The organism is Pseudomonas putida S13.1.2 (genome assembly GCF_000498395.2).
In the GTDB taxonomy this organism is placed as follows: domain Bacteria; phylum Pseudomonadota; class Gammaproteobacteria; order Pseudomonadales; family Pseudomonadaceae; genus Aquipseudomonas; species Aquipseudomonas putida_Q.
Genome location: NZ_CP010979.1, coordinates 2,734,881 through 3,657,626 on the forward strand (window position 1 = coordinate 2,734,881; position 922,746 = coordinate 3,657,626).

General features: G+C 62.7%; 755 protein-coding genes, 23 tRNA genes, 3 rRNA genes, 17 pseudogenes and 2 riboswitches (2 of these 800 running past the window's edge). Of the genes and pseudogenes, 343 read left to right on the plus strand and 455 right to left on the minus strand.

Annotated features, from left to right (window positions below; translation table 11 throughout):
• From N805_RS12200 to N805_RS12240, 9 genes are all read left to right on the plus strand, one after another.
• Window positions 1-167 carry the end of a gp16 family protein gene (locus tag N805_RS12200; protein ID WP_019470939.1) on the plus strand. Its footprint begins 235 nt before the window's first position, so only the last 167 of its 402 coding nucleotides appear in the window; its start codon lies off the left edge, out of view; it ends in the stop codon at window positions 165-167.
• Window positions 164-616 carry a Mor transcription activator family protein gene (locus tag N805_RS12205; RefSeq protein ID WP_019470938.1) on the plus strand — a complete coding sequence of 151 codons (453 nt, stop codon included), beginning with the start codon at window positions 164-166 and terminating at the stop codon, window positions 614-616. The genes N805_RS12200 and N805_RS12205 overlap by 4 nt, the downstream gene beginning before the upstream one ends.
• A gap of 432 nt (window positions 617-1,048) precedes the next feature.
• Window positions 1,049-1,354: a putative holin gene (locus N805_RS12210; RefSeq protein ID WP_019470937.1), complete on the plus strand. Its 306-nt coding sequence runs from the start codon at window positions 1,049-1,051 to the stop codon at window positions 1,352-1,354.
• A gap of 14 nt (window positions 1,355-1,368) precedes the next feature.
• Window positions 1,369-1,980, plus strand: coding sequence for a transglycosylase SLT domain-containing protein (locus tag N805_RS12215; RefSeq protein ID WP_019470936.1), 612 nt, complete (start codon window positions 1,369-1,371; stop codon window positions 1,978-1,980).
• Window positions 1,977-2,615 (plus strand): hypothetical protein, encoded by a 639-nt coding sequence (locus tag N805_RS12220; protein WP_020628564.1) that lies wholly within the window; start codon window positions 1,977-1,979, stop codon window positions 2,613-2,615. Before N805_RS12215 ends, N805_RS12220 begins: the two co-directional genes overlap by 4 nt.
• Window positions 2,602-2,817, plus strand: a complete 216-nt coding sequence (locus tag N805_RS31265) for a TraR/DksA C4-type zinc finger protein (protein ID WP_019470934.1) — start codon at window positions 2,602-2,604, stop codon at window positions 2,815-2,817. Before N805_RS12220 ends, N805_RS31265 begins: the two co-directional genes overlap by 14 nt.
• The gene (locus N805_RS12230; protein ID WP_019470933.1) at window positions 2,814-3,146 is read left to right on the plus strand and encodes a hypothetical protein; all 333 of its coding nucleotides are present in this window, start codon (window positions 2,814-2,816) and stop codon (window positions 3,144-3,146) included. Before N805_RS31265 ends, N805_RS12230 begins: the two co-directional genes overlap by 4 nt.
• Window positions 3,143-3,451 (plus strand): hypothetical protein, encoded by a 309-nt coding sequence (locus N805_RS12235; RefSeq protein ID WP_019470932.1) that lies wholly within the window; start codon window positions 3,143-3,145, stop codon window positions 3,449-3,451. The genes N805_RS12230 and N805_RS12235 overlap by 4 nt, the downstream gene beginning before the upstream one ends.
• On the plus strand, window positions 3,451-3,969 hold the full coding sequence (locus tag N805_RS12240) for a DUF3486 family protein (protein WP_019470931.1): 519 nt from the start codon (window positions 3,451-3,453) through the stop codon (window positions 3,967-3,969). Before N805_RS12235 ends, N805_RS12240 begins: the two co-directional genes overlap by 1 nt.
• A gap of 2 nt (window positions 3,970-3,971) precedes the next feature.
• Here the strand turns inward: N805_RS12240 and N805_RS12245 are convergent, their stop codons facing one another.
• Window positions 3,972-4,427: a hypothetical protein gene (locus N805_RS12245; RefSeq protein ID WP_019470930.1), complete on the minus strand. Its 456-nt coding sequence runs from the start codon at window positions 4,425-4,427 to the stop codon at window positions 3,972-3,974.
• 56 nt (window positions 4,428-4,483) lie between these two features.
• Between N805_RS12245 and N805_RS12250 the strand changes: the two genes are divergently transcribed.
• The 27 genes from N805_RS12250 (at window position 4,484) to N805_RS12385 (ending at window position 31,278) form a co-directional block, all read left to right on the plus strand.
• Window positions 4,484-6,025: a hypothetical protein gene (locus tag N805_RS12250; RefSeq protein ID WP_026034404.1), complete on the plus strand. Its 1,542-nt coding sequence runs from the start codon at window positions 4,484-4,486 to the stop codon at window positions 6,023-6,025.
• Window positions 6,025-7,575 (plus strand): DUF935 domain-containing protein, encoded by a 1,551-nt coding sequence (locus tag N805_RS12255; protein ID WP_019470928.1) that lies wholly within the window; start codon window positions 6,025-6,027, stop codon window positions 7,573-7,575. Before N805_RS12250 ends, N805_RS12255 begins: the two co-directional genes overlap by 1 nt.
• Before the next feature lie 227 nt (window positions 7,576-7,802).
• Window positions 7,803-9,083: a PBECR2 nuclease fold domain-containing protein gene (locus N805_RS12265; RefSeq protein WP_019470926.1), complete on the plus strand. Its 1,281-nt coding sequence runs from the start codon at window positions 7,803-7,805 to the stop codon at window positions 9,081-9,083.
• Between the two features lie 30 nt (window positions 9,084-9,113).
• Complete coding sequence (locus N805_RS12270) at window positions 9,114-9,662, plus strand: phage virion morphogenesis protein (RefSeq protein ID WP_019470925.1); 549 nt, start codon at window positions 9,114-9,116, stop codon at window positions 9,660-9,662.
• Between the two features lie 294 nt (window positions 9,663-9,956).
• Complete coding sequence (locus N805_RS12275; RefSeq protein WP_019470924.1) at window positions 9,957-10,934, plus strand: phage protease; 978 nt, start codon at window positions 9,957-9,959, stop codon at window positions 10,932-10,934.
• Window positions 10,935-10,947: 13 nt separating this feature from the next.
• Window positions 10,948-11,841: a Mu-like prophage major head subunit gpT family protein gene (locus N805_RS12280; protein ID WP_019470923.1), complete on the plus strand. Its 894-nt coding sequence runs from the start codon at window positions 10,948-10,950 to the stop codon at window positions 11,839-11,841.
• A gap of 5 nt (window positions 11,842-11,846) precedes the next feature.
• Window positions 11,847-12,464 (plus strand): HI1506-related protein, encoded by a 618-nt coding sequence (locus tag N805_RS12285; RefSeq protein WP_019470922.1) that lies wholly within the window; start codon window positions 11,847-11,849, stop codon window positions 12,462-12,464.
• Window positions 12,464-12,955, plus strand: coding sequence for a phage protein Gp36 family protein (locus N805_RS12290; RefSeq protein WP_019470921.1), 492 nt, complete (start codon window positions 12,464-12,466; stop codon window positions 12,953-12,955). Before N805_RS12285 ends, N805_RS12290 begins: the two co-directional genes overlap by 1 nt.
• The gene (locus N805_RS12295) at window positions 12,955-13,536 is read left to right on the plus strand and encodes a phage protein Gp37 (protein ID WP_019470920.1); all 582 of its coding nucleotides are present in this window, start codon (window positions 12,955-12,957) and stop codon (window positions 13,534-13,536) included. Before N805_RS12290 ends, N805_RS12295 begins: the two co-directional genes overlap by 1 nt.
• Complete coding sequence (locus N805_RS12300; protein WP_019470919.1) at window positions 13,536-13,727, plus strand: DUF2635 domain-containing protein; 192 nt, start codon at window positions 13,536-13,538, stop codon at window positions 13,725-13,727. Before N805_RS12295 ends, N805_RS12300 begins: the two co-directional genes overlap by 1 nt.
• On the plus strand, window positions 13,724-14,821 hold the full coding sequence (locus N805_RS12305) for a phage tail sheath C-terminal domain-containing protein (RefSeq protein ID WP_019470918.1): 1,098 nt from the start codon (window positions 13,724-13,726) through the stop codon (window positions 14,819-14,821). The genes N805_RS12300 and N805_RS12305 overlap by 4 nt, the downstream gene beginning before the upstream one ends.
• An 11-nt stretch (window positions 14,822-14,832) precedes the next feature.
• The gene (locus N805_RS12310) at window positions 14,833-15,204 is read left to right on the plus strand and encodes a hypothetical protein (RefSeq protein WP_019470917.1); all 372 of its coding nucleotides are present in this window, start codon (window positions 14,833-14,835) and stop codon (window positions 15,202-15,204) included.
• A 5-nt stretch (window positions 15,205-15,209) separates the two neighbouring features.
• Entirely contained in the window at window positions 15,210-15,593 is a 384-nt protein-coding gene (locus tag N805_RS12315; RefSeq protein ID WP_019470916.1) for a hypothetical protein, read from the plus strand.
• A gap of 102 nt (window positions 15,594-15,695) precedes the next feature.
• Entirely contained in the window at window positions 15,696-15,962 is a 267-nt protein-coding gene (locus N805_RS12320; RefSeq protein ID WP_019470915.1) for a hypothetical protein, read from the plus strand.
• Between the two features lie 40 nt (window positions 15,963-16,002).
• Window positions 16,003-18,198, plus strand: coding sequence for a phage tail tape measure protein (locus tag N805_RS12325; RefSeq protein ID WP_019470914.1), 2,196 nt, complete (start codon window positions 16,003-16,005; stop codon window positions 18,196-18,198).
• On the plus strand, window positions 18,195-19,520 hold the full coding sequence (locus N805_RS12330) for a DNA circularization protein (protein ID WP_019470913.1): 1,326 nt from the start codon (window positions 18,195-18,197) through the stop codon (window positions 19,518-19,520). Before N805_RS12325 ends, N805_RS12330 begins: the two co-directional genes overlap by 4 nt.
• Window positions 19,510-20,634 carry a phage baseplate assembly protein gene (locus N805_RS12335; RefSeq protein WP_019470912.1) on the plus strand — a complete coding sequence of 375 codons (1,125 nt, stop codon included), beginning with the start codon at window positions 19,510-19,512 and terminating at the stop codon, window positions 20,632-20,634. Before N805_RS12330 ends, N805_RS12335 begins: the two co-directional genes overlap by 11 nt.
• 116 nt (window positions 20,635-20,750) lie before the next feature.
• A complete protein-coding gene (locus N805_RS12340; RefSeq protein WP_230685718.1) occupies window positions 20,751-21,194 on the plus strand; it encodes a phage baseplate assembly protein domain-containing protein in 444 nt (147 codons plus the stop codon).
• 61 nt (window positions 21,195-21,255) lie between these two features.
• Window positions 21,256-21,627, plus strand: a complete 372-nt coding sequence (locus N805_RS12345) for a phage GP46 family protein (protein WP_230685719.1) — start codon at window positions 21,256-21,258, stop codon at window positions 21,625-21,627.
• The gene (locus N805_RS12350; protein ID WP_026034402.1) at window positions 21,627-22,703 is read left to right on the plus strand and encodes a baseplate J/gp47 family protein; all 1,077 of its coding nucleotides are present in this window, start codon (window positions 21,627-21,629) and stop codon (window positions 22,701-22,703) included. Before N805_RS12345 ends, N805_RS12350 begins: the two co-directional genes overlap by 1 nt.
• Window positions 22,700-23,305: a putative phage tail protein gene (locus N805_RS12355; protein ID WP_019470908.1), complete on the plus strand. Its 606-nt coding sequence runs from the start codon at window positions 22,700-22,702 to the stop codon at window positions 23,303-23,305. The genes N805_RS12350 and N805_RS12355 overlap by 4 nt, the downstream gene beginning before the upstream one ends.
• Complete coding sequence (locus N805_RS12360) at window positions 23,298-25,322, plus strand: sialate O-acetylesterase (RefSeq protein ID WP_019470907.1); 2,025 nt, start codon at window positions 23,298-23,300, stop codon at window positions 25,320-25,322. The genes N805_RS12355 and N805_RS12360 overlap by 8 nt, the downstream gene beginning before the upstream one ends.
• 14 nt (window positions 25,323-25,336) lie before the next feature.
• Window positions 25,337-26,086 carry a hypothetical protein gene (locus N805_RS12365; RefSeq protein ID WP_019470906.1) on the plus strand — a complete coding sequence of 250 codons (750 nt, stop codon included), beginning with the start codon at window positions 25,337-25,339 and terminating at the stop codon, window positions 26,084-26,086.
• 74 nt (window positions 26,087-26,160) lie between these two features.
• A complete protein-coding gene (locus tag N805_RS12370) occupies window positions 26,161-27,102 on the plus strand; it encodes a phage baseplate protein (RefSeq protein ID WP_019470905.1) in 942 nt (313 codons plus the stop codon).
• Between the two features lie 172 nt (window positions 27,103-27,274).
• Window positions 27,275-27,781, plus strand: coding sequence for a sigma-70 family RNA polymerase sigma factor (locus N805_RS12375; RefSeq protein WP_019470904.1), 507 nt, complete (start codon window positions 27,275-27,277; stop codon window positions 27,779-27,781).
• Complete coding sequence (locus N805_RS12380; protein ID WP_019470903.1) at window positions 27,778-28,752, plus strand: FecR family protein; 975 nt, start codon at window positions 27,778-27,780, stop codon at window positions 28,750-28,752. Before N805_RS12375 ends, N805_RS12380 begins: the two co-directional genes overlap by 4 nt.
• A gap of 93 nt (window positions 28,753-28,845) precedes the next feature.
• Window positions 28,846-31,278 carry a TonB-dependent siderophore receptor gene (locus tag N805_RS12385; protein WP_019470902.1) on the plus strand — a complete coding sequence of 811 codons (2,433 nt, stop codon included), beginning with the start codon at window positions 28,846-28,848 and terminating at the stop codon, window positions 31,276-31,278.
• Between the two features lie 7 nt (window positions 31,279-31,285).
• Here the strand turns inward: N805_RS12385 and thpR are convergent, their stop codons facing one another.
• A complete protein-coding gene (gene thpR, locus N805_RS12390) occupies window positions 31,286-31,831 on the minus strand; it encodes an RNA 2',3'-cyclic phosphodiesterase (RefSeq protein ID WP_019470901.1) in 546 nt (181 codons plus the stop codon).
• Window positions 31,832-31,989: 158 nt separating this feature from the next.
• Here thpR and lpxO point away from each other — a divergent pair, with 158 nt between their 5' ends.
• The 3 genes from lpxO (at window position 31,990) to N805_RS12405 (ending at window position 34,128) form a co-directional block, all read left to right on the plus strand.
• Window positions 31,990-32,889 carry a lipid A hydroxylase LpxO gene (lpxO, locus tag N805_RS12395; protein ID WP_019470900.1) on the plus strand — a complete coding sequence of 300 codons (900 nt, stop codon included), beginning with the start codon at window positions 31,990-31,992 and terminating at the stop codon, window positions 32,887-32,889.
• A gap of 246 nt (window positions 32,890-33,135) precedes the next feature.
• Complete coding sequence (locus N805_RS12400) at window positions 33,136-33,480, plus strand: carboxymuconolactone decarboxylase family protein (RefSeq protein WP_019470899.1); 345 nt, start codon at window positions 33,136-33,138, stop codon at window positions 33,478-33,480.
• A 78-nt stretch (window positions 33,481-33,558) separates the two neighbouring features.
• Window positions 33,559-34,128, plus strand: coding sequence for a GNAT family N-acetyltransferase (locus N805_RS12405; RefSeq protein WP_019470898.1), 570 nt, complete (start codon window positions 33,559-33,561; stop codon window positions 34,126-34,128).
• Window positions 34,129-34,260: 132 nt separating this feature from the next.
• Here the strand turns inward: N805_RS12405 and N805_RS12410 are convergent, their stop codons facing one another.
• Complete coding sequence (locus N805_RS12410) at window positions 34,261-35,007, minus strand: outer membrane beta-barrel protein (RefSeq protein ID WP_019473754.1); 747 nt, start codon at window positions 35,005-35,007, stop codon at window positions 34,261-34,263.
• A gap of 160 nt (window positions 35,008-35,167) precedes the next feature.
• Window positions 35,168-35,376, plus strand: a riboswitch (cobalamin riboswitch).
• Between the two features lie 108 nt (window positions 35,377-35,484).
• On the opposite strand from N805_RS12410, the gene N805_RS12415 reads away from it, so the two are divergent.
• From N805_RS12415 to N805_RS12445, 7 genes are all read left to right on the plus strand, one after another.
• The gene (locus N805_RS12415; protein ID WP_028613493.1) at window positions 35,485-37,611 is read left to right on the plus strand and encodes a TonB-dependent receptor; all 2,127 of its coding nucleotides are present in this window, start codon (window positions 35,485-35,487) and stop codon (window positions 37,609-37,611) included.
• Window positions 37,612-37,815: 204 nt separating this feature from the next.
• Window positions 37,816-38,982, plus strand: a complete 1,167-nt coding sequence (locus tag N805_RS12420; protein ID WP_028613492.1) for a DUF1624 domain-containing protein — start codon at window positions 37,816-37,818, stop codon at window positions 38,980-38,982.
• A 28-nt stretch (window positions 38,983-39,010) separates the two neighbouring features.
• Window positions 39,011-39,209, plus strand: a riboswitch (cobalamin riboswitch).
• 109 nt (window positions 39,210-39,318) lie between these two features.
• Entirely contained in the window at window positions 39,319-40,329 is a 1,011-nt protein-coding gene (locus tag N805_RS12425; RefSeq protein WP_028613491.1) for an ABC transporter substrate-binding protein, read from the plus strand.
• Window positions 40,329-41,345, plus strand: a complete 1,017-nt coding sequence (locus N805_RS12430) for a FecCD family ABC transporter permease (RefSeq protein WP_028613490.1) — start codon at window positions 40,329-40,331, stop codon at window positions 41,343-41,345. The genes N805_RS12425 and N805_RS12430 overlap by 1 nt, the downstream gene beginning before the upstream one ends.
• Window positions 41,342-42,130, plus strand: a complete 789-nt coding sequence (locus tag N805_RS12435) for an ABC transporter ATP-binding protein (protein WP_028613489.1) — start codon at window positions 41,342-41,344, stop codon at window positions 42,128-42,130. The genes N805_RS12430 and N805_RS12435 overlap by 4 nt, the downstream gene beginning before the upstream one ends.
• A 17-nt stretch (window positions 42,131-42,147) precedes the next feature.
• Window positions 42,148-42,582 (plus strand): pseudoazurin, encoded by a 435-nt coding sequence (locus N805_RS12440; protein ID WP_028613488.1) that lies wholly within the window; start codon window positions 42,148-42,150, stop codon window positions 42,580-42,582.
• Window positions 42,579-43,916: an OprD family porin gene (locus N805_RS12445; protein WP_028613487.1), complete on the plus strand. Its 1,338-nt coding sequence runs from the start codon at window positions 42,579-42,581 to the stop codon at window positions 43,914-43,916. Before N805_RS12440 ends, N805_RS12445 begins: the two co-directional genes overlap by 4 nt.
• A 122-nt stretch (window positions 43,917-44,038) precedes the next feature.
• On the opposite strand, the gene N805_RS12450 is transcribed toward N805_RS12445, so the two are convergent.
• Window positions 44,039-44,362 carry a hypothetical protein gene (locus N805_RS12450; RefSeq protein WP_019474001.1) on the minus strand — a complete coding sequence of 108 codons (324 nt, stop codon included), beginning with the start codon at window positions 44,360-44,362 and terminating at the stop codon, window positions 44,039-44,041.
• A gap of 122 nt (window positions 44,363-44,484) precedes the next feature.
• Window positions 44,485-44,982 (minus strand): GNAT family N-acetyltransferase, encoded by a 498-nt coding sequence (locus tag N805_RS12455; protein ID WP_019474002.1) that lies wholly within the window; start codon window positions 44,980-44,982, stop codon window positions 44,485-44,487.
• A 130-nt stretch (window positions 44,983-45,112) separates the two neighbouring features.
• Here N805_RS12455 and N805_RS12460 point away from each other — a divergent pair, with 130 nt between their 5' ends.
• The 7 genes from N805_RS12460 (at window position 45,113) to N805_RS12490 (ending at window position 53,329) form a co-directional block, all read left to right on the plus strand.
• A complete protein-coding gene (locus tag N805_RS12460; protein WP_019474003.1) occupies window positions 45,113-45,592 on the plus strand; it encodes a hypothetical protein in 480 nt (159 codons plus the stop codon).
• 63 nt (window positions 45,593-45,655) lie between these two features.
• Complete coding sequence (locus N805_RS12465) at window positions 45,656-47,227, plus strand: sensor domain-containing diguanylate cyclase (protein ID WP_019474004.1); 1,572 nt, start codon at window positions 45,656-45,658, stop codon at window positions 47,225-47,227.
• Between the two features lie 107 nt (window positions 47,228-47,334).
• Entirely contained in the window at window positions 47,335-48,111 is a 777-nt protein-coding gene (locus N805_RS12470; RefSeq protein WP_028613486.1) for a ParA family protein, read from the plus strand.
• A gap of 187 nt (window positions 48,112-48,298) precedes the next feature.
• Window positions 48,299-48,709: a DUF2946 family protein gene (locus N805_RS12475; protein WP_028613485.1), complete on the plus strand. Its 411-nt coding sequence runs from the start codon at window positions 48,299-48,301 to the stop codon at window positions 48,707-48,709.
• Window positions 48,710-48,777: 68 nt separating this feature from the next.
• Window positions 48,778-50,928 carry a TonB-dependent receptor gene (locus N805_RS12480; protein WP_028613484.1) on the plus strand — a complete coding sequence of 717 codons (2,151 nt, stop codon included), beginning with the start codon at window positions 48,778-48,780 and terminating at the stop codon, window positions 50,926-50,928.
• Window positions 50,929-51,081: 153 nt separating this feature from the next.
• A complete protein-coding gene (locus N805_RS12485) occupies window positions 51,082-51,840 on the plus strand; it encodes a hypothetical protein (RefSeq protein WP_028613483.1) in 759 nt (252 codons plus the stop codon).
• A 151-nt stretch (window positions 51,841-51,991) separates the two neighbouring features.
• Window positions 51,992-53,329, plus strand: coding sequence for an MFS transporter (locus N805_RS12490; RefSeq protein WP_028613482.1), 1,338 nt, complete (start codon window positions 51,992-51,994; stop codon window positions 53,327-53,329).
• Window positions 53,330-53,461: 132 nt separating this feature from the next.
• Here the strand turns inward: N805_RS12490 and N805_RS12495 are convergent, their stop codons facing one another.
• Genes N805_RS12495 through N805_RS12505 form a run of 3 tightly spaced genes read right to left on the minus strand, consistent with a single transcriptional unit; the run spans window position 53,462 to window position 59,085 of the window.
• Window positions 53,462-56,608, minus strand: a complete 3,147-nt coding sequence (locus N805_RS12495) for an efflux RND transporter permease subunit (protein WP_028613481.1) — start codon at window positions 56,606-56,608, stop codon at window positions 53,462-53,464.
• Between the two features lie 16 nt (window positions 56,609-56,624).
• Entirely contained in the window at window positions 56,625-57,839 is a 1,215-nt protein-coding gene (locus tag N805_RS12500; protein WP_019471120.1) for an efflux RND transporter periplasmic adaptor subunit, read from the minus strand.
• Window positions 57,832-59,085, minus strand: a complete 1,254-nt coding sequence (locus N805_RS12505; protein WP_019471119.1) for a TolC family protein — start codon at window positions 59,083-59,085, stop codon at window positions 57,832-57,834. Before N805_RS12505 ends, N805_RS12500 begins: the two co-directional genes overlap by 8 nt.
• Window positions 59,086-59,442: 357 nt before the next feature.
• Here N805_RS12505 and aroQ point away from each other — a divergent pair, with 357 nt between their 5' ends.
• A complete protein-coding gene (aroQ, locus tag N805_RS12510; protein ID WP_019471118.1) occupies window positions 59,443-59,892 on the plus strand; it encodes a type II 3-dehydroquinate dehydratase in 450 nt (149 codons plus the stop codon).
• A complete protein-coding gene (locus N805_RS12515) occupies window positions 59,889-60,737 on the plus strand; it encodes a shikimate dehydrogenase (protein ID WP_019471117.1) in 849 nt (282 codons plus the stop codon). Before aroQ ends, N805_RS12515 begins: the two co-directional genes overlap by 4 nt.
• A 56-nt stretch (window positions 60,738-60,793) precedes the next feature.
• On the opposite strand, the gene N805_RS12520 is transcribed toward N805_RS12515, so the two are convergent.
• The 6 genes from N805_RS12520 to N805_RS31270 form a co-directional block, all read right to left on the minus strand.
• Window positions 60,794-61,312, minus strand: a complete 519-nt coding sequence (locus N805_RS12520) for a thioredoxin family protein (RefSeq protein ID WP_019471116.1) — start codon at window positions 61,310-61,312, stop codon at window positions 60,794-60,796.
• 10 nt (window positions 61,313-61,322) lie between these two features.
• Window positions 61,323-61,598, minus strand: a complete 276-nt coding sequence (locus tag N805_RS12525) for a DUF2790 domain-containing protein (RefSeq protein WP_019471115.1) — start codon at window positions 61,596-61,598, stop codon at window positions 61,323-61,325.
• A 252-nt stretch (window positions 61,599-61,850) separates the two neighbouring features.
• Window positions 61,851-62,102, minus strand: coding sequence for a hypothetical protein (locus tag N805_RS30510; RefSeq protein ID WP_155412689.1), 252 nt, complete (start codon window positions 62,100-62,102; stop codon window positions 61,851-61,853).
• A gap of 29 nt (window positions 62,103-62,131) precedes the next feature.
• Window positions 62,132-62,383 carry a hypothetical protein gene (locus N805_RS30515; RefSeq protein WP_155412690.1) on the minus strand — a complete coding sequence of 84 codons (252 nt, stop codon included), beginning with the start codon at window positions 62,381-62,383 and terminating at the stop codon, window positions 62,132-62,134.
• 165 nt (window positions 62,384-62,548) lie between these two features.
• The gene (locus tag N805_RS29845) at window positions 62,549-62,782 is read right to left on the minus strand and encodes a hypothetical protein (protein ID WP_080956801.1); all 234 of its coding nucleotides are present in this window, start codon (window positions 62,780-62,782) and stop codon (window positions 62,549-62,551) included.
• A gap of 70 nt (window positions 62,783-62,852) precedes the next feature.
• Window positions 62,853-63,026 (minus strand): hypothetical protein, encoded by a 174-nt coding sequence (locus N805_RS31270; RefSeq protein WP_165931594.1) that lies wholly within the window; start codon window positions 63,024-63,026, stop codon window positions 62,853-62,855.
• A gap of 273 nt (window positions 63,027-63,299) precedes the next feature.
• On the opposite strand from N805_RS31270, the gene N805_RS12535 reads away from it, so the two are divergent.
• From N805_RS12535 to N805_RS12545, 3 genes are all read left to right on the plus strand, one after another.
• Window positions 63,300-64,040 (plus strand): response regulator, encoded by a 741-nt coding sequence (locus tag N805_RS12535; protein ID WP_019471113.1) that lies wholly within the window; start codon window positions 63,300-63,302, stop codon window positions 64,038-64,040.
• Window positions 64,037-65,323 (plus strand): sensor histidine kinase, encoded by a 1,287-nt coding sequence (locus tag N805_RS12540; protein WP_019471112.1) that lies wholly within the window; start codon window positions 64,037-64,039, stop codon window positions 65,321-65,323. The genes N805_RS12535 and N805_RS12540 overlap by 4 nt, the downstream gene beginning before the upstream one ends.
• A 112-nt stretch (window positions 65,324-65,435) precedes the next feature.
• Window positions 65,436-65,918 carry a DoxX family protein gene (locus N805_RS12545; protein WP_019471111.1) on the plus strand — a complete coding sequence of 161 codons (483 nt, stop codon included), beginning with the start codon at window positions 65,436-65,438 and terminating at the stop codon, window positions 65,916-65,918.
• Window positions 65,919-65,951: 33 nt separating this feature from the next.
• On the opposite strand, the gene N805_RS12550 is transcribed toward N805_RS12545, so the two are convergent.
• The 7 genes from N805_RS12550 to N805_RS12580 form a co-directional block, all read right to left on the minus strand.
• The gene (locus N805_RS12550) at window positions 65,952-66,650 is read right to left on the minus strand and encodes a DNA-binding domain-containing protein (protein ID WP_019471110.1); all 699 of its coding nucleotides are present in this window, start codon (window positions 66,648-66,650) and stop codon (window positions 65,952-65,954) included.
• On the minus strand, window positions 66,643-67,476 hold the full coding sequence (locus N805_RS12555) for a DUF692 domain-containing protein (protein WP_019471109.1): 834 nt from the start codon (window positions 67,474-67,476) through the stop codon (window positions 66,643-66,645). Before N805_RS12555 ends, N805_RS12550 begins: the two co-directional genes overlap by 8 nt.
• A 74-nt stretch (window positions 67,477-67,550) precedes the next feature.
• Window positions 67,551-67,991: a hypothetical protein gene (locus tag N805_RS12560; protein ID WP_019471108.1), complete on the minus strand. Its 441-nt coding sequence runs from the start codon at window positions 67,989-67,991 to the stop codon at window positions 67,551-67,553.
• Window positions 67,992-68,161: 170 nt separating this feature from the next.
• On the minus strand, window positions 68,162-68,722 hold the full coding sequence (locus N805_RS12565) for a DUF4174 domain-containing protein (RefSeq protein ID WP_019471107.1): 561 nt from the start codon (window positions 68,720-68,722) through the stop codon (window positions 68,162-68,164).
• Between the two features lie 214 nt (window positions 68,723-68,936).
• Window positions 68,937-73,361: an NEL-type E3 ubiquitin ligase domain-containing protein gene (locus tag N805_RS12570; protein ID WP_019471106.1), complete on the minus strand. Its 4,425-nt coding sequence runs from the start codon at window positions 73,359-73,361 to the stop codon at window positions 68,937-68,939.
• Window positions 73,362-73,439: 78 nt separating this feature from the next.
• On the minus strand, window positions 73,440-75,800 hold the full coding sequence (locus N805_RS12575; RefSeq protein WP_019471105.1) for a DNA polymerase II: 2,361 nt from the start codon (window positions 75,798-75,800) through the stop codon (window positions 73,440-73,442).
• Between the two features lie 34 nt (window positions 75,801-75,834).
• A complete protein-coding gene (locus tag N805_RS12580; protein ID WP_019471104.1) occupies window positions 75,835-77,025 on the minus strand; it encodes an MFS transporter in 1,191 nt (396 codons plus the stop codon).
• A 117-nt stretch (window positions 77,026-77,142) separates the two neighbouring features.
• Here N805_RS12580 and N805_RS12585 point away from each other — a divergent pair, with 117 nt between their 5' ends.
• Window positions 77,143-78,039 (plus strand): LysR family transcriptional regulator, encoded by an 897-nt coding sequence (locus N805_RS12585; protein WP_019471103.1) that lies wholly within the window; start codon window positions 77,143-77,145, stop codon window positions 78,037-78,039.
• On the opposite strand, the gene N805_RS12590 is transcribed toward N805_RS12585, so the two are convergent.
• Window positions 78,020-78,940 (minus strand): LysR substrate-binding domain-containing protein, encoded by a 921-nt coding sequence (locus N805_RS12590; protein WP_019471102.1) that lies wholly within the window; start codon window positions 78,938-78,940, stop codon window positions 78,020-78,022. The genes N805_RS12585 and N805_RS12590 overlap by 20 nt on opposite strands.
• Before the next feature lie 159 nt (window positions 78,941-79,099).
• On the opposite strand from N805_RS12590, the gene N805_RS12595 reads away from it, so the two are divergent.
• From N805_RS12595 to N805_RS12625, 7 genes are all read left to right on the plus strand, one after another.
• Window positions 79,100-79,888 carry a YqcI/YcgG family protein gene (locus N805_RS12595; RefSeq protein ID WP_019471101.1) on the plus strand — a complete coding sequence of 263 codons (789 nt, stop codon included), beginning with the start codon at window positions 79,100-79,102 and terminating at the stop codon, window positions 79,886-79,888.
• Window positions 79,889-79,890: 2 nt separating this feature from the next.
• Complete coding sequence (locus tag N805_RS12600) at window positions 79,891-80,517, plus strand: LysE family translocator (RefSeq protein ID WP_019471100.1); 627 nt, start codon at window positions 79,891-79,893, stop codon at window positions 80,515-80,517.
• Window positions 80,518-80,556: 39 nt separating this feature from the next.
• Window positions 80,557-81,639: a hypothetical protein gene (locus tag N805_RS12605; protein ID WP_019471099.1), complete on the plus strand. Its 1,083-nt coding sequence runs from the start codon at window positions 80,557-80,559 to the stop codon at window positions 81,637-81,639.
• 147 nt (window positions 81,640-81,786) lie between these two features.
• Window positions 81,787-82,473, plus strand: a complete 687-nt coding sequence (locus tag N805_RS12610) for a hypothetical protein (protein ID WP_019471098.1) — start codon at window positions 81,787-81,789, stop codon at window positions 82,471-82,473.
• Between the two features lie 262 nt (window positions 82,474-82,735).
• A complete protein-coding gene (locus N805_RS12615; protein ID WP_019471097.1) occupies window positions 82,736-83,428 on the plus strand; it encodes an AzlC family ABC transporter permease in 693 nt (230 codons plus the stop codon).
• On the plus strand, window positions 83,425-83,739 hold the full coding sequence (locus tag N805_RS12620; RefSeq protein ID WP_019471096.1) for an AzlD domain-containing protein: 315 nt from the start codon (window positions 83,425-83,427) through the stop codon (window positions 83,737-83,739). The genes N805_RS12615 and N805_RS12620 overlap by 4 nt, the downstream gene beginning before the upstream one ends.
• On the plus strand, window positions 83,736-84,581 hold the full coding sequence (locus N805_RS12625) for an AraC family transcriptional regulator (protein WP_019471095.1): 846 nt from the start codon (window positions 83,736-83,738) through the stop codon (window positions 84,579-84,581). Before N805_RS12620 ends, N805_RS12625 begins: the two co-directional genes overlap by 4 nt.
• Before the next feature lie 45 nt (window positions 84,582-84,626).
• On the opposite strand, the gene N805_RS12630 is transcribed toward N805_RS12625, so the two are convergent.
• Complete coding sequence (locus tag N805_RS12630) at window positions 84,627-85,844, minus strand: MFS transporter (protein ID WP_026034422.1); 1,218 nt, start codon at window positions 85,842-85,844, stop codon at window positions 84,627-84,629.
• 402 nt (window positions 85,845-86,246) lie between these two features.
• Between N805_RS12630 and N805_RS12635 the strand changes: the two genes are divergently transcribed.
• Window positions 86,247-86,474 carry a hypothetical protein gene (locus N805_RS12635; RefSeq protein WP_016500485.1) on the plus strand — a complete coding sequence of 76 codons (228 nt, stop codon included), beginning with the start codon at window positions 86,247-86,249 and terminating at the stop codon, window positions 86,472-86,474.
• A gap of 50 nt (window positions 86,475-86,524) precedes the next feature.
• Here N805_RS12635 and N805_RS12640 read toward each other — a convergent pair whose 3' ends face one another.
• The 5 genes from N805_RS12640 to N805_RS12660 all read right to left on the minus strand — a co-directional run bounded on the left by N805_RS12640 (window position 86,525) and on the right by N805_RS12660 (window position 91,986).
• Entirely contained in the window at window positions 86,525-87,007 is a 483-nt protein-coding gene (locus N805_RS12640) for a copper chaperone PCu(A)C (RefSeq protein ID WP_019471092.1), read from the minus strand.
• Complete coding sequence (locus N805_RS12645; RefSeq protein ID WP_019471091.1) at window positions 87,008-87,616, minus strand: SCO family protein; 609 nt, start codon at window positions 87,614-87,616, stop codon at window positions 87,008-87,010.
• 219 nt (window positions 87,617-87,835) lie between these two features.
• Window positions 87,836-88,420 carry a Fe-S biogenesis protein NfuA gene (gene nfuA, locus N805_RS12650; RefSeq protein ID WP_012271640.1) on the minus strand — a complete coding sequence of 195 codons (585 nt, stop codon included), beginning with the start codon at window positions 88,418-88,420 and terminating at the stop codon, window positions 87,836-87,838.
• Between the two features lie 58 nt (window positions 88,421-88,478).
• Window positions 88,479-89,513, minus strand: coding sequence for an acyltransferase family protein (locus tag N805_RS12655; RefSeq protein WP_019471090.1), 1,035 nt, complete (start codon window positions 89,511-89,513; stop codon window positions 88,479-88,481).
• A gap of 172 nt (window positions 89,514-89,685) precedes the next feature.
• Entirely contained in the window at window positions 89,686-91,986 is a 2,301-nt protein-coding gene (locus N805_RS12660; protein WP_019471089.1) for a fatty acid cis/trans isomerase, read from the minus strand.
• Between the two features lie 175 nt (window positions 91,987-92,161).
• Here N805_RS12660 and metH point away from each other — a divergent pair, with 175 nt between their 5' ends.
• Window positions 92,162-95,869, plus strand: a complete 3,708-nt coding sequence (gene metH / locus N805_RS12665; RefSeq protein WP_019471088.1) for a methionine synthase — start codon at window positions 92,162-92,164, stop codon at window positions 95,867-95,869.
• A 159-nt stretch (window positions 95,870-96,028) separates the two neighbouring features.
• Complete coding sequence (locus tag N805_RS12670; RefSeq protein ID WP_016500492.1) at window positions 96,029-96,244, plus strand: DUF2970 domain-containing protein; 216 nt, start codon at window positions 96,029-96,031, stop codon at window positions 96,242-96,244.
• 377 nt (window positions 96,245-96,621) lie between these two features.
• Here N805_RS12670 and N805_RS12675 read toward each other — a convergent pair whose 3' ends face one another.
• Window positions 96,622-97,698, minus strand: a complete 1,077-nt coding sequence (locus N805_RS12675) for an ABC transporter substrate-binding protein (protein WP_019471087.1) — start codon at window positions 97,696-97,698, stop codon at window positions 96,622-96,624.
• A gap of 213 nt (window positions 97,699-97,911) precedes the next feature.
• Between N805_RS12675 and N805_RS12680 the strand changes: the two genes are divergently transcribed.
• Window positions 97,912-99,564 carry a nitrite/sulfite reductase gene (locus tag N805_RS12680; RefSeq protein WP_019471086.1) on the plus strand — a complete coding sequence of 551 codons (1,653 nt, stop codon included), beginning with the start codon at window positions 97,912-97,914 and terminating at the stop codon, window positions 99,562-99,564.
• The gene (locus N805_RS12685) at window positions 99,548-100,042 is read left to right on the plus strand and encodes a DUF934 domain-containing protein (protein ID WP_016485947.1); all 495 of its coding nucleotides are present in this window, start codon (window positions 99,548-99,550) and stop codon (window positions 100,040-100,042) included. Before N805_RS12680 ends, N805_RS12685 begins: the two co-directional genes overlap by 17 nt.
• A 46-nt stretch (window positions 100,043-100,088) precedes the next feature.
• Here the strand turns inward: N805_RS12685 and N805_RS12690 are convergent, their stop codons facing one another.
• Entirely contained in the window at window positions 100,089-104,276 is a 4,188-nt protein-coding gene (locus N805_RS12690; protein WP_026034421.1) for an NEL-type E3 ubiquitin ligase domain-containing protein, read from the minus strand.
• A 203-nt stretch (window positions 104,277-104,479) separates the two neighbouring features.
• On the opposite strand from N805_RS12690, the gene dkgB reads away from it, so the two are divergent.
• The 4 genes from dkgB to N805_RS12710 all read left to right on the plus strand — a co-directional run bounded on the left by dkgB (window position 104,480) and on the right by N805_RS12710 (window position 108,188).
• Window positions 104,480-105,283: a 2,5-didehydrogluconate reductase DkgB gene (dkgB, locus tag N805_RS12695; protein WP_019471083.1), complete on the plus strand. Its 804-nt coding sequence runs from the start codon at window positions 104,480-104,482 to the stop codon at window positions 105,281-105,283.
• A 213-nt stretch (window positions 105,284-105,496) separates the two neighbouring features.
• The gene (locus N805_RS12700; RefSeq protein ID WP_019471082.1) at window positions 105,497-105,961 is read left to right on the plus strand and encodes a DUF1348 family protein; all 465 of its coding nucleotides are present in this window, start codon (window positions 105,497-105,499) and stop codon (window positions 105,959-105,961) included.
• 184 nt (window positions 105,962-106,145) lie between these two features.
• Window positions 106,146-107,378 (plus strand): MFS transporter, encoded by a 1,233-nt coding sequence (locus N805_RS12705; RefSeq protein WP_019471081.1) that lies wholly within the window; start codon window positions 106,146-106,148, stop codon window positions 107,376-107,378.
• A gap of 36 nt (window positions 107,379-107,414) precedes the next feature.
• On the plus strand, window positions 107,415-108,188 hold the full coding sequence (locus tag N805_RS12710) for an AraC family transcriptional regulator (protein WP_019471080.1): 774 nt from the start codon (window positions 107,415-107,417) through the stop codon (window positions 108,186-108,188).
• Between the two features lie 132 nt (window positions 108,189-108,320).
• Here N805_RS12710 and N805_RS12715 read toward each other — a convergent pair whose 3' ends face one another.
• The 3 genes from N805_RS12715 to N805_RS12725 form a co-directional block, all read right to left on the minus strand.
• Window positions 108,321-109,283 (minus strand): aliphatic sulfonate ABC transporter substrate-binding protein, encoded by a 963-nt coding sequence (locus N805_RS12715; protein WP_019471079.1) that lies wholly within the window; start codon window positions 109,281-109,283, stop codon window positions 108,321-108,323.
• Window positions 109,284-109,297: 14 nt separating this feature from the next.
• The gene (locus N805_RS12720; protein WP_026034419.1) at window positions 109,298-110,254 is read right to left on the minus strand and encodes an ABC transporter substrate-binding protein; all 957 of its coding nucleotides are present in this window, start codon (window positions 110,252-110,254) and stop codon (window positions 109,298-109,300) included.
• A gap of 129 nt (window positions 110,255-110,383) precedes the next feature.
• Window positions 110,384-114,700, minus strand: coding sequence for an NEL-type E3 ubiquitin ligase domain-containing protein (locus N805_RS12725; RefSeq protein ID WP_019471077.1), 4,317 nt, complete (start codon window positions 114,698-114,700; stop codon window positions 110,384-110,386).
• 244 nt (window positions 114,701-114,944) lie between these two features.
• On the opposite strand from N805_RS12725, the gene N805_RS12730 reads away from it, so the two are divergent.
• Window positions 114,945-116,858 carry a tyrosine-protein phosphatase gene (locus N805_RS12730; RefSeq protein WP_019471076.1) on the plus strand — a complete coding sequence of 638 codons (1,914 nt, stop codon included), beginning with the start codon at window positions 114,945-114,947 and terminating at the stop codon, window positions 116,856-116,858.
• Between the two features lie 187 nt (window positions 116,859-117,045).
• Here the strand turns inward: N805_RS12730 and N805_RS12735 are convergent, their stop codons facing one another.
• The gene (locus tag N805_RS12735; RefSeq protein ID WP_230685721.1) at window positions 117,046-118,005 is read right to left on the minus strand and encodes an AraC family transcriptional regulator; all 960 of its coding nucleotides are present in this window, start codon (window positions 118,003-118,005) and stop codon (window positions 117,046-117,048) included.
• A gap of 142 nt (window positions 118,006-118,147) precedes the next feature.
• Here N805_RS12735 and N805_RS12740 point away from each other — a divergent pair, with 142 nt between their 5' ends.
• Window positions 118,148-119,296, plus strand: a complete 1,149-nt coding sequence (locus N805_RS12740; RefSeq protein ID WP_028613479.1) for a M14 family metallopeptidase — start codon at window positions 118,148-118,150, stop codon at window positions 119,294-119,296.
• Window positions 119,297-119,456: 160 nt separating this feature from the next.
• On the opposite strand, the gene N805_RS12745 is transcribed toward N805_RS12740, so the two are convergent.
• The 7 genes from N805_RS12745 to N805_RS12775 form a co-directional block, all read right to left on the minus strand.
• Window positions 119,457-120,425, minus strand: coding sequence for a spore coat U domain-containing protein (locus N805_RS12745; RefSeq protein WP_028613478.1), 969 nt, complete (start codon window positions 120,423-120,425; stop codon window positions 119,457-119,459).
• Window positions 120,422-122,719, minus strand: coding sequence for a fimbria/pilus outer membrane usher protein (locus tag N805_RS12750; protein ID WP_028613477.1), 2,298 nt, complete (start codon window positions 122,717-122,719; stop codon window positions 120,422-120,424). Before N805_RS12750 ends, N805_RS12745 begins: the two co-directional genes overlap by 4 nt.
• Before the next feature lie 108 nt (window positions 122,720-122,827).
• Window positions 122,828-123,604, minus strand: coding sequence for a molecular chaperone (locus tag N805_RS12755; RefSeq protein ID WP_028613476.1), 777 nt, complete (start codon window positions 123,602-123,604; stop codon window positions 122,828-122,830).
• 40 nt (window positions 123,605-123,644) lie between these two features.
• On the minus strand, window positions 123,645-124,148 hold the full coding sequence (locus N805_RS12760) for a spore coat U domain-containing protein (RefSeq protein ID WP_028613475.1): 504 nt from the start codon (window positions 124,146-124,148) through the stop codon (window positions 123,645-123,647).
• 3 nt (window positions 124,149-124,151) lie between these two features.
• The gene (locus N805_RS12765) at window positions 124,152-124,685 is read right to left on the minus strand and encodes a spore coat U domain-containing protein (RefSeq protein ID WP_028613474.1); all 534 of its coding nucleotides are present in this window, start codon (window positions 124,683-124,685) and stop codon (window positions 124,152-124,154) included.
• An 18-nt stretch (window positions 124,686-124,703) separates the two neighbouring features.
• Window positions 124,704-125,240, minus strand: a complete 537-nt coding sequence (locus N805_RS12770) for a spore coat U domain-containing protein (RefSeq protein ID WP_028613473.1) — start codon at window positions 125,238-125,240, stop codon at window positions 124,704-124,706.
• A gap of 30 nt (window positions 125,241-125,270) precedes the next feature.
• Window positions 125,271-125,798 carry a spore coat U domain-containing protein gene (locus N805_RS12775; protein WP_028613472.1) on the minus strand — a complete coding sequence of 176 codons (528 nt, stop codon included), beginning with the start codon at window positions 125,796-125,798 and terminating at the stop codon, window positions 125,271-125,273.
• Window positions 125,799-126,068: 270 nt separating this feature from the next.
• On the opposite strand from N805_RS12775, the gene N805_RS12780 reads away from it, so the two are divergent.
• The 3 genes from N805_RS12780 to N805_RS12790 are packed head-to-tail and all read left to right on the plus strand — an operon-like array spanning window position 126,069 to window position 131,193.
• Window positions 126,069-128,315: an ATP-binding protein gene (locus N805_RS12780; protein ID WP_028613471.1), complete on the plus strand. Its 2,247-nt coding sequence runs from the start codon at window positions 126,069-126,071 to the stop codon at window positions 128,313-128,315.
• Between the two features lie 15 nt (window positions 128,316-128,330).
• Window positions 128,331-128,792: a response regulator gene (locus N805_RS12785; protein ID WP_028613470.1), complete on the plus strand. Its 462-nt coding sequence runs from the start codon at window positions 128,331-128,333 to the stop codon at window positions 128,790-128,792.
• Window positions 128,793-128,805: 13 nt separating this feature from the next.
• Entirely contained in the window at window positions 128,806-131,193 is a 2,388-nt protein-coding gene (locus tag N805_RS12790) for a hybrid sensor histidine kinase/response regulator (protein ID WP_028613469.1), read from the plus strand.
• Between the two features lie 131 nt (window positions 131,194-131,324).
• Here the strand turns inward: N805_RS12790 and N805_RS12795 are convergent.
• Window positions 131,325-131,399: transfer RNA gene (locus tag N805_RS12795), tRNA-Gln, on the minus strand.
• A gap of 259 nt (window positions 131,400-131,658) precedes the next feature.
• Here N805_RS12795 and N805_RS12800 point away from each other — a divergent pair.
• Together N805_RS12800 and zapE (N805_RS12805) are read left to right on the plus strand one after the other, a co-directional pair.
• Window positions 131,659-131,901 carry a hypothetical protein gene (locus tag N805_RS12800; protein ID WP_012271609.1) on the plus strand — a complete coding sequence of 81 codons (243 nt, stop codon included), beginning with the start codon at window positions 131,659-131,661 and terminating at the stop codon, window positions 131,899-131,901.
• A gap of 128 nt (window positions 131,902-132,029) precedes the next feature.
• A complete protein-coding gene (gene zapE, locus N805_RS12805) occupies window positions 132,030-133,100 on the plus strand; it encodes a cell division protein ZapE (protein ID WP_028613468.1) in 1,071 nt (356 codons plus the stop codon).
• A 127-nt stretch (window positions 133,101-133,227) separates the two neighbouring features.
• Here the strand turns inward: zapE (N805_RS12805) and N805_RS12810 are convergent, their stop codons facing one another.
• Window positions 133,228-135,117, minus strand: coding sequence for a propionyl-CoA synthetase (locus tag N805_RS12810; protein WP_028613467.1), 1,890 nt, complete (start codon window positions 135,115-135,117; stop codon window positions 133,228-133,230).
• Between the two features lie 178 nt (window positions 135,118-135,295).
• Here N805_RS12810 and N805_RS12815 point away from each other — a divergent pair, with 178 nt between their 5' ends.
• Window positions 135,296-136,162, plus strand: coding sequence for a LysR family transcriptional regulator (locus N805_RS12815; protein WP_028613466.1), 867 nt, complete (start codon window positions 135,296-135,298; stop codon window positions 136,160-136,162).
• Here N805_RS12815 and N805_RS12820 read toward each other — a convergent pair.
• From N805_RS12820 to N805_RS12840, 5 genes are all read right to left on the minus strand, one after another.
• Window positions 136,136-137,290, minus strand: a complete 1,155-nt coding sequence (locus tag N805_RS12820) for an HPP family protein (RefSeq protein ID WP_028613465.1) — start codon at window positions 137,288-137,290, stop codon at window positions 136,136-136,138. The genes N805_RS12815 and N805_RS12820 overlap by 27 nt on opposite strands.
• 283 nt (window positions 137,291-137,573) lie before the next feature.
• The gene (locus N805_RS12825) at window positions 137,574-138,893 is read right to left on the minus strand and encodes a sensor histidine kinase (protein ID WP_028613464.1); all 1,320 of its coding nucleotides are present in this window, start codon (window positions 138,891-138,893) and stop codon (window positions 137,574-137,576) included.
• Window positions 138,890-139,558, minus strand: coding sequence for a response regulator transcription factor (locus N805_RS12830; RefSeq protein WP_028613463.1), 669 nt, complete (start codon window positions 139,556-139,558; stop codon window positions 138,890-138,892). Before N805_RS12830 ends, N805_RS12825 begins: the two co-directional genes overlap by 4 nt.
• Window positions 139,559-139,873: a PepSY domain-containing protein gene (locus N805_RS12835; RefSeq protein WP_028613462.1), complete on the minus strand. Its 315-nt coding sequence runs from the start codon at window positions 139,871-139,873 to the stop codon at window positions 139,559-139,561.
• Window positions 139,873-140,181 carry a PepSY domain-containing protein gene (locus tag N805_RS12840; RefSeq protein WP_028613461.1) on the minus strand — a complete coding sequence of 103 codons (309 nt, stop codon included), beginning with the start codon at window positions 140,179-140,181 and terminating at the stop codon, window positions 139,873-139,875. The genes N805_RS12835 and N805_RS12840 overlap by 1 nt, the downstream gene beginning before the upstream one ends.
• Before the next feature lie 238 nt (window positions 140,182-140,419).
• Here N805_RS12840 and N805_RS12845 point away from each other — a divergent pair, with 238 nt between their 5' ends.
• Window positions 140,420-141,499, plus strand: a complete 1,080-nt coding sequence (locus N805_RS12845; RefSeq protein ID WP_028613460.1) for a patatin-like phospholipase family protein — start codon at window positions 140,420-140,422, stop codon at window positions 141,497-141,499.
• Window positions 141,500-141,552: 53 nt separating this feature from the next.
• Window positions 141,553-141,909 carry a 6-carboxytetrahydropterin synthase QueD gene (queD, locus tag N805_RS12850; RefSeq protein WP_012271598.1) on the plus strand — a complete coding sequence of 119 codons (357 nt, stop codon included), beginning with the start codon at window positions 141,553-141,555 and terminating at the stop codon, window positions 141,907-141,909.
• 128 nt (window positions 141,910-142,037) lie between these two features.
• Here queD and N805_RS12855 read toward each other — a convergent pair whose 3' ends face one another.
• Entirely contained in the window at window positions 142,038-142,517 is a 480-nt protein-coding gene (locus tag N805_RS12855) for a DUF1289 domain-containing protein (RefSeq protein ID WP_165931650.1), read from the minus strand.
• Window positions 142,518-142,923: 406 nt separating this feature from the next.
• Between N805_RS12855 and acnB the strand changes: the two genes are divergently transcribed.
• Window positions 142,924-145,533, plus strand: a complete 2,610-nt coding sequence (gene acnB, locus N805_RS12860; RefSeq protein ID WP_028613458.1) for a bifunctional aconitate hydratase 2/2-methylisocitrate dehydratase — start codon at window positions 142,924-142,926, stop codon at window positions 145,531-145,533.
• A gap of 174 nt (window positions 145,534-145,707) precedes the next feature.
• On the opposite strand, the gene prpD is transcribed toward acnB, so the two are convergent.
• The 6 genes from prpD to N805_RS12890 all read right to left on the minus strand — a co-directional run bounded on the left by prpD (window position 145,708) and on the right by N805_RS12890 (window position 154,388).
• Window positions 145,708-147,192, minus strand: a complete 1,485-nt coding sequence (gene prpD / locus N805_RS12865) for a 2-methylcitrate dehydratase (RefSeq protein WP_028613457.1) — start codon at window positions 147,190-147,192, stop codon at window positions 145,708-145,710.
• A gap of 170 nt (window positions 147,193-147,362) precedes the next feature.
• The gene (prpF, locus tag N805_RS12870; RefSeq protein WP_028613456.1) at window positions 147,363-148,553 is read right to left on the minus strand and encodes a 2-methylaconitate cis-trans isomerase PrpF; all 1,191 of its coding nucleotides are present in this window, start codon (window positions 148,551-148,553) and stop codon (window positions 147,363-147,365) included.
• Window positions 148,554-148,700: 147 nt separating this feature from the next.
• Window positions 148,701-151,289 carry a Fe/S-dependent 2-methylisocitrate dehydratase AcnD gene (acnD, locus tag N805_RS12875; RefSeq protein ID WP_028613455.1) on the minus strand — a complete coding sequence of 863 codons (2,589 nt, stop codon included), beginning with the start codon at window positions 151,287-151,289 and terminating at the stop codon, window positions 148,701-148,703.
• Window positions 151,290-151,482: 193 nt separating this feature from the next.
• Entirely contained in the window at window positions 151,483-152,610 is a 1,128-nt protein-coding gene (prpC, locus tag N805_RS12880; protein ID WP_028613454.1) for a bifunctional 2-methylcitrate synthase/citrate synthase, read from the minus strand.
• Window positions 152,611-152,784: 174 nt separating this feature from the next.
• Window positions 152,785-153,675 carry a methylisocitrate lyase gene (gene prpB / locus N805_RS12885; protein WP_016485912.1) on the minus strand — a complete coding sequence of 297 codons (891 nt, stop codon included), beginning with the start codon at window positions 153,673-153,675 and terminating at the stop codon, window positions 152,785-152,787.
• Window positions 153,672-154,388, minus strand: a complete 717-nt coding sequence (locus N805_RS12890) for a GntR family transcriptional regulator (protein ID WP_019470702.1) — start codon at window positions 154,386-154,388, stop codon at window positions 153,672-153,674. The genes prpB and N805_RS12890 overlap by 4 nt, the downstream gene beginning before the upstream one ends.
• Before the next feature lie 305 nt (window positions 154,389-154,693).
• On the opposite strand from N805_RS12890, the gene N805_RS12895 reads away from it, so the two are divergent.
• The 5 genes from N805_RS12895 to N805_RS12915 all read left to right on the plus strand — a co-directional run bounded on the left by N805_RS12895 (window position 154,694) and on the right by N805_RS12915 (window position 160,117).
• The gene (locus tag N805_RS12895) at window positions 154,694-155,230 is read left to right on the plus strand and encodes an ATP-dependent zinc protease (RefSeq protein WP_019470703.1); all 537 of its coding nucleotides are present in this window, start codon (window positions 154,694-154,696) and stop codon (window positions 155,228-155,230) included.
• Window positions 155,231-155,235: 5 nt separating this feature from the next.
• Window positions 155,236-156,771, plus strand: a complete 1,536-nt coding sequence (locus N805_RS12900) for an inactive transglutaminase family protein (protein WP_019470704.1) — start codon at window positions 155,236-155,238, stop codon at window positions 156,769-156,771.
• Window positions 156,771-157,751, plus strand: a complete 981-nt coding sequence (locus tag N805_RS12905; protein ID WP_019470705.1) for an alpha-L-glutamate ligase-like protein — start codon at window positions 156,771-156,773, stop codon at window positions 157,749-157,751. Before N805_RS12900 ends, N805_RS12905 begins: the two co-directional genes overlap by 1 nt.
• Window positions 157,752-157,959: 208 nt before the next feature.
• Complete coding sequence (pabB, locus tag N805_RS12910) at window positions 157,960-159,303, plus strand: aminodeoxychorismate synthase component I (RefSeq protein WP_019470706.1); 1,344 nt, start codon at window positions 157,960-157,962, stop codon at window positions 159,301-159,303.
• A 79-nt stretch (window positions 159,304-159,382) separates the two neighbouring features.
• A complete protein-coding gene (locus N805_RS12915; RefSeq protein WP_016500538.1) occupies window positions 159,383-160,117 on the plus strand; it encodes a phosphoadenylyl-sulfate reductase in 735 nt (244 codons plus the stop codon).
• Between the two features lie 124 nt (window positions 160,118-160,241).
• Here the strand turns inward: N805_RS12915 and cysB are convergent, their stop codons facing one another.
• The 3 genes from cysB to N805_RS12930 form a co-directional block, all read right to left on the minus strand.
• Window positions 160,242-161,216 carry an HTH-type transcriptional regulator CysB gene (cysB, locus tag N805_RS12920; RefSeq protein WP_016485905.1) on the minus strand — a complete coding sequence of 325 codons (975 nt, stop codon included), beginning with the start codon at window positions 161,214-161,216 and terminating at the stop codon, window positions 160,242-160,244.
• 127 nt (window positions 161,217-161,343) lie between these two features.
• On the minus strand, window positions 161,344-161,841 hold the full coding sequence (locus N805_RS12925) for a universal stress protein (RefSeq protein WP_016485904.1): 498 nt from the start codon (window positions 161,839-161,841) through the stop codon (window positions 161,344-161,346).
• A gap of 138 nt (window positions 161,842-161,979) precedes the next feature.
• A complete protein-coding gene (locus N805_RS12930) occupies window positions 161,980-162,927 on the minus strand; it encodes a putative 2-dehydropantoate 2-reductase (RefSeq protein WP_026034377.1) in 948 nt (315 codons plus the stop codon).
• Window positions 162,928-163,160: 233 nt separating this feature from the next.
• Here N805_RS12930 and N805_RS12935 point away from each other — a divergent pair, with 233 nt between their 5' ends.
• The gene (locus tag N805_RS12935; RefSeq protein WP_019470708.1) at window positions 163,161-164,237 is read left to right on the plus strand and encodes a 3-deoxy-7-phosphoheptulonate synthase; all 1,077 of its coding nucleotides are present in this window, start codon (window positions 163,161-163,163) and stop codon (window positions 164,235-164,237) included.
• Between the two features lie 66 nt (window positions 164,238-164,303).
• On the opposite strand, the gene N805_RS12940 is transcribed toward N805_RS12935, so the two are convergent.
• The gene (locus tag N805_RS12940; RefSeq protein ID WP_003250290.1) at window positions 164,304-164,585 is read right to left on the minus strand and encodes a GNAT family N-acetyltransferase; all 282 of its coding nucleotides are present in this window, start codon (window positions 164,583-164,585) and stop codon (window positions 164,304-164,306) included.
• Between the two features lie 506 nt (window positions 164,586-165,091).
• Here N805_RS12940 and oprI point away from each other — a divergent pair.
• Entirely contained in the window at window positions 165,092-165,343 is a 252-nt protein-coding gene (oprI, locus tag N805_RS12945; RefSeq protein WP_003259780.1) for an outer membrane lipoprotei OprI, read from the plus strand.
• A gap of 132 nt (window positions 165,344-165,475) precedes the next feature.
• On the opposite strand, the gene N805_RS12950 is transcribed toward oprI, so the two are convergent.
• The 3 genes from N805_RS12950 to N805_RS12960 form a co-directional block, all read right to left on the minus strand.
• Window positions 165,476-166,453 carry a L,D-transpeptidase family protein gene (locus N805_RS12950; protein ID WP_019470709.1) on the minus strand — a complete coding sequence of 326 codons (978 nt, stop codon included), beginning with the start codon at window positions 166,451-166,453 and terminating at the stop codon, window positions 165,476-165,478.
• A gap of 113 nt (window positions 166,454-166,566) precedes the next feature.
• A complete protein-coding gene (locus N805_RS12955) occupies window positions 166,567-166,857 on the minus strand; it encodes a hypothetical protein (RefSeq protein WP_019470710.1) in 291 nt (96 codons plus the stop codon).
• Window positions 166,858-166,915: 58 nt separating this feature from the next.
• Window positions 166,916-167,521: an arylesterase gene (locus N805_RS12960; RefSeq protein ID WP_026034378.1), complete on the minus strand. Its 606-nt coding sequence runs from the start codon at window positions 167,519-167,521 to the stop codon at window positions 166,916-166,918.
• Window positions 167,522-167,531: 10 nt separating this feature from the next.
• Here N805_RS12960 and N805_RS12965 point away from each other — a divergent pair, with 10 nt between their 5' ends.
• Both N805_RS12965 and N805_RS12970 read left to right on the plus strand, forming a co-directional pair.
• On the plus strand, window positions 167,532-168,215 hold the full coding sequence (locus N805_RS12965) for an ABC transporter ATP-binding protein (protein ID WP_019470712.1): 684 nt from the start codon (window positions 167,532-167,534) through the stop codon (window positions 168,213-168,215).
• The gene (locus N805_RS12970) at window positions 168,215-170,722 is read left to right on the plus strand and encodes an ABC transporter permease (protein WP_019470713.1); all 2,508 of its coding nucleotides are present in this window, start codon (window positions 168,215-168,217) and stop codon (window positions 170,720-170,722) included. Before N805_RS12965 ends, N805_RS12970 begins: the two co-directional genes overlap by 1 nt.
• 126 nt (window positions 170,723-170,848) lie before the next feature.
• Here N805_RS12970 and greB read toward each other — a convergent pair whose 3' ends face one another.
• The 4 genes from greB to N805_RS12990 form a co-directional block, all read right to left on the minus strand.
• Window positions 170,849-171,322 carry a transcription elongation factor GreB gene (gene greB, locus N805_RS12975; protein ID WP_016485896.1) on the minus strand — a complete coding sequence of 158 codons (474 nt, stop codon included), beginning with the start codon at window positions 171,320-171,322 and terminating at the stop codon, window positions 170,849-170,851.
• A gap of 11 nt (window positions 171,323-171,333) precedes the next feature.
• On the minus strand, window positions 171,334-171,642 hold the full coding sequence (locus N805_RS12980) for a hypothetical protein (RefSeq protein WP_019470714.1): 309 nt from the start codon (window positions 171,640-171,642) through the stop codon (window positions 171,334-171,336).
• A gap of 248 nt (window positions 171,643-171,890) precedes the next feature.
• On the minus strand, window positions 171,891-172,328 hold the full coding sequence (locus N805_RS12985) for a DoxX family protein (RefSeq protein ID WP_019470715.1): 438 nt from the start codon (window positions 172,326-172,328) through the stop codon (window positions 171,891-171,893).
• Between the two features lie 113 nt (window positions 172,329-172,441).
• A complete protein-coding gene (locus N805_RS12990) occupies window positions 172,442-173,848 on the minus strand; it encodes a transglycosylase SLT domain-containing protein (protein ID WP_019470716.1) in 1,407 nt (468 codons plus the stop codon).
• Between the two features lie 157 nt (window positions 173,849-174,005).
• Between N805_RS12990 and N805_RS12995 the strand changes: the two genes are divergently transcribed.
• The 3 genes from N805_RS12995 to N805_RS13005 all read left to right on the plus strand — a co-directional run bounded on the left by N805_RS12995 (window position 174,006) and on the right by N805_RS13005 (window position 176,835).
• Complete coding sequence (locus N805_RS12995; RefSeq protein WP_026034379.1) at window positions 174,006-174,803, plus strand: TatD family hydrolase; 798 nt, start codon at window positions 174,006-174,008, stop codon at window positions 174,801-174,803.
• A gap of 109 nt (window positions 174,804-174,912) precedes the next feature.
• Complete coding sequence (locus N805_RS13000) at window positions 174,913-176,391, plus strand: methyl-accepting chemotaxis protein (RefSeq protein ID WP_019470718.1); 1,479 nt, start codon at window positions 174,913-174,915, stop codon at window positions 176,389-176,391.
• 75 nt (window positions 176,392-176,466) lie between these two features.
• Window positions 176,467-176,835, plus strand: coding sequence for an Mpo1-like protein (locus tag N805_RS13005; RefSeq protein WP_016500553.1), 369 nt, complete (start codon window positions 176,467-176,469; stop codon window positions 176,833-176,835).
• 161 nt (window positions 176,836-176,996) lie between these two features.
• On the opposite strand, the gene N805_RS13010 is transcribed toward N805_RS13005, so the two are convergent.
• From N805_RS13010 to N805_RS13020, 3 genes are all read right to left on the minus strand, one after another.
• Window positions 176,997-177,794, minus strand: coding sequence for an acyl-CoA thioesterase (locus N805_RS13010; protein ID WP_019470719.1), 798 nt, complete (start codon window positions 177,792-177,794; stop codon window positions 176,997-176,999).
• Window positions 177,795-177,882: 88 nt separating this feature from the next.
• A complete protein-coding gene (locus N805_RS13015) occupies window positions 177,883-178,650 on the minus strand; it encodes a CHAD domain-containing protein (RefSeq protein WP_026034380.1) in 768 nt (255 codons plus the stop codon).
• Window positions 178,651-178,664: 14 nt separating this feature from the next.
• Entirely contained in the window at window positions 178,665-178,943 is a 279-nt protein-coding gene (locus N805_RS13020) for a lipoprotein (RefSeq protein WP_003250254.1), read from the minus strand.
• 178 nt (window positions 178,944-179,121) lie between these two features.
• On the opposite strand from N805_RS13020, the gene N805_RS13025 reads away from it, so the two are divergent.
• Window positions 179,122-180,162, plus strand: coding sequence for a patatin-like phospholipase family protein (locus tag N805_RS13025; RefSeq protein ID WP_019470720.1), 1,041 nt, complete (start codon window positions 179,122-179,124; stop codon window positions 180,160-180,162).
• Between the two features lie 82 nt (window positions 180,163-180,244).
• Here the strand turns inward: N805_RS13025 and N805_RS13030 are convergent, their stop codons facing one another.
• The 7 genes from N805_RS13030 to N805_RS13060 form a co-directional block, all read right to left on the minus strand.
• Window positions 180,245-182,116, minus strand: coding sequence for a SurA N-terminal domain-containing protein (locus tag N805_RS13030; RefSeq protein ID WP_019470721.1), 1,872 nt, complete (start codon window positions 182,114-182,116; stop codon window positions 180,245-180,247).
• Window positions 182,117-182,297: 181 nt separating this feature from the next.
• Entirely contained in the window at window positions 182,298-182,570 is a 273-nt protein-coding gene (locus N805_RS13035; protein ID WP_019470722.1) for an HU family DNA-binding protein, read from the minus strand.
• A 152-nt stretch (window positions 182,571-182,722) separates the two neighbouring features.
• Window positions 182,723-185,119, minus strand: coding sequence for an endopeptidase La (lon, locus tag N805_RS13040; protein WP_019470723.1), 2,397 nt, complete (start codon window positions 185,117-185,119; stop codon window positions 182,723-182,725).
• 163 nt (window positions 185,120-185,282) lie between these two features.
• Window positions 185,283-186,566 (minus strand): ATP-dependent Clp protease ATP-binding subunit ClpX, encoded by a 1,284-nt coding sequence (gene clpX, locus N805_RS13045; protein ID WP_016485885.1) that lies wholly within the window; start codon window positions 186,564-186,566, stop codon window positions 185,283-185,285.
• A gap of 108 nt (window positions 186,567-186,674) precedes the next feature.
• On the minus strand, window positions 186,675-187,316 hold the full coding sequence (gene clpP / locus N805_RS13050) for an ATP-dependent Clp endopeptidase proteolytic subunit ClpP (protein WP_012271562.1): 642 nt from the start codon (window positions 187,314-187,316) through the stop codon (window positions 186,675-186,677).
• Between the two features lie 91 nt (window positions 187,317-187,407).
• On the minus strand, window positions 187,408-188,721 hold the full coding sequence (gene tig / locus N805_RS13055) for a trigger factor (protein WP_019470724.1): 1,314 nt from the start codon (window positions 188,719-188,721) through the stop codon (window positions 187,408-187,410).
• Between the two features lie 248 nt (window positions 188,722-188,969).
• Entirely contained in the window at window positions 188,970-189,269 is a 300-nt protein-coding gene (locus N805_RS13060; protein WP_019470725.1) for a DUF6388 family protein, read from the minus strand.
• A gap of 207 nt (window positions 189,270-189,476) precedes the next feature.
• Between N805_RS13060 and N805_RS13065 the strand changes: the two genes are divergently transcribed.
• Together N805_RS13065 and N805_RS13070 are read left to right on the plus strand one after the other, a co-directional pair.
• Window positions 189,477-189,833, plus strand: a complete 357-nt coding sequence (locus tag N805_RS13065; protein ID WP_019470726.1) for a type II toxin-antitoxin system RelE/ParE family toxin — start codon at window positions 189,477-189,479, stop codon at window positions 189,831-189,833.
• Window positions 189,830-190,126, plus strand: coding sequence for an XRE family transcriptional regulator (locus tag N805_RS13070; protein ID WP_019470727.1), 297 nt, complete (start codon window positions 189,830-189,832; stop codon window positions 190,124-190,126). Before N805_RS13065 ends, N805_RS13070 begins: the two co-directional genes overlap by 4 nt.
• A 73-nt stretch (window positions 190,127-190,199) precedes the next feature.
• On the opposite strand, the gene N805_RS13075 is transcribed toward N805_RS13070, so the two are convergent.
• The 4 genes from N805_RS13075 to N805_RS13090 form a co-directional block, all read right to left on the minus strand.
• Window positions 190,200-190,275 (minus strand) — tRNA-His (locus N805_RS13075).
• 44 nt (window positions 190,276-190,319) lie between these two features.
• Window positions 190,320-190,404 (minus strand) — tRNA-Leu (locus N805_RS13080).
• A gap of 52 nt (window positions 190,405-190,456) precedes the next feature.
• Window positions 190,457-190,532: transfer RNA gene (locus N805_RS13085), tRNA-His, on the minus strand.
• Window positions 190,533-190,574: 42 nt separating this feature from the next.
• Window positions 190,575-190,651: transfer RNA gene (locus N805_RS13090), tRNA-Arg, on the minus strand.
• 270 nt (window positions 190,652-190,921) lie between these two features.
• On the opposite strand from N805_RS13090, the gene folD reads away from it, so the two are divergent.
• Entirely contained in the window at window positions 190,922-191,776 is an 855-nt protein-coding gene (gene folD / locus N805_RS13095; protein WP_016500563.1) for a bifunctional methylenetetrahydrofolate dehydrogenase/methenyltetrahydrofolate cyclohydrolase FolD, read from the plus strand.
• Between the two features lie 187 nt (window positions 191,777-191,963).
• Here folD and N805_RS13100 read toward each other — a convergent pair whose 3' ends face one another.
• From N805_RS13100 to N805_RS13125, 6 genes are read right to left on the minus strand one after another with little or no spacing between them, the layout of a single operon-like run.
• Complete coding sequence (locus N805_RS13100) at window positions 191,964-193,703, minus strand: ABC transporter substrate-binding protein (RefSeq protein ID WP_019470728.1); 1,740 nt, start codon at window positions 193,701-193,703, stop codon at window positions 191,964-191,966.
• Window positions 193,704-193,742: 39 nt separating this feature from the next.
• Complete coding sequence (locus N805_RS13105) at window positions 193,743-194,015, minus strand: DUF2160 domain-containing protein (RefSeq protein WP_019470729.1); 273 nt, start codon at window positions 194,013-194,015, stop codon at window positions 193,743-193,745.
• Window positions 194,016-194,027: 12 nt separating this feature from the next.
• Window positions 194,028-194,828, minus strand: a complete 801-nt coding sequence (locus tag N805_RS13110) for a carbohydrate ABC transporter permease (RefSeq protein ID WP_019470730.1) — start codon at window positions 194,826-194,828, stop codon at window positions 194,028-194,030.
• Between the two features lie 3 nt (window positions 194,829-194,831).
• Window positions 194,832-195,695: a carbohydrate ABC transporter permease gene (locus N805_RS13115; protein ID WP_019470731.1), complete on the minus strand. Its 864-nt coding sequence runs from the start codon at window positions 195,693-195,695 to the stop codon at window positions 194,832-194,834.
• Complete coding sequence (locus N805_RS13120; RefSeq protein ID WP_019470732.1) at window positions 195,692-196,789, minus strand: ABC transporter ATP-binding protein; 1,098 nt, start codon at window positions 196,787-196,789, stop codon at window positions 195,692-195,694. Before N805_RS13120 ends, N805_RS13115 begins: the two co-directional genes overlap by 4 nt.
• A complete protein-coding gene (locus N805_RS13125) occupies window positions 196,789-197,883 on the minus strand; it encodes an ABC transporter ATP-binding protein (RefSeq protein WP_019470733.1) in 1,095 nt (364 codons plus the stop codon). The genes N805_RS13120 and N805_RS13125 overlap by 1 nt, the downstream gene beginning before the upstream one ends.
• A 224-nt stretch (window positions 197,884-198,107) precedes the next feature.
• On the opposite strand from N805_RS13125, the pseudogene N805_RS13130 reads away from it, so the two are divergent.
• A pseudogene (locus N805_RS13130) lies at window positions 198,108-199,855 on the plus strand (sigma-54-dependent Fis family transcriptional regulator).
• Window positions 199,856-199,995: 140 nt separating this feature from the next.
• Entirely contained in the window at window positions 199,996-204,786 is a 4,791-nt protein-coding gene (locus N805_RS13135; protein WP_230685722.1) for a dermonecrotic toxin domain-containing protein, read from the plus strand.
• A 34-nt stretch (window positions 204,787-204,820) separates the two neighbouring features.
• On the opposite strand, the gene N805_RS13140 is transcribed toward N805_RS13135, so the two are convergent.
• The 3 genes and pseudogenes from N805_RS13140 to N805_RS31280 all read right to left on the minus strand — a co-directional run.
• Complete coding sequence (locus tag N805_RS13140) at window positions 204,821-206,509, minus strand: putative bifunctional diguanylate cyclase/phosphodiesterase (RefSeq protein WP_019470736.1); 1,689 nt, start codon at window positions 206,507-206,509, stop codon at window positions 204,821-204,823.
• Between the two features lie 13 nt (window positions 206,510-206,522).
• Entirely contained in the window at window positions 206,523-207,398 is an 876-nt protein-coding gene (locus N805_RS31275) for a methyl-accepting chemotaxis protein (protein WP_371113213.1), read from the minus strand.
• Between the two features lie 408 nt (window positions 207,399-207,806).
• Window positions 207,807-208,088, minus strand: a pseudogene (locus N805_RS31280) (PAS domain-containing protein); the annotation flags it as partial.
• A gap of 267 nt (window positions 208,089-208,355) precedes the next feature.
• On the opposite strand from N805_RS31280, the gene N805_RS13150 reads away from it, so the two are divergent.
• The 5 genes and pseudogenes from N805_RS13150 (at window position 208,356) to N805_RS13170 (ending at window position 212,940) form a co-directional block, all read left to right on the plus strand.
• A complete protein-coding gene (locus N805_RS13150; RefSeq protein ID WP_026034381.1) occupies window positions 208,356-208,670 on the plus strand; it encodes a helix-turn-helix domain-containing protein in 315 nt (104 codons plus the stop codon).
• A gap of 227 nt (window positions 208,671-208,897) precedes the next feature.
• Window positions 208,898-210,211: a C4-dicarboxylate transporter DctA gene (locus tag N805_RS13155; RefSeq protein WP_016485879.1), complete on the plus strand. Its 1,314-nt coding sequence runs from the start codon at window positions 208,898-208,900 to the stop codon at window positions 210,209-210,211.
• Between the two features lie 44 nt (window positions 210,212-210,255).
• On the plus strand, window positions 210,256-210,960 hold the full coding sequence (locus N805_RS13160; protein WP_019470739.1) for a FadR/GntR family transcriptional regulator: 705 nt from the start codon (window positions 210,256-210,258) through the stop codon (window positions 210,958-210,960).
• Window positions 210,961-210,976: 16 nt separating this feature from the next.
• Window positions 210,977-211,645 carry a GntR family transcriptional regulator gene (locus N805_RS13165; protein ID WP_019470740.1) on the plus strand — a complete coding sequence of 223 codons (669 nt, stop codon included), beginning with the start codon at window positions 210,977-210,979 and terminating at the stop codon, window positions 211,643-211,645.
• Window positions 211,646-211,879: 234 nt separating this feature from the next.
• A pseudogene (locus tag N805_RS13170) lies at window positions 211,880-212,940 on the plus strand (hypothetical protein).
• A 12-nt stretch (window positions 212,941-212,952) separates the two neighbouring features.
• Here N805_RS13170 and N805_RS13175 read toward each other — a convergent pair.
• Window positions 212,953-213,381, minus strand: a complete 429-nt coding sequence (locus N805_RS13175; protein WP_019470742.1) for a PACE efflux transporter — start codon at window positions 213,379-213,381, stop codon at window positions 212,953-212,955.
• Window positions 213,382-213,483: 102 nt separating this feature from the next.
• Between N805_RS13175 and N805_RS13180 the strand changes: the two genes are divergently transcribed.
• The gene (locus N805_RS13180) at window positions 213,484-214,362 is read left to right on the plus strand and encodes a LysR family transcriptional regulator (RefSeq protein ID WP_019470743.1); all 879 of its coding nucleotides are present in this window, start codon (window positions 213,484-213,486) and stop codon (window positions 214,360-214,362) included.
• A gap of 142 nt (window positions 214,363-214,504) precedes the next feature.
• Complete coding sequence (mcpA, locus tag N805_RS13185; RefSeq protein WP_019470744.1) at window positions 214,505-216,391, plus strand: methyl-accepting chemotaxis protein McpA; 1,887 nt, start codon at window positions 214,505-214,507, stop codon at window positions 216,389-216,391.
• Window positions 216,392-216,543: 152 nt separating this feature from the next.
• On the opposite strand, the gene N805_RS13190 is transcribed toward mcpA, so the two are convergent.
• The 3 genes from N805_RS13190 to N805_RS13200 form a co-directional block, all read right to left on the minus strand.
• Entirely contained in the window at window positions 216,544-217,608 is a 1,065-nt protein-coding gene (locus tag N805_RS13190) for a membrane protein (protein ID WP_028613453.1), read from the minus strand.
• A gap of 159 nt (window positions 217,609-217,767) precedes the next feature.
• Window positions 217,768-218,145, minus strand: a complete 378-nt coding sequence (locus tag N805_RS13195) for a RidA family protein (RefSeq protein ID WP_028613452.1) — start codon at window positions 218,143-218,145, stop codon at window positions 217,768-217,770.
• 12 nt (window positions 218,146-218,157) lie between these two features.
• Window positions 218,158-219,294 carry an NAD(P)/FAD-dependent oxidoreductase gene (locus N805_RS13200; protein ID WP_028613451.1) on the minus strand — a complete coding sequence of 379 codons (1,137 nt, stop codon included), beginning with the start codon at window positions 219,292-219,294 and terminating at the stop codon, window positions 218,158-218,160.
• A 115-nt stretch (window positions 219,295-219,409) separates the two neighbouring features.
• Here N805_RS13200 and N805_RS13205 point away from each other — a divergent pair, with 115 nt between their 5' ends.
• Complete coding sequence (locus N805_RS13205) at window positions 219,410-220,003, plus strand: helix-turn-helix domain-containing protein (RefSeq protein ID WP_028613450.1); 594 nt, start codon at window positions 219,410-219,412, stop codon at window positions 220,001-220,003.
• A gap of 105 nt (window positions 220,004-220,108) precedes the next feature.
• Window positions 220,109-220,894: a sulfite exporter TauE/SafE family protein gene (locus N805_RS13210; RefSeq protein ID WP_028613449.1), complete on the plus strand. Its 786-nt coding sequence runs from the start codon at window positions 220,109-220,111 to the stop codon at window positions 220,892-220,894.
• Window positions 220,895-220,897: 3 nt separating this feature from the next.
• Here the strand turns inward: N805_RS13210 and N805_RS13215 are convergent, their stop codons facing one another.
• The 5 genes from N805_RS13215 to N805_RS13235 all read right to left on the minus strand — a co-directional run bounded on the left by N805_RS13215 (window position 220,898) and on the right by N805_RS13235 (window position 226,086).
• Complete coding sequence (locus N805_RS13215; protein WP_028613448.1) at window positions 220,898-221,437, minus strand: histidine phosphatase family protein; 540 nt, start codon at window positions 221,435-221,437, stop codon at window positions 220,898-220,900.
• A gap of 111 nt (window positions 221,438-221,548) precedes the next feature.
• Window positions 221,549-221,887 carry a DUF3325 domain-containing protein gene (locus N805_RS13220; RefSeq protein ID WP_046811326.1) on the minus strand — a complete coding sequence of 113 codons (339 nt, stop codon included), beginning with the start codon at window positions 221,885-221,887 and terminating at the stop codon, window positions 221,549-221,551.
• Window positions 221,884-223,404 (minus strand): PepSY-associated TM helix domain-containing protein, encoded by a 1,521-nt coding sequence (locus N805_RS13225; protein ID WP_028613447.1) that lies wholly within the window; start codon window positions 223,402-223,404, stop codon window positions 221,884-221,886. The genes N805_RS13220 and N805_RS13225 overlap by 4 nt, the downstream gene beginning before the upstream one ends.
• Window positions 223,401-223,688, minus strand: a complete 288-nt coding sequence (locus tag N805_RS13230; RefSeq protein WP_028613446.1) for a hypothetical protein — start codon at window positions 223,686-223,688, stop codon at window positions 223,401-223,403. The genes N805_RS13225 and N805_RS13230 overlap by 4 nt, the downstream gene beginning before the upstream one ends.
• A 157-nt stretch (window positions 223,689-223,845) precedes the next feature.
• Window positions 223,846-226,086: a TonB-dependent siderophore receptor gene (locus tag N805_RS13235; RefSeq protein ID WP_028613445.1), complete on the minus strand. Its 2,241-nt coding sequence runs from the start codon at window positions 226,084-226,086 to the stop codon at window positions 223,846-223,848.
• Between the two features lie 289 nt (window positions 226,087-226,375).
• On the opposite strand from N805_RS13235, the gene N805_RS13240 reads away from it, so the two are divergent.
• Window positions 226,376-227,659, plus strand: a complete 1,284-nt coding sequence (locus N805_RS13240) for an arsenic transporter (protein WP_028613444.1) — start codon at window positions 226,376-226,378, stop codon at window positions 227,657-227,659.
• A gap of 109 nt (window positions 227,660-227,768) precedes the next feature.
• Here the strand turns inward: N805_RS13240 and N805_RS13245 are convergent, their stop codons facing one another.
• From N805_RS13245 to N805_RS13275, 7 genes are all read right to left on the minus strand, one after another.
• Window positions 227,769-228,836 (minus strand): 3-keto-5-aminohexanoate cleavage protein, encoded by a 1,068-nt coding sequence (locus N805_RS13245; protein WP_028613443.1) that lies wholly within the window; start codon window positions 228,834-228,836, stop codon window positions 227,769-227,771.
• A 60-nt stretch (window positions 228,837-228,896) separates the two neighbouring features.
• Window positions 228,897-230,537: a fatty acid--CoA ligase gene (locus N805_RS13250; RefSeq protein ID WP_028613442.1), complete on the minus strand. Its 1,641-nt coding sequence runs from the start codon at window positions 230,535-230,537 to the stop codon at window positions 228,897-228,899.
• A gap of 45 nt (window positions 230,538-230,582) precedes the next feature.
• The gene (locus tag N805_RS13255) at window positions 230,583-233,108 is read right to left on the minus strand and encodes an efflux RND transporter permease subunit (RefSeq protein WP_028613441.1); all 2,526 of its coding nucleotides are present in this window, start codon (window positions 233,106-233,108) and stop codon (window positions 230,583-230,585) included.
• A 30-nt stretch (window positions 233,109-233,138) separates the two neighbouring features.
• Window positions 233,139-234,215: a WD40/YVTN/BNR-like repeat-containing protein gene (locus tag N805_RS13260; RefSeq protein WP_028613440.1), complete on the minus strand. Its 1,077-nt coding sequence runs from the start codon at window positions 234,213-234,215 to the stop codon at window positions 233,139-233,141.
• 64 nt (window positions 234,216-234,279) lie between these two features.
• Entirely contained in the window at window positions 234,280-235,638 is a 1,359-nt protein-coding gene (locus N805_RS13265) for a DUF1329 domain-containing protein (protein WP_028613439.1), read from the minus strand.
• 33 nt (window positions 235,639-235,671) lie between these two features.
• On the minus strand, window positions 235,672-237,537 hold the full coding sequence (locus N805_RS13270) for a DUF1302 domain-containing protein (RefSeq protein ID WP_028613438.1): 1,866 nt from the start codon (window positions 237,535-237,537) through the stop codon (window positions 235,672-235,674).
• 82 nt (window positions 237,538-237,619) lie between these two features.
• Window positions 237,620-238,186: an RBBP9/YdeN family alpha/beta hydrolase gene (locus N805_RS13275; RefSeq protein ID WP_028613437.1), complete on the minus strand. Its 567-nt coding sequence runs from the start codon at window positions 238,184-238,186 to the stop codon at window positions 237,620-237,622.
• Between the two features lie 244 nt (window positions 238,187-238,430).
• On the opposite strand from N805_RS13275, the gene N805_RS13280 reads away from it, so the two are divergent.
• Entirely contained in the window at window positions 238,431-239,486 is a 1,056-nt protein-coding gene (locus N805_RS13280) for an AraC family transcriptional regulator (protein WP_028613436.1), read from the plus strand.
• A 17-nt stretch (window positions 239,487-239,503) separates the two neighbouring features.
• On the opposite strand, the gene N805_RS13285 is transcribed toward N805_RS13280, so the two are convergent.
• The 10 genes from N805_RS13285 to N805_RS13330 form a co-directional block, all read right to left on the minus strand.
• On the minus strand, window positions 239,504-240,514 hold the full coding sequence (locus N805_RS13285) for a YeiH family protein (RefSeq protein ID WP_028613435.1): 1,011 nt from the start codon (window positions 240,512-240,514) through the stop codon (window positions 239,504-239,506).
• Window positions 240,511-241,173, minus strand: a complete 663-nt coding sequence (locus N805_RS13290) for a DsbA family oxidoreductase (protein WP_028613434.1) — start codon at window positions 241,171-241,173, stop codon at window positions 240,511-240,513. The genes N805_RS13285 and N805_RS13290 overlap by 4 nt, the downstream gene beginning before the upstream one ends.
• Window positions 241,170-242,504, minus strand: a complete 1,335-nt coding sequence (locus N805_RS13295; protein ID WP_028613433.1) for an MFS transporter — start codon at window positions 242,502-242,504, stop codon at window positions 241,170-241,172. Before N805_RS13295 ends, N805_RS13290 begins: the two co-directional genes overlap by 4 nt.
• Before the next feature lie 97 nt (window positions 242,505-242,601).
• Window positions 242,602-243,450 carry a TauD/TfdA dioxygenase family protein gene (locus N805_RS13300; protein ID WP_028613432.1) on the minus strand — a complete coding sequence of 283 codons (849 nt, stop codon included), beginning with the start codon at window positions 243,448-243,450 and terminating at the stop codon, window positions 242,602-242,604.
• A gap of 13 nt (window positions 243,451-243,463) precedes the next feature.
• Entirely contained in the window at window positions 243,464-244,444 is a 981-nt protein-coding gene (locus tag N805_RS13305) for a quinone oxidoreductase family protein (RefSeq protein ID WP_028613431.1), read from the minus strand.
• A gap of 159 nt (window positions 244,445-244,603) precedes the next feature.
• The gene (locus N805_RS13310) at window positions 244,604-245,362 is read right to left on the minus strand and encodes an SDR family NAD(P)-dependent oxidoreductase (RefSeq protein ID WP_028613430.1); all 759 of its coding nucleotides are present in this window, start codon (window positions 245,360-245,362) and stop codon (window positions 244,604-244,606) included.
• A complete protein-coding gene (locus N805_RS13315) occupies window positions 245,359-246,537 on the minus strand; it encodes an acyl-CoA dehydrogenase family protein (protein ID WP_028613429.1) in 1,179 nt (392 codons plus the stop codon). Before N805_RS13315 ends, N805_RS13310 begins: the two co-directional genes overlap by 4 nt.
• Window positions 246,538-246,566: 29 nt before the next feature.
• Window positions 246,567-247,286, minus strand: coding sequence for a histidine phosphatase family protein (locus tag N805_RS13320; RefSeq protein ID WP_028613428.1), 720 nt, complete (start codon window positions 247,284-247,286; stop codon window positions 246,567-246,569).
• Entirely contained in the window at window positions 247,279-247,641 is a 363-nt protein-coding gene (locus N805_RS13325) for a DUF6285 domain-containing protein (RefSeq protein ID WP_028613427.1), read from the minus strand. The genes N805_RS13320 and N805_RS13325 overlap by 8 nt, the downstream gene beginning before the upstream one ends.
• Window positions 247,638-248,687, minus strand: coding sequence for a phosphotransferase family protein (locus N805_RS13330; RefSeq protein WP_033742300.1), 1,050 nt, complete (start codon window positions 248,685-248,687; stop codon window positions 247,638-247,640). Before N805_RS13330 ends, N805_RS13325 begins: the two co-directional genes overlap by 4 nt.
• A 274-nt stretch (window positions 248,688-248,961) precedes the next feature.
• On the opposite strand from N805_RS13330, the gene N805_RS31165 reads away from it, so the two are divergent.
• From N805_RS31165 to N805_RS13365, 7 genes are all read left to right on the plus strand, one after another.
• Window positions 248,962-251,619 carry a LuxR C-terminal-related transcriptional regulator gene (locus N805_RS31165; RefSeq protein ID WP_028613425.1) on the plus strand — a complete coding sequence of 886 codons (2,658 nt, stop codon included), beginning with the start codon at window positions 248,962-248,964 and terminating at the stop codon, window positions 251,617-251,619.
• Window positions 251,620-251,730: 111 nt separating this feature from the next.
• The gene (locus N805_RS13340; RefSeq protein ID WP_028613424.1) at window positions 251,731-253,518 is read left to right on the plus strand and encodes an acyl-CoA dehydrogenase C-terminal domain-containing protein; all 1,788 of its coding nucleotides are present in this window, start codon (window positions 251,731-251,733) and stop codon (window positions 253,516-253,518) included.
• 172 nt (window positions 253,519-253,690) lie between these two features.
• Window positions 253,691-255,793 (plus strand): 3-hydroxyacyl-CoA dehydrogenase NAD-binding domain-containing protein, encoded by a 2,103-nt coding sequence (locus N805_RS13345; protein ID WP_028613423.1) that lies wholly within the window; start codon window positions 253,691-253,693, stop codon window positions 255,791-255,793.
• Window positions 255,794-255,827: 34 nt separating this feature from the next.
• Window positions 255,828-257,012 carry an acetyl-CoA C-acyltransferase gene (locus tag N805_RS13350; protein ID WP_028613422.1) on the plus strand — a complete coding sequence of 395 codons (1,185 nt, stop codon included), beginning with the start codon at window positions 255,828-255,830 and terminating at the stop codon, window positions 257,010-257,012.
• A gap of 15 nt (window positions 257,013-257,027) precedes the next feature.
• Window positions 257,028-257,801, plus strand: a complete 774-nt coding sequence (locus N805_RS13355) for an SDR family NAD(P)-dependent oxidoreductase (RefSeq protein WP_028613421.1) — start codon at window positions 257,028-257,030, stop codon at window positions 257,799-257,801.
• A gap of 30 nt (window positions 257,802-257,831) precedes the next feature.
• On the plus strand, window positions 257,832-259,472 hold the full coding sequence (gene prpR / locus N805_RS13360; protein WP_028613420.1) for a propionate catabolism operon regulatory protein PrpR: 1,641 nt from the start codon (window positions 257,832-257,834) through the stop codon (window positions 259,470-259,472).
• A gap of 75 nt (window positions 259,473-259,547) precedes the next feature.
• On the plus strand, window positions 259,548-260,744 hold the full coding sequence (locus tag N805_RS13365; protein WP_028613419.1) for an MFS transporter: 1,197 nt from the start codon (window positions 259,548-259,550) through the stop codon (window positions 260,742-260,744).
• 46 nt (window positions 260,745-260,790) lie between these two features.
• On the opposite strand, the gene N805_RS13370 is transcribed toward N805_RS13365, so the two are convergent.
• The 4 genes from N805_RS13370 to N805_RS13385 all read right to left on the minus strand — a co-directional run bounded on the left by N805_RS13370 (window position 260,791) and on the right by N805_RS13385 (window position 267,893).
• The gene (locus N805_RS13370; RefSeq protein ID WP_028613418.1) at window positions 260,791-262,599 is read right to left on the minus strand and encodes an ABC transporter ATP-binding protein/permease; all 1,809 of its coding nucleotides are present in this window, start codon (window positions 262,597-262,599) and stop codon (window positions 260,791-260,793) included.
• A gap of 298 nt (window positions 262,600-262,897) precedes the next feature.
• Window positions 262,898-263,013, minus strand: a 5S ribosomal RNA gene (gene rrf, locus N805_RS13375).
• Between the two features lie 134 nt (window positions 263,014-263,147).
• Window positions 263,148-266,039, minus strand: a 23S ribosomal RNA gene (locus N805_RS13380).
• 317 nt (window positions 266,040-266,356) lie between these two features.
• Window positions 266,357-267,893, minus strand: a 16S ribosomal RNA gene (locus N805_RS13385).
• The 16S, 23S and 5S rRNA genes sit together here, the layout of an rRNA operon.
• A gap of 471 nt (window positions 267,894-268,364) precedes the next feature.
• On the opposite strand from N805_RS13385, the gene rhtA reads away from it, so the two are divergent.
• Window positions 268,365-269,252 carry a threonine/homoserine exporter RhtA gene (rhtA, locus tag N805_RS13390; RefSeq protein WP_019472373.1) on the plus strand — a complete coding sequence of 296 codons (888 nt, stop codon included), beginning with the start codon at window positions 268,365-268,367 and terminating at the stop codon, window positions 269,250-269,252.
• A gap of 189 nt (window positions 269,253-269,441) precedes the next feature.
• Window positions 269,442-269,723 (plus strand): hypothetical protein, encoded by a 282-nt coding sequence (locus N805_RS13395; RefSeq protein WP_019472374.1) that lies wholly within the window; start codon window positions 269,442-269,444, stop codon window positions 269,721-269,723.
• Between the two features lie 38 nt (window positions 269,724-269,761).
• Here the strand turns inward: N805_RS13395 and N805_RS13400 are convergent, their stop codons facing one another.
• Complete coding sequence (locus N805_RS13400; RefSeq protein WP_019472375.1) at window positions 269,762-271,570, minus strand: aminopeptidase P family protein; 1,809 nt, start codon at window positions 271,568-271,570, stop codon at window positions 269,762-269,764.
• 220 nt (window positions 271,571-271,790) lie between these two features.
• Between N805_RS13400 and N805_RS13405 the strand changes: the two genes are divergently transcribed.
• Both N805_RS13405 and N805_RS13410 read left to right on the plus strand, forming a co-directional pair.
• A complete protein-coding gene (locus N805_RS13405) occupies window positions 271,791-272,909 on the plus strand; it encodes a DUF3182 family protein (protein WP_019472376.1) in 1,119 nt (372 codons plus the stop codon).
• A complete protein-coding gene (locus tag N805_RS13410; protein ID WP_019472377.1) occupies window positions 272,893-273,663 on the plus strand; it encodes an alpha/beta hydrolase family protein in 771 nt (256 codons plus the stop codon). The genes N805_RS13405 and N805_RS13410 overlap by 17 nt, the downstream gene beginning before the upstream one ends.
• Here the strand turns inward: N805_RS13410 and N805_RS13415 are convergent.
• Entirely contained in the window at window positions 273,642-274,022 is a 381-nt protein-coding gene (locus N805_RS13415; RefSeq protein ID WP_019472378.1) for an antibiotic biosynthesis monooxygenase, read from the minus strand. The genes N805_RS13410 and N805_RS13415 overlap by 22 nt on opposite strands.
• A gap of 172 nt (window positions 274,023-274,194) precedes the next feature.
• Between N805_RS13415 and N805_RS13420 the strand changes: the two genes are divergently transcribed.
• Complete coding sequence (locus tag N805_RS13420; RefSeq protein ID WP_019472379.1) at window positions 274,195-274,743, plus strand: cysteine hydrolase family protein; 549 nt, start codon at window positions 274,195-274,197, stop codon at window positions 274,741-274,743.
• Between the two features lie 163 nt (window positions 274,744-274,906).
• Here N805_RS13420 and N805_RS13425 read toward each other — a convergent pair whose 3' ends face one another.
• Window positions 274,907-275,470 (minus strand): helix-turn-helix domain-containing protein, encoded by a 564-nt coding sequence (locus N805_RS13425; RefSeq protein ID WP_026034572.1) that lies wholly within the window; start codon window positions 275,468-275,470, stop codon window positions 274,907-274,909.
• Between the two features lie 83 nt (window positions 275,471-275,553).
• Here N805_RS13425 and N805_RS13430 point away from each other — a divergent pair, with 83 nt between their 5' ends.
• From N805_RS13430 to N805_RS13460, 7 genes are all read left to right on the plus strand, one after another.
• Window positions 275,554-276,504 (plus strand): DMT family transporter, encoded by a 951-nt coding sequence (locus N805_RS13430; protein WP_019472381.1) that lies wholly within the window; start codon window positions 275,554-275,556, stop codon window positions 276,502-276,504.
• A gap of 149 nt (window positions 276,505-276,653) precedes the next feature.
• A complete protein-coding gene (locus tag N805_RS13435) occupies window positions 276,654-279,569 on the plus strand; it encodes a monovalent cation/H+ antiporter subunit A (protein ID WP_019472382.1) in 2,916 nt (971 codons plus the stop codon).
• Window positions 279,569-279,913, plus strand: a complete 345-nt coding sequence (locus N805_RS13440; protein ID WP_003250128.1) for a Na+/H+ antiporter subunit C — start codon at window positions 279,569-279,571, stop codon at window positions 279,911-279,913. The genes N805_RS13435 and N805_RS13440 overlap by 1 nt, the downstream gene beginning before the upstream one ends.
• A complete protein-coding gene (locus N805_RS13445; protein WP_019472383.1) occupies window positions 279,910-281,589 on the plus strand; it encodes a monovalent cation/H+ antiporter subunit D in 1,680 nt (559 codons plus the stop codon). The genes N805_RS13440 and N805_RS13445 overlap by 4 nt, the downstream gene beginning before the upstream one ends.
• Complete coding sequence (locus tag N805_RS13450) at window positions 281,586-282,074, plus strand: Na+/H+ antiporter subunit E (RefSeq protein WP_019472384.1); 489 nt, start codon at window positions 281,586-281,588, stop codon at window positions 282,072-282,074. Before N805_RS13445 ends, N805_RS13450 begins: the two co-directional genes overlap by 4 nt.
• Window positions 282,071-282,349, plus strand: coding sequence for a K+/H+ antiporter subunit F (locus N805_RS13455; RefSeq protein ID WP_019472385.1), 279 nt, complete (start codon window positions 282,071-282,073; stop codon window positions 282,347-282,349). The genes N805_RS13450 and N805_RS13455 overlap by 4 nt, the downstream gene beginning before the upstream one ends.
• Window positions 282,346-282,711 (plus strand): Na+/H+ antiporter subunit G, encoded by a 366-nt coding sequence (locus N805_RS13460; RefSeq protein WP_019472386.1) that lies wholly within the window; start codon window positions 282,346-282,348, stop codon window positions 282,709-282,711. Before N805_RS13455 ends, N805_RS13460 begins: the two co-directional genes overlap by 4 nt.
• A 12-nt stretch (window positions 282,712-282,723) precedes the next feature.
• Here N805_RS13460 and N805_RS13465 read toward each other — a convergent pair whose 3' ends face one another.
• From N805_RS13465 to N805_RS13530, 13 genes are all read right to left on the minus strand, one after another.
• The gene (locus N805_RS13465; protein WP_019472387.1) at window positions 282,724-282,936 is read right to left on the minus strand and encodes a hypothetical protein; all 213 of its coding nucleotides are present in this window, start codon (window positions 282,934-282,936) and stop codon (window positions 282,724-282,726) included.
• A complete protein-coding gene (locus N805_RS13470) occupies window positions 282,933-283,403 on the minus strand; it encodes a hypothetical protein (protein WP_033692529.1) in 471 nt (156 codons plus the stop codon). The genes N805_RS13465 and N805_RS13470 overlap by 4 nt, the downstream gene beginning before the upstream one ends.
• A 345-nt stretch (window positions 283,404-283,748) precedes the next feature.
• Window positions 283,749-283,943, minus strand: a complete 195-nt coding sequence (locus tag N805_RS13475; RefSeq protein ID WP_012271507.1) for a hypothetical protein — start codon at window positions 283,941-283,943, stop codon at window positions 283,749-283,751.
• A gap of 178 nt (window positions 283,944-284,121) precedes the next feature.
• Window positions 284,122-284,526 (minus strand): TraR/DksA family transcriptional regulator, encoded by a 405-nt coding sequence (locus N805_RS13480; protein ID WP_016485822.1) that lies wholly within the window; start codon window positions 284,524-284,526, stop codon window positions 284,122-284,124.
• Between the two features lie 986 nt (window positions 284,527-285,512).
• Window positions 285,513-286,286 carry an enoyl-CoA hydratase gene (locus N805_RS13490; RefSeq protein ID WP_028614046.1) on the minus strand — a complete coding sequence of 258 codons (774 nt, stop codon included), beginning with the start codon at window positions 286,284-286,286 and terminating at the stop codon, window positions 285,513-285,515.
• Window positions 286,287-286,299: 13 nt separating this feature from the next.
• Window positions 286,300-287,427 (minus strand): acyl-CoA dehydrogenase, encoded by a 1,128-nt coding sequence (locus tag N805_RS13495; RefSeq protein WP_028614047.1) that lies wholly within the window; start codon window positions 287,425-287,427, stop codon window positions 286,300-286,302.
• A gap of 8 nt (window positions 287,428-287,435) precedes the next feature.
• Entirely contained in the window at window positions 287,436-288,629 is a 1,194-nt protein-coding gene (locus N805_RS13500) for an acetyl-CoA C-acyltransferase (protein ID WP_028614048.1), read from the minus strand.
• Window positions 288,630-288,640: 11 nt separating this feature from the next.
• On the minus strand, window positions 288,641-289,408 hold the full coding sequence (locus N805_RS13505; RefSeq protein ID WP_028614049.1) for an SDR family NAD(P)-dependent oxidoreductase: 768 nt from the start codon (window positions 289,406-289,408) through the stop codon (window positions 288,641-288,643).
• 13 nt (window positions 289,409-289,421) lie between these two features.
• Window positions 289,422-291,068, minus strand: a complete 1,647-nt coding sequence (locus N805_RS13510) for an acyl-CoA synthetase (RefSeq protein WP_028614050.1) — start codon at window positions 291,066-291,068, stop codon at window positions 289,422-289,424.
• A gap of 123 nt (window positions 291,069-291,191) precedes the next feature.
• On the minus strand, window positions 291,192-295,685 hold the full coding sequence (locus N805_RS13515; RefSeq protein WP_046811327.1) for an NEL-type E3 ubiquitin ligase domain-containing protein: 4,494 nt from the start codon (window positions 295,683-295,685) through the stop codon (window positions 291,192-291,194).
• A gap of 102 nt (window positions 295,686-295,787) precedes the next feature.
• Window positions 295,788-300,272, minus strand: a complete 4,485-nt coding sequence (locus N805_RS13520) for an NEL-type E3 ubiquitin ligase domain-containing protein (RefSeq protein ID WP_028614052.1) — start codon at window positions 300,270-300,272, stop codon at window positions 295,788-295,790.
• Window positions 300,273-300,348: 76 nt separating this feature from the next.
• Window positions 300,349-301,371, minus strand: coding sequence for an AraC family transcriptional regulator (locus N805_RS13525; protein ID WP_028614053.1), 1,023 nt, complete (start codon window positions 301,369-301,371; stop codon window positions 300,349-300,351).
• Window positions 301,372-301,409: 38 nt separating this feature from the next.
• A complete protein-coding gene (locus N805_RS13530) occupies window positions 301,410-302,273 on the minus strand; it encodes a LysR substrate-binding domain-containing protein (RefSeq protein WP_028614054.1) in 864 nt (287 codons plus the stop codon).
• A 112-nt stretch (window positions 302,274-302,385) separates the two neighbouring features.
• Between N805_RS13530 and N805_RS13535 the strand changes: the two genes are divergently transcribed.
• From N805_RS13535 to panB, 3 genes are all read left to right on the plus strand, one after another.
• A complete protein-coding gene (locus N805_RS13535; RefSeq protein ID WP_028614055.1) occupies window positions 302,386-303,492 on the plus strand; it encodes a 2-aminoethylphosphonate--pyruvate transaminase in 1,107 nt (368 codons plus the stop codon).
• A gap of 34 nt (window positions 303,493-303,526) precedes the next feature.
• Window positions 303,527-304,354 (plus strand): phosphonoacetaldehyde hydrolase, encoded by an 828-nt coding sequence (gene phnX, locus N805_RS13540; RefSeq protein ID WP_028614056.1) that lies wholly within the window; start codon window positions 303,527-303,529, stop codon window positions 304,352-304,354.
• A 260-nt stretch (window positions 304,355-304,614) separates the two neighbouring features.
• Window positions 304,615-305,430 carry a 3-methyl-2-oxobutanoate hydroxymethyltransferase gene (panB, locus tag N805_RS13545; protein WP_028614057.1) on the plus strand — a complete coding sequence of 272 codons (816 nt, stop codon included), beginning with the start codon at window positions 304,615-304,617 and terminating at the stop codon, window positions 305,428-305,430.
• Here panB and N805_RS13550 read toward each other — a convergent pair.
• On the minus strand, window positions 305,418-306,827 hold the full coding sequence (locus tag N805_RS13550; protein ID WP_028614058.1) for a PLP-dependent aminotransferase family protein: 1,410 nt from the start codon (window positions 306,825-306,827) through the stop codon (window positions 305,418-305,420). The two genes, panB and N805_RS13550, sit on opposite strands and share 13 nt — an antisense overlap.
• A 50-nt stretch (window positions 306,828-306,877) precedes the next feature.
• Window positions 306,878-307,942 (minus strand): AI-2E family transporter, encoded by a 1,065-nt coding sequence (locus N805_RS13555; RefSeq protein WP_028614059.1) that lies wholly within the window; start codon window positions 307,940-307,942, stop codon window positions 306,878-306,880.
• A 133-nt stretch (window positions 307,943-308,075) separates the two neighbouring features.
• Between N805_RS13555 and yegQ the strand changes: the two genes are divergently transcribed.
• The 6 genes from yegQ (at window position 308,076) to N805_RS13585 (ending at window position 313,998) form a co-directional block, all read left to right on the plus strand.
• On the plus strand, window positions 308,076-309,410 hold the full coding sequence (yegQ, locus tag N805_RS13560; RefSeq protein WP_028614060.1) for a tRNA 5-hydroxyuridine modification protein YegQ: 1,335 nt from the start codon (window positions 308,076-308,078) through the stop codon (window positions 309,408-309,410).
• Window positions 309,411-309,490: 80 nt separating this feature from the next.
• The gene (locus N805_RS13565; protein WP_419198333.1) at window positions 309,491-311,188 is read left to right on the plus strand and encodes a copper resistance system multicopper oxidase; all 1,698 of its coding nucleotides are present in this window, start codon (window positions 309,491-309,493) and stop codon (window positions 311,186-311,188) included.
• Complete coding sequence (locus N805_RS13570; RefSeq protein ID WP_028614062.1) at window positions 311,181-312,044, plus strand: copper resistance protein B; 864 nt, start codon at window positions 311,181-311,183, stop codon at window positions 312,042-312,044. Before N805_RS13565 ends, N805_RS13570 begins: the two co-directional genes overlap by 8 nt.
• Before the next feature lie 14 nt (window positions 312,045-312,058).
• Window positions 312,059-312,487, plus strand: a complete 429-nt coding sequence (locus N805_RS13575) for a DUF411 domain-containing protein (RefSeq protein WP_028614063.1) — start codon at window positions 312,059-312,061, stop codon at window positions 312,485-312,487.
• Window positions 312,487-312,924, plus strand: coding sequence for a YqaA family protein (locus tag N805_RS13580; RefSeq protein ID WP_028614064.1), 438 nt, complete (start codon window positions 312,487-312,489; stop codon window positions 312,922-312,924). Before N805_RS13575 ends, N805_RS13580 begins: the two co-directional genes overlap by 1 nt.
• Before the next feature lie 75 nt (window positions 312,925-312,999).
• On the plus strand, window positions 313,000-313,998 hold the full coding sequence (locus N805_RS13585) for an alpha/beta fold hydrolase (protein ID WP_028614065.1): 999 nt from the start codon (window positions 313,000-313,002) through the stop codon (window positions 313,996-313,998).
• An 80-nt stretch (window positions 313,999-314,078) separates the two neighbouring features.
• Here N805_RS13585 and zapE (N805_RS13590) read toward each other — a convergent pair whose 3' ends face one another.
• From zapE (N805_RS13590) to N805_RS13610, 5 genes are all read right to left on the minus strand, one after another.
• Window positions 314,079-315,185, minus strand: a complete 1,107-nt coding sequence (zapE, locus tag N805_RS13590; protein WP_028614066.1) for a cell division protein ZapE — start codon at window positions 315,183-315,185, stop codon at window positions 314,079-314,081.
• A gap of 146 nt (window positions 315,186-315,331) precedes the next feature.
• Window positions 315,332-316,477, minus strand: a complete 1,146-nt coding sequence (locus tag N805_RS13595) for a PQQ-dependent sugar dehydrogenase (RefSeq protein ID WP_028614067.1) — start codon at window positions 316,475-316,477, stop codon at window positions 315,332-315,334.
• Window positions 316,478-316,499: 22 nt separating this feature from the next.
• Entirely contained in the window at window positions 316,500-316,817 is a 318-nt protein-coding gene (locus tag N805_RS13600; RefSeq protein WP_028614068.1) for a hypothetical protein, read from the minus strand.
• Between the two features lie 203 nt (window positions 316,818-317,020).
• Complete coding sequence (gene speB, locus N805_RS13605; protein WP_028614069.1) at window positions 317,021-317,986, minus strand: agmatinase; 966 nt, start codon at window positions 317,984-317,986, stop codon at window positions 317,021-317,023.
• 25 nt (window positions 317,987-318,011) lie between these two features.
• A complete protein-coding gene (locus tag N805_RS13610; protein WP_028614070.1) occupies window positions 318,012-319,091 on the minus strand; it encodes a polyamine ABC transporter substrate-binding protein in 1,080 nt (359 codons plus the stop codon).
• Between the two features lie 102 nt (window positions 319,092-319,193).
• Here N805_RS13610 and N805_RS13615 point away from each other — a divergent pair, with 102 nt between their 5' ends.
• On the plus strand, window positions 319,194-320,084 hold the full coding sequence (locus tag N805_RS13615) for a LysR family transcriptional regulator (protein ID WP_028614071.1): 891 nt from the start codon (window positions 319,194-319,196) through the stop codon (window positions 320,082-320,084).
• A 210-nt stretch (window positions 320,085-320,294) separates the two neighbouring features.
• Here the strand turns inward: N805_RS13615 and N805_RS13620 are convergent, their stop codons facing one another.
• Window positions 320,295-322,721 carry a TonB-dependent receptor gene (locus N805_RS13620; RefSeq protein WP_019473183.1) on the minus strand — a complete coding sequence of 809 codons (2,427 nt, stop codon included), beginning with the start codon at window positions 322,719-322,721 and terminating at the stop codon, window positions 320,295-320,297.
• Between the two features lie 130 nt (window positions 322,722-322,851).
• Complete coding sequence (locus tag N805_RS13625) at window positions 322,852-323,976, minus strand: sigma-70 family RNA polymerase sigma factor (protein WP_026034645.1); 1,125 nt, start codon at window positions 323,974-323,976, stop codon at window positions 322,852-322,854.
• A 135-nt stretch (window positions 323,977-324,111) separates the two neighbouring features.
• Here N805_RS13625 and N805_RS13630 point away from each other — a divergent pair, with 135 nt between their 5' ends.
• Window positions 324,112-324,594: an LEA type 2 family protein gene (locus N805_RS13630; protein WP_019473181.1), complete on the plus strand. Its 483-nt coding sequence runs from the start codon at window positions 324,112-324,114 to the stop codon at window positions 324,592-324,594.
• Between the two features lie 17 nt (window positions 324,595-324,611).
• On the opposite strand, the gene N805_RS13635 is transcribed toward N805_RS13630, so the two are convergent.
• A complete protein-coding gene (locus N805_RS13635; RefSeq protein ID WP_019473180.1) occupies window positions 324,612-324,875 on the minus strand; it encodes a hypothetical protein in 264 nt (87 codons plus the stop codon).
• Window positions 324,876-325,003: 128 nt separating this feature from the next.
• On the opposite strand from N805_RS13635, the gene N805_RS13640 reads away from it, so the two are divergent.
• Window positions 325,004-325,324: a DUF883 family protein gene (locus N805_RS13640; RefSeq protein ID WP_019473179.1), complete on the plus strand. Its 321-nt coding sequence runs from the start codon at window positions 325,004-325,006 to the stop codon at window positions 325,322-325,324.
• A gap of 21 nt (window positions 325,325-325,345) precedes the next feature.
• On the opposite strand, the gene N805_RS13645 is transcribed toward N805_RS13640, so the two are convergent.
• The gene (locus N805_RS13645) at window positions 325,346-325,963 is read right to left on the minus strand and encodes a tRNA-(ms[2]io[6]A)-hydroxylase (RefSeq protein WP_019473178.1); all 618 of its coding nucleotides are present in this window, start codon (window positions 325,961-325,963) and stop codon (window positions 325,346-325,348) included.
• Between the two features lie 157 nt (window positions 325,964-326,120).
• Between N805_RS13645 and N805_RS13650 the strand changes: the two genes are divergently transcribed.
• On the plus strand, window positions 326,121-326,984 hold the full coding sequence (locus tag N805_RS13650) for a universal stress protein (protein ID WP_019473177.1): 864 nt from the start codon (window positions 326,121-326,123) through the stop codon (window positions 326,982-326,984).
• Between the two features lie 56 nt (window positions 326,985-327,040).
• Here N805_RS13650 and N805_RS13655 read toward each other — a convergent pair whose 3' ends face one another.
• The 6 genes from N805_RS13655 to N805_RS29855 form a co-directional block, all read right to left on the minus strand.
• Window positions 327,041-327,244: a formate dehydrogenase subunit delta gene (locus N805_RS13655; RefSeq protein WP_019473176.1), complete on the minus strand. Its 204-nt coding sequence runs from the start codon at window positions 327,242-327,244 to the stop codon at window positions 327,041-327,043.
• On the minus strand, window positions 327,241-330,123 hold the full coding sequence (gene fdhF, locus N805_RS13660; protein ID WP_019473175.1) for a formate dehydrogenase subunit alpha: 2,883 nt from the start codon (window positions 330,121-330,123) through the stop codon (window positions 327,241-327,243). The genes N805_RS13655 and fdhF overlap by 4 nt, the downstream gene beginning before the upstream one ends.
• Window positions 330,120-331,679: a formate dehydrogenase beta subunit gene (locus tag N805_RS13665; protein ID WP_019473174.1), complete on the minus strand. Its 1,560-nt coding sequence runs from the start codon at window positions 331,677-331,679 to the stop codon at window positions 330,120-330,122. The genes fdhF and N805_RS13665 overlap by 4 nt, the downstream gene beginning before the upstream one ends.
• Window positions 331,673-332,155: a formate dehydrogenase subunit gamma gene (locus N805_RS13670; RefSeq protein WP_026034644.1), complete on the minus strand. Its 483-nt coding sequence runs from the start codon at window positions 332,153-332,155 to the stop codon at window positions 331,673-331,675. Before N805_RS13670 ends, N805_RS13665 begins: the two co-directional genes overlap by 7 nt.
• Before the next feature lie 378 nt (window positions 332,156-332,533).
• Entirely contained in the window at window positions 332,534-333,628 is a 1,095-nt protein-coding gene (gene sfnG, locus N805_RS13675; RefSeq protein WP_019473172.1) for a dimethylsulfone monooxygenase SfnG, read from the minus strand.
• 300 nt (window positions 333,629-333,928) lie between these two features.
• Window positions 333,929-334,642 (minus strand): RHS repeat-associated core domain-containing protein, encoded by a 714-nt coding sequence (locus tag N805_RS29855; protein ID WP_080956803.1) that lies wholly within the window; start codon window positions 334,640-334,642, stop codon window positions 333,929-333,931.
• A 534-nt stretch (window positions 334,643-335,176) separates the two neighbouring features.
• Here N805_RS29855 and N805_RS13685 point away from each other — a divergent pair.
• Window positions 335,177-337,237, plus strand: coding sequence for a TonB-dependent siderophore receptor (locus N805_RS13685; protein ID WP_230685733.1), 2,061 nt, complete (start codon window positions 335,177-335,179; stop codon window positions 337,235-337,237).
• Window positions 337,238-337,342: 105 nt separating this feature from the next.
• Window positions 337,343-337,903, plus strand: coding sequence for a nucleotidyltransferase family protein (locus N805_RS13690; protein WP_019473169.1), 561 nt, complete (start codon window positions 337,343-337,345; stop codon window positions 337,901-337,903).
• A gap of 14 nt (window positions 337,904-337,917) precedes the next feature.
• On the opposite strand, the gene N805_RS13695 is transcribed toward N805_RS13690, so the two are convergent.
• From N805_RS13695 to N805_RS13720, 6 genes are all read right to left on the minus strand, one after another.
• Window positions 337,918-338,475, minus strand: a complete 558-nt coding sequence (locus N805_RS13695) for a GNAT family N-acetyltransferase (RefSeq protein WP_019473168.1) — start codon at window positions 338,473-338,475, stop codon at window positions 337,918-337,920.
• A 108-nt stretch (window positions 338,476-338,583) separates the two neighbouring features.
• Window positions 338,584-339,138: a helix-turn-helix domain-containing protein gene (locus N805_RS13700; protein WP_016485777.1), complete on the minus strand. Its 555-nt coding sequence runs from the start codon at window positions 339,136-339,138 to the stop codon at window positions 338,584-338,586.
• Between the two features lie 367 nt (window positions 339,139-339,505).
• Window positions 339,506-340,864, minus strand: coding sequence for an aspartate aminotransferase family protein (locus tag N805_RS13705; protein ID WP_019473167.1), 1,359 nt, complete (start codon window positions 340,862-340,864; stop codon window positions 339,506-339,508).
• 70 nt (window positions 340,865-340,934) lie between these two features.
• On the minus strand, window positions 340,935-341,708 hold the full coding sequence (locus N805_RS13710; RefSeq protein ID WP_019473166.1) for a gamma-glutamyl-gamma-aminobutyrate hydrolase family protein: 774 nt from the start codon (window positions 341,706-341,708) through the stop codon (window positions 340,935-340,937).
• A 75-nt stretch (window positions 341,709-341,783) separates the two neighbouring features.
• Window positions 341,784-343,130, minus strand: a complete 1,347-nt coding sequence (locus N805_RS13715; protein ID WP_019473165.1) for a glutamine synthetase family protein — start codon at window positions 343,128-343,130, stop codon at window positions 341,784-341,786.
• A gap of 27 nt (window positions 343,131-343,157) precedes the next feature.
• Window positions 343,158-343,712, minus strand: coding sequence for a helix-turn-helix domain-containing protein (locus tag N805_RS13720; RefSeq protein ID WP_019473164.1), 555 nt, complete (start codon window positions 343,710-343,712; stop codon window positions 343,158-343,160).
• A gap of 213 nt (window positions 343,713-343,925) precedes the next feature.
• On the opposite strand from N805_RS13720, the gene gcvA reads away from it, so the two are divergent.
• Window positions 343,926-344,819: a transcriptional regulator GcvA gene (gene gcvA, locus N805_RS13725; RefSeq protein ID WP_033692689.1), complete on the plus strand. Its 894-nt coding sequence runs from the start codon at window positions 343,926-343,928 to the stop codon at window positions 344,817-344,819.
• Between the two features lie 97 nt (window positions 344,820-344,916).
• The gene (locus N805_RS13730) at window positions 344,917-345,621 is read left to right on the plus strand and encodes an SDR family oxidoreductase (RefSeq protein ID WP_019473162.1); all 705 of its coding nucleotides are present in this window, start codon (window positions 344,917-344,919) and stop codon (window positions 345,619-345,621) included.
• A gap of 69 nt (window positions 345,622-345,690) precedes the next feature.
• Here N805_RS13730 and N805_RS13735 read toward each other — a convergent pair whose 3' ends face one another.
• Complete coding sequence (locus N805_RS13735; protein WP_371113240.1) at window positions 345,691-346,401, minus strand: murein L,D-transpeptidase catalytic domain family protein; 711 nt, start codon at window positions 346,399-346,401, stop codon at window positions 345,691-345,693.
• Between the two features lie 91 nt (window positions 346,402-346,492).
• Window positions 346,493-347,527 carry a L,D-transpeptidase gene (locus N805_RS13740; RefSeq protein ID WP_019473160.1) on the minus strand — a complete coding sequence of 345 codons (1,035 nt, stop codon included), beginning with the start codon at window positions 347,525-347,527 and terminating at the stop codon, window positions 346,493-346,495.
• Between the two features lie 294 nt (window positions 347,528-347,821).
• Here N805_RS13740 and N805_RS13745 point away from each other — a divergent pair, with 294 nt between their 5' ends.
• Window positions 347,822-349,342: an NCS1 family nucleobase:cation symporter-1 gene (locus tag N805_RS13745; RefSeq protein ID WP_019473159.1), complete on the plus strand. Its 1,521-nt coding sequence runs from the start codon at window positions 347,822-347,824 to the stop codon at window positions 349,340-349,342.
• Window positions 349,343-349,406: 64 nt separating this feature from the next.
• Here N805_RS13745 and N805_RS13750 read toward each other — a convergent pair.
• A pseudogene (locus tag N805_RS13750) lies at window positions 349,407-349,727 on the minus strand (DUF1214 domain-containing protein); the annotation flags it as partial.
• Here N805_RS13750 and N805_RS13755 point away from each other — a divergent pair.
• A pseudogene (locus tag N805_RS13755) lies at window positions 349,725-350,411 on the plus strand (transporter); the annotation flags it as partial. The pseudogenes N805_RS13750 and N805_RS13755 overlap by 3 nt on opposite strands.
• A 192-nt stretch (window positions 350,412-350,603) precedes the next feature.
• On the opposite strand, the gene N805_RS13760 reads toward N805_RS13755, so the two are convergent.
• The 4 genes from N805_RS13760 to N805_RS13775 form a co-directional block, all read right to left on the minus strand.
• The gene (locus N805_RS13760; protein WP_019473156.1) at window positions 350,604-352,982 is read right to left on the minus strand and encodes a TonB-dependent siderophore receptor; all 2,379 of its coding nucleotides are present in this window, start codon (window positions 352,980-352,982) and stop codon (window positions 350,604-350,606) included.
• A 20-nt stretch (window positions 352,983-353,002) separates the two neighbouring features.
• A complete protein-coding gene (gene fhuF, locus N805_RS13765) occupies window positions 353,003-353,710 on the minus strand; it encodes a siderophore-iron reductase FhuF (protein WP_019473155.1) in 708 nt (235 codons plus the stop codon).
• Complete coding sequence (locus tag N805_RS13770; protein ID WP_019473154.1) at window positions 353,707-355,374, minus strand: cyclic peptide export ABC transporter; 1,668 nt, start codon at window positions 355,372-355,374, stop codon at window positions 353,707-353,709. The genes fhuF and N805_RS13770 overlap by 4 nt, the downstream gene beginning before the upstream one ends.
• A 201-nt stretch (window positions 355,375-355,575) precedes the next feature.
• Window positions 355,576-356,538: a FecR family protein gene (locus N805_RS13775; protein WP_050551690.1), complete on the minus strand. Its 963-nt coding sequence runs from the start codon at window positions 356,536-356,538 to the stop codon at window positions 355,576-355,578.
• A gap of 251 nt (window positions 356,539-356,789) precedes the next feature.
• On the opposite strand from N805_RS13775, the gene N805_RS13780 reads away from it, so the two are divergent.
• Window positions 356,790-358,118: a lysine N(6)-hydroxylase/L-ornithine N(5)-oxygenase family protein gene (locus tag N805_RS13780; RefSeq protein ID WP_019473152.1), complete on the plus strand. Its 1,329-nt coding sequence runs from the start codon at window positions 356,790-356,792 to the stop codon at window positions 358,116-358,118.
• 14 nt (window positions 358,119-358,132) lie between these two features.
• A pseudogene (locus N805_RS13785) lies at window positions 358,133-358,732 on the plus strand (GNAT family N-acetyltransferase); the annotation flags it as partial.
• Window positions 358,733-358,890: 158 nt separating this feature from the next.
• Here the strand turns inward: N805_RS13785 and N805_RS13790 are convergent.
• The 10 genes and pseudogenes from N805_RS13790 to N805_RS13825 all read right to left on the minus strand — a co-directional run bounded on the left by N805_RS13790 (window position 358,891) and on the right by N805_RS13825 (window position 393,285).
• Window positions 358,891-359,838 carry an alpha/beta hydrolase gene (locus N805_RS13790; protein ID WP_019473150.1) on the minus strand — a complete coding sequence of 316 codons (948 nt, stop codon included), beginning with the start codon at window positions 359,836-359,838 and terminating at the stop codon, window positions 358,891-358,893.
• Window positions 359,839-359,870: 32 nt separating this feature from the next.
• Entirely contained in the window at window positions 359,871-370,658 is a 10,788-nt protein-coding gene (locus tag N805_RS31015) for a non-ribosomal peptide synthetase (RefSeq protein ID WP_052751909.1), read from the minus strand.
• A gap of 125 nt (window positions 370,659-370,783) precedes the next feature.
• Window positions 370,784-373,975, minus strand: a pseudogene (locus N805_RS29865) (amino acid adenylation domain-containing protein); the annotation flags it as partial.
• Window positions 373,972-375,732, minus strand: coding sequence for an amino acid adenylation domain-containing protein (locus N805_RS31285; protein ID WP_419198334.1), 1,761 nt, complete (start codon window positions 375,730-375,732; stop codon window positions 373,972-373,974). The gene N805_RS31285 and the pseudogene N805_RS29865, both read right to left, overlap by 4 nt.
• A 138-nt stretch (window positions 375,733-375,870) precedes the next feature.
• Window positions 375,871-384,849: pseudogene (locus N805_RS13800) on the minus strand (amino acid adenylation domain-containing protein); the annotation flags it as partial.
• Entirely contained in the window at window positions 384,846-387,857 is a 3,012-nt protein-coding gene (locus tag N805_RS13805) for a non-ribosomal peptide synthetase (RefSeq protein WP_019472799.1), read from the minus strand. The pseudogene N805_RS13800 and the gene N805_RS13805, both read right to left, overlap by 4 nt.
• Before the next feature lie 11 nt (window positions 387,858-387,868).
• Window positions 387,869-388,924 carry a TauD/TfdA family dioxygenase gene (locus tag N805_RS13810; protein WP_019472800.1) on the minus strand — a complete coding sequence of 352 codons (1,056 nt, stop codon included), beginning with the start codon at window positions 388,922-388,924 and terminating at the stop codon, window positions 387,869-387,871.
• On the minus strand, window positions 388,924-392,328 hold the full coding sequence (locus tag N805_RS13815) for a condensation domain-containing protein (protein ID WP_019472801.1): 3,405 nt from the start codon (window positions 392,326-392,328) through the stop codon (window positions 388,924-388,926). Before N805_RS13815 ends, N805_RS13810 begins: the two co-directional genes overlap by 1 nt.
• A 1-nt stretch (window position 392,329) precedes the next feature.
• Window positions 392,330-393,064 carry a thioesterase II family protein gene (locus N805_RS13820; RefSeq protein WP_019472802.1) on the minus strand — a complete coding sequence of 245 codons (735 nt, stop codon included), beginning with the start codon at window positions 393,062-393,064 and terminating at the stop codon, window positions 392,330-392,332.
• A gap of 5 nt (window positions 393,065-393,069) precedes the next feature.
• Window positions 393,070-393,285, minus strand: coding sequence for an MbtH family protein (locus N805_RS13825; protein WP_019472803.1), 216 nt, complete (start codon window positions 393,283-393,285; stop codon window positions 393,070-393,072).
• A 220-nt stretch (window positions 393,286-393,505) separates the two neighbouring features.
• On the opposite strand from N805_RS13825, the gene N805_RS13830 reads away from it, so the two are divergent.
• The gene (locus N805_RS13830) at window positions 393,506-394,024 is read left to right on the plus strand and encodes an RNA polymerase factor sigma-70 (protein WP_019472804.1); all 519 of its coding nucleotides are present in this window, start codon (window positions 393,506-393,508) and stop codon (window positions 394,022-394,024) included.
• Window positions 394,025-394,096: 72 nt separating this feature from the next.
• On the opposite strand, the gene N805_RS13835 is transcribed toward N805_RS13830, so the two are convergent.
• From N805_RS13835 to N805_RS13855, 5 genes are all read right to left on the minus strand, one after another.
• Window positions 394,097-394,312 carry a hypothetical protein gene (locus N805_RS13835; protein WP_019472805.1) on the minus strand — a complete coding sequence of 72 codons (216 nt, stop codon included), beginning with the start codon at window positions 394,310-394,312 and terminating at the stop codon, window positions 394,097-394,099.
• The gene (locus tag N805_RS13840; protein ID WP_019472806.1) at window positions 394,309-395,442 is read right to left on the minus strand and encodes a PepSY-associated TM helix domain-containing protein; all 1,134 of its coding nucleotides are present in this window, start codon (window positions 395,440-395,442) and stop codon (window positions 394,309-394,311) included. The genes N805_RS13835 and N805_RS13840 overlap by 4 nt, the downstream gene beginning before the upstream one ends.
• 154 nt (window positions 395,443-395,596) lie before the next feature.
• The gene (locus N805_RS13845) at window positions 395,597-396,304 is read right to left on the minus strand and encodes an anti-sigma factor (RefSeq protein ID WP_019472807.1); all 708 of its coding nucleotides are present in this window, start codon (window positions 396,302-396,304) and stop codon (window positions 395,597-395,599) included.
• Complete coding sequence (locus N805_RS13850) at window positions 396,301-396,849, minus strand: sigma-70 family RNA polymerase sigma factor (RefSeq protein WP_026034612.1); 549 nt, start codon at window positions 396,847-396,849, stop codon at window positions 396,301-396,303. The genes N805_RS13845 and N805_RS13850 overlap by 4 nt, the downstream gene beginning before the upstream one ends.
• Before the next feature lie 108 nt (window positions 396,850-396,957).
• Window positions 396,958-397,485: a DUF3455 domain-containing protein gene (locus N805_RS13855; RefSeq protein WP_019472809.1), complete on the minus strand. Its 528-nt coding sequence runs from the start codon at window positions 397,483-397,485 to the stop codon at window positions 396,958-396,960.
• A 216-nt stretch (window positions 397,486-397,701) separates the two neighbouring features.
• Here N805_RS13855 and N805_RS29870 point away from each other — a divergent pair, with 216 nt between their 5' ends.
• From N805_RS29870 to N805_RS13870, 4 genes are all read left to right on the plus strand, one after another.
• Entirely contained in the window at window positions 397,702-398,103 is a 402-nt protein-coding gene (locus tag N805_RS29870) for a GFA family protein (protein WP_080956809.1), read from the plus strand.
• Between the two features lie 73 nt (window positions 398,104-398,176).
• Entirely contained in the window at window positions 398,177-398,704 is a 528-nt protein-coding gene (locus N805_RS13860) for a sigma-70 family RNA polymerase sigma factor (protein ID WP_019472810.1), read from the plus strand.
• Window positions 398,701-399,642, plus strand: coding sequence for a FecR domain-containing protein (locus N805_RS13865; protein WP_019472811.1), 942 nt, complete (start codon window positions 398,701-398,703; stop codon window positions 399,640-399,642). Before N805_RS13860 ends, N805_RS13865 begins: the two co-directional genes overlap by 4 nt.
• Window positions 399,643-399,742: 100 nt before the next feature.
• The gene (locus N805_RS13870; protein ID WP_019472812.1) at window positions 399,743-402,268 is read left to right on the plus strand and encodes a TonB-dependent siderophore receptor; all 2,526 of its coding nucleotides are present in this window, start codon (window positions 399,743-399,745) and stop codon (window positions 402,266-402,268) included.
• 153 nt (window positions 402,269-402,421) lie between these two features.
• On the opposite strand, the gene N805_RS13875 is transcribed toward N805_RS13870, so the two are convergent.
• Together N805_RS13875 and N805_RS13880 are read right to left on the minus strand one after the other, a co-directional pair.
• Window positions 402,422-402,943 carry a hypothetical protein gene (locus N805_RS13875; protein WP_230685723.1) on the minus strand — a complete coding sequence of 174 codons (522 nt, stop codon included), beginning with the start codon at window positions 402,941-402,943 and terminating at the stop codon, window positions 402,422-402,424.
• Entirely contained in the window at window positions 402,901-403,188 is a 288-nt protein-coding gene (locus N805_RS13880) for a DUF1778 domain-containing protein (protein ID WP_019472814.1), read from the minus strand. The genes N805_RS13875 and N805_RS13880 overlap by 43 nt, the downstream gene beginning before the upstream one ends.
• A gap of 614 nt (window positions 403,189-403,802) precedes the next feature.
• Here N805_RS13880 and N805_RS30520 point away from each other — a divergent pair.
• Window positions 403,803-405,233 carry a hypothetical protein gene (locus tag N805_RS30520; RefSeq protein ID WP_155412691.1) on the plus strand — a complete coding sequence of 477 codons (1,431 nt, stop codon included), beginning with the start codon at window positions 403,803-403,805 and terminating at the stop codon, window positions 405,231-405,233.
• 484 nt (window positions 405,234-405,717) lie between these two features.
• On the opposite strand, the gene N805_RS13890 is transcribed toward N805_RS30520, so the two are convergent.
• Window positions 405,718-406,707: a hypothetical protein gene (locus N805_RS13890; protein ID WP_019472816.1), complete on the minus strand. Its 990-nt coding sequence runs from the start codon at window positions 406,705-406,707 to the stop codon at window positions 405,718-405,720.
• A 61-nt stretch (window positions 406,708-406,768) separates the two neighbouring features.
• Window positions 406,769-407,128 (minus strand): hypothetical protein, encoded by a 360-nt coding sequence (locus N805_RS29875; protein WP_080956810.1) that lies wholly within the window; start codon window positions 407,126-407,128, stop codon window positions 406,769-406,771.
• Window positions 407,129-407,439: 311 nt separating this feature from the next.
• On the opposite strand from N805_RS29875, the gene N805_RS13895 reads away from it, so the two are divergent.
• The gene (locus N805_RS13895; protein ID WP_026034614.1) at window positions 407,440-407,646 is read left to right on the plus strand and encodes a hypothetical protein; all 207 of its coding nucleotides are present in this window, start codon (window positions 407,440-407,442) and stop codon (window positions 407,644-407,646) included.
• Window positions 407,647-407,897: 251 nt separating this feature from the next.
• Complete coding sequence (locus N805_RS13900; protein ID WP_019472818.1) at window positions 407,898-409,703, plus strand: AAA family ATPase; 1,806 nt, start codon at window positions 407,898-407,900, stop codon at window positions 409,701-409,703.
• A gap of 233 nt (window positions 409,704-409,936) precedes the next feature.
• On the opposite strand, the gene N805_RS13905 is transcribed toward N805_RS13900, so the two are convergent.
• Window positions 409,937-410,731 carry a DNA adenine methylase gene (locus tag N805_RS13905; protein ID WP_019472819.1) on the minus strand — a complete coding sequence of 265 codons (795 nt, stop codon included), beginning with the start codon at window positions 410,729-410,731 and terminating at the stop codon, window positions 409,937-409,939.
• A 182-nt stretch (window positions 410,732-410,913) separates the two neighbouring features.
• On the opposite strand from N805_RS13905, the gene N805_RS13910 reads away from it, so the two are divergent.
• On the plus strand, window positions 410,914-411,489 hold the full coding sequence (locus tag N805_RS13910) for a hypothetical protein (protein ID WP_019472820.1): 576 nt from the start codon (window positions 410,914-410,916) through the stop codon (window positions 411,487-411,489).
• On the opposite strand, the pseudogene N805_RS13915 reads toward N805_RS13910, so the two are convergent.
• Window positions 411,478-412,033 (minus strand): annotated as a pseudogene (locus N805_RS13915) (lysis protein). The gene N805_RS13910 and the pseudogene N805_RS13915 overlap by 12 nt on opposite strands.
• Window positions 412,033-412,475 (minus strand): annotated as a pseudogene (locus tag N805_RS13920) (glycoside hydrolase family 19 protein); the annotation flags it as partial. The pseudogenes N805_RS13915 and N805_RS13920, both read right to left, overlap by 1 nt.
• Here N805_RS13920 and N805_RS13925 point away from each other — a divergent pair.
• Window positions 412,471-412,689, plus strand: coding sequence for a pyocin activator PrtN family protein (locus tag N805_RS13925; protein ID WP_019472823.1), 219 nt, complete (start codon window positions 412,471-412,473; stop codon window positions 412,687-412,689). The pseudogene N805_RS13920 and the gene N805_RS13925 overlap by 5 nt on opposite strands.
• Before the next feature lie 338 nt (window positions 412,690-413,027).
• The gene (locus N805_RS30525; protein WP_155412692.1) at window positions 413,028-413,939 is read left to right on the plus strand and encodes a hypothetical protein; all 912 of its coding nucleotides are present in this window, start codon (window positions 413,028-413,030) and stop codon (window positions 413,937-413,939) included.
• A gap of 301 nt (window positions 413,940-414,240) precedes the next feature.
• Here N805_RS30525 and N805_RS13930 read toward each other — a convergent pair whose 3' ends face one another.
• On the minus strand, window positions 414,241-414,576 hold the full coding sequence (locus N805_RS13930) for a GrlR family regulatory protein (protein WP_019472825.1): 336 nt from the start codon (window positions 414,574-414,576) through the stop codon (window positions 414,241-414,243).
• Between the two features lie 309 nt (window positions 414,577-414,885).
• A pseudogene (locus N805_RS29880) lies at window positions 414,886-415,730 on the minus strand (hypothetical protein).
• Between the two features lie 104 nt (window positions 415,731-415,834).
• Here N805_RS29880 and dusA point away from each other — a divergent pair.
• Window positions 415,835-416,845, plus strand: coding sequence for a tRNA dihydrouridine(20/20a) synthase DusA (dusA, locus tag N805_RS13940; RefSeq protein WP_019472827.1), 1,011 nt, complete (start codon window positions 415,835-415,837; stop codon window positions 416,843-416,845).
• Between the two features lie 389 nt (window positions 416,846-417,234).
• Here the strand turns inward: dusA and N805_RS13945 are convergent, their stop codons facing one another.
• Window positions 417,235-418,293 carry an IS110 family transposase gene (locus N805_RS13945; RefSeq protein ID WP_080956862.1) on the minus strand — a complete coding sequence of 353 codons (1,059 nt, stop codon included), beginning with the start codon at window positions 418,291-418,293 and terminating at the stop codon, window positions 417,235-417,237.
• Window positions 418,294-418,590: 297 nt separating this feature from the next.
• Here N805_RS13945 and tal point away from each other — a divergent pair, with 297 nt between their 5' ends.
• Both tal and N805_RS13955 read left to right on the plus strand, forming a co-directional pair.
• Window positions 418,591-419,517, plus strand: coding sequence for a transaldolase (gene tal / locus N805_RS13950; protein ID WP_028614038.1), 927 nt, complete (start codon window positions 418,591-418,593; stop codon window positions 419,515-419,517).
• 206 nt (window positions 419,518-419,723) lie between these two features.
• Window positions 419,724-421,568: an alkaline phosphatase D family protein gene (locus tag N805_RS13955; RefSeq protein ID WP_028614037.1), complete on the plus strand. Its 1,845-nt coding sequence runs from the start codon at window positions 419,724-419,726 to the stop codon at window positions 421,566-421,568.
• 130 nt (window positions 421,569-421,698) lie between these two features.
• Here N805_RS13955 and rssC read toward each other — a convergent pair whose 3' ends face one another.
• Entirely contained in the window at window positions 421,699-422,181 is a 483-nt protein-coding gene (rssC, locus tag N805_RS13960) for an anti-sigma factor antagonist RssC (RefSeq protein WP_013971741.1), read from the minus strand.
• Window positions 422,178-423,359, minus strand: a complete 1,182-nt coding sequence (gene rssB, locus N805_RS13965; RefSeq protein WP_026034437.1) for a two-component system response regulator RssB — start codon at window positions 423,357-423,359, stop codon at window positions 422,178-422,180. Before rssB ends, rssC begins: the two co-directional genes overlap by 4 nt.
• Window positions 423,360-423,630: 271 nt before the next feature.
• On the opposite strand from rssB, the gene N805_RS13970 reads away from it, so the two are divergent.
• Window positions 423,631-423,930 carry a PilZ domain-containing protein gene (locus N805_RS13970; RefSeq protein WP_019471259.1) on the plus strand — a complete coding sequence of 100 codons (300 nt, stop codon included), beginning with the start codon at window positions 423,631-423,633 and terminating at the stop codon, window positions 423,928-423,930.
• Between the two features lie 31 nt (window positions 423,931-423,961).
• On the opposite strand, the gene N805_RS13975 is transcribed toward N805_RS13970, so the two are convergent.
• Entirely contained in the window at window positions 423,962-424,669 is a 708-nt protein-coding gene (locus tag N805_RS13975) for a VacJ family lipoprotein (RefSeq protein ID WP_019471258.1), read from the minus strand.
• A 201-nt stretch (window positions 424,670-424,870) separates the two neighbouring features.
• Here N805_RS13975 and N805_RS13980 point away from each other — a divergent pair, with 201 nt between their 5' ends.
• Together N805_RS13980 and N805_RS13985 are read left to right on the plus strand one after the other, a co-directional pair.
• Window positions 424,871-425,437, plus strand: a complete 567-nt coding sequence (locus N805_RS13980) for a hypothetical protein (protein WP_019471257.1) — start codon at window positions 424,871-424,873, stop codon at window positions 425,435-425,437.
• A 122-nt stretch (window positions 425,438-425,559) separates the two neighbouring features.
• The gene (locus N805_RS13985; protein WP_019471256.1) at window positions 425,560-425,823 is read left to right on the plus strand and encodes a DUF4404 family protein; all 264 of its coding nucleotides are present in this window, start codon (window positions 425,560-425,562) and stop codon (window positions 425,821-425,823) included.
• A gap of 141 nt (window positions 425,824-425,964) precedes the next feature.
• On the opposite strand, the gene queF is transcribed toward N805_RS13985, so the two are convergent.
• On the minus strand, window positions 425,965-426,795 hold the full coding sequence (gene queF / locus N805_RS13990; protein WP_019473899.1) for an NADPH-dependent 7-cyano-7-deazaguanine reductase QueF: 831 nt from the start codon (window positions 426,793-426,795) through the stop codon (window positions 425,965-425,967).
• Between the two features lie 68 nt (window positions 426,796-426,863).
• A complete protein-coding gene (locus N805_RS13995; protein ID WP_019473898.1) occupies window positions 426,864-427,376 on the minus strand; it encodes a cupredoxin domain-containing protein in 513 nt (170 codons plus the stop codon).
• Between the two features lie 182 nt (window positions 427,377-427,558).
• Between N805_RS13995 and cinR the strand changes: the two genes are divergently transcribed.
• Window positions 427,559-428,239 (plus strand): two-component system response regulator CinR, encoded by a 681-nt coding sequence (cinR, locus tag N805_RS14000; RefSeq protein WP_014753919.1) that lies wholly within the window; start codon window positions 427,559-427,561, stop codon window positions 428,237-428,239.
• A complete protein-coding gene (locus N805_RS14005) occupies window positions 428,236-429,588 on the plus strand; it encodes a heavy metal sensor histidine kinase (RefSeq protein ID WP_019474033.1) in 1,353 nt (450 codons plus the stop codon). Before cinR ends, N805_RS14005 begins: the two co-directional genes overlap by 4 nt.
• 376 nt (window positions 429,589-429,964) lie before the next feature.
• Here N805_RS14005 and N805_RS14010 read toward each other — a convergent pair whose 3' ends face one another.
• The 3 genes from N805_RS14010 to N805_RS14020 form a co-directional block, all read right to left on the minus strand.
• Complete coding sequence (locus N805_RS14010) at window positions 429,965-431,206, minus strand: lipoprotein-releasing ABC transporter permease subunit (protein WP_026034532.1); 1,242 nt, start codon at window positions 431,204-431,206, stop codon at window positions 429,965-429,967.
• 61 nt (window positions 431,207-431,267) lie between these two features.
• Window positions 431,268-431,951, minus strand: a complete 684-nt coding sequence (lolD, locus tag N805_RS14015; RefSeq protein WP_177313761.1) for a lipoprotein-releasing ABC transporter ATP-binding protein LolD — start codon at window positions 431,949-431,951, stop codon at window positions 431,268-431,270.
• A gap of 7 nt (window positions 431,952-431,958) precedes the next feature.
• Window positions 431,959-433,209, minus strand: coding sequence for a lipoprotein-releasing ABC transporter permease subunit (locus N805_RS14020; protein ID WP_019472113.1), 1,251 nt, complete (start codon window positions 433,207-433,209; stop codon window positions 431,959-431,961).
• Window positions 433,210-433,302: 93 nt separating this feature from the next.
• Between N805_RS14020 and N805_RS14025 the strand changes: the two genes are divergently transcribed.
• A complete protein-coding gene (locus N805_RS14025) occupies window positions 433,303-433,887 on the plus strand; it encodes a PilZ domain-containing protein (protein ID WP_019472114.1) in 585 nt (194 codons plus the stop codon).
• A 31-nt stretch (window positions 433,888-433,918) separates the two neighbouring features.
• Window positions 433,919-434,635 carry a glycerophosphodiester phosphodiesterase gene (locus tag N805_RS14030; protein WP_019472115.1) on the plus strand — a complete coding sequence of 239 codons (717 nt, stop codon included), beginning with the start codon at window positions 433,919-433,921 and terminating at the stop codon, window positions 434,633-434,635.
• Window positions 434,636-434,683: 48 nt separating this feature from the next.
• Here the strand turns inward: N805_RS14030 and sthA are convergent, their stop codons facing one another.
• The 3 genes from sthA to N805_RS14045 form a co-directional block, all read right to left on the minus strand.
• Window positions 434,684-436,078 carry a Si-specific NAD(P)(+) transhydrogenase gene (gene sthA, locus N805_RS14035; protein WP_019472116.1) on the minus strand — a complete coding sequence of 465 codons (1,395 nt, stop codon included), beginning with the start codon at window positions 436,076-436,078 and terminating at the stop codon, window positions 434,684-434,686.
• Window positions 436,079-436,281: 203 nt separating this feature from the next.
• A complete protein-coding gene (locus N805_RS14040; protein WP_026034533.1) occupies window positions 436,282-437,280 on the minus strand; it encodes an FAD:protein FMN transferase in 999 nt (332 codons plus the stop codon).
• 210 nt (window positions 437,281-437,490) lie between these two features.
• Window positions 437,491-438,954 (minus strand): glyceraldehyde-3-phosphate dehydrogenase, encoded by a 1,464-nt coding sequence (locus N805_RS14045; protein WP_019472117.1) that lies wholly within the window; start codon window positions 438,952-438,954, stop codon window positions 437,491-437,493.
• Window positions 438,955-439,121: 167 nt separating this feature from the next.
• Here N805_RS14045 and mfd point away from each other — a divergent pair, with 167 nt between their 5' ends.
• From mfd to N805_RS14060, 3 genes are read left to right on the plus strand one after another with little or no spacing between them, the layout of a single operon-like run.
• The gene (mfd, locus tag N805_RS14050) at window positions 439,122-442,571 is read left to right on the plus strand and encodes a transcription-repair coupling factor (RefSeq protein WP_026034534.1); all 3,450 of its coding nucleotides are present in this window, start codon (window positions 439,122-439,124) and stop codon (window positions 442,569-442,571) included.
• Window positions 442,572-442,580: 9 nt separating this feature from the next.
• Complete coding sequence (locus N805_RS14055; protein WP_019472119.1) at window positions 442,581-443,153, plus strand: CsiV family protein; 573 nt, start codon at window positions 442,581-442,583, stop codon at window positions 443,151-443,153.
• 4 nt (window positions 443,154-443,157) lie between these two features.
• Window positions 443,158-446,475 carry a DEAD/DEAH box helicase gene (locus tag N805_RS14060; protein ID WP_019472120.1) on the plus strand — a complete coding sequence of 1,106 codons (3,318 nt, stop codon included), beginning with the start codon at window positions 443,158-443,160 and terminating at the stop codon, window positions 446,473-446,475.
• A 463-nt stretch (window positions 446,476-446,938) separates the two neighbouring features.
• Here N805_RS14060 and nagZ read toward each other — a convergent pair whose 3' ends face one another.
• The 3 genes from nagZ to N805_RS14075 are packed head-to-tail and all read right to left on the minus strand — an operon-like array spanning window position 446,939 to window position 449,232.
• Window positions 446,939-447,937: a beta-N-acetylhexosaminidase gene (gene nagZ / locus N805_RS14065; RefSeq protein WP_177313736.1), complete on the minus strand. Its 999-nt coding sequence runs from the start codon at window positions 447,935-447,937 to the stop codon at window positions 446,939-446,941.
• A 22-nt stretch (window positions 447,938-447,959) separates the two neighbouring features.
• Window positions 447,960-448,484: a L,D-transpeptidase gene (locus tag N805_RS14070; protein ID WP_019470229.1), complete on the minus strand. Its 525-nt coding sequence runs from the start codon at window positions 448,482-448,484 to the stop codon at window positions 447,960-447,962.
• Between the two features lie 40 nt (window positions 448,485-448,524).
• Window positions 448,525-449,232, minus strand: a complete 708-nt coding sequence (locus tag N805_RS14075) for a TetR/AcrR family transcriptional regulator (protein ID WP_019470228.1) — start codon at window positions 449,230-449,232, stop codon at window positions 448,525-448,527.
• A gap of 214 nt (window positions 449,233-449,446) precedes the next feature.
• Between N805_RS14075 and lexA the strand changes: the two genes are divergently transcribed.
• Complete coding sequence (gene lexA, locus N805_RS14080; protein ID WP_019470227.1) at window positions 449,447-450,055, plus strand: transcriptional repressor LexA; 609 nt, start codon at window positions 449,447-449,449, stop codon at window positions 450,053-450,055.
• A gap of 13 nt (window positions 450,056-450,068) precedes the next feature.
• Window positions 450,069-450,545 carry an SOS-induced cell division inhibitor SulA gene (sulA, locus tag N805_RS14085; RefSeq protein WP_019470226.1) on the plus strand — a complete coding sequence of 159 codons (477 nt, stop codon included), beginning with the start codon at window positions 450,069-450,071 and terminating at the stop codon, window positions 450,543-450,545.
• 50 nt (window positions 450,546-450,595) lie between these two features.
• On the opposite strand, the gene N805_RS14090 is transcribed toward sulA, so the two are convergent.
• The 7 genes from N805_RS14090 to N805_RS14120 all read right to left on the minus strand — a co-directional run bounded on the left by N805_RS14090 (window position 450,596) and on the right by N805_RS14120 (window position 459,023).
• Window positions 450,596-450,829, minus strand: coding sequence for a hypothetical protein (locus tag N805_RS14090; RefSeq protein ID WP_003248777.1), 234 nt, complete (start codon window positions 450,827-450,829; stop codon window positions 450,596-450,598).
• A gap of 50 nt (window positions 450,830-450,879) precedes the next feature.
• Window positions 450,880-451,395 carry a DUF6586 family protein gene (locus N805_RS14095; protein ID WP_019470224.1) on the minus strand — a complete coding sequence of 172 codons (516 nt, stop codon included), beginning with the start codon at window positions 451,393-451,395 and terminating at the stop codon, window positions 450,880-450,882.
• Window positions 451,396-451,567: 172 nt separating this feature from the next.
• Window positions 451,568-454,177, minus strand: a complete 2,610-nt coding sequence (topA, locus tag N805_RS14100; RefSeq protein ID WP_019470223.1) for a type I DNA topoisomerase — start codon at window positions 454,175-454,177, stop codon at window positions 451,568-451,570.
• A 100-nt stretch (window positions 454,178-454,277) separates the two neighbouring features.
• Complete coding sequence (locus N805_RS14105) at window positions 454,278-454,529, minus strand: DUF1653 domain-containing protein (RefSeq protein ID WP_016485639.1); 252 nt, start codon at window positions 454,527-454,529, stop codon at window positions 454,278-454,280.
• A gap of 75 nt (window positions 454,530-454,604) precedes the next feature.
• Window positions 454,605-455,780: an acetyl-CoA C-acyltransferase FadA gene (fadA, locus tag N805_RS14110; protein WP_012271343.1), complete on the minus strand. Its 1,176-nt coding sequence runs from the start codon at window positions 455,778-455,780 to the stop codon at window positions 454,605-454,607.
• A 31-nt stretch (window positions 455,781-455,811) separates the two neighbouring features.
• Window positions 455,812-457,959: a fatty acid oxidation complex subunit alpha FadB gene (fadB, locus tag N805_RS14115; protein WP_019470222.1), complete on the minus strand. Its 2,148-nt coding sequence runs from the start codon at window positions 457,957-457,959 to the stop codon at window positions 455,812-455,814.
• Window positions 457,960-458,585: 626 nt separating this feature from the next.
• Window positions 458,586-459,023 (minus strand): hypothetical protein, encoded by a 438-nt coding sequence (locus tag N805_RS14120; RefSeq protein WP_016500747.1) that lies wholly within the window; start codon window positions 459,021-459,023, stop codon window positions 458,586-458,588.
• Between the two features lie 108 nt (window positions 459,024-459,131).
• Between N805_RS14120 and N805_RS14125 the strand changes: the two genes are divergently transcribed.
• Window positions 459,132-459,575 carry a universal stress protein gene (locus N805_RS14125; RefSeq protein ID WP_019470221.1) on the plus strand — a complete coding sequence of 148 codons (444 nt, stop codon included), beginning with the start codon at window positions 459,132-459,134 and terminating at the stop codon, window positions 459,573-459,575.
• A 121-nt stretch (window positions 459,576-459,696) separates the two neighbouring features.
• On the opposite strand, the gene N805_RS14130 is transcribed toward N805_RS14125, so the two are convergent.
• Window positions 459,697-461,625, minus strand: a complete 1,929-nt coding sequence (locus tag N805_RS14130; protein WP_028614036.1) for an ATP-binding cassette domain-containing protein — start codon at window positions 461,623-461,625, stop codon at window positions 459,697-459,699.
• A gap of 221 nt (window positions 461,626-461,846) precedes the next feature.
• Between N805_RS14130 and N805_RS14135 the strand changes: the two genes are divergently transcribed.
• Window positions 461,847-463,772 carry a transglycosylase SLT domain-containing protein gene (locus N805_RS14135; protein WP_019472500.1) on the plus strand — a complete coding sequence of 642 codons (1,926 nt, stop codon included), beginning with the start codon at window positions 461,847-461,849 and terminating at the stop codon, window positions 463,770-463,772.
• Window positions 463,773-463,901: 129 nt separating this feature from the next.
• On the opposite strand, the gene N805_RS14140 is transcribed toward N805_RS14135, so the two are convergent.
• Genes N805_RS14140 through N805_RS30785 form a run of 3 tightly spaced genes read right to left on the minus strand, consistent with a single transcriptional unit; the run spans window position 463,902 to window position 465,861 of the window.
• The gene (locus N805_RS14140) at window positions 463,902-464,705 is read right to left on the minus strand and encodes an MOSC domain-containing protein (protein WP_019472501.1); all 804 of its coding nucleotides are present in this window, start codon (window positions 464,703-464,705) and stop codon (window positions 463,902-463,904) included.
• A gap of 55 nt (window positions 464,706-464,760) precedes the next feature.
• The gene (locus N805_RS14145; protein WP_019472502.1) at window positions 464,761-465,696 is read right to left on the minus strand and encodes a chemotaxis protein CheV; all 936 of its coding nucleotides are present in this window, start codon (window positions 465,694-465,696) and stop codon (window positions 464,761-464,763) included.
• Window positions 465,697-465,717: 21 nt separating this feature from the next.
• Window positions 465,718-465,861: a hypothetical protein gene (locus tag N805_RS30785; protein WP_157222801.1), complete on the minus strand. Its 144-nt coding sequence runs from the start codon at window positions 465,859-465,861 to the stop codon at window positions 465,718-465,720.
• 186 nt (window positions 465,862-466,047) lie between these two features.
• Here N805_RS30785 and N805_RS14150 point away from each other — a divergent pair, with 186 nt between their 5' ends.
• The 3 genes from N805_RS14150 (at window position 466,048) to N805_RS14160 (ending at window position 468,468) form a co-directional block, all read left to right on the plus strand.
• A complete protein-coding gene (locus N805_RS14150; RefSeq protein ID WP_019472503.1) occupies window positions 466,048-466,557 on the plus strand; it encodes a hypothetical protein in 510 nt (169 codons plus the stop codon).
• A 365-nt stretch (window positions 466,558-466,922) separates the two neighbouring features.
• A complete protein-coding gene (locus tag N805_RS14155) occupies window positions 466,923-467,819 on the plus strand; it encodes a sensor histidine kinase (RefSeq protein WP_019472504.1) in 897 nt (298 codons plus the stop codon).
• Window positions 467,809-468,468 (plus strand): response regulator, encoded by a 660-nt coding sequence (locus N805_RS14160; RefSeq protein WP_019472505.1) that lies wholly within the window; start codon window positions 467,809-467,811, stop codon window positions 468,466-468,468. Before N805_RS14155 ends, N805_RS14160 begins: the two co-directional genes overlap by 11 nt.
• On the opposite strand, the gene yegS is transcribed toward N805_RS14160, so the two are convergent.
• Entirely contained in the window at window positions 468,452-469,339 is an 888-nt protein-coding gene (yegS, locus tag N805_RS14165) for a lipid kinase YegS (protein ID WP_019472506.1), read from the minus strand. The two genes, N805_RS14160 and yegS, sit on opposite strands and share 17 nt — an antisense overlap.
• A gap of 309 nt (window positions 469,340-469,648) precedes the next feature.
• On the opposite strand from yegS, the gene N805_RS14170 reads away from it, so the two are divergent.
• Entirely contained in the window at window positions 469,649-470,896 is a 1,248-nt protein-coding gene (locus tag N805_RS14170; RefSeq protein WP_019472507.1) for a glycosyltransferase family 4 protein, read from the plus strand.
• Here N805_RS14170 and glp read toward each other — a convergent pair.
• A complete protein-coding gene (glp, locus tag N805_RS14175; RefSeq protein WP_019472508.1) occupies window positions 470,885-472,111 on the minus strand; it encodes a gephyrin-like molybdotransferase Glp in 1,227 nt (408 codons plus the stop codon). The genes N805_RS14170 and glp overlap by 12 nt on opposite strands.
• Entirely contained in the window at window positions 472,095-472,634 is a 540-nt protein-coding gene (gene moaB, locus N805_RS14180) for a molybdenum cofactor biosynthesis protein B (RefSeq protein ID WP_019472509.1), read from the minus strand. The genes glp and moaB overlap by 17 nt, the downstream gene beginning before the upstream one ends.
• 187 nt (window positions 472,635-472,821) lie before the next feature.
• On the opposite strand from moaB, the gene N805_RS14185 reads away from it, so the two are divergent.
• Both N805_RS14185 and N805_RS14190 read left to right on the plus strand, forming a co-directional pair.
• Window positions 472,822-473,043: a YgdI/YgdR family lipoprotein gene (locus tag N805_RS14185; RefSeq protein ID WP_019472511.1), complete on the plus strand. Its 222-nt coding sequence runs from the start codon at window positions 472,822-472,824 to the stop codon at window positions 473,041-473,043.
• Window positions 473,044-473,123: 80 nt separating this feature from the next.
• Window positions 473,124-473,200: transfer RNA gene (locus tag N805_RS14190), tRNA-Pro, on the plus strand.
• Window positions 473,201-473,253: 53 nt separating this feature from the next.
• Here N805_RS14190 and N805_RS31290 read toward each other — a convergent pair.
• The 3 genes and pseudogenes from N805_RS31290 to N805_RS14200 form a co-directional block, all read right to left on the minus strand.
• Complete coding sequence (locus N805_RS31290; protein WP_371113234.1) at window positions 473,254-474,021, minus strand: methyl-accepting chemotaxis protein; 768 nt, start codon at window positions 474,019-474,021, stop codon at window positions 473,254-473,256.
• A gap of 165 nt (window positions 474,022-474,186) precedes the next feature.
• A pseudogene (locus tag N805_RS31295) lies at window positions 474,187-474,930 on the minus strand (methyl-accepting chemotaxis protein); the annotation flags it as partial.
• A 130-nt stretch (window positions 474,931-475,060) separates the two neighbouring features.
• Window positions 475,061-476,824 (minus strand): ABC transporter transmembrane domain-containing protein, encoded by a 1,764-nt coding sequence (locus tag N805_RS14200; protein ID WP_026034584.1) that lies wholly within the window; start codon window positions 476,822-476,824, stop codon window positions 475,061-475,063.
• A gap of 208 nt (window positions 476,825-477,032) precedes the next feature.
• Between N805_RS14200 and N805_RS30790 the strand changes: the two genes are divergently transcribed.
• Window positions 477,033-477,206 (plus strand): PA1571 family protein, encoded by a 174-nt coding sequence (locus tag N805_RS30790; protein ID WP_019472514.1) that lies wholly within the window; start codon window positions 477,033-477,035, stop codon window positions 477,204-477,206.
• 155 nt (window positions 477,207-477,361) lie between these two features.
• Here N805_RS30790 and pdxB read toward each other — a convergent pair whose 3' ends face one another.
• The 3 genes from pdxB to rlmM all read right to left on the minus strand — a co-directional run bounded on the left by pdxB (window position 477,362) and on the right by rlmM (window position 480,666).
• A complete protein-coding gene (pdxB, locus tag N805_RS14205) occupies window positions 477,362-478,504 on the minus strand; it encodes a 4-phosphoerythronate dehydrogenase PdxB (protein ID WP_019472515.1) in 1,143 nt (380 codons plus the stop codon).
• 60 nt (window positions 478,505-478,564) lie between these two features.
• Window positions 478,565-478,807, minus strand: a complete 243-nt coding sequence (gene tusA / locus N805_RS14210; protein ID WP_016500764.1) for a sulfurtransferase TusA — start codon at window positions 478,805-478,807, stop codon at window positions 478,565-478,567.
• A gap of 794 nt (window positions 478,808-479,601) precedes the next feature.
• Window positions 479,602-480,666: a 23S rRNA (cytidine(2498)-2'-O)-methyltransferase RlmM gene (rlmM, locus tag N805_RS14215; RefSeq protein WP_046811328.1), complete on the minus strand. Its 1,065-nt coding sequence runs from the start codon at window positions 480,664-480,666 to the stop codon at window positions 479,602-479,604.
• A 224-nt stretch (window positions 480,667-480,890) separates the two neighbouring features.
• On the opposite strand from rlmM, the gene acnA reads away from it, so the two are divergent.
• Both acnA and N805_RS14225 read left to right on the plus strand, forming a co-directional pair.
• Window positions 480,891-483,632 (plus strand): aconitate hydratase AcnA, encoded by a 2,742-nt coding sequence (gene acnA / locus N805_RS14220; RefSeq protein WP_028614035.1) that lies wholly within the window; start codon window positions 480,891-480,893, stop codon window positions 483,630-483,632.
• 179 nt (window positions 483,633-483,811) lie between these two features.
• Window positions 483,812-485,377 carry a methyl-accepting chemotaxis protein gene (locus N805_RS14225; protein ID WP_028614034.1) on the plus strand — a complete coding sequence of 522 codons (1,566 nt, stop codon included), beginning with the start codon at window positions 483,812-483,814 and terminating at the stop codon, window positions 485,375-485,377.
• Between the two features lie 219 nt (window positions 485,378-485,596).
• On the opposite strand, the gene N805_RS14230 is transcribed toward N805_RS14225, so the two are convergent.
• From N805_RS14230 to N805_RS14250, 5 genes are all read right to left on the minus strand, one after another.
• The gene (locus N805_RS14230; RefSeq protein WP_028614033.1) at window positions 485,597-486,481 is read right to left on the minus strand and encodes a pseudouridine synthase; all 885 of its coding nucleotides are present in this window, start codon (window positions 486,479-486,481) and stop codon (window positions 485,597-485,599) included.
• Window positions 486,482-486,532: 51 nt separating this feature from the next.
• The gene (locus N805_RS14235; protein ID WP_016485613.1) at window positions 486,533-486,841 is read right to left on the minus strand and encodes a hypothetical protein; all 309 of its coding nucleotides are present in this window, start codon (window positions 486,839-486,841) and stop codon (window positions 486,533-486,535) included.
• Between the two features lie 65 nt (window positions 486,842-486,906).
• Window positions 486,907-487,338: a D-Ala-D-Ala carboxypeptidase family metallohydrolase gene (locus N805_RS14240; protein ID WP_019473184.1), complete on the minus strand. Its 432-nt coding sequence runs from the start codon at window positions 487,336-487,338 to the stop codon at window positions 486,907-486,909.
• A 109-nt stretch (window positions 487,339-487,447) separates the two neighbouring features.
• Window positions 487,448-487,687, minus strand: coding sequence for a glutaredoxin family protein (locus N805_RS14245; protein ID WP_019473185.1), 240 nt, complete (start codon window positions 487,685-487,687; stop codon window positions 487,448-487,450).
• 73 nt (window positions 487,688-487,760) lie between these two features.
• Window positions 487,761-488,969: an ammonium transporter gene (locus N805_RS14250; RefSeq protein ID WP_026034646.1), complete on the minus strand. Its 1,209-nt coding sequence runs from the start codon at window positions 488,967-488,969 to the stop codon at window positions 487,761-487,763.
• A 312-nt stretch (window positions 488,970-489,281) separates the two neighbouring features.
• Here N805_RS14250 and N805_RS14255 point away from each other — a divergent pair, with 312 nt between their 5' ends.
• The 8 genes from N805_RS14255 to dacB all read left to right on the plus strand — a co-directional run bounded on the left by N805_RS14255 (window position 489,282) and on the right by dacB (window position 498,356).
• On the plus strand, window positions 489,282-489,596 hold the full coding sequence (locus N805_RS14255) for a DUF883 family protein (RefSeq protein ID WP_019473187.1): 315 nt from the start codon (window positions 489,282-489,284) through the stop codon (window positions 489,594-489,596).
• Window positions 489,597-489,605: 9 nt separating this feature from the next.
• Complete coding sequence (locus N805_RS14260) at window positions 489,606-489,980, plus strand: phage holin family protein (RefSeq protein WP_019473188.1); 375 nt, start codon at window positions 489,606-489,608, stop codon at window positions 489,978-489,980.
• Window positions 489,977-490,306: a hypothetical protein gene (locus N805_RS14265; RefSeq protein WP_019473189.1), complete on the plus strand. Its 330-nt coding sequence runs from the start codon at window positions 489,977-489,979 to the stop codon at window positions 490,304-490,306. The genes N805_RS14260 and N805_RS14265 overlap by 4 nt, the downstream gene beginning before the upstream one ends.
• 147 nt (window positions 490,307-490,453) lie before the next feature.
• A complete protein-coding gene (locus N805_RS14270) occupies window positions 490,454-491,785 on the plus strand; it encodes a deoxyguanosinetriphosphate triphosphohydrolase (protein ID WP_019473190.1) in 1,332 nt (443 codons plus the stop codon).
• A 285-nt stretch (window positions 491,786-492,070) separates the two neighbouring features.
• A complete protein-coding gene (locus N805_RS14275) occupies window positions 492,071-492,688 on the plus strand; it encodes a response regulator transcription factor (RefSeq protein WP_019473191.1) in 618 nt (205 codons plus the stop codon).
• Between the two features lie 8 nt (window positions 492,689-492,696).
• On the plus strand, window positions 492,697-496,326 hold the full coding sequence (locus N805_RS14280; RefSeq protein ID WP_019473192.1) for an ATP-binding protein: 3,630 nt from the start codon (window positions 492,697-492,699) through the stop codon (window positions 496,324-496,326).
• A 41-nt stretch (window positions 496,327-496,367) separates the two neighbouring features.
• Window positions 496,368-496,712 carry a YggL family protein gene (locus tag N805_RS14285; protein WP_019473193.1) on the plus strand — a complete coding sequence of 115 codons (345 nt, stop codon included), beginning with the start codon at window positions 496,368-496,370 and terminating at the stop codon, window positions 496,710-496,712.
• Between the two features lie 186 nt (window positions 496,713-496,898).
• The gene (gene dacB, locus N805_RS14290; protein WP_019473194.1) at window positions 496,899-498,356 is read left to right on the plus strand and encodes a D-alanyl-D-alanine carboxypeptidase/D-alanyl-D-alanine-endopeptidase; all 1,458 of its coding nucleotides are present in this window, start codon (window positions 496,899-496,901) and stop codon (window positions 498,354-498,356) included.
• Between the two features lie 128 nt (window positions 498,357-498,484).
• Here dacB and N805_RS14295 read toward each other — a convergent pair whose 3' ends face one another.
• Window positions 498,485-500,878 (minus strand): diguanylate cyclase, encoded by a 2,394-nt coding sequence (locus tag N805_RS14295; RefSeq protein WP_019472915.1) that lies wholly within the window; start codon window positions 500,876-500,878, stop codon window positions 498,485-498,487.
• A 94-nt stretch (window positions 500,879-500,972) separates the two neighbouring features.
• Window positions 500,973-503,165, minus strand: coding sequence for a bifunctional 23S rRNA (guanine(2069)-N(7))-methyltransferase RlmK/23S rRNA (guanine(2445)-N(2))-methyltransferase RlmL (rlmKL, locus tag N805_RS14300; RefSeq protein ID WP_019472916.1), 2,193 nt, complete (start codon window positions 503,163-503,165; stop codon window positions 500,973-500,975).
• Between the two features lie 561 nt (window positions 503,166-503,726).
• On the opposite strand from rlmKL, the gene rmf reads away from it, so the two are divergent.
• Window positions 503,727-503,942 (plus strand): ribosome modulation factor, encoded by a 216-nt coding sequence (rmf, locus tag N805_RS29890; RefSeq protein ID WP_003248687.1) that lies wholly within the window; start codon window positions 503,727-503,729, stop codon window positions 503,940-503,942.
• Window positions 503,943-504,038: 96 nt separating this feature from the next.
• On the opposite strand, the gene N805_RS14305 is transcribed toward rmf, so the two are convergent.
• The gene (locus N805_RS14305; protein ID WP_016500784.1) at window positions 504,039-505,064 is read right to left on the minus strand and encodes a quinone-dependent dihydroorotate dehydrogenase; all 1,026 of its coding nucleotides are present in this window, start codon (window positions 505,062-505,064) and stop codon (window positions 504,039-504,041) included.
• Window positions 505,065-505,209: 145 nt separating this feature from the next.
• Between N805_RS14305 and N805_RS14310 the strand changes: the two genes are divergently transcribed.
• The 5 genes from N805_RS14310 to cobA all read left to right on the plus strand — a co-directional run bounded on the left by N805_RS14310 (window position 505,210) and on the right by cobA (window position 510,992).
• On the plus strand, window positions 505,210-506,424 hold the full coding sequence (locus tag N805_RS14310) for a CmpA/NrtA family ABC transporter substrate-binding protein (RefSeq protein WP_019472918.1): 1,215 nt from the start codon (window positions 505,210-505,212) through the stop codon (window positions 506,422-506,424).
• An 11-nt stretch (window positions 506,425-506,435) separates the two neighbouring features.
• Window positions 506,436-507,011: an ANTAR domain-containing response regulator gene (locus tag N805_RS14315; RefSeq protein WP_016714854.1), complete on the plus strand. Its 576-nt coding sequence runs from the start codon at window positions 506,436-506,438 to the stop codon at window positions 507,009-507,011.
• 321 nt (window positions 507,012-507,332) lie between these two features.
• A complete protein-coding gene (locus N805_RS14320) occupies window positions 507,333-508,544 on the plus strand; it encodes a nitrate/nitrite transporter (protein WP_019472919.1) in 1,212 nt (403 codons plus the stop codon).
• Window positions 508,545-508,553: 9 nt separating this feature from the next.
• Complete coding sequence (locus tag N805_RS14325) at window positions 508,554-510,224, plus strand: bifunctional protein-serine/threonine kinase/phosphatase (protein ID WP_019472920.1); 1,671 nt, start codon at window positions 508,554-508,556, stop codon at window positions 510,222-510,224.
• A gap of 27 nt (window positions 510,225-510,251) precedes the next feature.
• On the plus strand, window positions 510,252-510,992 hold the full coding sequence (cobA, locus tag N805_RS14330) for a uroporphyrinogen-III C-methyltransferase (protein ID WP_019472921.1): 741 nt from the start codon (window positions 510,252-510,254) through the stop codon (window positions 510,990-510,992).
• Window positions 510,993-511,174: 182 nt separating this feature from the next.
• Here the strand turns inward: cobA and N805_RS14335 are convergent, their stop codons facing one another.
• The 8 genes from N805_RS14335 to ppsA form a co-directional block, all read right to left on the minus strand.
• Window positions 511,175-512,209: an OmpA family protein gene (locus tag N805_RS14335; protein WP_019472922.1), complete on the minus strand. Its 1,035-nt coding sequence runs from the start codon at window positions 512,207-512,209 to the stop codon at window positions 511,175-511,177.
• 111 nt (window positions 512,210-512,320) lie between these two features.
• A complete protein-coding gene (sigX, locus tag N805_RS14340; protein WP_016500791.1) occupies window positions 512,321-512,887 on the minus strand; it encodes an RNA polymerase sigma factor SigX in 567 nt (188 codons plus the stop codon).
• 113 nt (window positions 512,888-513,000) lie between these two features.
• A complete protein-coding gene (locus N805_RS14345; protein WP_016485593.1) occupies window positions 513,001-513,825 on the minus strand; it encodes a mechanosensitive ion channel family protein in 825 nt (274 codons plus the stop codon).
• A 2-nt stretch (window positions 513,826-513,827) separates the two neighbouring features.
• Complete coding sequence (locus tag N805_RS14350) at window positions 513,828-514,100, minus strand: hypothetical protein (protein WP_012271268.1); 273 nt, start codon at window positions 514,098-514,100, stop codon at window positions 513,828-513,830.
• Between the two features lie 87 nt (window positions 514,101-514,187).
• Complete coding sequence (locus tag N805_RS14355) at window positions 514,188-515,183, minus strand: zinc transporter ZntB (RefSeq protein WP_019472923.1); 996 nt, start codon at window positions 515,181-515,183, stop codon at window positions 514,188-514,190.
• 27 nt (window positions 515,184-515,210) lie between these two features.
• A complete protein-coding gene (gene rraA / locus N805_RS14360) occupies window positions 515,211-515,702 on the minus strand; it encodes a ribonuclease E activity regulator RraA (RefSeq protein ID WP_019472924.1) in 492 nt (163 codons plus the stop codon).
• Between the two features lie 215 nt (window positions 515,703-515,917).
• The gene (locus tag N805_RS14365; protein WP_026034617.1) at window positions 515,918-516,910 is read right to left on the minus strand and encodes an alpha/beta fold hydrolase; all 993 of its coding nucleotides are present in this window, start codon (window positions 516,908-516,910) and stop codon (window positions 515,918-515,920) included.
• Window positions 516,911-517,012: 102 nt separating this feature from the next.
• Window positions 517,013-519,388: a phosphoenolpyruvate synthase gene (gene ppsA, locus N805_RS14370; protein WP_019472864.1), complete on the minus strand. Its 2,376-nt coding sequence runs from the start codon at window positions 519,386-519,388 to the stop codon at window positions 517,013-517,015.
• Between the two features lie 179 nt (window positions 519,389-519,567).
• Between ppsA and N805_RS14375 the strand changes: the two genes are divergently transcribed.
• Entirely contained in the window at window positions 519,568-520,386 is an 819-nt protein-coding gene (locus N805_RS14375) for a pyruvate, water dikinase regulatory protein (protein WP_012271263.1), read from the plus strand.
• 167 nt (window positions 520,387-520,553) lie between these two features.
• Here the strand turns inward: N805_RS14375 and N805_RS14380 are convergent, their stop codons facing one another.
• The gene (locus N805_RS14380) at window positions 520,554-525,419 is read right to left on the minus strand and encodes an NAD-glutamate dehydrogenase (protein ID WP_019472865.1); all 4,866 of its coding nucleotides are present in this window, start codon (window positions 525,417-525,419) and stop codon (window positions 520,554-520,556) included.
• Window positions 525,420-525,692: 273 nt separating this feature from the next.
• Here N805_RS14380 and N805_RS14385 point away from each other — a divergent pair, with 273 nt between their 5' ends.
• A complete protein-coding gene (locus tag N805_RS14385) occupies window positions 525,693-526,046 on the plus strand; it encodes a hypothetical protein (RefSeq protein ID WP_019472866.1) in 354 nt (117 codons plus the stop codon).
• Between the two features lie 161 nt (window positions 526,047-526,207).
• On the opposite strand, the gene N805_RS14390 is transcribed toward N805_RS14385, so the two are convergent.
• The gene (locus N805_RS14390; protein ID WP_019472867.1) at window positions 526,208-527,113 is read right to left on the minus strand and encodes a LysR family transcriptional regulator; all 906 of its coding nucleotides are present in this window, start codon (window positions 527,111-527,113) and stop codon (window positions 526,208-526,210) included.
• A gap of 123 nt (window positions 527,114-527,236) precedes the next feature.
• Between N805_RS14390 and lysA the strand changes: the two genes are divergently transcribed.
• From lysA to N805_RS14410, 4 genes are all read left to right on the plus strand, one after another.
• Window positions 527,237-528,469: a diaminopimelate decarboxylase gene (gene lysA, locus N805_RS14395; protein WP_019472868.1), complete on the plus strand. Its 1,233-nt coding sequence runs from the start codon at window positions 527,237-527,239 to the stop codon at window positions 528,467-528,469.
• 213 nt (window positions 528,470-528,682) lie between these two features.
• Window positions 528,683-529,183: a sigma-70 family RNA polymerase sigma factor gene (locus N805_RS14400; protein ID WP_019472869.1), complete on the plus strand. Its 501-nt coding sequence runs from the start codon at window positions 528,683-528,685 to the stop codon at window positions 529,181-529,183.
• Between the two features lie 5 nt (window positions 529,184-529,188).
• Window positions 529,189-530,124, plus strand: a complete 936-nt coding sequence (locus N805_RS14405; protein ID WP_019472870.1) for a FecR domain-containing protein — start codon at window positions 529,189-529,191, stop codon at window positions 530,122-530,124.
• Between the two features lie 113 nt (window positions 530,125-530,237).
• Window positions 530,238-532,724 carry a TonB-dependent siderophore receptor gene (locus N805_RS14410; protein WP_019472871.1) on the plus strand — a complete coding sequence of 829 codons (2,487 nt, stop codon included), beginning with the start codon at window positions 530,238-530,240 and terminating at the stop codon, window positions 532,722-532,724.
• A gap of 60 nt (window positions 532,725-532,784) precedes the next feature.
• Here the strand turns inward: N805_RS14410 and N805_RS14415 are convergent, their stop codons facing one another.
• Entirely contained in the window at window positions 532,785-533,048 is a 264-nt protein-coding gene (locus N805_RS14415) for a hypothetical protein (protein WP_019472872.1), read from the minus strand.
• Window positions 533,049-533,353: 305 nt separating this feature from the next.
• Between N805_RS14415 and N805_RS14420 the strand changes: the two genes are divergently transcribed.
• A complete protein-coding gene (locus N805_RS14420) occupies window positions 533,354-533,782 on the plus strand; it encodes an NUDIX hydrolase (RefSeq protein ID WP_019472873.1) in 429 nt (142 codons plus the stop codon).
• On the opposite strand, the gene N805_RS14425 is transcribed toward N805_RS14420, so the two are convergent.
• A complete protein-coding gene (locus N805_RS14425; protein WP_019472874.1) occupies window positions 533,779-534,705 on the minus strand; it encodes a LysR substrate-binding domain-containing protein in 927 nt (308 codons plus the stop codon). The genes N805_RS14420 and N805_RS14425 overlap by 4 nt on opposite strands.
• A gap of 267 nt (window positions 534,706-534,972) precedes the next feature.
• Here N805_RS14425 and N805_RS14430 point away from each other — a divergent pair, with 267 nt between their 5' ends.
• The 5 genes from N805_RS14430 to N805_RS14450 all read left to right on the plus strand — a co-directional run bounded on the left by N805_RS14430 (window position 534,973) and on the right by N805_RS14450 (window position 540,725).
• Window positions 534,973-535,416: an acetyltransferase gene (locus N805_RS14430; protein ID WP_019472875.1), complete on the plus strand. Its 444-nt coding sequence runs from the start codon at window positions 534,973-534,975 to the stop codon at window positions 535,414-535,416.
• Between the two features lie 223 nt (window positions 535,417-535,639).
• A complete protein-coding gene (locus tag N805_RS14435) occupies window positions 535,640-536,350 on the plus strand; it encodes an AraC family transcriptional regulator (protein WP_019472876.1) in 711 nt (236 codons plus the stop codon).
• A gap of 103 nt (window positions 536,351-536,453) precedes the next feature.
• Window positions 536,454-537,869, plus strand: a complete 1,416-nt coding sequence (locus N805_RS14440) for an efflux transporter outer membrane subunit (RefSeq protein ID WP_019472877.1) — start codon at window positions 536,454-536,456, stop codon at window positions 537,867-537,869.
• Between the two features lie 206 nt (window positions 537,870-538,075).
• Window positions 538,076-539,221 (plus strand): HlyD family secretion protein, encoded by a 1,146-nt coding sequence (locus N805_RS14445; RefSeq protein WP_019472878.1) that lies wholly within the window; start codon window positions 538,076-538,078, stop codon window positions 539,219-539,221.
• A complete protein-coding gene (locus N805_RS14450) occupies window positions 539,211-540,725 on the plus strand; it encodes a DHA2 family efflux MFS transporter permease subunit (RefSeq protein ID WP_019472879.1) in 1,515 nt (504 codons plus the stop codon). Before N805_RS14445 ends, N805_RS14450 begins: the two co-directional genes overlap by 11 nt.
• Window positions 540,726-540,880: 155 nt before the next feature.
• Here N805_RS14450 and N805_RS14455 read toward each other — a convergent pair whose 3' ends face one another.
• Both N805_RS14455 and N805_RS31135 read right to left on the minus strand, forming a co-directional pair.
• Window positions 540,881-541,153, minus strand: a complete 273-nt coding sequence (locus tag N805_RS14455; RefSeq protein ID WP_019472880.1) for a DUF3077 domain-containing protein — start codon at window positions 541,151-541,153, stop codon at window positions 540,881-540,883.
• Window positions 541,154-541,157: 4 nt separating this feature from the next.
• Window positions 541,158-541,289: a hypothetical protein gene (locus tag N805_RS31135; RefSeq protein ID WP_019472881.1), complete on the minus strand. Its 132-nt coding sequence runs from the start codon at window positions 541,287-541,289 to the stop codon at window positions 541,158-541,160.
• Between the two features lie 726 nt (window positions 541,290-542,015).
• On the opposite strand from N805_RS31135, the gene N805_RS14460 reads away from it, so the two are divergent.
• A complete protein-coding gene (locus N805_RS14460; protein WP_019472882.1) occupies window positions 542,016-542,753 on the plus strand; it encodes a GntR family transcriptional regulator in 738 nt (245 codons plus the stop codon).
• A 138-nt stretch (window positions 542,754-542,891) separates the two neighbouring features.
• Here the strand turns inward: N805_RS14460 and N805_RS14465 are convergent.
• Both N805_RS14465 and N805_RS14470 read right to left on the minus strand, forming a co-directional pair.
• Window positions 542,892-545,974: pseudogene (locus N805_RS14465) on the minus strand (MexW/MexI family multidrug efflux RND transporter permease subunit).
• Window positions 545,971-547,068 carry an efflux RND transporter periplasmic adaptor subunit gene (locus tag N805_RS14470; RefSeq protein ID WP_019472884.1) on the minus strand — a complete coding sequence of 366 codons (1,098 nt, stop codon included), beginning with the start codon at window positions 547,066-547,068 and terminating at the stop codon, window positions 545,971-545,973. Before N805_RS14470 ends, N805_RS14465 begins: the two are co-directional and overlap by 4 nt.
• Before the next feature lie 84 nt (window positions 547,069-547,152).
• Here N805_RS14470 and soxR point away from each other — a divergent pair, with 84 nt between their 5' ends.
• Both soxR and N805_RS14480 read left to right on the plus strand, forming a co-directional pair.
• On the plus strand, window positions 547,153-547,608 hold the full coding sequence (soxR, locus tag N805_RS14475; RefSeq protein WP_019472885.1) for a redox-sensitive transcriptional activator SoxR: 456 nt from the start codon (window positions 547,153-547,155) through the stop codon (window positions 547,606-547,608).
• A 238-nt stretch (window positions 547,609-547,846) separates the two neighbouring features.
• Complete coding sequence (locus tag N805_RS14480; RefSeq protein WP_019472886.1) at window positions 547,847-548,095, plus strand: CsbD family protein; 249 nt, start codon at window positions 547,847-547,849, stop codon at window positions 548,093-548,095.
• Window positions 548,096-548,147: 52 nt separating this feature from the next.
• Here the strand turns inward: N805_RS14480 and N805_RS14485 are convergent, their stop codons facing one another.
• The 4 genes from N805_RS14485 to N805_RS14500 form a co-directional block, all read right to left on the minus strand.
• On the minus strand, window positions 548,148-549,401 hold the full coding sequence (locus N805_RS14485) for an OprD family porin (RefSeq protein ID WP_019472887.1): 1,254 nt from the start codon (window positions 549,399-549,401) through the stop codon (window positions 548,148-548,150).
• A 43-nt stretch (window positions 549,402-549,444) separates the two neighbouring features.
• Window positions 549,445-550,749, minus strand: coding sequence for a CitMHS family transporter (locus N805_RS14490; protein WP_019472888.1), 1,305 nt, complete (start codon window positions 550,747-550,749; stop codon window positions 549,445-549,447).
• 123 nt (window positions 550,750-550,872) lie between these two features.
• Complete coding sequence (locus tag N805_RS14495; RefSeq protein ID WP_019472889.1) at window positions 550,873-552,189, minus strand: dicarboxylate/amino acid:cation symporter; 1,317 nt, start codon at window positions 552,187-552,189, stop codon at window positions 550,873-550,875.
• 72 nt (window positions 552,190-552,261) lie between these two features.
• Window positions 552,262-553,341, minus strand: coding sequence for a 4-oxalomesaconate tautomerase (locus N805_RS14500; RefSeq protein ID WP_019472890.1), 1,080 nt, complete (start codon window positions 553,339-553,341; stop codon window positions 552,262-552,264).
• A gap of 147 nt (window positions 553,342-553,488) precedes the next feature.
• On the opposite strand from N805_RS14500, the gene N805_RS14505 reads away from it, so the two are divergent.
• Window positions 553,489-554,382 (plus strand): LysR family transcriptional regulator, encoded by an 894-nt coding sequence (locus tag N805_RS14505; protein ID WP_016485564.1) that lies wholly within the window; start codon window positions 553,489-553,491, stop codon window positions 554,380-554,382.
• A 25-nt stretch (window positions 554,383-554,407) separates the two neighbouring features.
• Here the strand turns inward: N805_RS14505 and N805_RS14510 are convergent, their stop codons facing one another.
• Window positions 554,408-554,704 (minus strand): DUF3144 domain-containing protein, encoded by a 297-nt coding sequence (locus tag N805_RS14510; RefSeq protein WP_019472891.1) that lies wholly within the window; start codon window positions 554,702-554,704, stop codon window positions 554,408-554,410.
• Between the two features lie 385 nt (window positions 554,705-555,089).
• Here N805_RS14510 and mtlD point away from each other — a divergent pair, with 385 nt between their 5' ends.
• Window positions 555,090-557,234, plus strand: coding sequence for a bifunctional mannitol-1-phosphate dehydrogenase/phosphatase (gene mtlD, locus N805_RS14515; protein WP_019472892.1), 2,145 nt, complete (start codon window positions 555,090-555,092; stop codon window positions 557,232-557,234).
• A gap of 1,053 nt (window positions 557,235-558,287) precedes the next feature.
• Here mtlD and N805_RS14520 read toward each other — a convergent pair.
• On the minus strand, window positions 558,288-558,728 hold the full coding sequence (locus N805_RS14520; RefSeq protein WP_026034695.1) for a GNAT family N-acetyltransferase: 441 nt from the start codon (window positions 558,726-558,728) through the stop codon (window positions 558,288-558,290).
• A gap of 323 nt (window positions 558,729-559,051) precedes the next feature.
• Here N805_RS14520 and N805_RS14525 point away from each other — a divergent pair, with 323 nt between their 5' ends.
• The 6 genes from N805_RS14525 to N805_RS14550 all read left to right on the plus strand — a co-directional run bounded on the left by N805_RS14525 (window position 559,052) and on the right by N805_RS14550 (window position 565,455).
• Window positions 559,052-560,452: a PAAR domain-containing protein gene (locus N805_RS14525; RefSeq protein ID WP_028614032.1), complete on the plus strand. Its 1,401-nt coding sequence runs from the start codon at window positions 559,052-559,054 to the stop codon at window positions 560,450-560,452.
• On the plus strand, window positions 560,445-560,846 hold the full coding sequence (locus N805_RS14530; protein ID WP_019473998.1) for a hypothetical protein: 402 nt from the start codon (window positions 560,445-560,447) through the stop codon (window positions 560,844-560,846). Before N805_RS14525 ends, N805_RS14530 begins: the two co-directional genes overlap by 8 nt.
• A 353-nt stretch (window positions 560,847-561,199) precedes the next feature.
• Complete coding sequence (locus tag N805_RS14535) at window positions 561,200-561,982, plus strand: aldolase (RefSeq protein WP_012271240.1); 783 nt, start codon at window positions 561,200-561,202, stop codon at window positions 561,980-561,982.
• Between the two features lie 44 nt (window positions 561,983-562,026).
• Window positions 562,027-562,914 (plus strand): dihydrodipicolinate synthase family protein, encoded by an 888-nt coding sequence (locus N805_RS14540; protein ID WP_019473999.1) that lies wholly within the window; start codon window positions 562,027-562,029, stop codon window positions 562,912-562,914.
• A gap of 68 nt (window positions 562,915-562,982) precedes the next feature.
• Window positions 562,983-564,197 (plus strand): benzoate/H(+) symporter BenE family transporter, encoded by a 1,215-nt coding sequence (locus N805_RS14545; protein ID WP_019474000.1) that lies wholly within the window; start codon window positions 562,983-562,985, stop codon window positions 564,195-564,197.
• Window positions 564,198-564,252: 55 nt separating this feature from the next.
• Window positions 564,253-565,455: an MFS transporter gene (locus N805_RS14550; RefSeq protein WP_028614031.1), complete on the plus strand. Its 1,203-nt coding sequence runs from the start codon at window positions 564,253-564,255 to the stop codon at window positions 565,453-565,455.
• Between the two features lie 114 nt (window positions 565,456-565,569).
• Here the strand turns inward: N805_RS14550 and N805_RS14555 are convergent, their stop codons facing one another.
• Window positions 565,570-566,838 carry a T6SS phospholipase effector Tle1-like catalytic domain-containing protein gene (locus tag N805_RS14555; RefSeq protein ID WP_033742631.1) on the minus strand — a complete coding sequence of 423 codons (1,269 nt, stop codon included), beginning with the start codon at window positions 566,836-566,838 and terminating at the stop codon, window positions 565,570-565,572.
• A gap of 230 nt (window positions 566,839-567,068) precedes the next feature.
• Here N805_RS14555 and N805_RS14560 point away from each other — a divergent pair, with 230 nt between their 5' ends.
• From N805_RS14560 to N805_RS14600, 9 genes are all read left to right on the plus strand, one after another.
• The gene (locus tag N805_RS14560) at window positions 567,069-568,028 is read left to right on the plus strand and encodes an AAA family ATPase (protein WP_016500830.1); all 960 of its coding nucleotides are present in this window, start codon (window positions 567,069-567,071) and stop codon (window positions 568,026-568,028) included.
• A 4-nt stretch (window positions 568,029-568,032) separates the two neighbouring features.
• Complete coding sequence (locus N805_RS14565) at window positions 568,033-568,977, plus strand: DUF58 domain-containing protein (RefSeq protein ID WP_028614029.1); 945 nt, start codon at window positions 568,033-568,035, stop codon at window positions 568,975-568,977.
• Window positions 568,974-569,468 carry a DUF4381 domain-containing protein gene (locus tag N805_RS14570; protein ID WP_028614028.1) on the plus strand — a complete coding sequence of 165 codons (495 nt, stop codon included), beginning with the start codon at window positions 568,974-568,976 and terminating at the stop codon, window positions 569,466-569,468. The genes N805_RS14565 and N805_RS14570 overlap by 4 nt, the downstream gene beginning before the upstream one ends.
• Window positions 569,461-570,531: a vWA domain-containing protein gene (locus N805_RS14575; RefSeq protein WP_028614027.1), complete on the plus strand. Its 1,071-nt coding sequence runs from the start codon at window positions 569,461-569,463 to the stop codon at window positions 570,529-570,531. Before N805_RS14570 ends, N805_RS14575 begins: the two co-directional genes overlap by 8 nt.
• Entirely contained in the window at window positions 570,528-572,246 is a 1,719-nt protein-coding gene (locus N805_RS14580; RefSeq protein WP_028614026.1) for a vWA domain-containing protein, read from the plus strand. The genes N805_RS14575 and N805_RS14580 overlap by 4 nt, the downstream gene beginning before the upstream one ends.
• Window positions 572,243-573,877, plus strand: a complete 1,635-nt coding sequence (locus tag N805_RS14585; protein WP_028614025.1) for a BatD family protein — start codon at window positions 572,243-572,245, stop codon at window positions 573,875-573,877. Before N805_RS14580 ends, N805_RS14585 begins: the two co-directional genes overlap by 4 nt.
• Before the next feature lie 225 nt (window positions 573,878-574,102).
• Window positions 574,103-575,341 carry an exonuclease SbcCD subunit D C-terminal domain-containing protein gene (locus N805_RS14590; RefSeq protein WP_046811329.1) on the plus strand — a complete coding sequence of 413 codons (1,239 nt, stop codon included), beginning with the start codon at window positions 574,103-574,105 and terminating at the stop codon, window positions 575,339-575,341.
• Window positions 575,338-578,982: an AAA family ATPase gene (locus N805_RS14595; protein ID WP_046811330.1), complete on the plus strand. Its 3,645-nt coding sequence runs from the start codon at window positions 575,338-575,340 to the stop codon at window positions 578,980-578,982. The genes N805_RS14590 and N805_RS14595 overlap by 4 nt, the downstream gene beginning before the upstream one ends.
• Window positions 578,979-579,572: a glutathione S-transferase gene (locus N805_RS14600; protein WP_028614024.1), complete on the plus strand. Its 594-nt coding sequence runs from the start codon at window positions 578,979-578,981 to the stop codon at window positions 579,570-579,572. The genes N805_RS14595 and N805_RS14600 overlap by 4 nt, the downstream gene beginning before the upstream one ends.
• A gap of 148 nt (window positions 579,573-579,720) precedes the next feature.
• Here N805_RS14600 and N805_RS30795 read toward each other — a convergent pair whose 3' ends face one another.
• The 12 genes from N805_RS30795 to N805_RS14655 form a co-directional block, all read right to left on the minus strand.
• A complete protein-coding gene (locus tag N805_RS30795; RefSeq protein ID WP_196305290.1) occupies window positions 579,721-579,897 on the minus strand; it encodes a hypothetical protein in 177 nt (58 codons plus the stop codon).
• Between the two features lie 122 nt (window positions 579,898-580,019).
• Window positions 580,020-581,150 carry a lactonase family protein gene (locus N805_RS14605; protein WP_230685682.1) on the minus strand — a complete coding sequence of 377 codons (1,131 nt, stop codon included), beginning with the start codon at window positions 581,148-581,150 and terminating at the stop codon, window positions 580,020-580,022.
• Window positions 581,116-581,406 (minus strand): DUF5629 family protein, encoded by a 291-nt coding sequence (locus N805_RS14610; protein WP_028614023.1) that lies wholly within the window; start codon window positions 581,404-581,406, stop codon window positions 581,116-581,118. The genes N805_RS14605 and N805_RS14610 overlap by 35 nt, the downstream gene beginning before the upstream one ends.
• Window positions 581,407-581,739: 333 nt before the next feature.
• On the minus strand, window positions 581,740-582,798 hold the full coding sequence (locus tag N805_RS14615) for an IS110 family transposase (RefSeq protein WP_080956862.1): 1,059 nt from the start codon (window positions 582,796-582,798) through the stop codon (window positions 581,740-581,742).
• A gap of 196 nt (window positions 582,799-582,994) precedes the next feature.
• Complete coding sequence (locus N805_RS14620; RefSeq protein ID WP_033692646.1) at window positions 582,995-585,370, minus strand: efflux RND transporter permease subunit; 2,376 nt, start codon at window positions 585,368-585,370, stop codon at window positions 582,995-582,997.
• A 20-nt stretch (window positions 585,371-585,390) separates the two neighbouring features.
• A complete protein-coding gene (locus tag N805_RS14625; RefSeq protein ID WP_019472894.1) occupies window positions 585,391-586,419 on the minus strand; it encodes a WD40/YVTN/BNR-like repeat-containing protein in 1,029 nt (342 codons plus the stop codon).
• 274 nt (window positions 586,420-586,693) lie between these two features.
• Window positions 586,694-589,351, minus strand: coding sequence for an aminopeptidase N (gene pepN / locus N805_RS14630; RefSeq protein WP_019472895.1), 2,658 nt, complete (start codon window positions 589,349-589,351; stop codon window positions 586,694-586,696).
• Between the two features lie 13 nt (window positions 589,352-589,364).
• Window positions 589,365-590,195, minus strand: a complete 831-nt coding sequence (locus tag N805_RS14635) for a DUF2797 domain-containing protein (RefSeq protein ID WP_019472896.1) — start codon at window positions 590,193-590,195, stop codon at window positions 589,365-589,367.
• The gene (locus N805_RS14640; protein ID WP_016500845.1) at window positions 590,192-590,452 is read right to left on the minus strand and encodes a YeaC family protein; all 261 of its coding nucleotides are present in this window, start codon (window positions 590,450-590,452) and stop codon (window positions 590,192-590,194) included. The genes N805_RS14635 and N805_RS14640 overlap by 4 nt, the downstream gene beginning before the upstream one ends.
• Before the next feature lie 13 nt (window positions 590,453-590,465).
• Window positions 590,466-591,350, minus strand: a complete 885-nt coding sequence (locus N805_RS14645) for a rhomboid family intramembrane serine protease (RefSeq protein ID WP_019472897.1) — start codon at window positions 591,348-591,350, stop codon at window positions 590,466-590,468.
• Window positions 591,347-592,318, minus strand: coding sequence for a metallophosphoesterase (locus tag N805_RS14650; protein WP_019472898.1), 972 nt, complete (start codon window positions 592,316-592,318; stop codon window positions 591,347-591,349). Before N805_RS14650 ends, N805_RS14645 begins: the two co-directional genes overlap by 4 nt.
• Entirely contained in the window at window positions 592,318-593,208 is an 891-nt protein-coding gene (locus N805_RS14655; RefSeq protein ID WP_016485536.1) for an NAD(+) kinase, read from the minus strand. Before N805_RS14655 ends, N805_RS14650 begins: the two co-directional genes overlap by 1 nt.
• A gap of 43 nt (window positions 593,209-593,251) precedes the next feature.
• Between N805_RS14655 and N805_RS14660 the strand changes: the two genes are divergently transcribed.
• Both N805_RS14660 and N805_RS14665 read left to right on the plus strand, forming a co-directional pair.
• Window positions 593,252-594,229, plus strand: a complete 978-nt coding sequence (locus N805_RS14660) for a DUF1853 family protein (protein ID WP_019472899.1) — start codon at window positions 593,252-593,254, stop codon at window positions 594,227-594,229.
• Window positions 594,230-594,452: 223 nt separating this feature from the next.
• Window positions 594,453-594,998: a cytochrome b gene (locus N805_RS14665; protein ID WP_019473035.1), complete on the plus strand. Its 546-nt coding sequence runs from the start codon at window positions 594,453-594,455 to the stop codon at window positions 594,996-594,998.
• Here N805_RS14665 and N805_RS14670 read toward each other — a convergent pair.
• Both N805_RS14670 and N805_RS14675 read right to left on the minus strand, forming a co-directional pair.
• Complete coding sequence (locus tag N805_RS14670) at window positions 594,950-595,879, minus strand: 1-aminocyclopropane-1-carboxylate deaminase/D-cysteine desulfhydrase (protein WP_019473034.1); 930 nt, start codon at window positions 595,877-595,879, stop codon at window positions 594,950-594,952. The two genes, N805_RS14665 and N805_RS14670, sit on opposite strands and share 49 nt — an antisense overlap.
• A 120-nt stretch (window positions 595,880-595,999) precedes the next feature.
• Entirely contained in the window at window positions 596,000-598,036 is a 2,037-nt protein-coding gene (locus N805_RS14675) for an NADPH-dependent 2,4-dienoyl-CoA reductase (RefSeq protein WP_019473033.1), read from the minus strand.
• Window positions 598,037-598,228: 192 nt separating this feature from the next.
• Here N805_RS14675 and N805_RS14680 point away from each other — a divergent pair, with 192 nt between their 5' ends.
• On the plus strand, window positions 598,229-599,347 hold the full coding sequence (locus tag N805_RS14680) for a nitrilase-related carbon-nitrogen hydrolase (RefSeq protein WP_019473032.1): 1,119 nt from the start codon (window positions 598,229-598,231) through the stop codon (window positions 599,345-599,347).
• Window positions 599,348-599,351: 4 nt separating this feature from the next.
• Window positions 599,352-600,392: an AraC family transcriptional regulator gene (locus tag N805_RS14685; protein ID WP_019473031.1), complete on the plus strand. Its 1,041-nt coding sequence runs from the start codon at window positions 599,352-599,354 to the stop codon at window positions 600,390-600,392.
• Between the two features lie 353 nt (window positions 600,393-600,745).
• Here N805_RS14685 and N805_RS14690 read toward each other — a convergent pair whose 3' ends face one another.
• The 26 genes from N805_RS14690 to leuC form a co-directional block, all read right to left on the minus strand.
• Window positions 600,746-601,579 (minus strand): DUF2242 domain-containing protein, encoded by an 834-nt coding sequence (locus N805_RS14690; protein WP_019473030.1) that lies wholly within the window; start codon window positions 601,577-601,579, stop codon window positions 600,746-600,748.
• A 198-nt stretch (window positions 601,580-601,777) separates the two neighbouring features.
• Window positions 601,778-601,854: transfer RNA gene (locus tag N805_RS14695), tRNA-Asp, on the minus strand.
• Between the two features lie 141 nt (window positions 601,855-601,995).
• Window positions 601,996-602,072: transfer RNA gene (locus N805_RS14700), tRNA-Asp, on the minus strand.
• A 100-nt stretch (window positions 602,073-602,172) separates the two neighbouring features.
• Window positions 602,173-602,249, minus strand: a tRNA-Asp gene (locus N805_RS14705).
• A gap of 66 nt (window positions 602,250-602,315) precedes the next feature.
• Window positions 602,316-602,391, minus strand: a tRNA-Val gene (locus tag N805_RS14710).
• 149 nt (window positions 602,392-602,540) lie between these two features.
• Window positions 602,541-603,314: an SDR family oxidoreductase gene (locus tag N805_RS14715; RefSeq protein ID WP_019473029.1), complete on the minus strand. Its 774-nt coding sequence runs from the start codon at window positions 603,312-603,314 to the stop codon at window positions 602,541-602,543.
• Window positions 603,311-604,522 carry an O-succinylhomoserine sulfhydrylase gene (locus N805_RS14720; RefSeq protein ID WP_019473028.1) on the minus strand — a complete coding sequence of 404 codons (1,212 nt, stop codon included), beginning with the start codon at window positions 604,520-604,522 and terminating at the stop codon, window positions 603,311-603,313. Before N805_RS14720 ends, N805_RS14715 begins: the two co-directional genes overlap by 4 nt.
• Before the next feature lie 16 nt (window positions 604,523-604,538).
• Window positions 604,539-606,044: an amidophosphoribosyltransferase gene (purF, locus tag N805_RS14725; RefSeq protein WP_019473027.1), complete on the minus strand. Its 1,506-nt coding sequence runs from the start codon at window positions 606,042-606,044 to the stop codon at window positions 604,539-604,541.
• Window positions 606,045-606,086: 42 nt separating this feature from the next.
• Complete coding sequence (locus N805_RS14730; RefSeq protein WP_016500859.1) at window positions 606,087-606,644, minus strand: CvpA family protein; 558 nt, start codon at window positions 606,642-606,644, stop codon at window positions 606,087-606,089.
• Between the two features lie 197 nt (window positions 606,645-606,841).
• Window positions 606,842-607,507, minus strand: a complete 666-nt coding sequence (locus N805_RS14735) for an SPOR domain-containing protein (RefSeq protein WP_019473026.1) — start codon at window positions 607,505-607,507, stop codon at window positions 606,842-606,844.
• Window positions 607,491-608,798 (minus strand): bifunctional tetrahydrofolate synthase/dihydrofolate synthase, encoded by a 1,308-nt coding sequence (gene folC, locus N805_RS14740; protein ID WP_019473025.1) that lies wholly within the window; start codon window positions 608,796-608,798, stop codon window positions 607,491-607,493. The genes N805_RS14735 and folC overlap by 17 nt, the downstream gene beginning before the upstream one ends.
• Window positions 608,798-609,691: an acetyl-CoA carboxylase, carboxyltransferase subunit beta gene (gene accD / locus N805_RS14745; protein WP_009686024.1), complete on the minus strand. Its 894-nt coding sequence runs from the start codon at window positions 609,689-609,691 to the stop codon at window positions 608,798-608,800. The genes folC and accD overlap by 1 nt, the downstream gene beginning before the upstream one ends.
• Before the next feature lie 216 nt (window positions 609,692-609,907).
• Entirely contained in the window at window positions 609,908-610,528 is a 621-nt protein-coding gene (locus N805_RS14750; protein ID WP_016500862.1) for a phosphoribosylanthranilate isomerase, read from the minus strand.
• A 61-nt stretch (window positions 610,529-610,589) separates the two neighbouring features.
• A complete protein-coding gene (gene truA / locus N805_RS14755) occupies window positions 610,590-611,450 on the minus strand; it encodes a tRNA pseudouridine(38-40) synthase TruA (RefSeq protein WP_019473024.1) in 861 nt (286 codons plus the stop codon).
• Between the two features lie 194 nt (window positions 611,451-611,644).
• Complete coding sequence (locus tag N805_RS14760; protein ID WP_019473023.1) at window positions 611,645-614,383, minus strand: FimV/HubP family polar landmark protein; 2,739 nt, start codon at window positions 614,381-614,383, stop codon at window positions 611,645-611,647.
• Between the two features lie 71 nt (window positions 614,384-614,454).
• Window positions 614,455-615,459, minus strand: a complete 1,005-nt coding sequence (locus tag N805_RS14765) for an aspartate-semialdehyde dehydrogenase (RefSeq protein ID WP_019473022.1) — start codon at window positions 615,457-615,459, stop codon at window positions 614,455-614,457.
• Window positions 615,460-615,724: 265 nt separating this feature from the next.
• Complete coding sequence (locus N805_RS14770) at window positions 615,725-617,197, minus strand: surface lipoprotein assembly modifier (RefSeq protein WP_019473021.1); 1,473 nt, start codon at window positions 617,195-617,197, stop codon at window positions 615,725-615,727.
• Between the two features lie 91 nt (window positions 617,198-617,288).
• Window positions 617,289-618,047 carry a Slam-dependent surface lipoprotein gene (locus tag N805_RS14775; protein ID WP_019473020.1) on the minus strand — a complete coding sequence of 253 codons (759 nt, stop codon included), beginning with the start codon at window positions 618,045-618,047 and terminating at the stop codon, window positions 617,289-617,291.
• Between the two features lie 87 nt (window positions 618,048-618,134).
• The gene (locus N805_RS14780) at window positions 618,135-621,167 is read right to left on the minus strand and encodes a TonB-dependent receptor domain-containing protein (protein ID WP_019473019.1); all 3,033 of its coding nucleotides are present in this window, start codon (window positions 621,165-621,167) and stop codon (window positions 618,135-618,137) included.
• 208 nt (window positions 621,168-621,375) lie between these two features.
• On the minus strand, window positions 621,376-622,320 hold the full coding sequence (locus tag N805_RS14785; protein WP_019473018.1) for a FecR family protein: 945 nt from the start codon (window positions 622,318-622,320) through the stop codon (window positions 621,376-621,378).
• A gap of 119 nt (window positions 622,321-622,439) precedes the next feature.
• Window positions 622,440-622,931: an RNA polymerase sigma factor gene (locus tag N805_RS14790; protein WP_019473017.1), complete on the minus strand. Its 492-nt coding sequence runs from the start codon at window positions 622,929-622,931 to the stop codon at window positions 622,440-622,442.
• 193 nt (window positions 622,932-623,124) lie between these two features.
• Window positions 623,125-624,237, minus strand: coding sequence for an aspartate-semialdehyde dehydrogenase (gene asd, locus N805_RS14795; protein WP_019473016.1), 1,113 nt, complete (start codon window positions 624,235-624,237; stop codon window positions 623,125-623,127).
• A 63-nt stretch (window positions 624,238-624,300) separates the two neighbouring features.
• A complete protein-coding gene (gene leuB, locus N805_RS14800; protein WP_019473015.1) occupies window positions 624,301-625,383 on the minus strand; it encodes a 3-isopropylmalate dehydrogenase in 1,083 nt (360 codons plus the stop codon).
• Between the two features lie 54 nt (window positions 625,384-625,437).
• Window positions 625,438-626,202, minus strand: coding sequence for a class I SAM-dependent methyltransferase (locus N805_RS14805; protein ID WP_019473014.1), 765 nt, complete (start codon window positions 626,200-626,202; stop codon window positions 625,438-625,440).
• A 147-nt stretch (window positions 626,203-626,349) separates the two neighbouring features.
• Window positions 626,350-626,994, minus strand: coding sequence for a 3-isopropylmalate dehydratase small subunit (gene leuD, locus N805_RS14810; RefSeq protein WP_019473800.1), 645 nt, complete (start codon window positions 626,992-626,994; stop codon window positions 626,350-626,352).
• Window positions 626,991-628,424, minus strand: coding sequence for a 3-isopropylmalate dehydratase large subunit (gene leuC / locus N805_RS14815; RefSeq protein WP_019473801.1), 1,434 nt, complete (start codon window positions 628,422-628,424; stop codon window positions 626,991-626,993). The genes leuD and leuC overlap by 4 nt, the downstream gene beginning before the upstream one ends.
• A gap of 131 nt (window positions 628,425-628,555) precedes the next feature.
• Between leuC and N805_RS14820 the strand changes: the two genes are divergently transcribed.
• Both N805_RS14820 and N805_RS14825 read left to right on the plus strand, forming a co-directional pair.
• Window positions 628,556-629,434, plus strand: coding sequence for a LysR family transcriptional regulator (locus N805_RS14820; protein ID WP_019473802.1), 879 nt, complete (start codon window positions 628,556-628,558; stop codon window positions 629,432-629,434).
• A gap of 61 nt (window positions 629,435-629,495) precedes the next feature.
• Entirely contained in the window at window positions 629,496-632,792 is a 3,297-nt protein-coding gene (locus N805_RS14825) for a PAS domain S-box protein (RefSeq protein WP_019473803.1), read from the plus strand.
• Between the two features lie 61 nt (window positions 632,793-632,853).
• Here the strand turns inward: N805_RS14825 and N805_RS14830 are convergent, their stop codons facing one another.
• From N805_RS14830 to gltX, 12 genes are all read right to left on the minus strand, one after another.
• Window positions 632,854-633,297 (minus strand): Hsp20 family protein, encoded by a 444-nt coding sequence (locus tag N805_RS14830; protein WP_019473804.1) that lies wholly within the window; start codon window positions 633,295-633,297, stop codon window positions 632,854-632,856.
• Window positions 633,298-633,512: 215 nt separating this feature from the next.
• Window positions 633,513-634,484, minus strand: a complete 972-nt coding sequence (locus N805_RS14835) for a tRNA dihydrouridine synthase (protein WP_019473805.1) — start codon at window positions 634,482-634,484, stop codon at window positions 633,513-633,515.
• Between the two features lie 51 nt (window positions 634,485-634,535).
• Window positions 634,536-634,970: an acyl-CoA thioesterase gene (locus N805_RS14840; RefSeq protein ID WP_019473806.1), complete on the minus strand. Its 435-nt coding sequence runs from the start codon at window positions 634,968-634,970 to the stop codon at window positions 634,536-634,538.
• 185 nt (window positions 634,971-635,155) lie between these two features.
• Window positions 635,156-635,989, minus strand: a complete 834-nt coding sequence (locus N805_RS14845; RefSeq protein WP_028614022.1) for an alpha/beta fold hydrolase — start codon at window positions 635,987-635,989, stop codon at window positions 635,156-635,158.
• A 15-nt stretch (window positions 635,990-636,004) separates the two neighbouring features.
• The gene (locus N805_RS14850) at window positions 636,005-636,544 is read right to left on the minus strand and encodes a TetR/AcrR family transcriptional regulator (protein ID WP_019473808.1); all 540 of its coding nucleotides are present in this window, start codon (window positions 636,542-636,544) and stop codon (window positions 636,005-636,007) included.
• 172 nt (window positions 636,545-636,716) lie between these two features.
• Window positions 636,717-636,792 (minus strand) — tRNA-Glu (locus tag N805_RS14855).
• Between the two features lie 42 nt (window positions 636,793-636,834).
• A tRNA-Ala gene (locus N805_RS14860) sits at window positions 636,835-636,910 on the minus strand.
• Window positions 636,911-636,972: 62 nt separating this feature from the next.
• Window positions 636,973-637,048: transfer RNA gene (locus N805_RS14865), tRNA-Glu, on the minus strand.
• A 42-nt stretch (window positions 637,049-637,090) separates the two neighbouring features.
• A tRNA-Ala gene (locus tag N805_RS14870) sits at window positions 637,091-637,166 on the minus strand.
• Window positions 637,167-637,219: 53 nt separating this feature from the next.
• Window positions 637,220-637,295, minus strand: a tRNA-Glu gene (locus tag N805_RS14875).
• Window positions 637,296-637,367: 72 nt separating this feature from the next.
• Window positions 637,368-637,443 (minus strand) — tRNA-Ala (locus tag N805_RS14880).
• Window positions 637,444-637,723: 280 nt separating this feature from the next.
• The gene (gene gltX / locus N805_RS14885) at window positions 637,724-639,205 is read right to left on the minus strand and encodes a glutamate--tRNA ligase (protein ID WP_019473040.1); all 1,482 of its coding nucleotides are present in this window, start codon (window positions 639,203-639,205) and stop codon (window positions 637,724-637,726) included.
• A gap of 143 nt (window positions 639,206-639,348) precedes the next feature.
• Between gltX and N805_RS14890 the strand changes: the two genes are divergently transcribed.
• Together N805_RS14890 and N805_RS14895 are read left to right on the plus strand one after the other, a co-directional pair.
• Window positions 639,349-640,404 (plus strand): HlyD family secretion protein, encoded by a 1,056-nt coding sequence (locus N805_RS14890; RefSeq protein ID WP_019473041.1) that lies wholly within the window; start codon window positions 639,349-639,351, stop codon window positions 640,402-640,404.
• Window positions 640,405-640,453: 49 nt separating this feature from the next.
• Window positions 640,454-641,944, plus strand: coding sequence for an MDR family MFS transporter (locus tag N805_RS14895; protein ID WP_177313768.1), 1,491 nt, complete (start codon window positions 640,454-640,456; stop codon window positions 641,942-641,944).
• 180 nt (window positions 641,945-642,124) lie between these two features.
• Here N805_RS14895 and uvrB read toward each other — a convergent pair whose 3' ends face one another.
• On the minus strand, window positions 642,125-644,140 hold the full coding sequence (uvrB, locus tag N805_RS14900) for an excinuclease ABC subunit UvrB (RefSeq protein ID WP_019473290.1): 2,016 nt from the start codon (window positions 644,138-644,140) through the stop codon (window positions 642,125-642,127).
• A gap of 287 nt (window positions 644,141-644,427) precedes the next feature.
• Between uvrB and N805_RS14905 the strand changes: the two genes are divergently transcribed.
• Window positions 644,428-645,624 carry an amino acid aminotransferase gene (locus N805_RS14905; protein ID WP_016485500.1) on the plus strand — a complete coding sequence of 399 codons (1,197 nt, stop codon included), beginning with the start codon at window positions 644,428-644,430 and terminating at the stop codon, window positions 645,622-645,624.
• Between the two features lie 62 nt (window positions 645,625-645,686).
• A tRNA-Asn gene (locus tag N805_RS14910) sits at window positions 645,687-645,762 on the plus strand.
• 58 nt (window positions 645,763-645,820) lie between these two features.
• Here the strand turns inward: N805_RS14910 and N805_RS14915 are convergent.
• The 17 genes from N805_RS14915 to N805_RS29905 form a co-directional block, all read right to left on the minus strand.
• Entirely contained in the window at window positions 645,821-646,222 is a 402-nt protein-coding gene (locus tag N805_RS14915; RefSeq protein ID WP_019473291.1) for a cupin domain-containing protein, read from the minus strand.
• Between the two features lie 221 nt (window positions 646,223-646,443).
• A complete protein-coding gene (locus N805_RS14920) occupies window positions 646,444-647,004 on the minus strand; it encodes a DUF1285 domain-containing protein (protein WP_028614021.1) in 561 nt (186 codons plus the stop codon).
• A 10-nt stretch (window positions 647,005-647,014) separates the two neighbouring features.
• The gene (locus N805_RS14925; protein ID WP_028614020.1) at window positions 647,015-647,620 is read right to left on the minus strand and encodes a DUF4823 domain-containing protein; all 606 of its coding nucleotides are present in this window, start codon (window positions 647,618-647,620) and stop codon (window positions 647,015-647,017) included.
• Window positions 647,621-647,686: 66 nt separating this feature from the next.
• Window positions 647,687-648,655, minus strand: coding sequence for a GTP 3',8-cyclase MoaA (locus N805_RS14930; protein WP_028614019.1), 969 nt, complete (start codon window positions 648,653-648,655; stop codon window positions 647,687-647,689).
• 107 nt (window positions 648,656-648,762) lie between these two features.
• Entirely contained in the window at window positions 648,763-649,398 is a 636-nt protein-coding gene (locus tag N805_RS14935) for a TetR/AcrR family transcriptional regulator (RefSeq protein ID WP_019473685.1), read from the minus strand.
• Window positions 649,399-650,480: 1,082 nt separating this feature from the next.
• Complete coding sequence (locus tag N805_RS14940; RefSeq protein WP_019472786.1) at window positions 650,481-651,263, minus strand: TatD family hydrolase; 783 nt, start codon at window positions 651,261-651,263, stop codon at window positions 650,481-650,483.
• A gap of 30 nt (window positions 651,264-651,293) precedes the next feature.
• A complete protein-coding gene (locus N805_RS14945; RefSeq protein WP_019472787.1) occupies window positions 651,294-652,280 on the minus strand; it encodes a DNA polymerase III subunit delta' in 987 nt (328 codons plus the stop codon).
• Window positions 652,273-652,905 (minus strand): dTMP kinase, encoded by a 633-nt coding sequence (tmk, locus tag N805_RS14950; protein ID WP_019472788.1) that lies wholly within the window; start codon window positions 652,903-652,905, stop codon window positions 652,273-652,275. The genes N805_RS14945 and tmk overlap by 8 nt, the downstream gene beginning before the upstream one ends.
• A gap of 9 nt (window positions 652,906-652,914) precedes the next feature.
• A complete protein-coding gene (gene mltG / locus N805_RS14955) occupies window positions 652,915-654,132 on the minus strand; it encodes an endolytic transglycosylase MltG (RefSeq protein ID WP_019472789.1) in 1,218 nt (405 codons plus the stop codon).
• Between the two features lie 4 nt (window positions 654,133-654,136).
• Window positions 654,137-654,952 carry an aminodeoxychorismate lyase gene (pabC, locus tag N805_RS14960; protein ID WP_019472790.1) on the minus strand — a complete coding sequence of 272 codons (816 nt, stop codon included), beginning with the start codon at window positions 654,950-654,952 and terminating at the stop codon, window positions 654,137-654,139.
• The gene (gene fabF, locus N805_RS14965) at window positions 654,952-656,196 is read right to left on the minus strand and encodes a beta-ketoacyl-ACP synthase II (RefSeq protein WP_012271164.1); all 1,245 of its coding nucleotides are present in this window, start codon (window positions 656,194-656,196) and stop codon (window positions 654,952-654,954) included. Before fabF ends, pabC begins: the two co-directional genes overlap by 1 nt.
• Window positions 656,197-656,385: 189 nt before the next feature.
• Entirely contained in the window at window positions 656,386-656,622 is a 237-nt protein-coding gene (gene acpP, locus N805_RS14970) for an acyl carrier protein (RefSeq protein ID WP_012271163.1), read from the minus strand.
• A gap of 202 nt (window positions 656,623-656,824) precedes the next feature.
• Window positions 656,825-657,565, minus strand: a complete 741-nt coding sequence (fabG, locus tag N805_RS14975; protein ID WP_016500893.1) for a 3-oxoacyl-ACP reductase FabG — start codon at window positions 657,563-657,565, stop codon at window positions 656,825-656,827.
• A 15-nt stretch (window positions 657,566-657,580) separates the two neighbouring features.
• Window positions 657,581-658,519, minus strand: a complete 939-nt coding sequence (gene fabD / locus N805_RS14980) for an ACP S-malonyltransferase (RefSeq protein WP_019472791.1) — start codon at window positions 658,517-658,519, stop codon at window positions 657,581-657,583.
• Window positions 658,520-658,646: 127 nt separating this feature from the next.
• Window positions 658,647-659,657 (minus strand): phosphate acyltransferase PlsX, encoded by a 1,011-nt coding sequence (plsX, locus tag N805_RS14985; RefSeq protein WP_016500895.1) that lies wholly within the window; start codon window positions 659,655-659,657, stop codon window positions 658,647-658,649.
• Window positions 659,658-659,660: 3 nt separating this feature from the next.
• Window positions 659,661-659,843 (minus strand): 50S ribosomal protein L32, encoded by a 183-nt coding sequence (gene rpmF, locus N805_RS14990; protein WP_016485486.1) that lies wholly within the window; start codon window positions 659,841-659,843, stop codon window positions 659,661-659,663.
• Window positions 659,844-659,856: 13 nt separating this feature from the next.
• On the minus strand, window positions 659,857-660,384 hold the full coding sequence (locus tag N805_RS29905; protein ID WP_080956812.1) for a YceD family protein: 528 nt from the start codon (window positions 660,382-660,384) through the stop codon (window positions 659,857-659,859).
• A gap of 96 nt (window positions 660,385-660,480) precedes the next feature.
• Between N805_RS29905 and N805_RS15000 the strand changes: the two genes are divergently transcribed.
• On the plus strand, window positions 660,481-661,059 hold the full coding sequence (locus N805_RS15000; RefSeq protein ID WP_019472793.1) for a Maf family protein: 579 nt from the start codon (window positions 660,481-660,483) through the stop codon (window positions 661,057-661,059).
• Window positions 661,060-661,193: 134 nt separating this feature from the next.
• Here the strand turns inward: N805_RS15000 and N805_RS15005 are convergent, their stop codons facing one another.
• From N805_RS15005 to rluC, 3 genes are read right to left on the minus strand one after another with little or no spacing between them, the layout of a single operon-like run.
• Window positions 661,194-662,183 carry a S49 family peptidase gene (locus N805_RS15005; RefSeq protein WP_019472794.1) on the minus strand — a complete coding sequence of 330 codons (990 nt, stop codon included), beginning with the start codon at window positions 662,181-662,183 and terminating at the stop codon, window positions 661,194-661,196.
• Between the two features lie 6 nt (window positions 662,184-662,189).
• Entirely contained in the window at window positions 662,190-662,864 is a 675-nt protein-coding gene (locus N805_RS15010) for an HAD family hydrolase (RefSeq protein WP_019472795.1), read from the minus strand.
• Between the two features lie 3 nt (window positions 662,865-662,867).
• The gene (rluC, locus tag N805_RS15015; RefSeq protein WP_026034610.1) at window positions 662,868-663,824 is read right to left on the minus strand and encodes a 23S rRNA pseudouridine(955/2504/2580) synthase RluC; all 957 of its coding nucleotides are present in this window, start codon (window positions 663,822-663,824) and stop codon (window positions 662,868-662,870) included.
• Window positions 663,825-664,619: 795 nt separating this feature from the next.
• Here rluC and rne point away from each other — a divergent pair.
• Both rne and N805_RS15025 read left to right on the plus strand, forming a co-directional pair.
• The gene (rne, locus tag N805_RS15020) at window positions 664,620-667,913 is read left to right on the plus strand and encodes a ribonuclease E (RefSeq protein ID WP_019472797.1); all 3,294 of its coding nucleotides are present in this window, start codon (window positions 664,620-664,622) and stop codon (window positions 667,911-667,913) included.
• A gap of 197 nt (window positions 667,914-668,110) precedes the next feature.
• Window positions 668,111-669,169: an IS110 family transposase gene (locus N805_RS15025; protein ID WP_080956862.1), complete on the plus strand. Its 1,059-nt coding sequence runs from the start codon at window positions 668,111-668,113 to the stop codon at window positions 669,167-669,169.
• A gap of 389 nt (window positions 669,170-669,558) precedes the next feature.
• Here the strand turns inward: N805_RS15025 and murB are convergent, their stop codons facing one another.
• From murB to N805_RS15065, 8 genes are all read right to left on the minus strand, one after another.
• A complete protein-coding gene (murB, locus tag N805_RS15030) occupies window positions 669,559-670,578 on the minus strand; it encodes a UDP-N-acetylmuramate dehydrogenase (RefSeq protein WP_028614018.1) in 1,020 nt (339 codons plus the stop codon).
• Window positions 670,575-671,039 (minus strand): low molecular weight protein-tyrosine-phosphatase, encoded by a 465-nt coding sequence (locus N805_RS15035; RefSeq protein ID WP_028614017.1) that lies wholly within the window; start codon window positions 671,037-671,039, stop codon window positions 670,575-670,577. The genes murB and N805_RS15035 overlap by 4 nt, the downstream gene beginning before the upstream one ends.
• Entirely contained in the window at window positions 671,039-671,803 is a 765-nt protein-coding gene (gene kdsB, locus N805_RS15040) for a 3-deoxy-manno-octulosonate cytidylyltransferase (RefSeq protein ID WP_028614016.1), read from the minus strand. Before kdsB (N805_RS15040) ends, N805_RS15035 begins: the two co-directional genes overlap by 1 nt.
• Entirely contained in the window at window positions 671,800-671,985 is a 186-nt protein-coding gene (locus N805_RS15045; protein WP_003247142.1) for a Trm112 family protein, read from the minus strand. Before N805_RS15045 ends, kdsB (N805_RS15040) begins: the two co-directional genes overlap by 4 nt.
• 44 nt (window positions 671,986-672,029) lie before the next feature.
• Window positions 672,030-673,031, minus strand: a complete 1,002-nt coding sequence (gene lpxK / locus N805_RS15050) for a tetraacyldisaccharide 4'-kinase (protein ID WP_028614015.1) — start codon at window positions 673,029-673,031, stop codon at window positions 672,030-672,032.
• Window positions 673,031-673,465 carry an ExbD/TolR family protein gene (locus N805_RS15055; protein WP_028614014.1) on the minus strand — a complete coding sequence of 145 codons (435 nt, stop codon included), beginning with the start codon at window positions 673,463-673,465 and terminating at the stop codon, window positions 673,031-673,033. Before N805_RS15055 ends, lpxK begins: the two co-directional genes overlap by 1 nt.
• On the minus strand, window positions 673,462-674,097 hold the full coding sequence (locus tag N805_RS15060) for a MotA/TolQ/ExbB proton channel family protein (protein WP_028614013.1): 636 nt from the start codon (window positions 674,095-674,097) through the stop codon (window positions 673,462-673,464). Before N805_RS15060 ends, N805_RS15055 begins: the two co-directional genes overlap by 4 nt.
• A 447-nt stretch (window positions 674,098-674,544) precedes the next feature.
• Complete coding sequence (locus N805_RS15065; protein ID WP_019473810.1) at window positions 674,545-676,758, minus strand: DNA internalization-related competence protein ComEC/Rec2; 2,214 nt, start codon at window positions 676,756-676,758, stop codon at window positions 674,545-674,547.
• Window positions 676,759-676,900: 142 nt separating this feature from the next.
• Between N805_RS15065 and N805_RS29915 the strand changes: the two genes are divergently transcribed.
• Window positions 676,901-677,539 (plus strand): DUF2062 domain-containing protein, encoded by a 639-nt coding sequence (locus tag N805_RS29915; RefSeq protein WP_019473811.1) that lies wholly within the window; start codon window positions 676,901-676,903, stop codon window positions 677,537-677,539.
• Here N805_RS29915 and N805_RS15070 read toward each other — a convergent pair.
• From N805_RS15070 to N805_RS15080, 3 genes are all read right to left on the minus strand, one after another.
• Window positions 677,423-678,202: an ABC transporter permease gene (locus N805_RS15070; protein ID WP_016500910.1), complete on the minus strand. Its 780-nt coding sequence runs from the start codon at window positions 678,200-678,202 to the stop codon at window positions 677,423-677,425. The two genes, N805_RS29915 and N805_RS15070, sit on opposite strands and share 117 nt — an antisense overlap.
• Window positions 678,199-679,131, minus strand: coding sequence for an ABC transporter ATP-binding protein (locus N805_RS15075; protein WP_019473812.1), 933 nt, complete (start codon window positions 679,129-679,131; stop codon window positions 678,199-678,201). Before N805_RS15075 ends, N805_RS15070 begins: the two co-directional genes overlap by 4 nt.
• 132 nt (window positions 679,132-679,263) lie before the next feature.
• Complete coding sequence (locus N805_RS15080) at window positions 679,264-679,887, minus strand: glutathione S-transferase (protein ID WP_019473813.1); 624 nt, start codon at window positions 679,885-679,887, stop codon at window positions 679,264-679,266.
• Between the two features lie 285 nt (window positions 679,888-680,172).
• Between N805_RS15080 and N805_RS15085 the strand changes: the two genes are divergently transcribed.
• The 6 genes from N805_RS15085 to N805_RS15110 all read left to right on the plus strand — a co-directional run bounded on the left by N805_RS15085 (window position 680,173) and on the right by N805_RS15110 (window position 688,320).
• The gene (locus tag N805_RS15085) at window positions 680,173-682,620 is read left to right on the plus strand and encodes an acyl-CoA dehydrogenase (RefSeq protein ID WP_019470644.1); all 2,448 of its coding nucleotides are present in this window, start codon (window positions 680,173-680,175) and stop codon (window positions 682,618-682,620) included.
• 77 nt (window positions 682,621-682,697) lie between these two features.
• Window positions 682,698-683,108, plus strand: a complete 411-nt coding sequence (locus N805_RS15090) for a PA2817 family protein (RefSeq protein WP_019470645.1) — start codon at window positions 682,698-682,700, stop codon at window positions 683,106-683,108.
• A gap of 189 nt (window positions 683,109-683,297) precedes the next feature.
• The gene (locus N805_RS15095; protein WP_019470646.1) at window positions 683,298-683,843 is read left to right on the plus strand and encodes a fimbrial protein; all 546 of its coding nucleotides are present in this window, start codon (window positions 683,298-683,300) and stop codon (window positions 683,841-683,843) included.
• Between the two features lie 61 nt (window positions 683,844-683,904).
• Window positions 683,905-684,642, plus strand: a complete 738-nt coding sequence (locus tag N805_RS15100; protein WP_019470647.1) for a molecular chaperone — start codon at window positions 683,905-683,907, stop codon at window positions 684,640-684,642.
• A gap of 33 nt (window positions 684,643-684,675) precedes the next feature.
• Entirely contained in the window at window positions 684,676-687,174 is a 2,499-nt protein-coding gene (locus N805_RS15105) for a fimbria/pilus outer membrane usher protein (protein WP_019470648.1), read from the plus strand.
• A 66-nt stretch (window positions 687,175-687,240) separates the two neighbouring features.
• The gene (locus N805_RS15110) at window positions 687,241-688,320 is read left to right on the plus strand and encodes a fimbrial protein (protein WP_019470649.1); all 1,080 of its coding nucleotides are present in this window, start codon (window positions 687,241-687,243) and stop codon (window positions 688,318-688,320) included.
• A 77-nt stretch (window positions 688,321-688,397) separates the two neighbouring features.
• Here N805_RS15110 and N805_RS15115 read toward each other — a convergent pair whose 3' ends face one another.
• From N805_RS15115 to N805_RS15140, 6 genes are all read right to left on the minus strand, one after another.
• The gene (locus tag N805_RS15115) at window positions 688,398-692,246 is read right to left on the minus strand and encodes an RHS repeat domain-containing protein (protein WP_019470650.1); all 3,849 of its coding nucleotides are present in this window, start codon (window positions 692,244-692,246) and stop codon (window positions 688,398-688,400) included.
• A gap of 27 nt (window positions 692,247-692,273) precedes the next feature.
• Window positions 692,274-692,768, minus strand: coding sequence for a hypothetical protein (locus N805_RS15120; RefSeq protein ID WP_019470651.1), 495 nt, complete (start codon window positions 692,766-692,768; stop codon window positions 692,274-692,276).
• Between the two features lie 62 nt (window positions 692,769-692,830).
• Window positions 692,831-695,716, minus strand: a complete 2,886-nt coding sequence (locus N805_RS15125; RefSeq protein ID WP_026034371.1) for a hypothetical protein — start codon at window positions 695,714-695,716, stop codon at window positions 692,831-692,833.
• A 29-nt stretch (window positions 695,717-695,745) separates the two neighbouring features.
• Window positions 695,746-698,031, minus strand: coding sequence for a hypothetical protein (locus N805_RS15130; protein WP_026034372.1), 2,286 nt, complete (start codon window positions 698,029-698,031; stop codon window positions 695,746-695,748).
• Window positions 698,028-700,580, minus strand: a complete 2,553-nt coding sequence (locus N805_RS15135) for a hypothetical protein (RefSeq protein ID WP_230685683.1) — start codon at window positions 700,578-700,580, stop codon at window positions 698,028-698,030. Before N805_RS15135 ends, N805_RS15130 begins: the two co-directional genes overlap by 4 nt.
• A gap of 50 nt (window positions 700,581-700,630) precedes the next feature.
• Window positions 700,631-702,484 (minus strand): hypothetical protein, encoded by a 1,854-nt coding sequence (locus N805_RS15140; protein WP_019470653.1) that lies wholly within the window; start codon window positions 702,482-702,484, stop codon window positions 700,631-700,633.
• 189 nt (window positions 702,485-702,673) lie between these two features.
• On the opposite strand from N805_RS15140, the gene N805_RS15145 reads away from it, so the two are divergent.
• The 4 genes from N805_RS15145 to N805_RS15160 all read left to right on the plus strand — a co-directional run bounded on the left by N805_RS15145 (window position 702,674) and on the right by N805_RS15160 (window position 713,752).
• Window positions 702,674-707,590, plus strand: coding sequence for an RHS repeat-associated core domain-containing protein (locus N805_RS15145; RefSeq protein ID WP_019470654.1), 4,917 nt, complete (start codon window positions 702,674-702,676; stop codon window positions 707,588-707,590).
• A 253-nt stretch (window positions 707,591-707,843) separates the two neighbouring features.
• Window positions 707,844-709,841: a hypothetical protein gene (locus N805_RS15150; protein WP_033692017.1), complete on the plus strand. Its 1,998-nt coding sequence runs from the start codon at window positions 707,844-707,846 to the stop codon at window positions 709,839-709,841.
• 182 nt (window positions 709,842-710,023) lie between these two features.
• Window positions 710,024-712,198, plus strand: a complete 2,175-nt coding sequence (locus N805_RS15155) for an autotransporter outer membrane beta-barrel domain-containing protein (RefSeq protein WP_046811332.1) — start codon at window positions 710,024-710,026, stop codon at window positions 712,196-712,198.
• 99 nt (window positions 712,199-712,297) lie between these two features.
• Complete coding sequence (locus N805_RS15160; RefSeq protein ID WP_230685684.1) at window positions 712,298-713,752, plus strand: hypothetical protein; 1,455 nt, start codon at window positions 712,298-712,300, stop codon at window positions 713,750-713,752.
• A gap of 41 nt (window positions 713,753-713,793) precedes the next feature.
• On the opposite strand, the gene N805_RS15165 is transcribed toward N805_RS15160, so the two are convergent.
• The 5 genes from N805_RS15165 to N805_RS15185 all read right to left on the minus strand — a co-directional run bounded on the left by N805_RS15165 (window position 713,794) and on the right by N805_RS15185 (window position 714,356).
• Window positions 713,794-713,869, minus strand: a tRNA-Gly gene (locus tag N805_RS15165).
• An 85-nt stretch (window positions 713,870-713,954) separates the two neighbouring features.
• A tRNA-Gly gene (locus N805_RS15170) sits at window positions 713,955-714,030 on the minus strand.
• Window positions 714,031-714,033: 3 nt separating this feature from the next.
• Window positions 714,034-714,109: transfer RNA gene (locus tag N805_RS15175), tRNA-Glu, on the minus strand.
• A gap of 91 nt (window positions 714,110-714,200) precedes the next feature.
• Window positions 714,201-714,276, minus strand: a tRNA-Gly gene (locus tag N805_RS15180).
• A 4-nt stretch (window positions 714,277-714,280) separates the two neighbouring features.
• Window positions 714,281-714,356: transfer RNA gene (locus tag N805_RS15185), tRNA-Glu, on the minus strand.
• 376 nt (window positions 714,357-714,732) lie between these two features.
• Here N805_RS15185 and N805_RS15190 point away from each other — a divergent pair.
• Window positions 714,733-715,500: a hypothetical protein gene (locus N805_RS15190; RefSeq protein ID WP_019470659.1), complete on the plus strand. Its 768-nt coding sequence runs from the start codon at window positions 714,733-714,735 to the stop codon at window positions 715,498-715,500.
• 129 nt (window positions 715,501-715,629) lie between these two features.
• On the opposite strand, the gene N805_RS15195 is transcribed toward N805_RS15190, so the two are convergent.
• Window positions 715,630-716,112 (minus strand): GAF domain-containing protein, encoded by a 483-nt coding sequence (locus N805_RS15195; RefSeq protein ID WP_019473778.1) that lies wholly within the window; start codon window positions 716,110-716,112, stop codon window positions 715,630-715,632.
• Window positions 716,113-717,000: an ATP-binding protein gene (locus N805_RS15200; protein ID WP_019473777.1), complete on the minus strand. Its 888-nt coding sequence runs from the start codon at window positions 716,998-717,000 to the stop codon at window positions 716,113-716,115. It lies immediately after the preceding gene.
• Window positions 717,001-717,200: 200 nt separating this feature from the next.
• Here N805_RS15200 and N805_RS15205 point away from each other — a divergent pair.
• A pseudogene (locus N805_RS15205) lies at window positions 717,201-719,559 on the plus strand (response regulator).
• Here N805_RS15205 and N805_RS15210 read toward each other — a convergent pair.
• Both N805_RS15210 and msrB read right to left on the minus strand, forming a co-directional pair.
• Window positions 719,549-720,037: a glutathione peroxidase gene (locus N805_RS15210; protein ID WP_016500927.1), complete on the minus strand. Its 489-nt coding sequence runs from the start codon at window positions 720,035-720,037 to the stop codon at window positions 719,549-719,551. The pseudogene N805_RS15205 and the gene N805_RS15210 overlap by 11 nt on opposite strands.
• Before the next feature lie 13 nt (window positions 720,038-720,050).
• Window positions 720,051-720,446, minus strand: coding sequence for a peptide-methionine (R)-S-oxide reductase MsrB (msrB, locus tag N805_RS15215; protein WP_019472410.1), 396 nt, complete (start codon window positions 720,444-720,446; stop codon window positions 720,051-720,053).
• Between the two features lie 168 nt (window positions 720,447-720,614).
• Here msrB and N805_RS15220 point away from each other — a divergent pair, with 168 nt between their 5' ends.
• Together N805_RS15220 and htpX are read left to right on the plus strand one after the other, a co-directional pair.
• Window positions 720,615-721,826 carry a pyridoxal phosphate-dependent aminotransferase gene (locus N805_RS15220; RefSeq protein ID WP_019472411.1) on the plus strand — a complete coding sequence of 404 codons (1,212 nt, stop codon included), beginning with the start codon at window positions 720,615-720,617 and terminating at the stop codon, window positions 721,824-721,826.
• Between the two features lie 276 nt (window positions 721,827-722,102).
• On the plus strand, window positions 722,103-722,990 hold the full coding sequence (gene htpX / locus N805_RS15225) for a protease HtpX (protein ID WP_019472412.1): 888 nt from the start codon (window positions 722,103-722,105) through the stop codon (window positions 722,988-722,990).
• Between the two features lie 49 nt (window positions 722,991-723,039).
• Here htpX and N805_RS15230 read toward each other — a convergent pair whose 3' ends face one another.
• On the minus strand, window positions 723,040-723,690 hold the full coding sequence (locus N805_RS15230; RefSeq protein ID WP_019472413.1) for a thiopurine S-methyltransferase: 651 nt from the start codon (window positions 723,688-723,690) through the stop codon (window positions 723,040-723,042).
• A 110-nt stretch (window positions 723,691-723,800) separates the two neighbouring features.
• On the opposite strand from N805_RS15230, the gene N805_RS15235 reads away from it, so the two are divergent.
• Window positions 723,801-724,568, plus strand: coding sequence for a DODA-type extradiol aromatic ring-opening family dioxygenase (locus N805_RS15235; RefSeq protein WP_019472414.1), 768 nt, complete (start codon window positions 723,801-723,803; stop codon window positions 724,566-724,568).
• Between the two features lie 152 nt (window positions 724,569-724,720).
• Here the strand turns inward: N805_RS15235 and N805_RS15240 are convergent, their stop codons facing one another.
• Together N805_RS15240 and N805_RS15245 are read right to left on the minus strand one after the other, a co-directional pair.
• On the minus strand, window positions 724,721-726,403 hold the full coding sequence (locus N805_RS15240) for a DEAD/DEAH box helicase (protein ID WP_016500932.1): 1,683 nt from the start codon (window positions 726,401-726,403) through the stop codon (window positions 724,721-724,723).
• A gap of 465 nt (window positions 726,404-726,868) precedes the next feature.
• Entirely contained in the window at window positions 726,869-727,624 is a 756-nt protein-coding gene (locus N805_RS15245; protein WP_019473415.1) for a spermidine synthase, read from the minus strand.
• 115 nt (window positions 727,625-727,739) lie between these two features.
• On the opposite strand from N805_RS15245, the gene N805_RS15250 reads away from it, so the two are divergent.
• Window positions 727,740-729,086 carry a class II 3-deoxy-7-phosphoheptulonate synthase gene (locus N805_RS15250; protein ID WP_019473416.1) on the plus strand — a complete coding sequence of 449 codons (1,347 nt, stop codon included), beginning with the start codon at window positions 727,740-727,742 and terminating at the stop codon, window positions 729,084-729,086.
• Between the two features lie 44 nt (window positions 729,087-729,130).
• On the opposite strand, the gene N805_RS15255 is transcribed toward N805_RS15250, so the two are convergent.
• Window positions 729,131-729,349: a DUF1127 domain-containing protein gene (locus N805_RS15255; protein WP_019473417.1), complete on the minus strand. Its 219-nt coding sequence runs from the start codon at window positions 729,347-729,349 to the stop codon at window positions 729,131-729,133.
• A gap of 97 nt (window positions 729,350-729,446) precedes the next feature.
• Between N805_RS15255 and N805_RS15260 the strand changes: the two genes are divergently transcribed.
• Window positions 729,447-730,298 carry a LysR substrate-binding domain-containing protein gene (locus N805_RS15260; protein WP_046811375.1) on the plus strand — a complete coding sequence of 284 codons (852 nt, stop codon included), beginning with the start codon at window positions 729,447-729,449 and terminating at the stop codon, window positions 730,296-730,298.
• Between the two features lie 58 nt (window positions 730,299-730,356).
• On the opposite strand, the gene N805_RS15265 is transcribed toward N805_RS15260, so the two are convergent.
• Window positions 730,357-731,106, minus strand: a complete 750-nt coding sequence (locus N805_RS15265; protein WP_033692725.1) for a sulfite exporter TauE/SafE family protein — start codon at window positions 731,104-731,106, stop codon at window positions 730,357-730,359.
• 113 nt (window positions 731,107-731,219) lie between these two features.
• Here N805_RS15265 and N805_RS15270 point away from each other — a divergent pair, with 113 nt between their 5' ends.
• From N805_RS15270 to N805_RS15280, 3 genes are all read left to right on the plus strand, one after another.
• Window positions 731,220-732,173, plus strand: coding sequence for a LysR family transcriptional regulator (locus N805_RS15270; RefSeq protein ID WP_019473420.1), 954 nt, complete (start codon window positions 731,220-731,222; stop codon window positions 732,171-732,173).
• A 58-nt stretch (window positions 732,174-732,231) separates the two neighbouring features.
• Entirely contained in the window at window positions 732,232-732,687 is a 456-nt protein-coding gene (locus N805_RS15275) for a MarR family winged helix-turn-helix transcriptional regulator (protein ID WP_019473421.1), read from the plus strand.
• Between the two features lie 140 nt (window positions 732,688-732,827).
• Window positions 732,828-733,256, plus strand: coding sequence for an organic hydroperoxide resistance protein (locus tag N805_RS15280; RefSeq protein WP_019473422.1), 429 nt, complete (start codon window positions 732,828-732,830; stop codon window positions 733,254-733,256).
• Window positions 733,257-733,378: 122 nt separating this feature from the next.
• On the opposite strand, the gene N805_RS15285 is transcribed toward N805_RS15280, so the two are convergent.
• On the minus strand, window positions 733,379-733,951 hold the full coding sequence (locus tag N805_RS15285) for an elongation factor P (RefSeq protein ID WP_019473423.1): 573 nt from the start codon (window positions 733,949-733,951) through the stop codon (window positions 733,379-733,381).
• 48 nt (window positions 733,952-733,999) lie between these two features.
• Complete coding sequence (gene earP, locus N805_RS15290; RefSeq protein WP_019473424.1) at window positions 734,000-735,133, minus strand: elongation factor P maturation arginine rhamnosyltransferase EarP; 1,134 nt, start codon at window positions 735,131-735,133, stop codon at window positions 734,000-734,002.
• A 130-nt stretch (window positions 735,134-735,263) separates the two neighbouring features.
• Here earP and N805_RS15295 point away from each other — a divergent pair, with 130 nt between their 5' ends.
• Together N805_RS15295 and N805_RS15300 are read left to right on the plus strand one after the other, a co-directional pair.
• Complete coding sequence (locus N805_RS15295; protein ID WP_019473425.1) at window positions 735,264-735,662, plus strand: hypothetical protein; 399 nt, start codon at window positions 735,264-735,266, stop codon at window positions 735,660-735,662.
• A gap of 2 nt (window positions 735,663-735,664) precedes the next feature.
• Window positions 735,665-736,135 carry a GreA/GreB family elongation factor gene (locus tag N805_RS15300; protein WP_019473426.1) on the plus strand — a complete coding sequence of 157 codons (471 nt, stop codon included), beginning with the start codon at window positions 735,665-735,667 and terminating at the stop codon, window positions 736,133-736,135.
• 114 nt (window positions 736,136-736,249) lie between these two features.
• Here N805_RS15300 and N805_RS15305 read toward each other — a convergent pair whose 3' ends face one another.
• Window positions 736,250-737,188, minus strand: a complete 939-nt coding sequence (locus N805_RS15305; protein WP_019473427.1) for a LysR family transcriptional regulator — start codon at window positions 737,186-737,188, stop codon at window positions 736,250-736,252.
• 118 nt (window positions 737,189-737,306) lie between these two features.
• Between N805_RS15305 and N805_RS15310 the strand changes: the two genes are divergently transcribed.
• The gene (locus N805_RS15310; RefSeq protein ID WP_019473428.1) at window positions 737,307-738,056 is read left to right on the plus strand and encodes a 3-oxoacyl-ACP reductase family protein; all 750 of its coding nucleotides are present in this window, start codon (window positions 737,307-737,309) and stop codon (window positions 738,054-738,056) included.
• Window positions 738,057-738,178: 122 nt separating this feature from the next.
• Here N805_RS15310 and N805_RS15315 read toward each other — a convergent pair whose 3' ends face one another.
• Entirely contained in the window at window positions 738,179-739,060 is an 882-nt protein-coding gene (locus N805_RS15315) for a LysR family transcriptional regulator (RefSeq protein ID WP_019473429.1), read from the minus strand.
• Window positions 739,061-739,166: 106 nt separating this feature from the next.
• Here N805_RS15315 and N805_RS15320 point away from each other — a divergent pair, with 106 nt between their 5' ends.
• From N805_RS15320 to N805_RS15330, 3 genes are all read left to right on the plus strand, one after another.
• Window positions 739,167-740,354 carry an MFS transporter gene (locus N805_RS15320; protein ID WP_019473430.1) on the plus strand — a complete coding sequence of 396 codons (1,188 nt, stop codon included), beginning with the start codon at window positions 739,167-739,169 and terminating at the stop codon, window positions 740,352-740,354.
• A gap of 219 nt (window positions 740,355-740,573) precedes the next feature.
• Window positions 740,574-740,954: a hypothetical protein gene (locus N805_RS15325; protein WP_016500947.1), complete on the plus strand. Its 381-nt coding sequence runs from the start codon at window positions 740,574-740,576 to the stop codon at window positions 740,952-740,954.
• A 195-nt stretch (window positions 740,955-741,149) separates the two neighbouring features.
• A complete protein-coding gene (locus N805_RS15330; RefSeq protein WP_019473431.1) occupies window positions 741,150-743,282 on the plus strand; it encodes a TonB-dependent siderophore receptor in 2,133 nt (710 codons plus the stop codon).
• An 83-nt stretch (window positions 743,283-743,365) separates the two neighbouring features.
• Here the strand turns inward: N805_RS15330 and N805_RS15335 are convergent.
• Window positions 743,366-743,455: transfer RNA gene (locus tag N805_RS15335), tRNA-Ser, on the minus strand.
• 198 nt (window positions 743,456-743,653) lie between these two features.
• Here N805_RS15335 and N805_RS15340 point away from each other — a divergent pair.
• The 3 genes from N805_RS15340 (at window position 743,654) to N805_RS15350 (ending at window position 746,279) form a co-directional block, all read left to right on the plus strand.
• Complete coding sequence (locus N805_RS15340; protein ID WP_019473432.1) at window positions 743,654-744,343, plus strand: crotonase/enoyl-CoA hydratase family protein; 690 nt, start codon at window positions 743,654-743,656, stop codon at window positions 744,341-744,343.
• Between the two features lie 181 nt (window positions 744,344-744,524).
• Entirely contained in the window at window positions 744,525-745,238 is a 714-nt protein-coding gene (locus N805_RS15345) for a lysophospholipid acyltransferase family protein (protein ID WP_019473433.1), read from the plus strand.
• A gap of 69 nt (window positions 745,239-745,307) precedes the next feature.
• Window positions 745,308-746,279: a magnesium and cobalt transport protein CorA gene (locus tag N805_RS15350; protein WP_026034663.1), complete on the plus strand. Its 972-nt coding sequence runs from the start codon at window positions 745,308-745,310 to the stop codon at window positions 746,277-746,279.
• Window positions 746,280-746,409: 130 nt separating this feature from the next.
• On the opposite strand, the gene N805_RS15355 is transcribed toward N805_RS15350, so the two are convergent.
• Window positions 746,410-747,141 (minus strand): amidotransferase, encoded by a 732-nt coding sequence (locus N805_RS15355; RefSeq protein ID WP_019473435.1) that lies wholly within the window; start codon window positions 747,139-747,141, stop codon window positions 746,410-746,412.
• Between the two features lie 528 nt (window positions 747,142-747,669).
• Here N805_RS15355 and N805_RS15360 point away from each other — a divergent pair.
• A complete protein-coding gene (locus N805_RS15360; protein WP_019473436.1) occupies window positions 747,670-748,470 on the plus strand; it encodes a cytochrome c in 801 nt (266 codons plus the stop codon).
• Between the two features lie 107 nt (window positions 748,471-748,577).
• On the opposite strand, the gene N805_RS15365 is transcribed toward N805_RS15360, so the two are convergent.
• The 4 genes from N805_RS15365 to N805_RS15380 form a co-directional block, all read right to left on the minus strand.
• Window positions 748,578-748,910: a ribonuclease E inhibitor RraB gene (locus tag N805_RS15365; RefSeq protein WP_019473437.1), complete on the minus strand. Its 333-nt coding sequence runs from the start codon at window positions 748,908-748,910 to the stop codon at window positions 748,578-748,580.
• Between the two features lie 180 nt (window positions 748,911-749,090).
• On the minus strand, window positions 749,091-749,327 hold the full coding sequence (locus tag N805_RS15370; RefSeq protein ID WP_019473438.1) for a hypothetical protein: 237 nt from the start codon (window positions 749,325-749,327) through the stop codon (window positions 749,091-749,093).
• Between the two features lie 202 nt (window positions 749,328-749,529).
• Window positions 749,530-751,587: an LTA synthase family protein gene (locus N805_RS15375; protein WP_019473439.1), complete on the minus strand. Its 2,058-nt coding sequence runs from the start codon at window positions 751,585-751,587 to the stop codon at window positions 749,530-749,532.
• A 240-nt stretch (window positions 751,588-751,827) separates the two neighbouring features.
• A complete protein-coding gene (locus N805_RS15380; protein WP_012271091.1) occupies window positions 751,828-752,019 on the minus strand; it encodes a PLDc N-terminal domain-containing protein in 192 nt (63 codons plus the stop codon).
• 126 nt (window positions 752,020-752,145) lie between these two features.
• Here N805_RS15380 and N805_RS15385 point away from each other — a divergent pair, with 126 nt between their 5' ends.
• Window positions 752,146-753,084, plus strand: a complete 939-nt coding sequence (locus tag N805_RS15385; RefSeq protein ID WP_019473440.1) for a ZIP family metal transporter — start codon at window positions 752,146-752,148, stop codon at window positions 753,082-753,084.
• Window positions 753,085-753,237: 153 nt separating this feature from the next.
• Here the strand turns inward: N805_RS15385 and N805_RS15390 are convergent, their stop codons facing one another.
• Complete coding sequence (locus N805_RS15390) at window positions 753,238-753,768, minus strand: hypothetical protein (protein ID WP_028614193.1); 531 nt, start codon at window positions 753,766-753,768, stop codon at window positions 753,238-753,240.
• Window positions 753,769-753,828: 60 nt separating this feature from the next.
• A complete protein-coding gene (locus N805_RS15395; RefSeq protein ID WP_019473901.1) occupies window positions 753,829-754,353 on the minus strand; it encodes an ankyrin repeat domain-containing protein in 525 nt (174 codons plus the stop codon).
• 266 nt (window positions 754,354-754,619) lie between these two features.
• On the opposite strand from N805_RS15395, the gene N805_RS15400 reads away from it, so the two are divergent.
• Window positions 754,620-754,892: a DUF3509 domain-containing protein gene (locus tag N805_RS15400; RefSeq protein WP_019473900.1), complete on the plus strand. Its 273-nt coding sequence runs from the start codon at window positions 754,620-754,622 to the stop codon at window positions 754,890-754,892.
• Between the two features lie 123 nt (window positions 754,893-755,015).
• Here the strand turns inward: N805_RS15400 and N805_RS15405 are convergent, their stop codons facing one another.
• The 3 genes from N805_RS15405 to aroC form a co-directional block, all read right to left on the minus strand.
• Window positions 755,016-755,552: an oxidase gene (locus N805_RS15405; protein ID WP_028614192.1), complete on the minus strand. Its 537-nt coding sequence runs from the start codon at window positions 755,550-755,552 to the stop codon at window positions 755,016-755,018.
• Window positions 755,552-756,706, minus strand: a complete 1,155-nt coding sequence (locus N805_RS15410; protein ID WP_028614191.1) for an MFS transporter — start codon at window positions 756,704-756,706, stop codon at window positions 755,552-755,554. Before N805_RS15410 ends, N805_RS15405 begins: the two co-directional genes overlap by 1 nt.
• Window positions 756,707-756,843: 137 nt before the next feature.
• Window positions 756,844-757,935, minus strand: coding sequence for a chorismate synthase (gene aroC, locus N805_RS15415; RefSeq protein WP_028614190.1), 1,092 nt, complete (start codon window positions 757,933-757,935; stop codon window positions 756,844-756,846).
• 232 nt (window positions 757,936-758,167) lie between these two features.
• On the opposite strand from aroC, the gene N805_RS15420 reads away from it, so the two are divergent.
• Both N805_RS15420 and N805_RS15425 read left to right on the plus strand, forming a co-directional pair.
• Window positions 758,168-759,130, plus strand: coding sequence for an alpha/beta hydrolase (locus N805_RS15420; protein ID WP_019471465.1), 963 nt, complete (start codon window positions 758,168-758,170; stop codon window positions 759,128-759,130).
• A gap of 64 nt (window positions 759,131-759,194) precedes the next feature.
• Window positions 759,195-759,977: a hypothetical protein gene (locus N805_RS15425; RefSeq protein ID WP_019471464.1), complete on the plus strand. Its 783-nt coding sequence runs from the start codon at window positions 759,195-759,197 to the stop codon at window positions 759,975-759,977.
• Between the two features lie 122 nt (window positions 759,978-760,099).
• On the opposite strand, the gene prmB is transcribed toward N805_RS15425, so the two are convergent.
• Window positions 760,100-761,008, minus strand: a complete 909-nt coding sequence (prmB, locus tag N805_RS15430) for a 50S ribosomal protein L3 N(5)-glutamine methyltransferase (RefSeq protein WP_019471463.1) — start codon at window positions 761,006-761,008, stop codon at window positions 760,100-760,102.
• A gap of 179 nt (window positions 761,009-761,187) precedes the next feature.
• On the opposite strand from prmB, the gene N805_RS15435 reads away from it, so the two are divergent.
• The 5 genes from N805_RS15435 to N805_RS15455 all read left to right on the plus strand — a co-directional run bounded on the left by N805_RS15435 (window position 761,188) and on the right by N805_RS15455 (window position 763,967).
• The gene (locus tag N805_RS15435; RefSeq protein ID WP_019471462.1) at window positions 761,188-761,778 is read left to right on the plus strand and encodes a cysteine hydrolase family protein; all 591 of its coding nucleotides are present in this window, start codon (window positions 761,188-761,190) and stop codon (window positions 761,776-761,778) included.
• An 86-nt stretch (window positions 761,779-761,864) separates the two neighbouring features.
• Window positions 761,865-762,185, plus strand: a complete 321-nt coding sequence (locus N805_RS15440; RefSeq protein ID WP_019471461.1) for a hypothetical protein — start codon at window positions 761,865-761,867, stop codon at window positions 762,183-762,185.
• Between the two features lie 174 nt (window positions 762,186-762,359).
• On the plus strand, window positions 762,360-762,920 hold the full coding sequence (locus N805_RS15445; protein WP_010952859.1) for a Smr/MutS family protein: 561 nt from the start codon (window positions 762,360-762,362) through the stop codon (window positions 762,918-762,920).
• A 70-nt stretch (window positions 762,921-762,990) separates the two neighbouring features.
• Window positions 762,991-763,536 (plus strand): GTP cyclohydrolase I FolE, encoded by a 546-nt coding sequence (gene folE, locus N805_RS15450; protein WP_019473978.1) that lies wholly within the window; start codon window positions 762,991-762,993, stop codon window positions 763,534-763,536.
• A gap of 59 nt (window positions 763,537-763,595) precedes the next feature.
• The gene (locus N805_RS15455) at window positions 763,596-763,967 is read left to right on the plus strand and encodes a glutaredoxin family protein (protein ID WP_019473979.1); all 372 of its coding nucleotides are present in this window, start codon (window positions 763,596-763,598) and stop codon (window positions 763,965-763,967) included.
• A 130-nt stretch (window positions 763,968-764,097) separates the two neighbouring features.
• Here the strand turns inward: N805_RS15455 and N805_RS15460 are convergent, their stop codons facing one another.
• A complete protein-coding gene (locus tag N805_RS15460) occupies window positions 764,098-764,700 on the minus strand; it encodes a glutathione S-transferase family protein (RefSeq protein ID WP_019471939.1) in 603 nt (200 codons plus the stop codon).
• A gap of 145 nt (window positions 764,701-764,845) precedes the next feature.
• Between N805_RS15460 and N805_RS15465 the strand changes: the two genes are divergently transcribed.
• Window positions 764,846-766,036, plus strand: a complete 1,191-nt coding sequence (locus N805_RS15465; protein WP_019471938.1) for a benzoate/H(+) symporter BenE family transporter — start codon at window positions 764,846-764,848, stop codon at window positions 766,034-766,036.
• A 142-nt stretch (window positions 766,037-766,178) separates the two neighbouring features.
• Here N805_RS15465 and N805_RS31300 read toward each other — a convergent pair whose 3' ends face one another.
• Both N805_RS31300 and N805_RS31305 read right to left on the minus strand, forming a co-directional pair.
• Window positions 766,179-767,060: a methyl-accepting chemotaxis protein gene (locus N805_RS31300; RefSeq protein WP_403012941.1), complete on the minus strand. Its 882-nt coding sequence runs from the start codon at window positions 767,058-767,060 to the stop codon at window positions 766,179-766,181.
• 27 nt (window positions 767,061-767,087) lie between these two features.
• Window positions 767,088-768,119, minus strand: a pseudogene (locus N805_RS31305) (methyl-accepting chemotaxis protein); the annotation flags it as partial.
• A gap of 405 nt (window positions 768,120-768,524) precedes the next feature.
• Here N805_RS31305 and N805_RS15475 point away from each other — a divergent pair.
• Entirely contained in the window at window positions 768,525-769,268 is a 744-nt protein-coding gene (locus N805_RS15475; RefSeq protein ID WP_019471936.1) for an outer membrane beta-barrel protein, read from the plus strand.
• Here the strand turns inward: N805_RS15475 and N805_RS15480 are convergent.
• Window positions 769,258-770,667: a PLP-dependent aminotransferase family protein gene (locus tag N805_RS15480; protein ID WP_019471935.1), complete on the minus strand. Its 1,410-nt coding sequence runs from the start codon at window positions 770,665-770,667 to the stop codon at window positions 769,258-769,260. The two genes, N805_RS15475 and N805_RS15480, sit on opposite strands and share 11 nt — an antisense overlap.
• Window positions 770,668-770,891: 224 nt before the next feature.
• Between N805_RS15480 and N805_RS15485 the strand changes: the two genes are divergently transcribed.
• Window positions 770,892-772,049 carry an MFS transporter gene (locus tag N805_RS15485; protein WP_019471934.1) on the plus strand — a complete coding sequence of 386 codons (1,158 nt, stop codon included), beginning with the start codon at window positions 770,892-770,894 and terminating at the stop codon, window positions 772,047-772,049.
• Window positions 772,050-772,202: 153 nt separating this feature from the next.
• Here N805_RS15485 and N805_RS15490 read toward each other — a convergent pair whose 3' ends face one another.
• The gene (locus N805_RS15490) at window positions 772,203-772,964 is read right to left on the minus strand and encodes an SDR family oxidoreductase (protein WP_019471933.1); all 762 of its coding nucleotides are present in this window, start codon (window positions 772,962-772,964) and stop codon (window positions 772,203-772,205) included.
• Between the two features lie 175 nt (window positions 772,965-773,139).
• Here N805_RS15490 and N805_RS15495 point away from each other — a divergent pair, with 175 nt between their 5' ends.
• Window positions 773,140-774,141, plus strand: a complete 1,002-nt coding sequence (locus N805_RS15495; protein WP_019471932.1) for an NADP-dependent oxidoreductase — start codon at window positions 773,140-773,142, stop codon at window positions 774,139-774,141.
• A gap of 196 nt (window positions 774,142-774,337) precedes the next feature.
• Here the strand turns inward: N805_RS15495 and pyrF are convergent, their stop codons facing one another.
• Window positions 774,338-775,039, minus strand: a complete 702-nt coding sequence (gene pyrF, locus N805_RS15500; protein WP_019471931.1) for an orotidine-5'-phosphate decarboxylase — start codon at window positions 775,037-775,039, stop codon at window positions 774,338-774,340.
• A 467-nt stretch (window positions 775,040-775,506) separates the two neighbouring features.
• On the opposite strand from pyrF, the gene N805_RS29935 reads away from it, so the two are divergent.
• Window positions 775,507-775,674 carry a DUF2897 family protein gene (locus N805_RS29935; RefSeq protein WP_016500979.1) on the plus strand — a complete coding sequence of 56 codons (168 nt, stop codon included), beginning with the start codon at window positions 775,507-775,509 and terminating at the stop codon, window positions 775,672-775,674.
• A 118-nt stretch (window positions 775,675-775,792) separates the two neighbouring features.
• On the opposite strand, the gene N805_RS15505 is transcribed toward N805_RS29935, so the two are convergent.
• Window positions 775,793-776,128: a ComEA family DNA-binding protein gene (locus tag N805_RS15505; RefSeq protein WP_019471930.1), complete on the minus strand. Its 336-nt coding sequence runs from the start codon at window positions 776,126-776,128 to the stop codon at window positions 775,793-775,795.
• A gap of 652 nt (window positions 776,129-776,780) precedes the next feature.
• Between N805_RS15505 and N805_RS15510 the strand changes: the two genes are divergently transcribed.
• Window positions 776,781-777,056: a DUF3077 domain-containing protein gene (locus tag N805_RS15510; RefSeq protein WP_019471929.1), complete on the plus strand. Its 276-nt coding sequence runs from the start codon at window positions 776,781-776,783 to the stop codon at window positions 777,054-777,056.
• Between the two features lie 252 nt (window positions 777,057-777,308).
• Here N805_RS15510 and N805_RS15515 read toward each other — a convergent pair whose 3' ends face one another.
• Window positions 777,309-778,139, minus strand: coding sequence for a hypothetical protein (locus N805_RS15515; protein WP_026034504.1), 831 nt, complete (start codon window positions 778,137-778,139; stop codon window positions 777,309-777,311).
• 792 nt (window positions 778,140-778,931) lie between these two features.
• Between N805_RS15515 and N805_RS15520 the strand changes: the two genes are divergently transcribed.
• From N805_RS15520 to kdsB (N805_RS29940), 10 genes are all read left to right on the plus strand, one after another.
• On the plus strand, window positions 778,932-779,723 hold the full coding sequence (locus tag N805_RS15520; protein WP_019471927.1) for an ABC transporter permease: 792 nt from the start codon (window positions 778,932-778,934) through the stop codon (window positions 779,721-779,723).
• Window positions 779,724-779,736: 13 nt separating this feature from the next.
• Complete coding sequence (locus N805_RS15525; protein WP_026034502.1) at window positions 779,737-780,390, plus strand: ABC transporter ATP-binding protein; 654 nt, start codon at window positions 779,737-779,739, stop codon at window positions 780,388-780,390.
• A 53-nt stretch (window positions 780,391-780,443) separates the two neighbouring features.
• Window positions 780,444-781,550 carry an ABC transporter permease gene (locus tag N805_RS15530; protein WP_019471925.1) on the plus strand — a complete coding sequence of 369 codons (1,107 nt, stop codon included), beginning with the start codon at window positions 780,444-780,446 and terminating at the stop codon, window positions 781,548-781,550.
• A 19-nt stretch (window positions 781,551-781,569) separates the two neighbouring features.
• Window positions 781,570-782,631 carry a polysaccharide biosynthesis/export family protein gene (locus tag N805_RS15535; protein WP_033692391.1) on the plus strand — a complete coding sequence of 354 codons (1,062 nt, stop codon included), beginning with the start codon at window positions 781,570-781,572 and terminating at the stop codon, window positions 782,629-782,631.
• An 83-nt stretch (window positions 782,632-782,714) separates the two neighbouring features.
• Window positions 782,715-784,853 (plus strand): glycosyltransferase, encoded by a 2,139-nt coding sequence (locus N805_RS15540; protein ID WP_157222800.1) that lies wholly within the window; start codon window positions 782,715-782,717, stop codon window positions 784,851-784,853.
• Window positions 784,837-785,802 (plus strand): hypothetical protein, encoded by a 966-nt coding sequence (locus N805_RS15545; protein WP_019471922.1) that lies wholly within the window; start codon window positions 784,837-784,839, stop codon window positions 785,800-785,802. Before N805_RS15540 ends, N805_RS15545 begins: the two co-directional genes overlap by 17 nt.
• Complete coding sequence (locus tag N805_RS15550; RefSeq protein WP_026034501.1) at window positions 785,789-786,469, plus strand: 6-hydroxymethylpterin diphosphokinase MptE-like protein; 681 nt, start codon at window positions 785,789-785,791, stop codon at window positions 786,467-786,469. Before N805_RS15545 ends, N805_RS15550 begins: the two co-directional genes overlap by 14 nt.
• The gene (locus N805_RS15555) at window positions 786,466-787,389 is read left to right on the plus strand and encodes an FkbM family methyltransferase (RefSeq protein WP_019471920.1); all 924 of its coding nucleotides are present in this window, start codon (window positions 786,466-786,468) and stop codon (window positions 787,387-787,389) included. Before N805_RS15550 ends, N805_RS15555 begins: the two co-directional genes overlap by 4 nt.
• A gap of 15 nt (window positions 787,390-787,404) precedes the next feature.
• Complete coding sequence (gene kdsA / locus N805_RS15560) at window positions 787,405-788,247, plus strand: 3-deoxy-8-phosphooctulonate synthase (RefSeq protein WP_019471919.1); 843 nt, start codon at window positions 787,405-787,407, stop codon at window positions 788,245-788,247.
• A gap of 29 nt (window positions 788,248-788,276) precedes the next feature.
• Window positions 788,277-789,563, plus strand: a complete 1,287-nt coding sequence (gene kdsB, locus N805_RS29940; RefSeq protein ID WP_080956814.1) for a 3-deoxy-manno-octulosonate cytidylyltransferase — start codon at window positions 788,277-788,279, stop codon at window positions 789,561-789,563.
• Between the two features lie 68 nt (window positions 789,564-789,631).
• On the opposite strand, the gene N805_RS15575 is transcribed toward kdsB (N805_RS29940), so the two are convergent.
• Both N805_RS15575 and N805_RS15580 read right to left on the minus strand, forming a co-directional pair.
• Window positions 789,632-790,402 (minus strand): alpha/beta fold hydrolase, encoded by a 771-nt coding sequence (locus N805_RS15575; RefSeq protein WP_019471918.1) that lies wholly within the window; start codon window positions 790,400-790,402, stop codon window positions 789,632-789,634.
• Window positions 790,403-790,644: 242 nt separating this feature from the next.
• Entirely contained in the window at window positions 790,645-791,577 is a 933-nt protein-coding gene (locus N805_RS15580) for a KpsF/GutQ family sugar-phosphate isomerase (protein WP_019471917.1), read from the minus strand.
• 515 nt (window positions 791,578-792,092) lie between these two features.
• Between N805_RS15580 and N805_RS15590 the strand changes: the two genes are divergently transcribed.
• The 8 genes from N805_RS15590 to N805_RS15625 all read left to right on the plus strand — a co-directional run bounded on the left by N805_RS15590 (window position 792,093) and on the right by N805_RS15625 (window position 802,820).
• Window positions 792,093-793,151 (plus strand): phosphotransferase family protein, encoded by a 1,059-nt coding sequence (locus tag N805_RS15590; RefSeq protein WP_019471915.1) that lies wholly within the window; start codon window positions 792,093-792,095, stop codon window positions 793,149-793,151.
• Window positions 793,152-793,434: 283 nt separating this feature from the next.
• Window positions 793,435-795,456, plus strand: a complete 2,022-nt coding sequence (locus tag N805_RS15595; protein ID WP_019471914.1) for a capsular polysaccharide biosynthesis protein — start codon at window positions 793,435-793,437, stop codon at window positions 795,454-795,456.
• Complete coding sequence (locus tag N805_RS15600) at window positions 795,396-796,715, plus strand: capsule biosynthesis protein (protein WP_019471913.1); 1,320 nt, start codon at window positions 795,396-795,398, stop codon at window positions 796,713-796,715. Before N805_RS15595 ends, N805_RS15600 begins: the two co-directional genes overlap by 61 nt.
• Entirely contained in the window at window positions 796,712-797,488 is a 777-nt protein-coding gene (locus N805_RS15605) for an SDR family NAD(P)-dependent oxidoreductase (protein WP_019471912.1), read from the plus strand. Before N805_RS15600 ends, N805_RS15605 begins: the two co-directional genes overlap by 4 nt.
• Window positions 797,489-797,495: 7 nt before the next feature.
• Window positions 797,496-799,058, plus strand: a complete 1,563-nt coding sequence (locus tag N805_RS15610; protein ID WP_019471911.1) for a sulfatase-like hydrolase/transferase — start codon at window positions 797,496-797,498, stop codon at window positions 799,056-799,058.
• 4 nt (window positions 799,059-799,062) lie between these two features.
• On the plus strand, window positions 799,063-799,629 hold the full coding sequence (locus N805_RS15615) for a GNAT family N-acetyltransferase (RefSeq protein ID WP_019471910.1): 567 nt from the start codon (window positions 799,063-799,065) through the stop codon (window positions 799,627-799,629).
• On the plus strand, window positions 799,629-801,773 hold the full coding sequence (locus N805_RS15620; protein WP_019471909.1) for a capsular polysaccharide biosynthesis protein: 2,145 nt from the start codon (window positions 799,629-799,631) through the stop codon (window positions 801,771-801,773). Before N805_RS15615 ends, N805_RS15620 begins: the two co-directional genes overlap by 1 nt.
• A gap of 3 nt (window positions 801,774-801,776) precedes the next feature.
• Window positions 801,777-802,820: a phytanoyl-CoA dioxygenase family protein gene (locus N805_RS15625; protein WP_019471908.1), complete on the plus strand. Its 1,044-nt coding sequence runs from the start codon at window positions 801,777-801,779 to the stop codon at window positions 802,818-802,820.
• A gap of 1,920 nt (window positions 802,821-804,740) precedes the next feature.
• Here the strand turns inward: N805_RS15625 and N805_RS15630 are convergent.
• The 35 genes from N805_RS15630 to mtnA all read right to left on the minus strand — a co-directional run bounded on the left by N805_RS15630 (window position 804,741) and on the right by mtnA (window position 854,262).
• A complete protein-coding gene (locus N805_RS15630) occupies window positions 804,741-806,093 on the minus strand; it encodes an aminotransferase class I/II-fold pyridoxal phosphate-dependent enzyme (RefSeq protein ID WP_019472291.1) in 1,353 nt (450 codons plus the stop codon).
• Between the two features lie 9 nt (window positions 806,094-806,102).
• On the minus strand, window positions 806,103-813,605 hold the full coding sequence (locus N805_RS15635) for a type I polyketide synthase (RefSeq protein WP_019472290.1): 7,503 nt from the start codon (window positions 813,603-813,605) through the stop codon (window positions 806,103-806,105).
• A 373-nt stretch (window positions 813,606-813,978) separates the two neighbouring features.
• Complete coding sequence (gene rfbA / locus N805_RS15640; protein ID WP_019472289.1) at window positions 813,979-814,860, minus strand: glucose-1-phosphate thymidylyltransferase RfbA; 882 nt, start codon at window positions 814,858-814,860, stop codon at window positions 813,979-813,981.
• Window positions 814,857-815,762: a dTDP-4-dehydrorhamnose reductase gene (gene rfbD, locus N805_RS15645; RefSeq protein WP_019472288.1), complete on the minus strand. Its 906-nt coding sequence runs from the start codon at window positions 815,760-815,762 to the stop codon at window positions 814,857-814,859. Before rfbD ends, rfbA begins: the two co-directional genes overlap by 4 nt.
• Window positions 815,759-816,829, minus strand: a complete 1,071-nt coding sequence (gene rfbB / locus N805_RS15650) for a dTDP-glucose 4,6-dehydratase (RefSeq protein WP_019472287.1) — start codon at window positions 816,827-816,829, stop codon at window positions 815,759-815,761. Before rfbB ends, rfbD begins: the two co-directional genes overlap by 4 nt.
• A gap of 148 nt (window positions 816,830-816,977) precedes the next feature.
• Window positions 816,978-818,975: a polysaccharide biosynthesis protein gene (locus N805_RS15655; RefSeq protein WP_019472286.1), complete on the minus strand. Its 1,998-nt coding sequence runs from the start codon at window positions 818,973-818,975 to the stop codon at window positions 816,978-816,980.
• A 59-nt stretch (window positions 818,976-819,034) separates the two neighbouring features.
• Window positions 819,035-820,048, minus strand: coding sequence for an MraY family glycosyltransferase (locus tag N805_RS15660; RefSeq protein WP_026034562.1), 1,014 nt, complete (start codon window positions 820,046-820,048; stop codon window positions 819,035-819,037).
• Entirely contained in the window at window positions 820,045-821,010 is a 966-nt protein-coding gene (locus tag N805_RS15665) for a UDP-glucose 4-epimerase family protein (RefSeq protein WP_026034561.1), read from the minus strand. The genes N805_RS15660 and N805_RS15665 overlap by 4 nt, the downstream gene beginning before the upstream one ends.
• The gene (locus tag N805_RS15670) at window positions 821,007-822,260 is read right to left on the minus strand and encodes a glycosyltransferase family 4 protein (RefSeq protein ID WP_085988653.1); all 1,254 of its coding nucleotides are present in this window, start codon (window positions 822,258-822,260) and stop codon (window positions 821,007-821,009) included. The genes N805_RS15665 and N805_RS15670 overlap by 4 nt, the downstream gene beginning before the upstream one ends.
• Before the next feature lie 13 nt (window positions 822,261-822,273).
• Window positions 822,274-823,404 carry a non-hydrolyzing UDP-N-acetylglucosamine 2-epimerase gene (wecB, locus tag N805_RS15675; RefSeq protein ID WP_019472282.1) on the minus strand — a complete coding sequence of 377 codons (1,131 nt, stop codon included), beginning with the start codon at window positions 823,402-823,404 and terminating at the stop codon, window positions 822,274-822,276.
• A 27-nt stretch (window positions 823,405-823,431) separates the two neighbouring features.
• Window positions 823,432-824,544 (minus strand): UDP-2-acetamido-2,6-beta-L-arabino-hexul-4-ose reductase, encoded by a 1,113-nt coding sequence (gene wbjC / locus N805_RS15680; protein WP_019472281.1) that lies wholly within the window; start codon window positions 824,542-824,544, stop codon window positions 823,432-823,434.
• 3 nt (window positions 824,545-824,547) lie between these two features.
• Window positions 824,548-825,582, minus strand: coding sequence for a polysaccharide biosynthesis protein (locus tag N805_RS15685; protein WP_019472280.1), 1,035 nt, complete (start codon window positions 825,580-825,582; stop codon window positions 824,548-824,550).
• Window positions 825,583-825,613: 31 nt separating this feature from the next.
• Complete coding sequence (locus N805_RS15690) at window positions 825,614-826,396, minus strand: AglZ/HisF2 family acetamidino modification protein (RefSeq protein WP_026034560.1); 783 nt, start codon at window positions 826,394-826,396, stop codon at window positions 825,614-825,616.
• 14 nt (window positions 826,397-826,410) lie between these two features.
• Complete coding sequence (gene hisH, locus N805_RS15695; RefSeq protein WP_019472278.1) at window positions 826,411-827,025, minus strand: imidazole glycerol phosphate synthase subunit HisH; 615 nt, start codon at window positions 827,023-827,025, stop codon at window positions 826,411-826,413.
• Window positions 827,022-828,158: an N-acetyl sugar amidotransferase gene (locus N805_RS15700; RefSeq protein ID WP_019472277.1), complete on the minus strand. Its 1,137-nt coding sequence runs from the start codon at window positions 828,156-828,158 to the stop codon at window positions 827,022-827,024. Before N805_RS15700 ends, hisH begins: the two co-directional genes overlap by 4 nt.
• 15 nt (window positions 828,159-828,173) lie before the next feature.
• Window positions 828,174-829,316: a glycosyltransferase family 4 protein gene (locus tag N805_RS15705; protein ID WP_026034559.1), complete on the minus strand. Its 1,143-nt coding sequence runs from the start codon at window positions 829,314-829,316 to the stop codon at window positions 828,174-828,176.
• The gene (locus N805_RS31170) at window positions 829,313-829,921 is read right to left on the minus strand and encodes a CatB-related O-acetyltransferase (RefSeq protein ID WP_305366729.1); all 609 of its coding nucleotides are present in this window, start codon (window positions 829,919-829,921) and stop codon (window positions 829,313-829,315) included. Before N805_RS31170 ends, N805_RS15705 begins: the two co-directional genes overlap by 4 nt.
• Window positions 829,918-831,300, minus strand: a complete 1,383-nt coding sequence (locus N805_RS15715) for a hypothetical protein (RefSeq protein ID WP_019472274.1) — start codon at window positions 831,298-831,300, stop codon at window positions 829,918-829,920. Before N805_RS15715 ends, N805_RS31170 begins: the two co-directional genes overlap by 4 nt.
• Window positions 831,301-831,410: 110 nt before the next feature.
• Window positions 831,411-832,694 carry an oligosaccharide flippase family protein gene (locus tag N805_RS15720; RefSeq protein WP_026034558.1) on the minus strand — a complete coding sequence of 428 codons (1,284 nt, stop codon included), beginning with the start codon at window positions 832,692-832,694 and terminating at the stop codon, window positions 831,411-831,413.
• A complete protein-coding gene (locus N805_RS15725; RefSeq protein WP_019472272.1) occupies window positions 832,691-833,788 on the minus strand; it encodes a DegT/DnrJ/EryC1/StrS family aminotransferase in 1,098 nt (365 codons plus the stop codon). The genes N805_RS15720 and N805_RS15725 overlap by 4 nt, the downstream gene beginning before the upstream one ends.
• 2 nt (window positions 833,789-833,790) lie before the next feature.
• The gene (gene wbpD, locus N805_RS15730) at window positions 833,791-834,366 is read right to left on the minus strand and encodes a UDP-2-acetamido-3-amino-2,3-dideoxy-D-glucuronate N-acetyltransferase (protein WP_019472271.1); all 576 of its coding nucleotides are present in this window, start codon (window positions 834,364-834,366) and stop codon (window positions 833,791-833,793) included.
• Window positions 834,363-836,195 carry an acyltransferase family protein gene (locus N805_RS15735; RefSeq protein WP_019472270.1) on the minus strand — a complete coding sequence of 611 codons (1,833 nt, stop codon included), beginning with the start codon at window positions 836,193-836,195 and terminating at the stop codon, window positions 834,363-834,365. The genes wbpD and N805_RS15735 overlap by 4 nt, the downstream gene beginning before the upstream one ends.
• Before the next feature lie 132 nt (window positions 836,196-836,327).
• A complete protein-coding gene (wbpB, locus tag N805_RS15740) occupies window positions 836,328-837,278 on the minus strand; it encodes a UDP-N-acetyl-2-amino-2-deoxy-D-glucuronate oxidase (RefSeq protein ID WP_019472269.1) in 951 nt (316 codons plus the stop codon).
• Window positions 837,279-837,350: 72 nt separating this feature from the next.
• Entirely contained in the window at window positions 837,351-838,664 is a 1,314-nt protein-coding gene (wbpA, locus tag N805_RS15745) for a UDP-N-acetyl-D-glucosamine 6-dehydrogenase (protein ID WP_026034556.1), read from the minus strand.
• Between the two features lie 322 nt (window positions 838,665-838,986).
• The gene (locus tag N805_RS15750) at window positions 838,987-840,033 is read right to left on the minus strand and encodes an LPS O-antigen chain length determinant protein WzzB (protein ID WP_019472266.1); all 1,047 of its coding nucleotides are present in this window, start codon (window positions 840,031-840,033) and stop codon (window positions 838,987-838,989) included.
• Between the two features lie 256 nt (window positions 840,034-840,289).
• Window positions 840,290-841,723: an MBL fold metallo-hydrolase gene (locus N805_RS15755; protein ID WP_046811377.1), complete on the minus strand. Its 1,434-nt coding sequence runs from the start codon at window positions 841,721-841,723 to the stop codon at window positions 840,290-840,292.
• A 102-nt stretch (window positions 841,724-841,825) separates the two neighbouring features.
• Window positions 841,826-842,089 carry a lipopolysaccharide assembly protein LapA domain-containing protein gene (locus tag N805_RS15760; protein WP_019472264.1) on the minus strand — a complete coding sequence of 88 codons (264 nt, stop codon included), beginning with the start codon at window positions 842,087-842,089 and terminating at the stop codon, window positions 841,826-841,828.
• A gap of 19 nt (window positions 842,090-842,108) precedes the next feature.
• Window positions 842,109-842,405 carry an integration host factor subunit beta gene (ihfB, locus tag N805_RS15765; protein ID WP_019472263.1) on the minus strand — a complete coding sequence of 99 codons (297 nt, stop codon included), beginning with the start codon at window positions 842,403-842,405 and terminating at the stop codon, window positions 842,109-842,111.
• A 409-nt stretch (window positions 842,406-842,814) separates the two neighbouring features.
• Window positions 842,815-844,491 carry a 30S ribosomal protein S1 gene (rpsA, locus tag N805_RS15770; RefSeq protein WP_003252673.1) on the minus strand — a complete coding sequence of 559 codons (1,677 nt, stop codon included), beginning with the start codon at window positions 844,489-844,491 and terminating at the stop codon, window positions 842,815-842,817.
• A 124-nt stretch (window positions 844,492-844,615) separates the two neighbouring features.
• Window positions 844,616-845,302, minus strand: a complete 687-nt coding sequence (gene cmk, locus N805_RS15775; protein WP_019472262.1) for a (d)CMP kinase — start codon at window positions 845,300-845,302, stop codon at window positions 844,616-844,618.
• The gene (locus N805_RS15780) at window positions 845,299-847,518 is read right to left on the minus strand and encodes a bifunctional prephenate dehydrogenase/3-phosphoshikimate 1-carboxyvinyltransferase (RefSeq protein ID WP_033692499.1); all 2,220 of its coding nucleotides are present in this window, start codon (window positions 847,516-847,518) and stop codon (window positions 845,299-845,301) included. Before N805_RS15780 ends, cmk begins: the two co-directional genes overlap by 4 nt.
• Window positions 847,519-847,726: 208 nt before the next feature.
• Complete coding sequence (pheA, locus tag N805_RS15785) at window positions 847,727-848,821, minus strand: prephenate dehydratase (protein WP_019472260.1); 1,095 nt, start codon at window positions 848,819-848,821, stop codon at window positions 847,727-847,729.
• Complete coding sequence (gene serC / locus N805_RS15790; RefSeq protein ID WP_026034555.1) at window positions 848,821-849,906, minus strand: 3-phosphoserine/phosphohydroxythreonine transaminase; 1,086 nt, start codon at window positions 849,904-849,906, stop codon at window positions 848,821-848,823. Before serC ends, pheA begins: the two co-directional genes overlap by 1 nt.
• 147 nt (window positions 849,907-850,053) lie before the next feature.
• Window positions 850,054-852,819 (minus strand): DNA gyrase subunit A, encoded by a 2,766-nt coding sequence (gene gyrA, locus N805_RS15795; RefSeq protein ID WP_019472258.1) that lies wholly within the window; start codon window positions 852,817-852,819, stop codon window positions 850,054-850,056.
• 366 nt (window positions 852,820-853,185) lie between these two features.
• Window positions 853,186-854,262 carry an S-methyl-5-thioribose-1-phosphate isomerase gene (mtnA, locus tag N805_RS15800; protein WP_019472257.1) on the minus strand — a complete coding sequence of 359 codons (1,077 nt, stop codon included), beginning with the start codon at window positions 854,260-854,262 and terminating at the stop codon, window positions 853,186-853,188.
• Window positions 854,263-854,372: 110 nt separating this feature from the next.
• On the opposite strand from mtnA, the gene ubiG reads away from it, so the two are divergent.
• Genes ubiG through N805_RS15815 form a run of 3 tightly spaced genes read left to right on the plus strand, consistent with a single transcriptional unit; the run spans window position 854,373 to window position 856,533 of the window.
• Window positions 854,373-855,071, plus strand: a complete 699-nt coding sequence (gene ubiG / locus N805_RS15805) for a bifunctional 2-polyprenyl-6-hydroxyphenol methylase/3-demethylubiquinol 3-O-methyltransferase UbiG (protein ID WP_012271034.1) — start codon at window positions 854,373-854,375, stop codon at window positions 855,069-855,071.
• A 2-nt stretch (window positions 855,072-855,073) separates the two neighbouring features.
• A complete protein-coding gene (mupP, locus tag N805_RS15810; RefSeq protein WP_019472256.1) occupies window positions 855,074-855,745 on the plus strand; it encodes an N-acetylmuramic acid 6-phosphate phosphatase MupP in 672 nt (223 codons plus the stop codon).
• Between the two features lie 47 nt (window positions 855,746-855,792).
• On the plus strand, window positions 855,793-856,533 hold the full coding sequence (locus N805_RS15815; RefSeq protein WP_026034554.1) for a YciK family oxidoreductase: 741 nt from the start codon (window positions 855,793-855,795) through the stop codon (window positions 856,531-856,533).
• A gap of 124 nt (window positions 856,534-856,657) precedes the next feature.
• On the opposite strand, the gene N805_RS15820 is transcribed toward N805_RS15815, so the two are convergent.
• From N805_RS15820 to N805_RS15850, 7 genes are all read right to left on the minus strand, one after another.
• A complete protein-coding gene (locus N805_RS15820) occupies window positions 856,658-857,443 on the minus strand; it encodes a TenA family transcriptional regulator (protein WP_019473894.1) in 786 nt (261 codons plus the stop codon).
• 30 nt (window positions 857,444-857,473) lie between these two features.
• Window positions 857,474-859,930, minus strand: a complete 2,457-nt coding sequence (locus N805_RS15825) for an EAL domain-containing protein (RefSeq protein ID WP_019473895.1) — start codon at window positions 859,928-859,930, stop codon at window positions 857,474-857,476.
• A gap of 267 nt (window positions 859,931-860,197) precedes the next feature.
• Entirely contained in the window at window positions 860,198-862,030 is a 1,833-nt protein-coding gene (locus tag N805_RS15830; protein WP_019473896.1) for an ABC transporter ATP-binding protein, read from the minus strand.
• Entirely contained in the window at window positions 862,023-862,655 is a 633-nt protein-coding gene (locus tag N805_RS15835) for a DsbA family protein (RefSeq protein WP_028614189.1), read from the minus strand. Before N805_RS15835 ends, N805_RS15830 begins: the two co-directional genes overlap by 8 nt.
• A gap of 3 nt (window positions 862,656-862,658) precedes the next feature.
• Window positions 862,659-863,591, minus strand: coding sequence for a rhodanese-related sulfurtransferase (locus N805_RS15840; protein WP_019473004.1), 933 nt, complete (start codon window positions 863,589-863,591; stop codon window positions 862,659-862,661).
• A 109-nt stretch (window positions 863,592-863,700) separates the two neighbouring features.
• Complete coding sequence (locus tag N805_RS15845) at window positions 863,701-863,997, minus strand: BolA family protein (protein ID WP_019473005.1); 297 nt, start codon at window positions 863,995-863,997, stop codon at window positions 863,701-863,703.
• Between the two features lie 10 nt (window positions 863,998-864,007).
• The gene (locus tag N805_RS15850; protein ID WP_019473006.1) at window positions 864,008-864,532 is read right to left on the minus strand and encodes a DUF2059 domain-containing protein; all 525 of its coding nucleotides are present in this window, start codon (window positions 864,530-864,532) and stop codon (window positions 864,008-864,010) included.
• A gap of 154 nt (window positions 864,533-864,686) precedes the next feature.
• Here N805_RS15850 and N805_RS15855 point away from each other — a divergent pair, with 154 nt between their 5' ends.
• Window positions 864,687-866,081 carry a class II fumarate hydratase gene (locus tag N805_RS15855; protein WP_019473007.1) on the plus strand — a complete coding sequence of 465 codons (1,395 nt, stop codon included), beginning with the start codon at window positions 864,687-864,689 and terminating at the stop codon, window positions 866,079-866,081.
• A 175-nt stretch (window positions 866,082-866,256) separates the two neighbouring features.
• Here the strand turns inward: N805_RS15855 and N805_RS15860 are convergent, their stop codons facing one another.
• Window positions 866,257-867,219: a DMT family transporter gene (locus N805_RS15860; RefSeq protein WP_019473008.1), complete on the minus strand. Its 963-nt coding sequence runs from the start codon at window positions 867,217-867,219 to the stop codon at window positions 866,257-866,259.
• A gap of 254 nt (window positions 867,220-867,473) precedes the next feature.
• Window positions 867,474-868,967, minus strand: coding sequence for a polyphosphate:AMP phosphotransferase (gene pap, locus N805_RS15865; RefSeq protein ID WP_019473009.1), 1,494 nt, complete (start codon window positions 868,965-868,967; stop codon window positions 867,474-867,476).
• Between the two features lie 136 nt (window positions 868,968-869,103).
• Here pap and mnmC point away from each other — a divergent pair, with 136 nt between their 5' ends.
• From mnmC to N805_RS15890, 5 genes are all read left to right on the plus strand, one after another.
• Window positions 869,104-871,068 carry a bifunctional tRNA (5-methylaminomethyl-2-thiouridine)(34)-methyltransferase MnmD/FAD-dependent 5-carboxymethylaminomethyl-2-thiouridine(34) oxidoreductase MnmC gene (gene mnmC / locus N805_RS15870; RefSeq protein ID WP_019473010.1) on the plus strand — a complete coding sequence of 655 codons (1,965 nt, stop codon included), beginning with the start codon at window positions 869,104-869,106 and terminating at the stop codon, window positions 871,066-871,068.
• Between the two features lie 199 nt (window positions 871,069-871,267).
• Entirely contained in the window at window positions 871,268-873,055 is a 1,788-nt protein-coding gene (locus N805_RS15875; protein WP_019473011.1) for an N-acetylglutaminylglutamine amidotransferase, read from the plus strand.
• 3 nt (window positions 873,056-873,058) lie between these two features.
• A complete protein-coding gene (gene ngg, locus N805_RS15880; protein WP_019473012.1) occupies window positions 873,059-874,804 on the plus strand; it encodes an N-acetylglutaminylglutamine synthetase in 1,746 nt (581 codons plus the stop codon).
• Window positions 874,805-874,933: 129 nt separating this feature from the next.
• Window positions 874,934-876,118, plus strand: a complete 1,185-nt coding sequence (locus N805_RS15885) for an osmoprotectant NAGGN system M42 family peptidase (RefSeq protein ID WP_019473013.1) — start codon at window positions 874,934-874,936, stop codon at window positions 876,116-876,118.
• A gap of 166 nt (window positions 876,119-876,284) precedes the next feature.
• Window positions 876,285-876,512, plus strand: a complete 228-nt coding sequence (locus N805_RS15890) for a YheU family protein (protein WP_019473838.1) — start codon at window positions 876,285-876,287, stop codon at window positions 876,510-876,512.
• Window positions 876,513-876,626: 114 nt separating this feature from the next.
• Here the strand turns inward: N805_RS15890 and csrA are convergent, their stop codons facing one another.
• Together csrA and N805_RS15900 are read right to left on the minus strand one after the other, a co-directional pair.
• Window positions 876,627-876,815 (minus strand): carbon storage regulator CsrA, encoded by a 189-nt coding sequence (csrA, locus tag N805_RS15895; protein WP_019473839.1) that lies wholly within the window; start codon window positions 876,813-876,815, stop codon window positions 876,627-876,629.
• 120 nt (window positions 876,816-876,935) lie between these two features.
• Complete coding sequence (locus tag N805_RS15900; protein ID WP_019473840.1) at window positions 876,936-877,745, minus strand: SDR family oxidoreductase; 810 nt, start codon at window positions 877,743-877,745, stop codon at window positions 876,936-876,938.
• Window positions 877,746-877,994: 249 nt separating this feature from the next.
• On the opposite strand from N805_RS15900, the gene N805_RS29960 reads away from it, so the two are divergent.
• The gene (locus N805_RS29960; RefSeq protein ID WP_003252624.1) at window positions 877,995-878,147 is read left to right on the plus strand and encodes a DUF3309 family protein; all 153 of its coding nucleotides are present in this window, start codon (window positions 877,995-877,997) and stop codon (window positions 878,145-878,147) included.
• On the opposite strand, the gene N805_RS15910 is transcribed toward N805_RS29960, so the two are convergent.
• From N805_RS15910 to N805_RS15950, 9 genes are all read right to left on the minus strand, one after another.
• Window positions 878,130-878,501, minus strand: coding sequence for an Hpt domain-containing protein (locus N805_RS15910; RefSeq protein WP_019473841.1), 372 nt, complete (start codon window positions 878,499-878,501; stop codon window positions 878,130-878,132). The two genes, N805_RS29960 and N805_RS15910, sit on opposite strands and share 18 nt — an antisense overlap.
• 20 nt (window positions 878,502-878,521) lie before the next feature.
• Window positions 878,522-879,148 carry a response regulator transcription factor gene (locus N805_RS15915; protein WP_019473842.1) on the minus strand — a complete coding sequence of 209 codons (627 nt, stop codon included), beginning with the start codon at window positions 879,146-879,148 and terminating at the stop codon, window positions 878,522-878,524.
• A gap of 29 nt (window positions 879,149-879,177) precedes the next feature.
• On the minus strand, window positions 879,178-880,386 hold the full coding sequence (locus tag N805_RS30800) for a hypothetical protein (protein ID WP_019473843.1): 1,209 nt from the start codon (window positions 880,384-880,386) through the stop codon (window positions 879,178-879,180).
• Complete coding sequence (locus N805_RS15925) at window positions 880,383-881,114, minus strand: hypothetical protein (RefSeq protein WP_019473844.1); 732 nt, start codon at window positions 881,112-881,114, stop codon at window positions 880,383-880,385. The genes N805_RS30800 and N805_RS15925 overlap by 4 nt, the downstream gene beginning before the upstream one ends.
• Before the next feature lie 91 nt (window positions 881,115-881,205).
• Entirely contained in the window at window positions 881,206-883,680 is a 2,475-nt protein-coding gene (locus tag N805_RS15930; protein ID WP_028614188.1) for a CS1-pili formation C-terminal domain-containing protein, read from the minus strand.
• Between the two features lie 78 nt (window positions 883,681-883,758).
• The gene (locus N805_RS15935; RefSeq protein ID WP_019473847.1) at window positions 883,759-884,238 is read right to left on the minus strand and encodes a CS1 type fimbrial major subunit; all 480 of its coding nucleotides are present in this window, start codon (window positions 884,236-884,238) and stop codon (window positions 883,759-883,761) included.
• A gap of 195 nt (window positions 884,239-884,433) precedes the next feature.
• Window positions 884,434-886,098: a cation acetate symporter gene (locus tag N805_RS15940; RefSeq protein ID WP_016485333.1), complete on the minus strand. Its 1,665-nt coding sequence runs from the start codon at window positions 886,096-886,098 to the stop codon at window positions 884,434-884,436.
• On the minus strand, window positions 886,095-886,406 hold the full coding sequence (locus N805_RS15945) for a DUF485 domain-containing protein (RefSeq protein ID WP_019473848.1): 312 nt from the start codon (window positions 886,404-886,406) through the stop codon (window positions 886,095-886,097). Before N805_RS15945 ends, N805_RS15940 begins: the two co-directional genes overlap by 4 nt.
• 242 nt (window positions 886,407-886,648) lie before the next feature.
• Window positions 886,649-887,509: a glycine betaine ABC transporter substrate-binding protein gene (locus N805_RS15950; RefSeq protein ID WP_019473849.1), complete on the minus strand. Its 861-nt coding sequence runs from the start codon at window positions 887,507-887,509 to the stop codon at window positions 886,649-886,651.
• A gap of 197 nt (window positions 887,510-887,706) precedes the next feature.
• Between N805_RS15950 and N805_RS15955 the strand changes: the two genes are divergently transcribed.
• Complete coding sequence (locus N805_RS15955; RefSeq protein ID WP_019473850.1) at window positions 887,707-889,275, plus strand: beta-1,6-glucan synthase; 1,569 nt, start codon at window positions 887,707-887,709, stop codon at window positions 889,273-889,275.
• Window positions 889,276-889,396: 121 nt separating this feature from the next.
• Here N805_RS15955 and N805_RS15960 read toward each other — a convergent pair whose 3' ends face one another.
• On the minus strand, window positions 889,397-889,774 hold the full coding sequence (locus N805_RS15960; RefSeq protein WP_028614187.1) for a hypothetical protein: 378 nt from the start codon (window positions 889,772-889,774) through the stop codon (window positions 889,397-889,399).
• Window positions 889,775-889,964: 190 nt separating this feature from the next.
• Here N805_RS15960 and N805_RS15965 point away from each other — a divergent pair, with 190 nt between their 5' ends.
• Complete coding sequence (locus tag N805_RS15965) at window positions 889,965-891,263, plus strand: serine/threonine protein kinase (protein ID WP_028614186.1); 1,299 nt, start codon at window positions 889,965-889,967, stop codon at window positions 891,261-891,263.
• Window positions 891,264-891,336: 73 nt separating this feature from the next.
• Window positions 891,337-892,083: a VacJ family lipoprotein gene (locus N805_RS15970; RefSeq protein ID WP_046811378.1), complete on the plus strand. Its 747-nt coding sequence runs from the start codon at window positions 891,337-891,339 to the stop codon at window positions 892,081-892,083.
• A 114-nt stretch (window positions 892,084-892,197) separates the two neighbouring features.
• On the opposite strand, the gene N805_RS15975 is transcribed toward N805_RS15970, so the two are convergent.
• The gene (locus tag N805_RS15975; RefSeq protein ID WP_019472912.1) at window positions 892,198-893,346 is read right to left on the minus strand and encodes a patatin-like phospholipase family protein; all 1,149 of its coding nucleotides are present in this window, start codon (window positions 893,344-893,346) and stop codon (window positions 892,198-892,200) included.
• Window positions 893,347-893,489: 143 nt separating this feature from the next.
• Window positions 893,490-894,425 (minus strand): lipid A biosynthesis lauroyl acyltransferase, encoded by a 936-nt coding sequence (locus N805_RS15980; RefSeq protein ID WP_016485325.1) that lies wholly within the window; start codon window positions 894,423-894,425, stop codon window positions 893,490-893,492.
• 111 nt (window positions 894,426-894,536) lie between these two features.
• Here N805_RS15980 and minC point away from each other — a divergent pair, with 111 nt between their 5' ends.
• The 7 genes from minC (at window position 894,537) to N805_RS16010 (ending at window position 901,283) form a co-directional block, all read left to right on the plus strand.
• Complete coding sequence (gene minC / locus N805_RS15985) at window positions 894,537-895,298, plus strand: septum site-determining protein MinC (RefSeq protein ID WP_028614185.1); 762 nt, start codon at window positions 894,537-894,539, stop codon at window positions 895,296-895,298.
• A 101-nt stretch (window positions 895,299-895,399) separates the two neighbouring features.
• Window positions 895,400-896,212 carry a septum site-determining protein MinD gene (gene minD, locus N805_RS15990; protein ID WP_016501049.1) on the plus strand — a complete coding sequence of 271 codons (813 nt, stop codon included), beginning with the start codon at window positions 895,400-895,402 and terminating at the stop codon, window positions 896,210-896,212.
• Window positions 896,213-896,215: 3 nt separating this feature from the next.
• Window positions 896,216-896,470 (plus strand): cell division topological specificity factor MinE, encoded by a 255-nt coding sequence (gene minE, locus N805_RS15995; RefSeq protein WP_003252572.1) that lies wholly within the window; start codon window positions 896,216-896,218, stop codon window positions 896,468-896,470.
• Window positions 896,471-896,621: 151 nt separating this feature from the next.
• Window positions 896,622-897,257 carry an RluA family pseudouridine synthase gene (locus tag N805_RS16000; protein ID WP_019472567.1) on the plus strand — a complete coding sequence of 212 codons (636 nt, stop codon included), beginning with the start codon at window positions 896,622-896,624 and terminating at the stop codon, window positions 897,255-897,257.
• Window positions 897,258-897,439: 182 nt separating this feature from the next.
• Complete coding sequence (locus N805_RS16005) at window positions 897,440-898,729, plus strand: M18 family aminopeptidase (protein ID WP_019472566.1); 1,290 nt, start codon at window positions 897,440-897,442, stop codon at window positions 898,727-898,729.
• A gap of 188 nt (window positions 898,730-898,917) precedes the next feature.
• Window positions 898,918-899,085 (plus strand): hypothetical protein, encoded by a 168-nt coding sequence (locus tag N805_RS30805; protein ID WP_016501052.1) that lies wholly within the window; start codon window positions 898,918-898,920, stop codon window positions 899,083-899,085.
• 44 nt (window positions 899,086-899,129) lie between these two features.
• Window positions 899,130-901,283 carry a mechanosensitive ion channel family protein gene (locus N805_RS16010; RefSeq protein WP_026034586.1) on the plus strand — a complete coding sequence of 718 codons (2,154 nt, stop codon included), beginning with the start codon at window positions 899,130-899,132 and terminating at the stop codon, window positions 901,281-901,283.
• A 117-nt stretch (window positions 901,284-901,400) separates the two neighbouring features.
• On the opposite strand, the gene N805_RS16015 is transcribed toward N805_RS16010, so the two are convergent.
• On the minus strand, window positions 901,401-902,114 hold the full coding sequence (locus N805_RS16015; protein WP_019473210.1) for a UTRA domain-containing protein: 714 nt from the start codon (window positions 902,112-902,114) through the stop codon (window positions 901,401-901,403).
• Between the two features lie 328 nt (window positions 902,115-902,442).
• Here N805_RS16015 and N805_RS16020 point away from each other — a divergent pair, with 328 nt between their 5' ends.
• The 6 genes from N805_RS16020 (at window position 902,443) to N805_RS16045 (ending at window position 907,728) form a co-directional block, all read left to right on the plus strand.
• Window positions 902,443-903,501 carry an ABC transporter substrate-binding protein gene (locus N805_RS16020; RefSeq protein ID WP_019473209.1) on the plus strand — a complete coding sequence of 353 codons (1,059 nt, stop codon included), beginning with the start codon at window positions 902,443-902,445 and terminating at the stop codon, window positions 903,499-903,501.
• Window positions 903,502-903,630: 129 nt separating this feature from the next.
• Window positions 903,631-904,437 carry an alkaline phosphatase family protein gene (locus N805_RS16025; protein WP_019473208.1) on the plus strand — a complete coding sequence of 269 codons (807 nt, stop codon included), beginning with the start codon at window positions 903,631-903,633 and terminating at the stop codon, window positions 904,435-904,437.
• Window positions 904,434-905,285, plus strand: a complete 852-nt coding sequence (locus N805_RS16030; RefSeq protein WP_019473207.1) for an ABC transporter permease — start codon at window positions 904,434-904,436, stop codon at window positions 905,283-905,285. The genes N805_RS16025 and N805_RS16030 overlap by 4 nt, the downstream gene beginning before the upstream one ends.
• Window positions 905,275-906,069 (plus strand): ABC transporter permease, encoded by a 795-nt coding sequence (locus N805_RS16035; RefSeq protein ID WP_019473206.1) that lies wholly within the window; start codon window positions 905,275-905,277, stop codon window positions 906,067-906,069. Before N805_RS16030 ends, N805_RS16035 begins: the two co-directional genes overlap by 11 nt.
• Window position 906,070: 1 nt before the next feature.
• A complete protein-coding gene (locus N805_RS16040) occupies window positions 906,071-907,060 on the plus strand; it encodes an ABC transporter ATP-binding protein (protein WP_019473205.1) in 990 nt (329 codons plus the stop codon).
• Window positions 907,061-907,074: 14 nt separating this feature from the next.
• Window positions 907,075-907,728, plus strand: coding sequence for an HAD family hydrolase (locus N805_RS16045; protein WP_019473204.1), 654 nt, complete (start codon window positions 907,075-907,077; stop codon window positions 907,726-907,728).
• A gap of 120 nt (window positions 907,729-907,848) precedes the next feature.
• On the opposite strand, the gene N805_RS16050 is transcribed toward N805_RS16045, so the two are convergent.
• Window positions 907,849-908,811, minus strand: a complete 963-nt coding sequence (locus N805_RS16050) for an NAD(P)H-quinone oxidoreductase (protein WP_019473203.1) — start codon at window positions 908,809-908,811, stop codon at window positions 907,849-907,851.
• Between the two features lie 140 nt (window positions 908,812-908,951).
• Between N805_RS16050 and N805_RS16055 the strand changes: the two genes are divergently transcribed.
• Complete coding sequence (locus N805_RS16055) at window positions 908,952-911,033, plus strand: carboxy terminal-processing peptidase (protein WP_019473202.1); 2,082 nt, start codon at window positions 908,952-908,954, stop codon at window positions 911,031-911,033.
• A gap of 39 nt (window positions 911,034-911,072) precedes the next feature.
• Here N805_RS16055 and N805_RS30545 read toward each other — a convergent pair whose 3' ends face one another.
• Entirely contained in the window at window positions 911,073-911,249 is a 177-nt protein-coding gene (locus N805_RS30545) for a hypothetical protein (protein WP_155412697.1), read from the minus strand.
• Between N805_RS30545 and N805_RS31025 the strand changes: the two are divergent.
• Window positions 911,166-911,339: pseudogene (locus N805_RS31025) on the plus strand (diguanylate phosphodiesterase); the annotation flags it as partial. The gene N805_RS30545 and the pseudogene N805_RS31025 sit on opposite strands and share 84 nt — an antisense overlap.
• Before the next feature lie 13 nt (window positions 911,340-911,352).
• On the opposite strand, the gene N805_RS16065 reads toward N805_RS31025, so the two are convergent.
• The 9 genes and pseudogenes from N805_RS16065 to N805_RS16105 all read right to left on the minus strand — a co-directional run.
• Window positions 911,353-911,721, minus strand: coding sequence for a hypothetical protein (locus N805_RS16065; protein WP_016501064.1), 369 nt, complete (start codon window positions 911,719-911,721; stop codon window positions 911,353-911,355).
• Window positions 911,718-912,056, minus strand: coding sequence for a helix-turn-helix domain-containing protein (locus N805_RS16070; RefSeq protein ID WP_019473200.1), 339 nt, complete (start codon window positions 912,054-912,056; stop codon window positions 911,718-911,720). Before N805_RS16070 ends, N805_RS16065 begins: the two co-directional genes overlap by 4 nt.
• 111 nt (window positions 912,057-912,167) lie before the next feature.
• On the minus strand, window positions 912,168-912,608 hold the full coding sequence (locus N805_RS16075) for a YkvA family protein (protein ID WP_019473199.1): 441 nt from the start codon (window positions 912,606-912,608) through the stop codon (window positions 912,168-912,170).
• Between the two features lie 288 nt (window positions 912,609-912,896).
• Window positions 912,897-913,649 carry an FKBP-type peptidyl-prolyl cis-trans isomerase gene (locus N805_RS16080; protein ID WP_016485307.1) on the minus strand — a complete coding sequence of 251 codons (753 nt, stop codon included), beginning with the start codon at window positions 913,647-913,649 and terminating at the stop codon, window positions 912,897-912,899.
• A 229-nt stretch (window positions 913,650-913,878) separates the two neighbouring features.
• Window positions 913,879-914,811: a pca operon transcription factor PcaQ gene (gene pcaQ / locus N805_RS16085; protein ID WP_019473198.1), complete on the minus strand. Its 933-nt coding sequence runs from the start codon at window positions 914,809-914,811 to the stop codon at window positions 913,879-913,881.
• 47 nt (window positions 914,812-914,858) lie between these two features.
• Window positions 914,859-915,824, minus strand: a complete 966-nt coding sequence (locus tag N805_RS29400) for an RHS repeat-associated core domain-containing protein (protein WP_083849016.1) — start codon at window positions 915,822-915,824, stop codon at window positions 914,859-914,861.
• A gap of 326 nt (window positions 915,825-916,150) precedes the next feature.
• Window positions 916,151-916,513 (minus strand): nitrite reductase small subunit NirD, encoded by a 363-nt coding sequence (nirD, locus tag N805_RS16095; protein WP_019473196.1) that lies wholly within the window; start codon window positions 916,511-916,513, stop codon window positions 916,151-916,153.
• A pseudogene (gene nirB / locus N805_RS16100) lies at window positions 916,513-919,064 on the minus strand (nitrite reductase large subunit NirB). Before nirB ends, nirD begins: the two are co-directional and overlap by 1 nt.
• Before the next feature lie 305 nt (window positions 919,065-919,369).
• Window positions 919,370-922,746 carry the 3' portion of a bifunctional nitrate reductase/sulfite reductase flavoprotein subunit alpha gene (locus N805_RS16105; RefSeq protein ID WP_028614184.1) on the minus strand. It continues 649 nt past the right edge of the window, so 3,377 of the gene's 4,026 nt are visible here — the last part of the coding sequence; the start codon falls outside the window, past its right edge — the gene reads right to left on this strand; it ends in the stop codon at window positions 919,370-919,372.

Here is a 922,746-nt window from a genome sequence, read left to right on the forward strand (position 1 = left end):
AGGTCGAGGCCCAACTGGCTGAGGCCGGCCGGCCATGGGAATACGGTGACGGCCTGGCCAAGCGGCTTTACCAGGTGGAGCGGCTGGAGTGGCTTGACGCCAAGCAATTGGGTGGCGTCGTCGCTGCTCTGGCCAAGGACGCAAAACGACATGGGAGGCGGCAATGAGTAACGGAGAGCTGTTTGCATCTGGCGAGATCGACAAGCTAGATCCCGAAAAGTTACTGGCACAAATGAACGACGCCATTGTGCTGAAACGCTGGGAGGGGACGCTGATCGAGATGTCCAGCCTGGCTGAGTTCAAGCTGCGGCAGGTCTTGCCGGATAGGCAAGATGATGCGGCGAGCATTGCGCGTGCCGTGGTCCTCGCGATCTGCGAAACGATGGGCGGTTCTGTCGTCTACCTCCCGCGTGGCAATGCAGTGCGCCGGGCGCAGCGGGACGCGGAGATCTTCCGCGAGTGGCGAGAGAAAAGCCAACGGCCTGATGTGCTGGGTCGTAAGTTTGATCTGGCCAGCCAGACAATTTATGACATCATTGCCCGCCAGCGCGTCCTACATCGACAGCAAGAGCCCGACCTATTCGGGTACGAGGATGCGCCGAAGCGGTTGCACTGACCGCCCCTACATCAAGCCCCGCCTAGCGGGGCTTTTTGCTTAAAGCCCCCGGAAATACAGCGCCCTTGCTGCTCGGGCGAATCTAGCCAGGTCCATTCATCTGGCAGATTCGAACATGCTTGAGCACGCCACCTCTTCAGCGGATTTCGCTCAGCGCGTCATTGACGAGCGCTGCGAGAAGACGCGCCAAAGAATGATCGACGACTGTCCGAGCGAATGGCGTACCGACGTCATAGGCCGGGTCGCAATTCATCGCCGGCAAGTTGCCCTGGACGCCTGCAAAGGTGGCCATAGCTACAGGTCAACCCCAGCCCACCCTCCCAAACCAGGTCGTTACATCCCCCCGGCACAACGCCGGAATGGTCCAGGCGCAGCAGCAAGCGCTATGGCCGATATCCGCGCCGCCCTCAAACCCACCAAGGAGGTTCATTAATGAGCCATCTTCCCGGCCGCCTGCGTTTTCAGCGGCCATATCGAGCCCCACGCTTGACCTTCTGGACGCTGATCACCATCGGCTTGCTGATCGGGCTGTACCTCATTGCACCATCCAAGATCGCGGTTGTTCTGTACAAGGCCGCGTTGGTTACGGGTGGCGCGGTGCTCGCCTACTGGATCGACCGCGCCCTGTTCCCGTATGCGCGCCCTGACCAAGTTCACGCAGCGCATCAGCCATGGGCAGGCATCCGCCGTGCGCTGATCGTGCTGGCCTGCGTCCTCGGCCTGACGCTGGGGCTCTGACCATGAGAAGCCGTATGTTTGGTCTGGTCCTCCTGGGAGCCTCGGTCTTCGGCATCTTGCCCACCGCTCTCGCTGCCGTGCCGGCCGAGGCGCAGCAGTACCGCCGCGACCTGACCCGCATTGCCCAGGCCGAGTGGGGACTGGATGCCCCGGTGGCGACCTTCGCCGCCCAAGTGCACCAGGAGTCGCGCTGGAAGTTCAACGCCAAATCGCCTGTAGGTGCGCAAGGCTTGGGCCAAGTGATGCCCACGACCGCCACCTGGCTCGCCCAAGTGTTCCCCAAAACGCTGGGCAAAGTTGAGCCTTACAACCCGACCTGGTCGCTGATGGCCCTGGTCAGCTATGACCGCTGGTTGGCTGATCGCATCAAGGGCCGCAACGGCTGTGAGCGGCACGCCATGGTGCTGTCCTCCTACAACGGCGGCCTTGGCTGGCTTATCCGTGATCGCAAGCTGGCATCGGCTCAAGGCGCCGATCCGCTGGTTTGGTTCGGATCTATCGAGCGGTTCAACGCGGGCCGCTCGGCCGCCGCCTTCAAAGAAAACCGGGGCTACCCACGCCTCATCCTCAAGACCTTTGAAGCCCAATACATCGCCGATGGCTGGGGCAAAGGGGTGTGTTCATGAAGGGCATCAAGCCTGCCGTCACCTGGCTCCTGGTTCTCACTATCGCCGTTGGAAGCGTGGCCTTGGTCTACAGCAACGGCCACGACCAAGGTTTCGCCTTGGCGAAAGCTCAGGGTGATGCGGCCTTGGATAAGCAGGGCAAGGAGCATGAGGCCGAGCTGCGCTACATGGCTGAGTCGGCCGTCATCGGCCTGAAGAAAGCCGCAGACGAGCTAATCGCCTCCCAGGTATACGGCAACCAACTAGCGGCGGATCTGGTCGCCAAGCGGGACGAGCTGCGGGCCGTCACCGACAAACTCAACGGAGAGATTCAACGTGTCACGACACTCTACCGCCGCGCCCTCGATGCGCAGCCTGAACCGCTGCCTCCTGCTCTGTTCACTGTTGGCTTTGTCCGCGTGTGGAACAGCGCCCTCTTTGGCACCGCAACCGCAGCCGCAGTGCCTACCACCGGCACCACCACCAGCGGAGCTGATGCGTCTCCCTCCGGAGCCTCAGCCGCTGACGACCTGATCGCGGGTGTTACCCGCGCTGACCTGCTGGCGAACCAAGTCAGCAACGGCGAAGGCTATGCCGCCTGCCGTGCCCAGCTCACAAAACTGATCACATGGAATACACGCAATGGACGTAACTGATATCGCCACAGAAACGGAAGAGGCATTCCGAGAGCAGGCACTGGCGGCGCGAGGCGCAGGCCGGGCGCACTACACCGGGCCTCGCATCACGCACTGCGAGAGCTGCGGCGACCAGATCCCCCCAGCGCGCAGCGAGATCCTTCCGGGCGTTGAGCTGTGTGTGAGCTGCCAGGAAGACATCGAAAGGATGGGCGGCCGATGAGTACCGTCGAGCTGCCGGTCTGGCAGTTGATCAGTATCGGCGTTGGCCTGGTCGGCGCAATGCTGGCCCTCCTGAAACTGCTGCTCGCGGCCATTGAGCGCCGGCTAGACCAGCGCTTTGCGCACATGGATGGCCGCTTCGAAGAGCTGGCTAAGGACTCTGACCGGCTTCGCCAGGTCGAGCTTGGCCTGGAGAAGCTGCGGGGCGAAATGCCCCTGCACTACGTGCGCCGCGAAGACTGGGTGCGCAACCAAACCGTCATCGAGGCCAAGCTCGACGCTGTGGCCCTCAAACTCGAAAACGTCCAACTCCGGGGAGCCCGTCCATGAACATTGATCCTGCAAAGACCCGCCGCGAGTCAATGCGCTGGCTCGTCCTGCTCACCCTCAACACCAGTCGCCCCATTGATCCGCATGAAGCGGTAGTGCTGTCGACGGTCCAGGGCATGTATCCAGACGCCACGGCGCTAGAGCTGCGCCGCGAGCTTGACTACCTGTCCGACCGCTCCCTGGTCACGATCGAGAAGTCACCGTCCGGCCCTTGGGTGGCTGGGCTCACTTCGCTCGGCGTCGATATCGCTGAATACACCGTCGATTGCCGTCCAGGCATCGCTCGCCCAGTGAAGTACTGGTAATGCCGCCGCGTAGCAAAGTCACCACACTGCCGCCGGAGATTAAAGCCTGGCTGGATCAGTCTCTGGTGGAATCGAACTTCAGCGGCTACGAGCTGCTTTCTGCCGAGCTGGAGTCGCGTGGCTACTCCATTGGCAAGAGCGCGCTACACCGCTATGGCAGCGAGTTCGAAGACAAGCTGGCCGCCCTGAAGATGTCCAGCGAGCAGGCCAAGGCCGTGGTTCAGGCGGCGCCGGATGATGAAGGTGCGGTCAACGAGGCGCTCATGCGCCTGGTGCAAGAGCACCTGTTCAAGCTGCTGATGGCCACTGGTGATGACGCCAAGATGGACCTGCCCAAGGTGGCCAAGGCCGTTGCCGAGCTAGGCCGGGCGTCTGTCGTCCAGGCGAAATGGAAGACAGAGGTTCGCGCCCGAGCCGAGGCCGCAGCCAACCAGGTCGAGAAGATCGCCAAGAAAGGTGGACTCAGTGCCAATACGGTGGATGAGATTCGCCGGGAGATCCTAGGGGTTGCGCCATGAAGCTACCTGCGAGCGAGTCGGGTGGGCTTGTAGGGCGCGGACCGGACCGTGTACTTGCATTTAGGGCAGCTCAATACGGCAGAGCCTTGAAGTGTCATGGGCAGACTTTCGGTTTCCATGCAGTGACTGCAATAGAAGTGCGTCGGCTTCTCTTGGTCGTCGGTCTTCAAAACATATGCATGGTGCGACGTTTCGAAGGTATGAATTTGATACTGCGATTTGACGCTCGTCGATTGATTAGCCTGGTCCCTCTCGTCCTCAAGCGCCTGAATCCGCTGGACCAGTTCCATCTGACTGAGTTGTGCCTCAAGCAGCTTCTGCTGAAGGTCCATCAGGTTATTGTTCAGCGCGTACACGCGTTCACGGATGATATTTTCGTCGCGAATGGTAAGGAGCGACTGGCCAATTTCTTTCATCGTTTTTGCGCTTTGGACGGCGCCCGCAACCCAGTCAAGCATTTTTCACCTCGGCCACATGTTAATAGTGGCAATAGCCTAGCACTGCGGAGGTCCATGTGAGCAGCCCGCATATGCTAGATGGCTCTGGGGTCGTAACCCCATCTGTCCTGTTGCAGTACCAGAAAGACTGGATCGGCATCCGGGCGCCCTTGAAGGTCGGAGAGAAGTCCAGGCGTATCGGCCTCACTTGGGCGGAAGCGGCTGACAACGTCTTGGTCGCAGCATCTGCGAAGAGTGCCAAGGGCCAAACCGTTTATTACCTGGGGTACAACCAGGACATGACGGTCGAGTACATCCAGGCGTGTGCGATGTGGGCGCGAGCGTTCGACTATGCGGCCGGCGAGATTGAGGAAGGTATCTGGCCGGATGAGGACAAAGAGAAGCACATCAAGACCTACACCATTGTGTTTCCCTCAGGGCACCGCATCGTGGCGCTCACCAGTCGCCCGAGCAACTTGCGGGGCCGTCAGGGTGTGGTGGTGATTGATGAGGCGGCGTTCCACCAGGATCTGGCCGAGCTGCTGAAGGCAGCGCTTGCCCTGTTGATCTGGGGTGGTGAGGTCCATGTGATTAGCACCCATGACGGCACGGAGAACGCTTTCAACGAGCTGATAGAAGAGATCCGCGCCGGTAAGCGTAAAGGGCATCTGTTCCGCTGCACCTTCAGCGAGGCAGTGGCCGAGGGCCTGTATCAACGGGTGTGTATGCGCCGTGGTATCCCTCACATCCAGGAAGAAGAGGACGCCTGGGTCGCTGATGTTTACAGCTTCTACGGCGACGCGGCCACCGAAGAGCTGGACTGCGTGCCCAGCCAAGGCGGCGGCGCGTACCTGTCGTTGGCTCTGGTCGAGAGTCGCACAAGTCGAGACTCCCCGGTGCTGCGCCTCAAGTACCCGCAGGGGTATGAGACGGCCCCAGAGCATGTGCGCTTGGCTGAGTCGCTGGAGTGGTGTGAGCGCGAGCTGCTGCCACTGCTGAGGGACTTGCCAACCGACGTGCAGAGCTTCTATGGGATGGACTTCGCTCGCTCGGGCGACCTTTCCGTTTTCTGGCCGCTGCTCAAAGAGCAGAACCTGCGCAAGCGGACGCCGTTCGTGCTGGAGATGCGCAACGTGCCGTTCAAGCAGCAGGAGCAGATCCTGTTCTATATCGTCCGGCGCCTGCCCAATTTCCTCAAGGGCGCGCATGACGCCCGTGGCAACGGCCAGCAGATCGCCGAGTCTGCTGCCGTGGAGTTCGGATTCAACCGCATTGAGCAGGTCATGCTCACCGAGGGTTGGTACCGGGACAACATGCCGCCGTTCAAGGCTGCGCTGGAAGACGACACCCTATATGCCATCCCGGCCGATAAGGACGTTACCGGCGACATCCGCGCTTTCCGGGTAGTGAAAGGAGTGGCGCGCATCCCTGAGCAGCGCACCACAGAGAAAGGCGGCGACAAGCGCCACGGTGACGCAGGCGTTGCCCTGGTGCTGGCTGACTTCGCCAGTCGCCAGGAAGTAGAAATATTCGAATCCCACCGCGTTCAGCAGTCGGCCGCGCATGATCGTCAGGTCGTGCGCGGGGCCGGTTGGCGCTCTAAAGAAGGCATCTGGTAATGGCCCGTTCCCCCATTGTCGACCAGTACGGTCGCGCCATTGAATACGATCAGCTCACCGAGGAAGTTGCCGCGCCTCGTGTTACTGGCGTGCGCCAGGTTTGGCACCCATCTGTAGCAGGTGGCCTGACACCTGGTCGACTCGCTGCTCTGCTCCAGGCTGCCGCCGAGGGTGATGCCCGCGATTACCTGACCCTTGCAGAAGAAATGGAAGAGCGTGACCTGCACTACGCATCCGTGCTTGGCACTCGCAAGCTCGCTCTAGCCGGTCTCAACATCCGGGTAGAAGCGGCCACCGACGATGCCGAGGACGTTCGCCGGGCGGATGCCCTGCGCGAGGTAATCGGGTCACCTGAGTTTGGCGAGGTTCAGACTGATCTGACTGACGCCCTGGGCAAGGGGTATTCGGTCGCGGAGATCATCTGGGACCGCAGTGGCAAGACATGGGTGCCGGAGCGTTTTGAGTGGCGTGACCCGCGCTTCTTCATGTTCGACCGAGCGACGGGGCAGGAGCTGCGCCTGCTCGATGACGCAGACGTGGTCAATGGCATTGCGCTGGCTCCATACAAGTTCATCGTGCACCGCCCTCGGCTGCGCACGGGCTTGCCGATCCGTGGCGGTCTGGCGCGTCTGGCTGCGGTTGGCTACATGTGCAAGGCATGGACTTGGAAGGACTGGATGGGCTTTGCCGACATCTACGGCATCCCCATGCGCGTTGGCCGCTATGGGCCGAACGCCAGTAAGGAAGACATTGGCGTACTGCTGTCGGCGGTGGCCAACCTGGGGAGCGATGCTGCTGCTGTCATTCCTGACTCGATGCGCATCGACTTCAACCAGGCCGCCAACGTGGCCGGCGCCGGTGACTTCTTCAAAGGACTGGCCGAATGGTGGGACAAACAAATGTCCAAGGCCATCGTCGGGCAGACGATGAGCGCCGACGACGGTGCCAGCCTGGCTCAGGCCAAGGTACACAACGAGGTGCGGCTTGACCTTCTGGAGGCCGACGCCAAGGCCGAGTCGAACACGCTCAACCGCATGTTCGTGCGGCCTTTCTGCGACCTGAATTTTGCACCAGGTCGGCCTTACCCGCGCCTGATCATTGATGTGCCACAGCCCGAAAACCTTGAACTGCTGATTAAGGCCGTGACTGCGCTGGTGCCGCTGGGGCTGCGGATCGAGCAGTCGGTTATCCGCGACAAGTTCGGTCTGCCTGAGCCAGCGGATGGTGCCGAGATTCTAGCGGTTCAGGCTGCAGCGCCGGCCTCGGCGACCACCGCGCTCAACCGCGAGCAGCCAAAAGCATCGGCTGCGGTACCAGACATCGTGGACAACCAGGTCAAAACAATGGAGGCATCCGCAGCCGCATCCATGGATGACATGGTCGAACCGATCAAGGAGCTACTGGACTCGGTGTCCAGCCTTGAGGAATTTCGCGACCGGCTTATTGAGGCATACCCAGCAATGAACGCAGAACAGCTCACCAACGCCATGGCTGATGGCTTGGCGGCGGCGAGCCTGGCCGGCCGCGACGATGTGCTCAGGGGGCTCTAGAGCAGGTGGTTCACTTTGCGTTGCGCTTTAAGCAAGTTGAAGGTGGCCTTGTCCATCACATAGGTCCTGGTGCCTACGTAGACGGTTACCGTGTCTCGCTCGGCAACGGGGTGAATACCTGCAGGGATGGTGTCCGTTCCCCCTGCAACGTTAAGGAATTCGCACTCTTCGAATCTCCAATTAACAGCAAAACCAATTCCCATCTTGATCTCCATGCGTGGTGAAAAATGGCAGTATCCCATGGCAATCTGCCATTTCAACAACAGATCGACTACTTCAAGGGCAAGACCAATCTGCCGTCCCGCGCCTGGACGGACCTCTACGCAGCCGAGCATGACTGGGCGTTCGTGGTTGCCGGTGCGACCAAGCGCGATCTGCTGGCCGACATGCGCGGTGCAGTAGAGAAAGCCATTGCCACTGGGCGCACCCTGGATCAATTCCGCACGGACTTCGACCGGATCGTCAACCAGCACGGCTGGGAGTACAACGGAGGCCGGGCCTGGCGGACGCGCACCATCTTTGAAACGAACCTGCGGCAGTCCTACAACGCCGGGCGCGAAGCCCAGATGGCTGACCCGGAGCTGCGTAAGGCGCGCCCCTTTGGCCTGTATCGCCACGGCGATAGCGCCAATCCTCGCCCGCAGCACTTGGCTTGGAATGGCACGGTGCTGCCGCTCGATGACGCCTGGTGGTCCACGCACAGCCCGCAGAACGGCTGGGGGTGCAAGTGCAAAAAGTTCATGGTCAGCGCTCGGGACGTTGAGCGCATGGGCCTCAAGGTTGGCCCAGCTCCGGTGATCGAGTACGAAACTCGGATCATCGGCGTCAACAGCCCCAACGGTCCGCGTAGCGTGCGCGTGCCATTGGGCATTGATCCAGGATTCGAACATGCACCGGGCCAGTCGCGGCTGTCGTCTGCGGTGCCACCTCTGCGCGCCCATGACCCGCTTCCTGTACCTGGTCCACGTACCAGCTCGGCGCCTAGTCCTGGACTGCCGAACCGCCGTCCTCCAGGTGCGCTGCCTTCGCCTCGACCGGCACCCGCAAGCCGGATCATGCCTGAGGGGCTGGCTGACCAGGACTACGTCGGGCAGTTCCTGGGCGAGTTCGGCGCTACCGAGACCGCTCCAGCGGTGTTCAAGGACAAGGTGGGCGACAGCGTAGTGATCGGCCGGGAGTTGTTTTCTGATGCCAAATCGAGCGCTTTAAAACTTGGCCAGCGCACCAACGCCCGTGAGCTGTTGCTGCTGGCTGACGCACTGAAAGAGCCAGACGAGGTATGGGTAAGGCTGGAATGGCAGGCTCAGCAGAACAAGGCAGTGCTGCGCCGTCGCTACATCCGCCGCTTCGAACTGGATGGAGAGGCCGCCCCGGCGCTGGCTGTGTTTGAAGTCGGTTCTGATGGCTGGGATGGCATCACCACCCTTGCCCCGGCCGGGAATGATGTCGAGTACCTGGAGCAACTGCGCTTGGGTGTGCGGCTGTACCGCCGATTGGATAGCGAGTGATCTAGGCACTCTATATAGAGGGAGGTGCAAATGGCCGGCGCAATGCTTGATGTAACGATGGACGCCACGGCGGTAGGGCGCGAGCTGGAGCAGCTGATTGAGCGCTTGGGCTCATTGCAGACGCCGCTTAATGACATCGCCGAATACCTGCACATCTCTACTGATGCCCGCGCTCGCCGCCAAGTCGCACCGGATGGCTCGCCTTGGGCGCCACTGTCACCGCGTACCTTGGCCAGAAAGAAAGGCAACAAGATCCTGCGTGAGTCCGGGGATCTGCTCGACACTCTCCGTCACCAGGTGAGCGGTGATGAACTCAGCTTTGGCACTGATCGTCCGTACGGAGCCATTCACCAGTTAGGCGGCAAGATCGAGCACGCGGCTCGATCTCAGCAGGTGTACTTCAAGGAAAAGGGTGGCGTGGTCGGCAACCGCTTCGTAAAGAAGAGCAAGTCAAACTTTGCTCAGTGGGTCACGCATGGTGCGAGATCGGTGGAAATGCCAGCTCGACCCTACCTCGGATTGTCGAGTGAGGACGAAACGGAGATTCTGGAGATCGTATCGGACTATCTGACGGGCTAAACGGGTCTTTTAAAAACGCGCTCATTTGAGCGCTGTGGAGGCCGTAGGCGGTGCATCCGGTTGGGAATCGCCGCCGAGTACCGTTAGATTACCGTTAGATTTGGTTCTGGCACCGTTCCCGGCCTCTAATCGACACTGAGATTCTTCGAAAGGCTGGAAAACCTGAAAAAGTGATCCGTTTGCTATCCGAAGCGAGGTAGCATTCCACTCCCTCCCGCAGTCCCCCCACAGCCGACCAAATCCTTGCGTCGAGCTTAAAAACAATCCCCTCCGTATGCCCCACACACTGGCGGCATGAAAAAACACATCGCACTCAACACGGATTTATCGGCGCTGCCCTCCACTGAGGGCCAGGCGCCCGAATGGATCGAGCTGATTCCCCCTGGACCAGCCATCACTGGTCGTGACGGTCGTACCTGGTTGTTCGATGAGCTGGCTCAGCGTCTGGTGCTCGCCGCCTTTGCTGATCGTGGCATCGACATGGTGATCGATTGGGAGCACTCCACCGAGGTAGCAGCACCGCAGGGTGAGCCTGCCCCCGCTGCCGGCTGGATCGACCAGCTAGAGCTGCGCGCCGGAGCCCTGTGGGGCCATGTCACCTGGACACCACGTGCCGGGGACCAGGTCGCCGCCCGTGAGTACCGATTTGTTTCCCCTGTATTCGACTACGACGACGTTTACCGGCGAATCCTTCGCATGGTCAGCGTCGGCCTGACGAATAAACCGAACCTTGTGCTTACAGCACTGAACCATGAGCAGACGGAGATTCACAAATTGCCTCTTCCAATCGCACTCACGGCGTCCCTTGGCCTGGACGCCAATGCAACTGATGACCAGGTCATCACCGCAGTAAATCAGCTCAAGGCCACCGCCACCGCTCGCAACAGTGAGCAGCCCAGCCTGGCCGACTTCGTTCCACGCGGTGATTACGCCTTGGTCGAGCGCCGGGCACTCAATGCCGAGCAGGCGTTGAGTGAGCATAAGGCCGCTGATTACAAGGCTGTGGTGGACACCGAGATCGATGCCGCTCTGAAGGCCGGCAAGATCACTCCAGCCACCGCCGACTACCACCGTGCGGCCTGCTCGGAGCAAGCCGGCCTTGACCGTTTCCGCGAGTACGTGAAGGCCGCTCCTGTTGTTGGTGCTCCGTCCGGCCTGGACGAGCACAAGCCGAATGGCACCTCCACAGCGCTCAACGCCGAGGAAAAGCACGTCGCCAAGCTGATGGGCATGAGCGAGGCAGACTTCATCAAAGGCCGCGTAGGCATTTAAAGGACGCAACCACATGATCATTACCCCACAGGCGTTGGCCGCCTTCTTTACCTCCTTCCGTAGCGAGTATCAGCGTGCCTTCACTGATACCCCAACCGACTGGCAGAAGATCGCCACTGAAGTACCGTCGACCGGCTCCAGCAACACCTACGGGTGGCTCGGTCAGTTCCCGGCGTTCCGTGAATGGGTAGGTGACCGCGTTCTGCGTGACATGGCCACCCACGCCTACACCATCCTCAACAAGAAATTCGAGTCTTCGGTCAGCGTCCCGCGCGATGCAATGGAAGACGACGAGGTCGGTGTGTACGGCGCGCTGTTCCAAGAAATGGGCCGTGCTGCTAAGGCTCATCCGGACGAGATGGTTTTTGCCTTGTTGAAAGCAGGCCTGACCACCGCCTGCTACGACGGTCAGAACTTCTTCGACACCGATCACCCGCTGTACCCGAACAGCGATGGCACCGGCACGGCTACTTCCGTCAGCAACTACCAGGCTGGCACTGGTCCGGCCTGGTATCTGCTCGATGTCAGTCGCGCCATCAAGCCGATCATCTTCCAGAAGCGCCGTAACTACGATCTGAAGGCTATGACCAAGATCGACGACGAAGCGGTGTTCATGCAGGACATGTACCGCTATGGCGTCGACGCCCGCGTCAACACTGGCTTTGGCTTGTGGCAGTTCGCTTACTGCTCCAAGGCGCCGCTCACCGCTGACAACTACGCGGCCGCCCGTGCTGCCATGAAGGACTTCAAGGCAGACGGTGGTCGTCCGCTGGGCGTGCGTCCTGGCTTGCTGGTGGTGCCATCCAGCCTGGAAGGCGCAGCACGCAAGCTGGTCGTCAAGGACGCCGAAGGCGGCAACGAATGGGCCGGCACTGCTGAAGTGCTGTCGCCGAGCTGGCTGGGGTAACGGCCATGGGTATTGCAATCAAATCCAAGCGTGACGGCTATCGCCGTGCCGGGCTGGCTCACTACGTGGCGGGCACATTCTACGAGGACGGCGATCTGTCGGAGCAGCAACTGGCCATGCTGCGCGATGACCCGAACCTGATGGTTGTCGAGGGGGTGCTGGAGAACACTCTCCAGTCCGACCAGGACAACGACGACCTGATCCAGGAGCTGGGCAACACCATCGCCGGGCTGGAGCATGACCTGGACAAGGCCCGAGCTGGGCTGAAATCGGCCTGCGCCGATCTGCTGGCAGCGCAAGAACGCCAGAAGGCAGCACCGGACCTGGTCGTGGAAGCGGCCAAGCTGCTGACCCCGGCAGATCCGGCGCAGGAAGGCGTGATCATCATCACGGCTGACAGCCTGGTCACGCTCATCGCCGAAAAACTTCAACCGCTGCAAAAGACGCCGGAGGCGCAGGACGATGCAAGCAGGTCGACGATCAGCAATGCCGGCGGTGATGAGTCGCCGGCTCCGGCGCCGGCTGCGGCAGTGGCTCAGGCAGATGGTACTCAGGCCGGAGTGGTAAGCCCGGACAAAGTGCAGGCCAAGCGCGGCAAGGTAGCTCAGAAGGACGCTGACTAATGAATCTCTCGCTGCCGAGCGCAATTGCGGTCATCACTCGCTTTGGTTCCAAGGAAATGGCGGAGCTTTCCGTACCCGCCCTTAACCGGCCCATTGAAGGTGAGCTGCTGGAAGCGGCTGCCAAGGGTGAGCCCTTGGATAACTGGGATGCCGAGGATGTGGCATCTGCCGTGGCGGCACTGGCACGGATCGCTGACGCCGCGACCCGCGCTCGCAGCGAGGTTCAGTTCTATCTGCGCTACCGGCTCCAGGGCGAGGACGCCCCGGGCTGGGTTGCCGATGACCTGCCTGAGCTGACCAGGTTCCACCTGTACGGCGAGAAGGCCAACGCCGATTCGGCTGTACGCCTGCGCTACAAGGACATCATCAAGCGGCTGGAAAGCCTGGCTGCTGAGGATGAAAAGCGTGGCGCGGCGGAGTCTGGGCAGTCGGGCCTACAGATCAGCCACCAACCGCGGATGTTCAGCCGCACCACGCTCCGGGGGTTGTGATGCTGGGTGAGCTGGAAGACGCCATTCAGGCGCGGCTAGGTCAACTGAAACAGGCCCTGCCGCGTTTGCACCTGGACAGCTACGGCGGGGAACTGAGTGACCCGGATCTGCTGGTCGACCTGCTCAAGCAGACCCCATCCGTACTGATCACCACCCCAAAGGTGAGGTTCGACAAAGCCGGCCAAAGGCGTTTCAAGGCTGCTGTTGTGTTTCGCCTGGTCATCTCCAGCACTGCGGTTCGGGGTGAACGGGAGACCCGGCGCGGCACGGTGGCCCGCGATCCGGGCAGTTACTGGATCTGGGAGCAGTGCATGCACCTGCTGACTGGGTGGCAACACAAAGAAGGTGGCGCCCGTGCGGCGCCTACCGAGTTCGCCAACCTGGTCAACGGCAAGTTCCAGACCAGTCACCTGTCGGTGCTGGGCCAGAGCTTCGCCATCGACCTGGACTGGGTAGTGCCTGAATTTGAGTTCGGGTCGCCAGAGCTGCCTGTTCTGGAAGGCGTGGACCTTGCCTTCCATGTCCCGGCCAACAACCCCGAGGTAGCAGCTCGGGACAGCATTGAATTGAAGGAGCCGTGATGCTCGTAACCGCTGCACCAGGTAACCGCGTGCCCATGGCCGGCGAGCCTCGAAAGTTCATCGAGCATGCGCCGGACGAGCCTGTGGAAGTACCTGATAACTCGTACTACCAGCGTCGAATCGCCTCTGGCGAGCTGGTAGAGGCCAAACCGCGTGGTGCCAAACCCGCCGCTAAGAGAGCCACCAAATGACCATCGAATTTGACACCATCCCGGCGAGCATCCGAAAGCCGGGCGTATACATGGAGTTCAACACCAAGCTTGCGGTGCGGACTCTGCCAACCAACGCCCAAAGCGTTTGCCTGATCGTGCCGCTGGGTGCCGGTGCAACGGTAGGCCCTAACATTCCGACTCAGGTCTACAGCGCCGATGAGGCCAAGGCCAAGTTCGGTGATGTGGCCGAAGAAATGGTGGCCGCAGCCATCGCAGCGAATCGCTATGTGGCGATTTCCTGCGTCGGCGTCACCGTCGAGGGCCAGGCCGAGCCGAGCATTGCCGCTGCACTGGCAGCAACTGCGCTGGGTGGCTTCACCATTCTGGTGCCAGCCTGGTTCAGCTCGACTGCCATGGCAGCACTGCGCACGCACATCGAGACGTACACCGATTCCATTGAACAGCAGTCAATCATTGGCATTGGTGCGCTGACCTCGACCTTGTCGGCCGCCACCACTCTGGCAGACAGCCTGAACTCGGGCGCTATCTGTGTTGTGGTCTTGCCGGGCTCCGCGTCTACCGCTCGCCAGGTGGCGGCGGCCTTCGCCTCGGTCGTAGCGTTCGAAGAAGATCCCGCACGCCCCCTCAATACGCTGGTCCTGAAAGGTATCCAGGTGCCGCCGATTGCCAGTCGCCTGGGCCGTACCGAGCAAGAAACCTGTTTGGCCAATGGTGTGACGCCGCTGGAAGTGGGTCCAGGCGGTACGGTGCAGATCGTCCGTGCGGTGACCACCTACACCAAGTCGGCGGCCGGGGCGGATGACGTGGCGTTGCTCGATCTGACCACCATCCGCACCCTCTATTACGTCCGCCAGGCCTGTCGCGAACGCATCCGCCTGCGCTTCCCGCGCGCCAAGTTGTCCAGCCGAACGCCAGCCGCCGTGCGTGGTGAGCTGCTGGACGTGCTGAAGAAGTGCGAAGACTTGGAGATCGTCGAAGAGGTCGCGGCCAACGCTGATGCGCTGATCGTGGAGCGATCCGCGCAGGACGTGAGCCGACTCAACGCCTCGATCCCTGTCGATGTCGTCAATGGCCTGCATGTGTTCGCCGGCCGCATCGACCTTCTTCTGTAACCGGAGCCTGTATGTCAGATATCTACGTTGGCCAGATCGTCTTGTCGATCAACGGCGTCGACTACGACGTTAAGTCCGTTGACGACACCGTCAAGACCGGCCGAGTGGTCGTTCGGACCATGAACCGAGCCGGTAAGGCCAAAGGCACCGCAGCCGGCATGGCCGAATATGAGCTGCGCGTATCGGTAGCCATTCCCAAAACCGGCGAGCCCGTCTGGGAGGCAATGGTGGACGCGAAGCTGACCATCGAGCCTCAGGATGGTGGTGAGCTGCGCGAGACCTGGACTGGCGTGTCCTTGGTCGAGATGGGCAGCAAATACGCGCTGGAAGGTGAAGCGGTCCGCGACCTCACCCTTGTTGCCCTCAACAAATACTCCGAGTAATCGCCATGTCGAACATTGATAAGCGCTGGGACGGCCTGACCATTACCCGCGAACTGGGGATCGGCGTGTATTACGCCGGCACCCGACACAAGTCCTTCACTCTTCGTGTGGCCATGAGCGGCGACCTCATCACGGCTCAGCAGGAACATCCAGTCGGCCCTATCCAGTTGGTCACGCTGGAGGTTTACCGCCAGCAGCTACTTGCCCTGGGCGATATCCCAGCCAAGGAACTGACCACCGAGTTGCTGCGCGCTGAGCTGACCGAGGGCGACTTGGCCCTGATCGCCGAGGCGGATGCTGAACTGGAAAAAAAGCTGTCGCCGCAGAGCGCGGCGTCCACGACTGGCGGCGAATCGAGCATCACCTCGTCCGACACGGCTACCGACTAGAGGAAATCAGTCGGATGACCCGGCCGGAGATTGATGCACGCATTGATCTCCTGGTCGGTCGCAAAAAAGCCACCAGGCGATACGTGTCTATGGGGAAGTTAAATGGCCAACGCAAAAGAGTTTCCGCTGAGTGAGCAAGAGGCAAAGGTGCTGAGCGTGGCGTGGCACTCCCGGCGTGGATCGGCGCTGCTCGATCTTTCAGGCCCCGGTCTGGAGGCTGCATTCCAGGAAGACTTGGAGGGCGCCGCCCGCCGAATGGGGGTCTACCAGGGGCCTCCTGGTCAGTACGGCTACGGCCTCAATGCTGCGGGGATGCCGGTTTTACGGTGGACCCCCGAGCCGACCACCGAAGTAACCAAGGCCCAGTGATGGGCCTTTCTTCTTTATATAGGCATGCGGGAGTGACCTCATGAGTTCCGATTTGCGTGTAGCCCTGCGGATCAATGCCACCTCGGGGAACAGCCGTCGTGAGATCCAGGGCATTGAGCGTGACCTGCGCCAAGCCGGGAAGAACGGTGCCAAAGCGCTCGCTGACGAAAGTGGCAAGGCTGGCACCGCGCTCAACAAGACCGGCAAGGAAGGTGCAGCCAGCTTCAAGATCATCCGTCAGGCCATGCGCGAAGCTGCCACGCAGGGCTCCAACGTCTTTCGCCACGGTGTAATCCAGACTCAGGGCGAGCTGAAGCAACTGGGCCAGGCGGCCAAGCAGGCAGCGAATCAGTCCAAGGGTGAGTTTGTCCGCGCTGACCGTGAAGGCATCGAGCCGCTGCGCCGCAGCGTTGAGCGTACCGAGGGCAGCTTTCGCCGGTTGGCCCAGAACGGCGGCCGCAATCTGCGCATGCTGAAGAGCATGGCTGCCGGAGTTCGTACCGAGCTGGACCGTGTGAAGCGCCTGGGCGGCAGCGCCCAAGGCCAGTTGGCCGGCCTCGGGCTCGGGTTCGGCGCGGCCACCGGCCTGGTGGGCAGTGCGGCCTTGGACCGCCAGTTGATCCGCACCCAGCAGACGGCCGGCATGACGGCCGCCCAGCGTGAGGAATGGCGTGAGGAAGGTTTCCGCATCGCCAAGCAGTACGGTTTGGGCCGTGAAGGTGTGGACAGCGGATTCAATACGCTGATCGCCTCGGGCGTCGAGTATGGGGCGGCCAAAAAGACCGCTGACGCCATTGGCCAGGGCACAGCCGTTACGGGCGCGGATGCCGCGATCCTGGGCAAGGCGGTGGTGGCCGGTGCCAGTGCCTTCAACATCGACCTCAACAAGGACGGCGCAGCGCTGGAGCTGTTGCAGAAGATGACCGTTGCCGGTCGCCTCGGCAACGCCGAGCTGGAGAACCTTGCAGACCTGTTCCCCAAGATTGGCCAGTCCGCCCAGCGGGCAGGCATGTCGATTTCTCAGGCGCTGGCCTTCACCGAGACGCTATCGACGGTAGAGATGCAGCCAGACCGCTTGGGAACCCTGGCCGATTCGACATTGCGGGTGTTCGGTATCAAGGCGTACCAGGAGCAGGTAACCAAGGCCACGGGCGTTCAATTCTTCGACAAGAGCGGCAGTTACCGAGACCCGGCTGCGGTGCTGGGCGACCTCAAGGGCAAGTACGACAAGCTCAAGACCGACAAGGAGCGCGCTCGATTCCTGGGCGTGACCTTCAAGGGCATGGACCAGGACACCGTCCGGGGCATGCAGATCATGCTGTCCGGTAACCGCCTGGACACCTTCAGAGAGCAGACCGCCGAAATTGCCCGGGCTGAGCCGGTGTTCAACCGAGACCTGGCTGACAACGTCAACAGTGCCACCGGCACTGGCAGCCGCATGCGGGCCACGCTCAGCAAGGCCATCGACCGCATGGCTCAACCGATCAACAAGAGCTTTACCGAGTTCGGCAACTACATCCTGGATGACCTCAACCTGACCGGCGAGCAGATGCTGGGCGCCGGTATCGCCACCGGCCTCGGCGGATACTACGCCGGGCGCGGTGCCAAAGCGGGTGCAGGGGCGCTGCTGAACAAGTTCCTGGGCGGTCCAGAAACGCTGAAGAACGTAGCGGTGGGCAAGGTGCTGGAAGAGGCAGCCGGCGTTACTTCCGTGTTCGTCACCAACTGGCCGGCTGGAGGCATGCAGACCCCGACGCCCGACTTGTCGAATAACTCGAAAAACTGGGGCCGGTACGCCGCCCTTGGTTCAACAGTGCTGACACTTGGGGTGCTGGGAGGATCGGCGGATAACTCCGACGAGGCGCGCTTGCGCCATGCCCAAGGTAGCAAGCTGCTCAGCGATGGGCAGAAAAGCTATTACTCGGCCTTCTACAAGAATCGCATGAGCCTGTCTGGCAACAACCCTACCCAGTCTGATGACTGGGTGTCGCAGCAGGCTCAGCGCCTGGCTCAGCAGGAAACGGGCCTCACCTCCAACGGCATGTCTGCTGCTGGGGGTAGTGCTTGGGCGTCGGGGATCGCAAACCGGGCAGTGACGGCCGGCATCAATGCTGCAGCACTGAAACTGTCGGCCCTCCTGGACAAGCCCCTGGTCGTCGAGGTGAGGACAGATTCCGACTACATCCATGCTCAGGTTGAGCGCAGAGCGGACCTACAAGTGAGGCGCGGACAATGAGCTGGGCAGATGATCTGCTGGATTGCACTTATCGTGGCGTCAATCTGGACATCATGGCTGAGGATCTGGAAGCCCAGCGGGCTCTGGTTCAGCATGGCGTGCCGTATGTGGATGGCGATGATGTTGAGGACTTGGGGCAAGGCGCCCGCGAGTTCTCGATGCGTGCTGTGGTGTTCGGCCCCAACTACCTGTTTCAGCTCAAGCTGGTCCTGATCGCGCTCGACGCAATCGGTCCGGGCGAGCTGGTCCACCCGATCTATGGCAGCGTGACCGTTGTCAGCGGGGGCTATAAGGTCAGCCATCACGCCGAGCGTCCGGACTATGCCGAGATCGCGCTGCGCTTCCTTGAGCACAGGCCAAATGACGCCTTCTTCAATCCTGACTTCACCTACACGCCCGAGGGCACTGCGTATGTCGAGGACGAAAAGACTTGGCAGGATGGTGTATTTGATCTGATCGGCCGCCTGGACACGCTGATCGCTGAGGTTCAGGGCTGGATTGGTGGTGGCTGGACCGGGCTGATGGAGAAGGCGCTGGGCCTGCCAGGCATTACCCTGCGGTTGCAGCAGATGCGGACACAGATCATGGGCGTGGTCTCTGGTGTCGAGTCGATGGCCGACAGCTCGGGCTCGGCCTTCGATCCATTGCTTGACCTGACCAGGTCGCCTACCGAAATCCGTTCGTCCATTGAAGAGAGCACCCCTAGCGCCTCGGCCGACCTGCTGAGTCGCACAGGCGTGCCATCGGCCATGCCGGGTGCTGAGTCGCTGCCTCCCGACATCGCCCGTATTGGCAGCACGTTCCTGGTTGCGGCGCGTGAGGGCACAGAGCCGGACGGCTCGGTACTGCCAGACACCATGCCGGATGATCCAGTCGAGGCCGTGGCGTTTGCCCTGGTCACGTTGGTGATAACTGAGTTGGCCCTGAACTACGCCAGCGCGATTGGCGTGGTCATCGAGAATGATGCGGACGATTTGGCACTCAGCCCGAACGACCTTGAGCGCCTGGCCAACCTGGCGCGCAGCCTCATCCAGGCCGCCATCCTGCTGCATCGGCACCTTTACGGCATTGAAGAGGCGTTGCCGATCATCGAAGGCCTGAGGACGACTGCTGCCCTGATTCAGGCCCGCGCACGACAGCTGGTGCTCCAGCGTCCACCGCTTGTCTCCCGGACAGTCGAGTCGCCGACCAATCTGCGGTTGTTGGCGCATCGCTGGTACAGCGACAGCAGCCGGGCCGACGAGCTGATGCGCCTGAATCCCGAACTTCGCTCGCCCTACAGCATTGCACCAGGAACGGTGGTCCGCGCTTATGCAAACTGAAGAGTCCATCCGCCTCTCTATCGGCGGCAAGATCTACAAAACATGGGATGGCTGGTCAGTTGAGTCGGACCTGCTCACGCCGGCTGATGGGTTTGAGCTGGAGCTGTTCACCCGCGACACGGTGCAGTTGCCAGAGACGTTGGTTGAGGGGGCAAGTTGTAGCCTGACGCTCGGCCGCGACCGGGTGCTGACCGGCCAACTGGACGAGATTGAGCACGACGTATCGAAACGAGGAATCTCCATCCGCATCACTGGCCGAGACAAAGCGGCAGCCTTGGTCGATTGTTCTGCTCCCTTTGTGTCCATGCGGGAGGCGTCTCTGGCCCAGATCCTCAAGGAAGTGGTCACGCCGCTAGGTATCACCCGAGTGGAGGTGCGTGCGGCGGGTAAACCTATCCGACGCCGGGTCCAGGTCGAGCCTGGCCAGTCGGGATGGGAGGCGCTGCTTCAGGTGGCTGAAGCCAACGGCTTGTGGCCGTGGGTCGAGCCGGATGGCCTGCTGGTTGTTGGCGGGCCGGACTACACCTCGGCGCCCGTGGGTGAGCTGATCCTGCGAAAGGACGGCATGGGGAACAACGTCGAGCGCTTGAGCACGCGCCGCTCCATCGCTGGCCGGTATAGCCAGGTCACCGTGCTAGGCCAGCACGGCCAGTACGATAACGATGGGCTGGATACCGGCAAGGCGCATCTGCGCTCGGTCATCAAAGATGATGTGCTGGCCCGTCGCGGTATCTTCCGGCCGAAGGTCGTCATCGACAGTGCCAGCGAAAGCTCGGACATGGCGACTACCAGGGCAAGGAAGGTGCTGGCCGACAGTCGCCTTGAGGGGTTCGAGATCCGGGCCATCGTTCCAGGCTACCGGGCTCCTAACGGCGCTGTGTGGAAGCCTGGCCAGCGCGTCATCGTGCGCAGCGAGCCGCATGGGCTTGATGACACCTATTTCATCATGGCTCGCACCCTGCGCTTGGCTCGTAACCAGGGCGCCTATACCGAGCTGAGAATGCGCGAAGACAAGCTGTGGGTGCTCGATGGCAACCCGCTGAAGAAGCACAAGGGCAAGAAGTCGAAGGCGGATGCCGACGCGTCGTTCATCCAAATGATCAGGAGTCTGTAATGGGGTCAATTCCTGGGCTCGTCCGCGAGCAAATAGACCGCGCCCTCCGTGGAGTTCGTCAGGCCTTCCGGGCGGTCGGTACGCGTAACACGCACGGGCCTAACATCGGGGTCCAGATGCAGGGCCTGGCTGGTGAGACTGTGGTAGGCGAGCTGGCTCAGCACTACGGCTTCACCTCCGGGCCTCTGGCCGGCGCCGAATTCATTGCTCTACCCATTGGTGGCAACAGCAAACATGTGGTCGTGATCGCCACCGAGGACGCCCGGTATAGGCTGAAGGTAAAGGATGGTGAGGTGGCCATCTACACCGACGAAGGCGACCACGTTCATCTTAAGCGCGGCCGGGTGATCGAGGTCGAAACGGATACGCTCCTGGTCAAGGCCAGCACAAAGGTTCGATTCGAAACGCCGCTGATCGAGACGACTGGTGAGGTCAAGGCAAAAGGCAACATCCAGTCAGCTGCGGAGGTGATTGACCAGGTCCGCAGCATGCAGGCCGACCGCGAGATTTATAACGGGCACAAGCACGGCAACAGCCCAACCCCCGACCCACAGCAGTAACCCTCCCTCTATTTCCGGCCCATGCAAGAACCTGTAATGGGCCGGAAATACCGAAGTCCGCGTGCGCGAGGCAACCTGCCTCTCTATGGACGCAAGCATAAACCCCACTACAGGCGACTTGGATGGCCAGCGGATTACGACGCTGGCCACTGCCGTCTACCTCCGTTTGATGACTCCGCTCGGCAGCTACTGGGCCGATCCGACGCTGGGCTCACGGCTGCACGAGCTGAAGCGCGAGAAGGACAAGTCGCGGGTAGGCTCGCTCGCTATTCAGTACGCCCAGCAAGCCCTCAAAGGCCTGATTGACGACGGCCGTGCGACTTCGGTGGAGGTGACTGCTGAGCAACCTCACAACGGCTGGCTGAGGCTCCTGGTTGAGGTGTATGCCCCGGCCGGCCGCCAGACTTTCGAGCACTTGGTGAGTGTGATCTGATGCCATACGAAGCCCCCCCATTTGATGCAATCCGTTCGCGGATGCTGCGGGACATTCGTTCCCAGTTGCCTGACGCTGATATCACGTCTGACAGCGATAACCACGTCCGGGCCAGCTCGGTGTCCGCCATTGCCGAAGGCATTCACCAGCAGGCCGCCTGGACGGCGCGTCAAATCTTCCCTGACAGCGCTGATTTCGAAGAGCTCAAGCGGCATGCTGCGACACGCGATGTCTACCAAAAGTCGGCTACCTCTTCTGGTAGCGAGCTGACCGTAGCCGGATCACCAACTGCTGAGGTTTTGGCTGGCCTCCAAGTCAGGCATACAGCCACAGGTCAGGTATTCACCACCACATCAACGGTGATCATTCCCTTAGCAGGGGTCATCAGCGTGCCTGTGGCATCCGTGGAGACCGGATCTGCCCTTAACGGCCTTGAGGGCGCCTGTACGTTCATCAGTCCGCCGCTCAATGTCGACAGCGCTTGCGTACTGGCCGAAACCGTCGGCGGCACCGATGACGAAAGCCCCGAGAGCCTTCTGGCTCGTCTCCTGGACGTGATGCGCAATCCCCCAAGCGGCGGGAATGTTGCCGACTATCGACGCTGGGCTATGTCGGTCAATGGCGTTTCGACAGCCTTGATTCTGCCGAAACGCCGGGGCGGCAATGCTATCGACGTAGTGATCACCTCGTCGGGCGGGGCATCGTCCGAGGCTGTCATAGCGGCATGCCAAACCTATATCGAAGGCGTTGCGCCGGCCGGGGCCGACATCTGGGTATTCACACCCGCAATCGTAGAAGTGCACCTAAGTGCGAAGGTTAAACCTGCTCCAAGTTACACCTTGGAGGCCCTGCAAGAGCCGATTGAGGACGCCTGCAAACAGGCTATTGCTCCAGTGGTTCCGCTGGAGACGCTTTACCTCATCCGCCTGACTGCGGCAATCAGCGCGCTTGGCGGTGTTATCGACCTCAAGATCCTGTCGCCTGTCGGCAACGTTGTAACTGACGCTGATCCGCTTTTGGTCAAGTGGGCTCGGTTCGGCTCGGTCGAACTTCAATTACTGGAGGACGCCGCATGACGGACAAGGTATTTGAACAACTGCAATCCTTACTTCCTCCGGTTTCTTACGATCCCAACGGGAAACTACTGTCTGCCCAAATGACTGCCGAGGCGAATGCTCTGCAAGGGGCGCTTGAGCAACTTGAGGGGGTTGAGGCGGCGATATTCCCTGAATCTGCTGGCTCCTACATATCCGATTGGGAGCGCGTCTACGGAATCACCCCTGCACCTGGTGCGACGCAAGAGCAGCGCGTTCAAGCGGTTCTTGCGGCCATGAGCGATATGGGGGGTCAATCCATTCCATATTTCGTTCGTCTCGCCTCGCTGTTTGGGGTGCCTGTGGATATTGAAACTTTCCGCGTTCCGGTCGCTGGCGGGCTGAGCACCGGAGCCCCGATGTATTCGGGTGACTGGCCCTATACGTGGCGTGTGAATGCTCCGCTTGGCAACTACTTCAACACGCCCATGGAACAGCGGATTACTGAGCGCCGGCCAGCCAACACTGAGGTGGTGTTTGGCTATGGGAAAGAAGTGGTCGCCCAGGTGGCTGCAGCGGTGGATCAAATTTTCGGCACCATTAATTACGTAACCCCATCTAGTTTGAGTGACAACAATGTCTGACCTTGAATCGCTGAAGGCATATGCCGGTGACTTGTCGGCAGCCGCCTCGAAGTCTACCGCTGCCGCGGCGCAGCAGCACAAGTACATCAATGGCGATGACCAGACCGACGTAAATACCGAGTCTGGGCCAGTGCCTACCTTGGCAAAACAGGCGCGGTTGTACAGTGAAGCTATTCCCGATGCAGTTGGGCAACTCAGTGCTCAAATGGCTGACGGGAAGATTCACAACACCGAAGAAGAGGGCCGACTGGCGGTCGCTGATGGCGTGTACTTCTACGTGAAGAGCACTAATCCAGCGTCAATCAGCCGGTCACTGTACCGACGCTTGAGTGCTACCAGCTCGATTCACATCGTTGATGATCCAAGCGCTGCGTTCGTTAACGCACTGGATGGCCGCCTAGTCACAGCAGAGTCGTCCGTATCTGGAGTTAAGGAATTGATTTCCAGCGCAGGTGACGACGCCATTAATCCCTTCGAAATGGTGGATAATCTCAAGTTTATTTTGATGCAGATGCTGGTTGACGGGACGTTCGACCTTCCGGCATGCCAGATCAAAACCGTTGGTGATGGTCTGGAGTTATCCGACTCCAATAATTTCTTGTTCGCTCGGGTTGGCCTGGGTGAGAGCAATATCAACGGTCTAGTGCCTCAAGCCATTCCTGTTCCGGGCATGGAGTGGTGTGATCAAAATAACTTCATCTTGGCTCGGATCGGTGGTGACAAGACCTATTTCGGCCTGCCGGTAGAGGGTGGTCAGCAGTTAGTGCCTACCCCTATGGCGGTCGAGATTAATCGCCAAGTGAGGACGGGCTACATTCAAGTTTTGAACTACGGGCAATCTCTATCTGATGGTCAAAACGCTAAACCATCAGTCTCGACTGTCCAAGAGTATGGAAACTTGATGCTCGCTGGTGGTGTGAACGTCCGACCAGGTGAGCCAGGCTATGTGGCCAACAGACTGGTGCCTCTTGTCGAAAAGGACAATGGCGCTCGGGGCGAAACACCGGTTTCCGGACTTTGCAATGGTTTGGTTCGCCGCGCTACAGCGGATGGTGAGCTTATAGCCGACTGGACAATTGTTGGCACGGCATGCGGCCGTGGTGGAAAGTCGGTAGAGGAACTATCGCCAGCACCCTTGGGTGAGGGCTATTATGAAAAAATGATTCAGATGGTCAAAGACGTTAATGCGACGGCTCTGGCTGCTGGAAAAACCCATTCCGTGTGGGCCTACACTTGGGATCAGGGCGAAAGTAACTACACACTGGGTTCTACCAAGTCGGCGTATCAGTACACCCAGTACATGATGAACATTTTTGATCAGCTGACTCGCGAAGTAGTGGACATTACCGGGCAGAAGTTCCGCCCGTACCTATTCACTTATCAAGTGGCGGCGCATCGCAAGTACGATCTGGACCACATGAGTATCGCGCTGGCTCAATGGCGTCTCAGCCGTCAGCGAGAGGATGTGGTGATGGCGGTGCCCGCTTACATCCTCCCGACAGGCAGTGACTTGCTGCATCTGACTAACGAAGCGGCTTGGCTTCTCGGTGAGTATCGCAGTAGGGCGATGTACGAAACGATGATTCGCCGCTCAGGCAAGTGGCGTCCACTGGAGCCGGTTTCCGTAGACTGGCAATCGGATCACATCGACATCAAGTTTCATGTGCCTGGTGGTGATCTGGTGCTTGACGATAGTTTGGCGGCAATGGCTCCTAACTTCGGTTTCGACATTCGCGATGGCGCAGTGCTGAAAGAAGGTGCCATTGCCAATGTGGCTGTTATCGGTCGCGATACGGTCCGTCTCACCTTGGCCGAAGCAATAGGGCCGAACGGCGTTGTTAGTTACGCACGGGGGCGTCAGGGCGATCTCAAAGGCTCTGGCCCTGTGAGTGGTGCCCGAGGCAATTTGCGCGACACCCATGGACTGTTTGATACAGCTACTTCACCGCTTGGCAATACGTTTGCTCTGCATAACCCATGCGTCATGTTCCAGTACGACAGAAAGACTGGTTTCTAATTGAGGATCTATAAATGAGCGGCGTTCGTTTGGTTGCAAAAGGGATCGATGCGGAGCAATTCGCTTCTGAGTATTCGGCGCCTGTCCGACGTGGTCTGGAAGCGATTCACTTCCTGAACACTACTCCCGCAAAGGCTGCGAAGAACTACGCGCCAGGCAAGGACAAAGAGCAGGGCAAGATCGTCGGCGCTCCTGTGGCCTCGTCTGGTTTCCTAAGTTGCAAGGGTACAGTTGACTGCATTGAGACCGCCGTCGCCGAAACCGAGAATATGACTATCTTCGTCGCGGCTCGAACTGCGGTCGATGGCTCCGTTGCAGCGGATCGGCCGATGTTCTTCGGCAACTATCAAGGCTTCAATATCGACGGTGGAGTAGCGTGGGGTGTAAGCCTCTATCTTTCGGGTCTCAACCGCATCACTGGTACCGCAGGTTTTGGCGTTGACGCGGCGGACAATACCAACATCGTTTCCGGTGTAACCCGGACAGTTGCGAGTAAGTGGGGGCTTTATATGCTCCAGGTTAGCGCGGCCGGCACCACTATTCGTGACTTTACCACTGGCCTTTCCCAGACCATTGCCCCGGCAGGTCGACCTCGTCGCTTGGCATTAGGAAAAGTGCGAATCGGTAGCGGCCAAACCGGTCTGCTTGGTGCCTGTGACGTGGCCATCTTCCAGGCTCATAACGTGGTACTCACCGAGGCTGAGATTCAGGCGACGGTGGCCGATCACCGAGCGTATCTCGCCCGTCGCGGTATTGTCGTTTAAGCGCAACTCCATGCCGCTTGCTTTGCTCGACAAGAGGGAGGCAAGCGGCTTTGCGTTCTTACAGGAACAAGCTAATGGACAAAGTTTCCGCATTCACTGATCTATGCACGCCGAGCGGAGAATTCCGCTATGGCACTCAGGCTGGTGGGGTTCCGCCAACTCCGATCATGGCCGAGTACCTAAATCTCATCCAGGCCGAGCTGATCGCGGTCGTTCAGGGCGCAAGCATCGAGCTTGATGCTGAAGATCGCTCTCAGGTGCTACAGGCTATACAGCACCTCATTTCTCAGGCAGGCAGCGCCTTCGTAAAGCTGGCCGGTGATGAGCTTTCTGGTCTGTTAAAGGTCTCCGGTGGCATTCGTGCACCTAAAGGCTTGCCCTCTGGTGGTAATGCCAGTGTTCAGGGCTATTCGTTCGGCGCAGATGGCGACACTGGACTATTCACAGTTGGTGGGACAGGCTCCGACAGCTCGGACCTAGTCATGCTGGTTGATGGTGTTGAGCTGCTGCGCGTGAAGAAGAGCACCGGGTCTGTGGTATTGCCTGGTGGCTTGACGTTGAACGGCGACAAGACCACGTACAACACGGGCAACAAGGCAGAGATGCTGGCTGTGGTGTACCCGGTGGGCTCGGTCTACATGAACATGTCGAACAGCCAGAACCCGGCAGTCATCTTCGGCTTTGGTACCTGGGCACCGCTGGGGGCTGGGCGCGTGCTGTTGGGTGCAGGTAGTGGTACTGACAGCCGAGGTGAGGTGAAAGCCTTCACGGCGGGCTCAACAGGCGGTGAATACAGCCATCAGCTCACCGTAAGCGAGATTCCGGCGCACGCCCACACCACCCCTCAGGGTACGACCGTTCCGGCTTCTGGCGGCTCTTATCAGTACGCATCTGGCGATGACGTAACTACTTCCACCATGAGCAATCCCCCTCCCTCTGGTGAGATCGGTGGGGGGCAGGCTCACAACAACATGCAGCCGTACCTCGTCGCGTACATGTGGCAGCGGACCGCCTGAGATCTGATGCCAAAGAGCGCGCCAAGTCGCGCCGGGTGTCGAGTGCCAAAGAGCGCGCTCGGCGGTGCCAAATCCGGCGCGCGCCTACAGTTCTGCACGCACCCCATTGCAGGAAATCAGACGACCCGGCTACCATTGAGAACGATTCACACTCACAACCGGAAGCCAGGCGTTGGACAGCACATCCACCCGTAAACTGGGATTCTTCTTCAGCGACCACCATCGCTGGTTGCTCCAGCACATCCAGAAACGCCTGCGCAACCATGCCGACGCCGAGGACACTGCCGCCGAAACGTTCTGCCAGATGCTCGGCGCACGTGTCGACCCAGACAGCATCCAGCAGCCTCGCGCCTACCTCACCGTCATCGCCCGTCGGCTGATCTTCGACCGCCATCGCCGTCGCCAGCTCGAGCAGGCCTATCTGGAACACCTGGCGCGGCTGCCGGAGGCCGTAGCACCATCGGCCGAGGAGCAACTGCTGCTGATCGAAGCCCTGGTGAGCATCGATCAGGCGCTGGACGGCTTGCCGTCAGTCGTCAAAGCCACCTTCCTCTACAGCCAGCTCGACGGCATGCACTACGCCGACATCGCGGCAAAGCTGCAGATCAGCGAACGCTCTGTCAGCCGCTACATGAAACAGGCGCTGCGCCAATGTTACCTGTGCGAGGTGCAGGCATGAGCAGGCCTGCCCTGGACCGGGTCAGCGAGCAGGCCATCGACTGGATGGTCGAGCTCAGGGCCGCTGCGCCTGACCCGGCGCTGCTGCAACGGGTCAGGCTGTGGCTGCAGCAAGACCCCGCTCACCAACAGGCCTGGAACCGCCTGGAGCAACGCCTTGGCCATCCGTTCGCCGCGTTGCTCGCCCTGGATCAGCGGGCCCCTGGCCAAGCAGCAGAGGCACGCCGATTGCTGATGCAGCCTACTCGCTCACGGCGTGATGTACTTGGCGCCATGGCCAGTCTGGGGCTGTTCGGCGCGGCGCTGTGGGGTGGATGGCGCAGCGACACCACCCAAGGCTGGCTGGCCGATTTGCACACGGGCCGTGGCGAGCGGCGCAGCTTTACCTTGGCAGACGGCAGCCGCCTGAGCCTGAACAGCGCCAGTGCGGTCGACGTGCAGTTCGATGCCGGGCAGCGCCTTCTGGTGCTGCGTCACGGCGAGTTGCTGATCCAGGTTGCGCGCGATCCGCTGCGGCCCTTGCGCGTGCGCACCGCGCAGGGCCAAGTGCAGGCGTTGGGAACGCGGTTTCTGGTCAGCCAGGAGCAGGACGCCACACGTGTCGTGGTACTGCAGCACAGTGTCCGCGCCAGTCTCGCCGATGGGCAGTGGGCGGAGCTGCAGCAAGGGCAGGCTGCCCTGCTACGCAACAACACCATCGAGCGGCTGACAGGCGAGCAACAGCAACGTGCTGCATGGCTGGAGGGCCGCCTGGAAGTCCTCGACGCGCCGCTGCATGGGGTGATCGACGCGCTGCGCCCCTACCAGCGCGGCTACATCCGGCTCGCCCCCGCGGCACGCGACCTGCGGGTGCAAGGCGTATTTCCTCTGGACCAGCCACAGCAGGCGTTCAAGGCGTTGGCCGAGGCCCTTCCAATCAGCGTGGAGCGCTATGGCCCGTGGCTGATGTTGATCGACCTGAAAACGGTTTGATAAAAATATTTATCAAAATCATTCGCAATCGTGGCAAGTTTTCTTTGCTCGTCCCACATACCTCCTGACAGCCACTTCATTCGGGAGTAATCCGTGTACAACCCCTTGCCCCGCGCCCTGCCCCTGGTCGCTGCCCTGGCCAGCTTCAACGTGCTTGCCCAGGCGCAAACCCAAGTGTTCGACCTCCCACCCGCCAGCCTGGCGCACACGCTCAACCGTATCGCCAGCCAGAGCGGCCACATCATTGCGCTGGAGCCAGCATTGGTGCGCGGCAAGCAGGCACCTGCCGTGGTCGGCCAGATGAGTGCCGAGCAGGCCATGCAAGCTGCGCTGGCCGGTAGCGGCTTGCAGTTGCGGGTTTCCGCCGAGGGCCATTTCAGTGTGGCGCCCGGCAACCTGGGCAGCGACGTCATGGAGCTGGGCAGCACCAGCATCACCGACAACTATGTGGACGCAACCAGCGAAGGCACCGGGTCGTATGCCGCCCGCGCGGTGACCCTGGGCAAAGGCACGCATACCCTGAAGGAGATTCCCCAGTCGGTCACCGTCATCACCCGCAAACAACTGGATGACCAGGGCATCACCGACTTGCAGGACGCGCTTAACCACACCACGGGCATTGTCGGCGCGCAGGGCATTGGCCCTGGCGTGGTCGTGACCTCGCGTGGTTTTCAGATTGATGACTGGCAGTACGACGGCGTGCCGATTCCGCGAAACAACTATTCGCTGGGCAACTGGGCCACCCAGGACCTGGTGTTCTTCGACCGGGTGGAAGTGCTGCGCGGTGCTTCGGGCCTGTTGCAAGGCACCGGCAGCCCAGGTGGCGCAATCAACCTGGTGCGCAAGCGGGGCCAAACGGCGCCGACCGTTACGCTGACAGGCAAAGCTGGCTCCTGGGACCACTATGGCCTGCAGCTGGATGCAGGCGGCCCGCTGACGACTGACGGCCGTGTGCGCGGGCGGCTTGTCGCTGACGAAGACCAAAGCGACAGCTTCATCGACTATGTCTGGAGCAAAAGCCATTCGTTGTATGGCGCCCTGGACATCGACCTGAACGACGCGACCACGGTGGGGGGCGGTATCAGCTACAACCGCCAGCAGTCCCGGCCGATGCTGCGCGGCCTCCCACGCTACGCCAGTGGCAAACCGGTCGACCTGCCGCGTTCGACTTACACCGGCGCCCGCTGGAGCCGCGCAGAAACCGACGTCACCACGTACTACCTGGACCTTGAACACCGCTTCAACGATGACTGGACCTTCAAGGCCGCAGCCGTGCGCATGGATGAAACCAACACATCCACCCACCAGCGCGTGCAGAGCACCCGCCAGGGCGTTGCGCCTGACGGCAGCGGCATCACCTACGCCGACTGGCTCACCGATTTTCACTCGACCAAGCTGGGCCTGGACATGAACGTGGTGGGCCACTTCGATACCGGCCCACTGGCCCATGAAATCACCGTGGGCGGCAACTACTCGAAGCTGACCTCGGATGACGCCTACTGGCGCAATTTCGATGCCGGCGGCAACATCTTCGACATCGACCATGACCGCCCGGAACCCAGCCGCGACAGCGTCTTCGACGGCGAACTGGCACGTGCCAACAGGGCCAGCTACGACATCCGCCAGAAAGGCCTGTACGGCGCCTGGCGCGTCAAACCCACCCAGGACCTGACGTTGGTCCTTGGCTCGCGCGTTAGCTGGTTCGACTACAGCTGGGACTCGATCGACTTCGACAGCCTGACCGACCCCGGTACCCGCTACCCCACCAGCCGCATGACCGAAACGGGCCAAGTCACCCCTTATGCCGGCTTTATCTACGACTTGACCCGCGAATGGGCCTGGTACGCCAGCTACACCGACGTGTTCGTACCGCAAACCGAACGCGCCGTGGGCAATGCGCCACTCAAACCGGTGATCGGCAGCAACTACGAAACGGGCTTGAAGGGCGAACTGCTCGACGGCCGGGTCAATGCCTCGATCGCATTGTTCCGCTACGACCAGGAAAACCGCGCCGTCACCGACGTAGCCTCGGGCTTCGCTTGCGATGACTGGTACTGCTCCACCGCAGCGGGCAAGGTGCGCAGCCAAGGCGTTGAAGCCGAAATCAGCGGCGAAGTGCTGAGTGGCCTGCAACTGTTCGCAGGCTACACCTACAACACCACCAAGTTCCTCGATGACCCTGACGAGAAAGGCCGCACCTTCAGCCAGTGGACACCCAAGCACATGCTGCGTGCATGGGCCGATTACACCCTGCCCCTGAACGGCCAGCGCTGGAGCACCGGCCTGGGTTTCACCACCCAGAGCCACACCCTCGGCTACGAACGTACCTACACCGTGCCTGGCTATACCGTGTGGAGCGCACGCCTGGCGTACCAGCTAACCCCCGACGTGAACCTTGCCGTCAACGCCAACAACCTGTTCGACAAGAAGTACTGGGTTGCAGGCTTCAACCAGCTCAATGGCAGCAACAACTATGGCGAGCCACGCAACTTCATGCTGACGGTCAAGTACACCCCGCAACTCTGACCCCGGGTCAGTCTGCCAGCGGCCACTGCGCCAAGGGCCGGTAAGCGCCCTTGCGCGACTCGTAAAGCGTGAAGTGGCGCGCGGAGAGGTAGAACTCCGGCGCGCTGCTGGCCTCGGGTGGTTGCCCGCGGTAATCCCTGGACAGGGTCAAGTGTGGCCGATATTCACGGTTGGCCGCCTCCACCCCCAACGGCAACAGTGCCTGCTGCAAGCCGTACACCAGTTGCAACAGGGCTGGCGGTGTCTGCTGTGGCTCCAGTACCAGCGCGCCGGCCCGCTGCCACACCTGCAACCGGTCAAGCAACAGCCGCGGTGCCATGGCCGGCAGCGCCAGTTGATCGACTGCCGCACAGATCGCAGGCACCTGGGCGGTATCCACATCGCCGAGGAACAACAGCGTGACGTGGAAGTTGGCCGCCGGCACCGGTTTGCCGCTGCGCAGGCCCAGCCCACGCCGCCACTGGGCCAAGGCCCGGCGCTGGGCATCGCTGACCGGCAAGGCGAAAAACAGCCGTTTGAACGGGCTACCGCTGGGGCGTATATCCTGAACCATACCAACTCCATGACGTGAAACGTTTGCGCAAGACTGTAGGGCATTACACCAATGTTGCCGCGGCGTTTCGTAACAATAAGTACAAACTACCCCCATGATTGTTTATGCTGGCGGGCTTATGCCATGGCGCATGGCCATTTTTCGACAAGTAAACGTCCATGAAAATTGCACTCGTACTTATCTTCGCCCTCTCGATTGCCTACGTGCACCTGCGCGGTCGGGTTCGCCACAAGTTGACCCGCCAGCTGGGCGACCACTCCAGCTTCCTGGCCCCGATCAACAGTTTCCTGTACCTGTTTTCCAAGCTCCCGGCCAAGCCTTACTTGCCGGTCGAAGCCTTCCCCGAACTGAAGCCGCTGCAGGACCACTGGCAGGAAATCCGCGAGGAAGGCCGCCAGTTGCTGCACGTGGGCGAAATCAAGAAGTCCGACAATTACGATGACGTCGGTTTCAACTCGTTCTTCAAGACCGGCTGGAAGCGCTTCTACCTGAAGTGGTACGGCGAAAGCCACCCATCGGCGATGGCCCTGTGCCCCCGCACCACCGAGCTGCTGCAAGGCATCGGCACGGTCAAGGCCGCCATGTTCGCCACCCTGCCACCGGGCGCCAAGCTGGTGCGCCACCGTGACCCGTATGCCGGCTCGTACCGCTATCACCTGGGCCTGGACACGCCCAACGACGACGGTTGTTACATCGACGTGGACGGCGAGAAGTATTCCTGGCGCGATGGCGAGGGTGTGGTCTTCGACGAAACCTACATCCACTATGCGGCGAACACCACCGAGCACAACCGCATCATCCTGTTCTGTGACGTCGAGCGCCCGCTCAAGTACCGCTGGGCAACTGCGTTCAACCGCTGGTTCAGCCGCAATGTCATGGCCGCCGCCGCCGCGCCTAACGGTGACGGCGACAAGACCGGCGGTATCAACCGCTTGTTCACCCGCATCTACAAGATCCGTGAACGCGGCAAGGCGCTGAAAAAGCGCAACCGCATGCGCTACTACCTGGAAAAGTGGGCTGTGGTTGCGGCTCTGGTGCTGGTGTTCATCTACATCTGAATGCTCACCCAGTCCAACTTGTGGGCGCGGGCTTGCCCGCGAAGCAGACGACGCGGTGGATGGCACGGGCTTCGCCCGTGTTCGCGGGCACGCCCGCTCCCACAGTGATCGCGCAAAAGCCTAGCGTTTGAACAAGACTGTTGCTCCCACAAGTACTGCTGCCCACCCACCAAAGTACAAGCCTCGCTCTTGTCACTCTTCGACTAGCCTGAAAGCTCCACTCGCAACCACCACAAGGTGAAGACGATGAGCATGATGGACTGGGACGCCTACCGTAAGCAGTTGATGGCCGGCATCGGCGATCTCAAGCAACTCTCCCCCGACACCGTGGCCGGTTACATGACCGCCAGCGGTGCGGGAGCCAAGACCAACCACCTCGACGCCAAGACGCGTGAGTTGATCTCACTGGCCGTGGCCGTGACCACCCGTTGCGACGGCTGCATCGCCGTGCATTCCCAGCAGGCGGTCAAGCACGGTGCCAGCCGCGAGGAAATTGCCGAAGCCCTCGGCGTAGCGGTGGCGATGAACGCCGGTGCGGCGCTGGTGTACTCGGCGCGGGCCATGGATGCGGTAGGCAGCGCCAACGGCTAGGCACAAACGGCGTCGTCGCCCTTGCGCGACGGCGCCGCGCCCCACAGACTTGGCGGCCCAGCCCTTGCAGGAACCCGCATGATCCACATTCGCCCCATGACAGCCGAAGACTTCGAGCGCTTCTGGCCCACCTTCCAGGCCATTGTCCAGGCCCGTGAAACCTACGCCTACGACCCGGCCCTGAGCATCGATCAGGCCCGCCAGCTGTGGCTGGAGCTGCCATTGCACACGCTGCTGGCCGAAGAGGATGGCGAGCTGTTGGGTTCTTATTACCTGAAGGCCAATGCCGCCGGGCCTGGCGCGCACGTGGGCAATTGCGGCTACATGGTGTGCGAACAGGCACGTGGCCGAGGTGTGGCGCGCCTGATGTGCGAGCACTCGCAGAAGCTGGCACGCCAAGAGGGCTTTCTGGCCCTGCAATTCAACTCGGTGGTGGCCAGCAATGAGGTTGCGGTAGCACTGTGGCACACGCTGGGCTTTGAAACGGTAGGCCGCCTGCCCAAGGCTTACCGCCATGCCCGCCTGGGGCTGGTGGACTGCCTGGTGATGTACAAGTGGCTGGCGGATGAGCCGGTGGTGGAGAAACCACCGCTGCTGATCGGGCGCAAGAACATCGAGGCGCGGGTGTCGCGGCGTCGCGGGCGCTGACCTTCTCTCGCAGGTTCGGCCCCTTCGCGGGCTTGCCCGCTCCCACAAGTACTGCGCAGTACCTAAAGGCTGTGCGGTCCCTGTGGGAGCGGGTTCACCCGCGAAGAGGCCGGGCCTGCTAAACGCTCAGTTTCAGAAGGCCAAGCCCACCTTCACCCCAAACTCGTCACGCTTGAGCTTGGTGTTGTCTGCCACTGGCGAATCTTCGTCCAGCTTGTATTCGGTGCGGGTGTAGTAAACCCCGGCCTGCACCGGCATATCACCCTGCTGGTTCATCAGCAACGTCACTTCGGCGTACGGGTTGGTGCGGTCTTTCAGGTCGACCGTGTCGCTGCCAAAGTCGTCCACTTTCAGCCGCGCGCGGCCGTCCAGGGTATGGCGCGCGCCCACTTCCACCCGCAGGGTCGAGGCGTCGAACTGGTGGTTGTAGCCCAGCGCCGCCTTGGCAAAGGGCGATTTCACGGTGAGCTTGGTATCGAGGTCGTTGATTTCGGGCTCGAAGCGCGACCAGCTGTAACCGCCGCCCACGGTCACGTCGACAAAGTTGCGAGCGTCCAGCGCCGCACGCCAGCCAAGGTCAAGGTCGGCCTGGGCCTCCTTCAGCTTGTTGTCGTTCTTCTTGCCGAATTTGGCTTCGGCGCCCAGCTGGTAGATGAAACCGGATTCGGCTGTCAGCTTGTTGCCAAAGGTGGCGAACACGCCGCCTTGGCCCATGTGTTCCTTGTCGCTTTCACTGCCTCCTTCGAACTTGAACTTGTCGTAGGCGCCCTGCAGACCCAGTGTGAACAGCGGGTCGGTGCTAGGCGCGGCGGTGGCGGCCAGCGGCGCGGCGATCAGGGCGAGCAGGCAGGTGTGGCGCAACAGTTGACGAGCAGGCATGCGGGAAGTCTCCATGACTTGATAACGAAAGGCGAACGTGCGGTTCGAGACAAACGTCGCCAAAAAAGTTCGAAAAAAAATCAGTAAAAAGCCGCAACCTTGTGTTTTATCGAAGGATTCATGGCACGCCAACATTTGACGCCCCAGCGTTTCAGTGGTCAGATGCGCGCCAGTTTCAGGTGCCCTTCGCCGCCGCGCGCAGGGTGAAACGGGAAGCCGGTGCGTCGTGGTACCCACGACAAGTCCGGCGCTGCCCCCGCAACGGTAAGCGAGCGAACCCTTCGAAATACCACTGTGCATGTGCATGGGAAGGTGAAGGTTTCATGCCCCTCGCAAGCCCGGAGACCGGCCTGGAGCGTCACTTGGCAACCCGCGGTGGGCGGGCGCAGGCCGGAATCCGTGCGCGCGCCTGCCTGCATGGTTCGCCTTTGCGTGTTTTCCACCGGGATCCATTCATTCCTGCAGCAGTGGAACGACATGTCCCGTATGTTCAAGCTTCACCCCCTGGCGGCCTGCCTGGCCGTCGCCCTGCCGGCCCTGGCCGATGACCGTGACCCGCAACCCCTGGCCTTGCCCTCCACGGCCATCACCGACACCCTCGACAGCCGGGCCATCGACTTGGCCACGCCAACCCAGGCAGGCTCGCGCCTCGGCCTCAGTGCCCTGGAAACACCGGCCAGCACCAGCAGCATCAGCGCCGAGCAGATTCAGCAGCGCAACAACCTCACCGTGCAGGATGCCGTAACGCGGTCACCGGGCATCACCTTCGTCGGCTCCCCCGGCGATGGCGGCACAGGCCTGTCCGCCCGCGGCTTTGCCGGCCACAGTTCGGTGATGACCCTGTTCGACGGCGCACGCCTGTACACCGGTGCCGGCACCCAGACGTTTCCGGTGGACCCGTGGATGGTCGAGCGTATCGATGTGATTCGCGGCCCGGCTTCGGTACTGCATGGCGAAGGCGCCACCGGCGCGGTGATCAACGTGATCCCGAAAAAACCGTTTGCCGGCGAGGTGCGCAACCACCTGCGTCTGGGCTACGGGTCGTGGGACCGCCAGCAGCTGGGCCTGGACAGCGGCGGCAGTCTCAGCGAGCGCCTGAGCTATCGCCTCACCCTCAACCAGCAGGCCGGCAACGGCTGGGTCGACCGCACTACTTCGCGCAGCCTGGCCCTGAGTGCCGCGCTGCGTTTCGATGCCAGTGACGACCTCAGCTTCACCCTTGCCCACGACCGTGGCGATGCAGAGCCTGCCAACTACTACGGTACCCCGCTGATCGACGGCCACTACCGCAGCAGCCTGCGCAAGAAAAACTACAACGTGCAGGACGACGTGCAGCACTACGTCGATGAGTGGACCCGGCTGACCACCGACTGGACGCTGAACGACCACGTCAGCGCCAGCAACCAGCTGTACTACATCAAGAGCCGCCGCCACTGGCGCAACGCCGAAGACTACAGCTGGGACGCCGAGCGCCAGCAATTGCAGCGCGGCAGCTACCTGGAAATCAAGCACAACCAGGAACAGTTCGGTGACCGCCAGACCTTCACCTTTGACCACTCCTTGTTTGGCCTGGCCAGCAAGACCGTGGTCGGCGCGGAATACAACAAGGTCCGCTTCAACGTCGACAGCAATGCGCCCTACAACGATGTGGGCGGTGATTTCATCGACCCGTGGCAACCACAACCGGGCGGGTTCCACAGCGCCTCGCCACTGCGGCCGCAAACCTTGTCCAGCACCCACACCTTCGCCCTGTTCGCCGAAAACCGCTTGCAACTGAGCGACCGGCTGTCGCTGGTCACCGGCGTGCGCCGCGACCAGAACCACATCGACCGCACCAACCTGACCAACGACAGCCGCAGCGACCGCAGCCTGCAAGGTGGCAACTGGCGCGCCGGGCTGGTGTTCGCGGTCACCGACGACCTGTCGCTATACGGGCAGTACTCCACCAGCCAGGAGGGGGTCAACAACCTCATCAGCCTCAGCCCCACCCAGATGCACTATGACCTGACCGAGGCGAAGCAGACCGAGGTAGGCCTCAAGCAGCGTTTCTGGGAAGGCCGTGGCGAATGGACGCTGGCCGCCTACCACATCGTCAAGAAGAAGCTGCTGGTGGACGACCCGATCACCCACGAGAAGCAACAGGCTGGGCAGCAGACGTCCGACGGCCTTGAGGCAACCCTGGAACTGGCATTGGCGCATCAGTGGCAGGTGTCGGCCAACGCGTCGCTGGTGCGCGCCAGGTATGACGATTTCGACGAGATGGTCGGCGGCGTAGCGCAGGACCGTGCCGGCAACCGGCCGGCCAACGTACCACGGCGTACCGCCAATCTGTGGCTGAGCAAAGGCTTCGGCCAGCAGGTAGAGGCCGGCATTGGTGCGCGCTACGTAGATGAGCGTTATGCCGATACCGCCAATACCCAAAGTGCCCCCGGCTATACCGTGGTCGATGCCAACATCGCCTGGCAGGTGCTGCCGGATGTGAAGCTGGGGCTGCAGTTGAACAACCTGTTTGATCGTGAATATGTGCAGTCGGCGTTCAGTGGGCAGCAGTGGTTGATGGGGATGCCACGATCGTACTTTGCGACGGTGGATTACAGCTTCTGATCTGAGCCTGCCTGTGCCGGCCTCTTCGCGGGCTCGCCCGCTCCCACAGAGATATCGCAGTCATCGAAAACTGTGTTGTATCTGTGGGAGCGGGCGAGCCCGCGAAGGGGCCGGCACAGGCAACGCAAAAAACTCTACCAACTTCTAACCAACTAGTTATAAGATAACATTTCACATGACATCCATTCCTATCAGCGACCCTCCATGACAAGCGCCAGCGCCACGCCCTCCTTGATCACCCAGCGTCTGCAGAGCATCGATGCCCTGCGCGGCCTGGTGATTCTGTTCATGCTTCTGGACCACGTCCGCGAAACGTTCTTTTTGCACCGCCAGGTCAGCGACCCGATGACCATTGACGCTACAGAGCCTTCGTTGTTCTTCAGCCGCACCCTGGCCCACCTCTGCGCACCAGTGTTCGTTCTACTGACCGGCCTGTCGGCCTGGCTGTACGGCGAAAAACACCAGGGCCGTGGCGATGTCTCGGCGTTCCTGTTCAAGCGCGGGCTGTTCCTGGTGGTACTGGAATTCACCCTGGTCAACTTCGCCTGGACCTTCCAGCTGCCCCCTAGCGTCATCTACCTGCAAGTCATCTGGGCCATCGGCGTCAGCATGATCGCCCTGTCGCTGCTGGTATGGCTGCCACGTGCCGCCCTGCTCGCCCTGGGCGCAGTCATTGTCGCCGGCCACAACCTGCTCGACGGCCTGCACTTTGGCGTGGAGTCTGCCCTGCACGTGCCATGGGCAATCCTGCACGACCGTGGCTGGCTTGAGTTCTCCGAAAACCTGCGCCTGCGCACGTCTTACCCGGTGCTGCCTTGGATCGGCGTCATCGCCCTGGGTTATGGCATGGGCCCCTGGTTCGCCCGTGGCAGCCTGGCCGGCCAACGCCAGCAGCGCCTGCTGCAGGCTGGGCTGATCGCGTTGCTGGGCTTTGTCGTGTTGCGCCTGTTCAACGGCTATGGCGAGGCGCCGTGGAGCGGTTACCCGACCCTGACCCAAACCGTGATGAGCTTCTTCAACATCACCAAATACCCACCGTCACTGCTGTTCCTGGCCCTGACCCTGGGCTGCGGCCTGCTGTTACTGCGCGCCTTCGAGCGTGCTGGCCAGGCCCGCTGGATCAGCGCGCTGGCAGTGTTCGGCGCAGCCCCGATGTTCTTCTACCTGTTGCACCTGTACGTGCTGAAGCTGCTGTACCTGGCCTGCGTGGCGCTGTTCGGCCTCAACCATGGCGACTATTTCGGCTTCGACGGCATCGCGGCGGTGTGGCTGGGTGCAGCGGTACTGGCGGTTTCGCTGTACCTGCCGGTGCGCGCGTTCGCTCGCCTGAAAGCGCGCCGCCGCGACATCACCTGGCTGAAGTACTTCTGAAAAGCGTTTTCACCCGGCGGCGCGATGGTCTACCATGCGGGCCGCCGGTTTCCACCACGGAATTAATAGGGAATCCCAGGCCCGCCAATACGGGCCAAACGGAACTGCCCCCGCAACTGTAGGTGCCGAGCCTGCTCCATCGATGCCACTGGGCCATGCGCCCGGGAAGGCCGGAGCCGGGCCATGACGCACCAGTCAGGAGACCTGCCGGCCTACATTTACCAACCGGCGGGGTGTCCGGGATTGGCCATCAGTGTTGCCCCTGCCATCGGCGGGGCTCGGCGATGCCTGTCCGTGCGTTCCTCACCCGAACTGTCCGATAGGAGATCGCCCAGCATGCTGCCCCGTTTCGCCACCCTGCTCGCCGGCCTTGGCCTTACTGGCCTGGCCCAGGCCGCTGCCACCCACTACCCGCTCACGGTCGAGAACTGCGGCAAACCGCAAACCTTCGCCCAGGCGCCGCAGCGCGCCGTCACCATCGGCCAGGCCGGCACCGAGATGCTCTACGCACTCGGGCTGGGCGACAGGCTGGCGGGCACTTCGCTGTGGTTCAATAACGTGCTGCCCGAGTACCAGGCGCAGAACGACAAGGTGCCGCGCCTGGCCGACAATGACCCCAGCTTCGAGGCCGTGGTCGGCAAGCGCCCGCAACTGGTAACGGTGCAGTTCGAATGGATGGTCGGCGCCCAGGGTGTGGTCGGCACCCGCGAGCAGTTCGATGAGCTGAAGATCCCCACCTACCTGCTGCCGTCGGACTGCGAAGGCAAGGACAACCTGGTCGGCGCCGACGGTACCCGCCTGCAGGCGTTCCAGGTTAGCAGCATCTACAAGAGCGTCAGCCAGCTGGCCGAGATCTTCGATGTGCAGGACCGCGGCACTGCGTTGAACGCCGAGCTGAAAGGCCGCCTGGACAGCGCCAAGGCACAACTGGCCGGCAAGGACCTGTCCGCCACCTCGGCACTGTTCTGGTTCTCCAGCGCCGACCTCGACATCGACCCTTACGTGGCGGGCCGTCAAGGGGTCGCTGACTTCATGCTGCGCACGTTGGGCGTGCGCAATGTGGTCGAGTCCACCGAGGAGTGGCCTACCGTAGGCTGGGAAACCCTGGCCAAGGCCAACCCCACCTGGCTGATCATCGCCCGCATGGACCGCCGCCGCTTCCCCGCCGACGACTACCAGAAAAAGCTGGAATTCCTGCGCAACGACCCGGTAACCCGCAACATGGACGCGGTGAAGGACAACCGCATCATCGTCCTCGACGCCGACGCCATGCAGGCCGGCATCCGCCTGTTCCGTGGCCTGCAAACCCTGTCGGCAGCCTTCGCCAGCGGTAAAGCGGCCCAGTGATGATTCGCCTGTTACCCTGCATCGCAATCGCCTTGGCGGCACTGTTGGCCGCCTTGCTGGCCGGCACTGCCATCGGTGAGACCAACCTGTCACCCAGCGTGGTCGGCCAGGTGCTGGCCAACCACCTGTGGCAGGCCGGCTACCCGGTTGACCCGATCGACGCCGGCATCGTCTGGAACTACCGCCTGACACGCACCCTGGTCGCGGCAGCCTGCGGTGCCGGCCTGGCCACCTGCGGCGTGGTGCTCCAGGCGCTGTTGCGCAACCCGCTGGCCGAGCCGTACCTGCTGGGCTTGTCGGCCGGCGCCTCGACCGGTGCAGTGCTGGTCGGCCTGCTGGGCCTGGGTAGCCTGACGCTGAGCATGTCCGGTGGCGCCTTCATCGGGGCGTTGGCTGCGTTCGCCCTGGTGCTGGTACTGGCCCGCGCGGCCGGCCCAGGCAGCAACAACGCGCAGGTAATCCTCGCCGGTATTGCCGGCTCGCAACTGTTCACCGCCCTCACCGCCTTTCTCATCACCAAGTCGGCCACCGCCGAACAGGCACGCGGCATCCTGTTCTGGCTACTGGGCAATCTCAGCGGCGTGCGTTGGCCTTCCGTGTGGCTGGCTGTGCCGGTGGCGCTGTTCGGCCTGGTGGTGTGCCTGTTGCACCGCCGCGCGCTGGACGCCTTCACCTTCGGCGCCGATTCGGCTGCATCGCTGGGCATCCCGGTGCGGCGCACCCAGTTACTGCTGATCAGTTGCACGGCACTGGTCACGGCCGTGATGGTGTCCATCGTCGGCGCCATCGGCTTTGTCGGGCTGGTAATCCCGCATGCCCTGCGCCTGCTGCTCGGCCCCGGGCACAGCCGCCTGTTGCCCGCCAGCGCACTGGGCGGCGCACTGTTCCTGATTGCCGCCGACGTACTTTCGCGCACCTTGATTACAGGCCAGGTGATTCCCGTGGGCGTGGTTACCGCACTGATCGGTGCACCGGTGTTCGCGCTGATTCTGGTCAGCCGCCGAGGGCACTCATGACGGTCATGATCGCTGCACAGCTTGCGCCACTGAGCTGCCAGGGCCTGGGGCTGCAACTGGCCGGCAATACCGTGCTGCGCGATATCGACCTGCACGTTGTGGCAGGTGAAACCCTGGGCATTGTCGGCCCCAACGGCTCCGGCAAATCCTCACTGCTCAAGCTGCTGGCCGGGCTGCGCAAGCCGGCCAGCGGCGGCGTGCAACTGCTGGGCGAACCGCTGGCACAGCTGCCCCGCCGCCGCGTTGCACAGGCCTTGGCGCTGGTTGAGCAACAGGCCGACACCCTCGATGCAATCAGTGTGTTCGATGCCGTTGCCTTGGGGCGTACACCGTGGCTGTCGGCACTGGCACCGTTCTCTGGGGAGGACCGCGCCATTGTCGAGCAGGCCCTGGCTGACCTCGACGCCCTGCACCTGCGCGCACGCCTGTGGGGTTCGCTGTCGGGTGGCGAGCGCCAGCGCGTGCACATCGCCCGCGCCTTGGCGCAACGGCCACAGGTACTGTTGCTGGACGAGCCCACCAACCACCTGGACATCCAGCACCAGCTTAGCCTGCTGCTGCAGGTTCAAGCCCTGCCCGTGACCACGCTGGTGGCGCTGCACGATCTCAACCAGGCACTCACCTGCGACCGCGTCGCGGTGCTGGACAACGGCCGCCTGGTCGCCCTTGGCAAACCGTTCGACGTCCTCACCCCCGAGCGCCTGCTGTGCACCTTCGGCGTACATGCCCGCTACCTCACCGACCCCTTCGATGGCGCGCGCATCCTGCGTTTTCGCGCCCCCTGAACCAGGAAGTTCTACTGATGCTGCTGCGCCCTGTTGCCCTGCTGCTTGCCAGCGCCCTGCTTGCCCCCGCCGCACTGGCCGAGGTGCATGAAGTGAAAATGCTCAACCGCGGCAGCGAGGGCGCCATGGTGTACGAGCCGGACCACCTGCGCATTGCCCCCGGCGACACCGTGCGCTTTCTGCCCACCCAGAGCGGGCACAATGCGGCCAGCGTGACCGGCCTGCTACCGACCGGGGCCGAGCCCTTCAAGAGCAAGTTGAACCAGCCGTTCGAGCAGACCTTCAGCGTGCCGGGCGTATACGGCATCCAGTGCATTCCGCACCTGGCGATGGGCATGGTAATGCTGATCCAGGTCGGTGACGCGCCGGCTGCCGAATTGCCAGCCAGCTTGCCTGCACGGGCGCAAGCCCGCTTCGCAGCCCAGTTGCAAAAGCTCGAGGCCGCGCGATGAGCCGGCTGTTGTTGGCGCTGCCGTTGCTGGGGTTGTCGACCTTTGCCCTGGCCGACTCCGCCCAGTCGCAAAGCAACGGTTTTGTCGAAGACAGCAGCTGGAACATGCTCAACCGCAGCGTATTCGACCAACGCGACTACAAGCACGGTGGGCGCAACAGTGCCGCGCGCAATGCCTACAAACCGCGCAGCGAACGTAATGGCAAGGCTGAGGAATGGGCCTACGGTTTGATGGGGACATTTCAGTCCGGCTTCACCCAAGGCCTGATCGGTATTGGCGTCGATGCCCATGCCTATCTGGGCGTACAACTCGACAGTGGCGGCGGGCGGGCGGGCAAAGCGCGCCTGCTGGGGGTGGACAACGATGGGCACCCGAAAAACGAATACAGCCGCGCAGGCGCAGCGCTGAAGTTGCGGGCGTCCAATACCGTGCTCTCCTATGGCGAGCAACGCGTCAAGACCCCGGTATTCAGCTCTTCCGACAGCCGCCTGCTGCCCGAGACCGCTACAGGGTTCTTCCTCACCAGCAACGAGTTCGACACGCTCAAGCTGCTGGCCGGGCACTTCAACGAAAGCACCGACCGCAATGCCTCCAGCCACGACCAGGGCTTCGTGGTGAACTACTCCAACGGCAAACAGGGCAACAGTTTCGACCTGGCCGGCGTGGTGTGGAACCCCGGCGCAGCCTTCAGCGGCAGCCTGTACACCTCGCGCTACGAGGACAGCTGGAACCAGCACTACCTGGGCAGCACCCTCAGCCACGCGCTGGATGACCGACGCAGCATCAGCCTGGACCTGAACCTGTACCGCACCACAGACACTGGCAAGGCGCTGTCCGGGCGCATCGACAACACCACCTGGAGCCTGGTCTCGCGCTACAACCAGGGGCCGCACGGTTTCAGCCTTGGCTGGCAGCAGGTAGACGGCAACACCCCGTTCGACTACGTGACACGAGGGGCAATCTTCATTGCCAACGCGGTGCAGATGTCGGACTTCAACGCACCGAACGAGAAGTCCTGGCAGGCACGCTATGACCTGAACATGGGGGCGTATGGGGTGCCGGGGCTGAACCTGACAGCGTTGTATGTGCGGGGGTTCGATATCGACGGCACGCATGTCGACCCCAATGGCGGGTATGCGTACCTGGGGTATGGCAAGGGTGGCAAGCATTGGGAACGCGACCTCGAGGCGAGGTATGTGGTGCAGAGTGGCAAGGCCAAGGGGACGACGTTCTCGGTGAGGCACAACGTGCACCGGGGAAATACGGCGCAGGCTGAGCTGGACGGGGACCAGATACGGTTGGCGGTGGAGTGGCCGTTGTCCGGGGGGTTCTGATAGACCGAGTTGCGTGATGGAGCCTGGGGCTGCTTTGCAGCCCATCGCGACGCAAGGCCGCTCCTACAGGAATCGCGAAAAGCCGGGACTGCGCGACGCCTGTAGGAGCGGCCCAGGCTCCATCAGGCGAGCGAGCTACCCGCAGGCAGCAACCCCCACTGCGCCCGCTCCTCCTCACTCATCGCTGCCAGCACCTCGGCAAACGTGCGTTCCAGCTCCGAACTGACATTGCCAAACACCTTGTAATTGGTCAGCAAATACCGCTTCACCGCCCTCGGCCAACGGCGTTCTTTGTGCGCCGCATTGATGATGCCCTTGGCGTCATGGTAGGTCGCCCCACGCCACAGTTCTGTTAGCCTTTTTTCAAAATCCGCAAAGGTCCACAGGTCGGTGCGGTCTTCGAATTCGTCCAGCAATTTGAGTTTGTACAGGGCCATGTGTGGCATCGTGAGTCTCCCTCTGGTGCAGTGAACAAGCCGTGCACAGGGGAAGGTAAGCAAGCCGGGCCGGTTTTGAAATGAACGCGTCGATCAGGCCCAACGCGCCGGTGTAGGCGCTTTCCCACAGGTCAGGGCAATCGCAAGTGCATGTGCGTGGTCTGCCAGACCGGGTCTTGCTCCACATCCACCACCGCAAACCCTTGCCGCTCCCAGAACGCAATCGCACCCGGCAGAAACGGATGCGTATGCAGGTACAGGCAGTCGATACCTGCCTGCTCCGCCCGTTCGCGCAACGCGCCGAACAACGCGGCAGCCAGGCCATGCCTGCGGTAGGCCGGCAGCACGAACAGGCGCACCACCTCGGCTACCCGCTCGGCGTGATAATCAAGCTGGGCAAAGCGGTGGTCATAGGGCACGTAGCCGATCACCGCAACCAGCTGCCCGTCATCACGGGCCTCAAGAAAGCACCCCGCGCCATCCAGGTAGGTCTGGGCAAAATGCGCAAGGTCGTGCGGCAGTGGCGCTTTTGCAAGCATCGGGAACAGCTCGCGGCGAGCGCTATCGACAAACGCCACGACTTCGGCAATGGCGACGCGCGCCACGGGTTGCAGGGTCCAGTTCGGCATGGGGCTGTTGGCAGTGGTTGGAGGGCAAGGTTCTACCCCACTGTGCCGTTCAAGGCAAATCACAAAGCTCGTCGTGGCCAGGCCGACATCGGTATAATCGGGAGTCTTCACTGCCCGACCAGGCCATGCCATGCCTCGCTTCCAGAAGTTGCTGTTGCCCCTGCTGCTGACTGCCGCCCTCACCGCCTGCGACCAGAAGCCCACGCGTGAAGATCAGATCCTCGCTCAGTTGCCGCTGCAGGATGCCTATACCCACAACATCGAGCGCATGGCGGCGCTGCTCGGCCGCACTCATCCGCAGCTGTCGCAAGCCACCATCCAGGATGTACTGCGCAAGTACCTGACCGTCGAGGACCAGCGCCAGGACCTGTTCCGGCTGTACAGCGAAAAGAACTTCAGCGACGCCGAATTTGCCACCATCGTTGCTGCCACCCAGGACCCAGCCAAGGCCAGGGCCCTGGAAGACACCGAAGCGGGCAAGCGCCTGAGCGAAAAACTCACCGCGCTGATGCGCGAAACCGCTCGCGACGTCAAGGTGCAAGCGCTGGTCGAGCGGCGCATGCAGCAGGTGGAAGACGAGCTGAACGCACTGGACAGGCCTGGTTCCTAACGCGGCGCCCCACTCCCACTAGCGCGAAAGGTCGTCGCCACTTTCAATCACTCGAGGTCAGGATTGCCACACGCCAAGCACGGATTGCGCCTGGATCTACGCACACTCATTCTGGTGCTCTGCGCACTCACTGCCCTGGTCATGCTGTGCGCCAGCTATTTCGCCAGCTACCGGGTGCAGCGCCAGTTGCTGATCGACCACGCCCTGGAAGCCAACCGGGTGTATGCGATGAAGCTGGCCAGCATCACCGAGACCTTCATCGGCAACGCCCAGCAGCAGCTGACGTTCAGCGCCGGCGTACAAGGCCGGCAGCTAAGCGATGCCGCTGCGCTGCTGGTGGAAACCGACCGTGTACTGAGCCAGAGCATGGCCTTCAACTCCACCTTCGCGATCGATGCCAACGGCGTGCTGCTGGCAGTATCCCCCGCCCCGCTGCGCCACCTGGTCGGCACCCACGTCCAGTCGCCCGGCGCTCAGGAAGCACTGCAAGAGCGCCGCCCGCTGGTTTCCACACCCTACCTTTCGGCGGCCGACAACCTGGTGGTGGCGCTGTCGCAACCCATGTTCGACAGCAACGGTCGCTACATGGGGTATGTCGGTGGCAGCCTGTACCTGCGTGAACGCAACATCCTCAACAGCCTGCTGGGCGAACATTTCTACAAGGACGGTTCGTACCTGTATGTGGTCGACCGCAACCGCCGCCTGCTGTATCACCCTGATAGCGAACGGGTAGGCACAGTGGTGGAGGGCAACGCGCTGATCGACCAGTTGGCGACACTAAACAATGGTACTCGGCAAATCACCAACAGCCTGGGTGTAGAAATGCTCGCCGGGTTCGCCACTGTACCCAGCGCCGGCTGGGGGGTGGTGGCGCAGCAACCGCTGGCGCAGACGGTGACGCCACTGAACCACCTGATCCTCAACGTGGTGGGCACCTCTGCGCCCCTGGCGCTGGTGGGCTGCCTGTTGCTGTGGTGGCTGGCCATGACCATCGCCCGGCCGCTGTGGCAACTGGCTGCCGGTGCCCGCTCGATGGACCGTGCAGGCACCGCCGAGCGCTTGCATCGCGTGCGGGCGTGGTACTTCGAGGCGGCCGAGCTCAAGCGCGCCCTGTTGTTCGGGCTGAACCTGCTGCAGGAGCGCATCGGCCGGCTCAACCGCGACGCCCAGACCGATCCGCTGACTGGCCTGGGCAACCGCCGCAGCCTGGAATTCAGCCTGTCATTGCTGCAAGCCGAAGGCCGGGCCTTTGCGGCCATCGTGCTGGACATCGACCATTTCAAACGGGTCAATGACAACCATGGGCACGAGGTCGGCGACCAGGTGCTGCGTCGGCTGGCAGAGTTGATGCGCCGCTGCTGCCGTGAGGGCGACCTGCTGTGCCGCACCGGGGGCGAGGAATTCTTGATGCTGCTGCCGGGCGCCAGCCTGGAGGTGGCCACAGTGGTGGCCGAGCGTCTGCGGGTAACGGTGCAGGATACGCCCGTGCAGCCGGTGGGCGCGGTGACGGTTTCACTGGGGGTGGCACGCTGGGATGGCGAGGCGGGCAGCGAGCCTGTGGAAGCATTGAGCCAGGCTGACCGGGCGCTTTACCAGGCAAAGCAGGGAGGGCGCAATCGAGTGTGCGCTGCCTGAGCCTCGTGTGAAACCAGCAGCTGTAACAATCTTTGTCATAAAACTGTCGTGTTCCGGTCATAGGATTGACCCCAACCTGACATTTTCATTTCATGGATGAGCGTCTCATGCGTCGTGTGGTTTTCAATCAGAAAGGTGGCGTCGGCAAGTCCAGCATCGCCTGCAACCTCGCCGCTGCCAGTGCCGCCGAGGGTTACCGGACTTTGCTGGTCGACCTCGACCCACAGGCCAATGCCACCTACTACCTGACCGGCCTGGTCAACGACGCCATTCCTGCCGGCATCGCCGATTTCTTCCGCCAGACCCTGTCAGCGGTCACGGCGGCCGGCAAGAAGCACCGGGTGGCGATCACCGAAACCCGCTACAGCAACCTGCACCTGGTCACCGCCAGCCCCGACCTCAGCGACCTGCAAAGCAAGCTGGAGAGCAAGTTCAAGATCAACAAGCTGCGCAAGTTGCTGGTGGAACTGGGCGAGGATTACGAGCGGATCTACATCGACACCCCGCCGGCGCTCAATTTCTACACCTTCAGCGCGCTTGTTGCGGCAGAGCGCCTGCTGATACCGTTCGACTGCGACAGCTTCTCGCGCCAGGCCCTGCACAGTGTCATGGCCGAGGTCGAGGAACTGCGCCAGGACCACAACCCGGCGTTGCAGGTAGAAGGTGTGGTGGTCAACCAGTTCGCAGGGCGCACCGCCCTGCATCAGACCCTGGTCGAGCAGTTGCGCAGCGAAGGCCTGCCGGTGCTGCCGGTGTACCTGAGCAGTTCGATCAAGATGCGTGAATCGCACCAGGCCTCGGTGCCGTTGGTGCACCTGGCGCCACGGCACAAACTGGCGATGGAGTTTGTCGATTTGCTGGATGTGCTGGAGCGGGCGGCCTGACAGACCCTGGGGGCGCTCTGCGCCCCTTTCGCGACGCGAGGCCGCTCCTACAAAGGATCGCGGCAGCCGCAAATTGACGCGATCCTCTGTAGGAGCAGCCTTGCGTCGCGACGGGCTGCAACGCAGCCCCAAAATCCCGAAGTAAAAGCACTACCCGACCGTTCATCAGGGTGGTAGATTCGCCGCCATGAAAACCACCCGGCACACTCGCACGCTGACTGCCTGGACGCTCTATGCCAGCGTCCTGTTCAGCCTGTTGCTGTGCGGCCTGCACCATGGCCAGATGGGTGGCCTGCGCCTGGCCGGCCTGGAAGGCGGCTTCTGCTCGGTCAACAGCGAACACGGCGTGGCCATCGACCTGGACGGTGCCGGCGGTGACCAGCACATGGCCCAGCTCGACTGCCCGGTGTGCTCCTCGTTTGGCCTGGCCGTACCGCTCAGCAGCGGCGGCTGGTCATTCACCCCGGCGCAAGCCGTGGCCACCTCGCCCATCGTCGTGCGCAGCTGGGCACAACCGCCGCCGCGCTACCAACGCCCCGCCCTCAACCCCCGCGCCTCCCCCGCCGTCTCCCCCGCAGCCGTACTTCATTTCGCCTGACTTCAGCCGGGCGCACCTGCGTGCGCGCTCGCCGTCAGCCATGACCTTTGCGTGGAAGACACACAAACATGCTTCGCAAGACCTCCCTGGTGCTCCTCATGGGTACCTGCAGCTTTGCCTGCGCTGAAACCGCCCCTGTCGAACTCGGCGCCACCACCATCGACGGCGAACGCGACGCCGCCAGCGGCGTGCAGCTGGACGAGCCGATCCGTACCGGTTCGCGCCTTGGCCTGACCGCGCGAGAAACGCCCGCCTCGGTCAGCGTCTCGGACCGCCGCCTGATCGAAGAACGCGGCGCCAAAGACAGCCAGGACGTGGTCAACGCCATGACCGGTGTCAACGCCTCCGCCAACCCAGGCTTTGGCGGCTTCGTCGCCTATCGCGGCTTTACCCAGAACCAGGTCACCCAGTTGTACAACGGCATCAACCTGGGCTACAGCAGCGCCACCCGGCCAGTGGACGCCTGGGTACTCGACCGTGTCGAGCTGATTGGTGGGCCGTCTTCGTTCCTGCATGGCGCAGGCGCAGTGGGTGGTTCGATCAACTACATCACCAAGCTCGCCAGCCGCGACCAGCAGATCATTGACGGGCGTATCCGCTATGGCAGTTTCGACGACAGCGAAGTGGCGTTCGGGATCAACCAGGCGCTGGCCAGCAACCCCGCCGATGCCAACCATTTCATGCGCCTGGACTTCAGCCGCGGGCATGGCAACGGCTACGTCGACCGCAATGAACGGCATACCGACAGCCTGGCCTTTTCGCTGCTCAGCGACCTGGCACCCGACCTCACGCACACCCTGGCGCTGGAGTACCAGGAAGACCGCGAAGACAGCCCGTACTGGGGCTCACCGATCCTGCCCGGGCGCAGCACGATGAAGATCGACAACAGCCGCCGCTTCGAAAACTACAACGTCGCTGACGGCCGTTATGAGCAACGGGTGCGCTGGCTGCGTTCGATCCTCGACTACCAGATCAGCGACAGCACCAGCGTGCAGAACACCCTGTACCACTACAACGCCCAGCGCGATTACCGCAACCTCGAACGCTACGCCTACACCAGCGATGGCAAGGTGCAGCGCAGCAGCCCTTACCTGCAGCGCCACGACCAAAACCTGCTGGGCGACCGCATCGAGCTGCGCCACGATAACCAGCTGCTCGGCCTGGTCAGCCAATGGTCGCTGGGGCTGGAGTACTCGCGCATGCGCCAGACGCTCTACCCCACCTCCGCCAGCTGGAGTGACGTGGTCGATGCCGAGCACTTCGACCCCGGCAGCTTCGATGACATCCCCGGGGTGAATGCCGGCCTGACCAAGCAACGCCACCACGAGGTCATCAACCGCGCAGTGTTCGCCGAAAACCGCTTGCAGCTGACCGAGCGCCTGGCCCTGCTGACCGCCCTGCGCTACGACTACCTGGACATGGAAGTGACCAACTACGGCGCAGTCTCCCCCACCTCGCCGGCCTATTTCGAACGGCGCTGGGAACCGCTTTCCGGGCGCATCGGCCTGACCTATGCGTTGACACCTTCGGCCAGCGTGTACGTGCAGTACAGCTCTTCGGCCGATTTACCGGCCGGTTCGCTGGCAGCGGCGACCTACTCCAACGTCGGGCTGTTCGACCTGTCCAAGGGCGAGCAGTGGGAAGTGGGCAGCAAGTTCGACTTCCTCGACGGGCGCGGTGCCGCCACGCTGGCGCTGTACCAGATCGTGCGCAAGGACTTTGCCGTGCGCGACTCGAACGACGCCAACCTCACAGTCCAGGCCGGGCAACAGACCTCACGCGGTGTCGAACTGTCCGGGCGCCTGCAGGTAACGCCGAAACTGCTGGCCGAGGCCAACTATGCCTATGTCGATGCGCAGTACGATGAGTTCAACGAGGCGGTCAACGGCCTATCGGTTTCACGCAAGGGCAATGCACCGACCAACGTACCGGCCAATATCGCCAACCTGTGGCTGACCTACAGCGTGTCGTCGGCATGGTCGGTAGGCGCGGACGGGCGCTACGTGGGCTCGGTGTATGCCGACAACGCCAACAGCCTCAAGGCCCCGGCCTACACCCTGTTCGGCGCGTTTGCCCGCTACCGGCTGGATGAGCACACCACGCTGACCGGGCGGGTGCGCAACCTGACCGATGAGGTGTATGCCAAGCAGGCCTACAACAGCCAGTACTACATGGGGCCGCCACGCACTTTCGAGCTGGCGCTGGACGTGCGCTTCTGATGTGAAGGGCGGTATCGGCCATGGCGCCGATACCGCAAAGCCATACCTTTCCTACACGAAAAGCACACAAAACCCTCAATCATTTTGAGTGATAATATTCGTTCTCATTACCACCGGCATGAAGGCCGGCTCTATCACATCAAGGAAGTTTCTGTGTTCAGATCGTTGTCTCCGGCTATCGTGGCCGCCGCAATCATTGCCTTGGCGGGTTGCCAGAACCGGCCTGCCCCCGAGGCGGACAAGCAGGCGCGCCAGACCTTCGTCAGCGACATGCAGCAAGCCCTGAAGCTGGGCATCGCCACAGCAGACACGGACAAGCAGGTCGGCGTGGTCATGCTGGATGTCAAACTCGACCAGCATTCCGCGCCCATCAGTTGCAAAGCCAGCAAGGCACCGATGAAGTACGAAAAGGTGCTGCCTGCCGACCTGACCCGCTCGGACTTCAAGGCGCTGGCCAGCATGGTCGAGGCGCAATGCTGGAAGACCATCTATCCCGTGGTGCCCAAGTCGATGCGCGACGAGGACGGCACGGTGGCAATACGTGCGCCGCTGTTCGTGGATCTGCCCGCTGCCGCCCAGGCGCCGGATACGCCACGGCGCCAGGCCAACGCACAACGTGAATTTTTCTGGCAGCACCTGTTCCGCGAACAGCCGGTCAACAGCATCGGCAGGGCCTCGCTCTATTATGAGGCGAATGCGCAGGGCAAGGTCCAAGGCTGCCTGGTACAAATCTATCCCCACCCTAACCGGCCGGATGACTTTCGTCTCGATGGCAAGCTGCAAGCCGAACTCAACAGCCGCTGCATGGCGCTTGACCTGAGCAGCCTGCCGGGCTTCAAGGCTGACATGCACGGCAAAGCCGAAGGCTACAGCGAGCTGGAATACGCGCCATGGAAGGTCGGCCGGCTGTAAACCGTTACAGCGGTTGAATCAGGTATCCCGAGGTCGCCCTCGACAAAGCACCTTCCTGCGCCCGGTTATCTACTGGCAAGCACAACAATGATGGCGCGGCCGGACCGCGCCACTTTCATCATGGCTGCCAATGGAACCGGAGAGCACCCGCATGTCCGCACCTCATGAGGTATCCCCCGCCACCCTGCGCAGGGTGATCGCCGCCTCGGCCATCGGCAATTTCGTCGAATGGTTCGACTTCGCCGTGTATGGCTTTCTCGCCACCCTGATCGCCAGCCAGTTCTTTGCCAGCGAAGACCCCAGCGTGGCGTTGCTCAAGACGTTCGCGGTGTTTGCCGTGGCCTTTGCCCTACGCCCGCTGGGCGGGATCGTGTTCGGGGCGCTGGGCGACCGCCTGGGGCGCAAGCGTATCCTGTCGCTGACCATCCTCTTGATGGCCGGCTCCACCACCCTGATCGGCCTGCTGCCGACCTACGCCAGCATCGGCCTGGCAGCCCCCGTGCTGCTTACCCTGGCGCGCTGCCTGCAGGGCTTTTCTGCCGGTGGCGAGTACGCGGGGGCCTGCGCCTACCTGATGGAGCATGCGCCCAATGACAGGCGGGCCTTCTACGGCAGCTTCGTGCCGGTCTCGACCTTTTCCGCCTTCGCCTGCGCCGCAGTGATCGCCTACGGGCTGGAAGCCAGCCTGTCGGCCGAGGCGATGAGCGCCTGGGGCTGGCGCGTTCCGTTCCTGATTGCCGCCCCGCTGGGGCTGGTCGGCCTGTACCTGCGCTGGCGCATGGAAGAAACCCCGGCATTTCGCGAAGCCGTCGCCCAGGGCAAGGAACATGAGCATTCACCGCTCAAGGACACCCTGCGTCACCATGGCCGGGTCATTCGCAACCTGGGGGCTTTCATCTCGCTGACCGCGCTGTCGTTCTACATGTTCACCACCTACTTCGCCACGTACCTGCAACTGGTGGGCAACCTGACCCGCGCACAATCACTGCTGGTGACCACCGTGGCGCTGCTGTTCGCCGCCGTCGGCTGCCCGCTGGCGGGGGCGTTCTCGGACCGGGTGGGGCGGCGCAAGACCATTGGCTTTACCTGCCTGTGGGTGATGCTGTGCGTGTTCCCGGCGTACTGGCTGGCCAGCTCGGGCTCGATGTCCGGCGCACTGCTGGGGGTGATCCTGCTGGCGGTGGGGGCTTTGTGCAGTGGCGTGGTGACCGCGGCGTTGCTGTCGGAGAGCTTCCCCACCCGCACCCGCTATACCGCTTCGGCGATTACCTACAACGTGGCCTATACGCTGTTTGGCGGTACTGCGCCGCTGGTGGCAACCTGGCTGATCGGGCAGACCGGCAGCAGCCTGGCACCGGCGTTTTACCTGGTGGTGATTGCGCTGCTGGCATTGGTGGGTGGGTTGGCGTTGCCGGAGACTTCGCGGATTTCGTTGCATGATGAGGTGGCGGTAGACGGCGAGCGATCTGTGGGCCGTAGCACCGTTTGAGATTTTTGGGGCTGCTGTGCAGCCCATCGCGACACAAGGCCGCTCCTACAGGGACCGCGTCGGCCGGAAGATGACGCGGCGCCTGTAGGAGCGGCCTTGTGTCGCGATGGGCCGCAAAGCGGCCCCAAATTATCAGCCCTCCTGCTGCTCTTCGCGCCGATACGCCCACTGATACAACGCCGGCAACACCAGCAACGTCAACGCGGTAGAAGACAGAATCCCGCCAATCACCACCGTCGCCAACGGCCGCTGCACCTCCGCCCCGGTCCCGGTAGCCAAGGCCATCGGAATGAACCCTAGCGAAGCCACCAGCGCCGTCATCAGCACCGGCCGCAAGCGCGTCAGCGCGCCCTCTTCCACTGCCACCCGCAGTGGCCGCCCTTGTTCGCGCAGGCCACGGATAAAGGCGATCATCACCAGCCCGTTGAGCACCGCCACCCCCGACAGGGCAATGAACCCCACGCCAGCAGAAATGGACAACGGAATGTCCCGCAGCCACAGCGCCAACACCCCGCCGGTCAGCGCAAACGGAATGCCTGTGAACACCAGCAGGCCATCCCTGAGGTTGTTGAACATCATCAGCAACAGCGCCATGACCAGCAGCAGGGCCACCGGCACCACCACCTGCAGGCGCTCGGTTGCCGATTGCAGCTGTTCGAACTGGCCACCCCAGCGTGTCCAGTAACCCGGCGGAATCTGCACCTGCTTGATCAGGGCCTGTTCGGCATCCGCCACAAACGAGCCCAGGTCACGCCCACGTACGTTGGCACTGACCACCACCACCCGCTTGCCATCCTCGCGGCTGATCTGGTTAGGCCCCAGTTGCAGGTTCAAGGTGGCCACCTGGGACAGTGGGATGAAACCGATCTGCGCCGCGCCCGCTGCGGCACTGGCCGGTACCGGAATCAGCAGGCTGGACAGCCCGTCCACATCGGTGCGCAAGGTTTCGGGCAGGCGCACCACCATGTCGAAGCGCCGGTCGCCTTCATACAGCGTGCCTGCCGTGCGGCCGCCCACGGCAATCGCGATGGCATCCTGCACGTCACCCACGTTCAGGCCATGGCGGGCTGCCTTGTCGCGGTCGATGTCGATGGTCAGCACCGGCAGGCCGGTGGTCTGCTCGACCTTCACCTCGGACGCACCCGCTACACCCTGCAGGCTGCTGGCGATCTGCGCGGCGGTGCGGTTGAGCACGTCCATGTCATCACCGAACAACTTCACCGCCACATCGCTGCGCACCCCGGAAATCAGCTCGTTGAAGCGCAACTGGATCGGCTGCGACAGCTCGTAGTTGCTGCCCGGCACGCTGGCGGCAGCACGCTGTACCTCGGCGATCAGCTCGTCACGCGGCTTGCCTGGGGCTGCCCACTGCTCGCGCGGGCGCAACATCACATAGGCGTCGGAGATGTTCGGTGGCATCGGGTCGGAGGCGATTTCGGCAGTACCGGTACGGGCGAACACCCGCTCCACTTCCGGCACCCGGGCGATGATCGCCTGCTCCAGGCGCTGCTGCATGTCGACCGACTGCGTCAGGCTGGTACCCGGCACACGCAGGGCCTGCAAGGCAAAGTCGCCCTCGCTGAGGCTGGGGATGAACTCGCTGCCCATGCGGCTGGCCATGACCCCGGACAGCACCACCAAGGTAGCCGCGGCTGCAAACGCCAGCTTGCGCCGGCCCAGCACCCAGGCCAGCACCGGGGCATAGCGCTGCCGCGCCGTGCGCATCACCAGGCCTTCCTCCTCCTTGACCTTGCCGGTGACGAACAGGGCGATGGCCGCCGGCACGAACGTGACCGACAGAATCATGGCGCCGAGCAGGGCCATGACCACGGTAAAGGCCATGGGGTGGAACATCTTGCCCTCGACCCCGGTCAGGGCAAAGATCGGCAGGTACACCACCATGATGATCAACTGCCCGTAGATCAGCGGCCGACGTGCCTCACGGGCGGCGGCGAACACCTCATGGAAGCGCTCACTTCTGGTCAGCATGCGGCCATGGCGTTGCTGGGCATGGGCCAGGCGGCGAATGGCGTTTTCCACGATCACCACCGCGCCGTCGACGATGATGCCGAAGTCCAGAGCACCCAGGCTCATCAGGTTGGCGCTGACCTTGTTGCTGAACATGCCGGTGAAGGTGAACAGCATCGACAGCGGAATGACCATGGCCGTGATGAGTGCAGCGCGGATGTTGCCCAGGAACAGGAACAGCACGGCGATGACCAGAATGGCCCCTTCGACCAGGTTCTTCTTCACCGTGGCGATGGCTTTTTCCACCAGGTTGGTGCGGTCGTACACGGTCACCGCCACCACGCCCTTGGGCAGGTTGCGGTTGATCTCGACCAGTTTGGCGGCTACGGCCTGGGACACTGTGCGGCTGTTTTCGCCAACCAGCATGAACACCGTACCCAGCACCACTTCCCGACCGTTTTCAGTGGCCGCACCCGAGCGCAGTTCTTCGCCCAGGCCAACCTCGGCCACATGGCTGACGCGTATCGGCGTGCCATCGACGCTGGAAATGACGATGTTGGCAATGTCTTCGGCCGAAGCCACCTGGCCCGGCGCCCGGATCAGCAACTGCTCGCCATTGCGCTCGATGTAACCGGCGCCCACGTTGGCGTTGTTACGCTCCAGGGCCGCGATCAGGTCGTTGAGGGTGAGCTTGTAGGCCGCCAGCCGTTTGGGCTCCGGTGCAATCAGGTACTGCTTGGCATGGCCGCCGATGCTATTCACTTCGGCCACCCCCGGCACATTGCGCAGCTGCGGCTTGATGATCCAGTCCTGGATCACCCGCAGGTCAGTCAGGGTGTACGGGGTGCCATCCTCCTTCAGTGCCCCCTGTTCGGCCTCCACGGTCCACAAAAAGATTTCGCCCAACCCGGTGGAGATCGGCCCCATGCCCGCATCTATCCCCTCGGGCAATTGCTCGCGGGCCACTTGCAGGCGCTCGTTGACCAGCTGGCGGGCGAAGAACAGGTCGGTGCCATCATCGAAAATCACCGTGACCTGCGACAGGCCCGAACGCGACAGCGAGCGGGTCTGCTTCAGCCCTGGCAGGCCGGCCATGGCGGTCTCGATGGCGAAGGTGATGCGCTGCTCGGTCTCCAGCGGCGAGTAGCCGGGCGCGGCGGTGTTGATCTGCACCTGGACGTTGGTGATGTCCGGTACAGCGTCGATCGGTAGTTTCTGGTAGCTGTGGATACCCACCGCGGCCATCAGGACCACGGCCAGCATCACCACCAGGCGCTGCTCGATGGCAAATTGGATCAGGCGTTCGAACATGCAGGTGTCCCCGTGATCAATGGCTATGCTCGGCCGAGCCCTTGCCCAGCTCCGACTTGAGGACAAAGCTGCCAGCGGCGGCTATCTGGGTGCCGGCGGCCAGGCCGCTGGTAATTTCCACCTGGCCGGCGTCGCGGCGGCCGGCCTTTACCGGGCGGGCCTCGAAGCCTTCCTCAGTGCGGGCAAACACAACGGTCTGGTCTTCCCAGGTTTGCAGGGCGCTTTGCGGCACCACCACGGCGGCATTGAAGCGCTCGACGCTGACCGCAATATTCACGAACAGGCCGGGGCGCCAGGCGCCGTTGGGGTTGGCCAAGGTGGCGCGGACTGTGGCGGCGCGGTTCTGCTCGCCGAGCAGGCTGCCGACATAGTTGACCTTGCCCTCGACCTGGGCGCCCAGGTCTGGGGCACTGACCGTGACATTGCGGCCGGTCACCACCTTGTCCAGGTCACGTGGCGCCACGGCGAAGGTGGCCCAGACCCGGCTCAGGTCAGACAAGGTGAAGGCGTTGCTGGTCTCGTCGACCACCTCGCCCACGCTCAGGTGCTTTTCCACCACGACCGCATCGAACGGCGCGCGCAGTTCATAGCGGTTGCCAGCGCCGGCCGGGCCTACGGCAGCGACCTTTTGCCGGGCGTTGGCCAAGGCGATCTCGGCCTCTTGCAGTGCCTGGCGCGCCTGCAGGTAATCCTGCTCGGCGCTGATGCGCTCCTGCCACAGCTGCTGTTCGCGCTGGAAGGTCAGGCGCGCCAGCTCCAGGCGGCGTTGGGCGGCCTGCTGCTCGCTGCGCAGGTCAGAAATCTGCTGGCTGGCGATCACCGCCAGTACCTGGCCACGCTTGACCGGCTGGCCCAGTTCGGCTTGCACCGCCTCGACCACGCCGGGTACACGCGGCACCACGTGAGCAGTCCGGTCCTCGTCGAAACGGATCTCCCCCGGGAAGCTGAAGACGGTGCCCAACTCAGCAGGGCCGGCGGCAACCAACTGCACACCGGCGGCCTCGATCTGGGCGGCGGACAGGTGCAACTGGCCCTCTTCTTCGCCGTGCCCTTCCTCTGCATGGCCTTCAGCGGCCTTGTCGGCGCCATGGCCATGGCTGTCTTCGCCATGGTCGTCGTGCCCGACCTGCACATTCGACGCCTGGCCGAGGTTGCCGGTCCAGGCCAGCGCACCCAGGCCGAGCGCGGCCATGGCGGCGGCCAGAAGGGCTATCTTGCGTGGGTTAGTCATTGTTGCTCCTGCTGTTCAAGGGGGTGCTCAGGTCATCGAGGTCGCCATAAATCCGCTCGACCTGCGCCCGCGCGTCGGTCGCCGATGCCAGCGCCTCGAGGTACAGGCCGCGGGCCTCGATCAGCGTGCGCTGGGCGTCGAGTACATCGAGGAACGCGAACTTGCCCATTTCAAAACCACGGGTGGCGGTGTCCACGGCCTGCTGCGCAGAAGGCAGGATGGTGCGGTCGTAGGCCTCTACCTCCTGCATCGCCGTGTGCCACTGGCTGACAGCGCTGCGGGTTTCGCTGCGCAGGCGCAGTTCCACAGCGTTACGCAGGTCACGCGCCTGGTCGGCACGGCGTGCAGCCGCCAGCACGTTGCCCTGGTTGCGGTCGAACAGTGGCAATGGCATGGACAGGCCAACCACATTCACCCGTTCGCGGTCTTCGCGGCTGTACTGGCTGCCGAGGCTGACGGTGAGGTTGGGAATACGCTGTGCCTTTTCCGAGCCCAGCGACGCGTCGCCGCGCTCGACCTGGGCAGCAGCCAGACGCCATTCGGCCGTTTGTGCGACCCGGTCGAGCAAGGCGTCGGCACTGGGCGCCACGCCAGGCGAAAGGTTGGCGGCCTGCAACAGGTCGAAGCTTGCCAACGGGCTGCCGGTCAGCCGTGCCAGAGCCTGGTAGGCCACACTGCGCTGGGTGTGCGCGCGGCGCACTTCAGCCTGGGCCTGGGCCAGTTGCACCTGGGCACGGGTGGCCTCCACGGGCGAGGACTGGCCAGCGGCCACCCGGCCCTGCACCACGCGCAGCCCACGCTCGGTCAACGCCTGTGATTGCTGCGCCAGCTCCAGCGCGGTCTGCGCGCGCAAGGCGGCGTGAAACGCCTGCACCACATCGGCACGCAGGCCGTTGCGCTGGCGTTCCAGGCCAAGCTGGGCCATGGCCTGGCCGGTGCCGGCCACGGCAATACGTGCGCCGCGCTTGCCGCCCAGTTCCAGCGGCTGGCTGAGGGTGACGGTGGTGGTGCTGGTATCGCGGCGGGTGTCCTCGACCTCCCAGGAGAGCTCTGGGTTGGGGATCAACCCGGCCTGGCGCCGCTCACCGTCGGCAATGCCGATTTCCCGGCCGGCTGCGGCCAGTTCCGGGTTTTGCGCAAAGGCGGCGGCCAGCGCCTGCGGCAGGCTCAGGCTCTGACTGGCCTGGGCGCTGGTGGCACTGGCCAGCAACAGGCAGAGCAAGGCGATCTTGCGGGGGATGGGCACGAACAAATCCTCGTCGACGCGTGTAGGCGAAGGACTGTAGAAAGCCGTGCTTATCGGGGCGGTGGCGGAAAAATTACAATTCTGTAATGCACCCGGAGATACGAAGATCCCTTGTAGGAGCGGCCTTGCGTCGCGAAAGGGCTGCAGAGCAGCCCCCGCGTTATAGGCGGCGAAGCTGAAAATGTGGGGCCGCTGCGCGCCCCGTTCGCGACACAAGGCCGCTACTACAGAGGCTCCGCCAACTTCAAGAGTTCGATAATCGCCCACTTTCCCGGTACGACGTTTTAGGCCAATTGACTAAACTAACCAGGCAGTACAAAACTAGGTGCATCCAACAACAACAAAGCGATGCTCGTCATGAAGCCCCTTATTCTCGTGCTCAACGGCCCCAACCTGAACATGCTGGGTACCCGCGAGCCTGCCCAATATGGCCACGAAACCCTTGCTGACCTGGCTCAGAGCTGTGCCGATACTGCCCATGCCCACGGCCTGGAAATCGAGTTCCGCCAAACCAACCACGAAGGCGAACTGATCGACTGGATCCACGCCGCCCGCGGCCGTTGCGCAGGTATCGTGATCAACCCCGGCGCCTGGACCCACACCTCGGTGGCCATCCGCGACGCCCTGGTGGCCAGCGAACTGCCAGTCATCGAAGTGCACCTGTCCAACGTGCACAAGCGCGAGCCGTTCCGCCACCTGTCATTCGTATCGTCCATCGCCGTCGGCGTGATCTGCGGTCTGGGCAGCCATGGCTACCGCATGGCCCTCAGCCACTTCGCCGAAATGTTCCAGGAGCGCACGGCATGAGCCAGCACGCCATCCTCGCCGGCTTGATCGGCCGCGGCATCCAGCTGTCGCGTACCCCTGCCCTGCACGAACACGAAGGTGACGCCCAGGCCCTGCGCTACCTGTACCGGCTGATCGATGCAGACCAGTTGCAACTGGAAGACAGCGCCCTGCCCGGCCTGCTCGACGCCGCGCAGCACACCGGTTTCACCGGGCTGAACATCACCTACCCGTTCAAGCAGTCGATCCTGCCGCTGCTCGACGAACTGTCGGAAGAAGCCCGGGGCATCGGCGCGGTGAATACCGTGGTGCTGAAGGACGGCAAGCGCGTCGGCCACAACACCGACTGCCTGGGCTTTGCCGAAGGCTTGCGCCGCGGCCTGCCCGATGTGGCTCGGCGCCAGGTGGTGCAGATGGGTGGCGGTGGCGCCGGTTCCGCCGTAGCCCACGCCCTGCTGATTGAAGGGGTCGAACAATTGGTGCTGTTCGAAGTGGATACGGCCCGCGCGCAAGCGCTGGTAGACAACCTGAATGGCCATTTCGGCGCTGGGCGCGCCGTGCTCGGCACTGACCTGGCCACGGCCCTGGCCGAGGCGGACGGGCTGGTCAACACCACGCCGGTGGGCATGGCCAAGCTGCCGGGTACACCGCTACCGGTCGAGCTGCTGCATGCGCGCTTGTGGGTGGCGGAAATCATCTACTTCCCGCTGGAAACCGAACTGCTGCGCGCAGCTCGGGCACTGGGTTGCCGCACGCTGGACGGCAGCAATATGGCGGTGTTCCAAGCGGTAAAGGCATTCGAGCTGTTCAGCGGGCGCCAGGCGGATGCGGCGCGGATGCAGGCGCACTTTGCCAGTTTCACCTGATAGACAAGTGTTGGCCTCTTCGCGGCGGTTCGACGCCGCGAGGAGGCCGGTACAGGCTAATCACCTTTTTCAGCCAGCAAAGCCTGGATCACCTGCTCCTGCTCGCCATAATCCCCCTCGCCAAAGTGCACATGGCGCACCTGTCCTTTACGGTCGACAAAATAATGCGCCGGCCAGAACTGGTTGCCCCAGGCATTCCACACCTTATAGTCATTATCCACCGCCACCGGGTAACCGATACCCAACCCGGCCACCTTGTTTCGCAGGGTGCCCAGGTCGTGTTCGTAGTCGTACTCCGGCGTATGTACGCCCACCACCACCAGCCCCTGATCGGCATAACGCCGCGCCCAGTCGTTCACATGAGGCAGGCTGCGCTGGCAGTTGATGCAGTCCCAGGTCCAGAAGTCCACCAGCACCACCTTACCCTTGAGCGCTGGCCCATCCAGCGGAGTCGAGTTGATCCACTGGCTGGCCCCCGACAGCGACGGCATGGCGCCGTAGCTGTCACGGGCCATCAGGTGCCCCGCCAACCCCAGCCCCGTCAACGCCAGGGCAATACCACCCACCTTCAGCATCAGGGGGCGATCAATTCTCATGGCAACCACCGGTGGCATAGGTGCGGTACTGCACGCTCTGCTGATGGCCGTTGGAGTCGAGGTAGTCCATACGGGTGTTCACCAGGCCGCAGGCGTTGCTCTGGTCGTCCTGCACCGACAGCACTTTCTTCACATCCAGGTGTTCACCGTAGCGGTATTGCATGGCACCGGCATCGTCCATGGGTGCGGTGGCGGCCTGGGCGGCAATGGCGCCAAAGCTGAGCAAGGCGAACAGGCTGGCGCTGGCGAAAGTCTTGAAGTTCATGGCATCTCTCCTGTGCAACGTTTGGCAGTGGGGCGTGTTGTTCCCCGGTCGAGAGCCATTTGACGCCTGCCAAGTATCCCGTCTGTGTCACTCAACGCCGGGATGTGCGTCCGCCTGTAGCTGCATCCCTGTCGGAAAAACCTCGTGAAATCATGGAAAACCCTTCGCAAGCAGGTAGTTATAAAAAAGAAGGCGCCCACGAAGGGCGCCCCGGCTGTACAAACGGATACAATAGTTTCAAGGCGTCACACACTAACGTTTGTTGTCACTCGCAGGTTCAACTTTATCGTGACGGCTGTACAACTCAGCCCTCGAAGCACGCTCTGTAAACGGCCCTCTGTTTTCACCTTTGCTGGAACGGGGAGTGGATTTATTGTCACCATCACCCGAACAACTACCGCTTTGAACGGTTTGCTTATCTTTCATAAAAACCTCGATAGAGCCACCTGTTTTAAATGGCTCATCATACTGTTCTTCAAGATGTGGAACGCTGGAAAAAAGCATGCTTTGTCATGCGATCTATCAGCACAGGGTCAGTGCAGCCAGGCGCGTCTCCACGGGGTATCCGGGCCGTCCGAATGGCGGCTGAATCTCGGTGCATTCGAGGCCAACAGCTGTTCTGCAGGCACTGGCTCGGCCTCAGTAACAGGGTCAGGATCGATGTAATCATCCCGATCATCAGTTGGAGACTGAACAAGACGATCATTGCCCGACACTTGGCGATCCTGATCAATTTCCGGATCACTCTCTGGCGAGCCTTCCCCTGTCTGGTTTTTACCGTACATAAGCACCTCTCATAGGCCCAGATATTCTGAGCTTATTGAGTATGCGCCCTGCCTGAAAACAAAAGACAGGTATCAGACCACCGGACACAATCTATCAGCCGCTCTTTATAAAACGGGAAAACAATAACGACCTTCTTTGCGCATTATTGCAGTATTTAAAGCGCTTCATGGCCCAAACTCGTCGGCCTGGCGGGTATCGCCAGGCGCTCGTGAGGCTTTCAACAAGAGTGTAAAACTGCCGGTGAGTTGAAGGCGAAGCTCTTTGGGCATGATGAAAGCGAAATGCACGAGCCATGAGCCGTCTCCCAGCAGAAAGCTCTCCCGCCGGTATTGGGTCACTTGTTGTTCAGAAATACCTATGCAAACGGCGATTACACAGTCGCTCGGCTCTTCGCTCACGGGCGTGCCCCTTCAAGAATAGGTATTGAAGCGCCCGAATGGTGGTGGGTTCAGGCGCAAAGGCAGGCCATCAGGGCTTGGCTGTACGTTCCTTGTGCCACTGGACTTTGGCTACGCCATACGGGGTACCGGTGACACCGCTGGCTACGTGCTGGATATGGCCGCCATGCTGGAGGAACGTTTCAATTTGCTCGCAAAGGCGTTCGTGGGCTCTTTGGGCTGCGCCGGGGTATGTCTGGTACATGGAGGCTACTCGGTAATGAGCCACTGAAATACAGTTACCCGAGGCGTCATTGTACGCGCAGTAGTGCAATCAGGCTCTGAACCGAACCCGTACCCGGCTTTTATCGGCCAGGCGGTCGATTCCCAGCGCTGCGCTGCCTAGGCTAGAGCCGCTTCAAGCAACCCAATGCACGGTTGCCATCCCTGGCAGATACACTGCAATACAAAGCCCCGCAGGCAAGCGCAGACACGCCGGGTACACTGCGCCAACCCCACTCGAACAGGAACGCTGCGCATGGAACACGTCGATCACATCCTGATCGTCGACGACGACCGCGAGATCCGCGAACTGGTCGGCAACTACCTGAAGAAGAACGGCCTGCGCACCAGCATCGTCGCCGACGGCCGGCAGATGCGCGCCTTCCTCGAAGCCAACAGCGTCGACCTGATCGTCCTCGACATCATGATGCCCGGCGACGATGGCCTGCTGCTGTGCCGCGAATTGCGCGCCGGCAAGCACCGCAACACCCCCGTGTTGATGCTGACGGCCCGCAACGATGAAACCGACCGCATCATCGGCCTTGAAATGGGCGCCGACGATTACCTCACCAAGCCGTTCTCTGCCCGCGAACTGCTTGCCCGTATCAATGCCGTGCTGCGCCGCACGCGCATGCTGCCACCCAACCTCACCATCAGCGAAAGCAGCCGCCTGCTGCGCTTCGGCCAATGGCGGCTGGACACCACCGCACGCCACCTGCTCGACAACGAAGGCACCCTGGTGGCCCTGAGTGGCGCCGAGTACCGCTTGTTGCGGGTGTTTCTCGACCACCCGCAGCGGGTGCTCAGCCGCGAACAGCTGCTCAACCTGACCCAGGGCCGCGAAGCCGACCTGTTCGACCGCTCCATCGACCTGCTGGTCAGCCGCCTGCGCCAGCGCCTGGGCGACGACGCCCGCGAACCCAGCTGCATCAAGACCGTGCGCAGCGAAGGCTATGTGTTCTCGCTGCCGGTGCAACTGCTCGAGTCGCCGTCATGAAGTGGCCACGCACCCTGGCTTCGCGCCTGGCGCTGATCTTCTTCACCGGCCTGGTGCTGGCGTACGGCTTGTCGTTTGGCCTGCAGGCCTACGAGCGCTACATCAGCAGCCGCTCGATGATGCTCAGCAACCTGGAGCAGGATGTGGCCACATCGGTGGCCATCCTCGACCGCCTGCCCGCGGCCGAACGTGCGGCCTGGCTGCCGCGCCTGGAACGGCATACCTACCGCTACCGTCTCGATCAGGGCCTGGCCGGCGAAGTGATGCCCGGCAGCGACCCGCCCATGGCCGCCGAGTCGATCGTCAAGGCCATCGGCAGCGACTACCGCCTGACCTTCCAGGACATACCCGGCCCGAATGCCCACTTTCAGGCGCACCTGAGCCTGGCCGATGGCGCACCGCTGACCATCGACGTCACCCCATCGCCGGTACCGGTGGCCCGCTGGCTGCCCATGGTGTTGCTGATCCAGCTGGCCGTCTTGTTGCTGTGCACCTGGTTGGCCGTGCACCTGGCCATAGGCCCTCTGACCCGCCTGGCCCGCGCGGTGGACAACCTCGACCCGGACAAACCCGGCATACAGCTGGATGAAAGCGGCCCGCGCGAGGTGCGCTACGCCGCTGTGGCCTTCAACGCCCTGCAGGCGCGCATTACCGCCCACCTCAAGGAACGCATGCAGCTGCTGGCGGCCATTTCTCACGACCTGCAAACGCCGATCACACGCATGAAGCTGCGTGTCGAGGTGATGGACGAAGGGGTTGAAAAAGAAAAACTGTGGAGCGACCTGGGCGAAATGGAGCACCTGGTGCGCGAAGGTGTAGCGTACGCCCGCAGCATGGATACCAGCACTGAAGCCCCGTGCAGGATCAACCTCGACGCCTTCCTCGACAGCCTGGTGTTCGACTACCAGGACAGCGGCGCGCAGGTAGAGCGCAATGGCAGCACCGGCAGCCTGCTGGAAACCCGCCCGCACGCCCTGCGCCGAGTGCTGGTGAACCTGGTGGACAACGCCCTCAAGTTTGCCGGCGCCGCCGAGCTGGAGGTGTGCCGCGAGGGCGGCATGACCGTGATCCGTGTGCTCGACAACGGGCCTGGCATTCCCGCCGACGAGCTGGATGAAGTGCTCAAGCCGTTCTACAGAGTGGAGGGTTCACGCAATCGCAGCACGGGCGGCACCGGGCTGGGCCTCGCCATTGCCCACCAGCTGATCCAGGCCATGGGGGGTCGGCTGACCCTGAGCAACCGCGACAGTGGCGGGCTGTGCGCGCGGATCGAGCTCAGCTGACAGGCGAGCGCGCACCTACAATCGGGTACACAACCCCAGCACCGCCGACACACTGCAGATACCCCACCGTCACACACTTCCGGTCACACAACCAGACCCGGGAGCCACCTTGATGAAAGCCTTTACCCTGACCACCTTCGACCGCTTCGGCAACTGGAGCGCGGACCTGCCGTTACGGCTGTTCCTGGCCTGGGAGTTTTTCGAATCCGGGCTGGAGAAGTTCAATGGCAGCAACTGGTTTGCCGACCTGCAAGGAGGCTTCCCGTTCCCCTTCAACCTGCTGCCCGCCGAGCTGAATTGGCAACTGTCGATGTGGGCGGAGCTTGTGCTGCCGTTGCTGCTGTTGCTGGGCCTCGGTACCCGCCTGGCATCATTGGGCCTGATGGTGGTGACCGTCGTGGCAATAGCGGCAGTGCACTGGCCGGCGCACTGGTCGAGCCTGGCCGAACTGGCCCAAGGATATGCCATTACCGACCAGGGCTTCGGCAATTACAAGTTGCCACTGATCTACCTGGTGGCGTTGCTGCCCTTGCTGCTGAAGGGGGCCGGTCGGTTTAGCCTGGATCATTGGCTCAGTGCACGATTGTGCAGGTGAAATGGCTGGGGCTGCTGCGCAGCCCCAAGGCCCTCAAACCGTACCAACGATGACGCCCTGCTCGCGTAACCCTTCCAGCAATATCCGCCCTTGCTGCAAATCCCCTCCCAATGCCTCCAGCCGCGCCCGACCGGTGCCCTGCTCCAGCGCCAGCAACTGATATACCAGCGGCGCCACCCGCGCAAAGCGCACCTGCAACCCGGCATCGCGATATACCAGCAGCAAGGTTGGCGTCTGCGCTGCAATCGTTGGCTGATAGTCCGCGCCGATCCGCTCCACCGGCCAACGATAGGCCAGTACCCGCGCCACACAAGACAACAGCGGCTCCCCGTTCAGCAGGTCACCCGCAGGGTCATGCAGCGGGTCCTCGGCATCGCTCAGGTAGAGCTGCGACTCGATCCACTCGTAGTGGGCCAGCTCCAACTGCCAGGGCGCATCCAGCTCGACGCTTTGCAGATAATCAACGAACGCTTCGGCAATCTCGGTAAACAAGGGGGTCTGGCTTCGGTAGCTGGCGTAGAAGTCACGTACCCGGGCATGCCAGCGCTGCTCGCCCAAAGCCTGGCGCATCACCGGAAAGCTCCCGGCCAAAAGGCCTTCGATAGCGCCGTAGAACAATTCACGGTAAACCTTCAAGCGCCGGGCCTCCACGCCGGGCGGCGGGGCATTATGCTGGGGATCGCGCAGGTACCGGGCCAGGGCGTATTGCTGTTCACGCAGGGTCTCATTCATCCACTTGCCCACCCGAAACACGCTGTACAGCGCGGATACGCGCCGCCTCGGCCAACAGCTCGGCCAGTGGCGGGTAGTTGAAGTCACGCTCGAGCACGGTCGGCTGCACGCCAAAGCGCGCGCAGGCGACCGCGTACAGCGCCCATACCTCTTCCTTGACCGGTGCCCCATGGGTGTCGACCTTGAGGTCTGGCGCTTCATCGTAATGGCCAGCCACGTGCATGCCGGTCACCCTCGCCACAGGGAGGCCCTCAAGAAACGCCTTGGCGTCGTATCCGTGATTGCAGGCATTGACGAAGACGTTATTGACGTCCAGCAGCAGGTCACAGTCGGCCTCATCGAGTACCGCCCGGATGAATTCGAGCTCACTCATCGCCTGGTACGGTGCGGCGTAATAGCTGATGTTTTCCACGGCAATGCGCCGCTCAAGGTGCGCTTGCGCCTGGCGTATGCGCGCGGCCACATGGCGCACGGCTTCATCGGTAAATGGAATGGGCAGCAGGTCGTACAGGTGCCCGTCATCGCTGCAATAACTCAGGTGTTCGCTGTACAACTGCACCTGGTGGCGATCAAGAAACTGGCGGGTCTTGTTGAGCAGGTTGCTATCCAGCGGCGCACTGCCACCCAGCGACAACGACAATCCGTGGCAGGTGATGGTAAAACGCTCAGCCAGCTGGGCGAGGCCTTTGCCATAAGCACCGCCAACGGCAATCCAGTTTTCCGGTGCACATTCGAGAAAGTCCACTGCACCGGCGCTCATCGCCAGCAATTCGGGCAGCAGGCCGCGACGCAGGCCAAGCCCGGTATTCAACGTCGTAAGGTGCATATCCAGGTCTCCAACAGGCACAACGCCCCGCCTGACCAGCAGGCGGGGCGTTGCGTCACTACGAGGTAAATGCGTCAGGGTTTGCCGGCCAGGTGGCTGAACAGCCCCTCGGGCATGGCCTTGCCGTTAGCCTGGTAGATCGCCTTCAGGTGATCGGCCGCTTCCTGTTCAGAGATAAAACCATCATGGTTGCGGTCGATCGTGTCGAAGTCAGCGGCACGGTCCTTGGCCACCGCCAGAAACTCTTCCCGCGAAACCTTGCCGTCGTGATTGCTGTCGGTCCTGGTGAACGAGGCGTCGCCGCATTTGCCCTCGCCGCATTTACCTTCACTCTGGCTGGCCTTGCCGCTGCCGCCGCACTTGCCTTCACCACACTTGCCCTCGCCGGCCACCTTGGCCGATGCCAGTTGATAACCCTGGGCCAACGGTTCAACTGCGAATGCATTGCTGGTCAAGGCCATGCTGCCGATCAGGGCGGCGCCCAGCAGGCCGATGGCGTTTCGTACTTGAGTCATGATGCAGCTCCACTGTGGTTGGAAGTGGAGCCATTAGGCCGTTGCGCTGTGTCGTGGTTGTATCGAGCGGGCTGCGGTTTTGTATGTGAGTGGGTCTGTTGTGCAGCCAGATACAATGCAATACACAACCCTGGAGCCAGCCCCGGGTGCACCGGGGCCGATGCAGGTGTTCAGTCTTCCAACGGCTTTGGCGGCGCAGCCGGCTTTGCAGGCTTGGCTGGCTTGGCAGGCTTGCTGTCCTTGGCCTTGGTATCCGGCGCCGCCGCTACAGGCTCAGGTGCGGCCACGGCCTTTTCGCTTGCAGGCAGCTCATCGACCGCCTTGAGGATCGCCTGCGGGTCGATGGGCTCGCCAGACTCGTCATCCTTGAGCATGTGGCGCTCGCCGTCCTTGCCCACCAGTATCACCTTGGTGCCCTTGCTCGCGCCCAGCTTCAGCTCACGAATCAAGGCCATGGTGGTCTGTTGTTCGAGGTTCTTGTCTTCGCGCTTGCCCATCATGTTCGCGACGCTGTACAGCACCAGATTGCGCTCCTTGAAGGCGGCCTGGGTGGCCGGGTCCTCGAGGGCCTTGTTCAATCCGCGCAAGGTTGGGTCTGCGCTGCTGGGCGCGATGACCACCAAGGGCCTGGCCTTGCCCACTTCCTTGGCCAGCGGTGCGTCACTGTCGGCCGCCAGCAGCGGGCCGGCGACAGCGAGCAAGGTAGCGAGGGTCAGTGACCGGACGAGCATGCGTATCTCCTTATTCTCTCGATAAACCAAAGACTACAGATCATGGAGAAAGATCCGACGCGGGAGCCTAAACCAACAGCCACAGACGTGCTCGGCACAAAGGTAACTTCCGATTTCCATGACCGGCCGGCAACATCTGCGCAAAAATCACCGCACAGTCTGAGCATAGCGCAAAGCCGCTGGCGCTACGCGGATCTGACCAAGGTCTGAACAGCTAGGGGAGCAGACGCGGTCGCGAATGCCTGTCCAGCGCTTCCAGCGTCAACTGCAGCATCACCGCGTGCTCCCGTTGCTGGTTGCTGATGTGCAGCCGTGCGATCTCCGCTTCCCGGCCACCCACGGCCATCAGCCGTTCCAGCTCCGCGTGCAGATGACGCGGCACTTGCAGGCGCACCGGGAAGGTCTTGCGCTGGTAATCCTGCCAGAACCACTGCCGTGACAGATACTGAGCAATGCCTTCCCGGGTCTGCCCCGCCAGGACGGTTTCACGGGCCATGCGAACGTCCTGGTTGCTCAGCGCAGCAATGCCTGGATAGAGCATTTCGTCTGGCTGAGCGGGTAAGTCCAAAGCCCTGCGCAAGGCGATGCGGTATGCCAGGGCGAATTCGATCGACTCATTGCCCGCACCCAGCCGCTGGGCATGTTCAGCGGCAATCTGGTCGAGCAACGCCAACCGCCACAACCGACCACCGAGCCATAGCAATGCCCGCTCAGGCTGCCGGGCAAACTCGCCGCGTCGCGCACGCCATATCATCACGCGCAGTTCCAGGTCAGCGAAACGGGCAGTGGCGTTATCCTGGCAATCGGTGGCCGCTGCATGTTCGAACAGCTCACGCTTCAGCGCGTCATCCTCATTCATCGCCTGGAACATTTCGAGTACCCGAGATGCGAGAGAGGACGCGGTCGACGAGAACCGGAATGCTCCCGATGCCGTCAGCACCGACAGGGTGTTGAAGAAGTCAGCCGAGCGTTCTTCTGCTTCAAGATGGACCCACAGCGCGGCCATTTCGTCGCGATCCCCGGCTGTCAATACGTCCAGAAAACGCAGCCGGTATGGAACGCGGCTTGCCTCAAGCCAGTGCCAGGCAGTAAGCGCCTCAGGCGCAGCCGCCAGCAGATTGCCGGAGAGCCCGACCCTGCCAGAGCGCCACAGTTGCGACCGATGAAAACCCTCGGGCAACTCGGCAATACTGTTGCCGCAAAGGTCGAGAGTATGCAGGTCCGGAGCATCCATCACCCCGTATGGAAACTCGGGCATCTGGGTGTGTGGCAGGTGCAGGGCATTGAGCTCGGTCATGGCGAAGACCGAAAATGCCCTGCCCAATGGGTTGTCCGAAAGGTTCAGGTACACCAGCGAACGACACCCCGCCAGGATCAGGGCCTGGCTTTCGTCGAGAGCGATCTGGTTACCCGACAGATCGAGCACTTCCAGCTTTTGGGCCAGCATCAGAGTCAAAGGCAGGCGCCTGAGGCGACACTGGGTGATTTCCAGGTTGCGCAAGTTGGGAAATGCACGCAGAAACTCATCTGGAATCTGCTCCAGGCGCATGGAACGCAAGGCCAGGATCGAGACATGCGGAAAACCTACTTGCGCCGGCAATGCAGGCAGTTGCTGCAAGCGGCTGCGGGTCTGGGTCAGCATGAAGCGTCCGCCCTCCACTGCCGCATCGTCTTGAAGTTCCGGGATAAGCCAGCGCCAGCAGTCGATCAGGCCCTTTCTGAATTCACGCCGGGCGGCCAGTTCCGATGTCGGAAAGGCACTGCGGACCCATTTGTTCAGGTGAGTGCTGAGCAGTGCGTATTGCTGTTCCAACATGCGCAACCTGGTCGGTGCGTTGTCTGACGCCAGCCAGAGACCGATCTGTTCATCACTGAAGGCCGGGTACAGGTCCCGGAGCCGTGCCTGAAACGCCCTTGGCCTGGACAGCCCCAGCGCGGCCCACAACCTGCCGCCCGCCAGGGGATAGCCGATCCGACCGTCATCGAGCCGTCGAGGCGCGAGAAACGAGCCGCTCGGGCGATTCAGCCTGAGCACATTCACCACCGCCTGCCTATGGGCGATGGCAACATCTGCCAGCGCTTGGCGCAGTGCAGGCACGAAAGCGTGGCCTTGGCCGATGGCCGCCTGAGACCGCTCGTCATAGGCCGCGCCCAGGGTCTCGAACAACTCGCCCGCCTCACTGACAGATGACCGCGCGGGATCACGCAAGCGGAACTCCCCATGCTGGTGAAGCAGGTCAAACGTCTGCCCCGCGCCCTCGATAGTCAGCAGCGGCTCACTGGCATCACCGTCGAACAATCGCCACCCGGGCCCGTCAGCCCCCCGCACGTGAACCAGCAAACTCAGCACCACCCGCGCCAGGTCGAGGTTTTGCGGCGTATCGATACTCAGCGCCTCATACACCCGCGCGACTCGGATCCGCGCAACCTGCAGCCTTGCCGCCTCGGCCATGAACAACGGCACGCGGCCGGTCTCGCGAAGCTGCTGCAAGTCCTCCTCGCTGCCATCGCGCAGCACCTCGTCCGCGGCCAAACGGTGCAGGCTGGCAAAATCCCGGCGCAATGGGCTGCCAGTTTCAGTGTCGGGATTCTGCTCTTCGTACAAACTCTGCAACAACTCTCGTCGCCCTGCCCAGGCCACATCAGCCAGCGCTGCCCCGCCCTTGCCCGCTGCCTGGGGTAGATGCATCACCCGCTCCAGCAGCGGCGGATCGGCGGTGGCCACGCCCTCACGCAACTGCTGGACCAACGTGCGGATCCGGCTGGCGAGGACCATGCGGTCGACGGTATCGACCAGCACGGCTTCCGGCGCCCGGCCATACACATGCCATGCCCGTAAATGCTGGTCGTCAAGACCATGAACCGCGAGCGCCTGGTCGATTTGCGCATCATCGAGGTCGCTGAATGGCCTGCCCAGGCGACGGAACAGCTGGTGGGTGTCGTCCCACTCGGCTGGCTGCTCGCACCACAGCCGCCACGCACCGGCACCATTGTGACGTAGCGGCGGCGCATAACCCTGATAAGGGAGCAGTTGCCACTGTTCATCGGCATCTCGCCAAGCCACCTCATACCAGTGCCCCGCCATGCTGATCCAGCGACGCTCGCCCAGGCGGTGAACGCCTTCCTTGTCCAGGGCTGCCGTGTCCGGCGGGCTTTCGCAGCGATAGGGCCTGAGGTCTGCATTCCACAGTTTTTCCTCGCCGCTAGCCAGCTGCGCCGGTATCAGCTTGTCCACCTCGCTCCAGGCGCGACGGGCCGTAACAACAACGGCAACGGTGGCACCGACGGCCAGTAGCCCTTTGCCGACATTCAGCAGATGCGCCAGCGCCGCATTGCGCTCGTTGTCCTGCCAGTCCCCGACAGCCTGAAACGTCTGTTCAAGCAGCTCCCAGGCCATCACCCCCAGCAACACCGCGCCGATGCCGGGCACGAAAAACCCTGCAATACCCAACAGGGTCCAGCCTTCAGCACGCAGACGGCGACCATGCTCGGCCTGGACCTCGCGATCAAGCTGGGCCACCGGCGGGGCAATGATCGCAGCATCGTCCTTGATCCGGGCGACCCAGTCGTCAGCAATGTGTTCGAACAGCGCCAAGCGATAGGCGCAGGTCTGCTCATCAAGGTCCCTGGTTGCCCAGCCGGTCACGTCATCGAGCCGTTCGCTGACGGCCGAGAAGAATCGCTGGCTGTCGCGACGACGCACGAAGCGGTTGAAAAACCGCCGGTAGCCCTCTTCGCGCAGGCGTTTGCCAAGGACCCGGCGGGCATAATCTTCAAGGTCTGCGCCCACGCTCCAGGGGCCGTGCGGGTCACACGGCACGTACACCAGCACGCGCTTGCTGGTGTTGTACAACACGCCCTCATCGATCACGTCCAGCACGACGATCTGCTGCAAGCTGCAACCAAACAACACCAACTGTCGGACGCGAACCAGTGCGCCTTCGAGCTTGCCCAGCGTGCCCTGGAGGCACAACTCCACCACCCACTGCAGCTGGCCTGCGCTCAATACGCCTTGCGCCCTGGCCTGCAGGGCATCCACCAACATCCCGTAGCGTTGTCGTCGCGCTATCAATCGTTTGACTTCGGGCTGCAGAACAGCGTCCAGATGCGCCTGGTACTTCTGGCCAAGGTCCAGCTCTCGACACAATTTGGCGAAGGCCGATGCAGGCAGTTCACTACGCCTTGCGCCGCACTCATCGACCAGGCAGTTGCCACGCGGCTGGGCGCGCTGCTGTTCTGCGGTGAAATTACCCAACGCAGCCTCGAGCACCGGGATGTCGTAGTAGTCGCTGGCGACAACGGGTAGCCGGCCGGTTACATAATTGATCGTAGGCGAGGGGAAGGTGTACCACTGGCGAACGTACAGGCGATCCACGTCGAGATCGCCGTGGGCGCCAAGCGCTTTTTGCAGCAAAGGATGGGCAAATGCATCCAGATTGTTCAGCCGCGCCAACGCTGCCGACAAGCCTTCGCGGCAGGCCAACAGCTCTGGCAGCGCCTCGCTCAGGAGGGTGAATTCTGCCACGCTGAGGCGCGTCATCCAGGCCGGCAGCCGCTGCGCGATGTAATGGTCCTGGCATGCTTGCGCCATGGCAAGGGTATCGGCCGCAGCCGAGGGTTGACTGCTATTGTTCTGCATCTCTGCCTCCGCGATGACGTGGAGGTGCGAGTCTGAACATTGTTGCGTCGTGCTGACGCCTAGCTATCTACCACCCGTTCAGAACAGCAGCAGCTGATGGTCGGTAAGACGGGCGAAATCATCGCCGACAAAGGGCAGGATGGCATCTGCCACCGGTTGTAGCTGACGGCTGATGTAGTGGTCGTAGTCGATCGGTGCCTGCAGGTTTTCCAGTGGTTCAGGGCCAGCGGTGGTGATCACGTAGCTGATCCAGCCGCCGCGCTGGTACTGCAGGGGGCGCCCCAGGCGCTTGTTGTACTCGTCGGCAAGGCGTGCGGCACGCACATGCGGCGGCACGTTGCGCTGGTAATCGGCCAGCGGCCTGCGCAGGCGCTTGCGATACACCAGCAGCTCGTCCTGCTCGCCGGCCAACGTACGCCGCACATACTCGCAGACATAATCGCGGTAGGGATCGCCGCGAAACACACGGCCATAGAGCGCCTGCTGAAACTCCCGGGCCAGCGGCGACCAGTCGGTGCGTACCGATTCCAGGCCTTTGTAAACCATCTCTTCAGAACCGTCGGCTCGCTGCACCAGGCCGGCATAGCGCTTCTTGCTGCCTTCATCGGTGCCGCGGATGGTTGGCATCAGGAAGCGCCGGTAATGCACTTCGAACTGCAGTTCGAGGGCACTCTGCAGGTTCATGGTTTCGTGCAAATGTGCTTGCCACCATTGGTTGACTTCGGCCACCAGCTCGCGGCCGATGCGCGCCGCGTCTTCCTCGGCATGGGCACCCTTGAGCCAGACGAAGGTGGAGTCGGTGTCGCCATAGATCACGTCATAGCCGCGCGCCTCGATCAGCGCCCGGGTCTGGCGCATGATCTGGTGCCCACGCATGGTGATGGACGAGGCCAGCCGGGGGTCGAAGAAGCGACAACCACTCGAGCCCAGCACCCCGTAGAACGCGTTCATGATGATCTTCAATGCCTGCGACAACGCTGCGTTGCCGTCACGTTTGGCGGCTTCCCTGCCCTGCCACACACGCTCGACGATCGCCGGCAGGCAATGCTGGCTACGCGAAAAGCGCCCTCCCCGAAAGCCTTCCACCGAATGCTCGTCATCGGGAACACGCAGGCCTTCCACCAACCCCACCGGGTCGATCAGGAAGGTACGAATGATCGACGGGTACAGGCTCTTGTAGTCAAGCACCAGCACCGAGTCGTAAAGGCCTGGGCGCGAATCCATGACGAAGCCACCGGGGCTGGCTTCGTCAGGGCGGCTGCCAAGGTTGGGGGCCACAAAGCCCATACGGTGCATCTGCGGCATGTACAAGTGGCAAAACGCAGCGACCGATCCACCGCTGCGGTCTACTGCCAGGCCGGTGACCGAAGACCGCTCCAGCAGGAACTCCAGCAGGCGGGTGTGGGCAAAGATACGCGTAACCAGCTCACAGTCCTTGAGGTTGTATCGCGCCAGGGCCGGTTTGTCCTCGGCAAAGCGCCGGTTGATCTCGTCCATGCGCTGGTAAGGCGTGTCGATGGCTTTGCCTTCACCGAGCAGCGTCTGGGCAACGCTCTCCAGGCTGAACGATGGGAAGCTCCAGGTTGCCGAGCGCAGCGCCTCGATGCCGTCGATCAACAGCCGCCCCGGGGCATCGGCGAACACGTGGCCACCACCGGCATGGCTACGTAATGTCATCGGGGCACCTTTACGCCCCAACGCCAGCGGCACCTGCAGCGCTTTGGCGTGCTCATGCAGCAGCCGCAGGTCGAACTGCACCAGGTTCCAGCCGATGATTGCATCCGGGTCATGCTCGGCCATCCACTGGTTGAGGCAGGCCAGCAGCGCGGCGCGGTCAGCGCAGTAGTGCAGGTCAAAATCGAGGCCGTCGGCCGTGCCGTTGGCCGGGCCGAGCATGAACACCTGACGCTGGCCGCAGCCTTCAAGGGCGATGCTGTACAGCTCGCCGCGCTCGCTGGTTTCAATGTCCAGCGACACCAGGCGCAGCGGCGGGCGATAACCTGGCGAGGGCTTGAGCTGGGCATCGCAAAGGACGCCCTGGGCATCGGCTTGACCGGTGAACTGTACCGGGGCAGTGATGAAGCGCTCCATCAGGTAGCGTTCGGGTGGGCGGATGTCCGCTTCGAACACCTCGACACCAGCGGTGCGCAGGCGTTGCTCCAGTTGCATCAGTTGCCGGTGCTGCCGGCAGTACAAGCCCAGCACCGGGCGCTGGTCGAAGTCTTTCAGGCGCAATGGCCGCAGCTCGACGCCTTGCTCATTGGCCAGCAATACCCGCGCATGCGCCTCATGCACCTGCGCGATGAACGCCACCGAAACCTGTGGGGCCAGGCGTAGCTGCCGTGGCCCCTGATCGGTTGCCAGCCAGAACTCCACGCAGGTGCCTTCGGGCGTGTCATGCCAATGACGGGTCAGCACAAAACCCTGCTGCAACTCCACTGCGTCGACCTCTGCTGAAAAACGCAATTCTACGCTAGCGTGCCCCCGCCACGAAGCCACTTCTGCGCGCCGCCCAGGCCAGCGACCAGGCCACCGCGATCAGTGCCAATACCACCCCGCCAAAGGCGTTGGTCCCACCCCCCATAAGCAACACGCCCCCCACGATCCCGCCCAGGGCGATAGCGCTGTTCCACACGGTCACCAGCATCGACTGCGCCACGTCTCCGCCCTCGCCCGCCGCATCGGCACAGGCGGTCTGCAGCAGGGTCGGTGCGCCACCGTAGGTCAAACCCCACAGGGCGATGCTCAGGTACATCAACCATGACGACGCCTGCCCCAAGGCCAGTGTGGCCAAGGCAAAACCGGCAATGCTCAGCAACACCAGCGTGCGCAAATGCCGGTCGACCAGCAACCCCACCAGGCCGATCCCGGCCAGGGCCGATAGGCCAAACACCATCAGCACCGGGCCAATGTCCGCAGCCATACCGGCCGCTGCCAGCAACGGCACAATGTAGGTGTAGAGAATGTTGTGGCCAAGGATCCAGCTCAGGATCACCAGCAGCACGACCAACACCCCCGGCGTGCGCAACACCTGCATGGCCGCCGGGCGCTTGCCGGCGGCATGCCCCGGGTACTCCGGCACCGAGCGCAGCACCCACACCACCAGCAGCAACGCCACCAGGGTGACCACCACAAACGTTGCGCGCCAGCCCAGCCCGGCGCCCAGCCAGGTGGCAATCGGCAGCCCGAGCGACAAGGCAATCGGCTGCCCGAGCATGGCCAACGCCATGGCCCGGCCCTGCTGTGCCGCCGGCACCATACGCCGGGCATGGCCAGCGATCAGGCCCCAGGCCAGCCCGGCAGCTGCGCCGGTGAAAAAGCGCAGCACCAAGGTCAGGCTGTTGGATGTCGACAACGCAGTCAGCCCGTTGAACAGCACAAAGCCGATGATCGCCAGCAGCAGAGCGCGCCGGCGATACCAACCCTGGGTCAGGGTCACCAGCGGGATTGCCGTCAGTAACGAGCCCAGGGCATAGGCTGTGACCCACTGCCCGGCCATGGCCTGGCTGATGTGCATGCCGTCGGCGATCTGGTCGAGCAAGCCCGCCGGCAGGGTTTCGCTGAGGATGGCGATAAAGCCAGTCATGGCCAGCGCCAGCAGCCCACTGACGGGCAGGCGCTCGCTGCTGGCGTCCAGCAACGGTGGGGAGGATGTCTGGGACATTGCGGTTGCCTTGAGTTGGAAAACAAGGCGGACAGTCTGCAAGCAAGGCCACTGCGGAAAAAGACGGGTACAATGCCGCTCACCCAGGACACCTGTGTCCGCAATCAGGAATGCAGCATGGACAGCCTCAGCGGCTTCGTGGTGTTCAATCGGGTGGCTGAAACCCGCAGTTTCGTCGCCGCCGGCCAATCGCTGGGCATCACTGCCTCGGCCGTGGGCAAACGCGTGGCGCGCCTGGAAAGCCGGCTGGGTGTGCGCCTGTTCCACCGCAGCACACGCAGCATTACCCTTACCGCCGAGGGTGCTCTGTTTCTCGAGCGCAGCCGACGCATCCTGGCCGAAATCGAGGCCACCGAGCACGAGCTGTCCCAGGCCAGCGAAACCCCGCGTGGCCGCTTGCGCGTCAGCATGCCACAGGTCACAGCGCTGGTGATGCCGGCGCTGGCCGAGTTCATGGCGCTGTACCCGCAGGTGGAGCTGGACCTGGACTTTTCCGACCGCATGGTGGATATCGTCGGCGAAGGCTTCGATGTGGTGCTGCGCGGCGGGCAGCCAGTGGATTCGCGGCTCAACGCCAAGTTTCTGGGGCACTTCCAGCACCGCCTGGTGGCCTCACCCGAGTACCTGCGCGAACGCGGCACACCCCTGCACCCGCGCGACCTGGCGGCGCATACCTGCCTGCATTATCGTTTCCCCAGCAGCGGCAAGCTGGAAACCTGGCCGCTGCGCCAGGAGCACCCCGAGCAAGCCTACGACATCCCCATCTCGATGGTTTGCAACCATGTCGAGACGCGCGTCTGCTTTGCCTTGAACCACCGTGGCATCACCTGCCTGCCGGACTTCAACGTGCGCCGCGAACTGGGCAATGGCTCACTGGTCAGCGTGCTCGACAACTTCATGGAGCGGCGTGGCAGTTTCTATCTGCTGTGGCCGTCCGGGCGGCAGATGCCGCCGAAGTTGCGGGTGTTCATCGATTTCATGCTCGAGCGGGTGTTCAACCGTACAGGTAGTTGATGTCCTTGTAGGCCAGCGGTGGCACCTGGCCAAGCAGGAAGTCGCGCAGCTTGTGCATTTGCCGCGCCTTGGGGCTGGCCTTGAGCCAGGTCATGTAGTAACCGTCACCAGTGGCCACGGCATGCTTGAACGGCGTTGCCAGGCGCCCGGCCTGCAGGTCGGCACTGGCCAGCACCAGGTCGACCACCGAAATACCCAGGCCTTGCTGGGCAGCCGAAATGCCCTGGTCGAGCGTATCGAACACTTGCCCCTGGTCGATGCTGATCTCCAGTGCGCCCATCCGCGCCAGCCAGCGCCGCCAGTCGCGCCGGTCGGGTGACGGGTGCAGGAACTCGCATTGGGCCAGGTCTGCGAGGGCCGGTTGAGCCTGTGGCATGTAGTCGGGCTGGCACACCGGGATCAGCCATTCATCGAACAGCTTGAAACTCTCGATATCGGCGGGGAAACGCCCGCTGGCCAACAGAATGGCGCAGTCGTAGGGCTCGGAATAGAAGTCCACGCTGTCGATGTCCATCCACACGCTGGACAGTTGCACGCTGCAGTTGTCATCGGCCTTCTTGAACGCATCCAGCGCCCGCAACAGCCAGCGCATGGTGAGCGTAGACGGCGCCTTCAGGCGCAAGCCGTAGCGGTCCTGGCGCAGCAACGCGCAGGCATTTTCGATGATCTTGAAGCCAACCTTCAGCTCTTGCGACAGCAGGCGCCCGTGCTCGGTCAGGCTCAGTTTCGGGCCACGCCGTTCGAACAGGTCGCAGCCAAACAGGGCTTCCAGGGTTTTGATGTGATGGCTGACCGCCCCTTGGGTCAGGGCCAGTTCTTCCGCCGCACGGGTAAAAGAGCCATAGCGAGAGGCCACCTCGAAGGCACGCAGGGCGTGCAAGGCCTGAATCCGTTCCGACATGGCGGCGTCCCGAGCATGAACAAGACTAATAGTAGGTCATAGTTCCACGCGTTTTACAACGTCGGGAGCGTCTCGGAAAATGCAGGTAAATAATAAACATAACCAAGATCCTGCCTGCATATGACTGGAACGTTCACTTAATCAACGCCTGGGGAAATCATGTTTACGGGATATGGAAATTGCTATCGCCTGGATGCGCTAGAGCTGGCCGTTGAACATGGATGCAATACGCAACACTGGACTTTCAAAACCATAGAACACTTTCGCAGTATCCTCGCCAACCCCGACTTCCCTTGCCTGTTCGGCCGCAAGGCGGTGAACGGCGAAACCTGCCACATACTCTTCGCCCGCGCCGAACAACTGGCCGATGACATCGCCCAGGGCCTGGCCGACTACGTGTGCACGGTCGCCCCGATCACACCCAAACAGCGCATCGGCAGCCCACTGGTGGTGTTTCTCGAAACAGCCCCCGATTACACCCTGGCCGAACAGCAGGCACTGGCCTGGAAGGTGCTGCGTGGTGTGCATGCACGCGACCCGCACCCATGGCCGCAGGGCATGCCGACCGACCCCGACGACAACGGCTGGTCGTTCTGCTATGCCGGCATGCCCTTGTTCATCAACATGAACTTCCCCGGCCACCAGCAGATGAAAAGCCGCAACTTGGGGCATCACATCACCTTCGTCATCAATCCACGGGCGAACTTCGACGAAGTGGCCAACGCCAACACCGAGAGTGGCAAACGAATCCGCGAGCGCATACGCGAGCGCGTGCACCACTACAACGACGGCGTCATGCCCGACACCCTTGGCTTTTTCGGCGATACCGACAACTACGAATGGAAGCAGTACCAACTGCAGGAGGCAGGTTCGCTCAACCCGTCACGCTGCCCGTTCCACGCACATGCCGCACACCCGGCGACACCCGACTTACTGATCGAGAACTGACCGTGAACACCGCACTCACCTTCACCTATGCCCTCACCGTACTGCTGCTCATCGCCACCCCCGGCCCGGTGGTGGCGCTGATCGTCAACACCGCAGCTGCCTCCGGCTCGCGCAAGGCCATGTTCACCGCCGTTGGCACCAACTGGGCCTCACTGGTGCTGATCGGCGCCGCAGCCTGGATCATCCTCACCAGCGCCGCCATCGACAAGGCATGGCTCAGCACCATGAGCCTGCTAGGCTGCCTGTTCATCGGCTACATCGCCGTGGGCACACTGAGGGACGCCCTGCAGGCGCCTGCCCCGCAAGCGCCGAGCGAGGCTCCCAAGGCCGCGCGTGGCGGGCTGCTGCAAGGCTTCATGGTGGGCATTTCCAACCCCAAGGACATCATTTTCTTCATCGCCTTCTTCCCGCAGTTCATCCAGATCACCGAGTCGTTCGGCAAAAGCATGGTGGTGCTGTCGCTGCTGTGGGTGGCCATCGATTTCGCCGTGCTCAGCCTGTATATCTTCGCCATCGGCAAGATCGCCTCGCAGCGCAGCAACCGCGTGATAAGCCTGGCTTCGGGCGTCGCGTTGCTGCTGATCGCCGCTGGCGGCCTGCTGTACAACCTCAACGAACTGGCTGCCTGAGTTTGATACGAAGCGCCCGGCGCAACAGAAGGACAGACCATGACAGCGACTGATACGAGCCCGTCTCCTTCACCGTTGCAGCAGGACTACCAGCGCTTTCTGCTGCTGGGCAGCCGCCGTGCGCCGCATACTGTGCACGTGCATGAAACCGGCTACCGTTCCGGCACCATCAACACCGACGCCCTTGGCCTGCGCTACAGCCATTGCGCCGGCAAGCGCTTTTCGGCGGCAGAACGCGGCGGCGCTTCACGCATCAACCTGCTGGTCGGCGGCTCGACCGCCCTGGGTATCGGCGCCAGCTCCGACGAGCACACGGTGGCTTCGCACCTGTCGGCGCTCACCGGCGAGGTCTGGCTGAGCCTGGCCGGTTGCGGGCTCAATGCCGGCCAGGAACTGCTGATGTTCCTGACGCACCAGCACCGCCTTGGCCAACTTGGCCATGTGGTGGTGCTCAGCGGCCTCAACAGCTTGGCCCATGAAGCCCTGTGCGAAGTCCTCGCCAGCCCCAACGACCCACAGCACGCCAAGGCGTACCAGGCCTTTCTCAACAGTTTCAGCGAAGGCATGCAGCCTGCCGCGCCACCCCGTAGGCCGTCACTGTGGCGGCGCATCGGCCAGGCACTGACCACGCCTGCGGTCGAAGCCCCGGTCGTCTGGCCGCTGTCGCCCCCGGAAAGGCGCCTGGCCCGCGCTGCCGATAGCATTGGCCGGACCTTGCGTCAGTGGGACCGTCTGCTGGCAGACAGCCACGCCACCCTCACCTTTATCCTGCAGCCGTTGCTGCCCTGGTGCCGCAACACCCTGCCCGTTGGTGAGCAGGCCATGCTGGCCGCGCTGGAGCAACAACCCGCGAACTTCGACCGGCTGCTGGACGGCGCATTCGACAGCCAGTTGCACTCGGCCTTTTTCCGCCGTATCAAAAGCCAGGCCGACCCGGTGCCTTGCTACGACATGAACAGCATGCTCAGCAGCTCGCCAGTGTTCGGCGCCGACCTGTTCATCGACCGCCTGCACCTGAACGACCTCGGTAACAACGCCCTGGCCAAGGTGATTACCGCCAAGCTTGGCCTGGCACAGGAAAAACACGCGCAACGCAAGGTCACGCCGATCAAGCTCGTCTGACAGTTGCCGCGTGGTCTTTCGGCCACCCCCCTTGGGTGGCTAGAATAGGCCGTCGTTCCGATTTTCCCGAGGCGTACGCTTGACCGCCATTAACATCGAAGCCGTCCATCCTTGCCTGGCCGCCCCCGGGGCTTGCCTGTGAGCCGCATGCGACGCCTGCCCCCGCTGTTGGTCGCCCTGATGCCGTTGGCTGCGCACGCGCTGGAAGTGCGTATCGACCCTCACGCCGACCTGCTCTACCGCCAGGCCTTGCCGCTGCTGGAGCAGGCCGATAACCAGGGTGACGATACCAGTACCCTGCGCACCGCCTTGGGTGGCGACCCCGAGCTCAGCCGCCAGGGCCAGGCCATGGCCCACACGCTGCCGACAGCGGTTGCCCTGTTGAAAAAGTCGGTAGAGCTGGGCCACCCGGTTGCGCAGTACCGCCTGGCGCTGTACTACATGACTTACCTGCCCGCCGCGCAAATTCCGGATGCCGCCTGCCCGTTGCTCGAAGCCAGTCTCAGGCAGGGTTTTGCCGCACCCGCGCCAGCGATCGCCACCTGGTGCCGGCCCTACAACGCCAGCAGCGAGTACCGTGCAGCGCTGGAGGCCATCCCCAGCATGGCCACCGTGTACGCCCCCTACTACCCGCAACCGGCCACCCGCCTGGCCTGCAGCCGCAGCCGGCCAGAAGGCCTGCAAATGTTGTGGGGGCGCCAGCGCGACTACCAGGCCGAGGTGTACCGCCTGCTCGGCGACCTGGACCCACCGCAGCGCCTGAGCCTGTTGCAGAAAGCCGTGGACATCAACGGCTGCGCAACCGCGCGACAGCACCTGACCAGCCACCCTTGACCTTCCCACAGCTTCCGCATAAGCCTGAAGCCTGCGTTGTACCTGTGGGAGCGGGCATGCCCGCGAAGCAGGCTGCGCGGTGTATGGCACGGGCTTCGCCCGTGTTCGCGGGCGCGCCCGCTCCCACAGTGATCGCGCAAATTTTCATTTACTGAGAAGCCAGTTCCTCACACAAGGAAACGCGTCGATCAGCAAGATCGTTCAAGCCATCCCCTGCCCTGTCTGGCATGCTGATCTGCCTCGTACACGCATTGCAGCCATCATGCCCCACATCGCTCGCCAAGCCTTCCTCCACGGCGCCATCGCCATCATGCCGTTGTCCCTGGCCGTCGCCCCCTGGGGCCTGCTGGCCGGCTCCATGGCCATCGAGGCCAACCTCAGTGCCTGGCAGGGGCAAGGGCTATCGGCCATCGTCTTCGCCGGTGCCGCGCAACTGGTTGCCATTGGCATGCTAAAGGGCGGCGCCAACCTGGCGTCGATCCTGCTCACCACCCTGCTGCTCACCTCGCAGCACCTGCTGTATGGCCTGTCGATGCGCCCGGTGTTGTCCAGCCAGCCGCTGCGCTGGCGCCTGGGCCTGGGCTTTTTGCTGACCGACGAGTTCTTCGCCCTGACCAGCCAGTACGACCAGCAGCAGTTCAACCGCTGGTACGCCTTGGGCGTAGGCCTGACGTTCTACGTCGCCTGGAACCTGTTCACCCTGGCCGGCATCCTGCTGGGCCAGAACATCCCCCACCTCGATCAACTCGGCCTGGACTTTTCCATCGTCGCCACCTTCGTCGCCCTGATCGCGCCGCTGGTGCGCAACCTGGCTACCGTGGTGTGCGTAGCCGTGTCGCTGTTCTGCTCGGTGCTGTTCAGCTACTGGCATTGGGAGGCCGCCCTGGTGGCCGCAGGCCTGCTGGGCATGAGCGCCGGGTTCATCTGCCAGAAATTTGCCGGAGCCCGCGCATGACCTGGATCCTGATTTTCGCCATGGGCGCCATTGTGTTCCTCAACCGCTACGCGTTCCTTGAGCCACGCCTGCCCTTGCGCCTGAGCTCCAATGCCCGGCAGTTCCTCGGCTTTGCCGTGCCGGGCATGCTCACCGCCATCTGCGGCCCGATCATCTTCATGCCCGACCACCAGCTCAACCTTAGCCTGCTCAACCCCTACCTGCTGGGTTCTGTGGTGGCCATCGCCCTGGTGCTGTTGACCCGCAGCGTGTTGCTGAGCATGCTGGTGAGCATGTTGATCTTCTTCCTTCTGCGCAGCTGGCTGGCATGACCACGCCCCTGCGCGAGCAGACACACCTCTGGCAGGCGCCGGCCCTGGGCGACGTCGAGATGCTGCACGCGCGCTACTTCCAGCAGCGCTTCGCCCCGCATGTGCACGAAGGCTACGTGTTCACCGTAATCGAATCCGGTGCCCAGCGCTTCTGGCACCGCGGCAGCGAGCACCTGGCACCGGTCGGCAGCATGGTACTGATCAACCCTGACGAGCTGCACACGGGCGCCACAGCCCACGAAGCGGGGTGGCGCTACCGCGGCTTCTACCCCGAGCACGAGCGCGTCACCGGCGTGCTCGAAGAACTTGAGCTGGGCCGCCATGGCATGCCCAGCTTCAAGGACAGCGTGATCCACGACCCGGCCCTGGCCATCGCCTTCAGCCAGCTGCATCAGTTGTCCGAAACCGGCGCCAGCGCCTTGCAGCAACAGACCGCCTGGCGCCAGGCAGTGCTGGCCCTGGTGCAACGCCACGGGCAATGCGCCGAACCCTCGGCCCCCGGCCACGAGCCCCTGGCCGTGGCCCGCGCCCGCGAACTGCTGGAAAGCCAACTGGCCGACCCACCGTCGCTTGAAACGCTGGCGGCGGCAGTCAACCTGTCACCCTTCCACTTCGCCCGGGTGTTCCGCCAAGCCGCCGGCCAGCCGCCGCACGCCTGGCTGAAGCAGCGGCGCCTGGCCCGCGCCCGGGAAATGCTGAAGAGCGGCATGGCCGCTTCAGAGGTGGCGTTCGACCTTGGTTTTGCCGACCAGAGCCATTTGAGTCGGCAGTTCAAGCAGGCGTATGGGGTTACCCCGGGGGCGTATCGGCAGGCATGCGCTCAATCTGTATTCCCTGCCTGAAGCCCGCAACACAAGCCGCCCCATGCGCCAACATCGCGCGTCGGGCTATCCACGACTGTCGCCATCCGGGGAATGTTCTTTCAGGTTCCAGCGCACTGGCGCGATGAACAGCATGAACGTCATCCAGATGAAGGTTGCCGGCCCCGCAAGCACAAAGACCAGGCTGGCAATCAGCCCTGAAACGGCGTCACCAATGACGGCAGTGAAGTAGTAGAGGGAAAAATTCCTGCCAACTTCATGCTCGCTCGACAAACACTGGATGTTGGTCACGATAGCGATATCGACAAACGCACCAATGAAGCCGACCAGGAACAACATCAGCAGGAACAGCCAGCTGTTGAATTGCAGTGCCACCGCTGCAGCAAAAAACAGTGCGCCGTACAGCACCCAGTAACGCACCACCAGTCGTGCGGTTGTGCGCGGGTTGAAGCGTGTGTAGAGCATGCCACCCAATACGGTGCCTGCAGCAAGCAGTGAAAATACGTAACCCACCGCCGCTTCAGAGGCGAAGTGTTCCAGCACTGACGCAGGAAGGATGAAGCGAATCACCGAGGTGGCGAACATCGCACAGAGCGTGGTGCAGCCAATAACAGCAAACAAAGGCGCATTGCTGACCCTGAGCTGCCTTACACTGCGCGCCGCATCCCGGACAATCGCGCGCCCATCGAATGCCTGCCGGACGCCCTGCCTGGCAGGCTCAAGGGTAGCGATGGAAATGGCCGACAACACCAGGCACGCCGCAAAGAACAGGAAGGTTGCTTCGCGAGACAGCAGTAACACACATGCCGAAAACACCAGCGGCCCGAGAATCGAGGCTGCATCCTCGATCACCTGGATGCCGCTGTTCACCGAGGCCAGCTGGTCCTTTTCGACAAGGTCCGGAAAGTACGCGCGAAACGCAGGCACATAAAGGCATTCGAGCGCTGTCATCAGCATCGCAAGGCCGACCAGGACGGGCAACACGGGTGAGGACAAGCTGAACAAGGTAAAGAAGGCAAGTGCCAGCAGGCCTTTGGCCGCCTCGACCGCAATAAGCGTTCGTTTCTTGTCGACGTTATCCGCCAGCCAGCCGCCCAAGGGTGAACACACCATGCTCGGCAAGTAGCGGAAGAAATAGGCGATGCCAATCAAAAGCAGATCCGCCTCGGTCATGGACACGATTGCCACGGCAAACGCAGCTTCGAAGGCAAATTCACCACATTTGGAAAAGCAATAGCCCAACGCCAGAGAACGTGTTCCGGGGTTACGACTCAACGCCTGCATAATGGCTGTATTCCTGAGCCAGCGGTTTAGGTCGGCTGAATTTAGAGTTCATCCACCACCGGCCTCAACGCTAAAGTTGTAACCATAGCGGCACAGCCAGCGCAGGAAAATTCAGGCTTAGAATATTCCTACACCCACTAATTAATGCCCAAAGCAGGCCTACCCCCTGCAAAACTGCATCGCAGAACTATTCAGCACACCTGATCAAGCAGTGCAGGTTGGTACCGCATGGGGAGTGGTGGCAACGGTTTAAACATTGTGTTTATCCGTCCAAAACAGTAACTCGATGTTACTTGGGCAACGGAGCGGCCATTTTTCCGCCTTTTCGGCATGTCCTCCAGAGGCAGCAGGAGCCCCGCCAACCCTCTGCTACACTGACAAGGCTGAATGGAGGATCCTGCCATGTCCGAAAGAGAGCTCACCACCCTCCTGTCGCTGATGAACCAGCGCCAGGCCTGCCTGAACAGTGCCTGCAAGGAGATTGCCGACTGGATCGACCGGCAGGGCGATGTGCCCGCCGCCGGCAAGATCCGCGCCAGCCTGAAGGCACTGGAGGCCGATGAGGCCCAGGTTCGAAAGACCCTTACGTCGCTAACGCTCGACAGGCCGCTGCCGCGCTTTCGTAGCTGAAAGACGCAGCTGAAAAAGAAAAGGGCCGCTAAGCGCGGCCCTTTGGTCTGTCAGTGCTTCATGTGCATGTGGTCATGCCCACCGCCGGCCTCGGCGTTGAGCGGACGCACTTCGGCCTGCACGTCGAGGGTTTCCTTGGCCCCCTTGGCATCCTCGATGGTCAGGGTCAGTGGCACTTTCTCGCCTTCCTTCACCTGATTGTTCAGGCCCATCAGCATCACATGCAGGCCATTGGGGTCCAGGGTCACGGCCTTGCCGGCCGGCAGCTCGACGGCCTTGACCTCACGCATGCCCATCACCTCGCCGTTCATGGTCATTTCGTGCACCTGCACGGTCTTGGCCACGGGCGAAGCCACGCTCACCAGCTTGCTGTCGCTGCTGGCGGTCAGGGTCATGAAAGCACCGGTGGACTGCTGGTGCGGCACACTGGCACGGACCCAGGCATCGCTCACCGTGGTCTGGGCCAGGGCCGGCAGGGCCAGGCCCATCAGTGCCAGGGCAGCCAGGCCGCGTTTGATCGGTTGCATCGACATTCAGCAAATCTCCATCAGGGTGACCAGGTCTTCAGCGCATTCCTTGGCATTCAGGGAATGACCCAGGCTCAGGCGCAGGGTGCCACGCGTATCGTAGACGTAGCTGGTAGACGAGTGAGAAATGGTATAGGTGTCACCGGCCGGGACCTTCTCGTAGAACACCTTGAACTCCTTGGCCACTTCCGCGATTTCTTCGGGGGTGCCAGTGAGTGCAGTGAACGACGGGTCGAAGGCCTTGACGTAGGCATCGAGTACTTCGGGGGTGTCGCGCTCCGGGTCCAGGGTGATGAACACCACCTGGAACAGGTCGCGGTCACGACCGCGCAGCAGTTTGCGGATTTGTGCCGCACGCGCCAGGGTGGTCGGGCAAACCGCCGGGCACTGGGTGAACCCGAAGAAGATCATCGGCATGCTGCCGTAGAAGCTCGACAGGGTGCGCACATTGCCTTGCGGGTCCTTGAGGCGGAACTTGCGCCCAAGGATCTCGTTGCTCATGTTCTTGCCGTACTTGAACTCGAGCCCGCGGGCCGGGCTGCAGCCTGCCAGCAGGCCAAGCCCGAGAACGCCCATCCCGGCGACAACCGCGCGCCGGGTAAGTAGATCATTCATGAAACCATCCTTTACAGGGAAGGTGCCGGCCCTCGGGACGGGCCGGCTGAAAAACCGGGGCATTCTTGCATGACACCCAAAGCGGTTCTACCCGACGAACGCGGGTATGGCCTGCAGCCCTTTGAATACGGGCTGCGGCCTGTTGTCGCAGGGGTTGAAACCGTAACAGTTTGTTGCTAAGAGAGCCGCCCTCACACAAGCCATGCAGGCGCGTCAGCCTTAGTAGTAGGCGTTCTCTTTCTGGGTGTGGTCAGTCACGTCACGCACGCCCTTGAGCTCCGGAATACGCTCGAGCAAGGTGCGCTCGATGCCTTCCTTCAGGGTGACGTCGGCCTGGCCACAACCCTGGCAGCCACCACCGAACTGCAGCACGGCAATGCCGTCGTCGACCACATCCACCAGGCTCACCTGGCCACCGTGGCTGGCCAGCCCGGGGTTGATCTCGGTCTGCAGGTAGTAGTTGATGCGCTCGTTGATCGGGCTGTCTTCGTTGACCATCGGCACCTTGGCGTTCGGCGCCTTGATGGTCAACTGGCCACCCATGCGGTCGGTGGCGTAGTCGACCAGCGCGTCTTCCAGGAACGGCACGCTGACTGCGTCCAGGTAAGCGGTGAAGCTCTTCAGACCCACGGCGGTGTCGTCAGGCTTCTCCTCGCCCGGCTTGCAATAGGCAATGCACGTCTCTGCGTACTGGGTGCCCGGCTGGGTGATGAAAATGCGAATGCCGATGCCGGGCGTATTCTGCTTGGAAAGCAGATCGGCCAGGTAGTCATGGGCGGCGTCGGTAATGGTTATAGCGCTCATGTAGGTTCCTCACAGACTTGCGGCCAAGTGTACGCCAACCCGGCCTTTGAACAAAGTCCTAGTAATTGACTCGGGAAAGCGCATATTCAGGGGAGCGCCCCCGTGGCGCCGCCAGCCAAGCCTGCATTCGCCGGTACAGGCCGCGCTCCAGCCACTGGTAGCTGAACCACGACATTAGTCCAATGGACGGCACGCACAGGGCAAATACCAGATACGGGTTCAGGTGCAGGCGCTGGCTGGCGAACCAGCCGGCATACAGCACCAGCACATGTATCAGGTACACCGAGTACGAACAATCGCCAAGGGCCTTGAGCAGCCGATTGCCCTGGAACAGTGGTTCCAGGGCCACGAAGGCCAGCACGATCATCGCACTCGGCAGCCCCCAATGCAGCAAGCGCTGGGAAGCGTCCAGATGGTAGATCGCCAGGCCGGCCACGCCCAGCAATGCCAGCGGCAACCACCTGCCCTGCCGGATCATCCCGCGACGGTACAGTACACCCAGACCGATGCCGAGCAGGAATTCGTAGATGATGTCGTTGTTATAGAAGCGGCTGAGCACGCCCATGCGCCCCAGTACCTCGCTGACCAGTAACAGTGCAACAGTCACCAACAGCAGGTGATGCCGCTGGCGTACCAGGAAGGCCAGGCCGAACAGCAGGTAGAAGAACATCTCGAAGTTCAGCGTCCAGCCCACGTTCAGGGTCGGGTAAAGGCCATAGCCACCGGGGTTTTCCGCCGGGATGAACAGCAACGACAAGAGCAGGTGATGCCAGGCGAATTCCTGATGCGGCATCCATTGGCTGAAGGCCAGTAGCAACGCGGCCATCAATGCGGAGTAGAACCAGTAGGCAGGAACAATACGCAGTACCCGATTGAGCAGGAACTGGCGCGGTTCGATGGTTTTGTCGCGGGTCGACAGGTAGATGACCAGCCCGCTGATGACAAAGAAGATGTCGACCCCCACGGCGCCACGGTCAGTGAGCAGTTGGCCGATGGGGCCGGTGGCGTGGAAATCGAAGAAGATCTGCATGAAATGGTGGCAGACTACCACCCAGGCGGCGAACGCCCGCAGTGCCTGAAGCGAATACAGCATGAAATACCCTGCGCTTGCCGGTGTATTGAGGCCTTCGGGAGCGCTTTGCGCTCCATCGCCGGCAAGCCAGCTCCCACAGGGACCGCGCTCACCGGCAATCGGGCTGCATAGCAGCCCCCGGACCACCCACCAGTTCCGACCGCAGGGTGCTCGGAAAGGTCAGCCTACCCGATCAGAGGTTCTCATAGCGGTTCATGTCCAGCACGCCCGCCTCCACCGGCGTGGTCTCCTTGATGAAGCTGTTCAGGTCATGGAAGTAGCGCCAGAATTCAGGGTGACTGCGGCGCACGCCCCAACGCATGACAATGCGCTCGAACCTGGCTGCATCGTCCTTCGCATACTCCATGTCTTCGACAAACTCCGCCACATCCCGGGTCGGCACGTTGAAGATGAAGTTGGGATAGCTGCTGAGCACGCCCGGGTACAGGGTCAGGGTATCCAACCCCGGCTGGTAGCGGTACGCCTCGCCCAGCAGGAACGCCACGTTGCTGTGGGCGCGGTTGCGCAGCAGGCTGTACACCTGGCGCTGGCCGCCCTGCCCTTCGATGCGCAGCATGGTCGCCTCGGGCAACTGGTTGATCACCTTCAGCCCGGCAGCCGGGCGCGACACCAGGCGGCTGAGCGACTGCTCGGCATTGCGGAACTCTTCGCTCATCTGCGGCCGTGAGCAGAACGCGCCCTGGCAGCGGTTGATCGGGTCGGGCGCAGCATTCAGGCTGCCGGTGCGCTGCACCAGCTTCAGGCCAAAGTCGCGCTTGGGGTCGAGTGGGTCGAGCTTGATGCCACTCGGGGTGTCGGTGTCGATGTCTTCATAATCCATCCACATCTTCACCTTGCCGCTGTTCTGGTACCAGTCGCTGAGAATCGCCTGGCGATGGTCGGCCGGCATCAGGCGCAGGAAGTTGACCTCGGCGCCATTGCGGATCAGGTCGAAGTACAGGCGCGTCTGCAACTGGTGCGAAACGTTGCCGAACACGTCGAAGTTTACCGCCAGCTGGTAATAGGTGCGTTCCAGCAGCGGGTAGTCGAACAGCCACACGGTCTGCGGCACATCACCGATCAGGCCCTTGCTGACCGAAGCGCTGTCGAAGTGGCGAAAGATGCTCAGCAGCGCGTTGTCGTTACCGGCCCACAAGGTCGACCAGCCCGGTGCCGGCATGTCTGCATAAGCGTCGCGGCGCAGCTTTTCATATGCGTTGCGCTTGTCGCGGTAAGCGTGCCACAGGCTCAGCACACTGCCCACGTCATCGATCTGCCCGGGCATGGCCAGCAGCGGCGTGGCCTCGCCACGGTACTCGGCGTCGGTGATGTAGCGGTCGAAGGCCGGCTCCTGGAACAATGCCCAGAAGTTGTCGCGGATCACATCAGTAGCGATCTGCCCGCGGCACACCGGGCCGCGGATGAACGTGCGCACGAAGTACTCGGCGTTATCCAGCATGAACTGGTAGCGCGCCACTGCCGGGATGGCCTCGAAGGTTTCGAACGGGTTGGCCCGGTGACGCGGGCCGTAGCCTGGCAGCGCGGCGGCATGCCAGTCGCCGGCGTAGAACAGCTGCTTCACCCGCTTGAGCTTCTGCGGCCCCATCGGGTAGGTGATGTGCGTCTTGTGCACGATCACGCCCTGCACCGGGATCAGGCGGTAATAGAAGTCGGTGCCAGGTGGGTCGTTGGGGCGACGCGTGGCAATGATGTCGGCCGGCTGGCCGCTGGGCGTGCGTGACCGCACCCACTGGAAGAAGTGGCCCTGCTCGCCGCCGACGAAGTAGATGTGCGCCAGGAACAGATGCTCGTAAAGCCAGCGGCCGACCAGCGCCTCGGTGGAACCCGGGCGGTTGAGCAGCTCTTCCCAGTCGGCGATCTGCCTGGCTTCGGTATCACTGGGCTTGATCGGCTGGTACTCCACCGGCGCCCCGGCCGCCAGCCATCGGCGCATGGTGTCGTATTCCTTGTCGGTCAGCCCGGTCACCGCCAGCGGCATGCCCTCCTTGGGGTGCGCACCGGCATAGGCGTCGAACTCATGGGGCAACGGGCACATGTTGTTGCGGCTCAGGCCCAGGACGATTTCCTCGGGCAGCTTGGCATTTGGCGTGAGCGGGGTCTTGTGCCCCAACTCCAGCATGCGCGCCATCAGCGCTGCCTGGCTGCCCTGGTTGTCGAGCACCGAGTAGAAGCCTTTCTTGCGCCATTGTTCTTCGCTGTGGGCGTCGTAAAACAGCCGCGTGGTGGGCACCGCCTTGCTGCGGTCGCCCTCGTAGACCGGCACTTTGCTGGCCCCGCGTACCGCGCCTTCCGGGCTTTCCAGCTTCAGCTGGCAGGCGGCGTCGTTGCAGGCGTGGCAGGCCACGCATTTCTCGGTGAAGATCGGCTGAATGTCCCGGGTGTAGGAAATAGCCGGGCTCGACTGGGGGGCTTGCCCGAACGCCGCGCTGCTGATGAGCAGAGCGAAGGCGCCGGCAAGGATACGATGCACCATGTGCGAAAAGTCCTGGTTCTAGAAAGCCATCACGATTGTTGCCTGGTCGTCCTGGGTGCTGTTAACCGTGCCAGCAACATGAACAGTTTTCATGCAAATGGGCAATGCGCCTAAAAACCGCGCAACTTTGATATGATTTCGCACCTTCTGATATTTGCCCGACCAGGTAGTTCCTATGTCCGACCGCAGCGCTCGTCTCCAAGCACTCCAGAACGCCCTCAAAGAGCGCATCCTGATCCTCGACGGCGGCATGGGTACTATGATCCAAAGCTACCGTCTCGAGGAACACGACTATCGTGGCACGCGCTTCGCCGATTGGCCAAGCGATGTAAAAGGTAACAACGACCTGTTGCTGCTCAGCCGCCCGGACGTAATCGCTGCTATCGAAAAAGCCTACCTCGATGCCGGGGCGGATATTCTCGAAACCAACACCTTCAATGCCACGCAGATTTCCCAGGCCGACTACGGCATGGAATCGCTGGTTTATGAGCTGAACGTGGAAGGCGCGCGCATTGCCCGCCAGGTGGCCGATGCCAAGACCCTGGAAACGCCCGACAAGCCGCGCTTTGTCGCAGGCGTGCTCGGCCCTACCAGCCGCACCTGCTCGATTTCCCCGGACGTCAACGACCCCGGCTACCGCAACGTCACGTTCGATGAGCTGGTAGAAAACTACGTCGAGGCCACCCGTGGCCTGATCGAGGGCGGCGCCGACCTGATCCTGATCGAAACCATCTTCGACACCCTCAACGCCAAGGCGGCCATTTTTGCCGTGCAGCAGGTGTTCGAGGAGGACGCTGTCGAACTGCCGATCATGATCTCCGGCACCATCACCGACGCCTCCGGCCGTACCCTGTCGGGCCAGACCACCGAAGCGTTCTGGAACTCGGTGCGCCACGCCAAGCCGATTTCCGTGGGCCTGAACTGCGCCCTTGGCGCCAAGGACCTGCGCCCGTACCTGGAAGAGCTATCGACCAAGGCCGACACCCACGTTTCCGCCCACCCCAACGCCGGCCTGCCGAACGCCTTTGGCGAGTACGACGAAACCCCGGCCGAAATGGCTGCGGTGGTCGAGGAATTCGCTGCCAGCGGCTTCCTCAACATCATCGGCGGTTGCTGCGGTACCACCCCGGGCCATATCCAGGCCATTGCCGAAGCGGTGGCCAAATACAAGCCACGCGAGATCCCGGAGATTGCCAAGGCCTGTCGCCTGTCGGGCCTGGAACCGTTCACCATCGACCGCCAGTCGCTGTTCGTCAACGTCGGCGAGCGCACCAACATCACCGGTTCCGCCAAGTTCGCCCGGCTGATCCGTGATGAGAACTACACCGAAGCCCTGGAAGTCGCCCTGCAGCAGGTCGAGGCCGGCGCCCAGGTGATCGACATCAACATGGACGAAGGGATGCTCGATTCCCAGGCTGCCATGGTCCGCTTCCTCAACATGATCGCTGGCGAGCCGGACATTTCCCGCGTGCCGATCATGATCGACTCCTCCAAGTGGGAAGTGATCGAAGCCGGCCTGAAGTGCATTCAGGGCAAAGGCATCGTCAACTCCATTTCCATGAAAGAAGGCGTCGAGCAGTTCAAGCACCACGCCCGCCTGTGCAAGCGCTACGGCGCCGCCGTGGTGGTGATGGCCTTCGACGAGGTCGGCCAGGCCGACACCGCCGCGCGCAAAAAGGAAATCTGCAAGCGCAGCTACGACATTCTGGTCAACGAAGTGGGCTTCCCGCCGGAAGACATCATCTTCGACCCGAACATCTTTGCCGTTGCCACTGGCATCGAAGAGCACAACAACTACGCCGTCGACTTCATCGAGGCCTGTGCCTATATCCGTGACCACCTGCCCCATGCCCTGAGCTCGGGCGGTGTGTCCAACGTGTCGTTCTCGTTCCGTGGCAACAACCCGGTGCGCGAGGCGATCCACTCGGTGTTCCTGTTCCACGCCATCCGCAACGGCCTGACCATGGGTATCGTCAACGCCGGCCAGCTGGAGATCTACGACGAGATCCCGGCCGAGCTGCGTGAAAGGGTCGAGGACGTGGTGCTCAACCGCACGCCGGAAGGGACCGATGCCCTGCTGGCCATTGCCGACGACTACAAAGGCGGCGGCGCCACCAAGGAAGTCGAAAACGAAGCCTGGCGTTCGCTGCCGGTCGGCAAGCGCCTGGAACACGCACTGGTCAAAGGCATCACCGCGCACATCGTCGAGGACACCGAGGAGTGCCGCCAGCAATGCGCACGCCCCATCGAGGTCATCGAAGGCCCGCTGATGAGCGGCATGAACGTGGTGGGCGACCTGTTCGGTGCAGGCAAGATGTTCCTGCCCCAGGTGGTCAAGTCGGCACGTGTGATGAAGCAGGCGGTGGCGCACCTGATCCCGTTCATCGAGGCCGAAAAAGGCGACAAGCCAGAAGCCAAGGGCAAGATCCTGATGGCCACGGTAAAAGGTGACGTGCACGACATCGGCAAGAACATCGTCGGCGTGGTACTGGGCTGCAACGGCTATGACATCGTCGACCTCGGCGTGATGGTGCCGGCAGAGAAAATCCTGCAAACCGCCCGCGACGAGAAGTGCGACATCATCGGCTTGTCCGGCCTGATCACCCCGTCGCTGGACGAGATGGTCCACGTTGCCCGCGAAATGCAGCGCCAGGGCTTCGAACTGCCACTGATGATCGGCGGCGCCACCACGTCCAAGGCGCACACCGCAGTCAAGATCGAACCAAAGTACAGCAACGACGCCGTCATCTACGTCACCGACGCCTCGCGTGCGGTCGGCGTGGCCACCCAGTTGCTGTCCAAGGAGCTCAAGCCGGGCTTCGTCGAGAAGACCCGCCTTGAGTACGTGGATGTGCGCGAGCGCACCGCCAACCGCAGCGCCCGCACCGAGCGCCTGAGCTATGCCCAGGCCATCGCCGCCAAGCCGCAGTACGACTGGGCCGGCTACCAGCCAGCAGTGCCCTCCTTCACCGGCGTCAAGGTACTGGAAGACATCGACCTGCGCACCTTGGCCGAATACATCGACTGGACCCCGTTCTTCATCTCCTGGGACCTGGCCGGCAAGTTCCCGCGCATCCTCACCGACGAAGTGGTCGGCGAGGCTGCCACCGCGCTGTACAAGGATGCCCGCGAGATGCTCGACAAGCTGATCGACGAGAAGCTGATCAGCGCCCGCGCGGTGTTTGGCTTCTGGCCGGCCAACCAGGTGGCCGACGACGACATCGAGGTGTACGGCGAGGACGGCCAGGCGCTGGCCACCCTGCACCACCTGCGCCAGCAGACCATCAAGCCGGACGGCAAGCCCAACTGGTCGCTGGCTGATTTTGTCGCGCCAAAAGCCAGCGGCGTCACCGATTATGTGGGCGGGTTCATCACCACTGCCGGCATTGGTGCCGAGGAAGTGGCCAAGGCTTACCAGGACAAAGGTGACGACTACAGCTCGATCATGGTCAAGGCCCTGGCCGACCGCCTGGCCGAAGCCTGCGCCGAGTGGCTGCACGAGCAGGTGCGTAAAGAGCACTGGGGCTATGCCCGCGACGAGCACCTGGACAACGAAGCGCTGATCAAGGAGCAGTACAGCGGCATTCGCCCGGCCCCGGGCTACCCGGCCTGCCCCGACCACACCGAGAAGGAAACCCTGTTCCGCCTGCTCGACGGCACCGCCATCGGCGAAACCGGGCCAAGCGGCGTGTTCCTTACCGAGCACTTTGCGATGTTCCCGGCGGCGGCGGTCAGCGGCTGGTACTTTGCCCACCCGCAGGCACAGTACTTTGCCGTGGGCAAGGTCGACAAGGACCAGATCGAGCGCTACAGCGCGCGCAAAGGGCAGGATGTGAGCGTGAGCGAGCGCTGGCTCGCGCCCAACCTTGGGTACGACAACTAAGACTATTGGGGCCGCTTTGCGGCCCATCGCGACACAAGGCCGCTCCTACAGGGGACCGCATTCCCTTGCAGCAGCGGCCTTGTGTCGCGATGGGCTGCACAACAGCCCCAATGGGCACCTACACTGTCCCTGATTGCCTCTGATTCTTCAGGAGCCACCATGGACGATTCCAGCCAGGGCAAACCCCCAACCTTCTGGCAGATGCTGCACAGCATCCTCGCCGCCGCCTTTGGCGTGCAAAGCGGCAAGAACCGCGCTCGCGACTTCACCCACGGCAAAGCCAGCCATTTCATTGCACTGGGGACGCTCTTCACCCTGATATTCATCATGGTGCTGATCGGGTTGGTGCAGTTGGCCCTGCACCTTACCCGCTAGCCTGTACCGGCCTCATCGCCGGCAAGCCAGCTCCCGCAGGTTTTCTGCAGCCTCTGGGCCTGCGCTGTACCTGTGGGAGCTGGCTTGCCGGCGATGAGGCCGGTACAGGCAACACAAAAACGCCTGCAGGACATCCCCCCGCAGGCGCTGTTGCTACATCACGGTCTAAAAGAAAAGTCTACTGGTGGCTGACCCAATACACGGCAGTGACCACCACCAGGACGATCAGGCAGAGGATCGCCCAGGCATCGACGCTGCTGTCAGCTTTGCGGACCTTGGTTGAGTTTCCCATTGCATTGCCTCTTGTAGTGGTTATGGGAATGCACTTCACAACCAGCAGTTAAGACGAGCAATGCCCTTCACTCAAGCAGGGTCTTTCAATAGTCGACCGGTGACGTCAGAAACGGGTACTGGTAGCTGGCCGGCCGCCCTTCGGCGCTGTAATGCAAAAAATCTACGCCATAGTCGGGCCGTTCCAGCAGTTTCAGCCACCGCCTGGCCTTGGCCTGGTCGATTGCCTGCAGTACCGGGGCACTGTGCACGCGCTGGCCGTCGCGGTTCAGCGCCACACCCTGGGCATCGTCGTGCAACATCACCATGGCCCAACCGCCAAGGGTGAAATGCCCACCCATCAGCGCGCTCAAGCGCCCGTCGATGCGCGCACGCAAGGCCTCGGGCGAACTGTTGACGGCGCCGAACAGCACGTCACGCCCCGGTGTATGCCCGGCCTCCTCGAACGCCTGCATGGCGCCAAAGGCCATCTCGTCATTGGCAGACCACACCAGGCGGGTGGCCGGGTATCGCTCCAGCAATTGCTGCGCCTGCTCGTAGGCGCGCTCGCGGCTCCAGCCGCCGTATACCACCTGGCGCAGGCGAACCTGAGGGAAGTCGGCCAGGGCGCGGCGCATGCCCTCCTCGCGCAACTGCGAGGCCGGTGTGGTCTTGAGCCCGGCAAAGGCCACCAGGTCCACCGGCCCTGCGTCGCGAGGCAGTTGCGCAACCATCAGGTGCAACATCTGGAAGCCCGCCTGCTCGTCGTTGCTCATCAGGGTACCCAGTGGCTCGACATACTTGTCGGGCTGGGCCTGTATGCTACGGGCCTGGCTGGCGGTCAGGCCATTATTGACCAGCAGCAGCTTGACCCCGGTGCCACGCGACAGCCGCAGGATTTCCGGTGCCACGTACTGCTCGTTGACCAGCACCAGGTAATCCGGCCGCTGCGCCCCGTTCAAGATTGCCCTGGCCTTGCTCAGCGCCAGGTCGGGACGGCGCTCGCTGTACTCCACGCGCAGGGACATGCCCAGTTCGTCCGCAGCGGCCTGCATGAAGCGGGTGTAGCTGGTCCAGAATGTCTCGGTGGACAACCCCGGATTGAGGAACACCACCGAGGCCGGCTGCGCATTTGCCGCCAGTGGCAGGGCAAGACACAAGCTTTGGCACAGGGCCTTGAGCATGGGGTCACATCTCTGCGAAGCAAACGCCGGATTATAACCGCCTGGCTGCACACGCGGCACAAATGGCACTCAGTCTCACATAGTCCATTTGGTTCTTTTCATATGCAAAAACATCACTTTAGCGCATAACCGCAACCTGATATCGTTCCACGGCTCCGTACCGGAGTGCGCGGCCGTGCGCGCGAATAGCTGCATGCCTGAGACAGGACTTTTATGTACGTATACGACGAGTACGATCAGCGGATCATCGAGGACCGCGTCAAGCAGTTCCGTGATCAGACCCGCCGCTACCTGGCCGGTGAGCTGAGCGAAGAAGAATTCCGCCCTCTGCGCCTGCAGAACGGCCTATACATCCAACGTTTCGCGCCAATGCTGCGTGTCGCCGTGCCGTACGGCCAGCTGAGCGCCCGCCAGGTCCGCACCCTGGCGAAGATCGCTCGCGACTACGACAAGGGCTACGCGCACATTTCCACCCGCCAGAACGTGCAGTACAACTGGCCGGCGCTGGAAGACATTCCAGACATCCTCGCCGAGCTGGCCACCGTGCAGATGCACGCGATCCAGACCAGCGGCAACTGCCTGCGCAACACCACCACCGACCAGTTTGCCGGTGTGGCCGCAGACGAAATCATCGACCCGCGCCCATGGTGCGAAATCGTCCGTCAGTGGACCACCTTCCACCCGGAATTCGCCTACCTGCCGCGCAAGTTCAAGATTGCCATCAACGGCTCGCAGGAAGACCGCGCTGCCATTGAAGTGCACGACATCGGCCTGGAGCCGGTGCGCAACGCTGCTGGCGAGCTGGGCTTCCGTGTGCTGGTCGGCGGCGGCCTGGGCCGTACCCCGGTGGTCGGCTCGTTCATCAACGAATTCCTGCCGTGGCAGGACCTGATCAGCTACCTGGACGCCATCCTGCGCGTGTACAACCGTTACGGTCGCCGTGACAACAAGTACAAGGCGCGGATCAAGATCCTGGTCAAGGCGCTGACGCCTGAAGTATTCGCCGAGAAGGTCGAGGCCGAAATGGTCCACCTGCGCGGCGGCAGCACCACCCTGACCGAAGACGAAGTGCAGCGCGTTTCGCGCCACTTCGTCGACCCGGAGTACCTGGCCCTCGACAACGTCGACTACGCCGCCCAGGACGCAGAAAACCCAGGCTTCGCCCGCTGGCGCTCGCGCAATACCCGTGCTCACAAGCGCCCTGGCTACGTGGCCGTGACGTTGTCGCTCAAGCCCACCGGCGTTGCCCCTGGCGACCTGACCGACAAGCAACTGGACGCCGTGGCCGACCTGGCCGAGCGCTACAGCTTCGGCTTCCTGCGCACCTCGCACGAGCAGAACATCATCCTCGCCGATGTCGAGCAGCGCCAGCTGCACGCGCTGTGGCTGGAACTGCGCGAAGGCGGCTTCGCCACCCCGAACATCGGCCTGCTGACCGACATCATCTGCTGCCCGGGCGGTGACTACTGCTCGCTGGCAAACGCCAAGTCGATCCCGATCGCCGAGTCCATCCAGCGCCGTTTCGACGACCTGGACTACCTGTTCGACATCGGTGAAATCGACCTGAACATCTCTGGCTGCATGAACGCCTGCGGCCACCACCACGTGGGCCACATCGGCATCCTCGGCGTGGACAAGAAGGGTGAGGAGTTCTACCAGGTGTCGCTGGGCGGCAATGCCGCGCGCGGCGCGAGCCTGGGCAAGATCCTCGGCCCGTCCTTCGCCCAGGATGCCATGGCCGATGTGATCGAGAAGCTGATCGCCGTGTACGTCGAGCAACGTACTGAGGAAGAGCGTTTCATCGACACCTACCAGCGTATCGGCATCGACCCCTTCAAGGAACGCGTCTATGCAGCGAATCATTAAGAACAACCAGATCGTCGACGAAACCTGGCACCTGCTGCCCAAGGAAACCTCGTTCGACGAGCTGACCAACTGCGATGACTACATCGTGCCGCTGCAGCTGTGGCGTGACCATGCCCACGTGCTCAAGGCCCGCGACGGCGGCCTGGGCGTGTGGCTGGACAGCGACGAAGAAGCGGAAGAAATCGGCGAGGACGTGCAGTACTTCCAGGTTATCGCGCTGAACTTCCCGGCCTTCACCGACGGGCGCAGCTACTCCAATGCGCGCCTGCTGCGTGACCGCTACAAGTTCAAAGGCGAGCTGCGCGCCATCGGCGACGTACTGCGCGATCAGCTGTTCTTCATGGCCCGTTGCGGTTTCGATGCGTTCGCCATCCGTGCCGACAAGGACCCGGAAGACGCGCTGCAAAGCCTCAAGGACTTCTCGGTGACCTACCAGGCCGCCACCGACGAGCCGCTGCCGCTGTTCCGCCGCCGCTGATCGTCCCGCTTGAGCAAACAGCCCGCCTTTGCGCGGGCTGTTTCGTTCACAGGCCTTGGCGCTGAATGGCTTCACGACTCAATTCAAGTACAAGCTCGCGTTTCGCGACTTCACGCTCTGCGCAGATTTGCTCGCTTTGGGTGACATAGTCGCCATCGCTCAACGTTTTCGATTCCTCGAGCAACGTATCCAGGCGCTGCTGGAAAGGCTCGTCCAAGCGGCTGAAACACACCGCTTGATGCTCGTGCAGGTAGTCCTGCCAGAAGTGCTGATCTGCCAGTGCCTGCGCCAAGGCTTGTGGCGTTTCCTCCCGTAGAACCTCACTGCGCGCAGCGTCCAGGTCTTCACGGCCAACCCCACTGAAACTCTCGTACGAAAGATGGCTGGGCTGCGCAGGGAGGTCGAGGCTATCCGCCAGCTTGACGCGATAGGTGAGGTAAACCTCGACGGGGTCGGTCGAAAAGTAATCGGCAATATGCCGGGCCGCAATCGCGTTGACTTTGTCGAGGCGGAACAAGGAACGCCCCAGCCTCACCAGCGCCCGCTCCTTCTGCACCCCGTTACCGGCTGTTCCGGCCCTTGCGACCATCGCGCCAACCTCCAGCTCGCTGAGCGTGAGCAGCAACTCGTCACTGCAACTGCGCGGTCGACCCACTTGCTCGAACAGGGCCGCGCGCACTTCAGCGTGCTGCTCGCAGGCTTCGAGGATATGCCACACCCGCGCCTGAAGGTCTCGGGGTTGGGCGTGGTATTCACGCAGGTCCCGCAAGTCTGAGAGAAACCGGAACAGATCCCGCGCACCGGCCTCCCGGTACAAGTGGTTCCAGCGCGCCAGTCGCACTTCCTGCTGTGCCGGCGTGAAGCCTGCCAACCAAGGGGCTACAGCGCTTGGTAGCGAAGACGCGTGAGCCGCACGCTGACGTTCAGGCGCCCCGGCCGACGCCCTGGCCAACTGCAGGCGCTGCACGGTGTCGTCCGAGAGTGGATTGTCGTGCAGCTCCAGGCCCTGCAACAAGCGAAGCGGTACCACCGACAGTGCTTCAGGCAGCGTCTGGATCTGGTTGTCACGCATGTCCAGCAGCTCCAGGTTACCGTGCCTGGCCAGATCAGCGGGCAACTCGCCCAAACCGGTGTTGCGCAAGGACAACCGGCGCAGCAGGGGGAACGTCGCCAAGGGTGGCAGCAAACCTACGGGGTTACCGTTGAGCTCCAGGCGGCGCAGCCCCAAAAGCTGGCTCAAGCGCAGGTTATCGTCGCTGGAAAGTACAATCTGATTGCCACCAAGGCGCAGGTTCGTCAATTCGGTCAATTGCTCGATACCTGCGGGCAGGCGTGTCAGCTGGTTGCCCCGCAAGTCCAGGTTGCGCAGCTTGGTGAAGCGACCGAGGAAGCTCGCCTCAAGGGTCGTCAGCTGCATGTCGCGCAGGGTCAGGTGTGTGATGTGGTCGAAAACCACATTGTCAGGCAAGGCCGGCAGATACCCCACCCGGTCACCTACGATGGTCAAGTGGTAATCACCCGCCACCTCCCCTGGGGTAAAGCGCTGCCAGCTTGTCGTAATGCGCCTGGCTACCTTGATACGGCGTAAGCGGCGAATAACGTTCAGCCCCGATTCGTTCCGCCAGCCTTGCAATGCCTGCTTGAGGCTGGCCTTGGCGTGTAACAGTTGGCTGACATGGTTCCAGGGGTCCCCCCCCCGCTGAGCCAGGTCTTGCAGGTACAACTCCAGCTGCTCACTGTTCATGAGCGGGAACACATGGTTCAAAGTGCGCCGCAGTGCCTGGCGGGTCCCCGTCAGGTGGCCACTGAGCGGGTAGCCCAAACGCCCATCGAACAAGCGTAACGGGGGTCGAATCCCCTGTCCCACCTGGGCAAGCCCAATCATTCGGGCTGCCGCTTCACGGTCGGCGAGCGCCTCACGCCCAAGCCGCTGCCCCAGCGCGCTTGCCGTCAACGGGCTACCCCCGAGCAACTGTCGCTGGCGGCTGTCCAGCTGGGGGATCAACGCCTCTAACAGCCCACCGTTGCTAGCGGCAGGCAGCTCAACCTTGACCCCGGCCGACCAGGGTGCAATCGCATCGATCAGGCCCAGCGCGAGCTTGCCGGTATCGTCATTTACCGCTGCGCCCTGGCGCAAACCTGCGCAGGCACGGTCTATCCGGCTGTCGCGTAGTGCCCAGCGTGCACGTTCTGCCAAGGCCAATGGTACCCGGCCCGCGTTGGCCAGGCTGTCCATCTCGACGCTGCTGGCCCCTTCGACGATTTCCCGTGCGCAGCGCTGGGTAAGGCCTGGGAAGTCCCGCATCACTGTCTGGTCCGCTGCTTGCGGGTTGATCTGCCGCTCGTTGAAAACCTCCTCAAAAGCATCACCTCGTAACGCCGGGAACTCACGGTGCAATTGCTGGCGCTCGATGGCATCGAGCAAGCGTGCCGGCGGGGGCGCATTTTCCAGTAACAAACGGCGCAGGCAATCAGCATCGAAACCGGTGGCCTGCAGCGCGCCCGACACCACCTCATCGGACACCTGCGCGGTGCGGCTGGCCAGGCGGCGAACCATGCGGGCGGCGTCATGCCAGCGCTGCGGTTGCTCGAACTCGTGCACCCATCCCCCGGCACCATTGTGCTCAAGTGCCGGTACGTAGGCCCCCGGCCTTGACGGATGATGAATACGCCATGCGCCGTCGTCGCCTTCGCTCACCTCATAAGCAGCATCGTGCAGGCGCCTCAGCGAACGGCCATTTTCATTGACTGCCTGCCCTACCATCAGATCGACGCCATCACGCTGATAACCCGGCAACGTCGGATCACACAAGCGCAACTGCCCCTGCGCCACCCTTACCGGCACCAAGGCGTCCACGCGCGCCACTCGCTGGGCCAGCTTGCCCAGTGCCGCCGCCCCGATCGTCGTCACCGCCGCCATCGCCACCGTGTCGGCCACATTGAACAGGTGGCCCAATGCGGCGTTGCGATCACCCAACTGCCAATCCTGATAGCCTTCGTACACCTCACCCGCCAGTTGCACTACCGTAACCCCGAGCATGGCCTGCCCCAACACAGGTACGAACAGCGCTGCCAAGCCTGCCACGCTCAGCCCCAGGTCCAGATAGCCTTGCAGGCGTGCACGGCGGTCGGCGATATCCTCATCCTCTGTCGATACCGCCAATACCCGCGCGTCATCCACCATTTTGTCGAGCCGTGCTTCGCGCAGTGCGACGAACACGTCACCCTCGATGGCAAAGCAGCGCCCATCCAGCTCAAGCGGTAAAACCGTATTGCCGTGGCTGAGCAGTGTGTTCAGAGCCGTGTAGAAGGAGACCCGATCACGCTCGGCGACAAAGCGCTGGAAGTACTGCCGATACGCTTCATTACGCAAGCGTATGCCAAGCGTCATGTACAGCAGTTCCCAACTGGTGTGCCAACTTACCGGGGCATACGGGTCCTCAGGTAACCACGCGATAACACCCAGCAGGTGGGCGTTCTGACGCACTTCGATGACAAGTGCACCGACGACATTCTTGCCCAGCAGCCGCAGTGTGTGGCACTTCAATACGGCGTTGTCGGCAGGTATCACGGATGCTGTGCTTCCAACCTGGCTAATGCGCCGATACGTCTGCTCATCGATTTCACCCTTGATCCTGGCAACTATTGCCGCCAACTCCAGGTTGGCGCTCGACGCCTCCTCGAGGAGGCTCTCGACAGCCATCCCCTCGCCTTGAAGCTGCGATTGCAAATGGCTTTGATAATGCCGGCCGATATCAATGTCTCTGCAGAGGCCAACAAATGCTTCTGCACTTATAGGTAGCAGCTGCCCACTTGCATCGACCAACTGTGACCCTGCCACAAACCAGCCGGGCTGCATTTCCTTTATGTGGAAGTTATGCAGCGCCGCCGAAAGAAGCGCCTGGGTGCTTACAACGCGCGTAGAAGTACTAGGCAAAGCAGCCGATATCGACGGGTTTGGATGCAGGGTTACCAACCTGACCTGAGCCAGGCGCATGTCTGCCTGCGTAATCCCATAGGGTTCGAGCGCGCTTTTGAGCAACGACTCGGCGAAATCGTCCAAGGGGGTTATGCCCTTCAACCTGGCATCGAGTTGATCCTGCGCCTGTTGTTGACGCAATGAAGCTGCGCGCAGCAATGTCAGGTGTTCGGCAGAAGCGCGCTTTAGCCAGCCTGGCAGCTGACGGGCAATCAGCGCATCGATGGAATCGACAGGTATTGGTGAAGTGGTCATGGGCAGCCTCTACGCTTGATAAAAGCGCTAGCTGACCAAGGATCGATCCACCTCGGGCCCTATCTATGTAGTGATTGCACAGCTTGAAAATTGATTCGTGCCTACAGGTCAAATGACCTTGACGCAGCGGCCGCTTATTCACTGCCTTTCAAACCTGCACACTGGCCATCACATGATCCTCCCCACTTTTCAGGAGTAACCCTATGAGCGTTCCTTCATTCGGCCTCGGCACCTTCCGCCTGACCGGCCAGGCCGTCGTCGACTCGGTCACGTCGGCCTTGGCACTGGGCTACCGCGTCATCGACACGGCACAGATCTACAAGAACGAAGCGGATGTTGGCCAGGCCATCGCCGAAAGCGGCGTGCCGCGCAACGAACTGTTCATCACCACCAAGATATGGGTTGACAACTATGCGGCCGACAAGCTGATCCCCAGCCTGCGTGACAGCCTGCAAAAACTGCGCACCGACTACGTCGACCTGCTGCTGATCCACTGGCCGGCGCCAGGCAACGGCGTTGAGCTGCGCGAATACATGACTGCGCTGGCCGAAGCGAAGAAGCTGGGCCTCACCCGTCAGATCGGTGTTTCCAACTTCAACATCGAGCTGACCCGGCAAGCCATTGCCGTGGTGGGCAAAGGCGAAATCGCCACCAACCAGATCGAACTCAGCCCGTACTTGCAGAACAGCAAGCTGACCGCGTACCTGAAGGACCAGGACATCAGCGTGACCTCGTACATGACACTGGCCTACGGCAAGGTGCTGAAAGACCCCGTACTGGCCGAGATCGCGGCCAAGCACAAGGCCACTGTCGCCCAGGTTGCGCTGGCCTGGGCCCTGCAGCTGGGCTACGCGGTAATCCCGTCTTCGACCAAACGCGAAAACCTGGCCAGCAACCTGCTTGCCCGTGACCTGAAGCTGGATGCTGACGACATGGCACGCATCGCCACGCTCGAACGCAATGGCCGAGAGGTCAGCCCTGACGGCCTGGCGCCGGCCTGGGACTGATGCCCCAACGTTTCAGCGTTGATACAAGCATTGAGGGCCGCCTTGCGGCCCATTGCGGCACAACCCGCCCCCACCGCTCGCGGGAAGACATGGCTTCGAGGTGAAGCCGTATTGTTCCACGCAACGCAATTATGAAGTGTCGAGCACATCCATTCTCTGTTCAGGCCCCTGCAGCTAACCTGCTAACAGCCAAACGACCCGAGGAGTACCGCGATGTCCCGCCCACCCCTTCCGCCCTTCACCCGCGAAAGTGCCATCGAAAAGGTCCGCCTGGCCGAAGATGGCTGGAACGGCCGTGACCCGGCTAAAGTCGCACTCGCCTATACCCCTGATACAGTCTGGCGCAACCGCGTCGAGTTCCCCCGTGGCCGCGCTGAGGTCGAGGCATTCCTCACCCGCAAATGGGACCATGAACTGGAGTACCGCCTGATCAAGGAGCTGTGGGCCTTCACCGGCAACCGCATTGCCGTACGCTATGCCTACGAGTACCACGACGACAGCGGCCAGTGGTTCCGCGCCTACGGCAACGAGAACTGGGAATTTGCCGACGACGGGCTGATGCAGAACCGCCACTCGAGCATCAACGAACACCCCATCAGCGAAGCCGAGCGCAAGTTCCACTGGCCGCTGGGGCGGCGGCCGGATGACCACCCAGGGCTGAGCGAGATGGGCCTCTGATCAACCCAGTAGCAACGTGACCTTTTTGCGCTGAATGGCCAGACATAAACGCTAGAACAGCTTTGCGGGCACGGATGCCCGAAACGCGACAGTGGCTGCCTGTTCGGCGTGAGACAGGCAACCCGGGCACTGGCTAACCTGCTGCGGCAATGCCTTGCTCCCTTGCCACAGAAGAACCTTGCCCATGACCATCTCCGCCGCCTCCGTGGCCGCCGCCACGCCTGCCGACCAACCTCAGGGCTTTGCAGTCCGTATCGTCGGTGCTGCCGCATTCGCCCACCTGCTCAACGACCTGATCCAGGCCGTGCTGCCGTCGATCTACCCCATGCTCAAAAGCGATTTCGCGTTGAGCTTTGCCCAGATCGGCTGGATCGCCCTCGTGTACCAGGTAACAGCCTCGCTGCTGCAACCCTGGGTCGGGATGTACACCGACAAGCACCCGCAACCGTACCTATTGCCAGCCGGCATGCTGGTGACACTGGTGGGCATCGCCCTGCTCGCCTTTGCGGGCAGCTATGAAATGCTGCTGGTGGCCGCTGCGGTGGTCGGCGTGGGTTCGGCAACCTTCCACCCCGAAGCTTCGCGGGTGGCTCGCATGGCCTCCGGCGGGCGCTTCGGCACTGCCCAGTCGACCTTCCAGGTCGGCGGCAACACAGGTTCCGCCCTGGGCCCGTTGCTGACCGCTGCCATCGTCATTCCACACGGCCAGCCAGCCATTGCCTGGTTCATGCTGGCGGCTGCGCTGGCGGTGCTGGTGCTGCTGCGGGTGACCGGCTGGAGCGTGCGCCACGGCCAGGCCCGGCTCAAGAGCTTCGCCGGCCAGCAGGCCCCCGGGCTATCGCGGGGCGCCATGTGGCGCGCGGTGGTGGTGGTCGCCGTGCTGATGTTCGCCAAGTTCGTGTATATCGCCTCGTTCACCAACTACTTCACCTTCTACCTGATCGAGCACTTCGGCCTGAGCGTGCAACACAGCCAGCTGTATCTGTTCGTGTTCCTCGCAGCGGTGGCGCTGGGCACCTTTGCCGGTGGCCCCGTGGGTGACCGCATCGGGCGCAAGGCGGTAATCTGGGTTTCGTTCCTTGGCGTGGCGCCCTTCGCCCTTGCCCTGCCCCATGCCAACCTGGCCTGGACAGCGGTACTGGCGGTGGCCATCGGCCTGGTGATGTCCTCGGCATTCGCAGCCCTGGTGGTGTATGCCCAAGAGGCGGTGCCAGGTCGGGTCGGCATGGTCTCGGGGGTGATGTTCGGGCTTATGTTCGGCATCAGCGGCATTGGTGCCGCCGGGCTGGGCGAGCTGGCCGACCGGCATGGCATCGAGTGGGTGTACCAGGCCATTGCGTTCCTGCCGCTGCTGGGCCTGGCCACCGCGCTGCTGCCAGCTACCCGCTCAAAGGCCCCGCCCAGCCGTTGCTGCTAAAGTGGCGCTGCCAGGCTGCATCTATACGAGGTCACGATGGTAAAGCCGCAGCGTGAATTGCTGGTGGAGGTCGATCAGTGGACCTGGGACGTGGGTAGCCGCGCGACGGACTACCCCAGCGACTGGTTCATCGAGCCCCATACCCATGCCAAGCACCAACTGATCTATGCCATCAAAGGGCTGATGATCGTCGAGTCCGGGAACGAATGCTGGACAGTGCCGCCCAGCCGCGGTGTGTGGATGCCTTGCGGCCAGGTGCATGCCATCCGCTGCGTCGGCAATGTGAAAATGCGCAGTGTCTTCGTGCGCACCGATGCGGCAGCGGGCCTGCCCCTGCAGAGCAAGGCCATCAGCATCTCGCCGCTGCTCAGCGAACTGATCAAGGCCTCGGTGGGCTTTACCGCACCGTTTGCCGAGGACTCGCGCGAAGCCCGGGTAATGCGCCTGATCCTCGACGAGATCTGCGTACTGCCGACCTTGCCCCTGAAACTGTCGCAGCCCAGCGACAAGCGCCTGCGGGTAATCTGCGCGGGATTGCAGGAGCGGCCCGACGATAACGCCACCGTCGCCGACTGGGGCCTGCAACTGGGCGTGGATGAAAAGACCATCCAGCGGTTGTTTCGCAGCGAAACCGGCATGACCTTCGGCCAATGGCGCCAACAGGCGCGGCTGATGCAGGCACTGGAGCGGATTGCCCTGGGCGAGCGGATCATCGACGTGGCGGGGGCACTGGGGTATGACAGCCCCAGTGCCTTTGCCAGCATGTTCAAGCGCCAATTCGGTACCACGCCCAGCCAGTTCTTCAAATAACCTGAAGTTCACACATCGCCTGTGCCGGCCCTTTCGTGGCTAAAGCCGCTCCCACAGGTACTGCATGAACCTGAATCCTGCGCGATACCTGTGGGAGCGGGTTCACCCGCGAAGAGGCCGGCACAGGTCTCCTCAGTCAGCAGCTTGCGGCTCGAACACAGTCACCGCACGCGCATCCACCGGTTTGGGCAGCAGGCCTTCGCGGTAGAAGGCATCGGCAATACGCTGTTGCTCACCCAGGTTGCCCAGTTGCACCGGCTGCACGTCGTAGCTGCGTCGGCCATTGGCCTGCTGCACCGTGGCGCTGTCCAGGTTACCCCACAGCGGCCCCAGCACCCGAGCAGCCGCGGCGGGGTTGGCCTTGGTCCAGGCACCGATCTCGCGCAGGGCCTGGTACACCTGCTGCAGCACTTGCGGGTGCGCCTTGGCGTAATCGCTACCGGCCAGGTAGTAACGCTGGTAGCTCGCCAACCCGCTGCCATCGGCCAGGATGCGCGCATTTTGCTGGCGCTGGGCGCTGGCCACGTAGGGGTCCCAGGTGACCCAGGCATCGACCTTGCCGTTCTCGAACGCCGCCCGGCCGTCGGCAGGAATGAGGTACGCCGGGGTAATGTCCTTGAAGCTCAGCCCGGCCTTGGCCAGCGCCTGGATCAACAGGTAATGGCTGCCCGCCGCCTTGGTCACCGCTACCCGCTTGCCCTTGAGGTCGGCCAGGTTCTTGAGCGGCGAGCCTGCTGGCACCAGGATGGCCTGGGCCGAGGGTGATGGCGCCTCACGAGCAAAATAGGTGAGCTTGGCGCCAGCTGCCTGGGTGAACACCGGTACGGTGTCGGCCACATCCGCTGACAGGTCGACATTGCCCAGGTTAAGCGCCTCCAGCAGCGGCAGGCCGCTGGGGAACTCGTGCCAGCTGACGCGGATGCCTTCGGCCTGCAGGCGCTGCTCCAGCGTGCCACGGGCCTTGAGCAAGGTCAGCAGGGTGGAGGATTTCTGATAACCGATGCGCAGGGTCTGTTCGGCGCTGGCAAGCGACGGCAGCAGGCCACCGAGCAGCAGGCCCAGGGCCAGATGACGCAGGCGTTTGCGGTGCAGCATGGGGTGTCTCCAGGTCAATGTTGGGCCAGTGAGTCAGTGGCGGGCACGGTAAAGCCCGTGGCGAAGGTCGGGGCAACGTCCAGGCGTTGGCTCATCAGGCCGTGGGCGTGGTAGAAGTCGGCGGTTTCCTGCTGTTCGCCGATGGTCTTCGCGTCGATGGCCTGCCAACGCAACTGGCGACGCTCGAACTGCAGGCGGGCAGCGTCCTGCGGGAAGCCGATGATCGCAGCCAGGGTTTGCGAGTAGCTGTCCAGATGCTGATAGGCCCAGACCTGGGCGGCGGCCAGGCGGGCAAGGTAGTCCTGCAATGCGGCCTTGCGAGCCGGATCATCCAACGCCTGGTCGGTGGCCGCCAGGAAACTGTTGCCACTGGACAACCCCCGACCATTGACCAGCACTTTGCCCTGGCCGCTCAGCTCGGCCAGCGCGGTATAGGGTTCCCAGGTCGACCAGGCATCCACCGAACCATTGGCCAGTGCGATCTTGGCGTCGACCGGGCCGAGAAAGCGAAATTCCACGTCCTTTTCGCTGAGCCCAACCTGGTCCAGCGCCTTCAGCGCCAGGTGATGGCCAATAGAGCCACGGCCAGTGGCGATACGCTTGCCCTTGAGGTCGGCAGCGCTGTGCAGCGCTGCGTCGGGCCGCACCAGCAGCGCTGTGCCATACGGGTCGGACTTGTCCACCGCAATGGCCTTGACCGGTGCACCAGAGGCCAACACGAAGAGCAATGGCGCATCACCGATGATGCCAGCATCGATCGCGCCGGCATTCAGTGCCTCGGCCAAGGGCGCAGCAGCGGGGAATTCGGCCCAGCGGATGTCGTAAGGCAGGTCGCGCAGGGCATCGGCTGCCTCCAGCTGGGCGCGCATGTTGCCTTTCTGGTCACCGATGCGCAGGGTCAGGCGGTCACTGGCAAATGCCTGGGTGGCCACAAGTGTGGCAGCGGCGAACAGCAGCAGGCGAGATCGAATGGACATCCGCAGTTCCTTGCAGGTTGGAGGAACTGCGAATGTAGCGGCCCACATCAAATAAATAAAAGTAATAAAAGATCTAAGCTAATATGCTAAACACATCATCGCTAGCCATTTACTCGTGAAGCATCAGCTCGGGTGCCGAACATATGCCTGACGGGTCAGATCAAGGTACAACGCCCGCTCAGCTGCCGAGCGCTCGGCCTGCAACCCCTCGACAGAATCGCGAAACGCCTGGTCCGACAGCTGGTCGCGCAGGTCGAAAATAGCCTCAAGCCGCTCATGGAACGGCCCGCTCATGGCCTCGAACCTGTCGGCATGCAGGCGCTGCAGGTATTGCTGCCAGAATTCGCGCTCGGCCATTGAGCGGCTTAACGCTTCACTGTTTTCGGCAAGCTGGACCTCACGCTTGGCGACGTCCAGGTCATGCAAGCTCACGCCACTGACGTATCCGTAGTTCATTGTCGAGGGTTGCCCTGGCAAATCGAAGGCATCCGCCAAGCCAACCCGGTAGGCCAGGTGGACTTCTACCTCGTCGACGGGCATGTAGGGGTCGGTTACATGCATCTGCTGGATGTGCCGGCTGGCAATACGGTCGACCTGGTCCAGACGAAACAGCTCCCGCCCAAACTGCAACAGCGGCCGCATGGCATAAGGCCCTTCAAGCCCCACAGTCCGCTGCGCCGCCAGAGTACGCACCTCAAGGGCACTGAGGATCAACAACATCTGGTCGGCACAGCTGCGCGGCCCGGCGGCTTGCTGAAACACCGCTTCGCGTACTTCGCCGTTCAGCTCGCAGGCCTCGATGATGCCCCACACCCGGCGGCTCATTTGCGCAGGCTGCCGCTGAAAATCCCCGGACCTTGAAAAGTCTGCAAAGAAGCGGAACAAGTCCTGCGCCCCCTCCTGCGCGGCCAGATTGCTCCATTGTGCCAGGCGACGGCCGTGGTCGCTGGGCGCCACACCGTTAAGGTAGCGCAGGCGCTCGTCCTCAAGCGATTGCTCATGATCACGAACTGGCAACACTGCAGCCGCCTGGTTATCCAGCAGCCCACGCAGCTGCCGGATGGCCCGCGGCGACAATGGGTTGCCATGCAGATAGACCCGGCTCGGGTCGCGCCTGATCAATTGCAGCACTGCTTCGGGCAGCTCGCCGATGCTGTTTTCGCGCAGGTCGATCAATGTCAACGTGGGTGATTCGAGCAGCGCGATGGGCAATTCGCGCAACCCCGTCGTGCGCATGTTCAAGATCCGCAAGCGGTACAGTGCGCGCACATCCGGGGCCCGCCCCAACAAGTTGCCGTGCAGATCCAGGGACACCAACCGGTGCAGGGCAGCAAAACGCTGGCTGCCGTCGCGGGTCAGGACGATGTGGTTTTCGGCAAGGTTCAGTTCCACGAGCTCTACCAGGTGCTCAATACTGGCGGGCATCGCTGTCAGCAAGTTGCCACGCAGGTCCAGGTTGCGCACGCGGCTGAAGCGCTGCAGGAAACCGGGCTCGATTTCCAACAAGTTCATGTTGCGCAAGGTCAGGCGTGCGACATGGCTGAAATCCACGGCTTCAGGCAGCCTTGGCAGTGCCCCCACCCGCCAGCCATGGATCAACAGCTGATAGTTGCCCTGGGTATCCCGATGCTGACGCTGCCAAGCGCGGCGAATCACCCGCGACACCCAGGCGCGACGAACAGTTTGCGCCGGGCCGGCAGACGCTCGCCGCCAGTCCCTCAGCGTGTTGTCCAGAAGGCGCGACTGCTCGTGGAACTGAAAGTAACGTTGCCAGGGCGTCACCCCCTCATGGCCGGCTGAAGCAATGAAATCCTCCACCTGGGCATCGGTGTAACCGGGAAACAACCGCCTGATCGCCTGGCGCAATGCCTCGGTGCTGCTTTCTCCACGCCCACTGAGCGGGTAGCCGAGCCGACCATCCCCCAGGCGCACCGGTGGGCGTACCCGGCCGCCCACGGGCGCCATGCCCAGCAATGTAGCCAACTCCTCGCGCTGTGCGCAGGCCCGCTTTGCCAGCGCCTGTGCGAGCTGCGCGGCTGATTGGCCAACGTCCCCCAGCGCCTGTCGCTGCGTGTCAGTCAGTTGCCACAGCAGCGCCTGCATCAGGCTGTCGTCCTTGCTCGCGCCGTGCACCGGTTCTCCCGTGCCGTCCAGTGCCTGATAACCATGCAGCCCCTTGGCGATTACCTTCACCTCGGTGGCAGACTCAGCGCCCATGCTGGCCAATGGCAATGCGCCGGACCGGGCCTCATGCAACTCTATTCGCAGCGTATCTGGCCAGCTCAACCACTGCCCCAACAACCCGAACGCCAGGCGCTCGGTGTCGGCATTGATTGCCTCAGCCTGGCCAAGCCCCGCACACGCACGGTCCAGCCGACTGTCCCTCAGCAACCAGCGGGCGTGCTCGCCCAAGGCCAGCGGTACACGTTGCTGGTCGACCATTTGCTCGACCAGCAGCTCGTCGGTCTGTTGCACGAGCTGGTCCGCAGCCCGGGCCGTCAGCCCTGGAAAATCACGCTGCAATACCTGCACGGCAGGTGACGCCACTTGCTGTTGTTCGATGAAATGCTGTTCAAATGCAGCCCCTTGCAGCCTGGGGAATTTCTCATGCAACTGCCGGCGTTGCAGGGCGTCAAGCAAGCGCGCTGGCACCTCGCCCTCCTCCAGGTGCAAACCCCGCAGCCGGTCTTCATCGTAGCCCGTGACCAGCAGCACATCGCTGGCCGTCTGGTCATCTACCTCGGCCAAACCACTGCTCAGGCGCCGGAGTAGCTCGCCTCCCTGCCATGTCTGAGGTGTCTCCAGTTCATGCCGCCAGGCGCCCGCCCCGAGGTGTCGCAGCAGGGGCGCATACGCCCCGTCACGCTGTGGGTGCTGGATGTGCAGCTCGCCCTCAAAAGGGTCGCCGGCCACACGGTAGGCCGCCTGGTGCGTTCGCAAGCGATACTGATCATCGATGCGGGCATACTGGCCTGTGGCAGTGTGGTCGTCGCTCAGCGCATAGGCCTCCAACTGCGGGTCGAACAGTTTGTACTGACCTTCTGCAGTTCGCACAGGCGCTAGCGCGTCGACGAACGGAGCGCGGCGCAACAGGCGCTCCGACGCCGCCCCCGCCCCGGCAGCCACAGCTGTTTGTGCCACATTCACAGCCACACTGAAGGCATGTTCCAGCGCGCCTTGCCGGTCACCCAACTGCCAGTCCTGGTAGCCCTCATAGACATCCTCCACCACCTGTAGGGCGGCAATGCCCAGCAGTGGCAGGCCCAGAGCCGGCAGATAAAAGCTCGCCAGCCCTAACAGGTCGAGACCGGCACTTGCGTAAAAGTGCAGCCGCCGATCACGCTCGGCACTGTCTTGAACGGCAGTAGGCACAGCCAACACCCGGGCATCGTCAAACAGGGCGTCGAGCTGGAGCTTGCGCAAGTGCTGAAACACCGGCTCGCGGATTGCCTCGTGGCGCCCGTCCAGCACCACCGGGGCAAGCGTCCCTCCTTGTGACACGGCACGGTTCAGTGCCGGCGTGTAGCGCTCACGGTCACGCTCGCTGATAAACCGCTGGAAATACTCACGGTAGCCAGGCAATCGAAACCGCCTGCCCAGGGTCTGAAACAGTGCATCCCAGGACGCATGCCAAGTCATTGCTCCATGCGGGTCGTCAGGTAACCAGCACAATACGCCCTGCACTCGGCCCTCGTGGAGCAGCTCGAAGGCCACGGCGCCACGTACACGCTTGCCAAACACGCGCAATGCGTTCGGGCGTGCCGGCGTTGCCGCTGCTTGCTCAATGCTGGCCGCCGCCAGGCATTGCACCCGCGCGGTCTCATCTATTTCACCCTTGAGGGCGGCAATACGCAACGCAGCCTCAAACGCATGGCGCTGGCCTTGCTCAAGCAGCATCGCCACTCGTTGCCCCGCCTCCCCCGGCGCGGTCAACTGCGCTTTCAGGTAGGCCTGGTACTGCCCGCCAAGGTCCAGCGTGCGGCAGAGCCCGGCAAAGGCTCTGCCGGTCATGGGCAGAACGTTGCCTTGAGCATCCATCAGCTTCGATTGATCTGACAGGCCAGGCGGACGGGTTTCGCCATGGCTGAAATTGTGCAGTGCAGCGGCCAGCAAGCTGTGCTGCAGCGTGCGCTCGCGAACACCCGGCGGTGCTTCCGGGCGGGAGCCGGGATAACGCTCGATGACGTGTATTTTCAGCATGGCCTTGCGCACATCCTGTAAATGCACAAGCCGCTCGGCAAGCGCGCTCTGCAGCAAGGGTGCAGCAAAGGCATCCAGAGGCACCAAGCCGTCAAACAATGCCTTCACTTGTTGCTGCACAGCCTGTTGCTCGCGCAAACAGTCATGCAGCTCGACCAGGCGGGTAGCTGAGGCGCTGGCCAGCCATGCGGGCAACTGGCTGGCGATAAAGGTGTCGATGGAACCTGCGGGGGTGGGCATCCTGGGCCTCTCCTTTCGGGAAAGGCACCATCACAACCCATGGTGCAACCCCAGGGCGGTAGTTATGTCTGCCTGGCAAAGGCAGCGCTCCCGCTGTCACAGGTACTAACGGCGCCGGGCAGACAAAACGCGCACGAGAAAGACAGATCGCGCACCCTTTCACCCGCTCCCGCAACTTGTAACATTCAGTTTCATCTTGACCTTGGACAGTAGGCAGCCCAACCCACTGCCCGAGGCCTGATCCGTGCTGCAACGTGTGCTCTGCTCCCTGTCCCTGCTCTCCCTTGCCATTTGTACCGCCCATGCCGCCGAAGCGCTCGACACCCCGCGCCTGGCCGGCATGGACAATTTCCGCGACATCGCCGGCACTACCAGTGCCTACACCACCAGCCATGACGGCATAATGCGGGCCGGCGTGTTCTACCGCGCCAATGCCCTTACCCCGACCGCCGCCGACCTGGCCACCCTCAATGGCCTGGGTATCAGCGATGTGTACGACCTGCGCACCCCAAGCGAAATCGCCAGCACGCCCGATACGCTGCCGGACGGCGCCAGCTACACCAATATCGACATCATTGGCAGCACCACATCAGGCTCCAACATCACCAACATTTCCTTCAGCAGCGCAGAACAGGCGCGGGCGATGATGCAGGAAACCAACCGCGCCTTCGTCAATGACGCCGGCATGCGTGGCCAGTTTGCCGTGCTGTTCAACGAACTGGCCGCTGCCGATGGCGCCGCGCTGTTCCATTGCACTGCGGGCAAGGACCGCACCGGCTGGACGGCAGCGGTGCTGCTGAGCATCGCCGGGGTGGACGAGGCCACCCTCATGAGCAACTACCTGGCCACCAACGACTACACCGCCGCCCGTGTGGCTGCCACGCTGGCGGCAATGCCGACGAGCATGGCCGAAGTCTATGCGCCGTTACTGGGGGTCGAAGCCAGCTACCTGCAGGCTGGCCTCGATGAAATCAGCGCCGACTACGGCAACATGGACAACTACCTCAAGCAGGGCCTGGGCCTGAGCCAGGAAACGATCTACGTGTTGCGCGGCAAGATGGTGCGCTATGGCTCCCTGCCCGGCGAGGCTGGCCTGATGGGCAACGCTGCCGCAGGCGCGCAACTGTTGCGCGAGCTGCAGGACACTTCGCTGTCGGGCAGCTACAGCGCCTACAACTACTACCTGCAATCGGCTATCGATGCCGGCACCTTGGGCGGCGTGACCTCGACCGTTGGCGGCCAGGTGCACGCGGATGCCGCCAGCTACCTGCTGCGCCAGGGCGCCATGGTCGAGCGTGCGGCTTCGCCCTTTGCCGACGCCAGCAACCTCAAGGTCGGCCAGGCGCGCCTTTGGAGCACGGCGCTGGCCGGCTACCTGGGCACTGACAGCTCAGCCCATGCGGCCAGCAGCAACGCGCATAGCCAGGGGGTTATGGTGGGCGTGACCCAGCGCTTTTCCGGGCAGCTCAGCGGCCATGCCGGTTTTGGCTACAGCCGCGGCAATGTGGGCGGTGCCGGTGGCGAGGCCGACACCGACCTGACCTTCCTGAGCCTGGGCGCACGGGTTGCCCCCGGAGGCCTGGAGCAGGGGCTGTTCTTTGACGCCGACATCAATGCCGGCTGGCTAGACTACGCCAGCAAGCGCGAACTGGGTGGTGGCCTGGGCACGGTCAAGGGTGACAGCCACGGCACCTTGGCGGGCGCCAGCCTGGCGTTGGGTTATCGCTTGCCCACCCATGGCGTGGTGCTGGAACCGAGCCTTGGCGTGCGTGTCAGCCACGTCGACCTGAACGGCTTCACCGAGAAAGGCAGCGAACTGGCCCTGCAAGTGGACGACCTCAAAGCAACCCGCCGCAGTGCAGTGGCCAACCTCAAGGCGTCGTTCGCGCCAATTCCAGCAGGCAGCTGGCAGGTGGTGCCAGGGGTGGAAGTGGGTTACGAGCATGCCTTGGGTGATCAGCAGGTGGACAGCCAGGGGCATCTGCTGGGGCTGGATGTCGAGCAACGTGCGGCATTCGACAACCGCGATCAGTTCACTGGCGGGGTGAGCCTGATGGCCAACCTGGGTGCATTGAGTGTCGGCGGCGAAGTGGCGGCGATGGGCGGTGGTGACAGCCACGGGGTGAGTGGCAGCCTCAAGGCCAGCTACGCGTTCTGATCCTGAAACCGCTGGCACCGGCTGCGCCGGTGTTCGCGGGTGAACCCGCTCCCACAAGGACGGCGCGGGCCTTGCAGACCGTGATCAAGCCTGCCCCCACAGGCACTCCAGCATTTTTGAAGGCTGCAGTGAACCTTGTGGGAGCGGGTTCACCCGCGAACACCGGCAAAGCCGGTGCCCGGCAGCGCTAACCACTGCGCCGTACTTCAGACGGGCTTACTCCGAACGCCTGCTGGAAGTGCCGGGCAAAACGCCCCGCATTGCTGAACCCATGGCGCAAGGCCACTTCGGCCACCGACCCGCCCTCCCCGCGCGCCAGCACCTGGCGCGCACTTTCCAGCCGCACCTGCCGTTGATACCCGACAATCGAGGTCCCGGCAAAACGGCGAAAGCCATCCTGCAAGGCGCGCAGGCTGACATTGGCCAACCCCGCCAGCTCGGTGCCACTGACCAAGCGCGCCGGGTGCTCGTGCAGGTAGGCCATCGCCAGTTTCACATGGCGCGGCGCCAACGCAGGTGCCGGGCTGCGCAGTGCATCGCTATAAGTGTGGGGCCAGGCCTCAAGCACTGCATCCACCACCATTTCCTGCAGGCGAATCGGCATCAGCATGCCAGTATTGGTCAGCTGGTCGAACTGCGTACCGGTGGCCATTTCCAGCAACGCACGTATGCCCTGGAACACCGGCAACGCCAGGTCAACCACCGGTGCAAAACACACCGGTGCCGCCAAGGGCTGGCCCAACAACAGGGACAGGCGCTCGGCAAACAACCCGCGGCGGATCGACATGCCGCACTGGGCATGGTTTTCGGCAAAACGCACCGTGCGAATGTCGCGTTTGTCGACCGCCAGCCCCACCTGAGCACCACCAATCGATTCGCCACGGTGGTCGAAAATGATCTTGCCAGCGGTGGGCAGCACGAAGGTGATCTCATCCTGTGGCGTGGGCAGGGTGATGCTGAAATCGCCGCCATACTGCATGCGTCGCACGCTCATGCCTTCAAAGCGCCCGTATACGCCGCCAATGCTGATGCCCTGGGCCAGCGGCGGCATGTCGGCATACAGGCTACCGAACATCTGGGTGAACAAAGCACCAAAGTCATCGCTGCGCATGTCGCAGGAGCGAAGCATGCAGGGCTTGCGGGTCATGCCGGAATGCACTGTGGTTTCACCTGCGCGAAGGGGGGCCCGGATGCTGCCATGGCCGCATGACAACCGCGTTAAAGAGGCAGCTACCCTGCCAAGCCGTGTACAGTACCCCTACAACAATGCCCGCAAAGGAGCCCGGCACATGACCGTGACGCTGTCCCCCCTGCAGATCGACTGCGCATTCGATTCCGGCAACATTCAGGTGCTGGATGCCAGCAACCCGGCCCAGGTTCACCTGGCCATCCGCCCGGACACCCACAGCGGCCACTACCAGTGGTTCCACTTCAAGGTCAGCGGGCTGACGCCGGGGCAGGTCCATCGCTTCAGCCTCGACAATGCCTCGGGCTCTTCGTACAAGAACGCCTGGAGCGGCTACAACGCTGTGGCCAGCTACGACCAGCAAAGCTGGTTCCGTGTGCCCAGCCAGTTTGACGGTTCAGCGCTGTCGTTCGAGGTAACGGCTGAACAGGACCAGATCTGGTTCGCCTACTTCGAGCCCTACTCGCGCGCCCGCCACAACCAGCTGATCGAACGTGCTCGGCAAATACCTGGGGTCGAGCTGCTGGCCAGTGGTCGCAGTGTTCAGGGCCGCGACATTCCCCTGCTGCGAGCCGGCGATGGCGCGGCTGGCAAGCGCAAGCTGTGGCTGATTGCCCAGCAACACCCGGGCGAACACATGGCCGAATGGTTCATGGAAGGCGTCATCGACCGCCTGCAAGCCAACGACACAATGATCCAGGGCTTGCTGGCCAAGGCCGACCTGTACCTGATCCCCAACATGAACCCCGACGGCGCGTTCCTCGGCCATCTGCGCACCAACTTCAAGGGCAAGGACCTCAACCGTGCCTGGCAGGACGCCAGCGTCGAGCTGACCCCGGAAGTATTCTTCGCCCAGGCGCAGATGAAGCAATACGGCGTGGATGCCTTCGTCGATGTGCATGGTGACGAAGAGATTCCGCACGTGTTTACCGCCGCCTGCGAGGGCAACCCGGGTTACACGCCACGGCTGGCAAAACTGGAAGAGCAGTTCCGCAGCACTTTGTGCAGTGTGACCCGCGACTTCCAGACCGTGCACGGCTATACCCGTGACGAGCCCGGGCAGGCGAATACGACGTTGGCCTGCAATGCCGTGGGCATGGCCCATGACTGCCTGTCGCTGACGCTGGAGATGCCGTTCAAGGACCATGACGACGCGCCCAATCCGGTAACCGGGTGGTCGGGTGCACGTTCGAAGGCTCTGGCGGGGGCGGTGCTGGAGACCCTGTCAAAAATGGCGGACGATTTGCGCTGAGCCTTGCCTCACCCGGCCCTTGTAGGAGCGGCCTTGTGTCGCGATGGGCTGCGTAGCGGCCCCACGATCGCAAACCCAGCACATATTGCTGGGGCTGCTGCGCAGCCCATCGCGACACAAGGCCGCTCCTACAGGGGACCGTGGCAGGCATGAAGTTCAGTTAAAACTGCACATCCAGTATCACACTGTCGGAATAAGTTGCCGCCGGCGGCGTAGCCTGGTCGGTATAGACCTTGGCGTTGTAGTTGAACACCTGGCTACCCGTGCCGGTACCCGCACCGGGGTTTACGTCGGCATCCGTGCTGGAACGCCTGGCAGCCCCCGTTGACCCCCAACGCACCGCCCCTGCGCTCTTGAAAATGTCATAAGCGAGGTAGTTGTTGGCCGACGACTTCATCCGTCGCCGTCCGCTGGCCACGTTCTGCCCGTCATCCAGCCCCACCGTGTAGTTGCTGCCCTTGGTGCACGCAACATTTATGCCCTGGCTCACCGTGCCAAACCCTGCCACCACAGGCGCACTGGCGAAGCTGATATTGGGTGTGGTGATCTGGCAATCATTGGTCACCGTCATGCTCACCGTCAAAGGCTTGGTACCAGTGCCTTGGTCAGTCCCGATACAGATGCCGCCTAACCCAATCCCATCGCAGTACTTCCAGGTCCACTCGACATTGAGGGTTTCCTGGTAGAGCCCCGCCGCAACGTTGGCGTTGATCTGAGTGCGCATGTAGATCGGCACGGCTTTGGGTGTACCGTTGAGCAACCCCAGCAAGTCGAGGATGCCGGTGGTCCTGAACTCGAAGCCGGTACCCCGCGTGATCGGATAGGTGGTGGTGGCGTCGGCGTACAGCGTGTAGGGGATGACATCTCCGGTGGGCCCTACCAGGCCGCTGGTGGCCGAGGTGATCTTCACCACGAAGGAATCGGTACTGCTCAGCACACTAAGCACCGAACCGTTGCACTGCAGGCCCGAATTGGCACTGGAAGCCGTCTGTACCGCGGTACGTACCTGGGTCGAGTTGAGCGAGCCGAATGCCGCTGCCGAAGTCGCTACCGATGTGCACTTGGCCCAGGCCGGGCCCGCACACAGCAGCAAGGCATACGCCCACACCCTGCCCCTGCAGGCCTTCATTTGCACACCAGGGGGCCGACCAAGGGGATCGAGCCTTGTACCTCAGGCAGATCGAACACCGCCTCGCAATGCCCACCACCTTCCAGCTCCACCTGCAGGCGGTTGTGCGCCGCCAGGTTTTCCAGATACACCAGGCCATCCCAGCCCACCACTGCCTGGCTGCCACTTTCTTCATGGGTGACACGGCTGCCCAGCTTGAGCACTTGCTGGCTGCCATCCACCAGCTCGATGCTGGCCGCCATGACGCGTTTGAGCGGGAACTCCAGCAAGTAGCCGCTACCCCGGCGCACGGCCACACGCTGCTCCACCTCCGCTGCAAGGATGTCCGGTGGCAGGTCCATGGGGTCGATCTCGTACTTGCCGCGGTAGTAACCACTGCTGTACGGCACCAGCAGGTGGCCCCCGGCATCGGTGCGCCCGACTTCCTGGTTTTCGTAGCGTACTGGCACATCGGCGTAACCGCCGGTACTGACCACCACGAAGGCATCGTCGATGCGGTTGGCGGCAAACAGCCCGGCATCCATCCACACCAGCGAGCCACTCGCATCGGCCCAGCGGGTCATCTCGCCGCTGCTGCCATACACACCCGCCTGCAACTGTACCGACTGCAAGCGCCAGGTGACGTCGGCCTGCCGGTAGGCATCACGGTCGCTGCCTGCGGCGTAACCCAGGTTGTAACCGACACCGCCACCTACCGGCACCGCGCGGCTGTAGTTGACTCGCTGCAGGCTTTCGCCTTCGTTGCTGCGTTCCATGCCGAGGGCCAGGGTGCCGTGCAGGTCGAACGGGATCACCAGTTGCGCCTGCACGGCCCACTGGCTGTCGCCGACCTCGCGGTTGGCTGACAGGTACATACTGCTGCCACCCCACAGCGGCCTGCTGTAGCTCAGGTTGATCAGCCGGGTGCGCGTGCCATCACCAGCTCGCACGTCGAAGTAACCGGCGCCCACGCTGCCGTACTCGTTCAGGTTGAGGCTGAGGGTGACCTGTTCGCTGCTTTTGCTCAGTTGCATGTCCGGGGAGTCCACCCGGGTCAGGTCGGCGTAGTCGCCGTGGCGTTGCAGGCGCTGGTAACTGAAGCCGAAACGCTGGCTGTTGTATTGGTAGCCCAAGGCAACCTGGTGGCCCTTGTCACCGTCGAACCGGCTTTGCGCCAAGGCCGCGTTGAGCACGCCGAAGTTGCCCAGGCGCATGTTGCCGCCCAAACCACCAAGCATCAGCGACTCGGCAGTTTCGGCGTGGGTTTCCAGGGTGAAGGTGTCGCTGAGCCCATAGCGCAGGCTGCCCGAGGCCACACCCGGCCCATAGCTGAAGTCGCGCACCGCGTAATCACGGCGCAGGCTACCGGCGGCCACCGAGTAGTCCGACAGGCCCTTTTGCAGCAGGCTGCTGGTGACATAGAACGGTAAGGTGGTCGACACCTGCCGGCCTAGGGCGTCCGTGGTGACCACCACCGCCTCCCCGGCACCGTTGATGAACGGCACGTTGGTCAGGGTGTACGGGCCTGGCTGCAGCTCGGTGGTGCTGGACTTGAAACCGTTTATGAACAGGTCGAGCGACGTCGGCACCGCTGCTTCGCCTGCGAACGCCGGCAATGGGTAGGTGACCAGATCGGGGCGCGCAGCGAAGTCGCGCGACAGCTGCACGCCGCCCACCCGCACCGAACTGCTCCAGGGCAAGGCGCCGGTCACGAAGTCACCGGCTTCGTAGGTCAGCAGGCGCTGTTCGTCAGTAAAGCGCCAGGTAGTGTCGTAACGCATGAAGCCTTGGCGCGTATCGTCCGCCTGTGCGCCATTGAATGACTGGCGCCATTGCCCGGTACTGGAGAAGGTTCCCCAACTGTCGAACAGGCGCAGCTCGTTCCAGGCTGCCAGGTAGGTGCCGCCTTCATCGGTGTCGTTCAGATACAGGTCGTAGTTGAACAAGGCGCCGAAACTGCTGCGCGCGTCGCTGGCCGGGTACAGGTTGCGATCACCCACTTGCTGGTCGGGCAACCAGGCCGGCGGCACCTGTAGCAGCAGGCGCTGGTTCTGGCTGTCGTAGTCGGTGTGCAGCCCCGCGATGCTGTCCAGCGCCACCTCGCCTTGGGGGTTGCCCGGCAAGGAAATACCGGCTGCCCGCAGTACGTCGCTGCCCAGGTACAACTGCCCGGCCCGCTGCTGCACCGGCACCAGCTCAGCCCTTGGCATCTGGTTCACCACCAGGTCGAGGTACAGGGTAGCGTCGGCGATGGCGGACATCTCCGTGGGCGGCGGGGGCAGGTTGTCGGCCAGCGCCAGCCCAGGGCTGACCATGACCAGCCCCAGGCACCAGCGGCGCGTCGTCGCCGAGAGCCATTTCACACACGGTTTCCAACCATTGCTGGGTCCTCCCTGGCCCCTGCACTGCATTCAGTCGTTGACTCATTGGCCCTGGCGGATAGCGTCCGCCGCGCTCTGGCCATTGACCCTGCCCTTCAATACGCTGCCGCTGGTAGACGCCACGGGGGCAGGCCAGCGCATGCTGGCGCCCGGCAGCACATAACCCAGCAGGCCTTCAGCCAGGGGTTTGCTCTGGCTGCCTTGCTGCACCACCACATCGGTCAGCCGCGCATGCACGGGGCCTGTGTTGCGCAGTTCAACGTAGGGTTTGCCCTGCACCGTCACCGGCCGCCAACTGAGCTGGGGCTTGCCCACGCCTTCGGCATTGCCTTTGCCTTCAGGGTCGGCCTTGCCCAACAGCCCCTCGCCATAGACGAACAGCGGCACCGAATAGCGCATCTGCAAACGAATGGCCGCAGTAGTACCGGGCTCGGCCTTGTCGACCGGGATGGCGGGCGGGATCTCGTCGATGATGATGCGGTAGGCCTGTTCCTGACCGGCAGGTGAAGGGCCGGTACGGGTCAGGCGGATCAGCTGCTTCTGCCCGGGGGCAATGTTGGCGACCGGCGGGCTGCCGATGATCTCGCGCTGCGCCTGGAACTGCTCCTGGTAATCACCCTGGCGCCAGGCGAATACCCGTACCTGCAAATTGGCCGGCGCAGTGCCACGGTTTTCCAACCACAGTGCACCGGCCTTCTGGTCGGCCTCCAGTACCGGGTCGATCGGCCAGATCAGCACCGAGGTGGCCGCCCCGGCCGGCAGGCTCGCCAGCCACAACAATCCGATCAATCCACGCGCCCACTTCGCGCCTGCCCGCATGCAGCTCTCCTTAGACACTTGTCGTTGGTGGCGCTGGCGTTTACCAGGTCACCGTCACTTGCACCACATCGGTGTAGGTCCCTGCCGGCAGCACGCCAGTCAGCTGGACCCGCCCGTACACCGGCAGCTTGATCGCCGTCGGGTCGGAATAGCTCACGGCCACGCTCTGGCCGATTCCCAGGCTCTGGGTGTAGGCCGCGTCCCGGTACAACTGGTAGGCCAGCACTTGCGTGCCGCTCGTTCGCTTCAGGTTGCGTGTGCCACTGGCACTGTTCTGCCCGCCGTCCAGGCTCATGCTCATGGCTACGCCCGGCGTGCACTGGAAGGTCACTGTAGAGCCACCCAGCGAGGTGCTGAGCAACCCCGTGGAAAGTGCCGACTGCGAGCCATAATTCAGCGTCCCGTAACTGGTCACACCGCCCATCACCAGGCACCCGGCAACAACCTGCGCCGTCACCGTAAAGGTACTGGTGGTCACCGCCCCCAACGGGGCAGCCAACAGCAAGCCGACTCCGCTCAGGCCACCTGCCAGCCAGCCGCGCATGGGTCAGAACGACAGTTCGACCGAGATCGTGTCGCTGTAGACCCCTGCGGGCAGCCCCGCCTTGCCCACGGCCTTGCCGTAAAGGTTGACGGTCTGGGCCACGCCAGTGCTGGTCGGCAGGGTGATGGTGCCGTCGATGGCCAGCAGCGTCGTACGTCCGGTGTCGGTGTACAGGTCATACGGCACAAAGTTGCCGGCCCCATCGGCAAGCGCACGGGTGCCACCGCTCGACTGGCCGTCATGCAGGCCTGCGCGCACTTTGACCACAGGCACCGTACCCGCCGAGCACAGGATGCTCATCGCACCCCCCCCGCCTCCCAGCACCTGGGCATTGGCGGTGACGAACAAGGCATCCTGGGTACCGAAGTTCAAGGCACCGAAATTGAGCCCCGACGTGCCCGAGGTACCATTTACCTGGCACGCCGAGATCAGCGTCAGGGTCGAGTTGATGCTGCCGGTCACCGTGGCGGCCTGGGCCTGGGAAGCCAGGGCCAGGCCCAGGCCTGCGAGCATGCAGCATGAAAGGTTCGTTCGCATCGGAGTCTCCTTGCGTGGTTACCAGTCCAGGGTCACTCTGAGGGTGTCGCGGTACAGCCCGGCCGGCAGTGCGCGAGGTTGCGCCACCACCACACCGTAAATGGGAATCGGTACTTGCTGGGTGCTGTTGATGGTGAAGGCACGCGCCTGGCCGATGACGTAGCGGCTGTTGCCGCCCGGGTCGACCGCCAGTTGATAAGGGATCAGCTCTCGGCCGTTGCTCAGCCGGCGCACGCCGTCGTCGCCATTCAGGCCGCCATTGATCCGTACATTGAAGGCCCGTACTTCGGGCGTGCAACTGATCTGCAGGGTGCCCGCGCCGCCCGCCTCGTCAACCCGGCTGCGCAGCGGCTGGTCCCAGTTAGGCCCGCGCTCGCCAAAGTCCAGCAGCCCCGGGTTGCCCAGTACAGCCGGTTGCGTGTCGTTGCTGCTGATCTGGCAGGCTGCACTGATCACCAACCGCGCCTGGATGAAACCGGTGGTGCTGCCATGCGCCACGCCACCGGGCACCAGCAACGGGCCAAGGGTGAGCAACAGGATCGAAGTGCGGTTCATGGCGTGGCGTCCTTGTGCATGGTGGCGTCCCTACCAGGTGACCGTGACTTTCAGCAGGTCGGCGTAAACCCCTGCGTTCGGCACCCAGGCCAGTTTGTCGATGCGTGCGTACAACGGCAGCTCGACCGAGCCGCTGCTCGGCACCCTTGCCGACTGGGCGACCCCTACCGCCAGAGGCTCGCGCCAGGCAGCGTCGCGGTACAAACGATAAGGGATGGGCCGAGCCGTGCGGTCATCGCTGGCCAGGTAGCGCAGCTCGCCGACGCCGCCATGCTGGCCGCCATCGACGCGCACCTGATAAGGGGTGTCCGGGTTGCACTCAAGGCGCGGCGGGCGCTGGCTAAGCAGAACGCCGCTGAGCGGCGCGCCGGGGCCGTCCAGGCGTGCCGCCGTGCCCAGGTCAATGCGTCCGAGGGCCTGGGCTCCCGCATCGCGGGTCTGGTTGACCAGCATGCAGCCACGCTGCACCAGCACACGCACTTCCACGAGAAAATCCGCTGCCACGGTACTGCCGCTGAACAACAGGCCCAACAACGCGGCCATTAAGCGCTCCGTCACCTTGTTATCCTTGTTGAAACGTCCTGAACAGAGCGTAGCAGCGAGGCAGCGCAACGGTGGTGGCATCAAGCCATTTTTTGGTATTAGCGATAAAGCGATAGCGCCCCGTAAAAAAAAAAGCCGGAACAGCGCAGAACCCTAGGCCACCCCCGTGTCTCCAATGGCCGAGGGCCGGTAAATGTGCCTGGTTTCTGGTAGGGTGAACCACGTTCCTCCAGCGCCAGGCACCTGGGCCATACATGGACGGACATGACAGGAGCGTTTTCATTGATGACTGCAGACACCACGCTGGCAGAAGCCATGGAGCGCTGTGCCCGGGAACCGATCCACGTGCCGAGCAGCATCCAGCCCCACGGTTTTCTACTGGTGCTGGACCCCATCGACCTGTGCGTGCTGCAGGCCAGTGAAAACGTTGAACACTGGTTGGGCTTGCCGGCCCGTGAACTGATCGGTTGCCCCTTCGCCAATCTGGTCCGCGATGGCTTTGACCTGCACGCGCAGCTTGCACGGCTGCCCGAAGATGAAGTCTTCCCCTTCCACATCGGCGACGTGCGCTTGCGCCAAGGTGCGCCCTACGGCAACCCGCTGCATTTGCTGGTGCACGGCCACGACGAAGTACTGATTGCTGAATTCGAACCGCCTCGCCTGTCGCCGGAGCTGGCCGGGCAAGGCGACTATTACCCGCTGGTGCGCAACTTTGTCGGCAGCCTGCAATTGGCCAGCAGCCTTGAAGACCTGCTGCAGCAAACGGTGGTGCAGCTCAAGCGCATTACCGGCTTTGGCCGGGTCAAGGCATACCGTTTCGATGCCGAGGGCAACGGCCAGGTACTGGCTGAGGTGGCCGACCCAGGCTACCCCGGTTACCTGGGCCTGTGCTTTCCGGCTGCAGACATCCCGCGCCAGGCGCGCGAACTGTACCGGGTCAACCGCATCCGCGTTATCGAGGATGCCAACTACCAGCCCTCGCCCCTGCTGCCGGCCATCAACCCGCGCACCGGCAAGGCACTGGACATGAGTTTCGCCGCGCTGCGCAGCGTCTCGCCGGTGCACCTGCAGTACATGCGCAACATGGGCACGCTGGCCTCGATGTCGCTCTCGATCGTGGTCGACGGCGAGCTGTGGGGGTTGGTGTCGTGCCACCACCAACAGCCGCGCGCGGTGGACCTGCGTACCCGCACGGCCTGCGAGTTGCTGGCCAGTGTGCTGTCGCTGCAGATCGAGTCCCGCGAGTCCCATGCCAGCACGCGCAAGCTGCTAGCGTTGCGCCAGCACATCGTGCGCATGATTTCGTCGATGGCCGATCACGACAGCGTCAGTGACGGCCTGCGCGACCTGCCCCAGGTGTTGCTGGCCTTTGCCGGTGCCCAGGGCGCCGCAGTCATCTCGGCCGAACGCTGTGACCTGATCGGCCAGACCCCACCTGAAGCCCAGGTGACTGCACTGGTGCACTGGCTTGGCCAGCGCGGCGAAGACACGGTGTTCCACAGCGACAACGTGCGCCGCGACATCATTGACCTGCCCGAGCTGGCCACCCATGCCGGTGGTGTATTGGCGGTAGCCATCTCGCAGATCCACTCGCACTACCTGCTGTGGTTCCGGCCCGAGCAGGTGCGCACGGTGAACTGGGCGGGCCAGCCGACCAAGCAGGTCGGGCCGCAGGGCAACCTCGACCCGCGGCACAGTTTCGAACGCTGGCAGGAAGAACTGCGCGGTTATAGCGAGCCTTGGGACCCGTTGGTGATCGAGGGCGTGCTGGAACTGCGCACCGCCGTGCTTGGCATCGTCCTGCGCAAAGCCGAAGAACTGGCACAGCTGGCCGGCGATTTGCGCCGCTCGAACAAGGAACTCGAAGCGTTTTCCTACAGTGTTTCCCATGACCTGCGCGCCCCCCTGCGGCACATCGCCGGCTACACCGAACTGCTTGGCGAAATGGAAGGCCAGGGCCTGAGCGAACGCGGCAAGCGCTTTCTGCAACATATCGGTGAAGCGGCGCACTTTGCCGGCACCCTGGTCGACAACTTGCTCAACTTCTCGCAGATGGGCCGCTCGGCCCTGCGCCTGTCCGACGTCGACCTGAACGCTCTGGTCGAAGCCATTCGCAGCGAGCTGGCCCCCGATTACGAAGGCCGCGCAATCGTTTGGGACATCGCCCCGCTGCCCAAGGTGATCGGCGACCCGGCGTTCATCAACATGGCGTTGCGCAACCTGATCGCCAATGCCATCAAGTACACACGCGGCCGTACACCGGCACACATCGGCATCAGTGCCGTACAGCATCCTGGCGAAACCGAGATCTGCATCCGCGACAATGGCGTGGGCTTCGACATGGCCTATGCCAACAAGCTCTTCGGCGTATTCCAGCGCCTGCACCGCATGGAAGACTTCGAGGGCACAGGGATTGGCCTGGCAAGTGTGCGCCGCATCATCGAGCGCCATGATGGCCGGGTCTGGGCCGAAGGCCAGATCGACCAGGGCGCAAGCTTCCACTTCACCCTCCCCCGAAATACTGCTACCTGAGGCACCGCTACCATCATGCTCAAACCCATCCTGCTGGTCGAAGACAACCCCCGGGACCTGGAACTGACCCTGCTGGCCCTGGAGCGCAGCCAATTGGCCAACGAGGTCATCGTGCTGCGCGACGGCGCCGACGCACTTGACTACCTGCTACGCCGCAACGCCTATGCCGCACGCGATGACGGCAACCCTGCCGTGCTGCTACTGGACCTGAAACTGCCCAAGGTCGATGGCCTGGAAGTGCTCAGGGAAGTACGCGCCACTGCCGAACTGCGCAGTATCCCCACGGTGATGCTGACCTCCTCGCGGGAGGAGCCCGACCTGTTGCGCGCCTATGAACTTGGGGTCAACGCCTACGTGGTCAAGCCGGTGGATTTCAAGGAATTCGTCGCCGCCATCTCCGACCTCGGGGTATTCTGGGCAGTGCTTAACGAACCGCCACCCGGCTCACTGCGGCTGAACCGTCGCGGTAGCAATTGAGGCCGCCGCAACGATGCAGCAAACACCATTGAACCTCCTGATGGTCGAAGACAGCTCGATGGACGCCGAGCTTACCCTCATGCGCCTGGAACGCAGCGGGCTGCATGTGCAGTCACAGCTGGTGTTCGACCATGTGGGTGTCGAACATGCCCTGCGTGAGGCCCGCTACGACCTGATCCTGTGCGATTGCGTGCTGCCGGGTTCGTCTGGCACGGAGGTGCTGGCCATCGCCCAGCGCCTGGCACCGGACACTCCGTTCATCTTCCTGTCCGGCATCTACGGCGAAGAGCACGCGGTGGAAATGATCCGCCTGGGCGCCACCGACTATGTATTGAAGAAAAACCTGCCACTGCTGCCCAAGGCCGTACGCCGGGCACTGACCGAAGTACAGGAACGCCAGCGCCGGCGCCGCGCCGAAGAGGCCCTGATCGATGTCGAAGCACGTGCGCGGATTGCCATCGACGCCGCCGGCATGGGCACCTGGGACCTGCGCCCGCAAGAGCGTCTGCTGCTCTGGGATGACCGCTGCAAGACCCTGTTCGGCCTGCCTGCCAGCACCGAAATGACCCTTGAAGTGTTTTACGCCGGTATCTACCCCGACGACCTGCCACTGGTACGTGAGGCGGTGGAACACGCCATGCGCCCGGAAAGCGGCGGCCGCTACCGGGTCGAATTTCGCATCGCGCCACCCAACGGCCTGGAACCGCGCTGGTTGCTCAGCAGCGGCCAGAGCCAGTTCGTCGATGGCCAGTGCGTGCGTTTTTCCGGCGTGCTGCAGGACATCAACACGCAACGCCTGGCCACCCAGGCGCTGCGTCAGCTAAACGAGATGCTGGGGGAAAGGGTCGAACGCCGCACCCGCGAACGCGACCGTGCCTGGGAGCTGTCGCAGGACCTGCTGGCCGTGCTGAACAAGGACCTGACCCCAGTCGCACTCAACCCCGCCTGGGAAGCCAGCCTGGGCTTCTCTCGCGAGCGCCTGAGCCAAACGTCGTTGCTGCACCTGCTGCCCGAGCCCGACCAGGAACTGCTGCTGACCGAACTGGCTGCCCTCGCCCATGGCCGTACCAGTGTACGTTTCGTCGGCCGCATCCTGCATGCCGGCGGCCAGCAGCGCTGGCTATCGTGGGTGGTGGTGCCGGAAGACACCCTGCTGTATGTGGTGGCACGCGACATCACCAGCGAGCGCGAAGCCGCCCTGGGCCTGGCAGAAGCCAACGCCCGCCTGCGCGAACAGATCAACGAACGCGAGCGCATCGAGGCGGCGCTGCAGCAGATGCAGCGGCTCGAAGCCGTCGGTCAGCTGACCGCTGGCGTAGCCCACGACTTCAACAACCTGCTGACGGTGATCCTCACCGGCGCCAGTTTCCTTGAGCGCGACCTGGCCAAGGCCGACCTGGACAAAGCGCGCACGCGCCTCACCCACATCCGCGAAGCAGGCGAGCGTGGCGCCAAGCTGACGTCGCAGCTGCTGGCCTTCTCGCGCCGCCAGCGCCTGGAGCCGGTTGCGCTCAACCTCAACCAGACCCTGGCCGGCCTGGAAGAGCTGTTGCGCCGCACCCTGGGTGGCAACGTCTCAGTGCGCCTGGACCTGGACCAGGCCCTGTGGCAGGCACTGACCGACCCCACCCAGACCGAGATGATCATCCTCAACCTGGCGATCAACGCCCGCGATGCCATGCCTGACGGCGGCCAGCTGACCCTGACCACCCGCAACACCCGCATCGATAGCCGCCCGCAACGCCCGGAAGACCCTGACCCGGGCGAGTACGTGATGCTGAGCATCCGCGATACCGGCTGCGGCATGAGCGAAGACGTGCTGACCAAGGTGTTCGAGCCGTTCTTCACCACCAAGGACATCGGCAAGGGCTCGGGCCTGGGCCTGGCCCAAGTGTTCGGCTTCGCCAAGCAGTCCGGGGGAGGCGTGCGCATCGACACCGCGCCTGGCCACGGCACCCAGGTGGCGGTGTACCTGCCCGCAGTAAAGGACCAGGCCGTGAGCGAGCCGGTGGTACCGATGCCCAGCCAGTCGGTGAGCGAAAGCGGCCGCAACCGCACGGTGCTGCTGGTGGATGATGACCATCTGGTGCGTGACATGCTGGGCGACGTGCTGCGCCAGTATGGCTACCAGGTGCGTCAGGCGCACAGCGGCGAACAGGCATTGGCGTTGCTGGACAACGAGATCGACCTGCTGCTTACCGACTTCGCCATGCCGGAATTCAACGGCGCGCAACTGGCGCTGGCGGCCCGCGAAGGGTTCCCGCATCTGCCGGTGGTGTTCCTGACTGGCTATGCAGAGTTACAGGGGCTGGAGTTGCCGGGCAGCGTGGTGATCCAGAAGCCAGTGCAGGGGGATGAGCTGGCGAGGGTGCTGAACGAGATGCTGGGCATTGCCGGGTAACCCGCGACTGCAGGAGCGGCCCGGCAAGGCCGCTCCTGCAGCAATCGTGTGGCGGGGTTAAAAATACGGAAACGACAAAACCCAGCGCTTATCTTTCTAAGCACCGGGCATATACGTTTGAATCTGGAAAATGGCAGGGGCGGCTGGATTCGAACCAACGCATGGCAGGATCAAAACCTGCTGCCTTACCGCTTGGCGACGCCCCTGTATCGGATGCAGCATTCGCTGCTCTGACAATTCCAACTGAGTGACAACTGGGTTGTTGTCTTGGAATGCGCGGCACTTTAACAACAAACTTTCGGTCTGTGAACCCCCTGATGAAAAAAAATTGCCAAAAAACAGCGGGTTAGTCATTTCAGCGTTGTGGCCGCGACCATCCGTCGCTTTCCCTCCGCTTCGCTTCAACACAATCGCATTCCTCCCTTCCAATCAGATAAGCCCATTGCATTGACCAAGGAGGACCTCATGCCTGTCTCCCACGACCTCTACCAGGACCTGCACTACCCGCGTGAAATCGTCCAGCAACGCCGCCAGCAGGACAAGGCGCTGGACCGGCTGCTGGATGAGTACATGGACATCGACAACCAGGTGCTGGCCGCCGAATCGATCTCGGCAGGCAACTTCGTCGACGAAGACCTGCGCCACCTCAAGGAGCGCCGCCTGGCAGTGAAGTACATGATCGAGCGCCAGCTGGAGCGCAAGGCCTAGGCAAATGCCGGTGTGCGGCCTGACCTATCGCATGAAGTGATCATTGCCGGTCACTTTCTGTATTAGTCAAAATGGCCGCCCTCGGGCAAGCTGCACGCTGCCCTGCCATCGCCCAAGGAGCGTTGCTTGTGTCTGCCTGGATCCCTGCCCCACTGCGCCAGCTTGGCCAGCGCCTGCGCGGCGCGCCCGCCAACCAGAGCGAACTGCTCGACTGGTTCGAGGACAAAGCCCGAAGCCGGGGTTACCAGCTGAGTAATGACCAGCGACGGGTGATCCACAGCATGGCCGAACAACTGGCGCTGCTCGAACAAGGCCAGCCGCGCAGCCTGTACCTGTACGGCTCGGTGGGGCGCGGCAAGAGCTGGCTGCTGGATGGGTTCTTCCAGGCGGTGCCGGTCGAGGCCAAGCGCCGCCTGCATTTTCATGACTTCTTTGCCCGCCTCCACCAGGGCATGCACCGCCATCGGGCGCTGGACGATGCGCTGGGGGCGACCCTCGACGAACTGGTGGGTGGCTGCCAGGTGCTGTGCTTCGACGAATTCCACGTGCATGACATCGGCGATGCCATGCTGCTTACCCGCCTCTTCAACGCCCTGTTCGCACGCGGCGTGTTTCTGCTGGTGACCTCCAACTATGCGCCCGAAGGGCTATTGCCCAACCCGCTGTACCACGAGCGCTTCCTGCCGGTGATCCGCCTGATCAACGGGCGCATGCAGGTTCTGGAAGTGGGTGGCGACACCGACTTCCGCAGCTTGCCGGCCAACCGCGAGCACCAGCGTTTTACCCAAGGCCACTATGTATGGCCAGGGACGGCAGCCCAGCGCCAGGCGCTGGGCGTGCCGCACGAGCAGCCGGTAATGCTTGAGGTGAACAAACGCCCCCTGCGCGCACAGGCCATCGATGGCCGGCGGGTGGTGCTTGGCTTTGACGATTTGTGTGAAAAGGCCACGGCGGTGATCGACTATCTGGCGCTGGCGCAGCAGTACGATGAATGGATCATCGATGGGCTGGATGACCTGGCGGAGTGTTCGCTGGCGGCCCAGCAGCGCTTCGTCAACCTGGTGGATGTGTTGTATGACCAGGACCGACAGGTGACAGTGATTGGCAAACGGCCGCTGGAAGAGAGCCTGGGCGGGCCGCTTGCCGACCTGATGCGTACCCGCAGCCGGCTGGGGCAACTGCACCAGGTAGCCCCCTAGAACTGCATTGCCCGCACCGGCCTCATCGCGGGCAAGCCAGCTCCTACAGGTACGGCGGAGGCTTCAGGGCCTGTGATGAAGCTGTGGGAGCTGACTTGCCGGCGATGAGGCCCGGAAGGTCAAAGCATCAACCCGCCCTGGGCAAATCCGCCAGCACCGCTTCGATCTCCCCAAGCACCGCCGGGTCATCCAGGGTCGAAGGCGGCACATAGTCCTGCCCATCGGCAATCTTGCGCAGCACCGCGCGCAAGATTTTCCCCGAGCGGGTCTTGGGCAACCGCTTCACCAGCCGAACCCGGTTGAAACAGGCCAGCGGGCCAATCGCCTCGCGCACGCTCCCCACCAGGTCCACCAGCAACTGCGCCTCGGCAATGCCCTCGCCGTCCTTGAGCACAACCAGCGCCAACGGCACTTGCCCCTTGATTTCATCGTGCACGCCAATTACCGCACACTCGGCCACTGCCGGGTGGCAGGCCACCAGGTCCTCCATTTCGCCGGTGGACAGCCGGTGCCCGGACACGTTGATCACGTCATCCGTGCGCCCCATGATGTAGACAAAACCGTCATCGTCCAGAAAGCCGCCGTCGCCGGTGTGGTAATACCCCGGGTAGGTGCGCAGGTAAGCCTGTACGTAACGCTCGTGGTCGCCCCACAGGGTCTGGCTGCACCCGGGTGGCAGTGGCAAGGCGATGACGATCGAGCCCTGGTGGTTGGGGCCCAGCAAGTGCCCCTCGTCATCCACCACACGCACGTGGTAGCCCGGTACCGCCCGGTTGCTTGAGCCCGGCTTTGCCGCACTGCCTTCCAGCCCCACACAGGGCGCGGTGACCGGCCAGCCGGTCTCGGTCTGCCACCAGTGGTCGTGCACCGGTTTGCCAGTGACCCGCTCCAGCCATTCATACGTGCTGGAATCGAGCTTCTCACCTGCCAGGAACAGCTGGCGCAGCGAGCTGAGGTCGTGCTGGCGGATCAACTCGCCCTCCGGGTCTTCCTTGCGGATGGCACGCATGGCGGTGGGCGCACAGAACAGCGCGTTGACCTTGTATTGCTCCACCACCCGCCAGTAGGCCGAGGCGTCCGGGGTGCGGATCGGCTTGCCTTCGTAGAACACCGTGGTACAGCCGCTCATCAGCGGCCCATAGACGATCAATGAATGGCCGACCACCCACCCGACATCGGAAATGCCCCACCACACGTCGCCGGCCTGCATACCGTAGATATGGCGCATGGCATAGCACAGCGCCACAGCATTGCCGCCGTTTTCCCGGACGATGCCCTTGGGTTTGCCGGTGGTGCCTGAGGTGTACATGATGTACAGCGGGTCGCCGGCATCCAGCTCCACCGGTGGCACCGGCTGGGCGCCGGCCAGGGCTGCCTGCCAGTCCAGGTCGCGGCCTGACTGCAGTTCAGCCTGCACCTGCGGCCGTTGCAGCACCAGCACATTGCGCGGCTGGTGCCGGGCCAGTTGCAGGGCGCGGTCCACCAGCGGTTTGTAGGCGATCTCCTTGTCGAATTCCAACCCGCAGGAGGCCGTCAGCAGCAGCGTGGGCCGGGCGTCATCGATGCGCAAGGCCAGCTCGTTGGCGGCAAAGCCGCCGAACACCACCGAATGCACCGCGCCAATCCGCGCGCAGGCCAGCATGGCCATGGCCGCTTGCGGCACCATGGGCATGTAGATGATCACCCCGTCGCCCTTTTGCACCCCTAGCTGGCGCAGCAAACCGGCCAGGCGCGCCACTTCGTCGCGCAACTGGTTGTAGGTATAGGCCTGCTGCACGCCGGTGACTGGCGAATCGTAGATCAGCGCCAACTGCTCGCCACGGCCCTGCTCGATCTGGTGATCGAGGGCCAGGTAGCAACTGTTCAGGCGGCCATCGGCGAACCAGCGGTGGGTACCGTCGGCGTTTTCTTGCAGGGTCAGGCCAGGCTTGCGGTGCCAGGCCAGGTGCTCGGCCTGTTCCGCCCAGAACGCGGCAGGGTCGGAAATGGAATGGGCGTAGCTGTGCTGGTAGCTCATATCGAAGGGAACCCGGTACTTGTTGTTATTGAAGGGCGAAACCTGAGTATGGACCGCTACACCCGCGCCGCCATGGGACTAAAGTCACAACCGACCTGCAAATTTGCAGACAACGCAAAAACGCCCCATATCGGTGCAAACCCCCTAGAATAGGCCACCCTCAGCCACCGAGCAGCCCATGGATATCGAACAGGCCCGAACCTTCCTGGAAATCGTACGTTGCGGCAGCCTGGTCGCCGCCGCCGAACGCCTGTTCGTGTCACAAACGGCAATTACCGCCCGGGTGCAGCGCCTGGAGCAGCAACTGGGCTGCCAGCTGTTCGTGCGCAGCCGCAACGGCGCCAGCCTGACCAGCGATGGCGAGGCATTCGTCAGTTATGCCAACCAGCTGGTACAAACCTGGGAAGCGGCGCGTCGTGACCTGCCGCTACCCGAGGGCTGCCAGCAAGTGCTGCATGTGGGCGGTGAAGTGAGCCTGGGCAACCCGATGATGCTCGACTGGGTCAGTGCCCTGCACCGTGAACTGCCCAGCCATGCCATCCGCAGCGAAGTGAGCGACGGCGAATCGCTGCTGCGCAAGGTCGAAATGGGTTTGCTGGACGCCGCGCTGGTGTACCAGCCGACCTACGGGCCGGGCCTGCAGGTGGAACAGTTGATGGAAGAGAAGCTGATCCGCGTGCGCCGGGTCGACCAGCCAGAGCCCTATATCTACATCGACTGGGGCGAGGCCTTTCGCCGCCAGCACGATGCCGCCCTGCCCGACTGCGCCCGCCCAGCGCTCAGTTTCAACCTGGGCCCACTGGCCTTGCAGTTTATTCTCGACCAGGGCGGCAGCGGTTACTTCCGCACGCGGGTGGTGCAGGCGTACCTGGACAGCGGCGTGTTCGAACGGGTGCCGCAGGCGCCGGAATTCACCTACCCGACCTTTCTGGTGTACCCACGCAAACGCGACAGCGAAGCCCTGCAACAGGCCTTCGCCATCCTGCGCCGGCTGGTAGCCGCCGGCGCCAGCGACTGGTCACAACGCTGGGACCCGGTTATATGAAGCCTCGGCTTTGCTGAGCAGCTGGCGCTTGAGGCCGGCGATCAGGTCGGTCTGGGTAATCACCCCCACCAGCTGGTCGGCATCGAGCACCGGCAGGCAATGCAGGCCCTGCTCGCACAGCAACGGCAGCAGGCGCTCAAGCGGGTGTTGGCTGCTGACACTGACCACCCGCCGGCTCATCACCTGCTCCATGCGCACCGCCTTGCGGCCGAACAGACCGCGCCAGCTGAAGCGGCCACGCTGCATCGCCGGGCCAACCAGGTCGCTGAGGCTGACGATACCCACCAGCTTGCCCTGCTCCAGCACCGGCAGGGTTTTCAGGTGATGGCTGGTCAGCATTTTCCAGGCCTGCTCCAGCGTGGTGTCAGGCGTGGCGAACTGCACATCGCGCGACATCACCGAGGCCGCAGTGATACCGCCAAGGCTGCGCTGCAGGGCGTGCTGCTCGGTGGCGAGGATGATGCGTTCCAGCTCGTCACGGGTGACATCGACGAACTCACCCAGCTCTTCCAGAGCCTGGTCCAGGTCCTCGCCACGGATGCCGACCCGCTCACTGGGCAGTGGGTCATGGGTGTGGTGCACATCTTTGCGCGGCGCTACGCCTTTCGGGTAGCGCACCCCGGTAAGGCGGTTGTAGATAACCGCCACGCTCACCAGGATCAGTGCATTGAGCAGAATTGGCTCAAGCAGGTGGTCACCCATGGCGGTCAGCCCTGAGTCGGCCAGCACTGCACTCACCGCCACCCCGCCACCTGGCGGGTGCAGGCAGCGCAGCAGGCACATGACCAGGATCGACATGCCCAAGGCCGCAGCCGCCACCCACAGTTCCGGGCCGAAGCCTTGGCGCATGGCCAGGCCGACCGCGCCCGCCAGTGCGTAGCTGCCCAGCACCGGCCAAGGTTGGGCCAATGGGCCGGAATGCACGGCGAATACCAGCACTGCCGAGGCCGCCAGCGGGCCCAGCAGGTGCAAGGCGATGCCGGGGCCATAGGCCATGCTGGTCAGCCAGCCAGCCAGGAACAAACCGAGCAACGCGCCGATTCCGGCACGCAACCATTCTTTTGGAGAGGTATTCAGGGGCGCCGGCAACAGGCGCTGCAGACGGCTTTCGGAACGCGAGGCAGACATTTAAGTAATCGGGATCTTGGTTTTTTCTGATTAAAAAGAAAGCCCAGCCGAGCTGGCCTGGGCCTCGTATTGCGCGTGCAATACCGCAAGGGGCTCCGTCCGTGGAGAGATGGAAACCGCAGGGTTTCGTGAGGGGGATTTTGCCGGGTGGAGGGAAATTGGGCTAATTCAAAAAACTGCGGCTGTACTGCAATTTTTTTGCAGTACTGACATGGCTTCGGCGGATTGGGTACACCTGTGGGAGCGGCCTTGTTTCGCGATGGGCCGCACAGCGGCCCCGGCATTACCGAGCCTTGCGCGGCAGGTCGATGCTCGCACGCAACCCGCCCAGCGGGCTCTGTTCCAAGGCCAGACGCCCGCCCCAGGCGTCGACGATATCGCGCACGATGCCCAACCCCAGCCCATGCCCGTCCACCTGCTCGTCCAGCCGCGAGCCACGCTCCAGCACCTGCAGCCGTTGGTTCTCAGGGATGCCTGGGCCATCGTCATCGACCCACAGCTGGTAACCCCCGGCATTCGGCGCAATGCTTATTCGCACCTCGCTGTCCGCCCATTTGCAGGCGTTGTCGAGGAGGTTACCCAGCAGCTCCAGGAAGTCCTCGCGGTCCCACGGCAGCAGCAACCCGGGTGGCACGTCCCTGGCCAGTAGCAAGCCCTCCCCGTGAATCATGCCCAAGGTGCTCAGCAACCCCGGTAGCTCGGCGTCGCAATCGAACTGCGCGCCCGGCAGCGCATCCCCTGCCAGCCGCGCACGGTTCAGCTCTCGCGCCAGCCGTTGCTGAATCTGCTCAAGCTGCTCACGCATCTGCGCGCTTACCTCCGGCAGATCCTTCAGGCGCGCGCTGGAGGCCAGGCTCAATAGCACCGCCAGCGGCGTCTTGAGCGCATGCCCGAGGTTACCCAGGGCATTGCGCGAACGGCGCAGGCTGTCTTCGGTATGGCTGAGCAAGTGGTTGATCTGCCCTACCAGCGGTGCCAACTCACTGGGCACCTCCTCATCCAGCTGCGAGCGTTGGCCCTGCTGCAGCTGGGCAATCTGCTGGCGTGCCCGCTCAAGCGGGCGCAGCGAGCGGGTAACCGTGATGCGCTGCAGCACCAACACCAGGATCAACGCCACCAGACCCATGCCCAGGCCGATCTGCTGCATGCGCCGGAAACCTTCGCGCACCGGCGAATAGTCCTGTGCCACACTGATCGAAATGTCCTGACCCAGGCGCCGGTAGTCGGCGCGCAGGGCCAGCAGTTGCTGCCCTTCCGGGCCGAGTTCATGGCTATCGGAAAGCCCGGGCGCCGATGGTTTGGGCATGTCCATGTCCCACAGCGAACGAGACCTCCAGGTACCTTTGTCAAAATCGATGCGGAAGTAGTAACCGGAAAAGGGCCGTTGGTAGGCAGCCGAAATACGCCGCTCATCCAGCTGCATGCCGGACGGCCCACGCACCAACGCCACCAGCAGGTTCTCGCTTTCCTTGCGCAGGCCGTTTTCCAGGTAGCGTTGCAGGCCAGCTTCGAACAGCCACAAGGTCAGTTGCGCCAGCACCACGCCGACCACCACCAGCACCGCCACCAGGCCCAGGCTAAGGCGCGCCTGGATCGACTTCACTCGGCGCTCCCGGCATAAATGTACCCTTGCCCGCGACGGGTCTCGATCACGCTACGGCCCAGCTTGCGCCGCAGGTGGTTGACGTGCACTTCCAGCACGTTGGAGTCGCGCTCGGTTTCACCGTCGTAAAGGTGCTCGGCCAAGTGGCTCTTGGACAGGATCTGCTGCGGGTGCAGCATGAAGTAACGCAGCAGCCGGAACTCGGCGGCGGTCAGCTGCACATCCATGCCATCACGGCTCACGCACTGACGGCTTTCATCCAGGTGCAGCCCGGCTGCCTCCAGTTTCGGCTGGTTGGCCAGGCCCCGGGCACGGCGCAACAATGCCTGGATACGCAATTGCAGCTCTTCCGGGTGGAACGGTTTGCTCAGGTAGTCATCCGCGCCGGCCTTCAGCCCTTCGATGCGCTCGGCCCACGAGCCACGGGCGGTGAGGATCAGCACCGGCGTGGCCAGGCCGGCCGCGCGCCACTGGGCCAGCACGTCCAGGCCCGGCAAGCCCGGCAGGCCAAGGTCGAGAATGATCAGGTCGTAGGGTTCGCTCTGGCCCTGGTAAACCGCGTCGCGGCCGTCGGCCAGCCAGTCCACGGCATAGCCCTGGCGCTGCAGGCCGGCGGTCAGTTCGTCGGCCAGCGGTACATTGTCCTCGACAAGCAACAGGCGCATTCAGTCGTCTTCCTCGTCTTTGAGCAGGGCGCCGGTGCTGGCATCGAGCTTGATCTCGCGCACCACACCTTCAACCGTCAGCAGTTCGACTTCATATTCGTAGCGGTCGTCGTCTTCTTCCAGCTCGGCTTCCAGCAGACGCGCCCCGGGGTGACGCCCCAGGGCGGTTTCCAGCAATTGCTCGAGCGGCAGGATGACGCCCTTCTGACGAAGCTTCAGGGCTTCGTCCTGGTCAAGGTCGCGGGCAGCGGCCAGCGAGCACACGACCAGCAGCGCCAGCGCGAGGTAGCGCGCCGGCCGCGGTAAGTGGATCATCAGTTGTCCCGCTCATCCTTCAGCACTTCACCGGTCTTGGCGTCCAGCGCCACGTCCCACTCGACGTTCTGGGTGTCGCGCAACTCGACCTTGTAGATGTAGCGACCGTACTCGTCTTCAAGCTCCGAGTCGGTGACGGTGGCGCCGGGGTGCTTGGCCACGGCGGTGGCTTTAAGCTCGTCCAGCGACTTGATGGTCTTGGCGTTGGCCAGCTTGACCACTTCGTCAGGCTGTACATCCTTGGCGAAAGCGGCATTGGCGCCCAGGGCGAGGGCGGCGGCGGCGAACAGGGCAGTCAAGGTTTTCATCGTTCTTCTCTCCTGAGAACTGTGTAAGTTGTCTACGGGGTTAAGACTAACCACCGGTCCTTAATTCAACCTGAAAACAACTGGCGCCATGATAGCGCAGTTACACCGTCAGCCAGACCCGGTCTCCTGCAGGAGCAGCCCTGTGCTGCGAAAGGACCCGTGCAGGCACAACAGTTGTGTAGTCTGTACGGGCCCGTTCGCAGCACAAGGCTGCTCCTACAAGCCCAAGAGATCCGCCATGAGCGCCATCCACATCAAGTACCCTGCCCTCACCTTCAAGGCCGGTGACCGTGCCCTGCGGCTCATCCGCGAGCGCGGCCTGCAGGCGGCCGATGTCGGGGTGCTGCCAGGTGCGGCCGGTGGACCGAAGCCGCTGGGTATCCAGGGCCTGGACCTCGCACTGTTCGGCGAGTGGCTGCCTTCGGCGCCGCGCCAGCGCGCCCTGATTGGCGCTTCGATTGGTGCCTGGCGCTTCGCCAGCGCCTGCCTCGAAGACCCCATCGCGGGTCTGCGTCGCCTGGGCGAGTTGTACACCGAACTGGACTTCGCCAAGGGCGCCACCCCGGCGGAAATCAGCCACAGCTGCCAACGCATGCTCGACGACCTGCTGCAGGGCCGCGACGGCCAGCTGCTGGCCAACCCGCACTATCACCTGAATATCCTGGTAGTGAAAAGCCATGGCCAGCTTGCCCATGACCATCGCGGCCGCCTGGGCCTGGGCCTGGGTTCGGTGGTGGCCAGCAACCTGCTCGGCCGATCGCGCCTGGCGCGCCACTTCGAGCGCATCATCCTGCACGACAGGCGCGCCGCGCCGCCGCTCGACGCGCTGACTGACTTCCCCTCACGCTACCTGCCGCTGGACCTGGCCAACCTGCGCCACGCCCTGCTCGCCTCGGGTTCGATCCCCATGGTCATGCAGGGTGTGAAAGACATCCCCGGCGCGGGCGCCGGCACCTACCGCGACGGCGGCCTGCTCGACTACCACCTCGACCTGCCCTACCGCGGCGACGACCTGGTGCTGTACCCGCACTTCACCGACAAGGTGGTACCGGGCTGGTTCGACAAAGCCTTGCCCTGGCGCAAGGGCGATGCCACCCGCCTGCAGAACGTGCTGCTGATGACCCCTTCGCCGCAGTACCTGGCCGCCCTGCCCTACGGCAAGCTGCCCGACCGCAACGACTTCAAGCGCTTCATGGGTGATGCCCCCGGCCGCAAGCGCTATTGGTACAAAGCCATCGCTGAAAGCCAGCGCCTGGGCGACGAGTTGCTGGAGCTGGTCGCCACCGGGCGGCTGCATGAACGCCTGCAAGCCTTGTAACGGCCATGCTGGTAGACTGCGCGCAATATTGATTCACACAGAGTTAAGACAGCGTGGAAATTTTCAAAGAGTTCACATTCGAATCCGCCCACCGCCTGCCCCACGTCCCTGAAGGGCACAAATGCGGCCGCCTGCACGGCCACTCGTTCAAGGTCGGCCTGCACCTGACCGGCCCGCTCGACCCGCACACTGGCTGGATCCGCGACTTCGCCGAGGTCAAGGCGATCTTCAAGCCGATCTACGAGCAACTGGACCACAACTACCTGAACGACATCCCAGGCCTTGAAAACCCCACCAGCGAAGTGATCGCCAAGTGGATCTGGGACCAGGTCAAGCCACTGATGCCGGAACTGTCGAAAGTGCGCATCCACGAAACCTGCACCAGCGGTTGCGAATACACCGGCGACTGATTCGCCACCTCACCGGCCTCTTCGCGGGCTTGCCCGCTCCCACAGGAACTCCCCAGCCCTCAATAGCAGTGATAATCCTGTGGGAGCGGGCAAGCCCGCGAAGAGGCCGGCAGCATCACCAACAAGCTTCAGCCTTGCCCCTGCTCCAAGGCATCGCGCAGGAAGCTGGGGGCGATGTAGCGCTGGTAATGCGCTTCTGAAAGCAGGAAGAACTCGCGATCGATGGCATCGCGCAATTGCGGCAGTTCCCAGTCACGGAACTCCGGCAGCAACACCATGCCATATGCCTCCAGGTCACGAATCATCCGCGCCCCGCGGGCAATCAGCTGGTAAGCCCAGCAATATTCCGACTGCTGCTCGACAAAGCGGATGGAGCGCTGCTCCAGTTGCTGGCGCAGCAGGCTTTTATCGAACACTTCCAGCTTGGCCATCATCACCTGCACCAGCAACTGCTCCAGGCGCAGCCACACCGCACGTTTCTGCGCGTCGTCGTAGCCGTTCCAGTTGATCACTTCGTGGTGAAAACGCTTGCAGCCACGGCACACCGTGTCTCCGTACACCGTGGAGCACAGGCCGACGCAAGGGGTTTTGATGGACTTGTTGGACATGAAAAACAACAGCTTGGCGGTGGAATACCGGCCCATGTTAGCCCTTTGTCTAACCAGGGTCACTCGTTAAAGTCATCTTCTGCGCCTTACCTTCGGGCTTTTTTTGCCGTAGAATCATCCGGCCTTTTCAAAGGCAACAATGTCCGTTGGAAGCTGTTTTCAAAGCGTCACGAGCACAGTTAATCCGGTAGAACGGCGTTGGCCCGGGCCATGCACCCCTCGCATGCCCGTGCCAGCCCTCATCAGCTCCCCGTTCTGCAGGCGTAAAACTTTGAAAGCAGCTTCTGTAAGGATTCTTTGCGACTCTGGCTGGGCGGCCCACAAAGCCGTGGCAGCGCATGGGTGCATTGAATGCTGGATAAGCGTCCCGGACCCCCTTTAGGGACCACTGATGAGGGAAATAACTGTGCTTGAAGCCTACCGCAAACACATCGAAGAGCGTGCCGCCCTGGGTATCGTGCCCCAGCCGCTGAACGCCGAACAAACTGCAGGCCTGGTCGAGCTGCTGAAAAACCCGCCGGCCGGCGAAGAAGCCTTCCTCGTAGACCTGATCACCAACCGCGTACCGCCAGGGGTCGACGAAGCTGCCTACGTCAAGGCTGCTTTCCTCTCTGCTGTTGCCAAGGGCGAAACCCAGTCGCCACTGATCGACCGCAAGCATGCCACCGAACTGCTCGGCACCATGCAGGGCGGCTACAACATCGAAACGCTGGTCGCACTGCTGGATGACGCCGAACTGGGCGCCGTCGCGGCCGAACAGCTCAAGCACACCCTGCTGATGTTCGATGCCTTCCACGACGTGGCCGAAAAAGCCAAGGCCGGCAACGCTCACGCCAAGGCCGTGCTGGACTCCTGGGCTGCCGGCGAGTGGTTCACCGCCCGCCCGGCCATCGCCGAGAAGTACACCCTGACCGTGTTCAAGGTGCCAGGCGAAACCAACACCGACGACCTGTCGCCTGCTCCAGACGCCTGGTCGCGCCCTGACATCCCGCTGCACGCCCTGGCGATGCTGAAAATGGCCCGTGACGGCATCGAGCCGCAGCAGCCTGGTTCGGTCGGCCCGCTGGCACAGATCGAAGCCGTCAAGGCCAAGGGCTTCCCGGTTGCCTATGTTGGTGACGTGGTCGGTACCGGCTCCTCGCGTAAATCCGCTACCAACTCGGTACTGTGGTTCTTCGGCGACGACATTCCGTACGTGCCGAACAAGCGCGCCGGTGGCTTCTGCTTCGGCACCAAGATCGCCCCGATCTTCTACAACACCATGGAAGACGCCGGCGCCCTGCCGATCGAATTCGACTGCACCAACCTGGGCATGGGCGACGTCATCGACGTTTACCCGTACAAAGGTGAAGTACGCCGCCACGAAAGCGACGAGCTGGTCACCAACTTCGAGCTGAAAACCGAAGTGCTGCTGGACGAGGTCCGCGCTGGCGGCCGTATCCCGCTGATCGTTGGCCGTGGCCTGACCGAAAAAGCCCGCGCCGAGCTGGGCCTGGGTGCTTCCGACCTGTTCAAGAAACCAGAGCAGCCTGCCGACTCCGGCAAGGGCTTCACCCTGGCGCAGAAAATGGTCGGCCGTGCCTGTGGCCTGCCAGAAGGCCAGGGCGTGCGCCCAGGTGCCTACTGCGAGCCGAAGATGACCACCGTCGGTTCCCAGGACACCACTGGCCCGATGACCCGCGACGAGCTGAAAGACCTGGCGTGCCTGGGCTTCTCCGCTGACCTGGTGATGCAGTCGTTCTGCCACACCGCGGCCTATCCAAAGCCGATCGACGTCACCACACACCACACCCTGCCAGACTTCATCCGCACCCGTGGCGGCGTGTCGCTGCGCCCAGGCGACGGCATCATCCACAGCTGGCTGAACCGCATGCTGATGCCTGACACCGTAGGTACCGGTGGCGACTCGCACACCCGCTTCCCGATCGGCATCTCGTTCCCGGCCGGTTCCGGCCTGGTGGCCTTTGCCGCCGCCACCGGCGTCATGCCGCTGGACATGCCAGAGTCGATCCTGGTGCGCTTCAAGGGCAAACTGCAACCCGGCATCACCCTGCGTGACCTGGTTCATGCCATCCCTTACTACGCCATCCAGAAGGGCCTGCTGACCGTCGAGAAGAAAGGCAAGAAAAACGCCTTCTCCGGCCGCATCCTGGAAATCGAAGGCCTGGACGAACTGACCGTCGAGCAAGCTTTCGAGCTGTCCGATGCCTCGGCCGAGCGTTCCGCTGCCGGTTGCACCATCAAGCTGCCAGAAAAGGCCATTGCCGAGTACCTGACGTCCAACATCACCCTGCTGCGCTGGATGATCGGCGAAGGCTACGGCGACCCACGTACCCTGGAGCGTCGCGCCCAGGCCATGGAAGCCTGGCTGGCCAAGCCTGAGCTGCTGTCGGCTGACGCCGATGCCGAGTACGCTGAAATCATCGAAATCGACCTGGCCGACGTCAAAGAGCCTGTGCTCTGCGCGCCGAACGACCCGGACGATGCCCGCCTGCTGTCTTCGGTACAGGGCGAGAAGATCGACGAAGTGTTCATCGGCTCGTGCATGACCAACATCGGTCACTTCCGCGCTGCCGGCAAGCTGCTGGACAAGGTCAAGGGCGGTATCCCGACCCGTCTGTGGCTGGCTCCGCCAACCAAGATGGATGCTCACCAGCTGACCGAAGAAGGCTACTACGGCATCTACGGCAAAGCCGGTGCGCGCATGGAAATGCCAGGCTGCTCGCTGTGCATGGGTAACCAGGCACGTGTGCAGACCGGTTCGACCGTGGTCTCCACCTCGACCCGTAACTTCCCGAACCGTCTGGGCGACGCCACCAACGTGTACCTGGCATCGGCCGAACTGGCTGCTGTCGCTTCGATCATCGGCAAGCTGCCGACCGTCGAAGAGTACATGCAGTACGCGAAAGACATCGACAGCATGGCTGCCGACGTTTACCGCTACCTGAGCTTCGACCAGATCGCCGAGTTCCGCGAAGCGGCAGCCAACGCCAAGATCCCGGTGGTTCAGGCTTAAGCTGAGTTACAGGCAGTAAAGAAAGCCCCGGCAGCGATGCCGGGGCTTTTTTGTTTCGGTCTGTACTGGCCCTATCGCCGGCAAGCCAGCTCCCACAGGTACTCCACAGGTCTTGAGAACTTTGGAGTACCTGTGGGAGCTGGCTTGCCGGCGATAGGGCCAGTACAGGCAACCTTAAATCACAAACAAATCCACGAACCTGTGTACCGCCATCTCTTCCAGCCGCTGCTGGTCCTTGCACACAGCCACAATCTGCTCACACCGCTGCCGGGCAAAGCGCGTCGCCAGGTTGGCCCTGAACTTGTCCTCCAGCAACGCAATACCCTCCCCGCGCCGCCGCCGGTGCCCGATCGGGTATTCCACCACCACTTGGTCAGTGCTGCTGCCATCCTTGAAAAACACTTGCAGCGCGTTGGCGATCGAACGCTTGTCCGGCTCCAGATACTCGCGACTGAAGCGCGGGTCTTCCACCACCTCCATCTTCTCGCGCAGGCGGTCGATGCTGGGGTGGTTGGCATGGAAGGCATCCTCATAATGCTCCGCCACCAGATGGCCGAAGATCAGCGGCACCGCCACCATGTACTGCAGGCAGTGGTCACGATCGGCAGCATTGGCCAGCGGCCCGCTCTTGGAAATGATGCGGATCGCCGACTCCTGGGTGGTGATGACGATACGGTCGATTTCATGCAGGCGGTTGCGCACCAGTGGATGCAGGGTTACCGCCGCCTCGCAGGCGGTCTGGGCATGGAATTCGGCAGGGAAACTGACCTTGAACAACACGTTTTCCATCACGTAGCTGCCCAAGGCTTGCGGCACGCGCAGCTCCTGCTGCCCGGCAGGTTTGAGTGCAAGGTCCTTGTTGGTATGGCTGAACAACACGTCGTAGAAGCCCCACTGTGGCGCAGTGAGCACGCCCGGTACGCCCATTTCCCCGCGCAAGGCGATATCGGCCAGGCGCACGCCCCGGCTGGAAGCATCACCAGCGGCCCAGGACTTGCGCGAGCCCGCATTGGGCGCGTGGCGGTAGGTGCGCAGGGCCTGGCCGTCGACGAAGGCATGGGACAAGGCCGAGAGCATCTGCTCCCGATTGGCCCCCATCAACTTGGCACAAACGGCGGTCGAGGCCACCTTCACCAGAATCACGTGATCGAGGCCGACGCGGTTGAAGGAATTTTCCAGTGCCAGCACACCTTGGATCTCATGAGCCATGACCATGGCTGCAAGCACATCACGCATCAGCAGCGGTGCCTCACCCGCGGCTACGTGCTTCTGTGACAGGTGATCAGCAACGGCCAGGATGCCGCCAAGGTTGTCCGAAGGATGAGCCCATTCAGCGGCCAGCCAGGTGTCGTTGTAGTCCAGCCAGCGCACCGTGCAGCCGATGTCCCAGGCCGCCTTGACCGGGTCGAGGCGGTAGGCGGTGCCGGGGACGCGGGCACCATTGGGCACCAGCGTGCCTTCCACCTGAGGGCCAAGGAGTTTGGTGCATTCAGGGAAGCGCAGGGCCAGCAGGCCGCAACCAAGGGTGTCCATCAGGCAGTTGCGTGCGGTGTCCAGGGCCTCGAGGGACTCGACCCGGTAGCCGAGGGCGTAGTCGGCCAGGGTTTGTAACACCCGGTCGTAGTCCGGGCGGTCATTGAGGTCTACGTTGGCGCTCATATCCAGCTCCCTTCAGAATTGCCGGGGCTGCGGTGCAGCCCTTCGCGGGCTCGCCCGCTCCCACAGGTGATCACAAGCATCAGAACCTGTGGTCACCCTGTGGGAGCGGGCGAGCCCGCGAAGGGCCGCAAAGCGGCCCCAACGAACTAAAGCCGAGCGCCAGTGGTGCTTTAGAAGCTATCGCCAGGCACGCGAACCCAGCCCTCCATCAGCACGCGAGCACTGCGGCTCATGATTGCCTTGGTCACTGTCCATTCACCTTCCACCCGGCGCGCCTCGGCCCCGACCCGCAGGGTGCCCGAGGGGTGACCGAAACGCACAGCGCTGCGTTCGCCCCCGCCAGCGGCGAGGTTGACCAGCGTGCCCGGAATGGCCGCCGCGGTGCCGATTGCCACCGCCGCCGTACCCATCATGGCATGGTGCAGCTTGCCCATCGACAAGGCCCGCACCAACAGGTCGACATCCCCTGCCTGCACCGCCTTGCCACTGGACGCAGTGTAGGTGTTCGGTGGCGCAACGAACGCCACTTTTGGTGTGTGCTGACGCCCGGCAGCCTGGTCGACGTTGTCGATCAGCCCCATGCGCACGGCGCCATAAGCACGAATGGTCTCGAAACGCAGCAGCGCCTGCGGGTCGCCGTTGATGGCGTCCTGCAGTTCGGTACCGGTGTAGCCGAGATCGGCAGCATTGACAAAAATGGTCGGAATACCGGCATTGATCAAGGTGGCCTTGAAGGTGCCGACACCCGGCACTTCCAGGTCATCGATCAGCTGGCCGGTCGGGAACATGGCACCACCGCCACCGTCTTCATCGGCAGCCGGGTCAAGAAACTCCAGTTGCACCTCTGCCGCCGGGAAGGTCACCCCGTCCAGCTCGAAGTCGCCGGTTTCCTGTACTTCACCTTCGGTGATCGGTACATGGGCGATGATGGTCTTGCCGATATTCGCCTGCCAGATACGCACCGTGGCCATGCCGTTGCGTGGGATGCGCGCCGGGTCGACCAGGCCGCTGCTGATGGCGAACGAACCGACTGCGGCGGACAGGTTGCCGCAGTTGCCGCTCCAGTCGACGAAGGCCTTGTCGATGCTGACCTGGCCGAACAGGTAGTCGACATCATGCTCAGGCTTGATGCTTTGCGACAGGATCACGGTCTTGCTGGTGCTCGACGTGGCGCCGCCCATGCCGTCGATCTGCTTGCCGTAAGGGTCGGGGCTGCCAATGACCCGCAGCAGCAGTGCGTCGCGGGCGGGGCCGGGGATCTGCGCCTGCTCGGGCAGGTCTTGCAGGCGGAAGAACACGCCTTTGCTGGTGCCGCCACGGATGTAGGTGGCGGGGATTTTTACTTGCGGTACGTGTGCCATTGATGGGCTGTCCTGTCTGAAATGCATATGGCCTTTGGGGCTGCCTTGCAGCCCATCGCGACACAAGGCCGCTCCTACAGGGATCGCGTGACGCTGTGGGAGCGGCCTTGTGTCGCGAAAGGGCCGCACAGCGGCCCCGTTTCATGCTCAGGCGGTCGCTTCGAGGAAGTCCTGGGCAAAGCGCTGCAGCACCCCGCCCGCTTCGTAGATCGACACTTCCTCGGCGGTGTCCAGGCGGCAGGTCACCGGCACTTCCAGGCGCTCGCCATTGGCGCGGGTAACCACCAGCGTCAAGGTTGCCCGTGGCGTACGTGCGCCAAGCACGTCATAGGTCTCGCTACCGTCCAGGCCCAGGGTCTTGCGGTCGGTGCCCGGCTTGAACTCCAGCGGCAATACACCCATGCCCACCAGGTTGGTGCGGTGAATCCGCTCGAAGCCTTCGGCGACAATGGCCTCGACGCCCGCCAGACGCACGCCCTTGGCCGCCCAGTCACGGGACGAACCCTGGCCGTAGTCGGCGCCAGCAACGATGATCAGCGGCTGCTTGCGCTGCATGTAGGTCTCGATGGCCTCCCACATGCGGGTGACCTTGCCTTCCGGCTCGATACGCGCCAGCGAGCCCTGCTTCACGCTGCCGTCTTCCTTGCGCACCATTTCATTGAACAGCTTGGGGTTGGCGAACGTGGCACGCTGAGCGGTCAAGTGGTCGCCCCGGTGGGTGGCGTAGGAGTTGAAGTCCTCTTCCGGCAAGCCCATTTTCGCCAGGTACTCACCGGCAGCACTGTCGAGCATGATGGCGTTGGACGGCGACAGGTGGTCGGTGGTGATGTTGTCCGGCAGCACTGCCAGCGGGCGCATGCCGCGCAGGGTTCGCTCACCCGCCAACGCACCTTCCCAATACGGCGGGCGACGGATATAGGTGCTCATCGGGCGCCAGTCGTACAGCGGCGCCACCTTCGGCCCACGGTCTTCCTCGATGGCGAACATCGGGATGTACACCTTGCGGAACTGTTCCGGCTTGACCGCAGCACGCACCACGGCGTCAATCTCTTCATCGCTCGGCCAGATATCCTTGAGGCGGATTTCCTTGCCATCGACCACGCCCAGCACATCCTTCTCGATGTCGAAGCGGATGGTACCGGCAATGGCATAGGCCACCACCAGCGGCGGCGAAGCCAGGAAGGCCTGCTTGGCATACGGGTGGATACGCCCGTCGAAGTTGCGGTTACCCGACAGCACGGCGGTGGCGTACAGGTCTCGGTCGATGATTTCTTGCTGGATCGCCGGGTCCAGGGCGCCAGACATCCCGTTGCAGGTGGTGCAGGCGAAGGCGACGATGCCGAAACCGAGTTGCTCCAGCTCCTTCTCCAGCCCGGCTTCTTCCAGGTAAAGCTGCACAGCCTTGGAACCTGGCGCCAGCGACGACTTGACCCACGGTTTGCGGGCCAGGCCCAGCCTGTTGGCATTGCGTGCAATCAGGCCAGCGGCTATCACGTTGCGCGGGTTGCTAGTGTTGGTGCAACTGGTGATGGCGGCAATGATCACCGCGCCGTCCGGCATCTGCCCCGGCACCTCTTCCCAGCTGCCGGCAATGCCTTTGGCTGCCAGGTCACTGGTAGCCACGCGCGCGTGCGGGTTGGACGGGCCGGCCATGTTGCGCACCACGCTCGACAGGTCGAAGCTCAAGGTGCGCTCGTAGACGGCGTCGCCCAGGCTGTCGGCCCACAGGCCGGTCGCCTTGGCGTAGGTTTCCACCAGCTTGACCTGCTGCTCTTCGCGGCCGGTCAGGCGCAGGTAGTCGATGGTCTGCTGGTCGATGGCGAACATCGCTGCGGTGGCGCCGTATTCAGGCGCCATGTTGGAAATGGTGGCGCGGTCGCCCAGGGTCAGGGCCCGGGCACCTTCACCGTGAAACTCCAGATAGGCGCCAACTACCTTCTGTTTGCGCAGGAATTCGGTCAGGGCCAGCACCAGGTCGGTGGCGGTGATGTTCGGTGCCAGCTTGCCGGTCAGCTCGACGCCGACGATTTCCGGCAGGCGCATCCAGGAGGCGCGGCCAAGCATCACGTTCTCGGCTTCCAGGCCACCCACGCCGATGGCGATCACACCCAGGGCATCGACATGCGGGGTGTGGCTGTCGGTGCCGACGCAGGTGTCCGGGTAGGCCACGCCACGGTCGTTGTGAATGACAGGCGACATCTTCTCCAGGTTGATCTGGTGCATGATGCCGTTGCCCGGCTGGATCACGTCGACGTTCTTGAACGCCTTCTTGGTCCAGTTGATGAAGTGGAAACGGTCTTCGTTGCGGCGGTCTTCAATGGCCCGGTTCTTTTCGAAGGCCTGCGGGTCGAAGCCACCGCACTCCACTGCCAGCGAGTGGTCGACGATCAGTTGCACCGGCACCACCGGGTTGACGGCAGCCGGGTCGCCACCCTTGTCGGCGATGGCATCGCGCAGGCCGGCAAGGTCGACCAGCGCGGTCTGGCCGAGGATGTCGTGGCACACCACGCGGGCCGGGAACCACGGGAAGTCGAGGTCGCGCTGGCGCTCGATCAGCTGGCCCAGCGAGGCGTCGAGAGTTGCCGGATCGCAGCGGCGCACCAGGTTCTCGGCGAGCACGCGGGACGTGTAAGGCAGGCCGTCGTACGCGCCGGGCTTGATCGCCTCGACCGCCGCACGGGCATCGAAGTAGTCCAGGTCGGTGCCTGGCAGGTGTTTGCGGAATGCTGTGTTCATATCGTTATCAGGCTCGGTCACGGTAGGGTCGTGGATAGCGTTCTAATTGCTGTCCTGTATTGGCTGCTCCGGCCTCATCGCCGGCAAGCCAGCTCCCACAGGTACAGCACAAGCCTCAAAGGCGGTGCAACACCTGTGGGAGCTGGCTTGCCGGCGATGAGGCCGGAACAGGCCACCCCACAGGTTCGGTCTGTCAGCGCTGCTCGATCGGCACGAACTGGCGCTGCTCGACGCCGACATACTCGGCGCTCGGGCGGATGATGCGGTTGTTGGCACGCTGTTCGAAGACATGCGCCGCCCAGCCGGTCAGGCGCGAGCAGACGAAGATCGGGGTAAACAGCTTGGTCGGGATGCCCATGAAGTGGTACGCCGAGGCATGGTAGAAGTCGGCGTTGGGGAACAGCCGCTTCTGCTCCCACATGGTCTTGTCGATGGCCTCGGAAACCGGGTACAGCACCTTGTCGCCCACTTCATCGGCCAGTTGCTTCGACCAGCCCTTGATCACCTCGTTGCGCGGGTCGGACTCTTTGTAGATGGCATGGCCAAAGCCCATGATCTTGTCCTTGCGCTCCAGCATGCGCAGCAGCTCGGCGGTGGCTTCCTGCGGGCTCTGGAAGCGCTCGATCAGCTCCATCGCCGCCTCGTTGGCACCGCCGTGCAGCGGGCCGCGCAGCGCGCCGATGGCAGCGGTGACGCAGGAGTACAGGTCGGACAGGGTCGAGGCGCAAACGCGGGCGGTGAAAGTGGAGGCGTTGAACTCGTGCTCGGCGTACAGGATCAGCGACACGTTCATGACCTTGACGTGCAGCTCGCTCGGCTTCTTGCCGTGCAGCAGGTGCAGGAAGTGGCCGCCGAGCGTGTCTTCGTCACTGGTGCAATCGATGCGCACGCCATGGTGGGTGAAGCGGTACCAGTAGCACATCACTGCCGGGAACAGCGCCAGCAGGCGGTCGGTCTTGTCGCGCTGGGCTTCGAAGGTGAGCTCGGGCTCCAGGGTACCCAGTACCGAGCAACCGGTGCGCATCACGTCCATCGGGTGGGCGTCACGCGGGATACGCTCCAGCACTTCCTTCAATGCTTGTGGCAGGTCACGCAGGCCTTTGAGCTTGAGCTTGTAGTCGGCCAGCTCGGCCTGGGTTGGCAGCTCGCCGTACAGCAGCAGGTAAGCGACTTCTTCGAACTCGGCACCTGCTGCCAGATCACGCACGTCGTAACCCCGGTAGGTCAGCCCGGCACCGGCCTGGCCAACGGTCGACAGTGCGGTCTGGCCGGCCACCTGGCCACGCAGGCCTGCGCCACTGAGTACTTTCGCTTCGGCCATGGTGTTTCTCCTTTCTTGAATTTGTTATGGATTTCTTGCTGGCTAATTCAGTTGGCCTGTGCCGGCCTCTTCGCGGGTAAACCCGCTCCCACAGGTACAGCACAGCTTTTGAAACTTGTGTTTTACCTGTGGGAGCGGGTTTACCCGCGAAGAGGCCGGCACAGGCGCCATCACTTACCCTTTCTTCTGGGCAAACAGCGCGTCGAGGCTCTGCTCGAAGGCGTGGTAACCAATGGCATCGTAGAGCTCCATGCGAGTCTGCATGGTGTCGATGACGTTTTTCTGCGTGCCGTCGCGGCGCAGTGCGGTGTACACGTTCTCGGCCGCCTTGTTCATGGCACGGAACGCAGACAGCGGGTACAGCACCAGCGACACGTCGACCGAGGCCAGCTCTTCGGTGGTATACAGCGGCGTGGCGCCGAATTCGGTGATGTTGGCCAGAATCGGTGCCTTCACCCGATCAGCGAACGTTTTGTACATCTGCAGTTCGGTGATGGCTTCCGGGAAGATCATGTCGGCGCCAGCCTCGATACACGCCTCGGCGCGATCAAGGGCAGCGTTCAGGCCTTCGACGGCCAGGGCATCGGTACGCGCCATGATCACGAAGCTGTCGTCGCTACGGGCATCGACAGCGGCCTTGATGCGGTCGACCATTTCCTGCTGGCTGACGATTTCCTTGTTCGGGCGGTGGCCACAGCGTTTGGCGCCAACCTGGTCCTCGATGTGGATGGCGGCAGCGCCGAACTTGCTCATCGAGCGCACGGTGCGGGCGACGTTGAAGGCCGACGCACCAAAGCCGGTGTCGACATCCACCAGCAACGGCACATCGCACACGTCGGTGATACGGCGCACATCGGTGAGCACGTCGTCCAGGCCGGTGATGCCCAGGTCCGGCAGGCCCAGCGAGCCTGCGGCCACGCCGCCACCGGACAGGTAGATGGCCTTGAAACCGGCGCGCTTGGCCAGCAGGGCATGGTTGGCGTTGATGGCGCCAACCACCTGCAGTGGGTGTTCGGCGGCAACGGCGTCGCGGAAACGCTGACCGGGGGTGCTCTTCACAGTCATTTCTCACCTCGTGGGCTGTTGTTGTGGGCGTCCAGATAGTGACGCTCGATGTTGCGCTTGGACGCGCCGATGTGGCGACGCATCAGGAGTTCGGCCAGCTCGCCGTCACGGTCGGCGATGGCATCGAGAATGCGGTGGTGTTCGGCAAAGGCCTGGCGTGGCCGATTGGGCGTGGCAGAGAACTGGATGCGGTACATGCGCACCAGTTGGTACAGTTCGCCGCACAGCATCTTGACCAGGGTCTGGTTGCCGCTGCCCTGGATAATCCGGTAATGGAAGTCGTAGTCGCCTTCCTGCTGGTAGTAACCCAGGCCGGCCTGGAACGCAGCATCGCGCTCATGGGTATCGAGCACCCGGCGCAGTTCGTCGATGTCGCCCTGGCTCATGCGTTCGGCAGCCAGGCGGCAGGCCATGCCTTCCAGTGACTCGCGAATTTCGTAAAGTTCGATCAGCTCGGCGTGGTTCAGCGACACCACGCGCGCGCCCACATGCGGTACGCGCACCAACAGGCGCTGGCCCTCCAGGCGGTGGATGGCCTCGCGCAGCGGCCCGCGGCTGATGCCGTAGGTGCGCGCCAGCTCCGGCTCGGAGATCTTGCTGCCGGGGGCGATTTCGCCCTTGACGATGGCCGCCTGAATACGCCGGAAGACGTTTTCAGACAAGGTTTCCGTTTCGTCTGCCTGCACCGGGCTGGGGGTGGAGAGGTCCTGCATATTGTCGACACCTTGAAAACTATTCGCCAGAAATTAGCGAATTAAGGCGCCACAGTCAAAGACAAAATGAATATTGTCGACAATCGTCTAAGAGCGAACTAACCCCGGCACGGTGCTGTCAGATCGCGCACCGCTGGCGTCAAGACGTCGGCGTGATAGAATGCCGCGCCTCCGATGGGGTATGGATAGCCTGTCTGTCATACATTCATGCTTGTTGACAGATATAAGAGGAAGCTTGCGCAGTAGTTGCCAGTCGCCTTGACCAGAACCTTGCCTAGAACCTTGCACTGCACCGCGCCAGGATTATGAGACTTACACCCGTTTTAATGCTGCTATGCCTCACCCTGCTACCGGCCCTCGGCCAAGCTGCGGGCAAGACCGTCTATGGTCTCAACGAATATGCACGGTTGGGCGACCTGGACCTTGAAGTGGCCGCCAAGCTCGACACCGGCGCCAAGACTGCCTCGCTCAGCGCCCGCGATATCAAGCGGTTCAAGCGCAACGGCGAAAGCTGGGTGCGCTTCTACCTGGCCATCGATGCTGCCCATTCACACCCGATCGAGCGTCCGCTGGCACGCGTAAGCAAGATCAAGCGCCGGGCCGGCGATTATGATGCCGAATCGGGCAAGGCCTATACGGCACGCCCGGTCATCGAACTTGAAATCTGCATGGGCCAGGCCATGCGCACCATCGAAGTCAACCTCACCGACCGCAGCGCCTTCCAGTTCCCGCTGCTGATCGGCTCCGAGGCGCTCAAGCACTTCGACGCGCTGGTTGACCCAAGCCTTAAATATGCGGCCGGCAAACCTGCCTGTGCCACCGACGCTCCCAAAGCAGAGTAATCCCGATGCGCTCTCTTACCCTCCATCTGAAAGTCCTGATCACCGTACTGGTGCTACTGGGCGTGGCGGTCACGGCTTATCAGATCTTCTTCCTCGGCATTCCGGTGACCGAAGATGAAACCGACGACCTGTGGAACATCGACGCCAAGGTCGAGTTTGTGGCCAGCACCAAGGACCCGGTCAAGGTGCAGATGTTCGTGCCACCGCTGAACCGCGACTACGTCAGCCTCAACGAGAGCTTCATCTCCAACAACTACGGGGTGAGCGTCAACCGTGCCGACGGTAACCGCAAGGTCACCTGGTCGGCCCGTCGCGCCAACGGCAACCAGACCCTGTATTACCGCCTGGTGCTGACCAAGCGCTACAGCAACGAGAAGACAACGGTCAAAGGCCCGACCTTCCGTGACAGCCTGGCTATCGAAGGCCCCGAGAAAATCGCCGCCGAAGCCCTGATGGCGCCGATTCGCCAGCACTCTGCCGACGTCGAGACCTTCGTCAGCGAGACCATCAAGCGGGTCAACAACCTCAACGACGACAACGTCAAGCTGCTGCTGGCCGGCGACACTTCGCCGATGAAGAAGGCGCAGGTCATCGACCTGCTGCTGTCGATCGCCCACGTGCCGATGGAAAAGGTGCACACCATCCGCCTGGTGGCCGACACCCCGCAAACCCCGGAACTGTGGCTGCGCAGCTTCAACGGTAACGACTGGCTGTACTTCAACCCGGACACCGGCGAGCAAGGCCTGCCCAGTGACCGCCTGCTGTGGTGGACCGGTGACGACAACCTGATCACCGTCGATGGCGGCAAGAAGGCCAACGTCACCTTCAGCATGAACAACAGCGAGATGAACGCCATCCGCCTGGCCAAGCTGACCGACGAGAACACCGACGCCGACTTCCTCGAGTATTCGCTGTACAGCCTGCCGCTGCAGACCCAGCAAACCTTCATGATCATGGTGATGATCCCGATCGGCGTGCTGGTGATCCTGGTGCTGCGTAACCTGATCGGCCTGCAGACCCTGGGCACCTTCACCCCGGTGCTGATCGCCCTGGCCTTCCGCGAGACCCAGCTAGGCTTCGGCATCGTGCTGTTCACGGTGATTACCGCCCTTGGCCTGTCACTACGCTCGTACCTGGAACACCTCAAGTTGCAAATGCTGCCACGCCTGTCGGTGGTGCTGACCTTCGTCGTGGTGCTGATCGCCGCCATCAGCCTGTTCAGCCACAAGCTGGGCCTTGAGCGCGGGCTGTCGGTGGCACTGTTCCCGATGGTGATCCTGACCATGACCATCGAGCGCCTGTCGATCACCTGGGAAGAGCGTGGCGGCGGCCATGCCATGAAAGTGGCCATCGGTACCCTGTTTGCCGCCTCCGTGGCGCACCTGCTGATGATGGTGCCGGAGCTGGTGTACTTCGTCTTCACGTTCCCGGCCGTACTGCTGATCCTGGTGGGCTTCATGCTGGCGATGGGCCGCTATCGTGGCTACCGCCTGACCGAACTCGTGCGCTTCAAGGCATTCCTGAAGAAGGCTGACGCCTGATGTTTGGCCTGATCAAGACGTGGAAAGCCCTGGAGGCCCGGGGCATCATGGGTATCAACCGGCGCAACGCGGACTACGTGTTGAAATACAACAAGCGCAGCCTGTACCCGATCGTCGACGACAAGATCATCACCAAGGAGCGCGCCCTGGCGGCCGGTATCCATGTGCCGGAAATGTACGGCATCATCGAAACCGAGAAAGAAATCGAGAAACTCGACCAGATCATTGGCGGGCGCAGCGATTTCGTCATCAAGCCAGCGCAAGGCGCCGGCGGTGATGGCATCCTGGTAATCGCCGACCGCTTCGAGGACCGCTACCGCACGGTGTCGGGCAAAATCATCAGCCATGAGGAAATCGAGCACCAGATTTCGAGCATCCTCACCGGCCTGTACTCGCTGGGCGGCCACCGCGACCGCGCACTGATCGAGTACCGGGTTACCCCCGACCAGATCTTCAAGAGCATCAGCTACGAAGGTGTGCCGGACATCCGCATCATCGTGCTGATGGGTTACCCGGTAATGGCCATGCTGCGCTTGCCGACCCGCCAGTCCGGCGGCAAGGCCAACCTGCACCAGGGCGCCATCGGCGTAGGCGTTGACCTGGCCACCGGCGTAACCCTGCGCGGTACCTGGCTGAACAACATCATCAGCAAGCACCCGGACACCACCAACGCGGTGGACGGCGTGCAGTTGCCGAACTGGGACGGCTTCATGAAGCTGGCCGCCGGCTGCTACGAACTGTGCGGGCTGGGTTACATCGGTGTGGACATGGTACTGGACCAGGAAAAGGGCCCACTGATTCTCGAGCTCAACGCCCGCCCAGGCCTGAACATCCAGATTGCCAACGACTGCGGCCTGACCCAGCGCACCCACGCCATCGAGGCGCACATCGAAGCGCTGGCGAAGGATGGCGTGACCGAAGATGTCGAGCAGCGCGTTCGGGTAGCTCAGGGTTTGTTCGGGCACGTGCCTAACCGCTGAATTGCCGGGGCTGCCTTGCAGCCCATTCGCAGCACAAGGCTGCTCCTACAGGTACTGCGCAGGTTTCCAGGGCTGCGTTTCACCTGTAGGAGCAGCCTTGTGCTACGAATGGGCCAAACACACTGTTGAATGTCGCGCCCAGTGCTAGGCGCTTTTCCTGCACAGGTCTACAATCGCCCTCCTCGCTTTTACATCGCCGTCCACACTGATGCCGACCTGTACGCTTTACCCCCTGCCCTACCAGCCTGACCCAGCCGCCTATTTTGCCCGCCTGCGCCAGGCCCCCGGCGCGATCCTGCTCGACAGCGCCCGCCCCGGTGCCGAACGCGGCCGCTTTGACCTGCTCAGTGCCTGGCCATTGCAGCAGCTGCAAGCGCACCCCGGCGAACAAGGCCGCACCTTCCTCCAGCGCCTGCGTGCCGGCCTGGCCCACCTGGGCCATGCGCAACTGCCCGAAGGCAGCGAGCTACCCTTTGCCGGCGGGCTGATCGGCTACCTGAGCTACGACTTCGGCCGCCGCCTGGAACAGCTGCCAAGCCTGGCCGTGGATGACCTCGGCCTGCCCGACGCGCAACTGGGCCTGTATGCCTGGGCACTGGTCAGCGACCATGTGCATGGCACCAGCCAACTGGTGTTCCACCCGAGCCTTGCAGGCAGCGAACGTGAACGCCTGATCACACTTTTCGAAGGCGCCTGCAGCACTGCAAGTGGCGGCTTCAAGCTGCTCGCGCCGATGGCCGGCGACCTGCAGCCCGACCAGTACCGGGCCGCCTTCGACCAGGTACAACGCTACATCCAGGCCGGCGACTGCTACCAGATCAACCTTACCCAACGCTTCCGCGCACCCTGCCAGGGCGACCCGTGGCAGGCCTATCAGGCCCTGCGCCACGCCTGCCCAACACCGTTTTCCGGCTACCAGCAACTGGCCGACGGCAGCGCCTTGCTGAGCTTTTCGCCTGAGCGCTTCATCCGCGTCAGCCAGGGCCAGGTGGAAACCCGACCAATCAAGGGCACTCGCCCACGCGCCAACGACCCGGTTGAAGACAAGCGCAATGCCGAGGAACTGCTGCACAGTCCCAAGGACCGCTCGGAAAACCTGATGATCGTCGACCTGCTGCGCAACGACCTGGGGCGCACCTGCAAGATCGGTTCGGTGAAAGTACCGGAACTGTTCAGCCTGGAGAGTTACCCCAACGTCCACCACCTGGTCAGCAGCATCACCGGCCAGTTGGCCAGCGACAAGGATACCCTGGACCTGATCGGCGACAGCTTCCCCGGCGGCTCGATCACCGGGGCCCCGAAGATTCGCGCCATGCAGATCATCGACGAACTGGAGCCGGCACGCCGGGCGCTGTACTGCGGCTCGCTGCTGTACGTGGACGTGCGCGGCGAGATGGACAGCTCGATTGCCATTCGTAGCCTGCTGGTCAAAGACGGCCAGGTCAGTTGCTGGGGCGGCGGTGCCGTGGTGGCCGACTCCGAGTGGCAGGCCGAATATGAAGAGTCGATCGCCAAGGTGCGAGTGTTGATGCAGACCTTGCAGGGCCTGTGAGTCCGTCTAGCCCGCGTTTTTTTGTTACCATCACCTTACTACGAGCGCACAGCGCCACAGCCAAGATGGAAACCGCCTGATGAGCCAACCCTTCGACGTCGCCGCCCTGGCCGCGACCTACGCCAACAAGTCCCCGCAGGACATTCTCAAGCTCGCCTTCGAGCATTTTGGTGATGACCTGTGGATCTCCTTCAGCGGCGCCGAGGACGTGGTGCTGGTCGACATGGCCTGGAAGCTGAACAAGCAGGTCAAGGTGTTCAGCCTCGACACCGGCCGCCTGCACCCGGAGACTTACCGGTTCATCGACCAGGTGCGCGAACAGTACAACCTGCCGATTGAACTGCTCAGCCCCGACCGTGCCAAGCTTGACCCGTTCGTCAAGGAAAAGGGCTTGTTCAGCTTCTACAAGGACGGCCACGGCGAGTGCTGCGGCATTCGCAAGATCGAGCCACTGCGCCGCAAGCTGGCCACCGTGAGCGCCTGGGCCACCGGCCAGCGCCGTGACCAGAGCCCGGGCACCCGCAGCCAGGTGGCGGCCCTGGAAATCGACAGCGCCTTCTCTACCCCCGAGCGCACCCTGTACAAGTTCAACCCGCTGGCGCAGATGAGCAGTGAGGAAGTATGGGGTTATATCCGCATGCTTGAGCTGCCCTACAACAGCTTGCATGAGCGCGGCTTCATCAGCATCGGCTGCGAGCCGTGCACCCGCCCGGTACTACCAAACCAGCATGAGCGTGAAGGGCGTTGGTGGTGGGAAGAGTCGACGCAGAAGGAATGCGGGTTGCACGCAGGCAACCTGATCAGCAAGGCTTGAGATAGCCGGGGCTGCGTTTCAGCCCTCTCGCGGCACAAGGCCGCTCCTACAGGAAATCGCATGTCCCTGTAGGAGCGGCCTTGTGCCGCGAAAGGGCCGCAAAGCGGCCCCGCACAATTGCGGATCAGTGCACCGGCAGTTCAACGCCTGCAAACAGCTCTTCAAGCTCTTGCTTGTTATGGCACTGAATGGCCTTGGCCATTACTTCGCGGGTCAGGTGCGGGGCAAACTTCTCGATGAAGTCGCACATGAAGCCACGCAGGAAGGTGCCACGGCGGAAGCCGATCTTGGTGATGCTGGCCTCGAACAGCTCGCTGGCATCCAGGGCCACCAGGTCATTGTCGAGTTTGGCGTCCACGGCCATACCCGCGACGATACCCACGCCCAGCCCAAGGCGCACATAGGTCTTGATCACGTCGGCATCTGCCGCGGTAAACACCACTTTTGGCGTGAGGCCACGGTGGTTGAAGGCTTCGTCCAGCTTCGAGCGCCCGGTGAAACCAAACACGTAAGTGACGATCGGGTATTCGGCAACGGCTTCCAGGGTCAGTTTCGGCAGCTTGGCCAGCGGATGACCCTGCGGCACCACAACACAGCGGTTCCACTTGTAGCACGGCATCATGATCAGGTCGCCGAACAGCTCCAGCGCCTCAGTGGCGATGGCGAAGTCAACTGTACCGTCCGCAGCCATCTCGGCAATCTGCATGGGCGAACCCTGGTGCATGTGCAAGGACACTTCCGGGTATTGCTTGATGAAGCTGCTGATCACCGGCGGCAAGGCATAGCGTGCCTGGGTATGGGTGGTGGCAATGGACAGCGTGCCCTTTTTCTCGTTGGAGAACTCCTGGGCGATCTGCTTGATGCTCTCGACCTTGCGCAGGATTTCGCCGGCGGTATTGATGATGCGCTCCCCGGCTGGCGTGACACGGGTCAGATGCTTGCCGCTGCGCGCAAAGACTTCAACACCCAGTTCGTCTTCGAGCAGGCGGATCTGCTTGCTGATACCTGGCTGGGAGGTATACAGGCTTTGCGCCGTCGCGGAGACGTTGAGGTCATGGTGCGCCACTTCCCAGATGTAGCGCAGTTGTTGAAGCTTCATAGGTTTCCCTCGGTTCAGCGATGAGTCCGCGGCAGCAGGCAGCGACGATATATAACTATATTAGTGGTTCTGGAAATAAATCTAGAACTATTTTGTTACGTGCCCCGGAAATGGTCCACGGCCATCTTCACACTTTCCTACGCCCCAAATGCTGCGCCAACGGCACCATATACACCGGCACCGGCGACAGCTGCAGCAGCCGCACCGCTGTGCGCCCCAGGGGCACATCCACCCCTGCACCAGCACTGTGGCTGCCGAAAATCAACAGGTCGACGCTAAGCCGCTGCGCCTGGTCAAGGATCACCTGGGCCGGGTCGCCCTGGCGTACCCGCACCGCCTTTATCACCGCCAGGTCGGCCTCCTCGCCCAGCTCATCGCGAAAGCTCTCCAGCACGCGCTGCTCGATGTTGGCCATCACCGTGCTCACCCCCTGGCTGTGCAACTGGTCGAGCGTCTGCTCATCGAGGTAGCTTTGCAGGAGGGATTCGGCGAACTGCCCCATTGGCTCCACCGCATGAATCACATACAGCTCGGCGTTGAATGTGCGCGCCAAGGCCAGCGCGTGCTGCATCACAAAAGGGGCGTAGACACCGAGGTCGGTGGCGTACAGCATGGAGCGGATCATTCGACCTCCTCGACTGCCGCAGCGGCAGAGCAAGCTTCAGCTTAGCAGCGCGCCGGACGCACGCTTTGCCGTCCGGCGCACTGCCCGGCGGGGGCTGAAGGGCCCCACAAGAGCGCGCTGCCGAGGTCAAAGCTACCCTCAGCGGCGTCCATCGCTGCTGTCGAGGAAACTCAGTGCCTGGTACAGCATTTCCATGCGCGGCAAGGTGCAGCCTGCCGCGCGTGCACGCGCCAGTGGCTCGCCATAGATAGCCTGCAGCTCCAACGGGCGCATGAGGGCATAATCGTGATACATGCTTGGCCAGTAGTCGGGCATGCGCCCGGTCATCTGGAACAGGTGCTCGGCATAGCCCTCGGGCAACAGGTGCCCGCAGGCGGCAGCGCCTTGCACTACCTCAGCCATCAAGGCCTGGATCAATTCACGGCTGTGGCTGCTTGCCATCAGCCCAGCAGTCCCTTCACCCAGCAGCACCGACAGGCCGTTATAAGGCACGTTCCACACCAGCTTCTGCCAGCGCGCCAAGTCCAGGTTCGGCATGGCCTGCGAATCGATGCCCGTAGCCTGGAACAACCCTGCACCTTCACTGACCACCGCAGCACCACCCTCATTGGCCGGCCCACTGTGGTAGCCCAGGTTGACCGCCCCCAGGGCCTGGTGACGAATCACACCCGGCGCGTGGCGGTTGACGCAGATGAAGCACAGGCCGCCGAGCAGGTGCATGTCGCTGCGCAAGGCCGGACGCAATTGCTCCTCCACACCCAAGCCGTTTTGCAGCAGCAGAACTTTGGCGCCAGGCCCAGCGGCCTGCACGATCAAAGGCGCGAGCTGGTCGTTGCTGGTGGCCTTGGCACCGACCAGCAACCAGTCGCAAGGCGGCATGTCGGCGGCACTGGCATAGGCCTGCACCTTCATCAGCAGCTTACCGTGCACCGCACTGTCCAGCGCCAACCCCTGTTCGCGTACCACCTGGTACTCGCTGCGCAGCAGAAAATGCACGTCGAAACCGGCGCGGGCCAGCATCAACCCATAAAAGCCACCGATAGCCCCACTACCAATGATGCCGATGCGTGGTGTGTGCGGATGCATGCCGACCTCCAGGTAAATGTCAGCCTTCTTTTTACACAGCTTGCGCACTGGCAGGTAGCCCAGGGACGCCAACGCGCCACTGGAGCAGGTAAAACAGCACGCTGACGGGACTTGCGCCCATTGTCGCGCCACCCGTAACGCGCTAAGGTTCGGCTCCCCGCTGCGATTATTCTTGCTGCTGGGCCGCACGGGGATAGTTGGCGGCCGGCACCCGTGACCTGACGAGTAACACGATGGCTGATTTACCGATCGATGACTTGAACGTTGCCTCCAACGAGACCCTGATCACCCCCGATCAGCTCAAGAAGGAAATCCCCCTCAGCGCCAAGGCCCTGCAGACCGTGACTGCCGGCCGTGAAGTGGTGCGCAATATTCTCGACGGCACGGACCATCGCCTGTTCGTCGTGGTCGGCCCTTGCTCCATCCACGACATCAAGGCCGCCCACGAATACGCCGAGCGCCTGAAGGTGCTGGCCGAAGAAGTGTCCGATACGCTGTACCTGGTCATGCGTGTGTATTTCGAAAAGCCGCGCACCACTGTCGGCTGGAAGGGCCTGATCAACGACCCGTACCTGGATGACTCGTTCAAGATCCAGGATGGCCTGCACATCGGCCGTCAGCTGCTGCTGGACCTGGCCGAAATGGGCTTGCCTACCGCTACCGAAGCGCTGGACCCGATTTCCCCGCAATACCTGCAGGACCTGATCAGCTGGTCGGCCATCGGCGCCCGCACCACCGAATCCCAGACGCACCGTGAAATGGCCTCGGGCCTGTCCTCGGCGGTCGGCTTCAAGAACGGCACTGACGGCGGCCTGACCGTTGCCATCAATGCCCTGCAGTCGGTGTCCAAGCCACACCGCTTCCTCGGCATCAACCAGGAAGGCGGCGTGTCGATCGTCACCACCAAGGGCAACCCGTATGGCCATGTGGTACTGCGCGGCGGCAACGGCAAGCCCAACTATGACTCGGTCAGCGTCGCCCTGTGCGAGCAGGACCTGGCCAAAGCCAAGATCAAGGCCAACATCATGGTCGATTGCAGCCACGCCAACTCCAACAAGGACCCGGCCCTGCAACCGCTGGTAATGGAGAACGTTGCCAACCAGATCCTGGAAGGCAACCAGTCGATCATCGGCCTGATGGTGGAAAGCCACCTGAACTGGGGCTGCCAATCGATACCGAAAGACCTGAACGAATTGCAGTACGGCGTCTCGATTACCGACTCGTGCATCGACTGGTCGGCGACCGAGAAGACCCTGCGCAGCATGCATGCCAAGTTGAAGGATGTGCTGCCGCAGCGTAAGCGTGGCTGATTGATAAAAAAGCGGGGCCGCGTCGCGATGGGGCGCGAAGCGGCCCCCGTTTTTTTACGGATGGCTTCAGGCCTTGCTCGAGTGCCGCTGCTGGCGCTCCATGTAGCGTTCCACATAGGAGCACGACGGGATCACCGTGTAGCCCATTTGTTCAGCGTACTCCAGAGCCCGCTCGGTCAATGCGGCAGCAATCCCGCGGCCCCGCAAGGCGTTGGGCACGAAGGTGCGATAGATGTCCAGCGTCTGCTTGCCCAGATCCATGTACGTCAGATAGGCACGATGACCGTCCACGTTGGTCTCGAACTGATGACCGGCCTGGTCATGGTGGATAGTCAGCGCTTCGCTCATCACTACTCCTCGCAGGTCTTCTCGGCAGACCCATACCTTAACCGATGGTGGTTTATCCGGCGCAAAATCCTCTACGCCACCTGTTGCCCCTTCGACCTCTGGACGATTGTTATCGTTCGGATCCTCTGGCCTCACAAGATAGTAGGCGCCGCAAATGGGATTGCTCAAGGTGGCGGTGGCTAAAAATGGCGAAAATGCCGAGAAAGCGACTCTCCCCTGCACCGCCAACAGCCGGAGGATGTTGTAGGGCTTAAGACGTCGAAAGACAGTTAAAGTCACCGTTAGTTCAACAAAAAAGTTCCTGCACTACAATCGCTTGCGTACCCTGCTCGCTTTTTTCACGCGCGCGTGGCAAATCGTGTCGCCCCGGCGTCAAGCAACATTTTTTTTGCGGTTCTTGCGCTCAGTCAGTTTACTTACTACAAGTAATGGGTACTATGTACGCCGGCCAGTTTCTCTTTCCTGAGAGATGGCTATTTAATAGAAAGTCCTTGAAGGGGAACACGATGAACAACGTTCTGAAATTCTCTGCTCTGGCTCTGGCCGCAGTTCTGGCCACCGGTTGCAGCAGCGTATCCAAAGAAACCGAAGCTCGTCTGACTGCGACTGAAGACGCAGCAGCTCGCGCTCAAGCTCGTGCTGACGAAGCCTACCGTAAGGCTGACGACGCACTGGCAGCTGCTCAGAAGGCTCAGCAGACCGCTGACGAAGCCAACGAGCGCGCTCTGCGTATGCTGGACAAAGCCAGCCGCAAGTAATAATCCTCACGGATTGTTAAAAAGCCGACCCTCTTATGGGTCGGCTTTTTTATTGCCTGCCAGCCAGGTAAATACGCCCGACAGTAACGAAAAGGCCCGCACTAAGGCGGGCCGTGATGTGTCGCAATTACCTTACTGCAGTTCGGCCGGAATGCTCGACACCATTGGCGCGCTACCCGGGTTCTCGACCGGCACGGCAATTTCTACCGGCATGCCATCTTCTGCAGCCACCACGTCACGCACCATGTCCCAGTTCATGCGCAGGTTATTGGCCAGGTCTTCACGCTTGAGCAAAGCGTTGATAACTGCGGTGTGTTTGTCCACCACCGAAGGGTTACCTTGATCGTCCAGCGGTGTGTGCGCCTCCAGATAGACCTTGCCGCCGCTGATACCGAACTTGTAAGGCTCATTGATAATGCGCACCGGAGTGCCCACCGGCACCATCTTCGACAGTTCCAGCACGTTGTTGTTGAGCATACGGAAGCAGCCGTGGCTGGTACGCATGCCAATGCCGAACTTCTTGTTCGAACCGTGGATCAGGTAGCCCGGCACGCCCAAGGTGAACTTGAACGGCCCCAGCGGGTTGTCCGGGCCGGCCGGCACCACTGCCGGCAGGATGTCACCGTCTGCCGCGTGCTCTTTGCGGATCGAAGCGGGTGGCGTCCAGGTCGGGTTCGGCGTCTTGGCGGTGATCTTGGTGTTGGCGATCGGCGACCCCCAACCCTCACGACCAATGCCCAGCGGGAAGGTATGCACCACGTTCTCCCCTTTCGGGAAGTAGTACAGGCGGTACTCGGCCAGGTTGATGACGATGCCTTCGCGCGGGCCCGGCGGCAGCACGTACCGGGTCGGCAGGATGATCTCGGTACCGGCGCCCGGCAGCCAGGGGTCGACACCCGGGTTGGCGGCAATCATTTCCAGGTAGCCAAGATCGTTAGCGGTGCCGATGTCGGCGAACGTGTCCTCGTACTTGGCCTTGATCACGTGCACCTGGCCGACGATGTCTTCACCGGGCGGTGGCAGTGGCAGCTCCAGCGCAGTAGCGGGGCCCGCTACCAGCAGGGCGGCCAGGGACAGGCTACGGGTGACGGCAGGAAAGCGCGGCAACATCCGGTAAATCCTTCGAAAGATGGGTCAAGAGGATCGATTGTACACCCGCACCGATACAAGCGGGAGGCATTGGCGCGATGCAAGCGTTTCAGATGATGAAAGGTGCGTGCCGTTCAGCTGGCTTGCAGCTCTGGCCAGACCGGGCGCATGCCGCGCCGCTGGGCATCGAGGATGGCACGGCACAGGTCACACAGGCGGTTGTCGCGGTAAATACTGCGCGGCACCCCCGACCAACGCGGCTGCGCCGGCAGCAGGCCGCCGCACAAGGTACGGTCGACCGGCACGCCCAGCTCAAGCTGGCGGGCCACCAGGTGGACGCGGATTTCCTGGCAGGCGAACAGGTCGAGCTGCTCGTCGGGCTCGATCAGTTGATAGGCATACAGGGACCAGGCAGGGCGCGGCATCGGGGGCACTCGAAACGGGGGGCGCAACATTAGCCGAAAGCCCGGCCCGTTTAAAGCGTCATAGCAAGGGTTTTATCGCCGGCCAGGCATTTTCCAGCAGTCGCTGCTGGGCACCCTGGGCCGGGTGTATGCCGTCGGCCTGCATCAATTCAGGCACGCCACCTACCCCTTCGAGAAAAAACGGCACCAATGGCACCTGCTTGTCCACAGCCAGCTGCTCATACACCTTGGCAAAAGCGGTGGTATAGCGCACGCCGTAATTGGGCGGCAGGCGCATGCCCAGCAACACCACCTTGGCACCCGCCTGGCGCGCACTCTCGATCATCGAGGCAAGATTTTGTTGCAATTGCGCGGGTGGCTGGCCACGCAGGCCATCGTTGCCGCCCAACTCCAGCACCACCAGGTTCGGTTTATGCGCTGCAAGCAGCGCCGGCAGCCGCGCCTGGCCACCCGCGCTGGTATCGCCGCTGATGGACGCATTGACCACTTTGTCGTCGAAACCTTCGTCCTTGAGCCGGGTCTGCAACAGAGTGACCCATCCCTGGCGGGTATCCAGGCCAAAACCGGCGCTGATACTATCGCCAACAACCAGCAGTGTTCCCGCCGCCGCGCTCTGGGCCAGGCAATACAGGGCCAGACCGGCACTCAACCACCACATTCGCATCGGATTCTCCATGGGCCCCAACATACTCGTTGCGCAGAACCTTAGCAAAGTGGTCCCCAGCGCGGAAGGTGACCTGACCATCCTCCATGCTCTCTCCCTCGAACTGGCCAAAGGCGACAGCCTGGCCATCGTCGGCGCCTCGGGCTCGGGCAAGTCGACCCTGCTCGGCCTGCTCGCCGGCCTCGACCGGCCCAGCGCCGGCAAGGTCATCCTCGCCGGCAACGACCTGGGGCCACTGGATGAAGACCAGCGCGCCCGGGTACGCGCCGAACATGTGGGTTTCGTGTTCCAGTCATTCCAGCTGCTCGACAGCCTCAATGCGCTGGAAAACGTCATGCTGCCACTGGAGCTGGACGGCCGCCGCGATGCCCGCGAACAGGCGCGTACCCTGCTGGAGCGGGTCGGCCTCGGCAAGCGCCTGAGCCACACCCCGCGCCAACTGTCGGGCGGCGAACAGCAGCGGGTAGCCATCGCCCGCGCTTTCGCCGCACAGCCGGCGGTGTTGTTTGCCGACGAACCCACCGGCAACCTCGACAGCCACACGGGTGAGCGCATCAGCGACTTGCTGTTTGAATTGAACAAGGAGCGCGGTACCACCCTGGTGCTGGTCACCCATGACGAACGCCTGGCCCGGCGCTGCCGCCGCCAGATCCGCCTGGACGCGGGGCGCCTGGTGGCGCCGGTGGAGGCCTGATGAAGCACATGCCGTTGTCCCGTCTGTGCGGCCTGGCCCTGCGCCAGTTGCTGCGCGACATTCGCGCCAGCGAAGTGCGCGTGCTGTTCTTTGCCCTGCTGGTGGCGGTGGCAGCCAGCACCGCCATCGGCTACTTCGGTGCACGCCTTAACGGCGCCATGCAACTACGCGCCAGCGAATTCCTGGGCGCCGACCTGGTGCTGCAGGGCAGTGCCCCCGCCCGCCAGCAGCAGATCGATAGCGGCACGGCACTTGGCCTGCGCCACGCGCAGGTGGTCGAGTTCACCAGTGTGGTGGGCGGCGACAACGGCATCCAGTTGTCCAGCGTCAAGGCCGCCGACGGCGCCTACCCATTGCGCGGGCAAGTACGCAGCGCTGCGGCGCCCTATGCCGAGGAAACACCTGGCGGCGGCCCGGCACCTGGCGAAGCCTGGGTCGAGCCGCGCCTGCTGGCGGCGCTGGGGCTGGCGATTGGCGACAGCATCGACGTCGGCATGAAAACCCTGCGCATGAGCCGTGTGCTTACTTACGAACCGGATCGCGCCAACAACTTCTACAGCCTTACCCCGCGGGTGATGATGAACCTGGCCGACCTGGAGGCCACCGGTGTGATCCAGCCGGGCAGCCGGGTCACCTACCGCGACCTGTGGCGCGGCGATGCAGCGGCACTGGCCCAATACCGCCAGGGCCTGGAAAAAGACCTGGCCGCCAACCAGCGCTTGCGCGACACACGCGACGGCAACCAACAGATCGGTGGTGCTCTGGGCAAGGCCGAACGCTACCTGAACATGGCCAGCTTGGTGGCAGTGCTGCTAGCCGGGGTCGCCGTGGCCTTGTCGGCCAGCCGTTATGCCGCACGTCGCCTGGATGCCAGCGCGCTGCTGCGCTGCCTGGGTCTCTCACGCCGCCAGGCACTGGGCCTGTATTGCCTGCAGCTGGCCATGCTCGGCCTGGTCGCCGCCTTTGCCGGTGCCCTGCTCGGCTGGCTGGCACAGTTGGGCCTGTTCCGCCTGCTGCACGGCCTGCTGCCAAGCGTGGTGCCGGCCGGCGGCATCATCCCGGCCCTCGCCGGCATCGGCACCGGGTTGGTTGCACTGGCTGGCTTCGCCCTGCCGCCGATTGCCGCCTTGGGCCAAGTCCCGCCACTGCGGGTACTGCGCCGTGATCTGTTGCCGATACCACCCAGCAGCTGGTTGGTGTACGGCGCCGCACTGTTTGCCCTGGGCCTGATCATGTGGCGCCTGAGCCTCGACCTGCTGCTCACCTTCGCCCTGCTCGGTGGCGGCCTGGTTGCTGCATTGCTGCTCGGCGGCCTGCTGTTGCTCGGCTTGCGCAGCCTGCGCCGGCTGCTGGCCGGGGCACCACTGGCCTGGCGCCTGGGGCTTGGCCAGTTGCTGCGCCATCCCACGGCCGCCGCCGGTCAAGCCCTGGCCTTCGGCCTCATCCTGCTAGCCATGGCGCTGGTCGCCCTGCTGCGCGCAGAACTGCTCGACACCTGGCAAGCCCAGCTGCCCAAGGATGCGCCCAACCATTTCGCCCTGAACATCCTCCCGGATGACCGCGAACCGTTCGCTCAACGCCTGCATCAGGTCAACGCCACTTCAGCGCCTTTGTACCCGGTAACGCCCGGGCGCCTGGTGCAAATCAACGAGCAACCGGTACAGCAAATCGTCAGCAAGGATTCGGCGGGGGAGCGCGCCGTGCAGCGCGACCTCAGCCTTACCTGGGCTGCCGAGCTGCCCGAAGGCAATGCATTGACCGCAGGCAACTGGTGGCAAGCCTTGCCCGCCTCCACCGAAACCCCTGGTGTTTCGGTGGAGGCCGAACTGGCCAGCAGCCTTAAACTGAAAATGGGCGACCTGCTGACCTTCGACATCGGCGGCCAGCAGCGCCAAGCCCGGGTCAGCAGCCTGCGCAGCGTGCACTGGGACAGCTTCCAGCCAAACTTCTACATGATCTTCCAGCCCGGCACACTGCAGGGGCTGCCGACCACCTACCTGACCAGCTTCTATCTGGCGCCGGGCCACGACCTGGATGTGGTGGCGCTGTCGCGAGCATTCCCGGCGGTGACCATCCTGCAGGTAGATGCCTTGCTCGACCAGCTGCGTAGCATCCTCGCCCAGGTGACCCTGGCGGTGGAATATGTGCTGCTCTTCGTGCTGGCCGCCGGGCTGGCGGTGCTGTTCGCCGGCTTGCAGGCAACGCTGGACGAACGCATTCGCCAGGGTGCCTTGTTGCGTGCGCTGGGGGCGGCGCGGCCATTGCTGGTCAAGGCACGGCGTATCGAGTTCGGCTTGCTGGGGTCAGCCAGCGGATTGTTGGCCGCAGTGGGCTGTGAGCTGATCACCTTGGTGCTGTACCGCTATGCCTTCGACTTGCAGTGGAGCCCGCACCCGTGGCTGCTGGCGTTGCCGCTGGCGGGGGCGCTGCTGGTGGGCGGTGCGGGGGTGCTGGGGACCCGGCGAGCGTTGAATGCCAGCCCGTTGGCGGTGTTGCGCGACAGTTGAGGGTTACCCGCACCGGCCCCTTCGCGGGCACGCCCGCTCCCACAGGTCCGGCACAATGCTCAAATGCTGTGATATTCCTGTGGGAGCGGGCGTGCCCGCGAAGGGGCCGGTGCAGACAACATCAATTCATTGGCCGTAACTGATGCTGTTCACATACCAGGTCGCTTCACCGGTAGGCGTGTGCACCACCACCTCATCGCCCTCCTCCTTCTTGAGCAAGGCGCGCGCCATGGGCGAGTCGATCGAGATGTAATCGTTGCGCCCGTAGATCTCGTCATAGCCGACAATGCGAAACTTCATGGTCTCGCCATCGTCATTCTCGACCTCGACCCAGGCACCGAAAAACACCTTGCCTTCCTGTTGCGGCGAGTAGGCCACCACCTTCACATCTTCAAGACGCTTGCGCAGGTAACGCACCCGGCGGTCGATTTCGCGCAACAGCTTTTTGTTGTACTGGTAGTCGGCATTCTCGCTGCGGTCGCCCAGTGACGCCGCCCAGGCAACCTTCTGGGTGATCTCCGGGCGATATACCCGCCACAGGTGATCCAGCTCTTTCTTCAGCGCCTCATGGCCTTGCGTGGTGATGATGTTGGTACTCAACAGCGCACTCCTCAGCGGCGGGTAATCAGGCCTTGGCGCGCGATGCGGGTGAGGTGGCCAATGACCTGTGCGGCCTCGTCCGGCGCCGGGGCCTGGATAACGGCCAGGTCGAAACGGTCGTTGCCGTAATGCGCCAGGTGGCAGCCGCTATCGGCAAACTGGATCAGAAAGGCGCGCGCCAGGCCCTTGCGCCGGGACAGGCCTTCGAGGTGACGCAAAAGGGTGGGCTGATGCTGGCCGCCGAGCAGAATGCGCGGTGTGCGGGCCGCCTGGCTGACAGGCAAAGGGCTTAAACAGACACTGGTACGTGGGCAACTCATGGAGCTTCTCTCCGCCTCGCGAATCCCGCTGGGCAGCGGTGGGAGGCGTCACCGAACCAGCGCTTTAGCGGTATTTCGGATGGCCCGGAGGTGGGGCCTTCCTGCGCCCCGCAAGTAGCTGTTTAAATCGGCGCAGGCGGTATGCTAGAGCGATGAGCTACAAGTTGCAAGCTACAAGCCGCAAGCAAAAGCAGGCCGAGTAATGGCCCGCTCTTGCTTGCGGCTTGCAGCTTACTGCTTGCAGCTGATTACCGGGCGATCAGGCGGTCCAGCGAAAAGCGGCCAGCGCCTTCGATCAGGACGGCAACCGTGCCGGCCAGCAGCGCCAGGGCGAACTCGTAGCCATTGTTTGACATGAACAGGCCGTTGCCGATGTGCACGGAGAGGATCGCCACCACCAGCGTTACGCTCAGCGCCAGGGCCGCCGGGCGAGCCAGCAAGCCGACCACCAGTGCCAGGCCGCCGAAGAATTCGGCGCTACCGGACAACAGGGCCATCAGGTAGCCCGGGGCCAGGCCGATGCTTTCCATCCACTGGCCGGTACCTTCCAGGCCATAACCGCCGAACAGGCCGAACAGTTTTTGCGCGCCATGCGCCATGAAGATGAGCCCGACCAGGATGCGGATAACGCTGAGACCGGCGCCGGCGCGGGTGGAGAACAGGGCGTTGAGGGTAGTGTTGTTCATGTCGAAGCGTCCTTGAAGCGAAGAAGTTGTGTTGGGATGGGCGCCATCATAATCAATTCGATCGATATGAAAATCGCAAATATCCCAACATAACAATCGATAAAATCGATTTATCAGCGCTTTGCCATACGCTCCAGCGCAGCCCGCTCGCGGTTGAACGCCAAAAAGTACTTGTTGACACTGTTGACGAAATTGACCGGCCCCATGCCCACCTGCTCCATGGCGATGCGTTCGGTCTGGAAGAACCACTGGTTGCCGTTGAGGCCGCGCCGCCGGGCTTCGGCACGCATGGCCTGGACCCGCTCGGGGCCGAGGTTGTAGGCCGCCAGTGTGAAGGCCATGCGCTCACGCTCGTTGATCTTGGCGCTGGCAAAGAACTTGCGCCGGATCAGCGCCAGGTAACGTGCGCTGGCCTGTACATTGCCATCCACCGTGGCGGTGTTGCTCACCCCCACGCGCTGGGCGGCCGAAGGGGTAATCTGCATCAGGCCATGGGCACCGCCCGTACCGCGTGCAGCCGGGTTGAGCGTCGACTCCTTGAACGCCAGCGCGGCCAGGTTGAGCCAGTCGATCTGCTGCGCCTGGCCATGCTTCTGCAGTACTGCCCGCACCGAGGCGAGGCGCTGGCGGTCCTTGCTGGCCAACGGGTTGTGCACCCGGTACTGGCGCCGGTAGATGCGCTCGAACGCGGCATCCTGATTGCCTGGCGCGCGGTAGCCTTGCAGGAAGTGATCGACCGTAGCCAACAATTGCGGCGCGTCACGCCCCACATACCAGCGCATGGCTTGCGGCGCGCCCAGGTGCACCCGGGTGTCCAGGCGAAGGCGCGGCATAACCCGCGCCCAGCGGCGGGCAATTGGCTGCTCGACCACAGTCAGGTGATAGATGCCCGCCTGCACCATCTCCAGCACATCCTCCACCGCCAGCGTCGAGTCGACCCATTCCACCTTGATCGGCGGCCGCTTGCGCAGTGCCAGTTGCTGGTTGGCCTGCTGGATCAGCGGCCCGGCGGCACTCGCACTGGTCAAGGCCACGGTACGCCCGGACAGCTGTTCGACTTTGCTGAAGCTTCGCTCGCCTTTGCGCCCCACCAGCGTCAACGGCACCTGGTCGAGTAGCGGCGCAGTGCTGCTGACGCCGCGTACCGTGCCAGGGTCGAGCAGCTCACCGGGCGCAGCCAGGTCACCCTCGCCGCGGGCCAGAGCGCCCAGCAACTGCTCCTTGGCCCGCGGGATGAGCTTTAGCTGGATCTGCTGGTCGTCTGCGGTGCGGGCATTGAGGTAGTGCTCCAGGGCACGCAGGCGATAATACTCGATGCCGACAGGCTCGCCCTTGACCTCGCCGGAGCTGTTGCGGCTCTGGTTGACCAGCACCCGCAGCACTTTGCTGGTACGAATTTGCTGCAGGTCACGCACCTTGGCGGGCGGTATGTTCTGCTGCGGCCCCGGCACGCGCGCCTGGGCCGGGCCAGTAAGGGTCAGCCCGAGCGTCAGCAGAAAAACAAGCCAGCATCGCAGCATGCGCAAACGTGTCCGTGGTGGTTGGGCGGCATCCATGGAATGAACCGCCGAGTGAGAAATGACGGTAAAAGACCACGGCAACAGCATGAAGTTCTTGGTTTTTTCCGAAAAACGCGGATTTTGCTATGCTGGCCGCCCCGCGGCACGAGATAGCACCATGCAACTGATCGATATCGGCGTCAACCTGACCAACAGCAGTTTCCACGACCAACAGGCGGCAATCGTCGAGCGCGCCCTTGAGGCCGGGGTGACACAAATGGTGCTGACAGGCACCAGCCTGGCAGTCAGTGAACAGGCGCTGGAGCTGTGCCAGCAGCTGGACGCAAGCGGTCAGCACCTGTTTGCCACTGCGGGCGTGCACCCCCACGACGCCAAGTCCTGGGATGCCGGCAGCGAGCGCCAGCTGCGCCAGCTGTTGAATGAACCACGCGTGCGCGCCGTGGGCGAATGCGGCCTGGATTTCAACCGTGACTTCTCCCCTCGCCCACTCCAGGAACAAGCCCTGGAGGCCCAGTTGGCGCTGGCCGCAGAGCTGCGCCTGCCAGTGTTCCTGCACGAGCGAGACGCCAGCGAGCGCTTGTTGGCGATCCTCAAGCATTACCGCGACCACCTGACCGGTGCGGTGGTGCACTGCTTTACTGGTGAGCGCGAGGCGTTGTTCGCCTACCTGGACATGGACCTGCACATCGGCATAACTGGCTGGATCTGCGACGAACGCCGTGGCACCCACCTGCACCCGCTGGTGGGCAACATTGCCGAAGGGCGGCTGATGCTCGAGAGCGATGCCCCGTACCTGCTGCCACGCAGCCTGCGGCCCAAGCCGAAGAACGGGCGCAACGAGCCGGCGTTTCTGCCGGAAGTGTTGCGCGAAGTGGCGCTGCATCGGGGCGAATCGGCCGAGCACACGGCGGCGCATACCACCGCGACGGCGCGGGCGTTCTTCCAGCTCCCTTGAACCCTGCGGGCTGCCTGTTGATATGGGTCAACATCTTGCTGAGTGGGTGAAGGCACAATGATGGCACCTTGCCAAAATTGTTTCCGCTCAACTCAGAGAAGACCTGCCCATGGGTGCCTGGCTTAGCAATGTTTCCCTGAAGTACAAATTCTGGGCCGTCAACGCAGTGGCCTTTGTCACGACCCTGCTGTTGGTGCTCTACGCCGTGCACCTGGAGCAACGTGCCCGCGCCGAAGCCGCGCAGGCGCAGGCAGCAGCACAAGCTCAGCTGCTGACTGCCTGGCCTGCAGGGCAAGCGTTGCCGCGCCCGGCCAACGTCATCACTTGGTCGACCGGGCAAACGCCGGCTTTCGCCGGTAAAACGCTCGATAGCCTGCGCAACGCCCAGGGTTGGGTCGACCTGCCGAGCGCCTGGGTCCTCGGCGAAAACCCGTTGCGCGGCGCGCAGGTATTGCGCAAAGGCGACCAGCAGGTGGCCGTGCTGGCCCAGTCGCCAAGCCTGCGTCAGGTATTTTTCGACCGCTTCAGCAACTACGCGGCATGCGTGCTGATCCTGATGCTGGCCATGCTCGGCGCCTCGCAATTGCTGATCCGCTTCCTGCTCAGCCAGCTCAATACGTTGAAGGATGTGATGCTGCACGTGGAAAAGACCGGCGACCTGGCGGCCCGTGTGCCGCTGGCTTGCGGCGACGAGGTCGGCCAGATGGCCGGTGCCTTCAATGCCATGCAGGCCACCTACCACCGCGTGGTCAGCACCGTCGCCCACACTGCTGCACAACTGGACTCGGGCGCCGCACGCCTGGCGGCCAGCATGAGCAACGTACGCCACGGCATGCTCGGCCAGCAGAGCGAGACTGACCAGGCCGCCACCGCCATCAACGAAATGTCGGCGACGGTGCACCACATTGCCCAGCATGCCGGTGCCACCCGTGACCTGTCACAAACCGCCGACACCTTGGCCGGCAGCGGCAAAGAGGTGGTCAGCCGGGTGCAGGATTCGATTTCCGGGCTTTCCAGCGGTGTGCAGCAAACCGCCGAAATGATTCGCCAACTGGCCGAAGACAGCCAGAAGATCAACGGCGTGGTCGGTGTGATCCACAGCATCGCCGAGCAGACCAACCTGCTGGCGCTCAACGCCGCCATCGAAGCGGCGCGCGCCGGTGACCTGGGCCGCGGCTTTGCCGTGGTGGCCGATGAGGTGCGCAACCTGGCCAAGCGCGTGCAAATCTCTACCGACGAAATCACCAGCATGGTCTCTGCGCTGCAATCGGGCACCCGCGATGCTGTGGAATTCATGCAGGAAAGCTCGTACAAAGCCGACGATTGTGTCCGCCAGGCCCAGGAGGCCGGCGAAGCGCTGGCCGAAATTACCAGCGCAGTGGCGCAGATGCGCGAGAGCAATACCCAGATTGCCGTGGCGGCCGAGCAGCAAAGCCAAGTAGCCGAGGAAATGAACCGCGCCGTGGTGAGCATCCGCGATGTTACCGAACAGACCGTGCAGCAGACGGTGGGCTCGGCAACGACCAGTAGCGAACTGGCGACCCTGGCCGGCGAATTGAACAGGGCCATTGGTCAGCTCAAGCTATAGTCGTCATAGCCAGCCTCGATTGGCCCCCACCCAGGGGCCGCACTAAGCTTTGAGCATGACCGAGAGGAAATGCTCATGAGCAAACGCCTGCCCAACCTGCCCGCCTGGCAATGGCGCGGCTACCACAACAACCACCGCCACCCGGCCAATCTGGTGCTGCACCTGATTGCCGTGCCGCTGTTCATCCTCGGCGCGCTGTTGATTCTGTCGGGGCTGTTCGGCCTGGATCTGGGCCAGATTGCCGTTGGCGTGATCGCCCTGATTGCCGGCCTTGGCTTGCAGCGCCATGGTCATCGCCTGGAGGCCGAACAACCTGAGCCGTTCGCCAACCGCCAGGATGCCGTGCAGCGTTTGCTGACTGAGCAGTTCATCACCTTTCCGCGCTTTGTGCTGAGCGGGGCCTGGTGGAAGGCCTGGCGGGAGCGGCACAAACACCGCCATTGATCTAATGATGATCCGCGATCTCTTGTAGGAGCGGCCTTGTGTCGCGATAGGGCTGCACAGCAGCCCCAGTGTCGCAGCTTCGCAGCAGAGATTGCCGGGGCCGCTTTGCGGCCCTATCGCGACACAAGGCCGCTCCTACAGGGAACTGACGTGGCTGAAGGTTAGGCAAACACGGTGACGGTCTGTCGGCTCAGGGCCAGCAATTCGCCTTCAGCCGTCCACAACGCCGCAGCAGCATGCCCATAACCATCCCGCGCATGCTCGGTCTCCACACAGTAGCGGCACCAGTCCAGGGTCGACAGCTTCGCCGTGGGCTGGATGAACTCGATGGTCCAGGTCAGGGTGCTGCCCGCTGCGGGCTGCTTGAGAAACGGCATCAGGCTCGGCGGCCAGGCATCGACCAGCGCCAGCAAGTGCGACTCATTGACCTGCTCTTCAGCCACATCCCGCAAGCGCACCCAGCCGCCCATCCTGCGCGACTGATTGCCACTGAACGGCAACCCCCCCACCGCCCAGCGCAAGGCCACGTGCCGCATGAACTCCGGGGTAACGCCTTTGATATACGGTAACTCGGGAGCAGCCTCGTCGACTGCTGGCATTTCCATCGCCGGTGACGCGGGCACGTCGACCACCGAAGGCCGGCCTGCCCCGAAATTGCCCTGCACCAGGGTCACCACCTGGCCCTCCTGGACGGCGCGGCCCAGCAAGGTGCTGACCGCCTTGCCTTCACGCAGTACCTCCACCTCGAAACGGATTGGTACATCTGCAGCCGCAGGCGCGACGAAGCTGATGGCCAGCGAGCGCACAGGGCGGCTGTCGGAGAGTTTCAGGCGCATGGCCTCATAAACCATGGCTGCCATCAGCCCGCCAAAGGCAGCGCGGCCCTGGGCCCAGCTAGGCGGAATGCTGACGGCATCCGGGTTGGCCCGCACGGCGTCAAGCAGTTGGTTGAAGTTCATTGGCTGGCTCCTGCCCGCAGCGAAAAGGTCTGCCCATCGTAGCCAGCAAACCCTGGGCGATCAGCCCGCATATCGGTCAATTTTCGGGCTAGCGATGCGCCAGCGCCTTCAGCAGGGCATCCAGCGTCACATCCGACCTGCGTTCGGCCTCGTGCAGCTCCTGCTCCCAGGCGACCTTGCACGGGGCCAGGTCAGCATGGTAGCGTGCCTGCAGCAACCACTGCAGGCGGTCATGCCAGCCGCCCAGGTCGGCCTGTACCTTTTTCAGCAGGCGCTGCAGTTTCTTCCCGGCATGGTCGAGTTGCGGGTAGGCTTCGTCGCCATAGCGCGCACGCTTGATCAGCAAGCGCAAGCGGTGGCGGTCGTGAGCAGGGTCCTGCAAGGCTTCGTGCAACTTGCGCCACTGTTTGACCAGGCGTTTGTCGATGCGCTTGCCCAACGACTTGACCAAGCCCTCGCGGCCTGCCGCCCGCAGGAACAACGGAAACGCGTCAACAATTGCCAGCACCCGGGTCAACTGCGGGCTGGCAGCGACGCGGGCAAAGGTCCGGCCACGCCCTTCCAGGCGCCGCTGCCCGGCCGCGGTATAGCCGCGACCGATCAGCTCGGCTGCCAGCACCTCGCGGTCACGCAGCGGCGTGGTCAGGGTACCCAACGCGCTGGCGGCATCCTCCAACTGCTCCACACCCGGCAGCCCGCGCAGGGGCCTCAGCAGGCTGCGCAGGCGCCGCAGGCTGATGCGCAGGTCGTGCAAGGACTCGCTGTCGGTATCGGCGGCCAGGCGTTCGCGGCAAGCCAGCAGGCGCACCTGCACGGCCAGTATCTGGGCAACGACATGGTCTAGCATGGCAGACATACAACGCTCCTTGGTCAGCGCCCAGCGCGCGACTCACGAATGTAGAAGCGCGCCTTTTCGGCTTTGCGCGTACAGCTTTCGTAGCCTTCGAACTGCTGCTGGGTCTTGGCCCCGGTCAACAGCGACAAAGCCTTGGAGTAACTCACAGCACCGGCAAAGCCTTCGGCCTTGGCCAGGTCCAATTCCTTCCAGGCGGCATCCAGCTGGGTCGCGCAGCTGTCACGGTAGGCCGTCTTGCCCGCGCAGCCAGCAAGGGCCAAGGCAATCAGTGGAAGGCAGATCCAGGCTTTCATCAGTAATACCTCAATGGAAAAAACAGTGGCTGTTCGACGCCCCGGCAGCTGAAAAGTGCCCTGTCCGGCCGGCTGTGCCTGGCCAGTTTTATTACAGTAGCTCAGCGCGATCTACATTGAAGCACAGCCTGTGATGGGTGCATTGTAGGACCATGGTTGCACTGGACGGGGAATATTCATGAGCAAACGCGTGGCACTGGTACTGGGCTCGGGCGGAGCCCGGGGGTATGCACACATCGGTGTGATCGAGGAAATCGAGCGGCGCGGCTACGACATTGCCTGCATTGCCGGCTGCTCCATGGGTGCAGTGGTTGGCGGCATCTATGCTGCCGGCAAGCTGAGCGACTATCGCAACTGGATCGAGAGCCTCGACTATCTGGATGTACTGCGCCTGGTCGACGTCAGCTTTCGCCTCGGCGCCATTCGTGGCGACAAGGTGTTCGGGCAAATCCGCAAGATCGTCGGCGAGATCAACATCGAGCAATTGCGCATCCCCTATACAGCGGTTGCGACTGACCTCACCAACCAACAGGAAATCTGGTTCCAGGAAGGCTGCCTGCACCAGGCCATGCGCGCTTCGGCGGCCATCCCCAGCTTGTTCACCCCCGTGATGCAGGGCAACCGTATGCTGGTCGACGGGGGTATCCTGAACCCGCTGCCGATTGTGCCTGTAGTGTCCAGCCACTGCGACCTGATCATCGCGGTCAACCTCAACGCCACCAACCAGAAACAATACCAGTTGCCGGTGATCGAGCGCCCTGCGGCGTTCAAGATGCGCTTTGACTCCTTGCTGAGCTCCTTAGGCTCTCGCTTGCCGTTCCGGCGCAAGCCGGCGGAAGAGCTGATGCGCATCGAACAGGAAATAGTCGCCGAAGGCCTGGCACCGCCAAACCCGTGGCTGGCAGATACCGCCGACCCCGAAGGCCAGCAACCGGCAGCGGCCCCGGAGCGCGAGGGCGCGCCAAAGTCGGCGACCGGCTCGTTCATCATCGACAACGTGGGGCCTGCTTCGCTGCTGGATTTGATCAACCAGAGCTTCGAGGTCATGCAGACTTCGCTGGCGCAATACAAGATCGCCGGCTATCCACCGGATGTGCTGATCAACGTGCCCAAGCGGGTGTGCCGGTTCTTCGAATTCTACAAGGCGCCCGAGCTGATTGCGCTGGGACGGGAAATTGCGCGGGATACGCTGGATAACTATGAAGGGGTGAAACGCTAGCACAACGACCGCGTTTGCCTTGCAGTAAACAGAAACGAAACAGGCCGCACGAGGCGGCCTGTTTGTTCATACAGCGAACAGCTTAGTAACGGGTGATATCCGCATTGGCTTCCAGCTGCTTGCGGTAGGCCGCGAAGTCCTGCTGGCCAGCACGCGATGCGAGGTAGCGGCGGATCTGCTGCTTCTCTTCTTCGGTGGCGGTAGCGCCTTCGTTGACACCCTTGAGTTGCAGCACCACCAGGCTACCGTCACGCAGCACTACGCTGCCATACACCGGCTTGTCCTTGGCTTGCGGCTTGCCCAGGCGGAACAGCGCCTGCAGTTCGGCCGGGTCAATACCGTCCTCGCCACGGGTGACTGCTTCATAGGCCTTCCAGCCTTGCCCTTCGTGCACGCTAGCTGGTGCGATGGAGCCATCACGCAGGCCGGCGATAAGCTTGTCCGCCTTGGCCTTGAGCTCGGCAGTCGCCTTCTCTTTGGCCAGGTGTTCGCGGATGTTCTTGGCCACCGCTTCCAGCGGCAGTTGCTCCGGCTTGCGGTGCTCCTTGACGCGCAATACCACGGTGGTCTCCGGGTCGAGCTCGATGGCGGTGCTGTTGGCAGCCTCCTCCAGTACTTCTTCGGAGAACGCAGCCTGCACCACCGAACGGTTGGCGGTAATGCCTTCACCACCCTCGCGCCCGAAGGCTGCGGAGGTCTGCACCTTGAGGTTCAGGTCCTGAGCCGGCTGGGCCAGGTCGGAAGCCTCGTAGGCAGCATCCTGCAGCTGTTTGCTGGCATCCACGTACCGCTGCTCGACCAACGGGATTTTCAGGTCGCGGGTCAGCTTGTCCTTCAAGCTGGCGAAGCTCGGCACTTCCGGCGCCTGCACACCCAGCAGCTTGATCAGGTGGTAGCCAAACTCGGTGCGCACTGGCGCCGAAACCTGGCCGTCCTGCAGCTTGTACAGCGCATCCTCGAACGCCGGGTCGTAGACACCCGGGCCGGCAAAGCCGAGGTCACCACCACTGTTGGCCGAGCCCGGGTCTTGGGAGAACTCTTTGGCCAGCGCGGCAAAGTCTTCACCCTTGGCCAGGCGCTGCTCGATCTCTTCGGCACGGGCCTTGGCCTGGGCGTCGGTGACCTTGTCGTTGACCTCGACGAGGATGTGCGCGGCATGGCGCTGCTCGGCGAGGTTGGCGATTTCCTTCTCGTACTGGGCCTTGAGGTCTTCGTCGGTCACTTTGACCTGGTCAAAGAACGCCGACTTCTTCAGCTCGATGTAGTCGATCACCACCTGGTCAGGCGACATGAACTCCTTGGCGTGCTGCTCGTAATGCGCCTTGACCTCTTCGTCGCTGACCTTGACCGCGGCCGGGTCGGCCTTGAAGGTCAGGGAGGCGAAGTCGCGGGTCTGCTTCTCCAGGCGAGCGAAGGCATCGACCTGCTGGTCGGTGACAAAGCTGCTGCCGGCCAGGCCGGTGCGCAACTGGCCGATGAGCATTTCCTCGGCGAGCATCTCGCGGAACTGCATGCGGCCGTAGCCCATCTGGCGGATGACCTGGTCGAAACGGTCCGCACTGAACTTGCCGTCCACCTGGAACTCCGGCGTTTGCAGGATCACCTGATCCAGCGCGGCTTCGGAGAAGGCAAACTTGGCATCTTCGGCGCCTTGCAGCAGCAACTTGCGGCTGATCAGGCCCTTGAGCGCCTCTTCACGCAGCAATTTGTCTTCCAGTAGCGCCGGATCGAAATCCTTGCCCAACTGTTGCATCAACTGACGGCGCTGCATGTCGGCCGCCTGGCCCAGCTCGTTCTGGCTGATGGTCTGGCCGTTCACCTTGGCGGCGTCCTGGCTATGGGTGGCGGCCTGGAAAATGGCTTCGAAACCGGTCAACGCCATCAAGACGACGATAAGCCCGATGATGGTCTTGGCAATCCAACCTTGTGAATTGTCCCTGATATTTTGCAGCATGCGTCCCCCAGAAACGGCTGTACCACTGCGTCGACAACCGCGGAGCGTGGGTAGAATCCTGATAAAAGAAAGGCGCATCCGAGGATGCGCCTTTTCTTAGCAAACGTGTCAGGCGGGAACGTTTGCGCCCCGCCTTCAGCGTGCTCGGACCCGGCGAGGCCGGGGCCGGCTGAAAGACGACTTAGTTGACGGCGTCTTTCAGGCCTTTGCCAGCCTTGAAACCTGGAACCTTGGCGGCTTCAATCTTGATCGCCTTACCGGTTTGAGGGTTACGGCCAGTACGCTCGGCGCGGTCCTTGACCGAGAAGGTACCGAAGCCAACCAGAACGACGTCGTCGCCTGCTTTCAGGGCACCGGTTACGGAGTCGATCACAGCGTCCAGAGCCTTACCTGCGGTAGCTTTGGAAATGTCAGCCGATGTAGCGATAGCGTCAATCAGTTCCGACTTGTTCACTCTAAGTCCCCTTATTTCTCTATTGAGTTTGTTTCTAAGTATGTAATGAAAAGCTTATGAAACGTGCGCTGGGTGGCCTGATGACAATAGCGTGCCGCTTTATAGCAAGGGCCCGAAAAAACTGTCAAGGAAAGCCCCCCAGCCAAAAACTACTAATGCGTGCTGATTCTTTCCTTAGCATCGCCGTCGCGCTTTTCATCTTTCGCGACAATCTCAGGAGCCACATCTGGCAAGGGCTCCGGGGCGTATTGCAGCGCAATTTGCAGGACTTCGTCAATCCATTTGACCGGTTTGATCTGAAGATCCTGTTTGATATTTTCCGGAATCTCCTTCAGATCGCGAACATTCTCCTCTGGAATGATCACGGTCTTGATGCCGCCACGGTGTGCCGCCAGCAGTTTTTCCTTCAACCCGCCAATGGCCAGTACCTGGCCACGCAGGGTGATTTCGCCGGTCATGGCCACGTCGGCACGTACCGGAATCTGCGTCAGCGCCGACACCAGTGCAGTACACATGCCGACACCCGCGCTTGGGCCATCCTTCGGCGTGGCGCCTTCCGGCATGTGGATGTGCACGTCGCGCTTCTCGTGGAAGTCGGCGGCAATCCCCAGGCTACGGGCGCGGCTGCGCACCACGGTCTGTGCGGCGGTGATCGATTCGACCATCACATCGCCCAGCGAACCGGTCTTGATCAGCTGGCCCTTGCCGGGGATGACCACCGCTTCGATGGTGAGCAGTTCGCCACCCACCTGGGTCCAGGCGAGGCCTGTGACCTGACCGATCTGGTCCTGCTGCTCGGCCAGGCCGTAACGGAACTTGCGTACACCCAGCAGGTGCTCCAGCTGCTCGCTGGCCACCTTCACCTTGACCAGCTTCTGCCCGGTATGTTCCTTGACCACCTTGCGGCAGACCTTGGCAATTTGCCGCTCCAGGCCACGCACACCGGCTTCGCGGGTGTAGTAGCGGATGATGTCGCGGATCGCCGAAACGTCGACCTCCAGCTCGTCCTTCTTCAGGCCGTTGGCCTTGACCTGCTTGGGCACCAGGTACTTGACCGCGATGTTGATCTTCTCGTCCTCGGTGTAGCCCGGCAGGCGGATGACTTCCATCCGGTCGAGCAGCGCCGGCGGGATATTCATCGAGTTCGAGGTGCACAGGAACATCACGTCCGAGAGGTCGTAGTCGACTTCCAGGTAGTGGTCGTTGAAGTTGTGGTTCTGCTCCGGGTCGAGTACTTCCAGCAGTGCCGATGCCGGGTCGCCACGCATGTCGCTGCCCATCTTGTCGATTTCGTCGAGCAGGAACAGCGGGTTGCGCACCCCCACCTTGGTCATCTTCTGGATCAGACGGCCAGGCATGGAGCCGATATAGGTACGGCGGTGACCACGGATCTCGGCCTCGTCACGCACGCCCCCCAGGGCCATGCGCACGAATTTGCGGTTGGTGGCTGCAGCGATCGACTCGGCCAGCGAGGTCTTGCCCACGCCGGGCGGCCCAACCAGGCAGAGTACCGGGCCGCGGATTTTCTTGACGCGCTTCTGCACGGCAAGGTACTCGAGGATGCGTTCCTTGACCTCTTCCAGGCCATAGTGGTCGGCATCGAGAATTTCCTCGGCCTTTGTCAGGTCCAGGCGCACCTTGCTCTGGGCTTTCCAAGGCACCTGCACGAGCCAGTCGAGGTACGACCGCACCACGGTGGCCTCGGCCGACATCGGCGACATCTGCTTGAGCTTGTTCAGCTCTGCCTGAGCCTTGGTCAGGGCATCCTTGGGCAAGCCAGCGGCTTCGATGCGCTTTTTCAGCTCTTCGACTTCGTTGTGGCCTTCGTCGCCATCGCCGAGCTCTTTCTGAATGGCCTTCATCTGCTCATTCAGGTAGTACTCGCGCTGGCTGCGCTCCATCTGCTTCTTGACCCGGCCGCGAATGCGCTTTTCAACCTGCAGCAGGTCGATTTCAGCATCCAGCAGCGCCAGTACGTGCTCGACACGCGTGGTCAAGTCGACAATTTCGAGAATTTCCTGCTTCTGCTCGATCTTCAGGGCCATGTGGGCGGCCATGGTGTCGACCAGACGACCTGGCTCTTCGATGCTGTTCAGCGAAGACAGCACTTCGGCAGGGACCTTCTTGCCCAGCTGCACATACTGCTCGAATTGCGACAGCAACGTGCGCACGAACACTTCCGACTCGCGCTCTGCGGCGTCGGTTTCGTCGATCAGGGAGACTTCGGCACGGATGTGCCCTTCTACGTCGGTGAAACGTTCTACGGCGCCGCGCTGCTCGCCCTCGACCAGCACCTTGACGGTGCCATCAGGCAGTTTCAGCAGTTGCAGCACGGTGGCAACGGTGCCGACACGGTACAGGGCGTCCTCGCCCGGGTCGTCGTCGGCCGGGTTTTTCTGGGCAAGCAGCAGGATCTGCTTTTCGCCCGTCATCGCTGCCTCGAGGGCTTCGATGGACTTTTCGCGCCCCACGAACAGCGGGATAACCATGTGCGGGTAAACAACGACATCGCGCAATGGCAAAAGAGGCAAGTCGAGGGTGGTCTTCATGATTTCGCCTCTACAGCGGCCTTATGGCCGGAAACCGGTGGAAATGATGCTTGGACCTAATGTGGGGGCACGCCTGGGAAATTACAAGCGCTAGCGCAGTAAAAGCAGAAAGGGGCCCGTAGGCCCCCTTCTTGCTTGCAACCACTACCAGCCATTGCCTGAATCAGGCGTCTGGCGCGGCCTTGGCTTGTGGCTCGCTGTTCTCGTAGATCATCAGCGGTTGCGAGGTGCCTTCGATGACGCTCTCGTCGATCACCACCTTGCTGACATCCTTCTTCGAAGGGATCTCGTACATGGTGTCGAGCAGCACGCCTTCGAGGATCGAACGCAGGCCACGGGCGCCAGTCTTGCGCTCCAGGGCCTTGCGTGCAACGGCCTTGAGCGCATCGCTGCGGAACTCGAGGTCGACGCTTTCCATCTCGAACAGCTTGGCATACTGCTTGGTCAGGGCGTTCTTCGGCTCGGTGAGAATCTGCATCAACGCAGCCTCGTCCAGCTCGTCGAGGGTAGCCAGCACCGGCAGACGGCCGACGAACTCCGGAATCAGGCCAAACTTGACCAGATCGTCCGGTTCGACCTCACGCAGGGACTCGCCAACCTTCTTGCCCTCTTCCTTGCTGCGCACTTCTGCGCCAAAACCGATGCCACCCTTGGTGGAACGGCCCTGGATGACCTTTTCCAGGCCCGAGAACGCGCCACCGCAAATGAACAGGATGTTGCGGGTATCGACCTGCAGGAATTCCTGCTGCGGGTGTTTACGCCCACCTTGCGGCGGCACCGAGGCCACAGTGCCCTCGATCAGTTTCAGCAATGCCTGCTGCACGCCCTCGCCCGAGACGTCACGGGTGATGGACGGGTTGTCCGACTTGCGCGAAATCTTGTCGATCTCGTCGATGTAGACAATGCCCATCTGGGCCTTTTCCACGTCGTAGTCGCACTTCTGCAACAGCTTCTGAATGATGTTCTCGACGTCCTCACCCACATAACCGGCCTCGGTCAGGGTGGTGGCGTCAGCAATGGTGAACGGTACGTTCAACAGGCGTGCCAGGGTTTCGGCGAGCAGGGTCTTGCCCGAGCCGGTCGGCCCGATGAGCAGGATGTTGCTCTTGCCCAGTTCGACTTCGTCGCCCTTCTTGTCACGCTGGTTCAGGCGCTTGTAGTGGTTGTACACCGCTACGGCGAGCACCTTCTTCGCGCGTTCCTGACCAATTACATACTGGTCAAGAATGCCGCTGATTTCTTTCGGCGAAGGCAATTTGTGCGCGCTGCTCTCGGCCTGGGCTTCCTGCACCTCCTCACGGATGATGTCATTGCACAGGTCGACGCACTCGTCGCAGATAAATACCGAGGGCCCGGCAATCAATTTGCGCACTTCGTGCTGGCTTTTGCCGCAGAAGGAGCAATAGAGCAATTTGCCGCTGTCCTCGCCGTTACGGGTGTCAGTCATTCGATCGATCCAATCCGGTAGGCTTGCAACACAAGATGAAGGCAATTGCGGGCTTTTTCAAGTCCGCAGGTAGGCGGTTTGCGCGCCTACCTGCTCTGGCACCCCGGTTCAGGAGGCCAGTTGCCGCTTGTCGTAGACCGAGTCGATCAGGCCGTACTCGGCCGCGCGCGAGGCGCTCATGAAGTTGTCACGCTCAGTATCACGCTGAATGGTCTCGAGGTCCTGGCCAGTGTGGTAGGCCAGCAGCTCGTTGAGACGCGCCTTGATGCTGAGGATTTCCTGGGCGTGGATCTGAATGTCGGTCGCCTGGCCCTGGAAACCGCCCAGCGGCTGGTGAATCATCACCCGCGAGTTAGGCAGGCAGTGACGCTTGCCCTTGGCACCGGCGGTCAACAGGAAGGCACCCATGCTGCAGGCCTGGCCGATGCAGATGGTCGAGACATCCGGCTTGATGAACTGCATGGTGTCGTAGATCGACATGCCAGCAGTCACCGAGCCGCCTGGGGAGTTGATGTAAAGATGGATATCCTTGTCCGGGTTTTCCGCCTCCAGGAACAGCATCTGCGCCACTACCAGGTTGGCCATGTAGTCTTCTACAGGACCTACCAGGAAGATCACTCGCTCCTTCAACAGGCGCGAGTAGATGTCGTAGGCGCGTTCGCCACGGGCGGACTGCTCGATAACCATCGGGACCAGGCCGCCTGCGGCCTGGATGTCAGAGCTCTGCTGAATATAAGAATTGCGGGACATGTCCTGCGCTCACTCCCAAATAGTCATGGCTTGAATACGCACAAGCCAGCTCGAAGGCTGGCTTGTGGGGGTTTCCTACGAGAGAAGCCCGTTACTCAGCAGCGGCAGGCGCCTCAACTGGTTTAACGGCTTCTTCGTACGAGACCGACTTGTCGGTCACAGTCGCTTTCTGCAGGACAGTATCTACAACTTGCTCTTCCAGCACAACCGAACGGACTTCGTTCATTTGCTGGTCGTTCTTGTAGTACCAGGCGATGACCTGCTCAGGCTCCTGGTAAGCCGAAGCCATTTCTTCGATCATCTCGCGAACCTTGGCGTCATCCGGCTTCAGTTCGAACTGCTTGACCACTTCGGCCACGATCAGGCCCAGCACTACGCGGCGCTTGGCTTGCTCTTCGAACAGCTCGACCGGCAGCTGCTCAGGCTTGATGTTGCCACCGAACTGCTGAACGGCCTGCACGCGCAGACGGTTGACTTCGTTTTCCAGCAAAGCCTTTGGCACTTCGATCGGGTTGGCGGCCAGCAGACCGTCCATGACCTGGTTTTTCACTTTGGTCTTGATCGCCTGGCGCAGTTCACGCTCCATGTTCTTGCGAACTTCGGTGCGGAAGCCTTCCAGGGTCGACTCCTTGATACCGAACTGGGCGAAGAACTCTTCGTTCAGTTCTGGCAGCACAGGGGCGGCAACGCTGTTGACGGTGATGGTGAACTCGGCAGCCTTGCCAGCCAGGTCCAGGTTCTGATAGTCCTCTGGGAAGGTCACGTTGACAACGCGCTCTTCGCCAGCCTTGGCGCCAACCAGGCCTTCTTCGAAGCCCGGGATCATGCGGCCGGAGCCCAGCACCAGCGGGGTGCCCTTGGCCGAACCACCGGCGAACACTTCACCGTCGACCTTGCCGACGAAGTCGATGTTGACCTGGTCATCGTTCTGCGCGGCGCGCTCGACAGCCTCGAAACGGGTGTTCTGCTTGCGCAGCACTTCCAGCATTTTGTCCAGGTCGGCGTCAGCCACTTCGGCGCTCAGGCGCTCGACGTTGATCGACTCGAGGCCGGCAACGGTGAACTCCGGGAACACTTCGAAGATGGCAACGAACTCCAGGTCCTTGCCCTTTTCGAAGGACTTCGGCTCTACAGCAGGGGCGCCAGCCGGGTTCAGCTTCTGCTCGACGATGGCTTCGTAGAAGGAAGCCTGGACCAGGTCACCGAAAGCCTCTTGACGGGCGTCAGCTTCGAAACGCTGACGGATCACGTTCATCGGCACTTTACCAGGACGGAAGCCCGCAATCTTGGCGCGCTTGGCAGTCTGCTGCAGACGCTTGTTGACTTCGTTCTCGACGCGCTCGGCCGGAACGGCGATGGTCATGCGGCGCTCGAGAGCGGAAGTGTTTTCAACAGAAACTTGCATGGATATTCCTCGTTGCACAGACGTTAGCCGGCGTTAGCCCGACTCCAGAATCAAGGGCAAGCATTCTAGTGAGTCGCGCAGCAGAAGTCACCCCACTCGGGACGACGGGAAACCACGCCGGTCGATTAACTTTCAAGGCCCGTACGGCATACCGCCAGGCCTGCTTCCAATAGGGGCTGCACGACGCCGGTAGCGCCCTGCAGCCGAAATACCTTGTCAAACAACTGCCAGTGGCGAATTCGCTTCCTTTATTCAGGTTCGATTTCGTTGAACTGGCAATATTCTTCCCACTCCATCCCCAGCGCCTCGGCCACCTCGCGGTGCGTCTCCAGGCGCATGGCCTGCAGCTGCTCCGGGCTCTCGGCAATCAATTGCAGCGCCAGTTCCCAGGGCTGTATGCCCTGCTCCTCGGCCGCATCCTCGAACGCCCACTCGATCTGTTGCGCCTGCTCGCGCGCATCCAGCTCGCGGATCTCTTCGAGCAACTGCGGGTTGGCCTCGGCAAAGCGCTGTAGCGCCAGGGCCTGACGGGATTCTTTTGCGATCATTGGGCTGTTCCTCTGCCGGCCAAACAGGCCGGCGTTTCAACCGGCTGAAATCTAACAGCTTTTATTGGGATGCCACTAGAGGATTGCAAGGGGGCGGCACGCATTGATTTTTCATCCGTCCACCAGTCCTACACCACCCCAGGAAAGGCCCTATGGCACGAGCGAGCAGCCCAGGCTTGAATGGAGCACCTTTTTTGGTACACTTCCATGGACAGGAACGACCCGACACTGAAAGCCCGCTTCTTCCGCACCGAAGCTGGCAATGAGCCCGTACGCGAATGGCTGGACTCTCTCCAGCGCGCGGACAAACACCTGATTGGCACCGAGATCAAGACAATACAAATTGGCTGGCCGCTAGGCATGCCCATTGTCAGAAAGCTTGATAAAGGTTTATGGGAGGCCAGGGTAAACCTGGCAAACCAAACCGCCCGGGTTCTTTTTACCGTGGAGGGATACACCATGATCCTGCTTCACGGCTTCATCAAGAAAAGCCAGAAAACACCAGCACCGGACCTGGCCACCGCCAGGCAGCGCAAAGCCGCCATAGAGAGGCACCAGCAATGAATCCACATATCGGCACCGACTTCGATGAGTTTCTGGCAAATGAGCAGCTTGCCGAAACAGTATCTGCAGCCGCCCTCAAGCGCGTGATCGCCTGGCAGATCGCCGAAGCCATGAAAGCGCAGAAAGTCAGCAAGAAGGCACTGGCCGAGCGCATGCAGACAAGCCGAACTGCAGTTGACCGCGCACTGGACCAGAACGACCCCGGCATGACACTGGCAACCTTGGCCAGCGCAGCACGAGCCCTCGGGCAACGCGTAGAGGTGCGCCTGATACCAGAGCGCGCCCCCGCCTGAACGAACTGCCACTCACCAAGACCCAAAACAAAAAGGCGCCCGATCTCACGATCAAGGCGCCCTTTCTGGAATATGGGGTGGACGATGGGAATCGAACCCACGACAACTGGAATCACAATCCAGCGCTCTACCAACTGAGCTACGCCCACCATATTGCGGTCTTGCGATGTTGCGGTACAGCTTTACAGAAGCATGGTGCGGACGAAGAGACTCGAACTCTTACAGCTTGCGCCGCTGGAACCTAAATCCAGTGTGTCTACCAATTTCACCACGTCCGCGTAACGCTTAAAACAAAGGCGCCAGAAGCTATCGAGGCGCCTTTGAAGAATATGGGGTGGACGATGGGAATCGAACCCACGACAACCGGAATCACAATCCGGCGCTCTACCAACTGAGCTACGCCCACCATATTGCATTACAACCTTACTTGCTTGCCCATGCTGCCTAATGGCGCACCCGGCAGGACTCGAACCTGCGACCATCCGCTTAGAAGGCGGATGCTCTATCCAGCTGAGCTACGGGCGCTTAAGCTTGAAGCCTAACCGAACGAGTCATTAACAGGTAACTGCTAAACCACTCATTCTGCCCGACTTAGCCAACCAGTGCTAGGCTGTGCCCGACAAGTGCGGCGAATCTTATAGGCGACCCCGAAAGTCGTCAACACCTTTTTCAAAAAAATTTAAATTATTTAAGGGGTTAGGGGATTTGCCCGACCACCCGCCTTTGCCCTTGGCGCGTGTCGTGCGAGAATATGCGTTCTTTATTGTTTCCTTCTCGATGGTTAATCACGCGTCTATGACTGCACACCTAATCGATGGCAAGGCGATCGCCGCCAGCCTGCGCAAGCAGATCGCTCAACGTGTCGTGGAGCGTCGCCAGCAAGGCCTGCGTACGCCGGGCCTGGCAGTGATCCTGGTCGGCACCGACCCCGCCTCGCAAGTCTATGTCTCGCACAAGCGCAAGGACTGCGAAGAGGTCGGTTTCATTTCGCAGGCATTCGACCTGCCCAGCGAAACCTCGCAGCAGGCCCTGACCGAGCTGATCGATCGCCTCAATGACGACCCGGCCGTAGACGGCATCCTGTTGCAACTGCCGCTGCCGGAGCACCTGGACGCCTCGCTGTTGCTCGAGCGCATTCGCCCGGACAAGGACGTGGACGGCTTCCACCCGTACAACGTAGGCCGCCTGGCCCAACGCATCCCGCTGCTGCGCCCCTGCACACCGAAAGGCATCATGACCCTGCTGGAAAGCACGGGTCAGGACCTGTACGGCATGGATGCGGTGATCGTCGGCGCCTCCAACATCGTGGGCCGCCCGATGGCCATGGAGCTGCTGCTGGCCGGCTGCACCGTGACCGTCTGCCACCGCTTCACCAAGGACCTGGCCGGCCATGTCGGGCGTGCCGACCTGGTGGTTGTGGCTGCCGGCAAGCCGGGCCTGGTCAAGGGTGAATGGGTCAAGGAAGGCGCCATCGTCATCGACGTGGGCATCAACCGCCAGGAAGACGGCAAGCTGGTGGGCGACGTGGTCTACGAGACCGCCCTGCCGCGCGCGGGCTGGATCACCCCTGTGCCGGGTGGCGTCGGGCCGATGACCCGGGCGTGCCTGCTGGAAAACACGCTGTATGCCGCTGAAGAGCTGCATAAGTAATAGCGCGTGATGCGAAAACGGCACCTCAGGCAGGTGCCGTTTTTTTTGCCTGTGATTTATGCATTGGCCTTGCCGGCCTCCTTCGCGGGCTTGCCCGCTTCCACAGGAACCCCGCAACCCTTGTGAGCGGTGCGGTGCCCGTGGGAGCGGGCGAGCCCGCGAAGAAGCCAACGCGGTGCTCAGCCGATCACTTGCGCGCCGCCTCCCACGACTTCAGCAGTTCGTTGTAGCTGACTGTCTCGCCCTTGGGTTTTTCGTTGGCCAGTTTGGGCTTCGGTGCGCCCGGCTGGTCGAACCAATACTGGGCGTCCTTCTCTGGGTTCATCTTGGGTGCACAGGTTGCCTGGGCATTGGAGCGCTGCAACCGTTCCATCATGCGGTCCTGGTCGCGGGCCAGGCCATCCAGGGCTTGCTGCGGGGTCTTCTCGCCACTGGCCACTTCCGCGATATGGCTCCACCACAGCTGCGCCAGCCGCGGGTAATCCGGCACGTTGGTGCCGGTCGGCGTCCACTGCACCCGCGCCGGGCTGCGGTAGAACTCCACCAGCCCGCCCAGCTTGGGCGCCAGCTCGGTCATGGCCTGGGAGTTGATGTCCGACTCACGAATCGGCGTCAGGCCGACGATGGTCTTTTTCAGCGACACGGTCTTGGAGGTGACGAACTGGGCATACAGCCACGCCGCCAGGCGTTGCTTCTCGGGGGTGGACTTGAAGAACGTCCACGAGCCGGTGTCCTGGTAGCCCAGTTTCATCCCCTCCTCCCAATACGGCCCCTTCGGCGAAGGCGCCATGCGCCACTTCGGCGTGCCGTCGGCATTAACCACCGGCAAGCCTGGCTTGGTCATGTCGGCGGTAAACGCGGTGTACCAGAATATCTGCTGGGCAATGTTGCCCTGCGCCGGTACCGGGCCGGCTTCGGAGAAGGTCATGCCCTGGGCCTCTTTGGGCGCGTAGGCACGCATCCAGTCCACGTACTTCTGCGTGGCATACACGGCGGCCGGCCCGTTGGTGTCGCCGCCGCGGGTCACGCTGGACCCCACCGGATGACAGTCCTCCACGCGAATGCCCCATTCATCCACCGGCAGGCCGTTAGGCAAACCTTTGTCGCCACCGCCAGCCATCGAAAACCAGGCGTCCGTGAAGCGCCAGCCCAGAGAGGGGTCTTTCTTGCCGTAGTCCATGTGCCCGTAGACACGCTTGCCGTCGATTTCCTTGACGTCTTCGGTGAAGAACTTGGCAATGTCCTCATACGCCGACCAGTTTACAGGCACACCCAATTCATAGCCGTACTTCTCCTTGAACCTGGCCTTCAGCTCAGGCCGCTCGAACCAGTCGGCGCGGAACCAGTACAGGTTGGCGAACTGCTGGTCGGGCAGCTGGTAGACCTTGCCATCCGGCGCGGTGGTGAAGGAAATACCGATGAAATCCTTCAGGTCGAGGGTCGGTGAGGTGTAGGCCTTGCCCTCGTTGGCCATCAGGTCGGTAATCGATTCCACCTTGCCATAGCGAAAGTGCGTACCGATCAAATCGGAGTCGTTGACCCAGCCGTCGTAGATGTTCTTGTCCGACTGCATCTGCGTCTGCAGTTTCTCCACCACATCGCCTTCCTGCAGCAGGTCGTGGGTCAGCTGGATGCCGGTGATCTCGCTGAAGGCTTTGGCCAGCACCTTGGATTCATACTCGTGGGTGGTGATGGTTTCCGACACCACATTGATCTTCATGCCACGGAATGGCTCGGCGGCCTTGATGAACCACTGTAATTCAGCCATTTGCTGTTCCGGGGTAAGGGTCGACGGCTTGAACTCGCTGCCGATCCATTTTTTTGCTGCATCTTCGTACTGGTCGGCCCAGGCAGTGCCGTGCAGGCTGGCCAGTACCAGCAACGCGGCAAAGGTCAAATGTCGCCTGTTGTGCTTGTTATCGAACATTGTGATCTCCCGTTTCAGTTATCCCAAAGGGCCACTTGCTCAGCCCCAGCGCAGCACCACCACCAGCCACGCCAGCGACAGCAGCGAGGCCACCCACACTGGCCAGTCGCTGACGCCGACCACCAGCAGGTGCAGGTAGGCGCTGGCCAGCAGGCCGATGAACAAGCGGTCACCACGGCTGGTGACCAGCGGCAAGAAACCCCGTCGTTCCACGCAGGGGCGGCGCAGTTCAAACAGGGTCATGCCCAGCAGCAACAAACCCACGGCGACGAAGAACAGCGCCGTCGGCAAGGTCCAGGCCATCCACTCCATGCGTTGCCCTCCTCACACCCGGCCCAGGGCAAAACCCTTGGCCACATGGTTGCGCACGAACCAGATAACCAGCATGCCCGGCAAGATGGTCAGTACCCCCGCCGCCGCCAGCACGCCCCAGTCGATGCCTGATGCCGACACGGTGCGCGTCATCACCGCGGCAATCGGCTTGGCGTTCACCGAGGTCAGGGTGCGCGCCAGCAGCAGTTCGACCCAGGAGAACATGAAGCAGAAAAATGCCGTGACGCCGATACCTGAGCCAATCAGCGGAATGAAGATTTTCACGAAGAAGCGCGGGAAGCTGTAGCCGTCGATGTAAGCCGTTTCGTCGATTTCCTTGGGCACGCCCGACATGAACCCCTCCAGGATCCACACCGCCAGCGGCACGTTGAACAGGCAATGGGCCAGGGCCACGGCGATATGGGTATCGAACAGGCCAATCGACGAATACAGCTGGAAGAACGGCAGCAGGAACACCGCCGGTGGTGCCATGCGGTTGGTCAGCAGCCAGAAGAACAGGTGGCGGTCGCCGAGGAAGCGGTAGCGCGAAAAGGCATACGCCGCCGGCAACGCCACCAGCAGCGAAATCAGGGTATTCAGGCACACGTAGTACAGCGAGTTGAGGTAGCCGCTGTACCAGCTGGCATCGGTGAAGATCACCCGGTAGTTGTCGAGGGTGAACGCCTGCGGCCACAGGGTCAGGCCACCCAGGATCTCGGTATTGCTCTTGAACGACATGTTCAGCAGCCAGTAGATCGGCACCAGCAGGAAGAAGAAGTACAGCAGCAGGGCCAGCGATTTGCGCATGCTCATGGCCTAGTCCTTGTCGGCATGGGTCATGGCTGTGTAAAACAGCCACGACACCAGCAGGATGATCAGGAAGTACACCAGCGAGAACGCCGCCGCGGGGCCCAGGTCGAACTGCCCCACGGCCATGCGCGTGAGGGTCTGGCTGAGGAACGTGGTAGCGTTGCCCGGCCCGCCACCGGTCAGCACGAACGGCTCGGTGTAGATCATGAAACTGTCCATGAAACGCAGCATCACCGCGATCAGCAGCACGTTCTTCAGCTTGGGCAGCTGTATATGGCGGAACACCGCCCAGCCCGAGGCACGGTCGATGCGGGCGGCCTGGTAGTACACGTCGGGGATGGCGCGCAGGCCCGAATAGCACAGCAATGCCACCAACGAGGTCCAGTGCCACACATCCATCACCAACACGGTGAGCCAGGCGTCGAACGGGTCGCCGGCGTAGTTGTAGCTGACCCCCAGCTTGGCCAGGGTGGCGCCGAGCAGGCCGATGTCGGCACGGCCGAAAATTTGCCAGATGGTGCCGACCACGTTCCACGGGATCAGCAACGGGATCGCCATGACGATCAGGCACACCGAGGCCAGACGGCCTTTGGTTGGCATGGTCAGGGCAATACCGATCCCCAGCGGGATCTCGATCAGCAACACGCAGGCGGAGTAGATGAACTGGCGCAGCAGCGCATCGTGCAGCGCCGGGTCACGCAGCACCTGGCGGTACCAGTCGGCACCGACGAAGTAGCGGTTTGACTGGTCGAAGATGTCCTGGAGCGAGTAGTTGACCACCGTCATCATCGGCACCACCGCACTGAACGCCACCAGCAGGAACACCGGTAGCACCAGCCACCAAGCCTTGTTGTTCGGCACCTTGTTCATGGTCCGGCCTCCAACAGTACATCGTCGACGTACAGCATCAGCCACTGCGCCGGCAGGCTGACCCAGGCCTGGTCCACGGGCAACGGACGGTCCTCGCCCAGCCTCGCCTTCAGCGCGACACCGCCCAGTTCGAGGGTGACGATACGGTAGGTACCCAGGTCTTCGACATCCAGCACCCGCGCTGGATGGGCATCATCGAACGGGCTGTCCCACAGCTGCACGAACTCCGGGCGAATGCCCACCTGCAGTCGCCCACCCGCTGTCGCCGCCAGGCACTCGCGCAGGCCGTCGGGCAGCGCCAGGCGGACATCGCCGAACACTACTGCGTCCGCCTCGGTGTGCACGTCGATCAGGTTCATCCCCGGGCTGCCGATGAAATAGCCGACGAACGTATGCCGCGGCCGCTCGAACAGCTCGCGCGGGGTGCCGAACTGGACGATGCGCCCGCCGTGCATCACCGCGATCTTGTCAGCGAAGGTGGAGGCCTCCAGCTGGTCGTGGGTGACGTAGATCATGGTGATATTGAACTGCTCATGGATCTGCTTGAGCTTGCGCCGCAGCTTCCACTTCAGGTGCGGGTCGATCACCGTCAGCGGCTCATCGAACAGGATCGCCGACACGTCATCGCGCACCAGGCCCCGCCCCATGGAGACTTTCTGCTTTTCGTCGGCACTGAGGTTGCGCGCTTTCTTGCGCAACACGGCAGCCACGTCCAGCACCTCGGCAATTTCTTCCACCCGGGCACGCACCCGGGCTTCGTCCAGGCCCTGGTTGCGCAAGGGGAAAGCCAGGTTGTCGTACACCGTCATGGTGTCGTACACCACCGGGAACTGGAACACCTGGGCGATATTGCGCGCCTGCGGTGACAACTGGTTGACCGGTTTGCCGTCGAAAAGCACCTCGCCGTGGGACGGCGTCAGCAGCCCGGAAATGATATTGAGCAAGGTCGACTTGCCGCAGCCCGATGGCCCGAGCAAGGCATAGGCACCGCCCTGCTCCCACACATGGTCCAGTGCGTGCAGGGCATAGTCTGCCTCGCCGGTGGGCTGGCGGTTGTAACTGTGCGCCAGTTGGCGCAGGCGGATTTCGGCCATCAGCCTCTCCTTGCCTGGCGCAGCCCCGGGGCCTGCACCAGCACCCCGGTGCTGTCGAAGACGAACAGCTTGTGCGTGGGGATGAACACCCGTATCGGCGTATCCACCGGGTATTCGTGCACCCCGGGCAGGTGCAGGACCATGCGCCAGTATTCGTTGCGCACATGCAGAAAGGTTTCCGAGCCACTGATCTCAGCCAGTTCCACCAGCACCGCCAGCTCCAGGTCATCGTCGTGGGCCGGCACCAGGGTGATATGGCTGGGTCGCACGCCAAAGCGGTAGTCGCCTTCGGCCAGCGGCTGCAAGTCGGCATTGCGCGCAAAGTGCACGGCCTGGGCCAGGCTCACCTCGTTGCCACTGATACGCCCGGCCACCAGGTTTATCGGTGGCTCCGAAAACAGCTCGGCAGCCAGCACACTGCCCGGGCGCTGATACACCTGGGCGGTGGGCCCGCTCTGCACGATCCGGCCTTCGTGAACGAGGGTGGTGGTGCCGCCCAGCGCCAGCGCCTCGTTAGGCTCGGTAGTGGCGTACACAGCAATGCAATGACGCGCCGCGAACAGCTCGCGCAGCTCTTGGCGCAGGCCTTCGCGCAACTTGTAGTCGAGGTTGACCAATGGCTCGTCGAAGAGGATCAGCGAGGCATCCTTGACCAACGCCCTGGCCATCGCCGTGCGTTGCTGCTGGCCGCCGGACAGTTCAAGCGGCAGACGCTGCAGGTAGGTTTCGATGCGCAGCATCTCGGCGGTTTCCTGCACCCGCCGGCGGATCTGGTCCTCGGCCATGCGCGCCTGGCGCAGCGGCGAGGCGATGTTTTCATACACGCTCAAAGTCGGGTAATTGATGAATTGCTGATACACCATCGACACATTGCGCTGGCGTACCGGTACCCCGGTGACGTCCTGGCCATCCATCAGCACGCGGCCCCGATCCGGGCGGTCGAGCCCGGCCATCAGGCGCATCAGGCTGGTCTTGCCGGCGAGGGTGCGGCCCAGCAGCACATTGAATGAACCGGGCTCGAAACGCAGCGAGGCCTCGACGATCCAGGGCTGGTTATCGACGCTGCGGCTGACCTGCTCCAGCACCAGGGACATGGCGTGGCCTTCTTGTGATTGTTGTCTGCCGTGCACAGCCAGTTCCGTGCCAGTCGTCCCCCCGGTGCTCTGGTCCGGGGCCTGGGTGCCAGCGTTGGCAAATCGCGGCTTCACACGTGAACACAATCACTGAACAACTGAACACTTGCCGGTTTGACAATGAACACCCGTGGACAACACTGAACAGCGGTCGGCCCATAACAACAACCACACAGGACAGGCCCATGGCCGCATCCGCTTCGACCCACGCCCAACTGATCCAGGCTTCCTGGGCCCGCTGCCGCGATCACGGCCTGCAGCCGCAGCACGCGCCGGATTTCGACTGCCTGACCCGCACCGAGCTCAGCGCCCTGCTGGAACGGCGCCAGGCCCTGCTGCGCCTGACCCGCGAAGAAGTGCTGCCGCAATACGCGCACCTGCTGGGCAACGCCAGCTACCTGGTGATGCTGGCCGATGCCAGCGGCTGCGTGCTCGATAGCTGGGGGTCGCGGCGGTTCATCGAACCGAGCCAGCAGCATGGTTTCAGCCCCGGCGCCCATTGGCTCGAGCATGGTGTCGGCACCAATGCCCTGGGCACCACCCTGGTGTGCGCCCAGGCGATTCACGTCGGTCAGGACGAACACTTCCTGCGCCAGAACCGCTACATGTCCAGCGCCGCCGCCCCCCTGTTCGACGCCGCGCGGCAGCTGGTCGGGGTGCTCGACGTCGCCAGCGACGGCTACCTGCCGGCCAGCCAGGTACTTGGCCTGGTGCGCATGATGGGCCAGAGCCTGGAAAACCGGCTGATCCTCGCCGCGCATGCCGACCGGCATGCGCAACTGATCTTCAATAGCGCCTCCGACAACCTCGACAGCCCTTGGGCCGGCCTTCTGGTATTCGACGAGCGCGGGCAGGTGCTGGCCGCCAATCACCGGGCCGACAGCCTGCTCGGCGGCAACCCGCTGCGGCAGAACATCGAGCAGCTGTTCCAATTGCCCCTGCAACAGCTGCTCAACCATCCCCGAGAACAGGCCTTTGCCCTTCAGGCTACCGGGCGCAACCGCTTTCATTGCCAATGGCACCCCCACGCGAAGCAGCCCGCCGCCCCGAAGCCGACAGTGGCGAACCGCGCCTGGACAAGGCCTTGCAACAGGCCGGCCTGTTGCTGGAAAAGGACATCCCGGTGTTGGTGCAAGGTGAAACCGGCGTAGGCAAGGAAGTGTTCGTCGCCACCCTGCACCGCGCCAGCAGCCGCGCCAATCAGCCACTGGTGGCCGTCAACTGTGCAGCGATCCCGGCCGAACTGGTGGAGTCGGAGCTGTTCGGCTACGACAAAGGCGCCTTCACCGGCGCGCACCACAAGGGCAACCTGGGGCTGATCCGCAAGGCCGACCACGGCATCCTGTTTCTCGATGAAATCGGCGACATGCCACTGCCTACCCAGGCACGCCTGCTGCGTGTGCTGCAGTCGCGCAGCATCCAACCGCTGGGCAGTGGTGAGCCAGTGCCGGTGGATATCCGGGTGGTGTCGGCGAGCAACCGCGATCTGGCCGAAGAAGTGCGCGCCGGGCGCTTTCGCCAGGACCTGTATTACCGCATCGCCGGCCTGGCCGTGGTACTGCCACCGCTGCGTGAGCGCGGTGACCGGCGCCAGTTGATCGAGCAGGTGCATGCCCGTTTTCGCGACCCCGGGCAACCTGCGCGGCTGCCCCCGGCCATTATCGACCTGCTGGATCAACACCCTTGGCCAGGCAACCTGCGTGAACTGGCAAGCGTGCTGCAAGTTGCGCTGGCCTTGGCGGGCAACGGGGCGATCGGCGTCGAGCACCTGCCTGCGGGCTTTCTGGCCGAGTCGCCGATGGCGGTGCTGGTGGCGGCCGAAGAGACGGACCTGCAGATGCTGGTCGAACAAGCCAACGGCAACCTGTCGGCGGTCGCACGGCGCCTCGGCATCAGCCGCACCACGTTGTACAAGCGCCTGCGTGCGCGCTGATGGCCATGAACCCATCGCCAAGCTGGGCTCACCCCTGGCAGCGTGGCAGCACGAAACCTTCAGACAGGTAGTGTCTATCTACCCGCCCACCTGCCCCCGCCATCGCTAGGCTCCTGGCTCCCTTCCAGCAGGAACTGTCGATGACACACGCACATCACTCCCATCTCGCCCTTGTCCGGCGTCAGATCCCGCAATGGTTAAGCCAGGCCAGCCCCGCCCGGCGCGCCGAACTGGCCCTGCTGATCCGCGACAGCGAGCGCCAGACACAACGCCTGAAACAAGCCATGGCACCTTTGCAGCCAGTGGATACCTACTGCCTGCCGTTGCTGACGCAAGCATTGGCACAGTGGTTCCCGGACACGCCAGTGGCAACACTGCTCCAGGCACACGTTGTGTTCATCGGCGCAACGCCACCCAGGCGCATGTCGGTGCTCGAAGCCGCCCTGCAGAATGCCGAAGCCCATACCCCCGTCAGGCTGCTCGCCGCAGACCTCAGCCCCCTGAAGCTGGACGCCGCAACGTTTATCCAGGGCATTCGTAACCTGGACCTGGGCCAGCGCTATCGTTACCACCTGGGCGACATCGTCGATAACGATACATTTCGCGACCTGCTCGAAAACCAGGACCGGAGTGCATTGTGCGCCGAACTGGCCATGGCACGCCTGCGTGGCCACATTGACAGCCGCGGCGCGACGCTGGCACAGGCCGCGCTGGCCAACCGTGCGCAAATCACCACCGACAAGGGCCGTCGAAACGTGCTGTGCCAGTTCGTCAGCCTGTTCGGGTCCCCTTTGAATGGCCCTATGGTCATCCAGTTGCAGGCCCCCGAAGCCGACGACCCTTGCCTGCTGTATTTACCGGGTGATCCGCAGGGTGCACTGCGCCAGCATGCCTCACTGGGCAGCTTGAGAAGCGACCTCACCAACCGCCTGGCCGATCACGATTTCCGCACATTCTTCATCCGCCACGTACCGCTGGCCCAGCAGGCCAGGTTTCTGCAACGCCTGCGAGAAACGCTGTACCCCCACTACCCCTATGCCGACCTGCGAGCCACAACACCGGTGCTGGACAAAGGCGACCGATTCAGCTGGCTCAAGCGTGCGTTTCCCGGGCCTCGGGACATCTGGCAGGCGACACGCGACAAGAACGCCAGGCTGCCGTTGACCTTGGCGCCATGGCCAGGCAACTGCTTCAGGGCGCGAGCGCGAACCTTGGTAGAACGCAAGTTCCTCGATGCCGCCTGCGTGGCCGTACCGGTCCGCCAACTCGATGCACTTGCGCAACTGGAGCACCTTGAGAGCTGGCTGAGCGCCGGGCTGACGGTACTGAACCTGGCCAGTTTCTTTGTACCAGGCCTTGCCGAACTGATGCTGGTGGTAGGTGGTGCCCAGATCGTCGATGAATTCCTCGAAGGTGTGCATGCCGCCAACGAGGGGGACAGCGACGCGGCCATCGCCCACCTGTTCAGCGTAGTCGAGAGCCTGGTGCAGTTCGCTGCCCTGGGCACCGCAGAGGGGTTGAACCCGCCCGCCGGGCCATTGCAGAGTTGGCACCTGATCGACAGCGAGGCAGGCACGCGGCTATGGCACGGCGACCTCAAGCCCTTCGAGCAGGAAGCACCTCGCATGTTGGCAGCCCGTCCTGATGGCCTGTATCAAGCACAGGGGCGCCCTTGGCTCAAGCTGCAGGAACAGCACTATCCGCTGGAAAACTCCAGCAATGGCCGTCGGCGCCTGGCCGCCAGCCCTGGACAACGCATCCAGCCGACGTTGCAGGGTGTTCAGCCCGGGCCGTGGATCTTCGCTCATGAACAACCGTTGCACTGGGATCGCGCACAGCTTTTGCAGCGACTGGCCGATAGCGCCACCGGCATGGATCAGCTTGCGTTGCAGCGTGCCCTGCACTGCAGCGGCTACGACGAAGCGATTCTGCGCCGGGTAATGGTCGACCGTGAATCCGCCCCGGCGTTAATCCTGGACACCCTGGAACTGCTCGGCGGCAAAGTGCCTGAGCCGCAGATGCGGGCAACGGATGGCAACCTGCTTGCACGGGATTTCCCTTCCCTGAGTGCCAGGGCGCGAGGCGAAATCCTCGACCAGGCAAGTCCCGCGGACCTGCTGCAGATGCAACGCACCCAGCGCCTGCCCATGCGCCTGGCCGAAACCGCGCGCCTGTACCTGAGGGAGGCCCGTATCAGCCGTGCCCTGGCACGCTTTCACCAGGCCAATGGCCCAATCGCGGATCGCGATGCGCTGGTATTCGCTGCCCTCGACCAGTTGCCCGGCTGGACGGGCGAGGCCCGTATCGAACTGCGCGACGGTTCAGTTTCCGGCCGCCTGCTGCATGCCTGCGGCAAGGAAACACTGCCTGCAAAATACGTCATTCGTACCGAGAACAGCTATGAACCCCGCAATGAACAAGGGGGAACGCTGGCCAACCGGGTCGATCTGTTCCAGGCGATCCTGAACGCCCTGCCCGACAGCGAAAGAACCTCCCTTGGTTTACAGATCCATGAACCCGGCAAGCTTATCGATGCCCTGTTCGACAGGCTTGCCAGCGACCGCGCCACAACGGCGCAGCTCCTGGGCATGCAAACGGTGCGTCCGTTTTTTCGTTTGCCCCGACGGCTGCCCGGTGGCCAGCTCGGCTACCCGCTGAGCGGGCGCGGCCAAGGATGGATGACCGAAGATGAACTGTTCAACCAGTTGTTCCCCTCGACCGAGCCAGAAGCCCGTACGGTTCTGCGGCAACGCCTGCTCCAGGAAGCCGGCGATCAAGCCTTCGGCACTGTGCTCGAGCGCCTGAGAAGCGAGTACATGCAGCTTGAAAGCACGCTGCAGCAGTGGGTTGACAGCCCTCATGTGGCCGGCGGTGGAACGCTCATCGCACAATCCGCGGCCCGGGCAGAAGCAGCCAGGCGCCTGCGCATGGCGTGGCGCAGGGAATCGACCCACACCGCCAGCAGCCTTGAGTACGTGATTCTCGACCTCGACGGCCGCAACCTCGGTGCGCTGCCCACCCTGCCTGCGCCAATGCCTCATGTCCGCCAGTTGCGCGTTACCTTTCTGTCCGAGTCATCGCATGCCAGCCTGGACAGCTTCCTCGGCAGGTTCTTGAACGTGCGGGCCCTGGATCTGGAGTGCAACATGCTTGAACACATCCCGCCCGCCATCGGGCAGATGGACGAGCTGCAAAGCCTAGATCTGTCGAGCAATGGCCTGGACCTGACACATAGCGGTACGCTCGATCTGCTGGAGGGGCGCAGCAATCTTCAGAGTCTGAACCTGGGCAATGCACTGGTTACGCTCCCGGTCACTGCACTGGAGCGGCTGGCAAACCTGCCGTCACTGGCGATGCTGGCAATTGACAGCAATGGCCTCAACCTGACCACCGAGCACTTCCAGGCATTGGAGCGTTGGCCAGCCCTGACCGAACTGAGCATGGCCGGAAATGATATTACCCTGACCGAGCAAAGCCGGGCCGCCCTCGCCCAACTGAACCGTCTGCACGCCCTGCTCGTCAGCGAAAACCCGCTGGACCTGGCGCCCGATGTCAGCGGCTGGCAGCAGTTGCAGGCACTTGACTTGCAGCAGACCGGCATCGGCGAGTGGCCGACCGGCCTCACCGAACTGCTCAACCAGCGCCCCCTGCAACTGCTGAGCCTGGACCTCAGCGAGAACCAGCTCACCGATGCCCCCGAGCTGCAAGGCAGTGCCTTTGCCGAAGCAGTGAATACAGACCCGCCACGGGCATTCTTCGACTTCGACAACAACCCGTTCAGCGAGCAAGCCCAACGACACCTGACCGAAGCCGGGTTGCCAGCGATCAGCGTCGGCGAAACCGAAGCCCCGTGGTACGCCGACTGGCCTGACGAACTGCAGCAGCACCGGGCACTGACCGCCAACGAACCCTCCTGGCAGCCGTTGTACCAGCTGTTCGAACGGCTGACCCAAACTGCCGATTATCTGGGCCAGCCGGCCTACTTGCGGTCACGCATGCAGCATGTCCTGCGTACGCTCAGCACCACCCTGGGCGAAGCAGACAACGGCGGGTGGGGGCGTGCGCAACTGCACGAGCAGGTCATGGAGGCGATCAACCATGCCACCGAGGGCTGTGTCGATCAGGCCAGCCTGCTGTTCCAGCAAATCGAAACCGATGTCATGTTGTGGGATGCGATCAATACCGCAGCGCCCGATGCGCAGAGCGGTCAAGTAGCGCTGCACAGCGCCGCTGGACTGCTGCGCCAGCAGCGCCTCGACGAGCGCGTGGGCGCCCTGTACAACGCCCGCGTAGCCAGGCGCCAGGCATTGACAGAAGCACCTGACGCAGCAGCACGAGAAACCGCACCGCCCCTCAATGCCGACGACGACCTCGACGACGCAGCACTGATCGAACCGGACTACCACATAGACGAGATCGAGATGGCCCTGCACGCGCGCATGCAGCTACGCGAAACGCTTGGGCTGCCAGCTCAACCACAGCAGATCATGTTCGACTACCTGGCTCGCCTGAGCCCTGCAACCGTCAACCGCCTGGGGGTTGCCGTCAGGTCGGAGGTAACCCCCTCCCTGTTCAGCCAATGGGCGTGCGAACAGCGGTTCTGGCAGGGTTGGCTGCGCCGCCTTCATGCGGATGAGTTCGATGCGCTGGCCAGGGATTGGGGCGCCGCAAGCGAGTACCACAGCGAACTGACCGAAGCCACGCACGACCTGGGGGACTATACCGGCCCCGCGTACCGGCAGCCTACATCGATGCGCTGGAGCGGGACCTGGGCCACATCGAGGGCCTGCATTGGCGGCGCAATGACGCCGTGCAACGGGTCGACCTGGTGTCCGGGCGCTACCCCGATGAAAGCGCCATTTACCAGCGGGCCAGCGCCCTGCTGCTCAGTACCCGCAGGGCGGCGGAGCAGGCGTTGCTGCGCAGCCTGACGCAGGCCTTGGCCAACACGCTCGCCTGAGCAGTTCAGGCATCCTTCCATGCGTCGGGCTGCCGATAGCCCGCCGCCCATTGCACCACCTGGGTGGCGGGCATCGGTGGCGCAATGTAGTACCCCTGCGCCAGCTCGCAGCCCAGCGTCATCAGCAGCCGCCCATGCTCCACACTCTCCAGCCCCTCGGCTATCACCTCGCGACCGAAGGCTCGCGCCAGGCCGATCACCGCGCCGGTCAGGGCCAGGTCGTCCTGATCGTGCAGGATGTCGCGCACGAACGACTGGTCGATCTTGATCGTCTGGGTCGGCAAGCGTTTCAGGTAACTCAACGACGAATAACCCGTGCCGAAATCGTCCAGCGAAAAGCGCACGCCCAGCGCACGACAGGCATCCAGGCAGCGGCTGACGTGCTGCAGGTTGTCGATAGCCACTGACTCGACGATTTCCAGGTCCAGCCGCGAAGGGTCCACCTCCGGGTACTCTGCCAATAGCTGCTGCAGGCGCTGGGTGAAGTCACTGCGCTGTAAATGCCGCGCAGCGATATTCACGCTCAGTGACCAGGGATGCCCCTGGCGCCCCCAGGCCTGCAACTGTCTCAGCGCCTGGCCGATCACCCACTCGCCGATTTCGACGATCAGGTCGGTCTGCTCAACCCAGGGCAGAAAATCGCCGGGCGGCACCACGCCACGGCCTGGCCGCTGCCAGCGCAGCAAGCCCTCGAAGCCCAGCACCTGGCCACTGCGCAGGTTCACCTTGGGCTGGTAATACAGGCACAGCTCGCGGTTGTTCAGGGCCCGTCGTACCCGCGTCACCGTCTGGTGGGTGGCCTTGAGCTCCTGCTCCTGCGAGACGTCGAACAAGTGATAGCGGTTGCGCCCGCGCTGCTTGGCCACATACATGGCCTGGTCGGCGTGGCGTACCAGCGTATCGGCATCTTCGTCATCCTGCGGGTACAGGGTCACGCCGATACTGGCGCTGAGCGACAGCGTGTGTTCACGTACCACACAGGGCGCCGCCAATGCCCGCAATACACGCCTCAGGGCTGCGTGCAGTTGGCGCTCATCATCGACATGGCGCAGGATCAGCACGAACTCGTCACCCGACAACCGGGCCACGGCATCACCGCCGCGCAGGATACTCTTCAAGCGCTGCGCCACTTCCACCAGCAGCAGGTCGCCCACGGCATGCCCGTAGCCGTCATTGACCGCCTTGAAGCCATCCAGGTCGAGCATGCACACCGCCAGCGAGATCGCTTCGCGGCGCGAGTAAGCCAGGGCCTGGTTCAGCAAGTCGGACAGATAAGCTCGGTTGGGCAGGCCAGTGAGCACATCGTGGCCCACCCGCCACTGCAAGGTATGCAGCAGCTGGCGTTTCTCGGTGACGTCAAAGCGGATGGACACATACTTGCGCACCTGGCCAGTCAGCGGGTCGACCAGTGGCACCATGGTGCTGTCGACCCAATACAGCGAACCGTCCCTGGAACGGTTGCAGATTTCGCCCTTCCACACCCGCCCGGCGGCCAGCGCCCGCCACATGCCGACAAAGAACGCCGGCTCGTGCAGGCCGGAGTTGAGGATGCGGTGGTTGGCCCCCAGCAGCTCTTCACGGCTGTAGCCCGAGATGCTGCAGAACTGCTGGTTGACGTAGGTGATGTTCCCACGCAGGTCGGTTTCGGAAAAGATCGCGGCCGCATCCACGGCCGCGCGATAGTTATCATCCATAAAGCATCCTGCCTTAGCGGTTGAAGCGCTCCACCAGGGCACGCAATCCGGCGCACACCTGTTCCAGTTCGGCGCCGCGCGAGGCGGCGGCGTTGGCGCTGTGGGCGCTTTGCTGGGCAATACCGGCTACGCCGTTGATCTGCCGCGAAACGTCTTCTGCCACCGCCGACTGTTGCTGCGAGGCCGTAGCCATCTGCTGGCTCATGTCGCTGATACGCTGCACCGCATCACGAATGCCATGCAGTGCCTGCCGGGCTTCCTGGACCTGGGCAACGCCCTGCTCGGCGCCAGTGATGCCTTGGCTGGCAATTGCCACGGCTTGCTCGGCGCCATCGCGCAGGGTATCGATGATGGCCTGGATGTGCAGGGTTGACTGGCGGGTCTTGTCAGCCAGTGCCCGCACCTCATCGGCGACCACGGCAAAACCACGGCCCTGTTCGCCCGCACGCGCTGCTTCAATTGCCGCGTTGAGCGCCAGCAGGTTGGTCTGCTCGGCAATGCCGCGGATCATCCCGGCAGCCTCGGCGATCGCACCGGTCTGACCAGCCAGATGGCTGACCGCCTGATTGATCTGGGTCACGGTGCTGGCCAAGGTACGAATCGCCGCGCCGCTGGCATCGGCCACCTGGCTGCCCTGCGCGGCCAGCAGGTGCGCGGTGTGGGCCTCGGCGGCGGTCAACTGCACGTGGTTGGCCACTTCGCCGATGGAGGCGGCCATCTGGTTCATCGCCGTGGCGCTCAGGTCGGTTTCGGCACGCTGCTTCAGCAATGCCGCCTCGGTACTGCGCGACAACTGCCCGGCATCGTCGGCCGCGACGGCCATTTGCACGGCCAGGTCGCTCAAGCGCGTCAACGCGGTTTTCAGGCGTGCCTCTTCGCTGATCAGCATCAGTTGCAGTTGCCCGGCGGCACCGGGCAGGTCGCTGTAAGTCAAGGCTGCGACCGGGTCGGCGAAGGCACCTTCGGCACCCTGCACCACCTGTCGCAATTGCCGTGCAAGTGCAGTGCGCGCCCACAGCCCATAGGCCACGAACAGCCCCACGGTGAGCCCCTGCCCGGCCAGGCCCGGCCACAGCTGATTGGCGCCCACCGCCAATAGCCCACCGGTCAGTGGCAGGGCCAGGGCTTGGGCCAGCAAGCTCAGCCGGCGCGGCGCCGACACTGCCGGCTGGCCATTGCGCAGCCGCGCATACAGAGCTTCGGCGCGGGCCACCTGCTCACGCGTGGGGCACACCCGCACCGACTCGTAGCCGACCACCCGCCCGCCTTCGAGGATGGGCGTGACGTAAGCGTTGACCCAGTAGTAGTCGCCGTTGCGGCAGCGGTTCTTGACGATGCCCATCCAGCTTTTGCCGGCTTTCAGGTAACGCCACATCAACTCGTACACCGCCGGCGGCATGTCCGGGTGGCGCACCAGGTTGTGCGGGCTGCCGATCAGTTCGGCATCGCTGTAGCCGCTGATGGCGGCGAATTCGGGGTTGCAATAGGTGATCAGGCTGGCGGTATCGGTAGCAGAAATCAGCCGCTGATCTGGGGGAAAACGTTGCTCGACCGGGGTTACCGGCAAGTTGAGGCGCACGATGAGACTCCATTCACTGACAAGCCGGTACCCAGCTCATCGACAGCCACCGGAACCGATCCATGGCGATCCGCTCCAATTGGCAAATGCGCTTGCGCGCGGTTGGTGCACGAGGCCGAACGACGCAAGGATGATGACGATGACTGTTCGGCCAAGCCGTGAATTCTACGAAATTCATCACATAAATAAAACAAAGGTGATCGATCATGGCGTTGCGCCATACTGACAGAAATCGTTAAGTTCTTGATTCTGAATGGGAATTAAGTGATGACGAGATCAGCTTTGGGTACTGCCCTGCGCCGCTACCGCAAGCTGGCGGGCCTGACCCAGGCACAATTGGCCGAACGGACCGGCTTCGATCCCAAGACCATCAGCCGCTTTGAAACCAGCACCTACACCCCCAGCATTGACGCAATCATGGAGTTTGCCCGGGTGCTGCGCGTCAAGCCCAAGGACTTCTTCGCCGAACCGGACGACGAAGAGGAGCAGCGCGCCTACCTGTTTGGCGTTATCCACAACGCCCCGCCCAAGGATCTTGGCAAGCTGATTGCAGCAGTGGAGCAGGCACTGGCCAAGCGCTGAACAGATTTGCGCCTCCCCTTTTACGGCGTGCACCGAAGTAGAGCCTGGCCGGCCGAATTGCACCACAACTGGTCAGACCGGTAAGGCCAAAAGTCCTTGCAAAGAGCGATTTTTCGCGCTTTTATGGCTTCGCGCTGAACAAACCGGTAAGACCACAATAATTAAGTCCTGCGCTCTTTCGCCCCGTGCGGCTACCGAAGCAAGGACACCGATCAGAGACTCCTCCCATGCTCAAATGGTGCTCGCGTTCGATATTCCTGCAAGTCGTGCTCGGCCTTGCCCTCGGCATCGCCTGCGGTCTAAGTTTTCCCGACCTTTCCCTGCAACTCAAACCCCTCGGTGACGGCTTCATCAAGCTGATCAAGATGCTGATCGGCCTGATCGTGTTCTGTGTGGTGGTGAGCGGTATCTCGGGCGCGGGCGACCTGAAAAAGGTCGGGCGCATTGGCCTGAAATCGGTGATCTACTTTGAAGTGCTGACTACCCTGGCGCTGGTGATCGGCCTGGTGTTCGCCTTCAGCAGTGGCATCGGCAGCGGCGCCAACATCCACCTGGACCAGTTGTCCAGCGCCGATGCCAACGGCCTGGCCGAGCGCGGCCAGCACATCCATGGCGCCACGGCGTTCTTCATGGACCTGATCCCCACCTCGGTGGTCGGTGCCTTCGCCGACAACAACATTCTCCAGGTGCTGCTGTTCTCGGTGCTGTTCGGTAGCGCACTGAACCTGGTGGGTGACTCGGCCGCCGGCATCTCCAGGCTGATCAACGAACTGAGCCATGTGATCTTCCGCATCATGGGCATGATCGTGCGCCTGGCCCCCATCGGCGTATTCGGCGCCATCGCCTTCACCACCAGCAAGTACGGCCTGGAATCGCTGCAGCACCTGGGCGGGTTGGTGGCACTGTTCTACCTGACCTGCGCCGGCTTCGTGCTGATCGTGCTGGGTACGGTGATGCGCCTGTCGGGCCTGAAGCTGCTGCCGTTGATCAAGTACCTGCGTGAAGAGCTGACCATCGTCCTTGGCACCGCGTCTTCCGACGCCGTGCTGCCACAGATCATGCGCAAGCTGGAGCACCTGGGCATTGGCAGCTCCACGGTCGGCCTGGTCATCCCCACGGGCTACTCGTTCAACCTCGACGGCTTCTCCATCTACCTGACCCTGGCCATCGTGTTCATCGCCAACGCCACCGGCACGCCGCTGGAAATGACCGACCTGCTGACCATCCTGCTGGTGTCGCTGGTGACTTCCAAGGGGGCTCACGGCATCCCAGGCTCGGCGCTGGTGATCCTCGCCGCCACACTGACTGCTGTGCCGGCGATTCCGGTGGTGGGCCTGGTGCTGGTGCTGGCGGTGGACTGGTTCATGGGCATCGGCCGGGCGTTGACCAACCTGATTGGCAACTGCGTGGCCACCGTGGCCATCGCCCGCTGGGAAAAGGACATTGACCTGGAGCGCGCGCAGAACGTGCTCGACGGCAAGCTTGGCTTTACCCCAACGCCACGCAAGCAGCCAAACACCCACCATCAACAGGAATTTTGACCGAAAGTGGCCGGCGATGACGCCGGCCCTTGCAGGAGCAAACCGTGATCAGCTCATCGACCGTCGTCACCTCAGTGGTGGAAAAACTGCGCCAGGCCCTGGCCCGGGGCCAATGGCGCACCGGCGACATGCTGCCGGGCCAGCGCGAGCTGGCCGAACAGCTGGGTATCAGCCGGCCCAGCCTGCGCGAAGCGGTTACCGTACTGGAAACCCTGGGCCTGGTGCGCTCGTTACCGGGCAAGGGCGTACTGGTGCTGGATGCCGACGCCGCCACCCAGGAACCGGGCATGGACACCGGCGCCGCGGCCAGCCTGGCCGATGTGCTGGAACTGCGCTACACCCTCGAACCTTTCATTGTCGGGCTGGTGGCGCAGTCGGCCAACAGCCAGGACGTCGGCCAGTTGCGCCTTACCCTGATGGACATGCGTGAAGCGCTGGAGGCCGATGACAGCGAAGCCGGGGTAAAAGCCTACATCGCGTTCCATGAGGCGTTGTTCACCCTCACCACCAACCCGATCTTCCAAAGCGTGGTGCAGCAGACCGGCAATGCCTTGAAGCAAAGTGCCGACATGCTGCGCAATTCGCCCGAACACCTGGCGGCACGGCTCAAGGAAAACGAAGCCGTGGTACGCGCCATTCGCGAACGCAACAGTGCCCAGGCCAGCGCCCAGATGCGCCAGCACATTCTGGCCGAAGGCCAGCGCATGGGCATCCCGCTGAACATCCCGGACGAACACCCGCGCCCATGACCCCAGGAGAGCGACCATGAATGCCGCCCCCCACCTGCCAGCGCTGCTTGCTGCTGGAGAAACCCGCTTGTCGGCCGAGCAAATCTACCCTCGGCTGTTCGACGCCATCCTCGAACAGCGCCTGCCCCCAGGCGCCCTGTTGCCCGAGCAGGCGCTGGGCCATGCCTTTGGTGTGAGCCGCACCGTGATACGCCGTGTGCTTGGGCGCCTGTCCGACCAGCAGGTGGTGGTGCAGCGCCCCAGCCACACCGCGCACCTGGCCGCGCCCGACCCGGACCAGGCGCGCCAGGTGCTCAGTGCCCGGCGCCTGGCCGAAACCACGCTGATCACCCTGGCCGCCCAACGCGCCCGGCCGGCGCAGGTACGCCAGCTGCGGCAACTGGTGGACCGCGAGCGCCAGCACCATGAAAGCGGCGAACGTTGCGCGGCGATCCGCCTGGGCGGCGAGTTTCACCTTAAACTGGCGCAGGTGGCAGCCAATGCGCCACTGGCGCGGTTCCTCAATGGCCTGGTGCCAATGACCTCGCTGATCATCGCCCGCTACGAATCGCCGTGCTGCGACCACTGCGCCTGGCAAGAACATGCGGCGATCATCGATGCCGTGGAGCAAGGCGATGCCGAGACTGCCTTGGGGTTGATGCACAAACACCTCGACCGCCTGGAAGAAAAACTCGACCTGAAATAGCCGCTCATGCTGACGCGGTCCCTGTAGGAGCGGCCTTGTGTCGCGATGGGTCGCAAAGCGGCCCCGGCAATTTCCGCTGCAAAGCTGAAATCCTGGGGCCGCTGCGCGCCCCATCGCGACACAAGGCCGCTCCTACAGGGACCGCGATGACCGGGCGATGGGCTGCATAGCAACCCCAAAAACCCCACCCTATACTGCAAGAACCACCCCAGCCTCTATCAGGGAGGCGGTCGCGTGAGTTCTCGAATCCTTCTGCTGCTGTGCCTTCTGCTGGCGCTTGCCGGTTGCGCAGGCAAGCGCCCACCTGCCCCGCCCCCCCTGCGGTGCTCACACCGGCCGCCTGGCAACGCATCGACCAGGAACTGATCGACGCCTCGGTCGGGGCAGCCGGTTCGGCCAACGACTATGCCCGACGCTCCATGCGGGTTTGGCGGGAGCAGGTGCAACAGCGCACCGAAAGTGACTTCATCCCCTGGTTCACCGGCTACTGGACCCAGCAGTGGCTGACCCTCAAGGTGGCCTGGTACAAACTCGACAGTGGCGAAGGCCGGGAGCCGGCAGAAAAGCGCCTGGCCCTGTACCTGCAGGAGCAGTACCACGAGCGGGTGATCGAGCCGGTGGCCGAACAGATCAACCCCGAGGGCATCCGCGACCGCGCCTGCGAGCTGTACCTGCAACTGTTCGGCCAGCAATTGCCAGCCATCATCAGCCGCTACAACGCGCCGCCCGAGCAGCTCAGCCAGCGCCTCAACCGCATCCCCGCCATCGCACTGGGGCCACCGGATGCCCGCAATGCCAGCCTGTATCAACTGCTACGGGCCAAGCCGCTGGACCAGCAGCCAGCCTGGCAAGCCATGCGCCAGCACCTTCACCAACTGGCCAGCAAAGGCCCCGGGAGGACCGATGTCGGACTGAGTTCGGTGGCTACCCAGGCGAGCGACAAACTCGGCGCTACCTTGGCCCCACGCGGCATCGCCAGCGCCGTTGCATCGGCAGTCGGCAAAGTGGCTGGGGCGATGATTTCGATCGCTGCGGCCGGCTACGGCATGATGACCCATGACCGTGAACAGCCGCAGATGGTCGAGCAGTTGCGGGTGATCCTCAACGTGGCGCTGAACCAGGAATGGCAGGAGTTGATGGAGAACCGCCAGAGCGGGGCAATGGCGGGGGTGTATTACCTGTCCGGGCAGGTTGAGGACAGCTTGCTGGCTAGCGCACCACGGCCAGTTGAGCAACCCGTGGAACCACAGGTAAAGCAGCAAGAACCTCTGATCATTCGCCTGCCGCCTGAGTGAGTACGGGCTGAATCAAGCAGTAGCCATGGCAGAACTTGGCAGCCCGAAAACCCGGTCGAACGCCCAGTTGTAGGCAAAGGTGTAGCACGGCACCAGAATGATGAACGCCATGTCCACCAGCAGCGCCTCCACCAGCGTCATGTCCAGCCACCAGGCAATCAGTGGAATCAGGTACACCACCAGGGTCAGCTGGAAACCGATCGCATGCGCCACTCGGCGCGCCACGCTGCGTCCGCGCTTGGCCTGGCGGCTCTCCCAGTACTCGAACAGGGTGTTGTAGACCAGGTTCCAGAGCATGGCGATGGTGGTGATCATCACGGCCAGCGGCCCCGTATGCGACGCCTGGGTGTCCGACAGGTAGGCCAGCCCGAGGGTCGACATGCACAGCCCGATCAATTCATAGAAAGTCACGTAGACCAGTTTGCGTTTCAGTCCCTGCACCCGGGATTTCCTCCAATGACAAAAGCGATGAGGAGCGATCATGCTTCACCAGGCTTGACAGAAAAAGTCGGCAGCTGTCAGATCTACTGACAGGAGGCTGCCATGAATTTTTCCAGCGACAACATCCAGCTGTTTCTCGCCGTGCTCGACCGCGGGTCGTTTTCCGCCGCCGCGCGCGCCCTTAAGCGGGTGCCCTCAGCCGTGAGCATGGCCATCGGCAACCTAGAGGCTGAACTTGGCTACAGCCTGTTCGAACGCGGCTCGCGTGAAGTTCGCCCAACCGCACGGGCCTTGGCCCTTGAGCCGCACGCCAGGCTGATTGCCGAACAACTGGGGCTGCTGCAGGTTCATGCCCTGGAGCTGTCCCAGGGTTTGGAAAGCAGCCTGAGCGTGGCCGTTGTGCCAGACATCGACCACCGCCCGTTGCTGGCGGCCATCGCCCGCCTGGGCGAGCGCCACCCGTTGCTGGATATCGCCCTGCTCAGCGCCCCGCAGGAAGAAGCCCTGCACTTGCTGGACAGCGGGCGGGCCGACCTCTGCGTGGCCTTTGCAGGCCTGCACGTCGATGCCCGCCGAGGCTTCCAGCACATCGGCATGGAGTCGCTGGTGGCCACCCTGTCGCCCACCCACCCGGCCTTGCGCGAGGGGCGCATTCACTACCTCGAAGACCTGACCCGGGTGCGTCAGATTCTGGTGCGCAGCCGCGACCTGCCGCTGGCCGACCCGCGCCCGCTGATCGGTGCAACACATTGGTCCACCGACAGCTTGGACCTGGCTTTGCAAATGGTGGAAGCCGGCCTGGGCTGGGGCGACCTGCCACTGTCGCGGGTCGCGCCGCTAGTGGCCAGCGGCCGCCTGGTGCGCCTGGATTTTCGCAATACCCGCAACGAGTTGCAGCTGCCGGTGCACATTTTGTGGCGCAAACAACAACCGCTGCAGCAGGCCGCACGGCTGTTGATCGAACAGCTGGCGAATCAGTGACTGCCGTCTGTCGAAACGCCCAGAAGAAATTAATGTAAGTGCTTCAATCTTTTACCCCTTGAGCCGATATCCCGGTCGACAGGCCCCGCATCGCGTCATGAGCGTGCTGCGCCCTCCCCTCATTGGCTCAAGGTCTCGAAACATGAACCTGAAATTTCGCCACAAGATCCTGCTCAGCGCCTGCGGCGTCGTGGTCCTGGCATTTGCCCTGTTCACGCTCTACAACGACTACCTGCAACGCAACACGATCCGCCAGAACATCGAAGCCTCGGTGCAGCAGTCCGGCGCACTGACCGCCAGCAGCGTGCAAAACTGGATGAGCGGGCGCATCCTGGTGCTGGAAAACCTGGCCCAGGACATCGGCCAGCAAGGTGCCGGCGAGACCCTGGCCGGGCTGATCGAGCAGCCTTCCTACACGCGCAATTTCCTGTTCACCTACCTGGGCCAGGCCAACGGTGTATTCACCCAGCGCCCGGACACCCAGATGCCTGCCGGTTACGACCCGCGCCAGCGCCCTTGGTATGGTACCGCCGCCAGCGCCGGGCAGACCGTGCTGACCGCCCCGTACCAGGGTGCGGTCGGTGGCCTGATGGTGACCATCGCCACCCCGGTGAAGAGCAAGAGCAATGGCGAACTGATCGGCGTGGTCGGCGGTGACGTGACCCTGGACACGCTGGTGGAGATCATCAACTCGGTCGATTTCGGCGGCATCGGCCACGCCTTCCTGGCCGACGCCAATGGCCAGGTGATTGTCAGCCCCGACAAAGACCAGGTGATGAAGAACCTCAAGGACATCTACCCCGGCAGCAATCTGCGGGTTGCCGCCGGCATGCAGGATGTCACCCTCAACGGCCAGGACCGCATCATCTCCTTCGCCCCGGTGGCCGGGCTGCCATCGGCGCAGTGGTACATCGGCCTGTCGATCGACAAAGACAAGGCTTACGCCGCGCTCAGCCAGTTCCGCACCTCGGCGATCATCGCCATGCTGATTGCCGTGGCGGCCATCGCCGGCCTGCTCGGCCTGCTGATCCCGGTGCTGATGAGCCCGCTGACCACCATGGGCCGCGCCATGCGCGACATCGCCGAGGGTGAAGGCGACCTTACCCGTCGCCTTACCGTGCAGAACAAGGACGAATTCGGCGAGCTGGCCACCTCGTTCAACCGCTTTGTCGAACGCATCCATGCCTCGATCAGCGAAGTGTCTTCGGCCACCCGCCTGGTGCATGACCTGTCGGAGAAAGTGGTCAGCGCGTCCAACGCCTCGATCAGCGGTTCTGAAGAACAGAGCATGCGCACCAACAGCGTGGCCGCGGCCATCAACGAACTGGGTGCCGCCACCCAGGAAATCGCCCGCAACGCCGCCGATGCCTCGCAGCATGCCAGCGGCGCCAGCGAGCAGGCCCACGGTGGCCGTGCAGTGGTCGAAGAGGCGATCAGCGCCATGACCGCCCTGTCCCAGCGCATCAGCGAGTCCTGCGCGCAGATTGAAACACTTAACGCCAGCACCGACGAAATCGGCAAGATCCTCGACGTGATCAAGGGCATCTCGCAGCAAACCAACCTGCTGGCCCTGAACGCCGCCATCGAGGCAGCCCGTGCCGGTGAAGCCGGCCGTGGCTTTGCCGTGGTGGCCGACGAAGTGCGCAACCTGGCGCACCGCACCCAGGAATCGGCGGAAGAGATCCACCGCATGATCACCAGCCTGCAAGTAGGCTCGCGCGAAGCGGTGCACACCATGAACACCAGCCAGGTTTCCAGCGAGCAGACCGTGCAGGTCGCCAACCAGGCGGGTGTGCGCCTGGCCAGCGTGACCCAGCGCATTGGCGAAATCGATGGCATGAACCAGTCGGTGGCTACCGCCACCGAAGAACAGACTGCCGTGGTCGAGAGCCTTAACCTGGACATTACCCAGATCAACGCCCTGAACCAGCAGGGTGTGGAAAACCTCAACGACACCCTGCGCCATTGCGACCAGCTGGCCCAGCAGGCCGGGCGCTTGAAGCAACTGGTGGGCAGCTTCAGGATCTAAGCCCTGTCATAGACGGCAACGGCCACCGCCTGTTGCCGCCTGTGCTGGCCCAATCGCCGGCAAGCCAGCTCCCACAGGTAAATCGCTGACCATAAGCCCTGCATATCCCTGTGGGAGCTGGCTTGCCGGCGATTGGGCTGCGCAGCAGCCCCTTATGCCACCGCCGCTTTCGCGGCCCTGCCCCGCCGCACCCAGGCCAGCAACACCGCCGCCATCAGCACGAACCCCAAGTAGCCAAAGAACGGGTACACCTCCCCCACCAGGCTGATGAACCCCACCAGGCTGCAACCAAACGCCACCACCCCCGTGACCACCGAGCCCCAGCGGAACTTCGCCGTGCCCGCCGGCAGCAGCCGCGAAAGAAACGAAAACATCGTACCCACCGCGGTGTTGACGATCATGCCGAAGATGATCAGGCACATCACCAGCCCCAGCAGCGGCGACACCTCGTTGGCAATCGACAGCATCGGCATGGGCAGGTCGGCCACGCTGTCCAGGCGCGACAACAGCCCGGCACTCATCACCAGCATGAGGCCGCCTAACGCCGCGCCACCCAGCAGGCCACCCCACACTGCGGTTTTCTCGCCCTTGGCCGACCCACCCAGGATGGCCAGGATCGGCGCACCCGCTACGATGTTGTAGGACACATACAGGAACGCGCCCAGCAGCCAGTGACGGGTGCCGGCTTGCTGCTGGCTGGCCAGGTGATCGAGCGCGGCGAAGCTCTGCTCGCGGGTGAACACGGCGTACAACGCGATTGCCGACGCCACCAGGATCAACAGCGGGGTGATGGCGCCAATGGCCAGGATCACCTTGCGCACGTCAAGGCACACGATGCCCACCACCACCAGCGTTACCAGCACGCTGCCGGTGAGTGCCGGAATGCCGAACTGCTGCTCCAGCAGCGCACCACCGCCGGCCAGCATGACCACGGTGACGGCGAACATGAAAAAGGTGATCAGCCAGTCGACGAACAGGCCCAGGTGGCGGCCGCAGATGGCCTGGATCACATCCTTGTGCGAGGTGGCCTGCTGGCGGTTGCCCAACGCCGCCAGGGCCATGCCGAGGAAGGTGAACAAGGCGGCGCTGACCATCGCCCCGACCAGCCCCCACATGCCGAAATCGACAAAGAACAACAACAGTTCCCGCCCCGAAGCGAACCCCGCCCCCACGATCACGCCGACAAACGCGCCGGCAATCTTCAGTTGCTCTTGCATGTGAACCTCTGGATTTATTGTTGTTGTCTTACTGCCACCCCATATCTCTTGTAGGAGCAGCCTTGCGCTGCGAAGAGGCCGGTAAGGTCGTTGCAAGCGCTTTGGCTCTACTGGCCTCTTCGCAGCGCAAGGCTGCTCCTACAAAAGCTCTGTGTTCGGTTACTCGTCACCGATAAAGGCCTGCACTTCAATCTCCACATCCACCCCCAGTGCCAACGCCGAGGCCACAGTCGAACGCACTGGCAGCGCCGCGCCGAAGAACTCCTTGTAGACCTCGTTGAAACCGGCGAAATGGCTCATGTCCGACAGCCATACCGTGGCCTTTACCACTTGGTCGAAACGCGCGCCGCACGCCGCCAGGCTTTCGGCGATGCGCTCGCAGGCGGCGCGGGTCTGGGTCTGGATATCACCGCGCACCACTTCGCCGCTGGCACTCATCGGCACCTGGCCGGAGAGGAACAGAAAACCACCCGCCTTCACCGCACGGGAAAACGGGAACGGCAGGCTGCTGGGGAAACGCTGGATGTCATTGCTCATGAGATGCTCCTTTCAAGGTTGCTGGAAACGGGCCGGGGACAGGCGCTTGGGCGCCACGCCCTGGCTGACAAGACTAGGGCACAGGGGTTGGCCAAGCAGCAGGTCGGCGGCCAGGCGCGAGGCGCCCGCGGCCGACTGGATACCATAGCCACCTTGCGCCGCCAGCCAGAAAAACGCAGGGGCATGCGCATCAAAACCGATCACCAGATCACCGTCGGCGACGAATGAGCGCAGCCCGGCCCAGGTGTGGCTGGGGCGGCGGATTGCCAAGGTGGTCATGGCTTCGATGTTGTAGATGCCCAAGGCGACGTCGAGCTCTTCGGGCGCGGCGTCCTGGGGTTCGACCGGGTCGGCATTGGCGGGCGACCCCAGCAGCTGGCCGGCGTCGGGTTTGAAGTAGAAGCTTTCGTCGACGCCGATCACTGCAGGCCAGCGGGCGAAGTCCTGGTCTGCAGGGCCGGGAAAGGTGAAGGCGCTGCGCCGGCAAGGTTGCAGGCCGATGCGCGCCACGCCGCACTGCTCGGCCACGCGGTCAGCCCAGGCGCCAGCAGCGTTCACCAACTGACGGGCCTGCACCCGGCTGCCGTCACCCAGCTCCACGTGCCACATTTCGTCCAGGTACCAGGCCTGGATCAACTCGGCGTTGCAGCGCAGCTCTCCCCCGGCGGCGCGATAACCGCGCAAGAAGCCTTGGTGCAAGGCGTGAACATCCAGGTCCATCGCACCCGGTTCAAGCACCGCGCCGGCCAGGGTCTCGCCACGCAGGCTGGGCACCAGGGCCAGGGCGGCGTCACGGTCAAGCAGGCTGACTTCGGTGCCATTGGCCAGGTTCTGCGCGTGGGTCTGCTCAAGCAGCTCGCGCTGCTCCACGCTGGCCACATACAGGCAGCCACGCGGTTCCAGCAGCGGGTGCTCGCAGAAGCCTTGCGGCGGCGTTTCGTAAAAGGCCCGGCTGGCGCGGGTCAGTGCCTGGATCTGCGGGGTGCCGTAGGCCTCCATGAACATGGCCGCCGAACGCCCGGTGGAGTGGTAACCAGGCTGTGATTCGCGCTCCAGCACCAGCACCCGCTGCTGCCCAGCCAGGCGATAGCCCAGGGAGGCACCGGCAATGCCGGCACCGATGATCAGGGTGTCGTAGGTCGGGGTCATGCACGCTCCTGCCAGGGTTATTATCATTTATGAGAATTCTAATATATGAGAATTTAGAAATACGCAAGTGTCCAAGGTAAGATGCCCGACCAACGCCGTATGCCGAGAAGCCTGAATGCCCGCTGCCCTACCCCTGCTTGACCGCGCTGTAGTCGGCCAGCGCCTGCGCCAGGTGCGCAAGGCGCGCCAGATGACCCTCAAGCAATTGTCCGAAGCCAGTGGTGTGCCGGTGTCCACCCTGTCGAAGATGGAGCTGGCACAAGTTTCGGTCAGCTACGAGAAGCTGGCCGCCGCCGCACGCGCCCTGAATGTCGACATTGCCCAGTTGTTTCGCGCCAGCGCTACGGTTACTGCCCCGGTGCCGGTAACCGTGGTGGTCGACTCGTTACCTGCGGCGGCGGGGTACTCCACTGGCACCTACGACTACCACCCCATTGCCGGCGACTTCCCCGAGCGGCGCATGACCCCGGCCTACGCCCGCATCATCGCCCGCGAACGGGGCCAGTTCGACGACTTTATCCGCCACCCCGGGCAAGAGTTCGCCCTGGTGCTGAGCGGGCGCGTGCGCATCGAGTTCGAAACCGGTGAAGCCGTGAGCATCGGGCCGCAGGAAACCGCGTACTTCGACAGCCAGGTTGGGCACATCTACCTGTCAGAAAGTGATGATGGCGGGGACGCGCATGTGATGGTGGTGATGACCGATCGCTGAAGGCGCCCGGTTATAACCTAATAACGAACAAGTCTATTTGGCTATAAAAAAATCTATATGCTGGCTGCATCCGATAACGGGCAAAGATGGGCAGTCGAGTAGCGTATGGATGTAGGTTCTTTCGGTTTCACCATTGCTGGCCTGGTCGTGGGTTTCATCGTCGGCATGACCGGCGTCGGTGGCGGCTCGCTGATGACCCCGATCCTGTTGTGGTTCGGCATCAGCCCGGCGACGGCAGTTGGTACCGACCTGCTTTATGCGGCAATTACCAAGGCCAGTGGCGTCTGGGTGCATGCGCGCCACAAGAACATCGACTGGAAGATCACCGGGCTGCTCAGCCTGGGCAGCGTGCCCGCCGCAGCGCTGACGCTGTGGTTCCTCAACACCCTGCACACCGACACCTCGGCGCTCAACGCCATCATCAAGCAAGGCCTGGCGGTGGTACTGATCCTGACCGCGCTGGCCATCCTGTTCAAATCGCGCCTGCAGGCTTTCGCCAACCGCCATGCCGGTGACCACTACCACCTCAGCGACCGCAGCCTGAACACGCTCACCGTGCTGACCGGCGTAGTGCTGGGGGTAATGGTCACCCTCACCTCTATTGGTGCTGGCGCCCTGGGTACCGTGGCGCTGTTCCTGCTGTACCCGTTTTTGGTCACCCGCCGCCTGGTCGGTACCGAAATCGCTCACGCCGTCCCGCTTACCCTGGTAGCAGGCCTGGGCCACGCCGGCATGGGCAACATGGACTGGTCGCTGCTGGGTTACCTGCTGCTGGGCTCGCTGCCGGGCATCTACCTGGGCAGCCACCTCACCGGACGGATCTCCGACCGCGTACTGCGTCCGTGCCTGGCAGCGATGCTGCTGCTGATCGGCTACAAGCTGGCGTTCTGAGCCTTAGCCCAGGCGCAGGCGCCACTGCCCGGTAAAGCTCAACTCGAGGCGCGAAAGCGGCAGCACGTCGATACGCTGGCTGGCCTGCATCGGGCACCCCAACACCTGTACCAGTACAGCGCGCATGACCATCGGGTGAGTCACTACCAGCCACTCACCCGGCGTGTCGAAGGCCGCCAGCCAGGCGGCCACACGCTGGCATAGCGCAGCAAACGACTCCCCACCATGCACCGCACTGGCCGGGTCCTGCAGCCAGTCTGCCAACGCCTGCGGTTGTTCGGTTTGCAACTGCTTCAACGGCAAACCCTGCCAACGCCCCAGGTCGCAATCGGCCAATGCCGGCTCGATCTGCACCGAGCCCGACAACCATGCCGCCGTCTCGCAGGCTCGCCGCTCTGGCGCAGTCAGCACCTGCATGCCGGGCACGATGGCGTCGGGGTGTTGGGTCAACGGCAAGATGCCGTCATCTGCACGGTGCAGGCGCCCGGTCTTCTGGGCCTGGGTCAGGGCATGGCAGATCAGGGTCAGGCGGACGGCTTTCACCGGGGCTCTCTCGCAACAGGCAGGGGCCCATGGTTTAGCATGCTGCGAGGCTTTTGGCTGCAACAATGTCGCCGCCCGCACAAACGCGTATCCCTTGGAGGCGCGTTCAGTTCATAGATAGGTAACCACCTGCACCAAACCCCACACCGGCAGCGCCCCCACCAATCCCACCGCCAGCCGCGGCCAGTACGGCAGCAACATCACCAGCACCAACCCCGCCAGCGACAGCACGCCGAACCAGGCCACCGGCCCCATGGCGCAGCCCCAGGCCTGGGCGCACAGCGTCAGGCTCGCCAGCAACGCCAACCAACCGGCACTGCGCAGGCTGATACTCCACACGCGCGGGCAGGTGCGATTCCACACCTGCTTGTAATGCCGCTCCAACCCTTGGCACAGCCCGAGCATACCGGCATAAGCGAACAGCACTGCGCCTGCAATCCACATCATCATGCCTCGGCCTCCTGTTGCCGCCCTGCCCGGGCCTTCTGCTGCACCGGTTGTGCTTGCCGCACCCGCCAGGCCACCAGCCCAACCAACACGCCCAGCACCAGCGCACAGGCCGCTACGCCCAGGCGCATGGCGTCTTCGAGGCCGCCAAACGCACCCAGGCCGATGCACAGCAACGCCGTCAGCAACAGTTGCTCGGCCCATGCACGGCGTGCCGGCCGGACACCCGCATGCAACAGCGCCAGCAGCCATACACCAAAGAACGCACGCACCTCCCAGCTCTCCCGCTGTGTCAGCTCCATCGGTAACAAACGGCTGGCCCACAGCAGCCCCACGCACGCCAGCAGCAGGCCGCTGACAAAGCCCACGTTGCACACCTCGGCCACCCGGTACCAGCGCCGTGCCGAAGCATCAGCAGTGGCGCTGGCATACTTGCGCCCGCGTTTCACGCAGAACAGCACCAGGCCGCTGGCGATCATCAGGCAACTGACCAGCCCGCAAACGAAGTACAGCCAGCGCATCGGGTAGCCGCCGAACTGGGCGAAGTGCAGGCCGACCATGACCCGCTGGGTCAAAGGCACCGCGCGCCATTCAGGCACGTCCCTGAGCAGTTGCCCGCTGACGCCATCGAAGACCATGGCCTGCCCCTTGGCCAGCGCGATGCGATTGCCCAGTTCGGGGCGGATTTCGACGCGCGCCGACGCCGTGTTCGGGTTGCGGATATTCAAGCCGCCAATCGGCCCCAGCCGCGCCTCGGCCTGGGCCAGCAACGGTGCTACGTCCACCAGCGCGGCCGGCTGCCTGGCCAGGCCACGAGGCTGTTCCATGCGGGCATTGCCCTGGGCCTGGAAGTAAGCGCGAGTGTCACCCGCAAACAGCGCATCGACCCCGGCGGGGATGTAGATGAGCATGAAGATCACCAGCCCGGTGTAGGTGATCATCAGGTGGAACGGCAGCAGCAGCACCGCACTGGCATTGTGGAAATCCAGCCACGAGCGCTGGCCCTTGTTCGGCCGGAAGGTGAAGAATTCCTTGAAGATCTTCTTGTGAATGACAATGCCGGTAATCAAGGCCGCAAGCATCACCAGCGCCAACGCGCCGACGACAAAAATGCCCCAGTTGCGTGGCAGGTCGAGGGTGAAGTGAAAGCGGAAGAAAAAGTTGCCGCCGACACTGTCGCGCACCTCGATGGCCTCGCCGGTGCGCGGGTCGAGTTGTACGCCACCGCCGTGGCGGCGCTCGCCGGTAGACACGCGCAACCCTGGCGCGCGTTCGCTCGGCAGGCTGATACCCCAGTTGCCAGCCTTTGGTTCATGGGCCTGCAGGTAGTTGATAGCGCGCCGGGCAGCATCGGCCTGGGACACCTGGGTGGCCGGGATTTCCGGCTGCATCCAGTGGTTGAGCTCCTTGTCGAACACCGCCAGGGTGCCGGTGACGAAGATGGCGAACAGCAGCCAGCCGAAGATCAGCCCGGCCCAGGTGTGCAGCCAGGCCATCGATTGGGTGAAGGTGTTCTTCATGCCAGCCGCTCCATTACCTGCGGCCAGAAACCGATCAGGGCAAGGGGCGCAGCCAGTGCCAGCGGCGCCCAGGCGCGCAACGCATCACGGCAGGCGAAGGCCCAGAGGATGGCGACGGTGTAAAAAATGAACGCCGGCAGGGTCGCGACAATGACCGCATCGGCGGCAGATAGCGGCAGGATGCGCGCCAGGCAGGCGCTGGCGGCGTAGCTGAGGGCGTAGCCGCCGAGCAACGCGGCGGCGCTGCGGGAGAGTAGTTGTAGCCAGGCGGGGGCTTTGATCATCGGAGGGTTCCTTGAGGTCCGGTGATGAGGCCAGGGCTGCCGCGCAGCCCAATCGCCGGCAAGCCAGCTCCCACAGGTCCCGCACAGCGTTCAAGGGCTGTGCGGGACCTGTGGGAGCTGGCTTGCCGGCGATTGGGCCGCATAGCGGCCCCTTGGATCAGAAGTTGATATTCAGCGCAGCAAACACCGCCCTGCCCGGCTGGTTATACGTGTTGGCCCCCGAACTGCTCGCGTTGCCACCACGCAGGATCTGCTTGTCGAACACGTTGTTCACCCCCACCCGCACGTCGTAGTTGGCGTTGAACTTGTACCCGGCGCTCACGTCCACCAGGCCATAGGCCTCGACGTCCTGCTGCGCGGCCTGGTCGTAGTTTTCCTGGGTGCGGTAGTTGTAGGTCGGCGACTTCTGTTTACCGAAGTAAGTACCCGCCACCTGGAACGACAGCTGCTCGGTGGCGCGCCAGTCGAGGGTGGTGTTGACGGTGTACTCCGGGATCACCGACAGCGGTTCGCCGGTCTCGCGATTGTCGTTGTCCAGCATCCAGGTCAGGTTGGTGTTCCAGTCCAGGGTTGGCGTCAGCTCGATGAAGAAGTTGCCTTCGATGCCTTCCACCCGCGCCTTGCCGGCGTTTTCCCACTGGGTCACGCGGCGGCCGCTGTTGATGGCATAGAGCACATCGGTACCGCCGATGATCTTGTTCTGGTAGTCATTGCGGAAGTAGGTGGCGCTGGTACGCCAGGTGCCGCGGTCGTACAGCAGGCCAATCTCCTTGTTGACGCTGATCTCCGGCTTGAGGTCGGCGTTACCCTGCAGGTAGCAACCACCGGAGTTGGTCTGCTCCACACTACAGCCTTGGCCGCGGCTATAGAGCAGGTAGTTGGGGTTGGACTGGTACAGGTTCGGCACCTTGTAGGCGCGAGCAATGCCGCCTTTGACCGACAGCGCCTCGGTGAGCTTGTGCGACAGGTTCAGGCTCGGGCTGAAGTTGTCGCCAAACATCTCGTGATGGTCAAAACGCAAGCCAGGCGTCACCGTCGTGTCGCCGATGACGATATTGTCCTCGACGAACAACGCGTAACTTTTGGCGGTCATCTTCGATTCGCTGCGGTCGAAACCGCTGATCGCGTCATTGCCCGAGCCACTCGGGTCGAAGCTCTGCGGACGGAACGAGCCCTGGTCGTTGAGCGACTCGTACAGGTACTCGCCCCCCAGGGTCAGCACATGCTCGGTGCTGCCCACGGCGAACGGCAAGTTGACCTCACTGTTCAAACGCGTGTTGCGCAACCGCGACATCGCCGCGCCGCTGTCGTTGATCGCCCCTTCCGGGCCACCGGCCAAGCCCTCGTTGAGGCGCCAGTTGCGCACGTATTCGTAAGCCAGGGTGGTCTTGCTGGTACCCCAGGTGAAGTCGCCCAGGTGGGTCAGGTCGTAGGTGCTGCGCTGCATGATGTTGGTTTCGTGGCCATACAGGCTGGAAATCAGTGCGACGTCGCTGCCGCCGTTGCTGTTCATGGTGTCGCCGGCGTAGATATTGCCCTGGCGGCTGTAGCCTGCACTGGCTTCGAAGCGGTGCTCGTCGTTCAGCTTCCAGCTGAGCAGGCCGTTGATGTCCTTGTTGCGCACACCCTCGCGGCCTGCAACCAGTGCGCTGTTGGCCTGGCTGGCGTTGATATCCAGGTCGTCAGCGTCAGTCTTGGCCAGGCCGCCGAACAGGCGGAAACCAAGGTTATCGGTGAGGCCGCCACCGAGGTTGAAGTTGGCGCGGCGGCTGGCACCCTCGGCACTGTCTTCCGGCAACTGGGTGAACAGGCTGACGCTGCCCTTGAGCTCGTCGGTGGGGCGTTTGGTGATGATATTCACCACCCCGCCCATGGCGCCGGAGCCGTAGCGAGCGGCGGCTGGGCCACGCAAGATCTCGATACGCTCGACTGCCTCGGCGGGCACCCAGTTGGTTTCACCCCGGGTATCACGGTCACCGTTCCAGCCATAACGCACGGCATTGCGGGCGCTGGAGGGCTTGCCGTCGATGAGGATCAGGGTGTTTTCCGGGCCCATGCCGCGCAGGTCGATCTGGCGGTTGTTGCCGCGTGCGCCGCTGGCGCTGTTGCCGGTCAGGTTGACGCCAGGCTCGCGGCGGATGATATCGGACAGGTCATTGGCCGGTGGGTGGCGCTTGATGTCGTCGGCGGTGATGATCGACGAACCCAAGGCCTGACGCGCCTCGCGCTCGGCGGTGATCAGGGTGTTTTGAATCACTAGCGCGTTGTCGGCAACCGGCACTTCCAGCACCTCACCCGTGCGCTGCTCTTCAGCCTGGGCCCCGGTGGCCACCATGGCCGGTGACGCCAGTGCGACGAACGCCAAGGCCAGGCTGTTGGGTGAAGTTCTGCACTGCATGGGTACATCTCCTGCGATTCATGAGCGAAACGGCACATCCCTGTCGGAAACCGGGAGCCCTCGCCCACCGGCCTCGCAAACACAGTCTGGTGGCCAACAGGGGTGGTAAATATAGGGAATCGCAAATGAGAGTAAATCGTATTTACGAAGTTTACATGTTTGTAACGGAACTTTGCTGAACCGCGTCGCAGAGCGCTGCCTTCCCGCTTGCACGCAAAGAACGCCACCCTGAAGTAATTGCCTCCTGCACTGGCTACACTTGCCCTCTCCTGACCCGAGCCACCTGTTCATGCTCCCAGCCGCACTGATTTTCCTGTTCACCCTGACCCTGGTCATCTGGCAACCCAAAGGCCTCGGCGTGGGCTGGAGCGCCACCCTGGGTGCGGTCCTGGCCCTGCTGTGCGGCGTGGTGTCACTGCACGATATCCCCACCGTCTGGGCAATCATCTGGAACGCCACCGCCACCTTCATCGCCCTGATCGTCATCAGCCTGTTACTGGACGAAGCCGGTTTCTTCGCCTGGACGGCGCTGCATGTGGCGCGTTGGGCCCGAGGCGACGGGCGTCGCCTGTTTGCCTTCATGGTGCTGCTGGGGGCAGCGGTATCCGCGCTGTTCGCCAACGATGGGGCAGCGTTGATCCTGACCCCCATCGTCATGTCGATGCTGCTGGCGCTGCGCTTTTCCCCCACGGCAACCCTTGCCTTCGTGATGGGCGCCGGTTTCATCGCCGACACCGCCAGCCTGCCGCTGGTGGTATCGAACCTGGTGAATATCGTGTCGGCGGACTACTTCGGGCTCGGCTTCAACGCCTACGCCGCCGTGATGGTGCCGGTGAACCTGGTGGCGGTCGCGGCCACGCTGCTGGTGCTGTGGCTGTATTTTCGCCGCGACATCCCGCTGCGCTACGCCACCGACGACCTGCAGTTGCCTGCCCTGGCAGTGCGCGATCGCGCCACGTTCCGTGCGGGCTGGGTGGTACTGGTTGTGTTGCTGGCCGCGCTGTTCGTGCTGGAGCCGCTGGGCATCCCGGTCAGCGCCGTGGCCTCGGCCTGCGCCGCCGTGCTGTTCGCCGTCGCCGCCCGCGGCCACGTGATTGCCACCCGCCGCGTGCTACGCGAAGCGCCGTGGCAGATCGTGGTGTTCTCGCTGGGGATGTACCTGGTGGTGTACGGGCTGCGCAATGCCGGCCTGACCGACGCCCTTGCCGGGGTACTGGACTGGCTTGCCGGGCATGGGCTGTGGGCGGCTACGCTGGGCACCGGGCTGATTGCGGCACTGCTCTCATCGCTGATGAACAACCTGCCCAGTGTGCTGATCGGCGCCTTGTCGATCCATGCCAGCGAAGCCCAGGGCGTGGTGCGCGAGGCGATGATCTACGCCAATGTGATCGGCTGCGACCTGGGGCCGAAGATCACACCTATCGGCAGCCTGGCCACGTTGCTGTGGCTGCATGTGCTGGCGCGCAAAGGGGTGGTGATCGGCTGGGGGTATTACTTCAAGGTCGGCGTACTGCTGACCGTGCCGGTGTTGCTGGCGACCCTGGCGGCACTGGCACTGTGGTTGAGTATTTGAGGTCGGCCTGGCCGCTGCCCTGTCCCGGGCTGCCATCGGGGCGGCCAATGCCGTTGAAGTGGCTGCCGGCGAGGCAGCCCTGTGGGGTGCACGTCAAACGTGACGGGGGTTACACGGCTTCGGCCGTCTTGCGCAGGAAGCCTTGCTGGCCGCCATTGCGGTTTGGCGCGAACCCATTGGCCTGCAGGCTCTCTTCGACGGTGTCGTAGAACACGCCGATCTTGCTGATTTCACGAGCCTCTTTGGCGGTGGCGATCGGCCGACCGAACTCGCGCGAAATGCGCACCAGCTGCTCGATCTGCTGCACCGTGGACATCTTCTCGGTCTGCGCCTGGTTCCACAGGTTGTCCTCGATGCCGCAGCGCACGTGCAGGCCCATGGCGATGCCCATCATGTTGATCGGCAGCACGTTGCGCATCGAGCTTTCCACGGTGAGCACGGCGCCGTCCGGCACGGCCCGCACGATGTTGGCCAGGCTGTAGATGTTCGGCACATCCATGCCGCCGCCGATGGCCACCCAGTTCATCACCAGCGGGCCTTTGTAGATGCCACGGCGCATCAGGCGCTCGACCGACTCGAAGCTGTTCAGGTTGTAGCACTGGAAGGCGCTCTGGATGCCGGCGGCGCTCAGGCGCCGCACATGCTCCTCGACCCAGCCCGGCTGCGCCGGCACGGTCATTTCCTTGTAGGCCTCATACACCGCCGGGTCTTCCATCGAAGTCCCGCGCACATCCTGGTAGCCCCAGTGCTCCACCACGTTCATCTGCGAGGTGTTGACCGTCACGGTGACCTGATCGGGCTTGGGGTCGAGCTCGGCCAGCATATGGCGGGTGTCGTCGCTCAGCCACTTGGCCGCGGCGCCTTCGGTCTCAGGGGCAAAGCTGATCGAGCCACCCACCTGGATGATCATTTCCGGTACCGCTTCACGCACACCGGCGATCAGCTCGTTGAACTTGGACAGGCGCTTGGAGCCCTTGCCATCCAGCTCGCGCACATGCAGGTGCAGCACCGTGGCACCGGCGTTGTAGCAATCCACCGCCTTCTGCACCTGCTCGGCCATGGTCACCGGAATGTCCTCGGGGAAGTCGGACGGCACCCAGGAAGGCGCATAGGGCGCGGCGGTGATGATCAACGGCTGCTGGTTCTCGGTGAACAGGTGGCCATCAAGGAAGTTCATGGTGTGTTCCTTATTGTGATTGTTGGAGGGGTGTCGGTACAGACCGACGGCTATTGGGCTTCAGCAATGCATTTCGCGAATCAGTTTCTTGTTGATCTTGCCGACGCTGGTCTTGGGGATGTCCGCCACGAAGTGCACCTGCCGCGGGATCGCCCACTTGTTGATCTGGCCACTGTCGACGAACTGCTTCAGGTGCGCTTCAAGCCCCGCTTGGTCGAGGCTGTCACCCGGTATGCAGACGACCAGCGCAATCGGCCGCTCGCCCCAATGCGCATCAGGAATGCCCACCACCGCCACGGCGTTGACCGCCGAGTGCTGGCTGATCAGGTTCTCCAGCGCCAGCGAGCTGATCCATTCACCGCCGGTCTTGATCACGTCCTTGATGCGGTCCTTGATCTCCAGCACCCCGTGGCGGTCGATCGAGCCCATGTCGCCGGTGTGCAGCCAGCCGTCCTGCCACAGTTCGGCACCCTTTTCCGGCTCGTGCAGGTAACCCTGGGTCAGCCACGGCGAACGCACCACGATCTCGCCCAGCGACTCACCGTCGTGGGCCACCTCGACGCCCGCCGCATCGACGATGCGCAGGTCGACCATCGCCACCGGGGCGCCGGTCTTGATCCGCTGCGCTACCTGCTCGCCCATGGGCAAGGCCAGGTCTTCGTCGCGCAGGTGGGTCAAGGTCAGCAGCGGGCAGGTTTCCGACATGCCGTAACCGCTGAAGATCAGCATGCCGCGCTCGCTGGCCTGGCGCGCCAGGCCGTGGGTAAGCGCGCTGCCGCCGAGCAGGATCTTCCAGCGGCTGAAATCGGTGTGCCGGCCTTGCTCGCTCTCGAGCATCATCTGCAGCAAGGTGGGTACGCAGTGGGAGAACGTCACCCCCTCATCGCGGTACAGGCGCACCAGCTTGTCCGGCTCGTAGCGGCCCGGATACACCTGCTTGATGCCCAGCATCGTGGCCGTGTAGGGCACGCCCCAGGCGTGCACATGGAACATCGGGGTGATCGGCATGTACACGTCACTGGAACGCAGCAACGGCTGGCCGTCGCAGGCGGCGAAGGTGCCTAACTGGTTCAGGGTGTGCAGCACCAGCTGGCGGTGCGAGAAGTACACCCCCTTGGGGTTGCCGGTGGTGCCGGTGGTGTAGAACAGCGTGGCCACCGACTGCTCGTCGAAGTCCTCGAACTCGGCCTCGGGGCTGGCTGCATCCAGCAGCGCTTCGTATTCGCCGAGCACCGGCAGCGACGTGGCCGCAGCCTCCCCGTCCGTCAGTTGCAGGTAGCCTTTGACCGTGCCCAGCTGGCCGCGCAGCTGCTCCAGCAGCGGCACGAAGTCGTCATGCACCAGCACCAGGTCATCCCCGGCGTGGTTCATGGTGTAGGCCACCTGCTCCGGTGACAGGCGAATGTTCACCGTGTGCAGCACCGCGCCAATCATCGGCACGGCGAAGAAGCATTCCAGCGAACGGTGGCTGTCCCAGTCCAGCAGCGCGACGGTGTCACCGGCCTGCACGCCGGCCGCGCGCAGCACGTTGGCCAGGCGCCGCACCCGCTGCTCGAGCTCGCGGTAGCTGTAGCGCAGCGTGTCGGCGTAGACGATCTGCTGGTCCGGCTGACGCCGCACACCCGACATCAGCAGGCGTTTGATCAGCAAGGGGTAGGCATAGGCGCCGGCTGCTGGCGGCATTATTTTTGTCTTGGCCATGACGTTGTTCCCAGTATCCATATTCGATTCGACTAAAAAACCTGACTACGCCTGCGCCCGCGCTTGCGCGCGCGGTACCTGGGCGCTGTCACAGGGCTGCGGTTCGGCTTCGCAGGGCGCGGGGGCCGCCGCGACAAAGCGCTTGTCCGGCAGCAGGAAGTACGACAGGGCCGGGATCAGCAGCAGTGCGCCGAGCATGTTCCAGAGGAACATGAAGGTCAGCAGGATGCCCATGTCGGCCTGGAACTTGATCGGCGACCACCCCCAGGCGACCACCCCGGCAGCCAGGGTGATACCCACCAGCCCGACCACCCGGCCGGTGAAGGCCACGGCGTTCTGGTAGGCCTCGCCCAGGGTGCGGCCCTGCCGCTGGTAGTGCAGCTGCACACTGAGCAGGTACAGCGCGTAGTCCACGCCGATGCCAACGCCCAGGGCGATCACCGGCAAGGTGGCCACTTTCACGCCAATACCCATGGCCACCATCAGCGCTTCGCACAGCACTGAAGTCAGCACCAGAGGCAGCAGCGCCACCAAGGTCGCGCGCCAGCTGCGGAAGGTGATCAGGCAGAACAGCGTGACCGCCAGGTAGACGAACAGCAGCATGGTGCGGTTGGCTTCGCGCACCACGATGTTGGTGGCGGCCTCGATACCGGCGCTGCCGGCGGCCAGCAGAAACTGCCGGTCGGGGCTGCTGTTTTCGCGGGCGAAGCGGTCGGCGATGGCCACCACGTCGTCCAGGGTCTGGGCCTTGTGGTCCTTGAGGTAGGCGATCACCGGCATCATCGAGCAATCGGTGTTGAACAGCTCCGGGGCGTTGACCGAGGCCTGCTGGGCGGCGTAGTTGAGCATGTCCTGGTTGCGCTGCAGGCTGCTCATCTTCGGGTTGCCTTCGAAGGAGCCTGCGGTGATCTGGCGCACGGCGTTGACCAGCGACACCGTGGTCTGCACCCCGGGGTACTGCTGCAGCTCCCAGGCCAGGCGGTCGGCGAGGATCAGTGTCCTGTAGCTCAGACAGCCTTCTGGCGGGGTTTTGATCATCACCGCGAACAGGTCGCTGGACAACGCGTAGTGGCTGGTGATGTAGGCGTTGTCACGGTTGTAGCGCGAATCGGCGCGCAACTCCGGCGCGCCGCTGTCGAGGTCGCCGATCTTCAACTGCAGGCTTACCCAGAAGCCGCCCAGGCCCAACAACGTGGCCACCAACACCGCGCCGGTGGCCCACTTGCGCGTGGTAAAGCGGTCGAGGGCGTCCCACAGCTTGCCGAAGCCGCGGTGCTCGGCGGCACGCTGGTCAATGCGCAAGGCACGTTCGGATGCCTTGCGGCCAACGCCAACGTAAGACAGCGACACCGGAATCAACAGCAGCGAGGTGAAGATCAGTACCGCCACGCCGATGCTGGCGGTGATCGCCAGGTCCTTGATCACCGGGATGTCGATCAGCATCAGCACGGCAAAGCCCACGGCGTCCGCCAGCAGCGCCGTAACCCCGGCCACAAACAGGCGGCGGAAGGTATAGCGCGCCGCCACCAGCTTGTGGGTGCCACGGCCGATGTCCTGCATGATGCCGTTCATCTTCTGCGCCGCGTGCGACACACCAATGGCAAAGATCAGGAACGGCACCAGGATCGAGTACGGGTCGATGGCATAGCCCAGCCAACCGACAATGCCCAATTGCCACACCACCGCCGCCAGGGAGCAGAACACCACCAGCAGGGTACTGCGCACGCAGCGGGTGTACAGGAAGATGATCACCAGCGAGGTGACGACTGCCAAGGCGAAGAACATCATTACCTGGATCAGCCCGTCGATCAGGTCGCCCATCAGCTTGGCAAACCCGATGACCCGCACCTTGTACTTGCCCTCGCCTTCCTTGCCAGACGCGCGCGCCTTGCTGTCACCGCCGTATTCGTACTGGTCGCGCAACTGCTGTTCGAGCATCTGCGAGAACTGCCGGTAATCGATACCGCGCCCGCTGGCCAGGTCGTGGTCGAGCAGCGGCACCACCAGCATGCTGGACTTGAAGTCGGTCGCCACCAGGCTGCCGACGATGCCGGCTCGGTTGATGTTCTGGCGTAACTGCTCGATGTCGGCCGGCTTGCCCTGGTAGTCATCGGGCATCACCGCACCGCCCTGAAAGCCCTCTTCAGTGACCTCGGTCCAGCGCACGCCCGGGCTCCACAACGACTTCATCCAGGCACGGTCGACGCCCTGGGCAAGGAACAGCTCGTCGTTGATCTTTTTCAGCACGTCCAGGTATTCGGGGTCGAAGATATCGCCTTGGGTGTTCTCCACCACCACCCGCACCGAGTTGCCCAGGCCGCGCAGCGCCTTGCGGTTGTCCAGGTAATTCTGGATGTAGGGCTGGCTCTGCGGGATCATTTTTTCGAAGCTGGGCCGCAGTTCCAGGCGGGTGACCGCCACATACCCGAGGACCAGCGTGGCCAGCACCATGAACAGCATGAACAGCGGGCGATAGTTGAAGACCATGCGTTCGAGCAGGTTGCCGGAACGTGGATCGAAATCCCGCAGGTGGCGGATCACCGGCATGGTGTCTTGCTTGATGTTGGCCATCACGAGGCTCTCTTGGAATTCTTGTGGGTCTTAGCGGGCTGGCAGCACGCGCACGCCGCGCTCACCTACCAGCACGGTGCCGTTGCCGCGGGTCTGCAGGGCTGCCGCCACGGGTGCCAGCGGCACCTGCGGTTGCAGGGCGAAGCTCTGGCCGCCGTCGTGGCTGCGCAGCACATGCCCGGCCTGGCTGAACAGCCAGTAGTCACCACTGCTGTCGAGGCTGGCGGCGGTGATGCTCTGGCCCAGCCCGGTGTCCACCTTGGTCCAGCTCTGGCCGCCGTCGAGGCTGCGTGCCACATGGCCACGCAGGCCATAGACGAGCACTTCGCCAGGCCTGCCGAGAATGCCGAACCAGGTGCCCTGGTAAGGGCCAGACAAGGCGACGAAGCGCTGCTGCCGGGCGTTCCACTTGAGCAGCAGGCCCTGCTCACCCGCCACATAAAGGTCATCGCCGACCGCACGGATGGCATTGAGGTGCAGGCCTTGGGGGTTGTCGGTTCGGTCCTGCATCGGCACCCAGTTTTCGCCGCCATCGTCGGTGCGCAAGATCAGGTTGAACACACCCACTACGTAGCCGTGCCGGGCGTCGGTGAACCACACACCCAGAAACGGCTTGTCGGCGCCCTCCTGCTCCAGACGCTGGCCTTCGGCGGCGAACTGCGGCCATTGCTCATCGTCGGGATGGGCCTGCGCCAAGGACCGGTAGTAGGCCGTGACCAAGGCGCCGATCTTCCGGCCATCGAGCTGCACTGCCCAGTTCTTACCGCCGTCACGGCTGTGCAGGACCACGCCATCGTTGCCTACCGCCCAACCCTCCTGGGGGGTTGGAAACGTCAGGGCATTGAGGTCGGCGCTCACCGGCACACTGGCCTGGCGCCAATCCTGGCCCTGGTTGTCGGAGTACACGATGTGGCCACGGGCCCCCACCGCGACCAGCCGCTCACCGGCCCGCACCACATCGCGCAGGGCGCTGTGCACCGCGAGCACGCTAGGCTCGGCCGGCAGGTCCAGCACATCGACATAGGCCGCCTGGACCACACCGCAGGTGCCGCCCAGGGCGAGCGTGATTGCCAGCGCCCACGGCGCATACTTGTTTAAAGAAGCCATGCCACATCCTCTGCAATACCCGACGGCGGCCACTTCCGGGCCGCCGCCAGACGGATCGTCGGGGTCAGCGAATACCGGCGCCGGCCAGGGCTTCGGGCGACCACTGCGCCTTGGACAGAGGGGCGATGTACTCAATACCGCCGTGCGGGCCGATCAGGCCGTTGACGTTGTAGGTGCCACCAACCAGGTCGTAGACCACGTGCGGGTTGTTGTTGGGAATCTGCACGTCGTAGCTCTGGGTGAAGAAGCTGAACGAGCCGCGATACAGCTGGCCACGGGCGTCGTACTGGTCAGAAGCAAGCGCGAACCAGCTGTCCTCGTCGAGGTAGAAACGGCGCTTGGCATAGATGTGACGGGCATTGCCCTTGAGGGTGCCTTCCACTACCCACACACGGTGCTTCTCCCAGCGCACCTGGTCGGGCGAGAGGTGGTTCGGTGTGGTCAGGGATTTCGGGTCGTGGATGTAGGTGAGTTTGTAGGTATTGTACGGCACGTACATTTCTTTCTTGCCGAGCAGTTGCCAGTCGTATCGGTCCAGCGCACCGTTGAACACGTACACGTCGTCGAAGGTACCGGAGCCTGCGGTGCCTGGGTTTGGCGTGTCGTAGGCCAGGTTCGGCGCCAGCTTCACCCGGCGCTGCCCTGGCAGGTACTGCCAGGCGCGGCGCTCTTGCACCAGCGGGTTGGCGGCGTCCTTGAGCATCATCGACTCACCGGCGCGGCGTGCCGGGCCTTCGAAGTACAGCTTGGTCTGGAAGTAGATGTCCTTGGGCTCGATGACTTTGTTCAGGTCTTCGTAGATCGGGTAGGCGTTGTACGCCAGGCCCGTGGTGGCCAGGGCCGCGACGCCGGCGGAGTCGACGTTCCAGGAGTCATACTTGGCCTTCTGTGCCACGCCCTGGTAGCGCAGCAGGTGGTTCCACATGGCCTCGGCGCCCGACTGCGGGATCGGGAACGGCACGCCGGGCAGCACATTTTCGATGGCCATGCCGTCCTGCAGGGACTTGGCATTGGTGGCATTTTTCAGGGTGTTGTCGAGCAGCACCTTGGGCAACGCCGCGGTGCGGTGGCTCGGGTACACATCGATGTGGAAGCTCGGGAAGCGCTTGGCCAGCTCTACGGTGGTCGCGGTCAGCGAATCCTTGTACTGGTCGACGTTCTTGCCGTCGATCACCAGCAGCGGTTTCTCCGAGGCGAAGGGGTCCGGGCGCAGGGTATCGCCCTGCTTGAAGCCGGCAGGCGGGGTGTTCAGGCCACCTTGGTAGGCCGGGATCGCGCCGTCGGCACTGGCGGCCTTGTCGGCGCCGACCAGGGTCAGATCCTTGCCCAGCCGGGCGACGTCCTGGGCCGGGGCGGCCGCATGGGCATTACCGGCAATGACGACCGCAAGCGAGGCCGACAGCAGGCTATTGAGATACTTCATCGCGTTTCTCCGCTTGTTGTTGTATTAGGAGCTTCAGAAGGTGGTCTTGAACGAGGCCGTGACCATGCCGCGATCTTTGAGCAGCGGTGCAAGCCCAGCCTGCGAAGTGATCTGCCCGGGGATGCACTGGTAGCGCCCGTTGGTGCCCGGGGTGTTGTTGTCGGTGCCGGTTTCGCAGGTATCGAACTTGCCGAAGGAGTCGACGTACTTCAGGTCGAACTTGTACTTCTGGTAGACATCGGCGGCGATCCCGATCGAGAAGCTGCCAGAGTCTTCGTTGCCGCCCAATTGCACGGCCGAGTTGCCCTTGAGGCCGACGTTGTAGGACAGCGGCAGGGTGATATCGACCCCTGGCAGCGCCTGGAACCAGGTGGGGGTGAAGTTGACCGCCAGGGTGTAGGCATTGGTGGTGACCTTGTCGACGCCTTCGTAGCTGGCGTCGCCCTTGAAGGTCTGCTCGCCCTTGTCGACGCTGACCAGATGGGTCATGGCCCCTTCCACGGCCAGCGACGAAGCGTTCCACAACGGCGTAGCGCCGAACGACACCAGGCCGTTGAGTACCACATGCAAGGTCTTGCCGCGGGCCAGCCCGGTTTCACCGTGGCCGGGCACTTCGCCGATCAGGTTGGTGCCGCCGGCGGTGCCGGCCAGGGCACCGTACAGCGGCCCGTTGATCGTGGTGAAGTTGCTGATCAGCGGCATGTTTTCGCGGTAGTTGACGTCCAGCCCCACGCTCACCGGGCCGACGCTCTTGGCCAGGCTGATGCCGTAGATATCGATATCGTCGGCATAGGCCGTCATGTAGCTGGTGCCGTCCAGGCTGCCCGTGTGCAGGTTGGGGGCATTGATCAGCACCGCGGGGGTCGGGTCGGAGGTGTTGCGGTAGTAGAAGCCCAGGGTGCCGTCGAGCCATTCCGGGCTCCACTTGGCCATTACACCGAAGTCGCCGCTGTTGTGCGGGCGGATGTCATGCCCGCGGGGTGCGCCATAGAAGGCACCGGCACCGCCGACCGCGTTGGGCACCGGCAGCCAGAAAATGTCGGCACCGTCGCCAAGCATGTCGTAGGCGCCCATGTAGGTGCCCCCTTCAGGCAGGCGCGAGTTTTCGAATTCGAGAAAGTACTGGGCCGCCAGGGTCAACTCCGGGGTGATCGTGTAACTCAGCGACAGCTGCTTGCGCGGCAGGAACAGTTCCTTGGTTTCGGTACCGGGCACGTTGTACAGCTTGGCCAGGTCCAGTGCCGACTGGCCATAGTTGATGCCGTTGGCGGCGTTGAACAAGGTCTCGCCCCAGTACACCGAGTGCCAGCCGAGCTTGCCGCTGAGCATCGACTCGTCACCGATTTCGGTGCTGTAGAACACGAAGGCATCGAGGAATTCGCCAGACGGGCCGTTGTAGTACCGGTCGCTGTAATTGCTCAGGCCATGGCGCCTGGACGGGCCGCCCTGCAGCACAGTGCCGGCCGGCAGGCCACCGGCCGGGCGGGCCAGCACCAGGTTGCCGGCATTGCCCGCCTGGCCGGGAAACGGGTTGGAGTTGGAGCCCACGTCGTCATAAGCGTGGTCGTACCAGCTCGCAGCACTGACGCGCATACCCATGTTGCCCTGGTACACCACGTCCAGTTCGGTCAGCAGGTCGACGCGCTGGGTCACCGCGCTGCCGACGCTGAAGTTCTTGTCACCGTCGTTGAGGTTGGCGGTGCGGGCGACCTTGGCGTTCTGGCCCTCGACCCGCTGGCCGTAGCTGAGCTTGGCGGTGTTGTCGAAGCGCACGTTCCAGTCAGGGTCGGCCAGGTCAAGTTGAAATGCCTGGGCAGCCGGCGCGCCGGCGACCAGCACCAGCGTGGCCAACAGATTGCGGCGGTGGAGGCAGAAGAGAACGTTCTTATTGTTGTTCATGCGGTATCTCTGCTTGGGATGTGCAAGGTGCCAGCAACGATCGGGCGCCGGCCTGACCCTGAGTGCGCGTGCCCCGCGCGGTTTAGCGGTCGAGTTGCTGGATCAAGGCCTCGGCGTGTGGCCATGGGCCGAAGCCCGAGGCTGGGTTGAGGTGGCCAACGGCGCCGAGATCGACCAGCTCGCTGCCCCACTCGTCGGCCATGCGGGCGACGGCTTCGAAACTCGCCAGGTGGTCGTTGCTGCTGGCCGCGACCAGGCTCTGGAATGGCAGCCGGCCGCTTGGCAGGGGTGCCCAGCCGTTGGCGCGCAGGGTGTCGGGGGTGGGGTAATTGGCCGGCCAATCGGTATCCAGGTCCGGTGGCGCGGCCAGCAAGGCGCCCTTGATCGGGCGTTGGTAGCGGGCGGCCCAGTGCGCCACCATCAGCACACCGGCACTGTGCGCGACCAGGATCACCGGGCCGTCGATGCTGGCCAGTTCGCGCTCGATCGCTTCAACGCGCGCGCTGCAGCTGAGCTTGTCGGTTTCCAGCGGTGGTACCGAGCGAACCTTGCCCAGGCGCGCTTGCAGCAGGGTTTGCCAATGTTCGGGTACATGGTCGCGCAAGCCAGGCACGATCAGCACGGTTGCGGCGGTTTGCAGTTTTTCCACGTCAGGGCCCTTGCTCTGGTCAACTCGGTCGATTGCCGACTGCTTGAAGCCAGAGTAAAGAGTCGCCCTGCCAGCCGCTTTACATTGCGCGTCACGAACTTTTCAGTTGATGACACGGCTGCTGTGTCGCCCGACCCCGGGGACCGCCGCTCGGAAATGGCTTTGCATCTGACGACACAACCGCTATAAAAGACCACCCGCCAGCGCAGCGGAAGCTCTTCAAGATCACGTGGAAAACAATAAAATGACCGTGCTCGCCCGTGCTGCAACGCTCACCAATTACCTGGAAGTTTCACGCCATCTGGGCCTCAACGGCCATGGCCTGCTGGCTCAGGCCGGCCTCAGTGCATCGCTGCTGGAAACCCCCGATCAACGCATCCCGGTGGCCGCCGCCATCAGCGTGCTGGAGGAGTCGGCGCGGCTAAGCGGCTGCGAAGCCTTCGGCCTGCGCATGGCCGAACTGCGCCAGTTGTCGGATTTCGGCGAAGTCAGCCTGCTGATCAGCCATCAGCACTCGCTGCGCGACGCCCTGCAGGTGATCGTGCAGTACCGCCACCTGCTCAACAACGCACTGGCCATCCACATCGAGGAAATCGGCAAGACGGTGATCATCCGTCAGGAGGTCATCACCGACCAGCCGATGCATAGCCGCCAGGCCATCGAGCTGGCCATCGGCGTGATGCACCGCTTCTGCTCGGCGCTACTGGGCTCGCACTGGCACCCGATCAGCGCCAACTTCACCCACGCCGCCCCCGCTGACCTGGCCATCCACCGGCGCATCTTCGGCTGCAAGCTGGAGTTCAACACTGACTTCAACGGGATTGTCTGCTCGGCATCCGACCTGGACACCACCAACCCCCAGGCCAACGAAGGCATGGCGCGGCTGGCGCGGCGTTATGTGGGGTTGCTGCAGGATGAAAACCTGCCATCGCTTACGCTTGAAGTGCGCAAGGCGATCTTCCTGCTGATGCCCATGGGCCGCGCGACTATCGAACATATCGCACAGACCCAGGGCATGAACGTGCGCACCTTGCAGCGGCGTCTGGAAGAAGAAGGCGCGACCTTCAGCGAACTGGTCAATGGCGTACGCCGCGACCTGGTGGTGCGCTATCTGGAAAGCCCTGGCTATTCGCTGGGGCGCATCGCCGATATGCTCGGCTATTCCATGCACAGCTCGTTCACCCGCTGGTTCATCAGCCAGTTCGGCCAACCGCCAGCCACCTGGCGCGCGCAGCATGAGCCGCACACACAACCCAGGCGCCACCGCAGCGCCGCCCAGGCAACCCCCAGCGTACGCTGACGGCCCTGGGCTGCGGGTTACATGCCGACGTGCATCAGACCCAGCACCAGCAGCACCAGGAACACCGTTTCGCCCACCATCAGCAAAATCGGCTTGATGCCTACGGCGGCCAGCTCCTTGAGCTGGGTTTTCATGCCCAGGGCTGCGATCGACACCACCAGGCACCCACGCGACAGCTCGTTGATACTGCCCTGTACCACCTGCGGCACCCAGCCGGTGCTGTTGACGCACGCAAGGATCAGGAAACCGACCGCGAACCACGGCAGCAACGGCGGACGCTTGCCGGTACTGTCGATGCCCTGGCGACGGGCAATCATGGCCGCGACGACAATCACTGGCACCAGCATGGCCACGCGCATGAGCTTGACCACCGTGGCGGTGTCGCCGGTTTCGGTGGACATGCTGTAGCCCGCGCCCACCACCTGCGCCACATCATGGATGGTGGCGCCAAGGAACACACCGGCGGCTTGCGGCGACAGGCCCAGGGCATTGGCGATCATCGGGTAGAGGATCATCGCCAGGGTAGACAGCGCCGACACGCCGATCACGGTGAACAGTGTGGCGCGTTCCTTCTGCGGGTGGGCGGGCAATGCAGCAGCCAGCGCCAGCGCCGCCGAAGCACCGCAGATCGCCGTGGCGCCCCCAGTGAGCATGCCGAACAAGCGCTGAAAGCCCATGGCCTTGGCCGCCACCATCGACACGCCGATGGTCACCACCACCAGGATCACCACCAGCGCCACCGCCTTCCAGCCAAGGCCAGCCATCTGCTCCAGGGTGATGCGCATGCCCAGCAGCGCGACCCCCAGGCGCAGCACGCTGCGCGCGGTAAACTCGATGCCGGCGTTGCACTTGCCGTCCGCGCTCAGAAAGTTCAGTGCCAGCCCCAGCAACAGGGCGAACAGCATCACCGGCGCGCCGTAGTGTTCGGCCAGGAAGCTCGCCGCACCCGCAGCGATCAAGCTGACGATCAGGCCCGGCGCCAGGTCGCGCACCCGGTTGTTGACCTGGGCAAACACCAGCGTGCTCATGCCTCCCTCTCCGCCAGGCCCGACACCGCCAGATGCATGGCCTCCAGCAAGGCCTCGGCCGGCTGGGCGCCAACCACTTGCAGCCGGTCATCGAAAACGAAGCACGGCACGCCGCGGCCGGCGATGTCAGCGCTGGCACTGACGAACGGCAGGCCATCGCCACGCAAGCTGCCGGCCAGGGCCTCTGGGGCAAAGCCGCACTGCTCGGCGATGCGCAACAGCGTAGCGCGGTCGCCCAGGTCTTCACCCTGCTTGAAATACGCAGCCAGTAACCGCTCCAGCAGTGCTTCTACCTGTGCTTCACTGCCCAGCTCACTGGCGTGAAGCAACAGGCGATGGGCGTCGGCGGTATTGGGCATGCGCTCGATGCGGCTGAATTCGATCTGCTCGCCGACGGCGCTGGCCGCTTCGCGCACCTGGGCCTGACGTTGCCGCACCGCCTGATCGCTGCCCAGGCGTCGCCGGTAGAACTCGGCGAACGGCTGGCCGTCGAATGGCAGCTCAGGCAACAGTTGCACGCCCTGCCAGGCCAGGTTGACCTCGACCTCTGGCTGCGCTGCCTTGAACTGCACCAGGGCGGCTTGAAATTGCCGGCGGCCTACCAGGCACCACGGGCAGATAAAATCGAAGTACACATCAATCGACAACGAACGCTTCACGAACGGGCCTCCAGTTCTGGCTGGACAGGTGCCTGGGCGGTTTCACCGAGCTGAAGGCGTGCCATGTCCAAGTGATAGTGACGCTTGGCATAAATGAACACCGCTGCAGCGCCGATGCTGATCAACGGCACTAGCTGGAATGCCGACTGCAAGCCGATCAGGTCAGACACCTTGCCCGTGATCAGTGGGCCGGTGGCCAACCCGAGCAGGTTGTTGCACAAGGTCAGCGTGGCAAACGCGGTGCCGTGCACCGTGTAGTGAGTGAGGTTGGCGACCATGGCGCTGGACGGGCCATTGGTGCCGGCGGCGATCATCATGCCCAGGCAAATCAGCACCAGTTGCGGCATGCCCGGCGGCAAGGCAAAGGCCACTGACAGCAGCACACAGCTGCCCAGGCAGTAGGCGATGGCAAGGCTGATCTTGTGGTCCGGGCGCTTGCGCCCCATGCGGTCGCAAAGCATGCCGCACAGCACGATGCCCACCCCGCTGCACAGCACGATAATCGCAGCCACGGCGCCGGCGCGGTCGGTGCTCATGGCGTAGTAGCGGTTCAGGTAGCTGGGGAACCACACGATCACCGTGCCACCGACGAACAACTGCAAACCGCTGCCGACATAGGCGCTGATGACCGAGCGGCTTGAATACAGAGTACGCAGTGGCCGCATTGCCTTGAGCGCAGCCTTGTCGGGCCTTGCCGTCAGGCCTTTGGGGGCAATGCGCGCCTCGCGCACGATGAGCGGATACAGCAGCGCCAGCGCCAGGCCGAAGAACGCCATGCCGGCGAACGCCCAGCGCCAACCCAGGTGCTGGGCCATCACACCTCCCAGGCCCATGCCCAGTACCGAACCGAACATGCCACCGGCCATGAACGAGCCGGCCAGGGTGGCTCGCATCTCACGCGGGAACACCGCCACCACCACGGCAATACCGACGCTGCCGTAGGCCGCCTCGCCGACACCAACCAGAAAGCGTGCGATGAACATCTGCTGGTAGTTTTCCGCCAGGGCGCAACCCAAGGTAGCCAGGCTCCACATCACGGCCATGAAGGTCAGGCTCTTGATCCGGCCAATGCGGTCGGCCAGCAACGACAGGGGGAAGGTCAGCAAACCGACCATCAGTGCGACGATGCCGCTGAGCAGCCCGAGCTGGCTGTCGCTGAGCTGCCATTCCTGCTTGAGCAGCGGGAATACGGCGTTGAGCACTTGCCGCGACATGTAGTCGGAAATCAGCAGGCCGAAGGTCAGGGCGAAAACGATCCAGGCGTAGCGCCGTGGAATGCCGAGCGAAGTATCAGTGCCTGGTTCTGCCGCACTGGCGTGATAGGTGGCCATGCTGCCTCCTCGGATATCTGAGTTTTTTTGTTGTTATTGCTTACAGGCTATCGCGTAGCGATTGGGGCCGCATTGCGGCCCCAACGTGTCTGGCGGGTCAGAAAGTCGCATCCCCCATGATCCCGGCGCGTTCCATCTTGCGGTGGCAGGCTGGGTAATCCATGACGGCGTAATGCTGGGTACTGCGGTTGTCCCAGATGGCAATGCTGTTGGGCTTCCAGCGCCAGCGCACCTGGTGCTCGGGGATGTAGGCCTGGCTGATCAGGTAGCGCAGCAATTCGCCCGCGCCGGGGTTGGCATCCTGGCCGAAACGCACCCGCTCGGGGGTGTGATAGTTGCTGAAATGGGTGGCGAAGGCATTGACGAACAGCACCTTCTCGCCGGTCTCCGGGTGAGTACGCACCACCGGGTGCTCGGCATCCGGGAAACGCGCCTTTAGTGCCAGGCGTTTTTCGATCGGCATGGCCGCGCCAAACGTGGCCTCGATGCTATGTCGCGCCCGCAGCCCTTCGATACGCGTCTTGATCTCGGTCGGCAGGTTGGCGTACGCCAGCACCATGTTGGTCCACAGGGTGTCGCCACCCACCATAGGGCTTTCCACGCAGCGCAGTACGCAACCCATCGGCGGCTTTTCACGCCAGGTGGCGTCGGTGTGCCAAGCGTTTTCATAGCGGTCAACCGGCGTTTCCGGCGACTTGTAGATCTGCACCAGGCCCGGGTGGTCCGGGTCGCTGCCGACCACGGGGTGGTCCTCCAGCTCGCCGAAGCGGCGGGCGAACGCCACGTGCTCGGCGCGGCTGATGTCCTGGTCGCGCAGGAACAGCACCCGGTGCTTGAGCAACTGGGCACGCACCTCGGCAAACAGGCCGTCATCATGAATCGCATCGGCCAGCCTGACGCCAAGCAGTTCGGCACCGATGGCGCAGGTCAATTGTTCGACTTGCATGGCAGTGCCCTCCTCAGATGACGAAGATCGACGAGCCGGTGGTCTTGCGCGACTCCAGATCACGATGCGCCTGAACTGCGTCCTGCAAGGCGTAGTGCTGGTTGATTTCGATCTTGATACGGCCGCTACCCACATGGCCGAACAGCTCGCCTGCCAGGGCGGCTTTCTCGGCCGGGTCGGCGATGTAATCAGCCAGCGCCGGGCGGGTCAGGAACAGCGAGCCCTTCATCGCAAGAATCTGCGGGTCGAACGGTTCGATGGTGCCGGATGCGGTGCCCACGCAGACCATCAGGCCACGGCGCTTGAGCGAGTCCAGCGAGCCCATGAAGGTAGTGCGCCCGACGCTGTCGAACACCACGTTGACGCCGACCCCATCGGTCAGCTCGCGCACACACTTGGCCACGTCTTCGTGGCTGTAGTTGATGGTGTGGTCGCAACCATGGGCACGCGCCACTTCGGCCTTGGCTTCGGTGGAGACGGTGCCGATCACGGTCAGACCCAGCAGCTTGGCCCACTGCGAGACGATCAACCCGACACCACCCGCAGCGGCGTGCAGCAGAATGCTGTCCCCTGGTTTGAAGTCGTACAGGCGCCGCATCAGGTACGAGGCCGTGAGGCCGCGCATGGTCATGGCCGCGGCCGTTTCGAACGCGATGGTTTCCGGCAGCTTGATCAACGGCGCGGCAGGGATCAGGCGCTCGGTGCTGTAGGCGCCGAGGGTATTCATGAAGCCGGTGTAGGTCACCCGGTCGCCAACCGCTACGTGGCTGACGCCCTCGCCCACCGCCTGGACCACACCGGCCGCTTCCACGCCCATGCCGTTGGCCAGGGGAATCGGGTAGGTGCCATTGCGAAAATAAGTGTCGGCGTAGTTCAGGCCAACCGCCACGTGGCGCAAGCGCACCTGCCCAGGGCCTGGTTCGCCGACTTCGACGTCTTCGTAGCGCAGGACCTCAGGCCCTCCGGTTTCGTAGAAACGTACCGCTTTGGCCATGCCAATCTCCCTTCTTGTAGTTTTTTGTTGAACAGCAAACTTCGTCTTGAAGGGCAATTTAGGCCGTTGCGCAATACGCCGCTTATCATCGGACGACAACGGTTTTTCAGTTCATGACAGCGCCCGCGGTTTCGCCACCGGGGCACTGCGGACAATGGTTCAGAAGGCCGAGATACCCCCGTCCACGGCAATCGCCTGGCCGGTCATGTAGCTGTTTTCACGGGCACATAGCATCAGCATCACCGCGACGATTTCTTCGGGAGTGCCCAGGCGCTTCATCGGCGAGCCCTGAGCGAGAAACGCCTGCCGCTCACCCACATCGCTCTCGGTAACCATGGGCGTGGCACTGTAGAACGGGCACAGCGCATTGACGCGGATGCCTCGGCGGGCGTATTCGACCGCCGCAGTTCGGGTCAGCCCGACCACCGCATGCTTGGCTGCGGCATAGGCGGCCAGCTTGGGCGCGCCGCCGAGCCCGGCCATGGAGGCGATGTTGAGGATCACCCCGCCGCCTTGCGGCAGCATCTGGCGGATTTGCTGCTGCATACAGAAGAACACGCCCTTGGTGTTGACCGCGTGGCTGCGGTCCAGCTCTTCTTCGGTGGTGTCGACGAAATGCTTCATCGGCGTAAGGATCCCGGCGTTGTTCACCCCCACATCGAGGCGACCGAAGGTGGCGATTGCCGCGTCCACCAGCGCCTTGACCTGCACCTCACGGGTCACGTCGCAAGGCACCGCCAGCACCGTGATACCGGCCTCGCGCAATGCGCCGGCCACCCGCTCCAGCCCCCTCACGTCGCGGTCGCCGAGTACCAGCCGGGCACCCAGGCCGCCCAGGTGCTCGGCCAACAACGCACCAAAACCACTGGCGGCGCCGGTGATCATCACCACCTGGTCGCGGTAGCTGTTCAGGTTCATCCGGCCACTCCCGGCGCTGTGCGGGCAAGGATCTTCTTCGCCAGGCTCATGCGGTGCACTTCGTTCGGGCCGTCATAGATGCGGAAACTGCGCGCATCGCGGAAAATCCGCTCGACGATCGACTCGCCGGTAACGCCCTGCCCGCCGAGCACCTGCACACAACGGTCGATCACCCGCCAGATGGCCTCGGAGCTGAGCACCTTGGCCATGCTCGACTCGAAATTGCCGCGCTCGCCCTGGTCCAGTACCCAGGCGCAGTGCCAGATCGACAGGCGCGTGGTGTGCAGGTCCATTTGGTTGTCGGCGAGCATGAAGCCCACGCCCTGATGCTCGCCCAGCGGCTTACCGAACGACACCCGGTGGCTGGCATAGCGGCAGGCTTCGTCATGGGCACGACGGGCCTGGCCGAGCCAGCGCATGCAATGGGTCAGGCGCGCCGGGGCCAGGCGCACCTGGGCGTAACGGAAACCTTTGCCCACTTCGCCCAGCACATCGCCGGCGGGAATGCGCAGGTTGTCGAAGCGCAGCACCGCGTGGCCGCCGGCGAAGCAACTGTCGAGCGAGTCCATCATGCGCTCGAGGATGAAACCGGGGCGGTCGGTGTCGGTGAGGAACATGGTCGCGCTGCCGTCTTCCATGCGCGCCATGATGATTGCCACTTGCGCGCCTTCGGCACCGGTGATGAACCACTTCTGGCCGTTGATGATGTAGTCGTCGCCGTCGCGTACGGCCTGGGTGGTGAGCATCGACGGATCGGAGCCGGCGCCCGGGCTTGGCTCGGTCATGGCGAAGCACGAGCGGATCCGGCCCTGCACCAGCGGCTTGAGCCAGCGGTCTTTTTGCGCAGGCGTTGCCACCTGTTCCATCAGGTGTATGTTGCCTTCGTCGGGGGCATGGATGTTCAGGGCCACCGGCCCAAGCGGCGAATAGCCGGCCTCTTCGAAGATGATCGCCTTCTCGATGTGGCTCAGGCCCAGCCCGCCCATCTCACGCGAGGCATGCGGAGTCAGCAGGCCGTGTTCACGGGCGCGCTCGATCAGCACCTGGCGCAGCTCGGGCGACGGACCGTGGGGTGTCTGGCGCGGGTCGCGCTCCAGGGGGATGACGACGTCAGCGACGAACTGCCGTACTTTGGCTTGCAGGGCAGTCAACTCGGCAGACAGGGCGAAATGCATGGCGGTATTCCTTAGCAGGGTCATCAGGGTCAGGCGAGCAGGCGACGCGGGTCGATGGAGGCGTGCACCTGCTCCATGACGGTTTGGTCGATCGTTGCCTTGCCGGGGTCGTAGGCTGAGTAGTTGAGGGTGCGGATGTAGGCACGCAGCACCTGCGAGCCGGCCATGTCGATATCGACGATATTCAAGCAGGCCGGGTCCTGCTCGAAGGCGGCCAAAGCGTCGAGGCCGGCGCCGCAGGCCCAGGCCAGGAGGATGCGGTTGACAGCATCATGGGTGACCAGCAGCAGCGCGCTCCAGTCAGGCGATTCCAGCAACTGCTGGAAGCTGCCCAGCACGCGTTGCTGGAATGCAACCCACGGCTCACCGCGCAAGAAGGCTGCGTCGGCGCGATCAGCGAGCTGGTAGGCCTGGGCCACTTCGCGGTGCAGGCATTCGCGGGGGATTTCCCTCAATCGGCCGGCACGGATTTCGCGAAACCCCGCGTGCTCTTCCACAGGCTGGACGCGGCCGTCCAGGAGCTGGTCGAGTGTTTGCCGGGTGCGCGGGTAGTCCGAGCACACGGCGCGGTCGAAGGGTGTCTGCGCCAGCACCTGGCCCAGCGCCTGGGCCTGGGCTACGCCCTTGGGCGACAACGGCACGCTGCGCGGGTCGAGGGGCCGGCCGCTGGCATCGAAATAGTCAACATGGCCATGGCGCACCAGGTAGCAACGACGGCGGCGCACGGGCTGGGCAGGCTGTTCAGTCATGGATCAGTGCCTTGGGGTTGCTGATGCTCAGTTGTGCGCGGTTGATGGCACGCAGTGCCGCCAGCAGGCGTGCACGGGGCTCACCGGCATGGTCGTAGGCCCCCTGGCGAATGCGCTGGGCGAGCTCGCTGCGGGCTTGCTCGGGCGAGGCCTGGTCTTGTAGCAGCCCGGCCATGGCCTGGCGTTCGATGTCGGCACAGGCCACCCCCTGGGCAGCCTCGCGGCTGGCGATCAGCAGAGCGCTGGCCACCATCCGCGCCTCGTAGTGCACGTGCGCCGGCAATGCGGGCAGCAACTGCTTGAGCACGGCCTCACGCGCCGTCAGCAGCAAGTCCTGGGCATCGGACTGGTTCATGCGCGGCCTCCTTGGGTGAGCAACAGCAGTTCCTGTTCGAGTTCACTGACCATGCGCCCGGTCAACGCCAGCTCCAGCGAGCGCTGCTGCCCTGAGGCATGACGTTCGGCCTGCTGCAGGGCGATCACCGCCCAGCGCAGGTGGGCCATGACCTGCCAGAAACGCAGCGTTTCGCGGTCCAGGTCGAGTGGCGAGACGCTGCGGTAGCCGGCGAGCAGGTCGTCCAGGCGGCCGACGCCGCCCGCCTCCAGATCCGGCCGGGCGAAGCGCCAGCAGCGTGCGGTGAACCAGCCCAGGTCTTCGCGGGGGTCGCCCCAGCCAGCAAACTCCCAGTCCAGCACGCCGCTCAGATCACTGCCCTCAACCATGTAGTTGCCGGTGCGGTAGTCGCGGTGAATGAGGCACGCCGGCATGGGCACGGGCTTGTTCAGCTCGCACCAGCGCAAGCCCCATTCGATGATCGGGTGGCTACCGGGCAAGGCGTCCAGGAATGCACGGTACTGATTGATGCTGGCCTGCACCGCATCGGCCACCGGCGCGGGCAGAAACCCCAGGGAAGCCTGTGGAGGGCGCAGCTGATGCAGGCGCGCAAGGTTGGCCCCCAACGCCCGGCACAGCGCCGGATTGCCCTGGGTCGCATGCTGCGCGCTGGTCAAGCGATGGCCGCCGGCGTTGCCGGCCAGCGCCTGCATGATGAAGAAATCGCGCCCGATCACCTGCGGCGACTGGCACAGCCACAACGGCTCGGGCACCTTCACGCCCACCTGGTGAACGGCGCAGAGCACGGCGAACTCCTGCTCGCGGGTCATGCTGGCGGCCACGGCGGAGGCCGCGTCGGTACGCAATACCCAACGCTGCGGCACACCGGCTACCTGGGCCTTGAGCAGCCAGTTCTCCTGGATGGCGCCGCCTGACAAGCGCTCGCTGTGGGTGATGCGCACCGGCTGGCCGTGCAGGCGCTCCTGTAGATAGGCAGACAGCACCTCATGGGCGTCTGATACGTCGATGCGAGCACTGGATTGCTGCGCGAAATGGCTGCTTGGCATGGTCGGTCCAACTCACTGTTCACGAGTGCCGTGGCTCTAAGCAAGATGGTTGCCAGCTTCCTCTGATTTAAAAATTCGCTTAATAATCAATGAGTTGAATCTAATCTCCCGGCGTACTCCACGCGATTCAAATCAAACTTGAACAGCGCCATCGCACAGCTGAAACCGCCGTTCAATTCTGCACAGCAAGCCACTGCCCTCCCCCGCAGAATTTCCCCGCGCCGGGCGTGCGCTCGGCTAGGATGTCTGGCCAAACCGATGGAACCTGCTAGCCATGCATCTTCCCGCGCTCAAACCGAACCAGCTGCGCCCGCCCGCCGAGCCGACCAAAGGGGTGGTTCGAGCGCGGCTGCTCGAGCAACTGGTCAACGCCCTGGACAACGGCAGCGTCGTGCTACTGCAAGCACCGCTGGGCTATGGCAAGAGCACGCTACTCAGCCAGTTAACCCGCAGCCTGGCGGGAGCCTGGGCATGGCTGCGTGTGACCCGTGCCGAGAACCAGCCACTGGCCCTGCTGCTGCACCTGCACGCGGCGCTGCAACTGCCTGCGCAGCAACGCGACACACCCCAGGCCGAGCACCTGTGGAGCCTGATCCTGGCCGACCTGGAAGCCCGCCAGGCGCCGCTGACGCTGCTGCTCGACGACCTGCACCTGCTCAACGCCGCGCCCGCCTGGCAGTACCTGGACACGCTGTTGCACTACCCGCCGCCCGCGCTGCGCCTGGTCGCCGCCAGCGAAGGCCCGCCCCAGCTGCCGCTGGCCCACTTGCGCCGCGATGGCCGGCTGACTGTGCTGGGCGCCCGGGACCTGGCCCTGGACAGTGATGAAACGCGCCAGTTGGCACAGGCCCGCGACGTCAACCTGGGCAGCGATGCGCTGTACCAGTTGCGCGCCGGTAGCGAAGGCTGGCCCAGTGGTGTGCTGTTCTGGCTCGAGGCCTACCGCCAGGCGCTGTACAGCACCGGCCAGGCGCCCGCTGACCTGCGCCCGATCACCCGCCAGGCCTATGCCCACGCCCGGCAGTTTCTCGAAGAAGAACGCCTGCAGCGCTTGCCCGTGCCGTTGCGCACATTTCTCGAACACACCGCCGTGGCCCAGGTGTTCGATGCAGCCCTTGCCAGCGAACTGGCCGCCAGTGCCGATGTGCCCGCCGCACTGCGCCAGTTGCAGCGCCTGGACCTGATCATCGAAGTCCCCCAAGGCAGTCACGCCGAATACCGCTACCACCCGGCCCTGCGCAACAGCCTCTACAACCGCCTGGAACAGCGCGATCCCCAGCGCCTGCGGCAACTGCATCGCCAGGCTGCCAACTGGCTGCTGGCCCAGCGCCGTTACACCGAGGCGATCTACCAGTTCGGCCGCGCCCGCGACCTGGACGCCGTGCTCAACATCGTCGATCGGCACGCTTTCGAGCTGCTGCGCGAGGGCAAGGTCAACACCCTGGTCGACGTGCTCGACGAGGTCGCCGGGCACGCCGGCAACGACAGCTTCACCTTGGCAATGACCGAAGCTTCCACGGTGATGGTCACCAACGATATCGCCCAGGCCTGCCAGTGCCTGCACCAGCTCTATGCCCTGCAGCGCCGCCAGGCAGTGCCGCGGCACCCCGAGCGGGTACAGCAGACGGTGATGTTTCTGCGCAGCCGCCTGGCCTACCTGGGGGGCAATCTGGGGCACGCGCTGGCCCTCGCGGCGCGAGCACTGCAGCAGTTTCCCCAGCACAACGCGGCGCGCTCGGTGCTGTACTTCGACCGCGCCAACTGCCTGGCCGCGCTCGGCCAACTGGAGCAGGCCCACACCGAAGGCAGCCGCGCCCTGCGCGAGCTGCAGGGCTTTGGCCTTAGCGGCTACACCAACCTGCTGCAACTGTTGCTGGCGCAGATCGAACTGGCCCAGGGCGCCAACGATGCTGCGTGGGCGCGCCTGCAAGGCATGGCCGAGCTGCCTGCCGCCGGCAGTTCGGGGCGCTTCTATGAACTGTTCCGCCACCTTGGCAAAGGCTTGGCACTGTTGCAGGCCAACCGCCTGGCCCAGGCACGCCACGCCCTGGCCCAGGCCGAAGTGCTGGCACTGGGCTTCCCTCACAGCGCTGCCCTGCCCTGGGTGTTCCACTACCAGGCATGCCTGCACTGGGCGCTGGGCGAGACCGGCCAGGCCAAGGCACGCTGGGCAGAGGTACGCCGGCTGGCCCGACAGAACCGTTTGCTCACGCTCTACCGGCAGGCCGGCGCCTGGCTTGCGCGCCTGGCCTTGCGCGACAATGACCAGGACTACCTGCCCGACTGGCTCGACCAATGGCATTGGTGCCGGCGCCAGTATGGCGAGCAACTGTTGCCCGAAGAGTGGCTCGCCTATGCCTGGGTGCAGCGCCACCTCGGCCAACGCGACAAAGCGTGGCAGATCCAGCAGAGCTTGCAGGCCCAGGCACAGGCGCAAGGCAACCGCCGCCTGCTGCTCGACGCACTGCTGCTCGACGCGGCCCTGCAACAGGACCTTGGTGCCCGCGACGATGCCCTGCTCAGCCTCGAACAAGCGCTGCAACTGGCCTGCACCTGCGGCTTCGGGCAACTGTTGCAGTATGAGGGTGATGCCTGCCTGGAGCCCCTGCGGCAACTGCTGCTGCCCCAGGTGCGCGAGCGCTTGGGCCTGAAAGCCCCAGCGCCCTCGCGCGAGCACCTGAATGCCCTGTTCCGGCCATTGCTGGCGAACAAGGAAAACGCAGAAAACGCACTGATTGTTCCGCTCTCGCGCCGTGAGCTGGAAGTGTTGCAGCGCATGGCCCGCGGGCAGAGCAACGGGCAGATCGCCGAGGCGATGTTCATCAGCCTGAGCACGGTCAAGACCCACATCAACAACCTGTTCCGCAAGCTCGACGTGGCCGACCGCGACAGCGCCCTGTGTTCGGCGCGCGATCTGCAACTGCTGGGCTGACCTCCACCTGACCCTCGCCGCGATTCCACCCGCCATTCCACCCGGGGGGTGGACGCGGCGCCCGGGCCTGCCTGTTACAACATGCCGAGTCCACCCAGCCAGGAGTTCGGTATGCCCAGCTACACCGCCCCATTGCGCGATATCACCTTTGTTGCCCAGGAGCTGCTCGGCCTGAGCCGCCACTACCAACAACTGACTGGCTGTGAAGCCCCGGACGCGGCTACCTTCGCCGCCATCGTCGAAGAAGGCGCCAAATTCGCCGAACAGCAGCTGGCCCCGCTCAACGCCGTGGGCGACCAGCACGGCTGCCAGTGGCAGGACGGCAAGGTCACCACCCCGCCCGGCTTTGCCGATGCCTACAAACGCTTCGCCGACAACGGCTGGCTGGGCCTGGACAAGGACCCGGCCTTCGGTGGCCAGGGCCTGCCGCCGTCGCTGGGGTTCGTCAACTACGAGATGGTGTGCAGCGCCAACCACGCCTGGGGCATGTACGGCAACCTCGCCGGGGGCGCCATCAGTACCCTCAGCGAGCACGCTGACGAAGCCCTGCAGCAGCGCTTGCTGCCACCGATGATCGCCGGCCGCTGGGGCGGCACCATGTGCCTGACCGAGGCCCACTGCGGTTCGGACCTTGGCCTGCTGCGCACCAGCGCCAGGCCCCAGGCCGACGGCAGCTACCAGGTCAGCGGCAGCAAGATGTTCATCTCCGCCGGTGAACACGACATGACCGAGAACATCATCCACCTGGTGCTGGCGCGCATCGAAGGCGCACCCGCGGGGGTCAAAGGCATTTCGCTGTTCGCCGTGCCGAAGATCCAGGTCGATGCCCAAGACCAGCTTGGCGCGCCCAACGGCGTGAGCTGCGGCTCCATCGAACACAAGATGGGCATCCACGGCAACGCTACCTGCGTGCTCAACTTCGACAGCGCCACAGGCTACCTGCTGGGCGAGGCCAACCGTGGCCTGAACGCCATGTTCACCTACATCAACGAGTCGCGCCTGGCGGTGTCCCAGCAGGCCCAGGCCCACGCCGAAGCGTCCTTCCAGGGTGCCTTGGCCTATGCCCGCGACCGCGTGCAGATGCGCGCCACGCCACGCCTGCGCAGTGACCAGCCAGCCGACCCGATCATCGGCCATGCGGATGTGCGGCGCATGCTGCTAACCCAGAAGGCCTATGCCGAAGGCGGCCGCATGCTCGCCTACACCTGCGCCAAGGGCGTCGACCAGCTGCACCACGGCGCCAGCGCCAGCGTGCGCGAGGCTGCGGCGCGCCGCCTGGCGTTGCTCACGCCGATTGCAAAAGGTTTCCTCACAGAAACTGGCAACGAGGCCGCGCAACTGGGTATCCAGGTATTCGGTGGCCACGGCTACATCCGCGAGTGGGGCATGGAGCAGATCGCGCGCGACGTGCGCATCACCGCGATCTACGAAGGCACCAACACCATTCAGGGCCTCGACCTGCTGACCCGCAAGGTGCTGGCCGATGGCGGCGAGGCCTTGGCCGAACTGCTCGGTGAAATCGAAGACTTCACCCAGAGCACCAACGCTCCGGCCCACCTGGCCCAGGCCCTGCTCAAGCAAGTGGTTGCCTGGCGCGAAGTCAGTGCCTGGCTGCGTGACGCCAGCGCAACCGATGCCAACCTGATCGGCGCCAGCGCCTACGACTACCTGATGCTCAGCGGTTACACCCTGCTCGGCTACCTCTGGCTGCGCGCTGCGTGCGTGGCCGAACGGGCACTGGCCGCCGGCAGCGACGAGGTTGCGTTCTACCAGGGCAAGCGCGAGACCGCGCGCTTCTACCTGCAGCGCCTTCTGCCACGCGCCAACCTGCATGAAACACTGATTCGCACCGGCAGCGACAACCTGATGGACATCAGCGAGGCCGCATTCGCCCGCTGATACCACCGCGCCGGTCAAAACCCCGGCAAGCGGCGCTTTACCCTGTGGGAGCGGGCTTGCCCGCGAAGAAAACACCGCGGTGCATGGCACCGGCTTCGCCGGTGTTCGCGGGCAAGCCCGCTCCCACAGGGTTGGCCGAGCGCCCACGGCCCACTAACAGAAAGGTTACCCCATGCAACTCATCGACTATCGCCGCGAAAACCAACTGGCCCTGATCGGCCTGCGCCACGCGCCGGTCAACGCCCTTGGCCATGACCTGCGCCAGGCACTGATGCAGGCCTGCAGCCGGGCCGCTGCTGACCGCGAAGTGCAGGCCATCATCCTGCACGGTCAGCAACTGCCGTTCAGTGCCGGTGCCGACATCAGCGAGTTTGGCGGCCCACGCACCTGGGAGGCGCCGGCACTGCCCGAACTCCTCGATGCCTTGACCCGCATCGAAAAACCCCTGATTGCCGCCATCGACGGGGTGGCCCTGGGCGGCGGCCTGGAACTGGCCCTGGCTTGCAGCCATCGTCTGGCTACCGCCACCGCACGCCTGGGGCTGCCCGAAGTCCGCCTGGGCCTACTGCCCGGTGCTGGCGGCACCCAGCGCCTGCCGCGCCTTATCGGCGTGGCCCCGGCGCTGGAGATGATGCTCAGCGGCGACCCGATCGATGCCCGCCAGGGCCTTGCCCTGGGTCTGATCGATCGCCTGGTCGAAAGCGGACAGGACTTACTCGAAGCAGCCTGCACTTTGGCTCGCGAGCAACTGGCCCAACCGGCCCTGCCAAGCGCTCCTGCAACACCTCTGGCCGCTGGCCTGGAAAGCGACTTCTTCTCCAGCCGCGAGGCACAACTGATCGCCCGTAAGCCCGGCCAGAACGCGCCCCTGCGCGTGCTCGCCGCGGTACGCGCCGCCTGCGAGATGCCCCTGGCCGAGGGCCTGGCCCGCGAGCAGGCACTATTCCACGAAGCCCTGCAAGACCCACAGGCCACCGCCCTGCGCCACCAGTTCTTCGCCGAGCGCGAGGCGCTGCGCGTACCCGGCATCGACGCCAGCACGCCGCTGCGCAGCATTGACCGGGTGGCGGTGATCGGCGCTGGCACCATGGGCGCCGGCATCGCCATGAACTTCATCAACGCCGGTATCCCGGTGCGCCTGCTGGAGCTCAAGCCCGAAGCACTGGACCGGGGCCTGGCGCAGATCCGCAAGCACTACGAAGGCAGCATCAAACGCGGCAAGCTCAGCGCCGAACAGCTCGAGCAACGCATGAGCCTGCTGCAAGGCACCCTCGACTACGCCGACCTGGCCGACGCCGACCTGGTAATCGAGGCAGTGTTCGAGGACCTGTCGATCAAGCAGCAGGTGTTCCGCACCCTCGACCGAGTGTGCAAGCCGGGCGCCATCCTCGCCAGCAACACCTCAACCCTGGACGTCGACCGAATCGCCGCCTGCACCCGCCGACCGCAGGACGTGGTCGGCCTGCACTTTTTCAGCCCGGCCAACGTCATGCGCCTACTCGAAGTAGTGCGCGGCCGGCTGACGGCGCCCGACGTGCTGGCCACCACGCTGCAGGTCGCCAAGCGCATCGGCAAGCTGCCCGTGGTGTCGGGCGTGTGCTTTGGCTTCATCGGCAACCGCATGCTCGAGCCCTATGCCCGCGAAGCCCACCGCCTGGTGCTTGAAGGCGCCTCGCCAGCCCAAGTGGACAAGGTGCTCACCGGCCTGGGCCTGGCCATGGGCGTGTTCGCCATGTACGACCTGGCGGGCATCGATGTCGGTTACCTGGTGCGCCAGGCACGGCGCAGTGAAATCGCCCACGACCCGAGCTACTTCCGCCTGGCCGACGAGCTCTACAGCCTGGGCCGGCACGGCCAGAAGACCGGGCGCGGGTTCTACCGCTACGAAGGCCGCGAACGCATCGAGGACCCGGAAGTGGAGCAGATCGCGGCGCAACTGGCGGCCAGCCTGGGCATCCCCCGGCGCACCATCAGCGACGCCGAAATCCACGACCGCTGCCTGTTCATGCTGGTCAACGAGGGCCTGCAGTTGCTCGATGAAGGCATTGCCCTGCGCAGCGGCGACATCGACCTGGTGTGGACCAACGGCTACGGCTTCCCGGCCTGGCGTGGGGGCCCACTGCACTATGCACGCGAACTGGGCCTGGACAACGTGCTGGCGGGCATCGAGCAACAGCGCGAAGCGCTTGGCGCCTATGGACGCATGTGGCTGCAGCCAGCCCCGTTGCTGCGCCGCCTGGCATCCAGCGCGAAGTTGCGTACAGCCAGCCTCTGAGCTGTTCTCCCCTGGTCATCAAGGAACCCCGAACATGAAAGAAGCCGTCATTCTCTCCACCGCCCGCACCCCGATCGGCAAGGCCTTTCGCGGTGCGCTGAACAACACCCGCTCGCCGAGCCTGGCGGCTCACGCCATCCAGGCGGCAGTGGCCAGCGCCGGCATCGCCGGTGATGAAATCGAAGACCTGGTGATGGGTACCGCGATGCCCTCTGGCACCGCTGGCTGGAACCTGGGCCGCATGAGCGCGCTGGCTGCCGGCCTGCCGGTGACGGTCAGCGGCCAGACCCTGGACCGCCAGTGCGCCTCCGGGCTGATGGCAATCGCTACCGCCGCCAAGCAGATCATGGTCGATGGCATGCAGGTGACCGTCGGCGCCGGCCAGGAAAACATCAGCGCGGTACAGGCGCGCAACCTGGAGTGGGCATTGGACGAGCAGGACAGCAACGTGATCCAGCGGGTGTCGCACGCCTACATGCCGATGCTGCAGACCGCCGAGCACGTGGCCAAGCGCTATGGCATCAGCCGCGACGCCCAGGATGCGTACGCCCTGCAGTCGCAGCTACGCACCGCGGCCGCCCAGCGCAACGGGCTGTTCGAGGCCGAGATCGTGCCAGTGACGGCGCAGCAGTTGATCCGGGACAAACACACTGGCGAGGTCAGTTACCGCGAGGTAACCCTGACGCAGGACGAAGGCAACCGCCCGCAGACCCGCCTGGAGGATCTGACCGGCTTGAAAGCCGTGCTCGAAGGCGGCTGCATCACCGCCGGCAATGCCAGCCAGCTGTCCGACGGTGCCAGCGCCTGCGTACTGATGGATGCGCGCCTGGCCGAGCAGCGCAATCTTGAGCCGCTGGGCCTGTATCGGGGTATCGCGGTGGCCGGCCTGGCCCCGGAAGAGATGGGCATTGGCCCGGTGTACGCCGTGCCGCGCCTGCTCAAGCAGCATGGGCTGAAGGTGGACGACATCGGCCTGTGGGAACTCAACGAAGCCTTCGCCTGCCAGGTGCTGTATTGCCGCGACAAGCTGGGCATCGACCCCGCGCGGCTGAACGTCAACGGCGGCGCTATAGCCATTGGCCACCCCTATGGCATGAGCGGCGCGCGGATGGTCGGGCATGCCTTGCTTGAAGGCAAGCGGCGCGGGGTGCGCTACGTGGTGGTGACCATGTGCGTGGGCGGTGGCATGGGTGCCGCCGGCCTGTTCGAAGTACTTTGACCAAGGGCAGACAGCATGCTTGCAAACACATTTTCCCTGGCTGGTAAGACCGTGCTGGTCACCGGGGCCTCCAGCGGCCTGGGCGCGCATTTCGCACGCCTGGCCCAGGCTGCTGGCGCCCGGGTGGTGCTGGCAGCGCGCCGGGTCGAGCGCCTGCAGGTGCTGGCCGAAGCACTACAGACCAACGGCGGTGAAGCACTTGCCGTGGCACTGGACGTGACCCGCCGCGACAGCGTCGAACAGGCCTTCGACCAAGCCGAGGCACGCTTTGGCGTGGTCGACGTGATCATCAACAATGCCGGTATCGGCGACCCCGGGCGCTTTCTGGAGCTGAGCGAACAGGACTGGCAGCGCATGCTCTCGACCAACCTCGACGGTGTGTTCCATGTTGCCCAGTGCGCAGCCCAGCGCCTGGTCAAGGCCGGGCAGCCAGGCAGCATCGTCAACATCGCCTCGATCCTCGGCCTGCGTGTCGGCAGCGGCCTGAGCCACTACTGCACGGCCAAGGCCGCCGTGGTACAGCTGACCAAGGCCATGGCACTGGAGCTGGCCCGCTACCGGATCCGCGTCAATGCCATTGCCCCAGGCTACTTCAAGACCGAGATGAACGAAGACTACTTCGACAGCGAGGCCGGCCAAGGCTACATCACGGGCCAGGTGCCGATGCGCCGCCTGGGCCAACTGCACGAACTGGACGGCCCCTTGTTGTTGCTGGCCAGTGATGCCGGTGCATTCATGACCGGCAGCATCGTGGCCGTGGATGGCGGGCACCTGGTAAACCCTCTGTAATGCGCCGATTGTCGTAAACAAGGAGCCTGTATGGCCGTTACCGCTTATCTGCCCCGCGTGGTCGCGCTGGTTACCCACCTGCATCACCCCGCCGCCCCCAGCTGCATGGCGCAGCTGATCGAGCAGGTAAGCGCCGACTACCGGCAACAGGCCCGTATCGAGGTGATCGAAACCACCTTGGCCGACCTGCTGCCACTGGCGCGCGAGCTGGAAAGCCGCCAGCAGACAGATGTCATCCTGTGTTCCGGGGCTGCCGCCGATTACCTGAGACAGCACCTGAACACCCCGGTGCGGACCTTGCACCTGGGCGAGTTCGACCTGATCCGTGCCCTGGTGCAGGCCCGCGACCGTGCCAGCCGGGTGGGTATTCTCAACTTCGGCCAGCCGTACCCGGAACTGGCAGCGATGCAGGCGCTGTTCACAGTGCACATTCGCGAGCACACCTACTCCAGCCTGGAGCAGGCCAGGGATCAGGTCGAACGCTTGGTCGCGGATGGCTTCGAGGTCATCATCGGCTCGCCAACGGTATGCCAGTTGGCCGACGCCGCGGGTGCGCAAGGCGTGCTGGCGCTGGATGCCGAAAGCCTGCGTCATACCTTCGACAGCCTGGTGACCCTGAGAGCCAAGGCTGTTGCCCCCCCAACACGCCGGATGCCGCAGCGCAACGGTGAACAGGCGGATCCGCGCCCATTCAAGGCGCGCCATCGCTTCGAGCAGCTCCTCGGTGAGGCGCCGGCATTTCGCGCCATTCTGAGCCTGGCCCAGCGCTACGCACAGGCCGACGCCACGGTGCTGATCACCGGCGAAAGTGGTACCGGCAAGGAGCTGCTGGCGCAAAGCATGCACCACGCCAGCCCGCGCCAAGAGGGGCCGTTTGTGGCGATCAACTGCGCGGCGCTGCCCGAGTCGCTGCTTGAAAGTGAGCTATTCGGCTACGAGGACGGTGCCTTCACCGGCTCGCGCAAAGGCGGCAAGCCCGGCCTGATCGAGCTGGCGCACACCGGCACTTTGCTTCTCGACGAAATAGGCGACATGCCGGTGGCGCTGCAGACCCGCCTGCTGCGTGTGCTGCAAGAGCGCGAGGTGCTGCGCCTGGGCGCCTGCGAGCCGACGCCCGTAGACATCCGGGTGATTGCGGCCACCCATTGCGACCTGCCTGCGCGCATCGCCGACCAGCGCTTTCGCCAGGACCTGTATTACCGCCTGAACATCCTGCGCCTGGCCGTACCGCCGCTACGCGAACGGATTGCAGACATCTTGCCGCTGTTCAATGCCCTGCTTGCGCGTCACTGCCGTGCCGGTCGCTTGCCGCCTTCAAGCGACGAGCAGATACAGAAGCTTCTGCCACTGATGCTGCGTCACCCTTGGCCAGGCAACATTCGAGAACTGGAGAACATCGCAGAGCGTGTGGCCTTGTGCCTGGGTACGCTGGGCCACGGTGACGAGGTCGATCTGGCCACGCTGTTCCCGGAGCTCTTCGAGGCCGGCGTGGCTGCAGCGGTGAACCTGCCCCCTGCCGCCACTGAAAACCTGCGCAGCCTGGGCAAAGCAGCCGAAACGGCCCATGCGCGCCAGGTGCTGGACTGCTGCGATGGCGACATGGACGAGGCCGCACGGCGCCTGGGGGTCAGCCGCAGTACCGTCTGGCGACGGGTGCGCAGGCTGGCCTGAGCGGTGCTGGTTGCGGTTTGCATCCTGCGTGTGGGCTCCTACAGTTTCAACGTGGCAACGCTGACGAGACCCCAAATGCGCAGCAATGAAGAAAGCAGCTCCGCCACCCGAACCCTGCCAAAGATCCCGCGCAGTGTCTGGGCGCTGGGTTTTGTGTCGATGTTCATGGACATTTCCTCGGAGATGATCCACGCCCTGTTGCCGCTGTACATGGTCACCGTGCTCGGCACTTCGGTGGTGGCGGTGGGCGTTATCGAAGGCATCGCCGAGGCAACTGCCTCGATCACCAAAGTGTTTTCCGGTGCCCTCAGCGACCGCCTGGGCAAACGCAAGCTGCTGACGGTGCTCGGCTATGGCCTGGGCGCGCTGACCAAGCCGGTCTTCCCCATGGCTTCGGGGCTGGAGTGGCTGACCGCAGCACGGTTCGTCGACCGGGTGGGCAAAGGCATTCGTGGAGCGCCGCGCGACGCGCTGGTGGCGGATGTCACGCCCCCCGCGTTGCGTGGCGCCGCCTTCGGGCTGCGTCAGGCGCTGGATACGGTTGGCGCTTTCCTCGGGCCATTGCTGGCGATCGTGCTGATGTGGCTGACCGCGAGCCACTTCCAGACGGTGTTCTGGGTGGCGGTGATCCCGGCGTTCGTGGCGGTGTATATCCTCATCGCCTTCGTGTGCGAACCTGAAACGCCGGCCACGACCCGGCCCGTGCGCGCACCGCTGGCGCTGCACGAACTGGTACGCCTGGGCCCGGCCTACTGGCGGCTGATCGGCCTGGCCACATTGTTCACCCTCGCCCGCTTCAGCGAGGCCTTCCTGCTGCTGCGCGCCCAAGACATGGGGCTGGCGCCGATGTGGGCGCCGGCGGTGCTGGTGCTGATGGCGCTGGCCTACTCGGTGTCTGCCTACCCTGCCGGGGTGCTGTCAGACCGCCTGGGGCGCCGCGGCGTGCTCATGGCCGGGCTGGGGTTGCTGATCTGCGCCGACCTGCTGCTGGCCCTGCTGCCGGGCTGGGCCGGATTGGCCTTGGGGGTTGCCGCCTGGGGCCTGCACCTGGGCTTCAGCCAGGGTATTTTTGCTGCCATGATCGCCGACAGCGCCCCCGCCAACCTGCGCGGTACCGGCTTTGGCCTGTTCAACCTGCTGACCGGGGTGGCACTGCTGGTGGCCAGTGTGGTGGCAGGGTTGCTGTGGGATGGTGCGGGGTTCCAGGCAACTTTCCTGGTCGGTGCAGGGCTTGCCAGCACCACCCTGGTGGGGGTGATGCTGCTGCGTTGAGCGCGCCTGGAGCGGGGCTGGGCGGCGATTAGCCCTTCAATCCCGACTAGGCCAACGCCGGTTCCTGCTTGAGCAACGACCAGCCCCCATGCCCATCTACCTCCAACCGGTGAGTGTGGAACCCCGCCAGCGTACTGCGGTGGCCAACACTGACCAGCAGCGCGCCCGGCATTTCCGTGCGCAACAGTGAATACAGGGCGTGCTCGAGCCCTTCGTCCATTGCCGAGGTGGACTCGTCGAGGAACACCACCTGGGGCCGGTTGAACAGCACCCGGGCGAACGCCAGGCGCTGCTGCTCGCCCACCGAAAGAATGTGCGACCAGTCGCAACTGACCTCCAGCCGATCGGCCAGATGAGCCAGATTGACCTGGCGCAGGGCCTGCCGCATCCGCCCTTCGTCCTCGGGCTTGCTGGCTGCCGGGTAGGCGATGACCGTCCGCAAGTCGCCCAGCGGCAGGTAGGGACGCTGCGACAAGAACAACGCCTGATGGCCTATCGGGCGCTTGACCTCACCTGCAGCGTACGGCCAAAGGCCTGCCAGGGCTCGCAGCAGAGTAGTTTTGCCACTGCCCGATGGGCCTTTGATCAACAGTGCCTGGCCAGCGTGCAAGCTCAGGCCAAGATCAGTGACAAGGGGATGCCCGTCCGGGCGCAGTACCTGCAGATCCGTGATTTCCAGCGCATGTTCCTGAGCCTCGGTGGTGACACGCGGCAAAGCGCTTGCCTGCTCGTTGGCATCGAGAAAACCGGTCAGGCGGTCGAGGGTGGCCCGGTATTGAGCGAATGCGTCGTAAGATTCGCGGAAGAACGACAACGCATCCTGCACCTGGCCAAAGGCCTGGGCGGTCTGCATCACGTCACCCAACTTGATCGCCCCGCTGAAGAAGCGTGGGGCCTGGAGGATAAACGGGAACACCACGGCAACCTGGCTAACCCCCAGGTTGAAACCGCTGAATTTCAGGTTCCGGAACACCAGCGCCCAGGCATTGACGATCAAGGCGCCAAAGCGGCCCAACAGCGTGCCCCGCTCTACCAGGGCGCCTTGGTAGAAGGCAATGTTCTCGGCATTCTCGCGCAGACGCATCAGCGCATAACGAAAGTTAGCGGTGAGCTTCTCGTTAAGAAAGTTCAGGCGGATCAACGGGCGCCCCAGGCGGAAGGCAATCCAGGTGGCGACGATGACATACAGGTAAACGGCGAACACCATCGCCCGGGGGACTTCCACCCCGGCAACCGCCAGCGGTGCCGACAGCGCCCAGAGGATCCCGGTGAACGCCACCAGCGACACCAGCGCACTGACTGCGCCCAGGGCCAGGGTTACCGAGTTGGTGACAAATGCATTGGCATCCAGCTCGATACGCTGGTCAGGGTTGTCCACCGGCTCGGCGAGAAACTGACCCCGGTAGTAGGCATCGCCATGCATCCAGTCGTTGGTCAGCCGCTTGGTGAGCCAGACCCGCCACTGAATGCTGAATGCCTGGGTTACATAAAAGGTGAACAGCGAGCGCAGCACATGGATGGTGGCCAATACGGCAAAGACGCCGAGCATGTACCAGAAAGCGGCCTGGTCAAGGCCCTGTAAGGCGCTGTAGAAGCCGTTGTACCAAAACGAGAACAGCACGTTCAGGCGTACCGAGAACAGCGTTAACACCAGCAGCAGCGCAAACACTAGAAGTGGCCGCCAACTGCGCCTGAAATTGAAATAGGGCCCGGCAAGTTGCCAGAACTGGTTGCCCCAGCGCGTGCAACGTACAGCTAGCGTCGCGGCAGCGGTAAAGCAAACAAGCGTGATGAACGTGGCGATTGCCAGCCAGCTCAGGCTCTCCTGCAGGGCCTGGTGCCAGTTCATGTCCATGGTGGGTATCCGTGCTGAGTATTTCCGCGAGCGTAGCATTGCCTCGGGGTTTACCAGACGTGTATGACAGACATTTCATGATTGGCGGTGAGGTGGCCTGCTTCCCTGTAGAAAGGCCGGCGCGATCACTGTGGGAGCGGGCGTGCCCGCGAAACAGGCTGCGCTGTGGATGGCACGGGCTTCGCCTGTGTTCGCAGGGCAAGCCCGCTCCCACAGGGATTCAAGCTGGGCCGGATTTTTTCGCCCACAAAGACAAAACCCCTACCTGCATGCGCAGATAGGGGTTTTGCGAAATTAATCTTGACGATGACCTACTCTCACATGGGGAAACCCCACACTACCATCGGCGATGCATCGTTTCACTGCTGAGTTCGGGATGGGATCAGGTGGTTCCAATGCTCTATGGTCGTCAAGAAATTCTGTAGCCAGAATGTCCAGATGGACAGCCCAGCGAATCCGGATATGCGATATTTGTGGTTCGTTGCGAACTTTCGGTTCGTGTCATCTTCACCACCGCAATCTGCGCTAGCAAATTGCTTGGGTGTTATATGGTCAAGCCTCACGGGCAATTAGTATTGGTTAGCTCAACGCCTCACAGCGCTTACACACCCAACCTATCAACGTCGTAGTCTTCGACGGCCCTTTAGGGGATTCAAGATCCCAGTGAGATCTCATCTTGAGGCAAGTTTCCCGCTTAGATGCTTTCAGCGGTTATCTCTTCCGAACATAGCTACCCGGCAATGCCACTGGCGTGACAACCGGAACACCAGAGGTTCGTCCACTCCGGTCCTCTCGTACTAGGAGCAGCCCCTCTCAAATCTCAAACGTCCACGGCAGATAGGGACCGAACTGTCTCACGACGTTCTAAACCCAGCTCGCGTACCACTTTAAATGGCGAACAGCCATACCCTTGGGACCGGCTTCAGCCCCAGGATGTGATGAGCCGACATCGAGGTGCCAAACACCGCCGTCGATATGAACTCTTGGGCGGTATCAGCCTGTTATCCCCGGAGTACCTTTTATCCGTTGAGCGATGGCCCTTCCATACAGAACCACCGGATCACTAAGACCTACTTTCGTACCTGCTCGACGTGTGTGTCTCGCAGTCAAGCGCGCTTTTGCCTTTATACTCTACGACCGATTTCCGACCGGTCTGAGCGCACCTTCGTACTCCTCCGTTACTCTTTGGGAGGAGACCGCCCCAGTCAAACTACCCACCATACACTGTCCTCGATCCGGATAACGGACCTGAGTTAGAACCTCAAAGTTGCCAGGGTGGTATTTCAAGGATGGCTCCATGAGAACTGGCGTCCCCACTTCAAAGCCTCCCACCTATCCTACACAAGCAAATTCAAAGTCCAGTGCAAAGCTATAGTAAAGGTTCACGGGGTCTTTCCGTCTAGCCGCGGATACACTGCATCTTCACAGCGATTTCAATTTCACTGAGTCTCGGGTGGAGACAGCGCCGCCATCGTTACGCCATTCGTGCAGGTCGGAACTTACCCGACAAGGAATTTCGCTACCTTAGGACCGTTATAGTTACGGCCGCCGTTTACCGGGGCTTCGATCAAGAGCTTCGCTTGCGCTAACCCCATCAATTAACCTTCCGGCACCGGGCAGGCGTCACACCCTATACGTCCACTTTCGTGTTTGCAGAGTGCTGTGTTTTTAATAAACAGTCGCAGCGGCCTGGTATCTTCGACCGGCATGGGCTTACGGAGCAAGTCCTTGACCCTCGCCGGCGCACCTTCTCCCGAAGTTACGGTGCCATTTTGCCTAGTTCCTTCACCCGAGTTCTCTCAAGCGCCTTGGTATTCTCTACCTAACCACCTGTGTCGGTTTGGGGTACGGTTCCCAGTTATCTGAAGCTTAGGAGCTTTTCTTGGAAGCATGGTATCAACCACTTCATCGCCTAAAGGCAACTCGTCATCAGCTCTCGGCCTTGAAATCCCGGATTTGCCTAAGATTCCAGCCTACCACCTTAAACCTGGACAACCAACGCCAGGCTGGCCTAACCTTCTCCGTCCCTCCATCGCAATAACTGGAAGTACAGGAATATTAACCTGTTTTCCATCGACTACGCTTTTCAGCCTCGCCTTAGGGACCGACTAACCCTGCGTCGATTAACGTTGCGCAGGAAACCTTGGTCTTTCGGCGTGCGAGTTTTTCACTCGCATTGTCGTTACTCATGTCAGCATTCGCACTTCTGATACCTCCAGCAAGCTTCTCAACTCACCTTCACAGGCTTACAGAACGCTCCTCTACCGCATCACCAAAAGGTGATACCCGTAGCTTCGGTGCATGGTTTGAGCCCCGTTACATCTTCCGCGCAGGCCGACTCGACTAGTGAGCTATTACGCTTTCTTTAAAGGGTGGCTGCTTCTAAGCCAACCTCCTAGCTGTCTAAGCCTTCCCACATCGTTTCCCACTTAACCATGACTTTGGGACCTTAGCTGACGGTCTGGGTTGTTTCCCTTTTCACGACGGACGTTAGCACCCGCCGTGTGTCTCCCATGCTCGGCACTTGTAGGTATTCGGAGTTTGCATCGGTTTGGTAAGTCGGGATGACCCCCTAGCCGAAACAGTGCTCTACCCCCTACAGTGATACATGAGGCGCTACCTAAATAGCTTTCGAGGAGAACCAGCTATCTCCGAGCTTGATTAGCCTTTCACTCCGATCCACAGGTCATCCGCTAACTTTTCAACGGTAGTCGGTTCGGTCCTCCAGTCAGTGTTACCTAACCTTCAACCTGCCCATGGATAGATCGCCCGGTTTCGGGTCTATACCCAGCGACTAAACGCCCTATTAAGACTCGCTTTCGCTACGCCTCCCCTATTCGGTTAAGCTCGCCACTGAATATAAGTCGCTGACCCATTATACAAAAGGTACGCAGTCACCTAACAAGTAGGCTCCCACTGCTTGTACGCATACGGTTTCAGGATCTATTTCACTCCCCTCTCCGGGGTTCTTTTCGCCTTTCCCTCACGGTACTAGTTCACTATCGGTCAGTCAGTAGTATTTAGCCTTGGAGGATGGTCCCCCCATATTCAGACAAAGTTTCTCGTGCTCCGTCCTACTCGATTTCATTGATAAGAGATTTTCGTGTACGGGGCTATCACCCACTATGGCCGCACTTTCCAGAGCGTTCCACTAATCTCAAACCAACTTAAGGGCTGGTCCCCGTTCGCTCGCCACTACTAAGGGAATCTCGGTTGATTTCTTTTCCTCAGGGTACTTAGATGTTTCAGTTCCCCTGGTTCGCCTCTTGCACCTATGTATTCAGTACAAGATAACCAGCTTGTGCTGGCTGGGTTCCCCCATTCAGAGATCTCTGGATCACAGTCTGTTTGCCGACTCCCCAAAGCTTTTCGCAGGCTACCACGTCTTTCATCGCCTCTGACTGCCAAGGCATCCACCGTATGCGCTTCTTCACTTGACCATATAACCCCAAGCAATCTGGTTATACTGTGAAGACGACATTCGCCGAAAATTCGCACGTCGCTCTTTCGAGCAGAACTCACAAATTTTACCTTAGCCTGATCCACCAGCAGTGAAACTGGTGTTCAGTCTATTTCTATCACATATCCGAATTTTTAAAGAACGATCTGACAAAAGTCAGAAATCAACATTCGAAGCGAATGCTCATTTCCAAGTTCTGATCAGGAACAACGCTAGACCTGCAGGAGGTCTTGATCGTCTTCAACCATGAATCAAGCAATTCGTGTGGGAGCTCATCAGCAGGCTGATGTCGTCGATTAAGGAGGTGATCCAGCCGCAGGTTCCCCTACGGCTACCTTGTTACGACTTCACCCCAGTCATGAATCACACCGTGGTAACCGTCCTCCCGAAGGTTAGACTAGCTACTTCTGGTGCAACCCACTCCCATGGTGTGACGGGCGGTGTGTACAAGGCCCGGGAACGTATTCACCGCGACATTCTGATTCGCGATTACTAGCGATTCCGACTTCACGCAGTCGAGTTGCAGACTGCGATCCGGACTACGATCGGTTTTGTGAGATTAGCTCCACCTCGCGGCTTGGCAACCCTCTGTACCGACCATTGTAGCACGTGTGTAGCCCAGGCCGTAAGGGCCATGATGACTTGACGTCATCCCCACCTTCCTCCGGTTTGTCACCGGCAGTCTCCTTAGAGTGCCCACCATTACGTGCTGGTAACTAAGGACAAGGGTTGCGCTCGTTACGGGACTTAACCCAACATCTCACGACACGAGCTGACGACAGCCATGCAGCACCTGTGTCAGAGTTCCCGAAGGCACCAATCCATCTCTGGAAAGTTCTCTGCATGTCAAGGCCTGGTAAGGTTCTTCGCGTTGCTTCGAATTAAACCACATGCTCCACCGCTTGTGCGGGCCCCCGTCAATTCATTTGAGTTTTAACCTTGCGGCCGTACTCCCCAGGCGGTCAACTTAATGCGTTAGCTGCGCCACTAAAATCTCAAGGATTCCAACGGCTAGTTGACATCGTTTACGGCGTGGACTACCAGGGTATCTAATCCTGTTTGCTCCCCACGCTTTCGCACCTCAGTGTCAGTATCAGTCCAGGTGGTCGCCTTCGCCACTGGTGTTCCTTCCTATATCTACGCATTTCACCGCTACACAGGAAATTCCACCACCCTCTACCGTACTCTAGCTTGCCAGTTTTGGATGCAGTTCCCAGGTTGAGCCCGGGGCTTTCACATTCAACTTAACAAACCACCTACGCGCGCTTTACGCCCAGTAATTCCGATTAACGCTTGCACCCTCTGTATTACCGCGGCTGCTGGCACAGAGTTAGCCGGTGCTTATTCTGTCGGTAACGTCAAAACACTAACGTATTAGGTTAATGCCCTTCCTCCCAACTTAAAGTGCTTTACAATCCGAAGACCTTCTTCACACACGCGGCATGGCTGGATCAGGCTTTCGCCCATTGTCCAATATTCCCCACTGCTGCCTCCCGTAGGAGTCTGGACCGTGTCTCAGTTCCAGTGTGACTGATCATCCTCTCAGACCAGTTACGGATCGTCGCCTTGGTGAGCCATTACCTCACCAACTAGCTAATCCGACCTAGGCTCATCTGATAGCGCAAGGCCCGAAGGTCCCCTGCTTTCTCCCGTAGGACGTATGCGGTATTAGCGTTCCTTTCGAAACGTTGTCCCCCACTACCAGGCAGATTCCTAGGCATTACTCACCCGTCCGCCGCTGAATCGAAGAGCAAGCTCTTCTCATCCGCTCGACTTGCATGTGTTAGGCCTGCCGCCAGCGTTCAATCTGAGCCATGATCAAACTCTTCAGTTCAATACTGCTTGGGTTTTTAAGAAACCCTAAACTTGGCTCAGCAATCTCAAATGACTATGTGATTTCTCGCATGGTCACTTGTGATGCTGATAATCTTTTTGACTATCAGTCCATACTCACAAGCACCCACACGAATTGCTTGATTCGATTTGTTAAAGAGCGTTTGGTTAAGAGCTTTTCGTCTCAACCGAGGCGCGCATTCTACGCTTTCCTCAGAGCCTGTCAAGCGTTTATTTTGAAGTTTTTTTCGAGAAACTCGTTTAGCTTCAAACACTTGACTCAACAGCGCGGCTAGCTTTACTTCGCTACCCCGTTGGAATGGTGCGCATTATAGGGCCGTCATCCACGAGGTCAACCTTTAATTTCAATGGTTTGAAATATTTCTGGCGAAGCCTCTTAAGGGCTATCACCCGCCCCACCAATTGCGCACTATATTGCTCATCCCGCCCGTCCAAGGATCGCCGCACTTAAATGAACACCCAACCCCGCAGCCTGGCCGCCACTCTTTTCCCGATCGGCCTGCTGCTTATAGCCATGGCATCGATCCAGTCCGGTGCGTCCCTGGCCAAAAGCATGTTCCCCATCATCGGAGCACAAGGCACCACTACACTGCGCCTGATCTTCGCCAGCATCATCATGCTGCTCATATTGCGCCCATGGCGGGTACGTATGACCGCCACCACCCTGCGCAACGTGGTCATCTATGGCATGGCGCTGGGTGGCATGAACTTCCTCTTCTATATGGCCCTGCAAACGGTACCCATCGGCATCGCCGTGGCCCTGGAGTTCACCGGCCCGTTGGCGGTGGCCATCTTCTCCTCGCGCCGGCCAATCGACTTCGTGTGGATTGCCTTGGCCATTGCCGGCCTGCTGCTGTTGCTACCGGCTGGCCAAGGCGGCCAGGCACTCGACCCGGTGGGCGCTGCTTATGCTTTGGGCGCTGGCGTATGCTGGGCCCTCTATATTCTGTTCGGGCAACGCGCCGGCGCCGAGCACGGTATTCAGAGTGCAGCCTTGGGGGTGGTGGTCGCCGCCCTGTTCGTCGCCCCCATAGGTATCGCACATGCCGGTAGCGCACTGCTCACACCTGCCTTGATCCCCGTGGCCCTGGCCGTTGCAGTGCTGTCCACCGCCCTGCCCTACAGCCTGGAAATGGTTGCCCTCACACGCATCCCGGCCCGTACGTTCGGCACGTTGATGAGTATCGAACCTGCATTCGGCGCACTGTCCGGCCTGCTGTTTCTCGGCGAGGTACTAACGCTCACCCAATGGCTGGCGATTGGGGCAATCATTGCCGCTTCGGTTGGCACTACCCTGTCCATGCGCAAAGAGCCAACCCCGGCTGTGGCAGCCGACTGATATGAGAAATATTTTCATTTGAGACAGGATTAGTGATTGTAGCGGTCCTCCTCGCTGATTAAGCTGTCACAGCATCATCATCTTTACGCTATCTACTGGACCGAACACGGACGCTGGGGATGTTTCAGGAAGAAGCGAAGCGATAACGACAGGGCAGACAGCTGATCCGCCCTGCATTTAAGGACAGGAATGAAACGTATTTTTCTCATCCTGGCCATCTTGGCTATTGCTGGATGTGCCGCCACAGCCAAGACTGAGGTCAAGAGGGGCAAGAAGGGCCTGCATATCAATTGTTCCGGCCTTTCCTCGTCATGGGACAACTGCTACAGCAAGGCCGCGACCTCCTGCAGCACACGCGGCTACCGGGTCATTGCACGCTCGGGCGATAGCGATGAACAAGCCGGTGACTACTTGTTCGGCATCAACCCGGCGGGTTACACCAGCCGCAGCATGATCGTCATCTGCAAGTAGCAAAAAGGGCAGCTCACAAGCTGCCCTTTCCATTTGCATTACAGCGGCGCGGTACGCGCCTCCAGCCAGGCCAACCCATCAGCCCTGAGAAGGGGCGCCAGGCGCTCACGCACGTTCGCATGATAGCCATTCAGCCAATCCACCTCGTCCTTGGCCAGTAGCTCGGGCAACAGGCAGCGGGTATCGATCGGGCACAGCGTCAAGGTCTCGAAGTGCAGGAAGTCGCCGAAGGCACTCTTGCCCGCTTCGCGGTTGACCACCAGGTTCTCGATACGTACGCCCCACTGCCCGGGGCGGTACGTACCGGGTTCGATCGAGCTGATCATGCCTGCCTGCATCGCTGTCTGCGGTGCAGGTGCCGCCTGGTAGGCAATCACTTGCGGGCCTTCGTGCACGTTCATGAAGTAGCCTACCCCGTGCCCGGTACCGTGGCCATAATCAACCTGGTCAGCCCAGATCGGCGCCCGGGCAATGGCGTCGAGCAACGGCGACAGCACCCCTCGCGGGAAGGTGGCACGCGACAGGGCGATCATACCCTTGAGTACCCGGGTGCAGTCCTGCTTCTGTGCATGGCTGGGGTTGCCGACGGGCACCATACGGGTGATGTCGGTGGTGCCGCCCAGGTATTGCCCGCCCGAATCGATCAGCAGCAAGCCATCACCCTCGATGATCGCATGCGACTGCTCGGTGGCACGGTAGTGCGGCATGGCGCCATTGCCATTGAAGGCGGCAATGGTCGAAAAACTCAGCGACACGAAATTCGCGCGCCGGGCACGCGCGGCAGTCAATTGCTCGTCAACGGTCAGCTCGGTAATCACCTCACGGCCGAGGTTCGCCTCGAACCAGGCGAAGAACTCGCACAATGCCGCACCGTCCTGCTCCATGACCTGGCGGATATGCACCAGATCATCGTCACCTTTGCAGGATTTGCTCAGGGTGGTGGGGTTGAGCCCCTCGACCAGCACAACCTCTGGCGCCAGATTGCCCAACAGGCCGCAGGTGACACGGGCCGGGTCTACCAGCAACCGCCCCCCCGCCGGAACAGCCGCCAGGGCAGCGCCAGCCTCGCTGTAGTCGCGCACCTCGATGCCGTCCACCGCCAGCACCTGACGCAAATGCGCGTCCACCTTGTCCTGACCCACGAACAGAATGGCCTGCTGCTGACTGATCAAGGCAAAGGCCAGGAAAACCGGGTTGTATGACACATCACTGCCACGCAGGTTGAACAGCCAGGCGATGTCATCGAGCGTAGCGATAAAGTGCCAGTCAGCCCCTTTGGCCTGGATGCCCTGGCGCAACTGCGCGAGTTTTTCCGCCCGGCTTACCGTGGCGTGCGGCGGCAAGTGCTGGTACACCGGGTTGGCGGGCAGCGCCGGGCGCCCGTCCCAGACCTGGTCTAGCAGGTCCTTGTCGGTCACCAGCCCTGCCCCACGTGCCTTCAACCGCTCGTCCAGCTGGCGCGCCGAAGCCAGAGCCATGACCGCTCCATCCACCGCGACGTTACCGTTTGGCGCGACATTATCGCTGAGCCATTCCAGCGCCCCTGGCTTGCCCGGCAAGAGTTTCATCAGTTCGATACCACTGCCGGCCAGCTCGCGCTCCGCCTGCTCCCAGTACCGGCTATCGACCCACAACCCTGCAAAGGCGGGCGTGACTACCAGCGTGCCTACCGAGCCGTGGAAACCCGACAGCCACTGACGCCCCTGCCAGTAACCGGGCAGGTATTCGGAAAGGTGAGGGTCGGCCGAGGGTACCAGCAAGGCATCGATGCCCCCGGCTGCCATGGCCTGGCGCACGCGCGCCAGTCGCTGCGGCACGCTTTGCTCAAGGGTGGTCTGGACGTTCATGCGCTCTCCTGCGGCTACATCAAGGTTGTTCCCATCCGCCGATAATGGAACAGCCGCCATTGCGCTGCAATCGCCACGACCAAGACACGGCATGCATTGCCCACCACGCCCTGTCCCAACAGGATACTGCCTACAACAAGGCCAGGACCACCGATCAAGTCCCGCTGAACTTCCGCAATGTACCGGCTTCACACACTGTACATTCATTGCAGACAGGCAAATGACCATGCCCAGTGCCTGCGACCGGAAAACCGGCGTTGTGTTGCTCGACACCCGCGAACATACGCCGGAGCATGAGCATGCCGTGCACCTCAAGCTCGCCGATGGCCTGGCCGGACTGCTGGGCTGCCCGCACGTCCACCCACCCCATTCCCCCACCGCCGCTGATGGCTACTATTACCTGCCTACCGAAACCCTGGTCGACCCAAAACGTCATGCCGCCATGGGCATCCGCAGCGAGCAGGACCTGTTCGGTGGATTGGTCGCACACCCTTACATGGCGACCAAGGCGATCTCCCACCCGCTGCCGGCCGGGGCCAGCTTCCCGCCGGGCTGGACCGATGACTTCGCTCGACAGGCAAGCGACGCCTTGCTGCGCGGCTATACCGTGTTCAGCAAAGCCGATGCGCGCACCGCCGCACAGTTGCTGCTGCTCGACGGCCCCCTGAGGGTGAAGCCCGTGCTGGCCTGCGCAGGCCGCGGCCAGCAGGTCATCACCACAGCGCACGCGCTGGAGCCACTGCTGGCCGCCATGGATGACCAGGACCTGGCGCTGTGGGGGCTGGTACTCGAAGAAGACCTGAGCGACGTGCAAACCTTCAGCGTCGGCCAGGTGCGCGTCGCCGGCCTCACCTGCAGCTATTACGGCACCCAGCAACTGACCCACGACCATCAGGGCACCGAGATATACGGCGGTTCCGACCTGCTGGTGGTACGTGGTGACTACCAGGCGCTCCTGCAACTACCACTGGAAGACTACCTGCGCCTGGCCATCAACCAGGCAATCGCCTACGAGCAGGCTGCCGAGCAGCACTTCCCTGGCTTCATCGCGTCGCGACGCAACTACGACATAGCCCGCGGCCTGAACCCCAAGGGGCACCTTCGTAGCGGTGTACTCGAACAATCCTGGCGCCTGGGCGGTGCTAGCAGTGCCGAGCTGCTGGCCCTGCAGGCTTTTGCAGATGACCCGGCATTGCAACGGGTGCGTGCCTCCACCCACGAAGTATTCGGCACGCCCGACCTGCCCGCTGACGCCACTCTCTTCTACCAAGGAAACGACAGTGAACTCGGACAACTCAGCAAATTTGCACGGATTCGCGAACATGGCCGTTCAGAGTGAAACCGTTGAACTGCAAGTCGACAACGACAGCATTGTCGGCACCCTGGTCAGCCCTGGCAGCAAGATGCCAGGCATCCTGTTCGTCCACGGTTGGGGCGGCAGTCAGCAGCGCGATCTGGCCCGCGCCCGGCACATCACTGGGCTGGGCTGCGTGTGCATGACCTTCGACCTGCGCGGCCACGAAAAAACTGAAAGCCAACGCCTGACGGTCACCCGTGAACAGAACCTGCAGGACCTGCTGGTGGCCTACGACCGGCTGCTCAGCCATCCGGCCGTGGACAGCAGTGCCATCGCCATCATTGGCAGCAGCTACGGTGGCTACCTGGCAACCTTGCTGACCCGCGAACGGCCAGTCAAATGGCTGGCCCTGCGGGTCCCCGCCATGTATTGGGACGACGAATGGAACACCCCCAAGCAAACCCTCGACCGCCAACGCCTGAACGCCTACCGCCAGCGTTCACTGGGCCCGGCAGATAATCGCGCACTGGCGGCCTGCGCCGAATTCGGCGGGGATGTGTTGCTTGTGGAGTCCGAGCATGACGACTATGTGCCGCACAGCACGCTGATGAGCTACCGCTCGGCATTCGTCAGCGCCCACTCGCTCACCCATCGCATCGTCGACGGCGCCGACCACGCGTTGTCCAGCGAAGCGAGCCAGAAGGCCTACAGCTCGATCCTGGCGGCGTGGATCAGCGAAATGGTGATCGGTGCCCGCCTGGACCGCTACCCACACTACGCCCCCTGGTATGCCTGAGGCTTACCCACCTCGCACTGCAGACCACCATCGGCGCCGCGCACAAGGCTGCGTAGGGTCTGGTAAGCAGCAAAGTTGACACCACGCGCCTGATGCTGACCCAGCAGTTCAAGGAAGGGCTCGTCGACGAAGTACTCGGCCGCGGCCGCCCAGGCCTGGCGTGACTGCCATTGCAGGTACTGCAGCACCCGGCAGCCATCATCACTGGCCTGGATGCTGACGCCCTGCAGCCCTTCGCAGCGCGTGGCCAGTGCCTCGCTGCGCGCCACCAGCGCCTGGGCCAGCGCTTGCTGGCACAGGCTGGGCACTTCGTATTCGATCATTTGGGTGAACCACAGGGCATGAGGGATTGCCGACATCGACGTTCTCCTGGTTACGGGCACATGCTTCGCGATGCCGAGCAGGGTAAAACCTCAAGTGAAGTCAAGGTCAAGTGGTTTCTGCCCGCTGCCGCCGTTCGTGCCAATCCCCAAGTCTGTGCAAACAGCCTATAACTAACGTCTCCCAACGACTACTGCCACAGGAGGCAGCATGAGCAAGCAGGCGCTGATCATCATCGACATCCAGAACGACTATTTCCCGGGCGGCAAGTGGGTCCTCGATGGCGCTGATCAGGCGGCCGACAACGCCGCCCGGCTGCTGGCGGCGGCGCGCCAGCGCGGCGATCTGGTGGTACATGTGCGGCATGAATTCGACAGCGCCGATGCACCATTTTTCGCACCCGGTTCGCAGGGTGCGGACATCCACGCCAAGGTCGAGCCGGTGGCCGGTGAGCCGGTGGTGCTCAAGCACAAGGTCAACGCCTTCCTCGGTACCGACCTTGAGAACACGCTAGACCGACATGGCGTGGAAGCCCTGACCATCGTTGGCAGCATGAGCCACATGTGCATCGATGCCGCTACCCGTGCCGCAGCCGACCTCGGCTACACGGTGACCGTGGCGCACGATGCCTGCGCTACCTTGCCGCTGGAGTTCGACGGCAAGCAGGTGCCGGCGGCGCAGGTGCATGATTCGGCGATGGCGGCCTTGGCGTTTGCCTATGCGTCGGTGGTGAAGACCGATGAGCTGCTGAAAAACTGATTGGTTTCAGATCTTTGGGGGCGCTTTGCGCCCCTTTCCGACCGGTCCGGCGCACCGGCGAGGCCGCTCCCACAGGTACCGCGCAAGCATGAACCGTAAGCGATCCCTGTGGGAGCGGCCTGGTGTCGCGATGGGCTGCGCAGCAGCCCCAAAGCCTGCCGGCTCAAATCACCACATTGCGGACAAACCGTACCGCCACCGCCCCATCGTTGCGGTAGGCGTAGCGGCAGTTGCTGGGGAACACATGAAACTGCCCCACCTGCAGGCAATGCTCAACCCCTTCGATGATCAGCGTCAGTTGCCCTTCAGCCACATAAATCTGCTCACTCCAGCCTTCGGCATCAGCCTCGCTGGAATAGCACTCCCCCGGTGCCAGGGTCCACTCCCAAAGCTCCACCTCACGGCGTGCCGCACTGCTACCCAGCAGCACTGCCTTGCTCTGGGGGTACTCACCGGCCCAGGCCAGTTCCTCAATGCGGCCGGGGTCGCGCTGGTCAGGTGCCTGGATCAGAGTACTGAACGCCACCCCCAAGGCTTCGGCGATCAGGTCGAGGGTGGTCAGGCTGACGTTCTTCTCGCCCGCCTCGATCGCCACCAGCATGCGCCGGCTGACCCCTGAGCGCTCGGCCAACGCCGTCTGGCTCAGCCCGGCAGCGTTGCGCAGGCTGCGTACGTTGAGGCTGACATGTTGCAGCACCGATGCCCGATGCGAAGTATCTTTGTGCACTATATTGCTCACTGGTCGAGATTGCGCAGTATACTGCCCACTTTGCGGCGATTGTGCGCCGCCTCCTCCGAGTGCGCAAGACCATGAGCCAGGCCCGCAACAAACCGACCTCCGCCGTTACCTTCCGCCTGAGCAAGGCGGAACTGGTGCTGGTGTTCATCACCATGTTGTGGGGCGGTACGTTCCTGCTGGTACATAACGTGATGACCGTCAGCGGCCCGATGTTCTTCGTCGGCCTGCGCTTCGCTGCCGCCGCACTGTTCGTTGGCGTGGTTTCGGCGCGGGCGTTGCCCGGGCTGACCTTCACCGAGCTCAAGGCCGGCATGCTGATCGGCGTGTCGATCATGCTCGGCTATGGCTTGCAAACCATGGGCCTGCAGACCATCAGCAGCAGCCAGTCGGCGTTCATCACTGCGCTGTACGTGCCGTTTGTGCCGCTGTTGCAGTGGCTGGTGCTGGGCCGCCGGCCTGGCCTGATGCCCAGCATCGGCATTTGCCTGGCATTCATTGGCCTGATGCTGCTGGCCGGGCCGGAAGGCGGCAGCCTGCACTTCAGCGAGGGCGAGGTGGTTACCCTGGTAAGCGCCGTCGCCATCGCCGCCGAAATCATCCTGATCAGCCGTTACGCCGGCCAGGTGGATGTGCGCCGGGTCACCGTGGTGCAACTGGCAACCGCTTCGCTGCTGGCGTTCCTGATGATCGTACCGACCCAGGAACGCATCCCAGATTTTTCCTGGCTGCTGCTGGCCAGCGCAATAGGCCTGGGTGCCATGAGCGCGGTAATCCAGGTGGCAATGAACTGGGCGCAGAAGTCGGTCTCACCCACCCGCGCCACCCTCATATATGCCGGTGAACCGGTGTGGGCAGGGGTCGTCGGGCGCATCGCCGGCGAACGTCTGCCGGGTGTGGCACTGCTCGGTGGCCTGCTGATCGTGATTGCGGTCGTGGTCAGCGAACTCAAGGTACGCCGCCCCCGCGAAACCGCCGAAGCACCAGACGTCCTGGATGAAGGCGAACGCCAGACCGGCCTGTAAAGATGACAACAGCGACTATGCTTTGTAAAAAACTGTTATAAAAAAACAGCTTGTCACAGCCTATTTGTAGGATTCTGCGACAGGTTGCGTGTTGGTGATCACCCCCCCGGCACGTATGATCTTTGCAAATTTCTCCAGAATAGGCCCCTATGTCATTGATAGTGCTATTGCTTCTGCCGTTCGTGGGCAGTTGCCTGGCAGCCGTGCTGCCGCACAACGCACGTAACGCCGAGTCCATTCTTGCCGGGCTCGTGGCCCTGGTCGGCACCGTCCAGGTAGCACTGCTGTACCCTCAAGTTGCCCACGGGGGCGTGATTCGCGAAGAATTCCTGTGGCTGCCCAGCCTGGGGTTGAACCTGGTACTGCGCATGGACGGCTTTGCCTGGCTGTTCTCGCTGCTGGTGCTGGGCATCGGCACGCTGGTGTCGCTGTATGCCCGCTACTACATGTCGCCGCAAGACCCGGTCCCGCGCTTCTTCGCCTTCTTCCTGGCCTTCATGGGCGCCATGCTCGGCCTTGTTATCTCCGGCAACCTGATCCAGCTGGTGTTCTTCTGGGAACTGACCAGCCTGTTCTCCTTCCTGCTGATCGGCTACTGGCACCACCGCGCAGATGCCCGGCGTGGCGCCTACATGGCGCTCATGGTGACCGGCGCGGGTGGCTTGTGCCTGCTGGTGGGTGCCCTGCTGCTCGGCCATGTGGTCGGCAGCTATGACCTGGACAAGGTCCTGGCTGCCGGCGACACCATCCGCCAGCATGCGCTGTACCCGGTGCTGCTGCCCCTGATCCTCATCGGCGCCCTGAGCAAAAGCGCACAGTTCCCCTTCCATTTCTGGCTGCCTCACGCCATGGCAGCGCCCACCCCGGTTTCGGCCTATTTGCACTCTGCCACCATGGTCAAGGCCGGGGTGTTCCTGCTGGCGCGCTTCTGGCCGGTGCTATCGGGCAGCGAAGAGTGGTTCTGGATCGTCGGCGGTGCCGGCGCCCTCACCCTGCTGCTCGGCGCGTTCGCCGCCATGTTCCAGAACGACCTGAAGGGCCTGCTGGCCTATTCAACCATCAGCCACCTGGGCCTGATTACCCTGCTGCTGGGCCTGAACAGCCCGCTGGCCGCAGTTGCCGCCGTGTTCCACATTCTCAACCACGCCACTTTCAAGGCCTCGCTGTTCATGGCCGCCGGCATCATCGACCACGAAAGCGGTACCCGCGACATCCGCCGCCTCAGCGGGCTGATCCGCCTGGTGCCGTACACCGCCACCCTGGCCATGGTGGCCAGCGCCTCGATGGCCGGCGTGCCGCTGATGAATGGGTTCCTGTCCAAGGAAATGTTCTTCGCCGAAACCGTGTTCATCAGCTCCACTGCCTGGGTCGAAGCAGCGTTGCCGGTGATCGCCACCCTGGCCGGCACCTTCAGCGTGGCCTATGCCCTGCGCTTTACCGTGGATGTGTTCTTCGGCCCCACCGCCCAGGACCTGCCCCACACCCCGCACGAGCCACCACGCTGGATGCGTGCTCCGGTCGAGCTGCTGGTGCTCACCTGCCTTGTGGTGGGCATCTTCCCCGCCCAGTCGGTCGGCCCGCTGTTGGCCGCCGCAGCCCTCCCGGTAGTAGGCGGTACCCTGCCGGAGTACAGCCTGGCCATCTGGCATGGCTGGAATGCGCCCCTGATCATGAGCCTGGTGGCCATGAGCGGTGGCATCGTGCTGTACCTGCTGCTACGCAAGCAACTGCGCCTGGGCCGCTTCCCTTACCCACCGGTGATCGAGCGCTTCAACGGCAAGCGCCTGTTCGAGCACGGGCAGGTTCACCTGATGCTGCTGGCGCGGCGCATCGAACGCCTGTTCACCACCCGGCGCCTTCAGTCGCAGCTGTTCATGCTGGTAGTTGCTGCCTTCCTCGCAGGCCTCACGCCCATGCTCTCCAGCGGGCTCAGCTGGGGTGACCGGCCCAAGATTCCGGGTTCTGGCGTGTTCGTCGCGCTGTGGCTGATCGCCATCGCCTGTGCCATCGGCGCCGCCTACCAGGCCAAGTACCACCGCCTGGCGGCACTGATCATGGTCAGTGTCTGCGGCCTGATGACCTGCATTACCTTTGTCTGGTTCTCCGCACCCGACCTGGCCCTGACCCAGCTGGTGGTGGAGGTTGTCACCACCGTGCTCATCCTGCTTGGCTTGCGCTGGCTGCCACGGCGTATCGAAGGCGTATCGCCGCTACCGGGCAGCCTGGAGCGTGCGCGCATGCGCCGCCTGCGCGACCTGCTGCTGGCGGTGCTGGTAGGCGGGGGTATGGCCGTGCTGTCCTACGCCATGCTGACCCGGCCGACCCCCAACGACATTTCCTCGTTCTACCTGAGCCGGGCGCTGCCCCAAGGCGGCGGCACCAATGTGGTGAATGTCATGCTGGTCGACTTCCGTGGCTTCGATACCCTCGGTGAAATCACCGTACTGGTGGCCGTGGCGCTGACCGTGTTCGCCCTGCTGCGGCGCTTCCGTCCGCCGAAAGAGAGCATGCAGTTGCCGGCGCAACAACGCCAGCTGGCGCGTGACGTGGTCACCGACCTGATCAACCCGAGGCATGCCACCGACACCGCCATGGGCTTCATGATGGTGCCTGCGGTGCTGGTGCGCCTGCTGCTGCCAATCGCCCTGCTGGTGTCCATGTACCTGTTCATGCGTGGCCACAATCAGCCAGGCGGCGGCTTCGTCGCCGGCCTGGTGATGTCGGTGGCGTTCATCCTGCAGTACATGGTGGCCGGCACCCAGTGGGTGGAGGCGCAGATGAGCCTGCGCCCACTGCGCTGGATGGGCACCGGGTTGCTGTGCGCCACCCTGACCGGGGTCGGCGCCATGCTGCTGGGCTACCCGTTCCTGACCACCCATACCGCCCACCTGCACCTGCCGTTGCTCGGTGATGTGCACGTGGCCAGCGCGCTGTTCTTCGATGTTGGCGTGTACACCGTGGTGGTCGGCTCGACCCTGCTGATCCTCACTGCCCTGGCGCACCAGTCGGTACGCGCCTACCGCCCGGGCAATTCATCGAAAACCAGCCAAGCAGGAGCCGCCTGATGGAAGAAGTCATTGCAGTTGCCATCGGCGTGCTGGCCGCCTCGGGGGTGTGGCTGATTCTGCGCCCGCGGACGTACCAGGTGATCATGGGCCTGTGCCTGCTGTCGTACGGCGTAAATCTGTTCATCTTCAGCATGGGCAGCCTGTTCATCGGCAAGGAACCGATCATCAAGGATGGCGTCACCCAAGACCTGCTGCACTACACCGACCCGTTGCCCCAGGCCCTGGTACTCACGGCCATCGTCATCAGCTTCGCCATGACGGCGCTGTTTCTGGTGGTGTTGCTGGCCTCGCGCGGCCTGACCGGTACCGACCACGTGGATGGCCGGGAGCGTGACGAATGAATGGCATGAGCCAACTGATTGTCGCGCCCATTTTGCTGCCACTGGTGACGGCAGCGGTGATGCTGCTGCTGGGCGAGAAACATCGGCATATCAAGGCCCGGCTTAACCTGCTGTCGACCTTCGCCGGCCTGGCCATCGCGGTCAGCCTGCTGCTGTGGGTGCGCACCCAGGGCCAGGCGGAATCGATCGGCGTCTACCTGCCGGGCAACTGGCCGGCACCGTTCGGTATCGTCCTGGTGGTGGACCACCTGTCGGCACTGCTGCTGACCCTCACCGGCATTATCGGCTTTAGCGCCCTGTTGTTTGCCCGCGCCCGCTGGGACGGTGCCGGGGCCAGCTTCCATGCGCTGTTCCAGATTCAACTGATGGGCCTGTACGGCGCCTTTCTCACCGCCGACCTGTTCAACCTGTTCGTGTTCTTCGAGGTGCTGCTGGCAGCTTCGTATGGCTTGCTGCTGCATGGTTCGGGGCGTGCGCGGGTACGAGCCGGCCTGCACTACATCGCCATCAACCTGTTCGCCTCGTCGCTGTTCCTGGTCGGCGCGGCAATGCTGTATGGGGTAACCGGCACCCTGAACATGGCCGACCTTGCGCTGAAGATCCCGCTGGTACCGGAGGCCGACCGCGGCCTGCTGCATGCCGGTGCGGCGATCCTGGCCACGGCGTTCCTGGTCAAGGCCGGTATCTGGCCGCTGAACTTCTGGCTGGTGCCGGCCTACGCCTCGGCCAGCGCGCCAGTGGCCGCGCTGTTCGCCATCATGACCAAGGTCGGCCTGTATGCCCTGTTGCGCCTGTGGACGCTGCTGTTCTCCGGGCAGGCCGGCGCTTCGGCGCATTTCGGTGGCGAATGGCTGGTGTACGGTGGCCTGGTCACCCTGGCCGTGGCAGCAGTGTCGATCCTGGCTGCACAGCGCCTGGAGCGCATGGCGGCACTCAGCATCCTGGTCTCGGCCGGCACCCTGCTCGGCGCCGTCGGCTTTGCCCAGTCGGCGCTGACGGGTGCGGCGCTCTTCTACCTGGTCAACTCGACCCTGGCGCTGTGCGCACTGTTCCTGCTCGCCGAACTGGTCGAACGCTCGCGCTCGGCCAACGAAGTGCCGCTGGACGAAGAAGAAGACGCCATGCCGCCACCGCTGGAGTCGTTGCACCCGCCCAAGGGCATCAACCTCGACGACGAGCAGAAGGTGGTGATTGGCCAGATCATCCCTTGGACCATGGCCTTCCTCGGCCTCAGCTTCATCGCCTGCGCCTTGCTGATCATCGGCATGCCGCCGTTGTCAGGCTTCGTCGGCAAGCTCAACCTGATCAGCGCACTGTTCAACCCGCAGGGGCTGGGGGTGCCGGCCGAGCAGCCGCTGAGTGCGGCGGGCTGGGCCCTGGTGGCGCTGCTGATCCTGTCTGGCATGGCCTCGCTGATCGCCTTCGGCCGCGTCGGCATCCAGCGTTTCTGGAAACCCGAGGAGCGCCCGTCGCCAGTGCTACGCCGCTATGAGTGCCTGCCCATCGTCATCCTGCTCGGCCTGTGCATCATCCTCAGCCTCAAGGCCGAGCCGTTGCTGCGCTACACCCAGGACACTGCTGCCAGCCTGCAGGCCCCAGAGGCCTATATCGAAGCCGTGATGGCCGCCCGGCCGATTCCTGGCCCCACCTCGCTCGACGTACAGGTGCAGCCATGAACCGACTGTTCCCCGCCCCGCTGCTATCGGTTTCGCTGTTCGGCCTATGGCTGCTGCTGAACCTCTCGGTCAGCCCAGGCAACCTGCTGCTGGGTGCCGCACTTGGCGTGCTGGCGCCATTGCTGATGGCGCCGCTGCGCCCACAGCATGCCCACGTGCGTCGGCCAATGGTCATCGCCCGGCTGATCTGCCGGGTAGGCATCGATGTGATCATGTCCAACCTGCTGGTGGCCCGTGGCGTGCTGCGGGCTGGCAAGCAACCACCACGTTCGGCGTTCGTGCACATCCCGCTGGCCCTGCACGACGCGCATGGGCTGGCGGCATTGTCGATGATCACCACGGTAGTGCCCGGCACGGTCTGGTCCGAGCTGGCGCTGGACCGCAGCGTATTGCTGTTGCATGTGTTCGACCTGGAGGATGAGGCAGCCTTTATCCAGCACTTCAAGGAAACCTACGAACGCCCGCTGATGGAGATATTCCAATGACAGGCCTGCTCGCCAACGCTGTCCTCGCCAGCCTGTTCATCTTCGCCCTGGCCATGGGCCTGGCGCTGGTCCGGCTGTTCCGTGGCCCGTCCGCCCAGGACCGGGTGCTGGCGCTGGACTACCTGTACATCCTGGCCATGCTGACCATGTTGGTGCTGGGAATCCGTTATGCCAGTGACACCTACTTCGAAGGTGCACTGCTGATTGCGCTGTTCGGCTTCGTCGGCTCGTTTGCCCTGGCGAAGTTCCTGCTGCGCGGTGAGGTGATCGAATGACCGAAACCCTGGTACTGCCCTTCTGGCTGGAAGTGGTTACCGCCGCGCTGCTGCTGACCGGCAGCCTATTCGCGCTGGTCGGTGCAATAGGCCTGGTGCGCCTGAAGGATTACTTCCAGCGCATGCACCCGCCGGCGCTGGCTTCGACCATTGGCGCCTGGTGTGTGGCGCTGGCTTCGATCATCTACTTCTCGTGGCTCAAGGAAGCACCGGTACTGCACGCCTGGCTAATTCCCATCCTGCTGTCGATCACCGTGCCCGTGACCACCCTATTGCTGGCCCGGGCGGCGTTGTTTCGCAAACGCATGTCGAAAGAGCCAGTGCCAGAAGAAGTCAGCAGCGGCCACAAGCGGGGCAATTGAAGAGCCGCCGCCTCACCCTTGGCTGAGGCGCTGCAGCTCCCGACGCACCATGGCGACATAAGGGGGCGGGCCGAGCCGATAAAGCTCTCCCGCTACCCAGTTCAACCAAGCGCCTTGCAGTTCCCCACGCCTGGCCAGCAAGCGTTCCGCCTCGGCCACTGCATCCGCCTGGTGCTGCCGATGGAATTCGACACGCGTGACAGGTGCACTGTCACTGTCGATCATTCACTGGCCTTGAAGGTGGTCAGCTCGCCTTTGCGCCATTTGGCAACCTTGCCAGTCACCGCCTTGAGTAATTTGCCCAGGCCTTCCTGAACCTGTTGTTGCGCGGCGAAAACCAGCATCACGCCATGCCCTTCGCGCAGGACGATGCCCTCGCCTTCGGGTACCGACACGAAGGCATAATCGCCCACGCCATAAACATTCAGTTTGATTTCGCGAAAGCGCATTTCCAGCTTGCCGCCTTCACGGCTGGGCAACACGGCAGCGCGGAAGTGGTCGCCGACTTTCAGTTCAAGACGCTGTTTGTCATCGACCACCAATGCGTTTTCGGTGTCGATTTCGGCCATGTAAAGGCCTTCGGGAGTTTGTTCGGTAACGTAGATAAAGCGACCCTGGAACAGCTGGGCCAATTTACCGCGCAAGTCGCCCAGGGCGAACAACGCATGGGTATCAAGTGTGCTGACTGCCAATGAAGTAATCCTCAACCGGTTACAACCCGCCCTCTCCCAAGCTCGGGGAGGCACGGCCATTTCTTATCGATAGGCGAAAAGAGTAATAAAGCGATATGCGAAATGTCTGTGCCCGCTGACGATGCAGCGTGCAGGAATCTTTACTCTGGTCTGCCAGAATCGCCCTCAAACGAAAGCGTTTGGCTCATTCCCGGTTTGGGAAGGGTGATGCCTGAGATCACTTACCAGAAAACGCAACCATGGGGGTGAGCCTGCAAGAAGACAAGCCCTGGCATCCATGTGCGCATTACTGTAGGACAAATATGCCCGAAAACACCGAAACCCGTCGAGAGGCAATAAACAATTTCAGGCAGCCAGGCCTTTCTTCAGTTGCTGCTGCCAGGCAGCCTGGCACTCAAGTGCCTCTTCACGCGTGGCGAAGGCGGTGCCCCGACGCTCACCATTGACCAGCACCACCCAGCAGATGCGTTTGCCCAGCGCCTGCAAGGTGGCTGGCACACCCGAACCTATCATCACGGCTACATCGACCCGGCTATTCATCATACCCTCCGGCACTTAGTTAGCACCCTAACGATAAAGCCATGATACCCCTGCCCGCTTGGAGAAAACAGCGCTTCGCGGTACATCAGTATTACGTCCGGAGCAACAAAACCTGTGCCGGCAACAAACGCGAAAAGCCCCAGGGATCGCTCCGTGGGGCCTGGCACCGCGCGCGGGGTTATACCTGGCGCTGGTGGCGGTCGAGCTGCTCGTGGCGCTCTTGGGCTTCGATGCAGTACTTGGTGGTCGGGCTGATCAGCAGGCGCTTCAGGCCGATTGGTTCACCGCTGTCATCGCACCAGCCGAAGCTCTCGTCGGAGATACGGTCCAGCGCCATTTCCAGCTGAGGCAACAAGCGTTGATCGCGGTCGATGGCATTGACCAGCCAGCTACGCTCTTCTTCGACCGAAGCCACATCGGCAGGGTCCGACGGAGTGTCCAGGCCTTCGATGGTGGCACGGCTGAGCTCGATGCGTTCATGGGTTTCGACTTTCATCGACTGCAGCAGGCCAGTGAAGAAAGCCAGCTGGTCAGCGTTCATGTAGTCATCGGCCGACATGGCCAGCAACTGTTCCTTGGTCATCGATTTCTCTATGAAAAAATGTGCATTGGGGCGATTCGGGTGCCGCCGACGCCTTGGCATCGGCAGCGGAAATTTTCAAGCGCCAACCGGCACTCTTTTACAGGGGGCGGCAGTCTAAGGCGCCACGTCGCGTGGAGCAACTGCAATTGGGTGCAAATTTGCTTCCAGTGCTTACAATCCGCCGGTCGGCACTGCGGCTGCGCTTCTGTGCCTGCAGTAAACTGTCATTCCAACAGCGCCCCCGCCCGCCCCAGCGGCTGTTGATCTTGATCTTGATCTTGATCTTGATCTTGATCTTGATCTTCGCGACTTCAGGAGGCCGAACGCAGGCCTTGCGGAGGGAGGTGACGGGCATGGATGCCCGTCAAGCGCTGGGCCCCAGGATGGGGCCTGCAGCGCGGTCCTCCCGGGAGCGAGGCCGGAGTGAGGGGACCCCGGAGCGCAGCGCAGGGGCCGGATGATCGGAGCGCAGCGTTTTTTGGTTACTTTTTGTCGCGTTTGACAAAAAGTGACTCGCCGTAAGGGCGAAAAGGTGAATATGCGTCGCCATCGCAAATGGCCTATGCGCGAGCTAAAAACCACCACTGTTTCGCTTTCGCTTGTCGCTTGAAGGCGTGGGCATCAACAATGAGGTCAACATTCATTTTCAAAGGTGGCGCTTAGTCACCTTTCCGCCCTTACGGCGGGTCACTTTTTGTCAAACGCGACAAAAAGTAACCAAAAAACGCTGGCTCCCATCATCCGGCCCCTGCGCTACGCTCCGGGGTCCCCTCGCTCCGGGCTTGCTCCCGGGAGGACCGCGCTGCAGGCCCCATCCTGGGGCCCAGCGCTTGACGGGCATCCATGCCCGTCACCTCCCTTCGCAAGCCCTGCGCTCGGCCTCCTGAAGTCGCAATCTGCGTCGCCTGAACTACCGCGCGCTCAGAAGCAAAAACAACGGTAACGGCAACGGCAACGGCAACGGCAACGGCACGAACCGAGTCTGATCAACGATCCTTGAACTGCGCCTCGCGCTTGGCGATGAATGCGGCCATGCCTTCTTTCTGGTCTTCGGTAGAGAACGCCGCATGGAACACCCGGCGCTCAAACCGCACACCCTCGCTGAGGGTAACTTCGAACGCGCGATTGACGCTCTCCTTGACCATCATGCTCACCGGGATCGACTTGCTGGCAATGGTCGCCGCCACTTTAAGCGCCTCTTCGACCAAGTCCGCCTGCGGCACAATGCGCGCCACCAGGCCCGCACGCTCGGCCTCTTCGGCGCCCATCAGGCGACCGGTCAGGCACAGTTCCATGGCCTTGGCCTTGCCCACCGCACGGGTGAGCCGCTGGGTACCGCCCATGCCCGGCAGCACACCAAGGTTGATTTCCGGCTGACCAAACTTGGCGTTGTCCGCAGCAAGGATAAAGTCACACATCATCGCCAGCTCGCAGCCGCCGCCCAAGGCGAAGCCGGATACCGCAGCAATGATCGGCTTGCGCCGGTTGGCAATGCGGTCAGCATCGCTGAACAGGTCATCGACGTAGATCTGCGGGTATTGCAGGTCGGCCATTTCCTTGATGTCGGCGCCCGCGGCAAAGGCCTTGGCCGAACCCGTGAGCACCACGCAGCCGATGTTCGGGTCACGCTCGAGCTGGTCCAGGGCCTGGTTGATCTCGCCAACAATCTGCGCATTCAGCGCATTCAGCGCCTGCGGGCGGTTGAGGGTAATCAGGCCGACCTTGCCGTGAATGTCCAACAGGATGGTTTCGAATGCCATGCAGTCTGCTCCTTCAAAGATTGCGCGCAATGACCATGCGCTGAATGTCGCTGGTGCCTTCGTAGATCTGGCAAACCCGAACGTCGCGGTAGATCCGCTCCAGCGGGAAGTCACTCAGATAGCCATAACCGCCCAGGGTCTGCAAGGCATCCGAACAGACCTTTTCGGCCATTTCCGAGGCAAACAGCTTGGCCATGGACGCTTCCACCAGCGCCGGGCGCCCGGCGTCACGTAGCGCGGCGGCGTGCAGCACCATCTGCCGGGCCACGGCAATTTTGGTCGCCATGTCGGCCAGGCGGAAAGCCACGGCCTGGTGTTCGATCAGCGCCTTGCCAAAGCTTTGCCGCTCATTGGCATAGTCACGCGCCACTTCGAACGCCGCACGGGCCATGCCCACAGCCTGCGAGGCGATACCGATGCGCCCGCCTTCAAGGTTGGCCAGGGCAATCTTGTAGCCCTCGCCTTCTGCGCCCAGGCGGTTGGCCACCGGCACACGCACGTTTTCGAAGACGATCTGGCAGGTGTCGGACGCGTGCTGGCCGAGCTTGTCCTCCACCCGCGCTACCTGGTAGCCCGCCGAATCAGTGGGCACGATAAAGGCGCTGATCCCGCGCTTGCCGGCCTCTGGGTCGGTCACGGCAAACACGATCACTACCCCGGCGCTCTGCCCGGAGGTGATGAACTGCTTGCTGCCATTGAGCACATAGTGGTCACCGTCCAGACGCGCACGGGCCTTCAGGCTGCTAGCATCGGAGCCAGCCTGCGGTTCGGTGAGGGCAAAGGCACCCAGCATCGCGCCAGTTGCAAGGGGGGTGAGGAACTGCGCCTTCTGCTGCTCGGTGCCAAAACGCAGGATGGGTACACAGCCTACCGAGTTGTGCACGCTCATGATGGTCGAGCAGGCACCATCGCCAGCGGCGATTTCTTCCAGGGCCATGGCGTAGGCCACGTAACCGGTGTCGCTGCCGCCCCACTGCTCCGGGACCAGCATGCCGAACAGGCCCAGCTCGGCCATCTCCTCGATGGCCTCCTTGGGGAAGCGGTGTTCCTTGTCCCACTGCTCGGCAAAAGGTTTAAGCCGTTCCTGGGCAAAAGCGCGTACCGCATCGGCGATCTGTTGTTGCTCGTCAGTTACCAGCATGGTTCACCTCAGTACAGGCATTCGACGGCCATGGCCGTGGCCTCGCCGCCGCCAATGCAGATGGCCGCCACGCCACGGCGCAGGTTGTTCTGGCGAAGGGCCGACAGCAGGGTCACCAGGATGCGTGCGCCGGAAGCGCCGATCGGGTGGCCAAGGGCACAGGCGCCGCCGTGAATGTTGACCTTGTCGTGGGGCAGGTCAAGGTGTTTCATGGCCGCCAGGGTGACCACGGCAAAGGCCTCATTGATCTCGAACAGGTCGACTTCGGCCAGGTTCCAGCCGGTGCGTTTCATCAGTTTGTCGATGGCGCCGATCGGCGCGGTCGGGAACAGCGCCGGGGTGTCGGCAAAGGCCGCATGACCGTGGATCACCGCCAGTGCTTTGAGGCCGCGCTTGTCGGCTTCGGAGCGGCGCATCAGTACCAGCGCCGCAGCGCCATCGGAAATCGAGCTGGAGTTGGCTGCGGTCACCGTACCCCCCTCACGGAAGGCGGGCTTGAGCTGCGGAATCTTGTCCAGGCGCGCCTTGGGCGGCTGCTCGTCATCTGTGATAACGCGCTTTTCCTTGCCCTCGGAGACTTCCACCGGCACGATTTCGGCGGCAAAGCGGCCGCTACTGATCGCGTCCTGGGCGCGGGTAAGCGAGGTGATGGCGAACTGGTCCTGGGCTTCGCGGCTAAAAGCATTGGCCTGGGCGCAGTCTTCGGCAAAGGTGCCCATCAGACGGCCTTTGTCATAGGCGTCTTCCAGGCCGTCCATGAACATGTGGTCGATGATCTTGCCGTGGCCCATGCGGTAGCCGCCACGGGCTTTGTCCAGCAGGTACGGGGCATTGGTCATGCTCTCCATACCACCCGCCACCACCACGTCTGCGGTGCCGGCCAGCAGCAGGTCATGGGCCATGATCGCGGCCTGCATGCCCGAGCCGCACATCTTGTTCAGGGTGGTGCAGGTGGTGTGCTTGTCCAGCCCGGCCCCCAGCGCCGCCTGGCGTGCCGGCGCCTGGCCCAGACCGGCCGGCAGTACGCAACCGAACAGCACTTGCTCGACACTGGCAGCATCGATGCCGGCACGTTCCACGGCACCACGAATGGCCGCGCTACCCAGTTGTGGCGCGGTCAGGCTTTTCAGGTCGCCCTGCAGGCCGCCCATGGGCGTGCGCACGGCGCTGACGATTACGATCGGATCATTGGCGAGGGTCATGTTCGCTCTCCTTACTTGGCAGCCATGCGCAGTGCACCGTCGAGGCGGATCACCTCGCCGTTGAGCATGCTGTTCTCGATAATGTGACGGGCCAGCGCAGCGTATTCCTGCGGGCGGCCCAAACGTGGCGGGAACGGCACGCCGGCAGCCAGCGAAGCACGCACTTCCTCGGTCATGCCAGCCATCATCGGCGTTTCGAAGATGCCCGGGGCAATGGTCATTACGCGGATGCCGAAGCGTGCCAGTTCGCGCGCGGCCGGCAAGGTCAGGCTGGCGATGGCGCCCTTGGAGGCAGCGTAGGCAGCCTGACCGATCTGGCCGTCATAGGCAGCGATGGAGGCGGTGTTGATGATCACGCCACGCTCGCCCGCCTCATCGGCAGGCCCTTCGGCCATGGCTGCAGCGGTCAGGCGCAGCAAATTGAAGCTGCCGACCAGGTTGACGTTGATGACCTTGGCGAAGCTGGCCAGGCCATGCGGGCCCTGCTTGCCCAGCACCTTCTCGGCACCAACGATGCCCGCGCAATTGACCAGCCCTTGCAAGCTGCCAAAGGCGCTGACGGCTGCATCGACGGCCGCCTGGGCAGCCTGCTCGTCGCTGATGTCAGCCACGGCGAAGCGGGCGTTGTCACCGAGCTCACGGGCCTTGGCCTCGACGGCCTGGGCATTGAGGTCGACCAGCATGACCTTGGCGCCGGCCTCGACCAGCATCTGCGCCGTGGCCGCACCCAACCCGGAGGCGGCGCCGCTGACAATGAAGTGTTTATTGGCTATGAGCATGATCGGTTTCCTTTCAGACGCTGGCAGGGGTGGCCTGTTGCGCTTGTTGTTTGGCGACTTCCTGGTTGCGCAGGATGAAGCGTTGCAGCTTGCCGCTCGGGGTCTTGGGCAGCTCGCTGACGAATTCGATTTCGCGGGGGTAGGCATGTGCATACAGGCGCTGGCGTACATGCTGACGCAGCGTTTCTTCAAGCTCGGCACACCCGTCGACGCCTTGGGCCAGCACCACGAACGCCTTGATCAGTTCGGTACGTTCCGGGTCCGGCTTGCCGATGACTGCGGCCTCGACCACCGCGGGGTGCTCGATCAACGCGCTCTCGACGTCGAACGGCCCCACGCGATACCCGGACGTGGTAATCACGTCATCGCTGCGGCCAACGAAACTGATGCTGCCATCAGCGTTAAGCTCGACGGTGTCGCCACTGAGGTAGTACTTGCCGATGAAGGCCTTGGTCGGCAGGCCGTGGTAGCCGCCGAACCAGCAAAGGGGCGATTGCTCGCGGTCGACGGCCAGGGTGCCCGGCTGGCCAGGCGGCAGTTCGTTACCCTGCTCGTCCAGCACCACGATGCGATGGCCGGGGATGGCGAAACCAGCCGACCCCAGGTGTACGGGGTGTGACAGGCCATGGTGGTTGCACAGCACCATACCCAGCTCGGTCTGGCCGTAGTGGTCGTGGATGGTCACGCCCAGCTCGTCGGCGAACCAGCGGATCACCTCCGGGTTGAGCGGTTCACCGGCACTGCTGACTACGCGCAGGCGGCCTTTGACAGGCGCCGAGAACGCACTGCCGGCAGCAATCAGCAAGCGGTAGGCGGTGGGCGAGCCTGCCAGGTTGGTGATGCCCAGCTTGTCGATCACCCGCGCGCAGCTTTCGACGCTGAACGGGCCATCGTAGAACGTGGTGGCATGGCCCAGCGACAACGGGCCGGTGACCGCGTAGTACAGGCCATAGGCCCACCCCGGGTCGGCCAGGTTCCAGAAGTTGTCTTCGCTGCGCAGGTCGATGGCGTCGCGCATGTAGCCCTGAAACGCGACAATGGCACGCAGCGGCACTTCCAGCGGTTTGGCCGGGCCGGTGGTGCCTGACGTGAACATCAGCAAGAACGGGTCGTTACCCGAGCGCATTACCGGCTCACAGTCGCTCGCGGCACCCTCCAGGCACTGCTGGAAGTCCAGCTCGCCGACGCGGGCATTGACGGTGATGATGGTCGGGCAGGCATGCACGTCGTCCAGCTTGCCCCGGTTAAGGCTGTCGGTAACCACTACGCGGGCATGCGACTGCTCAAGGCGGTGCTCGATGGCCTTGGGGCCGAACGCTGTGAACAACGGCTGGTATACGGCGCCAAGGCGCCAGGTGGCGAGGATGGTGACAAGTAGCTCGGGGGTGCGTGGCATCAACCCAGCCACCCGGTCACCGGCGCCCACGCCTTGTGCTTTGAGCGCATTGGCAAAACGGGCAGCCTGCGCCTTGAGCTGGTCGAAACTGTACCGCACAGTGTTGCCATCGCGGTCTTCGTGGATCAGCGCCAGCTTGCCGTCACCGGCATGGCGGTCACAGCATTCGACACAGGCATTGAGGGCTTCGAGGTGGCCATGCAGCGCCGCCGCAGCAGCCTGGCCATGGTCGAACGCACGAGCAGCCTCGGTGTAATCGCGCATCGTCAGGCTCCTGGTTTCTTGTTTTTGGAGTTAACCATCGGTCTGACGATGTTCGCGCCGCTCATGCACGGCGGCAATGGCCAAAGCTGTCAATCTGGATGACTGGTTTGGCCGCCCTGCAGATCAGGCGGCGCCCCGGCGCAGGCTATGCAAGTAAGACTCGGTCAACCCTGCCATCAGTCGCTCTGTATCGCGTAGCTCCTGATCGTCCAGATCAGCGAGCTGCGAACGCAGATGGTCGACCGGGACGGGTGGCTGGATAGCGCGCAAGTTTGCCCTGCGCTGGAGATAGTCGGTCCTGAGTGCCTCGAACAACGCGCGGTGCTGCTCACGAAGACAGGTTTGCCAGAACAATCGACTCACCAGGCTTTGAGTCAGCGCCTCGATCGTCTCATTGGCGAGCACAGCCGCGGCCACGCCGTTGACTTGTTGGTCGCTCAAGGCGACAGAGTTCGGGTAGCGCATCGCCCGTGGTTGGCCGGGCAAATCAAGACGCTCGCGCAGGCGCACACGGTATGCCAGTGCCAAGGCCGAGCGCCCCACCTGTTCACCCTCGCCGCCCTGGCGCAGTATCGCCCGGTTGGCCTGCTGCCACACCTGATCAAGCCGAAACAGCTGCCGGCCGAATGCCATCAACTGTGCCCGTTGCGTCAGGTCCCGCGCGTCGGTTTCAGCCTTGGCCAGCAATACCCTCACATTCAAGTTACTGAAACGATCGCTGACCATGTCCGAGCAGGAGACCGGTTGATTGGCCTCTTCAAAGACGCGTATCCGCAATGCCGGACTGCCCTCGATCGCCAGCAGCGCGGCCCATACATCACGCGCAAGTGCGTCCCGGCCGCCTCCGGCAACTACCGATTGATAATCGGCCGTATGCTCCAACAACGCCAAAATACGGAACAAGCCTGCGGCGCTCGGGTCGGCCAACAGGCCGTCCCACAGTACTGCGCGCGCAGCTCGATCGGCATCAGGGACATGCTGCAGCCACAAGGAGCGCGCATGAAGCAAGTCGATCCTGGCCATCGGTTCTGGCAAATGTCCATGCTCCTCGATGGGGTCCAGTGCGAACAAACGTTGCAATTGCCCCCCGCTCAGCGGGTTGCGGTCGACGAGAAGGGCCCGGCGCCAGGCATAAGGCATTGCCATCAGCGCCTGCGGTGGTGCCGGCAACTGATTGTCGCGCAGGTCACAGTGCATAAGCAGGCCGCACAGCTCGATCCGGCTGGGCCAGCTACCCAGCCGACAATGGCGCAAGTTCAGGTCAGTCAGGGCAGAGAGATAGTTGAAGCCCAGGTCGAGGTTTTCCAGCCGGTTATAGCTCAGGTCAAGATGGGACAAGCCGGGCATTGCCTGCAGGACCCCGACTGCTTGGGCATTGAGGCGGATCTGATTGTGCGCCAGTCGCAAACGCTGCAGTTGCGGCAGGTAAGCGACCCCGAGCGGAAGATTGCGCAGCCGGTTGAAACTCAGGTCCAGCTCAGTCAGCGTGGTAAACGGGCGCAAGAAGTTTACTGGCACCGTGTCAACCGCCGACTCCTGCAATCGCAGGCTGGAAATACGGTGAAAATCGATGGCCACCGGTAGCTCCGGCAGAGTGGTGAGCAGCATGCCGCCCAGCGACAGGCGCTGACCTGTCGGCGTACCCGCAGGGTTGTAGATCCAGTCTCCCTGCAGGCGCCAGGCCCGCACGATGACATCGGACACTCGCCGGCGAATCATCTGGCGCCCTTCGCTCAGTTCGGCGCTGATCCAGGAATTGAGGTGGCGAACCAACTGGTCATGGTCGTCCTCGAGTTCGACGAGGCACTCATAGGCAGGCCGCTGCCCATTCATCAAAAGTGCCTGTTCCTGATCCAGTTGCGCCTCGTCCAGCCCGGGATAAAGCTGGCGTAAACGCTCACGAACACGCGCTGGCAGAGAACGGCTGTCACCCGCGGTACGGCCACTGAGCAAGTAGCCAACCCGGCCGTCTGCCAAGCGGCGCCCAGGGTTCAACCACTGCATTTGCGTCGGCCATTGCAAGAGCTCGGCGACCCCTTGGTGCGTGGCAGGCAGCCTGGCCAGCAGCCGCTGGCATAGTTGAGCCCCGGCAGCGCCTTGAACCATGCCAAGCGCCGCATGATGCTCAGGCGCCAAGGCAGCCGCAAGCATGTCGTAGAGGCTTGCCGGGTTGCCAGGGCCGAACGGCAGCCCACGCCCCAGGCCATCGTAAAGCTGGAACCGTCCCGCGTTGTGCACCACTACCCTGCGCACGAGGGGGTCGACAGCGGTGCCCACGGCCTTTAGCAAACGCCCGTCCGGTCCACTGTCGCGCAATTCCACGCTGAGCGCTTCGCAAGACACGGCTGCGCTGCTTTCCAACTCGCCCTGGAGTAGCGCGAAAGCCAGTTGCCCGGTTTCGTTGCAGTAGCTAGCGGGCAGGTAAAGCCCCTCGAGCGTACGGTTCAATCTAGCCAAGCGCAGCAGGGAGCGGGCCTTGCTCGCAAGCCCCAGCGTCACTCGCCCGCCGGACGTTGCCAGGAACCGTTCACGTTCGCTCGCCTGCGCCACCAATGCCTGTGCATAAGCTTGCGGCAAACCGGCAAAGTCACGTTTTATCAAGCTCAGCAGAGCGTCATCGGCAGCTGGTGAACTGCAAAGGTGCTCGAGAAGAGGCCCCTGCAGTGCAGCTCGCTGGTGCAGCAGGAGGTCGCTGTCGGTACTGCCAGAACGCGCCTGGCACCACTCCAGCAATGCACGGTCTTGCGTGGCAAGCGAGTAGCTGTTCAGGCGAGTGAAGAACGACTCGATACGTGCATCGGCCTCGAAGCGCCGCAAGGTCTCGCGCAGGTTGACAGGCGCCGGCCGGTTTTCTACCAGCACGCCGCGCAACTCCTCGGCATCCACACCCGCCACTCGCAGCACCTGCGCCGCCCGCTGTGCATCAATGGCAGGATGCTGCGGCCACAGGCAGTCGAGCATCAGGCGCACGTCGCTCCAGCGTTGCGGTTGATCTTGCAGCAGGCGCCAGCCGCGCTCGCCGTTGTGCAGCACCGTCGGCCCGAACGCTGTGTTGCCGCCAGGGTGACGCAGGCGGTAAGGGGCCTCAGGCTCACTGCGCTGGACTTCATAGTAACGCTGGCCCCTGCGCAGCCAACACCGGCTCTCGTCACCATAGAGCCCATCATCACGCAGGGCGATGGTGCCTGGGTTCGACTCGTAGGCCGTGATGTCATCCGAACACAACCGGCCACGCCGCCCACCCACGTTCACAGGCTGCAGGCTATCGACAAAGGTGCTGCGCAAAAAGCTCACAGCGCCCACGGTCACCGCTGTCGCAGCCACCGTCTCGGCAACCCCCAGCATGTGCTCCAGCGCCTCGTGCTGGTGCCCCCGGGCCCAGTCCTTTACGCCTTCGAAGACTTCGCCAAGCGTCTGTGCCACCAGTTGGCCAAGCAGTAGCGCGCCTACGACAGGGATGAAAAGCCCCGCCAGGTTGAGCAAGTCGAGCCCCGCGGCATGCCACGCAGCATGGCGAGCGCGCGCGGCAGCAGCATCGGCGTCCGCGGTGGGTACCAGCAACAGCCGAGCGTCGTCCTTGACCCGCTGCAGCTGTTGCGCGGCCAGCGCGGCGAACAGGTCCCCAGACGCTGTAGCGCCCTTCAACGCCAGATCGGGCTGCGCGTCCTTGAGACGGCTACTCAGCACACCTGCGGTGCTTGCCCGATGTCGCAAGCTGATCAGCTGAATGAAGTAGTCTCGGTAGGCCTTCCCTTGCAAAGCTGCAGCCATCGCGGCGTTCATGGCCTCTGTGGTATCGAAGCGGCGCAGAGCCTGCACGGGATCGCTGGGCAGGTAAAGGACCACGCCGCGGTCCTGGCCAATACTGTCTCGCAAGCGAATGAACAGCCCGTCAGCCACACGCTGGCCCAACACCTCCAGCAAGCCGGGGTAGCCATGCAGGCCAGTGTCGGAATGGGCACCCCCACCCTCTACCATCTTGCTTAAGGCCTGCTGCACCTGCTCGTCGATGTCGCCCTTGAGCGCCGCGACCTGCGCAGCCAGTGCCAAGCCTGAACGTTTGTCCTGGGCAAGAATGTCTTCGGTGGTGGCATTGAACGTACGCTCAAGCTCCACCTGGTAGAGCCGGCCCACATCCAGTGCACGGCATGTCGCCACTAGTTGCGCGGCCGTGCCGGTCAACACGTCATCACGACCAGGGCATACCAGCCCGGTGCCCACATAAAACGATTCATCAGGGCCGAAATTACCCATCAGCCTCAGCAAACCACCCTGCCGGGTCGCCGAGTATTGGTAAGTTTGCTGAAACGTGCCGGGCAATGTCCCAACGCGTGGTGATACCTGCAGCCATTCCAGCCCTGCGAGGGCCATGCCTTCCGGCAGTGGCTTCACCAGCACGCCCAACAGGTGCTTTTCGGCGAACACCTGCAGAGGTTGCAGGGTCAGCGTGAGCCCGCGCAGACGGGCCTGGCTGGCGTGGTGGGCATTGAGGCTGGCGCGCAGGCCGGCGATCTGGGCCTGGCTAGCGCGTTTCAGCCAGTCGGGGAGCCTGGCAGCGATGAAATCATCGGTTGCTTTTTCATGGTTGATCACAGGGTTGGAGGTGCTGGAAGTCATGGATGCCCCAGGAGCGAGAGGTGAGGTTGGCATGCTCGCCAACCTGCCCTGGACAAGGCACACGGAAATACAACCGTGCCCGTGCTTCGCCCCCGGCTGCCTTCAGGACGGCGCCAGCAGCGCTTCGCGGGTCAAGCGCAGAGCCAGTGCATTCAGCGCCGCATCACGGTCCTTGCCTATCTGGTTGGCCTGTTGCACATATGCTGCACTGCCTAGCGCCTCCTTGCGCTCATCGAGTGCCTGCAATCGGGTCTCGAACCGTTGCTCGAGCGCCTCGAAATCATCTGCACGCTGCCCCCGCAGCACCGGCAACCAGAAATCACGCTGGCTTATGAAAACCGCCAGTTCGTCGCTGGCTTCAGCCTCCTGCACAGCTCGGTAAACCCTTTCCAGATCATTGCGGGTCACCCCGGCAATCGCGCGAAACTGCATGGTACGTGGCTGACCAATCAGATCGAGCCGTACCGATAGCCCGGTGCGGTAGGCGAGGCTGACTTCCACCTCGTCCACCGCTTCACCATCCCCGGGTTGCGGCCGGGCCTGGAAGTCCTGACGTGCGAACGCTTCCACACGGTCCAGCCGGAAGAGGCGCCGAGCCAACTGCAGCCGTGCGTCACGCGTGGTCAGTGGGTCACCGCCGTGGGTAGCCAGGAGCACTTGCTGGCGCACCTCCAGGTGACCGAAACAACTGGCAACGCTGTCCACGCAAGTACGCGGATCAGCCGCCAGTTCGAACAGTTCCTGGCGCATGCGCGTATCCTGGTTGAGCGCCTCGATCATGGTCCACACACGCCGGCTCAGGTCAGTGCGCACCAGACGATAGTCCGAGCTCCCGGTAAGCTCGTCGAGCAGTTGGAAGAACGCAGTGCTCCCTGGCTCACGCAGCAAGGCTTCCCATTGGCGGCGTCGATCGTCAATATCGGCCTCCTCCAGGGTTGCGAGCCACATGGCCATGCCATCCACAGCTTCCACTGCCTCGCCCCCCAGGTGCACGTGCGGAGCCTGGGCATACAGGCGCTCGGTTATGTGCGCGGACAATGCGTTGCCCTGTACAGCTATCACGCGACGCAGAGGCTCCGGAGCATCGAGCAATGCCGCTGGCAGATCGCTTAGCAAGTTGTTGCGCAGGTCAACATTTTGCAGCATCCCCAACCACTCCAACCCTGCCGGCACCCGCAACAAGCCGCAGCGGAACAACCGCAAGTCACGCAGGCCGGACAACTGGTTGAACTGAAGGCTGATCGCACCCAACGGGTTCTCACTCAGGTCAAGCGTTCGCAATTGGGGTAGCTCGGTCAGGGCGCTGGACTGATTTGCCGTTACGCGAATGCGGTTGCGCCGCAGGTTCAGGTGCCTCAAGAGAGGAAGCCCGCGCAGATGTTCAGGCAGGGCGTCCAAGCTGTTATTGCTCAGGTCCAGACTCTGCAAGCCCGGGAAACTGCGTAGAAAACCGGCCGACAAGGCTTGCAGATGCAGCCCTACCAGCCGCAAGTCGATGACATGAGCAAAGTCTGTACCGGCGGGTAAGGCTGGCAGCTCTCCCACCGGCCAACCGACGAGACTCAAGCGCAAGCCGGTCGCCTCTCCCAGGCCATCGACCAACTGCTCGCCTTCCAGTCGCCAGGCACGCCGGAAAGCATCGGCGACCTCCCGCCGGGTATTTCTCGCGCGCCCCAACACCGCCACCGTCCAGCTTTGCAGGTGCTCATCGAGGCGCTGATACTCCTGCTCCATGCGCAGCAGGCCCGAGTAGACCGAGCCAGGAACACGCAGCAGAATCTGCAGGAAGCGCTCGACCTCTTGCTGATCAAAGCCTGGGTAAAGGCTGCGAATCCGCTGACGCAGAACCTGCCCTGAGGGCACCGACGATACGGCCCGACCGCTGAGCAAGTAGCCGACCCGCCCGTCAGCAAGGCGCTGCAAGGACGAAGGCAGCGCGCGAGCTTCGCGCCAGCCGAGCAGACGAAGCAACGCCTGCCGCTGCGCTGGCACCCAGCCCAGCATCGCGGCCCGCATGCGTGCCAGGGCATCTTCACCAAGCCAGCCCTGACGCTGCCGATAGGCTTCTGGAAGGCAAGCTGCCAACACTTCAAAAATGCCTTGCGGCTCGGCGACCTCCAGCTCGCTGCGCAGACCGTTTTCTTCATACAGGTCGAAAGCACCTTGTCGCCACACCAGCACAAGGGTTTGCTGCCCCCTTGCTTCGGGAAACAGCCTCGCCAGCACGGGGCCGAATTCGGACTTGTCCCGCAGTACCAGGTTGAAATGAGACTGCCCAAGCCCATGGTGGCGTAACAGCACAAACAACAGTTCGACCGTATCGACACGGTAGCTACCCCGCAGGTACAGCGCCTCGCGTAGCCGGACCAGACGGGCTTCCTGCAGCAGGCCACGTGCTCGCTCTGCCAATGCCAGTGGCAGGCGCGCTTCGGTGCGCATGCGCAGACGCATTGCGTCATCGGCTCGATTCAGTACCTCGAGTGCATAGGCGTCCGGCAGTGTCGGGAAGTCTCGTTTCACCAGGCTTACCGCCTCGTCATCGATCAGGTACCGGCTGGAGAAGTGCTCCAGCAAACGCGGGCGCAAGCTGACAGCGCTGGCCTGGATCAAAGCGGTCTGCTCGTCATCTACCACGCCTGCCAACCCCAGGCTGTTGACACACCAGTGCCAGATGTCGGTATCGGCCTCGCTTGGCGCTGCAGCCTGGAAAAACCGCTGGATACGCGCATCCACCGAGAACCTCTCCAGGGTGTCGCGCAAGCGAACCGGCAAGCGCCGCCCCTCCACCAGCAAACCTCGCAGGTGTACTTCGTCGATATCGGCAACCTTGAGGATCTGCGCCACGCGCTCGCTGTCCAGATCCCATACCGAGGGCCAAAGCCGGCTCAGCAGCTCAACCTCGCCCCCCCACTCCAGTGGGCGCTCCAGGGCCAGACGCCACGCACGCTCGCCATTACCTTGCAGGCCAGGCCCGAAAGCGCCGGGCTGCTCGCGATGCAGCAGGCGCCAGGTGCCTCGGGCATCCTGTCTCACCCGATAATACCCTTGCCCATCACGCCACCAGTGCCCGTTACCATCGCTGTACAGCCCACTGTCCAGTTCGACCAGTGGCACGCTGGGTTTGGGCTGGCGGTAGGGTTGCAAATCGTGCCGCCACAAGCGTTGCGCCCCCGCTTCTGTAGTGACAGGTTCCAGCGCATCGAAGAACGCACTACGGGCTGCGACTACGCCTCCTGCCACCAGACCTGTGGCAGCAAGGCTGGAGGCCAGCTGCAACAGGTGTTCAAGGGCTTCGTGCTGATGCCCTTGGCTCCAGTCATTGACTCCTTCATAGAGCTGGCCAAGCAATTGCCGTCCCCAATCGATCAGCAACAGCGCGCCAATCGCTGGCACAAACAAACCCGCCAGGCTCAGTAACGCAAGGCCGGCGCTTTCAAGTTCGCGCTGGCGCCGGGCTGCGGCTGTGGCATCCGCCTGCTCAGTGGGTACAGCCAGAAAGCTTGCGTCGCGCTTGACCCGCTGCACGTGCCAGGCGGCCATCGCACTGAAAGCGCCTGAAGAGCTCGGCACCAATACGGGTTGCAGGTCGGGCTGGTCATCGCCCAGACGCGTGGCAAGCAAAGTCAGGTAGCGCGCCCGGTCATGTAGCGTTGTCCGCTGGGCGAAGGCCTTGCGGAAACTGTCGTCTGCCAGGGCCGCAACCAGCCCCCGGTTGGCCGCTGACCAGTCATCGAAAAAGCGCAACGGCTGCTGTGGATCATCCGGCAGGTAGAGCAGCACTCCCCGGTTTGTGTCCGGTAGAGGGATAGGTTGGCTAGGCCGCGCCCATGAGCCCAGCAGCTCGAATGCCAGCACGCCATCCAGCTGGCAACTCAATACCTTGAGCCCCCCCACCACCACTCGCTGGCTTTGCGGATGGCTGACTGCCACGCCGCGAATCGCCTGCTGCACCATGCGCAGATCATGCTCAGTCAGTTGCCCCTTCATGCTCGCCGTCTGGACCGCCACCGCCAGTTCAAGGCGCTTGTCTTCGGCCAGGGCGCGTTCGAAGTCATCGTTGTACACCTGCGCCAGGTGCCTCTGGTAGGCTGCGCCAACGTCCGTACTGCGGCACAGGCTGACCAGGCCATCGATGTCACTGCACACTACCTGTTCGCTTAGCGCGCCCGCCTGCGCAGCTTGCACCAGGGCAGTCTGGGCAAAGAACGACTCAGCGCTCTCGAAGTTTTGCACCAGCTTCTGCAGCGCGGGGCCCCTGACGAAATAAGACGTGAATTCGCGTATGGTCCCTTGCGAAATGTCCAACCGACGGCGCTCTTCCCGCCACAGCGCAGTATCCAGGTCAAGCGTCACGCCCATCCTGGCCTTGATGGCCGGCTCGAGCAAATTCTTGGCGAATGTGTGCAGTGGCTGAAGTTGCCGGGTCGAGACCGACAACTGCCTTTGGCTGGCGAGGTGAGCCCTGACCTTGGCGCGCAGGCTCTCGATTTGCACCCCGCTGGCATTCTTCAGCCAAGCAGGCAGGAGCTCGGCAGTGAATTCAGCATCGGCATTTTGCACGCGGGTGTCGGTATCAGTCTGTGGCATGGTCGCTTTCCTGGGTGGGGGACGACCGATAACCTGCCTACAGACCACCGCCAGCGGCAGTGGGAATCACCACCCTTCAGCCTGCCGTGCCCCGGGCCTGGATCAGCGCACGGTACTGCCCAGGGTTGCAGCCGAACCACTTGCGAAACGCCTTGTAGAACGAACTGCCATCGGCAAAGCCAAGGCGCTCGGCAATTTCCCCCATGGGCGCCTCGACCTGGCTCAACCACGCAATGGCCAGCTCACGCCGGACGCTATCCTTGAGCACCTGGTAGCTCTGCCCCTCCTCCGCCAACCGACGCCGCAAGGTTGACGAAGACAGGCACAGTTTTCGTGCCAGGGCATCGGCATCGGGCCAACGCGACGGGTCCAGTTGCAGCAGGTCGGCGCGGATACGCCGCGCCAGGCTGGAAGGATCACGGTACTTGACCAGGATGTTGCCGGGCGCCTCGGCCAAAAAGCGCTGCAGGTCCTCGGGGCTGCGGCGCAGTGGCACGTCAAGGCAATCTGCGCTGATGATCATGCGGGTGCTGGGCCGATCGAACTGCAGGTTCTCCGAAAACATCACCCGGTAATCGTCGCAGTACGGTGGTTCGGCACAGCGCAACTCGATGGCCAGGATGGCGATGCGTCGCCCGGCCAGCCAGCAGGCCACGCCATGCACGATCATCCAGAAGGTGAAATAGGTGAACGCCCGCCGTGGGAGATCGCGCGGCTCATTGATGACGATTTCGGCCAGGCCCTGCTGACGCACCAGGCTCGGCTGCAAGTCTTCGAGCATCAGCGAAAGAAACGCCAGCGCGGTTTCCAGGCCCTCGCCCAAGGTTGGCTGGGCCATGCTCGCCCGGCACAGGAACGCCAGGCTGCCGCTGCGCAGGCCGCGCGGGTCCATGGCAAAGAACTCGTCGTTGCAACGCCGCGCCAGCAAGCGCCAGAGGCGGGCATAGGCCTCGGCGCTGACCCGTGCATCCGGGGCCTGCAACTGCCCCGCATCGATACCGGCGCGGGCCAGCAACCCCACATCCGGCTCACCCGCCGGGCAGGTCTGCAACAAGGCTTCGCGCACCAGTTGCATGGAAATGGTGTCTTTCTCGCTCATCAGCTGTCCATCAGGTTATGCCGGCATCTCAGGCCGGCTCAAAGGCTGGCCGCCAGGCCCAGGAATGCCTGGATCAAGCGTAACTCACGGCGCCGCTCCAGGCAGCCAACCATGTGCTGGTTGACCAGCCCCTGCCCGCCCAGCGGTCGCGCCACCACCCGGGGGTCGTTGGCCACTTCCGTGGACGACACCACACCGATGCCCAGCTGCGATGCCACCGCCTCGGTGACCGCCTCACGGCTGTCCAGCTCCAGCAGCACCCGTGGCTGCACACCGGCAGTAGCACAGGCCTTGTCGAAGGTACGCCGGGTAGTCGAGCTGGGTTCGCGCAGCACCATGATCTGCTGGTGCAGCTCGGCCAGGGGCAAGTCACCTTCGCCGCCAGCCCAGGCATGGCCCGCTGGCAACAACGCGCACAAGCGCGATTCGCACAGGTTCTGCAGGTACAGGCCCTTGCGTGGCTCGATCTCGGTCAGCACCGCCACGTCGGCATGTTCGGACAACAGCGCAGCCAGCGTCTCCTGCGCGTTACCCAGCCGCAAATTGACCGTGATGCCGGGGTAGCGCTCGCGTAACTGCGCCAGCATGGGCATGACCCGGTGCGGGCCATCGGCAGCCACTTCCAGGCGCCCGGTCAGCAACTGCCGGTTGGCTTCGAGCATGGCCTGCGCCTCCTCAGCCAGGCCGAACATGGCCCGGGTGATGGCCGCCAGCCGCGTGCCCTCTTCGGTCAACTCCACGCGCCGCGCGGTGCGCCGCAGCAAGGTGATCTGGTAGTGCTCCTCGAGGGCCTTGATGTGCCCGGTCACTGCCGGCTGGCTGATGAACAGGCGCTCGGCAGCACGGGTAAAGCTGCCCTCACGGGCCACGGCGTCGAAGGCACGTAGCTGGAACAAGTTCATATTTATCGGCCTGACTTATAGCTGAGATAACAACAAACAATTTGATTGATAGCAGCCCGAATTGCAACCTAGGTCCCGTAGTTTCACTCCACCGCTTGTGAGGAAAAACGGAATGAGCAACGCCCCTATCTTGCTGACCCCCGGTCCCCTGACCACATCAATCCGCACCCGCCAAGCCATGCTGGTGGACTGGGGCTCCTGGGACCGTGATTTCAACCAGCTGACTGCCAGCGTCTGCGAGCAACTGCTGGCGATTGTCGACGGCACCGCCAGCCACCACTGCGTGCCCCTGCAAGGCAGCGGCACCTTTGCCGTGGAAGCGGCCATCGGCACCCTGGTGCCACGCGACGGCAAGGTCCTGGTGCTGATCAATGGCGCTTATGGCCAGCGCCTGGCAAAGATCTGCAAAGTGCTGGGCCGCACCTACAGCACCTTCGAAACCGCCGAAGACCAGCCCACCACTGCCGCTGATGTCGACAGGCTGCTGGCTGCCGACCCTGCGGTGACCCACGTGGCACTGATCCACTGCGAAACCAGCACCGGCATCCTCAACCCGCTGCCCGAGATCGCCCAGGTGATCAAACGTCACGGCAAGCGCCTGATCATCGATGCCATGAGCTCGTTCGGCGCGCTGCCGATCGATGCCCGCGAAATCCCCTTCGAAGCGCTGATCGCCGCCTCCGGCAAGTGCCTGGAAGGCGTACCCGGCATGGGCTTCGTCTTCGCCGAAAAAACCGCCCTGGCTGCCGCCGAGGGCAATGCCCACTCGCTGGCCATGGACCTGTACGACCAGCACGCCTACATGGCCAAGACCGGCCAGTGGCGCTTCACCCCGCCCACCCACGTGGTCGCGGCCCTGCACGAAGCACTGCAGCAATACAACGAGGAAGGCGGCCTGCCTGCGCGCCACCAACGCTACGCCGACAACTGCAAGACCCTGCTCGACGGCATGGCCGCCATCGGCCTGCGCAGCTTCCTGCCAGCCGATATCCAGGCGCCGATCATCGTCACCTTCCACGCACCAAACGATCCTCGCTACCAGTTCAAGGACTTCTACGAGCGGGTCAAGGCCAAGGGCTTCATCCTCTACCCGGGCAAGCTGACCCAGGTCGAAACCTTCCGCGTCGGCTGCATTGGCGTGGTCGGTGCCGATGGCATGCAGGCCGCCGTGAATGCTGTGGCCGAAGTACTGCGGGAAATGGAAGTGCTGGACATCTGACCCTTTGCCCACCCGAATTCAGGAATTAGCGCACATGAACTACAGCAACCCCACCCAGCTGCAAGCCGCCATCCTCGACTGGGCCGGCACCGTGGTCGACTTCGGCTCTTTCGCCCCCACCCAGATCTTTGTCGAGGCCTTTGCCGAGTTCGACGTGCAAGTGTCCATCGAGGAAGCCCGTGGCCCGATGGGCATGGGCAAGTGGGACCACATCCGTACCCTGTGCGACGTACCGGAAATCGCCGAGCGCTACCGCAAGGTGTTCGGCCGCACGCCGACCGACGATGACGTCACCGCCATCTACAACCGCTTCATGCCGCTGCAGATCGAGAAGATCGCCGTGCACTCGGCACTGATCCCCGGTGCGCTGGACACCCTTACCGGGCTGCGCCAGGACGGCCTGAAGATCGGCTCGTGCTCGGGCTACCCGAAGGTGGTGATGGACAAGGTGGTAGAACTGGCGGCGCAGAACGGTTACGTGGCCGACCACGTGGTGGCCACCGACGAAACCCCTAACGGCCGACCATGGCCGGCCCAGGCCCTGGCCAACGTGATTGCACTGGGCATTGACGATGTGGCGGCCTGCGTGAAGGTCGACGACACCGTGCCGGGCATTCTCGAAGGCCGCCGTGCCGGCATGTGGACCGTGGCACTGGTGTGCTCGGGCAACGCGCTGGGGCTGACCTGGGAAGGCTTCCGGGCGCTGAGCGCGGAGAAGCTGGAAAGCGAGCGCACGCGCATCCACGCACTGTTTGCCAGCTCGCGCCCGCACTACCTGATCGATACCATCAACGAACTGCCTGAAGTGATCGCCGACATCAACCGGCGCCTGGCCAAAGGCGAGATGCCACAAGCCTTCTGAAGCCGTGCGCAAGGCCTGTAGGAGCGGCCTTGTGTCGCGATCGGGCTGCGCAGCAGCCCCGGCAATCCAGCCCTTTTTGCTAAATCCGAGGGGCCGCTCTGCGGCCCGATCGCGACACAAGGCCGCGCCCCCACAAGACTACAAAGCCGGGCGGATCAAGCAGGTAATCTGGGTCGCTTTTCAGCCTGGATCTGTACATTGAGTTGCCGCTGCAAGTTCCCAACAATGGGCCATCCCAGTCCTGAGATGCCCAGCCCCCAATGAGCACACACACCCGCACCAGCCGCCTTACCGTCCCGCAACTGGTAGCCATGAAAGGCCGGCAGAAGATCGTATCGCTCACCGCCTACTCAAGCTCCATCGCCCGGGTGATCGACCCGCTGGTCGACTTCATCCTGGTCGGCGATTCCACGGCCATGGTCGGCTACGGCCGCCCGTCCACCCTGGGCATGCGCCTGGACGAGACCATCGCCCATACCCGCGCCGTGGTCGACAGCACCCGCCTGGCCTGCGTGATCGCCGACATGCCGTTTGGCAGCTACCAGGAATCCCACGAACAAGCCTTTCGCAACTGCGCCCAGGTATTGGCCAGCACCGGCTGCGACGCGCTCAAGCTGGAGGCCAATCAGGCATTGGCGAGCACCGTCGAATTCCTGGTCGCACGGGGTATCCCGATCATGGCGCACATCGGCCTGATGCCGCAGTTCGTCAATGCCATGGGCGGCTACAAGGCCCAGGGGCTAAGCCCGGACAGCGCGGCAGCGCTGCGGGCCGATGCGCAGGCCAACCTGCACGCCGGGGCTTTCAGCCTGTTGCTGGAAGGCGTGGCAGAGCCCGTGGCCCGCGCCATCACCCAGGCCAGCGACAAACCGACCATTGGCATTGGCGCCTCACCCGCCTGCGATGGCCAGGTGCTGGTCACCGAAGACCTGCTGGGGCTGGGGGGGGACCACGTGCCACGCTTCGTCAAGCAGTATGCCGACGTCGGCCAGGTGATCCGTGAGGCCTGCGCCCGCTATGCAGACGAAGTGCGCGACGGGGCGTTCCCTGCCCTGCACCACTGCTACGGGGCTTGAGCTTCGGCCTGAATCGCCTCGACCAGGCATTGCAGCGCGGAGGCGATATTCTTGCTCCAGTCCACTGTGCAGCACAGCCGCAGGTGGCTGCGCCATAGGCCACACTGGCTGAAGAGCTCCCCGGGGGCGATGACGATGCGCTGCGCCAGCAACCGCTCGAAGACCCGGCGCATATCTATCGGCCGGGTCGCCTGCAACCACAGGCTGGCCCCGCCTTGGGGCTCGGTGATGCGCAGGCAGCCCTGGCCGTAGACGTCCAGTAGCGCCTTCATCTGCTGCAGGCGTTGGCGCAGCATGGGCCGCAAGCGCTGTACATGCAGCTCGACCCGGCGCGAGGTGAACAGCTTGGCGATGGCCTTTTGGCGAATCGGTGACAAGCGAAAAGCACGTTCCATAAACAGCTGCTGCAACCGCTCGGTATGTTGCCGGCAGAGCAGGTAGCCAAAGGGCGCCTCTGCACCGATCAGCTTGTCGAAGGTCGAAAACACCAGTAGCCGGTCAGGGTCGGCGAAGTCCCGGTAGCGTGGCGCTGACCCGTCGAAACACAACTGGCCGTAGCCATCGTTTTCAAACAGCCACACCGCGTCCTCGGCCAGCCAGCGGCAAATCTGCTGTTTGTCCGCTGCGGGCATCAAGCCACCTTGCGGCACGTTGGCCGCTGACGACAGCACTGCCAGGCGCACCGGCTGATCGCACAGCAGCCGGTGAAACTGCTGCAGGTCGAAACGCCCGTCATCACCCAATGGCACTTCGATGATGATCATGCGTGCAGCCTGCAACTGCCTCAGCACCGCCCAGTTGCAGGGCGACTCCACCAGCGCCACCTGGCCCTCCAGGTCGAGCGCGCGTAACGATAAATCGAGGATGCTGCGCAGGTCCGCGCCGATGAATACCTGATCGGCGCTCCAGTAATGCTGGGCCGAGCGGGTGTAGCGGTCGGCCAGCACGCTGCGCAACTCGGGCTCACCGAACGGCTGGAACAACGGTGCCAACGAGTGCGGGTATTGGCGCGCCAGTTCGCGCTCGATCATCAGTAACGGCTGTTGCAGCGACAGCAACATGGCCGGCGCATCACTGCCCAGGGCCAGCATGCCCGGCTGACGGGCGCTGGCGAAAACTGTGTCGAGCAGGCTCGGTGAATGCTGGCCACGCATGGCGGGCGCGCGGGTTCGGCTGAAGTAGCCCTGCTTGGGCCGCGCATACACCCGCCCTTCGTCTTCCAGCAGCGCATAGGCGTACTTGGTACTGGATACCGAAACGCTCAGGCGCTGGGCCAGCTCGCGCAGCGACGGCAAGCGCTGCTCCACATCGCAGGGCGCTGCCTCGATCCTGTCGAGCAAGTAGCGGTAGACCGCCTGGTAGGTGTAGCTGGGCTTGTCGATCTGACTGTTGTCCATGGCGGCGACTGTGACGGCATTGAACCCAACCCTGTCGCGTTGGTAAACCCCTACTGTGGCAATTGCACCTGCGGCTTGGTCGCCGCAAAGATCGCCCAGCTGGACACGAACAGCGCCGCGATCAATGGCCCGATCACAAAGCCGTTGAGCCCGAATACTGCCAGCCCACCCAGCGTCGACACCAGGATCAGGTAGTCCGGCATGCGCGTATCCTTGCCCACCAGAATCGGCCGCAGCACGTTATCCACCAGGCCAATCACCAGCACCCCGAACGCGGTCAGGATAATCCCCGGCAGTATCGCCCCGGTCAGCAGGAAATACGCGGCCACCGGCGCCCAGACGATGCCCGCACCCACCGCCGGCAGTAGCGACAGAAACGCCATCAGCACCGCCCACACCAGTGCGCTGGGGATATCCAGCACCCAGAAAATGAACCCGCCCAGCGCCCCTTGGGTAATGGCCACCAATACGTTGCCTTTCACCGTCGCCCGCACCACACGGTTGAACTTCAGCTGCAAACGGCGCTTCTGGTGCTCGGGCAGCGGTACGGCCTGCCTCACCCGGCGGGCCACTTCCGGGCCGTCGCGCAGAAAGAAGAACAGCAGGTACATCATGATGCCAAAGCTGACCACGAACTCGAACGTGCCTTGACCAAAGCTGAACGCCTGGCTGGCCAATACCTGGCTACCTTGGGTTGCCCACTTGGTGATCTTGTCACGCAACCCGTCGAGGTTGCCCATGCCCATGTTGTCCAGGCCATGCTGGGCGAATGGCGGGAGCAGGTCCTTGCCGTGCTCGACGTAACCGGCAATGTCCAGTTGCCCGCTTTCGATGCGCTGGTACAGCGTGGCGCCCTCCTGGACCAGCAGCGCGCTGGTGATGATCACCGGCAGGATCGCCACCAGCAGGCACACCAGCGTGGTCGTGGCCGCGGCCAGGTTGCGTCGCCGCCCGAAGCGGATCAGCAGGTGGCGCTGCAGCGGGGCGAACAGGATGCCGAGGATCACCGCCCAGAAGATTGCGCCGTAATACGGCAACAGGATCCAGAAGAAGGCAATGGTCACCAGCGCCAGGAGTACTGCCAGGGCTTTGTTCTGTAACGCGGTTTCGTTCATTGCAGTTCCTCTCTTGGCTTGTGAGAGATTAGTGCATGGCACTCGGGCAAAAGTGCCGCGCTCACTTGACGCAAATCAATACGCGCCTTGTCCATCGCCCCTAGCATCCCGGCCTTTTTGCCCCGGTGCGCACATGAACCCTACCGCCAAGCCCGAACTGCTGGCCCCCGCCGGCACCCTCAAGACCATGCGCTACGCCTTTGCCTACGGCGCCGACGCGGTCTACGCCGGCCAGCCGCGCTACAGCCTGCGGGTGCGCAACAACGAATTCGACCACGCCAACCTGGCGCTGGGCATCCAGGAGGCGCATGCCCTGGGCAAGCGCTTCTACGTAGTGGTCAACATCGCCCCGCACAACGCCAAGCTCAAGACCTTTCTCAAGGACCTGGCACCGGTCATCGACATGGCGCCGGACGCGCTGATCATGTCCGACCCCGGCCTGATCATGCTGGTACGCCAGCACTTCCCGCAGATGCCGGTGCACTTGTCGGTGCAGGCCAACACGGTCAACTGGGCCAGCGTGCAGTTCTGGCAGCAGTTGGGCCTGAGCCGGGTAATCCTGTCGCGCGAGCTGTCCCTGGAAGAGATCGAGGAAATCCGCCAGCAGGTACCGGGCATGGAGCTGGAGGTGTTCGTCCACGGCGCGCTGTGCATGGCCTATTCCGGCCGTTGCCTGCTGTCGGGCTACCTCAACAAGCGTGACGCCAACCAGGGTAGCTGCACCAACGCCTGCCGCTGGAAGTACAACGCCACGCCGGCCACCGAGAACGCCACCGGCGATATCGTGCGCGAAGTGCAGCCCACCCTTGGCCTGGGCGCCCCTACCGAGCAGGTTTTCCTGCTGCAGGAAAGCAACCGCCCAGGCACCGAAATGCCGGCGTTCGAAGATGAACACGGCACCTACATCATGAACGCCAAGGACCTGCGCGCCATCCAGCACGTCGAGCGCCTGGCCGGCATGGGCGTGCATTCGCTGAAGATCGAAGGCCGCACCAAGTCGCACTTCTATTGCGCCCGCGCCGTACAGTCGTACCGCCAGGCGATCGACGACGCCGTGGCCGGGCGGCCGTTCGACCGCGCCTTGATGGGCAACCTCGAATCCCTCGCGCAACGCGGCTACACCGAAGGCTTCCTGCGCCGCCACGTGCACGATGAATACCAGAACTACCAACGCGGCAACTCGGTCTCGGAGCGCCAGCAGTTCGTCGGTGAACTGACCGGCGTGCGGGTCGAAGGCCTGGCCGAGGTCAAGGTGAAGAACCGCTTTGCCGTGGGTGACCACCTGGAGCTGATGACCCCGCGTGGCAACTACCACTTCGACCTGCACCGCCTGTGCAACCGCCAGCAGCAGGCCATCGACGTGGCGCCAGGCGACGGCCATGTGGTGTACCTGCCCATCCCGGAACAGGTCGCACTGGACCACGCCCTGCTGATGCGCGACCTGCGCGGCGACGAGGTGGCAAGCTGACAATGCTGTAATGTGCGCCTCAGCTGCCTGACAGGCGCCTTCAGCCAACATCGTGGCTCCCCCACAGAGGCCACGCCATGTTGCGCAACCCCACCCGCCGTACCTTTGTCAAAGGCCTGGGCGCCGCCAGCACACTGGCGGGCCTGGGGCTGTGGCGCCCGCTGGCCCAGGCCGCCGAAGGCCAGGACCTGGCCGGCCAGCACTTCGAGCTGTTCATCGGCCAGACCCCGGTCAATATCACCGGCCGCCCGCGCACCGCACTCACCCTCAACAACAGCCTGCCAGGCCCGTTGCTGCGCTGGCGCGAAGGCGATACCGTGACCCTGCGCGTGCGCAACCGCCTGGCCCAGGACACCTCGATCCACTGGCACGGCATCCTCCTGCCCGCCAACATGGACGGCGTACCAGGCCTGAGCTTCGCCGGCATCGAACCCGGCGGCGACTACCTGTACCAGTTCACCCTGCGCCAGAGCGGTACCTACTGGTACCACAGCCACTCTGGGCTGCAGGAACAGGCCGGGGTGTACGGGGCCATCGTGATCGAGCCACGCGAACCCGAACCGCATCGCTACCAGCGCGACCACGTGCTGCTGTTCAGCGACTGGTCGGACCACGCGCCGGAACAGCTGATGGCCACCCTGAAGAAACAGTCCGACGCGTACAACTACCACAAGCGCACGGTCGGCGACTTCATCGACGACGTGGCCGACAACGGCTGGAGCCCCACCGTCGCCGAGCGCACGGCCTGGGCGCGCATGCGCATGAGCCCTACCGACCTCGCCGATATCAGCGCCGCCACCTACACCTACCTGCTCAACGGCCAGCCGCCGGAGGGCAACTTCACCTGCCTGGGCCAGCCGGGCGAAACCGTGCGTCTGCGGCTGATCAACGCCTCGGCCATGACCTATTTCGATTTCCGTATCCCCGGGCTGAAGCTGACGGTGATCGCCGCCGACGGCTTGCCGGTGAAGCCGGTGACCGTGGATGAGCTGCGCATTGCCGTGGCCGAAACCTATGACGTGCTGGTGACCGTGGGCGACCAACCGGCCTACACCCTGTTTGCCCAGAGCATGGACCGTACCGGCTTCGCCCGCGGCACCCTGGCCCGCGCCGCCGGGCTGCAGGCCCCGGTACCTGCGCCCGACCCGCGCCCGGTGCTGAGCATGGACGACATGGGGCACGGCGGCATGGGCGCCATGGCGGGCATGGACCACAGCAACATGGCCGGCATGGACCACGCTGCCATGCCGGCCATGCAGCAACACCCGGCCAGCGAAACCGGCAACCCGCTGGTGGACATGCAGACCATGGCACCGCGCGCCAACCTGGCCGACCCCGGCATAGGCCTGCGCAACAATGGCCGCCGCGTGCTGACCTACGCCGACCTGCGCAGCCCCTACCCCGACCCGGACGGCCGCGCGCCATCGCGCGACATCGAGCTGCACCTGACCGGCCACATGGAGCGTTTCGCCTGGTCGTTCGACGGCGTCAAGTTCAGCGATGCCGAGCCGTTGCGCCTGACCTACGGCGAGCGGGTGCGCATCACCTTGGTCAACGACACCATGATGACCCACCCCATTCACCTGCACGGCATGTGGAGCGACCTGGAAGACGAGCACGGCCAGTTTCTGGTGCGCAAGCACACCGTCGACATCCCGCCCGGCAGCCGACGCTCCTACCGGGTGACTGCCGACGCCCTTGGCCGCTGGGCCTACCACTGCCACCTGCTCTATCACATGGAGACCGGCATGTTCCGCGAGGTACGCGTCGATGAATGACACCCGCAACCGCAGCGTCGTGGCAGGCGTGGCCCTGCTGACGCTGTTCGCCAGTGAACGTGTGCTGGCCGCTGGCATGGAGCACATGAACCATGGCCAGATGAACCATGAAAGCATGGGCCATGGCCCGGCTACGCCCAGCCCGCCGCGCACGCCCCTGCCTGCAATCACCGACGCCGACCGCCGCGCCGCCTTCCCGCCACTGCCAGGGCACCAGGTACACGACCGGGCGCTGAACGGGGCCGTGATCGTCGACAAGCTCGAATACCAGAACTTCGAGAGCAGCAGTGCCCTGAACTGGAACGCCACGGCCTGGGTCGGCGGCGATATCGACCGCCTGTGGCTGCGCACGGAAGGCGAGCGCGAGCAGGGCAAGACGCACAAGGCTGAACTGCAGGCGCTGTGGGGCCATGCCGTGAGCCCGTGGTGGGAGCTGGTGGCCGGCGTGCGCCAGGACTTCAAGCCCGCCACCGGCCAGACCTGGGCCGGCTTCGGCATTCAAGGCACGCCGCTGTATGGCCTGGAGCTGCAAGCCACCGTCTACGCCGGCGAGCGGCAACAGACCGCGCTGCGCGTGGAAGCTGCTTACGCTATGCTGCTGACCAACCGCTGGATACTGGAACCTAACCTGGAAGCCAACCTCTACGGCCGCAACGACGCCAGGCGCGAGCAAGGCGCAGGGCTGGCCGACAGCGAGGTGGGCCTGCGCCTGCGCTACGAGATCACCCGTGGCTTCGCCCCCTATGTCGGGGTCAGTTTCAACCGCCTGCACGGCAAGCGTGCCGACCAGGCCCGCGAAGACGGCGAAGACCTGGGCCAGACCCGCCTGGTTGCCGGTGTCCGCCTGCGTTTCTAAAGGAGTGCTCCACCATGCTGCGCAAACACCTACTGCCCCTGGGCCTGCTGGCCATCACCGGCCTGGCCCAGGCCGCCGAGACCATCGACGTCTACCGCGACCCCAACTGCGGCTGCTGCAAGGCCTGGATCAGCCACCTGCGTGACAACGGTTTCGCCGTCAACGACCACGTCGAGCCGAACATGAGCGCGGTCAAGCAGCGCTTGGGCGTGGCGCCGCGCCTGGCCTCATGCCACACCGGGGTGATCGACGGCAAGTTCGTCGAAGGCCATGTGCCGGCCGAGCAAGTGCGCCTGCTGGCCAAGCGCAGCGACCTCAAGGGCCTGGCCGTGCCGGGCATGCCCATGGGCTCGCCCGGCATGGAAATGGGCGACCACAAGGATGCCTACCAGGTCATCGGCGTCACCCAGGATGGCCAGGACACCGTTGTAGCCAACTACTGATGCTCAGCCTGTGGGCGCTGTTCCTCAGCGCCTTTGGCGCCGCCACCTTGCTGCCGCTGCAATCGGAGGCCGTGCTGGTCGGCCTTTTGCTGCGCCAGCCCGAGGCCTGGGCAACCCTGCTGCTGGTGGCCACCCTGGGCAATGTGCTGGGTTCGGTCGTGAACTGGCTGCTGGGCCGCGCCGTCGAGCACCTGCGCGGCAAGCGCTGGTTCCCGTTCAGCGCTGCCCAGCTGGAGCGCGCGCAGCAGCGTTACCAGCGCTGGGGGCAGTGGTCGTTGCTGCTCAGCTGGATGCCGGTGGTCGGCGACCCGCTGACCTTGATCGCGGGCATCATGCGCGAGCCGTTCTGGCACTTCCTGCTGCTGGTGACAATTGCCAAGGCAGGCCGCTATGCAGTGCTGGTGATGATTACCCTGGGCTGGTTTCACGCCTGGTAACACCTTTCACGTTCCCGTCGCACGCCTGGCTGCTAAAGTCGCCTATTCCTACACGGCCCTACACGGAGTGCCCCCATGCTGCGCGCAACCGCCCTGGCCCTGGCCTGCCTTGTCGGCAGCCCGGCCATCGCCGCCGAGCCACCTACCTACGGCCCCCAGCTCGAAGGCTTCAGCTACCCGCACCCGCTCAAGCACTTTGACTTCAAGTCCCAGGGTCAGGCCCTGCAGATGGGCTACATGGACGTCCCCGCACAAGGCCAGGCCAACGGCCACAGCGTGGTGCTGATGCACGGCAAGAACTTCTGCGCCGCCACCTGGGAAACCACCATCGACGCGCTGAGCAAGGCCGGTTACCGGGTCATCGCCCCCGACCAGGTCGGCTTCTGCACTTCCAGCAAGCCCGCGCATTACCAGTACAGCTTCCAGCAGTTGGCGGGCAACACCCATGCCTTGCTCGAACAGCTGGGTATCAGGCAAGCCATCGTGCTAGGGCATTCCACGGGCGGCATGCTCGCCACCCGCTATGCGCTGATGTACCCGCAGCAGGTGGAACGCCTGGCCATGGTCAACCCGATTGGCCTGGAAGACTGGAAAGCCCTGGGCGTGCCCTATCGTACGGTGGACCAGTGGTATGCCCGCGAGCTCAAGCTGGATGCCGAGGGGGTGCGCGAGTATGAGCGCAAGACCTACTACGCCGGGCGCTGGAAGCCGGAGTACGAGCGCTGGGTACAGATGCTGGCGGGCCTGAACAAGGGGCCGGGGCATGAAGCGGTGGCGTGGAACTCGGCGCTGATCTACGACATGATTTTCACCCAACCGGTGTACCACGAGTTCAAGGACCTGCAAATGCCGACCTTGCTGCTGATCGGCGACAAGGACACCACGGCCATTGGCAGCGATATCGCACCGCCGGAGGTAAAGGCGAAGCTGGGCAAGTATGAAGTGCTTGGCCCGCAGGTGGCCAAGCTGATCCCCAAAGGTGAACTGATCACCTTCGAAGGCATGGGGCATGCGCCGCAGATCGAAGAACCCGTGCGGTTCAACCGCACACTGGTCGAGTGGCTGGCCAAGTGAAGCGGGGGCCCGAGACCTGCTCAGCACCTGTGGGAGCGGCCTTGCGTCGCGATGGGCCGCAAAGCGGCCCCCAGCACTCTTCAGCCAAACCGCTGTAGTTGCATCTCCCGCAACCGGCTCAAGGTCCGCTGGTACGGGAATGCCAGATACCCCTGCGTATACAGCTCTTCCAGCGGCACCTCGGCCTCGAGGTACAGTGCCACACGGCGGTCGTAGCACTCATCGACCAGGGCGATAAAGCGGCGTACCGCATCGTCCTTGGGCGACAGCGCCGGCAGTTCGCGGTCGCCTGCCACCACCCGCGCCGCACCATCTTCAGTGCCACGGGCAATGCGACCGGCCTGCTGCTTACCGCCCAGCGCCGGAATACCCGACACCAGGATGGCCGGAAAACGGTCGCAAAGCGCCATGAACTCCATGGCTGCCAGCGGTTGTTCGCACAGGTCGGTAAAGCGGCACCAGATAGCCTGCTCACTGCGCCGCACAACCTGCACCTGCCTGGAGCCAATAGCCAAGGGCTGAACGTTGCCTGCAGTGTCCGGGCTTAGCTGGCGGAGCACCTCGCCCAGCGGGCTGACCTGCCCTGCTTGCGCGACCCAGTAGCGCTGCCGTTCGACGCCCGGGTGCAGCCGGTGGTCCTGCTCGCCTGCCACCGGCAGTACCTGCATGTGCCGCTGGATCGCGGCGATGGCCGGCAGGAACCGCTCGCGGTTGAAGCCATCGCGGTAGAGCTGTTCGGGTGGCTGGTTGGAGGTGGCGACTACCACCACGCCCTGATCGAACAGCACCTGGAACAGGCGACCGAGGATAATGGCGTCGCCAATGTCGTTGACGAACAGTTCGTCGAAGCACAGCACGCGGATCTGCCCGGCCAGCTCCCGGGCCAACGCCAGCAGCGGGTCGGCGGTGCCATTGAGCTGGAACAGGCGCTGGTGGACCCAGGCCATGAAGTGATGGAAGTGCTGACGCCGACTGGGTATGCATAGGCAGCGGTGGAACTGGTCCATCAGCCAGGTCTTGCCCCGCCCGACCGGGCCCCAGAGGTAGATGCCCTGGGTGGGGCGGCGCTGCTCGACAGCCAGGAAGCAGGCCTGCAAGGCATCCACGGCGCTGGCCTGGGCAGGGTCGTCAGCGTAACCCTGAGTGCTCAGGGCTTGCTGGTAAAGGGATTGGGGAGTGATGGCCATGGCCGCATTCTACACAGGTGCCTGTAGGAGCGGCCTTGCGTCGCGATGGGCCGCAGAGCGGCCCCAACAATCTATGCAGCAATGCTGAAATCTTGGGGCCGCTGCGCGGCCCATCGCGACGCAAGGCCGCTCCTACAGGGACCGCGTCAGTCGGCCAGGCCTACCTTCAGCAATGCGCCGTCCTTGTCATCGGTCAGCACATAGATGTAGCCATCCGGCCCAACCCGTACATCGCGGATACGCGCCTTCAAGTCACCCAGCAATCGTTCCTCATGCACCACCTTGTCGCCCTTCAGCTGCAAGCGGATCAGCTCCTGCGTCGCCAACGCACCAATGAACAGGTTGTGGTCCCAGGCCTTGAATGTCGGGCTGTCGTAGAACGCCATGCCGCTGATGCCCGGCGACTTCTCCCACACATGGTGCGGGTCGACCATGCCGTCCACATGCTTGCCCTTGGCCTCGGGAATCGGCAGCAGCGAGTAGTTGATGCCATGGGTCGCAACCGGCCAGCCGTAGTTCTTGCCGGGCTCGGGGATGTTGATTTCGTCACCACCGCGCGGGCCGTGTTCGTGGGTCCACAGCTTGCCGGTCCAGGGGTTGAGCGCGGCACCTTGCTGGTTGCGGTGGCCGAACGACCAGATCTCCGGCCGCACGTTGTCCTTGCCGACGAAGGGGTTGTCCTTGGGCACTTCGCCATCGGGCAAGATGCGCACGATCTTGCCTTGCAGCTTGTCCAGGTCCTGGGCCGTGGGGCGCTGGTTGTTCTCGCCCAAGGCGATGAACAGGTAGCCGTCGCGGTCAAATACCAGGCGCGAGCCGAAGTGGTTGCCCACCGACAGCTTGGGTTGCTGGCGGAAGATCACGCTGAAGTTATCCAGCCGGGCGCGGTCTTCGGACAACTGGCCACGGCCGACGGCGGTGCCGGCCTTGCCGTCACTGCCCTCCTCTGCGAAGGACAGGTACACGGTACGGTCCTTGTCGAACGCCGGCGACAGCACCACATCCAGCAGGCCGCCCTGGCCCTCGGCCCACACCTTGGGCACGCCACTGATCGGCGGGCCGACCTTGCCTTCAGCGTTGACCACCCGCAGGTTGCCAGCGCGCTCGGTTACCAGCATGTCCTTGCCGCCCGGCAGAAACGCCAGGGCCCAAGGGTTGCGCAAGCCGTCCGCCAGGGTGCTGACGGTCAACGTGCCTTCTTCGCTGCGAAACTGTTGCTCTGCCGCCGCCTGCGCCAGCAGGGGCATGAGTGCAGCGGCAGTCAGGGTGGCTAGCCAGGTTGCTCTGGGCATGCAGGATTCCTTTCGTATGGGCTCACGGCGCACGCGTGCTGTCGCGGGGCGGCCGGGTCGGTTCCAGGTTTGGGGTTTGTTGCTGCCGACGCAGGTTGTCGCCGTTGCCGATGCCGCGGTTGTCCAGGCTGGGCGTGCGCTGGTACGGGTCGGTGGACGGGCCGCGCACCGGGGGCGTTGCCGGCATGCTGCCCTGACGGCTGTTGGGGTTGGCGCGCTGGATCGGGCTGTTGTAGGGGTTGTTGTTGCCAGCGGCAAGCTGCAAAGGCTGTTGCGGGGCAGCGTGCCCAGGCAGCCACAAGGCCAGGCCAAGGGCCAGGATGGGCAATGTCGGGTTCATGCTTCACCTCCTGTACGAAAATGCCGCGCCTGGTGGGTTTGATAGCCTAAGGCGCGAGGGGTTCGAGACAAAAGTGTGAATTTGGGCGGAGATGATTCCTGATGTTTCAGTATGTGCTCGTGGGGCTGCTTTGCAGTCCATTGCGACGCAAGGCCCTGTAGGAGCAGCCTTGTGCTGCGAATGGGCCGCAAAGCGGCCCCGGATCACTGGCCCTTGTCTACCTTGTGCCGCGCCGCATACAGGCACAGCATCTCCATCGCCAAAGTCGCCCCCGCCAGCGCCGTGATGTCGGCATGGTCATATGCCGGTGCCACCTCCACCAGGTCCATGCCCACCAAGTTGATACCGCGCAGCCCGCCCAGAATTTCCAGCGCCTGCACCGTGCTCAACCCGCCACACACCGGGGTACCGGTGCCAGGCGCATAGGCCGGGTCGAGGCAGTCGATATCGAAGGTCAGGTACACCGGCCGCTCGCCCACGCGCTGGCGAATCGCCGCAATCACCGCCTCGGTGCCCTGACGGTGCACTTGGCGGGCGTCAACGATGGCAAAGCCCTGGCTGTCGTCATTGGTGGTGCGCAGGCCGATCTGCACCGAGCAGGCAGGGTCCACCAAGCCCTCACGGGCGGCATGCCAGAACATGGTGCCATGGTCGATACGCTTGCCCTCCTGGTCCGGCCAGGTGTCGCTGTGGGCATCGAAGTGGATCAGCGCCAGCGGGCCATGCCGGCGGGCGTGGGCCTTGAGCAGCGGGTAGCTGATGAAGTGGTCGCCGCCCAGGGTAAGCATGGCGCAGCCTGCTTCAAGGATATGCGCGGCATGGGCCTCGATACTGTCTGGCACCGACTGCGGCGTGCCATTGTCGAAAGCGCAGTCGCCATAGTCGATCACGGCCAGGTGGTCGAACGGGTCGAACGCCCACGGCCAGTGCCGGGCCCAGGCCTGTTGCACCGAGGCGGCGCGAATCGCCCGTGGGCCGAAACGCGCCCCTGGGCGGTTGCTGGTGGCGGTATCGAACGGCACTCCACTGACCACCACATCCACACCGCGCAAATCGCGGCTGTAGCGGCGGCGGGAGAAACTGGTAATGCCGGCGTAGGTACTTTCTGCGGCAGTGCCATACAGGCTGTCGCGGGTCATCGCCTGGTCGTTGCTTGCGGCTTGCTCCACGGTCGGGCTCCTTGGTTGTTATCAGTCACTGGCGGCTGCGGAAGGCCGTCCACAGGCGGTTGCGCTGGCGCAGGTCGGCCAGGGCCATGCTGCGGTCGGCGAACAGGCGCTGACGCACTTCGGCAGGCGGATAGATGTCCGGGTCGTTGCGCACCGCCTCGTCCACCAACGGTGTGGCAGCCTGGTTGGCGTTGGCGAAGAACAATGTGTTGGTCAGCGCAGCCACCGACTCGGGCTTGAGCATGAATGCGATGAACGCCCGCGCGGCCTCGGGGTGCGGGGCGTCCTTGGGGATGACCAGGTTGTCCTGCCACACCAGCGTGCCTTCACGCGGGATGCGGTAGATCAGCTCGAACGGCTTGCCGGCGCGGCGGGCCTGGTCGGCCGCCATCGCGGCATCGCCGTTGTAGGTCAGCGCCAGGCACACGCTACCGTTGGCCAGGTCGCTGATCTGCCGGCCATTGGCGACGTAGCTGATCGAGGGTTGCAGCTGGCTCAGCAGCTGCTGCGCGGCGGCCAGGTCATCCTTGTCCTGGCTGTACGGGTCCTTGCCCAGGTAGTTCAGGGCCACGCCGATCACCTCCTGCGGCGAATCGGGCATGGCGATGCCACAGTCCTTCAACCGGCTGGCGTATTCGGGCTTGAACAGCAGGTCGAGGCTGTCCAGCGGCACGTCGCCCAGGCGCTGGCGCACGGCCTGCACATTCACCCCAAGGCCCAGCGTACCCCAGGTGTACGGCACGGCATGGCGGTTGCCGGGGTCGGCCTCGGCCAGCTTGGCCAGCAGGTCCTTGTCGAGGTTGCTGTAGCCGGGCATGGCCTGGGGGTCGAGCGCTTGCAGGGCATTGGCCTTGAGCGCCCGGGCCAGCACGGTCGACGATGGCACCACCACATCGTAACCACTGCCACCGGTGAGCAGCTTGGTCTCCAGCACTTCGGTGGTGTCGAAGGTGTCGTAGCGCACCTTGTAGCCGGTTTCCTGTTCGAAGCGCTGGAGGGTTTGCGGGGCGACGTAGTCCGCCCAGCTGTAGAGGTTGACGACCTTTTCTTCGGCCTGCAGCGGCAGGGCCAGGACCAGGGACAACAGGCACAACGATCGACGCATGACGGACACCTCGGCAAATGGGTGGATGCCGCGAGCATGCCAGCCGGGTTACATTGCAGGAATGACAACTTTGCAAAGCTGACATTCATCAGGAGCAATGTAATGCTCGGACAAGTGCACGACCCCGACCTGCACCTGCTGCGGCTGTTCGTCACTGTAGTCGAGGCCGGGGGCTTCAGCGCCGCGCAAGGCGTGCTGGGCCTGAGCCAGCCCACCATCAGCCAGCGCATGGCGCAGCTGGAAACACGCCTGGGCTACCGCCTGTGCAGCCGAGGCAAGGGTGGCTTTCACCTGACGGAGAAAGGCGCGTTGCTACTGGAGGCAGCGCGTGGGCTGCTGCTGAGCATCGAGCAGTTTCGCCAGCAGGCCAACGGCGTTGCCGGGCGGTTGCTGGGGACCGTGCGCATCGGCATGGCAGAAAACCAGGACAAGGCAGTGAGCCTGAAACTGGCGGCGGCCATCACGGCGTTCCGCACACGGGAGGAATCAGTGCAGCTGGAGCTGATCAGTGCACCGCCGGCAGAGCTGGAGCGGTTGTTGCTGGAGCAGCGGCTGGATTACGCCATCAGCTACTTCTCCGGCAAGCAGGCGGCCTTTGATTACCAGCCATTGTTCCAGGAGCGGCAACGGCTGTATTGCGGCAAGGGGCATGTGCTGTTCGGCGAATCGGGTGTTGAGCTTGAGCGGTTGCTGGAGATGGACCAGGTGCGCCATCCCTACCGGTTTCTCAAAGGCGGCGAGCCGTTCCAGAGCCGGCGCAGCATGGCGGTAGCGGAGCAGATCGAGAGCGTGCTGACGTTCATTCTGTCGGGGCGGCATATGGGTTACCTGCCCTGCCACTGCGCGCAGGCCTGGGAGGCCGAGGGGTTGTTGTGGGCGTTGGACCCGGGGCTGGATTTTGTGGTGCCATTTACCCTGGCCCGGCATCGGGCACAGGTGACGGGTGAAGCGCAGCAGGCGTTTGCCGAGGATTTGCTCGTAGCGTTTACCTGAACCGGCCTCTTCGCGGGTGAACCCGCTCCCACAAGATTTTCACTGGGCCTGAGGGCAGCGCTTTACCTGTAGGAGCGGCCTTGTGTCGCGATGGGGTGCGAAGCGCCCCCACGATTTCAGCTTCGCCGCATAGTTTGCCGGGGCCGCTTTGCGGCCCTATCGCGACACAAGGCCGCTCCTACAAGGGGCCGGGCACGCCTTGGAGAAGGGTTAGTAAGCCATGCTCCAGGTCAGGGTGTAGGTACGCCCGCGCCCCTGGTAGTCATACAGGTACGCCGGGCCGTAAGTCGGCGAATAGAACAGCGTCGCGCGTTGGCCCCAGACCGTGCTGTACTGCTTGTCCAGCAGGTTCTGGATGCCGGCGCTGAAGGTGCCGAAGCCGGTGTCCTGGCTGCCCAGCAGGTCGAAGGTGGTGTAACCGTCGATCTCGTGGTCGGCATCGTCTTTCAGGCTGAACGCATGGTTGGCCTGCAGCCGCGCACTGCGGCCATCGCCCTTCCAGCCAACGAATGCAGTGGCTTTGGACAAGGATGCATAGCGGGCATCACGCTTGTTCCAGCCGCCGTCGGCAGCCTCTTCCTCGGAGCGGGTCAGGTGCAGGGTACCGCCCGCCTCCCAGCCCGTCTGGAAGTGCCGGGTCAGCGCACCTTCAAAGCCGAAGTCGCGGCTCTTCTGCTCTTGCACGTTGATCGTCAGCGTTTGCGAATCGACGTTGATGATCTTGTCCGACCAGATGTAGTACAGCGCCGCCTGGGCATCCCAGTCCAGGTCGGCATAGCGCCAGCCCAGTTCCACCTGGCGGCTCTTGATGCCAGCCAGCGGGTTGTCGGCCACGCTCAGGCCCGGCTTGCCGTAGTACTTGGCAGGGTCTGGCAGGTCGAATCCTTCGCCATAGTTGCTCCATACCTGGTGGCCGTTCTTGAAGTCGTAGATGGCGCCTACGTTGAACAGGTTGACCTGGTAATCGTTGCTGCCGCCCGGTACGCCCTTGAAGTCGCTGACGTCGACGTCCATCTGCTGGTGACGGGCACCGCCGGAGAACGTCAGGTTGTCGGTGGCATGCCAATCCAGCTGGGCGTACACCGACACACCATCGACCCGGTAGCTGGGGTAGCGCGCCGCCTTGCTGTCCTTTTCCAACTCAAGGCCGCCCGACTCGGACGAGGTCAAGGCGTTGAACGTGGTCTGCTCGGCGTTGAAGCGCTCGCGGTCAAGGTCAACGCCATAGGTCAGCTTCAACGTGTCCCACTGTTTGGCGAACAGGCCCTTGAGGCTGGTGACCTCGAAGTTTTGCTGCGAGGCAGCAAAATACACCCCGCGCGAGCCGGTGGGCGTGGCGCGGTTGTAGTACGGGAACGGGTAGAAGTTGTCGTCTTCCTTGCGGTACGAGGCCTGCAGGTAGAAGTCCTGGCCCAGCACGTCGCTGTGGTGGTAATTGGCGTTCAGCAACAAGCGCCGGGTACGCGGCTCCAGGTCCGACGAATAACCGCTGCGCAGCTCGGCGTCTTCCAGGTCGGATGGCGCGTTGTAGTTGAGGTTGGGGAAGTAGATGCCCGTACTGCCGTGGTTGCCCGAATCGTAGTACTGGGCCAGCAGGTCGAGGCTCTGCTGGTCGTTCAACTGCAAGCCCAGGGTGCCGAACACGTCGATTGTGCGGTTGTATTGCAGGTCGGTCTGGGTGTTGTCGATGAAGATCTGGTCGCCGGCACCGTCGTAGAAGGCTTCGTTCTGCTCGCCGGAAATACCCAGGCGGGCATTGACCCGCTCGTTGCCGCCACTGATCGACTGGGCAAAGCGGGTGGCCAAATCATCGCTGTTGTTGAACCCGCTGCTGGCACCGAGCTGGGTCTCGAAACGCGCCGGGCCGGGTTCGCCCTTTTTGGTCACGATGTTGATGATGCCGCCAGTGGCACCACCGCCGTAGATGGCGCTGGCGCCGGACAGCACTTCGACACGCTCGACGTTGAACGGCGAAATGCTGTCGAACTGGCGCGACAGGCCGCGCGAGCTGTTCTGGCTGACCCCGTCGATCATCACCAGCACGCTGCGCCCGCGCATGTTCTGGCCATAGTTGGTGCGCCCTTCTGGCGCCAGGTCCAGGCCAGGTACCAGCTTGCCGATGGCTTCCTTCAGGCTGACGCCGCTGTCGATCTGCTCACGCAGCTGCTGCTGGTCGACCACCCAGACAGTGCCAGGGATTTCACTGATTGCGGTGCTGGTGCGCGAGGCCACACTGACTTCGATCGGCTTCAGGTTAACCGCCTGCGGCGCTGCCTGGGCCTTGCGCAGGGTTACGGTGCGCGCGTCGCTGAAGTGCCAGCTCATGCCGCTGCCGGCCAGCAACTGCTGCAGCGCCTGCTCGACGCTGTAGCTGCCGTGCAACGCCGGGCTGGCAATACCTGCGACGTCACCTGTGGTGTACAGCAAGTGCAGGCCGGCCTGGTCGGCAAAGGTGGTCAGGGCCTGGTCCAGCGGCTGCGCTGGCAGGTCGAGCTGGACCTGGCGAGCCTGCATCTGGGTTTGTTCGGCCGTGGTTGCGGCCGACGCATGCAGCGGGCCGACCAGGATGGCCAGGGCGCTGCAGGACATCAGGGCATGGTGAAGAGCACCGCGACTGCGGTGCAATGGCTTGAGCATCAGAGGCACGAATGAGCTTCCTGACAAGTCGTAAATGAGAATGGGTTGCTGATCAGTCCCACTACGACGATCTGGCTTGCAGGAACTTGCAGTGCCAAATGGAAAATATTTTTATTTCTGTGCCGGCCAGTCAATGAACCACAGCCAACCACGGCAGATAGGTAACCTTCAGCCCATACCGCTGCTCAAGCGTGCGCAGGAGTGCCTCCGGCTCGTCCAGGTCAAACACCCCGCTCACCTCCATCGCCGCCAGCTTGCTGTCGGACAGCACGATGCGCCCATGCCGGTAACGCTCAAGCTCCGTCAGCACCTGCCCCAGCGGTTTGCCGTTGAAGATCAGCTTGCCGCGCTGCCAGGCCATCTGCGCACCGGCATCGGCCGCCACCGCCAGTTCATGTTCGCCGACCTTGGCTTCACCGCGTGCCAACACCACGCGGCCATCGCGACGCACGCTGAAGGTGGCGGCACCACCCTGCACCCGCTCGCCTGCCGTCTCGACCACAAACGGCCGCGGATCATCCGTGGTCTCGAACAGGGCCTCACCGGCATCCAGCACCACCCGGCGTTCGTGCTCACTGAACACCACACTCAACGCACTGGCGCTGTTCAGTGTCACCCGCGTGCCGTCCGCCAAGGTAACCACCTGCCGTTCACCCACCGCGGTGTGGTAGTCGGCCAGCAACATCGGCGCTTGCTGCCAACCCGCCACAGCGGCAACCAGCAACACCACAGAGGCAGCCACACCCGCCTGCTTGAGCCAGTCGCGGCAATGGCGCAGGGCCTGGCCGATATACTTGGCCACCATGCTCTCGGAAACCCCCAGCCGCTGTGCAATCTGCGCCTGGGTCAGGCCTTCGACGCGGTTCAGCAACAACGCCTGGCGGGCATTGTCGGGCAGTTTCAGTAGCGCATCGTCAAGGATCTGCAGGCGCTCCCGGGCCAGCAACATCGCCTCGGGCGCTGGCGCCGGGCAGGCCAGCTCACCCGCTGCGTCACAGTCGTCATGGCTGGCAGCCAGGCGCTGCTCACGGCGCAAGGCATCGATTGCCAGGTTACCGGCCACGCGGAAGATGAAGCTGCGGGCGTGCAGCACCGGCACCGCCTGGGCATCGATTTTCACCAGCTTCAGGTAGGTTTCCTGCGCCACGTCGGCGGCGCGCTGGCGGTCGCTCATGCGCCGGGTCAGAAACTGCAACAGGTCGTCGTAGTGCTCCTGGAAAGTCGCCAGCAGGCCCGACACGGGTGACGTCAGCATGGGTTTGGGAACAGCCAATGGGATGAGTTATCGGGCGTTAATGAGAAATAGTATCTTTCATCTGCAAGGAGACTTTCAACGCCGACGCGCATTTGCCACACTGACTACTCGCCCACTCCGGCAAGGTCGCCCTCAATGACTGCCCGCCTGTACCGCTGTACCCGCCTGTTTCTCGTCCTGCTGATGGCTTATGGCCTGGGCGCTTGCGCACTGTTCCAGCCACGCGACCCCGTCAACATCAGCGTGATCGGCATCGAACCGCTGCCCGGGCAGGAACTGGAACTGCGCATGGCCGTGAAAATGCGGGTGCAAAACCCCAACGAGTCGCCGATCGACTACAACGGGATCGCCCTCAACCTGGAGGTGAACGGCCAGCCGCTGGCCGCCGGGGTCAGCGACCAGCAGGGGCATATTGGCCGCTATGACGAAGCGGTGATCGTGGTGCCGGTGAGCGTCACGGCGTTTTCCTTCCTGCGCCAAGCCTATGGGCTGGGCACGGTGGACTCGCTGAAGGGTTTGCCCTACAAGCTACGCGGTAAACTGGCAGGCGGGTTGCTGGGGACCGTGCGCTTTACTGACGAGGGCAAGCTGGACCTGCCCAAAGGCGCCTACTGGTAAGCGCCCGTCGGGACTGTTCAGCGGCTGGCGCTGGCGGCGGCCATCAGCTTGTTGACTTCGCTGCGCACCATGCTGGCGTATTCGGGCGGCGACATGGCGTCCAGTTCGGCGCGTACCCACTCGGCCCATTTACCCTTGCGCCGCGGCTTTTCGGCAATCAGCCGGGCCGCATCGCCCTTGGCCTTGCCCAGGTTGCTTTGCCACATCTCGAACAGCCGCGCCTTCTCTGCCTCGATCTGCGCCCGTTCCTCGAAGCTCATGTTGGCCAGATTGAAACTCATGAAGGTACCTGCAGGTTTGAAAATGGCCGCTATCTTACACCCAGGCAACGCAACATCGGAAAGCCACCGCAACTTTCCCGACGCAGCGGCATCCATTGTTCACACTACCCATCAACGAGGACGAGTTCATGGCCCGTAAAAACGCCACGCTGACCGACAGCGATCAGATCAAGGACCAGGTATTCAGCGAACTGCAATCGCTGATCGAAGAATCGGAAAAACTGCTGAACGACAGTGCCACCCTGGTGGGCGAAGAAGCAGAAACCCTGCGAGCGCAGGTCAGCCTGAAACTGAAACAGGCGCGCCAGGCCGCTGGCAATGTGCGGGACAAGGCGCAACCGGTGGTGGACGCCACCCAGGACTATATCGGCGGCCACCCGTGGCAGACCGTAGCCATTTCCGCCGGCCTGGGGCTGGTGGTGGGGCTGCTGCTGGGCCGGCGCAACTGAAGCCTGGCCGCCTGGTGCAAATCAGGCGGCCAGCACCTGCGGGATACCGCTGTGGAAGCGCAGTTCCTGGTCCGGAGACTGGATCAGCTCCACTTCTGCAGCGCGCACCAGTTCAACCCGGCGGGCGATGTCTGCCTCATCCCCATAGTTGTGCGCCAGTTTCAGGTAGCCCTGGTAATGGCGCGCTTCGCTCTTCAGCAGGCCGTGATAGAAGCGGCCCAGCTCTTCGTCCAGGTGCGGCACCAGCGCCGCAAAGCGCTCGCAACTGCGTGCCTCGATGAACGCCCCCACAACCAGTGTGTCCACCAGTTTGACCGGCTCGTGGGCGCGCACCAGGCGGCGCAGCCCCGAGGCATAGCGCCCCGCCGACACCGGCCGCAGAGGCACGCCACGGCGCTTCATCAGGCGCAATACCTGTTCGTGGTGCACCAGCTCCTCGCGGGCCAGGCGCGACATCATGTTGATCAGGTCGAGGTGGGTGTTGTACTTGGCCATCAGGCTCAAGGCCGTGCTCGCGGCTTTGAATTCGCAGTTCTTGTGGTCGATCAGCAGGGTTTCCTGGTCGGCGAGCGCCGCTTCGATCCAGGCGTCTGGCGTCGGGCAGCCAAGAAAGGCATCGATTTCTGGGATCAGGGACATAAGCGTGCAACCACACAGAACAGGCAGGGCCGGCGATTATACCGGCGGCGGCGGGCGGCGCCAGTGACTATGCTTGTTGATGTACATCAAGCGCCAGCTAGGCGCGCCCCGTCTATAGTCAGGCATCGGTCGCCACCTTTGAAGGGAGCTCACGCCCATGCAAGCCGTCCGCAGCATCCTTGTCGTCCTCGACCCTGAGCACGCCCACAGCCGGGCGCTGACCCGGGCCAAGCTGATCGCCGGCGTCACTGGCGCACGCCTGCACCTGCTGATGTGCGATAAACGGCATGATCACACTGCGCTGCTGAGCCTGCTGAGCAGCCAGCTGCATGATGACGGCTACGACAACATCACCCATGAGGCGGCTTGGCGCGACAACCTGCACGACACCATCATCTACGTACAGCAGGCCGAGGGCTGCGATCTGGTGATCAAGGAACACCGCCCGGACAACCCGCTGAAGAAGGCCCTGCTCACCCCCAGTGACTGGAAGCTGCTGCGTCAATGCCCGTGTGCCGTGCTGATGGTCAAGAGCGAACGGCCGTGGACCGGTGGCAAGATTCTGGCCGCGGTGGACGTGGGCAACCAGGACGAAGACCATCGCCGCCTGCATGCCAGCATCATCGACCATGGCTTCGAGATTGCCAAACTGGCCAAGGGCGAACTGCATGTCATCAGCGCCCACCCGTCGCCAATGCTGTCGGCCTCCGACCCGACCTACCAGCTGAGCGAGACCATCGAACAGCGCTACCGCGAAGCGTGCAAGGCGTTCCAGGCCGAGTACGGCATCAGCGAAGAATGCCTGCATGTGGCCGAAGGGCCGGCGGATGTGCTGATTCCGCATACCGAGAAGAAGCTCGAGGCGGTGGTGACGGTGATTGGTACGGTGTGCCGCACGGGGATTTCCGGGGCGTTGATTGGCAATACTTCGGAGGTGGTGCTGGATGCCCTTGAGGGGGATGTGCTGGTGCTCAAGAGTGAGGAAGCCATCGCCCACCAGGCCGAATTAGCCCGCGGCTGATGCAATCGACACGATTGGCGCAATTGGCGCGGTCCCCGTAGGACCGCGCAAATCCGCTACGGCATCGCCTCCAGCACCTTCGGGTCCAGCCCCTCACCTGCATTGGCCTCGATCCATTCTGCCAGTTGCCGGCGCATGGCTGGCGTCCAGAAGCTTTGCAGATGCTGGCGCACCCCCTGCACCGCCAGCGCCCGGTCTGGTTCGCTGTCGAAGTAATGGGCAATCTGGTTGGCCATCTTGACCAGGTTGTCGCTGCTCATCGGCGCACCTCGGCTTGCTCTGCTGTACGGCGCTCTTGCAGCAGGCGCCGCTGTTCGTCACTGAAGTCCTGGTAGCGCTTTTGCCATTGCGATGGCTGGAACACTTTCACCACTTCCACTGCCGTCACCTTGTACTCGGGGCAGTTGGTGGCCCAGTCGGAGTTGTCGGTGGTGATCACGTTAGCCCCCGACTCGGGGAAGTGGAACGTGGTGTACACCACACCCGGCGCTACCCGCGCACTGACCTTGGCGCGCAGCACGGTCTGCCCCGCGCGGCTGCCAATGCCAACCCAGTCACCGTCCTGGATGCCTCGGCTTTCGGCGTCAGTCGGGTGGATTTCCAGGCGGTCGGCGTCATGCCAGGCGACGTTGCCGGTACGTCGGGTCTGGGCGCCGACGTTGTACTGGCTGAGAATGCGCCCGGTTGTCAGCAGCAACGGATAGCGGTTGTTGACCTTTTCGTCGGTAGGCACATAGCCGGTGAGCATGAAGCGGCCCTTGCCACGCACGAACTGGTCGATGTGCATGGTCGGCGTGCCGTCGGGCGCGGCGTCGTTGCACGGCCACTGCAGGCTGCCATGGCGGTCGATTTCGGCGTAGCTGACGCGGCGGAAGGTCGGCGTCAGGCGGGCGATCTCGTCCATGATCTCGGACGGGTGGCGGTAGTTCATCGGGTAGCCCAAGGCGTTGGCCAAGGCCACGGTCGCTTCCCAGTCGGCCTTGCCGGCCAGCGGCTCCATGACCTTGCGCACCCGCGAAATACGCCGCTCGGCATTGGTGAAGGTGCCGTCCTTTTCCAGGAACGAGCAGCCCGGCAGGAACACATGGGCGAATTTGGCCGTTTCGTTGAGGAAAATGTCCTGCACCACCACGCATTCCATGGCGTGCAAGGCCGCCGTGACATGCTGGGTGTTGGGGTCGCTCTGCGCGATGTCCTCGCCCTGGCAGTACAGGGCCTTGAAGCTGCCGTCCAGCGCTGCCTCGAACATGTTGGGGATGCGCAGGCCCGGGTCGGGCTGCAAGGTCACGCCCCAGGCGCGCTCGAACTCGGCGCGCACGCCCTCGTTGGAAATATGCCGATAGCCGGGCAGCTCGTGGGGGAACGAACCCATGTCGCACGAGCCCTGCACGTTGTTCTGCCCACGTAGCGGGTTCACCCCTACCCCTTCACGGCCGATATTGCCGGTGGCCATGGCCAGGTTGGCGATGCCCATCACCGCAGTGCTGCCCTGGCTGTGCTCGGTCACGCCCAGGCCGTAGTAGATGGCCGCGTTGCCACCGGTGGCATACAGTCGCGCCGCGGCGCGGATCTGATCGGCGGGCACGCCACAGACCGGGCCCAGCACCTCGGGGGCGTTGTCTGCCTGGCTGACAAAGTCGCGCCAGCGGGCAAAGTCTTCGGTTTCGCAGCGGGCATCGATGAAGCGCTGGGCCAGCAGGCCCTCGGTGACGATCACGTGGGCCAGGGCGTTGAGCATGGCCACGTTGGTACCGGGGCGCAGTTGCAGGTGCAGCTCGGCGCGGGCGTGCGGCGAGTCGACCAGGTCGATGCGCCGTGGGTCGATCACGATCAGCCGCGCGCCCTGACGCAGGCGGCGCTTGAGCTGCGAACCGAACACCGGGTGGGCGTCTGTGGGGTTGGCGCCGATCACCAGCACCACGTCGGCCTGCATCACCGAATCAAAGCTTTGCGTGCCGGCCGATTCACCCAAGGTCTGTTTCAGGCCATAGCCGGTGGGCGAGTGGCACACCCGCGCACAGGTATCGACGTTGTTGTTGCCGAACGCCGTGCGTACCAGTTTTTGCACCAGGTAGGCTTCTTCGTTGGTGCAGCGGCTGGAGGTGATGCCACCGATGGAATCACGCCCGTACTTGAGCTGGATGCGTCGGAACTCGCTGGCAGCGTAGGCCACCGCTTCGTCCCAGCTCACTTCCTGCCACGGGTCTTCCAGGCGCTTGCGGATCATCGGCTTGGTAATGCGATCCGGGTGGGTGGCGTAGCCCCAGGCGAAGCGGCCCTTGACGCAGGCGTGGCCGTGGTTGGCCCCGCCGTTCTTGTCCGGCACCATACGCACCAGCTGGTCGCCTTTCATTTCGGCGCGGAACGAACAACCGACGCCGCAGTAGGCGCAGGTGGTGATAACCGAACGCTCAGGCTGACCAAGCTGCACCAGGCTCTTTTCCGTCAGCGTCGCGGTTGGGCAGGCCTGTACGCAGGCGCCGCACGACACGCATTCGGAAGCGAGGAAGTTATCGCCGCCCGCTGCCGCCACCCGCGACTCGAAACCGCGGCCGGTGATGGTCAGGGCGAAGGTGCCCTGGATATCTTCGCAGGCGCGCACACAGCGGCTGCAGACGATGCATTTGCTGGGCTCGTAGTCAAAATACGGGTTGGAAACATCCTTCTTCTCGGCCAGGTGGTTGGCGCCGTCGTAGCCGTAGCGCACCTCGCGCAGGCCCACCTGACCGGCAACGGTCTGCAGCTCGCAGTTGCCGTTGGCCGAGCACGTCAGGCAGTCCAGCGGGTGGTCAGAAATGTACAACTCCATCACGTTGCGGCGCAGGCCGGCCAGGCGTGGCGTTTCGGTACGCACCACCATGCCTTCGCTGACCGGCGTGGTGCAGGACGCCGGGTAGCCGCGCATGCCTTCGATTTCCACCATGCACATGCGGCATGAGCCGAAGGCTTCAAGGCTGTCGGTGGCACACAGTTTGGGGATGCTGGTGCCGAGCATGGCCGCGGCGCGCATCACCGAGGTGCCGGCAGGCACGCTGATGGCACGGCCGTCGATGCTCAGGCTGACCTGCACGTCGCTGTCACGGGCCGGGGTGCCGAGGTCGCTGCTTTTATCAGAAGCGGGGTCGAAGAAATTGATCACTGCGCGGCCTCCATGGTGGTAAGCCCAAAATCGGCGGGGAAGTACTTGAGCGCGCTGGCCACCGGGTAAGCAGTCATGCCGCCCATGGCGCATAGCGAGCCGTACTGCATGGTGTCGCAGAGGTCGCGCAGCAACAGGGCCTGGTCGTGGCGTTCGGTTAAATCAGTCGATGCGATCAACCGATCGACCACTTCCATGCCCCGGGTGGAGCCGATGCGGCACGGGGTACACTTGCCGCAGGATTCTTCGGCGCAGAACTGCAGGGCGAAGCGCGCCATGCTGGCCATGTTCAGGGTGTCGTCGGCCACCACCACACCGCCGTGGCCGAGCATCGCGCCCATGGCGGCGAAGGCTTCATAGTCCAGCGGGGTGTCGAAGTGGCTGGGGGGTACCCAGGCGCCGAGCGGGCCGCCGACCTGCGCAGCCTTCAGCGGCCGGCCACTGGCCGTACCACCGCCATAACCCTCCACCAGCTCGCGCAGGGTCAGGCCGAAGGCACGTTCCACCAGTCCGCCCTGGCGGATGTTGCCGGCCAGCTGGAACGGCATGGTGCCCAGCGAGCGGCCCATGCCGAAATCGCGATAGAACGCCGCGCCCTTGGCCAGGATGATGGGCACCGAAGCCAGGGTGAGCACGTTGTGCACCAGGGTCGGCAGGCCGAACAGGCCTTGCAGCGCAGGCAGTGGCGGCTTGGCGCGGACGATGCCGCGCTTGCCTTCGATGGACTCGAGCAGCGCAGTTTCTTCGCCGCAGATATAGGCGCCGGCACCCACCCGCACTTCAAGGTCGAACGCCTGGCCGCTGCCGGCTACGTCGGTGCCGAGGTAGCCAGCATCACGGGCGATGGCGAAGGCCTGGTCCAGCACGCGAATGGCATCCGGGTATTCCGAGCGCACATAGATGTAGCCCTTGTCGGCGCCCACGGCCAGGCCGGCAATGATCATGCCTTCGATCAGCAGGAAGGGCTCGCCTTCCATCAGCATACGGTCGGCGAAGGTACCGGAGTCGCCCTCGTCGGCGTTGCATACCACGTACTTCTGCCCAGCCCCGGCGTCGCGCACGGTGCGCCACTTGATGCCGGCGGGGAACGCCGCACCGCCACGGCCACGCAGGCCGGAGTCGAGCACGGCAGCGACCACCTCGGCACCGTTCAGGGCCACGGCCGCTTCAAGGCCGGCAAAACCGCCATGGGCGCGATAGTCGTCCAGCGACAACGGGCGAGTGATGCCGGCGCGGGCGAACAGCAACCGCTGCTGGGTTTTCAGGTAAGGGATTTCTTCGACCAGCCCCAACGCCAGCGAATGGCCCTCGGGGTCACCGGCCAGGGCGTCGAGCAGTGACGGCACGTCTTGCGCAGTAACCGGGCCGAAACCAAGGCGCCCTTGCGCACTGTCGCACTCGATCAGCGGCTCCAGCCAGTACAGCCCGCGTGAGCTGGTGCGCTGGATGTCCAGCGGCAGCTGGCGGCGCTCGGCCTCGCGCTGCAAGGCATCGGCAACCTGGTCGGCCCCCACGGCACGGGCCACCGAGTCGCAGGGAATGTAGAGCTTCAGCATGCTGCGTCCTCCCGGCAAGCGTTTACCAATGCACGCAGGCGCTCAGGGGTAAGCCGCGCATGCACCTGGCCATCCAGCTCCAGCGCTGGCGAGCAGGCACAGGCGCCCAGGCAGTAAACCGGGCGCAGGCTGATGGCACCGTCGGCGCTGGTGCCATGGTCGTCCAGTGCCAGCTGATCACGCAGTTGCGCGGCCAGTGCCTCGGCGCCACGGCTTTGGCACGATTCGGCGCGGCACAGGCGCAGGGTGTGGCGCGCCGGCGGCGAAGTACGAAAGTCGTGGTAAAAGCTGATCACCCCGCGCACCTCGGCCAGGCTGAGGTTCAGGGCATGGGCAATTTCCGGCACAGCGGCATCGGGGATGAAGCCGATGTCGTGCTGGATGGCATGCAGGATCGGCAACAGGGCGCCGGGGGTAGCCTTGTCACGGGCAAGAATACGGTGAATCACGGGCAGGTGGAGCAGTTCATCAGGCATACAGCGGACCTCGGCATCACGGACCCCGCCTGAATTATTGTGAGGGCAGGTATCCAGCGTGTTCTGCTGCGGCGCGTCGGCCACGTCACGGTTGCGCGGCGCCGACGGCCTCCTTGCCCACGGCCGCGCATCTGCGCACGCTGGTCCGAAGGCATCCTGCAAGCATGGCACTTGTGGGGCCAGGGGGTTGCGTGCGAACGACCAGGCGCATCCTGAAACCGACGCCAAGTGTTACGGCCCCTGCACGGTATGCGGGATTTTAGAGCAGTACAGGTGCTTCGATGACTACCCCAGGCTAATGCCCGGCGAGAGCAGCCTTGCCTAGGTGCCACCGGCCGGGAAGGCGCGCAAAGCGCCCCCGGTAATTCGGCACAGGCCTCAGGCCACTGCCTTGTCTACACTGCGCCCGGCTTCCAGCTCACGCACCAGCGGCAACACGCGCTCGCCAAAGTACGCCACTTCCTCCTGGAAATGCAGGAAGCCGGACAGGATCAAATCCACCCCTACTGCCTTCAGCGCAACGATGCGCTCGGCAATTTGCTGCGGCGTGCCGATCAGGTTGGTCTTGAAGCCATCGTTGTACTGCACCAGGTCCTCGAAGCTGGATTTGGCCCAATTGCCCTCGCCTTCCGGGCTGGCAGCCCCGGCGTGCTTTACCTCGTTGCCGAACGCCCGCACTGCCTCGGGGTTGGCCTTGTCGATGATCTCCTGCAACACCGCCCGCGCCTCTTCCTCGGTGTCGCGGGCAATGATGAAGGCATTCACCCCAACCTTGACCGAGTGGCCGTTGGCTGCGGCCTTGGCGCGGATATCATCGACCTGGGCCTTGATCCCTTCCACGCTGTTGCCGTTGGTGAAGTACCAGTCCGACACCCGCGCGGCCATGTCCCGCGCCGCACGCGAACTGCCGCCCTGGAAGATCTCGGGGTGCGGCTGCTGCAGCGGCTTGGGTTTGAGGTTGTAGTCACGGAAGCGATAGAAGTCGCCGTTGAAGGTGAAGTTGTCTTGCGTCCAGATGCCCTTGAGCGCGCGGATGAACTCCTCGGAACGGCGATAGCGTTCGTCGTGGTCCAGCCACGGCTCACCGATGGCGTGGAACTCGCCCTTGAACCAGCCCGACACCACGTTGATGGCGATGCGGCCATGGGTGAACTGGTCGATGCTGGCCAACTGCTTGGCCGCCAGCGCCGGGTTCCACGGCCCTGGCAGGATGGCGGCGATGACCTTGAGCTTTTCCGTGGCAGCCAGCAGCGCGTGGCTGATGGTGACCGACTCATGCTGGTTGTCGGCACCGTAGCCGGCGGTGAAGCGGATTTGCGACAGGGCGTAGTCGAAGCCGGCTTTTTCAGCGATTTGCGCAAGCTTGCGGTTGTAGTCGATGTCCCAGCTGGTGCGCTGCTCGATGGTGCTGACCACCAGGCCACCGCTGACGTTGGGGACCCAGTAGGCGAACTTGAGTGGGGCGTGGCTCATGGGGAGGCTCCTTGAGAATCCTTGGGGTTCAAGGAGGCAGGAGCAGCAAGCATGCCAACGGCTGGATTGCTTTACTTTCAACGGGTTAATGGAATTAGTCGGCGATGTTGACTGCATGGGGTCAAACACGCTGTCGGATCACTGTTGCCTGCGCAACACCGCCGCTTGCTGCTGGCTCGTCAAGTGGAAAATCCTGATCCAACCATGTAGACCCCGCCCAAACTGATGGGCCACAACCATACGCTCGGCAGCAATTGACTAAATCTCAAGTAGCTATGAAAAGCTACCCTTGACCGCTACCTAATGAACTTTCACTGGTAATGGTCTCAACCCCATTTCCCGAATTTTTCTTACCATAGGATCGAGATCGGAAAATTTAGGGCGATAATGCCCCGATACATTATGAATGTATACTTTCTCCTCCGCCCCAACACTGAACGTCCCCGCACTGACTACTCGCTTATCCTCCAGCAACTCTGCCAACAAGGGATGACTGACATAATCAGACTCTCCTTTTCGACCTGCCAGGGCAATCACCAATTCATTGCCAGCACCCAAGACAAATTTCCTCGGTTTCCAATCGTCACTTCCGAGGTCGGGCGCATCATGCACCCGCTTCCGAGGATCTTCACCTTTACGCGCTTTGAGTATTTTCAATTCCTTGGCCAGCTTCCGCTTGTTGTGGTTTTTTAGGACTCTTACCCCGCTTGGCAGCGTCGGAACCTCTCGGAACGCAGTGAAGAACCTCCGAATATAACGCCATATATGCCCTGATGGATCCACACGATTTATCGGGTCATCAGCGCAGTATCCGTAAGTACTTATTCCTGCCTCTGCGAAAGGAGCATAAGGATCAGGGCTAAGAAACCGCATCAAAATCGGTGAGTAGACCCGAGCGCCGCTCCCCAAAAAGTAAACGTTCATATACCGATCTCGCAACTCACCATTATAAGCTACAACCGTCGCTGTCAGACCACTGGCCTGAAAATAGCCATAACACGAATAGCAAGGCATTTTACCCCTCCACCCATAACAGCTACTAATTTATTCTGCAACTTCATTTTTTTCCACTAGCAAAAATGCCAGTCTCATCCGAATTTATCGGAATACTCCCTATTTCCATCAGCACTATTATCGGGCCTCGCAGGCTGCCTGCAGAGTGACTCCAGAAGTTTGTGCGAACCCTTTAAACCCCTTACGAACGCTTTAATAACCACCGCTGATCAGTCATCAATCTGACAAAGCCTGATGCTGGACTGATCAGGAACTGTGGATCGCAACCGGGCGCATTTACCCATCAGGTTCACCTGCTGGGTTCGGGGGACGGGAAATAATCTCAGCAGTGCTTCCGGTGCCGGAAATCTCACGGCAACTACCAGCTCACACAACATGAACCACCATGAAGAATTCTTTATCAATAAGGCGCCTCATTTGATATAGATTCTCATTCGAAAAGAAATATGCCTTTTACTACTCCTCCGCCTCAGGACTTCTTCCTTGAAACGTCATCTCCCTGCCCGCCTCTTGCTGGTCGGCGCATGCAGCGCCATGCCTGTCGTTCATGCCGCCGACAACCTCACCCTGCCCGCGACCCAGATCGACAGCACGAGCGAAGTGGTGGATGGCGTGAGCCAGGGCTACGAAGGCAGGGCCTCATCCAGCACCACCAAACTGGGCCTGACCGACAAGCAGACCCCGCAGGGCGTGACAACTATCACCCGCCAGGCGCTGGACGATTTCAAGATCACCGGTATCAAGGACGCACTGCGCGCAGCACCGTCGGTAACCGTCGAGCAAACCGAAACCGACCGGACCGAATTCACTTCGCGTGGTTTCGACATCGACACCTTCGAGTACGACGGCATGGGCTTGCCTTTCGTAAGCAGCACGTTGGTAGGTGACCAGGACCTGGCCGAGTACGAGCAGATTGACGTGTTGCACGGCGCCAATGGCTTGATGAGTGGTGCCGGCAACCCGTCGGCCACGGTCAACTTCGTGCGTAAACGCCCGACAGATACCTTCCAGGCGCAGGTCGACACCAGCGTCGGCTCGTGGGACAGCCGCCGTATCGACGTCGATGTTGCAGGCCCGCTGACCGAAAGCGGCAATGTGCGCGGGCGCTTCATCTACTCCCACGACAAGGGCAACTCATGGATGGACCGCTACAGCCACGAGCGCAACGTTGCTGCCGGCCTGCTGGCGTTCGATGTGTCCGACGCCGACACCGTGACCGTGGGCTTCTCCCAGCACAACAGTGATTCCAACGGCAGCACCTGGGGCAACCTGCCACTGGTGGACAATGACGGCAATGCCATCCACTACAGCGGGCGCAGCAACAGCATCGGCCAGCCGTGGACCTACTGGAACCTGCACACCCAGCGGGCCTTCGTCGAGCTGAAGCATGATTTCGGCAATGACTGGAACGCCACGCTCACGGCCACCGGGCAGCAGGAAAAGCAGAACACCAATATGCTTTATGTAGGTGGCGTCTCCGGTGATGTAGCCGACGCGTATGCCAACCACACCCGCAGCGAGGCCCACCAGTTGCTGGGCGAGGCCAAGGTGCAAGGCCCGTTCAGCCTGTTCGGGCGCGAGCACCAGTTGACCTTCGGGGCCGCGTACGGGCGCACGCATCAAAAAGGCCAGGAGTATGACGAAGACCTGGAGCACGGCAGTTTCTTCAACACTTCGTTCTCGGGCATCCTGGCGGGCAATACGCCTATGCCCTCGTTTGGCGTCACCAGTGACGACCTGGCGCAGAACTTCCAGGACACGCAAAAAAGCGTATTCGCCGGTGCGCGCTTCAGCCTGGCCGATAACCTGCACTGGATAGCCGGTGCACGCATGCTCAGCGCCGACGGCAAGGGTGAGAGCTACGGTTCAGAACACTCCACGCGCGCCCATGGCAAAGTCACGCCCTACACCGGCCTGGTCTACGACCTGAACGAGGCATGGAGCATCTACGGCAGCTGGACCAAAATCTACAACCCGCAGTACAACGTGGTCGGTACCGACGGCAAGCTGCTCGACCCACTGGAAGGCAAGAGCATGGAAGTGGGCGTAAAAGGCAGCGTGATGGACGAGCGCCTGCACCTGACCGCTGCGCTGTTCAAGACCGAGCAGCGCAACGTGGCCGTGGATGCCGGGTTCGACGGGGTTCAAGAGGTTTACACACCGGGCGACTTCAAGAGCCACGGCGTAGAGTTGCAGGCATCCGGCGAAGTGGCGCCAGGCCTCGACCTGCTCGCCGGCTACACCTATGTACGTATTGACGATGACAACGGCGAGCGTGCGCGCAAATATGTGCCGGCCCACAGCTTGCGCGGCATGGTCACTTACCGCTTGCCGACCCTGCCACAGATGAAGGTTGGCGCCCGTGTCAGCTGGCAGACCGGCGTCGAGAACGACACCAACAGCGCCATCCACCAGAACGCCTACGGCCTGGTTGACCTGATGACCAGCTACGACATTGACAGCAACTGGAGCACGTCGCTGAACCTGAACAATGTCACCGACCGCAAATACCTGCTGTCGCTGTACAACAACGCGACAACCGCCAGCTACGGTGCACCGCGCAACCTGACGGCTTCGGTGACCTGGAAGTATTGACCCCGCCCGTACTGTGTAGCGGCGCACTGAACGGCATCCAGTGATGGCCCTGGCGCCATTCAGGTAAGCTCAGCCCCTGCAATGCAACTATCAAGGACGGTATCCATGCATTCACTGACTGACGAGCAGTTACTGGCGATCATCCGCGAGAACCCGGTAAACCGGGCACTCCTGGCGGTGCTGGCAACGCTGGATATCCCCCACTGCATGCTGGTGGCAGGCGCCCTGTTCCAGACCTTCTGGAACCACCGCGCAGGGCTGCCTGCCGGCTGGGGCATCAAGGACTATGACATCGCCTACTTTGACGCCGATGTGTCCTGGGAGGCAGAGGACCGGGTTATCACCAGGGTGCAGCAGGCCTGCGCGCACTTGGGCGTCAACGTGGAAGTGCGCAACCAGGCCCGCGTCCACCTGTGGTACCAGGGGAAATTCGGCGGTGCTTATTCGCCATTGCTCAAGGTCACGGATGGCATCGACCGCTACCTGATCCGCTCGACCTGCCTTGGGGTTGATGTGTGCACGGGCACGTTGTACAGCACCCATGGCCTGGATGATCTGCAGCACGATCTGCTGAAGATGAACGAGCTGAACCCACGGCCAGGCTTGTTCAGGGAAAAAGCCGCCAGCTACCGGGAGCGTTGGCCATGGCTTGTCTTGGTCGAGTGACCAGAATGCTCAAGCTAGTGTCCGGTTTTCGACCCGCTGAACCAGTCACTGCGTGTCAGCTCCCATACCTCGACCTGCATTGGCCCAGAAACAAAATATCCATCGCGGGTACTCACCCTACGCATGCCCTCATGCTCTGAAACCTTGCGCGAGGCATGGTTGGCAACGGCTTTGGGAACCTGCATGAGCGGGCGTGACAACGCCTCGAACCAATAGGCGTTGATGACCCTGCAGGCTTCGCGCATGTAGCCCATGCCCCACCACTGCGGCGCAAGCCAGAAGCCTCTGTTGTTCCCAGGCTGCTCATACAAACTGATGCTGCCAATGGTGCACTCAGCCTCGTTGCGCAGGCGGATCATCCAGTGCCATTCACGGCCCGCAGCCATGGCAGGCAGGGCAATATCCCGCACATAGACCAGCGCACCGTCTTCCGGATATGGCCATGGGACGCGACGATCGAGGTAGCGGACAACTTCCCATTGCGGGAACAACTTCTGGATTGCAGGTGCATCCTCCAGTCGCAGGGGCGTGAGTACAAGGCGATCGGTATACAGCGTCGGCAGGCAATCCATGGCATTCGTTCCTGGGCATCCTTGTGGAAGCGTCTGATAGTCTGCGATGGGTCGTTTCTTGTCGAGCGGGATAACAGCTTACCTATGTGACCTGCATCCAAACGCCTCTCAGCTGAACACCCAAAGCACGCGGGTAGGCTTGTCGGTGAGGTTGGCGTAGCGAAAACTGGCGTGGGGTTGCAGTTGAAAACTGTCACTGGCGCGCAGCGTAACCGGCTCGCCGCCACCCAGCCACACAGTCAGCTCGCCTTCGAGCACGAAGCAGCCCTGCTCCGAGCTGTCGTCCAGGTACTCCTCGCCACTGCTGGCGCCCGGTTCCAGGTGGCTATCGAGCATGGAGAAGGCCCCCGTTATCGTGGGGGATGCCAGCACATCGGTGATGCCACCGGCCAGGTGCAGCGTGCGCCGCTCGTGAGGGCGGGTGACCCAGTCGAGCTCGCGGGGCTTGTCCAGCTTGTAAAAGTAGGCGGTCGAGACGCCGAGTTCTTCGCTGATGGCTGTGAGGTCGGCCACAGTTGGGCGCGATACGCCGCGTTCGACCTGGGACAGAAAACCCACCGAACGGCCGATACGCTGCGCCAGCTCGCCCAGCGTCAGGCCTTTGAACTTGCGCAGGTCGCGAATCAGTACTGCCAGGCCTTCGATTTCTTCGTGCACTTTCATAGTTGAATCGCGACTTTCGGACGGGAAAATAATGCCCTGAAAAGTACATGATTCATCTCACAAAGCAAATTGCTTGCAGGATTTGCTGCCTGTGAGGCAAGCAATCTGGGGCCTTCCAGATTGCCGGGGCTGCTGTGCAGCCCATCGCCGGCAAGCCGGGCTCCCACAAGTACGGTGCCAACCTCAAGCATTGCGCTGGCCCTGTGGGAGCGGGTTCACCCGCGAAGAATCCAACCCGGTGTATGGCACCGGCTTTGCCGGTGTTCACGGCTAAAGCCCACACAGGTAGAGCGCATGTCTCAAGAACAGCGCGGCCCCTGTGGGAGCTGGCTTGCCGGCGATGGGCTGCGGAGCAGCCCCGGTGTCTTCAGCGGACAGCCTCGTAAGTCAGGTCCAGGCACTTGCGGGCTTTTTCCACCAGCTCGTCGATCTCTTCGATGCTGATCACCAGCGGCGGCGCAATGATCATGGTGTCGCCCACGGCGCGCATGATCAGGCCGTTTTCGAAGCAGTGCTGGCGGCAGATCATGCCGACACCTTTGCCTTCGTAACGGGCGCGGGTGGCCTTGTCTTTCACCAGCTCGATTGCGCCGAGCATGCCCAGGCCGCGCACTTCACCTACCAGCGGGTGGTCAGCCAGTTCGCGCAGGCGTTGTTGCAGATATGGCGCGGTTTTATCGTGCACCTGCGGGATGATCTGCTCGTCACGCAGGATGCGCAGGTTCTCCAGGCCCACTGCAGCCGCCACCGGGTGGCCAGAATAGGTGAAGCCGTGGTTGAAGTCGCCGCCCTCGCTGATGACCTTGGCCACTTCGTCACGCACAATCACCCCGCCCATTGGGATGTAACCAGAGGTCAGGCCCTTGGCAATGGTCATCAGGTCGGGCTTGAGGTCGTAGTAGTCGGTACCGAACCACTCACCGGTGCGGCCAAAACCGCAAATCACTTCGTCGGCAACGAACAGGATGTCGTACCTGGCCAGGATTTCCTTGACCTTCGGCCAGTAGGTTTGCGGGGGAATGATCACGCCACCGGCGCCCTGGATCGGCTCGGCGATGAAGGCGGCAACGTTGTCCACGCCAACTTCAAGGATCTTCTTCTCCAACTGCTCGGCCGCCCACACGCCGAAGTCGGCCTCGGTCATGTCGCCGCCTTCGCCGAACCAGTACGGCTGTGGGATGTGCACGATATCCGGGATCACCCCGCCCTGCTGGTGCATGCCGCTCATGCCACCCAAGGCTGCGCCCGCCACGGTCGAGCCGTGGTAACCGTTGATGCGGCCAATGATGACGTTCTTGTTCTTCTTGCCCTTCAGCGCCCAGTAATGGCGCACCATGCGCAGCACGGTGTCGTTGCCTTCGGAGCCGGAGCCGGTGAAGAACACATGGTTCATGCCTTGCGGCGCCACATCGGCGATTGCCTTGGCCAGCTCCAGCGCAGGCGGGTGCGCGGTCTGGAAGAACAGGTTGTAGTAAGGCAGCTGCTTCATCTGCTGGCTGGCAACGTCGGCAAGCTCATCGCGGCCGTAGCCGACCGCCACGCACCACAGGCCCGCCATGCCATCGAGAATCTTGTTGCCCTCGCTGTCCCACAGGTACACGCCCTTGGCCGAGGTGATGATGCGCGGGCCTTTCTCGGCCAGTTGTTTGACATCGCTGAACGGGGCCAGGTGGTGGTCGCGGCTCATCGATTGCCAGGCAAGGGTCTGCGAATTCTTTTCACTCATTGACTTCTACTCCATCAGGTTGCGCAGCCAGGCTGCGCGGGTACTTTTTATAGTTGGGAACGGTCGGTGTTCAGGCCGACAGCAACAGCCTCTGGCGCAGTACCGAGCGATGCCGGCAGGCCTTGCCAAAGGATTGGAAGATGGTCAGGTAATGCGGGTTGTCCATGACCTGGAACTCGGGGTGCCATTGCACGGCCAGGGCAAAGCCCTTGCCGTTCTCGACCGAAATCGCTTCCACCAGGCCATCGGGTGCCAGCGCCTCCACCCGTAGCCCCGGGGCCAGTACATCGATGCCCTGGCCGTGGATGGAATTGACGTCGAAGACCGCCGGCAAGCCCATGCGATCGAGCATGCCGCCGGGCTCTACATGCATGGTGTGGCGCGGCCCATACTGCTTGTCGATGGGCTCACCCTTGCCTTCGCGGTGGTCCATGAACATGCCGGTCTCGTGGACCTTCTGGTGCAGGGTGCCGCCCAGTGCCACATTCATTTCCTGGAAGCCACGGCAAATGCCGAGCACCGGCACGCCGGCGGCGATGGCCGCACGCATCAGCGGCAACGTGGTGGCATCACGCAGCGGGTCGTGATGGGTGCCCTCTGCACTGGCGGGGCCGTTGTAGTGGAACGGCTCGATGTTGGACGGCGAACCGGTGAAGATCAGCCCATCCACCACGTCGAGAATATCGGCGCTGCCCATCAGTTCACCCAGGCTGGGAATCACGATGGGCAGCCCACACGCTGCCTTGGCTGCCGCGCGCGCATACTTCTCGCTGATGGTCTGGGTTGCATGCAGCTCGATCATGCTGGTGCATGCGGTAATGCCGATAACGGGCACACGTGGCATATCTTCCTCCGACAAATCCATATTGCGCGTTGTGTTGAAAGGGAGGGTGCAGCTTCGCAGTGCGAACCTCGGCACCTACAGGAACCAGCGGTATTCGCGGGCATCGATGTGGCGCATGAAGTCCAGTTGCTCCTGGTATTTGTTTTCGCAATAAACCATCACGAACTCACTGCCCAGGCCTTCGTTGACCACCGGGTGGTGACGCATGGCGGCCAGGGCGCTCAGGGCATCCTTGGGGAAGTCGATGCCGCTCTGACGGTTTTCGTTCAGCGGGGCGATGGGCTCGACACCGCGGTCCAGGCCGTGCTCCATGCCGGTCAGGATGGCCGCCAACACCAGGTACGGGTTGGCATCGGCACCGGCGATGCGGTGTTCGATGCGCAGGTTGCGCGGGTCGGACTCGGGGATGCGAATGCACGCATCACGGTCTTCGAAGCCCCAGCTGGCCTTGCTCGCCGCGTTCACCATGGCGCCGTAGCGGCGGTAGGCATTGTGGTTGGGGGCGAAGATCGGCATGCAGTGCGGCAGCAGCTCCAGGCACCCCGCCACCGCATGGCGCAGCTTGCGCTGTTCAGCGCCGGCCAGGATGTTGTTGCCGGCAGCGTCATACAGGCTGACGTGCACATGCATGCCGCTGCCCGGCGCGTCCAGGTATGGCTTGCTCATGAAGCTGGCACGGTAGCCGTGTTTCATCGCGATACCACGGGTGCTGCGGCAGAACAGCGCCGACCAGTCCGCCGCGCTCAGGGCATCGTCGCTGTGGGAAAAGTTGATCTCGAACTGGCCGGGGCCCAGCTCTGCGGTAATGACGTTTGCCGGCACGCCCTGCTCGTTGGCGCCATCAACCATCTCGTGCAGCACCGACGAAAAACGTGATAGCCGCTCGATGTGCATGTTCGGCTGGTCATCTTCGTCCCCGGTGGCCGTGTCCCGTGGGTACTGTGGCAGGCCGTTGTCGAGCTTGCGGTCGAACAGGTAGAACTCCAGCTCGAAAGCCACCACCGGGCGGATGCCGCGTTTGGCCAGGCGCTGAATCACGCGGGCCAGCACTTCACGGGGCTCGAACTCGATAGGCTTGGCAGTGCCGTCGGAGGTAATGAGCATCTGGGCGATGACTTCCTTTTCCCAACGCACCGGCTTCAGGGTACCTGGCACCAGGCGCCGGGCAGCATCCGGGTCACCGTCGGCAAAGCAGTAGTCACCAATCGGGTAGAGGCCACCCTGGGTGCCCAGCAGCACGCAATTCTGCGGCAGCTTCAGTGGCGCACCGGCTGCAACCTTTTCCAGCATGTCCATGGGGTAGCGCTTGCCGTAGAAGTGCCCGGGGATATCCAGCGCAATCAGGTCGACGTAACGAATTTCTGGGTGCTCCGCTCGGAACGAGCGCACTTCAGCCAGCAGATCCGGAAAGATGACACTCATCTTCTTATCCTTGTGAGGTGAACGAATTCAATTGAAGACCCAGAGCACGCGGGTGGGTTTTGCCGTCAGGTTGGCGTAACGAAACTGCGCGTGGGGTTGCACCTGGAAGCAGTCGTTGGCCTGCAGGGTCACGGCCTCGCCGTCGTCCAGCCATACCGTGAGTTCGCCCTCAAGCACGAAACAACCCTGCTCGGAACGGTCACTCAGGTACGCCTCGCCACTGGTGGCGCCAGGCTCCAGATGGCTGTCGAGCATGGAAAAGGCGCCGGCAATGGTGGGCGAAGCCAGCACATCGGTAATGCCCGACTCCAGGTAAAGCGTGCGCCGCTCGTGGGGGCGCGTGACCCAACCAATGCTGCGGGGCTTGCTCAGGTTGTAGAAGTACGCGGTCGATACGCCGAGCGCTTCGCTGATGGCAGTGAGGTCCGCCACGGTAGGGCGCGAGACGCCGCGTTCAACCTGAGAGAGAAAACCTACCGAGCGGTTGATGCGCTCGGCCAGCTCGCCCAGGGTCAGGTTCTTGAATTTGCGCAGGTCGTGAATAAGGATCGCGAGGGCTTCAACCTCTTCGTGCATCTTCATCGATTGGGCTGCCGTGAAATTTTTAGAGTTATTTTTCATGAAAAATTACATGAAAATTTTCACGAGTCAAGCCGAACCCTGAATTTGGGCAGCAACGAACAGAGGGTTTGGGGTGCAAGGATCCGGATTGGCAACGGTGCCGCGGGTTTCTTTAAAGGTGCTCAGGGAGTAGCCTCGGCGGTGAATCTTCCCAGCCCGGCCATTGCCCTCGTCATGCCAAACGGTTTCCCTGAACTGCCCCCGCTTAACGCGCTACGCGTGTTCGAAGTGGTTGCCCGCCACCTCAACTTCCGCCTGGCTGCCGAGGAACTGGGTGTGACCCAGGCAGCAGTTGCTCAACAGATTCGTGGGCTGGAAGCGAACCTTAACCTTCGTTTGTTCGAGCGCCTGCCACGGGGCCTGGCGCTGACCGATGCGGGCCTGGGCTACAGCGCCAGCATTCGCAGCGCCTTGGCGATGATCGATGAAGCCACCCGCCTGCTCCGGCCGCAGACGGCTCACCTGACGGTCAGCGTTACCCCTACCTTTGCCTCCAAATGGCTTATTCCCAGGCTGGGCAGCTTTGCGCAAAAACATCCAGACATTGATCTGCGTGTGCTGGCCACAGATCGACTGTCGCACTTCAGCACCGATGGCGTGGATATCGCAGTGCGCTATGGCAAGCCCGAAATCGGCGCGGGTTTGAACAGCGAACTGTTGATGGAGGAGCGCATCGTCGCCGTGGCCAGTCCAAAGCTGTTTGAAGGCACTCATGCCCCCGCCAGCTTTGCCCAGCTTCAAGAATTCATCATGCTGCACGATGCCCATAATTTCTGGCCTCAGTACCTTGCTGCAGTGTTCCCGCAACATGCGCAACCGACTGCGAAAAACCTGCGGTTCAATCAAACCTCCCTGGCCATCGATGCGGCCATCAGTGGTCAGGGTATTGCTTTGGCCAGCCTGGCGTTCGTCAGCGATGAAATCGTTGCGGGCAGGCTGGTGCAGGTCTTCGGTCAGCAGCTCAGGCTCGATAAGTCGTTCTATCTGGTGTGGCCACGCAAGCTGCAGCAGCCTGAATCGCTAGGCATAGTGCAGCGCTGGCTAAAGCAACAGGCTGACAATAGTTAATCTACTGCCATGGTAAAGTTTGGCTGCCTCCCTCGCCGCCGGGGCTACTGCTAAGGTGAGTGCACCTAAGCAATCAGCCGTTCACGTTGGAGGCAGCATGTCAGTAGAAAAAGTTGCGATTATCACAGCCGGTGGCAGCGGCATGGGTGCGGCGGCAGCACGACGCCTGGCCGCTGACGGCTTCAAGGTTGGCATCCTTTCCTCCTCGGGCAAGGGCGAAGCACTGGCTGCCGAACTTGGCGGCATTGGCGTGACCGGCAGCAACCAGTCGGTTGAAGACCTGAAGCGCCTGGTAGATGCCGTAGTGGAAAAGTGGGGCCGCATCGACGTGCTGGTCAACAGCGCTGGCCATGGCCCGCGCGCGCCGATCCTGGAGATCAGCGACGAAGACTGGCACAAGGGCATGGACACCTACCTGCTCAATGTCATCCGCCCGACCCGCTTGGTCACGCCTTACATGCAGCGCCAAAAAGGGGGCGTGATCATTAACATTTCCACTGCCTGGGCGTTCGAGCCGAATGAGCTGTTCCCGACCTCTGCTGTATTCCGTTCGGGCCTGGCCGCCTTCACCAAGATCTTCGCCGACAATTTTGCCGGGGATAACGTGCGGATCAACAACGTCCTCCCCGGCTGGATCGACAGCCTGCCAGCCACCGAACAACGCCGTGACAGCGTGCCGCTCAAACGCTATGGCACCAGCGAGGAAATCGCCGCCACTATCGCGTTTCTGGCCAGCGAAGGCGCTGCCTACATCACCGGGCAGAACATCAAGGTAGACGGCGGCCTGACGCGCAGCGTGTAAATGCCTGTGGCCGTGGTGTGCGCTGCTGCGGTCCTGCGAGGGGCCGCGCAAGCCAGGGAATGAGACAAGTTACTTGCTGGCGACCGATTGATTAACGAGCGGACAGCTCTGGGCGTTAAGAAAACGCGATTTCTTCAGCCAGTCTTGCTGGGGATAATAGGCAAACACGTAGCTGCCGCGCTGCAGCGTTTCGATCAGCTTGCCAGCAATTGCTGGCCGCACGGCTGGGCAGCCCTGGCTGCGCCCCAGGCGCCCGAGGCCGGGCACGACCTTGGGGTCGGCATACGCAGCGGCATGCATCACAATCGCCCGAGACATGCTGTTGTCGTTGAACCCCGGCTCCAGCCCTTGCAGGCGCAGCGAGCGCCCGTGCTTGCCGCTGTAGGTCTGACCGGTTTCATACAGGCCGATGGAGGACTGGTAGCTGTTCGGCGCATTGGAAAACGTGGTCGGCACATCAGCGCCGCTGTTCTTGCCATGGGCGACCCACTCCTCGAACAACAGCTTCCTGGCGCGCAGGTCGAACACCCACAGGCGTTTGTCACGGGAAGCCTTGGAGTAATCGATCACCGTCAGCAACTTGTCCGCGTCGCTGTGACTGGCGCACGCGTAGGCGGTGAGTGCCAGGGCCAGGGTCGAAAGGCTGGCGTTAGGGGCCAACTGCTGCAGCTCGGCAGCGCTAGGCAGGGGTTGCGCGTAGGCAGCATGCCAAGCGCTGAGGAAAAACAGGCCAATACTGGCCGCTGAGAGCCGGAAGGCTCCCCGCAATGGTTCGAACATCGACATGGAATACCCTGTTGAAAACCTGTCTTTTCTTGCCTTGTTTGCAGCCAAAAGCGGCTACTTTGCTTGATTACCTCAGGAAAGCCGATCACTTCTTGACCAATGGTTTAGATTCTTCACTGCCTTCGGTGCTGATCACCGTGAATTTTCCTTCGGTGCGGGTTTCCCGGGTCGACGCCCAGTCGGTGATCACCAGCATCGTGCCGACGTCCATCGCCGTACGTAAATGACGGCGAAACTCCGGGTTGATGTTCAGCTGCCCCAGTTGTTCATAGGGCGTATTCCCGTACTCCGGGTTGCTCAGGCCCACCACCGACCACCGTAAGGGTAGCGCGCCATCGAGTGCCAGGGCGGATGGTTTTTGCAGCAGTGAATACACCGCCATGCCACTGCGGTGCTGGCTGCCTGCAGGCGAAAGTGCTGGCGCCGAGCCGACCAACTGGCCACCGCGATACACGTAGGCACGCAAGTCGGCGCGGCTGATCAGGATCGACAGGGGCCCTGCCGTGGGGTCTGGGTCGTTCCAGAATTGCTGGTTGCTCAGCATCAGCGGGCCTTGGGCCTTGCCATCGCTGACCGTGGGCGCCAGCACACCGGGGTGGTAGACCTCCACCGGGGCACTGCTGGTATCGGAAACGATGACGGTAGTCGAACTGAAGCCGGTGACTTCGTACAGCTTCTTGGCAAAGTCCATCGGCAGCCGCACGCAACCATGCGAGGCGGGGTACCCCGGTAGATGGCCTGCGTGCAGGGCAATGCCGTCCCACGTCAGGCGCTCCATGTAGGGCATCGGTGCGCTGTTGTAGAGGCTGGACTTATGCTCGACCTTCTTCTGCAGAATGCTAAATACCCCGGTGGGGGTTTCCCGCCCTGGCTTGCCGCTGCTCACGGTGCTGACGCCGATGGCAATGCCATTGCGATAAACGTAGGCACGTTGCTCGGTAAGGCTGACCACCACGGTCACCGGCCCCACCGGCGAAACCTGCGGGTACCAGAGAAACTGGCCAGGCTTGAGGCTTTCAAGCTGGCTCCTGAGTGCGGCCGGTGTGGGCACCTGCAGTGGAGCCGCTTCGACCAAGGCAGCGCTGAGTAACAGACCCAGTCCAAGCGTTACATGCAACATCCTATTGCCCCCCATAGAACCCTGCCGCCAGCTTAGTCGGAATACTCCCCGCAAAGCCAACCGTTCAACACGCCGGCCCAGGCTGTAGGGCCAGCATGCGCCCGCACCTGGTGCAACTGGTAACAAATCCGCACACTAAATGTGCACAAAATTCCCACTTCAACGTGCAAACCATCACGCAAAAACCCGAATGAAGGCCAGAGATCCGTGGAGCCCGCCGTAAGCGCGGGCTGGTATGAATCTTGTTTGTATACAAGACCAAAAATAAAAGTACACAACCATCACGGAGTTCCGATGGCGTCGATTTCACGTTCCGATGTTGACCAGCTCGATGCTCTCCCCGCCGATACGGCTGGGCCCAGTCAGCTGGCGTTGAGCCCCCGCCTGTACAGTGCCGACCTTGCACCCACCCGCGCAGCAAATCGCACCTGGGGGCGCTACAGCCTGTTTGCGCTGTGGACCAACGATGTGCATAACATCGCCAACTACTCCTTCGCCATCGGCCTGTTCGCCCTGGGCATGAGCGGCGCGCAGATCCTCGGCGCCTTCGCGCTCGGCGCGCTGGTGATCTACGGCCTGATGAACCTGTCCGGCTACATGGGCCAGAAGACCGGCCTGCCCTACCCCGTCCTGTGCCGGATCAGCTTCGGCATCCATGGGGCGCAGATCCCGGCACTGATCCGCGCAGTGATCGCCATTGCCTGGTTCGGCATCCAGACCTACCTCGCCTCGGTCGTCCTGCGCGTGCTGCTGACCGCCATCGCACCGGACCTCAAGGCCTACGACCAGAACTCGATCCTCGGCCTGTCGACCCTGGGCTGGGTCACCTTCCTCGGCATCTGGTGCGTACAGGTGGCGATCTTCGCCTACGGCATGGAGATGGTGCGGCGCTTCGAGTCCATCACCGGGCCGATCATCCTGGTGGCTTTCGCCTGCCTGGCGGGCTGGATGTACTGGCGCAGTGGCCTGTCGATTGCCTGGTCGAGCGGCAACGCACCAACCGGCTCCACAATGTGGCTGAAGGTGCTCGGCGCCGCTGCGTTGTGGGTCTCGCTGTACGGCACCATGATTCTCAACTTCTGCGACTTTACCCGTAACTGCCCGGACAGGCGCACCATCAGCGTGGGCAACTTCTGGGGCCTGCCGGTGAACATGCTCGGCTTCGCGCTGATCGCCGTGGTGCTCGCCGGTGCGCAGTTCAGCATCGATGGCAAGCTGGTGCAGGGCCCGACCGAAATCGTCGCCGCCATCCCCAACACCGCCGGCCTGGTGCTGGCCTGCCTGGCCTTCCTGATCGTCACCGTGGCAGTGAACATCATGGCCAACTTCGTCGCCCCCGCCTACGTGCTCGCCAACCTGGCGCCAAACCTGCTGAACTTCCGCCGCGCAGGCCTGCTCAGCGCCGCCATCGCGGTGGTGATCCTGCCGTGGCACCTGTACAACAGCCCGTCCGTGATCGTGTATTTCCTTGGCGGCCTGGGCGCCTTGCTCGGCCCGCTGTACGGCATCATCGTCACCGACTATTACCTGGTACGCCGCAGCCGGGTGAACCTGCCGCAGCTGTATAGCGAAAGCCCGGAGGCCGCCTACCACTTCAGCGGCGGGGTCAACCTGCGCGCCGTCGCGGCGTTTATCCCCGCTGCGCTGATCGCCATCGTGCTGGCGCTGGTGCCGGCGTTCGAGACGCTATCGCAGTTCTCCTGGTTCTTCGGGGCGGGTTTGGGCGGGTTGATTCATTACGCGATCGCCAATCGCAGCATCAAGCACGTGGAAGTATCCGGCGAAAGCATCGCGGTAGATAGCGCGCAGCACTGACCGGCGCAACAAGAAGGGACAAGGTTCATCGCGCTTTGGGGCACGATGAACCTTTTGTTGAGTACTACTGCTTGATCAGATCGCTAGGCTTCCAGCTCTGGTCGAAAAACGCCTGTTTCGGCCCGTACAGCCGCACAATCACCAGGAAGCCTTTGCCCGGTACCGTACGAATCCAGTTTTTCCCTGAACCTGGTGATTCTGGGCCGAAGTAGATGTCGGTGGAGCCGTCGCTGTTCTGCGCTGGCTTGTCCATCTGGTTGAGCGACGGGAACGGCTGGCCATTGTCCAGCCCCGAGGCGGTCAGGTTGTCGTAGGCAGTCACCGACCAGAACAACGCCGCCGGCACATTTGCCGGAAGATTGAGCTTGTAGGTGTGGGCACCGCGCGGTCCTTCGGCATCGACGGGCGCAACTCTGCGATACAGGTAATTCAGCCGTATGCCGATGTCAGCGCATCATTCGACGATGCGCGTTTTTTCGACGGGACCAAGCACAATGGCGGCATGGGTGACGTGCAGTTGGTGTTCGTGCATAACCTGTTTGGCGGGCCGGCGCTGACCCAGGAAGAGTTCGCCACCTGGCAGCCCGAGACGTTCCTGACCGGGGCCTTGTGGGTTACGGCCCCCACCGGCGACTACGACAAGAAGCGCATCATCAATATCGGCGCCAACCGCTGGGTGTTCAAACCGGAGCTGGCATTTGGCACGCCCATCGGGCCGACCTGGCTGGAGGTGAACACCTACGTGTCGCTGTATGGCGACAATGAGGATTACCTGGGCGACAACAAGCTTGAGCAGAAGCCGCTGTATGCCGTCGAAGGGCACTACAGCTACAGCTTCAACCGTGCGCTGTGGGCCTCTCTCGACGCCACCTACAACAAAGGTGGGGAAACCAGAATCAATGGCGTGAACCAGGATAACCAGCAAGAGAACACACTGCTGGGTGCCAGCCTGGGCTTCATGCTATCGCCCCAGTTCGGCGGGTTGATTGCCTATTCGGACACTGTCTCCGAGCGCACAGGTTCACCGGATGTGAACACCTGGACATTGCGCTTGCAGTACGCGTGGTGAGGACTTCAATCAGCGTACGACCTGCGTTCAACGTTATTCAGGGCGAACCTCAAGGCAGGCAAGGCATTGGAGCAGCCTAGTGCCGCGACAGTCTGCAAAGCGGCCCCGGCTGTCTGCATTTACGCATGACCCGTGGAGCCGCTGCATGCCTATCGAGACAAAGGCGCCCCGGCAGAAGCTGGCGGAAATCGATTACCAGTTGTAGGTAACAGTCCCGTACACCGTACGCTGCTGCCCATACTGGCAACCCACGTTGCTGAAGCAGCCGGCCACGTAGTCCTCGTCGAACAGGTTGGTGGCGTTCAGTGACACTTCCACCCCATCCAGCGACGTGTCCACCTTGCCCAGGCTGTAGGCCACCAGCGCGTCAACCACCGTGTAGCTGTCGACCTTGAAGCTGTTGGCCGTGTCACCGTAGGTACTGCCCACGTAACGGGCGCCGGCGCCAATACGCAGGCCTTCCAGCAGGCCGCCCTGGAAGCTGTAGTCACCCCAGATCGAGGCCATGTGCTCGGGGATGCGGAACGGCGTGTTGCCCTTGGTGCCTATGTCCGACTTGGTCACCTCGACATCATTCCAGGTGTAGCTGCCGATCACGTTGAAGCCCTTGCTGATCTCGGTCTTGGCTTCCAGCTCCACACCCTGGGAACGCACCTCGCCATCTTGGCGGGAGAAGCCGTTGACGTTCTCGGTGGCGTTCTGCTTGGTCAGGTCGAACACCGCCAGGGTGTACAAGCTGTTGGAGCCCGGCGGCTCGTACTTCACACCCACTTCATACTGCTTGCCGACCTCGGGGTCGAGTTGCGAGTTGTTGGCGGTCACGCCCATCACCGGCAGGAACGACTCGCTGTAGCTGGCATAGGGGGCAAGGCCGTTGTCGAACAGGTAGACGATACCGGCGCGGCCGCTGAACTTCTCGTCCTTCTGCGTCTGCGGGGCGCGGTCGTCCTTCTGGTTGTTGGCCCAGTCGTAGCGGCCACCGAGCAGGAACACCCACTTGTCGATCTTGAGTTGATCCTGCAGGTACAGGCCGGTCTGCGACAGCTTCTGTTCGTAGCTGGCGCGGCTGAACGGGGTGAAGCCCAACGGCTGGCCATACACCGGGTTGTACACATCAAAGGTGCCGTTGATCAGATTCAGCGCCTGGTCCTGGTCGAACTTGCCGTTGTTGTAGTCCACGCCAGTCAGCAGGGTGTGTTCCACCGGGCCGGTAGCGAAGTTGGCCTGCACCTGGTTGTCCATGGTGAACAGGCGGCCATCGCCCTTGCGCTCATCGGCGTAGCGCATGTACTCGTCGCCCACCGGCATGAGGATGGCAATCTCCGCGCTGGACTGGCGGTAGTCGCTGTAGCGCACGTTCTGGCGCAGGGTCCAGATCTCGTCCAGGTGGTGCTCGAACACATAGCCCAGCGAGGTCTTCTCGTTGGTCATGTAGTCATAGGCGCTGTCGCCGACATAGGTATCACGGTCCAGGCGGCCGCGCGGGTCGTGGAACACCGTGCCCTGGGCCGGCAGCGGGTTGGCGAAGTTGCCGGTCTGCTTCTGGTACTCGGCCAGCACGGTCAGCTCGGTGTCGGCGTTGGGCCGGAAACTCACCGCTGGCGCCAGGTACTCGCGGCGGTTGGTGATGTGATCGGCCTGGGCATCGGCTTCGCGGAACAGGCCGGTCAGGCGGTAGCTCCACACGCCCTCCTCGTCCAGCTTGTCACCCAGGTCGAAGGCCGCCTGCTTGTAGTCGTGGTTGCCTCCCTGCACCTGCACCTGGCGCAGCGGCTCGGTGGTCGGGCGTTTGCTCACCAGGTTGATCTGGCCACCGGGGTCGGAGGCACCGTACAGCACTGAGCTTGCCCCGCGCAGCACTTCGATGCGCTCCAGGCCATAGGGTTCAGGGGCGTCCCACCCTAGAAAGTCCGGCAGAAAGGTACGGGTGCCATCGCGCAGCATGCGCCCGGTGCCCTGCTGGAAGCCGCGGATGGTCAGCTGGTCGGTGACGAACTGCGGGCCGGCAAGCTCCGCGTTGATGCCCGGGGTGTAACGCAGGGCCTGGGCCACGGTCTTGGGCTGCTGGGCCTGGATCTGCTCGCGGGTCACCACCGACACCGAGTACGGGGTCTCCAGGATTGGCGTGTCGGTCTTGGTACCCGCCGAAGCGCGCTTGGCCACGTAGCCGTCATCCGGCGTCACCGAGCTGTAGGCCTGGCCGGAGATACTGGTGCTCGGCAGCATCAATGCCGCATCGTCACTGCTGCCCTGCAAGGTTACGTGGTTGCCTTCGATGCGGTAGGCGATCGAGGTGCCCTGCAGCAATTGGCGCAGCGCCTCTTCCGGCTCCATCTGCCCCGACACGCCGCGGCTGCGCAGGCCCGAGACGGTGTCCTGTTTGTAGATGATCTGCAGGTTGGCCTGGTTGCCCAGGTCGGACAGCGCCGAGGCCAGCGGTTTGGGCGGGATGTCGATGCGCACAGGCTCGGCCTGGACCGGCTGCGCGGCGGCGATGGCCAGGCCCAGGGTGGCGGCGGCGATGCAGCGGCGCAGTCGGCAGGCCGGTTGATTCAACGAAAAGGCGCTCATGATGCTCCTGACGATTATGGTTATGTTGGCGTTTTGATGAGGTTCTGGCGCCTGGCCAGCGGGCATACCACGCAGCGCTGCAACGGCAGGCGCTCACGCAGGCAGCAAACCCGCCGCGTCACCCCGACGGCATCGCGCCGCAGGGCTGCACGCAAGGCACCACAGGCATCCTGCCGTCGGGTATCGCGAAAGTGCGCGCGTGCTTCCCCCAGCGCGCGGTCCGGCAGGCAGGCCTGGGCCATGTCCAGCACCCAATCGATGCACAGCGCCACGTTGCCCCACAGCAGCCGCGGCGCCAGCCCGGTGTGCGCGGCGAAGCGGCTGATCGAGGGCTGCAGCAGTTGTTCGTGCAGCAGGTCCAGCAGGCGCGCGCCATTGCGTTCGCCGGGCACCGCGCCTGTGGGCTGCGGCAGGTGCAGCTCGGCCGGCGCGCCTTGGACATCCACGGTCATGCGCAGCCGGGCGGGGTCCAGGCTCGGCGGTTCGGCCTCCAGCAGCCCCCCCAGTAACAGCGGCGGCAGCAGCAGCGCGCAACTTTCCTGGTGCCACTGCGAAGCCACCGCCCGCGGGTCGGCCTGAGGCCAGGTGCGGGCATAGCGCGCCAGGGCAGCGCCTAGCAGTTCGGGCTCCAGCCAGCGGTTCAGCGACGGCGCGTCGCTGTGCGGCAACTGCCGCCAGCGTGCGGCCAGGGGCTGCAGGTCCGCCGGCAGGCGCTCGGCCAGCGTCACGTCAGGTCGGCCTCGGTGGCGCCGGCGTGCTGGCGTACCAGGCGACCCTGCTCGATGCGCAGCAAGGTGTCGGCAGCGTCGAAGTAACGGTCATCGTGGGAAATCACCACGATGGTCTTGCCCAGGCGCTGCAGGTCGGGCAGCAGCTCGGTGTAAAAGATGCGGCGGAAGGTCGGGTCCTGGTCAGCGGCCCACTCGTCGAACACCAGCACCGGGCGGCCTTCGGTCCAGGCCTGCAGCAGCGCCAAGCGCTTGCGCTGGCCGGTGGACAGGTCGAGGGTGGAGAAGCGGCCATCATCGAGGCTGACCTTGTGGGCGATCTCCAGGCGCTCCAGGTAGGCCATGGCATCGGCCGGAACATCGCCGCCGGCCTGCACCAGGTCCTCGAACAGGAAGAAGTCCGACAGCACGGTGGTGAACAGCTGGCGGTAATCGTCACGCTGCTGTTCACCCACCGGTGCGCCGTCCAGCAGCACGCTGCCGCTTTGCGGCACGTACAGGCCCAGCAGCAGCTTGATCAGGGTGGTCTTGCCGCCGCCGTTCTCGCCGACGATGAACACGATCTCGCCCTTGCGCAGCGACAGGTTGACCGGGCCGATGGCAAAGCCCGGGGCGCCCTCCTCGGTGGTGTACTGGTAGTGCACGTCGCGCAACTCGATGCTGTCGATGGCGGTGCGTGCCGGGGCGTCCTTGGCCTCGCGCAGGCATGGCTCGGGCGAGGTGAACAGCTCTGAAAGCTCCGCCACCCGGCGGAAGGCCACCTGGGCGCGGCCGATGTTCGGCAGCGTGCCCAGCAGGTGTTCCAGCGGGCCTTTCATATACAGCAACACCAGGATGAAACCGCTGAGGGTGGCGGTGCTGGTGCTCGGCCACATGGCCTGGAACCCCAGCGCCACGCCGATGACGATGAAGAAAAGGGTCGAACCCACGCCCTTGGCCACGACGAATTGATTGATCGAGTTGACCTGTTTCTGGCAAATCGCGTCAGCAGTCCCTTCGATGCTCTCGCCCAGCAGGCGCAGGCGGCGCGGGCGGTTGATGCGCAGCTCCTTGGCGCCCTCGGCGATGGAGCGGTACTGCTTTTGCAGGTCGTCTTCCAGATCCCGGGCCTCGAAGAAGCCCTTGATACCCCGGGAGCGGGCATAGAACTGCGCCACCGAGCCCAGCAGGATGGCAACGGTGGTGGTGATGAACATGGCCGGCGACAGCTGCACCAGGTACACCAGGCAGCCCAGGGTCACGCTGGCCGACACTGCCAGCGGTGCGAAGGCGAAGGCGAAATCGCTGATGGTATCGACGTCGTGGGTCAGCACCGGGATCAACCGGTGGCTGCGGTAACGCTCCAACTGGTCGATCGGCGCGCTGAGGATCTTCAGCCCCAGCGACTTGCGCAGCCGGGCGATCACATGCTGGCCGACGTAGTTGGTGCCGATGTCCGAGACCACCGAGCCCAGCAGTGCCAGCAGGCACAGGCCGGCAAAGCCCAGCAGCAGGCCACGGCTGGCGCCACCTTCGGTGTGCAGGGCATGGTTGATGGTGGCCAGCAGGCCGGTGATGCTCAGGCCGCCGAGAATACCCAGCACGGTGGAGACCAGCAGCAGCGGCCAGAACGGCCGCAGGATCTGGGTCAGTTCACGCAGGTTGGTGTTAGGGGGAGTGCTCATCGTCGGAGTTCCAGGCGGGTCTTGCCTAAACGACGAATGAGGTTGGCTTTTGTTCAGCGAATTTTCTGAGTGATCTGCGGGTGCCGACGCGCTGGCTACCAGGAACCGGTAACGATGCGATCTTTGCGGGGGATACCGGCTTGTGCTGCCTGTACTGGCCTCATCGCCGGCAAGCCTGCCCCTGCAGGGGGTACACGCGCTTCAGCCTCCACGCGACGAGATCATGATCACGCCATCACCCTGGCGCAGCTGCACCGGCAATACCCGTGGCAGGGCCTTGACCAGCTGGCCCAGGTCACGGGTGTCGTAGATGCCGCCAAAGCGCAGCTCGCCGGCCGTGCTGCTGGCGTCCAACTGCAGCGGCACGTCGAGGTAGCGGTTGATCTGCGGCAGGGCGTCGCGCAGGCTGATGTCATCGAGCATCAGCTTGCCGTTGCGCCAGGCCAGGGCCCGCGCAGGGTCGGTGCGGCCCAGCTGCAACATGCGGCCATGGCGCACCACCGCCTGCATGCCGGCGGTCAGCTCGGCGCCCTGGTTACGCCCCTCGCCGCCATCATTGCGCGACACCAGCACGGTGCCCTCGGTCACGGTGACGGTGGTCTGCACCTCGGCGGTCCACACGTTGAAATGCGTGCCGGTCACCCGCACCCGCGCATTGTCGGCGCTGATCACGAAGGGCTTGTCGAGGTCGCGGTGCACGGCAAAATACGCTTCGCCGTCGCGCAGCAGTACCTGGCGCTGGTCGCGAAAGCCCAGGTACAGCAGGCTGGTGCGCTGGTTCAGCTCCACTTCGCTGTGGTCGGGCAGTTGCACCGGGCGGCGGCTCTGCTCGGCCATGTAGTAACGCACGCTGCCGGGCAGTACACCCCACGACCAGCCTGCAGTCCAGGCGCCCCCTACCGCCAGCAGCACCGCCGCGGCTCGCGCCAGCATGGCGCCCGAGCGCCGCCGGCGCACAGGTAGGACCACCGGTGCGGCAGGGCGCGGCGGCAGCTGTGCGGCAGGGCGCGGCGGCAGCTGTGCGCTGACCTGCCACACCTTGCACATCTTCAGGTACTCCTCGGCATGCACCGGGTCGGCATCGTACCAGCGCAGGAATTCGATGCGGTCGGCGTCGCTGCAATCATCATCGAAATGCAGGCGCACGCACCAATCGGCGGCCATTTCGGTGGGAGTCTTAGGGGCTTTGGGAGGGGTTGGCATGTGCGACTGGCGGTGTGGAAATTTCGCCAAGCTTACTCCATGTCAATGGTTTGTGGTGGCCTGCGGCCCCAACTCTGCGTTTTTAGGATTTAACCCTGTCGCCGACGCATGCATCGCTGAACATCCCCGCCGCTCATTCGTCAAGGCTATGAACGCCCCTGCACCGCCCCCTGTCGGCGACCCGGGGCCGCCCATCAAAGGAGGATCTGCGCATGCCCAGCACCCAACCCTTCGACGTCATCGGCGTCGGCTTCGGCCCATCCAACCTGGCCCTGGCCATCGCCCTCGAGGAACAGGCCGAAAACGGCGCTCGCCGCGCACGCAGCCTGTTCCTCGACCGTCAGACCGACTACCACTGGCACGGCGACACCCTGGTCAGCCAGAGCGAACTGCAGATTTCCTTTCTCAAGGACCTAGTGACCCTGCGCAACGCCACCAGCCGCTACAGCTTCGTCAACTACCTGCAGCAGCACGGCCGCCTGATCGATTTCATCAACCTCGGCACCTTCTACCCCTGCCGCATGGAGTACAGCGACTATTTGCGCTGGGTGGCCACCCACTTCAGCGACCAGTGCCAGTACGGCGAGCGCGTCGATCGCATCGAGCCGGTCAACGGCGGCGGTGGCGACATCGAGCTGCTGGACGTGATCTCGGTCGACAGCCACGGCCGCGAGCACCGTAGGCGCACCCGTTCGGTGGTAGTCGGCACCGGCGGCACCCCGCGCATCCCCGCGGTGTTCCAGGGCCTGCGCGATGACACCCGGGTATTCCACCACTCGCAGTACCTGAGCCGCATAAACCAGCAGCGCTGCGCCCGCGGCGAGCCGATGAGCATCGCCGTTGTCGGCGGCGGGCAGAGCGCCGCCGAAGCCTTCATCGACCTTAACGACAGCTTCCCCAACGTGCGCGTCGACCTGGTGCTGCGCAGCGAAGTGCTCAAGCCGGCGGACGACAGCCCGTTCGTCAACCAGATCTTCGCCCCGGAAAACACCCACCTGTTCTTCGACCAGCCCGAAACCGAGCGCGAACGGCTGATCAGCGAGTTCCACAACACCAACTACTCGGTGGTGGACCTGAACCTGATCGAGCAGATCTACGGCATCTTCTACCGCCAGAAAGTGTCGGGCAAACAGCGCCACGCCTTCCGCTGCCGTACCCAGGTACTCAACGCCAGCAGCCAGGAGCACGGCGTGCGCCTGCAGATGCGCGATATCGCCACCGGCCAGGAGGAGGCCCACCACTACGATGCGGTGATACTCGCCACCGGCTATGAGCGCAAATCGCACAAGGCCCTGCTGGCGCCGCTGGGCGAATACCTGGGCGACTTCGACGTGGAGCGCAGCTACCGCGTGCGCGCTACCCCGGCGCTGAAGGCCGGCGTGTTCGTGCAGGGCTTCTCGGAGGCCAATCACGGCCTGAGCGATACCCTGCTATCGGTACTGCCGGCACGCGCCTGGGAGATCTCCGAGGCCCTGCTGGCCCACGCCGAGGCCGCCGAACAACGCGCTGAGCGCCAGGGCCTGAAGGAAACTGCGGCATGAACATGAGCACCGGGCCGCTGAGCCCCGTCCTGCCCCGCAGCAACCCCTGCGGCGAGCTGTACCGGCGTTTCGATGAGCGCGTGGGGGCGTGGTTCTCGCTGCGGACCCTGGACATCGAGGCAGACCTTGAGCGCTTCAACCGCTGGCAGAACAACGCACGGGTAGCGCACTTCTGGCAGGAACAAGGCAGCCTCGAAGAGCACCGCGAATACCTGCAGAAAGTCGCCGACACGCCGCATATCTTCAGCGTGATCGGCTGCTTCGACGACGAGCCGTTCGCCTACTACGAGGTGTACTGGGCCCAGGACGACCGCATCGCGCCGTTCTACCCGGCCGGCGAATTCGACCGTGGTATCCACATGCTGGTGGGCGAGGAACACCACCGCGGGCCCGCCAAGGTTGACTGCTGGCTGCGCTCGCTGGTGAGCTGGCTGCTGCTGGACGAGCCGCGCACCACCCGCGTGGTGGCCGAGCCGCGGGCCGACAACGCGAAGATGATCGGCTACATGGAGTCGGTCGGGTTCCACAAGGAGAAGGAGTTCGACTTCCCCCACAAGCGCGCCGCGCTGATGCTGCTCGAGCGCAGGGCGTTCGGGCCGGTGCTGGCCGGCTGAGGTCATCGCCGGGCAAGCCCGCTCCCTGTTCACACTCCAGCATGGGAGCGGGCTTGCCCCGCGATAGTGATTCTGAAGGTCCATCGACTCGACTGGGTACCCAAGGCACCGCGTGAGGGCCGACAGGCGCTGAAAACACTAGGCGTACACTCGCCACCTCACCTGCACAATGCCGCCCCCAGGCTCCCCGCCAGTTGCCCATACACCTCATCGATCCCCGGCATTATCGCCCCCATGCGCAACAGGTCATGGGTCGCGGCATAACGCTGGCAGTGCACCGACACCCCCGCTTGCTGCAACCGCTCGGCATAGGCCTGGCCCTCATCCAGCAGCGGGTCGTACTGCGCAAGGGCGACGAAGGCCGGTGCCACACCGCTCAGGTCATCACACAGCAATGGCGAGAAGCGCCAGTCCAGCCGGTCGTCCGCGGTGCGCTGGTACTGCTGGTAGAACCACTCCAGCGTTGCGCTCTCCAGCAGGTAACCCTCGTCGAACAAGTCGTTGGACACCGTGGTCCGCGACGCATCGGTGCTGGGGTAGCACAACAGTTGCAAGCGAATCTGCGGCGTGCCCGCCCGTGCTGCCTGAATCGCCAGCACGGTGGCCAGTGTCGCCCCGGCGCTGTCACCGCCCACGGCCAGGCGGGCAGCGTCCAGACCATGGGCTGCGCCCTCGGCCTGTAGCCAGGCCAAAGCGTCCTCGGCATCGAACACCGCCGTCGGGAAACGCTGCTCCGGCGCCCGGCGGTAATCCACCGCCAACACCGCGCAAGGCGTGCGCGCGGCAAGCTCGGCACAAATGCCGTCGTGGGAGTCCAGGCTGCCGACCACATAGCCACCCCCATGAAAGTACAGCAACACCGGCAACGGGCCATCGCCGGCCTGCTGCGGCCGGTACAGGCGCAAGCCCAGCGCTGCGCCGTCGCGGCTGCGGGCACTCAGCGGCAGGCGCTGCACCTGCGGCAAGGCCCAGACCAGCCCGCGCGAGGCTTGCTCGAACTCCTCACGCGCGTCCTGCGCGCTCAGGGCATGCAGCGGCGGGCGGCCGGCGAGTCGGCCCTCCTCTACCAGGTCCAGGAACGCGCTCAATTCAGGGTGCAGTGACATGCGGGGTAATCCTTGAAAGGCAGGCGAACGGCTCATGCCGACCGCCCGCACAGGTTGATCAGGTCGTGCAGCTGGGCCTTGAAGGCCCCCATCAGGGCTTGCACGGTTTCCGGGCGGTAGCGCTTGCGGCTATAGATGCAGCGCATGGCCAGCTCACCGCCCTGCACTTGGCCGATGATCTCCAGCCAGTTGGCCAGCGGCGCCGTCGGGCTGTGGAAATCGCCCAGGCTTTCGCCGGCGGCGCCAAACAGCCCCTGGGCATCGCTGGCCTGGTCCAGTTGCCCCAGGTAGTTGAAGGTGATGCGCGGCTGCGCCAGGCCTGCCAGGGCTTCGCGCACCTCGCTCCGGCCCAGGTAACGCAGCACGCCGTAACCCAGACCCCGCCCCGGCACTTGCGCCAGCTGCTCGCGCACCGCCCGCAGCGACTCGCCCGGCGTGCCACCACCCGGCTTCAGGTGCAGCGGGAACAGGCTGGTGAACCAGCCCACGGTGCGGCTCAGGTCAAGTTCGTCGAACAGGTCTTCACGGCCATGGCCCTCCAGCTGTACCAGCATAGAGCCCGCCTGGCTCCAGCTGCACACTGCCCGTGACAGCGCCGTCAGCAACAGGTCGTTGATCTGCGCCTGCAGCGCTGCCGGGGCAACCTTGAGCAGGCGCTGGGTGGCTTCGCTGTCCAGGCGCAGGTGCGCCTCGGCCTTGGTGCCCACCAGGTTGCGCCCGCGCGGGTTGTCCACCGGTAGCTCGGGCGGTGCATCGCTGCCCAGTTGCTGCTGCCAGTAACCCAGCCCGGCCTCGCCCTCGGGGCTGCGGGCCAGTTGGTGCAGGCGCTGGGCCCAGTCGCGGTAGCGGCTGGTTTGCGCCGGCAACTGGGCCACCTGGCCACGGTTCGCCGCCTGGTACGCCGCCAGCAGGTCTTCGACCAGCACCTGCCACGACACCCCGTCCACCGCCAGGTGGTGCACCACCAGCAGCAACCGCTCGCCGCCTTCGGCAAGCCGAGCATGCAGGACGCGCAGCAGCGGCCCCTGGGTCAGGTCGAGGCTGCGCTGGGCGCGCTGGATGGCCGCCTCCATGGCGAGGCTGTCGGCCAGTTGCTCCTGCCACAGCACCGGCACCTGGGCAGCCTCTTCGATACTTGCATAGCGCTGCGACCAGCCACCTACCCCTTCGACAAAACGCAGGCGCAGTGCTTCGTGGCGCACCAGCAACTGCTGCACGGCCTGTTGCAGGGCATCGCTTTGCAAGGGTTGCAACACATCCAGCAACAGCGCCTGGTTGAAGTGCCCGCGCTCAGCCATCGGCACCTCGAACAACCACTGCTGGATCGGCAGCAGGTTGAACAGCTCGCCATCGGCCAGTTGCACCTCGGCCTGCACCGCGACCGGAGTCGGCGCATCAGCCAGCAACTGGGCAATGGTGGGCAGGCGCATCAGGTCGCGCAGGCGGATTTCCCGCTGCAGGCCCGGGTGGTTGCGTACCCGCGACACCACCTGCAGGCTGAGGATCGAATCGCCGCCCAGCTCGAAGAAGTTGTCCTCGACGCCAACCCGCTCGACACCCAGCACCGCCTGCCAGATACCGGCCAACACCTGCTCCTCTTGGTTGCTCGGGGCGACGAAACGGTTGTCCTGGCCAACCACCGGCGCCGGCAGCGCCAGGCGGTCGACCTTGCCGTTGGCGTTCAGCGGCAACGCCGGCAGCACCACAACGTGGGCCGGCACCATGTAATCGGGCAAGCGCGCACGCAGGCGCTGGCGCAGCGATTCGCCCAGCCCTTCGCTGGCAGCAGCGGCCACGTAGGCCACCAGTTGCTTGCCGCCCGGTACGTCGCGGGCCACCACCACGGCGCTGTGCACGTCCGGCTGGTCGCGCAGGCGCGCCTCGATTTCGCCCAGCTCGATCCGAAAGCCCCGCACCTTCACCTGGTGGTCCAACCGGCCCAGGTAGTCGAAGGTGCCGTTGGCGCGGCGCCGCACCAGGTCGCCGGTGCGATACAGCCTGCCGCCTGCGCCGAACGGGTCGGCGATGAACCGTTCGGCGGTCAGCCCCGGGCGGCCGTGGTAACCACGAGCCAGACCCTGGCCCCCGATGTACAGCTCGCCGGCCACGCCTTCGGGTACCGGGTTCAGCTCGGCGTCCAGCACATGCAGGGTGCGTGCACCAACCCGCTCGCCAATCGGTGCGTAGGCCGCGCCGCAGGTGGTGTCGCCCTCGGCCCGCCACAGCAGCGGGGTGATCACCGTCTCGGTCGGACCGTAGCCGTTGATGATTGCCCGTGGCCGCAAGGCCGCGCGGGCACGCTCGAAGACTGCGTCCGGCACCGCGTCGCCACCAAAGCAATACACCCGTACCGGCGGCGCCGTGCCGTCGACCTCGGCCTGGCTGGCCAGGGCCTGCAGGTAGGCCGGCGGGAACGCCGCCACGGTGACGCCGTGGCGGGCCATGGCGGCCAGGGTCTGCTCGGGGGTCCACAGCTCATCCTCACGCAGCAGCACGCTGCCGCCGAACAGCAGCGGCACCAGCCAGCGCTCATGGGCACCGTCGAAGGCGAACGACATGAAGTGCAGTTCGCGGTCCGACGGGCTCATGCCGTAGCGCTCGCCAATGGCCTCGCAGTGCATGGCCAGTGGGCCATGCGCCACCGCCACGGCCTTGGGCTGGCCGGTAGAGCCGGAGGTGTAGATCAGGTAGGCCAGGCTGTCGGCGTGCAGGGCCACGGTCGGGGCTGTGGCCGGCAGGCTATCCAGCGCCAGGCGATCAAGGTCGGCGCGCGGTACTTCGGCCAGTGGGGGCAACTGCTGGGCAAGGCTCGAATGGGCCAACAACAGGTGCATGCCCGAGTCGCGCATGATGAACGCCAGGCGCTCAGCCGGGTGGCTGGTGTCCAGTGGCAGGTAGGCGGCGCCACACTTGAGCACCGCCAGCAGCGCCACCGGCCAGTCGGTGCTGCGTGGCAGCGCCACGCCAACCACCTTCTCCGGCCCCGCGCCTTGCGCTTGCAGCCAGTGGGCCAGGCGGTTTGCACGGGCTTCCAGTGCGGCGAAGCTCAGGCGCTGCTCGCCGCACAGCACAGCGTCCCAGTCCGGGCTGCGGCGTGCCCATTCGGCGATGCCCTGGGTCACCGCCGGCAGTGCACGCGGCGCCGGCAGGCGGTTGGCCTCGGCCCGCGCCAGCAACTCGCCCTCACCGAGCATCGCCAGTTCGCCCAGCGGGCGCTCGGCACCTGCGCAGAAGCTTTCGAGCAGTTGCTCCAGGTGGCGGCGGATGCCTTCCACTTCAGCCAGGTTGAAGTGCTGGCGCAGGAACATGTACTCGATTTCCAGGGTGTCGCCGAGGGTCACCATCAGGTCCATGGCGTAGTTGGTCACGCCATGGCCGCGCACGGTCTCGAACTGCAGCTCACCGTTGTCCCACTCGCTGAGCAGGCGGTCCACCGGCTGGTTTTCGAATACCACGATGCTGTCGAACAGCGCCTGCCCGCCGCGACCAGCCCAGCGCTGCACCTGGCTGAGCGGCGTGTGCTCATGTTCGCGGGCCGCCAGGTTGTAAGCCTGCAAGGCCTGCAACCATTCGCCCAGCGGTTGCTCGGGGCGTGGCGCCTGCACGATCGGCAAGGTGTTGATGAACAGCCCGAGGGTGTCCTGGGCACCCGGCAGCTCTGCCGGGCGGCCGGACACAGTGGCACCAAAGGCCACGCAGCGCTGGCCGGTGTAGCGTTGCAGCAGCAACAGCCAGGCAGCTTGCACCAGGGTGTTGAGGGTGACCCGCTGGCTGCGGGCAAACTGCTTCAGGCGCTCGGTACGGGCGGTGTCGAGGTGGCTGTATATGGCCTGGTGGCCCGGTTCGCCACGCTCGCCAGCCAGGGCCTGGGCAAGGAAGGTGGGCTCTTCCAGTGCTTGCAGGCGCTCGCGCCAGAAGCGCTCGCTGAGCAATGGATCGCGGCTCTGCAGCCAATCCAGGTAGTCGCGGTAGCGGCCCGGGTTCGGCAGCGGTTGGCCCAGGTAGCGGCGCAGCACCTGGCCGATCAGCAACGACAGGCTCCAGCCGTCCAGCAACAGGTGGTGATAGGTCCATACCAGACGGTAGCGGCGTGGACCCAGTTGCACCAGCAGCAAGCGCTGCAGCGGCGCCTGGGCGAGGTCAAAGCCGCGCTCGCGCTGTTCGCGGGCCACAGCATCAGCCGCCTCGACGGTGAACGTGCGGCCCTGCCAGTCGAGATGCTCCACCGGCAGGCTGACGCGCTGCTGGATCACCTGCATGGCGTCGGCGAAGCCCTGCCACACGAAACTGCCGCGCAGGCTGTCGTGGCGTGCGCTGACTTCGTCCCAGGCGGCGATGAAGCGCGGTGCGTCCAGGCCGTCGATTACTACGTCCAGCTGGTTGACGTACAGGCCCGTGTCGCTGTCCAGGGCGTGGAACAGCATGCCTTGCTGCATCGGCGACAGCGGCACGATGTCTTCCACGGCCTCCAGTGCCACCGGCAGCGCGGCGCGCTCGGCGTCGCTCAGGGTGCTGAGGTCCAGCCGTGCCACGGCCTGGGTGGCGGTCTGTTGCAATGGCTGCGCCTGGCCGGCCAGGGCGCGGACGCTCTGGTGCAGGAACAGGTCGCGCGGGGTGAGTGCCAAGCCAGCTTCGCGGGCTCGGGCCACGACTTGCACCGAAACGATCGAATCGCCGCCCAGTTCGAAGAAGTTGTCCTCGGCACCCACCTGCGGCAGGTTCAGCACCGCTTGCCAGATCTGCGCCAGGGTGCGCTCCACTTCGCCCTCCGGCGCCACGTGCTCGCGCACCTGCAGTTCCGGCTCGGGCAGTGCCTTGCGGTCCAGCTTGCGGTTCGGCGTCAGCGGCATGCGCTCCAGGCGCATCAGGCGCGCCGGCACCATGTAGTCCGGCAGTTGCGCTTGCAGGCGCTCACGCAGGGGCGCCAGCAGCGCGTCATCGTCAGCCACCACGTAGCCGATCAGTTGCCCTTGGCGCGCCACCACGGCGGCCTCGCGCACACCCGGTTCGGCCAGCAGGCAGGCTTCAATTTCGCCCAGCTCGATACGGAAACCGCGAATCTTCACCTGCTGGTCGATCCGCCCCAGGTACTCCAGCGCGCCATCGGCGCGGCGACGCACCAGGTCGCCGGTGCGGTACAGCCGCGTGCCGCTGCCGAACGGGTCGGCGACGAAGCGCTCGGCGGTCAGGCCCGGGCGGTCGTGGTAACCACGCGCCAGGCCTTCACCGCCAATGTAAAGCTCGCCGGCCACGCCCAGCGGCAGCGGTTCCAGGTTGTCATCCAACACGTGCAGCGCGGTGTGGGCCAGGGCCTCGCCAAGCATCACCTGCTGCTGGCCTGCAAGCTGGCAACGGGCCGACCACACCGAGGTTTCGGTCGGGCCGTAGAGGTTCCACAGGCCACCGGCCACGCCGATCAACCGCTCGGCCAGGTCCACCGGCAGCGCTTCACCGCCGCACAGCACCTGGCGCCCGGCCAGGGCCGGCAGGCGTGGGTGGTCGGCGAGCATGCGCCAGGTCGAGGGGGTCGCCTGGATGGCAGTGACCTGCTGCTGCTCGATCTGCGCCCACAGGCGCTCCGGGTCGCGGGCGGTGTCACGGTCCACCAGCACCACGCTGGCGCCGCTGACCAGCGGCAGGTACAGCTCCAGCACGGCAATGTCGAACGACAGCGAGGTCAGCGCCAGCATGCGCCCGTCGCCCGCCAGGCCCGGGGCCTGGGCCATGCTGGCCAGGAAGTTGCCTACGCCAGCCCGGCGCACGGCCACACCCTTGGGCTTGCCAGTGGAGCCGGAGGTGTAGATGACGTAGGCCAGGTGATCGCCCAGGGCTTGGTTCAACGGGTTGGCTTCACTGCCCGCTTCGGCCAACTGATCCAGCCACCAGCACTCGGCCTCGGCGCCCAGCGCTTGCAGCGCCGGTTGCAGCGAGCTCTGGCTGAGCAGCAACGGCGCACGGCTGTCGTCGAGCATATGGCGCAGGCGCTCAGCCGGGAATTCAGGGTCCAGCGGCACATAGGCGCCACCGGCCTTGAGCACCGCCAGCAGGGCCACCAGCAGTTGCGGGGTGCGCTCCAGGCACACGCCCACCCGCACATCCGGGCCAACCCCGGCGGCTTGCAGGCGGTGGGCCAGCTGATTGGCGCGGCGGTTCAGCTCGGCGTAGCTGAGCGAACCCTCGCCCTGGCGCACGGCGACCGCTTCAGGCACCCGTGCAGCCTGCTGCTCAAACTGCGCCACCAAGTCAAATGCGCCGATGCCATGGCTGTTGGCAGCACCCGCCGACAGCAGTTCGGCGCGTTCGCCAGCGGTCAGCGACGACACCTGCACCAATGGCAGCCCCGGCTGTTCCAGCAAGGTATCCAGCAGATGCAGGAAGTGCCCGGCCAGACGCTCGACGCTGGCCCGCTCGAACAGGTCGCTGGCGTAGTTGAAGGTGAGGGTGAACCCGCCCTCGCCCTGTTGGTCGACGAACAGCCCCAGGTCCACCTGGGCGGTACGCCGCTCCTGCTCCAAGCTGGCCATGCGCAGGCCGGCCAGCTGGTCGCCCAGCGTCAAGTCGTGGCGTTGCAGGCTGAACAGCACCTGGAACAGCGGGTTGTGGCTGAGGCTGCGTTCCGGCTGCAGGGCCTCGACCAGTTGCTCGAACGGCAGGTCCTGGTGGGCCTGAGCCGCCAGCACGGTATCGCGTACCTGCTGCAGCAGCGCAACGAACGGCTGCGACGTGTCGATGCGGGTGCGCAGCACCTGGGTGTTGACGAAAAGGCCAATCAGCCCTTCGCACTCGGCGCGCAGGCGGTTAGCCACCGGCACGCCAACGCACAGGTCGTCCTGGCGGGCGTAGCGCTGCAGCAGCACGTTGAAGGCTGCCAGCAGCAGCATGAACGGCGTCACCTGCTGCGCCTGGGCCTGGCGCAGCACGCTGGCAGCAAGCTGCGCCGGTAGTTGCAGGCTGAAGTTGGCGCCGCGGTAGCTCTGCTGCGCCGGGCGCGGGTGGTCGGCAGGCAGCTCGAGGATGCGCGGCGCATCGCCCAGTTGCGCCTGCCAGTAACCCAACTGGCGCTCGCCCTCGCCGCCGGCCAGCCAGTCGCGCTGCCACAGGGCGTAGTCGAGGTACTGGATCGGCAACGCCGCAAGGCCCGCCGGCTGGGTGCTGCATTCGGCGGCGTACAACAGGCCCAGTTCGCGCACCAGAATGTCCATCGACCAGCCATCACCGACCATGTGGTGCAGGGTCAGCAGCAAGTGGTGGCGCTGACGCTCCAGGCGCAACAGCTGGCCACGCAGCACCGGGCCATTGACCAGATCGAACGGTGCCTGGGCCTGGGCCGTACGCAGCGCCTGGGCCTGGCCATAGGGGTCGTCGGCGCCGCGCAGATCGCTGCAGGGCAGTTCGAAACTGGCCGCCGGCAGCACGTGTTGGTACACCTCGCCGCCCTCGCTGGGGAAGCAGGTGCGCAACGCTTCGTGGCGCGCCATCAGGGCGCTGAAGGCACGCTCCAGCGCCGCGGGGTCGAGTTCGCCGTCCAGCTCCAGAGCCACCGGCATGTTGTAGGCGTCGCTGTCCGGCTGCAACTGCCAGAGGAACCACATACGCTGCTGGGCGAACGACAGTGCCGGGCGGGCCGGCCGCTCACGGCGCTGCGGGCCTGCGGCCAGCGGGCCTCGGCCACGCGCCAGCGCCAGCGCCAGGCCCGCCACGGTCGGGGTGTCGAACACCGCGCGCAGGGCCAGCTCCACGCCGAACACCTCGCGCACCTTGGACACCACCCGCACCGCCAGCAGCGAGTGGCCGCCCAGTTCGAAGAAGTCATCGTCACGGCCAACCCGCTCGACCCCCAGCAGTGCCTGCCAGAGGCCCGCCAGGGCGGTTTCGCGCTCACCCTGCGGGGCGCTGTACTGGCGCGCCTGCCACTGCGGCGCCGGCAGCGCCTTGCGCTCCAGCTTGCCGTTGGGGCTCAGCGGCATCGCCTCCAGGTACACCAGCAGGGCCGGCACCATGTAGTCCGGCAGGTGCTCGCGCACGCCTTCGCGCACCGCATCCAGTAGCGCCTGCGGCTCGGCCTGAGGGGTATGGGGGGTGAGGTAACCCACCAGCTGCGCACCACCGGCCTGCTGCCAAGCCACCACCACCGCCTCGCGCACGCCTGGTTGTTCCAACAAACGTGCCTCTATTTCACCCAGCTCGATACGCAAGCCGCGCAGCTTGACCTGGTGGTCGATGCGTCCTGCGTAGTCGATCACCCCGTCCGGGCGCCAGCGCGCCAGGTCACCGGTGCGGTACATGCGCTCGCCAGGTGCGCCGAACGGGTTGGCGACGAAGCGCTCGGCGGTGAGCCCGGCACGCCCCAGGTAGCCACGGGCCAGGTTGTGCCCGGCGATGTACAGCTCGCCCGCCACGCCCACCGGCACTGGCTGCAACTGGCTGTCGAGGATCATCAGCTGGGTGTTGGCGATCGGCCGGCCAATCGGCACGCTGTGCCGGCCCGGCTCGTCCAGGCAGTGCCAGTAGCTGACGTCGATGGCCGCCTCGGTGGGTCCGTACAGGTTGTGCAACGCGCCACTGTGGTGTTGATGGAACTGCTGTTGCAACTCGTGGGGCAAGGCTTCGCCGCTGCACATCACCTGTCGCAGGGTGGTGCAAGCGGCCAGCTCGCCGGCGGCGATGAACGCCTGCAGCATCGAGGGCACGAAATGCAGCGTGGTGATGCCCTGTTCGACGATCACCTGGCGCAGCCGCGTGGGGTCGCGGTGGGCGCCAGGGGCAGCCATCACCAGGGTGGCGCCGGTGAGCCAGGGCCAGAAGAACTCCCACACCGACACGTCGAAGCTGAACGGGGTCTTCTGCAGCACCCGGTCCTCGCGGCCCAGCTGGTATTGGTCCTGCATCCACTGCAGGCGGTTGAGCAGGCCGCAGTGGTGGTTGCCCACGCCCTTGGGCCGGCCGGTGGAGCCGGAGGTGTAGATGCAATAAGCCAGGCTCTGCGCCGGGTAGTCGATGGCCGGCGCGTGCGCCGGCTGGGCGTCGGTCTGCGCCCAGTCGCGGTCCAGGCACCACACCGGCGCAGCGCTGGCTGGCAGGCGCCCCAGCAGCGCCTGCTGGGTCAGCAGCAGCGGCACCTGGCTGTCTTCGAGCATGAACGCCAGGCGTTCCGCCGGGTAGTCCGGGTCCAGCGGCAGGTAGGCGCCGCCGGCTTTGACGATGGCCAGCAGGGCAATGGCCAGCTCCGCCGAACGCTCGGCGAACACCCCGACCCGCACATCGCACCCCACCCCCTGGCTGCGCAGCCAGTGGGCCAGGCGGTTGCTGCGCGCTTCCAGCTCGGCGTAAGTGAAGCGCCGTTCGCCGTCTACCAGGGCGCAGGCCAGCGGCGTGCGCTCGGCCTGCTGGCGGATCAGCTCGGGCAGCATGGGCTGCTGGCTGTAGTCGCGGGCGGTGGCGTTCCAGCCGTGCAGCAACTGCTCACGCTCGCCTTCGGCCAGCAGCGCCAGGCGCTCCAGGGCTTCGTCAGGGGCTTGGGCAATAGCAGCCAGCAGGCGCTGGAAGTGCCCGGCCAGGCGCTCGATGGTGGCGTGCTCGAACAGGTCGGTGGCATAGCCGAAGCTGCCCGACAGCTGGCCATCGGCGTGCTCGCGGGTATCGAGCACCAGGTCGAACTGGGTGCTGCGCCGGGCGCTGGGTAGCGGCTCGACGCTAAGCCGCGGCAGTGCCAGGTTGTCCAGCCCGGTGGTGCGGTCGTGGTTGAACAGCACCTGGAACAGCGGGTTGTGGCTAAGGCTGCGCTGCGGTTGCAGAGCCTCGACCAGTTGTTCGAACGGCAGGTCCTGGTTGGCCTGGGCGTCGAGCACATGGTTGCGGGCCTGGGCCAGCAACTGGTTGAACGAGCCCTCGCCGTCCACCTGCAGGCGCAGTACCTGGGTGTTGACGAAAAAGCCCACCAGGTTTTCGGTTTCCTGCTGCTGGCGCCCGCCGATGGGCAGGCCGATGCGCAAATCGTGCTGGCCGCTGTAGCGCATCAGCAAGGTGCCGAAGGCCGCCAGCAACAGCATCGACAGCGAGCTGCCACGCGCTTGCGCCAGTTGTTGCAACTGGCTGGCCAGCACGGGCGCCACAGCAAACCCGACACTGTCGCCGCGCAGGCTTTGCTGCGCCGGGCGCGGGTGGTCCAGGGGCAGCTCCAGCAGCGGGTGCTCGCTGCCGAGGTGGGCGCGCCAATGGGCCAGCTGGCGCTCGCACTCGCCACTGGCTAGCCACTGGCGCTGCCATACGGCAAAGTCGGCGTACTGCACCGCCAGGGCCGGCAGCGCCGCATCGCGGCCCTCAAGGGCGGCCTGGTAGCAGGCGGCGAACTCACCAATAAGCAACTGCACCGACACACCGTCGCCGATGATGTGGTGCAGGGTCAGCACCAGCACATGCTCTTCGCTGCCCAGGCGCAGCAGGCTGATACGCAGCAATGGGCCACAGGCCAGGTCGAAGGGCGCGGCGCCCTCATCGGCCAGGTACTCCAGCAGGCGGGCTTCACGCTCGCCTGCCGGCAGTTGCTCGAGGCTCATTTCGCGCAGGGCCAGTGCCGGGTTGGCCAGCACCTGCTGGCGCACCTGCTCGCCGTCGTCGCTGAACACCGTGCGCAGCGAGCCATGGCGCGCCTGCAATTGCTCGAAGGCCGCCCGCAGGGCAGGCACCACCAGTTGGCCGCGCAGGCGCAGGCCACCGCTGATGTTGTAGGCCGCGCTGTGCGGGGCCAGTTGCCAGAGGAACCACAGCCGCTGCTGGTTGAACGACAGCGGCGCACCACCCTCGTGGGCCTGGGCCTGCAACGCGGGAGCGCCGCCCGAGCTGCCCGCGCCCGCAACGGCCAGCGCCAGGTCGCGCAGGCGCGGGTATCGAAGAGCTGGCGTACCGGCACCTCGATGCCCAGGCGTTTCTTCAACCGCGCCACCACCTGCACCGCCAGCAGCGAATGGCCGCCCAACTCGAAGAAGTGGTCCAGTGCACCGACCTGTTGCAAGCCCAGCACCTCGCCCCAGACCTCGGCCAGCAACTGCTCGTGCTCGCCGTGCGGGGCTTGGTAACCGTCGATGTCGCTCTGCCACACCGGCTCCGGCAACTGGTTGCGGTCCAGCTTGCCATTGGCGTTGCGCGGCAGTTGGGCCAGCACCATCACCCGTGCCGGCACCATGTAGTCAGGCAGTTGCTCGCGCAGCAGCTGGCGCAGTTCGCTGCCCAGTTGCGGGTCGTCGGCGGCCACGTAGGCCACCAGTTGCTTGCCGGCCACGGTTTCGCGGGCCACCACCAGCGCCTCGCGCACGCGGGCGTCGGCGCGCAGGCGCGCTTCGATCTCGCCCGGCTCGATACGGAAACCGCGCACCTTGATCTGGTGGTCGGCGCGGCCGAGGTAGTCGATGATGCCGTCGGCGCGCTGGCGCACCAGGTCACCGGTGCGGTACAGGCGCCCGCCCGGCGTGCCGAACGGGTCGGCGACAAAGCGCTCGGCGGTCAGGCCCGGGCGCTGGAAGTAACCCCGGGCCAGGCCTTCGCCGCCCAGATACAGCTCGCCGCACACGCCGGTGGGTACCGGGTTGAGGTCGCCGTCCAGCACCCACACGCTGCGCGCACCGACGCGGTCGCCGATCGGCGCGTAGCCGGCCTGGCAGTGGTCGGCGGGGCCGGCCTTCCAGATCATCGGCGTGACCACGGTTTCGGTGGGGCCGTAGCCGTTGATGATCCAGGCCGGGCGCAGCACCTGGCGCACCTGCTCGAAGCTGGCGTGGGGCACCGCGTCGCCACCAAAGCAGTACACCCGTACCGCCGGCACGTCGTCGCGGCCTTCGGCATGCTCGGCGATCTGCTGCAGGTAGGCCGGCGGGAAGGCGGCCACGGTGACGCCGAAGCGGCCCATGGCCTGGTAAGTCTGTTCAGGGGTCCACAGGCTGTCGTCACGCAGCACCAGGCTGGCGCCATGGGTCAGGGCGGTCAGCCAGCGCTCGTGGGCACCGTCGAAGGCGAAGGACATGAAGTGCAGTTCGCGGTCGGCGGGGGTCATTTCGTAGCGCACGCCGATGGTGCCGCAGTGCATGGCCAGCGGGCCATGGGCCACGGCCACGCCCTTGGGCAGGCCGGTGGAGCCCGAGGTGTAGATCAGGTAGGCCAGGTTGTCGGGGTGCGAGGCCACGGCCGGTGCCTCGGCCGGCAGTGCGGCCAGCTCGAGCAGGTCGAGGTCCAGGCGCTGGACGCCGTTGGGCAAGGAGGCCCGGCGCGGGTCGCGGCTGTCGCCGATCAGCCAGGCAAGGCCTGCATCACGCACCTGGTAGGCCAGGCGCTCTTGCGGGTAGTCCAGGTCCAGCGGCACGTAGGCGGCGCCGGTCTTGAACACCGCCAGCAGCGCCACCAGCAACTGCGGCGAGCGCGGCAGGCCGACGCCCACCCGCTGCTCGGGGCCGACACCCTCGGCGCACAGGTACTGGGCCAGTTGGTTGGCGCGGCGGTCCAGCTCGGCGAAGCTCAACACCTGCTCGCCACAGCGTACCGCCGGGGCGTCAGGCGTGCGCTGCGCCCAACCGGCGATCAGCTGGTGCACCAGCTGCTCGTGGGGGGCGCTTTCGGGCAATGCGTTCCAGGCCTGCAACTGCGCCCAGGCGGCGGGTTCGTGCAGCTCGAAGTCACACACACGGGCCTCGGGCTGCACGGCGATCTGCGCCAGCAAGTTCTCGAAGTGCCGGCGCCAGCGCTCGATGCTGGCGGCGCTGAACAAGTCGGTGGCGTAGCTGATTTCGCAGCGCAGGCGGCCGGCGGAGTCTTCGGCGGTATCCAGGGCCAGATCGCAGTCCACGGCGCGCATCAGCGGCGCCAGCGACTCCATGGCCACGCCATCAAGGGTCTGCAGGACGTCGGTGTCATGCCACTGGTGGTTGTAGATCACCTGGAACAGCGGGTTGTGGCTGAGGCTGCGGTGCGGCGCCAGGGCCTCCACCAATTGCTCGAACGGCAGGTCCTGGTGGGCCTGATCGTCCAATGCGCCCTGGCGGACCCGGGCCAGTACGCTGTCGAAGCGCTCGCGGCCGTCGAGCTCGGTGCGCATCACCAGGGTGTTGACGAAAAAGCCGATCAGCCGCTGGCTCTCGCCGTTGCCACGCCCGGCCACCGGTACGCCGACGCGCAGGTCGGCTTGGCCGCTGTAGCGGTACAACTGCACCTTGAACGCCGCCAGCAACAGCATGAACAACGTCGCACCACGGGCCTGGGCGACCTTGCGCAGGGCGCCGGCCAAGGGTTCGGGGATGTCGAAGCACAGCACCGCCCCCTGCCCGCTGGGGCGTGCCGGGCGCTGGCGGTCGACTGGCAGCTCCAGGGTCGGCGCTTCGCCCCCCAGGCGCTTGAGCCAGTATTCGAGCTGGCGTTCGCCCTCCCCGGCTGCCAGCAGCTTGCGCTGCCAGGCAGCGCAGTCGGCGTACTGCGCGGCAAGCGCCGGCAGCTCGCTGGCCTGGCCACGGCAGTGGGCGTTGTAACCCCGGGTGAACTCGTCCACCAGCAGGTTCATCGACCAGCCATCGGCGACGATGTGGTGCACGCCGAGCAGCAGGCGATGCTGCTCGGCGCCCAGGCGCAACAAGGTCACCCGCAGCAAAGGGCCGGCGGCCAGGTCATAGGGGGTGACGGCGCAGGCCATGCCAAGCGCGTCGGCACGGGCCTCGCGCTCAGGCGCAGGCAGCGCGGTCAGGTCCTCGAATACAACTTCAAGTTCAGCCTCGGGCTCGATCAGCAGTTGCGGCTGGCCTTCCACCTCGTGAAAACGGCTGCGCAGGTTCTCGTGGCGGGCGACGATGGCGCGCAGGGCGGTAGCCACCGCTTCGCGGTCCAGCGGGCCATGCAACTGTACGGCGCGGTGCAGGTTGTAGGTGGGCGCCTGGGGATCAAGCTTCCATATGAACCATTGCCGGCTCTGCGCCGCCGACAGCGCCAGGGCGCCGTCGCGCGGCAGGCTTGGCACCGGCAGGCGGCGTACGTTGACACCGGCGGCCACCAGCTTGGCCAGGAACAGTTGCTGCTTGTCCTGCGGCAGTTGCGCCAGGCGTGCGCCGATGGCCTGCAACTCACGGTCCTGCGCCGCTACCTTGGGGTCGAGGACACTACTCATTCAGCCTGCTCCAGTTCTTCCAGCAAATCGTTCATGAAATCCACTTCCAGCAAATCGTTAGCGGCCGGCGGCGCGCTTTCCAGGCGTGCGGCAAGGGCGCCGACGCTTGGATGATCGAAGAATTCGTGCAGCGCCAGGTCCACCCCCAGCGCCTCTCTCACCCGCGATACCAAGCGGGTGAGCAACAGCGAGTGGCCGCCCAGCTCGAAGAAGTCGTCATTGCGACCGACCCGTTCGAGCCCCAGCACCTCGCACCAGATCGCCGCCAGCTGTCGCTCAAGCGCCGTGGCCGGCTCGACATGCTGGCGGGCCTGCCAGTCGGGGGCCGGCAGCGCCTTGCGGTCCAGCTTGCCGTTAGGGGTCAGCGGCATGCGCGCCAGCACCAGCACCTGAGCCGGCACCATGTAGTCGGGCAACGCCGCCTGCAGCGTCTGCTTGAGTTGCGCCGCCAGCTGCGGTGCATCGTCTGCCTCGGCGTAACCCACCAGCACCGTGCCGGCCGGGCCTGGGCGCGCCACCACGGCGGCTTCGCGCACGCCAGGGCAGCGGCGCAGGCAAGCTTCGATTTCACCCAGCTCGATGCGGTGGCCGCGAATCTTCACCTGCTGGTCGATACGGCCGATGTACTCCAGCGCCTCGCCGCACCAGCGCACCAGGTCGCCGGTGCGGTACAGGCGCTCGCCTGGGGCGCCGAACGGGTCGGCGACAAAGCGCTCGGCGGTCAGGCCCGGGCGACGGTGGTAACCACGGGCCAGGCCCGCGCCACCGATGTACAGCTCGCCGGCCACTCCGTCGGCGGCGGGCTCCAGGCTCTCGTCCAGCACATGCAGCGAGGTGCCGGCGATGGCTTCCCCCAGCAGCACCTGGGTGGCCTGCTGGCCCAGGCGCATGCGCGCCGACCAGATGGTGGTCTCGGTGGGCCCGTAGAGGTTCCACAAATCGCTCACCACACCCTGCAGACGCGCCGCCAGGTCGCCGGCCAGCGCTTCGCCGCCGCACAGGGCGCGCAGCCCTTGCAGGCTGGCGAAGCGCGGGTGCTCGCTGAGCATGCGCCAGGTCGACGGTGTGGCCTGCACGCAACCTACGCCCTGGGCGACGATGTAGTCGAGCAGGCAGCCGGCATCGCGGGCCATGGCGCGGTCCGCCATGACTACGCTGGCGCCTTGCAGCAGCGGCAGGTACAGCTCCAGCGCGGCGATGTCGAACGACAACGAGGTCAGCGCGAGCATTTTTTCGCCACGGGCCAGCCCCGGTGCATCGGCCATGCTCAACAGGAAGTTGACCAGCGCACCATGGCGCACTGCCACGCCCTTGGGCAGGCCGGTGGAACCGGAGGTGTAGATCACGTAGGCCAGTTGCTGCGGGTCGATGTCTGGCAAGGCCGTCGAATCGTCGGCGGGCAGGGCCAGCTGGTCCAGGCACCAGCGCTGCTGGCCGACAGGCGCTTCTGGCAGCTGCGCCAGCAAGGCACTGTGGGTCAACAGCAGCTGCGCGCCGCTGTCGTCGAGCATGTGGCGCAGGCGCTGGGCCGGGAATTCCGGGTCCAGCGGCACATAGGCGGCGCCGGCCTTGAGCACCGCCAGCAGGGTCACCAGCAGTTGCGGGTCGCGCTCCAGGCACACCGCCACCAGGCTGTCGGCGCCCACGCCATGGGCCCGCAGGTGCCGGGCCAGGCGGCTGGAGGCCAGGTCGAGGCTGGCGTAGTCCAGGCTCACCGCCCCGTCGCTCACCGCGCACAGTGCACCGTCACGGCGCACCTGTTCGGCGAACAGCGTCGGCAGGCTCAGCCCGATGCCCAATACCGGCTGTTGCGCGGCGCGGGCCAGGGCCTGGCTGCGGGCCTGCGGCGACAGCATGGCCAACTCGCCCAGGCGCCGCTGCGAGTTGCCCGGCAGGCTGCGCAGCAACCCGCCCAGGCGCTCGGCCAGTTGCGCCAGGGTGGCGGTGCTGAACGCATCGGCACGGGCCGCCAGGGCCAGTTGCAGGCGCTCGCCGGGGTTCACGGTGAGGGTCAGCGGGTAGTGGGTCGACTCGCGCTGGATCACGCCATCGATGCCCAGTTGCTGCATCGCCTGGCTGCGCAGGGCCACGTCCACCGGGTAGTTCTCGAACACCAGCAAGGTGTCGAACAATGACTGCCCGGCACTGCCGGCCCAGCGCTGCACATCGTACAGCGGTACGTGAGCCAGTTCCTGCAGGGCCAGGGTTTCGCCCTGCAAGGCCTGCAGCCAGTCGTCCAGCACCTGGTGCTGGGCAGGTTCGGCTATCAGCGGCAAGGTGTTGATGAACAGCCCCAGCATGTCGCCGCTGCCGGCCAGCTCTGCCGGGCGCCCCGAGAGGGTGGCACCGCAGCACACCACGCGCTGGCCAGTGTGGCGTTGCAGCAACAGCAGCCAGGCCGCCTGCACCAGTGTGTTGAGGGTAACCCGCTGGCTGCGGGCGAAGGCGGCCAGGGCCTCGGTGTGCGAGGTATCGAGCAGCAGTTCGCATGTGTGCTGCCCGGCCCCGCCCGCCGCCACAGGCGCATTGCCGGCCAGCAAGGTTGGTGCATCAAGCTGCGCGGTGCGGGCCTTCCAGAAGGTTTCGCCGCGCTGCGGGTCCTGGCGTTGCAGCCAGGCGATGTAGTCGCCGTATCGGCCAGCCGGGGCCATCGGGATTTCGCCCACGTAGCGGCCCAGCCATTCCTCGATCAGCCGCGCGCTGCTCCAGCCGTCCAGCAGCAGGTGGTGATAGGTCCACACCAGGCGATGGCGGCCGTCGGCCAGGCGCAGCAGCGCCACCCGTTGCAGGGCCGGTTGAGCAAAGTCGAACGGCAGTGCCCGCTGCTGGCCGGCGAAGGCGTCCAGCGCCTCGTTACTGCAATCTTGGCCACGCCAGTCGTGCACCTGCCACAACTCGGGCACCTGACGGTAGACCAGCTGCAGTGGCTGTTCCAGGCCGTCCCAGGCAAAACTGCTGCGCAGGATCGGGTGGCGCGCGATCAGTTGCTGCCAGGCCGCGCGCAGTTGCGCAGGCTCGAGCGCGTCCAGGTCGAAGGCCAGCTGGTTGATGTACTCGCTCTCACCCGCGCCGCTCAGGCCATGGAACAGCAGGCCCTGCTGCATCGGCGACAGCGGGTAGGCGTCCTCCAGGTCCGCCGGCAGGCGCGCCCGCTCGGCAGCGCTGAGTTGTGCAAGGCCCGTGCTCGCCGTGGCCCTGGCGACGGCTGCCTGCTGCCCGGCCACCTTGGCCAGGCGGCGGATGGTCTGTTGCTCGAACAGGTCGCGCGGGGTGAACGCCAAGCCAGCTTCGCGGGCTCGGGCCACGACTTGCACCGAAACGATCGAATCGCCGCCCAATTCGAAGAAGTTGTCCTCGGCACCCACCTGCGGCAGGTTCAGCACCGCTTGCCAGATCTGCGCCAGGGTGCACTCCACTTCGCCCTCCGGCGCCACGTGCTCGCGCACCTGCAGTTCCGGCTCGGGCAGTGCCTTGCGGTCCAGCTTGCGGTTCGGCGTCAGCGGCATGTGCTCCAGGCGCATCAGGCGCGCCGGCACCATGTAGTCCGGCAGTTGCGCTTGCAGGCGCTCACGCAGGGGCGCCAGCAGCGCGTCATCGTCAGCCACCACGTAGCCGATCAGTTGCCCTTGGCGTGCCACCACCGCGGCCTCGCGCACACCCGGTTCGGCCAGCAGGCAGGCTTCGATTTCGCCCAGCTCGATACGGAAACCGCGAATCTTCACCTGCTGGTCGATCCGCCCCAGGTACTCCAGCGCGCCATCGGCGCGGCGACGCACCAGGTCGCCGGTGCGGTACAGCCGCGTGCCGCTGCCGAACGGGTCGGCGACGAAGCGCTCGGCGGTCAGGCCCGGGCGGTCGTGGTAACCACGCGCCAGGCCTTCACCGCCAATGTAAAGCTCGCCGGCCACGCCCAGCGGCAGCGGTTCCAGGTTGTCATCCAACACGTGCAGCGCGGTGTGGGCCAGGGCCTCGCCGAGCATCACCTGCTGCTGGCCTGCAAGCTGGCAACGGGCCGACCACACCGAGGTTTCGGTCGGGCCGTAGAGGTTCCACAGGCCACCGGCCACGCCGATCAACCGCTCGGCCAGGTCCACCGGCAGCGCTTCACCGCCGCACAGCACCTGGCGCCCGGCCAGGGCCGGCAGGCGTGGGTGGTCGGCGAGCATGCGCCAGGTCGAGGGGGTCGCCTGGATGGCAGTGACCTGCTGCTGCTCGATCTGCGCCCACAGGCGCTCCGGGTCGCGGGCGGTGTCACGGTCCACCAGCACCACGCTGGCGCCGCTGACCAGCGGCAGGTACAGCTCCAGCACGGCAATGTCGAACGACAGCGAGGTCAGCGCCAGCATGCGCCCGTCGCTCGCCAGGCCCGGGGCCTGGGCCATGCTGGCCAGGAAGTTGCCCACGCCAGCCCGGCGCACGGCCACACCCTTGGGCTTGCCAGTGGAGCCGGAGGTGTAGATGACGTAGGCCAGGTGATCGCCCAGGGCTTGGTTCAACGGGTTGGCTTCACTGCCCGCTTCGGCCAACTGATCCAGCCACCAGCACTCGGCCTCGGCGCCCAGCGCTTGCAGCGCCGGTTGCAGCGAGCTCTGGCTGAGCAGCAACGGCGCACGGCTGTCGTCGAGCATATGGCGCAGGCGCTCAGCCGGGAATTCAGGGTCCAGCGGCACATAGGCGCCACCGGCCTTGAGCACCGCCAGCAGGGCCACCAGCAGTTGCGGGGTGCGCTCCAGGCACACGCCCACCCGCACATCCGGGCCAACCCCGGCGGCTTGCAGGCGGTGGGCCAGCTGATTGGCGCGGCGGTTCAGCTCGGCGTAGCTGAGCGAACCCTCGCCCTGGCGCACGGCGACCGCTTCAGGCACCCGTGCAGCCTGCTGCTCAAACTGCGCCACCAAGTCAAATGCGCCGATGCCATGGCTGTTGGCAGCACCCGCCGACAGCAGTTCGGCGCGTTCAACGCCCGTCAGCATCGGCAGTTGCCCCAGCTGGCGCTCGGCGCTTCCACACAACGCCTGCAACAACTGCAGCAGGTGCCCGTCCAGCCGCGCGATGGCCGGTGCATCGAAGCGTGCACGGTCGAAGCTGTAGCAGAAGCTCAGCGCCTCGCCCTGGTTGACCAGCAGCATCAACGGGTAGTTGCCCTGCTCGCGGCTGACCAGGTTGGCGAAGCGTGGCCCGTCGCCCTGGCCGCTGAGCATGGCGCTGTCCAGCGGGTAGTTCTCGAACACCAGGATCTGGTCGAACAACCCCTGACCGCCCTGCCCGGCCCAGCGCTGGATGTCATACAGCGCGCTATGCTCGTGCTCGCGCACGGCCACGCCCAAGGCCTGCACCTGCTCAAGCCACTGGCCGACAGTCTGCTGCGCCTCAGGGCAGGCGACCACTGGCAAGGTGTTGATGAACAAGCCCAGTTGCTGCTCGATGCCAGGCAACTGCGCCGGGCGCCCGGCCACGGTGGCACCGAAGGCCACGCAGTCCTGCCCGGTGTAGCGCTGCAACAGCAGCAGCCAGGCGGCCTGCAGCAGGCTGCTGAGGGTTACCTTGCGCTGGCGGGCGAATGTGCGCAGGCGCTCGCTGGCGACGGCCGGCAAGCTTGCGCGGTGCTCGGCAGTGCCGCTGCCAGGCTGTTCCAGGGCCAGCGCAGCGGCAAGCGCCGTCGGCGCCTGCAACGGGGCCAGCTGCTCGCGCCAGAACTGCTCGCTGGCGGCCAGGTCGCGCCCGGCCAGCCAGGCGATGTAGTCACGGTACTGGCCCACGGGCGCGGGTTGCACCTGGCCTGCGTAACGCTGCATCACCTCGGCGAACAGTTGCGCCTGGCTCCAGCCATCCAGCAGCAGGTGGTGGCAGGTCCAGACCAGGTGATGGCGGCCAGCATCGGTAGCCACCAGCAGCAGGCGCATCAGCGGCGGTCGCTGCAGGTCGAAGGGGCGCCGCTGCTCGGCGGCCAGGGCGTCGAGGTCGCCGCCACTGGCTTCACTCCAGGCCAGGTGGGCATGGCGCAGCACCGCTTGCAGCGGTCGACCCGCCGCGGTGCTGACAAAAGCCGTGCGCAGCGCGGCGTGGTTATCCAGCGCCGCTTGCCAGGCCGCGCGCAGGCGCGCAGGGTCGAGGCCTTCGGCGTCCATGCGTACCTGGTTGATGTAGCTGCCGTCGCCAGGCTGATAGAGGCTGTGGAACAGCATGCCCTGCTGCATCGGCGACAACGGGTAGAGGTCTTGCACCTGGGTGATCGGCAGGCCCAGGGCATCGAGCTGCGCCTGGTCAAGGCTGGCCAAAGGGAAGTCCGATGGCGTGGCACCACCGGCACCGGGCGCCAGGCAATGGCCGACCAGCGCCTGCAGTTCGCCCTCGAACAGTACCACCAGCTGCGCCAGGCCCTGAGCGTCGAGCTGCTGCGGGCTGAAGGTGAAGCCCAGTTGCAGGCGGCCTTCGTTGACGCCGCCATCGATGGACAACCAGTTGGCCAAAGGTGCGGCTGGGTCCTGGCTGTCACCGCAGGCTTCGTTGGCGCGGCGCATGCCGGCAGCGAAGCTGGCGTCGAACTGGCCCAGGTAGTTGAAGGTAATGCGCGGCTGTGGCCGTGCCGCCAGCTGAGCGCGCACTTCGGCGGGCGCCAGCTGTTGCAGCAAGCCGAAGCCCAGGCCGTTGTCCGGCACCTGGCGCAGTTGCTGCTTGATGGCCTTGAGGCTATGGCCCAGGTCGTCGCTGGCCGTCAGGCGCAGCGGGTAAGTGGCGGTGAACCAACCCACCGTGCGGCTGAGGTCGAGCCCGGCCAGGTGCTCTTCGCGGCCATGGCTTTCCAGCTCCACCAGCAGTTCGGGCTGCCCGCTCCACCGCCGCCAGGCCCGGGCCAGGGCGCACAGCAGCAGGTCGTTGACCTGGGTGCGGTAGGCGCCCGGGGCATCGCGCAGCAGCTGGCGGGTCAGTTGCTCGTCCAGCCCAAGCGGCAGCGTGACGGCTTCGCCCACCGGCGCGGGGCCCGCATGGCGGGCCCCCGGGAAATCGACCGGGGCTTCGCCCAGCTGGGTCAGCCACCAAGGCAGTTGCGCCAGGGTTTCGCTGGCCCGGGCGCGCTGGGCGAGGAAGCGGGTCCAGTCGCCGAAGGCATGGCTGCGCCGTGGCAGGCTGGTGGCCGGATTGGCCAGCAGCTGGTGCAGGTCTTCCAGCAGGATGCGCCACGACACGCCGTCCACCACTAAGTGGTGGGCGGCCAGCAACAGGCGCTGGCCGGCGCCGCGCAGGTCGACCAGCACAGCGCGCAGCAGCGGACCGGCCGCCAGGTCCAGGCTGCGCTGGGCCTGGTTGGCGATGGTCAGCAGGGCCTGCTCGTCCGCGGCTTCACGTTCCCACAGCTCGACGGCAAGGTTGGCCGCGTAGGCGCCCTGCCAGCCCTGCTGACCTTGGCTGAAGCGCAGGCTGAGGGCGTCGTGGTGAGCGACCAGCGCGTTCAGCGCCTGCTCCAGTGACGCGGCGGCCAGTGGTGTATCGAGCGCCAGCAGCAGGGCCTGGTTCCAGTGCCCGCGCTGCGTCATGGGCATGGCGAAGAAGCGCTGCTGGAACGGCGTCAGGGCAATCACCCCGCGCTCGGGCCGTGCCGCGCCGGCCCCCTGCCCGCCCAGCGGCATGGCCACTTGGGCCAGCTGGCGCAATGTCTGGTGGCGGAACAGCTCGCGCGGGCCGAACTGCAAGCCGGCCTGGCGGGCACGGCTGGCCACCTGGATGGCGATGATCGAATCACCGCCCAGTTCGAAGAAGTTGTCCTGGGCGCCGACCGGGTCGACGCCCAGCACCTCGCCCCAGACCTTGGCCAGGGCCTGCTCCACCTCGCCTTGGGGAGCGTCATAAGCGCGCACGATCTGCACCGGCTGCGGCAGGGCCTTGCGGTCGAGCTTGCCGTTGGCACTCAGTGGCATCTGCGCCAGCACGATGATCTGCGCCGGCACCATGTAGTCCGGCAGCGCCTCGCCCAGGCGCAAGCGCAGGGCATCGGCCAGCCCCTCGTCGGCACTCGCCACCACATAACCCAGCAGCTGCTTGGCGCCCGCAGCGGCCTCGCTGACCACCACCACCGCCTCGCTGACGGCCGGGTGTTCCAGCAGCCGTGCCTCTATTTCACCCAGCTCGATGCGCAGGCCGCGGATCTTCACCTGGTGGTCGATGCGCCCTAGGTACTCCACGGCGCCGTCGTCGCGCCAGCGCGCCAGGTCACCGGTGCGGTACAGGCGCGCGCCGTGGCCGAACGGGTCGGCGACGAAGCGTTCGGCGGTCAGGCCCGGGCGCCCCAGGTAGCCGCGGGCCAAGCCCACGCCACCAATGTACAGTTCGCCCGGCAGGCCGTTGGCCACAGGCTGCAGCTGGCCGTCGAGCACGTACAAGCGCAGGTTGGCGATCGGCCGGCCAATCGGCACGCTGCCCAGGCCCGGGGCGTCGAAGCAGGCCCAATGGCTGACGTCGATGGCCGCTTCGGTGGGGCCGTAGAGGTTGTGCAGGCCGGCACTGCTCTGGGCCAAAAAGCGTTGTTGAAGGTCCAGCGGCAGGGCTTCGCCACTGCACATCACCAGGCGCAGTCTCGGGCAGCCGGCCAGGGTTTCACTGGCCAGGTAGGCCTGCAGCATCGACGGCACGAAGTGCAACACGCTGATGCCCAACCCTGCGATCAGCGCCTTGAGCTCGGCGGGGTCGCGGTGAGCGCCGGGCGGCGCCATTACCAGGGTGGCGCCGGTCATCAGCGGCCAGAAGAACTCCCACACCGACACATCGAAGCCGAAAGGGGTCTTCTGCAATACCCGGTCACCGGCGCCGAGGGCGAAGGTGGCCTGCATCCACTGCAGGCGGTTGCACAGGGCGGCGTGGCTGTTGCCCGCCCCCTTCGGCCGGCCGGTGGTACCGGAGGTGTAGATGCAGTAGGCGAGCTGGTCAGGGTGGCTAAGCAGGCTGGGGTTGCTGTCGGGGCTGCCGGCAAATTGCCCGGCGTCGCGGTCCAGGCACAGTACTTCGCGCCCGTTGCCGGGCAGGCGCCCGAGCAGGTGCTGCTGGGTCAGCAGCAGGCTGGCGCCGCTGTCCTCAAGCATATAGGCCAAGCGTTGGTCAGGCTGGTCCGGGTCCAGCGGCACGTAGGCGGCGCCGGCCTTGAGCACGGCCAAAAGGGCCACGACCATGGCCTGCGAGCGCTCGGCGAAGATGCCCACCAGTTGCTCGGGGCCGGCGCCGCGGCTACGCAGGTAATGGGCCAGGCGGTTGGCCTGGGCGTTGAGTGCGGCGTAGCTCAGCTCGACGCCATCGGCGATCAGCGCCGTGGCCTGGGGCGTGGCGCCCGCCTGGGCCTCGATCACCACTTGCAGGCACTGCGCCTGGCCGTAGTCAACGGCGCTGGCGTTGAAGGCCTCGACCACTTGCTGCCGCTCGTGACGGTCAAGCATGGCCAGATCGCCCAGGGGGCTGTCAGGGCGCTCGGCGCAGTCGCCCAGCAGGCGCAGGAAATGGCCACGCAGGCGCTCGATGCGCGGTGCATCGAACAGGTCGGTGGCGTAGGTGAAGGCGCCGCGCAGCATGCCGTCGGCCAGTTCTTCGGTGTCCAGGCTGAGGTCAAACTTGGCCACCTCAGGGGCAGCCACCTCAAGCCAGGCCTGCAACCCGGGCAGGCCGGCCAGGGTGGTGGCGCCACGCTGCTCGTGGTTGAACATTACCTGGAACAACGGGTTGCGGCTCAGGCTTCGCTCCACACCCAAGGCGTCCACCAGCTCTTCGAACGGCAGATCCTGGCAGTCCTGGGCAGCGGCGGCGGCCTGGCGCACTTCGCCCAGCAGGGTGCGGAACGGCAAGCGCGCGTGGGGTGTGCTGCGCAGCACCTGGGTGTTGACGAAGAAGCCGATCAGCCCCTGCACTTCCGGGCGCTGGCGGTTGGCGACCGGCACGCCCACCAGCAGTTCTTCTTGACCGGTATAGCGGTGCAGCAGCGCCTTGAACGCCGCCAGCAACACCATGAACAGGCTGGTGCCGCTGGCGGCGGCCAGGGCCTTCAGTTGCACGGTCAGCGCCGCTGGCAACTCGAAGCCCAGGCTTGCGCCGTGTTGGCTCATTTCGGCCGGGCGCGCGCGGTCGGCGGGCAGTTCGAGGATGGGTGGGCGCTCACCCAGGGTGGCGCGCCAGTAGGCCAACTGGCGCTCGCCTTCGCCGGCTTCGAGCCAGTTGCGTTGCCACAGGGCGTAGTCGGCGTACTGTACGGCCAATGCCGGCCACTGCGGCGCCTGGCCTTGCAGGTGGGCGGCGTAGCCCTGGGCCAGCTCGTCGAGCAGGATCTGCATCGACCAACCATCGGAGATGATGTGGTGCATGGCCAGCAACAGGCCGTGGCGCTGTTCGCCCAGGCGCACCAGGGTCACCTGCAGCAGCGGCCCCTGGTAAAGGTCGAAGGCTTGGCCCGCAGCGGCCTGCAAAGCGGCCTCCAGCGCAGCTTGCGGGTCGGCGCTGGCGCTGAGGTCGAGCTGGGCCAGGGCGAGGCCGGCAGCCGGGCTCACCACCTGGGTGAGCTGGCCATCGGTTTCGGCAAAGCGGGTGCGCAGGATTTCATGGCGCGCTACCAGGGCGTCCGCGGCCGCCTGCAAGGCAGCAACATCCAGCCCGCCATCCAGGCGCAGCACACCGGCCTGGTTGTAGGCAGCGCTGCTGCGGTCGAGCTGCCACAGGGTCCATAGCCGGCGCTGGGCATAAGAGGCCGCCACCGCAGCCTGGCCGTCGGCACGCGGCGGAATCGGCAGGCTTTCCAGGCTCATCCCCTGGGCCTTGAGCTTTTCACCCAGGGCGCGGCGTGCGGCCGGGTCCAGCTCGGCGAAGCGCCGGGCCAGGGCGAGGGAACGATCAACCACAGTCATGGTGCCTCCACTTCGGCGAACAGGTTCTCCAGGGCGTCCAGGTCGTTGCCCGGTGCCTGTTGCAGCTCGGCCACCTTGGCGGCGAAGCGCTCCAGGGTTTCGCCGTCGAAGAACAGCCGCAGCGGCAGTTCGATGCCCATCTGCTCCTGCAGCCGCGCCCGCAGCCGGGTGGCCAACAGCGAGTGGCCGCCCAGGGCGAAGAAGTTGTCCTGCAGCCCGACCCGCTCGACCCCAAGCGCTTCCTGCCAGATACCGGCCAGCAGGCGTTGCAGTTCGGTCTGCGGCGCCTGGTAGGCCTGGCCGACCACGGCCTCGGCGGCCAGGGCGCGGCGGTCGACCTTGCCGTTGGGCATCAAAGGCAGGCGTGCCAAGCTGCGCAGCGCGGTGGGCACCATGTGCGCCGGCAGGCGCCGGGCCAGTTCCGCCTGCAGGCGGCCGGCCAGTTGCCCGTCTTCCTCGCTACCGACCACAAAGGCCACCAGCTGCGCACCGCTGGCGCTCTCGCGGACCACTACTGCGGCTTCGGCAACGCCCACGCAGCTGGCCAGCACGGCCTCCACCTCGCCGAGTTCGATACGGAAGCCGCGAATTTTCACCTGCGCATCGACCCGGCCAAGGAACTCCAGCAGGCCATCGGCGCGCCAGCGCGCCAGGTCGCCGGTCTGGTAGCCGCGACTGCCATCGGCCAAGGTCGGGAAGCGCTCGGCGGTCAGTGCCGGGCGGCCCAGGTAGCCGCGGGTGACGCCGGGGCCGGCGACGTACAGCTCGCCCACTTGCCCCACGGCCACCGGCTCGCGGTGGGCGTCGAGCACCAGCACACGCATGCCCGGCGCCGGGCGACCGATGGAGACCGGTCCCTGGTCGGCGTTCCACGCCGTGCACCAGACGCTGCCTTCGGTGGGGCCGTATTCGTTGCTCAGCAGCACGCCGGGCAGGCGCGCCTGGTGGCGGGCCAGCAGCGTTGGGGTGCAGGCTTCACCGGCCACCACCACGGTGCGCAGGCCGTGCTCGCCAAGGTGCTCCAGCACTTCAGCGTGCAGCCCGGGCAAGGCCAGGTAGTGCGAGATGCCCTGCTCGCCCAGCAGCGCGGCAATCGCCTGTGGATCCTTGGCCTGGAGGGCGGTCGGCAGGTGCAGGCAGCCCCCCTGGCCGAGGGTCCAGAACAGCCCTGCCACCGAGCTGTCGAACGACAGCGACGACAGCAGCAGGAAGGATTCGACCGGCGTCGTGTAATGAACGAAACGCGCCAGGGTCGAGGCCAGGGCGTTGGCGTGGCTCACTGCAACACCCTTAGGCGTGCCGGTGGAGCCGGAGGTGTAGATGACGTAAGCCAAATCGTCACCGCCGACTGCCGCCGCCGGTGGTGCGCTTGGGCCTTGCCACACCGGCGAGTTCCCGGCCAGCGACAGCACCGGCAGGCCGGCGGGCAGCACCAGATCGGCAGCGGGCGCATCCAGCGCCAGCAAGCAATGGGCGCCGGCGTCGGCCAGCATGAAGCCAAGGCGTTCGGCCGGGTAGTCCGGGTCCAGCGGCAGGTAGGCACCACCGGCCTTGAGAATGCCCAACATCGCTACTAGCGCGGCCAACGAACGCGGCGCGTACACGGCAACGATGCTTTCGCGCCCGACACCCTGCGCCTGTAGGGCATGAGCCAGCTGGTTGGCGCGCTGCTCGAGCTGAATGTAGTCCAACACCTCGTCGCCCTGGCGCACCGCGGCACGCTGGCCTTGCTGGGCAACCTGGTGCTCGAACAAACGGTGCAGCAAGCCCGGGCCGGCCAGCGGCATGGCCGCGCCCTGCTCGAAGGCCTGGATGCGCGCACGCTCCTGCTCGCCCAACAGGCTGACCTGGGCCAGGCGCTGCTCGAAGTCGGCCAGCGCATGGGCGGCAAATACCGCGAACTGCCCCAGCCACAGTGCGACCACGTCCTGCTGCAGCTGGCCCGCAACATATTGCAGCTGCAGATCATTACCCACGCGGGCCAGGCCCAGTGGCGCCAGTGCGCTGGCGTCCAGTTCCAGTTCGACACCGTCCAGCGCCGTGTGGCTGGCGGCGAAACCGTAAAGCCTATCGGCATTTTCGACGGCCACTTCGTCCAGGCATTCGAGCCACGAACGGGCTTGCTCCAGGCGGCTGCGGAACTCCTCCCGGGCCTGGGCCAGGGTGGCGTCGGCGGGGTATGCGAGGTTCAGTGGCATCTGCCGCTCGAAGCGCCCGAGCATGCCTTGGACCTGAGCGTTTCGCCCGTCCACGCAGGCCAGCAGCGACACCTGGTCTTGTTCGCCCAGGCGGCACAGGAACCCGGCCCACAGGAACAGCAGCAGGTCGTCGGCGGCCAGGCCTTGCTCGCTGGCATTGGTATCCAGGGTTTTCAGCAGGGGGGCGGCTGGCAGTGTTACCTGCCGGGCCGCCTCGCGGGGCAAGCCCGCTTCCACGCCCTGTTCGAATGGCAGCGGCGCTCGGGGCGTGGTGGCGTCCAGCACGCCCCGCCAGTAAGCGGCGCCGCGCACGCCCATGGCCTCGCCGGCCAGCTCGCCCTGCCACGAGGCATAGTCGATGTACTGCAACGCCTCTTCGTCGGCCGGCGCCAGGCTGCCCGCGTAACCGGCGCGCAGCTCGCTGGCCAGTTCCTGCAGCGCCTGCCGGTCGACACTGGCCAGGGCCACGCCCAGGCGCACAACGAACCCGTCGCCACCCACCTGCTCTACCGCCGCGACGAAGGGTGCGTGCTCCAGGCTCTCGCGCCCGGCAACCGGCTGCAGCGGCGCCGGGGCGCCCTGCTCCACCACCTGCACCGGGCGGCGCAGGCCGTCCAGGCGCAGGTAGCGGGTGCGCAGCACTTCGTGGCGGCGTTGCAGCTCGGCGAGCACCAGGCCCAGACGGGCCTCGTCGTAGGCACCCGGCACGTGCACGCAGGCGAAGGCTGCCAACGGTTGCCCGGGGCGAACGAGCACGGCGCCCTGCTGGGCCGAAAGGGGGAAGGCGTCTTGGTGGGCAGGCAGTTGCATATGGGGGAACCTCAATCTTGTGCCAGGTCGGCGCTTTTCTGGGCGATCGCCATCGCGGTGAGAATCTTGCGCGGGCCGGTGAATGCGTTACGGGCGTGCAGCGAGAGCATGTTGTCGAGCAGGACCACATCGCCCTTCTGCCAGGGGAACTCCACCATGACGTCGCGGTAGGCCTGCTGCAGGTGGCGGATGACCTCGTCGGGGATCGGCGCGCCGTCACCGTAGAAGGTGTTCTGCGGCAGGTCGTCGGCGTCGAACTCGGCGATCAGCGCGGCGCGCAAGGTGTCTGGCAGGGTCAGGGCGTTGAAGAAGGTGCCGTGGTTGAACCACAGTTGCTCGCCGCTGCGCGGGTGGCGGACGATGGCCGGGCCGACCTGGCGGGTGCGCAGGCGGTTGCCGGGCTTCCACTCAGGACGAATGCCGATACGCGCGCAATAGGCCTCCACTTCGGCGCGGTCCTCGCTCTGGAACACGGTCTGCCAGGGCAGGCCCATGCCGTCGCCGTAGTTGCGCACGTACATGATGCGGCGCTGGCGAAATTCCTCGCGCACCGCCGGGTCGATGCGCTGCAGCAGCGCACGGGTATCGCCCAGCGGCGTTTCGCCGCCGGTCAGCGACGGCAGATCACAGTAGAAGTACAGGTGCAGCGGGAACACCGGCGAGTAGGAGTGCTCGTTGTGTGGGAAGATGCGCTCGTTGCTGGGGTAGTCAGTAGAGCTGTAGATATTGAACTGGCGGGTGATCTGGGTGCGTGGCGAAGCGCGGAACAGGTATTCCAGGGCACCGCCCGAGACCGCCTGCACGCAGCGGTCGAAGCCGTCGATGCCATCCACGTCAAAGCCGCGGAACAGGATGGCGCCATGCTCCAGCAGGCGCGCCTCCACCTGTTCGCGATTCTGTGCCAGCCACGCCACCAGGTCGGTCCCGGCAAAACGTGGCCGGCACAGCGCTGGCAGGGCATGCCCTTCGAGCAACGGGGTGAACACGACCCGCTCTTCCTGGCCGGCGGTGATGCTCCTGCGTGCACGCCCCATGCTGGGCAGTGCCGTGACCTTGGCGTCGTTCATCATTGCTCCTGCACACTCTGTGCGATAGGGGTGGGCTGCACGGCGCGCCGACGCATCGGGCGCTGGCTGTCGAGCAGTTGCCGGCGCTGCTGGTTGTCGGCACTGCGCGCCGCGCGGCGCACCTGGGCGGCCGCCTCCAGCAGGTCGGCCTGGGTGCGGCCGGGCGTGCCCAGCCAGCAGTCGAGCACCGCCTGGATCTGGGCGAACAGCTCTGCCAGTTCGCCGGGCTCGAACAGGCCCTGGGGCACCTCGAAGCGGGCCTCCAGGCGACCGGCGCTGCTGTAGAAGCCGAGGATCAGGTCCAGCTCGGCGGCTTGATGATCGGCTGCCAGCGCCTCTACCCGTACATCCTGAAGGCGTGGCAGCGGTGGCTCGCCTTCCTGGTAGTTGAGCTTGATGCTGAAGAACGGCGAACGCCCGGCCCGACGCGGCGGACGCAATGCCTCCACCAGTTGCTCGAACGGCAGGTCCTGGTGCCCGGCGGCGCCCAGCACCACACGCCGGCATTGCTCCAGCAGCTCATCGCTGCTGGCGGTCATGTCCAAGTCCAGTTGCAGCACCAGTTGATTGATGAAGAAGCCCACCAGAGGCTCGCTGGCCGGGTGGCTGCGGCTGGCGATGTCGCTGCCCAGGCGGATGCGCGACTGGCCGCTCTGCTCGCGCAGGCTGATGGCGAAGGCACCCAGCAGCAGCATGAACGGCGTCACGCCGTTGGCGCCGGCGTAGGCGCGCAGCGCGCTGGTCTGTACGGCGCTGAAAGTAAAGTGCTCGCGCTGCGCCACGGCGCCGGTGTCGCGCGGGCGTTGACTGTGCAGTTCGAGCCAGCTGTGCTCGCCGGCCAGGGCTTGGCGCCAGTAGGCCAGTTGCCGGGCTTGCTCGGGGCCAGCCAACAGCGCGCGCTGCCAGCGGGCGTAGTCGCCGTAGCCGACCGCCAGTTGCGCCAGCACCGCAGCGCGCCCAGCCAGGCGTGCTGCGTACAGCGCGCCCAGTTCGTCCATCAGGTTGCGCATCGACCAACCATCCACGGCGATGTGGTGGGTGGTCAGCAGCAGCACGTGCTCGCGAGCCTCCAGGCGTAACAGACGCACACGTTGCAACGGGCCGCTGGCGAGGTCGAAGGGCGCTTGCGCTTGCTGGGCCGCACGCTGGCGGGCCTCAGACAGGTCAGTGACGGCTTCGACGGAAAAATCCAGCGCCAGGCTATCGTGCTGCACCAGGCGCACGCCCTCGCCTTCGGCAACGAACGTAGTGCGCAACACGCCGTGGCGCTGTTGCAGGGTGGCGAAGGCCTCGCGCAGCGCTTCGCCATTCAGCGGCCCGCGCAGATGCAGGGCCATCGGCACGTTGTACACCGAGCTGTGCGGTTCCAGCTGCCAGGCGAACCACAGGCGCTGCTGGGCGAACGACGGCACCAGGGCGGCGTCGGGGTCGGCGATGAGCGGCGGCTGGCCATGGGCAGCCGCCGCTTCGGTCACTTGCCGGGCAAAGGCCGCCAGCAGCGGATTGTCGAACAGGCAGGCCAGAGGCAGGCTTACCCCCAGCCGCTCGCGCAGGCGGCCGATGATCTGGGCGGCAGCGATGGAGTTGCCGCCCAGGGCGAAGAAGTTGTCGTCGGCGAACACTTCCTCCTGGCCCAGCACCTCGGCCCAGACCGCGCCCACCTGGCGTTGGTCGCTGCTTTGCAGTGCCTGCCCTTGGCGTAGCGGGCGTTGGTCCTTGCGGCGCAGGTGGAAGCAGTCCAGCTCGCCGCGCTCGAGCATCTGCCGGCACGCCGAGCGCTGCAGCTTGCCGCTGGAGGTCTTGGGCAGCTCGCCAGGCTGGAGCAAGGCAACCCACACCGGCGTCTGCTGGCACACATCCGCCAGGGCCCGGTCGATCTCGGCGCACAACTGGGCAGCGCCGATCTTGCGCTGGGTGGCGCGGCCGATCTCCACGGCGATACCGATGCCCTCGCCCTCGGCCTGGTCAACCGTGAAGGCGGTCACACGGCCCTTGCGCGCGCCTTCGACGTTGTATTCCACCGCACGTTCGAGGTCTTGCGGATAGATGTTCTGGCCACGGACGATGATGATGTCCTTGAGGCGACCGGTGATGAACAGCCGCCCTTCGCGCAGGAAGCCCAGGTCGCCGGTGCGCAGCCAGGTGCGCCCATCGCGCTCGACAAAGGCCCTGGCGGTGGCCTCGGGGTTGCGCCAGTAACCACGGGCAACACTGGCACCGCTGGTCCAGATCTCGCCAATGCGGCTGTCAGGCTGACGCTCGCCACTATGGGGATCGACCAGGATCACATCCAGCTCAGGGTGGAGGATGCCGCTGCTGACCAGCAGGCTGCCCTCCCCCGGCTCGGCGCGGTGCTCACCGAGGGCGTGGCTGTCGAAGCTGGCGCTGACGAAAGGCTCATCGGCGGTGGTGCCGGTGACATACAGAGTGGCCTCGGCCAACCCATAGCACGGCAGGAAGGCCAGCGGGTCAAAGCCGCAGGCGCTGAAGCGGTTGGCGAAGGCCAGCAAGCTGTCCTGGCGGATCGGCTCGGAGCCTGAGAACAGCACCCGCAGGCTGCTCAGGTCCAGGTTGGCCAGCACGCTGTCGCTGACCCGCTCGGCAGCCAGGCGGAAGGCGAAGTCCGGCGCGCCGGTGTGGGTGGCACGGTACTGGCTGATCGCCTCGAGCCAGCGCGCTGGGCGCTCAACGAAATGCCGCGGCGACATCAGTACCAAGGTCGCACCACGGTAGATCGACAGCAGCAGGCAACCGATCAGGCCCATGTCGTGGTACAGCGGCAGCCAGCTGACAAAGGTGTCGCCGGGGTGCAGGTCGAAACCACGCACCATCATGCCTTCGTTGGCCACCAGGTTGGCGTGGCTGACCTCCACGCCCTTGGGCGTGGCCGTGGAGCCAGAGGTGTACTGCAGGAAGGCAATGGCCTCGCCCGCCGGCAGCTGTGGCGGGCAAGTGTCAGCCGCGTCCAGCGCCAGGGCATCGACCGCCAGCACCGTGGGCAAGGCGGCGGCGAATGCCTGCTGCAGCGAGTCGCGCAGGTGCGCCTCGGTCAGCACCAGACGTGGCTGGGCGTCATCGAGGATGGCGCGCACCCGGCTCAGTTCGTACTGACGCAGCGATTCAGGCGGCAGCGCCGGGACCGCGATGATGCCGGCATACAAGCATGCGTAGAACGACACCACATAGCCCGGCCCGCTCTGCATCAGCAACAGCGCGCGCTCTCCGGCACTTGCATGACGTGCCAACTCCGCGGCCAAGGCACGTGCACGGCGGTCCAGTTCGGCGTAGCTCAGCGTCAGGCGCTGGCTTTCGCCATCGAGAAGAAAATGCACCGCCGGCTTGTCGCCTTGCTGGCCGGCATGGGCGACCAGCGCCTCGACCAGGGAACCATGGAGAGCTGTCATTTCACACCTTTGCAAAGAAGTGGGAGTCAGGGCGTGCCGCCTGCACATGGGGCGCCAGGCAGGCAGCCAGGTGGGCGAGCACGGCGCGCTCCTGGGTCTGAATGAAGAAGTGGCCGGCATCGAACAGCTTGAGGCTGAAGTCGGCCGCAGCCAGCTCACGCCAGGCCAGCAATTGCGTTTCGCTGGCCTTGTCCTGGCTGCCGGCCAATACGTGCAACGGGCACTGCAGCGGCGCGGTGGGCTGGTAGCGGTAGCGCCCGCACAACAGGAAGTCGGCGCGCAGCACTGGCAGGGCCAGGCGCATCAGCTCTGGATCCTGCAAGGCCTCCTCGGGGGTGCCTTGCAATCTGGCCAGCTCGTCCAGCAACTGCTCGTCGCTCATCGGTGCGCGAAAGCGCAGGTAGTCGCGATGGGCCGGCGCCGCACCACCGGACACCAGCAGCGCCCGCGGCAGCGGCAGGCCCAGGGCGCGCAGTGCGCAGGCCAATTCGAAGGCCAGCAGCGAGCCCATGCTGTGGCCAAACAACGCGTAGGCGCGCCAGGTCTCGCCGCGCAGTTCGCGAGCCAGTTGCGCGGCCAGGTCGACCAGGTCGCAGGCCAGCGGCTCGGATGCGCGGCTGCCCCGCCCCGGCAGTTCCAGTGGGCGGATATCCAGCCAGGCCGGGGCGCTACGCCGCCAACGCATATAAGCCATGGCGCTGGCGCCAGCGTAGGGCAGGCAGAACAAGGTCAGCATGGGGCTCACCGGCCGGCCTGCTCGTCCATGTGCTGACGCAGGCTCAAAGGGCGCATGTCGGTCCAGACTGTTTCGATATAGTCCAGGCACTCCTGCTTCGGGCCGCTCTTGCCGGCTTCGCGCCAGCCGGCCGGCACGGCCTTGTAGTCAGGCCACAGGGAATACTGCTCCTCGGCGTTGACCAGTACCTTGAACGTTGCATCTTCGCGGTCGAAAGCCATCTGAAATTTCTCCGTCTCTGTCGGTGGAACGCGGCTCGCAGGGATGCCTGCGGCGCGCTTTCCTACAACGACGAATGACTGCGGAATAACTTCAGAAGACTGTTTTCTGTCCGATCATCAGATAAGGCCCACGACGAAATCGGAGACTTGTTGCAAATAATTCTTAGTAATACTAGATTCAGCGTCCTCGCTACCAGACTTCAAATGGATCAGGTGTCTCATGCAGAAACACGGTGCAGCCCACAATGGGTCCCCCTTGCTTGGCGTGTTCTTTGAGCAGCGTTCGCGCCTGATCGGGCTTGCAGCGAAAATCATTGGCTGCCGCAGCCACGCAGAAGACATCGTTCACGAAGCGTTCATGAAAGTGGACGATGCTGCCGAATCGGAGCAGATCAACTCCCAGGCGTCCTACCTGACGCGAGTGGTGCGCAACCTGTCGATCGACCACTACCGTCGACGCCAGTTCGAGGAGCGGCTGATGTGCCATGATGCCGACAGCAGCGAGTCGCCGGCCATCTGCGGTGAGACACCCGAGGCGCTGGTATCGGACCAGCAGGTACTGGAACGCGTTTCCGGAGCCTTGGCAGACCTGCCCGAGCGCACCCGCTACGCTTTCGAGATGTGCCGGATACATGGCATGAAGCAGCGGGAGATCGCCAAGATCCTCGGCGTATCTCCCCCCCTGGTGAACGCGATGATTCGCGACGCGCTGCAGCACTGCCGAGAAAAGGCGTTGTAGCCTAGTGCAAGAGCAATGGGGGACATGCTTGAGCGCACAGGCCGCTTATAAAGGGCGCTGACCGGCCTGTGGCTACAAAGGGATGCTGTGTTCTTTGGGCATTCGGTGCCCACGGCGTTTTTGACGCCACCCCAAGACGCCGCCGACAATAATCAGCGGCAACCCCAGCGCGAACCATGACATAAGGTCGTACAGGCCGTCGCCCAGCAGAGCGGACGACAACCCCAACGCCATCAGCAGACCGATCAGCAGCGGCCAGCGAAATATCATCCACAGCCCACGCCTCATGCCCCTGCCCTCCGCGCCTTCGCCAGGTCCGCCTCCGGCACCAGGCGACTACGCCCCCACCACAGGTAAACGCCGCTAGCCAGTACCACGATGGCGATCAGATCGAGCACCGCCCACACGATCTTCAGCGGCAAGCGTCCGTAATCACCGAAATGCAGCGGCTGCGAGATCAGCAGCGCACGCACGTAAAGCGGCATATCACGCATGTCGGTCAATCGCCCGGTCTTGGCATCAATCAATGCCGGCTTGAGCAGCTTCGAGGTCACCGGGGTCTTGCCACGCATGAATACCGCGTAGTGGTGTTGGCTACTAAACAGGGTGCCTGGGAAAGCGACGAATACCGGCTCCAGTTCAGGCGCTGCTGCCCGCGCCGTTTCTAGCGCCGCATGCAGCGAGCCGAGCGTTTTCAGCGGCGGCGCGTTCTTGTAGGGGGCCGTCATCTCGGCCAGCTGGCCGTTCTGCCACAACCCCACGATGGGCAGCGCCAGCGTGTTGATCACCCCAGTGATGCCCACCACCATCACCCACACCAGGGTCACCATGCCCAGCACATTGTGCAAGTCGAGCCATTGCAGTCGACGGCTGCGCCCGGTGCGCACGGTGGCAAACTCCAACTTGCGCATGAACGGGGTATACACCACCACGCCCGACACCAGCGAAGCCACCAGCAACAACCCCATCGCACCCAGCAGCAAGTAGCCGGGCAGGCCAAGGAACAGATCGGTGTGCAGGCGCAAGACCACATCCATGAAGCCGCTTTCGGGCGGCTCGGGAGCAAACAGCTCGCCGCTGCGCTTGTCGAACAGGTGGACATGGCCGTCCAGCGGCGGCGGTACCAAGGTCTTGCCAGTAAACACTGCGCCGTAGGGGTCGTCCGGCTCCACGCCGACGAAGCGCACCACCTCGTCCGGACGCGCGGCCAGAGCCCCGGCGATGACCTTGTCGTAGTCGATGGCCGGGGCATCGACAGGCAGCGCATTGGGCGCCGGATGCGGATCAAAGATTGCCTCGATTTCCTCGTGAAAGATCAGCGGCAAGCCGGTGAGGCACAACAGCAGCAGGAACAGGGTACAGACCAGGCTGGTCCATTTGTGCACCAGGTACCAGTACTTGAGGGCTTGGCGGGTCATGCGCAGTGTTCCTTCGGCAGTACATACGCGACAACGAAGTGTGCAGGTTACCTGTGCCTGCGCAAAGCGCGCCAGTTGATGTGGATGCAAACGGTGATAATGCGGTATGCCCTCGCCTGCTGCCCTGGCAACCATTGCTGCAAGCCTGCCTGGCTCATATGACTTTCACTGCGCGGCCGATGAACTTCACCGGGCCCGTTGGCGCCCCCGTGGGAGAGCCCCCCGCTTTCTCAAGGGTCAGCTCGAACAACTGATTGGGCTCAAGCGCAGGGAGGCGCGTCAGCGGCACGCGGTACTGTTCGCCCGGTTTGACCAACCCCAGCGAAACAGGTGCGCGCCACTGCTCGCCCTTGGTCCAGAACTGCAAGGTCATGCCTTCGGGCACATCGTCCACGCCAAGCGGGATCAGTTCGATCATGCTCGCATCGTTGGCCTGCACTACCCACCCCGGGGCCTGGCCCGACGGCGCTACGAGCACCACCATGTAGGTGGTCACAGGCGGCGCCTTGGTCAACAGCGCAAAGGCCAGAAGCAAGCTCGCTGCAAGCCCCGCAGCGCTCAAGCCCTGCCAGAGTCCAAGCCGCTGCCACCAGCCAGCGCGTGGATGCCTGGGCGGGTAAACCTCTTCAAGGCTGCGCTCGATCCGGCCCCACAAGCGGTGGCTTGGGGTGATGGGTTCAACCTGCGTGGTCAGTTCGAGCAGTCGCGCCTCCCAGGCATCAACCGCGGCTCGTACGGCCGGCTCCGTTTTCAAACGGTCCTGCATGGCAGCACGCAGCTCGCCACTCAAGGTCCCCAGCACATACTCGGCCGCCAGGTCGTCCAGGTCATCGGCGCTGTCATCACCTGGGGTACGCTTCATGTCATGCACTCCCGCAGGGCCTTCAGGCTTCGCTTGATCCATGCCTTAACAGTGCCCAACGGCGCACCCAGCAGGGTTGCGATTTCGGCATTGCTGCAACCGTCCACATACGCATGCAGGATGCAACGCTGGGGAGCGGGTTGCAGTTGCTCAAGGCAGCGATAGATTTTCGCCGAGCCTGACCACAGTTGCAGGTCGTCCAGCTCCGGGGCCAGTGTGACAGCCGCGCCCATGCCAGGCTCGTCCAGCTCGGCTTCCCAGCGGCTGTCACGCACGAAGTTCAGCGCCAGGTGACGGGTGATGCTGTACACCCAGCCCCGTGCTGAACCGCGCGCTGGGTCATAGCTGGCAGCACGTGTCCAGATACGGACAAAGGCATCGTGAACAATGTCCTCCGCGCTCGCCTGGTCGCGCGCGATGCGCCGTGCGACGCCCAGCAAACGTGCCCCCTCATGTTCATAGAGCGCCTGCAAGGCGTGGCGGTCTCCTTGGGCGCAAGCGGCAAGACAGCCCTCGAAATCAAATGGAACAACGGGCGAATTCAAAATGGGGCGTTCCTTCATCATGAAACCTGGACGGTGCCCTGGCTTACCGGCCTGGGGCACGTCCAGCAGCGTAGATGATCAATCGCTGGTGTGCTGCTCAAGCCCTCCTCACTTGGCTGACCAGAACACGTAATCCGCCTGGTACTTGACTGTCTGCTGCGCCCCTTTGCTCTGTGCCGTGCAGTCCATGGAAGGCGCTACCCCACCGCGCGTAGCCAGGCGCTGGATGTAGCTGACCCCCTGCATTGCGCCCTTGCCCTCGGCAGGGTTGGCCTTGACCAGTTGATACGGGATATCGCCTTTGGCCGCCGGGGCTACTGCAAGCTGGGTGCCGGTCACTTTCGAACCGTCCTTGGCCTGCCAGGTGGCCGGAGGACCAAAATAGTCACCCACAGGCTTGCCGCTGCGGTCGTTGAGCACCGCCTTGGGGCCCACGAAAAACCACTCCGTCTGGCCTGGCGCATTGGCCTTGTCGCGGCATTCGTAGGTGATCTCACCGACACCGACGGTTTCCAGCATGATGGCGTGGCCATCGGGAACCTTGACCGCCTCCGGGACGCCCGACTGGGCATGGGCGGGTGCAGACGCGAGTACAAGGCAGGCGGCGAGCAGGGAGAAAGCGGGCTTGATGATCATGGGGCGAACTCCGTGGGGGTCATGGGTCAGGCAATCACCGACTGCCTGATAAGAACTACCCATCGGGTGCCGTTCTGGATGCACCGGCTCAACAATAATTTTGCAGGCTCGTTATCGATACCGTGCTGACACCGAAGCCGGTGTGCAGGCGTGCCACGGTCGACTGATCACGCCGGGGCGGTTACGCTGGCGTTTTCCACCTGCACGGAAGCGCCAGTGAAAGAGGCATACCAAGGAAGCTGCTTGTGCGCAGCGGTCAGTTACCTGCTGCTTACCCCGCCAAAAGCTGTGAGCCACTGCCATTGCAGCCAGTGCCGCAAAGGGCACGGGGCAGCATTCGCTTCATACGGCAGCGTTCCGCGCAGCATGCTGCGCATCCTTCGCGGCGCTACCAGTATCAAGACCTATGCGTCTTCGCCGACGGTGGTGCGGGAATTTTGCGTAGAGTGCGGCTCGACCTTGTTCTGGTCACGCTCCGAAGGTGAGTTTGCCGACTGGGTTTCGATAGCCCTGGGCACGCTTGATACACCGTTCCTGCCCAAGAAGCAGCAACATCTGCACGTCGACTCTGCTGCCCCTTGGTACGCGCCCTGCAGCTCAGTCCCTCAAAATCACTGACATTGCAAAGCATCCTGATAGCCCTATAATTGCGATCAATTCTTATCCGCATTTTATAATCAGGAAGATCCAGGTGCCCTACCCGCAGCCGCCCGCATCAGCCCGGCATGATGAGATGCACGCCCTGTACCGCGACCACAGCCAATGGCTGCAAGGCTGGATTCGTAGGCGCCTGGGTAATGCAGACCGGGCGGCCGATATTACCCAGGACACTTTCTTGCGCCTGATCAGCAGCGCGCTACGCCAGCCGTTGGCAGAGCCTCGCAGCTTTCTGGCCACCGTGGCGCGGCGGGTGATGATCGACCAACTGCGCCGACGCAACCTTGAGCAAGCCTACCTGGAGTTCCTCGGCAGCCAGCCAGTACTCGAAGAGTGCTCGCCCGAGCAACGCCTGCTGATGCTGGAAACCCTGATGCAGTTGAACGCCATGCTCGACGGGCTGGGCCAGAAAGTGCGCGATACCTTCCTGTATGTGCAACTCGATGGCCTGACCTACCCAGAGGTCGCACAGCGCCTGGGTGTGTCGGTCAGTTCGGTGACGAAGTACATGGCCAAGGCCACCGAACGTTGCCTGCTGTTCGCTTTCGATGCACAACTGTGAGCCCCTCCGACCAGCGCCAGGCCCTGCGCGAAGCGGCACACTGGCATGCGCGCTTTCTCGCAGCACCTGACTGCGCGCAAGCCCGGGCACAGTGGCAAGCCTGGCTCGAGCAATCACCCTTGCACGGTTGGGCCTGGGGGCGGCTGGAGCAGTTGCAGGCAGGCCTTGCCGGCGTGCATGGCCCGCTGGCACGGCACACCCTTGCCGCAGGACAAATCGGGACGGGACGGCGTACGGTGCTCAAGACGCTGGTGCTCGGTGTGGGGCTGGCCGGGGTAGCCTGGACAGGGTACCGCAACGCCCCCATCTGGTTGGCCGATGTGAGTACCGCGACCGGCGAACGCCGCAGCCTGACCCTGCAGGACGGCACGCGACTGACGCTCAATACAGCCTCTGTGGTGGATATCCGCTACAGTGCAGAGCAGCGCCTGATCGTCCTGATCGAAGGCGAAATCGCCGTACACACCGCCGCTGACTCTCGCCCGCTGCGTGTGCGCACGGTGCATGGCGACATGCGCGCCCTGGGCACTGATTTCACCGTACGCCTGCATGCCGACTGCACCGAGCTGTCCGTTATCGAACACGCCGTTGCGGTGCGCAACGCTGCGAGCGCCCGCGAGGTGCGGGTTGACGCGGGGATGGCCCTGGCCTTCGACAACGGCCCGCTGCCCGAGCCACGCCCAGCCGACCTGGCTCGCACGGCGTGGCGTGATGGTCAGCTGGTGCTCGACGGCTGGCCGCTGCGCCGCGCCCTGGCCGAACTGCAGCGCTACCGGCCCGGCTTACTGAGCTGCAGTGACGACGTGGCCGGGCTGCGCCTGGCTGGGGTGTATCCACTGGACGACACCGACCGCGCCCTGGTAGCGATCGCCGAGGCGCTGCAGCTGAAGATCAGCACCTGGACGCGCTACTGGGTCAGGCTGATGCCTGCCACGTAACAGCGTCAGGTGAAAATATTTCTCAGCCGCATTGTCGGATTGGCCTCTCTCGTTCGAGCTCTCCTGCAAACCGCCCAAACAGGCATTTGAAGGAGCTGTCATGCCTATAACAACAAGCTGCCCATACCCGCGCCGAAAACACCTCACGTCCCTGCTGCTTGGCAGCGCCATCGCACTGCATGCCGGGCTACTCGCCCCGCTGCTGTCGACGGGCGCCCAGGCCCACGCCGAACAGGCCAGCCGCGTCTACGACATCGCCCCAGGGCCGTTGATGACGACCTTGAACCGCTTCGCCCGCGAGGCCGGGGTGCTGCTGTCGTTCGATGCGGCGCTGACCCAGGGTCGCCAGAGCAGCGGGCTGCACGGCCGCTTCAATATCGAACAGGGGTTTGCCCAACTGCTGGCCGGTAGTGGGTTGCAGGCCCAGCGGGTGGGCAACGACTATGTGCTGGTGAGCCAGGTTGATGCTGGTTCGGCACTGCAACTGGGCGCAACCAGCATCACGGGTGAAGGTTTGGGCCTGACCACCGAGGGAAGCGGCTCCTACACCACCGGCGAAACCGCCGCCGCCACGCGGCTGAACCTGAGCCTACGCAAAACCCCGCAGTCGATCAGCGTGGTGACCCGCCAGCAAATGGACGACCAGAACCTGCAAAGTGTGTCCGAAGTCCTGAAGCAAACGCCCGGTGTCACGGTCAACCAGGAAAGCTCCGAAGCCTTTACCTTCTACTCGCGCGGTTTCAAGCTGGATAACTACCAGTTCGATGGCGTGCCCAGCCTGTCCTCCGACGGCGGCTCATTGCGCGACAACTACAGCATCGGCAACAGCCTGGTCTATGACCGGGTCGAAGTACTGAAGGGCGCAACCGGCCTGGTCAACGGCGCCGGCAACCCCTCTGGGGTCATCAACCTGGTGCGCAAGCGCCCCACTGCCGAACTGCAGGGCCGTATCGGCGCAGGCGCCGGGTCCTGGGACAAATACCAGGCCGACTTCGACCTTGCCGGCCCATTGACCGACAGCGGTAATATCCGTGGCCGCATGGTGGCTGGCACCCAATCCCAACACAGTTACGTCGAGTACCTGACCGGCGAGCAGAACACCTTGTATGGCGTGCTGGAGGCCGACCTCAGCGAGAACACCTTGTTCACGCTTGGCTACGACGTGCAGAAAAACTACGACAACGGCAGCACCACCGGCGCACTGCCCGCGTTCTTTCTCGATGGCCGTACGGTCAAGTTCGACCGTGACACCAACGCCGCCGACCGCTGGACCTGGCGCAATCAGGAAACCCAGCGCGCCTTTGCGGAACTTGCCCACACCTTCGATAACGACTGGGTACTCAAAGGCGTACTCAGCAGCCGTGATTACCGATCGCGCGAGCTGATCTCGGGCATCAGCAGCGAGGCCATTCAGGCAGACGGCAGCATTTCTCATGGCTTTGTCGGCGGCAACATCGACCCCGAAACCGGCGCCGTGAACAACAACGGCACCGCGAGCAAATTCAACACCACCAGCAAGGAAAAAGGCCTGGACCTGTATGCTCGCGGCCCGTTCTCGCTGGGTGGGCGCGTGCATGAAGCCGTGTTCGGCTACAGCATCGCCCACACCAAATCCACCTCCAAGCGTGATGATGGCGTAACCAATGGCGTCATCGACGATGTATTCCAGTGGGACGGCTACGGCGATACCCCAACCAACTTCGAATGGTGGTCCACCTTCGATATCGAGGCGCGGCAGAAGGTGGGCTTTGCGGCAACCATCCTGAAACCTACCGACGCGCTGGCCGTCATCCTGGGGGCACGGATCGTCGACTACAAATGGGACATCGACACGATCAACGCCATCGGTCGCCGCCTCCCGGCCAGCGCCACCAACTCCAGCGAAATCGTGCCTTACGCTGGCGTCACCTACGACCTGGACCGGTACCACACCGTGTATGCCAGCTACACCGACGTATTCAAACCGCAGGCGTATAGCCTCGGCGCGGACGGCAAGCCTATCGACCCACTTACCGGTGCAAGCTATGAAATCGGTATCAAAGGCGCCTACTTCGAAAACCGCCTGAATGCCAGCCTGGCCCTGTTCGAGCTAAAGCAGGACAACTTCGCTGTGCTTACCGGCGGCACCACGCCAAGTGGCGGCAGCGCCTACCGGGCGGCGCAAGGCGTCACCACCCGCGGCGTCGAGCTGGAAGTAAACGGCGAACTGATGAAGGACCTGCAAGTGATGGCGGGCTACACCTTCGCCGAATCCCACGATGCTGATGACCAGCGCGTGGCAACCAACCAACCGCAGCATCTGCTCAAGCTGGCGACCAACTACCGCCTGCAGGGCGATTGGCACAAGTTCACCGTGGGCGGCAATGCGTATTGGCAGAGTGCGACCTTCTTCAAGCCAAGCGATGAGGACTGGTACGCAATCGACGACCCGGCTGCCAAGTTTGAACAGAAGTCCTACGCGCTGGTGGGGTTGGTGGGTGGCTATGACTTTACCCGCAACCTGAAAGCAACTCTTAACGTCAACAACCTGTTCGACAAGCACTACTACAGTGGCATTGGCAACTACGGGACGGTTTTCTGGGGGGCGCCGCGTAACCTGATGGTCAATGTGAAGTACAGCTTCTAGGGAATTGCCTGGCACCTCACGAAGCCCCGGCGCCACCACGCCGGGGACGGGGTTTATCTAGCCAGCGCTGCTGGCGCCGGACGAACTGGGTACGGCGGCGGGTCGGTAGGCAGCGCCGAGGTCGTGCGCCTTGGCCTGCCCGCTTGTTGCGCCCTAGCGCAAGGACAACATCATAGTCAGCGGAGACAAATCAGGACAGCGAACAAACCCGGCCTTACGGGCGTAGAAATCGGCAAGCGCTTCGTCAAGCGGATGAACCAGAATCGCCGAAGAAGCCACCACCTCCGTAGACGCCATGACCCGAAAAATCGCATCCTGCAGCAATCCTTCGGCAAACCCGTAGCCTTGAGCCACAAGGGTCACCCCCATCCGACCAAGAATGGTAGCCGGGTGTGCAGTCGGCGTATTGCGCTGCAGTCTCCGGGGCAACACAGACTGCCGCGCAATCGAGCCGCTGGACAAGGTGTAGAACCCTGCCACCTGGCAGGTACCCTTAAAGCACGTCACATACACCACAGCCAGCTGTTCTTGCTGGGCCTTCCTTGCCTGCTTGTGCAGGTACTCGTTGATAGAGCGTTCGCCACAGTCAAAACCAGTGAAGTCATGAACTTCACTCAGCTTTACGGGCTTGCTCAGCTCCACGGAGCGGGTTTGGACATGAGTTTCTGTAGGCACTTGTTATCCTTTAACGCGTTGTGCTCCAGTGCCTGCTCGAAGCGGTCGAAGGCTTCGTCGCTGAGAAGAAACAGCTGGCGGTCCATGATCACCTCTTCTGCTCGGCGGCAGGCGGCATCCAGGATGAAGCTGGTTCTGTCCGTTCCCAGCAGCTCTACAGCCGCGTCGATCAGGCTGCGTTTCCTGGTATCCACTCGCATGTTGATCGGTACGGGCTTTTCACGCTCTTTGATTTGAGCCGACATGACTATTTCTCCATAGCTGCGGAGCGGTCTCCACACAGCGACGGTACCAGCACGTGTAGCTAACGTCTACACCCGTGTATCAGTTTGACTTACACGCGCGGATTGGAAGTAGACCGAGGACTCGACCTGTTACCAGACGGATACCAAGCTCTCTTGGTAAACTAGCCGACACCCCGGGCACACGCAGATCCTTTTTGTTGCCAGCATTTGCTAAGCCGCCCCTGCAATTTGCTGCTACGCCCAAAAATCCAGCATTCGGTACCGAAAACGTTGAACGATATGACCGCTAATACAGGCTCTAACCCAACAACCACGCGCCCTGAGCCTTCCCGCCGCTTCAGCGTTGCACCGATGATGGATTGGGGTAGCTTTTCTTCCAGCCCTTAAGCCGCAAGGCTTCTCAGCCAGGGTGCATAATCGCGTACCATTTTTGTACCACTCTGACCCTCAGATACCTTTCACCAACATCTCCAACATCTGAGTACCGCAATAGGATTCTGAAGGATCTCAGTCTCTCTATACCTGCCCCTCTGCTGAGAGACAGCACTGCGATAGCATGCAAGGCGGCACTATGCCATCATCTCCAATGCAGGCCTCTTTACGTAGGGTGAGAAATGAGCATCTGGAAATGGGATCCTTTTGAAGAGTTTTTGAGCCAAGCACCATTACAAGTTTTAGAAAATGAATTTGGACTTGATAGCGATGTAAGTCTTACTTTGAAACGAGACAGCGAGTACAAGCTAGAACTCTTTGCTTCTGGCCCACCCAGAAATTCGGGAATCGAACAAAAAATTCCACCCGGGACAATTTACAGAAACAACAGTGAGATTTTGCTTAAATCGTGTTTAGGCGAAATATGCCTGCATGGCGTGCATCACACAAAAAGTAAATTAGATATTTCCCACCAAAGCACCACCACCGACACGTTCACGATAGAAAAGATTCTTTTCACGGCGGACTCCCCAAGCCTTCCCGAATACACTATTGAACATATTGGGAACATCCCAAACCGTTACATATGGCCTGACAACAATAACTTTTCTTCCAGAACTGAAAAATCACTAAAATTCGGCAGCCTTCCCGAACTTGATATAGCCACCTCCGCAACAACAGGCTCATGCAGCTACAATTGCCTCCACCTCAAAATCAATGATGAGGATGTAATAATCGGCAAAGTAATTAACGCACCCAACGTGAAAAATGCAGGGTTTATTTTCTATCGCGGCCATCCACCCGAACAACTACGGAGACTAGTTAGAGACGGCCTGTCACTGGTTTTTGGTACTCCACTCATCTATTTTGGATTTACAAGTTTCACTTTTCGAGGCGCTATCATCTCACTTGAAGCAGTGACTCCGTACACGATGGGTGGCCGCGCATGGCACTTGGCTGGTCTTCCCCCCGCCCCTATCACTACATCAAACGGAAATACTAATCAGATAGATAAAACCTTAGTCCAGCGTATGGTGCAAGGTTTCGTAAGCCATAGCGAAAAGTACAGTATCGCTCAAATACCCTGGCGATTATGGCATGCAGAAGCCGCCGCTTACTTTATGAAGCCTGCTTACTACGGGGCTCTGATCGAAGGTATTCAAAAAGAATATTTCGAGGACGTAAAAACAAGCATCAATAGAACAATCATCAGCAAACCCGCCTTCAAGAGACACAGGAAATTTATTCAAAAATATCTTGAGAAAGTATGCACTAGCGAGCCTGAATTAAAGTTATTCATCGACAAACTTAGTAACAGCAACATCGCACCACAAAAAATTCTAGCCTCTCGATTCTTTAGCGATCTAGGTCTATCTCTAGGTTCACTTGAGACTGAAGCTTGGAATAAGCGCAACGATGCGGCACACGGCAACAATATCGCAGAAGATGATGTTATTCAGCACATGCGCGACACCAAAATACTGCGAATCATTCTAAACCGAATTCTTTTACACTTAACAAATGGCTCAGACTTCTACTTTGACGGATACACAATTGGCTACGCCGTTCGACAATTATCGGACCCAATACCTCAAGATGAGACCGCAGATTAATCTGCCTATCTCTAATCACTATGAAATACAGCAACCAAAGGTTTTTTGCAGCACACCCCGATTGTGCTGTAGTAGCAACAGCATAAGGCGCCAAAGGCCCGGAGCATCAGGGGTTGGGCACCTTCTGCATTGAGGCATCACCTTAGACTTAGGCATGGATTGGCATGGAATGGCGTACGATCTGCCCCATTTTTGCCCCACTCTCCTACCCTCTCAACGCAGGCTGACCCAGCCACTGATCGCGGTAAAATCGCTAAATTTTTATACGACTATAATCCTCGAGGTGGCAAAAGGAGTTTGTCCGCAGCTAGCAGCGGTTTCATGCGCAGCCGACAGAACCCAGACATGATTAGCGCCGCTCGCAGATTGGGCTTATATAGGTTGCAACCACTACCTTGAGGGCCTACTGATTCATAAACTGATCCAGTATAATTTTGGACCAGTCAATTTTAGCTCCAAGACCGTAGTCGGCGCGTCTACCTGGCTATTTATTATTAGCCATACGTTCATTCAGCGCATCGATAATTAACTGCTTCTGACTCGGCTTCCTCATTGAAAATATTTGGCCGACGACGACTACACCGACTGAAAAAATAACACCAAAAATTGACACATACAAACTCCAATTACTACTACTCAAATACTGCCCGATAAGTCTATTCTTCTCCTTAATCGCAGAGTTCAAATTAAGTAACTCATCCTTGACTTTATCGTATTCAACACCATTGAGCTTCAGAGATATATTACGAAAATCGCGCAAACTTTGCTCATCCAGCCCATCGAAGGGGTTGACCTTATTGTGTTCTAAAACAAGCGAATCAATCTGAGCAATAAATCCCAAATCCTGATCATCTAGCTTCTGCTCCCCCTTCAAACGAGCCACTTTCAAATCATTGAGAACCTGCAACAAAGTTAAAGAGCCTTTCTCATAATACAAATAAGGCTTTAGATATGGCCATATGCTATCCACAGGATTACCGGAAACCTCAGACAAGTATACTAGCTTGACATCATCTATATTTGCACCTTTCAAAATCACATTAGTCAACGCACCGCGAACTTCCTCCCGGGACACATAGCTTTCAGCCATCCTGGACATCGAGCCCATTAGACCCGCAAAAGAAAGTGCTAAGCATGAAAGAACAATCACCTTGAAAAAAGCTTTTATACGTTGCGTACGCCTTTTTGCACCCAAGTCATTGTAAATCTTGAGCACAAGCTCATCTATAAATTTTGGTGGTGCGTCGGATAGGCCCTGCCCCTTCAGCTGATTCTCAACCTCTGCTCTCAACTCATCGTGCGACTTATCCTGCCACTTGTCCTCAATCGATAGCTGAAACTCAGATGCAGGAAACTTTTCTTCCTGTTTAAAACTTCCATCAACTCGCTTTCCGTCACAATCAGCAACAGCCTCCTCCTTCGGAGCCAATCGATTGTGACTAACCTTACCAAAATCGTCGCTATCTTTGTGCACCAGCCTGCTCCCTGCTAATTAAGACCAATATACTGATGGATCCGGAGATCCAAAAATCAGATTAAGCCCCGCTTCCTCCTAGACGATCACCTTTCGTCGGAAGCGCTGTAGAAGAGCAACTACTAAACATTTTGTCGAAGTGATTAAGGAAAGTTTCGGTCAAATGACCATGATAATACCCATACACTTTTGTCGGCATGACAACTGTTTTTCGCCCAAAAATATTAAAAACTAAAGCGCCGTCGATTATTTTCGGCCTAAACCAAGCTTTGTGTTTCCAATCATCCGCGACGTGCGTGTAGTCCCCGTCTTTATCACGAATCCAAGTTGTAATTTTTCCCTTAGACTCATCCTGATCGATACACTTATTAAAACCATCCAACAAAGCTTGCGGATCCGAAGTAAAAAAATTCACTGCCACTTGCTTTCCCCTTTTGATGAAATTCTTTAACTTCTACCAGATGATATCAAAAAATCATGCATCCGCGCGCATACGCGGATGATGTGTGATGGAAGCGGGGCGCCTTGATCGCCTCATCAAGAAATATATCTCTAATTCTCATCTGCATTGATCCTTCCGCAAGCATAGAGATTTGAACGCGCCTGATGACCTCAACAATCCTCCGGGGGCCAGCATTCGAGGCTATTCTGGCAGTAGCGGATGGCCTGCATAAGGCCACACGCCCTAAAATTTGCCCGTAGCCCAAGAAATTTTCTACCGAGAGCATGCACATGGATGACCAAGCCTCGACCATAGGTGACACCCTCGAGTTGTTGCACCTGAACCAGATCGCCATCAGAGCAGCTCTGGAGGAGCTTTCGCTATGGGTGAGCCATCGCGTTTCAGTCCACATACATGAAAACGTCATGGCCGCCCTAGCCACCCTCGATGTCCATGCTGGGGCGATCTCAACAGGCATAGCACGCCTCCAGGAATGAGCTAGCCCGCAACTAGAGTGGTTATTAAAAATTTCCGCTGACAGAAACCACTTCTGACTAGCGCTGCCGGTGGGCTTGGAATGACGCTTTCGCTTAAAAGAGTTGCATACTTCAACCATCAAAAACTATTGTTTTGCACTCAAACACTTGGTAATTTGAACTGCAAAGATTGACTAAAAACAATCCCAAGGCATTACAATCCGCAAAATACCTTTAGATACGAGCAATTTCAAAACAGGAATTATTTCAATATGAAGGTGCTTATCAAAAGCGCACACAAATCAATACCTAAAGAGCTATACTTTACGCTCCCTTCATTCAGCATAATCACGGGACTGAACGGCAGCGGAAAAACCCACTTATTAGAGGCCATGGCAAATCCACAGCTTTCCGAATTGACGATTGAAGGGCAAACTGCACAAAACATCAGCCTGATACCTTATAACTCCCTAACCCCCCAAATTACGGAGGCGAGCGACAACAGTAGCATCATTGACACAATACAAATGTACTGGTCAGACATCTCTCATCACCTCAGTATGTGGGCTGTCAGCAATCCCTCAACCGCACTGCCAGAAAACATAATAGAAGATTATTTAGCTCCAGCATTCGGCACCGAATCGCCGGGCGTTGTGGCGGTAAAGCGTTTTATTAAGCACACAGGCAAAAAAGCCACAGACATGGGGTTAGAAGACTTCCATAATTTTATCGATATCACATATAGCAAAGAAAATCTATTTGCCTCACAGTGCGCCATGGCGTTCAAAGATTATCAAAGAAGACGATTCAAAAATGAAGTAAGCGAATACCTCTCAGCAAAATATCCGGCTCGCAACATTTCGTATTTATCGCAAGAAGATTTCTCCGAGGTTTTCGGTCCTCCCCCTTGGGAGTTAATGAATCAAGTGCTCGAAACATCGGGCCTTCCTTACCGCTTCAACGACCCTGGCGAAGACGACCCGGAGCTTCCTTACACTCTTCGCCTTATCAACCAAATCAACGGAAGATTAACCTCAGCTAGTGAGCTATCGTCAGGCGAAAAAGTCATATTGGCGTTAGTCCTAGCCATCTACAATACAGGCGAAAGCGGTACGAAGAACAAGGTAATTCTGCTTGATGAACCAGATGCGCCACTTCACCCTAACTTTTCAAAAATGCTCATTGACACTATAAAGGAGATCATTGTCGGTAAGTCAGGTGTAACCGTAGTGATGACCACCCACTCTCCCACTACAGTTGCCCTGGCTCCGGAGAACTCCATTTTTGATCTGGATCGCTCATCAAAGCACCTGACCATGGTCAGCGGTCATCGGGCAGTTCAGGTTCTCACGAAGGGCATACCCCACTTGAGAGTATCTTATGAAAATCGGCGACAAATTTTTGTAGAGGGTCGATATGACGTGGAGTACTATTCATATCTTTTTCAAATCATCAACCGAGATAACAGATTCAACTATACACCTATCTTTGTTGAGCCTCATAGCGGAGACACAAATTGCTCTGACGTTATAGCGATTGTTAAAAAACTCCGAGAATCTGGAAACGATCTAGCCTGGGGAATAATCGACTATGATAACAACAATAAATCGAGCGACTCCATACTAGTACTTGGAGAAAATAAACGTTATGCGATCGATAACTACATTCTTGACCCAATCTTCATATGCCTCGCACTTATTAGAACAAGAAAAAAAACCTATTACGACTTCGGCCTAAGCACGGGAAAAACCTCCTACACTGAAGCATCCAACTTAAGAAATGATGAATGCCAAATCATGATTAACAGCTTCCTCATTCAGTGCGGCTTCGATTTAATCAACCTTGAAACAGTGCATTGGGAGAATGGATTTAAATTGGAATACCCTGGAAAATTCATACAATACCAGGGCCATGATTATGAAAAGCTCATTACCACGACCTTCGCCGCTCTTATGGGATTAAGAAAAAATAACAGGGAATCAGGATTAAAATTGGCTATCCTTGATATTATCGACGACTTCAGAGGTTTCATCCCAGTGGAAATATCACAAACGCTTAGACTTATACAAAACACATAAAACATGCTGGCTTGCAGCTGGTGGAGTTAGCATTGCAACCGCAGCAGGTCGATCCTGTCCTGCACTTTGGAGCAGGCGCGTAGTATTAGTGACCAGGTGAAGGACTGGAGTAGGCTTAAAATCATTTTGGCCGTTCAGCTGCTCAATCACTTCGGCTAGACGGGCAAAAACGGCCCCGTACCGTGCGGTACGGGGCCTCGATTTTACCGGAAATCCTTATGGACAGCTGGCCATTAAAACAAACCGCCGAGTGCTGATGGCTGCCAGTTCATGATTACCAGCTCGCCGGTAACCTCCGCCTTACACTGACGCTGGTTGGTAGTGCTGTAGCGGATATCCAAACACTCAAAATGGAACCCGTCGAAAACCCGCCGAATGTCAGGGTGGTCGTTGATACTGACCATCACCCTGCCCTTGCATCGCCGCATGAAGTCGGCCATCCGTTCGTACTCCTCAAACGGAAACTCCACACCGTAGCCAACGGTCTGCCAATAAGGCGGGTCCATGTAGAAGAACGTATGTGCTCGATCATAGCGCTCGGCACAGTCGAGCCAGGAAAGGTTCTCGACGTAGGTACCAGCGAGACGCTGCCACGCAGCAGACAGGTTCTCCTCGATGCGCAGCAGGTTGATCGGTGGACCTGTGGTGGCGGTTCCGAATGCTTGACTGGTGAGCTTGGCACCGAACGCATGCTGTTGCAGGTAAAAGAACCGCGCAGCTCGCTGGATATCGGTCAGCGTTTCAGGGCGCGTCATCTTCTGCCACTCGAAGATCTGGCGGGAACTGAGGGCCCACTTAAACTGGCGCACGAACTCCTCCAGGTGGTTTTGCACAACGCGATAAAGGGTGACCAGGTCACCGTTGAGACCGTTCAACACTTCCACCGGGGCGGGCTGGGGACGCATGAAGAACAACGCGGCACCGCCGGCGAAGACTTCGACGTAGCACTCATGAGGGGGAAAAAGAGGGATCAAGCGGTCGGCCAGGCGGCGTTTGCCACCCATCCAGGGAATGATAGGAGAGCTCATAGGTATGCAAGTCTTTACTGTATGGATGAACAGGTGATAGGCTCGCCGGGCTTTGTGCACAAGGCAGGAGCCACGGCTGGACTTGCAGGAAAGGTCTGCGGGTTCGGTGGACATGGGCGGATGTTGGCCCATCCAACCACGCCCGCTCCTTTTCATTTTTTAGCGAAGATTGGGGAGTTTTGATGAGTGCTAAAGAATTCGCTAAGCAACTGAAAGTCGAAATCGAAAACTTCGCAGCGCAGGGCCAAGACTCTGTCAGCATAGAGACACTCACGTCAGGCCTTGATAAGTTTATCAACAGCGCAAGTGAGGAAAGTGAAAGCATTCTGATAGAGCGTCTTAAGGCGTATCTCCAGTCTGAAGTTGAGAAAGAGAAGTACAACCACTCCGCCGACCTGGAAATGTTCAAGTCTGTAATTCAGACAGGCCAGAATGCCCTGCGGGCGATTGTCCTCTTGAATGGAGGCGCAGCAGTAGCCTTGCTAGCTTTCATCGGAAAACTCGCGGATGTCAGCCGACTCAACATTCCTCTATTTGCAGCACCGCTGACTATATTTGTAGTCGGAGCTTTCCTATCAACCATATCGTCGGGCCTGACTTACCTCACTCAATTGCTTTATTCTGAAGAGGGAAAATGGCGAACCCGTGCTGGCGTTTCATTGCAAATCGCCTCAGTACTTCTCGGTTTGACGTCGTTGTGTTTATTTGGGTACGGAACTTATCGCGCCTATGGAGCGTTCATAGCCTTAGGGACTTGAAATCGCCTTAACGTAGGCTTGGCATGCAGTCAATGCTAGAAGTCCCCGGTCGCCGTCGTCTGTGATGGCGATAATTCGTTGAGCATGCGCTCGGTCAAGCTGGGCGCGTACGGCGCCATGTACCAGGCTTCCGGTGCCGGCGGTTTCTCGCACCCCACCGTCACAACCCGGGGTGGCAAAGGCTCCGGCGTCGACAAGGAATGACAACCGCAGATCAGCGGTAGCAAGGCGGTCACGCAGGCGAGCTTGAGTTTTATGCATCGTTCATTTCCTGCCAATGTGTTTTGCCCTGCTCCTGCAGGCGAACCTCCAGGGCTTGTCGCTGGTTCTGCTGCTCCTCCAACTGCTCCAGGGCTGCAGCTGCAGCCTCTTCACGCTCGCGGCCGTAGGCTCGATCCTTGTCGGCCAACTGCCGAATGTAATCAGCCGCCTGATCAGCAAGCTGCCTGCCGTACTCGCTGGCCTGCCAAACCCAGACGCCCCGGCCGCCGGCATAGAGCCCGACCGCAGCGGCCAGCAAGGCGATACGCCAATTCAGCGACATTACTGCAGCACCTCAAGCGCTCGCTTATAGAGCGCCTGGCGATCTTTCAACCCATTCAGGCCCCCATTGATGCGGCGGGTGACCGACTCGAAAACCGAGTCATCGGCCTGCTTAGCACCTTGTCAGCCAGGGTGTTAAGCCCCGCCCGCTGCCAGAACCAGCCGGCCGACAGCGAGGCGTAGAAGGGCTGCTCGAGCAGGTCGGGGGTGTTGAGCAAGCGGCTGTCACCGAACGGCGCTTCGCTGCAAGCCTCGTAGTTGTCGCGGCCTGTGATCTGAACGAGCCCACGGCCACGGTACCGCTGACCATCGCCATCAGCCGCCGGGGTGTTGCCGAGACGCTCCGCCAGGCTTCCCGTGTCGTACTTGGCCAGGTAGGCATCGTTACCGAGCTCGCGCACATAGAGCAGTTGGCCGACCTGGGCAAGGAATGCCGCCATGCGCTTGGCGATTATCTCGCTCGAACAGGTATGCGCTGACTACTTCACGCATCTCCCACGGTTCGTATTCCAACGGAAGGTGCTGGCCGGGGAGATCAAGCTGCCCATCACTCGACTTGAACCGAGCCAGAAGAGCGCCCGAGGCATACACATTGCCGATCTGGCTCTCTGCCTGGACCAGCAAAGGGTGCTGCGCGTAAAGAGTGTGCGCAATTGAATAGGAGGTGACGAACAGACTGTTACGAAGAGAGCACCCCCCACTTGATCAGTATCAGCCGTCCGCACAAAACATCTGGCTGCATCCGCCCCTTCCACCCAACTGAATACGCCTTCGACACCTGCCGCCTACGATCGGCGGCTATCAACTCGCCCTGAATCGGCTGGATCAGAACGGCGGAAGTGCCCAAATCCATTACATGATAGTGACCGCGTTGGGCGTGTCGCTGCCCTTCATTGGAGTAGCCTAGGGCCAATCGGGGTCGCTTAACATGACAAGAAAAAGATTTATAATCTGCTTCAATTGGAATGTCACCGGTTCTTTTAGAGAGCGCAGCTATGACCGACACGCACCCAAAAATTGTTCCTGTGCAGCCAGGCAAACGAGAGTGGCATGGAACGCATCATGCTTGGCGCTTTAGACCGCACGCTTTTCGCTGGAGAGGGGAGATGATTGCCGGACCAAATATGTTACCGCTAGCGACAGAAATGCATTCATGGATGTTGCAGCTCGGGCATCTATCTCTTATGCCTCCATTTGAATCGCCGACAAACGGCGGCTATACTAACCCTTATACAGAAAATGGCATTACCCTTGCGCTAATAATGGGCAGAATAGTCAACGCCACTTATAGTTTCGCAACCACACCAACGGCAAATGAAGATGAAGTCGGGGTCGAGATCGAAAGGATTCGCCTGCACAATGAGTTACTTATTAATGCAGCAAGGTTTTGCGAAGTCGCCATAAAACAACTTCTTCACTGCACTCAGACTCCAGCGCCTTTATATCAACGAATGGCGCTGGGTCAGTTGCTTGAGTCACCTTGCCCATCTTGCAAACGGAAGAACGGAGCCAAGCCTCACTCCATTTCGTTAGTTGGCACACTAGCGTGCCCATTTGATCTTTGCCTCGAATTCGAACATTGCGCAATGGACCACATGGACCTTGTGAATAAATTACGCAACACACAAGCTGCACACTCAGGGGTTCAGGCGCTAAAAATCAGAACCACAAGCGAATCAAAAGCGCATTTTCATGAAGATTGTCATGAGATTCTCTGCGGCTTTGTCCATATGCTTTCACATTTGCAACGTCTGGAGCAAAAGATACTAAAGGACTTAGGCGAGAAAGCAGATACCATCAATTATCTGAAACTCTCTGGACTTCCGCCAGAAGACTGCAATTTCGATCTGATTCCAGGGCAACCGTTCATTTTTAACCCAAAACCTGCAAATACCAACACAAATTGATATTATTAACGACAATCTAAAACACACTCAAAACTGCTCACTTGATCGACAGACAAACCGAACAGAGCTATGTTTAATGGCATTAAGCGACATACGGCAACGACAGATACTTAGCCATTCATTCGCTAGAGCGGTGTTATCTACAGCTTAAATTTTATGAGTGATACGCTATGGGAGATGGCGAAAGGCAACTGTGCCGCTCGGTGTCGCTGAGCGCTATTCGATACTTAGGACAAAAGCCCTAAAGCACATTTGGCGCTGCAGGGCTTATACGAACTAACACTCCTTTGCAGTCGACACTTCACTCAGCGTCGGCAATTTTATGTCCGACGATATTCATTTTCAGCTGGGGCTGTCCGACCACCACGCCTTCCAACTGTAGCTTACCTCCTTCATAGTCCACGGCGCCTTTAGCATCAAGAACGTAGTTGTCAATGCCGACGACATTGGTGTTGCCTGACTTCCATTTAGAGATCGTGAACTGCGATCGAAATTCGCCTGAACGTCCAGGCACTTTCCCCCGATACAGATAGTGAGCATCGCCACCATTCGCGGAGCCATCCTTCACAACCACAATTCCATCGCCGTAGTCGCCTGTATTGGCCTTAAACTTGACGTAAAAAATGCCTTGAGACATAACATGCTCCAGCTAGGGGTTGAAAAGACAGAATAGGATCGATTTGCTAACTCGCAAGAACTAGGTTGTAACAAATTGCGTGGATGATCGTGAGCAATTTTGAGCCGACGCTAGATTTGCAGCTACCTTTCAGCGACCGCTTAAGGTAGAAAGCGGCCATTCCAAAGGGATCAACCCAAGGCGATGTTGCGAGAAGGGCTGATCATGGCCGCTTTGTTCCGATCAAGCCACGCCATGATGAAACTCAAGTCCGATGCAACCGGCTTGGCAAGACGATAACAAGTGATGGTCTGCTAAAACTTCAACCAACTATTCAACCCGGGCGCCTAGGGTGAACGGGGCCTGGATAATATGCTGTAACCAACTCCATTCCATATACCGATCGCCACGCCCCTCAGGTGGGTGTAACGCCGCAGCGAGTTCCAGTCACGATGACCGGAAACACTCGACATCATCGGTATATCCGAATCTATTTCGAACCACCGGCTCACACCTTCGTAGCGCAGATCGTGAAAATGCAGGTCCTCCACGCCAACTACCTTGCACGCGCTAGACAAGGCCGTACCGATTAAATCGGTGTTGTGAGGGAAGATCTCAGCGCACTGACGCGGCATGCTTGGCACAATCGCCGTTGTAGCCGAGGCACTTCAGGACAAGGCCTGCGTCGGGCAGAGCTTGGGGGTTGATCTCGTCCACTCACGCTGGCCTAGCCAACGACAACACGGAATCCAGGTGAGCCAGATCATTGCCAGCTGTCTGCGGTTTGATGCCACCGCCTTCAGGGCTCATACGCCAGAGGCCATAGTCCACCAGCACCTGCTGAGAGATGTCGGAGTCGACCACTTCGCCGAGGTAACTGTTGTTGATAGCCAAGAGGGTCTGCCGCTTCGTCTTACCCAGCGGCCGGGCTTTCTCGGCTCCCCCAGGTAGCGATCAATCATGTCCTTGACTGCATGCCCACAACGGTTGGCGCGCTCGATTGCGCCTGACACTGCCAACTCTGTCTCTCGTCGCTTCGCCCAGGCCTGCGCTGCCTGCTAACGGGCGAAGGTCTGGGCTTCTTGGTAGACTAGGACACCCTTTTTCTTGAGGCGGATCTGGACGGTATAGCTTACCGTTCCACCGGCCTTTTTCCTTGTTCTAAACGTTGCCAAGATTTCCGGTGGTACAAGCGTGACTGGCGGTGTTACTTCGTACCAACTGTCACACCAAAAACGCCTAACACCCCGAAAAAATGGTACAAAATGCGTAGACCAGAATGCCCCTAGAATCAGCCTCAAAGCCAGAAATCACGCGCCCTGAGCCCTCCCGCCGCTTCAGCGTTGCACCGATGATGGACTGGACAGACCGCCACTGCCGCTTCTTCCTGCGCCTGCTGTCCAAGCAAACCTTGCTCTACACCGAAATGGTCACCACCGGTGCCCTGCTGCACAACGACGCCCACCGTTTCCTGCGCCACGATGCCTCCGAGCACCCGCTGGCCCTGCAACTGGGCGGTAGCGTGCCCGCCGACCTGGCAGCCTGCGCACGCCTGGCCGAAGACGCGGGCTACGACGAGGTCAACCTCAATGTCGGCTGCCCGAGCGACCGGGTGCAGAACAACATGATCGGCGCTTGCCTGATGGCCCACCCGGCGCTGGTGGCCGATTGCGTGAAGGCCATGCAGGATGCGGTGTCGACACCGGTGACGGTAAAGCACCGCATCGGCATCAATGGCCGCGACAGCTATGCCGAACTGTCCGACTTCGTCGGGCAGGTGCGCGAGGCTGGGTGCCGGAGTTTTACCGTGCATGCCCGCATCGCGATTCTGGAAGGGCTGTCGCCGAAAGAAAACCGCGAGGTTCCGCCCCTGCGCTATGACGTCGCGGCGCAGCTGAAGGCGGACTTCCCGGACCTGGAGATCGTGCTCAATGGCGGGATCAAGACCCTGGACGAATGCCAGGCACACCTTGAAACCTTCGATGGCGTGATGCTGGGGCGTGAGGCGTATCACAACCCTTACCTGCTGGCCGAGGTGGACCAGCGGCTGTTTGGCAGCGATGCGCCGGTGGTCAGCCGTAGCGAAGTACTGGCGCAATTGCGGCCTTATATTGTGGCGCACATGGAAAGTGGCGGCGCGATGCACCACGTTACCCGGCATATTCTGGGGCTGGCCCAAGGGTTCAAGGGGGCGCGGCGCTTCCGTCAGTTGCTGTCGGCGGACATTCACAAGGCGGCGCAGCCGCTGGCCGTGTTTGACCAGGCGGTAGAGTTGCTGCAAGGACGGTGACAGTGCACGCGACACGGCCGTTGTAGGAGCGGCCTTGTGCCGCGAAAGGGCTGCAAGGCAGCCCTGACACTATATGCATTTGCACTGAAACCCTGGGGCTGCCTTGCAGCCCTATCGCGACACAAGGCCGCTCCTATGTATGGACTCGCCCACACTGTCTAGCTGCTTTTGAACATAGGAACCCGGTTGCATCTATGTATCAGGCCTATTCGAGGAAGCTTTTCGCTTCTGGCCAACATCGTGGTGAGCTCGCAGTGTGCCGTTTACATTGAGGCCATTACGTTAGGCCTGTAGGAGCGGAGGCATCTGTCTGCGACGGTCTTACCTAGGGTCAATGTTCACTAGCAGGGGTTGGAGCGCTCAGCGCCCCGGTGGCATTGCTCGGTTGGTCAGAGGCTCATAGCAGCCTCCGGGTTGTTGTTCGGTTTGCGTTGGTAGACCTGATTGCTCTGTAACAGAGCCCAGATAATGCGCAGATTTCGATTAGCCAGTCTGATCGCCGCCTCCTTGCGTCCAAGGCGGGATAGCCAGCGCAAGAGGCGGCGATCGTCTGGCTGATCGGAATCAGGTCTTAGCTGACTCAAGACAGCATGCGCGCCCTGGATCATCAGGCTGCGTATGTAGCCGTCACCTCGCTTGCTCATTCTGCCCAGCCTGATTTTGTTTCCGCTACTGTGCTGGTCCGGCACGATACCGAAGAAGGCGGAATACATTCGGCCACTCGCGAAGCGGCTGGGTTCGGTCTGTTTTGCCACGATCGCCGTGGCGATGATTGGGCCAACGCCACGAATGGTGATCAGCCGCTGTGCCACCTTATCTTGCTGGGCTGTCACTTCGAGCCGTCCACTCAGCGCCGCAATGCGTTCACCTAAAGACAGCCAGTCAGTCAGCAGCTCATCAAGCAACTCGCGCAACAAGTCGGGCAGAGGCAAGGAGGCATCCTCAAGCGCCCGCGGTACCTGCTGACTGATCGCGGCATCGCCTTGAGGCATGGATACGCCATGCTCAAGCAGCAGGCCACGTATCTGATTGCCCAGCGCTGTATGCCGCTTGATGTTGCCGCGCCGGATGCGATGCAGTGCTTGAATAGCCAGCGCTGTGGTGCTCTTGATCGGTACGGAGGCAATGCTGGTATCGCGACCGGCACGCAGAATGGCATGGGCATCGTTACGGTCGTTCTTCGCGCCGCTACGGTGTTCGGCGACGCGTTGCGCAGGCAGGATGCGAACCGGATTACCTTTGGTTTGCAGCAGCCTGGCCCAGGCTTGTGCACCTGGACCGCACTCCATCAAGACGGCCACGGTCGTTGGCAGCCTGATCAGGAAGTCATGGAATGCTTGACGGGATTTGATGCGATCTTCGTAGATCACCCGACCAGTAGCGTCCTCGCCTGCCAACTGGAAGACCTGTTTGGCCAGGTCTACGCAGATGGTTGTGCAAAGTTCCACATCGGTGGAAGACAGGGAATCGTGCTTCGAACTATGCTTTTTCATGGTCTCGCCCTCGCTGCCGTTGGCTTCTTCGAACGCCACCGTGGCACTGTGATGCCTCGGCGGGGGCGAGTCCATCGATTACAGACGATCGTGCGAGCTTGAGAATTGCAGTCTGTGGAACCTCAAGGCGGCCGGGCACTCGAATCTTCACCTTATGTACAGCCCTTCGTGGGCAACCCCGCTTCTACAGGCCCTTGAGCGGCTGTCGGGGCTCGGGTAATGTCGAGTAAACGCACAGGACAGAGCACGCCCATGACTTCCAAGCTGGAACAACTCAAGCAGTTCACCACCGTGGTCGCCGACACCGGGGACCTGGATGCCATCACCCGCCTGAAGCCGGTCGATGCAACCACCAACCCGTCCCTGCTGCTCAAGGCCGCTGCCATCCCGGGCTACGCCGACCTGCTCAAGCAGGTGAAGGCCGACGCCAAGGGCAATGTCGACCTGGCGTGCGACAAGTTCGCGGTAGCCGTGGGTTCGGGCATCCTCAAGGTCATTCCGGGGCGTATCTCCACCGAGGTGGATGCCCGCCTGTCGTTCGATGAACCGGCGCTGCTGAACAAGGCCCGCCAGCTGATCGGGCTGTATGACGCAGCCGGGGTCTCCAAAGACCGCGTGCTGATCAAGCTGGCCTCCACCTGGGAAGGCATCCGTGCTGCCGAGCAGCTGGAAAAGGAAGGCATCCAGACCAACCTCACGCTGCTGTTCTCCTTCGCCCAGGCTCAGGCCTGCGCCGATGCCGGTGTGTTCCTGATTTCGCCGTTCGTAGGCCGTATCTACGACTGGTACAAAAAGAGCACCGGCACGGATTACGTGGGCGCCGAGGACCCTGGCGTGCAATCGGTGACGCGCATTTACAACTACTACAAGGCCAATGGCTACAACACCGTGGTGATGGGCGCCAGCTTCCGCAATATCGGCCAGATCGAACAGCTGGCCGGCTGCGACCGCCTGACCATCAGCCCTGAACTTTTGCAGCAGTTGAGCGATGACCAGGGTGAACTGCCGCGCGTGCTCAAGCCGGGCAATGCCGGCGAGGCCAAGCAGCAGCTGAATGAAAGCCAGTTCCGCTGGGCAATGAACGAGGATGCCATGGGCACCGAGAAGCTGGCCGAGGGTATTCGCCAGTTTGCGCGGGACCAGGAGAAGCTGGAGAAGTTGATGGCTGAAAAAGCCTGATACATATCCGGTTTGCCGGACGGGCGGGAAGTGTTCAGCATTTTCCGCCCGTTTTGTTTTGCCAAGCTTTAGTTGTGAATTGAATTCCTGGGCCTCTTCGCGGGTAAACCCGCTCCCACAAGTACAGCGCCAATTTCAGGCCTGTGGGTATGCGTGTGGGAGCGGGTTTACCCGCGAAGAGGCCCGATAAGCCACCCGAGCTGTCGATGACCTCCTCTACCCCCTTGCCTCTCGTACTTGCCGGCCCGGTACTGCGCCGCCTGGAACCCCAGCGCCTGGCCATCTGGCTGGTCGCAACCCAACCGCTGCAACCCGCATTCATCTTTCCGGCAAGCGAGGCCACGGTGGATTGCCAGGTCGTCCCGGTCGGCCAGCACGCCTTTATCCACCTGCTGGATATCCACTTTGCCAATGCCCTGCCCCATAACCAGCAGCTCGACTACGACCTGCTCATCAATGGCCAGGGCATCGCCGGCTGGGCGCCGCACCTGCTCTACCCCGGCACCCAGCGCCCAAGCCTGGTGCTGCGCGACCGTCTTGACCACTTGCTGCACGGTTCCTGCCGCAAGCCGCATCACCCCGCTGCAGACGGCCTGCTGTGCGCCGACCGGCTGCTGCAGGCCTGCGCAAAACCAGAGGACCGCCCTGCGGTGCTGCTGATGAGCGGTGACCAGGTATACGCCGACGATGTCGCCGGCCCGATGCTGCGTGCTATCCATAGTCTGATCGAGCGCCTGGGCCTGTTCGACGAGCAGTTGGAGGGCGCAGTGGTGGCCGACAGCCAGGCGCTCTACCAGCACCCGGCGAGCTACTACCACCGCGCCGACCTGCTGCCGGCGCAGGAAATGAACGATACCCTGCGCGAGCGTTTTTTCGGCGGCAAGCGCAAGCCGATCTTTTCGTCCAGCAACGCCGACAACCACCTGGTGAGCTTCGCCGAAGTCATGGCCATGTACCTGCTGGTGTGGTCACCCGTGCCTTGGCAGTTGGTGGACATGGCGATGCCCAGCGGGCTGACCGACCAGCGCCAGGCCCGTTATCGACAAGAGCTGCCGCTTATCCAGGGGTTTGCCGGGAACCTTGGCCAGGTGGCGCGGGTGATGGCTCACCTGCCCTGCCTGATGATCTTCGACGACCACGACATCACCGACGACTGGAACCTCTCGGCACAGTGGGAAGAAACCGCCTACGGCCACCCCTTCTCGCGGCGGATCATTGGCAACGCACTGCTTGGCTACCTGCTGTGTCAGGCCTGGGGCAACGATCCGGACAGCTGCAAGCCACTGGTCAGGCAATGCCAGGCATTGTGCAGCGAGGGCCGCGATGAACTGATCGGCGAACTGCTGCGCTTTCAGGGCTGGCAATTCAGCTTGCCGACAAACCCACCCTTGCTGGTACTGGACACCCGTACCCGCCGCTGGCGCAGCGAAAGCAACCTGGCCAAGCCGTCCGGCCTGCTCGACTGGGAAGCGCTGAGCGAGTTGCAGCAGGCGCTGCTCGACCACCCGTCAGCGGTGATTGTCTCGCCTGCGCCGATTTTTGGCGTGAAGCTGATCGAGACCGTGCAGAAAGTGTTCAGCTGGCTGGGCTACCCGCTTTTGGTGGATGCCGAAAACTGGATGGCCCACCGGGGTGCGGCGCAGGTCATCCTCAACATCTTCCGCCACTCGCGCACGCCGGGGCACTACGTGGTGCTGTCCGGGGATGTGCACTACTCGTTCGTCTATGAAGTGCTGATCCGCCACCGCCAGCGCAGCCCGCATTTGTGGCAAGTGACCAGCAGCGGGATCAAGAATGAATTCCCCCGGCGCCTGCTGGATGTGCTCGACCGCCTCAACCGCTGGCTGTATGCGCCGCGCTCGCCCCTGAACTGGTTTACCAAACGCCGGGAGATGGAGGTGGTGCCGCGTACGCCCAGCCACAGCAAGGCCGGGGAGCGCTTGTGGAACGGTGCGGGGTTGGGGCAGGTGTTCTTTGATGAACAGGGGCGGCCGGCACGGGTGTATCAGCTGGATGCGGGTGGGGGTGAGGCTACCGAGTTTGTTGGCTGAGTCGAGTATTCAGCCTGTGCTGGCCTCTTCGCGGGTAAACCCGCTCCCACAGGTATCGTGGGCCTTTCAGACCTGTGCAGATCCCTGTGGGAGCGGGTTTACCCGCGAAAGGGCCGGCACAGGTTAAGAATCAGGTCCGCTCCAGCGCATTGACCAGGTCATGGAAGGCTTCGCGGTTGGAGTCGTTCAGGCCCATGAGAATCTTGTGCGCCTCCAATACCTTGGAGCGCACCACGTCTTCGTTCTGGTCCTGCGACGGCAGGTCGGTCAGGCACTCAGGGCACGGAATCGGGCGATCGACAATGTTGAACACCTGATCGAAGCCCATCGACTGCAACAACCGGGAAATGTCGGGGTTGGTGGTGACCACGGTCGGCAACAGGCCCACCTTCTGCCGCGACAGGATCGACAGCTTGGCCAGCAAGCCCAAGGTGGTGCTGTCGATACTCTCGGTTTCGGTCAGGTCGATGACAATCGCCGAGAAGTTCAACGCCGTGAAAATCTTCTCGATCGTCGCATCCAGCGCCGAACACAGGGTCAGGCGCACTTCACCGACGAATTTCAGTACGAAGGTACCGCTCTGCTCGGCGAACTGGATTCTACCAGTACTCATTGAAGGTTCCTGCTTAACACCAATAGGGCGATATCATCCGGCATCTCCCCAAGCGTAGCTAATCCGAATCGTTGACGCAGCCCATCCAGGCTGCCACCTGCTGCCCTGACGATCTCCGGCAAGGCGGCTTCTTTATCTTTGAGCGTATCACCCGGCAAAAGGTCCAGAATGCCATCGGACATCAGGCTGAGGCTGAACTGAGGCGGCAGCTCCACGACCAGGTCCTGATAGGTGGCCTCGTCGAACAGCCCCACTGGCAGGCCACGGCCTTCCAGGTAACGGGTGTGCCCAGGGGTATGCAGCACGGGCAGCGGCAAGTGGCCACCCACGGCGTAGGTCAACAGGCCAGACTCTTCGTCGATCACCCCGCCAACCATGGTGACGTGCTTGCCCAGCTTGCTGTTGATCAGGCCGCGGTTGATGTGACTGAGCACTTCGGACGGCTTGAACTCGCGCATCCTGCTGCGCTTTAGCTCAAACATGAGCCGCGTGGTCATGAATTTCAACAGCACGGTGACAAAGGCCGACGACGCGCCATGCCCGGAAACATCCGCGAGGTAGAAGGCAATGCGCCGCTCGTCCACACGGAAGTAATCGACAAAATCACCCGACAGGTACAGCGACGGGATGATCTGGTGCTCGAACGCGAACTCGCCAGCCACCCAGGGGTTTTCCGGCAGCATGTTCATCTGCACCTGACGACCGGCGGTCTGGTCTTCCTGCAGCAGGTGCAGGCTGGCCTCCAGCTCGCGGTTGGCCGCTTCGAGCTTGTCGCGGTAGCGCTGGTTTTCCAGCACCAGGCGTGACCGGTCGAGGGCACGGCGCACCGAATGCTCAAGTACGGCCAGATCTTCCAGCGGCTTGATCAGGTAGTCGGCGGCGCCCAGACGCAAGGCTTCCACCGCATCACTCATGACGCCGGCACCGGACACCACGATCACCGGCAACTGCGGCGCACGCTCGCTGACCTGACGGATCAGTTCGAGGCCGCCCATCTGCGGCATGCGCAAATCGCAGATCACAAGGTCGGGCTGGTGTTCTTCGAAGACCTGAAGCCCCTGCTGGCCATTACCGGCCTGGAGGACGCTGAAGCCACTGTCTTCAAGATAGGCGGCGAGGCTCGCACGGACCACGTCGTCGTCATCGATAATCAGCAGCGTTGCACTGGTTTTCTGCATGTGGGCGAACGGCGCCGATTTGGGTTGGTGCAGCGGTGTCGGCAAAGCAGACGGCCAGCTACGGGAATTCTTTGTGGTCACACTCTACTTGAGTTGTAGGACAAGAACACCTGCCCGGCAACTGTTCAAAGGTACCTTGTAAGGCGCAGACGGTACTCCCATCCGGCAGGCGTTTCAAGCATGCAAGGGTCGACCTCGCCGCTCTTTACAGGGCAAATCACCGGGAGTTATAAGAAAGTCGACCCGCGCACCCCGATGGGAAGGATGCAGCATGCCCAACACGCCCTCCAGCCACAGCGAAAAACGCGATTTCATCCGCATGCGCATCGACACCGCGGTCAACCTGCTGCATGAAGGCCAGGTGATCGCAGCCGTGTGCCTGGACTTGTCCAGCGGCGGCATGCAGGTGCAGGCACCGCAACGCTTCCAGGTGGGGGATCATATTGAGGTGCGGATCGAGTCCGACCACCCGGCGCTGAAAGGGCTGCATGCCAGCACCGAAGTGGTATGGATTGCCGACCAGCCGGGTGGCCAGCAGAAATTCGGGTTGCGCGTGCTGGCCATGCATTGAACAGGGGCCTATTGCGGCCCCTGTTCACAGATCAGAAGTCGTCTTCGACTTCGCCATCCTTGACCTTGAACTCGCGGTTCTGCAGGTAGGCGTTACGAATGAAAATGTACTTGTCACCCTGAATCAGCTTCTCGGCAGACAGCAAGTCGGCACGCGTGTCGATCACGTCCAGGGCGAAGATGGAATTGCGTGTCGGCACATGGTCGATGTAGCGATAGGGTTTGGTGTAGCTGTCCGGGTACTTGGCCACGCCGTCACGCACCGTGCTTGGCCCCAGCAGCGGGATGACCACGTACGGGCCGCTCGGCACACCCCAGTAGCCCAGGGTCTGGCCGAAGTCCTCGTCATTGCGCTGCAGGCCCATCGTGGTGCCCACGTCGAAGAAACCGCCCAGGCCAAAGGTGGTGTTGACGATCAGCCGCGCGGTATCCACGCCCGCCGCATGAGGCTTGAGCTGCAGCACGTTGTTGGCCAGGTTGGTCACGTCACCCAGGTTGCGGAAGATGTTGTGGATGCCATCTTCAAGGAACTGCGGAGTGACCGCCTGGTAGCCCTTGGCCAACGGCTTGAGGGCATAGGTGTCGAGGGTATCGTTGAAGCGGAAGATCGGCCGGTTGACCGCTTCCCAGGGATCCTCCTCGGTGGCTGCCTGGGTGGCTGCCACGGGCGCCAGCAGCATGCTGGCGCAGACACAGGCCTGGGTGACTCGTTCGATCACACTGGCACCGATCCTACGCATAGATGTCTCTCCATCGAATTTCTCGGCCGCAAGCGCAACGGGTCGCGCTGCTGGTAAGGCGGCAGTATAGAGGCTTGCGGGCTGATAAACAGCTTTACACATGTTTGCTCAATATTTTGTGAACAACTGTTGCATAAGGGCCGATGTCACAGGGCGGTAACAATCACCGAATAGCCTGCGGACTATTTGGGGGAAGTTGCCATGGATGCTGCACCCGCCTTCACTGCTGTGCTGTTCGGCTTGCGCGGCTGCCTGGTACAGGCCGCCACTGGTGGCGCCCCCTCGCCCGCCCCTGGCGCCCTGGCTACCCTCGCCAGCCTGCGCCAGCATCAGGTGCCGTGCATCTGGCTGGATGACCTCAGCGCCACCCAAAGCAAGCGCCTGGCCCACGTACTGCCCGGCTGGCTGCCGGGGCATTCGGTCAACGGCGTACGCTGGCCGGCGCCCAACGCCTGCTGGCAGGCATTGATGACCCTGGAAAGCGAACACCTGGACGGCTGCGTACTGGTCAGCGGCGACCCGCGCCTGCTGCAGTCCGGCCTTAACGCCGGTTTGTGGACGGTAGGCCTGGCCGCCTGCAGCCCGTTCTGCGATCGCAGCTCGCGGCAATGGCAAGCCATGACCTCGCAACAACAGGACGTGGCCCGCGGCAAGGCGACGCTGGAACTGTTCGGCATGGGGGTGCACTCGGTCATCGACCACCTGGACGCGCTGGAAACCTGCCTGCAGGACATCGCCCAGCGCCGGCGCAAAGGTGAAAAACCCTGATACAGCACCTTTGACGCGGATCATGCAAAGCGGCGGCAGGTGGATTACGCTGAAGACAGGCCAGAACCTTTGCCGCTTCGCTGAGGTCCATGGTTTGCCAAGCCCTTGATGGAGAACTACCAATGCCTGCCCGCGAATTGCAAGAGCGCCTGAACAGCTTGCGCGAGCAACTGGACCGCAACGTACCGCTCTCGGAAGACGAACTGGCCGCGTTGCACGAAGAAGCGCGCCAGATCGAGGCGCAACTGAAACTGGAGGAAGCCACGCCAGACAACAACCTGGTGGATGGCGTGAACCTGGCCATCGAACGCTTCGAGGCCGATCACCCCGACCTCACCGCCACCCTGCGCAGCATTGCCAACTCGCTGCACAGCATGGGGATCTGAATAGCAAGGGCCGTTTCTCGGCCCATTCGCGGGACAAGCCCGCTCCCACAGGCTATTCGCTGCACTTAAGGGCAGCGCGGCACCTGTGGGAGCGGGCTTGTCCCGCGAATGGGCCGAGAAACGGCCCCAGTCCTGTCAGAGCTACTGACGCACCAGACGCACATTCTTCGGGCTGATCGCCCCAGTGCTACGGTACGGGTTGATATCCAGCCCACCCCGGCGCACATACCGCGCATACACCGTCAGGTGCTCCGGCTGCAGCAGGTTCTTCAAGTCCAGGTAAATGCGCTCGACGCACTGCTCATGGAAGTCGGCATGCTGGCGGAAGCTGATCAGGTAGGTCAGCAGGCTGGCGTGGTCCAGCGCCCTGCCCTTGTACTCGACCACCACACTGCCCCAGTCCGGCTGGCCGGTCACCGGGCAGTTGGACTTCAGCAGGTGGCTGTGCAAGGTCTCTTGCACCACTTGCTCCGGGTTGCAACGCAGCAGCTCTGGCTGCGGCTGCTCGTAGTTGCTGATGGCAACGTCCAGCGCATCGATGCACAGCCCCGGCAAGGCCACCACGCCTTGGGCCTCGACTTCAGCCAAGGTACGTACCTTCACGCCCACCGGCTTGCCGGCCGCGGCAGACAGGTCTTTCTCCAGGCAGGCCTGCAATTCGCCCAGCGAGGCAAACACCGTCTGGTTCAGCGAGTTGAGGTACAGCTTGAACGACTTGGACTCAACGATGTTCGGCGAATCGGCCGGGATGGCGAACTCGCCGATCGCCACCACCGGTTTGCCCGACGGCAGCAGCCAGCTCAGCTCGAAGCAGTTCCAGTAATCAACGCCCTGCCAGGGCAAGGTCTGCGCGGTGACGCCCAGCTCGGCCCACTTGGCAGTACGCGGGATCGGGAACAGCTGCTCCGGGGAGTAGGTGGCGATGTATTCGCTGGACTTGCCCAGCGGCGAGTGTTCGGCAGCAGGATGCATGGAAACTGACCTAGAGGTTCGAAATTGCCCCTAGTCTACCGGTTTTGCCCCCTGCCTTGGAGGGCAAGTCACTCGATGGTCAACGCTCCGACCATACCGGCCTGGTAATGCCCCGGCACGTTGCAGGCAAACTCGACAGGCGCTGACTTGCGGAACGTCCAGGTCAGCTCGGCGCGCTGGCCGGGCATTACAAGCACGGTGTTGCCAGCACCATGGCCATGGCCGCCACCGTGGTCCATCGCCATCTGGCCGTGGTCCATACCCTCATGGTTCATGCCCGCAGTGAACATCTTGCCCTGCATGGCGACCATTTCCTTCTGGTGCTCGGCATGCATGGCCTTGTCACCCAGGTTGAACTCATGCGGCAACTTGCCTTCGTTGACCAGCACGAAGCGCACCGTCTCGCCGGCTTTTACCTGCAGGTTCTTGGGCTCGAAAGCAATGTCCTTGAGCACCACGTTGACCGTGCGGGTAGCCTTGGCCGCCGGGGCCGGCTCGCCAAAGGCGAAGGTTTGCGCCTCGCCGGCAAAGGTCGGCAGGCTGGCCAAGGCGAGGGTGGCGGCGATGAACAGGCGTTTCATGATGACTCCGGAAATATACAACACGATGAGGCCACCTTAGCCACGGGCGACTGGCAGCTACCTGACAGGGAGATTACAACTTTGTCAGCTTGGGCGTGCCTGCGCTTCGTCACGTATCATTTCAGGCACTAGACCGCCCGCTCCCACAGGGCAGGTACAAACTTTCAGATTATGGACAGTGCATGAAACTGCTGATCGTCGAAGACCAGGCCCGCACCGGCCAGTACCTGAGCCAGGGCTTGAGCGAGGCCGGCTTCGCCACCGAGCTGGCTACCGATGGCGAAACCGGTCAGTTCCTGGCCCTGACCGGCGACCACGACCTTTTGATCCTCGACGTGATGCTGCCCGGCCGTGACGGCTGGCAGATTCTGCAGGCTGTGCGCCAGGCCGGCCTGGATACGCCGGTACTGTTCCTCACCGCCCGTGACGCCGTCGAGGACCGCGTGCATGGCCTTGAGCTGGGCGCAGACGACTATCTGGTCAAGCCGTTCGCCTTTTCCGAACTGCTGGCCCGGGTGCGCAGCCTGCTGCGCCGTGGCACCAGCCCCAGCCAGGACACTACCCTGAGCCTGGCCGACCTGCGCCTGGACCTGATCCGCCGCCGCGCCGAGCGCGCCGGACAGCGCATTGACCTGACCGCCAAGGAATTTTCCCTGCTCGAACTGCTGCTGCGCCGCCAGGGCGAGGTATTGCCAAAATCACTGATCGCCTCGCAGGTGTGGGACATGAATTTCGACAGCGACACCAACGTCATCGAAGTGGCGATACGCCGCCTGCGCCTGAAAATCGACGACCCGCACCCCAACAAGCTGATCCACACCGTACGCGGCATGGGCTATGTACTGGAAGAGCGCACGGAATGATGCGCAGGGTTTCTCTCGGCAGCCGTCTGGCACTGTTATTCGCCGCCTGCACCGCCGCGGTTTCGCTGGGCGCCGGCGTGTTGTTCAGCCGGGCCAGCGAGCAGCACTTCGTCGAACTCGACCAGCAACTGCTGGACTCGCGCCTGTCAGTGTTCCGTACGCAACTGGCTGGCATCGCCACCCCAACCGAGCTGCAGGCACGCCTGCCCGCCCTGCGCGATGAGCTGAGCCACCAAGCCGACCTGGCCCTGCGCATCAGCGGCAGCGACGGCACCACCTGGTTCGAAAGCCGCACCGGGCTACCGCAAGCACCGCTGCCCGCCGGGCTGGCCACCCTGCATGCACAAGGCACCGATTACCGCAGCCTGGCTGTGCACCTGGCGCAGGGCGCCGTGCAGTCGCCACAACTGGCCCTGTACCTCGACATCACCCATCACCAGCACTTCCTGCAGGGCATGCAACGCCTGATCTGGCTGACTGTCGGCCTTTCCGCGCTGGCCACCGCGCTGCTCGGCGCCTGGGCGGTACGCCGCGGCCTGCGCCCGTTGCGGCAGATGGGCCAGGTGGCCGCCAGCGTGTCGGCACGCTCGCTCACCACGCGCCTGCCGGTGGCGCAAATGCCCGAGGAGCTGGCCGAGCTGGCCACCAGCATGAACGCCATGCTGCAGCGCCTGGACGATGCCTTCCAGCGCCTGTCGGCATTTTCTGCCGACATCGCCCATGAGCTGCGCACGCCGCTGTCCAACCTGCTGACCCATACCCAGGTTACCCTCACCCGCCCGCGCAGCCTCGAGGAGTACCGCGAAGCGTTGCATGGCAACCTGGAAGAACTGCAGTGGATGGCGCAGATGATCAACGACATGTTGTTTCTGGCCAAGGCCGACCACGGCCTGCTGGTACCAGGGCAAGCGCTTTTGGCGTTGCACGACGAGGTGGATGCGCTGCTGGAGTACTACGCGCCGCTGGCCGAAGACAGCGATGTGCAGATGCTGCGCGAGGGTGAAGCCGTGCTGCACGGTGACCGGCATATGCTGCGCCGGGCGCTGTCCAACCTGCTGGATAACGCCATGCGCTTTACCCCGGCGGGTGGGCAGATAAGGGTGACGCTGGCGCAAGGGCCGAGAATCAGCGTGGCCAATACCGGGCCGGCTATCGAGCCTGCTGCTTTGCCGCGGTTGTTCGACCGTTTCTACCGTGTGGACCCGGCACGGCGCGAAGGCAGTAGCGAGCATGCTGGGTTGGGCTTGGCGATTACCCGGTCGATCGTGCAGGCCCATGGCGGGTGCATTCGGGCGGAATGTGAAGGTGGGTGGACACGGTTCGTGATCGAGTTCAGCCAGGATCGGTGAAATTGGGGCTGCTTCACAGCCCATCGCCGGCAAGCCAGCTCCCACAGGACTGCATCAAGCCGAAAGCGTGCGCGGTACCTGTGGGAGCCGGGGCTGCAGTGCTGCCCATTGCCTGCAAGCTGCCCCCCACAGGTACGCATCAAGCCCAGAGCCTGCGCGGTACCTGTGGGAGCCGGGGCTGCTGTGCTGCCCATTGCCTGCAAGCTGCCCCCCACAGGTACGCATCAAGCCCAGAGCCTGCGCGTTACCTATGGGAGCCGGGGCTGCTGTGCTGCCCATTGCCTGCAAGCTGCCCCCCACAGGTACGCATCAAGCCCAGAGCCTGCGCGTTACCTGTGGGAGCTGGCTTGCCGGCGATGAGGCCCTCGAACCTACCTCAAACCGCCAGACCAATCGCCGGCTGTACCTGCGACGCCCGGTAGGCCGGGTAAATGGTTGCCAGGAAGCTCATCACCAAACCGGCCGTACAGATCATCACCACATCACCCCACTGCAATTGCGATGGCAAGCTGCTGACGAAGTACACGTCCGACGTAAAGATGTGCTGCCCGCTCACCCGCTCCAGCCAACCCACGATCTGGCTGACATTGAACGCTGCAATCACGCCCAACACGCCGCCGATCAGCGTCCCGACCACACCAATCAGGCTGCCCTGGACCATGAACGTGCCCATGATCTGCGCTGGCGTGGCGCCCAAGGTACGCAGAATGGCAATGTCCGGCCCCTTGTCGTTCACCACCATCACCAAGGTGGCAATGATATTGAAGGCCGCCACGGCGATGATCATCATCAGCAGCAGGCCGATCATGGTCTTTTCCATCTTCATGGCGCTGAACAGGCTGCCCTGGGTGTGCGACCAGTCATCGGCGCGGTAGGCGTCACCCAGCCCGGCTGCAATCGCCTTGGACACCTGCGGCGCGGCATACAGGTCATGCAGTTTCAGGCGCACGCCCTGCACCTGGCCCGGTGCCCAGCGTTGCATCTCGCCGGCATCGGCGACGTGGATGTAGGCTTGCGATCCATCCAGCTCGGCACCGACCTTGAAGATACCGACCACCGTCAGGCGCTGCATGCGCGGGGTGATACCACCCGGCTCCTTGCTGATTTCCGGCACGATCAGGGTCAGTTTGTCGCCGGTGTTCAGGCGGAAGCGCCGCGCGGTCAATTCACCGATGACCACACCAAACTCACCCGGCTGCAGGTCCTGCAGGCGGCCCTGGACAATATGCTGGCCAACGATCGAGACCTTGCCCTCCTCGGCCGGGTCGATACCACCCACCTGGATCGGCTGCATCGCACCCTTGTACGACAGCATGCCCTCCATTTCGGTAATCGGCGCTGCAGCCACCACCGCCGGGTTCTGCATGGCTGTGTCGGCCACTTTGCGCCAGTCGTCCAGGGGCTGCACGCCGAGGATGGCGGCATGCGGTACCAGGCCGAGGATGCGCGAGCTCATTTCGCGCTGGAAGCCGTTCATCACCGACAGCACCACGATCATCGCCAGCACGCCCAGCGACAGGCCGATCATCGAGGTCATCGAAATGAACGAGATGAAGTGGTTGCGGCGCTTGGCTCGGGTGTAGCGCGCGCCGATGAAGATGGGCAAGGGTCTGAACATGTACGAAATCACCCAATGAAAACAGGAAAACGGGGCGGCACCTGCCACCCCGAGCAGTCGATCAGATCGCCACCAGGTGGCCGTCGTCGAGCTTCAATACACGGTCCATCTGCCGCGCCAGGTTGAGGTCGTGGGTGACCACCAGGAACGCCGTGCGCGACGAGCTGGACAGCTCCTGCATAAGCTCCTGGATGCCCTGGGCGGTATGGTGGTCGAGGTTGCCGGTAGGTTCGTCGAGCATCACCAGGCCAGGGCGGTTGACCAGTGCCCGGGCAATCGCCACCCGCTGGCGCTCACCGCCAGACAGCTCGGCCGGCTTGTGGGTCAGGCGGTGGCCCAGGCCCACGCGCTTGAGCAGTGCCTCGGCACGCTCCCGCGCCTCAGGAATGGGCGTGCGGCCGATCAGCAGGGGCATGCACACGTTCTCGATGGCGGTGAATTCCGGCAACAGGTGGTGGAACTGATAGACAAAGCCCAGCTCACGGTTGCGCAGCAGGCCACGGGCACGTTCGCCCAGGGCCGACAGCTCTTCGCCAGCCAGCCAGACACTGCCTTGGGTCGGCCGATCAAGGCCGCCCAGCAGGTTGAGCAAGGTACTCTTGCCTGAACCGGAGCTACCGACAATGGCCACCCGCTCACCGGCATGCAGCTCAAGGTTGAGCCCGGACAGCACCTTTACCGATTCCGGGCCCTCGTCGTAGGACTTGCCCAGGTTGCGGCAACTCAGAACGGCTTTATCACTCATGCGCGACTCACTCATAACGTAGCGCCTCTGCAGGCTGGGTGCGGGCCGCACGCCAGGCCGGGTACAGGGTGGCGAAGAAACTCAGGACCAGCGCCGCACCGCAGACCATGTACACATCCTGGGACTGGATCTGCGACGGCAGGTAATCGATGAAGTACACATCGGCATTGAGGAACTTGTGCCCGATCAGCTTCTCGATGCCTGCGATGGCCGCGCTCACGTTCAGCGCGGCAACGATCCCGACCACGGCGCCGATCAGGGTACCGATCACCCCGATCACCGTGCCCTGGACCATGAAGATGAGCATGATCTGCCCGGGCGTGGCGCCCAGCGTGCGCAAGATGGCAATGTCGCCGCGCTTGTCGTTGACCACCATCACCAGGGTGGAAATGATGTTGAACGCCGCCACCGCCACGATCAGCAGCAACAGCAGGCCGATCATGGCCTTTTCCATGCGGATTGCCTGGTACAGGTTGCCGTGGGTGCGGGTCCAGTCACGGCTGTAGTACTCCTGGTCGCCCAACTGCTGGGCGATGCTCCAGGCCACGCGTGGCGCCTGGAACAGGTCGTCGAACTTCAGGCGCAGGCCCTGCACCTGGTCGGGCTTCCAGCGGTGCAGGCGGGAAAGGTCGCTGATATTGGTCAGCCCCAGATAACCGTCGATCTCGCCCGCGCCCACGTGGAAGGTGCCAACCACGGTGAAGCGCTTCATGCGCGGGAACATGCCGGCCGGCGTCACGCTGACCTCGGGGGCGACGAAGGTGAGTTTGTCGCCGATGGCCACACCCAGCTTGGCCGCGGCCTTGTCGCCGATCATGATGCCCCACTCACCCGGCGCCAGCTGGTCGAGGCGGCCTTGCAGGACAAAGTTGTCGATGATCGACACCTCGCGCTCGCGGGCCGGGTCGATGCCGTTGAGCAGCACCTTCTGCACCTTGCCGTCATGGGTCAGCAGGCCCTGCATCTGGGTGAACGGCGCAACCGCCACCACCTGCGGATTCTGCTTTACTTGTTGGGCAAGAGCAGGCCAGTCGGCAATGGGCTGGCCGCTCTCCAGCGTGGCATGGGGGATCATGCCCAGCACGCGGGTGCGCATCTCGTGGTCGAAACCGTTCATCACCGACAGCACCACGATCATCACCACCACGCCCAGGGCGAGGCCGATCATCGAGGTCAGGGAAATGAACGAGACGAAGTGATTACGGCGTTTGGCACGGGTATAACGCGTGCCTATGAATGCGAAAAGAGGTCTGAACATGTCGGGGCTTGTTCGGATGAAAGGGAACGTCCTTGTGGCGAGGCGCCTACGGCGGCTTTACACTCGGACCACCGCCGCTACCTTGGGTTCGCCATGACGACATTAGACGAAGAAGATCGCCGCGAATACTACCGCATCGAAGATCGGATCGCACTTCAAATCAGCCCCCTCAGCGCGGCCGAAGCCCTTGAGCCAGATGTATTGCAAGATGATTCCCCGCTGTTCAACCTGCTCAGCGAGCTGCACTTGTCCGACTTCGAGTCGCAGCACCTGCTGCGTCAGTTGAGCGACAAGGACCGCACCCTCGCGGCCTTCCTGCGGGCACAGAACAAACGCCTCGACCTGCTTAGCGCAGTCGTCGCCCAGACCCTGCTTGGCGAAGTAGGCCAGCCGCTGCCGGTCGTGCTCTCCGAAGGCGGTATCGAATTTGCCCAGACCACCCAGATTGCCCCAGGCACCCGGGTGAAAGTGAAGATGGTGCTGATGCCGCGCGCCCACGGCTTGCTGCTGCGCGGCAAGGTCACCCATTGCGACCCATGCCCCCAAGGCGGCTTCGAGGTCGGCACCGAATTCATCGACATGACCGACGCCCAGCGCCAACTGCTGGCTCGCTACATCCTGCAGCGCCAGCAACAACAACGGCGCCAGCAGCTGGAACAGAACGATCCCGCCTCATGACCCTGTTTTTCTCTGATTTGAAGGAACGAACGTGACCCTGATCTACGGCCATCGCGGCGCCAAGGGCGAAGCACCCGAGAACACATTGCACAGCTTCCGCCAGTGCCTGTCCCACGGCGTCACCCGCTGCGAACTGGACCTGCACCTGTCGGCCGACAACGAGCTGATGGTGATCCACGACCCAACCCTCAAGCGCACCACCGGCCGACGCGGCAAGGTGGTCGACCACCCTGCCGCCGACCTGATGAAGATCGATGCGCGCAACGGCGGCCCAGGCCACGTGCAGCCCTGCCCTATTCCGAAACTGGAAGAGCTGTTCGAGAAATGCCCGTTCGAGCATTGGCAGCTGGAGGTAAAAAGCGCTTCGCGCACCCGCGCGGCCACTACCGTGCTGGCGATTCGCGAACTGGCCCAGCAGCATGGGCTGCTGGACAAGGTCACCATCACCTCCAGCTCACGCGAAGTGCTGGGCGCCGCCCTGGAACTGGTGCCGGACGTGAAGCGCGGGCTGGTCGCCGAGTACGCCTGGCTCGACCCGTTGAAGGTGGCGCAGAACTACGGCTGCGATCTGCTGGCATTGAACTGGACACTGTGCACCCCCGAGCGCCTGCTGAAAGCGCAGGCCCAGGGTTTGCACGTATCGGTGTGGACGGTCAACGAGCCGGCACTGATGCGCCGGCTCGCTGACTTTGGCGTGGACAGCCTGATTACAGACTTTCCCGGTTTGGCCAAGACCACCCTCGGGTAGGGTTGAAATCGGTCTCTCCGACCGGCTCAGGCCACCGGTCGGAGCCGCTCAAAAAAGCCGGTTCAGGCCATCGTAGGCAGCTACCCGGTAGGCTTCGGCCATGGTCGGGTAGTTGAACGTGGTGTTGACAAAGTACTTCAGGTTGTTCTGCTCACCCGGCTGGTTCATGATCGCCTGGCCGATGTGGACGATCTCCGAAGCCTGGTAGCCAAAGCAGTGCACACCGAGGATTTCCAGGGTTTCACGGTGGAACAGGATCTTCAGCATGCCCTGTGGCTCGCCGGCGATCTGCGCACGCGCCATGCTCTTGAAGAAGGCCTTGCCCACTTCGTACGGCACCTTGGCCTGGGTCAGTTCCTGCTCGTTCTTGCCGATCGAGCTGATTTCCGGAATGGTGTAGATACCGGTCGGTACGTCATTGACGAAGCGCCAGCTGCCATTGTCGACGATGCTGCCCGCCGCAGAGCGCCCCTGGTCGTGCGCGGCACTGGCCAGGCTCGGCCAGCCGATCACGTCACCGGCGCCGTAGATGTTCGGCACGGTAGTGCGGTAGGCCTCGTCGACCTCGATCTGGCCACGGCTGTTGACCTTGATGCCGATGTTCTCCAGGCCCAGCTTGTCGGTGTTGCCGGTACGGCCGTTGCACCACAGCAAGGCGTCGGCCTTGATCTTCTTGCCCGACTTGAGGTGCAGGATCACCCCGTTGTCCAGGCCTTCGACACGCTCATACTCTTCGTTGTGGCGCACGGTGATGTTGTTGTTGCTGAAGTGGTAGCTCAGCGCCTGGGAAATTTCCGAATCCAGGAAGCTCAACAGCTGGCCACGGTTGTCCACCAGCTCTACCAGCACGCCCAGGCCGCTGAAGATCGAGGCGTATTCGCAACCGATCACGCCGGCGCCGTACACGATCAGCTTGCGCGGGGTGTGGCTGAGGCTGAGGATGGTGTCGCTGTCGTAGACGCGCGGGTGGTGGAAGTCGATGTCGGCCGGGCGGTACGGGCGCGAGCCGGTGGCGATGATGATGTGCTTGGCGTTGAGCTTTTCCACCACACCGTTCGGGCACACCACTTCAACGGTTTGCTCATCGGCGAAGCTGCCGGTGCCGAAGAACACATCGACACGGTTGCGGGCGTAGTAGCCGGTGCGCGATGCAACTTGCTTGGAAATCACCTTCTCGGCGCTTTTCAGCACGTCCGGGAACGAGAACCAGCGCGGCTCACCGATCGCCCGGAACATCGGGTTGGTGTTGAACTGCATGATCTGCCGCACCGAGTGACGCAGTGCCTTGGACGGGATGGTACCCAGGTGCGTGCAGTTGCCACCGACTTGGCGACGGTCATCGACCATCGCTACCTTGCGCCCTGCTTTGGCGGCGTTCATTGCCGCGCCTTCACCGGCCGGGCCAGAACCCAGCACCACTACGTCGTAGTTGTAGACAGCCATGCGTACTCCTTCAGAACTGCCCGCAAGCCACGGTCGCTCGCGGGGCGCGATCATGCCGCCGGGGCGTCATGAGAAAATTCGGGTGCAGTCTAATCAAGCGTGAACGCCGCGCACATTAACCCTTGGTCGCGTCGTAGGCCAATTTTGCCCGCACTACATATGGTTCACCCATTCCCTGGCGGCAATCATCCCTGCCTGCGCTTTCAGTCGCCTTTCACTGCCCGTTCGAATGCGGGCGTAGCTCGAGAGACGAAGCCACCCTCGGCCCGAGTCACCAATACTGCGGCCAGCCCGTGCGCCACGGCAAAATCCCAGCCACGTTCAGGGCCAAGGATCAGCAGCAGTGTCGAATAGCCGTCGGCCTGCAGCGCCGAGGCGTCCAGCACGGTGACTGCGGCCAGGTCGTGCTGCACGGGGCGTCCGACGCGGGCATCGAAGGTGTGCGAATAGCGCCGGCCATTCTCCTCGAAATAGTGCCGATAGTCACCCGAGGTTGAGACGGAAAGGCCATTGACCGCAATGATCTGCCGGGCGATCTGGCGGTCTTCGCGGGGCAACTCCAGGGCAATGCGCCAGGGGCTGCCATCGGGCTTGCGGCCAACCGCCTTGAGCTCGCCAGTGGCCTCGGCGACAAAACTGGCTATACCCATGGCGCGCAGGCGCGCGGCAATCAAGTCGACGGCATGACCGGCGGCGATGCTGTTGAAGTCGAGCTGCACCGGGGCGTCCTTGCACAGGGCCTGGCCTTGCACATGCAAGTGCCGGTAGCCCACGCGCTGACGAACCTGAGCCAGGGCTTGCGGGTCGGGCACCTGCTCGTGGCGGGCCTGGGGGCCGAAGCCCCACAGGTCAAGCAAGGGTTCAACGGTGAGGTCAAAGGCGCCATCACTCTGCTCGGCCAGTTGCTGGCCAAGGGCAACCAGTTCAAGCATGTCGGGCGGCAGGGCCAGGCACTGGTTGGCGGGCAACTGGTTGAAACGGCTGACGGTGGAATCGCCCCGGTAGGTCGAATAGTGCCGGTCGATGTCGCCAAGGATGGTTTCGACCGCCGCCTGTACCTGGGCCGGCGCCGGGCCACCGGGCTCGCGGACGTATTGGATGCTGTAGCTGCTGCCCATGGTCGGGCCGCCCAGGCGCTCCAGGGTGGGGCCCTGGTTGCAGGCGGTGAGCAGCAGGAGGATGAACAGTAAGGCTGTGCGCAAGGTTGGGGCTCTCGGTTGCCTGCACTGGCCTCATCGCCGGCAAGCCAGCTCCCACAAGTACTGAGCTGAGTCTGACGACTGTGCAGTACCTGTCGGAGCTGGCTTGCCGGCGATGAGGCCAGTACAGACACAGTAGATGCCCGATCAGTTCATCAGGCAAAAAAAACGGGAACCCGAAGGTTCCCGTTTTTTCATTGCCTTACAAGCGAATCAGCGTGGAAACGCTGGCGGGTTCACACCGGCCATGTCTTCCATCACGCGAACCACCTGGCAGCTGTAACCGAATTCGTTGTCGTACCAGACGTACAGGACAACGCGGTTGTCGTTGGCGATGGTGGCTTCAGCGTCAACCACACCGGCGTGGCGCGAGCCAACGAAGTCGGTCGACACCACTTCCTGCGAGCTGACGTAGTCGATCTGCTTGTGCAGTTCCGAGTGCATGGCCGTCTGGCGCAGGTACTCGTTGATTTCGTCGCGGTTGGTGGCCTTTTCCAGGTTCAGGTTCAGGATGGCCATCGAAACGTTCGGCGTCGGTACGCGAATGGCGTTGCCGGTCAGCTTGCCCTTCAGCACTGGCAGCGCCTTGGCAGCTGCAGTGGCGGCGCCGGTTTCGGTGATGACCATGTTCAGCGGCGCGGCACGACCACGGCGGCTGCCCTTGTGGAAGTTGTCGATCAGGTTCTGGTCGTTGGTGAACGAGTGAACGGTTTCGACGTGGCCGTTGACGATGCCGTACTTGTCGTTGACAGCCTTGAGCACCGGCACGATGGCGTTGGTGGTGCAAGAGGCCGCCGAGATGATCTTGTCATCGGCAGTGATGTCACCGTGGTTGATGCCGTGCACGATGTTCTTCAGCGCGCCCTTGCCAGGTGCGGTGAGGATCACGCGGGCAGCGCCCGGGCAGGCCAGGTGCTGGCCCAGGCCGTCGGCATCACGCCATACGCCGGTGTTGTCGACGATCAGCGCGTTGTCGATGCCGTACTGGGTGTAGTCGACTTCGCTCGGGCTCTTGGCGTAGATAACCTGGATCAGGTTGCCGTTGGCGGTGATGGTGTTGTTGGCTTCGTCGATGGTGATGGTGCCATCGAACGGGCCGTGCACCGAGTCACGGCGCAGCAGGCTGGCACGCTTGACCAGGTCATTCTCGGCGCCTTTGCGCACGACAATGGCACGCAGGCGCAGGCCGTCGCCACCACCGGTCTTCTCGATCAGGATGCGCGCCAGCAGGCGGCCGATGCGGCCGAAGCCGTACAGGACAACGTCGGTGCCTTTGCGCGCCGAAGCGTTCTGCTGGCCAACCACGTCGGCCAGCTCTTCACGGACGAACTGCTCGGCAGTACGGCCATTGCCTTCCTGCTTGAACTTGTTGGCCAGCTTGCCCAGGTCGACCGAAGCGGCGCCCAGTTTCAGCTCGCTCATGGCCTTGAGCAGGGGGAATGTCTCGTGGACGGACAGTTCGGTTTCGTCGGCTTGACGATGACGCGCAAAGCGGTGCGCCTTGAGGATCGAGATAACCGAACGGTTGATCAGGCTACGGCCATAAATCGAGCTCACCACGTTGTTGTTGCGGTAGAGCTGACCGATAAGCGGGATCATCGCTTCAGCCAGAGCTTCACGATCAATCCACTCACCAAGACACTGGTCGGGCTTCTGAGTCACGGGAACCTTCCACATGTAGGGACAGAAAAAAGGGGCTACATTATGACGCCCCGACGCGGAACCGGCAATGAGCGCCTGTCGTAGTCACGCAAGCCAGCGTTCACGCCCTTTCGAGCCTGACAGCCGGCACGGTCACCGGTACAATCGGTGTCTTTGCCGCAACGCTTGGAGTGCAATCTCCCGTGTCAGTTCTGCGCCTACCGCACATGTCGGCCACGGCCGGCAAACAAACCTGGGGTAACCTGCCCGGTGCCGCCCTCAGCCTTGCCATTGCCGAGGCTGCCAGCAACGCTGGCCGCTTCACCCTGCTGCTGACAGCCGACAGCCAGGCCGCCGACCGTCTGGAGCAGGAGCTGCGCTTCTTCGCCCCGGACCTGCCAGTGCTGCCGTTCCCCGACTGGGAAACCCTGCCCTACGACCTGTTCTCGCCACACCAGGACATCATTTCCCAGCGCATCGCCAGCCTGTACCGCCTGCCGGAGCTGAGCCACGGCATCCTCGTGGTGCCGGTCACCACCGCCCTGCACCGCCTGGCGCCCACGCGCTTCCTGCTGGGCAGCAGCCTGGTGCTGGACGTGGGCCAGACCATAGACGTGGAACAGATGCGCACGCGCCTTGAGGCCAGTGGCTATCGTTGCGTCGACACCGTCTACGAGCATGGCGAGTTCGCCGTGCGCGGCGCACTGATCGACCTGTACCCGATGGGCAGCAAGCTGCCCTACCGCATCGACCTGTTCGATGACGAGATCGAGACCCTGCGCACCTTCGACCCCGAGACCCAGCGCTCGATCGACAAGGTGGATTCGGTGCGCCTGCTGCCGGCACGCGAATTTCCGATGCAAAAAGAGGAAGTGACCCGCTTCAAGGCACGCTTCCGTGAACGTTTCGACGTCGACTTCCGCCGCAGCGCGATCTTCCAGGACCTGGCCAGCGGCATCATCCCTGCCGGCATCGAGTACTACCTGCCGTTGTTCTTCGAAGAAACCTCCACCCTGTTCGACTACCTGCCAGCCGACACCCAGGTGTTTTCGCTGCCCGGCGTGGAACAGGCCGCCGAACACTTCTGGAACGACGTGCGCGGGCGGTATGAAGACCGCCGCGGTGACCTCAGCCGGCCACTGCTGCCGCCTGCCGAGCTGTTCATGCCGGTGGAAGACTGCTTCGCCCGGCTCAAGCAATGGCCGCGGGTGGTGGTCAGCAGCGAAGACATCGAGCCGGGCGCAGGCCGCGAGCGCTTCCCGGCGCGCGCCCTGCCCAACCTGGCCATCGAGGCCAAGGCCAACCAGCCACTGGCCGAACTGGCCAACTTCCTCGACCAGTTCCCCGGCCGCGTGCTGTTCACCGCCGAATCGGCGGGCCGCCGCGAAGTGCTGCTGGAGCTGCTCGAACGGCTGAAACTGCGCCCGCACACCGTCGACGGCTGGGCCGACTTCATCACCGGTAGCGAGCGCCTGGCAATCACCATTGCCCCGCTGGATGACGGCTTGCTGCTGGACGACCCAGGCCTGGCCCTGGTCGCGGAAAGCCCGCTGTTCGGCCAGCGCGTGATGCAGCGCCGCCGCCGCGACAAGCGTGGCGAAACCGCCAACGACGCGGTCATCAAGAACCTCACCGAGCTGCGCGAAGGCGCACCGGTGGTGCACATCGACCATGGTGTGGGCCGCTACCTGGGCCTGGCCACGCTGGAAATCGACGGCCAGGCTGCCGAATTCCTCACCCTGGAATACGCCGAGAACGCCAAGCTGTATGTGCCGGTGGCCAACCTGCACCTGATCGCCCGCTACACCGGCAGCGACGATGCCCTGGCACCGCTGCACCGGCTGGGCTCGGAAGCCTGGCAGAAGGCCAAGCGCAAGGCCGCCGAACAGGTGCGCGACGTGGCCGCCGAACTGCTCGACATCTATGCCCGCCGTGCCGCGCGCAAGGGTTATGCGTTTGCCGACCCGTCCGCCGACTACGCCACCTTCAGCGCCGGCTTCCCGTTCGAAGAAACCCCTGACCAGCAAACGGCCATCGAAGCGGTGCGCGCCGACATGCTCGCGCCCAAACCGATGGACCGCCTGGTGTGCGGCGACGTCGGCTTCGGCAAGACCGAAGTGGCCATGCGCGCGGCGTTCATCGCCGTACACAGTGGCCGCCAGGTCGCCGTGCTGGTGCCCACTACCCTGCTGGCCCAGCAACACTACAACAGCTTCCGCGACCGCTTTGCCGACTGGCCGGTGACCGTGGAAGTAATGAGCCGTTTCAAGTCGGCCAAGGAAGTGGCCGCGGCCGCGGCCGACCTGGCCGAAGGCAAGATCGACATCCTCATCGGCACCCACAAGCTGCTGCAGGACGATGTGCGCTTCAAGGACCTTGGCCTGGCCATCATCGACGAAGAGCACCGCTTTGGCGTGCGCCAGAAGGAGCAGCTGAAGGCCCTGCGCAGCGAGGTCGACATCCTCACCCTGACCGCCACGCCGATCCCTCGCACGCTGAACATGGCAGTGGCCGGTATGCGCGACCTGTCGATCATCGCCACGCCACCTGCGCGCCGCCTGTCGGTGCGCACCTTCGTCATGGAGCAGAACAAGAGCACGGTCAAGGAGGCACTGCTGCGCGAACTGCTGCGCGGTGGCCAGGTGTACTACCTGCACAACGATGTGAAAACCATCGAAAAATGCGCCGCCGACCTTGCCGAACTGGTGCCCGAGGCACGTATCGGCATCGGCCACGGGCAAATGCGCGAGCGCGAGCTGGAACAGGTGATGAGCGATTTCTACCACAAGCGCTTCAACGTGCTGGTGGCATCGACCATCATCGAAACCGGCATCGACGTGCCCAGCGCCAACACCATCGTCATCGAGCGCGCCGACAAATTTGGCCTGGCGCAGCTGCACCAGCTGCGTGGCCGGGTCGGCCGTAGCCACCACCAGGCCTACGCCTACCTGCTCACCCCAACCCGGCAAAAGGTCAGCGCCGACGCTGAAAAACGCCTGGAGGCCATCGCCAACACCCAGGACCTGGGCGCCGGTTTCGTGCTGGCCACCAACGACCTGGAAATCCGCGGTGCGGGCGAGCTGCTGGGCGAAGGCCAAAGCGGGCAGATACAGGCGGTGGGCTTCACCCTGTACATGGAAATGCTCGAGCGCGCGGTCAAGGCGATCCGCAAGGGTACCCAGCCAAATCTGGAGCAGCCGCTGGGCGGCGGGCCGGAGATCAACCTGCGCCTGCCGGCGCTGATCCCAGAGGACTACCTGCCCGACGTGCATGCGCGGCTGATCCTGTATAAGCGCATTGCCTCGGCCGCTGACGAAGAAGGCCTCAAGGACCTGCAGGTGGAAATGATCGACCGCTTCGGCCTGCTGCCAGAGCCGACCAAGAACCTGATGCGCCTGACCTCGCTCAAGCTGCACGCGGAAAAGCTCGGCATCAAGAAAGTCGATGCCGGCCCCAATGGCGGCAAGCTCGAGTTCGAAGCCGAAACCCCGGTCGACCCGCTGACCCTGATCAAGCTGATCCAGGGCCAACCCAAACGCTACAAGTTCGAAGGCGCTACCCAGTTCCGCTTCCTGGTCCCGATGGAACGCCCCGACGAACGTTTCAATACCCTGGAGGCGCTGTTCGAGCGCCTGACCCCACAGCCTGCCTAAGGAAGATCCATGCGTGCCATCCGTTGCCTGACCCTGCTGCTGGCGCTGTTCGCGCCAGCCGCCTTCGCCGAAGGCCTGTATCAGGTAGAAATGATTCTGGTGCGGCAGAACAGCGTGCCCGCCTTCACCAGCCCGTTTGCCCCTGAAGACTGGAGCGCCGGTGCCCCGCGCCTGGCAAAAGACGCCGAGCGCCGCCTGGCGCTGGAAGACGAAGCCACCCGCCTGGAAGCCACCGCCGACTACACCGTATTGATGCACAAGGCCTGGCAGCAGCAGGTGGGCAGCGAACCCAGCCGCATCGCCCTGGGCGAAGGCGCCGAACAGTTCGGCCACTTCCCAATCGAAGGCAACCTGAGCATCGCTGAAGGCCGCTTCATCTCGGTCGAAGCCAACTTCTGGGTCAACCAGCTGGACGGCAACGGCAGCGTGCTGCAAAGCGAGCAGTTCAGGCAGAACAACAGCAACGTGAAGGGCGGCCAGCTGACCTTCCTCGACGGCGGGCACTTGGCCGTGCTGCTGAAGGTGACACCACCGGGCACGCCGAAAATGCCGGTGATGGACCCGGAGATGATGGAGCAGTAATCCGATGAAGCAAGATGCCGCCGAGATGGTGAACGCTTATCCGAACTGGACCCAATCGTTCAGCAAAGCTGCCCTGCAACGCGGTGAGCGCTATGCCGAGGAAGGCAGGGTCGAACTGGAGGGCTTCTATGGGCCGACCATCACGGCCAATTGCCAAGGGAGTGGCGACAACCACTATCGGCAAAGCATCGAGTTGCACGTAGCCGGCGGCCGTTGCCATGTGCACGGTGAATGCGATTGCCCTGTAGGGCAAAACTGCAAGCATTGCGCCGCTGCACTGTTCTGCATAAGCGACCCTTGGTCCAATCTTGAGGCCACGCAAGCCGACCCGGCAACGTTGTCCGCCGAACTGCAGCACTGGTTGAGCGGCCTGGAGCAGGCCCCGCCCAAGCCCAACGCAACCGAAGACAAACGCGGACGCATGGTGTGCTACCAGCTCAATCTCACCGATGATGCCGGCTGCGCCCTGCTGGTGCGCAAGGGCACGCGAACCGAGGACGGCATACGCTTCAGCCGCGTCCAGTCACTGTACGACTTTCTCTACGAGCCCCCGCGCTTCGTGACGGAAGAAGACACCCGCATTTTGCGCCTGCTCTCGGCCCTGAATCAGGGCGGCGGCCAGGACCGCGGCTATAAACTGAAGGGCCAGGAAGGTGGCGAGTTGTTCCAGCGCGCACTCGAAACCGGGCGCATGTTTTACGATGTCGGCTTCCCACCGCTTCATCAAGGCCCGGTGCGCCATGCCGAGTTTCGCTGGGTACGCCTGGACAACGGAAACTACCGGGGACTGTGGTACAGCGGCGAGGAAATGCTGCGCTGCGTCATCCCGCTGTTGCCCCTTTACTACTTCGATCTGCTGACCAGTGAAGTGGGCAAGGTCGAGCACAGCCTGGATCCGCATGTCGCCGTGCAGCTGACTATTGCCCCCGATGTACCCGAGCACCTGGTCGTACCCCTCAGCCACAAGCTCAATGCCCTCAGCCACAAGGTGCCGACGCCGACGCCAGTGCAGGAGCAGGTGCTCGATCACATCCAGCCCAAGCCCCTTCTTGCGCTCGGCAGCCTTGAATACACCGCCTACATGCCGAAAACCGGTCGCATGCAACGGCAAATGCAACATCGCGCCGCATTGGCATTCAGCTATGACGGTTTGCAGGTCAGCGGCACCGACGAGAAGCCGCTGACCCGACTGGCGGGCAGCACCAGCCAGCGAATTCGCCGACAGCCGCAAGCCGAGCTGGCCCTGCGCAAGGCGTTACGCGACCTGGGCTTCAAACCCGCCACTCGGCAGAGCAAGGCCCTGCCCGACAGTGCCGGCGAAATGTATCAGTTGCCCGACGACGAAGCCTGGCTGCGCTTTGCACGCCAAGGCCTGCCGCAGCTGCGCCAAGCCGGCTGGGACATCGACATACACCGCGACTTCGCCTTCAACCTGCAGGAGGTGGACGACTGGTATGCGAGCATCGACGAGGCACCCGGCCATGAATGGTTTGACCTGGAGCTGGGCATCGTGGTCGATGGCCAGCGTCACAGCCTGCTGCCAATCGTGCTGCAACTGCTGCGCAGCAGCCCGGAAATGCTGCGCCCCAGCGAACTGGCCCGACGCAGTGACGATGAGCACCTGCTGATCGACCTGAACCGCGGCCGCCTGGATGCACCGGCGTTGCGCGTCGCCCTGCCCTACGGCCGCATCAAGGCCGTGATGGGTACCTTGGGCGAGCTGTACCTGCACGAACACACTGCGGGCCCGGCCCTGCGCATGGAGCGCGCCGACGCCGCGCGCCTGAACGACATCGAAGGCCTGCCCCTGCACTGGGAAGGTGGCCAGCACGTGCGCGATCTGGGCCGCCGCCTGCGAGATGCCCGCGACCTGCAAGTGGCCCCACCCGCCGGGCTGCAGGCCAGCTTGCGCCCCTATCAGCAGCAGGGCCTGAACTGGCTGCAGGCACTGCAGGAAATGGGCACCGGGGGCATCCTCGGTGACGACATGGGCCTGGGCAAGACCCTGCAGGCCCTGGCACACCTGCTACTGGAGAAAGAGTCCGGGCGCCTGGAAGCACCAGCCCTGGCGGTCATGCCCACCAGCCTGATACCCAACTGGCTGGACGAAGCCCAGCGCTTTGCCCCCGACCTGCGCGTGCTGGCACTGCATGGGCCGGGTCGCAGCAAGCATTTTGCCAAGCTGCATGAATATGACCTGATTCTGACCACCTATGCCCTGGTGCCACGCGACCTCGAACACCTGCGCGCCCAGGCTTGGCACGTGCTGGTACTGGACGAGGCACAGAACATCAAGAGCAGCACCAGCAAGGCCGCCCTCGCCGTCTGCGAGCTACAGGCCGGCCAGCGCCTGTGCCTGACCGGCACGCCGATGGAAAACAACCTGGGCGAGCTGTGGTCGATCTTCCACTTCCTCATGCCCGGCTGGCTGGGCGATGTCAAACGCTTCAACCAGGACTACCGCACCCCGATCGAACGCCATGGCGACGCTGAGCGGCTGGGCCATCTGGTCACGCGCATCCGCCCGTTCCTGCTGCGCCGCACCAAGGAGCAGGTGGCCACCGAGTTGCCGGCCAAGACCGAGATGGTGCACTGGGTGGAGCTCAGCGACGCCCAGCGCGATACCTACGAGGCCGTGCGGGTGGCCATGGACAAGAAAGTCCGCGACGAGATCGCCCGCAATGGTGCCGCACGCAGCCAGATCGTCATCCTCGACGCGCTACTCAAACTGCGCCAGGTGTGCTGCGACCTGCGCCTGGTAAAAGGGGTAGAAAGCAAAGGCAACCAGGCCGACAAGGGCAAGCTGGGCGCATTGCTGGAAATGCTCGATGAGCTGCTCAGCGAAGGGCGGCGGGTACTGTTGTTCTCGCAGTTCACCTCGATGCTGGCACTGATCCAGCAGGAGCTGGAGAAACGCAAGATCCGCTACAGCCTGCTGACCGGTGACACACGGGACCGGCGCACGCCAGTGCAGCAGTTCCAGCAGGGTGATAGCGAAGTGTTCCTGATCAGCCTCAAGGCCGGTGGCGTGGGCTTGAACCTGACGGCCGCGGACACGGTGATCCACTTCGACCCCTGGTGGAACCCGGCCAGCGAAAACCAGGCCACCGACCGCGCCTACCGCATTGGCCAGGACAAGCCGGTGTTCGTGTTCAAGCTGATTACCCGCGGTACGGTGGAAGAGAAGATCCAGTTGCTGCAGCAGGAAAAAGCGGCGCTGGCGGCCAGCTTGCTGGATGGCGGGCAGGCCGGGCAATGGCGCATGGGCGATGAAGAAATCGAGGCCCTGTTTGCGCCATTGCCAGGCAAGCGCGGGCGGTAACCCAGCATTTTGTACTGCCCATGCCGACCTCTTCGCGGGCATGCCCGCTCCCACAGGGACCGCACCGCTGCCGAGGGCTATGCAGTACCTGTGGGAGCAACTGTCTTCTTGTGGAGGCTGGCTTTGCCGGTGTTCGCGGCTAAAGCCGCTCCGACAGGTACAGCGTTGCCTTGAAGCTGGCGCATCACTTTGGGGCCTTCTGCATTGCCGGGGCTGCTGTGCAGCCCATCGCCGGCAAGCCGGGCTCCCACAAGTACGGTGCCAACCTCAAGCTTTGTGCTGGCCCTGTGGGAGCGGGTTCACCCGCGAAGGGACCACTACAGGTGCAACACAAACCTCAAAACCGGCGCCGCACCTGTGGGAGCGGGTTTACCCGCGAAGAGGCCAGCACAGGCACAACACCGACCTCAAAACCGGCGCTTCACCTGTGGGAGCGGGCATGCCCGCGAAGAGGCCGGCGCAGTCAATCGACCAGCTGAGCTTCCTTCAAAGCCCCCAACGCCTCCAGCCAGCGCGGCTGCTGGCGATAATCGGTGCGCGCAAACCCTTGCCCGCGCATCCGCGCAATCCGCGGCGATGGCTTGACCTTCATGCGCTGCGCCGCACTCAGTGCCAGCTCTGCTGCCGCCCGGTCATTGCACACCAGGCCCATGTCACAGCCCGCGCTCAACGCCGCCTCGATACGGCTGGCCGCATCACCCACCACATGCGCACCGGCCATCGACAGGTCATCACTGAAGATCACCCCGTCAAAGCCCAGCTCGCCGCGCAGGATCTCCTGCAGCCAGCGCCGCGAGAAACCGGCTGGCTGGTTGTCAACCTGCGGGTAAATGACATGCGCCGGCATCACCGCCGCCAGCTGCCCGCTCAGTCGCGTGAACGGCACCAGGTCAGCCTGGCGTAATTGTTCAAGGCTGCGCTCATCGGTAGGAATAGCCACATGCGAGTCAGCCTCGGCCCAGCCATGCCCCGGGAAGTGCTTGCCACAGGCCGCCATGCCAGCCGCGTTCATACCGCGGATGAACGCCCCGGCCAGTTGCGTGGCACGCAGTGGATCACCCTCGAAGGCCCGGCTGCCGACCACGGCGCTGCGCTGATGGTCCAAGTCCAGCACCGGGGCAAAGCTGAGGTCCAGGCCAACCGCCAGCACCTCGGTTGCCATCAGCCAACCGCACTGTTCGGCCAGGTACTCAGCGTTGTCGTTGTCGACCAGCGCACGCATGGCGGGCAGGCGCACAAAACCCTGACGCAGGCGCTGCACGCGGCCGCCTTCCTGGTCTACCGCCAGAATCAGGTCGGGCCGTATGGCGCGGATCGACGCGCACAGCTCGCGCACCTGGCGCGGGCTGTCGATGTTGCGGGCAAAGATGATCAGGCCGGCCACTTCGGGTTGGCGCAGCAAGTGACGGTCTTCGGCGGTCAGCCATTTACCGGCGATATCCACCATCAGGGAGCCTTGCAGGCTGACGGTCATGGGTAATCCTTCATTGAAGACAGAGAGAGGCCCACTGGGGGCAAGCGGCTTGTTCGATGCGCACCGGGCAATGCACCGGCACCCGCTCGAACAGGCTTAGCAAGTCGGTGTTGCGCAGGCGTATGCAGCCATGGGACAACGCTACGCCCATGGGTTCCGTATCCGGCGTGCCGTGCAGGTAGATGTAGCGGCGGAAGGTGTCGACCGCGCCCAGGCGGTTGATACCCGGCTCACAGCCGCTAAGCCAAAGGATGCGAGTGAGTATCCAGTCGCGGCCCGGGTATTGCGCTTGCAATACCGGCGACCACACCTCACCCGTCCAGCGCCGCCCGGCCAGTACTGCAGCAAGCGGCAGGCCCGCGCCAATTTTAGCCCGCACCTGGTGCAGGCCACGCGGTGTGCAGCCCGAGCCATGGCGCTCGCCGGCACCGTTACGCGCCGTGGAAACCGGCAGGCGCACGCGCAGCTGGTCACGGGCAAAGCCATACAGGCATTGGTCGGCGAGGGAAATGTGCAGCAGGTCGAGATCGGGCATGGGCGCTAGCTTAGCCGAAGCGCCCTGCCCCGCCCAGCCTTCAGGCCTTGGCGGTGATGGCGGTAGTCTTGCTGCGTGGACGCAGCTGCGCCGTGGCCATGGCCTCGTCGGTGACGCCGCTGTCGGCACGCATGCCGGCGGCCAGGAACGGTACCATCAGGCGCATCACCTGCTCGATCGAGGTGTTGATGCCGAAGTCAGTTTCGGCAATGGCCCGCAGCGCCTTGATACCGGACATGCTGAAGGCGGCGGCGCCGAGCATGAAGTGCACGCGCCAGAACAGCTCCAGTGGCGGAATACGCGGCGCGGCCTCGTTGACCAGCAGCATGTAGCGGCGGAACACTTTGCCGTACATGTCTTCCAGGTAACGCCGCAGGTGGCCCTGGCTCTGGCTGAAGGCCAGGCCCAAAAGGCGCATGAAGATCGACAGGTCGTTGTTGCTGCGCGGTTGCACGGCCAACGCCTGCTCCACCAGCATCTCCAGCAGCTCTTCAAGGGTGGGCTTGTGCTCCGGCTTGGCCTGGCGACGCTCCAGCTCGCGCTCGAGGCTGGCGCAGAACGGGCCGAGGAAGCGCGAGAACACCGCCTGGATCAACGCCTTTTTAGAGCCGAAGTGGTAGTTGACGGCCGCCAGGTTGACCCCGGCCTTGCTGGTAATCAGCCGCAACGAGGTCTCGGCGAACCCCCTTTCCGCGAACAGCTGCTCGGCAGCATCGAGAATGCGTTCAACGGTTTCCGATTGGGCCATGACTACTCCGCGTACTCCGCCAGACAAACAGGTGTTTGAAACATACGTTTCAGCCCCGCTTCTGTCAAGGCTCGGTGACCGGGCGGTCGCCATTTAAAAGCCCCAGACGGCAGGCTGCAAGCGCCACCGCCAGGTTTATTGCGCCTTTTGGCTTGCAGCGCATCCAGTACTGTATATAATCCCAGTCACTGTACAAAAAGACAGAGCGCTCACCATGTTGAAACTGACGCCACGCCAAGCCGAAATTCTCGCGTTCATCAAGCGCTGCCTCGAAGACAACGGCTTCCCGCCGACACGTGCCGAGATCGCTCAGGAGCTGGGCTTCAAGTCGCCCAACGCCGCCGAGGAGCACCTCAAGGCCCTCGCCCGCAAGGGTGCGATCGAGATGACCCCGGGCGCCTCCCGCGGCATCCGCATCCCCGGCCTGGAAACCAAGGCAGAAGAAACCGGCCTGCCAATCATCGGCCGGGTGGCTGCCGGCGCGCCGATCCTTGCCGAACAGCACATTGAGCAATCCTGCAATATCAACCCTGCCTTCTTCCACCCCCAGGCCGATTATTTGTTGCGCGTCCACGGCATGAGCATGAAGGACGTCGGCATCTTCGACGGCGACCTGCTGGCAGTACACACCTGCCGCGAAGCCCGCAACGGTCAGATTGTCGTGGCCCGCATCGGCGACGAAGTCACCGTCAAGCGCTTCAAGCGTGAAGGCAGCAAGGTCTGGCTGCTTGCCGAAAACCCCGAATTCGCCCCCATCGAAGTTGACCTGAAAGAACAGGAACTGGTGATTGAGGGTTTGAGCGTCGGCGTCATTCGCCGCTGATCCAGGAGGCGTCATGCAGCAGTTCATTCACGCACCCGAGCAAGCCCAGTTGCCCCTGTTCGAAGCATTCCTCGCCCAGCCCGTACTACCGGGCCTGAAAGCCAGCGAACTGGCGCGCAAGAGCAACCAGCCCGAACTGTTCAGCGAATTGGCGCTGCGCGGCGCCCCTGGGCACTGCCAAAGCCTGCTGGCACCGGTACTGCGCGAGCTGAGCGAAGAGGATGAGGCCCGTTGGCTGACCCTGATCGCCCCGCCGTCGAGCCTGACCCAGGCCTGGCTGCGCGATGCCGGCCTCAACCGTGAACGCATCCTGCTGCTGCAGCCTCGTGGCAACCAAACCCCGCTGCAACTGGCCTGCGAAGCCTTGCGCCTGGGCCTTAGCCACACGGTGGTCAGTTGGCTGGGCAACGTCAACGCCACTGCACGCCAGCAATTGCTGCGCGCCGCCAGTGTCGGAAACGCACAAAGCCTGAACATCCGCCTTGGCTGATGCTCAGGCTTTGCCTGTCATTTGAAGAAACCTGCTGCCCTGCTGCACCTTCAGTGCAGCACGCGCGGCCCTTCATCACGCTCGAGCTCGCCATCCATCAGGCGCCCGGCCATCTGCACGCCAACACTGAGCATGGCCTTGGCCACTTCTACATGCTGGCCCTGCAGGAACACCTTGGCGTCTTCCGAGAAATCCAGGGTTACCAGAGAGCCCTCATCCTCGGCGCGACGCAGTTCGATGCGGCCATCAGGCAACTCGACAATTTCCAGAAAAGACGTAGACATAAATGGCAGTTCTCCGCGAAAGGCCAGCATTGTACCAGCCGTAACAGCTATCAGCACTCACTCAACGCGTCGCGGAAACGTCTCACCAGGCCCTTGAGGTTGTTGCGCCAGCTTTCCAGCTCGACACGCGACAGCGCAGCAGGCTCGCGCTCATCGAGATTGACGGCCTGGATCAGTGGCTGTGTGACGTCGGTTTTCGGCGCTTTCCTGGCGACCGGTGGTCGGAACAAATCGGCATAAGCACTGAGCATTTGCGCCAGCCACGTTTCACGCTGGCGGGCCAGCTCAAGCAGCTCGGCCACTTCCGGTATGGCGATGCCGTTCAGCGCGTCGTCGGCCAGCGCCTGCTCAACCGTTGCGACAACCGGCAGGCGGTAGAAGGCTCCGATTTCATGGCATAGGCCCAGCAGCGCGCCATACAGGTGGAACAGCGTCGACTCGCGCTCAGCCTGAACCAGGCCCTGGGCGTTCATGGCCTGGCTTTGTTCAGCCTTGGCCATGGACTCGAGGGCGAGGCCGGCGAAGAACAGTTTCTGGTTGGTGCGGGTGTAGGTTTCCTGGGCCATTTCTGGGCCCTCCCATCAGGCTGCAAGGCGGATACATGCATCATAAATGATTAGGGCCGCTTTGCGCCCCTTCGCAGCACAAGGCCGCTCCTACAAGGAATCGCGTTCTCTTGCAGGAGCGGCCTTGTGCCGCGAAGGGGCGCGCAGCGGCCCCAATTACAACGCTGTCAGATCAGCGCTTGTCTTCAACCTTCCAGGCATTGCCGTCGTAGAAGGCCTTCCAGCCGGTCGGCTTGCCATCGACCTCGGACTGCACGTACTGCTCCTTGGTCTTGCGGCTGTAGCGGATAACCGCCGGGCGGCCTTCCGGGTCTTTCTGCGGCGCATCGCACAGGAAGTGGTACTTCGGATCGATCTCATGCTTGTGCGGCACGATTTCAAGCACCAGCGGCGCACGGGTTTCGCGGTTTTTCGGGAACTGGCTGGCGGCCAGGAACAACCCCGAAGCACCGTCACGCAGCACGTAAGTGTCGTCGACCTTCTCGCACTTGAGCTCCGGCATGTCCACCTTGTCCATCTTCGGTGGCGCGGCCTCGCCGCTCTTGAGCAGCTTGCGGGTGTTCTTGCACGCCGGGTTGGTGCAGCCGAAGAACTTGCCAAAACGGCCGGTCTTCAACTGCATCTCGCTGCCACACTTGTCGCACTCCAGGCTCGGCCCTTCGTAACCCTTGATGCGGTAGCTGCCCTCTTCGATCTCGTAGCCAACGCAATCGGGGTTGTTACCGCAAATGTGCAGCTTGTGCTTCTCATCCAGCAGGTAGGCATCCATCGCTGTCGCGCAGATCGGGCAACGGTGCTTGCCCAGCAGCACGCGGGATTCCGATTCACCCTCGTCATCAGCGGCAATCTCATCACCCGGCACCAGGTTGACGGTGGCCTTGCAGCGCTCTTTTGGCGGCAGGCTGTAACCCGAGCAACCCAGGAAAACACCCGTGGAAGCGGTGCGGATCATCATCGGCCGGCCACATTCCTTGCACGGAATGTTGGTCATGGTCGGCTGGTTGGCGCGCATGCCGCCTTCGCTGGACTCGGCCGTCTGCAGCTTCTTGCTGAAGTCGCCGTAGAACTCGTCGAGCACGTTCTTCCAGTCACGCTCGCCCTGGGCCACGTCGTCGAGGTTCTCCTCCATGTCGGCGGTAAAGCCGTAGTCCATCAGGTTGGAGAAGCTTTCGGACAGGCGCTCGGTAACGATGTCGCCCATTTTCTCGGAATAGAAACGGCGGTTGTGCAAGGTCACATAGCCACGGTCCTGAATGGTCGAGATGATCGCCGCATAGGTCGACGGGCGACCAATGCCGCGCTTTTCCATTTCCTTGACCAGGCTGGCTTCAGTGAAGCGCGCCGGTGGCTTGGTGAAGTGCTGGCTCGGGTCGATCTGAATCAGCTTCAGCGCTTCGCCCTGGACCATCTCGGGCAGCACGTCGTCTTCGCCCGGCTTGCTCTGTTGCGGCAGCACGCGGGTATAACCGTCGAACTTGAGGATACGGCCCTTGGCACGCAGCTCGAAGTCGCCAGCAGCCACGGTGACGCTGGTGGACAGGTACTGCGCAGGCGGCATCTGGCAGGCAAGGAACTGGCGCCAGATCAGCTCGTACAGGCGCTCGGCGTCGCGCTCCATGCCACTGAGCTTGGTCGGGTGGGTATTCACATCGGAAGGACGAATCGCTTCGTGCGCTTCCTGGGCCCCTTCCTTGCTGCCGTACACCAGCGGCGCCTCCGGCAGGTACTGTTTGCCGAATTCGCGCTCGATGTAGCTGCGCGCCATGTCCAGAGCGTCGACCGACAGGTTGGTCGAGTCGGTACGCATGTACGTGATGTAGCCGGCTTCGTACAAGCGCTGGGCCATCATCATGGTTTTTTTCACCCCGAAGCCCAAGCGGTTACTGGCCGCCTGCTGCAGGGTAGAGGTAATGAACGGCGCCGACGGCTTGCTGCTGGTCGGGCGGTCTTCACGCTTGACCACGCTGTAGCTGGAAGCCTTGAGCTTTTCCAGCGCGGCCATGGCCTGGGCTTCGTTCAGCGGCTTGAAGGCCTCGCCCTTCTCGCGCGCCACCTCGAAACGCACCTTGGCGTTCTTGGCGGTACCGAGGTCGGCGTGGATCTCCCAGTACTCTTCCGGGATGAATGCGCGGATTTCACGCTCGCGCTCCACCACCAGCTTCACCGCGACCGACTGCACACGGCCAGCAGACAGGCCGCGGGCAATCTTGGCCCACAACAGCGGCGAAACCATATAGCCGACCACACGGTCGAGGAAGCGCCGCGCCTGCTGGGCGTTGACCCGGTCGATGTCCAGCTCGCCCGGCTGCGAAAAGGCTTCCTGGATCGCCTTCTTGGTAATTTCGTTGAACACCACGCGCTTGTAGCGGGTGTCGTCACCACCGATGGCCTCGCGCAGGTGCCAGGCAATGGCTTCCCCTTCGCGGTCCAAGTCGGTTGCGAGATAGATGGTGTCGGCATCTTTGGCCAGGCGACGCAGTTCTTCGATCACCTTTTCCTTGCCAGGCAGGATCTCGTACTTGGCCTTCCAGCCGTGATCCGGGTCGACGCCCATGCGTGCCACCAACTGGCGGCGGGCCTTATCTTTCGGCGACAGGGCCGGAGCCTCACCCGCGGCCTTGCCACGCTTGGCGGCTGGCTCTTTGCTTGCGCTGGCCGAACCGCTGGTGGGGAGGTCTCGGATATGGCCGATACTCGACTTCACCACGTACTGGTTGCCCAGGTACTTGTTGATGGTCTTGGCCTTGGCCGGGGATTCCACAATGACCAGCGATTTGCCCATGGATCGGAGTATTCCTGAATCTGAAAATGAAAAACGCGTCAGGTACCAAACGCGGCACCGCTATATATAGTGGCAAAAGTGTGAGGTCAAGCTCGGCTGATCACTCGTGCGACTTGCCCAGCAACCCAGGCAGCCCTTCTTCGGCCTTGACCAAAGCAAAGCGTGGCACCTGCTCGCCGTCAACCTCGACAGACTCCTGGAACATCAAAAGGGGGCGCACCCAGAAGCTGTAATCACCATACAGGCATTGGTAGAACACCATCCACTCTTCGTTCTCGGAGTGCCGCGCAACGCTGAAGACACGGTACTCAGGCCCTTTGTAATGCCGGTATACGCCTGGTTGTATCTGCATGTTGCCCACCCTCTTGAATAAACCTGTAAAAACAAAACCGGGGCACAAGGCCCCGGTTGCTATCCCGCAACGCGATCAGACGCGTTCGAAGACCGTGGTGATACCTTGGCCGAGGCCGACGCACATGGTCGCCACCCCCAGCGTACCGCCATTCTGCTTCATGACGTTGAGCAGGGTGCCCGAAATCCGTGCCCCGGAGCAACCGAACGGGTGGCCCAAAGCGATGGCGCCGCCGTGCAGGTTAACCTTCTCATCCATCTTGTCGAGCACTTTCAAGTCTTTCAGCACCGGCAAGGCCTGTGCAGCAAAGGCTTCGTTGAGCTCGATGAAGTCGATGTCAGCCATGGTCAGCCCGGCGCGCTTGAGCGCTTTCTGGGTCGACGGCACAGGGCCATAACCCATGATCGCCGGATCGACACCAGCCACCGCCATCGAACGGATTACCGCCAATGGCTGGATACCCAGGTCCATCGCGCGCTGGCCGGACATGACGATCATGCACGAAGCGCCGTCGGTGATCTGCGACGAGGTACCGGCAGTGACAGTACCGCCTTTCGGGTTGAACGCGGGCTTGAGCGACGCCAGGCCTTCGAGGGTGGTTTCCGGGCGAATGGTTTCGTCGAAATCGAACACCTTCAGGAAGCCGTTCTCGTCATAGCCCTGCATCGGGATGATCTCGTCCTTGAACTTGCCTTCGACCGTGGCCTTGTGGGCCAGCTGGTGCGAACGCACGCCGAACAGGTCCTGCTGCTCACGGGTGATGCCGTGCATCTTGCCGAGCATTTCTGCAGTCAGGCCCATCATCCCGGAAGCCTTGGCAGCATGCAAGGACAGGTGCGGGTTAGGGTCGACGCCGTGCATCATGCTGACGTGGCCCATGTGTTCCACGCCACCGACCACGAACACATCGCCGTTACCGGTCATGATCGCCTGGGCAGCGGTGTGCAAGGCGCTCATCGAAGAGCCGCACAGGCGGCTGACGGTCTGCGCTGCAGACGTGTGCGGGATCTGGGTCATCAGCGACGCCATACGGGCAATGTTCCAGCCCTGCTCCAGGGTCTGGTTGACGCAGCCCCAGATCACGTCCTCGACTTCTTTCGGGTCGACCTTGCCGTTGCGTTCCAGCAGCTTGCTGATCAGGTGCGCCGACATGTCTTCGGCGCGGGTATTGCGGTGCATGCCACCCTTGGAGCGGCCCATTGGCGTGCGACCGAAGTCGACAATCACCACGTCTCTTGGATTCAGGCTCATATCAAATTTCTCGCTCTAGCTCGTTGACCGCTCAGTTGAAGAAGCGCTGGCCATTCTTGGCCATTTCACGCAGCTTCGCAGTCGGGTGGTACAGCGGCCCCAGGTCGGCGTACTGATCGGCCAGGGCGACGAATTCGGCCACACCGATCGAGTCGATGTAGCGCAGCGCACCACCGCGGAAAGGAGGGAAACCAATGCCATAGACCAGGCCCATGTCGGCTTCGGCGGCGGTTTCGACAATGCCGTCTTCCAGGCAGCGCACGGTCTCGAGGCACAGCGGGACCATCATCCAATTGATGATGTCTTCGTCGGTGACTTCACGCTGCTCGAACACGATCGGCTTGAGCACGTCGAGCACGGTGGCGTCGAAGACCTTCTTCGGCTTGCCGCGCTTGTCGGTTTCGTAGGCGTAGAAGCCCTTGCCGTTCTTCTGGCCCAGGCGCTTGGCCTCGTACAGCGCGTCGACGGCCGAGCGGCGCTCGTCCTTCATGCGGTCCGGGAAGCCTTCGGCCATCACGTCGCGGCCGTGGTGGCCGGTGTCGATGCCAACCACGTCCATCAGGTAGGCCGGGCCCATCGGCCAGCCGAACTTTTCCATGACCTTGTCGATGCGCACGAAGTCGACACCGGCACTGACCAGCTTGGCAAAGCCGCCGAAATACGGGAACAGCACGCGGTTGACCAAAAAGCCCGGGCAATCGTTGACCACGATCGGGTTCTTGCCCATTTTCTTGGCGTAGGCCACGGTGGTGGCGACCGCCACTTCACTGGACTTCTCGCCACGGATGACTTCCACCAGCGGCATCATGTGCACCGGGTTGAAGAAGTGCATGCCGACGAAGTTTTCCGGGCGCTTGAGCGCTTTTGCCAGCAGGTTGATGGAGATGGTCGAGGTGTTGGAGGCCAGGATCGCATCTTCCTTCACCTGGCCTTCGACTTCAGCCAGCACGGCCTGCTTCACTTTCGGGTTCTCGACCACAGCCTCGACGACGATGTCGACATTGGCGAAATCGCCATAGGACAGGGTCGGGCGAATGGCGTTGAGTGCCTCGGCCATCTTGGCCGGGGTCAGGCGGCCCTTGTCGACGCGGTTGCCGAGCAGCTTGGAGGCCTCGTTCAGGCCCAGCTGGATGGCTTCCTCGCGAATGTCCTTCATCAGGATCGGGGTGCCCTTGACCGCCGACTGGTAAGCGATGCCGCCACCCATGATACCGGCGCCGAGCACGGCGGCCTGCTTCACGTCATGGGCGATTTCGTCATGCGCCTTGGCCTTGCGCTTGAGCTCCTGGTCGTTCAGGAACAGGCCGATCAGGCTTTCGGCAACCGACGTCTTGGCCAGCTTGGCAAAGCCTGCGGCTTCGACTTCCAGGGCCTTGTCGCGGCCGAAGTTGGCGGCTTTCTGGATGGTCTTGATGGCTTCGACCGGGGCCGGATAGTTCGGGCCGGCCTGGCCGGCGACGAAGCCCTTGGCGGTCTCGAAGGCCATCATCTGCTCGATGGCATTGAGCTTGAGCTTTTCCAGCTTTGGCTGACGCTTGGCCTTGTAGTCCAGCTCACCACTGATGGCACGCTTGATCAGGTCCAAGGCACCGGCCTGCAGCAAATCAGGGGCGACCACGGCGTCGACGGCACCCACTTTCAGGGCGTCTTCGGCACGGTTTTCCTTGCCGGAGGCGATCCACTCGATAGCGTTGTCCGAACCGATCAGGCGCGGCAGGCGCACGGTGCCGCCAAAGCCGGGGTAGATGCCCAGCTTGACTTCCGGCAGGCCGATCTTGGCGCTGCTGGACATGACCCGGTAGTCGGCGGCCAGGCACATTTCCAGGCCGCCGCCCAGGGCGATGCCGTTGATGGCAGCAACGGTCGGCACTTCGAGGTCTTCGAAGGCGCTGAAGATGCGGTTGGCTTCCAGGTTGCCGGCGACCAGTTCGGCCTCGGGCAGCTTGAAGTTGTCGACGAACTCGGTGATGTCGGCGCCGACGATGAACACGTCCTTGCCACTGCTGACGATCACGCCCTTGACCGAAGCATCGGCCTGGATGGCGTCGACGGCCTGGCGAAGCTCGTTCAGGGTCAGGCGGTTGAACTTGTTGACGGACTCACCCTTGAGGTCGAACTTGAGCTCGACGATGCCACTTTCAAGAGCCTTAACCGTGATGGCTTTACCTTCGTAAATCATCAACTGATCTCCACGATATGGAAGCTGAACTGTACACGCCGATCGCTGCAGCAGAAGCAGGCCTAGCTGCCCTGCCCCAGGCACACCCGTCAGCGCGCTAGTCGGAAGTATGGCTTGGCGTCATGACATACAAACGCTCAATTCATACGCCCGTTTGATTTGGGTGTGCACACATTCTCCGAAAAGATCGGCGTTGTCAAATGCTCACGAGCACGGCGAAAACGCGACTTTCCAGTCACTTTGTATCGTCCGGGTACAAAACATGATGACAGTGATCGCCGACCATTCATGTCAGCGATTGACCACGCTCAATTGAACAGTGCTGCATCTTTCGGCTTGCGCGGCAACCCAAGGCGGCTACACTGGCACTTGCTTGAGTGAATACCCGGCCTGCCTGGCCTTTTCTGCGCAGCAGAACGCAAAGCGGCGACTTGGCACCCCACCCCTTCAGGGTTCTGCCAAGCCGCCGCTTTGTCGTTTAAAGCTACTGAAACCGCCGCATTCCCTGTGGGAGCGGGCGTGCCCGCGAAGAATTGCCCGCGGTCGCTGGCACCGGCTACGCCGATGTTCGCGGGCCTGCCCGCTCCCACAGTGGTCGGTGACAAGCCATCCTGATCGGTGGGCCGTCAGGCCAGGGTTTCGAGGACGTAGGCAACATCCTGCAACACAGCCGTATCGCCCCGTTCAGTCCAGTACAGGGCGATCATCCGCGCATCGGCTTCGACCTTGTAGACGCTCGCCGGCAAGCGCGCCAGAGGCTCAATGAAGCGTGGATCTTCGCAGGGCTCACGCCACTGGTTCCACCACACCCCCGGGCTGATCTGCCAGAAGCTGAAGCTGTCTTCATGCCCCCGACGGCGTGCCCGATGGTACTGCGGGCAAGGGCTTGGCGGCTCCTTTTCGAGCCAGTGCGGCCACTGCTGCGGCGCCAGCTGCATACCCAGCCCCATTCGCCGTGCCTCCAGGCGCAGCTTCATCTGCTCGCTCTGCTTGCGCGAGCCGCGCAGCCAGGAAAGCGGGCTGAGAATCAGCGCAAGGATTGACACCACCAGCAATACCGTCATATCAGTAGTTCCCATAAAGCGTTGCAAATGAGCTGGTTAGCCATTTCACGGAAGACCCGCCCGAAAGCGACCATACTTCTTCTATCGCGATTGTCAGGAGTACCGCTCATGTCCTACGAACATCTTCTGGTCGCCGTCGACCTGACCGAAGAATGCGACCCGGTGATCAAGCGCGCCATGGCGCTGGCCAAACCTTCGAATGCCAAGGTTTCGCTGGTGCACATCGTCGAGCCGATGGCCATGGCATTCGGCGGTGACGTACCCATGGACCTGTCGCAACTGCAACAGCAACAGTTCGACCAGGCCAAGGAGCGCATGGACCGCCTGTTCAACAAATACCCCGACATCCAGCGCGGCGATTCGCACCTGACCTACGGCCAACCGCGCCAGGAAATCCACCAACTGGCCAAGGACCAGAGGTGCGACCTGATCGTGGTCGGCAGCCATGGCCGCCATGGCCTGGCGTTGCTGCTGGGCTCCACGGCCAATGACGTGCTGCACGGCGCACCGTGCGATGTACTGGCGGTGCGGTTGCAGAAGAAGACTGATTAAACCTGCCCCGGCCCTATCGCCGGCAAGCCAGCTCCCACAGGGGTACCACAAGGCTTGAAACCTGTGGCGTACCTGTGGGAGCTGGCTTGCCGGCGATAGGGCCAGTTCAGGCTGACGCCGATCAGCCTTCCAGCTCGGCCCAGCGCTCTACCAACGCATCCAGCTCACCTTGCAGCTTCTCGATCTTTGCAAGCACTGCCGAAGTTTCCGCGATCGGCCGCTGGTAGAAGCCCGCCGCATTCACTTCTTCCTGAGCCTCAGCCATGCGCTGCTCAACTTCGTCGATCTGCCCTGGCAGCATCTCCAGTTCACGCTGCAGCTTGTAACTGAGCTTTTTCTTCGACGCCTCTTCCGCCACCGGCGCAGCCACTGGCGCGGGTTTGTCCTCGACTTTCTCCACGACCGCGCTGTTGAGTTCGGACTTGCCGCCCTTGCTCTCGGTCACGCCCAGCAGCTTTGGCGAGCCACCTTGGCGAATCCAGTCCTCGTAGCCGCCCACGTACTCACGCACCTTGCCCTCGCCTTCGAACACCAGGGTGCTGGTGACGACGTTGTCGAGGAAGGCCCGGTCGTGGCTGACCATCAGCACAGTGCCCTTGTAGTTGGACAGTACTTCTTCGAGCAGCTCGAGGGTTTCCACGTCCAGGTCGTTGGTCGGTTCGTCGAGCACCAGCAGGTTGGCCGGTTTGCTGAACAGCTTGGCCAGCAGCAGGCGCGCACGCTCGCCACCCGACAATGCCTTGACCGGCGTGCGGGCACGCTGAGGGCTGAACAGGAAGTCGCCCAGGTAGCTCAGCACGTGGCGGTTCTGGCCGTCGATCTCGATGAAGTCACGGCCTTCGGCCAGGTTGTCGATCACGGTCTTTTCCAGCTCAAGCTGGTGGCGCATCTGGTCGAAGTAGGCCACTTCCAGCTTGGTGCCCCGCTCGACCTTGCCCGAAGTGGGCTCCAGGCCGCCAAGCATCAGCTTGAGCAAGGTGGTCTTGCCGGTGCCGTTGGCGCCCAGCAGGCCGATACGGTCCTGGCGCTGCAGGACCATGGAAAAGTCCTTGACCAGCATTGGCCCGCCGGCGTGATGGAAGCTGACGTTTTCCAGCACCATCACCTGCTTGCCGGATTTTTCTGCCGACTCGATCTGGATGTTGGCCTTGCCCTGGCGTTCGCGGCGCTCGCCACGCTCCACGCGCAAGGCTTTCAGCGCCCGCACGCGGCCTTCGTTACGGGTGCGGCGGGCCTTGATGCCCTGGCGGATCCACACCTCTTCCTGGGCCAGGCGTTTGTCGAACAGCGCGTTGGCGGTTTCTTCGGCGGCCAGTGCGGCCTCCTTGTGCACCAGGAAGCTGGCGTAGTCACCGTTCCAGTCGATCAGGCCGCCGCGGTCCAGTTCAAGGATGCGGGTGGCCAGGTTCTGCAGGAAGGACCGGTCGTGGGTGATGAACAGCACCGCACCGTTGAAACTGCGCAGTGCCTCTTCGAGCCAGGCAATGGCACCGATGTCCAGGTGGTTGGTCGGCTCGTCGAGCAGCAGCAGGTCGGGCTCGGACACCAGCGCCTGGGCCAGCAGCACACGCCGGCGCCAGCCACCGGACAGCTCGGCCAGGGTCTTGTCGGCTGGCAACTGCAGGCGGCTAAGGGTGCTCTCCACCACTTGCTGCAGGCGCCAGCCATCACGGGCTTCCAACTCGTGCTGGACGTGCATGAGTTTTTCCAGGTCTTCGTCGTTCTGGATATTCATGCTCAGGTGGTGGAACTGCGCCAGCAGCTCGCCGACGCCATCCAGGCCTGCGGCCACCACATCGAACACCGTGCGCTCGTCCGCCACCGGCAGCTCCTGCGGCAGCTCGCCGATCTTCAGGCCCGGGGCACGCCAGACTTCACCGTCGTCACCCTTCTGCTCGCCCTTGACCAGGCGCAGCATGCTGGACTTGCCAGTACCGTTGCGGCCGATGATGCACACCCGCTCACCACGAGCGATCTGCCAGGACACTTTGTCCAGCAGCGGCATGGCGCCGAATGCGAGGGACACATCGCTGAATTTGAGCAGGGTCATGTTGGTCTCCATAAATCGGGCGCGCATTCTACCTGACTTGGCCCTCGACAGCATCCGCCTCGCCACCCGACGAGGGCTTTGCGACATCTGGTCGAAGTTAATATCCCGATACAAGCACAGTGCTTTCACCCGCCGCCGGCAAACAGCTAAGCTAAGGCAATTGCTTCCAACAGTGCTGGCTCCGCCGTCACTTCCCCATGGTTCAACTGCCCGGACGTATCATGCGCAGCCGCCTGTTACATATTGCATCCTGCCTGCTGCTCACCGCTGCCACCTGCGCGGCGCAGGCCACCGACCTCACCCAGCAACGCCAGTACTACGACGAGGCCAAGCGCGCGCTGGCCAAGGGCGACAAAGGCCCGTACCTGCGCTATGCCCAAGCCCTGAGCGACTACCCGCTGACACCCTACCTGGCCTACGACGAGCTTACCGCCCGCCTCAAAAACGCCAGCAACCAGGAAATCGAAGGCTTTCTTGCCAAGCATGGCGACCTGCCACAGGCCAACTGGATGAAACTGCGCTGGCTACGCTGGCTGGCCGAGCGCGGCGAATGGGACACCTTCGTCAAATACTACGACCCCAAGCTCAACTTTACCGAACTGGACTGCCTCAACGGCCAGTATCAGCTCAGCCATGGCCTGCGCGCCGAGGGCTACGCCACAGCCGACAAACTGTGGAGCGTCGGCAAGTCGCAACCTGCCGCCTGCGACACGCTGTTCGGCATGTGGGCGGCCGAAGGGCAGCTGACCGAAGCCAAGCGCTGGGAACGCACCAAGCTGGCGGCCCAGAGCCGCAACTACGCCTTGGCCAACAACCTGGTCAAGACGCTGACCACGCTCGGCCCGCAGGGGCGTCTGCTGGTCGACGTGGCGCAGAAGCCTGAGCTGCTCAACCAGCCGTCGCGCTTCACCCCGGCCAACGAAGCCATGTCCGATGTGGTCAGCCTCGGCCTGCGCCGCCTGGCCCGGCAGGACCCGGAGCGGGCCATGGCACTGCTCGACGATTACGCCCAGCGCATGCACTTTTCCCGCGACGAAAAAGTTGCCATCGCCCGCGAAATCGGCCTGACCCTGGCACGCCGCTACGACCCGCGCGCACTCGACCTGATGACCCGCTACGACCCCGAGTTGCGCGACAACACCGTCAGCGAATGGCGCCTGCGCCTGCTGCTGCGCCTGGGCCGCTGGGAAGATGCCTACGCGCTGACCAAGCGCCTGCCCCAGGACCTGGCCGGCAGCAGCCGCTGGAAATACTGGCAGGCACGCAGCCTGGAGCTGGCCGAGCCGAACAACCCGCAGATCCCGCTGCTGTACAAGACCGTCGCCCGTGAGCGCGACTTCTACGGTTTCCTTGCCGCCGACCGGGCACAGACGCCGTACCAGCTGAACAACAAGCCCCTGCTGCTGAGCCCGCAACTGGTCAAGAAGGTCCGCAACACACCCGGTATCCAGCGTGCACTGGAATTCCACGCCCGCGGCCAGATCGTCGAGGGCCGCCGCGAGTGGTACCACGTCAGCCGCCACTTCACCCGCGACGAAATGGTTGCCCAGGCACGCCTGGGCTACGATCTGCGCTGGTACTTCCCGGCCATCCGCACCATCAGCCAGGCGCAATACTGGGACGACCTGGACATCCGCTTCCCGATGGCCCACCGCGACACCCTGGTGCGCGAAGCCAAGGTCCGCGGCCTGCATTCGAGCTGGGTATTCGCCATCACCCGGCAAGAAAGTGCATTCATGGAGGATGCGCGCTCGCCGGTGGGCGCCAGCGGCCTGATGCAGCTGATGCCGGCCACGGCCAAAGAGACCGCGCGCAAGTTCAGCATCCCGCTGGCATCGCCGGCGCAGGTGCTGAACCCGGACAAGAACATCCAGCTGGGCGCAGCCTACCTGAGCCAGGTGCACAGCCAGTTCAACGGCAACCGGGTGCTGGCCTCGGCGGCCTACAACGCAGGGCCCGGGCGCGTGCGGCAGTGGCTGAAAGGCGCCAAGCACCTGAGCTTCGATGTGTGGGTGGAATCGATCCCGTTCGACGAAACGCGCCAATATGTGCAGAACGTGCTGTCGTATTCGGTGATCTACGGGCAGAAGCTGAATTCGCCGCAGCCGCTGGTGGATTGGCATGAGCGGTATTTCGATGACATGTAAGGCCTGCTGAACCTGAACCGGCCCTATCGCCGGCAAGCCAGCTCCCACAGGTTCATCACAGGTTCGAAGACTTGTGCGCTACCTGTGGGAGCTGGCTTGCCGGCGATAGGGCCGGTTCAGGCAGCACATTCACTCCAGAACTTCCACCTGCATTCCTACTTCAAGCCACCCACTGCCATCCACTGCCAGGTTCTGCCCGAACAGCACATCCCCCTCCTTTTCGCGGAAGGTCTTGAGCGTTGTCATCGGCTCGCGGTCGATACTGCGCTGCCCGGTTGCCGGATCGATGGTCGTGAAGATGCACCGCACACTGGGCTTGAGCAGGCGAAATTCCAGGTTGCCGATACGGATCCGCTTCCAGCCATCCTCGGCAAACGGCTCCGCCCCTTGCACCACCAGGTTGGGCCGAAAGCGCAGCATTTCCATGGGCCGGCCAATACGCCGGTTGAGCTCGTCCAGCGAGCCCTGCCCAATCAGCAGCAAGGGGAAGCCATCGGGGAACGCCGCCCGATCACTGTTGTAGCCATAGCCATTGGGCAGGTAACGCGCGCGCTGCTCCGGGCAATGCACCAGCCGCACAGCCTTGCCCAGCAACCCGCTCAACCAGGCCGCCGCTGCGTCGCCGGCATCCGGCACGCGCAAGGTGTCGCGCCAGATCGTCACGCCGCGCAGGGCGTCATCGGCAGCGGGCACAGGCACCTGCAACGGCACCCGCCCAGGCGCCTGCAGCAGTAACTGGCCGTTGTCGTCATCGCGCGCGTCGATCTGGCCAAGTTGTGGCCAGGCCCGCTGGGTCAGGCAGCGTCCATTTTCTTCCTCCACGACCATCCAGCGCCGGTCGCCCTGCAACCCCAACAACCCGACCCTTGATGCCTGCAGGCTTTGCGCCTGACCCGACTTCACCGGGTATCGATACAGCTCACTGAGAAACATCCCTGCCGCCTCGCGTCATGCCAAATGCCAAGCTTATACCCGGCAGGCCCGGCGATCACGCAGTGGCGGCATCCAGTAGCAGGCGTTGCTTGACCACATCGACCAGACGATCAGGCTGGAACTTGGACAGGAAGTTGTCGCACCCTACCTTCTTCACCATGGATTCGTTGAAACTGCCCGAGAGCGAGGTGTGCAAGACTACGTAGAGCTGGCGCAAACGGGCATCGCTGCGAATTTCGGTGGTCAGCCGGTAGCCGTCCATTTCCGGCATTTCGGCGTCGGTGAACACCATCAGCAGTTTTTCGCACACGTCCTCGCCGGCATCGGCCCAGGCCTTGAGCATGCGCAACGCCTTCAGGCCGTCACTGGCCATGTGCAACTTCACGCCCAGCTGAGAAAGGGTGTCGCGCAACTGCGCCAGGGCCACACTGGAGTCGTCAACCAGCAGCACCTCGCGGCCACGGGCACGGGCCAGCACCGGGTCGGCGAGCTTTTCGCCGGAAACCCGGGCGTTGTACGGCACAATCTCAGCCAGCACCTTCTCCACGTCGATGACCTCAACCAGCTTTTCATCGACCTTGGTGATGGCCGTCAGGTAGTGCTGGCGCCCGGCGCTGGCAGGCGGCGGCATGATCGACTCCCAGTTCATGTTGACGATGCGGTCGACGCCGCCCACCAGAAAGGCCTGTACCGAACGGTTGTACTCGGTGACGATGATGGTGCTGTCCGGCCCTGGCTGCAGCGGGCGCATGCCGATCGCCTGGGACAGGTCGATCACCGGCAGGGTCTGGCCGCGCAGGTTGACCACCCCGCAGACGAAGGCGTGGCGTTGGGGCATCAGGGTCAGCTTGGGCAGTTGCAGCACTTCCTGCACTTTGAACACGTTGATCGCGAACAACTGTCGGCCGGCCAGGCGAAACATCAGAATTTCCAGGCGGTTCTCACCCACCAGTTGCGTGCGTTGGTCTACTGTGTCGAGAATGCCAGCCATTGGAAAACCCCCAGGCTTGAGTCAAAAAAGTGAAAACATCCACCCTGTATCGGCGGCTTCACGTACACCTTGACCCTTGCGGGAAAATGCCGTGAAGGCAATTGATATCACTTTACCATCATGCTTTACTGCGGGCATTCCACGGTAAATCAGCAGCGGCGACAAAAGTTCCCCACCTGACCCCGATATCAGGGAAACCCCTAGCTGCAATCGGGCGCAACCTGATGTTCGCGATATCCTTTAGCCATTAATGTGACGCCATTCTCAATGCATGAATGGAGTCAGGCTTTTGCTAGCTATCGTTTTGGCGTGCCCGCCCCCTGCGCCTGCCCTACGCGCGGGGACCTGATCATGGACACTGCCTTATCGTTCGATGACGCCCTGCAGAATTACCTGCTGGATGCCCAGGTATTGCTGACCCAGGCCCAGGAATGCCTGCAGCATCTGGAACTGATCGACAATGATCCGGATGCCTGCCGCTGCCTGGACAACACCCTCGACAACCTTGCCCGGCAGGCCACGCGCCTGGGCCTGCGTGAAGTCGCCCATTACACCAACGCCCTGCAGCAGTTGCTCGCCCCCGCCTGTCACGGCGGTTGCCTGCAACGTGAAGCCCTGCCCGCGCTGGGGGCCTGCCTAACCTTGCTGGCCTGGCAACTGGAACTGCTCGATACCCGTACCGGGCGACTGAACCTGGACATCGGCGAACAACTGGTGTTGCTGAGCGACCTGGCCAAGGTCGTGCAAAAACCCTTTGCGCCGGCCTGTGCTTCCTGCGACGAGCAAGGCAGCGTTTGCCTGCATTCGCACACCACAGTGGCAGTGGGCACAGGCACCGGCCGCTGGAATCCACCGTATTAACCTGACACAAAGTGCAACTAAGCACGATTATTCACGCCCTGCCGAGATCGAACTTGAAAAGTTCTGCAAGCTTTCGGGGGCCACGTTGGATCATTACCGCACTAGTTGCACGACAAGTGTGTAATGCGCGATCAATGGGTGGCATTTTGCTACCCGCCAATGCCCGACTTGCAGGCGTTTCAAGGCGTTACCCAGCCGCGACCGATACAGTGCGAAGTGGTAATATGCGCCCCCACAAACGCTTGCAACCTGAATAAAGGTTGAACGATCACGTGTTCAAAAAAACATCGAAAGTACTGCGCCAAAGCCTCTGAGCAGCATTGTGCAAGGCCTTCATCAGCAATACTTCAGTGGCTTCCCTACCTATGCTCCCACGCTTGAAGACTTCTTTGCGTTGCTGGTCCCGCGTTGCCCTGCTGCGTTGGGCGACCGCCGCGCTATGCGTGGCCTCGCTGGGTGCCAACCTGATACTGCACCTGGCCAACCAGGCAGTCCCGGCCACCCTGCTGGTGCTGCAACTGGCCGCTACGCTCGGTACCGTGGTCTGCCTGGGCCTGAGCGCCAGGTCGATCAGCCTGCGCCCGGCAGAACTGGCCGAGCGTATGCTCAAAGTCCAGGAAGACGAGCGCCAGCATTTGAGCCGGGAACTGCACGACGACATCGGCCAGATGCTCACTGCCGCCAAGCTGCAACTGCAGTGGCTGCAACGGCGCATGCCCGACGAGCTGCAGGGCCACTGCAACACCCTGCGCAGCACGCTGGATGACACCCTGGGCAACGTGCGCGACGTGTCAGCCCTGCTCAACCCTCGGCAACTGGCCAGCCTTGGCCTGGAAGCCAGCCTGCGCGCGCACCTGGTGCGCACCCTGGCCAGCAGCGGCGTGCACTGGAGCCTGGCGTGCAACCAGCGCCTGGGCGGCATCGACGAGGCGGTGGCCATGGCGGTGTTTCGCATTACCCAAGAGGCCGTGACCAACATGCTGCGCCACGCCCAGGCAAACAACCTGATCATCCAGTTGCAGCGCACCCCCGAGGGGCTGGCGTTGTCGATCCACGACGATGGCCGTGGGTTCGTCCCGGCACGGCACCCGGCCGAAGCTGGCCAGCGTGGCCTGGCCGGCATGCAGGAGCGGGTCACCGCGTTGCAGGGCAGCCTCGACATCACCAGCCAGCTCGGCCTGGGCACGCGTATCGAGGCGGTGTTCCCATGGCCTGCGCGTACCCAGCAACGCGCCGGGAGTACTGCCACCCATGCCCTGTAGACTGCTGCTGGTAGACGACCACTCGCTGATCCGCGCCGGTGTGCGCGCACTGGTCTGTGACATCGCCGGCTATGACGTAATCGGGGAGGCCGACGACGGCAGCCAATTGCTCGAACACGTGCGCGCGCTGGCGCCCGACATCGTCCTGCTGGACATCTCCATGCGTTCGACCAACGGCCTGGACGCCCTTACCCAACTGCGGGCAAGCGGCAGTACCTGCAAGGTGCTGATCCTGTCGATGCACACCGACCCGGACCTGATCATGCGGGCCCTGGAAAGCGGCGCCCACGGCTACCTGCTCAAAGACACCAGTGCCACCGAGCTGGAACACGCCCTGGGCGCGGTGCGCAACGGCGAACGCTACCTCAGCCCGGCTATCGCCCACACCGTCATCAACCAGGCCCTACGGCACACCAGGCAGGGCAAGCAAGCGGCTGGCGAGCGGCATAATCTCACGGCGCGACAACTGGAAATCCTGCGCCTGATCGTGCGCGGCAAGGCCACCCGGGAAATCGCCACAGGGCTGGGCCTGTCGATCAAGACCGTAGAAACCCACCGCTCGCAAATCATGAAGCGCCTGCAGATTCACGACGTCGCCGGCCTCGTGCTGTTCGCTGTACGCGAGAACATCATCAGCCTGGATGACTAAGCAACGGCGAGCCGGCCGGCAGGTGCAGGCGTAACGCGGCGGGCCTGGCCTGGAAGCGCAGGCTTTCGGCCTGCAACGGCTCGCCATCAAGGTTCATGTCCAGGCCTTGCGCGCTCTTGATCTCTACCCAAGGCAACCTGGCGCGAACGAACAGGCCGTCACCTGCCAGCAGGTCGCGCAGCGCGCCCACCATCTCTTGCGGCGCTGGCAGGATGGCGATGTCGAGCAAACCGTCATTCACAACCGCGTCGGGGCATAGCACTTGCCCGCCCCCCGCCTGGCGACCATTGCCGATACCCAATGCCAGCAAGCTGCCCTGCCACTGGAAGTCAGGCCCCTGCAGCTCCACCGAGGCTGCCTGCAGTTCGCTGAAACGCGACAACCCAGTGAACAGGTAGGCCGCAGCACCCAGCACTTTTTTCAGGTCTTCGGAGGTGTTGGCGGTGACCTGGCTACCAAACCCGCCTGTGGCCATGTTGAGAAACAACTGGTCGCCGGCCTGGCCCAGATCGATGGCCTGCGCCGGTGCATTCAGCAGCGCCAGCGCCGCGGCAGGCTCCAGGGGTATGCCGGCGGCTCTGGCGAAATCGTTGGCCGTGCCAAGGGGCAACAGCGCAAGGCTGGCCTCGGCACACGCCAGCCCCATCGCCTCGGCCACATCCCGCAAAGTGCCGTCCCCACCGCCGGCGACGATATGGCTGTAGCCAGCCGCCAGCGCCTCGCCAACCAGGCGCTGCGCGTCACCTGCCTCCCAGGTGACACGCACATCCAGCACCCAGCCGGTATCGCGCAGGTCGCGCACGGCGCTGCGCAGCTCTTCATTCATCGCCTGCTTGCCGTGCAGGATCAGCATAGCCTTGCGCCCTTGCATCGCGCGTCTCCGTGAAGTTGACCGACCCAGATCTCGACCACGCACGCGCCCGGATCGTTGCATGCCCGCAAAAAAATACAGAAGCCAGCGTGGTCTTTTCCCCACACCCGATAATGCGCGCTATGCTCAGAAAATGAACTGTTGACAAGTTTTTGACCCAGGCAAACAACCCCTCCTCTGGAGTCATTCTTTTGACGCCAGTTTGCCGGGCTCGAAACCCCAGCCAAGGACGCGCCCCGGCAGTGGTGTCAAGCACCCTGCCGATGGGCGCGTCTTTTCATCCGCGGCCTTTAGCGAGGATTCCGGGTCATGCGCATTCTCTGGACACTGCCCTACCTACCATGGCCGACCACCAGTGGCAGCAAGACCCGGCAATACCACCTGATGCGCGCACTGGCACAGCAGGGCCACCGCATTACCCTGTTGGCGCAGTCGAAAATCCCCCTCAGCGATCCCGCCCGCGAAGCCCTGGAGCCACTGCTCGAACGCCTGATCGTCATGCCCCGCCGGCCACTGCACAGCCCGCTGAACCTCCTGGCTTCGCCCATCATCGACTACCCCATGCGGGCCATCATCAACGGCCTGTCCCCTTGCCTGCGGCACCGTTTCGAGCAGTTGCTGGACGAACCCTGGGACGTGATCCAGATCGAGCACAGCTATAGCTTCCAACCTTTCGAAAAGGCCCTGCAGGCCCGCGGGCTGCCCTACATGCTTAGCGAACACACGCTGGAGTCGGTGATGGGCGGTGCCTGCCACGACCGGCTGCCCCTGTGGCTGCGCCCACTCAACGCCTTTGACCGCTGGCGCTACCGGCGCTGGGAACACAGGGTGCTATGCCAGCCCACCGAACTGGTGGCGGTTAGCGCCCACGATGCCGAGCTGATCGCGCAGATCAGCGGGCGACCGGTCAACGTGGTGGTCAATGGTGTGGATTGTGATTTCTACCAGCATGTGGAACCTGCGTTACACAGCCAGCGCCTGCTGTTCGTCGGCAACTTCGAATATGGCGCCAACCAGGAGGCCATCGAGTGGGCGCTGGAAGACATCATGCCCCAAGTGTGGATGAGCAACCCGGCGGTGCGCCTGGCAATAGCCGGGCATGCCCTGCCGGCTAGCTGGAAATTGCACTGGAACGACCCGCGCATCGAATGGTTCGGCTACCGCCCTGACCTGCGTGAGTTGCAAAAACGTTCGGCACTGTTCTTCGCGCCGCTGCGCTATGCCGGCGGCTCCAAGGTAAAAATCCTCGAGGCCATGGCTGCAGGCCTACCGGTGATCACCACCGGCAAAGGCGTATCGGGCCTGACTGCAAACAACGGTGAGCACTACCTGGGCAGTGATGACGGCGACCAGCTGGCACTGCTGATCACCCAACTGCTCAACCAGCCTTGGCGCATGAGCCAGTTGAGCGCTGCCGGGCGCCAGTTCGCTCGCCAGCGCCATGACTGGAGCGTGGCCGCTCAGCAACTGGAGAACGTGCACATGCGCCTGGCCCAGGCGGCACCGGCCGAGGCCGCGCCACTGGGCAGCGCCTGGCTGGGCCGCTCAGCCAAGTAGCTCGCTGAAAGGAATGAACGGCACGCTGTCGCCCTGTTTCGGCGTGCTGCCCTCTCGCACTTCAACCAACCCCTCGGCCCACGCCGCGCTACGCAGCACGCCGGAGCTCTGGTTCTTGTAGATACGCACCTGGCCTTGCTCGATGCGTGCACGCAGGTACTCGCGCCGCGTGCCGGCCTTGGGCCAGTCAAAGCCTGCTGGCATGTCGAAGCGCAGCGGCGTGACATCGGCCACGCCCTGGCGGCGCAACAGATAGGGCCGCGTCAGCAGGCCAAAGGTGACCAGGGTAGAGGCCGGGTTGCCCGGCAGGCCGATCACCGGCACGCCCTGGAAGTGGCCGAAGGTGAGTGGCTTGCCCGGCTTGATCGCCAGCTTCCACAAGGCCAACTCGCCGGCTTCGCGCAGGGCCGCTCCCAAATAGTCGGCCTCGCCCACCGAGACACCGCCGGTCGACAAGATCAGATCAACGTCACCCAGCGAGGCCAGGCACGCCCGGGTAAGCCCCAGATCATCCGGCAAGATGCCTGCATCGACCACGTCGCAGCCCAGCCGCTGCAACCAGCTGACCAGCAGCCGGCGGTTACTGTTGTAAATTTGCCCCGGCCCCAGGGGCAGGCCGGGCTCGACCAGTTCGTCACCCGTGGACAGCACCGCCACCCGCACCTTGCGCACCACGTCCAGTCGGCCGTGGCCCAGGGTCGCTGCCAGGCCCAGTTCGATCGGCCCCAGCCGGGTGCCGGCGCTCATCACCTGCTCGCCCTTGCGGGTTTCCTGGCCTTGGGGGCGGATGTTCTGATCGGCCTGCAAGGGTTCGACAAAGCGAACCCGACCGTCGTCGACCACCACGGTGTTTTCCTGCATCTCGACGCAGTCGGCACCTTCAGGCACTGGTGCACCGGTGAAAATGCGCGCACAGGTGCCGGGCTGCAGCGGCTGCGGCGCATGGCCGGCGAAGATCCGCTGGCTGACCGGCAGTGGCTCGCCCTGCCAGTCGGCTTTGCGCAAGGCATAGCCGTCCATGGCACTGTTCGGCCAGGGCGGCAGGTCGAGCGAGGCCACCAGGTCGGCGGCCAGCACGCGGCCTTCGGCCTCGGCCAACGGCAGGTTCTCGATGTCACGGATGGGCGCCGCTTCGGCCAGCGCCAGCAGTTGCGCCAGGGCTTGCTCCACCGGCATCAGTGGCCGGGCCTGGCTGACCTCAGCCACGGCTTTCACAGGCCGCTGCCTGTTTCAGGTGCGCCACGAAGTTGCATGGGCGATGACGGGCATCGAGCTGCTCGGCAAGGATGCCGTCCCAGCCCGTGCGCACCGCGTTGGTCGAGCCCGGCAAGCAGCACACCAATGTGCCGTTGGCCAGCCCGGCCAAGGCTCGCGACTGCACGGTGGAAGTGCCAATGTCGGCCACGGAAATCTGCCGGAACAGCTCACCAAAACCGTCAACCTGCTTGTCCAGCAGGCAAGCCACCGCCTCGGGCGTGCTGTCGCGCCCGGTAAAACCGGTACCGCCAGTAATCAGCACTACTTGCACGCTGTCATCGGCGATCCAGGTGGCGACCTGGGCGCGGATCTTGTACAGGTCGTCCTTGAGCAGTACCCGCTCGGCCAGGCGGTGGCCCGCGGCGCTCAGGCGGTCGACGAACAGCTGGCCAGAGGTGTCGGTGTCGAAGGTGCGGGTGTCGCTGACCGTCAGCACGGCGATGTTCAGCGCCACGAAGGGGGTATCTGCCTTGGCTTTCATGGGTGTCCGTCACAACAGGATGAGATGGTCGCAGTTATATCACAGCGCACCTTTTCCGGCGTTGCCCCCATCAGCCTTGCCCTGGATCAACAGGACAGATTTGTCGCTATGCTGCACTTGGAGTGAACTTGCACTAACGTCCTGCGTCATAAATGTCATCTAGCACCATCGCACTTGGAGAAACACGATGATCAAACGGACCCTACCCGCCTTCATGCTTGCCTTGGGCCTGGGCGCCCTCGCTGGCTGCTCGACCCCTACCGTCATCACCCTGAACGATGGCCGGGAGATCCAGGCAACGGACAAACCGTCTTTTGACGAAGACTCCGGTTTCTACGAATTCGAACAGCTCGACGGTAAGCGCACGCGCCTTAACAAGGACCAGATCCGTACCGTCAAAGAGCTCTGATCAGGCACTCGTTTTGGCAAAGGCCCTTTTAACAACAAGGGCTTGTGGGCCAAAACGGGATGCAGTAGGATTTTGTTCATCGGAGTGTAGCGCAGCCAGGTAGCGCGTCTCGTTCGGGACGAGAAGGCCGCAGGTTCGAATCCTGTCTCTCCGACCAGATCCTTTCAAAAAGCCCGCCTTGCGCGGGCTTTTTGTTGCAACTGCAAAAGGTCAGGCGCTCAAGCGCGAGGTTACTTCCCCCAGCTGCCCGGACAACCCATGCAAGCGTTGCCCCGCCTGCTCGGTGTGCTGCACCGACGCCTGGTTGGCCGTGGCAATGCGGGTGATTTCGATCAGGTTGCGCGAGATGTCTTCGGCCACGCTGGTCTGCTCTTCGGCCGCCGTGGCGATCTGCCGGTTCATGTCGCGGATCGCCTCTACCGCCTGGGTGATGCGCTGCAGCATCTGCCCGGCCTGTTGCACCTGCTCGGCCCCCTCTTCGCTTCGCTGCTGGCCGCTTTCGATGGCTTTGACCGCTTCCACCGCTCCAGACTGTACCGCTTCGATGATCTGGTGGATTTCGGCAATCGAGGCTGCCGTGCGCTGGGCCAGGCTGCGTACCTCATCGGCCACTACCGCAAAGCCACGCCCGGCCTCACCGGCGCGGGCCGCTTCGATGGCCGCGTTGAGCGCCAGCAGGTTGGTCTGCTCGGCAATACCACGGATCACTTCCAGCACTTTGCCGATGCGGGTGCTGTCATGCTCCAAGTCGCGGATTACCGCCGCAGTGCCGGCGATTTCGCGATTGACCACGCCAATGATATCGATGGTCTGCTGCATTACCTGCTCACCTGCCTGGGCACTGTGGTCGGCGTCATCCGCCGCGCGGGCAGCTTCGGCAGCATGACGGGCGACCTCCTGCGCGGTGGCAGACATCTCGTGCATGGCCGTGGCCACCTGGTCGGTACGCTGGAACTGGTCATGGGTGCCGCGGGCCATGTCGCCGGCAATGCTGCGCAGCTGGCCGCTGGCACCTTCCAGCTCCTGGGCATTGTCCTTCAGCCGGCCGACGGTGTCGGCAAGGAAGTCGCGCAGGGTATTGGCCGCACGCGCCAGGCGCCCCAGTTCATCCTCGCGGCGGCTGTCCACGCGGGCGGCAAAACGGCCCTGGCTAAGCTGCGCGACATACTCGATCAACTGGCGGATCGGCTCGATCAGGCTGCGGTTGACCAGCCACAGGCTGAGCAGCCCCACCAGCACCGCCGAGGCCAGCATCACCAGCAAGCCCAGCCATACCGTGCGTTCTGCGCTGGCGCTGATGATGGCCGCACGCTGGCGGGCATCGGCACGCAGTTGCTCGACCAGTTCGCTCATCTGCTCACTGGCGGCTCGATCCACGCCCTTGACCGCCAGGTCGCCGGCTACCGGATCGCCACCCGCGGCGAGGAAGGCCTGGCGGCCCTGCGCATAGGCCTGGCCCAACTGCCGGTGGCTGTCACGCAGCTGCTGCAACGGCGCCTTGAGCCTGGCATCGCTGCTGTCGATCAATTGCCCGAGCAGTTGTTGCACCTGCTGCTCGCGGGCCTGAAACTGCTGCCAGTACTTGTCCATCTCAGCCGGCTGACGCCCGCGCAGCAGCACGTTCTTCCATTCCTGCACCTGGATCTTGAATTGCAGGTTGGCTTCGTCAATCAATTGCGAGGCCCGTAGCGGCCCGTCCACCAGCTCGGCATAACCGCGCACGCTGGACGACAAAAACTGGAAACAGACCAGGGCGATCAGCAGCATCGCCACCAGGCTGCCGCCGAGCAGCGAGAGAATTTGCACTCTGAGGGATTTACGCAACATCGTGGATCTCGAAACCGGAAGGAAAGGAATGGCGCGCATCGGCAACACCAGGTAAGACATTCCATGTCCTTGTTGGCAGGCCAAAAAAAAGCTGCCATCAAGCAATGGCAGCCAGGTCGAGCACTTACGCAACAGTTGAGCCAGATACTCTCAGGCAATTGCTACAAAATTGTTACAGACTCGCGACGCCTTAACCGCTTGTGAATTGCAAGGCTGCCAGCCGCGCATACAGAGGGCTTTCCTCGATCAACTGACGGTGGGTGCCCACTGCTACCACCCGGCCCTTGTCGATGACCGCGATGCGCTCGGCATGCTGCACCGTGGCCAGCCGATGGGCGATCACCAGCGTGGTACGCCCGGCCATCAGGCTGGGCAACGCCTGCTGGATCAGGTGCTCGCTCTGCGCATCGAGCGCGCTGGTGGCCTCGTCCAGCAGCAGGATCGGTGCATCCACCAGCAACGCCCGGGCAATCGCCAGGCGCTGGCGCTGCCCGCCAGACAGGCCGATGCCGCCCTCGCCCAAGGGCGTCTGGTAGCCTTGCGGCAGCTGCCGGATGAATTCGTCGGCATGGGCGCCATGCGCAGCTGCTTCGACTTCGGCCTGGGTAGCATCGGGGCGGCCATAACGGATATTGGCCTCCACCGTGCCGCGAAATAGTGAGGGGTTTTGCGCCACCAGGGCGAACTGCCGTCGCAGTTGGTCGGGATCCAGCTCGGTAAGCGGCTGACCATCGAGCAGAATGCGCCCTTGCTGCGGGTCGTAGAAGCGCAGCAACAAATCGAACAGGGTCGACTTGCCCGCCCCCGAGGGGCCAACCAAGGCCACGGTCTGCCCAGGCTCGATGACCAGGCTCAGGCCATCGACAGCCGCCACCGAAGGCCGTGACGGGTAGGCGAACACCAACTGCTGCAGCTCGATATGTCCGCTGGCCCGCTGCTGCGGTAACGCCTGCGCCACAGTGGGTGGCAGAATCGCACTGCGCGCCGCCAACAGCTCGGCAATACGTTCGGCCGCACCCGCTGCACGTTGCAGCTCGCCGATCACCTCACTGAGGGTGCCGAATGCGCTACCGACGATCAGGCTGTAGAAGACAAAAGCCGCCAGCTCGCCTGCAGAAATACGCCCGGCGATCACATCCATGCCGCCGACCCACAGCATCACCCCCACCGCCCCCAACACCAGCACGATCACCAGCGTAATCAGCCAGGCACGCTGGGCAATCCGCTTGCGGGCCACGCCAAATGCGGCTTCGACCGTGTCGGCGAACCGCTCGCGGTCGTGCGCCTGGTGGTTGTAAGCCTGTACCGTCTTGATCTGCCCCAGGGTCTCGGCCACGTAGCTGCCCACATCGGCCACCCGGTCCAGGCTCTGGCGCGACAGGCTGCGCACCCTGCGACCAAACAGCAGGATCGGTGCCAGCACCAGCGGCAAGGCCACCACCACGATGCTGGTAAGCTTGGGGTTGGTGATGAACAGCAGCACCACACCGCCAATGACCATCAGCGCGTTGCGCAGGAACATCGACAGCGATGAGCCGATGACCGATTGCAGCAAGGTGGTGTCGGCGGTCAGCCGCGACTGGATCTCGGAGCTGCGGTTGTCTTCGAAAAAACCGGGGTGCAGGCCAATCAGGTGGTCGAACACGGCACGGCGGATATCGGCCACGCAGCGCTCGCCAATCCACGACACCAGGTAGAAACGGCTGAAGGTGCCCACTGCCAGGGCCAGCACCAGCAGCAGGAACAGCCCGATGGTCTGGTTGAGCTGGTGCGCGGAGCGGGTCATGAAGCCCTGGTCTACCAGCAGGCGAATGCCCTGGCCCATGGACAGGGTGATGGCGGCTGTGACCACCAGGGCCAACAAGGCCAGCAGCATCTGCCGGCGGTACGGACGGACGAACTGCCAACCCAGGCGCAAGGCACGGCGGTGGCGAGGGGAAACCGATTCGGGCATGGTGGCGACCACAGTGGCGGGGAAGCCGCAGACTACCATTCATCCGGGTCTGGGAAATGCCTGCAGCTTGGTATAACGCATCGGTCTAAAAAATGATGGAGCTTTGGAAGCGTTTCTGTTGGACTGTTGCTGCCGTGACACAGAAGCTGTCACAGGCCAGTCACGGCGCAGGGCTACCCTGAACTTGAACCTGAAGAGGAGACAGTGCATGAGCTTGCAGCATGGCAGCGACAACCATAAGCCCCAGACCACCCCGCAATCACAGGCATGCGGTTCGATCATCGACGGCAAGGGACGCGAAGTGCCTATCACCGAGCAGATGATCCAGCAGGCCTGCAAGGCCCTGGAAGAGAGCCGGGTCGAGCGCGTACACAAAGGTTGATCGGCGATTTTTTTGCAACCCGGCGCCTGCGCCGGGTTTTTAATGCCTGACAGCCAGTGTACGCCGCCCCTTGTAGGAGCGGCCTTGCGTCGCGATCGGGCCGCAAGGCCGCTCCTACAGGGGGGCCGCAAAAACCTGCGGGAATTGCGAGCCTGTCAGACCAACTCCGCCCCCAAGGCACTGACCAGCTGCGCCAGCTGCGGCGACTCCCCACGCAAGCGCACCGCCAGCCCTTCGATCTCGCGTCGCGGCGGGTATTGCTTGCGCAACTGGTCGAACGCCGCACGCTGCTGCTGCGGGTCATCACTCAGGCTGCGACGGAAGTCGGCATCGTCGCGGCGTGGGTCGTACACGGCGCGGCACAGGGTCGCCAATGCCCAGGCCGGGTCGGTGCTGGCATCCAGCTCGATCTGCGCCAGTGGCGGCCGGGGCAGCAAGTCTGCCAGCTGCACCTGCTCGTCCACACCCAGGAACCGGCACAGCGCCTGGTAGATCTGCGCGGTGCCACGCTGGCGGCCGTCGAGGCTGTAGCCGGCAATGTGCGGCGAGGCCAGTGTGCACAGGTCGGCCAATTGCAGGTCGACCTGTGGCTCGCCCTCCCACACATCCAGCACCGCATGCACGTCTTCACGGTCCAGCAGCAGCTCGCGCAAGGCGGCGTTGTCCACCACTGGGCCACGGCTGGCGTTGATCAGCCAGGCACCTGGGCGCAACTGTGCGAGCTGCGCCTGGCCCAACAGGTGCCAGGTCGGGTGCTCGCCACCGCGCTGCAACGGGGTATGCAGGCTGATTACATCGCACTGTTGCACAATGGTTTCCAGGCTGACGTAGTTGCCGCCCTCGGCGGCCTGGCGCAACGGGTCGCACACCAGCACCTTCCAGCCCAGGCCGTGCAGCACCCGCACCAGGCGGCCACCCACCTCACCCGCGCCCACCACGCCATATACGCGCTCAGGCAGTGCCGCGCCATCCAGCTCGGCCAGGGTCAGCAGGCTGCCTAGCACGTAGTCGACCACACCGCGGGCATTGCAGCCCGGTGCACTGCTCCAGCGGATGCCCGCCTCGGCAAAGTAGTCCAGGTCGAGGTGATCGGTGCCGATGGTGCAGGTGCCTACAAAGCGTACGCGGCTGCCTTCGAGCAACTGGCGGTCGACTTTGGTTACCGAGCGCACCAGCAGGATGTCGGCGTCCTTGACGCTGGCGGCATCGAGGCTTCGGCCGGGGTAACGGCGGATTTCACCGAAACCCTGGAAGAAGGCATCGAGCAGCGGGATGTTCTCGTCGGCAACTATCAGCATGGCGCTCTCCTGTCTGGGGAACGCAGTGTAGGCGCAACGCCGGGCGTGTTCCAGAGCGCTTCAGTCGGCTTTTTTGCGGATCCAGTACAGGAAGGTACCGGCGTCCTCTTGCTGTTGCAGCAGTTCGTGGCCGAGGAAGTTGCAGAATTTGGGAATGTCGCGGCGGGTTGACGGGTCGGTGGCGATGACCTTCAGCAGGCCACCAGCGGCCAGGTCACGCACGTGCTGGTGCAGCATCATCACCGGTTCCGGGCAGTTCAGGCCGGTGGCATCGAGGATGGCGTCGGGGGTGAAATCGGTCATGGGGGGCTCCGAAAATGATCGCCATTGTCGCGCATAGCGCGACGCGGTCCAAGCACCGCTTGAGAAATGCGCAGCTGCCCGCCCAGCCAGCCCAACCCAGCTCTTGATCTTGATCTTGATCTTGATCTTGATCTTGCATTTGATCTTCGCGACTTCAGGAGGCCGAGCGCAGGGCTTGCGGAGGGAGGTGACGGGCATGGATGCCCGTCAAGCGCTGGGCCCCAGGATGGGGCCTGCAGCGCGGTCCTCCCGGGAGCGAGGCCGGAGTGAGGGAACCCCGGAGCGCAGCGCAGGGGCCGGATGATCGGAGCGCAGCGTTTTTTGGTTACTTTTTGTCGCGTTTGACAAAAAGTGACTCGCCGTAAGGGCGAAAAGGTGAGTATGCGTCGCCATCGCAAATGGAGTTTTCGACATATCAAAACCAACGCTTAAGCTTTTAGCTTTTTTGGTGTGGGCATTCACACCGAGCAGACATTCGTTCGCGCAGGTGGCGCCAAGTCACCTTTCCGCCCTTCCGGCGGGTTACTTTGGTCTTGGCCAAAGTAACCAAAGCCGTCCGCTCCCATCATCCGGCCCCTGCGCTACGCTCCGGGGCTCCCTCGCTCCGGGCTTGCTCCCGGGAGGACCGCGCTGCAGGCCCCATCCTGGGGCCCAGCGCTTGACGGGCATCCATGCCCGTCACCTCCCTTCGCAAGCCCTGCGCTCGGCCTCCTGAAGTCGCAATCTGCGTCGCCTGGACTATCGCGCGTTCAGAAGCAAAAGCCGAAGCAAGAGCAAAGCGATAGGCGCGCTGATCAGCGCGGTTTCAGATCAAGCCGGCGCAGGTGGCAAGTCACTTCCTCACGGTCGTGGTACAGCTGCTTGCAGGCAATCGACACCCTGATCTTGCGCGCCTTGAACGTCGCCTCCATGCGGTCGAGCAGCCGGCGCACTTCGGCATAGCGCTGCTTCATCGGCAGTTTCAGGTTGACCACTGCCTCGCGGCACAACCCCTCCCCCAGCCACGTTTCGATCAGCGAGGTGCTGCGCGCCGGCTTCTCGACGATGTCGCACACCATCCAGTCCACCGGCTGCTTCGGCTGCCAGGTAAAACCATCAGCCATCAGGTGCTGAACCAGGCCGGTGTCCATCAGGCTTTCGGCCATCGGGCCGTTGTCGATGGCGGTCACCAGCATGCCACGGCGCACCAACTGGTAAGTCCAGCCACCCGGCGAAGCGCCCAGATCAACGCCGGTCATGTCATCGCCCAGGCGCTGGTCCCACTGCTCGCGCGGGATGAACTGGTGCCACGCTTCTTCCAGCTTGAGGGTCGAGCGGCTGGGTGCCTCGCGAGGGAATTTCAGGCGCGGAATACCCATGGGCCACAGCGCACTGTTGTTGGCCGGGGCAACGCCGGCGAACACCCGCCGGCCGCTGATGAAGGTGAGCAGCAGGCGTGGGCGGCTGGCGTCGTCAACCAGGCGGCCGGCCTTTTCCAGCGCCTTGCGCAGCGGCACTTCGAACTTGCGGCAGAACGTGGACAACTCCTTGCCGTCGTTACTGTCCAGCACTTCCAGCCACAGGCTGCCAAACACCGGCAGGTCGGCCAACTGCGCCAGCAGCACACTGATGCGGTCACTTTCCGGCAGCTCGACATAACCGCCCCGGGCCCACTGCCGCGGGAAAATCAGCTCGTTGAAACGCAGCGCCCCCATCAGCCGCTCGGCACCGCCTTCTTCGGTACAGACAAACTCGGCGCTGGCACTGTGCGGCTTGCCTTTGGCATAGCCCGCAATGCCCAGGCGGGCGGCATGTTCGCTGATTTCGGCGCACACCTCGCCCTCGAAACCGGGCCGGCAATGCATGAACAGGGTATTCATCTCTCACTCCACTACGGCTGGCGCGCAACAGGCGCCGGCAGGGCGGCGATAATAAAGGAAGTTCGGAACCTGCGACACGCCCCGCCGGTCCAGAAAAGGGTCAGGGGCCGCAAAGCGGTCTAACCTGACCACTCAGCCAGGTCCGTACCGTGCGGATCGACACAGAGCGGTGACACCGGCAGACCTTGAGTATTTGCCGGGCACCGGCGCAGAAGGAGTTGGCAATGCCCTCGCTCGATAGCCTGAACACCCTCAAGCCCCTCCAGGTCGGGAACCAGACCTACCACTATTTCAGCCTTACCGAGGCCGCCCGCCAGTTGGGTGACCTGCAACGCCTGCCCATGTCGCTGAAGGTGCTGCTGGAAAACCTGCTGCGCTGGGAGGACGGCCATACCGTCACCGGCGACGACTTGCGCGCCATCGCCCAATGGCTGAGCGAGCGGCGCTCTGACCGCGAGATCCAGTACCGCCCGGCGCGTGTGCTGATGCAGGACTTCACCGGCGTGCCGGCCGTGGTCGACCTGGCCGCCATGCGCGCGGCAATGGCCAAGGCGGGCGGCGACCCGCAGCGGATCAACCCGTTGTCACCGGTGGACCTGGTGATCGACCACTCGGTAATGGTCGACCATTACGGCACCCCAAAAGCCTTCGGCGAGAACGTGGATATCGAAATGCAGCGCAACGGCGAGCGCTATGCCTTCCTGCGCTGGGGCCAGAGCGCCTTTGACAACTTCCGCGTAGTGCCGCCGGGCACCGGCATCTGCCACCAGGTCAACCTGGAGTACCTGGGCCGCACGGTGTGGACCCGTGAAGCCGATGGCCGCACCTACGCCTTCCCCGACACCCTGGTCGGTACCGACTCGCACACCACCATGATCAATGGCCTGGGCGTGCTCGGCTGGGGTGTCGGCGGCATTGAAGCAGAGGCGGCCATGCTCGGCCAACCCGTGTCGATGCTGATCCCCGAGGTAATCGGCTTCAAACTGACCGGCAAGCTGCGCGAAGGCATTACCGCCACCGACCTGGTGCTGACGGTAACGCAGATGCTGCGCAAGAAGGGTGTGGTGGGCAAGTTCGTCGAGTTCTATGGCGACGGCCTGGCCGAACTGCCCCTGGCTGACCGTGCGACCATCGCCAACATGGCGCCGGAATATGGCGCCACCTGCGGTTTCTTCCCGGTTGACCAGGTGACGCTGGACTACCTGCGCCTGTCGGGCCGACCAGACGCGACTGTGCAACTGGTCGAGCAGTACTGCAAGGCCCAGGGCCTGTGGCGCCTGCCGGGGCAGGAGCCGTTGTTCAGCGACAGCCTGGAACTGGACATGCACGAGGTCGAAGCAAGCCTGGCCGGGCCCAAGCGGCCGCAGGACCGCGTGGCGCTGGGCCAGGTCAGCCAGGCCTTTGACCATTTCATCGAACTGCAGCCCAAACCGCTGGCCAAGGAAGTCGGCCGCCTGGAAAGCGAGGGCGGCGGCGGCGTGGCGGTGGGCAACGCCGACCAGGCTGGCGAGATCGACTACAGCCATGGAGGCCAGACTCACACCCTGCGCGATGGCGCCGTGGTGATTGCCGCGATCACCTCGTGCACCAACACCTCCAACCCCAGTGTGATGATGGCTGCCGGGCTGGTGGCGAAAAAGGCCGTGGAAAAAGGCCTGCAGCGCAAACCCTGGGTCAAGAGCTCTCTGGCGCCGGGCTCCAAGGTGGTCACCGACTACTTCAAGGCAGCCGGGCTCACCCCCTATCTCGACCAACTGGGCTTCGACCTGGTCGGCTATGGCTGCACCACCTGCATCGGCAACTCCGGCCCGCTGGACGAAGCGATCGAGCAAGCCATCGGCAGCGCCGACCTCACCGTGGCCTCGGTGCTGTCGGGCAACCGCAATTTCGAAGGCCGCGTGCACCCGCTGGTCAAGACCAACTGGCTGGCCTCGCCGCCGCTGGTCGTGGCTTACGCACTGGCCGGCAGCGTGCGCCTGGACCTGACCCGCGACCCGCTGGGCACAGGCAAGGACGGCCAACCGGTGTACCTGAAGGATATCTGGCCAAGCCAGCAGGAAATTGCAGCGGCCGTGGCCAAGGTCGATACCGCGATGTTCCACAAGGAATACGCCGAAGTGTTTACCGGCGATGCGCAGTGGCAGGCCATCGAGGTGCCACAGGCTGCCACCTACGTGTGGCAGGCCGACTCTACCTACATCCAGCACCCACCGTTCTTCGACGACATCAGCGGTCCGCCACCCCAAATCGCCGACATCCAGGGCGCGCGAGTGCTGGCGCTGCTGGGCGACTCGGTGACCACCGACCATATCTCCCCTGCCGGCAACATCAAGGCCGACAGCCCTGCCGGGCGCTATCTGCGCGAGAAGGGCGTAGAACCACGCGATTTCAACTCCTACGGCTCGCGGCGTGGCAACCATGAAGTGATGATGCGCGGCACCTTCGCCAACATCCGTATCCGCAACGAAATGCTGGGCGGTGAAGAAGGCGGCAACACCTTGCACGTGCCCACTGGCGAGAAGATGTCGATCTACGACGCGGCCATGCGCTATCAGCAGGAAGGCACCCCACTGGTGGTAATCGCCGGCCAGGAATATGGCACCGGCTCAAGCCGCGACTGGGCGGCCAAGGGTACCAACCTGCTGGGCATCAAAGCGGTGCTGGCGGAGAGTTTCGAGCGCATTCACCGCTCCAACCTGGTGGGCATGGGCGTGCTGCCGCTGCAGTTCAAGGCCGGCCACGACCGCAAGCAACTGGTGCTGACCGGCAAAGAGCGGATCGATGTGCTGGGCTTGAACGGCGCGCAGATCCGCCCGGGCATGAGCCTGCCATTGCGCATTACCCGCGAAGATGGGCAGCAGGAACAGATCGAGGTGCTGTGCCGGATCGATACCTTGAATGAGGTGGAGTACTTCAAAGCCGGTGGAATTCTGCACTATGTGTTGCGACAGATGATCGCTGGCTGAGGCTGGGAGGTTCGGCTGCAGATTTGCGGCGCTCTCGAGACCGAGCGCCGCCCGCGCGGCGCTCGATTTCACAGGCGCCAGAGCTCCAACGACGAACCAACCCCAGCCCCATTAAATAATCATTCAATAAAACCAGTGGCTTGCCGATACCTGTCCAAAGCCCTGCGGACTATCACCCCATGCGTAACAACCAGCCGATTACCCAGAGAGAACGGACTTTCCCTGCCCAGCAGCGGTTGATTTCCACCACCAACGCCAAGGGCGTGATCACCTACTGTAACGATGCCTTCATCGACATCAGTGGTTTCACCCGCGAAGAGTTGACCGGCGCGCCGCATAACCTGGTACGCCACCCCGACGTGCCGCCTGCCGTGTTTGCCCATATGTGGCAAACCCTGAAGCAGGGCCAGCCGTGGATGGGCATCGTCAAGAACCGCTGCAAGTCCGGCGACCACTACTGGGTAAACGCCTATGTCACACCGATTTACGACAACAACCAGGTTGTCGGTTTCGAGTCGGTGCGGGTCAAGCCAACCGCTGAGCAGATTCGCCGCGCCGAAGCACTGTACCAGCGCATCAACCAGGGCAAGCCAGCGGTACCTCGCAGGGACAAGTGGCTGCCGGTGCTGCAGGACTGGTTGCCTTTCATCCTGATCAGCCAGGTGGGCTTCCTGATCGGCAACTGGCTGGGCCATTCCTGGGGCTTTGCCCTGGCTGCAGGGCTATCCGTACCCCTGGGCCTGCTGGGCTTGAGCTGGCAGCAGCGCGGCCTCAAGCGCCTGTTGCGCCTGGCCGAACAGACCACCTCCGACCCGCTGATCGCGCAGATGTTCACCGACAGCCGTGGCGTGCAGGCGCGTCTGGAAATGGCCATGCTCAGCCAGGATGCCCGCATGAAAACCTGCCTGACCCGCTTGCAGGACAGTGCCGAACACCTCAGCGACCAGGCGCGCCAGTCCGACGCCCTGGCGCACAAGAGTTCCTCTGGGCTGGAGCGCCAGCGGGTAGAGACCGAGCAGGTCGCCGCCGCCGTCAACCAGATGGCCGCCACCACCCAGGAAGTGGCCAACCACGTACAGCGCACCGCCGACGCCACCCAGGAAGCCAACCGCCTGACCAGCCAAGGCCGGCAGATTGCCGGGGAAACCCGCGAGGCCATCGAACGCCTGTCGGCAGCGGTGGGCGAAACCGGTCAGACGGTCACCCAACTGGCCAAGGACAGCGACGAGATTGGTGGTGTGGTCGATGTGATCAAGGGCATTGCCGACCAGACCAATTTGCTGGCACTGAATGCGGCCATCGAAGCGGCGCGCGCCGGTGAAATGGGCCGTGGCTTTGCCGTGGTGGCCGACGAAGTGCGTCAGTTGGCCCAGCGCACTGCCGAGTCAACCGGGCAGATCCACGGGCTGATCGCCAAGCTGCAACAAACCGCCAGCAACGCCGTGCTGACCATGGAAACCGGCCACCGCCAGGCGCAGGAAGGCGTCGACCGCGTGATGCAGGCTGACGAGGCACTGGTGGGGATCAGCGAAGCGGTGGCCAACATCACCGACATGGCCACCCAGATTGCCGCCGCGACCGAAGAGCAGACTGCAGTGGCCGACGAAATCAGCCGCAACATCAGCACCATTGCCGAACTGGCCGACCAGACCGCCGAACAGGCGCAGCATTCGGCACTGCTGAGCGAGGAACTGACCAGCACGGCGGGTAGCCAGTATTCGCTGGTGGAGCGGTTCAACCGCTAACGCTCGCGACCTGGCACTCCACCGCTGCGAGTGGCACCGGCTCTGCCGGTGTTCGCGGCTAAAGCCGCTCCCACAGGAACCGAGTGACCTTGAAGCCTGCGCTGTACCTGTGGGAGCGGGCATGCCCGCGAAGAAACCAACGCGGTGGATGGCACCGGCCCTGCCGGTGTTCGCAGGCATGCCCGCTCCCACAAGGACCGCGCATGCCTGCTGTCTGTTTTACCAATCCAGCCGCAGGCGGCTCTCGAAATAGCGCTCTTCGCCGCTCAACGGGTCCTCGAAACGCAAGCTCTGCGCCAGCAGTTTCAGCGGCCGCTGGTAGTCATCCTCTGCATTAAACAACTGCGGATAGAACGGGTCATTGCAGATCGCCGCCCCCAAGGCTGCCATGTGCACGCGCAACTGATGGGTCTTGCCAGTCACTGGCGAAAGCCCGTAGCGCCACAGCTCGCCGTTCTTTTCCAGCACCTCGGCCAGGGTTTCGCTGTTGGCCTCCCCTTCCACTTCGTGCATACGGAAAAACGGCTCGCCATGCACCAGGCGGCTTTTGTGCACCAGTGGAAATGCATGCTGCGGCATAGCCGCCGCAATGGCCTGGTAGCGCTTGTCGATGCGCCGTTCAGGGAACAGGCGCTGGTAGACGCTGCGGCTGTGCGGGTTGGCGGAAAACAGCACAAGCCCGGCGGTGTGCCGGTCAATGCGGTGCAACGGCACCAGGTGCGGGTTATCCAGGCGACGGATCAGGCGGCGCAGCAAGGTCTGCTCGACGTATTCACCGGTTGGCGTCACCGGCAGGAAATGCGGCTTGTCTGCCACCACCAGGTGTTCATCCGCGTGCAGTACCACCTCCTGCACCGGGATCGGCCGCTCGTTCGGCACTTCGCGGAAGTAGTGCAAACGCATGCCACGCTTGTAGGGTAACTGGGCGGCAACCGCCCGGCCCTCGGCATCCAGCACCCGGCCACGGGCAAAACGGTCGAGCCACTGGGCGCGGTCGATGGCCTTGAAATGGTCGCACAGGCAATCGAGCACCGTCGCCCAGTTACCGGGGGGCAGGCACACCGTGCTGGCTTGCTGGCGGGCGGGGTCGAAGGGCGCGGTCATGGCAGGGCTCGAAACATTCACGGCCGCGCATTATCGCCCAAGCACGCGCCCTCAACCAGCCTGGACTATCGCCTCGCTACGTTCCTTCAGCCAGCGCAGCACCTGCACCGGCTCCCAACGGCCTGGGTCGTAAAGGGCATAGAGCAACCCCTGGTAACCCACCACATCCAGCCCTCGGTGATAGCCGGCACGCTGGAACAAGGCCTCGATCTCGGCGAAGCAGGTATTGAAATGGACTTTACCGAACGGCGTGCGGTCGTCGGTCACCAGGCCTTCGAGGCGCAGTTCCAGAACGGCGTCAGCCACCCGATCCACGGGCATGCGGTTGACGCTGTACTTGAGTTGCTCGACGTTGAGCATGGCTTTACCTCGATACTGTATTTATATACAGCATACGAACATCCCCTTGCCGCCGTCAATGCGCTTCATTGCAGCCCCGCCAGGTAGCCACGGCCTTTGCGCACGGTCAACACCTGCCGACGCGGCGTGCCCCGGGCCACCGACAGATGCACCCATCTGTCGAACTCCAGGATGAGCTGATCGAACGGCACGGCGCTTTCGCTGATCCTGCGCACGGTTTCCCGAGGGCTGACTTCAACTACCGTGAAGTCAGCCGCCAGCCCTTGTACATGCTGGCTGTTGGTGGCGCCGCCGATCAACCGGTTGACCTTCTCGCTGCGAAAACCGCTGCTGACGATGATCGGCGCGCCGAACAGTGCGCGCACCTGCTCCAGCGCACCACACAGCAATTGCAGGTTGGCCCTGGCTTCAGGGGGCGGGGTGTTATCGAACCCGTCCCTGGCGGCGAGCTGGGAAACGGTCATTTCATCGAACGTGAAATGTGGAGTGATCAACATGGCGAACTATTCCGATGATGGGGAAGGTAACGGCGCCAGAGTGCGCCGGCACCTGATCATCAGCTCGCATCACCGATCATGGAGCAGGGTTGCAACTCCTCTGCTGCCCTCATTGCCCAAGGAACGCCACCACCTGTTCGGCATCGAACGGCCAGTGCAGCTCGGCGGCATTGTCGCAACGTCGCAACACCGGAATGATCAGGCCGTAACGTTCGAACAAGGGCTCGCTCTCGGCAATGTCGACCAGCTCCACCAGCAGGCCATGATCGACGAAAGGCATCAGCACAGCCTCGGCCACTTCACACAGGTGGCAGCCGAGGGTACCGAACAGTTGGCATTCAGGCAGCATGGGGCAGGTCCCGGTTTGGCATGCAGAGAAACCTATTCTAGGTCTGTCGCGCGCGTCATGCACCTGACCTGGCTCAATCCTGGCTGGTAGCGCCGATACGGTGCAGCGACAAGTCAGCACCTTGGAACTCCTGCTCATGGCTCAAGCGCAGCCCATGCAGCGCCCTAATTGCGCCATACACGGCAAAGCCGCCGGCCAATGCCACCACCACGCCCATCAGGCTGCCCAGCAACTGGCTGACCAGGCTGACACCGCCCATGCCGCCCAGTGCCACCTGGCCAAAGATGCCGCAGGCAATGCCACCCCACACGCCACACAGGCCATGCAGTGGCCACACGCCCAGCACGTCGTCGATCTTCCAGCGGTTCTGCGCTGCGGTGAAGGTCCAGACAAACAACGCGCCGGCCACCAGGCCGGTGGCCAGTGCGCCAATCGGGTGCATCAGGTCGGAGCCGGCGCAGATCGCCACCAGGCCGGCCAACGGCCCGTTGTGCAGAAAGCCTGGGTCGTTACGGCCGGCCAGCAAGGCCGAGAGGGTGCCACCGACCATGGCCATGAGCGAATTGATCGCTACCAGGCCGCTGACGCCTTGCAGCGTCTGGGCACTCATCACGTTGAAGCCGAACCAGCCGATGATCAGAATCCACGACCCCAACGCCAGAAAGGGAATGCTCGACGGCGCAAACGCCACCAGACGGCCGTCGCGGTAGCGCCCACGGCGCGCGCCCAGCAGCAACACCGCCGCCAGGGCTAGCCAGCCGCCCATGGCATGCACCACCACCGAGCCTGCAAAATCGTGGAAAGGCGCACCGAAGCGGGCCTGCAACCAGGCTTGCAGCCCCAGGTTGCCATTCCACACCACACCCTCGAAGAATGGGTAGATAAACGCCACGATCAACGCCGTGGCACACAATTGCGGCACAAAACGCGCGCGCTCGGCGATGCCCCCAGAGATGATCGCCGGGATCGCCGCAGCGAACGTCAGCAGAAAGAAGCACTTGACCAGCGCATAGCCATGGTCAACTGCCAGCGCCGCTGCCGGCTGGAAGAAATGGACACCGTAGGCTATCCAGTAACCGATAAAGAAATACACCAGCGCCGAGATGGCAAAGTCGCTGAGGATCTTGGACAAGGCGTTGACCTGGTTCTTGTGGCGTACCGTGCCCACCTCAAGGAACGCGAAGCCGGCATGCATGGCCAGCACCAGAATGGCGCCCATGAGAATGAACAGAGTGTTGGAACCGTGGACCAGGGAGTCCATTGCGCTGTGCATGTTTTCCATGAAATAGGCAGACCTGCTGAAAAGGCACCAGGACAGTTCAAGAACCTGCATCCCTGCACCAAATCGGTGCCAGCCCCCTGCCCTGTTTGGGTGACCGGGTCGGAGCCTGCGTGGTTTTTTCTTGGGTTTGTCGTGGATTGGGTTAAGGTTTATCGGTACCCGCTGCGCTAGCGCCCTGAATCGGCGCAACAGCTGCCAGCGGCGCCCCGCAACGTGGCAATGCCTTAGCAAGGCCCATACCAGCACCGGCACTTGAACCTTCGGCGCGTGCTATTACTCGAACTACCATCACTCATCGACAGGGAGAGGCCCATGGCCAGCAAATCGGCAAAGACTGCACAAGAGATTCTGATGGCTGACTTCCAGGCGTTGGTACGCGACACCGAGAGGTTGCTGGCCGACACTGCCAACCTGGCCGGCGACCAGGCCGACGAATTGCGCGAACAGATTCACGACCGCCTGACCCAGGCCCGCGAAACCCTGCAACTGACCCAGGACTCGGTGCGCCAACGCGGCCAGGCTGCGCTGGGCAGCGCCGAGCAGTACGTGCAGGAAAACCCGTGGCAGGCGATCGGCATCGCGGCCGGCGTCGGCGTGTTGATCGGCCTGCTGGCCAACCGGCGCTAAGGGGTTCCCATGGAGAATGACGCCAACGGCGCCGGCGCCTCGGGCAAGCGCCTGGGCGCGGCTGCGCTGGGGCTGCTGCACAGCCATATCGAACTGTTCGGCATCGAGTTGCAGGAGCAAAAAGGCCGCACCTTGCGCCTGCTGCTGTTCGCAGGCCTCGCCTTGGTGTTCGCCCTGCTGTTGCTCACAGCCCTTTCCGGGTTGTTGCTGGTGCTGCTGTGGGACAGCTACCGCCTGGCCGGCATCATCGGCCTGTGCGTGTTCTATGGCCTTGCCGCGCTGTACTGCGGGTTGCGCCTGAAGGCAGCGGTGTTCGACGAATCGTCGCCATTCGGGGCCACCCTCGAAGAACTCGCCAAGGACCGGGAGCGCCTGTTGCCATGAGCCTGCCACAACTGCCAAACACCCGTAACCCGCGCGAACTGCGCAAAGCACTGCTGCGCCTGCGCATGGAAATGCACCGCCAGGAAATCCGCCATGAGTCCGGGCAACTGATGGAGCCGCTGCGCCGCGTGCGCGGCATGGGCAGCTCGCTGCACGAAGGGCTGGGGATCAAGCATGCGCCTCTGTGGGGGATTGGTGCCGTGGTGGCGATGGGTTTCCTCACTGGCAAGGGCGTGCGCAGCGGTAACCTGGCGCGTCTGGTGCGCCTGGGCGGCAGCCTGCTGCCGCTGGTGCGCCTGTACCTGCAAGGCAACCGCCGCCCCTGAACACTGCACGTTCCTTTGCAGGAGCAGCCTTGTGCTGCGAAGAGGCCGGCCCGGCAACACACGTGTATCGATCAAACGGGCCTCTTCGCAGCACAAGGCTGCTCCTACAGGATATGCTGCTTCCTTCGATCCACAGGAGAATGCGCCTTGGACTGGCACACCCTGCTCACCCGCGAACGCCTGGGTAAAGCCCTCTATAGCGCCGATGAACTCGGGCGCAGCCCCTTCCACAAAGACCATGACCGCATCATCTTCTCCGGCGCCTTCCGCCGCCTTGGGCGCAAGACCCAGGTGCACCCGGTTACCAGTAACGACCATATCCACACGCGCCTGACCCACTCGCTGGAAGTCAGCTGTGTCGGTCGCTCGCTGGGCATGCGCGTCGGCGAAACCCTGCGCGACAACCTGCCGGACTGGTGCGCCCCCAGCGACCTGGGGATGATCGTGCAGTCAGCCTGCCTGGCCCACGACATCGGCAACCCACCCTTCGGCCACTCCGGCGAGGACGCCATCCGCCACTGGTTCCAGCAGGCCGCCGGGCGTGGCTGGCTGGATGACATGAGCGACGACCAGCGGGCAGACTTTTTGAATTTCGAGGGCAACGCCCAGGGCTTTCGCGTACTCACCCAGCTGGAGTATCACCAGTTCGACGGTGGTACCCGGCTGACCTATGCCACCCTCGGCACTTACCTCAAGTACCCCTGGAGCGCACGCCACGCCGACGCCCTGGGCTACAAGAAGCACAAATTCGGCAGCTACCAGAGCGAACTGCACCTGCTGGAACAGATCGCCCGTAAGCTGGGCATGCCGCAACTGGAAGAGCAGCGCTGGGCGCGCCACCCGCTGGTGTACCTGATGGAGGCCGCCGATGACATCTGCTATGCGCTGATCGACCTGGAAGACGGCCTGGAAATGGAGTTGCTGGAATACGCCGAAGTCGAAGCGCTGCTGCTTGACCTGGTCGGCGAAGACCTGCCAGAAACCTACCGCCAGCTCGGCCCGCGCGATTCCCGTCGGCGCAAGCTGGCGATTCTGCGTGGCAAAGCTATCGAGCACCTGACCAACGCCGCCGCCCACGCGTTCGTCGAGCAACAGCAGGCATTGCTGGCCGGGCACCTGGCGGGCGACCTGGTGGAGCACATGCACGGCCCGGCCAAGCGCTGCGTGCTGCAGGCCAAGGACATGGCACGCAACAAGATCTTCCAGGACAAGCGCAAGACCCTGCACGAAATCGGCGCCTACACCACCCTGGAGATTCTGCTCAATACCTTTTGTGGCGCAGCGCTCGAACAGCACGGCGGGCGCACCCCGTCGTTCAAGAGCCGCCGGGTACTGGACCTGATCGGCAACAATGCCCCAGACCCGCATGCCTCGCTGCACAGCGCCTTCCTGCGCATGATCGACTTCATCGCCGGGATGACCGACAGCTATGCCAGCGAAATGGCCCGGGAAATGACCGGGCGCTCCAGCCCAACCTGAAGCACGCCGGTGCAGCCCTGGGCCTTGAGCCAGTGCTGCACCGCGCAATGCAGGAAACTTCCTACATATACTGATGGCCAATTAAACAGCATGTATAAACGCCCATGAAAAGTTACCAATCACGCTTTGACATTGGGCCAATCACACAAATTTCGTAGCCCGTTTTGTTTTATCCTGTAAGCCATTTCCCATATGGGGCCAATCGCCCTTCCACGCATGCCCGATGACTTCCAACTGCGATAAGGTGCCGGTTGTCCCCCTCAATCGCCCGCAGGGAAGTTGAACATGCATTCCATATTTATTGTCGACGACCATCCTGTCATCCGCCTGGCCGTCCGTATGTTGCTGGAAAACCAGAATTACAAGATTGTCGGCGAGTCGGACAATGGCGTGGACGCCATGCAGATGATTCGTGAAGCCGCTCCCGACCTGGTCATCCTCGACATCAGCATCCCCAAGCTAGACGGGCTGGAGGTGCTTTCCCGCTTCCAGGCCATGGCCCTGCCATTGAAGGTTCTGGTATTGACCGCCCAGTCTCCCGCATTGTTTGCCGTGCGTTGCATGCACTCCGGCGCCGCAGGCTATGTGTGCAAGCAGGAAGACCTGAGCGAACTGCTCAGTGCTATCAAGGCGGTACTGGCCGGCTACAACTATTTCCCCAGCCAGGCAATAAAACACAACCAGGCAGCCGATACCGAGCTGCAACTTTTCCGCCAGGTAAATGACCGCGAACTGATGGTACTGCAACTCTTCGCCCAAGGCCGCAGCAACAAGGAAATTGCCAAGGGCATGTTCCTCAGCAGCAAGACTGTCAGCACCTACAAGAAGCGCCTCATGCACAAACTTCAGGTCAGTACACTGGTTGACCTGATCGAAATAGCCAAACGCAACGCGCTGGTCTGAGGGTGATCATGCCGCGCCCTATCGCTCGCCTGCTGCTCGCCCTGCTGCTGCTCAGCGGCGTAGCGCAGGCCACCTATCACGAAGCCTCGTCCTACACGTTACTGGCGCGGTCATCGGCCAAGCCGACCCAACCCATGCTCACGGCCGAACAACGGCAATGGCTCGAAGGCCGTCAGGAACTGGTATTGGGTACGTCGGCTCCGGACTATCCGCCGTTCGACATCACCAGTGGCGGCCGCGACTATCAGGGCCTTACCGCCGAGTACGCGAGCCTGATCGGCGCGGCCCTGCAGTTACCTGTGCGGGTGCTGCGCTTCCCCAGCCGGCAGGCGGCAGTAGAGGCGCTCAGGCATGGTGATATCGACCTGCTTGGCAGCGCCAATGGCTACGAAGCGGCCAGCGACGGCCTGGCGCTGTCGCACCCGTATGCCGTTGACCAGCCGGTGCTGGTAACACGCGAAGACGAAAGCCGGGCGCTCGACATGGACCTGGCCGGCCTGCGCCTGGGCATGCTTTACCATTACCTGCCCAAGCAGGAGGTACGCAGCACCTATCCCATGGCCGAGGTGCTGGCCTTTGGCTCCTCCAGCCAAGCCTTGAACGCCGTGGCGTTCGGCCAGGCCGACGTGTACATCGGCGACACCATTTCCACCCACTACCTGCTTAACCGCAGCCACCTGCCGCGCCTGCGCATGGCCGATTTCGGCCAGCACGAGGCCGTCGGCTTCGGCTTTGCCTTGCGCCAGCAGGACACGCAGCTGCTGGCACTGGTGAACGCCGCGCTAGACAGCCAGACCCCGGGCCTGCGCGCCAGCATCTTCAAACGCTGGAGCGCCGGCAGCGACCTGCTGCTGACCGACCGCAAGCTGCAACTGACTGACGCCGAGGAACAATGGCTGCAAGATCACCCGGTAATGCGCGTGACGATCGATGATACGGCTGCGCCGCTATCGTATTTCGATGGCTCGGGGCATTTTCGCGGCATCACCGCCGACCTGCTGGAGTTCATCAGCCTGCGCACCGGCTTGCGTTTTGAAGTGCAGCGAGCCAGCGGCATCGCCGACATGATCGCCCGCCTCAAGGATGGCCGCGCAGATGTGATTGCCGCACTGGCCACTGGCGGGGTGACCGAAGGCCTGCAGGTCAGCCGGCCCTACCTGGAAAGCGCCTTCGTGCTGGTCGGCCGCAAGGACGATACGGCCCTGAGCACACTGGAGCAGTTGCAGGGGCATCGCGTGGCCATTACCCGATACAGCGCCATGGACGCCATGCTGTCGCGGCACTATCCGAACATCGGCTGGGTCGAGACCGAAAGCGCGTTCTATGCCATGGCATTGCTCAACAGCGGTGCGGTGGACGCAGTGATCACCACGTTGATCGACGCCAACCATGCCTTGGCCAGCAACCCCGGGCTGGTCATCCGCACCACGGTCGGCAGCGAGCCCGCCAACTTCGCCATGGCCACCAGCACCCCGTCACAGGCAATGCTGTCGATCCTCGACAAGGCGTTGCTGAGCATCTCGCCCGAAGAGCTGGGGGTGATCAACAACCGCTGGCGCGGCTTCGGCCAGCACGACGATGGCAACGGCAAAGACTACAGCCAGCTTGCGCTACAAGTGGTGCTGGGCATGGTCGCACTGCTGTTGCTGGCCTTGCTCTGGAACGCCCGCCTGCGCCTGCAGATCCGCCAGCGCCAGCGCGCCGAACGGGCACTGAACGACCAACTGGCGTTCATGCGTGCCCTGCTCAACGGCACGCCCCACCCCATGTACGTGCGTGACCGCGAGGGCTGCCTGCAAAGCTGCAACTACAGCTACCTGGAAGCTGTGCAGGCCCGCTCCGACGATGTCATCGGCAAACAGCTGGACGGCAGCCTGTTTGCCGACGAAGAGCAGACTCGGCAGATCCAGGCCGACTACCTGAAGGTCATGGCCGCAGGCTCGCCGTTGATCATGGACCGGCCACTGCGGATCAAGGGCCGCGAAATGACCATCTATCACTGGATACTGCCGTACCGCGACTCGCTGGGCGAAGTGCAGGGCATCATCGGCGGCTGGATCAACATCAGCGAGCGCCGCCAGTTGGTCATGGAGCTGCGTCAGGCCAAGCAGCAGGCCGACGATGCCAACCGCGCCAAGAGCACCTTCCTGGCCACCATCAGCCATGAAATCCGCACCCCGATGAATGCCGTCATCGGCATGCTCGAACTGGCAGTCAAGCGCGCCGACCAGGGCCGGGTGGACCGCAGCGCACTGGAGCTGGCCCACCATTCAGCCAAGGACCTGCTGGGCCTGATCGGCGATATTCTCGACATCGCGCGCATCGAGTCCGGGCACTTGTCCCTGGCCCCGGAGGCCGTCGACCTTGCAGCACTGGTCGAATCGGTAGGGCGTATTTTCGAAGGGCAGGCGCGCCAGAAAGGCCTGGCCCTGGAGGTAATGATTGCACCGGCCGCGCGCTGCCGCGCATTGCTCGACCCCCTGCGTTTCAAACAGGTGTTGTCCAACCTGGTGAGCAACGCCATCAAGTTCACCGAGCATGGCCAGGTTCGCATCTGCGTCGGCCTGCTGGATAACGGCAACACCATGCCTGCAGTGCTGGAACTGGAAGTACGCGACAGTGGCATCGGCATCCATGCCGACGACCTGCAACGCCTGTTCAATCCGTTCATCCAGGCCAACCCGCATAGCCAGGGCGCCCGCGCGGGTACCGGGCTGGGCCTGGCCATCTGCCGCAGCCTGTGCGAAATGATGGGCGGCAGCCTGACCATCAAGAGCCTGGAAGACGTTGGCACCCAGGTGCGCCTGAAGATGCCGCTGCAGCGGATTGACGCCGCTCCACTCCCAGCGCCGCAGTTCGAACACCTCGAGGTGCCTGACCGGCGGCTGAACGTGCTGGTGATCGACGACCACCCGGCCAATCTGCAACTGATGGCGCAGCAGCTCGGCTACCTGGGCCTACAGCACGCCAGCGCCCGCGATGGCCGCGAAGGCCTGGCCACCTGGCGCGCAGGCGACTTTGATGTGCTGGTGCTCGACTGCAACATGCCGCACATGAACGGATACCAACTGGCGACCGCCGTCCGGGCCGAAGAGCGCCATGGCAAGCGGCTGCGCTGCACCATTCTCGGCTACACCGCCAACGCACAGCCAGAGGTGCGCCGCCAGTGCCTGAGCGCCGGTATGGACGACTGCCTGCTCAAGCCGATCAGCCTGGGTACCCTCAGCCAGCGCCTGGCGAGCATTCGCCCGCGCCGCCAGCAAAAGCCCCGGCGCACGCTTTACCATCTGGACGGCCTGGCGGCAGTGGTCGGGCATGACCCCGCCGACCGCCAGCGCTTCCTGCAGGCCTTGCAGCAAAGCCTGCAGGCCGACCTGGCCAGCTTGATGGCGCTGCATCCGGAGCATGACAGCGACGCCATTGCCGAGCAGGCCCACAAGGTGCTGAGTGCCGCCCGCATGCTGGAAGCCCCCGACCTGATGCAGGCCTGCGAGGCGCTGGAGGCCCGCGGCCTGCCCACCCACCAGTTGCGCCTGCGGCGCCAGGCACTGGCGCGGCACATGTGCCGTGTAGAACGGGCTCTGGCCAAGGAACTGGCCACCGACGCGTGCACTCAGGCAGGCAGCCAGACGTGTTAACTGGTAGACTGCGCGGCGTTATTACCTAAGAGGATTGTTTCATGGCCACAAACCGCTCCCGTCGTCTGCGCAAAAAGCTGTGTGTCGACGAGTTTCAGGAATTGGGCTTCGAGCTGAACCTGGAATTCAAGGAAGATCTGGATGACCAGGCAATCGATGCTTTCCTCGATGCGTTCCTGGAAGAAGCGATGGACGCCAACGGCCTGAACTATGTAGGCGGTGACGATTACGGCCTGGTGTGCTCGGCCAAACGCGGCTCGGCCAGCGAAGAACAGCGCGCTGCCGTTGAAACCTGGCTGAAGGGCCGTAGCGAACTGACCAAGATCGAAGTCAGCCCGCTGCTGGACGCCTGGTACCCGGAAAAGCCGATCAACAAGGCTGAGTGATACCTGCCTGGCTTGATCGCTGAAAAGGCTGCCCTTGCGGGTGGCCTTTTTTATTGGCGGTGCTTTTCCGTCGAACGTGGCGCATCGTCGCTACGCTTGGGGCATAATGCGGACTCTTTCGTCGTGGGGCCATCATCTCTTACCGCCCCAATGCCCTTTTCCCTCGCCGCAGGGTATTTATCCATTATGATCAAAACGCTTCGTCCCTTCGTTCTTGCAAGCCTGCTGTTGCCACTCGCATTGCCCAGCCAGGCCGCCGCCGTCAATACCACCCTGCCCGCCAAAGTGCAGCAGGCGCTCAAGGCCAACAAACTGCAAGACACAGCCCTGTCGCTGGTAATGCTGCCGCTGGACGGCCCCGGCACGCCGACCGTGTTCAATGCCGATGTTTCGGTAAACCCGGCGTCGACCATGAAACTGGTCACTACCTATGCTGCCCTCGAGCTGCTCGGCCCCACCTTTCAGTGGAAAACCGAGTTCTATACCGATGGCACCCTGAGCAACGGCGTGCTCAATGGCAACCTGTACCTCAAAGGGGGCGGCGACCCGAAGCTGAACATGGAAAAGCTGTGGCTGCTGATGCGTGACCTGCGCGCCAATGGCGTGCGCACCATCACCGGTGACCTGGTGCTGGACCGCAGCCACTTCGTGCAACCCAACCTGCCGCAGTTCAACGATGACGGCGGCGATGAAAACAAGCCGTTCCTGGTCAAGCCCGATTCGCTGCTGGTCAACCTCAAGGCCCTGCGCTTCGTGGCCCGCAACGATGGGGGCAAAGTCACCGTCGCGGTCGAGCCACCGATTGCCAGCATCCGTATCGACAACCAGGTCAAGGCGGTGGCTTCGAAGCAGTGCACAGGCGATGTGCGCTACAACCCGGTGCCCCAGGCCGATGGCATCAGCGTAACCGTTAGCGGCCAGCTGGGTGACGGCTGCAACTCGCAGACCTACCTGTCGCTGCTCGACCACGCAACCTACGCCGCCGGTGCCGTGCGCGCGATCTGGACCGAGCTGGGTGGCAGCATCCAGGGTGGCGACCGCATCGAGAACGTGCCCAAGAGTGCGCGCCTGCTGGCGCGCGCCTTCTCGCCAGACCTGGTGGAAGTGATCCGCGACATCAACAAATACAGCAACAACACCATGGCCCAGCAGCTGTTCCTGAGCCTTGGCGCGCAGTTCCGCACCGATGCCGACGGCGACGATGCCCGCGCCGCGCAGCGCGTAGTGCGCCAATGGTTGGCGAAAAAGGGCATTACCGCGCCGCACCTGGTGATGGAGAACGGCTCTGGCCTGTCGCGTGCCGAGCGGGTCAGCACCCGGGAAATGGCCCAGATGCTACAGGCTGCCTGGAAGAGCCCCTACGCTGCCGAGTTCATGAGTTCGATGCCGCTGGTAGGCATGGACGGCACCATGCGCAAGCGCCTGAAGCGCACCGCCATGACCGGTGAGGGGCACATCAAGACCGGCACGCTGAATACCGTGCGGGCGATTGCCGGCTTCAGCCGCGACAGCAACGGCCACACCTGGGCGGTGGCGGCGATTCTCAACGACCCGAAACCGTGGGGTGCTTCGCAAGTGCTCGACCAGGTCCTGCTCGACCTGTACCGTCAGCCGAAGCTGGCCGGTAGCACCGCGGCCAACTGATTGGCTGGTCCGTACCGGCCCTTTCGCGGCTAAAGCCGCTCCCACAGGATCTTCACAGCACTTGAGGCCTGTGCAGTACCTGTGGGAGCGGCTTTAGCCGCGAAAGGGCCGGCACAGACAACTGGCAGCTAACAGGCCGACTCCCCCTCCACCCGGTCCCGCCCGGCCTGCTTGGCCGCATACACCCCCGCATCTGCGCGTAACAGCAAGGTATCGGCCCCTTCACCCGGCCGCCAACCCGCGACGCCGAAACTGGCGGTCACCCTGCCCACACCCTCGACCGGCACCATGCGCACCCCTTGCCACAACTCAAGCGCCAGCAGCCGCGCCTGCTCGGCATCACTGCCCGGGCACAGCACCATGAATTCTTCCCCGCCCAGCCGGCAAAACACATCGGTACGCCGCAAACGCTGGCCAATACGCTGGCACAAGCTGCGCAGCACACGGTCGCCCATGGCATGACCGAAACGGTCGTTAATGCATTTGAAGTGATCGATGTCCAGCATGATCACGGCCAACGCCAGGCCGTCGCGCTGGGCGCGTTCCAGTTCAACCTTGAGCCGCTCCTGGAAGTAGCGGCGGTTATGGATACCCGTCAGCGAGTCGGTCACCGACAACGCCCTCAATTCCTCCTCCACGCCCTTGAGGTCGGAGATATCCGTCAGGTAACCATGCCACAGGGTACAGCCTTGCTCCCCCACCTCCGGCGTCGCTTCGCCCCGCACCCAGCGGAGCCCGGCTCGCGGCAGGCACACCCGGTATTCCTCGCGCCAGGGCGCCAGGTGCTCGGCCGAGTAACGCACCGAGCGGCGCACACGGTCCAGGTCATCGGGGTGGATGCGCTCGAACACCAGCGTGGCATCCTCACGCAACTGCTGCAGGTCGACTTCGTAGATATCGAACAGGCCTTGGCTGGCATAGGGAAAGCACGAATGCCCGTTGGCATCCAGACGATACTGGTAGATACCGCCCGGCACCTCGGCACTGAGTTTTTCCAGCAGCCGGTCGCGCGCTGCCAGCGCCTCGTGTACCCGACGCCGCTCCGTGACATCAATGCAGATGGCCAGGTAGCCAACCCACAAACCCTGTTCATCCAGCATGGCGGTAACCAGCATGTTGGCGACCAGCTGGCTGCCATCGGCGCGCAACAAGGTCCACTCCCCAGGCTCGGCGCCATGCGCTTGAACCGTTTCGGCGAACATGGCCTGGCCACCGGCAATCGGGCGGCCATAGCGCAGGCTCAGCGCATGAGCGCGCAGGCTCAGTTCTTCGGGCAGCACCAGGTGTTCAAGGTGCAACTGGCCGATCGCCTGGCTGGCCGGGTAACCGAACATACGCTCTGCACCGGCATTGAAGGTACTGACCACACCCTTGAGGTTGGTGGCAATGATTGCCACCTGGGTCGCCGCGTCCAGCACGCTGCGTAGCTGGTTGTGGGTGCCTCGCAGCGACTGTTCGCTGACCCGCAGCTCGACGGTGCGCTGCTCGACCAGCGCCAGGGCGCGCTGGCGCTGGCTGAACAGGCTGTACAGCAAGGCGCTGAGCAGCAGGCTCAACAACCCACCCAGCAGCACGACCGCCAGCACTGCCGACGAACGATTAGCCTGCACGAAGGCCAGGCTCGGCAGGATGCTCAACTGGAAGTTGTGGTCGGCCAGGTGCAACACCTGGTTGCTGGCCAGCGACAAGGGGGCGACCTGGTTCAGCGAGTCGAACATCACTTCCGGCCCCTGCAACCCGGAGGGATCAACGATACGCACCACCAGGTTGTCATCCGCCGCCACTGGCCGCCCATCACTGACCAGCTCGCGCATGCTCAGCAAGGCCGTCACATAGCCTACTGCTGCGCCATGCGGATTAGCATCGGAAAACACCGGCGCCACCAGCAGCAAGCCACGCGCGTATGAAGGGATCTCGTACATGGCCAGGGGTTCGGACACCGCCATGCTGCCAGGCCCGAGTGCCCGTGCCAGGGCAGCCTGGGATGCAGCCTGGCCGGCAAGGTCCAGCCCATAGGGCAGCCCTGGCATTTCACCAGATTGGGTATACAGCACAGGGAAGTAATGGTCGCGCAGCGGCGCGGGGCGCCACTGGCCTTGTGCATCCTGGTCACGGATCACATAGCCCGGGCCTGAATGCTCACTGGCATGGCGCTCGAACTCGGCGCGTTGCGCGGCTTCGACGCGGGGCGCCCAAGCGTAGGCCAGGGTGCGCTGCAGCAACGGCCGGGCGTAACCGTCAAATTCGAGCGGGGTGACTTCGTTGGAAAAGCTGAAGAATCGCCGCAGGCCGTCCAGGCGCTGCTGCTGTTCATCAAAACGCTCGGCAATGCGGCTGAAACGCTCGCTGGCCAGCAACTCGAAACGCTGGCGCAACTGCTGCTTGTAGAACGTCTGCGCGGCAAGCGCCAAGGCGGCCGTCAACAGGCCGCCCGCCACCAAAGCCACCAGCGCCAGCGCCCAGGCGGACACCGCTTCTGTGCACAGGCCAGATAACCGCGCACGCACGCCACACTTTGACATACACCCATCTCGTCACGTCAGCGTCCTGCGGATTATCTTGCCCTGCCCTCATTTATAGCTATTGGCCATTAGCCGCGCAATGTACCTCGTCGGCTCAACGCAATTGCAGGCGCCAGGCGCGGTGGATCCGGTTGTTACGGGCAAAGTCCGGGTCCAGCGTCTGGGCGGTGATTTCCTCCACGGCATAGCGCGCCATCAGGTGCTCGTCGAGCTGGAACTTGCGGAAGTTGTTGGAGAAGTACAACACGCCATCCGGCGCCAGGCGAGCCATGGCCAGGTCCAGCAGCTGCACGTGGTCACGCTGCACGTCGAACACGCCTTCCATGCGCTTGGAGTTGGAGAAGGTTGGCGGGTCGATGAAGATCAGGTCGTAGCTTTCGCGGTTAGCTTCCAGCCACGCCATCACATCGCCCTGCTCCAGGCGGTTGCGCTCGGAGAAGCCATTGAGCGCCAGGTTGCGCCGTGCCCAGTCGAGGTAGGTTTTCGACAGGTCGACACTGGTAGTGCTGCGTGCGCCGCCCTTGGCCGCATGCACCGAAGCCGTGGCGGTGTAGCAGAACAGGTTGAGGAAACGCTTGCCGGCAGCCTCGCGCTGGATGCGCATGCGCATGGGGCGGTGGTCAAGGAACAGCCCGGTGTCCAGGTAGTCGGTGAGGTTGACCAGCAGCTTGACGCCACCTTCGTTCACTTCCTGGAAGCGGCCCTCGGTGGCCTGGCGCTCGTACTGGCGGGTACCACTCTGCCGCTCGCGGCGCTTGAGCACCACGCGCTGCGGCGAAATGCCAAGTGCCTGGGGGATAGCCGCCAAGGCATCGAGCAGGCGCGACTGGGCCTTCTCCGGGTCGATCGAACGTGGCGCGGCGTACTCCTGCACATGCACCCAGTCGTGGTACAGGTCGACCGCCAGGGCGTACTCGGGCATGTCGGCATCGTACAGGCGGTAGCAGTCAACCTGCTCGCGGCGGGCCCACTTGCCCAGTTGCTTGAGGTTCTTCTGCAGGCGGTTGGCAAACATCTGCGCCCCTTCCGACAGGCGCGCCGGCTCACTGGCTACCGGCGCTTGCTCACGGATTTCGGCGTTGTCAGCCTGCGCTTCGCGGCGCTCACCCGTCACGAACTGGTCGGGCTGCACCTTGAACAGCAGCAGCTTGCACGGCAAGGCGCCGTTCCAGAACGCGTACTGCTTGTGGCTGCGAATACCCATGCGCTTGCCCAACTGCGGCGCGCCAGTGAACACCGCCGCCTCCCAGCCCATGCAGGCCTGGCGCAGGCGCTCGCCCAGGTTCTGGTAGAGGTACAACAGGCTGGCTTCGTCACCCAGGCGCTCGCCATAGGGCGGGTTGCTGATGACCAGGCCTTTCTGGTTCTGGTCCGGGCGTGGCTCGAAGGTACTGACCTCGCCCTGATAGATTTTCACCCAATCGCCCAGGCCGGCGCGCTCGACGTTGTTGCGGCCCGGCTGGATCAGCCGCGGGTCGGCCTCATAGCCACGGATCCACAGCGGTGGCTTGGCCAGGCCGGCCTGCGCACGCGCCTGCGCCTCGTCGTGCACCTTGCGCCACAGCGCCGGCACGTGGCCGAGCCAGGCAGTGAAGCCCCAACGCTCACGCTTGAGGTTAGGCGCGATATCGGCAGCGATCATCGCCGCTTCTACCAGGAAGGTACCCACACCGCACATCGGGTCGGCCAGTGCGCCACCTTCGGCGGCAATGCGCGGCCAGCCCGAGCGGATCAGCACTGCTGCCGCCAGGTTTTCCTTCAGCGGCGCAGCACCTTGCTGCAGGCGATAGCCGCGCTGGTGCAGGCTGTGGCCGGACAGGTCGAGGGAAAGAATGGCCTCGCCACGGTCCAGGCGCAGGTGCACACGCACGTCAGGGTCGATCTTTTCCACCGACGGGCGCAGGCCTTCGCGGTTGCGCAGCTTGTCGACGATCGCATCCTTGACCTTCAGCGCACCGAAGTGGGTGTTGTCGATGCCCGAGCCATGGCCGCTGAACTCCACCGCCAGGGTGCCGTCGGCTGCCAGGTGGTCGGCCCAGTCAACCGCGTTGACGCCGTCGTAAAGGTCGTCGGCATTCTTCATGGTGAAGCGCTTGAGCACCAGCAGCACCCGGTTGGCCAGGCGCGACCATACGCACAGGCGGTAGGCGGTTTCCATGTCGGCAGCGCCGCGGATGGCCGAGGTGTGCTCACGCACCTCGTCAAGGCCAAGGCCCTTGGCCTCCTCGGCAAGCAGGCTTTCAAGGCCTTTAGGGCAGGTGAGGTAGAGTTCGAAACGGTCCGACATGAGTATTCCAGAGCCTTGGGCTATTTGACTGACGAGGCGACGCATCGCCCCGCGAAGTTTGCCCGCATGCCTTTCCAGCAGGCGTGCGGGTGGCCATTTGCGGCACATAAGCGTGCTGCGAAGGGCCGGGCCGCCTGACCGATCCGTGCTCGGCCCAGTGGCAAAGACAGCTTAGATCATCAGGCAGTACAAAAAATTCTGACGACGCCGGGGCCGGTGTGACCCTTCGTCGCATTTAAAATTATTTCTGTCACCCGCGAGCAGCGCTGGCGAAATGACGTCAATGATCAGCAAACCCTGATCATAGCGGGCCAAACCTCAAATAAGGTTAAGTCGCATTTATTTACTTATCCCCTGACCCTATGAAACGTTACGTGCTTATGACAAATCGATCATTCACACCGTGACTCGCATTCGTTAGAACTGGTCTCAGGCCGCTTCGCAACGAGGCGGCACTTTCAGCTCGCCACGCCGGCAGCGAGCGCAAACCGGCAGAACGACTCTGCCCGGCCTCAGTGAGGCCGACGGGACATTACAGTCAACAAGTGAGGGCAACACCCTATGAGAAGACTTAAGCGTGATCCGTTGGAAAGAGCATATTCACGTGGCTACCAATACGGGGTCACCGGCAAATCCCGCGAACTTTGCCCTTTCAATCTTCCTTCTGTTCGCCAAGCCTGGATCAACGGCTGGCGCGAAGGTCGCGGTGATAACTGGGACGGAATGACTGGCACCGCTGGCATCCATAGACTCAACGAAAATCACGCCGTTGGCTGATCGAGGACACTGAATTCGATTTACCATGCACGCCCCATCCGGGCGGCGGGCGAAGGCCCAGGGGCCCCTTGAAGGGGCCCTTTTTTTGCCTGCCGATCAAACCCGTGGCATTGCCGCGATAGCGTCCACCGCCTCGCGAATCAGTGCCGGCCCCTTGTAAATGAAGCCCGAGTAGATCTGCACCAGGCTCGCCCCGGCGGCGATCTTCTCGGCAGCGTGACGGCCTTCGGTAATGCCACCGGCAGCAATGATTGGCAACTTGCCGCCCAGCTCGCCTGCCAGCACCTTGACGATGTGGGTGCTCTTTTCCAGCACCGGCGCGCCGGACAGGCCACCCGCCTCGCCACCGTACGGCAGCCCCTCGACACCTTCACGCCCCAGCGTGGTGTTGGTAGCGATTACCGCATCCATACCCGATTCCATCAGCGCGGCTGCCACCAGTGCGGTTTCTTCGTCGCTCATGTCCGGGGCAATCTTGATGGCCAGCGGCACGCGCTTGCCATGGGTCGCAGCCAGCTGCTCACGGCGCACGGCCAGGGCATCGAGCAACTGCTTGAGCGAATCACCAAACTGCAGGCTGCGCAGACCCGGGGTGTTTGGCGAGCTGACGTTGACGGTGATGTAGCTGGCGGCGGTGTACACCTTGTCCAGGCAGATCAGGTAGTCATCGACGGCACGCTCGACCGGGGTGTCGAAGTTCTTGCCGATGTTGATGCCCAGCACGCCGCTGTAGCGCGAGGCTCGTACCCGGTCGAGCAGGTTATCGACACCCAGGTTGTTGAAGCCCATGCGGTTGATGATGGCCGTGGCCTCCGGTAGCCGGAACAGCCGTGGCTTGGGGTTGCCCGGCTGCGGGCGCGGGGTGACGGTGCCGATCTCGACAAAGCCGAAGCCCAGCTGGGCAAAACCGTCGATGGCCGCGCCGTTCTTGTCCAGGCCGGCAGCCAGGCCCACCGGGTTGGCGAAGTTCAAGCCCATGACCGAAACCGGCAAGGCCGCCGGCTGCTTGCACAGCATGCCGTTGAGGCCAAGGCGGCCACCGGCACCGATCAGGTCCAGGGACAGGTCGTGGGAAGTTTCCGGAGAAAGCTTGAACAGCAGCTGGCGGGCCAGGGTATACATGGGCAGGCAAGGCTCGGGGTAAGTGAGGGGGCGATTATAGCCACCGTGGCGCTGGCAGGACAGCAAATCATGGGGCCACTGCAGCCCTGGCACATCGGTTGCACCGGTTTGGCTCACAGCCTAATCAGTACAGGCGAGGAACCTTGTGAATACTGTACCCCGAGTAACGCCCCTGGCCTGGGTCAACGGCAGCGATGCGCCCGAGAAACACAGCCTGAACATCGGCTACATGGCCCTGACCGACTGCGCCTCGGTGGTGGTCGCGGCCACCCAGGGTTTCGCCCAGCAGCACGGCCTTACCCTCAACCTCAAGCGCCAGGGCTCCTGGGCGGGGCTGCGCGACAAGCTGGTCAGCGGCGAACTGGACGCCGCGCACTGCCTGTATGGCCTGGCCTACGCCGTGCATCTGGGCATTGGCGGCGTACCGGCCAGTGACATGGCGGTGCTCATGGGGCTGAACCAGAACGCCCAGGCCATCAACCTGTCGCCTGCCCTGCAACGCAAAGGCGTGACCAACCCTGAAGCATTGGCGCGGCTGGTGCACCAACATGGCGCGCGCCTGACCTTCGCCCAGACCTTCCCCACCGGCACTCACGCCATGTGGCTGTATTACTGGCTGGCCAGCCAGGGCATCCACCCACTGCGCGACGTCGACAGCGTGGTGGTGCCACCGGCACAAATGGCCGCACATATCCAGGCCGGGCGCATCGACGGCTTTTGCGTGGGCGAGCCCTGGGCCGCCGATGCGGTTGCCAAGGGCCAAGGCTTCACCCTTGCCACCAGCCAGTCGATCTGGCCGGACCACCCGGAAAAAGTCCTGGCCTGTGCCCGCGCCTTCGCCGAACAGTACCCCAACAGCGCCCGCGCCCTGATCAAGGCAATCCTCGCCGCCAGCCGGTTCATCGAACAAAGCCCGGAAAACCGCCGCAGCACCGCGCAACTGCTTAGCGGCAGCGCCTATCTGGACACGCCGCTGGAGAGCATCGAGCCACGCTTGCTTGGCAACTACCAGGATGGCCTGGGCAACCACTGGCAAGACCGGCATGCCCTGCGCCTGTTCGACCACGGCCGGGCCAACCTGCCGTACCTGTCCGACGGCATGTGGTTCATGACCCAGTTCCGCCGCTGGGGCCTGCTGCGCGAAGACCCCGACTACCTCGGCGTGGCCCGCCAGGTACAGCAGCTGGCCCTGTACAGCGAGGCAGCGCAAAGCCTTGGCGTGGCCTGCCCTTCGCTGCCGATGCGCAGCAGCCTGCTGATCGACGGTACCCGCTGGGACGGCAGCGCCCCCTACAGCTATGCCCGCAGTTTCAGCCTGCACGCACTGGGCGACCTGCCCGATGCCCGTGTCGGCGCGTGAGGGGGACCAACATGTTGCGCATCCTGCTGATCGACGACACCCAGAACAAACTCGGCCGCCTCAAGGCAGCGTTGATAGAGGCCGGCTTCGAGGTCACCGAAGCCCCAGGCCTGACCATCGACCTGCCTGCCTGCGTCGAAACGGTGCGCCCGGATGTGGTGCTGATCGACACCGACTCACCGGACCGCGATGTGATGGAACAGGTGGTACTGGTCAGCCGTGACCAGCCGCGCCCCATCGTGCTGTTCACTGACGAACATGACCCTGGGGTAATGCGCCAGGCGATCCAGGCGGGGGTTAGTGCCTATATTGTCGAAGGCATCCATGCCGCCCGGCTACAGCCGATTCTGGATGTGGCCATGGCCCGCTTCGAAAGTGACCAGGCACTGAAGGCGCAACTGCTGGCACGCGACCAGCAACTGGCCGAACGCAAACGCATCGAGCAGGCCAAGGGTTTGCTGATGAAGATGAAAGACTGCAACGAAGAACAGGCCTACACCCTGATGCGCCGCCAGGCCATGAGCCGGCAGCAGAAGCTGATTCAGGTGGCAGAGCAGATCATTGCCATGCACGAAATGCTCGGCTGACAGACCACACGCGCAACCTGTACTCGATCCCCTGTAGGAGCGGCCTTGTGTCGCGATGGGCTGCGCAGCAGCCCCAACAATCTCTGCCGCAAAGCTGAAAATCTGGGGCTGCTGCGCAGCCCATCGCGACGCAAGGCCGCTCCTACAGGGGGCAGCATGGCCTTCAGAAAGTTGGCCCATCTCTTGCTCAGCAAACAGCACCGGTAGCCAACGGCGGTTGCCCCACTTAAATCCCGACAAAGACGTCGCTCTCCCCTCCACCTTAGTGGAGCGGGTAGCGGCGTCTTTTTCGTTCCGTTGCTTTGCCGAGTGAGGTGTTCGATGAGTACCAGCTTCTGGAAATCCGGGCATGTGCCCACGCTGTTCGCTGCGTTCCTGTACTTCGACCTGAGCTTCATGGTCTGGTACCTGCTGGGCCCGATGGCGGTGCAGATTGCCGGTGACCTGCAACTCAGTGCACAACAACGGGGCCTGATGGTAGCCATGCCGATCCTGTCCGGGGCGATCCTGCGCTTTGCCATGGGCGTGCTGGTCGACCGCCTGTCACCCAAGACCGCAGGGCTGATCGGCCAGGTGGTGGTCGTCGTCGCGCTGGCGGCGGCCTGGCACTTCGGCGTACACAGCTATGAACAGGTGCTGCTGCTGGGCTTGTTCCTCGGCTTTGCCGGCGCTTCGTTCGCCGTGTCGCTGCCGCTGGCGTCGCAGTGGTACCCGCCGCAACACCAGGGCAAGGCCATGGGCATTGCTGGCGCCGGCAATTCCGGCACGGTGTTCGCCGCCCTGCTGGCCCCGGCGCTGGCCGCCGGCTTTGGCTGGAACAATGTGTTCGGCTTTGCGCTGATTCCGTTGACGCTGGCGCTGGTAGTGTTCGCCCTGTTGGCACGCAACGCCCCAGAGCGCCCCAAGCCCAAAGCAATGGCGGACTACCTCAAGGCCCTCGGCGACCGTGACAGCTGGTGGTTCATGTTCTTCTACAGCGTCACCTTCGGCGGCTTCATTGGCCTGGCCAGCGCCCTGCCTGGCTACTTCAGCGACCAATACGGCCTGAGCCCGGTCACCGCCGGCTACTACACCGCGGCCTGCGTATTCGCCGGCAGCCTGATGCGCCCCCTCGGCGGCGCCCTGGCCGACCGCTTCGGCGGCATCCGCACCCTGCTGGGCATGTACAGCGTTGCCGCCATCTGCATTGCCGCAGTCGGGTTCAACCTGCCTTCTGCGGCTGCCGCACTGGCGCTGTTCATCAGCGCCATGCTTGGCCTGGGCGCTGGCAACGGCGCGGTGTTCCAACTGGTGCCACAACGCTTTCGCCAGGAAATCGGCGTGATGACCGGGCTGATCGGCATGGCCGGCGGTATCGGCGGCTTCTTGCTGGCGGCAGGGCTTGGCACCATCAAGCAGCACACTGGCGACTACCAGCTGGGGCTGTGGCTGTTCGCCAGCCTGGGCCTGCTTGCCTGGTTTGGCCTGCACGGCGTGAAACAGCGCTGGCGCACCACCTGGGGCTCGGCTGCAGTCACTGCAGCGCGGGTCTGAGGCACGCCCATGAGCCTGCAACTGAGCTTTGCCCAGGCCAGCGCCACCGGGCCGCGCGCGGAAAACCAGGACGCCCTGCGCCTGGTTACCCCGGCGCCAGAGCTGGCCGCCAGCAAGGGCTACCTGTTCGCCCTCGCCGACGGCGTCAGCCAATGCGCCGATGGTGGCCTGGCGGCACGGGCCAGCTTGCAGGCGCTGGCCCTGGACTACTACGCCACCCCTGCCACCTGGAGCGTGGCCCAGGCCCTCGACCGGCTGCTGCTGGCACAGAACCGCTGGCTGCGCGCTCAAGGCAGCGGCCAGCCATTGTTGACCACCCTCAGCGCACTGGTGCTGCGGGGCCGGCGCTTCACCCTGGCGCATGTCGGCGACTGCCGTGTGTACCGCTGGCACGCCGGGCACCTGCAGTGCCTGAGCGAAGACCATGTGTGGGACCAGCCTGGCATGCAGCATGTGCTGAAACGCGCGCTGGGCCTGGACCAGCACCTGCTGGTGGATTACCTGGAGGGCGAGCTGCAGGCAGGTGAGTGCTTTCTGCTACTCAGCGACGGAGTCTGGGCCAGCCTGGGCGACCAGCACATCCAGGCGGTGCTGCGTGAACAGCCCGACCTGCAATTGGCCGTCGACACGCTGGTTGCCAGCGCGCACCTCAATGGCAGCCAGGACAACGCCAGCGCCTTGCTGGTGCAGGTGGAGCAACTGGGCACGGCCAACCTCGGTGACACCCTGGCACAGCTGCAGCAATGGCCGTTACCCGGCCCACTGCGCGAAGGCCAGGTGATCGATGGCTGGCTTACCGAACAGCTGCTGTCGCACAGCCGCCAGTCGCTGCTGTACCGGATGCGCGACGGCCAAGGTCAAGCCTGGCTGCTCAAGACCCTGCCTGGCGCACGCGAGCAGGAGCCGAAGGCGGCGCAAGGGCTGTTGCTGGAAGAATGGTTCCTGCGCCGGGTCGCTGGCCGACATTTCCCCGAGCTGCATGCAGCCAGCCAGCGCCAACACCTGTACTACGTGATGCGCGAATACCCCGGCCAGACCCTTGCAACGCTGCTGGCCGAACACGGCCCGCTGCCCTTGCCACAGTGGCTGGAAATGGCCCGGCAACTGCTGCAGGCGGTCGGTGTGTTGCACCGGCGCAACCTGCTGCACCGCGATATCAAAGCGGACAACCTGCACCTGGGCAATGATGGCCAGCTGCGCCTGCTGGATTTCGGCCTGGCCTACTGCCCAGGCCTGTCCGAAGACCCGCTGCACGACGTGCCCGGCACACCCTCGTACATTGCCCCGGAAGCGTTCGATGGCCAGCCGCCCAGCCCGCGCCAAGACCTGTATGCCGTGGGCGTGACGCTGTACCACCTGCTGACCGGGCACTACCCGTATGGCGAGGTGGAAGCCTTCCAGCGCCCGCGCTTCGCCCAGCCAGTCAACGCCGCACGCTACCGCCCCGACCTGCCGGAATGGCTGCAGCACAACCTGCAGCAGGCGGTGGCCGCCGACCCGGCGCAACGCTTCGAAACGGCCGAACACTGGTTGCTGCTGCTTGAACGCGGCGACCGCCAGGAGCTGCCCAGCCGGCCACGGCCACTGCTGGAGCGCGAGCCGCTGAAGGTATGGCGCACGCTGGCCCTGCTGTCTTTGCTGTTCAACCTGATTTTGCTACTCAGCCTGCTAAAAGGCTGAGTGCACCCTGCCGATGAGGAATACCCGATGAATGCAAAAGTCTGGCTGGTGGGTGCTGGCCCTGGTGACCCTGAACTGCTCACCCTCAAGGCCGTGCGTGCCCTGCAGCAAGCCGCCGTGGTGATGATCGACGACTTGGTCAACCCGGCAGTACTGGAGCATTGCCCCCAGGCCCGGGTGATTGCCGTGGGCAAGCGCGGCGGCTGCCGCTCCACACCACAGGCGTTCATCCAGCGCCTGATGTTGCGCCATGCTCGACAAGGGCGTTGCGTGGTACGGCTCAAGGGCGGTGACCCGTGCATTTTTGGTCGCGGAGGTGAGGAGGCGCTATGGCTGCAGGGGCATGGCATCGAGGTGGAGCTGGTCAACGGCATCACGGCGGGCCTGGCAGGCGCCACGCAATGCGGCATTTCGCTGACTTCACGCGGTGTCAGCCGCGGGGTGACGCTGGTGACAGCGCACACCCAGGACGACAGCGAGCTGAACTGGACGGCTCTGGCACAGGGCGGGACGACGCTGGTGGTGTACATGGGGGTGGCGCGGCTGGAGCAGGTACGCCAGGGCTTGCTGGCGGGGGGCATGGCACCGGGCATGCCGGTGGCGATGATCGAGAATGCCTCGATGCCGCAACAGCGGGAGTGCAGGAGCGACGTATCGGGGATGGTTGAAGACGCGCAGGCGTTTGGCTTGCGTAGCCCAGCGGTGCTGGTGATCGGGGAGGTGGTTGGGCAGCAGATGGCTCAGGACCTGGTAGCAGTCGCCGGGTGATTCACTGCCTGGTACGGCCTCTTCGCGGGTGAACCCGCTCCCACAGGTACTGCAGTGCTGCTGAAGCGGGTGGAGCCCCTGTGGGAGAGGGTTTACCCGCGAAAAGGCCGGCACACGCGACACAAAAAACAGGCAAAGAAAAACCCGGCCGAGGCCGGGTTTTTCATGAAACATCAGGCCAATTACTTGGACTGAGCTTCTACCTGAGCTTCAACGCGACGGTTGACAGCACGGCCTTCTTCGGTGGCGTTGTCAGCAACCGGACGGGTTTCGCCGTAGCCTACCGAGTCAACACGGGTAGATTCTACGCCGTACTGCTGGGTCAGGACTTGCTTGACAGCGTTGGCACGACGCTCGGACAGCTTCTGGTTGTAAGCGTCTGGACCCACGGAGTCAGTGTGACCTTCAACCACGGTGGTGGTTTGTGGGTACTGCTTCATGAAGTCAGCCAGGTTCTTGATGTCGCCGTAGCTGTTTGGCTTGACGACCGACTTGTCGAAGTCGAACTTGACGTCCAGCTCAACACGAACGACTTCGGCAACAGCCGGGCAGCCGTCGGCGTCAACGGTAACGTTGGCCGGGGTGTCTGGGCACTTGTCGACGTTGTCGCAAACGCCGTCGTTGTCGGAGTCGGAGCAGACTTCAGCAACTGGAGCCGGAGCGACTTCGGCTTGCTTCGGGCTACCGCCGAAGTTCAGGCCAACACCAACGCTTGGGGCCCACTCGGTGTCGCCCTGGTCGATGTTGTACTGAGCTTCTACGCCGGCACGGGCATAGAACATGTCGGTGATGTACCACTTGGCGCCAGCGCCAACGTTGGCGAAGGTGGAGTGGTCACGACCGCCACGGCCGGTCTGGCCCAGCGACTGGTGCGAGAAACCAGCGGAAACGTACGGACGGATGGCGTCATACGGGTTGTTGAAGTGGTAAACGGCGTCCAGGGCGGTGTTCGAGCCCTTGATGTTCTTGCCGTCTTCGCCACGAGCGTTGTGAACTTCGTCGTAACCCAGGCGCAGTTCAACGTCGTCGGTCAGGAAGTAACCGATCGAGCCGCCGAACAGGTTGCCGTCGTTCTTGAAGTCACGCTGGCTGTCGAAGAACTCTTTCTTGTAGAAGCCTTCGACTTCCACAGCGCCTGTGCCTTGTGCCATAGCGCCAATCGAGGTAGCGGCTACGAGCGAACCAATGGCCAAGCCCAAGGTGTTTTTCAATTTCATCCGTTAAATCCCCATCTGGTGATAGTTAAGCAGTCCCACCACAAACAAGGGGGACAACTCGACGGCAAGTCTAGCAGAACTCGCCGGTTCGTTAGAGATATTTGCACGCCACTAAGTTTCATCAAGGCCGGCAAATTTCTCACGAAGCTTGTCTAGCGCACGTTTGTAACGCATTTTCGTCGCGCTCAAGCCCATGTGCATGATGTCTGCAATCTCCTGAAATTCCAGCTCTGCAACAAAACGCAGCACCAGAATTTCCCGGTCAATCGGGTTCACATGCACCAGCCACTTGTCCAGCCCGCCTTTTTCTTCCGGCTTCGGGGCCTTGTCTTCGGACGCCTCTTCGATAGGGTCCAGACTCAAGGCATCCATCAACCGGCGTTTACGGCGCTCCTTGCGGTACTGGGTAATGCACTCGTTGTAGGTGATGCTGTAGAGCCAGGTCTTGAACTTGGATTTACCCTCGAAGTTCTTCAGCCCGTACAGCACCTTGAGCATCACTTCCTGACAGACATCGTCCGCGTCACGGTCGTTCCCCAAATAACGCGCACAGACGTTGAACAGGGTCCGCTGGTAGCGCCGCATGAGCTCCTCATAGGCGCGGGTAACGTGGTACAGCTCCTCATGCGAACGCGCCACCAACTCTTCATCGGTGAGCTCGCGGGGGTCATAACGCATGGGCGGCGAATGAACTTTATTCAAAACGGATCTGGCCGACAGTCAGGTCAATGACGCCGCGCGACCCCGTGGGTCGAATTTCGCGGCGGCATACATTAACAGCTTTTGTGCGGTTAGCGGCTATTGACGCGCTGCTCAAGCAACTCGCGATTGGACAGCGACACCAGTTCGCCATCATCGGTCAGCAGCGTTGTCTTGACCGTGCCAATTTCCTCGATATGCCCTTCGACCTCTCCAATTCGCACCTGCTGGCCGACCTGGTAGAGCTCGCGCACGTAAATCCCGGCCAGGATCTGCCCGGCAATTTCACGGCTGCCAAGGCCCATGGCCAAGGCTACAGCCAGACCAACGGTAATCAGCCCGATGACGATCACGTGGTTCAGCAGGTCGGTTTTCACCTCCAGCTGGCTGATGGCGACCGAGATGCTGATGATGATCACCAGGCCCTGGGTGATTCGCCCAAGGCCCGCCGAATACTCCAGGCCGATGCCTTCGGCGGCGCCGCGCACCAGGCCGTTGGCCACCTGTGCCAGCAGCACGCCGACCAGCAATACCAAGGCCGCACCGAATACTTTTGGCAGGTACAGGGCGAGCATGTCGAGGGTGGCCGAAACCCGCTCCAGGCCCAGCGACTCAGCGGCCGAGACGAGGAAGATGAGCAGCACGAACCAGTAGACGATCTTGCCGATCAGGGTCGAGATCGGCACCTGGATGCCAACCCGGCCGAGCATCTTGGTAAGGCCGGTGCCCGCCATCAGGCGGTCCAGGCCAAGCTTGGCCAGCAGCTTGGACAGCAGCGTGTCGAGCAGCTTGGCCACCACGAAACCGAGCAGCACCACGACCAGCGCGCCGAACAGGTTGGGGATGAAGTTCGCTACCTTGGTCCAAAGGGCGGTCATCGCGGTGACCAGGCTCTGGGTCCAGAGATCGAGTTCCATATTCAATCGGCCTTATCTGCTTTGCTGCCGGTGGCAGCGTTGCGGGAAGAGTGTCGACGCACCGGCGCGACATGCGCCGAGCCATTATTGACGGCAATCAGCAGCGCCTGGCACCAGCGGCCAAGCAGGCTGAACAGATCACCCGCGCCAACCTGGCGGTTGGCAGTTTTCAGCACGCGCCCCAGGCAGGCGGCGTCATCCCGGTCATCCCGGTCATTGCCGGAGGGTGACGCCTTGAGCAGGTCACGCAGGGATTCTTCAAACGGATCGTGCATGGGCACCTCGCGCAGTGTCAGCAAGAGACGAGATGGCCGGGCAATGGGTCACACATCCCATTGGGACGAATGTTTCAAAATGAACACCTAGACCCATCGCAACCGCCGGAACATCCACCACTGCCCCACCGCCAGCCCCAGCACGACGATGCAGGCAAACAGGAAGCCGTAGGGGTTTTCTGCCCCCGGGATACCGCCGACATTGATGCCCAGCAGCCCGGTAACGAAACTCATGGGCAGGAAGATGCAGGTGATGATGCCAAAGCGGTACATGGTGCGGTTCATCCGCTCGCTACGCCGGCGGTCTTCGCTTTCCAGCACCAGCGCGGCACGCTCGCGGGTCAGTTCCAGCTCTTCGAGGTAGCGGATCAGGCTGTTGTTCAGCTCGTTCCAGTAATCGGCATCGGCATCGGCAAACCAGCTCCACTTGCTGCGCGACAGCTGGGCGTAGATCTCCCGCTGCGGGGCCAGGAAACGCCTCAGGCCGGCAGCACGGCGGCGGATCTGCTGCAGGCTGCCGTTCTCCGGGGTGTACCGTTCGTCGGCTTCGACCTTTTCTTCTTCCAGGTCGACCAGTTCGGACAGGTCGCTGACCAGGCCCTGGACCTTTTCGGTCAGCAGCTCGCCCATCAGCAGCAACAGTTCGGAAGCCGACTTCGGCCCCCTGCCCTGCTCCAGCAACTGAAGAATTTCGTCACTGGCGCGCAGCGGCCGCAAGCGCAGCGATATGACCCGCTGCGCCTGGGCGAAAATGCGCACCGAGACCATGTCTTCGGGCTCTGCGCCCGGGTTGAGGTTGACCCCACGCAAAAACAGCAACAGCTGTTCGTCAGCCATGGGCAGCAGGCGCGGCCGAGTGTTTTCTTCCAGCAGCAGCTCGCAGGCGAACTCGCTCAGGCCGCTGTCACGCAGCAGCCAGGTGCGGGTTTGTGGATGGCTGCGGTCCCAGTGCAGCCACAGGCTCTGCTCCGGTTGCAGCTGCAAGTCGTCCAGTTCGGTACGGGCAATCGAGCGCGCGCCGCCTTTACCATCGAGCACCAGGGCATGCACCAGCCCCCACTGCGCGTTGTCTTCCTCGAACATCAAAGCTCCATCAGCGCGTGCCGCGCATCACTCCGGCATTTTCAGCGGGCTTGGCGAGACCAGCACGCCATTGTTGTCGGCATACACATACTCGCCCGGGCGGAAGGTTACCCCGGCAAAGGTCACCACAACGTTGAGGTCGCCGATACCGCGCTTGTCGGTTTTCATCGGGTGGCTGGCCAGGGCCTGTACGCCGACGTCGGTCTGGATCAATACATCCACGTCACGCACGCAGCCGTAGATCACCAGGCCTTCCCAACCGTTTTTGGCGGCCTTTTCGGCCAGCATGTCGCCGAGCAGCGCCCGGCGCAGCGAGCCACCACCATCGACCACCAGCACCTTGCCCTTGCCGTCGAGCTCTATCTGCTCCTTGACCAGCGAGTTGTCCTCGAAGCACTTGATGGTGACGATCTGACCGCCGAACGAATCACGGCCGCCAAAATTGCTGAACATCGGTTCCAGTACCTGCACCAGGTCCGGGTAGGCGTCACACAGGTCGGGCGTTACGTAATGCTGCATGGGAGGCTCCTGTCAGTCACAACGAAAGCGGGTATCGGCCAAGGCTACACCTAGGAGGCTGTCGCAGTCACCAAGGACCAAACGGTCATCTTTAGCCTGGGCGAGCCTCTTCGCGGGTGAACCCGCTCCCACAGGGATATCACAAGACTTCAGTGCTGTGAAATCCCTGTGGGAGCGGGTTCACCCGCGAAGAGGCTCGCACAGCTAATGCAGGGTCAACTGGCTGGCAAAGGCTCTACAGCCACAGTGGACTCATGCACCGGCAACAGCGGGTTGCGCAACCAGCGCTCCACCAGCGGCCACACCTGCACCTGCGCAGCCTTGCTCACCAGCATGTCGACATGCCCGAAGGCATCGAAGCCTTCTTCACGCCCCAGCCGCAGGAACTGCTTGCGCTCACCCCCCAGTTGCTCGAACAGCTTGCGGCAGGCCCATACCGGGTCCTGGAAGTCCCCCGCGCCAGCCACCGCCAGCAGCGGCACATCCACCTCTGCCAGCCCCGCCCACCAGTCGCTCTGCTTGTCGCCAAAGCGCCCGAACAGGCCGTGCCAGCGCATGCTCTCCAGCGCCAGGCCGATCGGCTCATCCTCTGGCCCACGCTTGAAGCGCGGCCCGGATATCTGCCCCCAGCGCTTGAGCAGCAGCTTCGCGCCCCAGGCCAGCGGTGGCACTTTCAACGGCCAATAGACGCGGCTGATCTGGGTGCCGAACAGTGCCACGCTGGCCACCTGCTCGGCAGCCAGAAAACCACCGCCCAAGGCTGCCGCCAGGGTAGTGCCGCCGAGGGAGTGGCCAACCCAGTGCGGCGCATGGCCCGACTGCTCGCGCACGAACGCGGCAATCAGCGGCAGGTCATCACGGGCATAGGCGGCAACGGTGTTGTGCTGCCAGGCGCGGTTACGCGGCGACAGGCCGTGGCCGCGCATTTCCGGGATCCACACATCGAAACCGGCACGGGCCAGATAGGCGCCCAGGCCAACCCCTTTGGGCGAATACCAGAAACGCCGATTGGAAAAACTGCCGTGCAGGAGAATGACCGGCACACCCAAGGGCTGCCCCTGGTCGGCAATGCCCAGACGGGTGAGGGCAAGCTCGACGCTAGGGTCAGGGCTGTTGCCAGCCTTGATCCGGTACACGTCTTCGCTGAGGTCGCCGCGCCGCTCGGCACTGAGCAGGGCCACGGGAAATAGAGTGCTGCTGCTTTGCATAAGGTTGCTTGGTGCACAAAAAAGGGCGGGAACCATTACTGGAACACGCCCTGGAAAAAACCAGGCGGGGGTACGCCAGACGTCCCCCCGCGTTTTACTGCGTCAGGCCGCGCCCTGGCCCTCGGCCAGGAAGAACCAGGTCTCGAGCACCGAGTCCGGGTTCAGCGACACGCTTTCGATGCCCTGCTCCATCAGCCACTTGGCCAGGTCTGGGTGGTCCGATGGGCCCTGACCGCAGATACCGATGTACTTGCCTGCCTTGTTGCACGCGGCAATGGCGTTGGCCAGCAGCTTCTTCACCGCAGGGTTACGCTCGTCGAACAGGTGGGCGATGATGCCCGAGTCACGGTCCAGGCCCAGGGTCAGCTGGGTCAGGTCGTTGGAGCCGATCGAGAAGCCGTCGAAGTACTCAAGGAACTCTTCAGCCAGAATGGCGTTGGACGGCAGTTCGCACATCATGATCACGCGCAGGCCGTTGTCGCCGCGGGCCAGGCCGTTTTCGGCGAGCAGGTCGACCACCTGGCTGGCTTCGCCCAGGGTACGCACGAACGGCACCATGATCTCGACGTTGGTCAGGCCCATCTCGTTGCGCACACGCTTCAGTGCACGGCACTCGAGCTCGAAGCAGTCACGGAACGATTCGCTGATGTAACGCGAAGCACCGCGGAAGCCCAGCATCGGGTTTTCTTCTTCTGGCTCGTACAGCTTGCCGCCGATCAGGTTGGCGTACTCGTTGGACTTGAAGTCCGACAGGCGCACGATGACCTTTTTCGGGTAGAAGGCCGCAGCCAGGGTGCTGATGCCTTCGACCAGCTTCTCGACATAGAAGCCGACCGGGTCGTTGTAGCCGGCAATGCGCTTGTCGACGCTTTCCTTGAGCTCCGGCGGCAGGCCTGCGTAGTTGAGCAGCGCCTTGGGGTGCACACCGATCATGCGGTTGATGATGAATTCCAGGCGCGCCAGGCCAACACCGGCGTTGGGCAGCTGGGCAAAGTCGAAGGCACGGTCCGGGTTGCCGACGTTCATCATGATCTTGAACGGCAGCTCCGGCATGGCATCGACCGAGTTCTGCTTGATGTCGAAGCCCAGCTCGCCTTCGAAGATGAAGCCGGTGTCGCCTTCGGCGCAGGACACCGTCACACCCTGGCCATCTTTGAGCACCTGGGTGGCGTTGCCGCAACCGACCACGGCCGGAATACCCAGCTCACGGGCGATGATCGCCGCGTGGCAGGTACGGCCACCGCGGTTGGTAACGATGGCACTGGCGCGCTTCATCACCGGTTCCCAGTCCGGGTCGGTCATGTCGGAGACCAGCACGTCGCCCGGCTGGACCTTGTCCATTTCCGAAACGTCGTTGATCACGCGGACCTTGCCGGCGCCGATGCGCTGGCCGATGGCACGGCCTTCGACCAGCACGGTGCCCTTTTCTTTCAACAGGTAGCGTTCCATGACATTGGCGCTGGAGCGGCTTTTTACCGTTTCCGGGCGTGCCTGCACGATGTACAGCTTGCCGTCGTCACCGTCCTTGGCCCACTCGATGTCCATCGGGCGCTGGTAGTGCTGCTCGATGATCATGGCCTGCTTGGCCAGCTCGCTGACCTCGGCATCGGTCAGGCAGAAACGTGCGCGTTCGGCGCGGTCGACTTCGACGGTCTTGACCGAACGGCCGGCCTTGGCTTCTTCGCCATAGACCATCTTGATCGCCTTGCTGCCCAGGTTGCGGCGCAGGATGGCCGGGCGGCCGGCCTGCAGGGTGTGCTTGTGCACGTAGAATTCGTCAGGGTTGACCGCACCCTGCACCACGGTTTCGCCCAGGCCATAGGCACCCGTGATGAACACCACGTCGCGGAAGCCCGATTCGGTGTCCAGGGTGAACATGACGCCGGCGGTGCCGGTTTCGGAACGGACCATGCGCTGCACGCCGGCAGACAGGGCGACCAGCTTGTGGTCGAAGCCCTGGTGCACGCGGTAGGCGATGGCGCGGTCGTTGAACAACGAAGCAAACACTTCCTTGGCCGCGCGGATCACGTTATCGACGCCGCGGATGTTGAGGAAGGTTTCCTGCTGGCCGGCGAACGAGGCATCTGGCAGGTCTTCGGCCGTGGCCGAGGAACGCACGGCAACGGCCATGTTGTCGTTGCCGGCAGCCATTTCGGCGAAGGCGGTTCGGATTTCCGAATCCAGACGTGCCGGGAATTCGGCTTCCATGACCCACTGGCGAATCTGCGCGCCGGTCTTGGTCAGGGCGTTGATGTCATCCACGTCGAGCGCGTCGAGCGCGGCGTGAATCTTGTCGTTCAGGCCACTCTGTTCGAGAAAATCGCGGTACGCCTGCGCCGTAGTGGCAAAGCCGCCCGGCACCGATACACCAGCACCGGCAAGGTTGCTGATCATCTCGCCCAGGGATGCGTTCTTGCCCCCCACATGCTCTACATCATGGACGCCGAGCTTATCGAGGGAAACTACGTACTCTACCAAGGTGATCTCTCCACTAACTGTGTTGGAAAAGCTCAAAAAGGCGCCCGCCTGTCTTCGGTGACTTGGCCGGGCGTTTGTGGCCTGTACCTGGAAAATAAGTGAGAATGCCGACAGCCGCATTCGGCAAACCGAACTTATCATATCCAAGAAACGTCATCAGCTTAAGGCCTAGATCGCAAATGAAACGAACCGCGTTCTTCATCTCCGACGGCACCGGTATCACTGCCGAAACCCTGGGCCAGAGTTTGCTCGCGCAATTCGAGAGCATTCCGTTCAACAAATTCACCCGTCCGTACATCGATTCGCCAGACAAAGCGCGGACCATGGTCCAGCAAATCAACGCCGCCGCCGAGCGTGACGGTGTACGCCCGATCATCTTCGACACGATCGTCAACCAGGACATCCGGGAGATCCTGGCGACCTCGAACGGCTTCATGATCGACATCTTTTCTTCGTTTTTATCCCCGCTTGAACAGGAATTGACCGCCCATTCGTCGTATTCCGTAGGCAAATCGCACTCCATTGGTGGCAACTCCAACTACATGGAACGCATCGAGGCGGTGAATTTTGCCCTGGATAACGACGACGGCGCGCGCACCCACTACTACGACAAGGCCGACCTGATTCTGGTGGGTGTGTCCCGCTGCGGCAAAACCCCCACCTGCCTGTACATGGCCATGCAGTTCGGCATCCGCGCCGCCAACTACCCGCTGACCGAAGACGACATGGAGCGCCTGCAGCTGCCGGCGGTGTTGAAAAAGCACCACAACAAGCTGTTCGGCCTGACCATCGACCCCGACCGCCTCACCGCCATCCGCCACGAACGCAAGCCCAACAGCCGCTATTCCAGCTTTGCCCAGTGCGAGTTCGAAGTGCGTGAGGTAGAGAGCCTGTTCCGCCGGGAAAACATACCCAACATCAATTCCACGCATTTTTCGGTGGAAGAGATTTCGGCCAAGATCCTGGTTGAGAAAGGCGTAGAGCGGCGGTTCAAGTAAGCCTGTACCGGCCTCTTCGCGGGTAAACCCGCTCCCACAGGGACCTCAGTGCACTCAAGCCTTGTGATACCCCTGTGGGAGCGGGTTTACCCGCGAAAGGGCCAGCCCAGGGATACAAAAAAGCCCCGGCATTGCTGCCGGGGCTTTGTTTTACCTCACCATAAGGATCAGGACGGCACCACCGCCGCCTGCCCGCTCATGGCCAGGTCGACCAGCTCGCGGTTGGCCACCGCGTACATCGCATAGTCGGTACCCGTAGCATTGCGCAAGTCGTCCAGCATGGCCCGCCAGCGCTCGACCATTACCCGGTGCTGCTCGGCCCACAGCGCCACACGGGCGTCCATGTCATCCGGCGCATCGGCCATCTGCAGGACCGAGATGGTGATCGCCCGCTGCTGCAGGTCGATGTCGTCGCGGAAGGCTTCACGGGCCAGCGCCTGCCAGTTGTTCTCCACCGGCAAGTTGCTGATTTCCTGCAGGTACCAGGTCAGGTCCAGCGCGCTGCCCACGGCGAAGAACGCCTTGGCCACCTGGGCTGGGTCGTGGCCGGTGACGTCGGCTGCTTCGATGATCGGCAGCAGGGTGTACAGGTGGCTGGTACCCGCCACCATGCGCGCCAGCAGCTCTGGCACACCGGCGTCGACAAAGCCCTGGTAGCGAACCATCCAGCGTTCGCGGGTGGGGCCTTCGAGCAGCTCATCAAGCTTGAGCCCAAGTTGCGCGATCTTCGGCCCGAAATGTGCGGCATCACGCCCAGCGTCCTGCTCGTTGCGGCGGCTGCGCAGGAACCAGCGCGTGGCACGGCGGCCCAGGCGCATCAGTTCGTCCATCAGGGTGAGCTGGACTTCTGCCGGCACCTGGTAGTCCAGTGCCTCGATCTGGCGGAACCAGTGCGGCAGGTGGAAGATGTCACGCACGATCACATAGGCCCCGGCCACGTTGGCCGGGCTCATGCCAGTCGACTCCTTAAGGCGCTGGACGAAGGTGATACCCATGTTGTTGACCAGGTCGTTGGCGATCTGGGTGCTGACAATTTCACGCTTCAGGCGGTGGCGGCGCATGGAGTCGGCAAATTTGCTGACCAGCGACGGCGGGAACGCGGTTTCCATGTCGCGGGTCAGGTAGTCGTCGTCCGGCACCAGCGACTTCAGCAGCTGCTCCTTGAGGTCGATCTTGCTGTACGAGATCAGCACCGACAGCTCGGCACGGGTCAGGCCCTGGCCGGCGGCCAGGCGTTCGGCCAGTTGCTCTTCGGACGGCAGGAACTCGATGGCACGGTCCAGCTTGCCACGGGCTTCCAGGTCGGCCATCAGGCGCTTGTACTCGGCGATCCGCTCGCGGGCACGGCGGGCCGCCAGCGACAGCGCCTGGGTCTGCTTGTAGTTGTTGCCCAGGACCAGGGCGCCCACTTCGTCGGTCATGCTACCGAGCAGCTGGTTGCGCTGCTTCTCGGTCATGTCGCCACCCTGCACCACTTCGTTGAGCAGGATCTTGATGTTGACCTCGTGGTCGGAGCAGTCCACGCCGCCGGCGTTGTCGATGAAGTCGGTGTTGGTGGCGCCGCCGTTCAGGCCGAACTCGACCCGGCCGAGCTGGGTCATGCCCAGGTTGCCGCCCTCACCCACCACCTTGCAGCGCAGTTCGTTGCCGTTGACCCGCAGCGCGTCGTTGGCCTTGTCGCCGACATCGGCGTGGCTTTCAGTGCTGGCCTTCACGTAGGTACCAATGCCGCCGTTCCACAGCAGGTCGACCGGCGCCTTGAGCAGCGCGTTGAGCAGCTCGGTCGGGGTCAAGCGGTCGGCTTCAATCGCAAAGCGCTCTTTCATCTGCGGGCTGATGGCGATGCTCTTGGCACTGCGCGGGAAAATCCCGCCGCCTTCGGACATGATGCTGGTGTCGTAATCGCTCCAGGCAGAACGCGGCAGGTCGAACAGGCGCTTGCGCTCGGCAAAGCTGGACGCAGGCTCCGGGTTCGGGTCGATGAAGATGTGCAGGTGGTTGAAGGCCGCCACCAGTTGCAGCTTGTCGGACATCAGCAGGCCGTTGCCGAACACGTCGCCGGCCATGTCGCCCACGCCGATCACGGTGATCGGGTCTTCCTGCACGTTGATGCCGCGCTCGCGGAAGTGGCGCTGCACGCCGACCCAGGCACCGCGGGCGGTAATGCCCATCTTTTTGTGGTCGTAACCGGCCGAACCGCCCGAGGCAAAGGCATCGCCCAGCCAGAAGCCATAGTCGATGGCGATGCCGTTGGCGATGTCGGAGAAGGTCGCAGTGCCTTTGTCCGCCGCCACCACCAGGTACGGGTCGTCATCGTCATGGCGCACCACGTTGGCCGGTGGCACCACGCCGCCGTCCTTGAGGTTGTCGGTGATGTCGAGCAGGCCGGAAATGAAGATGCGATAGCACGCCACGCCTTCTGCGGCGATCTCGTCACGGCTGCCACCCAGCGGCAGCCGGCGCGGCAGGAAGCCACCCTTGGCGCCGACCGGCACGATGACCGAGTTTTTCACCTGCTGGGCTTTTACCAGGCCCAGTACTTCGGTACGGAAGTCCTCTTCGCGGTCGGACCAGCGCAGGCCGCCACGGGCGACGTTGCCAAAGCGCAAGTGCACACCCTCGACGCGCGGTGAATAGACGAAGATTTCGAACTTGGGCACCGGCTTGGGCAGTTCGGGGATCAGCTTGGGGTTGAACTTGAAGCTGAAGTACGACTTGTTCTGGCCGTTGGCATCCGGTTGGTAGAAGTTGGTGCGCAGGGTAGCCTTGATCAGGTCCAGGTAGCGGCGCAGGATGCGGTCTTCGTTGAGGACCTGCACGTCATCCAGGGCGGTCAAAATCGCTTGTTCCAGGCGCTGCTGCTTGTCGTCCAGGTCGTCCTGGGTAAGCTTGCGTGCCAGGTAGAAGCGGGTCTTGAACAACCGGGTCAGCTCGCGGGCGATGTCGGTGTGGTTGTTCAGGGTGCTGGCAATGTAGCCCAGGTCAAAGCCCAGACGGATCTGCTTCAGGTAACGGGCGTAGGCGCGCAGCAGCGCCACGTCACGCCATGGCAGGCCGGCGGTGAGCACCAGGCGGTTGAAGGCGTCGTTCTCGGCATCGCCGCCCACGATGTGGATGAAGGCGTCCTGCAGGGTGTCGTTGAGCTGCTGGATATCCAGGCTCAAGCCTTCGCTGTAGGTGAAGGCGAAGTCGTGGATCCAGTACTCGCGGCCATTGGCATGGCGCAGGCGGTACGGGAACTCGCCGAGCACGCGCAGGCCGAGGTTTTCCAGGATCGGCAGCACATCAGACAACGCCAGTGGCGTATCGGCGTGGTACAGCTTGCAGTGCAGGATGCGCTCGCCAACCTGGGTCAGCGGCTGGTAGAAGCTCATTGCCAGCGGCTTGCTTTCCGACAGGTTCAGCACGTGCTGCAGGTCGACCACTGCCGAGTGCGCGGCGAAGCGCTCACGGTAGCCGGCCGGGAAGCCCTTGGGGAAATCGGCCAGGATGTTGGTGCCCTGGGCTTCACCGAAGTTCTCGACCACCAGCGTCGAATAGTCGTCATGCCACGAGCGGCAGGCCTGGATCACTTCGCGTTCCAGCTGCTGCGGGTCGATGTCGATGCGGTTTTTCGGGTCTACCCGCAAAATCAGCTGCACGCGTGCCAGCACCGATTCGGAGAAGAAGGTCCAGAACTCGCAGTCGCTGGCCTTCAGGCGCTCCATCAGCACCTGCTGGATTTTCTGCCGCACTTCGGTGGAGTAGATTTCCCGCGGCACATAGGCCAGGCAGTAGCAGAAGCGACCGTACGGGTCTTTGCGCAGGAACACGCGGATCTTGTTGCGCTCCTGGATCTGCACGATCGCCATGACGGTGGTGAACAGCTCGTCGATTGGCGTCTGGAACAGGTCGTCGCGCGGCAGCACTTCCAGCACCTGGGCCAGTTCCTTGCCCAGGTGGGCCTTGGCGTCGAAGCCCGAGCGGCGCTCGACTTCGGCCACCTTCACGCGGATATACGGAATGGCATGCACGCTTTCGCCATACACCGACGAGGTGTACAGGCCCATGAAGCGGTGTTCCTTGATGACTTTGCCGTCGGCGTCCAGCTGGCGGATCGACACGTAGTCCGGGTAGGCCGGGCGGTGCACGCGGCTGGGCAGCGCGGCCTTGGCAAACGACAGCAGCAGCGGTTCGTTGAGGTAGGCCACTGCGTAGTCTTCGATGCGCAGCTCTTCGGCCGTCAGGCCCACGCGCAAGCGGCGCGGCAGGCCGAGGAACGACTGCTCGTCGTAGACCATCTGGCCGCCGTCGGCGTCGCGCTTGACGGTGAATTCTTCATAGCCCAGGAAGGTGAAATGGTTGTCCAGCAGCCACTCCAGGAACGCTTTGACCTCGCCCTTCTCGTTCTGGGCTGGGCCAAAGGCGGTCTGTTCAACCTGCGCCACCACTTCACGCAGCTTGGCCTTCATCGGCTCGAAGTCGGCCACAGCCACCCGCACCTCGGCCAGCACCTGCTCGATCTCGCGGGTCAGCACGGTCAGCTCGGCAGCATTGGCGCAGCGGTCGATCTCCAGGTACATCAGCGACTCATGGCGCACGCCCTCGCCCTGGGTGCCCTTGGGCAGCAGTTCCAGCAGCTCGCCCTTGGCGCCACGGCGCACGCTGAGCACGGTGGTCTGCAGGGTGTGAATGCTGTAGCCGCGGCGGTTGAGCTCGGTACGCACCGAGTCGACCAAAAACGGCAGGTCGTGGTGCAGCACTTCGACCACGGTGTGGGTCGACTGCCAGCCATTGCGTTCGTAATCGGGGTTGTATACGCGCACTTGCGGGTATTCGGGGTCGAAACGCTCGATGATGCGCCAGGCTGACAGGGTGCAGCCGGCCAGGTCGGAAAGCCTGCGCTGGGTGAGTTCGTCCAGAGAGATGATGCCGAAGAACTGCTCGGCGAACAGCGCCACTTGTGGCAGGGACTGTTCGCTGATGTGCTGCGCCAGGGCCGCTTGCAGTTGATGCTGGAAGTCGGCTTTGCTGGCTGCGGTGAAGAACGCCATCTGTGGTACTCCGCTTGGGCTTTGTAATAGTTGAAGCGTCGCTGCGTGCGCCGTGTACGGATCAACGATAGCCAACCCGTGGCATGGCGGACGGTAAAACCAGGCGTTGAACGTGCGCGGGCACGCCCAGGGCTCGCCGAAGCTTAACGACTGATCGGTCATCAACGCTTGCAGCGCTGCGACAATTTCGGTCAAGGGGCGGTAACTTTACGTTTATGCCTGTACGCAAGACTGTCAGAATTCCCTTCCGTTTCCTTTGATCCGAGCCTGCTCATGCAAATCAACACCGCCTTGCTGTTCGCCACCCCTTGCGATGATGAGGAAGACAACATGGCGACCCTGTGCTGCCACAGCGACAAGGGACAGATGTTCCTGCTTACCCGCTACCCGGACGAAGACACCGTCGACCTGACCCTGGATGACGAGCCGTCGACGCTGGATGGGCTGAAGGTGACGCTGAGTGCCAAGCGCCTGCTGATCGAAGTGGCGGCCGGCGACCAGGATGCGCTGAAGGGGGACGAGGTGCTGGAGATCAACCTCACCAGCGACCTGAGTGACATGGACGAAGTGAAGCAAACCCTGGAAAACATCCTGACCGGGACCGGGACCTTCGTCTGCGAACTTTAACCAAGCTGAAAGGTTGCACGATCTCTGTGGGAGCAACTGCCTTGCTCAACTTCCAAAAGCTCGCGCGATCCCTGTGGGAGCGGGCTCGCCCGCGAACACGGGCGAAGCCCGTGCCATCCACGGCGGTGGCTTCTTCGCGGGTAAACCCGCTCCCACAATGATCATGCCAGCGCTTGTTGCATTGCTTTAGCCTGCACCCGCAGCGCCTCGCAAAACGGCTCTACCGCTGCCGATGCCGGCCGGTGGTCGGGGCGTATCAGCATGACCTGATAGGGCACCGACACCCGCAACCTGCGGATCGGCAAGCCGCCCTGGGCCGCCTCCAGGCCGCTTAGCGGGTTGATGATCGCCACCCCAAGGCCTTGCCTGACCATGGCGCACACCGAGGCGGCACTGGTGGTCTCGATCACCGTGCGGCGGTTCACCCCCGCCGCGCGAAAGTGCTGGTCCAGGCGCTGGCGGTAGGTGTCCAGGCTGGCCAGGTTGATGAAATCGACCTCGTGAAAATCGCTCAGCTCCAGCTCGGCCTTGGACTGCAACGGGTGATGCTCGGGCAACACGCACACCATGTTGGCGCTGAACAGCAGTTCGCCATAAGCGCCGCGCGGTATCTGTTCGACCTCGGTCAGGCCAAGGTCATGCTGCTGGGCAACCAGTGACTCCTCCAGCAACGGTGATTCCTGCGCCACGATGCTCACGCTCACACCGCGGTGCTGCTGATGGAAGCGCTGGCAGGCCTTGGGCAGCAAGGTCTGGGAGAACAGCGGCAGGCAGGTGATGGCCAGCCGCCCCTGCTCGAAATTGCGGATGGCCTGGGCAAAGCGATCAATGCGCTCCAGCCCGACGTAGGCACGCTCGACCTCTTCGATCAACAGCAGCGCCTGGGCCGTCGCCACCAGGCGCCCACCCTCGCGCTCGAACAGGTTCAGGCCAGTCACCTGCTCCAGGCGTGCCAATTCGCGGCTGACAGTGGGCTGCGAGGTGAACAGCAGGCGCGCCGCCCCGGTGACACTGCCAGCGGCCATGATGGCGCGGAACACTTCGATGTGGCGGACGGACAGTTTCACGGCAGCACCCGGTGAGTTGACAATGGGTATATCAGATATGAATGATTGGCAGAAAAATAGCTATTTTTCTGAATTCCTGCTTTGGCTCATTCTCGTGGCCTTCCTTATATGAGTAGCGCCACCATGACCGCACCCTTCGCTCTTCTGGCAGAGGCTGTTCGCCAGCACGGCTCGCCGCTGTGGGCGTACGACGCCAGCACCATCGCCGAGCGTGTCGAACAGCTGAACGTATTCGACACGGTGCGCTTCGCCCAGAAAGCCAACCCCAACCTGCATGTGCTGCGCCTGATGCGCGCCCATGGCCTGGTGCTGGACGCCGTGTCGCTGGGCGAGATGGAGCGGGCCTTCGCCGCGGGTGCGAGCGTGGACGGTGACCCTGCCGGCGTGGTGCTGACCTGCGACGCGCTGGACCGGCCAACCCTGGAGCGGGTGGTGGCAGAAAAGATCGAAGTCAACGCCGGCTCCATCGACATGCTGCGCCAACTGGGTGAGCGCTCGCCCGGCCACCGCGTGTGGGTCCGCATCAACCCGGGCTTCGGCCATGGCCACAGCCGCAAGACCAACACCGGCGGCGAAAACAGCAAGCACGGCATCTGGCACGAAGAGCTGGACGAGGCGCTGGCGTGCATCAAGGCCCATGGCCTGCACTTGGTAGGCGTGCACATGCACATTGGTTCCGGGGTGGACTACCAGCACCTGGAACAGGTGGCTCGCTCGATGATCGAGCTGATCGGCCGCCTGGGCGTGGACATCGAGGCGTTCTCCATCGGCGGCGGGCTGTCAACCCCTTACCGCAGCACCGACAAGCCGGTCGACCTGCACCGCTACGCCCAGACTTGGGCGGTGGCGCGCAAGGAAATCGAAGCGATGCTGGGCCACCCCGTGCGCATGGAAATCGAACCAGGGCGCTTCCTGGTGGCCGAGTCGGGCTACCTGGTAGCCGAAGTGCGCGCCGTCAAGCAAGTGGGCCGCAATACCTTCGTCATGATCGACGCCGGCTTCAACGACCTGATGCGGCCGGCGATGTACGGCGCTTACCACGGCATGACCCTGCTCGACGCCAACGGCCAACCAGTGGACCGCCCACGGCAGCCGACCGTGGTGGCCGGGCCATTGTGCGAATCGGGTGATGTGTTCACCCAGGACGACCAGGAACTAACCCCACAGGACCTGCCCCAGGCACAGGTGGGCGACCTGCTGGTGATCCATGACGCCGGCGCCTACGGTGCATCGATGTCGTCGAACTACAACAGCCGGCCGTTGCTGCCGGAGTTCCTGATCGAAGACGGGACGCTGCGAATGATTCGCCGGCGGCAGACGGTGCAGGACCTGCTAGAGCTGGAAGCGGGTTTCTAGCCATCGCATTAATGAGGGCTGCCTTGCAGCCCATCGCCGGCAAGCCAGCTCCCACAGGTATATCGCAAACCTCAAGCGTTGCGCGCCCCTGTGGGAGCTGGCTTGCCGGCGATGGGCCGCAAGGCGGCCCCAATGTCACAAACCCTGCTTGCAATCAACCTGCCCTACTACGACAATGCGATCAATTCCCATTAATATTGCGGTCTTGACGCCATGTCGACGCTCGATCCCCAGGCCCTGCACCAGCTGTACAGCGAAAACAACAGCTGGCTGAAGGGCTGGCTGCGCGCCCGCCTGGGCAACGCGGCCGATGCTTCCGACCTGGCCCACGACACGTTCTTGCGGGTCATGACCGCACGTAATCCGTTGCCGATCCGCGAGCCGCGCAGCTACCTCAGCGCTATCGCCCGCGCGCTGCTGATCGACAAAGCCCGCCGCCGCACCATCGAAAAAGCCTACCTGCAAGCCCTGGCCCTGCGCCCGGAGCCGGTAGAGGTATCGCCGGAGGTGCGCTTGTCGATCATCGAAATGCTGGTGGCGGTGGACACCCTGCTTGATGAACTCGGCGCCAAGACCCGCGCCATCTTCCTTGCCGTTCAACTCGAAGGCCTGACCTACGGTGCTGCGGCCGAGCGCTTCGGCGTGTCGGTGACCACCGTGAAGAACCACCTGATCAAGGCGATGACCCGCTGTCTGCTGGCAGTCGAAGGCTGAGGGCGATGGATCTCAAGACACTCGAAGCCGCTGCCACCTGGTATGTGCAGCTCAACGATGGCGCCAGCGACGAGGCCCGCACCTACGCCTGGCGGCAGTGGCTGCAGGCCAGCCCGCAACATGCTGCCGCCTGGGCGCGGGTAGAAAAACTGCAGCAGCAATGGGCCATGGTGCCGCCACAGGCAGCGCTGTCCAGCCTGGGCGCGGCACAAGCACAGCGGCGCGATGTACTGAAGGTGCTGAGCCTGTTGCTGGCCATGGGCGGCGGTGGCTGGCTGGCAGCCGAGCAGGTGCCCTATCGCGCCTTGCTGGCCCAGCAACGCACCCGTGGCGGCGAACGGCGCGCCATGCAGCTGGAGGATGGCTCACAGCTTGAGCTGAACGTGAATACCGCGCTGGATGTGCGCTACGACGCCAAAGTACGGGCGATCCAGCTGTACCAAGGGGAAATCCTGGTGCGCCCGATCAGTAGCCTTGAACAGCGCCCGTTCATCGTGCACACCGAAGACGGCAGCGTGCTCACCCGTATTACCGAGTTCAGCATCCGCAAACTTGCCCGGCAGACGCGCGTGGGCGTGCTGCAGGGCTCTGTCGAAGTACGCCCGCAGCACCACCCTGATCGGGTGCTGCAACTGCAGGCCAGCCAGCAAGTAAATTTTGACCGCGACGACTTCGCCAGCGCACATGCCCTGCCCGTCGACTCGACAGCCTGGCTGCAGGGCATGCTGAGTGTGAACGACTGGCAGCTGGGCGACTTTGTCGAAGAACTGGGGCGTTACCGGCAAGGGGTGCTGCGCTGCGCCTCCTCGATCCGGTCCATGAGCATTTCCGGTGCATTCCGCATCGACGATACCGATATCGCACTGGCCAACCTGCCCAAAACCCTGCCCGTGAAGGTGCGCTATATCAGCCGTTACTGGGTGAGCGTGGAACCCGCCTGAATAACGGCCCCAAAAATAATTTCACCCACACCTTGCTGATTTCGATTCTCGCCCGTCCCTGACACAAGCCGCGACGACAGCGACTTTCTGCCATGACACGGAAGGATCACGCAATGCCCCATCTGCACCCCACCCCTGCAACCAAGCTGAGCCAGGCCGTGCGCCTGGTGCTGTTCGGCATGTCCCTGGCCAGCGCGCCGGGCCTGCTGCTGATGCCTGCCCAGGCCATGGCCCAAAGCCAGAGCGCCTACCACGTCCCTGCCGGCCCGTTGGGCAATGCCATCACCCAGTTTGGCGTGCAGGCGGGCGTGACCATTTCGTTCGACACCGCACAAACGCGCAATCTGAGCAGCGCAGGCCTGGAAGGCAGCTACAGCGTCGAGGAAGGGCTGATGCGCCTGCTGGCCAACAGTGGCTTGCAGGCGCAGCGCCAGGGCAATGGCGGCTACGTGCTGATGCCTGCAGACAACGGCTCGGCCATGGAGCTGGGGCCGCTTAACATCGACGCCAACCGGCTGGATGCAACCAGCGAGGGTACCCAGTCATACACCGCCCGTGCCGTCACCATCGGCAAAGGCGTGCACACGCTGAAAGAAACCCCGCAATCGGTCACCGTGATGACCCGCAAGATGCTCGACGACCAGAACCTCAACACGCTGGAGCAGGTGCTGGACAAGACCCCGGGCATCACCGTGTACGACTCGCCCATGGGCGGCAAGTACTTCTACTCCCGTGGTTTCAACCTGGACGGCCAGTACCAGTACGACGGCGTGCCGCTGGACGTGGGCGGCAACTACGTGCAGGCCAACAGCTTTTCCAGCGACATGGCGTTCTACGACCGCGTCGAAATCCTCAAGGGCGCGGCCGGCATGATGAAGGGCTCCGGCTCCTCCGCCGGCGGCGTCAACTTCGTGCGCAAGCGTGGCCAGGAAAAGTCCGCCACCACCGTCACCCTGTCTGCCGGCAGCTGGGACAACTACCGCGGCCAGGTGGATGTAGGCGGCCCGCTGAACGAGTCAGGAACCGTGCGGGGGCGCGCCGTGGCGTCGCTGCAGGACCGCCAGTACTTCTATGACACAGCCAAGCGCCAGGACCAGATACTGTACGGCGCCATCGACTGGGACGTCACCGCCGACACCACCCTTGGCTTTGGCCTGGCCTACGAGGATGTCGATGCCACACCGTGCTATTCCGGCCTGCCACGCTACGCCGATGGCAGTGACCTGAAGCTGTCGCGCTCCACCTGCCTGGGGGCCAGCTGGAACGACCTGCAAAGCCAGCGTGTTACCGGTTTCGCCGACCTCAAGCACCGCTTCAACGATGACTGGACGCTGAACTTCGCCTCGATCTACACCCACAACAACCAGGACATCGAATACGCCTACTCCGAAGGCACGGTACCGGTCGGCGCCAGCACCGCCAGCATGAACGTGCGCGCCGGTCGTTTCGACTACGACCAAGACGACTACGGCTTCGATACCTATGTCGATGGCAAGTTCGAGGCGTTCGGCCTGCAGCACGAGCTGATCATCGGCGCCAACGCCAGCCGGCAGAAAACCCATGATTACTTCGCGCTGATGCTGCTGGACGGCAAACAGGACCCATTCAATCCGACCGCGAACTTCCCACAACCGTCCAAGGGCGACTACCTGGTCAACCCGACCCGCGGCGGCAGCGTGCCAACCGACTCCACCACCACCCAGTACGGCACCTACGCCAACCTGCGCCTGAAGCTGGCAGAGCCACTGACCCTGGTGCTGGGCGCGCGGGTCAGCTGGTACCGCAACAAGAGCGACTCCTATACCCAGCTCTACGATTACTGGGTGAATAACCGCAGCGAGGAAAACGGCCAGGTCACGCCGTTCGCCGCCGTGCTGTACGACCTGAACGACCAGTGGACCGCCTACGCCAGCTACGCCGACATCTTTCAGCCGCAGAGCGACAAGGTGAATGCCGAGCGGCAGGCGTTACAGCCCAAGACCGGTGCCAACTACGAGATCGGCATCAAGGGCGAGCTGCTCGACGGCGCGTTGAACACCTCGTTCAACCTGTTCCGCACCATCGAGAATCACCGCGCGGAAACCGACTACAACGAAGCCTGCCCATCAGGCGACGGCTATTGCTACACCGACAGCGGCAAGGTGCGTGCACAGGGTTTCGAGGCCGAGATCAGCGGCTCGCCAATCGAGCGGCTGCAACTGCTGGCGGGTTACACCTACACCCAGACCAAGTACCTGAGTACCATCGAAGACACCGACCCCACCGAGCTGACCTTCACCTCCAGCTTCATCCCACGGCACATGCTCAAGGTGTGGGGTGACTACCAGCTGGGCGGTGCACTGGAGCGCTTCACCGTCGGCGCCGGCCTGAACAGCCAGAGCGAGAACTTCCGTACCACCGGCACTACCCGCGTCGAGCAGGCAGGCTACACCGTATGGAACGGCCGCGTGCAGTACCGCATCGACCCGAACTGGACGGTCGCCCTCAACGGCAACAACCTGTTCGACAAGAAGTACTACGCCACCATCGGTGCGCCGGCGTGGGGCAACTTCTATGGCGAACCGCGCAACTTCATGGTGACCTTGCAAGGGGCGTTCTGATACCCACGAGCGCCTTGCGCCCACTATGAAGGGGAGCAAGGCTTGTGGGGCAGCGCGCCATCACAGGCAAACGTGTTCCAGCACCTGGTCGATACCGTCCAGATCATAGATCCAGCCCAACGGCATGTCTGCCTGGGTGGGGCCAGGTGTAAGCACCATCAGATCGCGGACGCCATGCAGCATCAGCGGCAGGGCCGAGCTGGCAGGCGCCAGCAATACACCCCGCTTGCGGTTGACCGACCAACGCTCGGTGAAGGCTTTGCCTTGGCCGAAACGGAAGGTCAGCGGCCAGCTGTCGATCGACGCTGCCGACGGCGCCAGCATGTGCGGCAATGCATCGAGGCTGATGCCCCCAAAAATAGTATCAAAATGCTATCAGTCAACCCTGAATGCCTTGCACTAGACGCCGCTGTAAGCTGGGCAGAAAACCGGCATTGGTCACTCGGCCGAATGCGCCCCGCATGCCCTTGTAGGAGCGGCCTTGTGTCGCGATGGGCCGCGCAGCGGCCCCGGTTTCAGCCAAGCTGCACAAATTGCTGGGGCCGCTGCGCGGCCCATCGCGACACAAGGCCGCTCCTACAAGGGCCGCGTCAGCCCATGAATTGTTTTAGCAGATAAGGAAATTGCTCATGCGCCCGAACAAGGCTTGCCCAGTAGTCCTTTCATCCACGTTGCCTGCGAAAATTCTGCTGCTCCGCCACCCCTTGGCTGGCGTGCAACTGGTCAAAGGCACCATCGAACAAGGCGAGGCGCCGGCCGCGGCTGCCTTGCGTGAATTGAGCGAGGAATCAGGCATCACCAAAGCCACGGTCAAACAAGACCTGGGCTGCTGGGATGCTAACCATCTTGGGCAAGTGTGGTCGTTTCACCTGTGCCAGGTGGAAGATGCCCTGCCCGAGCACTGGTCCCACCAGACACAGGATGACCATGGCCACCTGTTCACATTCTTCTGGGCAGCATTCGACGATGTGCCCTATAACGATTGCCATCCAGTCTTTCAGCGAGCGTTGCTGCATTTGAGAAAGGCTCTGGAGCACTCGCACAGTGATCGCGACTAAAGCCCGATCGCCACTTCACGCGCGCCGCTCATGTATTGCTGCAGGCGGCTGCGCAACCAGCGTTCGGCCGGGTCGCTGTCGGTGGTGCTCAACCAGACCATGGCCAGCTCCAGCGCAGCCGTCTCGAACGGCAGCGTCTCGGCCTGCAGGTTGCCCCAACGCTCCATACCTTGCGCGGCATAGTCCGGGCAGCAGGCCAGCAGGTCGGTCCCGGCCAGAATCGCCGGCAACGAGCTGAACTGCGGCACCGACAACACCACCTTGCGTTCGCGGCCGATCTCTTTCAACCAGTCATCAACCACACCCTGCGTATTGGCGGTGGGCGATACCTGAACATGCGGGCGGGCGCAGAACTCATCCAGCGTCAGTGGCGTGGCTGATTTGTCGGCCCGCACCACCCTGCCCTGCATCGTGCGCAGCACCTTGCGCTTGGCGTTGGCCGGCAGCCCCTTGGTCTGGCTGATGCCGACCGTCACATCGCCTGCTGCCAGCAAGTCTGGAATGCGCCAGTAATCCACATGCTGCACGACCACCACCACATTCGGCGCCTCCACCCGCAGCGCCCGCAGCAACGGCGGCAACAGCCCCGACTCGACATCATCGGACAAACCGATGCGGAAGGTCATCTTGCTGGTGAGCGGGTCAAAATCATGGGACAGGCTGAGGGCGACGGACATCGCGTCCAGTGCCGGGGTAAGGTACTTGATGACCTCTTCGGCCCTGGCCGTCGGTTCCATGCGGTTGCCCACGCGGATCAGCAACGGGTCGTTGAACATTGCCCGCAACCTGGCCAGCGCGGCGCTGACCGTGGGTTGGGCGACAAACAGCTTTTCTGCGGCACGGGTGAGGTTGCGCTCCTGCATCAGGGCTTCGAACACCACCATCAGGTTGATATCGGCTTTGCGCAGTTCGTTGCGGTTCATCGGGGCTCCCGGCCATGGCCATGACGTGCGGACTCAATTCCAGCATCGATATGGATTGCGGTCGAGTAAAAACCGGAAAACCCGACTCAGGCTGCATTGCCCCACACTGCGCAATCCGGGTAACCTTCCGCCAACTTCCCTTCCGGCTTCCCCTGCCGTGCACCGCCCAGGCGTTAAATCGCGAAGCGGTCATTCATGATGCCGACACCTGCATGGCCGCCACGTTTTGGCGCGCCCATCTGCCATCTATACATTCAGGATGACCCCATGATCATTCGCCAAGGCATTGCTGCAGACTATCCGCAGCTGCTCGACATCTGGCTGCGCGCCGTACGCGCCACACACCAATTTCTGCAACCGTCCGACATCGACGCGCTGTTGCCACAGCTGCGCGACGTGTACTTCCCGGCCGTCGAGCTGTGGGTTGCAGTAGACACCGATGACCAGCCGCTGGGCTTCATCGGTTTCAATGAAAACCACGTGGAAATGCTCTTCGTCGACCCCGAGCGACATGGCCAAGGTATTGGCCGGGCGCTGCTGGATTTTGGCCGCCAGTCGCGTAACGCCATGAGTGTCGATGTCAACGAGCAGAACCCCCAGGCAACAGGGTTCTACGAGCACTACGGCTTCGTCCAGACGGGCCGCTCTCCGCTGGATGGCGAAGGCCGGCCGTTCCCCTTGCTGCATATGAGCTTGCCCACCCAGGCGTGACCAGAAGGCACACACCGCGATGGACCGGTCGCCGGAGCTGCCAAGGGATCGGGTCAGGGCCACCAGGTGCTTGCCGCAACATGTGCAGCGCCTACAAGATCGAGCGCCGCCCGCGCGGCGCTCGATCTCGCAGGCGACGAATAATTGCGCCGAACCGCCAACCTTCGCAATCAAGCATCAATAAACCGCCGTATAATCGGATCCAATACCGAGGATGCCCCGCATGCAAGCATTGGAAATGGACTACGGACACGGCGAAGAAGTGGCCAGCCACTGCCACGCCGACGACCAGCTGATCTACGCCGCCAGCGGCGTCATGCGGGTCAGCAGCGAAGGCGGTAGCTGGGTGATCCCTGGCGGGCATGCGTTGTGGATGCCCGCCGGGGTCAGCCATGCCATCCGCATGGAAGGCGTGGTCTGCATGCGGACCTTGCTGCTGGAAGCGCGTATCGAGCGCTGCCAGGTGATCGTGGTATCCGGCCTGCTGCACGAGCTGATCCTGGCTGCGTCACGCATGCTCGACCTGCGTGACGGCGAGCACGTGCGGGCACTGATCCAGCTTGAGTTGGCCACTGCCAGGCGCATCGATGCCTTTGTGCCGCTGCCGCACCAGGCGAGACTGCGCACCTGGTGCGAGCGCTTCCTGCTGGACCCGGCCCAGGACCTGACCCTGGAACAATGCGGCGCGCAACTGAACATGAGTGCCCGCAGCGTGGCACGGCTGTTCCAGCGCGAGGTGGGCATGTCGTATGGTGAGTGGCGCGCCCGTGCCCGGGTGATGCTCAGCCAGCAAAGCCTGGCCGATGGCCAGCCGATCCTGAACGTGGCGCTGGAGCACGGCTACCAGAGCGCCAGCGCCTTTGCTGCCATGTTCAAGCGCATCCTCGGCTACGCGCCGAGCGATTGGCAAAACAGTACCGCGCGCGGGTACTGAGCCCCAGGTTGTCCCACTTGCGCGCAGGGTTGTCCCGCTTGCGGCAGCGGCGTGCGCCGTCCCCTCGTTAACCTCGCATCACCACCCTTGAGCGACATGTGTGATGCCCTTACTGCCTTCATTTCCCTTCCCTGCCCGGTTTGCCGTACTCGCCACGCTCGGCGTGCTGGCGGCGTGCACCCGGCAACCCGCACCTGCCGAGCCACCTGCAGCGCTGCTGGCCAACCCGCTGGCGAGTGTGCCGGCCGGTGTCAGCCAGCAACCATTGCCCGAACAATGGTGGGCGCTGTTCCAGGCCCCGCAACTTAACCACTGGGTACAGCAAGCCCTGGCGCACAATCAGGACCTGGCCGAGGCCGAGGCCAACGTGCAGGCCATGCTGGCGGGGATAGCCGAGTTCGATGCCAGGCGCTGGCCGTCAACGTCGATGGGCTTTGCCGCCACCTATGGCAAGAGCGCCGATGACCAGACCCTGGCCGAGGCGACCGACAGCCACGCGCCGTCGCAATGGCAATTCAACCCAGGTATCGAGTTGGCCTATCAGGTGGATGTCTGGGGCCAGGTGCGCGCTGCCATCGAGCGCGCCCGGGCCCAGGCCGAAGCCAGTGCTGCGGCGCTGGAGCTGGTGCGCCTGCAGGTGGTCGCCCAGACCAGCCGTGCCTACATCGACCAGTGCGTCTACGCGGCGCGCCTGGACGAGGCTAAGCAGTCCCTGCAAACACTCGACCATAGCGTGCAACTGAGCGAACGCCAGCGCTTGGCCGGTGTAGCTACCGCCCTCGACAGCGAGCGCCTGCTGGGCTTGCGGGAACAAGTGCGGGCGCAGCTGCCGATGCTCGCAGCCCGGCGGCAGATGGCGCTTTACGAACTTGGCATGCTCAGTGGCCAGGCCTCGCTAGCCGACACCGCGACTTGCACAACCATCCCCACGCTGTCGGCGCCGCTACCGGCCGGCGATGGCTGGCATTTGCTCGAACGCCGGCCGGATGTACGCCAGGCCGAACGGGAACTGCAGGCTGCCAGCCTGGAAACCGACATCGTCCGGGCTGACCTGTATCCGAAGGTCAGTTTTGGCGCTTCGCTGACCTCCTCGGACCATCACCTGGCCAACCTGGGCGACAGCCGCGCGGTGATGTTCGGCATTGGCCCGCTGATCCGCTGGGAGTTTCCGAATGTGAAGGCCAACCGCGCAAGGGTCGGCAAAGCCGAGGCGTTGCAACAGGCGCAGGTTGCCCGTTACCACGGCGTGGCGCTGAGCGCGCTGAAAGACGTGCGCCAGGCGCTGGCCCGCTACGACGGCGAACAGCAACGCTTGCAGGCACTGGATGCAGCCCTGGCGCACAGCCAGCGCGGCTATGCCCTGGCCCAGGGCAACTACCGCGCCGGCACCGTAGACGGGCTGGCGTTGCTGGACAGCGAGCGAGAACTGATCCGCCTGCGGGCCAGCCACGTAGAAGCCCGAGGGCGCCTGGCACAGGCGCAGGTCAACCTGTTCCGCGCCCTGGGCGGGCGGTGGTAGCCGATAACCCATTGCCACGGGCTGCGCCGACCTTTGTAGGAGCGGCCTTGTGTCGCGAAAGGGCCGCGCAGCGGCCCCGGCAATTTGTGCACTGCCGCTGAAATCCTGGGGCCGCTGCGCAGCCCTTTCGCGACACAAGGCCGCTCCTACAACTGATCGCGTCAGCTTGTCGGGCAGTAGTCGTACTTCAAGAACGGAAACCGAACATGAATGTCGCCGTAGAACAAACCGCCCCAGCCGAAACTGAACAGCGGGCCAAAGCCAGATCCCGTCGCCGCCTGGCCTACACCGCCAGCGGCAGCCTGGCAGCAATCGCCCTGCTGGCCTTCACCAGCTACTGGCTCACCACCGGCCGCTATCTGGAGACCACCGACGACGCCTACGTCCGCGCCGACTGGGTGGCCCTGAGCCCACGCGTGGCCGGTTACGTGGCCGAGGTCGCAGTGGCTGACGACCAGCCAGTGAAGGCCGGCGATGTACTGGTACGCCTGCAAAACCGCGACTACCGCGCCCGCCTCGACCAGGCCCGGGCAGGTGTGGCCGAGGCGCAGGCGGCACTGGTCGCCGCCCAGGCCCGCCAGCAGGTGGCCAGCGAGCGTATCAACCAGCAACAACAAGCCATCCTGCAGGCTGAAGCTGCCATGCGCAGCGCCACTGCCGAACAGCGGCGCAGTGACTTGGACATGCAACGCTACCGTGGCCTTGTGCGAGACGAGGCCGCGACCTTGCAGCGCCTGGAAACCGCCAGCGCAAGGGCCACCCAGGCGCAAGCCGCGCTGCAAGGTGCCCTGGCCGCGCTGCGCCAACAACGGTCGCAATTGGCCATGGCCAAGGCCCGGTCAGCCCAGGCTGACGCCGAACTGCAACAGCGCGCGGCAGCGTTGACCCGCGCGCAGGCCCGCCAACAGTTGGCCGAGCAGGACGAACAGGACACCGTGATCCGCGCACCGATCACGGGCGTGGTCGGCCAACGCCGCGTACGCGCCGGCCAGTACGTGGTGCCGGGTCAGCCGCTGCTGGCCGTGGTACCCCTGCAGCAGGCCTATGTGGTGGCCAACTTCAAGGAAACCCAGTTGGCCAACATGCGCCCGGGGCAGCCGGTAGAAGTCCGCGTCGACAGCTTCGCCAGCCAGCCACTGCGTGGCCATGTGGCCAGCTTTTCGCCAGCGTCCGGCAATGTCTTCGCATTGCTGCCGTCGGACAATGCCACCGGCAACTTCACCAAGATTGTCCAGCGCTTCCCGGTGCGCATTCTGCTCGACACACCGCTGGATGGCCCGCAGGTACTGCCCGGCATGTCGGTGGTAAGCACGGTCGACACCCGTCCCGCAGAGGTGGCCGATGCGCACTGAACAAACGGTCACGCTGCGCGCCTGGGTATCGGTGCTCGGCGGCCTGCTCGGCTGTTTCATGGCCGGCATGAACGTGCATGTCACCAGCGCCGCGCTGCCAGAAATCCGCGGCTCGCTGGGCGCCAGCTTCGAGGAAGGCTCATGGATTTCCACCGCCTATCTGGTGGCGGAAATCGTGATGATTCCACTGACGGCCTGGCTGGTGGACGTGTTCTCGCTGCGCCGGGTGATGTGGACCGGCTCGTTCATCTTCCTGATCGCTTCGGTGGCCTGTTCCTGGGCGCCCAACCTGGAGGCGATGATTGCCATCCGGGTGATCCAGGGTGCTGCGGGCGCGGTGCTGATCCCCCTGTCGTTCCAGCTGATCATCACCGAACTGCCGGCCAGCAAGATGGCCATGGGCATGGCGCTGTTCAGCCTGGCCAACAGCGTGGCGCAGGCAGCCGGGCCGTCGATTGGCGGCTGGCTGACCGATGCCTATTCGTGGCGTTGGATCTTTTATTTGCAACTGTTCCCCGGCATAGCGCTGCTGTGCGCCATCGCCTGGTCGATCGAGGCCCGGCCGATGACACTTGAGCTGCTGCGCAAAGGTGACTGGCTGGGGATTGCCGCCATGGTGATCGGCCTGGGTGGCTTGCAGATCGTGCTGGAAGAAGGCGGCCGGCTGGACTGGTTCGGCTCGCCATTCATCGTTGCCATGAGCGTGGTCGCAACCATTGCCCTGGTGGTGTTCGTGGTGACCCAGCTGTTTGGCCAGCGCGCGTTCATCAACCTGCGCTTGCTCGGGCGCTACAACTTCGGCGTCGCCAGCGTGGCGATGTTCATCTTTGGCGCCGCCACGTTCGGCCTGGTATTCCTGGTGCCCAACTACCTGTCGCAGCTGCAGGGTTTCAGCGCGCACGATGTCGGCGTGGCGCTGATCGCCTATGGCGTGGTGCAGCTGCTGCTGGCGCCGTTGATGCCCCGACTGATGGGCTGGACCAGCGCCAAGTTCATGGTCGCCAGCGGTTTTCTGATCATGGCCCTGGGCTGCTGGCTGGGGGCGTGCCTGAGCGCCGACAGTGCCGACAACGTGATCATCCCGTCCACGGTGGTGCGCGGTATTGGCCAGCCATTCATCATGGTGGCGTTGTCGGTGCTGGCGGTGGCCGGGCTGGAAAAGCGTGAAGCCGGCTCGGCCTCGGCGGTGTTCTCGATGCTGCGCAACTTGGGGGGAGCCATCGGCACGGCCGGGCTGACGCAACTGGTGGCCACCCGTGAGCGCTTTCACAGTGAGCGTATTCACGAGCAGGTGACAGTGTTCGAGCCTGGCGTGCAAGAGCGCATCAACCAGACAGTGCAGAGCTGGTTGCCGCACCAGCAGCAGGTGCTGGAGGGGTTGGCGGGGACGATTCGGCGGGAGGCTTACCTGATGGCTTACAGTGATGCGTTCTACCTGGCGTGCCTGGCGTTGGTCGGGTGTGCAATAGCGGCATTGCTGTTACGGTCAAAACACCAACTGTGATGCCGACACATCTCCCTGTAGGAGCAGCCTTGTGCTGCGAAGAGGCCGGCATGGCCAACACATTTCTTTCCAGCATCGATATGGATTGCGGTCGAGTAAAAACCAGAAAACCCGATCGCAAAAAGGGCCGCAAAGCGGCCCCCCAGGGTAGCCGTTCAGCGCAAGGTATTTTTGGTCAGTTCGACTTCGTTCATCAATGCCTTGGCCAACGCCGTGAGGTAATCGGCGGCGCCCAGGAATTTGTGGTCGTCCTCCATATCGCCTTCGCGCAGCAGATGCTTGATGTAGCTCAGCAGGATCGAAACTTGCTCGTAGGCATCATCGATGGGAATGCCGGGCTGGACCCGCAGCAGATCCTTTGGCGGGTTGCCGACTTCGAGGAAGGTTTCTGCGCCGATGGTGAGGATGACCTTGGGTTCGTCTGCCATGTTTTCACTCCTCTTCCTTGCCGCGTAGCAGCTCGACTGCGTGCGCGAGGGCGAGGGGTGGGTAGATGTCGGATTCGGGGGTGAAGAACGGGGTGTTGATTGGGCGGCGTGGTGGATCTGGGACGAGCTTTTTCATTGTGTAATTCCAGCTTCTAGAGAAGGAACCACCACCTGAATCTTTCTCATGGATTGAAGGCGGCAGCCGTACGCAGGTGTGAGAAAACCGGGCAGAAGCTAGCAAAGGCCCGGCCAGGCGAAAGCCCGCCTACGTACGGCCACCATGAAGGTGCTGCTAGCTTGACTGTCGGGTTCTCATGCCCGGTCGCCAGAGCGACGCGAAAACGTTATCCCTGAGGTACTTCCCCGACAACGGCGATAGTTCAGCAGCGCGCGTAGGATAATTCCTAAGCGGGTTGATTCTGAAGCATTTGGTTTCATGTTCAGAATTGTCTTACAGGGTATGGCTTTGAGGTGCCTGCCAAGGGATCGGGTCAGGGTCACTAGGTGCTTGCCGCAACATGTGCAGCGCCTACAAGATCGAGCGCCGCCCGCGCGGCGCATCGCGGGGCAAGCCCGCTCCCACATTTGTTTCGGGCCAATTAGTCCTGTGACAGGTGAGCGCGACCGCCTTGTTTGTCCGACGCGGTATCGAGTCATGCGCCAAGGCGTTCGCGCGCAAATCGCACAGGCAGAATTGGCCCGAAACAAATGTAGGAGCGAGCTTCGCTCGCGATGCGCCGCGCGGGCGGCGCTCGATCTAGCAGGCGCTTAATTAATCGCGCCCGGGCACCCGGGGAGCGCGCTGGTAATTCTGTCGCTGATACACTATCAACCGATTAAATGTGCGAAACAGACCAAAGGTATGAACCCGACGCGCTACACCACCGTGGCAAAGGACTTGATGGAAGGCATCGCCAACGGCCGCTACCCGGTGGGCAGCCTGCTGCCGACCGAGTTCGAGCTGTGCGACCTTTACGATGTGAGCCGGCACACGGTGCGCGCCGCAATCAACCAGCTGCTCAACCAGGGGCTGGTGTCACGGCGCAAGCGCGTGGGCACCCGGGTAGAGGCCAGCAGCCCGCGCGGCGGCTATTCGCAGTCGTTGGCCAGCGTGGCCGACCTGGCCCACCTGGCCGAAACCCAGCAGCGGGAAATCCAGGGCGTGCGCCACTTCGTCGCCGACCTGAACGAGGCGGCGCGGCTGGGACTGGTACCGGGGGAACACTACTTTTGCGTGTCGAGCATTCGCGTCGACCGCCTGCACAATGCCGCGCCGCTGTGCTGGACCGACGTGTATGCGCAACGCGACTATGCCGAGGTCATCGAACGGGCCCGCGAGCACCCCGACCAACTGATTGCGGGGTTGATCGAGCAGCACTATGGCCGGGCAATCGCAGTGGTCGACCAGCAGGTGCGGGCAGTGCTGCTGACGACAGAGATGGCCAAAGCGCTGAAGGCCGAGGCGGGTTCACCGGGGTTGAAGATCATTCGCCATTACCGCGAGGAAAACGGTGATTTGATGGCGGTTTCCGAAACCGTGCACCCGGATGACCGCTTTACCCTGGTGACCCAGATGCGCCGGGATCGCTCCCCCACCTGATCCATCCCAAAGGCGCGCGCAAATCCCTGTAGGAGCGGCCTTGTGCCGCGAACGGGCCGCAAAGCGGCCCCAGATTACTGCATCGCCACTGATATTGCTGGGGCCGCTCTGCGGCCCTTTCGCGGCACAAGGCCGCTCCTACAGCGCCCCCAATTGCCTTTCGGCCTCCAGCAACTGCTGCCCCCGCACCGTGGTCACCCGGTGGTCGCGCGCCAGCCAGGCATAGATGGTCGGTAGTACGAACAAGGTAAACAAGGTCCCCACCAGCATCCCGCACACAATCACCACCCCCAGCCCGAAGCGGCTGTTGGCCCCGGCGCCGCTGGCGAACAGCAGCGGCAGCACGCCGAAGGTCATCGCCGCGGTGGTCATCAGCACCGGTCGCAAACGTATCTGCGCAGCGCGGACAATAGCGGCAGCACGGTCGAGGTTGTCGCGCACCTGGATCTCGTTGGCGAACTCCACCATCAGAATGCCGTGCTTGCTGATCAGGCCGATCAGGGTCACCAGGCCAATCTGCGTGTAAATGTTCAGCGTGGCCCAGCCCAGCGCCAGCGGCAGCAGTGCACCGCAGATCGACAGTGGCACGGTTACCAGAATGATCAGCGGGTCGACCAGGCTTTCGTACTGTGCAGCCAGCACCAGGTAGATCACCACCAGGGCAGCAAGAAACGCCCACATCAACGCAAAACCCTCCTGCACATACTGGCGCGATTCCGATTGCCAGTCGTGGCTGAAGCCCGGCGGCAATTCGGCGCTGAGCTGTTCGAGAAAGGCCACGGCGTTGCCCATCGACACACCCGGGGCGGGGATGGCCTGCAAGGTACTGGCGTTCTGCTGATCGAACTGCAACAGGCGGTTAGGCGCCACTTCGAGATCCAGGTGCACCACCGTGGCCAGCGGCACCAGGCTGCCATCTTCGGCGCGCACGTATTGACGATTCAGCGCCGCAGGGCTCAGGCGCTGGTCCTGGATACTCTGAGGGATCACGTCGTAGGAACGCCCAAACAGGGCAAAGCGGTTGAGGTACTGCTCGCCCACCAGCACACCCAGTGACTCGCCAATGGCCTGCATGCTGATGCCCAGGCTAGCCGCCTTGGCCCGGTCGACGCGCACCTTGACCACCGGGTTGTTGTAGTCGAGGTCGCTGTCCACCATGGCAAACAGGCCGCTGTCGCGGGCGCGTTGCTTGAGTACTTCCATGGTCTGGTACAGCTCGGGTAATCCTGGGCGCTGCGCAGCACCATCTGCACCGGCAGGCCGCCACTGGAGCCCGGCAGTGAAGCGACCTGGAAGGCGAAGATGCTGCTGCCTTCGATATCCGCCACGGCCAGCTGCAACTGCGCCTGCACCTGTGCGGCGGAACGCTCGCGCGCCTGCCAGGCGCTGAGGTTGATACCGCCGAAACTGGCGGCCGGGCCGTCGGTGCCGTTGATGATCCAGGTGTCGGTGGTTTCGGCGATGGACTTCATCACCTGGTCAAGCTTCAGCGCAAAGCGCTCCGCATATTCGAGGCTGGCATGCTGCGGCGACTTGATGGCAGTCAGCACCGCTGCCTGGTCCTCGGGGGGTGCCAGTTCGCGTTGGGGCAGCAGGTAAAGCCAGGGCAGGCTCAAACACACCAGCAGCGCCACACTCGCGCTGATCCAACGATGCGCCAGGGAGTAGGCCAGCACTCGTCCATAGGCCCCGGTCAACGCAGCAAACAACCGATCAGCCATGTTGGCCATCGCGCCATGCTGCTGCCCCGGTTGCAACAACAACGAGCTCATCACCGGCGACAAGGTCAGCGCCACGATGCCGGACACGATCACCGCGCCCGCCAAGGTCAGGGCGAATTCGCGGAATAGCGTGCCGGTCAGCCCGCCCATCAGCCCGATCGGCGCATACACCGCTGCCAGGGTAAGGGTCATGGCAATGACCGGCCCGGCGATTTCCCGCGCCCCGGCCAATGCCGCAGCAACCGGCGACTTGCCCTCCTCGATATGCCGGTGCACGTTCTCCACCACCACGATGGCATCGTCCACCACCAGGCCGATGGCCAGCACCATCGCCAGCAAGGTCAGCAGGTTGAGGCTGAAGCCGAACAGCAGCATCAGGCCTGCGGCACCGAGCATCGACAGCGGAATGGCAACTACCGCGATCAGTACGCTGCGCAGCGAGCCCAGGCACAACCAGATCACCAGCACCACGATCAGCATCGCCTCCACCAGGGTGCGTAGCACCTCATGGATCGAAGCATCGATGAAGCGCGCAGTCTCATAGGCCAGCGCCACCTTCACCCCGGGCGGCAGGGTCTGCTGGATTTGCGGCAGGAGCTGGCGAATGCCCTCGACGATCACCAGCGGGTTACCGGTCGGCGTGGGGAACAGCCCCAGGTGCACGGCCGGCTTGCCGTCCATGGTGGCGCTGGTCTGGGTGGCAGCCGCGCTCAGCTCGACAGTGCCGACATCGCGCAGGCGCACCAGGTCGGTGCCATCGTTGCGGATGATCAGCTCACGGAAGTCCTCGACCCGGGTCAGGTCAGTGTCCACCTGGATATCGGCCAGCACGTACTGCCCACGCACCTGGCCCGGGGTCGCCTGGTAGTTGTTGGCCCGCACCGCCTGCGCCACGTCCGCTGCCGTCACCCCGCGCCCGGCCATCTGTTCGCTGTCCAGCCACAGGCGCATGGCCAGGCGCTGCCCACCGAACGACTGCACCTTGGCCACGCCGTCGATGCCAGAGAACTGCGGTTCTACTACCCGCGACAGGTAATCGCTCAGTTCCGGTATCGACAGGCTGTCACTGGCGAAGCCCACGTAGGCCACGGCAGTGGAGTCGCCAGCCGACAGCTCCACCACCGGATCGTAGGCCTTTTCCGGCAGGCGATAGCGCACCTGGTTGACCTTGGCCATGGTCTCGGCCAGCGCCTGGGTCGAATCGCGGTTGAGCACCATGCGCAAGGTGATCAGGCTGCGCCCCTGCTGCGACGACGAGGACAGGTAGTCGATGCCCTCCACCGACGACACCGCCTGGGTGATCGGCTGGGTCACAAAGCCCTGCATCAGCTCGGCCGAGGCGCCGGGGTACTCGGTGCTGATGGTAATGGTCGAGCTTGCCAGCAACGGGTACTGACGGATCGGCAACTTGCCCATGGCAAACAGCCCCATCAGGATGATCAGGCTGCTGACCACCAGCGCCAGCACCGGGCGGCGCACGAAAAGGTCGGTGAACTTCACGGCTGCCGCCCACCGAGGTTGGCCTGCAAGCTGTCCTGCGCCACCGGCTCGACCGACATGCCGTCGCTCAGTTTCAACTGGCCAGACACCACCACCCGGTCACCGGGCGCCAGGCCGGAGGTAACCTCCACCCGCCCCTGCCAGCGCTCACCAGTGGTAACCCGCACTCTGCTGACCTGGGTACCATGCGCCGGGTCCTGAGTCGCAACGAATACTGTCTGGCCATAGGCGGCGTAGGTGATCGCGGTTTCCGGCACAGCCAATACAGTCGACGGCTGCACAGCATCCAGACGCACGCCAGCGTACATGCCCGGCTGCAACTGCCCGCCCGGGTTCGGCAAGGCTGCCTGCACCTGCACCAGGCGCGCCTTGCTCACCACCGGGTCGACCGCCACCACCCGGGCCTGAAAGCCTTGCCCGCGCACTGCGTCCACCGTCAGCGCCAGCACTTGCCCGACATGCACTTCGGGGGCGGCCTGCTCGCCCAACGCGAAATTCACATGCAACTGGCTGATGTCGGCCAGGTTGACGATGGCCTCACCGGCGCCCAGATACTGGCCCTGATGCACCCGCCGAATACCCAGCTTGCCGGCAAACGGTGCGCGAATGGCCTTCTGCGCGATCAGCGCCTCGACATGCTGCAGCTCACCACGGGCCACGTCCACGGCAGTGGCGGCGTTGTCCAGCAGCTCTTGCGACACGGCATTCATTGCCCGCAGCTTGCGGCTGCGCTGCAGCACCACTTCGGCGTTACGCAGCCTGGCACGCAACTGCACCCGCTGGGCCTGTTCCGGCGCGTCGTTGAGCTGCACCAGCAACTGCCCGGCAGTGACCGCCTGCCCCGACTCGAAGGCAATGCGGGTAATGCGCCCCGCCGTCTCGGCCGCCACCTGTACCTGGTTAACCGCCTCCAGCTCCCCCGAAGCAAAGTTTTGCCGCGCCAGCTGCACCTGCTCGGCCGTGGCCAGCGCCACCTTGGTCGCCGGCCACGCCGCCGCAGCGGGCGGCGCCGACCCACTACCCACCAACGCATAGGCAGCGACCAGTACACCGGTAACAGCGCCTGCGCAGGCCAGTAACGTCCTTTTGTTCATGCACAGCTCCGATCACAGGGAAAGCGGTTGCGGGGAAGATCGGGCAGGACTATAAGAGCTCAACTTAACTTGAGGTCAACAGGCATGGCAGCGGACAACACGCGGATGCTCACAGTGGGTGAAGTGGCCAGGCGCAGCGGCGTGGCGGTGTCTGCGCTGCACTTCTACGAGACCAAGGGGCTGATCGCCAGCGTCCGCACGGCAGGCAACCAGCGGCGCTATCCCTCGCTGGTGCTGCGTACACTGGCGATCATCAAGGTGGCGCAGCGCACGGGTATTCCGCTGGAGGAAATCAAGCAGGCATTCAGCCGCTATGCGCCCAACAGCAAGCTTACGGCGGCGCAATGGGGCGAGATGTCCACCGCCTGGCGCGAAGACCTGAACGCCCGCATCCGCACGCTGCAGGCGCTGCGCGACAGCCTGGACAACTGCATTGGTTGCGGTTGCCTGTCGCTGGAAGACTGCCCGCTGCGCAACCCCGAGGATGTGCTGGGCAAGGAAGGTACCGGGGCGCGGATCCTCGAGAAGAAAGCCCGTTAGCCTCGCCTGTAGGAGCGGCCTTGTGTCGCGACCGGGCTGCGAAGCGGCCCCCGGGTTTCAGCCATGATGCACACATTGCAGGGGCTGCCTTGCAGCCCGATCGCGACACAAGGCCGCTCCTACAAGGCGCCGCGTGATCTGCAGGTGACAAGCAGACGCTTGGAACCATTGCGGCCCTTCACCGCCCTAACCCTGTGCTGTTAACCCAAAGCCGATCACAGGAAGGAACTAAGCCATCATGAAACGTGAACAGATCGAAGGTGTAGCAGAGAACCTTGCAGGCAAGGCGCAGAGCGCTGTAGGCCGACTGGTCGAGGATCCTGCGCTGGAAGCCGAAGGCGATGCGCGTCAGGCAGCAGGCCAGCTGACCAAGACCTATGGTGACACGCTGGATACGGTGTCTTCGTTCGTGAAGGAAAAACCGTTCGCCGCACTGGCCATCACTGCCGCCGTCACGCTGGTGGTCTCTCGCCTGCTGCGCCGCTGAACAGGGCTGCGCAAGCAGGGCCAGGGCCGGGTACGCCACCCGGCCCGCGCCATCACCAGATGGCGATATCGTAGGTGAGGTACAGGCGGTTGCTGTCGCGCCCGCGGGCAAAATCCGAACGGTAGACATAGTTGCGCAGCTTCACACCCAGCCCTTTCAGCGGCCCGCCCTGCACCACGTAGGCAAGCTCGGCGTCACGTTCCCACTCCTTGATGCCCTCGGCACCCGAGCGGCCATTGTCGCCACTCAGGTACCGCGCCATGAAGGTCAGGCCCGGCACGCCTGCTGCCGCAAAGTTGTAGGCGTAGCTTGCCATCCAGGTCTTTTCTTCTTCCTCGATGAACTTGCCGATGCCGACGTTGCTGAACGAATACACCGTCGCGCCGCTGATGTAGGGCAGCCCTGCCTCGCCATCGAGCACCTGGTAGCCGGCACCGAGGGTATGGCCCGAATGGGCATAGGCCACCTGCCCGCTGATCATGTCGTTGTCGATGGCGCCGCCGTGGGCGGCACCGCTGTCACGGCTCTTGAAATAGCGCAGATCAGTGCTCAGCACGCCACCGGCCAGCGGCAGCTCATGTTGCAGGCCGGCAAAGTCCTGGCGGTAGAAGTGCTCGAGCTGGCCATGGAAGTAGCTCAGGCGCAGTTGCTTGCTGACGGCAAAATCAGCGCCGGCGAAGTTGAAGTCACCCGACTTGCCGCCCGCATGGCCATCCAGGTACAGCCCGGTGCTATCGGATGAATCACGCTGCTTGAAGCGGTCCAGGTGCCCCGCCGTCAGGGTCAGCCCGTCGATATCCGCGCTGGTCAGCTGCGTGCCCTGGTACGTCTGCGGCAACAGCCGTGCATCGTTGTAGACCAGCACGGGTGTCTTTGGCAGCAAGGTACCGTGCCTGATCACCGTCTTGCCGATACGCCCCTTGGCCGTCACCCCGGCGCTGGCGAATTCGTCTGCTGCGCGGCCGTCGTCATGCACCGGCAGCAGCCCGGTACCGCTGCGCCCGCGCCCGGAGTCCAGCCGTATGCCGACCAGGCCCAGTGCGTCCAGCCCGACCCCGAGCGTGCCGGCGGTAAAGCCCGACTGGTAGTCGAGCAGAAAACCCTGGGCCCACTCCACCCGCTCGCTTTTTGCACTGGCGGCAGCACGCGCACTCATGCCCTGCTCGTCACGGAAATTCTCGTTGAAATAGACGTTGCGCAACTGCAGCTTGAGCTTGCTGTCATCGACGAAACCGGCGGCGCCGGCAACAGGCAGGCAGCCGCAAAGCAGGCCACAAGTGGCCCCACGGAACATAGCTCGGGACATGATCGGTACTCTATTGTTGTTATTTGAAAGCGCGCGGCAGGGCTCAGACGAAGAAGGACAAAGCCCCTGTGAGCAAGGCCAGGGCGGTGATCACCAATGACGTGAGCACGGCCCACTTGAAGGTGGCCTTCTGGAAGTCACCGATGTCACGGTCGACCATGCCCACCAGCAGCAACGTCGAAGCCACCAGCGGGCTCATCAGGTGCACCGGCTGGCCGAGGACCGAGGCGCGGGCGATTTCCAACGGGTCGATGCCGTAAGCCGCTGCAGCGTTGGCCAGGATCGGCACCACGCCGAAATAGTAGGCGTCGTTGGACAACACAAAGGTCAGCGGCATGCTGGTCAGCGCCACCACCAGCGGGAACCAGTGGCTCCATTCTTCCGGAATCCAGTCCACCAGGGTTTGCGCCAGGGCGTCGACCATCTTGGTGCCCGAGAAGATCCCGGCAAAGATACCCGCAGCGAACACCAGCAGCACCACGGTCATGGCGTTACCCGAATGCGCCAGAATGCGCTCCTTCTGCAGTTCCAGCTGCGGGTAGTTGATCATCAGCGCGGCGACGAAGCCGATCATGAACAGGATGGCGGCATGCATCAGCCCCATCACCAGCGCGGTCATGACGGCGATTACCAGCAACAGGTTTACATAGGCCAGCCGCGGGCGTTTGCACGGGTTGTCGCCGAGGATTTCCTTGATGTAGCAGTTGCCACCGCCGGCCTGCAGGGCGATGTTGCCGATACGGCGGCGTTCGGTACGCCCCAGCAGGAAGGCCGTGAATACTACCCAGGCCGCACCGCCGATCATGGTCGGCAGCATCGGGATGAAGTACTCGCTGGCGTCCAGCCCAAGCGCGGCGATGGCCCGCGTGGCTGGTCCGCCCCAGGGGCTCAAGCCGCTCATGATGCTCAGCGACAGCATCGACACCGTGGCCAGGATCATCGGGTTCATGCCGATACGTTTGTAGAGTGGCAGCATGGCGGCACAGGTGATCATGTAGGTGGTCGTGCCGTCACCGTCCAGCGCCACCAGAAGCGACAGCAGTGCAGTGCCGATGGCGATCTTGACCGGGTCGCCGTTCACCCGCTTGAGGATCTTGCGGATGAGCGGATCGAACAGGCCGGCATCGATCATCAGGCCGAAGAACAGGATGGCAAACAGCAGCAAGGCTGCCGATGGCGCGACCATCTTCAGGCCGTCGAGCATCATCTTGCCCAGTTCGGGGGCAAAGCCGCCGATGACGGCGAAGACGATCGGGACAACGGTCAGCGCAACGATAGGCGACAGGCGCTTGCTCATGATCAGGTAGGTGAACGTCACCACCATGATCAGGCCCAGGAGTGCGAGCATGGTCTTTCTCTCTTGTTTTTATTGTGCGTGGCCGCCCGCCGGGCAGGCAGCCTCCAACCCCACTCGGCATCGCTGCGACGCTGAGTGGAATTTTAAATCAATGTTCAGTAGTGCGAACGGGGTTCAGCCGTGGCGGCTTGGCTCGGCGGGCCAGGCGGCCGGTTCGGGTGCAGCACAGTCTGGCTGTACCGGTTGCTCACCATTGAGTGCGCGCAACAGGGTCTCCCGCTCACAGGCATTCTCGGACAGCGAGATCACCACGGTGGCCACCGCATTGCTGGCAAGGCTGGTCAGCGCCCGGGCTTCGGACATGAAGCGGTCAATACCGATCAGCAGCGCCAGGCCAGCCAGCGGAATGTCGTGGATCACGGTCAGGGTCGAGGCCAGGGCAACGAAACCACTGCCTGTCACCCCGGCGGCGCCCTTGGACGACAGCAACATGATCGCCAGCATGGTCAGCGTCTGCCCCAGGGTGATGTCGATGTTGCAGGCCTGGGCGATGAAGATGGCCGCCAGCGACAGGTAGATGGCTGTGCCATCAAGGTTGAACGAGTACCCGGTTGGCAACACCAGGCCTACTACACCCTTCTTGCACCCCAGCTTCTCGAGCTTTTCCAGCATGCGCGGCAGCACGGGCTCGGTGGACGAAGTACCCAGCACCACCAGGAATTCCTCGCGGAAATAGCGCAGCAGTTTCCACAGGCTGAAGCCGTGGGCGCGGCAGATACCACCCAGTACGACCAGTACGAAGAACGCACAGGCGATGTACAGCGTACCTACCAGCTTGGCCAGGGCACCGAGCGAGGTGATGCCGTACTGCCCGACTGTAAAGGCCAGCGCACCAAAGGCACCCACCGGCGCAAAGCGCATCAGGTAACCAAAAATGCGGAATACCATGGTCGAGGCAGATTCCAGCACATCCAGCACTGGCTTGCCCTTGTCCCCCATGGACGACAGGGCAAAGCCGCTGAGTACGGCGATGAACAGCACCGGCAATACTTCGCCCTTGTTGAAGGCACCGATGAACGTATCGGGAATGATGTGCATGAAGAAATCGACCACGCCCAGCTTGGCGGCCGAGGCGGTGTACTGGCTGAGGCCTTCGGTGCTGAGGGTGGCGGGGTCGATGTTCATGCCCACACCGGGTTTGAACAGGTAGACCGCCGCCAGGCCAATCGCCAGGCTCACCACCGTCAGGCCCAGGAACAGCAGCAACGTCTTGCTCATCAGGCGCCCCAGCGAGCGCTTGTCGGTCATCCCGGCAATGCCGGTGACGATGGTGCAGAACACCACCGGGGCGATCATCATCTTGACCAGCTTGATGAAGGCATCACCCAAGGGCTTGAGCGCAACGGCCTGTTGCGCCCAGAAGTGGCCGACCAATACGCCCAGCAGGACGGCGCAGAGGATCTGAAAGTACAGCGATTTGGCGAGTTTCATGGGGCATCACCATTGTTGAAATTGTGCGGATGCGCTTGTTACAAATGTGCGGCTCTGGATCGACGCCTGGTGCTACCCGGCCAACCTGCGGAATGTAGGGGCGTAGACGAACCCTGAGAAGAGCCGCCGGGCGGTTCGTACTACCGAGGCCTGGATGGTCTGGCCATCGGCACCGCTGCGCGTCAGGGCGATATCAATGCCGCCACTGGGGTGCTCGAGGCGGACCTCGGTCAGCTGCTGCGCGCCTTCGCCCAGCAGGTCGGCAATCACCGTGCCGGGGCTGACGCAGGCAGTTGCCAGCCCCACTGCGCCAGTGATCGCCAGGGCGCGATGGCAGTTGTGCGGCATGAAATAACGAACCTGCAGCGTGCCGTCGTAGCGAGGCCTGGATACCAGTACCGGCTTGGGGATGACCATGCCACTGACATCGCCCAGGCCCATGGCCTTGCCGGCCTTCAAGCGCAATGCTTCAAGGCGTTCGAGCAGTTCGCTGTTGGCGTCTAGCTGGGCCGGGGTTTCCGAGCCGGTGACACCTAGCTGGCTGGCCTCCACCACCATCATCGGCATGGCCATATCGATGCAGGTCACCGGGACACCATCGATCAGATCCCTGGCCTGGCCGGTAGGGAACAGCTTGCCGGTCTTGCTGCCGACTGCATCGAGGAAAGTCAGGTGCACCGGGGCGGCAGTGCCGGGTACGCCGTCGATTGCGGTACGGCCTTCGTAGCGCACGATACCGCCTGGGGTTTCTACCAGCGAATTGACGAAGGTACCGGTGTTCAGGTTGCGAATACGGACCAGGGTCTTCCCTTCCTTGCCTTTGACCAACCCCTGTTCGATGGCGAACGGGCCAACGGCACACAGCATGTTGCCGCAGTTGGGGGCAGTATCGACGCGCCGCTGTGCAACCATCACCTGCACGAACAGGTAGTCGACGTCGGCGTCGGCGTGCAAAGAAGGGCTGATGATCGCCACCTTGCTGGTCTGCGGGCTGCCACCACCGATCCCGTCGATTTCCAGCTCATGGCCAGAGCCCATCAGGTTGATCAGCAACTCGTCGCGTTCGACCACATTGGCAGGCAGGTCCCAGGCGTGGAAGAACGGCCCTTTCGAGGTACCACCGCGCATGAGGACGCAAGGAATTCGTTGCATGATTTTGCACCCTTGTTGATCAATGGACATCATTGATGCTGTGAGCAAAAGAGTGACAGGGATGGATAAATCAATCCAATGCAAATATCGTAGCCATTATTGCGATTCAAACATTAATCAGGCGCAGCGCCAGTAGCAGGGTTTGTTATGGAATATGAGCTGCAAGATATCCGATCTTTCGTTAAAATCGCCGAACTCGGTAGTTTCCACGAGGCCGCCGAGGCGCTTCACCTTTCCCAGCCGGCCCTGAGTCGGCGGATCAAGAAACTGGAGGAAGGCCTGGGCACCTCGCTGCTGGAACGCACCACACGCCGGGTCAGCCTGACCAGCGTGGGCCGTGACTTTCTGCCTAAAGCCAGGCGCCTGCTGGATGATTTTGAAGACTCGATCCTCAGTATCCGCGAGCTGGCCGAGCGCCAGACCGGGCAAGTTACCCTCGCCTGCATTCCCACCGCAGCGTTCTACTTCCTGCCGTCGGTGATCCGCGATTACAACGAGCAGTACCCAAAAATCCGTATTCGCCTGCTGGACCTGAGCGCCAACGACGGGCTCGAAGCCGTGTTGCGCGGCGAGGCCGACTTCGGCATCAACATGATGAGCGGCCAGCACCCGGACATCGAGTTTGTCTCACTGGTGCAAGAGCACTTTGTGCTGGCGTGCAGGCGGGATCACCCACTGGCGGAGCGCGCATCCGTTACCTGGACAGAGCTGGCTGATTACCGCCTGATCGGCGTCGGCCGCCTGAGTGGCAACCGCATGCTGCTGGACCATGCGTTGTCCGGGCTCAACCTGCGACCTAAATGGTTCTACGAAGTGCAACACCTGTCGACGTCGCTGGGCATGGTCGAGGCCGGGCTGGGCGTGTCGGCCATGCCCAGCCTGGCCATGCCCAACGCTGATCACCCGACGCTGGTCAGCGTGCCGTTGATCGAGCCGCAAGTCACACGCACCCTGGGGCTGGTGTACCGGCGCGGCGCGTCGTTGTCGCCCGCGGCGGAGAAGTTCGTTTCGATCCTTTTGCAGCAGTGGCCCAACCGTTGAGTCACCGCTGCGCAGGCAGGCGAGGTCAGGCGTCCTTGCCCAGTACCAGGCGGTCAAAATGCTCGATGTGCTCATCCAGGTTGTCTTCGAGCATCATCCGGTACTGTTCGCAGAAGTACTTCAAAATTTCTTCCCGGGCTGCCGCCAGTTCCGCGCTGCTCTTGAAGCTGCGGGCACTCATCCACGCGCTGAAACGCGTGGCGCCGAAGGTCAGCGAGGCACTTACCTTGCCCAGGTCTTCGAATTTTTCAATCTGCTGGTTGGCCAGGTCGATGTGCGCATCGGCGCGGTCATAAAAGGCCTGATCGGTAGCTTGGGTCATTGCGGTTCACCTTGTAACGGAAGCCCAAGCCTTGCATGGCGGCGCGCATACGTGCAAGGCTGAAAAAGGATCACCCACGACGAAAAGGAAGCAAAGCACCTTATGCTTGGAATCACACGTATCCATCGCTATTTGCGCCCACTGCCTGCAAAATCGACTGCAGCCAGTGGGCGTGACCTCAAGGCCAAACCAGCCGCCCGCCTCGCCTCAAAGGTTGCAAACCTGCTCTGCACTCCCCGCTCCGCCCCGCCTTACTTCTGCGTTACCCCTGAACGCCCCCCTGTCGACCGTGTGCCTCCGACCTGACTGCCGACGCTGCAGCTCACACACCGTATTCGCCTGTTACAGGCGGAATGTCTGACGCAACAACAAGGGGCAACACCCAATGCTTTTCTTTCAAGGTAAACAGATTCTCAGCGCCATCTTCGATATGGATGGCACCCTCTTCGACACCGAACGCTTGCGCTTCAAGACTTTGAAGCAAGCCTCGCTGGAAATCTTCGGCAAAGCGCTGAGCGAGGACACATTGATCGGCTCGCTGGGCCTGAGCGCGACCAAGGCCGAAGCCCTGGCCAAGGCGCATAACGGTGAAGACTTCCCGTACGCCGAGATCCGCAAGCGCGCGGATGAACTTGAGCTGGAGTACGTGCGCAATCACGGCGTACCCATCAAGGCCGGCTTGCTGGAAGTGCTAGAGCGCCTGCGCAAGTCGGGCTTGACCATGGCAGTGGCCACCTCCAGCCGCCGTGCCATTGCCGAGGAATACCTGATCAATGCCAATGTGCTGAAGTATTTCGACATCACCGTCTGTGGCGATGAAGTCAGCCAGGGCAAACCCCACCCCGAGATTTTCCTGAAAGCCGCCCGCGCGCTCAATTGCGAACCCGATCAGTGCTTCATGGTCGAGGATTCAGAGAACGGCATGCTCTCGGCCATCCGTGCCGAAGGCCAGGCGATCCTGATCGAAGACATCAAGCCGCCCGCTGCCGAGATCAAGGCTGGCGCGCTCAAAGCCTACCTCAGCATGCATGAGTTTCTCGCCGACCTTAGCGAGTGCGTACCTGACCTGGGCATGCCAGCATTGAGCGAGCCGTTCCCGGCTTCGTTGAACCAGTTCAGCGTGGGCATTCATGGCTTCGGTGCCATCGGCGGTGGTTACCTGACACAGGTGTTTTCCCATTGGGATGGCTACACCCGGCCCCGTGAAATCATCGCCGCGACCCGCTCGCGCATGCTGCGCGAAAGCGTCAATGCCTTCGGCCGCTACAGCGTGCGCTACGGTGCTACATCATTCGACCAGACCATCGACAATGTGCGCATGATCGACATGGACGATGACGTCGCAGTCATCGGCATGTATACCACTGCCGAAATTATCGGCCTGAGCCTGCCCGAGCAGGCCATCCGCAACCAGGCGAAGGTGATTGCCAAGGGGCTGCTGCAACGTTTCGAACGACGTGGCCGAGAGCTGACGTTGCTGATCGTGCTGAACAAGGTGGGCGGCGCCGCGTTTGTGCGCCGCCATGTGCAGGCAGAGCTGGCATTGCTGTGCCCGCCGGCAATTGGCGAGCAAGTGCTGGAAAAGACCCATTTCGCCGAAACGGTGGTCAGCCGCATTGTCTCCAAGCTCAGCAACGACGCACTGGTGCGGCAACTGCGCATCAAGTCGCAGATGTTCCAGAACAGCCTGGAAGACGAACCGGCAGTCGCCACCAAGGCATCAGCGCCCGTGCCTGAGTACGAACGACTGATCGGGCGCTTCAGGCCCTTTGCCCAACCCAGCAGCGCGATGAGCCAGCTGCACCTGATCCTGTTCAACAGCGAACCCGACATGCCCCTGTATGTAGAGCATGGCAGCGAACTGCTCGAACGCCTGCGCCAGGTGAAGACGGTGCCTGACATCACCCAGATCCAGGTCATCAAGAACCGCCTGTGGAACGGCCCACATGCCATCGTTGCCTGGTACGCGAGCCTGCTGGGCCATGACTCGGTGGGCCAGGGTATGGGCGATGCACGTGTCAGCGAACTGGCCGAACGCCTGATTCGCCAGGAAGTCGGGCCGGCACTGGTGGCGGAGTACCCGCACATGGCCGAAGTGGTCAGCCGTTTTGCCAACACCTTCCTGGAGCGCTGTGCCACCTCGTTCAAAGACCCTTGTGCCCGGGTGGGGCGCGACCCGTTGCGCAAGCTTCAACGCAACGAGCGCATCTTCAGCAGCATCGACCTTGCACGCAAGCATGCTATTGAAACCCCGGGGCTGACATTTGGCGCGGCCCTGGCCATTCACCATGCCCTGCGCTGCGTAGACAGCAAGGACCAGGAAGCCCAGGCGATCAGACAGGTTTATCGGGATAACAACGCCAGCGTCGAGGCCGTGCTTACCCATGACGGTGACTGTAATGGCAAGCGTTTTCCAGGGCTGGACCCGATCAGGGACACGCAGCTGATCACTGCCATTTCAGATGCTTTCCGGCAGTACCCGCCAAGGGATGTGGCAAGCAGGCTGGGCGACCTTTGCATAGGCGCATGAGGTACTGCATTAGCCTGAAGCCAGCGCGGTGAATGGCACCGGCTCCGCCGGTGTTCGCGGGCGTGCCCGCTCCCACAATGACCGCGCTAGCTTTCAGGTGTTGTGCAAGACATTTGCCCCTACAGGTACTGCATAAGCCTGAAGCCTGCGCGATTACCTGTGGGAGCGGGCGCGCCCGCGAAGAATCCAACACGGTGAATGGCACCGGCTCCGCCGGTGTTCGCGGCTAAAGCCGCTCCCACAGTGATCGCGCCAGCTTCCAGGTGTTGTGCAAGACAGTTGCCCCCACAGGTACTGCATATGCCTGAAGCCTGCGCGATTACCTGTGGGAGCGGGCGCGCCCGCGAAGAATCCAACACGGTGAATGGCACCGGCTGCGCCGGTGTTCGCGGCTAAAGCCGCTCCCACAGTGATCGCGCCAGCTTCCAGGTGTTGTGCAGGACAGTTGCCCCGAAGGTACTGCATATGTCTGAAGCCTGCCCGACTACCTGTGGGAGCGGGCGCGCCCGCGAAGAATCCAACACGGTGAATGGCACCGGCTGCGCCGGTGTTCGCGGCTAAAGCCGCTCCCACAGTGATCGCGCTAGCTTTTAGATGTTGTGCAAGCAGTTGCCCCTACAGGTACTGCATAAGCCTGAAGCCTGCGCAGCCCTTGTGGGAGCGGGTTTACCCGCGAAGAATCCAGCGCGGTGCATGGCACCGGCTGCGCCGGTGTTCGCGGGCATGCCCGCTCCCACAGTGATCGCGCTCGCTTTTAGAGGTTGTGCAAGCAGTTGCCCCTACAGGTACTGCATAAGCCTGAAGCCTGCGCAGCCCCTGTGGGAGCGGGTTTACCCGCGAAGAATCCAGCGCGGTGCATGGCACCGGCTGCGCCGGTGTTCGCGGGGCAAGCCCGCTCCCACAATGATCGCGCTAGCTTTTAGAGGTTGTGCAAGCAGTTGCCCCTACAGGTACTGCATAAGCCTGAAGCCTGCGCAGCCCTTGTGGGAGCGGGTTTACCCGCGAAGAATCCAGCGCGGAGGATGGCACCGGCTTCGCCGGTGTTCGCTGGCATCAGCACCTGATCTTCACAAAAACAAGCTCCGGGTCACCTTCATCCAGGTTTTCAACCTGGCCACTGCCAATAAAACCGCACTTCGCAAGCAGCGCCTGCATCGGCAGGTTCGACGCGTTGGTCGAGGTGAACAGCTTGGCCCCCAGGGCCCGGGATTCCAGCCCACGAAGAATGGCTGCGCCTACGCCACGGCCCCGTGCCGAATCCAGCACCACGATGAGCGGGATGAAATCCTGCCCGAAAAATGAGGTGTCCAGTACGCCATAGCCCAACAGCAGCGCAGTATCGTCAGCATCCGTTGCCACCCAGCACTGGCCGCAAGCTACCGCGTGGGCAATGCATTCCCGCCGGTGCTCTTCGCGCTGCGCGATGACATCAAGATCAAAGAGCGCATTGAGGTCGGCTTGCCGGGCGAGCCGCATGTGTGATTCCAGAGCCATTTCTTCCTCGTATCAATAGCAACTCAGTGGGTTTGTTACCAGAACGTACCACGCATGCCTGTAACCTCGGCAGCCGTGCAGGAGCGGCCCTGTGTCGCAAAAGGGATGCAAAACAGTCAGTTCATCGGGTGATTACCTACAATCAGGCATCTCGAAATTGTGCTTTAGAAGTTAAGTTTCGCCACAAAGAAACATCTGCTTGCACTCCAGAAAATATAATTCCGATAACTTGTAAGAAGTTTCTGAATTTCGACTGAAGCCAATTGGATCTCCCCTACTGGTGTTAGGTTTCCAACCTGAACCATACACAGGGAGTTTGTTTTATGCGCGTCAGTCTAGAGGGCTTAGGTCAGGCTGTAGATGGCGATGTGACTACTACGGGTGCTATCTGCATTGCAACGGGCGCCGGCTATCTCGACGAAGGCCGAATGGTGCTCCGTGAAGGCGACCACACCACGCCATGCCCTCTTTGTGGGCAGGTGGGAACCGTCGCTGAAGGTGTGGATCACTTTATTTCCGATGGCCAGCGGGTGGCCATGGATGGCGCGCTGGTTGCCTGTGGCTGTTCGCCGGGCAGCAACCGGGTGGTCGCACCGTTATATGAAGCACCGCCGTCCATGTATTCCATTGCGGGGGGTACCAATACCCACTTTAACCAGCCGTCAGCCACCGGCTACCCCGGGCGCTTCTCCCGACCTGTCGTAGGGGCACTGCCCGATTCGCTAGAGCCTGGCTTCTATGTAATTCCTCGACGCATGTCGTTCCCCCAGGTGCTGCTGCAACTGGCCGAGCACGATGCCACTTTGCCGATCTCCCGGTTGCAGCGGCTCAACCCGACGTTTGAGCAAGGCTTCAAGGCTGGGGAAATCTTCGTTATCGGGGATCCTGACAACGCAAATGCCTGTACGCGGGAAGAGGGAGAACTGATGGCGGCTGCGCAGCATGCACGACGTGCTTTGGAGGTGCTCGACTACGCCGAAGCGGATTTCATGATGCAGCACCAGGCCGAAATCGCCGGCTTGCTCAGTAACGCCAGCCTGTCCATGGGCGTCGGCAAGGACATGCTGGATCAAGGTTTGAGACAGGTCGGTCATACATTGACCAGTATCGAGCAGTTGCACCAGCGGGAGTTCATGCGCCACGGCCATTTGAACAGCCCGGGCTTTTTCGCTGAACGGCGGCGGCTTCTGCAGCAGCTGGATGGACAGTTGAAAACGGCATTTTTGAACAAGCAGTTGAACCTTGGGAGCTATGAGCGCTTGAGGAGGAGCTTGAATATTTCGACCAAGAGTCTTGTGCATCATTGGTCCAAGGCCGGTGGTCCGGGGCAGATTCCGGGGTATGCGACGCATCTGGATAAGGTTGCCAAACTTAGTAAGTACCTTGCTTATGGTGGATATGCTGCGGTTGGACTAGGAGGGACTTCGTCCTACATGAACGTTCAGGAGGTTTGCCGGGCGGGCGAGACAGAGGCGTGTAAAAAGATCCGAATGACAGAAACAAGTAGTTTTGCCGGTAGCCTTGGATTAAGCACGCTCGCTTCTACTGGAGCTGGATTAACCGCCGGAACACTGTGCGCAGCTTTTGCGGTAGGGACCGCCGGAGTCAGCGTTCCGGTGTGCGTGGTTTTGCTTGTCGGAGCTGGTGGGGCCGCCGGCGGCCTCGTAGGGGAGAAGTTGGGTGAGTCGGCAGGTGAGTTCATCTACGAGGCTACGCGTGATTGACATCAACGTTTGGCCGGTCTCGGCGAAGATAATATTGGTAATAGGGCCATTTGTCATTGGACTGCCTGGCCCGGCGATCCTTGCCTTCCTTATGCTAAGGAAGGATTACGATGTTGCATGCTCGGCGATTCAAAGCAACCCCTACATTGAGTCTATGAAGCAGACGAGGGATAGGCGACGATTGAAGTGGCGATGGATGCTGATGTGCATGATCGCTGGGTTGATAACATTTCCGGGCTTGGCATTACGCAGAGGCAAGTTAGATGCTGATGAATTGAAGCGTTTCCCTGCGAAATTAAAATTTAAGTTGGCTCTTGCTACCTGGCTAACACTACTTGGTTGTGCTTGGATGATTGTTGCTTATACCCTCGTTGAACTCTCGGACGGGAGATAGGCACTTTGCAGGTCAGACCCGTAGTCGCGGGTCTTCCTCCTTTCCCACCGACGTGTCGTCGCCGTTCAAAAACTGCCCCAACTGTGCGCCCTCGATCACTATCTACTCCAGAAAATCATCGCCATGACGAATACGTTGTCTATCTACAGCGACACTCGACCAGCATACCGATGATGATGACCGAACAGCCTCTACCTGATCGGTAACCTCTCCAAAAAAGCCACTGATAGCGTACCCAAGGGATGACACAACGCTTGCAAATGACACAATGTGTCATTAAGATCGCCATGTGTCCTGACAACGCCACTACTGCAATCAGCCAACGCCCGCCCTTTTCCACGCAGGTACCGCCCATGACGACCACCATGCACACCCCCAAGGACCAGCTCGTCAAACTCGCCCAGCAGCAGATGCTGACGGCCCTGGCCGACAACACCTACACCGCCCGGCAAAAGCTTGCCCTCACCTGCCGCATCCTGTTCGACGGCGGCCACGACTCTGGCCTGGCCGGGCAGATCACCGCACGTGCGCAGGAGCCTGGCACCTACTACACCCAGCAACTGGGCCTGGGCTTCGACGAAATCGCCGCCTCCAACCTGTTGGTGGTGGACGAAGACCTCACCGTGCTGCAAGGCCGCGGCATGGCCAACCCGGCCAACCGCTTCCACAGCTGGCTGTACCGCGCCCGCCCCGACGTCAACTGCATCATCCACACCCACCCGCTGCACAGCGCCGCCCTTTCGATGCTGGAAGTGCCGTTGGCCATTTCGCACATGGACTTGTGCCCGCTGTTCGATGACTGCGCATTCCTCAAGGAATGGCCAGGCGTGCCGGTGGGCAACGAGGAAGGTGAAATCATCGCAAAGGCGATTGGCGACAAGCGTGCAATCCTGCTTTCCCACCACGGCCTGCTGATTGCCGGTGGCTCGATCGAGGAAGCCTGTGTGCTCGCCCTGCTGTTCGAGCGCGCAGCGAAGATGCAGCTGCTGGCCATGGGGGCCGGTGATATCCGCCCCATCCCCGAAGCACTGGGCAAAGAAGCCCACGACTGGATCTCCACCCCCAAACGACATGGCGCCGCGTTCAGCTACTACGCGCGCCGTGCCTTGCGTGCCCATGGCGACTGCCTGGGCTGATCGAAGTTGTACTCTTTCCTCAACAACGGCAGAGGTGCCTGGTCATGTCTACACCTGTAATTCGCGGCGTTATCGGCTACACCATCACTCCCTTCACAGCTGAGGGCACGCTCGATCTGGATGCCCTGGGCACGTCCATCGACAGCCTGATCGCAAACGGCGTGCACGCCATCGCACCGCTGGGCAGTACTGGCGAGGGCGCCTACCTGTCCGACAGCGAATGGGAAACCGTGGTGCGCTTCAGCCAGGCACGCATTGCCGGGCGCGTACCCAGTGTGGTCAGCGTCTCCGACCTGACCACCGCCCGCACCGTGCAGCGTGCCCGCCTGGCGCAGGCCTGCGGCGCGACGGCTGTAATGGTGCTGCCCATTTCCTACTGGAAGCTCACCGAAGCCGAAGTGGTCGCCCACTACAAGGCCGTCGGCGCGGCGATCGACATCCCGATCATGCTCTACAACAACCCGGGCACCAGCGGCACCGACCTGTCAGTGGAGCTGATCCTGCGCATCCTCGGCGAAGTGCCCAATGTGACCATGGTCAAGGAAAGCACCGGCGACATTCAGCGCATGCACCGCCTGTTCAAGGCCACCGATGGCCAAGTGGCTTTCTATAACGGTTGCAACCCGCTGACCCTGGAAGCCTTGGTGGCCGGCGCCACCGGCTGGTGCACCGCCGCACCCAACCTGATCCCGGCACTTAACCTGGCACTGTGGGACGCCGTGCAGCACGGCGACCTGGCCGAAGCCCGCGCGCTGTTCTACCGCCAGTACGAGCTGCTGGAATACATCACCCGCCGCGGCCTGCCCACCACCATCAAGGCCGGCCTGAAAATGCTCGGTCAGGATGTCGGCGCACCGCGCCTTCCCCTGCAGCCGCTGGATGCGCAAGGCAGCAACTACCTGAAAAGCCTGCTGACCGAACTGGCCAACTGACCCTGAAACCTGCCCGGCGGCATCTCGCCGTCGGGCCTTGCTGCACCCGACCTTTACCAGAGGCAACCATGGACGCGCCTGCACAAAGCTCTTCAACCCCGTTTCGGCTTACAGACATCTTTCACCCCGTAATAGCCGGGCTGGTTTCGGTCATCGTCAACTACGGCGGCACCTTCATCCTGGTGTTTCAGGCGGCCAAGGTGGCTGGCCTGAGTCCGGAGCTGACGTCATCGTGGGTCTGGGCCGTGTCGATCGGCGTCGGCCTCAGCGGCCTGTTGCTGTCCTGGTACAGCCGCGAGCCGGTCATCACCGCCTGGTCCACGCCGGCAGCCGCATTTTTGGTCACGGCCCTGGCCACCGTGCCTTACAGCGAAGCCATCGGTGCCTACTTGTTGTCGGCCGCCGGCTTCGTGGTGCTAGGGCTGACCGGGTGCTTCGAGCGCCTGGTGCGGGTCATCCCCGGAGGCGTGGCGGCCGGATTGCTGGCGGGTATCCTGCTGCAGTTCGGCATCGGCGCCTTTGCCGGCCTGTCTGTCGACCCGGCCCTGGCAGGGCTGCTGATTGTGGCCTACGTGGCCTTCAAACGCTTCACCGCCCGCTACGCCGTGGTGGGCATTCTGATACTGGGGCTGGGCTACCTGCTGCTGCAGGGGCAAGCAGGCCTGGCGACGCTGCGCCTGGAGTTCGCCTCACCGGTGTTCACCGCGCCCACCTTCACCCTCAACGCCGCCCTCAGCGTGGCCCTGCCACTGTTCCTGATCACCCTCACCGGCCAGTACATGCCCGGCATGCTGGTGCTGCGCAACGACGGCTTCAAGACCAGCGCCAACCCGATTGTCGCGGTCACCGGCCTGGGTTCGTTGCTGATGGCGCCATTCGGTTCACACGCCTTCAACATCGCCGCCATCACCGCGGCCATCTGCACCGGCAAGGAAGCCCATGAAGACCCAGGCAAGCGCTGGGTGGCGGGGATTGCTGCCGGTGTCTGCTACATCCTCGTGGGGGTGTTCGGGGTCACCCTGGCGAGTGTGTTCATGGCCCTGCCGGGTACCTTCATCACCACCCTGGCCGGCCTTGCCCTGCTGGGCACCATCGGTGGCAGCCTGGCCAGTGCAATGGCCGATGCCCGCTCGCGCGAAGCAGCACTGATCACCTTCCTGGCGGCGGCGGCCAACATCAGCCTGTTCGGCATTGGTGGGGCGTTCTGGGGGCTGGTCATTGGCCTGCTGGCCTATGCCGTGCTGAACGGCCGCCTGCCTCGCGTCAAACGCTCCCGCCGGTAACGGCTTGCCTCCCCCTACCCTGCGCCATGTGCCCACCCGTTCGACAGGTACCGACATGCCTCACGCTGGCCCCAAGCTGCTTACCCAAATTGCTGCCGTGCACTTCGTCAGCCATGTGCACATCATGCTGATGCCGGCATTGCTACCCGTCCTCCCCGGCCTGCTGGGCGTGGGGTTCGTCGAGCTTGGCGTGGCCCTGGCGGTGTTCAACATCGTCTCTGCGTTGGTGCAGGCACCGCTGGGCTATGCCGTCGACCACTACGGTGCGCGCAGGGTGCTCAAGGCCGGCTTGCTGTTGGGCAGCCTCAGTTTCCTGCTGCTGGCGGCCAGCCCCGGCTATGCGATGTTGCTGGTGGCGATGGCCATGGCCGGGCTGGCCAATGGCGTTTACCACCCTGCCGATTACGCGTTGCTGGCCAAGGGCATCGAGCAAGGCCGCCTGGGGCGTTCGTTCTCGATCCATACGTTTGCCGGTTTCCTCGGTTCGGCAGTAACGCCAGCGGTGTTTCTCGGCATTGCCGCCGTGTTTGGTACACGGGCAGCCCTGGCAGCGGGTGCGGTGGTGGGTGTAGCCGCGCTGCTGCTGATCTCGGTGCCAGGCAGCGGTATCTATCAGGTTTGCGGGCATGGCAACAAAAGTGACACCGGCCTTGGTGCAGCGCCGGGCCGGGTGCGTTTGTTCACGCCGATGATCGGTGTGTTGACGGTGTTGTTCATCCTGCTGAACCTGAGCACCAGTGCCATCGAGAAATTCTCCGTAGCCGCCCTGGTCCAGGGCCAAGGCCTGACCCTGGCCTGGGCCAACACGGCGCTCACGGCGTTTCTGCTCAGCAGTGCGGTGGGCGTTTTGTGCGGCGGGGCCCTGGCTGACCGCACCCGGCGCCATGGCCTGGTGGCGGCCCTGGCCTTTGCCCTCGCGGCGGCGCTGACGACGCTGGTGGCGCTGGGGCTGGTGCGGGACTGGGCCTTGGTGGTGGTACTGGGTGCCATCGGCTTGCTGACCGGGGTCATCGCGCCGTCGCGGGACATGCTGGTCAAGGCGGCGGCGCCCCGTGGTGCCGAGGGCAAAACCTTCGGGCTGGTCTCGACCGGCTTCAACATCGGCGGCGCCATCGGGCCCGTTGCGTTCGGCTGGATGCTCGACCAGCGCCTGCCTGCAGGCATCTTCATCGCTTCGGTGGTGTTCATGCTGCTGACCGTGCTGCTGACCCTGGCGCAGGAGGCATATTTATCCAGAAAGCCTCGCCAGCTGGCTTAGACCCTAGGGCTGCTTTGCAGCCCTTTCGCCGGCAAGCCAGCTCCCACAGGACTGCACACTTCTTGAGTGCGGCGCGATCCGTGTGGGAGCCGGCTTGCCGGCGATGAGGCCGGTTCAGGTTGGTAAAGCTACCGGGTTCGCATGCACCACTCGACCGCCTGCCGCTGGCCGATTGATGAACAGCACATCCAGCACACTGTTACGCAACCCTTTGAGCGCATTCCAGTTCGCCGAGGTGTGCACATACCTGTCACGCAACAACCGCTGCTCATCCTCGGTCAGCCCCGGCTGTTCACATTCACCCAAGGCATACGCATGCAACTTGCGGCTGATCTCCAGCAATTCAGCCGGCAACCCATGCTCAGCCTGCCCGCCCAACGGCTCGAACGGCACCCCCGCACGCACCGCCAGCTCACGCATGACACTCAGGTACACCCGCGAAAGCTGCCCCGCCACCTCCCGCTCCCGGTACACCGCCGCATACACCTGCTTTTGCGCCTCGGCGGGCCGCCCACCGGCAATCGCTTCTTCCCAGGTGATCACCCGCGCGCCCAGGCCATCAAACGCCGAAGCCAACAAGGCGCTGACCGTGGCATACACGCGGGTCTGTTCAGCGCAGATACCCAGCGGCACACGCTGTGACTGCGGTTTGCACAGCAGTAACCGCTCTTGCGTACTGTTCGGGTAACCACCACCAATATTTGAATGCACACCCGGCAACACGATGTCGTGACCGCTGCTCACCAATGGGAAGTTGTGCCGCTGCTCATCCCCGGCCACCAATTGCACCACGTGCCGGGCAATACCCTCACCCAGGCCCAGGCGCAAGCCGCCATGGCGCTCGTCGGCAGGGTCGAAATCGCCCTGTAACGGCGCAATGATCGCGGCCACGGTGTCGAACAGGCCTATGAAATTGATCGTGATGTCGCAAGTGACGGCCAGCACCCTGCCCCCGTCAGCGTGCAGCAGATTTGCCAAGTGACGCACCGCCGCGGCACCGCGGCTGAAGCCGAACAGGTCGAACTCGACCCCCTCGAGTCTTGCGAGAGGATGGGCGTGCGCCCAATCCCGCAGCTGCCCGGCGATACCCTCCAATGCCTCGGTGACTCGTGACTCGACGCCGGTGCGCCCGCGCCCGGTGGCCGAGGCATACGCATGATCCTCAGCGCCCTCCAGGGTTCCCACCCCCTCGACATAACGTTTGAGAAACGCCATGGCGCCGTCGCCGCTCGGCCCCTCTGCCGGATAAAGCGCGTGCAACAGGGCCACATTGCTCAAGGCGTTGGTATAACTGGCGCCCTTGCCGCCATTCGACTCTGTCGGCATCACATTGTGCTGATTATTACCGGTGCCATCGAAAAACACGCCAAATCTCAAGATCATCGTTGTGCTCCTGCTTGCGTCAAAAACACAAGCAGGCGCCAGGGCGCCGCCGCTGAACATCAGCCTATGGCCAGCCATTTGCAGGATATTTCTGTACGTGCATGGCCCAGGGCCGGATAAATTTCCAAGCCGCCATTGGTCGCCACCCCCCCGGATGGATTAAAGTATCACCCCTTGCCAGGGCAGCTGCCTCCAGCCCGCCTGCGGCCCCATACCAGGAACCGTCACCGATGGAACACCGTGAAGCGCTGACCGCGCTGCGCACCTTTCTTTCTTCGCAGATCCTAGGCCAGGAAAAACTGGTCGAACGGCTGTTGATCGTGCTGCTGGCCGACGGCCACATGCTGGTCGAAGGTGCCCCGGGCCTGGCCAAGACCAAGGCCATCAAAGAACTCGCCGAAGGCATCGAGGCGCAGTTCCATCGCATCCAGTTCACCCCCGACCTGCTCCCGGCCGACATCACCGGTACCGAAATCTACCGCCCGGAAACCGGCAGCTTCGTGTTCCAGCAGGGGCCGATCTTCCACAACCTGGTGCTGGCCGACGAAATCAACCGGGCCCCGGCCAAGGTGCAGTCTGCACTGCTCGAAGCCATGGCCGAGCGCCAGGTCAGCGTGGGCCGCAGCACCTACGACCTGTCGCCGCTGTTCCTGGTCATGGCCACGCAGAACCCGATCGAGCAGGAAGGTACCTACCCGCTGCCCGAAGCCCAGCTCGACCGCTTCCTGATGCACGTAAAAATCGGCTTCCCCGACGCTGCGGTGGAGCGGCGCATCCTGGCGCAAGCCCGTGGCGAAGCGCTGGGCGGCGAAACCAAGCCCGAGCGCCGGGTCAGCCAGCAGGCCATCTTTGCGGCGCGCAAGGAAATCCTCGGCCTGTACATGGCCGACGCGGTGGAGGAATACCTGGTGCAGCTGGTAATGGCCACCCGCACCCCGGCCAAGTTCGACACCGAGCTGGCCGACTGGATCGCCTACGGCGCCAGCCCACGCGGCTCCATCTCGCTGGACCGCTGTGCGCGTGCCCACGCCTGGCTGGCCGGGCGCGACTTCGTCAGCCCAGAAGACATCCAGGCCGTGCTGTTCGACGTGCTGCGCCACCGCATCATCCTCTCGTTCGAGGCCGAGGCGGCGGGGATCGACCAGGACCGCGTGGTCCAGCGCATCCTCGACGTCGTCGCCGTTGCCTGAGCCCATGCCCACCGCGCAGCTGGCCGAACCCGGCATCCGCATCGGCCTTGCCGAGCTGATCGACATGCGCCACCGCGTGCGCGAAATCCAGCTGTTTTCCAAGCCCGGCCAGCGCAGCCCGCTGGTGGGCCTGCACCATTCCAAGCTGCGCGGGCGCGGGGTGGACTTCGATCAGGTGCGCGTGTACCAGGCCGGCGACGATGTGCGCAACATCGACTGGCGGGTCACCGCACGCACCCAGGAACCGCACACCAAGCTGTTCCACGAAGAGCGCGAGCGGCCGATCTTCATCCTTGTCGAGCAAAGCCAGCGGCTGTTCTTCGGTTCGGGCCTGCTGTTCAAGTCGGTGTTGGCGGCCCAGGCCGCGGCCCTGTTCGGCTGGGCCGCCCTGGGGCACAACGACCGCATCGGCGGGCTGGTGTTCGGCGACAACGACCCCCACGAAATCAAGCCTCGGCGCAGCAAGCAGAGCCTGCTGCAACTGCTCAACCGCCTGGCCAAGGTCAACCAGTCGCTGCACACCGAAGCCGTGCCCCAGGCCGACAGCCTCGGCCTGGCCCTGCGCCGGGCGCGAGAAGTACTACGCCCGGGCAGCCTGGCCATTGTCATCTGTGACGAGCGTTCGTTGAGCCCACAGTGCGAACAGCACCTGGCCATGCTCTCGCGCCACTGCGACCTGCTGCTGTTGCCAGTATCCGACCCGCTCGACCACGCCCTGCCCGCCGCCGGCCTGTTACGCTTTGCCCAGCGCAGCGCCCAGCTGGAGCTCGACACCCTGGACGCCAACCTGCGCCAGGCCTATCGCAAGCAGGCCGAAGCACGCATCGAGCGCTGGGAGCTGATGGCCCAGAAGCTGCGCGTCGTGCTGATGCCGCTTAGCACCCAAAGCGACATGATCGAGCAGTTGCGCGAATACCTGAACGCCCAGCGGCCAAGGAGCGCGTCATGAACCCGCTCGACCAGTTGCACCCGCTGATCGAGCCTGCGCCTGTCGGCCTGTGGCCGCCGGCACCCGGCTGGTGGCTGCTGCTGGCTGTGCTGCCACTGCTGTGTTGGGGGCTGTGGCGGCTGCGCCGCTGGCGCCCGGGCAAACGCCGCATCGTGCGCGCCGAACAGCCCTTGGACCCGGTGCGTGTGGAAGCCCTGGCCGAGCTGGCACGCCTGCCGCGCCCGTACGACGGCGCCCCGGCCGGCGCCTGGCTGCAACAGATCAATGCCCTGCTCAAGCGCCTGTGCCGCAGCCATTATCCGGGCGCCAACAGCCACACCCTCAACGGCCGCCAGTGGCTGGCATTTCTCGACAACCGCTGCCCAGCCGCCGGCCTGACCCGCTGGATGGTGCTGGTCGAGGGCGCCTACAAGCCCGAGTGCAAGCTCGACGACAAGGCCATTGTCGGGCTCAGCCAGGCCGTCGAAACCTGGATCCGCAAGCATGTTTGAACTGGCCTGGCCGTGGGTCTTCGCCCTGTTGCCGCTGCCGTGGCTGATGCGCCTGCTGCTGCCGGCCGCCGACAGCGGTGAGCCGGTACTCAAGGTAGGCTTTCTCAGCGAACTGGAAGGCCTGGCCGGGCGCCGCGCACGGCTCAACCTGCCCACCTGGCGCCAGCAGGCGCCGTTCGTGGTCATCTGGCTGTTGCTGCTGTGCGCCGCCGCCCGCCCGCAGTGGTTGGGTGAACCGGTACCGGTGGCCGCCAGCGGCCGCGACCTGCTGGTGGCGGTAGACGTGTCCGGGTCGATGGACTTTCCCGACATGCAGTGGCAAAACGAAGACATCAGCCGCCTCGACCTGGTCAAGGCGCTGATGGGCGACTTCCTGCAAGACCGTGAAGGCGACCGCGTGGGCCTGATCCTGTTCGGCAGCCAGGCGTACTTGCAGGCGCCGCTCACCTTCGACCGGCGCACCGTGCGCACATTCCTGATCGAGGCGCAGATCGGCATCGCCGGTAAAAACACCGCCATCGGTGACGCCATTGGCCTGGCGGTCAAGCGCCTGCGCCAACGGCCGGCACAAAGCCGGGTGCTGGTGCTGATCACCGACGGCGCCAACAACGGTGGGCAAATCCACCCGCTGACCGCTGCTCGCCTGGCTGCCCAGGAAGGGGTGCGCATCTACACCATCGGCATCGGCGCCAACCCCGAAGCCAGTGGCACCCCTGGCCTGCTTGGCCTTAACCCGAGCCTGGACCTGGATGAAGCCTCACTCAAGGAAATCGCCGACATCACCCACGGTGCCTATTTCCGTGCCCATGACGGTGTCGAACTGGACGCCATCGGCGACGCCCTCGACCAGTTGGAGCCGGTAGCCCAGCAACCGACCCAGGCCCGCACGGCCCAGGCCCTGTACGCCTGGCCCCTGGCCCTGGCGCTGCTGCTCAGCGCGCTGCTGGTGGTGGCCGTGCAATGGCCCGACAACCTGCTGCAACGCCTGCTGCGCAAGCCGCGTTTCCTGCAGCCGCACCCGGAATGGCGCCAGCGTCTGAAGCGCCTGCGGAGGCGGCGATGATCGAACTGTGGCCCCAATGGCTTCGCCCGCTGTGGCTGCTGGCCGTGCCCCTGCTCGGCTGGCTGCTGTACAAGCTGTGGCACCGGCGCAAGCGCGCCGGGCGCTGGCAGATGATTTTGCCGCCCGCCTTCCATGGTGTGCTGTTGGGCGGTGGCAGCGGCAGCACCAGCAAGCTGCCGTGGATAGCACTGGGCCTGGCCTGGGCGCTGGTGATCCTGGCCCTGCTTGGGCCCAGCTGGCAGCGCGTGGAAGAAAGCCGCCAACGCCCGGCCGACCCGCTGGTAATCCTGTTGGAGCTGACCCCGCAGATGCTCGCCGAAGACAGCCCGCCCAATCGCCTGGAACAGGCCCGGCGCAAGGTTCTCGACCTGCTCGAACACCGCCGCGACAGCCAGACCGCGCTGGTGGTATATGCCGGTTCGGCGCATACCCTGGTGCCGCTGTCCGATGACCTGGCCACCACCCGCAACCTGCTGGAGGCCATCGACCCGTCGATCATGCCAAAACCTGGCCAACGGGCCGACCTGGCTGTGCAAAAGGGCCTGGCCTTGCTGGCCCAGAGTGGCCTGGGCCAAGGCCGTTTGCTGCTGATCGGCTCGTCGCTGAGCGCCCCGGAACGCCAAGGCATCAGCCAGGCCCTCGGCCGTCAGGGCCCGAGCCTGCTGATGCTGGGCATCGGCAGCCGCGAAGGCGCCCCGGTGCGCCAGGCCAGCGGCGAATACCTCAAGGACGACCAGGGCGGTATCCTGCTGCCACGGCTGGACAGCGCCAGCCTCAAGGGCTTTATCAGCAGCACGGGCGGACGCTACCGGCATGCCCGCATCGACGACCTCGACCTGCGCGGCCTGGGCCTGTTCGACAACCCGCGCACCGCGCGCAATGACGGCCAAACCCTGCAGCTGGACAGCTGGGCCGACCAAGGTTACTGGCTGCTCATCCCGTTGCTGTTGCTGGCCGCTTGCGCCGGCCGTCGTGGCTGGCTGTTCTGCCTACCGCTGCTGCTGGCCCTGCCACAGCCCAGCCAGGCCTTCGAGTTCAACGACCTGTGGCTGCGCCCCGACCAGCAAGGCCAGCGCCTGCTGGAGCAAAACCGCCCGGCCAGCGCCGCACGCCACTTCCAGAACCCGCAGTGGCGCGGCATGGCCCTGTACCAGGCCGGCGACTATGCGGGTGCCGCCGAGGCGTTTGCCCAAGGCGATACGGCCGCCGCCCACTACAATCGAGGCAATGCCCTGGCCCGCAGCGGCGAACTGGAGGCCGCCCTGGACGCCTACGAGCAAGCCCTGGAGCGCCAGCCAGACCTGCAACCCGCGCTGGACAACCAGGCGCTGGTGCAACAACTGCTGCAACAGCGCGAGGCCAAGGCCGAGGAGCAGCCGGCCAAGAGCGAAGCCCAAGGTACACCCGGCAGCGAAACCGACGGCAACAGCAGCTCGGCCAGCAGCCCGGCCCAGGGCACGCCCGGCAGCGACGAACAAGCCAACGCCGAACAGCCCGGTGAAAGCAGCAATAACAGCCAGGCCGCGCCCGGCAACCAGGCGGGTGCTGACGACAATGTCATCCAGCCGCCACAGCGCCCGGTATCGACCAACCTCGACACCGAACAGCGCCAGGCCCTGGAACAATGGCTGCGGGAGATCCCCGATAACCCGGCGGAGCTGCTGCGGCGCAAATTCTGGTATGAACAGCAATTGCATCAGGAAACCCCACGATGAGTCGCTTCGGCGTCTTTCTGCTCACCCTGCTATGGGCCGTGCTGGCCCAGGCCGAACCACTGCTGCAAGCCAGCGTTGACCGCACCCGCCTGGAAGCCGGCGAGAGCCTGGAGCTGACCCTGGAAAGCCAGGACGTCACCCAGTTCGGCAAGCCCGACCTGCGCGCCCTGGAAGGTGACTTCGACGTGCGCGGCACGCGCCAGCTGAACAGCCTGCACACCCTCGACGGCGAAACCCGCGCCAGTACCCGCTGGATCATCACCCTGCTACCAAGGCGCAGCGGCAGCCTGCGCATTCCCGAACTGCAACTGGGCCAGTCGCACAGCCAGGCCATCGAGTTGCAAGTGCTGCAGGCCGATGCCAGCCGCCCGGACAGCGCCTCCCAGGTCTTCATCGAGGCAACGCTCGACAGCACCGACGTCTATGTTCAGGCCCAGGCCGTGCTGACCCTGCGCATCTATCACTCGGTAGCGCTGTACGACGACAGCAGCCTGAGCCCGCTGCAACTGGAAAACGCCAAGGTCGAGCCACTGGGCGAATCGCGCACGTATGAAAAGGAAATCAACGGCGTGCGTCATGGCGTGATCGAAACCCGCTATGCGGTGTACGCCCAGCAAAGTGGCAGCCTCGACATTCCATCATTGACCTTTACCGCCACTGCCGCCGCCAGCAACGACGAAGCGTCACAAGCCAATGGCACGGCCCGCGCCGGCCGCCAGGTGCAGGTCAGCTCGCTGCCCTTGCACCTCAACGTGCGGCCCATTCCCGCAGCCTGGCCCGCTGGCGTGCCGTGGTTGCCAGCCCGCAACCTGACCCTGGAAGAGCACTGGAACCCCGACCCGGGCAGCCAGCAGGTGCAGATTGGCGACTCGCTGACGCGCAACATCACCTTGCGTGCCGAGGGCTTGTCCAGCCCCCAACTGCCGCCGCTGCCCGCCACAGAGATCATCGGCCTGCGCCGCTACCCCGACCAGCCGCTGCTGCGCAACGAAATCAGCGAGCGCGGCATGACCGCCAACCGTGAAGAGCGCGAAGCCCTGGTGCCGACGCACGCGGGTGCGCTGACCTTGCCGGCGCTGGAAGTGGCCTGGTGGAACACCCGCGAAGACCATCTGGAACACAGCAGCCTGCCGGCGCGCACCCTGAACGTGCAGGACAACCCGGCGCTAAGCGCAGACACCCCCGTGGGCGACAACAGCAGCGCCAGCACCCTGCTGTGGCCTTGGCAACTGGCCACACTGGTGTTCGCCCTGACCACCCTGCTGGGCTTCGCCCTGTGGTGGCGCGCCCGCTCGCGGCCGGCGGTGCTGCGCGCGGCGCAGACCGGGCCTAGCCCGCGCACCCTGCTGGACGACCTCAAGCGTGCGTGCCAGGCCAACGACCCCCAGGCCACGCGCCAGGCGCTGGATGCGTGGGCCCGGCAACAACCGGAAACCCTGGCCGAGATGGCTGCGCGCTTCGTGCCGTTGTCGGATGCGCTGGATGGGTTGAACGGGGCGCTGTACAGCGAAACCGGGCAGTATTGGCAGGGTGAGGACTTGTGGCGGGCGATTGGTACCATTCCGTCGGCTGAGCAGGTGTTGCTGCCGACGGGTGAGAACGGCAGCTTGCCGCCGCTGTATCCCAAGTAGTGCGCTGCCTGCACGTCCCCACAGATACAGCACATGTATGGAGCCTTGAGCAGTACCTGTGGGAGCTGGCTTGCCGGCGAAAGGGCCGCAAAGCGGCCCCTGCGGTTTTGCGGCGATGCGCAGATTCTGGGGGCGCTACGCACCCCTTTCGCGACACAAGCCCGCTCCTACAGTTACCATACCGCCCTTTCCCCGCTTGTCCGACTCGACACCAACAGGTCATCCATGCGTCTGTTTCATACCTCCGACTGGCACCTGGGCCAAAGCCTGCACGGCCAGGAACGCGACTTCGAACACGGCTGCTTCCTTGACTGGCTGCTCAGCCAGCTGCGCCTGCGCCAGCCGGATGCGCTGCTGATTGCCGGCGACATCTTCGACACGGTCAACCCGCCGGTCAAAGCCCAGGAGCGCCTCTACGACTTCATCGTCCAGGCCCATGAGCAACAGCCCAAGCTGGACATCGTGATGATCGCCGGCAACCACGACTCCGGCTCGCGCATCGAGCTGCCCGCCGCATTGATGCGGCGCCTGCGCACCCATGCCCTGGGCCGGGTGCACTGGCTGGACGAAGGCCAGCTGGATGCCGAGCGCCTGTTGATCCCACTGACCAACGGCCGCGGCAAGGTTGCCGCCTGGTGCCTGGCCCTGCCCTTCCTGCGCCCGGCCGAGGTCACCGGCCCGAACCTGGGCGACGACTACCTGCAAGGCATCACCCAGGTGCACCAGCAACTGATCGCCGCCGCGCAGAAAAAGCGCAAGAAAGACCAGGCGCTGATCGCCATCAGCCATGCGCACATGGCCGGTGGCTCGGTGTCGGAGGACTCGGAGCGCAGCCTGATCATCGGCAACGCCGAGGCACTGCCGGCCAAGCTGTTCGACAAGGCCATCAGCTACGTCGCCCTGGGCCACCTGCACAAACCGCAGAAGGTCAACCGCGAAGAACGCATCCGCTACAGCGGCTCGCCGATCCCGCTGTCGTTCGCCGAAATCAACTACCCGCACCAGGTGCTGGAAGTGGAGCTGGACGGCACCGACCTGGTCAGCGTAGAACCGCGCCCGGTGCCGCGCGCGGTGGCCCTGCAACGGGTCGGCCCGGCGCCGCTGGGCGAACTGCTGCAGCAACTGGCCGACCTGCCCGTGATCGACCTGCTCGAAGACCCCAACCGCCAGCCCTGGCTGGAAGTGCGGGTGATACTGGACGAGCCGCAACCCGACCTGCGCCAGCAGGTTGAAACTGCACTGGAAGGCAAAGCCGTGCGGCTGATCCGCATCAGCGCCGAATACGCCGGCCGCAATAACGCCGAAGACGATGACCTGGCCTTTGTCGAGCTTTCCCAGATGACCCCGCAAGACCTGTTCAGCCGCGCCTGGGAGCAGGCTTACGGCACCCCCGCAGATGAGCAGGCGCTGGCCGACTTTGCCCTGCTGTTGCAGGACGTGCAGCAGGAAGAGGAGCAGCCATGAAGATTCTCGCCATTCGCCTGAAGAACCTGGCATCGCTGGCCGGCCCGGTCGAAATCGACTTCACCGCGGAGCCCTTGGCCAGCGCTGGCCTGTTCGCCATCACCGGGCCTACCGGGGCCGGCAAGAGCACCCTGCTCGACGCCCTGTGCCTGGCGTTGTTTGGCGCGGTGCCACGCCTGAACGACATCGGCCGCGAGGCCAAGGTGCCCGACGCCGACGGCGAAATCCCCACCTACGACCCGCGCAACCTGCTGCGCCGGGGCACCGGCAGTGGCTTTGCCGAAGTCGACTTCATCGGCATCGACGGCCGCCGCTACCGCGCCCGCTGGGAAGCCAACCGCGCCCGCGACAAGGCCAATGGCAAGCTGCAGCACAGCCGCCAGAGCTTCTACGACCTGGACAGCGAACAGGTGCTGGGCAGCGGCAAGAACGAATACAAGCAACTGGTCGAAGCCCGCCTTGGCCTGAACTTCGAGCAGTTCACCCGTGCGGTGATGCTGGCCCAGAGCGAGTTCGGCGCTTTCCTCAAGGCGGACGACAAAGAGCGCAGCGAGCTGCTGGAAAAGCTCACCAACACCGCCATCTACACCCGCCTGGGGCAGCGTGCCTTCAGCAAGGCCCGTGAAGCTGGCGAGGCGCACAACGCCCTGAAGGACCGCGCCAGCCACCTGCTGCCAATGGCCACCGAAGCCCGCACCGACCTTGACCAGCGCCTGGAGCAGGCGCAGCAGCAGTTCAAGGCCGACCAGGCTGGCGAGCGCCAACTGGAACAGCAACGCAACTGGCTGAATGAACAACGCCAGTTGCAGGCCCAACATGCCGAAGCCGGCACCGCGCTACAGGCCGCCGAACAAAGCTGGCAGCAACTGGCCGAACCCCGCCTGGACCTCGTTCGCCTGGAACGCCTTGCCCCGCAGCGCCACCAGTTCCACCGCCAGCAGGCGCTGACTGCGCAACTGGCACCCGTGGCCGCGAAAATCGCAGAACAACAGCAGCAGCAAACCGAGCTGCAGGTGCGCACCCTTGAGCTCGAACAGGCGCTGAGCGCAGCACGCCAGGCGCTTGCCGACAGCCAGGCCCGGCACAGCGAAAACGCACCGCGCCTGCGCCAGGCCTTTGCCGCCCAGGACAACCTGGCCCGCCTGGACCAGGAGCTGGCCGCGCAGCGCAGCACCAGCGAACAGGTTGAACAGCAAGTCACCCACGGCCAGCAGCAGTTGCAGCAGCTGGAAGACAACCAGCAGCGCAGCCTGCAGCAACTGGCCAACATCGACACCGCGCTGGCTGACAGCCAGCACCTGGCGGGCCTGGCCAATGCCTGGCACGCCTACCTGCCGCAGCTCAAGCAGGTGATGCTGATTGGTGGGCGCCTGGCCAAAGGCCGTGAAGAACTGCCCGGCCTGCAGGCCCAGGCCAGCCAGGCCAATGCGCACTTGCAGGCCGAGCGCGACGCCTACGACCTGCTGTTCCGCGAGGCCAAGGCCGAACCACAGGCCCTTGCCGAGCAAATCGACCTGCTCGGTGGCATGCTGCAGGACAACCGCAAGCAGCAGCGCGCCGTCGAGGAACTGTCGCGCCTGCATGGCCGTGAACAAGAGCTGCGCCAGCAGCTGGATGCCGTGCGTGAACGGCAGCAGCAGGCCATGCAGCAACGCCAGCAACTGATTACCGAAGGCACCGCCGCCAAGGCCGAGCTGGAGGCCGCCGAGCAAGCGCTGACCCTCACCCGCCAGCTGCTACAGCGCCAGCGCCTGGCGCGTAATACCAGCGTCGAAGAACTGCGCGGCCAACTGCGCGACGGCGAACCCTGCCCCGTGTGCGGCAGCGCCGAGCACCCGTTCCATCAGCCCGAAGCCCTGCTGCAAAGCCTGGGTCGCCATGATCAGGCCGAAGAAGACGCCGCACAGAAGCAGGTCGAAAGCCTCAACACCAAGCTGGTGGAACTGCGTACCCAGCTGGGTGTGGTCAATGCTCAGCTCAAGGACTACCAACAGCAACTGCAACAACTGGGTGAACAGCTGCAACCGCTGGTGGCCCAGCTACAGGCGCACAGCCTGTGGCCGGCCCTCGCCCCGCAGGACGACAAGGCCCGTAGCACCTGGCTCGACAGCCAGTTGCGGCGCCTGGACGAAGAAATCGGCCAGGACGAGAAGCGCCAGAGCGCCCTGCTCGCCCTGCAAAAAGACGCCGCTCGCCTCAACCAGCAACTGCAGGCTGCCCACGACGCCCAGCAGCAGGCCCAGCGCCATCTGGAGCATCAGCACCAAGCCCTGGCCAACGATGAGCAGCAGTTGCAGCAGGGGCTGAGCGACCTCGCCGGCGTATTGCCCGAGCAAGCCCTCAAGGCCCTCAACGAAGACCCGGCGAATGCCTTCCTCGCCCTCGACCAGCAGATTGCCCAGCGCCTGCAGCAACTGGAGCAGCGCAAGGACGAGCTGGAAGAACAACAAGCCCGCCAGGCACAGCTGGACAAGTTGCGCGACCAGCAACAAGCGCGAGTGCAAGGCCAGCAGCAGTTGCAGCAGCAACTGGCCGCCCTCGACGAACAACGCCTGCAAGCCCAGGCTTCGCTCGGCGAACTGCTGGGTGAACACTCCAGTGCAGAAGCCTGGCAGCAGCACATGGACATCTCGCTGGAGCAAGCCCGCGCCCTGGACTCCGACACCGCCCAGCGCCTGCAAGACCTGCGCACCCAGGGTGTGCAACTGGCCAGCGAGCTCAAGGCCAACGTCCAGCAGCAACAGGCGCTGGACGCCGAGTGCCAGCAGTTGCAGGGCCAGATCACCCAATGGCGCAGCGAGCACCCGGAACTGGACGACGCCGGCCTGGATCGCCTGCTGGCCATGGATGATGCGCAAGTCAATGAACTGCGCCAGCACCTGCAAAGCGCCGAAAAAGCCATCGAACAGGGCCGCGTGCTGCTGCAGGAGCGCGAGCAACGCCTGCAACAACACGCCGCACAAATGACCGTGGACACCTGCGCCGAAGCCCTGGAGCAAGCCCTGACCGAACTGCGCGAGCGCCTGGCCAGCCACGAGCAGCAGTGCGCCGAACTGCGCGCGCAACAGGCCGACGATCAGCGGCGCCAGCAGGCGCACCAGGCGTTGGCGGCAGACATCGAACAGGCCCAACAGCAGTGGCAACGCTGGGCGCGCCTGAACGCCCTGATCGGTTCGGCCTCGGGCGATGTGTTCCGCAAGATCGCCCAGGGTTACAACCTCGACCTGCTGCTGCACCACGCCAACACCCAACTGCGCCAGCTGGCCCGCCGCTACCGCCTCAAGCGCGGCGGCAGCGCCCTCGGCCTGCTGGTGCTGGACACCGAGATGGGCGACGAACTGCGCTCGGTGCACTCGCTGTCGGGCGGGGAAACCTTCCTGGTATCGCTGGCCTTGGCCCTGGGCTTGGCCTCGATGGCCTCCAGCACCCTGCGCATCGAATCGCTGTTTATCGACGAAGGCTTCGGCAGCCTTGACCCCGAGTCGCTGCAACTGGCCATGGACGCCCTCGACGGCTTGCAGGCCCAGGGCCGCAAGGTGGCGGTAATCTCCCACGTGCAGGAAATGCACGAGCGCATCCCGGTGCAGATCCAGGTGCGTCGCCAAGGCAATGGCCTGAGTGATGTGGAGGTGTGCGGGTGATCCTCTACTCGTTCCGCCGCTGCCCCTGGGCCATGCGCGCGCGCCTGGCCTTGCGTTATGCCGGGTGCGAGGTGGAAATCCGTGAGGTGGCGATGAAGAACAAGCCGGCAGCACTGCTGGCCTTATCGCCCAAGGGCACGGTGCCGGTGCTGGATACCGGTGCCGGCGTGCTGGAGGAGAGCCTGGACATCATGCGCTGGGCACTGGCGCAAAACGACCCGCAGGACTGGCAGCTACAGGCTGACCCTGTGGCCGCGCAGCAAGCTGAAGCCCTGATTGCGCGCAATGACAGCACATTCAAGGCGCAGGTGAACCTGTACAAGTATGCCGAGCGTTACCCGCAGCATTCCCGCGAGCATTACCGCCAGCAGGCTGAAACCTGGCTGGCGGAGCTCGAAGGCCTGCTGGCAGGACGACCCTACCTGCTGGCGGACCACCCGAGCATTGCCGATGCCGCGTTGCTGCCCCTGATGCGCCAGTTTGCCGGGGTCGAACCGCAGTGGTTCGCCGAGGCGGCTTATCCGCGGGTGCGGAGCTGGCTGGAGGGGTGGCTGGCTTCGGAGCTGTTCAGGTCAGTCATGGCCAAATGAGTTCACACGATCCCTTGTAGGAGCGGCCTTGTGTCGCGATAGGGGCGCGCAGCGGCCCCAAAATATCTGCATCACAGCCGAAATAGCCGGGGCCGCCTTGCGGCCCTGTCGCGACACAAGGCCGCTCCTACAGGAGACCGCCCAAGGCTCAGGGGTGCTGCTTGCCACTCAGGGCGGCATGGAAGTGGGCACTCTGGCGCAGGTACTGCTCGGTGTAGCTGTGGGTGGCAGAAGCCTTGCTGCTGTCGGCATGGGCATGCGCCGGCAGTACGACCGATGCGGAAATGGCGGATGCGGCAATAACCGGGAAGAGATTGAAGTTCATCTGGGCTGACCTCGACGGCGGTGGTTTGACGGTGGCCCGCTTGGGCCTTGGGTCAAACTTACGCCGCCGAGGCCGTAGGCAAAAATTCATTGCGGCAGTACCGATTATCACGCTGATCGATATCACTCGATGAACTTGAGGTCCGAGGGTGCATCCTGCTGCAGCGTCTGCACCGTCTCCAGCAGCTTGCCACTGCGTGGATCGCGGCGTATCACCACGATCTGGTTGCTCTTCTGGTTGGCCACCAGCAGGAAGTTGTCACTCGGGGCCAGGGCAAACTCCCGGGGGTGATCGCCTTCTACCGAACGACGCTGCAGGAACGTCAACTGGCCGTTTTCCTTGCCCACGCCAAACACGACAATCTCGTTGGCCGTGCCGCGGTTGCTCACGTACAGGAAACGCCCGTCCGCCGACAGGTGCAAGCCACCTGCCGCCTTCGCTGCGGCCTCCTGGCGCTCGGTCAGGGGTAAGCGCTGGCGTTCAACCAGGTTGCCGTCCTGTACATCGAACATCACCACCTCGGCGTTCATTTCCAAGGTGAGGTAGGCGTGCCGCCCCTTGGCGTCGAACAGCAGGTGTCGCGGCCCGCTGCCCGGCGGCAAGGCCACGGACGCAGGTATCGCCGCTGTCAGCGGGTGGTCCGCACTGGCACCGTCGTAGCGGTAGATGAACACCTTGTCGGCACCCAGGTCGCTGGCGTACAGGTGCTGGCCGTCCGGTGACAGCACCAGCGAATGCACGTGGGCACCGGCCTGGCGCTCAGGGTTGACCCCGCTCGCCTTGTGCCGGGCCTGTTGCACCACGGGCTTGAGCTTGCCGTCCTTGGCCACCGGGATCACCACCAGGCTGCCACCGGGCTCGGGGTTGACCGCGTAGTTGGCCACGAACAGGAAGCGCTGGTCACGGCTAAGGCTGGCGTGGGTCGGCTCGTCGCCCTGAGTGGCCACCTGGTTGAGGGGCTTGATTTCGCCTTTGCTGCTGATGCTGAAACTGCTGGCGTGGCCCTGCGGGGTCTCATTCACCGCAAACAGCTGACGCTGGTCGGCCGACAGCACCAGCCACGAAGGGCTGACGCTTTTCACCACCTGCAGGGGTGCGGGGCCGATTTGGCCGGCCTTGTCGTCGAACTGGTAGCGGTAGATGCCCTGGCTGGCACCATCGGTGTAGCTGCCCACCAGCAAGGTAGCGGCGTGGGAATTGATTGTGAGGCTCATCAGGCTAGCGGTCAGCAGGCTCGTCCAGATTCGGTTCATCTTGGTCATCATCCGGGGCGCGAAAGGCACTCATACAGACTAGCCGATGCTCGCCGTTGGCATCGTTGAGTTGCCACTCATCACCAGTGGCGACAGCGGCGGTGACTTGTTCGGGGGTGAAGGACCAGCGGCGCAGCTGGCGGCCGTCCATGCATTCGACGGTGAGACCAGAGGCGTCGGCGGTGAAGTCGAAGGCGTGCAGGCCGTCGATCAGGAGCATGTCGCAGGACTGCAGGGCGGTGGCGAGGGGGGACATGGGGGTACCAATCTGAAATAAGTTGGCATTATAACCCTGGGGCTGCTTTGCAGCCCAATCGCGACACAAGGCCGCTCCTATGTATGGACTCGCCCACACTGTCTAGCTGCTTTTGAACATAGGAACCCGGTTGCATCTATGTATCAGGCCTATTCGAGGAAGCTTTTCGCTTCTGGCCAACATCGTGGTGAGCTCGCAGTGTGCCGTTTACATTGAGGCCATTACGTTAGGCCTGTAGGAGCGGAGGCATCTGTCTGCGACGGTCTTACCTAGGGTCAATGTTCACTAGCAGGGGTTGGAGCGCTCAGCGCCCCGGTGGCATTGCTCGGTTGGTCAGAGGCTCATAGCAGCCTCCGGGTTGTTGTTCGGTTTACGTTGGTAGACCTGATTGCTCTGTAACAGAGCCCAGATAATGCGCAGATTTCGATTAGCCAGTCTGATCGCCGCCTCCTTGCGTCCAAGGCGGGATAGCCAGCGCAACAGGCGGCGATCGTCTGGCTGATCGGAATCAGGTCTTAGCTGACTCAAGACAGCATGGGCGCCCTGGATCATCAGGCTGCGTATGTAGCCGTCACCTCGCTTGCTCATTCTGCCCAGCCTGATTTTGTTTCCGCTACTGTGCTGGTCCGGCACGATACCGAAGAAGGCGGAATACATTCGGCCACTCGCGAAGCGGCTGGGTTCGGTCTGTTTTGCCACGATCGCCGTGGCGATGATTGGGCCAACGCCACGAATGGTGATCAGCCGCTGTGCCACCTTATCTTGCTGGGCTGTCACTTCGAGCCGTCCACTCAGCGCCGCAATGCGTTCACCTAAAGACAGCCAGTCAGTCAGCAGCTCATCAAGCAACTCGCGCAACAAGTCGGGCAGAGGCAAGGAGGCATCCTCAAGCGCCCGCGGTACCTGCTGACTGATCGCGGCATCGCCTTGAGGCATGGATACGCCATGCTCAAGCAGCAGGCCACGTATCTGATTGCCCAGCGCTGTATGCCGCTTGATGTTGCCGCGCCGGATGCGATGCAGTGCTTGAATAGCCAGCGCTGTGGTGCTCTTGATCGGTACGGAGGCAATGCTGGTATCGCGACCGGCACGCAGAATGGCATGGGCATCGTTACGGTCGTTCTTCGCGCCGCTACGGTGTTCGGCGACGCGTTGCGCAGGCAGGATGCGAACCGGATTACCTTTGGTTTGCAGCAGCCTGGCCCAGGCTTGTGCACCTGGACCGCACTCCATCAAGACGGCCACGGTCGTTGGCAGCCTGATCAGGAAGTCATGGAATGCTTGACGGGATTTGATGCGATCTTCGTAGATCACCCGACCAGTAGCGTCCTCGCCTGCCAACTGGAAGACCTGTTTGGCCAGGTCTACGCAGATGGTTGTGCAAAGTTCCACATCGGTGGAAGACAGGGAATCGTGCTTCGAACTATGCTTTTTCATGGTCTCGCCCTCGCTGCCGTTGGCTTCTTCGAACGCCACCGTGGCACTGTGATGCCTCGGCGGGGGCGAGTCCATCGATTACAATGGAACGCGAACCTCCTGTAGGAGCGGCCTTGTGTCGCGATGGGCCGCAAAGCGGCCCCCTTGCGATTCAATGGGCGAAAATGGACCCACCTTCCTTGCCCACCATCTTCTCCGGCTTGATCAGGAACCGTGCCAGCGCCGGCAGCAGCCACAGCGCACCAAACATGTTCCACAGCAGCATGAAGGTCAGCATCAACCCCATGTCGGCCTGGAACTTGATCGCCGAGAATATCCAGGTGCACACGCCGATGGCCAGGCACAAGCCAGTGAACAACACGGCTTTACCCGTGGAGCGCAGGGTCTGGTAATAGGCCTCTTGCAACGGCAACCCGGCACGCAGGAAGCTTTCCAGCCGGCTGTAGATGTAGATGCCGTAATCCACGCCAATCCCCACGCCCAGCGCCACCACCGGCAAGGTCGCCACCTTCACCCCGATGCCCATGTAGGCCATCAGCGCATTGCCCAGCACCGAGGTCAGTACCAGCGGCAGGACGATGCACAGGGTGGCGGCGAACGAGCGGAAGGTGATCAGGCACATCACCGCCACACAGATGTACACCAGGATCAGGATGGTCAGCTCGGCCGACTTGATCACTTCGTTGGTCGCCGCCTCGATCCCGGCGTTGCCCGCCGCCAGCAGGAACTGCAGGCCCTCCTTGTTGTGGCTGTCGGCAAACGCCTTGGCCACGGCGGTAACCCGCTCCAGGGTCTCGGCCTTGTGGTCGTTGAGGAACACCAGTACCGGCGCCAGCGAGCAGTCACCGTTGTACAGGCCGTCGGCACGGGCGATGGAGTTGTTGAGGATGTCCGGGTTGCGCGACAGGGTTTCCCATTTCAGGCTGCCCTCGTTCATGCCCTTGATCACCTGCTTGGACACGGTCACCAAGGAAATCGCCGACTGCACACCCGGGGTGTTCTGCATGGTCCACATCAGCTCGTCGATCGGCGCCATGGTCGAGTGGACCGAGCACTGCTCCGGCGGGGTCTTGACCATGATCACCAGCACGTCGGAACTGGTCGAGTAGTTGCTGATGATGAAGCTGTTGTCCTGGTTGTAGCGCGAGTCGGGGCGCAGCTCCGGCGCGCCCTGGTCGAGGTCGCCGATCTTCAGGTTCTGGCTGTACCACAGGCCGCCGGCGAAGGCGACCAGCGCCAGGGTGACAGACACCGGCGCCACCCTGGCACTGGCGAAGTTCGACAACAGGCGCCAGAACGGGTGCTCGCGGGTGGCGTCCTTCTTGCTGCGCTCGATGGCCTTCTTGCTGATGCCGACATAGGAAATGGCCACCGGCAGCAGGATCAGGTTGGTGAACACGATCACCGCTACGCCGATGGAGGCGCCGATGGCCAGTTCGCGAATCACCCCGATGTCGATGATCAGCAGGGTAATGAAGCCCACCGCGTCGGCGAGGATGGCGATCATGCCCGGCAGGAACAGCTGGCGGAAGGTGCGCCGGGCCGCCGTGAGGGCGTTGTCGGCATCACTCGACTGCAAGGCGATGCCGTTGATCTTCTGCACCCCGTGGGAAATGCCGATGGCGAAGATCAGGAACGGCACCAGCATCGAGTAAGGGTCCAGGCCAAAGCCCACCGCATGCATCAGCCCCAACTGCCAGACCACCGCCACCAGGGTGGTGATGAGCACGGCGATGGTGCTGCGGATGCACCAGGTGAACCAGTACAACAGCACCCAGGTAATGGCCAGGGCGACACCGAAGAACATCGCCACCATCACCAGGCCGTCGATCAGGTCACCGACCTTCTTGGCGAAGCCGACAATGTGGATTTTCACATTGGGGTTTTGCGCCTGGAACTTGTCGCGGATCTTCTCTTCCAGCAGGTGCGAGAACTGCTGGTAATCCAGCTTCACCTGCTTGCCTGGGTCCTGCGGGTCGGGGTAGCTCTCCAGCAGCGGCACGTCGACGATGCTGGACTTGAAATTGTTACCCACCAGGCGCCCCACCTGCCCGGACTTGAGCACATTGTCGCGCAGGGTGTCGAGGCTGTCCTGCGAGCCGTTGTAAGTGTTAGGGATCACCTCGCCACCGGAAAAGCCCTCTTCGGTCACCTCGCTCCAGCGCACGCTGGGGCTCCACAGCGACTTCAGCCCGGCACGGTCGACGCCGGGGATGTAGAACACCTCGTCATGAACCTGGCGCAGGGTCTCCATGTAGTCCTTGTCGAAGATGTCGCCATTCACCGCTTCCACCGAAATGCGCACGGTGTTGCCCAGGTTGGCCAGGTCGTTGCGGTGCTCCATCATCTGCTCGATGAACGGGTGCTGCAGCGGGATCATCTTTTCAAAGCTGGTGGACGGGCGAATCTGCGTGGCCTGCCAGAACAGGAAAATGCTCACCAGCACGCACAGGGCGATGACCACGGGGCGGTTGTTGAAAATCAGGCGCTCGAGCAAGGTGGGCTTGTCCTGGTGGTGCGGGTGCATGGTAATGCTCTCCCTGCTGGTCATTGGCTCGCCCCCTCGGCACCCTGGGCATCCGCCAGGTGTACACCGCCCTGCCCTACCAGCAGCAGGCCGCCATTGGCCAGGCCGCTGACGCCAGCCAGGGCGATGCGGTCGGCACGGTTGTACACGCTGAAGGTCTGGCCGCCATCGGCACTGCGCAGCACGCTGCCGCCGTTGCCGACCAGCACCAGGGTGCCATCATCCAGAAGCGTAGCGCTTGCCAGGCCGAATTCGAGGTTGCCGCGCGCGACCTTGAGCTCGATCGGCTGCCAGCTGTCGCCAAAATCGGTGGAACGGAACAGGTTGCCGCGCAGGCCGTACGCCAGCAGGGCGTTCGGCTGGGCGGTGCCGATCACGCCGAACAGCGAGCCCTCGTAAGGGCCCTGGACCTTGGCCCAGGTCTGGCCGTTGTCGGCGGAGCGGAACATGCCGCCCTGCTCGCCTACGATGAACAGGCCGGCGTCACGCACCCGGGCGATACCGTTCAGGTGCAACTGGTCAGGGTTGTCCAGGCGCTCGGCCACGTCCTGCCAGTGCTGCCCGCCGTCTGTGGTTTCCAGCAAAGCGCCGTAGGCACCCACGGCAAAGCCGTGCTGGGCATCGAGGAAGGCGACATCGAGCAAGGGTGCTTCACGGGCAAGGTCTTCGTACTGCTTGGTCCAGGTCGCGCCGCCGTCGCTGCTGACGAGGATCTGCGCATCATGGCCGACCGCCCAGCCGCGCTTGTCGTCGAGGAAGAACACGGCGGTGAGCAGCTGCCGGGTGGGTACCCGGGCCTGGGTCCAGGTACTGCCCTGGTCGTCGGAGAACAGAATGTGGCCGCGATCACCCACCACCACCAGGCGCTTGCCGGCATGGGTGGCGCCGATCAGCAGGCTTTGGCTGGCCTTGGCTGATTCGGTGGAGTATTCGTCGGCGGCGGCGGCCTGGGCGCTGTCGGCCCACACCCCCAGTGCCAATGCCAGCACTGCGCTGGCCGCCAATGGCCAGGCACCACGCCTGGCTGGCGCCCGTAGCTGTTCCCTCATGACTGCCCCCTTGTTGTGTTCTTGTTGGTGGGTCAATGCATTGCAGGTACTGCGAAAAGCCTGATCTAGAGGCCTGCAATAGCTTGAGGGGATCGTAGCGGGGATGCTTGCGCGATTACAACGGGCGGGGTGTTATGTTTTGTTGTCGGCCCAAAAAGCTTCGCGGGCACGCCCGCTCCCACAGGGATTATCACAGCCATCAAGCCCTGTGATATCCCTGTGGGAGCGGGCGTGCCCGCGAAGGGCTGCACAGCAGCCCTGATTCCTACCAGGCTTACGCCAGGCTCTTGCTCACCACTTCATACACATCACTGGACAGCTCACCCGATGCCAGAATCCGCTCCAGCTCACCCTTCATCAGGGCCTGGCGCGCATCGTCATACTTGCGCCAGCGGGTCAGCGGCGCCAGTTGCCGCGAGGCAATCTGCGGGTTCAGCGCATTCAGCTCGATGACCAAGTCCGCCAGGAAACGGTAGCCCGAACCATCCGCCGCATGGAAGTTGACCAGGTTCTGCCCGGCAAAGGCACCAATCAGCGCACGTACCTTGTTCGGGTTCTTCAGGGTGAACGCCGGGTGCTGCATCAACGCCTTGACCCGCGCCAGCCCGCCCGGCAGCGCGCTGGCCGCCTGCACGCTGAACCACTGGTCCATGACCAGCGGGTTGTCCTTGAAGTGCTCGGCAAAGGCTTCCAGGGCCTTGGCCCGCTCGGCTTCGAACGGCGAATTCACCAGCACCGCCAGGGCGGTGAGGCGTTCGGTCATGTTGTCGCACTGATCGAACTGCTCCAGGGTCGCTTCCAGCACCTGCGGCTTGCCGCTCTGCATCAGGTACGACAGGGCGATGTTCTGCAGGCTACGGCGGGCGAAGTGCTCGGCAGAGGCCACATAAGCGGTGCTGCGCGACACTTCACGGTTGGCCTGGTAGCGCGCCCACAGGGCGTCGAACAGCTGCTCGGCGATCTGCTGGCGGGCGAACTCGCGGGCTGCGTGGATGGCGTCGACGTCGGCTACCTGGCTGATTTCGGTGAGGTAGGCCTCGCCCGGCAGCGAAAGCATTTCGGCAACCATGGCGGCGTCCAGCGACTCGTTGCCCAGCACGGTGCCCAGGGCAGTGATCAGGCGCTGGTCAAGTTTCAGGGCTTCGCCGCGTTGATGCTGGCCGATCAGTTCTTGCAGTACCTGCACCGACAGCTGCTGGCCCGCTTCCCAGCGGTTGAAGCCGTCGCTGTCGTGCTGCATCAGGAACATCAGCTGGTCGCGGTCGTAAGGGAAGCTGAGCTTCACCGGCGCACTGAAGCCGCGCAGCAGCGAGGGCAACGGCTTGGCCTGGACACCTTCGAAGGTGAAGGTCTGCTCGGCCTCGGTCACCGACAGCACGCGGCTGGTGCCGCCAGCAGCGGCTTCACCGGCCAGGCGCAGCGGCAGGTCATTGCCTTCGGCGTCCAGCAGGCCCAGCTCGACCGGGATCACAAACGGCAGCTTCTCGGCCTTGTCCGGGGTTTGCGGGCAGCTCTGGCGGAAGGTCAGGCTGTAGGTCTGCGCAGCAGCGTCATAAGCCTCGCTCACTTCCAGGCGCGGGGTGCCGGCCTGGCTGTACCAGCGCTTGAACTGGGTAAAGTCGACGCCGTTGGCGTCTTCCATGGCCTTGATGAAGTCGTCGGTGGTTACCGCCTGACCATCATGGCGTTCAAAGTACAGGTCGCTGCCTTTGCGGAAGCCTTCGTTACCCAGCAGGGTACGGACCATGCGCACCACTTCGGCGCCCTTCTCGTACACGGTCAGGGTGTAGAAGTTGGAGATTTCGATGAAGCTGTCCGGGCGCACCGGGTGGGCCATGGGGCCGGCGTCTTCGGCGAACTGGTGGGTGCGCAGGTAGGCGACGTCTTCGATCCGCTTGACCGTGCGCGAGTTCATGTCGGCGCTGAACTCGGCATCGCGGAACACCGTGAAGCCTTCTTTCAGCGACAGCTGGAACCAGTCACGGCAGGTGACACGGTTGCCCGACCAGTTGTGGAAGTACTCGTGGGCGACCACGCCTTCGACGCGCTGGTGCGCAGCATCGGTGGCGGTTTCGGCACGGGCCAGCACACAGCTGGAGTTGAAGATGTTCAGGCCCTTGTTTTCCATGGCGCCCATGTTGAAGTCGTTGACCGCAACGATCATGAAGATGTCCAGGTCGTACTCGCGGCCATAGACTTCTTCGTCCCAGCGCATGGACTTCTTCAGGCTGACCATGGCGTGGTCGCACTTGTCGAGGTTCTCGGGCTCGACATAGATGCGCAGCATCACATCACGGCCAGACTGGCGCGTGAAGGTGTCCTCGACGCACCACAGGTCACCGGCCACCAGCGCGAACAGGTAGGCCGGCTTCTTGAACGGGTCTTCCCAGGTGGCCCAGTGGCGGCCGTCCTCGGCCGGCCCGCTGCCCGTTGGGTTGCCGTTCGACAACAACACCGGGTAGCGATGCTGCTCGGCGATCACCGTGGTGGTGAAGGTGCTCATCACGTCCGGGCGGTCGAGGTAGTAGGTGATCTTGCGGAAGCCCTCGGCCTCGCACTGGGTGCAGAACATCTTGCCCGACTTGTACAGGCCTTCCAGCGCGGTGTTGCTCTCGGGGTGGATCTTCACGCTGGTGTCGAGGGTGAACTGCTCGGCCTTGGGGTGCAGCGTCAGGCTGTCGGCTTCGAGCTGGTAATCGCCCGCCTGCAGTTCCTGGTCGTCCAGCGCGGCGCGCAGCAGTTCCAGCTGCTGGCCGTCGAGCACCAGCGGCGGCAGGCCGGCACCGCGTGCCGGGTTGCGGCGCATGACCAGTTGCGCGTGAACCAGGGTGTGGTCCTCGAACAGCTCGAAGGTCAGGTGCGTCTCGTCGATCAGGTACTCGGGCGCCTGGTAATCCTTGAGGTAGATCACTTGCGGTTGTTCGGTACGCATGTGCAGGTCCTTTTTACTGGAGCACGGCCAACTGGTAGGCCGTGTACTTGCGAATATTGATCACACCGGTGTCGAAGATCAGGTACTGGCCCTTGATGCCCAGCAGCGTGCCTTCGGCCACCGGGTCCTTGTCGAGGTTGAAGCTGACGATCTTTTTCGGGTAGGCCTCGACCGGGTACTTCATCTGCACCACTTCAGCGTCGGGCAGCGGCTGGATCGCCTGCAGGCCAAAGCGCCCGTGCAGCTCGCGCAAGCCGTCGGCGCAGGCGTCGAAGATCTGCTCACGAATGGCGGGCAGGTCGAGCACCTCGGCATCGCCTTTGAGCAGCGCGCGCCAGTTGGTGCGGTCTGGCACCTGGCTGCGCAGCACATCTTCGACCAGGCCTGATTGCTGGCGGGTGGCCACGCGCATGATCGGCAGGGCCTGGCTGGCGCCCTGGTCGAGCCAGCGGGTGGGCAGCTGGGTGGCGCGGGTGATGCCGACCTTGATCCCCGACGAGTTGGCCAGGTAGACCACGTGGTCGGTCATGCAGAACTGTTCACCCCACGACGGCTCGCGGCAGGTGCCGGCGTCGTAGTGGCATTTTTCCGGGGCCATGATGCACACATCGCACTGGGCCAGCTTGGTCATGCACGGGTAGCAGTACCCCTGGCTGAAGCTGGTCTTGGTGCGTTTGCCGCAGTGGTTGCAGTGAATGGCGCCGAGGTATTCCAGGCGCAGGCGCTGGCCGATCAGCGGGTTGACCGGCACCTGCGTGTCATCCAGGCGGAAGCTGTATTGCACCACGGGTGCCTGCAGGCTTACCGCCATTTTGCTCAACGAGCCACGAGCGAGTTCGATCAATGTACCGAGTCCGATTTGAACAGAATGTTGGCGATCGGCGCAGACTTCGATGCGCATTCCTGCGGGCCCATGTAGCCGGTGCGCTGGTCTTCGGGCAGGTTCTGGATCTCCCAGGCGATCACGGCTTGCAGCGACAGCTCTTTTTGCTCGGCGGTGAGCTTGCGGCCATCGGACCATTTGCCGATTTCCACGGCCAGTTTCAGGCTCTCGTAGATTTCCGGTGTGATGTTTTCAATCATTTGCGCGAAAGTGGACATAGTGTCTCCTGATTCAAGCCGACAGTTTACGCCGGGCCAGCGCCCCACCCAAGAGCCCGGTCAGGCATCCGATGAGCAACCCGCCAACATGGGCGGCGTTGGCGATCTGGCCGAGGCCCAGCGTGCCGACCACACCGGTCAGGCACACCACCAGCCAGATCAGCATCATCACCAGCACGCCCTTGGGCAGGTTGAAGTAACGATTGGGCGCCAGCCACTGATACAGCCAGATATGCCCGAGCAAGCCGTACAGCACGCCGGACAGGCCGCCGAACAGGCTCGGCCCGCTGGTGTAGTGCTGGGCCAGGTTGGACACCAGGCTGAACAGCAGGGTCAGGCCCAGCAGCATCCAGGGGCCCTGGCGCAGCTCGATTCGCTTGCCCAGCTCCCAGTACCACAAGCTGTTCATGGCCAGGTGCAGCACACCGAAGTGCAGCAGCATGGGCGATACCAGGCGCCACCACTGGCCTTCGTTCAGAACTTGCGCCAGCGAGCTGAAGTACAGGTAGTCGCCCTGGACGCGGAAGTCGAGGAAGGTGAACCAGCTGATGGTGGTGAAGTTGTCGCCCAGGCTGGTGAGGCCGGCGACGATGAAACACAGCAGCAAGGTGAGGGTGGTGATTTTGCAGGCTTTGGCCTGTTCTACCAGGGAGGGTTGTGTGGGGCCATTCGCGGGCCCCGCTTCCTCAGGTTGCTCTACCGCCTGGATGTCGGCATTGCCGTCCGGGTAGCGCTGGTAGAGTTGCAGTACGTCCTCGACCAGGGTGTCGGGGGCCCAGAGTACCTGGACATCGCCCTCCTCGCTTACCCGGTGCGGCACCTGCAGGCGCTGCAGCAAGTGGACGAAGCCGCTGAGGTCGACCGACAGCGGCAGGCGCATCACTTCGATAATGTTCATTGGTTGGCCTGTGGGCGGTCGACGTCGACCCAGACGAACTTGTGCGGGTCGATACGGGTTTCATCATCCAGCCGGTAAGCAGCCAGCTTGCCGTAGAGCACGGCACTGTAGTCCAGGCAGGCCAGGTTGGCACGGATAGGCGCAGGCCGGCCGCTGCGCCAGTAGTGGCCAACGAACAGCAAGGGCTCTTCTTCGGCGTAGCGCAGCAATGCGTTTTTCTGGCTGTGGCTGAGCGGTGTGCTGGCCACCTCCTCGGGCAGGGCATCGGGCTGAAACACGATGTCGCCGTAGGTTTGCGGGTCTTCTTCCCAGAACTTGGTGCGGAAAAACGCGCGGGTCAGGCCGTCGCCGCCGGTCAGCGTCAGGCCGTCCGGCAGGCGCATGTCGGTGCCGCGCAACAGGCGGTTGCACACCGTGTCGGCAAAACTGCCACTTACCGCCGAGGCCTGGATGAAGTGTTCATCGATGCGCCCGTCGGGGTATTGCTGGCGCAACGGCTCGATCAACCGCGGGTCCCAGCAGGCGTGCACCAGGCGAAAGCGCCCGGCGTCGATGAACAGCGGCAGCTGGTAGAACCAGTTGACGAAGTCGTGCCAGTCGCCGGGGTGGTGGGCGAACTGCGTCAGGGTTTCGTCGATCAGCCGGGCATGGCGTGGCGTGTGCTCGCGCACAAAGGCCTTGCCGCTGCCGGGCAGCGCCGGGGTGACCCAGCCCAGGGCGTTGTACTCGTGGTTGCCCATGATGCAGAACGCCTGGCCGGCCTCGACCATGTCATGGACGATATGCAGCGCTTCGCGAATGCGTGGCCCGCGGTCGACGATATCGCCCAGGAACAGCGCCAGGCGCCTCGGGTGGCGCCACACGCCGGCCACACGCTTGTAACCGAGGGCGTCGAGCAGGCGTTCAAGGGTCAGTGCACAGCCGTGCACGTCGCCGATGATGTCGAAACTTCGCGCCGGATCGAGCATCAGTCGTCCCTGCTCCCCAAACGGCTGCCCCAACCCAGTTTGGTGCGGCAGACCTCGTAGTAATTGTGGTCCAGCGGGTGGATCAGGCGCAGCTTCTGCGGCTTCTTGCTCACCGTGATGGTGTCGCCGGGGGCGCAGGTGAAGTGGTTCTGGCCGTCACAGGACACTTGCGGGTAGATCTGCAGGTCCTTGGACACCACGATCTTCAGTTCGCTGTTGCCGTCGACCACGATCGGCCGGCCCGACAAGGTGTGCGGGTACATCGGCACGATGACGATGGCATCGAGCTTGGGGTGCATGATCGGGCCACCGGCCGACAGCGCGTAGGCGGTGGAACCGGTGGGGGTGGCGACGATCAGGCCGTCAGCCTTCTGGCTGCAGACGAACTGGCCGTCGATGTAGATCTCGAACTCGATCATGCGCGTGGACTTGCCTGGGTGCAGCACCACGTCGTTCAACGCATCCCCCTGGCCGATGGCTTCGTGGTGGCGACGCACCTCAGCCTGCAGCAGGAAGCGGTTTTCCACCAGATAATGGCCGTCGAGCACTTCGGCAACTTTCTCTTCCAGCTCGTCGGGGCGGATGTCGGTGAGGAAGCCCAGGTTGCCACGGTTGATGCCCAACACCGGAATGTTGTGCCGGGCCAGGGCGCGTGCAGCGCCCAGCAGGCTGCCGTCGCCGCCGACCACGATGACCAGGTCACAGACCTCGCCCAGCAGCTTGCGGGTGGAGGTTTGCAGGCCATGGCCGGGTAGCACTTCGGCAATGGTGTCCTCGAGAATCACATGCAAGTGGCGATCGAGGAGGAATTTTTTCAGTCGGCGAATGGTGTCGAGCACCTGCGAGCTGCCAAGGCGGCCGATGATACCGATATTGCGAAATTGCTCCATGGGGCTCCTGCGGGGCTCTGCGACGGGTGACGATGGACCGATTATGGGCGAAACCACCGGGCAGCGGCAAACCGGCTATGCTCGCTGGATGATGCCATTCGCCCTGCTCAACGACCTGCCCCGGCAGCTACGCCGCCCCGCCGTGCGCGACCTGGCCTGGGCCTTGCTGTCGCCGCCCCTGCTCAGCACCCCGCCCTGCCCCCAGCGCCACCCGCTGACGGGCAGCCTCTGGGCGCAGCAGCCGCAGCGTCTCGAGGGCTGGTTGCGAGCGCTGGATGCCGACGATGGCCCGTTGCGCGAGTGGCTGGCAAAGCTCGGCAGCCGTCGGCTGGGGCATTACTACGAACGGCTGTGGCAATTTGCCCTGGGCCAGGCGCCAGGCATTGAACTGTTGGCGGCCAACGTGGCCATTCGTGACGCCGGGCGCACCCTTGGCGAGCTGGACGTGGTGCTGCGCGACCGCGACGGTGTGCACCACCTTGAGCTTGCGATCAAGTTGTACCTGGGGCCGCAAGAGGCTTCGCACGACCCGCATGCCTGGCTGGGGCCAGGGTGCCATGACCGCCTGGGGAGCAAACTTGCGCACCTGAAGGGGCACCAGTTGCCGATGTCTGAGAAGGCGCACAGCCGCGAGGTGCTGGCCCGGTTGGGGGTTGAGCAGGTGCAGGCACACGTGTGGCTGGGTGGCTATCTGTTCTATCCCTGGCCTGGGCATGCCGAGCCACCCGCAGGCGCCAACCCGCAACACTTGCGTGGGCGCTGGGTGCGGCGGCGGGACTGGGTCATGGCAGAGGGTGAGCATTGGCAGCCCTTGCAGCGTCATGCCTGGCTGGCACCTGCGCGGATCGAGGCAGGCGAAGGCTGGACGGTGGAGCAGTTTGCGGCCTGGTTGCACGTGCTGGAGCGGCAGGCGCCGGCGCAGTTGCTGGTGAGGTTGGAGCCTGATGCTGAGGGTGCCTGGCAGGAGGCAGAGCGGGTGTTCATCGTGGCTGATGACTGGCCGCACGTACCCGGTGCCTGATGTTACCTGTACCGGCCCTATCGCCGGCAAGCCAGCTCCCACAGGTACTGCACAGGCCCCAGGCTCATCGTCGTACCTGTGGGAGCTGGCTTGCCGGCGATAGGGCCGGTGCTGGCAACACAATTTTCACAGACCCAGCGCAAAGATTTGTTTCTGGTAACCATTACAGTGGTACCTGAGCGCCAGCAAGAGCGCCTTTCCGACCTGATGACGAGGACCGATCATGGTTTCATCCAACCCCGCGACCCATTACGCGCGCCTGTCTATCGCCCTGCATTGGCTGATGCTGGTGCTGCTGGCCGCTGTCTATGCGCTGATAGAACTGCGTGGCCTGTTCCCCAAGGACAGCGCCGAACGCAACCTGATGAAAGACCTGCACTTCATGCTCGGGCTCAGCGTGTTCGTGCTGGTCTGGCTGCGCCTGGCCATGCGCCTGAGCCGCCCTACCCCGCCCATCGTGCCCAAGCCGCCGGCCTGGCAGACCGGGCTTGCGCACCTGATGCACCTGGCGCTGTACCTGCTGATGATCGGCATGCCACTGGCCGGCTGGCTGATCCTCAGCGCCGCCGACAAACCCGTGCCGTTCTTCGGCCTGGAGCTGCCGCACCTGATCGGCCCTGACCCGGACCAGGCCAAGTTCATCAAAGGCTGGCATGAACGCGTGGGCAGCTGGGGCTACTGGTTAATCGGCCTGCACGCGGTGGCCGGTCTGTATCACCACTATGTGCAGCGCGACAACACGCTGCTGCGCATGCTGCCCTTCAAGTAACCGCGCCGGCCCTGCAGGCCACCGGTATGCACAACGATCAGGCGGGTGCCGGGCGCAAACAGCCCGGCCTCGACCTGACCACGCAGGGCGAGCAGGGCCTTGCCGGTGTAAAGGGCCTCGAGCGGTACACCGCTGTGCTGCTCGCACTCGGCGATGAAGGCCAGCAGATCATCGTCAAACTTGCCAAAACCACCACGGCAAGCGTCGTGTAGCTGGTAGCCGTGCGCACCGGCCAATGCTGCCACCGTCTCCGGCACACCATGATCCCTGGGCACAGCCAGTGCGCCATGTACGGCATGTGCACCCGCCTCTGCCAGCACCAGGCCAGCCAAGGTAGTACCCGTTCCAGCAGCCAGCCACCAGGCATCGTAGCCCGACCAGCCCAGTGCCGTGACCTGCGCGCGTGCCTGCTGCATGATCAGGGCACAGCCCTGTGCACCGGCCGGCCCGCCGCCGCCTTCGGGGATGCAATGCCAGCCGGGGTAGCGTGCCTGCCAAGGCCCCCAGAACCCTGGTTGGTTGCGCTCGCGGTAGCCACCATAGCCCAGCCAATGCAATTGCATGCCCAGCGCCTGCAGGTCACGCACGGTTGGCGTGTCCTGGGGGTGGCCGCGCAGCAGGCCTGCCGTGGCAAAACCGAAGCGTTTGCCAGCGGCGGCCAGGGCGTGGAGGTGGTTGGAATGGTTGCCGCCGAGGCTGATCAGGCCCGGGGCGTGACTGGCGCTGGCATGCTGCAGGTGATGGCGAAGCTTGAACCACTTGTTGCCGCTGATCAGCGGGTCGATCAGGTCCAGCCGCAGGATAGCGGCCTCGACATTGGCAGTTGCCAGCCAAGGCAGGTTCAGGGGTTGCAGGGGCGCTTGAGGGAAGTCGAAAAGCATCGTGCGAGTTTACCAGCGAAATCCTGGGGCCGCTGTGCGGCCGTTCGCTGGCTTCAGGCGTGCGCTATCCCTGTGGGAGCGGGCAAGCCCGCGAAGGGCTGCAAAGCAGCCCCAGCAATCTCAGAGCTCAGCCGCCAACCTTGACCCTTGGTTGATCGCCCGCTTGGCATCCAGCTCGGCCGCCACATCGGCCCCGCCAATCAGGTGCACCGACTGCCCCGCCGCCACCAGGCCGTCTTGCAGCTCACGCAGCGGGTCCTGCCCGGCGCAGATCACCACGTTGTCCACCGGCAGCACCTGCGGCTCGCCGTCCGCCACACGAATGTGCAAACCGGCATCGTCGATACCCAGGTACTCGACACTGTTAAGCATCTGCACCCGCTTGTTCTTCAACCCGGTGCGGTGAATCCAGCCGGTCGTCTTGCCCAGGCCATCACCCACCTTGGACTGCTTGCGCTGCAACAGGTACACCTGCCGCGCCGGGGCATGCGGCTCGGCCTTGACCCCGGCCACGCCACCACGCGCCTCAAGCTGGGTATCGATGCCCCACTCCTTCCAGAACGCCTCACGGTCCTGGCTGGTGGCCACGCCCTTGTGCACCAGGTACTCGGACACATCGAAACCGATGCCACCCGCACCAATCACCGCAACCGCCTTGCCCACCGGCTTGCGCTCAAGCAGCACGTCCAGGTAGCTGAGCACCTTGGCATGCTCGACACCTGGGATGGCCGGGGTACGCGGTGCGATGCCGGTAGCCAGGATGATTTCGTCGTAGCCGCCGCTCACCAGCGCCTGTACGTCGACACGGGTATTCAGGCGCAGGTCCACGCCCGTGCTTTTCACCTTGTTGCGGAAGTAGCGCAGGGTTTCAAAGAACTCTTCCTTGCCCGGCACCCGCTTGGCCACGTTGAACTGGCCACCGATTTCGCTGGCGGCATCAAACAGGGTCACCGCGTGGCCCCGCTCGGCCGCCACGGTGGCCGCAGCCAGGCCAGCCGGGCCGGCGCCGACCACGGCAATGCGCTTCACTGCCCGCACGGGCAGGTAGTTGAGCTCGGTTTCGTGGCAGGCTCGCGGGTTGACCAGGCAGCTGGTCAGCTTGCCGCCGAAGGTGTGGTCCAGGCAGGCCTGGTTGCAGCCAATGCAGGTGTTGATCTCGTCGGCACGGCCAGCCGCTGCCTTGTTGACGAAGTCCGGGTCGGCCAGGAACGGCCGGGCCATCGACACCATGTCGGCATCACCTTCGGCCAGTACCGCTTCGGCCACTTCCGGCGTATTGATACGGTTGGTGGTGATCAACGGAATGCTCACCACGCCACGCAGCTTGGCGGTGACTTTGGTAAACGCCGCACGCGGCACCTTGGTGGCGATAGTCGGGATACGCGCTTCGTGCCAGCCGATGCCGGTGTTGATCAAGGTCGCGCCGGCCTGCTCGATGGCCTTGGCCAGCAGCTCGATCTCGTCCCAGGTGCTGCCACCCTCGACCAGGTCGAGCATCGACAGGCGGAAGATGATGATGAAATTCGGCCCTACCGCGCGGCGCACCCGCCGGACGATTTCCACCGCCAGGCGCATGCGGTTTTCGTAGCTGCCGCCCCAGCGGTCGGTGCGGTGGTTGGTATGGGCAGCCAGGAACTGATTGATGAAGTAGCCTTCCGAACCCATGATCTCGACGCCGTCGTAGCCGGCGCGCTGGGCCAGTGCCGCGCAATTGACGAAGTCGGCGATCTGTTTCTCGATGCCCTCCTCGTCCAGCTCTTTGGGCTTGAACGGGTTGATCGGCGCCTGGATTGCGCTAGGTGCCACCTGCCGTGGGCTGTAGGCGTAACGCCCGGCATGCAGGATCTGCAGGCACACCTTGCCACCGGCGGCGTGCACCGCTTCGGTGACGATGCGGTGCTTGTCGGCTTCTTCCTCGGTGCTGAGCTTGGCCGCGCCGGAATACACCCCGCCTTCATCGTTGGGCGCAATGCCGCCGGTGACCATCAGGCCGACGCCACCCCGGGCGCGCTCGGCAAAGTACGCGGCCATGCGCTCGAAACCGCCGGGGCGCTCTTCGAGGCCGGTGTGCATCGAGCCCATCAGGGTGCGGTTGCGCAAGGTGGTAAAGCCCAGGTCGAGCGGGGCGAGCAAGTGCGGGTAGCGGTTGGCGGCCATGGAAAGGTTCCCTGGTGGCGTGATCACGGTATGCGGGCGCCTCACTGGTCAGCGGGGCCCGTCGTTTGTCTGTCAGCGACATTAAACAGCCGTTTGAATTGGCTCAATGATCGAAACTGACAAGTTATTGATCCTGCCGTACAGCGGGACTACCCTAGGGAACCCTCGTTTCTCATGGCGTCGTCCTGTTTCATGCGAAAACTCCTGGCAAGCGCCCTGGCGCTGGTGATGATCGCCTCCCTTTGCGGCTACGGTTTCTGGACCCAACAGCGCCCGGAAGGCCACTACCTGTCCGACCTGCGCATCGAGCTGGCACTCAACCATGGCGTGCCCGGCGAGCACGGCAACCTGCTGGGCGTCGAGCCGCTGCTGTATCCGGGTGACTACCAGAACCTGCAACGCCTGCACCGCAAGCTTGCAGCGTACCTGGAGCAGGCCCGCGCCCAGGGGCTGGTGAGCCCGCGCACGGTGGTCGTGCTGCCGGAGCACATCGGTACCTGGCTGTGGGCCCGCGGGGAAAAGAACGAGCTTTATCAAGTCACGCATAGCCGCGAGGCCTTGCAGTGGCTGGAGTTGAGCAACCCGCTGCGCTACGGCCTGGCCATGCTTGGCGCCGACGGCGACGACTGGCGCGCTGACGCACACCTGCGCATGAAGGCCGAGCAAATGGCCGCGGACTACCAGCAGCTGTTCGGCGGGCTAGCCAAGGAATTCGGCGTCACCCTGGTGGCCGGCTCCATCGTGCTGCCTGCACCCTACGTAAAACAGGGCGTGCTGCATGCCGGCAGTGGCCCGCTGTTCAACGCCAGCCTGGTGTTTGCCGGCGATGGCTCTTTACTTGGCCAGCCACAGCGCCAACAGTTCCCCGACAGTGAAATCCGCCGCTACGTCCACGATGGCCGCCAACAACCGCTGCAAGTGGTGCAAACCCCCGCCGGGCGCCTGGGTGTGCTGGTGGGCAGTGACAGCTGGTACCCGGAGAACCACCAGCAACTGGCACAACAAGCGGTACAGCTGATCGCCAACCCGGTGTTCCTCAGCGGCAAGGGCAGTTGGGAGGCGCCATGGCGTGGCAATCGCCACCAGGAAGCCAGCGCCGGGCTGCCCCTGCAACGTGGCGAAGTCAGCGAACAGAGCGCCTGGCAACGCCTGACCGAGGCCGCAGGGGCCAGCGTCAGCAGCATGAGCGTGTTCATGCGCGGGCAGTTTTGGGAACAGGCCAGCGACGGCCAGGGCTTTGCCCGCCAGTCGGGGGAGTTGCTGGCGGGCAACCCCAGCCATGGCGCTCGCCTGCTGAACCTGTGGCTGTAGGCCCATGGCCCGCCCCCGCGTACGCCTGGGCGACCTTTCGGTTGGCTTTGTCCAGCCACTGACAGAGGCGCTGCGCGAACTGGGGCACGACCCCGCGCCCCTGCTGCGCCGCTATGGCTTGGATGCGCCCCGCCTTGCCGAAGCCGGCGCGCGCTTGTCGATCCCCCGTTACATGCACCTGGGCCACGCCGCCATCGAGCTGAGCGGCGAGGCCGCGCTGGGCCTGCACATGGGGCGCCTGAGCCGCCTGGCGCATGCCGGCCTGGCCGGGGTCACCGCCGCCCAGGCGCCGACCCTGGGTGAGGCGGCGAGCACCCTGCTGCGCTTCGAGCCACTGTATGCGGCCAACTACCGTGGCCATTCCAGCTTCGAGGAAGATGCCCAGGGCGCCTGGTTGCGCTTCTACTCCATCAGCCCCTACAACGCCTACAACCGCTTCGTGGTCGATTCACTGCTTGCCGGCTGGCTGGCGCAGCTTGCCGACCTGGCTGGCACTGCGGTGCAGGCCGAGCGCCTGGACATTGAATTTTCCGCCCCCCCATATGCGCCACGCTATCAGGCGCTGTGCAGCGCACCCGTGCAGTTCGCGGCCGAGGGCAACCAGTTGCGGCTGAGCCGCGCCACACTGCAGCTGGCCAATCCCAGGCATTGCCCCAGCACCTGGCAGCACCTGCTGCAGCTGTGTGAGGCGCAAATGCAGCAGCTTACGCGGGTGCGCAGCCTGGGTGAGCGCATTACTCACCTGCTGGGCCCGCTGCTCAATGGCGGCCGTGAACCGGACCTGGAAGAAGTGGCGCTGCACTTGCAGTTACCCACCTGGACACTACGCCGCAAGCTGGCCGAGGAAGGCACGCGTTTTCGCGACCTGCTCAACGAAACACGGCGCGACCTGGCCGAAACCTACATCCGTGATACGGAGCTGGCCTTTGGCGAGATTGCCTATCTGCTGGGGTTTGCTTCGGCCGAGGCCTTCCAGCGCGCGTTCAAGCGCTGGACGGGCCTTACGCCGGGGGAGTTCCGCCGCAGCCAGCGGCGGGCGGGCTAAAGCTCGGTAGCGTCTTCAGCCGGTTCCGGGGTGTCCAGTTCATAAGCCTGGGTTTCGAGTAGTTCTTCCTGGTATTCATCCATCGCCCTGCGTCCTCTTTGCTCATTTTGTCTTCGTAGGTATCACCTTCAGCCTAAGCAGGTGGGATGAAGGGATGATGACAAGCTTATGAGTGGTAAACGTAGCAGGTGTTCAGGAAGTTATCGCGGGGTGTCTGTAACAGGGAATGTTTACGGCCTGCACCGGCCTCTTCGCGGGTAAACCCGCTCCCACAGGTAATGCACAGATCTCAAATTCTGTGCAGTACCTGTGGGAGCGGGTTCACCCGCGAAGAGGCCGGTACAGGCAAACAGTCAAAGGGAAGGCGACGCGGCCTCGGCAGGCTGGGCTTCCTGCTGCACCTGAATCGGCGCTGCCTCGGCCGGCGGCGCGACAGGCTGCGAACCCTGGCGGTCATCCACCACCGGTGCCGCTGCCGCTTCACTGGCCGGGGCAACGGCCGTAGCTGCCGCGGGTGCAACTTGCGCCGCAGGGGCGGCTTCCGGAGCCGGGGCAGGTGCCACCGGGTTCGCAGCCGCCTGCTCCGGCAGCCCCAGTTCCACCGCTGGCTTCTGGGCCTTGGGCGCCTCGACCTTGGCCTCTTCGACCTTCTTCGGCTTGGGCTTGGGCAGGTAGCTCTCTACCAAGGCGAAATAGCGGTCATAGAACTGCGCTGCCGTCACCGTTTCGCTGGCCACCTTGACCATCGAGTCGTCGCTGGAGCCGATCGGCATCGACACCGACCCCAGCACGCCCACACCCAGGCTGGCGGAGGTGTTGGACTTTTTCAGCGCATAACGGTCCTGCAGGGCGTTGGCGAACATGGTCGAGCGCTGTTCGTCGCTCACATCCGGCGCACAGGTTACGTTGAAGCTGATCTGCAGGTGGTTCTCGCTGTTCTGCTGGAAGCTCTTGTTGCCCACCACCTGGTTGGCGCCGCTGTTGGTAATGATGTAGCCCTGGCTGAGCAAGGCACGCCGGGCGGCCTCGCAAGAGCCGGCATCGCTCACCGGAAAGCTGCGCGAGAAGGTACCCGAGTCATCGAAGTTCTCGTGCTCGTACACGGCGGTTTTTTTCGAGGAACAACCGGCCACCCCCGCCAGCACCAGGGCCAGCCCGAGCGCACCAAAGACGGAAGATCTGGTCATTGCGAATTCCGGGTAAGTCGACAAGGTGCCTATTGTGCAACACAGCAGGCAGGCACAGGAACCACTGGTCGGTGAAGAGTGTGTCAGGTTGGTGTAAATCTGGGTAAAGGCGGGAGTTTCCAGCCGTAGAAACGAAAAAAGCGACCCGAAGGTCGCTTTTTCGTGCTTCAAGGCGTTCAAGGGGCCTTGAGGCTAAGATGGCGCAGCGGACGGGACTCGAACCCGCGACCCCCGGCGTGACAGGCCGGTATTCTAACCGACTGAACTACCGCTGCGTATCATTCAGGCTTTCGCCCGATTGAAACCTGGGTCTACCCTTCCGGCGCAATGGCCTCAGGGCAGGCACAAAAAAAGCGATAACAAGATCGCTTCTTTTGTGTTTGCCTCAAGGTGTTCTAGGGACCTTGAAGCGAAGATGGCGCAGCGGACGGGACTCGAACCCGCGACCCCCGGCGTGACAGGCCGGTATTCTAACCGACTGAACTACCGCTGCGTATCGTTCAGGCTTGCGCCCGATTGAAACTGGGATCAGCCAAAGGCAATTTGCCTTGTGGCTTCAGACCGGTGCAAAGCACCCATCTGTTACTGAAAAATGGCGCAGCGGACGGGACTCGAACCCGCGACCCCCGGCGTGACAGGCCGGTATTCTAACCGACTGAACTACCGCTGCGCAGTGCGTTCCTCTCTGGCGTTCGGCTTCTTGCGAAACCTTGTGCACCAGGAACTTCTCAGGAAGTGGTGGGTGATGACGGGATCGAACCGCCGACCCTCTGCTTGTAAGGCAGATGCTCTCCCGGCTGAGCTAATCACCCTCGCGATGTTGCTTGTTGCGTTTGCTTCGCTGAGGCCGCGAAATTTACGCAGGTGGCGAAGCTAAGTCAATAGCCCCATTGAATTTTTTTCAAAAAAGGCAAAAACAGAAAAGGGACCTTTTCGGCCCCCTTCCCTTACAGCGTCAAACTCAGGTGTAGATCATCTTGCGAGTCATGCCGCCGTCGACCACAAACTCCTGCCCGGTGACAAACGCCGCCTGGCGCGACAACAGCCAGGCAACCATCGCCGCCACATCCTCTACGGTGCCTACCCTGCCCGTCGGGTGCTGAGCATGGTCGGCCTCGGTCAACGGCTCGGCGCGGCGCTGCGACGGGTCACGGGCATCGATCCAGCCCGGGCTCACCGCATTGACACGAATCTCCGGGCCCAGGCTCATGGCCAGGGCATGGGTCAAGGCCACCAGGCCGCCCTTGCTCGCCGCGTAGGCCTCGGTATCGGGCTCGGACTGCCGCGCCCGGGTAGAGGTGAGGTTGACGATCGCCCCGTTGTGCGCACGCAGGTACGGCGCACAATGCTTGGCCAGCAGCATCGGGCCGTTGAGGTTGACCGCCAGCACCCGGTTCCATTGCGCCAGGCTCAGGCTTTCAAGCGTCTGGTTATGCGGGTTGGCGATAGCCGCATTGCACACCAGCGCATCCAGCCGACCGAACTGCCCGAGCACTTCGGACACCCCGGCACTGACCTGGGCCTCGTCGGCAACGTCCATGGTGATGAACCAGGCGTTGTCGCCCAAGGCCTTGGCCACTTTGCTGCCACGCTGCCGGTCCAGGTCGCTCAGCACCACCTGCCAGCCCTCACAGATCAGCCATGCGGCAATGCCCAGGCCGATGCCGCGCGCGGCACCGGTGACCAAGGCTACCCGGCCATTGTGGCCCGGGGTACTGCCGCGGATTTCGATCACAGTGCGGCCAGCCCGCGTGCAAGGTCGGCCTGCAGGTCAGCCACGTCTTCCAGGCCCACGGCAACGCGGATCAGGCTGTCGCGGATACCGGCGGCTTCACGCTCCTGCGCCGACAGGCGGCCGTGGGAGGTGGTGGCCGGGTGGGCGATGGTGGTCTTGCTGTCACCCAGGTTGGTGGTGATGGAAATCACCCGGGTGGCGTCGATGAAGCGCCAGGCGCCCTCTTTGCCGCCCTTGACCTCAAAGCTGACCACCGCACCAAAGCCACTCATCTGGCGCTTGGCCAGCGCGTGCTGCGGGTGGCTAGGCAGGCCGGCGTAGTGCACCTTCTCCACGCCGTCCTGCTGCTCCAGCCATTCGGCCAGGGCCTGGGCGCTTTCGCAGTGCGCACGCATGCGCAGGCGCAGGGTTTCCAGGCCCTTGGTGAAGATCCAGGCATTGAACGGGCTGAGCGTCGGGCCTGCGGTACGCAGGAAGCCCACCACTTCTTTCATCTGTTCGGCACGGCCGGCAACCACACCCCCCATGCAACGGCCCTGGCCGTCGATGAACTTGGTGGCCGAGTGGAACACGATATCGGCACCCAGCTTCAGTGGCTGCTGCAGCGCCGGGGTGCTGAAGCAGTTGTCCACCACCAGCATGGCACCGCGGGCATGGGCAATTTCACTGAGCGCGGTGATATCGACCAGCTCGGCCAGCGGGTTGGACGGCGACTCGACGATCAGCAGTTTGGTATTGGCCTTGATGGCCTTTTCCCAGCCGCCGAGGTCGACCAGTGGCACGTAGTCCACCTGCACGCCAAAGCGCTTGAAGTACTTCTCGAACAGGCTGATGGTCGAGCCGAACACGCTCTGCGACACCAGCACGTGGTCACCGGCACTGCACAGCGACATCACCACGGCCAGGATCGCCGCCATGCCGGTGGATGTACCCACGGCCTGCTCGGCGCCTTCCATGGCCGCCAGGCGCTCCTCGAAGGCACGCACCGACGGGTTGGTGTAACGCGAATAGACGTTGCCCGGCGTTTCACCGGCAAAGCGCGCGGCCGCGTCGGCGGCCGTGCGGAACACGTAGCTGGAGGTCAGGAACAGCGCTTCGCTGTGCTCGCCCTCGGGTGTACGGTGTTGACCGGCACGCACCGCCAGGGTGTCGAAACCGACACCCTCGAGGTCGCTGTCCAGTCGCCCGGCATCCCATTGATCCGTCATGCCGTCGCTCCCTGAATCAGTTGTTGTAGAGGTCGATGATCGCGCTGACGGCCTGGTTCTTGACCTTGGCCAGGTCATTACGGGCCTGCTCGATACGCTCGAGGTAGGCATCGTCGATGTCGCCGGTGACGTACTCACCGTTGAACACCGCGCAATCGAAGTGGTCGATCTTGATCTTGCCGCCACCGACCGAGTCGATCAGGTCTGGCAGGTCCTGATAGATCAGCCAATCGGCGCCAATCAACTCGGCCACCTGTTCGGTGGTACGGTTGTGGGCGATCAGTTCGTGAACACTCGGCATGTCGATGCCGTAGACGTTGGGGTAGCGCACCGCAGGGGCTGCGGAGCAGAAGTAGACATTCTTGGCACCGGCTTCGCGGGCCATCTGGATGATCTGCTTGCAGGTGGTGCCGCGCACGATCGAGTCGTCCACCAGCATCACGTTCTTGCCGCGGAATTCCAGTTCGATGGCGTTGAGCTTCTGGCGTACCGATTTCTTGCGCGCGGCCTGGCCGGGCATGATGAAGGTACGGCCGATGTAGCGGTTCTTGACGAAGCCTTCGCGGAACTTGACGCCCAGGCGGTTGGCCAGCTCCAGCGCGGCAGTGCGGCTGGTGTCCGGGATCGGGATGACCACGTCGATATCGTGCTCTGGGCGCTCGCGCATGATCTTGTCAGCCAGCTTCTCACCCATGCGCAGACGGGCCTTGTACACCGAAATACCGTCGATGATCGAGTCCGGGCGGGCCAGGTAGACGTGCTCGAAGATGCACGGCTGCAGTTTTGGCGCTTCGGCGCACTGCTTGGTGAACAGTTGGCCTTCCTCGGTGATGTACACCGCTTCGCCCGGCGCCAGGTCGCGGATCAGGGTGAAACCGAGCACGTCCAGGGCCACGCTTTCCGAGGCGATCATGTATTCCACGCCTTCGTCGGTGTGACGCTGGCCGAACACCACCGGGCGAATGCCGTGGGGGTCGCGGAAGCCGACGATGCCGTAACCGGTGACCATCGCCACCACAGCGTAACCGCCGACGCAGCGGCTGTGCACGTGGGAAACAGCGGCGAACACGTCTTCTTCGGTCGGCTGCAGCTTGCCACGCACCGCCAGCTCATGGGCGAACACGTTCAGCAGCACTTCCGAGTCGGAGTTGGTGTTGACGTGACGCAGGTCCGACTCGTAGATCTCCTTGGCCAACTGCTCGACGTTGGTCAGGTTGCCGTTGTGGGCCAGGGTGATGCCATACGGCGAGTTGACGTAGAACGGCTGGGCCTCGGCCGAGGTCGAGCTGCCCGCCGTCGGGTAGCGCACGTGGCCGATGCCCATGCTGCCCACCAGGCGCTGCATGTGACGCTGCTGGAAGACGTCACGCACCAGGCCATTATCCTTGCGCAGGAACAACCGGCCGTCATGGCTGGTCACGATACCGGCAGCGTCCTGGCCGCGGTGCTGGAGGACCGTAAGCGCGTCATACAGCGCCTGATTGACGTTCGACTTACCGACGATACCGACGATGCCACACATGCGACGCAACCCCTACTTTGACGAAACTTGAGTGAATAGCGCTCAGGGCCGGGACGGCCCGAGCAACTGTTCCTTGAACGGAAGATCAGCCGGAGCGCTGATCAACCCACTGGGCGACCACTGGCCGGTGAAACCCAAAATCAGGTTTTTCGACCAGTCGGCGACCAAGAGAAATTGTGGTATCAGGCGCGATTCCTGCCACCAGGTGTCTTGTTGAACCGGCCCCAGGCTGATCAGGCCTATGGCCACCACTACCAGCAAGGCCCCGCGCGCAGCGCCAAAGGCCATGCCCAGGAAACGATCGGTGCCGGACAGCCCGGTTACACGGATCAGCTCGCCGACCAGGAAGTTGACCATGGCCCCCACCAGCAAGGTGGCGACGAAAAGAATGGCGCAGCCGGCGATGACGCGCATCGATGGCGTCTGGATATAGCTCTCAAGATACACCGAGAGCGAACCGCCGAACATCCACGCAACCGCACCGGCAATGATCCAGATGAGCAACGACAAGGCTTCCTTGACGAAGCCGCGCTTGAGACTGATCAGTGTGGAGACGGCGATGATCGCGATGATCGCCCAATCAACCAAGGTAAATGCCACGGTGCTGCCTGCAGACGTTTGAGGCGGCGCATTTTACCAGAGCGACGGGCTAGGAGTAAGCGGAATGTCGGGTGGATTGGTGTTGGCTTTATCGCCGGCAAACCAGCTCCCGTAGAGAAAGCACAGCCCTTGAGGTCAATGCGATCGCGGTGGGAGCTGGCTTGCCAGCGATGGGCGGCAAAGCCGCCCTGGTGATTTCAGCTGCGTTCTGGCTGGAAACGCACCACAAAGCCCTTGAGGCTGTTCTGGCGGTTGATGGCATCGCGCGTGCGCTCGGCTTCGGCCCGCTCGATCAGTGGCCCGACATACACCCGGTTCATCCCGCCCGCCGAGCGGATATAGGCGTTGTAGCCCTGGCTGCGCAGGGTTTGCTGCAGCTTTTCGGCACCGGCACGGTTGGACAGGCTGGCCAACTGGATGGACCAGCTGACAGGCAAGCCATTGACGTCGATCTTCGAGGGGGCAGCCGCCTTGGCCACTGCCGTGGCAGGTGCCGGGGTGGCCACCGGCTTAGGCTCGGCCTTGGGTGCCGGGGCCTGCGGCTTGGCCGGCTGAACCTGCGCCTGGGTCTGCGGCGATGGCGTGATCGGCTGGCTGGGGGTAGCGGGCGGCGCAGTAGACTCATCGACCACCACCGGTGGCTGCTGCGGCTCTTGCGCAATGACCTGCGGCTCCGGCACGGCGACCGGGTCCACTTTCACTTCCGGCAGGCTTGGCATGGCCGGTGCCTGCGGGGCCTCGACGTGCACCTGGCGCATCTCGTCCTCGCGGGTGAACAGCATCGGCAGGAAAATCACCGCCAGCGCCACCAGCACCAGCGCACCCACCATGCGCTGTTTCATCCCTTTATCCAGCACTGCCATCTACTCCACCCTCCTGGGCGTGCCGCTCCAGCCACTCCAGCGCCTGGGCAACACAGAAAAACGAACCGAACAGCAGGACCTGATCATCTGCCGTCGCCTGAGCGCACTGCCCTTCAAGGGCGGCGTCGACGCTGGCATAAGACTTCACCGCAGCACCGAGGTTCGTCAAGGCCGTGGCCAGTACTGCAGCCGGGCGGCTGCGGGGAGTATCCAGCGGCGCCACGGCCCAGTCGTCGACCAGGCCCTGCAGCGGCGCGACAACGCCATCCAGGTCCTTGTCGGCGAGCAGGCCGAACACCACCAGGCGACGCCCCTTGAGCGGCCGGGCCGCCAGGCGCCGGGCCAGGTACTCCGCTGCATGGGGATTGTGCCCCACGTCCAGCAGCAGCTCCACCGGCTTGCCCTGCCAGTTCACCATGCGGCGATCGAGGCGGCCGGTGATGCGGGTAGCCAGCAGCGCCTCGCGCACCTGCGCGGCATCCCACGGCAGACCCATCAGCAGGTAAGCCTGCAGGGCCAGCGTGGCGTTTTCCATGGGCAGGTCAAGCAAAGGCAGGTCGCGCAGCGCTACCTGCGTACCGTCAGCCGCCGTACCGCGCCAGTGCCAGCTGCCAGCGGCAATGGCCAGGTCGAAGTCACGGCCGCGCAGGAACAGCGGCGCTGCCAGTTCGGCGGCCTTGTCCAGCAACGGCTGCGGCGGGTCCAGGTCCCCGCACAGGGCCGGTTTGCCCGGGCGGAAGATGCCGGCCTTCTCGAAGGCCACAAGCTCGCGAGTATCGCCCAGGTAATCGACATGGTCGACGCCGATACTGGTCACCAGGGCCAGGTCGGCGTCCACCACGTTCACGGTGTCCAGGCGGCCACCAAGCCCCACTTCCAGCACCACGGCATCCAGCTGCGACTGGTAGAACAACCAGAACGCTGCCAGCGTGCCCATCTCGAAGTAGGTCAGGGAAATTTCGCCCCGCGCCGCCTCGACGGCGGCGAAGGCTTCGCACAGGCGCTCATCGCTGGCTTCTTGACCATCGATCACTACCCGCTCGTTGTAACGCAACAGGTGCGGCGAGCTGTACACGCCGACCTTGAGCCCCTGGGCGCGCAGCAGCGAGGCCACGAACGCGCAGGTCGAGCCCTTGCCGTTGGTGCCGGTTACCGTCACCACGCGCGGTGCCAGCTTGCCCAGCGCCAGCCGCGCAAGCACCTTCTGCGACCGCTCCAGGCCCATGTCGATGGCCGAGGGGTGCAACTGCTCGAGGTAGGCGAGCCATTCGCCCAGGGATCGTTGTGTCATCACGCGACAGCAGCCGCCTCACGCGCTTGCTCCGGTGTTTCCTGGCCAGTCATCTGCGCCAGCAGGCGGGCCAGACGCGGGCGCAGTTCGCCACGGGAGATGATCAGGTCGATAGCACCGTGCTCCAGCAGGAACTCGCTGCGCTGGAAGCCTTCTGGCAGCTTCTCGCGGACGGTCTGCTCGATCACACGCGGGCCGGCAAAGCCGATCAGGGCCTTTGGCTCACCGACGATCACGTCGCCGAGCATCGCCAGGCTGGCAGAAACGCCGCCGTACACCGGGTCGGTCAGCACCGAGATGAACGGGATGCCTTCTTCGCGCAGGCGCGCCAGCACGGCCGACGTCTTGGCCATCTGCATCAGCGAGATCAGCGCTTCCTGCATGCGCGCACCGCCCGAGGCGGAGAAACAGACCATCGGGCAGCGGTGTTCCAGGGCGTAGTTGGCCGCGCGCACGAAGCGCTCGCCGACGATGGCACCCATGGAGCCGCCCATGAACGAGAACTCGAAGGCGCTGACCACGATCGGCATGCCCATCAGGGTGCCGCTCATGGAGATCAGCGCGTCTTTTTCGCCGGTCTGCTTCTGGGCGCCGGTCAGGCGGTCCTTGTACTTCTTGCCGTCACGGAACTTCAGGCGGTCGACCGGCTCCAGGTCGGCACCCAGTTCGGCACGGCCTTCGGCATCCAGGAAGATATCGATGCGTGCACGTGCGCCGATGCGCATGTGGTGGTTGCACTTGGGGCAGACATCCAGGGTTTTTTCCAGCTCCGGACGATACAGCACGGCCTCGCAGGACGGGCACTTGTGCCACAGGCCCTCAGGCACCGAGCTCTTCTTCACCTCGGAACGCATGATCGAAGGGATCAGTTTGTCGACTAACCAGTTGCTCATGCTTTCTTTCTCCAGTATTGGCAGGCGGGGGTCGGCGTCACCGGCCCTGCCCTGCCCTTGAGCTCAAAATCTTGTATGAAACGATGATGGACCGGCCACCGGGGCTTCCAGCGTGCCACTCCACCGCTAATGTGTTGTTGTGCCGCCACCGGCGGCTGCCCCGCAGGGCTGCGAAAGCTATGGACGATGGCGCGCAGCCAGCCGTCACATCTGCCATCACGCCTGTTTCACCGCCTGCATGAAGGCCTCGATTTTCGCCGCGTCCTTGATGCCCTTGGCCTGTTCGACGCCACCGCTGACATCCACCGCATAAGGCCGCACCTGGGCAATGGCCTGGCCGACGTTATCGGCCGACAGCCCGCCCGCCAGGATGATGGGCTTGCTCAGGTGTGCCGGCACCAGTGACCAGTCGAACGCCTCACCGGTTCCCCCGGGTACGCCTGCCACGTAGGTGTCGAGCAATATGCCGCGGGCCCCTGCGTAAAGCTGGCAGGCTGCCTCCAGGTCGTCGCCCGGGCGCACGCGCAGGGCCTTGATCCAGGGCCGGTGATAGCCTTCGCAGTCTTGCGGGGTTTCGTCGCCGTGGAACTGTAGCAGGTCCAGTGGAACCACTTCGAGGATCTCGTTCAGCTCGCAACGCGAGGCATTGACGAACAGCCCGACCGTGGTCACGAACGGTGGCAACTCGGCAATGATCGCCCGCGCCTGGCGCACGTCAACGGCTCGCGGGCTCTTGGCATAGAAGACAAAGCCGATGGCATCGGCACCCGCTTCGGCAGCGGCCAGTGCGTCTTCGATACGGGTAATCCCGCAGATCTTGCTGCGAACATTGCTCATGGACAGCGAACCCTGATTGTTACGGTGAAAGGCCGGATGTTAGCAAATGGCTTTTCGTCCGTCAGTCTGCCAACGCCTCGTAGCCCGTCAAAAAGTGTGGGCCGATGTAACGCTGGGGCAGCGCATATTCCTCGGGGTACTCCACCTGGACCAGGTAAAGCCCGTACGGATGGGCCGTGACCCCGCCTTCCCGGCGGTTGCGCCCTTCCAGCACTTCACGCGCCCAGGTGACAGGGCGCTCGCCGGCACCGATGGCCGTCAGCACACCGACAATGTTGCGCACCATGTGGTGCAGGAAGGCAGTGGCGCGTACGTCCAGCACAATCATCTGGCCATGGCGGGTAACGCGCAGGTGGTAGATGTGCTTGATCGGCGACTTGGCCTGGCACTGGCTGGCGCGGAAGGCGCTGAAGTCGTGGGTGCCAAGCAGGAACCGGGCCGCTTCGGCCATGCGCTCGACGTCCAGCGGGCGGTGGTTCCAGGTCACTTCCTCGGCCAGGTGCGCCGGGCGGATCGGGTCGTTGTAGATGACGTAGCGGTAGCGCCGCGCACACGCCTTGAAGCGGGCATGGAAGTCGGCCGGCATCGGCCGCGACCAGACCACGCTGATGTCGTGCGGCAGGTTGAAATTGGTACCCAGGGTCCAGGCGCGTTCGTCGCGCACGGCGCGGGTATCGAAGTGCACGACCTGGCCGCAGCCATGCACGCCGGCATCGGTGCGCCCGGCACAGATCACCGAAATCGGTTCGTTGGCGACCTTGGACAGCGCTTGTTCCAGCGCTTGCTGGACACTGGATACACCACTGGCCTGGCGCTGCCAGCCGCGGTAGCGGGCGCCCTTGTATTCCACGCCAAGGGCGATTCGGGAGTAGCCTTCGGCCGCGGATTCGGCGGTAGCGGTGTCGATGATGTCCAAGCGCATGAAACCTGTGGGGTGTACGGAATGGCGGGGATTATAACGACAACGGCAGCCTTGTAGGGCTGCCATTGGAGGTGTGTAGCGCTTGCGGGCGTCTTCGCGGGCTTGCCCGCTCCCACAGGTTACTCACAAGGTCGAAGACTTGTGGAGAACCTGTGGGAGCGGGCAAGCCCGCGAAGACGCCTGCCCTGCTTGCATCAGACCAGGCGAGAGAGCATGTCCTCGGCTTCCTGGCGCTGGCTGTCGTCGCCGTCCTTGACCACTTCATCAAGGATGTCGCGCGCGCCCTGGTTGTCACCCATGTCGATGTAGGCGCGGGCCAGGTCGAGCTTGGTGGCCACTTCGTCGCTGCCGGAGAAGAAGTCGAAGTCCAGGTCGTCCAAAGGCTCGGGCTCAGGCTGCGCAGCCGCATCTTCGCTGGTGAAGTGTGGCTCCAGCGATGGCGATTCGAGGCTTTGCGACAGCTTGTCCAGTTCGGCGTTGACGTCGTCCAGCTCCGAGGCAAAGCTCTTGGCGGCAGGCGAATCGTCCTCCAGCGACAGCGACAAGTCGAAGTCCGATGGCATGTCGAAATCGGAGACTGGGTCAAACTCCGGCACGCTGTCGAAGGCAGCCAGTTCGGCGGCGACGTCCACCGGGGCCTCTTGCGCTGCAGCCGGGGCGGCCGGGGCAACCGGTTCACTGACATCGAGGTCGAAATCGGACAGGTCAACAGCAGGCTGCGGCTCGGCCTGGGCCAGCATGGCTTCGAAATCGGCGTCGGCGTCGGCTTGCAGATCGGCATCCACGGCAAACGGCTGCTCTTCTGGCTGAACCTCTTCAAGCACAGGCTCATCCAGCACAGGCTCGGCAATCACCCGCTCGTCGGGTACAGGCTCCTGGGGCGCCGGCTCGTCCAGCAACGGCGCTGCCAGCGGGTCTTGCTCCGCCAGGTCTTCACCCAGGCTCAGGTCGAAGGCGCTGTCCAGGCCCTGCTCATCCAGGCCCGATGCATCCAGGGTCGACACCTCTTCGAAGGCATCCAGCTCTGCTTCAGGCTCTGCTTGCGCCACAACCTCTGGCTCAGCCTCTACCTGCGGCTCGAACTCAGGCACCTCGTCAGGCACCACATCGGCAACCACCGGCGCCTCAGGCTCGTCGTGCAGCAACTCCTGCACGTACTGCTCATCCATCTCGGCAGCCAGCGCTGCCGCACCCAGGCCGGCAGCGGCCAGGCCAAGCATGGCCGGGTATCGCTCTTTCAGCCCGGCAACCTGGGCAGTATTGTGCTCACTGGCTTGCAGCTTGCGCTCCTGTTCGGCGAACGCGCTCTGGTCACCCTGGCGGGCATACACGTCCATCAGTTTCAGGCGCAGGTCGTCACGCTCCGGCGAGGCGTCCACAGCGGGCTCCAGCAGTTCGGTGGCGCGGTTCAGGCGGCCCTCGGCCAGGCATTGATCAACTTCGGCCAACAGCGCGGCGTGCGGGTCTGCGTACGGCTCAGGCTCGCGTTCTGCCTCGGCGGCGGGTGCTGCCACTTTTTCCGCAGCAACGGCAGCGGCAGCCGAAGCTGCGACCACGGCTGGCGACAGGGTCACGCTCGGCTCCGAGATTTCGACGCCGTCGAGGCTCTCGCTATCGTTGTCGAAACCTGTGCCTTGCTCTTCTTCCAGCGCCCGCGCCATGCGCAGGTGCTTTTCAGCCTCTTGCTGGGCCTTGCGCTTGCGCGCCAGCAGCCAAAGCAACAAGGCCAGCACCAGTATGCTGGAGCCGGCAATCAGCCAAAGCAGCCACGGGTTGCCCAGGACCTGGTCGAGTGCGCTGCCCGGCTGGCTGGCTGGCGCTGGCTTGGGTGCGGTATCGACGGCAGCGGGTGCAGGCTTGACCGCTGGCTGAGCGGCTTCCGCCGCCTGGGGCGGAGCAGCAGCAGCAGCCACTGCCGGAGCGGCAGCACCCTGGCCTTCGAGACGCGCCAGCTGGTCGTTCTTCAGCTCGATCAGACGCTGCAGCTTGTCCAGCTGGCTTTGCAGGTCGGTCATGCGGCTTTTGAGTTCGTCGTTGTCGCGGCGACTGGTGTCCAGGCTTTCCTGGGCCACAGCCAGCTTGTCGCTGAGTGCCTTGGCCTGGCCGGCACCGGCCTGGTTGCCCGGGCTGACCAGGCGCAGGTTGTCGCCCTGGGCGATACGCGACGGGGCGGCCTCGGCGGCGCCACGGCGGGTAGCGTCGAGCTGGCGGGCACGCGGGCCCAGGCGGCGGCCTTCACGCCAGGCGGCATACTGTTCGGCCACCTCGCTGTTTGCCTCGCCCTGGGCAATGTTCTGGATCTGCTGCTGGTCGGGCAGGCGCAGCACCTGGCCAACCTTCAGCTGGTTGATGTTGTTGCCGATGAAGGCGTCCGGGTTCAGCGCCTGGATCGCGATCATGGTCTGCTGGATCGAGCCACCCTGGGTGTTGCGCGCAGCAATTTGCCACAGGGTGTCGCGGCGCTGGGTGGTGTAGTTGCTGGCACCGGTTGCGGCCGGTGTGACATTGCCCGCCGCTGGCTTGTCGCCCTGGGCCTTGGCCTGGTCCAGCAACACGCTGTAGTCACGCAGCAGACGGCCCTGCGGCCACATCACCTGGACCAGGAACTTGACCACTGGCCCCGGCAGCGGCTGGCTGGAGGTAACCCGCAGCACGCTCTTGCCGTTGGGGTTGATCACCGGTGTGAAGGTCAGGTCTTCGAGGTACGTGGGAAACGCCACCCCGGCCTTGCTGAACTCTTCCGGTGGCGCCAGGCTTGGCGCCACTTCGGCGGCTTTGAGGTCGCGCACGTCGAGCAATTCGATCTCGGCGTCCAGCGGCTGATTCTGTGCCGACTTCAGGGTCAGCTCCCCCAGGCCCAGCGCATTCGCCATGCCAGACGACAGCGCGGATGCTGCAGCCATGGCCAGAACCAGTTTGCGAATTCGAAGCATGACCTCTTCCCTTGTATGAATCGTCCCGAAACCTGCAAGCAGAGCAGGACAAAAGTGCTCGCCAGTATCTTTTACAGCATCTGTTTAATCAACAATTGCGCCACTTGCACGGCATTGAGCGCGGCGCCTTTGCGCACGTTGTCGGTGGTCAGCCAGAGGTTGAGCTGCTGGTCTTCATCAATACCGTGACGTACACGACCAACATAGACCACGTCTTGGCCGACTGCGTCACCGACTGGGGTCGGATAATCATCACGTTCCACCAGCTCGACACTCTCGGCTGCCTCCAGCGCCTGGTTGACCGCTGCCAGGTCGACCGGGCGACGGCTTTGCACGGCCACACTGAAGCTATCGCCGAAAAACACCGGGACTTGAACGCAGCTCACCGAAATCTTCAATTCAGGCATGCCCAGCAGCACGCGCAACTCGCTGACCAGGCGGCGCTCCAGCGCTGTATGGCCTTGCTCATCGGCGGCCCCCACCTGGGCCAGCAGGTTGAATGCCACCTGGCGGTCGAAGAAACGCGGCTCCAGTGGCCGGGCATTGAGCAGTTCGGCCGTTTGCCGGGCCAGTTCGCTGACCGCTTCGCGGCCTTGCGCGGACACCGCCAGCGACGCCATCACCTGCACCCGCTCAATGTCCAGCAGGCCCTTGAGCGGTGCCAGCGCCACCGCCACGGCAACTGCGGCCGAGCACGGGCTGACGATGCGTGCTGGCAGCGCCAGGCCGGCCAGGCGCTCTGCGTTGGCTTCAGGCACCAGGGCCAGCGCATCGTCCAGGCCACCAGACAGGTCGATGACCGTGCAGCCCGCCTGCAGCGCCTTGCTGGCAAAGCTGCGGCTGACTGCGGCGCCAGTGGCAAAGAAGGCCAGCTTGACCTGGGCAAAGTCGAAGCTGTCGACTTCACGCACCTTGAGCTTCTTGCCAGCGAACATCACGCTGCTGCCCGCCGACTCCATGCTGGCCAGCAGGTGCAAGGTGGCGACCGGGAACGCCAGCTCTTCGAGCACCTGTACCAGGGTTTCACCGACGCTGCCGGTGGCGCCGACGACGGCGATATCGAAAGTAGGGTTCATGATGCGGGCTGCCTCAGGCGAAACGGGAGCGGCACTTTACTCGCATTGCCCGGGCGAGGCCAACGCTGCTTGCGGTGCAAGGCCGCCACTGTCGTACATAAGATCCGCAAGCCTGCCCGACCGCCTGTGGGAGCGGGTTTACCCGCCAACACCGGCACAGCCGGTGCCATGCACCGCGCCGCCTGCTTCGCGGGTGAACCCGCTCCCACAGGGGGCAAGGAGGACTTCAGATCTTGTGCAAGCCTGGGACTGCCCAACTGTTCCCTCAGAACTGCTTCTCCAGCTTGAGGCTGACGCTGTTGCGCTCCCAGCTGTACAGCCAGTCGACATTGCTGTTCACCTTGTTGTACTTGAAGGTCAGGCTGGGTACCAGGTCATGGAAGGCCAGGCGCGGTGCGCGCACGATAAAGGTATAGCCCTGCTCTTCCTCATGGCGCCGGTCATCGAGCAGAGCACTGTAGGCGTCGTACTGGCGAGCACGCCAGGAGGCGAACAGCACGGTGCTCAGGCCGATATCGAAGTCCTTGGCCACGCCCAGGCGCAGGCCGCGCTGGAAGTAGGCCTCGGTAGCGTCGCGGGTGTTGCGGTCGGTGAGGTCGAAACCGCCGAACAGCACCCATTGCTGCGGCAGGGCTTGCCACAGGGTGGCGTACACCGAGGCAGCGCTGCCGTCATAGATGTCGGCGGCCTGACGGCGGTAAGCCATGTCCTTGTATTCACCTTCCAGCTTGAGCATGCGCGTGGCCGAAAGGTTGTGCATCCATTCACCGCGCAGGCCCCAGGCCGAGTACATCGGGTCGCTGCCGATGCGGTTGTATTCGAACTGTGGGCCCAGGCTGTACTGGTTGCGCCCGTCCTGATAGCTGTAGCCGGTATTGCCGATGAAGGTGTCTTCGTTGTACCTGGCCTCTTTGTCGTAGGCCTGCCCATAGGCCAGCGCCCGGGCAAACACGCCATGGTGGCCGGACAGCGCAACGCGCTTGTTCAATGTGGCTTCGTAGTCGATGCCCTGTGCCGACACCGCCTTGGGCATCTTGCGTTCGACCAGGTACACGCCGTCGCTGGTTTCCAGCTGGTAGCGGGTGGTGCTTTCGGAGGACTGATTGAGGTTGTCGTTCCAGGTCGGGCCGACGGCCAGCGAGCCCTGCCAGCGTTCGCGGTGGTCCAGCGCCTCGATGAAACTGTCGACGGTATTGCCCAGGCCCTGGTTGCGCGCATCGGCCGGGCCGAGGCTCTGGCTGATCTGGCGGAAAGCGTCAGTGGATTCGCGATCCTTGCGGTTCTCGAACAGTACCCGGGCCAGTTCCAGCTGGCCGGGGAGAAAGTCGCCCTGCAGCGCGAGCAATTTGCGGTAGTGCGCCTCGGCCTGGTCAAGGTCGCCGCGCGAGCGCGCCAGTGCGCCATCGGCGTAGGCCAACAGCATCGGGTCGTGGCCTGGCAGCGTAACGTAGCGGGCACGGAAGGCGGTCACGTCGGACCATTGCTGACGCTGCACCGAGACATAGAGGGCACGGCCGAGGTCGTTGAGGTTGTTCTCGACCCGATACGTCTGGCCATCGATGACCAGCGTGGTGCCGGCGATTTCGTCCTTGAGCAGCTCGCGCTCCTGGCGGTTGGCGCGGTATTCGATGCTCTGATTGAGGCGCAGGTTGGTGTCCTGGTCGGCCAACGCGGTGATGGGGAAGGAAAGCGGGAGGGACAGCAACAAGAGGTAATGCAGGCGTGAAGGCTGGGGCATTGCTCGGCTCTCGGGGTGCCTTGAAAAAGCTGCAATCAGGGCCGCATAGCAGCCCTGATGCACTTGACTGACCAGCATCAAGCGGGTCGGCTTACTTCTTCACACCACCGAACGCGGTGTCGTAATTGCGGTCGGCGAATTTCGCGATACCGGCCAGAGAGGCCGTGGCACCAGCGCCGAAGAAGCTGCCTTGGGTAGTACCGGTAGAAAGCTGCGCGTTGGTGGTCGAATTGCGCGCTACAGCCGCACCCGAGAACGCAGCCGTTGACTTATCGATGTTGGCCGCCAGCTGGACTTTCAGCGCACCATTAGCCAGGTTACCAGTGAGCGTTGGGGCAGCTGCGCCAAAGGAGGCAGTCAGATCACCCGACAACAGGTTGGCACCGGAGTAGTTGCTGATGCCCTGGACTGCATAGGTGACATTGGTGGTCGGCAGCACCCGCCCGGTATTGTCGCCAGAGTAGTAAACGACACGGGTCGGATCATTGGTGGTGCCATTCTGCGACCACTCACCGAAATACACCTGCTGGTTCGAAACCTGCTTGAAGTCGAAGTTGCCCAGTGCAGCGTGCGAGGCCGGCATCATCGCTGGGGTGATGGTGGTCACACCATTGCTGTCGGCCGGAACCATGCCCTTGAGGCCACTGAAGCCAACCTTCGCACCCCCGTAGAAGGCCAGCACGCCAACGGAAGGGGTACCTGCCTGGCTAGCGTGGTTCGGGGTACCGCCATCCGAGCCGGCAACCACAATGGCACCGGTGTAGCTTTGCCCGGAAGCACTGTCGGCTTGCGCGACACCAGCAAGACCCAGCAGGGCAACGGCGAGCAGAGAAACATTCAACACTTTCATTTCATAATCCTTTGATAAGTTAATAGTTTCCAACACACAAGCACATCTGAACATCGACACCTTTCATCCACCCATAGGCAATTCACCTCAAAAGTTTGCAGTCAGACCAATTTTCAATGTACGACCTGGCGCGGGCATTGCGGAGCGCGTCAGGGGATCCAGATAATAGAGGTTGCTCAAATTGGTGCCGACCAACTCAACATTCACGTCGTCAGTCAGCTTGTAATTGACATAAGCGTCATAGGTAACAATGTCATCCCAGGACAACGGCGTATTCAGGTAATACGAAACCATGGGATTACCGGCGTAGTTACTGTGAAACTTGCTATCATGCCCCTTGTAGTAGATAACGCGGCCGCCAACTTCCAGGCGTCGATCCAGAAACCGGGCACCGATGCCCAAATTGGCCGACCATTCAGGCATCGCCATACCCACCAGGTAGCCACCCAGGAACCCATCATCGACGCAATTTGGCGTACGCCCAGTGGGGTCCAGCAGCATGGCCGAGTTCTCGTCACACACCTTGTTCTTCAAGACATGCGCGACACTCAAATCAGTGAAAAAGCCGCCATTGTCGTAACGACCTTGTAACTCGATGCCCGAGGTCGTCTGCTTTTCGACATTGGAGAACACCAGTTGCGGGCTACGCTCAATCACATTATCGGTTGTATTGTGATAGTAAGTAACCTTGACGTCGGCTTGCTCGCTCCCCAACCAACCACTCAAGTTATGGATATAAGCCGCTTCATAATTATGCGCATGTTCGGGCTCAAGCTCCCAAGGCGTCAGCGAAGCGGAGAACCCCACCGTACTTTCGAACATGCTCGGGTAGCGAATGGCCTCGCTATAACGCAAATAGAACCGGCCGTTTTCCGAGGTGTAGAATGTAGCGGACAGGTTGGGAACCCAGCCTTGATCCCTGCGATGCTTTGCCGACGTGTCGACCGTCTGATTGACCAGATTACCTTCACTGTCGATGAAGCCAGGAGAGCCGTCATAGGTCGAGTGGTAGCACTGCACCACATCCTCACCCGCCGCGGCTGCCGAGATGCACGGATTGTTACTGCGTTTATATCGCCCCTTGCCGTCATGGGCCCAATGTTGACTATGTTCCACATCCAACTCGTACGGCGTCGACTTTTCGAATGACTCAATGTCGGCCTGCCGCTCAGCTTCGGTGTATCCGAAAAGGTCCCACATCAACTGCATGTTTTGAATCTTCTCGTCCACGGCAGCGCGCCATTCCTCCTGCGACAACGTCTTGCGCGTGGTGAACCCGACCTGCTTTCCACTCTGGACATTCTGGGTCGTCACACCCGTATCCCTTTGCTGGCCTTTGAGAAAATCATCGAACGACCAGTACGAGGAATAGCGCCCGCCTGCGGTAAAGCGTGCAAAGGAAACCGGCTGCCAATCAAAGTTGAAGTTATATTCCTGCTCTTCGCGTCGCCCTGCCCTTGGAAAAAGTCGCGTTGCCCCGAACGTGCTCGGGTCGAACATAGTGTCACCCGAACTGAGCTTTTCATGCTGATAGCTCCCACCCAGCGTCAGGTCGAGGCTATCCAACAGCTTCAGCTTGTTGCTTACCGTGAGCCCGGCCCGGTCATGCTTGGCATTGGCCACAGCGGTATTACGAAACTCGCGATTCTGCGCCGTGGTTTCGTTGGGCACGCCACCCGAGCTGTAGGTATCGCTGACGGTCCGGGTCATCCACAAGTTCGAGTAGAAGTCGACCCAACGGTTGTCGTCCGGGTTGAGCTTGTACTCCACGTTATAGGCCTTGCTGTCCACGTGGCTCAGCGGCCACTGCGGTACGCCATAAGTTGCGGCATCGTAAGTACTGCCCGGGGTGAAGAAGGAAATGCGCGAGGGCAGGATCTCGCCATACAACGAGTCGGTGGCGCGGTAGCCAAATTCCAGGCTCTGGCCTTCGTCGATCTTCCAGGTGGCCTTGGCCAGCCACGACTCCATCTTGCTGGAACTGTTGGGCACTTCGTCGCCGGGCTTGTAGATGCGCGCCAGGTTGGGCACGTAGTCCCACTTGCCATCCACCAATTCGCCACTGGCGTAGTAACTGCTCTTTTTCTTGCCCGCGTAGTGGTTGCCCTTTTCCCGATAGGCATACGCGCCCATCAGGTCGAATTGCTCCTGGCGCGTACCCAGTGCCAAGCGGTAGGCCTTGTCGTCGCTGGACAACAAGTCGTTGCTGCTACTGGTGCGCGGGTGCTTATACAGCGACGGGTCGTAGTACGAATTGATCGGGATGTACTGGTAATCCGCACCGGGCATCTGCCCGGTCATCAAGGTAGGCAGCTTGGGTGATACCGAGTTGTTGCTGCCCTCGATCTTGAACTCGCCGCCGAATTCTTCGCCTTCCTTGAGGATGTCATCGACGCTCAGGGTATTGGCTACCACCGCACCGCCGACGCCGCTGTAGACGTTGCGCTCCAGGTTCGGCCCCTTGATCACCTTGATCGAACCGATCAGGTTGGGGTCGATGTAGTTGCGGTTGTTGGCGCCCATGTAGCCGCGGTACACGGTCAGCGCCTGCTCGGTGCCATCGATGGTCAGTGGCACCCGGCCCGGCCCCTGGATGCCGCGTACGTTCGGGTCCAGGGCACCGCTGTTGCGGGCGTCGCCGCTGTAAACGTTGAGCATGCCCTTGAACACGTCAGCGGGGGCGGCGCCCTTGTAGCGCTCGATCTGCTCCTTGCCGGCGTAAACGGTGGAAATGTCCTGGTCGTAGATGTCGCTGTAGCCCTTCTCGTCCCGCGAGCGGCTGTCCCGCTGGCTGTACACGTAAGTGGGGTGCAGGTCATCAGTGCCAGCGCTGGTGGCCGATTGCAGATGGATCACCGGGCGGTCCGGCCCGCCACTCAGGCTGAAGCTGATGGGCAAGCCGCTCAGCAATTGCTTGAGCGCACCTTCCAGAGAGAAACGGCCCTGCACCGGGTTGGCGTACAGGCCACTGAAGGCATCGCCGGTCAGGTAAAGCTCGGCACCCGCCTGGCGCGCCAGCTGCAACATGGCATCTTCAAGTGCCCCGCCCTTCACATCGAACTGATGGTACTGGCCGGCCTGAGCGGCGGCAGCCGGGTCGCTGGCGGCCATGGCAGGCATTACCGGCGTGGCGCCGCAGCAGGCCAACAGTGCCAGCTGAATTCCCAGGCTCAGCTTTCCACGTTGAGGGGCAAAACGCCCTGAAGCTCCCTTTGACATTGTTTCCAGGCACCCTAGCTAAAGACAAATAAGAGTTATTTGCATTCAGTAACGTGCGAAGCTGGAAAACACAGTAGAGCGATATGATCTATTAATTGGCTTTTTTAGATCAGTAAATCAACAGTACACCTGGAAACTCCAGCACCCGGGCATGTGCTTGCCTGGCCAACTGCTTGAGGGAGTCATCAACGCGGTCAATCCGTGCTACCGCATTCACCGGCAGGCGCCGCAGCGCATCGCCGCGCACCAGCGTCAAGCCTGCGCGATAACGGCCCAGCTGCTCGACAGCCTGGGCCAGGGTCTGCTGGCGCAGCACCACCCCGCCGTTCTGCCAACTGGCCAGTTCCTCGGGGGATTGCGCCAGTGGCTTGAGCCCGGCATGGGGCCCGAAGTACAGACTGCCACCTTGCTGCAACACGGCAGATGCCGAAGCATCGTCCAGGCCATGCGAAACCAGGTTGATCTCGACGGTGTGCTGCAGCACGCCTACCCAGCCGGAGCGGTCATCCTTGTCGACCGCGACCAGGTACCGAGTGCCGCGGGCGGTGATGTTTGCCCCTGGCGTGCTGACAGTGAAGGGTCGCGGCTCTGCTTCGCCCACCGGTGACGGGCTGAAGACTGCCTCGCCGCGCTTGAGATGCACAGTACGGCGCTGGCCGTCATACGCGATGCTGAGAATGCTGCGGCTGCCCAGTACGAACTGGCTGCCATCGCCCAACGTGACATGGCGCACTTCGCCGTAGCCGGTCTGGTAGTCGGCGCCCAGGCCCTGCACCCAGAATGGCGGCGCCAGCCACAACCAGCAGGCCATCGCCAACCCACCGAGTGCGCCACCACTGGCCCAGGGCCGTTGCCACAGGGCCTGTAGCCAGCCCAGCGGCCCGGCGGCGCGGGCCGGACGCGGTGGCCGCACATAGCCCTGGCGCAGCGCCGCACTGGCCTGCCACGCACGGTCGAGGCGCTGGGCCACGGCCGCATGCCGGGGGTCGGCTGCCAGCCAACGCCGATAGGCCGCGTGCTCGGCGGGACCGAGGCGACCTTGACGGTGTTTCATGACCCAATCGGCAGCCTTGCGCTCAATCGGGTCAACAGGTTCTGAGGGGTTCACGGTACGCTGTTGCTGCCTGTTGGTGTTTTTCTGGTAGCCCGGCCAGGTCAGCGCTTGCGCCTGGTCTACTGCTCAGGTTCAAGCCCTCGGCCAATCCTGGCCAATGCGCTGGCCAGGTGTTTTTGTACAGAGCTGGTGGAAATCCGTAAATACTCGGCGGCCTCTTTGTGTGTCATGCCTTCTACACGGCACAGCAGAAACACGTTACGCGTGCGTTCGGGCAGCAGCTCCAGGGTTGCGTGCAGGCGCTCCAGCTCCAGGGCGCTCAGGGCCTGGTCCTCTGGCGAACTGGCTTCATCGATCAAGCCGTCAAAGATACTGGCCGGCTCGGCCTCGTAGCGCTTGCTGCCATAGCGCCGATGATGGTCGATCATCAGGTTGTGGGCAACGCGAAACAGGTAGGCCGGGGTGGCAAGCAGCCGCTCTACCCCTTCCATCTGCGCCAGCCGCAAGAAGGTTTCCTGGACGATGTCCGACGCCAGGGATGGCGTGCAGTTCTTGCGCAGCAAGTAGCGGTGCAAGGCGCAGGCATGTTCGTTGAAGAGTTGTTCCAGCACGTCAGCACTTTCCTATGCTCAGGCAAACTGGGGAGGCTGATTATAATGAGAATATTTCTCGTTAAGCCAGGCATTTTGCCACTGTGCAGGGGTGCTGTTACAAAACAAAAAGCCTGACGCATGCAGGCCGATTTCACACGCAAAAAAAAACCCGCGCTGTCGCCAGCGCGGGTTTTTAGTCAAAGCAGAACGATCAACGCTCCAGCAGAATCCGCAGCATGCGGCGCAGCGGTTCGGCGGCGCCCCACAGCAGCTGGTCACCCACGGTGAATGCGCCCAGGTACTGCGAGCCCATGTTCAGCTTGCGGAGGCGGCCAACCGGGATGTTCAAGGTGCCGGTGACCTTGGTTGGGGTCAGTTCCTGCATGCTGATTTCACGCTGGTTCGGCACCAGCTTCACCCACGGGTTGTGCTGGCTGATCATGCCTTCGATGTCGGCGATCGGCACGTCCTTGTTCAGCTTGATGGTCAGCGCCTGGCTGTGGCAACGCATGGCGCCGATGCGCACGCAGATACCATCGACCGGGATCGGGCTCTTGAAGCGGCCGAGGATCTTGTTGGTCTCGGCCTGGGCCTTCCACTCTTCACGGCTCTGGCCGTTCGGCAGTTCCTTGTCGATCCATGGGATCAGGCTGCCCGCCAGTGGCACGCCAAAGTTCTCGGTCGGGAACGCTTCGCTGCGCATGGCCTCGGCAACCTTGCGGTCGATGTCGAGGATGGCGCTGGCCGGGTTGGCCAGGTCATCGGCAACGGCAGCGTGGGTGGCACCCATCTGCTTGATCAGCTCGCGCATGTTCTGCGCGCCAGCACCGGAGGCTGCCTGGTAGGTCATGGCGCTCATCCACTCGACCAGGCCGGCTTCGAACAGGCCACCCAGGCCCATCAGCATCAGGCTGACGGTGCAGTTACCGCCGATGTAGTTCTTGGTACCGGCGTCCAGCTGCTGGTCGATGACCTTGCGGTTGACCGGGTCGAGGACGATCACGGCGTCATCCTGCATGCGCAGGGACGAGGCCGCATCGATCCAGTAACCCTGCCAGCCGGCTTCACGCAGCTTGGGGAAGACCTCGTTGGTATAGTCGCCGCCCTGGCAGGTCAGGATAACGTCGAGGGTCTTGAGCTCTTCAATCGAATACGCGTCCTTGAGCGGCGCTGTATCCTTGCCCACGTTCGGGCCTTGGCCACCCACGTTGGAAGTAGTGAAGAACACCGGCTCGATAAGGTCGAAATCCTGCTCCTCCAGCATCCGCTGCATGAGCACGGAACCGACCATACCGCGCCAACCGATCAGACCTACACGTTTCATCGCAACTACACCTTTGCTAAAAGTGGGCCGCCACCGGGAATTGTGGGTGGCGGGCCAGAGAGATTACAGATTCCGCAGCGCTGCGACTACTGCGTCGCCCATTTCCTGCGTACCAACTTTGCGGCAGCCTTCAGAGAAGATGTCGCCGGTGCGCAGGCCCTGGTCCAGGACCAGGCTCACCGCCTTCTCGATCGCTTCTGCGGCAGCCGACTGATTGAAGCTATAACGCAGCATCATCGACACCGACAGGATGGTCGCCAGCGGGTTGGCGATGCCAAGGCCAGCGATGTCCGGCGCCGAACCGTGACACGGCTCGTACATGCCCTTGTTGTCGGCATCCAGCGACGCAGAAGGCAGCATGCCGATGGAACCGGTCAGCATGGAAGCTTCATCCGACAGAATGTCACCGAACATGTTGTCGGTCACCATCACGTCGAACTGCTTCGGTGCACGCACCAGCTGCATGGCAGCGTTGTCGACGTACATGTGGCTCAGTTCGACATCCGGGTAGCCCTTGGCCACGTCTTCGACCACTTCACGCCACAGCTGGCTGGACGCCAGGACGTTGGCCTTGTCCACCGAGCACAGCTTCTTGCCACGCACGCGGGCCATGTCGAAGCCGACACGGGCAATGCGGCGCACTTCGCTTTCGCTGTACGGCAGGGTGTCGTAGGCCTGGCGCTCGCCGCCTTCCAGCTCGCGCTGGCCACGCGGGGCACCGAAGTAGATGCCACCGGTCAGCTCACGGACGATGAGGATGTCGAGGCCCGAAACGATTTCCGGCTTCAGGGAAGAGGCATCGGCCAGTTGCGGGTAGAGGATGGCCGGGCGCAGGTTGGCGAACAGGCCCAGCTGCGAACGAATTTTAAGCAGGCCGCGCTCCGGGCGGATGTCACGCTCGATCTTGTCCCACTTCGGGCCACCCACGGCGCCCAGCAGCACGGCATCGGCCTTGCGCGCACGCTCCAGGGTTTCGTCGGCCAGCGGCACGCCGTGCTTGTCGATGGCCGCGCCACCGATCACGTCGTGCTCCAGGCTGAAGCCGAGCTGGAACTTGTCGTTGGCCAGTTCCAGCACCTTGACCGCTTCGGCCATGATTTCCGGGCCGATACCGTCACCTGGGAGAATCAGAATCTGCTTGCTCATGCTTTCCTCTATCCATTCACGCGGTGCGGCCAGACGGGCCCCACCGAAAAGTGCTTAACGCTCGGCCCACAACACCAGCACATCGGTGCTGAACGAACCATCGGCCTCGATCTGGTAATACTGCCGTACTTCTTCACCCATGGCTTGCTGCAATTGGCGTATGGCCACGCGCATCGGCTCGGGGGTGCGCATGCGCTCGACCCAGCTGCTGAACTCCAGGCGCAGTGGCTGGCGCGTGTGGCTGCGCACATGCAGGCCGGCTTCGCTGACCTGGCGCTGCCATTCGGCGGCGGAGTAGTCGCGCACATGGCTGGTGTCGCGCAGCACTTCGACCGTTTGCAGGTAGGTGTCGAGCAGCGGGCTGCCGGGCGACATCACGTCGATGAACGCCGCCACGCCACCTGGCTTGAGCACCCGGCGCACTTCGCGCAGGGCCAGGCCCAGGTCGCTCCAGTGGTGGGCCGAGTAGCGGCTGAAGACGAAGTCGAACGAGGCATCGGCGAACGGCAGGCGTTCGGCGGCGCCGCGCTCGGTGGTGATGTTGGCCAGGCCTCGCTCGGCGGCAGCGCTGGCAACCACGTCGAGCATGGATTGCGAGAGGTCGTAGGCGACCACCTCGGCAACCAGCGGGGCGACGTGGAAACTGACATGACCGGCACCGCAGCCCAGGTCCAGCACGCGGGCATGGGCCTGCCCCGCCAGCTCGGCCTGCAACAGGGCGAATTCACTGCCCTGGGCGTGCACGGCGCTGCTGAGGTAGGCGCTGGCCTGTTCGCCGAACTGGCGCTGGACCACATCGGTGTGTTGGGTGCTGGTCATGTCTCGATCCTTTAGGTTTTGGGTTAGCTCTACTGGCCCTATCGCCGGCAAGCCAGCTCCCACAGGAAACCCACAGTATTCAGACCTGTGGTGATCCTGTGGGAGCTGGCTTGCCGGCGATGAGGCCAGCAAACTCACCTACATCACTCAGGCATCACGGAACAGCCAGGGCTGCCCGGCGCGGTGCTTGCCTTCGAAGGCCTTGATCGCATCGCTGTCCTGCAGGGTCAGGCCAATATCGTCCAGGCCGTTGAGCAGGCAGTGCTTGCGGAATGCATCGATCTCGAAGTGCAGCACCTTGCCATCCGGGCGGGTCACCGCCTGCGCCTGCAAGTCGATGGTCAGCTGGTAACCCGGGTTGGCTTCGACCTGCTTGAACAATTCGTCCACTTCCTCATCGCTGAGGATGATCGGCAGCAAGCCGTTCTTGAAGCTGTTGTTGAAGAAGATGTCGGCAAAGCTCGGCGCGATCACGCTGCGGAAGCCGTACTCGTCCAACGCCCACGGGGCGTGCTCACGGCTGGAGCCGCAACCGAAGTTCTCCCGCGCCAGCAACACGCTGGCCCCCTGGTAGCGTTCGTGGTTGAGCACAAACTCGGTGTTCAGCGGGCGCTTGCTGTTGTCTTGGTAGGGCTGGCCCACGTCCAGGTAACGCCATTCGTCGAACAGGTTAGGGCCAAAGCCGGTGCGTTTGATCGACTTCAGAAACTGCTTGGGGATGATCTGGTCGGTGTCGACGTTGGCACGGTCCAACGGCGCGACGAGGCCAGTGTGCTGGGTAAAGGCTTTCATGCTGCGCTCCCTTGGATCAACTCGCGAACATCGATGAAGTGGCCGGTCACCGCGGCAGCGGCCGCCATGGCCGGGCTGACCAGGTGGGTTCGGCCACCGGCGCCCTGACGGCCTTCGAAGTTGCGGTTGGAGGTGGACGCGCAATGCTCGCCGCTCTCCAGGCGGTCCGGGTTCATCGCCAGGCACATCGAGCAGCCTGGCTCACGCCATTCAAAACCGGCTTCGACGAAGATCTTGTCCAGGCCTTCGCGCTCGGCCTGGGCCTTGACCAGGCCCGAACCCGGCACGACGATGGCTTGCTTGACGGTAGCGGCTACCTTGCGGCCCTTGGCGATTTCGGCTGCGGCGCGCAGGTCTTCGATACGCGAGTTGGTGCACGAGCCGATGAACACGCGGTCCAGTTTGATATCGGTGATCGCCTGGTTGGCGGTCAGGCCCATGTACTTCAAGGCACGCTCGATCGAACCACGCTTGACCAGGTCGGCTTCGGCAGCCGGGTCCGGCACGCGCTGGTCGACGGCCAATACCATCTCGGGCGAGGTGCCCCAGCTGACCTGTGGCTTGATCTGGCTGGCATCCAGCTCCACTACAGTGTCGAACACGGCATCGTCATCCGACACCAGGTCTTTCCACGACTCGACCGCTTGTTCCCACTGCTTGCCCTTCGGCGCATACGGGCGGCCTTCAACGTAGGCAACGGTGGTGGCGTCAGTGGCCACCAGGCCCACACGGGCGCCCGCCTCGATGGACATGTTGCAGATGGTCATGCGGCCTTCCATCGACAATTCGCGGATGGCGCTGCCGGCGAACTCCATGGCGTGGCCGTTGCCACCGGCGGTGCCGATCTTGCCGATCACGGCCAGGACGATGTCCTTGGCGGTAACGCCGGCAGGCAACTGGCCTTCCACGCGCACCAGCATGTTCTTCATCTTCTTGGCGACCAGGCACTGGGTGGCGAGCACGTGCTCGACCTCGGAGGTGCCAATGCCGTGGGCCAAGGCACCGAAGGCGCCGTGGGTGGAGGTGTGCGAGTCACCGCAGACCACGGTCATGCCAGGCAAGGTGGCACCCTGCTCCGGGCTGATGACGTGGACGATGCCCTGGCGTTCGTCATTCATCTTGAATTCGACGATGCCGTATTCGTCACAGTTTTCGTCAAGGGTCTGCACCTGCAGGCGCGACACCTGGTCGACGATGGCCTCGATACCGCCCTTGCGCTCTGGCGTGGTCGGCACGTTGTGGTCGGGGGTGGCGATGTTGGTGTCGATGCGCCACGGTTTGCGGTTGGCCAGGCGCAGGCCTTCGAAGGCCTGGGGCGACGTCACTTCGTGGATGATGTGGCGGTCGATGTAGATCAAGGACGAGCCGTCATCACGGCGCTTGACCTCATGGGCTTCCCAGAGTTTGTCGTAGAGCGTTTTGCCAGCCATCAGACTGTTCCTCATCAGCGTCTTTCTATGCCAAAGACCCCTTGGCTTGTACGGACGATGCTATGGGGTTAGATTGAATAACTCAAATTCATAATTTTTATGCTTTGGATAACCCAAAGGAATACAGCACCATGGACCTGGCCAACCTCAGTGCCTTTATCGCCATTGCCGAAACCGGCAGCTTTTCCGGGGCTGCCGAGCGGCTGTTCCTGACCCAGCCGGCCATCAGCAAACGCATCGCCGGGCTGGAGCAGCAACTGGGGGTGCGCCTGTTCGACCGCCTGGGCCGCGAGGTGACCCTGACCGAGGCCGGGCGCGCCCTGCTGCCACGGGCCTACCAGATTCTCAATGTGCTAGATGATACCCGACGGGCGCTGACCAACCTGACCGGGGCCGTGAGCGGTCGTCTGACCCTGGCCACCAGCCATCACATCGGCCTGCACCGCCTGCCTCCATTGTTGCGGGCTTTCACCCGCCAGTACCCGGCCGTGGCGCTGGATATTCAGTTTCTCGATTCAGAACAGGCCTACGACGAAATTCTGCATGGCCGCGCCGAAATTGCCGTGATCACCCTGGCGCCCGACCCGCACCACCTGGTCAAGGCCGTGCCGGTATGGGACGACGCCCTGGACTTTGTCGCCGCCCCCGAGCACCCGCTGGCCAACAACCATGCGGTCAGCCTGGCGGATGTCGCCCGCCACCCGGCGGTCTTCCCTGGCGGCAACACCTTTACCCACCATATTGTCCAGCGCCTGTTCGAAAGCCAGGGCCTGACGCCGAACATCGCCATGAGCACCAACTACCTGGAAACCATCAAGATGATGGTATCGATCGGCCTGGCCTGGAGCGTTTTGCCACGCACCATGCTCGACGAACAGGTTGCACCCATCGCATTGCCCGGCATACAGCTGTCGCGCCAGCTAGGCTACATCTTGCACACGGAGCGTACGCTATCGAACGCGGCCAGGGCATTCATGGCCCTGCTCGACAGCCACGCAGGGCCCGCCTGACCGGCCGTCAGCCCGGTACTTCCAATTCAAGGACGCGTCATACGCCAAAGGTCTGGTACCGATGCCCAAATCAGCAAACCGCTTTTTGCGCCTGCCGCGTATTCCTGCGGCCGATCCCCAAGAGTCGGAGCAGGCCTGGCAGAACGCCCCGCAACTGCTGGCCGCGCTCAACGGCGCACGCCTGGGGGCCTGGCTGTGGGATATCGAAAGCGGCCGGGTCAGCTGGTCCCGGGGCACCCAGGCCCTGTTCGGCTTCGACCCGCAGCGGCCGCTGCCCGCCGATGTCGACTACCTCGACTTGCTGCCCGAGGAAGACCGCGCGCGCACGCGCCAGGTATTCCAGGCCGTGTTCAACGGCGAGCCGGTGGAACAGGCCATGCGCCACCGCATTCGCTGGCCGGACGGTAGCCTGCACTGGCTGGAGATCAACGGCAGCCTGACCCACGACCAGCATGGCCGGCCCCAGATGATCGGGGTGATCCGCGAAATTACCCGCCAGCGCGAGCGGGAAACAGCGCTGATCAATTCGGAAAAGCGCTTCGCCACCCTGTTCCACCTCAGCCCCAACGCCATTTTGCTGACCCGCCGCCACGACGGCATGATCTTCGAAGTCAACCAGCATTTCGAAGACATGTTCGGCTGGCCCGGCAGCCAGGTGATCGGCAAGACCAGCCTGGAGCTGGGCCTGTGGGTCAACCCCGAACAGCGTCACCAGGTCATGGAGTCGACCCGCGCCAGTGGCGGCCCGCTCATCATGGAGGTGCAGTTCCGTGCCTCCAGCGGCAAGGTGCACGACGGCATCCTGTGCACCCAGGGCATCGAACTGGAGGGCGTCACCTTTTTGATCAGCACGTTCGTCGACACCACCGAACGCAAGCGCGCCGAGCAGGCCCTGAAGGACAGCCAGGAACGCCTGGACCTGGCCCTGGACTCGGCGCAGCTGGGCACCTGGGACTGGCACATCCCCAGCGGCATGCTCTACGGCTCGGCCCGCGCCGCGCAGCTGCACGGCCTGCCGCCCACCCCTTTTCACGAATCGTTCGATGCGTTTTTCGAAGGGGTGCCGGAACAGGAACGCAACTCGATGCGCCAGGCTTACCGCAGCCTGCGCGAAGGGCCCGCCGGGAACTACCAGATCACCTACCGGGTGCAACTGGAAAACGGCATCTCGCGCTATATCGAAAGCCGCGCACGGCTTTACCGCGACGAGCAAGGTAACCCGCTGCGCATGGCCGGCACCTTGCTCGACATTACCGACCAGGTGGAGCGTGAGCAGCGCCTGAGCGCCTCGGAAGAGAAGTTCGCCAGCCTTTTCCAGGTCAGCCCCGACCCGATCTGCGTCACCCGCCAGGACACCGGCCAGTTCATCGAGATCAACCCGGCATTCAGCCAGACCTTCGGCTGGGCCAGCGACCAGGTGATTGGCCGCACCGCCGAGGAAATTGGCCTGTGGGCCGAGTCCATCGAACGTGCGCAACGTATCGAGCGGGTCATCCGCGATCGGGCCTTGAGCAACGTCGCCGTGGTGGTCAACCACCGCGACGGCGCGCCATTGACTTGTGTAATCTCCAGCCGCCTGATCACCGTCGACGACCAACCCTGCAGCGTCACCACCCTGCGCGATATTACCCAGCAGCAACGCGCCGAGGCGGCGCTGCAGTCCAGCGAGGAGAAGTTCGCCAAGGCCTTCCACTCCAGCCCAGACGCCATCACCATCACCGAACGCCACAGCGGCCGCTACCTGGAAATCAACGATGGCTTCTGCCGCCTCACCGGCTACAGCGCCGCCGATGTGGTGGGCCACACGGTATACGAGATCGGTATCTGGGCCGACGACAAGCAGCGCAGCGCATTGCTGGCCGAGTTGCGCGAACGCGGCCGGGTGCATCACCGGGAAATGCTCGGGCGTAACAAGCGCGGCGATATCCTCACCGTGGAAGTCTCTGTTGAGCCGATCACCCTCAACGAAGTCGACTGCCTGCTGCTGACCGCCCGCGATGTCAGCCAACTGAAGAATGCCCAGGCGCAGATACGCCACCTGGCCTACCACGACCCGCTGACCAACCTGCCCAACCGCGCCTTGCTGATGGACCGGCTGAGCCAGCAGATCGCCCTGCTCAAGCGCCACAACCTGCGCGGCGCCCTGCTGTTCCTCGACCTGGACCACTTCAAGCACATCAACGACTCGCTGGGCCACCCGGTGGGCGACACGGTGCTGAAGATCATCACCGCACGCCTGGAAGCCAGTGTGCGCTTTGAAGACACCGTGGCCCGGCTGGGTGGCGACGAGTTCGTGGTACTGCTCAGCGGCCTGGAGGGCAGCCGTGAGGTGGTAGAGGAAAAAGTGCGCGAACTGGCCGACACGCTGCGTGAGCTGCTGGCCGAACCGATGTCGCTGGATGGCCAGCGCCTGCAGGTAACGCCCAGCATCGGCGTGGCGCTGATCCCCGACCACGGCACCACCCCGGCCGATCTGCTCAAGCGTGCCGATATCGCCCTTTACCGGGCAAAGGACTCCGGGCGCAACACCACCCAGCTGTTCCATACCACCATGCAGAAGGCCGCCAGCGAACGCCTGCGCATGGAAAACGACCTGCGCCTGGCCTTGGCCCGTGGCGAACTGGCGCTGCACTTCCAGCCGCAGGTGGATGCCCGCGACAACCGTATCGTCGGCGCCGAGGTGCTGCTGCGCTGGCACCACCCGCAACTGGGCCAGCAACCGCCCGCGCAGTTCATTCAGGTACTGGAAGAAAGCGGCCTGATCCTGGAAGTTGGCAGCTGGATCCTTGACGAAGCCTGCGATGCCTGCGCACGCATGCTGGCCGACGGGTTGATCGACGCCGATGATTTCAGCCTGTGCGTGAACATCAGCCCTCGGCAGTTCCGCCAGAACGACTTTGTCGGGCGGGTATTGCGCAGCCTGGACGATTACCGGCTGCCTCGGCACATGCTCAAGCTGGAAATCACCGAAGGTATCGTCATCCAGAACCTGGAAGACACCATCAGCAAGATGCGCGAACTGAAGCGCTACGGGGTGAGTTTTGCCATGGATGACTTCGGCACCGGCTATTCCTCGCTGACCTACCTCAAGCGCCTGCCGGTGGATGCGCTGAAGATCGACCAGACCTTTGTGCGCGATGCACCGAACGACCCCAACGACGCCGAAATCGTCCGCGCTATCGTCGCCATGGCCCGCAGCCTGGACCTGGCTGTGATTGCCGAGGGGGTGGAGTTGACCGAACAGCTGGAGTTTCTGGAACGGCTGGGCTGCCACCTGTACCAGGGCTACCTGCACAGCCGGCCGTTGCCGTTGCCGGAGTTTCGCAAGCTGTTGCTGGAGGCGCCGGCAGACTACTGAAGCAGACGCAGGCACCCACAAAAAAGGGCACCCGAGGGTGCCCTTCTTCATTGCAGCGTGATCAGTTCAGCGCTGGCTTGTCGCCATTGATCGGGATGCGCTTGGCCTTGGCTTCTTCAGGCACGATGCGCAGCAGGTCGATGCTGAGCAGGCCGTTGGCCAGGCCGGCGGCCTTCACTTCGATATGATCGGCCAGGCGGAACGACAGCTTGAAGGCGCGTTGCGCGATACCCTGATGCAGGTAAGTCACTTCAGCGGCACCATTGTCGCGCTTGCCACCGGTCACGGTCAGGACACCTTTCTCGACCTGCAGGTCGAGGTCCTGCTCCTGGAAACCGGCTGCGGCAACCACGATGCGGTAGTGGTCCTCGCCATGCTTTTCCACGTTGTAGGGCGGGTAGCTGCTACCGGCCTCATTACGTGCCGCGGACTCGAACAGGTCGTTGAAACGGTCGAAACCAACGGAATGGCGGAACAGTGGAGCAAGAGAGAAAGCGGTAGTCATGGTCATAAACTCCTGAGATTCAGCAAGTAAGTCACTACGCGACCCGACTTCGGCATCGCGTACTCAAAAGATATGGCCAGAGGGAAAGCTTTCAAGGGGAGCGTTAAAAAAATCTTCTTTTTTGCACTGGGTCTGATGGCCTCTTCGCGGGTAAACCCGCTCCTACAGGGCTGTGCATTACCTGTGGGAGCGGGTTTACCCGCGAAGAGGTCGGTTCAAGCAACACAAGCTTCCAAGGGCTGCGCCTGCACCCCAAGCAACCGGCTGATCCGCGCGCAGTCATCTTCCCGGCGCAACTCGGCAAACAACACCACCGCTTCGGGGTAACTGCGGGTCAGCATCGCCAACCACTGTTTCATCCGCCCCGGCGCATAGCGCGGTGACAGTTTGGCCTGGGCCTGACGCCAGAACTCGCGCAACAACGGCAGCAGGTCGTCCCAACTCATCGGCTGATAGTCCCGCCCGTCGCGCGCCGCAGCAATCTGCAGGCCCAGGTCTGGGCGCGATACCAGGCCACGGCCCAACATGATGTCTTCGGCCCCGCTGACCTCACGGCACCGCTGCCAGTCATCGACGGTCCAGATCTCGCCATTGGCGAACACCGGTACCTTGACCACATCCTGCACCCGCGCCACCCACTCCCAGTGCGCCGGCGGCTTGTAGCCCTCGACCTTGGTCCGCGCATGCACCACCAGATGCGCCGAGCCCCCCTCTGCCAGGGCCGTGGCACAGTCCAGGGCGCCGTCGGGGCTGTCGAAGCCCAGGCGCATCTTCGAAGTGACCGGGATATGCGCCGGCACCGCGCGGCGCACCTCACGTACGATGGCGTGCAGCAACTCCGGCTCTTTGAGCAGCACGGCACCGCCACGTGACTTGTTCACGGTCTTGGCCGGGCAGCCGAAGTTCAGGTCGATCACGGGCGCACCCAGCTCACAGGCCAGCGCCGCGTTTTCCGCCAGGCACCCCGGGTCCGAACCCAGCAACTGCACGCGCATGGGCACCCCGGAAGCCGTGCGCGCACCCTGGCGCAACTCGGGCGCCAGCTTGTGGAACGAGGACGCCGGCAGCAGGCGGTCGCACACGCGGATGAACTCGGTGACGCACCAGTCGATACCGCCCACACGGGTCAATACGTCGCGCAGGATGTTGTCAACCAGCCCCTCCATGGGGGCCAGGGCAATTTGCATGTCGGGGTCTCGGGTGGAAAAGCCGGCAGTCTAACAAAAATTGCCGGCGATTCAGGCGCCGATCAGCGCCGGGCCGTAACCATCGACAAATTCCGCCGGCATGCGCCTGGGCTTGCCGCTGGACAGCTCGATACAGGCAAAGGTGGTTTGTGCGCGCAGCAAGGTTACGCCGTCACGCGGGCGCTTGAGCTGGAAGCGCCGGGTCATGCGCAGGCGCTGATCCCAGTCGATGATCCAGGTGGCCAGTTGCAGCTCGTCGTCCTCGTAAGCGGCGGCGAGGTAGTCGATTTCGTGGCGCACCACAGCCATCGCCCGATCCAGGCGCCGATACTCGGCCAGGTCCAGCCCCAGACGCTGGGAGTGGCGCCAGGCGCAGCGCTCCAGCCAGGTGACGTAGACCGCGTTGTTTGCGTGGCCGAGGCCGTCGATGTCCTCGCTACCGACGCGCAGGTCGATGACGAAGGGTGTTGCCAGGTCCCAGCTCATGTTCGCTTCCTTGGCACAAAAGTCGATTTAGCAGCGACCTGCGGGGCAATGTCCAGCCCCTGCGCAAGATTTACCGGCCTCATCGCCGGCAAGCCAGCTCCCACAAAAACGGCGCAGGATTCAAGCTTTGCGCCGTATCTGTGGGAGCTGGCTTGCCGGCGATGAGGCCAGTTCAGGCAACACTATCAGGCGGTTTGTCGCGCTGGCACGTCAGCCCGCCCCAGCAATTCGAGCACGGCCTCACCCAGCCGCGGATCGGACAGCACCCGCTGGTGCCCACCCTCCTCCAGCAGCATCAGGCGGCTATCGAACCAGGCCTTGTGAATAACCTGGGCTTCATCGGCGGCCACCAGGGCGTCATCGGCGGCATGCACCACCAAACCCGGAAGCTCCAGCTGGTAACCGGTCACATCCAGCCGCGCAATCTGCATGCCTACCTCCCGCTCTACCTGGCGAATGAACGCCGCCCGCGCACGCGCCGGCATCCCCAGGTGATGAGCAAAACCGCGCAGCACGCCCAGCAGCCGCGCCGGGGCAGCAATGCTGACTGCTGCCTCTGTGCGCAGCCCCATCTGCAAGGCCAGCAGCACACTGGCACCACCCATGGAATGGCCAATCACCGCCCGCAGCGGCGGCAGCTCGGCGGCAGCCTCCAGCAGCGCCCGGGCAAACAGCACCACATTTGCCTGCTCACCAGGCGAACGGCCATGGCCCGGCCCTTCCAGCGACACCACCGTGTGCCCGGCCTGGACCAAGGTCTCGATCAAGGCGGCAAACTGGGTCGGGCGCCCTTCCCAACCGTGCATCAGCAACACGGTCGGGCCTTTGCCCCAGCGCAACGCAGACAAGCCGAAGCGCAGGGTGATGCGCTCGGCGCTAGCCAGCACGGGCAGCTCCCAATCCCGAGGCGGCAGATTGCGTGGGGTCATGAAGGCACGGCGCATCTTGCCCGCGACATGCTCGGGGGCCAGGCGGCCCAGGGTGCCATTGACACCACGAATCCAGCTCAGGGTAGTCATCGCCATGCTCCAGGGTTAAAGCACCGCCGACTTGGCGGCGCGCAGAATACGGTCAGAAAGCTCACTGGTACCCAAGGCACGGGCCAGGGCCAGGCCGCCGACCATGAGCGCCAGGTCGGCCAAGGCCTTGTCGGCATCTTCGGGGCGGTCAACCATGGCGGCGGTCATCAGCTCGATGTGCTCGGCCAATACTTCGCGGAACACCTCCGGCAGGCGCTGCATCTCGCCCAGCGAGTTGGGCAGCGGGCAGGCGTGCACTTCGGCATCCCGGTGTTTGCGCGACAGGTAGAAGGCACTGGCCAGCGCCCGCCGCCCTGCACCATCCAGGTTGGGGTCGATCTGGGCGAGCAAGGCGCGGCGCTCGCCTAACAGCTGGCGGAACGCTTCGAGCATCAGCTCGTCCTTGCTGTCAAAGTGGGCATAGAAACCGCCGACGGTAAGGCCTGCCGCCCCCATCACCTGGCTAACGCTGGGCTCGGCGGGGCCGTGCTGGACAAGCGCACTGCGTGCAGCTTCCAGAATGCGCTCGCGGGTTCTGCTCTTCTTGTCGCTCATCAGGGACTCGCCAGTAGGAATATGATGATAGAAATATTATACGCATCATATTTTTTGGCAAGCAGAATTTCCTGCCGCTTGTCAGCCGCGAATTTTACGAAAGGGAGAAAAAACAAAAGGCCCATTCAATAAGCGAATGAGCCTTTAAAGTCCCGCAAAACGCGGGTAAACATGGCGTCCCCTAGGGGACTCGAACCCCTGTTACCGCCGTGAAAGGGCGGTGTCCTAGGCCACTAGACGAAGGGGACGTAACCTTCGCGAAGACTCACTTGCGTGAACCCTGGCAGAAATGGTGGAGCTAAGCGGGATCGAACCGCTGACCTCCTGCATGCCATGCAGGCGCTCTCCCAGCTGAGCTATAGCCCCGAAACAAAAGGCTCATCAATAATCGACGAGCCTTTTTAAGCCCTGCAAAACGCAGGAAAAAGTGGCGTCCCCTAGGGGACTCGAACCCCTGTTACCGCCGTGAAAGGGCGGTGTCCTAGGCCACTAGACGAAGGGGACGTAACCTTCGTGCCGATCCGCTTACGCGAACCGCGGCAAAATTGGTGGAGCTAAGCGGGATCGAACCGCTGACCTCCTGCATGCCATGCAGGCGCTCTCCCAGCTGAGCTATAGCCCCGGATTTTTAGCCTCGCGGCCCAGCGACATAATGAAACATCGCTTGTGTAAAACTGGCGTCCCCTAGGGGACTCGAACCCCTGTTACCGCCGTGAAAGGGCGGTGTCCTAGGCCACTAGACGAAGGGGACGAACCTTCTTACCTTCAAGACCCGGTTGCTGGACCCGGTCTTGCTTATCAGCCGTGGCTGACAAGCGGAATTTGGTGGAGCTAAGCGGGATCGAACCGCTGACCTCCTGCATGCCATGCAGGCGCTCTCCCAGCTGAGCTATAGCCCCACAATGTCGCTTTGAACCGAATCGCTGGCTGGGTGCCTGGCGTTTCGTTTTCGTTCATCGCTGTGGACGGGGCGCATATTAAGATCGGATTGCAGGGCTGTCAAACGAAATTTTGAAAATATTCAAAAGTTTTTTCACAGATAACAATCACTTACCGCCCTGCCCCGGTTTTCGGGCTTCATCTGGACCTGTGGGAGCGGGCGTGCCCGCGAATGCGATGGTAAATCAAACACCGCATTCGCGGGCACGCCCGCTCCCACAGGTTAGGTGTAACGCTGAATCAGGCGATGGAAGCCAGCAGCTTTTCCCACTCTTTGTTTTCTTTCTTCGAAACGCCACCCAGCAGGTCCAGGGCCTGGCGCAGGCGATAGCGGGTCAGGTCGGGGCCGAGGATTTCCATGGCGTCCAGTACCGACACCGAACTGGCCTGGCCGGTAATGGCGGCAAACATCAGCGGCATGGCATCACGCAACTTCAGTTCCAGCGCCTCGACCACGGCCTGGATGCAGCCGGTGATGCGCTCTTTTTCCCACTGGCGCAGGCTTTCGAGCTTCCACAGGATCAGCTGGATCACCTGGCGCACCTGGTCGGCCGACAGTTTCTTGCTTTCGAACAGCTTGGCATCCAGTTTCAGCGCGCCTTCAAAGAAGAACCCGCCCAGCGGGGCAACCTGGCTGAAAGTCTCCACACGGCCCTGCACATGCGGGGCAATCTTCATCATGTAGTCGCTGTTGAACGCCCACTTCTGCAGGCGTGTGGCGAACTCCTCGACCGGCAGTTCGCGCAGCCACTGGCCGTTGAGCCAGGACAGCTTCTCGATGTCGAAGATCGGGCCACCCAGCGAAATACGCGACAGGTCGAAGTGCTCGACCATCTCGTCCAGCGAGAACTTCTCGCGCTCGTCCGGCATCGACCAGCCCATGCGACCCAGGTAGTTGAGCATCGCCTCAGGCATGAAGCCCATGCGCTCGTAGAAGGTCACCGAGGTGGGGTTCTTGCGCTTGGACAGCTTGGACTTGTCCGGGTTACGCAGCAGCGGCATGTAGCACAGCTTGGGCTGCTCCCAGCCGAAGTATTCGTACAGCTTGATCAGCTTGGGCGCCGACGGCAGCCACTCTTCGCCACGCAGGACGTGGGTGATGCCCATCAGGTGGTCGTCGACCACGTTGGCCAGGAAGTACGTCGGCAGGCCGTCGTTCTTCATCAGCACCTGCATGTCCATGCGGTCCCACGGGATCTCGACATCGCCACGCAGCATGTCCGGTACCACGCACACACCTTCGCTCGGCACCTTCATGCGGATCACATGGGGCTCGCCAGCGTCCAGGCGGCGCTGCACTTCCTCGGCGCTCAACAGCAGTGCGCGGCCGTCGTAGCGCGGGGTTTCGCCACGGGCCTGTTGCTCGGCACGCATCTGCTCCAGCTCTTCGGCGGTGCAGAAGCAATAGAAGGCGTGACCGGCGTCAACCAGCTCCTTGGCATACTTTGCGTAGATCTCGCCACGCTCGCTCTGCCGGTACGGGCCGTGCGGGCCGCCCACATCCGGGCCTTCGTTCCATTCGATGCCAAGCCAGCGCAGGGCGTCGAAGATCTGCTGTTCCGACTCGCGCGTGGAGCGCAGCTGGTCGGTGTCTTCGATGCGCAGGATGAACTCACCGCCATGCTGCTTGGCAAAGCAGTAGTTGAACAGGGCGATGTAGGCAGTGCCGACATGGGGGTCGCCGGTAGGCGATGGCGCGATACGCGTGCGTACGGTGGTCATGGAAGGTCTCGAACTGAAGATGAAACAAAGGCGGGATGTTAGCAGGAGGCAGGCACCGGGCTCCAGCAATGGCGCGAACGTCACTTGTCGACAGGCCCTGCGGCGCTGTTAAATTTGTTTACATTTTTGGAACGATCGTACCCATGCCTGCCCAACTCAAACGTCGCCTGCTGATATTTTTCACCCTGGTGGCCATCATCGCCCTCGCCTTTCTGGCCCACTGGTACTTCAAGGGCCGCTTCTACGAGAGTACCGACAACGCCTACGTACAGGGCGAGATCACCCGTATCTCCAGCCAGTTGGGCGCACGTATCGAAGCGGTGCCGGTCGAGGACAACCAGCATGTCAACAAAGGCGACCTGCTGGTACGCCTGGAAGTGGCAGACTTTAACCTGTCGATCGACCGCGCCCGCGCCACCCTGGCCACCCGCGAAGCAGAATACGCGCAGGCGCAAAGCCGCCTGACCCAGCAGGGTAGCCTGATCGCCGCCGGGCAGGCGCAGGTGGCAGCCAACCAGGCCACGTTCGAGCGCTCCCGGGTAGACCTGAGCCGCGCCGAAAAGCTGCGCAAGCCAGGCTTCATATCCGAGGAGCGGGTCACCACCCTGTCGGCGGACAGCCATGTCGCCGGCTCCCAGGTCGACAAGGCCCGCGCCGACCTGCAAAGCCAGCGCCAGCAGGTCAACGCTCTGAACGCCGACCTCAAACGCCTTGATGCACAAATCGCCAATGCCCGCGCCGACCTGGCGCAGGCCGAACTGAACCTGATCCGCTGCGAAATCCGCGCACCGATCAGCGGCACTATCGGCCAGCGCAATGCGCGCAATGGCCAGGTGGTGCAGGCTGGCGCCTACCTGCTGTCGATCGTGCCCGACGAAGACATCTGGGTGCAGGCCAACTTCAAGGAAACCCAGATCGGCCGCATGCAGCCAGGCCAACGCGCCGAACTGCTGTTCGACAGCTACCCGGACACCCCCATCGAAGGCCGGGTCGACAGTGTCTTTGCCGCCTCGGGCGCGCAGTTCAGCCTGCTGCCACCCGACAATGCCACCGGCAACTTCACCAAGGTGGTGCAGCGCATCCCGATCAAACTCACCTTCAGCGCCGACAACCCGCTGCACGGGCGCATTCGCCCCGGCATGTCGGTGACCGCCACCGTGGACCTGCGCAGCGAAGGCGAAGGCCACAATGGCCGGTGACCCACTGCTCCGGCCCACCGCCGAGCCCACCCGGCGCGACTGGATCGCGGTGATGAGCGTGATGCTCGGTGCGTTCATGGCGGTGCTGGACATCCAGATCACCAACTCGTCGCTGAAAGACATCCAGGGCGCATTGTCGGCGACACTGGAGGAAGGCTCATGGATTTCCACCTCGTACCTGGTGGCGGAAATCATCATGATCCCGCTGACCGCCTGGCTGGTGCAGTTGCTGTCGGCGCGGCGCCTGGCGGTGTGGGTTTCCGGGGGCTTTCTGTTGTCGTCACTGCTGTGCTCAATGGCCTGGAACCTGGAGAGCATGATCCTGTTCCGCGCCCTGCAAGGCTTTACCGGCGGCGCGCTGATCCCGCTGGCGTTCACCCTGACCCTGATCAAGCTGCCCGAACACCATCGCGCCAAAGGCATGGCGATGTTCGCCATGACCGCCACTTTTGCCCCCTCCATCGGCCCCACCCTGGGCGGTTGGCTGACCGAAAACTGGGGCTGGGAATACATCTTCTACATCAACATCCCGCCGGGCCTGGTGATGATTGCCGGCCTTATGTACGGGCTGGAGAAGAAAGAGGCGCACTGGGAACTGCTGAAGAGCACCGATTACGCCGGTATCGTCACCCTGGGCCTGGGGTTGGGCTGCCTGCAGGTTTTTCTCGAGGAAGGCCACCGCAAGGACTGGCTGGAGTCAAACTTGATCGTCGGCCTGGGCAGCATCGCCCTGGTCAGCCTGATCACCTTCGTCATCCTGCAGTTTTCCAAGCCACACCCCCTGATCAACCTGCGCATCCTCGGTAACCGCAACTTCGGCTTGTCGAGTATCGCCAGCTTGGGCATGGGCGTAGGCCTGTACGGGTCAATCTACCTGTTGCCGCTGTACCTGGCGCAGGTGCAGGGCTACAACGCCTTGCAGATCGGCGAGGTGATCATGTGGATGGGTGTCCCGCAGCTGTTCCTGATCCCGTTGGTGCCGCAACTGATGAAGGTGGTGTCACCCAAGGTGTTGTGCGCCTTGGGGTTCTGCCTGTTCGGCGCCGCCAGTTTCGGTTCGGGGGTGCTCAACCCGGACTTTGCCGGGCCGCAGTTCAACCATATCCAGATCATCCGCGCCCTGGGCCAGCCGATGATCATGGTGACCATTTCGCTGATCGCAACGGCTTACATCCAGCCGCAGGATGCGGGGTCAGCATCGAGCCTGTTCAATATCTTGCGTAACCTGGGCGGTGCGATTGGTATCGCCTTGCTGGCCACGCTGCTGGATGCGCGGACCAAGGTGAATTTCGACTACCTGAGGGAGTCGGTGGTACCGAGCAATCCGCAGGTGGCAGAGCGGCTGGCGCAATTGGCAGAGCGGCTGGGCAATGACAATGCGGCGCTGGGCAAGTTGAGCGAGATAACCCACCAGCAGGCCATGATCATGGCCTACAACGATGCCTTCCACTTTGTCGGGATCGGGTTGGCGGTGAGCATGGTGGCAGTGTTGCTCACCCGCAGGCTGCCGGCGGGGTTGAAGGCTGGGGAAGCCCATTGAGCCCTTTTCAGAGTCTACACAATCCCCTGTAGGAGCGGCCTTGTGTCGCGAAAGGGCTGCGCAGCAGCCCCAGGGTTGTGCCACATTCGATGCTGCTGGGGCTGCTGCGCAGCCCTTTCGCGACACAAGGCCGCTCCTACACTGATCGCATCACCTTTATGTCTTTAGCCGCTGACACAATCAACTGGTAATCAACCGCTCGCGCAGCTGGGTAATCTCGTCGCGCAGCTGCGCCGCGGCTTCGAACTCCAGGTCGCGGGCGAACTGCATCATCTTCTCTTCAAGCTGCTTGATGCGCTTGGTGATTTCGCCCGGCGTACGCAGCTCTGCCTCGTAGCGGGCGCTCTCCTCTGCCGCCTTGGCCATGCCCTTGCGCTTTTTGCTGCGCGCGCCAGGCACGGTGGCGCCTTCCAAGATGTCGGTGATGTCCTTGACCACCCCCTTGGGCACGATACCGTTGGCTTCGTTGAAGGCGATCTGCTTTTCACGGCGTCGCTCAGTTTCGTCAATCGCCCGCTGCATCGAACCGGTAATATTGTCGGCGTACAGAATCGCCCGGCCATTGAGGTTACGGGCAGCGCGGCCAATGGTCTGAATCAGGGACCGCTCGGAACGCAGGAAGCCTTCCTTGTCCGCATCGAGGATCGCCACCAGCGACACTTCCGGCATGTCCAGGCCTTCGCGCAGCAGGTTGATGCCCACCAGTACGTCGAAGGTGCCCAGGCGCAGGTCGCGGATGATCTCCACCCGCTCCACCGTGTCGATGTCCGAGTGCAGGTAGCGCACCCGCACATCGTGGTCGGCCAGGTAATCAGAAAGGTCCTCGGCCATGCGCTTGGTCAGCGTAGTGGCCAGCACCCGCTCGCCCAGCGCCACGCGCTTGCGTATTTCCGACAGCAGGTCGTCTACCTGGGTCAGTGCCGGGCGTATTTCGACTTGCGGGTCGACCAGGCCGGTCGGGCGCACCACCTGCTCTACCACGCGCCCGGCATGCTCGGCCTCGTAGGGGCCAGGGGTTGCGGACACGAAGATGGTCTGCGGGCTGACATCCTCCCATTCGTCGAAGCGCATCGGCCGGTTGTCGAGTGCCGAGGGCATGCGAAAGCCGTATTCGACCAGGGTTTCCTTGCGCGAACGGTCGCCTTTGTACATGGCGCCCACCTGTGGAACGCTGACGTGGGATTCGTCGATCACCAGCAGTGCATCGGCCGGCAGGTAGTCGTACAGGGTGGGCGGTGGCGCCCCGGCCGGGCGCCCAGACAGGTAGCGCGAGTAGTTCTCGATGCCGTTGCAGTAGCCCAGCTCCATGATCATTTCCAGATCGAAACGGGTGCGCTGCTCCAGGCGTTGTGCCTCTACCAGCTTGTTGGCCTTGTGCAGGTACTCCAGGCGTTCCTTGAGCTCCTCCTTGATACCCTCCACGGCCGCCAGCAGGGTTTCCCGCGGGGTAACGTAGTGGCTCTTGGGGTAGAAGGTGAAACGCGGCAACTTGCGAAAGACTTCGCCGGTGAGCGGATCGAAGGCGGCGATGTTCTCCACCTCGTCATCGAACAGTTCGATGCGGATGGCTTCAAGGTCCGACTCGGCCGGAAAGATGTCGATCACATCACCGCGCACGCGGAAGGTGGCACGGGCAAAGTCCATTTCGTTGCGGGTGTACTGCAGGTCGGCCAGCCGGCGCAGCAGTGCGCGCTGGTCGAGCTTGTCGCCGCGGTCCACATGCAGGACCATTTTCAGGTAAGACTCCGGGCTACCCAGGCCATAGATGCACGACACGGTAGTGACGATGATTGCATCGCGCCGCTCAAGCAGCGCCTTGGTCGCCGACAGGCGCATCTGCTCGATGTGGTCGTTGATCGAGGCGTCCTTCTCGATGAAGGTGTCCGACGACGGCACGTAGGCCTCGGGCTGGTAGTAGTCGTAGTAGGAAACGAAATACTCCACCGCGTTGTTGGGGAAGAAGGCCTTGAACTCGCCGTACAACTGCGCGGCCAGGGTCTTGTTCGGCGCCAGCACCAGCGTCGGGCGCTGCACCTGGGCGATGACGTTGGCGATGCTGAAGGTCTTGCCCGAACCGGTCACGCCGAGCAGCGTCTGGTGCGACAGCCCCGCCTCGATGCCTTCGACCATCTGGCGGATGGCCTCGGGCTGGTCGCCGGCCGGCTGAAAACGGGTGACGAGCTGGAACTCGGACATGTTTGACCTCGCGGTGTTGCAGCAACTGTAAATTTAGCCAGTAGTCTATACCCAAATGCGGCTATCCGGGGGCGCTTTCAAGGCCAGGCTGTGAGCGCCTGTTACAGTGGACCCGGCATTTAGACCAATGGTCGAAAAATATTTGCGCAAATAGCCGGAAAAGCTGTGCCAGAGTGTCGCAGTGACCGGGCGGTATCACTATACTGACTCCCCGTTTGTGCACCGCTTCAGTGCATTCGGCTGGAGCGTGTACGTCCTATCACTCTCCAATCAGAGCCAAGGTAACAATGAGCCTGTTTTCCGCTGTCGAGCTGGCACCCCGCGACCCTATCCTGGGCCTCAACGAAGCATTCAACGCCGACCCACGTACCGACAAGGTCAATCTGGGCGTTGGCGTGTACTGCAATGAGGAAGGCCGCATTCCGCTGCTGCGCGCCGTGATCGAAGCCGAAACCCAGCGTGCCGCCCAGCACGCCTCGCGCGGCTACCTGCCGATCGACGGCATCGCCACTTACGACCAGGCCGTGCAAAAACTGATCTTCGGCGCCGAGTCGCCACTGCTGGCCGCTGGCCGCGTGGTCACCGTGCAGGCCGTTGGCGGCACCGGCGCGCTGAAGATCGGCGCCGACTTCCTCAAGCGCCTGTCGCCCAATGCCGTGGTAGCCATCAGCGACCCGAGCTGGGAAAACCACCGCGCGCTGTTCGAGACCGCCGGCTTCCCGGTACAGAACTACCGCTACTACGACGCGCCGAGCAACGACGTAAACCGCGCCGGCATGCTCGAAGACCTGAACAACCTGCCGGCCGGCTCGATCGTCGTGCTGCATGCCTGCTGCCACAACCCGACTGGCGTCGACCTGGGCCTGGACGACTGGAAAAACGTCCTGGAAGTGGTCAAGGCCAAAGGCCATGTGCCGTTCCTCGACATGGCCTACCAGGGCTTTGGTGACGGTATCGCCGAAGACGCCTTCGCCGTGCGCCTGTTCGCCGAGTCGGGCCTGGAGTTCTTCGTTTCCAGCTCGTTCTCCAAGTCGTTCTCGCTGTACGGCGAGCGCGTTGGCGCACTGTCGATCGTCACCGCCTCGAAGGACGAGAGCACGCGCGTGCTGTCGCAGGTCAAGCGCGTGATCCGCACCACCTACTCCAACCCGCCGACCCACGGTGCAACCATCGTCGCAACCGTGCTGAACAGCGACGAACTGCGCCAGATGTGGGAAGCCGAGCTGGGCGAGATGCGCCAGCGCATCCACGGCATGCGCCAGCAAATGGTCAGCCTGTTGGCTGAATATGGCGCCAAGCGCGACTTCAGCTTCGTTGGCCGCCAGGCGGGCATGTTCTCCTACTCGGGCCTGACCGTTGAACAGGTAGCACGCCTGAAGAACGAATTTGGCATCTACGCGCTGGACACCGGCCGTATCGCGGTTGCCGCGCTGAACCAGAGCAACATCCACGTGGTCACCAAGGCCATCGTCGAAGTGCTGTAACCTGTTGATTTGCCTGGGAGAGGCTTGACTTCTTCCAGGCAGTCAGTAAGATACGCGCAAATTCCGCGATAGCTCAGTCGGTAGAGCAAATGACTGTTAATCATTGGGTCCCTGGTTCGAGTCCAGGTCGCGGAGCCAAACACTGAAAAAGCCCCCAGTTGCGCAAGCAACCGGGGGCTTTTTCGTTGCATCGAATTTACCGATCCAGTGGCTCGGTCACAGGCTTGCCCTCGTCCACCAGGCTCCAGACCAGCAGCTTGGCTGGCTGGGTCTTGCTGGCGTTGCGCGACACGCTGTGCACGGTACCTGGCGCTTCGTACCAATACTCACCGGCCTGGTAAGTCTTTTCCTGGTCGTTGTTAAGCTTCGACACCACCGCCCCCTGCAGAACGTAGGCCATCACTGCGCCAGGATGCTGATGCGCGGGCGATGCCTCGCCAGGGGCATAGCTCACGGTAAGCATGACAGCCGTTTTGCCCGGGGCGTTCGAGGGTTGTTGCTGCTGCAGGACTTTGACCTGGTCGGCAACCTCGCCGTGGGCCCAGGCGGGAGTCTGAGCGGCGAGCAGGGCAAAAAGGACGATGGCCAAGGGTTTCATGGTGGGCTTCTCCTGGATGGCTAATGCCAGCAGGTTAGGGCTTCGTTGGCTGAACACAAATGGCCAATTCGAGGTAAAAGCAGGGGGCCGATTTTACCTGTGCTGCCGTCTTCGCGGGCATGCTCGCTCCCACAAGTTTGTTCGCCACAGGTTTCAAGGGCTGCGCTGTACCGGTGGGAGCGGGCATGCCCGCGAAGAGGTCGTTACAGGCAACCAAGAGCTCAGCTGCTACGCCCAATCGGGTAGAACACGCCCTGGCTCCACACCCCCAACCATTCCTCCCCCTCGATCTCACGCGGCACCGCCAGCTCGACCAACTGGTAGAACACATTGCGGTGAATCAGCGCCTCAAGGTTGCTGCGCATCAGCACATAGGGCGATGGCTCTTGCGTCACCGGGTCGATGACCACCCGCAGTGGGTTGTCCGGCCCGGCGTCAACCTGGTCCTCGACATTGCTGGTGAAGCGCAGCACTTGCTGTTCACCCTCCCCCAGCACCTCCAGCGCCACAGCCACGAACGGCGCATCGTCGACGCGGATGCCAACCTTTTCTACCGGGGTAATCAGGAAGTAGTCATCGCCATCGCGGCGAATGATCGTGGAAAACAACCGCACCATCGGCTTGCGCCCGATCGGCGTGCCCAGGTAATACCAGGTGCCATCGCGGGCGATGCGCATGTCGATGTCACCGCAGAAATCCGGGTTCCACAGGTGCACCGGCGGCAGGCCCTTGGCCTTGGGAATCTGTGCCAGAAGATCATTGGCCTTGCCCGAATCACTCATCACACCTGCCTCATTCGCTCATACCCAGTAGGCTACGAGCGTACTCGCGCATCGGCGCACCAAGCAAATCCTCTGGCGTATTGTCGTGGAACGTCAACAAACCGCCACGGCTCTTGATGCGTGCGGTGTCGATCAGGTAGCGAGTATTGGTTTCGATCAACATCATCTGCACCACGCCACTGTCCCAGCCCAGGCGATCGACGGCCTGTTCGTCATACCACTCATCGCCATTGCCAATGCGGTCGTCGGTACGGGCGAAGCGGGTGTACAGGACGTAGTCGGCGCCTACCGAGCGCGCTTGGGCAATGGCCTCTTCCAGGCCCAGCGGGCCTTGGGCGCGGCGCACCATCGGGAAATACTCGACAAAGCTCTTGAACGCCTCGTCAGCCACCGCGTTTTGCCGCGGCACCGGCCCCTTGCCCGGCGGTACGAACGCGCCTTGGCCGATGAAGATGAACGAGTCGGGCTGCAGGCGGATCGACAGGGTGCGCCGGGTATCGCTGTGGTCCAGCAGACCGGCATCGCTCATGTGGTAGCGGACGCCCTCGCCCATATCGCTGACATTCATGCAGCCGCCCAGCGCCATCAGCGCCAGCAGCAAGACCAGGCTACGCATCTTTCCTCCAGTGGCCGGCGACGAAAAACCGGCGAATAGCCGGCGGATGCAGCTTTTGCGCCAGCTTCAGCCACCAATCACCTTCATCACCATCACGTCCCCGGAAAACGCCAGATCCTGTTTGTCCGCCAGCGCCTTGACCAGCAGGCGCTGCAGGGCAGGCAGGGCCTGATGGCGCGGTTTTTCCAGCAGGTCACCGACGAAGTGGCGGTTGCCCGAAGACAGGCAGCCATGCAACCAGCCCGTGGAGGACAGGCGCAACCGCGAGCAGGTACGGCAAAACGGTACGCTCTCGTTGGCGATGATGCCAAAGTGGCCAACACCCGGGATCTGATAACGCAAGGCCGTGGCGTCCAGCGGCGCATCGACCTGAACGTAGGCATGCTTGCTGCCGATTAGCGTGAGCAGTTGGTCGAGGCCGACAAACTGCTGCACAAACGCATTGTGCTCGCGGGCCAGGTGGCCCATGCGCATGAGCTCGATGAAGCGCAACTCGAAACCCCGCTCCAGGCAGTAATCCAGCAGCGGCAACACCTGGTCAAGGTTGTGCCCGCGCATCGGCACCATGTTCATCTTGATTCGCATGCCCAGTGCACTGGCCTGCTCCATCCCCGCCAGCACACTGGCCAGGTCGCCGCCCCGGGCAATGCGGCGGAAGGCCTGGGGGTCTAGGGTGTCGAGGGAAACATTCAGGCGGCGGATACCCGCCGCCTGCAGCTGGGGCAACTTGCGCGCCAACAGCTGACCATTGGTGGTCAGCGAGATATCGTCGAGGTCGAGCTTGGCCACGGCAGCCAGAAAGGCATCCAGGCGTGGGCTGACCAGTGGCTCACCGCCGGTGATGCGCAGGCGCTCGATACCGGCCGCTTCGATCAGGTACGCCACGCCGCGGGCCAGCGCATCTGCCGACAGTTCGTCCTGCGCCGCCACCAGGCGCTTGCCGTCTGGCACGCAGTAGGTACAGGCGTAATTGCAAGCAGCCGTCAGGCTGACACGCAGGTTGCGAAAGCGCCTGCCTTGACGATCGACGATCATGAATGACTCCGGCATGGATGATAAGGGGCTGGCGAAACCTGACTCATAAATCAGGTTTTTGCAAGCCCCCGCACCCTGTCGGCTTCAGCGTGAGGTAAACGACCGCTTCAGTTGGCCGGTTCCGGGTCGCGCTTGCGCTTGTTGCCCATGCGCACACCAATGTCCATCAGGAACTGGAAGAAGCCTTCCTGATCTTCCAGCACATTGCTCCAGAACGGCGAGTGATACAGCGCCACGGCGCCGTGCACCAGCGCCCAGGCAGCGCAGTAGTGGAAATACGGCGGTACGTCTTCGAGCTTGCCTTCGCTGATGCGGCCTTTGATCAACTGCGTCAAGCGGTCGAAGTTGGAGGCACGGATGCTGTGCAGTTGCTCGACCATTTCCGGCACCTGGTTGCCTTTGACCACCTTCTCTTCCAGGCGGTCAAACAGCCGGTAACGTTGCGGGTCGCGCATGCGGAACTCGAAGTAGGCGCGCGACAGGGCTTCCTTGTCACGGTCGACATCGGCCGAGTGCAACAGCTCGTTCAGGTCGCGCTCATAGTCGAGCATCAGACGCAGGTAGATTTCCGCCTTGGACTTGAAATGCTTGTAGATCGTGCCTTTGCCGATACCCACGGCGTCGGCGATCATTTCGACAGTGACGCTGTCCTCACCCTGTTCGAGAAACAGCTTGAGCGCGGTGTCGAGGATTTCCTGTTCGCGACGGCGAAACTCACGGACCTTACGAGGTTCTTTCTGCATGGGAAGGACTGGATGACAATCGAAGCGGTTTATTATGCCTAACTTGCGAGAAATTGCACGGATCATCCACGCATGTCTGTGTTTCATGATGCTTACGGCCATACGCAGCGGGATGAACGAGGCGCCGCCGTATTCCAAATTTGTTTAAAAAACGATCAATATAGGCTGGCACTGCGCCAAACCTGACCAATACTTGAAGTGTTGGCGCGGCGCATCCCCCCCAAGTGGCGCGCCAATAAAGGTGCTCAGGGACCGCGTACCTTTGTTTTACTCCTAATGGTCTTAACCCGGATTCCCCCCCCAGAACCCGGGTTTTTTTTGCTTGCGCGACGGGTCGCCCAGCGACCCGCACTCCCCGCTCGGAGTTTGTGCTGTACCGCGCCTGTGATCTTGATCTTGATCTTGATCTTGCTTTTGATCTTCGCGACTTCAGGAGGCCGAACGCAGGCCTTGCGGAGGGAGGTGACGGGCATGGATGCCCGTCAAGCGCTGGGCCCCAGGATGGGGCCTGCAGCGCGGTCCTCCCGGGAGCGAGGCCGGAGTGAGGGGACCCCGGAGCGCAGCGCAGGGGCCGGATGATCGGAGCGCAGCGTTTTTTGGTTACTTTTTGTCGCGTTTGACAAAAAGTGACTCGCCGTAAGGGCGAAAAGGTGAGTCAGCGTCGCCATCGCAAACGGACTGTTCGCGGCACCAAAACAGCCATATCCGCTTTTTAGCTCCTTGCGAGGTGGGCCTTAACACAGTGTAGGCATTCGTTCGCGCAGGTGGCGCTGAGTCACCTTTCCGCCCTTCCGGCGGGTTACTTTGGTCTTGGCCAAAGTAACCAAAGCCGTCCGCTCCCATCATCCGGCCCCTGCGCTTCGCTCCGGGGTCCCCTCGCTCCGGGCTTGCTCCCGGGAGGACCGCGCTGCAGGCCCCATCCTGGGGCCCAGCGCTTGACGGGCATCCATGCCCGTCACCTCCCTTCGCAAGCCCTGCGCTCGGCCTCCTGAAGTCGCAATCTGTGTCGCCTGAGCTACCGCGCGCTTAGAAGCCAAAGCCAAAGCCAAAGCAAGAGCAAGTGCACTCAGGCTCATGCGCCATCAAGCCACCCGCGCCAACGGGAACAACCGCTTGAAGTTGGCAGTGGTCTGCTCGGCCAACTGCTCGTAACTGGCCCCCCGCAACGAAGCCACATACTCCGCCACTTCCCGCACATACTGCGGCAAATTCGGCTTGCCACGGTGCGGAATGGGCGCCAGGTACGGCGAATCGGTCTCTACCAGCAAACGATCGACCGGCACCTGCCGGGCCACTTCGCGCAGGGCATCGGCATTGCGGAAGGTAACGATGCCAGACAGCGAGATGTAATACCCCAGGTCCAGCGCGGCCTTGGCCATCTCCCAGTCTTCGGTGAAGCAATGCAGCACACCAGCCTGCGGCAGGTTGGCCTCACGCAGCAGTGCCAGGGTATCGGCGCGTGCCGCCCGGGTGTGCACGATGACCGGTTTGCCGGTCTGCCGCGAGGCTTCCAGGTGCAAGCGGAACGAAGCCTGCTGCAGCTCGGCAGCTTCCGGCTCATAGTGGTAATCCAGCCCGGTTTCGCCTATCGCCACCACATGGGGGTGGGCCAGCTCGCGTAGCAACCATTCCAGCGCAGGGGTTTCTCCCGGCGCCAGGTCAAGCGGGTGTATGCCCACCGAACAATCGACATCGACGTACTGCTCGCTCAACGCCTTCACTGCACCGGCGTTTTCGGCACTGACGCCAATACACAGAAAATGACCGACCCCGCGCTCACGCGCCGCCTGCAAGGCAGCATCGAGGGAACCCTGGTGGGCGCTGAGGTCAAGACGGTCGAGGTGGCAATGGGAATCTACGAGCATGGGATAACGGCACACATGAAAAAATGAAAATCAGCGGGTACCCGGCAGTTGCAGCCAGTGAGCCAGCAGCGATTCGAGCAGCAGGGCGCGGTTGAGGTTGGCCTTGCCCAGCACCTTCTGGCGCTGCTCCAGGGTCCAGGCCTGCACCTCCAGCACTTTGCCCTGACGGCTCTTCTGCGCCAGGTACTGCACAACCTTGCGCATATCGGCCAAGCCTAACCCCTCCTCGTCCTGGGTCAACTGGTAGCGCAGGATCAGGTGCGCCCAATCGCAGAACCAGTCGAACAGCAGCAGCAGTGGCACGCCGTTCCAGGCATCGGCCAGCTGGCTGGGGGATTGCTGCTGCTTGATCAGCTTCTTCACCCCGTCTGTGACCAGCGCGCGCTGCTCGCGCACACCTTGCGCCTGCAAACTGACCGCCATCAAAGGCGAGCCGGCGGCCAGCGTCAGCAGTTCGTCACGCTCGGCCTCGTCACTGTCGGGCAACGCGCCGGCCAGCCAAGCCTGGCTCTGGGCCAGGCTTGGCTGCGGGCAAGCGACCTGCTGGCAGCGGCTCTTGATGGTCGGCAACAAGCGGCTGGGCTGGTGCGTGACCAGCAGCAGCACCGTATTGCCAGAAGGCTCCTCGAGGCTTTTGAGCAGCGCGTTGGAGGCGTTGACGTTCATCGCCTCGACAGGCTCGATCAACACCACCTTGCGCCCACCCAATTGCGCGGTTTGCACCACGAACGCCACCAGCTCGCGCACCTGGTCAACCTTGATCGGCTTGTCGGCCTCTTCAGGCTCAAGCACAAAGTTGTCCGGGTGGCTGCCGGCCTTGAGCAACAGGCAGGACTTGCACCCGCCGCAGGCATCCAGCCCTTGGGGCTGCTGGCAAAGCAGGCGGGCCATCAGCCGCTCGGCCATGGCCCGCTTGCCGATACCCTGCGGCCCGTGCAGCAGGTAGGCGTGCGCGTGCTGGCTGCGGCCGGCCAGTTGCTGCCAAAGGGCCTGCTGCCAGGGGTAGGCGTCAGCCACGGCAACGCTCCACAATCGCCGGTACCAGCACATCGATGGCGCACTGCACAGCCTCCAGCGATTGTGCGGCATCGAGCAGGCTGTAGCGCTGAGGCTCGCGCTGGGCGCGCTGCAGGTATGCCTGGCGCACCGCTTCAAAGAACGCCTGGCCCTCCTGCTCGAAACGGTCCAGACGACCGCGGGCGGCAGCACGGGCCAGGCCCACCTCCACCGGCAGGTCGAAGACCAAGGTCAGGTCCGGGCGCAGGTCACCCTGGACAAATTGCTCCAGGGTGGCGATACGCTCGACCGACAAACCGCGCCCACCGCCCTGATAGGCATAGGTGGCGTCGGTAAAACGGTCACACAGCACCACGGCCCCGCGGGCCAGCGCCGGGCGGATTACCTGCGCCAGGTGCTGGGCGCGCGCAGCGAACACCAGCAACAGCTCGGTGTCGGCCGCCATGCTCTCATCGCTGGGTGCCAGCAGCAGCTCGCGGACCTTTTCGGCCAGCGGCGTACCGCCAGGTTCACGGGTCAGCACTACATCCAGGCCCTGCTCGCGCAAGCGCGCAGCCAGGTAGTCGCGGTTGGTGCTCTTGCCCGCGCCTTCGGGGCCTTCCAGCGTAATAAACAAGCCGCTCACAGGCAGTCCTTAATGTTGTTCGTCAGGCGTCGGCCGTTCGGCCGCTTGCGCGCCGCCAGCAGGGGCGTCCTGCACAGGCGGCTCTTCGGGTAGGGGCTGTGCAGCCGGCTCTTCGGGCAAGGGCTGTGCAGCCGGCTCGTCCGCTGCAGGCACCTGGGGCTGGGCGTCGTCAGCCCCCGGCTCTACCTCTTGCTGCGGCGCGGGGCTGGAGCGGTAGCCTGCACGCCGCTTGAGCTGGAACTCGCGCACCGCCGAGTTATGGTCGTCGAGGTCGTCGGAGAACACATGGCTGCCATCGCCGCGGGCGACGAAGTACAGGCTGGTGCCATTGGACGGGTTGAGCGCCGCGTGAATCGCTTCGCGCCCGACCATGGCAATCGGCGTGGGCGGCAGCCCCGTCATGGTATAGGTGTTGTAGGGCGTCGGTTCGCGCAAGTCGGCGCGGGTGATCTTGCCGTTGTAGCGCTCACCCATGCCGTAGATCACCGTCGGGTCGGTCTGCAGCATCATGCCCAGGCGCAGGCGCCGTACAAATACGCCGGCAATCTGCCCACGCTCCTGGGGGATACCGGTTTCCTTTTCCACCAGCGACGCCATGATCAACGCCTGGTACGGGTCGCGATATGGCAGGTCGGTGGTGCGCACGGCCCATTCCTTTGCCAGCACTTCGTCCAGGCGCATGTAGGCTTGCTGCAGCAACTCGACATCGCTCATGCCGCGCACAAAGCGGTAGGTGTCCGGGAAAAACCGCCCTTCGGGGAATACGCCAGTATGGCCGAGCTTGTCCATCACTTCGGAATCCGACAGGCCGTCCAGGGTGTGCTTGATCTTTTCATGCTTGGCCACAGCCGAGCGCACCTGACGGAAGGTCCAGCCTTCGACCAGGGTGAGGTTGTACTGCACCACGTCGGCCCGGCGCCAGGCGTCGAACAACTGCTCGACCGTCATGCCTGGGGTAAGGCGGTACTCGCCGGTGTGCAGGGCAGTGCCAGCCATGTTGAAGCGCCAGTACAAGCGCAACCAGACGGCGTCGTCGAGCAACCCCTCTTGTTCCATGCGATAGAACATGCGGTTCGGGTTGGTGCCATTGGGCACGTCGAGCAGGCGCTCCTGCGTCACGTGCAAGGGCTGCTCCAGGACCGAGTTGACCTTCCAGGCCGACCAGCCAAGCGCCAACCCGGCAAGGATCAAGCCCAGTTCCAGCAGTAGCAGGAATTTACGTCTCACGAATTCAGGTTTCCAGTAACGTACGGGCAACGGCCTGCAGTTTACGGGTGAGCGGGCCAGGCGACCAGTTTAGCGCGGCTACGCCCCGCACGGGCCAGATGCCGTAAACGCTATTGCAAACAAATACTTCATCTGCCTGCTCCAGCGCGTCGAACGGCAGGTCACCGACCTGCGCCGGGATGCCCAGCAGCGCGGCCTGTTCCAGCAATGCAGCACGCATCACCCCGGCCACCCCACAACGGCTGAGGTCGGCAGTGAACAACACGCCATCGCGCACCAGGAACAGATTGCTGTACACCCCTTCGATCACCCTGCCCTGCCCGTCACGCATCAGGCCTTCGGCATGGTCGCTGTCCTGCCATTCGGCACGGGCCAGCACCTGCTCCAGGCGGTTGAGGTGTTTGAGGCCAGCCAGCAGCGGTTGTTCCCCAAGCCGGGTCTGGCACAGGAACAAGCGCACACCTTGCTCGGCATGCTCGACAGGATAGCTGGGTAACGGGCTACCCTGCAGGATTCGCCGTGGCGCAGCACCGGCAAGCGGCGCATAGCCACGCTGGCTGTCACCACGGGTAAGGATAAGTTTGGCTACACCTTCACCGAGCAGGCTGGCATAGCGCAGGAGCTCGTCGCGCACCAGCGCCAGGTCGGCGCTGATTGCCAGGCGCTGACAACCCAGCGCCAGGCGTGCCAGGTGGCCGTCCAGCAAGCTGGGCCGGCCGCCACGCACAGCGATGGTTTCGAACAGGCCATCGCCGTAGGCCAGGCCGCGGTTTTGCAGGTTGACTGCAACCGCGGGCTGGCCATCAACCCAGCAGTGCATCAACCGGCGAACCGGCGGAACACCAGCGAGCCGTTGGTGCCGCCAAAGCCGAACGAGTTGGACAGCACCACGTCGATCGGCATGCTGCGCGCCTGGTGCGGTACGAAGTCGAGGTCGCAACCTTCGTCCGGTTCGTCCAGGTTGATGGTAGGCGGAGCCATCTGGCTGTTGATCGCCAGCACGCTGAAGATCGCTTCCACCGCACCCGCAGCGCCCAGCAGGTGGCCGGTCATCGACTTGGTCGAACTGACAGCCAGCTTGTAGGCATGCTCACCGAACACGCGCTTGATCGCGGCCACTTCGGCCACGTCACCCGCAGGGGTCGAGGTACCGTGGGCGTTGATGTAGCTGACCTCTTCCGGCTGTATGCCGGCATCGCGCAAGGCGTTGGCCATGCAGCGGGCGGCGCCTTCGCCGGTGTCAGGTGGCGAAGTCATGTGATAGGCGTCGCCGCTCATGCCAAAGCCAACCAGCTCGGCATAGATGGTCGCACCACGGGCCTTGGCGTGTTCCAGCTCTTCGAGTACCAGGGCACCGGCACCGTCGGACAATACAAAGCCGTCACGGCCCTTGTCCCACGGGCGGCTGGCCCGGCTTGGCTCGTCGTTGCGGGTGGACAGCGCACGCGAGGCACCGAAACCGCCCATGCCCAGGCCGCAGGCTGCCATCTCGGCGCCACCCGCGATCATCACGTCAGCTTCACCGTAGGCGATATTGCGCGCGGCCATGCCGATGCAGTGAGTGCCAGTGGTGCAGGCGGTGGCAATGGCGTAGTTAGGCCCCTGCAGGCCCAGATGGATCGACAGGAACCCGGAGATCATGTTGATGATCGAGCCCGGCACGAAGAACGGCGAAATGCGACGCGGCCCCGAATCGTGCAGCGTACGGCTGGTTTCCTCGATATTGGTCAGGCCGCCGATTCCCGAGCCCATGGCCACGCCAATGCGCTCACGGTTGGCGTCGGTAACCTCCAGGCCGGCATTACGCACCGCCTGGAAACCGGCCGCCAGGCCGTACTGGATGAACAGGTCAAGCTTGCGAGCCTCTTTGGCCGACAGGTATTGCTCGACCTCAAAGCCTTTCACCGAGCCGCCAAAACGGGTGGAGTAAGCAGACAGGTCCGTGTGTTCGATCGGACCAATGCCACTGCGGCCAGCCAGAATGCCCTGCCAGGTGCTCGGTACATCGGTACCCAGTGGCGACAGCATACCCATACCGGTGACCACGACGCGTCTACGCGACACAGTACTCTCCTTTTCTAATAACAGAGTCTCTTGCGATTACATTCAAGCGCTGGAATGGAATGGCAACAGGCTCTTGGTGCGCGGTGAGCGAAGCCGGCTCGCCAAAAAGCAGCACGTTCGCAAAGAAAAAACCGCACGCCGGCAAAGGCAGTGCGGTTTTTCTCGTCAAGAAGCGACGACTACAGCGTCTTAGGCCTTGTGGCTGTTGACGTAGTCGATAGCGGCTTGAACGGTAGTGATTTTCTCGGCTTCTTCGTCAGGGATTTCGGTCTCGAATTCCTCTTCCAGAGCCATCACCAGCTCAACGGTGTCAAGCGAATCGGCACCCAGGTCATCGACGAAGGACTTCTCGTTGGTCACTTCATCTTCCTTCACGCCCAGTTGCTCGGCGACGATTTTCTTGACGCGTTCTTCGATGGTGCTCATACCTAGTTTTCACTCCTAATGGATATATGTCAGGCAGCTGGCCGGTGGCTAATTTTATAGAAAGACGTTCGCTTTTCAAGCGAAACACACCTTCAGGCAGTCACCGCACCCGCTGCCTGGAATCTGATTGCAGCTTTATAACGGATTTTAGGCTCGCAGTATGACTCTTTTTTTACGAAATCCGTCACATTGAGTTGCAGTGTTACATGTACATCCCGCCGTTGACCGGCACGGTAGCGCCGGTCACGTAGGCTGCACCGTCGGATGCCAGGAACGAAACCACCTTGGCAATTTCGTCGGCCTGGCCCAGGCGGCCCAGCGGAATCTGGGTTTGCAGGGCTTCACGCTGCGCTTCTGGGAGCTCGCGGGTCATGTCGGTGTCGATAAAGCCCGGGGTCACCGAGTTGACGGTGATACCACGCGAGCCCACTTCACGCGCCAGGGCGCGGCTAAAGCCTTCCAGGCCAGCCTTGGCGGCGGCGTAGTTGGCCTGGCCAGCGTTACCCATGGCACCGACAACCGAGCCGATGCTGATGATACGACCCCAACGTGCCTTGGTCATGCCACGCAGCACGCCCTTGGACAGACGGTAGAGGCTGTTCAGGTTGGTGTCGATCACGTCGAACCACTCGTCATCCTTCATGCGCAGCATGAGGTTGTCGCGGGTGATACCGGCGTTGTTGACCAGGATGGCCGGCGCGCCAAACTGTTCGGCGATGGCACCCAAAACAGCTTCAACGGATTCGGCGCTGGTCACGTTCAGCTCCATGCCGGTGCCGGTGATACCGTGCTCTTTCAGGGTGGCAGCAATGCGCTCGGCGCCGGAGGCCGAAGTGGCGGTACCGATCACGGTCGCGCCCTGGCGGCCCAGCTCGAGGGCGATGGCCTGGCCAATGCCACGGCTGGCGCCGGTGACCAGTGCAACTTTACCTTGCAGGCTCATGCAAGCTTCTCCAAATCAGGCCAGTGCCGCGCGGGTGGCGGCAACGGCGTCAGGGGTATTGAGGTTGTAGGTGGTCACGCCGTCGGCGCAACGCTTGTTCAGGCCAGCCAGGACCTTGCCCGGGCCGCACTCGACCAGGTTGACTGCACCGTTGGCAGCCAGGGTCTGCACGCACTCGACCCAGCGCACAGGCTGGTACAGCTGTGCCAGCAGGTCATGCTTGAGGGCATCGAGGTCGGCGGCAATGGCAGCGGTGACGTTCTGTACCACCGGAATTTGCGGCGCCTTCCATTCGATGGCATTGACCGATTCTGCAAAGCGCTCGGCGGCCGGCTTCATCAGGGCACAGTGCGACGGCACGCTGACTGCCAGCGGCAGGGCGCGCTTGGCACCTTTGGCCTTGCACAGCTCCATGGCGCGATCTACCGCAGCCTTGTTACCGGCGATGACCACCTGGCCAGGCGAGTTGAAGTTGACGGCGCTGACCACTTGGTCTTCTGCCGCTTCGGCGCAGATTTCTACGACCACGGCGTCGTCCAGGCCAAGGATTGCAGCCATGGCACCGTGACCTGCCGGCACGGCCTCCTGCATCAACTGACCACGGCGCTCGACCAGGCGAACGGCGTCTTTCAGGCTGATGCTGCCAGCGGCAACCAAGGCGCTGTATTCACCCAGGCTGTGACCGGAAACGAAGGCCGGCTTGGCGCCACCCTCCTCCAGCCACAGGCGCCACAGCGCGATGGACGCGGTGAGGATGGCCGGCTGGGTCTTGTCGGTCTGGTTGAGTTGCTCTTCCGGGCCTTCCTGGATCAGCTTCCACAGGTCGTAACCGAGCGCTTCGGAAGCTTCCTTGAAAGTTTCGATGATCACTGGCTTCTCGGCGCCGAGCTCGGCGAGCATGCCCAGCGACTGGGAACCTTGACCGGGAAAGACAAATGCGAGGGATGCAGACATTGAACAAGCCCTTATGATCTTGTCGTCGGATAGGGTGCGCCAAGCCGTAGGCCAGGCGCGGAATCTGAAAACTTGGATGGAAACGCAGACCAAGCGGTCACATTTAAGCACTTCATCGCCGAAATGCCTAAGGCAACAGGTCTTCAAGGCGGCCATGCAGGCGCTGCGGCAGGTTTTCCTGAATTTCGATCAACGCCCGCTGGATGGCGCTCTGGAAGCCCTGCACGCCCGCCGAGCCATGGCTCTTGATGACGATACCCTGCAACCCCAGAAAGCTCGCCCCATTGTGCCGCGCTGGCGCCAGGTCGGCCTGCAAGCGCTTGAGCAGGGGCATGGCCACGGCCCCGGCTACGCGAGCAAAAGCACCGCCCTTGAACAGCTTTTCGATGCGCGCACCGATCATCGTTGCCAAACCCTCGCTGGATTTGAGCAGGATGTTGCCGACAAAACCGTCGCACACCACCACGTCCGCCTCCCCCCTGTACAGGCCATCCCCTTCGACGAACCCCACATAGTTAAGGCCGCGAGCGTTCTGCAACAGCGTGGCCGCCAGCTTGACCTGCTGGTTGCCCTTGATGTCCTCGGTGCCGATGTTAAGCAACGCCACACGCGGCCGATGCACACCCAGGGCCTGGGCGGCCACCGAGCCCATTACCGCGAACTGGTAGAGGTTTTCTGCGCTGCAATCGACATTGGCCCCCAGGTCGAGCAGCTGGCAATAACCCGCCTGGGTCGGGATGGCCGCCACCATGGCTGGCCGATCAATACCCGGCAAGGTTTTGAGCACGAAGCGTGACAGCGCCATCAGCGCCCCGGTGTTGCCAGCACTGACGCAGGCCTGGGCCTTGCCATCGCGCACCAGTTCGAGGGCGATGCGCATCGACGAGTCCGGCTTGCCGCGTAGCGCCTGGGAGGGCCGCTCGTCCATACCGATCACCTCACTGGCGGCGACAATCTGCAGGCGCGCGCGATCCGCAGCTGCAAGGCCGCTGACAAGATCTTCTAGGAGGGAGGGTTGACCGACGAGGGTCAGGTGCAGCGAGGGAGTAGCCGAAAGGCAGGCAATGCTAGCCTGGACAATGCTGCGGGGACCGAAGTCCCCGCCCATTGCGTCGATCGCGATGATCTGAGCGGACAAGGATTACTCGTCAGCGCCCTTATCGATCACTTTACGACCACGGTATACGCCTTCTGGCGAAACGTGGTGACGCAGGTGAATTTCACCGGTGGTCTTTTCTACCGACAGCGCGTTTTCCGACAGGGCGTCGTGCGAACGGCGCATGTCACGGGCAGAGCGGGATTTTTTGTTCTGCTGAACAGCCATAATTGATTAACTCCTAAACGTTTGGGTCACGCTTTAACTGCGCCAAAACACTGAACGGGTTGGACCGCGATACCTCGTCCTTGCTCGATTCGGGCTCGTCTGCGCCCGCCGGCTGCTGGCATTCTTCCGGATGGTGAGCAGGCACGATTGGCAAGGCAAGCAGAAGCTCCTCCTCGACCAATGCCTGCAGATCCAAAGGATCTTCGCCCAGTTCCAGCACGTCATAGCCTTTCGGCAACGACTGGGTATTCGCACCCTCCTTCACCACAGCGTATGTACATTCGCTGGAGATCGGCAGGGTGACCAGCTCAAGACAACGCTGGCAAACCATCTTGACCTCGACGTTCAGCTCGGTGTGGATAACCACTACGTGCTGTTCATCTCGTTCAAAATCGAACTTCGCCTGCACCGTACCGACATTGTCGGAAAGCGGGTCGCAGAGTCTTTCCAAATCAGCGAGTTGCAGCGAACCGTTAAGGGTTACGCCACGATCGGCTAATTTGCGCGGGTCAACGTGAGGTGGAATCGGGTCATTCAACATAGGCGCAGCATTCTAGGGATGCCCCCCGTCCCTGTCAAAGGAATTTCGGCGGCATCGTGCATGATAGGATTGGTTCAACCGAACACGGAGTCTACCATGCTTCCTTTGTTACTGGCTTCCAGCTCTGCCTATCGCCGCGAACTGCTGACACGCCTGCGCTTGCCCTTTACCTGGGCGAGCCCCGATATAGACGAACAGCGACGGGATGACGAGCCCGCCGTGGACCTGGTGCGCCGACTGGCCAGGCAAAAGGCCGAGGCATTGGCGGGCAGCCACCCCGGGCACCTGATCATCGGCTCGGACCAGGTTGCAGTGCTGGGCGAACAAGTGCTGGGCAAGCCGCACACCTTCGAGCGGGCCTGCGAGCAACTGTTGGAGTGCAGCGGGCAGCAGGTGAGTTTTCTGACCGGGCTGGCACTGCTCAACAGCGCGACCGGGCACTGCCAGGTGGACTGCGTGCCGTTTACGGTGACGCTGCGTGAGTTGAGCAGGGAGCGGGTAGAGCGTTACGTGACGGCGGAACAGCCGCTGGATTGCGCAGGGAGCTTCAAGGCGGAGGGGCTGGGGGTGAGTTTGTTCCAGAGCACACATGGGTGCGATGCGACCAGCCTGATCGGCCTGCCGCTGATTCGGTTGGTGGATATGCTGACCAAGGAAGGCGTTGTCATCCCTTGATATTTGGGGGGGCCGCGTTGCGGCCCATCGCGACACAAGGCCGCTCCTACAGGGATCGTGCCGCGCCAAGCCACACGCGCCCCTGTAGGAGCGGCCTTGTGTCGCGATTGGGGCGCAAAGCGCCCCCAGCAGTTTCAGCGTAGCTGAGGCCCCTGGAACCCCATCCACATCGCCAGGTGCTCAGCCACGCTGGCACCTACGCGCTTGGAGAAGCGATCGAAAGGCGATTCCTGAACAGTGAAGTCCACCAACTCCTTCTCACCGACAACCTCACGCGCCACATAGCTGGCACTGCCCAGCCCATCGACCAGCCCCAACGCCTTGGCCTGCTCGCCCGACCAGACCAGGCCGCTGAACAACTCCGGGTGCTCCTTGTCCTTCAGGCGGTCACCCCGCCCCTGCTTGACCATGGCAATGAACTGCTGGTGCGTGGTATCCAGCACACCCTGCCAGAACCGGGTTTCTTCGGGCTTTTCAGGCGAGAACGGATCAAGGAAGGCCTTGTGCTCACCCGAGGTGTAGGCACGCCGCTCCACACCCAGCTTCTCCATGGTGCCGACAAAGCCATAACCGGCTGCCGTCACGCCAATGGAACCCACCAGGCTGGCTTTGTCGGCATAGATCTCGTCCGCCGCACTGGCAATGTAATAGGCACCAGAAGCACCGAGATCGGCGATGACCGCATACAACTTGATCGCCGGGTACTCAGCCCGCAGGCGGCGAATTTCGTCGTACACGTAACCCGCCTGCACCGGGCTGCCACCCGGGCTGTTGATGCGCATTACCACAGCCTTGGTCTTGCTGTCCTTGAAGGCCTCGCGCAGGCTCTTGACGATATTGTCCGCGCTGGCGGCCTCCTGGTCGGCAATCACCCCGCGCACCTCGACCAGCGCGGTATGGCTGGCGCTGCGTGAAGCTGCCTTGTCCATGTCCATCAGCGGCGTGAACAACACCAGCAAGCCGAACAGGTAGGCGAACGTCAGCAGCTTGAAGAAAATCCCCCAGCGCCGCGCCCGGCGCTGTTCCTGCACACTGGCCAGCAAGGTCTTTTCAAGCAACTGCCAGCTCTTGCGCTCTTCGCGCTCATCGGGCTCGGCCTCGGGGGCTTTCCATTCGTCTGCCATGCTTACCTACCTTGGAAATGGAATTGCGGAACCATCCAGCCACTCGCGCAGCTGGGAAAAATGATCGATGCACACCTGCGGACCAAACTCGGCCAGCGCCTGCAGCGGCATGGCACCATAGCCCACTGCCACCGAATGCATGCCGGCATTGCTGGCCATCTGCAGGTCGAATGCCGAATCTCCGACCATCAGCGCACGCCCCGGTTCGACGCCGCAATGGCCGAGGATTTCTTCGAGCATAAGCGGGTGCGGCTTGCCTCGGGTTTCGTCGGCTGCGCGGGTGATGTCGAAGAACTGCTCCCAACCATTGGCCTTGAGCACCCGGTCCAGCCCCCGACGTGCCTTGCCCGTGGCCACCGCCAGGCGGTAACCCTTGGCACGGAAGGCATCCAGCGACTCAACCACGCCCTCGAACAGCGGCGAAGGCTGCTGGTCCAGCGCCATGTAGATATCGGCATAGTGCTGACGGAAGCGTTCGACCTGCGCAGGCGCCAGGTGCGGGTACAGGGTATGGATCGCCTCACCCAGGGCCAAACCGATGATGCCCTTGACCGCGTCGTCGTGGCTGGGCGCCTCGCCGGCGCGCTCGGCGGCAGCATTCATGGCCTCGACAATACGCCCGATGGAATCGGCCAGGGTACCGTCCCAGTCGAAGATCAGTAGCTCATAGCCTTTATTCATGGATCAGGACGCACTCAAACGTTCAATGGTTTTCGCCCAGACTTCATCCACAGGCGCTTCAAGCTTGAGCTCACCACCATCCGGCAGCGGCACGGTCAGTGCGTAGGCATGCAGGAACAGCCGCTTGCCCCCCAGCTCACGAATTTCACGCGTGAAGTCTTCGTCACCGTACTTGCTGTCACCGGCAATCATGTGCCCGGCATGCAGGGTGTGCACGCGAATCTGGTGGGTGCGCCCAGTGATGGGGCGGGCCTCGACAATGGTGGCGAACTCGCCAAAGCGGCGCAGCACGCGGAACAGGGTCAACGCTTCCTTGCCCTCCTCGTTCACTTCGACCATGCGCTCGCCGGAGCGCAGGTTGCTTTTGAGCAACGGGGCGTTCACCTGCTTCTTCGAGGTCGGCCAATGGCCGCGCACCAGCGCCATGTAGCGCTTGTCGACACCATCGCCGCGCAGGGCAGCGTGCAAGTGGCGCAGCATGCTGCGCTTCTTGGCGATCATCAGCAGGCCGGAGGTGTCGCGGTCCAGGCGGTGCACCAGCTCCAGCTCCTTGGCGTCCGGGCGTAGCTGGCGCAGCGCCTCGATCACACCAAAGCTCAGGCCGCTACCGCCATGCACGGCAATGCCGGACGGCTTGTTCATCACGATCAGCGCCTTGTCTTCGTAGACAATGGCCGCCTCAAGGCGCTGCAGCAGGCCCTGGGCTACCGGTGCCGGCTCGTCACGCTCCGGCAGGCGGACGGGCGGTACCCGCACGATGTCGCCGGCCTGGATCTTGTACTCAGGCTTTACCCGCCCTTTGTTCACCCGCACTTCACCCTTGCGCAGGATGCGGTAGACCAAAGTCTTGGGCACGCCCTTGAGGGCCGTGATGAGGAAATTATCAATGCGTTGGCCGGCAAGCTCCGGCGCGACTTCGATCAGCTGAACGCCGGAAGTCGGAGGGGTATTGGTCGTCATTGCGGGATCATAACAATTTTTTATGGAATTGAAGCACTTAATCATTGCTGCTATAGTCGCGAACGCCGCCAAAAGCGGCAGGCCAGCGGCACCAGGCTTTGAGCCGGCCCTGACCAACGCAATTCTCCAGGACGCGAGGCCGTCCTACGGGGTTTTCGCCAGTTTACCGAATTGCCTGGAATCGCCACCAGCGCCGTGTAGAGAAGACCGAAAAAAAACGACAAGCGCGGTGTTTCACCTGCTTACCCGATTCTTTTCGCAGCCCCTCTGCCCGCCCCGTCGCTTCCACGCAACGCACGGCGAATGCTTCGGAAATACCTGCCTTGGACATGAATGGCGCCAGTGCAGTACCTGCAGTGGCGAAAAATGCAACCCGTTGCGGATTCAGCGCGCGGCAGCACCCGAATTATCAGGGATACGTGCAGGGTGGAGATGCACAGCCCTCGGACCGTGTAGCACCGCGTCCGGCCACCAGCCCACTGACGGCTGGCGAGCGGATAAGGTCCTGAACAGATGCCCCCGGGCGTCCACGGCTGAAGGTTGATTCCTCCTCCTGACTGAGTGCACAAGGCCCGCTTGGTTGATTCGATCTCCATTCGAAGCCACCGGGGCCTTGTTGGCACCGCAGCAAACAGGACGCGTCGTCGCGACAACGGCAGGCTGGGCAACCGGCTGGTGCCGAACGTCGCTCGACACGGGGGTGGCCCGGCCACCCTTTGCGCACCTTGGCACCGACCATGAGACGTCGTGTGTGCCGAACGCCGTTTCCGGCAGCCCGGAAACCGACGGTACAACATGAAAAGAATGCTGATTAACGCAACTCAACCCGAAGAGTTGCGTGTAGCCCTGGTGGACGGCCAACGTCTCTACGACCTGGACATCGAGTCTGGTGCGCGAGAGCAGAAAAAGGCCAACATCTACAAAGGCAAGATCACCCGCATCGAACCTAGCCTCGAAGCCGCCTTCGTCGACTTCGGTTCCGAACGTCACGGCTTCCTGCCGCTGAAAGAAATCTCCCGCGAATACTTCAAGAAAGCCCCCGAAGGCCGGGTGAACATCAAGGAAGTGCTCAGCGAAGGCCAGGAAGTCATTGTCCAGGTCGAGAAGGAAGAGCGCGGCAACAAAGGCGCCGCCCTCACCACCTTCATCAGCCTGGCCGGCCGCTACCTGGTGCTGATGCCCAACAACCCGCGTGCTGGCGGCATCTCCCGCCGCATCGAAGGCGAAGAGCGCAACGAACTGCGCGAAGCCCTGAACGGCCTGACCGTGCCGGGCGACATGGGCCTGATCGTGCGCACTGCCGGCCTGGGCCGCAGCAGTGAAGAAATGCAGTGGGACCTCGACTACCTGCTGCAGCTGTGGACCGCCATCAAGGAAGCGTCCCTGGACCGCGCTGCGCCCTTCCTGATCTACCAGGAAAGCAACGTCATCATCCGCGCTATCCGTGACTACCTGCGCCAGGACATCGGCGAAGTGCTGATCGACAGCATCGATGCCCAGGAAGAAGCCCTGACCTTCATCCGCCAGGTGATGCCGCAGTACGCCAGCAAGGTGAAGCTGTACGAAGACAGCGTACCGCTGTTCAACCGCTTCCAGATCGAAAGCCAGATCGAAACCGCCTTCCAGCGCGTGGTCGACCTGCCGTCCGGTGGTTCGATCGTGATCGACCCGACCGAAGCCCTGGTGTCCATCGACATCAACTCGGCGCGCGCCACCAAAGGCAGCGACATCGAAGAAACCGCCCTGCAGACCAACCTGGAAGCGGCCGAGGAAATCGCCCGCCAGCTGCGCCTGCGTGACATTGGCGGCCTGATCGTCATCGACTTCATCGACATGACCCCGGCGAAAAACCAGCGTGCCGTGGAAGAACGCGTGCGCGAGTGCCTGGAAGCTGACCGTGCCCGCGTTCAGGTTGGCCGCATTTCGCGCTTCGGCCTGCTGGAAATGTCCCGTCAGCGCCTGCGCCCGTCGCTGGGCGAAAGCAGCGGCATCGTCTGCCCACGCTGCTCCGGCACCGGCATCATCCGTGACGTCGAGTCGCTGTCGCTGGCCATTTTGCGCCTGATCGAAGAAGAAGCCCTGAAGGACCGCACCGCCGAAGTCCGTGCACAAGTGCCGATCCCGGTGGCCGCGTTCCTGCTCAACGAGAAACGCAACTCGATTACCAAGATCGAACTGCGCACCCGTGCACGCATCATCATCCTGCCGAACGATCACCTGGAAACCCCGCACTTCGAAGTCCAGCGCCTGCGCGACGACAACCCGGAAGTGCTGAACAACCAGTCCAGCTACGAGATCGCCGCCACCGAGACCGAAGAGGCACCACAGCAGGCCGCCACCCGCACCCTGGTACGCCAGGAAGCGGCGGTCAAGACCGCACCGGCCCGTACCAACGCGCCAGTACCGGTTGCTGAAGAGCCACAGCCTGTCGCCCCGGCCGCCCCTGCCCCGAGCGCCCCGGAGCCAAGCCTGTTCAAAGGCCTGGTGAAGTCGCTGGTGAGCCTGTTCGCCGGCAAGGACGAACCTGCTGCTGCGCCGGTCGTCGCCGAGAAGCCAGCTGCCGAGCGCAGCCCGCGCAACGAAGAGCGCCGCAACGGCCGTCAGCAGACCCGCAACCGTAACGGCCGCCGTGACGAAGAGCGCAAGCCGCGTGAAGAACGTGCCCCGCGCGAAGAACGCCAGCCGCGTGAGGAGCGTGCGCCACGTGAAGAGCGCGCTCCACGCGAAGAGCGTGCACCACGCGAAGAGCGTGCACCACGTGAAGAACGCGCCCCGCGCGAAGAGCGTGCACCACGTGAAGAACGCGCCCCACGCGAAGAACGCGCCCCACGCCAGCCTCGCGAAGACCGCCGAAGCAACCGCGGCGAAGAACGCGTGCGTGAGCTGCGCGAGCCGCTGGATGCCACCCCGCCAGCCGAACGCGAAGAGCGTCAGCCGCGTGAAGAGCGTGTAGCCCGCGAAGAACGTGCTCCACGTGAAGAGCGCGCACCTCGCGAAGAACGTGCCCCACGTGAAGAGCGCACACCTCGCGAAGAACGTGCTCCGCGTGAAGAGCGCGCCCCACGTGAAGAACGCGCACCTCGTGAAGAGCGCGCTCCGCGCGAAGAACGTGCCCCGCGCCCACCTCGCGAAGAGCGCCAGCCACGTGTAGCTGAAGAAGCTGCCGAGCAGGCTGCCGAACTGGCCGAAGAGCAACTGCCGAACGAAGAGTCGCTGCAAGACGATCAGGAAGGCACCGATGGCGAGCGCCCGCGCCGCCGCTCCCGTGGTCAGCGTCGTCGCAGCAACCGTCGTGAGCGCCAGCGCAACGCCAATGGCGAGCTGATCGACGGTGGCGAAGAGGACGAAGGCAGCGAAGAGCAGCCACAACAGCACCAGGCCACTGAGCTGGGTGCCGAACTGGCCGCAGGCCTGGCCGTGACTGCCGCTGTCGCCAGCAGCAACATCAGCGCCGACGCCGAAGCCCAGGCCAACCAGCAAGCCGAGCGCGCCACCGCCGACGTCGCCACCGTTGCAGAGACCGACAACAGCGAAGCCGCCTCGCCGGTCGAGCAAGCTGAAAAGGTCGAGCAGGTCGAAGCCGTCGCCAAGGCTGAAGAAGTGGCCGTGGCCCCAGTGGTCGAGCAGCCTGTCAGCCAGCCGGTAATCGTGGCCGAGGCAACTGCCGAGCCAGTGGTCGAAGTCGCTCCGCAGCCAGTGGCTGAGGAAGTGCCTGCTGCGCAACCTTCGATCGTCGCCGAGGCACCTGTTGAAGCGCCTGCCGTCGAAGCAGGTGAAATCGAACAGGCTCCGGCTGCGGTTGATACCGCTCCGGTCGCCGAGCAGCCAGCACCGGTTGTCGAAGCCCAGCCAGAAGTGGTAGCCGAGCCTGCACCAGTGGTAGTCGAGCCTGCGCAGGTTGAAGCCCCGGCTGAGGTAGAGCCTGCGACTGTCATGCTGGCCAACGGCCGCGCGCCGAACGACCCGCGTGAAGTGCGCCGCCGCAAGCGTGAGGCCGAGGCCGCCGCCAAAGCTGCGCAGCAAGCTGCTGCAACCTCCGAGGAGCCCGCCCTGGAAGCCGCCGATGAGCACAAACCTCATCACGGTTGATAGCCAAGGCTGAATGAAGAAGCCCCGCCAGTGCGAACTGGCGGGGCTTTTTCTTGGCTTGACGCTTATTGTAATCGATGGACTCGCCCCCGCCGAGGCATCACAGTGCCACGGTGGCGTTCGAAGAAGCCAACGGCAGCGAGGGCGAGACCATGAAAAAGCATAGTTCGAAGCACGATTCCCTGTCTTCCACCGACGTGGAACTTTGCACAACCATCTGCGTTGACCTGGCCAAACAGGTCTTCCAGTTGGCAGGCGAGGACGCTACTGGTCGGGTGATCTACGAAGATCGCATCAAATCCCGTCAAGCATTCCATGACTTCCTGATCAGGCTGCCAACGACCGTGGCCGTCTTGATGGAGTGCGGTCCAGGTGCACAAGCCTGGGCCAGGCTGCTGCAAACCAAAGGTAATCCGGTTCGCATCCTGCCTGCGCAACGCGTCGCCGAACACCGTAGCGGCGCGAAGAACGACCGTAACGATGCCCATGCCATTCTGCGTGCCGGTCGCGATACCAGCATTGCCTCCGTACCGATCAAGAGCACCACAGCGCTGGCTATTCAAGCACTGCATCGCATCCGGCGCGGCAACATCAAGCGGCATACAGCGCTGGGCAATCAGATACGTGGCCTGCTGCTTGAGCATGGCGTATCCATGCCTCAAGGCGATGCCGCGATCAGTCAGCAGGTACCGCGGGCGCTTGAGGATGCCTCCTTGCCTCTGCCCGATTTGTTGCGCGAGTTGCTTGATGAGCTGCTGACTGACTGGCTGTCTTTAGGTGAACGCATTGCGGCGCTGAGTGGACGGCTCGAAGTGACAGCCCAGCAAGATAAGGTGGCACAGCGGCTGATCACCATTCGTGGCGTTGGCCCAATCATCGCCACGGCGATCGTGGCAAAACAGACCGAACCCAGCCGCTTCGCGAGTGGCCGAATGTATTCCGCCTTCTTCGGTATCGTGCCGGACCAGCACAGTAGCGGAAACAAAATCAGGCTGGGCAGAATGAGCAAGCGAGGTGACGGCTACATACGCAGCCTGATGATCCAGGGCGCCCATGCTGTCTTGAGTCAGCTAAGACCTGATTCCGATCAGCCAGACGATCGCCGCCTGTTGCGCTGGCTATCCCGCCTTGGACGCAAGGAGGCGGCGATCAGACTGGCTAATCGAAATCTGCGCATTATCTGGGCTCTGTTACAGAGCAATCAGGTCTACCAACGTAAACCGAACAACAACCCGGAGGCTGCTATGAGCCTCTGACCAACCGAGCAATGCCACCGGGGCGCTGAGCGCTCCAACCCCTGCTAGTGAACATTGACCCTAGGTAAGACCGTCGCAGACAGATGCCTCCGCTCCTACAGGCCTAACGTAATGGCCTCAATGTAAACGGCACACTGCGAGCTCACCACGATGTTGGCCAGAAGCGAAAAGCTTCCTCGAATAGGCCTGATACATAGATGCAACCGGGTTCCTATGTTCAAAAGCAGCTAGACAGTGTGGGCGAGTCCATACATAGGAGCGGGCTTGTGTCGCGAAAGGGCCGCAAAGCGGCCCCTGGGTTTCAGTGCCACACCATGAATTGTCGGGGCCGCTGCGCGGCCCTTTCGCGACACAAGGCCGCTCCTACAAAGAGCAGCATCTGCATCGCCTCAGTAGAGGTTAGGCTCCATCTCCAGCTCCACCCCAAACCGCTCCAGGATATCCGCCTGGATCTGCCGCGCCAGCGCATGCATCTGCGCCCCGCTCGCCTGGCCGTAGTTGACCAGCACCAGCGACTGCAAGCGGTGCACACCCGCATCACCGTCACGATGGCCCTTCCACCCCGCCTGCTCGATCAGCCAACCCGCCGCCAGCTTCGCCTGGCCACCGGCCTGAGGATAAGCCACCACGGCCGGGTAGTTCGCACGAATACGCTCGACCTGCTCAGCCGACACCACCGGGTTCTTGAAAAAGCTTCCGGCATTGCCCAGTTCCAGCGGGTCTGGCAGTTTTTCGCGGCGAATGCTGCAAATGGCATCGCTGATCGCCTGCGCGGTCGGTGCGGTTACGCCCTGCTCCGCGAGGCGCTGACGCACCGGACCATAGTCCAGGTGGGCCTGCAGGCTGCGGCTCAAGGCAAAACGCACGCGCAGGATCAGCCAGCGCCCTGGGTTGCGCTTGAACAGGCTGTCGCGATAGCCGAAGGCACATTCTGCCAAACCGAAGTCATGCAGTTCGCCAGTCTCACGGTCCAGGGCAGTCAGGCCGGCAAACACGTCCTTGATCTCTACCCCGTAGGCGCCCACGTTCTGCATCGGCGCGGCGCCCACCGTGCCAGGGATCAGGCTGAGGTTTTCCAGCCCGCAATAACCCTGCGCCAGTGTCCACTGCACGAACGGGTGCCACGGCTCACCGGCCTCGGCCTCTACCACGATGTGCTCACCATCGTCGCTGAGCACGCGGCGGCCACGGCTGGCCATGTGCAGCACCAGCGCATCAATATCGCGGGTCAGCAACAGGTTGCTGCCGCCACCGATCACCAGCACCGGCACCCCTTGCCGCTGCGCCTGGCCCAGCGCCAGGCGCACCTGCTGATCATCGTGCGCCTGGCTGAAAAAACGCGCCTTCACGTCGATGCCGAAGGTGTTGTACGGTTTGAGCGATACCTGCTCCTGCCACGGCGCTGTCATAGCCGCCCCTTGATTTCCAGCACCAGTGCCTGGCACGCCGCCTCGACCAGGTCGAGCACCTGCTCGAAGCCGTCGGCGCCACCGTAGTAAGGGTCAGGCACTTCATCCAGCTCTGCACCATAGCGGCGCAGGAACAGGTCGAGTTCGCTCACGGCGGTGTGCGGGCGCAAGGCGCGCAGATCGCGCAGGTTGCTCTCGTCCATGGCCAGGATAAGGTCATAGTCGGCAAAATGCGCCGCCTTGACCTGCTGGGCACGCTGGGGCGACAGGTCGTAACCGCGCGCCAGCGCCGCCTTGCAGGTGCGGCTGTCTGGCGCCTTGCCGACATGCCAGTCGCCGGTGCCGGCAGAAGCCACATGCACCCGGTCGGCAAGCCCGGCAGCCTGCAATTGATGGCGCAGCACGCCTTCGGCGGTGGGCGAGCGGCAGATGTTGCCCAGGCAGACGAACAGGACGCGCATCAAGCCTCCAGCAAGCGCCGCACGCGCTCAAGGTCTTCAGGGGTATCAACGCCCACGGCCGGCGCCTCGATGGCGTCCTCGACGTGAATGCGCACGCCGTGCCACAAGGCACGCAGTTGCTCCAGCGCTTCGGCCTGTTCAAGCCAGCATGGGCCCCAACCGACGAAGTCATGCAGGAAGCCGACGCGGTAGGCGTACATGCCGATGTGGCGGCGATACGGCACGCCTTCCGGCAGCACGCTGCGGTCCTTGGCAAAGCCATCGCGGGCCCAAGGCAGCGGCGCACGGCTGAACGTCAGGGCCAGGCCGCTCTTGTCGCTCACCACCTTGACCGCATTGGGGTTGAACAGGGTTTCCGGCTCATGGATCGGCTCGGCCAAGGTAGCGATGCCGGCCTCTGGATGCGCAGCCAGGTTGGCCGCCACCTGGTCGATGATCACCGGCGGGATCAGCGGCTCGTCGCCCTGCACGTTGACCACGATGGCATCAGCCGGCAAGCCCAGATGCGCAGCCACTTCGGCCAGGCGGTCGGTGCCTGACTCATGGTCGGCGCGGGTCATCAGCACTTCGGCGCCGAACGCCTGGCAGACCTCGAGGATACTGGTGTCGTCGGTGGCGATGACCACACGGCTGGCAGCACTTTTGCGCGCCTGCTCCCACACATGTTGCACCATCGGCTTGCCGGCAATCGCCAGCAGCGGCTTGCCTGGCAGCCGAGTGGAGCGCAGCCGGGCGGGGATCACCACAGTGAAGTCCAGGCTCATTTGTCCAGACGCTCGTCGTCGGTCAGGGTGCGCGCCTCGCTTTCCAGCATGACCGGGATGCCGTCGCGGATCGGGTAGGCCAGGCCGGCGCCCTTGCTGATCAGCTCGGTCTTGTCGGCACTGAGCTTAAGCGGGCCCTTGGTGATCGGGCAGGCCAGGATATCGAGCAGTTTGGTGTCCATTGGAGGCTTCCTTTAGGCCAGTTGGCCGGAAATTGAAATCGGGCTCAGGGCTTGCGCAGCAGGCGTTGCAGCTGGTTGTCGAACCAGGTGCTGAAAGCCGGGGTGGGCTGCGCCTCGACGGCCAGGTACCACCAGTCGTCAGCGGCGAAGGCCCGGCATTTCACCGCATCCTTCTCGGTCATCACCAGCGGCAGCGGCGGGCTGAAGGCCAGGTTACGGGCGCTGAACTGTGCATGGTCGGCGAAGGGATGCGGCACCGGCTGCCAGTTTAGCCCCAGCAGGGTATTGAAGAAACGTTGCGGGTTGCCGATACCGGCCACCGCGTGCAGGCGCTGGCCTGCTGGGAAATGGTCGAGGGCTCGACGCTGGCCGCTGCGCAGGTTGACCAGCGCGGAAGGTTGCAGGCAAAAACCAAAACCATCGGCGCGGTCGGCACTGGCACCGTTGAACAGCACCGCGTCAGCGCCTTGCAGGCGTTCGGCCGGCTCGCGCAAAGGGCCGGCCGGCAGGCAGCGGCCATTGCCCAGGCCCCGGGCGGCATCAATCAGCACCAGTTCCAGGTCGCGGGCCAGCCGATAGTGCTGCATGCCGTCGTCGCAGAGGATCAGGTCGAGCGGTTCGCTGGCCAGCAACGCCTGCACGGCGCGGGAGCGGTCAGGGTCGATCATCAGCGGCACACCGGTACGCTGCACGATCAGCAGCGGTTCGTCGCCAGCCTGATCGGCCGGCTGGTCGGCCTGCACCCGCCAAGGCAGCTGTGGCGGCTTGGCACCATAGCCACGGCTGACCACGCCCACCTTCAGCCCCTGCTGGCGGCAGTGTTCGATCAGCCAGAGGATCATCGGCGTCTTGCCGGTGCCGCCCACGGTGATGTTGCCCACCACGATAACCGGCACTGGCGCCCGGTAGCTGGCACTCTCACCACTGAGAAAACGTGCCCGCTTGCGCGTGACCACGCGACGGTACAACGCCTCCAGCGGGCGCAGTAGCGCCAGGGCGGGGTGCCCGGCGTACCAGGCGGCGAGTAAACGGTCGGCGAAGGCCATCAAGGCGTGCCCTGGGCCGCCTCGACGGTGGTCATGCGCAACTGGCTGAAACCGAGCTTGCCGGCGGCGTCCATTGCGGTGACCACAGCCTGGTGCGGGGTCTTGCCGTCGGCGCTGATGGCCAGCGGCAGCTTGTTGTCACCGCCCGACTCACGCTCGATGGCCTCGCTCAAGGTGGCCAGGTCGCTCTTGGGCAGCAGGTGGTTGTTTACCGAATACACGCCGTCGGCGCTGATGGTAATTTCCACCAGCTTGCCCTGATCGGCCGGCGCCTGTTCGGCGCTGGCAGCTTCGGGCAGCTCGACGCGCAGCTGGGTCTCGCGGGTGAAGGTGGTGGTAACCACGAAGAACAGCAGCAGGACGAACACCACGTCGATCAACGACGCCAGGTTGATGTCGACGTTCTCCCGCTGGCGATTGCGCCGGAACTTCACGCCTTGCCTCCGGCCACTTCCACTTCACGGTCGCCCTGGATCACTTCCACCAGTTTGATCGCCTCTTGCTCCATGCCCACCACCAGCTCATCGATGCGGCGCAGCAGGAAGCGGTGGAAGAACACTGCCGGGATACCGACCATCAGGCCGGCGGCAGTGGTGACCAGGGCCTTGGAGATACCACCGGCCAGCACGGACGCATTGGCAGTCATTTGCGAGCCCATGAACGCACTGAAGATGTCGATCATGCCCAGCACGGTGCCCAGCAGGCCCAGCAGCGGGGCCATGGCGGCGATGGTGCCGAGCGTGCTGATGTAGCGCTCCAGTTCGTGAATGACGCGCGAGGCGGCTTCCTCGATGCACTCTTTCATGATTTCGCGGCCATGGCGCGAGTTGGCCAGGCCTGCCGCAAGGATTTCGCCCAATGGCGAATCGGCGCGCAAGGCCTTGAGCTTGTCACTGGTCAGTTGCTTGTCCTTGATCCACATCCACACCTGGCCCAGCAGGTGCGGCGGGGTGACGCGACTGGCGCGCAGGGTCCACAGGCGTTCGACGACGATAGCCATGGCAGCGATGGAACTCAGAATGATCGGCAGCATCATCCAACCACCGGACTTGACCAATTCCCACACAGTAAACGCCCCTTCGCAAAAAGGCCGCCACTCTACCATAGGCGCGCCGAGGGCTCATCTGCCGGAGGTCAGGGAATTGGGGTTGGGTGGGCATGCCTTGAGCTGGTGTCAGGGCAGACAAGTGCATGCCTTTGGTTTTTCAGGGCCTGTGAGATCGAGCGCCGCCCGCGCGGCGCATCGCCGGCAAGCCAGCTCCCACATCTGTTTCGGGCCAGTCTCTCCTGTGAATTTACCGCTGCCCGCCTTGGTTGGTCCCTTTGATGCCGAAGGCATCGATTCTGCTTTTCATCCATATCCAGTCATGCGCCAAGGGGCGCGCGCCCAATGGGCAGGAATAACTGGCCCGAAACAGATGTGGGAGCTGGCTTGCCGGCGATGCGCCGCGCGGGCGGCGCTCGATCTCACAGGCGCTGAAAATGTCATGGCATGCACCTGCCTGCCTCCCCCTCACTCTGCTCGAACCCGCCAAAACCGCCGCTGCCCCCTCATACCCTCAACCTCTCCCTGCCGCCCCAACACCAACCGCAATGCCCCCTCCACCGCCGTATCATGCATCACCACCCCATGCCGCCCATACCGCTCCACCACTTGCACATGCGGATGCCCGAAGCTGTTGTTGCGCCCTCGCGAAATCAATACCCCACGCGGCGCAGTAGCCCGGATGAACGCCTCGGTGGACGAACTGCGGCTGCCATGGTGCGGTGCCTGCAACCAGTCGATACGCGGCGTTTCATGGGCCGCCAGCCAGGCCCGTTCGGCAGCAGCTTCCATATCCCCCGCCAGCAGCAAGCGCTCGCCCTGGGCCTCTACCAACAGCACACAGGAACGGTCATTGCTGCTCTGCCCGGCCGCCCAGCGCCACAGCGAAAAGCGCACGCCATCCCAGTCCCATTGCTCGCCACTGGTACAAGGCTGCAATGGCACTTCTTCCAGCGCCTCCCCGCCGATCAGCCGCCTGACCGGCAGACCACGCTGTATGGCCGCAGCACCGCCCGCATGGTCGGCATGCGCATGGCTGATCACCATCGTGTCCAGGCTGCCCACCCCCAGCTTGCGCAAAGTCGGCAGCACCACCCGCTCCCCCAGGTCGCTTTCGCCCCTGGCCGGCCCGGCGTCGTACAACAGGTTGTGGTGCCGAGTACGCAACAGCACCGCCAGCCCCTGGCCGACATCCAGCTGCCACACCTCGACCTGGCCGAACGGCACTGGCTCCCTGGGCACCCACAACGCCAGCAACATGACCCCACCCAACCCGCGCAAAGGCACGCCGCGGGGCAGCAGCACCAGCAGCGCACCCAGCAATACCAGCAGCCAGGCCCACAATGGCAGAGCCGGCGCCACCCACGCCGGGCGCTGCTGCGCCACCAGCGCCAGCAGCCGGAACAGCCCATCCAACAGGCCACCCGCCAGCCATAGCAGCGCCTCCCCTACCCCGCCCAGTGGCAGCAGCAACGTACCCAGCAGTGCCAAAGGCAGCACCGCCAGGCTCACCCAAGGCACCGCGACAAGATTGGCCAGCGGCGCGCTCAGGCTCACCGGCAAACCCGTGGCCAACAACACCGGCAACAAGCCGATGGCGATCACCCATTGGGCGCGTGTCCAGGCTTGCCAGGGCCGCCAGCCCCCTAGCCGGGCACTGAAGCAAAAAATGAGCGTGGCCACGGCCGTAAATGACAGCCAGAACCCAGGCAGCAGCGCCGCGAGCGGTTCGACCAGCAGCACCGCGACCGCCGCCAGCAACAGCGGCAGCATTGCACCGAGGTGGCGAAAGCGCAGGCGCCACAACAGCACTACCGCCAGCATCAGGCAGGCGCGCTGCACCGGCACACCGGCACCGGCCAGCCCGCCGTAGGCCAGCGCCGCCGCCATGGCCAGGCCACACGCCCAGGGCAGCCACGGTAACCGAGCGGGCCACAGCCCCCAACGCGCCAGTCCGGCGACCAGGCCATACAGCAAACCGGCCACCAGGCCGATGTGCTGGCCAGAGATCACCAGCAGGTGCACCGTGCCGGTGGCCTGCAACGTCTGCCAGTCCTCCCGGGCCAGCCCTGTGCCGTCGCCAAGCACCAGTGCCACCAACGCGGCCTGCCGGCCATTGGCTTCGACCGCCAGCAAACGCTGGCGCAGCACATCGCGCCAACCACCGGTTACCGGCGCCAGCAGTTGCCCGGCTTTTACCGTACCGGTGGCGCCCACCCGCCGCGCCAGCAGTTGCGCTTCCCGGTCGGGCCCATGTGGGTTGAGCAGCCCGGCCGGGCGCTGCAAGGTCACCGCCAGCCGCCACTGCTCGCCCGCCCGTAGCGGCGGCCCGTCAAACCAGCTCAATTGCAGCCGTTGCGGCAGTTCGGCCCGCCGCGAGCGCGCCGCCTCCAGCTCGAAGCGAACACCCTGCGCCGTTCGGGGCGGCAAGCCGACTACCCGCCCCTCCAGCCATAAGGTGCGGCCATCCAGGCCGACGGCCAGGCGATCATCCACGGCCTGCTGAGCAGACCAACATGCCCAACACAGGCCCAGCAAAAAGCAGCCCAACGGCCAGGCGCGGGTACACAGGCTGACGACAGCAAAGGCCGCCAGCGCTAGCAGCCAGCCGACCGATGGCAATGCGGGGAGAAGGCCCAGGCACAACAGCCCGAGCGCGAGCGCAAACATCCCTGTGCGCATGAGGTAGAGCTCCAGAAGGTAAATCACCCCCTGAGGCATAGCTCAATTGCCGGCAATGCTTGCTCAACAATTGTCACAAACTCTAAACGAGGCTGCGCTGGATTAAAGGCATACTGCCCTGATCAACGCTCCGGGAGCCTACATGCCGCGCCGAATTTTCAAACGCTACATGCCGGACCCGACCAGCATTCGGGAACACAAGTCGTTACGCTTTTTCGGCAAGCTGCTGCACGACCCCAACCTCTGGCACCTGAACCGCCATTCGGTGGCGCGGGCCATGGGCGTGGGCCTGTTTGCGGCGCTGATTCCCATCCCCATGCAGATGCTGCTGGCGGCGGCGCTGGCAATCCCGGTCCGCGGCAACCTGCCGATCGCCGTGAGCCTGGTGTGGCTGACCAACCCGCTGACCATGCCGCCGGTGTTCTTCGTCACCTACATGACCGGCGCCTGGCTGATGCAGGTGCCGCCGCGCACTCTGCCCGACGCACTGACCTTCGAGTGGATCACCGACCAGCTTGCCACCGTGTGGCAGCCGTTCCTGCTGGGTTCGGTTGTGTGCGGGGTGGTGCTGGGCATTGCTGCTTACTTCACCACCCTGCTGTACTGGCGCTGGTGGATTGGCCGGCAGTGGCGCCGGCGCAAGCTCAGATGTTCACAACAGGGCTCATGCACGCATGCCGCGGCCACTGACCAGCAGGCGGATGCACAACGTGTAGAGCACCGCAGTGGCGACCAGCATGAAGGTGATCGCCGTGCCAATGCTGATATCCGACACCCCTAGGATGCCGTAGCGGAACGAGTTGACCATGTGCAGCACCGGGTTGGCCAGCGACACGGTCTGCCAGAACGGCGGCAGCAGGTTGATCGAGTAAAACACCCCGCCCAAGTAAGTCAGCGGCGTCAGCACAAAAGTCGGAATGATCGAGATATCGTCGAAATTGCGTGCAAACACGGCGTTGACGAAGCCCAGCAGCGAGAAGATGGTGGCCGTCAGCAGTACCACGACCACGGTCACACCCAGGTGGTGCACCTGCAGGTCGGTAAAGAACATCGACAGGATGGTCACGATCACCCCAACCGCCAAACCGCGCAGCACGCCGCCCAGTACATAGCCGACGAGAATGGTGTGCGGCGACACCGGTGACACCATCAGCTCTTCGATCGAGCGCTGGAACTTGCTGCCGAAGAAGCTCGACACCACGTTGCCGTAGGAGTTGGTGATCACCGACATCATGATCAGCCCCGGCACGATGTACTGCATGTAGGTGAAACCACCCATGTCGCCGATCTGCCGGCCGATCAGGTTACCGAAGATGACGAAGTACAGCACCATGGTGATTGCAGGCGGCAGCAAGGTTTGCGGCCAGATGCGCAAGAAGCGCCGCACTTCGCGGTAGACGATGGTGTTCAGGGCGACCCAGTTGGTGCGCAGTTCCACACTCATACGGCCACCTTCGACAGGTTTTTTTCCACCAGGGACACAAACAGCTCCTCGAGTCGGTTGGTCTTGTTGCGCAGGCTCTGCACCTCGATGTTCTGCAGCGCCAGCTGCCCAAACAGCGCGGTGATGCCGATGTCCTTTTCCACTTGCACCTCAAGGGTGTGTGGGGTCAGCAGCCGGCACGGGTAGCCTTGCAGTACCGGCGCGCTGGCCAGGTCCTGCTTGATGTCGAGCACGAAGGTTTCCACATGCAGCTTGCCCAGCAACTGGCGCATGCTGGTGTTCTCGACGATGGTGCCGTGGTCGATGATGCCGATGTTGCGGCACAGCTGCTCAGCCTCTTCCAGGTAGTGGGTGGTGAGGATGATGGTGATGCCCTTCTGGTTCAGCTCGGTGAGAAAGCTCCACATCGAGCGGCGCAGCTCGATGTCCACACCGGCGGTGGGCTCGTCGAGGATCAGCAGGCGCGGCTCGTGGATCAGCGCGCGGGCAATCATCAAACGGCGCTTCATGCCGCCAGACAACGAACGCGACTGCACATCACGCTTGTCCCACAGGCCCAGCTGGGTCAGGTACTGCTCGGCGCGCTCCTTGGCCAGCTTGGGCGGTATGCCGTAGTAACCGGCCTGGGTCACGACGATGTCGAAGGTTTTCTCAAACTGGTTGAAGTTGAATTCCTGCGGCACCACGCCCAGGCAGCGCTTGAGTGCCGAGGGCTCACGGTCCAGGTCATGGCCGAACACGTTCACCGTGCCACTGGTCTTGTTCACCAGGGTGGAGAGGATGCCGATGGTGGTGGATTTGCCGGCGCCGTTGGGGCCGAGCAAGGCGAAGAAGTCGCCTTCGGCAACATCGAGGTCGATGCCTTTGAGGGCCTGGAAGCCGTTGCCGTAGGTCTTGGTCAGCTGTCGGATGGACAGGGCGGAACTCATAGCGGGTCATTTACCGAAAAAAGGTGCAGGACACGCCAGGTAAAGTCACTGGCGCAGTGAGTGCGGCCAATGGTGCAAGGCCAGGCCGCACAAGTACAGTCACATCTATTGATAATGACTATCGAAGCAGGTTCAAGTGAGCGCGGTCATCACCGCGGCTTGGTAGGCCGGGCGCTGTTTCAGGCGTTCATACCAGGCTTCCAGATGGTACATGGCCGGGCGTTCGATGGGCATTTCGAACCAGGCATAGATGAAGCTACCCAGTGGGATGTCGCCCATGCCGATCTGGTCACCGGACAGGTAGGGCTGTGTGGCCAGGGTTTCATCGGCAATGGCCAGCAATTGGGCACACTGCTTGTGCGCGGCGTTGATCGCCACCCAGTCGCGCTGGTCTTCCGACGTGCGCAGCAAGCCCCAGAACAGCGGGCGGAACGGTGCGGCGAAGGACGAGGTGGTCCAGTCCATCCATTTGTCGGCCAAGGCGCGTTGGCGCGGGTCTTCCAGGTACCAGCCCTGCTCTGCGCCGTACTCGGCGCACAGGTAGCGGACGATGGTGTTGGACTCCCACAGGGTCAGGTCGCCGTCTTCGAGCATGGGGACCAGGCCATTGGGGTTACGGGCGCGGTAGTGCGGCTCGTTGACCACGCCGAAGGCGCCGCCGGCGTCGATGGACTCGAAATCCAGGCCCAGCTCATGGGCCATCCATAGCGCCTTGCGCACATTACTCGAATTCTTGCGGCCCCAGATCTTCAGCATGGCAACGTCCTTATGAAATGCGGTGGTGGTGCAGTCTACTCCAGACCTTCGGCGCCTGTACCGGCCCTTTCGCGGGCACGCCCGCTGCCACAGGATCACCACAATCTTCACGCCACCGGTATTCCTGTGGGAGCGGGCATGCCCGCGAAGAGGCCGGTACAGACGAACAAATGAACTGAAACTCCCGCTGCCACACCCTGTCACTGTTCTGAAGCTGCCGTTCACAGCATTGCGTCTAAGCTGTCTGGGACGGCTCAAGCCCCCTGGTTCCAAGGAGGACCGATTATGTTGCTGTTGTGGTTGGTGGTGCTGGTGATCGGCGCGGCGTACCTCACGCACCGGCGCCTGGCGCCCTTGCAGATTCTCGGCATCATGGCGGCCTATGTGCTGCTCATGGGCATTTTCAGCAGTGCGCCCGGCTGGCTTCTGGCTGTGATCTGGATCGTACTGGCCTTGAAGATCGCCCTGGTTGCGCTCCCGGAGTGGCGCCGCAAGGTGTTCACCGGCCCGGTATTCAGCTGGTTCCAGCGCACCCTGCCGCCCATGTCGCAAACCGAGCGCGAAGCGATCGATGCAGGCACAGTGTGGTGGGATGGCGAACTGTTCAGCGGCCGCCCTGACTGGCGCACCTTACTGGCCTACCCGGCACCGAAGCTGAGCGAAGAAGAACAGGCCTTCATCGACGGCCCCACTGAAGACCTGTGTGCCATGGTCAGCGACTGGCAGATAGGCCAGGACCTGGACCTGCCGCCCGAAGCCTGGGATCACATCAAGCAGCATGGCTTCTTTGCGCTGATCATTCCCAAGGAATACGGCGGCAAAGGCTTCTCTGCCTACGCCCATTCGCAGGTTGCGATGAAACTGGCCACCCGCAGTGGCGACCTGGCCTCCACGGTGATGGTGCCCAACTCCCTGGGCCCGGCCGAACTGTTGCTGCACTACGGCACCGACGAACAACGCAACCACTACCTGCCACGCCTGGCTCGCGGCGACGAAATCCCCTGCTTTGCCCTGACCGGCCCGCTGGCCGGCTCCGACGCGGGGGCCATGCCCGACACCGGCATCATCTGCAAGGGCCAGTGGAACGGCGAAGAAGTACTGGGCCTGCGCCTGAACTGGGAAAAGCGCTACATCACCCTGGGCCCGGTCGCGACCTTGCTGGGCCTGGCCTTCAAGGCCTACGACCCGGACCAACTGCTGGGCGAAGAGGAAGAACTGGGCATCAGCCTTGCGCTGATCCCCACCGACACCCCCGGTGTCGAAATCGGCAAACGCCACCTGCCGCTGGGCGCCGCTTTCATGAACGGGCCCAACAGCGGCAAGGACGTGTTCGTGCCGCTGGACTTCCTCATCGGCGGCCAGGCCATGCTCGGCAAAGGCTGGATGATGCTGATGAACTGCCTGTCGGTGGGCCGCTCGATTTCCCTGCCGGCAGTCGGCACCGGCGCCGCCAAGTACACCAGCCTGGTGACCGGCCAGTACGCGAATATCCGCGAGCAGTTCAACGTGCCGCTGGCGGCCTTCGAGGGCATCCAGGAATCGCTGGCACGCATCGGCGGCAACGCCTGGCTGATGGACAGCGCCCGCCTGCTGACCGCCAAGGCCGTGGACCTTGGCGAAAAGCCTTCGGTACTGTCGGCAATTCTCAAGTACCACCTGACCGAGCGGGGCCGCGAATGCATCCAGCACGCCATGGATGTGCACGGCGGCAAGGGCATCATCATGGGCCCCAACAATTACCTGGGTCGCAACTGGCAAGGGGCGCCGATCTTCATCACGGTCGAAGGCGCCAACATCCTTTCGCGCAACCTGATGATCTTCGGCCAGGGCGCCATCCGCTGTCACCCGTTCGTGCTCAGGGAAATGGCCCTGGCCGGGCGTGAGGACCGTGACCAGGCGCTGAAGGAATTCGACGACCTGCTGATGAAGCACATCATGTTCGCCGCCGGCAACGCCGCCAGCACGCTGGTCTTCAACCTGGGGCTCGGGCGCTTCGAACCGGTGCCTGGGGACACCTTGAGCCAAGGTTACTTCCGTGCCCTCAATCGCCAGGCTGCCGCCTTCGCCCTGCTGGCCGACCTGTCGATGCTGCTGCTGGGTGGTGCGCTCAAGCGCCGCGAACGCCTGAGTGCGCGCCTGGGCGATGTGCTCAGCTACCTGTACCTGGCCAGCGCTGCGCTCAAGCGCTACCACGACCTGGGCTCGCCCGAGCACATGCAGCCCCTGCTGCGCTGGGCCATGGAAGAAAGCCTGGGCCAGGCGGAAAAGGCGCTGGACCGGCTGCTCGACAACTTCCCCAACCGGTTTGTCGGTTGCGCACTGCGCGTGTTGGTGTTCCCCTTCGGCCGCCGTCATACAGGGCCGAGCGATGAGCTGGATGCCGAAGTGGCGGCGCTGATCGGCCGCAGCAAAGGCGACCCGGCGTTGGAGGAATTGCTTGCCGGGTGCTTCAGGCCACAAGCCGAGGGCGACCCGGTGGCGGCACTGCAACGGGCTTGTGATCTTCTGCACGAGGCTGCGCCACTGCACACAGTGCTGCATCAGGCAATCAAGGAGGGCAAGGTACAGCCAGCACCTGGGCAGTCGGCCATCGATGCGGCCGTCGAGAGCGGTTCACTGCAAGCTGGCGAGGGGCAACGGTTGCATGCGGCGGAACAGGCACGCCGGGCCGTGATCGATGTGGATGCATTCGACAAGGCGCAACTGCTGCCGGAACAGGGCAAGGTGCGATGAAACCGGGGCCGTTTTGCGGCCCCTTCCCCAACCGGCGTATACTCCGCGCCCGTTTCGACCACCCCGAGGACCACCCCATGGCCAACCCCCACCTGGAATACCACCTGCAACTGCTGCACCACCTGCGCACCATCCTGGTGGCCTTGGGTGAAGCCGAGCAGGTACCGGAGGAAAGCCACGCCCTGTTTCTCGAACGCTTCGACGAACTGCTGACCCTGTTGCCGCAAAACCCGCTGGAAAGCCAGTACCTGGGCCAGGACCTGATCTGCCAGGTCATCCAGCGCTACCCGCAGGTTGCCCACCTGGTACCCCGCGACCTGTTGTGGTTCTTTGGCGGTGACTGCCTGCACTACATGCCCGACGAAGAACTGGCCCTCTACCAACAACTGGAAGAACGCCGTTACGAGGCCGAGCAGAACGATGAGCCTTTTGACTGGCACGCCGAAAAGCAGTTGCTGAACCCGGCCGGCTCGACGCTGCGTCACTGACCCGAACAGGCACCTGGCCTTCAGCTGGCCGGGTGCCTGTCGAAATTTCCCCCCTTCTGCAGCACCTCGACCTACATCCCCTCGCCCTCCCGTCCATACGCTATGCGGCGTTCCAAGTGATGCCTTGGCAATTTGGAGCACGCGTGCCCTGCGCGCAGCTAGCCAACCTTTAAACGTATGGATTGAATAATGAAAAAAACTTTGATGGCGCTTGCCCTTGGCCTGGCAAGCAGCACAGCTTTTGCTGATGAACGAGGCCAGATTCTGTTCAAAGGCAACATCAACGGCGGCACTACCTGCCCGATCGAAATTGTCGTACCAGGCGCTGGGCCGATCGGTGCGGTTGACCTCGAGAACTACTCCGTCAAGTACTTCGCCGCAAACGCTACCACCCCCGACGTTGCATTCGCGCTGCGGGTTGATGCGGATGATGCCACTTGCACAATCCCTACGGGCTACACCACCAAGGTCACCTTTGACTCTCTCAACGGCGATGCAGGCCCAGGCAATCAGTACTATGCCATCCGCGATAGCAGCCGCGGCCTCGCAGTGGAACTAAAGGATGATGCTTACGCATCTATCCCTCCGCGTACCGAGTCCAAAGAGTATCCCGTGGCCTCCACTGGCGTAACGGATGTGAGGTTTTATGCTTCCTATGTAAGACTCGGCACAGCAGGTTCGGTGACCGAAGGTCCTGCCAACGCAGACGTGAACTTCAGCATCACGCTGCCTTGATGCCCTGTCCAGGTGCCTTCGCGTACCTGGATTCCTTTGCCCCTTTCACTGGTCATTTTTCATGCTCCCCGTCACCCGCACCTCGACGTTGCTGGGCGGTTGCCTGCTGCTTCTGGCCTGCCTGCTGAACAGCGCTCACGCCGCCCTTACCATCAGCAGTACGCGCATCATCTACGAAAGCACCCAACGCAGTGCCTCGGTGGTAATCGCCAACCCCAGCCAACGCCCCTTCGCCGCCCAGACCTGGGTCAATACCCAGGCAGACGACACCACCACGCCAGTGCCGTTCATGACGTCCCCGGCCCTGTTCAGGCTTGCTGCCGGCAAGGACCAGTCGGTGCAGATCAGCGGCCTGCCAAACGATCTGCCACAAGACCGCGAATCGCTGTTCTTTTTCAACCTGCAGGAAATTCCCCAAGCAAGCGGCGATGCCAAAAACCAGCTCAACATTGCCTTGCGCACCCGGATCAAGCTGTTCTACCGACCGGCACAGGTTCAAGGCAACCCGGAAAAGCGGCTAAAGGAACTGCACCTCACCACAACCCTGCGTAACGGTCGCCCACACCTTACCGTGCACAATCCCACGCCCTTCCACTTCACCTTCAATCGCCTGGACCTGGTCAAGGGCAAGCAGCAGAAAGCCCTACCCGGCATCGACATGATGGCGCCGATGTCCCAGCTCGAGGTTGCACTGCCAAACGGCTTCGAAGGTGTTGGCCTGCAGGCCATCGTGACCGTGATCAATGACCATGGCGGTAGCAGCAAGCCGCTGACCCTGCCCGTGCACGACACCCCATGACCTGACTTCACGGCCACCGCCAAAGGACACTCAATGATCCTGCAACCCCCTGGGTGCAGGCGTTATCGCCTGCGCCTCGTTTGCCCGCTGGCCATCTGCCTGTCGACTGGCACGGCGCTGGCAACCCCTGCCCCTGCGCCGGGCCCAGAGTTCGAGGCCAGCTTCCTGTACCTGTCCCCCGGGCAGCCAAGAGCGAACGTTACCCACGCCCTGCATGCGCTGTCCGACCAGAAGGAACTGCCACCCGGGCGCTATCCGGTGCAACTGCTGGTCAACCTTGGCCCGGCAGGCGTGCACGAGTTGCAGTTCGAGCTGAGCCCGAACGGCAGTCAATTGGTGCCTTGCCTGGCCCCCAGCCTGATGGCCGAACTGGGCCTGCGCCTGGATGCCATCGCCGACCCCACTGCACTCGAACACGCCTGCCTGGACCTGCCACGCCTGGTACCAGGGGCACTTGTCGACTTCGATGCAAGCCAACTGCGGCTGGCCATTTCCATCCCGCAAATTGCCCTGCGCCGCGACATGGCAGGCCAGGTGGACCCGGCGCGCTGGGAAAACGGCATATCGGCTGCCTTCGTCAGTTACCAGGCCTCCATGCAACAAAGCGACAGCCGCGGGCGCGGCAGCCAGAACACCCAGGACCTGTACCTGAACAGCGGTATCAACCTGGCCGGCTGGCGGTTGCGCAGCAACCAGTCCTGGCGCCGCGATGACGAGGGCCAGCAAACCTGGAGCCGTGCGTACACCTATGCCCAGCACGATTTGCCGGGCACCTGGGGCAACATCACCTTAGGCGAAACATTCACCAGCAGCGATGTATTTCGCAGCGTGCCGGTTACCGGCGTACGCCTGGCCTCTGATTTCGACATGTTGCCCGATGCGATGCGCAGTTATGCACCTACCCTGCGCGGCGTGGCACAGACACGCGCAAAACTGGAAGTGTGGCAGAACGGCTATCCGATCTACTCAACCTACGTCAGCCCTGGCCCCTACGCGATCGACGACCTGAACGTGGGCGCCACTGGCGAACTGGAGGTGGTACTCACCGAAGCCGATGGCCAGGTGAGGCGCTTCATCCAGCCCTATGCCAGCATCACCAACCTGCTACGCCCTGGGGTATGGCGCTACAGCACCACGCTGGGCCGCTACAATCCGGCCAATGGCGCTGAAAACCCACTGCTTTGGCAAGGGACAGTGGCCAAGGGCATGTCCTGGAATGCCACCCTTTATGGCGGCCTGATGGCCAGCGAGGGTTACACCGCCGGCGCCATGGGCATTGCCCGGGATCTGGGGGCAATCGGGGCGCTATCTTTCGATGTCACCCATGCACGCAGCGATATCACGCCAATAGAGCAACGTACGCTTCAGGGCATGAGCTACAGCGCCAGGTACAGCAAAGCCTTTAACAGCGGCACCCATTTGCGCTTTGCCGGGTACCGCTACTCGACCCAAGGTTACCGGGATTTCGACGAATGGATCAGCCAGCGCAGCAATGACCGCCTGTTCCTTGGCAGCCGGCGCAGCCGGGTGGAAGGCTCGATCAACCAGCGTGTTGGCCAACGCAGCACACTCAGCCTTACCCTGTCACAACAGGATTACTGGCAACGCCGCGATAGCCAACGCCAGTTCCAGCTCAATTTCAACACGTCGCACAACGGCGTCAGCTACAGCCTGTATGGCTCGCAATCGCTGACGCAACACGCTGCGGGCAGTGACCGCCAGTTCGGCCTGACCGTATCGGTCCCGCTGGAATTCGGCCGCAGCAGCAGCTTGAGCCTGGACCTGCAACACGCCGCCCACGGCACCGCGCAGCGGGCAAGCTTGCACAGCCAGGTCGACCGCCTGAGTTACAACGCTACGCTCGCATCCAACGAGCAGCAGCAACAAAGTGCCGGCCTGGCCCTGGCCTACCAGGCACCACAGGCAACCTTCGGCGCCGGCCTGTCAGCAGCGGACGACTACCGCAGCCTGTCGCTGAACATGAGCGGGGCTGCGTTGCTGCATGCCAACGGTATGGAACTGGGGCCTTACCTGGGTGAAACCATTGGCCTGGTACATGTCCCCGACACCGCTGACGTGGGATTGAAGAACCACGGCGCCATTCGCACCAACGCGAAAGGTTACGCCCTGGTTCCCCACTTGCGCCCGTACCGGCTCAACCAGCTGGTGCTGGACACCGGCCAGCTGGACCCGGACGTAGAAATCATCAACGGCACCGCCGATGCCGTACCTCGCCGCGGCGCAGTCGTCAAGAGCCGGTTCGAGGCCCGCCGCGCCAACCGTGTGGTACTCACCCTTGCCACCAAGGATCAGCAGCCATTGCCGTTTGGCAGCCAGCTGCATGACGTCGACGGCAATGTGCTGGGTATGGTCGGCCCTGCAGGCCGCGTCATGGTGTCGGTAGCCGATGGTCTGCAGCGGCTCGAAGCACGCTGGGGCGAAGCGTCGGAAAACCGCTGCCGGTTCACGCTGGACCCGCAATCGGTTCCTCAACAGCAAGGTTATCGCCTGCAATCACTGGCTTGCGAATGACTTGACCCGCGCCCCTGCGCCATGAAACTCGCGCCCACAGCGGGCGCGCTCTACCAGGAAATACCAATGAAACGCCTCATGCCCTGGGCACTGCCCATTGCCCTGCTCAGCAGCTACCAGGCCCACGCCGCCGACCGCTGCAGCTGGAGCGTAGGCACCCAGCCGATGACCATCACGCGCACACTCACCGGCGTGATGCATGTGCCCCTGAATGCCGAACTCGGCAGCGCCATCGGCACACCCAACCAACGGGAGTTCACCCCTTCCATGCCTCGGTCGGAACTGCATTGCTACAACGATGGTTCTGTACTCTGGCGTTTCGACATGAACGCCAGGGATATCTTTCCCGACCCGCTTCCCCCAGTGGAAGGCGAGCCGTCTGACGGGTATATCCTGAAAACCAACATCGACGGCGTTGGCGCACGCATCCGGCTTGAGGCCCCCTTCAATGGCTCGGACCCTGCCTTCTTCATGCCCGAAAATGGCCCGCACAACCCCTTCATTCCAATGCGCTCGACCATGCAGGCCAACAACCAGCTCGGTGGATTCAGGCTGAGCACGCTGTGGAACCAGGTAACCCTGGTCAAGACGGGGGATATCGCACCCGGCCTGCACCGGGTCGACACTGAACTGTTCACCGGGCGTTTCGACGCCACAGGCTTGGGGCTGGTACTGCGCTACCGGTTGCAGGCCGATGTCCTGCAAACCCAGTGCAGCCTCATCGGCGACCCGATAAGCGACACCCCCGTAGACCTGCTGACATGGGACAAATCGCATTTCGCAGGCAAAGGCACCACAACGTCGACCGTGCCATTCACCATTACCCTGAGCAACTGCAAGACAGACCCTGGGGGCAGGACCAGGGCGACGATCGAACTCAACCCCGCCAAAAGTTCAGTGCCCGTACCTGGGCTGGACGGCGTATTCACGCTGACCCCTGACTCCACGGCTGAAGGGGTTGGCATCCAGGTACTGAAAGACGACGGCACCCCCCTGCCGCTGCAACGCGAAGAAGACCTTCAAGCAATCCAGGACGGCACCACCGTACTGAACTTTGGCGCTCGCTTCTACCAGACCGACGAGCCCAGCGCAGTCCGTGCTGGCGAAGCGAATGGCGCGTTGAACTTCACCCTTCGCTATCGCTGAAAACCTGGCAAACAAGCAATTGGGGCCGCTTCGCAGCCCCACAATGCTTGACTGAGCGGCGTTGGTCCGCTTCAGTATCAGGCCTCGCTGTCAGTCGAACTCAGGATATTCTGCGGGTCATAGCCGTACAGGCATTCCCCCTTTTCAAGGTCCGTTACTTTGATCAGGCGGTTGAGCGCGTCATATTCCAGTTTACGACCTGCATCATCGAGTATCAGGTTGCCATTATCATCGTAATCAAGCGGGATTTCTGCTGGGTACGGGTCGCCAAAGTTATTGGTAATGCGTGAAAGTTGAGCAGGGTCCGCCGTGTTCTCAAAATGATAAACCGCCATATTCTGCCCCCCCTCGAACCGGGTCAACACCTGCCGAATGTTATCGACCGGATCAAAGCGGAACACCTGGCTGGCTATCTGCTTGCCATAAGGGTCGACCGGGCATAGCTCGCCCTCACAGGTATAGGTGGTCAGCCTGCCGCGCGTATCGTACTTGTACGTCTCTTTACGCAACACCGTGCCACCTTCCGAAAGCGTGCGCTCAACGATGCGGTCAAATTCGTCATAGTGTTGGGCCAGTACTTGCTCGGGCGCGTTACTGAACGTAAATGTTCGTGAAACTTCGCGTTCCAGGTCGTCGTACTGCAGCGTGGTTTTCAGCGAGTTGGCAAGAGCGCTGCCGCTTGCTGCTTCTGTTGTTTCATACGACTCGGTACGGCCCAGATCGTCGTATTCGAATTTGCACGACAGCGCCCCCAGGGTGGTGAGATCAAGGCGGCCAACGCTGTCGTATTGATTGACCTGGGTCTGCTTGAGCACATCCCGGTACGACTCCATGCGCCCACGGTAACTGTAGCCGTACTCCATGTCGTATTCGCCGCGGGTTTCAACGCGCACTTCACCCGTACTGTAGTACGTGCGGGTAAATGCTTGCCCACCCACCTCGTCACAGCTTTCCAGGCGGGCATTCTGCTTATCGAATACGTAATTGGCCTGTTTGCCGCCCAGTGTTCGCAGCACAGGTTCTTCGGTCAGGTAGGGGCGATAATCGTAATCAATTTCGCCCACTGGCGTGATGACCTTGTGCGGTTTTAGCTCACCCGGCTTGTATTGATAATCCTGCCTGCGACCACCGGTGATCGACCAGTCCATCAGGTCCAGGCCGTTGAAGTGCTGCTCACCCAGCAGTGCCAGTTGGTTCACCCGAATGGTGATTGGCAAATCCTTGTCGCTGTGTGCGGCAAAGGTTCTGTGAACCACGTCACCTTCACGCAGTTCATGGGCCAGCAGGCGATCAAACCCATCGTAGGTGAATTTTTCTATCTGCTTTTCAAATTCGCTACCAAGCCCCGACACTTCCTTGTGTTTGCGGCCGTACCCATCGTACTCGGTCAGCACTTCGCTCTTGAGTTCCGTTTCCGTTTCATCAGCTGGCTCCTTCTTCACCCAGCGACGAACCTGAACCGGCAAGTCAAAACGGTTGAGTTGGGTCTCGGTTACCCCGGTCTTGGCGCCGTTTTCCAGTTCATTGCCTGCGTCGTCAAGCAGCTTCTGCCGCCACTCACGCTTGATCGGGCCGGTTTCGCCATCACCGATAGGGTTTGTTTGCGCGAACTCAGCTACGCCATCAGGGCCGATGACACACAATTGTTCACCCCACTGGTCGTACCGGTACTGGCTGGTCAGGTGCAAGTCACGGCCTTTGAGCCAGTCGATTTCCGTCTCTTCCAGCGGCCTGCCCCACGCATCGAAACTGGCCGTGTAGATGGCTTTGGTATCGCCCTTTGCCAGGCCATGATCCGGGTCTTCCCGCTCTTCCCTGACGGTACGGTAAGCGCCGTCGAAATAGGCCACGGTCATCACACCCTTCACATCGTACCGCGTCTGGGTAGCCTGAACGTGGTCCGCGTCGCTCAGCAGGTACTCATAGCGCCGCAGCGCCTCTTCATCCCTGCCCGGGCTGACGATTTCCCGCTCGACGCGCAGCAGTGCATCCCACACGGTCATGATTTCCGTATTGGTGTCATCACGGTTGAGCACCGTTTCACCCGTTGCCAACGAATGCTGCACGCGTATTTCCTTGCTGGTGGCGTCGTAGCCGGTCAGCAACTGCTTGTCCTGTAGCACTTGCATGGAACCCTTGACCAACGGCCCCGGCGCCTTCGCTGTGTCCCAGGTGAGCGTCTCGAAGGTGTAGGTGTGCTCGATCAGGGTGTCGAGCGTTTCCGGCTGGTTTGGCTCCCCCTTCTTCGGGTTCGGGAAGCGCGTTAGCTGGCTCTTTAGCCGGCCGTGCAGGAGCGGCTCAGCCGCAACGGCTGTTTCATCCACCGCCTGCTCAAACGCATGGTGTGTGGTTTTTGTGTTGGCGCCGCTGGTATAGGTTTCAACATCCACCTCCAGCCAGTGTTGCTGCTGGGTCTGCGACTGAGCACTGGTCAGTGTCGGCAACTGCTGGTAGGTGTAATGCGTGGTTCGCTCCGGCGCGGTACCGGGGTTGCCGGGAGCGGGTTTCTGCGTTTTTACCTTCAGGTAGGTAACAAAGCCTTCCTCATGGCCCGGGAAACCCGGCGCTTGTGCGCCATACCATTCGTAAGCTTCTTCAATGCCAGTCACAGCCTTGTGGGTCAGCAGGTTGCCGTGATCGTCATACGTGCTGGTTTCGGCCAGTCTGAAGTTACTGGCAGGGTTGCTTTTCAGCCACCACAGCGTTTCGATGCCGTGGACCAACTGGCAATAATTGGGCTGCTCCCTGAATAACCCAGGCTTGAGGTTGTATTGCGTCTTCACCTCCTTGATCTGATTACCGATGACTTCGGTTTTGCCACCATTTAACTCCTCACCCACATACGTGGTTTCACTCGTGAGCAGGTGAAACTTGTTGAACGCCCGGACGACGCTGCGCACAGGTGTCTCATCGACCCACAGGGTCTCGGTGGTGCCATAGTCATAGTCGATAGCCTTGCGGAACAGGTTGTCCAACCCGTCGTTGAACCAGTCCAGCGGTATGTTGCCGCCCAGGAAATTGTGCCCATCAGCGGAGTAGGTGTAACGCGTATCGATCGCGGGTTGCCCATGGCCTGGATGCTGTACATGACGGGTCACCCGCGGCATCGGTTCAAGACCTGACCCTGTGGGGAACAGGTGGCCACCATCACGGTAGGCAATTTCCTCGAAACCGCCTGTAGGGGTGCGGACCGCACTGATGCAATCGACATTTCGCTGGCGGCTATAGGTAAAGCGCCAACTGGCCAGGTTCTCGGTGGGCAGCTCGATACGATCTACACGGTTGTCGGCGCCCAGCACCATGGTGTAAACGGCGCCGTCGGTATCCGTTGGCACCGTCAGCTTGACCCGGTTGCCATCGCGAACCACCTCCAGCAGGGTGTCGCCACGCATGTCGGTGATCTTGGTCAGCACCGGGAAGCGGTCATAAGTGCCGTACTCCAGGTTCAGCCAATGCCCCTGCGGGCTGAAGATACGGGTTGGCACGGCCCTGGCCCTGTCGCCGGTACCTTTTACCTCAAGATTCTCCACCTTCAGGTTGCGATGTACCACGCGCCACTGGCTGTCGGTCACCTCTTCATAGAGATGAAACGTGTCGATTTTCTTTTCCGACATCGTCAGCTGTTTTGTGCCGGCGCGGCCATCGACTTTGAACGTTTCACCGCTGGCCAGGGAAATGATCCGGCGCTCACGGGCGGGGTCGAACTCGGTGGTGCGCAAATTCCAGCCTTTGCCATAGCCACTGTCAGCAACATTGAGCGGGCTATAGTGGAGCAGCACGTCGAACTCGGGCCCCAACTGATCGTTGCCGGTAATACTGCGCAGGTTGGCAGAAAACGTATACAAGCCTGTACGTGAATCGACGCCGCCGGTCAGGTGGCTCATGAAATTGAAAGCATTGGAATGGACTGAACGATCATTCGACATCATTATTCTCCTTGACTCACCGGGCCATCAATAGTCGATGGTCACGCAGGAAATTTTTCCGCCCACATCGCCTTTGTTATACGCCCCTTCTTCATACATGATGCCACGCGTAACAATATCCCCCGCCTTAAGATATTGAAGATCCGAAATCTTCTGCCAGCCGACTGTCACCGGATTTATATAAGTCCTGATTGTAAAATACCAATCACCACCTTGCCTGCAATCATCCTCAGCATGCAAGGTAATCAGCGCAGCAGAAGGGGCATTATCAATTCGGTACCAATACATATCATCATTGGTACAATCATTGTTACTGCCACCGTTAAACTTATATTGCCCATCTTTAACCTCAAACGAACAAGTGTTCTGGTCAGGCTCGCCCCCCCTACCACCCGCAAAGTAAATTCTCGCCGTGTTCGTGGTCGCAGGGGGGGTACTCTCCTGCGCATGAATCGAAGCAGCCCCCCCGGCAAGCAGGGCCAGTGACATGGCAAAGCGTATAACAACCCTATTTAATTTCATGGTAACTCTCCGGCAAATGCTCTTGAACAGTGCCGCCCTCCGCGGAAGGCGGCAGACAAACTTCACACTGGCGTGAACAGGCTGTGTTCGATGTAATGCCGATGACCGGAAGTGCCGGCTGGCCTATAGGCAAATCGCCGGTAGTGCGCATTACCCTGTTGGTCACGCAGTAATACCACGACATTGCGCGCAAGGTGGTCACGCTCAGCTGTGCCCGATGGCCTGTAAGCGAAATCCGGCACCCGATGATTAGTGATTACCAGGCTGCCTTCCTCAAAGTTCGTCAGACTTACTTGGGTGCGAAGTTCCGGGCGGCTGGCCATCAAGGTGACAAGGTCATCGTCAAACTGAACATTGACATCCGCGGCTTGCCACTTCTCGTCGTCCCTGGCCAATTTGTCCCGGAAGATGGAACCGGTAAAACTGAACATGATCTCGTTACGGTGCTCGGACTCCCAACGTATTGCGGATTGGCTCACGTGCGGGTCCGATCTCTGCTGCTCCAGAAACTCGACGGTCTCGAAGCGGCTGCCCGCCAACTTGAACACCCAATAATCCAGCGTTCTTAACCAAAGGTCGAAAGCGGGGTCACCGGGGTCGTTCGGGTCCCCCGTTCCGCCCTCCACACGTACACGCGTCAGCGTATAGTTTTCATTGCCGAAGCTAGGGGGCGCCTTGGGTATCACTTCGACCTTGGTCCCCACCCCATTGCTACCATCATCGGAAGACTCTGTTCCTCCGAGATCGACATGGAACGTACTGTAGAATTCTGTCGCCCCCCCCGCCCGCTCGGCGCAGTGAAGATAAATATCCTGTCGGGTAATGGCCTCTTCATTGGCTGGCTGGGCACCCTCGGCCAATTGTGCATAGGACAGCTCGAAACGGTTTGCTACTTTGCGGGTAGCCCATATCAAATTGGAGCCCTTTTCTATGCCACCGCTCGGGTTATCATCATTGAGCGCAACCAGTCGCTGTTTACTGATCAAGTTGTTCAAGGTGATGCTCGCGCGCTCATCCGCACTGATCCGATAGAACCTGCCGTCTACTGCTTCGGTTTCGATAACGGCTTGCAGGCGCAATGACTGGAAGCCGTTGTTCAGCAATTCCCCCTTGGCGCCCTGCTCGCCCCCGCCCGGTATACTGATCTTGTAGCTGACCAACCGGAGCCAGGTGCCTTCCGCATCCAGTTTTGCTTCACCAAACTCCAACAGGCTGTAGCCGGCAGCCAGCACCACGCCGTTTTGCACCAACTCACAGGTCACCACGCTGGTGCCCTGTTCGTCGCCCGAAGGTGCTGTGTAGTTACCCGCTTCATCAAGCGTACCTGGCCCAATCAGCTGCCAGCGCCGACGTGCGCCAGGCAGCAACGCCGGGTCTCGTTCCGCCAGTGTCACCACCTCGCCCGGCTCCAGGCCCTGGGCACGCACAGGGTCAATGACCATCGACTGCAAGCCATTGAGCATGACCAGCGCCGACATACGCTGCTGGCCCCCTTTGGCTTGCACCTGCTGAACACTCAGCTGGCGCCGGTTGGCAGCGTTATCGGCGGTGAAGACGGTGCGGTTGCCGTGGGTCTGGGCAAGCTGACCACGCTCGGTGCCAAGCAGAGACCACTCGATATCATCTACCGGCATGGCGGCACCCAGGGCCATGGGTATACGCGAGGCAAACACACCCACCCGCGGCGCCACCTGCACTTGCTCGAACTGCACGATCACCTGCGCGCTCGCCCGATGGGTAGTGTTACCGACGGTAAGTTCTGCCGTAATCACGATCGTCAAGCTGTGGTGGCCGATGCCCTCGACCCCGACGGCCTGATACATACCGTTGCTGTCGATCTTGCCATCCCCCTCGGCCGCATGGCTCTGGCGACTCTGGGCAGACCATTGGGTGGCAGGCACTTCATGCCCTGCCTGGTTGCGCAAGGTAAATTTCACCGAGTCGCCCGCACGCACCGTTTGTGTCTGCGGGTCAACGCTGTACAGGGGGGGGACCGCTGCAATGTTGCCAAATACCGCAAGGTCGTGTGGTGTATGCCGCTCCCGCTCGACAAACTTGTGCGACGTGGCGAACAGTATCGATGCCAACACATCCAGCCGATCATCACGCACATGCTCAAGCAGGGCTTTGTCCACGACCATGGTCGCCGAGTAGCGCTCACTGCCATCGTCGTTGAGATCATCAGGAATCAGGTAGGGGAATGAATGCTCAGGCAGCCTGCCCGGGCCCGTGTTAGCGCGCAGTTGAATGAACGTCAGCACCGCGCCGTCACCGTAATTCGCTGCACCCAGGGTTTGGGCGCCTGGCGCCGGCTGCGTCAGGATGCGAAAGTGCGTGGGCGACAGTGGCGAGTAGCCCGAAAAGTCAAGCATACCGAGTTCAAACTGGCCCCGGTGCGCGGGCAACTGTTCGAACTGTTCCTGCATGGCTGCAGCGATCAGGCCATTGACGTGCAGGTCTTCGCCAGCCAGGTTGCAGCTGAACCCGGACGCTTCGGCCAGGTCCAGGGTGACCCTGCCGCGACGGTCGACTTCACCGGTCACCAGGCGAAGCTCAACCGAAATCACCAGTGAGTAACCCATTGATTCATCGATGATGAAGCGCGTCAGCAGGTTCTCGGCAAGTGGCGATTGCACACTGTAGACCCCCGCCAGGATGGGGAAGGTAAGCTGCGCCCTGGAATCGGTGAGCGAGGCATTGGTAAACGACAGCAACGGCGCGCCAAACTCGATCTTGCGCAGCACGCTTCGGGTACGGATATGGTCCTGGTGGTACACGTCGGCATTGAACAGCGGCAGGAAACTCAATGTACCCAGGCGCTGCCGGTACTGTTCATGCAGCAGGTCGTTCAGGCGCGAGCGGCTGAACGCCGCGACGGCGCCCCAACCTTGGGTAATGTTGCGCTTGTCCATACGCGCCAGCACATGCTCGATAGGATTTACAGACATGACACTCTCCTGAAAATTAGCGCTGGTGGTCATACCGAGCGAGCCTTCGGCGCCAGCATCTGGCGGCTCAAGCCGGTAAAGCGGGTGGCCTGCAACGGCATGATCTGGTGCCCTTCGAACACACCGAAGTCACCTGAGTCGAAGGTTGCAAAAACCAGAATGCCCGGGGATTGCGCACCGCTCTGCGCAGGCTCATAAAGGCCAGTGTCGGGGTCGATTTGCCCCGTGCCCACGCCCAGCCTCCACTTGGCATCTACCCGTGTGCCATTCACATAGGCGACGAACTGCAGCTTGCCATCGGCCTTGGCTTCCTCGGCCAACGCCACAACCATCCCCGGAGGTCTCTGGGTGACAAGCACATGCACGCTCTGTTTTGCAGAGGGCTCTTCAAGCTCCACCTCGAACGATTCCAACCAGTAGGTATCGTGCTTGCCAGGGTCGGCGGCCTTGGCCGTATAAAGGCAACGCCGCCCCTGGTCCTGTTCTTCCTGTTCACCGCTGTGGGCGGGGTCGTGATTGACCATCGTCCATTTCAAAGGCTTGGCATCAAGTGACGCACCGTCCAGCACGCCAGCCCTCAGCAGGCGCTGCGTGCCGGCTTGCATCACGGTGATGTACGGGTTGGCCGACAATGCCTGACGCACCACCGTGACGATGGCAACGCTGCGCTGCCCCGCTTCATTGGAGGCGACCACCAGCACCTGGCCCGAACGCCGTTCCAGGGTGTGCGCGGGCGGTGCCCGGTATTTGCCATCGTCAAAAGTGCCAGGATGCGAGGGCCCACCGGGGAGGGCTTCGGCCATCCAGGTCAGCGTCTGGTTTTGCGGGTTATCAACGTTGAACTCATGAAAGCCACCCGCAGGCATGTTCACAGCATCGTCACGAATGACAAACCCGGCATCGCTCCCCAGCACCCCCGGTACCGACAAGGCCCCCGGAAACGCCAGGCCGGCAGGCTCGGGCTGAATTTTATGGGCAGCCCCGAACGCCAGCGCACCCACCCAGCGCTCCGGTGCCTCAGCGTCGAGTTTTTGTGCAATGGCCAGCAATATGGCCCGCTTCACTGCGTAAGCGGCAAAATCTTCTGCCTGCGACCTGAGCTCTGCGTTCTCATCACCCTCGGGCAGGCCACGCAGCACATGTGCTTCTTGTGCTTCAGGCCAAGGCGAGAAAAACTGCCCTTCCAGCCAGCCCTGGCCGGCCTCGGCGGAGGCCAGCAAGTAGAAGCGATGGTGTAAGGACACCCTGAAATCTGCCGTATATTCATTCGGCACATCGGCACCGTGGGGCAGACAGTTGAAACTGACCGTGCACTCAGCGTTCCAGTGCTGGGTGGCCATGTCCCGCTCGAACGTGGCCTGGAACCCACCTGCCGCGTCCAGGCGGAAGGCCTCACCGGTAAAGGTGAACCCACTGCTTTGGTAAGTGGTAGCGGGTATCCGCAACGTGCCTGCGTCGGCAACCACTTCTACCAGCCGTCCATCTTCCATGCGATGGCTGAAGCTTCCCTCCTCAAGCAGCTGGGTGAAGCCTGGCAGGAAGGCATTGCGATGCATCAGACGTGAACTGATCAACTGCAGCGCAGCATCAGGCAGGTGGGTGTCTGGCAAGAGCCTGGGGAAATCGCCATTCGCATTCGGGAAGTTACCTGAACTACCGTATTGCGAAGAGGCAAATACCACCAACGTATCGCCCTTGCCTTGAGCATCGGCTTGGGTGCCAAGGTAGGCGGTTTTCAACTCCAGTTCCGCCTGCCCCGGCACACCTTTGACCATGACGTAATCGAGTTTTTCGGCCTCTGCGGGTAGTTGCTCGCGCAACCACTCACCCGCCTGCCCCCGTACGCTTTCCTCATCGCTCACGGCCAGGCGCATGTTTTCGCCCTTGGACATATCCAGCACCAACGCGCCATCCTTGAAATCGGCGCGAACCTGTTGCCTCAGTTCAAGGCCCAGCAGCGGGTCATGCTCGGAAAGGCTGCGCACCTTGTAGGTGTCTTCAGTTTCGACGAGGGTTCCACCGTACAGATTGGCGACCATGTCCAGCCTGGCGCTTTCGTAGGCCACGCGTGAAATGTCCACTTGCGGCCCCGACAACTGATAACCCGCAAAGTGATAAACAATATCGCTCATGGCCATTTCAAGCTGGCCCGAAACACCCTCTATTTCATGCCCCTGGCTCAAATGGATTGCATGGGTTTGCCTTAGCGCGGTATTACCACCCGCCAGCGACAGGCCTGTGATGCTGTCCCAATTCAACAGGTCCGGGTTGGTGGGCAGCCAGTCACTCAGTAACACGGGTTTGTTCTGGCTCATGACTTCACTCCCTCTGGATGTTTCTGCACCTCAAATGCACCCACCCCCTGCACTGCATCTTCCAGCCTCGCCGGGGGCAGGGTTTGCAGTGCATAACCGTCGAAGATGCCAATGATCTGGGTGTCGAACGTTGCCGTAATCAGGGCAAATTGATCGCTGCTGGATGTATCGTGGGTATACACACCCGTGGCGGGGTCAACAGCACCCGAGCCGTACTTTACCTCCCATTGGATCTTTGCAGGATCTTGCTCCCTGCCGTTGATTACGGCTGTCAACTTCACCGTGCCAGCGACAGGATCAACTTCCCGTAGAAGTTGCATCGGTTGTTTGATGGCGCTCTCGGTGATAACCAATGCGGTATGACCCGAACCGTTTGCCCCGGCTTCGCTCAGCACAATTTCGTCGACGGTAAAGGCGGCAAGTTCATCAGGGTAGGCCGGGTCAAGGGGAGGCATGTTCGCCGGGGCGGTGTACACCGCGCTTTTGCCACTTGCGTTCACTTTTCCATACGCGGGATCTGCCCATCTCAAGTTGTTGGCATCGCCAAGGTAACCGGCTTGCAAATCGACAGTGCCGTTTACCTGCGTCACATAAGCCAACGGATTGATCTGCACGCGGGATTTCACCACGGTGATCAACGCTGAACTTTTAAAACCGGTGTCCTTGTGCTCTGCGTGGACGCGCACCCGTACAAACGCCCCATCAAAATCCTGCCCACGAGGCGGGGTATAAAGGCCCGTATCCGGGTTGATGTCGCCTATCTGATCGCTTGCTACAGTGGCCAGCACGGGCTCGCATGTCCAACGTAGCTTGCCGGGGTGCGCCGGGACCGTATTGAACTGTTTCGGTGAGCTTGCCACCGCCAAGGTATGCTCCATAGGGTCGACGGCAAAGGCGGTGGCTGCCGGGTTCACAGCACCAAAGAGGGCGATTTCACGCGGTGCGAACTGATCCTGGCCGATCAGGGCATTGCCGAAGTAGAGTTTGATCGTTTCATCGACCAATTCCTTGAGGGAATGGGAGAACTGGAAGTTTTTCTCAAACGCATCGCGCAAGATTGACTCAACACTGGGAAATTCGGTTTCTCCAGTTGCTCTGAGAAGGCCCTCCAGCATAATCATGACGGCTATCATCGGCAGAAGCAGCCAGAAAAACAAAGCAGCTATGATGTACGCTTCTATTGGATCAAGCGGGGGTACCGAAGGCGGTTTGATTTCCCCAATCTTTGGGGCGGGCGCCTTGTACTCCAGCATTTCGATACCCTTGGACTTCAAAATACCGCCTTCAACATCCTCAAGTTCATACAAACTCTTGAAGACATATTTAAAATCATCCTCAGTGCGCTTGTAAAAATCTGAAGAGTCCATGTACGTGCGTATAGTCCTTCCTACCTGCCCCGTATCATCATCCAGATCCAATGGCTCAACGGCCATGACACCTGTAACCTCCCACGTGACCTCAACATCCTGGCCATTTATCGACACTTCGAATGCGTCGGTCATTTCCAAGACAATCTCAAACACCTTGAACTTCAATGTCATGTGGCGGGAACGCCCAAAATCGTCAGCATCGGTGTCGAACTCATGGGTCAGTTCCTGTTCGGGGATCACCATTTCCCCACGCGAAGCAATGGCCCCTATCAGCTTGCCCTTGTCGTCGCGAACCAGCCTGAACTCGACGTCGTTTACAACCCCCTTCAAGGACTCAAGCAGCTGCGCCAGCATGATTCGCGTGGGTTCAAACAGCACCGTAGCGTCATACGCCTTGTCTTTGGGAATCAGGTAACGAAAATCACGCCCGGGTATATTCCCTTGATCATCTCCCTCGTAGCACAGCAGCGCGAGTACCGCCCCCTCGTCATCTTCCGGGTCACGCTCGCGTGCCTGGGTGCGCAGGGCAAATGATGTGGCTCGCAGCAACGGGTTGCCGCCTGCTTCGATCTGGCCAAGCGGAAATACACGCTGTGCATCCGGCAAAGCCTCGAACTTTTGCTTGAAGTACTCCCCCACCAGCCTTTGCTCGCCAGCGTCGCTGGACACTTCCAACTTGAAGTCTGAACTTTCTTTCAGGTCGAGTCGCACACGCCCCTCTTTGCCAACCACGCCAGGTACATTGGCAAGCAGCAGGTCCAAGCTAAGTTCGGGCCCTTGCAGCGGGCTGGTTTCGCGGATTTCCCGCACGTGCCAGTCCGCTCCACTCAAGCGCAAACCCAGCTGTGTGCCCGACATGACCTGCATCGTCAAACCCGCTTTGGAGTCATTGGCCTGCATGCCCGCAAAGCCTAACCGTGGCCAATCCAGTGTGAACTGGTTCAGCGCAAAGCGCCGGTCATCGCCATTTGGAATACTCCCGGTGATCGGTGGCAGGTAAGCGCTGGTTTTGAAGCGCTGTATGTAAGCCTGCAGCAGAAGAAGGTTCAACTTCTTCCGGTCCATGAAGGAAATCATCCCCCAACCCAGGGCGCGCGGTTGTTCTTTTAACCACGCATATAATTCACTAAAGTTATACTCTGCCATTTCGTCACCCTCGTAATATTTATCATCACCCACCGCGGTACGCCGCGCCTATTCGCGACAGACACACGCAGTGATTACCAGCATCAGGGTACTAAATTAAACTCTGCCGACTTGCCTGGCACGAACGTGACGCCTTCATCGAAGCTGACTTCCACGTACACATTGAAAGCCGTATTGAGTTCAAGCTTTTCCAGATAGGCCTTGCCCAGGTCCATCTTCAACTCGTCATTGAACCATTCATCTTCAGAAACCGGCACATCATCCCGAATCACTTCGTCCGGCAGTGACGGCCCGCCAGGCTTTGCCCTGCCTTTTACATAAACACGCACTTGTTGCCCGACCGCGAAGAAGCGCCAACTATTTGAACTCAACTCAAACGTGACGCTTGTCGTAACCCTTGATAGCGAAATATTTCCCGTCGGATAGTGCGGACACTGAACGGCTTCAAAATCAGTGGCCGTCAGTTTTTCAACTTTAAGGCCATACGCAGGTGACGGCTGTGTTACACCCTCAGCGTCTTCTACCGTGTAGAACACTTTGACGCGTCTGCCGAAGTTTGCAGGCACTGCGGTGCTAGGAATTTGGAACCTTAAATTATTTCCAGCGGTAGGCGTGTCTGTGCTGTACTTCCCGGTTGTACCAAACCCTTCCCAATGCATGGTAATCTTGCCGTTACCTGTGTCTGACTCAACAGGCACTTGGGCATAAGCCCCCTGCCTGAGCCGGTCAGGGAACATGAAGCCGAACTGCACCATGTCCGGGTCCACTTCCTCATCATTCTCCGGATCCTTCGATGTGGCGTTTTCAACAAATGGAACCTTCAGATCCAGCGGTTTACGCAACACCAGATCCAATGGCAGGGAGTCCGCAGCCGCGCCCAGCCGGGCCCATTGCCAGGTCAGTTTTACTGGCTCCCCCACATGCTGCTGCAACCAATCAGCCGGCACCTTGAAATGCAAGCGACCACTGTCCATTATCGAACTATCAACGCGAAGCGTGGCGAGGCTAGCTCGCTTACCGGCGGCTGTCAGCAACAATTCATCCCCGACCTGCGCACCATAGTCTTCCACCGTCACCGGCAACCCCTGCAGGTACTGGCTTGGGTCGAGCATGCCGCCACTGTGGCCAGGTACTTCAGGTGCCGGCAGGCTGGGTAATTGCCCGCTCCCACTGGTTACGATAGCGAAGCGCTGCACAGGTGAATGGCTTTCCCCACCGCTCTCATACTGGATGGAATACGCCAGTTCGCACCAGGCGCCAGCCATCAGCAAATTGGCCGAATCAATCCGCCACACCAGAGGTTCGTCCAAATCTTCCTTAATTAGCGGTTTTGTGAAAGTCTCTGAATAACCATATTCGTCTTTCCATGAAAGCACCACTTTGTCATTCACCGCCATGAATGGATAATTGGAGGTAATGACCTGACCATCCCCCGTCACTCGCGACAAATCAATTTCAAGCCCATCACTGTCCACAAAGTGTGGCAATGGCACCGACAATGCGGGCTCAACCTGCTTGTTAATATAAAATAACAACCGGGTAGAGGTTTCCTCCACGTGACGCAACGTGGATGCCTCTTTGAAACGAGAGATAACAGCATACGAGTAGAAAGCGACCCCTTTATCCAGGCCTTTTAACAGGGCATTGTCTACCTCGACCAGGAAACTGCCGTCAGGCTCCAACCTTTCCACCACCTGTGCCGTTGGGTCCCGATCAAATATCTCACCGGCTGCACCACACCCAAAAAAACGCGCCGATATCACATGGCCCAGGGCCAGGCCCGGATAATTTATATAAGTCTTGAGATCTTCAGACCCCAGTTTGTCAAGGTCCAGCGAGTCACCGTCCAGCAGCGGAATAGTGGGTGCCGGTAGCGCTGCCGTTGCGGCTTCATCGGCGCCCTTTTGAAAAACCTGACTTTTGCAAACGTCGTCCATTTGCTTATCCCCTTAGTAGCTGTTTAATCGGTACTTGCTTCGCTTGCCGACCACGATGGGGACTTTGTACACCTGTGCCGGCACGGCCGGAACTAGCACTTTTAACAGGTGGCGGCGGCGGCGGCGTTTGTTAGTGTGGGGACCCAAGCTCATGAAATTCCGTACCCTACAGCCTCCGGAGCGCACCTCATGGCGACCGAATCCAGCATCAGTTCCAATGCATTCAACTTTTTTAACCACATACAAAATGGTGTAGACCCGCGCACAGGGCTCTATACCTTCCGCGTTGAGCTTTCCGCGTTTAACGGCAGTGACCTGCTGGCGCCTGAAATCGACCTGTATTTACGCTACAGCCCATTGAACCCGCACGACCGTGGTTATGGCAGCGGCTGGAGCTTGCCGACCACCGAGTTCGACCCCGCCCGCGGACGCCGAATCATTTCACTGGCCAACGGCGAAACCTTCAAAGCCGATGGCCGCGTCGGCGGTGACCAGTTGACAATGTCGGAAAAGAAAATCGACACGTTCCATCTTTACGAGGACGCTGAGAACCGCTGGCGGGTAGTGCACCGTTCCGGCATGGTGGAGGTGCTCGAACCAAAAGGCTCGGGCGCACAGGCCAGGGCTGTGGCGACCCGTATCTTCAGCCGTCAGGGGCACTGGCTTGACCTGGAGTACGGCCTTCATGCCGGCTTCCCGATGTTGACCAAGATCACCGACATGCGGGGTGTCACCCTGCTGGACGTGAGTCGCACCGACAACCGGGTCGGGCTGACCTTGCCCTCGGACGCTGGCAGCGCCACCTACACCATGGTATTGGGTACCAACAACCGGGTAGACCGCATCGAACTGCCCACCGAGAACCTGGCAAGCTGGCGCTTCACCTATGACCGCGTGCGAAACGTAGACTGCATCAGTACGGTCCGCACCCCTGCAGGCGGTTTGGAGGAGATTGCCTACGGTGATGGCGGCCACCAGTTCCCGATCGGTTCGGGCGTTGCTCCGTTGCCGCGGGTGACCCGGCACGTACAACACCCGGGCCATGGGCAACCGGCGATCGACACGCGTTACACCTACTCCAGCAACGGCCATAATTTCCTGGGGGGCAACGTAAGGCTGGACTGGCGCGACGACGGCCTGGACAACCTGTTCCGCCAGGCGATGGACTATGACTACGCCACCACCGAGACGCTCTGGGTCGATGACAAACCGGTGCGCAGCACCGTGCGCGAATTCAACAAGTTTCATCTGAACACACGTGAGGCCGTGTATCGCGGCAGCAGGTTGAATGCCGATAAAACCGAGGTCATCGGCAACAACATCGAAGAGAAAACCATTTCGTATGACCTGAGGGCCGGGCGCTTCGAAGAACAGGTCAACGCCTGCCAGCTTCCAGTCAAGGTGCAAACCCGCTGGCGTCTGCTCGACAGCAGTCGCCAGCGTGAAGAAGAAGTCACCACCACATACGACGACTTCGGCAATGTGCTGACGCAAAAAGCAGCTAATGGCATTGTGGAAACCTCCCGTTGGTACCGGAACGGAGACGACGGCTACCCTGGCAACGCTGAAAGGTTCGTATGTGACCTGCATACGAAAACCGTGACGCCTGCGGCCGGGCACCCGGGAGGCGCCCCGACGGTGGTCACCACGTACCGTTACAAGGCAATCAAAGTGCTGGCCAGCAGCAGTGAAGCAACCCGGCAGGAGAACTGGTGCGGCCTTGCAAGCGAAACGCTGACGAGCGGCGACAGCACACTCAAAGTTACCACCTATGACTATCACGAGCAGGAAGGCGAAAACCCCGTGCCGGGAAAGCCTTTGCAGCATGGGCGCCTGAAGAAGCGCGTCGTTGGCTTCCCCAACCCGGCTGGCGACGAACCCGACCAGCCGCCAATGCTGGAGACAGTTGTCGAATACGCCTACCAGTTCGACACGCTCGAATGGAGCCAGATGCGTGACGAGCGCTTGCATGACTTGCCTTCGGTTAGTGTTTTCAAAACTGTGTTGACCACGGTAGGCCATGACAACACGAGCCTGCAGACCAGCGAAGGCCATTCGCTGCTGTCGGGTGAACTGCTACAGAACATCGACGAAGACCAGGTTGAGCGCCGCACCGTACTCGACAAGCTGCGGCGCCCCGTCTATGAAATTGTTGCCGGAGGGGACGACAGCGAAGCCGTGCGCAGTAATGAATACGTCCTGTGTGCGCAAGAGCAGGATCAGGCCTACCAACGCTTCACCTCGCCCACAGCCGTGGTTACCGAAACCCGGTACGACGGATTGGGCCGCGAACACCAGGCGTTGGCCAGCCATGTAGACCCACAAACGCCAAGACGCCTGTTCCTGGTCAAGGAGCTGCTGCACGACGCCAGGGGCCGGGAAGTGGAAGAGCGCCAGTACGACTGGCTGAATGCACAACCCTACCCCACCCACGTGCAATTCCTGTCGCAGAGATACCTGTACGACAGTTGGGAAGCGCGCAATGTGGTGATCCGCGGCGATAACGTACAGGAGCATGTGCTTTTTGACCCCACCGAAGAAGATGCACACAAGAACATCTGCAAGACAACGTGGTTGCAGGTCGCGCAACAAACGCTGAAAAGTGAAAAGGTCAGGACCTGGAGCAATGCGTTCGAGAAACCCGTGCGGGTCGAGCGGCTGAGCCTGGAAGATGTTGTCGAGGCGGAGCAGACCATGGCCTACGACGGCCTCGGGCAATGTGTGGGCAAGGTCGATGAACGCAACCACAAGACCGCATTCGAATACGACGCGTTCGGGCGCATGATTGCCAGCGTGCTGCCAGACGATACCCGCGTCGAGCATTGCTATGCGCCCCATACGGACGGCGAGTGGGCAACCTCGATCACGGCGATCTCCAGCGCCGGGTCGCAGCCGCCCTTCGAGGTGGGCAGGCAGTGCTACAACGGCGTGGGCAAGGTGACTTCGCTCACCATCGGCAAACGCACCGAAGGCCTCGAATATGAACCTGGCCAATCGGTGCCGAAGGCCAGGGTCACCGGCGCAGGCGATACCATCAATTATCAGTACAACCTGGCTCTGTCACCCTCCCCCACCCACCACAGCGTGAACAAGTCGGAGACCGAGTTCGTCTATGACCCGGTCACGGCCATGATGAAAGAATCACGGGGTGCCAATGGCAACCGTGTTTACCAGTACAACGTGCATGATCAGTTGATCGGCGAAACCCTGGACAAACCCGGTGAGGCGCAGCGCACGGTAGGCTATGTCAGCACGTTCTACAACCGCTTGAAGTCGCGCACGGATGCCGGGGGCATGACCGCCGAGCACGAGTACGATGAACGGGGCCGCCTGGAGTCCACCCGCGAGGGTAACCTGCATGCAACGTTCGCGTACAACGACCTGGGCAGGCTGATGACCGTCACCAGCACCGACACAGGTAACGGCAGCACGCTGACCACGTCCCTTGGGTACGACGACCACGGCCGTGAATGTAACCGCACCCAGCGCCTCGACCAGAGGGCGGTACGTACATTGCTGCAGACGTGGGGCAAGGACAACCTGCTCGACAACCGTGTGTTGCGTGACGGGAACGTCGTGGCGCTAATGGAGACGTTTACCTACGACCCGCGGGGCAGGCTCAGCATCGTCGAATACAGCGGCAGCCAGCTACCCGAGGACGAGGCCAAACGCAAAACCCGCAAGCAGGTTTTCCGTTACGACAGCATCGACAACATCCGTAATTGCCTGACCACTTTCGAAGACGGTTCCACCGAAATGGCGGCGTATACCTACAAAGAGGATGACCGTTTCCTGCTGGATAAACTGACACTTACCATCCCCGGCACCTCGCCGCAAATATTGACGTTCAGCCATGACCAAAACGGCAACCTGACGGTGGACCAGCGCGGCCGGCCATTGGAATACGACGAAGAAAGCCGCTTGCTGCAGGTTGATGGCCAAAACCTATACCAATACGACGGTGAAGGGCAAATACTGACCAGCCAGGCAGGCAGTGCCCCGCCGAGGCAGCTTTGGTTCGATGAGAACCGCCTTAGCCTGGCCATCCAGGACGGCATGTGTACGCGTTTCAGCTTCCATGCCGATATGCCGCTGGCCCAGCAAAGCGAGTCACCCGCCAGAACGCTGTTGCTGCAGACCGATGCAAGCTACAGTGTGATTGCCGAATGCGACGCCGGCGAGGTTCGCGACATCCGCTACAGCGCTTACGGCCAGCGGCACACCACCGTGCCCCTGCACAGCCACCTGGGCTTCAACGGTGAAGCGCTGGATGAGGGCAGTGACTGGTACATGCTGGGGCGCGGTGTGCGCGCCTACAACCCTGGGCTCAGGCGTTTCAACAGCCCCGACCCCCGTAGCGTGTTCGAAACCGGCGAGTTGAACCCCTACAGCTACTGCCTGAACAACCCGATTGCCCTGCGCGACCCCACCGGCATGACAGCGTCGGGGGGCGGCGGCAGGCCACGGCGCCCCGACGAGGATGATCCAAACTGGCTGGGACGCGGGGGCAGCGGCGGCGGCTGGATGACGTGGATGTGGGTGGGCATTGGAGTAGTAGCCACCATTGCCGCCGTGCTCACCGCAGGCGCATCGCTGGCCGCAGTGGGCGCGTTAGGCCCAGCGGCGGCCGCTGCAGTGACATCGGCAGCCGCAACCGTTGCTGCGGGCAAATCCGCCGGCGTGGTGGGGTTCTTCCTGGCCCAAGCTGCCGGCACCACGATTACAGGAGCGATCATGAGCACGGCTACTGCGGCGCTGGCACTTGCCAGTACGGTAGCACAGACAGTCGCGGCCGCTGGCAACAATGAGCAGGCGGCAAATTTGGCGCAGTACCTGGCCCTGGCGAGTGTTGGCGTGGGGTTTGCGAATGGAGTGCGGTCACTTGGCGGTGCGGCTTGGAAGGCGTTCAGCAATCGTAATTCACGCATTGCGGGGTGGACGCTAGGTAACAACATACAAAATAGAAATCCGCCCCCACCTCCAAATCCGAAACCAGGCAACCAGAATCTGCTCCGCGCAAATTCACGTCGCAACAACGTTCAATATGACAGATTCCTTCACCGTGCGGCGCCCAATTCCCCACCAAGAGCGAGTGTGCCCTCCTAGTCCCATTTTATAACGTTAACAACTCAGCAAACTAGCTCGCCCCGCCAGGACGTTCGTAGCCAAGAAACTACAACTGTACCTGTCGGGGTTTTTATATATCGCTCTCAAACTTCTCCTCTCACCTAGCATTTTTACCAGTATCCGCTACTTCCACGCCACGCTAGCCTGATCTCACCAACAACCGGTATCGCGCCAACCCGACTTCCCGGCATGGCCCGTTACCCTTATCGACCAATGTGTGGGAGCAATCTGTATGAGCAACGACTCGGCACGCCTGCTTGCAGCCAAGGTACGTCTTGATTATCAAAAACAACGTGTTGCCAGACTGGCTGCGCACAAGCCCTTGGCATTGGATGATCCACATGTTGAACATATCGTAGATCCCGCTGACGGCACGCTGCACAGGGATGCCCTCGATGCCGATTTGCCGGTCTCCATCAACGAGTGGGATAACCTGCCAGAAACAGGCTTTGGCGATATCGACGTACTGCAACTGGAAATGGCGAGGGTGGACGGCTCGGGTAATGTAGGTGATTTCCTGGAAGTGGGTATCGCCCATGAGTGCGATGCTGACACAACTTTCCCCCTAGCCGCTGAAATACCTCAAGAAGAGTACCCATCTGATGGCAAGCGACAACTTCGATACCGTATCGATAGGTACAACCACGACACACCCGAATACTCCAACGCCATCAGTCTCATTTTTGACAGAACACCGCCGTGGGGCAGAGATTTTCCTGCACAAGCAGTGTTGGCCGGCAATTTGATCACCGATGCATTCTTCACAGCAAACCCAACAGGCCTTAAAGTTACACTTCCTGCCTATGAGGGGCAGGATGCGAAAGATACCTACGCGCTTTTTTACACCTCTACGCCTCTTCAGGAAGGCCAAATACCGACGCCGATAGACAAAGGCACGCTACCTGCCAATAGAGAACTACTGATTGCCAAGGACAAGATAGAAGCACTCGGCGATGGCCTGTTCTATGTTTCCTATCTGCTGGCAGACAAAGCCACCAACCTCAGCATGATTGGGCTGCCCGTCGAGGTCGATGTAAACCTGGGTGAATTACCCCTCAACCTGCAAGATCCGGTAGTGCCACTGGCGGCAGACGGCCTGATCGACCTGGGCGATGCGCAAACGGGTGTCACCGTAGAAATACCGCAGTTCGACAATCATCTGAACACTGACAACGTTGAAGTGACATGGGGAACTAGCGAAGCAATTGTCGAACAAATTGGCTCACGCGAATTCCCCGTGTCCATTTCCATACCTGCTGACAACCTGCGCTTGGCCTATGGCGCTGCCGACGCTGTGGTAGCAACCCCGGTCAGCTATCGGATTCTGCGCCATCGAGTACCCTATGGCCCGAACAGTATCGAAGTGGATGTCGACTTCTCGGTCGCCGGCCCCGTCGACCCCGACCCTGATTGGCCAAATCCGGTTCACCCTGGTCTGCTGGCCCCCGAGGTCCAGGGTGCGGTGTCGAAAACCCCCAACGTGCTGGACCGCAGCGACGCAGGCCAACCTGCCAAGCTCACGTTCACGCTCTATGAAAATGCCAAGGATGATGAACTGGTGGAGTTTTACTGGAACGGCACACAGGTGCCCGAGGCCCAGCACACCGTCGATACCAACGCTGACCCAGAAATCGAGGTGAGCATCCCCTGGACCTATATCGAGGCGGCGGGCAATAACGCCGCACTGCCGGTGCACTACACCATTCGCAAGCCAACGGGGGCCGGCAACGAACGACGCTCGATCAGCGCCTTGGTCGATGTTGACGCCGTAACCATCGTACTCGCCCCTGCCGCGTTCGAACGGACGTCCACTAGAGGCTGGCTCAACTGCGACTCGCTTTGGGAAGACTCGCAAAATCCGGCCGGCGACCCCGCCTTCAAGGTGTCTGTCGGTCCGCTTGATAAATACCTGCCTTCAGGCGGCGTGGTGAACATGTCGTGGACCGCCTGGGGTGGCCGCAGCGGTGACAACCCGATTCCAGGCGCCGGATTGCAGGAGCCAGTCACCATCACGCCGGCCCAGGCGAAGGACGGGTTTGCCTGGGAAGTCAAACCCTACGACGACCACATCCTGCCAATCTACGACCCCACCGGCTTTGGGCAGGACGGTCGCGGTCGCGTCCAGTACAGCCTGGAATTCAACGGCGAGACCGTGCATTCGGAGCCTATCGAGACCGTCGTAAGCCTGGGTACCGGCTCAGGGACATGCCCAATCCCGCCCGCCCCCTGACAGGGTGCCGATGATGGGCTGACGGGGTTACTCGCAGCCCATCATTTGCAGGATTAGTCGACACCAACAATAGGGCTTTTCCTACAGGAATGTGTCGCCAAATCCCTAGACTTTGGTGCCCTTGGTCAGCCCCTTGGCAGCGGCCGACCCGTTTCCTAACCGGACAAACCACAGGTATCCGCATGTCAACACCTCGCCCTTCTCCCGTACGCCAGGCACTGCGCGCTGCTTCCTTGGGCCCCCTTCTATTACTGAGCCCGGACAGTTGGTCGCAAACCATCATCAAAGCCGATACAACCATCGACAACACCACCGCGCCAGACAACTTCACGGTAACCAACGCCGCCACCCTCACGGCAAACGGCGCCACAACCCGCGACATCCGCGTGGAGGCCGGTTCGAGGCTGGTGCTCGATGCTAGCCAGGTCAATGCGACAGGCGCTGCCGCAGGCATCCGGCTGACCAGTGCTGCTGCCACCCTGAACAATAGCCGCGTGAGCTCAGCGCAACAGGGTTTGGCTGTTGGTGGGGGGTCGAGCGTCGATGTGCTGGGCAGTGTCATCAGCGGCGGCGCCGCTGGTGCCGGGATCAACAACAGCCTGGTCACCCTGTCGGGCAGCCAGCTGCAAGGTACCAACGCCAACAGCGTCGGGGCCAACCTGTTCGATGGCGACCTGCAAGCCAGCGCAGGTAGCCGCATCGTCGGTGGCCAGGATGGTATCCGCTTCCGTGGCGACAGTGGCCAGCCTGCCAGAACCGGCACACTGGTACTGGATGCCAGCCATGTAGAAGGCCAGAGCGGTTCCGCTATCGCCGTCGGCACAGCAGGTCGCACGCCAGCGGCCGCCAAAATCGATGTATTGAACGGCTCTACCCTGAAGGCCGGTAACGGCATACTGGTAGAAGTCGGCGCTGTCGGCACAGCCGACATACTGGTTAGCGCCAGCGCGCTGGAAGGTGACATCGTCGTCGCAGAAGGGGGCAGCGGCAGACTGACGCTGGCCAATCAGGCCACCCTTAAAGGCCGCCTGGAAAACCTCGACCGCCTGGCCCTGAACAGCGAAGGGCAGTGGGTCATGACCGGCGACGCCCAGCTCAACGACCTGTCGATGGACGGCGGCTCGGTGCAGTTTGGCGACAATGGCGAGTTTTACACCTTGCAGGTGGCCAACCTGGAAGGCAACGGCACGTTCGTCATGAACGTCGACTTTGCCGACGGTAAAAGCGACCTGCTCGAAGTGACCGGTAACGCCACCGGTGATCATCAGATCCTGGTGACCAGCACCGGCAAAGACCCACTGGCCGATACCGAACTGCACATGGTGCATACCGCCGCCGGCGATGCGAACTTCTCGCTGGCGGGCGGGCCGGTAGACCTGGGTACCTTTGCCTATGGCCTGGTGCAACGGGGCAACGACTGGTACCTGGATGCCTCGACCCGCACGCTCAGCAACGGCACCAAAACCATCCTTGCCTTGGCCAACACCGCCCCTACTGTCTGGTATGGCGAGCTCACCACCCTGCGCAGCCGCATGGGCGAAGTACGCCGTAATGATGGCGCCGCCGGCGGCTGGGTTCGCAGCTACGGCAACCAGTACAACGCCTCTGCTTCGGGCTTTGGCTACAAACAGCGGCAACAGGGCATGTCGTTCGGTGCCGATGGCCGCCTGCCGGTTGGCGACGGCAACTGGCTGGCCGGCTTGACTGCAGGCTACAGCAACTCCGATCTCAACCTGCAAGGCGGCAGCACCGGCAAGGTAGACAGCTTCCACCTGGGCGCCTATGCCACCTGGCTCGACCCGCAGAGCGGGTACTACTTCGATGGCGTTGCCAAACTCAACCGTTACCAGAACCGCGCCGAAGTGCAACTGAGCGACGGCACCAAGACCAAGGGCGACTACAGCAACCACGGGGTTGGCCTGTCGCTCGAAGCGGGCCGGCACCTGAAGCTGGGCGATGGCTACTTTGTCGAGCCTTATGCACAGCTGGCGGCCATGACCATCAAGGGGCAGTCCTACCACCTGGACAACGGGCTGCGCGCCAGCGGCGACGACACCCACTCGCTGCAGGGCAAGCTGGGCACAACCGCCGGGCGCACGTTCGATTACGGCGAAGGGCGCATGATTCAGCCCTACCTGCGGGCTGCCGTCGCCCACGAGTTCGTCAACGGCAACCAGGTGCGGGTCAATGGCAACAGCTTCCACAACGACCTGGCCGGTACCCGCGCCGAGCTGGGCGCGGGCCTTGTCGCAGCCTGGTCGCAGCAATGGCAGGCACATGCCGAATTCGATTACGCCAACGGCGAACGACTCGAACAACCCTGGGGGGTGAGCGTGGGCGTCCGTTACAACTGGTGATTATCCCCCCTGCGGCGCCGTCCGGCGCACGCAGGGGCTCAGGGCAACACCCGGTGTTCGTTCATTTCTGGAGATCAAGCCATGCCATTGAGTACCCTGATGCGTTCACTTCTGGCCCGTTCCAAAGGGCATACAGCCCAAGCCAGCGACCTCGCCCCGCCTCGGATCGAAGCACTGCTGCCAGACGTCGAAGGTGGCGAAACCAATTTGCTGCGCTACAGCGCCACGCAGCAGGACTTGAACGTAGGGTTCGCGATGTGGGAAAACTCCAACCCCTCGCCCACCGAACCCGAAACTCTCACACTGTACTGGGACGATGACGAAGTCGATCAGAAGTCCTGGACGGCACCGGTTCCTGAAGACGACCTGCTCCTCCTTGTTCCTCAGGCCCGGCTGCTTGCAGAGGGGCAGCACACGCTGGAATACGAGGTGGAGCTTTACAACAGCAACCGTTCGCGCAGCGCTCCCATCACCATCACCATCGACAGAACGCCCCCCGAGCTACCCGCCAACAACATGCTGGTATTCGACCCCGAGGTGATCCGCGACGGTGTCACGGACGCCTACCTGGTGGAGCACGGTGAAGAGCTTGAGGCCACCGTGCCCCTTTACCTGGGCATCAGCCCGGGTGACGTACTGACCTGGTATTGGACCACTACCCCCGGCGGCACGGACCAGGCCGGCAGCTGGCCCCTGGCACGGAACGATATCGGCCAACCGCTGACAATCAGATTCCCGGGCAGGCACATCCGTGACATGGGGGACGGCACGCGCTACGCCCACTACACGGTTCAGGACCGTGCAGGCACGCCCATACAGCGCTCGCAGGCCGTCACCCTCGACGCCAAGCCCACACCTCTGCCGATAAATTTCTCCGCACCCTACCTGAAAGAAACGGGCAGCACCGGCGACAGCAGCACGCTGGACCCGGCGCGGGCCTTGACTGGCGCAACCATCGTCATTAAAGCCGACAACCGCTTCGAACCGACTGACACCGTAAGGGTGTTCTGGGGCAACCCGGGGGATCACGGTGCCTATGACGCCCCTGTCGAGGTGGTTGCCGGTGCCATTGAGTGCCCCATACCCAAGGCGAACGTTGCAGCCCGCATGGGCAGCCAACTTGTGCTGTATTTCGAAGTGACCCGCCGCAGCGTTGTTCATACCTCCCGGCCTCACGCGTTGACGGTGCAGGCGCCCCGCAACTTGCCCCACCCGCAAAGTGTTGCCATCCAGGGTGACAAGCTGAGCCTGAGCGCAATGGGTACGCAAGCCACCTTTACCCTGCCGACCGGCTGGCCCCTCAGGGATACTGGCCAGTTTGTCAGGCTGTACATCACCGGCCAGCGAAACGATGGTAGCAACCAGCCCGTCGTGGTCGCCGACGCGACCCCGGTGCCGTCGCCGACCGGCGCCATGACCGTGGGCACGGTAACCCCTGCGGCGCTGGGCGTATTCGTTATCGGCACGTGGCTTGAGGTCGAGGCCTTTCTCAGCGTGGACAGCAAAAGCAGCTGGATACCGTTCCCGCATGTGCAAGTACAACTGGTAAGGTGAAGGCAAAAAAAAACCACTCCAAATGGAGTGGTTTTTTAAATTGGAGCGGGAAACGAGACTCGAACTCGCGACCCCGACCTTGGCAAGGTCGTGCTCTACCAACTGAGCTATTCCCGCATTTTGAAACGTTACCGCTTTCGGCGTGAAGCGCCATGAAGACCTTCACCACCACTGCACCGCATAGACGCCACAGTATTTAAACTGGAGCGGGAAACGAGACTCGAACTCGCGACCCCGACCTTGGCAAGGTCGTGCTCTACCAACTGAGCTATTCCCGCAAATGGCGTCCCCTAGGGGACTCGAACCCCTGTTACCGCCGTGAAAGGGCGGTGTCCTAGGCCACTAGACGAAGGGGACACACAACACTTTTCAGTGCACCAGACTTGAACCTCACGATTCACCCTGGATTTTCTTTTCCTGCCCCGCCGTTAAGCGTTGCCGGAGAAACTGGAGCGGGAAACGAGACTCGAACTCGCGACCCCGACCTTGGCAAGGTCGTGCTCTACCAACTGAGCTATTCCCGCAATATGGCGTCCCCTAGGGGACTCGAACCCCTGTTACCGCCGTGAAAGGGCGGTGTCCTAGGCCACTAGACGAAGGGGACACGCTGCTGGCATTACTGCCTGCTTTCACTCCCTGCCGCGTTTCGCTGTGTGCTTTACGCTGCAAGTGGCGCGCATTCTATGGATGGTTCGAAGGTGCGTCAACCCCTTTGTAGAAATTTATTTAAATCAATGACTTCCGGGTGGGTTGGGGTGCAGATGCGGGCCGGGTTGTCGATATAGAGAGAAGTCATCCTGCACTGGCCTCTTCGCGGCTAAAGCCGCTCCCACAGGGACCGCGCCGCTCTCAGGCCTGTGCAGTACCTGTGGGAGCGGCTTTAGCCGCGAAAGGGCCGACACAGGCATACAGCCGCTGTTCGCCCCTTGGCAAACTCACTACACTCAAAGCTGTAATTCTTCTTCAATGAGGCATTAACGGTGACACCACTTCTGATCACCCTGCTCATCGTGGCGGGCATCGCGTTGCTGATCGTGATCGGCTACCTCAACAATGTGGTCGAGAACGGCAAGCTCGAACGCGCGCGGACCAAGATCGAGCTGGCCGACCGCCTGCGCCGCTGTGGCGAAATCACCGAGACTTTCCCCGGCCAGTTCATGACCCCGGCCCTCAAGCTGTTGCTGACCCGCCTGGAGCTGAACCTTAACCAGCGCCAGTTGGCAGTGGACAAGCACAATACCGAACTCAAGGCGCGTATCGCCGAGCTGGAGGGGCTGATCGCCCTGGGCGAAAAGATCCCGGTAAACAACCCGCCCAACCCGATCCACACCGAGGTCAAGGCCAAGGACGTGCGCTTCTTGCTGGAGGCCACGCACAACCAGGTAACCCGTGCAGCCCATGAAGGCTTCTTGCCCACGCCTGAGGCCAAGCACTGGGTCAAGGAAATCCGCCACATCCTGGTGCTGCTGCACATCGAGTTCTTCAACAACCTCGGCCAACAGGCCTTGCAGAAGAACCAGCCGGGCCAGGCACGCCTGGCATTCGAGCGTGGCGTGCAGTACCTGCGCAAGCAGCCAGAGCCGAAGGTGTATGAAGAGCAGCTGACGTATCTGGAGAAGTTGCTGGCCCGTGCCAATGCCCAGGTGCTGGACCGCATGGCACCGGCGGAGGACGAGCACAACGAATTGACCGACGGGCTCAAGACCGATGAAGAAGAGACCTGGAAGAAGAAGGTGATCTACGACTGACGCTTGAACCTGTACTGGCCTCTTCGCGGCTAAAGCCGCTCCCACAGGTACTGCATCGCCCTCAGGCCTGGTGTGATCCCTGTGGGAGCGGCTTTAGCCGCGAAGAGGCCAGCACAGGCGATGCAACACTTAGCAGTCAGTCAGCTCCAGGAAGATAGCCGCCAACCGCTCCAGCCCCACTTGGTCCGCCTCGCTGAAACGCCCAACCTTGGGGCTGTCCAGGTCCAGCACGCCAATCAGCCTGCCCTCCTTCACCAGCGGGATCACCAGCTCGCTGTTGGACGCACTGTCACAGGCAATGTGCCCCGGGAACGCATGCACGTCCTCCACCCGCTGGGTCTGCCGCGTTGCCGCCGCTGCACCGCACACGCCCCTGCTGAACGGAATGCGTACGCACGCCACCTGGCCCTGGAACGGGCCCAGCACCAGTTCTTCGTCGCGGTTAAGGTAGAACCCGGCCCAGTTCAGGTCGTCCACCTGGTTATACAAAAACGCCGAAAACTGCGCGGCATTGGCGATGAAATCACGCTCGTCGGCAAACAGCGCCTGCACTTGCGCCGCCAGCAGGTTGTAGCCGTTCAGGCCTGCGCCACTGGCATTGAGGTCGATCATTTACTTTTGCTCCAGCAATTGCAGCCCGACCCAGTAGCGGGCGAACTGATAGGCACAACGGCCATTACGGTTGCCGCGGCCGGTGGCCCAGCGCACGGCGAGGATGTCGAGTTCTTCACAGCGCTGCCAGGCAAGCCCGGCAGGTTGTGCCAGCTGCCCGATCCAGTGCTCGACAACATTCAGGAAGTGGTCCTGGGTAAACGGGTAGAACGACAGCCACAGGCCAAAGCGGTCAGACAGGGCAATCTTGTCTTCCACCGCTTCGCTGGGGTGCAGCTCGCCGTCCACGCGCTTCCAGTTTTCGTTGTCGCTCTCCTTCTCGGGCACCAGGTGGCGGCGGTTGGAGGTGGCGTACAGCAGCACGTTGTCCGGCGCCTGCTCCAGCGAGCCATCGAGCACGCTCTTGAGCACCCGGTAGTCGCCCTCCCCGGCCTCGAACGACAGGTCGTCGCAGAACAGGATGAAGCGTTGTGGCAGCTTTTGCAGTTGCTCGACCACCCGTGGCAGGTCGGCCAGGTGGTCGCGTTCGATTTCGATCAGGCGCAGGCCGGCGCCGGCGTGTTCGGCCAGCAAGGCGCGCACCAGCGACGACTTGCCGGTACCGCGCGAGCCCCACAGCAGCGCATGGTTGGCTGGCAGGCCATTGATGAACTGGTGGGTGTTGCGGCCCAGCTGGTCGCGCTGTTTGTCGACGCCGATCAGGTCGGTCAGGCGGATGTCCAGGCTGACTTCCAGCGGCAGCAGGTAGCCGCTGCGGCCATCGCGCTGCCAGCGCGCGGCCAGGGTGGTGCCCCAGTCGATGTTCGGGCGTTGTGCGGGCAACAAGGGTTCGAGGCGCGCCAGTACCGATTCGGCGCGGTCCAGAAAAGCAATCAAGCGAGCGTCCATGACGACTCCTAACAATTCAGATTCGAGGCTGCTGTGCTGGCCTCTTCGCGGCTAAAGCCGCTCCCACAGGGACCGCACCAGGCCAGAGAACGGCGCAGTACCTGTGGGAGCGGCTTTAGCCGCGAAGAGGCCGGCACAGCCAGTTGAGCAATCAAGGCTGAATGTGTGACAGGCCCACCAGTAGCCGGGGTTGATCGGCTATGCTTGCGCAGCGCAAGGAACGTGAAAACCGGCTCGGGACTCATGGATATAAAGTTCACCAATCGCCTGTCATACAAGCAAGCCCGGTTGACAGTCCTGGTCGGCTTCATCCTGGGAACATTGCTCAGTCTCATCCAGATCGGCATCGATTATGCCAGCGAAGACGCGTCCATCAACCGTGAAGTGACCGCCTTGCTGCAAATCAGCCACAACCCAGCCTCGCGCATCGCCTACAACATCGACTCGGAACTGGCGCTGGAGCTCACCCGCGGCCTGCTGCAGTCGCCGGCCATCATCCGCGCACGGCTGATCGACAACAACGAAACCGTGCTGGCCGACGTCGAGCGGCCCAGGCTGCAAGACCGCTACCGGCCCCTGAGTGACTTTCTGTTCGGCGAGCAGCGCCAGTTCAAGGCACGCCTGTACCTGACCCACATGCCAGAGGAAAACCTGGGCACGCTGTACCTGGACGTCGACACCTTTGCCTTCGGCAGCCGCTTTCTCGACCGTGCCGGCATCACCCTGCTCAACGGGTTTGCCCGCAGCCTGGTGCTGACCGGCCTCCTGCTGGCGCTGTTCTACATGATGCTGACCAAACCGCTGGTCAAGGTGATCGGCGCGCTCAGCGGCAGCGACCCGCGCAAACCCCGGCAAACCCGCCTGGACTGCCCACACGGCCACGAACACGACGAAATTGGCGTGCTGGTGAAGGTCGCCAACCAGCAGTTCGTCAGCATGGCCACCGAGATCGAGCAGCGGCGCACCGCAGAAAACCGCCTTACCCAGTACCTGAACGAACTTGAAGACATCGTCTCGGCCCGCACCACCGAGCTGAAGGCCAGCAACAGCAGCCTGAGCCTGTCCAACCAGGAACTGGAACAAGCGCGCCGCCGCGCGCTGGACATGGCCCAGGCGCGTGCTGCCTTCCTGGCCAACATGAGCCACGAAATCCGCACCCCGCTCAACGGCATGCTCGGCATGATCGCCCTGGCGCTGGACAGCCCGCTGCCCAGCGAGCAGCGCCAGCAGCTGGCGATAGCCCACGACTCGGGCAAGGTGCTGGTGGAGTTGCTGAACGATATCCTCGACCTGTCCAAGTTCGATGCCGGCCAGCTGGAGCTCGAACGCATCCCGTTCGACATGGGCTCGATGGTGGAAGACACCGCCAACCTGCTGTCGCAGAACACCGCGCAGAGCGTGGAACTGACCTGCCTGATTGCCCGTGACTTCCCCAGCAGTGTGCTCGGTGACCCCACGCGGGTGCGGCAGATCGTCAGCAACCTGCTGTCCAACGCGCTGAAGTTCACCCGCTTCGGCCGCGTCGATGTACGCCTGGTGACAATCGTCGGCGGTGTGCGCCTGGAGGTGCGCGACACTGGCATCGGCATCCCTGACGAAGCCCAGGCGCGGATCTTCCAGCCGTTCACCCAAGCCGGCGCCGGCATCACCCGCCAGTACGGCGGCACCGGCCTGGGCCTGGCGCTGACGCGCAACCTGTGCAAGGCCATGCAAGGCCATTTGCACATTCGCTCCGAAGCGGGCTTTGGCAGTTGCTTCAGCGCCGAACTGCCGCTGGCCGTGCACACCGAAGCCATTGCACCGTTGCCTCTGCACGGGCGGGTCGCAGCCCTGAGCGCTGCAAGCAGCGGGCTCAACGAACTGTTACAAGGCCTGCTGCCCGCCTGGGGCCTGACCTACCAACGGCATGACAGCAGCGCGACGCTGGCCGACACGGCGATGGACCTGCTGATTACCGACGATGTCGACCGCCTGTTCGAACTGCGCCAAACGCTGAAAACGCCCATCTTGCTGGTGACCGCCTACGGCAACTTCCTGCCCAGCGAGCAGTCGGCCGCCCTGGCCCCGCTCCATCAACTGGCCCGGCCGCTGGCGCGCAACGCCCTGTACCAGACCCTGCGTCGCACCCTGCAAGGCTTCGACCCCGAACACCCGCTGGCCAGCCCCGCCATCACCCTGGAGGCAGGCCGTGCGCGGATCTTGCTGGTAGAAGACAACCCGGTGAACCAGTTGGTGGCCAAGGGCATGCTGGCCAAGCTCGGCTGCCAGGTGCAACTGGCCACCCAAGGCGCCGAGGCACTGGAGTTGCTGGAGCAGGATAACTTCGACCTGGTGCTGATGGACTGCAACATGCCGGTGATGGATGGCTACGAAGCCAGCCGGCGCATCCGCCAGAGTGGCCGCTGGCCCGACCTGCCAATCGTCGCGCTCACCGCCAACGCCATGCCCGAGGAGCGCGAACGCTGCCGGGCAGCGGGCATGAACGATTACCTGGCCAAGCCGTTCCGCCGCGAAGAGCTACTGGCGCTGGTCGAGCACTGGGTGCCGCTCAACGGCTGAGCAGGCGCTCGATGTCTGCTTCCAGGGCCTGTGGCTTGGTAGTGGGGGCATAACGCGTCACCTGGCCGCTGGCCGGGTCGACCAGGAACTTGGTGAAGTTCCACTTGATCTTCTGGCTGCCCAGAATGCCCGGTGCACGCTGCTTGAGCTCGACGAACAGCGGGTGGGCGCCCGGGCCGTTGACTTCGACCTTGCGAAACAGCGGGAAGCTCACGCCGAAGTTGCGCTCGCAAAACTGCGCAATGTCCCGCGCATCGCCTGGCTCCTGCTTGCCGAACTGGTTGCAGGGAAAGCCCAGCACCACCAGGCCACGCTCATGGTAGGCCTGCCACAGCTGCTCCAGGCCTTTGTACTGCGGGGTAAAGCCGCACTGGCTGGCGGTATTGACCACCAGCAACGCCTTGCCCGGGAAATCGCCAAGCTTCTTGTGCTCGCCGCCCAGGGTCACGCAGGGGATGTCCAGCATCGATCCAGCCATGTTCGGGCTCCGGTCAGTCGCGCGGGCGCAAGTCGATGCACACCGAGTTGATACAGTAGCGCAAGCCAGTGGGCGGCGGGCCATCGGGGAACACGTGGCCCAGGTGCGCGTCGCAGCGCGCGCAGGTAACCTCGGTGCGGATCATGCCGTGGGAGGTATCACGGATCTCGATCATCGCGCTGTCTTCGATCGGCGCGTAGAAGCTTGGCCAGCCGCAGCCGGAGTCAAACTTGGTCTGCGCATCGAACAGTTTCGCGCTGCAGCAGATGCAGTGGTAGATACCATCGCGGCGCTCGCTGTTGTATTTGCCGCTGAACGGCCGCTCAGTGCCTTTGAGGCGGCATACCTGGTACTGCTCGGGGTCGAGCATCGACCGCCATTGTTCCAGGGTTTTCTCGATCTTTTGCATGTGGAAACCTCGGCAGGCTGAATTTCACCGCGCACTGTCTTTTCCGGGGCGCGGGTGGCACGTATATTAGTTGGCTTCGTGTGCCAGGCGTTCAGTCTGGCACCCGCTTCCTGCCGTTTCAAACCTTTCGGCGGGGCGTAGCGCGTTTTCTCATATCGGGATCCCATCATGCAGTTCAGCAAATCGAACAAGCTCGCCAATGTCTGCTACGACATTCGCGGCCCAGTGCTCAAGCACGCCAAGCGCCTGGAAGAGGAAGGCCACCGCATCCTCAAGCTGAACATCGGCAACCCGGCGCCGTTTGGCTTCGAGGCGCCTGATGAAATCCTCCAGGATGTGATCCGCAACCTGCCTACCGCACAGGGCTACAGCGACTCCAAAGGCCTGTTCAGCGCACGCAAGGCGGTGATGCAGTACTGCCAGCAAAAGGAAATCGAAGGCGTCACCATCGAGGACATCTACCTCGGTAACGGCGTGTCCGAGCTGATCGTCATGTCGATGCAGGCGCTGCTGAACAACGGCGACGAAGTGCTGATCCCGGCCCCCGACTACCCGCTGTGGACGGCCGCCGTGAGCCTGGCCGGCGGCAAGCCGGTGCACTACCTGTGCGACGAGCAGGCCGACTGGTTCCCCGACCTTGAAGACATCAAGGCCAAGATCACGCCCAACACCAAGGCGCTGGTGATCATCAACCCGAACAACCCGACCGGCGCGGTGTACTCCAGGGAACTGCTGCTGGGCATGCTGGAACTGGCCCGCCAGCACAACCTGGTGGTGTTCTCCGACGAAATCTACGACAAGATCCTGTACGACGAAGCCGTGCACATCAGCACCGCCTCGCTGGCGCCAGACCTGCTGTGCCTGACCTTCAACGGCCTGTCCAAGTCGTACCGGGTGGCGGGTTTCCGTTCCGGCTGGCTGATCATTTCCGGGCCCAAGCACCACGCGCAAAGCTACATCGAAGGCATCGACATGCTGGCCAACATGCGCCTGTGCGCCAACGTGCCGGCCCAGCATGCCATCCAGACCGCACTGGGCGGCTACCAGAGCATCAACGACCTGGTGCTGCCGCCAGGCCGCCTGCTGGAGCAGCGCAACCGCACCTACGAGCTGCTCAACGAAATCCCGGGGGTCAGCTGCGTGAAGCCGATGGGTGCGCTGTATGCGTTCCCGCGCATCGACCCGAAGGTGTGCCCGATTCTCAACGACGAGAAGTTCGCGCTTGACCTGCTGCTGTCGGAAAAACTGCTGATCGTACAAGGTACGGCGTTCAACTGGCCGTGGCCGGACCACTTCCGCGTGGTGACCTTGCCGCGGGTGGATGACCTGGAAGCGGCGATTGGCCGGATCGGCAATTTCCTGCGCACTTATTCGCAGTAAATGATGGCCTCTTCGCAGCGCAAGGCTGCCCCTACAGGTGTACGCGTTCTCCTGTAGGAGCAGCCTTGCGCTGCGAATGGGCTGCAAAGCAGCCCCATGCAATCTCACAGGGTGTTTCTTACATCCTGCAACGCTCTATCCCACTGCCCCCGCGCCATCCTCTGCCATACTCCGCCGTACACAGTTTGAAATAGTCGCACGATTGAATCGACGCGACAGGCCCCTTATATACCCCGCAGTAAGCGACAATTCATCCGTCAGGAGAACGTAACAACCATGATGCGCATTCTGTTGTTTGTGGCCACCAACCTCGCGGTGGTGCTGGTTGCAAGCATTACCCTGAGCCTGTTCGGTTTCAACGGGTTCATGGCCGCCAACGGGGTCGACCTGAACCTCAGCAGCCTGCTGGTGTTCTGCGCCGTGTTCGGCTTTGCCGGCTCCCTCGTCTCGCTGTTCATCTCCAAGTGGATGGCGAAGATGACCACCGGCACCCAGATCATCAGCCAGCCGCGCACCCGCCACGAGCAGTGGCTGCTGCAAACGGTCGAAGAGCTGTCCCGTGAAGCAGGCATCAAAATGCCCGAGGTGGGCATCTTCCCGGCGTACGAGGCCAACGCCTTCGCCACCGGCTGGAACCGCAACGACGCGCTGGTAGCCGTGTCCCAGGGCTTGCTGGAGCGTTTCTCGCCCGATGAAGTGCGGGCAGTGCTGGCCCACGAGATCGGCCACGTGGCCAACGGCGACATGGTCACCCTGGCGCTGGTGCAGGGCGTGGTGAACACCTTCGTGATGTTCTTCGCACGCATCATCGGCAACTTCGTCGACAAGGTCATCTTCAAGAACGAAGAGGGCCAGGGCATTGCCTACTACGTGGCGACCATCGTTGCCGAGCTGATCCTGGGCATCCTGGCCAGCATGATCGTGATGTGGTTCTCGCGCCGCCGCGAATTCCGCGCCGACGAAGCCGGTGCGCAACTGGCCGGTACCTCGGCCATGATCGGCGCCCTGCAACGTCTGCGCGTGGAGCAAGGCCTGCCGGTGCACATGCCCGACACCATGAAGGCCTTTGGCATCAATGGCGGCCTCAAGCACGGCCTGGCCGGGCTGCTGATGAGCCACCCGCCACTGGAAGACCGTATCGAGGCCCTGCGCCGCCGCGGTTGATCCATTGGGTCATGCAAAAAAAGGGCGACTACGGTCGCCCTTTTTCGTATTACCGACCAAGCCGGTACACCCGCTCCAACAGACTGGAAACCCCGGCCTGCACAAACTTGGGGCTATCCTGAATCATCTCCACAGCCTCCAGTTCATTCAGCTGCCACCCTGCAAACCCCTGCCGCACCTCCGCATCCCCGACTGAAAACGGCGGCCCGGCCAGCAGTGACTGGTCATAATCCAGGGTCACCACCAAACCCTGGCAATTCGCCGGCAGCAAAGCCGTCAGCACCTGCATGTACATCGCGCGCATCTGCGCTGGCAGTGCAATCAACGCCGCCCGGTCATACAGCCCCACGCAGTCGCCGATATCCTGCGCACGCAACGCAAAGAAATCACCACACCACAGCTCCACGTCACCACTGCGCCAAACCTCGAAGTCCCGGCGTTGCTGCACCTCGGCTTCAAGCCCGTGCTCGCGGAAGAAATCTTCCACTGCCCGCCGCGACAGCTCCACACCCAACACGCGGTACCCCTGCCCGGCCAGCCAGGCCAGGTCCAGGCTCTTGCCGCACAGCGGCACCAGCACGCGGCTGCCAGGCGCCAGGCCCAGTGCCGGCCAGTGCGCCTGCAAGTATGAATTGACCTGCCCTTGGTGAAAGCCGATCTGGTTGTCGGCCCACCGCTTGTGCCAGAACGCTGGCTCCATGGTTGCTCCTTGTTTATCGAGTAAACCGATAGAAATCGCGTAAAACTTGCGATGGTTATCGATCAGTTTCTGATCGAAGATGGGTGCATCTTAACCTTCAGGACCTTGCCATGCTGCCCAGCCTGTTCATCTCCCATGGTTCCCCCATGCTCGCCCTGCACCCCGGTGCCAGCGGGCCGGCCTTGGGCGGGCTGGCCAACAGCCTGCCACGCCCCAAGGCAATCGTGGTGGTGTCGGCGCACTGGGAAAGCCGTGAACTGCTGGTGACCAGCAGTGCGCAGCCAGAAACCTGGCACGACTTCTACGGTTTTCCACCGGCCTTGTACGCGGTGCAGTACCCAGCGGCGGGTGAGCCCACCCTGGCAGGCCAAATCAGCGAGTTGCTGAAGGCTGCGGGGCTGCCAGCCCGGCTGGACGCTCAGCGACCGTTCGATCATGGCGCCTGGGTACCGCTGTCGCTGATGTACCCGGACGCGAGCATTGCGGTGGTGCAGGTTTCCCTGCCCAGCCACATGGGGCCTGGGTTGCAGGTGAAGGTGGGCCAGGCGCTGGCAAGCTTGCGCGACGAGGGCATCTTGCTGGTGGGTTCGGGCAGCATCACCCATAACCTGGGGGAACTGGACTGGCACGCAGGGCCGGATGTGATCGAGCCGTGGGCGCTGGCGTTCAGGGATTGGGTGGTGGAGCGGCTACAGGCTGATGACCAGGCGGCATTGCTGGATTACCGGCGGCAGGCGCCGTTTGCGGTGCGTAACCACCCCAGTGATGAGCATTTGCTGCCGTTGTTCTTTGCCCTGGGGGCTGGGGGCAAGTTTGGGGTGGTGCATCAGGGGTTTACCCTGGGGGCGCTGGGGATGGACATCTATCGGTTCGACTGAAGGGCCTCTTCGCGGGCTTGCCCGCTCCCACAGGTACTCCACAGGTTTCAATACGTGTGCAGGACCTGTGGGAGCGGGCAAGCCCGCGAAAGGGCCGGTACAGGCAAAAAAAATCCCCGACCTGAGCCGGGGATTTTTTTAGTGCGCCAGGATCAATCCTCGCGGTAGCGACGCAGCTTCAGCTGCTTGCCAGCCACGCGGGTGTCCTTGAGCTTGGACAGCAGCTTCTCGAGGCCATCTTCCGGCAGCTCGACCAGGCTGAAGCTGTCGCGCACCTGGATGCGGCCGATGGCGTCACGCGCCAGGCCACCCTCGTTGAGGATCGCGCCCAGCAGGTTCTTGGCAGCGATACCGTCACGGGCACCCAGGGCAGTACGGCAACGTACACGGCCTTCGGCCAGCGGCAGCGGCGCACGGCGCTCGCGGTCACCACGGTCAGGACGCTCGCCACGGTCAGGGCGCTCACTGCGCTCGCCACGCGGGGCACCAACGCCCGGCACCAGCGGCTGCTCACGCTCTACCGCAGCCAGGTCCAGCGCCTGGCCATTGGTGGCTTTGCGCAGCAAGGCCGAAGCCAGCGCACGTGCGCTGCAACCCAGGTCGGTGGTCAGGCGGTCGAACAGTTCGCCGTGGGTGGCTTCTGCTTCGGCTACCAGCGGCGCCAGGCTCGAGGTCAGCTTCTTGATGCGGGCATCCAGCACGGCCTGGGCATTCGGCAGGCGGGCTTCGGCAACTTTCTGCCCGGTCACACGCTCGATCACTTGCAGCATGCGGCGCTCACGCGGGGTGACCAGCAGCAGCGCACGGCCTTCGCGACCGGCACGGCCAGTACGGCCGATACGGTGCACGTAGGACTCCGGGTCGTACGGCATGTCAACGTTGAACACGTGAGTGATGCGCGGTACGTCCAGACCACGGGCAGCGACGTCGGTGGCGACGACGATGTCCAGGCGGCCATCCTTGAGCGAGTCGATTACGCGCTCACGCTGGTTCTGGGCGATGTCGCCGTTCAGCGCGGCAGCCTTGTAGCCTTTGGCTTCCAGCGCGGCGGCCAGGTCCAAGGTGGCTTGCTTGGTACGCACGAAGGCGATCAGCGCGTCGAACTCTTCCACTTCCAACAGACGCAGCACAGCCGGGATCTTCTGGTCGGCGTGGACCATCAGGTGGGCCTGGTCGATCGCGGTTACGGTCTGGGTCTTGGTCTGGATCTTGACGTGCTTGGGCTCGCGCAGGTGGCGCTCGGCGATCGAACGGATCGACGACGGCAGGGTAGCCGAGAACAATACGGTCTGACGGGTAGCCGGGATTGCGTCGAAGATCACTTCGAGGTCATCCATGAAGCCCAGCTTCAGCATCTCGTCGGCTTCGTCCAGTACCAGGTACTGCACGGTGGACAAGACTTTTTCGTCACGACGCAGGTGGTCGCACAGACGGCCTGGGGTGGCCACGACGATTTGCGCGCCGTTGCGGATTGCGCGCAGCTGTGGGCCCATCGGGGCGCCACCGTATACGGCAACCACGTTCACGCCCGGCATCTGCTTGGCGTAGGTTTCGAAAGCGGTAGCAACTTGCAGCGCCAACTCACGGGTTGGCGCCAGGATCAGGGCTTGCGGTTCGCGCTTGCTCACATCGATCTTGTTGAGGATCGGCAGGGCGAAGGCAGCGGTCTTGCCGGTGCCAGTCTGCGCCTGGCCGATCATGTCGTGACCGGCGAGGATGATCGGGATCGATTGTTGCTGAATGGCGGACGGCTCTTCGTAGCCGGTAGCCACAACAGCAGCAACAATGTTCGGATTAAGATCGAGAGCGGCGAAGCCGCCGGTTTCCTGGGTCATGGGTCTGCCTCTAGGTGCATCCGCAAAGACCCATGCTCCAAAGCTGCACATGCCTTGAAAGACCGTCAGGTCACCCAGGCAGCTTTGGCGGCGGGGATTTGCGAAAACGATTGAAAAAGAAAACGTGGGAAGGTCCGCCTAGCGGACGCGCAGCCGAAGCTGGACTCGGAGGATTTGCACCACCTGATTTTGAGGTCCGCTAAAAGACCGGCGCGTACTATACCCGAAATAAGGGGTGGCGTGAGGAATTTTTTCAGGGTGCAAAGCCATTACCGAGCCATCAATCAATCCACGCTGAATCGATAATTCCCTGAAGCCTCACCCGATCTGTGTGGGAGCGGCCTTGCGCCGCGAAAGGGCCGCAGAGCGGCCCCAGCAACGTATGCGGCGAAGCTGAAATTTGTGGGGGCGCTTCGCACCCCATTCGCGGCACAAGGCCGCTCCTACAGGGACCGTGCCAGCCTGTCAGGTAGCTGGCCGAATCTGCTTGATCAACGCTTCCAGGCTATAACCCAGCTGCGGCGCCAGCGCCTCGGCCCGGGCCCGCAGCCCCTCCAGGTCCAGCGTCTGCTCAAGGTCAGCAGGCACCAGCAAGATCACATTGCCCTCCTTCACCGGCAGCTCCCAGTAATGCCGGTGGTACAACCCGCGCAGCAACGCTGCGCCCAGCGGCCTGCCGTCGTCGGTGGCCCACTGATTGATCACCAGCCAGCCGCCCGGGTTCAGCTGCTGCTGGCAGTTTTCCAGAAAATTCCACGCCAGGTGCCCCACGCCCGGCCCGTGGTCGGTGTACAGGTCGACAAACAACAGGTCGGCCTTTTCGGCCGTGGGCAGCAACTCGATGGCATCGCCGATGCGCACGTACAACCGAGGGTCGTCATCCAGGCCCAGGTGTTCCATGGCCAGGCGCGGTACGTCCGGGCGCAGCTCGATGGCCTCGATGTCTTCAAGCGGCAGAAACTTCATGCAAGCCTGGGTCAGCGTGCCGGCACCCAGGCCAAGAAACAGCGCGCTCTCCGGCTGTTCATGGCACAGCGCCCCCACCAGCATGGCGCGGGTGTAGTCGTATTCCAGCCAGCTGGGGTCGGCCGTGAACACGCAGCTTTGCTCGATGGCATCGCCAAATTCCAGAAAGCGGTAGTCGTCTACTTCATACACGCTGATGACGCCAAAAGCGTCCTCTACCCGTGCCAGTAGCCGCTCTTCCCGTTCCGCCGTCATGCTCACCACCTACCCGCACAAAACGCGCATTGTCCGTCAACACCCTTGATGCAACAAGCGCAGCGCCAACTGTTACCATGGCCTATAGCCTACAACCTACAAGACCGAGCCCGAGATGAACCGACCGTGGAGCCCTGACAGCTGGCGCGCCCTGCCGATCCAGCAGCAACCGAACTACCCTGATGCCGCGCACCTGCTGAAGGTTGAACAAACCCTCGCCAGCTACCCGCCGCTGGTGTTCGCGGGCGAGGCACGCGAGCTGCGCAGGCAATTTGCCGAGGTTACCGAAGGCCGCGCCTTCCTGCTGCAAGGGGGCGACTGCGCCGAGAGCTTCGCCGAGTTCTCGGCGGCAAAAATCCGCGACACCTTCAAGGTGCTGCTGCAGATGGCCATTGTCATGACCTTTGCTGCAGGTTGCCCGGTGGTCAAGGTCGGGCGCATGGCCGGGCAGTTTGCCAAGCCACGCTCCTCGGGCGATGAAACCATCGGCGACATCACCCTGCCCGCCTACCGCGGCGACATCGTCAACGGCATCGGCTTTGACGCCAAAAGCCGCATCCCCGACCCGGAACGCCTGCTGCAGGCTTACCACCAGGCCACCGCCAGCCTCAACCTGCTGCGCGCCTTTGCCCAGGGCGGGTTTGCCGACCTGCATCAGGTGCACAAGTGGAACCTGGATTTCATCGCCAACTCGGCGCTGGCCGACAAGTACCACCAACTGGCCAACCGCATCGACGAAACCCTGGCATTTATGCGTGCCTGCGGCCTGGACAGCGCGCCGCAACTTCGCGAAACCAGCTTTTTCACTGCCCACGAAGCGCTGCTGCTGAACTACGAAGAAGCCTTCGTGCGCCAGGACAGCCTGACCGGCGACTACTACGACTGCTCGGCGCACATGCTGTGGATTGGCGACCGCACCCGCCAACTCGACGGCGCCCACGTGGAGTTTTTGCGCGGCGTGCACAACCCGATCGGGGTCAAGGTCGGCCCCAGCATGAACCCCGAAGAGCTGATCCGCCTGATCGACACGCTGAACCCGGCCAACGACCCCGGGCGCCTGAACCTGATCGTGCGCATGGGCGCAAGCAAGGTGGGCGACCACCTGCCGGGGCTTATCCGCACCGTCGAGCGCGAGGGGCGCAAGGTGCTGTGGAGCTCCGACCCGATGCACGGCAACACCATCAAGGCCAGCAGCGGCTACAAGACCCGCGACTTTGCGCAGATTCTGGATGAGGTGAAGCAGTTCTTCCAGGTGCACCAGGCCGAGGGCAGCCATGCTGGCGGCATTCATATCGAGATGACCGGGCAGAATGTCACCGAATGCATCGGCGGCGCCCGGCCGATCACCGAAGATGCGTTGTCTGACCGGTATCACACCCATTGTGACCCGCGGATGAATGCCGATCAGTCGCTGGAGCTGGCGTTTTTGATTGCAGAGACGTTGAAGCAGGTACGGCGGTGAGGCTGGGGCGCATGCCTTGAGAAGCCAGGCGCCCCGGCCCACACTCATTTTCTCAGCGGGTCATCCCAGAAATGCCGCTCGGCCTCTTGCTGGATATCCGCCCGGCTCAACCCCAGGTCGTGCAAGGTTGCATCACTGAGGCTGGCCAGCTCCTGGCGCTGGCGGTACAGCTGCAGCCAGCGCGCCGGGCGCTGCAGGGCCGCATGCCACAGGTGGCTCAGGGACAAGGCGGGTTGCTGGATGGTGCTGACATGACCTTTCATCGTGAAGCCCTCCGTGTTGGATGGCCTCAGTCTCGCGCCGGGCTTAAGATCAATCCAACGAATGTTTCTGATGCCGTGCATCTCGGAGATTGATGCAATGTCCCAGTACCAGAGCCTGGATCCGGACGTGCTGCGCACCTTCGTCGCCATTGCCGAGCAAGGCGGTTTCACCCGCGCTGGCGAAGTGGTCAACCGCACCCAGTCGGCGGTGAGCATGCAAATGAAACGCCTTGAAGAAGACATCCTGCAGCGCCAGCTGTTCGAGCGCGACGGCCGCCAGGTACGCCTGACCGCCGAGGGCCAGGTGCTGCTGGGCTATGCCCGGCGCATCCTCAAGCTGCATGGGGAGGTGTTCAACACCCTGCGCATGCCGCACATGGTCGGGCTGGTGCGCATTGGCACGCCCGACGACTATGCCATGCGCTTTCTGCCGACCATTTTGTCGAGCTTTGCCCAGGCCTACCCGCTGGTGCAGGTGGAGGTGCATTGCGACTCGTCCAAGCAACTGATGCTGCGCCAGGACCTGGACCTGACCATCGTCACCCGCGAGCCAGGCAACGAGGTTGGCCAACTGCTGCGCCAGGAGCGCTTGGTATGGGCCGCCGCCGAAGGCTTTTGCCCGCAGGAACAGCGGCCAATGCCCGTGGCACTGTTCAATACCGACTGCTTCTGCCGGGCCTGGACCTGCAATGCGCTGGAAGCACAGGGTATCGACTACCGCATTGCCTATACCAGCCCCAGCCTGGCGGCGATCTTTGCCATTGTCACGGCAGGGTTGGCCGTGACCGCGCAGCTGCAAAGCCTGATTACCGGGAACATCCGCATACTGGGTGAACAGGACGGCCTGCCGCAGTTGCCGGTGGCCAATGTGATGTTGGTGCGCAGTACGCAGAACCCCTCGCCGATTACCGACTGTATGGCCGATTACATCATTGAAGGGTTCAAGTAACTGGGGCCTGTGGGAGCGGGCTTGTCCCGCGAATGGGCCGCAACGCGGCCCCACAATCTCACAGTTCAAACCCCAGCATCACCGCACACACCACCAAAAACACACAGAACATCGCCCGTAACACCTTCTCCGGCAGCGCATGGGCCAGCTTCACCCCCCAACTGATGCTGAGCAAGCCACCCACTGCCAACGGAACCCCCACCCCCCAGTCGACACTGTGGTGCACCCCATAGGTCACCAACGTCACCAAGGTACTCGGCGCGGCCAGCGCCAGCGACAGCCCCTGCGCCACCACCTGGGTGGTACCGAACACACTGGTCAGGATCGGCGTGGCCACCACCGCCCCGCCCACGCCGAACAAGCCGCCCATGGTGCCGGCAAAGCTGCCCAACACGCCCAGCCATGGCCAGGCATAACGCAGCTCGGCACTGGGCGGCGACACCTTCATGAACATACGCGCCACGTTCCACACCGCCAGGGCCACCAGAAAGCCGACAAAGCCCAGGCGCATGGAGTGCGCATCCAGCCCCACTGCCCAGATCGACCCCAGCCAGGCGAACAGGAAGCTGCACGCCGACAGCGGCAAGGCATGGCGCAGCTCGATGCGGTTGCGCTGGTGATAGCGCCATAACGCCAGCAGCACGTTCGGCACCACCATCACCAGCGCCGTGCCCTGCGCCAACTGCTGGTCCAGACCAAACAGCACACCCAGCGCGGGAATCGCGATCAGCCCGCCACCAATACCGAACAAGCCCCCCATGGTGCCCAGTGCAGCGCCCAGCGCGATATACAACAACCACTCGATCATCAGGGCCTCTTCCGCCTGTACAGATAATGCGAGCATGCTAACGACTGTGTGCTGGCAGGGAAACGCACAGCAGCGCACAATGGCTGTGCGTTTTTCGCAAAAGCAAGGCAGCCATGAGCCCCGATACCCTCACCGACCAGTTGAGCCTGTTCCTCGATGTGCTGGAGACCGGCAGTTTTTCCGCCGCCGCCCGGCGCCACCCGCTGACCCCGTCCGCTGTGGCCCGGCGCATCGACAACCTGGAAAACGCCGTGGGCAGCCGCCTGTTCACGCGCAGCACCCACGCGGTGCGCGCCACACCCGCCGGCAATGCCTTTGCCGAGCGGGCCAGGCGCATCATTGAGGAGCTGCGCCTGGCCCGGGCCGAGGCGGTATCGCTGAGCAACGCCCCTGAAGGCCTGATCCGCATCGACGCCCCCGCCGCGTTCGGCCGTCGCCACCTGGCCCCGGCCATCGCCGATTTCCTGGTGGCCTACCCAGGCCTGGACGTGCAACTGCGCCTGATCGACAGCTTCGTCGACCTGCATGGCAGCCACCTGGGCGAGGTCGACCTGGTGCTGCGCGCCGGCCCCTTGGCCGATACCCGGCTGGTGGCCACGCCGCTGGCCTACATGGTGCGCATCGCCTGCGCCAGCCCCGCCTACCTGGCCAACCGCGGCATGCCCACCTGCCCCAGCGAACTGCCCGGGCACGACGGCCTGGACTGGGACGGCCTGGCACCACCGTTCGCCTGGCGCTTCAACGTGGCCGGGCAAACGCGCCTGTACCGCCCTGCGCGCATGCGCATGGCCGCCAACAATGCCGAAACCCTGCTGTGCGGCGCCCTCGCCGGCTTGGGTGTGGCACACCTGCCCACCTGGCTGATCAGCGAGTACCTGCTGCGTGGCGAGTTGATGCCGCTGTTTTGCGACGGCGGCCTGCCGGAAGCCGAGACCAGCGGCATTTACGCACTACGCCTGGAACATGAAACGAACTCTCGCAGCCGTTTGCTGCTCGAATTCCTCAAGAGCCGCTTCAGCCCGATTCCACCCTGGGACCTGGCCTTGCGCAGTGAACTGCGCGAGTAATGCGCGCACTAAAAACAAGCGTGCCAGAATTCCCCACTGATCAATTTCAAGGACCTGCATGAACGCCGACACCCAAGCCTCTTGTGACGAGCTGCTGCTGGACAACCAGGTCTGCTTCGCCCTGCACTCCACCTCGTTGCTGATGACCAAAGTCTACAAACCGCTGCTGCAAGCCTTGGGCCTGACCTACCCGCAGTACCTGGCCATGCTGGTGCTGTGGGAGCGTGACGACCTGACCGTGGGCGAAATCAGCCAGCACCTGCTGACCGACCCAGGCTCACTGACGCCACTGCTCAAGCGCCTGGAAAGCGAAGGCCTGCTGCAGCGCAACCGTAGCCGGGAAGACGAACGGGTAGTGATGGTGCAACTGACCGATAAGGGCCGCGCCCTGCAACAGCAGGCCAAAGAGGTGCCGCAGTGCATCCTCAAGGCCAGCGGGCGCAGCCTGGAGCAGTTGCAGCAGCTGCAGGCCGACCTGCTGAACCTGCGCGAGAACCTGCAGAAAAACCTCTGACAGCTATGCTGTGCAATGGCCGTTCGGATGGACGGTGATTATTTATCTTGCGCGCAAACTATTTGCGCGCTAATTTACATCCCACACCAACCCGCGCCCTCCTTCAACCGGGAGCGCACAGCACATTAGCGAGGCTCAAAATGCAAAAGGTCACTCCGCTGTACATCGCAGAAGCTACCTCCACCGGTGGGCGCGACGGCAAATCCAGGTCCAGCGACGGCAAGCTGGAAGTCAAGCTGAGCACCCCCAAGGAACTGGGCGGCGCTGGCGGTGACGGCACCAACCCCGAGCAGCTGTTCGCTGCCGGTTACTCGGCGTGCTTCATCGGCGCCCTGAAGTTTGTGGCCGGGCAAGAGAAAAAAGCCCTGCCGGCAGAGGCCTCGATCACCGCCAAGGTGGGCATCGGCCAGATCCCGGGCGGTTTTGGCCTGGACATCGACCTGCACATCAACCTGCCGGGCCTGGCCCAGGCCGATGCCGAAGGGCTGGTGGAGAAAGCGCACCAGGTGTGTCCTTACTCCAATGCCACCCGCGGTAATGTGGATGTGCGCCTGCACGTAACCGTCTAAAGGCTTGCACACCCCTTGTAGGAGCGGCCGCGCGGGACTGGGATATCGGTAGTGTGGCTACTGATTCCAGGCACAAAAAAACCCGGCCGAGGCCGGGTTTTTTGTGCTCATTGCAAGAAGGATTACTTCTTGGAACGGCCCTTGTACACGCCACCTTCGCGAGTGTCGATGTCGATCCACTCGTCGATGTTGATGAAGTCGGCAACCTGCAGTACGGTACCGTTCTTCAGTTTGGCAGGCTTCATGACCTTGCCCGAGGTGTCGCCGCGAGCAGCGTTCTCGGTGTAGACAACCTGACGGCTGATGGTGGTCGGCAGTTCAACCGATACCAGACGGCCTTCGAAGAACACGGCTTCGCAGACGTCTTCCATGCCTTCTTCGATGAACGGCAGGACGGCTTCGATGTCCTCGGCGTTCAGCTCGTACATGGTGTAGTCGGTGGTGTCCATGAAGGTGTACGAGTCACCGCTGATGAACGACAGGGTCGCTTCTTTGCGATCCAGGATCACGTCGTCCAGCTTGTCGTCCGCACCGTATACGGTTTCGGTCTTGTAGCCGGTCAGCAGGTTCTTCAGCTTGGTCTTCATGATCGCGCTGTTACGGCCCGACTTGGTGAACTCAGCTTTTTGAACCAGCCACGGGTCGTTGTCGATCCGCAGGACGGTACCGGGTTTCAGTTCTTTACCAGTTTTCATTACGAAGTATCCGAATCTGGATGGATTTATAAAAATCGAGGCCGCGTATCATAGCGAATTTCGGTAAAAGTGTACTAGCGCTGTGGCAAGGTCCGGCTGAGCGGCCTGTCGCAACGCCCAAAGCCGGGCATGCTGTTGCAGTTCTGGCCAGTGCTGGCGGGCGGCCTGCCACGCATGGCCCATGTCACGGTCCATGTTCCAGGCACGCCACAGGCCCAGCAGGGCGGCATCGGCTTCATCTGACAGGCCGCGTCGATAATGCGCCAGAAACGCTTCGAGCTTTTCCCAGTGGGCGTTCTCGTCCTGCACATAGATGTGCCACAACATCGGCTGCCCGGCCCACTGCGCACGCAAGAACGAGTCCTCGCCGCGCACCGCATTGAAGTCGCAACTCCACAACAGCCGGTCGAAGTCGTCCTGGCTGACGAAAGGCAGCACCTGCACGGTCAGCGCCCCGCGCTTGCGCACGCTGCCCACTGGCAGCGGCGCCTCGCCAAGCCACTGGCTCAGCCCCGCGACGATGCGCCCTTGCGGCACCAGCAGGTGGCACGGTTGCGCGGCTGTGGCCAAGGCATCCAGCCAGTTGGCCAACTGCGGGTTTTCGTAGGCAAACAGCGAAATCAGCAGTGCGCCCTGCTCGGGCGCTACACCCAGCCCCTGCAGAAACGCCTGGCGTGCCTCGGCCGATTGCTGGAACGCGTCGCGCCGCGCCAGCAGCGAGCCCTCGCGCAGCAGCCCGCCGGTTTTCTCGGTAAAGCCGGGGAAGAAAAACACCTTGCGCAGGCCGTTGGGCTGCGGCGAAGGCAGACCATGGCAACCCTCTACCCAGTCCTCGGCACTGAGGTATTCAAGGTTCAGCCACAGCGGTGGCGTGGCGCGGGCACGCATTGCCTCGACATAGGCCGCCGGCAACTGGCACGCGAAGGCACCGATCACCACATCGGCAGGCGCCACCGGCAACCAGGCCACCGGCCACTGACGCACCTCCACACCGTGCTGCCACTGCTGCGCAGCGCTGGCATCCGCCCCAGGGCACATGGGCGTGAACGCGTTCAGGTCATCTACCCACAGGCGTACCGCCAAGCCATGCTCAGCCACCAATTGCCGGGCCAGGCGCCAGGTCACGCCGATATCGCCGTAGTTATCGACGACACTGCAGAAAATGTCCCAGGTGGCTTTCATCCGCCCCTCCCGTTCTGGTGCAAAAACCGCGAATTCTGCGGATAAATTGTCGCCGACAAAAGCACCCACACGGAAAAATGCCCGGGCGCATGCGACAATGCACCCCGACCTACCCTGCCAGGAGGCTGCCATGGCCCGCCATCGTGAACTCAAAATCACCCTCAAGCCGCTGCCGTTGATTGTATGCGTTGCCTTTGGCCTGTGGCTGGGCGCCGTTGCCATTGCCGCGAGCCTGTGGCTGGCGCTGCAACTTTGGCCACAGCAGGTGCAGCCACTGGCCCAGGCCGTGGCCCCCAGCGTGTACCGCCCTGCCGCTCCCTCGGCGCAGGCCCCGGCGCAAGATGCTCAGGCCGAGATGTTCGACCGCTACAAGGACATGCTGCGCAAACAAGAACTGCAACAGGCCGCCGAGGCCGCCCAAGGCAACCCGCGCAACCTCAACAGCCCCAAATGCCAGTTCTGGATGCAGCAGAACCGCACCGCACCCACCGACAAAAGCCAGGCCAACGTGCTGGAGTTCTGCTACTGACCATGGACAAGACCCGCCTGCTGGCGCAGATCGTCGCCACCCTCGAGCATGACCTGGACGTGCTCACCCGCGCAGCGCAAAGCGCCTACGAAGCCGCCACCGCCGAAGAGAACATTGCCGAAAACAAGTACGACACCCTGGGCCTGGAAGCTTCGTACCTGGCCACCGGCCAGGCCCGCCGCAGCGCCGAGATCCGCCAGGCGCTGCTGATCTACCAGCAATTGCTGCTGCGCGACCATGACCCGGCGCGTGGGGTGCAGATCAGCAACCTGGTAAGCCTGGAAGATGAGGAAGGTAACCCGCGCCGGTTGTTCCTCGGGCCGGAGGCGGCGGGGCTGAAGATTGGCGAGGGGGATGAGTTGGTGACCGTGATTACCCCGCGCTCACCGCTGGGGCAACAATTGATGGGCAAGCGGGTGGATGATGAGGTGAGACTGGGGGCGCAGGCATTGTTCATTACGGGTATTGCCTGACCGGGCCCTATCGCCGGCAAGCCAGCTCCCACAGGGACCCCGCAATATTCAGGCCTGTGGTAATCCTGTAGGAGCTGGCTTGCCGGCGATAGGGCCACTACAGGCAATACACACCTAAACGGTTTGCAAGGCATCGAACCGCCCCGCCAACCCCTGTTCGGCAAACTGTTCCACCACAAAATCGATAAACGCCCGGGTCTTGCCCGGCATCAGCTTGTGCTCGGCGAAGTACAGGCTGATATGCCCGTCATCCACGTACCAGTCCGGCAACACCCGCCGCAGCCGGCCGCCCTGAAGGTACGGCACGGCAAACGGCAGGCTCACCAGGGCAATCCCCAGCCCCTGCTCGGCCACCGCGCACGCCGCGTCCGAATCGCTCATGGTCATCGCCTGGCGCAGTTGCATCGGCTGCTGCGCCTGCCAGCGGCTGGTCAACGGCCACGAGCGCACCCGCCCGGTCTGCGGCGAGCGGATGAGGATGCCGTCGTGCCGTTGCAGCACCTGCGGGTCTTCAATCGGCGCGTGCTGCTGCAGATAGGCCGGCGCTGCCACCAGCACCCGGTGCGCCGGTGTCAGCTTGCGCGCTACCACCCCCGGCGGCAGATCGAAACCACCGCCTATGGCTGCATCGAAGCCCTGACCGATCAGGTCGACCTGGCGGTTGTCGAAATGCCAATCCGGGGTAATCGCCGGATAGCGGCGTAGAAACTCGCCCAGCAAGGGCAACACATACAAGCGCCCGAACACAGTGCCCATGCTCACCCGCAACAACCCGGCCGGCTGGCCTTCGGCGCTGGCCAGGTTGGCCACGGCGTACTGGATAGTACGGAAGCTGTCGCTGACCTCACCCAGAAAACGCTGCCCCGCCTCCGTCAGGGTCAGCTTGCGGGTACTACGCTGGAACAACCGCACGCCCAGGCGCGCCTCCAGCTGAGCCACGTGCTTGCCGACGGCGGCGGGGGTAATGCTCAGGCGCCTGGCAGCCTCGGCAAAGCTGCCCACCTCGGCACTGCGGATGAAGCATTCCAACGCGTTGAACGATTCCACGGCCATGATTAGCAACCAAAGGTTTACTCTGCTGATAGTGATTGCCATCTTATCAGCAGGTAATCAAGCGCCGATACTTTGCCCATCCAAGGCATTTCGGCCTGGCTTCCAGCAGGAGATCAGCATGTCCAAGCAACAGTCACTCGAAGGCAAAGTGGCCCTGGTTCAGGGCGGTTCTCGCGGCATTGGCGCAGCCATCGTGCGGCGCCTGGCCCGCGAAGGTGCGCAGGTGGCCTTCACCTATGTCAGCTCCGCCGGCCCGGCAGAAGCACTGGCCCGCGAAATTACCGAAAACGGTGGTAAAGCCCTGGCACTGCGGGCCGACAGCGCCGACGCCGCCGCCGTGCAACTGGCAGTGGATGACGCCGTGAAGGCCTTCGGCAGGCTGGATATCCTGGTTAATAACGCCGGCGTGCTGACGGTGGCACCGGTGAGCGAATTCGACCTGGCCGACTTCGACCGCATGCTGGCGGTGAACGTGCGCAGCGTGTTCGTCGCCAGCCAGGCCGCAGCACGCTACATGGGCCAGGGCGGGCGCATCATCAATATTGGCAGCACCAACGCCGAGCGCATGCCATTTGCTGGCGGTGCGCCTTATGCCATGAGCAAGTCGGCGCTGGTTGGCCTGACCCGTGGCATGGCCCGTGACCTGGGGCCACAGGGCATTACCGTGAACAACGTACAGCCAGGGCCGGTGGACACCGACATGAACCCCGCCAGTGGCGAATTCGCCGAGAGCCTGATCCCGTTGATGGCGATTGGGCGGTATGGCGAGCCGGAAGAGATTGCCAGCTTTGTGGCTTACCTGGCGGGGCCGGAGGCGGGGTATATCACCGGGGCAAGTCTGACCATTGATGGTGGGTTTGCAGCTTGATTTGATGGGTTGCCTGTTCTGGCCCCATCGCCGGCAAGCCAGCTCCTACAGGATCACCACAGGCCTTGAACCTGTGGGGGTCCTGTAGGAGCTGGCTTGCCGGCGATGGGGCCAGAACAGGCTCAATCATTGCAGCCCAGATGCTGCTCCATCACCTCCAGAAACGCCCGGGCAGCCGGCGTCGGGCTGGAGGACCACACGGCATACAGGTGCCGCACCGGCGCATCCACCAACCGCGCCACCGCCACACCGTCGATGCCCTGGGCCACCCGTTCCGGCACCAGGCCCACCGCCATGCCCCGCTGTACAAACTTTTCCACCAGGCGCACATGCCCGATCTCGAACTGCACCTTGTGCTGCAAACCCGCTGCCTGAAACGCCTCATCGGTCTGGCGCCGCGCCCCGGTGCCTTCGGGGAAGTCCACCAGCACTTCACCCGCCAGGTCGGCCAGCGCCAGCTGCCCGCGGCCGGCCAGCCGGTGATCAACCGGCAACAACGCCACCAGTTCTTCCCTGGCCAGCAAACGATGCTGCACACCCTGCACCACCTCGCCCTGCCACAGGCCAATGAAGCCAACGTCCAGGCGCCGCTCGACCACATCGGCAACCAGCAATTCGCTCTTGGCGGTGATCCAGCGCACATCCACATCGGGGAATCGACCGTGGAACACTGCCAGCAGGTCGACCAGGTCCAGCGCCGTGAGCGAGCTGATTTCACCAATCGCCAGCCGCCCGCGCACCTGCCCGCAGGCCGCGGCCACATCATCGGCAATGCGCCGGGCAGCCTCCACCGCCGGCCGCGCGCTAAGTACAAAGGCCTCGCCGGCAGGCGTCAGGCGCACCCGCCGCGAACTACGTTCGAACAGGCTTACGCCCAGTTGCGCTTCCAGCCGCGCCACCTGGTGGCTGAGCGCCGACTGCACCACATGGCAACGCTCCGCCGCACGGGTAAAACTGCCGGTATCGGCCACGGCGAGGGCGTACTCAAGCTGCTTGAGGTTCATCGATCTATCTGCTTTCAAGATGGATAAGTTGAAAACTATACATTGGCGTCATGCCTGACACTTCTTGATAATTCCCCCACTTACTACTGCCCGCCACGAGAACCCCATGAACGCCCCCACTCTCAGCCGCGCCATGATCCTGCTGATGGCTACCGCCACCGGCCTGGCCGTGGCCAGCAACTACTACGCCCAACCGCTGCTGCACAGCATCGCCCAGCAGTTCGGGCTGAGCACTGCCAGCGCCGGCAGCATCGTCATCGCCGCGCAGCTCAGCTATGGCGCCGGCCTGTTGTTGCTGGCGCCACTGGGTGACCTGTTCGAACAGCGCCGGCTGATCACCGTGATGACTGCCATTGCCACCTTGGGCCTGGTCATCAGTGCGTGCGCGCCGAGCCTGCCCTGGCTGCTCCTGGGCACGGCGCTGACCGGGCTGTTTTCGGTAGTGGCGCAGATCCTGGTGCCCATGGCCGCGACCCTCAGCGAGCCACATCAGCGTGGGCGCGCAGTCGGCACGCTGATGAGCGGCTTGCTGCTGGGCATCCTGCTGGCACGGACGGCTGCTGGTTTCATGGCCGAACTGGGCGGCTGGCGCAGCATCTATGTGCTAGCCGCTGTGCTGATGGCGATCACTGCCGTGGCGCTGTACCGCAGCCTGCCGCAGCACCACAGCCATGCCGGGCTGAAATACCCGGCGCTGATCGGCTCGGTGTTCCGCCTGTTTATTGAAGAACCGGTGCTGCGCCTGCGCTCGCTGCTCGGCCTGCTGTCGTTCAGCTTGTTCGCCCTGTTCTGGACGCCCCTGGCGTTCCTGCTGAGCAACGGGCCATACCACTATTCGGATGCGGTGATTGGCCTGTTCGGCCTGGCCGGTGCAGCCGGTGCGTTGTCGGCCAACTGGGCCGGGCGGCTGGCCGACCGCGGCAAGGGCGCCCTGGGCACCACCGTGGGCCTGGTGGTGTTGCTGCTGTCGTGGGTACCGCTGGGCTTTGCCCAGCAGTCGTTGCTGGCGCTGCTGCTGGGCGTGCTGATGCTTGACCTGGCGGTGCAGCTGGTGCACGTCAGCAACCAGAACGCGGTGATTGCCCTGCGCCCCGAGGCACGCACGCGGCTGAACGCCGGGTACATCACCTGCTACTTCATTGGCGGGGCGCTGGGGTCGTTGCTGGGCACGCAGTTGTTCCAGCACCAGGGCTGGATGGGCATTGTGGTGGCGGGCCTGGTGATTGGCGGGCTGGCGTTGCTGGTGTGGGGCCTGGCCGAGCGTAAGCGCAAGACCACCTTGCAGGTGGCCTGAAAGATTCTTGCTGGCCTCTTCGCGGGCACGCCCGCTCCCACCGGTGCATCACAAGCCTCAGGGCAGTGACAAGCCTGTGGGAGCGGGCGTGCCCGCGAAGAGGCCATTAGCCACGGCGACAATGCACCGCACTACCCTCCGTCGCATGGTCGTTGACTTGCCTGCCCGTGCAGCGCTCATTAGGCGCTGGTCAATGCCCTTTCCCGACAGGACGACGTTATGACAAGACTCACGGTGCAATCCGGCGATTTCTTGCAAGGTGAAGGCGAGTATCGCAACGGATCGCTCACACTCAAGACCCCGCGCAGCCCCTCCCCGGGTGAGCGGATTTCCCTGGCCCGCATCAGCGACCTCAGGCTGGCCAGCCTCGAAACCAACCGCAGCCTGGGCAGCGCCCTGGGCTGGGGCGTGGCCGGGGCCCTGGTAGCCGGGCCGGTGGGGCTGCTTGCCGGGCTGTGGCTGGGCGGCAAGGAGCAAGAAGCCACCTTCCTGGCCACCTTCAAGGATGGCCGCAAGCTCATGGCCATTACCGACGGCAAAACCTGGTCGAAGATCGATGACAGCTGGCGCCAGCACAAGCGCCCCGCCAACCAGGGCTGAATATCGCGGGGCCTGGATCGTTTTATGCTGAAGGCGGCTGCTAAGATGCCGCCTTTTTCATGGCCTGTGCCGGCCTCTTCGCGGGTAAACCCGCTCCCACAGGAAAATCACCGCCCTAGGGTTCTGTGATAACCCTGTGGGAGCGGGTTTACCCGCGAAGAGGCCCGCACAGGTATGCCCATCCAGGAGCCCCGCATGCCCCCGTGTCACCCCCGCCTGCCCCTGAGCCTGCTCAGCCTGGGCCTGGCCCTGCATTGCCCCCATGTGCTCGCCGAAGACAGCGTGGTGCTGGCCCCGTTGCAGGTGTCCGACACCTATGCCAATGACGGCTACCAGGCTCGCCAGGCAGCGGTGGGCAGCTTCCAGCCGGCGCCCCTGCTCGATACCCCTGCCGCCATCAGCGTGTTCAGCCAGCAACTGCTGGAAGACCGCCAGGTGCGCAAGCTCAGCGAAGTGTTGCAAAGCGATGCCTCGGTTGGCGAAAGCTATGCCCCCATCGGCTACTACGAAAACTTCAACGTGCGGGGCTTCGAGCTGAATGCCGCCAGCAGCTACCGCATCAACGGCCAGACCATCGCTGGCGAGCAGAACGTGGCCCTGGAGAACAAGCAGCAGGTAGAGCTGCTAAAGGGGTTGTCGGGGCTGCAAAGCGGTGTGTCGGAGCCGGGCGGCCTGATCAACTACGTAACCAAACGCGCCGAGGATGTGCGCAGCGTGACGGTGTCGACCAACGAACAGGGCGAACGCTACCTGGCCACCGACCTGGGTGGCTGGTTCGGCAGCGAAAAACAGTTCGGCCTGCGCGCCAACCTCGCCCATGAAGACATCCGCTCCTACGTCGACCACGCAGATGGCAAACGCGACTTCGCTTCGCTGGCCTTCGACTGGCAGATCAGCCCGGATGCCACCCTGCAGCTGGATGCCGAATACCAGCACCGCGAGCAGCGCTCGGTGCCGGGTTATCAACTGCTAGGTGGTACCGAAGTGCCCCACGGCATCGACCCGGACGACCGCCTGGCTTACCAGGATTGGGCAAAGCCTGTGCAAAACGACTCGCTGAACCTGGGCGGGCGCTTCGAGTACCGCTTCAACGAGGCCTGGACCGGCACCTTGAGTGCCTCGCTCAGCAAGGTGGTGATCGACGATTACAGCGCGTTTGCCTGGGGTTCGAGCGAAGGCGCCTTCTTTGGCAGCAATGGCGATTACGACATCTACGACTTCCGCAGCCCCGACGACACCCGCCGCACCGATGAGGCCCAGGCCATGCTCAACGGGCACTTCGATGCGCTGGGCGTGGGGCATGAGCTGACCGTGGGTACCAGTGCGCAGCGGCGCACGCTGGATCAGCGCCCGTACTACAACGAGTGGCTTGGCACCGGCAACATCTACACCGGGGCCCCTGCCCTCGACCCGTCCGACAAACCCGTCGGCGCCAGCGAACGCCGACTGGACAGCCGTCAGTACGGCGTATTCATCAGCGACCGCATCAGTTTCAACGAGCAATGGCAGACCGTGCTGGGCGCCCGTGAAGTGCGCCTGGATGAAAAGACCTGGGACGAAAATGGTGTTGCCGGGCGCCATACCCGTCAATACCAGTTGCTGCCCAATGCTGCGCTTATCTACAAGCCGCAGCCAGACACCACGGTATACGCCAGCTACGCCAAGGGCCTGTCTGCCGGCGGCACGGCCCCCTGGTTTGCCAGCAACGCCGCCGAAATCCTCGCGCCCACCACCTCACACCAACTGGAGCTGGGCCTCAAGCACGACTGGCAAGGCTTGAGCTTCAGCGCTGCGCTGTTCCAGATCCGCCAGGCCTACCAGTACGCACGCCCGGACGGTGCTGGCAATTTCACCTACGTGCAGCAAGGCCAGCAGAAAAACACCGGCCTGGAGCTGGGCGCCAGCGGCTGGGTGAGCCAGAACCTGCAAGTGCAGGCCAGCGCCGCAGCCATTCGTGCGCGGGTGCAAAACAGCGGTACCGAGGCCTACGAAGGACACCAGGCGATCAACGTGCCCAAGTTGCGGGCGGCGCTGCAGGCGCAATACACCCTTCCGGTACCGGGCTTGGCACTGCTGGGCGGGGCGCGGTACAGCGCCAGCAAGTATGCGAGCCAGGCGGGGAACGTGGAGGTTGGCGGGTATACCGTGTTCGATGTGGGTAGCCGGTATCAGACGCGCATTGGCGGGTATGACACGGTGCTGCGCCTGACCGTGGATAACGTGTTCGACAAACGCTACTGGCGGGATGTGGGGGATTACCTGGGGGATAACTACCTGTTCCAGGGGGCACCGCGTACCGCTCGGCTTTCGGCTTCGGTCAACTTTTGAAATCTTGGGGCTGCAAAGCAGCCCCAACAGCCCAAAAACAAAAAGCCCCCGGGCTTTTCAGCGCGGGGGCTCTTCGTAGAATGTGGCGGTGAAGAAGGGATTTGAACCCTTGATACGATTTCTCGTATACACACTTTCCAGGCGTGCTCCTTCGACCACTCGGACACTTCACCGTTTCTCTTCAAGCCTTGCGGCCCGTCGAGGTGCGCTAATTTAGTGAAAGACATTCCCTTTGGCAAGCACTTTTTTCAAATTTTTCATGTATTTGCATTTGCGCCGCGTTGAGCGCTGACCGACCAGTCAGCCTTGCTGCTTTACCTGGCCTCTGGCGCTGGGTAACGTCATCGCCACGCCAACAAAAGGACTCTGCCATGAGCGAGCTGATTACCTACCACGCCGAAGACGGCATCGCCACCCTGACCCTGAACAACGGCAAGGTCAACGCCATCTCGCCAGACGTCATCACCGCCTTCAACGCCGCGCTCGACCGCGCGACCGAAGCGCGTGCAGTGGTGATCATCACCGGGCAGCCAGGCATCCTGTCGGGGGGTTACGACCTCAAGGTAATGACCAGCGGCCCGAAAGAGGCCATCAGCCTGGTCACCGCCGGCTCCACCCTCGCCCGCCGCCTGCTGTCGCACCCGTTCCCGGTGGTGGTCGCCTGCCCGGGCAATGCTGTGGCCAAAGGCGCCTTCCTGCTGCTGTCGGCCGATTACCGCATTGGCGTCGAAGGGCCGTACAAGGTGTGCCTGAACGAAGTGCAGATCGGCATGACCATGCACCATGCCGGTATCGAACTGGCCCGCGACCGCCTGCGCCGCTCAGCTTTCCACCGCTCGGTGATCAATGCCGAAGTGTTCGACCCGCACGCGGCGGTTGATGCCGGCTTCCTCGACAAGGTGGTGCCGGCCGAGCAGCTGCAAGAAGCGGCACTGACAGCGGCGCGTGAATTGAAGAAGCTGAACATGCTGGCGCACAAGAACACCAAGCTGAAAGTGCGCAAAGGCCTGCTGGAGGCGCTGGACAAGGCGATCGAGCTGGACCAGCACCATATGGGCTAGGCGCACCGGCCTCTGTGGGAGCGGGCTTGCCCCGCGAAGCAGGCAACGCGGTGTATGGCACCGGCTTTGCCGGTGTTCGCGGGGCAAGCCCGCTCCCACAGCCAGGTAAGCACAGCAGCAAGGTTTGCCCGAACCAGTGCACATCCGTACACTCCGGCGACCGTCTGGTGTGAGTCGTACCATGCTTTATTCCTTGCGCATGCTTCTGCTGGCGCTGCATTTCCTTGTGGTTGGCGTCGTGGGCCTGGTCATTGGCCTGTGCCGCCCTTTCAACCCCGACAACAGCCGGGTATTCGCCCACCTCTACAGCCGGCCGGCTACCTGGCTGATGCGTATCAAGGTCAAGGCCGAGGTCGGCCCGCTATGGGACCAGCCCCCCGGTTGCGTGATCATCGCCAACCACCAATCCAACTTCGACCTGTTCGTGGTGGGCCAGGTAGTGCCACAGCGCACCGTGGCCATCGGCAAGAAAAGCCTGGGCTGGGTGCCGCTGTTCGGCCAGCTGTTCTGGCTGGGCGGCAACGTGCTGATCGACCGCAAGAACAGCTACCAGGCACGCAAGGCGCTGCAGAAAACCACCCGCGTGCTGCAGGACGACACCTCGATCTGGGTGTTCCCCGAAGGCACACGTAACCCTGGCGAAGACTTGCTGGCATTCAAGAAAGGCGCGTTCCACATGGCCATCGAGGCGGGTGTGCCGATTGTGCCGGTGTGCGTCAGCCGCTACGCCAGGCGCATGGGCCTGAACAGCTGGCGCCAGCGCACGGTGGTGGTGCGCTCGCTGCCCCCCATTGCCACCACCGGCATGACCCAAAGGGACATCCCGACGCTGATCGAGCAGTGCCGGATGCAGATGCAGCAATGCATCGACCGCATGGAACACGAGCTGGCCTGAAGCGGGTTGCTCTTGGGCCGGGTACGGCCCAAGCTGTACCCCGTGTTCAACCGGAATAAGCGGGCAACCATGGGTCGAGTCGTGGCATCGGCGGTGTACAGCGCCGGCAGAAAGGTCACCAACATCAGCATCGACGAAGGCAGCGAGTGGGCGCGCAAGCCGGGGCACTTTGTGTGGATCGGCCTGGAAGAGCCCAATGCCGAGGAACTGGCCAACCTGCAATGCCAGTTCAACCTGCACGAACTGGCCATCGAAGACGCCCTGGAAAAGCACAGCCGGCCCAAGCTGGAAACCTTTGGCGACGCGCTGTTCATCGTCACCTATTCGCCAGTGCGCCACGAAGGCAAGCTGGAGTTCATCGAAACGCATATCTTTGCCGGCAACGGCTACATCATCACCTGCCGTAACGGCCACTCCAAATCCTACGCCCTGGTGCGCCAGCGCTGCGAGGCACGGCCGCTGCTGCTGGAGCACGGTGAAGACTTTGTGCTGTACGCCCTGCTCGACTTCGTCACCGAGAACTACCAACCGGTCAGCGAGGCCATTCATGGTGAGATCGAAGAGCTGGAGCAAAGCGTGCTTGGCGGCTCGTTGCAGGAAGATGATATCCGCCGCCTGCACAGCCTGCGCCGCGACATCCTGCGCCTGCGCCGCTATGTGGCGCCCATGGTGGAGATAAGCGAGGAATTGCAGCGCCTGAGCTTCCCGTTTATCGACAAGAACATGCGCCCGTATTTTCGTGATGTGCAGATCCACGTGACACGGCAGATGGAAGACCTGGTCAGCATCCGCGACATCGCCAGCCAGACCATCGAAATCGGCATGCTGCTGGAGTCGTCACGCCAGAGCATCGTGCAACGCAAGTTTGCGGCGTGGGCGGCGATCCTGGCGTTCCCTACGGCGATTGCGGGGATTTACGGGATGAACTTTCAGAACATGCCGGAGCTGGGGTGGCACTACGGGTACTTCGGGGTACTGGGGGTAATCGTGCTGGGGTGTACGGGGCTGTTTGCCAGCTTCAAGAAATCTGGCTGGCTCTGAGATTGCCGGGGCCGCTTTGCGGCCCATTCGCCGGCAAGCCAGCTCCCACAGGACTGCACAGGCCTCCCAGGCAGTGCAATCCTGTGGGAGCTGGCTTGCCGGCGATTGGGCTGCAAGGCAGCCCCCGCCACTACGCCGCGTTATGCTTGCTCGTCGGCTGCTGGACAAAGCGCATCATCCACTCCCCCACCAGGTCGCCCTGGTGCTCGGTGGCCAGGCTGGCCACGGCCTTGTGGTACACCTCATCCCCCAGGTACTCCTGGCGGGCATCCAGCAGGGCGCGGGAGTAGTCGTGCACGAACTCCGGGTGGCCCTGGAAGCACAGCACCTGGTCACGAATGTGGTACGCCGCATTCGGGCAGAAATCGCTTGAAGCAATGACCGTGGCGCCTTCCGGCAATTCGGTCACCTGGTCCTGGTGGCTGATCAGCAAGGTCAGCTCCGACACCTCCGGGTCCATCCACGGCGCATGGGCCGCCAGCGAGTAGCGATGGATGCCCACGCCCCAGCCCTTCTCTGCCCGCTCGGCCTTGCCGCCCAGGGTCAATGCCAGCAACTGATGGCCAAAACACACACCCAGCAGTTTCTCGCCACGCTCGTAAAGCTTCAGCAAGTATGCCTTGAGCGTCTGGATCCAGGCATCGGTACCAAACGAATCGGCCTTGCTGCCCGTCACAAGGTAAGCATCGAACACTTCATTGTCGGCGGGGTAGTCGCCGTGCATCACGTTGTAGACACAAAATTCGGCGGCGATCGGCTGACGCGAGAAAAGCTGCTCGAACATCCTGCCGTAGCCCTGGTACTGCGCCGTCAACTCCGGTCGCAGGACATCGGTTTCAAGGATGCAGATGCGTAACGACATAGGGGTAGTCCTGAACGACATGGGTGGGAATCTGCTGTAGAGACTGACGCGAAAGACACGTACAAGCAAGTAGGCTGCACTGACGAACGGTCACATTTTGTGGGTACCTGGCTGGCACCTGCGCCACTGTCTAGTCAGAGCATGCCAGCCAGATAGCACATGGCCTCATAGCCAATGGCAATCGTAGAGCCACACAATTAGAACAAAGGGTTCTCAAACATGGATCACACACACCCTACTGTTGGTTGTATATCCACTTTCAAGAGGCAGGCAGTCAGGGCGCCACGCGGTGCCACTGTGATCGACCCGAAGCGCGACAAGGAAGCCAACGGGTATTCAGGAATAACAACAAGAAGGCGGTCCGCCATGTTCAGACAATCGAAAATTCGCCAAGCTGGGCTCATTCTGTTTGCCACCACTTTACTGTTGATCTTGCCGAACCTGACACGTTTGTTCGGCTGACAGTGGCGGTGGCGCCAATGGGCAGTGCACAGGTAACCTGCCGGCCTTGATGGTTGGAGATTGCCCATGCGCCACTGCCTTGCCCTGTTTGCGTTGTGCCTGAGCCTGCCGCTTTCGGCGGCGCAACTGCACCTGGAACTGGGCGCCAGCACGCGCCAGTGGAGCAGCGCCGAACTGCTGGCCCACCCGCAGGCCGAGGAAATCAGCGTCGATCAGGATGTTTCGTACAAACGCCCCATGCACTATCGGGCGGTGCCGTTGGCCACGCTGCTGGAAGGCGTGAACGCCGGCGATCACCTGCAGGCCGTGGCATTGGACGGCTTTGCCGCCGAAATGCCCGCCGCACCGTTGCTGCAGCAAGGGCCGGCACGGGCGTGGGTGGCCGTAGAGGACCCCGGCAAGCCGTGGCCGGCACTGGGCAAGGGCAAACCCAGCGCGGGGCCGTTCTACCTCGTGTGGACCCAGCCACTGGCCAGCGGCATCCGCCCGGAGCAGTGGCCGTTCCAGATTTCCACCCTGCGTAAACTGGCCGCTGTCGAAACACGGTTCCCGGCCTTGCTGCCCGACCCGAAGCTGCCAGCCGACAGCCCCGTGCGCCAGGGCTTTGCCTTGTTCCAGCAAAATTGCATGGCGTGCCACCGCCTGAACGGTGCTGGGGATGCGCAGATGGGGCCGGATTTGAATGTGCCGCACAACCCGACCGAGTATTTTCAACCGGGTTATCTGCGCAAATTGATTCGCGACCCGCAACGCCTGCGGCAGTGGCCACAGGCGAAGATGCCGGGGTTTACTGAAAGTGTGCTGAGTGAACAGGAACTGGATGCGTTGCTGGCCTATCTGGGGCATATGGCCGGGCGCAAACCGTAAGAACAGCGTGTGCTTTTTCGCGGGCTTGCCCGCTCCCACAGGATCACCACAGGGCTAGACATTGTGAGATACCTCTGGGAGCCCCGCGAAAAAGGCAACGGATACCTTCAGGCGGTCTGCCGTTCGTGCTTGACGCCCCACCCTTCCACCTCCCCCCCATAAGGTGTCACCAGCTGCTCAAAGGTCTCTTCAAAGTCACCAATACCGCCATAGGTGGCGTACATGACCTTGCTCAGTTCAAGGTGCCAGGCACCGTCGCCCAGCTCCTTCACCTGGGCATTGAGCGATTCGCCACGAAATTGCCCCGCGGCGCGGCGGGCCCCTGCCTCGTCGGGGAATACGGCATAGAACTCGATGGGGTGGATCTGGGTGAAGTCGAAACCGCCTGCCTTCATCTGGCGCAGGACGTTGCTGCTGATATCGTCGTTCTGGCTGCTCATGAATCGTCCTCCTGAATAAAGCAATGGATAGACTTTCCGTGCACTACGCACCTGCCGGCAATCAATGGCCGAGCAGTTCGAGCTGATGCAAGACGCGAATTGAAGCGGTGCCAACCCGCAGAATAGGGGGGCACCTTCCCTCATCGTAGCGCCTGAACAGGCGCCACGCAAACGTGTGGGTCAGGGCGCTTCGTGAATGCTGGTGATGGTCACCCCGCTATGCTCCTTGAGCCAGCGGGCGGTCGGGGAAATGGTGCGGTCCTGGAAGTCGTTGAGGTCCAGCTCGTCCATTACCGGGAACAGTTGCGAACGGATGGCCCGCGCGGCTTCCTCTTCGCTGGGGCGCAGCTCAGCCCGCAGCACTACGGTGGACGGTTCGCCTTTTTGATCGGCAAAGGTGACTTCCCACGCTTTCATTGAACAAGTCCTCCCAATCCAGAGACACCAAGGTGTGATGCCTGATCAACTGACCTTGGGGCTGGGAGAATGTTCAGTCTGTAAGGGCCTCTTCGCGAGGTAAGCCCGCTCCCACAGAGATATCAACGGCGGGATTGCGATGATATCCCTGTGGGAGCGGGCTTGCCCCGCGAATGGGCCGCAAAGCGGCCCTTTTGCAGCCTTACTTCGGCGTGCCGTGCACCACACCGGCTGTGTTATCCAAAAGGCTCTTGGTCGCCGTCTGGATGTACGCTTCCAGCTTTTTCAGCATTTCCGGCTGGTCCGGGCTTTCGATCAGTTCGGCCTTGAACTCGCTGCCCAGCTGGTAGCGATACATGCGTGGGGTCATGTCCTTGGACTCGATCAGGATGCGGTCGCCTTGCACCAGGCCAACGATCTGCTCGCTGCCCGACGGCTTGATCATGCCCACGCCCTGGTCGCCCTCTGGCAGGTTGAGCAGGTCGCGGCCCCAGCACTGGTGGCGGGCCGCGCCACCCAGGCGGCCCATGATGGTCGGCACGATATCGACCTGGGTGCCCACGGTGTGGTTCACCGCACCAAACTTCTCCTGAATGCCCGGGGCAATCAGCAGCAGCGGCACGTTGAAACGGCCCAGGTCCAGTTCGGTGACCTGCTGGTGGTTGCCAAAGCCATGGTCGCCGACGATGACGAACAGGGTTTCCTTGAAGTAAGGCTCTTTACGCGCCTTCTCGAAGAACTGGCCCAGCGCCCAGTCCGAATAGCGCATGGCAGTGAGGTGCTCGTCCAGGCGGCCTTGCCCGGTGACCTTCTCGACCGGCAGGTCTTTGGGCAGCGCATACGGGGTGTGGTTGGACAGCGTCTGCAGCAGCGCGTAGATCGGCTTCTTGCCGTCGTGCTTGGCCAGTTCCTCGTTGCCGCGGTCGAACATGTCCTGGTCGGACACGCCCCAGGTCGGGTCGGAGAACACCGGGTTGACGAAGTCGTTACGGCCAATGAAGGTGGTCATGCCCTGGTTGCCGAAGAACCCGGACTGGTTGTCCCAGGCAAAATCACCGTTGTAGACGTACACGTCGTCGTAATCACGGGCGCTGAGCAGTGCCGGCAGGCCAGACAGCTTATGGCCGCCTTCCGGGGTCTGCATCAGGTATTCGAAACCTGGCAGGTTGGGGAAGCACGCCATGGTGGCGAACATACCCTGGTGGGTATGGGTGCCGTTGGAGAAGAAGCGGTCGAACAGCAGGCCTTCTTTGGCCAGCTTGTCGAAGTACGGGGTGATGTTGTTGGGGCTGCCCAGCGCACCCACCGAGTGGCCGGCAAAGCTCTCCATCAGGATCACCACCACGTTCTTGATCGGCAGGGTGCGTTCGGCCGGCGGCAGGAAGTCGCGGCGGATGGCAGCCTCGTCGGCATCGACCAGGGTGTCGTGGGCGGTCAGCAGCTGTTCGCGCACGCTTTGCGTGGCCACGTTCTGCTCCAGTACCGGCTTCCAGATGTTGGCGCGGTCTTCGCCGAAGCGGCTCTTGGCGGCGTCGATCAGGGTCAGGGTGCCGTTCAGGCCAAGCTGGTTGACGAAGTTGGAGTCGGTGGTAAAGGCATCACCCCAGCGCATTGGCGGGCCTTGGCGCAGGGTGCCACGGGCAGCGACCACGGCCACCAGCAGAATCACCATGAACACCGCCAGGCGGTTGTACCACGGGGCAGCGCGGTGCAGGCCATCGCCACGGGTGGCGCGGTCGATACCTTTGAACAGCAAGCTCAGCAGCCAGGTGCCGAAGGCCCAGGCCAGCAGGTAGCGCACGACAGGGAAGCCGTACCAGAGCATGCTCATGACGGTTTTCGGGTCTTCCTTGATGTACTGGAACACCAGGCCGTTGAGGCGTTGGTGGAACTCGCGGTAGAAGTCCATTTCCATCAGGCCGAGGAACATCACCACGCTCGAGGTGAGGGTCAGCCAGAAGCGGAACACGCCACGCCGGGCCATGGCCCAGGGGCTGAGGATGGCCAGCAGCAGCGGGATGCTGAGGTAAACCACTACCCGCAGGTCGAAGCGCAAGCCGTTGAGGAAGCCTTCGGCGACAGTCGAATAAGGGGTATCGCCGATCATGTCGCTGTTGTAGACCAGCAGCGCCAGGCGCACCAGGCTGAGCATCAGCATGATCACCAGGCCGCTGAGCAGCGTGTAGGCCAAGTGGGATTTCAGGGTCGGCGAAAACGACGTTCGCGCGCCCTGTTGCTTCAAGGCGTCCGTGTTAGCCATGAATGGGAAGGTCCTAGGATTGCGGTTTGCGAAGAGGCGCTGGTGCTAGACCAACGCAGCATTGTGCGGGTGCGGATTCTGTTTAAACCAATGTGAAAATTTTGTCACTGGGATGTTGCGGCTTTTGTCTGTGCCGGCCTCTTCGCGGGCTTGCCCGCTCCCACAGGAGCCCCGCAACTCTTGAGAGCGGCGTAGTACCTGTGGGAGCGGGCGAGCCCGCGAAAAGGCCGGCACAGGCGTTCAGATGCGCACATTCCCCCGCGGCCCGGCAATCGCCCAGATCACCAGCCCCACCACCGGCAGCAGGGCGATCAACAAGATCCACAACACCTTGATACCCACCTCGCTGCCGCTCTTGATCACATTGAGGATGGCCCAGATATCCAGCGCCAGAATGATCAGCCCGACCAGGCTGTTGAATGTAGACCCCATGCCTAAACTCCTGTCCAGAGGCTTTGCTGCACAGCATAGCCAGCTATCGCACCAATAGAAGGGAATCCTTGGCCGTTGGCGCAGGTCCCTGAGTAGACTGACTGCAATAATTGATTCGAGGTTCGCATGCCCCCCGCACACAGCCAAAGCGCCGCCCCACCTTCACTGCTGCACGCCTGGCGCCAGCAGGTTGCCAACACGCCCTGGCTCAGTGCCGGCCTGGGGTTGAGCCTGCTGGCGGTGGTCGCACTGCTGGCGGCCAGCTTCTGGAACGCGGTGAACGGCGACCATGCCGATAACCTGCACCTGGCCGTGCTGGGTGGGTTGTCCGGCTTTGGCGCCACCGCGCTGGGTGCGGTGCTGGCCGTGGTGCTGCGCGATGTCAGCGCCCGCAACCAGGATGTGATGCTGGGTTTTGCCGCCGGCATGATGCTGGCCGCCAGTTCGTTTTCGCTGATTCTGCCGGGCCTGGACGCCGCCCGCGAGATCACCGGCAACGGCCCCGCAGCGGCCTTTACCGTGGTGCTGGGCATGGGCCTGGGCGTGTTGCTGATGCTGGGCCTGGACCGTTTCACCCCGCATGAGCATGAAAGCACCGGCCCGTGCGGCCCCGAGGCCGAGCGCATCAGCCGGGTTTGGCTGTTTGTGCTGGCGATCACCTTGCACAACCTGCCCGAAGGCATGGCGATTGGCGTGAGCTTCGCCAATGGCGACATGAACATCGGCCTGCCGCTGACCAGCGCCATCGCCATCCAGGACATACCCGAAGGCCTGGCCGTCGCGCTGGCCCTGCGCGCCACCGGGCTGTCGAACATGAAAGCCGCGCTGGTTGCCATAGGGTCTGGGCTGATGGAGCCGCTGGGGGCGGTGATCGGACTGGGGATTTCGACCGGTTTTGCACTCGCCTACCCGATCAGCATGGGGCTGGCGGCGGGGGCGATGATCTTTGTGGTAAGCCACGAGGTGATCCCCGAAACCCACCGTAACGGGCACCAGACGGCGGCGACCCTGGGGCTGATGGGTGGGTTTGCGGTGATGATGTTTCTGGATACCGCGCTGGGCTGAAGCTGCCCTGCACAGATCCCTGTAGGAGCGGCCTTGTGTCGCGATGGGGCGCAAAGCGGCCCCGGCAATTTGTGCGGCGAAGCTGAAAACGCCGGGGCCGCTGCGCGCCCCATCGCGACACAAGGCCGCTCCTACACGGGACCGCGCCTGGCTTTAGATGTGTACAGCGACTTTCAGGGCTTCCAGGGCTGGCTCGACCTTGATGCCCAGCTCGGCACCCAGCTCCAGCACCCGCGCCAGGTCGTTCTGCCCCACCATCACCACCTGCAGCTCGTCATCCAGCAACTGGCTGAAGTTGAGCAACACATAACCACCGGCCTCCTTGTTCAATGCGCCCATCTGCACCTGGATGCGGTTGAGCGCGGTCAGTGGCTCGGTGCGGGCCAGTTGCTTGGGCTTGAGGGTGAACGGCACGCTGCTATCGAACGAGTCGCTGATCTGCTGGAACAGGTCCTGATAGCTGTCAGCCTGGAACACCACAGTGTCCGGCAGGCTGCCCAGCACCACCCATTCGCCCAGCGGGATGGGGAAGCTGTCGTCGTAGTTGATGTCGGGGTTGGCGGCCAGGAAAGCGGCCGGGTCGGCGTAGGCCTGGGCGGCCTCGTCGGCGACGCGCTCGATGTCGGCCTCACGCATGCAGCCGGCGCCAATGAGGCTGATGAATTCGAGCAACTGAGTTTTCATGAAAGGGGGCCTGCGACGGGTGAAAAGTCGCCAAGGATAGCCGCAAATGCCCCCTGGCAGTTAGCCGGCCAGCGCTTGCAGGCGCGCGGCAGTGTCTACCGCGCCCATGGTTTGCGCCGCCATCAGCGCGGTGGCGCCGCGGGCATCCTGGCGCGCCGGGTCGGCGCCCTGGGCCAGCAGGTAGTCAAGGATTTCGCTGCGGTTGAACATGGCCGCCAGCATCAGCGCGGTGCGCCCGTCCTGCGCAGCGGCGTCCACCGGCACGCCGTGCTCCAGCAGCAGGCGGATCATCGCCATGTCACCCTTGAAGGCAGCACCGGCAATCGGCAGCTGGCCGTTGTCGTTGGCTATCAGTGGGTCGGCGCCCTGCGCCAGCAGCACCCGCACCGCGTCGTGGTGGCCGTGGTAGCTGGCCAGCATCAGCAGCGTGTCGCCCTTGTGGTTGCGCAGGTTGGCCGGCAGGCCACTGGCAAGCAGGCGCTCGAGCATTTCGGCGTCGCCCTGGCGGGCACGCTCGAACACTTGCTCGGCGAATGCAGCGGTTTCGTCGTCGGTCATGGTGGCGGGCGGGGTTTGGCTGGACATCGGGAACCTCCTGGCATAAATGATTGCCCAAGTGTTTGTCAGGCACGCCATTGCGGTCAAAGGTTCAGATTCTATAGGCCCGATAGCCAACGCCCGATCCGTGCAAAATGCACTATGCAAAATGCACGACCATGCAACCTGCACGGTACCGCTGCTGCAAATACCCCATAACTGCCTGTATTTACTGGGTTTTTCTTTAGATCAAGTTCTGGCACGGTCGCTGCAACCATCAACTCATGTCTGCCACACAACAGTCAGGAGTTGATATGGACCTCATCCAGCAAAAGTTCGTTTCGGTATTTCCGGCCTATCAGGTGAGCACCCAGGCCCGCCCTGATGGCGGCGTGCTGTTGACTCTGCGTGCCGCTGACAACAAAGTCACTCGCCGGGTGCTGACCTATTCGCAACTGCACAATGCCGAGCAACTGTCCTGGGCGATCAGCGCCATCCGCCGTGACCTGGCTGAACAGGCCAGTGAACTGCCAGTGATTACCATGCTGCAAAGCCAGCAACGGTTTGCCTTGCCGACCTATCGCTGAGTTTGATGGTGTTGCTACTGGCCCCATCGCCGGCAAGCCAGCTCCCACATTGACCGCGTCGGTCTCAAGGCCTGCGCACAACCTGTGGGAGCTGGCTTGCCGGCGATAGGGCCGGCCAAGCAATTACAGCTCGTCAATCCCCAGAAACGCCCGCGCAGTCACATCCCCGGTGAATCGCGCCTGCACGCCCTGCTCGCTGCCATACAAACGCAACGCCAGGCAAAACGGCGTCGCGCCAAGCTCTACCCAGCGCCGCGTCCCAGCCGGCACCACCAGCTGGTCACCTTTCTCGCACAGCACCGAATACACCCAGTCGCCCAACCGCAGGCCAACCTGCGCACGCCCGCTGACCACGGCAAACACCTCGTCGGCATCATGCACATGCTCATCGCGCACATCGGCTTGCACCGGGTCTTCACCGTCGCGGTTCAACACCACGAAGGCCTTGCTGCCGTGTGCAGTCATCAACTGGTCCAGATGCTCACGGCAGGTGTCCAGGACCTCGGCCTCAGCCGTGCCAGGGCGCACCCGCAGGCCATGCTCGCGGTGGGTAAAATGCACGCCCTGCTCGGCCAGGGTTGCGGCGATATCGGCGTGGTGGGTCAGCACCTTGTTCGGCAGTGCCGGGCTGGCGGGGTGGAAAACGCAGAGAATGCTCATCAGGGGCGGGTCCTGGTCGGTTGCGAACAAAGGGCAATGATAACGGCTGCAGCCAAGGCTGCGGCACTGGCCATACCAAAGGTGAAGGTGGGGCCCAGCAAGTTCCAGCTGTAGCCCGAGTACAATGCCCCCAGCGCACCGCCGGTGCCCGACAGCGCCGCGTACAGCGCCTGGCCCTGGCCCTGTTGGCGAGCGCCGAAACTGGCCTGCACGAAAGCGATGCTGGCAGCGTGAAAGCAACCGAAGGTGGCCGCGTGCAGCAGCTGGGCGAAGATCAGTACGGCCGGTTCCTGGGCCAAGCTGCCCAGCAACAACCAACGCAGCGCCGCCAGTAGAAAGCTGACCAGCAATACGCGTTGCACACTGAAGCGCGCGAACAGGCGGCTCATGACCATGAACATCAGCACTTCGGCCACCACCCCCAGCGCCCACAGCAGGCCGATAGCACCGCGGCTGTAGCCCAGGTGCTCCAGGTGCAGGGTAAGGAAGGTGTAATACGGCCCATGGCTGAGCTGCATCAGCGCCACGCAGGCGTAGAACGCGAGCACCCCCGGGGCACGCAACTGCTGCACAAAGCCACCCGCGCCGCTGCGCTCGCCCTGCTCTACCGGCTGGGCGTTTGGCACCCACAGGCTGGCGGCGACGATCCCGGCCATGATCGTGACCAGGGCCACCGGGTAGATGTCCAGGCTCAGCCATTCGAACAGACGGCCCAGGCCAACCACCGTGAGGATGAAGCCGATCGAGCCCCACAGGCGCACCTGGCTGTAGCGCGCTGTTTGCCCGTGCAGGTGCGCCAGGGTGATGACCTCGAACTGCGGCAGTACCGCATGCCAGAAAAAGGCGTGCAGCGCCATCACCAGCGCCAGCCAGGCGTAGCTTTTGCCGAAGAAGATCAGGGCGAATGTGGCCAGGGTAGACAACGCGCCCAGGCGCACGATCAGCAAGCGCTGGCTGGTACGGTCGCCCAGCCAGCCCCACAGGTTGGGGGCGATGCAGCGCATCAGCATGGGAATGGCCACCAGCTCGCCGATGCGCGCCGGGGAGAAACCCAGGTGGTCGAAGTACAGCGCCAGGAAGGGGGCGGTGGAGCCTAACAAGGCGAAGTAGAAGAGGTAGAAGCTGGACAGGCGCCAGTAGGGAATTGCGGGCATGGGTTCAGCCAATCATGTTGTGTCCTGCAGTGGCCTCTTCGCGGGCTTGCCCGCTCCCACAGGGATATCACAGGACCTGAGGGCCGCGTAATACCTGTGGGGGCGGGCAAGCCCGCGAAGAGGCCTGTGCAGGTGAATCAGAGCTGGCCCAGCACCGGGGTGGTCACCTTCACATCGGCATTCTGCGCGCGGTGGCGCAGCAGGTGGTCCATCAGCGCGATGGCCATCATCGCCTCGGCGATCGGCGTGGCGCGGATGCCCACGCACGGGTCGTGGCGGCCTTTGGTGATGACGTCCACCGGGTTGCCGTCGATGTCGATCGAGCGGCCTGGGGTGGTGATGCTGGAAGTCGGCTTCAACGCCAGGTGGGCAACGATCGGCTGGCCCGAGGAAATGCCGCCCAGGATGCCGCCCGCGTTGTTGCTGAGGAAACCTTCCGGGGTCAGCTCGTCACGGTGCTCGGTACCGCGCTGGGCCACGCTGGCGAAGCCGGCGCCGATTTCTACGCCCTTGACCGCGTTGATGCTCATCAGCGCGTGGGCCAGCTCGGCATCGAGGCGGTCGAAGATCGGTTCGCCCAGGCCCGGCATCACGCCCTCGGCCACCACGGTGATCTTGGCGCCCACAGAGTCCTGGTCACGGCGCAGTTGGTCCATGTACGCCTCCAGCTCCGGCACCTTGTCCGGGTCGGGGCTGAAGAAGGCGTTCTGCTCCACCGACTCCCAGGTCTTGAACGGGATTTCGATCGGGCCCAGCTGGCTCATGTAGCCACGTACGGTGATGCCCTGGCTGGCCAGGTACTTTTTGGCGATGGCACCGGCGGCGACGCGCATGGCGGTTTCGCGGGCCGAGCTGCGGCCACCGCCGCGGTAGTCGCGGATGCCGTACTTGTGGTGGTAGGTGTAGTCGGCGTGGGCCGGGCGGAACAGGTCCTTGATGGCCGAGTAGTCCTTGGACTTCTGGTCGGTGTTGCGGATCAGCAGGCCGATCGAGCAACCGGTGGTGCGGCCTTCGAACACGCCGGAGAGGATTTCTACCTCGTCGGCTTCCTGGCGCTGGGTGGTGTGCCGGCTGGTGCCGGGCTTGCGCCGGTCGAGGTCGTGCTGCAGGTCGGCCAGGGAAATTTCCAGGCCCGGCGGGCATCCATCGACAATGGCGACCAACGCCGGGCCATGGCTTTCGCCAGCGGTGGTGACAGTGAACAGCTTGCCGTAGGTATTACCGGACATGGACGCTCCGCGAGTTCTGCCTGAAATGGACGAAAGCGGCAGTATACAGATGGTTGGGCTGCCTGTGCGGGCCTCTTCGCGGGTAAACCCGCTCCCACTGGTACCCTACAGCCCCCAAAAACTGTGCGGTCCCTGGTAGGAGCGGGTTTACCCGCGAAGAGGCCTGGCCTGCCATGCGCAGAACCTTCCCGCAAACACTGGGTCAAAGCTGCATCTCCCCATGTAGTACCGCATGATGTCGCGCCTTGTCGCCTTGCTCTTCCTGCTGTGCACCGGCCTGGCCCAGGCTGCCGCCCCCACTGTGCTGCAACGCCCGATCGACCTGGACACCGGCCAAGGCGTGCTGCATGGCAGCCTGCTGCTGCCGCAACAGGCCACCCCGCCGCCGGTGGTGCTGATCATCGCAGGCTCCGGCCCCACCGACCGCGACGGCAACAACCCGGCGTCTGGCCGGGTCGACAACCTCAAGCGCCTGGCCCTGCTACTGGCCAACGAGCACATCGCCAGCGTGCGCTACGACAAGCGTGGGGTGGCTGCCAGCCAGCCGGCTACGCCCGACGAGCGCGACCTCAGCGTGGAGCGCTACGTGGCCGATGTGGTCGCCTGGAGCCACAAGCTGAAGGCCGACCCGCGCTTCGGCCCGCTTATCCTGATCGGCCATAGCGAAGGCGCGCTGATCGCCAGCCTGGCTGCAGAACAGGCCGGCGCCAGCGCGGTGATCACCTTGGCCGGCAGCGGCCGGCCGCTGGCCGACGTACTGCGCGAACAACTGGCCGAGCGCCTGCCCCCGGCGCAACTGGCCGGTGGCAGCGCCCTGCTCGACCGCCTGCAGGCCGGGCAAACCAGCCTGGAAGTACCCGCGCCGCTGCGCCAGGTGTTCCGCCCTAGCGTGCAGCCGTACCTGATCTCGCTGTTCCAGCAAAACCCGGCGGCAGCCTTTGCCCGCCTGCCCATGCCCGCATTGATCGTGCAGGGGCGCAACGACGTGCAGGTGGACGTGACCGACGCCGAACGGCTGAAGGCGGCCAAGCCGGACGCGCAGCTTGTGCTGATCGACGGCATGAACCACATGCTGCGCATCAGCCCCAGGGACATGAGCCAGCAGCGCGACAGCTACCTCAACCCCGAGCTGCCGCTGGCGCGCGAGCTGGGTGAGCGAATTGTGACGTTCATCCAGCATTTGCCTTCGGCGTGACGTAAACAGGCTCAGGTCCGTGGCAAGCCTGCCGATACAGCAGGCATAGCCGAGGACAAGCCTGATGACCACCGCCCCCGCCGCCGTAGAGCCGGCCGAACAACCCCAGGAAAACCCTGCCCTGCCTTGGGCCGAGCTGGCCGCCGAACACTTCCAGTTGCTGCGCCTGGCCGCCCTGCCCACCGACCGCAGCACCGGCGCACGGCCGCTGCGCTTTGTGCAGTTCGGCTATGCCGAGCGCCACGACAAGGCCCACAGCCTGCTGCGTATGGAAATCCAGCTGCCTGGGCAAAAGGTACACAAAGAGCAGAACCGCCTGGATATCCGGGTGGACCATGCCGAGCGCCTGGTGCGCATTGGCGGTGAACACGGCCTGCAACTGGAGCCGGTCAACCGTGGCATCGGCCGCTTCATGCTGGCCCAGGCCGCGCAGTGGCTGCAGCGCAAGTGGCCGCACTACCGGGTGCAAGGCATGGCGCTGCCGAGCAAGGATGCCCTGACCGAGGACTCACGCCTGCGCCGTGACCACTGCTTGCGTGGGGTGGGTATCGAGGTGGAGTACGAGGACGGTCAGCACCTGAAGGGCCGGACCGTGGACATGACCGTAGGCCAGCTGAAGGCCGCCTGGAGCAACGAGCGCCTGCAGCGAGTGGAGATTCTGGATGCCGCCAACCTGCTGCAGCAGGCAGACCAGCAGTTGCAAGAGATGGAAGGGCAACTGCGCGAGCGCGATGAGCGGGTGGCCAAGTACCACCGCGAAGACAGCGGGCTGCGCTTTACCATTACCTGCCTGGTGGCGTTTGCGGTGTTTCAGGCGGGGTTGTTGATATGGATTGCAACCCGCTGACACCGCGTCGCGACCATCGCCGGCAAGCCAGCTCCCACAGGATTACCACAGGCTTGAATATTGTGAATAACCTGTAGGAGCTGGCTTGCCGGCGATTGGGCTGCAACGCAGCCCCTCCCGGCCTAAACGCGGGCCTTGAACAATTCCTGATGCTGGCGGCACTGTTCGGCGGTGAGCATGAACACCCCATGCCCGCCACGCTCGAACTCCAGCCAGGCAAAGTCCACCTCGGGGTACAACGCCTCGACATGTACCTGGCTGTTGCCCACTTCAACAATCAGCAGGCCCTTGTCGGTCAGGTGGTCTGCAGCTTCCGCCAGCATGCGCCGTACCAGGTCCAGGCCGTCGTTGCCGCAGGCCAGGCCCAGTTCGGGCTCGTGGTGGTACTCGGCCGGCATGTCGTCGAAGTCTTCGGCATCGACATACGGCGGGTTGGACAGGATCAGGTCGAACCGCTGCCCCGGCAAACCGCCAAAACCATCGCCCTGCACGGTATACACGCGGCCGTCCAGGCCGTGGCGTTCGATATTCTGGTTGGCCACTTCAAGGGCCTCGAACGACAGGTCGGCCAGCACCACTTCGGCCTCGGGGAACACGTCGGCCGCGACGATACCAATGCAGCCCGAACCCGTGCACAGGTCAAGAATGCGCGCAGGCTCGCTTGCCAGCCACGGCTCGAAGCGTTTTTCGATCAGCTCGCCAATTGGCGAGCGCGGCACCAGCACACGCTGGTCGACGATGAACGCCATGCCGCAGAACCACGCTTCGCCCAACAGGTAGGCAGCCGGCACCCGCTCTTCGATGCGGCGCTTGAGCAAATGCTGCAGGCGTACCCGCTCGTCGTCCTCGAGCATGCAGTCCAGGTAGCTGTCAGCCACCTCCCAAGGCAGGTGCACGGCACCCAGCACCAGCAGGCGGGCCTCGTCCCAGGCGTTGTCGGCACCGTGGCCGAAGAACAGGTCGTGCTCGTGGAAGCGGCTGACCGCCCAGCGAATGTAGTCGCGCAGCGTGCGCAGACGGGATGTGATCACGGGGTACTCCTAATTCAGACCGGACAAAAGTCTAACAGCCTCACCCGCACATTTGTTCGTTTGCCCTGCCCAATGGCTAGCCACAAGCCAGTAACCATGCCGCTTGCGTTGTCAACCATTCCCATTGGCGTCAAGGCAGGGGACAATAGGTATACAAAAGCCCTTCCAAGGAGCCCTTGATGTCCGTTCCAACCACGATGTTCCGCCTCACTGGCCGCGACTACCCGCCGGCCAAGCTGAGCCACGCCAGCCTGATCATCATCGATGCGCAAAAGGAGTACCTCAGTGGGCCCCTGCAGCTGTCGGGCATGGACGAGGCCGTGGCCAACATCGCCAGGTTGCTCGACGCCGCCCGTAAAAGCGGCCGTCCGATCATCCATGTTCGCCACCTGGGCACTGTTGGTGGCCGCTTCGATCCACAGGGGCCTGCCGGCCAGTTCATTCCGGGGCTGGAGCCGCTGGAAGGTGAAGTGGTCATTGAAAAGCGCATGCCCAACGCATTCAAGAACACCCAGCTGCACGAAACGCTGCAGGCGCTGGGCCATCTTGACCTGATTGTGTGCGGTTTCATGAGCCATTCCAGCGTCAGCACCACCGTGCGCCGCGCCAAGGACTATGGTTACCGGTGCACCCTGGTGGAAGACGCCTCGGCAACCCGCGACCTGGCCTTCAAGGATGGCGTCATCCCGGCCGCGCAGATTCACCAGTGCGAAATGGCCGTGATGGCCGACAACTTCGCTTGCGTGGCCCCCACCGCCAGCCTGATCTGAGCGGCTGGGCACGACCGCCCGGCAGCCGGGCGGAACCCGATGGGTGGCAGCAGGTCGAATTCCGGATATCCACAGAGGAGAGCGGAATGAAGCTTAAAGGCAGTTTCGACGCCAAGCGCCTGCGCCCGCGCCAGCCGCGCAACTGGGGCGCCCGCCTGGCGGCCGGCCTGTCGGCGCTGCTGGCGACCCTGGGCGTGCTGCTGGCCATGGCCGGCGTCGCCGGCCTGCTGGGCAACTACCCTGCCCTGCAGGAACTCAATGCCAACAAGCCATTGGCCAGTATCCTTACCGGGGCTGGCTTGTTGCTGCTGTGGCTGGGCGTGCGCTTCTGGCGGCGCAGCCGCATTCGCTTGCGCCGCGGGCGGGAACTGAACCTGTCGCCGCACCTGATGAAAAAGCACGACTGATGATTTTATGTCGCCTGTGCGGGCCTCTTCGCGGGTAAACCCGCTCCCACAGGGATATCACTGGACCTGCGGGCAGCGGTGTACCTGTGGGAGCGGGTTTACCCGCGAAGAGGCCCGCACAGGCTGCACACGGCCCCACAGTCGCGTAAACTACGCCGCCCACGTGGAGGCATCATGCAAGACGACGATTTTTCCCTGTTCAAGGCCGAAGTGCGCGGCGTAAAGCCAATCCGCCACGACCGCGCCGAAGTCGGCAAGCCCAAGGCCGACCGCCAGAAGCTGGCTGGCCTGCGCCAGGCCGCGACCGTGCGCAGTGACAAGGCCCTGGTAATCGACGGCATGTCCGACCAGTTCGTCATCGACGTTGGCGCCGAAGACGAGCTTATGTGGCGCCGCGACGGCGTGCAGGAAGGCCAGCTGCGCAAGCTGAAGCTGGGGCAGATTCCGTTCGAGGGCAGCCTCGACCTGCACGGCATGACCGTGGAAAAGGCCCGCGAAACCCTGTGGGATTTCATCGCCGAAGCCACCAAGCTGGAAGTGCGCTGCGTGCGGGTTACCCATGGCAAGGCCGCACGCCTGGACGGCAAGCGCCCGATGATCAAGAGCCACGTCAACACCTGGCTGCGTCAGCACCCGCAAGTGCTCGGTTTTGCCTCGTGCAGCGCCCGCCACGGCGGCACCGGCGCGGTGTATGTGATGCTCAAGCGAACCATGCTCGAAGGCCGCGACGAGTAACGCCGCGCTTGCAGCGCCGCCCTCACCGCCGTAACCTTCGTTTTTGCGATTTTTTCCCACAGGTAGATCCATGTCCCTGGAACAGAACTACACCGAGATCCTCAGCCAGATTGGCGAGGACGTCTCCCGTGAGGGCCTGCTCGACACGCCCAAGCGGGCTGCAAAGGCCATGAAGTACCTTTGCCGCGGTTATGAGCAAACACTGGAAGAAGTCACCAACAACGCGCTGTTCAGCTCTGACAACAGCGAAATGGTGCTGGTCCGGGACATCGAGCTGTATTCGATGTGCGAACACCACATGCTGCCGTTCATCGGCAAGGCACACGTGGCCTACCTGCCCAAGGGCAAGGTACTGGGCCTGTCGAAGGTAGCGCGCATCGTCGACATGTATGCCCGCCGCCTGCAGATCCAGGAAAACCTCAGCCGCCAGATCGCCGACGCCGTGCAGCAGGTAACCGGTGCCGCCGGTGTGGCAGTGGTGGTCGAGGCCAAGCACATGTGCATGATGATGCGCGGTGTCGAAAAGCAGAACTCGACCATGATCACCTCGGTGATGCTGGGTGAGTTCCGCGAAAACGCCGCCACCCGCAGCGAGTTCCTCAGCCTGATCAAGTGATTGGCTGCTGACCCCAAGCCGACCCTGCCGGGTCGGCTTTTGCATTTCAGGAGTTGCCCATGATCGTCAAAGCCCTGCGGGTTGGCCTCGGCCAGCTCATCGTGTTCGGTGACTGGATCAGCCGCCCGGCCAAGCGCAAGCGCGACGCCGCAGCCCAGGCCCGCGTCGAACAAGCGGCCAAGGGCCTGGCGCTGTACCAGTTCCATGCCTGCCCGTTCTGCGTCAAGACCCGCCGTACCCTGCACCGCCTGAACGTGCCGGTAGCGCTGCGCGATGCAAAGAATGACCCGGTGCACCGCCAGGCCCTGCAGGAAGGTGGCGGCCGGGTGAAAGTGCCGTGCCTGCGCATTGAAGAAGCTGGCAAGGTGACCTGGATGTATGAGTCCAAAGCCATCATCGCCTACCTGGATGAGCGGTTTGCGTCGGCCTGACTGTTGTTAGCAATCCTGTGCCGGCCCCTTCGCGGGCGCGCCCGCTCCCACAGGTTTACCGCAGGGCTGAAGCCTGTGCAGTACCTGTGGGAGCGGGCATGCCCGCGAAGAGGCCAGCACAGGCTGAAAATCAACCCACCATCGGCACGTGCTGCGGGTGGCTGCTGACCCGCTCCAGCCAGGCCCGCACCGCCGGGTAATCGGCCAGGTCGAACCCGCCCTGCTGCGCCACATGGGTGTAGGCATACAACGCCACATCGGCAATCGAATACTGCTCACCCACCAGGTAGGGCGTCATCTGCAGTTGCCGCTCCATCACCCTCAGCGCCTTGTAGCCGCCCTTGTGCAGCTTGCGGTACTCCTCTACCCGTTCATCCGGCAGCCCCAGGTAAAACTGGATGAAGCGCGCCACGGCAATGTACGGCTCATGGCTGTACTGCTCGAAGAACTGCCACTGCAACACCTGCGTGCGCAAGCGCGGTTCGCTGGGCAGGAACGCGCTGCCATCGGCCAGGAAGTTGAGAATGGCATTGGACTCCCACAGGTAGCTGCCGTCTTCCAGCTCTAGCACAGGCACCTTGCCGTTGGGGTTCATCGCCAGAAACTCGGGCGTTTCGGTCTCGCCCTTGAGGATGTCCACCGGGTGCCATTCATACGGCCTGCCCAGCAGGCTCAACATCAGCTTGACCTTGTAGCAGTTGCCCGACTGGTAGTCGCCATAGACCTTGTACATCGCCCCTCCCCTCCCAAGCAGTTTCGCAATTGCGCCCAATAGTTGGCGACTGTACGGCTAAAAGCAATGGCCGCTGTATGGCAAGGATCAATCTTGCGCGCTGTAGTCTGAAAAAACTGCTTACACCTTTACAAGGACTTTGTTCATGACCGATGCCACTTCCGCACGCCTGCGGCCCCTGGCAGACACATCCCCGTCGGCTGTGGTCGCCGGCTTCATTGCCATGCTCACCGGCTATACCAGTTCGCTGGTGCTGATGTTCCAGGCCGGCCAGGCAGCCGGGCTGACTACCGCGCAGATCTCGTCGTGGATCTGGGCGCTGTCGATCGGCATGGCGGTATGCAGCATCGGCCTGTCGCTGCGCTACCGCACCCCCATCACCATCGCCTGGTCTACCCCCGGCGCCGCCTTGCTGATCACCAGCCTGGGCGGGGTGAGCTACGGCGAGGCCATTGGTGCCTACATCACCTGTGCCGTGCTGGTGCTCATCTGCGGCCTTACGGGCAGCTTCGAGCGCCTGGTCAAGCGTATACCGGCCTCGCTGGCCTCGGCGTTGCTGGCGGGCATCCTGTTCAAGATTGGTAGCGAAATTTTTGTGGCGGCGCAGCACCGCACATTGCTGGTGCTGGGCATGTTCTTCAGCTACCTGCTGGTCAAGCGCCTGTCGCCACGCTACTGCGTGCTGGCCGCGCTGCTGGTGGGCACGGCATTGTCCGGCGCCCTGGGCCTGCTGGACTTCAGCGGCTTCCACCTGGAAGTGGCCAAGCCGGTATGGACCACACCGAGCTTTTCGCTGGCGGCCACCATCAGCATTGGCATTCCGCTGTTCGTGGTGGCCATGACCTCGCAGAACATGCCCGGCGTAGCCGTGCTGCGTGCCGACGGCTACCAAGTGCCGGCCTCGCCGCTGATATCGGCCACCGGCTTTGCCTCATTGCTGCTGGCGCCATTCGGTTCGCACGGGGTCAACCTGGCGGCGATCAGCGCGGCGATCTGCACCGGGCCACACGCCCACGAAGACCCGAGCAAACGCTACACCGCCGCGGTGTGGTGCGGGATTTTCTACGGCATTGCCGGGGTGTTCGGGGCGACGTTGGCGGCGCTGTTTGCAGCGTTGCCGAAAGAGCTGGTGCTGTCGATTGCCGCGCTGGCGCTGTTTGGTTCGATCATGAACGGGCTGACCGTGGCCATGAGCGAAGCGCGCGAGCGCGAAGCGGCAGTGATTACCTTCATGGTCACCGCCTCGGGGCTTACGCTGTTCTCGATTGGCTCGGCGTTCTGGGGGATTGTGGCGGGGGTGCTGGCCTTGATGATTCTCAACCCGCGCAAGGCCTGAGTTATTTATTGCCTGTACTGGCCCCTTCGCGGGTAAACCCGCTCCCACAGGTATAGCGCTGTTCTCAAGCCAGTGATATCCCTGTGGGAGCGGGTTTACCCGCGAAGAGGCCGGTACAGGCGACAGATACTCATGGCCAGGCTCACAACCTGAAATGCCCCACCATCCCCTTCAAATCGGTACCCAACTGCGCCAGCTCCACACTCGACCGGGCATTGTCCTGCATCGCCAGCGCGGCCTGGTCCGCACTGCCGCGGATCTGCGTGACGCTGCGGCTGATCTCTTCCGCCACCGAGCTCTGCTGCTCGGCCGCCGCGGCAATCTGCTGGTTCATCTGCTGGATCAATGAAACCGCAGCCGCAATGCTGCCCAGCGCGCTCTCGGTGTGCAGCGCATCAGCCACCGCCAACCGCACCAGCTCGGTACTGCCACGGATCTGCGCCACCGACTGCTGGGCGTTTCCGCGCAAGCTGGCAACCAGTACCTCGATCTGCTCGGTAGACTGCCGGGTACGCCGCGCCAACGCACGCACCTCGTCGGCCACCACGGCAAAACCACGCCCCTGCTCGCCAGCGCGGGCGGCCTCGATGGCGGCGTTCAGCGCCAGCAGGTTGGTCTGCTCGGCCACGCTCTTGATCACCTCCAGCACGTCGCCAATGGTGTGGATTTCGGCACTGAGGCTGTCGATACCGGCGCTGGCCGTTTCCGCTGCCGCCGCCAACTGCTCGATGCGCTGCATGCTCTGACGCACCACCTGTTGCCCCGACCCGACCTTGTCGTCCGCCGCCTGGGCCGCCTGCGCCGCTTGCTCGGCATTGCGCGCCACATCGTGCACGGTGGCAGTCATCTGCTGCATGGCGGTGGCCACCTGCTCGGTTTCCTCCTTCTGGCTGCCCACCTCACGGTTGGTCTGCTCGGTGACTGCCGATAACGCCTGGGCGTTGCCAGCCAGTTGTTCGATGCCTTGCTGCAAGCCGCTGACAATGCCCGAAAGGCCCGCCGCCATCTGCTGCATAGCCTGCATCAACTGCCCCACCTCGTCACGCCGCGGGGCCTGTGCATCAAAGCCAAGCTCGCCAGCGGCTATGCGCTGGGCGCGGGCAATCACATGCTTGAGTGGGCCCACCACCGCGCGGGTAATCAGCCAAGCGGCCAGCACACCCACCAGCAGCGCCAGGCCGGTGGCCAGGGCAATGGCCACGGCATTGCGTTGCAGTTCGCCCTGCAGGGCCTGCTGCTGCCCCAGGTAGGCCTGGTCGACCCTGCCGGTGACCTGCTCGGCACTGGCCTGCAACTGGGCTTTGAGCCCCTGCTCACGGGCCAGCTGGTCGGTGTATTCGTTGAGTTTTTCCGAGAAACTGCCAATGTGCCCTGCCACTTCGCCCAGCACGCTCTGGTAGCCGGCATCACTGACCGCGCCCTGCAACTGGCCAACCAGGCTGGCGGCCTCCACCGTCTGGGCAATACGCGCCTGGCTTACGCCCTCTTCGCCCTTGCGGCTTTTTTCCAGGCGTACCCGCGCTTCGTCCATGGCCTGCAACATCAGCCGCGACACCTGCGCCACCTGTGCAGCCTGCTCAAGAAACTCGCCCCCCTGCTGGCCCTGGGACTGCTTGAGGGTATACACGCCGTCATCGGCCAGGCCGGCCTGCAGCACATCCAGGTTATTGGCGACGCTGGACACCGACCAGCTGGCCATGTCCAGCGCCAGCTCCTTGGCCTGCACCGCCGCTACAAAAGCCTCGAACGCCTGGCCGTAGGCAGCCAGGTCGGTTTCGGCCGCCCCCAATGCCGGCAGGCCACGGGCGCGCTCGGCCAGGCCCTGCACACCACTGCGCAAGGCCTCGGCCTGCTGGATATCGGAGCGTAGGGCAAATGCCTGCTCATGCTGACGCAAGCGCAGCAGGTCGGTATTGAATTGTGCCAGTTGGCGCAAACTGTCGAAGCGCTGGCCAACGCTGTGCAGTGCGGCGATACCGATGGCCGCCACCGCCAGGGTCAGCACCAGCACCAAGGCAAAGCCCAGGCCGAGTTTGCGGGCCATGCCCAGGTTGGCCAGCACACTGTGCTTGCTCGCGCCCATCGCCGATTCCCCTTCTGCTTGCGAGGTTATCCCGAAGGCCAAGGGTGGCAACGTTGCCCGCCGATGAACAAGGGGCTGGCGTCAGAATAGTGTCAAATAGCTATGGCTTGTCGCTTTTAGCTGCATCGAGGTCGGTTTTGATCACCGCCGCGTCCGCCATCATCAAGCCAATAATTTTAGTTCAGTACTGCACCACGCCAGGCCCTCGGCCCAATCAAATTGAAGCAAGCTCACCCGCAAGTTATTCCAATAACACATTTATATAAACGACTTTGACGCCATAATTTTTACGCCAAGAGTGGGGCAAGAAAAAATATTAAATGGCCACTATTCAATTTAAAAACAGCGCTATCGTGATCGGTAACTGGCCCGCTTCGGACCCGTCGTGCCCTCTGGAGCCTTTTCATGAAAACAGCCCTGTTGACTGCTGTGGTTTCCCCGTTGCTGCTGGTTACGCTGCCCTTGGTAGGCCATGCCGCAACTTCTACTGCACCGTTATTGAGCATTGGTGTGCAAGGAAGTTACACACAGTTGGAATTGAACGGGCGTGACAATGAAAACGACGACATGCCAGAAGGCGGGCTATTCATAAACTTCGGCAACAAGATGACGGCAATAGAAGGGCCGATTTACCAGGCAGAAGCCAGCGGCATGTACTCGAAAAAGCAGAACCAGAAGCTCAAGGACGGCCAGGCCGACCTGGACCTGGGCTGGCGCCTGGCACTGAGCGAACGCCATTCCGTCGACCTGCTGCTGGGTGCCGGCTATAAATGGAACCGCCTGCAACCCAATACCAGCCGCTATGACGTGGACCTGACCAACCGCACGCCGTTCGGCAAAATTGCGGCGGGCTACAATTACCGTTTCAATAATGCCACCTTGCGTTTTGAAGCCGGTATTCGCCATGTTATCAACGGTGATTCGCAACTGGAAATACATGGCATCAGCCGTGAAGACGTCGACCTGAACGATACCAACAACCCGTTTGCCGAACTTAGCGTGCTGTTCAACCAGGACGGCGCAGTGCCAATACTCGCTTCGCTTTACTTCAGCCGCTACAACTATGAACTGGACGGCCAGTTTGTGATGGCTGACGCCGACGAACAAACCCGCGATGAGTATGGCCTGAAAGTAGGCATCAGCTTTTAACCGGGCTGCCGGGTAACTGCCCGGCCTGTTCCAGAAAGGCTTGGGCGCGGGCATCCTGCCCATAGGCGACGTTGATGCGCAGCCAGTCACTGTTGGCGCCTTGGTAATCGAAGGCACTGCCGGGGGTAAGCAACACGGCATGCGCCAGCGCCAGGCGCTCCAGGCTGGTGAAGCCCTGCCCCGGCATGCGCGCCCAGACGAACATGCCGCCATACGGCTCGCAGAACACTTGCCAGCCCCATTGTTCCAGCTGCCGCAGCAAGCGGGCCATGTGCTGGCCCAGGCGCACACGCAGGCGCTGCGCACTCTTGCGGTAACTGCCATTGGCCAGCATTTGCCCCACGACCTGCTCCGCAAAGCGCGACGTGCCAATGCCGCTGACCATCTTCAGCTCGGCCAGGCGCGCCAGCAGCGCAGGCTCGGCGACCAGGTAGCCAACCCGCAACGAGCTGCTGAGGGTTTTCGAGAAGCTGGCCATGTAGATCACACGCCGCTCGCTGTCGAGGGTGGCCAGGCGCGTGGCCGGGCCCTCCTGGAAGTCAGCGTAGATATCGTCCTCGATAATGCGCAGGTTGTGCTCACGGGCCAGCTCCAGCAGGCGGTAGGCCACCTTGGGCGTGAGGCTGGTGCCAGTGGGGTTGTGGTACAGGCTGTTGATGAACAGGCAGCGCGGCTGGTGCGTGGCCAGCAGGGCTTCGAGGGCGGCCAGGTCCGGCCCCTGCGCAGTACGAGGTACCGGCAGCATGTGCACCTGGTGCTGGCGCAGCAGGTTGTACAGGTTGTAGTAACCGGGGTTTTCCACCAGCACCGTGTCGCCCGGGCGCAGCAGGGTGCGTACCAGCAGGTCGAGGCCATGGCTGGCGCCGTGCGTGGTGAGGATGCTCTCCAGGCCGGCGGCAATGCCCAGTTGCGCCAGGCGCTTGTGCAACTGCTGGCGCAGGCTGGCCAGGCCCAGGGGTGGGCAGTAGTCGAACAGGTCTTGCGGGATGCCGCGGCTCACCTGCCGCACCGCGTGGGCCAGCTCGGTTGCAGCGCGCCAACTGCTGGGCAGCCAGCCGCAGCCCAGCTTCAGCAACTCGTCATGGCCCTCGCGAAACTGCCGCCAGTTGCCGTCGCCAGCCTCACCCCAAGGTTGCGTATCGTCTATCGCCGGCCCGGGCTTGCGCTCGGCGACGAAAAACCCAGTGCCGTGGCGGGCCTCCAGCCAGCCGCTGGCGACCAGGCGGTCGTACGCCTCGATCACACAGGACGCGCTGACCGCCTGGCTGCGGGCCAGCGCGCGGATCGATGGCAGGCGGGCGCCGGGGCGCAGGCGTTGCTGGTCGATCCAGGCTTGCAGGTGGTGGGTGAGTTGCTGCACCAACGGGGTGGTGCTGGTGCGGTCGAGGGGAAAGTGCATGGGCCAGGTGTTCGCAAATTTTGAGCGAACAGTTAAGCATAAATGGAGTGATGGTGTGTATGGCAGGGGGAATGGGCTGGCATCAGAGTGAGCAGGCCCGGCCCTTCGCGGGTAAACCCGCTCCCACAGGCTTCGCACTGCACTCGCGGCTGTGGTGATCCTGTGGGAGCGGGCTTACCCGCGAAAGGGCCGGTACAACCACTAGAGAAACCAGGACACTACCCATGCCCTCCGCCCCGGCCCGCTTGGCCTTCGCCCTTTGCCTGATTACCCTGGCCGTCAACCTGCAGGCCCCGCTGTACATCACCTACGCCGACCTTTCTGGCCAGGGCGCCGCTGCCACCGCGGTGGCCTTCTCTGGCTATGTGCTGGGCGTGCTGCCGGTGCTGCTGGCCTTGGGCGGCCTGGCCGACCGGGTCGGGCGCCGGCCACTGATCGTGGCGGCCCTCGCCCTGTCGATGGTCGCCACCGTGCTGATGCTGCTGGCGCCCAGCCTGCAAACCTTGGGCCTGGCGCGGCTGTTCCTGGGCCTGGGCACCGGGCTGGCCTCGGCCACAGCCACCGCCTACATGGGCGAACTGATGGGCGGCGAGCACACCACCCGCGCGGCCAACTGGGTCACCGCCAGCACCTCGCTGGGCTTCGGCCTGGGGGCAGCACTGACCAGCCTGTTCCTGCTACGGGGCCCCAGCCTCACCCCAGGCAGCTTCCACCTGCACCTGCTGTTGGCGGCCCTGGCCATCGTGCTGGCATGGCGCCTGCCCGACCCGCGCCAAGCCCAGCGCAGCCCTATGCTGCGCCTGCCCTGCTACCCGCGAGGCAGCGTGGTCTATGGCCTGGCCATTTTGCTGGCGTGGGCCTGCGTGGGGCTGGTGATTGCCTTGCTGCCAGGCATTCTGCGCCAGCATGGCCTTAGCGCCTGGTCAGGGTTCTCCACCTTCTGCGTCATCAGCTGCGGGCTACTGTTCCAGCCCATGGCCCGGCGCCTGAGCAGCCGCACGGCCACATTGCTGGGGCTGCTGATACTGCCGTGCAGCTATGCGGTGCTGGCCTGGGGCGCGAACAGCGGGCAGTTGAGTGCGGTGTTGCTGGGTGCGGTGGCGGCCAGCAGTGCGTGCTACGGGTTTATCTACCTGGGCGGGCTGGCCGCGGTGAACCAGCTGGCCGGCAGCGAGAAAACACGGGCCAGTGCCGGGTTCTTTCTGCTGGCCTACCTGGGGTTCAGCTTGCCGGTAATCTTTACCGGGTTGCTGAGTGACCGGTTGGGGTCACAGGTGGCGCTGCTGGTGTTTGGCGGGGTGTTGGTGGTGGGCTGTGCAGCGGTGGGGCTGGCATTGCTGTCGGGCTCAATGAAAGCCGCCCAGGCAGCGCGGTCGGTGTAGGAGCGGCCTTGTGCCGCGAAAGGGGTGCAAAGCGCCCCCAGGACTTCAGCTTCGCCGCCTATATCGCCGGGGCCGCTCTGCGGCCCTTCGCGACACAAGGCCGCTCCTACAGGGCCCGCACCGCGCATGCGGAGAAGGCCACACGGTATCGGCTCAGATCGCCGTGGCCCCGCCATCCACCGTCAAGCAATGCCCGGTGGTAAACGCCGCGCCATCGCTGCACAGGTACAGCACGGCGCTGGCAATTTCCTCAACCTTGCCAATGCGCCCCACCGGGTGCATGGCGGCGGCGAACTCGGCCTTGCGTGGGTCGGCCTCGTAGGCGCGGCGGAACATGTCCGTGTCGATCACCGCCGGGCACACCGCATTCACGCGGATGCCTTTCTTGGCGTATTCGATGGCCGCCGACTTGGTCAGGCCAATCACCGCGTGCTTGGAGGCGCTGTAGATACTCATCTTCGGCGCCGCCCCCAGCCCCGCTACCGACGCGGTATTGACGATCGCCCCACCGCCTTGAGCCAGCAGCAAGGGCAGCTGGTACTTCATGCACAACCACACGCCCTTCACGTTCACGCCCATGATGGCATCAAACTGCGCCTCGCTGCCTTCGGCCAGGCGGTGTTGTTCTATCTCGATGCCGGCGTTGTTGAAGGCATAGTCCAGCCGGCCAAAGGCGGCGATCAGGCGCTCGTGCAACTGGCGCACCTCGGCATCGCGGGTAACGTCACAGGCGATGAACACAGCCTCGCCACCTGCGGCGTTAATCTGCGCCACCGTCGCCTCGCCGCCCAGCGGGTCGAGGTCGGCCACCACCACCTTCAGGCCCTCGCGGGCGAACGCCAGGGCCGTTGCCCGGCCTATGCCGGCAGCGCCGCCGGTGACCAGCGCTACCTGGCCGGAAAAGGTAATGCTCATTGCGTGCTCCTGAGGGGATGCTGGGATTCAGAGCATAGTCAGCCACCGCCGGGCCGGGCAGCATCATCACACCAACGGTTGGGCTACCATGCTTGTCAGTGATGTTAACGACCTGCCTACATCAACAAGGTAGATTGAACGCCTAGCCTCTTCCACTGCCCACAAGGACCCCTCCATGACTCAGACCAACCGCCGCTTCCTGCTCGCCAAACGCCCGGTCGGCGCCGTGCGCCGTGATGACTTCACCTTCGAAAGCGTGCCCGCCGAACAACCCGGCGAAGGCCAGGTGCTGGTGCGCAACCTGTACCTGTCGCTGGACCCGGCCATGCGCGGCTGGATGAACGAAGGCAAATCCTACATCCCCCCCGTCGCCCTGGGCCAGGTGATGCGGGCACTGGGCGTGGGCGAAGTGGTTGCCTCCAACCACCCGGCTTTCAAACCGGGCGACCACGTGAGCGGCGCCCTTGGCGTACAGGACTACTTCACCGGCGAGCCCCAGGGCCTGCACAAGATCGACCCCAACCTGGCGCCCCTGCCGCGCTACCTGTCGGCACTGGGCATGACCGGCATGACCGCCTACTTCGCCCTGCTGGAAGTTGGCCAGCCCAAGGCCGGTGAAACCGTGGTCATCTCCGGCGCGGCCGGTGCGGTGGGCAGCATTGTCGGGCAAATTGCCAAGGTCAAAGGCTGCCGCGTGGTCGGCATTGCCGGCGGCGCCGAGAAGTGCCAGTACCTGAAAGATGAACTGGGCTTTGACGGCGTGATCGACTACAAGGCCGAAGACGTGCTGGCCGGCCTGAAGCGCGAATGCCCCAAAGGTGTGGACGTTTATTTTGACAACGTGGGCGGCGACATCCTCGATGCCGTGCTGACGCGCATCAACTTCAAGGCCCGCATCGTGATTTGCGGCGCGATCAGCCAGTACAACAACAAGGAAGCGGTAAAAGGCCCGGCCAACTACCTGTCGCTGCTGGTGAACCGTGCCCGCATGGAAGGGTTTGTGGTGATGGACCATGCCAAGGACTACGGCAAGGCCGCGCTGGAGATGGCCGGGTGGCTGGCCAGTGGGCAGGTGAAGAGCAAGGAGGATGTGGTGGAGGGGCTGGAGACGTTCCCCGAGACGCTGCTGAAGCTGTTCAACGGGGAGAATTTTGGCAAGTTGGTGCTGAAGGTGTGACGTTGTGAGTTGCGCTTGGGGCTGAAAGCGCATGCCTTGAGGGGTTTAGCGTCTGTTAGATCGAGCGCCGCGCGGGCGGCGCTCGATCTAACAGGCAAAGAAAATGCCCTGCCGGACCTTCCAGCCATCACACCTCATCCAGCCCGAAAAAAAAGGCCAGCACACGCGTGCTGGCCTCTTTCATTACCGCGGGCTTTTACCCACGGATTTCTGCAACCACCGCCGCCAGCGCTTGCGACGGGTTTGCGGCCTGGCTGATCGGCCGGCCGATCACCAGGTAGTCCGAACCCGCATCCAGTGCCTGGCGCGGGGTGAGGATGCGGCGCTGGTCATCCTGCGCGCTACCCGCCGGGCGAATGCCCGGGGTTACCAGTTGCAGCGAGGGGTGCGCCGCCTTCAGCGCCGGGGCCTCCAGCGCCGAGCACACCAAACCGTCCATGCCCGCCTTTTGCGCCAGCGCCGCCAGGCGCAGCACCTGCTCTTGCGGGTCGACATCCAGGCCAATGCCGGCCAGGTCTTCACGCTCCATGCTGGTCAGCACGGTCACGCCAATCAGCAAAGGCTGCGGGCCGCTGCGCTTGGCCAGCTCTTCACGGCAGGCGGCCATCATGCGCAGGCCACCGGAGCAATGCACGTTCACCATCCACACCCCCATCTCGGCGGCAGCCTTTACCGCCATGGCCGTGGTGTTGGGGATGTCGTGGAACTTGAGGTCCAGGAACACTTCGAAGCCCTTGTCGCACAGGGTTTCGACAATGCCCGAAGCGCTGCTGGTGAACAGCTCCTTGCCAACCTTCACCCGGCACAGCGCGGGGTCTAGCTGGTCAGCCAGCTTCAGGGCGGCCTCACGGGTAGGGAAATCCAGGGCGACGATCAGGGGCGTCTGGCAGGCGGACATGGGCAGGGTCTCTTGGCAAGTCGAAAACGGCGCGCATTGTAAACGAAGTGACGCAGGCTTTGGGGCCCGCGGGTCACCGAATTGCCCGGCAATCGTGGCTCACATGCAACGGCCCATCACCCACCGCCCCTGCCGCACAGAAAACAGCGCCCCTGTGTGAGCAACTGCCTCACACAAAACCAAAAAGCTAGCGCGATCACTGCAACAACTGCCTTGCACAGCACCTAAACGCTAGCGCGATCACTGTGGGAGCGGGCTTGCCCCGCGAACACGGGCGCAGCCCGTGCCATCCCCCGCGCAGCATGCTCCGCAAGCAGGCGCCACCAACCCCTGTTATCACCGCAATCTCCACAAGGACCCAGACAAGCCCGCCAGCTGCGCGATCTCCTATAATTGAACCAACGGAACGGGTAATCGCTCAAATTTCGTACAAGCTTCACCCATGGCCCGATCAAAGGAGAACGACAATGCCCTGGTATGCCTGGCTGATACTTATCATAGCCCTCGGGTCCATCGTCGGCGGGTTGATGATGCTGCGCGACACGGCAAAAAAACTGCCGCTGACCGATGAGCAACTGCGCAAGGTACATGAGCGCAATGCCGAGGCGGACGCCAAAGACGCCCAAGACCGCTAGAACACCCAGCCCTCAAGTGGTCATTATGCGAACGGCCTTGCCCCGCGAAGCAGGCAAGGCTGTGCCTTTCCAGCCAGGGTAAAGACCGGGCCAGGGCAGCGCCCCAGCCCCTGCCCTTTTATTCCACCATCACCTTGTCCCGATTACGTTCCAGCAACGCATTGCCTATACCCTTTATCTCCAGCAGCTCATCCACCGAAGCAAACGGCCCATTGGCTTCGCGGTAGGCCACGATAGCCTCCGCCTTGGCCTTGCCAATGCCGTTCAGCTCCTTTTGCAGGGTCAGTGCATCCGCCGTGTTCAAGTCCAGCCTAGGCGCCTGCTGTGCCTGTACCTGGGCCACCACCGGCACAGGTTCGGCCACTGCCGTGGCGCTGGCCGGGGCGGCGCTAATGGAGAAAGACAAACTGGCGAACAGCGGCAGCAGCAGGTACGACAGAACGTTATTGCGCATGGTCAACACTCCTTGGATTGGTCATTTTTGCAGCCGTTTTCCTTCGGCTGCGCAACCAACCCTAGCGGCTAACCCGGCAGCAATACACCCAACAACCCCGGCGAATGGTTACCGGATCGGTCAGCAAAACGGTCAGCTTCGCCCACCCACCAACAGCGGCCATTCCCCCCGGTTGGCCAGGGCCCTGCGCCTGTAGCCAGATCCCCGTTTACCGCGTAGCCCCTGCCCACCAACGCCCGGCCATTCTCCTACACCACCCGCCGAACAAGGCCCGCCCCGTGAACTGCCCTCCCCCGGGCGCACACCCAATCGGGCTGCCGTCGCACCGCGCCAGACGCGTCAGACTTTCCTGAAACCTTGCCCCCGCCTCTTCAGTTGGGAGCAACAAGCGAACTATCCTACACGCCAGTCAGAAGCAGCTGAATTGTCGGGGAAATGCCCCAGGGATAACTTCACCGGGTCGCCATGTTGGGGACCGGGTGTGAGAACCTGATGCGAGTTACCTGGCTTGCCTGTCATGGCGGTCGTACGCGGGCAGACTTCGGTCTGGCCGGGCTTTGTAGCTCCCTCGGTTTCTCACCCCGTGTACGACTGCCGCCCTGGTCCGTGAGAAAGATTCGCGTGGCAGTTCCACTTATCAGGAGCTACTACCATGGAAAAAAACGACCCATCCCCCATCCTTACCGCAGGCATCGAAACCTTCCTCGAAGCCGGCAACCCCACCCTGGACCTGCTCCGCGTCCAGCCCGGCGTCCCCGTCGATGATGCCTATGAACACGTCTCGGTCCTGCTGGGCTACTGCAAGCACCTGGTGCGCGAAGGCGACATGGAAGACGACCACAAAATGCTGGGCGCAGCCGATTACCTGCTGGCCATGGCCAAAGCACTGATGAACGACATCGAGATAGCGAAGAACAAGCGCCATTGATGGCGCTATCCCAAGCCCCGGCGAGGCTGCGCGGCGCTTGCCGCGAGATGGGGTAGGCAATGTCGGCAGGAGTTTTGTGAAAGCAGGCTTTGTGGGGAGTCGACCTTATGGCAGCAGGCTTGCCCTACGAACTTACGAAAACAGCCTCGCCCCGCAAACTGGTAGGCGCGGGCTTGCCCCGCGAACACCGGCACAGCCGGTGCCATCCCCCACAGCACTACAAAGCATCACAGCGCCCCTGCAGCCCGCCCTTCAAATCACTGTCCGCGGATAAACACTGATAAAGGCAGAAATAGCAATCGCATCCCCATCATCAACTTTCACCCGCGGGCTCTGCCCCGAGCGTTTGATATCGGTTGCAAACTCAGCCGTCTTGAACGCCTGCTCCAGCTCGTCACTGCCCGTACCGGCATAAACAACCACTTGGGTCCCGGTATTTTGCTTCTGCAGTTGCAGCTGTTTGATCTGTACCTGTACCCCTGCCTTGGTCAGCGCAACGGCAATCTCCTTGGCAAAGCGAACAGCTTCCTTGTCATCCTTGTGGATATTCAGCAATACCACTGGCGCCAGTGTTTTAGCCTTCAACTCGCCCGCCAATGCCTTGAAGGCGTCATGCGCCTGCGGCGTCAGCGCCCTGGGCTTAAGGCTGGCCTCCAGCTTGAGCCGCTCGGCCCTTTCGCGCTCCAGTTCGGCCCTTAGAGCGTCGTTCTGCTCCATGAGCTGCTCGATCTCCAACTGAGCCTGCACGTCCGACTCATTGACGACCGTAACCGCCTGTGGGGCCCGCGCAACGATCACTTCGGAATGCTGGTTTTTCACATCCGAGGTCATATGGGCAAGGATCATTGCACTCGCCGCGATCAAGGCCGCGATTACCGCAGTGGCAGAGGCTATGGCATGGATAAGGCTGGCTGTGTCTGCTGAAATATCAGGCATAAACAACTTCTTGACGTTGTGGATGTTCATCGTTTCACGGTCAGGCAGGCGTGCCGGGCAGGTGCCCCGGTACGGGTACAAGGCGAGCCACAAGGCTAGCGAGGCCTGGCAGAGTGCCATAATTTTGCGGATTTTGCTGAAAAACAGATTGATTTCGCGACCAATGTCGAAGCTCTGCCTGCCCTTGGCGTTACGCAGTCTGTAGCAGATAAACGGTCCTTTGGGCTAGTTAGCCGCACACAGAAGAATGTCAGAGCAGGAGCGAAGGCCATGCGCAAAGTATATAGAGGCTCTGTTTCGTTTCGAGCGGCACTACCTGCGAACTCCGGTACAGTCGGTGCACTCAGCGTGTAGCCCAGTCAGAGCTGCCGATTCCCCCCCAACCCCAATCGGGGGATGTTTCGAAAATCAATAATGCAAGGGTTATCGCCAAGCCCCGTATGCAAAGAACGCTCTGAGTACTGTAGCTGCCTGATTGCAGGTAGCTGAAAGCAGCTACCTCTGCGAAGAGGGTTCGGTCATCCTGGCTTGGGGACTGCATAACCCCTACTCTCGAAGGCAAAATAGCCCCGAGCATCACTGCTCGCCGGCGCATTTCATTACTCAGTATGAATCCCATTCACCTCCCCAAGCGCCTTTCAGCGTAGCTGTGAAGCACCTAGGGTGAGAAGAATCTGTCGGCTCACACCTTTGCAAGATGGAGTCAATGTGCCATCATCGAATCGATTGCCATTCGTCTCTAATATGGCCAAAGGATTAGAACTTTCGGCAGCATTTGCTGTGCCTCGCTTGACGCTTATGCCGCCGACGCTTACCCTCTCGCCCCTTAGAACAGGGAAGTGTCCGGAAAAATCCGTCTTAAATCGCCTGGAGGCGAGCCTTTCCTGAAGATGAATTCCGGCGTGCCTAGGCGCGCTGCATTGCTTTGCGGTCGCCATCTTGAAAGCTCGTTCGTCTCTACAGATTCAGAAATCGGTCATCTTCGCCCTCGTGCTTCGCGAGGCGCGGTCTCGCGTTGGCGATAGTCGCCTGGGAGCCTTGTGGCTGCTGCTCGAGCCCGTCTGCCACCTCCTTATCTTCTCTATCCTGTTTGCAATGCTCCGCACCCGCACCGTCGCTGACGTCGAGTATCCCGTATTCGTCTTAGTCGGCATGGCTCCGTTTTTGCTTTATCGAAATACGGCGTTGCGCTTGATGGATAGCTTGCGCGAAAACCGATCACTCTTTGGATACAAACAAATTAAGCCACTCGATACATATGTAGCGCGAGTGATAGTAGAAACATGCATTAGCGCAACTGTCTATGCCATTTTGGTATTTGGCTTTGCATGGTTCGGTTTTAACATGTCGGTGCACAGCCCCCTGCAATGGGTGATGACACTAACCTTGGGGCTTTTCTTTGCGTTTGGCTTAGGCATGTTTTTCGCCATGCTCACTCATGCGCTTCCGAGCATTAAAATAATTATCAGAATGGCATTCTTCCCGCTGTATTTTATCTCTGGCGTATTAATTCCACCCGCCTACCTACCCCCGGCGATGATGCCAGCACTTCTATTGAACCCATTCCTGCACCTGCTGGAACTTATTCGCGCCGAGGTTCTGCCGAATTACGTCCCAGTCGACGGCGTTTCCGAAGCTTATGTTGTCACAGTCACTGTAGTACTAATGTTCCTGTCGCTTGGCGCCTATCGCGCTCGCAGGATGCACCTCATTTCCACCAAGAACGGTTGAGTACGGGTCAAACGTGTTCGAGCTTAGAAACGTAACCAAGTCTTACCTTACACCTAATGGGCGAAGATACGTATTTCGTAATCTCACGCTGGCCATTCCACCAGGTAAAAACATTGGCCTGATCGGTCGAAATGGGGCAGGCAAATCTACACTAATGCGTCTGCTAGGCGGAGCTGATGTACCAGACTCCGGAAGCATCGTGACCGACCGAAGTATTTCTTGGCCTGTAGGCTTGACTGGCGGATTCCAGGGCAGCATGACCGGTCGTGACAACATAAAGTTTGTGTGTCGCATTTACGGCGCCGAGGGCGAGTCCATGCGTGAAAAAATCCGTTTCGTCCAAGAATTTGCAGAAATTGGCGACTGGATTGACGAACCAATCAAAACGTATTCATCCGGCATGCGCTCCAGAGTCGCATTCGGGCTTAGCATGGCTTTCGATTTCGACTATTACCTAATCGATGAAGTTATGTCTGTCGGCGACGCCCAGTTCAAACGTAAATGTGCCGATGTGTTTGAAGAGCGATTGAAAAAATCCAACATTGTGCTGGTCTCACACTCGATGCCGGAAATCAAGAAACTATGCGACATCGTACTATTGGTTCGCGGTGGCGGAATCCATGTTTACGACGATGTCGATGAAGGCATCCAAGCCTATAACAGCTGATCAAACCCTTATTTAACTTTGCAACACCGTTACATATCAAGGATGCATCCATTATGAGCAGTTCGGGCAACAAGAAAGGCTGGGGACTGGCGATCGCCATGGTAATCCTGCCCATGGTCCTAGCGGCCGTTTACTACAGCGTTTTCTCCGTAGACCGCTACGTGAGCACCGCTCAGGTCGTAGTGCGCCAGGATGGCAACAACCAAGGTGCTCAGGTCCCCGGACTAGCCACCCTGCTTACCGGCACTAACCCTGCCTCGCGAGAAGAAACTCTATATCTGCGCGAGTACATCACATCCATGGACATGATGCTGCTCCTAGAGCAAAAAGTTCAATGGGTTGAAGCCTATGCAGCCCAGAGCAGTGATGTATTCTTCTGGCTGGACAAAGATGCTCCGCGCGAGGATCTGCTGAAGTACTACCAACGCTTAGTATCTGCGCATTACGACGAAACCACTGGATTGCTCCGGGTTGAGGTTCAAGCTTTCACCCCAGAGCTGTCAGAGACAATGTTGCGCACCATTCTTCAAGCAAGCGAACACTTTGTGAACGAAGTGAGTCACAATATTGCTCGCGAGCAAATGAAGTTTGCACAAGGCGAATTGGAAACTGCTCGAGTAAATTACTCGAAACGCAAAACCCAGCTGCTTAACTTCCAGAACGATAACAAGGTTCTCGACGGCGGCAACACTGCTCAAAATCGTGCAACCATTATCGCTGAACTGGAAAGCCAGTACACGAAAGAGCAAGCAGTGCTGACCGAAATGACCTTTAAGCTTCGTGGCGATGCTCCTCAGGTACGCCAGCAGAAGCAAAAAGTCGAAGCGATTACCCAGCAACTCGCCAAAGAGAAGCGTCTACTTGTCTCTTCCCCGCAAGGTTCGCAATTGAACGTAATTGCGTCGCGCTTTCAACAGCTTACGCTAGACGCAGGGATTGCAGAAGAAACATACAAAAGTGCCGTAGCCGCGCTTGACAACGCCCGGATCGAAGCGAGCAAAAAAATTCGGACGCTCGTCACTGTGGTGAGCCCAAACACCCCTCAGCTGGCACTGTATCCAGAACGCTTATACAACCTGGCAACCATTTTGCTTGGTTTACTGATGCTCTATGGCATTACCCGCTTCATCCTGGCTTCGATCGAGGATCATCGTGATTAAATTCCAGCCTGTGTCCAAGATGTTTAACCTAAAAGTGGCGGCACTGGCCTTGGCGACCTTTGGTCTTGCCGGTTGCGGCGGCACCATATCGGGGGCCGGCCCATACAAAGGCGAAATCGAAAGCAAGAATGAGGCGTACAATCTCGTCGACATTAATGCAAATACAATCGCCCCCTACATGCGCGGCGTTGAGCCCCCTCCTCTGGCGTCGGTGAGCAAACCAGTCTCGCCAGAGGTTCGCTTAATGCCTGGGGACACCCTGAACGTATTGATTGCCGATACGGCTCCGGAAGGATCCGCACTGTTCGCCCCCCTTGCGAGCGGTGGCACGCAACTAAAATCGCGAATTGACACTCAAGGCATGCTCTCCCTGCCCTATGTCGGACGACAGTTCGTCGGAGGGATGACGCTTAACCAGGTTGAGGACTTGATTCGCCGCCAGTTGAAGGGCATCACTACTGATGTTCAGACACATGTAGAGCTTGTTGGCGACCTATCTGGTTCTGTATTGGTCGCAGGCGCAGTTAAAAGCCCGGGGCGATTCAGCACCCTGCAGGGTCCGCTGACCTTGCTGGATGCAATCAACCAAGCTGGCGGTCCTGTGATTGAACCTCATCTGGTCAACGTCACTGTGCGCACCGGAAGTCAAGTTCAGCAGTTCAACTACGAGGATGTGCTTGCTGGCAACAACATGGTTTTGCGCCCCAACTCTGAAGTAGTGCTGGACAGAGCTCGTCAGCGTTTCGTAGCCATGGGAGCTGTCACTGAGCCTGGACTTAAGGATTTGCCTAGCCAACATACCACCCTACTGGATGCACTAGGAAGCGTTGGCGGTCTGCGAGAAGCCAATGCTAACCCTGAGGGTGTGTTCGTATTCCGTATGGCAAGCGGTGTAAGCAAGCCAACAGTTCTAAGGCTGAACATGCGCGATCCGGCCGCAATTTTCTATGCCCGCCAAGTAATGATCAAACCGGATGATACGATCTACGTTACCAATGCGGCAGTTTATGAGTGGCAAAAAGTCATTTCACCTATCGTTCAAACGATGATTCTTGGCCGCACCGTAGGCGTGTACCAGTAACCATTAACATCATTTCCGGCAGTTCAGCTGCCGGAATACAAACATTTTGACCCGCTCTCAGGAAGCGATGTATGGACCCTGCGATGAATGGAATCTACATATTAGTTGACCCGTTCAACCGAAAAGACAGTGGTGTCACCACATACACCCGCTATGCATCCGAGCAGCTAGCAACCCTTGGAGTGACCGTTAAGGTCATCGAAAAAACATTAGAAGAGACGCTTGAGGCTTTTCGCGTTCGCGTGCGCGACGAAGTCGAGCGGACTCCAAAAATCTTATGCGTCGAAGCTCCAGAGTCCCTTAGTAGCACGCGCCTTGTTGCCAGCAATATTCCGCTCCATATCAGACTTCATTGCTCCAGAAGCCTGGGGGCAGTTATACAAGGCTTACCCTTTAGCAAAGAGGAAGTGCATTTCGAGAAGATCGAAATTGAACGCTCAACCTACTTGAGCTCTCCCTCTTGGGCGTCATTTTTTGCCAGCAAAGAGCTATTTGGATTTAAGAAAACACCAAACGTTTTCCCAAATCCCGCCCCCTCGAATGCAACGCCACAGTTAGCGGCAAAAAAATATGACGTAACCTTTGTTGGGCGCTATCAAAAGCTAAAAGGCACCTCCGTTCTGGAGCAATTTGCCAGCGACCTTCCCCATCTAAAATTCGCCATTGTGTGCCCACCAATCAATGAGGCACCAATAGCTAGCAATATGACCTTTTTAGATGGTACCTCCATGAGCAAGGATGAAATTTACTCGCTCTCAAACGTAGTAATCATTCCAAGCCTGTTCGAAACATCGTCAATGGTCGCCATCGAAGCACTGACCCGCGGTTGCCACGTAGTACTTTGGCAACACCTCGGCGTGGTCGAGTACTTCTCCAGCCTGGCGGAGCTAATCGCTGTCAAGCCCGGTGACACTAAGAAGTTTTCAAATAACATTTCGGAAACCTCTAAATTACCGAAAGCCGTTAAAAACTTTGGCCTTACAACCCAAATAAACCTAGCATTCAGAAATGGTCTCATGGAGACACTCAAAGGGGGAAAGAAGGTTTCTCTGACCACCAGGCCCGAAAAGCAAATTGAAAAATATCTAAAAACTCTGGTCAAAAGCCAACTAAAAAATATCATGAAGAAAAAACAGTCCCCCTTTGTTAAAAAAACAAAGAAGTTATTTCTGCATCCTATCGACTTTTTTCGCGACTCAACGGAAGCGAAATATATTAGAAGGAAGCTCCAGGACCGCCGATTGAAACGATTGGCAGACTTAAAGGTCGAATTCAAAGACCACCCAATAATCGCAGAGAAACCTGCGGCTCCCGTTACCGTCATAGTGAAATCCCCTACAGTGAAAGCCATAGTGGACAACGCCCAACCGAAGCAAAAAAAGGCAATTTTGGAAAATTACATTACTTCAATTAGCGATGAAAGTCGCATTGAGTTCAAAGTACGCCCTGCCAAACCCAAAGGATATGGGACAGCATTTCTTCACCAAAGCGATGTCGACCCCGAGATGGTTCTCTCCATTCTCGACAAGCTTAACACTTATGACGATTTCAAATATGTGAATACGGAAAGGATGCAGCTGGGCGTCTTTGACATCGCTGAAGATCAATCTCCGCTATCAATCATCAACCGTATTGATGCAAAGAACAAAGGCAACCTGGCAGAAATCAGCTTTTTGATCATGCTGAATGCACCTGCCAACCTGTGCTACGCGCTGAGATACTCAGGCACTGATCAGAGAGTCATTCTGATCAAGACCGAGGAAGACTTGGCCGTTGATCCTGAGGCAGTAGATGTTCTTATCACACTCTTCCCCGAGGAAGAGGCTGCAGACCTGAACCGTTTAATCACTCTCGAATCGGTTGACGACATACCAGTAGCCATCCGACGAGCGTTGCAGGAAGGGTTCCCCCGCAAAAAGGACATGCTGCTCCCAGTCCTTATCAGCGAAGACGCGGGGTTTGATAGATCTGAGTTTTTCAACTTTGATCATCGTTACTATCAAGGCATATTGAAAATTCGCCCGGTTGATCATACCGGATCAAATAATATGATCGATATTTATGAAGATCTCGCCAAGTCGACCGTAGGTTTTGCATTACTGGAATCGGTTTATATGAGGTATCGCTCACAATGCGAGGCCGTAGAACAAGGTGGTTCGCCTCTCAACCTCATTAAAGCTTGCTTGAAAGATGGAGTGATGATTGATGTCCAAGAAGTATAAGATAGTTCACATATCTCAGACGCCGCTGGTGGCTGCTCCCGCGAAGGTTGCGCTCGCCCAGCGTCTGATCGGTCATGATTCCATCGCTATTGCGCTCAACGACTATCCTAACAATGGGCCACTTTTTCAAAAGTTCATTGAAGATTACATTGTTGAGACTGAATTCACTAAGCCGCTGATTGATGCAGCCATTCGCGAAGCGGATATCATCCAGATTCATAACGACCTGCCGCCAGCTTGGGCTGAACGCTTGATTCACGCCAACCAAGCAGCAAAGTATTTTTACCAAGTCCACTCTCCCCTGAGAGAAGGGCCGCTTTATGTGCCTCGCCAAAATGACATTAACCTACCATTCCTGGCCAATTTTGTAGTAGGTCAATTCCAGCCGAGAATCCATAACAACCACATTTTTGTTCCTAACATCATTCACGATACGCCGATGGCCAGTATCAGGCAGAAAGGTGAGAAGCTTCGAGTTATCTTCAGCCCAACTCATCTTAGGCCAGGCCGCTGGAACAATAAGTATGTGGCAGAGCTTGAAACGGCGATGAACTCGCTTGTTAGCCTCGGCAAAATTGAAGCTGTTGTGCCTGACAAACCTGTTTCTCCAAAAGTTTTGATGGCGGTACGAAAGACGTGCCACGTTTCTATTGATGAGATTGCCACCGGCGGATTCCACCAGGTATCGGTTGAAGGCCTAGCAGCTGGCAACGTGACGATTAACAGAGCGGACTACTTCTGCAAGGCAGTATTTTCGACATTCGCCGAAGGCAACAAGCCTCCATTCCTCTATGCCACAGGTGAGTCGATCGCTGAGACGCTCCATGAGTTAGCGAATGACTGGAAGAAGACCGCTGAACTTCAAGAAGCAAGCTTGGACTACTTTAAGTCCTACTTGACCCCCGAAAAAATGGCTAGAGTGTTCGACAACGCTTATGAAAATTTTTAAATCCATCTCCGCTCTGAAGAACCGAGAAAAAGGCAAACGTGCATTTATCTTGGCAAACGGCCCCTCTATTCTTTCCGAAGACCTTTCTCTTCTAAAAGGAGAGGTGACCATTGGAATGAATGCCTCGACCATGCTGGAAGAACAGCATGGCTTCACCACTGACTACTATGTGCTCTCGGACAAGCGGTTCTTGACGCATCCAGAGAAAAGCCATTTCGGCACTACCGATCTTGACCCCAAGACAATTCGAATCCTCCGCGAAGAGCTTCGCGAAGTTGATGATAGAACTCTTCCGAACAAGAGCTATTATGTCCCAGCCCTTCAGCGGGACGGGTTCTCCCGAGATATTCGTGCCGGCTACTTCTTTGGCTGCACAACAACCATGCTGGCCATTCAGTTTGCATACTATCTCGGAGTCAAAGACATTTACCTCCTGGGCTGCGACCTAAAGTACACAGCCGAGTCACCGCGCTTTTACAAAGAAAGCAATCCGCAATTGGAAGATAGCTTTACAAGTATTCAGATCTGGAATATTGCAAACGCTAACGCAATCATGAACAAAGAAGAGAAACGCATAATCAACTGCAGCAAGGGCTCTTTCTTGCGCCCCTATCTAGATTATGAGGAATTCTCTTCGCTATTCGGGAAAAGGGTGGTAGCTGCATGAAATTCATGGAGAATAAGAATGAAGCTGCGTTGGCGCTAAGAAAGCTGTACCAACATAAAGCCAATACAACCATCGACAAAGCTCAATTTGAATCTTTAATGGAGAAAACTTCATACTTTGGATTCGTAGACATTGAGATTGATGACATCTTATTCTCCATGTTCAGCAACAACGATGATTTCGTTGCTCGCACTTACTTCTGGAATGGTAAGAATGCTTACGAATCCACAAGTCTTAAGCTTTGGACTGCGCTCGCAAAGCTTTCCTCGCATGTCATTGACATTGGCTCATACACCGGGGTCTATTCTCTAGCAGCAGCAAAAAGCAATCCCAAGTCTAAGGTCTTTGCCATAGAAGCTTTAGACCGGGTTTACTCTCGCCTGCTAGCAAACAAGCGCGCCAACGGGGCATCCAACCTCAAGTGCTTCAACATAGCGATTACTGATGGCAGTCCTGAAGTAGAGCTTTTTATTTACTCTGGTGAAGACATTCTCGTTTCTGGCTCGACCACAGTTGCTGAAGTGACTGACCGCTCACCGGTGGAAAGCAGGATTGTCCGGGCTACGAGCCTCGATAACTTTGTTCAGGACCACAATATCCCTAGAATTGAACTCCTGAAAATTGATGCTGAGGGTGCTGAGCACCTGATCCTAAGCAGTGCGCAAGGTATCATCGAAAAATCCAAACCAGACATTATCTGCGAACTGCTACCTACATCTGTAACTGAAAGTATTCATGCCTCGCTGAAGCCATATGGCTACAGATATTATAGAATATCGGAGTCATCTCTAATTCTGACTGAGAGTCGGACCCCCCCAGCCTCAATTGAGCCACCAGATTTCAACATTCTGATGACCACGATGAGCGCATCGGAATTAGAGCATGCACTTCCGTTTTTGACTTTCGAACATCTAGCTTAACGGGCGACCCCATACATGATCCAGATTTCTCAACATATCAAATGCTCCAACGAGAGCCCCTTTGTCCTCTTCGGCGGCATCAACGTTCTGGAGTCCGAAGACCTCGCTCTGACTGCTTGTGCTGAATATGTACGTGTGACCGAAAAGCTTGGCATTCCATATGTTTTCAAAGCCAGTTTTGACAAGGCTAACCGCTCCTCCATCCACTCCTATCGCGGGCCGGGCATGGAGGAAGGCCTGCGAATCTTCGAAAAGGTAAAATCTGAGTTCGGCGTACCTATCATTACTGATGTGCACGAGATTTATCAGGCTGCTCCTGTAGCGGAAGTTGTAGACATCCTTCAGCTACCAGCGTTCCTGGCTCGTCAAACCGACCTGGTCCTCGCTTTGGCAAAGACAGGGAAGCCGGTGAATATCAAGAAACCTCAGTTCTTGAGCCCATCGCAGATGCAGAACATCGTGCATAAGTTCAAGGAAGCAGGCAACGATCAGTTGATCCTTTGCGATCGTGGCTCGTGCATGGGCTATGACAACTTGGTAGTCGACATGCTTGGCTTCGGTGTAATGAAGCGCGCCTGTGACAACCTGCCAATCATTTTTGATGTCACTCATGCACTCCAGAACCGAGACCCGTCGGGTGCTGCATCCGGTGGTCGCCGAGACCAGGTAGTAGACCTTGCACGCGCGGGTATGGGCGTTGGCCTTGCCGGGCTTTTCCTCGAGGCACACCCCAACCCAGACCAAGCCAAATGTGACGGACCAAGTGCTCTGCCACTAGACAAACTGGAACCATTCCTCATGCAGATTAAAGCACTTGATGATCTGGTTAAATCATTCCCACCGCTGCAAATCTCGTAAGTAGATCTTAGGTAGCAAGGATTGTGAACATGCCAAGTTCTGAACAACGGGTCGCGATCGTTATTCCAGCCCGATACGGTTCGACACGCTTGCCAGGTAAACCGCTGGCCGATATTGCAGGCAAACCTATGGTGCAGCACGTTTACGAGCGTGCTCTTCAGGTTTCCAACGTAAATGATGTAGTCATCGCCACCGACGACGAACGTGTCGCAGAAGCGGTACGTGCATTCGGCGGTAGATACGTTATGACTTCACCGGATCACCCGTCTGGTACCGATCGACTAGCAGAAGTTATGCAGGAGGTGGATGCTGACATCTACATCAATCTCCAGGGGGATGAACCGCTAGTACGCCCGGCTGACATTGAATTGCTAGCCTCAGGCATGCTGGCCGACGCAGGAGTGAGCGTTGGAACTCTTTGCCACCCGATCGAAGAAGATGAGGCTCACAACCCCAATACCGTGAAGGTCGTGCTTGCCAACAACGGTAACGCACTCTATTTTAGTCGCGCGCCAATCCCGTATCCACGAGATAACGAAGCGGCTTCTTATCTGAAGCACGTTGGTGTCTATGCGTATCGCCGTGACGTAGTTGCAAAATACTCTGCGCTGCCTCAACCGATGATGGAGCATGCCGAGAAATTAGAGCAACTTCGTCTAATGGCTGCAGGCTATTGCATTCGAGCTTATATAGTTGAACCAACCGGACCCGGGGTAGACACGCCAGAGTGCCTAGAACAGGTAAGAGCCCTCATCACCGGTCAACAACCGACACCTAAACCGACGCTCAAAGATATCCGCTTAGTAATCACCGACGTGGATGGCGTTCTAACTGATGGCGGCATCTACTATGACGCTACAGGAGAATGCATTAAACGCTTCCATGTTCGTGACGGACTGGGAATGCGTATGCTGGAAGAGAACGGTGTTCGGGTTGCAGTGCTGTCGGGTCGTGACTCTGCTACCTTACGTAAGCGCGTGTCTGACTTAGGCATTAGCCTTTGCCAATTTGGTGTTAAAGACAAGCACAGTGCCTGTAAGCAACTGATGGATGAAGCAGGTGTAACCTCTGCGCAAACAGCATGCATTGGAGATGACAGTATTGACCTGCCAGCCTTCTTAGCTTGCGCCATTTCTTTCGCTGTAGCGGACGCTCCAGTTTACGTGAAAGCAGCAGCGACTCATACGCTACTGGCCAGCGGCGGAACAGGGGCATTCCGTGAGGTTGCAGATGCCATTCTTTGCGCTCAAGGTAAAGAAAGCGTACTCAGCACAGCGACAGGTTATGCGAAAGTAATGAGTGCCATGGCGCAGTAGCAAACCACATGAGGGAGAGTAATTATACTTTCCCTCATGCTCTAAAACCAAGCCAATAACAAACTGGCTTAGTCCATAGAACGCCCTTTCCCCCAGAAATCAATAATATCGAATAGTCGATATTTATTGATAGTGGTCTCGCTATGCCCACCGCCGGTAAACTCTCGGCTGTAGCAAATTTTTAAATCGGTAAGCGACCCAATAAGCTTATTAACGGCCGCCACATCGGCAGGATAATCACCGTGCTCAATGTGTATTTTTGGCTTAACGTCAAAACGATAGACGAAGTCATTTAAATCAACCCAAGTATCTCCAATCTCCCGGATTTGCCTCTCCCAGTTTTGCAAGGAGTGACGACGAGTACTTGAATAATCGATTTGGGGATTTATGGAAACCACACCTGCAACACCAAGCGTGAATCCAAAATAAAGCGCAGCATACCCACCCATGGAAGAGCCGACCATGTAGGTGTCCGAGGCCTTAAGCCCGCGCGACTCTAGCTGCTCAGTGATAAATTTAATATGCCTGATATACATGGAGGAGGTGCTGTCCCCCAGGTAGTAATGCTGAGAATCATCTTTGAAAATTATGTATAAATCTTCGGAGCCTTCCGAGTGACGCTCAAAAAACCATGACCAACGCTCATATTTACCGGGATTCATACTCGAAAACGAAATTACTGCTCGTTTTGGATTAGCCCCAGACATCACTAAAGCTTCAACACCATTCCGCTGAATTTCATATTTTGAAAAATCAACTTTGGATAAAGCTGCCTGCGACTGAGCCAATTCTGCCTGCTTTATATTCATATTATCTGGCGACTCAACGGCGTTCATCATGTCTCATCTCTTTAAAGATCAACTTAAACTGCACTACTCAAAGCGGATCTCAGCACCCTACTGCGCCCACCACTTCACTCACTTCGAATATAGATCATTATTCGAGGGTGGGAAAGCAGGGCGTTGAAATGAGCATGATGAATGCCGACAAAACCAGCATTTCCGGGGGGAAAATGCTAAGGCAGCGCACCGGAGCGTACGCTGCCAAGACACACAAATCCGTCTACAAAGGCGTAGCCCGGTCAGTCAAAAATCTCAACAACCCCCACAACAGCACCCTCAGCATCAGTCACAGCCAACGCCCGAATCTTGTTATCCAGCATGTAGGCTTCAGCCTCTGAAAGCTGAGAATCCTCGCGAATCGTATGCGGACTGGCCGTCATGAACTGGTCAACGGTAGCCTGAATAATACTCTCATCGTCCAGCAGCGCCCGGCGCAGGTCGCCGTCGGTGACAATGCCTACCAGTTTGTCATTATCCATCACCACCGCCATGCCCAAGCGACTACGAGTCATGACCAGCAAGCAATCATGGAAGCTGGTAGACGGTGCAACAACAGGTGCCGGCGAGTGCATGACGTCGCAAACACGGGTCAGCAGCTTGCGCCCCAGGCTGCCACCGGGGTGATAGCGAGCGAAGTCCATTGGTTTGAACTGGATAGCCTCAATCAGAGCGACCGCCAATGCATCACCCATGGCCATTGTTGCCAGAGTCGAAGTGGTCGGGGCCAGATTGTTCGGGCAGACTTCACGCTCAACCGAAATATCGAGCCAAATGTCTGCATGCTTGGCCAGTGTAGATTTGCCATTCCCCGTCATGGCAATGAACTTGTTACCGAACGACTTCAGACTCGGGATCAGCTTGATCAGCTCTTCGGTCTCACCGCTGTAACTGATCAGGATCAGCACATCGATTGGCTTGAGCATGCCCAAGTCGCCATGGAAGGCTTCGGCTGGGTGTAGGAAGAAGCTTGGGGTGCCCGTGGAGGCGAAGGTGGCGACCATTTTCTGGCCGATCAGACCGGACTTTCCCATGCCACAGACTACGGCGCGGCCTTTGCAACCGAGGATCAGTTCAACGGCACTCTGGAACTCGCCATCCAGGCGGTCGGCCAGTTGAGTAACGGCTTGAGCCTGGGCGATGAGGGCTTCTTTGGCGATGCTGAGGTGATTCATTTTCGTCCCTGACGACAGCAGATATATGCGAAGGCGCGAATGTTAAGGTTTTTGTAACCGGAAGCAAAGCACAAGGACCTGAGTCGTCAGTCAATCTGACTGGCGGACCCTACCGCTGAAGACTGAAAACACGCTGATTGCCGATCAGGGATGGCATAGTAACATCAATTGAACCCGCCTCTTCCGGGCTCGCCCTCGGCTAATTCCTTCCGCCCCAAAAAACTACTTGAGCTGGGCTGCTGATTCACGCTCCTCTACCGTGAGGCAAACGACAAGCCCTGCTCGTCTAAAACGACAGCCGTCGCACACCAGGGTAAATTGAGAGCGGAGGACGCTATCTCCGCTGCTGGCTTCTTAAGAATTCTGACATCCATCGCGCCCCCTAAACATCTGGGCATGCAGCCATCCTTCCCTTCCGAATCAATATCTTGTTGTAACTTTTCGTTGTACACAAAGCTCTCATAAAGCAGCATACCCCCCTTCACAGCTTCAATTGGACGTATGGCAGTGCCAACATGGATGTTATGAATCCTCCTACACGCCGGCACGTAGCCAGCAAAACATACTACCGCTGGCAAAGGGCCTCCCTCGAAAGGCATCTTCATGCTCTATCCCCCCAATGGGAAGGATGGCCGCTGGAGATCACGACCGAGGTGCTGGGCGGTAATGCGTCGTTCGTGAATTACGTGCGCCACCATCGGCTACTTGACCCTTGTACCGGACAACCTGTAGAGGTCGTAGAAAAGTCGATTCGCAAATTGGCGTTCATCGGTAGCCAAGAGGCGCGCTTTCATCGCGCAGCGGGCATGCTGACCGGCAGCCTACATTTTCAATATCCCGCCTGCCTGGGCGTTATTGAAACACCATGGGAAAGCTTGATCTTCACCGAGTTCGTACGCGGCAAGCCACCGCGAATGCACAAGATTGGCAAACAGCTGGCGCTAGGTATTGCAGAACTTGAGACGTTGAGCCATGACTATCTACAAGCACAGCCATTTGGAAAGGCACCTCTACTTTGGAGCATGGATTTCTTCAGGCCTTGGTTCCGTTTACGCCCACGCTTCAATTTTTCCCGGTGCTTGCCCGGATTGGTGAGCCTTGGGCTCGAAGACGAAAGGTTTGCCGGTCTTGCGGAGCGGTTCGAGGCGTTTGCGCCTTTGACTCGAAAAATGGCAACCGAAGCGCGGCGTACCCCTTGCTGCATCAGCCACATGGATTACCTGCAAAAAAACCTGTTCGTAGACAACGGCCAACTGCACCTGATTGACTGGAGCGAGGTAAAGGTTGGGCGGATTGGCTTCGATGGTGGGGCCTACTTGGGCAGCCTGTTCCGGCGCAAGGAAATGAAGGTATTTTTGGCAGCACAGGCCGAATTCATCGAGGCATACCGAGCGGCCCTGCCAGAGCGCTTCGATGTTGAGCAGGCGCTAGGAAACTTACGCTACGTCTTTCTACTCACAGCGCTGTTCCATTGCCTGCGCCCGGAGACCGTAGCTGAGTATCGGGAACGCGACCGGATGCCGTTACTGCTGGAGAAATACACCTACCTGCTGGGGTTGCTCGACAAGGGATGAATCGGCTTTTGCGCATGAAGCCACCCAGCTTCTCGGACAAGCCCGCGTATACATAAAGGCGCGTGACACAGGGGTTTCAGGGAGTTTGCGGGGATTAGATATCATTTTGATGCCATAGGTCATCATTTGCACAGATCGTCTAATTTCTTTTTGCGATTTTTGCCCAACGGCACGCCTACAAATGTGAATTTGTATTAAGATTCGCCACCCCTTTGTTTTCAATGGACCCGCAGGGCTATCAGCTCCTGCCGCCACTTTGTTGAATGGATGCCGCTCCACGTTTATGGACGACGCTTCGCCCCGCCCTCGCCTGCTGGTCCTGTCAAAAGGAGCCCAGCGCATCAGCACGTTGCCTGCATTGCTGCCCGAATTCGCGCTGCAAAACGGTGCCGTGGGCGATGTCGAGCTCGCTGACTGGGTAATGGCTTGGGGCCGCAAGCCAAGTGCCATCAAGGCAATGGCCCAGGCGGTCAAGGCCGGCAAGCCCGTACTCACGCTGGAAGACGGTTTTATCCGCTCCGTAGGCCTGGGCGCCGACGAGCCGCCCTTGTCGCTGATCGTCGATGACGTGGGCGTGTACTACGACGCCTCCCAGCCGTCCCGCCTCGAGCAGCTGATCGCCACGCCCCTCGACACCGACCAAACCCAACGTGCCTTGGCGCTACGTACCTTGTGGCAGCAGCAACGGGTGTCCAAGTACAACGACGCACGCATAGAGCTGCCAGCACTGCCGGCGGACTGCGTGCTGGTGGCCGACCAGACTTGCGGCGATGCCTCGTTGCAAGGTGCAGGCGCCGACGACTTCCGGGCCATGCTGGATGCCGCATTGGCCCGCTACCCGCATAGCACCATCGTGCTCAAGGTACACCCTGACGTGGTGGCCGGGCGCAAGGCCGGGCACTTCGACCTGGCGGCGCTGGCCAACAACCCGCGGGTGCAGGTGCTGGCACGCAATATTCATCCAGCCGACTTGCTGCCGCGCATGCGTGCAGTGTTCGTCATGACGTCGCAACTGGGCTTCGATGCCCTGCTATGGGACGTGCCGGTGCACACCTGGGGCATGCCGTTCTATGCCGGCTGGGGCCTGACCGACGACCGCTTGCCGGCGCCTTCGCGCCGCATGCCCGTGCCGTTGGCGCAACTGATTCATGCCAGCCTGGTGGCTTACCCGCGCTATGTATGCCCGGAGCGTGGTCAACCGTGCACGCCAGAGGTGCTGATCAACTGGCTGGGCCTGCAACGGCGGCACCGCAGCGTGTTGCCAAGCGCCGTACAGATGCTGGGCTTTAGCCGCTGGAAAGAGCCGCTGGCAAACCTGTTTTTCAATGGCGCGGCCATTCGCTTCGTCAAGCCCGAGCAACCGCTGGCGCAAGACGTGGCCGTGGTGTCCTGGGGCTGCAAGCACGACACCAGCCTTTGCGCCCACCCACTGCCCGTCAACCGGGTGGAAGACGGCTTTCTGCGCTCGGTCGGCCTGGGCGCCGGCAAAGCGCGGCCGTTGTCGTGGGTGGTCGATGACCTGGGCATCTACTACGACGCCACCCGGCCTTCGCGCCTGGAGCGCATCCTGGCCGACGAACCATTCGACCCGCAGCTGCTGGCCCGCGCCCAGGCGTTGCGCCTGGCCATCTGCGCGGCGGGGCTGACCAAGTACAACTTGCCCGGCGCCAGTTGGCAGCGCCCGGCGCATGCGCAACGGGTAATCCTGGTGCCTGGCCAGGTGGAAGGCGATGCGTCTATCCGCTTTGGCGGCAACCGTATCCGCAGCAACCTGCAACTGCTGCGCGGAGTGCGTGAGCAAAACCCTGATGCGTGGGTGTTGTACAAACCCCACCCAGAGGTGCTGGCCGGCACCCGCGCCCGCGGTGACGACGAAGCGCAAACCGTGCACTGGTGCGATGAAGTGATCGGCGATGCGCCGCTGCAGCAATTGCTGGAAGTGGTCGACGAATTGCATGTGCTGACCTCGCAGTCGGGCTTCGAGGCCCTGCTGCGCGGTGTGCCGGTGACGACCTATGGCCAGCCGTTCTACGCAGGCTGGGGGCTGACACGCGACCTGGACCTTCAAGCACCGGTGCAGGCGCGGCGCAGCCGACAACTGACGCTGGACCAGTTGGTAGCGGGCACCCTGCTGCTTTACCCCACGTACGTAAGCTTGGTCACCAACCGCTTCACGACCGCCGAACAAACCTTATACGAACTACAAAATTGGCACGCCTTACCGCAGCCTGGAGCTCCCTCCCGATGGCAGGACTTGAAACGACGCTTGAGCAGTTTGTTGGGCATGAAGCGCCCGACCAACTGAATGCAAGGGCGACGCGTGGTCCGCTGCTGCGTATCCCGTCACACAATTTTCTGCTTCTTCAGGGGGTCAGTTCGCCCTTCTTCAGTCGCCTTGCCAAGGGGCTGCGGGATATCGGCCAGCGGGTGCACAGCGTGCGCTTCAATGTGGGCGACGCCCTTTATGGCCCCGGTGGCGCGCGGCTGACCTGCCCGCATCGCCCGGAAGACATGGAGGCCTGGTATTCACAGGTGTTCCGCCAACTGGATATCACCGACCTGGTGCTGTTCGGCGACTGCCGCCCGGTACACCGCCCGGCCGTGATCCTGGCGCGTCTGTCAGGTGTGCGCGTGCATGTGTTCGAGGAAGGCTACTTCCGGCCCTACTGGGTGACGCTGGAGCGCGACGGTGTCAACAACAACTCGCGCTTGCCACGTGACCCGCAGTGGTACCGCGATGTGGGCAAGCACATTCCGCGCTATCAGAATGGCAACCCGTTCAAGCTGTCGTTTGCCGCACGTGCCACGCACGACGTGCTGTACCACGCCGGTGGCGCGCTCAACCGGCTGTGCTTCCCGCGGTACCGCACTCATGCGCCGTTCAACGCGGCCACGGAGTATGCCGGCTTTATCCGCCAGGGCATGCGCCTGCTGCGCGCCCGGGTGCATGACGACGCGCTGGTGGCCGAAGTAGCCCGCGAGCGGCACCCCACGTTCCTGCTGCCATTGCAGCTGGACAGCGACTCGCAAATCCGCGACCACTCGCCGTTCCAGACCATGACCCAGGTGATCGAGCATGTGATCGAATCGTTCGCGCTCAACGCGCCGTTCGATGCGCGCCTGCTGGTGAAAAACCACCCGTTGACGCCCGGGCTGGTCAACTACCGCAAGGTCACCGAGCAGTTGGCGCGCAAGTACGACGTGGCCGAGCGTGTCGACTTCATGGAAAGCGGGCACATGCCTACGCTGCTCTCGCACATCACCGGCATGATTACCGTCAACAGTACCGCCGGGGCTTCAGCATTGCTGCACCACCGCCCTACCTGCACACTGGCAGAGCCGATCTACGCTATGCCGGGGCTAACCCACCAGGGCGGGCTGGATGATTTCTGGCAGCAGCCCGAAGCGCCCGACAACACGCTGTTTCAACGCTTCCGCAATACCGTCATCCATACCACCCAGGTTAACGGCGGCTTCTACACCGCCTGCGGCATGGACATGGCCGTGGCCAACTGCCTGGAAGTGCTGATGGCGAAAACCTCAAGAATCGAAAAATACCTATGAGTTCGCACGCTTCACCCCGCTGCATCCTCATCACCGGCGCCACGGGCGGTATCGGTGGCGCGTTGGCGCCTGCCTACGCCGCCCCGGGGGTGACGCTGATCCTGCAAGGCCGGCGCCAGGACCGCCTGGCCGAAATGGCCGAACAATGCCGCGCCCTGGGTGCCCAGGTGCTGCTTGAAGCCCTCGACGTGCGCGACCTGGACGCCCTGCGCGCCATGGTACGGCGGGTGAGCGAAGCCCATCAGCCCGACCTGGTGCTGGTCGGCGCCGGGCTGAACACGGCCGTTGGCGCCAATGGCGAGGCAGAAGACTGGGACGACAGCCGCGCCCTGATGGAAGTGAACGTGATGGCCGCCCTGGCCACCGTCGAGGCGGCTCTGCCGGCCATGCGCAGCCGTGGCAACGGGCAAATCGCGCTGTTCAGCTCGCTGGCGGGCTGGCGTGGCTTGCCGGTTACGCCTACCTACAGCGCCAGCAAGGCCGCCATCCGCGTGTACGGCGAGGCTATCCGCGACTGGCTGGCGCCGGAAGGGGTAAAAGTGAATGTGATTGTGCCGGGGTATGTGGAGTCGAAGATGTGCTTCGAAATGCCCGGGCCCAAACCGTTTTTGTGGACCGCCGAAAAAGCGGCCCGGCGTATCAAGCGCGGGCTGGCGGCGAACCAGGCGCGTATCAGTTTTCCGTTCCCGCTCAACCTGGGCACCTGGCTGCTGGGGCTTATCCCGCAGTGGCTTTCTTCGATGATCCTGCGTGGGCTGAAGTACAGTGATTGATGTTTCCATGTTGCCGGTTGCCTTGATCGGCCTTGGCTTGACCGTAGCGGTCGAGCGACTGCTGGTTCCACGCCCTGCCCTGCGCCGCCCCGCCGATTGCTGGCTGCTGCATGCAGGGCTGTGGTGTGTGGCGTTCGGGCTGTTGTATGCACTCACGGCGCGGCCATTGTTCAGTGGCGTGAATGTGTTGCTGCTGTGGCTGTTGATCGTGCTGGTGAGCAACGCCAAGTATCACTCGCTGCGCGAGCCGTTTGTGTGCGCAGACTTCGAATATTTCAGCGATGCAGTGAAATTTCCGCGGTTGTACTTGCCGTTCTTCGGTTTTGGCAAGGCAGCGCTACTGGCGGTGGGGTTTCTGGTTTACCTCTGGGCGGGGTTGAGCTTCGAGGTGCCGGGCGCGCGGCTTGAGGCGTGGCTGCCGTTGGCGGGAGGCCTGGGGTTGTTGCGCCTGGGGCACCGGCCTGTGCAGCCAAGCTTCGATGCCGAGCGGGATGTGCGTGGCTGGGGGCTGGCGGCCAGTTTGTGGCGGTACTTCTGGGCGGCGCGGGCGCCGGTTGATCGAAACGCGCTGGGGTCGCCATTTGGCGGGGAACCGGCGGCGGCCCCAGCGCAGGGCAAGCCTGCGAATGCGTCGGCACAGCAAACGGTACCTGCGGCAAGCCCGATGCCAGACCTGGTCTCGGTCCAGAGCGAATCGTTTTTCGATGTGCGCGACCTGTGGCCCGGCGTGCGGCCGCAAGTGCTCGGCCAGTACGACCTGCTGGCCAGCCAGGCCTTGGCCCGTGGCAAGCTGCAAGTTGCGGCGTGGGGGGCGAACACGGTGCGCACCGAGTTTGCCTACCTGACCGGTATCCCGGCTGATCGGCTTGGGGTGCACCGCTTCAACCCGTACCGCGTGCTTGCGCGCCAGGGGTTGCCCAGCATCGCCTCCAGGCTCAAGGCGCAGGGGTATCGCACCATCTGCATCCATCCTTATGACGGGGGTTTCTATGGGCGCAACAAGGTGCTGCCGGCGCTGGGCTTCGATGAGTTCATCGATGTAAAAGCGTTCAACGCTTCGCAAAAAGCCGGGCCGTTCATTGGTGATTGCGCCGTGGCAGAAAAAATCCGCGAGCTGCTGCAGGCACCTGGCCGCACCCAGCCGCTGTTCATCCATGCGGTCACCATGGAGAACCACGGCCCACTGCACCTGGAGAGCGTGGCGGCACACGAACTGCCCGCCTGGTTCGACCGCCCGCTGCAACCGGGCATGCAGGACCTGGCCCCCTACCTGCGCCATATCTGTAATGCCGACCGCATGCTGGGCATGCTGCGCGAAACGCTGATGGCCCAGCCGAACGAGGCGCTGCTGTGTTTCTTCGGTGACCATGTGCCGATCTTGCCCGAGGTGTACCAGGCCGTTGGTGCACCCGCGGGTGATACCGACTACCTGGTGTGGTCCAACCGCCGCCGGCCTGGCTGCGGGGCCAGGCCAATGCCGGTGCAGCAGTTGTCCAATGCCTTGCTGGCCCATGCCCAGGCGCCGGCAGCCAGCCAGCACACGCCTGCGGCCAGCGCAGGGGTAGCCTGATAGCGTGGTGCATATCGTTTTGGGATCGGACCTGCCACCACAGCGCGCCGCAGACCCGGCCCTGGCCCGCTTGCTGGCCGAGGGGCGGGGGTCGCTGGCGTTTCTGATTGGCGATAACGCCTGCCGCTATCGCCTGCTGGGGACCGCTATCCACTGGGACCGTGTGCTGCTGGCCTTCGACGGCGAGCAGGCGCTGGGCTTTGCCGCGTTCAAGCATGGCCGGCGCGGGCCGTTTGCCTTGCACTGGCGGCCGTTCATTCGTGAATTTGGCGTGCTCAGTGGCTGGGTGCGGTTTATCGGCTTCTGCCTGAGCGAGCTGCGCGAATGGCGCTACCCGTTCTTGCTGTACGGGCTGCGGGTCAGCAAGCCCGCACGCCAGCAGGGCGTGGGCTCGGCGCTGGTGCAGGCGTGCTGCGCGCACGCCGCCGGGCAGGGCTTTGCCCAGGTCGAGCTGGAAGTGCCGCTGAGTAATCATCGGGCACAGCACCTGTACCTGCACAATGGCTTTGCCCTGCGCCGCAAGCGTTGGGTACCGTTCCCCCCGGTGCGCAACATGTGGCGGGCCGTGTAATGCACAACACGCCGCCCGTTGTACCCCACCCGCCCGAAGGTTACCTGCCACCCGAAACCCTGGTAGACGGCACTGGCTGGGTCGGCATCATGTCGCAATGGGTGGCCTGGAAGGTCCTGCACCTGCCACAGTTCCTCGGCCCGGAAGGCCCGCCCTTCTGGCTGTGGCGCCGTGGCCGCAAGGCGCCCAAGGGGCTCAAGGCCATTGCCGGTATCGGCTACAAGCAATCGTCGGCCCATGCCCGGGTGCTGTGCCAGCGCTGGGGCCTGCCGTATATCGCGCTGGAAGACGGCTTTTTGCGTTCGTCTTCGCTGGGCATCGAGGGCGATACGCCAATGTCCATGGTGGTCGACCCGGTGGGCATCCACTACCTGGCCGACCGCCCTTCGCTGCTGGAAAACATCCTGCAGCAGCCCGAGGCGCTTAGCGCATACGAGCTGGATTGCGCCCGCGAACTGATTGCCTTGATGCGCAGCAGCGGCATCGGCAAGTACAACAACGCCCAGGACCTGCCCGCCGACGACCCGCTGGGGCGCGAGCGGCCGTTGGTGCTGGTGGTGGACCAGACTGCCGGGGATTATTCGATCCCGGGGGGCGGGCTGTGCGAAGCCGACTACGTGCGCATGCTGGATCAGGCCCTGGCGGAAAACCCGGATGCCGAGGTGCGCGTGCGCATTCACCCGGACTGCCTGGGCGGGCAAAAGCCCAGTTGCCTGCTGGATGCCGCGCGGGCCCGTGGGGTAACGCTGGAGGCGCGGCCGGTAGCCTGGGCGTCACTGGCCCGGCGTGCCCGGCGGGTGTACGTGGGTACCAGCCAGGCCGGGCTGGAGGCGTTGATCCAGGGCGTGCCGGTCACCTGCTTTGGCCTGCCGTTTTACGCGGGCTGGGGGCTGACCGATGACCGCATGGCCATTCCTCGCCGGCAGGCCCGGCCAGACCTGGTGCAACTGGTGGCGGCGGCCTATGTGCGCTACTGCCGCTACGTCAACCCGCTGAACGGCCAACTGACCGATGCCTTGACCGTTGCCCGCCAGCTGGCCAGCACAAAAGCCCGCGATGCGGCGTTTGCCGGCCCCACTACGGTATTGGGCGTGAAGCGGCACAAGCAGCACAACATCAGGCGTTTTTTTGCAAGCCGTTGGGGGCAGTTGCGCTTCAGCGTGGACGGCCCGCAACTGGTAAACCAGGTGGCTGCCGAACAGGGGCGGCTGCTGGTATGGGCTGCGCGCGAGCCGGCCGGCCTGGCTGACCGTGCGCGCCAGGCGGGGGTGCCACTGTGGCGGGTTGAGGATGGTTTCCTGCGCTCCACGGGGCTGGGTGCTACCAACAGCCCGGCGCTGTCGCTGGTACTGGACCGGGGTGGCATTCATTACGATGCGCAGTCTGCCAGCGACCTGGAGCAGCTGTTGCAGCATGGCGACTATGATGCCCCAAGCCTGGCCGAGGCGGCGCGCTTGCGGGCGCAGATCGTTGCCAGCGGTACCAGCAAGTTCAACCTGCGCAGCAAGCTGCGCCCGGCCCTGCTGGGGCAGCCGGGCCAACTGCGGGTATTGGTGGTGGGCCAAGTCGAGGATGATGCCTCGGCGCTGTGCAGCGGTGGCGGTGCCGGGTGCAACCTGCGCCTGCTGCAACAGGTGCGCGCGCGGTTGCCCGATGCGTGGATTGTGTACAAGCCGCACCCCGACGTGGAAGCCGGCAAGCGCCGCGGGCAGATCGCCCCGGCACAGTTGGTGGGGCTGGCCGACCAGGTGCTGGCAGGTGTGGACATCGCTGGCCTGTATGGCCAGGTCGATGCGCTGCATACGCTAAGTTCCACTGCGGGCTTTGAGGCCTTGCTGCGCGGGCTGCCGGTGGTCACCTATGGCACGCCGTTCTATGCCGGCTGGGGTTTGACCGAGGACCATCAGCCCTTGCCGCGGCGCACCCGGCGTTTAACCCTGGACCAGTTGGTAGCCGGCGCCCTGTTGCGCTATGCGCGCTATGCCGACGTCCAGCAAGACCTGCCCTGCGATGCCTGGCACGCCCTCGCCTGCCTCAGCGCGCCGCACCCGGCGCGGGTGGCCTGTCGGCGAGTGGCGCCGTTGCTCAACTATACCCGGACCATGCTCGGCTGCGGCCGGCCACTGGCCCCATCAAAGGACTAGATCATGCCTGTTTCGATCAAGGACATCGGCCGTTACGCGGCACTTCCCTGGCATTGCATGCAGTTGGCTACCCATGCCAAGTCGTTCGAGAACAACCCGGTGCTGGGCAGTGCCCGGCTCAACGCCCTGGGCCTGCATGTGCAGCGCCGCCAGTTGGCGATGGCCATGGCCGGCTACCGCCGTAATGCGTTGGCATCGCGGCTGGATGCCGGTGAGCGCGAGCATTTTGAGCAGAACGGTTTTTTCATTCGCGAAAACGCCCTGCCAGCCGAGCAGTTTGCGGCCTTGCGCGCCGAGCTGGGTGCGTTGCGCAGCACCGGTTGGGAAATGCGCCAGGGCCGTGCGGTTACCCGCCGGGTCAGCCTTGATCAGGACGTGCTGGCGCAAAACCCGGCCAGTGCGGCGTTTGTGATGGACCGCGGGGTGCGCGACCTGATCGCCTATGCGTCGTCCAATACCGGTGGCATTACCTACCAGTTGCAGTCGATCGTGATTGACGCTGCCAATGCCGACCAAGACCCGCAGACCCGCTTGCATGCCGACACTTTCCACCCCACGGCCAAGGCATGGTTGTTTCTGGATGACGTGCAGGATGACCAAGGGCCGTTCAGTTATGTACCGGGCTCGCACCGTCTGACGCCAGAGCGCCTGGCCTGGGAGTACCGTCAAAGCCTCGGGGCGGCGCGTTCGAGCGAGCAGATGCACCGTGAGGGTTCGTTCCGCATCGACGAACCCGACCTGGCCGCCCTCGGCCTGCCCCCACCACGCCGCTTTGCCGTACCGGCCAACACCCTGGTGGTGGCGGACACGTCTGGCTTCCATGCCCGCTGTGCAAGCCACCAAGCCAGCCACCGGGTAGAGATATACGCCAGCCTGCGACGCAACCCGTTCATTCCCTGGCGTGGCGCGCACCTGTTTGCGCTGCCGTGGATTGCCAATCATCACATGCGTTGGGATATACGCTTGAAGCGGTTGATGGGGTTTGACAAGAAGAGCCATTGGCGGTTTGTGGAGCAGTTGAATGCGTATGAGGCGCCGCATATCTGAGGGGGCTGGTGTGAGGCTCTAGCTGGGCCTGGCTCTGGTTTTCTTGGGGCTGGATGGTAAGGCTTGGCTTGTGGGGGCCTGCTGTATCGAGCGCCACCCCGCGGCGGATGGCACCGGCTTCGCCGGTGTTCGCGGGCATGCCCGCTCCCACAGTGATCGCGCTAGCTTTCCGGTGTTGTGCAAGACTGTTGTCCCCACAGGTACTGCATATGCCTGACGCCTGCGCACTTACCTGTGGGAGCGGGTTTACCCGCGAAGAATCCAGCGCGGTGAATGGCACCGGCTTCGCCGGTGTTCGCGGCTAAAGCCGCTCCCACAATGATCGCGCTAGCTTTCCGGTGTTGTGCAAGACTGTTGTCACCACATGTACTGCATAAGCCTGAGGCCTGCGCGCTTACCTGTGGGAGCGGGTTTACCCGCGAAGAATCCAGCGTGGTGGATGGCACCGGCTTCGCCGGTGTTCGCGGGGCAAGCCCGCTTCCACAGTGATCACATTTTGAGCAAGGCAGTTGCTCTCACACAGGTAGCGCATAAGCCTGAAGCCTGCGCGCTTACCTGTGGGAGCGGGTTTACCCGCGAAGAATCCAACGCGGTGAATGGCACCGGCTTCGCCGGTGTTCGCGGCTAAAGCCGCTCCCACAATGATCGCGCTAGCTTTCAGGTGTTGTGCAAGACAGTTGTCACCACATGTACTGCATAAGCCTGAAGCCTGCGCGCTTACCTGTGGGAGCGGGTTTACCCGCGAAGAATCCAGCGCGGTGAATGGCACCGGCTTCGCCGGTGTTCGCGGGGCAAGCCCGCTCCTACAGTGATTGCGCAAACCTTGAAATTTTGAGCAAGGCAGTTGCTCTCACACAGGTAGCGCATAAGCCTGAAGCCTGCGCGCTTACCTGTGGGAGCGGGTTTACCCGCGAAGAATCCAGCGCGGTGGATGGCACCGGCTTCGCCGGTGTTCGCGGGGCAAGCCCGCTCCCACAGTGATTGCGCAAACCTTCAAGTTTTGAGTAAGGCAGTTGCTCTCACACAGGTAGCGCATAAGCCTGAAGCCTGCGCGCTTACCTGTGGGAGCGGGTTTACCCGCGAAGAATCCAGCGTGGTGGATGGCACCGGCTTCGCCGGTGTTCGCGGCTAAAGCCGCTCCCACAATGATCGCGCTAGCTTTCAGGTGTTGTGCAAGACAGTTGTCACCACATGTACTGCATAAGCCTGAGGCCTGCGCGCTTACCTGTGGGAGCGGGTTTACCCGCGAAGAATCCAACGCGGTGAATGGCACCGGCTTAGCCGGTGTTCGCCGGGCAAGCCCGCTTCCATAGTGATTGCGCAAACCTTGAAATTTTGAGTAAGGCAGTTGCTCTCCCACAGGTAGCGCATAAGCCTGAAGCCTGCGCGCTTACCTGTGGGAGCGGGCATGCCCGCTCCCACAGTGATCGCGCAAACCTTCTAAGTTTGAGCAAGGCAGTTGCTCTCACCCAGGTAGCACATAAGCCTGAAGCCTGCGCGGGGTCCCTGTGGGAGCGGGCGTGCCCGCGAAGAATCCAGCGTGGTGGATGGCACCGGCTTCGCCGGTGTTCGCGGGCATGCCCGCTCCCACAGTGATCGCGCAAACCTTCTAAGTTTGAGCAAGGCAGTTGCTCTCACCCAGGTAGCACATAAGCCTGAAGCCTGCGCGATTACCTGTGGGAGCGGGTTTACCCGCGAAGAATCCAGCGCGGTGGATGGCACCGGCTTCGCCGGTGTTCGCGGGGCAAGCCCGCTCCCACAGTGATCACATTTTGAGTAAGGCAGTTGCTCTCACACAGGTAGCGCATAAGCCTGAAGCCTGCGCGGTACCTGTAGGAGCGGCCTTGTGCCGCGAAGCGCCGCAAGGGCGGCGCTCGATTTCGGCGACAGCACACACCCCAAGCCGACCACAGCCAGCCCTCAGCCCAGGCGGGCCATTTCCTCTGCCACCACCGCCACGGTATGCCGAACCTGCGCTTCGGTATGCTCACAAGACACAAAGAACCGCACCCGCGCCGAATGCTCCGGCACCGCCGGGTACAGGATCGGCTGGGCATTGATGCCGCGCTCGAACAAGGCACTGGACAAACGCCCGGCCTTGAATGAACTGCCAGTAATCACCGGTATCACCGCCAACCCGGTACTGGTTGCCGTATCCAGCCCCGCCTCACGCGCCAAACGCAGAAACAACTCGCCACGCGCCTGCACCCGCGCTACCCGCTCTTGGTCATCCGCCAGCAGCTGCAACGCCGCCAGCGCAGCAGCCGTGACCGCCGGTGGCATGCCCACGCTGTACAAAAAGCCCGGCGCCAGAAACTTCAGGTGCTCGATCAATGCCGTACTGCCGGCGATATAACCACCGCAACTGGCCAGGGTCTTGCTCAGCGTCCCCATCCAGATATCAACGTCATTACCCGCCAGGCCAAAATGCTCGCGAATACCTTTGCCCGTAGCACCCATCACCCCCAGCGAATGCGCTTCGTCCACCATCAGAAACACCTTGTACTTGTTCCTGAGTTCAACGAATCGGGGCAGGTCCGGGTAGTCGCCATCCATGCTGTACACGCCTTCCACCACCACCAGCACCCGCTCGAAGTGCTGGCGCTGCTCTGCCAGCAGACGGTCCAGCGCTTCCCAGTCGTTGTGCGCAAAACTCAGGCGGCGTGCACCCGAAAGCTGAACCCCCTGCACGACGCTGTTATGGATCAGCTCGTCATGCACCACCAGGTCGCGCGGCCCGAACAGGTAGCCGATGGTGGTGACGTTGGTCGCGTGGCCGCTAACCATGACAACGGCATCGTCCACGTCGTAAAGGCGGGCCAGTTCACGCTCAAGCTCACGGTGCAGCGGGCGGTCGCCAGAAACCGGGCGGCTGGCCGACACCGAAGTGCCATAGCGGTCGATCGCGGCCTTCGCCGCTTCGGCCACCCTCGGGTGGCCGGAGTAACCCAGGTAGTTGTAACTGGCAAAGTTGAGGTACTCGCGCTCGCCAATCTGCGTCTGTGCACCGGCGGTGCCCTGATGCAGGCGGAAGAACGGGTTGCTCAGCCCCAATTGCTTCGCGCCCTGTTCAATCACGCGCAACTGCTGGTACCCCGGGTGCTGATCAAAGCGATAGTAGCTCTCGGGCACTTTCAGGGCAGCCTGTTGCACCTGCTCCAGGGTAGTGCCCGGCTCGCCCTCGGCAGCCGCATGGCGGCGCCGTGCGAGGGCTTGCTGGATCAAGCGTTGCTTGGCATCGCCACCAAGGCCGGTCGGGGTTTTGGCTGTCATCTAACGCTCTTAATCAATCAATCGGTTGGGTGCTGCACTGGTGTCGGCCAGGGCTGCGTTCATCTGCGCCAATGCTTCGGCACTGTGTTCGCTGCCATGACGGGCAAGCACATTCTGCGCCAGCTGCCCTTCGCCACTTCCCGCCTCACCACGCAACAGCTCCAGCAAGCGCGCGGCAAGCTTGTCGATGCTGGAACTGTCGCTCAGCTCCATCACCGGCAGGCGAATACCGAAACGCTCCTCCAATGCCACCACCAGCTCCACACTCATCAACGAGTCGAGCCCCAGTTCTTGCAGCGGGCGCTGTGCATCCAGGCGGGCCGGCGGCAGGCGCAGAATCTCGCACACCTCGTGCTTGAGCATTTCCGCAAAGCGCTCGAGCAGCTCGCCATCGTCAAGTTCTGCCAGCATGCGCTGGATGTCTTCACCGCCGCCTTCATCTTCCTGGTCACTGCCATGGGCACGGGCCAACTCAGCAAAGCGCGGCGTGGCAGCGCTGGGCAGGAAACGCGACAGCGCCTTGAAATCCAGCTCCAGCACGCCGTGGCCGTTGTCGCCCTCCAGCAGCATGGCCTCCAGTTGCGCCAGGGCCACCTCGGCCCGCAGGGGCGCCCCCCCCATGCGGCTTTGCAAAGCGTCCTTGATCTGGCTGTTGCGGGCCAGGAAGCCAACATCGTCAATGGCCCCCCACAGCACGGCCGTGGCCGCCAGCCCCTGGGCGCGGCGATGCCGCGCCAGCGCTTCCAGCCAATGGTTGGCCGCCACATAGTTGGCCTGGCCGGGGTTGCCGAACAGGGTAGTGGCCGACGAGAACATGACGAAGAAGTCCAGCGCCTGGGCCTTGGTCAGCTCGTGCAGGTACTGCGCGCCTTTGGCCTTGGGCTCCAGCACGCGGTGCAACTGCTCGGCATCAAGGTTGCGGATCAGGCCGTCGTCGATCACCGTCGCCGCATGCACCAAGCCACGCAGCGGCCACGGGCTGGCGGCAATACGCTCGAGCACTGCGCGCAGTTGCCCGCGGTCAGTGATGTCGCACGCCACGGCCTGCACATCGATACCCTGCGCGTGCCACAGCGCCAGCTGCGGCTGGGCTTCGGCACTGGCCGGGCCGCGACGGCCCAGCAACACCAGGTGACGGGCGCCTTTGTCGATCAGCCACTGTGCCGTGCGCAAGCCAAAGCCGCCCAGGCCACCGGTGACCAGGTAGCTGGCATCGGCAGCAAGCTGCAGTGCCCGCACCGGCTGGGCACGGGTGTCTACTGTCTGCTGAATGGGGTTGGCATAGGTCACCACCACCTTGCCAATCTGCCGCGCCTGCTGCATGTAGCGGTAGGCCTCGACCACCTGGTTGGCGTCGAACTCGCGGAACGGCAACGGGTGCAGGATACCCTGGGCAAACAGCTCCATCATTTCGGCAAACAGCCGGCGGGTGAGCGCGGGGCGTTCGCTCATCAGCTGGTCGGCATCGATACCGAAGTAGCTGATGTTGTTGCGGAACGGGCGCAGGCCGATGCGGGTGTTCTGGTAGAAGTCGCGCTTGCCCAGCTCCAGGAAGCGGCCAAACGGCTTGAGCACCTGGAAGTTGCGGTTGATGGCTTCACCGGCCAGCGAGTTGAGCACCACGTCCACGCCACGCCCGCCGGTGGCCGCCAGCACCTGGTCGGCATAGGCCAGCGAACGCGAGTCGTAGACGTTGTCCACGCCCAGCAGGCGCAAGAAGTCGCGCTTCTCGTCGCTGCCCGCGGTGGCATGGATTTCCGCCCCCAGCCACTTGGCAATCTGGATGGCGGCAATGCCCACGCCACCGGCAGCACCATGGATCAGCACCTTCTCGCCCGGCTCCAGGCGCGCCAGGTGATGCAGCGCGTAGTACACGGTGAAGAAGGTACTTGGAATGGTCGCCGCCGCTTCGAACGACATCCCTTCGGGAATACGGGCCACGGCGTTGGCGTTGGTTACCAGGCGGTTGGCGAAGCTGCACGGGCCAAAGCCCACCACGCGGTCACCCGGGGCGAAATCGCCGACCACTTCGGCGCCTTTGCCTTCTACCACACCGGCAAATTCAAAGCCCAGGGTGGGGCCGGAGAAACCGTTTTCGATGGCTTCGTCCGACAGCAGGCCAAGGGCAAACATCACATCACGGAAGTTGAGGCCGGTAGCGCGTACGACAATGTCCAGCTCGTCCGCCGCCGGTTGCCGGGGCTCGCGCACTTCCCAACGCAGGTTGCGCAACTGGCCGGGCAGGTCGAAGCCCAGGCATACCCACTGCGCAGCAGCATCCACACTGCCCGGCTGGCCAGCCAGTACGCGCAGGCGCGGCACATAACGGCGGCCTTCGGCATCAAGCGCCAGTTCGGTTTCGCTGTCGGCATGCAGCAACGACGGCAGCGCCAGCTCGACGGGTGCAGTGTGCGCCAGGTCAAGCTGGCGTATGCGGCAGCTGGGCGACTCGTTGGCCAGGGTGCGGCCAAAACCCCAGAACGCAGCGTCGGCAATGGCCGAGACATCGGCGGCGGTGTCGGTACCATACAGGTGCTCGGCAGCACCGCGGCTGAACAGCCAGCACTGCGGGGCAATGCCCAGCGACTCACACGCCTGTACCAGTGCGGCCGCCTGCAGGCAGCGCTCGGCCTGGGCATCCAGGCCTGCATTGCTGTCGAAGCCGGCCAGGTGCAGCACGTGCTCCGGCGGCTGGGCCAGGGCGCCCAGCTGCTTGGCCAGCGCCTCTGCAGCACCCGGTTGCAGCAGGTCTACCTGCTGGCCCTGGGCACGCAATTGCTCGGCCAGCCGCAACGCAGCGCCCTGCCCCGCTTCGGCCAGCACGGCCCAGCGCTGCTGCACGGCCTCGGGGGCGCCAGCATCAATGCCAGCGGGCTTGTCGGCCAGCAGCAGGTAGCTGCCACAGGCGTTACCCGGCAAGGCTTCAAGGGTGCGCAGCGCAGTAAGGCCATGGCGCTGCAGCTCATGCTGCCAGAACGCCGGGCCCTGTTGGCGCGACAACGCCTGCTGCGGGCCTGCCAGCCACCAGCCGGGCTGGGCACCGAAGACAAAATCGACCCAGCGTGCCGGGTACTGCCCCAGCAGCGCCACCTGGCCATGGGGGTTGAGCTGGCCGCTGGCCTGGCGCAGGGCGTCGCCCACGGTGCCGAGCGCGCCCAGGTCGGTCGGTACCAGCACCCAGTCGAACGTACCCGCTTCGGCCAGTTGCTCCAGGCCGAGCACGTTCAGCGCCGGGCAATCGTCGCGCAGGCGTTGCTCAAGTTCAGGTTCAGTGACGCAATAGGCATAGTCGATGCGGTCGAAATCCAGCCCGGCGTACAACAGCTCCGCAAACGAGGTGCCACCAAAGCCAAGCTCCAGTACGCGCAGGCGCTGCCCGGCCGGCAGTTGCGCCAGGCGTTGGGCCAAGGTCTGTTCAATGCCGCTCAGCAGGTGCTGCTGCCCCGCCGCCCCCAGCACCAGGCGGGCCAGGCTGGCACCACTGGTTTCCCGCGGTTGCAGCGCGTCGAACGCCTGGCTGCCATCCAGCAATGCCGGCAGATAGCGGCCCATTCGGCCCACCGAATGGATAATCTGGAAGTACTCGGGGTAGCTCTGGAACAGCTCTTGCCAGATGGCCTCCGACGCCGGGCGCTCGCCCGGGTCGGCCAACTGCCAGCCACCGTCGGCGCTGCGCTGCAGGCTGCCATCACGCTCGGCGTGACGCAGCAGGGTGGCCAGGAAATCGCCTTGGGCCTGCGACCACTGTGCCACCTGCTCTGAACTCAGGCGGCCACCGGCCTGTTCGACGGCATCCAGCATGAAGCTGCTGCACAGCACGTCCAGCAGAGGCTCCACTTCATTCAGGTAACGCACCTGCGCCGGCTCGTCGGCCAAGCGCTGCACGGCCTCTGCCAGCGGCGCACGGGCCACGGCGTGGCGCTGCAGTGGCACCACCTTGCCCGGGGCCGCCAGGCCCACATGGCCCATGCGCTTGATATCGCCGCTGCGGTCGTACTGCAGCCGCACGGCACGCATGCGCGCGTCCTTGATCGCCAGCACGGCAGCGCCGCTGGCATCGAACAGGGTGAAGTCAACCAACAGCGAATGCGCGGTGCGTTTGCGCTGGCGCACCTCGGCCAGCACCGGCACACCACCGGCGCTGGTGAAGGCAATACGCCCCAGCTTGACCGGGATGAACGCCAGGCCGTCATTGCGGCCTGGGCGGCTGGCCAGCAGTTCGGTAATCAGCTGGAACGCACCGTCCAGCAACGCGGGGTGCAGGTGCAAGCCTACCAGTTCGTGCTCGATGGCAGCCGGGACGGCCAACTGGGCCAGCACACGCTCCGCATCCACCCAGGCTGCGGCCACGGTCTGGTAGGCCGGGCCGTAGTTCAGGCCCACCGCGCAGGTCAGCGCCAGGTGCTGCTCGCCGGTAAAGTCTGCAGGGCGCCCTGGCAGCGCTGGGGCACGGGCTTCGAGCAGCACACCGCGGGCTTCGCCCGGCAGGCGCGCGACCACGTGCTGCACCCACTCTTCGCGCTGCGCCAGGGTGCGCGAAGTGATGCGCAGGGTGCCGTCGGCCCCTTCGACCTGCACGCGCACTTTCTTGCTGGCCTCACTGCTCAGCAGCAGCGGGTTGTGGATTTCGAGCTCCTCGATGTCTACAAACTCACCGGGCTGGTGCAGTTGCGCCACTGCCAGCGCCAGCTCGGTAAAGCCAGCCCCCGGGAACAGCACCGACTCGCCCACCTTGTGGTCGGCAAGGGTCGGGTACTGCTGCGTATCCAGGCGGTTTTCCCAGGTCAGTGCCTGGTCGTGTACAGGGTAGCCCAGCAGCGGGTGCACACGCTCACGCCCCAGTGGGCTGTTGAACTCGGCGCTTACCGGCAAGCTGAAATGGTCACGCTGCCAGGTATAGTTGGGCAGGCGCACCTGGCGCCCGGCCACCGGGAAGCGGGCCTGCCACTGGGGCTCGGCACCGGCAATCAGCAGGCGAGCCACCGTGCGCTCCAGCAGCAGCGGGCTGTGGTCGTTGCGCTTGAGGGTGCCAATCACCTGCCCTGCTTGTTCGCATTCGGCCAGTACGTCATTGACGTAGCTGCGCAAGATCGCGTGCGGGCCCACCTCCACGAACAGGCTCAGGCCGCTGCGCATCAGGGCCGCCAGCGCCCCCTGGAACAGTACCGGGAAGCGAATGTTCTGCCACCAGTAGTGGCTGTCCAGGCGCTCGCCGTCCAGCTGCCCACCCACCACGGTGGAATAAAACGGAATCTGCGTGGCCCGCGGGCGGATGTGGCTCAGGTCGGCAATCACCGCCTGTTCGATGGGGTTCATCGCTGGTGAATGGAAGGCGTAGTCCAGGTCGAGGCGGCGGGCGAACACCTGGCGCTCGGCCAGGGCCTCTTCCAGCAGCGTGAGCGCATCGACTTCACCCGCAACGGTGGCACCACGGCCGCTGTTTTCACCGGCCACCACCAGGCGGCCATCCAGCTTCAGTTCAGTAATCAGTTGCGCTGTGGCTTCACCCGACAAGCCGACCGCAGTCATCTGCCCAGTGCCGCGGGTAAGGCCTTGCAGGCGGCTGCGGTGATAGATGACCTGGGTGGCATCCTCCAGGCTAAGCGCGCCGCTGGCCCACGCAGCCGCCACCTCGCCGACGCTGTGGCCGATGACCGCCACCGGGTGGATCCCTTCGGCAGCCAACACCCGGGTAACCGCCACTTGCAGGGCAAACAGGGCCGGCTGGGCGATTTCGGTACGGGCATAGCGGCCTTCGCCGTTGTCACCCAACAGCTCGGCGCGCAGCGAGTAGCCCGCCAAGGGCTGGAACAACGCGTCCACTTCATCCACGGCGGCGGCGAACAGCGGCTGGTCGAGCATCGCCCGGCCCATGCCCTGCCATTGCGAACCGTTGCCCGAGTAGACGAACACTGGCGCCGAGGCGCCGTCCAGCGCCTGGCCGGCCTCCAGCACCGCGCTCAGCTCGCTGAGGGTTGGGTCCTGGGCATAGTCGTCCAGGGCCTGGGCGGCTTCGGCCGCATTGTCGCAAACCAGCAGCAGGCGGTGGCTGTGCGCATCCCGACGGTACATCGCCTGGTAGGCCACATCGTAGTAGTCAACGTCGGTGTGCTCGGCCAGGTAGGCGGCAAACCGCTCGGCCATTGCCCGCAGGCCCTCTTCGGTCTTGGCACTGAGCAGCAGCGGCACGCGCCGTGCATTGGCCGGAGCCGGCACATCTGCCTGCGGCTCGGGGCTCTGCAGGATGACGTGGGCGTTGGCCCCGCCAAAGCCGAACGAGTTCACACCTACCGTCAGCTGGCCGTCGGCTTTCAGCGGCAGGGGCTCGGTGACCACCTGCAGGTTGAGGTCGCCAAAAGCGATATTCGGGTTTAGCGCCTGCACGCCAATGGTGGCGGGCACGGTGCGCTCGGCAAGGCAGTTCAGTGCCTTGATCAGGCCGGCCACGCCAGAGGCGGCTTCAAGGTGCCCAAGGTTGCTCTTCACCGAGCCGATTGGCAGCGGGTTGCCGGCGCCACGCGCCTGGCCCAGCGCTTCGCCGATGGCGCGGGTTTCGATCGGGTCACCCACGGCAGTACCGGTGCCATGGGCTTCCAGGTAGTCCAGTTGCTCAGGGGCAATGCCAGCTTGGGCATAGGCACGTTTGAGCAGCGCGGCCTGGGCCTCGGCATTGGGCAAGGTCAGGCTGGACTTGCGCCCGTCGGTGTTCACCGCGCTGGCCGCCACCACCGCCAAAATGGGATTCCCATCGGCCACTGCCTGGTCGTAGTCCTTGAGCAGGAGCAACCCGCCGCCTTCGGAACGTGCGTAACCGTCGCCGTTTTCGTCGAAGGACTGACAACGCCCGGTACGCGACAGCATGGTTGCCTTGGCGAAAATCATGAAGCCAAACGGGTGCATGTGCAGGCTGATGCCGCCGGTGACGGCCTGGTCCACATCACCGCTGAGAATCGCTTGACATGCCTGGTGGAAAGCCACCAGCGACGAGGAGCACGCGGTGTCGATGGCCATGCTTGGCCCGCGCAGGTCGTAGAAGAACGACAGGCGGTTGGCAGCAATGCTCATGGTATTGCCGGTGGCTGTTGCACCATCGATGGACGACAGGTCTTCGACCAGGCGGTAGGACTGCTCCACACCGGCAATGCCCAGGTACACGCCGCAGTTGCTGCCTCGCAGGCTGGACGGCTTGACCCCGGCGTTTTCGAAGGTTTCCCAGCACATTTCCAGCAACATGCGCTGCTGCGGGTCCATCATCGCGGCTTCACGCGGCGAGATGCTGAAAAAGCCCGCATCGAACGCGCTGATATCGCCCAGGGTGCCAGACGCGAAGGTATAGCTGGTTGCCGGGCTGGCCTTGTCGGGGTGCAGGAACTCGTTTTTGTCCCAGCGTGACGGGTCGACCTGGGTCACCAGATCGCGCCCTTCCATCAGGTTTTGCCAGAACCCTGCATTGGAAGAGCCCGGAAAGCGATACGCACAACCAACGATTGCAACCTTTTTACGCTTGATCAAAACCTATTCCTTCAAATCTCATCGGGCACCGTCCCATCCGTCGGACAGCCGGCATGCCTGGCCTTGCCATGAATCTGGCCGGTCGTTGTATGACATTGATGATTGTCTGGTTATCTGAAGCCGCTGTTTACGCAGGAGGCGTGAGACTTTTGGTCCGGGTCCCTGTAGGAAACTTCAGATTTGTGTGTGCGGATGATACGCGGGTTGGGGGGGGCGGAAAACCCTGGGTTGTGGGAAGGGTCACATTGCTGCCGGACGGGTATACGCGCCGACACCACCGATGGGTGTGCGAGCGCTGAAGCCGGGTAGATATCGGCCGGCAGGGCCGGCCTGTTCGCGGGTTAACCCGCCCTGGCACTCGGCTGATGCGCCCTCAATAAGCCTTGCCCTGAATCAAACCCAGCAGGTACTGCCCATAGCCGTTCTTGGCCAGCGGCGCTGCCAGTTTTTCCAATTGCTGAGTGTCGATCCACCCCTGGCGGAAGGCCACCTCTTCCGGGCACGCCACCTTCAAGCCCTGCCGCCGCTCGATGGTCGCGATATACCCGCTCGCCTCCAGCAGCGAATCATGTGTGCCGGTATCCAGCCAGGCATAGCCACGCCCCATGATTTCTACCGACAGCCGGTTCTGTTCCAGGTAGGCACGGTTCACGTCGGTGATTTCCAGCTCACCCCGCGCCGACGGCCGGATGCCCTTGGCAATCTCGACCACGTCGTTATCGTAGAAATACAAACCGGTCACCGCATAGTTGGACTTGGGTTTGGCCGGTTTCTCTTCCAGGCTGATCGCCTTGCCCTGCCCATCGAACTCGACCACGCCGTAACGTTCAGGGTCTTGCACGTGGTAGGCGAATACACTGGCGCTGCCTTGGCGCTTCATGGCGCTGCGCAGCAACCGCTGGAAGTCGTGGCCGTAATAAATGTTGTCCCCCAGCACCAGCGCGGTGGGGGCATTGCCGATGAAGCCTTCACCAATCAGGAACGCCTGGGCCAGGCCGTCGGGGGATGGCTGCACCGCGTAGGTGATGTTGATGCCCCAACGGTGGCCGTTACCCAGCAACTGCTCGAAGCGTGGGGTGTCCTGAGGGGTGGAGATGATCAGAATGTCATGGATACCCGCCAGCATCAGGGTGGTCAGCGGGTAATAGATCATCGGTTTGTCATACACCGGCAGCAGTTGCTTGGAAATTGCCAGGGTCGCTGGGTGCAGCCGGGTACCCGACCCGCCTGCCAGAATGATGCCTCTACGCTTCATATTGGTCCTTTCTCGTGGATTTCCGCCAGCATGCGGGCCACACCCAAGCGCCAGTCCGGCAAGGTCAGGGCGAAGGCCTTCTGTAATTTACGAGTATCAAGACGCGAATTGGCCGGTCGCCTGGCCGGGGTGGGGTAGGCAGCGGTAGTCAAGGGTTTTACCTGTTCAGCGTGGGCTTTCAATGGCACGCCTTGGGCTGCCGCCTGCTGCAGCACGTAGCGAGCATAGCCGCACCAGCTGGTTTCACCACTGGCGGCCAGGTGGTACAGGCCGGCCAGGGCCGGGTTGCGCAGGGTGGCGGTGATGGCGTGGGCGGTGATGTCGGCAATCAGTTCAGCACCGGTCGGGGCGCCGTGCTGGTCGTCGATCACGCCCAGGCTCTCGCGCTCCACCGCCAGGCGCAGCATGGTCTTGGCAAAGTTGTTACCACGCGCGGCATACACCCAGCTGGTGCGCAAGATCAGGTGCTGGCAGCCTGCGGCCTGAATGGCCTGTTCGCCGGCGAGCTTGCTTTCACCATAGGTATTCAGTGGGGCGACGGCGTCATCTTCGCGCCAGGGCTGAGTGCCCTGCCCCGCAAACACGTAGTCGGTGGAGTAATGCACCAGCAACGCACCGCAATCGGCGGCAGCATGGGCCAGCACGCGGACAGCTTCGGCGTTAACCTTGAACGCCTGCTCACGGTCGCTTTCTGCCTTGTCCACGGCAGTGTAGGCAGCGGCGTTGACGATTATATCGGGGGCATAGGCACGTACGGTTTTGGCCAGGCCTGGCAGGTTGGCCAGGTCGCCACAGTACGCCTGGCTGCGGGCATTCAGCGCCAGCAGATGGCCCAGTGGGGCCAGGCTGCGTTGCAGCTCCCAACCTACCTGGCCGTCCTTGCCCAGCAGCAGTACCTTCATGCAGAGCGTCCTGCGTAATTTTTTTCGACCCAGTCGCGGTAACTGCCCGACTGCACGTTCTGCACCCACGGCTGGTTGTCGAGGTACCAGGCCACGGTTTTACGAATGCCCGTTTCAAAGGTTTCAGCAGGCTTCCAGCCCAACTCGCGCTCCAGCTTGCGGGCGTCGATGGCGTAGCGACGGTCATGCCCGGGGCGGTCGGTCACGTAGGTGATCTGGTCGGCATAAGGCTTGCCGTCGGCGCGGGGGCGCAGTTCGTCCAGCAGCGCGCATACGCGGTTGACGATTTCCAGGTTGGGCTTTTCGTTCCAGCCGCCAACGTTGTACACCTCACCGATTTTGCCGGCCTCCAGTACACGTCGGATAGCGCTGCAGTGGTCCTTTACATACAACCAATCGCGAATCTGCTGGCCGTCGCCGTACACCGGCAGCGGATTGCCCGCCAAGGCGTTCACGATCATCAGCGGGATGAGCTTTTCCGGGAAGTGGTAGGGACCGTAATTATTCGAACAATTGGTAGTCAGCACTGGCAGGCCGTAGGTGTGATGATACGAGCGCACCAAGTGGTCACTGGCAGCCTTGCTAGCGGAGTACGGGCTGTTTGGCTGGTACGGGTGGGTTTCGGTGAAAGCCGGGGCGTCGGCAGCCAGCGAGCCATACACTTCGTCGGTAGAAACGTGCAGAAAGCGCAATGCACGACGCGCCAGCTCATCCAGGCCGCCCCAGTAAGCGCGCACGGCCTCCAGCAGGTGAAAGGTACCGACCACGTTGGTTTCAATAAAGGCTTGCGGGCCGTGGATCGAGCGGTCGACATGGGACTCGGCGGCAAAGTTGACGATGGCGCGGGGTTGATGGGTGTTCAGTAACTCTGCGACCAGCCGGCTATCGGCAATGTCACCGTGCACGAAGATATGGCGCTTGTCAGCCTGCAAGCTGCTCAAGGTCTGCAGGTTGCCTGCATAGGTAAGTTTGTCCAGGTTGACCACGGCTTCATCGTTGTCGGCCAGCCAGTCCAAAACAAAGTTAGCCCCGATAAAGCCTGCACCGCCGGTTACCAGAATGGTCATGTTTGTCTGCTTCCGTTGTCAGGGTCTGCTCTTCCACTTCCAGATTCTAGACTGTTGGCGGTTGATTCGAGAGCGAAGACGATGGCAACGTGACATTCAGGTTGGAATGGCGCAACGCAGGGCCACATTGCGGCCCTGCGAAACAGGCTCAGGGCTCCAGACGGCGCTGCTGATAGATCCAGTCGACAATCTCGCCTTCCGGCGAATAGCCGCTCACGGTCTCGCGCAGCAACTGCCGTACTCGCACAAAATCATCGGCCGCCGCTGCCGCCATCAATTGCCGCAGCGCGTCCTTGAGCGCATCCCAGGCCAGGAAGTCTTCGTCGGCACTCATGATCATCGGGTGGCGGGTAGCAATCACGTTATCGCCGATCAGCAGCTCTTCATACAGCTTTTCTCCAGGCCGCAACCCGGTGAACTGAATGGAAATATCGCCCATCGGGTTGCGCTCGGAGCGCACACTGAAGCCAGACAGGTGAATCATCTTCTCGGCCAGTTCCACGATCTTCACCGGTTCGCCCATGTCCAGCACGAACACGTCACCGCCCTTGCCCATGGAGCCGGCCTGGATCACCAGCTGCGCAGCCTCGGGTATGGTCATGAAGTAGCGGGTGATTTTTGGGTGGGTAACCGTCAGTGGGCCACCTGCCTTGATCTGCTTGTAGAACAGTGGAATCACCGAGCCCGACGAGCCGAGCACATTGCCGAAGCGGACCATGGTGAAGCGGGTTTTGTTTACCTGCGAGACATTGCTGCTGTCGCCGAACAGCACAGGGGCCACTTCGCGGCTGAGGGCCTGCAGGGTCATTTCGGCCAGACGCTTGGTGCTGCCCATCACGTTGGTGGGGCGCACGGCCTTGTCGGTGGAAATCAGCACGAAGTTGGCAACCCCGGCCTGCAACGCCGCCTGGGCGGTGTGCAGGGTGCCGATGACGTTGTTCATCAAGCCTTCGGCAATGTTGTGCTCCACCATCGGCACGTGCTTGTAGGCCGCGGCGTGGTAGACGGTGTCGACGTGCCAGGTTTTCATGATGTCGAGCATCTGGGCCTGGTTGCGGACCGAGCCCAAGATGGGCAGCAGGCACACCGACAGCGACTCGCGGGCGATGCGTTGCTCCAGCTCGGAGAGGATGCTGTACAGGTTAAATTCGCTGTGGTCGAACAACAGCAGCGTTCTGGGTGACTGGCCCAGGATCTGTCGGCACAGCTCCGAGCCAATCGAACCGCCAGCCCCAGTGACCAGCACCGTCTGTTCGGTAATGCAGCGCTGGAGCAGATCGGGCTGGGCCGGCACGGCATCACGCCCGAGCAAGTCGGCAATGTCGACTTCCTGGATGTCATCGACCTTTACCTTGCCGCTGGCCAGGTCGATAAAGCTGGGCACACTGCGCACGTGCAGGGGGTAGCCCTCCAGAAAGTTGAGAATTTCGCGACGACGGGTACGGGTTTCCGAAGGCAATGCCAGCAGTATCTCTTCTGCCCCCGTTACATCGATCATCTTTTGCAACTGATCAGGGTGGTAGACCTGCAAGCCGGCGATCACCCGGTCGGTGATGCTGGGGTCGTCGTCGATAAAGGCGACCGGACGCATCATTCTGTCCATGCGTAGCGCAGCAACCAGCTGGTTACCTGCGGCACCTGCACCGTAAACGGCCACCCGAGGCATGCCGTCAGCTTTCTGGGCAAACGGCACATGCTGCACCGCCGCGGCAAACCAGTCGCCGAGGAAGTACTGGCGCATGGCCAGGCGCAAGCCACCGACCATGATCAGGCTCAACCACCAGTAATTGAAGGTGATCGAGCGCGGCACTACGTTCTGGTGGTTACCTGCCCAGTAAATGATGAACCCGAGAATAAGCGCGGAAAGGGTAACCGCCTTGATGATGGCGATAAGCGCGTCGTTTCCGAAATAACGCATCACCGCCCGATACAGGCCAAAACGGATGAATAGCGGAATGGAGACAAGCGGCGCGCACAGGAACAACCACGCGTGGTCGATGATCGGGTTTGCCAGCTCTTCGATACCAAGGCGGACCACAAACGCCAGCCACAGAGCGCCCCATATCAGCACAATATCGGTCAGCACCTGCAACATGCGCTTGTGCCGACGAGGCAGAGCAAGCAGTTTCGTACGCACTTTTCCCATAACCCCTCTAGATGCTCTCCACGTATGAACCGACAATCCGTTGTCCCATTACTCTAGTGTCAATTTTCCAGGTCGCCCGCACGAAACCGCACCGCCAGCACAATCAGCGGTATGTACGCCAGCACCACGCCCAACGCGCCATCCAGGCCCAACCGGGCAACGCAGTACGCGATGGGCAGCAGCCAGCAGACATTGAGGGCGGCCACTGCAACGGTTACCGGCAGGTGCTTGCCATACACGCGCGATGCGAACTGATACGCGTGGCTGCGGTGCGCTTCGTACACCTTGTCACCGCGCAACAGGCGCCGTACCAAGGTATAGGTTGCATCGACAATGAAGACGCCCAGCAGGATCAGCCAGCACCAGAACATGGGCGGCGATACCCACGCGGCCTGTAGCGACAGCCCGCCCAGCACGATACCGATAAATCCACTGCCCGCATCCCCCATGAATATTTTCGCGGGAGGGAAGTTCCAGTACAGGAAGCCCGCCACGGCTGCGGCCAACAACAAAGGCAGCACAGCAGTACCACCGAGCCCAGCCAGCCAGTACAGCCAGGCTGCGCCCAGGCACGCGGTAATGGCCTCGACACTGGCGATGCCATCGATGCCATCCATGAAGTTGTACAAGTTGAGCAACCATACCAGGTAGACAGCTGCCAGCAGCCCTCCCAGCCACCCCATGTCCAGCGTCCAGCCGAACATCGTCAGAGGCGGCAATCCGCCTAGCCAGCCCAGCATCCAGGCGGCGGCGACGAAATGCCCAAGCAGTCGCCAACGAGCAGCAATATGACCATGGTCATCCATGAAGCCAATGACCGCGATCAATGCCCCGCCCCCTCCCAGCGCCAGCAGCGTGCTGATCTGTTCGATACCAGATGGCATGAGGCCAACCATGGCCAACAAGAACGTCAGCACGATCGCCACTCCGCCGCCCCTTGGGGTGGGGACCGTATGCGAGCTACGTGCGTTGGGCACATCTATCACACTGCGCGCCAGCGCATAGCGACGCAGACCCGCTGTCATCACGAGTGACAGAACCAAAATGGCCGGAAGAAACCACAAAAGCATCATTTCTTGTCGTATTCCTGATAGTGCCTGGCGGCAGCTCGAAGCGCAGTATCCACGTCTATTGGCGGGCGCCAGCCGAGCAAATCGCGGGTTTTACTTATATCCACCTGCAGTGACCCACACAGGCGCTGAGACAAACTGCCTTTACCCAACGCTTTGGCGCCGGCACTCAGCAAGCCCGCCGGTACCGGCAGCAGCCGCGCTGGCCTGCCCAGTGCCTGGCCCATGCGGCGCAGAAGCCCGGTGGTGGACAGGTCCTCGCCATCGCTGACCAGAAACACCTGGTTGGCTGCTGCCTCATGCCCGATGCAGGTGACCACCAGATCCACCAGGTTCTCGACGGCGACCAGGCTTCTTCGATTGTCGATGGCGCCAAACGGCAGTGGTATGCCACGGTCGAGCCAGCGCATCATGTTGAGGAAGTTGGCCTTCACTCCGGGCCCGTATACCAGTACCGGGCGCACGATCACCACCTCAAGGCCGGTGTCCCGGGCCAACGCCTGCAAAGCTGTCTCCGCCTCCAGCTTTGAAGTGCCGTACGGATCCTGCGGCTGAGGGGTGTCATTGGCAGAGTAAGGTCTGCCCGGCGGGGTGCCCTCACCGTTCACCTTGATCGAACTGATGAATACAAACCGTTTCACGCCGGCAGCAATAGCCTGGCGGGCCAGTGCCAATGTGCCATCCACGTTGACGCGTCGGAAGGCGGCCAGCGGGTCGCTCTCGGTGTCGTTCATCACATGAACACGCGCCGCGCTATGGACCACGACATCACACTCGGCCAGCGCTCCATCCCAGTCGTTATCCTGCTCGAACGACTGGAACATTACGCTGCGCACTAATGGCGACGGCGCCACACCCGCCTGCCTCACAGCAGCAACCACGGGAGTTCCATCGGCGACCAGCCTGTGCAGGATCGCGCTCCCCACGAAGCCGCTGGCTCCAGTGAGAAATACCTTGTGGTTCATCGTCCTGACCTCCTCAAGGTGGCGTTGCCAAAAAGGCGCTCCAGACGCGCCAGCAGCGCCGGCCGAGCAAATTCCTGTTCGTAGTATTGTCGCCCCGCTGCACCCATCTGCTGGCGCTGCGCGCAAGGCAGCTGGGCCAGTTTACGGGTGATCTCGGCCAACTCAGCGCCATTACCCGATTCGCAGGCAAAACCGGCCCCGGACGCTTCAATGACTCGGGCAGCTTCACCGTTGATCATACCGAGTATCGGCCGGCCAGATGCCAGGTAAGCCTGAATCTTGCCAGGAATAGTCTTCTCGAACACATCATTGGTGCGCAGCGACACTAGCAAGGCATCAGCCTGCGCAAACAATGGCGGCATTTCTTCCAGGGGGTGGCGCCCGAGCAGCAGTACGTTGTCCAGCGCACGGCTGCGGACCTGCTCCTCAAGCCAGCTACTCATCCGGCCATCACCGACGATCACCCAGCGCACCGATACCTGGCCACGCAGGGCCTGTGCGGCGTCAAGGATGGCCGGAAAATCCTGCGCCTCCCCCAAGTTACCGGCAAACACCACGGTGAACGTCGCAGCATCGGCCTCAACCAGTTTCGACGGTTCCAGCGTCTGCGCCGAAAAATCATCTTCGGCCCAGCTTGGGAAGTACACCAGGCGGTCCGATTCGATGGCTTTGGTGCAGTAACGGCGCACGTTGTCGAAAAAACCGTGGGACTGCAGCAACAGGTAATCAGTGCGGTTGTAGATCCACGACACTGCGAGACCCACCAGCCCCAGGACCTTGGGGTTATGGATGATATTCACCGCGCGCAGCGTTTCCGGCCACAAATCAAGCACCCAGATAAACAGTGGCGCGCGCTTCAGCCGACGCAGCACCACTGCAGGTATCGCGGCAAGGATTGGCGAAACTGCATAAACGAATATTGCATCAAACTGCTTGCCTCTGAGCTTCAACGGCCCCAAAAGAGACGCCGACAGCACGAAAGAAAAATAGTTGAGTACCAACTGGATACTGCGCTTGCCGCGAGGTACCAACGGCACCCTGACCACCTCGGCCCCTTCGTAGTTGCCAAACTGCTCGGGGTGGTCCTTGAACCGCTGGTAGACCTTGCCCTCCGGATAATTTGGCCAGCCCGTGAGCACTGTAACTTCGTGGCCTTTTTCGGTGAAGTCACGAACCATGTCGTTGATCCGCATGTTCTCTGGCCAGAAATATTGACTGACCACCAACACTTTCAGCTTCTTGCCGGCTATTTCTTCCACAGGCTCAGTACCGTTTCCAGACCGTACGGTTCACATAGTCGGTGTAGCTGTGGACGATACGCACCACCTTGTCAGAGACATTGGGCATGCTGTAGTCAGCAACCAGGCGCAAGGTGCGTTGCTCGCCGCGCAGCTGGCTTTCAAGAATGCTCAGCCCCTGCAGCACGCGCTCGGCTTCCAGCCCGACCATCATCGCCGCCGCTTCTTCCATGCCTTCAGGGCGCTCATGGGCCTCACGTATATTCAAGGCCGGGAAGTTGAGGATCGAAGCTTCCTCGTTGATGGTGCCGCTGTCGGACAGCACCGCCTTGGAGGTGAGCTGCAGCTTGTTGTAATCCTTGAAGCCCAAGGGCTTGAGCAAGCGGACATTGGCGTGGAACGTAACCCCCATGGCGTCGACGCGCTTCTGGGTACGGGGATGGGTAGACACAATGACCGGCAAATCGAATTGTTCGGCAATGGTGTTGAGTGTGCCAACCAACGAAAGGAAGTTTTTGTCCGAGTCGATATTTTCTTCACGGTGGGCGCTCACCACAAAGAACTTGCCGGCTTCAAGGCCAAGCCGCTCAAGCACATCGGACGCTTCGATGCCGTCGCGGTAGTGGTTGAGTACTTCGAACATCGGGCTGCCCGTCTTGATTACCCGGTCGGCTGGCAGGCCTTCGCGTAACAGGTAGTCGCGGGCGATGGTGCTGTAAGTCAGGTTGATGTCGGCAGTGTGGTCGACGATACGGCGGTTGATCTCCTCGGGCACACGCATGTCAAAGCAGCGGTTACCTGCTTCCATGTGGAAGGTGGGGATCTTGCGGCGCTTGGCGGAAATCACGGCCATGCAACTGTTGGTGTCACCCAGCACCAACAACGCCTCAGGGTTCACTTCGGCCAGCACCCGGTCAACTGCAATGATCACATTGCCGATGGTTTCGGCACCGGAAGCGCCTGCGGCGCCAAGGAAATGATCCGGCTTGCGAATACCCAGATCCTGGAAAAAGATCTCGTTCAGTTCGTAATCATAATTCTGCCCGGTGTGCACCAGGATGTGTTCGCAGTGCTCATCCAGCGCGCTCAGGACCCTGGACAAGCGAATGATTTCCGGGCGTGTTCCAACAACGGTGACGATTTTGAGCTTTTTCATACAATCCTCATTCCTGAGCCAGCCGTTTTATGGGCAGACCGGCAGCGCATAAGTGTCCGGGTGTTCACGATCGAAGATCTCATTGGCCCAGAGCATCACGATCATCTCGTCTTCACCGATATTGGTGATGTCGTGGGTCCAGCCTGGCACCGTCTCGACGATGGTCGGTGACTCGCCACAGGTCTCCAGCTCATAAAACTCGCCTGTCACTACCTGACGGAAACGGAAGTTAGCCTTGCCTTTGATGACCAGGAATTTTTCGGTTTTCGAATGATGGTAATGACCACCACGGGTGATGCCAGGGTGCGCCGTAAAATACGAAAACTGCCCGGCTTCGGGCGTTTTCAGCATTTCCACGAAAACACCGCGCGGGTCGCCATACTTGGGCACCTCGTAAGTGAACGCAGCCGGAGGCAAATAGCTCAGGTACGTCGAATACAGCGCCCTGATCAGGCCCACGCCGACGTTTTCGGTCACCAACGTATCCCGGCTGGCTCGGAAGCGGCGTATCTGCGCGGCCAGCTCACCTACGCTGGTGCTGTAAACCGGCTCTACCTCTACCAGGCCACTGTCAGTTGCCTCCCCATCCATGATGGCGAGAAACTTGCTGACCACGTCGTCAACATAGACCAGGTTCAACGCCGCAGATTCGTCATGAATCTGAATGGGCAGGTCGTGGGCAATGTTGTTGCAGAAAGTCGCAACGGCCGAGTTATAGTTCGGCCTTGCCCATTTACCAAACACATTGGGCAGGCGGAATATGTAAACCGGGCTGGCGTTCTGCTGGTGCAGTGCCATCAATGCCCGCTCAGCCGCAAGCTTGCTGAGCCCGTACGGGTTGTCGCGCTCTGCCTGGGTGGAGGACGAGTACAATACGGGTATCTTGCGCCCGGACGCCTTGATCGCATCGCACAGCTGCTGGGTCAGCTCGCTGTTACCACTGTCGAACTCCGCCGGGTCCTGGGGGCGATTCACGCCCGCCAGATGGAAGATGCAATCCGCGTTGGCGACCTTGAGCTTCAGGGCAGCCAAGTCATCGCCGCGAACAAACAGGTTCACCTCGATGTCCTTGCGCTCTTGGAGGTGAACCAGCAGGTTGCGCGCAATGAAGCCGTTGCCCCCGGTAACCAGAACATTCATCGCTCACTCCTCCGGTGTAGCGTGTTCGCCACGCTGAATGGCCTGGATGAACTCGAGCTTCAGCAGCAGTGCCTGCATGCCCGTAACGTCGAGGCGCTCGGTGTTGTGAGAGTTGTAATCTTCGGTACGGGAAATTTTTTCTTCGCCTTGCTCGACGTACTTGCTGTAATTCAGGTCGCGCAGGTCTGGTGGTACCCGGAAGTAGTTGCCCATGTCATCGGCACACGCCATTTCCTCACGGCTAAGCAGCGCCTCGTAGAGCTTTTCACCGTGCCGGGTACCGATTACCTGTACCGGATGCTCGGGTTTGCCAAGCAGCGAGGTCAACGCCTTGGCCAGGGTTTCCACCGTCGCGGCAGGTGCCTTCTGCACGAACAGGTCTCCGTTGTTGCCGTGCTGGAAGGCATACAGCACCAGGTCCACGGCGTCTGCCAGCGTCATCATGAAACGGGTCATGTTCGGGTCGGTGATCGACAGTGGCTTGCCGGCCCGAATCTGTTCGATGAACAGCGGAATCACCGATCCGCGCGATGCCATGACATTGCCGTAGCGTGTGCCGCAAATGACCGTGTTGGTCTGGTCGAGGTTGCGCGACTTGGCCACCATGACTTTTTCCATCATGGCCTTGGAAATACCCATTGCATTGATTGGGTACACCGCCTTGTCAGTGCTGAGGCAGACCACGCGTTGCACCTGGTTCTGGATCGCCGCTTCCAGAACGTTCTCGGTACCAATGACGTTGGTTTTCACGGCTTCCATCGGGTGGAATTCGCAAGAGGGTACCTGCTTCAACGCGGCCGCGTGGAAGATGTAGTCGACCCCTCGCGTAGCATTCAACACGCCCTGGTAGTCCCGGACATCGCCGATGTAGAACTTCAGCTTGGCGCTGCCGTAGCGCTTGCGCATGTCGTCCTGCTTCTTCTCATCGCGGCTGAAAATGCGGATTTCGGCAATGTCGCTCTCGAGAAAACGCTTGAGTACAGCGTTGCCGAAAGACCCGGTGCCGCCGGTGATGAGGAGTTTCTTACCTTTGAACATATGATCTGACCCTTGCGACGCGCGGTGGAAGTTAGCGGGCTCGGAGAGCGGAATAAATGATGTCGTCTTTCTGCTGGGCAGTCGGGTAGCTGATCAGCACAGCGCGATAGGGCCCCTTGAATACGAAGAAACTGCCTGCTGCCACGCCGACCACACCGCACGCCTTGACCACGCTGGCCATATCATCGAGCGAACCTCCCCCACCCAGTATGGTGATAGGGATATGCACCGCAGCGCGTAGCTTGCTGGCCAACTCCAGGTCGTAGCCCTTCATCTTCCCGTCATTCTCGATGGAGTTGAGCACAATCTCACCTGCACCAAGCTTTTCCAGCTCTTGTGCGACTTCAACGACGTTGCGCTTGGTATTGCGCGTGCCGTTGTGCGTCCAGACTTCCTGATGCTTGCTCAACAAGCGCGACTTGTGGTCCAGCACGACCACGACGCTCTGGCTGCCGATTTCCTCGGCAATCTGGGTCACCAGCCCAGGGTTATCCAGCGCGGCTGAACTGATGGCCACCTTCTCGACGCCCAACTGGATGATCTTCTTGGCTTGCTCTGCGGTGCGAATACCCCCGCCGTAGCACAGTGGCATCCGGCACTCGGCTGCAAGCTTGGCGATCTGGGTATAGTTTGGCTCGACACCATGGGCAGTGGCATCGATATCAATCACGATCAGTTCATCGGCTTCCTTTTCGTTGAAGATCTTCACCGCATTGATGGGATCTCCGACGTATTTCGGGTCCTTGAACTTCACCGTCTTCACCAGCCCACCGTCTTGGATGAGCAGGCATGGGATAATCCGTGGTCTTAACATTTGTCAGTTCCCGCTCACAGTTCGGCGAAGTTTTTCAGCAGGCCGACACCGAAGTGGTGGCTCTTCTCAGGGTGGAATTGAACGCCGTAGACGTTCCCGGCCTGAACGGCGCAGCTGAACTCCAGCCCGTAGGAAGACATCGCGGCGCGATGCTGTTGCTGCTCGCAATCAAAGAAGAACGAGTGCAGGAAATAGAAACGCGCCTCTTCTTCGAAACCCTTGAACAAGGGGTTTTCGTCGAGCGCAGCCACGTCGTTCCAGCCCATGTGAGGCAACGGCAGATCTGTGAGGTTAGGTACCGACTTGAACGACCGGACGCACCCCGGCACCCAGCCCAGGCCGGGCAGGCGCCCTTCCTCGCTGCTGTTGGCGAGAATTTGCATGCCCACACAAATGCCCAGTACAGGAACCTTGTGCTGCTGCACCATTTCCTCGAGCGCAGGACGCATGCCCGATGCGTCAAGCCGTTCGATCGCGTGGTCGAAGGCGCCGACGCCGGGGAGAATCAGCTTGGTTGCACCCTCGAGTTGCGCTGCGGTTTGCGCGACCGCAACCGGAATGTGCAAACGTCGATAGACGTTGACGAACGCCTGGATGTTGCCCAAGCCGTAATCAATGATGGTAATCATCTGAACAGCCTTCTTTCTAATCCGATAGCGCTGAGCACTCTCGCCCCAATGCCGATCAGGAAACGTTTGTTTTTGTAGTCACGGAAGGTCTTGTTCTGACCTTCGAAAATGCCCTGAAGCTCAGGCACAGTCAAGTCCAGCTTGTGCGCGACGTACTCGAACTCGGATTTCAGGAAGTTTTCGTCCATCTCAGGCTTGGCAATGCGCTCAAGGGCCGCCTCGCGGGTAAGCTGGCCGGTCATGATCAGGCTGGAAAAATGCGCGCGGCGCTTTTCGTAGCCGAACTTGCGGGGCATCCAGTAATCTTCATAAAACCGCGTGAAGCGTGACTCGTGGTGCTTATGCTTGAATCGCTTCCAGCCGAACAGCCGCTCCAACGTGGCCTCGGCATCGGCTTTTACGTAAGGTACGAGATTGAGTGGTTTGACAATCTGCATACCCAGGATGCGCTGGTAATAAATCTTGTAGGTCATGATATCAACCAGCGGGAAGCTCTTCAGTGCCCGCTTGCCAAATTGACCGTGAATATCACCAAAGAGTGTCTTGTCGATACCGGGGTAGCCGCCCCACTCTTCGGGCTCGCGGCAGCACTCCGTGGAGTAATTCGCGCCGGTGAGAACATATTTGATCTTGTGCTGGCGTGCGAACTTGTAGAGCGATGAGAAGAAGGCGGCATCCTGCGGCAGATCCTGGTCGGAAATCTGCGAACGCAGGAACGCGACTTGCAGGTCCTTCATCTCTTCCCAGTTGATCACGTCGGTATAGAGGTCCAGACCGAGGCCGTCAACCAGGCGCTCAATGTTGCCCACCGCCTGGTCAGTGTTCCAGCCTGCGTCCACGTGGAACAGCAATGGTCTCAGGCCCATGACAGTCTTGGCGATGTAGGCGGCATAAGAGCTGTCAAGACCGCCGCTCAAACCGATGATGCAGTCGAAATCCTTGCCTTTGCCATGTTCTTTGATTTTTTCTGCGAGCGCCATCAATTCGGACTGGCCGCGCGCGCCGGTGTCCCAATTGGGCTTGATCTCGCTGTTGAAGTTGGCGCAGTACTCGCAAACACCCTGCTGGTCAAAGCGAATATTCGGGTCACTGGTATCCATGATACAACGCGTACAAATTTTGTAATTTTTCATAGTAGGTTCCAGCAATTAGGTCAGCAGGCGCTTTGCCATGCGACGATAATCCAAAAGACTCGTAGCAATTTCGTAAGACCGCTTCGAGTAAATATCCAATATTCCGGGGTCTGCCTCAATTTTTGCAAAGGCGCTGAGCAAATCGCTTTCGTCTCGAACGGCCCATCCATTTCCCTGCACAAACGGAACATGACTGGGCACGTCAGCAACAATAATAGGCCGGCGTGCGCAGAGGCTCATCTGCATTGTCGCTGACTGGCTCCCTGGCTGAACGTAGACATCAGCCGCGCACAACAAATCATATAATTCATCGGCAGGCTTCCAGCCCAAGAAAGTGATACGGGGGTCCCTGGCAATGAGGTCACGCGCCTCATCGGCGATGGAGTCATGCAGTTGCCCAACGATCAAGAACCGGAAATCTTCAGATTGCGATCGCGAGAACGCCCGAAGACTTTGAACCAGCTTCTTTTTTGCATCAAACTTCCCAGACTGAATAAACACTATTTGACCGAGATCGACACCCAGCGCCCTGCGTGTTTCAGACCGGATTTTTGTATAGCTTGAATCATCAGCGATCCTCCCACCCAGTGGAAAAAACTCCATAGACGCATCGTCTATACCGTATTGCCTGCGGCAAAAATCGAGAGTTTCTTGAGAAATGCAAAGCACCTTGTCTATATTTGGCAGCGCCGCCCTGATGATTGGACGATAGTAAAAGTTGTGAAGCAGTTTTGACAACGTGCTCACTGCGCTATTATTTGCATCTTCATGGCTATCGACATAGAGCTTAACATTCGGGTGCTGGTATTTGTACCGTGCAGCGGTGCGCAACTCCCAGCCACACAACCCATGAAACATGATCACATCTGGAGCGAACCCCTCAAGAATACGCCCCAACTCTTTATGAATCCTGAGCTTCTTTTTCAAAAAGAACGGGCCGAAGCCACCGTAGGGCAAACGTATAACCCGAGCACCATCCGTCCCCATATAATCCCCTGGCGCGGTATAGCCAAGGGTCAAATTATCCAGATAGGTTTCCGTGGACGCCACCACTAACACATCGTGACCGGTGGCTACGTGCTCGCGCACCAGTTCATTTTCTTGATACCGATAGCCATCTATATAAAAACATGACACACACAGATGAATTATTTTCATAGCAAATTCTGACTTCTCAAAAAAGCTTCTGGATCGGTGAAATGAACAGCAGCCGCACTCAACTGCTCATCCGATAGCTCCCACCAACGACTTTTCAGAAGGCCGTCAATAATGGACTCAGTAAATCTGTAACGTATCAGGCGTGCCGGGTTACCGCCATAGATAGCATAAGGAGGGACATCTTTGGTGACCACGCTGCCCATCCCTATCACAGCCCCGGTTCCGATCGTAACCCCGCCCTTGATCAAAACGCCCTCCCCGATCCAGACATCGTGCCCTATCGTCGTGGTAGGCTCCCAACGGTAGTCATGCCGAGAGAATTTCTTCTTGATACTCTCTTTATGCGCCAGAAACACTGGACTGGTAGAGACGTACTCGATTGGGTGTCGCGCGCCCCCCACCACAACATTATTGGCAACTGAACAGAATGACCCAATAGTAGTTTTTATAAACGTGCAATCATACCCGCAAAAGCTATGCTCACCAAAGCGGGTGGTAAACAAGGTACTGCCAGATTCCACTTTAGAACTACGAGGCACATGCGAGTCGATCAGCGCAGATCCTCGTGATTTTTTTAGTATCCGCGAGATGATATATCCAATCACAGTCGATGCCCCCATAGTTTAATTCTGAACCTGTCAAACCAAAGCACTGCGATCCACAGCCCCCCGCCAAAGGAAGCCAACATGGTAAAAAAAGGTCCATTCGTGGTTACAAATGCGAGGGGGAAAAGTGCCGTCAGGAGCAACACCTTGTTCCACCCTTGGGACACCCAATCCAGTGCAATCAACCAAGCTGTGTAAAGCACAAAAATCACCAGTATCCCCGGGGCACCGGCAGCGGCCACACCATCGGTAGCTACAAAACTCGCATTCGACTGACTCTGTACACCGAGCACCCGTTCAGCCAGAATTTTGCCAAGAAGCGGCCACTTTTCATCAGTTGCAAACGCTGCAGGGACATCAGCTAACCGACCGATACCAGACACGTGAGCCCAGTAAGTAAAACCTTGCGCAGCGAAAAGATCATAATATTGGGTAACAAACAGACCAGGGTACGCGATCAAACGCGTATAAAAATAGAAGCCCAACTCTCTGAAAACACCAATCTGATCGTAGAGCGCTGCAATCAGGCAGACCATCACCCCGCCGCCCGTAAACAAATACGCCGGGTTATTAGGATTGCTGCCGCGTCTTTTGATAATGAACGCCATCAAAAACATCGCGAAAGGCATCAGAAACACCGTTCGTTCAGCGGTGATCATGAACACAAAAATAAAACCAGCAAAACCGAGCAGAGCGATCAGGACACGCCTCGACACCAAACCGGTAGCAAAAAGCACTGGAGAGAAAAAATAGGCTAAGTAAACCTGGCAATACCCTATAAACAAAGAGGTGGCCGCCCCCTTCTCCCTTTGCGCGTAAATATCATCCACGCCCGAAAATGAAAGAATGTCCCGGTACGTCAGGAGCAAGACGAAAAAGGAAGTTAGCGAGCCCAGCACGCAGGCAAGCAACAGAGGCCTCGATAACGATCTGGAAGCGCTACTCCGCGAGGGAACACAGCGAACAGCTAAGCAACACCCGACAAGACCGATGCAAAAACAAAAGAACAACCAGAAGTAACGCTCGACGGAGTCGGCATGATTAAGCATTCCGATGACGACCGCTGGTAGGTAGACGCAAAACACTAAAGCATAGATAAATAAAGTGGACGGCCGCGTCAGATACAATGGCATAACAAAAGCAGGAACCACCCCCAAGATTATAATGAGCAGCATATTGCTCAGATAAAAATTAGGTGAATTGAACCCCCAAAAGCCCTGCTCCAGAGAGAGGTATCTATCATGGCCATAAACAAGAGCAAAAAGATAAAATACCACGGCGACCAATAGCTTTATGCGTGGCAAACTTACTAACAGCAGAGAAGCTGGCAGCACTGAGGCATCCTGCTCCCTATAACGACCCAATATTTCATTGTCCATTATGATCTATCGCTCTCGGTTAGCCGTCGCATTGTCGTTTCTGCCGATACAATTTTCTTTACCTATCACAGCACACCCACGCCAAGCTTTTAACTACATCCATCAACACGTCAAACTTTTTTCATTGCCGCCTCGCCGACCCTGACCGCGTAAATGATCAAAAAACGAGCACATAAGAGATCTAGGAGATACACGGCCGACACCTGCACGACATAAAATAGCAAGAATTCTTTGAAATCAAGGGCAAAATGAGTAGCTACCGTAAGTAGCACTCCTGTTGCCGTCAACCTGAACACATGTAATGCAGGCATGTACCAGTTGTAGCGAAGCACCAATGAGACGCGATCCAAGGGGGTACTGACGAAGGCACTGAGAGCGGCCACCATCAGAACTTGCGCGTACTGTCCGGCATCAACCCATTGGTCTCCCAAGACAAACGGATAAAGCCAAGGGGACAAAATACCAGCGCACAGGTAGATCGGAATTCCAAATAACGCCAGTTTTCGTAGGGTCATGTTCCAAAGCCCTCTGAGCACCAGCGGTTCCTCCGCGTGCGACGCCGCACGCTGATAGAAAACCTGGCCAATGGCGGCACCTATCAATCCAGAAGGAAGGAAGATCGTTGCCATGACCATCGAGAATTGCCCAAGGACTTCCGTACCGTATACCGCCGATATGTAAAAAATGGGTGCCGCACTGCTAACCGTAACCAGGATATGTGACATCACCAAGGCGTTGGCACCACTGGCATGTTTTTTTAAAGGGCTCACAGTACCCTGTGCATGTACGCGAGCGCCGAAAATAAGGTCTTTAGAGTAGGGAAGAAGGGCGCCAATTTTACCCAATGCACTAAATAATGTCGTAAAAATTAGACCGCTCGCGGTTACCGCCGCCAACACTGCACCCGACGCAATATAGGCTGACTTACCAAACACTTCCGATAGTGCGGAGATCTTGTAGGCACCTGAGCGCTGGGCATTGTGTTGAAACGCCAACGCCAGAGACACTAGAAATGCGCTGATCGGTGCAACAATTAGTACTTCAGCGCCTTGATCAATCAACAACAATTGCGCAATGTCCGCCGAGAATGCGTACAATGCAACGGTGAGTACAACCCCCGAAACGAAGCCAAGTTTTATTACCCCAGAGAATAACCAACGCGCTTGCTGGTCATCTTTAAGCATCTGAAAAAAGTACTCATACCTCCAAGTCATTATCCCCGCAAAAAACATTACAAGCTGCAAGAAAATATTCTGTACCGCGAACTCCTGAGGCGCATATAGCCTCGACAGCAACGGAATACCTAACACCCCTATAACTTGTGCAACAGTGTTTCCTGATGCTTGCAAAAAAATATCTCGCCAATACGACGAGACATACGCAAAAACTTTCATTTACTCGTACCGCACGCATAGATCAGAGCGTCTGCTACAGCTTTGATTTCGGCATCACTCAAGTAGGGGTGCATCGGCAAACTCAAAACCCTGGTCGCCAGTGCGTCCCCTACCGGGAGATAAGTGTCAGAAGCGACGGCGGCTTGTTTGTTAAGAGGAATGGGATAGTGAACCACACTCGGCACACCCTTTATTTTCAACTCCGCCTGGACTTTTTCTCGATTCTCTACCTGGACAGTGAATTGTGCAAAGACCGAGGTATTATCCGCTGCAATGTGGGTGAGTTTGATTGAATCCTGCCCACTCAAAAGTTCAGAGTAACGTTTCGCCACCTGCTGACGAAGCATTATTTCGCTATCAAAAATATCGAGCTTTGCCAGAAGTATAGCGGCTTGTAGAGTGTCTAGTCGGCTGTTGACGCCTACCCTTATATGGTGATATCGCTTTTCCTGGCCGTGCCGGGCAATCTGGCGAATAACGAGAGCAAGCGCTGGGTCGTTAGTAAATATTGCACCTCCATCACCATAACCGCCGAGGGGTTTACTTGGGAAAAAACTGGTGCATGCCACTGTGGTCAACCCACACGAGCGCCGCCCGTTATACGTAGCCCCGAAGCTCTGCGCCGCATCCTCAATAACGGGTAGATTATATTTTTCTGCAATCTGGTTGATCGCATCAAAATCAGCGCACTGCCCATACAGCGAAACGGGCACTATCGCCTTCGTTCGGGGCGTTATGGCAGCCTCCAGTTGCGCTACATCCAGGTTGCATGTCCGTTCATCAACATCGACGTACACAGGCTTCGCGCCGAGCAGCGCAACGGTTTCAGCCGTCGCAATGTAGGTGAAGCCCGGCGTGATCACTTCGTCACCAGGCCCGATACCAAGTGCCATTTGAACAATTTGCAAAGCATCAGTACCGTTGGCGCAGGTAATGCAATGCGACACCCCTACATAAGCCGCTAGACGCTCCTCCAACTCGGCTACTTCAGGGCCCAGGATGTATTGGCCATGACTCAATACGCGCTGAATACCGGCATCGATAGAAGCCTTGATGCGTGTTTGTTGCTGTTTCAGGTCGATGAACTCAATCATGATCAAGCATCCAATTTTTCAAGGGAATTACCGCGCACTACATACGTTGCACCAGTTGTTGAACAGGTGGCCTGGCCATCTGTGCCTATCTCCAATTGCTCGCCAAACTCGCTCATCCATCCGATCTGTTTGGCCGGTACTCCGACCATCAACGCATAAGCCGGTACATCCTTGTTAACCACCGCGCCCGCACCTACAAAAGCAAATTCGCCAATTGTGACCCCGCAAACAATCGTGCAATTCGCCCCCAGAGTTGCGCCCTTTTTCACAAGGGTGTCTCGATACTGGTCCTTGCGCTCGATGAGCGAGCGTGGGTTGTAGACGTTGGTGAAGACCATGCTTGGTCCGCAGAACACCCCGTCCTCCAATGTAACATTGTCGTACACCGACACGTTGTTCTGAATCTTGCAGCGGTCACCAATCACGACCTTGTTGCCGACAAAGACGTTCTGTCCAAGTGAAACACCTGCACCGATCCGGGCGCCGCTACATACATGGACGAAATGCCAAACGCGCGAATCTTTGCCAATCTGCGCGCCTTCATCGACGATTGCACTGGGGTGCTGATAATGATTCATTGCTTGAGACTCACGCTGGATTGAGTTTGGTTGAACAACTGCTGTAGCCGTCCGCCCGCAAAATGTCCGTAGCGGCGCGCGCCAATTTCATTCAGATGGTGGTTATCCATGTAGATAAGCGCTCCATGCTCGTAAGGTGCGTCAGCAAAAAAGCCTGAATTGGAGAAATCCATAAAATGCACACCTGCCCTGCCCGCAGTAAGCCTTTCCAGCTGTTGGTTGGCGACGCGCCATTCACTATTGAAAGCCAGCGTTGCTGGCAGCCCAAGCTCCCTGAACCGGCGCACCCGTTGTACATCGGAGCGAAACATGGGCACTTGCCCCAGGATAATAACCTGCTTGCGTGCTGCAGCAGCATCCTCCAGAAACGCCTGGAGCGCCGTTACAAACGCCGGGCTTTGCATCTGGTACTGCCACATGCCGGCGATAATCACTTTATCCATTATCGGCAGCGCCTGCTCTACCGCTACGATCTGCGCGCGGCAAGCCTGTCGAGCATAATCAGGCAGGCGCTCTATGTCGAAGCGCGGGATAGGCACACAACTACTCGCAGTGAGGACGCGGTAAGCAACCCCCTGTTCGACGCCGGCCTGATCAAAAAAATAGTTCAGCTGAGCGGCGTGGCTATCCCCGATAACCAGAATCGAAGGGACCGTACTGACCAGGCCCCGTTTGCATTCACCTACCAATTGCCCGTGACAAATCAGCTCAGGCGCAGCATAGCGAGCCTGCTCGACCGGCACCGGGCCTACCAGCAACGTGTTTAGCCTCGCACTCAGCAGAGTAACCAAAGCGATACCGACCGCTACAACCGCAAAGCCAGGCGCCAACTGTCGGATGCTCCGCAATAGACGCGCAGGTTGCTCGATAAAGCGATAAGACAGCCAGGCCAGGCCAAACGAAGCCACCACAACAACGGATAACCACTGTCCGCTTAGCTCATACTGCCCTGTGTAATAGCGAATAAATGCCAGCACCGGCCAATGCCATAGATACAGAGAATAAGAGATGCCGCCGACCCATACCAAGCCTGAGCTGGCCAAGAGATTATTGACCGGGCCTCGCCGTGCCGCGATCAACAGTGCGGTACCTAGGCAAGGTGCGAGCGACCAGAAACCGGGGAATCGAGTTTTATCAATCAGCACAAAACTGGCTGCAAGCAAGCCCAGGCCCAGCAAGCCGAGAAGCGTCGAAACAAGCGAGGGTATTTCACGATCTCGTAGACCGAGAGCGACTGCGCCCCCCACCAGGAATTCAGGGGTGCGAGCGAGGAGCGAGAAATATTGGCTGCCCTGCGCCCCCTCCTGCACTCTCATTGTGCTCCACACTAGCAGAATGGCCGCCGTCAGCAAGAGGCCGGGCAGGCGCCATGAACGCGGTAAACAAAGCAGCACCAGAGGGAAGAACAGATAGAACTGCATTTCTATGGCCAGCGACCAGGTATGCAGCAGCGGCAACTCTTCTGCACGAGGGGCGAAATAACTGCCAAAATCTGCGAAATAATGATTACTGGCAAAAAACACCGCCGACTTCAAGCTCTGGTGAAAAAGCTCGTAGTCCGCAGCTAGGAATAGTATTGACGACACTAAGCTGACAGCCGCCAGCATTGCCGCGTAGGCGGGAACGATGCGTTTGATACGGTTCAGGTAGAAGCCTGCCAAGTGGATCTTCTGCCCCGGCTCAGTCAGTAGCGCCGTAATAATAAAGCCCGATATAACAAAAAACACAGAGACGCCGACGAACCCCGACGGGAGCCAGGTGCTGTCCATGTGGTAAATAAGAACTGCCAAAACCGCTATCGCGCGCAGCCCCTGAACGTCCAGCCGCATGTCCTTACGCGACCGTAACCAGTTCAAGTTCTTCGATAAAGTCTCATTGTTATTGGACAAGCTGACTAAGACCTTATTGGTTGTATCGCATCTGGAAAGGCGGCCTACAGGCCGCCCGATATCACTGGGGCTTCAGCGAGAAAGGCCGAGGACGAAAGGGTGCGCCTCGTTATCCTTGGCCTGCGCGATCGCGGCGCTACGGATTACGTTAACAGTCTCCACACAATGGCGGGCGTCCTCGATACCATAGCCACGCCCTGCCAGAATTTCTTCATAGCTGGTGGTGTGCAGGTCGGTGAAGCCTTCGGAAAACTCCATTTCTTCGCCATCCACAGTGATTGAACGGTAAGTTGGCTTTTTACCCTTGACCGACTCGGGTAGGTCGTCGGCATCTACCGAAAGGAACCAGCGTACTCGCGCTTTCTCGTACTCAAGGTAGCCGGCGGCCTTGTACTCAGATGAATAGTGCACGACGTTGCGCTGCAACTTGCCAAAAATGAAATGCAGCATGTCGTAGAAGTGGACACCGATGTTGGTAGCAACCCCAAACGACTTGCGAGGGTCACCTTTCCAACTCTTCAGGTACCACTTTCCGCGCGAAGTGATATAGGTGAGATCGACTTCGTATTTGTGTACACGGTTCTCGGTGGCAACCTTGTCCTTGAGCTTGATGATCGCCTGGTGATGACGAAGTTGCAGAATGTTATACAAACGCTTACCCGTTTCACTTTCGATGAGCGAAAGCTGATCGAGCATTTCTGGCGTGGGAACCAGCGGTTTCTCGCAGATCACATCGCAACCCAGGCGTAAACCCGCAGCGATATGTGGGTAATGCAGGTAATTCGGCGAGCAGATCGAGACATAGTCCAGCGCGCTCGCGGCTTCTCGCTTCAGGCTGTGTGCATGCTCGAGGAAAAATTCAAACTCTGTGAAGAACTCGCTTTGAGGAGAGATGCTGTCGATGATGCCCACAGAATCATTGATGTCGTAGGCCGAGACCAGGCGGTTGCCAGTGTCTTTGATGGCCCGCATATGCCGGGGGGCAATGTAACCAGCGGCGCCGATCAGTGCGAAATTCTTCATGAACTTTCCTTACCAAACAGGTGAACCCGCCCAGAGCCAGAACCCGGGCGGATGGGTAAATCTACTCGGAGTTCAAGCCTTGATGATATGAGCAGCCGGAGAACGGTACTTACCACGGCTGTCTACAATCAACCTGGCCTTGGCTTCGATCAGCGCATAGTCGAACTTGTCGTGGTCGGTAGCCAACAGCACAGCATCGAACGAAGCCAGGTTCTCTGCCGTCAAGAGCTCACTGCGAAGGTCGAAATGATGCTCGCGCATTTTCGGGAATACCGGCACATGCGGGTCACTGTAGGCAACCACGCCACCTTTAGCCTGGATCAACTCCATGATCTCGACCGAGGGCGATTCACGCATATCATCGACGTTCTTCTTATAAGCAATGCCCAGCACCAGGATTCGGCTCCCTTTCAACGCCTTGCCTGCTTCATTCAAACCATCCATCAGCTTACCAAGGACATACTCCGGCATACCCTGGTTGACCTCACCCGAGAGCTCGATGAAACGGGTGTTGACACCGTACTCTCGCGCCTTCCAGGTCAGGTAGAAGGGGTCGATAGGAATGCAATGTCCACCAAGCCCTGGGCCGGGATAGTAAGCGGTAAAACCAAATGGCTTGGTTGCTGCGGCATCCACCACTTCAAAGATATCGATGCCCATGCGGTCAGCGACAATTTTCATTTCGTTGACCAGACCGATGTTGACGGCACGATGAATGTTCTCCAGCAGCTTGGTCATCTCGGCAGCCTTGGTCGAACTCACTGGTACGACTTTTTCGATGGCCTGGTCATACAGGGCGATGCCTACTTCCAGGCAATTTGACGTATGCCCACCGATGACTTTGGGGATCGTGCGTGTTTCGAAGTTCGGATTGCCCGGGTCTTCCCGCTCGGGTGAGTAAACAAGGAAGATATCCTCCCCTACCTTTAAACCACCTTCTTGCACGCGCGGGAGCAATTCCTCCTCGGTGGTACCGGGGTAGGTAGTACTTTCCAGAGACACTACCTGACCGCCCCGCAGATAGGGCTTTATCGCATCGGTTGTATTGATGACGAAGCTCATGTCAGGTTCGCGATATTTGTTCAGAGGCGTAGGGACGCAAAGAATGAGGGCGTCGCACTCGCTGGCCCGACTAAAATCTGTGGTCGCCTCGAACCCTTGCTGGCGGGCCGCAGCGATTCGCTCACTGGAAAGATGCTCGATGTAGCTCTGGCCTGCGTTCAAGCGTTCAACTTTTACTTCGTCAATGTCTATGCCTAAAACGTTAAAGCCTATAGCGTTGTAACGCAGCATCAAGGGCAAGCCAACATAGCCCAGTCCCACTATACCGATCAGAGCTGTTTTACCCTTGAACTTCTCAACCGCCTGCTTCTTGAGATCTGTCATATCGCGTGAACCACCCTTTTCTATTACCCGCCTGCACACATGACAGGAGGCGGGGTGTTTAATCTATTTCATCCTAAGATGGGATGAACTCCAGCGAAACAGTACGACCGTGGCTCGAGGCGCAGACCCGCCATGAACTCGGCAACGACAGCCCGCCAACGCGCTTTATCCGTGATAGGCCGACCATCCACACTACACCTTTGCACAGCCTTACGTCATCAAGGCAGGCCCCTTGCCCTATGAAAAACGACCATCGCCCCACACGCAATAGTATTTTGACATCAATCAATATCGATGACACACCAGCGGGTGATGAGGGTACTCAAGATGGACGACGCCGAATCCAGAGGTCTCTGCCGAATGCAAACAGAACACCAGCCCCCAGACCTAGCACTGCGCTCAGTACAACGATAAGCGCCCTTTTCGGCTTAACTGGTCGGTCCGGCAGCTCCACAGCACCATCCTGTTCAAACACATTTATGCTCGAAGGGTCAATCTTCAGATTACGGTAAAACGTGACCTTTTCTTGCAAGGGACGTAGGCCACGGATGAATGGCTCATCAGAGGCGCGCGCTTCAAGGTTCGCAATCTCGGACTCCAACGCTTTGCTCCCTCGCATGTAGGTGAGCGCCCCCCCCATTGCGGCAGACACTTCATCGGTCAGCGGTTGCGAAATGACTGGTGGTTTTTCCAGGCCAATGGATTTCGCAACCAACAGCGCCTCCTTCAACTGGGCGATGCTGTCTTCACGCTCCCGCCGCGCGCTGGCTTTCTGAGCGTCAATCTGCATTTGCAGATTGTCTGCCTTGACTAACATGTCACTACGATTGCTTTCGAGCACCTCATGCTTGGCGTTGTCCGCAGCAAGCTCGTTGTACGCTACTACCCACTTAGCCGCCTGCTGAGGGTCGGCAACGGAAGCAGTGACCGTGTAGCGCGTAGATGAACCTTTACCTGCGGGCGCCACGGTCAGCAAATTGGCAAACTCGCCGTACAACGAATCGCGCGAGCCCTTACGGCTTTCTTCACTCAAGCTTGGCAAATACACATCACGGAAAAACGCGTAGCGCACACCCTCTGACTGCAATGCCTGAAGGTGAATGTCATACACATCCTTCACGGTCAGGTAGCTCAATCCAGAGTCACCACCACGCCCGAAATTCAACTGTGCAATATCATTCTGGCTGGGCGGCTCGACGAACAGCCTCGCCTCGTACACTGGCGTGGCCAACAATGCATAAGCAACGCCCGCCGCTACAATTGGTGTAGCGACCAATCCCACCCACAACCTCTGCCGCCATATTCCCTGCATCAAGTCGAAAAGTTCGATTTCATCATCACGATTTGGGCGCTGAGGTTCGTTAAGCATTTATTCTGATTATCCTAAAGGCCGTCTAACATCATTCAAAAACTGAGCTCATCCATGGTACGGGCCAAGCGCTTGATCAACAGGCCTCACCATAGAGGTGCGAGGCATCGCGCTGAGCCAATTTGCCCGCATGCTTCACGTGATTGCACCCTACCCGGAACGCCCGGTCAAGATGAATGAAACGAAGACGGCTGGAGCTCTTATGATGTCAGTGGTTCCTTGGTAGCTGCGCCCCCCCCAAATCTCTGCTGAATGATCAATCAGGAACTGAAATACGCGTACTTGATTCCCCGCGCGCAAACGCTTGCCCTAGTACGGCTGCCAGCATATTTTTCGAAGTTTTGCCTCCGTGCACCAGCACTATCTCAGTTGGCGCATGCTGTATTCCGGTCGCGAACATCAATAGGCCGATCTGATCCGCATGCCCTGAATACCCACTCAACGTCATCACCTTCGCCCGAATCTCACAAGCCTCCCCATCCAAGTCAACCTGCACACCCCCCTTCGCCCCTTCGCTAGCCTGTATCACCGCCCCCGGAGTACCCTTGGCCTGGTACCCCACAAACATCACCTCATGCCGCGGATCCCCCAGCATGGCCTTGAGGTAATTGACAATCCGCCCACCCGAGCACATGCCATTGCCGGCAATCACGATCGCCGGCCGCCCGGTGCTCTGCAGGTAATTGACCACCTGCTGGTGTCGGGCATGGGTGTCCACACTGATCAGCTGGCTGAAGCCGAGCGGGTCGCGCCCCTGTGCAAGGCGCGCCCTGGCCTCGGCATTCCAGTAGTCGTGCAGTTCTCGGTACGCGCTGGTGATGCGTTGAGCCAATGGCGAGTCGAGGATGATGGGCAGCTGCGACCAGTCGAGCGGATCGCCATCGGGCCCTGGGCCGGCTTTGCCCAGCAAAGCCTTGCGATGCAGTATGTCCTCGAGCTCGTAGAGCAATTCCTGGGTGCGGCCCAGGCTGAATGCCGGGATGAGGATGGTGCCCTTGTCTGCCAAGGCACGATCGATGGCATCTTCCAGACGCTGCCTGCGATCGCCGCCATGCGAATGCAGGCGGTCACCATAGGTGCTTTCCAGCACCAGTACGTCAGCACGCTCCGGGGGCTGCACCGGGCGCAGCAATGGGTTGCCACAAGCGCCCAGGTCACCGGAGAACACGTACCGGGTATTGGCCTGCCCCTGCTGAATGTCGCACTCCACATAGGCTGACCCCAGCAGATGCCCTGCGCGCTGCAGGCGGATGCGGCAAGTAACACCCGGGCCCTCGATCACCGCGTGCCACTGCTCGAAAGGCAGCGGCACAATAAGGGCACGGATCAAATCGATGTACCGCGCCACTTGCGCAGGCTCGCGGCTGATGCTCAGCCTGTAGGCGTCTTCCAGCACCAGCGGCAGCAGCCGGGCAGAGGGCTCGCTGCACAAGATGGGGCCGCGGAAACCAGCGGCTAGCAGTGCAGGGATGCGGCCCACGTGGTCGAGATGAACATGGGTGATGACCAGGGCCTGGATGCCCTGTATGTCGAAGCCGAGTGCCGCGCTTTCCGCACCTGGCGTGGCTTCGCTCCCCTGCTCAAGCCCGCAATCGATCAGCAGACTGGTGGCCGCATCAAGGTGCAACTGGTGGCAAGACCCGGTGACGCCCCGGGTACTACCGTGGTGGGAAAGGCTGGGATATTCCATGCTGCGCACACTCGCCGGGGCCGAAAATGAAGTGGGCTATTACTCCATGACGGCCGGTGTATGCATAGGTGAGACTTTCCTACGAGGGTGTAGGAAATTTCCTTAGTTGCTGCTGAGTGCCGCCTTACGGGCAGACTCCCTGATCTTGCGCTTGCTGCGCTGCACGCCATAGGCACCCAGCAACGGCCCGACTGCCAGGCCAATGACCAAGGCGGCCAATACCAGCACGGCAACCGGCATGGCCGGCGCGGCCCAGCCGAACAAGACCAACGAAACGGCTTGCTGGTTTTCCAGCACGAAGAACAAAACCACAGCCGCCAACAGCAGCACGAACACCGCCGCCAGGGCGCGCTTGAGGTTACGCATCAGAATGCTCCTTGATTGATCAGGCTTCAGCCTCGTCTTCTTCGTTGACCCGGTCTCGCAGCTCTTTGCCGGGCTTGAAGTGCGGCACAAACTTGCCCTCGAGGCTGACCGACTGGCCGGTCTTGGGGTTACGGCCCACGCGCGGGGCGCGATAGTGCAGCGAGAAGCTGCCAAAACCGCGAATCTCGATGCGATCACCAGTGGCAAGGCACTGTGACATCTGCTCAAGCATGGTCTTGATGGCCAGCTCCACGTCCTTGGGCGAGAGCAGCCCCTGATGGGTGACAATACGTTCGATCAGCTCCGACTTCGTCATATTTTTCCCTTCGTTATCAAGCAGCTAGATCATTGCTTAACCAGTTTGTAGCACGCTGGGAGGGATTTGAACAGGGTGGTTCTTGACTTAATAAAAAAATTCAAGATTGAAGTTTTGCAAGAATGGTCTAGCCGGCCGGGGCAGGCAGGCCTCTTTATTCTGGCCAGCACGCCCCCTGTGGGAGCGGGCAATGCCCGCGAAGCAGGCGGCGCGGTGGATGGCACGGGCTTCGCCCGTGTTCGCGGGCGCGCCCGCTCCCACAGTGATCGCGCTAGCATTTAATTACCAGTAGCGGGACCGGGCCAGCTGATGGAACTTTGCGAGCAACGCCTAGTACGCCGAGCTGGCTTCATACAGGCAAAAAAAAGGGCGACCCGAGGGTCGCCCTTTTTTACCGATCAAACAGAACTCAGTTCTGCTTGGCCATTGCTTCGCGCAGCAGCGCAGCCATGGTGGTGTCGGCAGCCGCTTCCGGAGCGTTTTTCAGGCTCTGGATGGCTTCGCGCTCTTCAGCGTCGTCTTTCGACTTGATCGACAGGCTGATAACGCGGGACTTGCGGTCAACGCTGATGATCTTGGCTTCGATCTCTTCGCCTTCCTTCAGAACGTTACGCGCGTCTTCAACGCGGTCACGGCTGATTTCGGAAGCTTTCAGAGTAGCTTCGATGTCGTCGGCCAGGGTGACGATGGCGCCTTTGGCGTCAACTTCTTTCACGATGCCCTTGACGATAGCGCCCTTGTCATTGACAGCAACGAAGTTGGAGAACGGATCGTCTTCCAGCTGCTTGATGCCCAGGGAGATGCGCTCGCGCTCTGGGTCGACCGACAGGATGACGGTTTCCAGCTCGTCGCCCTTCTTGAAACGACGTACGGCTTCTTCGCCGGTTTCGTTCCAGGAGATGTCGGACAGGTGAACCAGACCGTCGATGCCGCCGTCCAGGCCAATGAAGATACCGAAGTCGGTGATCGACTTGATGGTACCGGTGATCTTGTCACCCTTGTTGAACTGGCCGGAGAAGTCTTCCCATGGGTTGGACTTGCACTGCTTGATGCCCAGGGAGATACGACGACGCTCTTCGTCGATGTCCAGAACCATGACTTCCACTTCGTCGCCAACCTGAACGACTTTCGACGGGTGGATGTTCTTGTTGGTCCAGTCCATTTCGGAAACGTGTACCAGACCTTCAACGCCTTCTTCCAGCTCAGCGAAGCAGCCGTAGTCGGTCAGGTTGGTAACGCGAGCTTGTACGCGAGTACCTTCTGGGTAGCGGGCAGTGATAGCTACCCACGGATCTTCGCCCATCTGCTTCAGACCCAGCGAAACGCGGTTGCGCTCGCGGTCGAACTTCAGAACGCGTACGTCGACTTCGTCGCCAACGTTAACGATTTCCGAAGGGTGCTTGATGCGCTTCCAGGCCATGTCGGTGATGTGCAGCAGGCCGTCGATACCGCCCAGGTCCACGAATGCGCCGTAGTCGGTGAGGTTCTTGACGATACCTTTGACTTGCTGGCCTTCCTGCAGGGTTTCCAGCAGGGCTTCGCGCTCGGCGCTGTTCTCGGCTTCCAGCACGCTGCGACGCGAAACAACAACGTTGTTGCGCTTCTGGTCCAGCTTGATGACCTTGAATTCCAGCTCTTTGCCTTCGAGGTGGGTGGTGTCGCGCACAGGGCGGACATCAACCAGGGAGCCCGGCAGGAACGCACGGATGCCGTTAACGTCGACAGTGAAGCCGCCCTTAACCTTACCGTTGATAACGCCCTTGACCACTTCTTCGGCGGCGAAAGCTGCTTCCAGAACAATCCAGCACTCGGCGCGCTTGGCTTTTTCACGGGACAGTTTGGTTTCGCCAAAGCCGTCTTCGACCGCGTCCAGCGCAACGTGAACTTCGTCACCGACCTTGATGGTCAGCTCGCCAGCTTCGTTGTAGAACTGCTCGAGCGGGATGACGCCCTCGGACTTCAGGCCAGCGTGTACGGTAACCCAGTCGCCGTCGATGTCGACAACGATACCGGTGATGATGGCACCCGGCTGAAGATTGAGGGTTTTCAGGCTTTCTTCAAAGAGTTCTGCAAAGCTTTCGCTCATTTTAATTCCTGTAGATTCGGGCGAAACAAACGCCCATAACCACATTCCAGACAATGTGGGTTCGTTTTAAGTAAAGGAAAGCCGGCAGGACGTTGACTGGTGCCCCTGCCTGCTTTCCTGGCGATCAGATAAGGTCGCGCTGGGCGATCTCACTTCTGATACGTTGCAACACCTGCTCAATGGACAACTCGGTAGAGTCCAACTGAATGGCATCGGCCGCTGGCTTCAGCGGGGCCACTGCACGTTGGGTGTCGCGCTCATCACGCGCACGAATCTCATCCAGCAGACTCGACAGACTAACATCTTCACCCTTGCCCTTCAACTGCAGGTAACGGCGACGTGCCCGCTCCTCCGCGCTGGCGGTCAGGAAGACCTTCAACGGAGCGTCGGGGAACACGACGGTACCCATGTCGCGGCCATCGGCGATCAACCCCGGCACTTCGCGGAATTCGCGCTGACGCACCAGCAGCGCATCACGCACTGCTGGCAGCGAGGCCACCATCGACGCACCGGCGCCGACGGTCTCGGTGCGGATGACGTTGCTGACGTCCTCACCCTCAAGGATGATCTGTTGCAGCTTACCGGGCTCAGCGGCGATGAACTGCACGTCCAGATGAGCGGCAAGCCTGGCCAGCAGCTCTTCGTTGGTCAGGTCGACGCCGTGGTTGCTGGCATTGAATGCCAGCAACCGGTAAAGCGCGCCGGAATCCAGCAGCTTCCAACCCAGCTCGCGGGCCAGAAGCCCGGCTACCGTACCCTTGCCCGAGCCGCTTGGCCCGTCGATGGTGATGACTGATGCCTGCGAATTCACGACTTGCCCTCTTCTGCCACGCGGATGCCGACTTCGGCGCACAGCGCCAGGAAGTTGGGGAACGAGGTGGCGACGTTGGCACAGTCATGGATGCGGATCGGCGCGCTGGCGCGCAGCGAAGCGACACTGAAGGCCATGGCAATACGGTGGTCACCGTGGCCATGCACTTCGCCACCGCCCAACTGGCCGCCATCGATGATGATGCCGTCCGGGGTCGGTTCGCACTTGATGCCCAGGGTGATCAGGCCGTCGGCCATCACCTGGATGCGGTCGGACTCCTTCACCCGCAGCTCTTCGGCGCCACGCAGCACGGTGCGCCCTTCGGCACAGGCGGCGGCCACGAACAGAACCGGGAATTCGTCGATGGCCAGCGGCACCAACGCTTCAGGGATGTCGATACCTTTCAGCCTGGCACCGCGCACGCGCAGGTCGGCCACGGGTTCGCCGCCGACTTCACGCTGGTTTTCCAGGGTGATGTCGCCACCCATCAAGCGCAGGATGTCGATTACACCGGTGCGGGTCGGGTTGATGCCAACGTGCTCCAGCACCAGTTCGGAACCTTCGGCGATGGAGGCGGCCACCAGGAAGAAGGCTGCCGAGGAAATGTCGGCCGGCACTTCGATGCGGGTAGCCGTCAGCTTGCCACCGGACTGCAACGAGGCCACCGGGCCATTCGACTCGACCGCATAGCCAAAGCCGCGCAGCATGCGCTCGGTGTGGTCACGGGTAGGCGCAGGCTCGGTAACGGTGGTCTTGCCTTCGGCGTACAGGCCGGCCAGCAGCAGGCAGGATTTGACCTGGGCGCTGGCCATCGGCAGCGTGTAGGTCAACGCCTTGAGCTTGCTGCCACCGCGGATGGTCAGCGGCGGGCGGCCTTCCGGGCCGGTCTCGACCACAGCACCCATTTCGCGCAGCGGGTTGGCCACCCGGTTCATCGGGCGCTTGGACAGCGAAGCGTCGCCCGTCATGGTCACGTCGAACGACTGGCCGGCCAACAGGCCCGACAGCAGGCGCATCGAGGTACCGGAGTTACCCACGTACAGCGGCCCGGGCGGCGGCTTGAGGCCGTGCAGGCCAACACCGTGAATGGTCACGCGACCGTGGTTGGGGCCTTCGATGACCACCCCCATGTCGCGGAATGCCTGCAGGGTCGCCAGTGCGTCTTCACCTTCGAGGAAGCCTTCGACTTCGGTGGTGCCTTCGGCCAGCGAGCCGAGCATGATCGAGCGGTGGGAAATCGACTTGTCGCCCGGTACGCGGATTCGCCCGGACAGGCGGCCACCGGGTTGGGCCAGGAAAATAAGATCGTTGGCGTTCATAGCGTCCACATAGGCCCGGCGGGCCAGGATTTTACTGAAATGCTCGCGGGCAACCCGTGCGCGGGTGAATACACCCAGCAACTGGTGCCCGTCCCCTTCAGCGATCGCGTCGCGCAAGGCGTCGAGATCGCTGCGATATGTATCGAGTGTGCGCAGGACAGCGTCGCGGTTGGCGAGGAAGATGTCGTGCCACATGGTCGGGTCGCTGCCGGCGATTCTTGTGAAATCGCGAAAGCCTCCCGCAGCGTACCGGAAGATCTCGAGGTTTTCATTGCGTTTGGCCAGCGAATCGACCAAGCCAAAGGCCAGCAGGTGCGGCAAGTGGCTGGTAGCTGCCAGCACTTCGTCATGGCGTTCGACCGACATGTGCTCCACATCCGCACCCAGCGCACGCCACAGGCGGTCGACCAGGGCCAGCGCGGTCGGGTCGGTTTCGGCCAGCGGCGTGAGAATCACCTTGTGCCGACGGAACAGGGTGGCGTTGGAAGCCTCCACCCCGCTTTGCTCGGACCCGGCGATGGGGTGGCCGGGGACGAAGCGTGGCAGGCGCTGACCGCTCTCGTTTACAAAAACAGAACGCGCCTCACGGACTACATTACCCTTGGCACTGCCGACATCGGTAATGATCGCATCGCCCAGATCGAGCCGGGCCAGGAGGGCCAGGACTTTTTCCATGGCCAGGATCGGCACGGCCAGCTGGATGACATCGGCACCGACGCAGGCTGCGGCGAGGTCTTCTTCGCAGCGGTCGACCACGCCCAGGGCCACGGCCTGCTTGCGCGAAGGGGCGTCGAGGTCGACACCGACCACTTCGCGGCACAGGCCGCTTTCACGCAGGCCCTTGGCGAACGAGCCACCGATCAGGCCGAGGCCGACCACGACCAGGCGGTTGATGATCGGCTCAGGTTTGGTTTTTGCTGCTTTTACCACTGGTGCGAACCCTGTTCTGAAATCTGGACAGCCTGTGAAACTGCAGGGGCTGCCTTGCAGCCCATCGCCGGCAAGCCAGCTCCTACAGGGACCGCGCAAATCTGGAGACTGCCGCTGTACCTGTGGGAGCTGGCTTGCCGGCGATGGGCCGCGCAGCGGCCCCGGCAATCTTCGATCAAAGCACCGCCTTCGGGTAGGAGCCCAGCACCTTCAGCGCCACAGCCTCTTGACTGATCTGCTCGAGCACCGCCTTGATCAGCGGGTCGCGGTGGTGGCCAACAAAATCGATGAAGAACACGTAGGTCCACTTGCCGCTGCGCGACGGGCGGGTCTCGATGCGGGTCAGGTCGATGCCGTTCTGGTGGAACGGCACCAGCAACTCGTGCAAGGCACCCGGCTTGTTGCTCATCGAGACAATGATCGAGGTCTTGTCGTCACCGGTCGGCGGCACTTCCTGGCTGCCGATCATCAGGAAGCGCGTGGAGTTGTCCGGGCGGTCTTCGATCTTTTCGGCCAGGCGGGTCAAACCATACAGGTTGGCCGCCATGTCGCCGGCGATCGCCGCCGAGTTCCACTCGCCCTTGACCCGCTTGGCCGCCTCGGCATTGCTCGACACCGCCACGCGCTCCACGTTCGGGTAGTGCGCGTCCAGCCACTTGCGGCACTGGGCCAGCGACTGGGCGTGGGAGTAGATGCGGGTGATGCTGTCGGTCTTGGTGCTCTCACCTACCAGCAGGTGATGGTGGATACGCAGCTCGACTTCGCCGCAAATCACCATGTCGTGCTCGAGGAAGCTGTCCAGGGTGTGACTGACCGCACCTTCGGTGGAGTTTTCCACCGGCACCACGCCGAAGTTGACGGCGCCGGCCGCCACTTCGCGGAACACTTCGTCGATAGCCGCCATCGGCCGGCTGATCACCGCGTGGCCGAAGTGCTTCATGGCCGCGGCCTGGGTGAAGGTACCCTCAGGGCCGAGATAGGCGATTTTCAACGGCTCTTCAAGGGCCAGGCACGACGACATGATTTCGCGGAACAACCGCGCCATCTCTTCGTTGCCCAGCGGGCCCTTGTTGCGCTCCATCACGCGCTTGAGCACTGCGGCCTCACGCTCGGGACGGTAGAACACCGGCTTCTCGCCTTCTTTGAGCCAGGCGGTCTTGACCCGGGCTACTTCTTCGGCGCAACGGGCGCGGTCGCTGATCAGCTCGAGAATCTTCTCGTCGAGGCTGTCGATACGCACGCGCAGCGCCTTGAGTTCCTGTTCGGACATCAGCCGTGCTCCTTCTCGAATTCGGCCATGTAGCCCACCAAGGCCTCCACAGCCTCAAGGCCCAGGGCGTTGTAGATGGAAGCGCGCATACCGCCCACCGAACGGTGGCCCTTGAGGTTGAGCAGGCCACGGGCATCGGCGCCGGCAAGGAAGGCCTTGTCCAGGCGCTCGTCAGCCAGGCGGAACGGCACGTTCATCCACGAACGGGCGTTGACGCTGATCGGGTTGGTGTAGAAATCGCTGTTGTCGATGAAGCCGTACAGGCGCTCTTTCTTGGCGCGGTTGCGCTGCTCCATGGCGTCGACGCCACCTTGCTCTTTCAACCACTCGAAGACCAGGCCCGACAGGTACCAGGAGTACGTGGCCGGGGTGTTGTACATCGAGCCGTTGTCAGCCGAAACCTTGTAGTCGAGCATGGTCGGGCAGCTGCTACGGGCACGGCCCAGCAGGTCTTCGCGCACGATGACCACCACAAGGCCGCTGGGGCCAATGTTCTTTTGCGCGCCGGCGTAGATCAGGCCGAACTGCGACACGTCGATGGGACGCGAGAGGATGTCGGAAGACATGTCGACCACCAGCGGCACATCGCCAGTCTGCGGCACCCAGTCAAACTGCAGGCCACCGATGGTCTCGTTGGATGCGTAGTGCACGTAGGCAGCATTCTTGGTCAGATTCCAGTCGTTCTGGCCCGGAATGCTCAGGTAGTCGTAGGGCTTGGCACTGGCGGCAACGTTGATGTTGCCGAAGCGGCGCGCTTCCTCGATGGCTTTTTTCGACCAGATGCCGGTTTCGATGTAATCGGCAGTGCCGTTTTCCGGCAGCAGGTTCAGCGGAATTTCGGCAAACTGCTGGCTAGCGCCGCCCTGCAGGAACAACACTTTGTAGTTGGAGGGGACGGACAGCAGGTCACGCAGGTCCTGCTCGGCCTTTTCGGCGATGGCCACGTAATCGTCGCTGCGATGGCTCATTTCCATCACCGACAAGCCCTTGCCGCGCCAGTCCAGCATCTCTGCCTGGGCACGCTGCAACACAGCATCAGGAAGCGCGGCAGGGCCTGCGCAGAAGTTAAAGGCTCGTTTGCTCACATCCACTCTCGCTCTGCCAAATAGAACAAAATCGTAATTCGGTGGCCACATTCCATGCAGGATCGGTGGCGCCTGCATCGCGGGCAAGCCCGCTCCTACACAGTCAAACGGGGCGACCTTGGTCGCCCCGTTCGGGTTTACGCCTGCTTACTCCTGCGGTGCCTCTTCGGCACCCGCAGCGTCTTCATTGTCTGGCGCTTCAGCCTCGGCGCCCTCCTCGTCCGTCTCGATCACTTCATCGAGTTCGTCCTCGGACGGCTCCTGGATACGCTCCAGGCCCACCAGTGTTTCGTCGGCCGCCAACTTGATCAGCGTAACACCCTGGGTGTTACGGCTGAGGCTGGACACCTCGCCAACCCGGGTACGCACCAGCGTGCCCTGGTCGGAAATCAGCATGATCTCCTCGCCTTCCTGCACCTGGATAGCACCGATCAGCAGGCCGTTGCGCCCTTTGGTACCCATGGCAATCACGCCCTGGCCACCACGACCGCGACGCGGGAACTTGGACAGCGGGGTGCGCTTGCCGAAGCCACGCTCGGAGGCGGTGAGAATCTGCGAACCGGACTCCGGGATCAGCATCGAAATGATCTGCTGACCTTTGCCCAGCTTCATGCCGCGAACACCACGGGCAGTACGGCCCATTTCACGCACTACGCTCTCGGCGAAGCGGATGACCTTGCCGGCGTCGGAGAACATCATGACTTCTTTGGCGCCGTCAGTGATGGCCGCCGCAATCAGGGTGTCGCCTTCCTTGAGCTTCAAGGCGATCAGGCCGTTGGAGCGCGGACGGGCGAACTGCACCAGCGGGGTCTTCTTGACGGTACCGGAGGCAGTGGCCATGAAGATGTAGGCGCCAGTAGGCTCGGCCACCCACTCGGCGGTGTCGCCATCTTCCTCGTCGACTTCCTCGGCCTCTACCAGCTCACCCTCAAGCACGGTGTCATCAGCATCTTCCAGCTCTTCATCGAGGTCGGCGTTCTGCTGCAGCGCTTCGAGGTCGATCTGCAGCATGGCGGTGATGCGCTCACCTTCCTCCAGCGGCAGCAGGTTGACCAGCGGGCGACCGCGCGCAGCGCGGGACGCTTCGGGAATTTCGTAGGTCTTCTTCCAGTACACCTTGCCCTTGCTGGAGAACAGCAACAGGGTGGCATGGCTGTTGGCGACCAACAGGTGCTCGATGTAGTCCTCGTCCTTCACGCCGGTCGCCGACTTGCCTTTGCCGCCACGGCGCTGGGCCTGGTAAGCGGACAATGGCTGGGTCTTGGCATAACCACCGTGGGAGATGGTCACCACGCGCTCTTCTTCCGGGATCATGTCACCGTAGTTGAGGTCGTGGCTGGCATTGAGAATTTCGGTGCGGCGCACATCGCCGTATTCGGCACGGATGGCTTCCAGCTCTTCGCGGATCACTTCCATCAGGCGCTCTGCGCTGCTGAGGATGCGGATCAGCTCGCCGATCTGCTCAAGGATTTCCTGGTACTCGGCCAGCAGCTTCTCGTGCTCCAGGCCGGTCAGGCGATGCAGGCGCAGGTCAAGAATGGCCTGGGCCTGCTCCGGCGACAGGAAGTACTTGCCGTCATGCAGGCCGTACTGCTCCGGCAGGTCTTCAGGGCGGCAGGAATCGGCGCCGGCGCGCTCGACCATGACCTGCACGGCACTGGATTCCCACGGCGTGGAAACCAGGGCCTCCTTGGCCTCGGACGGGGTTGGCGAAGCCTTGATCAGGGCGATGACCGGGTCGATGTTGGACAGCGCAACCGCCTGGCCTTCAAGGATGTGGCCACGCTCACGCGCCTTGCGCAACTCGAATACGGTGCGGCGGGTCACCACTTCACGGCGGTGACGAACGAACGCTTCGAGCAGGTCCTTGAGGTTGAGCAGGCGCGGACGGCCGTCGATCAGGGCCACCACGTTGATGCCAAACACGCTCTGCAGCTGGGTTTGCTGGTAGAGGTTGTTGAGCACCACCTCCGGCACCTCGCCGCGGCGCAGCTCGATGACGATGCGCATGCCGTCCTTGTCGGACTCGTCGCGCAGCTCGGTGATGCCTTCGATCTTTTTCTCTTTTACCAGCTCGGCGATCTTTTCGATCAGGCGTGCCTTGTTCAGCTGGTACGGCAGCTCGGTCACGACGATTTGCTGACGGCCGCCCACCTTGTCGATGTCTTCGATCTCGGAACGGGCCCGCATGTAGATGCGGCCACGACCGGTGCGATAGGCCTCGATGATGCCTTGGCGACCGTTGATGATGCCGGCAGTCGGGAAGTCTGGCCCAGGGATGAACTGCATCAGTTCATCGATGGTGACTTCCGGGTTGTCGATCAGCGCCAGGCAACCGTCGATGACTTCACCGAGGTTGTGTGGCGGAATGTTGGTCGCCATGCCCACGGCGATACCGCTGGAACCGTTGACCAGCAGGTTGGGAATACGGGTCGGCATGACCGCCGGGATCTGCTCGGTGCCGTCGTAGTTGGGCACCCAGTCGACGGTTTCCTTGTGCAGGTCGGCCAGCAGCTCGTGCGCCAGCTTGGTCATGCGCACTTCGGTGTATCGCATGGCTGCGGCGTTGTCGCCGTCCACCGAACCGAAGTTGCCCTGGCCGTCGACCAGCAGGTAGCGCAGCGAGAACGGCTGGGCCATACGCACGATGGTGTCGTAGACCGCAGTGTCGCCGTGCGGGTGGTACTTACCGATCACGTCACCGACCACACGGGCGGATTTCTTGTACGGCTTGTTCCAGTCGTTGCCCAGTTCGCTCATCGCATAGAGAACGCGACGATGCACGGGCTTCAAGCCGTCACGCGCATCGGGCAGCGCTCGCCCGACAATCACGCTCATCGCGTAGTCGAGGTAAGACTGTCTCAGTTCGTCTTCGATATTGACCGGGAGGATTTCTTTGGCCAGTTCGCCCATGAGAAGCCTGATTCCTTTTTCTGGTGAAACTTCGCAGCTCCATCAAGGGCCGAACGAAGCTCGCCGCCGCAGCGCATAAGGGTGCGACGACTTACGACAAATCAATGAGTTGTGCCATGGATCTGCGCAATGAAGGCCGCCGTGATGGGCGGTCTTGGAAACTGCCGGATGTTATCACAAACGCGGGGGCGGTGGGGAGAGGTGGCAGCTAGTCTGAGCCGGGTTTGACTCCTGGTTTTTTTATTGCCTGCATCGGCCTCTTCGCGGGCTCGCCCGCTCCCACAGATTCACCACTGCCCTAAGGCCATGCGATATCCCTGTGGGAGCGGGCAAGCCCGCGAAGAGGCCAGTGCAGGCAGCACAAAATCAGTGCAGGCGCTTGCGGCAAATCAACTGGGCCAGCTTGGCGGTATCCGGGCGCTCGACAATGCCCCGCTCGGTCACGATCACGTCGATCAGGTCGGCCGGGGTCACGTCGAATACCGGGTTGAACACCTCCACATCCCGTACCGCCGGGGCACCGCCAAAGTCCAGCCACTCGTCGGCGTCACGCTCCTCCAGCGGGATATCCTCGCCAGTGGGCAGGTTCAGGTCGATGCTGGTGCTCGGCGCCACCACCATGAAGCGCACGCCGTGGTGCATGGCGCTGACCGCCAGCTGATAGGTGCCGATCTTGCTGGCCACATCGCCATTGGCGGCAATACAGTCCGCCCCCACCACTACCCAGGTGATGCCCTTGGTCTTCATCAGGTGCGCCAGCGCCGAGTCGGCGCACAGGGTTACCGGGATGCCTTCGTTGGCCAGCTCCCAGGCGGTCAGGCGCGAGCCTTGCAGCCAGGGGCGGGTCTCGCCGGCGTACACCCGCTCGACCATGCCCTCCAGGTAGCCGGCGCGAATTACCCCCAGCGCGGTGCCGAAACCGCCGCTGGCCAGGGCACCGGCATTGCCATAGGTGAGCAGGGTCTGGGCATTGCCCTGATGACGCCGGATCAGCTCGATGCCTTGCTGGGCCATGGTCAGGCTGGCTTCACGGTCGCTTTCGTGGATGGCCACGGCCTCGGCCTCCAGCACGGCCAGCACGTCTTCGTCAGGGCGCAGGCGCAGCAGGCGTTCGCGCATGCGGTTCAGCGCCCAGAACAGGTTGGCCGCCGTGGGGCGCGCTTCGGCAAGGGTGAGAAAGTCCTCTTCCAGGTCCATTTCCCAGTCGCCACCCTCGGCCAGCCGCTCTTCCAGGGCCAGTACCAGGCCATAGGCTGCGGCAATACCAATGGCCGAGGCGCCGCGCACTGCCATGTCGCGGATTGCCGCCGCCACCTGCGCGACATTGTCGCAGGCCAGCCAGCGTTCCTCCGACGGCAGCAGGCGCTGGTCGAGCAGGTGCAAGATACCGCCCTGCCAGCGGATCCCGGTCACCTTCTCCGCCGCCAAAAGTCGCTCGCGCATCGCCTCTCCCCGTGGTTCGCATGTCAAAAGCCGGCGATTATAGCGAGCCTGGGGGCCGAGCGCTCGGGTATACTCCGGCGCAATTTTGCGAAGTTTCAGAGGACTGTTCAATGAGCAACGTCGACCGCGCCGAAATCGCCAAGTTCGAAGCGCTGGCCCACCGCTGGTGGGACCGCGAAAGCGAGTTCAAGCCGCTGCACGAAATCAACCCGCTGCGCGTCAACTGGATCGACGAGCGGGCCAGCCTGGCCGGCAAGAAAGTGCTGGACGTAGGCTGCGGCGGCGGCATCCTCAGCGAAGCCATGGCCCTGCGCGGCGCCACGGTAACCGGTATCGACATGGGCGAGGCCCCCCTGGCCGTGGCCCAGCTGCACCAGCTGGAGTCGGGCGTACAGGTGGAATACCGGCAGATCACCGCCGAAGCCCTGGCCGAAGAAATGCCTGAACAGTTCGACGTGGTCACCTGCCTGGAAATGCTCGAGCACGTGCCCGACCCGTCCTCGGTGATTCGCGCCTGCTACCGCATGGTCAAGCCTGGCGGCCAGGTGTTCTTCTCCACCATCAACCGCAACCCCAAGGCCTACCTGCTGGCCATCGTCGGCGCCGAGTACATCCTGAAGATGCTGCCGCGCGGCACCCATGACTTCAAGAAGTTCATCCGCCCGTCCGAACTGGGCGCCTGGAGCCGTGATGCCGGCCTGCAGGTGAAGGACATCATCGGCCTCACCTACAACCCGCTGACCAAGCACTACAAGCTCAACAGCGACGTCGACGTCAACTACATGATCCAGACCCTGCGCGAGGAATAAGCATGCGTTTGCGAGCAGTACTCTTCGACATGGACGGCACCTTGCTCGACACGGCGCCGGACTTCATCGCCATCTGCCAGGCCATGCTCGCCGAGCGCGGCCTGCCGGCCATTGACGACAACCTGATCCGTGGCGTGATCTCTGGCGGCGCCCGCACCATGGTTGCCACCACGTTTGCCATGGACCCGGAAGCCGAAGGCTTCGAGGCCCTGCGCCTGGAGTTTCTGGAGCGCTACCAGCGCGACTGCGCGGTGCACAGCAAGCTGTTCGACGGCATGGCCGAGCTGCTGGCCGACATCGAGAAAGGCAACCTGCTGTGGGGCGTGGTCACCAACAAGCCGGTGCGCTTCGCCGAGCCGATCATGCAGCGCCTGGGCCTGGCCGAGCGCTCGGCACTGCTGATCTGCCCGGACCACGTGAAAAACAGCAAGCCTGACCCCGAGCCGCTGATCCTGGCCTGCACGACGCTGGGCCTGGACCCTGCCACTGTGCTGTTCGTTGGCGACGACCTGCGCGACATCGAGTCTGGCCGTGACGCCGGCACTCGCACGGCAGCCGTGCGCTATGGCTATATTCACCCAGAGGACAACCCCAACAACTGGGGTGCCGACGTGGTGGTGGACCACCCGCTGGAACTGCGCAAAGTGATCGACAGCGCACTGTGTGGCTGCTGAGTTGCAATGGCTGACGACTGACCCTGAATGAACAAGGGAAAATGCTGATGTTCGACTACACCGCCCGTCCCGACCTGCTGCAAGGCCGGGTCATCCTGGTTACCGGCGCCGGCCGCGGCATTGGTGCTGCGGCCGCCAAGGCTTACGCTGCACTGGGCGCCACCGTGCTGCTGCTGGGCAAGACCGAGGCCAACCTGAACGAGGTCTACGACCAGATCGAAGCCGCCGGGCACCCACAACCGGTGGTCATCCCGTTCAACCTGGAAACCGCCCTGCCCCACCAGTACGACGAGCTGGCTGTGATGATCGAAGACCAGTTCGGCCGCCTGGACGGCCTGCTGAACAATGCCTCGATCATTGGCCCGCGCACGCCACTGGAGCAGTTGTCGGGCGACAACTTCATGCGCGTGATGCACATCAACGTCGATGCCACCTTCATGCTTACCAGCACGCTGCTGCCGCTGCTGAAGCTGTCGGAAGACGCCTCGGTGGTGTTCACCAGCAGCAGCGTCGGGCGCAAAGGCCGGGCCTACTGGGGCGCTTATGGCGTGTCCAAGTTCGCCACCGAGGGCCTGATGCAGACCCTGGCCGACGAACTGGAAGGCGTGGCGCCAGTGCGCTCCAACAGCATCAACCCGGGCGCCACGCGCACGGCGATGCGGGCCCAGGCTTACCCCAGCGAAAACCCGCAGAACAACCCACTGCCTGAAGAGATCATGCCGGTGTACCTGTACCTGATGGGGCCGGACAGCAAAGAGGTGAATGGGCAGGCGTTCAACGCCCAATAAGCCTTTTGCCTGTACTGGCCCTATCGCCGGCAAGCCAGCTCCCACAGGGATTGCACATTGCCCTGGCCTGTGGTGATCCTGTGGGAGCTGGCTTGCCGGCGATAGGGCCGGTACAGGCGAAAGATCAGCCCGCCGCCAACGCCGGGCGCAAACGGCCTTGCTGGCGCCCTTCCAGCTGCATGCACCGCTCCAGGAACAGGTACATGCAGTCGTAACTCTTGCAAATCGCCCTGCGCAACTCGGTACGCAGCCCCAGGCTCGGGTTCTCGCCGGCCAGCGTACAGATGATCTCCAGCGCCTCCCAAGGGTGTGCATCATCATACTGTGCATGCATCTTCAGCCACTTCATCGCCCGTTTGCGCTGGTCTTCCGGGAAGCCCTGGGCGTAGGTATCGGTCGAGCACACCACCGCCGACCATTCCCCGGTCGCACCTTCGATGGCGTAGTTGGTCGCCGCCATGGAAATAGCCAGGTTCTCGGTGGCACACACGCGCCAGCACCAGTCGTTCAGGCCGTTCAGCTCGGGTGGCACCTCCTGGGCCTGCAGCTCATGCAGGTGCAGGCCATGGGCCTGGCACCAGTTCACCCAGTAGTCGGCATGGTTGAGCTCGACACGGATGTTGCGCATCAGCCAGCGCCGCGCCATGTCTTCGCCCTGATGGCGGCCATAGCGGGTCTTGGTCAGGTTGTGGGCCATGTACAGCGAGAACTGCTCCACCACCGGCCAGCCACCGATCAGGTACTGACGAATGGTCGACTGCTTGAGCTGGCCGTCGCGCAGGCGCGCGTAGAACTCATGCTCCACCACCCGGCGCTTGCTCTCGCGGCAGTCTTCAATCAGTTGCTGGGCCCATTGGGGATAGCTGGCGGGGTCCATCAAAGGCCCGATACGAACGAATGCATCAATCACTTTCAGCTCCTTGATCCTTGTGATTTCTCGCTAGCGAAACGTGCCAGGCGCCCGCTGCAACAGAGGCCGGGCGGCGATCCGTTGGCGCTGCAGACTGTCACAGGTGAACACCTGGGGGCGTTCGATCAGGTAACCCTGGGCGTAATCCACGCCTATTTCCTGCAGGGCCTGCTCGATCAAGGGTGTTTCGACGAACTCGGCTATGGTGCGTTTGCCCATGACATGGCCGATGTGGTTGATGACCTCGACCATGGCCCTGTTGATCGGGTCGTCTAGCATGTCCTTGACGAAACTGCCGTCGATTTTCAAGTAATCCACGGGCAAATGCTTGAGGTAGGCGAACGACGACATGCCGGCGCAGAAGTCATCGAGCGAGAAGCGACAGCCCAGCCCCTTCAACTCGTTGATGAAGCGAATGGCACTGCCCAGGTTGGCAATCGCGCTGGTTTCGGTAATTTCGAAACAGATCATCCGTGGCGGGATGGCGTACTCGACAAACAACCGCTGCAGGTATTCGAGGAACTTGTCATCGCCGATGCTCGACCCCGACAGGTTGATCGCGCAGATCGACAGCGGCCCTTCACGGCCTTCGTCCAGGCATTGGCGCACCACCTGGAACACATTGCGCACCACCCAGCGGTCCAGCGCAGTCATCAAGCCGTAGCGCTCGGCCGCAGGGATGAAGCTGCTGGGCAGGATGGTGCGGCCACTTTCGTCGTACAGGCGCAGCAGAATTTCGATATGGCCTGGGCCTTCAAAGGCTTTCAGCGGGGCGATTTCCTGTGCGTACAGGCAGAAGCGGTTTTCTTCCAGGGCCACATGCAAGCGCTGGATCCAGGCCATTTCGCCAAAACGCATGGACAGCTCGCTGTCGTCGGCGTGGTACACCTGCACGCGGTTGCGCCCCTTCTCCTTGGCCATGTAGCAAGCCATGTCGGCGGCACGCAGCGAGGTTTCCAAGGTGCCGGGGGCCTGGGCGATGTGCACCAGGCCGACACTGACCGTGGTCACGAACGGCCGCCCCTTCCACACGAAGTGCAAGCTCTGCACCATCTGGCGCAGCTGCTCGGCAATGCGCTCGGCCTGGTCGGGCGGGCAGCTTTCCAGCAACACGCCAAACTCGTCACCCCCCAGCCGGGCCAGCGTGTCCCCTTCGCGCAGGCCCGATTGCAGCACGGCGCAAATGTGCCGCAGCAATTCGTCGCCAGCGGCATGCCCGCAGGTGTCGTTCACCAGCTTGAACTGGTCGAGGTCAAGGAACATCAGTGAATGCCGCCCCGCCTGGCGCGCCAAGCCGTTCAGCGCCTGCTCCAGGCGGTATTCGAACTCACGGCGGTTGGCCAGCCCCGTCAGGGCGTCATGGGTGGCCTGCCAGGACAGGTTGGCGATGTACTGGCGCTCCTGGGTCATGTCATGCAGCACCAGCACGATGCCGCTGAGCTGGCCGTCACTGACGATCGGCGAGCCCACCAGGTTGATCGACACGGTGCTGCCGTCCAGGCGCTGGATCAGCCGGGCATGCTCGGCGCCGCCCTTGAGGCTGCCGCTAAGCACCTGCTCGACCAAGCTGCGGCCATCTTCTTCGGCCTGCTCGTCCACCAGGCTGAACAGCGCCGACAGCGGCAGGCCCTGGGCCTGGCCAGACTGCCAGTGGGTCAGTTGCTCGGCGGCCGGGTTCATGTAGCCGATGCAGCCCTCCACGTCGGTGGTAATGACCGCATCGCCAATGGCTTGCAAGGTGGTCTGCGCTCGCTCTTTCTCTTCTTGCAGGGCGCTGGCGAAGGCCTGACGCTGGGCCAGCAGCTTGCTGGAGCGGCGCCAGGCGATGCTGATGAGAAACATCGCTGTCAGCAGGTTGGTGATCAGCAGTACCCGCAACAACATGCGCGAGCCTTCGCCCAACGCATCGCTGAACGCTTTGGCAGCGGGCGTGACCCCTTCGTTGATGGTGACGATGCGGGCCTTCCAGGCGTTGACTGCCTGGGCGTCGACCGGGCCACTGGCAAAGCTGTGGCGCATCTCCCCGGCCAGCACATCCAGCTTGGCCAGGTAGCCGTCGCCGATGTCCCAGTAGTCGATGGCCGTCTGCATGTAGCTGATGTTGCGAAAATTACGGTAGAACCAGATGATCCGCTCGACATCGTCGGGGTGGTTGCCGCCTTGCAGTACAGCCTGGCGCGCGGCATCCAGGTTGGGGCTGGGCTGGTCGAGCACCTCGCGCAGCTGGTGGTCGCCCTGGGGCACGGTAATGGCCTGGCGATAACGCTGGTAGGTGCTGTCGTCGCGGGTATCGGCGTACAGGTTGAGGTAGTAGATGGCGTCTTTCTGCGCCTTGGACCACAGGCTTTCGCCCGCGACATAGGCGCGCACGGCCGAAAGCGTATAAAGGCTCAGGCTGCCCAGCGCCACCTGGAAGACCACAACGGCGATGAAGGGCCAGGTAATGCCGAGCAACTTTGGCGCTTCGAGTGTGCGATGTCCCTTCATGGAGTCCCTGTCACAGAGCAGATAAGGCGCAAATCAACCCAGACAAGCACAGCGTAGGCCATCTGCCATCAACGTGACGGGGTTTTTTATGACAGGGATCCCTCTGTTTCCGATTCTGTCGCCGCGCTTTTTGTAGGAGCGGCCTTGTGTCGCGAATGGGCCGCAAAGCGGCCCCGGGATATCAGCGGTGATATAGAGATCGGGGCCGCTTTGCGGCCCATCGCGACACAAGGCCGCTCCTACACCGACCGAGGTGGCGTTTCAGGATCAGCTTTGCTGCAAGTGCCCATAAAGCTTGGCATACAACCCACCCTCGGCAATCAGCTGCTGGTGGTCGCCATCTTCGGCCACATGCCCGCCATCGAACACCAGCACCCGGTCGGCCTGCTTCACCGCCGACAGCCGGTGGGCAATGATCAGCGTGGTGCGGCCGCTGAGGAAGCGCGCCAAGGCCTGGTGCAGGTTGTACTCGGTGGCGGCGTCCAGGGCCGAGGTGGCTTCGTCGAGGATGACCACCTTGGGCTCGGCCAGCACCATGCGGGCAATGGCCAGGCGCTGCCGCTGCCCGCCAGACAAGCGCACCCCAGAGCGGCCCACCACACTGTCCAGGCCCTGCGGCAAGGCGGCGATCGTGGCATCCAGCTGGGCAATATGCAGCGCCTGCCAACAGGCCTCGTCGCTGCAGTCGCGGCCCATGGCCAGGTTGGCGCGCACGGTGTCGTTGAACAGCGACGGGTGCTGCAACACCACCGCGACGTTTTCGCGCAGGGTTTCCAGGCCGATTTCCTGCAGGCTGGCACCGCCAAAGCGGATGGTCCCGGCCTGGGCGCTGTAAAGGCCCAGCAGCAGTTGCACCAAGGTGCTCTTGCCGCCGCCACTGGCGCCGACAATCGCCACCTTTTCGCCCGGAGCAATGGACAGGTCGAGGTTTTCCAGCACCGGCTCGTCGGCATAGGCAAAGCGCAAGTCGCGCACTTCGATGCCCACCGTTTCACGGCCAGCGAACGGGTCGCTGGCGGCCGGGTACTGCGGTTCGTCATCGCGCGCCAGCAGCTCGTTGAGGCGGCTTAGCGCCCCGCCCGCGGCGTAGTAGGCATATTGCAGGTTGAGCAGCTGCTCGACCGGGCCGATCATGAACCACAGGTAGCTGAACACCGCCAGCATCTGGCCGATGGAAAGGTCGGAGAACAGCACGGTCAGCATGGCTGCGGCGCGGAAGATGTCGATACCGAACTGGAACAACAGGCCACTGGCACGGCCACTGGCATCGCTCTTCCACTGGGAATCCACGGCGTAGTCACGCACTTCGCGGGCGCGCAGGCCCAAACGGCCAAGGAAATAGCCCTGGCGGTTGCTTGCACGGATTTCCTGGATGGCATCGAGGGTTTCCGTCAGCGCCTGGGTAAAACGCGCGGTGCTGTCGTTTTCAAGCTTTTTCAGGTGTTTGACGCGCTTGCCCAACTGCACGGTGAAGTAGATCACCAACGGGTTGAACAGCAAGATCAGCAAGGCCAGCTGCCAGTGCATCCAGATCAGGATCGCCGCTGTGCCGGTCAGGGTCAGCATGGCCACCAGGAAGCGGCTGAGGGTTTCGCCCACGAACTTGTCGAGGGTGTCCAGGTCGGTGACCAGGTGGGTGGTTACCGTGCCACTGCCCAGGCTTTCGTATTCCTTCAGCGAAATGCGCTTGAGCCGCTCGATCAGGCGGATGCGCAGGCGGTAGACGATATCCTTGGCCAAACCGGCAAACAGCTTGGCCTGGATCACGTTGAACGCAAGGGCAGCCAGGCGCAGGCACAAGGTGAGCGCCAGCATCAGCCCGATATAACCGGCTGCCACCTGCCAGTTGGAGGGCAGCAGGTGGTTCATCCACTTCAGTGCAGCATCGCCATGGCCGAGCAGCACTTCGTCCACCAGCAGGGGCAGCAGCAACGGAATGGGCACACTGCAGCAAGCCGCCAGCACGGCGATGAGGTTGGCAGACCAGAGGTTTTTCTTGTGATGCAGGGCCAGGCGGCGGATTTCCGCCCAGCTCAGCCGATCGCCCGCAGTGTGAGGCTTGCCCGGCACCGGGTCGGGTGACCCAGGCACATCAAGCACAGACGGCCTGCTGCAGCCAGCGGCCGAGCAAGGGTTGCAGGCGCTCCAGCGGCTGGTAGCCGTTGGTCAGCAGGGCCAGCTGGCCATTGCGTTCGGCCAGCAGGGTGGGAAAGCCGGCGATACCCAGGTCCTGTGCCCAGCTGAAATCGGCTGCGGTGGCAGCGCGGGTATCGGCACGGGCGAAGGTTTCGGCAAACACGGCGCGGTCGAAGCCGCACTGCGAGGCCAGCTCGACCAGCTGTGGCGCGGTGGTCACGTCCACGCCCTGTTCGTAGAACGAACGCTGGATCAGCGCCAGCAGCGGCCAGACGCGCTCGGCGTCCAGCTCGCGGGCAGTGACCAGGGCGCGGCAGGCCGGCTCGGTGTCGTAGACGAAGCCGTCAGGCATGGCCCCCTCGAAACGAAACGGCTGGCCGGTGGCTTCAGCCACCGCCTGCCAATGTTCGAGGATGTACTTGCGGGTGGAGCTGTCCAAGGCGCTGCCACCGGTGCGCAGCCCGCCCGGCACCACGCGGGTGGCAACGCCCGCCTCACGCGCCTGGGCGATCAGGGCAGCGGCTACCGGCGCGAAACCCCAGCACCAGGAGCACATCGGGTCCATCACATAGATCAGGCGTGCAGACATGCATCAAGCCTCGGCTTTGTAGTTGTAACCGATCGGGTGCGGCAGGTTGCGGGCCTTGGCCAGCTCGATCTGCTTCTGCCGGTCGATGGCACTGCGCCGGGTCTTCTCGCTCAGGGTGTCCCAGCAATGCGGGCAGCTGACACCTGGCGAATAGTGCTCGGACGCGCGCTCCTCTGCATTGATCGGGTGGCGGCAGGCGTGGCACTGGTCGTACTCGCCTTCGCTCAGGTCATGGCGCACCGTGACGCGGTTGTCGAACACGAAGCAGTCGCCGTCCCACAGGCTTTCTTCCTGAGGCACTTCCTCGAAGTATTTCAGGACGCCACCCTTAAGATGATAGACCGCCTCGAAGCCTTCACCGAGCATGTAGCTGGAGGCTTTTTCGCAACGAATGCCGCCAGTGCAGAACATGGCCACTTTCTTGTGCTTGCTGGGGTCGAAGTTGGCCTTGATGTACGCCGGGAACTCGCGGAAGGTTTCGGTCTTCGGGTCCATCGCGCCCTTGAAGGTGCCGATGGCCACTTCGTAGTCGTTGCGGGTGTCGATCAGCAGCACTTCCGGGTCGCTGATCAGCGCGTTCCAGTCCTTGGGCTCGACATAGGTGCCGACCGCCTGGTTGGGGTCCACGCCTGGCACGCCGAGGGTGACGATCTCTTTCTTGAGCTTGACCTTGGTGCGGTAGAACGGCTGCTCGTCGCAGTACGACTCTTTATGGTCGACATCGGCCAGGCGCGGGTCGTTGCGCAGCCAGGCCAGCAGGCCGTCGATGCCTTCGCGGGTGGCCGACACGGTGCCGTTGATGCCTTCGTGGGCCAGCAGCAGGGTGCCTTTGACGTCGTTGTCGAGCATGGCCTTGAGCAGCGGCTCGCGCAGTTCTACGTAGTCTTGCAGGGTGACGAACTTGTACAGCGCCGCGACGACGATGGGTTGGGACATGTAACAGATTCTCCAGGTGGTTGCCCTCGTAAGGGGCGGACCGGATTGACAAATAAAAACGCGCCGACAAGCGGCGCGTTACGAATTCTACCAGAACGACAGAAAGGTTTCAGTGCCCCCCGCCGGCACATACCGGCGAGGCCGGAGCAGCGCCGACCTTGGCCCACTCGTCTGCGGTGTAGGTATGAATGGCCAGGGCATGGATCTGCCCCATCAGCTCACCCATGGTGGCATACACCTTCTGGTGGCGCTTGACGCTGTTCAACCCGGCAAACTGCTCGCTGACGATCACTGCCTTGTAGTGGGTCTCCTGACCACGACTGTGCATGTGGCTTTCGTCGAGCACTTGCAGGTGCTGCGGCGCCAGGGCGCCCAGCTGTTGTTCAATGCGCTGTTGCATGGTCATCGCGGCGTGCTCACTTCTTGGCAGGGACGGCGGCCTTGCCAGCGTTAGGGTCCAGTTCCTTGGTCATGTCTTCCAGCAGCTTGTTCACCACCGGCACCGCAGGCTCCAGGCTCTGCTGGGTCAGCTGGGCCGACTGCTGGGTAACCTTGGGCATTTCACGCAGCACTTTCTTGCCCAGCGGCGATTCGTAGAACTTGACCAGGTCTTTGAGCTCTTGTTCGGTGAAGGTCTGGGTGTACAGGTCGACCATCTTCGGCTTCAGCTTGTTCCAGCCGATGGCGCTGTCCAGCGCGGCGTTGGCCTTGGCCTGGTAGCTTGCCAGCACTGGCTGTTTGGCGGCCGGGGCCTTGGTTTGAGCGAAGCGCTGGGCGAACATCTGTTGGACCTGCATGTACACCGGGGTGCCCAGCTTGTCGGCGTTGGCCAGGGTCAGGAATTTCTCGGCAGCAGCGTTGTGGCTGGCGGTGGCAGCGAGTACCTGGCCGCTGGCGCAAGCCAGGGCAACGGCGGCACAAAGGACACGGAGACGGGTCATTGCATTTCCTTCAAGGAGAGGGAGGCGGGTACCTCAGAGTAGAGCATTCTGCGCCGTGGTGGCGATGTGCTCAAGTGGCACGACGAGCGACGGAACCGCTCGGTCGAATCAGGGCCTAAACTGCGATTTCGAACTACACAGGAGTGAGTACAGAATGAGCCGTATCGAGACAGACAGCCTGGGCCCGGTCGAAGTTCCTGAAGGCGCTTACTGGGGTGCGCAAACCCAGCGTTCGCTAATCAACTTCGCCATCGGCAAGGAACGCATGCCCCTCGCGGTGCTGCACGCCCTGGCGCTGATCAAGAAGGCCGCGGCACGCGTCAACGACCGCAACGGCGACCTGCCGGCCGACATCGCCCGGCTGATCGAACAAGCCGCCGACGAAGTGCTGGATGGCAAGCACGACGACCAGTTTCCGTTGGTCGTCTGGCAGACTGGCAGCGGCACGCAAAGCAACATGAACGTCAACGAAGTGATCGCCGGGCGCGCCAACGAACTGGCCGGCAAAGGCCGTGGCGGCAAAGCGCCAGTACACCCCAACGACCACGTCAACCGCTCGCAAAGCTCCAACGATTGCTTCCCCACTGCCATGCACATGGCAGCTGCGCAGGCGGTGCACGAGCAGCTGCTGCCGGCCATCGTCGAGCTGTCGTCGGGGCTTGCCGAGCTGTCGGCGCGCCACCAAAAGCTGGTGAAGACCGGCCGCACGCACATGATGGACGCTACGCCGATTACCTTCGGCCAGGAGGTGTCCGCCTTCGTTGCCCAGCTCGACTATGCCCAGCGCGCCATCCGCGCCACCCTCCCGGCGGTGTGCGAACTGGCCCAGGGCGGCACCGCCGTAGGTACCGGGCTTAACGCCCCGCATGGTTTTGCCGAAGCCATCGCCGCCGAGCTGGCGGCGCTGTCCGGCCTGCCATTTGTCACGGCGCCAAACAAGTTCGCCGCCCTCGCCGGCCACGAACCGCTCACCAGCCTGGCGGGCGCCCTGAAAACCCTGGCCGTGGCGCTGATGAAAATCGCCAACGACCTGCGCTTACTGGGCTCGGGGCCACGCGCCGGCTTGGCCGAAGTGCGCCTGCCGGCCAACGAACCGGGCAGCTCGATCATGCCGGGCAAGGTCAACCCGACCCAGTGCGAGGCGCTGTCGATGCTGGCCTGCCAGGTGCTGGGCAACGATGCGGCCATCGGTTTTGCCGCCAGCCAGGGGCATTTGCAGCTGAACGTGTTCAAGCCGGTGATCATCCACAACCTGTTGCAGTCGATCGAACTGCTGGCCGATGGCTGCCGCAACTTCCAGCTGCACTGCGTGGCGGGCATCGAGCCCGATGCCGAGCAGATGGCCGCGCACCTGGAACGGGGCTTGATGCTGGTGACGGCGTTGAACCCGCATATCGGTTATGACAAGGCGGCGGAAATTGCCAAGAAGGCTTACAGCGAGGGCAAGACCTTGCGCGAGGCTGCATTGGAGCTGAAGTACCTGACCAATGAGCAGTTCGACCAGTGGGTGCGGCCGGAGAACATGCTGGCACCGGGTGGTAAAGGCTGAGCTCTTTATTGCCTGCCCCGGCCCTATCGCCGGCAAGCCAACTTCTACAGGGATCGCACACATTCAGGCCTGTGGTGATCCTGTGGGAAGCAATTTCCACAGGGCCCCCACATCTTTCAGGCCTGTGGTGATCCTGTGGGAGCTGGCTTGCCGGCGATAGGGCCGGCGCAAGCGATCAATGCACCTGGGCCAACCGCGCCCGCCTCGCGCGCCAACTGGCCACCAGGGATGGCCCCAGCGCCACCAGCGCCGAGCCCAACACCACGGTCACCGCCCCTATATAGCCCAGGGCATTGATGTCCTCGGCGTGCACATACTCCGGCCACACCAGTGCCGCCAGCGCCACCGCGACAAAGGTCACCAGCGGTGTCAACGCCAGGGTGGCACTCACCCGCGACGCCTCCCAGTGCGCCAACGCCTCGGCAAACGCGCCGTAGGCCACCAGGGTATTCAGGCAGCAGGCCAGCAACAGCCAGCCCTGCACCGGGCTCAGTTGCAACGCCTCCAGGGGGTGTACCCAAGGCGTGAGCAGCGCAGCGCAACCGAGGTAGATCACCATCATCACCTGCTGTGAATTCCACACCGTCAACAGTTGCTTCTGGCTGAGGGCGTAGAACACCCAGATGCTGGTGGCCAGCAGAATGGTCAGCACGCCGGTGGTGTAGGTACCCAGAGAGGTCAGCAGCTCTTCGAGGCGCTGGTTGAAGAACAGGCCAAAACCCGCCAGCAGTATCAGCAGGCCCACGCCCTGCCCCAGGCTGAAGCGCTCGCGGAACACGAACACGCTGGCCACCAGCAACAGCACCGGGCCGACCTGCACCACCAGTTGCGCGGTACCGGGGCTGAGCAGGTTGAGGCCGATCAGGTACAGCACGTAGTTGCCCATCAGGCCCAGCACGGCCACCACTACCAGGCCTTTGCCCCTGGGTGCCAGCCGGGTGAACGACGGCAGGCGTCGCTTGGCTGCCAGCCAGGCGAACAGCAGGCCACCGGAAACCAGCAGGCGGTACCAGGTGACGGTGATCGGGTCGACCACTTGCAGTACCTGCTTGAGCTTGATCGGCAAGATGCCCCAGAGCAAGGCAGTCAGAAGTGCCAGGAACAGGCCATAGCTCCAGCGGCCGGAAGTGGTGTGCATAGCGTCCTCGTTCAAGCCCGTGGTGGGGGTGACTGAATTCTACGGGCTTGGAGGGCAGTGACGGAGAAGAGTGCCGAGAAAAGAATTCATCAGGTCATTCTTGTGTGGCATGGCTTGGCAGGTGTGCAGCCTGTTCTGGCCTCTTCGCGGGTGAACCCGCTCCCACAGGGACTGCACAATGGCCAATCCTGTGATCATCCTGTGGGAGCGGGTTCACCCGCGAAGAGGCCAGAAAAGGCAATCAAAAGCCCTGGCTATTTCTTGTGCTTGGCAAACGCCGCCTCAAGCGCCTGGTTGATGGTGCGCAGCACCTTCACCCGCGCCCAGCGCTTGTCGTTGGCCTCCACCAGCGTCCAGGGTGCAATCTCGCTGCTGGTGCGGTCGACCATGTCGCCCACCGCCTGGACATAGTCGTCCCACTTGTCGCGGTTGCGCCAGTCGTCCTCGGTAATCTTGTAGCGCTTGAACGGGATCTGCTCACGCTCCTGAAAACGCTCCAGCTGGGTCTGCTGGTCGATCGCCAGCCAGAACTTCACCACTACCACCCCGGCGTTCACCAACTGCTCTTCAAAGTCGTTGATCTCGCTGTAGGCACGCATCCAGTCGGCCGGGCTGCAAAAACCTTCCACCCGCTCCACCAGCACCCGGCCATACCAGGAGCGGTCGAAGATGGTGAACTTGCCGCGTGCCGGGATATGCCGCCAGAACCGCCACAGGTAGGGCTGCGCGCGCTCTTCCTCGGTGGGCGCGGCAATCGGCACGATGCGGTACTGGCGCGGGTCCAGCGCCGCCGCCACGCGGCGGATGGCACTGCCCTTGCCGGCAGCATCGTTGCCTTCGAACACGGCCACCAAGGCGTGCCGGCGCATGCGCTTGTCGCGCAGCAGGCCGGCCAGGCGGGCCTGTTCGGTGACCAGTTGCTCCTGGTAGTCGGCCTTGTCCAGGCGCAAGGTCATGTCCAGGGCGCCGAGCAGGCTGCGCTGGTCAATGCTGCGGCCCAGCGGGGCCACGTTGCCCTGGTGCTTGCCCTTGGGGTTGTTGGCCAGCGCGGCTTGCAGGCTGTCCAGCAGGATGCGCCCCACCGCCAGGCTGCGGTAGTTCGGGTCTACCCCTTCGACGATATGCCACGGCGCATAGTCGCGGCTGGTGCGGCGCAGCACGCGCTCGCCAAAGCGCACGAAGCGGTCGTAGGTTTGCGACTGCTGCCAGTCCAGCGGGCTGATCTTCCAGCTGTGCAGCGGGTCGTCCTTGAGCGACTTCAGCCGGGCCTTCATCTGCTTTTTGGACAGGTGGAACCAGAACTTGATGATCAAAGCACCTTCATCGCACAGCATCTGCTCCAGGCGCTCGGCACCGGTAATGGCCTGGTCGAGCACGGCATCCTTGAACTCCCCGTGCACCCGCCCCTGCAGCATCTGGCTGTACCAGTTGCCAAAGAACACGCCCATCCGCCCCTTGGGTGGCAACGCCCGCCAGTAACGCCAGGCGGGCGGCCGGGCCAGCTCTTCGTCGGTCTGCTGGTCGAAGGTGAGCACATCGATCATGCGCGGGTCCATCCACTCGTTGAGCAGTTTTACCGTCTCACCCTTGCCGGCACCTTCGATGCCGTTGATCAGCACGATCACCGGGAAGCGCGCCTGCTGCTTGAGTTCGTACTGGGCTTCGAGCAGGGCCTCGCGCAAAGCGGGTACCTCGGCGTCGTAAGCCTCCTTGTCGATGCTGTGGCCGATTTCGGCGGATTCGAACATGCACTGGCTCCTTCAATGGATAAGCAAGACTAGCGGATTTCATTTCTGCCTGTACTGACCTCTTGGCGAGTGAACTCGCTCCCACAGGTGGGCGCGATGGCATAAAATCCTGCCATCCGCTGCAACCGAGCCAACCATGTCCACCCTCCTCCAGCACGCCCAGATCGACTGGGACGACCAGGGCCGCCCCCATTCGCGGCAATATGACGACGTCTACTTTGCGGTCAACGAAGGCATCGAAGAAACCAAGCACGTGTTCCTCGGCCAGACCCGCCTGGCCGAACGCTTTGCCAACCTGGCGCCGCACAGCTGCAGGGTGATCGGCGAAACCGGTTTTGGCACCGGCATGAATTTTTTCTGCGCCTGGCAGCTGTTTGACCAGCACGCCCACAGCGACGCGCGCCTGCACTTCGTCAGTGTCGAAAAATACCCCCTTGGCCACGCTGACATGGCCCGCGCAGTACGCCTGTGGCCTGAACTTGCCGCCTACACCGAGCCACTGCTGGCGCAATATGTGGCGGTGCACCCGGGCTTTCAGCAATTCACCTTCGCCGATGGCCGGGTCACCCTGACCCTGCTGATCGGCGACGTGCTCGAGCAGCTGCCACAACTCGATGCGCAGATCGATGTGTGGTTCCTCGACGGCTTCGCCCCCGCCAAGAACCCCGACATGTGGACCCCGGAGCTGTTCGCGCAGCTGGCGCGGCTGTCGCACCCGGGCACGGTGCTGGGCACTTTTACCACCACCGGCTGGGTACGCCGCAGCCTGGTCGAAGCCGGTTTCGCCATGAAGAAGGTGCCCGGCATCGGCAAGAAGTGGGAGGTGATGAGCGGCGCCTATGTCGGCCCGCTGCCCAGCCCAGGCGCACCTTGGTACGCGCGCCCCGCCGTTACGCAGGGGCCGCGCGAAGCACTGGTGATCGGTGCCGGGCTCGCCGGTAGCACAACCGCCGCCAGCCTGGCCCGGCGTGGCTGGCAGGTGACCGTGCTGGAGCGCCACCATGCCCCGGCACAGGAAGCTTCAGGCAACCCACAAGGGGTGCTGTACCTCAAGCTGTCTGCCCATGGCACCGCGCTTTCGCAGATGATCCTGTCCGGTTTCGGCTACACCCGGCGCCAGCTGGAACGCCTGCAGCGTGGCCGCGACTGGGATGCCTGCGGCGTGCTGCAACTGGCCTTCGACAGCAAGGAAGCTGAGCGCCAGGGCAAGCTGGCCGCCGCTTTCGACCACAACCTGCTGCACGCGCTGGAGCGCACAGAGGCCGAAGCGGTCGCCGGCGTGGCCTTGCCGGCCGGCGGGTTGTTTTACCCCGAAGGCGGCTGGGTGCACCCCCCGGCGTTGTGCCAGCAACAGCTGCAGCACCCTGGGATTCGCCTGGTCACCCATCAGGAAGTGCTGGAGCTGCGCAAGGTCGACCAGCAGTGGCAGGCCTGGGCGGGTGACCGCCTGGTTGCCAGCGCGCCCGTGGTGATTCTGGCCGGGGCCGCCGAGGTAAAGCGCTTCGAGCCTTGCGCGCAGCTGCCGCTCAAGCGCATCCGGGGGCAGATCACCCGCTTGCCGGCCACCGCCAGCAGCCGGGCGCTGCGTACCGTAGTGTGTGCAGAGGGCTACGTAGCGCCGCCGCGCGGGGATGAACATACCCTGGGCGCGAGTTTTGATTTCCACAGCGAAGACTTGGCGCCGACGGCAGCCGAGCATAAGGGCAACCTGGCGTTGCTGGACGAGATCTCCCTCGACCTGGCGCAGCGCCTGGGCACAGCCGGGTTGGCCCCTGAGCAGTTGCAGGGGCGCGCGGCGTTCCGTTGCACCAGCCCGGATTACCTGCCGATCGTGGGACCGGTAGCTGATGTACAGGCGTTTGCCGAGGCCTATGCAGTGCTAAGCCGGGATGCGCGGCAGGTGCCGGATGTAGCCTGCCCTTGGCTGGATGGGTTGTATGTTAATAGCGGGCATGGGTCGCGCGGGTTGATCACGGCGCCGCTCAGTGGCGAGCTGGTGGCGGCCTGGGTGTGTGGGGAACCGCTGCCGTTGCCGCGGGCAGTGGCAGAGGCGTGTCATCCGAACCGGTTTGCGTTGCGTAAGCTGATTCGGGGGAAGTAAGGAATCGGGGCCGCTGTGCGGCCCTTCGCGGGCTCGCCCGCTCCCACAGGGATAGCACGAGTCGGGCTTGCCCCCGGACATTGCCCAGCGGCCCCATATAACAAATCGTTCTAAAACTCTCAAAAAGCACACCGGTCAGTTCCTTCAGGTGCCCTAATCCTGGGCACCCCCTCCCCAACGGAAAAACCGGTAAGGACTTATGTGCGGATTAGCAGGAGAGTTGCGTTTCACCCCCATCGACCAGGCCCCTCGCCCAGCCGACCTGGCTGCGGTAGAGCGCATCACGCATCACCTGGCGCCTCGCGGCCCGGATGCGTGGGGCTTCCATAGCCAGGGCCCTATCGCCCTTGGCCACCGACGCCTGAAAATCATGGACTTGTCCGACGGCTCGGCGCAGCCGATGGTCGACAACACCTTGGGCCTGTCACTGGCGTTCAACGGTGCCATCTACAACTTCCCCGAACTGCGCCAAGAACTGCAGGACCTGGGCTACAGCTTCTGGTCCGACGGCGACACCGAGGTGCTGCTCAAGGGCTATCACGCCTGGGGCGCAGCCTTGCTGCCCAAGCTCAACGGCATGTTCGCCCTGGCCATCTGGGAGCGCGACAACCAGCGCCTGTTCCTGGCCCGTGACCGCCTGGGCGTCAAGCCCCTGTACCTGTCGCGCAATGGCGAGCGCCTGCGTTTTGCCTCCACCCTGCCAGCGCTGCTCAAGGGCGGCGACATCGACCCGATGCTCGACCCGGTGGCGCTCAACCATTACCTGAACTTCCACGCTGTGGTGCCGGCGCCACGGACCCTGCTGGCCAACGTGCAGAAGCTGGAGCCCGGCACCTGGATGCGCATCGACCGCCATGGCGAAGTAGAACGCCAGACCTGGTGGCAGCTGAAATACGGTGCCAACCCGGATGAACGTGAGCTGGACCTGGAAGGCTGGACCACCCGCGTGCTCGACGCCACCCGCGACGCCGTGGCCATCCGCCAACGTGCCGCCGTCGACGTCGGCGTGTTGTTGTCCGGTGGCGTCGACTCCAGCCTGCTGGTCGGCCTGCTGCGCGAAGCGGGCGTGGACGACCTGTCGACGTTCTCCATTGGCTTTGAAGATGCCGGTGGCGAACGTGGCGACGAGTTCCAGTATTCCGACCTGATCGCCAAACACTACGGCACCCGCCACCACCAGCTGCGCATCGCCGAACACGAGATCATCGACCAGCTGCCGGCAGCATTCCGCGCCATGAGCGAGCCGATGGTCAGCCACGACTGCATCGCCTTCTACCTGCTGTCGCGCGAAGTGGCCAAGCACTGCAAGGGTGTGCAAAGCGGCCAGGGCGCCGACGAGCTGTTCGCCGGGTACCACTGGTACCCGCAGGTGGACGGCGCCGAAGATGCCTTTGCGGCCTACCGCGACGCGTTCTTCGACCGCAGCCACGCCGAGTACCGCGACACCGTGCAGGCGCCCTGGCTGCTGGAAACCGACGCCGCCGGCGAATTTGTGCGCGAGCACTTCGCCCGCCCCGGTGCCCGCGACGCGGTGGACAAGGCCCTGCGCCTGGACAGCACGGTGATGCTGGTGGACGACCCGGTCAAGCGGGTAGACAACATGACCATGGCCTGGGGCCTGGAGGCGCGCACGCCGTTCCTCGACTACCGCCTGGTAGAGCTGTCGGCGCGTATCCCGGCACGCTTCAAGCTGCCCGACGGCGGCAAGCAGGTGCTCAAGCAGGCGGCGCGGCGGGTGATTCCGCATGAGGTGATCGACCGCAAGAAGGGCTACTTCCCGGTGCCGGGCCTGAAGCACCTGGAAGGCGCCACCCTGGGCTGGGTGCGTGAGCTGCTGACCGACCCCAGCCAGGACCGTGGGCTGTTCAACCCGGCCATGCTCGACCGCCTGCTGAGCAACCCGCACGGCCAACTCACCCCACTTCGCGGCTCCAAACTGTGGCAGCTGGCGGCGCTGAACCTGTGGTTGAGCGAACAAGGAATCTGATCAATGAAACCCCATGAAATCGCTTACGGTCAGCGCCTGCTGCGCGGCCAGCCGCCGTCCTACGAGCGCCTGCAGGCGCGTCTGGCCGGCGACGGCAGCCAGCCACACGACCAGCCGCGCGCCGTGCACTGCGGTTGGGGCCGGCTGCTGATCGGCCACACTTACCCAGACCCGGCGTCCCTGGCCGAGGACTTGCTCGACGAGCGCCCCGGCGAACGGGACATCGCCCTGTACGTGGCTGCGCCACAGCAATTGCTGGCCCAGGCCCCGCAGCAGCTGTTCCTTGACCCTTCTGACACCTTGCGCCTGTGGTTCACCGACTACCGCCCGGCGCAGCGGGTGTTCCGCGGCTTCCGCGTGCGCCGTGCGCAGAACCCTGCCGACTGGCAGGCGATCAACACCCTGTACCAGGCGCGCGGCATGCTGCCGGTCGACGCCGAACTGCTTACGCCCCGGCACTTGGGCGGACCGGTGTACTGGCTGGCCGAGGACGAAGACAGCGGCGCGGTGATCGGCAGCGTCATGGGCCTGAACCACGCCAAGGCGTTCGATGACCCCGAGCATGGCAGTAGCCTGTGGTGCCTGGCAGTGGACCCGCACTGCACCCGCCCTGGCGTGGGCGAGGTGCTGGTGCGCCACCTGATCGAGCACTTCATGAGCCGTGGCCTGGCTTACCTAGACCTGTCGGTGCTGCACGACAACCGCCAGGCCAAGCGCCTGTACGAAAAGCTGGGTTTTCGCAACCTGCCCACCTTTGCGGTCAAGCGCAAGAACGGTATCAACGAGCAGCTGTTTCTCGGGCCCGGGCCGCAAGCAGACCTCAACCCCTACGCCCGCATCATCGTCGATGAGGCCCGGCGCCGCGGCATCGAGGTGCAGGTGGATGACGCCGCTGGCGGTCTGTTCACCTTAAGCCTGGGCGGGCGACGCATTCGCTGCCGTGAATCGCTCAGCGACCTGACCAGTGCTGTGACCATGACCCTGTGCCAGGACAAGCGCCTGACCCAGCACGCCCTGGGCAATGCCGGGCTGCAGGTGCCGGCGCAGCAGCTGGCGGGTAATGCCGACGACAACCTGGCGTTTCTCGACGAGCATGGCGCGGTGGTGGTCAAGCCCGTCGATGGCGAGCAAGGCCAGGGCGTGGCGGTGAACCTGACTTGTATCGACGACATCACCCGCGCCGTGGCGCACGCTCGCCAGTTCGACAGCCGCGTGCTGCTGGAAAGCTTCCATGCCGGGCTCGACCTGCGCATCGTGGTGATCGGCTACGACGTGGTGGCCGCTGCCGTGCGTCACCCGGCGCAGGTGCTGGGCGATGGCAAGCACAGCGTGCGCCAGTTGATCGAAGCCCAGAGCCGTCGGCGCCAGGCTGCCACCGGCGGCGAAAGCCGCATTCCGCTGGACGACGAAACCGAGCGCACCCTGCGCGCGGCAGGTTTTGGCTATGACGACATATTGCCAGCCGGGCAGCGCCTGGCCGTGCGGCGCACCGCCAACCTGCACACCGGTGGCACCCTGGAAGACGTGACCGAACGCCTGCACCCGGTGCTGGCCGACGCTGCCGTGCGCGCTGCGCGGGCGCTGGAGATTCCGGTGGTGGGGCTGGACTTCATGGTGCGTGATGCCGGGCAGCCGGAATACGTGATCATCGAGGCCAACGAACGTGCCGGCCTGGCCAACCATGAACCGCAGCCAACGGCCGAGCGCTTTATCGACCTGCTGTTTCCGCATAGCCGGCCTTTGGCTTAAACCAGTGCCGGCCTCTTCGCGGGTGAACCCGCTCCCACAGGGCTATCACCGCCTGGGAGGGCAGCGCCGTTCCTGTGGGAGCGGGTTTACCCGCGAAGAGGCCGGCATAGGAGTAAAGGAGTCCCGACCATGTCCGACCGACATCCCGAACCCGATCTCGACTACCTCAAACGCGTGCTGCTGGAGATGCTCGCCATCCCCAGCCCCACCGGTTTCACCGACACCATCGTGCGCTACGTGGCCGAACGCCTGGATGAACTGGGCATCCCCTTCGAGCTGACCCGCCGCGGCACCATTCGCGCCACCCTCAAGGGCCGCCAGACATCCCCCGACCGCGCCGTGTCGGCCCACCTGGACACCATCGGCGCCAGCGTGCGCCAACTGCAGGACAACGGCCGCCTGGCCCTGGCGCCGGTGGGCTGCTGGTCCAGCCGTTTCGCCGAGGGCAGCCGGGTCAGCGTGTTCACCGACACGGGGGTGGTGCGGGGCAGCGTGCTGCCATTGATGGCCAGCGGGCATGCCTTCAACACGGCCATCGACCAGATGCCGGTCAGCTGGGACCACGTGGAGCTGCGCCTGGACGCCTACTGCGCCACCCGTGCCGACTGCGAGGCGCTGGGTGTGAGCATTGGTGATTTCGTCGCCTTCGACCCACTGCCCGAGTTCACCGAAAGCGGCCACATCAGCGCCCGCCACCTGGACGACAAGGCCGGCGTTGCAGCGCTGCTGGCAGCACTGAAGGCCGTGGTGGAAAGTGGCCGCCAGCCACTGATCGACTGCCACCCGCTGTTCACCATCACCGAAGAGACCGGCTCGGGTGCGGCGGGCGCCCTGCCCTGGGACGTCAGCGAATTCGTTGGTATCGACATTGCCCCGGTGGCACCCGGGCAGGCCTCCAGCGAGCATGCGGTCAGCGTGGCCATGCAGGACTCATCGGGGCCTTATGACTACCACCTGTCCCGGCATTTGCTGAAACTGGCCGGCGACCACGACCTGCCGGTACGCCGCGACCTGTTCCGCTATTACTTCAGCGATGCCCATTCGGCGGTAACGGCGGGGCATGACATTCGTACCGCACTGGTGGCATTCGGTTGCGACGCCACCCATGGCTACGAACGTACGCACATCGACAGCCTTGCGGCGTTGAGCCGGTTGCTGTCGGCGTACCTGTTGAGCCCGCCCGTATTTGCCAGCGACTCGCAGCCGGCCAATGCCTCGCTGGAAAGGTTCAGCCACCAGTTGGAGCACGATGCACAGATGGAAAGTGACACGCGGGTGCCGGCGGTGGACAGCCTGGTGGGTAATAAAGGCTGATGGCCCTGGGGGCCGCTTTGCAGCCCATCGCGACACAAGGCCGCTCCTACAGGGGCACGCGTATCGTCTGTAGGAGCGGCCTTGTGTCGCGATGGGCCGCAAAGCGGCGCCAAAATCCCGATGTTTCGCGTAGCATTGCCCACACTTACTTCAGACACTACCCACCATGCTGATCCCCTACGACCAACTGCAAGCCGAAACCCTGACCCTGCTGATCGAGGACTTCGTCACCCGCGATGGCACCGACAATGGCGACGATACCCCGCTGGAGACGCGCGTACTGCGGGTGCGCCAGGCATTGGCCAAGGGCCAGGCGTTCATCCTGTTCGACCCGGAAAGCCAGCAGTGCCAGTTGCTCCCCAAGCATGACGTGCCCCGTGAGCTGCTCGATTAGCAGGCCAGGCCTCTTCGCGGGCTTGCCCGCTCCCACAGCAATGGCGCACGGCTTCCCGGCTGCATCCTGCCTGTGGGAGCGGGCAAGCCCGCGAAGAGGTCGGCACAGTCAACATCAAGCCCTGCGGCCCTTGCCCTGCTCTGCCTCCTTGATGCGCTTGTACACTTCGGCCCGATGCACTGTCACCTCCCTCGGGGCCTCGACCCCGAAGCGCACCACCCCGTCTCGCGACTGTACCACCATGATTCGAATGTCATCGCCAATCACGATGATCTCCCCCACTTCGCGTCCTATTACCAGCATGTTCCGCTCCTCCAGCGAAAAGGAAAACCGGAGCGTGCATCGTAGGTATTTACCTACTCAATAGTTCCGCGGCAAATCAGAAGCGCCCTACATACCGTGGTAACTTCTCCTACAGACCATTCACTTCGAATGGCCCTTGGAACGCATTTTTACTGCCATTTCGGCCATTTCGTCATACAGCCGCTCGGGGGCCTGCCGCTTCAGGGCCCAAGCCTGGCGCCCAGCTTCGTGGGGCAGGATGAGGAACTCGCCAGCGGCCACCTGCTGAAACATGTACTCGGCAATGTCCGCCGCACTGATCGGCGAGCCTTCCAGCAGCTTGCCCACCTGGGCCTTCATTGCCGGGTTGGGCCCGCGGAACGAGTCCAGCAGGTTGGTCTGGAAGAACGATGGGCACACCACGTGCACCGCCACCTCCACTTGGCGCAGCTCCACCAGCAGGCTCTCTGACAAGGCCAGCACACCGGCCTTGGCCACGTTGTAGTTGCTCATGCCCGGCCCCTGCATCAGCGCGGCCATCGACGCGATGTTGATGATGCGCCCCTTGCTGCGTTCCAGCAGCGGCAGGAAGGCCTTGCAGCCCTTGACCACGCCCATCAGGTTGACCGCCAGCTGCCAGTCCCAGTCCTCCAGCGACAGCTCGGCGAAGAACCCGCCCGAGGCGACACCGGCGTTGTTGACGATCACGTCGATGCCGCCAAGCTGCTCGGTGCAGGCCTGGGCCAGGGCGGTAAGCTGGCTGTAGTCGCGCACATCGCAGCGCTGCACGAAGCCGTCACCGCCGGCAGCGCGGGCCAGCTCCAGGGTTTCGCGCAGGGCCGCTTCGTTGACATCGGCCAGCGCCAGGCGCCAGCCCTCGTGCGCCCAGCGCAAGGCGATCTCGCGACCGAGGCCGGACCCGGCGCCAGTGATCATGATGCGGTTTTGCATGGTGGCTGGCCTTGTTCATGGTGGTAGTGCACCGAGTCTAATCAAGGCCCAGCGGGCAGGCAGGGTTCATCAGGGTAGTGAATGGGCGGGCATGACTGTGTGGTCAGTTCCGGTCTCTTCGCGGCACAAGGCTGCAGGGGCCTGTGGAAGCGACACACGAATGGAATCTTTCGCAAGCGGCAACAGTCCGAACATACAAGAGGCCGGCAGTCCGAGGCCCTTGACCCTCAACCACGCAAGGATTCCGCCATGACCACGATTCTCATCATCATCCTGATCCTTCTGCTGATTGGTGGCTTACCGGTCTTCCCACACTCGCGCAGTTGGGGCTATGGCCCATCGGGCATCATCGGTGTGGTGCTGGTAATTCTGCTGGTGCTGTTGCTACTCGGCATGATTTGAACACAGGGCGTGCGAGGCCAGCTGTCGATCCAGGTGCAGCATCGCCTGAATGAGTGCCTCCACGTCCGTTTTCAGGTCGACAGGTGCGAGCGTCTTGTCGTTACACTGGCGCTCCAGAAGCTCGCACCGGTAGACCACCTCATCTGCTCGAGCGATTTGCGCGGCCCCTTTGATGCGATGGGCCAGCTTCCCCAACGCGTCAACGTCCTGATCCTGCATGCGCAGCTGCTGAAGGTCGTGAAAATTGCTTGTGCGCAATTCTCTCAGTAAAGCATGCAAAGCTCTCTCGTCGTTGCCTACCAGGCGATGCACATGCTCAATGTCGAACACTGCGGGGCTGATCTGCGCCGACATTTCTGGCAGACATTTCTGGCTCAGATCAGGTGATTGCGGCGGGCGAACTCCGCCAGATCTATGACCGAGTTGAGCCTGAGCTTTTCCAGCAGGCGCGTTTTGTAGGTGCTGATGGTCTTGTTGCTCAAGAGCATGGCTTCGCCAATGGCTTTGTTCCCATGCCCACGGGCCAAGTACTGCAGCACCGTCAATTCGCGGTCAGTCAGGCCAGCAATGCACTGGGCTTCACTGGTGATCAGGTCCTGCCTGCGTACAGAGCTGGTGGCGATTTCGGGGTAATAGGTGAAACCCGATAGCACGGCGGCAACTGCCTTGCCCAGTTCGCCCAGGTCATCGGTCTTGGCAACATAGCCTGCGGCACCGGCCTGCAGGCAACGCAGCGAGTACGCTTCGGCCAGCTGCGACGTCAATACCACGACCTTGCTGGAAAGGCCGCAGGCCTTGATCCGGCTGATCACCTCTAACCCGTCCAGCCCTGGCATCGCGATGTCGAGAATCACCAGGTCCGGCACCAGTTCGCGTACCTGGCGCACGGCGTCTATGCCGTCCGCCGCCTGGCCCACCACCTGTACACGCTGTTGGCGAAGCAGCATGCAGACCGTGGCACGGATGAAAGGGTGGTCGTCCACCACCAGTGCTGTGTGCATGACCCCTCCTCGTTTGCTGTGGTTGCCGACTACAACTCGGCATCGAAGACTACGGTGACCTGGCCGGTGTAGGTGGTACCGGGGTACCTCAGCATGCCGTCCATGTCATCTCGGGCCACCTGGAAATGCAACTGACCGGGCCGGTTCAAGGTGGCCATGGCCGCGTCGAACTGCAGCGCCGCCAGCCGCCCACTGGGTAGCGCAAGGCGCTGTACTGGCGCCCCACCGTGCTCGATGCCGGCCGGCAGGCTCATGGCGACTTCGACGGGCACCTGGTCGGCGGTGTGATTACGAATCGCGCAACGGGTGTCGGCATAGTGCTCACAGAGCTTGTAGACCTTGAACGGTCCGGTCGACCAGACCCTGAATGGCAGGTCGCGAGCAAGCCGCTGAGGACGCTTGCCACCGGTCAACCAGGCTTGCCAGCCCCCTGGGGGCTCCAGTACCGCACGGTCCGAACCTGGAGGGAATTCGAAGATGAAGGCGTGTTGCACATCAAGCACAAAGTTTACCGTCAGGCTGTCGCCACTTAGCGCGGTGACATCATTACCGAAGTCGAAATCGCCGCCAGGGCCGATGCTGTAGGTCACACTGCCACGCCAGATGCCACTGGGCATGCGAAAAGGCGGGTTGATGTCGATGGCATAGGCGACGCTGGTGTCGAGCACCGATGCAATTTCTACCCGGCCGTTCGGCGCATTCCGCCCATGGGCCCAGCACGGCGAAGGCGCAGAAGGCTGAACGACATCGTACAGATATCTAACGATGGCAGGCCTGAATTGCGACGAAGAGGCCACATGGCTGCAGCCACCCTGGAGATTCTCCAGATAAAGCGGGTGGTAGATGAGATCGTTAGCTATCTGCACCGTTTGGTTGATGGCCGTCCAGTCGAAGGTCAACCGCCGCGACTCGCCGGTGGCATCGTGGTAGACAACGATCTCGCGCCTGGCCGGTAGGCGGAAGTAGAACTCATCACGCGGATCGGCAGCGCCCTTGGTCGTCTTCTTCTCGTAGGTGATCGGCAGCGTTACGGTAGTGCGGTTTCTGCAGGTATAAGGCCAGCTGCTGCACAGCCCGCCCGGGGGCGTGGTGTTGTCAAAACGCCCAGTACCTCCCCCCCGGTACTCGGCCGAGATTGTGACATCGAGCGCGCTGACCAAGGGCGCGACCAGCAATAGCGCAACCCCCAAAACAGTACGCAGCCGACTACCCGGTTGCCGGGTCAGCACACCCCTCATCGCATCACCTTGGCGGTACGTCGCTCGCCTTCATGCAGTTCGAACTGGTGTACGCGGCTAGCGTCGCCAGCGAACTGCCGGCTGCGACCTGGCAGCAGGTGGTGCTTGGTGGCCGGCTCACAGCCTTCACCCGGTGTAACGCATTGGCGGAAGTGGTCGAGCACTACGGTAGTGTTGCCCTGGTTGGCCACCGTCAGGTGCCCGCCCTCGCGCTGCATGGGTGTCTGGTATTGCGCCTGCGCCGGCCGCACGAACAGCAGCGAGCCATACCCTGCCAGCAGGTTGACCCCCGCCGTCAGGCTGTCGCGATACTGCGCTGCTTCCTGTTCGTCCACGGCAAAACCATCGCCCAGCTCCGGTAGTACCGGCATGAAACGCAGACGGAAGTAGCGCTCCTTGTCCCGGGCCCCACGGTACAACAGGCGCACGGCCTGCATGCCCTGGGCCGGTACGATCAACCGCGCCGGGCTGGCGACCAGGCCGCGCTGCTCCAGCGCCAGGCCATCGGTGTCGATTTCATGGGCCACGCCGGCCTCGTCATAGACCAGTTCAGCGACGCTGACCTTGACGAACGCCGTAGTGTCACCGCTGTTGCGCACGCGTTTGAGCAGCGTGCTCTTGTCGCCGTCCAGGTAATCGTACAAGCCGCCAACGTTGAGCTCGGGGGCGGCGACAGCCGCCAGTGGTAGGGACAACAAGGCGAAGGCCAGAAGAGAGGGCATGTTCATGCGGCAAAGCTCCCTGAATGACTGGGTTAAGGGTATTGCTGTGCGCAACCATTCGGCCACGATCAAAGCAGTAGGCAATTTCTGAAAAACACTAAAAACGCGCGGCAACCTCGGGCAGGCAAGGTTGGTCGCCGGCCAGCAGCACCTCGCCCTCACGCGTCAGGCCGTCCAGGTCCAGCCGCAACAGGCACAGTGGCTGGCCACGCTGACGAATTTCCAGGGTTGGCGTCGCTTCGCTCATTTCCACCGCGAAGAAGCCATCGGCTTCGCTGACACTGCGGCTGGCATGGTTGATTACCTGGGCTCCGCGCAGCGGCTGGCCCTGGCCATCGAGCAACCGCCCCAGCACGGTGACCGTGCGCAGTACGCGCACCTGGCGGTAATCGATGCCGCCGCGGTTCAGGTGGTAGTCCAGGCTCGACGGCTGTATCACGGCGGCAGTGGCCGCGTGCCCCTCGAAATCGAACTGCACGTGACCGGCCTTGTAGGCCGTGACCGGGATAATGTTGCGTCCCGGGTGCAGGTCGACACCTAGCGCGTCGTCGGCACGCAGCTTCAGGTCTTCAATGTCGGTATCCACATCAACGATCAGCGCTGCCTGGTGCGTCATGTACTGGCCGCTCACCGCCGCCTTGCCGGCGCCCACCGCCACCAGGCTTTCCAGGTTCAGCCCGCCGGTGAACTCACCGTTGTAAGAAGAGCGCAGCAGGTAGGCGTCACCGTGCATTGCCTGGTTCTCGAACTGGGTGTCGGCGCCCAGCCCCGCACCATAACGGTCGGCGCTGAGGGTGGCGCCGACGCTGCGCAACGGCCCAAGCTCGACGTCCTGCTGATAACCCAGCGACGTGTTGAGGTCACGCCCGCCATCACGTGAAGTGCGGCTGCCAATGCTGGCGGAAAAGCGGCGGCCACCGCCACCCAGGCTCATGCTCAGGCTCAGGTTGACGCCGCGGCTGCGTGCGTCACCGGTGCCGCTGTTGCCCGGCCGGTCGAACAGCGACAGCCGCCAGTTGGCATCGGAGCCAAGCAGGCGCCCGTAGTAGGCCCAGCCCAGGTCAATGCCGGTGCCTGCGTCGCTGCCACTGCTGTGGGACAGGCGCACGCTGGCGGTATTGCGGGGGTCGAGACGGTGGCTGAGCGACAACGCAGATTGCGTCTGGCGCGCCTGGAACGGCCGTGTTGACGCGTCGTCGCGACGGTCCGGGTAGCTGCGGGTCAGCCAGCTACGGCTATGGCTGGCGACCAGCGAGCCGCGCTCATAGGCATGGATCAGCTGAAGGTCATAGCCGCTGCCGTGGCCTTGAGCCTGGAACAGGTTGCCATACAGCTTGAACCGGTCGCGCACATCCCAGTCCAGGGACGTGCCGTATTGCATGGCATCGTCGAGACGCTGGGCGGACAAGCCGACAATTGCCCTGGGGTGCAACAGGTAGTTGGCCAGCACACCCGCGGCCAGGCTGTCGTCATGGGTATCTTGCCAGTTGCTGAGCTGGCTGCTCTGGCGCCCCACGTACAGGTTGTAGCGCCAAGGCGCGTCAGTGCTGCGCCAGTTGCCGGGCTTGTAGACAAACGCCTGGCTGCGCGAGCTCACCTGGCCATCCTCGACCAGACGCACCTCGACCTCGTAGATGCCGCCGGGCAGCACCTTGGTATCGAGGGTTTGCAGCCCGGGTTGCACCGGTTGGCTGTTGATCAGCACGCCGTTGCGGTAGATCTCCGCCACGGCCGGGCGGTTAGGGGTGACATGAATGGGCGTGGCACTGGGTGCGGCGTTGTCGATCAGCAGGCTGTCGCTGCTGCCGAACATCAGGCCCACGGTGGTGTCGGGGCTGGCGCCCATCAACCGGGGTTGGCGGGTGAGGCCTTGGGCGCTGGGGGTGAAGTACCCCAGGCGGTAGAAATGGTCCTCGACCAGGCGCTCGCCGTACAGCTGGTCGACCCGGTAACGGGTGCCCTCGCGGCTGTCGCTGCCGCGGTCGAGCTGGCCGTCAGCCAGCGCCGTCCACTGGCCGACACTGCCCTGCCCCTGCAAGGCATAGCGGCCACTGGTAGCCACACCATCATTGACCAGGTTGAGCTGGTTGCGCAGCAACAGGCCATGGCTGCCCTGCTCTGGCAGGCGATGAAAACGTTCGGCAGTGGCCACCGCTTCGGCACGGTCGGTCAGCAACGAAAGCTGGGAGTTGGCCAGGCTGTAGTGGATGGCTCGCAAGCCATCCGGGCAGGCTGCCTGACAGTCGCCCAGGGGGCGGCCATCGACCAGGCGCTCGCGCCAGAGCCGACGCAGGCTCTCGGGTTCGCGGCTGTCGAAAGTCTCGGTGAATTCCAGCAACAGCACCCGCTGGTCACGGCTGAGCACTACCATGGCATCACCGAGGTAGCGGCCGTCCAGGTCAACCCGCACGGCCAGGGGGACATCGAAGAAATGCGCCTCGAATTCGCGCGGCAGGCCCTTGACCGGCCCCAGGGCGCTGCCCGCGCCGTGGCACATGCCGGCCCACAGGGCCATGCTGGCAGCCAGGGGTAGCCAGCAGCGCAAGGCGGCATTGGAGGATTGTCGGGACATGGGGATCGCTTGCAGGCATGACCTGCCCCCCCTCGTCACGGGCGAGGGCCAGGGCAGGCACTGTGGATGACCGAAGTATTAAGGGGCGGCGGTTTCGAAGACCATGCTGACCAGGCCTTGGTAGTTGCCCGGCTCATAACCCGCAGGAGGTGCAGGCTGGGCTTCGACATGGAAACCGATGACTGCGCCTGGTGCCGCCTGGGCGGCGTTGACCACCTCGGCCGGGACGGTTTGCAGCACGGTGTCGCCGACCGTGACGTTCAGGCCGATGTTGTTGACGCCGCTGGCGATCACTGCCGGAGAAACCAAATAGGCACTGATCGGGCCGATGGTGCTCTTGACCTGCAGTTGCTTGCGGATCGGGTCGAGCTTGCCTTGAAAGGAGTTCCAGGCCATTTCCTGCGGATCGTTCATCCAGTTGCCACCTACCGGCTCGACATAGAAGGCATCGGTCGGCACCTGGGCGACAATTTGCACCTGTTTCTCGATCGGGTCGACGGCATGGGCGGCGCCCACGAACAACAGGGCCAGGGGAAGGGCAAGTAACGTGCGTTTCACGAATAGATTCTCCTTGAAGGTAAACAGGCCTGCCGGGGTGAGCCCGGCAGGGGAGGAGAAGTATTGGGGAAGTGTGCGACGGGATAACCAGGATGCTTCCGAGCGAGCCTCGGAAATTTCCGAGCGCACGCAAATTGACACTGCACAATGCACAACGCCCCGGCTGGCGGGGCGTTGTGTTACTGCGCCAAAGCGTTAGTGGGAAACCGCCCCGCTGGCACCCAGGCCAGTCTGCGAACGCACGAACTGCGGGTAGAACAGCGCACGCTCGTCGTCGGCAGCCTTGGACTTGTCAGTGACCGAGAAGAACCAGATGCTGACGAAGGCAATGGCCATCGAGAACAGCGCCGGGTACTCGTACGGATAGATCGGCTTCTCGTGGCCGAGGATCTGCACCCAGATGGTCGGGCCGAGGATCATCAGCGTCACCGCGCTCACCAGGCCCAGCCAGCCGCCGATCATGGCGCCGCGGGTGGTCAGTTTCTTCCAGTACATCGAAAGCAGCAGCACAGGGAAGTTGCAGCTGGCGGCGATGGAGAACGCCAGGCCGACCATGAAGGCGATGTTCTGCTTCTCGAACAGGATGCCCAGGCCGATCGCCAGCACGCCCAAGGCGATGGTGGTGATCTTCGACACGCGGATCTCGTCCTTGTCGTTGGCCTTGCCCTTGCGCCATACGCTGGCGTAAAGGTCGTGGGACACCGCCGAGGCACCGGCCAGGGTCAGGCCGGCAACCACCGCCAGGATGGTGGCGAATGCCACTGCCGAAATGAAGCCGAGGAAGATGCTGCCACCCACGGCATCGGCCAGGTGCACCGCTGCCATGTTGTTGCCGCCCAACAGGGCGCCGGCGGCGTCCTTGAAGTCCGGGTTGGTGCTGACCAGCAGGATCGCGCCAAAGCCGATAATGAAGGTGAGGATGTAGAAGTAGCCGATGAAGCCGGTGGCGTACAGCACGCTCTTGCGCGCTTCCTTGGCGTCACTGACGGTGAAGAAGCGCATCAGGATGTGAGGCAGGCCGGCGGTACCGAACATCAGTGCCAGGCCCAGCGAGAAGGCCGAGATCGGGTCCTTGACCAGGCCGCCCGGGCTCATGATCGCCTCACCCTTGCTGTGCACCTTGATCGCTTCCGAGAACAGGGTGTTGAAGTCGAAGCCTACGTGCTTCATCACCATCAGTGCCATGAAGCTGGCACCGGACAGCAGCAGCACGGCCTTGATGATCTGTACCCAGGTGGTAGCCAGCATGCCGCCGAACAGCACATACAGGCACATCAGGATACCCACCAGGATCACCGCGACGTGGTAGTCCAGGCCGAACAGCAGTTCGATCAGCTTACCGGCACCGACCATTTGCGCGATCAGGTAGAACGCCACCACCACCAGCGAACCGGAGGCCGACAGGGTACGGATTTCCTTCTGCCCGAGGCGGTACGAGGCCACGTCGGCAAAGGTGTACTTGCCCAGGTTGCGCAGGCGTTCGGCGATCAGGAAGAGGATGATGGGCCAGCCGACCAAAAAGCCGATCGAGTAGATCAGGCCGTCGTAGCCAGAGGTGAACACCAGCGCGGAAATACCCAGGAACGATGCAGCCGACATGTAGTCGCCGGCAATCGCCAGGCCGTTCTGGAAACCGGTGATCTTGCCACCGGCAGCGTAGTAGTCCGCCGCCGACTTGTTGCGTTTGGAGGCCCAGTAGGTGATACCGAGGGTGAAGGCGACGAAGGCCACGAACATGGCGATCGCGGCAACGTTCAGCGGCTGTTTCTGCACCTCGCCGGTCAGGGCATCGGCTGCCCACACGGCGGGTGCAAAGGCTCCGCAGGCCAGTACGGCCAGGGCTTTGGCGTGGCGAATCATTGTTGCGCCTCCTTGAGGATGGCCTTGTTCAGCTCATCGAATTCGCCGTTGGCGCGGCGTACGTAGATGGCGGTCAGGACAAATGCCGAAACGATCAGGCCGACGCCCAGGGGAATGCCCCAGGTAATCGACGACTCAGGGCTGAGCTTGGCGCCCAGCAGATGAGGACCGTAGGCGATCAGGAGGATGAAGCCGCAATACAGGCCGAGCATGATCGCCGAGAGAATCCAGGCGAACCGTTCGCGTTTGGTCACCAGCTCCTTGAAACGGGGGCTGTTTTGTATCGAGAGGTAAATGCTGTCGTTCATTGTTTTTGTCCTAGCAGCACAGGTAGGGGATAAAACCCACACCCTTACTTTATGCGGCTGTTGGACGGCAACCAGACGACCTTAGTCTTAGATGCAACGGTGTTTTACCGATTGCGTAACAAAGTCAGGGCCCATTCGCGGGGTCGCCCGCTTCCACAGGGGCATCACAAGGCCTGAGGGCAGTGATGTCCCTGTGGGAGCGGGCGAGCCCGCGAACAAGCTGAACTGGCCCTTGAGAGTGATTACTTGCCAGTCCACTCCTTCACACGATCAGGGTGCTTGGCTACCCAATCCTTGGCCGCCGCTTCAGGCTTGGCCCCTTCCTGGATCGCCAGCATCACCTCGCCAATCTCGTCCTTGGACTGCCAGCTGAACTTTTTCAGGAACTCCGCCACTTCCGGTGCCTTGGTGGCCAGTTCCTTGCTGCCGATGCTGTTCACGGTTTCTGCGGCGCCATACACCCCTTTCGGGTCTTCGAGGAACTTGAGCTTCCACTTGGCGAACATCCAGTGCGGGACCCAGCCGGTCACTGCAATCGACTGCTGCTTGGCGTAGGCACGGCCCAGCTCCGCCGTCATCGCCGCGCCCGAACTGGCCTGCAACTTGTAGCCGGTCAGGTCGTAGTCCTTGATCGCCTGGTCGGTCTTGAGCATCACGCCGGAGCCTGCGTCGATGCCGACAATCTTCTGCTTGAAGGTGCTATCGGTCTTGAGGTCGGCAATGCTCGCCGCCTTGACGTATTCGGGCACGATCAGGCCGATCTTGGCGTCCTTGAAGTTGGCGCCGTAGTCGACCACGTTGTCCTTGTTCTTGGCCCAGTACTCACCATGGGTCACCGGCAACCAGGCCGACAACATGGCATCGAGCTTGCCGGTTGCCACACCCTGCCACATGATCCCCGTGGCCACGGCCTGCAACTTCACGTCGTAGCCGAGCTTTTGCTTGATCACTTCGGCGGCCACGTTGGTGGTCGCCACGCTGTCGGCCCAACCATCCACGTAACCAATGCTTACTTCTTTAGCCATTGCCTGTGCAGCGCTCATGGCCATTACCAGGGCGGTGCCCACACCCAGGAAACGTCGCATTTTTTTCAAAGTTGCCATCAAAGCATCCCCTCGTCAGGTCTTGGAGATTGCATCATCTTCCTGCAACACAGGTCGACCTGATCCAGCTGCGACCTGCACCCGCCCCATATGCGACAGCACTGTGCCATTAACGTCATCAGCCTACACCCGCCTGCGCGATCCTTGCATGCCAAAGCTTTGGCGCCGGGCTACTATCTACCCTTTTGCGCCTGACGATGGACCGCCCGATGCCCAGTTCTGCCCGCCTGTTGCTGCCGCTTTACCTGCTTGCCTGCCTGTTGGCCCTGCTCGGGCTCGCCGGGCTCTGGTACGGGCTTGGCAAGCCGGTGCACCTGCCCGATGCGGCCAGCCCGACGCACAAGTTGCAATGTGCGTCCTACACGCCGTTCGACAAGGACCAGTCGCCCTACGACCAGCCGTTTCGCCTGCGCCCGGCACGCATGGACGCCGACCTTGCCTTGCTGGCTGAGCGATTCCAGTGCATCCGCACCTATTCCATGACCGGCCTTGAGGCAATCCCGGCGCTGGCCCGCAAGCATGGGTTGAAAGTGATGCTGGGCGCCTGGGTCAACGCTCACCCGGCCGACACCGACAGGGAAATCGACCTGCTGATCGCCACCGCCAACGCCAACCCCGACGTGGTCAGCGCGGTGATCGTGGGCAACGAGACGTTGCTGCGCAAGGAAGTCACCGGCACGCACCTGGCCAAGCTGATCGCCCGGGTGAAAAGCCAGGTGAAGGTACCGGTGACCTACGCAGATGTGTGGGAGTTCTGGCTGCAGCACCCGCAGGTGGCGCCAGCAGTGGACTTTTTGACCATTCACCTGCTGCCCTACTGGGAAGACGACCCGCGCGGCATCGACGATGCACTGGCCCACGTGGCCGATGTGCGCCGGGTATTCGGCACGCGCTTTGCGCCCAAAGACATCCTGATTGGCGAAACCGGCTGGCCCAGCGAAGGCCGCCAACGCGAGACCGCGGTGCCCAGCCGGGTCAACGAGGCGCGGTTCATCCGTGGCTTTGTGGCCATGGCCGAGAGCAACGGTTGGCACTACAACCTGATCGAAGCGTTTGACCAGCCGTGGAAGCGCGCCAATGAAGGGGCGGTAGGCGGTTACTGGGGGCTCTACGATGCCGACCGGCAAGACAAGGGCGTACTGGAAGGGCCGGTGAGCAACCTGCAGTACTGGCCACAGTGGCTGCTGGCCAGTGCACTGTTGATGGCGGCCATGTTGTTGCTCGCCGGGCGGCCCGCCAGCCCGCAGGCGGCATTGTTGCTGCCATTGCTGGCGGCCTTTGGCGCGGGTTGCCTGGGCTTGTGGGGTGAGCTGATGCGCACCCATGCACGCTTTGCCGGGGAGTGGCTGTGGGCTGTTGCGCTGGCGGGGCTGAACCTGCTGGTGCTGGCCCATGGGCTGCTGGCATTGGCGCAGCGGGCCGGTTGGCGCGAGCGTTGGTTTGCCTGGCTGCAGGCGCGTGCCGGCTGGCTGTTGCTGGCGGCGGGCTTTGCTGCGGCGGTGAGCATGCTGGCGATGGTGTTCGACCCACGCTACCGCAGCTTCCCCAGCGCCGCGCTGGCCTTGCCGGCGCTGGTCTATGTGCTGTGGCCGGTGCGGGCACGGCGTGCGGAGGTGGCGTTGCTGGCGTTTATTGTCGGGGCCGGGGTGGCGCCGCAGTTGTTCGTGGAAGGGCTGGAAAACCAGCAGGCCTGGGGTTGGGCGGTGGTGAGTGTGTTGATGACAGCGGCATTGTGGCGCAGCTTGCGACTTACTCAAAAACCCTGAAAACACACCTACCTGTAGGAGCGGCCTTGTGTCGCGATGGGCCGCAGAGCGGCCCCGGGATTCTGGGAGTGGCGAAGATTGCCGGGGCCGCTCTGCGGCCCATCGCGACACAAGGCCGCTCCTACAGGGGCCGGGTAGCTTCACCTGCTCTTACAAGGCGCAACCCCGCTAACACCAGCGCAAACACGGCAATGCTGGCGGTATACAGCACCAGCGCCGGCACCGCGAATACCAATGCCAACACCGCCAGCCACCAGCCGGCCCGCGCGGGCACGAACTGCGCCAGCAGCGCCAGGCCCAGCCCGCTCCAGGCCAGCACCTGATGGTGAATGCCCAGCCCCAGCAGCGAGCGCACCTCGCACTGCCAGTACGCCGCTGGCACCGTGCACAGCCCAACCCACTGACCATCCTCCATCAGCACATAGCGCACGCCATAGCTGGCAGCGAGCCACAGCCCCAGAAACAGCACCAGCAGCGCAGCCGGCAGCGAACGAGACATCCTGTTCTCCAATAGCGGTAATCGAAAGCATCCATGATCGCTTATGCCCGGTTGTAAGGCAAAATCCCAACCCTGCAGCTATGTTGCAGATAACAAGCACACCAAAGGCCACCGCGACTGGCAACTTTGCCCGGTTGCATGTGGTCCTAGCCTGCACACTGCTCGACCTTGCGTTCTTTTGGGGGATTACATGCTTCGATCTTTGCGCCTCGCTGCCGTGCTCGGTAGCCTGCTCATGGCGGTGGCCGCTTCAGCGCGGGATATCGACGCTGCCAGCTACGGCTACCCCTTGACCAACCCGTTCGAGGCGACTATCGCCACCACGCCGCCGGACCAGCGCCCGACCCTGCCCAGCGACGATGAAATCAGCCAGTCGGACTACAGCCTGAACCTGCGCCCGGAGCGTGAGTTCACCTTGCCCGATAATTTCTGGGCGGTGAAAAAGCTCAAGTACCGCCTGGCCCGCCAGGATCACGAGGCGCCGCTGATCTTCATCATCGCCGGCACTGGTGCGCCGTACAGCAGCAGCATCAATGAATACCTGAAGAAGCTGTTCTACCAGGGCGGCTTCCACGTGGTGCAACTGTCATCGCCCACCAGCTACGACTTCATGAGTGCCGCCTCGCGCTTTGCCACCCCCGGCGTCAGCCAGGAAGACGCCGAAGACATGTACCGGGTCATGCAGGCCGTGCGCGCCCAACACCCACGTCTGCCGGTCAGCGAGTTCTACCTCACCGGCTACAGCCTGGGTGCACTCGATGCCGCTTTCGTCAGCCACCTGGACGAAACCCGCCGCAGCTTCAACTTCAAGCGTGTGCTGCTGCTGAACCCACCGGTCAACCTGTACACCTCGATCAACAACCTCGACAAGCTGGTGCAAACCCAGGTCAAGGGCATCGACCGCAGCACCACCTTCTATGAGCTGATGCTGACCAAGTTGACGCGGTACTTCCAGGACAAAGGCTACATCGACCTGAACGACGCCCTGCTGTATGACTTCCAGCAGTCCAAACAGCACCTGTCCAACGAACAGATGGCCATGCTGATCGGTACTTCGTTCCGTTTCTCGGCAGCCGACATTGCCTTCACTTCAGACCTGATCAACCGCCGCGGCCTGATCATTCCGCCGAAGTTCCCGATCACCGAAGGTAGCAGCCTCACGCCGTTCTTCAAGCGCGCCCTGCAGTGCGACTTCGACTGCTACATGACCGAACAGGTGATCCCGATGTGGCGCGCCCGCACCGACGGCAACAGCATCCTGCAGCTGGTCAACCAGGTCAGCCTGTATGCCCTGGAAGACTACCTGCGCGGCAGTGACAAGATCGCCGTGATGCACAACGCCGACGACGTCATTCTCGGCCCGGGCGACATCGGTTTCCTGCGCAAGGTGTTCGGTGAGCGGCTTACCCTCTACCCCCATGGCGGCCATTGCGGCAACCTCAACTACCGCGTCAACAGTGACGCCATGCTGGAGTTCTTCCGTGGTTAACAAACTCCTCTTCGCCACTGCCCTGCTTGCTGCCGGCCACACCCTGGCCGCCGAAACCGCCCCCCGGGCCAGCGTGGTCGAGGCCGATCCGCAGGTGACCGGTACCGCGCCGCTGGTGCCTGAATCCGATGGCTTCATCGACCCACTGCGCGAGCTGAAATTCAACCCGGGGCTGGACCAGCGCGAGTTCGAGCGCTCAACCCTGGAAGCGCTGAACGTGTATGACCCGCTGGAGTCGATCAACCGGCGCGTCTATCACTTCAACTACCGGCTGGATCAATGGGTGCTGTTGCCCCTGGTGAGTGGTTACCAGTACGTCACCCCGCGCTTCGTGCGCACAGGGGTGAGCAACTTCTTCAACAACCTGGGCGATGTGCCAAACCTGTTCAACAGCGTGTTGCAGCTCAAGGCCAAGCGTTCGGCCGAGATCACGGCGCGGCTGATGTTCAACACCCTGATCGGGGTGGGTGGGCTATGGGACCCGGCGACCAGCATGGGCCTGCCACGCCAGAGTGAAGACTTTGGCCAGACCCTGGGCTTCTATGGCGTACCGGAGGGGCCGTACCTGATGCTGCCGGTGCTGGGGCCATCGAACCTGCGCGACACCACCGGGCTGGTGGTGGACTATGCGGGCGAGCAGGCGGTCAACTACCTGAACGTGGCCGAAGCCAGCACCGACCACCCGGAAATTTTTGCCCTGCGTGTGGTGGACAAGCGCTATACCACCAACTTCCGCTATGGCCAGCTGAACTCGCCGTTCGAGTATGAGAAGGTGCGGTATGTGTATACCCAGGCGCGCAAGTTGCAGATAGCCGAGTAAACCTGCTTCGGCCCAATCGCCGGCAAGCCAGCTCCCACAGGTCCGCACAATGCCCAAGGCTGTGGTAATCCTGTGGGAGCTGGCTTGCCGGCGATGAGGCCGGTACAGGCAACATCAAATTCCCAGGAACTGGCACAGCTCCCGCTTCTTGGCCAAGGCATCCTTGCGCCCCAGTTCGATCAGTTCACTGCAATAGCTGGCCTCGAACAGCAGATAGCTCAACACCCCCGCCCCGCTGGTGCGCGTCGCCCCCGGCCCACGCAGGAACAGGCGCAACGCCGCCGGCAGCTCACGCCGGTGCCGGGCGGCGATCTCGTCTAACGGCTGGCTGGGGGCGACTACCAGCACCTCGACTGGCGCCAGCCCCAGGCGCCGGGCATCCAGGTGCGCCGGCAGCAGCCGGCTCAGGTGGTTGAGCCGCTGCAGCAATTCTATGTCGTCTTCCAGGCTGTCAATGAACGTGCTGTTGAGCAAGTGCCCACCGATCTGCGCCAGGCTCGGCTGCTGCCCCCTGAACACCCGCCGGGTAGGCAAGGGCGGCGCTGGCCGCTGCGGGTTACCACTGACCCCCACCACCAGCACCCGGCTGGCGCCCAGGTGCAGGGCTGGGCTGATCGGCGCCGACTGGCGCACCGCGCCGTCACCGTAAAATTCGTCGCCCAGTTGCACTGGGGCAAACAGCAGCGGAATGGCCGCACTGGCCAGCAGGTGGTCAATGGTCAATGGCGTGGGCACGCCGATTCGGCGGTGGCGCAGCCAGGCTTCGATGGTGCCACGCCCCTGGTAGAAGGTGACCGCCTGGCCGGACTCGTAGCCAAAGGCGGTGACTGCCACCGCGTGTAACTGCTCGGCGGCCAGGGAATGGGTGATGCCATCCAGATTCAGGTGTGCCTTTAGCAGGCTGCGCAACGGGCTGCTGTCCAGCAGCGCCACCGGCGCCTGGCCGCCCAAGCCGAGCAGGCTGTGGCCGACGAAACGGCTGGCCTGGCGGACAACGCCGGGCCAGTCACTGCGGATGACCAGATGGCTGCGAAAGTTCTGCCAGAAGGCGGTAAGCCGCTGCACGGCGTCGTTGAAGTGAGTGGCGCCGCTGGCCAGGGTGACGGCATTGATGGCACCGGCAGAGGTGCCGACAATGACCGGGAACGGATTATGTGCGCCGGCGGGCAGCAGCTCGGCGATGCCGGCCAATACGCCGACCTGATAGGCGGCGCGGGCGCCGCCGCCAGAAAGGATAAGACCGGTTACCGGGGGTGGGGCCATCGCTTCCTTCCTGGATCAGCTGTTTTCAGGCCCGGCCTCTTCGCGGGCTTGCCCGCTCCCACAGGTCCGCACAATGCCAGGGCCTGTAGCGAGCCTGTGGGAGCGGGCAAGCCCGCGAAGAGGCCGGCACAGGTAAAATCAGTTCAGCGCTTTTTCTTGTCATACAGCCGCGGCGCACCCTCGGGCCGTGACTTGAACCGGCGGTGCGCCCACAGGTACTGCTCGGGGCACTCGCGCAACACACGCTCGACCCACTGGTTGATGCGCAGGCAGTCGGCCTCTTCGCTTTCGCCGGGGAAGTCCGCCAGCGGCGGGTGGATTACCAGACGATAGCCGCTGCCATCCTCCAGGCGCTTCTGGGTGAACGGAATCACCTGCGCCTTGCCCAGCCGGGCGAACTTGGTGGTTGCGGTGACCGTTGCCGCCGGGATGCCGAACAGCGGCACGAAAATGCTCTGCTTGGCGCCGTAGTCCTGGTCCGGTGCGTACCAGATCGCCCGGCCCGAACGCAGCAGCTTGAGCATGCCGCGCACGTCCTCGCGCTCCACCGCCAGCGAGTCGAGGTTATGCCGCTCGCGGCCACTGCGCTGAATGAAGTCGAACAGCGCATTGCCGTGCTCGCGGTACATGCCGTCGATGGTGTGCTGCTGGCCCAGCAGGGCGGCGCCGATTTCCAGGGTGGTGAAGTGCACGGCCATGAGGATGGCGCCCTGCCCCGCCTGCTGGGCGGCCTGCAGGTGCTCCAGCCCCTCGATATGGGCCAGGCGCGCCAGCCTGGCCTTGGGCCACCACCAGCTCATGGCCATTTCGAAGAAGGCGATACCGGTAGAGGCGAAGTTGGCCTTGAGCAAACGCCGCCGTTCGTCGACCGACAGCTCCGGGAAGCACAGCTCAAGGTTGCGTGCGGCAATGCGCCGACGTTCGCCGGCAAAGCAATACATCACGGCCCCCAACGCGGCACCGGCTTTCAACAGGACCCGGTACGGCAACTGGACCACCAGCCACAGCAGGCCCAGGCCCAGCCACAGGCCCCAGAACTTTGGGTGAAGGAAATAGGGACGAAAACGCGGGCGTTCCATTGAAGCTTCCGGAAAGACAAAGGCAGCGCATTCTACAACGGATCAGCGTATGTTGCGGGCAACCGGTGTTCTCGTTATAAATCAGGGCACTTTTCTCGCAACAAGTCGTCTATGCAGACCATGAGCCCAAACCACACACCCGACACCGCCTCCGTGTTCCAGCTCAAGGGCAGCATGCTCGCCATCACAGTGCTGGAGCTGGCGCGCAATGACCTTGAAGCCCTCGACCGCCAGCTGGCGGCCAAAGTCGCCCAGGCACCGAACTTCTTCAGCAATACGCCACTGGTGCTGGCGCTGGACAAGCTGCCGGCCGGCGAAGGGGCAATTGACCTGCCAGGCTTGATGCGCATCTGCCGCCACCATGGCCTGCGTACCCTGGCCATCCGCGCCAACCGCATCGAGGACATCGCCGCCGCCATCGCCATCGACCTGCCTGTGCTGCCGCCATCCGGTGCCCGCGAGCGGCCGCTGGAGCCCGAGCCCGAGGTCGTGCGCAAGCCCGAGCCGGCCCCCGCGCCACCACCCGCCCCCGAGCCCGAGGTGCGCCCGACCCGAATCATTACCGCGCCGGTGCGCGGCGGCCAGCAGATCTATGCTCAAGGTGGCGACCTGATCGTTACCGCCTCGGTCAGCCCGGGCGCGGAACTTCTGGCCGATGGCAACATCCATGTGTACGGCGCCATGCGCGGCCGGGCCCTGGCCGGCATCAAAGGCAATACCAAGGCGCGGATCTTCTGCCAGCAGATGACCGCCGAAATGGTCTCCATCGCCGGCCAGTACAAGGTTTGCGAAGACCTGCGCCGCGACCCCCTGTGGGGCACCGGTGTGCAAGTCAGCCTGTCCGGTGATGTGTTGAACATCACCCGTCTTTAACGGATACTTGCCGTCATTTTCAGAGCAACTTTTTTAACTGTTGCCGTTTTTTTGCTTTTTGCCGGGACACGTGTCCCGACTTATTTTAGGGGTGAAACACCTTGGCCAAGATTCTCGTGGTTACTTCCGGCAAGGGGGGTGTGGGCAAGACCACCACCAGCGCCGCCATTGGTACCGGCCTCGCACTGCGTGGCCACAAGACCGTCATCGTCGACTTCGACGTGGGCCTGCGTAACCTCGACCTGATCATGGGCTGCGAGCGCCGCGTGGTGTACGACTTCGTCAACGTAGTCAACGAAGAAGCCAACCTGCAGCAGGCCCTGATCAAGGACAAGCGCCTCGAGAACCTGTATGTACTTGCCGCCAGCCAGACCCGCGATAAAGACGCGCTGACCCTGGAAGGCGTCGAGAAGGTGCTGATGGCGTTGAAAGAAGATTTCGAATACGTGATCTGCGACTCGCCGGCCGGTATCGAAAAAGGTGCCCACCTGGCGATGTACTTCGCCGATGAAGCTATCGTGGTGACCAACCCTGAGGTTTCTTCGGTACGTGACTCGGACCGCATGCTGGGCATTCTGTCGAGCAAATCGCGCCGCTCCGAAAACGGTGAAGAGCCGATCAAGGAACACCTGCTGATCACTCGCTACAACCCAGAGCGCGTCGTCAACGGCGAAATGCTGAGCATCGATGACGTCACCGACATCCTGGCGATCAAGCTCAAGGGCGTAATCCCTGAGTCCCAGGCTGTGCTCAAGGCCTCCAACCAAGGTATCCCGGTCATCCTCGACGACCAGAGCGATGCTGGCCAGGCGTACAGCGACACCGTCGACCGCCTGCTGGGGAAAGACAAACCCCTGCGTTTTGTTGAAGTGCCGAAGCAAGGATTCTTCGCGCGCCTGTTTGGAGGCAAGTAAACCATGAACCTTTTTGACTTCTTTCGTGGCAGACAGAAACAGACCAGCGCGTCGGTAGCGAAAGAGCGTCTACAGATCATCGTGGCGCACGAGCGCGGCCAACGCAGCGAGCCGGACTACCTGCCGGCGCTGCAGAAAGAACTGCTGGAAGTAATCCGCAAGTATGTGAACATCGGCAACGATGACGTGCATATCGAGCTGGAAAACCAGGGCAGCTGCTCGATTCTGGAGCTGAACATTACCCTGCCGGATCGCTGATCTGGCTGAAAGCTGGGGCTGCTTTGCAGCCCATTCGCGGCACAAGGCCGCTCCTACAAGGGATCGCGTTCCCCTGTAGGAGCGGGCTTGTGCCGCCAATGGGCCGCAGAGCGGCCCCGCTTTTTTCTCCCGATTTAACTGAGACCACGCAATGCCGCTGTCCAATATCCAGATCCTGCACGAAGACGCCGCCATCCTGGTGATCAACAAACCGACCCTGCTGCTGTCGGTGCCTGGCCGCGCCGAGGACAACAAGGACTGCCTGATCACCCGCCTGCAGGAAAACGGCTACCCCGACGCGTTGATCGTGCACCGCCTGGACTGGGAAACCTCCGGCATCATCCTGCTGGCCCGCGATGCCGACAGCCACCGCGAGCTGTCGCGCCAGTTCCACGACCGCGAAACCGAAAAGGCCTACACCGCACTGTGCTGGGGCCAACCGGCACTGGACAGCGGCAGTATCGACCTGCCGCTGCGCTACGACCCACCCACCAAGCCACGGCATGTGGTGGACCACGAGCAGGGCAAACATGCGCTGACGTTCTGGCGTATCGTCGAGCGTTGCGGTGACCACTGCCGGGTTGAGCTGACGCCGATTACCGGGCGCTCGCACCAGTTGCGCGTGCACATGCTGTCGATCGGCCACCCGCTGCTGGGTGACCGGCTGTATGCCAACCCCGAAGCGCTGGCAGCCCATGAGCGGCTGTGCCTGCATGCCTCCATGTTGAGCTTCACCCACCCGGTGTCCGGCGAGCGGTTGAAGTTCGAGTGCCCTGCGCCCTTCTAAGCCGCACCTCATCCCCCTGTAGGAGCAGCCTTGCGCTGCGAAGAGGCCGGTGCGAACAACCTCTATCTGTGTTGTTGGGACTGGCCTCTTCGCAGCACAAGGCTGCTCTTACAGGGTGTAATGCAGACACAAATTGTCGACATTGTGCGTTAAACTCGCGCCACTGCTGTCTGGAGTGAGCTATGCGCGACGCACTGAATACCGGCCTTATCGACTTCCTCAAGGCCTCCCCCACGCCCTTCCACGCCACCGCCAGCCTGGCCCAGCGCCTGGAAGCCGCCGGCTACCAGCGCCTGGACGAGCGCGACAGCTGGGCCACCGTGCCTGGTGGCCGCTACTACGTCACCCGCAACGACTCGTCGATCATCGCCATCAAACTGGGCAAGCAGGCACCGTTGCTGAACGGTATCCGCATGGTCGGCGCCCACACCGACAGCCCGTGCCTGCGCGTCAAGCCGCAGCCCGAGCTGCAGCGCCAGGGCTTCCTGCAACTGGGTGTGGAAGTGTATGGCGGCGCCTTGCTGGCGCCGTGGTTCGACCGCGACCTTTCGCTGGCCGGCCGCGTCACCTACCGCCGTGACGGCAAGGTTGAAAGCCAGCTGATCGATTTCAAGCTGCCGATCGCGATCATCCCCAACCTGGCCATCCACCTGAACCGCACCGCCAATGAAGGCTGGGCGATCAACCCGCAGCACGAGCTGCCGCCCATCCTGGCCCAGGTAGCGGGTGACGAACGCATCGACTTCCGCGCCCTGCTTACCGAGCAACTGGCCCGCGAGCACGAGCTGATCGCCGACGTGGTGCTGGATTACGAACTGAGCTTCTACGACACCCAGGACGCCGCGCTGGTCGGTCTGAACGGCGACTTCATCGCTGGGGCCCGCCTGGACAACCTGCTGTCGTGCTATGCCGGCCTGCAAGCCCTGCTGGCCGCCGACAGCGATGAAACCAGCGTGCTGGTGTGCAACGACCACGAAGAAGTCGGCAGCAGCTCGGCCTGCGGCGCCGACGGCCCGATGCTCGAGCAGACCCTGCAGCGCCTGCTGCCCGATGGCGACGCCTACGTGCGCACAATCCAGCGCTCGCTGATGGTGTCGGCCGACAACGCCCACGGCGTGCACCCCAACTACGCCGACAGGCACGATGGCAACCACGGGCCCAAGCTCAACGCCGGGCCGGTGATCAAGGTGAACAACAACCAGCGCTACGCCACCAACAGCGAAACCGCCGGTTTCTTCCGCCACCTGTGCATGGCCGAGGAAGTGCCGGTGCAAAGCTTTGTGGTGCGCAGCGACATGGGCTGTGGCTCGACCATCGGGCCGATCACAGCCAGCCACCTGGGCGTGCGCACAGTGGATATCGGTTTGCCGACCTTTGCCATGCATTCCATTCGTGAGCTGTGCGGCAGCCATGACCTGGCACACCTGGTGAAGGTGCTGACTGCCTTCTACCGTAGCCGCGAGCTGCCTTGATGTAAGCAGGCCCGGCCTCTTCGCGGGCTCGCCCGCTCCCACAGGGACCGCACAACCTTCGGGAACTGCGCTGACCCTGTGGGAGCGGGCAAGCCCGCGAAGAGGCCGGGCCTGCTCAAGGTCAATCCCGCCTCGCTTGCCAAGCGCTATGCTTGATACATGGCCCCACTGCAAAAGGATTGCTGTCCATGTCCCCGTTTCTGTCCCTGTTCGTGCCGGTGTTCCTGTTCCTGATGCTGCTGACCATCGGCTTCAGCATGCGCGAGCGCAATATTGGTGTGCTGATGATGTGGATCGGCACCTTGGGCATCTTCGGCCTCACCTGCTGGAAGATCCTCGAGAAACTGCCGACATAAACCTCTACACTCGGTCAATCGTTTGACCTGAGGTAGATTTGCCCGTGCCTGCCCTCCTGCGTTACCTGTTCCTTCTCCTGCTGCTGTTCATCACTCCGGTACAGGCAGCGGGCCTGCCCGGCCTGCTGGGCGGCAGTGCGCCCGCGCAACCGGAGGCCACCGAGCCGCTGGGCAAGTCGCTGGACGAAGTGATCAAAAACCTGGAAAACGACCAGCAGCGCGCCAAGCTGCTGGCCGATCTTAAAAAGCTGCGCGACGCTACCAAACAATCGCAGCCCAGCGTGGAACAGGGCGTGCTTGGCCTGATCGGCGGCGCGCTGCATGATTTCGAACAACAGTTCAGCGGCGATGCCAGCCCATTCCACCGCTGGGCTGCGGAAATCGACCAAGCCCAGGCCGAACTGAGCGAACTGATAGTGCCGGTGCACCAGTGGCCGGCGATCCTGTTCGGCTTTGCCGCCGTCATTGCCGTGTGGAGCGTGCTGGCCTACGCCTTCAACTGGGTCGGCCACCGCATCCGCCTGCGCTTTGGCCTGAGCGAAGAACTGCCGCAGCACCCGCGTACCTGGGACCTGGTGCGCTTTGCCCTGCGCAAGCTCGGCCCATGGCTGGTGGCGCTGGTGTTCACCGTGTACCTGAGCTTTGTGCTGCCGCCGTCGCTGGGTAAATCGCTGGCCATGGTGCTGGCCTACGCACTGGTCGTCGGCACCTGCTTCTCGGCCATCTGCGTGATCGCCTTCTCGCTGCTCGACGGCCCGCACCGCCACCGCGCCCTGCATATCCTGCGGCACCAGGCATTCCGCCCGCTGTGGCTGATCGGCAGCTTCGCAGCGTTTGGCGAGGCCATGAGCGACCCGCGCATGCTGGTGGCACTGGGCACCCACCTGGCCCATGCCCTGGCGACCCTGGCCAACGTTATCGCCGCGCTGTGCACCGGGCTGTTCATCCTGCGCTTCCGCCGCCCGATAGCCCACCTGATCCGCAACCAGCCGCTGGCGCGTCGCCTGACCCGGCGAACCCTCAGCGACACCATCGAGATCCTCGGCAGCTTCTGGTTCATCCCGGCGCTGATCCTGGTGGCCATCTCGCTGTTCGCCACCTTCGTCTCGGCCGGCGACACCAGCACCGCCCTGCGCCAGTCGCTGATGTGCACGGTGCTGGTGGTGGTTTGCATGGTGCTCAACGGCCTGGTGCGCCGCCACGCGGCCAACCCCAAGCGCGCCAACAAGCGCCAGGCGGTGTATGCCGAACGCCTGCGCAACTTCGGCTACCTGCTGGTGCACCTGTTCATCTGGCTGGTGTTCATCGAGCTGGGGCTGCGGGTGTGGGGCCTGTCGATGATCGGCTTTGCCGAAGGCGATGGCCACGAAGTCAGCCTGCGCCTGCTGGGCCTGGCCGGCACGCTGATCGTCGCCTGGCTGGTGTGGATCCTTGCCGACACCGCCGTGCACCACGCCCTGGTGCGTTCGCGCCGGGGCCTGGCCAACGCCCGCGCACAAACCATGATGCCGTTGATCCGCAACGTGCTGTTCGTGGTCATCTTCATCATTGCGGTGATCGTCGCCCTGGCCAACATGGGCATGAACGTTACCCCGCTGCTGGCCGGTGCCGGTGTGATCGGCCTGGCCATCGGCTTTGGTGCGCAATCGCTGGTGGCCGATCTGATCACCGGGTTGTTCATCATCATCGAAGACTCGCTGGCCATCGACGACTACGTGGACGTGGGCGGGCACCTGGGCACGGTCGAGGGGCTGACCATCCGTACCGTACGCCTGCGAGACATCGACGGCATCGTGCACACCATCCCGTTCAGCGAGATCAAGAGCATCAAGAACTACTCTCGGGAGTTTGGCTACGCCATCTTCCGTGTGGCCATCCCGCACAACATGAGCATTGACCGGGCGATCACCCTGATTCGTGAGGTCGGGCAAAAGCTGCGCAACGACCCGTTGATGCGCCGCAACATCTGGTCGCCGCTGGAGCTGCAGGGGGTGGAGAGTTTCGAGTCGGGGTCGGCGATCTTGCGGGCACGGTTCAAGACCGCGCCGATCAAGCAGTGGGAAGTGTCGCGGGCATTCAACCTGGCGCTGAAGCGGCAGCTGGATGAGGCCGGGCTGGACCTGGCGACGCCGCGGTTGTCGGTACAGGTGGTGACCGCCGGGGGTGGAGGCATGACGGAGGCAGGTTCCTCCAGTTAGGGCCCTATCGCCGGCAAGCCAGCTCCTACAGGTACTGCACAGGGCGTGAAGCCAATGCAGTCAAGGTGGGAGCTGGCTTGCCGGCGATGGGCTGCAAAGCAGCCCCAGAATCCAAAATCAACCGGCTTGGGCACGAATGCGGATGGCATCATGCCGCCAATACTCCAGGTCACAGTCGATCAGATGCCCATGCTGGTCGCTGTTGACCCGGGTGATGTGCAACCCCGGGCTGCCCACCGACACCTTCAACGCCCCTGCCGCCTCCACAGGCAACGCCGTCGGCAAAATCTCGAAGCACACCTGCCCATACCGGATGCCATACACCCGCCCATAAATCTCGGTCAGCGACTGCGCCAGGTCCTGTTCGAGAATGTCCGGGAAATACCTGGGATTCAGATAGTGCTCGGCATACAGCACTGCCCGCCCGTCAATCCGCCGTAACCGGCAAATGCGCACCACACTGGACAACGCCGGTAGCTGCAAACGCGCACAGATAGCCGCCGAGGCCGGCTGCAGCCGTGCCGACAGGAGTTCGGTACTGGCCACACGCCCTTGGTCGCGGACCATGGCATGGAAGTGACTGCGCTCGATCAGGTCGTAGGTCAGCCGCTGGTGCGCGACGAACCAGCCGCGGCGCTCTTCGCGGTAGATCATGCCCTGGGCCTCCAGCTGCGCCAGCGCCTCGCGCAGGGTGATGCGCGTGGTGTCGAACACCTCGCTCAGCTTGCGCTCGGCCGGCAACTTGCCGCCCGGCGCCAACAGGCCGTGCTCGATCTGCTCCTGCAGGGCATGGCAGATGGCTGTTACCGCACGCGGTGGCATCGGCTGCATCAAAGGTTACCTATCTGGACTAGTCCAGCCCCAGAACAGGGCACTTGGAGAATAGTGCAAGCCTAGGCAGGGCTGATGAACATCCTGTGACAAGGCGGCCCACAAGCTACTGCCAGAATCGGGCCAGCCCCGCAAAACCGCGGGTTCACCATGGTCTACGCTGTATTGCCAGGAGCCCGTCGTCACCTTGACGGGCCCTTCCCTACATCAAATTGTCACGCAAGCGGCCTACCTTGGCTCAAGGTTTGCTGACCTAGACCAAAGGTTCCAGGCAACGGCTTCACTCATAACAACGATCGGTTAAAGGCACCCACCCAAGGAGCTACGGATGAAAAAGTTGTTCATGGCGTCACTGCTCGGTTCGGCCATCGCGTTCTGTACCTCGGCCATGGCCGAAGACCTCAAGGCCCTGGAAGATGCCGCCCGCAAGGAAGGCACTGTCAACAGCGTGGGCATGCCCGATGCCTGGGCCAACTGGAAAGGCACCTGGGAAGACCTGGCCAGCAAATACGGCCTCAAGCACAGCGACACCGACATGAGCTCGGCCCAGGAAATTGCCAAGTTCGAAGCCGAGAAGGACAACGCCAGCGCCGACATCGGCGATGTGGGCGCCGCCTTCGGCCCCATTGCCGTGACCAAGGGCGTGAGCCAGCCGTACAAACCCAGCACCTGGGACCAGGTGCCGGAGTGGGCCAAGGACAAGGACGGCCACTGGGCGCTGGCCTATACCGGCACCATTGCCTTCATCATCAACAAGGACCTGGTCAAGGAAGAGGAACGCCCAAAAACCTGGCATGACCTGGAAAAAGGCAAGTACAAGGTCGCCATTGGTGACGTCGGCACTGCCGCCCAGGCCGCCAACGGCGTGCTCGCCGCCGCCATCGCCTACAAAGGCGACGAAAACAACGTGGCGCCGGGCCTGCAACTGTTCACCAAACTGGCCCAGCAAAAGCGCCTGTCGCTGGCCAACCCGACCATCCAGACCCTGGAGAAGGGCGAGGTGGAAGTGGGCGTGGTGTGGGACTTCAACGGCCTGAGCTACCGCGAGCAAATCGACCCCAAGCGCTTTGAAGTGCTGATCCCGTCGGATGGCTCGGTGATCTCCGGCTATACCACGGTCATCAACAAATACGCCAAGCACCCCAACGCGGCCAAGCTGACCCGTGAATACATCTTCAGCGATGCCGGGCAGATTAACCTGGCCAAGGGGCATGCCCGGCCGATCCGTGCCGAGCACCTGAAGCTGCCGGCGGATGTACAGGACAAGTTGCTGCCTAACGAGCAGTACGGTGCCGCCCAACCGATCAAGAATGCCGAAGCCTGGGAAGCCACCTCGAAGAAACTGCCGCAGATGTGGCAGGAGCAGGTGATCATCGAGATGGAGTAAAGGGCTAGCTTGTCTAGTGCCTGACCCGGCCCTTTCGCGGGCACGCCCGCTCCCACAGAGACCGTGCAAAACCCTGTGGGAGCGGGCATGCCGGCGAAGAAGCCAACGCGGTTTATGACTGGAGCCACCATGCAACACAACGTCATCCTGGTCCTGCTAGACGGCCTTAACTATCAGGTTGCCCACCACGCCATGGGCCACCTGCATGCCTATGTCGAGGCCGACCGCGCCGCGCTGTACCGCGTGGAATGCGAGCTACCGTCACTGTCACGGCCGCTGTACGAATGCATCCTCACCGGCGTGCCGCCGATCGACAGCGGCATCGTGCACAACAACGTCAACCGCCTGTCCAACCAGCGCAGCGTGTTCCACTACGCCCGCGAGGCCAACCTGGGCACCGCAGCGGCGGCTTATCACTGGATGAGCGAGCTGTACAACCGCTCGCCCTTCGACCCGCAGCGCGATCGCCATACCCACGCGCCGAAGCTGCCGATCCAGCACGGGCTGTTCTACTGGGACGACCGTTACCCCGATTCGCACCTGCTGGCCGATGGCGAATACCTGCGCCGCCGCCATGCCCCCAACTTCCTGCTGGTGCACCCGATGAGCATCGACGATGTCGGCCACCGCCACGGCCTGGACAGCAGCCAGTACCGCAACGCCGCGCGCAGCGCCGATATCTTGCTGGCCGACTACCTGCCAGGCTGGCTCGAAGAGGGCTACCAGGTACTGGTCACCGCCGACCACGGCATGAACAACGACCGCTCGCACAACGGCCTGCTGGCCGAGGAACGCGAAGTGCCGCTGTTCGTCTTTGGTGACGCCTTCAGCCTGGACCCGGCGGCCAAGCCGCTGCAGACCGAGCTGTGCGGCACCATGTGCGAGCTGCTGGGCGCTGCCCACGACAAGACCGTGTGCCGGGAGCTGCTGAAGTGACTGCACCCAAGCGCAGCGGCGCCCGTGGCCGCTACCTGGCATTGCTCTGCCTGCTGCCGTTTGCCGTGTTCTTCGTCATTTTCCAGATTGCCCCGCTGGCCTGGGTAGCAATCAACAGCGTGCAATCGGAGGCCGGCTGGGGCGTCGCAAACTTCAGCAAGGTGTTCAGCTCCAAGTTTTACCTGCAGGCCCTGCAACGCAGCCTGGAGATCAGCTTCTGGTCGAGCCTGTTCGGCATCGTCATCGCCACCCTTGGCGCCTATTCGCTGCGCCAGGTGGACTCGAGGCTGCGCGATTTCGTCAGCGCCTTCGCCAACATGACCAGCAACTTTGCCGGCGTGCCGCTGGCCTTCGCCTTCATCATTTTGCTCGGTTTCAACGGCGCGCTGACACTGCTGCTGAAGCAGATCGGCCTTTTGGAAGACTTCAGCATCTATTCCAAAAGCGGGCTGATCCTGGTGTACACCTACTTCCAGATCCCGTTGGGTGTATTGCTGCTCTACCCCGCCTTCGACGCCCTGCGTGAAGACTGGCGCGAGTCGGCCGCGCTGCTCGGCGCCAACCACTGGCAATACTGGCGGCACATCGGCCTGCCGGTACTGACCCCGGCACTGCTGGGCACCTTCGTCATCCTGCTGGCCAACGCCCTCGGTGCCTACGCCACCGTGTACGCGTTGACCACCGGCAACTTCAACGTACTGCCAATCCGCATTGCTGGCCTGGTAGCCGGCGACATCAGCCTCGACCCGAACCTGGCCAGCGCCTTGGCGATGGTGCTGGTGGGGCTGATGACGCTGGTCACGGTGGTGCATCAATGGCTACTAAAACGGAGCTACCATGCGCGCTGACGCCCGTTCCGGCGGCTGGTACCACCGCGTGGTGGTCTACCTGCTGTTCCTGATCCTGCTGCTGCCTCTGGCCGGCACCTTGCTTTATTCGCTGGCCACCAGCTGGTCGGCCAGCCTGCTGCCCAGCGGCCTGACCCTGAAATGGTACGTGGCATTGTGGAGTGAGCCGCGCTTCCTGGCCGCCTTTGGCCAGTCGCTGCTGGTGTGCATGGGCGCGCTGCTGCTGTCGGTGGTGCTGATCCTGCCGCTGCTGTTCGTGGTGCATTACCACTTCCCGCGGCTCGACGCGTTGATGAACATCCTCATCCTGCTGCCGTTCGCGGTACCGCCAGTGGTGTCGTCGGTGGGGCTGCTGCAGCTGTATGGCAGCGGGCCGATGGCCATGGTCGGCACGCCATGGATCCTGATCGGCTGCTACTTCACCATCGCCCTGCCGTTCATGTATCGCGCCATTACCAACAACCTGCAGGCCATCAACCTGCGCGACCTGATGGACGCCGCCCAGTTGCTCGGCGCCAGCACCTGGCAGGCCGCGCTGCTGGTGGTGCTGCCAAACCTGCGCAAGGGCCTGATGGTGGCGCTGTTGCTGTCGTTCTCGTTCCTGTTCGGCGAGTTCGTGTTCGCCAACCTGCTGGTCGGCACCCGCTACGAGACCCTGCAGGTGTACCTGAACAACATGCGCAACAGCAGCGGCCACTTCAACAGCGCACTGGTGATCTCGTACTTCGCCTTTGTGCTGGTACTGACCTGGGTCGCCAACCGCCTGAACAAGGACAAGACCTGACATGAGCTTCGTCAGCGTACAGAAACTGCAGAAAAGCTACGCCGGCAGCCCGGTGTTCGAGAACATCGACTGCCACATCGAACGCGGCGAGTTCGTGACCCTGCTAGGCCCGTCCGGTTGCGGCAAGTCCACCCTGCTGCGCTGCATCGCCGGGCTGACCCCGGTAGACAGCGGGCAGATCCTCCTCGACGGCCACGACATCGTGCCGCTGAGCCCGCAAAAGCGTGGCATCGGCATGGTGTTCCAGAGCTACGCGCTGTTCCCCAACATGACCGTGGAACAGAACGTGGCCTTTGGCCTGCGCATGCAGAAGGTCAAGGCCGACGAAAGCCAGGCCCGGGTACGCGAGGTGCTGGCGCTGGTGGAGCTGGGCAACTTTGCCGGGCGCTACCCGCACCAGTTGTCTGGCGGCCAGTGCCAGCGCGTAGCCCTGGCCCGCTCGCTGGTCACCCGCCCGCGCCTGCTGTTGCTCGACGAACCATTGTCGGCACTGGATGCGCGCATTCGCAAACACCTGCGCGAGCAGATTCGTGCCATTCAGCGCGAGCTGGGGCTGACCACCATCTTCGTCACCCACGACCAGGAAGAAGCGCTGACCATGTCCGACCGCATCTTCCTGATGAACCAGGGGCGTATCGTGCAGAGCGGCGATGCCGAAACCCTCTACACAGCGCCTGTGGACCTGTTTGCCGCCGGCTTTATCGGCAACTACAACCTGCTTGACGCCGACAGCGCCAGCCGCCTGCTACAACGCCCGGTCACCAGCCGCCTGGCGATCCGCCCAGAGTCGATCACCCTGGGGGTCAATGGCGAACTGGACGCAGAAGTACGCAGCCACAGCCTGCTGGGCAATGTGATTCGCTACCGCGTAAATGTGCGCGAGGTGGAGTTGGTGGTCGACGTGCTCAACCGCTCGCCGGCCGACCTGCACGCGGACGGAAAACGGGTAAGCTTGTCGATCGACCCCACGGCGCTGCGGGAAGTGGCTTAAGGAGATTCAACACAATGGCATTGGCAATTTTCGATCTGGACGAAACCCTGATCCACGGTGACTGTGCGTCGCTGTGGAGCGAGCAGATGGCCCGGCTGGGCTGGGTCGACGGCAAGGACTTCCTGCGCCGCGACCATGAACTGATGGAGGCCTACGGCAAGGGCCACCTGCAGATGGAGGACTACATGGCCTTCAGCCTGGAGCCGATTGCCGGGCGTACCCTGGAGGAGGTAGAGCACTTGGTTGAGCCGTGGGTCGAAGAGGTGATCGAACCGATCATCTACGGCGACGCCTGCCGCTGCATTGCCGAGCACCGCAAGCGTGGGGACCGCATTCTGATCATTTCCGCTTCGGGGACGCACCTGGTCGGGCCCATTGCGACACGGCTGGGGGTGGATGAATACCTGGCGATCGAGCTGGAGGCGGTGAACGGGGTGTATACGGGCAAGACTCACGGGGTACTGACCTACCGCGAAGGCAAGATCACCCGGTTGCTGGAGTGGCTGGATCAGGAACAGGAAAACCTGGAGGGTGCGAGTTTCTATTCCGATTCACGCAATGACCTGCCGCTGCTACTGAAGGTGGATCATCCGCATGTGGTGAACCCGGATGCGGTGTTGCGTGAGCATGCCCAGACCAATGGATGGCCGATCCTTAGCTGGACCTGACTTTGTACCGCCTGTTCTGGCCCTATCGCCGGCAAGCCAGCTCCCACAGGTCCGTGACAGGCCTCCAATCCTGTGGTGAACCTGTGGGAGCTGGCTTGCCGGCGATAGGGCCGGGCCTGCTTATGAAAGACTTGGGTCTATCACCATGACCAACTTGCCCGACACCTGGTTGGTCTCAAGCTCGGCATACGCCGCCTGGGCGAACTCCACCGGGTAGGTATCGACCAGCTGCGGCGACAAGCGCCCTTCGGCGAACAGCGGCCACACTTGCTGTTGCAGCTCGCGCAGCAATTCGGCCTTGAAGCTGTCATCACGGTTGCGCAGCGTAGAGCCGGTAATCTGCAGGCGCTTGCCCAGTACCTGGGCCAGGTCCAGCTCAAACTTGCGCCCGCCCATCAGGCCGATGATCACCCAACGCCCGTCACGGGCCAGCAGCTTGAGGTTGAGCTCGCCGTAGCTGGCGCCCACCGGGTCGAGAATCACATCGAACGGCCCGAAACCTTCCAGTGCATCCAGGTTCTCGTTACGTACCACACCACCCGCAGCGCCCAGCGCTTCGCAATAGGCCAGGCGCTCCGGCGAACCGACGCTGACCCACACCGGGCTGCCGAATGCCTTGCACAGCTGGATGGCGGCCGAGCCAACGCCACTGGCGCCAGCATGCACCAGCACCTTCTCACCGGCCTTCACGCCACCCAGCTGGAAGATGTTCAGCCAGGCAGTGGCATACACCTCGGGCAAGGCTGCCGCTTCATGCAAGCTGAGCCCTTCAGGTACCGGCAGTACATGGCGGGCATCGACCACCACCTCCTCGGCCATGGCGCCGCTGGCCAGCAGTGCGCATACCCGGTCGCCCACGCGCCAGTCGGCACCGGCACCCACTTCCTCGACCACACCGGCGCATTCAAGGCCCATGTACGGGCTGGCACCGGGCGGCGGCGGGTACAAACCTTTCATTTGCAGCAGATCGGCGCGGTTCAGGCCCGCAGCAGCCACGCGAATGCGCACTTGGCCCGCGTCACAGGCCGGGCGTTCGGCCTCGACCCACTCCACATGTCCGTCAACGCCTTGCAATGCCTTCACAGTGCCTCCATAGTTGAATCATGACTGGGCCTGGGGAACGCACACCCCAGGCTTTTTGCAGTATTTGCCCGGTTCAATGGAACCGGCAACGGAAAAGACGGCCTACTATGCGTGATCAATTGCCTCCACGTCGAATCAGCATGAAGCATTTCCTCCCAAGCACCGCCCTCGCTGTAATGATCGGCCTGGGCAGCCTCACGCTCGGCGGCAATGCAGCGGCCGCCAACAAGTGGGACGGCCTGCAGCCGGACCGCGACGAGATCGTCGCCAGCCTCAACGTGGTGGAATTGCTCAAACGCCACCACTACAGCAAGCCGCCCCTGGACGATGCCCGTTCGGTCATCATCTACGACAGCTACATCAAGCTCCTGGACCCAGCGCGCAGCTATTTCACCGCTGCCGACATTGCCGAATTCGACAAGTGGAAAACGCAATTCGACGATTTCCTCAAGAGCGGTAACCTGGACCCGGGCTTCACCATCTATAAACGCTACCTGGACCGCGTCAAGCAACGCTTGGACTTCGCCCTGGCCGAGCTGAACAAAGGCGTGGACAAAATCGACTTCACCACCAAGGAAACCTTGCTGATCGACCGCAAGGACGCCCCGTGGATGAAGGGCCAGGCCGAGCTGGACGACTTGTGGCGCAAACGCGTCAAGGACGAAGTGCTGCGCCAGAAGATCGCCGGCAAGGAACCCAAGCAGATCCAGGAAACCCTGACCAAGCGCTACAAGAACCAGCTGGCGCGCCTGGACCAGACCCGTGCCGAGGATATCTTCCAGGCCTACATCAACACCTTCGCCCAGTCCTATGACCCGCACACCAACTACCTGTCGCCGGACAACGCGGAAAACTTCGACATCAACATGAGCCTGTCGCTCGAAGGCATCGGCGCGGTACTGCAAAGCGACAACGATCAGGTCAAGATCGTGCGCCTGGTGCCGGCAGGCCCGGCAGCCAAGACCAAGCAGGTAGCGCCGGCCGACAAGATCATCGGCGTGGCCCAGGGCAACAAGGAAATGGTCGACGTGGTCGGCTGGCGCCTGGACGAAGTGGTCAAGCTGATCCGTGGCCCGAAAGGCTCGGTGGTACGCCTGGAAGTCATCCCGGCCAGCAATGCGCCGAGCGACCAGACCAGCAAGATCGTGTCGATCACCCGTGAAGCGGTAAAACTTGAAGAGCAGGCGGCGAAAAAGTCGGTGCTCAAGCTCAAGCAGGACGGGCGTGACTACAAGCTTGGCATCATCGAGATCCCGGCCTTCTACCTCGACTTCAAGGCCTACCGCGCCGGTGACCCGGAATACAAGAGCACCACGCGTGACGTGAAGAAACTGCTCACCGAACTGCAAAAAGAAAAAGTCGACGGCGTGGTCATCGACCTGCGCAACAACGGCGGTGGCTCGCTGCAGGAAGCCACCGAGCTGACCAGCCTGTTCATCGAAAAAGGCCCGACCGTACTGGTGCGCAACAGCGACGGCCGCGTCGACGTGCTGGAAGACGAAAACCCGGGTGCCTTCTACAAGGGCCCGCTGGCACTGCTGGTCAACCGCCTGTCGGCCTCGGCCTCGGAGATCTTCGCCGGTGCCATGCAGGACTACCACCGCGCGCTGATCATCGGTGGCCAGACCTTCGGCAAAGGCACCGTGCAGACCATACAGCCGCTCAACCATGGCGAGCTGAAGCTGACCCTGGCCAAGTTCTACCGGGTTTCCGGGCAGAGCACCCAGCACCAGGGCGTGCTGCCGGACATCGACTACCCGTCGATCATCGACACCAAGGAAATCGGCGAGAGCGCCCTGCCCGAGGCTATGCCGTGGGACACCATCCGCCCGGTCGTCAAGCCGGCGGCGGACCCGTTCAAGCCGTACCTGGCCCAGCTCAAGGCACAGCATGAAGCGCGCAGCGACAAGGATGCCGAGTTCACCTACATTCGCGACCGCCTTGCCCTGACGCAGAAGCTGATGACCGAAAAAACCGTCAGCCTCAACGAGCAGGATCGCCGTGCACGCCACGACGATATCGAAGCCAAGCAGCTGGCGCTGGAAAACATCCGCCGCAAGGCCAAGGGTGAAGAGCCGCTCAAAGAGCTGAAGAAAGAGGACGAGGACGCGCTGCCGGTCGAGGATGAAAACACCAAGCCCGAAGACGACGCCTACCTGTCCGAAACCGGTCGTATCCTGATCGACTACCTCAGCGCGAGCACCAAGGTGGCCAAGAAGTAAGGCGCAGCGGCAGTGATGGCAGAATCATGTGACCTGTCATCAAACAATCATCGCGCTGTCGTGAAATACGGGGCCGGGCATGCAGATGCCCGGCCCTTTCATTTTCAGGAATATGTCATGACCGTCGCCGCCTTGAGTGCCATCCTGGCTCAACGCAGCATTCACAGTCTGTTTCAGCCGATCATGTGCCTGAGCGAGCAACGGGTTTTCGGCCATGAGGCACTGAGCCGCGGGCCGTCCAACAGCCCACTGCATGCGCCATTGAACCTGTTCAGCATCGGCCGCCTGACCGAGCTGGAGGCCGCGCTGCTGCTAACAATCAGGCTGTTTCGGGGTAGCTGTACTCGAACACCCGGACCACCTCGGAGGCATGCCATGAGGCCGCCTCCATGCCATCGACCGGCCCGGCAAACCGCCCCAGCCGTTCGACACATTCAAAGAAGCCGGTACGCGGTAAACGGCTGGCGCCCTGGCTGATCACCAGCGAGCTGCGCAACGGCTGCTCGGCACGGGCATCCAGCACCGCCAGGTACTCCAGCGCGGCAGTGAGCGTCTGCATGGCCGGGCTGGGCAATTGCAAACGCTCGATCAGCGCTCGGTAGGTCAGCAAGTGACGTTGACGACGGGCCAGGTCAAGCTCGCCCAGCAGGTTATCCCAGTGCTGACGGCTGATCCTGACCTGGCTCATGATGGCTCGCTCCAGCCAGCCACCCCCAAATGCCAGGCCAAGGCCCGGCGAATGGCAGCATCCGGCTGGCGTTCGCCGGATTCGATCATGGCCAGATACGCCGGGCTCACGCCGACATTGCGCGCCAGTTGCTCAGGGGCAATGCCCTTGGCCTGGCGAATCTGCGCCACTTCGCTGAACGCCGGCAATGGCGCCACGGCAGCTGGGCCAGCCTGTTCGCCGACAACCGCCTCGGCCGGCGCCTGCCCCGCCGCCTTCAGCAGTGCCTGGTACTGCTCCCAGGGAACGACAGCGTACTCGGGTTGACCGTCCCGGCTAATTACCTGAATACCCATTACAAACCCCTTTAAAAAGGATTACAGCATGTAATCCGTAGGCATAACCCTTATGCCAATTATATTACCAACTCCGGGGTCTGTCCGGTGGCGGTGCAGTTCAGGCTGTTTTCACTGCGTATTGCGCTCCCGCCCCAACGCTTGCGGGGTAGCCGGCAGGCGCTCGACCACGCGCAGCCGCTCGGGTGCCTGGCTGTCGCGCCAGGCCTTGAAGCGCGCGAGTTCGTCGGCCACGGTCTTCAACACCCAGCCCAGTACGGCGATGTCATCCAGAAAACCCACGCCCAGCAACCAGTCGGGGATGGCATCGATAGGGCTGACGAAATACAGCAGGCCGGCCACGATGGTGACCAGGGCCTTTGGGCTGATAGCGCGGTATTCGCCGCGCCACCATGCCAGGCACAGCGACTGTAGCAGTTTCACGTCCTCGCGCAGCCGGCCGAGGCGCGGGCCTTTGCGGGCCACTGCAAACAGCAGGGCTGGCAGCCGGCCACGGCTTAACAGGCGCTCGGCCAAGGGCAGGAAACGGGCAAAATTCCAGGGTGCGCTCATGGAGCCTCCAGGCGGAACAGGTTATCCACATTTATTGTGGATAACCTTGTGAACAGGGGCGCGTTTCTGACCCCAGGTGCCTGCCAGGCAAGGGCCACGGTCAGATCGGGCATTTTTTACACAGCCGTTTCAAGCCATGGGTACCTGGCCGCAAACGATTTGCGTCAGAAACATCCTACATCTACTCGCTGCATTTCCTCCGACAGTATCCACTGTCGCAGGTTCGTCCAATCGCCACAAACGAAAACGCCCCGTCGGGACGGGGCGTTTTGCAAGAGCCAGCCAGTGTTACTTGGCAGGCGCTTCAGCTGGGGCCTCGGCTTCCGGCTCGGCGCCTTGCAGCTGGGCCGGATCCTTGATGGCGATCAGTTCCAGGTCGAACACCAGCACCGAGTTTGCCGGGATCAGCGGGCTTGGGCTTTGTGCGCCGTAGGCCAGTTCAGCCGGGATGAACAGCTTGTACTTCTCGCCAACGTGCATCAGCTGCAGGCCTTCGACCCAACCCGGGATCACACCGCTGACCGGCAGGTCGATCGGGCTGCCACGCTCGACAGAGCTGTCGAACACCTTGCCATCGATCAGCTTGCCTTCGTAATGGACAGTGACCACGTCTGTCGGCTTGGGCTGCGGGCCATCAGCCTTCTTGACCACTTCGTACTGCAGGCCCGATGCCGTGGTGACCACGCCGGGTTTCTTGGCGTTTTCTTCAAGGAACTTCTTGCCGGCGGAGGCGGCTTCTTCGCTGGCCTTGGCCAGGCGCTCCTCGGCGCGTTTCTGCAAGGCAGTGAACGCCTCTACCAGCTCTTCGTCCTTGATGCGTTGTTCTTTCTTGCCAACGGCGTCTTCGATACCGAGAGCGACAGATTTCGAATCAAGGTCTTCCATGCCTTCCTGAGCCAGGCTCTTGCCCATGTTCAGGCCGATACCGTAGGAGGCTTTCTGCGCCGGAGTCTTCAGCTCGGGGCTGCTGGCTTGTTGATCACAGCCAGCCAGTACCAGGCCTACCAGGGCAACCGCAGCCGCCAAACGATGCTGTTTCATGCTATTTCCTTGTTCATGCGCCATAAGGGCAATCAGGGTAAAGCCGCGAGCTTAGCAGGCGGCCATGACCAATGGCTACCGGCATAGGAGCGGGTTTTGGTAAGGAAGTTCAGTAGTTAAACGCTTATTCATCCAAGCGTTTGCAGCCAGTGGCCAGTATTGACCTGTTGTGCCGTTTTTGCCCGGTTTCTCCGGGGATTTATTTCACCGGATGTTGAAATACCTGCGCTCAGGGGTAATTGCCCTCGCGGTACTCCCCTGCCACCTCGCGCAGCACTTCGCACACCCACTGCCCCGGCAGGCTCTGCGGCAAGGCGGCATTGCGGCATATGCCAACCGAGCCGCCCGGCTCGCGCACACCCAGGTCGAGCTCCACCAGCTCGCCACGGCGCAGGTCGAGCAGCACCGCATCGCGCGGCGCCACCCACAGTGCATCGCTGCCCAGCAGGTAGCGCCGGCTCAGGGCCAGCGACAGGGTCTCCAGGCGCTGCGCCGGCATCTGGATGGCGCATTGCACAAACAGGCTGTCGGCATGCTGGCGGATGGTGGTGCCTGCGGGCGGCAACACCAACGGGTAACGCCCCACCAAGGCGCGCTCGACCGGCGTGGCGGCCAGCAGCGGGTGACCCGGGCGTACTACCAGGCTCATCGACTCGCTGTACAGGTGCTCGAACGAAAGGCCCTGGATCTGCGGGCTGTCGGTCATGCGCCCGACCACCAGCTCCAGTTCGCCCAGGCGCAACTGGCCGAGCAGCTGCGCGCTGACCCCGGTGGCCACACTGATGACCAGCGCTTCATGGCGCTGGTGCAGGCGGCACAGTACCTCGGGCATGAGCAGGCCCTCGACCGTCGACAGCACGCCGATACGCACCTGTGACGGCGCCCGCGCTTCGCCGCGCAAGCTGCTGACGCCGTCGCGCAGGGCCTGCACGCTAGGCCCGGCATAACGCATGAAGCGCGCCCCGGCCGGGGTCAGCTCGACGCCCTGGCGGCTGCGCGCGAACAGGCGTGCTTCCAGCAGGTCTTCGAGTTCCTTGAGGGTTTTGGAAATGGCCGGCTGGCTGATCGCGAGCACGTCGGCAGCCCTGGCCAGGCTGCCCTGCCGGGCAATCTCCAGGAAGCACAGCAGGTGGCGGTATTTGATGCGGGTGTCGAGGTTCATGGCAGGGCAGTCTGTTAAACGAGTTGCTACTTTACGCCCTCAGGTGGTCATTGCCTCACCCTGGTAGCCAAATCTTTCGGTTCGTTTGACATTTCCCGTGTCGCTGCTGCCGGTTTGACCGTGACAGGCGCATAGGCAAATCGCGCATAATCGGAATCATCGGGGGTCATGGTTTTGATCAGCCTGACCCAATAATTGTCAATGTCGCCATTGACTCTGGCCGGCCGATTGTCATCCGTCCACAAACTCCCCTGATAGCCAGTGGATGGGGCCTGAGTAATGTTGGCCATATCTTGAATAAATGAGGGTTGGCCGTTAGCAGAATTGCACGCCAGTATATGGGTTGCCTGCCCGCTCATTGCGTAGCCAGATTTTTCCAAGGTATGCACAACTGCACGCGCGGGGTGGTTGACTCGCTCAGTTCCAATTCTGCCGGGAAATCCATGAGCCCCGATATTCAAGACCCGCACTCCAGCGTCACTCTGCGAGTAGAAAACCCGCATCCCATCAACCATTCTAATAGGCCCCTTATAATACAAACCTTGGCCTTTTCCAGGAGATGGCGAATGACCGCTGGGGTCGCTCAAGTTGACAGGATCGCCTCTGACAAAGGCGTAAGCATTCAACCCGCCTTTGCCAAACGGTGATTGGTTATCGGTGCTTTGAAAGCGCATCAGCAGAGGGCTGTAGGTACGGTAGCCCTTTCCTAGAGGGTAGCACTGCGTCAACACATCGCAGCGCTCACCTTTGAAACCGATATCCTCTACGGGGCAGTGAGCAGCAAGTCCATAAACAGCGTAGATTCGCTTTACACACACTGCACTCTCAATTTCATGGAGCACCGAGCCTTGTGCATCGCTGCCGATAATTCTGTTCAAACCGGTTGATGACCGCATGCCTGATAGACCCGCTTCAAAGCGCATGCAGGAGAGGGATTCATTGCCGCTGACAAGCGTCGCAACACCGTTGCGCCTATAGAAATACTTTTGGGTTTTGGATTTAATGATGGCCATGATGGCAATGCCTTTTCCCTTCACCACCGCCTATCATGAAGATAAAACCAAGGCAAATGTACTGGTAAATATGCCAGTTGCGGGGGGTCACGAATCAAAAATCGATGAGTATTCTTGTGGGATAAATGTGTTGCATCAATCTTGTGGCCTGTACGGTCCTTGTAGGAGCGGCCTTGTGTCGCGAAAGGGCCGCAAAGCGGCCCCGGCAATCAATGCGGCGAAGCTGAAATCCTGGGGGCGCTTCGCACCCCTTTCGCGACACAAGGCCGCTCCTACAAGGGCCGCGCAGGGCTTGAGAGCGGAACAAGCGGGTCAGCAGATGAGTATCAGGCCACGGCCAACTCCACAGCCTCCCCGTTCAAGCGCACCGGCCACACCCGCAGGCGCTGCCCGGCATCCTCCAGGCACTCGCCACTCTGCAGGCTGAAATGCTGCTTGTACAACGGCGCCGCCACCACCAGCTCGCCCTGCACACTGCCCACCAGCCCGCGGCCGATGATGTTGGCACCGGAGCGCGGGTCGCGGTTGTCCACCGCATACAGTCGCTGGGCCTGCCCTGGCAGGTAGAACAGCGCCACTTGAGCCCCGTCGAGCCACACCACGACCCCGGAATCGGCCACCAGGTCTTGCGCCTGGCACACCGCCTGCCAGTTCTCACAGGTTTTCACAGCAGCATTGGACAGGTTCATCAGACAGCCTCCTCGACAGTTGGGATCAGGTGCAGCGGTGCAGCGGGCCGGCGTTGTTCGCGTTCGCGCACGAAGTGCACGTCCGGGTCGGCACGCCGGTCATTGACGAAGGTGCGGAAGCGCTTGAGCTTCTCAGGGTCGTTGAGGGCGTTGGCCCATTCACATTCATACTGGTCGACCACATGCTGCATCTGCGCTTCCAGCTCGCCGGCCAGGCCCAGGCTGTCGTCGATGATCACCTGCTTCAGGTAGTCCAGCCCGCCGTCCAGGTTTTCGCGCCACACCGAGGTGCGCTGCAACTTGTCGGCCGTACGGATGTAGAACATCAGTACGCGGTCGATCAGGCGCACCAGGGTTTCGTCGTCCAGGTCGGTGGCGAACAGCTCGGCATGCCGGGGGCGCATGCCGCCGTTGCCGCACACGTACAGGTTCCAGCCCTTGTCGGTGGCGATCACGCCGATGTCCTTGCTCTGCGCCTCGGCACACTCGCGGGTGCAGCCAGACACGGCGAACTTGAGCTTGTGCGGGCTGCGCAGGCCCTTGTAGCGGTCTTCCAGGCGCAGGGCCATGGCGACGCTGTCCTGCACGCCGTAACGGCACCAGGTACTGCCCACGCACGATTTCACCGTGCGGGTCGACTTGCCGTAGGCGTGGCCGGTTTCGAAGCCGGCCTCGATCAGTTCGCCCCAGATCAGCGGCAGCTCGTGCAGCTGGGCGCCGAACAGGTCGATGCGCTGGCCGCCGGTGATCTTGGTGTACAGGTCGTATTTCTTGGCCACCTGGCCGATGACGATGAGCTTGTCGGGGGTGATTTCACCCCCCGGAATGCGCGGCACCACCGAGTAGGTGCCGTTCTTCTGCATGTTGGCCATGAAGGTGTCGTTGGTGTCCTGCAGCGGCACCAGCGCCGGGTCCATGATCGGCTGGTTCCAGCACGAGGCGAGGATGTTGCCCACCGCCGGCTTGCAGATGTCACAGCCAACGTGGCCCTTGCCGTGGCGTTCGAGCAGCTCGCTGTAGGTGCGGATGCCCTCCACCCGCACCAGCCCGTACAGTTCCTGGCGGGTGTAGGCGAAGTGCTCGCACAGGCTTTTGTCCACCGCCACGCCGCGGGCGGTCAGCTCGTGCTCGAACACCTGCTTGAGCAAGGCCGCGCAACCACCGCAGCCGGTGCCGGCCTTGGTGCAGCCCTTGACCGAAGCAAGGTCGCTGCAACCGCTGTCGATGGCGGCGCACACCGCACCCTTGCTGACGTTGTGGCACGAGCAGATGGTTGCGCTGTCGGGCAGCGCATCGGCGCCAAGGGCCGGTGCACCACCGCCTTGCGGCAGAATCAGCGCTGCCGGGTCGGCTGGCAGGGCGATGCCATTCTGGGCGTATTGCAGCAGGGTGTCGTAGTAGCTGTTGTCGCCGACCAGCACCGCGCCCAGCACGTGCTTGCCGCTGGCGTCTACCACCAGCCGGCGGTACGCGCTGTTGGCTTCGTCGCTAAAGCGGTAGCTGCGTGAACCAGGGGTGGCGCCATGGGCATCGCCGATCGAACCGACATCCACGCCCAGCAACTTGAGCTTGGTCGACATGTCGGCGCCGGTAAACGCCACCGCCGCTTCCCCCATCAGCAACGCCGCCAGGTTGCGCGCCATGCTGTAACCCGGGGCGACCAAGCCGAACACGCTACCGTTCCACGAAGCGCACTCGCCAATGGCAAAGATGCGCGGGTCGCTGCTGCGGCAGTGGTTGTCGATCACCACGCCACCGCGGGCGGCGATGTCCAGGCCGCAGCCACGGCCCAAGGCATCCTGCGGGCGAATACCGGCGGAGAACACGATCAGGTCGGCTTCCAGGTGCTCGCCACCGTCGAAGTTCATGCGGTAGCGGTAGGTTTCACCGCCGCTGATCGACTGGGTGGCACGCGACAGGTGCACGCCAACACCCAGCGCTTCAATCTGTGCCTTGAGCGCGGCACCGCCCTCGCCGTCCAGCTGAACCGGCATCAGCCGTGGGGCAAATTCCACCACGTGGGCTTCCAGGCCCAGCGATTTGAGCGCGTTGGCGGCCTCCAGGCCGAGCAGGCCACCACCGACCACCACGCCACGGCGGGCACCGGCTGCGGCAGCGCGGATGCCATCGAGGTCATCAAGGGTGCGGTAGACCAGACGGGCATTGCCGCTGGAGCCTTCGATCGGCGGCACGAACGGGTATGAGCCAGTGGCCAGGACCAGTTGGTCGTAGCCGTAGCGCCCTCGGCGGTGACTACCTCACAGCGCTCACGGTCGATTTCCAGCACGGCCTCACCGAGGTGCAGGTGCACGCCGTTGGCGTTGTAGAAGTTGTGCTCGCACAGCGCCAGGGTCTCGGCACAACTGCCGCCGAAGTATTCGGACAGGTGCACGCGGTCGTAGGCGCGTTGGCGCTCTTCGCCGAACACCCGCACTTCGAAGCGCTGCAGGGCGCCGCGGCTGACCAGTTGTTCGACGCAATGGTGGCCGACCATGCCGTTGCCGACGATGACCAGTCGCTCTCGTTGCCCGCTGCTCGCTGTTGCCTTCATAAGCCGATCCTCGATCAAAAAAAAAAGCGCCTGGAGCCGAAGCTCCAGGCGCCTTTGCCTGTATTCATCACGGTGTGCCCCCGGGTTGATCGCCGTTGATCAGTGGGGCTTGTTGTATTGGAGGTAAAGCAGGGACTGTGCCAATCCTTTTTCCTGTGCTGGCGCTACCGCCGGCAAGCCAGCGCCCACAAGGGCCGCCACAGGTTTCGAGGTTTGCAAGATACCTGTGGGAGCTGGCTTGCCGGCGATAGGGCCAGCACAGCAATTGCACATTCCAAGTGCATCACTCCCCATCCCGGTGCACTTCAGTACACATCCCGCCGATAGCGCTTGGCCTTGCTCAACCCTTCGACATAGGCAGCAGCCGCCGCTGCATCCATCCCGCCGTGCTCAGCCACGACCGTGCGCAACGCCGCATCCACATCCTTGGCCATGCGCTGCGCATCCCCACACACATAGAAATACGCCCCCGCCTCAAGCCATTGCCACAACTGCGCGCCCTGCTCGAGCATGCGCTGCTGCACATAGACCTTCTGCGCCTGGTCCCGCGAGAACGCCGTGTGCAGCCGCAAGTGCCCTGCTGCCTCCCAAGCCTGCAACTGTTCCCGGTAGTAGAAGTCGGTAGCGGCGTACTGCTCGCCAAAGAACAGCCAGTTACCCCCTTTCGCCCCCCGCACCTCCCGCTCCTCAAGAAACGCCCGGAACGGCGCAATGCCGGTACCCGGGCCAACCATGATCACCGGTACGCTGTCGTCTTCGGGCAGCCGGAAGTGCTTCGACACCTGCGGGAAGATAGCCACCTTCACCGCTTGCGCGCGGTCGGCGAGGAAGGCCGAACACACGCCCTTGCGCTCGCCGTACCGCACGGTGGAGACGGTCAGGTGGACCTGGCCCGGATGCGCCAACGGGCTGGAGCTGATCGAGTAAAGACGCGGCTGCAAGGGCTTGAGCAGGTCCAGCCAGTTGGCCAGCGGTAGCTGTTGGGGGAAGGCGCGCAGCACATCGACCAACTGCCGGCCCCACAGCCAGTCCTGCAGCTCGGCCTTGCACTCGGGCTGCAGCAGACGCTGCAGGTCCGGTGCATTGCCAGCGAAGGCCTGCAGTTGCTGCGCGGTGACCTTGGCGATCTCCAGGTGCGTTTGCAGGGCTTCGGCCAGTGGCATGGCCGGCTGGCCCTTGAGCTCGACCCTGGCCTGGCCATCGAGCTGCATCAGCGCCAGCAGTTCGTCGACCAGGGCCGGGCAATTGCGCGGCCACACGCCCAGGGCATCACCGGCGGCATAGCTGAAGCCGCTACCGCTCAGGTCGAACACCAGTTGGCGTGTTTCCTTGCTGGCACCGGGGCCGTTGAGCAGGTGGTTTTCCAGCAAGGCGGCGGCCCAGGGTTGCTGTTTGCTGTAGGCCGCCATGGGTGCAAGTGCGCTGGCCGGATGTGGCGCAGCGGCACTGCCCAGCGAGGGCAGCAACGCTGCGAGCCAGCCAGCGAACGCTTGGTCAAAGTCTGGCTCGCAGTCCACCCGTTGCAACAGTCGCCGGCCACCCAGTTCGGCCAGGCGCTGGTCGAGCTTACGGCCAAAGCCGCAGAACTGGTCGTAACTGGAGTCGCCCAAGGCCAGCACGGCATAGGGCAGCTCGGCACAGCAGGCGCCCTCCTCGCCCTGCAAGGCCTGCCAGAACGCCGCGGCGCTGTCGGGCGCGTCGCCATCGCCAAAGGTGCTGGTGATCAGCACCACGCTGGCAGCACCCTGCAGCTGGCTTGGGCTGACCGCGTCCATGCAACTGAGCTGCACATCGAGGCCGGCACCGCGCAGGTGTTCGGCACAGCGCTCGGCCAGCAGCTCGCCGTTGCCGGTCTGCGAGGCCCACAGCACCTGATGCCGTGGCGCCACCAACGCCGCAGCGGGCAGTGTTGCAGGCTGGGCGAATAGCCCGGCCAGCAAGCCGTCGATAAACAGCCGGCGGTTGGCCGCCAGTGGCGCACTGGCCGGCAGGCGGGGCACACCCTCTGCACGTGCCTGGTCCAGGCCCAGCACGAAACCTTGCAGGTAATGGCGCTCTTCTTCTGCCAGCACCGGGGCTGGCAGGGCGTCCAGGCCAAGCAGACGGGACAGGGTGGCAGTGGGCATGCGGGCTGGCTCCGGAATGGCAGTGTTCAGGTCAAGGGCGTCGATACGCTCGCCTGCGACCCGTTGCAGGGCCACGGCGCAGTGTTTGAAAGCGGGCTGCAGCGACAGCGGGTCGACCGCATCGCAGGTGACGGCATTGATTGCCAGCTGCTCGCCAACCAGGTCGTTCCAGTGAAATGGCGCAAAGCAATTGCCTGGCATGACGCGGTCGCTGATGCGCACCGGTAGCACGGCTTGCCCGCGCCGTGAGCGGATGGCGACCTGATCTTTTTCAGCGAGACCCAGGCGTGCCGCGTCGTCCGGGTGGACCTCGACGAAGGGGCCGGGCTCCAGCTTGTTCAGCGCCGGCACCTTGCCGGTCTTGGTCAGGGTGTGCCACTGGTGCTGCACGCGGCCGGTGTTCAGCACCAGGGGGTAGTCGCCATCCGGCAACTCTGCTGCCGGCAACCAGGGCCGGGCAAAGAAACGGGCCTTGCCACTGGCGGTGGCGAAGGCCAGCGCCGGGCGGTCGCCCTGGGCATCGTGCAGCAGCGCCTGGCTGCTACCGTCGTTCAGGTAGCGCAATGGGCTGCGGTCGCTGCCACGGCCTGGCGCACAAGGCCACTGGTGCGGTTGCTGGCGCAGTTCGGGGTAGCCGATGCCGCGCAGGTCGTAGCCGGTTGCGGGGTTATGGAAGCGGCGGATTTCTTCATACACCGCTTCGGCATCGGGGTAGTCGAAGGCTTCGCCGTAGCCCATGGCGCAGGCTACGCGGGCGATGATCTGCCAGTCGGGCAGGCTCTGCCCTGGCGGCTCGACGGCGCGCGGCATCAGGGTGAGGTTGCGTTCGCTGTTGATCATCACGCCCTCGCCTTCGGCCCACAGGGCGGCCGGCAGCAGGATATCGGCGTAGCGGTTGGTTTCGGTGTCGAGGAAGGCATCCTGGGTAATCACCAACTCGGCCTGGCACAGGCCATCGATCACCTGCTGGCGGTTGGCGACGCTGGCCACCGGGTTGCTGCAGATGACCCAGCACGCTTTCACTTCACCCGCCTTCATCTGCTCGAACAGCGCCACCGTACCCTCGCCGCCTTCGCTGCGCAGGCTGCCGGGTGGCAATTGCCACTGCTGCTCGACAAATGCGCGGTCGCCTTCCACCAGTGCCGAACGCTGGCCTGGCAGGCCGGGGCCCATGTAGCCCATCTCACGGCCGCCCATGGCATTGGGCTGGCCGGTCAGCGAGAACGGCCCGCTACCGGGGCGGCAGATGGCGCCTGTAGCCAGGTGCAGGTTGCAGATGGCGTTGCTGTGCCAGGTACCGTGGATGCTCTGGTTCAGGCCCATGGTCCAGCAGCTCATCCAGTCGTTGGCGCCGCCGATCCATTCGGCGGCCTTGATGATGTCGGCCTCGGCCAGCCCGGTGATGGCGGCTACGCGCTCGGGGGTGTAGTCGTCGAGAAAGGCCGGCAGTTCGTCCCAGCCTTCGGTGTGGCGGGCGATGAAGCCGCGGTCGGTGTGGCCATTACGGTGTAGCAGGTGCAACAGGCCATTGAGCAAGGCCATGTCACTGCCGGGGC

What these genes read in the sequence shown, in the direction of transcription:
- N805_RS12205 (WP_019470938.1), top strand. Translation starts at nt 164, where the DNA reads ATGAGTAACGGAGAGCTGTTTGCATCTGGCGAGATCGACAAGCTAGAT.
- N805_RS12210 (WP_019470937.1), top strand. Translation starts at nt 1,049, where the DNA reads ATGAGCCATCTTCCCGGCCGCCTGCGTTTTCAGCGGCCATATCGAGCC.
- N805_RS12215 (WP_019470936.1), top strand. Translation starts at nt 1,369, where the DNA reads ATGTTTGGTCTGGTCCTCCTGGGAGCCTCGGTCTTCGGCATCTTGCCC.
- N805_RS12220 (WP_020628564.1), top strand. Translation starts at nt 1,977, where the DNA reads ATGAAGGGCATCAAGCCTGCCGTCACCTGGCTCCTGGTTCTCACTATC.
- N805_RS31265 (WP_019470934.1), top strand. Translation starts at nt 2,602, where the DNA reads ATGGACGTAACTGATATCGCCACAGAAACGGAAGAGGCATTCCGAGAG.
- N805_RS12230 (WP_019470933.1), top strand. Translation starts at nt 2,814, where the DNA reads ATGAGTACCGTCGAGCTGCCGGTCTGGCAGTTGATCAGTATCGGCGTT.
- N805_RS12235 (WP_019470932.1), top strand. Translation starts at nt 3,143, where the DNA reads ATGAACATTGATCCTGCAAAGACCCGCCGCGAGTCAATGCGCTGGCTC.
- N805_RS12240 (WP_019470931.1), top strand. Translation starts at nt 3,451, where the DNA reads ATGCCGCCGCGTAGCAAAGTCACCACACTGCCGCCGGAGATTAAAGCC.
- N805_RS12245 (WP_019470930.1), bottom strand. Translation starts at nt 4,427, where the DNA reads ATGCTTGACTGGGTTGCGGGCGCCGTCCAAAGCGCAAAAACGATGAAA.
- N805_RS12255 (WP_019470928.1), top strand. Translation starts at nt 6,025, where the DNA reads ATGGCCCGTTCCCCCATTGTCGACCAGTACGGTCGCGCCATTGAATAC.
- N805_RS12265 (WP_019470926.1), top strand. Translation starts at nt 7,803, where the DNA reads ATGGCAGTATCCCATGGCAATCTGCCATTTCAACAACAGATCGACTAC.
- N805_RS12270 (WP_019470925.1), top strand. Translation starts at nt 9,114, where the DNA reads ATGGCCGGCGCAATGCTTGATGTAACGATGGACGCCACGGCGGTAGGG.
- N805_RS12275 (WP_019470924.1), top strand. Translation starts at nt 9,957, where the DNA reads ATGAAAAAACACATCGCACTCAACACGGATTTATCGGCGCTGCCCTCC.
- N805_RS12280 (WP_019470923.1), top strand. Translation starts at nt 10,948, where the DNA reads ATGATCATTACCCCACAGGCGTTGGCCGCCTTCTTTACCTCCTTCCGT.
- N805_RS12285 (WP_019470922.1), top strand. Translation starts at nt 11,847, where the DNA reads ATGGGTATTGCAATCAAATCCAAGCGTGACGGCTATCGCCGTGCCGGG.
- N805_RS12290 (WP_019470921.1), top strand. Translation starts at nt 12,464, where the DNA reads ATGAATCTCTCGCTGCCGAGCGCAATTGCGGTCATCACTCGCTTTGGT.
- N805_RS12295 (WP_019470920.1), top strand. Translation starts at nt 12,955, where the DNA reads ATGCTGGGTGAGCTGGAAGACGCCATTCAGGCGCGGCTAGGTCAACTG.
- N805_RS12300 (WP_019470919.1), top strand. Translation starts at nt 13,536, where the DNA reads ATGCTCGTAACCGCTGCACCAGGTAACCGCGTGCCCATGGCCGGCGAG.
- N805_RS12305 (WP_019470918.1), top strand. Translation starts at nt 13,724, where the DNA reads ATGACCATCGAATTTGACACCATCCCGGCGAGCATCCGAAAGCCGGGC.
- N805_RS12310 (WP_019470917.1), top strand. Translation starts at nt 14,833, where the DNA reads ATGTCAGATATCTACGTTGGCCAGATCGTCTTGTCGATCAACGGCGTC.
- N805_RS12315 (WP_019470916.1), top strand. Translation starts at nt 15,210, where the DNA reads ATGTCGAACATTGATAAGCGCTGGGACGGCCTGACCATTACCCGCGAA.
- N805_RS12320 (WP_019470915.1), top strand. Translation starts at nt 15,696, where the DNA reads ATGGCCAACGCAAAAGAGTTTCCGCTGAGTGAGCAAGAGGCAAAGGTG.
- N805_RS12325 (WP_019470914.1), top strand. Translation starts at nt 16,003, where the DNA reads ATGAGTTCCGATTTGCGTGTAGCCCTGCGGATCAATGCCACCTCGGGG.
- N805_RS12330 (WP_019470913.1), top strand. Translation starts at nt 18,195, where the DNA reads ATGAGCTGGGCAGATGATCTGCTGGATTGCACTTATCGTGGCGTCAAT.
- N805_RS12335 (WP_019470912.1), top strand. Translation starts at nt 19,510, where the DNA reads ATGCAAACTGAAGAGTCCATCCGCCTCTCTATCGGCGGCAAGATCTAC.
- N805_RS12340 (WP_230685718.1), top strand. Translation starts at nt 20,751, where the DNA reads ATGCAGGGCCTGGCTGGTGAGACTGTGGTAGGCGAGCTGGCTCAGCAC.
- N805_RS12350 (WP_026034402.1), top strand. Translation starts at nt 21,627, where the DNA reads ATGCCATACGAAGCCCCCCCATTTGATGCAATCCGTTCGCGGATGCTG.
- N805_RS12355 (WP_019470908.1), top strand. Translation starts at nt 22,700, where the DNA reads ATGACGGACAAGGTATTTGAACAACTGCAATCCTTACTTCCTCCGGTT.
- N805_RS12360 (WP_019470907.1), top strand. Translation starts at nt 23,298, where the DNA reads ATGTCTGACCTTGAATCGCTGAAGGCATATGCCGGTGACTTGTCGGCA.
- N805_RS12365 (WP_019470906.1), top strand. Translation starts at nt 25,337, where the DNA reads ATGAGCGGCGTTCGTTTGGTTGCAAAAGGGATCGATGCGGAGCAATTC.
- N805_RS12370 (WP_019470905.1), top strand. Translation starts at nt 26,161, where the DNA reads ATGGACAAAGTTTCCGCATTCACTGATCTATGCACGCCGAGCGGAGAA.
- N805_RS12380 (WP_019470903.1), top strand. Translation starts at nt 27,778, where the DNA reads ATGAGCAGGCCTGCCCTGGACCGGGTCAGCGAGCAGGCCATCGACTGG.
- thpR (WP_019470901.1), bottom strand. Translation starts at nt 31,831, where the DNA reads ATGGTTCAGGATATACGCCCCAGCGGTAGCCCGTTCAAACGGCTGTTT.
- lpxO (WP_019470900.1), top strand. Translation starts at nt 31,990, where the DNA reads ATGAAAATTGCACTCGTACTTATCTTCGCCCTCTCGATTGCCTACGTG.
- N805_RS12400 (WP_019470899.1), top strand. Translation starts at nt 33,136, where the DNA reads ATGAGCATGATGGACTGGGACGCCTACCGTAAGCAGTTGATGGCCGGC.
- N805_RS12405 (WP_019470898.1), top strand. Translation starts at nt 33,559, where the DNA reads ATGATCCACATTCGCCCCATGACAGCCGAAGACTTCGAGCGCTTCTGG.
- N805_RS12410 (WP_019473754.1), bottom strand. Translation starts at nt 35,007, where the DNA reads ATGCCTGCTCGTCAACTGTTGCGCCACACCTGCCTGCTCGCCCTGATC.
- N805_RS12415 (WP_028613493.1), top strand. Translation starts at nt 35,485, where the DNA reads ATGTCCCGTATGTTCAAGCTTCACCCCCTGGCGGCCTGCCTGGCCGTC.
- N805_RS12420 (WP_028613492.1), top strand. Translation starts at nt 37,816, where the DNA reads ATGACAAGCGCCAGCGCCACGCCCTCCTTGATCACCCAGCGTCTGCAG.
- N805_RS12425 (WP_028613491.1), top strand. Translation starts at nt 39,319, where the DNA reads ATGCTGCCCCGTTTCGCCACCCTGCTCGCCGGCCTTGGCCTTACTGGC.
- N805_RS12430 (WP_028613490.1), top strand. Translation starts at nt 40,329, where the DNA reads ATGATTCGCCTGTTACCCTGCATCGCAATCGCCTTGGCGGCACTGTTG.
- N805_RS12435 (WP_028613489.1), top strand. Translation starts at nt 41,342, where the DNA reads ATGACGGTCATGATCGCTGCACAGCTTGCGCCACTGAGCTGCCAGGGC.
- N805_RS12440 (WP_028613488.1), top strand. Translation starts at nt 42,148, where the DNA reads ATGCTGCTGCGCCCTGTTGCCCTGCTGCTTGCCAGCGCCCTGCTTGCC.
- N805_RS12445 (WP_028613487.1), top strand. Translation starts at nt 42,579, where the DNA reads ATGAGCCGGCTGTTGTTGGCGCTGCCGTTGCTGGGGTTGTCGACCTTT.
- N805_RS12450 (WP_019474001.1), bottom strand. Translation starts at nt 44,362, where the DNA reads ATGCCACACATGGCCCTGTACAAACTCAAATTGCTGGACGAATTCGAA.
- N805_RS12455 (WP_019474002.1), bottom strand. Translation starts at nt 44,982, where the DNA reads ATGCCGAACTGGACCCTGCAACCCGTGGCGCGCGTCGCCATTGCCGAA.
- N805_RS12460 (WP_019474003.1), top strand. Translation starts at nt 45,113, where the DNA reads ATGCCTCGCTTCCAGAAGTTGCTGTTGCCCCTGCTGCTGACTGCCGCC.
- N805_RS12470 (WP_028613486.1), top strand. Translation starts at nt 47,335, where the DNA reads ATGCGTCGTGTGGTTTTCAATCAGAAAGGTGGCGTCGGCAAGTCCAGC.
- N805_RS12475 (WP_028613485.1), top strand. Translation starts at nt 48,299, where the DNA reads ATGAAAACCACCCGGCACACTCGCACGCTGACTGCCTGGACGCTCTAT.
- N805_RS12480 (WP_028613484.1), top strand. Translation starts at nt 48,778, where the DNA reads ATGCTTCGCAAGACCTCCCTGGTGCTCCTCATGGGTACCTGCAGCTTT.
- N805_RS12490 (WP_028613482.1), top strand. Translation starts at nt 51,992, where the DNA reads ATGTCCGCACCTCATGAGGTATCCCCCGCCACCCTGCGCAGGGTGATC.
- N805_RS12495 (WP_028613481.1), bottom strand. Translation starts at nt 56,608, where the DNA reads ATGTTCGAACGCCTGATCCAATTTGCCATCGAGCAGCGCCTGGTGGTG.
- N805_RS12500 (WP_019471120.1), bottom strand. Translation starts at nt 57,839, where the DNA reads ATGACTAACCCACGCAAGATAGCCCTTCTGGCCGCCGCCATGGCCGCG.
- aroQ (WP_019471118.1), top strand. Translation starts at nt 59,443, where the DNA reads ATGAAGCCCCTTATTCTCGTGCTCAACGGCCCCAACCTGAACATGCTG.
- N805_RS12515 (WP_019471117.1), top strand. Translation starts at nt 59,889, where the DNA reads ATGAGCCAGCACGCCATCCTCGCCGGCTTGATCGGCCGCGGCATCCAG.
- N805_RS12520 (WP_019471116.1), bottom strand. Translation starts at nt 61,312, where the DNA reads ATGCTGAAGGTGGGTGGTATTGCCCTGGCGTTGACGGGGCTGGGGTTG.
- N805_RS12525 (WP_019471115.1), bottom strand. Translation starts at nt 61,598, where the DNA reads ATGAACTTCAAGACTTTCGCCAGCGCCAGCCTGTTCGCCTTGCTCAGC.
- N805_RS30510 (WP_155412689.1), bottom strand. Translation starts at nt 62,102, where the DNA reads ATGCTTTTTTCCAGCGTTCCACATCTTGAAGAACAGTATGATGAGCCA.
- N805_RS30515 (WP_155412690.1), bottom strand. Translation starts at nt 62,383, where the DNA reads ATGTACGGTAAAAACCAGACAGGGGAAGGCTCGCCAGAGAGTGATCCG.
- N805_RS31270 (WP_165931594.1), bottom strand. Translation starts at nt 63,026, where the DNA reads ATGTACCAGACATACCCCGGCGCAGCCCAAAGAGCCCACGAACGCCTT.
- N805_RS12535 (WP_019471113.1), top strand. Translation starts at nt 63,300, where the DNA reads ATGGAACACGTCGATCACATCCTGATCGTCGACGACGACCGCGAGATC.
- N805_RS12540 (WP_019471112.1), top strand. Translation starts at nt 64,037, where the DNA reads ATGAAGTGGCCACGCACCCTGGCTTCGCGCCTGGCGCTGATCTTCTTC.
- N805_RS12545 (WP_019471111.1), top strand. Translation starts at nt 65,436, where the DNA reads ATGAAAGCCTTTACCCTGACCACCTTCGACCGCTTCGGCAACTGGAGC.
- N805_RS12550 (WP_019471110.1), bottom strand. Translation starts at nt 66,650, where the DNA reads ATGAATGAGACCCTGCGTGAACAGCAATACGCCCTGGCCCGGTACCTG.
- N805_RS12555 (WP_019471109.1), bottom strand. Translation starts at nt 67,476, where the DNA reads ATGCACCTTACGACGTTGAATACCGGGCTTGGCCTGCGTCGCGGCCTG.
- N805_RS12560 (WP_019471108.1), bottom strand. Translation starts at nt 67,991, where the DNA reads ATGACTCAAGTACGAAACGCCATCGGCCTGCTGGGCGCCGCCCTGATC.
- N805_RS12565 (WP_019471107.1), bottom strand. Translation starts at nt 68,722, where the DNA reads ATGCTCGTCCGGTCACTGACCCTCGCTACCTTGCTCGCTGTCGCCGGC.
- N805_RS12570 (WP_019471106.1), bottom strand. Translation starts at nt 73,361, where the DNA reads ATGCAGAACAATAGCAGTCAACCCTCGGCTGCGGCCGATACCCTTGCC.
- N805_RS12580 (WP_019471104.1), bottom strand. Translation starts at nt 77,025, where the DNA reads ATGTCCCAGACATCCTCCCCACCGTTGCTGGACGCCAGCAGCGAGCGC.
- N805_RS12585 (WP_019471103.1), top strand. Translation starts at nt 77,143, where the DNA reads ATGGACAGCCTCAGCGGCTTCGTGGTGTTCAATCGGGTGGCTGAAACC.
- N805_RS12590 (WP_019471102.1), bottom strand. Translation starts at nt 78,940, where the DNA reads ATGTCGGAACGGATTCAGGCCTTGCACGCCCTGCGTGCCTTCGAGGTG.
- N805_RS12595 (WP_019471101.1), top strand. Translation starts at nt 79,100, where the DNA reads ATGTTTACGGGATATGGAAATTGCTATCGCCTGGATGCGCTAGAGCTG.
- N805_RS12605 (WP_019471099.1), top strand. Translation starts at nt 80,557, where the DNA reads ATGACAGCGACTGATACGAGCCCGTCTCCTTCACCGTTGCAGCAGGAC.
- N805_RS12610 (WP_019471098.1), top strand. Translation starts at nt 81,787, where the DNA reads ATGCGACGCCTGCCCCCGCTGTTGGTCGCCCTGATGCCGTTGGCTGCG.
- N805_RS12615 (WP_019471097.1), top strand. Translation starts at nt 82,736, where the DNA reads ATGCCCCACATCGCTCGCCAAGCCTTCCTCCACGGCGCCATCGCCATC.
- N805_RS12620 (WP_019471096.1), top strand. Translation starts at nt 83,425, where the DNA reads ATGACCTGGATCCTGATTTTCGCCATGGGCGCCATTGTGTTCCTCAAC.
- N805_RS12625 (WP_019471095.1), top strand. Translation starts at nt 83,736, where the DNA reads ATGACCACGCCCCTGCGCGAGCAGACACACCTCTGGCAGGCGCCGGCC.
- N805_RS12630 (WP_026034422.1), bottom strand. Translation starts at nt 85,844, where the DNA reads ATGCAGGCGTTGAGTCGTAACCCCGGAACACGTTCTCTGGCGTTGGGC.
- N805_RS12635 (WP_016500485.1), top strand. Translation starts at nt 86,247, where the DNA reads ATGTCCGAAAGAGAGCTCACCACCCTCCTGTCGCTGATGAACCAGCGC.
- N805_RS12640 (WP_019471092.1), bottom strand. Translation starts at nt 87,007, where the DNA reads ATGTCGATGCAACCGATCAAACGCGGCCTGGCTGCCCTGGCACTGATG.
- N805_RS12645 (WP_019471091.1), bottom strand. Translation starts at nt 87,616, where the DNA reads ATGAATGATCTACTTACCCGGCGCGCGGTTGTCGCCGGGATGGGCGTT.
- nfuA (WP_012271640.1), bottom strand. Translation starts at nt 88,420, where the DNA reads ATGAGCGCTATAACCATTACCGACGCCGCCCATGACTACCTGGCCGAT.
- N805_RS12655 (WP_019471090.1), bottom strand. Translation starts at nt 89,513, where the DNA reads ATGCTGTATTCGCTTCAGGCACTGCGGGCGTTCGCCGCCTGGGTGGTA.
- N805_RS12660 (WP_019471089.1), bottom strand. Translation starts at nt 91,986, where the DNA reads ATGGTGCATCGTATCCTTGCCGGCGCCTTCGCTCTGCTCATCAGCAGC.
- metH (WP_019471088.1), top strand. Translation starts at nt 92,162, where the DNA reads ATGTCCGACCGCAGCGCTCGTCTCCAAGCACTCCAGAACGCCCTCAAA.
- N805_RS12670 (WP_016500492.1), top strand. Translation starts at nt 96,029, where the DNA reads ATGGACGATTCCAGCCAGGGCAAACCCCCAACCTTCTGGCAGATGCTG.
- N805_RS12675 (WP_019471087.1), bottom strand. Translation starts at nt 97,698, where the DNA reads ATGCTCAAGGCCCTGTGCCAAAGCTTGTGTCTTGCCCTGCCACTGGCG.
- N805_RS12680 (WP_019471086.1), top strand. Translation starts at nt 97,912, where the DNA reads ATGTACGTATACGACGAGTACGATCAGCGGATCATCGAGGACCGCGTC.
- N805_RS12685 (WP_016485947.1), top strand. Translation starts at nt 99,548, where the DNA reads ATGCAGCGAATCATTAAGAACAACCAGATCGTCGACGAAACCTGGCAC.
- N805_RS12690 (WP_026034421.1), bottom strand. Translation starts at nt 104,276, where the DNA reads ATGACCACTTCACCAATACCTGTCGATTCCATCGATGCGCTGATTGCC.
- dkgB (WP_019471083.1), top strand. Translation starts at nt 104,480, where the DNA reads ATGAGCGTTCCTTCATTCGGCCTCGGCACCTTCCGCCTGACCGGCCAG.
- N805_RS12700 (WP_019471082.1), top strand. Translation starts at nt 105,497, where the DNA reads ATGTCCCGCCCACCCCTTCCGCCCTTCACCCGCGAAAGTGCCATCGAA.
- N805_RS12705 (WP_019471081.1), top strand. Translation starts at nt 106,146, where the DNA reads ATGACCATCTCCGCCGCCTCCGTGGCCGCCGCCACGCCTGCCGACCAA.
- N805_RS12710 (WP_019471080.1), top strand. Translation starts at nt 107,415, where the DNA reads ATGGTAAAGCCGCAGCGTGAATTGCTGGTGGAGGTCGATCAGTGGACC.
- N805_RS12715 (WP_019471079.1), bottom strand. Translation starts at nt 109,283, where the DNA reads ATGCTGCACCGCAAACGCCTGCGTCATCTGGCCCTGGGCCTGCTGCTC.
- N805_RS12725 (WP_019471077.1), bottom strand. Translation starts at nt 114,700, where the DNA reads ATGCCCACCCCCGCAGGTTCCATCGACACCTTTATCGCCAGCCAGTTG.
- N805_RS12735 (WP_230685721.1), bottom strand. Translation starts at nt 118,005, where the DNA reads ATGACCCGCAAGCCCTGCATGCTTCGCTCCTGCGACATGCGCAGCGAT.
- N805_RS12740 (WP_028613479.1), top strand. Translation starts at nt 118,148, where the DNA reads ATGACCGTGACGCTGTCCCCCCTGCAGATCGACTGCGCATTCGATTCC.
- N805_RS12745 (WP_028613478.1), bottom strand. Translation starts at nt 120,425, where the DNA reads ATGAAGGCCTGCAGGGGCAGGGTGTGGGCGTATGCCTTGCTGCTGTGT.
- N805_RS12750 (WP_028613477.1), bottom strand. Translation starts at nt 122,719, where the DNA reads ATGGTCAGCCCTGGGCTGGCGCTGGCCGACAACCTGCCCCCGCCGCCC.
- N805_RS12755 (WP_028613476.1), bottom strand. Translation starts at nt 123,604, where the DNA reads ATGCGGGCAGGCGCGAAGTGGGCGCGTGGATTGATCGGATTGTTGTGG.
- N805_RS12760 (WP_028613475.1), bottom strand. Translation starts at nt 124,148, where the DNA reads ATGCGCGGCTGGCTGGCAGGTGGCCTGAGCGGAGTCGGCTTGCTGTTG.
- N805_RS12765 (WP_028613474.1), bottom strand. Translation starts at nt 124,685, where the DNA reads ATGCGAACGAACCTTTCATGCTGCATGCTCGCAGGCCTGGGCCTGGCC.
- N805_RS12770 (WP_028613473.1), bottom strand. Translation starts at nt 125,240, where the DNA reads ATGAACCGCACTTCGATCCTGTTGCTCACCCTTGGCCCGTTGCTGGTG.
- N805_RS12780 (WP_028613471.1), top strand. Translation starts at nt 126,069, where the DNA reads ATGACTGCAGACACCACGCTGGCAGAAGCCATGGAGCGCTGTGCCCGG.
- N805_RS12785 (WP_028613470.1), top strand. Translation starts at nt 128,331, where the DNA reads ATGCTCAAACCCATCCTGCTGGTCGAAGACAACCCCCGGGACCTGGAA.
- N805_RS12790 (WP_028613469.1), top strand. Translation starts at nt 128,806, where the DNA reads ATGCAGCAAACACCATTGAACCTCCTGATGGTCGAAGACAGCTCGATG.
- N805_RS12800 (WP_012271609.1), top strand. Translation starts at nt 131,659, where the DNA reads ATGCCTGTCTCCCACGACCTCTACCAGGACCTGCACTACCCGCGTGAA.
- N805_RS12810 (WP_028613467.1), bottom strand. Translation starts at nt 135,117, where the DNA reads ATGAGCTACCAGCACAGCTACGCCCATTCCATTTCCGACCCTGCCGCG.
- N805_RS12815 (WP_028613466.1), top strand. Translation starts at nt 135,296, where the DNA reads ATGGATATCGAACAGGCCCGAACCTTCCTGGAAATCGTACGTTGCGGC.
- N805_RS12820 (WP_028613465.1), bottom strand. Translation starts at nt 137,290, where the DNA reads ATGTCTGCCTCGCGTTCCGAAAGCCGTCTGCAGCGCCTGTTGCCGGCG.
- N805_RS12830 (WP_028613463.1), bottom strand. Translation starts at nt 139,558, where the DNA reads ATGCGCCTGTTGCTTGTCGAGGACAATGTACCGCTGGCCGACGAACTG.
- N805_RS12835 (WP_028613462.1), bottom strand. Translation starts at nt 139,873, where the DNA reads ATGATCCACTTACCGCGGCCGGCGCGCTACCTCGCGCTGGCGCTGCTG.
- N805_RS12840 (WP_028613461.1), bottom strand. Translation starts at nt 140,181, where the DNA reads ATGAAAACCTTGACTGCCCTGTTCGCCGCCGCCGCCCTCGCCCTGGGC.
- N805_RS12845 (WP_028613460.1), top strand. Translation starts at nt 140,420, where the DNA reads ATGAGCGCCATCCACATCAAGTACCCTGCCCTCACCTTCAAGGCCGGT.
- N805_RS12855 (WP_165931650.1), bottom strand. Translation starts at nt 142,517, where the DNA reads ATGTCCAACAAGTCCATCAAAACCCCTTGCGTCGGCCTGTGCTCCACG.
- prpD (WP_028613457.1), bottom strand. Translation starts at nt 147,192, where the DNA reads ATGAGCGCCAACGTAGACCTCAATGACCGCCCGGACTACGACCGGGTG.
- prpF (WP_028613456.1), bottom strand. Translation starts at nt 148,553, where the DNA reads ATGGCACACGTACCGCAAGTAAAAATCCCCGCCACCTACATCCGTGGC.
- acnD (WP_028613455.1), bottom strand. Translation starts at nt 151,289, where the DNA reads ATGAACACAGCATTCCGCAAACACCTGCCAGGCACCGACCTGGACTAC.
- prpC (WP_028613454.1), bottom strand. Translation starts at nt 152,610, where the DNA reads ATGGCCGAAGCGAAAGTACTCAGTGGCGCAGGCCTGCGTGGCCAGGTG.
- prpB (WP_016485912.1), bottom strand. Translation starts at nt 153,675, where the DNA reads ATGACTGTGAAGAGCACCCCCGGTCAGCGTTTCCGCGACGCCGTTGCC.
- N805_RS12890 (WP_019470702.1), bottom strand. Translation starts at nt 154,388, where the DNA reads ATGCAGGACCTCTCCACCCCCAGCCCGGTGCAGGCAGACGAAACGGAA.
- N805_RS12895 (WP_019470703.1), top strand. Translation starts at nt 154,694, where the DNA reads ATGAGACTTACACCCGTTTTAATGCTGCTATGCCTCACCCTGCTACCG.
- N805_RS12900 (WP_019470704.1), top strand. Translation starts at nt 155,236, where the DNA reads ATGCGCTCTCTTACCCTCCATCTGAAAGTCCTGATCACCGTACTGGTG.
- N805_RS12905 (WP_019470705.1), top strand. Translation starts at nt 156,771, where the DNA reads ATGTTTGGCCTGATCAAGACGTGGAAAGCCCTGGAGGCCCGGGGCATC.
- pabB (WP_019470706.1), top strand. Translation starts at nt 157,960, where the DNA reads ATGCCGACCTGTACGCTTTACCCCCTGCCCTACCAGCCTGACCCAGCC.
- N805_RS12915 (WP_016500538.1), top strand. Translation starts at nt 159,383, where the DNA reads ATGAGCCAACCCTTCGACGTCGCCGCCCTGGCCGCGACCTACGCCAAC.
- cysB (WP_016485905.1), bottom strand. Translation starts at nt 161,216, where the DNA reads ATGAAGCTTCAACAACTGCGCTACATCTGGGAAGTGGCGCACCATGAC.
- N805_RS12925 (WP_016485904.1), bottom strand. Translation starts at nt 161,841, where the DNA reads ATGATCCGCTCCATGCTGTACGCCACCGACCTCGGTGTCTACGCCCCT.
- N805_RS12930 (WP_026034377.1), bottom strand. Translation starts at nt 162,927, where the DNA reads ATGCATCCGCACACACCACGCATCGGCATCATTGGTAGTGGGGCTATC.
- N805_RS12935 (WP_019470708.1), top strand. Translation starts at nt 163,161, where the DNA reads ATGGCTGATTTACCGATCGATGACTTGAACGTTGCCTCCAACGAGACC.
- N805_RS12940 (WP_003250290.1), bottom strand. Translation starts at nt 164,585, where the DNA reads ATGAGCGAAGCGCTGACTATCCACCATGACCAGGCCGGTCATCAGTTC.
- oprI (WP_003259780.1), top strand. Translation starts at nt 165,092, where the DNA reads ATGAACAACGTTCTGAAATTCTCTGCTCTGGCTCTGGCCGCAGTTCTG.
- N805_RS12950 (WP_019470709.1), bottom strand. Translation starts at nt 166,453, where the DNA reads ATGTTGCCGCGCTTTCCTGCCGTCACCCGTAGCCTGTCCCTGGCCGCC.
- N805_RS12955 (WP_019470710.1), bottom strand. Translation starts at nt 166,857, where the DNA reads ATGCCGCGCCCTGCCTGGTCCCTGTATGCCTATCAACTGATCGAGCCC.
- N805_RS12960 (WP_026034378.1), bottom strand. Translation starts at nt 167,521, where the DNA reads ATGCGAATGTGGTGGTTGAGTGCCGGTCTGGCCCTGTATTGCCTGGCC.
- N805_RS12965 (WP_019470712.1), top strand. Translation starts at nt 167,532, where the DNA reads ATGGGCCCCAACATACTCGTTGCGCAGAACCTTAGCAAAGTGGTCCCC.
- N805_RS12970 (WP_019470713.1), top strand. Translation starts at nt 168,215, where the DNA reads ATGAAGCACATGCCGTTGTCCCGTCTGTGCGGCCTGGCCCTGCGCCAG.
- N805_RS12980 (WP_019470714.1), bottom strand. Translation starts at nt 171,642, where the DNA reads ATGAGTTGCCCACGTACCAGTGTCTGTTTAAGCCCTTTGCCTGTCAGC.
- N805_RS12985 (WP_019470715.1), bottom strand. Translation starts at nt 172,328, where the DNA reads ATGAACAACACTACCCTCAACGCCCTGTTCTCCACCCGCGCCGGCGCC.
- N805_RS12990 (WP_019470716.1), bottom strand. Translation starts at nt 173,848, where the DNA reads ATGCTGCGATGCTGGCTTGTTTTTCTGCTGACGCTCGGGCTGACCCTT.
- N805_RS12995 (WP_026034379.1), top strand. Translation starts at nt 174,006, where the DNA reads ATGCAACTGATCGATATCGGCGTCAACCTGACCAACAGCAGTTTCCAC.
- N805_RS13000 (WP_019470718.1), top strand. Translation starts at nt 174,913, where the DNA reads ATGGGTGCCTGGCTTAGCAATGTTTCCCTGAAGTACAAATTCTGGGCC.
- N805_RS13005 (WP_016500553.1), top strand. Translation starts at nt 176,467, where the DNA reads ATGAGCAAACGCCTGCCCAACCTGCCCGCCTGGCAATGGCGCGGCTAC.
- N805_RS13010 (WP_019470719.1), bottom strand. Translation starts at nt 177,794, where the DNA reads ATGAACTTCAACCAACTGCTTGACGCCGTGCGGGCCAACCCGGATGCC.
- N805_RS13015 (WP_026034380.1), bottom strand. Translation starts at nt 178,650, where the DNA reads ATGTCTGCCATGCTAGACCATGTCGTTGCCCAGATACTGGCCGTGCAG.
- N805_RS13020 (WP_003250254.1), bottom strand. Translation starts at nt 178,943, where the DNA reads ATGAAAGCCTGGATCTGCCTTCCACTGATTGCCTTGGCCCTTGCTGGC.
- N805_RS13025 (WP_019470720.1), top strand. Translation starts at nt 179,122, where the DNA reads ATGAGCAAACGCGTGGCACTGGTACTGGGCTCGGGCGGAGCCCGGGGG.
- N805_RS13030 (WP_019470721.1), bottom strand. Translation starts at nt 182,116, where the DNA reads ATGCTGCAAAATATCAGGGACAATTCACAAGGTTGGATTGCCAAGACC.
- lon (WP_019470723.1), bottom strand. Translation starts at nt 185,119, where the DNA reads ATGAAGACCACCCTCGACTTGCCTCTTTTGCCATTGCGCGATGTCGTT.
- clpX (WP_016485885.1), bottom strand. Translation starts at nt 186,566, where the DNA reads ATGACTGACACCCGTAACGGCGAGGACAGCGGCAAATTGCTCTATTGC.
- clpP (WP_012271562.1), bottom strand. Translation starts at nt 187,316, where the DNA reads ATGTCCCGCAATTCTTATATTCAGCAGAGCTCTGACATCCAGGCCGCA.
- tig (WP_019470724.1), bottom strand. Translation starts at nt 188,721, where the DNA reads ATGCAAGTTTCTGTTGAAAACACTTCCGCTCTCGAGCGCCGCATGACC.
- N805_RS13060 (WP_019470725.1), bottom strand. Translation starts at nt 189,269, where the DNA reads ATGATCGCAAAAGAATCCCGTCAGGCCCTGGCGCTACAGCGCTTTGCC.
- N805_RS13065 (WP_019470726.1), top strand. Translation starts at nt 189,477, where the DNA reads ATGGACAGGAACGACCCGACACTGAAAGCCCGCTTCTTCCGCACCGAA.
- N805_RS13070 (WP_019470727.1), top strand. Translation starts at nt 189,830, where the DNA reads ATGAATCCACATATCGGCACCGACTTCGATGAGTTTCTGGCAAATGAG.
- folD (WP_016500563.1), top strand. Translation starts at nt 190,922, where the DNA reads ATGACTGCACACCTAATCGATGGCAAGGCGATCGCCGCCAGCCTGCGC.
- N805_RS13100 (WP_019470728.1), bottom strand. Translation starts at nt 193,703, where the DNA reads ATGTTCGATAACAAGCACAACAGGCGACATTTGACCTTTGCCGCGTTG.
- N805_RS13105 (WP_019470729.1), bottom strand. Translation starts at nt 194,015, where the DNA reads ATGGAGTGGATGGCCTGGACCTTGCCGACGGCGCTGTTCTTCGTCGCC.
- N805_RS13110 (WP_019470730.1), bottom strand. Translation starts at nt 194,828, where the DNA reads ATGAGCATGCGCAAATCGCTGGCCCTGCTGCTGTACTTCTTCTTCCTG.
- N805_RS13115 (WP_019470731.1), bottom strand. Translation starts at nt 195,695, where the DNA reads ATGAACAAGGTGCCGAACAACAAGGCTTGGTGGCTGGTGCTACCGGTG.
- N805_RS13120 (WP_019470732.1), bottom strand. Translation starts at nt 196,789, where the DNA reads ATGGCCGAAATCCGCCTGCGCCAACTGGCGCACAGTTACAACCGCCAG.
- N805_RS13125 (WP_019470733.1), bottom strand. Translation starts at nt 197,883, where the DNA reads ATGTCCCTGGTGCTGGAGCAGGTCAGCCGCAGCGTCGATAACCAGCCC.
- N805_RS13135 (WP_230685722.1), top strand. Translation starts at nt 199,996, where the DNA reads ATGACACACGCACATCACTCCCATCTCGCCCTTGTCCGGCGTCAGATC.
- N805_RS13140 (WP_019470736.1), bottom strand. Translation starts at nt 206,509, where the DNA reads ATGGATGATAACTATCGCGCGGCCGTGGATGCGGCCGCGATCTTTTCC.
- N805_RS31275 (WP_371113213.1), bottom strand. Translation starts at nt 207,398, where the DNA reads ATGCTGATCAGCGAAGAGGCACGCCTGAAAACCGCGTTGACGCGCTTG.
- N805_RS13150 (WP_026034381.1), top strand. Translation starts at nt 208,356, where the DNA reads ATGACGAGATCAGCTTTGGGTACTGCCCTGCGCCGCTACCGCAAGCTG.
- N805_RS13155 (WP_016485879.1), top strand. Translation starts at nt 208,898, where the DNA reads ATGCTCAAATGGTGCTCGCGTTCGATATTCCTGCAAGTCGTGCTCGGC.
- N805_RS13165 (WP_019470740.1), top strand. Translation starts at nt 210,977, where the DNA reads ATGAATGCCGCCCCCCACCTGCCAGCGCTGCTTGCTGCTGGAGAAACC.
- N805_RS13180 (WP_019470743.1), top strand. Translation starts at nt 213,484, where the DNA reads ATGAATTTTTCCAGCGACAACATCCAGCTGTTTCTCGCCGTGCTCGAC.
- mcpA (WP_019470744.1), top strand. Translation starts at nt 214,505, where the DNA reads ATGAACCTGAAATTTCGCCACAAGATCCTGCTCAGCGCCTGCGGCGTC.
- N805_RS13190 (WP_028613453.1), bottom strand. Translation starts at nt 217,608, where the DNA reads ATGCAAGAGCAACTGAAGATTGCCGGCGCGTTTGTCGGCGTGATCGTG.
- N805_RS13195 (WP_028613452.1), bottom strand. Translation starts at nt 218,145, where the DNA reads ATGAGCAATGACATCCAGCGTTTCCCCAGCAGCCTGCCGTTCCCGTTT.
- N805_RS13200 (WP_028613451.1), bottom strand. Translation starts at nt 219,294, where the DNA reads ATGACCCCGACCTACGACACCCTGATCATCGGTGCCGGCATTGCCGGT.
- N805_RS13205 (WP_028613450.1), top strand. Translation starts at nt 219,410, where the DNA reads ATGCCCGCTGCCCTACCCCTGCTTGACCGCGCTGTAGTCGGCCAGCGC.
- N805_RS13210 (WP_028613449.1), top strand. Translation starts at nt 220,109, where the DNA reads ATGGATGTAGGTTCTTTCGGTTTCACCATTGCTGGCCTGGTCGTGGGT.
- N805_RS13220 (WP_046811326.1), bottom strand. Translation starts at nt 221,887, where the DNA reads ATGATGATGTGGATTGCAGGCGCAGTGCTGTTCGCTTATGCCGGTATG.
- N805_RS13225 (WP_028613447.1), bottom strand. Translation starts at nt 223,404, where the DNA reads ATGAAGAACACCTTCACCCAATCGATGGCCTGGCTGCACACCTGGGCC.
- N805_RS13230 (WP_028613446.1), bottom strand. Translation starts at nt 223,688, where the DNA reads ATGATCAAAGCCCCCGCCTGGCTACAACTACTCTCCCGCAGCGCCGCC.
- N805_RS13235 (WP_028613445.1), bottom strand. Translation starts at nt 226,086, where the DNA reads ATGCAGTGCAGAACTTCACCCAACAGCCTGGCCTTGGCGTTCGTCGCA.
- N805_RS13240 (WP_028613444.1), top strand. Translation starts at nt 226,376, where the DNA reads ATGCTCCCAGCCGCACTGATTTTCCTGTTCACCCTGACCCTGGTCATC.
- N805_RS13245 (WP_028613443.1), bottom strand. Translation starts at nt 228,836, where the DNA reads ATGAACTTCCTTGATGGCCACCTGTTCACCGAGAACCAGCAGCCGTTG.
- N805_RS13250 (WP_028613442.1), bottom strand. Translation starts at nt 230,537, where the DNA reads ATGGCCAAGACAAAAATAATGCCGCCAGCAGCCGGCGCCTATGCCTAC.
- N805_RS13255 (WP_028613441.1), bottom strand. Translation starts at nt 233,108, where the DNA reads ATGGCCAACATCAAGCAAGACACCATGCCGGTGATCCGCCACCTGCGG.
- N805_RS13260 (WP_028613440.1), bottom strand. Translation starts at nt 234,215, where the DNA reads ATGGCTTCTTTAAACAAGTATGCGCCGTGGGCGCTGGCAATCACGCTC.
- N805_RS13265 (WP_028613439.1), bottom strand. Translation starts at nt 235,638, where the DNA reads ATGAAGTATCTCAATAGCCTGCTGTCGGCCTCGCTTGCGGTCGTCATT.
- N805_RS13270 (WP_028613438.1), bottom strand. Translation starts at nt 237,537, where the DNA reads ATGAACAACAATAAGAACGTTCTCTTCTGCCTCCACCGCCGCAATCTG.
- N805_RS13280 (WP_028613436.1), top strand. Translation starts at nt 238,431, where the DNA reads ATGACCGTGCTCGCCCGTGCTGCAACGCTCACCAATTACCTGGAAGTT.
- N805_RS13285 (WP_028613435.1), bottom strand. Translation starts at nt 240,514, where the DNA reads ATGAGCACGCTGGTGTTTGCCCAGGTCAACAACCGGGTGCGCGACCTG.
- N805_RS13295 (WP_028613433.1), bottom strand. Translation starts at nt 242,504, where the DNA reads ATGGCCACCTATCACGCCAGTGCGGCAGAACCAGGCACTGATACTTCG.
- N805_RS13300 (WP_028613432.1), bottom strand. Translation starts at nt 243,450, where the DNA reads ATGCAAGTCGAACAATTGACCTGCGCCATCGGTGCCGAACTGCTTGGC.
- N805_RS13305 (WP_028613431.1), bottom strand. Translation starts at nt 244,444, where the DNA reads ATGGCCAAAGCGGTACGTTTCTACGAAACCGGAGGGCCTGAGGTCCTG.
- N805_RS13310 (WP_028613430.1), bottom strand. Translation starts at nt 245,362, where the DNA reads ATGAACCTGAACAGCTACCGCGACCAGGTGGTGATGATCACCGGCGCC.
- N805_RS13315 (WP_028613429.1), bottom strand. Translation starts at nt 246,537, where the DNA reads ATGCATTTCGCCCTGTCTGCCGAGTTGACTGCCCTGCAAGCCAAAGTA.
- N805_RS13320 (WP_028613428.1), bottom strand. Translation starts at nt 247,286, where the DNA reads ATGACTGAACAGCCTGCCCAGCCCGTGCGCCGCCGTCGTTGCTACCTG.
- N805_RS13325 (WP_028613427.1), bottom strand. Translation starts at nt 247,641, where the DNA reads ATGAACCAGTCCGATGCCCAGGACTTGCTGCTGACGGCGCGTGAGGCC.
- N805_RS13330 (WP_033742300.1), bottom strand. Translation starts at nt 248,687, where the DNA reads ATGCCAAGCAGCCATTTCGCGCAGCAATCCAGTGCTCGCATCGACGTA.
- N805_RS31165 (WP_028613425.1), top strand. Translation starts at nt 248,962, where the DNA reads ATGCATCTTCCCGCGCTCAAACCGAACCAGCTGCGCCCGCCCGCCGAG.
- N805_RS13340 (WP_028613424.1), top strand. Translation starts at nt 251,731, where the DNA reads ATGCCCAGCTACACCGCCCCATTGCGCGATATCACCTTTGTTGCCCAG.
- N805_RS13345 (WP_028613423.1), top strand. Translation starts at nt 253,691, where the DNA reads ATGCAACTCATCGACTATCGCCGCGAAAACCAACTGGCCCTGATCGGC.
- N805_RS13350 (WP_028613422.1), top strand. Translation starts at nt 255,828, where the DNA reads ATGAAAGAAGCCGTCATTCTCTCCACCGCCCGCACCCCGATCGGCAAG.
- N805_RS13355 (WP_028613421.1), top strand. Translation starts at nt 257,028, where the DNA reads ATGCTTGCAAACACATTTTCCCTGGCTGGTAAGACCGTGCTGGTCACC.
- prpR (WP_028613420.1), top strand. Translation starts at nt 257,832, where the DNA reads ATGGCCGTTACCGCTTATCTGCCCCGCGTGGTCGCGCTGGTTACCCAC.
- N805_RS13365 (WP_028613419.1), top strand. Translation starts at nt 259,548, where the DNA reads ATGCGCAGCAATGAAGAAAGCAGCTCCGCCACCCGAACCCTGCCAAAG.
- N805_RS13370 (WP_028613418.1), bottom strand. Translation starts at nt 262,599, where the DNA reads ATGGACATGAACTGGCACCAGGCCCTGCAGGAGAGCCTGAGCTGGCTG.
- rhtA (WP_019472373.1), top strand. Translation starts at nt 268,365, where the DNA reads ATGAACACCCAACCCCGCAGCCTGGCCGCCACTCTTTTCCCGATCGGC.
- N805_RS13395 (WP_019472374.1), top strand. Translation starts at nt 269,442, where the DNA reads ATGAAACGTATTTTTCTCATCCTGGCCATCTTGGCTATTGCTGGATGT.
- N805_RS13400 (WP_019472375.1), bottom strand. Translation starts at nt 271,570, where the DNA reads ATGAACGTCCAGACCACCCTTGAGCAAAGCGTGCCGCAGCGACTGGCG.
- N805_RS13405 (WP_019472376.1), top strand. Translation starts at nt 271,791, where the DNA reads ATGACCATGCCCAGTGCCTGCGACCGGAAAACCGGCGTTGTGTTGCTC.
- N805_RS13410 (WP_019472377.1), top strand. Translation starts at nt 272,893, where the DNA reads ATGGCCGTTCAGAGTGAAACCGTTGAACTGCAAGTCGACAACGACAGC.
- N805_RS13415 (WP_019472378.1), bottom strand. Translation starts at nt 274,022, where the DNA reads ATGTCGGCAATCCCTCATGCCCTGTGGTTCACCCAAATGATCGAATAC.
- N805_RS13420 (WP_019472379.1), top strand. Translation starts at nt 274,195, where the DNA reads ATGAGCAAGCAGGCGCTGATCATCATCGACATCCAGAACGACTATTTC.
- N805_RS13430 (WP_019472381.1), top strand. Translation starts at nt 275,554, where the DNA reads ATGAGCCAGGCCCGCAACAAACCGACCTCCGCCGTTACCTTCCGCCTG.
- N805_RS13435 (WP_019472382.1), top strand. Translation starts at nt 276,654, where the DNA reads ATGTCATTGATAGTGCTATTGCTTCTGCCGTTCGTGGGCAGTTGCCTG.
- N805_RS13440 (WP_003250128.1), top strand. Translation starts at nt 279,569, where the DNA reads ATGGAAGAAGTCATTGCAGTTGCCATCGGCGTGCTGGCCGCCTCGGGG.
- N805_RS13445 (WP_019472383.1), top strand. Translation starts at nt 279,910, where the DNA reads ATGAATGGCATGAGCCAACTGATTGTCGCGCCCATTTTGCTGCCACTG.
- N805_RS13450 (WP_019472384.1), top strand. Translation starts at nt 281,586, where the DNA reads ATGAACCGACTGTTCCCCGCCCCGCTGCTATCGGTTTCGCTGTTCGGC.
- N805_RS13455 (WP_019472385.1), top strand. Translation starts at nt 282,071, where the DNA reads ATGACAGGCCTGCTCGCCAACGCTGTCCTCGCCAGCCTGTTCATCTTC.
- N805_RS13460 (WP_019472386.1), top strand. Translation starts at nt 282,346, where the DNA reads ATGACCGAAACCCTGGTACTGCCCTTCTGGCTGGAAGTGGTTACCGCC.
- N805_RS13465 (WP_019472387.1), bottom strand. Translation starts at nt 282,936, where the DNA reads ATGATCGACAGTGACAGTGCACCTGTCACGCGTGTCGAATTCCATCGG.
- N805_RS13475 (WP_012271507.1), bottom strand. Translation starts at nt 283,943, where the DNA reads ATGAATAGCCGGGTCGATGTAGCCGTGATGATAGGTTCGGGTGTGCCA.
- N805_RS13480 (WP_016485822.1), bottom strand. Translation starts at nt 284,526, where the DNA reads ATGACCAAGGAACAGTTGCTGGCCATGTCGGCCGATGACTACATGAAC.
- N805_RS13490 (WP_028614046.1), bottom strand. Translation starts at nt 286,286, where the DNA reads ATGGCATTCGAAACCATCCTGTTGGACATTCACGGCAAGGTCGGCCTG.
- N805_RS13495 (WP_028614047.1), bottom strand. Translation starts at nt 287,427, where the DNA reads ATGCTGGTAACTGACGAGCAACAACAGATCGCCGATGCGGTACGCGCT.
- N805_RS13500 (WP_028614048.1), bottom strand. Translation starts at nt 288,629, where the DNA reads ATGACCCTCGCCAATGATCCGATCGTAATCGTCAGCGCCGTGCGCACG.
- N805_RS13505 (WP_028614049.1), bottom strand. Translation starts at nt 289,408, where the DNA reads ATGCTCATAGCCAATAAACACTTCATTGTCAGCGGCGCCGCCTCCGGG.
- N805_RS13510 (WP_028614050.1), bottom strand. Translation starts at nt 291,068, where the DNA reads ATGCGCGATTACACCGAGGCTGCTCGTGCGTTCGACCATGGCCAGGCT.
- N805_RS13515 (WP_046811327.1), bottom strand. Translation starts at nt 295,685, where the DNA reads ATGACTTCCAGCACCTCCAACCCTGTGATCAACCATGAAAAAGCAACC.
- N805_RS13520 (WP_028614052.1), bottom strand. Translation starts at nt 300,272, where the DNA reads ATGCCACAGACTGATACCGACACCCGCGTGCAAAATGCCGATGCTGAA.
- N805_RS13525 (WP_028614053.1), bottom strand. Translation starts at nt 301,371, where the DNA reads ATGAGCGAGAAAGACACCATTTCCATGCAACTGGTGCGCGAAGCCTTG.
- N805_RS13530 (WP_028614054.1), bottom strand. Translation starts at nt 302,273, where the DNA reads ATGAACTTGTTCCAGCTACGTGCCTTCGACGCCGTGGCCCGTGAGGGC.
- N805_RS13535 (WP_028614055.1), top strand. Translation starts at nt 302,386, where the DNA reads ATGAGCAACGCCCCTATCTTGCTGACCCCCGGTCCCCTGACCACATCA.
- phnX (WP_028614056.1), top strand. Translation starts at nt 303,527, where the DNA reads ATGAACTACAGCAACCCCACCCAGCTGCAAGCCGCCATCCTCGACTGG.
- panB (WP_028614057.1), top strand. Translation starts at nt 304,615, where the DNA reads ATGAGCACACACACCCGCACCAGCCGCCTTACCGTCCCGCAACTGGTA.
- N805_RS13550 (WP_028614058.1), bottom strand. Translation starts at nt 306,827, where the DNA reads ATGGACAACAGTCAGATCGACAAGCCCAGCTACACCTACCAGGCGGTC.
- N805_RS13555 (WP_028614059.1), bottom strand. Translation starts at nt 307,942, where the DNA reads ATGAACGAAACCGCGTTACAGAACAAAGCCCTGGCAGTACTCCTGGCG.
- yegQ (WP_028614060.1), top strand. Translation starts at nt 308,076, where the DNA reads ATGAACCCTACCGCCAAGCCCGAACTGCTGGCCCCCGCCGGCACCCTC.
- N805_RS13570 (WP_028614062.1), top strand. Translation starts at nt 311,181, where the DNA reads ATGAATGACACCCGCAACCGCAGCGTCGTGGCAGGCGTGGCCCTGCTG.
- N805_RS13575 (WP_028614063.1), top strand. Translation starts at nt 312,059, where the DNA reads ATGCTGCGCAAACACCTACTGCCCCTGGGCCTGCTGGCCATCACCGGC.
- N805_RS13580 (WP_028614064.1), top strand. Translation starts at nt 312,487, where the DNA reads ATGCTCAGCCTGTGGGCGCTGTTCCTCAGCGCCTTTGGCGCCGCCACC.
- N805_RS13585 (WP_028614065.1), top strand. Translation starts at nt 313,000, where the DNA reads ATGCTGCGCGCAACCGCCCTGGCCCTGGCCTGCCTTGTCGGCAGCCCG.
- zapE (WP_028614066.1), bottom strand. Translation starts at nt 315,185, where the DNA reads ATGGCCATCACTCCCCAATCCCTTTACCAGCAAGCCCTGAGCACTCAG.
- N805_RS13595 (WP_028614067.1), bottom strand. Translation starts at nt 316,477, where the DNA reads ATGCCCAGAGCAACCTGGCTAGCCACCCTGACTGCCGCTGCACTCATG.
- N805_RS13600 (WP_028614068.1), bottom strand. Translation starts at nt 316,817, where the DNA reads ATGAACCCGACATTGCCCATCCTGGCCCTTGGCCTGGCCTTGTGGCTG.
- N805_RS13610 (WP_028614070.1), bottom strand. Translation starts at nt 319,091, where the DNA reads ATGCGTCGATCGTTGTGCCTGTTGTCCCTGGTCCTGGCCCTGCCGCTG.
- N805_RS13615 (WP_028614071.1), top strand. Translation starts at nt 319,194, where the DNA reads ATGCTCGGACAAGTGCACGACCCCGACCTGCACCTGCTGCGGCTGTTC.
- N805_RS13620 (WP_019473183.1), bottom strand. Translation starts at nt 322,721, where the DNA reads ATGCTCAAGCCATTGCACCGCAGTCGCGGTGCTCTTCACCATGCCCTG.
- N805_RS13625 (WP_026034645.1), bottom strand. Translation starts at nt 323,976, where the DNA reads ATGCTGACGTCACCCGTGTCGGGCCTGCTGGCGACTTTCCAGGAGCAC.
- N805_RS13630 (WP_019473181.1), top strand. Translation starts at nt 324,112, where the DNA reads ATGACTGCCCGCCTGTACCGCTGTACCCGCCTGTTTCTCGTCCTGCTG.
- N805_RS13635 (WP_019473180.1), bottom strand. Translation starts at nt 324,875, where the DNA reads ATGAGTTTCAATCTGGCCAACATGAGCTTCGAGGAACGGGCGCAGATC.
- N805_RS13640 (WP_019473179.1), top strand. Translation starts at nt 325,004, where the DNA reads ATGGCCCGTAAAAACGCCACGCTGACCGACAGCGATCAGATCAAGGAC.
- N805_RS13645 (WP_019473178.1), bottom strand. Translation starts at nt 325,963, where the DNA reads ATGTCCCTGATCCCAGAAATCGATGCCTTTCTTGGCTGCCCGACGCCA.
- N805_RS13650 (WP_019473177.1), top strand. Translation starts at nt 326,121, where the DNA reads ATGCAAGCCGTCCGCAGCATCCTTGTCGTCCTCGACCCTGAGCACGCC.
- N805_RS13655 (WP_019473176.1), bottom strand. Translation starts at nt 327,244, where the DNA reads ATGAGCAGCGACAACCTGGTCAAGATGGCCAACCAGATTGCCCATTAC.
- N805_RS13665 (WP_019473174.1), bottom strand. Translation starts at nt 331,679, where the DNA reads ATGCTGAAGCTCTACATTCCCTGCGACTCGGTGGCCCGTGCCGTGGGG.
- N805_RS13670 (WP_026034644.1), bottom strand. Translation starts at nt 332,155, where the DNA reads ATGCCTGATGAACTGCTCCACCTGCCCGTGATTCACCGTATTCTTGCC.
- sfnG (WP_019473172.1), bottom strand. Translation starts at nt 333,628, where the DNA reads ATGAGCCACGCCCCACTCAAGTTCGCCTACTGGGTCCCCAACGTCAGC.
- N805_RS29855 (WP_080956803.1), bottom strand. Translation starts at nt 334,642, where the DNA reads ATGCCTTGCTATTCGTGTTATGGCTATTTTCAGGCCAGTGGTCTGACA.
- N805_RS13685 (WP_230685733.1), top strand. Translation starts at nt 335,177, where the DNA reads ATGCCTGTCGTTCATGCCGCCGACAACCTCACCCTGCCCGCGACCCAG.
- N805_RS13690 (WP_019473169.1), top strand. Translation starts at nt 337,343, where the DNA reads ATGCATTCACTGACTGACGAGCAGTTACTGGCGATCATCCGCGAGAAC.
- N805_RS13695 (WP_019473168.1), bottom strand. Translation starts at nt 338,475, where the DNA reads ATGGATTGCCTGCCGACGCTGTATACCGATCGCCTTGTACTCACGCCC.
- N805_RS13700 (WP_016485777.1), bottom strand. Translation starts at nt 339,138, where the DNA reads ATGAAAGTGCACGAAGAAATCGAAGGCCTGGCAGTACTGATTCGCGAC.
- N805_RS13705 (WP_019473167.1), bottom strand. Translation starts at nt 340,864, where the DNA reads ATGAGTGAAAAGAATTCGCAGACCCTTGCCTGGCAATCGATGAGCCGC.
- N805_RS13710 (WP_019473166.1), bottom strand. Translation starts at nt 341,708, where the DNA reads ATGCCACGTGTGCCCGTTATCGGCATTACCGCATGCACCAGCATGATC.
- N805_RS13715 (WP_019473165.1), bottom strand. Translation starts at nt 343,130, where the DNA reads ATGAGTGTCATCTTTCCGGATCTGCTGGCTGAAGTGCGCTCGTTCCGA.
- N805_RS13720 (WP_019473164.1), bottom strand. Translation starts at nt 343,712, where the DNA reads ATGAAGATGCACGAAGAGGTTGAAGCCCTCGCGATCCTTATTCACGAC.
- gcvA (WP_033692689.1), top strand. Translation starts at nt 343,926, where the DNA reads ATGCCAAACGGTTTCCCTGAACTGCCCCCGCTTAACGCGCTACGCGTG.
- N805_RS13730 (WP_019473162.1), top strand. Translation starts at nt 344,917, where the DNA reads ATGTCAGTAGAAAAAGTTGCGATTATCACAGCCGGTGGCAGCGGCATG.
- N805_RS13735 (WP_371113240.1), bottom strand. Translation starts at nt 346,401, where the DNA reads ATGTTCGAACCATTGCGGGGAGCCTTCCGGCTCTCAGCGGCCAGTATT.
- N805_RS13740 (WP_019473160.1), bottom strand. Translation starts at nt 347,527, where the DNA reads ATGTTGCATGTAACGCTTGGACTGGGTCTGTTACTCAGCGCTGCCTTG.
- N805_RS13745 (WP_019473159.1), top strand. Translation starts at nt 347,822, where the DNA reads ATGGCGTCGATTTCACGTTCCGATGTTGACCAGCTCGATGCTCTCCCC.
- N805_RS13760 (WP_019473156.1), bottom strand. Translation starts at nt 352,982, where the DNA reads ATGAGCGCCTTTTCGTTGAATCAACCGGCCTGCCGACTGCGCCGCTGC.
- N805_RS13770 (WP_019473154.1), bottom strand. Translation starts at nt 355,374, where the DNA reads ATGAGCACTCCCCCTAACACCAACCTGCGTGAACTGACCCAGATCCTG.
- N805_RS13775 (WP_050551690.1), bottom strand. Translation starts at nt 356,538, where the DNA reads ATGGCCGCCGATTGGTGCGTGCGCCTGCATTTCGATGATGATTGCAGC.
- N805_RS13780 (WP_019473152.1), top strand. Translation starts at nt 356,790, where the DNA reads ATGCCCAGCACCCAACCCTTCGACGTCATCGGCGTCGGCTTCGGCCCA.
- N805_RS13790 (WP_019473150.1), bottom strand. Translation starts at nt 359,838, where the DNA reads ATGTCACTGCACCCTGAATTGAGCGCGTTCCTGGACCTGGTAGAGGAG.
- N805_RS13805 (WP_019472799.1), bottom strand. Translation starts at nt 387,857, where the DNA reads ATGCAACTGCCTGCCCACCAAGACGCCTTCCCCCTTTCGGCCCAGCAG.
- N805_RS13810 (WP_019472800.1), bottom strand. Translation starts at nt 388,924, where the DNA reads ATGAACGACGCCAAGGTCACGGCACTGCCCAGCATGGGGCGTGCACGC.
- N805_RS13815 (WP_019472801.1), bottom strand. Translation starts at nt 392,328, where the DNA reads ATGACAGCTCTCCATGGTTCCCTGGTCGAGGCGCTGGTCGCCCATGCC.
- N805_RS13820 (WP_019472802.1), bottom strand. Translation starts at nt 393,064, where the DNA reads ATGCTGACCTTGTTCTGCCTGCCCTACGCTGGCGCCAGCGCCATGGCT.
- N805_RS13825 (WP_019472803.1), bottom strand. Translation starts at nt 393,285, where the DNA reads ATGGCTTTCGACCGCGAAGATGCAACGTTCAAGGTACTGGTCAACGCC.
- N805_RS13830 (WP_019472804.1), top strand. Translation starts at nt 393,506, where the DNA reads ATGCAGAAACACGGTGCAGCCCACAATGGGTCCCCCTTGCTTGGCGTG.
- N805_RS13835 (WP_019472805.1), bottom strand. Translation starts at nt 394,312, where the DNA reads ATGAGGCGTGGGCTGTGGATGATATTTCGCTGGCCGCTGCTGATCGGT.
- N805_RS13840 (WP_019472806.1), bottom strand. Translation starts at nt 395,442, where the DNA reads ATGACCCGCCAAGCCCTCAAGTACTGGTACCTGGTGCACAAATGGACC.
- N805_RS13845 (WP_019472807.1), bottom strand. Translation starts at nt 396,304, where the DNA reads ATGAAGCGTACCCCAGGTGATGACAGCGCCGATGACCTGGACGACCTG.
- N805_RS13855 (WP_019472809.1), bottom strand. Translation starts at nt 397,485, where the DNA reads ATGATCATCAAGCCCGCTTTCTCCCTGCTCGCCGCCTGCCTTGTACTC.
- N805_RS13870 (WP_019472812.1), top strand. Translation starts at nt 399,743, where the DNA reads ATGCCTATAACAACAAGCTGCCCATACCCGCGCCGAAAACACCTCACG.
- N805_RS13880 (WP_019472814.1), bottom strand. Translation starts at nt 403,188, where the DNA reads ATGTCGGCTCAAATCAAAGAGCGTGAAAAGCCCGTACCGATCAACATG.
- N805_RS30520 (WP_155412691.1), top strand. Translation starts at nt 403,803, where the DNA reads ATGAGCATCTGGAAATGGGATCCTTTTGAAGAGTTTTTGAGCCAAGCA.
- N805_RS13895 (WP_026034614.1), top strand. Translation starts at nt 407,440, where the DNA reads ATGGATGACCAAGCCTCGACCATAGGTGACACCCTCGAGTTGTTGCAC.
- N805_RS13900 (WP_019472818.1), top strand. Translation starts at nt 407,898, where the DNA reads ATGAAGGTGCTTATCAAAAGCGCACACAAATCAATACCTAAAGAGCTA.
- N805_RS13905 (WP_019472819.1), bottom strand. Translation starts at nt 410,731, where the DNA reads ATGAGCTCTCCTATCATTCCCTGGATGGGTGGCAAACGCCGCCTGGCC.
- N805_RS13910 (WP_019472820.1), top strand. Translation starts at nt 410,914, where the DNA reads ATGAGTGCTAAAGAATTCGCTAAGCAACTGAAAGTCGAAATCGAAAAC.
- N805_RS13925 (WP_019472823.1), top strand. Translation starts at nt 412,471, where the DNA reads ATGCGCTTGGCGATTATCTCGCTCGAACAGGTATGCGCTGACTACTTC.
- N805_RS30525 (WP_155412692.1), top strand. Translation starts at nt 413,028, where the DNA reads ATGACCGACACGCACCCAAAAATTGTTCCTGTGCAGCCAGGCAAACGA.
- N805_RS13930 (WP_019472825.1), bottom strand. Translation starts at nt 414,576, where the DNA reads ATGTCTCAAGGCATTTTTTACGTCAAGTTTAAGGCCAATACAGGCGAC.
- dusA (WP_019472827.1), top strand. Translation starts at nt 415,835, where the DNA reads ATGCCCCTAGAATCAGCCTCAAAGCCAGAAATCACGCGCCCTGAGCCC.
- tal (WP_028614038.1), top strand. Translation starts at nt 418,591, where the DNA reads ATGACTTCCAAGCTGGAACAACTCAAGCAGTTCACCACCGTGGTCGCC.
- N805_RS13955 (WP_028614037.1), top strand. Translation starts at nt 419,724, where the DNA reads ATGACCTCCTCTACCCCCTTGCCTCTCGTACTTGCCGGCCCGGTACTG.
- rssC (WP_013971741.1), bottom strand. Translation starts at nt 422,181, where the DNA reads ATGAGTACTGGTAGAATCCAGTTCGCCGAGCAGAGCGGTACCTTCGTA.
- rssB (WP_026034437.1), bottom strand. Translation starts at nt 423,359, where the DNA reads ATGCAGAAAACCAGTGCAACGCTGCTGATTATCGATGACGACGACGTG.
- N805_RS13970 (WP_019471259.1), top strand. Translation starts at nt 423,631, where the DNA reads ATGCCCAACACGCCCTCCAGCCACAGCGAAAAACGCGATTTCATCCGC.
- N805_RS13975 (WP_019471258.1), bottom strand. Translation starts at nt 424,669, where the DNA reads ATGCGTAGGATCGGTGCCAGTGTGATCGAACGAGTCACCCAGGCCTGT.
- N805_RS13980 (WP_019471257.1), top strand. Translation starts at nt 424,871, where the DNA reads ATGGATGCTGCACCCGCCTTCACTGCTGTGCTGTTCGGCTTGCGCGGC.
- N805_RS13985 (WP_019471256.1), top strand. Translation starts at nt 425,560, where the DNA reads ATGCCTGCCCGCGAATTGCAAGAGCGCCTGAACAGCTTGCGCGAGCAA.
- queF (WP_019473899.1), bottom strand. Translation starts at nt 426,795, where the DNA reads ATGCATCCTGCTGCCGAACACTCGCCGCTGGGCAAGTCCAGCGAATAC.
- N805_RS13995 (WP_019473898.1), bottom strand. Translation starts at nt 427,376, where the DNA reads ATGAAACGCCTGTTCATCGCCGCCACCCTCGCCTTGGCCAGCCTGCCG.
- cinR (WP_014753919.1), top strand. Translation starts at nt 427,559, where the DNA reads ATGAAACTGCTGATCGTCGAAGACCAGGCCCGCACCGGCCAGTACCTG.
- N805_RS14005 (WP_019474033.1), top strand. Translation starts at nt 428,236, where the DNA reads ATGATGCGCAGGGTTTCTCTCGGCAGCCGTCTGGCACTGTTATTCGCC.
- N805_RS14010 (WP_026034532.1), bottom strand. Translation starts at nt 431,206, where the DNA reads ATGTTCAGACCCTTGCCCATCTTCATCGGCGCGCGCTACACCCGAGCC.
- lolD (WP_177313761.1), bottom strand. Translation starts at nt 431,951, where the DNA reads ATGAGTGATAAAGCCGTTCTGAGTTGCCGCAACCTGGGCAAGTCCTAC.
- N805_RS14020 (WP_019472113.1), bottom strand. Translation starts at nt 433,209, where the DNA reads ATGTTCAGACCTCTTTTCGCATTCATAGGCACGCGTTATACCCGTGCC.
- N805_RS14025 (WP_019472114.1), top strand. Translation starts at nt 433,303, where the DNA reads ATGACGACATTAGACGAAGAAGATCGCCGCGAATACTACCGCATCGAA.
- sthA (WP_019472116.1), bottom strand. Translation starts at nt 436,078, where the DNA reads ATGGCTGTCTACAACTACGACGTAGTGGTGCTGGGTTCTGGCCCGGCC.
- N805_RS14045 (WP_019472117.1), bottom strand. Translation starts at nt 438,954, where the DNA reads ATGTGGAAGGTTCCCGTGACTCAGAAGCCCGACCAGTGTCTTGGTGAG.
- N805_RS14055 (WP_019472119.1), top strand. Translation starts at nt 442,581, where the DNA reads ATGCGTGCCATCCGTTGCCTGACCCTGCTGCTGGCGCTGTTCGCGCCA.
- N805_RS14060 (WP_019472120.1), top strand. Translation starts at nt 443,158, where the DNA reads ATGAAGCAAGATGCCGCCGAGATGGTGAACGCTTATCCGAACTGGACC.
- N805_RS14070 (WP_019470229.1), bottom strand. Translation starts at nt 448,484, where the DNA reads ATGCCCGATCTCGACCTGCTGCACATTTCCCTCGCCGACCAATGCCTG.
- N805_RS14075 (WP_019470228.1), bottom strand. Translation starts at nt 449,232, where the DNA reads ATGGCCCAATCGGAAACCGTTGAACGCATTCTCGATGCTGCCGAGCAG.
- lexA (WP_019470227.1), top strand. Translation starts at nt 449,447, where the DNA reads ATGTTGAAACTGACGCCACGCCAAGCCGAAATTCTCGCGTTCATCAAG.
- sulA (WP_019470226.1), top strand. Translation starts at nt 450,069, where the DNA reads ATGCAGCAGTTCATTCACGCACCCGAGCAAGCCCAGTTGCCCCTGTTC.
- N805_RS14090 (WP_003248777.1), bottom strand. Translation starts at nt 450,829, where the DNA reads ATGTCTACGTCTTTTCTGGAAATTGTCGAGTTGCCTGATGGCCGCATC.
- N805_RS14095 (WP_019470224.1), bottom strand. Translation starts at nt 451,395, where the DNA reads ATGGCCCAGGAAACCTACACCCGCACCAACCAGAAACTGTTCTTCGCC.
- topA (WP_019470223.1), bottom strand. Translation starts at nt 454,177, where the DNA reads ATGGGCAAATCGCTGGTCATTGTGGAATCCCCGGCCAAGGCCAAGACC.
- N805_RS14105 (WP_016485639.1), bottom strand. Translation starts at nt 454,529, where the DNA reads ATGCAGATACAACCAGGCGTATACCGGCATTACAAAGGGCCTGAGTAC.
- fadA (WP_012271343.1), bottom strand. Translation starts at nt 455,780, where the DNA reads ATGAGCCTGAATCCAAGAGACGTGGTGATTGTCGACTTCGGTCGCACG.
- fadB (WP_019470222.1), bottom strand. Translation starts at nt 457,959, where the DNA reads ATGATTTACGAAGGTAAAGCCATCACGGTTAAGGCTCTTGAAAGTGGC.
- N805_RS14120 (WP_016500747.1), bottom strand. Translation starts at nt 459,023, where the DNA reads ATGACGGTATTGCTGGTGGTGTCAATCCTTGCGCTGATTCTCAGCCCG.
- N805_RS14125 (WP_019470221.1), top strand. Translation starts at nt 459,132, where the DNA reads ATGTCCTACGAACATCTTCTGGTCGCCGTCGACCTGACCGAAGAATGC.
- N805_RS14130 (WP_028614036.1), bottom strand. Translation starts at nt 461,625, where the DNA reads ATGACCCTGCTCAAATTCAGCGATGTGTCCCTCGCATTCGGCGCCATG.
- N805_RS14135 (WP_019472500.1), top strand. Translation starts at nt 461,847, where the DNA reads ATGCGCAGCCGCCTGTTACATATTGCATCCTGCCTGCTGCTCACCGCT.
- N805_RS14140 (WP_019472501.1), bottom strand. Translation starts at nt 464,705, where the DNA reads ATGTTTCTCAGTGAGCTGTATCGATACCCGGTGAAGTCGGGTCAGGCG.
- N805_RS14145 (WP_019472502.1), bottom strand. Translation starts at nt 465,696, where the DNA reads ATGGCTGGCATTCTCGACACAGTAGACCAACGCACGCAACTGGTGGGT.
- N805_RS14150 (WP_019472503.1), top strand. Translation starts at nt 466,048, where the DNA reads ATGGACACTGCCTTATCGTTCGATGACGCCCTGCAGAATTACCTGCTG.
- N805_RS14155 (WP_019472504.1), top strand. Translation starts at nt 466,923, where the DNA reads ATGCTCCCACGCTTGAAGACTTCTTTGCGTTGCTGGTCCCGCGTTGCC.
- N805_RS14160 (WP_019472505.1), top strand. Translation starts at nt 467,809, where the DNA reads ATGCCCTGTAGACTGCTGCTGGTAGACGACCACTCGCTGATCCGCGCC.
- yegS (WP_019472506.1), bottom strand. Translation starts at nt 469,339, where the DNA reads ATGCAAGGGCGCAAGGCTATGCTGATCCTGCACGGCAAGCAGGCGATG.
- N805_RS14170 (WP_019472507.1), top strand. Translation starts at nt 469,649, where the DNA reads ATGCGCATTCTCTGGACACTGCCCTACCTACCATGGCCGACCACCAGT.
- moaB (WP_019472509.1), bottom strand. Translation starts at nt 472,634, where the DNA reads ATGAAAGCCAAGGCAGATACCCCCTTCGTGGCGCTGAACATCGCCGTG.
- N805_RS14185 (WP_019472511.1), top strand. Translation starts at nt 472,822, where the DNA reads ATGATCAAACGGACCCTACCCGCCTTCATGCTTGCCTTGGGCCTGGGC.
- N805_RS31290 (WP_371113234.1), bottom strand. Translation starts at nt 474,021, where the DNA reads ATGGCCCGCGGCACCCATGACCAGTTCCAGCGTACCGACCAGGTGGCC.
- N805_RS14200 (WP_026034584.1), bottom strand. Translation starts at nt 476,824, where the DNA reads ATGCCCGAATCGGTTTCCCCTCGCCACCGCCGTGCCTTGCGCCTGGGT.
- N805_RS30790 (WP_019472514.1), top strand. Translation starts at nt 477,033, where the DNA reads ATGAGCTTGCAGCATGGCAGCGACAACCATAAGCCCCAGACCACCCCG.
- pdxB (WP_019472515.1), bottom strand. Translation starts at nt 478,504, where the DNA reads ATGCTGATAGTTGCCGACGAGAACATCCCGCTGCTCGATGCCTTCTTC.
- tusA (WP_016500764.1), bottom strand. Translation starts at nt 478,807, where the DNA reads ATGACCGATTTCACCCCCGACGCCATCCTCGATGCCACCGGCCTGAAC.
- rlmM (WP_046811328.1), bottom strand. Translation starts at nt 480,666, where the DNA reads ATGAATACCCTGTTCATGCATTGCCGGCCCGGTTTCGAGGGCGAGGTG.
- acnA (WP_028614035.1), top strand. Translation starts at nt 480,891, where the DNA reads ATGCCCTCGCTCGATAGCCTGAACACCCTCAAGCCCCTCCAGGTCGGG.
- N805_RS14225 (WP_028614034.1), top strand. Translation starts at nt 483,812, where the DNA reads ATGCGTAACAACCAGCCGATTACCCAGAGAGAACGGACTTTCCCTGCC.
- N805_RS14230 (WP_028614033.1), bottom strand. Translation starts at nt 486,481, where the DNA reads ATGACCGCGCCCTTCGACCCCGCCCGCCAGCAAGCCAGCACGGTGTGC.
- N805_RS14235 (WP_016485613.1), bottom strand. Translation starts at nt 486,841, where the DNA reads ATGCTCAACGTCGAGCAACTCAAGTACAGCGTCAACCGCATGCCCGTG.
- N805_RS14240 (WP_019473184.1), bottom strand. Translation starts at nt 487,338, where the DNA reads ATGTTGATCACTCCACATTTCACGTTCGATGAAATGACCGTTTCCCAG.
- N805_RS14245 (WP_019473185.1), bottom strand. Translation starts at nt 487,687, where the DNA reads ATGCTGCCTGAATGCCAACTGTTCGGTACCCTCGGCTGCCACCTGTGT.
- N805_RS14250 (WP_026034646.1), bottom strand. Translation starts at nt 488,969, where the DNA reads ATGGAAAACATGCACAGCGCAATGGACTCCCTGGTCCACGGTTCCAAC.
- N805_RS14255 (WP_019473187.1), top strand. Translation starts at nt 489,282, where the DNA reads ATGGCCAGCAAATCGGCAAAGACTGCACAAGAGATTCTGATGGCTGAC.
- N805_RS14260 (WP_019473188.1), top strand. Translation starts at nt 489,606, where the DNA reads ATGGAGAATGACGCCAACGGCGCCGGCGCCTCGGGCAAGCGCCTGGGC.
- N805_RS14265 (WP_019473189.1), top strand. Translation starts at nt 489,977, where the DNA reads ATGAGCCTGCCACAACTGCCAAACACCCGTAACCCGCGCGAACTGCGC.
- N805_RS14275 (WP_019473191.1), top strand. Translation starts at nt 492,071, where the DNA reads ATGCATTCCATATTTATTGTCGACGACCATCCTGTCATCCGCCTGGCC.
- N805_RS14280 (WP_019473192.1), top strand. Translation starts at nt 492,697, where the DNA reads ATGCCGCGCCCTATCGCTCGCCTGCTGCTCGCCCTGCTGCTGCTCAGC.
- N805_RS14285 (WP_019473193.1), top strand. Translation starts at nt 496,368, where the DNA reads ATGGCCACAAACCGCTCCCGTCGTCTGCGCAAAAAGCTGTGTGTCGAC.
- dacB (WP_019473194.1), top strand. Translation starts at nt 496,899, where the DNA reads ATGATCAAAACGCTTCGTCCCTTCGTTCTTGCAAGCCTGCTGTTGCCA.
- N805_RS14295 (WP_019472915.1), bottom strand. Translation starts at nt 500,878, where the DNA reads ATGTCAAAGTGTGGCGTGCGTGCGCGGTTATCTGGCCTGTGCACAGAA.
- rlmKL (WP_019472916.1), bottom strand. Translation starts at nt 503,165, where the DNA reads ATGTCGGACCGTTTCGAACTCTACCTCACCTGCCCTAAAGGCCTTGAA.
- rmf (WP_003248687.1), top strand. Translation starts at nt 503,727, where the DNA reads ATGAGAAGACTTAAGCGTGATCCGTTGGAAAGAGCATATTCACGTGGC.
- N805_RS14305 (WP_016500784.1), bottom strand. Translation starts at nt 505,064, where the DNA reads ATGTATACCCTGGCCCGCCAGCTGCTGTTCAAGCTTTCTCCGGAAACT.
- N805_RS14315 (WP_016714854.1), top strand. Translation starts at nt 506,436, where the DNA reads ATGTTGCGCATCCTGCTGATCGACGACACCCAGAACAAACTCGGCCGC.
- N805_RS14320 (WP_019472919.1), top strand. Translation starts at nt 507,333, where the DNA reads ATGAGTACCAGCTTCTGGAAATCCGGGCATGTGCCCACGCTGTTCGCT.
- N805_RS14325 (WP_019472920.1), top strand. Translation starts at nt 508,554, where the DNA reads ATGAGCCTGCAACTGAGCTTTGCCCAGGCCAGCGCCACCGGGCCGCGC.
- cobA (WP_019472921.1), top strand. Translation starts at nt 510,252, where the DNA reads ATGAATGCAAAAGTCTGGCTGGTGGGTGCTGGCCCTGGTGACCCTGAA.
- N805_RS14335 (WP_019472922.1), bottom strand. Translation starts at nt 512,209, where the DNA reads ATGAAATTGAAAAACACCTTGGGCTTGGCCATTGGTTCGCTCGTAGCC.
- sigX (WP_016500791.1), bottom strand. Translation starts at nt 512,887, where the DNA reads ATGCGTTATGACCCCCGCGAGCTCACCGATGAAGAGTTGGTGGCGCGT.
- N805_RS14345 (WP_016485593.1), bottom strand. Translation starts at nt 513,825, where the DNA reads ATGGAACTCGATCTCTGGACCCAGAGCCTGGTCACCGCGATGACCGCC.
- N805_RS14350 (WP_012271268.1), bottom strand. Translation starts at nt 514,100, where the DNA reads ATGCACGATCCGTTTGAAGAATCCCTGCGTGACCTGCTCAAGGCGTCA.
- N805_RS14355 (WP_019472923.1), bottom strand. Translation starts at nt 515,183, where the DNA reads ATGTTCGAGGAAGACAACGCGCAGTGGGGGCTGGTGCATGCCCTGGTG.
- rraA (WP_019472924.1), bottom strand. Translation starts at nt 515,702, where the DNA reads ATGCAGCATTACGTAACGCCCGACCTGTGTGACGCCTACCCGGACCTG.
- N805_RS14365 (WP_026034617.1), bottom strand. Translation starts at nt 516,910, where the DNA reads ATGCAAAGCAGCAGCACTCTATTTCCCGTGGCCCTGCTCAGTGCCGAG.
- N805_RS14375 (WP_012271263.1), top strand. Translation starts at nt 519,568, where the DNA reads ATGAAACGAACCGCGTTCTTCATCTCCGACGGCACCGGTATCACTGCC.
- N805_RS14380 (WP_019472865.1), bottom strand. Translation starts at nt 525,419, where the DNA reads ATGGCGTTCTTCACCGCAGCCAGCAAAGCCGACTTCCAGCATCAACTG.
- N805_RS14385 (WP_019472866.1), top strand. Translation starts at nt 525,693, where the DNA reads ATGCAAATCAACACCGCCTTGCTGTTCGCCACCCCTTGCGATGATGAG.
- lysA (WP_019472868.1), top strand. Translation starts at nt 527,237, where the DNA reads ATGACCGCACCCTTCGCTCTTCTGGCAGAGGCTGTTCGCCAGCACGGC.
- N805_RS14400 (WP_019472869.1), top strand. Translation starts at nt 528,683, where the DNA reads ATGTCGACGCTCGATCCCCAGGCCCTGCACCAGCTGTACAGCGAAAAC.
- N805_RS14405 (WP_019472870.1), top strand. Translation starts at nt 529,189, where the DNA reads ATGGATCTCAAGACACTCGAAGCCGCTGCCACCTGGTATGTGCAGCTC.
- N805_RS14410 (WP_019472871.1), top strand. Translation starts at nt 530,238, where the DNA reads ATGCCCCATCTGCACCCCACCCCTGCAACCAAGCTGAGCCAGGCCGTG.
- N805_RS14415 (WP_019472872.1), bottom strand. Translation starts at nt 533,048, where the DNA reads ATGCTGGCGCCGTCGGCAGCGTCGATCGACAGCTGGCCGCTGACCTTC.
- N805_RS14420 (WP_019472873.1), top strand. Translation starts at nt 533,354, where the DNA reads ATGCGCCCGAACAAGGCTTGCCCAGTAGTCCTTTCATCCACGTTGCCT.
- N805_RS14425 (WP_019472874.1), bottom strand. Translation starts at nt 534,705, where the DNA reads ATGAACCGCAACGAACTGCGCAAAGCCGATATCAACCTGATGGTGGTG.
- N805_RS14430 (WP_019472875.1), top strand. Translation starts at nt 534,973, where the DNA reads ATGATCATTCGCCAAGGCATTGCTGCAGACTATCCGCAGCTGCTCGAC.
- N805_RS14435 (WP_019472876.1), top strand. Translation starts at nt 535,640, where the DNA reads ATGCAAGCATTGGAAATGGACTACGGACACGGCGAAGAAGTGGCCAGC.
- N805_RS14440 (WP_019472877.1), top strand. Translation starts at nt 536,454, where the DNA reads ATGCCCTTACTGCCTTCATTTCCCTTCCCTGCCCGGTTTGCCGTACTC.
- N805_RS14445 (WP_019472878.1), top strand. Translation starts at nt 538,076, where the DNA reads ATGAATGTCGCCGTAGAACAAACCGCCCCAGCCGAAACTGAACAGCGG.
- N805_RS14450 (WP_019472879.1), top strand. Translation starts at nt 539,211, where the DNA reads ATGCGCACTGAACAAACGGTCACGCTGCGCGCCTGGGTATCGGTGCTC.
- N805_RS14455 (WP_019472880.1), bottom strand. Translation starts at nt 541,153, where the DNA reads ATGGCAGACGAACCCAAGGTCATCCTCACCATCGGCGCAGAAACCTTC.
- N805_RS31135 (WP_019472881.1), bottom strand. Translation starts at nt 541,289, where the DNA reads ATGAAAAAGCTCGTCCCAGATCCACCACGCCGCCCAATCAACACCCCG.
- N805_RS14460 (WP_019472882.1), top strand. Translation starts at nt 542,016, where the DNA reads ATGAACCCGACGCGCTACACCACCGTGGCAAAGGACTTGATGGAAGGC.
- N805_RS14470 (WP_019472884.1), bottom strand. Translation starts at nt 547,068, where the DNA reads ATGAACAAAAGGACGTTACTGGCCTGCGCAGGCGCTGTTACCGGTGTA.
- soxR (WP_019472885.1), top strand. Translation starts at nt 547,153, where the DNA reads ATGGCAGCGGACAACACGCGGATGCTCACAGTGGGTGAAGTGGCCAGG.
- N805_RS14480 (WP_019472886.1), top strand. Translation starts at nt 547,847, where the DNA reads ATGAAACGTGAACAGATCGAAGGTGTAGCAGAGAACCTTGCAGGCAAG.
- N805_RS14485 (WP_019472887.1), bottom strand. Translation starts at nt 549,401, where the DNA reads ATGTCCCGAGCTATGTTCCGTGGGGCCACTTGTGGCCTGCTTTGCGGC.
- N805_RS14490 (WP_019472888.1), bottom strand. Translation starts at nt 550,749, where the DNA reads ATGCTCGCACTCCTGGGCCTGATCATGGTGGTGACGTTCACCTACCTG.
- N805_RS14495 (WP_019472889.1), bottom strand. Translation starts at nt 552,189, where the DNA reads ATGAAACTCGCCAAATCGCTGTACTTTCAGATCCTCTGCGCCGTCCTG.
- N805_RS14500 (WP_019472890.1), bottom strand. Translation starts at nt 553,341, where the DNA reads ATGCAACGAATTCCTTGCGTCCTCATGCGCGGTGGTACCTCGAAAGGG.
- N805_RS14505 (WP_016485564.1), top strand. Translation starts at nt 553,489, where the DNA reads ATGGAATATGAGCTGCAAGATATCCGATCTTTCGTTAAAATCGCCGAA.
- N805_RS14510 (WP_019472891.1), bottom strand. Translation starts at nt 554,704, where the DNA reads ATGACCCAAGCTACCGATCAGGCCTTTTATGACCGCGCCGATGCGCAC.
- mtlD (WP_019472892.1), top strand. Translation starts at nt 555,090, where the DNA reads ATGCTTTTCTTTCAAGGTAAACAGATTCTCAGCGCCATCTTCGATATG.
- N805_RS14520 (WP_026034695.1), bottom strand. Translation starts at nt 558,728, where the DNA reads ATGGCTCTGGAATCACACATGCGGCTCGCCCGGCAAGCCGACCTCAAT.
- N805_RS14525 (WP_028614032.1), top strand. Translation starts at nt 559,052, where the DNA reads ATGCGCGTCAGTCTAGAGGGCTTAGGTCAGGCTGTAGATGGCGATGTG.
- N805_RS14535 (WP_012271240.1), top strand. Translation starts at nt 561,200, where the DNA reads ATGACGACCACCATGCACACCCCCAAGGACCAGCTCGTCAAACTCGCC.
- N805_RS14540 (WP_019473999.1), top strand. Translation starts at nt 562,027, where the DNA reads ATGTCTACACCTGTAATTCGCGGCGTTATCGGCTACACCATCACTCCC.
- N805_RS14545 (WP_019474000.1), top strand. Translation starts at nt 562,983, where the DNA reads ATGGACGCGCCTGCACAAAGCTCTTCAACCCCGTTTCGGCTTACAGAC.
- N805_RS14550 (WP_028614031.1), top strand. Translation starts at nt 564,253, where the DNA reads ATGCCTCACGCTGGCCCCAAGCTGCTTACCCAAATTGCTGCCGTGCAC.
- N805_RS14555 (WP_033742631.1), bottom strand. Translation starts at nt 566,838, where the DNA reads ATGATCTTGAGATTTGGCGTGTTTTTCGATGGCACCGGTAATAATCAG.
- N805_RS14560 (WP_016500830.1), top strand. Translation starts at nt 567,069, where the DNA reads ATGGAACACCGTGAAGCGCTGACCGCGCTGCGCACCTTTCTTTCTTCG.
- N805_RS14565 (WP_028614029.1), top strand. Translation starts at nt 568,033, where the DNA reads ATGCCCACCGCGCAGCTGGCCGAACCCGGCATCCGCATCGGCCTTGCC.
- N805_RS14570 (WP_028614028.1), top strand. Translation starts at nt 568,974, where the DNA reads ATGAACCCGCTCGACCAGTTGCACCCGCTGATCGAGCCTGCGCCTGTC.
- N805_RS14575 (WP_028614027.1), top strand. Translation starts at nt 569,461, where the DNA reads ATGTTTGAACTGGCCTGGCCGTGGGTCTTCGCCCTGTTGCCGCTGCCG.
- N805_RS14580 (WP_028614026.1), top strand. Translation starts at nt 570,528, where the DNA reads ATGATCGAACTGTGGCCCCAATGGCTTCGCCCGCTGTGGCTGCTGGCC.
- N805_RS14585 (WP_028614025.1), top strand. Translation starts at nt 572,243, where the DNA reads ATGAGTCGCTTCGGCGTCTTTCTGCTCACCCTGCTATGGGCCGTGCTG.
- N805_RS14590 (WP_046811329.1), top strand. Translation starts at nt 574,103, where the DNA reads ATGCGTCTGTTTCATACCTCCGACTGGCACCTGGGCCAAAGCCTGCAC.
- N805_RS14595 (WP_046811330.1), top strand. Translation starts at nt 575,338, where the DNA reads ATGAAGATTCTCGCCATTCGCCTGAAGAACCTGGCATCGCTGGCCGGC.
- N805_RS30795 (WP_196305290.1), bottom strand. Translation starts at nt 579,897, where the DNA reads ATGAACTTCAATCTCTTCCCGGTTATTGCCGCATCCGCCATTTCCGCA.
- N805_RS14605 (WP_230685682.1), bottom strand. Translation starts at nt 581,150, where the DNA reads ATGAACCGAATCTGGACGAGCCTGCTGACCGCTAGCCTGATGAGCCTC.
- N805_RS14610 (WP_028614023.1), bottom strand. Translation starts at nt 581,406, where the DNA reads ATGTCCCCCCTCGCCACCGCCCTGCAGTCCTGCGACATGCTCCTGATC.
- N805_RS14620 (WP_033692646.1), bottom strand. Translation starts at nt 585,370, where the DNA reads ATGCACCCGCACCACCAGGACAAGCCCACCTTGCTCGAGCGCCTGATT.
- N805_RS14625 (WP_019472894.1), bottom strand. Translation starts at nt 586,419, where the DNA reads ATGAGGGAACAGCTACGGGCGCCAGCCAGGCGTGGTGCCTGGCCATTG.
- pepN (WP_019472895.1), bottom strand. Translation starts at nt 589,351, where the DNA reads ATGCGTACCGAACAACCGCAAGTGATCTACCTCAAGGATTACCAGGCG.
- N805_RS14640 (WP_016500845.1), bottom strand. Translation starts at nt 590,452, where the DNA reads ATGTCCACTTTCGCGCAAATGATTGAAAACATCACACCGGAAATCTAC.
- N805_RS14645 (WP_019472897.1), bottom strand. Translation starts at nt 591,350, where the DNA reads ATGAACATTATCGAAGTGATGCGCCTGCCGCTGTCGGTCGACCTCAGC.
- N805_RS14650 (WP_019472898.1), bottom strand. Translation starts at nt 592,318, where the DNA reads ATGCTCGATCCGGCGCGAAGTTTCGACATCATCGGCGACGTGCACGGC.
- N805_RS14655 (WP_016485536.1), bottom strand. Translation starts at nt 593,208, where the DNA reads ATGGAGCAATTTCGCAATATCGGTATCATCGGCCGCCTTGGCAGCTCG.
- N805_RS14660 (WP_019472899.1), top strand. Translation starts at nt 593,252, where the DNA reads ATGGGCGAAACCACCGGGCAGCGGCAAACCGGCTATGCTCGCTGGATG.
- N805_RS14665 (WP_019473035.1), top strand. Translation starts at nt 594,453, where the DNA reads ATGGTTTCATCCAACCCCGCGACCCATTACGCGCGCCTGTCTATCGCC.
- N805_RS14670 (WP_019473034.1), bottom strand. Translation starts at nt 595,879, where the DNA reads ATGCTTTTCGACTTCCCTCAAGCGCCCCTGCAACCCCTGAACCTGCCT.
- N805_RS14675 (WP_019473033.1), bottom strand. Translation starts at nt 598,036, where the DNA reads ATGGCCGCCAACCGCTACCCGCACTTGCTCGCCCCGCTCGACCTGGGC.
- N805_RS14680 (WP_019473032.1), top strand. Translation starts at nt 598,229, where the DNA reads ATGCGAAAACTCCTGGCAAGCGCCCTGGCGCTGGTGATGATCGCCTCC.
- N805_RS14685 (WP_019473031.1), top strand. Translation starts at nt 599,352, where the DNA reads ATGGCCCGCCCCCGCGTACGCCTGGGCGACCTTTCGGTTGGCTTTGTC.
- N805_RS14690 (WP_019473030.1), bottom strand. Translation starts at nt 601,579, where the DNA reads ATGACCAGATCTTCCGTCTTTGGTGCGCTCGGGCTGGCCCTGGTGCTG.
- N805_RS14720 (WP_019473028.1), bottom strand. Translation starts at nt 604,522, where the DNA reads ATGACGGATCAATGGGATGCCGGGCGACTGGACAGCGACCTCGAGGGT.
- purF (WP_019473027.1), bottom strand. Translation starts at nt 606,044, where the DNA reads ATGTGTGGCATCGTCGGTATCGTCGGTAAGTCGAACGTCAATCAGGCG.
- N805_RS14735 (WP_019473026.1), bottom strand. Translation starts at nt 607,507, where the DNA reads ATGGCAGTGCTGGATAAAGGGATGAAACAGCGCATGGTGGGTGCGCTG.
- folC (WP_019473025.1), bottom strand. Translation starts at nt 608,798, where the DNA reads ATGACACAACGATCCCTGGGCGAATGGCTCGCCTACCTCGAGCAGTTG.
- accD (WP_009686024.1), bottom strand. Translation starts at nt 609,691, where the DNA reads ATGAGCAACTGGTTAGTCGACAAACTGATCCCTTCGATCATGCGTTCC.
- N805_RS14750 (WP_016500862.1), bottom strand. Translation starts at nt 610,528, where the DNA reads ATGAGCAATGTTCGCAGCAAGATCTGCGGGATTACCCGTATCGAAGAC.
- truA (WP_019473024.1), bottom strand. Translation starts at nt 611,450, where the DNA reads ATGCGCTTGGACATCATCGACACCGCTACCGCCGAATCCGCGGCCGAA.
- N805_RS14760 (WP_019473023.1), bottom strand. Translation starts at nt 614,383, where the DNA reads ATGCTTCGAATTCGCAAACTGGTTCTGGCCATGGCTGCAGCATCCGCG.
- N805_RS14765 (WP_019473022.1), bottom strand. Translation starts at nt 615,459, where the DNA reads ATGAACCCTACTTTCGATATCGCCGTCGTCGGCGCCACCGGCAGCGTC.
- N805_RS14770 (WP_019473021.1), bottom strand. Translation starts at nt 617,197, where the DNA reads ATGCCCCAGCCTTCACGCCTGCATTACCTCTTGTTGCTGTCCCTCCCG.
- N805_RS14775 (WP_019473020.1), bottom strand. Translation starts at nt 618,047, where the DNA reads ATGAAAGTGTTGAATGTTTCTCTGCTCGCCGTTGCCCTGCTGGGTCTT.
- N805_RS14780 (WP_019473019.1), bottom strand. Translation starts at nt 621,167, where the DNA reads ATGCCTGCCATGGCCGCCAGCGACCCGGCTGCCGCCGCTCAGGCCGGC.
- N805_RS14785 (WP_019473018.1), bottom strand. Translation starts at nt 622,320, where the DNA reads ATGAAACACCGTCAAGGTCGCCTCGGTCCCGCCGAGCACGCGGCCTAT.
- asd (WP_019473016.1), bottom strand. Translation starts at nt 624,237, where the DNA reads ATGAAACGTGTAGGTCTGATCGGTTGGCGCGGTATGGTCGGTTCCGTG.
- leuB (WP_019473015.1), bottom strand. Translation starts at nt 625,383, where the DNA reads ATGAGCAAGCAGATTCTGATTCTCCCAGGTGACGGTATCGGCCCGGAA.
- N805_RS14805 (WP_019473014.1), bottom strand. Translation starts at nt 626,202, where the DNA reads ATGACCAGCACCCAACACACCGATGTGGTCCAGCGCCAGTTCGGCGAA.
- leuD (WP_019473800.1), bottom strand. Translation starts at nt 626,994, where the DNA reads ATGAAAGCCTTTACCCAGCACACTGGCCTCGTCGCGCCGTTGGACCGT.
- leuC (WP_019473801.1), bottom strand. Translation starts at nt 628,424, where the DNA reads ATGGCTGGCAAAACGCTCTACGACAAACTCTGGGAAGCCCATGAGGTC.
- N805_RS14820 (WP_019473802.1), top strand. Translation starts at nt 628,556, where the DNA reads ATGGACCTGGCCAACCTCAGTGCCTTTATCGCCATTGCCGAAACCGGC.
- N805_RS14825 (WP_019473803.1), top strand. Translation starts at nt 629,496, where the DNA reads ATGCCCAAATCAGCAAACCGCTTTTTGCGCCTGCCGCGTATTCCTGCG.
- N805_RS14830 (WP_019473804.1), bottom strand. Translation starts at nt 633,297, where the DNA reads ATGACTACCGCTTTCTCTCTTGCTCCACTGTTCCGCCATTCCGTTGGT.
- N805_RS14835 (WP_019473805.1), bottom strand. Translation starts at nt 634,484, where the DNA reads ATGCAAATTGCCCTGGCCCCCATGGAGGGGCTGGTTGACAACATCCTG.
- N805_RS14840 (WP_019473806.1), bottom strand. Translation starts at nt 634,970, where the DNA reads ATGAGCTGGGACCTGGCAACACCCTTCGTCATCGACCTGCGCGTCGGT.
- N805_RS14845 (WP_028614022.1), bottom strand. Translation starts at nt 635,989, where the DNA reads ATGACTACCCTGAGCTGGATTCGTGGTGTCAATGGCACCCTGGGCCGC.
- N805_RS14850 (WP_019473808.1), bottom strand. Translation starts at nt 636,544, where the DNA reads ATGAGCGACAAGAAGAGCAGAACCCGCGAGCGCATTCTGGAAGCTGCA.
- gltX (WP_019473040.1), bottom strand. Translation starts at nt 639,205, where the DNA reads ATGACCACCGTACGCACGCGTATCGCGCCATCGCCTACCGGCGACCCC.
- N805_RS14890 (WP_019473041.1), top strand. Translation starts at nt 639,349, where the DNA reads ATGCCTGCCCAACTCAAACGTCGCCTGCTGATATTTTTCACCCTGGTG.
- uvrB (WP_019473290.1), bottom strand. Translation starts at nt 644,140, where the DNA reads ATGTCCGAGTTCCAGCTCGTCACCCGTTTTCAGCCGGCCGGCGACCAG.
- N805_RS14905 (WP_016485500.1), top strand. Translation starts at nt 644,428, where the DNA reads ATGAGCCTGTTTTCCGCTGTCGAGCTGGCACCCCGCGACCCTATCCTG.
- N805_RS14915 (WP_019473291.1), bottom strand. Translation starts at nt 646,222, where the DNA reads ATGAAACCCTTGGCCATCGTCCTTTTTGCCCTGCTCGCCGCTCAGACT.
- N805_RS14920 (WP_028614021.1), bottom strand. Translation starts at nt 647,004, where the DNA reads ATGAGTGATTCGGGCAAGGCCAATGATCTTCTGGCACAGATTCCCAAG.
- N805_RS14925 (WP_028614020.1), bottom strand. Translation starts at nt 647,620, where the DNA reads ATGCGTAGCCTGGTCTTGCTGCTGGCGCTGATGGCGCTGGGCGGCTGC.
- N805_RS14930 (WP_028614019.1), bottom strand. Translation starts at nt 648,655, where the DNA reads ATGATCGTCGATCGTCAAGGCAGGCGCTTTCGCAACCTGCGTGTCAGC.
- N805_RS14935 (WP_019473685.1), bottom strand. Translation starts at nt 649,398, where the DNA reads ATGCAGAAAGAACCTCGTAAGGTCCGTGAGTTTCGCCGTCGCGAACAG.
- N805_RS14940 (WP_019472786.1), bottom strand. Translation starts at nt 651,263, where the DNA reads ATGCTCGTAGATTCCCATTGCCACCTCGACCGTCTTGACCTCAGCGCC.
- pabC (WP_019472790.1), bottom strand. Translation starts at nt 654,952, where the DNA reads ATGCACTGCTGGGTTGATGGCCAGCCCGCGGTTGCAGTCAACCTGCAA.
- acpP (WP_012271163.1), bottom strand. Translation starts at nt 656,622, where the DNA reads ATGAGCACCATCGAAGAACGCGTCAAGAAAATCGTCGCCGAGCAACTG.
- fabG (WP_016500893.1), bottom strand. Translation starts at nt 657,565, where the DNA reads ATGAGCCTGCAAGGTAAAGTTGCACTGGTCACCGGCGCCAGCCGTGGC.
- fabD (WP_019472791.1), bottom strand. Translation starts at nt 658,519, where the DNA reads ATGTCTGCATCCCTCGCATTTGTCTTTCCCGGTCAAGGTTCCCAGTCG.
- rpmF (WP_016485486.1), bottom strand. Translation starts at nt 659,843, where the DNA reads ATGGCTGTTCAGCAGAACAAAAAATCCCGCTCTGCCCGTGACATGCGC.
- N805_RS29905 (WP_080956812.1), bottom strand. Translation starts at nt 660,384, where the DNA reads ATGTTGAATGACCCGATTCCACCTCACGTTGACCCGCGCAAATTAGCC.
- N805_RS15000 (WP_019472793.1), top strand. Translation starts at nt 660,481, where the DNA reads ATGCTTCCTTTGTTACTGGCTTCCAGCTCTGCCTATCGCCGCGAACTG.
- N805_RS15005 (WP_019472794.1), bottom strand. Translation starts at nt 662,183, where the DNA reads ATGGCAGACGAATGGAAAGCCCCCGAGGCCGAGCCCGATGAGCGCGAA.
- N805_RS15010 (WP_019472795.1), bottom strand. Translation starts at nt 662,864, where the DNA reads ATGAATAAAGGCTATGAGCTACTGATCTTCGACTGGGACGGTACCCTG.
- rluC (WP_026034610.1), bottom strand. Translation starts at nt 663,824, where the DNA reads ATGACGACCAATACCCCTCCGACTTCCGGCGTTCAGCTGATCGAAGTC.
- rne (WP_019472797.1), top strand. Translation starts at nt 664,620, where the DNA reads ATGAAAAGAATGCTGATTAACGCAACTCAACCCGAAGAGTTGCGTGTA.
- murB (WP_028614018.1), bottom strand. Translation starts at nt 670,578, where the DNA reads ATGACAGCGCCGTGGCAGGAGCAGGTATCGCTCAAACCGTACAACACC.
- N805_RS15035 (WP_028614017.1), bottom strand. Translation starts at nt 671,039, where the DNA reads ATGCGCGTCCTGTTCGTCTGCCTGGGCAACATCTGCCGCTCGCCCACC.
- kdsB (WP_028614016.1), bottom strand. Translation starts at nt 671,803, where the DNA reads ATGAGCCTGGACTTCACTGTGGTGATCCCCGCCCGGCTGCGCTCCACT.
- N805_RS15045 (WP_003247142.1), bottom strand. Translation starts at nt 671,985, where the DNA reads ATGGACACCAAACTGCTCGATATCCTGGCCTGCCCGATCACCAAGGGC.
- lpxK (WP_028614015.1), bottom strand. Translation starts at nt 673,031, where the DNA reads ATGGCCTTCGCCGACCGTTTACTCGCCGCCTGGTACGCCGGGCACCCC.
- N805_RS15065 (WP_019473810.1), bottom strand. Translation starts at nt 676,758, where the DNA reads ATGCGCACAGGGATGTTTGCGCTCGCGCTCGGGCTGTTGTGCCTGGGC.
- N805_RS29915 (WP_019473811.1), top strand. Translation starts at nt 676,901, where the DNA reads ATGCCGCGCCGAATTTTCAAACGCTACATGCCGGACCCGACCAGCATT.
- N805_RS15070 (WP_016500910.1), bottom strand. Translation starts at nt 678,202, where the DNA reads ATGAGTGTGGAACTGCGCACCAACTGGGTCGCCCTGAACACCATCGTC.
- N805_RS15075 (WP_019473812.1), bottom strand. Translation starts at nt 679,131, where the DNA reads ATGAGTTCCGCCCTGTCCATCCGACAGCTGACCAAGACCTACGGCAAC.
- N805_RS15080 (WP_019473813.1), bottom strand. Translation starts at nt 679,887, where the DNA reads ATGCTGAAGATCTGGGGCCGCAAGAATTCGAGTAATGTGCGCAAGGCG.
- N805_RS15085 (WP_019470644.1), top strand. Translation starts at nt 680,173, where the DNA reads ATGTTGCTGTTGTGGTTGGTGGTGCTGGTGATCGGCGCGGCGTACCTC.
- N805_RS15090 (WP_019470645.1), top strand. Translation starts at nt 682,698, where the DNA reads ATGGCCAACCCCCACCTGGAATACCACCTGCAACTGCTGCACCACCTG.
- N805_RS15095 (WP_019470646.1), top strand. Translation starts at nt 683,298, where the DNA reads ATGAAAAAAACTTTGATGGCGCTTGCCCTTGGCCTGGCAAGCAGCACA.
- N805_RS15100 (WP_019470647.1), top strand. Translation starts at nt 683,905, where the DNA reads ATGCTCCCCGTCACCCGCACCTCGACGTTGCTGGGCGGTTGCCTGCTG.
- N805_RS15105 (WP_019470648.1), top strand. Translation starts at nt 684,676, where the DNA reads ATGATCCTGCAACCCCCTGGGTGCAGGCGTTATCGCCTGCGCCTCGTT.
- N805_RS15110 (WP_019470649.1), top strand. Translation starts at nt 687,241, where the DNA reads ATGAAACGCCTCATGCCCTGGGCACTGCCCATTGCCCTGCTCAGCAGC.
- N805_RS15115 (WP_019470650.1), bottom strand. Translation starts at nt 692,246, where the DNA reads ATGTCGAATGATCGTTCAGTCCATTCCAATGCTTTCAATTTCATGAGC.
- N805_RS15120 (WP_019470651.1), bottom strand. Translation starts at nt 692,768, where the DNA reads ATGAAATTAAATAGGGTTGTTATACGCTTTGCCATGTCACTGGCCCTG.
- N805_RS15125 (WP_026034371.1), bottom strand. Translation starts at nt 695,716, where the DNA reads ATGTCTGTAAATCCTATCGAGCATGTGCTGGCGCGTATGGACAAGCGC.
- N805_RS15130 (WP_026034372.1), bottom strand. Translation starts at nt 698,031, where the DNA reads ATGAGCCAGAACAAACCCGTGTTACTGAGTGACTGGCTGCCCACCAAC.
- N805_RS15140 (WP_019470653.1), bottom strand. Translation starts at nt 702,484, where the DNA reads ATGGACGACGTTTGCAAAAGTCAGGTTTTTCAAAAGGGCGCCGATGAA.
- N805_RS15145 (WP_019470654.1), top strand. Translation starts at nt 702,674, where the DNA reads ATGGCGACCGAATCCAGCATCAGTTCCAATGCATTCAACTTTTTTAAC.
- N805_RS15150 (WP_033692017.1), top strand. Translation starts at nt 707,844, where the DNA reads ATGAGCAACGACTCGGCACGCCTGCTTGCAGCCAAGGTACGTCTTGAT.
- N805_RS15155 (WP_046811332.1), top strand. Translation starts at nt 710,024, where the DNA reads ATGTCAACACCTCGCCCTTCTCCCGTACGCCAGGCACTGCGCGCTGCT.
- N805_RS15160 (WP_230685684.1), top strand. Translation starts at nt 712,298, where the DNA reads ATGCGTTCACTTCTGGCCCGTTCCAAAGGGCATACAGCCCAAGCCAGC.
- N805_RS15195 (WP_019473778.1), bottom strand. Translation starts at nt 716,112, where the DNA reads ATGATCGACCTCAATGCCAGTGGCGCAGGCCTGAACGGCTACAACCTG.
- N805_RS15200 (WP_019473777.1), bottom strand. Translation starts at nt 717,000, where the DNA reads ATGGACGCTCGCTTGATTGCTTTTCTGGACCGCGCCGAATCGGTACTG.
- N805_RS15210 (WP_016500927.1), bottom strand. Translation starts at nt 720,037, where the DNA reads ATGGCTGGATCGATGCTGGACATCCCCTGCGTGACCCTGGGCGGCGAG.
- msrB (WP_019472410.1), bottom strand. Translation starts at nt 720,446, where the DNA reads ATGCAAAAGATCGAGAAAACCCTGGAACAATGGCGGTCGATGCTCGAC.
- N805_RS15220 (WP_019472411.1), top strand. Translation starts at nt 720,615, where the DNA reads ATGCAGTTCAGCAAATCGAACAAGCTCGCCAATGTCTGCTACGACATT.
- htpX (WP_019472412.1), top strand. Translation starts at nt 722,103, where the DNA reads ATGATGCGCATTCTGTTGTTTGTGGCCACCAACCTCGCGGTGGTGCTG.
- N805_RS15230 (WP_019472413.1), bottom strand. Translation starts at nt 723,690, where the DNA reads ATGGAGCCAGCGTTCTGGCACAAGCGGTGGGCCGACAACCAGATCGGC.
- N805_RS15235 (WP_019472414.1), top strand. Translation starts at nt 723,801, where the DNA reads ATGCTGCCCAGCCTGTTCATCTCCCATGGTTCCCCCATGCTCGCCCTG.
- N805_RS15240 (WP_016500932.1), bottom strand. Translation starts at nt 726,403, where the DNA reads ATGACCCAGGAAACCGGCGGCTTCGCCGCTCTCGATCTTAATCCGAAC.
- N805_RS15245 (WP_019473415.1), bottom strand. Translation starts at nt 727,624, where the DNA reads ATGACGGCGGAACGGGAAGAGCGGCTACTGGCACGGGTAGAGGACGCT.
- N805_RS15250 (WP_019473416.1), top strand. Translation starts at nt 727,740, where the DNA reads ATGAACCGACCGTGGAGCCCTGACAGCTGGCGCGCCCTGCCGATCCAG.
- N805_RS15255 (WP_019473417.1), bottom strand. Translation starts at nt 729,349, where the DNA reads ATGAAAGGTCATGTCAGCACCATCCAGCAACCCGCCTTGTCCCTGAGC.
- N805_RS15260 (WP_046811375.1), top strand. Translation starts at nt 729,447, where the DNA reads ATGTCCCAGTACCAGAGCCTGGATCCGGACGTGCTGCGCACCTTCGTC.
- N805_RS15265 (WP_033692725.1), bottom strand. Translation starts at nt 731,106, where the DNA reads ATGATCGAGTGGTTGTTGTATATCGCGCTGGGCGCTGCACTGGGCACC.
- N805_RS15270 (WP_019473420.1), top strand. Translation starts at nt 731,220, where the DNA reads ATGAGCCCCGATACCCTCACCGACCAGTTGAGCCTGTTCCTCGATGTG.
- N805_RS15275 (WP_019473421.1), top strand. Translation starts at nt 732,232, where the DNA reads ATGAACGCCGACACCCAAGCCTCTTGTGACGAGCTGCTGCTGGACAAC.
- N805_RS15280 (WP_019473422.1), top strand. Translation starts at nt 732,828, where the DNA reads ATGCAAAAGGTCACTCCGCTGTACATCGCAGAAGCTACCTCCACCGGT.
- N805_RS15285 (WP_019473423.1), bottom strand. Translation starts at nt 733,951, where the DNA reads ATGAAAACTGGTAAAGAACTGAAACCCGGTACCGTCCTGCGGATCGAC.
- earP (WP_019473424.1), bottom strand. Translation starts at nt 735,133, where the DNA reads ATGAAAGCCACCTGGGACATTTTCTGCAGTGTCGTCGATAACTACGGC.
- N805_RS15295 (WP_019473425.1), top strand. Translation starts at nt 735,264, where the DNA reads ATGGCCCGCCATCGTGAACTCAAAATCACCCTCAAGCCGCTGCCGTTG.
- N805_RS15300 (WP_019473426.1), top strand. Translation starts at nt 735,665, where the DNA reads ATGGACAAGACCCGCCTGCTGGCGCAGATCGTCGCCACCCTCGAGCAT.
- N805_RS15305 (WP_019473427.1), bottom strand. Translation starts at nt 737,188, where the DNA reads ATGGCCGTGGAATCGTTCAACGCGTTGGAATGCTTCATCCGCAGTGCC.
- N805_RS15310 (WP_019473428.1), top strand. Translation starts at nt 737,307, where the DNA reads ATGTCCAAGCAACAGTCACTCGAAGGCAAAGTGGCCCTGGTTCAGGGC.
- N805_RS15315 (WP_019473429.1), bottom strand. Translation starts at nt 739,060, where the DNA reads ATGAACCTCAAGCAGCTTGAGTACGCCCTCGCCGTGGCCGATACCGGC.
- N805_RS15320 (WP_019473430.1), top strand. Translation starts at nt 739,167, where the DNA reads ATGAACGCCCCCACTCTCAGCCGCGCCATGATCCTGCTGATGGCTACC.
- N805_RS15325 (WP_016500947.1), top strand. Translation starts at nt 740,574, where the DNA reads ATGACAAGACTCACGGTGCAATCCGGCGATTTCTTGCAAGGTGAAGGC.
- N805_RS15330 (WP_019473431.1), top strand. Translation starts at nt 741,150, where the DNA reads ATGCCCCCGTGTCACCCCCGCCTGCCCCTGAGCCTGCTCAGCCTGGGC.
- N805_RS15340 (WP_019473432.1), top strand. Translation starts at nt 743,654, where the DNA reads ATGAGCGAGCTGATTACCTACCACGCCGAAGACGGCATCGCCACCCTG.
- N805_RS15345 (WP_019473433.1), top strand. Translation starts at nt 744,525, where the DNA reads ATGCTTTATTCCTTGCGCATGCTTCTGCTGGCGCTGCATTTCCTTGTG.
- N805_RS15350 (WP_026034663.1), top strand. Translation starts at nt 745,308, where the DNA reads ATGGGTCGAGTCGTGGCATCGGCGGTGTACAGCGCCGGCAGAAAGGTC.
- N805_RS15355 (WP_019473435.1), bottom strand. Translation starts at nt 747,141, where the DNA reads ATGTCGTTACGCATCTGCATCCTTGAAACCGATGTCCTGCGACCGGAG.
- N805_RS15360 (WP_019473436.1), top strand. Translation starts at nt 747,670, where the DNA reads ATGCGCCACTGCCTTGCCCTGTTTGCGTTGTGCCTGAGCCTGCCGCTT.
- N805_RS15365 (WP_019473437.1), bottom strand. Translation starts at nt 748,910, where the DNA reads ATGAGCAGCCAGAACGACGATATCAGCAGCAACGTCCTGCGCCAGATG.
- N805_RS15370 (WP_019473438.1), bottom strand. Translation starts at nt 749,327, where the DNA reads ATGAAAGCGTGGGAAGTCACCTTTGCCGATCAAAAAGGCGAACCGTCC.
- N805_RS15375 (WP_019473439.1), bottom strand. Translation starts at nt 751,587, where the DNA reads ATGGCTAACACGGACGCCTTGAAGCAACAGGGCGCGCGAACGTCGTTT.
- N805_RS15380 (WP_012271091.1), bottom strand. Translation starts at nt 752,019, where the DNA reads ATGGGGTCTACATTCAACAGCCTGGTCGGGCTGATCATTCTGGCGCTG.
- N805_RS15385 (WP_019473440.1), top strand. Translation starts at nt 752,146, where the DNA reads ATGCCCCCCGCACACAGCCAAAGCGCCGCCCCACCTTCACTGCTGCAC.
- N805_RS15390 (WP_028614193.1), bottom strand. Translation starts at nt 753,768, where the DNA reads ATGAAAACTCAGTTGCTCGAATTCATCAGCCTCATTGGCGCCGGCTGC.
- N805_RS15395 (WP_019473901.1), bottom strand. Translation starts at nt 754,353, where the DNA reads ATGTCCAGCCAAACCCCGCCCGCCACCATGACCGACGACGAAACCGCT.
- N805_RS15400 (WP_019473900.1), top strand. Translation starts at nt 754,620, where the DNA reads ATGGACCTCATCCAGCAAAAGTTCGTTTCGGTATTTCCGGCCTATCAG.
- N805_RS15405 (WP_028614192.1), bottom strand. Translation starts at nt 755,552, where the DNA reads ATGAGCATTCTCTGCGTTTTCCACCCCGCCAGCCCGGCACTGCCGAAC.
- N805_RS15410 (WP_028614191.1), bottom strand. Translation starts at nt 756,706, where the DNA reads ATGCCCGCAATTCCCTACTGGCGCCTGTCCAGCTTCTACCTCTTCTAC.
- aroC (WP_028614190.1), bottom strand. Translation starts at nt 757,935, where the DNA reads ATGTCCGGTAATACCTACGGCAAGCTGTTCACTGTCACCACCGCTGGC.
- N805_RS15420 (WP_019471465.1), top strand. Translation starts at nt 758,168, where the DNA reads ATGATGTCGCGCCTTGTCGCCTTGCTCTTCCTGCTGTGCACCGGCCTG.
- N805_RS15425 (WP_019471464.1), top strand. Translation starts at nt 759,195, where the DNA reads ATGACCACCGCCCCCGCCGCCGTAGAGCCGGCCGAACAACCCCAGGAA.
- N805_RS15435 (WP_019471462.1), top strand. Translation starts at nt 761,188, where the DNA reads ATGTCCGTTCCAACCACGATGTTCCGCCTCACTGGCCGCGACTACCCG.
- N805_RS15440 (WP_019471461.1), top strand. Translation starts at nt 761,865, where the DNA reads ATGAAGCTTAAAGGCAGTTTCGACGCCAAGCGCCTGCGCCCGCGCCAG.
- N805_RS15445 (WP_010952859.1), top strand. Translation starts at nt 762,360, where the DNA reads ATGCAAGACGACGATTTTTCCCTGTTCAAGGCCGAAGTGCGCGGCGTA.
- folE (WP_019473978.1), top strand. Translation starts at nt 762,991, where the DNA reads ATGTCCCTGGAACAGAACTACACCGAGATCCTCAGCCAGATTGGCGAG.
- N805_RS15455 (WP_019473979.1), top strand. Translation starts at nt 763,596, where the DNA reads ATGATCGTCAAAGCCCTGCGGGTTGGCCTCGGCCAGCTCATCGTGTTC.
- N805_RS15460 (WP_019471939.1), bottom strand. Translation starts at nt 764,700, where the DNA reads ATGTACAAGGTCTATGGCGACTACCAGTCGGGCAACTGCTACAAGGTC.
- N805_RS15465 (WP_019471938.1), top strand. Translation starts at nt 764,846, where the DNA reads ATGACCGATGCCACTTCCGCACGCCTGCGGCCCCTGGCAGACACATCC.
- N805_RS31300 (WP_403012941.1), bottom strand. Translation starts at nt 767,060, where the DNA reads ATGCAGGCTATGCAGCAGATGGCGGCGGGCCTTTCGGGCATTGTCAGC.
- N805_RS15475 (WP_019471936.1), top strand. Translation starts at nt 768,525, where the DNA reads ATGAAAACAGCCCTGTTGACTGCTGTGGTTTCCCCGTTGCTGCTGGTT.
- N805_RS15480 (WP_019471935.1), bottom strand. Translation starts at nt 770,667, where the DNA reads ATGCACTTTCCCCTCGACCGCACCAGCACCACCCCGTTGGTGCAGCAA.
- N805_RS15485 (WP_019471934.1), top strand. Translation starts at nt 770,892, where the DNA reads ATGCCCTCCGCCCCGGCCCGCTTGGCCTTCGCCCTTTGCCTGATTACC.
- N805_RS15490 (WP_019471933.1), bottom strand. Translation starts at nt 772,964, where the DNA reads ATGAGCATTACCTTTTCCGGCCAGGTAGCGCTGGTCACCGGCGGCGCT.
- N805_RS15495 (WP_019471932.1), top strand. Translation starts at nt 773,140, where the DNA reads ATGACTCAGACCAACCGCCGCTTCCTGCTCGCCAAACGCCCGGTCGGC.
- pyrF (WP_019471931.1), bottom strand. Translation starts at nt 775,039, where the DNA reads ATGTCCGCCTGCCAGACGCCCCTGATCGTCGCCCTGGATTTCCCTACC.
- N805_RS29935 (WP_016500979.1), top strand. Translation starts at nt 775,507, where the DNA reads ATGCCCTGGTATGCCTGGCTGATACTTATCATAGCCCTCGGGTCCATC.
- N805_RS15505 (WP_019471930.1), bottom strand. Translation starts at nt 776,128, where the DNA reads ATGCGCAATAACGTTCTGTCGTACCTGCTGCTGCCGCTGTTCGCCAGT.
- N805_RS15510 (WP_019471929.1), top strand. Translation starts at nt 776,781, where the DNA reads ATGGAAAAAAACGACCCATCCCCCATCCTTACCGCAGGCATCGAAACC.
- N805_RS15530 (WP_019471925.1), top strand. Translation starts at nt 780,444, where the DNA reads ATGAGCAGTTCGGGCAACAAGAAAGGCTGGGGACTGGCGATCGCCATG.
- N805_RS15535 (WP_033692391.1), top strand. Translation starts at nt 781,570, where the DNA reads ATGTTTAACCTAAAAGTGGCGGCACTGGCCTTGGCGACCTTTGGTCTT.
- N805_RS15540 (WP_157222800.1), top strand. Translation starts at nt 782,715, where the DNA reads ATGAATGGAATCTACATATTAGTTGACCCGTTCAACCGAAAAGACAGT.
- N805_RS15545 (WP_019471922.1), top strand. Translation starts at nt 784,837, where the DNA reads ATGTCCAAGAAGTATAAGATAGTTCACATATCTCAGACGCCGCTGGTG.
- N805_RS15550 (WP_026034501.1), top strand. Translation starts at nt 785,789, where the DNA reads ATGAAAATTTTTAAATCCATCTCCGCTCTGAAGAACCGAGAAAAAGGC.
- N805_RS15555 (WP_019471920.1), top strand. Translation starts at nt 786,466, where the DNA reads ATGAAATTCATGGAGAATAAGAATGAAGCTGCGTTGGCGCTAAGAAAG.
- kdsA (WP_019471919.1), top strand. Translation starts at nt 787,405, where the DNA reads ATGATCCAGATTTCTCAACATATCAAATGCTCCAACGAGAGCCCCTTT.
- kdsB (WP_080956814.1), top strand. Translation starts at nt 788,277, where the DNA reads ATGCCAAGTTCTGAACAACGGGTCGCGATCGTTATTCCAGCCCGATAC.
- N805_RS15575 (WP_019471918.1), bottom strand. Translation starts at nt 790,402, where the DNA reads ATGATGAACGCCGTTGAGTCGCCAGATAATATGAATATAAAGCAGGCA.
- N805_RS15580 (WP_019471917.1), bottom strand. Translation starts at nt 791,577, where the DNA reads ATGAATCACCTCAGCATCGCCAAAGAAGCCCTCATCGCCCAGGCTCAA.
- N805_RS15590 (WP_019471915.1), top strand. Translation starts at nt 792,093, where the DNA reads ATGGATGTTATGAATCCTCCTACACGCCGGCACGTAGCCAGCAAAACA.
- N805_RS15595 (WP_019471914.1), top strand. Translation starts at nt 793,435, where the DNA reads ATGGACGACGCTTCGCCCCGCCCTCGCCTGCTGGTCCTGTCAAAAGGA.
- N805_RS15600 (WP_019471913.1), top strand. Translation starts at nt 795,396, where the DNA reads ATGGCAGGACTTGAAACGACGCTTGAGCAGTTTGTTGGGCATGAAGCG.
- N805_RS15605 (WP_019471912.1), top strand. Translation starts at nt 796,712, where the DNA reads ATGAGTTCGCACGCTTCACCCCGCTGCATCCTCATCACCGGCGCCACG.
- N805_RS15610 (WP_019471911.1), top strand. Translation starts at nt 797,496, where the DNA reads ATGTTGCCGGTTGCCTTGATCGGCCTTGGCTTGACCGTAGCGGTCGAG.
- N805_RS15620 (WP_019471909.1), top strand. Translation starts at nt 799,629, where the DNA reads ATGCACAACACGCCGCCCGTTGTACCCCACCCGCCCGAAGGTTACCTG.
- N805_RS15625 (WP_019471908.1), top strand. Translation starts at nt 801,777, where the DNA reads ATGCCTGTTTCGATCAAGGACATCGGCCGTTACGCGGCACTTCCCTGG.
- N805_RS15630 (WP_019472291.1), bottom strand. Translation starts at nt 806,093, where the DNA reads ATGACAGCCAAAACCCCGACCGGCCTTGGTGGCGATGCCAAGCAACGC.
- rfbA (WP_019472289.1), bottom strand. Translation starts at nt 814,860, where the DNA reads ATGAAGCGTAGAGGCATCATTCTGGCAGGCGGGTCGGGTACCCGGCTG.
- rfbD (WP_019472288.1), bottom strand. Translation starts at nt 815,762, where the DNA reads ATGAAGGTACTGCTGCTGGGCAAGGACGGCCAGGTAGGTTGGGAGCTG.
- rfbB (WP_019472287.1), bottom strand. Translation starts at nt 816,829, where the DNA reads ATGACCATTCTGGTAACCGGCGGTGCAGGCTTTATCGGGGCTAACTTT.
- N805_RS15655 (WP_019472286.1), bottom strand. Translation starts at nt 818,975, where the DNA reads ATGGGAAAAGTGCGTACGAAACTGCTTGCTCTGCCTCGTCGGCACAAG.
- N805_RS15660 (WP_026034562.1), bottom strand. Translation starts at nt 820,048, where the DNA reads ATGATGCTTTTGTGGTTTCTTCCGGCCATTTTGGTTCTGTCACTCGTG.
- N805_RS15665 (WP_026034561.1), bottom strand. Translation starts at nt 821,010, where the DNA reads ATGAACCACAAGGTATTTCTCACTGGAGCCAGCGGCTTCGTGGGGAGC.
- wecB (WP_019472282.1), bottom strand. Translation starts at nt 823,404, where the DNA reads ATGAAAAAGCTCAAAATCGTCACCGTTGTTGGAACACGCCCGGAAATC.
- wbjC (WP_019472281.1), bottom strand. Translation starts at nt 824,544, where the DNA reads ATGAATGTTCTGGTTACCGGGGGCAACGGCTTCATTGCGCGCAACCTG.
- N805_RS15685 (WP_019472280.1), bottom strand. Translation starts at nt 825,582, where the DNA reads ATGTTCAAAGGTAAGAAACTCCTCATCACCGGCGGCACCGGGTCTTTC.
- N805_RS15690 (WP_026034560.1), bottom strand. Translation starts at nt 826,396, where the DNA reads ATGTTAAGACCACGGATTATCCCATGCCTGCTCATCCAAGACGGTGGG.
- hisH (WP_019472278.1), bottom strand. Translation starts at nt 827,025, where the DNA reads ATGATTACCATCATTGATTACGGCTTGGGCAACATCCAGGCGTTCGTC.
- N805_RS15700 (WP_019472277.1), bottom strand. Translation starts at nt 828,158, where the DNA reads ATGAAAAATTACAAAATTTGTACGCGTTGTATCATGGATACCAGTGAC.
- N805_RS15705 (WP_026034559.1), bottom strand. Translation starts at nt 829,316, where the DNA reads ATGAAAATAATTCATCTGTGTGTGTCATGTTTTTATATAGATGGCTAT.
- N805_RS15715 (WP_019472274.1), bottom strand. Translation starts at nt 831,300, where the DNA reads ATGGACAATGAAATATTGGGTCGTTATAGGGAGCAGGATGCCTCAGTG.
- N805_RS15720 (WP_026034558.1), bottom strand. Translation starts at nt 832,694, where the DNA reads ATGAAAGTTTTTGCGTATGTCTCGTCGTATTGGCGAGATATTTTTTTG.
- N805_RS15725 (WP_019472272.1), bottom strand. Translation starts at nt 833,788, where the DNA reads ATGATTGAGTTCATCGACCTGAAACAGCAACAAACACGCATCAAGGCT.
- wbpD (WP_019472271.1), bottom strand. Translation starts at nt 834,366, where the DNA reads ATGAATCATTATCAGCACCCCAGTGCAATCGTCGATGAAGGCGCGCAG.
- N805_RS15735 (WP_019472270.1), bottom strand. Translation starts at nt 836,195, where the DNA reads ATGCGGCTGGACGTTCAGGGGCTGCGCGCGATAGCGGTTTTGGCAGTT.
- wbpB (WP_019472269.1), bottom strand. Translation starts at nt 837,278, where the DNA reads ATGAAGAATTTCGCACTGATCGGCGCCGCTGGTTACATTGCCCCCCGG.
- wbpA (WP_026034556.1), bottom strand. Translation starts at nt 838,664, where the DNA reads ATGACAGATCTCAAGAAGCAGGCGGTTGAGAAGTTCAAGGGTAAAACA.
- N805_RS15750 (WP_019472266.1), bottom strand. Translation starts at nt 840,033, where the DNA reads ATGCTTAACGAACCTCAGCGCCCAAATCGTGATGATGAAATCGAACTT.
- N805_RS15755 (WP_046811377.1), bottom strand. Translation starts at nt 841,723, where the DNA reads ATGGAATATCCCAGCCTTTCCCACCACGGTAGTACCCGGGGCGTCACC.
- N805_RS15760 (WP_019472264.1), bottom strand. Translation starts at nt 842,089, where the DNA reads ATGCGTAACCTCAAGCGCGCCCTGGCGGCGGTGTTCGTGCTGCTGTTG.
- ihfB (WP_019472263.1), bottom strand. Translation starts at nt 842,405, where the DNA reads ATGACGAAGTCGGAGCTGATCGAACGTATTGTCACCCATCAGGGGCTG.
- rpsA (WP_003252673.1), bottom strand. Translation starts at nt 844,491, where the DNA reads ATGAGCGAAAGCTTTGCAGAACTCTTTGAAGAAAGCCTGAAAACCCTC.
- pheA (WP_019472260.1), bottom strand. Translation starts at nt 848,821, where the DNA reads ATGTCCGAACAGGAACTCAAGGCGCTGCGCGTGCGTATCGACAGCCTC.
- gyrA (WP_019472258.1), bottom strand. Translation starts at nt 852,819, where the DNA reads ATGGGCGAACTGGCCAAAGAAATCCTCCCGGTCAATATCGAAGACGAA.
- mtnA (WP_019472257.1), bottom strand. Translation starts at nt 854,262, where the DNA reads ATGCGCGAGCGACTTTTGGCGGCGGAGAAGGTGACCGGGATCCGCTGG.
- ubiG (WP_012271034.1), top strand. Translation starts at nt 854,373, where the DNA reads ATGAGCAACGTCGACCGCGCCGAAATCGCCAAGTTCGAAGCGCTGGCC.
- mupP (WP_019472256.1), top strand. Translation starts at nt 855,074, where the DNA reads ATGCGTTTGCGAGCAGTACTCTTCGACATGGACGGCACCTTGCTCGAC.
- N805_RS15815 (WP_026034554.1), top strand. Translation starts at nt 855,793, where the DNA reads ATGTTCGACTACACCGCCCGTCCCGACCTGCTGCAAGGCCGGGTCATC.
- N805_RS15825 (WP_019473895.1), bottom strand. Translation starts at nt 859,930, where the DNA reads ATGAAGGGACATCGCACACTCGAAGCGCCAAAGTTGCTCGGCATTACC.
- N805_RS15835 (WP_028614189.1), bottom strand. Translation starts at nt 862,655, where the DNA reads ATGTCTGCACGCCTGATCTATGTGATGGACCCGATGTGCTCCTGGTGC.
- N805_RS15840 (WP_019473004.1), bottom strand. Translation starts at nt 863,591, where the DNA reads ATGTCCCAACCCATCGTCGTCGCGGCGCTGTACAAGTTCGTCACCCTG.
- N805_RS15845 (WP_019473005.1), bottom strand. Translation starts at nt 863,997, where the DNA reads ATGACCATGCAACAGCGCATTGAACAACAGCTGGGCGCCCTGGCGCCG.
- N805_RS15850 (WP_019473006.1), bottom strand. Translation starts at nt 864,532, where the DNA reads ATGACCCGTCTCCGTGTCCTTTGTGCCGCCGTTGCCCTGGCTTGCGCC.
- N805_RS15855 (WP_019473007.1), top strand. Translation starts at nt 864,687, where the DNA reads ATGAGCCGTATCGAGACAGACAGCCTGGGCCCGGTCGAAGTTCCTGAA.
- N805_RS15860 (WP_019473008.1), bottom strand. Translation starts at nt 867,219, where the DNA reads ATGCACACCACTTCCGGCCGCTGGAGCTATGGCCTGTTCCTGGCACTT.
- pap (WP_019473009.1), bottom strand. Translation starts at nt 868,967, where the DNA reads ATGTTCGAATCCGCCGAAATCGGCCACAGCATCGACAAGGAGGCTTAC.
- mnmC (WP_019473010.1), top strand. Translation starts at nt 869,104, where the DNA reads ATGTCCACCCTCCTCCAGCACGCCCAGATCGACTGGGACGACCAGGGC.
- N805_RS15875 (WP_019473011.1), top strand. Translation starts at nt 871,268, where the DNA reads ATGTGCGGATTAGCAGGAGAGTTGCGTTTCACCCCCATCGACCAGGCC.
- ngg (WP_019473012.1), top strand. Translation starts at nt 873,059, where the DNA reads ATGAAACCCCATGAAATCGCTTACGGTCAGCGCCTGCTGCGCGGCCAG.
- N805_RS15885 (WP_019473013.1), top strand. Translation starts at nt 874,934, where the DNA reads ATGTCCGACCGACATCCCGAACCCGATCTCGACTACCTCAAACGCGTG.
- N805_RS15890 (WP_019473838.1), top strand. Translation starts at nt 876,285, where the DNA reads ATGCTGATCCCCTACGACCAACTGCAAGCCGAAACCCTGACCCTGCTG.
- csrA (WP_019473839.1), bottom strand. Translation starts at nt 876,815, where the DNA reads ATGCTGGTAATAGGACGCGAAGTGGGGGAGATCATCGTGATTGGCGAT.
- N805_RS15900 (WP_019473840.1), bottom strand. Translation starts at nt 877,745, where the DNA reads ATGCAAAACCGCATCATGATCACTGGCGCCGGGTCCGGCCTCGGTCGC.
- N805_RS29960 (WP_003252624.1), top strand. Translation starts at nt 877,995, where the DNA reads ATGACCACGATTCTCATCATCATCCTGATCCTTCTGCTGATTGGTGGC.
- N805_RS15910 (WP_019473841.1), bottom strand. Translation starts at nt 878,501, where the DNA reads ATGTCGGCGCAGATCAGCCCCGCAGTGTTCGACATTGAGCATGTGCAT.
- N805_RS15915 (WP_019473842.1), bottom strand. Translation starts at nt 879,148, where the DNA reads ATGCACACAGCACTGGTGGTGGACGACCACCCTTTCATCCGTGCCACG.
- N805_RS30800 (WP_019473843.1), bottom strand. Translation starts at nt 880,386, where the DNA reads ATGAGGGGTGTGCTGACCCGGCAACCGGGTAGTCGGCTGCGTACTGTT.
- N805_RS15925 (WP_019473844.1), bottom strand. Translation starts at nt 881,114, where the DNA reads ATGAACATGCCCTCTCTTCTGGCCTTCGCCTTGTTGTCCCTACCACTG.
- N805_RS15930 (WP_028614188.1), bottom strand. Translation starts at nt 883,680, where the DNA reads ATGTCCCGACAATCCTCCAATGCCGCCTTGCGCTGCTGGCTACCCCTG.
- N805_RS15940 (WP_016485333.1), bottom strand. Translation starts at nt 886,098, where the DNA reads ATGATTCGCCACGCCAAAGCCCTGGCCGTACTGGCCTGCGGAGCCTTT.
- N805_RS15945 (WP_019473848.1), bottom strand. Translation starts at nt 886,406, where the DNA reads ATGAACGACAGCATTTACCTCTCGATACAAAACAGCCCCCGTTTCAAG.
- N805_RS15950 (WP_019473849.1), bottom strand. Translation starts at nt 887,509, where the DNA reads ATGGCAACTTTGAAAAAAATGCGACGTTTCCTGGGTGTGGGCACCGCC.
- N805_RS15955 (WP_019473850.1), top strand. Translation starts at nt 887,707, where the DNA reads ATGGACCGCCCGATGCCCAGTTCTGCCCGCCTGTTGCTGCCGCTTTAC.
- N805_RS15960 (WP_028614187.1), bottom strand. Translation starts at nt 889,774, where the DNA reads ATGTCTCGTTCGCTGCCGGCTGCGCTGCTGGTGCTGTTTCTGGGGCTG.
- N805_RS15965 (WP_028614186.1), top strand. Translation starts at nt 889,965, where the DNA reads ATGCTTCGATCTTTGCGCCTCGCTGCCGTGCTCGGTAGCCTGCTCATG.
- N805_RS15975 (WP_019472912.1), bottom strand. Translation starts at nt 893,346, where the DNA reads ATGGCCCCACCCCCGGTAACCGGTCTTATCCTTTCTGGCGGCGGCGCC.
- N805_RS15980 (WP_016485325.1), bottom strand. Translation starts at nt 894,425, where the DNA reads ATGGAACGCCCGCGTTTTCGTCCCTATTTCCTTCACCCAAAGTTCTGG.
- minC (WP_028614185.1), top strand. Translation starts at nt 894,537, where the DNA reads ATGCAGACCATGAGCCCAAACCACACACCCGACACCGCCTCCGTGTTC.
- minE (WP_003252572.1), top strand. Translation starts at nt 896,216, where the DNA reads ATGAACCTTTTTGACTTCTTTCGTGGCAGACAGAAACAGACCAGCGCG.
- N805_RS16000 (WP_019472567.1), top strand. Translation starts at nt 896,622, where the DNA reads ATGCCGCTGTCCAATATCCAGATCCTGCACGAAGACGCCGCCATCCTG.
- N805_RS16005 (WP_019472566.1), top strand. Translation starts at nt 897,440, where the DNA reads ATGCGCGACGCACTGAATACCGGCCTTATCGACTTCCTCAAGGCCTCC.
- N805_RS30805 (WP_016501052.1), top strand. Translation starts at nt 898,918, where the DNA reads ATGTCCCCGTTTCTGTCCCTGTTCGTGCCGGTGTTCCTGTTCCTGATG.
- N805_RS16015 (WP_019473210.1), bottom strand. Translation starts at nt 902,114, where the DNA reads ATGCAGCCGATGCCACCGCGTGCGGTAACAGCCATCTGCCATGCCCTG.
- N805_RS16020 (WP_019473209.1), top strand. Translation starts at nt 902,443, where the DNA reads ATGAAAAAGTTGTTCATGGCGTCACTGCTCGGTTCGGCCATCGCGTTC.
- N805_RS16025 (WP_019473208.1), top strand. Translation starts at nt 903,631, where the DNA reads ATGCAACACAACGTCATCCTGGTCCTGCTAGACGGCCTTAACTATCAG.
- N805_RS16035 (WP_019473206.1), top strand. Translation starts at nt 905,275, where the DNA reads ATGCGCGCTGACGCCCGTTCCGGCGGCTGGTACCACCGCGTGGTGGTC.
- N805_RS16040 (WP_019473205.1), top strand. Translation starts at nt 906,071, where the DNA reads ATGAGCTTCGTCAGCGTACAGAAACTGCAGAAAAGCTACGCCGGCAGC.
- N805_RS16045 (WP_019473204.1), top strand. Translation starts at nt 907,075, where the DNA reads ATGGCATTGGCAATTTTCGATCTGGACGAAACCCTGATCCACGGTGAC.
- N805_RS16055 (WP_019473202.1), top strand. Translation starts at nt 908,952, where the DNA reads ATGAAGCATTTCCTCCCAAGCACCGCCCTCGCTGTAATGATCGGCCTG.
- N805_RS30545 (WP_155412697.1), bottom strand. Translation starts at nt 911,249, where the DNA reads ATGGCCGAAAACCCGTTGCTCGCTCAGGCACATGATCGGCTGAAACAG.
- N805_RS16065 (WP_016501064.1), bottom strand. Translation starts at nt 911,721, where the DNA reads ATGAGCCAGGTCAGGATCAGCCGTCAGCACTGGGATAACCTGCTGGGC.
- N805_RS16070 (WP_019473200.1), bottom strand. Translation starts at nt 912,056, where the DNA reads ATGGGTATTCAGGTAATTAGCCGGGACGGTCAACCCGAGTACGCTGTC.
- N805_RS16075 (WP_019473199.1), bottom strand. Translation starts at nt 912,608, where the DNA reads ATGAGCGCACCCTGGAATTTTGCCCGTTTCCTGCCCTTGGCCGAGCGC.
- N805_RS16080 (WP_016485307.1), bottom strand. Translation starts at nt 913,649, where the DNA reads ATGAAACAGCATCGTTTGGCGGCTGCGGTTGCCCTGGTAGGCCTGGTA.
- pcaQ (WP_019473198.1), bottom strand. Translation starts at nt 914,811, where the DNA reads ATGAACCTCGACACCCGCATCAAATACCGCCACCTGCTGTGCTTCCTG.
- N805_RS29400 (WP_083849016.1), bottom strand. Translation starts at nt 915,824, where the DNA reads ATGGCCATCATTAAATCCAAAACCCAAAAGTATTTCTATAGGCGCAAC.
- nirD (WP_019473196.1), bottom strand. Translation starts at nt 916,513, where the DNA reads ATGAACCTGTCCAATGCTGCTGTGAAAACCTGTGAGAACTGGCAGGCG.